This window comes from Ruegeria sp. CH10 (assembly GCF_056537125.1).
Genome location: NZ_JBQFQY010000001.1, coordinates 505,153 through 1,262,530, shown reverse-complemented (window position 1 = coordinate 1,262,530; position 757,378 = coordinate 505,153). Strand labels below are relative to the sequence as shown.

Sequence of the window (757,378 nt, the reverse complement as noted above, 5' to 3'; positions counted from 1 at the left end):
TCGAGTAAGGCGCGAGGGTGCGGAGATTATTCGTCGAATAATCTCGGACCCAACCGTTGACTCAAAGAAGGCCGTCCCAAACAGGGGCGGCTTTTTTAGTTGGAAAGACAACCTTTGGCCCTGCTGGCGTTTCGCAAATCAATCATCTGCCGTGCAAGGTCTGGAGGTCTTAATCAAATGCACATGCTTGCATAAGTCTTGGCGCCTATCTCGGTGAGGGAAGACACAGCGCAATTCCCCCAGCACAGAAAGGCTGCAACATGTTTGGCGACACTTTTTTCACCTATGCAACCCGGCTTATGCATAGCGGCGACCTTGATGATATGCAGGATGCCATTTTGTGCGAACCTGTCCCCAAGGCTGAGCATGACCGGAAGGATACCGACACCCCGCAGGAGCCTGAGGACCGTGTCATTCCTTTGGCGCGCTGCGCCTGACATTTGGCTATTTAAAACATGGGGCCGCTTCTGAGGGAGCGGCCTTTTGCATTGGCAAACCTGGCGGGGTTAACCCCTTATAGCACGCGACCGGTCGCGCATGCCTCGACGGCGGGTTGATGGTGCGTTATCGTACAAGGCTACCAAGCCTCGCCGTGGAACGGGGTGTTTCCGTAAGGCACATTTGTTCGCAGTTCTTTGACCCCAATGGAAAATTACCTGCTCTTGTCCTTTGTCCTGCTGGGTGCAGGCATCGCCATCGTGCCAATCGCCGTGTGGCTTGGGCTGGGTTCGGTGCTTGGATTTCTGATCGCGGGTATGTTGCTGGGGCCAACGCTGTCCGTCCTGAACGTGAATATCGAGAACCTCGAACAATTCGCTGAATTCGGCGTCGTCATGATGCTGTTCCTGATCGGGTTGGAACTGGCCCCGAAAAAGCTGTGGGATCTGCGGCGCAGGCTGATTGGATTGGGCGGTCTGCAAATGGTGTGCACGACCCTGGCCATCATGGGGCTGGCCCTTGTCTTGGGTCAACAATGGCAGGTTGGGCTAACGGTGGGCCTGATCTTTTCGCTGTCATCCACGGCCATTGTCCTGCAGACCCTGCATGAAAAGGGGCTGCTTATGGGCAGTGGGGGGCAGTCGAGCTTTTCCGTTCTGTTGATGCAGGACATTGCTGTCATCCCGATCCTGGCATTTCTGCCATTGCTGGCGATGCCTGATCTGGCGGCTACGGGCCTGAACACCGTCAGCCATGGGCCCGCGACAAGCCCGGGCTTTTCTCTGAATCTCGTGCAGGGCCTGCCGGAATGGCTCAGGGCGGTTGTGACGCTGGGGTCGATCTGTCTGGTAATCGTCGGCGGCGCTTACCTCACCGGCCCTGTGTTTCGCTATGTGGAATCTGCCAATTTGCCCGAGCTTTTCACGGCCATGGCCCTGACGCTGGTGGTCGGCGTGGCGGTGCTGATGATGGTCGTTGGGCTCACCCCGGCACTGGGTGCCTTCATCGCCGGTGTTGTTCTGGCCAACAGCGAATACCGCCACGCGCTTGAGAAAGAGATCACGCCGTTCAAGGGCCTGTTCCTTGGTCTGTTTTTCGTCAGTGTCGGAGCGTCCGTGGACTTCCGCCTGATGCTGGATCATCTGGGGCTGGTGGTTGGGTTAACCCTGGGCGTTATGGTCATCAAGGCGGTTGTTCTGCTGGGTTTGGGGCGATTGTTCGGCGTCTCGGGTGCGAACAACTGGCTGTTTGCGTTGGGGATGGCGCAGGCCGGAGAGTTCGGGTTTGTGCTGCTGTCCTTCTCGGTCGCCACCCATGTTCTGAGCGCGGACGTGGCGAACACGCTGATCATTGTGGTTGCCCTGTCGATGGTACTGACGCCGTTATTCTTTGTGCTTTACGAAAAGGTGATCGCGCCGAGATATGAGGCAGGGCAGGCGGTGGAGGGTTAGGGTTTTCGGTCGGGCCCTGCGATAACGTGTCGTTCGGCGTTGAGCTAATCGCACCGATCGCGAAGGAAATCGGTTTTTGCTTCACGATCCGCGAAGGTGGCCGCACCGTCGACGTCGTGTCGAAGACTATTGAATAGCTCTGAAAGAGCAATGAGAGCCTATTCTATTGAAAGAAAGAAGGCCGTCCCACATCGGTGTGGCCTTTTCGATTGAAGCACAACCATTCTACTGGATGGGGCGCTGGAGCGATTAACTTGTAATCTACAATTTGTTCGCTATATTCGAGCTAAAGGTTCCCCCCCGATGATAAGAACCCAAGGGGTTCTCCGTGAGGTAGTTGGGGGGGTCAAATTCTCTAATAGTAGTGGCGTATTCCGGTTCGGAATATATCAAATTCGCTTTGAATCAAATGGCGGATGGTTTCATATGTACTGGTATCTCCGTGTTCCCATTTTCTATAGATCGCCCAATTAAGATAGTCTGCAACTTGAAGGCCATAATGTGCTTTGGACGCGTGATGCATAACTCGATAGGGCGTGTCGGCAGGCAGCATTTCTTTGAGGACTGTCTTAAGCCCTTTTTCTATCGCCCTGCGCTTGCGTGCGACGGGAATTGAGTCGGTAATTACCACGAGTTCGCCGATTCCTTCCTGACTTTTACCCACGACATACCTTAGCAGGTACCCTAACATCCGCGGATAGAACTTTTCAGGGGCTTGCAACGCTGGACCAGTCTTTGACTTTTCGACCAGAACTGAGTCGACTGAGTTTTCTGCCAACCCTTGAGCTAGCATATCAAAAACGCGACGCCTCACGTGAGCATTGTCGTCGGCACAATGAAAATGTTGAAGTTCAATACGAGGTTGGATGCGATGTTCGATTAAGTCGTATTTGTAGGTATCCAAACTTGTGTGTAGCCGGAAAGGCCTTCTCATACTGACCGACGTAATACTGAAGAACTTTGTTCCATTTCTGGAAAAGTCGAAATTCCCACCCTCATCGAGAAAAATGTACAGCGTTGAGAGGTCTTCCAATGCCCGCTCCTAAAAAGTGCTTTATCTTCTTGTGACGTAACTAAAGGGTTGTGTCGAGAACAGAGGTGTTCGCTTCTCACGCAAGTGACTTACGGCGGGACAGAAACTATCTTTTTCAAACCCACGGAAACCTAATTCCCCCTTGCCAAACCCCACCAACCCAACTAATACGCGCGAGTTCTCAACAAGAACGTCAAGGCGGGGTGATTCCCGCCTTTTGGGTTCGAAGAGGGTTGGCGATGCGCGCTTGTCCTCCTCTCAACCTCAACGCCTGATAAAAGGCTGTATCTATGCAAAGCCAAAACATCCGTATTCGGCTGAAGGCATTTGACTATCGCGTTCTGGATGCCAGCACGCAAGAGATCGTCAACACTGCCAAGCGGACCGGCGCGAACGTGCGCGGCCCGATCCCGCTGCCGAACAAGATTGAGAAGTTCACGGTTCTCCGTGGCCCTCACGTTGACAAGAAATCCCGCGACCAGTTCGAGATTCGTACGCACAAGCGTCTGCTCGACATCGTTGATCCGACCCCCCAGACCGTTGACGCGCTGATGAAGCTCGACCTCGCTGCTGGTGTGGACGTCGAGATCAAGCTGCAGTCGTAATCGGAGGGTATAGATTATGCGCTCTGGTATTATCGCAAAAAAAGTTGGCATGACCCGCTTGTTCATGGAAGACGGCAAGCAGATTCCTGTGACCGTTCTTCACCTGGACAATCTGCAGGTTGTTGCACAGCGCACCGCTGACAAAGACGGCTACACCGCCGTTCAGCTGGGCGCCGGTGCCGCCAAGGCAAAACGCACCTCGAAGGCCATGCGCGGTCACTATGCCGCTGCCAAGGTCGAGCCCAAGCGTAAGCTGGCCGAGTTCCGCGTCTCCGAAGATGGCCTGATCGAAGTGGGTGCCGAGATTTCGGCAGAACATTTCCTGGAAGGTCAGAAGGTTGACGTTTCGGGTACCTCGATCGGTAAAGGCTTTGCCGGTGCGATGAAGCGCCACAACTTCGGTGGTCTGCGCGCCTCGCACGGTGTTTCGATCAGCCACCGTTCGCACGGCTCAACGGGTCAGTGTCAGGACCCGGGCAAGGTTTTCAAAGGCAAGAAGATGGCCGGTCACATGGGTGCTGCCCGTGTCACCACCCAGAACCTGGAGGTTGTCAAGACCGACGCCGACCGTGGTCTGGTCTTCATCAAAGGCGCCGTTCCCGGACCGAAATCGGGCTGGGTTACCGTCAAGGACGCCGTCAAGAAGAAAGCACCCGAAGGTCTGCCTTTCCCGGCAGCCGTAAAAGGTGCCGCAACTGAAGCACCTGCGGAAGAAGCGCCCGCGGAAGGTGGTGAAGCATGAAACTTGATGTAATCAAACTGGACGGCGGCAAAGCCGGCAACATTGAGCTGGATGCGGACCTGTTCGGCCTCGAGCCGCGCGCGGACATCCTGCACCGTGTGGTCCGTTGGCAGCGCAACAACGCGCAGGCCGGCACCCACAAGGTAAAGACCCGCTCGGAAACCAGCTACTCGACCAAGAAGATCTATCGCCAGAAGGGCACCGGTGGCGCTCGTCACGGTGACCGCAACGCGCCGATCTTCCGTGGTGGTGGTATCTACAAAGGCCCCGTCGTACGTTCGCACGGCCACGACCTGCCCAAGAAGTTCCGCAAGCTTGGCCTGCGCCACGCTCTGTCGGCCAAAGCCAAGGCAGGTGAACTGGTTGTGATCGAGAACGCCGAAGCCGAAGGCAAGACCGCCGCTCTGGCCAAACAGGTTGCAAACCTGGGCTGGAAACGCGCTCTGGTCATCGACGGCGCGACCGTGAACGAAGGGTTCCTGAAAGCGTCCAAGAACATCGAAGGTCTGGATATCCTGCCGTCGATGGGCGCAAACGTCTATGACATCCTCAAGCGTGACACTCTGGTGCTCACCAAAGCGGCTGTCGAAGCACTGGAGGCTCGTCTGAAATGAGCGCGAAGGCAGAACACTACGACGTGATCCGCAAGCCGATCATCACCGAGAAGTCGACCATGGCGTCCGAAAACGGCGCGGTTGTCTTTGAAGTGGCGATCGACAGCAACAAGCCGCAGATCAAAGAGGCCGTTGAGGCGCTGTTTGGTGTGAAGGTCAAAGCGGTGAACACCACTGTGACCAAAGGCAAGGTCAAGCGGTTCCGCGGCCAGCTGGGCAAGCGGAAAGACGTCAAAAAAGCATATGTGACCCTGGAAGAGGGGAACACCATCGACGTGTCCACCGGTCTCTGATCGGATCGCGTTTGTGGAGAGAGCTAAAGGCCCCCGCGAAAGCGGGGGTTTTTTTGTTGGTATTAGTAGTTTTTGAGTGGCGAGCGCGGTCAAAAATCAGCTACTGGCAACCCAAGTTCCGGACCTACTTTCAACTTAACAGCGGTTCTAGCAAGAGCTGCACCGGGGCTGGTGATGAGTACCCAAGTCGCGAAGGCAATTTTGCTATTGGGACTGGCTTCTAGAAGACGTCCAATACTGACTTCTGCGATTGCAACCCACATTCTAGCTTCCTCTAGAGTGGGTCGGCAAGTAGGATCATAGTCCACACGCTTTCTGGCATCCTGCAAGCGAACAAAAGCAGCAGCGAAACCTTCGATTTCTTCCGGAAAGCCGATGGACTTGGCTTTTGAACAGGCATCTTTACACGAGCCATGCGAAAGACCACGGTAGACTTCTACCCAAGCGCGGTTGGGGCGGTCTTCACGGTTTTCGCCAACCAAGCTGTGCGCCGAAACTCGTGCAAGCGCATGGTAAACGGCAAAATATGCTGTGCTGATTGCTCTTCGTAGATCGGTCTGGCTAACGTCTTCGTCCCTGGGGGCGAGCAGTTTGTTTGCAGTTGCCACCAAGCTCTCGGCCAACTGTTCGTCAGGCATGTACCTCGTGTCCAATTGACGGTGTGACTACAGGGAAGAATTTGCTCCACTTGTCGCCTTTTTCGGCAAGTGATCGGCGCATTTTTCCTGTTAGTCCAAAATATCCTTGGGCGAATTCTGTGGGATCCACTGTTGTGCTCACAATAAGAGTAACCCGTATTTCACGGGCTTCAGTGTCGATTATTACGTCTTCAATTTTGATGTCTGCTATCAATTCTGCAGGGAACGCCTCAGTGACAGCAGCTTCTAACCGCTTGAGCACTTGGTTCGGAATATTCATTTGTTATCTCCCTATGACACCACGATTGCATGGCGCGGTGCACATTCAAAGAAAAAAATGATGTGACTCGTTTGTTGACTACGTAATATTGATTTTAGGTATAAACAATAGCTTACCACAGCAAACGTAGGGGCAGATTGTCGCTTGACGCCACACCCCGAAGTATGTTGCTTGGTCTTTGGATGCCCGTCGTCATCTCTATTCCTCTCCGGCTTCTAAGGTGAAGACCTAAGAGGGGTTTTCACGAGCGCAGACTTAAGTCTGCAGTCGTGATTAAGGAGAAATTCTATGACGACATGTAGTTGGCCGAAACCGGTACGCGTTCGCGCGTATACCCGGTTTCGGAACGGGCGCTGGGAATACGTAGTATCCCATTGCCGGAGTTATCCGTCGTAAGGCGCTGCAACGCCAATGACGTTCTGTAGATAAGATGGCGGGCATCTACCAACAATAGACTAAGGTGGCAAGTGAGAATAGGTGAACAACTATTTTGTGAATTCTTCGCAATGTTGCCGTTGTGATTCACTTTCTCCCTATAGACACCCACCCCCAACCCTGTTACACGCTCCCAATCTTACGGCCTCGGATTCGTTCCGGGGCCTCTGATATTTGTAACCGGGGACCTTCGGGGCCCTTCACCTTGGGCACCTACGGGGGCCTAACACATAGCAGGGAAATCCCCTGCACTTGCTAAACGGAAGACAGAAAGCATGGCACTCAAGTCGTACAAGCCGACGACGCCGGGCCAGCGCGGGCTGGTGCTGATCGACCGTTCGGAGCTTTGGAAAGGACGTCCGGTCAAGTCTCTCACTGAGGGTTTGACCAAATCGGGCGGCCGGAACAACACCGGACGGATCACTTCACGCCGCCGCGGCGGTGGCGCAAAGCGTCTCTACCGGATCGTTGACTTCAAACGGAACAAATTTGATGTCGCGGCAACCGTCGAGCGGATCGAATATGACCCGAACCGGACCGCATTCATCGCACTGGTAAAATATGAAGACGGCGAGCAGGCATATATCCTGGCTCCGCAGCGTCTGGCTGTTGGTGACAAAGTCGTGGCATCCGCCAAGGCTGACATCAAGCCGGGCAACGCAATGCCGTTCTCGGGCATGCCCATTGGTACCATTGTCCACAACATCGAGATGAAGCCTGGCAAAGGCGGTCAGATCGCACGTGCGGCCGGTACTTACGCGCAATTCGTTGGTCGCGATGGCGGCTATGCTCAGATACGTCTGAGCTCGGGCGAGCTGCGCATGGTCCGTCAGGAATGCATGGCCACCGTCGGTGCCGTGTCCAACCCCGACAACAGCAACCAAAACCTCGGTAAAGCCGGTCGTATGCGCCACAAGGGCGTGCGTCCGTCGGTTCGTGGTGTTGCAATGAACCCGATCGATCACCCGCACGGTGGTGGTGAAGGTCGTACCTCGGGTGGCCGTACGCCGGTTACGCCTTGGGGTAAGGACACCAAGGGTAAGCGTACCCGCAACAAGAACAAAGCGTCCCAGAAGCTGATCATCCGCTCGCGGCACGCCAAGAAGAAGGGACGTTAATCCATGTCTCGCTCTGTTTGGAAGGGTCCTTTCGTCGATGCTTACGTGCTGAAAAAAGCCGAAGCAGCGCGCGAGTCGGGCCGCAACGAAGTCATCAAAATCTGGTCGCGTCGTTCCACCATTCTGCCCCAGTTCGTGGGTCTGACCTTTGGTGTGTACAACGGCCAGAAGCATATTCCCGTCAACGTCTCGGAAGACATGATCGGTCAGAAGTTCGGTGAATACTCGCCGACCCGTACCTATTATGGCCACGCCGCAGACAAAAAAGCGAAGCGGAAGTAAGTCATGGGCAAGGAAAAGAACCCCCGCCGCGTGGCTGAAAACGAAGCAATGGCGAAAACCCGCATGCTTCGCACCAGCCCGCAGAAACTGAACCTGGTTGCGCAAATGATCCGCGGCAAGAAAGTTGAGAAGGCTCTGACCGACCTGACTTTCAGCAACAAGCGTGTCGCGCAGGACGTCAAAAAGTGTCTGCAATCCGCAATCGCCAACGCCGAGAACAACCACAACCTGGATGTCGACGAGCTGATCGTTGCCGAAGCATGGGTTGGTAAGAACCTGGTCATGAAGCGCGGTCGCCCGCGTGCCCGTGGCCGTTTCGGCAAAATCATGAAGCCGTTCTCGGAGATCACCATCAAGGTGCGTCAAGTTGAGGAGCAAGCCTAATGGGTCATAAAGTAAATCCGATCGGCATGCGCCTTCAGGTCAACCGCACCTGGGACAGCCGCTGGTACGCCGACACCAAGGACTACGGTGATCTTCTGCTGGAAGACCTCAAGATCCGTGAGTTCATCAACAAAGAGTGCAAGCAGGCCGGTGTTGCCCGTGTGATCATCGAACGTCCGCACAAGAAGTGCCGCGTTACAATCCACACGGCTCGTCCCGGTGTCATCATCGGCAAGAAAGGTGCAGACATTGAAGTTCTGCGCAAAAAGCTTGCTCGTATGACCGACAGCGAACTGCACCTGAACATCGTCGAAGTGCGCAAGCCCGAGCTTGACGCGCAGCTGGTTGCCGAGTCCATCGCTCAGCAGCTGGAACGTCGTGTTTCGTTCCGTCGCGCCATGAAGCGGTCGGTTCAGAACGCCATGCGCATGGGCGCCCTGGGTATCCGGGTGAACGTCGCGGGTCGTCTGGGCGGCGCCGAAATCGCACGGACCGAGTGGTACCGCGAAGGCCGCGTGCCTCTGCACACTCTGCGTGCCGACATCGATTACGCACATGCCGAAGCGATGACCCCCTACGGGATCATCGGGATCAAGGTCTGGATCTTCAAAGGTGAGATCATGGAGCACGATCCGCAGGCACGTGACCGTAAAGCACAGGAACTCCAGGACGGCCCTGCACCTCGTGGTGCTGGTGGCGGTCGTCGCTAAGGAGGGAGAGATATGCTTCAACCAAAGCGTACTAAATTCCGCAAGATGCACAAAGGCCGGATCAAGGGTCTCGCCAAAGGCGGCTCTGATCTGAACTTTGGCACCTACGGCCTGAAAGCTCTTGAGCCTGAGCGTGTAACTGCACGCCAGATCGAAGCTGCACGTCGTGCCATGACACGTCACATGAAACGTCAGGGTCGCGTCTGGATCCGCATCTTCCCCGACACTCCGGTCACGGCTAAGCCGATCGAAGTTCGTATGGGTAAAGGTAAGGGTTCGGTCGACCGCTGGGCCTGCAAAGTCAAGCCTGGCCGCGTGATGTTCGAGATCGACGGCGTCAATGACGACATCGCCCGCGAGGCCCTGCGCCTGGCCGCGATGAAGCTGCCGATCAAGACCCGCGTCGTGGTTCGCGAAGACTGGTAAGACTATCGGGGGTAACCCTGGTTTCGAAAAAGGCCCCCGGCGTGTTCGCGCCGGGGGCCTTTGTGCTTTCGGACGTAGTGGGTGTTATGTTGGATCGGGCTCGGCCGAGTTGCGCGAGGCCAGCACTTGCCAAACCCATGCCAGGATCAATGTCATCCCGACATGCGCGATAAACGAGGACTGGGTATAGGCACCGAATCCCATCATGAAGCTGCGGCCAACCGCCGGCGCCAAGATGCCTTGCGCAGCAAACCACAGCGCAATTCCCGCCAGCGCGCCGGACGGAATATAGCCCAATCCGGTGATTTTCTTCATGGTCCAAACAACTCCGGCAAAGCCGACGGCACCGATGAGGAAGTGCACCGCAAAAGCGACCCCGTAGGGCAGCGCGAGGCCGGTGAATTGAGCGGTGAGCGCGACGACAAGATTGGCTGGCTGAAGGGCGACGCCAAACAGAAGCGGGGAAACAAGCCAGGCATAGAGCTCAAAGGCAAGTTCGCCGACCAACCCGGCAATAAGAAGGCTTGGGGCAGAGGGAAATTGGGGCATGGCGGTAGATCCGGTATCGTGAGGGCGACAGGCACAGACCATCTATGTATTCAGCTGCGCATTGCTAGCGCTAAAGGTTCAAGAATTAGAGAGGGTTTACAGCACACTTGCCTCTTCTGAGTCAGCGCTTAGGCTACGCGGCACGTCTGAGGGAGGGCTCCATGGTTCAGCTGCGTAAGAAGATGTTCGTCAAAGAAATCATAACCACCGATCAGTTGGGCCAGCCAGGTGAGCCGATCAGCCGGGTTGCGGCGTTGGCAGTGATGCGGAACCCTTTGGCCGGGCGGTTCTTGGATGATCTTTCAGAGTTGTTCGAAATCGGTGCAATTCTGGGCCCCGAACTCGCCGCCGAGGCGATTTCTCAACTGGATGGCGCTCCAGTCTCTTATGGCAAAGCTGCCATTGTCGGCATGAACGGCGATCTGGAGCAGGGCGGGGCGGTGATCCACCCCAAACTGGGGGCACCCATGCGGGCCGCTGCGGGCGGGGGCGAGGCGGTGATCCCCTCGAACGCCAAGCTGGGCGCGCCAGGTTGCGCGATTGATCTGCCGCTGGGGCATAAGGACAACCCTTGGTCTTTCGATCATTTCGACACGATGACGCTGACCATTCCGGACGCTCCGAAACCGGACGAAATTGTCTTGTGCCTTGCCTATGCGGATGGTGGCCGGCCCATCCCGCGCTGCGGCAAAGGTCCGGTGCAAAGCTAAAGGCCACCATTGCTCTTGCAGATAGCCCGCTGACCGCTAATTTGCCCTCTACCGACTCGAGCTGAGGGAGAGATTTGCCCGCTTCGTCGTAGGCAAAATCAATACAGCGAAACTCGGGGCCTATCTCATGCACCTTCATCTTCTTCACGGTACCGAAACCGGTACGTCTGAATTTCTGTGCGAAGACCTTCAAACCGCTTTGCCCGATCAGGTCGACTGCACGGTTCAAAGCCTTGATGATCTTTCACCAGCCGACATGAGCGCGGATCGGCATTATGTTCTGGTTCTGTCGACCTTTGGGTCAGGCGAATTGCCCTTTACGGCCAAGGCGTTCTTTGAAGCCCTGCGCAAGCAGACCCCTGATCTGAGCCACGTGCGCTTTTCTGTGTTCGGATTGGGCGACACGACATTTGATACGACCTTTAACCACGGGTCTGAGCACATGATGAATCAGATGCTGGCCTGCAACGCCCGGATGATCGGGGAGCGTTACCTGTTTGACACGTCCTCAGGCGACAAGGCCGAGGATGTGGCGCTGGACTGGCTGAAAGGCATATTGGCGGACCAGCAGGTCGAGCAGGGCTAGTTCCCCTCTCGCACTTGGGGGCGGGCTGGTTTATAGGCGGGTCATGCCACAGATTGAATCACTCTTCGTGACCCGCCTTTACCGTGCCTCTCTGTCCGAGTTCGATCCCAAGATCGACGCGGAGGAGCTTGAAAGCTCGTGCCTTGTCATCGCCGAAGACGATGAGGCCGGGCAGGAATGGTGTGAAGAGAACGGCTATCCTGGGTATACCAGCTATGCCTCACTGACCGACCTGCCGTGGCGGTTCCCGATCTTTGCCGATCTGGTCGCCGCGCTGGACCAACACGTCGCGGCCTTTGCCAAGGATCTGGAGTTTGATCTGGGCGAGGGGGAATTGAAACTGGAAGACCTCTGGATCAACATCCTGCCCGAGGGCGGCATGCATTCCAGCCACCTGCACCCGCACAGCGTGATCTCGGGCACGACCTATGTGGCGATGCCCGAGGGGGCGAGTGCCTTGAAGCTGGAAGACCCCCGCTCAGGCCGCATGATGGCCGCGCCGACGCGTTTGAAAGGAGGGCGGAGGGATTTGCAGCCATTCATCTATATGAAGCCTCAGGTGGGCGACGTGTTGCTGTGGGAAAGCTGGCTGCGCCACGAGGTGCCGATGAATATGGCCGAGGATGAGCGGATTTCGGTGAGTTTCAATTATAAGTGGGAGTAAGGCTGAGCTGACAATGCGATCACGCTTTTCAGAAGGTTTGGAATAAACCTTGCAATGTTCAGTGGATTGCCCCATGTGAACCATGCATACGTTTTTCTATTTCGACCACTGTCTCCCATTATTTGGCGTTCAGTCTCTCGATCCAGACCGACTACGCCGCGCTGTCGCAATTCCGCGGACGGCAATTCAAAGGAGATACGGATATGGCCAATGGCACCGTAAAATGGTTCAACACAACTAAAGGTTTTGGCTTCATCGCACCGGAGACCGGTGGCAAAGACGTGTTTGTACACATCTCAGCTGTCGAGCGCTCGGGTCTGACCGGTTTGGCCGACAACCAGAAAGTAACATTCGACATCGAACCCGGCCGTGACGGTCGCGAGTCGGCTGTGAACATCGCTCTGGCATAAGTCGCCAGACTTAGGCAGTTAAAGACGCGGTCCTGTGCAAACGGGTCCGCGTTTTGCGTTTGTGGGACACATGGTCATGTTTAACTGGACCAGATCCCTTACCTTAAACCGCATTGCTTCTTGGATAGACGAACGGTTTTCTTGAGCTGGCTATGTGTTTTTCTTTGAGATTGTTTGAGGCTTTCCATTTCTTTCGTGCGGGACTCGCCAGAATACATCGCTTCTGTCCACAATACGTAGAGTTCGGGCGAAAGGTTCTGTTGGGCGATTTGAGCCATGCACCGACATTGATCGATGGACATGCCGTTTAGTCGGTTGTCCGTATTCGCCTTGTCGCAAACCTTGGTGCTCGAGATTGCTTGGGCTTGTACCGAAGCGGCGCCTAGAACCAGGGAAACGACCAATAAACTAGTCTTCATAACTAAGCCTTCCAATTTCCAATGACTTACCTGTATTTCGCACTTTTCAACTACTTTTGCTCGGCACGCAATATCAGAGCATACTGGATGCAGGATGCACCAAATTGAGCGATGAAGTGTGAATTGGACTTACACCAAACTTCCTCTTGCCACCCACCCCCTAACCCCCTATAGAGCGACATCCTGCGATCTCCCGGCGTTGTCGGGCGATTCGTATGTCTATCATTCATCCACCAGGTCCAAGGTGACCCTGTCAGGGGGCCTTCTGGTGTTTTGAGCAAAGGAAAAAGGCGATGAACGCCCAAGAACTGCGTGACAAGACCCCGGACCAGCTCCGCGAGGAACTGGCCAACCTGAAGAAAGAAAGCTTTAACCTGCGCTTTCAACAGGCCACCGGTCAGCTGGAAAACACAGCCGGTATCAAAGCGGCCCGCCGCAATGCTGCCCGCGTCAAAACCATTCTGAACGAAAAGGCCGCTGCCGCGGCATCCGAGGAGTAATCAGATGCCCAAGCGTATCCTGTCCGGCACCGTAACCAGCGACGCCAACGAACAGACCGTAACCGTATCCGTCGAGCGCCGCTTTACGCATCCGGTTCTGAAGAAAACCATCCGTAAGTCCAAGAAATACCGGGCTCACGATGAAAAGAACGCCTTCAAGGTCGGCGATACAGTCCGCATCATCGAATGCGCGCCGAAATCGAAGACGAAACGTTGGGAAGTTCTGGAGGCGTAAGCCCCCGGGATTTTCCCATTTGTCGAAACCCTGGGGGATTTAACTAGACCAGCCCCCACAGGTCGGGAGAAACCACATGATCCAGATGCAGACCAATCTGGATGTCGCTGACAACTCCGGCGCACGCCGAGTTCAGTGCATCAAGGTCCTGGGTGGTTCCAAGCGTAAATACGCCTCCGTCGGCGACATCATTGTCGTCTCGGTGAAGGAAGCCATCCCGCGCGGCCGCGTAAAGAAAGGGGACGTCCGTAAGGCCGTCGTCGTACGCACCGCCAAGGAAGTCCGTCGCGAAGACGGCACCGCGATCCGTTTCGATCGCAACGCCGCCGTCATCCTGAACAACAACAACGAGCCAGTCGGTACTCGTATCTTTGGCCCCGTTGTTCGTGAACTGCGCGGCAAGAACTTCATGAAAATCATCTCGCTGGCTCCGGAGGTGCTGTAATCATGGCTGCTAAACTCCGCAAAGGCGACAAGGTCGTCGTGCTGGCCGGCAAGGACAAGGGCAAAGAGGGAACTATTTCCTCGGTTGACCCCAAGGCCGGTAAAGCTGTTGTCGAAGGCATCAACATTGCCATCCGTCACACCCGTCAGTCGCAAACTTCGCAAGGTGGCCGTCTGCCCCAGGCAAACCCGATCGAATTGTCGAACCTGGCGCTGCTGGACAAAAACGGCAAAGCAACCCGCGTTGGCTTCCGCATGGAAGGCGACAAGAAGGTCCGCTTCGCCAAGACCACAGGGGACGTGATCGATGCTTGATTCCGCAACCTACACCCCGCGTCTGAAAGCTCAGTACGTTGAAACCATCCGTGCCGCTCTGAAAGAAGAGTTCGGCTACAAGAACGACATGCAGCTGCCCAAGCTGGACAAGATCGTTCTGAACATCGGTTGTGGTGCTGAGGCGGTCAAAGACTCGAAGAAAGCGAAAGCTGCTGTCGAGGACCTGACTGCAATTGCTGGTCAACAGGCCGTTTCAACCAAGGCGAAGAAGTCGATCGCGGGTTTCCGCGTCCGTGAAGACATGCCGCTGGGCGCGAAAGTGACCCTGCGCGGTGACCGGATGTACGAATTCCTGGATCGCCTGATCACCATCGCGCTGCCGCGCGTTCGTGACTTCCGCGGTGTTAAGCCGTCTTTCGATGGTCAGGGCAACTTTGCCATGGGCATGAAAGAGCACATCGTGTTCCCGGAAATCGACTTCGACAAAGTCGACGAGGTCTGGGGCCTGGATATCGTAATTGCCACCACAGCGAAAACCGACGCTGAAGCAAAGAGCCTGTTGAAAGCTTTCAACATGCCCTTCAACGCTTAAGCGCCGCGAGGATTGAGACATGGCTAAAAAAGCAATGATCGAACGCGAGAAGAAGCGCGAACGCCTGGTGGCCAAATATGCCGCAAAGCGTGCCGAGCTGAAAGAAATCGCGAATGACGAGAGCCGCCCGATGGAAGAGCGTTTCAAAGCGCGTCTGAAACTGGCGAAACTGCCGCGCAACAGCTCGGCTACCCGTCTGCACAACCGTTGTCAGCTGACCGGTCGTCCCCACGCTTACTACCGTAAGCTGAAGGTCAGCCGTATCGCGCTGCGCGAGCTGGGTTCTGCTGGTCAGATCCCCGGCATGGTGAAATCGAGCTGGTAAGGGAGACATAGATATGAATGATCCTATCGGCGATATGCTCACCCGTATCCGCAACGCGCAAATGCGCGGCAAGTCCACCGTTTCCACCCCCGCATCCAAGCTGCGCGGTTGGGTTCTGGACGTGCTGGCGGACGAAGGTTACATCCGTGGCTATGAAAAGACGACCGGTGAAAACGGTCATCCGGCCATCGAAATCAGCCTGAAATACTACGAAGGCACCCCTGTCATTCGCGAACTGAAGCGGGTTTCGAAGCCCGGTCGTCGCGTCTACATGGGCGTCAATGACATCCCGCAGGTCCGTCAGGGTCTGGGCGTGTCGATTGTCAGCACTCCGAAAGGTGTGATGTCGGACCAGAACGCACGCTCCAACAATGTTGGCGGCGAAGTGCTCTGCACCGTCTTCTAAGGAGGTCTGCAATGTCTCGTATTGGTAAAAAACCGGTCGAGCTGCCCAGTGGCGTTTCCGCCTCTGTGTCGGGTCAGACCATCGAAGTCAAAGGTCCGAAAGGCACCCGCAGCTTCACCGCAACCGATGACGTCACGCTGTCGGTCGAAGACAATGTCGTGCAAATCAACCCTCGTGGCATGTCCAAGCGTGCCCGCCAGCAGTGGGGCATGAGCCGCACCATGGTTGCCAATCTGGTAACCGGTGTGACGACTGGCTTCAAAAAAGAGCTGGAGATCCAGGGTGTTGGTTACCGGGCTCAGATGCAGGGCAATACCCTGAAGCTGAACCTGGGCTACAGCCACGATGTTGATTTCACTGCTCCGGAAGGTGTCACCATCACCGCGCCGAAGCAGACCGAGATCGTTGTGGAAGGTATCGACCAGCAGCAGGTGGGCGAAGTCGCGGCCAAAATCCGCGAATGGCGCCGTCCCGAGCCGTACAAAGGCAAGGGCATCCGCTATAAGGGCGAGTTCATCTTCCGCAAGGAAGGCAAGAAGAAGTAAGGACGCAGACAATGGCAAACAGCAAAAGAACCCTGTTTCTGAAGCGCCGCCTGCGCGTTCGGAACAAACTTCGCAAAGTCAACGCCGGCCGTGTACGCCTGTCGGTTCACCGCTCGAACAAGAACATCAGTGTTCAACTGATCGACGACGTTCGTGGCGTGACCCTGGCTTCGGCCTCGACCCTGGAAAAAGATCTGGGTGTTGTTGGCAAGAACAACGTCGAAGCGGCCACCAAAGTGGGCGCGGCCATCGCCGAGCGTGCCAAGAAGGCAGGCGTCGAAGAGGCCTATTTCGATCGTGGTGGCTTCCTGTTCCACGGCAAGGTGAAGGCAGTAGCCGACGCCGCGCGTGAAGGTGGTCTGAAGATCTAAGACCTGCGGGCAGCCTTCGGGCTGTCCCGATGATCCGGGGGCCCTGACGTCAGTCGGGGCTCACTTGGATTGAAGAAAACGGCGCCGTATGCGCCACATGAGAAAAGGGATGCCAAATGGCAGAACGTGAAAACCGTCGGGGCCGTGGCCGCGACCGTGAAGAAGCACCGGAATTTGCAGATCGTCTGGTCGCAATCAACCGTGTGTCGAAAACCGTAAAAGGTGGTAAGCGCTTTGGCTTCGCCGCTCTGGTGGTTGTCGGCGATCAGAAAGGCCGCGTGGGCTTTGGCAAAGGTAAAGCGAAAGAAGTACCTGAGGCCATCCGCAAGGCGACTGAACAAGCCAAGCGTCAGATGATCCGCGTGCAACTGCGCGAAGGTCGGACCCTGCACCACGACATCGAGGGCCGTCACGGCGCTGGTAAAGTGGTTATGCGCACCGCACCTGAAGGTACTGGTATCATCGCCGGTGGTCCGATGCGTGCTGTGTTCGAAATGCTGGGCGTCAAGGACGTTGTGTCCAAGTCGATCGGCTCGCAGAACCCCTACAACATGATCCGCGCCACCATGAACGGCCTGCAGAAAGAGCAGAGCCCGCGTTCGGTCGCGCAGCGTCGTGGCAAAAAGGTTGCCGACATCCTGCCCAAGCGGGACGAAGCACCTGCTGCTGCTGAAGCAGAAGCATAAGGAGAGCGAGTCATGGCAAAAACCATCGTCGTCAAGCAGATCGGTTCCCCGATCCGCCGCCCCGCCGAACAGCGCGCAACCCTGATCGGTCTGGGCCTGAACAAGATGCACAAAACCCGTGAGCTGGAGGACACTCCTTCGGTGCGCGGCATGGTCAACAAGATCCCGCATCTGGTTGAGATCATCGAAGAGCGCGGCTGAGCGCGATCTCTTTTAAGTTTTGAAAGCGCCTCTGACTGCGGTCAGGGGCGTTTTTTGTTGCGATATGACCAAATAAGTCTAGGTTTGATACTTGTTTTTCAGACAGGAAATTTGACATGAAACTTTATCTGATCGCGATTTGCGCGATTTTCGCCGTAACCGTATCTTTCGCCGACTGCCCCTCTAAAGCCCCAAAAATCAAAAAGGGCTTTCTCTCGGATGGTGACCAGAAAGTGACTGCGGCTTGGCTGCAAAAAAACCTTTCGGGACGCAAAGTGGTCTATCAGGGCAATGAAGTGGAAACCTATTTGGCTAACGGCTCTTACTCTTATAGGGCTGGTGGGCAGTCCTATGACGCGGCTACTTACAAGTTTTATGAGAATGGAATGCGCTGCATCGGATATTCGACTCCGCGATTTGATCTCTACGTCGTTAACAACGGAAAACTGGTCCTGGTAAATGCCCAAAAGCAGCGGTTTGTAGGTCAAATTCGCAAATAGCGCTTGGGGCTTTGCCTTGCGAGACTCAAACGCCGAACTTTCCTCCAATTGACCCATGCAATGATTGCAAGGCGGCTAGACCGAAACATCCGTTGTTAGCGTTACCCATCACCCCTATCTGAGCGTTGTCCCAAACAGGAACGTATCAACTACCCGTGGAATTCGCCTCGGGCTCAGAAAGGAATGAAACTATGGCAAACACTGCAACATTTACCCGCGAAGGCTTTGGCCTGACCGCCCGCATCGCAACACTCGTCGCCCGCGTCAAAGAAACTTACGCGCTGCGTGCAGAATACAACCGCACCTATTCGGAGCTGCAAAGCCTGTCCGACCGCGAGTTGAACGACATCGGCGTCCGCCGCTGCGACATCCGCGATATCGCGCGGGATCACGTTTACTGCTCGTAAGACTGAAAAACACCACTCACTCAGAGGCGCCTTATGGCGCCTCTTTTCGTTTTGGGTGCGGAGATTTGATGGACGCCCCACGATTTTTAGCGGACCTGTTGAAAGGCAAACGGTTATCTGTCAATTGAGGGATGGTCGGCTTGGGCTGATGGCTGTCAGGAAAGGGCGTGCCTCGTGCGGGAATATCAGATCGGTATGCTGTGGATCGATGGCGCGCTGAGCTTTCTGGAACAGCTTTGTATAAAGTCCTTTCTGGATGCCGGTCAGCATGTACGCCTGTACACCTACGGTCCGGTCACAAATATCCCCGATGGTGTCGAACGTCGCGATGCGCGCGAAATCCTGCCCGACAACGAAGTTATTCTGCATCAGCGCACGGGTAGTCCCGCATTGCATTCCGACAAGTTCCGCGTGCAAATGCTGGCTCAGGAAGACGACATCATCTGGGCGGATACCGATGCTTATTGCGTAAAGCCCTTTACCACTGAGAATGGGCATCTGCATGGCTGGCTGGCACCTCATGAGATCAACGGAGGCGTGTTGGCGCTGCCCAAGGACAGTGCCACCCTCTATGATCTGATCGAATACACCAATGATCCCTACAGGATCCCCCATTGGTTGCCGCCAAAACACCGAGGACCGCTGATCCGGGAGGCTATCGCCGGGAACCGGCTGCATGCGGGTGAAATGCCTTGGGGGGTTTGGGGGCCGCGTGCCTTGACATGGCTTTTACAGCAGAACAAGGAAGCGCGGTTCTCAAAGCCGCAAGAGGTTCTTTACCCAATCGGGTACAAGGACAGACGGACCATGGCTCGAGCTTCGGGCGGGGCTGAGAAGTTTTTGACGGACAATACGATGTCAATCCATTTTTATGGCCGACGCATGCGCGCGTTCATTCGCCATAGGTTCGATGGCGTTCCGCACCCCGATAGTCTGGTTGGGCAGCTTGTCGCAAAACACGGTATCGACCCGCATGCGGCCCCGATAACTCGCAAAGTGGCGGATGACATGGAAGAGGTTGCGCAGGACGAACTGTGACCCACGCCACCTATGGGCTTGCCAATTCAGGGTTGCGGGCCTATACGCCTCCGGTGGATTTCCGTCCATGAGAATCAAAACCAAGAAATGCCGTGTTTGGCCCATCACGCTTCGGGGGTCATATCCGGCTAAGGAGAAGCGATATGAAACTGAACGAATTGCGCGACAATCCTGGCGCCAGCCCGAAACGCACCCGTGTTGGCCGCGGTCCGGGTTCCGGCAAAGGTAAAATGGGTGGCCGTGGTATCAAAGGCCAGAAATCCCGTTCGGGTGTGGCCATCAATGGCTACGAAGGCGGCCAGATGCCGCTGTACCAGCGCCTGCCCAAGCGTGGCTTTAACAAGCCGAACCGCAAGGCATTCGCCGTTATCAACCTGGGTCTGATCCAGAAATTCATCGACGCCAAGAAACTGGACGCCAAAGCCGCGATCACCGAGGACGCGCTGGTTGCCTCCGGCCTGGTGCGCCGTAAGCTGGACGGTATCCGCGTTCTGGCCAAAGGCGAAATCAGCGCCAAGGTGAACCTGGAAGTGACCGGTGCTTCGAAAGCTGCCGTTGAGGCAGTTGAGAAAGCGGGCGGTTCACTGACGGTCACAAAAGCTGCTGCGGCAGAGTAAGCGCTTGTGAGCGGGCCAAGACCCGCTTACATAGACCTCAGAGTTTTCCTAGACGCCGCCCGAGCCGGAAAACGGTTCCGGGCGGTGTTTTCATAAGAGAGACCGATTTATGGTATCAGCAGCAGAACAAATGGCAGCCAACACAAGCTGGGCTGCTTTGGGCAAAGCCACCGATCTGCGCAACCGCATTCTGTTCACGCTTGCATTGCTGATCGTCTATCGTCTGGGCACCTTTATTCCGGTTCCGGGCATCGACGGCCAAGCACTGCGCGAGTTCATGGAGCAAGCGGGGCAGGGCATCGGCGGCATGGTTTCGATGTTTACCGGCGGGGCGCTGGGGCGGATGGGTATTTTTGCCCTTGGCATCATGCCCTATATTTCGGCTTCGATCATCGTGCAGCTGCTGACATCCATGGTTCCCGCGCTCGAGCAACTCAAGAAAGAGGGTGAACAGGGCCGCAAGAAGATCAACCAATATACCCGTTTCGGCACCGTGGCGCTGGCCACTGTACAGGCTTATGGTCTGGCGGTTTCGCTGGAGTCGGGCGATCTGGCGACCGATCCGGGCATGTTCTTCCGCATGTCGACCATGATTACGCTGGTCGGCGGTACCATGTTCCTGATGTGGCTGGGTGAACAGATCACCGCGCGCGGCATCGGTAACGGTATCTCTCTGATCATTTTCGTTGGCATCATTGCCGAAGTTCCGGCCGCGCTGGCGCAGTTCTTTGCCAGCGGTCGCAGCGGTGCGATCAGCCCCGCTGTGATCGTGGGTGTGATCGTGATGGTCATCGCCGTGATCACATTCGTGGTGTTTATGGAACGGGCCTTGCGCAAGATCCACATCCAGTATCCGCGCCGTCAGGCCGGCATGAAAGTCTACGAGGGCGGCTCCAGCCACCTGCCGGTTAAAGTAAACCCGGCAGGCGTGATCCCGGCGATCTTTGCCAGTTCCTTGTTGCTGCTGCCGGTGACGATCTCGACCTTCTCGTCAGGCGCGACCAACGGGCCGGTCATGTCGTGGCTGCTGGCCAACTTTGGCCCCGGACAGCCGCTGTACCTGCTGTTCTTCGCCTCGATGATCGTGTTCTTCGCCTATTTCTACACGTTCAACGTGTCGTTCAAGCCGGACGATGTGGCGGACAACCTGAAAAAGCAGAACGGTTTTGTGCCGGGTATCCGCCCGGGCAAGAAAACCGCCGAGTATCTGGAATACGTGGTCAACCGCGTGCTGGTTTTGGGTTCGGCCTATCTGGCGGCGGTCTGTCTGCTGCCTGAAATCCTGCGCAACCAGTTCGCCATCCCGTTTTACTTTGGCGGCACCTCGGTTCTGATTATCGTCTCTGTGACCATGGATACGATCCAACAGGTTCAAAGCCACCTGCTGGCGCATCAGTACGAAGGGCTGATTGAAAAGTCCCAACTGCGTGGCAAGAGCAAGAAACGCGGTAGAAAGGCTCCGTCCCGTCGATGAACATCATTCTTCTCGGCCCCCCGGGGGCAGGCAAAGGCACGCAAGCACGTCATCTGGTTGAAACCCGCGGCATGGTACAGCTGAGCACTGGTGACATGCTGCGTGAGGCCAAGGACAGCGGCACCGAAATGGGCAACCGCGTGGCCGAGGTGATGGCCAAGGGGCAGCTTGTAACAGATGAGATCGTGATCGGCCTCATCCGCGAAAAGCTGGACGCTGGTGCCGAGGGTGGTTTTATCTTTGACGGTTTCCCCCGCACGCTGGCGCAGGCCGATGCGTTGGGCGAGTTGTTGGAGAGTACCGGCAATAACCTTGACGCAGTGATCGAGATGGAAGTGGACGATGCGGCGCTGGTCCAGCGGATCACGGCGCGTTCTACCTGCGGCGGTTGTGGTGAGGTCTATAACGACATCACCAAGCCGATCCCGGCGGATGGCAAATGCACCAATTGCGGCAAAGAGAATGACTTCAAACGTCGTGCGGATGACAATGAGGAAAGCCTCAAGACCCGCTTGATGGAGTACTATAAAAAGACCTCGCCGCTGATCGGCTACTACTATGCCAAGGGTCAGCTGACCAAGATCAATGGTCTGGGCGAGATCGACGAGGTTCAAGAAGCAATTTCCAGCGCGCTGGACTCCTAGGAATACTCGTAATTGAATATGGGCTTGACGGCGTGGCCAAAAGCCCATATCGACCCCCATCCCTAAAGGGAATCAAGACCGCGTGAGGGATTCGTCCTAACCGCCCCGACCACCTCGAATAATACTGGACCCTCTGGCGTCACTGCCACGGTCAGGTGTTGTGAAAAAAGGTTCCGGAGTTACGGAACCGCAACAAAAAGGAAAGTGACACGTGGCACGTATTGCCGGCGTAAACATCCCGACTGCAAAGCGGGTACCAATCGCCCTCACATATATCACCGGAATCGGCAACACCTCGGCCAAAGCGATCTGCGAAGCCGTAGGCATTGAAGCGACCCGTCGCGTCAATGAACTGTCCGACGCCGAAGTTCTGAAAATCCGCGAATACATCGACGAAAACTTCACCGTTGAAGGTGATCTGCGTCGTGAAGTTCAGATGAACGTCAAGCGCCTGATGGACCTGGGCTGCTACCGCGGTCTGCGTCATCGCCGCAACCTGCCGGTTCGCGGTCAGCGTACCCACACCAATGCTCGTACCCGCAAAGGCCCCGCAAAGGCCATTGCTGGTAAGAAGAAATAAGGGAGGGTCTGACCGATGGCACGTGATAAGACTCGCGTTAAGCGCAAAGAGCGCAAGAACATCGCATCGGGCGTTGCCCATGTGAACTCGACCTTCAACAACACCAAGATCCTGATCTCGGACGTACAGGGCAACGCCATTTCGTGGTCGTCTGCCGGTACCATGGGCTTCAAAGGATCGCGGAAATCGACCCCCTACGCCGCTCAGATGGCTGCAGAAGACGCAGGCAAAAAGGCGCAGGAACATGGCGTCAAGACGCTGGAAGTCGAAGTTCAGGGCCCCGGTTCGGGTCGTGAATCGGCTCTGCGTGCGCTGGCTGCCGTGGGATTCAACATCACGTCGATCCGCGACGTGACTCCGATTGCTCACAATGGCTGCCGCCCGCCGAAGCGCCGCCGCGTCTAAGCGATTTTGAATTGAGCTGGGGCTGTGTTTTTACACGGCCCCAGCACGTCATTTTGAACCTCGGGCGTCTGCACCTTGTTGGTCATGGGGCGCGGACAGGAATGGAGGGATTACATGATCCACAAGAATTGGGCAGAATTGATCAAGCCGACCCAGCTGGACGGCAAGCCGGGCAACGACCCTGCGCGTCAGGCAACCTTGGTTGCTGAACCGCTGGAGCGTGGCTTTGGTCTGACCCTGGGCAACGCGCTGCGTCGCGTTCTGATGAGCTCGCTGCAAGGCGCGGCCATCACCAGCGTTCAGATCGACAACGTCCTGCACGAGTTCTCCTCGGTCGCGGGTGTGCGTGAAGACGTTACCGACATCATCCTGAACCTCAAGGGTGTTGCCCTGCGCATGGAAGTCGAAGGCCCCAAGCGCCTGTCGATCAATGCCAAAGGCCCCGCAGTTGTCACCGCTGGCGACATCAGCGAAAGCGCTGGCATCGAGGTTCTGAACCGCGATCACGTCATCTGCCACCTGGACGATGGCGCCGACCTGTTCATGGAACTGACCGTCAACACCGGCAAGGGTTATGTCTCGGCTGAGAAGAACAAGCCCGAAGATGCACCCATCGGCCTGATCCCGATCGACGCGATCTATTCGCCGGTCAAAAAGGTTGCCTATGACGTTCAGCCGACCCGTGAAGGTCAGGTTCTGGACTATGACAAGCTGACCCTGAAGATCGAAACCGACGGTTCGATCACGCCGGAAGACGCGCTGGCTTTTGCCGCGCGCATCCTGCAGGATCAGCTGTCGATCTTCGTCAACTTCGACGAGCCGGAATCGGCTGGTCGCCAGGACGAAGACGATGGTCTGGAGTTCAACCCGCTGCTGCTGAAGAAAGTCGACGAGCTGGAGCTGTCGGTCCGTTCGGCAAACTGCCTGAAGAACGACAACATCGTCTATATCGGCGATCTGATCCAGAAGACCGAAGCCGAGATGCTGCGCACTCCGAACTTCGGCCGCAAGTCGCTGAACGAGATCAAGGAAGTGCTGTCCGGCATGGGTCTGCACCTCGGCATGGATGTCGAGGACTGGCCGCCCGACAACATCGAAGATCTGGCCAAGAAATTCGAAGACGCGTTCTAAGCGCGTCTTCTCAAATGCCCGGGGTTCCGGGGACTGTATGGGCGATGATGCCCCAAGGAGAGCCGGTGACACGCATCGCCGGCCAGACAAAGCAAAACGCAAGAAGGAATTGAAAAATGCGTCACGCACGTGGTTACCGCCGCCTGAACCGTACTCATGAGCACCGCAAGGCTCTGTTTGCGAACATGGCTGGCTCGCTCATCGAGCATGAGCAAATCAAAACGACCCTGCCCAAGGCAAAAGAACTGCGCCCGATCATCGAAAAGCTGGTCACTCTGGGCAAACGCGGCGACCTGCACGCCCGCCGTCAGGCCGCAGCACAGCTGAAAGAAGACAAAGACGTCGCCAAGCTGTTCGAAGTTCTGGGCCCTCGCTACGCCGAGCGTCAGGGCGGTTATGTCCGCATCCTGAAAGCGGGCTTCCGCTATGGCGATATGGCGCCGATGGCGATCATCGAATTCGTGGATCGTGACGTCGACGCCAAAGGCGCGGCTGACAAGGCCCGCGTTGCTGCGGAAGACGCCGCAGAAGAATAAGAAAGCATCGCTTTCAAATGAAAACCCTCGCGTCCTGAACGCGGGGGTTTTTCTTTTCTACCTGATCCATCCTTGTTCCCGATAATACCGCTCTGCACCCGGATGCAGGGGGGCAGGTAAGCTGTCACGGATCATCGCTGATGGCGTCAGCCCGCTCAATAAGGGGTGCTGTTGCTTAAGGTTGTCCAGGTTCTCAAAGGTGAATTTAACAAACGCATAAGCATCTTCTTCTGGCAATTGCGTGTCTGTTAAGAACGCCATTTTGTAAGCTATTGTTTGTGTGTGAGTGTCTTGCGTTAGGTAGGCATTTCTGGGGATTAGACTTTTACTGATGTAGCTGTGGTTCTTGGTCATTGCGTCGATGCGATGGTCCGAAAAGCTGATCAGGCGGATGGGGCAGGATTCTGAAAAATCCTTCATCCAGCCGGAAGGAAAAGTGACCGCTAACGCGACAGCATCAATCCTGCCGATACAGAGCAGATCGCCCAGCTTTTTCGTCCCACCGTGTGGTAAGTTTGAAAAGCCTGAGAAGTTCCAGTCGCGGTTCCGAAGTAGGTCTCTCATCAAAGGGACTGCAAGCCCACCAATGGCCACCGATTTTCCGTTGAGATCGGTGAACCTTTTGATAGGTGCGTCTTCTTTGACGAATATATTTAAAGCCATGCTATGGACTGAGAACAAAGATCGCAGCTCTGTATCCGGCCCCACGTTTTTGTATTGCCTGAACCCAAGCAATGAATCGCGAACCTCATCGGAACGGGCAATGACAATATCGTATTTATCTCGCCGCAAGCCATGTAAATTTTCGACGGATCCGCTGGATCTGGCCGCGCGGCATCTGTAGCCGTCTGCGTGTTGGGCAAATGAGGTGCAGACTTCCTTGCTGACACTGAAGTCCACGCTTCCTTGTGGGCCACTTCCTATTATCAGCTTGGGTCCGGCCAAAGCGGTCAGCGGGAGCACTGCCATCAAACCTGCCGTAAGTATTAGCCGGGATGCCATTGTAACAAGACGTTTAAGTAAATCCGATTTTTCCGACATAATTCAACTGCTTCGTTACTTTGAGGTTCCGCCGACACTTTCAATCCTTCGCATCCAAGTCAACGCGATGAATTTACCAACACGCTTGCATTCCCCACACGGGCCTCGCATATCCGATGGGCAGTCAATCGACGGAATGGTCATGCGAAAAACCCTGTGCTCACTGCTGCTGGCGACACTGGCCATGACAGCCCATGCCGAAACCAAAGTGCCCACATCCCAGGCCGAGATCAGCCTCGGGTTTGCGCCGGTGGTCAAAGAGGCCTCGCCCGCGGTCGTCAATATCTATGCCAAGATCGTGCGGCAGGGGCGTGGCAACACGCTGTTTTCCGACCCGTTCTTTCAGGATTTCTTTGGCCGCGGCTTCAATGAGCCGCGCCAGAGGGTACAGAACTCGCTGGGGTCTGGTGTGATCCTGTCGGATGATGGCTTTGTGGTGTCGAACTATCACGTGGTCGGGACGGCCACGGAAATCAGGGTGGTCACAACGGACCGGCGTGAGTTTTCGGCGCGCGTGGTTCTGGGCGACGCGGAAAGCGATATTGCCATTCTGCAACTGGAAGAGGCCAAAGACCTGCCTTTTCTGCACCTGCGCGATTCCGACCATGTTGAAGTGGGGGAGCTGGCGCTCGCCATCGGCAACCCCTTTGGCGTGGGGCAGACGGTGTCGTCGGGCATTATCTCGGGGCTTGCGCGCACCGGGACGGCCACGGGAAATGGGCGGGGCTATTTCATTCAGACCGATGCGGCGATCAATCCGGGCAACTCGGGCGGCGCGCTGATTGATGTGAATGGCGATCTGATTGGGATCAATACCTCGATCCTGACCCGTTCGGGCGGGTCGAACGGTATTGGTTTCGCGATCCCGGCCAATCTGGTGGCCGAGTTCCTGCGGCAGGCCAAAGACGGCAATGACAGCTTTGTCAGCCCGTGGGCCGGTATGGCGGGCCAGCACATGAGCGCGGACATTGCCGAGTCTCTGGGTCTTGTGATCCCCATGGGCGTGGTGATTTCCGATCTGCACCCGCTGAGCCCGCTGGCCGATGCGGGGCTGCGTGTGGGTGATGTGGTGACCCATGTGGACGGGGATGAGGTCAACTCACCCGCCGAGATGAAGTTTCGCATGTCCGTGGCCGGGGTGGGCGGCACGTCTATCGTGACCCGGCTGCGCGGCGACGCGCAGGAGGATATCGAAATCGCGCTGGTCAAAGCACCCGAGGTTCCGGCGGCCGAGGAAACCCTTCTGGACGACCGAACCGTCATGCCGGGGCTGAAACTGTCGCGGATCAATCCTGCGGTCATTGCCCGGATGGGGTTGCTCCTGTCGCAAACCGGTGTGGTCGTGGTGGATGCGGGCCCCTATGGCGGCCGGTCCGGATTGCGCCCGGGCGACGTGATCGACAGCGTCAATGGCACACAGGTTGAGCGCCCCGCCGATGTGGTGAGCGCGCTGACCGATCCGGGGCGGCGGATCAATCTGAGCATTCTCAGGGGCGGTCGTCAGATCTCGTTGCGGTTCCGGCTGTGAGCGATCTGTTCGACACCGGGGCCGACCAGCCCGCGCCGTCTGCGCATCGTCCGCTGGCAGATCGGTTGCGCCCGCAGACCCTGGCCGAGGTGATCGGGCAGGAGCAGGTGCTGGGGCCTGATGCGCCCTTGGGGGTGATGTTGGCGTCGGGCAGCTTGTCCAGTCTGGTGTTCTGGGGTCCTCCGGGTGTTGGCAAGACGACCATCGCACGGCTGCTGGCGCAGGAGACCGACCTGCATTTTGTTCAGATCAGCGCGATTTTCACGGGCGTTCCCGACCTGAAAAAGGTGTTCGAGGCCGCCAAGATTCGTCGCCAGAACGGGCAGGGCACCTTGCTGTTCGTGGATGAGATTCACCGTTTCAACAAGGCCCAGCAGGACGGGTTTCTGCCGCATATGGAGGACGGCACGATCCTTTTGGTGGGGGCGACGACCGAGAACCCCTCGTTCGAGTTGAACGCCGCTGTGCTCAGCCGGGCGCAGGTGCTGGTGCTGGAACGCCTCAGCCTTTCCGATCTGGAACGCCTGACCCAGCGGGCCGAGAAAGAGTTGGGCCGCGCGCTGCCCCTGACCGGCCCCGCGCGCGAGGCGTTGCAGGAAATGGCCGATGGGGACGGGCGGGCGTTGCTGAACCTGATCGAACAGGTTGCGGCTTGGAAGGTGGATGCGCCGCTGGACCCGGATGCGTTGTCGACCCGTCTGATGCGGCGCGCGGCGAAATACGACAAGTCCGGGGATGAGCATTACAACCTGATCTCCGCCCTGCATAAATCGGTGCGCGGATCGGACCCGGACGCGGCTTTGTACTGGTTTGCCCGGATGCTGACTGGGGGTGAAGATCCGCGCTATCTGGCGCGTCGGATTACGCGGATGGCGGTTGAAGATATTGGGCTGGCCGACCCGCAGGCGCAGGCGATTTGCCTGCAATCATGGCAGACCTATGAACGCCTTGGCAGCCCCGAAGGCGAGCTGGCGCTGGCGCAGGCGCTGGTTTATCTGGCGCTGGCCCCCAAATCGAACGGCGCCTATGTGGGCTACAAGGCGGCGATGCGGCTGGCCAGGCAATCCGGCAGTGAACCGCCGCCCAAACACATCCTGAACGCGCCGACCTCGCTGATGAAGGATCAGGGCTATGGCGCGGGTTATGCCTATGATCATGATGCCGAGGATGGGTTCTCGGGCCAGAACTATTTTCCGGACGGGATCGAGCGGCCCGAGCTGTACCAGCCGGTCGAACGCGGGTTCGAGCGCGAGTTGAAAAAGCGTCTGGACTATTTCGCCAAGCTGCGGGCGCAGCGCAACGGTTGACTCTTTGTCCATGGCGCGCCACAGACGCGCATGTTTTCAAAGGCACCGAATGGCATGCAATCCGCGCGGACCCGCCGCGTGAAGGGGATATCGGTATGAGTGGCGTACAAATGATCACCGTGGCAGAGGGTGACGGCGACCAGCGGATCGACCGTTGGCTGCGCCGCCTGTTCCCGCATGTCAGTCAGGGGCGCATCGAAAAGATGTGCCGCAAGGGTGAGCTGCGCGTTGAAGGCGGACGGGTGAAAGCCTCGACCCGGCTTGAGGTTGGGCAGGTCGTGCGCGTGCCGCCCTTGCCCGATGCGGATCACAAACCGGCTGAGGTCAAGCGCCGTATCTCGGATGCGGATGCAAAGATGATCCAGTCCTGTGTGATCTATCGCGACGATCACGTTCTGGCGCTGAACAAACCGCATGGTCTGCCGGTACAGGGCGGCAGCGGCCAGACCCGCCACGTGGACAGCCTGTCCGAGGCGCTGCGCTTTGGCTATGATGAAAACCCCCGTCTTGTGCACCGCTTGGACAAGGACACCTCTGGCGTATTGCTGCTGGCGCGCACCCGGGATGCGGCCAAGGGGCTGACGGCGGCCTTCCGGCATCGCGACACGCGCAAGATTTACTGGGCTTTGGTGGCCGGTGTGCCGACCCCCTATCTGGGTGAGATCAAGACCGGTCTGGTTAAGGCTGCTGGTCACGGCAAGCACGGCGAGGGTGAAAAGATGATCCCCGTCCACCTCAACGACGTCAACGACACGCCGGGCGCGAAACGGGCCCATACACTCTATGCCACGCTTTACCGAGTGGCCGGTCGTGCGGCCTGGGTCGCGATGGAGCCGATCACCGGCCGCACCCACCAGTTGCGGGCGCATATGGCGGCGATCGGGCATCCGATCATTGGCGATGGGAAATATGGCGGCTCGGGTCAGGAAAATCTGGGCGATGGCTGGGGGGCGCAGCTGGGCGGGATCATCAGCAAAAAGCTGCACCTGCATGCACGGCAGGCAAGCTTCCAGCATCCGGTAACGCGCAAGACCATCACCGTCACGGCGCCCTTGCCCGATCATATGAAACACAGCTGGGACACATTCGGCTGGACCGAGGATCTGGCCAAAGACGACCCGTTCGAGGAATTGCAATGAGCGCACCCTTGCGCCTGGTTCTGTTCGATGTCGATGGCACTCTGGTCGACAGTCAAGGCAGCATCGTCGCAGCGATGACAGTCAGTTTCAGGGCTTTGTCTTTGCCTGTGCCGGATCGAAAGGCGATCCTGTCGATTGTGGGTCTGTCTCTACCTAACGCGATGGCGCAACTGGCGCCGGATTGTTCAGACAGTGTTCAACACTCTCTGATCGAGGGATACAAGCGGGCTTATCACGCGCACCGTCTGGAACAGGGGGTCGCCAGTTCGCCGCTTTACCCCGGTGCGCGCGAAGTGATCGAGGCATTGCATGCGGTGCCCGAGGTGTTGTTGGGCGTTGCCACCGGTAAGTCTAAACGCGGGCTGGATGCGTTGATCGAAGGGCACGGGCTGGAACGCTATTTCGTCACCCGGCAAGTTGCCGATCATCACCCGTCAAAGCCGCACCCATCAATGATTGATACCGCCCGTGACGAGACCGGGGTTGAGGCCGTAAATACGGTCATGATCGGAGATACCCGGTTCGACATGGACATGGCCCGCGCAGCCGGGGTTGCCGGTATCGGAGTGACCTGGGGTTATCATGGCCGGTCCACTCTGGATGGGGCAGCCCGCATAATCGAAACCTTTGACCAGTTGCCCGCCGCGCTGGATGAAATCTGGACCTGACATCATGAGTGACTGGAAACCCAAACGCTTCTGGACCGAAAGTGCGGTTGTCGAAGCCGAGGGCGGCTATACCGTGGAACTGGACGGTCGCCGCGTGAAGACGCCGGCAAAGGCGGGTTTGATCCTGCCTACTCAGGACATGGCCCAAGCAGTTGCCGCTGAGTGGGACGCGCAGGAAAAGGTAATAGACCCGACCGTGATGCCCTTTACCCGGTCGGCCAACGCAGCGATCGACAAGGTGCACCACCAACACGCCGAAGTTGCGGATATGCTGGCCGACTACGGCGATTCGGACCTGTTGTGCTATCGCGCGACGCACCCGCAAGAGTTGCAGGACCGCCAGGCCGAGCAATGGAATCCTGTTCTGGACTGGGCGGCAGATGCGTTATCGGCGCGGCTGATCCCGGTGGTAGGCGTTTTGCATCAACCACAGCCCGAGGCCGCGCTGACCACACTTCGTCAACGGGTTCATGGGTTTAACGACTTCCAGATGGCGGCCTTTCACGATCTGGTCAGCCTGTCAGGGTCGCTGATCCTTGGGTTTGCTGCCGCCGAAAGCTGGCGCGATGCGGAACAGATCTGGCGGATTTCACGGTTGGATGAGCTGTGGCAGATCGAACAATGGGGCCATGACGACGAAGCTCATGCCGTTGCGGAAACAAAAAAAGCAGCTTTTCTGCACGCCAAACGGTTCTTTGACCTCTCTGAGTGATCCTTCAGAGCCGGTTTTTCGAACCTCTGACGAGTCATCTCTGGATTGACCCATCGTTTTCCCTGATCGGGGCCTTGACGTTTGTTTATGAATGCGCCCAAACTCATGCCCACTAAAGGGGAGACACCTTTGGGGAAACCTTATCGGTGCCAGAGGTGCCGGACAGAACCGCCTCATGATCGGGGCGGACAATCAGGAAGAGGTAAAAATGAAAAAATCCGTAATCTTGGGCGTGGCAACCATCGCCGGCCTGGCTGCTGGTGCAGCTGCGGCGGGGACTGCCGATGATGTCAAGGCACGCGGCAAGCTGAACTGCGGCGTGGCAAGCGGTGTTCCCGGTTTTGCCAGCCCGGATGCCAACGGTGAGTGGCAAGGTTTTGACGTGGCTGTCTGCCGCGCAGTTGCCGCCGCTGTTCTGGACGATCCGACCGCAGTAGAATTCATTCCGACCACCGGTAAAACACGTTTCACCGCGCTGGCTTCGGGCGAGATCGACATGCTGGCCCGTAACACCACCTGGACCTTCAGCCGTGACGTCGACCTGAAATTCGAATTCGTCGGCATCAACTATTACGATGGTCAGGGCTTCATGGTTCCCAAGGCTCTGGGCGTCAGCTCGGCCAAGGAACTGGACGGCGCGACTGTCTGCATTCAGACCGGTACCACCACCGAGCTGAACCTGGCGGATTTCTTCCGCATCAACAACATGAGCTACGAGCCGGTTCCGATCGAAACCAACGCCGAAGCTCAGCAGCAGTACCTGGCGGGTGCCTGCGACGTCTATACCACCGACGCTTCAGGTCTGGCCGCAACGCGTGCCACCTTTGAAAACGCCAATGATCACGTGATCCTGCCTGAAATCATCTCGAAAGAGCCGCTGGGCCCGCTGGTCCGTCACGGCGACCATGAATGGGGTGATGTTGTCCGCTGGACTCTGAACGCGCTGATCGCGGCAGAAGAAATGGGTGTGACCTCGGCCAATATCGATGAGATGGCCGCTGGCACCGACAACCCCGAAGTGAACCGTCTGCTGGGCAGCGAAGGCACTCTGGGTGAGATGCTGGGTCTGGACGCAACCTGGGCACAGCGCGCGATCAAAGCCGGTGGTAACTACGGTGAAGTATTTGCCAAGAACATCGGTGAAGAAACCCCGATCGGTCTGGCACGCGGCCTGAACGCACAGTGGACCGATGGCGGTCTGCTGTACTCGCCGCCGTTCCGCTAAAACCCACGGAAAAGGGCGCAGGGCAACCTGCGCCCTTTTTCCATCCATAACAAACACGCCCGCATAGATTGAACGAAGAACAACTTCGTCGGCTAATGAAACGGGATGCACGGGGAAAAACATAGGTCATGACGACACTCACTGACCCGCCGAAGGAGCACTTCCGGCTGTCGATGCTCCTTTACGATACGCGGTATCGATCTGCGACCATTCAGGTCATTGCTCTGATCGGTTTCATGCTTTTGGCAGCCTGGCTTGTTTCAAACGCTATTCACAATATCGAAGCATTGGGCAAACCTGTTGGCTTTGACTTTTTCAGCCAGCCAGCCAGCTACGATATCAACCAGCGGCTGCTGGAGTATGACTCGCGCGATACCCATTTGCGCGCAGCGCTTGTTGGTCTGTTAAACACGCTGGTTGTTGCCGTGCTGGGCTGTATCACCGCGACGATCCTTGGTGTGATCATCGGTGTTCTGCGCCTGTCCAACAACTGGCTGATTGCGCGCATCATGACGGTGTATGTCGAGATGTTCCGCAATGTGCCGGTCCTGCTGTGGATCGTGTTCGCCATGGCCATCCTGATCGAAAGCCTGCCCGCGCCACGCGCGTTCCGGGGCGAGGACCCCGAGGCAACGATGAAGCTGTTCGACTCGGTCGCCATTACCAATCGCGGGGTTTACATCCCCGAGTTTCTGTTCTCGCGCAGTTTGGGTGACATCCACTTCTTTGGCACCTCCAGCCTGCGCTTTGACGTTTCACTGGACCTGATCGCGTTTCTGATCGTGATTGGCGGCAGCATCTTTGCCATGCGCAAAGTGTCGGCCTGGGCCAATGCAACGCAGGAGAAAACCGGCGACCGTCCGACCACCTGGCATATCCAATTGGGCCTTCTGTTCGTACCATCAGCCATCCTGCTGACCGCGCTGGGTTTCCACCTTGGTTATCCTGAGCTGAAGGGGTTCAACTTCACCGGTGGCACTCATCTGCGGAACTCGCTGATTGCCCTATGGCTGGCCTTGTCGCTGTACACGGCGGCGTTCATCGCCGAGATCGTCCGTGCCGGTATTCTGGCTATCTCGAAAGGTCAGACCGAGGCCGCATCTGCGTTGGGTCTGCGCCCGAACCGCACGATGCGTCTGGTGATCCTGCCGCAGGCGCTGCGCGTGATCATCCCGCCGATGATCTCGAACTATCTGAACCTGACCAAGAACTCGTCTCTGGCGATTGCGGTTGGATATATGGACATCACGGGGACGCTGGGCGGCATCACCATGAACCAGACCGGCCGCGAGCTGGAATGCGTTCTGCTGCTGATGCTGATTTACCTGTCCATCTCGCTGAGCATCTCGGCGGTGATGAACTGGTACAACAACCGTGTCAAACTGGTGGAGCGGTAATATGAGTGATGTTTCATTTGTCCGCACGGAAATGCTGCCGGAACAGGCACCACCGGCCTCTGAGGTTGGGGTGCTGGGCTGGATCAGGCATAACCTGTTCTCAAGCTGGTTGAATGCGATCCTGACAATCCTGTCGCTGGCTCTGATCTACTACGTGCTGTCGAACATCCTGTCGTGGACGTTCGAATCCGTCTGGAATGCCAATTCCCTTTCGGAATGCCGCGAGATCATGATGGCCACATGGGGCGACACCCACGGCCATGCCTGCTGGGGCGTAATCAAGGACCGGTGGCTGCAGCTGCTTTATGGTTTCTACCCGCCTTATCCGGCGCATCCGGATGCAACATGGTCGAACCCGCCTGAAAGCGGTGGCTGGCCTGCCTATTTCCGGCCAAACCTGACCTTTATCCTGCTGATCGTTGCCATCGCACCGGTGCTGTTCACCAACGTGCCGCGCAAACTGCTGATCGTCACAGCGGCCTATCCGTTCCTGTTGCCCTGGCTGATGTGGGGCGGATCGATCTGGGGGCCGCTGATGGTCGCTGCGGGACTTGCTATCGGTTACTTTGCCTACAAGCTGGCGCTGCCAGTTGCAGGGTCGCTGATTGCGCTGATCCTTGCTGTGGCTCTGCCGATCCTGTGGTGGTTGTTTGCGGCTGGCGCAGTGGCGGATGCCATCAATTCGGTCATCCCGATTGGCATCGCCACGGTCGAAAGCCGTGATTTTGGTGGCTTCATGCTGGCGATCCTGCTGGGGGTTGTGGCCATTGGTGTCTCGCTGCCCATCGGCATCGTACTGGCGCTGGGCCGTCAGTCGGATCTGCTGATCGTCAAATACCTGTGCGTGGGCTTTATCGAGTTCATCCGGGGCGTTCCGCTGATCACGCTGCTGTTCGTGGCTTCGCTGCTGCTGAACATCTTCATGCCGCCGGGCACCAATTTCGACATCATCCTGCGGGTGATGATCATGATGACCCTGTTTTCGGCTGCCTATATGGCCGAGGTGATCCGGGGTGGTCTGGCCGCCCTGCCGCGTGGACAGTATGAAGGGGCCGACAGTCTGGGCCTGAACTACTGGCAGGCGCAGCGGCTGATCATCATGCCTCAGGCGCTGAAAATCTCGATCCCGGGCATCGTGAGCACGTTCATCGGTATCTTCAAGGATACGACGCTGGTGTCGATCATCGGTCTGATTGACGTGATTGGATTGTCCAACGCGATCCGCGCCGATACCGCCTGGAATGGCGTCTACTGGGAGCTGTTCGCCTTTATCGGCGTCCTGTTCTTTGTCGTCTGCTTCTCCATGTCCCGTTATTCCATGTATCTTGAGCGCAAGCTCAATACTGGCCACCGTTAAGGAGTTCAAACTATGTCTGAACTTGCAATTGAACGCGAAATTGACCGCTCCAAAATGCAGGTGAGCGACGAGGTCGCCATCGAAATCACCAACATGAACAAGTGGTACGGGTCTTTCCACGTGCTGCGCGACATCAATCTGACCGTCAATCAAGGCGAACGGATCGTGATCGCGGGGCCATCGGGGTCAGGTAAATCCACTTTGATCCGCTGCCTGAACGCTCTGGAGGAACACCAGCAGGGCACGATCATGGTGGACGGGACTGAGCTGTCGAATGACCTGAAGAACATCGACAAGATCCGCTCCGAGGTTGGGATGGTGTTTCAACACTTCAACCTGTTCCCGCATCTGACCATTCTGGAAAACTGCACGCTGGCCCCGATCTGGGTGCGCAAGACGCCCAAGAAAGAGGCCGAAGAGCGCGCGATGCACTTCCTTGAGAAGGTGAAAATCCCCGATCAGGCGCTGAAATACCCGGGTCAGTTGTCGGGTGGTCAGCAGCAGCGAGTGGCGATTGCGCGGTCCTTGTGCATGATGCCGCGGATCATGTTGTTCGATGAACCGACATCGGCACTGGACCCCGAGATGATCAAAGAGGTGCTCGACACCATGATCGAACTGGCCGAGGAAGGCATGACCATGCTGTGCGTGACCCACGAGATGGGCTTTGCCCGTCAGGTCGCCAACCGCGTGATTTTCATGGATGCCGGTCAGATCGTGGAACAGAACGAACCAGAAGAGTTCTTTAACAACCCGCAGAGCGAACGGACCAAGCTGTTCCTGAGCCAGATTCTGGGTCACTGATCCGGGCGAAACAGATGAAAAGGCGGGGTTTTGCCCCGCCTTTTTTCATTCCAGCAAGTCACGTGGGATAGTGAACCCCAGCACGTCACCGCTGTTCCAGCGCACCCGCGCCCATTCTTCGACATCAAAGCGGATCACGGTGGTGGCACAGGTTGGATAGTCGTGAAACCGGGGATGATCCGGCGCGCGCTGGACAATTCGGTTTGCAAAGTAGCCAATTCCGGGATTATGCCCCAGCATCAGCACGGTTGGCCCAGTCGCGTCGGACAATTGGCGCAGAATATCTTCAGCATCAGCGTGATACAGGGTGCGATCAAAATGGACGTTTTCGGCCTCTAGCCCCATCTGCTCCCATGTTTCTCGGGTGCGGGTTGAGGTTGAACTTAGCACCTCATCCGGCAGCCAGCCGTTTTGGCGCAGCCAAGCCCCAATAGCTGGGGCTGATTTGCGCCCACGCTTGTTCAGGGGACGGTCATGATCGCCGAGGGTGGGGTCACCCCAACTGGATTTTGCGTGGCGGGTCAGGATCAGTGTGCGGGTCATGACGGGTGAAAGGCGCGCATGTGATGGGCGGATTGTTCCGGGTCACGACCGGCCCCAGCGCTGACCGGGCAGGACAGGCGCGCCAGGCAGCCGCTGGTCAGGCAGGTTTGTCCTTCGGCAGTGGAGAGATGGCCGTGGCAGGCATTAACGTCATAGAAATCTTGGGTGTTCAGCGCTTGGACCGGGCAAGATGTTGCACAGGGGGCGGGACAATCTGTGCAAGGTGACGTGCCGCTGCCTTCGGGGATGTCGAATTCCCGTCCGAAATGCAGCGCCCCCCGGTATGAGATCATCATCCCCACTGTTTCATGCACCAAAGCGCCAACCGGGCTGTTGAACGTGCGGCCGGATTTCAACGCCCAGTCGATGAAGGGGGTGTAAGGTGGCCCGCCAAACGGAAAATATGCCTGCGCGCCCAGATTCTGCGCCATCTGTCCAATGACGCGACTGGACCAACGGTCAACCGGGTCGGGCCCCGACCATTCTGCGGATGTTTTCAAGACGGGCCAGAAAGCCGCACCCGCGCCCAAAAGAACCAGAGTTCCCCCGTCCAGACCCTTGGCGCCACTCAGTCGTGGATGCGTTGCGCCCATGACGATCAGGCCTGCTTGATGCGCCGCACGCATGACCCAGCCATAGCTGACTGCCGCCGCGTAAGAGGATGGGGGGGGATATCCGGTCATCTCTCCTCGGCGGGTTACGTCAATCGGGCCGGATCAGGGATCCGGCGCCGTGCTCGGTGAACAGTTCCAACAATACGGCATTGGGCGCGCGCCCGTCCAGAATGACAACAGCCCGTACGCCGCTGTGCAGCGCGTCCAGCGCCGTTTCGGTCTTTGGGATCATCCCGCCTGCGATCGTGCCGTCCATGGTCATCTCGCGGATCTGACCGGCCTTGAGCTCGGTCACGACCTCTCCGCCTGCGTTTTTCACGCCCGAGACATCGGTCAGCAGCAACAGCCGGTCCGCCTTGAGGGCCGATGCGATGGCACCCGCGGCGGTATCGCCGTTGATGTTGAAGGTTTCCCCGTTCCTGCCCGCACCCAACGGCGCGATGACCGGGATCACATCATGTGAAAACAGGTTGTGCAGAATGGCCGGGTTCATTTCGGCAGGCGAGCCGACAAACCCCAGCGATGGATCGGCCTGATCGCAGACAATCAGGTTCGCATCCTTGCCCGACAGACCCACAGCAGTACCGCCCTGACCGTTGATCGCCTGAACGATACGCTTGTTCACAAGACCGGACAGGACCATTTCAACCACTTCGACGGTGGCTTTGTCGGTCACCCGCTTGCCGTTCACGAACTCGGACTGGATATTCAGTTGGTCCAGCATCGCGTTGATCATCGGTCCACCGCCATGCACGATCACCGGGTTCACGCCGACCTGACGCATCAGCACCACGTCGCGGGCAAAGCTCTCCATCGCTTCATCGCTGCCCATGGCGTGGCCGCCCAGTTTGATAACGACAACTGCACCGTCATAGCGCTGCAGATAGGGCAAAGCGCTGTTCAACGTGGCAGCGGTGGCGATCCAGTCTCGGTTCATGTCTCGTGTCTTCATGTCATGTCCTCTTCTTCACGTGTTAGGCGTTTTGGCGGCGTAAGCCAAGATCGCTGTTGTGGGTCGCAATGGCGCTGCTAGGGTGCCGGTGCGCCCTGAATCAGGAGGCATGTCCGATGGAACAGAAAACTCTTGTCTTGACGGGGGCAAGCCGGGGGATCGGTTTTGCGACGGTACGCAGGTTCCACGCCGAAGGCTGGCGGGTGATCACATGCTCGCGCCATCCTGTGCCCGACGACTGCCCTTGGGACGGCAAGGAAAATCATGTGCAACTGGATCTGAGCGACCCGGCCGACACGATCAACGCGGTTGGCCTGCTGCAAGAGATGACAAACGGCAAGCTGCACGCGCTGGTCAACAATGCCGGTGTATCGCCCAAAGGCCCGAACGGAGAGCGGCTGAGCACCCTCAACACCGACCTCATGACCTGGGGGCAAGTGTTTCATGTCAATTTCTTTGCGTCGGTCGTTCTGGCGCGCGGGTTGAAAGAGGAACTGGCCGCCGCACGCGGGTCCGTGGTGAACGTGACATCCATCGCCGGATCGCGGGTGCATCCGTTTGCAGGTGCAGCCTATGCCACATCCAAGGCGGCGCTGGCGGCTTTGACCCGTGAAATGGCGCATGATTTCGGACCGATGGGTGTGCGGGTGAACGCGATTGCGCCGGGTGAGGTCGAAACCTCGATCCTAAGCCCGGGCACAGATAAAATTGTGGAAAAACTGCCGCTGGGCCGGTTGGGCCAACCCGAAGAGGTCGCGGCGGCCATCTATTTCCTGTGTTCGCAGGAAAGCTCATACATCTCGGGCGCGGAAATTGAGGTGAACGGCGCGCAGCACGTCTAAAGCGCTTCGGGTTTTACCTGAATCACTCTGTGACACGAATGTCCCGAGAACGCCGCAGGCGTGGCAGGGTATTCGAGTCTCAAGTTAAACCCGAAACGCTTTATGGGGCTTTATTCCAACCCTGCGATGATTGAGCGGAGTGTCGGCACTCCGTCCCCTTTTTCCGATGAGGTCAGCACGATTTCAGGAAAGGCTGCGGGATGTTTCGACAGTGCGCCCCGGACCTGTTCCAGCACCTTTTCGCGATCCTTGGTTTTGACTTTGTCGGCCTTGGTCATCACGCATTGGAACGTCACCGCGCTGGTGTCCAGCAGCTTCATAATTTCTGCATCCACCGGTTTGACCCCGTGGCGCGAGTCGATCAGAACAAAGGCACGGCGCAGGGTCTGACGGCCGCTGAGATATTGTTTCAGCAGGCGCTGCCATTTCTCAACCACCTTAACCGGCGCATTGGCATAGCCATAGCCGGGCAGGTCCACCAGATATAGTTCGGGGCCTTGGGTGAAAAAGTTGATCTCTTGCGTCCGGCCCGGCGTGTTCGACGCGCGGGCCAGACCCTTGGTGCCGGTCAGCGCGTTAATCAGGCTGGATTTCCCCACGTTTGAGCGGCCTGCAAAACAGACCTCAAGACGGTCGGGCGCGGGCAGGCCGTTCATGGCGACCACGCCTTTGACGAACTCGGATTCGCCGGCGAACAGCTTGCGGCCCCGCTCAAGCGCGAAGTCGTCCGGTTCATCGGCTAGGGGGAAGGGCAGGGTGCTCATAGCAGTTGAACCTTGTCTCCGACTGAGATTGCGCCGCCTTTGACAACCTCGGCATAGATGCCGAAATCCTGATGGCCCCAGCTGTTCAGCGTGCCCAGCGTGTCGGCATCCCGCACACCCGTTTCGGGGTTGGCGGTTGTGGCCAGACAGCGGGTGATGCGTTCGCGCACGTCGAATACGGCCTCACCGATCTGAACCTGACGGCCCAGCCAGTCGAATTCTTCCCACAGCGGCAGGCCATCGAACCAGATATTGCCTCGCCAGCGTTCGGTCGACAGGTCTTGCCCCAGCTTCTGTTCCACCGCGCGGTGCGAGGCCATGTTGCACAGGCTGATCGAGGGGAAATCGCTGTCGGTCATGCCGCGCCCGAGCACCCGAATGATCCGGGCCGAGGCCGCCCGATCCGCGGGCATCAGGGGTTTGACCCAGTCCAGAAATACCTCTTGGTCGGTATCGGGTTGGAAGTTCAGATCAGGGCGGTCCGGATGGGTCAAGGTCACCCGATCCCCGTCCAGACGCGCAGCAATGGCCATCAGCATCGGCGCCTTGGCCCCTCGGCTGAAATTCGGGCAGGGCACCCATTCCGAGCCATCCGCCTTGGACGCCTCATGCGCGACCGCCCAAACGCGATCCCCGGGCATGGTCTGCCCGGGGTTCACGGTTACGGTTTCGACGGCTTCACGACCATGGCTTTTGATCGGATGCCGCCAAAGCTGGGTGACTTGGCCCGTCATTTGTCATCCGCTTTTGGTGTGCGCTTGAAGCTGGACTTTATGTTGCCAAACACGTCCGGCTTATAGCCCTGGCTGCGCATGATTAGGTATTGCTGGGTGAAGGTGATCGTGTTGTTCGCGATCCAGTAGACCACCAACCCACTGGCAAAACCACCCAGCATGAACATGAACACCCACGGCATCCACGCAAAGATCATCTGTTGCGTCGGATCGGTTGGTGCCGGGTTCAGCTTTTGTTGCAGCCACATCGAGATACCCAGCAGCAGGGGCAGGATGCCGATAAAGATCAGCGCCATAAAGCTTTCGGGTTGCGGCGCAGCCCAAGGCAGCAGACCAAACAGGTTCATGATCGAGGTCGGGTCAGGCGCACTCAGGTCGCGGAACGGGCCAAACCAAGGGGCCTGACGCAGTTCGATGGTGACAAAGATCACCTTATACAGCGAGAAGAAGATCGGAATCTGCATCAGGATCGGCAGACAGCCCGCAGCGGGGTTCACCTTTTCCTTCTTGTACAGCTCCATCATGCCTTGCTGCATCTTCTGACGGTCATCGCCAGCGGCCTCTTTCAGGGCCTCCATCTGCGGCTGCAGTTCCTTCATCTTCGCCATCGAGACGTAGGATTTGAACGCCAGCGGGAACAGGATCGCCTTGATGATCAGGGTCAGGCCGATGATCGACCAGCCCATGTTGCCGATCAGCAAATTGATATTGTGCAGCAGCCAGAAGATCGGCTTGGTCAGGAAAAAGAACCAACCCCAGTCGATGCTGTCGATGAACTTCTGAACGCCTTCCGACTGGTATTCACGAATGGTTGCCCATTCCTTGGCACCTGCGAACAACTGCGTGGTCACCTCTTCGGTCGCGCCGGGGGCGACGGTCAGGGTCGGCAGAACGGTTTCGGTTTGATAGATTTTGCGGCGCGAGTCGTATTTCGCGGCGGCTTTGAAAGGTGTGCCCGGCTCAGGGATCAGGGTGGTCATCCAGTAGTGGTCGGTGAAACCGATCCAGCCGTTTTCCTTGACCTGATACACCTCGGCCTGCGCGCGTTCGTTCGGGTCGATGTCGAAATCGCGGACATCGCCATAATCGATCTCGGCCAGGGTGCCGTCGGCCATGCCGATCACGCCTTCATGCAGGATGAAGAAGTTCTTCAGCCCCGGCAGGTCGCCGTCTTCGCCGATGCCGTGGCGGGCCAGAATGCCGTAGGGGGCCATCCCGACCTCAGCGCCCGAGTTGTTTTCGACCGATTGCGTGACCGAGAACATGTAGTTCTCATCGACCGAGATCGTACGGCGGAAGGTCAGACCCGTGTCGTTTTCCCATTTCAGGGTAACGGGTGTGTCGACGCCCAGTGTCTCACCGTTTTCAACGGTCCACAGCGTGTTGGGGCCGGGGACATCTGTGCCACTCACGCCCGTGCCGGGGGCCCAGCCGTAAAGGGCATAATAGGCAGATTCCGATCCGACGGGATAGAGCAGTTCGACGATCGGTGCACCTTCGTCGATCGAGACTTTGTAATCCTTCAGGAACAGTTCATCGATGCGACCGCCGGACAGCGAAAGGCTGCCTTGCAGGCGGGGGGTGTCGATCTCAATACGCGGGGCTGCGTCGTCAGGCAGGGTTTCCTCGGCCGCCGCAGTCGCTTCGCCCGTGGTGCCGGCGGCGCTGGGGGTCTGAACCTCATCACCATCAACAGCAGCGATTTCCGACCCTTCCGGCAGGGTCGTCTGTTCCGGAGGCGGGAACAGGACGAACCAAACAAGGATCACCAGAAAGCTGAGCGCGGTTGCAAGGATGAGATTCTTGTTCTGATCGTCCATCGGGGACAGCCACCTTAAGCAGTGAAACACACCCGGTGGGTTCAACAGAGTGCGGGCCCAAAGGTCAAGCGGATTCGCCTGTCATTTCGTCACGGATCGCGTTTCTGTGGCGTAAATCGACGATTATGGCCCGGTCTTGCGCCCGATCTTGGGCATCCCGATGACCTTGTTCTGATGCGCAGCTATCCAATCCAGCGTCTGTTCGAAGGGCATCGGCTTGCCAATCCCAAAGCCCTGAACATGGTCGCATCCCAATTGGGCCATCAGCGCGTGCTCTCCCTTGGTTTCGACGCCTTCGGCCAGAGTCTCGAGATTCAGCCGCTCGGCCATGGTTAGGATGGCGCTGACCAGTTGTTGCTGGCCGGAGTCCCGATCCGCCTTGGCAACAAAAGTCCGGTCAATCTTGATCCGCGAGACATTGAAGCGCTTGATCGACGCGATCGAGGCATGACCGGTACCAAAATCATCCAGATCGATGCAACATCCCAGATCAGACATGCTGACAACGTTGCGGGTGATCACATCGTCCGGGCGGCGTGAGAATACGGTTTCCAGAATTTCAACCGCCAGACGGTCCGGTGTCAGATCATTCTGGTCCAGTTCCCATTTCAGGCGATCAATCAGGGCCGGGTCGCGCAGCTCATCTGACGAGAAGTTCACCCCGATCCGCGGCACAACAACTTCGGCGCGGTCCCATTCACGCATGGCTGCAAATGCGTGGTGCCGCATGGTTTGCCCGAGCCGTTCCATAAGTTCGGCCTGTTCCGCGAACGGTAGGAAAATCTGCGGGCTCAATACACCCTTTTGCGGATGTTCCCAGCGCGCCAAAGCCTCAAATCCCGTAACCCGGCCGGTATCGGTTGAAATCTGAGGTTGAAACCACGGGCGGATTTCCCCGTTATCCAGCGCCGCCAGGAAGTCCTTGCGCAGGTTGGCGCGGATATGCGAACGGCGGCGGGTTTCGTCGGAATAGGCGCGAATGGTTGATGGTCCGTTTCTCTGCGCTTCGCTAAGGGCGGCTGAGGCCGCGTCGATCCAGCCCTCGTAGGCGCCACCCGCCACGCTGGACAGCAGGCTGAAACCAATTGAGCAGGACACATAGACACCTGCGCCATTCAGCGTAAACGGTTCTTCGACGACGGCCTGCATGCGTCCTGCCATCTGAATGCAGGCCTCAAGGTCCAACTGTCCTGAGGGCTGCAAACCGATTGCGATCTTGTTCTGATCCAGTCGTGTTACGATGTCGTGTGAACGCAGGATCGAAAGAATCCGGCGACCGAATTGCTCGGACAAATGATTGGCCGCCGCATTCCCATGCAAATCCTGAAACTCAGCGTAGTCATCCAGCGCCACAAGAAGGCAGGCGGAATCTGTGACATCTGTCGTTGTTGTCTTGAAAATCTGCTCCAACTCGGTCGCGAAACTGTCCAGCGCCATGATCCCGCCGGGTGGGTTCCGGCGCTGATATTGCCGGTCGGCGCGCGCCTCAAACGCGGCGACACCCATGAAAACAAGAGGCAGACCCAGTGCGGCCATCACCAGAGCCCTTTCCCCGCCGATCCAGAATGTGGCCAGGGTTATCGCGGGAACAAAGGCCAGTGCAGATGGCCCGCTGAGCGCGGAGAGTATAGTATTGAGAACGCGTTCGACAGTGAGGTGTTTCCACATCGGTTTTCCGGGCCTCTACGTTTCGGCATAGAACGATAGAGGTGACCGTAGAAAACCAATCTGAGTCAGACGTTAACGCAACTGTGGAATTTCGCCTGAATTTTCGTCTTTTTTGCCGGGTTTCAGCGTTAGGTTGGCAAAATCGAACAATTTCGGGTCTAAAAGATGTGAGGGGCGCGCATTGGTCAGGGCCCGGAACATGACCTGACGACGACCGGGGCTGTTCTTTTCCCACTGATCCAGAATCTGTTTCACCTGCTGACGCTGCAGCCCGTCCTGACTGCCGCACAGATCGCAGGGAATGATGGGGTAGTTCATCGCATTGGCGAATTTCTCGCAATCCGCCTCGGCCACATGGGCCAACGGGCGGTATACGAACAGGTCGCCTTCTTCATTCACCAGTTTTGGTGGCATGGTCGCCAGACGACCGCCGTGGAAGAGGTTCATGAAAAAGGTCTCAAGAATATCGTCGCGGTGATGGCCCAGAACGACCGCAGAACAGCCCTCTTCCCGCGCGATACGGTAAAGGTTGCCACGGCGCAGGCGCGAACACAGCGCGCAATAGGTGCGGCCCTGTGGAACCTTGTCCATCACGACAGAATAGGTGTCCTGATATTCAATGCGATGGGGCACCTGCATGCGTTCCAGAAACTCTGGCAGAACGGTTGCAGGAAAGCCGGGCTGACCCTGATCCAGATTGCAGGCCAGCAGATCGACGGGCAGCAAACCGCGCCATTTCAGCTCATACAGCACCGCCAGCAGGGTATAGCTGTCTTTGCCACCCGACAGACAGACCAGCCAGCGCGGCGGTTTGCCGTCCTTGTCATGGGCTGCAGGGTCCACCATCCCATAATGCTCGATCGCTTCACGGGTCTGGCGCATGATGCGTTTGCGCAGCTTTTTGAACTCGGTGGTCGAGGGCGCACCGGAAAAGAGCGGGTGGATATCGTCAGCTTCGTCAAACATGGGCGGGGCCTATCGCAAAATGGGTCAACCGGGCAAGGGCAGGGTTATTCGTCGGGCACCGGATCATAGCCGTCACCGCCCCAGGGATGACAGCGCCCAATGCGCCGGGCGGCCAGCCACGCGCCTTTGATTGCGCCGTGTTTTTCCAGCGCTTCCAACGCATAGGCCGAACATGTGGGTTGATACCGGCAATTGAAACCGACCCAAGGGCTGAACACCAATCGATAGGCTTTCACGGGCAAAGCAAAGAGGCGGGCCAGCAGGGTCATTTTCTATCGCCATGCAGCTTGCGCAGGGCATAGTGCAGATCCCCTAGAAGCGATTCATAAGGCCGGTCTGCAGTGACCTCAGCACGTCCGATCAGCACGTAATCCCAGCCGTCCAGCCCGTGATTGGGCAGAACAGCCCGCGCGGCCTCGCGCAGGCGCCGCTTGGCGCGGTTGCGGGCCACGGCATTGCCGACCTTCTTGGAGCAGGTGAACCCGACGCGAATCCCCGCGGCCTCATCCGACGCGCGCTTGCGGGCTTGTACCATCATGGACGAGGTGCCCTGACGTCGCGCCCGTGCTGCCTTCAGGAAATCGGACCGGTTTTTGAGGACAGTCAATGCATCAGGCGCGCAAACGGACGCCGCCGGGGGCTGTACCCTCGGCTGGTGTTTACCATCCTCAGGGGCCTCCGGCGGCGTCATGTTCATAACCTGAAAGGTCGAGCGGCTTACGCGCTCAACGATTTGCGGCCACGTGCGCGGCGCGCGTTCAGGATCTTGCGGCCGGCCTTGGTGGCCATGCGCGCGCGGAAACCGTGGCGGCGTTTGCGAACCAGGTTCGAAGGCTGATAGGTGCGTTTCATCGCTCCGTCTCCAATCTAATGCGGTGGGGTGCGGCGCGGATTCGCCTGGCCCTAGTGTTCGAAGCCCGTCCTCTACTGTCTGGCGCGGGGTAAGTCAAACCCCTAGGTGGGGGTTTTGACGCCTTTTGCAACAATTCTGTAACCGCACGGGGCAAAAGGTTTCAAAATAGCGGTTTTGATCCCCCAAACCCTCACATTCCCTGTCGGAAACATCAAGGCCGCGTGAGGCCCCTGTTGTGCTGAACCCGGAAAGCGCATGTTGATCGCAGACATGAAACGCACGAAACCGGACGATCCCATGAGCGATACATCTCAGGCCCCGCGCAACGGGCTTGCGCGCCATATTCCCTTGCTGGTGATTCTTGCCGTCGCTGCGGCGGGGTTTTTCACGCTGGGCGACTATCTGACCTTTGAGACCCTGCGCGACAATCGCGAATCCTTGCTGGCATGGCGCGACGCGCATTACGGGTGGATGGCCGCCGCCTTCATCGGGGTCTATATCGTGATCGTTGCCTTTTCGCTGCCGGGTGCAGCTGTCGCCTCGATGACCGGCGGGTTCCTGTTCGGCCTGTTTGCAGGCACCGTGTTCAACGTGGTTGCCGCCACCATCGGAGCCTCGGCCATTTTTCTGGCGGCGCGCTGGGGGTTGGGCGAATCCCTGACAGCGCGGCTGGAATCCTCGGAAGGCACCATCAAAAAGCTGAAAGACGGGCTGCGCGAGAATGAAATCTCGGTCCTGTTTCTGCTGCGTCTGGTTCCCGTGGTGCCGTTCTTTGTGGCCAATCTGGTGCCTGCTCTGGTGGGTGTGAAATTCCGCAACTTCCTGATCACAACGGCGCTGGGCATCATTCCGGGGGGCATCGTTTATACCTGGATCGGCGTCGGACTGGGCGGCGTGTTTGACAGGGGTGAGACACCAGATGTCTCGCTGCTGTGGGAGCCCTTCGTGATCGGCCCGATCATCGGCTTGTGCGTATTGGCTGCTTTGCCGATAGTCATCAAAGCCGTCAAAGGCAAAAAGGACGCCTGATCCCATGCAAGACTTGAAAACAGATATCCTGGTGATCGGAGCCGGGTCGGGCGGGTTGTCCGTTGCGGCCGGGGCCAGCCAGATGGGTGCCGACGTGATCCTGCTGGAAGGTCACAAGATGGGTGGCGACTGCCTGAATTTCGGCTGTGTCCCTTCCAAGGCGCTGATTGCCAGTGGCAAGGCGGCTTATGGTCAGGCGCATTCCTCCGCGCTGGGCGTGGCGGATGTGGTGCCGCAGGTGGACTATGCCGCCGCCAAGGACCACGTGCACGGTGTGATCGCCCAGATTGAGCCGATGGACAGTCAGGACCGGTTCGAAGGCTTTGGCGTCAAGGTGATCCGCGAATATGGCAGTTTTGTTTCGCCCACACAGGTGCAGGCGGGGGATCACCTTATCACTGCACGGAGGGTCGTGATCGCGACAGGCTCATCGCCTCTGGTGCCGCCGATCCCCGGTCTGGATCAGGTGCCGTATTTCACCAATGAGACGATCTTTGATCTGCGCGAAAAGCCCGAGCATCTGTTGATCATAGGCGGCGGCCCCATCGGGATGGAGATGGCGCAGGCCCATATCCGGCTTGGCAGCAAGGTCACCGTGATCGAAGGCATGGCTGCGCTGAGCAAGGATGACCCCGAGGCGGCGGCTGTCGTATTGGACACCCTGCGGGACGAAGGCGTGGCGATCCATGAACAGGCGATGGTCGCGCAGATCAGGCAGAATAACGGTGCGGTCGAGGTCGTGACCGAGAATGGCGATATCTTCGCGGGCTCGCACTTGTTGCTTGCCGCCGGGCGCAAGGCCAACATCGACCGTCTGAACTTGCAGGCTGCGGGGATTGAGCCGACCCGGACAGGTATCAAGGTCGACGCATCCCTGCGCACCACAAACCGCAAGGTCTATGCCATCGGGGATGTGGCGGGCGGGCTGCAATTCACCCATGTGGCGGGGTATCATGCGGGTATCATCATCCGCTCGGCCCTGTTCGGGCTGCCGTCCAAGGCCAAAACGGCGCATATCCCTTGGGCCACATATACCGACCCCGAACTGGCGCAGGTTGGCATGACCGAAGCGCAGGCGCGTGATCAGCATGGCGACGGGGTGGAAATCGCGCGCTTCGATTATCATCACAACGACCGCGCCATTTCCGAGCGTAAGACGAAAGGCCTCATTAAGGTCATGGTCGTAAAAGGCCGACCGGTCGGGGCCACAATCGTAGGGCATCAGGCCGGGGAGCTGATCAACTTGTGGTCGCTGGCGCTGGCCAATAACCTGAAGATGGGACAGATCGCCGCGATGGTTTCACCCTATCCGACGATCGGAGAGCTTAACAAACGGGTGGCGGGTGCCTATTTCTCGCCAAGGCTATTTGAGAATCAAACGGTTAAACGCGTGGTGGGTTTCGTCCAGCGCTGGATACCCTGATCAGGAAGGGAGAGCAGATTGAACTCACTGTCGGGCCGATTTCTGATCCTGACGACGGTCTTCGTGATGTTGGCCGAGATTTTGATCTTTGTTCCTTCCATCGCGCGCTTCCGCGAAGACTTTCTGCTGAACCGGCTGGAACGCGCGCAGATCGCCTCATTGGCTTTGCTGGCCGATGACATGCTGGCCGATGATCTTGAGGCTGAGCTTCTGGCCAATGCGGGTGTCTATAACGTCGTGCTGCGGCGGGACGAGGTGCGGCAGCTGATGCTATCCTCGCCCATCCCTGATCAGGTCACTAATACCTACGATCTGCGCGACGCGACCCCATGGATTTTGATCCGGGACGCCGTGGCCCGCCTGTTCACCCCCGAAAACGAAGTGATCCGCGTGATCGGGGAACCGGTCAAAGGAGCCGGCTTGTTGATCGAGGTCACGACAGACAGTGAACCCTTGCGTATGGCAATGACCGACTATGGGCTGCGCATTCTGGGGCTGTCCTTTGTCATTTCTATCATAACCGCGTTCTTCCTGTTCCTTGCCGTGCGGGTGGTGCTGGTGAAGCCAATCAAAGGCGTCGTCGGCTATATGCAGCGCTATGCAAGCGCGCCCGAGGATGCGCGCGGCATCATCACGCCCAATTCCAAAGTCACCGAGCTGCGCGAGGCCGAAGAAGCGCTGGAGCAGTTGCAAAAGGAACTGACCCAGGCCCTCAAACAGCGCGAGCGTCTGGCCCAACTTGGCGGCGCAGTTGCCAAGGTCAGCCACGATTTGCGCAATATTCTGACTTCGGCCCAGTTGTTTACGGATCGGATCGAATCGAGCGATGATCCTTTGGTCAGTCGCATGGCGCCGAAACTGGTGAACTCGATCACGCGCGCGGTCTCCTTGTGCGAAAGCACGCTGGCCTTCGGTCGCGCCGAGGAGCCTGCACCGACCCTGACCATGGTCCCCTTGCACAACGTGGCCGAGGATGTCGTCGCCAGCGAGCAGCTTGCTGTTGCAGATGCCTGTGTCGAAATCGTCAACGAAGTACCCGACGATCTGATCGCCCGCGCGGATCCCGAGCAGATTTTCCGGGTGATGATGAACCTTGTACGCAACGCGCGCCAGGCCCTTGTGGCGTCCGGCAAGCCGGGCAAGATCACGATTGCAGGCTGTACCTATGAAAACGACTGGTGCCTGGAAATCAGGGACAATGGCCCCGGATTGCCCCCTAAAGCGCGCGAGAATCTGTTTACTCCGTTCCAGGGCGGCGTGCGCAAAGGCGGCTCGGGTCTTGGTCTGGCGATTTCACAGGAACTGGTGCGCGGGCACGGCGGCGATCTGGTTCTGGCCGAGACAGGGCCGCAGGGAACGACCTTTGAAATAAGGCTCCCGCGGGGCGACGTGACTTTTTAAAATATTTTTGCAGAATCGACTTGCACGTCCTTCGGGGTAGGTCTAAACACCGCCTCACCAACGCGGACCGATAGCTCAGCTGGATAGAGTACTTGACTACGAATCAAGGGGTCGGGGGTTCGAATCCTCCTCGGTCCGCCATTGGTATCTTGTTGTATATCATGACACAAACTCGACCCAACAGTCATAGTGCGACCAGAGCAGGGTGTAATCTCAGCATAAAATGGCGGGCCAGGTAGAAAAGCCCTCATGCAACGAAATAGGGATTGAGCTGCAGATCTGCACGATGACGTGTTTCAGAAAATGTCGGCGGAGAGCCCAAGTTGCAAAACGCTGCGCAGTATCGGAATGGCTATTGTATACGCAAAGCGGTCAATGAAGGCTATCGATCCAGTCGATCTACTGGCATGAAAATAGCGTCTCCTAGATGGTTAACGTCGTACCCTATCATCGAAAACGACCATCATCGCATTTCTCAATCTAGACACATCCTCGTCTACAGAAGCGGACGGATCGCATTCGAATGACGGCAAAACCTCGACCCGGATCGTTCCACTTTTAGGCAGGTGTTTGCCGCGAGGTAACAAGCGATCGGAATCGTGAATGACGATCGGCCGGATTGTCCTACCCGTACTGCGCGCGGCCAATACGGCACCTGCCTTGAATGCGCCAAGACTTTCGGACCGGGTGCGCGTGCCCTCGGGAAACAGCACGACAGAGCATCGTGCAGGCATTCCGTGGATGGCGGCAGTAAGTGTTTCAAGCGCTACACGGCCGCTCCTGCGGTCAACTTCAACAAGCCCGGCGCCTTTGAACCCGCGGCGCAAAAGGGCCGCGTCACAAAGTTCCTTTTTGGCGGCAAAGGTGATCCACTTGGCGTCCGGCAAAGCATCCATCAGGGCGAAGCCATCCAGGTGGCTGCGGTGGTTGATCACAATGATGCTGCCGGTGTCAGCTGCCAACATTGCCACTTCTTCCTGTGTCATCTCAGTTCGGATGCTCAGCAGCCACAAAAGCCGCGAACAGGCACGTTTGACCAGCCGCCAATACCAGCCGCGAAAGCCTCGCCGTTTTGCACAAAGCAAGGGTACAAACGCAACGTAAAGGAAGTAAACAGGGCCCAGCAGGAATAACGCTGTGCGCTTTATGATGCGCAAGCCGGTCGAGCCTATCGCCGCTGGTCCGGCGCCTTCGTCCAGAGATTGGGGTGACATGGGATCCGTCACAAGTGTCGCTTTCCTAGTGATAGTCACGAGGGTCCTTCTTTTGGCTTTCGCAGCCTGCCCTCTGCGCGCGTGGCCCAATATGCACCCAGCGTATTGCCTCTATGAGGCAATGGCGAAGGTACATCAACAGTAAGTCGCGTATTGGTGATTGGCCTCATTGGTTGGTTTGAGCCCAACAAGTGCACTCCATACCTTGCACGAATAGCTAGACAGCGCTTGTTGTGGTGGTTCGACCCTAGAACGTGTACGTCTGATTTGTCCCGCGTCACGAACGCCTGCGCCACCAACAGCAAAGGTGAGGTGTTAGTTAGGTCCAAATTGGGGCCAGTTAACGACTGTTTCGGTGACATGCGCTGCATGGCAACAAGATGTGTGCCAAGACTGCTAAGATATGCTGCGTCAGCACAGTCCAGAAAGTGAACTGCGGCTCTGTCCGCGAGGCAACCTTTCGTGCTCGTTCCAATGAACGGCCATCACTCAACAAGAGATCACTTCACCTAGAACCGCTTCAAGGATTCTCGAAAACTGCCATCGCATCATCAAACATCCAATGGTTGCGGAATCCGTCGCTCGTTTCATTGCTCTCCGTAGACCGCGAAGCGGACAACGCTGACCTTTTCAGCGCTTACTTCGGTGCGAGGTTTCTGAAACTGATGGCGCAACGCAACAACAATGCCCGGATCTTATACTCTGCCAATCCGGTAAGCGTGTCGTGAAGTATCTGAGGAGCCGGACTGCAAACAGCCGTTTCAGCGTGGATTTCAAGACAAGGCCCAAGCCGACGGTAGCCGATGTCTACGCCGCCGGTCAGGTCAAAGAACGCACATCGGTAATGCAGAGCAAAACACAATAGCCTGTTCGGTTCGAGATCACTGAAGGCACCGGGAAATTGCTCGCGAGATGGATGGAGGAGTCCCCAATGGTCGGGCCCGACTGCTTCTGGCCAGAAGACTCCCATGAGCGCCAGAATATATCTATACGTCATTGCGCTCAGCTTGTTCGCGATTGGGTCAAATCTATTGGCTTGGAGCCGAGCGACTGCGGCACGCATTCGATGCGCAGAACCATGGTTTCAAACACTTAACAAAAGACCGGCGATCTGAGAGCAGTTCAATTCTTGCTCGGACATACAAAGATGGGCCGCACGGTGCGATATCTTGGCAATCTCGGGAACCGTTGAAGTCTAAATAAGTGGGCAGTCTTCGTAGGTGGTCTTTTGCTGTCCGTCATCGATCAGTTGAGATGCAGTGGCTACAGCCCACTATTGGGACATGTGCCGCAAGTGCAAACAAATCGATCGAATTTGCGGAACGCGGACGATGCCACTACTTGCGACCTTACTATGAATGGCTTTTGTCTGCGCTTTGTCGCCCCACGAGAACTGGCAATAGCGAAAAGGTGTCATTCGTCGCTATTGCGGGAGTGAAAGGGGTGCCCTCAACAAAGGGCGTGCATGCACCATGGAAAATGCTGTCTTCGCAGAGCCATAACGCCTAGTGATGTTCCCACCGCGCGCGCGAATCAAGCCACTTAGTGAAATCTGAATTTGATTTGCAGACTACCGTGTTTTTCCCTCGAAGCGGGTGGCGCTATAGGAATGACCGAGGTTTTTAGTGAAGACATAAAGCCCGAATGTTGAGCACAATGCCATTCAAGGGCTTGCGCGCTTTTCAGGTTTTACATAGGCAGCCGCGACACTTCTCAACTGCCTTGGTTCCTCTGATGCCTTCGAAAAAACGTCTGACTTTCTCGTTCTTCGCCTCTCTGTTTTGCGCTTGCGTAATGCTGTTTGAAGATATTGGCGAAGCGATGGGTGTGGCCTGGATCGATGAATGGGATGACATCCACGTCTGGGAAGTGCTGATCATGCTGTCCCTGTTCGGTGCGATCATGGTGTTGGGGAATGAGGTCCTGAAAATGCGCCGCTATCAGGAGACCTTGGAGGACAAGATTGCCCGCGCGTCCGGCGCGTTCGAGGACCTGTTGAATGCCTATTTCGAAGAATGGTCTTTTTCGGATGCCGAACGCGAAGTGACCCGGCTTTTGATCAAGGGATGCTCAACCGCAGAAATGGCCGAGATTCGCGACGCCAAGGAAGGCACGATCAAGGCTCAGACCAACGCGATCTACAAGAAATCAGGGTATGCCGGGAAAGCCCAACTCCTGAGCGCGCTGCTGGAAGACCTGACCGATGGCGGGTCTGTTGCATGACGGTCTTGGTGGTGTTCGGCGGCAAATCCAGCCGATTGCAGGCATTACGTCTCAAAATGGCGCAAGAGCCAACGAAATAAGCATAAACTAAAGTTCTAAAGTGCTGTCTCAGCCATAATCCTGCCTCTATTCGTCCTTTAACCGCTGCCTTGCGCATGCCTAATACAGGAACGCAATTAGGGTGCACTTCGGGGCAAACCGAGGGCACGGGGAATGGAAACATAGCCAGGTGAGGCGGGGTTTTATGCTGACCGAGCAGAAGAAACGCGCGTTTGCGCGCAGTGGTCGTTTGACGAAATTCAAAGGTAGGGTCGCCAGCATCGCGCCCTCGCTTTTTCTAAGCACAGTGTCCGTTGTGGCGCTGTCGGTTGGCAGCGGCAGCGCCCAGGTCGTCTCGACCGCGCAAACCACCCCCTTGGTCAGCGCTTTGGATCAGGACATTACGATCACAGATACCGGATCGATCACAGCAGACCCTCTGTCGGGGCCGGGCCTGGTCGTCGTCAACGTGCCGGATTACACCAGCGACCTGACCAATGACGGGCTGTTGTCGGCACCGGAAGGGCTGAACCGGACCCGCGCCGGAATTGACATAAACGGGAACCTGTCCGGTTCGGTTTTGAACTCGGGCACGGTCACAATGGGCGCAGCCCTTGGCGATTCCGCGAATTTGAAGGGGATCGATATTCAGGATGACGTTACCGGCGCCCTGCAAAACACCGGCACAATCCGCATAGAAAACTCTGCGCTGACCTTCGCGACGGCTGCCGGCATTCAGACGGGTGCTGTGGCCGGATCGCTGTCCAACTCAGGCACGATTGAGGTCAATGCCGACGCAAGCAGCCGGGTAGCGGCAGATGGTATCCGGTCAACCAGCGTAGACGGGACACTAAAAAACACGGGCAGCATCGCGGTTACGGCCTCGACCGACGGTTTTAGCGCCAATGCCGATGGTATTCAGGTCGATCAGGCTGCCGGTCAGGTCGTCAACTCAGGGCCTGTCCACGTTGCCGCGTCAAGTTTGACCGGAAATGCAGGTGGAGACGGGATCGAGATAAACGATCTTTCGGGACGCCTGAACAACACCGGAGCAGTCACTGTACAGATTAGCGGCGGCACAAACGCAAACGCCGACGTCATCGAAGTTCTGAGACTTTCGGGTCATTTGGAAAACAGCGGCGCCCTGACGGTTGGCGTCAACACAGCGAATGGCAGCGCTTTTTTCGATATCATAGAGGTCAGCGACGGCGGCAGTGGCATCACCGGATCGGTGAACAATACCGGAGCTCTGAACGGGGTGGCCAACGGCTCAAGGGTCAGTGTCGATGGGTTTGACGTTGGGGACATTGCCAGTGCCGGCACATTTGCCAACAGCGGTACAGTGAGTGTTCAGGCGATTGCCAATGCAAGCAGCGCTTTTGCCGATGCGTTGAACTTTGTTGATGTGTCGGGAACTGTGACGAACACAGGCACGCTGGACGTAAGGGCGGATGGTGTCACAAGCGCAGGTGCCCGCGGGATCTGGGCCAGCCACATTGATGGCTCTCTGTCAAACAGCGGCAGCATTTCCGCCCGGGCCGAAGCCACAAGCGGAAGTGCAAAAGCAATCGGGATTCTGGTCGATGACGTAAGCGGAAGCGTCACAAACACCGGCACGCTGACTGTTTCAGCCATCGCGTCGTCGGGCGCGAATGCCATAGGTATCGAAGCCGGCGACTTGACCGGGACACTGCAAAACAATGGCACGATGACAGTCACTGCGACCGGGGACAGCCCGGACGCACAGGGCATTTTGGTGCAGGACATCGGCAGTTCAGGGATTCTGAGCAATTCCGGGGGGCTCACGGTCAGCGCCCTGAACGCATCCAGCGGTGAAGCCTATGGCATTGTCGCCCAAAACGTCGCGGGTACGCTGAACAACTCGGGTACACTGGATCTGACGGTCTCTGCCACAAGCCACGCGACAGCCTACGGGATCGACACCCGGGATGTCACGGGCAGTCTGACGAATTCGGGCACAATCCAAATGAAAGTGCAGGGTTCCAGCATCGAGGTCAGCGGCTTTCGCATGTCGAATATCGCCGGGTCCGTGACCAATAGCGGTACAATCGCAATCAACACTGACGGATCCGATGCGCGTGTCGAAGGTATCTCGGCGAACTCGGTTTCCGGTGCCCTGCTGAACAGCGGCTCGATCAACATCAGCGCCAGCAATGCGACACAGGCCAATGTCCAGGCAATTGGGGTCGGCAATATCTCGGGCCGGTTGCAGAATTCCGGCAACCTGACGGTTTCCGCCTCGGCCACGTCGTCGGCAGCTGCCGTTGGCATCAATGTCGGTGTTGTTTCGGGCAAGTTGATGAACTCGGGTACGATTGCCGCGATGGCAGATGGAACCAGTGCATTTGCAGAGGGCATCAATCTGCGGGACGTATCGGGTACACTCGAAAACACCGGTGTCATTCAGGTTCGTGCCGTTGCCGGGTCATCGGCACATGCAAATGGGATCGACATGAACGATCTGACCGGGCAGGTCACAAATTCAGGCGCGATACAGGCCTACGCAGAAGGCGCTTTTGCCTTCGCGGATGGCATCGAAATGGATGATGTCACGGGTCAGTTCCATAACTCGGCGGCCATCACAGTCGCAGCAGTCGGAACCTCATCTGCCAATGCGGCGGGCCTGGAAATCAATGACATCACCGGTAGCGTCAGCAACTCGGGCGCGATTCAGGTCAGCACCATCGGCAGGTCTTCGTCCGCCTATGGTGCCGGGGTCCAAATGGATGTGCTTGCCGACGGTGGTTCGTTTTCGAATTCGGGGACGGTCTCTGTCGCAGTTGAATCACGCGGGGCATTTGTCACCTCGGCGTTTGGCGTAGAAGGAGGTGACGTCGACGGCGCATTCTCAAACTCTGGCTACATAGATATTGCTTTGCAAACTCAGGGCGGGTTTGTCGCCGAAGCTTTTGGTCTGGATCTGGGCGACATCTCTTCAACCGGTTCCTTTTCCAATGCCGGAGCGATCCGGGTCGGGGCAACAGTTCAGAGCGTGGCCATCGCCTCTGCCTACGGGATAGACATAACCGACATTGGCGGAAGCTTTCAAAACTCCGGCAATGTAACGGTATCGCTTGATGTGGATGGCGCGTCGCAGGCAGAGGCTGTGGGCATCGAACCAAACACTATCCTGACCGGGGGGACCTTCAGCAACAGCGGCTCAATCGCGGTCAGCGCAACCACGCGATCTGCGCTGGATACGGTTGCGCTGGGGATTGATGCCGATGACGTCAATGGAACCCTGGAAAACAGTGGCAACATCAACGTCTCAGCATCCGCAGAAGAAAATGCCGTCGCAATCGGGATTTTTGCTGAACAGCTGTCATCTGACGGCGTGATAACGCATAGCGGCGCGATTGAAGTATCAGCGGATGGCCCCGTTGCCGAAGCGCATGGCCCCGTTGCCGAAGCGCATGGTCTCTATGTCGATGTTGCAGAGGGCACCGTCAACATAACCGGTGATATCTCGGCCACGTCCTCTGGCGAAAGCTATGCGGTGTTTTTGGGCGATGGCGGCGGCACGCTGAACGTCGAGACGACCGCGGATATCGACGGAACACTCAGGGTCAGCGACCACGACGTCAACCTGACAAACACAGGTGGCAGAGTGGTCTACCAATTTCAGGACGACGACACCGCGCAGGGTACGTTTACCACCCGCGTCACCGATCCCGGCCAGGGCTGGTTTGTGGACGGCGAAGGCGGTGCAGCGCCCGTCTACGCCTCTTTTGATGCAGACGAGGTTCAACCGAACCTGAACCAATCCTTTGAAATTGCAGGCTTGTCCTATGACCTTGCCCGTCAGGTGCAGGGGGCCTCTGGCCTGAGCAACGCTGAAGGAACCGCGCCCGGTACAAGAGGGAGCGGTCTGATCGAAGAAACCCGCCCCTATTTCCTGATCAGCGGCAGCCAAAGTGACGCGGACGCGGGGTCGGACACGGCAGCTTTGTCCTCGAACATGTGGAGCGTCAGCGCAGGCGTGACGCGCGACCTGGGGGCAGGTCTGCGATATGGGTTTGGGGCCAGCTACCTTGAAAATAATGGGTCCTTTGGCACTGCATCCTTCGACACATCCGGCGTTTTTCTCAGTGGTATAGTCGCCCAGAACTTCGGGTTTGCCGATCTGAGTTTTGGGCTGGGGTACGGTCATCTTGACCACAAAGAAACGCGCGCCATTGAAGGTTCCGATGCAGACGCCGACTATTCCAGCAACATGCTTACGGCTCTGGTTGTGGCGCAGCGGGACTATGCGCTGGAAAACGGTGCTGTAATCACGCCCCGGGCGAGCTTCCTCTATGGTCGCCAGGACTTGGACGGATACACTGAAACGGGTGCGCCCGCCAATGCGACGGTCGGAGAGCGAGACGTCAATTTCAGTGAAACACGGTTGGGCGGAAGCTATTCGACGTCTGTAGCAGGCGGAGTGCTATCAGCATCGGTCGCTGCCGTTCACCGTGACGCGGATGCGCCGTCTGCGGTTGATGTGACAATCTTCGGCAATACGCTTGTTTTGGCGTCTGGTGGTAGCGGCAATGAAACCTTTGGCGAGGTTGGCCTGAGTTACCAAATGGACTTTGATCACGGTGGCACCTTGAACCTTGAGGCCCGGTCGACCCTCGGCGCCGATGTGTCAACTCAGGCGGCCTGGGCATCCTACGAGTGGCGGTTTTAGTCGGTTGCTGATCAACACCGCATGCTCCCTTAAAGGCTGGTCTGTCGACCGGCCTTTTTTATTCTGGTTACTGCCAATCAATGCCGAATTGCCTTTTCACCCAATGTATCGATTAGGGGGTTAAGCCATTGAAATACAAAGCCGTTGAGTCGCCGCCAAAGGGTGGCACAGGCCGGTCATCCGACTTGTGCGGTCACGCTGCAGTGCGGGCAAACTCAAGCGTTTCCTGAGGTCCGCTGTGCGAACACAGCAACCCTACAACCAAACGCGGCTGAGAAGTCGCGTTACGGATTATTCGACCCTGCAACTCAGCTTGGCAGCTTAATGAGTGAGCAACAACGAGATCGACCCCACAAGGATCAAGCTCAGCGCCCAAACTATGTCCAAGTTGAACCACCCTTTTGAGAGAAACCGCAAGCCCAGCCAATGATACACGCCGAACGCAAGCAGGCCGCCTGAGGCTGTCATGGCCAAGGTGTGGGCCAATGCGACACCAACAGCGATTTTGGCGTTTCCAGTCATCAGATTGGCCGCCGCCGCGTGGCCTGCGTCAGTGGCTATCGTGCGACAGATGCCCAGGTAGATTGGGACCAACATCAGCCCTGCACCATGTGCCATCGCGGCCAAAAACGACCAGAGCGCAAGCCGCGACGGAGGCACCCGCGCAAGAATCCTTGGATGGCGACGGTTGAACAACAGGTAGACGCCCAGGCCGATCACGAGAAAGGCCGCGAAAATCTGAATCTCACGCTGCCATTCGGCCAGAAAGAGCAGCGCAGTGAAGGGGAAAAGAATGGCGCCCATCGCAACCAGATGCCCGGCTGCCAAAGCGATCAATGCCCTGAACAGACTGTTGCGGCTTTTGTCCATCAGCGCCGCAGACACCGCCAGAGGCCAACCCATGCCCGGATTGACCCCGTGGTATATGCCTGAGGCGACAACAGCCCACCAAAGGGCTGTTGCCGTATCTAATCCGTCCACGCGTCAGACGGAAGGATAGCAGAAGCTATCGGTTGAGCAGTCTCCGCCTTCCAGGCGGATCTGGTGGCTGCGGTAGCCTTTGGGAAACTCGACAAAGAAATCCTTGTCCAGTTCCAGACCACCGTTTTCTCCGACATTGGCCATGACCATCTGTCCGCCCTCATCGTCTGGGTAGAACTGATCATCCCACGTAGAATACAGCGAGTTGGTCCAATAGACCCGCTTACCGTCGCGGCTGATCTCGACCATCTGGGGGCCGTAAACAAAATCCTTGCCGTTAGGATGTTTCGCACCGCGCGCAATCCCGCCAAGTTCGACCTTGCCGGTCAGCTTGGGGTTCATTGGGTCGGACACATCATACTGGTGCATTTCGCCCTGACCCCAGCACGCGACGTAGAGATACTTGTCGTCCAGACTCAGGTCGATATCGGTGACCAATGGCGGGACGGCTTCAAAACCCTGCAACAGCGGCGGCAGGTTCTCGGCTTTCTCAGGTCGCGGATCAATCGTGATCGTCTTTTTTGCCTCGAAAGTCCCGTCATCCTTCTGCCACCATGTGAAAATCGCACCTTGCAGATTTGTGGTGTCCACGACGACACCACAGAAGCCATAGTCTTTTGCCGGATCATGGGCAGGCCTGATTTCCAAGGCCATCTGGTGATTTTCACCAAGGTCTATGGTTTGTACGTTGCGGCGTTCGCGCAGGTTCCAGAAATGGATCTTGTGCCCGTATTTGTTGGACAGCAGATCCTCGGCCACGATCCCGTTTTCAAACTGTGGTGGCAGCCCCCATTCAGAACTCACCATGTAGTCGCGGGGAAGGTTCCACCAAAAGTCATAGTGTTTGTCCTGTTCGCCGCGGTCCATTTCGTAGCGGCCAAGGATTTCAAAACTCTCGCAATCCATGATGAAGATGCCCGGAGGGCCATCCGTGCCGTCTTTGCCGCCCCCGCCAAGCGTTGAAACGTAAATCCCTTCGGGACCGCAGTGGATTGTGTGTGGGCGGGAATAACCCGTTTTGGCGAACACCTCTTCGGGTTCGATGATCTTGTGAATCTTCGCCTTCAGAGGTTCCTTCACGTCGATCACGTAAATGCGCGAGGACCGAATACCCGGTACGATCAGATACCTGCGTTCCAGAAAGGCATGCCCTGTCAGGGGCGAAAGTGCAGAAGAGCACGCGTTCCAGCCAAAGTGATGAAACTCATCACCTTTGTTGGGCATAATGAGTTGATGGACGATTTGGCTATAGGTCTTCGATTTCGGATCAACATCTACGACGGCCAGACCATCCGGCTGTGAGCCGTCCGGGCTGAGCATCAATGTGAAGGCGAGCGTTTCCGCTGGCGCTTCCATAGCAAGCTTCGGTGTCGCATGAAAAGTCGGGTCAGGTCTCAGGTTCATAGCTGGCTCCTCCCAGGCCACAGGCGCCAAATCTGAATTTGTCTGGCATAGCCCCCGGCAGAGCATGCCACATATTCAAGATTCGTAAAAACGCCTCAAGCTCAGCGTCTTGAGTTTGTTCTTTTGAAGCGGCTCTACCAATGGCCGTATAGAACGCTTTTTCAGTCCTCAGAGCCGACGCAATATAGGCCCGGCCCAAGGCCACCCGCTGCAGCCACGCAGCTTCCCAAAACCGGAAATTTACAAGCAGCGGCTTCCTTCGTTTGGTGGGACAGGTCGCATGGTTAAAACCAACCGGCTCTGCCACGATTATCGGTTCCAACCTGATTAGCGATGTGCACCTGATCGCAGAGGCTGTGTTGGTGCCTCAAAAAGACTCAGAACCTTATCCGAAAACTCGCGCCTTGCTTTGGCGTCATGACTTCGATCACAGCGTCCGCCCGATTCAGTACAGCCGCGACAATGGACAGGCCCAAACCAGTACCACCCTGATCCCGTCTGGTTGTGAAGAAGGGGTCAGTAATACGCGCACTGTTTCGCGCGGATATCCCCTTACCGTTGTCGGCGACAATCAGGCTGTTCGAAGCCGCGTCAAAGCGTATGTCGACGCGCGTTGCGCCGTTCTGGAACGCGTTTTGCAAGAGATGGTGCAAAACAATCTGCCCCTGGGCTTTGGACAAAGGCAGCTGGGTTTCCGGTGGTGCATGCAACTCGACTTCGCATTCCGAAAACTCGGCAGATGCAGCTTGTACAATATCCGTAAGTGGCGTCGGTGTCGGATCGGACTGAATACTGGCCCGCGCCAGTTCGCGCAGACGCACCAGCAAAGCGTTCATGCGCAAACCTTCTTCCTGAATGTTTTGAACCAGTTTCTGATTGCGCTCTCCGGATACTGCAGAATGCCCGTCCGATAGCAGCTCAGCTGCACCGAGAATTGCGGTGACCGGAGATTTCAGCTCATGTGTGACATGGCTCGTGTAGGTCTCGATTGCGGCAGACCGCTCCGACAAGGTCGCAGCCATCGAAACGACGTTGTGGCCCAGATCCGCCAGTTCCTGCACGCCATAGTGTTCCACCGGGTCCGGTGTCGGTTTCAGCCCGCTGGCGACATCCCGGCTTTGGCTGCTGAGATCACCAATTGGTTTCGAGATCAGGCGCCACAACATCCAACCTACCGCAATGGCAGATAACAGCATGAATGCCGCAACAGAGGTCAGCGTGAACCTTTCTTGAAACAGGAACTTCCTCAGGTCCATAGGCGTACGCGAAAGATAAACGGCCCCGATGACCCTGTCGCCCAGGATCACGGGATGGGCGACAAACACACGGTAAGACGTATCCCGGCTGATCGAATTCAGCACATGCTGCCCAGAGGAATCATCCCGATACCGCAGCACCGAAACAGTGTGGCCCAACAGGGCTTGAGACACCTCTGGGACGTGCGAAAAAGACCCGCTGACTGATCCGCTGCTGGCAACGACCTGACCTGCGTAATCCATGAAGACATAACCCGAAAGAGTGGTCTTTTTTGCCGATGTTGCCAGCCGCGACAGCGATCGCGAAACTGCTTTGTACGGCGCGATGAGAGGGTCCTCAGGTGAAACCGGTTCGGGCCGGGGTGGGGCGACGGCACCGCGCAGCAGGTCCAAGCTGGGTGGGATAGGGTGAAAATCCTGTTCCAGGCGCTTGATCTGTTCGGGTGACAAGCGATGGCCAACGTCTGGCGCGGGCTGCAGTTCCGAGAAAGCCGCAGCATACACCTCGGCAAAGATGACTGCCTGAGACAGCAGGCTGCGCTCAGTCTCACGCGCGAACTGGTTGCTGGACAAACGAGCCCCAAGGACGCCGATGATCGGAAGCGTCACCAAAGCAATGCAGACCATTGCAATGACCAGCGCCAGTGATGGCCGCCATTTTTGCTTGATGCTCAGCACTGACAGACGCCCAGTTTCACGCCAACTCCGTGGACGGTCTGGATCATGTCGGGATAACCCAGAGCGCGCGCTTTTTGACGGATATTGCGGATATGGCTATCGACCGTTCGCCCGGACAGGTAGGTGTTGTGACCATAGACCAGTTCGATCAGTTGCGTGCGTGAATAGACCCGGTTTGGCGTTTTGGCCAAGATCGTCAGGACCGAGAACTCTATTCCGGTCAGCTGCATCTCGGCATCCCCAAGGAGGCAGAGATGTGCGTTGTGGTCCAGCCGCAAGTCCTGAAAGATTGTCACGTCATCCGGAGATTTTGTGTCAGATGCGCGGGCAAGGATGGCCTTGATCCGCAGCACCAGTTCACGCGGGCTAAAGGGTTTGGTCACATAGTCATCGCCACCAAGCTGAAACCCAAGGATGCGGTCGATCTCATCATCCCGGGCCGTCAGAAACAGGATCGGCACGGTTGAGCTTTTGCGCAATTCCTTGCAGGCCTCTAACCCGTCCATGTCAGGCATGCCGATATCCAGAACAACCAGATCAGCAGGGGTTTTGCGAAACTGCTCCAACGCTGCTTGACCGGTGGCTGCCTCGGTGGTTTGAAAACCGGAATCTTCCAGCGCAAAGCGAACGACATCGCGGATACGGGCATCATCATCTGCAATCAGGATTGTGTTCACGATAAATGCCCGCCGTCGAAGTTTCACCGAAGTCACGTTCACAGATCATACAGCGCTTGACCGGGTCAAGTGGGGCTTGCAACAGCGGTCTATGCAATTTGAAATCATCACTCAGCCACCAGGCATCCGTGCGTAATTTATAAGGGACGTTCCTCATGCCGCGGTCCTCCGCCCTCGGGTCAAACGCAGTGCGCCCAGGGCTGCAAGGACGATCAGCCCTAAAATCGTCTGAGGTTCAGGTGTGGACGATCCGCTGAACGCGGTCTTGGGGTAGGCATTGGCGTCGACGCCCGCTACCTGAGGCAAGGCCACCCTAGTGGTGCCTGCCGGCGCGTTGCCTTCATTCACAACTTGTTTTGACACCGCAACAAAAGAGGTGAACCGCGTCTGAAGATTGAACTTCAACCCAAGATCGGTGATCTGTGCCTCAAGCGTCTTGGGATTGCCTGCCTGTACGGCCATCGCCCGGTCGAGATCGGCTATTTTGGTCCGCGCCCATGTCAGCGGGATCGCAGCACCCTGATGCGTGTCACCTTCGGGATCAGACACGGTGGGCAGAACTGTTGAGAGTGCCATCTGCGCCTTTCTGCCCTGCACAAGGCCATTGATCTTGATGTCGGCAGGCCCACCGCCTTCGTAGCGCGCCAGAACCCGCACCGAACCGCCGTCGAACAGATCGGGTATCTGTTTGGGGACCACTTCGCTGACAGTCAGCCCGCCCCAATCAATGGAAATATCTGTCAACACAGGCGATTTCAGATCGCGGGCCAGAGTGTCCGCGACATCTGAGGCGCGCTGTGTCGGATCGACATAGCGGGCATAGCCACGGCCTTCCTCGGCCATCGCGTCCAGAAGGTAGCGATTGACAGCCGTGCCCACGCCAAAGGCATAGATGCGTGCGTCTCCGATTTGGTGCCGGATCGTGCGTATGACATCCGCTTCACGCCCGATGTAGCCATCGCTGAGGAATACGACGATGCGCAAAGTGTTCTCGGGTTGCCGCGTTGCAAAAGCGTGACGGATGGCATTGTCTATTTCGGTGCCACCCCCTGCGCGCAGGCCCTGCACATAGCGCAAGCCAGAGCGGATATTGCCGCGCGTGGCGGGAACGGCCTGAGATGCGAAGTCGGAGGCGTTCGAAGAAAACCGGATCACGCGAAAGTAATCCTCGGGGCGCAGACCCTTTAATGCGGCTTCCATAAAGCGCTTGCTGGCATCCAGAGGCGCACCGCCCATCGATCCCGAGGTATCCAGAACAAAGACCAGTTCCCGTGCAGTGATTTGATCTGGCTGTGGGACCTTCGGCGGTTCGATCAGCAGTGATACAAAGCCGCCTTGTTCATCGTGATGGGCCAGAACACCGGCTGTCGTTTCATCGCCACCAAGTTCATAGCGCAGAACAAGATCGCGGTTATCGATCACCCGCCCGTCCTGAAATGTTGCGCGCAATACTCCTTCGGATCGCTCGACCTCAAGATCGTGGGTCGCGCTTATGAGGTTGGATACCGGAACCGCGCCGCGCAGGTTCAGGTCCAGCGACACGCGTGCCGGTTCAATTGCATCCGGGTTCGACAGACGCGGAACCTGCGGGTATTGCGGCAGCTCGGCAACCGTCCAGCCATCGATCTGAGTTGCGGTGGCCAGGGCCTCGTTTTCGAAATCCGTCAACACAATGTCGTCGGAGATCGGGTCGAAATCCTTGGCCCCCTGATAGCGCGGTCCAACGATCAGGGGCAGCACCAGCTCATACGCGTCGTCGATCTTGGGAACGGCCTGCACATAGCTGAGCGTCACCGTAATCGGCTGCCCCGGCATCAGATTGGCAACTTTCTGCGTAAACATATTGGGACGGTGCTGGGTCAAAAGCGCTGCGGCCTTGCCGTCTTGCTTTGCGGTTTCAAAGGTCTGTTCTGCCCGCTGTTTTTGTTGAATCTGAGCCTCGACAATTTCGTCCCCGACCTGCATCTGCATCGCGTAGACGGCAGCATTTTGGTTAAGCGGGAACAGGTATTCCGCCGAGATCGGAACGTCCGAGGGGTTTGCGAATACCTGTCGCACCTGCACGGTTGCCATGTCGCCCTGAACATCCACGGACAGGTCCGATTTCAGCATTGGCAGGTCCAGTTGACCGGCTGCCCCGCTGCCGACCAGCCGACCGGCGATTTCGTCGTCAGGCTGAGCGGACGCAACTCCCGGCTGTAGCAGAAAAACAAAAGCAATGTGGCGTATCATATGTCCGTTCCTTTGATGGTTTGAATGTCCAGGGCTGCAATCGTGGCAGCGTCGAGTTGCGCGCGTAGCGTTGTGTCCAGCGCCCATGGGGTGATCCTTTGCACGCTGCTCCAGGTGCCGCCGGAGCCGTTCAGCCAGCGCCAGATCGCCTCACCAACGCTGGGAGTGACATGTCCGTTTTGTGAGACGTAGCTGACCGCAACCAGCCACTGGTTGCCGTCCGGGCCGGTGGCCTTGTAATAGGCGCTGGGAACCCCGTCGTAGCGCGTGCCCAGAAACCGAACCTTGTAGCCAAGGCCCCGCAGGCAGATTTCCGGAGCATGCAAATGCCGCAGCGGTGCGCGGGTGCTGACAACGTTCAATCCCAGTGGACCAAACTGAGCTTTCTGCGCCTGCCCGCCATAGGCTTCGAAGAAGTAAGCCTCCATCGCGGTCAGAGGCTCGTATCGCGCGAGATGCCCGTGGATTTGTGCGGGCAGGTTCGGTGTTACCACATTGCCCGAAACATCCACGGGGTTGGCTTTGAGAGAAACGATTGCCGCGCTGCTGATCAGACACGCAACCCCGGCCAGCGCTTTGATGGGCTTTGGCAGTGCCATCTGTATGGTCCGAGATCGGCCTTTTTGCGACCCCGCATTGCGGGGGCGGTAGAACAGTGCGAAAGGTGCTATTGTCAGGCCAAGTGTCCCCAGCCCGATAAGGCTGTGCCATGGCTCGGCCATGACATCCAGATCATGCGCAAGCCCAACGGCCAGAACCGAAATGCGCAGGCTATTGCCCAAAGTGGCACAAGTGATCACGGCCAGCAGGCTGAGGCCACCAACTTGCCAGCGCGGTCTCAACACGGCGTTTTGGGTGACCACAAAAGCCAGCGACAGCAAAAGCCCCGACGCGCCAGAACACGGCAAGTCCACCAGAATATCCCGTTGTTCTAAGGTGATGCGCACCCCGTCGCAGACAATATCTGAATACAGGGCGCTAAGTATGCGGCAGGACACGTCTGCTGAAACCATTTGCAACGGGAATCCAAGGGTGCGTTGCAAGACCATCTCGGTTGGGAGGGAAAACAAGAACAGCGCCGCCATCCAGAAGGGCGACAGTGCGAAGGGACGCCGATTGAGATGCAACACTCCAACCAGCGCAAACACATCCAAGGCAAGGGCGAGTGCGCTGAGGATGTTGACCGCCAAGACCTGCCCAAAAAACCGGATCAAGGCTGCCAGTAACAAAAGGGCAATGGCCGGTATCTGAGAGCTTGTGCCGTTCGGTCGTCCGCTCAGCAGGCTCGCCCCCGCAAGGCCAACGATCAGCAGGACATAAACATAGCCGTACGACCCGTAGGCGGGGCTAAGCCAACTTCGAACAAGCCATTGCGCAGGTTGCGCAGCAAGAATGACCGAAGCAATCGCAAAGGCACACCAAGCCAAGGTATCTGTGGTTAAATGTTTCATGCCGCCAGATGTGACCGGCGAATACGCATTTCCCCTGCCCAAGATGTGCAGTTTTTGATGAGACGCTCTGCGGCTCAGGGTGCAATGGTTTTCACCGCGCAGCGGGGGTCAACGTCCGAAAACCAAGTGGGGCCATGAGCGTTTTTTGGGCGGAGGGATGTCCAGATGGCCAACTCTGGACGTGTTCTTGCTGCTTCGCTCCCTAGGTTGCGGTGCTGTCAAGAACGAGCCATACCGGACGTCGTGTCGCCACCAGCTGCGCTGCAAAACATCACGACGCTGACACCGCCGTTGGTCGAAAACATGAACCTGCGTGTTTTGGAGCTTTTGGTCTCGGGCCTGTCGCGAATGTTGATGGTTTTTGCCAGATAGCAAGGGCTTCAGAACCTGCCAAAATCAATTGCCGAGCTCAGCGGAAGAATTCTGTTTGAGAAAACCACCAAACACATAAGACGTGTTGGTGAGAAAAACGTGCAGTGGACCACGGATCATCATCTGGTTTCTTAACAAGAGCCATGGCGAAAACACCTACGGTCCGCTTCCGTGTCGCGGTTGGCATGCGGGCTTAGGGGTTAACTTAGACGGTCGCTCTGGCGATCTGGTTCTCACGCCCGGATTTCACCAAGAATCCAGTCACGCAACTCACGCAGCTTGGGCGAGGCGTCTGGTCGGACGGTGGTAATGAAATACCCGCGTTTCGTTTTGTAAGTCTGTTCCAGCAATGGGGTTAACTCGGCATCGCGAACCAGATCGTCAATCAGGCCGTACCACGCTAATGCAATGCCCTGCCCATCCTGAGCGGCACGGATCACCATCTCGTAATTGTTGAACACTGTGCCTTTCCCAATGTCTGTGGCGTCTACATTCTGGGCGTTTAACCATTCTTCCCAAGTGCACCAGTCACTATCGCGCGAAGGTGGAACAAGATGCAGCAATTGTGAGGCAGTCTTCAGATCGGCGGGGGATCTGATATGCGCATTTGCGTTTTTGAACGCAGGGCTGCAAACAATTCCAACGGTCTCTTCGAACAGCAACTGCATGCCGGGCTCGATCTGGTCCAGATTGGCCATATGGACAACCAAATCGGTTTCGTGCACCGCCGTCTGACGCGGTTGATCCGAAGTGAGAATGCTGATCTCGACATCGCCCAGGCTTTGGCGGATTGCCGGAAGGCGCGGCAAGAGCCAAAAATACGCAAACGCGAAATCTGACGAAATCAGCACCCGCTCTTGCTTTCCGTTTTTCGAAAGCGTGTTGAACTTGTTTGCCAGCTCGGCCATCGGATTCTTGACCCGCCGGTACAGCGCGTCGCCATCGCGGGTCAAGGTGACGCCCTTCGCGGTACGTTCGAACAGGGTTGTGCCCAACGCGGTTTCCAGATTGCGGATACGTTGGCTGAGACTGGGCTGGGAAACTTTCATGTCACGCGCCGCCGCTGAGAGCTGGCCCCGTTGGCACACGACCATGAAAGCGCACAGGTCGGCTGCACTACGGGCCAAAAGGCTATAGGAATTTCCTTTATCTTCCATCAGATATTTGCACTTTTGTCATAAATTTTTCTGTTTCATCCTTCGTCTCTATAGTCAAAGCCTAGAGCCAACCTGGCCGTGGGCGATCTGAGCGCGTCTGCCACTCATGTGTCAAGGAGCGAGTGCGGCAGGCTGAAAATGCGTCATGTGCCAGACTCGCACGGCGCTCGCGCTCAAAGATGTGAACGGCGAAAGGATGAAAGAGTCTGTAGGGTTGTCAAACCTTTCGGGCAAAACGGCAAGCAGCGTGAAAGGATAATCGCGCGCTTCAATTGACGACATGGGAGGACCTAAATGTCAATCAAACCACCCTTAACCGACCTGCCGATCAAGACGGCAGATAGCGGTTTTTATTCGGGGTTCAGCGTCGATGTGACGGTAACGTCGAAGATCATTGTGGGCCTTCTGGTCATCTGGGCCGTTGCCTTCCCCGAGCAGGCAGGTGCCGTGCTCAGTGGGTTCAACAGCTTTATCCTGTCGAACTTTGGCACGTGGTACATCTATGTGATGGCCTTGTTCGTAATCGTCTGCATCGTTCTGGCCATCTGGCCAAGCGCGGGACGACTGAAGTTGGGGCAGGATACGGATGAGCCCGAGTTTTCAAATTTCTCGTGGTTCTCGATGATGTTCGGCGCGGGTATCGGTGTCGGCATGCTGACATGGGCCGTGGCCGAGCCGGTCTATCACTTTCAGAACAACCCCGAGGTGATCCAGGGAATTGTCGAAGGCGGGACCGAGGAAAACTTTCTGAACGCCTATAAGTACTCTTACCTGCATTGGGGCTTCTCGGCCTGGGCGTCTTACGCCATCGCCGGTCTGGCGCTGGCCTTTTTTGCCTATCGCCGGGGCCTTCCGCTGACCATCCGGTCGGCGCTGACGCCGCTGTTCGGGTCAAAACTTTCTGGCCCACTGGGCAGCCTGATCGACATCGTAGCCGTGATTGCGACCATTCTGGGCGTGGCGCAGACGCTGGGCTTTGGGGTCGAGCAATTCGTGGCAGGCATGAGCCGCATTGGCATCGGCAGTTGGCTGTTGAACAGCGAAGGTAACGCCTCGTCGCTGGGAATCATCGTCGCCATCGTGGTGATCATGGGTGCGTCGACCCTGTCGGCGCTGTCCGGCGTCGGTAAGGGTATCAAATGGCTGTCGAACCTGAACATGGGTTTGTCAATCTTCCTGCTGGCATTCCTGATGATCTTCGGATCCACGTGGTTCGGTCTTCAGGCACTGATCCTGGGTACCTGGGAATATCTGATCGCCTTGCCGGGCATGATGTTCCGCGTCTATTCCGGTGACGGAGCGGGCGGTGTGGCAGACAATCTGGAAGGCTGGCAGGGGGCCTGGTCGGTCTTCTACTGGGCTTGGTGGGTTGCGTTTGCTCCCTTCGTCGGCTTGTTCCTGGCGCGTATTTCGCGCGGACGCACCATTCGCGAGTTCGTTCTGGGCGCGCTGATCGTTCCGGCGATCATGTGCTTTGTCTGGTTCTCGTTCGCTGGTGGCACCGCGATCGAGATGGAGCTGAACGGCGGCGCCAATGGCGAGATTTTCGGCGCCACGGATGGTGACAAGATCTTTGCGATGACCGGCCTGATCCTGGGCGAGGTTCTGGGCTGGGCGATGGCTGTCATCATCGTTGTGCTGCTGATGACCTATCTGGTGACCTCGGCGGACTCGGCGGTGCTGATCGTCAACACTATCAACGCGGCGGGCGATGAAGGACCCAAAGCGCGTCCGCACATCATCTTCTGGGGTGTGGCACTTGGGGCGGTTGTTGCCGCACTGTTGCTGGTGGGTGGTCTGACGGCCATTCAGACGGCGATGGTGATCGGGGCGCTTCCGTTCTCGTTGGTCATGGTGCTGATGTCAGTGTCTCTGATCAAGGCGATCTATAATGATGGCAAGCGCGAAGCAGCGAATATTCCGACCACGGCCAACGCGGCGGAATAGGGCCTGATACAGACTGAAAGCAAGCCCGGCATTGTCCGGGCTTGTTGCATTTTGGGTGCTGTCGCCAAACAGTTTGGAACGCTTGTTCACCCGGCGGATACCGTCTGGCTTGGCCGCGCGCATAATGGTTAGGTATTCGTTCGAAAAAACAGCTTATGCCGACCGACCGGCGTAGAAATCGGTCAGTTCGTCAGCCAGCGCCTTGTACATCTCATGAACTTCTTCGATGTCGGGGACCTCAAGCTGGTCAATGCGCTCCACAAAGGGGCAGTTGATGACGCAAATTGACATGCCTTCCTGATTGAAGACGGGGTAGGCTAGGTTCGTAACGCCGATGGCCGTCGCCGAAGGCATCCGTTCGTAGCCCACTTCGCGGATACGGGCCAGGTGCTCAAAGAATTCGGGCCGATCAATCTCGGGCTCGCCCTGCGCAAGCCGGTGGCTGTCGAGAAGGGCTTCGATTTCATCGTCGCTTCGGAACGCGGCCAAAACGCGGCCGGTGCCGGTGTTGCCCAAGCCGACCACGGTGCCAACACGCAGCGAAAAAACCCAGTTTCCGGGGGCGGCGACCGAAGTGACAATGACGATGTCACCATTGCTTTCCATGCCCAAATGACAGGACTGCCACGCGCGCCGGGTCACGGCCCTCATGCGCGGCGTCGCGACTTCGAGCAAACGTTCTACCGGCGGGTGCCGCTGAGATACGGCGTACATTTTCAGGCTCAGCGAATACAGGTCGTTGTCTTTGGAACGAATGACATATCCGCGCCGTACCAGAGTGGACAGCATGCGGTAAATCTCGCTTTGTGAACGGTCAAGTGCCCGCGCGATATCGCCCTGCGAAACGCCTTCCCCGTGGGATGATAAAAGCTCGATGATATCAAGCCCTTTTTCAAGGGCTGGCGCGCGATATTTGTCCGCTGTCTCAGCCACGGTTTTCTCCCTCAGCGGCGCTTGAATTGACTTCTTAAACCATCTTCCGGATAGCCGCACAAAGTCAATGTTGATTTACAAATGAATTTGTGATTTGCATATGAATTGAAAAATGGGAGCTACCGAATGGGGCAGGGGCAAGGAGGACCGGGCCGCCGCTTTTCGAAACGTGTTAAAAATAACGTCGCGCGCCAGGTTAAGCCTGAGAGTTGCGCGGCAGAAAATACGAAGACCGAGGATGACATGACGCATGCACAGGGCCGTTTGGCCGGTAAGAAAGCTTTGGTAACGGCGGCGGGTCAGGGCATTGGCCGCGCCAGCGTCGAGAAATACGTCACTGAGGGCGCGCAGGTTATTGCCTGCGACATCAACGACGCGATGCTGGCTGAGCTGGCGCAGATCGACGGTGTGACCGCGCTCAAGCTGGATGTGACCGATGCAGACGCGGTGGCCAGCGCGATGGCGCAGGTCGGTCCGTTCGATGTGTTGTTCAACTGCGCGGGGTTTGTGGGCGCGGGCTCGATCCTGGACTGTGATGAGGCGCAGTGGGATTTCAGCTTTGACTTGAACGTTAAGGCGATGTTCCGTCTGGCCAAGCTGGTGCTGCCGGGCATGTTGGAGAATGGCGGCGGGTCGATCGTCAACATGTCGTCGGTGGCCTCGTCGATCAAAGGGGTGCCCAACCGTTTCTCGTATTGCGCCTCGAAGGCGGCGGTGATTGGGTTGACCAAGTCCATTGCAGCCGATTTTGTGACGCGTGGCATCCGCTGCAACGCGATCTGTCCGGGAACCGTGGACAGCCCCAGCCTGCATGACCGCCTGCGTGCGATGGGTGATTACGATCAGGCCCTAAAGGACTTTATCGCGCGCCAGCCCATGGGGCGTATCGGCGATGCCAACGAAATCGCGGCGCTGGCGGTTTATCTGGCCAGCGACGAATCTGCATTCACGACCGGACAGACTTTTGCCATCGATGGCGGCTGGACCGTTTGAACAAGGAGACTTTTGATGAAACTGCTGCGTTACGGTCCGACAGGACAGGAAAAACCCGGCCTTCTGGATGATAGTGGCGCGATCCGCGATCTTTCCGGTGTTGTGGGCGATATTGCAGGTGATGTGCTGAGCGATGACAGCCTTGCGCGCCTGCGCGATCTGGATGTGGCCACCCTGCCGGTGGTCGAGGGCAACCCCCGCATCGGAGCCTGTGTCGGGCAGGTGGGCAAGTTCATCTGCATCGGTCTGAACTATGCCGATCACGCCGCTGAATCCGGCATGGCCCTGCCCGAGGAGCCGGTGATCTTTTTCAAGGCCACCTCGGCGATTATGGGCCCCGATGACACGGTGGAAATCCCCCGCAACTCGGTCAAGACCGATTGGGAGGTCGAGCTGGGCGTGGTCATCGGAAAAGAGGCCAAATACGTCTCGGAAGAGGACGCGCTGGACCACGTGGCGGGCTATTGCGTGGTCAACGACCTGTCCGAGCGTGACTTTCAGCTGCACCGCTCTGGCCAGTGGGTCAAGGGCAAGTCGGCGGATACGTTCGGCCCCATCGGCCCGTGGCTGGTAACGCGGGATGAAGTGGCGGACCCGCAGAACCTGCCGATGTATCTTGAGGTGAACGGGCATCGCTATCAGGACGGCTCGACCAAGACGATGCATTTTGGCGTGGCGACCGTCATTTCGCACCTGTCGCAGTTCATGTCGCTGCAGCCGGGCGATGTGATCTCGACCGGCACGCCTCCGGGGGTTGGCATGGGGCAGAACCCGCAGACCTACCTGAAACCGGGTGACCGGATGGAGCTGGGCATCGAAGGGTTGGGCGTGCAGCGTCAGGCGGTTGAGGCCAGTAAATGACACGTATCACGGGCATTCGGACCGAAGACCTGCGCTTTCCAACCTCGGACAGTTTGGACGGCTCGGATGCAATGAACCCCGATCCCGATTACTCGGCAGCTTATGTGGTGCTGGAAACCGATGGCGATCACGAAGGCCACGGGCTGACCTTTACCATCGGGCGCGGCAATGAAATCTGCGTTGCCGCGATCCATGCGCTGGGGGCTTTGGTCAAGGGGCTGGAATTGGACTGGATCGCCGAGGATATGGGCCGGTTCTGGCGCCATATCACCGGCGACAGCCAGCTGCGCTGGATCGGGCCGGACAAGGGTGCGATCCATCTGGCCACCGGCGCTGTGGTCAATGCAGCTTGGGACTTGTGGGCCAAAGAGGCGGGCAAACCTGTCTGGCAACTGGTCAGCGAGATGAGCCCGGAAGAGATCGTGCGTCTGATCGATTTCCGCTATCTCACCGATGCGATCACCCCGGATGAGGCGCTGTCCATGCTGCGCGCCGCCGCGCCGGGCAAAGCCCGCCGGATCGCCACGCTGAAAGCCGAAGGCTATCCCTGCTACACGACCTCGGCCGGGTGGCTGGGCTATCCCGATGACAAGCTACGCCGCCTGTGCCAGGAGGCCAAGGATGCCGGTTTTACCCACACCAAGTTCAAGGTTGGCCGCGATCTGGACGACGACATCCGCCGCCTGACAATCGCGCGCGAGGTGTTGGGTGAAGACATGAACATCATGATCGACGCCAATCAAGTGTGGGAGGTCGATCAGGCCATCGATTGGGTCAAGGCCCTGTCCTTTGCGCGGCCCTTCTTTATCGAGGAACCCACCAGTCCCGATGACGTGTTCGGCCACAAGGCGATCCGCGAAGGTGTTGCGCCGGTCAAGGTCGCAACCGGCGAGATGTGCCAGAACCGGATCATGTTCAAACAGTTCATCAAGGAAGGCGCGATTGACATCGTTCAGATCGACAGTTGCCGGATGGGCGGGTTGAATGAGGTGCTGGCCGTGATGCTGATGGCCGCGAAATACGACCTGCCGGTCTGGCCCCATGCCGGGGGCGTGGGCCTGTGCGAATATGTGCAGCACATGTCGATGATCGATTACGTCGCGATCTCGGGCGAGAAAGACAGCAAACGTATCGAGTATGTCGATCACCTGCACGAGCACTTCGTCGACCCCTGCGTGGTGAGGAACGGGGCTTATATGGCTCCGACGCAGCCGGGCTTTTCGATCGAAATCAAACCCGAAACACTCAGAGATTTCCGCTTTTCACAACCATTGGCAGCGGAATAACCCCGACCGCCCGATCGGACGCAAGAAACCGACGGGCGTTTTCATAGAAACATGGAGGAAAATATGTTCAACTTTGGCAAAACGGCCTTTGGGGCCGCCTGTATTGTTGCGCTCAGCGCAACGGCTGGATTGGCACAAGAGACACTGCGCTTTGGCCATGTTTACGAGGCGTCGACCCCGTATCACGCCGCAGCTGTCCGCGCGGCAGAACTGCTCGAAGAAAAGACAGATGGCCGTTACAAAATGGAAGTGTTCCCGGCCTCGCAACTGGGCAAAGAAGCGGCGCTGAACGAGGCGCTGTCGCTGGGCACGGTCGATGCGATCTATACCGGCGTGGCGTTTCTGGGTCAGTCCTATGGTCCGATCAGTATCTCGGATTACCCATTCACCATGCGCTCTTACGATCACTGGAAGGCCTATGTGAATTCGGACCTGTTTGGCGAGATGGCGGATGAATACAAGAACATCTCGGGCAACACGATTGCGACGATGACCTATTACGGCGCCCGCCATGTCACCTCGAACAAGCCGATCCTTGCGCCGGGCGACATGGAAGGTCTGAAAATCCGCACGCCGAATGCGCCAGCCTATCAGATGTTCCCCGAAGCCACGGGTGCAAACCCCACGCCGATGGCCTTTGCCGAAGTGTATCTGGCCCTGCAGCAAGGCGTTGTGGATGCTCAGGAAAATCCGCTGCCCACCATCCAGTTCAAGAAGTTCTACGAGGTGCAGTCAAACATCAACCTGACCGGTCATATCACCAACTCGCTGGCCGTTGTGGTTTCGCCCGTGACGCTGGGCAAGATGGGGGATGACGGTCAGGCGCTGATTGACGCGCTGGCCGAGGCCGCGTCGGCCACGTCGGATGAAATCGTGCAATCCGAGGCCGAACTGGCCGACTGGTTCCGCGAGCAGGGCGTGACCGTCAACGAAGTGGATCGTGCGCCCTTTATGGCCGCAGTTGCACCGCTGCTGAGCAGCGACTCGGTTCCGTGGGATGCCGAGACTTTTGAGCGTCTGCAGGCGATTCAGGAATAAGCCAATCTGTTGGGCCCGGTTCTGCACCGGGTCCGGCCACTATTCAGAAGGTGTGCCTGATGACTCAGACCGAGACCCCGCCCGAGATTGATTTCGACGCGCTGGCCGCAGAAGACGATGCGCATTTCCGAGACTATCGTATCACCGTGCCGGATTATGGCTTGCTGGCGCTGTTTGCGGTGTTGTTCGGTGTGGTGTTCCTGCAGTTCTTTACGCGCTACGTTCTGAATGATTCCATCGCCTGGACGGAAGAAGCCGCGCGGTATCTGCTGATCCTGCTGGGCTTTGCCGGGGCAATCCGGTGTCAGGCCGTGGGTAGCCATATCGTTCTGGAGTTTGTTGACAAATACTACGGCCGGGGCCTCGGTTGGGTGCATCTTTTTGCCTTAATGGCCACTATTGTCCTGTTTGCTGTAATCATCTGGTCGGCGTTTGAACTGATCCAGCGCACCTCGTTCCAGCAAATGGTCTCGCTGCCGTTTCCGAAATACTACCTGCACATCGCCGTTCTGGCACTGGCGATCGGCAATCTGGGCGTTGTTGCCTACCAAATCGTCTCGCGGCTGAAACAAATCGCAAAGGGGGGCGATACATGGGCCTGATCATTCTTTTTGTCACGCTGTTCGGCCTGATGCTGCTGCGCGTGCCGATTGCGTTTTCGCTGGCGATGTCTTCCTTTGCCTACATCCTCTATTCCGGTCTGCCACCTGTGTTGTTGATGCACAATATGGTCAATGGCATGGACAGTTTCCCGCTGCTGGCGATCCCGTTCTTCATTCTGGCCGGGGCACTCATGAACTCAGCTGGGATCACCGCACGAATCTTTGGGTTTGCCCGTGCCATTGTCGGCTGGATGCATGGCGGGCTTGGGCATGTGAACGTGGGCGCCAGCATCATCTTTGCCGGCATGTCCGGCGCTGCGGTTGCCGATGCGGGCGGTCTTGGCGCGATTGAGATCAAGGCCATGCGCGAAGCGGGCTATGACGATGACTTCAGCGTCGGTGTGACGGCTGCCTCGTCCACCATCGGGCCGATCATTCCGCCCTCGCTGCCTTTGGTGATCTTTGGCGTCATGGCGTCCGTGTCGATTGGCAAGCTTTTCGTCGCCGGGATCGTTCCGGGCCTGCTGATGGCCGCTGCGCTGTCGGCAATGATCTGGTGGATGTCCCGCACGCGGAATTACCCGCGCGACGTGAGCTTTAGCCCTGCGGTCATCGCAACGCGGTTCAAGGCGGCCTTTCTGCCGCTGATGACTCCGGTCATTATCGTGGGTGGCATCGTCTCGGGTGCTTTCACTCCGACCGAGGCGGCCATTGGGGCTGCCGCCTATGCGCTGATCCTTGGGACAGTGGTCTATCGCACCCTGACCGTTCGGAAACTGGCGGTGATTTCTCTGGAAACCATCGAGACAACAGCGGCGATCATGATGATTGTGGGCGCGGCGTCGGTCTTTGCTTGGATTTTGACGGCCAATCAGGTCGCCGCACATTTTGCGGAATTCGTGCTGTCCTTCACCGACAGCAAGGCTGTTGTATTGCTGCTGATCATGGCGGTTGTTCTGATCGTCGGCCTGTTCATGGAGACCATCGCCGCGATCTCGATCCTTGTGCCGGTCTTGATGCCCGTGGCCGCGCAGTTTGGCATTGATCCAGTGCATCTGGGTATCATCGTCATCCTGAACCTGATGCTGGGGCTGTTGACCCCGCCGGTCGGAATGGTGCTGTTCGTGCTGTCCCGAGTGTCCAAGGTGCCGTTCGAGCAATGCGTGCGCGCCACCCTGCCGTTCCTTGTGCCGCTGCTGGGTGTTCTTCTTCTGCTGACCTTCGTGCCCTCGCTGGTCCTGTGGTTGCCGGAACAGCTGTACGGCGCGCCTTAGGATCAGGGGGCGTTCGCTGTGCCCGAGTGCTGAGCCGGGAGGAGATTTTCCTGGATCAGGATTTCTATACGGATCTGCTCTTGCGATCTCATGATCTCTCGCTTGTCACAGCGCGCCCGTAGCAACCGAACCGAACTGCGTACCAGGTGGCCCGGGTTTTGAACGATCAGGGCATCCACTTCACCTGCCAGCAGAGCTTGGCGCGTGCGCCGCGTCAGCTCGTGAGCGACGACCGTAAGCTCTTTTGGGTCGGTTTTTTCGCGCAGAGCGTCGAGAGGCGTCCGGGCCTCGGAGCTCATGATGTAAGCTGCGACAATGTCCGAATTGTTGTTCAGAGTATTCGCAATAATCTCATGCGCGCGGGTTTCGTCCCCATGCGTTTCCAGCGAGGGCAGGGCGATCAGATTTGGATAATCGCGTGTCAGTACCTGATCAAAGCCCCGACGACGTTCGAGGCTGTCGCGGGCGTTCATCGTTTCCGACACAACCACTATTTTCCCTTCACGCCCGCAAATGAAGCGGCCCAAAAGACGGGCAGCGGTTGCACCGGCTGCGTGATTGTCGATTCCCACAAAATCGGTCCCTGACAATTTGCGCTGGCCGGAAATCAAGTGAACCACCTGCACGCCTTTTTCCTGCAGTCTTATCGTTGCGTCGCGCACTTGCGGAGATTCCGGCGCCATCAACGCAATCCCGTCCACGTCTTCCGGTCTGACCTTCAACAAGGTCTGCGCGATCAGATGTGGATCTGCCTGAGAGATTTCCCGATGCGCAATTTCCAAGCCTTCAGCCGACAGACCCATGTTGGTTTCTGAAATACGGTCACGCAATTCGGATATGAACAAATCTCCGCGGCGAGGTAGCAGGAACTGAAACCGGTAGTGTTTGCTTTTGGCCAGGTTGGCGGCTGAAAGGTTGCGGACGAACCCGATTTCCTCGATCGCCTTATTGACGGCCTCCACCGTCTTTTTTCGCACGCCCGGGCGTTCGTTCAGAACGCGGTCGACCGTTGCAAGGCTGACGCCTGCAGCTTTTGCCAGGTCTTTGGTTGTCGGGCGCATGATGTGATCTTTGCTTAGAATTCCAAGGGAGTATTTGCTGAAACACAAGGGACATGCAAGTGAATTGAGGTACGTGCCTCAGAAATGTCTTGATCTGAGGTACGTACCTCAAATATCAATACTCCCACAAATGAGTCGCCGCCTGAAACATCGGCGCAGGTCAGTTGGGAGGAACTACCAGATGAAAGCGAACTTGAAACACACCGTGGCTGCAGTGGCATTGATGGGCGCGGCAGGGACCGCACAGGCCGAAGATCTGACACTGTGCTGGGCGTCATGGGACCCGGCAAATGCTCTGATCGAGTTGAGCAAGGATTTCGAAGAGAAATCCGGCCACAGTATGAACTTTGAATTTGTGCCCTGGCCCAACTTTGCGGACCGGATGCTGAATGAGCTGAACTCGGGCGGCAAGCTGTGCGACCTGATGATCGGCGACAGTCAGTGGATCGGTGGCGGTGCCGAAAACGGGCACTATGTCAAACTGAACGATTTCTTCGACGCCGAAGGCATCACGATGGATGACTTCATTCCGGCAACTGTCACGGGGTACGCGGAATGGCCTAAAAACACCCCTAACTATTGGGCTCTGCCGGCGTTCGGGGACGTGGTTGGGTGGACCTATCGCAAAGACTGGTTCGAACGGCCCGAGCTACAGGCCGAATTCAAGGAAAAATACGGTCGCGATCTGGATGTTCCCAACTCTTTGGAGGAACTGAAAGACATCGCGCAATTCTTCCAGGGGCGCGATATTGACGGGACAACCGTTTATGGCGCCGCAATCTATACTGAGCGCGGATCCGAAGGCATCACGATGGGTGTCACGAATGCGCTCTACAATTACGGTTTTGAATATGGAAATCCCGATAGCCCTTATGAGTTGGACGGTTTTGTAAACTCCGAGGACGCTGTGGCGGGGCTTGAGTTTTACAAGGATCTCTACGATACAGCCACGCCTCCGGGCTCATCGAACTGGTACATGGGTGAGAATATCGACGCCTATAAATCCGGTCAGGTCGCCCTGCAGATGAACTTTGCCTTCATCTGGCCGGGGGTTGAGGCTGACCCGAACGTGGGCGGCGGCAAATCCGGCTACTTCCCGAATCCCGCAGGCCCGAATGGGCAGTTTGCGCAGCTGGGTGGGCAAGGGATTTCAGTCGTGTCCTATTCGGACAAGCAGGACGCAGCCCTTGAATACATTAAGTGGTTCGCGCAGCCCGAAATCCAGGCCCGCTGGTGGGAACTGGGTGGCTATTCGGCCCTTAAGGCCGTGGTTGAAGATCCCGATTTCGCGACCAGCCAGCCCTATGCGCAGACCTTCCTCGACTCGATGGCGATCGTAAAGGATTTTTGGGCTGAACCGGCCTATGCCGAATTGCTTCTGGCGATGCAGCAGCGGGTGCATGACTATGTCATCGCGGGCAATGGCACCGCGCAAGAGGCGCTGGATGGTCTGGTAGACGACTGGACGGAGACCTTCGAGGACGAAGGCAAAATCTAAGCCTGTCTTCCTGTCGGGTCTCTGCTCGGGCCCGGCTCTCCCTCTCCCGGTTGGTGTCGCATCAACCGGGAGCAATCCGTCAACTTCGGTGGCCATCTGCCTGCCCGCCGATGAAGGACCAAAACCATGATACACACTCCGATGGATAAGATCGCCGACGCGACGCCCGAGCCGATGGCCCGGAAAGTGCGGGGGCTGTCAGATCGGGCCATCGCCTGGATTTTCGTTGCGCCGTCCATCTTCCTGCTGCTGGCCGTCAACATCTTTCCGCTGATCTGGACCATCCGGCTGAGCTTTACCAACTACAAGGTAAACCGGCCCAACCGTGAAATCGACTTTGTCGGCCTGCGCAACTACGAGCGTATCCTGACCGATAGCGATACGTGGATGACGATGCAGGCAACCGCGCATTTCCTGATCTGGACAATCGTCTTGCAGGTTCTGATCGGCTTTGCGCTGGCCTATCTGCTGAACATGAAATTCAAGGGCAACGACATGTGGACCACGATCATCGTGTTCCCGATGATGCTCAGCCCCGCCGTCGTAGGGAATTTCTGGACCTTCCTGTATCAGCCGCAGATCGGCCTGTTCAACTATGTGGTGACGTTCTTCACCGGTGGTGATCCATCCAGCTTTTCGATGATCGGGGATGTGAACCTTGCCCCCTGGGCGATTGTGATCGCCGACACATGGATGTGGACGCCCTTCGTAATGCTGATCTGTCTGGCGGGTCTGCGGTCTATCCCGGACTCGATCTATGAGGCGGCGGAATGCGACCGCGCCAGCAAATGGCGACAGTTCTGGACGATCACGATCCCGATGGCGCTGCCGTTTCTGATGCTGGCCGTGCTGTTCCGTGGCATCGAGAATTTCAAGATGTTCGACCTTGTGGTGCAGCTGACCGGCGGTGGTCCGGGCAACACGACCACCCTGACCTCGATCGACCTCAAACGTGAAGCGTTCGAGAAATGGCGCACCGGCTATTCCTCGGCCTATGCGGTCATCCTGTTCGTCACCGTCTTTGGACTGGCTTCGATCTACGTCAAAGCCCTGAACAAGGTAAAAGAAAGATGAGCTTTTCAGTCACAGAGCCGTCCAACCGGACGAAGTGGGTCGCAGGTACCGCCGTGATACTATACGCGGTCATCACGATCCTGCCGCTGATGTGGATCATCGCCACCGGGTTCAAATCCCCTGCGGACTCAATCGCCTATCCGCCCAAAGTCGTGTTCGAGCCGACGCTGGAAGGCTACGTCAACCTGTTCACCCAGCGCACGCGCCTGAACCAGGAAGATCTGGCCGCGCTGCCGCCACCAGAGACATGGTACGATGAAATGGTGCGCGAGCAGGGGCAGGTGATCACCGGCGCATCGCGCTATGGCGAGCGGTTTCTGAATTCGGTCATCATCGGGTTTGGTTCGACCTTCCTGTGCATGGTGCTGGGCACTGCTGCGGCCTATGCGTTCAGCCGGTTCCGGGTGCCGCTCAAGGATGATCTGCTGTTTTTCATCCTGTCGACCCGGATGATGCCGCCGATTGCGGTGGCGATCCCGATCTTTCTGATGTTCCGGCAGTTGGGGCTGAACGACACGCATCTGGGCATGATCCTGCTGTACACGGCGGTCAACCTGTCCCTTTCGGTCTGGTTGCTAAAAGGGTTCATCGACGAGATCCCTGTGGAGTATGAAGAGGCCGCATTGATCGATGGATACACCCGCTTTCAGGCTTTCTACAAAGTGGTGCTGCCTCAGGCCGCAACCGGCATCGCCTCAACCGCGATCTTCTGCCTGATCTTTGCGTGGAACGAATACGCTTTTGCTGTCCTGCTAACCTCGGGCACTGCGCAAACCGCGCCGCCCTTTATCCCGACCATCATCGGTGTTGGTGGCAAGGACTGGCCCGCCGTGGCCGCCGGGGCGACGATCTTTCTGGTGCCGGTCATGGTCTTCACCATCCTTTTGCGCAAGCATCTGTTGCGTGGGATCACATTCGGAGCGGTACGCAAATGAGTAGCTTTATCAACGGCCTGCTGCGGCTGCGCCGTGGTCCTTGGGAAATGGTGGCCTCGATCCTTATCGCGTTGGGTGTGATCATGCTGATGCAGCCTTTCGTGCTGGCCCTGTTCTCCTATTCCTTCATTGTCACGCTGATTGGCACGGTGATGTTCATCATCGTCAGCCACTTCCCGGAGTAAACACATGGCACAGATCAGAATTGAAAACGTGCGCAAAGATTTCGGGACGTTTACGGCCGTGCAGTCCTCAAGCTTCACCATCGAAGACGGCGAATTCTTCATGCTGCTTGGCCCTTCGGGTTGCGGCAAGACCACGACTTTGCGCATGATGGCGGGGCTTGAGTTGCCCACCAGTGGAGAGATTTACATCGACGGCGAAGAGGTGGGTATGAAACCCGCCAGCCAGCGCGATATTGCCTTTGTGTTCCAGATGTTCGCGCTCTACCCGCATATGAATGTGGGCAAGAACATCAGCTATCCTTTGCTGAGCCAGGGCATGCCCAAGGCACAGGTGAAAAAGAAGGTGGACGAGGTCGCGCAGATTTTGGGGATCACCGATATCCTGAAAAAACCGGTCGGCGGCCTGTCTGGAGGCGACCGCCAGCGCGTGGCGCTGGGGCGTGCCATCGTGCGCGACCCCAAGGCGTTTTTCATGGATGAACCTCTGGGTGCGCTGGATGCAGAATTCCGCGAACATATGTCCGAGGAACTGCGCGCCCTGCATGACAGGATGGGGGCGACCACGGTTTACGTGACGCATGATCAGTTGGAGGCGATGCAGATGGGCGACAAGATCGTGGTCATGAACCACGGCGTTGTCGAACAATTCGGTGTGCCGCAGGATATCTATGACTGGCCCGCCACGATGTTCGTGGCCAGTTTCATCGGTTCACCAGCGATGAATTTCCTGAGTTTTCATGGCATTGTTGGCAGCGGTACCCAATCGGTCGATCTGGGGGGCAGCCAAATCCGCATCCCCGAACAACATGGTGGCGCGCGTGGCGATCTGGCGCTGGGCGTTCGGCCTGAACATGTACACCTGGACGACAGCGCGACTTACCGCGGTGAGGTGATGGCGACAGAATATCTGGGCACCACGCAGATCGTAACGCTGGATACGCCGAATGGTGAAATCAAGGCGCGTATCCCGTCAAGCACTCGCGCAGAGGTGGGCGAGAAGACCGGATTGCGTTTCGATGAACGCACGATCACCGTGTTTGAAACCGAAAAGGGCAGGGCGCTGTTGTCCGCCGGAAACGAGGGAGTTCTGCATCATGGCTGAGGTCGAGCTTCGCAATGTGACAAAAACCTATGGCGATACGGTTGCGTTGGACGGCGTGTCGATGACCATTCCGGACGGGGCCTTTGTCGTCCTGCTTGGGCCGACCGGCGCAGGCAAGACAACCACACTGCGCATGGTTTCCGGACTGGATAAACCGGATAAGGGCGACGTGTTGATGAACGGCCAATCGCTGAACGGGCTGACCCCGGCACAGCGCAACATTGCCATGGTGTTCCAGCAATACTCGCTCTACCCGCATCTGACGGTCTATGAGAATCTGGCTTTCCCGCTGCGCTCGCCGTTGCTGAAAACCCCCGAGGATCAGATCAGGGTAAAGGTCCAGCGCGTGGCCGAGACGTTGCAGATTGCGCATAAGCTGGACAACAAGGCGACGGCCTTGTCCGGCGGCGAAATGCAGCGTGTTTCTATCGGACGCGCCCTTGTACGTAACCCCGAGGTTTATCTGATGGACGAACCGCTCAGCTCGCTGGACGCAAAACTGCGCGCCGATTTGCGGGTCGAACTGAAAAGCATTCAGGCCGATAGCGGCGCGACGCTGCTGTATGTGACACATGACCAGATCGAAGCGATGACCATGGCGACCCATGTGGGTGTTCTGGATCACGGCAAGCTGGTTCAGTTCGGCACCCCGCGCGAGATTTACGAAGATCCTGTCAGCATCTATGCGGCCAGCCGCTTGGGCCAGCCCCGGATCAATATCCTGCCCGCCGATATCTTTGGCCACGCCCCAACAGGGGCCAAATCCATCGGTCTGCGCCCCGAGCAAATCGGGCAGGGCGATGGACAGGACAGTCTTGTGACGCGGGTCGAGCATCTGGGCGATCAGACGCGTCTGCATCTGTCCTTCAAAGATCACGATCTGATCACGGTCACAGATGCACATACCCCGCTGAAGTCAGGCGATATTGTTAAGATCGCCCCCAATAAACCATTTTTCTTTGACGCCTCAGGCGCCCGGATTCAGTGAAAGAGACCGACATGACCCACTTCATCAACAAAAAAGAAGACATCGTCGCCGAGGCCGTGGATGGCGTGATCGCTACCTCTGGGGGCCGTCTGGCGCGGTTGGATGGTTACCCGCATATCCGCGTAGTCGTTCGTACCGACTGGGACAAATCCAAGGTCGCGCTGGTATCGGGCGGCGGATCGGGGCATGAGCCGGCTCATGCGGGTTTCGTTGGCGAGGGCATGCTGACGGCTGCGGTTTGCGGTGATGTGTTCGCCTCGCCGTCGGTCGATGCGGTTCTGGCTGGGATTTTGGCCGTGACAGGCCCGGCAGGGTGCCTGCTGATCGTAAAGAACTATACCGGAGATCGGCTGAACTTTGGCCTTGCCGCGGAACGTGCCCGGGCCTTTGGCCTGAACGTGAACATGGTGATCGTGGATGATGATGTTGCCCTGCCGGACCTGCCGCAGGCGCGCGGCGTTGCGGGCACGCTGTTCGTGCACAAGATTGCCGGCGCGCTGGCCGAGAATGGCGCTGATCTGGATGCCGTGACCACGGCTGCAGAGCGGGTGATTGCGGGGACGTCATCCATCGGCATGTCTCTTGATACCTGCACTGTACCGGGTGCCCCAAAAGAGGATCGCATCCCATTGGGCAAGGCCGAGCTTGGTCTGGGCATCCATGGCGAAGCAGGCATCGAACAGGTCGATTATTCGGACGCGAAAACGGCCATTGCGATGATGGTCGAAAAGCTCAGCTCAACCATGAAGCCGGATCAACGCTATGTGGCGCTTTTGAACAACCTCGGTGGAGCGTCGGTTTTGGAGATGTCCATTCTGGCGCATGAGTTGGCGAAGTCAGACATCGGCCCTCAGATCAGCCACATGGTTGGACCGGCGGCGATGATGACATCCCTTGAAATGCGGGGCTTTTCGATTTCGATCTATCCTGCCCCGCCCGAGGATCTGATGGCGTTGCAGGCGAAAACCCCGCTGAGCGCCTGGCCCGGAGTGAACGCCGTGGTCGAGGTGCCCGTACTGGATCTTCCAGATGGGCTCAAACCGATCAAACCGCTTGCCTCCGACCATCCTGAAACCCGATCCTTCCTGACCCGCTGCTGCGAGATATTGATCGCGGCCGAGGCCGACCTGAACGCTCTGGACGCCAAATCCGGGGATGGCGATACGGGCTCGACCCTGGCCGGTGCCGCGCGCGCTTTGATCACGGCGATGGACAGGTTGCCGCTGGCGGATCACACGCAGCTGTACCGCGCAATCGGGCAAGAGCTCAGCCAGACCATGGGCGGGTCTTCGGGTGTGTTGCTGGCGATCTTCTTTGCAGCGGCTGGGGATGCGGCCTCCAGCGGGCAGACGATGCGGGATTCCCTGCACGTTGGTCTGAGCCGTATGCAGGAAATCGGAGGCGCGCAACCGGGCGACCGAACCATGATTGATGCGTTGAAACCCGCGCTGGACAAACTGGAAAGCGGGTTGCCGGATGCGGCAGTGGCTGCCCGTGCAGGTGCTGACAAAACCGCGACGATGCTGCGGGCGCGGGCAGGTCGCGCGTCCTATATCAATGCCGACCAACTGCGCGGCCACGTCGATCCCGGCGCCGAGGCTGTCGCACGCTTGTTCGAGCGTTTGGCCGGATGACCAGACGCCCCGAGCCGCGATGACGGCTTGGGGCCTTTCTTTAAGGCGCAGGTCTCACTCCTGCCAATCTAACTGAGATGGTACACCTCTTGGAGGTCATAGACAGGTGTTGGGATACCCTCCATCCGGGCCTTTATCTGCAGCGACAGGAACTGTGAGTAATGTCGGGACTGATGCAGGTTTCCACCGTGCATCCAAAGGTTTGGCACCTGCGTCGGCTTCCACATATTGCGTTGCTCGCCTTCCCATGGTCCCGGGTCCTTGGTCGTGTCAGACCCCAGCCCCCAGCATTTCCCAAGCCGATCCGCCATGTCCTGGCCCATCAGGTCGGCGACCCAACCGTTCATCGAATTGTACCCGGTCGCGTAGACCACCAGATCGGCATCCAGATGTGTTCCGTCATCAAGGATAACTCCGGTTTCATCAAGCGCGGTGACCTGACCGCGTTTAAGCTTGATTTCTCCGTCAATGATTAACTGGCTGGCCCCGATATCGATGTAATAGCCCGATCCGCGGCGCAGGTATTTCATGAACAGCCCGCTGTCGTCATCGCCCCAGTCCAGCCAGAACCCGGCCTTTTCCAGACCGTCATAGAACTCTTTGTCCTGCTCTTTCATCGCGGCATAGGCGGGAATCTGAAACTCGTGCAGAATGCGATAGGGCAACGATGCAAAGATCAGATCGGCCTTTTCGGTTGTCATGCCAGACCGTACCGCGCGTTCCGAATACAGATCGCCCAGCCCGATCTCCATCAAACTGTCTGAGCGCACAATATGGGTCGAGGATCGCTGAACCATCGTTACATCGGCATCATTTTCCCAAAGCGCCGCGCAAATGTCGTGGGCCGAGTTGTTGGACCCCACCACGACAACTTTCCTTCCCGACCATCTGTCTGGCCCGTCATGTTCCGAGGAATGAACCTGCTCACCATTGAACACATCCATGCCGGGGAAGTCGGGCATACGTTTCTTGCCGGACATTCCTGTGGCCATGACCAGTTGCTTGGGCCTCAGCACCACCTCTTCACCGTCCCGGTCCACAATGATCGTCCATTCGCCCTTGTTTTCGTCGAAGGTGGCGGATTTGGCCGTTGTGCGCGTCCAATAGTTCAGCTCCATCACCTTGGTATACATCTCAAGCCAGTCACCGATCTTGTCTTTGGGTGAGAAGACGGGCCAGTTTTCCGGGAACTTGATATAGGGCAGATGGTCGTACCAGACCGGATCGTGCAGGCAGAGGGATTTGTAGCGATTGCGCCAACTGTCGCCGGGCCGGTCATTCCGTTCGACGATGATCGTCGGAACACCAAGCTGGCGCAGCCGTGCACCCATGGCGATCCCGCCCTGACCGCCGCCGATGATGACGCAGTAGGGCTGGGTGTTGTAACCCAGTTCGGCCTCTTCCTGCGCCCGTTCTTCGGCCCATGTGGTCCGGTGTTTGCCAGCCCCATGCTTGGCACCCAGCGGACGGTTGAATCCTTTGGGCTCTTCATGCCCTTTCAGCTCGACCATCGTGGTCAGCAAGGTCCATATCTTGCCATCCTTGAGGCGGATCAGACCATAACCACGCGCCACTTCGGTCTCGAATTCGATCCATGCGGTGGTCACGCCGCCATCCTCGGTGGGCATTTCACCTTCGGCTATTGTCCAACCCTTTGGCTTGGTTGTGGCCAACTGGTGCGAGAGCATATCTGCAACCTGCGCCTTACCTTCGACTGTTTTGATGTTCCAGGTAAAGCTGACCAGATCGCGCCAATAGCAATCGTCCTGAAACATCTCGCAGGCAGCATCGATATCACCTTTGGACAAGGCCGCCCCGAAATCGTCCAGAAACCCCTGCACCTGATCCGAGAGTGTTGTGTCGAGCATGTCATCCTCCCTATCTCCACAGAGCAGAAGGCTGGCAAATCAGCGCCCCGTCGGGCAAGCGGATTTGGCGGTTCAACACGTGGTCCGGCCCAAAAACGCCATGGCTTGTTGCGCGCGCAACAAGGGCGCAACACGGGTGCATGTGTATTTAAGCGGGTGGAATAAGCCCGGCCTTTCGCATCCGGCGCAGGATCGTCGACCGGTTCACACCAAGCCGCCGCGCCACTTGGGACATGTTCCAGTCGCACGCGCGCAGCAATGCCTCCAGATCATCTGTGTCCTGTTTTGGCATGCGGTCAAGCGCCGGGGCGGGCAAGTCCGTCAAGTCGATGATGGTGTCCTCACACAGGGCGACCGCACTGTGCAGCAGATGCTCCAGTTCACGAATATTGCCGCTCCATAGTCGTGATTTCAGATCGGCGCGCGCGACAGTCGACAGGCGGATATCGTGGCTTGCAAACCGTCGAAGCAGGCGATCAATCAGCCAATCCAGATCCGCCCGGTGGCGCAATGGTGGCAGGGACAACGTGGCCCCTGCGATCCGGTGCAGCAGATCTTCGCGCAGACTGTCGTGCAATCCCGCCGGGGGCTTCCGGCATGAGGCGATGACCCTCAGATCAGCCCGCCGTTCCAGCATCGCCAACAGAGAGGCCTGCGCAGGCTTGGTCAGGTCTTCGACCCCGCGCAGGAACAGCGTGCCGGGATCGACGGCATGGCAGAAATCGAACGTCTGAGTGTCGCAGCAGATCACAGTGTGGAAATCCTGTGTCGCAGGATCGGCCATGTGGATTGCGCGTGCCAGCTTGGTCTTGCCTGTGCCGCTTTCACCAGTCAGCAACAGCGGCAGGTTGGTCGGAGCTAGGCGGGCAGCAGTGTTCAAAAGCTGCTGAAGGTCCGCATCCGGCCCCGCAAAACTGCCAAGGGCGCCGGGCAGAATCTGTTCGCGTTTGCGCAGGGCAGCCGTCATCTGTGGCGTCTGCGGTGCCACGGCATGACCATAAAGCGCGCGCCCGTCCTTGAGGTGCAGAACACGGTCTTCGGACGGTCTGCCGCGCATGAATTCGGGCATGTCATCCACACTGATTTCAAGCCAGTCCTGCAAGTGCGACCCGATCAGGTGACCGGAACCGTCCGGGTCCAGCGCGCGGCGGGCGCCCGAGGTCATACCGATGATCTTGCCGCTGCCGTCCACGGCAACCGCCGCTTCGGGATCGACCTCAAGAAACTCGGGGCTGGCTGAAAACCGCAGGACCCAATCGCGCCGGGTCGACGCCATCAGGTTTGCCATCTCGACGCGGCGGGCGGAATTCGTCACCAGCGTCATAGCAAGATTCTGCGAAGCCTTGGGTGAAGGGCCCCGCAACAAAGACACATCGAGAACCGCAGCAAGCCCGCCCTTGGTGTCAAAGATGGGGGCCGCCGTGCAGGACAGCGGTGTATGCGTGATCGAAAAATGGTCGCCCTGATGGATCGTCACCGGTTGGCCTGTGACAATGCACGACCCTACACCGTTCGTTCCGGCCAATTCCTCGGTCCATTTGAAACCCAGGTGAAGACCCGCATTTCTAAGTTCATCTTCGAAGTTCCGATCCCCAAAGAAATCGACGCAGACGCCCTCTGCATCCGCAAGCAGCAAGACATAGTTCTGCCCCGCCACCTGCGCAAACAACGACTGTAGCCCCGAGCGTGCCGTGGCGATCAGCCGTTCGGATTGCTCCAGATGTTCGCGGAACTGGGTGTCCGGAAGGATATGCGCGGGTTCTTGTCGCGTCGGGTCCATGCCATAGGTTTCGACGCAGCGCTGCCAGCTATCCGCAACAAGACGATCGCGTCCTGTGTCGAACCCATTCAGAACGCGGTCAATCTCGTGTGTATGGTGGCGATCCAACGGTTTTTGATCCTCTCAACCCAACAGCAAAGTAACATGGGGAAGGATTCGCGCCTACGGGCAGGTTTCGCAGGCACTTTCCCCGCGGCTCAGAGGTGGCTACGGGATGTCTGTGAGTCGAACTGCACTGCCTTTAGGATTGCGATCCCTCAGATGGTCGGCCGTTGGTCAGGTATTCCGCTATGGCCGCGCGGCATCCGCGCTGCCAGATCGTCGTCAACCATCCGGCAAAGGCGTTGGAAAAGCCTGTGTCCCGGCCAAGCTCTCCGTAATACTGGCGCTGTCCCACCCAGTGGGCAGGATCGCTTTTGGCGGCCAAAGCAGCGTTTTGAAGAGTTGCCCATTCGGGGTCATTTGCTGCGATTTCCGAGCCGTCTTCGCGTATCCCGGCGCACATCCGGCACCAGAATGCCTCGGCCAGGGCCAGCCCGCTTGTGGAAGACCCTGTTGCCAGCCCATCGCGCAGCGACGGTAGAAGGAACCCGGGATGTCGAGAGGACCCGTCGAATGCAACGCGCCGGGTGGTGTCGTGGATTGCTGTATTGGCAAAACGCGTCTCAACCAGCGAAAGATATTCCTGCGTGCTTGTCCCGGGGACAGTCTCGACATGTGGCAGAATTTCCTCTGCCTGAACCTTTCCGAAAAAGGCTGAAATGTCCGGGTCCTGCATGCAATCGGCAATTGTCGGTATGCTGAGTATCTCACCGACATTGGCAAGCAATTGATGGCCGCCATTCAGAATGCGCAGCTTCATGGCTTCGTATCGGTGGACATCCTGAGTCAGCGTGACACCAACCTCTTCCAGCGGTGGCCGCCCTGCGCAGAAGTTATCCTCGATCACCCATTGGCGAAAGTTCTCGTGCGAGACCGGTGCGCGATCATCGACACCCAGATTTCGGCATTGCGATAACACCTGTTCTGTCGTCGCGGGGACGATGCAATCGACCATCGAATTGGGGAAGGTGACGTTTTTCTCGATCCAACCGGCCAGATCGGGGTCAGACAAGCGGGCCAATTCGGCAACGCAGCGGCGCAGGATTGCCCCGTTGCCCTGAAGATTGTCGCAGCTCAGCGCAGTGAAGGGTTCGATCCCTTTTTTGCGCCGCTCATGGAGGGCGGCGACAATGGCGCCAAAAACGGTGCGAGGCTGCGCGGGGTTCGCTGCATCATGCAGAATATCCTTGTGATGTCTGTTGAACGCGCCGGTGTCAGATTCCAGATAATACCCGCCTTCAGTCACCGTCAGCGATACAATTCTGATCGCGGGATCAGCCATTTTCTGGATCAGTGCTGCATTGTTTTCCTCAATGGGCAGATAGTCGATCATTGGGCCGATCACCTCGGCGGACATGCCGTTGGGGTCCAGCTCGATCAGCGTCGTCAGATAGTCCTGAGCTTGTAGGCACCCTCGCATCTCGGCGTCATAGCTCCGCACACCGGCCCCGATGATCGCCCAGTCATGGGCCTGCCCCTTTTGCATCAGTCGATGAATGTACCACGCCTGATGCGCACGGTGAAAATTGCCCAGACCAATATGAACGATGCCCGGCGTCAGATCCGCTTTGCGATACCCTGGCCGTTTGATGCTATTGGGTAACTCCGCAAGGGTCTCACGCGTAAGCCTGACTGCTGTGTTGGCCAGAGGTTCCATCAGCTCATCCAATTTCCGCCATCCACGTTATAGGTTTGCGCCACGATGTATTCCGCCTCATCCGAGGCCAGAAACACCGCCATACCGGTCAGGTCTTCGGCCCGGCCCATGCGGCCATAAGGGACGGCCGCGCCAACCTCGCGTTTTTTCTGACCCGGCGCCTTGCCTTCGTGCCTTGCAAAAAAGGCATCGACACCGTCCCAATGTTCGCCGTCGACAACGCCGGGTGCGATGGCGTTTACGTTAATGCCGTGCCTGATAAGGTTCAGTCCGGCCGATTGGGTGATCGAGATCACTGCGGCCTTGCTGGCGCAATAGACGGCGACCAAAGGTTCCCCCCGTCGACCTGCCTGCGAAGCCATGTTGATGACGCGCCCTTTGACCCCGTGTTCAATCATGTGTCGCGCAACCGCTTGCAAAGTAAACAGGGTGCCTGCGACGTTGATGTCAAAGACCCGCTCGTAATCGGCGCGAAGGATGTCCGTGATCGGAGCGGCGGTGAAGATCGCGGCATTGTTGACCAGAATATCGATCGGTCCGAACCGTTCAGATACGCGGGCTATGGCGGTGTCTATGCTGCTCTGGTTCGTTACATCCATGTCAACGGCCATTGCGGCGGCCCCGATATCTGTCGCAGCCACCTGTGCCCGCTGATCATCGATATCGGCTATGGCGACACGGGCACCTTCGGCCACATAGGCTTTGGCAAAGGCCAGCCCAATGCCACGCGCGGCCCCGGTGATCAGGGCGGTTTTGCCTGCCAGACGAGTCATGCGATCCGCAGGCCTTTCGCATCAAACCGGTGGATCACATCAGCGCGCGGGGTTAGGTGAATGCGGTCGCCATGGCGAAACCCGACCTCGCCATCTGCGCGCACAGTGATCGTTTCGGCCAGTCCGGTTTCGTGGACGTGGAAAAAAGTGTCCGAGCCCAAATGTTCGGAAACGCTGACCACCCCGGACCAATCCCCTTCGGTTTCTGACACTGCGATGTGCTCGGGCCGTATTCCGATGGTTTGGGCGCCGTGTTTCGCGGCCTCGGGCCCTTCGATGAAGTTCATCTTGGGGGACCCGATGAACCCGGCGACAAACAGGTTTCGCGGTGTCCTGTACAGCTCGAGCGGGCTTCCGACCTGTTCGATCACCCCGGCCTGCAGGACGACGATCTTGTCGGCCATGGTCATGGCTTCGACCTGATCGTGAGTCACATAGATCATCGTGGTAGCCAGACGTTCGTGCAGCTCGCTGATTTCCAGCCGCATGCCAACGCGCAAGGCCGCGTCGAGGTTTGAGAGAGGTTCGTCAAACAGGAACGCGGCGGGTTCGCGGACAATCGCACGCCCGATGGCCACCCGCTGACGTTGCCCACCCGACAATTGGCCGGGGCGGCGGTCCAGATAGTCGGACAGGTTCAGCACGCTGGCGGCACCTTCAACGCGCTTGTCGATCTCGGCCTGATCCAGCTTGGCCATACGCAGCGGAAAGGCGATGTTCTTGCGCACGGACATATGCGGGTACAAAGCGTAGGACTGGAACACCATCGCCAATCCGCGCTTTGCAGGCGGCACATCCGTCGCATCAGAACCATCAATGTCGATGGAGCCGCTGGTGATGTCCTCCAACCCCGCGATCAGCCGCAGCAAGGTAGATTTACCGCAGCCCGAGGGGCCGACAAAGACCGTGAACTCGCCATCTTCGATGGTCAGGTCCAGTGGGGGGATGACCTGCACATCGCCGAAGCTTTTGGTCACGGACTTGAGTTGGATATGTCCCATGTGTCGTGTTCCTTATTTCACAGCGCCGAAGGTCAGGCCGCGGACAAGTTGTTTCTGGCTGAACCAGCCAAGGATCAGGATTGGTGCAATCGCCATGGTCGAGGCCGCGCTGAGCTTGGCAAAGAACAGGCCCTCGGGGCTGGAATAGCTGGCGATGAAGGCCGTCAGGGGCGCGGCGTCTACAGCTGTCAGGTTGAGGGTCCAGAACGCCTCGTTCCACGCAAGGATGAAGTTCAGAAGCACGGTTGAGGCGATGCCGGGGATGGCCATGGGGGTCAGCACATAGAGGATTTCCTCTTTCAACGTCGCCCCGTCCATCCGCGCGGCTTCCAGAATTTCACCCGGAATTTCGCGGAAATAAGTGTACAGCATCCAGACGATGATCGGCAGGTTGATCAGCATCAGGACAACGACCAGACCTCCGCGTGTGTCCAGCAGACCCAGACGGATGAACAGCAGGTAGATCGGGTAGAGAACACCGACCGCCGGCAACATCTTGGTGGACAGCATCCACAGCAGAATGTCCTTGGTCCGTTTTGACGGCACGAATGCCATTGCCCATGCGGCGGGAACGGCGATGATGACACCCAGAATGGTGGAGCCGCCTGCAATGATGACCGAATTCCACAGGAACCGCATATAGTCCGAGCGTTCCTGCACAACGGCATAATTCTCCAGCGTCCAGTCAAAGTTCAGGAACAGGGGCGGGCTGGCAATCGCCTGCGCCTCGGTTTTGAAGCTGGTCAGGATGGTCCAGAGGATCGGGAAGAAGATCAGCAGACCAACAGCCCAGGCAAGGACTGTGTTCAGCGATTTACGGCGGGGTGTGACGGCGCGGGCCATGGGTTTACCTCCTCACGCGTCCAGGTTCTTGCCGACGATGCGCATCAGGAAGATCGCAACGATATTGGCAAGGATGATGGCGTAGACACCTCCGGCTGATCCAAGGCCGACATTCTGGCTTTCCAGCACGCGCTGGAAGATCAGGTAGGTGAGTGTACGGGTGCCGAACGCGCCGCCGGTGGTCACGAAGATCTCGGCGAAGATCGACAACAGGAAGATCGTCTGGATCAGGATCACGATGGTAATCGCACGGCTGAGATGCGGCAGCACGATGTGATAGAAGCGTTTCAGCGGGGGCGCGCCATCCATCTCGGCCGCTTCCAGCTGTTCACTGTCCAGCGATTGGATCGCGGTCAGCAGGATCAGCGTCGCGAAGGGCAGCCACTGCCATGAGACGATCATGATGATCGAGGTCATCGACGCCTCGGACAGCCAGGAGATCGGCTCGGCCCCGAAAAAACGCCACAGATGGGCCAGCAGGCCATTCACCGGATCCATGAACATGTTCTTCCAAACCAGCGCGGATACGGTGGGCATGACAAAGAACGGGGCAATTACAAGGATGCGCACGACGCCCTGACCCCACATCGGCTGGTCCAGCAGCATTGCCAGAAGAATGCCCAGAACGACCGTAATGACCAGTACGCCGCCGACAATCACCAGCGTCGCCTGTACGGCAGGCCAGAACGAACTGGAGGACACGAAACGGACGTAGTTGTCGAACCCGACCCAGCCCAGATCGCCACCGCGCAGCGGCAGGTATTTCTTGAAGGAAAAATACAGCGTCATCGTCAGCGGTACCAGCATCCAGCCAAGCAAAAGGACCACAGCAGGTGCCATCATCAGGCGCGCAACGGATCGGGAGTGTTGAGTTGCCATAACGCAAACCCTCTCTTTTCAGGCGTAGCTTAGCCTGCGAGAAAAACGCGAGTCGTGGAAGGGTGGGGCGGGGGCAGATCGCTGCCCACCCGCCGGGGAGGAGGCCTTAGTACCCTGCGGCTTCCATTTCTTCGGCTGTGAAAGCCTGCGCTTTGGCCAGCGCTTCCTCAACCGTTTGCTGTCCGGCATAGACGGCCGAGAATTCCTGGCTGACCTGCGTCGCAATACCTGCGAATTCCGGTATCGCCGCGAACTGGATGCCAACATATGGCACCGGTTTCACCGTTGGGTTGTTCGGATCAGCTGACAGGATCGAATCCAGCGTCTTCTGGGCGAACGGAACCTTCAGGTATTCGGGGTTCTCATACAGAGAGGTCCGCGCACCCGGTGGCACATTGGCCCAGCCCTCATTTTCGGCAACCAGTTCGATATAGTCTTTCGAGGTCGCCCATTCGATGAACTGCTTGGCCGCGTCTTCCTGCTGGGTTCCGGCCGGAACCGCCAGCGCCCAGGCCCACAGCCAGTTGGACCGTTTGCCCAGACCGGTATCCGGTGCCAGCGCAAATCCAACGCTATCCGCAACCGTTGAGTCCTCGGGGTTGGTCACGAATGACGCCGCAACCGTCGCGTCAATCCACATGCCGCATTTACCCTGCTGGAACAGCGACAGGTTTTCGTTGAACCCGTTGGTCGCATAGCCTGCCGGACCGGATTCGTTCATCATTTCGACGTAGAAGTTCAGCGTATCGGCCCATTCGGGCTGGTCGAATTGCGGTTTCCAGTCCTCATCAAACCAGCGCGCGCCGAACGAGTTCGACATGGCCGTGATAAACGCCCCGCCTTCACCCCATCCGGCCTTGCCGCGCAGGCAGATGCCGTTGATGTCATTGTCGCGGTCCGTCATGGCCGCTGCGGCCTCTTTGATGAACTGCCACGAGGGCGCGTCAGGCATTTCCATGCCCGCCTTGTCCATCAGGTCGGTGCGATACATGATCATCGAGCTTTCGCCGTAGAACGGTGCTGCATACAGCGTGCCTTCGTGGCTGAGGCCCCCTGCCATCGCGGGCAGGATGTCATCGACATCGTATTCCTCGGACATGCCGTCCAGTGGCACCAGCCAGCCATTCGCGCCCCAGATCGGCGTCTCGTACATGCCGATGGTCATGATGTCGAACTGGCCGCCTTTGGTGGTGATGTCGGTGGTCACGCGCTGGCGCAGCACGTTTTCTTCCAGCGTCACCCATTCCACATCAATGCCGGTCGCTTCGGTGAATTTGTCCGTATAGCCCTGCATCCGGATCATGTCGCCGTTGTTTACGGTGGCGATCGTTATGGATTGCGCATGGGCTGCTGCCGTGGCGACGAATGTCAATGCAGTCGCCGCACGAAGTGCGTGTTTCAGATACATCCCTGTCCTCCCTGAGCTTGGATGTCGTGCAGAGAGACTAGGATTTAAATTGTCGCGGCGTCAATAAAAACTTTACGCGCGTTAAAAAATGAAAGTCACGCAGAATCCCGCAACACCAACCGCGCAGGGAAAAGGGTCTCTGTCCGGGATGAGAGTTTCCCACCGTTTTCAATAAGTTCGAAAAGGGTTTCGACACTTCGTGCGGCTACATTGTCATAGTCATGCGCGGCGGTGGTCAGAGACGGGCATGTAAACTTGGCAAACGGGTGGTCGTCATTTGAGGCGACGCGAAGTGTGCAACCTTCTCTGCGCCCGACCCGAATCCCCTGTTCGTAACACGCCGCAAGAAAGCCGATTGCAAGACGATCGTTGCTGCACAAGACCGAGTCTGTCTTCAGCCCCCGCTCGTCCAGCACTTTCAGGGCGCCCCTGTGGCCGATCTCTTCAAACGCCCAGCCCTTGCCATCGACCTTGATGATATGAGGTTCGAACCCCAGGCGTTCCATAACGTCGATATACGCCTTTCTGCGCTTGTTGGCATTTGGGTTCGCCGGTGTGCGCATCTCAAAGAAAGAGGGGGGTTCGCCCGTCCGGGTCATGTATTCGACGGTCCGGGACACAAAGCTGAAATTGTCTGATCCGATGAATGCGGCCCCCAGTCCATCCAGGTTACTGTCAAACAGGACGGTCGGCACATTGGCGCAGAATTTTTCAATTGCCGATCGGTCCGAAATCCGCCCCAGAGGGGCCAACAGAACGCCTGCGGGTTTCAGAGATTGCAGCCCGTCCAGAATGTCGTTCTCGAGCTTTTGTTCGCCATGAGAACTGAAAAGAGACGGGCGATACCCGGCCGCGATACAGCTTTGTTCTAGAAAGCGCGCGATCTCGGCAAAGAATGGGTCGGCAAGGTAGGGTACGACAATACCAATGTTCTTGGTCAGCTTTCTGTTCTGGTTCACCGCATAAATATTCGGGCGATAATCGAACCGTTCCAGGGCCTCTTCGATGCGGGCCCGCGTCGTAGGGCGGACGCTGTCGGGATCGTGAAAGTACTTGGATACCGTGGGCCGCGAGATGCCGCTCAGGGCCGCAAACTCTTCCATATTCTTAATCTTGGTCATGCCGTTCTGCCTGCGGGTTCTGTCCGTCTTGATCTTATCATAGTTTTACATATTCTTTCCGCGCGCTAAAAAATCAATAGCCAGACAAGACACAAGTGTTTGTGTGGGCAAGGGGTTCGAATGTATCTGGGGATCGATATCGGAACGTCGGCGGTCAAGCTTGTCTGTGCGGATACGGATCGCATTCTTGCGACATCATCAACGGGGATGGACACGTCCTCGCCGCAGCCCGGATGGTCCGAGCAGCACCCGGACCTATGGTGGCAAGCGACGCGTGACGCATTGCGTCAGCTTGCGGAACACATCCCACTGTCCGAGGTCAAAGCCATTGGGTTGTCTGGTCAAATGCACGGGGCGGTTTTGCTGGATCGGGATCTGCGGCCGATCCGACCGGCAATCCTGTGGAATGATAGCAGGGCGGCACTCCAATGTGATGACCTGCGCGCCGCCGTGCCGCAGATTGGTCAAATCGCAGGCGTCCTGCCTCTGCCGGGATTTACCGCACCCAAGATTGCCTGGTTGAAGCAAAACGAACCGGATCAGTATGCAAAACTGGCTCATATTCTGCTTCCCAAAGACTACGTCGGCTTGCGGCTGCACGGAGCGCTTGCGACCGATACCTCCGATGCCGCCGGGACATTGTGGCTGGATCAGGCATCGCGGTGTTGGAATGCTGAAATAGCTGAGGCCACGGGGGCGTCGTCCGAGTGGTTGCCGCAGGTTTTCGATGGCCACAGTGTTGTTGGTGCCGTAACCAAACAGGCAGCGTCTGAGACAGGATTAAAACCCGGCGTGCCCGTCGTCGCCGGAGGCGGGGATGCGGCGACCGGAGCAGTGTCGTTGGGGGCTACTGAGCCGGGGCGGGGTTTTATTTCACTTGGAACGTCGGGGCAGCTTTTCGTGGCGGACCGGGTCTACAAACCCAATCCTGAACGCTATGTGCATGCCTTCGCGCATACACTGCCCGACCGTTGGTACCAGATGGCGGCGATGCTGAACGGGGCCAGACCGATTTCCTGGATTGGCGGTCAACTGGGGCTGTCCGCTGCCGAGGTTGTCGCGCTTGCCGAAACAGCGGGTGGGGATCGCGTGCCGATTTTCCTGCCTTATCTGACGGGTGAACGCAGCCCTCTGGGTGATCCGCATATCCGGGCTTGTTTCTTCGGCCTTGAGGATGCGACGACCCGTGCCGACATCTGCCGTTCCGTGGTGGAAGCGGTTGCATTTTGCTTTGCAGATGCCGTGCAAAGCTTTGGCGATACCATGGATAACTTGCCAGAGTTGGCCGCCATCGGAGGAGGTAGCCGATCGGACCTGTTGTTGACGCTTATCGCAACGGTCACCGGAAAACCCATCGTTCGTTCGGATGGCGCAGAATCCGGCCCGGCCTATGGCGCGGCGCGGTTGGCAGCCTTTGGTCGCGGTGCGTTGGGCAGAAATGACCTGGCCGAGCGGCCAGTGACCACAGACAGGTTTGACCCACAGGAAGTGCCCGCATTGTCAGAAAGGCTGACGCGATACCGCCGCTTGTATAGTGCAGTTAAGAACGTGAATTGAGCCTTGCGGATCGCTCAGCCAATACCTTGATTCCACGTCTATTTCCTTCGAACACCTCTTGCCACACATGTGTTTTCCCGTGCAGGTTGTTGCAAGTGGATCCTTTACTGGTTCTCTGTTTCAACAAGGTAAAGAGGCACAATGCCCGAGCACAACAAGCTGGCTTTGAGACTAAAGCACTTCTTGCAGAAAACACTGGGTCGCAAGTACAGCAGCCCAAGCACCTCTGACACGGGCAGGGATTTCGTTACCGATGCCGCCAAAGGAATAGTGGCGCAAGTTCAGCACGAGTCCAGCTTGCGAACCGCGCGTGGAAAAGAGCCGGTATCCGTCCGCCTTGTTCCACAGGTTCCGGTCAGAGATGTGGATGCTGCGGCGGGTTGGATCGGTGGCGGGGCGTGTTTGCCTGCTGGAACAAGCTGGCCAGTTATCGACTCCCCCACACAGCTTTTGGCCCAGATCAATTGTAGCCAGTTGCCGGACGATCTTTGGCAGGGGTTGGGGCCGCGCGAAGGCTGGCTTGCCATCTTTCTGGATCCGTTAAGCTTTAAGCTGACGGCGCTTCATTTCGAACACGTTGGCCCCTTTCTTCCCTCACCCGAGGTTGATGAGACATGCTATATTCTCGGCATTGATACCAGCCGAAGATCGCCGAACCAAACCTGGCGTTTTGCGCGGTGGCCCGTGGATATTGTCCCCGTTCGGGATGGGCAGGACGATCCGCGATCATCAGGGCGTTGCAAAATCGGCCATGAACGTTACCGGGAGCGGCACGACATCGTTGAAAAACAGCGCGTGCCTTTCGATTGGCCAACAACGCAGATTATGATCACAAAAGCGCTTGCCTTTATCGAACCTAGGGTCGGTTCGGGTGATCTGCCAGATCATTTAAAACCATCGAGTCTGGAACAGAAAAAGCTGCAAATTGAACAAGCCCGAAAAGACGGCGCATCCGAAGAGGAAATCGCCAGAATGACGCTGGACTACGACGAGGCGCTGGCTATGGTGGCCTCACATGAATTTCGGTCGGAAAATGGCCCGCGCGTTCTCAGCGCGTTGAGGGCGATAAAGGCCAAAGTCGATGCAATGGCCGTGAACGACGTTTTCTCGCAGGAAAAGATCGCGCCGCTCATGACCGAACTGCAGCAACTGACCTGGATGCATATCAAGACACCTCCTTGGACCAAGTCCCAGGTGGAACGTATGAAGGTCGGTGTTCAGGCTTTTGAAATCCCTCTCACGACACATGACCCAAAACCGACAAACGGCTGGATTTATGAGTACGAGCAAGAGTTGTTGGATGCAGCAAAAGTCGCTTACTTAAGACGTGACGATGCATTGCCGGACGCGTTGGTCTCGGACTGCGAAGAGGTTTGGAAGGCTCAGGCCCGTCATGAAATGGGGGGGATGGGGCATACGCCTTGGGGCTTTGTTCACGAGTTCAACCCCAGAACTGAGGTTACGCTGCTCGAACTACCATCCAGCGACTTGATCGGTTGGATGTTCGGGGACGTAGAGAGTCTGGTTATCACCATAAAAAAGAGCGCCCTGAAAGGGGGGATTTTTCGAAACTGCATTTGCAACTGACGAATTAGCACAGCGAAGATCGAAAAACGTTAACAGGCCCTTCTTTCCTGGCGGCGGGATTGCCCCCCTTAGTCTTGTCGACAATTTTCAGGCTCTCTGTTCAGAGGCTTGGCATGTTTCGAGATCAAATCGGCCAGTTCTGGGCGGCATGAGCCGCAGTTCGTTCCGGCCTGCAGCGCTGCGCCGATCTGGTCCACTGCGATAAGCTGTTGGTTGTGGATGGCCCGGACGATGGATTTAAGTCCCACCTGAAAGCATGAACAGACGATCGGGCCCGCGTCTTGTGACCCGTCGGCTGATCGACCGGACAGGACATGGCCGGGTGGGACGTCGGGCAGGGTGGCAATATAATCCCGCATCAGCGTGACAGGCGTACGCGACACAAAAAGCGCGGCCAATAATTGCTGGTCGTCTGAAAAGGCAATTCGGAACCATCCACGTTCGGTGTCTTCGGCTGAAACCGATGCGGCCCGGGGCAGGCCGAACCATTCACGGGCGCACGCCTCCCAATCTTGGACGGTCTGATAACCGGCAAGTTCCGCTCGGTAGCCCTTTTCCGTTTTGGTCGTCGCCCAGTAGTCTGCTTTTGGCGCAATGGCCGCGGTCGATACTGCAAAACCGTACCATTTCGCTTTCATGGGGCGAATGGCCACGGCGGTTGCCTTGCTTTCCGGTTGGCCCGAGATCGGGTCGGTCACACTTGGGATCAGGGCATCCACGCGCGCACTTGGCGCCGTTTCACCTGTCCAGTGAATCGGCGCAAAGACCTGACCGGGTTTGACGGTGTCTGTGATGCGAATTCGAAAAATACCCTTTCCGACAGCGCTTTGCACTTCGACCAAATCGTCAGGACCAAGGTTCAAACACTGCGCGTCTTTGGGGTGAACCTCGACAAAAGGTTCAGCCAGATGCGCTGACAGGCGAGGCGACTGACCGGATCGGGTCATGGTATGCCATTGATCGCGGTTACGTCCCGTGTTCAACAGCAGCGGGTACCGTTCGGACAAGTCTGCCTTGGCTGGTGTGTAGGTCACGGCCACAAAGCGGGCTTTTCCGTCGGGATGAAAAAATTGCCCATCGCCGAAAAAGCGTTCGCTTTCCGCCTGTGGCGCAACGGGCCAGCGCGTTGGTTCCAGCGCGGCGTATGCGTCATCGTCGATATCCGCAAACCCGGAGATATCGAAATCTCGACCAAAGGATTGTGAAAGGGCTGACAGTCTGGCGTATTCCCGGAATATCTGGGCTGGCGCGCTATAGTCGAAAGCCGTTTCCCACCCCATGCGGCGGCCCACCTCTGCAAGGATGTCCCAGTCTGCACGCGCCTGCCCGGGTTTTGCCAAAACGGCGCGCTGTCGGCTGATCGTGCGATCCGAGTTTGTGACCGTGCCATTTTTTTCCGCCCAGCCCGTCGCCGGAAGAACCACATCGGCAAGGCGTGCGGTGTCGGTGCGAACAGTCAGGTCACTTACGACGGTAAAGGGACAGTTCGAAATTGCGGTCCTTACGCGATCCGCATCGGGCATTGTGACAGCAGGGTTGGTGTGAATAACCCAAAGCGCCTTGATCTTTTGATCTTCGACGGCGCGAAACAGGTCGACGGCTTTCAGCCCCGGTTTGTCCGGCATGGACGGGGCGTTCCAGAATGTCTGAACCGCCTGTCGGTGCGCTTCGTTTTCGATGTCCAGATGGCAGGCCAGCATGTTGGCCAGACCGCCGACTTCTCGCCCGCCCATCGCGTTGGGCTGCCCGGTGACCGAGAAGGGGCTCATCCCGGGGTGCCCGATCCGGCCTGTGGCCAGGTGGCAGTTCAGGATCGCATTTACCTTGTCCGTGCCGGATGACGATTGGTTCACGCCCTGGCTAAAGATCGTCACCACGCGTTGGGTCTTGATCCAGAGGTCGCAGAACGTGTCGATTTCTGCTTGGGTTAACCCCGTGACCTCGGGGTCATCCTGACGCGCCGTTCGCAACGCATCCGAAAACCCGGCGGTCCGTTCCAGAAACTGCCTGTCGAAATGCCCCCCTGCTTGAATCTTGATGAGCAGCTGATTGAACAGGGACACGTCACTGCCGGGGTTCAGCGCCAGATGCATATCCGCCTGATCGCAACTGGCCGTCCGGCGCGGATCGATCACAACTATCTTCGTGCCACGCGCCTGACGCGCCGCCAGAATACGCTGATAGAGAACCGGGTGACACCAGGCGAGGTTCGATCCCACGAGCACAACCAAATCGCACTGATCCAGATCCTCGTAATTTCCCGGTACGGTATCTGTCCCGAAGGCGCGTTTTTGCCCGGCCACCGTTGAGGCCATGCAGAGCCGCGAATTGGTATCGATATTTGCCGAGCCCATGAAGCCTTTCATCAGTTTATTGGCGACATAGTAGTCCTCGGTCAGCAATTGGCCTGAGACGTAAAAGGCAACACTGTCGGGCCCATGAGTTCGGATAGCCGAGGCAAAGCGATCTGCAACCAGTTGCAACGCATTGTCCCAAGTCGTATCCGCGCCAGACACCTTTGGTGCCAGCAAACGGTGGTCAAGCCCGACTGTTTCGCCCAACGCCATGCCTTTTGAACACAAGCGGCCCCGGTTCGCAGGATGGTCGGGGTCACCCCGAACGGCCAATCCACCGGCGCCGTCCGGGCGCAGCAGGACACCGCAGCCGACACCGCAATAGGCGCAGGTCGATCGAATCTCGGGCAGGCCGGTGCCGTCCATCAGGCGGCGCTCCGCCGTGTCACGGTGCTGTCGTCCAACAGGATGCGACCGTTTTCCAGACGCACGGGGTAAGTTGTGATCTGTCCATCGTCAGCGCCTTGTGCTTTTCCGGTGCTCAGATCAAAGACCCAATTGTGCAAAGGACAGGTCACGGATTGGCCATGCACGATCCCTTCGGACAGAGGGCCGCCCTTGTGCGGGCAGCTATTGGTCGCCGCGAATATTTCGGCCTCGGCGGTTCGGAAAACGGCGATACAACCGATATGGGTTTTCACCAGCCGCGCCCCGCGCAGGGGGATTTCGTCGATATGTCCGATGTCGATCCAGCTCATTCTGCGGCCTCCAGTGTGAAATCTGCAATCGGCGCGTAGGTCTGCGCCCTGTCCTTGACGTGTTCCGCCCATGGGTCCTTGCGGTAGATGCTTTGCGACAGCTCGAACCGGTCCACCAAAGCGGCACGGTTTTCAAGATCGTCGACGACCTGCACTTTGACCCAGTTCATGCCGACCTTGCCCAACCATTCGTACAGCCGGTCCAAATACTTACCGCCTTCGCGATAGGCTTGTGTGACGGCCATCACCACCTCAATCGCTTCGTCTTCGGTGGGCACCTGACACAGCAATTCGGTTTCGCGCACATCCATCCCGGCGGCCCCGCCAATGCTGATCTGAAAGCCAGAATCCACGCAGACCACGCCAATGTCTTTGCACGTCGCCTCAGCACAGTTGCGCGGGCAGCCCGACACGGCCAGTTTCAGCTTGTGTGGCGTCCATGATCCCCACAGGATTTTCTCAAGCTTGATGCCAAGGCCAGTGCTGTCCTGCGTGCCGAACCGGCAGTGATCGGTGCCGACACAGGTTTTGACCGTGCGCAGGCCCTTGGAATAGGCGTGACCCGAGACCAGGCCGGCATTGTTCAGATCTGACCAGATGGCGGGTAGGTCTTCACCCTTCACGCCCAACAGGTCGATCCGCTGGCCGCCCGTGACCTTGACGGTCGGCACATCATATTTGTCGGCGGCGTCTGCAATAGCGCGCAACTCATCCGGCGTGGTGATTCCGCCCCACATGCGCGGTACAACGCTGAACGTGCCGTCCTTTTGGATGTTGGCATGCTTGCGTTCGTTCACAAACCGGCTTTGCGGGTCGTCCTGATACTCCAGCGGCCAATCGGCCAGCAGGTAGTAGTTTATCGCAGGGCGGCACACATGACAGCCATTGGGCGTCGACCAGCCGAGCTCTTGCCAGACGGCGGCCTGGCTTTTCAACTCCTGTCCCTTGATCAGACGGCGCACATCTTCGTGTGTTAGGTCGGTGCAGCCACACACAGGCTGCGCGGTTGGCATTTCGAAGCCGTCGCCCAGAGTGACTTGCAACAATTGTTCAACCAAGCCGGTGCAGGTTCCGCAGGACGCACTGGCCTTTGTGCTGCTACGCACTGCGCCCAGATCGTTGGCCCCCGCATTGATCGCCTCGACGATATCCCCTTTGCATACGCCGTTGCAGCCGCAAATCTCCGCCTCAGGCGGCAATGCTGCAACGGCTGAGAGAGGGTCCGCAGTGTCGCCCCCCTGATAGGCGGGCCCGAAGATCAGCGTCTCGCGCATGTCTTCGACGCTGGTCCCGTCTTTGATCAGGCCAAAGAACCAGCTACCATCAGCCGTATCGCCATACATGACAGCGCCGACTAGCCGATCCTTTTCGATGACAAGCCGTTTATAGACCCCGCGCGACGGATCGCGGAACACGATATCCTCGCGCCCCGGCCCATCCGCAAAATCCCCCGCACTGAACAGATCGCAGCCGGTGACCTTCAACTTGGTCGAGAGGGTTTTTTGAGCAAACGCAGCCTCTTGTCCCAACAAAGCCTGCGCCGCGACCTTCGCCTGATCATAAAGTGGCGCAACCAGCCCAAAGACCGCCCCGTCATGTTCGACGCACTCACCCACGGCAAAGACATCCGGGTCCGAGGTCAGCATCTGGTCATCCACATGGATGCCGCGCCCCGTGGCCAACCCGGCCTCTTGCGCCAGCGTCGTGTTGGGGCGGATACCCACGGCCATGACCAGTAGGTCACAGGGCAGTTCGGTCCCGTCATCCAACAGCAAGGCACGCACCTTGCCGTCTGCGCCGAGGATTTCCTTTGAATTCGCCTGCAGGCAAATCTTGATACCTTTGTCTTCCAGCGATTTCTTCAGCAGGTAGCCCGCGGCCTCGTCCAACTGACGCTCCATCAGGTGGCCCATAATATGCACCACCGTCACGTCAACGCCATGGGCGGCCATGCCTGCTGCGGCCTCAAGCCCCAGTAAACCGCCGCCGATCACGACCACCTTGTTGTCAGGCCCCATGCCCATCATCCGCTGGGTGTCTTCCAGATCACGATAGGCAATCACACCGTCCAACTCGTGACCGGGCAGAGGGATCATGAATGGGTCAGACCCGGTCGCAATCACCAGCTTGTCGTAGGGAACGTGACCGTTCTCACCCTCGACCACCTTCATGTCGCGGTCTATCTTCGCGACCTTTTCACCAAAGCGACAGGCGATGCCGCGCTCGGCATACCAGGCGTCGTCATGGGTGACGATCTCTTCATAGGTTTTCTCACCCGACAGAACCGGGCTCAGCATGATGCGGTTGTAGTTCCCGCGCGGCTCGGCGTTGAACAGGGTGATGTCGAACGCATCCGGCGCGGCGTCGGTCAGGTGTTCCAGCACCCTGCCCGACGCCATTCCTGCGCCAATGACAACAAGTCTTTGCTTCATGATTTCACTCCGCTGCAATCGCCTTTGGGGCGGGTGTTTTTGGCTTGGCGCCGTGTTCGTATTCTTCGAGGAAATCGAGGACTTCCTGCCGGTAGGCGTAGTAATCCGGGTGCTCCAACAACGCCTTACGGGTCCGCGGGCGTGGCAGGTCGACTTTGGTGATCTTGCCGATGGTCGCCTGCGGACCGTTGGTCATCATCACCACGCGGTCGGCCAGCAGGATCGCCTCGTCCACATCATGGGTCACGCAGATCGCCGTGACCTTGGTACGAGACCAGACCTCCATTAGCACTTCCTGCAGTTCCCAGCGGGTCAGGCTGTCGAGCATCCCGAAGGGCTCATCCAACAACAGCAGTTTGGGGGACAGAGCAAAGGCGCGGGCGATGCCGACGCGTTGCTTCATGCCGTTCGACAGGTCGCTTGCGGATTTGTCCATCGCATCGGCAAGTCCGACGCGTTCCAGATAGTATTCGACCACGTCCTGCCGCTCGGCCATGCTGGCCTTGGGATAGACCTTGTCGACCCCAATCGCGACGTTTTCCTTGGCGGTGAGCCATGGGAACAGGTTGGGGGATTGGAACACCACCGCGCGTTCAGGGTCTGCCCCTTCGACATGGCGACCATCCAGCTTGATCGCGCCTTTCGAGATGTCGTTCAGCCCCGCCGCCATGGTCAGAACCGTGGACTTGCCGCAGCCCGAATGGCCGATCAGCGAGATGAACTCACCCTTGTCGATCTTCAGGTCGAAATCCTCAACCACGGTCAGAGGGCCTTTGGGCGTCGGATACACTTTGTGCAGTTGTGAGAAGTCGAGGAAACGGGCCTCGATCAGCCCTTTCTGCGCCTCGGCCACCGCTGTCGGCACGCCGTGGATCGGGGTAACATCCGGCAGGATGCGCGAACCTTCGACCTTGGCCTCAATCCCCACATCCATCAGGTATTTGGTGACATCCGCGCGCAGACGCTTGAACGTCTCGTCATTGTTCATCGCCCCGCGTTCCCGAGGGCGCGGGATCGACACGCGGAACTCTTGCCCCAGCGTGCCATCCGGATTCAGGGCAATGATACGGTCGGCCAGAATGATCGCCTCATCCACGTCATTGGTGATGAGGACGCAGGTCTTTTTGTCGGCCTCCCAGATATGTTCGATCTCATCCGCCAGATTGGCGCGGGTCAGGGCATCGAGCGCCGACAGCGGCTCATCCAGCAGCAAAACCTCGGGGTTCATCGACAAGGCGCGCGCCACGTTGACCCGCTGGCGCATCCCGCCCGACAGTTCCGCCGGGCGGCGCGTGGCGGCGTGGCTGAGGCCCACCATTTTGACATAGTGCGCAACTTTCTCAGCTTTCTCGGGTTTGCTGAGGCCCGGAAAGACCGTATCCACCGCCAGCCCGACATTGCCACTGACCGTCAACCACGGCATCAGCGAGTAGTTCTGGAAGATCACGCCACGCTCGGGCCCCGGTCCCTTGATCGGGGCACCCTTGAACGTGACCTCTCCTCCGGTGGGCGTGTCCAGACCGGCCATCAGGTTGATCAAGGTGGTCTTGCCGGTGCCCGAAAAGCCGAGGATCACCAGAAACTCACCCTCTTGCACGTCCAGATCGATGCCTTTCAGCACATCGGTGCGCGCGGTGCCTTCGCCAAAGGATTTCGAGGCGTTTTTGAAGCTTAGGATACTCATCACGCTCACCGGTTGTTTGTGAAGGTAAACAGGGATTGCAGCGCGTACATCACCCGATCCAGCAGGAAGCCGATGATGCCGATGGTGAAGACCGCAACCATGATCTTGGCCAGAGAGCTGGACGAGCCGTTCTGGAACTCATCCCAGACAAACTTGCCCAATCCGGGGTTCTGCGCCAGCATTTCCGCCGCGATCAGAACCATCCAGCCGACGCCCAAGCTGAGGCGCAGGCCGGTGAAGATCAGCGGCAGGGCCGAGGGCAGCACCAGCTTGGTGATCTTGGTATAGGTGTTCATTTTCAACACTTTGGAGACGTTCACCAGATCCTTGTCGATCGATGCCACACCCAGCGCGGTGTTGATCAGGGTAGGCCAAAGCGAACACAGGGTCACGGTGATGGCCGAGATCAGGAAGGATTTCGCAAACCAGCCATCATTGGTGACGTAAACGGCTGAGACGATCATGGTGACGATGGGCAACCACGCCAGTGGCGAAACAGGTTTGAAAATCTGGATCAGCGGGTTCAGCGCGGCATTTGCGGTCGGTGACAGACCGGCGGCGATACCAAGAGGAACGGCCACAACCGTTGCGATCAGAAAGCCGAAAAACACGGTTTTGATCGAGGTCCAAATCTGTTGGTAGTAGGTCGGAGCCCCGGTGAAAGCGACGTCTTTCACCTTTTCCGGCTGGCCCGCATCAATGAACTTCTGATTGCGCTTTTCGACCATCGCCTCGAACTTGGCGCGTTTGGCAGCTTTGGCCTTGGCGTCCTCGTTCAGGCTGACCATTTCGCTCCAGACTTGGGCGGGTCCGGGAACCGCGCCCAGCGAGGTTTGCACTTTGGGCGCCAGTGTCGCCCAGAGCAGCAGGAAGGCGCAGATTGACAACAGGGGAACGATCAGCAACCGCCAAATCTCGGTCATCTGTGCGCGCGGGTTATCCCCGGCGGCAGCCTTCAGGACGGGCGTGGCCCAGCTGAGGCCCAGAACCTGAAACCATTTGTCGGCGGTATTGATACGGGTGAAAAGGCGGGCGCGACGTTCTTCTTTGGCGGCGTCTGCGTTGAATTCGGGATCGACCGTTGTCATTTGTTGTGTCCTTGCGATGGCGGGGCACTTGTGGCGCCACGCCCGACCGCAGCCGGGCGTAGCGGTTCCGGGTTAGCCTTGTACGTCCGAACCGACGATCTTCTGTTCGCCCTTCAAACCGATGGACAGGCTTTCGAGATAGGCGTTGGGGGTGCGGCCGTCATAAGCGATGCCGTCGATGATATCCTCGGCCGGCGTCGGGGCTTTGTAGCCGTCGCTGTCCCAGGGGAAATCGGCCTCATTCGCCAGGCCTTCATCGACCAGCAGGCGGGCGGCTTCCAGATAGATATCGGGTTTGTAGACGGACTTGGCGACCTCATCATACCAGCTGTCGGGCTTGGCATCCGCGATCTGGCCCCAGCGGCGCATCTGCGTCAGGTACCAGACAGCGTCCGAATAGAACGGGTAGGTGGCGTTATAGCGAAAGAACACGTTGAAATCGGGAACTTCGCGTTTGTCGCCCTTTTCGTATTCGAACGTACCCGTCATCGAATTGGCGATAACGTCATAGTCCGCGCCCACATATTCCGGACGGCTGAGGATTTCGACCGCTTCGGGGCGGTTGGCGTTATCGTTTTCATCCAGCCATTGTGCTGCGCGGATCAGCGCCTTGGTCACGGCCAGAGTGGTGTTCGGATATTCTTCGGCAAACTCCACGGTGATGCCAAACACCTTCTCGGGATTGTTCTTCCACAGCTCATAATCGGTGATGACCGGAACGCCGATGCCCTTGAACACGGCCTGCTGGTTCCACGGCTCACCCACGCAATAGCCATAGATCGTACCGGCCTCCAACGTCGCGGGCATTTGCGGCGGCGGGGTCACGGACAGGAACACATCCGCGCCGATCTGACCGGTCACGTTTTCAGGGCTGTAGTAGCCCGGGTGCAGACCACCTGCGGCCAGCCAATAGCGCAGTTCGTAGTTATGCGTGGAAACCGGAAAGACCATGCCCATGTTGAACGGCTTGCCTTCGGATTTGTATTTCTCAACAACCGGAGCCAAGGCTTCGGCGCTGATCGGGTGCTGTGGGCGACCATCTTCCATCACCGGGATGTTGGGCTTCATCTCTTCCCAGATTTCGTTTGAGACGGTGATGCCGTTGCCGTTCAGGTCCATCGAAAAGGGCGTGATGATATGTGCCTCGGTCCCGTATCCGATGGTTGCGGCCAAAGGCTGCCCGGCCAGCATATGTGCGCCGTCCAGCTGCCCGTCGATCACACCATCCAGCAGCACTTTCCAATTGGCCTGCGCCTCAAGCGTCACGAACAGACCTTCGTCCAGAAAATACCCCTGCTCATAGGCCACGGCCAGCGGGGCCATATCTGTCAGCTTGATAAAGCCAAAGGTCAGTTCGTCTTTTTCCAGCTCCAGTTCAGCAAAAGCCGGAGAAGCAAGCGCCGTGGTTGCAGCAAGGCTCAGAAGTAGCTTTTTCATCTCGATCCCTTTCGGTTCAGCCCAACCTTGTGGGCAAACAAAAAAGCCGCCGACACACACCGCCGGGAGGAGTTGGCGGTTGGTCGAGCGGCTTTGCTCTTGTCAGATGCCCGGGATTGCGGGCGAATTCCTTCGGTGGGCGTCGTTGCCTTCCGATGTAGTGATTAAGCCACCCGACCTGCGCGGCGTCATCACTTTTCGCTAGTTCCGGGGAGATTTTCTGCGATGCAGCAAGAAATAATGCTGCACTGCGAAAAAAATGGGCACAATTAGGCCGTCGGTTCGAAAATACGGCGGTCGAAAAACACGTTTCGGGGTAGAATCAGGCTGCCATTGACCGAAGCCACCGCAGTCGACTCGGTGAGCGCACCCTCCAGTTTTTCCGATGCACCGGGCGTTTCGACGCCCAGTGATTTGAGTTCCCGGCGGTACAGGTCGCTGCGAAAGACTTTGGCGGCCTGTCGCTCAGCGGTGCCTGTGTCCAAACCGTTTCGTCTTGCAAGTTGGTGGGCGACCCACTTTGCCTGACTGCGCCATGGAAAGGTCGCCGCGCCATCGAAGAATTCGACGAATCCTTTGACCGAGCGTTGTTCTCCACCTGCGGAAATCGTGAATTCGCCCAACAGGGCGCGATCGATCAGCTCGGGCGAAAGGTTGAGGTACGCTTTGCGTGACAACATATCTGACGCGGTCGCTCTGCTTTCCGGATCGGCAAGCCATCGGCCGGCACGCCAAACGGCCCGCATCAGGCTGCCAAGCAGATGTGGCTCTGTCTCGGCCCAGTCTGTTCTGACAGCCAGAACCTTTTCTGGCGCACAGGTCCAGATCGCCTGCCCAGGCAGCAACAAACGTCCGACATTGTCATCAACTGCGACAGAGCCCCAGGGCTCTCCGACGCAAAACGCGTCGATCTCACCGCTTGCCAGCGCCTGTGCCATGAGTGGCGGTGGGACAGTGCGGATTTCGACCTGTTTCGATGCCAGTGCGGTGCCTGCAACCCAATAGCGCAACAGTTCAACATGCATTGAGAAAGGGAAAGGCACCCCAAAGACCAGAACGTCACCGGCGGCCTTTGCCAGCGTCGCTCCGGCAGTTTCGGCATCGTTAAAGTCGAACTCATACCCAAGATCGACCAGCCGAGCCGCCAATTTGGTTCCAACACCAATGACATTGCCATTCAGGGAAAGAACGGACACAGCCGACAACGGTGTCGCGATGCCACCAAGACCCAAAGCCATTGCCACAGGAACCGGAGACAACAGATGTGCCGCATCGACATGGCCAAAGGCCAGCATATCGCGCAACGATGACCATGAGGGGGCAGGCCGCAGATCAAGCGAGATCCCCTCTGCACGATCGAACCCCATCTCGCGGGCCACAATCAAGGGCGCAGCGTCGACCAGCGGCATATAAGCGACGGGCAGGCTGACGGTTCTCATGACAACAACCCCGATGCTGTCACCAAAGCCTCAGCGACATCCGCCACGCGCCGGTTCTGGTTCATCGCGGTTTTGCGCAACAAGGCATAAGCTTCGTCCTCCTGAAGGTTTTTTGCCTTCATCAGCAAGCCCTTTGCCCTATCTATCAGCTTACGCTCTTGCAGTGCGCGGCGGGTCTCTTCCAATTCCACACGCATCTGACGCAGCATTTGGAATCGCGCGATAGCGGTGTCCATCACGGGTTTCAGGCGCTCGGTCTGGAGACCGTCCACCACATAGGCCGAAACCCCGGCCTCGACTGCGGCCTTGGCCAGACCGCCTGCGGCACCGGATACAAACATCGCCACCGGACGCTCCATCGGGCCTGAGGCAACGGTCAGCTCCTCCAACATGTCCCGGGATGGGTTGTCGATATCGATCAGCACGATGTCGGGGCTGTGGGTGGCGATCTTGCGCGCAAGCCCCGATACGTTGCCAATCACAAAGACGTCCACATCACCGGAATCCTTCAAGGCATCGACAATAGCAAGCGCGCGGTCCTGATTTTGTTCGACCACGACAACGGTCAGATTTTGGGTCATAGCCAGTCAGGTGGGCCGAGGGGGTGCCCGGGACAATTTCAAAAGCGCTGATCTTATTGCTGATCGGCGCTTCTGCTTAATAAATCGGCGTTTCCTGGGTGCATTGCAGAAAGACTGCGCAAATGGTTTGCAAGATCGACCGGAATCTGAGGCGCGCACAATCTACAGGCTGGGGTCCATGATGATCAATGCGATCATGGCATAGAAAGGCGCGCACAAAACAAGTACGCCAATGGCGGGCCAGCCGAATCTGGAGTTCTTGCGAATGACGACCGGGTAATCGGAATTCAGCTTTTTCACCTGCACCACCATCGGAAGCCAGGCCAGCAGGGTTGCGCATGTAAAGAGCAGAAGCCAATCCGATACATCCGAGTCCAAATCGGGTTCGTACCACGAAAAGATAGTCCCCACGAGCAGGATTGCAGCCAGCCCCATTGCCCATCTGTGATGGGTTTTAGTCTTGTCCGACCAGGCCGCGATACGGGCAAACAGACTGAAATTTGTGACTGGGTTAAAGACAGCCCGCCAGAACGGAGATACAGGCTGTTCCCCGACATCTCGGATCCATTGCCAGTTCTTAAAGCTCCAGAAGGTCGGATAGACACCTATTGTTCCGATCGTCATCACGATGAATTTGGTAACTGATACCGGGTGATAGACCTGATCCTTGCGCCATTCCACATCCCTGTTTCGTGTCAGAACGGCACCGGTTAACGCTATCAGGCCAACCCCAAAGAAATACACATAGACGGCCAGCATGCCGTCTTCGGTGTCGTCCAACCAATTGTTCGCAGCGACGGCGTCATGCGAAAGGTCAATTGTAAGAGAAACCTGTGTGTCGTTCCGGGCGTCTCGAATGTCTGCCATGGAAGCAGGAAAATCGCTCGCGGTAATCCTGTCTGCTTTTGAGATATAGGTTATTTCTTTGGTATATACGTCGTTCAGGAAGTGCTCGGTGCGATTGTATTCAAATGCTGGTTGCTCAAAGCTTTGCTCGGCAGCGTCTATGGCCCAAGTGTCGTCCAGCAAAAAACGCATCGATTGTCTGGTCCGCGTTGGATGCGAAAGTGCATACGGCATGGTGCGCGCAGCGCCTACAAAATTGGGCATGTCGAAAAGCAGGTCACCCGTATCGGCATAGAACTCGTTGACATCAGGTGTGTCGCTGTCTTTCCAGGCCCCCGGAATGCGGTATTGCCCCGTAATGACCAGCTCACCCGCGGTTTCGTCAATGTCGACCTGCAGATCGGCAATTGCTTCGGTTTGTGGACGGCTGTTCTGGTAGAATTCCAGGAAGGACTTGTTGGCTGCCTTTGGTCCCAGCTTTTGGTACCAGGACAGCATCGCGTCCGCAGAACCCATGCGGTATCTGGAAACGCTGGTCAGTGTTATCGTGTCGGGGTCAGACACCACGTCGTACGTGTCGGTGAAATCCCTGTACAGCTCGGGCTTGGGCGCTTCGACTGGAACAAGGCCGGGGCCATTTTCTGCAACGACAAGACCTTTTCCAAAATCGGCCTGCTGAAGGTGATCAAGATCGCCCAGTTGCACACCGCGCGTCGGATCAAGGAAATAGGTTCGGCCCGCAAGCACAGCTGACACAATGACATGATCGAATGCACTGTGAGAGGGCGGAAAATCCTCAATCGCGTGCCGGTGGTCAAAATCAACCAATACCGGAGATGCCTCAATCCCAAGCTCGGCCAACAAAGCGATAAGAAGGACGACCATGTCCTTGCAGTCACCAAACCGGTTGCGCAGAACCTGATCTGGCTGACGCGGTACAAAGCCACCCGGTCCGATTTCTATGCCAAGATAGCGGATTTCACGTTGGACGAAATCCAGGGCCGCGCGCAGACGGTCTTTGTTGGAAACGTGCTTGTTTCGGATTTCGGTGGCAATTTGCTGCAACTCGGCGGATTGCAGGTTGCTGACGTCATAGAAGGGCGCGAAATGTGCACCGACTGCCGCCCAGCTGTCATAGCTGCTGAGGTATGTCGTAGGGTATGGTATATACCAGCTGGGCAAGTCGTCATCGACATCAATCGCCGGAATGTTGTCCTGGACCCAAAGGTATTCGGTCTCATCCCCAATGTCCGAGATGGCGGGGAGGCGAGGGTCTCTGAAAGACCGATCCTGTATTTCGGTGTGGTCAGGGACGAGTACGCGTTTGTATTGGTATTGAACCGGTGCGCCGTATTGCAGTTGCACACGGGCTGAAAACTCTGAACCCAGCGCAGGGTTCCGGCCGTGGATGGTGTAGGAATAGTCCAGAATGTCTCCGGCGCGCACATCGGGGACTAGGTAGGACAGCACCATTTCGCCGTTGTAAATCAGCTTATCACGGTCGACTTCCGCGCGATACATGTCGAACAGTGAGCGGTCCAGTATATCTGACACTACGCCATCACGTACGCGGTGCAGGTGGTGGAACGAAATAACCTGATAACTGGGATCAAACCTTATCGAGAGGGATGAGTTTTCTTCCACCGCGTTGGGGGTCGTCAGTTGTTCGGCGTAGTGCAGAAAGGCATGGGTATCGGATTCGCTATGCCTGATTTGGGTGTCGACCAGCAAATACATGACTTCGCGGTCCCGGCCCAAAGGAAACCCTGCTTCTGGGCGATCTATCTTGTTGATCCAGGATGCAGGCGGTTCAATTGTCAGGTAACGCGTGACGTCCTGTGCCCATGCTGACGAAGTGCAGAAAACGACGAGCAAAAAAGCAAAAATACGTGCCATTCCAACAGGAATACCTTCTTGTTTTCAATGCAGTGGTTTTAACAACCTTGTTTTGGTCCGAGAAAGAGGTCTCGTGCGTTTTGTAAAACTGGCATGTCGCGTGTGACGAAAATACCAAGGGTTTCGGCTATCGACTTAAGCGAGAAATGCAGGAACAGGGGATGGTATTGAAGCCGTCTGCGGTGGGCGGCATTTCGGGCATGAAGGCCGCCATTCATGATCTAAGGGCCGTATACCCCATACCGGCACAACACCATTTCCACGGTGCTGTCGATCACCTTTTGCATATCTTCTGCACTGATAACCGCGTCCGAGAAGACATACGGCCAAAAGGCACGTGCTTTCAGCAGGCCCACAAATTCCTGGGCCGCGGCATCCGGGTCTTCGATATGCAGCGCACCTGCTTTTGCGGCGTCAGACAGGAACTGGCTGAACACGCTGTGGGCATCGATTTTCATCTGGCTGTTTTGGACCACCTCGGGGTTGCGCAGGTTTTCGCTGATCAGCATCCGCGCGGTTCCCATGACCTCGTACGAGACGAAAAGCCGGCCCTCGGCTTCGGCCAGTTCGGTCAGTTGCTGCCGGATGTCACGCGCGGGCGAATAGGTTATGTCCAGTTCGGCCGCCATGCGTCCCCACATAAGTTCAACGATGGCGGAAAACAGGTTTTCTTTGCTTTCAAAGTGCTTATAGACCGTTCGCTTTGACACTTCGGCCCGCGTTGAAATGCGATCCATACTGGCATCGCTGAATCCCCGTTCCTGGAATTCGGCAATGGCAGCTTTGATGATCTGCTCTCGTTTGATCTGGGTCAGAGAAGTGGGCGTGTCCATGTCGTTCCGGCTTTGGTCTGCGGGCAACCTATCGGCATTTTGGCAGGCTGTAAACTTTACCGTTTACTTTTCGAACTTTTGCGCTAGGGTACACTCTTGAGTTTACACCAGACAGGTCGTCTTCCCCCAACAGGAGATCCCCATCCATGACCATTTCCCTGAAATTGAATGGCAAGACCCATCAGGTCACGTCCGAACCGGGCACCCCGCTGCTGTGGGTGATCCGGGATGAGCTGAAACTGACCGGAACCAAGTTTGGTTGCGGTGTCGCCTCGTGCGGGGCGTGCACCGTTCACCTGAACGGGGAACCCGTGCGGTCGTGCCAGACCTATATCGAAGATGTCGAGGGTGGCGAGGTGACCACCATCGAAATGATGGAGCAGGACAAGATCGGTGCTGCTGTTCAGCAGGCCTGGCTTGAGCTGGACGTTGTCCAATGCGGATATTGTCAATCCGGCCAGATCATGAGCGCCGTGGGACTGTTGCGCGAAAACGCGTCGCCCACGGCGGAAGAGGTCGACGATTACATGCATGGCAATGCCTGCCGCTGTGCCACCTACCAACGCATTCGCGCAGGCGTTCTGCGCGCATCTGAAATCCTGGAGGCGTAAGAGATGACATCCACTCTATCCCGCCGCGGCTTTCTGAAATCCGCCGCCGCCGCAACTGCCGTTCTGTATGTTGGTGCAAATGCCCAAGGGGCTTTGGCCGCCGGTTCATCTGCCGATGCCATGCTCAACCCCTTCGTCAAAATCGGTGAGGATGGCCGGGCCATCGCGATTGTCAAACATGTGGAATTCGGGCAGGGCGCGGCCACGGGTTTGACAGCACTGATCGCCGAAGAACTTGGCGTCACCATGGACCAGATCGACTATGAATTCGCGCCGTCCAACCCGCAGGTTTACAACAATCTGCTCTTTGGCCCGTTCCAGGGCACGGGTGGCTCGACGGCCATTGCAAACTCTTACCAACAATATCGCAACGCCGGTGCCGCCGCGCGTGAGATGTTGATCGCGGCTGCGGCCGAAGCGTGGGATGCTGATTCTTCAAGTCTTGATATCGTCGACGGTATGATCACCGGTGGCGGTAACTCCGCCCCATTGGGCGCGTTCGTGGCTGCCGCCGCCACGCAGGCAGCCCCGGAAGCGCCGCGTTTGCGCGAGGCCTCTGAATGGAAGATCATCGGCAAGGATCAGACGCGCCGCGTTGACAGTGCCGTCAAGGTCAACGGCAGCGGCCAATATGCGATGGACCTGCAGTTGGACAACCAGATGGTTGTCATGATCTCGCGCGCTCCAAACTATGGGGCAACCGTGGCCGGTTTTGACGACAGCGGCGCGAGTGAGGTCAAGGGCTTCATCATGGCGCAGGCGCTGCCCAACAAAGCAGGCGTTGCGGTTTATGCCGAAAACACCTGGTCGGCGATGCAGGCGCGGGACGCGATTACCGTGGATTGGGACATGTCGGGCGCAGAAACACGCTCGTCGGATGAGATCAAGTCCGAGATCATGGCCGCACTGGCGGCAGAGCCCGAACTGAACGTGAACAAGGCCGATGCTGCGGCTGTGTCCGCAGCGATTGACGGGGCCGCGACAGTGCTGGAGAAAGAGTTCTATTTCCCATTGCTGGCCCATGCTCCGATGGAGCCACTGACCTGCACGATTGAACAAACCGCCGATGGGGACATCGTTCTGCATGACGGGGCCCAGATGCCCACCGGTCCGCATATGGCTTATCAGCAGATCTTTGACCTGCCTGCCGAGAAAATCCACGTCAACTCCATGTTGGCAGGGGGATCGTTTGGTCGTCGTGCCACACCGGATGCGGATTATCAGGTTGAGGCCGCGCTGGCCTTTGTCATCACCGACCGCTCGCGCCCGGTCAAACTGGTCTGGACGCGCGAGGATGACATTCGCAGCGGCTATTACCGCCCGGCCAATGGCCACAAAGTGCGCGTCGGGCTGGATGCGGATGGCAATATCATCGGCTGGGATCACCGCGTCGCGGGCCAGTCGATCATGATCGGCACTGCGTTCGAGGCGTTCGCGGTGAAGGATGGCGTTGATGGTTCGGTCGTTGAGGGTGTCCACGAAAGCCCCTATCAGATCCCGGGCCTCGCTATTGGTTTGACCTATACGAAAAAGGCAACGTCTGTTCTGTGGTGGCGGTCGGTCGGGCATACCCATACGGCCTATGTGATGGAAACCATGATGGATCTGGCGGCGCGGACGGCGGGCCGCGATCCGGTTGAATACCGTCTGGGGTACCTTGGCGGCGACGCCCGCAAAGCCAACGTTCTGAAAGTCGCCGCAGGGAAGGCGGACTGGGGCAATGCCAAAGCGGGCATCACTCAGGGGATCGCGGTGCACAAATCATTCGGGTCCTATGTCGGCATGGTCGTCGACATTTCGGGCAATCTTGAAGATGGCATTCAGATCGAAAAGGTCACCGCTGCGGTCGACTGTGGCGTGGCTGTCACCCCTGATCAGGTCAAAGCTCAGATCGAAGGGGGCATCGGCTATGGTATCGGTCACGTGATGCGCGGCCAGATTACGCTGGATGGTGGTGTGGTCGAGCAGTGGAACTTCCCAGATTACGAGCCGCTGCGCATTTCCGACATCAAGGCGATTGAGGTGCATGTCGTGCCGTCCGCCGAGGCTCCGACCGGTGCCGGTGAACCCGGTACGCCGCCGGCCGCGCCAGCCTTGGCAAACGCGATCGCGACCCTGACGGGCGACGACCTGTTTGTGTCGGTCCTGCCGATGAGTGAAAACGGCGTTTCTTTCGCCTGATCAGGCGGAAAGGAAGGTTGCGCAATCAACAATGAAAGGGGCGGTGCCATGTGTGATGGCGTCGCCCTTTTTCTGTTCGTGATGTTCTTGGCACGGATATTGCTGCTACATCGGCGCAAGGGCGTCCGACCCTAACCGACCTTCACAACCATTTTGCCGAAATTGCCGCCATCCAGAAGTTGGTTGAAGGCGTCCGGCGCGTTCTCCAACCCCTCAACGACGTGTTCCTTATAAGCAATCGAGCCGTCTTTGAGCCACCCGGTCATGTCGCGCACAAACTCTTGGTACACATCGGGGCCAAAACTGTCGAAGATGATGAAACCCTGCATCTTGACCTTCATCCGCAGCAGCGTGCCCATGATGGCGGGGGCCATATCCGGCCCCTCGGGCAGGCCAGGCAGGTTGTACCACGCGACAATCCCGCAGACAGGCACGCGGGCAAACGGGTTCAAAAGCGGCAAAACCGCATACAGAACCTTGCCGCCAACATTTTCGAAATAGACATCGATGCCATCGGGGCACGCACCGCGCAGCTGCTCGGCCAAATCCTCTGCCCTGTGGTCAACGCACGCATCGAATCCAAGGTTTTCCACAACATGCGCGCATTTTTCGGGCCCGCCCGCGATGCCGACCACACGGCAACCTTTGAGCTTTGCAATCTGGCCAACCGTTGCACCCACCGGTCCCGCCGCAGCGGCGACAACCACTGTCTCGCCTGCCTTGGGCTCTCCGATCTTCAAAAGGCCCGCATAGGCGGTATAGCCGGGCATACCCAAAATCCCCAACGCCCAGGATGGGTTTTCCGGCGTCTTGCCCAGATTGACCACCTGTGTGCCATCCGAGACGGCATAATCCTGCCAGCCGCTCATGTTCAGCACATAATCACCGGCCTCAAACCCGTCCAAGTGGGATTCGACCACTTGCGCCACGACCTGAGCCGTCATGACGCCACCGATGGCGACAGGCTCGGCATAGGATTTTGCATCATTCATACGCCCGCGCATATAGGGGTCCAGCGACAGAAACTCGGTCCGTACCAACATCTGGTCTGGGCCCGCTATGGGGATGTCGGTGGTTTCAAGGCGCAGCGTATTGGCGTCGGGCCGTCCTTTCGGACGTTCGGCAAGGACGATACGGCGATTGATGTCGGATGATTGTGGCATTGGATATCCTGACTGAATACTGAGGCGCTGTGTAACAATGCAAGATCGTCCGAAACTGTCCAGAGTGAAAGAGGACTGGTATGCTTCAAAGGCTGCCGCATGAGGGTTCGACGCCAAACCGCAAAACCCGCCACAGGGCGTTTTTATCGACCGATACTGCACCCTTGCCCAAAAACGGCGTGTGACGCACACTTAGCTCAGGAGGACCGCCGTGACATCCGAAACCGCAAAAACTTCGCCAGTGAAAGAGCAAAACCCGCAGCAGCGCGGATTGCCCGTAGTGAACCGTGTAACGGCTGATGATATCGCGGCATCGCTGAAGGCCGGATTTTCCGACTTTCTGTCACGTCCTGTCCTGAGCGGCTTTTTCGGTCTGTTCTATGCGATTTTCGGCCTGCTGTTCGTATGGGGCCTTGTCTGGCTTGGTCAGATTTGGATGATTATTCCCGCCGCGGTGGGCTTTCCTCTGATCGCGCCATTCGCCGCAGCCGGGCTTTATGAAATGTCCCGCCGCTTGCAGACCGGCGAAAGCTTTGGCTGGTCCGAGATTCTGGGCGTCATGGCCAATCAGCGCAAACGAGAAATGGGGTGGATGGCCTTTGTCACGCTGTTCGTTTTCTGGGTGTGGGTCTATCAGGTGCGGCTTTGGCTGGCGATCATCCTGCAGAATGCCTCTTTTTCGAATTTCGACGGGTTTCTGCACACGGTGTTCTTCACCCCGCAAGGATGGATTTTTCTTGCCATCGGGACCTGCATCGGCGCGTTTTTGTCGGCTGTTTTGTTCTCGGTCACCGTTATTGCCATGCCCATGCTGCTGGAGCGGGAAACCAACTTTGTCTCGGCCATGCTGACCTCCCTTCGTGTTGTCGCGGAAAGCCCTGTTGTCATGCTCGGCTGGGCCGCCATTATTTCGGTCACCATGTTGCTGTCGATGGTGCCCGCATTTCTGGGCCTGATCTTCACGCTGCCGATCCTGGGCCATACAACCTGGCATCTGTATCAGCGCGCCGTGCAGCTACCGGCAGAGGACTGATCACAGCACTGTCACACAGGTTTGACCCAGGCGTCAGCCGTGCTGTGTTACGCAAGATCGGCAGCCCTGGGGTTGCATCCTTGCAACGAATGTAAAGGCAAACACATGATCCGAGCCGCCCTTATCACCGCCAGCCTGTTCTTTGTGGCCGCCTGCGATGGCCCAACCGGTGGCAGCGCCGAAAACCAAACACGCGAATTCGAAGACAGCTTTCGCAACAGTGGCAGCTAATGCCATCGCGTCGGGTTGAACACGGTTTAGCCCGGCGTTTTGAGAACCCGATCTGTCCGTAAAAATGGTCCCGGCTCTGACGGGCGCGCCGGAGCATCAAACGGAAGATCTGTTGCCCTGTCTGCCAATCCTCACGGTGTTCCCATGATCAGATCATTCCTTATCTTTGTTTGCGCAATGCTGGTAAGCGCTGCTGCCGCTGCCGAAACTGTACAGTTCAAGGCCCAAGATGGGGTTGTTGTCACCGCCGAATTCCAAAAGCCCTCCAAAACCTATGACACCGTTCTCGTCCTGTTTCACATGGCCGGGGCCAGCCGGGGTGAATATACCGAGATTGCCCGGCGCCTGAACGGGCTTGGTTATGCGACGCTAGCCGTCGATCAGCGGTCCGGCGGCAGGTTTAGCGGTGTCAAAAACGAAACAGCAGCCAGGGCAGGGGGCAATGTGGCCTACACTGCCGCCATCCCCGACATGAAGGCAGCAGCAGCCTGGGCACGTCAAAACGCAAACGCGCGAAAAATCGGGGTCCTTGGGTCTTCTTACTCTGCGGGTTTGGTTCTTGTGCTGGCTGCGGAAGATGCAGGTTTCGCAGATGCCGTCATGGCGTTTTCTCCGGGTGAGTATTTCGGTGGCAAAGACTATGTCTCAAAACGGCTTGGCACGCTGAATGCACCCGTGTTTCTTACATCGGCTCGAAATGAAACGGGTCAGTGGAAGCCATTCGCGGCGAAAATCGACGGCCCCGTCACCGGGTTTACGCCAGCAGGCCGGGGGCGTCACGGCGCATCCGCGCTTGTTAGTGGCAATGGCAAGGAATACTGGACAGCACTGACCACGTTTCTCGAGACACATTTACCACCCGGCTGAGCGCGCATCGGTTGCTAGGGACAAGGTATCCGACCCTGATTGGGCACCAAGGTTCTTGAAACGGCGCAGCGTTATGTCCGGGTGGGAACAGAGCGACGATAACGCTGCGTGGTCAACGGAGGGCTAAGGCGGCTCGTTAGCTGGTTCGCTGTTTATAATACGTGTCTTTGTGTACGATCAGCCCGTCGCGATAGGTCAGGATATCGACACTGAGAAACTCTTCTTTTGTGCCATCCTTATGCGTCGCGGTGCGGCGGTATTCACAATAGGCTTTGTTGCCGGAAATTGCGCAATCCAGCGTTTCCCAGTGGACGTTCTCGACTTTTTCGAACAACGCGGAAAAGGCCCCGCGGATTGTCTCGGCCCCTTCAAGGCGCACGCCATGCTCTTCGGGGCCGACGGCGTGGTCAAATGTTGCATCTTCGGCGAAGTGCTTCATCACGGCGTCGATGTCATTGGCGTTGAAGGCATCACCGACAGAGTCGACGAGATCTCGGGTCAAAGCAGTCATGCGTGTGGTCCTTTTCCTTGAAGCATAGAGCACGTGTGTTTGAAGAAGGGGCTTGCCGGGTCAACCAGCGTGTTCAGTTCGTCAAAATGATCGACGTCGGGCACGACATAGAGGCCAATCTGGCGGTCTGCGGTTTCGTATTTTTCGACATACATGCGCGCTTGACGGTGGAATTCGTCCGTTTCTGCGCCACCGACAACGACCAGTTGCGGTGCATTTGTAACTGGGGGATGGCTGGTCATCGGGCTTTCGGCTTCAGCCTCTTCGGGAGTCATCCGGATGCCAGCATTGAGCGCTTCTGTCAGACGCACCGGTTCGAGGTAGCTAAGCGGTGACACCGGGATACCGGATTTGATCAGATCCGTAGGAAGATCATCGTCAAACGCAGGCCAGTTGGTCGCCATCATCATTTGAGTGATGTGACCTCCGGCCGAGTGGCCCATCACGGTGATATTGTCCGGATTGAGGCCCAGATCACGCGCATTGCGCCAGATAAATGCCAAGGCTTCGCGGATTTCTTCGGAAATACGGGTGATGGTCACCGATGGGCAAAGATCATAGCCGATGACCACAACATTGATCCCAGCCGCGACAAAGGGCGGAGCGATGAAGCTGTAAATCGACTTGTCGCCACGCTGCCAATAGCCGCCATGCACATAGACCAGCGTTGGCGCATCCACATCCTGACACCGGAAAACATCCAGCTTTTGCTTCTCGCCTTCCCCGTAACGGATATCGAGGCTGCAATCGGATGAGGCGCGCGCGGCCTCGCTGTCGCGGCTCCAGGCCGGAATGACGGTGGCTTCGTAATCCGGTCGTCCGGCCCGCAGGTTGTATTGCGCGTCGAACTCATCGGGGCCGAAACGGGTGTGGTAGGTCAGATGATCGCTCATGACAAAGCCTCGGGTTGGGGCGCAGAGAAGAATGCGCCACGGCAAAAGACAAGTGGTGGAACGGGCACATGGGTGTAGTTGATGACGCGGCCCAGAAGGATCTCATGATCGTCTGCATCGACCCTGCCGTGAACCGTGCATTCCAATTGCGCCGAGGCACCTGGGATCAAAGGCGTCTCGCTTCCCGGTGTCCACTCGGTGTCGGTGAACCGGTTTTCGACATCGCTGGCGAAGTGCATGGCAAGGTTTTTCTGATCGGCCGACAGGATGTTGACCGCGAAATGAGCCGATTGCGACAGCGTCGGGAACACCCGGCCTGACTTTGCGATGCAAACCGAGATCACCGGCGGCTGCAACGAGACCGAGGTAAAGGAATTGGCCGTCAGACCCCATGGCGCGCCGTCCGCGTCGTAGGCGGCGACAATGGTCACCCCTGTTGGAAAGGCGCCAAGGGCGCGGCGATAGTCTCGGATATCCATCATAGCACTCCTTCGCTGGCACAGGCTTTTTCCAAAGCAGCCCATTCATCGGGGTTGGTCCCGAACGGGCGCATGACGTGAGCCTGATAGGCGGGGCGCTCTGCCAGCCGTTGATACCATGCCTCGACGTGCGGCAAGGGCGGGCGGTCGACTTCGACATTGAAATAGCGGTAGGCCACGCATCCCAATGGGATATCCGCCATCGTAAAGCTGTCGCCGCAGACATAGGTGCGATCCGTAAGATGCCGATCCAGAATGGTCAGGGCCTCATGCGCTTCATCGCGCAGCTTGGCGATCTTTTCTGGGTCACGCTGATCGGGTTGTGTGCGCACCGTTGCAAAGAACAGGTAGATCACCGGCCCAAAAGCACGGCTGGCCGACCACTCCATCCATTGATCCGCAATCGCGCGGGTCTGAATGTCGGACGGGCTGAGCGTTCCAGCGCCGTACCGGTCACAAAGATAGCGCACGATGGCGAGGCTTTCCCACAGCGCAAAATCCCCATCCCGGATCGCCGGGATCATCTTATTGGGATTGATCTGTGCGTACATCTCGGTGTCCAGCTTGCCAAAGCTGCCCCCGGCCAATTGCAGCGTATACTCCAACCCCAGTTCATTCGCGGCCCAGATCACCGGGATGACGTTTGATGAATAGGGACGCCCCCAAATCTCAAGCATGTTCAAGCACCCTTTTCTGGGCGATGGACTGCGTGCCAAACCTTGGGACGACGTGTTCGAACAAACGATGCCAACTGGCCAGGATCTTTTCGTAGGGCACACCGGTGTATTGCTGCATCAGCATAAGGTGATCGAGGCCGATGGTTTCCTGCCGTTCCGCAAACCGATCCGCGACGTATTCGGCGTCGCCCACCACGATGATCCCGCGTTTATTGAGGAAGTCGAACCAATCCATATCCTCATCCTCGGGCGTCATCTCTTCGCCGACATCCAGATAGCCGTGCTTGGTCCATTCCCCCTTGGGACGCGATCCGCCGAGGAATTCATAGTAAGCATTGATCGGGCCGCGGATCGTGTTCACCGCTTCTTCCATGCTTTCACCGACGTAAAAGGCTGTACAGACACCAACACCTTCGCCCAGCTTCACCTCGCGCCCTTCGCGTTGCGACAGGGCCTGACGATAAGGTTCCCAACAGGCCAGCGTCGCCTTTGGTCCTGCCGCCATCGAAATCACACCCCAGCCACGCTCGCCAGCCAGTTTGAATGTCGGCGGGGCATTCGACATCAGCCAGACCGGCGGATGCGGGTCGGAATATGGGCGCGGATGCACATACATCGCTTTGTATTCGCCATCCTCACCGTGATAACGCGGGTCCAGAGGGTCAAAGAACCGGTTGGTCTCTTTCCAGCCGGGGACGGGAAACTGATAGAATTCGCCGCGATGGGTGAATGCCTCGTTGGTCCAGGCTTTCAGGATAATCTCAAGGCTCTCCTGATACAGCCGCATCACCTTGGCATTGTCGCGCCGGTCCGCATCCTTGTTGAACTGGAGGGTCGAGCGTTCGTTGATGCCCTTGGCAACGCCGAAATCGAACCGGCCTTGGGTCATATTGTCCAGCATCGCGGCATCTTCAGCCACGCGCAAAGGATGCCAGTCCGGCAAAATGATGGGGGCTGTTCCGACCCGCAGTTTCTTGCAATGTGCGGCGACATGGGTGCCCATCTGGATCGGGTTGGGCGGCGCATTCATGTACCCGTTGTGGGCAAAGTGATGCTCGGTAAACCATGCGGTTGTGAAACCAGCCTGCTCGGCCAGCGAACACTGTTCGAGGATCATTTCCAGCGTACGAGCCCAGGGAATCGTCTCACCAGGGCTAAAATTAGCAATCAGATCAAAGCGCATGGTGTCCTCCCAAACAGTGGCGATTAGTTGATTTTTTGTTCGCTTTTCAACTAAGTTGATTTTCTCTCGAAAAGTCAACTGAAAACCATTAGTGGAGTGTTATGGATCAGGATGTCGACCAGAGTGATGCCCAACGGCTTGGCAGTGAAATCCGCGAGGTGCGCAAAGCCCGCGGTCTGACCTTGCAGGATCTTTCAAATGAGGTGTCCTGCTCAAAAGCCTACCTCAGTCGGATTGAATTGGGATCGGCGAAGGTTTCGTCAGAGTTACTGGGCGAAATCAGCAAAGCGCTGTCCGTTGATCCAAGTTGGTTTTTCCCTAAAAAGACCGGTCAGGGGCCGCTTGAGCGCAAGCATGTTGTAAGGGCCGAAAATCGCCGCGCGTTGTCAGGAATGTACACCCGGTCGACCGAAGAGTTGGGGTTCGAGGATGAGCTTTTGTCCAGCACGCTTGCGGGTGATTGCTACATGATACTGTCCCGCTTCCGCCCGGGCGCTGGCACCCCACCTGAGCCGTTAGAAGGCTATTCCTTTGAGGGTGAACAACACGCGATTATCTTGACCGGCGAGGTCGAGTTGCACTTGGGTGACGAGGTGATCGTGCTGCGCGAAGGGGACAGTTTTTCTTACCCCTCACGGATCGCGCACCGTTTCCGCAACCACACGGACAAAGAGGCAACAATGGTCTGGGCAATGTCGCCGATCCGGATCACCTGGTGACGCATAATTGGGGATCGTCTGAACGACGAAATACGTGTGGTTATAGTGGTGCCGGGGGCGTAATCGAACCGCCGACACAAGGATTTACAATTTTCCTAGGTTCCTATGCAAGCACTACCAAGTCGGTTCATTCCATCGCAATAGGCATTTCCATTGAACGGCTTGCAGTCTTCAGAGCCAATATCTGCCCGCTAAGTCATTTCATCCTAGCCTCGGCGCCCTCGGCCCCCATCCTACATGCCGCGCTGTCACGAGCGCATGCGAGGGAACGGCCCTGACCGTTGACAGGGCGGCGCGTCCGGCCAGAACGCGGCCCCTACTTTCGAAAACGAACAGGAAGACACCTGAAGACCGTCACGCACCAAAGCGCGAGGGATCAAAGCCGCATGGCCGAGACCGCTACAAAAGCGGGCTTGGTTTACGAGAGCCCGGTCCTGCTATGCCAAAGGCCACGCAGGGCGCGCCCTACCGGATTTATCCGCAGAAAGTATCAGATTCTGATACTTTTCGAGTTCGGATCAGGATTTGTCCAGTGAATCGCTGAAAACTGCTTTATATAGCGACTTACGACGCCAAAAGTGCTTTAAAAGGCATTTTTTTGACAATATCTGCCAATAAGTGTATGCTTTAAAAGGCAGTAAAATAACGATAAGGGGCTTTAGAAAGCACATGGCAAGAAAGAACCTTCTCCTGGAAGCACCGCCCTATGAGGTCGAACAGGCCATCAGACGGCTGGGCACCAATCTCCGCACAGCACGGCTGCGCCGCAACCTGACCATTGAGCAGGTCGCCGAAAAGATTGGCACCGGCCCGCGCGCCGTCATGGACGCTGAAAAAGGCAAGCTCGCGACCGGCATGGCGGTCTATACGGCGCTGCTATGGAGCTATGACCTGCTGCACCCGTTCAAGGAGCTTGCCGACCCGCTAACCGACAGCGAGGGCCTTGCTCTTGACCAACTAAGTGGCCGCGAGCGGGCACGCTCCGGCAAAGGGCTCGACAATGACTTCTAAGCCCGGCGCTAGCGAATGCTTTGTCTATATCATGCTGCCCGGAACGAACAGCTTCGTAACAGCGGGGCGTTTCGTGCTGGAACCGGACCGGACAGGTGTGCCGGTCGGTCGTTTCGTCTATGGCAAAAGCTATCTCGATAACCCGGATGCAGTGCCGATCGATCCGATCGAACTCAAGCTGACGGGCACGACCTATCAGACCGCAGCCCTAAAAGGCGTGTTTGGCGCGCTGCGTGATGCCGGGCCCGACTATTGGGGGCGGCGCGTCATCGAAAAACACGCGGGCATGCCGCAGCTGGGCGAGATCGATTATTTGCTCTATGCGCCTGATGACCGTGCTGGAGCGCTCGGCTTTGGTCTGGGAGCAAAACCGCCCGCACCGCAAAGAAAGTTCAACAAGACACTCGATCTGGAAAAGCTGATCGGGCTCGCCGATGCGATCATAGACGGAGAGGACGTTCCTGACGGGCCGGAAGCCGGACAGGTCGAGGACCTGATGTTGATCGGTACCTCAATGGGCGGTGCCCGTCCGAAGGCCGTGGTCGAAGATGATGAGGGCCTGTGGATCGCAAAATTCAACAGACCTGATGATAAATGGAACTACGCGCGCGTGGAGCACGCGATGCTTGAGCTCGCCCGTGCCTGCGGCCTCCAGACGGCACAAAGCCGCGTCGCCAGCGTTGGTGATCGCGATGTTCTGCTGGTCAAACGCTTTGACCGCGAACGCACTGATCAAGGTTATCTGCGCGCCCGCATGATGAGCGGCCTGACGATCCTGCGCACAGAGGACACGCATCAGCATCGTGACCGCTGGTCCTATGTGCTGCTTGCCGAAGAGCTGCGCCGCCTAAGCGCGCGGCCCAGGGATGACGCGCGCGAGCTATTTGCGCGCATGGTCTTCAACGCGCTGATCTCGAATACTGACGATCACCCGCGCAACCATGCAGCGATTGCGAGAGACAAGGATTGGCGGCTTTCAGCGGCCTACGATCTGACACCTTCGATACCGATCAGCGAAGAACGGCGCGACCTTGCTATGACCTGCGGAGACTATGGCCGGTACGCGAATGCGGAGAACATGCTTTCGCAATCCGCCCGCTTCCACCTCACCTCGGACGAAGCCACAGCGATTATCGACGGGATGGAAGAGCAGATCAAAGCGACCTGGTATGAAACCGCGCGCCGCGAAGGTGTCGCTGGGGCGCACTGCGAGGCCATCAGCAAGGCTTTCGCCTATCCGGGCTTTCGGCTGAAGCCGCAGGACCCGTAAAACCGCTAGGACATCACTTGTTCAACCAGAAGATTAAGTGATAAAATTCAAGCAAGTATGGTTGTCTGAATTTTCGGCAAAGAGCCAAGGCTTCTGTATGTTTTCAACAAGAAAAAGAGAGGCCTGGCAGAGTAATGATTAGTTTCGAGATCGGCGGTCGCCGCGTCAAACCTGAGAACATTGCTGACGCACTGGAAGCGGCAATGCTCGAAGCCATTGCAGGACAGATACGGGAAAAGATTGGCTCGATCCGCGATCCGAAGACGGGAGAATTTCCGACAATCGTCATGCGCGGAGAGTCCCTTGATAGTCTCTCTATGCATGTTGAAGGCTCACCGGCCCTTATCGAGGCCGTGCGATCCCGGATGGAAGATGATGAGATGCTGGAAGAGCAAATTGACGCTGGCGATACGACCATTCCAAAGGTTTTCCTGTCCTACACCCATGAGAACATGGAACTTGCCCGCAATGTTGCACAGACCCTGCAATCAAACGGCATAGATACCTGGTGGGACCAGTGGTGTATCAACGCTGGTGACAGCCTGCGTCAAAAGATCGACGAGGGTCTTGGTGAGTGCACTCACTTTCTGGTCTTGCTAACGCCTGAATCCATCAAAAAGCCCTGGGTCAATCAGGAAATGGATGCAGGACTGGTACGCAGGCTCAATAGCAAATGCCGGTTTCTGCCGATACGCTATCAGCTTCCAGCATCGGAGCTGCCGCCTTTATTGTCCGGCATGCATGCACCCGAGATTGGCGATGACGGCGATATTTCCCAGCTGATTTCTGATATTCACGGTGTTACCCGCAAACCGCCAATCGGCCCCAAGCCGGATGCAGTTGTGTCCTCAGAAGAGACTGAGACTGGCTATTCTCCCGCAGCCAATGCCGTTGCCAAGCTGTTCGTGCGACAGTCCCGGCATGGCAGGTTCGCAGACCCGCAGATCAACGCTGAGGACATAGCAGAGCAAACCGGTTTGAGCCTGGACGACACGCAAGACGCGCTGTTTGAACTCTCGCCATTCTTTAAAGACACATCCATCCATGTTCTGGTAAAGGGCGCGCTGTTTGCAGAATTTGATCGCCATTGGATGGAGTGGGACACGAGAGACGATGCCCTGCGGCTCGCTGCGGACATTATGAATGATGAAGACTTTCCATCTGATTGCGGCGAAATAGCAGAGCGTTATGGCTGGGAGGCGCGCCGTCTGAACCCGGTTGCCGCCTATTTGCACGAGCGCGATTTGATCATGGACTACAATGTCATGGGGAACGGCAATTTTGACATGATCCGCATCGTTGGCAAGGAAGGCCCGCTCCGCCGCTTCATAAAAAGCCGTCGGTAGCAGCCCTAGTATTTTGTATCGACAAGAAACCCCGTGCGCCCGCCGCACGGAAATGCAGCCTGCAAAGCATCATAAGCACCCCTTCATGCCGCGCGGCTTAAACCGTCGCGAGGCGGCGTACTACGTTGGCGTGTCGGCGCGGTCTCGCACTTTGGTTCCCAGGGTGTTCTCGATGAACGCATCAATAGATTCATACGGTTGCTTGTCGTCAGGCACATGCTCCTCCAATTACTTGATGTTAAAGTGAAAAAAACAAGACTATACAGCATCCCGCCTTACGTGAATGGACGACGTCAAAGTTATCCACAGGACGAGATATGGAACGAAGGCCATTGTACACGACAGGACACCGCGAGAAGGGTTCGGAAAAGCCCAAACCAAGAACAAAATTGTCCCACTTTTCCCGCCCGCACATAGCGGTGGGACAAAAAGCCCATCTAAGCCATTGATATTATTCAATCTGGAAAGTGTAGTGGTGCCCGGGGGCGGAATCGAACCACCGACACGAGGATTTTCAATCCACTGCTCTACCCCTGAGCTACCCGGGCACGGGAACGGCGACTGCCGTTGGGTGGAGGCGTTCTATGACTTGCTACCGGCAGTGTCCAGAGGCTTTTTTACATTTTTTCAATGTGGACGAACGTGTCTGGTTTCTTCGTCCGAAACGTCGCTGTCCAGCTCTTCTTCGCGCTGGGACGGAACGGCATAAGACCCATTCAGCCATTTGGCCAAATCAATGTCGGCACAGCGTTTTGAGCAAAACGGGCGGAACTTGACGACGGTGTCATCGCCACAGATCGGGCAGCTCATTTCAGCACCTCTGCCAATGGGATGCGACTGCGTTTCCGCTGAAGCTCAAAGTGACCCAGCGGGGTCCAGCCGGCCAAAGTGGTTTCGATCCCATCCGTTTTGAACGCAGCGCGCAGGGCGGATTCGAACCCCCGGCGGTCCTTCTTGGGCATCGGTGCCAAATCAAGCGTAATCTGGCCGCCCAAACCGCGAACACGCAACGCGCGGGCCAGCGTCTTGGCGCAGGCGAAGTTGGCTTTGACCCCGGCGGCCAGCGACGTGTCCGTCCCGGTGTTCACGTCCACCGCAACCAAGGCGCGCGTGGGCTGGATGTATAAGTGCCCACCACCCGGCAGGGGCTCTGATATACCCTGCGCGGTCTCCAGCGCGTCGAGAACACCCTGCGTCTCGAATCCACCGGCCTGCGTCACAACCTCGGCCGGGTCGGTCCAGTCGCGCCAGGCCAGAACATGGGGGCCGTCGCCCGCCAGCAACATCCCGGGCTCGGTACCGGCGTCGTTCAGCACCTCTTCGGCGTGGACCAGCATCGCACGGATGTCTTCGGCGATCTCGGCCTCGTCTTCACCCGCACAGCACGAGCGCAGAATCAAACCGTATGTGCTGCCGTCCATCTCTTCATGCGCGACTTCCAACAGGCGGTCACGCTCATCCTCATCCCGAATGCTGCGCGAGATATTCAGGCCCGGCGCATCGGGGGTTACAATCGCATAGCGGCTTTTGAACAGGATGCGGTCCGTGACCGGTAGCGCCTTGCCCGGTTCGGCATAGCCGGTCACCTGAACCAGTTTCATTGCGCCGGGGGCCAGGCCCTTGACCTGCCGCAGAAAGGCGGGGCCGTCCGGGGTTGTCAGAAACATACCGCCCTGACCCTTGACCGGTCGGTCGGCGCGGGCGCGATAGATCGTGCCGGGGGCAGGGGCGTCTGCGGCAATCAGGAAATCGTCCAGCTTGCCATCCACCATCAAGGCAGCGGCTTCGCGGTTGTCGATATGGTCCAGAACGATGGTGCGACCCTTCATGATGCCTCACGATACAGGGGATAGCCGATGCCTTGCAAAAGGGCGGCGGTTTCAGACAGGGGCAGGCCAACGATACCGGTGAATGAGCCTGAAATCCAAGGGATGAAGGCGCCAGCGGGGCCTTGGATGGCGTAGGCGCCTGCTTTGCCCTGCCAGTCGTCGGTTGCCAGATAGGCGTTGATTTCAGCGTCTGACAGGCGCTTGACCTTGACCTGGGAAACCACGTCGCGTTGCAGCACCCGATCGCCACGACGCACAGCGACCGAGGTGATCACGCGGTGCCGCCGTCCGGACAAGGCGTGCAGGTATTCCGCCGCCTGACCGGCATTATCGGGTTTTCCCAGAATACGACGGCCCAGTGCGACCGTGGTATCGGCGCATAGGGTGATGTCATCGTCATCGGCCTGAACCGCCTGAACCTTGGCGCGCGTGATGCGGCTGCAATAGGGCAGCGGCAGCTCGCCCTTCAGGGGCGTTTCGTCGATGTCGGGGGCGCGGATGGCATCGGGCTGCACGCCAAGCTGGGCCAACAGGTCCAGCCGCCTTGGGCTGCCCGATCCTAAGATGAACGCCATTGCGGCAGGCGTTACTTGAAGCGGTAGTTGATCCGACCCTTGGTCAGATCATAGGGGGTCATCTCGACCTGAACTTTGTCGCCGGCCAGAACACGGATGCGGTTCTTGCGCATCTTGCCTGCCGTATGCGCGATGATCTCATGGCCGTTTTCCAGCTCGACCCGAAACGTCGCATTAGGCAGGAGTTCCTTCACGACACCGGGAAATTCGAGCGTATCTTCCTTGGCCATGTTGTCTCCACATTTACGTTGCACTCGCAGAATCTGCGAGGATGTGCGCTTAAATGAGCCTATTTCGGGCTTATTTCAAGGCCGGAATCGCTAAACGGCCGAGATTGTGACCGATTCGACTCGGGGGGATTGTTCCTCCCAATGGGTTCGGTTCAGGACATGGCCATTGGCGCGAACCTCGGCAATGGCGGACAGGTCAATGTCCGCATAGGTCCAGCCGGGCTGGTTCAGAGTACCTTCGGCCAGTACCCCGGTGGGGGGGAAGCCTTTGTCTGGCGGGCCAAAGATGCCGCCAGTGCCGGTGTTCATATCCACGGCTTCGGACCAGTCATTGTTCCCGACCAACGATGCCATCACCGTAACGCATTGATTTTCCAGCGCCCGTGACATGGCACCAATGCGAACGCGCCAATAGCCCGCCAACGCCTCGGTGCACGAGGGGACGAGGATCAAATCCGCCTTGCTCAGGGCGCGGCCCAGCAGGGGGAATTCGCTATCGTAACAGATCAGAACGCCGATCTTGCCCAGCCTGGTGTCGAACAGTTTCAACGGGCCACCGGCGGCGATGTCCCAATCCTCACGCTCGAACCGGGTCATGATCTGCTTGTCCTGATGATCCTGCTCGCCCTCGGGCGCGTACAATTCGGCCCGGTTCACCGGACGGCCCGGCCCGTCCGTAACCGGAGCGGACGCGCCCAGAATGTAGGTATTGTATTCACGCGCTAAACGCCGATGCAGGGCCTGCGCGTCTTCCATCCTGTCAGAGACCGCGCGGATTGACCTTTCCAGATCACCGGCGATCTCGGGTCCGTCCAGCGTCGACAACTCCATCGCGCCATATTCGGGGAAGACCAGCAATTCCGCGCCCTGTTTGGCCGCATCCCTGACCCAGCGATCCAGCTTGTCCTCATACTGGGCCCAACTGTCGAGCCAGTCGAGGGCGTAGGCAGCAGTTGCGACTTTCATGGGATGGGGTCCTATCAAGGGAATTGCAGCGAGAGATTAGAGATCAACTGGGTGAGATGTACAGTCGATATACTTCGACGTCGAAAAAATTTGTTTAGTCCCCCAAAGCCCGAAGCTCGTTGACATCCTGTTCCAAGTTAGCTCCTGCTATCGTACCCGCTAATGAAAGCATGAAAGACACAGCGATATTGACTAAAATAGTATTTTCTTACCCAGAAAACGATGAAGACCCATATCTAACCTATTACAAAGATAGCTTTTCATCTGTATTTGTCGCTACAAATCCCTTCCTTAGAATTCCTGATATTCCATTGAACCCGCAAGGCGAATGGATTCCCGAGGATGTCGACTTGATCGCGAAGCAGCGAGGTTCTGACGTTGGCATATTGTGGCGCGAAATTGCGGAACTCTGCGGATTTCCATCCATATCCTATGTCAATCGAGCCTTAGGCTTGACTGGCTCAAAACGGCTTTCCAGTGCCCTAGCCTGCCCAAGTGATACAACAAAAATGCTGAAAATATGCCAAGCGCAGAACATTTTTTTGCCAGATGAAGGGTACTTATCGCCCTTGTCTGAAATCTCTCTTGCCCGGTTTCTAAATGCTCTAGGGCAATTCGAAGTGATTGCCGCCGATCACTTTGGGACGTCTCCGCGCCACATAGCTTCCGTAGATATCTTAAAACCAGAGGGCGGCGCACCGCCTGAAATTCAGGCTATCGACAAATCTTTTTACGTTTCGATTTATACTGACTATCACTATTTTCTGGTTTGTCAGACAGATACCAGTAGGCTTCTTGCAAACCCTGCAGACTATTTCGAAGGCTTTTTTGCCGACGAGGGAACAAATGACTTGTGGGGGGTAGGCGAGCTGATCTGAAGATTGCAAATCGACTTAGTGTCGCCTTGCAAGCAAGGACAACTCACAAGTCCCTGATCCAAAACTGCAGCGGCTTTGGGGTCTCAGCCTGTTCCCCTACATCCTTCCACGAAAACTGCGCGACCACACCGGACAAAGGCGCGTAGCCCCGCGCATGCCAGAAGGAATCCAGAGGTCGGTAGTTTTCGGGCCGCATCGGATGATCAGCCGGGCGCTGGACGCCGCAGAAGGCGCATTTTTTGAAACCCAGCGCGCGGGCATGGCCCTCGCGCAGGTCAAAGAACTTATGGCCCACGCCTTGTCCGCGATAGTCCGGCAGCAGAACGGATTCGGCGCAGTAGAAAATCTCGGACAGGTCCAGACCTGTTCCTTCGAACGCCGCGGCGAAATCGTCGGCGTGGTCGGTCAGGGGCGCGCCGGTTGAGGCACCGATCAGGCGGTCGCCTTCGAATGCCCCGACGACAATGGCGCGCGCGCTGTCGCGATAGGATTGCAGGTATTTCCGCTCATACGCCAGATCGCCGTCGTAAAGGTAGGGCCAGGCGCGAAACACCTCAATCCGCAGGCGGGCCACATCGTCCAGAGCGGCCTCAAGCGCCGCTCCGGTCAGGGGGCGGACGTCGGTGACCTCAGCCACCGGACACCTGTTTGGTCCAGTCGGCGAGGTTGTAGAAGGTGGTCACGCGGGTGATCTTGCCGTCTTTCAGGTCAAAGAATGATCCCGCAGGCAGGCGGTAGGTCTGGCCATGCGCCTCGGGCAAGCCTTCGTCGGTTTGCAGATAGGTGCCGTTCACGATGAATTCGGCTGCCGCGCGGGTGCCGCTCTGGGCGTCGAACACCACGATGTCGGTCAGGTTTTCGCGGTAGCAGCGGTTCATGTGGTCGCAGAAGGCTGCGAATTTCTCTTTGCCGACACGAATCTGGCCTTCGTTGACGTGATGGGCCACGTCGTCGGACAGGCAGGCCAGCATGCCGTCAACATCACCTGCGTTGAAGGCTTGGAAATAGGTTTCGACGGTCTGGTTCATGGTCACTCCGTTGGTTCGCCCCAGCGGTCTTTGAGATGCTTGATGATCTGATCGCGGGTTTGTCGGTAGTGATTTAGCTTTTCTTCGCGGCTCTCGCCCAGTCCGGTAGGGTCCATTATTGGCCAATAATCGACATCCAGGTGAAAAATCCGGGTTAATTCCAGCGCACGGCGCTGGCTGGCAGGCGACAGAGCCACCACAAGGTCGAACGAGCTGAGGTCATCGCCCCATTCCTGCATCTCATCAAAGGACCGGGTTCTGTGGCGCGACAGCTCGACATTGATCTCATGACACACCGCGATGCAAAAACCGTCGATCTCAAGATCGTTGCGGACACCGGCAGATTGCACATAGGTGCCGGTGCCATAGAATTTCTTCATGATGCCTTCGGCCATCGGGGACCGGACCGAGTTGTGGTCGCAGCAAAACAAAACCGACTGCGGCAGAGGCGTCACCCGTCACCCCCCGAAGTGCAGCACGCAGATCAGCGTGAACAGGCGGCGGGCGGTGTCTGTGTCAATCTCCGCTTTTCCTTCCAGGCGTTCCTGCAACACGCGGCTGCCTTCGTTGTGAATGCCGCGCCGGGCCATGTCGATGGTTTCAATCTGACTGGGCGGCAGGGATTTCACCGCGTCGAAATAGCTTTCGCAGATCTGGAAGTAGTCTTTGACCACTTGCCGGAACGGGCCAAGAGACAGGTGGAACTCGGCCGCTTTCTCTTCGGCCTCGGTGGCGATGTCAAAGACCAGCCGTTTGTCCCGGATCGACAGCTGCAGGTGATAGGGGCCATCCGGCACCGCACGCTCATCCCGTTGGGGCAGGGCAAAGCTGTTGTCTTCCAGCAGGTCAAAGATGGCGACCTTACGCTCCTGCTCGATCTCGGGGGTCGGCGGGGGCAGGTTTCTGTCATCCAGTTCGATATGCGAAATGCGGCTCATCTTTACGGTCACACTTTTTCGGGTCTGCCCAGACCTATAACACGGTCATGCATTCGGCAACGCGCAGAAACGCCACATTGCACGCGCCTTTGCGTCACATCAGCCGTTGAGACGTTTCAGCCGCGCGGTCACGGACAGCCCGTGCGCCTCAAGACTTTCTGATGTTGCCAGTTGCTCGGCTGCCGGACCGATGGCGCGCAGGGCTTCGGGCGTCATCTGGCTGAGGGTTGTGCGTTTGAGGAAATCCATGACGCTGAGACCGGAAGAGAACCGGGCCGACCGTGCGGTGGGCAGCACGTGATTGGGCCCGCCCACATAGTCACCGATGGCTTCGGGCGTGTACTGGCCCAAAAAGATCGCGCCTGCGTGGATTGTCTTCTCGCTCAGCGCAACGGGGTCCGCGACGCAAAGCTCAAGGTGCTCGGGCGCAATGCGGTTTGACAGGGCGGCGGCCTCGTCCAGATCGCGCACGGTGATCACGGCGCCAAAGTCTCGCCAGCTGGCCCCGGCAATGGCGCGGCGTTGCAGGGTTTTCAGCCGTTTGTCGACAGCCTCGGCAACGGCCCGCCCAAAGGCGGCATCGTCGGTGATCAGGATCGACTGTGCGCTTTCGTCATGTTCGGCCTGGCTCAGCAGGTCCAGCGCGATCCAGTCTGGATCGTTGTCCTTGTCGGCGATGACCAGAATCTCGGACGGGCCCGCGATCATGTCGATCCCGACCTTGCCAAAGACCCGGCGTTTGGCTGCCGCGACAAAGGCATTGCCCGGACCGGTGATCTTGTCCACGGGTTTCACGGTTTCAGTGCCATAGGCCAGCGCCGCAATCGCCTGTGCGCCGCCCATCCGGTAAATCGTATCCACACCCGACAATTGCGCAGCCAACAGGACCAGAGGGTTCACGTGCCCGTCCGGTGTCGGCACCGCGATGGCCAGCCGGCCAACGCCCGCCACCTTCGCCGGGATCGCATTCATCAGAACCGACGACGGATAAGAGGCCAGCCCGCCCGGAACATACAGCCCCGCCGCTGACACAGCCGACCAACGCCAGCCCAGGGTTGCCCCGGCTGCGTCAGTCCATTGCTGATCTTCGGGCATCTGCTTTTCGTGATAGGCCCGAATGCGGTCTGCGGCCAGTTCCAGCGCGGCGCGGTCCGCGTCCGAGACCAGCGCGACCGCCTCGGCCACTTCGGCTGCGGAAAAGGCCAGAGTTTCCGGCGTCAGGTCCAGCCTGTCGAATTTCGCGGTCAACTTCAGCACGGCGGCATCGCCCCGGCTGCGCACATCCTCGATGATTTCGGCGACGACGGCATCCACATCCGGGCTGTCTTCGCGCTTGGCCGAGAGCAGGTCTTGAAAAGCGGTTTCAAACTCGGATGAGGTGGTATCAAGGAAAACGGGCATTGTCTGGCTCTCCGGGGGCGTTTCCCCCGGACATATCGCCGGGGTTGCGTGGTCTCAACCCTCGCTATGTGTCGCAGGTTGCAAACGCGCAGTATTGGCGCGCTTGTTCTGCATCTATTCAGGGTGATGCGGGGCCTGCCCGGAGGGTGCCTGATAGGGGCGCGTCACATCCTTGAGCGCCGCGTCCACCGCTTCGACCCGCAGGCGAATGGCCCCGTCACCGGCCAAAGTCAGCAACACCTGACCCGCGCCATCTTCGCCGGGTTCGAAATCCACGGACAGCAAGGACAGGATCATGTCCTTGTCGCTGCGGTCGATCCCCTGACTGGCCACTGACAGCACTGAATCGAAGACCAATACTGACTGCACACGCTCGAACGGGCGGTCGCGGCGGCTGGCGGCGTCTTTGTCTTCCCAGCGAAAGCGGTTCAGCAGCAGGCCAAAGCGGCGCTGCGATGGATGCCATGTCATCTCGGTCACCGGGAAAACGGCATCCTGCGTCAGGGTCGAGATCACCTGCAGGTCATCCGCATCCTCGGCCCCAAGGTTCAGCGGGGCCTCGCGCCCATCGTGAAAACTTGCGTCTGTCATTGTCCCTTGATCCGTTCGATTTTGGCACCCACGCCTTCCAGCTTGCGCACCACATGCTCATATCCGCGGTCCAGATGATAGACCCTGCTGACCGTGGTTTCCCCTTCGGCCGCCAACCCGGCCAGAATCAACGAGACCGAAGCCCGCAAATCCGTCGCCATCACTGGCGCGCCTTTCAGGCGTTCAACACCTGTTACGGTGGCGGTGCCACCATGCACCTCGACATTCGCGCCCATACGCACCAGTTCGGGCGCGTGCATAAAGCGATTCTCGAAAATGCGTTCTTCAAGAACGGACACACCTTCGGCAGTGCACATCAGCGCCATCATCTGCGCCTGCAAATCGGTCGGGAAACCGGGGAAGGGCTCGGTCACCACATCCACAGCACGCACGCGGCCGTTTTTGCGTGCAACCTTCAGCCCTTTTTCCGTTTCCGTCACGCTGACCCCGGCAAGGTCCAGCTTTTCAGCAAAGGAGTCGACCAACCGCATCCGTCCGCCCAACAGCTCAACCTCGCCGCCGCAAATGGCAGGGGCCAGCATGTAAGTACCCAGCTCAATCCGATCTGTCACAACCTGATGGGTCGCTCCGTGCAGGCGATCCACGCCCTGAATTTCGATGGTCGAACTGCCTTCGCCCGAAATCTGTGCGCCCATCTTGCGCAGGCATTCGACCAGATCGACGATCTCAGGCTCGCGCGCAGCGTTTTTCAGAACCGTGGTGCCCTTGGCCAGCGTCGCCGCCATGACGATATTCTCGGTCGCCCCGACCGAAGCAAAACGCATCTCATGCACCGCGCCTTTCAGCCCGCCGGGCGCCTTGGCATGCAGGTAGCCGTCCTTCAGTTCGATCTCGGCCCCAAGCGCCTCAAGCCCTTCGACATGCAGGTCCATCGGGCGCGCACCGATCGCGCAGCCACCGGGCAGGGACACAACGGCCCGACCAAAGCGTGCCAGCAAGGGGCCCAGAACCAGGTTGGAGGCCCGCATCTTGCGCACAATATCGTAATCCGCCCGCTGGCTGGTCAGATCATGACTGGACATGGCAATGACCTGACCGTCCTGCAGCGCCGAGACCTCGGCCCCCAGCGATTGCAGCAAGGCTGTCATTGTCTTGATGTCACTCAGCCGGGGCGCGTTCGTCAGTGTCAGCGGTTCTTCGCTGAGCAATGTCGCAGGCATCAGCGTCAGACACGCGTTCTTGGCCCCCGCGATCGGTATCTGACCGTTTAGCGGCCCGTTGCCTGTTACCAGAATCGAATCCATCTGCTCTTATTCCTCGTCCTTATCAGCTTTGTCCTCGGATACCGCCCGCGCCTTGGCCTGCGCCTTGCGCCGCGCCATATTCGCCTTTAGCGCAGCCTTCAGCCGCGCTTCGCGCGCATCCCCGGATTTGCTTTGTTTTTTTGGTGAATTTTTATCTGTCATAATCTTTCTCTACAGGAGGCGAAAAAAACCGTCCAGACACCCTTGCGCCCCGTTTCGTTTGAGTCTAATCACCCGCCCACAGCGCTGCTGTAGCTCAGAGGTAGAGCACTCCCTTGGTAAGGGAGAGGTCGAGAGTTCAATTCTCTCCAGCAGCACCATGGCTTCCATATACAGATCAAAAACTTACGCCAAACCAAAGGCTTACGTCGCCCGACTCCTACACAGGAGTCCTACACAGTGACCCTGAACATGCCCTCACCGACCAAGGACAAAAACAGCGGAATTTTCTACCTTCGGGTGCGCGTTCCATCTGATTTGACGCGACTCACCGGGAAAACCGAGGTGACAAAATCGCTTCGCACCCGAGAACCAGTCGAGGCAAAGGAGCGTTTCGCAGTCGAATATGCCAAGTTGCAGAAACAGTGGGCAGCCCTTCGAGCGAGGCCGGAACCACTTCCTTTGAAGAATATCGTGGCTCTGTCTGGTCGCATCTATTTCCGTTTGATGGAGACACTCGAACTTGAGCCGGGTGAACCGGAAATCTGGAAACATCTATTGTCGCTGAGCGAGCAAGCCGAAGCTGCTGAGAACGGCTTCGAAAAATGGTATGGTGAGGCAGCCGACGAGGTGCTTGCAGAAGAAGGCATCGCAATAGACGACGCATCCCGCACGCGGCTCCTGAATGAGGTCCACAAAGCATGGACGCAGGCAGCCAACCAACAGATGAAACGAGCGGAAGGCGACTTCGCCCCGGACCCGCAAGCCAATCGCTTCCCCAAATGGGAACCCGAAGGAGAACCTCAAAAGACGACGCGAGGACCTACGCTGACAAGCCTGTTTGAACGGTGGGAGAAAGACCACATCAGCAACGGCAAAGCCCCTGCTACGATTGGCGACTTCGCCCAAAAGAAGAACGCACTTGTTGCATATCTCGGGCATGAGGATGTGTCCAAGATCAAGACCAAGGACATTGCTGATTGGTGCGACTACCTTCGAGATGAAAAAGGACTCAAGGCTAGGACCATTGGCCTCAAATACCTAGCTGCCATCAAAGCCATTCTGCGGTTGGCTCGCTCTAAGTTTCTGATTGAGGATGACCCCTCAGCAGGTGTGTCTGTCAAAGTCTCCAAACGGGTAATTGGACGCCCCAAAGGCTTCACTGATGACGAGACAAAGCAAATCCTGCGATGCGCCAATGAAGCACTTGAAGCAGGCACGGCAGCGGCCAAAAAGAACAAGTTGGCCTGCCGGTGGATACCTTGGATTTGCGCATACACAGGTGCAAGGGCAGGAGAGATAGCTCAGCTTCGACAGCAAGATTTGAATACCACAGGGGATGTGAAGTGGCTCTTAATCACGCCGGATGCTGGGAGTGTCAAAGCAGGCCACTACAGGACGGTCCCCTTGCATCCTCACCTTTTGGAAATTGGTCTCGTGGATTTCATCAAGAGCGCCGGTCCGGGCTATCTTTTCCATGATGGGGGCAAGACCCCGGAAGAAGCTTTCAGGCTAACCCAGAACGCCCGCGACAAGGTTGGGGATTGGGTCAGGAATAAAGCTGGTTTCACGGACACAAGGATACAACCAAACCACGCTTGGCGGCATAGGTTCAAAACCCAAGCACGGAATGCGGGGATTGATGTCGCGTATCAGAACGCCATATGTGGCCACGCATCGGGCAACGCAGGTGACGACTACGGGGACTATCCCATTGAAACGCTATATCGTGAAATCTGTAAGATACCCCGCGTCAAACTCGACTAGCTGAGCAGGTCGGACCACCGCAAAATACAAATTTTTTTCACGAGCGCAGGGGACACCTAGTCCTCTGCCTTTTTTGTTCTTTCAGAGGCTTACATTTTTTCACGTCACCGCTGCGTCACCAGTGCGTGAAGTGGATAAAAGTCTTTCATTTTCAGTGTCTTGAATTGTATTCGGCAGGCGTTATATGCCTCGTCGCTACAGCGAAGGATAACAATGCTCGACCGTTCAGACAGCCCCGCATCCCCCTCAACAAACCCTTGCCCAACCCTTACAGAGACCGCTCGGCTTGCCGTGTCGGTCAACTCCAAGCACCGCGAAGTGCAGCGCCTAGGGCGCACCGCCAAGGAAATCGCTGCGGAGATAGGTGAAGAACTGATTAAGGTGAAACAGAGGTTGGCCCATGGGGAGTTCAAGCCTTGGGTCAAGAAAAACTGCACCTTTGCCTACCGAGGCGCTGCGGAATACATGCAGGTGGCTAAGGCGAAAAGTGCGGACATCCGCACATTTGAGAAGTGTAGCAGCATCCGCGAGGTGTTGAACTACAAACCCAAGGCAGAACCCCAGACCCAACGCCGTGCGGCCACCCTTGATGATCTCCGTAAGGTGGAGCGTTTGCGGGCGCTTAGGGATGACCCTAGCGCGTCTGAGGGTGAACGCAAGAATGCTCAGGCCAAGCTCGATGAGATCGAGAAAGAGGTAGGGCCGGTCGAGGACGCAGAGACGCAACCCAAGGGCCGCAAGAAGAACGATCTCCGCAAAGAAACGAGACGCAAGGCTTGCACCATCATGGATAAGCTGACGCCCATCATGAAGCCCAAGGTGCGCAGCGGCGTGATCAACGCGCTAATGATCGCCTACGGAGACAACCCCGATAAGCTCGACGAGCTATTAGCTGAACTCACGCGCTGAAAGGCCGAAAATGTCAGACGAACTTACAAGAGAACTTGGCGCGGTCGTTGACCCCAAGACAAGGGAATACGTCCGCTGGGCCAAAGACGTGGATGCGTCTGAACCGTTCTTCGCGGTTCGGGATTGCTACAGGTATATGGGAATTGCACGGGTAGACATGCCCCATGGGCCAACCGTTAAGGGCAAAGTGCGGGGTGCCCAAACGCGCACCTTTTGGCGTGAGAACTGCGCCCACGGCGGCTGGCAGGTGGTTTTGGGTGTCCCTGCTAGCTACGTCCGCGACCTGAATACCGCCTTGTCGGCAGAGATGGCGTTGAGTGTGTCGGGCGGCGTCGAGCGGCTTTGCTACTTCCTTTTGAAGAACAACCCGGAGTTGCTTCTAGATGCCTGTTTCGTTTCACCGCAAAAATCTGACAGGCAGAGATAGATATAAAAGCCCGCGAAATCCCCCCTGCGGGGTGCCGTTATCAGAACTACATCCACATGTGGAAAAGCTCCATAAATGCAAATAAATCAATGTGTTGACACTTATTCCTGCGTGACTCATCTATACCGTGCATCTCAGTTATGCAGCACTACTCAACATAGGAATACTCTCGTGAAGAAACTCCACTCTCCGCTCATCATCATTGACTTCCGTGTTGGCCCGTTCGACTTGCTTGTTGAACTTTGGTCACACAAGACACCTTTCAAGATGCAGCGGGAACACCCTGACTGTCTCGTTGTCGATGTCTGGCGTCTATGCGCGATGTTCACATTCCACCGTAAGAATGCAGACACAGACCAGATGACACAGGCGTCGTAACATTCACAACCATCGTTGACATTTGCAACAAGGCGATGATAGGCCCCTCCTGAGACGATCAGCGAGGGGCTTTGTCGTGAAACAGTATGTCATCTATCGGCGGGTCAGCACTGAGGACCAAGGGAAGTCTGGGCATGGACTGGCCGCACAAGATCGGGACGTAAGCCTATTCCTCGAAAACTATTCGGAAGAACCATACGAGGTTATAGGGACGTTTACGGACATACTCAGCGGTAAGACCAGCGACCGACCTGAGTTGACCGAGGCGCTGAAACTTGTGCGAAAGACCGGGGCAGAATTGCTGGCGTCCAAACTGGACCGTTTGAGCCGTAAGGTTTCCTTCATCGCCACCATTATGGATGACCCAAAGGTTAAACTGCGCGTTGCCTCAATGCCCTACGCGGACAATTTTCAATTGCACATCTACGCCGCGCTGGCCGAACAGGAGCGTGAGTTTATATCCGCCCGAACGAAGGCTGCTTTGGCTGAGGCCAAGGCAAAAGGAAAAAAGCTGGGCGGCATCCGGCCAAAGACAGAAGCGCGAAACAAGGCCATCCAAGCCAATGCGAGGGCGCGGGCCGACAAGGTAGCCAAGACGGTTCAGCCCTTAAGGTCACAGGGGGCTTCGCTGAGACAGATCGCGGATGCCCTTAATACCTCTGGTGTCCCGACAGCACGCGGCGGCAAGTGGCAGGCATCACAGGTCAAGCGTGTCTTGGAAAGGCTCGAAGCGGCCAGCTAGATTGATTGCACCGCAACCCACATACTTGACCCAGAGAGGCGGCCCTGAGCGGCCCAACGGTCGGGTTTGAGGAATTTCTGTCCCGTTGCGGTTAAGCGACGATGGGAAGGCATCTCTGGGTCATTCCTTGGTAGAGTGATTTTGTCCTCTCAAATCCCACAACCCACATACTAGCCCTATAGGAACCGCGACAAGCGGTCACAGGGGTGGTGTTCTAGGTCTCACCTCAGGCTTGTCATGGAGCCGTTATGAGGTGAGGCCATTTTTTGTCGAGACGTTCCTGTTCGAAGGGGCGCTATCTATACTTTTCGCAGTTTGGATCAAAACTCAAACGGCTATCACGCTCTGGCAGACGAAGACCCACCTGACCTCAGTTGAGGTTAAGATACCCCTCAAAAAATACCCCTCATTACCCTTATAGTTATAGAAAGGACTTCGCATGAAACGTGATGACGATGGTGCTGCGTTATTTGCGGAAGACCACGAGCATAAGGTGCTTATCTACAATGACTTAGACGGCGACAAAGAAGTCGATGTCATCAAGACCGAGGGCAACATCTGGTTTCACGCATCATCGGCAATCGAGTTGATGGGCATGCAAGCAGCCGACGCAAAGAACACGGCTCGAACACTCAAGCGAATTGATCACCCTGACATCATCAAAATCAAAGACACACCTTTCAGGTTCCCTGATGGGCGACGTAACAGAGGCTCATTCATAAGCCCTAGGGCAATCACGTCTCTGGCCGAGAAGAAGACCAAAAATCATAATCCGTTTATGTCTATTCGGTTTCGTGACTGGATGCGGGATGAAGTCCTAATGGGTCTACCAGACGCCTCTAGGTCTCCTGCGAAGCACGAAAAGCCATCTCCCGGTCCAGTCTTTCATGCAGTCACTATAGAGCAGCCCGAAGACCACCCTGAGTTGGACCCTTTAAGGCCGATTGGTCTTTACCTGCCCATGGTCAACATGCCGCCCCTTCGACCTGACGAAGTTGAATTCTGTCTTTGCCCCAACCCATGGCATGGTCTCGGCAAATGCTGGTGTCGTAGAAAGGTTGGTATTCGGACTTGGGCGCAAGTGCAGGCTAAGATTGCTGGTGACGAAAATGGTGTAATCGACAACGAAGACACCTTCGAAGTGATAACTGAGATATTAACAATAGAACGCGACAGGATCGTGGCAGCCCGCTAAGCGGTTTCCTCCAACATCCCCACAACAGCAGACACACCACAGTGCTTTCTCCAAAGGCAGTGGGGTCTATCCGCGTGTCCGAAAGGAAAAGCATGAAAAAGAACTACACCCGTCCAACCGGCTCAGAGGCGACCTCATTAGGCGAACGAAACCGGACCCGGTGGACACGGCATCTACGCAAGAGGTTGACCGATTTGGTTCCCCCTATGGCTTTCATCAATGCCACCGAACACTCGGTTGCCGATGCGTTGGAACGTCAACGTGTGGCCCCCGCAAAATACCCTTGGCAGGACCGCCCGACATGGACGAACGCCCGCATTCGCATCGACCAGATGGCAACGCTTGAGTTGCTTCAAAAGCGGCACCTCAAGGCCACCGGAAAAGAAATCTCCAAGGCTGAGGTCTTGGCGGCCCTGATGGCCTGCGGCCTCGAAACGATCATCAATCACGAAGACTTCGGCGGCGCTGGCAGCGTCACCAGAACTCGCAATGACCAATCCAACGCATTTGCCTCAACAGGCAGCTAAAGGAACCCCCACATGGCACGACGCCCTCAAGTAAACACCAACCTCGGACAGCCTGAGTTGGTGCGCACCGTTGCACGCCCGACGCGGGACAACGCCCCTGTTTTCTCTCAAGGGCAATCCCGCGCGGGGGCCTTGGCGCAATCCCTGCTGTCCATCGCTCCGACCCTTCAAGGCTACGTTCAGGAGTTCCAAGCGGACTACCAAGAGAGCGAGGCCAACCGGGCCTATGACGAAATCCAAGGTATGACCTACGACGACGCCCAAGCGATGGTGCAGTCGGGTGAGATGCGGGACACCGAAAGCCCGTGGTATCAGGCAGCCTTCGAGAAGCAGTTCGGCACCGTTTACGCCGCCCGCCGCAAGCGCGAGTTGGTGGACGCCTACAACAACGATTTCGACAAGCACAACGGCGATCTGGACCAATTCATCGCTGACTTCGCTGGGCAAGACCTTGAGAAGTTCGGTGGTTCTGAGTTCATCATGTCAGGCTATCGGAACACCATGAAGGGTGTCCTCGGGCAACTCCGTGACAACCACGCTGAGTGGAAGTCTGACTGGACCCGTGAGCGCGTGGCCGACAACTTCGGCACCATCGCCTACGACACGGTGACCACAACGGTTGCTGAGGGTGGCGATCTGAACGCGGCTCTAGGTGCCCTGAAAGGGGAACACCGGGAAGCCTTTGGCCTGACCTTCCAAGAGATGGACAAGAACATCTTCGGCATCGCCTCGCGCCTCGCATCAGAAGGCAAGGTGGACGAACTGAACCAGCTTCTCACCACTGATATCGTTGGGCCGGACGGGACCGTTATCGGCTCCTACATGAACCGTCAGAAGTATGCCGAGGAAAGCACCAAGCTGCTTGAACAGGCGCGGGCAAATGCGGGCGCAACGGCTCGTGAAGAGAACACGGCAACCATCGTGGGTCTTCAACAACAGGCCGGAACGGGCACCCTCGACTTGGACCTCGCAACAGAGATGCGCGACCAACAGCAGATCAGCCTCGGGGAATACGAGCGCCTCGTTAAGGCCAACTCTGACGCCCAGATCAAGGCCACCGTGACAGCCCAGAACCAGCAACAGGTCGACACCATCAAGGTTTCGGCACTGCAAGCTGTGACGAGCGGGCAGGGGTTCGCCATTCAGGACTTCACCTATACCGACGCCAGTGGTAAGACCAAGACGATCTCTCGTGAGACGCTGATTGAAGACGCCGTTGTAGACAGCATGAACGAGCTTGCTCGGCGCGAGACTGCACCGGGCGTTATGGCTCAACAGTTATCGAGCTACGGCGTGGACGTGACGTATCCCGTTTGGGAGAACCTGATGTCTGACGGTTACCTGACCCTGACGGAAGCCGCATCGACTGATGAGAAGGGCGACACTAAAGTTCCCGACACGGCCCTTAAAGCCTATGCCACATACAAGGCGCTGGTAGAGACCCCGCAGCTTCGTGCACGCCACATCAACAACGCTGACGCTGAGAACGTCTGGTCTACGGCACTGCTGTTGGAACAGAGCGGCTACGAGGCCAAGGACGCCCTGTTGCGTGCATCCAAACCGGCAACCCCGGCTGGCGTGGCAGCGGCCAACAGCTTCTCCTTTGATGAGTTTCTTGCTTTAGCCGAGAGCATTCAGGGCGGTATGTTCGGTGACGATATGGCCAACGGTGGGGCGGCGCTCGGACAGACCGAGGCGCTGGCGAAGTTTTTCATCTCGCATGGCGTTCCCAAGGCACAGGCTGTGCAGCAGGCGATTGAGGACTATAAGGCAAGCCACACGCTGATCAACGGAGTATCCGTTAACACCCGCAACGTGTTCCTTCCGCAGAACTTTGAGGACGCCTCTATGGTTGTCCTAGAGGACTTTGCCGAGATGCACGACGTGGATGCTGACGACTTGACGATGATACCCTCACACAATGGCTCGAACAATTGGGTCATCGCCTACAAGGGCAATGTCGCAATGCCGGTTCAGATCGCAGGTGCTGACAACGTCGTCCACACCTCTGAGATCGAGCGGACATATGGCCAGCATATCGAGGAACTGGACGCTCAAGCGTTCGAGGCGCTCCAAGCCGAGATTGAGGAGAACGTCGCAGAGGCCGAGTTGGAAGCCCGCAGGAAAGAAGCAGCCCGTGAGGCCGGAGAAGGTTTCCGTAAGTGGCAGCAGATGACACGGAAGGAGCGTAAGGCGGCGGGCCTGCCGACCTCCCTGATAGGCGCTCAGCGGCTCTATTCGGGGAACCGCGCACGGCGCAGCGTTTTTGATGAGACTGAACTGTCTTCCGAGGGCATCAAGGCAGAGAAGCAAGAACAACGCGATCTGATGCAGTCGGACGAAGCTGACGACCTCTTCGAACAAATGGGTCTTGGAGACCCGTTCGCAAACTAAAGGTGCCCCCTATGGGGCATCTCATCTATTCCATTTTAGGACACCTTCCACATGACAACTACGACTTCCCCCAACGCTGTGTTGGGCCTAATCCGTGGCGCGGAAACGACCAAGGGTTATGAGGACTTCTACAGCAAGTCCGTGATCGCACCTCCGAAGCCTGTCACTCAGATGACCGTGCGCGAGGTCCAAGAGTATCAACGGCGCAGCATCAACGCTGGCTCCAAGTCTTCAGCCATCGGCGGCTACCAGATCATCAGCAAGACCTTCAACGGATTGGTCTCTCAGCTTAGACTGACCGGCGACGAGGTCTTCAACGAAGAACTCCAAGACCGTATGGGCATGCACCTCATGGCCCGCCGTGGATACAACGATTGGGTCGCAGGAAAGATCACCGACAACCAGTTCGCCAACAACCTATCGAAGGAATGGGCAGGACTGCCGATGGTTTCCGGCAGCAAGGCTGGCCGCAGCTACTATGCTGGCGATGGCCTGAACGGCGCTACCGTCACCCCCGGTAACGTCTTCGAAGCCCTGAACGCAGCACGCACGGGTGGCGCTTTCGAGTTCCAGCGGACCCAAGGAACCACGGCTGGTGGGCCTCGCCCCGCGCCCTCAGCCTACAACGCTTCGCTTGAAGACCTTGTCCCTATGGAAACCTTCGAGCAACGCGCTATCGACGCCGTTGAAAACACCCCTGTATCGACGTTCCGAAGCAAGGCCCAGGAATTTGGCCTGACGCAGCAGACAGTGCAGGAAACGCCGTCATGGTGGGACGCCACGAAGATGGCTGCGAATGAGGAATGGATTGGCCTGAACCTTGCCCGTCAGTTGGGCCGCGAAGAGTTCACCCCTGACAGCAGCTTCCGGCTTACCGAAGACCTCTGGAAGGAAGTCACCACCGATCTCGACGATGTCTACCATAGCGGATTGGAAGGGGCGACCTCTGAGGCTCACCTTCGGGCGCTGGCCGCTCAGATGCAGCATGAGCAACAAGTTGATCGCGACCTCTCTGGCCTTGGCTGGGGCGGCACTGGTCTGCGCGTTGGCGCTGCCATTCTGGACCCGGCTGCAATTCTCACCTCTGTGGCGACTGAGGGTCTGGCCGCTCCGCTGATCTACGGCGCAAAAATCGGCCGAGTTGGTCGGGCGCTGCGGGCCGGTGTTGCTGCTGGTGCGGTGAACGCCGGGATCGACGGCTACCTCGCAACTCAGGACCAGACGATGGGCTGGGATGACGTGGCTATTTCGGCTGCCGCTGGCTTCGTGCTGGGCGGTGCAATCGGCGGGCTGCGCGGCAAGACCCCTGAGGACAAGGACATGGGCGCTGCACTCCAACAGGACTTCCTTGACGGAGAAGTTGACAACATCGCTCGCGGGTTCGTTGGCGGGACCGCTGACGGCTCCATCGGTGCTGCTCGGGTGCCCCAAGACCCAGACCTTTCGACTGCCGAGATCGTGGCAGCAGAGAGTGCAGCCGCCCCGACGACCGCATTCTCAAGCGCACGCATCGACCGTTCGGCTGTCCTCAAGAGTTCCGAGAGTGACGTTATGCGTCGTGTCGGTGCTGGTCTGATCGAAGACGGCGTCGGCAACGCTGACGGCTCGGTAAACCGCTTCTCGGTATCTGAGAAGGTGGCCCGTGAAGAGCGCGTTCGGACAGGCCGGTTCTATCGCACCTACAACAACGCCTACCGCGAATGGCTTAAGGACCAAGGCAAGCGCATGTTTTGGCAGCATGGGGCAGGGGAGCGCGCTGAGTTCAACAAGCAGGTGTCGCTGGCGGTTCGCCGTGAGATCGACGCCGTGAACAACAAGCACGTCAACGCTGTGGCGTCACAGATGAAGAAGGAGTTCGCTGATCTCTTGGAGTTCGGCAAGCAATACGGCATCCGTGGCTTCGACGAAGTGAAGGCCAACCACAACTACATGGTTCGGCGTCACCGCATCGACCGCATCGACGATCTGGTCTCGGAGTTCGGCGAGGGCAACATCAACCAACTGGTCGCAGAGTCCATCCAGAAGGCCAACCGCAAGTGGCGCAACCGCAACCCCGGACGGGCCATGGCCGTGGACGAGATCGAATATGAGGACGCCCTCAAGATCGCTGACAGCTACGTCAAGAGCATCCGCTCGCGGCGCTACGGTGAGTTCAACCTGAACCGGGCACTTGCCGGTCAGGACATCGAGACCCTTAAGATGATGCTGGATGACGCAGGCATGTCCCCTGAGGATGTCACTCGCATCTCCGACAAGGTCCGCTTTAGCGTGGACAGCGGGGAGCAGGGACGCATCGCCTCTGCCAAATGGCGGCTCGACATCGACGAGGCCCACAGCAAGAAGCTCTACAACAAGTCGGGCGTGAGGCGTGAGGTCAGTATTGAAGAGATGCTTGAGAACGACGCTGAGCAACTGTTCGGGCAATACGTCCGTTCGGTCACCGCAGCGGGGCACATGGAGGACTTCCTGAAAGAGTTCCGCGTAAGGGACGCTGAGGGGAACCTTCCGGCGCACGCTCCGTCCTTCGAAACCGTCAAAGCCTACATCTCCAAAGAGGCTGGCGAGAAGGGCATGTCGGCCAAACAGGTCGCCAAAGAGATGCGCGTTCTGGACAACGCCCACAAGCTGATCAACGGCATCCCGATTGAGGGACCGTCAGGCTTCCGCACGGCTCAACGCTTCCTGCGTGACTACAACTTCTCCCGCATCGGGGGCCAGTTGGGTGTCGCTCAGTTGGCCGAATTGGGCAACATCGTCGGCAATGGCGGTATGCGCGTCCTAATGCAGAACCTCCCCTCGCTGCGGAAGGTGTTCGCCAACGCCAAGACGGGCAAGTTCTCTGACGACTTCCTGAACGAGGTCGAGGCGGTCTGGGGCTTCGGCACCGATCTGGAACGGATGAACATGGCCCCGATGTTCGATGAGATGGGAGCAGTCGAGCATGCCTCAAACATGCAACGTGCTGATCACTTCCTACAGCGCACCAAGAAGGTGACCGTTGTCGGCTCAGGTATGGGCCACGTCAACATGGTCCTGCAACGCCTGAACGCCCGCGTTCTGGTTCAGCGGTTCATGGACGACGCAACGGGCCGCAGAGGTATCAACCCCAAGCGCCTTCGGGTCATGGGCATCTCTGAGGAATTGCACCCGCGCATTCAGGAGCAGCTTCGCAAGCACGTCGATCAAAGCACCGGCATGCTGGGCAAGAAGGTGAACCGCATCAACATCCACAAGTGGGATGATGTGGACGCCAAGAACGCCTTCATCAACGGTGTTGACCGCTGGGCGAAGAAGTCGATCCAAGAGAACGACATAGGCAACATGCCTGACTTCATGAGCTACGAAGGTGGGAAAACAATCGCTCAGTTCCGCTCATTCATGCTGGCCGCGTATGTGAAGCAGACCCTTTCTGGATTGCATCATCGGGATTGGGAAACCGCTTCGGCGTTCCTGACGACCATGTTCTTCGGGGGCCTGTTCTACGCGGGACAGACCTATGTCAACTCGCTGGGCCGGGATGATCGCAGGCAATACCTTGAAGACCGCTTGTCACCTCAGAGCCTCGGCAAGGCTGCGTTCCAGCGTTCGGGGTTCTCATCGGTTGTTCCGCTGGCTGGTGATATGCTCGCCACGACAGTTGGTCTCGACCCTGTCTTCGACTTCCGGTCCTCTGGTCTCAAGAGCGGCGGTGTCAACCCCATGGATTTGCTCATCAGCAACCCCACAGGTGACCTTCTCGACGGCGCAAGTCGCGGCGTTGGCGGTGCCGTTCAGGGTGCCCTTAATCCGAACTACAAGTTCTCCGAAAAGGACTTCAATGCGCTGACAAAAATCAGCCTGTTGCAGAACATGTTCGGGGTTCGGAACGTCCTCGCGGCGATCAGCGGCGGCCTACCGGAATACTCTCAGTAGCCCACATACTAGACCACAATCTAACAGGCGTCCCCTCATGCTGGGGGCGTCTCCTTTATCAAGGGCACCCACGACACCGACCAAGGGTGCCCACCCCCTCAACTTTCCTAAGGAATACAACATGACAAACTGGACAACCGCAACTGGCGAGACCGAAGCCTCTGGATCGAACACTGCGAACGCCTCTATCGCCAACACACCCGACACGGTTGTGGGTAACGGCGGCTTGGAGATTACCGGCACAGGGCCGGTCATGAGCAACCGCTCCGCTTCCTACACGATGGGCCAAGAAGCACCCGCTCAGGGCAGCATTATCGCAACCGTAGAAAGCCATAGCGGCGGCGGCATCTTCGGGCGCAACCCGTCTGGCAAAGATACCGTGGACATTGGAGGAACCCGCACAAGCATCGACGTTGCCGTAGGCATGGGTCTCTTGGTTCGCAATGGCGATGGCACATTCTCTGACGCCAACGCACCGATCACTGTGAAAGACCCAACTGCTGCCGCAAAGGCCGCAAACAAATCGGCTGAACACCCAGAGGCCCCCAAAGCAGAGCCTTCGGGCGTGTCGTTCGGGGAAGACGCCGACGCGACCATGCAAGAGTTTCTGAAAGGGCAGAACCCCGGCGATCTCTTTAAGATGGTGGACAGCATCCTTCACAATGGCGACATGGACGAAGGCACCATCGGACGCATGGCCAGCATGGCGGGCGTTGAACCTGATGAGATGCGGGAGAAAGTCGGCGGCGTCTGGCAAGGCGCATACGACAGCGGGATGGACATTTTGGCAGAGGCTGGCTTGGACAATGAAGATGCCTTGACTGCGTTCGTAGCCGACAACCCTCAACTCAGGTCCAACGTGGTCGAAGCCGCCCGCAACTTTTTCGTCCATCACAAATCAGATGGTCTGCGCGGTATTGGCGAAGCTTATTTGCCTCAGATGGACCGCTACGAGACTGACCGCGCCAAGGACATGCTAACCCAAGCTGGGTGGGACTACGTCGAGAAACCGGGTGGGGGCCTGCAAGTTCTGGTCGATGGCGTTCCGGTGTCTTGGGACGTTGCGGTCAAGCAGCGCATCATCACATTCAGCCAAGTGGATGGCTAAGAACATGGGTGAACACACCAACCCGAAGTGCAACCAACTATCTGGGGTTTCCTTTGGGGACGACCGGATTGCTGACGCATCTGACGTTGCTGCCGAGGCTATGAGGAAACGAGCCGAACGCCGCGCCGATGAACGAGCTTACAAAGAGGCATTGGCGAAGTCGAAAGCGCGGCCCGATAACGCGCCCCAAAGGTGGCTCTCAAACGAAGACATAAGCTGACCACTTTACCCCGCTGCCTCCAACGAGGTGGTGCCGATGGTCTGGCCCCACTGAGCCTTGACAGCAAGAGCGTCCCCACAAGCAGCCAATAGTGACACCACTGGCAGCCTGAGTATAATCTGAGGGGCGAACCTTAGGGGGCACTCAAAATGGATACCAAGCAGTTCTACGAGACCATTGCCGAATTGAATGCGCAGACCGCAAAGCTAACGGCGGAAAACTCTAAATTGATCGACCGGAACCCTTACGTCCCCTTGGCAGCCAGTTCGTTTTTCACTCTTGCGCTGGTCGCATTGGTCCTGCTGATCTCTTAATGCCGTGGCGGCATATAGTTCCCCGACAATACTCCTACACAAAGGTTGATCTGCTGGAATTTTTATGCAATAAAAACAACACTATAAGATCAACAAAGCCGAGTTCAATTCTCTCCAGCAGCACCATTCCCCAGAAAATTTTAGGTTTGGCGCAGGGTCGATCCTTTTGGTGGTCTCTGAACGGTCATGCGCAGCGTCACGGGCGCGCCAGCTCAAGCGACAGCGTATCGGACAGGTAAGGGTTGTCCGCACGGGATTTTGCATATTCCTCAGGATCGATCCGGGCTGAGATAAGAGCGGCTGAATCTTGCGGTGCAAAGGCCAAACTTTGCCCGTCTGGGGCCACGATCGAGGACATGCCCTGATAGCTATAGCTTTCATCGATGCCCGCATGATTGGCGTAGACAATGAAAACCTGATTTTCAAAGGCGCGCACTGGAACAACATGTTGGGTAATGAACGCGCCAGCAGGTCCTTCGGCCATGGCGGTCGGCACGATAATCACTTGCGCGCCAGCCTGTGCCAGCCTGCGGGTGTTTTCCGGAAACTCGACGTCATAGCAGATCAGAAAACCCAGTTTCAGGCCGTGCATGTCGGCCAGGATAGTTGACCGCCGGGGCGTGTGGAAAATCCCTTTCTCGTAATCGCCGTAAAGGCAGTTCTTTCGATAGATCAGCGGTCTATCTGGATCTGCGCTGTTGATGATGACGGCACTGATGTACCGCTGGTCGCCGTCGGCTTCGGGGAACCCGGTGACAAGGCTGATGCCGAGATCACGCACCAGCTGCTGCAGCTTTTGCACCCAGAGGCCGTCTTTTGGTTGCGCCAGGGTCCGCAACGCGGCGCCGCGACCATATCCGGAAATGGCCAGTTCGGGTGCGACCAGCAAATCTGTGCCGTCCGCTTTGGCATCGCGCATGGCCTGTTCCAACTGAGACAACCGGTCATCGGGGGTGCCGCCCGCCTGCATCTGAAATGCGGTGATTTTCATATCCGGCCCCTTACTTTGGCGCTGTTGGATCAAATTTTCAGCTTTTCTTCGCGCGACCGTATTCAGAAAGGCAATATTTACAAATAGCGCGTTGCAAACGGATACATTTCTCGGGCTCAATGCAAGGATGAAAATCACCGGCTCAGACATCCATTTATTGACAGTGTTCGACAGTGTTGTGCGTAATCGGGGCTTTTCGGCCGCGCAGGTGGAACTTGGCCTGAGCCAGCCCACGATCTCGAACCACATTACCGCGTTGGAGGAGCGTTTGGGCGTGCGCCTATGTCAAAGGGGACGGCGTGGGTTTCTGCTGACCGAGAAGGGGCAGATGGTGCATCAGATCGGCCTGGCTCTGCTTGGGTCTCTGGATGAACATTCGACCCATTTGGCCGCGTTGAAAGGCAATCTGGTGGGCCGTTTGAAGCTGGCGGTGGTAGATGCCACCACAAGTGACGCGAATTTCAAGCTGCCGCAGGCGATCAAACGGTTCACCGAGGCCGCGCCAGCCGTTCGGATCGACCTTACAATTTCGGAGCCGCAAGAGATTTTACATGGTATTCTGGATGGAAGTTATCACATCGGATTTGGCAGTTTTGACAATGTCAGCAACGGGTTAATCCTGACGGATTTATACGAGGAAAACCACGCGCTCTATTGTGCGGACGCGCATCCGCTGTTTTCCGCCGCTGCAGAGACGATCACCGAGGATGTGATCGCGCGTCAGGCTTGGGTGCATCGCGGATATTGGAATCAGCAAAGGCGAAAAACCCTGAATCCGTCCGAGCGGGACCTGTTCGTGCAAGAGATTGAGGCACAGCTGATCCTGGTTCTGAGCGGCGCCTATATCGGCCTTTTGCCCCTGCATCTGGCCATCCCGCTCGAACAGCAGGGTCGTGTTCGGCGCCTGCCCAACGCCAACGAAGACTATACCTGCTCCATGCAGATCGTCACGAGATCGGGAAGCCTGCCCAAAGTCAACGAGCTGTTTGTTTCACTTCTCGAAGAGATTTATGAGGGGGATTACATTGCCAAATGACAATGTAAGAGTTTGCGTAACGGTATTTTTTGCCCGCTCACGTCTGGCTAGGGTGCGAGGGTAATCGAATGTTCAGCGTGACAGGACCCACAATGCCAGACACCGCAAGGCCGCATTTCAATCAACCTCTGGGCGGGAACGAAATGCCGCGTTTCGGGGGCGGGACCACGATGATGCGGCTGCCGGCGCAGGACACGGCACAGGGGCTGGACGCTTGTTTTGTGGGGATACCGATGGATATCGGGACCTCAAACCGGACCGGAACGCGGCATGGTCCGCGCGCGATCCGCGCCGAAAGCTGTATGCTGCGGCCGTTCAACATGGCCACGGGGGCTGCGCCCTTTGCCAATATGCAGGTGGCCGATATTGGCGACGTGGCGATCAACACGTTTGATCTGAAGAAAACCATGGACATCATCACCGGTGCCTATGATGAGATCCTCAGCCACGATGTCGTTCCAATCACGTTGGGCGGTGATCACACGCTGAGCTATCCGGTGTTGCGGGCCATTGCGCGCAAGCACGGGCCGGTGGCGTTGATCCATGTGGATGCTCATGCCGATACGAACGATGAGATGTTCGGCGAAAAGATTGCCCACGGCACCCCATTCCGCCGCGCGGTAGAAGATGGCTTGCTGCAGAACGACAAGGTCTTTCAGATCGGGTTGCGTGGCACTGGCTATGCGCCCGACGATTTTGACTGGGGTCGCAAACAGGGCTTTACTGTCATTCCGGCCGAGGAGTGCTGGCATAAATCCATGACCCCTTTGATGCAGGATATCCGTGCCAAAATCGGCGACACGCCAACCTATCTGACCTTTGACATCGACAGTCTGGACCCGGCCTATGCGCCCGGAACCGGGACTGTCGAAATGGGTGGGCTGACCAATATACAGGCGCTTGAGATCGTGCGCGGCTGTGCCGGGCTGAACCTTGTCGGAACTGATCTGGTCGAAGTTTCACCGCAATATGATGTCAGCGGATGTACTGCGCTGATCGGGGCGAACCTGGCCTATGAAATGCTGTGCGTCCTGCCCAAAAACCGGGCCAACTGAACAAAACCAACAGGAGATCACAATGCCAAAAACCTTTTCACGCCGCCGATTTCTGGGAACCGCTGCCGCAACCGGCGCTGTCGCGCTGGCTGCGCCGGCCATCGTTCAGGCGGCGCAACCGCTGAAGGTTGGAACTTATGGCGGCTTCTTTGAAGACAGCTTCAAGCAGTTCATCTATCCTGAATTCACCAGTGCCACTGGGATCGAGGTGAACTCGGTTGCCGTACCTACCGGTGAGACGTGGCTGGTGCAGATCAAGAACGCTGCTCGCGCCAAAACCGCCCCGGCGGATGTGTCTCTGATGGCAGGCATCCCACGCAGCCACGGGGCAGATCAGAAAGTGTTCAAAACGCTGGACGATTCCAAAATTCCGAACCTGTCGAACATGCCTGATCGGTTCAAGGACCGGTATGACGATGGTACCCTGTACGGCGTTGGCGCGGTGTCGTGGTACATCACACTGTGCACCAATTCGGACGAAATCCCGCAGGCCCCGGACAGCTGGGCCGCGCTGTGGGATGAGACCTACAAGGACCAAATCGGCCTGCTGGGTCTGGCGTCGAACTCGCACATGCTTGAGGTGACGGCGGCCACTTTCTTTGGTGGCACGGATATTCTGGACACCAAGGAAGGTATCCAGCAGGTGTTCGACAAACTGTCCGAACTCGTCCCCAATGTGCGGCTTTGGTACAAGGACGAAGGCGCGTTCCAGCAAGCGCTGCAGGACGGTGAGATTCCGATGGGTCAGTATTATCACGATGTGGCGGGCCTTGCTGCCGCCGAAGGCTTCCCGGTTGTGTCCACCTTCCCGAAAGAAGGTGCGGTTGTGGACTCGGGCTATTGGATCGTGCCCGAACACGCCCAGCCGGTCGACGAGATTCACGAATTCATCAACTTCATCTCGGCGGCTGAAACGCAGGCCCTGTTGTCGCGCAACGTAGGCACCGCGCCGGTCGTCGATCCCGCCCTGACCGATTTGACCGAAGAAGAACTGGCCGCCGTCAGCAGCCCCAAGGCGCCGATTGTGCCGCGCTATGACATCTACAAAGATCACGCGAACTGGATTTCCGACACCTGGAACCAAATGATCGCGGGATAACACCACTCACGATACTGGCCCGTCCCGCGCAGGTGGGGCGGGCCGTTTCCCTTGTTGAAAGAAAAGACCCATATGCCAGGTTTAAGCATCGAAAACGTCACCAAAAAGTTTGGCACAGTGACGGCCGTTACAGATGTGAACCTTCAGTTCAATACCGGCGAGATGATCTGTTTTCTGGGGCCGTCTGGTTGTGGCAAGACCACTCTGCTGCGGATGATCGCGGGGCTGGACGAACCCACGCAAGGTACGATCCGGTTCGAGGATCAGGACCTGACCGGCGTGCCCGTCCATCAGCGCAATATCGGCATGGTGTTTCAGTCTTTTGCGCTCTTTCCGCATTTGAATGTGGGCGAAAATATCAGCTATGCGATGCGCATTCGGGGCCATTCCCGGTCAGAATGCGAAGACCGCGCACGGCAGTTGCTGGACATGGTTCACCTGCCGGGGCTTGAGGATCGTAAGATCTCGCAATTGTCCGGCGGTCAGCGTCAGCGCGTCGCCATCGCGCGGGCCTTGGCCCTGAATCCGCAGGTGTTTCTGCTGGATGAGCCGATGTCGGCGCTGGATGCCAATCTGCGCGAGGTCATGCAGATCGAGCTGCGCAAACTGCAGCAAGAGCTTGGGATCACCACCGTCGTCGTCACACATGATCAGACCGAGGCGATGACGATGGCTGATCAGATCGTGGTCATGGGCAAGGCGCAGGTGCTGCAGACCGGCACCCCGATGGAGATCTACAAGACCCCGGTCGACAAATTTGTCGCCGGTTTCATCGGCACCAGCAACCTGTTGCCCGCAAAAATGTCGGGACCTGACAGCGTGCATGTAAACGGGACCGATCTTACGGTGGGCGGCAACACAGGCCATTTTGCCCAAGGTGATGACGTTTTACTGATGACCCGACCCGAAGAGGTGTTCGTGCATCACCCCTCGGACGTGGATTTGGCCAATTCGGTCACCGGCACAGTGACATTCGTGCGTGATATCGGGGCCACGATCGAAATTTTGGTGGATTGCGCCGGGCACGAGGTGATCTCGGTCCTGACGCCAAAGGACTGGCCCAATGTGAAAGTGGGCGATCAGGTCCACGTGGAAATGCCCGCTGCGGCCTGCAGCGTGCTGGCGGTGTAAGGGGGGGAGGGATGCAGACAAGCGCGCTTTCCCGCTATATCGGGCTGATCCCGTCCTCGGTGATGATCGGGGCGTTTTTCGTGATCCCCTTTGTCCTGATCCTGCTGACCAGCGTGTCTACCCCGACCGATGACGGAGGCTATGCCACCAGCTTTGACCTGCAGCATTTTGAACGGTTCCTGACGTGGTTCTATATCGAACGGGCGCTGTTCTCGGCCGGTCTTTGCGCGCTGATCGCGGTGCTGAGCCTGCTGATCGCGTATCCTTTCACCTATTTCCTGACCACGTTCCCGCCGCGCTCGCAAACCTTTTGGCTGATCTACATTCTGGCGCAGCTGTCCCTGTCCGAAGTGCTGATCGCCTTCAGCTGGCAAATCCTTTTGTCCCGCACCGCAGGCGTGGCCAACATACTTGTCTGGATCGGGGTGATTGAGAAAAGCTTTGCTATGACCCCCTCGGCAGGCGCAGTGGTGGCCGCGCTGGTCTATCTGACCGTGCCGTTTTCAGTCCTGCTGCTGTTTCCTGCGCTCAGCCGGTTGGACAAAAGCTTGATCGAGGCATCGCGCACGCTTGGGGCCTCGCCTTTGCGGACGTTTTTCACGGTGATCATTCCCGTTACGCGGCCTGCGATCATCTCGGGCGGGGTGACGGTGTTCGTGCTGACGCTGGGGGCCATCATTGTGCCGCAGGTTCTGGGTAAGCCCGAACACTGGACGCTGTCAGTGCTGATTACGGATCAGGCGATTTTCAACTTCAACATGCCGTTTGCCTCGGCATTGGCTGTGGTGTTGCTGGTTCTCAGCGCGACTGTGATTTGGCTGGTCACAAAATTCTCGGGGAAAAAGGCATGAGGGCACTGCGCAGCATCTATCTGGCGCTGTTTGCGCTGTATCTGATCGGACCGATCCTTGTGATCGCGGCTGTGTCGTTCAACGCCAAAAAGTTCCTGGCCTTCCCGCCGCGCGGCTTTTCTTTCCGCTGGTACGCTGAGGTTTTCGTGGCAAATGACTGGTTCACAGCCTTGAAAAATTCGCTGTTCATCGCCTTTGCCTCGGCCAGTCTGTCGGTTCTGATCGCGATGCCGGTGGCCTATTTCGCGTGGCGGTATGGGCTGCGCTATGCCAAGGCGCTGCTGGCGCTTGGGGTGGCACCGTTCATCCTGCCACCTGTGATCATGGCGCTGGCCTTCCTGCTGTTTTTCACCGGGATTGGCCTGAACGGGCTGATGATCAACGTCATCATTGCCCATGCGGTTTTCCTGCTGGCCTTGCCTTTGGTGACGATCTCGCTGGGGTTAGAAAGCGTCGATCACGCGCTGATCGAGGCCGGCCAGACCATGGGCGCCTCAAACGCCGTCGTCTTCCGCACCGTGATCCTGCCGATTGCGGCCCCCTTTGCCTTCGCGGGGTTTGCGTTCTGCTTTGTCCTCAGCCTGAATGAATACATCATCGCGCTGATGACCGTGGGCTTCTCGGTCGAGACCTTGCCGATCAAGATTTTCAACGCCCTGCGCTATGGCTACACGCCGGTTATTGCGTCGATTGCGGTGATCTTCATGGTGATCAACATTGTAATCTTCGCCCTGATCGCGCGTTTTTCAAACCTTGCGCGCATTCTGGGCGCGATGGAGTAACCGCACCATGCCTCACGACCACGACCCGTTGGAAGAAGGCCCCGCCCTGCGCGTGCGCGCGCTGGAAGAGTTGATGGTGGCCAAAGGTCTGGTCAAACCCGAAACGTTAGACAGTATCGTTGAATATTACGAACGCGAAACCGGCCCGCGCAATGGCGCGGCTGTTGTGGCGCGGGCGTGGACAGACCCAGAATACAAAGACTGGCTGCTGCGCGACGGAACCGCCGCAATCAACGCAATGGGGTTCAGTGGGTTTCAAGGCGAACATATCCGCGTGGTTGAGAACTCGGCGACAGTTCACAACGTCATCGTCTGTACCTTGTGTTCCTGCTATCCGTGGCCGGTGCTGGGCCTGCCGCCCACATGGTACAAAAGCCCCGCCTACCGATCACGCGTGGTGCGGGAACCTCGGGCCGTTTTGGCAGAGTTCGGCGTCACATTGCCCGAAGAGGTGCAGGTCAAGGTGTGGGACAGCACCGCAGAAATCCGCTATCTTGTTCTGCCGCGTCGGCCCGACGGGACAGACGGGCTGTCCGATGCGGACCTGGCTAAGCTTGTGACCCGTGACGGCATGATCGGCACGGCGTTGGTTTAGGGGCGGCGTATGGATGGCATTCACGATATGGGCGGGATGCATGGGTTCGGGAAAATCCCGCGCGACAAGGACCGTGCCTTTGATCATGACTGGCAAAAACGCGCCTTTGCCCTGACCGAAGCCTTGGCCTGGTCGGTTCCCTTTTGCGCCGATCAGCACCGTTATGCGATTGAGCGTCTTGCACCCGACGACTATCTGCGGCTGGACTATTTTGAGAAATGGGCAATTGCAGCCACTGCTCTGGTTCGGGAGGCGGGTCTGGTGGACGCGCAAGAGGTGGCTTTGGGCCGCAAGACGTATGACATCCCGCATGATGACCATCCCGCAGTTGGCCCGGCTGAGGTTCTGGCCGCGACCAAGGCGGGGGCTGAGATGACATTCCCGTCCGCCACGGCTGCTCCGCTGTTTTCTGTTGGCCAAACGGTACGTGTTCTGGCCAACAGCCCCGCCGGGCACACCCGTGTCCCGCGCTATGTACGCAACCATCTGGGCAAAGTCATTGCTGATAACGGGGTTTTCCAATTCGCCGATGCAATGGCCGCAGGGCAGGGTCCCCAGCCACAGCATTGCTATACAGTGGAGTTCCTGGCCTCTGATCTTTGGGGCGACGCGGCAGAGCCCAATGGCCGCGTCTGTCTGGACCTGTGGGAGAGTTATCTTGCAGCCGTTTGAAGACCATAAGCACGCGCTTGCATCGATGCGCCAATCGATCCCGGGCTTGGGCGAAACTGGGCCATTGTTCTGGGTCCCATGGCAAACCCGGGTTTTTGCGCTTGTCGTGGCTATGGTTGAACAGGGGTTCTTTCCCTGGGCCGTCTTTCAAACCCGGTTTGCAGCTTTGATCACAGAAATGGAAAAGCATGAGGCCGCGCATACGGCCAGATCGGTTGAAAGCCGGTATTTTGAATGTTGGCTGCAGGCGGTAGAGGAAACGCTGGCCGATCAGGGAATGCTGGGGGCTGCGGACATCGATGATAAGATGGATAGCTTGCGCCACTCAATCGCTGAGATCAGAGCCGCCCAGACACATCACGCGGACGGGTGAACGGCTGAAAATGAAACGATAGGAAAAGCAGATGGCGATCCTGTATCATGCACCCCTTACATGCTCATTGGCAGCGCGGTTTGCGGCGGCAGAGGGCGGCGTTGATCTGAACATTTCCCCCGTCAACCTGTCGACCAAGAAACTGGCCTCGGGACAGTCGCTCTTTGACATCAACCCGATGGGGCAGGTGGCGGTTCTGGAGTTGGACGACGGGAGCAGGCTGACCGAAACCTCGACCGTGATTGCCTGGATTCAGGCGCAGTCGGCCAATGATTCTTTTCGGATCGATCCTTTGGACCCTTCGTATTTTCAAATGCTGCGCTGGTTGACTTTTTGCGCGACGGAACTGCACAAAGGTCTGTTTCGCGTCGTCTTCTATCAAGAAGCCACCGAAGAGGTAAAACACCGCGTTCGCGCGTTGGTGCCGAGACGTTTTGAAATCCTTGAACGTCAGCTGAGCGAACACGACTTTTTGCTGGGTGACAGGTTTTCAGCCGCAGACGCCTATCTGACCTGGTTTTTCGTTTTGTCCGATTACGCTCAGGTCGATCCGTCCCCGTTTCCGCAACTGGACGCATACCGCCAGCGCGTATTGGGGCGTACGGCGATTCAAGAGCTGATTGAGGCGGACAGGCAACTGGATCGGGACCTGAAACAGAACCTTTTCGCCGGTTGAAGCCACGCGACGCACGACAATTGCTGAAATGGTCAGGCTAAAATAGATCCAAACCGCAATTCTTTACGTATTCGAATTAGTTTGGGACTGAGATTAGTGCGTCAAGAATTTCTGTTAGCCGCGGTGTTCTGTCTGGGCGTCGGCATTTTTGCCGGTGTTTTTCTGTTGTCGTCAGAAGGTGCGGGTCGCGCGTCAGACACAACGGCCTATTCCGTATCGGGCATGCCCGGGATGACGGTCGCCGTGGCGCATGAACTGTCGGACGAACTGACACCAGCCTTGTTGTTGGTCGTGTACAGCGCGTTTGCCGAAACGCAGGAAGACGCAATCTATGACACGCTGGCCGAGGTCACGCATGGGGATGCGCTGGAATACCTCTACCTTGAGCGGGTCGGCGCAATGGCAGGCGGCGGGTTGGAGGAGGCGGATCAGACGATCCACGAAATTAACATGGTCAGCAGCGATGTAGCGCGCGATGGCGCGACGCTGGCCATTGACGCCACATGGCAGGTCATCGGCACAGTGGGACATGCGGAACACCTGCACGTGCGGGGTAACACCTACAGCGCAGATCTCTCGATCTCTCCGGTCGAAGGGGCGTGGCGCATAACCGATTTCAAACTGCGTGAGGTCAATCGCGATGCGGCAGGTGAAACGTTCCTGGCCCCGGAAGATGATCAATGATCCGCATCGATGACCTTGCCTTTGAATACGCGTCAGGCGGGTTTCGCCTGCACATTCCCCGGTTGGAACTGACCGAGGGCGAACGGCTGGCCATTGTGGGCCCAAGTGGCAGTGGCAAGACGACCCTGTTGAACCTGATTGCCGGAATTCTGCCGCCGGATGCGGGGCAAATCTCGGTCGCTGGTGTGGACGTTGCCACGCTGACCGATGTCAGGCGGCGTCAGTTTCGCGCCAGTCATATCGGTTTTGTCTTTCAGGATTTCGCGCTGCTGGACTATCTGACCGCCCGGCAAAACATCCTGTACCCCTATCGCATCACTCCGGCGTTGCGACTTGATGCCAGCGCCCGCAACCGGGCAGAGGATTTGGCCAATGCCTGCGGGATTGGTGACAAATTGGACAGGCATCCCGCCGCGCTTAGCCAGGGCGAGCAGCAGCGGGTCGCGATTTGCCGGGCATTGGTGACGCAACCCAGCCTCATCCTTTCAGATGAGGCGACGGGCAATCTTGATCCCGAAAGTAAAGGGCGCATTCTCGATCTGTTGTTCGAACAGGCGTCCCATGCGGGCGCGACCCTATTGGCCGTAACCCATGACCATGAACTGCTGCCACGTTTCGATCGGGTGATTGATTTCGCGCAATATCGCGAGGTGGCGGCGGTATGAATGCGGTGTTTCTTGCCTTTGCCTATCTGCGGTTTCACTGGGCGCGCAGCCTTGTTCTTGTGGTCACTGCCGCCCTGATCATGTTCGTGCCGATTGCCACGCAAATCCTGTTGGCCACCAGCCAAACCGCCCTTGTCGCGCGAGGCGAGGCGACCCCGCTCTTGCTGGGCAGCCGTGGGTCGCAGCTGGATCTGACCATGGCTGCGCTCTATTTTTCCGACGAACGGCCCGATCCGATTGCCATGCGCGAAGTGGACGCGATCTGGGATGGTGGGTTGGCCTTGCCGATACCGGTGCATACTGCCTTTTCCTCGGACGGGTTTCGCATTGTCGGCACCACGCTGGACTATTTCGACTTCCGGGGCCTCACCCTGTCCGACGGGCGCGGCCTTTCATTGCTGGGCGATGCCGTGATTGGTGCATCGGTGGCCGAGGCGCTGGGCAAGGGCGTTGGCGACAGTCTGGTATCGGCCCCCGAAAACCTGTTCGATCTGGATGGAACCTATCCACTGGAAATGCCAATTGTCGGTGTTCTGGCCCCGACAAATACACCCGACGACCAGGCGATCTTTGTCGATATCAAAACGGCCTGGGTGATTCAGGGGATCGGCCACGGGCATGAAAACGTGGTCACTGCCGCAGATGTCGCCGCAGGAACTGCAGCGCTGGCAGATGCCGCCGTGGTTCAATACCAACGCATCACGCCTGAAAACATTGACAGCTTTCATTTTCACGGCACGCAGGCCGGTTTCCCGGCCACTGCGGTCATTGTCGCCCCCTATGACACACGGGCATCCACGATTTTGAAAGGTCGTTATCTGGATCGCGACAACCCAAATCAGTTGGTCGAGCCTGCCCGCGTCATTCAGGGATTGGTCGATCGCATCTTCCGGATCAAAGCGCTGTTGAACGTCGTCACCGCGATCATTGCCGTTGCGGCAGTCGCAGCGGTCGGGCTGGCCGTTTTCCTCAGCTATCGGCTGCGTGCACGGGAAATCGCGACGGCTGTCAAGCTGGGGGCCCGACGGGGGATGGTTCTGCGCCTATTGGCGGCAGAGACCGTGACGTTGCTGTGTGTGTCAGGGTGTATCGCGGCCCTTGGGGCCGTATTGGTTTCACGAAATGCCGAGACGTGGGTGGGTTGGCTGCTCTCGCTTGGTGCATGAGAAAGGGAGAATAATGGGAAGACATATTGTTTTAGCGGCTTTGGTCAGCAGTATCGCAGTGTCACCGGCGCTGGCCCATTACGGCATGATTATTCCCAGCGATCCCATGATCAGCCAGGAAGACGGGCGCAGCCTGTCGCTGATCATGTCGTTCTCGCACCCGTTCGAACTGGACGGTATGACACTGGACAAGCCCGCGGCCTTTACCGTCACGCATGAGGGGAGCACGACCGACATCCTGAGCAGCCTTCAGGACGCAACGGTCATGGACGAACAGGGGTATACGCTTGACTACCCTCTGGAACGTCCGGGCACTTACATTTTCGCGATGGAGCCCGAACCTTATTGGGAGCCTGCCGAGGATGCGTTCATCATTCACTACACGAAAACCTATGTGACGGCCTATGGCGATGATGAAGGCTGGGACACCGAACTTGGCCTGAAAACCGAGATTGTACCCTTGTCCAAGCCCTTTGGACTGTGGGAGCACAACGTGTTTCAGGGCATTGTGAAAATGGACGGTGAGGCGGTTCCCTACGCCGAGGTTGAGGTTGAATTCCTTAACGACGGAGCAGGCGCCACCGTCCCTGATGAGCTGATGATCACCCAAACCGTAAAGGCCGATGCCAATGGCGTGTTTACCTATGCCGCGCCGTCTGACGGCTGGTGGGGGTTCGCGGCGCTCAATACCGCGGATTACACCTTGCCGCAGGATGGAGAAGACAAGGCCGTTGAGCTGGGCGCGGTGATCTGGGTTCATTTCGAAGACTGGACCGGCCAGTGATCCGCGCGTTTGGTTTGGCGGCGCTTTGTGCCGCTGCCCCTGTGGCTGCGGTCGCACACGGTCTTGTCGTTTTTGCGTCTGTCGACTGTGACGTGGTAAATGTCGAAGCCAAATTCTCGAATGGCAAGCCAGCCCGCAAAGGCGATGTGCGCGTGTTGGATGGCCAAAACGACGTGTTGGCGACGTTAACGCTCGGCAGTGACGGCACCGCGCAGATCCCGCTGGCCAATGTCGACCATTCCACCGGTTTGGTGATCGAGGTCGATACCGGCGGGCATGACAATTACTGGATTGTAACGCCCGAGGATATTGCGCGTAAATGCGGGAGCTGAGGATGAAGCGTTTTTGGGGCCGCGCTGTAGCTGCCTTTTCCATGCTGATAGCAGTGGGTGCAGCGGCGCAGGAACGACCGCAGGTGGTCGCGGTCAACTACCCTTTGACTTATTTTGCCGAGCGTCTACTGGATGGATCCGCTGATGTTGTGTTCCCGGTGCCCGACGGGGTTGATCCGTCCTTCTGGCGGCCCTCGATCAGCGATATCAGTAGGGTACAATCGGCGGACCTGATCCTGTTGAACGGTGCGGGGTTTGCAACATGGGTTGATCGCGTATCGCTGCCGCGATCCCGTTTGGTGGACACATCTGGGGCGATCAAGGATCAGTTCATCGTCACCGAAAGTATCACCCACAGCCATGGCGACGGTGGCGAGCATTCACATGAAGGTCTTGCCGCGTACATCTGGCTGGATCCGACTTTGGCGGCTGCTCAGGCCGAAGCGATTGCGCAGGCGATCGTGTCGCGCAATCTTGCCCCGCCCGACGAGGTGTCAGCGCGTCTGGAAACGCTGCGGGATGATCTTGAGGCATTGGACCAGAGTGCCCGGAATGCGGTTTCCCAAATTGGCGGGAGTGTCGTGATCACGACGCATCCGCGGTACCAGTATTTCGGGCAGCGCTACAATCTGCGGATTAAATCGCTGGACTGGGAGGCCGGTGCCAGCCCTGATGCGGAACAGCTTGCCGTGCTGCGTGATCTGAAACAACAGACCGGGGCGCGAATTTTGATTTGGGAAGCCAAACCAGATGCTGCAGCCCTGCAGGCCGTTAGCGCGTTGGGTCTGGAAAACGTGGTGCTACCGCCATTGGCGCATCCAGCGCCCGACGGCACGTACCTAGAGGTCTTGGCCCAGGCTCTCTCTGATCTCTCGGAAATTGGCCAGCGTATCAACAACTGACGGGGGGGCATCCACACTTTAGAACAGCGTGGATGCCGCTGAAATCAATACTCACGCGTCGCAGGCACAACCGCTGTGGCCACATCCAACGCCGTCAGGGTGGCCATTCGCGCAGTTGTCACTGCAATAGTTGCGGTCGTTTTTCTTGACCGCATCCTTGATGTCCACGATGCAAACGCAGGTGTCGCAGGCGCATTTCTGTTGGGTAACTGTCGTCATAGTTCTTCTCCTATACGATGTCGTCCATTGGGTCTTGGGCATGTGTGAAAACATGCTCGATCATGATCGTCAGAACGCGGCGGACACAGGCATCTGCCATTGTGTAAAAAACCTGCTTGCCGCGTCTTTCCGATTTCAGAATCCGGGCCGACCGCAGCAGCCTCAGATGATGACTGGTCAGTGACGGAGACGTGCCAAGCTTTGCGGCGATGTCCCCCGCGGACCGCTCTTGTTCCATACAAGCGATTACGATCGACAAGCGCGTCGGGTCGGCGAGGAGCCCGAAGGTCTCCGCCAACTGAGTCGTTTGGTCAATATGCAGGTCTGCGCTTGTCATGGAAACATTTAAACACTTGTTGAATTGTTGTCAATAACAGAGGCAACTTGAGGCTGTCCGACCGAACTCGCAATAGCGCAATCTGCGCGCTATTTGTGGTGAGAAAAAGCACAGCTGCCCAGCGGTGAAATCGGGCGCAACCTTTGCTGGTGCCCGTCGGTTCGAGAACACTCCGGCTTGCGCTGGAACCGGCCTGCTTAGCCCGGTATGGGTGTCTATTGCTTGAAAAGCTTCTTCAACGCTTTGGTGTCCGGCCCGTGATGCAAAAGACCGGCGATCAGCAACAGGCGCGCTTTGGCTGCGGGTAAGTCTCCGGCCAGAATAACGCCGGCCTTTTGCAGGGTTTCACCGCCCCCGGCATCTCCGTAAACGGGTTCGACATTGCCGTGATAGACACGCGTCGCGATCACCACCGGAATGCCTTTTTCCAGTGCGTATTTGATCGCGCTGAACATGTTCGCATCCACATTGCCCGCACCGACCCCGTTAACCACAAGCCCCTGTGCGCCGGTGTCAACCGCGTGGCGCAGCAATCTGCCGTCCGATCCTGAATAGGCCATGATCACCGGCACATCCGGCAAAGAGGATGGTAAAGGATCGGGCAGGGGGACATGCACGCGGTGCAGGCGATCATTGAGCCTTTGCACCTGACCGTTGAACACATAACCCAGATACCCTTTTTCCCCTGAATTGAAGGTCTGAACATTGGTTGTCTGGGTCTTACGGACATGACGGGCCGAGTTGATGTATTGGTTCAACGTAACCGAAACCCCCCAATCCTGCGCGTTCGGAGACAGCACCTGTACCACGGCGTTGTACATGTTTCCCGGGCCATCGGGGTTGGGGCTTGAGGCGTTGTTCATCGCACCTGTAAACACCACTGGTTTTTTGCTTTTCAGCGTCAGATCGACGAAAAATGCGCCTTCGGACATGGTATCGGTTCCATGCGTGACCACGGCCCCCTGAATGTCATCGCGCGACAGGATCTGGTCCAACCGCACACTTAGCTGCGCCCAGTCCATCGGTGTCATCTGCGACGAGTCGATATTGCTGAATTGGTCTACACCGATATTGGCCAACTTTGACAATCCGGGGACCGCGGCAACAAGGTCCTTGGCCGAAACGGCGGGCACGGCGCCACCTGTGTCGGGATCGATCCGTTCGGCTATCGTGCCGCCGGTTGCTACGATGGCGACGGAGTATAGATATTCGGACTGCGTGGCGAATTGCAGTTCTGGGCTGTGTTGTTCGGCTTGCGCCGGTACATTTGTCAGAATGCCGAAACTCAGAACGAACGGTGTCAGGTTTCGCAGGATATTCATTGTTAGCCTTTCAAAGAACAGGACCGCGCGCTTGGGGTCGTGCCCCCAAATAAGTCATCCATTGTCGAAAGTAACAACGAATTTCTGCTGTTTGCGGGCTCAGTTCGTCTGAACGTCTTTGACCACGCGAAAGCCGATATGATTGGTGCCCAGGCTCAGCTCAGCCGGTTGGCGCCCGGCGGGGCGGTAGCGACGGCAGAAGTTCGGGGCACACAGCCATGACCCCCCTTTGACAACCCGCATCGGTCCCATGGCCGAATTGGCATAGCGTTTCGCGATCTGCGCATCTGGTCCCTGGGGGTCAGGGTCCTCGGCGGGGATATGGCCGGGAATCCACCAGTCCGACACGTGTTCCCACACGTTTCCTGCCATGTCGTGAAGGCCAAACCCGTTGGGTGGAAAACTCCCCACCGGGGCAGTGCCGGGGTGTCCGTCTTCGGCCAATTGCTCATTGGGGAAACGGCCCTGCCATGTGTTGGCTTTCCAACCCTGCGCAGGGTCATACGAGTCGCCCCACGTATAATTCGCGCCCTCTAGCCCACCGCGTGCGGCATATTCCCATTCGGCCTCGGTCGGAAGACGGCCTCCGGCCCATTTGGCATAGGCGGCGGCATCTTCTGGTGAGATTTGCACGACCGGGTGGTCGTCCATCCCATCGATGGAGCTGCCGGGGCCGGTTGGGTTTTGCCAGTTAGCACCTGCCACGTAGCGCCACCACAGATTGGGGTTCTCGCGGTCGACATGTTCCGAGGGTTGCGCAAAGACCATGGATCCAGGGGCGCGCAAATCGTCGGGAACGTTTGGAAACTTGTCCTTGTCCAAACCCTTTTCAGCGGTCGTTACATAGCCGGTATCCGCCACGAATTCCGCAAACTGGGCATTGGTGATTTCCGTTCGACTTATGCGGAAACTGCTGACATCTACCGGATGCACGGGGGTTTCTTCGGGCCGGTAGCGTTCAGACCCCATCAAAAATGAGCCAGCAGGAATATCGACAAAACCGTCGTCACGGGACCAATAAGAGTAGCCGGCTGTTGCCAGCACACCAATGATTGCGACACCCGCGACCGCTTTTGTTTTCCACATACCGCAAACCTCTCTGGCCTGAATTTTCGGGGAGCTCAAAATCTCAAGTATTTGTATATCTTGTTTCAATTCGATTTTCGGGTCATGCGCAACCCAATTCGCCGGGTCCGGGTTGGGTTTGCCATCAGCTTTGAACCTTGCAATCTATCTGCAACGTTGCAACAGCTGACCGAACCCTGTGATGGGATCCGCAAGGCCCACCATCTGCAGCGCCTGAAACATTATCGCCTGGTTTGATGTGATCACAGGTTTGCCAACTGCCTGTTCCAGCCGGTCGATGGTTTCAACGCTGCGCATGTCGGTGCAGGACAGGACCAGTGCCTGAGCGTTTGGATGATCCGCTGAACGGCCCAACTCAAAAACGGCATCCGGGTGCAACGCGCCCTGGCCTTCGTTGTCCAAAGCCTCGGCAATCTCGGACCGGTGGACTGTTTCGAAACCCAAGGTCGCGAGAAAATCCACCGCCATGTCGTTAATTGCGGGCACATAGGGAGAGGCGAAACCGATGTGTTTCACCCCCAACGTGTTCAGCGCATGGGCCAGCGCCCCGGCGGCAGTCACCGTTTTGGCCCCGCTATTGGCGCTGATGCGTCGGGCAAGGTCCCGGTCAAAAGCTGGACCATGGGTCAAGGTCGCCGACGTGCAGCCATAGAGAACCACATCCGGCTTCGCCCCGGCCAAAAGGCGCAAGGGCTCCTCCAGATCGGCGGCCCCGAGATCGTGCATTTGGGCCTCATCGGGAATTTCATCTTCGTCATACCCGCCCATCCGGGCCACGTGCAGTGAAATGCCCGCCGGGGCTATCAGGGCCAGATCGGGTTCGAGATTGGTGTTGGTGAACGGAACCAGCACCCCCAACCGGGCGCGTCCTCGGGATATGGTCATGTCTGGCCCTCTGATTTCCAGCGTTTCAGGATGGTGATTGCTTTGCCCATCGCCTCGCGTGGGCCGACGGTCATGCGCAAAGTGTGCGGCAAGCCCGCGCCCCCTTGAGGGCGTAGGAAAACGCCCTCGGATCGTAGTGCGTTGTCCGCACTGGCTGCGGCCTTGGGACTGCCCATGTCCAAGAGCAGGAAATTGGTGAAACTGGTGTACGGGCAGAAGCCCGCATCCTGCAAATCAGTGGCGGCCTGATCCCGAAAGGCGGCGGTCATCGCGCAGGTCTCGCGCACATAGCTGTCATCCTGCACCGCCGCTATAGCCGCAGCCTGTGCGCTAGCCGGAATGTTGTTCGGGTTCATGGCCTTGCGCATCTCAGCCGCAATGGCGCTCGGAAACAGCCCCCATCCAACGCGAAACCCGGCCATGCCGTAAGCTTTGGAGAAGGTGCGCAGAACGACCGTGTTGCCCTTATCCACCATATCGAAACACCGTTCACTAAGGTGGTCGGCGAATTCGCCATAAGCTTCATCGATCACCAGCAGGATGTCAGGCCGTAATCCTTCTCGCAGGCGGGTGAGCTCGGATTTGGGAATGCGCGTCCCGGTCGGGTTTCCGGGGTTTGCAACAAAGACGATCCCGGTATCCGGCTGGACTGCGGTCAACAGTGCTTCCACGTTGACAGTGGCATCCGTTTCCGGGGCCGTGTCAAACCGAGCAGCCGCCAGTCGCGCGGCTGTCTGAAAGAAAGGATAGGCGTGGGCAGGGGCCAGCACCGCCCGATCCGACCCGGCGAACACCCGCGCCAGACATCCAATCAGGTCGAGCGATCCGTTCCCGCACAAGATATCCCCGGGGTCGATCCCGTGCCTGTTGGCCAAAGCGTGGCGCAGGTCGCTCCAGTCAGGGTCGGGATACAGCATCGACGTGCCCATGGTTCCCATCGCGGCCTCTTGCACCTTTGGGCTGGGCGGGCGCAGGCTTTCGTTTTGCGACAGTGAGATCAGCGGTTTGTCGGCGGGCGCGTTCAGATCGGCCAGCGCGTAGGGCGACATGCGCGCGATATGCGCGTTTGGGTGGGTCATGAGGGCCTCCGATACAACGTGCGTGCGGCCTTGTCGCTGACAAGCCCCGCGCGGATATCGGCTTGCAGCGCTTCGTCTGATCGGTCCTGCGGCGGTCCGAAACCACCGCCACCCGGCGTTTCGAAAACCAGCGTCTCACCAGCCCTGATCCGAACCTCGCCTTTGCCCGGAAGCGGTCGGTGTCCGGGTTGCACCGTGATGCGCCCGGGGGCACCGTCCAACCCACCATCCCGACCCTGCGCAGGGTTTCTGATCCGCTCGACCGACAGAAACAGCATCAGGTCCTGATCCTTTGCGGCGCTGAGTTCGATATGCTGGCCCAACCCGCCCCGCAATCGTCCGGCACCGCCAGAATCAACCCGCAGCTCTCGCCGGTGAAACAGGACCGGGGCTGTGGCCTCGGTCGTTTCGACCTGACTGCCCCAGACGCCGCTGGGAAAGGCCGTGGCGGACAGGCCGTCCAGATGCGGGCGCGCACCGGTGCCACCATTGAAGACCAGTTCCAGCGCAAAGAGATCGTCGCCGCGATCCACCGCCTCCGGCGCGTGGCGCAGGGGCAGGTCGTACATGCAAGATGCGCCCTCAGCCGGAACTTTGTCGGGCAGGGCTTGCGACAGGCAGCCATAGACCAGATCAGGCGTCATCTGCCCCAGCGTGTGCCGCATGGCCACCGGGGCCGGAGGTTGCGCGTTCAGGATACACCCCTTGGGCCCGGTCACACGGAACAGGTCAAGCGAGCCTGCATTGTTCGGGATGTCCGCCCCGATAATGCAGCGCAGGGCAAAGACGGAATAGGCGGTCGCATAGTTCAGCGGCACATTGATCCCCTTGCCCACACAGCCTGCGGTGCCGTCGAAATCCAGCAGCAGGTGATCGTCGGCAATGGTAAGGGCAGCGTGCAATTCGATCTCATCTTCGTACCCGTCGACCGTCAGCACATGCCGCCACGTGCCCTTGGGCAGCGCAGCGATGGCGTCCAGAGTGCCACGACGTGAGGTTTCGATGATGTAATCCGACAGGGCGCGCAGGTCCGATAGCCCGAATTCCTGCATCATCTGAACCAGCCGCACCGATCCGGCCTCACAACAGGCAATCAGCGCATAGATGTCTCCCTCATTGGCGATGGGCTCGCGCGAGTTCGCTTTGACGATCTCCAGCAACAGGGCGTTCACCTCGCCCGCGTCGACCAGTTTGCACGGAGGGATCAGCAGCCCTTCGTCGTAGATGTCCGCGCCTTCGGGCCCCATGCCCAACCCGCCCAGATCGACCAGATGCGAGGTGCAGGCCGTGTACCCGATTACCGCCCCCTCAAAGAACACCGGCATCATCAACAGAAAGTCGTTCAGATGGCCCGAGGCGATCCACGGATCGTTGGTCATGTAGATGTCGCCGGGCTTCATCTGGCTTTGGGAAAAGCGGGCGCGCAGGGTTTTGACGGCCTCGGCCATGGTGTTGATGTGCCCCGGCGTGCCGGTTACGGCCTGTGCCAGCATCCGGCCCTGCGCGTCAAAAATCCCGGCCGAGATGTCGCCGCATTCACGGACAATGGGGCTAAAGGCCGCGCGGATCAGCGCCTGTCCCTGTTCCTCGACCACGGCCAGCAGGCGGTTCCACATCACTTGCAGGCGGGTATCTGATGGGATCATGATTGAACCTCCGTGGGCCGGGTCAGCCAGATGTTACCTTGGCCATCGATGGTGGCGCTGAAATCGGCGCTGACGAATGTGGTTGTTTGGGCCTCGATGATCAGGGCCGGGCCGTTGAGCGTTGCGCCGGGCGTCAACTTGGACCGGTCGAACACGCCCGCTGCACGCCATTGTCCGGTGACATCGCACAGGATTTGGCGGTGTTCGGTTGTCGTGACCTGCTGTCTTGCCGGTAGGTCAGGGTACGGCTCATGCGCGGGGGCGGGGGAGGAGACGGACAGCCCCCAGTTCAGGATTTCGATGCTCATGCCCGGCACGATCCGGCTGAATTGTCTGCTGTATTCGCTCTCAAACGCCTGCCGCAAAGCGCCAAGGTCCGCCGGGGTCAGCGCGCGGTCGGGCAGGGGGATTTCGATCTCATGCCCTTGCCCGTGATAGCGCATATAGGCCACCCGGCGCTGCAACAGCGGGCCCTCTGGCGCTCCGGCGCGGACGACCTGTTCGGCCTCCGTTCGCAGGGTTTCAAAAAAACGGTTCAGCCCGTCGATATCCAGGTCATCCAGCCGGGCATAGCGGGATCGGATCACTTCGTAGGACACGGGGGCGAACAGGAATCCGACGGCCGAGCCGACACCCGGATCGCGCGGGATCAGTATGCGCCGCATCTGCGCGCGCCGGGCCACGCGGGTTGCATGCAGGGGGCCGTTCCCACCGAATGCGATCATCAACCGGGTACTCAGGTCTTTGCCGGATTCCACGGCATGCATGCGGCCCGCGCTGGCCATGCTTTCATCGACGATCTCGCTCACCGCAAAGGCTGCCTGATCGGGGCTTAGGTCCAGCGGGTTTCCAACATCCTGCGTCAGGGCCTGCGAAGCCGCATTCGCGTCGATCCGCAAGCGCCCTTCGGCAAAGCGTCCCGGTTCGATCAGACCCAGAGTCAGGTCGGCATCAGTGACAGTTGGCGTGTCGCCGCCCTTGCCAAACGCCGCGGGGCCGGGATCGGACCCCGCGCTGTGGGGGCCAACCTGAATGCGGCCCAGGCGGTCGACACTTGCGATCGAACCGCCTCCGGCACCGATCTCGATCATCTCGATTACCGGGATACGCACCGGCATGCCCGAGCCTTTGATGAACCGTTCCGCGCGCGAGATTTCAAACTTGCGCGCTGTCTGCGGGCGGAAGTCGTCGATCAGGCACAGCTTGGCGGTGGTGCCGCCCATGTCAAAGGACAGAACGTTGGTTTCGCCTGTGGCCTCGGCGATGCGGGCGGCCAGAACGGCCCCTCCGGCGGGGCCGGATTCCACCAGCCGGATCGGCAGGCGGGCGGCCGTGCCCAGCGTGGTCATCCCACCGCCCGCCGTCATCATCAGGATCGGGCAACTAAGGCCCAGTTTGCGAAACCGCGCCTCAAAATCCTGAAGGTAACCGGCCATGAGCGGCTGCACATAGGCGTTGGCGATGGTGGTGCACAGGCGGTCGAACTCACGGGCTTCGGGGCTGACCTCGTGGCTCAGCGAGACGACCAGATCGGGCATGTGCCGGGCCAGCAGGTCGCGCAGTGCCAGTTCATGCGCGGGGTTGGCATAGGCGTGCAGCAGGCAGATGGCGACGGCCTCAACCCTTAGCGCCTTCAGGTCCTCAACCAAAGGCGCGACGCCTGCCTTGTCCAGCGGCTCTAATTCTTGCCCACTGGCGTCCATGCGCCCGCCGATGGTCAATGATCGGGTGCGGTGCACGATCAGGTCCGGCTTGACCAGATCAATCGCATATTGGCTGTAGCGCCGCTCATACGCGATTTCGAGGATGTCGCGAAATCCGCGCGTGGTGATGGTGGCTGTGGCGGCGCCGCGCCGCTCGATGAGGGCGTTGGTGGCTAGTGTCGTGCCGTGGATAAACCCGCGAACCTGCGCCCAATCGGCCCCGGCACTGTCCAGCACATGGGTTGCGCCAGTAACCGCGCCAAGCGCGGGGCGTTGGGGTGTGGTGGGGGTCTTGGTGGTCGCCACCACGCAAGAGGCATCGTCCAAAAGGACGGTGTCGGTGAACGTCCCACCGATGTCGATTGCCATACGCAATCCATCTGTCATGGTCATTGAGGTATCAGCCTGAACAGGGGAAACAGACCCGTGCCGGGTCAAATGAAAACGGTCTGTTCCGGCGGGTCAGGCGACCAGATCGCACCCGGTGTCGCGACGCATCATCGGTTGTCGAAGCTTGGGTCTCACTGCCTTGGGTCCTTATCTTCTGACAGAATGGACTGTGGGCGAAACCGCCCCCGTTCGTCAACAATTCTTTGGCGAGTGGGGCGGCACGGCGAAAAATGCAAGACGTTGCGCCGCCCCTCACGTCGCATGGTGCGATAGGTCATCTGCATCCATGATGCATTGGAGAGATGGATAGTGGGCCGATCCGTCCCCTCAGAACCGGTAGGCAGCCCCGATCAGTGGCCCGGACTGGTCAAAGGAATAGTCGCTGCCGTCAATGTCGTGATCAAATGAGATATAGCGGTATCCGCCGCGCAACAACCACCTGTCGTTGATCTCATAATCCGCCGTCAGCAGAACGGACCACGTCTCGCTGCCGCTGCGAAAGCCGCCATAGTCGACATAGGCCGTACCGCTCCAGGCATCGGAAAGGGCAACGCGGGCGCGAACACCGACAACAGGGTCGAACCAGCTGTCATCGGCGGTGTTGCTTTGCGAGGCTCCGCCTCCTGTGGTCAAGGCGAAATCTGTATCGGTGCTGTACCACCTGAATCCACCTGCCAAATCAACCTGCATCGCCTGGTCGTCGCGCACCCGGTAACCCAGCAGACCGGTCAGAAACTGCGTTTTGACCGAGCTGTTCAGGGATCCTCCGGCAGGGCCGCTGCTGCCGAAAGACAGGTTGGTGTAATTGTAGTCGGCCAGAACGCTCCATTGACCGTTGGTCGCTGAGATTGCGCCCATAAAGGCGAAATCTAGGTTTTCCAGCGCGTCCGAAAAGCTGAGCGTGGCGTCCAGAGTGCCCTGGGGTGTCTCGAAACTGGTCTCGGTCTCGGGCATGAACAGATAAATCGTCGCCTCATAGGACCAGTCGGAATCTTGGGCCAAAACGGAGGAACCGATCAGCGTGAAAAGTGCCGCGCCAAACGCTTTTTGCCCTGTGCGATGAAAATGTGCCATTCTATCCCTCCGGTTTCTATTGCTTTGATTTGAATGTGTTTTGGCCGATAGACTAACGGCTAATATATTGCAATATTAACATTTTTATCGGTGTCCGCTCAAGCAGTCACTGTGAACTTCTTTGAAGTTGGCCCGCAGCGGCTGATCTGTTTCGGCCGCTGCAGGCCAGTTTTTGTCGGGCGTTCAGGCCGCGACCTGTTCCATCGGCAGTTTACTTGGGTAGGGATCCCCTTGCTTGTACGACCCGGCCGCCGTGAACAGCACATCGGTGGAAGAGTTCAGCCCGGTTTCAGCCAAGTCCTGCAACACGCCGATGATAAAGCCGATGCTGACCACCTGCATCGCGGTTGCGTTGTCGATGCCAAACAGGCTGGCTGCCATCGGGATCAGCAAGAGCGACCCGCCCGCAACGCCCGATGCTCCGGTCGCGGCAATGGATGCGATGATGCTGAGGAACAGCGCCGAGAGGAAGTCGACCTGAATACCCATCGTGTGCACGGTTGCCAGCGTCATCACCGTGATGGTAATCGCCGCGCCAGCCATGTTGATCGTCGCACCGATGGGGATGGTGACCGAATAGGTTTCCTCATCCAGACCCATGCGGCGGCACAGTTCCATGTTCACCGGAATATTGGCGGCCGAACTGCGCATGAAAAACGCGGTGATGCCGGATTCCTTGAGGCAGGTGAAGACCAGCGGATAGGGGTTCTTGCGGATGCGCAGGAATACGATCAGCGGGTTCATCACCAGCGCCATAAACGCCATGCAACCGATCAGAACCAGCAGCAGGTGACCATAGCTGGCCAGGGTCGCAAATCCGGTTTCTGCAATGGTCGACGCCACGATGCCAAAGATACCAATGGGGGCAACTCGGATGATGGCCGCGACGATCTTGGTTATGGCACTGTCCAGATCGGACATGATTGTCTTGGTCGTGTCGCTGGCATGGCGGAACACCAGCCCAAGGCCCACAGCCCAGGCCAGAATGCCGATGTAGTTCGCCTGTGCCAGCGCGTTCACCGGATTGTCGACGATTTTCAGCAGGATGTTCTTGACCACTTCGGCCAGACCGTCCGGGGCCTCAAGCAATTCGGGTGTGCCGGTCAGGTGCAGGGTCACCGGGAACAGATAGCTGGCGGCCACCGCTACCAGAGCGGCGGCAAAGGTTCCCAGGATGTACAGCAGTACAACTGGCCCCATGCGGGCCTGACTGTCTTTTTTGTGGTTGGTGATCGCGGCGCAGACCAGGATCAGCACCAGAACAGGTGCAACCGCTTTCAGCGCATCGACAAAGAAGTCGCCCAGCAACCCAACGGCCGATCCAGCGGCTGGCCAAAATGTGGCGAGAAGGGCACCAGCCACAAGACCGATGATGATTTGCGTAACCAGGCTACCGCGCAGAATGAAATTCATGGGGACCATCCTGTATGAACAAGGGCCTGCCGGGCTCGTCCGTTTCGGCAGACACGGTTAAAAATGAAGGGATGAGGGGAATATGGCCGCTCTGAAACCGATTTAAACGATGGCGCGCTTTACGTATCGTAAGTCCAATTACCTGTTCGCACCGAACTGCGCTGAAATTAGAATAAGTTTCAGTGGTATATAAGAATTTTATCCTGTCCCATGTCAGGCGATTTCTAAATGATTCTTCATGATCTGACCAAAGTGATGACGCCATAAATCCAGCCCAAGCTTACCGCTGCGATCAAGGGAAGACCCGACAACTGCATCTGCGATCATGGTCGGCTGAAGCCCCGCATCGAACAGAGCGAACCCTGCGGCCAGCACACAGGTTTCTGCCTGAATACCGCACACCAGAACGCGGTCGATATTCCAGGCGCGGAACTGTTCAATGACCTCTGGCGGCGGCCCGTACCCGTATTTCAAGACGGTCTTGTCTGTATGAACAAGGCTGTCATCGATCGAGCGGGGCTTCCATCCAAGCTGTTTGAAAAAGGGTACCTTTGCTTCGTCATTGCGTTCGACCGTAGCGATGGATGGAAAGCGCGTCGCAACATGCTGGCAGCGTTCGACCAACCAGTCCGGCGGGTCAAAGCTGGGTTGAACATCTACGACCAGTACAGCTTGTTTCAACTGCGGCTCCTTTGGTTTCAGACCGCTTGGTGAACCTCGATGATATTGCCTTCGGGGTCGTGAAAGAACAGCTGATGCCATTCCTTGGCAAAGGCGGTTCCGTAGTCCGAGTAGTGAATTCCGTTGTCGTCCAATAGCTTTTTGAACGCCTCGATATCATCGGTGCGAAAGGCGATATGGCCGCGCTCAACCGGGTTGATCGCCTCGCCATGTTTGAACGCAACATCCAGATTTCTTTCGGCAAGATGCATTTGCATCGTGCCATCGGTGGCAAAGCGGATTTTACCGCTGTAGCCCGAGCTTTCGGTTTCATCCGAGCGGGGGAAATTCTCGATCGGAATATCCGCAAGCCCAAGGACCTGAGTATAAAAACGGTGCAACCGCTCGACATTATCCGAGACATAGTTGATGTGGTGAAATTCAAGCTTCATGACGCGCGAGCCCTTAGGTTGCCAAGTGTTGCTCACCAAATCCCAAGAACCACAGGCTGGCAAGTCATGACTATCTGGCCAAGCAGCGGCACTTTGGAAGAATGAAGCCAAAAAGGAACCATGGCACTTTAGAGTGTTTGCAGCTGGGCGGTCCTTCCCAAAAGCTATTTGAAAGCAGGGACTTCCACGTGAGAAACGTACCGTTTAGACGTGCTTTAACGTCGATGGGACGGAAATCCGAAGGCAGATCAGCAGCTTTTCGAAGAGTCTCCTTTTTTCCAAGTAAGGTATTTCGCGACCCAGTGTTGATGTTCGCTACTTGTTCACGATCCTGCTATATTGCTCACCATGCAGCTACTCTTGATGCCTGACGAACGTACTGATCGTTTGATCGCAATCCATCGACGGCTTTCTTGCTGTTTTGGCCAGCCCGGGCCGTATTTCCTGCTGGAGCCTGTGTCACAACTGGTCGTGGGTCTAATTGGTGGAAGGACCCGCGGGGAGGTATCGGCTGCGGCCTTTCTCCGCCTTCGCGAAGGATTTAGGAATTGGGAAAGCCTTCGGGACGCGCCTGTCGACGAAATTCGGCGTTTCATCTCTGAGGTCACGTTTTCTGACGTTAAGGCAGCAAGGCTGAAAAAAGCACTTCAGGCAGTCACCGCTAGCCAGGGTGCGTTAACGCTCGATTTTCTTGAGGTGTTTTCGGTGAATTATGCCCTCGGTTGGTTGGAGCAGCTGCCGGGCGTTGGCCGGAAAACAGCCGCGGCTGTCCTGAACTTTAGCACCCTAAGAAAGCCTGCTATCGTTCTGGACACCCATCATTTGCGTGTTCTCTGCCGTCTTGGCATGATCGGGCGTTACGATAGCACTGTCGAGGTCTACGAACGACTGGTTCCAATACTGCCCCGCGACTGGAACGCCAAGGATATCGATGACCATCATCAGCTCGTCAAAATGCTTGGCCAAACGCTGTGTCGTCCAACACAACCGGTGTGTTTTCTGTGCCCATTGCGTGAACTTTGCATGACTGGTTCGGCTAAATCAGGCTAGTTCGAAAGCGAAGGCAAGACAGGTTGTGAAAGGCCGCGGTCAGGTACTGTTGCTGTGTTCAACTCAAATTCTCAGCGCGAAGATCACTGAAATGCTTCGTCACTTCTCTGCACTTTGATCTATAGACTCATCCAAAGCCACCAAACTCGTACCGCCGGAATCGCGAACTGAGACTGCGGCCGGAAATCAACCATTGTTGCGCTCACATTCGGGTCTCAGCTCAAAACGCCAAAAGCTAAGTCTCTGAAAATTTGCTACAATCGGCGGCTTATTATTCAGTGCGTGATTTTAGGGAAAATCATGGCTGGGGTGGTAGGATTAAAATTTTTCAAAAATACATTAAATTACAGATAGTTACGACCGTACACCTCAAAGAATGTTGCGGGATTTGTTGCGGGAAATTCCGCGCTGCAGCATCCGAATTTTCAATCTGGTTTCCGTCTGCAACTGTTCGAGAGTTGGCGGAGGAGACAGGTCTAGACCACGTGTCACACCGTAGATGTTTGGAATTGCTCGCCGGAATTGCTCGTATGAACTCATCCGACCACCGGCCAATGCTCTATCAAGATAGGTGCGGAGATGATCTTTTCGCATCGCCACTGGTTGAGCCATCGCAACCGCGAGATCAACAAATTGGATTCTACCTAGAAGGCCTTTGACCTTCCTCATTTTTCTGCTCAAGAGATACCTCTTGCTACTCGGTTATGCCTTCAAACCTTTCGGCAATGGTCCGGTTTTCGATTCTCATGCCGACGTTTACCCGTACCTTAGCATCTTCCATGGTTTGTGACCAAGGTGTACCGGGCTGGTGTGTCATCTCAACTAACTCAAAACTGGGTACATCGAGATACAATGGAAGGTGCTTTTCGATTGTATCAATCGCGGCGTTGTCTGAGATTTTCGGGAGTTCTCGTTTTACGCGCTTTATGGGATCAAAAGCACTCGCCAGTTCGCGTATTGGCTGATCGCCAAACTTCTTGAACGACCCTCTTAATACTCTCTGTACCGGTCCATAATCCCACGCTTCAAATTCTGTCGAGATGAGCGGCGCACCGTGCTCAACTAGGTGGTGCCCATGAAGAAAATAGCAGATTTTTTGGATGTCGATCTGCGTAAGGTCATATCCCGCTTCCCAAGCTCTCTCGAGGACATAGTTCGCAACTGCTCTGGCATCATACATTTGTTTTTCCTGTTTTTGCCTGCGCGCAGCCTAGGCGAAGATGAGTGATTTGCCTAGGTGGGCTGATTCTTCACGTGTGAGAAAAGTTGCTCGAAAACAGCTACAAAAGGGTTGGAATCCGTACCTGTGAGCCATCAAAAATGTTGCGGGATTGTTGCGGGATCCCTCAACATTTTTTATTCAATAAAATTAATTACTTACGTGAAAATGGCTGTGCAGGCAGTTTGCAGCTAGCCAGTCTCACCCAAAATTCCCTGAAAACAGGGAATTTTACAGGGAAAACGCACCGTTTTGGCGCTACTTGAGGTCCGTAGGTCTGAAATCTGCAAACAGATCAATGGTTTGTGGGCGAATTCCCTGAATGTCCAAACAGGGAAGCTTTTGCGCCTTTTCAGTGAAAACTCAGGGTACTGCAGGGAAAGGGTGGCTCTTTCAAGTTTCCTTTCCCATGATTTCGTCCGTCGTTGTCAGCATTCGAACAAGAGATTTCCGGAGACACGCAAGCTCTAAAGATATGCAAACTTCGCTTCGGCCGCAAAGAGCCATAACAGTTATAGCGACTTCGTCTGAATGCCGCATGAGTTCAATCAGGTGTTCGCCAGCGGGTCCATTGGCTCCGGCAAGCCAGTTCTTTGCGGTTCGCTCTGAGACACCTGCCCAGTTCATTGACGCTTTTACCGCCCGGTGTGATCCTCCAAGTTCGCGTTTCAGCGCCGCCGCTAATTCCAGTCGATAGTCTAATTTGTTCATCTGCCAATGTCCTGGTTTGGAAAAGTGTTGCCCATCTTCGGAAATACTTTTCCGAAGATGGGCGATTAAGCTTTGGCGCACAGGAATCACGGCCATTCCCGACAGTTGTGTAATTCGACGAATGGAGGTGCGTTGCACTTGAATTGGCGCGACGATTTTTACGAGAGCTCCGACGCTCCTGAAACGCGGCGCGCTATCCGCGGGGCGCAATACGTGCGCATGTCGACGGAACACCAGCGCTATTCGACTGAGAACCAATCCGATGCCATTGCTCAGTATGCCCGACAACGAGGTATTGATATCGTTCGAACATACTCGGATGAAGGTAAGAGTGGCCTGCGAATCCAGGGGCGCGACGGGCTGAAACAGCTCATCGACGATATACAGTCCGGGCGTGCCGATTTCGAAACAGTTCTCGTCTACGACATCAGTCGCTGGGGTCGGTTTCAGGATGCTGATGAAAGCGCCTACTACGAGTACATCTGCAAACGCGCCGGTATTTCCGTCGTGTATTGCGCTGAACAATTCGAAAACGACGGCAGCCCGGTCTCGACAATTGTCAAAGGCGTTAAGCGCGCCATGGCCGGCGAGTATAGCCGGGAGCTTTCTCAAAAAGTATTCACCGGACAGTGTCGCCTGATTGAAAGAGGGTATCGGCAGGGCGGGCCACCCGGTTTCGGTCTGAGGCGTATGCTGATTGACGAACATGGCGAACCGAAAGGCATTCTCAAACAGGGACAGCACAAGAGTATTCAGACGGACAGGGTCACTCTGGTTCCGGGCCCCGCGGAGGAGGTTGCCATTGTCCAGGAGATATTCCGATCATTTGTCGACGATGGGAAATCGGAAGCGGACATTGCAGAAAGCCTGAATTCCCGTGGAATTCTGACCGACCTGGAGCGCGCCTGGACCCGCGGTACCGTGCATCAGATTTTGATCAACGAGAAATACATCGGAAACAACGTCTGGAACCGAAGTTCTTTCAAGCTGAAGAAACATCGCGTTCAAAACGATCCAGATATCTGGGTCAGGGCAGAGGGTGCGTTCGAGGCGATTGTCGATCCAGAACTTTTTGCTGCAGCAGGAGCAATCGTCGTAGCGAGATCAGCCAGACTGACTGACGATGAAATGCTGGAAGGCTTGCGCGATATTCTTCAGGCTCAGGGATATCTGTCAGGCCTGATCATCGATGAAGCAGACACGCTTCCTTCAAGCGGCTCATACCGTACGCGTTTTGGCAGCCTGCTTCGGGCTTATCAGCTTGTCGGCTTTCAGCCTGATCGCGATTACAGATATGTCGAAATCAACAGACGCTTGCGGGACATTCATCCTGACATCGTTGCACATACGATCGCAGGAATTGGCGAGGTTGGCGGAAATGTGGAACGGGATCCCGTTACGGATCTTCTGACAATTAACAACGAGTTCACTGCGTCGCTCGTCGTTGTGCGATGTCACGAAACCAACGCCGGGTCTCTCCGCTGGAACATCCGTTTTGACACGAGTCTGAAACCCGACATCACTGTTGCCGTCCGGATGGATCGGCCCAACAGGAAACCACTCGACTATTACCTGCTCCCGGGTATCGACATTACATTGCCACGCCTTCGGCTTGCTGAAAACAACGGCCTGTCACTTGACGCCTACCGTTTCGACACATTCACTCCGTTGTCTGAAATGGCGGTTCAGGTCCCAATTCCGGAGGCCGCTTGATGACTTACCGTGCTTCTCAGATCGCGGAATTGATCCCCATTGATCTGATTTCAGTCGTTAATCCCCGCATTCGCAACCGAAGGGCCTTTGAAGCTATGGTCGACAGTATCGCAGAGCTGGGGCTGAAGCGGCCAATCACGGTTGCAAAAAGAGATGGCGAGGATGGACTTCGCTATGATCTTGTATGTGGTCAGGGTCGGCTCGAGGCTTTTAAGGAACTGGGCCAGGACGAAATCCCTGCAATTGTGATCACTGCAAGCAACGAAGATTGCCTTGTTATGAGTCTTGTTGAGAATCTGGCGCGACGCCATCATAAGGCCCTGGATCTACTCCGTGATATCAAAGGCCTGAAAAACAGAGGATATTCAGACGCGGAGATCGCGAAAAAAACTTATCTTTCAATGAAATATGTGCGGGGTGTTCTCCGGTTGCTGGAAAGGGGGGAACACCGGCTGCTCAGAGCAGTAGAAAGTGGCAAAATTCCTGTGAGTGTTGCCGTCGATATTGCGGATGCGGAGGACAGCAATATTCAGGTCATTCTGCGTCAGGCTTACGAAAACAATCTGTTGCGCGGTGGTAAACTCCTTGCCGCAAAACGTTTGGTAGAAGCTCGCCAAAAACATGGCAAAGGGCAGATTGGTACAGATAAACGGCAAAGGCGATCATTGTCCGTCGAAAGCCTGCTGCGCACATACCAGAATGACGTTGAAAAAAAGCAGGTTTTGCTTCGTAAAGCGACGGCAACCCGCAATGAACTGATGTTCATCACAGAAGCTCTTCGGACTTTGCTGAACGACGAGAATTTCGTGACGCTGTTGCGGGCGGAGAGTCTTGCGACACTTCCCAAAAAGCTAACGGACAGGCTTTCTTCAAGGACGGGAGAGATACAATGATGCGCGATAAGCTGGAAAAACCCATCGAACTGGCGTTCGAAAAGGAGCTGGTTCGGATCGCGCTGGATCGTATCTGCCCGCTCTACGCCGTTCAGAAAGGTACAAAGGAGACGGTTAAGTACGCTCAGGTTGCTGCATCAATCAGGGAAATTGGTCTTGTCGAGCCTTTGGTCATCGCGCCTGACAAATCCGACCCTGAAAACTACATTTTGCTTGATGGGCATCTCCGGCATGCGATTCTGCTGGATCGCGGTGCGAAAGACGTGCTTTGTCAGATCTCCACTGACGATGAAGCCTTCACCTACAACAAACGCATCAGCCGGCTCGCTACGATCCAGGAACACAAAATGATCCTGATGGCTCTTAAGCGAGGCGTTCCGGAAGGGCGACTGGCGCGCGCTCTCAATATCAACGTTAAAACACTTCAGGAAAAGAGGCGCCTGCTGGACGGGATTTGTCCGGAGGCGGCCGAATTGCTGAAGGACAAACAGGTTACACTGACGAGCTTTCGAATTCTCAGAAAGATGAAGCCGCTGCGTCAAATCGAGGCTGCGGAATTGATGGTGACAATGAACAAATACACGGTGAACTACGCACGTTCGCTGTTGGCAGCAACACCTGAAAGTCAGTTGGTTAATCCCGATAAACCCAAGGCTGCGAAAGGTGTTTCACGCCAGCAGTTGGAGTTGATGGAGCGCGAGTCTGCCAATCTGGAACGTGAGCTGCGATTGGTTGAAGATACCTACGGATCCGATCATCTCGATCTGGTTCTGGCACGCGGATACGTTTCGAAACTCGTCAGCAATGCTCGGATTACGCGATACATTGAAATGCACCACGCCGAGTTTCTGCCTGAGTTTGAAAAGATAACGGAGACGGAGGCCCTGACTTCCTGATCTGAGTGGTTTTGGTCAATTAGGGCCGGATCACGACCGGGGACCCGGACCCAATGAAGCGCGGGGACCGCAGGAGACGCCGCACGGTGGGGCGGATCGAGTGCGGAGGTGGGGATGGCGGCGACCCCGTGCGGAGCCCACTATTCCGGTATTGTACACCCGGCTGATACTGTGAGTTTGCTCACAAATTTGCAGCGCGTTGGATAGTCAACCCACCAACGCGCTGCATTTTGGCTGGATAAGGGCCGTTATGTTAAATCGTGAAGTTACAGCCTAGATTTCCTCCGGTTCGCTGGTCGCTCGCGATGTATTGGCCGCTGATGTGTGCCCAGAAATCTGAGGTAGCATTCGGCAGATAGCCAGCCAGAAGCGGTCATTCCACGGCCACCACTTTTGGGAGAAAGCAGACGTTCTGTGCTGATCAAAGTTTGTAAAGTCGGTCACAGAGCCATCGTTTGCTGCATACAAAAAGCCTGCTGCAAATGTGAAGTTTACAACACCAATCCACCCCACGTGCAGTGGGCTGCTGCTCAGCAGCGCCTGAGATCGCCGAGCTGATGTACCAAAGACCAATCACGCACTGGCTTTCTATTTGGACCACTCAAATTGGCATGTTTTCAGTCTACTGATGAAAGCTACAGACTGCTGTGGAATTTATGATCCAACGTGAGCCTGCATCGGTGGACGTCGTCTTTTCACTTGGTGGGCTCAGACTTGGCATCGTTGGGATCAGTTATGTTATCTAAGGGAGCAATTTCACCTTCCAACGAAGCAGCCTCAGTGTTTTGAACCTTGTGTGCGAGGGACGCTACCTGCGCTATTAGCTCAACTATTTCTTCCCTCAACTGCGAGGTCGTTTGTCTACTGTCGAAGACAGCGGGCAAGACCCAAGATACAGCAAGTTGCAGAAGCGCAAACATAAGCGCAGCCAGGCCCACCCAAGTGAGCGCCGAATTGCGCATCTTTTCCATCGCAACTTCTCCTGCCTTGTCAGCCACCTTATCGGCATTCAAGAACTGACGCCCAAAGGTCGTCATAGCGGTCTTGCGAACTTCGTTTTCATAGTTTTCAACGGTGGGCCCTTGTTGGAGCTCCGACACTGGCGAATGCTTGAAGAGTGAAACCCGCAAAAATACATCGCCCTTACTGATTGCAAAGGGAACCTTGCTGAAGTTGAAGAGGGTAGTGGAGACAGGGCAATCCCACCCCGGGTCCACGACACCGACGGTCAACGCCCAAATACCCTTGTGCGTCATGCTGGTTTTGTAGGATACGTGCGCGGTAATGTCAGCGGGAAGGCTAAAGACCTCAGCCGAAGTCACCTGAACCATCTCATTGGGTTGCAGGTTGTATGGGCCAACGATCTCTTGGCCCTCATCGTTGAAAATGCTGCCAACCGTGAGGTCGAAGCTGGATGCGCGCTTTTTGGGGTTACCCTCTCGAAAGAACTTCTTATTATCTAGTTCTTTTCCCGCAAGTAGTGTCATTTGGTCCTCTAAAAGTGACTTCGGCTTCAATACCTGGAACGATATGCCATGGAACTGATGAAATTTGACAAAGACTTTTTACGACGGTGCAACGAACTCCACGAGTTCAGCCACGACCCCCACCGTCAAGTCGGTGCGGTCATCATCGATGCTGATGGGCAGATATTGTCAGAAGGTGCAAACGCGCCCCCCAAGTCCTTAGGGCTGTCACCGGCCGATAGCTTACAGGCTATCGAGGGCGATCCAGATTGGAAGTACTTCGTGCTGGAACACGCGGAGCGGAACGCCATTAACTCGGCGCTTGCGAAGGGCGTAACGTTAGATGGCACAACAATGTATGCTTCACTGTTTCCATGTGCGGACTGCGCCCGAGCAATCGTCGCAGCAGGTATAACCCGCCTAGTGGTGCCAAACCTCGGAGGCGACACCGAGCGGGATAAAAAATGGAAGACGCACTACCTCTACGCAAAAGAAATCTTTCGCTTGGGGGGCGTAAAAGTCGATTTCGAATAGCAACGCACAATATTCGGGTTCTCATGGAAGTTTTAATACCTGTCTATCCGGCAGTGAAGTCTTGAGATAACGCGGGCTTGGGCCGGACGATCATGCCTTGTTTGCAAACTCGTGAAATTGGAGCAACGGCAGCAATGGGCTCTTCTGTCCGAAGTTTTTCAAGGCGTGAAGGTCCGCTTTCAGGAAGCGGCCTTGAGAACTGCTATACTCGCTGTCTGCGCGTTGCTGCCCTATGTGGTCGGTGTCGTATTTTGTGATCGGCTGACCTGAGGCCGCCGAAGACATTGATTGTAGGCGCCATTTAGGTTCGGATTTTTGGGGGTCGTAAACTGAAGACTAGGTTCAGTCGTGTCAGCGAGTTCTTTCCCTAGTCCAGACTGCATAATCCAACTGTCGTGGCGACCAGTCGCATCCTCGTATAGCCAGCACTGAGATCACGTTTTGCAGCAGCGATCTAGCGAACTCCGGCGTGACGCGTTCAGGTTTCATGTTCGTCGCATTAGCGATGTAGCGCTGAACCATCCGGTCCGGTTTGATCAGGTTGTCGTCACCTGCAAGCATCCGAAAGTAGTCAAATGAAATCCCGCTTCCCTGACCCGGAATGTCGCGGACCTGCTTTTCGACCAAAGTCAGCCGGGTTTCGGTCATGTCCCCAAAATCTTCGATCCCGTTTTCTTTCAACACTTCAGCAAATTGACGCACTGCTACTGCTTTTAGAATGCCAGAGCGAGTCGATGTGCGCTGCCGGTTGCTGAAGAGGTCATCAGCCATCTGTTCCGGCGTCAGGCCATCAAACAGCGCCAGAAACTCACTGATGGTGTGCTCGCCGGTTGAGCGAGGCGCATCCGGCGCCAGCGACTTCGTCCAGCCCTGGCGCTCGCAAAACCCGGCCACCGTGTTTGCGGTGGAGGTGTATGTGACGCCAATAGAAAACACCGCATCGATTATACAAAGCGGCAGGGAGGCGTAGAAGAACTCCGCGGGCAGGGGCAGCGGCTTCAGACCGGTTTCAATGATATAGTTCGCGACCAGATTTGCCTGGTCTTCAATTGTCACCCCAAGCTCGCCAACCGCTGTTTCTGAATTCAGCATATCAATTCCTTTGTCGTCGATCAGTGACATCGACAAATGCTTTCTGAAGGGTGGAAGTCAACATAAAATGTCACTGATCGTCTGTAGACGGATCGGCGACATCCCGTGCCTTTGGGGGTCATGGATGTTCGTGACCGTCTCAGTGGAAACATGCGGCGTCTGCGCCGGTCGAAACACTGGTCGCAGGAAGAGCTCGCGCATCAGTCCGGCATCCACAGAACCTACATCAGTGATCTCGAACGCGGGGCCAGAAATCCCACGATAGAAGTGGTGGACAAGATAGCTGTTGCGCTGGGCGTACCCTGCGGCGAGCTACTGGACTGAGCCGAAGCCGAATCACGTCAGGGTTGAGAGGCCGCGGTAGGGCCCCGAGTGAACCGTTTGCCCGGTGCGAAATCACGGCGAAACCGGCCTGAATGTCATTTTTGTATAAGCCATTTATAATTCTGGCATCTCTACCAAAAAAAGTTCTTGAAATTCCCGCCGAACTTTCCTTTCTGGTGTTCAGCAAGACGCATCCACCGGGTGATCTTGCCTATCAACGGAAGCTGGCAGGTTTGCTGAACCTGCCGGATGTCGGGCTCAGACCCGGCAATTCCGTAAGCGCCTATGAGGCTGCTTACGCATCAACGGAGTTAAGCGGTGACTATCACCGCATGAAATTTCGAAGCCGCCGGATGGTCCGGAGGCAAATGGTGTGTGAGGAGTACTCTGATGCATGCTTCAAAACTGGAACTGCAGGTTCCGAAAATGCCGGTGACAAGCCGGTGGAAAACAGAGCAGGTTTCTCCAAAGAAACTTGTGGATTATGGTCGCGAATACATGCCGCTTCACAGCGGCGAGCAGATCAAGGTGATCGCTGATACGATCCGTAAATTTGGTTTTGCTCTGCCAGTTGTGACAGATGGCCGGGACTCCATTATCTGGGGACCTGGTCGTGTGAAGGCGGCAATAAGACTCAGGTATTCGACGATTCCGACTATTCCACTTCAGTGGATGACCGAGCAGGAAAGGCGCCTGCTGAGTATTGGCATGATCCGCTTTGCCCGTCTCGGAAACTGGTCGCCGGAGATCCTGGATCTTGATGTGCGTGGCCTGAGAGAAACGCAGCTGAACACCGAATTCAAGATCAATGGTGGCTTCTGTGACGCGCGTGGAAACATGTACTATCCGAAGCTGCGCTAAACAGCCTGACCTGAACAAGCGCATACTTTATTAGCTTGTTCACGCGCACAGCGAAGTGATCGGTGGGGGGCCTGCCGATCTTGTGCCGGGAGTTTCCGGCCCTTCGCAGGGATCTGTTGATCCGGCCTCTTCCTGAAACAGCGCAGACCGGTTCCCCGAACGGGGATCTGATCTCTGTCAGGGCGAGCCGGCTGCGCGCATTTGAAAGGCCCCGAAATGGCTGACATTAAATCTCTGCCGGAGGGAACCCGGCTGAAGATCGTATATCGCAAAACGGTTGATCTGATCCCCTATGCCGGCAATGCCCGCACGCACAGTGACAAGCAAATTGATCAGATCGCAGCGTCGATCCGACAGTTTGGCTTTACCAATCCTGTGTTGATCGACGAAAAAGGCGGCATCATTGCCGGCCATGGTCGTGTCGCTGCAGCTAGACGGCTTGGCACTGCCGAGGTGCCGACAGTTGTACTGGCGCATTTGTCGGACGCAGAACGTCGTGCCTATGTCATTGCTGACAACAGACTGGCTGAACTGGCCGGCTGGGATCGCGACATCCTGAAAATCGAATTCCAGGCGCTGGAAGAGCTGGAGCTGGATTTCGATCTGGAAATCACCGGCTTTGAAACGGCCGAACTGGATCTGTTGCTGGATGACGATGATGAAGAAACAGCGGACCCGGCCGATGAGGTGCCGGAGCCCGCTGCAGAACAGGCAATCACGAAGTCCGGTGATGTCTGGATTCTCGGCACGCACAGACTGATCTGCTGTGATGCACGTGATCCCGAGACATATGCAAGCCTGATGGGCGACGATCGTGCGCGCGCTGTGTTTACCGATCCGCCTTACAATGTCAAAATCGATGGTCATGTCTGCGGCTCCGGTGCCGTGAAACACCGTGAGTTTGCAATGGCAGCCGGTGAGATGGATTCAAGTGCCTTTACAGCCTTCCTGGAAGCGTCACTCGGCGCTATGGCTGGTGTCAGTGTCGATGGTGCTATTCACTTTGTCTGCATGGATTGGCGCCACATGCCGGAGCTGCAGTCAGCCGGTTCCAAAACCTATTCAGAGCTAAAAAATCTGATCGTTTGGGCCAAGACCAATGGCGGCATGGGTACGTTTTACCGGTCGAGACATGAGCTGATCTACGTCTGGAAAGTCGGAACCGCTCCACATCTCAACACCTTCGGCCTTGGTGAGAAAGGCAGATACCGGACGAATGTCTGGGACTATCCTGGTGTGAACAGCTTTGGTGGCAATCAGAAAGATCTGGAACTGCACCCGACGGTTAAGCCTGTGGCGCTGGTGGCGGATGCGATCAGAGATGTCACTCGACGCGGTGATATCGTGCTGGACGGCTTTGGTGGCTCCGGCACGACCCTGATAGCTGCGGAGCGCTGTGGCCGCAGAGCCCGCCTGGTGGAACTAGACCCTATCTATTGCGACGTTATCTGCCGCCGCTTTATGGCGCAGACAGGGCAGCAAGCCGTTCTGGAAGCCACCGGTGAGACATTTGCCGAGACGGCCGCTCATCGCGCTGAAGAGGCAATGGCTCTTGCCATGGAGGCTGCAGAATGAGTGACCAGACCAAAACTCAGGTGGGCTATATGCGCCCGCCTGAACACAGCCGCTTCAAAAAGGGGAAATCCGGAAACCCAAAAGGCCGACCCAATAAACAGGATGATATTCTGTCTCTGACGCAAAAGGTGCTGAAGCGTAAAGTCAGGCCTAAAGGAGCAGAAAAGCAGATGCCGATCAGCGAAGCCCTGATCCGTAAACTGAGGGAACTGGCGCTGTCCGGTGATCGGCGTGCCATGGACCTGCAGCGGCGTATCCTGGAAGAGGCTGGTGCCGCCCAAGCTGCTGAGTTTGATCCGAAGGAGAAAAAGCAGCGGATCCTGAATGCGCTACGGAAGATGGGTGTCAATGTCATCGACGATGGAGGTGGAAATGACTGACGCCTACGATATCGGCTATGGCAAACCCCCGAAATCCAGTCAGTGGAAAAAAGGACAGTCTGGCAATCCGAAAGGTCGGCCGAAGACCCGTTCCGATCTGGTGAAAGACGCTGCAGCGATCCTGTCGGAGCCTGTTGCAGCCCGCACACCGGATGGCCGGACTGTGTCGCTGGACGGATATGAAGCTGCCTACCTGGCGCTCTGTAAAAAAGGTCTCAAAGGTCATGTGCCGTCCCTGATCAAAGCGATCAACATTATGCTGGAGGTTCAGCCGGAAATGGATGCCAGAGAAAACCAGGACAAACAGCGCCGCGAAGAGATACTCGCCAGGCTGGAAAAAATGGGTGTCGATGTCAGTGGCGCCAGGCGCGCATCTGCGGATGCTGGCTGAAAAGTTATGCCACTGGTTTTAGCGTCCAGACACGACCCGGATCAGGGGCGGCTGTGTTTTACCCGTCGCCCCTATCGAACACAGTCCCAGGTGTGTCGACCGGGTATCAGCGATTCTGGCCAGCCAGTCGCGCTATGGCCCGTATGCGGGCGTCAGCGTGGTTCAGCAAGGTCTGAATGGACCGTATCAGCTCGTCGGCCTCTTCCGCACCTATCTGCGGGTGCTGGCCCTTCAGGGCCAGCGAGGCCGCATCCTCCAGATTGCCGGTCAGCCTGGCAAAAACAAAACTGAGCTGTTCCCGGGTTACGTCGTCCATGACTGCAGTACGGCTTGCCGGGCCATGGAAGTCGAGCGATATCTGCACTACCTTCGGATGTACCGCAAAATCGCGGCGAGCATCCTGATGAGCCTCAGGTCCCGACCTGCGTTAACTTCAGATTCATCCCGATGTTTCCAGAATGTTCTTGCTTCGCGGGACCCTGGTCGCCATAGTGACAAAAAAATTCCCCGCGGGTATCTGAAGCGCGGGAGCAGAGGGCGAGCAGAATGACCGAATTTGAATTGTTGTTGCAGAAAACCGGGCATTCGGTTTCTGAGGCCGCGGAAATACTGGGTTATTCTGAAAGTCACATCTACCGCTGGAAACGCGGAGAGGAAACCCCGCGTGAGGGGGTGATGAACCTCCTGCGAATGGAGGCCGAGGCGCGCCAGCCAGACACGTCCGGCACGGCTTTTTCGTTCATTGACCTGTTTGCCGGTATCGGCGGCCTGCGAAAGGCGATGGAGAGCGTGGGCGGGCGCTGCGTGTTTACGTCTGAATGGGACAAATACGCTCAGCAAACCTACGATGCAAACTTCGCAGATAATCGCCCCATCGCGGGCGACATCACGAAAATCGGAGCCGAAGAAATCCCGGAACACGATGTTCTGGTTGCGGGCTTTCCCTGTCAGCCATTTTCGATTGCAGGGGTGTCAAAAAAGAACGCGCTGGGCCGCGCCCATGGCTTCGACGATGAAACTCAGGGCACGCTGTTTTTCGATGTGCTGCGGATCCTGAAGCATCACCGTCCGGCGGCATTCATGCTGGAAAACGTGAAAAACCTGCGCAGCCACGACAAGGGCCGGACCTTTGAGGTCATCATGAGGAAACTCCGGTACGAGCTGGGCTACTTTGTGCCCGACCCCCGGGTGATTGATGCAGCCCACTTTGTGCCCCAGCACCGGGAGCGGATCGTTATTATAGGATTCCGCGAGGAGGTATCGTTCAGCTTTGATGATGTTGCTCTGCCGTCACGCGGGGCGCGTCGAATGCGGGACATTCTGCATCCGGAGAACGGTCTGGAGAATCCTGAAGGGCATTTCACGCTCGGCAATGATGCCACCGTCAGTGACAAATACACGCTGACTGACAAGCTCTGGAAATACCTGCAGGACTATGCTGCCAAACACAAAGCTAAGGGCAACGGGTTTGGCTTTGGTCTTGTAAACGGCGACAGCATCGCCAGAACTCTGTCCGCCAGATACTACAAGGACGGATCCGAAATTTTGGTGAGCCGTGGCGAGGGGAACAATCCCCGCAGGTTGACGCCGCGCGAGTGCGCCCGCCTGATGGGCTATCCTGAGGACTTCCGGATCCCGGTCTCGGATACACAGGCCTACAAGCAGTTTGGGAACTCGGTGGCCGTGCCGGTATTTGCCGAGGTGGCGCGGATTATGGAGCCGCATGTCCGCGCAATCCTGGAAGGGCAGGGGACGGTACCTGTTCGCGAAGCTGGCTGACGTCCACGACCGGCAAACCCGCAGCCGCAACATGGCGGCAATCCGGGGTGCGGATACCAAACCGGAACTGATCATTCGGCGCGGGCTTCATGCCCGGGGATACCGCTATCGCCTGCACGACCGCAAACTGCCCGGGTGGCCGGATCTGGTGCTGCCAAAATATCAGGCCGTGATCTTTGTAAACGGGTGTTTCTGGCATGGTCATCAATGCCCGCTGTTCAAATGGCCAAAAACGCGCGAAGAGTTCTGGAGGGGCAAGATCGGCGGGAATGTGCAGCGGGATCAGAAGAACTTTGCTGCCCTTCGGGCAGCGGACTGGCGCGTAGCAATCGTGTGGGAATGCGCCCTGAAAGGAAAAGGCAGGCTAAACATTGCGGATGTGATTGACACGCTCTCGCAATGGTTGTCCTGTGGCGACGCGGAGCTTGATATTGAGGGGCTCCGGTAGCCATTCAGGGAGCAGTATTTGTCCGGGCACGGTTTTCTGTCGAAGTATTTTGTTGGTGCCGGTGCAAAAGTCCTGCGCGGCACGGAAGTTGATCCCAAAGTCTCCCATGGCCATGAGTTCCAGGGCGTTGATGTGTTCCGGGCATTTGTCGGGACCCCGGAAGACCGGGAAAAGATCCCGGTCACCTATATCTGGATCGACGACAGTGGAGATGATCCCATCAGGCTGAACCTGGCCGGCTCCTGGTACAACAGCCGAAAGCGGCAACCACACCGAACAGCGGAGTACAGGCTGTACTATCCGGCGGCTTCGGAGCCGGTTGTCTATCGCGCGTCTGCCGGAGACACTCTGTTTCTCTGCATGACCGCTCAGCGCCACGTACTGGCCGTTCTCTGCCCTGCTGGCAGTTCAATTGAACAACAGCTCCTGTGGCTGTTTGGACTGGCTCTCACCGGAGACTATGAGCTCAGCCAGCGGGACATTGGCAACGAAGGGGGCAGGGACGTTGATTTTGCCGCCCGGATCATTCTGGATGCGTTGGGCATTGAGCAAGAGGACGTCGAACCGCCTGCCTTCGAGCGGCTCGTTCGCAAGTTTGGTCTGGCGTTCCCGTCGACTGCGAAATTCTCGAAATTCGCGCGTGACAGTCTGTCCGGTGTTGATCCCGTCGGATCTCCGGACGAGGCCCTGTTGGCCTGGATGGAGCATGAAGAAGCGCTGTTCCGTTTCATGGAACGCGAGATCGTCGCGGATCGGTTAAAGACAGGGTTCTTCGATGAAAGCGGTGCTGATGTGGAGGGCTTTCTGAAGTTCTCGCTAGGGGTGCAGAACCGCCGCAAGTCACGAGCCGGATATGCGTTTGGCCATCATACCGAAGCCATTCTTCAGGCCCATAGCCTGCGCTACAAACGTGAAGCCACGACTGAAAAACGCAATGCCGCTGACTTCCTGTTTCCGGGCGAGGAAGAGTACGCAAATAACAGCTATCCGGAAAGTGGTCTCACGATGCTCGGTGTGAAAACAACCTGCAAAGACCGTTGGCGCCAGGTTCTGGCTGAAGCCAAACGGATTTCTGAAAAACACCTGCTGACACTTGAGCCCGCGATTTCCCGCGCGCAGACAACAGAAATGCAGGCTCAGAACCTGCGCCTTGTTTTGCCGCAAGGGTTGCACGGGACATATCACGCGGACCAGCAACCCTGGTTGTTGAGTGTCACCGGCTTTCTCGATCTGGTTCAGAAGCGCGGATCCGGAGATGTATTGCTATGACGGATTCACCGGTAGTGCTCTATGCCGGGCGCACGAGGGATAAGCGGGGACTCGCATCTCCCTTTTAGACCTCTCGCCTACATGCCTTCCGGCCCAGAGCTGACCTTGCGTATAAAGGCTGAATGCTGCGTATGCAGCCCGCATTGCCGGCTTTCGCTGCGGGCGCATGATCTCAGTTTTCTTTAGCCCTAAGGCTGCAGACAATGCGAGTATTTTCTGAGGTCAAGCAAAAGTGCGCCAACCAAATTGATACTCCGTTCAAGCGCTACGACAACTTCCCATACTTCTCGATGAATTTGCCAGGGAACGCGATCCGGTTCAGGGCTTCAGCAAAGAAATAGTCCCCAAACATCACTGCAGCGTCTGGGCCGATCTTGTGCGGCTCCGAATAGCAGCCATGCTTGAGAATGCCGCGATGAGCATCTTCCGTCGCCAAATAACCCTCACAAAGTCCCTTGATCAGGAATTCTGCCTTGCCACGCCAATAAGCGGCAACGCCTTCGTCAGGGTGCATATCGGCAAGGTCCAGCAGACCCGCAGCCATGATCGCACTTGCGGCGGAATCTTCAGGCACATCAGCACCAGTCGCGTCATAGTCGTAGGGCGGTACGGCTTTGTCTCCGAGGGCTTCGAACCATTTTTCAGAAATCGCGATTGCCTGGTTGAGGTAGTCAACATTCCCAGAGTTGGCAGCAGTGACTGCAAGCCCCATAACAGCCCAACCCGTTCCGCGAGACCAATAGCTGTCATCATGGGCGCCTTGGAACGTATAGCCGCGGAGGCGTTCGCCGGTCGTTGTGTCGTATTCAACGGCGTGGAACTGGGTGTTGTCGTCACGGTTGAAAGACAGCATCGTCATTTTGGCGTGTTCTTCCGCGGCAAGACGGAAACTTGCGTCGTCGGCCTCTTTGCCAGCCCAGTAGAGCAAAGGAATATTCGCCATTGTATCGATGGCTGAGGCAGCACGACCACGAGGGTCGGTCATCGGACCCCAGGATGACACGTAAGAGCCGCGTTCGGTGACGACCAGTCGCGATCTCAGCTTGTCGGCCGCGCGCAATGCAGTCGCACGATGACGTTCATCACCGGTAATCCGGTAAAACGGCATGGCGGAGCTGAGGAAAATGAAGCCGATATCGTGCGTGTTTCCATCGCTGGCGCGCTCTTCGACCAAAACCATGCGATCGGCAGCAAGTTTGAGATACTTGTCATCGCCTGTGTGCAGGTAACTTGTTAGCAGCAGGCCAACCCAAAACCCGCAGAACCAGTTGCCGTGGCTCCAGTTTTCTCCGGTATATCCTGCAGAAATGCTCACGGACATTGTGTCCCATGACCCGTCGGGATGCGTCACATAGGGAAACGCAGCACCAATCGTGGTTTCGTCTTCAAGTGTCTTCTTCGCGATCAGGTCGAGCGCTTTAGTGATGTGAGGAGCCACAGTGTCTGACATTTTGCTGTCTTTCTTGTTTATCCGTGTAGCGGATTTTCGATTGGAGATGAGAGTGAGAAGTTGATGAAACGAGCTTTGAAACCAGCTCGTTCCGGTGAGCAGGCCATCGGGCCAATCATGGCTTTGTCTGACATTGGGAAATCGGCCACTCGCATCAGTTGCCACGTACTGTCCGGCGTCAGAAAATGAGCAATAACTGCGTTGTTTTCCACCGTAAGCCGAACCGTTTGCGGGCCCGATATCAAGGGCTGGCCTACCACGGACCAGTCGGAATTGCCGCGTGTTACAACTATCGAGAAATTGGTCATGCCGTCGGAGTGCTCGATGCCGCACTTGATCCAGTTTTCATGATCCACCCGCAGCATGACACCGGCTTGATCGTACAGCGTTTCGTAATCACCTTCGAAGGTCAGTGTGGCCGTGAAAGACCTGGGTGCTGAAAGCTGCCAAAAATGCCCACTGTCACGCACAAACCCGTAATGCGTGTGCCGCCAAAAATCGGTTTTTGCGCCGGTCGTGACGCGCAAAGTACCGTCTTCAAGCGCCCAATCGGCAGGTGGATTGAGCCAGCTGCCCTTAAACAGGTCAGTCATAGTGCAGTTCCGCAGCTTTCACGTACGACCAACCTGGGCGGGTACGTGATGTCCAGGGGATTGCCATCGCTTCGATCAAGCGACCAGTTTTGCAGGGCTTGCCCCACCATCTCGCCGAGTTTCGCGGCTGGGGTCGCGACGGATGTCAGTGGCACGGGCTGTAAAGCTGCTTCGGGAATGTCGTCATAACCGATAACAGCCAGATCTTTTCCGACCGTGAGCCCCGCGGCACTGATTGCGTCCATCATGCCAATTGCGACAAGGTCGTTATAGGCGATCAGAGCAGTTGGTGTGTCATCCCCTTCCAGTAGCGCTTCAACCGCAATGCGACCGAAATCTCGCGTCGAGCCCCCGTTGCGAATGTAGTTTTGCTGAAGATCCAGCCCATGGCTCATCAACGAAGAGGCAAAACCAGCATAGCGTTCAGAATACGCAAAGTTCTTTTGATAGCCCCCGATGAAGCCTATTTTCTCATGACCGAGAGCGACGAGATGCTCTGTGGCAAGTTGCATACCCACCATTGGGTTGGCGCCCACGTAGTCAAAAGGCGTTTTTCCAATGCGGCGGACTGCCATGAAAAGCGGGCGGCGGCGGTTCTCAAAATCGGCAAGATCCACATGAGTGGTGCCAGTCGCAGGCACAAGTACCACGCCCGCGATATCAGAGTTCCATAGATCGCTTAGGAGTTTGCTTTGACGCTCCACAGAGTCATGAGATGACAGAATAGATGTGTATGCGCCTGCATCGACAAGAACCTGGTCCAGACCTTCGTATAGCTCGTGAAAGTAAGGATTGGAGATATCATCGACAACCAGAGCGAACTGTCGGCCCTTGGAGTTTCTTATGACGGGGGTTTTGCGAGCATAACCTGAAGCCTCAATCGTTTCGATGACGGCTTGGCGGGTTTCGTCCTTCAGGTTGCCCTTTCCCTGAACGACGAGGGATACGGTGGCGGGTGAAACCCCCGCCATTTCCGCGACATCCCTGAGTGTTACTTTTTTCGATCCCGCCATCCTGACGCCCCACTATGCTGGTTCGGCGGCAGGGAAGAATGTTCTTTTTGGAACCTCTTGATGCAGGGGCGGTTCGCCCAAAATCATGGCTGCCGCCTTCTCGCCGATCATAATCGCAGGTGCGTTGGTATTTCCACTGTTGAGGTAGGGCATGATTGAGTTGTCACATACGCGAAGGCCCTCAAGACCATGTACCTTCAGTTCTGGGTCGACCACGGCCATGTCGTCTGTGCCCATTTTGCACGTGCCAACTGGGTGATAATCTACCGACGCAAATTCGCGCGCGTATTCCAGTATTTGTTCCGGCGTTGTCGCATCTTTGCTTGGATAGCGCTCGCGCTTGATATGTTGAGCAATCGCCGGTTGCGCCAGAATCTCGCGCACATGTCGTACAGCCTGCACCGACATGTCGCGGTCGAATTCGGTGTCATGGTAATTGGGGTCGATAACAGGCATATCATCCGGGTTCGCCGAACGCAGGGTAACTTCGCCCCGACTTGTTGGCCGCATGTGACACGTATTGATCGTCAACCCGTGGCCGGGGACAAATGTCCTTGCGCCGTTGACCACATACGCGGGGAGGATATGCGTCTGAAGGTCGGCACGACCTGTGCCATGCACGTCGATAAAACAGCCGCCCTCGGCCACAGGAGACGTCGGCGCTCCGGTTTTGTAGAGCGCGTATTGGATGCCATGTTTGATATTTTGGGGGAATTTATGCTGCCCATCGTACGAAATCGGTTTCTGCAGATCACAAACCACGTAAGTATTCAGGTGGTCCTGATAGTTCTTGCCTACACCATCCATGTGATGCTGCATGTCGATGCCGTGGGTCTTAAGTTCGTCGGTCGGGCCGATGCCTGACAACAGGAGTAGCTTTGCAGTGTTGATTGTGCCCGATGTGATAAGCACCTCACGATCACACCGAGCCGTCTCGACCTTGCCATCCTTGATGTACTCAACGCCAACAGCACGGCGGTTCTCCACGATGATCCGTTTGCTCTGAGCGTGCGTGATAACCGTCAGATTCGACCGCTTCATTGCCGGATGCAGATAACAAACTGCGGCTGACGCACGACGACCTTCGTGCTGTGTCACCTGGTACAAACCCGTGCCAAGCTGATCATCCCCATTAAAGTCCGGGTTCAGCTTATGGCCCGCTTGCTGCGCCGCTCGAATATAGTCTTTGCAGATGATGTGTGGAGATCTTTGATTGGAAACCCGGAGCGGCCCGTCTGTTCCGTGATATTCATCAGCTATTGTATCGTTATTCTCTGCGCGGCGGAAATAAGGCAGCACGTTTTCGTAGGACCAACCTGCATTTCCAGCTTCGGCCCAACTGTCGTAGTCTTCTTTCTGTCCCCGGATGTAGATCATACCGTTAATTGAGCTGGAGCCCCCGAGGGTCTTCCCGAGCGGGAACCATAGTTCTCGGTTGTTGAGGTGTTTCTGCGGAGCGGTCGAGTAGCAGTAGTTGACGCTTGGCTTTTGCAACATGGCAAACCCGCCCGGCATGTGGATCATCGGGTCTTTATCCGGACCTCCCGCCTCGAGGACGAGCACTTTGTTGTCGGGGTCCGCAGACAGTCGGTTCGCCAGGACACAGCCTGCTGATCCAGCACCAACAATTATGTAGTCATACATCTCGAACACGCCTCCCATCGTGAAGAGTTTCCCAGATGTATAGAAACACTTCATCCCGCGCGCAAGAAATTTAGTAAACAAAAGAAATTTAATTATGAAATATCCGCAGAAAACCTCAACAATCTTGGAGATATTTTCCAAATTTTAAGGATTCTTTATCCAATATTGTTTAGTAAAAAATTTAGTATTTAGTTGACTGGTGAAATCGAATTGGTAGGGTCATCGCGTCAGGTCGATTCGTGATCGCTTGTTTGCTTTGGGAGGAGCATCGTGCGTCAATCGGGACAAGCAGGCGAGCTGACAGGGCGCAAAATCAAATTCCTAAGGGAGGAAATCATGATTAACAGACGGAAACTTCTGTCTTTCTTTTCGACCGCAGCGCTGGGTCTCGGTCTGGCTGCGGGCTCTGCCGCGGCAGAGGGTTGGACGATCGGCTTCAGCCAAGACACGATGGATCACCCCTGGCGGGCTTACATGGTGACGTCCGCTGAGGCGCAGGCGAAGAAGTACCCTGAGATCAAGGAATTCATCTTCACTGATGCGGGTGGATCGAACGAAAAACAAATCGCCGATGTTGAAGACCTGATCTCGCGCGGCGTTGACCTTATCATGATGAGCCCGCGTGAAGCACAGGCTCTGGTCCCCGCTGTTGAGGCGATCAAGGAAGCTGGCATTCCGCTGGTTGTGCTCGACCGGGAAATCGTGGGTGAGGACTACGACGTTTTCATCGGCGGCAACAATCTCCAGATTGGCGATGAGCTGGGCAAGTACACCAAAGCAAACGCACCAGCGAACTTCAAATATCTGGAACTGGAGGGCATTCCCGGCGCAACCCCGACGATTCAGCGCCATGAGGGTTTCACAGCTCAAATTGAAGGCGGCGCAGAGCGGCTTGATGCGCAGCCTGCCAACTATGATCTGGCACCGGCCATTCCAATCATGGAAGACTGGCTGACCAAGTATAAGGGCGAATTCCAGGTGATTTACGCCCACAACGACCCGATGATTCTGGGTGCGATCAACGTGCTCAAAGAAGCGGGTTACCAACCGGGCGAGGTTTTCCTGGTCGGCGTTGACGGTCAGCGCGAGGCGTTCGAAGCGATCAAAGACGGCTGGCTGCAAGCTACCGCAATCTATGCGACTGGTGGTTCTCTCGGTCTGGACATGGCCGTGCGGGTCTTGAAAGGCGAGTCCGTCCCAAAACGGATCATTACGGAAACACCTGTCATCACTGCCGAAAACGTTGATGACTTCTACGACCCTGACTCCCAATACGTTCGCTAAGAGCGTATAAATTCAGGTCCCCTCCTAAATGGTGGGGGCCTGCTTTCCCACCAATCTCTGGAAGAAGTCTATGTCCGACGCCGTCGATAAAACGGTGGTGAAAACCGCTTTGTCTGACAACATCGTCAGCTTGCGGCTAAACCGACCCTCAAAGCGCAATGCCATAAACAACGAGATGCTGCAGCTGCTTGCAGACGAGATCCGAGCGGCTGAAGCGAACGGTCATATTCGCTGCATTATCCTGTCGGGCGGGCCAGAGTTCTTCTCGGCCGGCGCAGACATAAAGGAAATGCAGGCAGACGGGATCGTTGCGATCCAAAATCGGTCACGGATGGAAAATTGGTCGGTTCTGGAAACGACACGAATTCCGATGGTCGCAGCCGTAACCGGTATGTGTCTGGGCGGAGGTCACGAGTTGGCGATGCTCTGCGATGTGGTTGTAGCTTCAGAGAAAGCGACGATCGGACAACCCGAGATTAAACTGGGGCATATTCCTGGTGACGGAGCGACACAGCGTTTGCGCAGGCTTGTGGGTAAATATGCCGCCATGCAGATGATCCTAACTGGGGAAGCTGTGGACGCAAATACCGCTCTTTCCTTGGGTTTGGTGTCCGAGGTTGTCACACATGATCAATGCGAAAGCCGGGCACGAGAAATTGCTGAGTTGATCGCGCGCCATTCTGGAATGGCCCTTGGTTTGGCGAAAGATGCGGTCAAGGCGGCAGATGAATTGCCTTTGTCCTTGGGACTGGAACGGGAACGTCGCAACATTGCATTGGCTTTCACAACGAAAGATCAAAAAGAGGGTTTGGATGCCTTCTTCGAGAAACGCGCACCTGATTTCAAAGATCAATAAGTAACAGCGCACAGAAACAGGAACCTAAATCATGCAGCTCGATGGTATTCGAATTGTCAGCTTCAACCACTTTCTCATGGGACCTCTGGGCATCCAATTCCTCGCAGATTTGGGGGCCGAGGTCATAGCGATTGAGCCAATCAAGGGTGCATTTCAACGACACTGGGGCGGTAGTGATGCCAAGAAAGCGGGCGGTGAAACAACCCTCGAACTGGTTGCAAATCGAAACAAGAAGAGCGTGTGTCTTGATCTGAAAGACCCCGAAGCGCTTGAGATCGCGAAGAAGCTTGCGGCAAGTGCAGATGTTGTAGCCGAGAATTTCCGTCCGGGTGTCATGGACAAACTTGGTTTGGGCTATGATGCGCTAAAAGCAGTGAATCCCAATGTGATCTTCGCCTCCGCCAGTGGGTTTGGACCCGATGGTCCCTATGTCAACCGACCCGGCCAGGACATGATCGCGCAATCCCTTTCAGGGTTAGCCTGGATCACTGGCAAGGAAGGTGAGGTGCCGCGGCTTGTGGGTACCTCTGCTATTGATCATCACGGCGCGATGATCTTTGCCGCAGGCATCCTTGGTGCTTTGGTCAAAAAGGCTCGTACGGGTGAAGGTGGCCGAGTGGACGTTAATCTGTTCTCTGCCGCGCTCAACCTTCAGGCTGAATCGCTGGTTTGCTATTTCAACGGGGACAAACCCGAAGGATCGCAGCAGCCCAGCCATGTCGGCAGCTGGTATCATGAGGCTCCCTACGGAATCTACGAGACGGCGGACCGCTATATCGGACTGTCCCTTGGCAACTTACCTCTCATGCTTGAAGCAATCGGGGCGACAGGTGAGTTTAAAGCCGAGCAAAACGAAGCCTATGCACGGCGCGATGAAATCTCAAAATTCTTCGCTGGTAAACTCAAAGCAAAAACCTTTGCGGAGTGGGCCGAGATTTTCGAGGCACGCGATATCTGGTTCACTCAGGTGAACGACTACGATGATCTCGCCGATGATCCTCAGCAACTCCATAACGGAGACCTGATGAAGGTCGAAGCTTGGACCGGTGAAGAGATCACATTGGTGGCCAACCCCGTGCGCTATGATGGAGAAACCGCGCCGGTGACCTTGGCGCCGCAAAAACTGGGGGCTCAAACCAGCGAAATCTTAACCGATCTGGGGTTGAGCCAAGAAGAACAAAAGGCGCTTTCCGAAAAAGGCGCTATAGGGTTGGGGTGAACAATTTATGCTTCTGGAAGCAAGAAGCGTCAGCAAGTTTTATCCGGGGGTGAAAGCACTCAAGGATGTGGACTTTAGCATTGACGCCGGAGAAGTTGTGGCAGTCGTTGGGGAAAACGGCGCAGGCAAATCAACGTTAATGAAGATTCTGGCAGGGGCGATTGAGCCAAACGAGGGTGAGTTGCGCCTCGATGGCAAACCCGTGCAATTCGATGGACCACTCGACGCCCAGAAACGCGGTATCTGCACGATCTATCAAGAGCTGATGATCGTGCCGGAGCTGTCCGTCGTCGAAAATGTATTTCTCGGACACCTCAAGAAGAAAGGCGGCATTCTGGATTGGACCGCAATGCGCAGCGAGGCCCGAGAGATTCTGACACGGCTTGGCTTGACGGCTTCGCTGGATGCAAAGGCTGGTGACCTGAGCGTTGCGGAACAACAACTTATCGAGATTGCCAAATCCATGAGCCGTAAGTCTCGGCTGCTGATCATGGATGAGCCGACGGCATCACTTTCAAAAGAAGAAGTCGCAAGCCTGTTTGACCTCGTGCGGTCGCTCAAGGCCGAAGGTATCGCAGTCATTCTGATCACGCACCACCTTCACGAGATTTTCGAAATCTGCGACCGGCTCATTGTGTTGCGGGACGGTGACTACGTCGGCGCGTCGGACATAGACAAGATAAATGAGGCTGGGCTTGTTGAGATGATGTTGGGCCATGCGGTCGAAACCTACGACGACAGTCACCGCGACATGGTTAAAATGGACGAGGTGGTTCTGCAGGCGCGAGGCTTGACCCGTGCACCGGATATCAACTCGGTTGATCTGACATTGCATCGCGGCGAAGTGCTTGGGATTGCCGGCCTTATGGGGGCCGGCCGTACCGAACTGGTGCGTGCTATTTTTGGTGCGGACAACCTGGACAGCGGCACAATTGAGATCAACGGCACTGTCTCTTACGTCTCCAATCCGCGAAAAGCGCTTGATTATGGCCTTGGACTGGCGCCGGAGGATCGCAAGACACAAGGGCTGGTTCTGTCTATGCCGATCGGACAGAACGCAACGCTGCCGTCTCTTTCGGATCACGTCGGACCATTGGGTTTGAACCTGCGCAAGGAAAACGCGACCGCAAAGGACCTTTGCGAGAAACTGTTCGTCAAATATGCCAGCCTTTCACAACCCGTAGGCAATCTAAGTGGCGGCAATCAGCAAAAGGTGGTTTTGGCCAAACTGCTGGGTGCAGGAACCGACATTTATCTGTTGGACGAACCGACCCGCGGCATCGACATCGGCGCGAAAGAGGCAATCTTCGATCTAATCTGGGATCTTACGGCACAAGGCAATTCCGTGATCATCATATCTTCGGTCATAGAAGAACTGATCCGGGTCTGCGACCGCATCGTGTGTCTGCATCTGGGCCATGTCACCAACACCTATGAACGCGGGGACTATGATCTCAACCGGATCATGCTGAACGCGATGGGCAAATCCGAAGCGGGAGTAGCCCAATGATGGACGTTGTCAAAACCTTTGTATCCCGAGGGAACTTTGTCATTCTCGTCGCTTTGGTGGTGGCGGCCGGGCTTGTGTCTGAACACTTCTGGACACTTGAAAACATCATGAACGTGATCCGGGCTGCCTCGCTGATCGGGATTATCGCGATCGGGATGAATGTGGTCATCATTGGCGGCGGCATCGACTTGTCGGTGGGTTCAGTGGTGGCGCTTACCGGTGCGGTTGCGGCCAGTTTCTGGGTCGCAGATGCGCCTTTCATCTTGTTTATCCTTGTGCCGCTGCTTGTTGCTTTGGCCGTCGGATTCGCCAACGGCGCGCTGGTGAGCTGGGTTGGGCTGCAGCCCTTTGTGGCGACACTTGTTTTGATGACTGTCGCGCGCGGGGCCGGCCTGGTCTATACTGGAGGTCAGCCGATCTATGCTAACTATCCTGACGTCTTCATGATCCTGTCGCGCGGTGTTGTCTTCGGCATCCCTGTGCCGTCTGTCATCTTTTTGGCCGTCACGATCCTGACTTGGTACATCATGCGATGGCGCGTGTTTGGTCGCGAGGTCTACGCAATTGGTGCAAATGAAACGGCAGCACGCCTTTCTGGGGTCAATGTCAGCCGCGTGAAGTTCAAGACATACCTGTATTGTGCCTTACTTGCTGGGCTTTCCGGGTTGGTTTTGACCAGCCGGATGGAATCCGGCGAGCCGGGACAAGCAGGTATCTTTTGGGAATTGGACGCCATTGCAGCCGTAGTCATTGGAGGTACGTCCATCCGCGGTGGCAGCGGGTCCGTTTGGGGTGCTTTTGTTGGCGCGCTGATCATCGGGATCGTTGCCAACCTGTTCAACCTGCTTGGTGTTGGCCCCGCCTGGCAACAAGTGGCAAAAGGCGCGATCATCATTCTGGCCGTGATGCTCCAAGCAATCAGCGACCGTGGGGCATCAAGCCTGAAATGGCGGGATTTTATCCCCGCATTGGGTGGGTTCAACACATGGCTTAAGCCCCTTGCTGCACTGGTGGCGTTGCTCGTGGTCCTCAACGGGACACTCTATGCGACGGTCTCACCTCTGTTTCAAATCGACTTGGCAAAGGCGCCGTATACCCGTGCCAACAATCTGGAACTGACACGCGTCTATCACCGTGCGATCCCGCTCTATGAGGAAGTGATCGAACGGTTTCCCGACAGCGAATATGCGCTCTTGTCGCGTGTTGGTATTGCGAATTCTGCACGCGGTGGGGGTGACCTCGAATTGGCCGAAACATCTTATGCGACCCTTTTAGAAGAGGTGACATCTGGTGCGATCCCCGAGGATATGAAGTTTGACATTCTCAGAAACTATGTCGCCCTGTTGCAAGAAACCGGGGATGGCGAAAAGTTTGAGGAAGTTTTCGCACTTCTCGAGGCTGGATTTCCAGATACCGACGCGACGCGTGAAGGTCGGGTGTATTTGGAACAACTGCAAGCCGCAGCCGAAGCAGCCGAAAGCGGTGGTATCCCAGAAAATGCACCGGTTGTTGTGACAGCGGAAGGTGTGATCCTGCCGGAAACGGTCAAGTTGGGCGAGCGTTTCGACATCGAAATACTGGTTGAGCCAAATGGCGATCAGGCTGCTGACTTTTCGATCATGACGGCGCTCAACTTCTGGAAAGGGTTTCAACTCGTAAAGGCTTCGCCCAACCCGCGCTCAAACACCGAGTTCTGGGGCCGGCGCGCTTGGACATATGGGCAGATCTTCGAGCCGATGACCATAACGGCGACTTTGGAAGCCATCAAAGCCGGAGAGTACCAGTTGGATCTCGACATCGAACGCAGCTTCGACGTGCTGGAATTCGGTATCGTGAAAAACATCACGGTGGAGGAATAAGAAATGACTAAGTTCTTCAAAACATACCCTTTCGTCGTGGTGCTGGTTCTAATGGCCGCAGTGTTCGGCGTCCTTTCACCAACTTTCCTCGACCCGGGCAATCTGACAAATATTCTGAAGCAGGCGTCGCTTTTGGGATTTGTCGCGCTTGGAATGTGCTTTGTGCTTATCGGAGGAGGGCTTGACCTCTCGGTCGGTTCGGTTGTTGCGCTGTCATCGGTTCTGATTGCAGGGCTTTCCGCAACGCTACCGCCAATCGTGGGCATCCACGTCGCCCTTCTCGCGGGAGTTCTTGTGGGTGTCTTGAACGGCTATTTCGTAACAGCTTTCAACTTTCAACCGATCATCGTGACCATTTCCACAATGGCTATTGTTCGCGGTATCGCCATGGCCTACTCGGACAGTCGTCCGATATTCGGAACACTGCCTGATGAGCTGTTCCTGCTCGCTGATGGCGTCGTCCTGGGGCTGCCAGTTCCCGCCGTGCTGTTCTTCGTCGCATGTGCGATTTCCATCTTCTTCCTCCGCTACACCGATCTTGGTCGGCAGATATATCAGGTCGGTGGTAACGAAGAGGCCGCACGCCTTGCGGGCATCAATGTCGCGCGAGTGAAGATCATTACCTACGCGATCAGTGGTTTTCTGTCCGCGTTCGCAGGCCTCATGCTGGTCGCGCGTATGCAATCGGGCGAAGCCGTACGAACAGGTATCGGTTGGGAGTTAGATGCAATTGCTGCCGCTGCGATCGGTGGTGTTTCTCTAATGGGAGGCATCGGAACAGTCGTTGGCACGCTTTGCGGAGCACTCATAATCGGCATGATGGCGAACGCATTCAACCTTCTTGGCGTCAATCCTTATTGGCAGCGGATCGTGATTGGTATCGTCTTGGCGGTCGCCGTCGCCAGCTATTCCAGCGGTAAATTGAAGGACCTGATCAAACGCTTTCGCCCCAACTCAACAAAGGTGAACTCATGACACAGACACTTCCGGTTAGCATTCGAGAAAATAGTTTCTTCATAAACGGTGCTTGGCAAGAGGGTAGCGATAGAGAGCGTTTGGAACGGGTCAGCCCGGGGCATGGCGTGGTCGTGAGTTCAGTTGCGCTGTGCACGCAAGCCGATGTGGATACTGCTGTCGCAGCCGCGCGTGAAGCGTTCGAGGCAGTTTGGTGTGAAACCCCCGGCGCAGAACGCGGCCGTATTCTAATCAAAGCTGCACAGGGCATCCGCGACCGTCTGGATGAGATGGCGTATTGGGAGACGTTGGAAACCGGAAAACCGATCAGCCAGGCCAAGGCCGAGATTGAAGCAGCCGCAGATCACTATGAAGCGGCGGCTGGTATGGCTCGCATGGTGACAGGAGAGACCCACAACGCCTATGGCGAGGGGATGATTGGGCTTGTCACCAAGCAGCCAATCGGCGTCGTTGGGCTGATCACACCCTGGAATTTCCCGTTTATCGTGCTCGCAGAACGTCTGCCCTTTATTCTCGCTGCTGGTTGCACGGTTGTTCTGAAGCCTTCCGAAATGACCTCGACCACCAGCTTGATCTTCGCCGACATCCTGACCGAGGCAGGTTTGCCCGACGGAGTTTACAACGTGGTGACAGGTACCGGCCCCGTCGTTGGCGAAGCCCTGTCGAACCATCTGGACATCGATATGATCTCGTTCACTGGGTCTACTGCCGTGGGTGAACGCGTGCTTGCGGCATCCAAATCAAATCTCAAAAAAGTAGGGTTGGAACTGGGCGGGAAGAACCCACAGGTCGTTTTTGCGGACGCAAACCTGGATGACGCGGTCGATGGTGTTGCCTTTGGGCTTTGCTTCAACGCTGGCCAATGCTGCGTGTCCGGGTCCCGACTGATTGTTGAAGCATCTGTTGCCGAGGATTTTAAGACAAAGCTGATCGAAAAACTGTCTCGGGTGAAAATCGGTGATCCGCTTGATCCGGATACGCAAATGGGTGCGATAGTCACACCGCAGCACTTCAACAAAATCCTCGGGTATATCGAAAAAGGGCAATCAGAAGGCGCAACACTCGATACCGGCGGCGACACCACGTCGCCATCGGGTGGCGAATTCATAGTGCCCACCGTTTTTTCCGGCGTCACGCGGGATATGGCAATTGCACGGGACGAGATTTTTGGACCGGTTGTGTCGGTGATGACCTTCGAAACCGTGGAAGAAGCCATATCGATTGCGCTCGACACGGACTACGGCTTGGCAGCCTCCGTCTGGAGCAAAAACATCGACAAAGCGCTTGGCGTGATCCGCAAGATGCGCGCGGGTCGGTGCTGGGTGAACACAACTATCGTAGGTGGGCCTGAACAGCCCATGGGTGGGTTCAAGCGATCTGGAACGGGCCGGGAATGCGGCGTGATGGGTGTCGAGGAATATATGGAAACCAAGTCGATCCATGTCGCTTTGGGTGATCGCGAGCACTGGATCGGTTGACATGGTTAGTTCGAATTTGAAGGGGATTTCCGGTTCATTCGTAGGTCGTGTTTGGGTGCCGAATGTCGGGCCAGTGTTGGTCGCCTTGCGCGATGGAGATCTGTTCGACATCACCTCGCGAGAGGTGCCTACCATGCGTGATCTACTGGAGATGGATGCCCCAGCGGCTTATCTTGAAGCCGCAGATGGTAAACATCTTTCATCGCTGAACCAGCTTGAAGCCGACAGCATTGCGGCTGAATGTGACTCGCTTCAAATGCACTTGTTGGCGCCTAACGACTTGCAAGCGGTCAAAGCTGCCGGCGTCACTTTCGCGAGGTCAATGGTCGAACGGGTTATTGAAGAACGTGCCGCTGGCGATCCGCAGGCTGCGGAGGCCATTCGCTCTCGCATCGGCGATCTGATCGGTGCCAGCCTATCAAACATCAGACCGGGTTCAGATGAAGCGGAAAAGGTCAAACAGGCCCTAATCAAAGAAGGTCTTTGGTCGCAATATCTGGAAGTTGGCATAGGACCCGATGCAGAGGTCTTTTCCAAGGCCCAGATACTTTCCGCCGTGGGTTGGGGCGCGCCGGTCGGGCTTCATCCAAAATCAGTTTGGAACAACCCAGAACCCGAAATCGTATTGGCTGTGAACAGCAAAGGAATTATCCAAGGGGCCACCATTGGCAACGATGTGAACTTGCGAGATTTCGAAGGCCGCTCTGCTTTGCTTCTGTCCAAAGCTAAGGACAACAACGCATCCGCTTCCATTGGCCCATTCATCCGTCTTTTTGATGACGGTTATTCGCTGGATGATGTCCGTTCCGCCGAGTTGACGATGACTGTCACGGGTCAGGACGGGTTTGTGCTGAACGGACAGTCACGGATGTCTGAAATCAGCCGTGACCCGGCAGATATCGTGGCCCAAACCATCAATGAAAACCACCAATACCCCGATGGCTTCATGCTGTATCTCGGGACGCTTTTTGCTCCCACCGATGACCGGGACGTCCCGGGTGAAGGTTTCACACATAAGATGGGCGACCGGGTTGAGATTTCTGCGACCGGTCTTGGCACGCTGATGAACGATGTTCGCAAAAGCGGTCAGTGTATGCCTTGGACCTTTGGCCCCTCCGCCCTCATGCGCAATCTGGCCGCGCGCCACCTGATTTGAGGAACTTACCTAAATGCTGACTGGCAAACACTATATTGCAGGAAACTGGGTTGAAACCGATGGGCGTTTCTCATCGCAACCCGTGACTGGTGAACCCAATGAGTTTTCGGTAGGCACCCCTGCCTTGGTCGAACAAGCGGCTCGGGCTGCGGAAGACGCATTTGAAATCTACGGTGCAACTTCGCGCGAAGACCGCGCAGTTTTCCTTGAAAAGATTGCTGACGAAATCGACTCACGTGGTGACTCCATCACTGAAGTAGGCAGCGCAGAGACTGGTCTGCCAGAAATGCGGCTACAAGGCGAACGTGGACGTACCGTGGGTCAGTTGCGCCTCTTTGCCAGCCACATTCGGGCCGGGGATTATCTCGATCGCCGTCATGATGAAGCGTTGCCAGATCGTGCGCCATTGCCACGTCCGGAACTGCGTATGGTGCAGCGTCCTATCGGGCCTGTAGCGGTGTTCGGAGCCTCGAACTTTCCGCTTGCCTTCTCGGTCGCTGGGGGCGACACCGCCAGTGCCTTGGCGGCGGGCTGTCCGGTCATAGTAAAAGGGCATTCGGCGCATCCCGGAACATCCGAAATTGTCGCCCAAGCCATCGCCGCAGCCATAGAGACCTGCGATATGCCCAAAGGCGTTTTCTCCCTGATCCAGGGAGGCCGGCGCGATGTCGGTGAGGCTCTGGTCCAGCACCCGCTGATCAATGCCGTAGGCTTCACCGGCTCTCTCGGTGGGGGACGTGCGCTGTTTGATCTATGTACGGCCCGCGTTACGCCGATCCCGTTCTTTGGTGAGCTTGGCTCCATCAACCCGGTGTTTGTGCTTCCAGAAGCTGCCAAAGCACGTGCGGCCGATATAGGTGCGGCATGGGCCGGATCACTGACTATGGGTGCTGGCCAGTTTTGCACCAATCCCGGCGTTGTTTTTATCCAAGACAGCGCGGCGGATGCGTTCATTACTGCCGCTGCTAAGGCACTTGCTGCCACTGACGAACAGGCCATGCTGACGGATGGTATTGCTGAAGCCTATCGACAGGGGACAGCACAGGTCCAACGGATTGAAAGCCTGCGTGAAGTGGTCGGCACCCATTGCGACGGGCGCGCGGCATTACCCTATCTGTTCGAAACCACATTGGACACATGGGCGACAGAACCGCACTTGGCCGAAGAAGTCTTCGGTCCACTTGGCATTGTAGTGCGCCTACCATCGCCTGAGGACTTTGCACCTACTGCACGGACATTCGTCGGACAGCTCACCGCAACATTGCAGATGGATGCAGGCGACACCGACTTGGCAGCATCGCTGGTTCCAATCCTTGAGCGCAAAGCGGGACGCATCCTCGCCAACGGCTTCCCGACCGGTGTCGAAGTCAGTGACACGATGGTTCACGGCGGTCCGTACCCGGCATCGACCAACTTCGGCGCAACCTCGGTCGGGACCCTCTCAATCCGCCGGTGGCTTCGCCCTGTCTGCTACCAGGCGATGCCAGACAGCATCTTGCCAATAGACGCCATAGGATAGGAAAACTCATGCAGATCGACGTTCTTCTTGATCTTAAGACCACTCTCGGTGAAGGCCCACACTGGGACGTCGATCTGCAGCGGTTGTTCTTTGTCGATTTGGCGGACGGTCGGATATTCTCCTGCACGGCAGATGGAACCGAGATCAGAGCCTGGGACGTGCCCGGCAAGGTCGGTGCGCTGTCGCTCCGCAAAGATGGGTCAGGTGCCGTTATTCTGCTGGATAACACGTTCAGCTTACTGGATTTCGAAACCGGTGATGTGGAAACAATTGCATCGATTGAAGAAGATAAACCAAACAACCGATTGAACGATGGCAAGACTGACAGGCTTGGTCGCTTCTTAGCGGGGTCAATGGAAATGGGCGAGGAAGAAGCGTCTGGAGCGCTGTATCGCCTTGATCCTGATTTCAACATCCAGATACTGGACGAGGGTTTCGTCGTCTCAAATGGCCCTTGTTTCTCGCCTGATGACAAGACGTTCTATTTCCAGGATTCCTGGGCGGGCGAAATATGGGCCTATGACTATAATCTTGCCCAAGGAACAATATCGAACCGACGGGTTTTTGCAACGCTCGACACTTCGGATGGTGGAGGAGCCGATGGCTCGACGGTGGATGCCGAAGGCTTTCTCTGGAACGCCAAGGTTTATGCCGGAAAACTCGTGCGATATACGCCTGATGGCGACATCGATCGTGTGATCGACATGCCCGTGAAGAAAGTCACAAGCGTGAACTTTGGCGGGCCAAACATGGACGTACTTTACGTTACATCAATGGCAAAACCACCTTTGCCCCGTTTTCCCGGAGACGGTGTTTTGCGTGGTTCGCTCTTCGCCGTTCGGGGCCTTGGGATCCAAGGTGTTCCAGAGCCCAGGTTCGGGGCTTGACCGGCATGAACAAGCGACAAAAACCAAGGGGTCTCTTTGCTGTTTGGCGACGGTTCCGTGTCCAGCTTCGCCTTATTGATCGCCGAATGAGACGTAACTCAGAGGCCGGCATCAAACCTGTAGAAATCGAATACTGGCGGAGTTTAATGTGAGTGATATATCGCTGACGGGCGTAATCCCGGCCACTTTGCTGTGCTTCAACGAAGACCTGTCAATTGATGAGGCAAGCAGCCGAAAACACCTGGCAGATGTTGCCAAAGTTGAGGGTGTTTCAGCGATCACCGTAAATGGCCACGCCTCAGAAGTTGGAAGCTGCACGTTCGATGAACAGGCCCGCATTCTCGACTTCTCGCTGGACGAGGTGGGTGACTGTGTCCCGATCATCTCGGGCGTATACGCAGATGGTTCTCTCGAAGCGGCCAGACTGGCGAAAGCTTGGGACAAAGCAGGTGCGTCGGCTTTGCTCGTCTTCCCGTCGAACGTTCTTGGCATGGGAGGGTATCAGAGGCCAGAGATGGCAATTGAGCATTTCAAGTACATTGCTGATGCTACGGATTTGCCGCTCATCGCGTTTGTTTACCCTGTGCAGTCCAACCTGCATTTCACCTTCGAAGGGTTGGAGCGGCTTTTTGACGAAGTTCCGACTGTCAAAGCAATAAAGGACTGGTGCAACGATCCGAAACGGCATGAACGCCACATTCGCGAATTTCAGTCGCGTGCAAACCCTGTGAACGTGCTTACGACCCATTCGTCTTGGCTGATGAGTTCTCTTTCTTTGGGTGCCGCAGGTCTTTTGTCTGGGGCAGGTAGCGTTGTCGCACCGCTTCAAGTTGCGCTGTTTGAAGCAATCCAGAATGGCGATCTTACGGGCGCACGCCAGGTCAACGACAGACTTTACCCCTTTCAACAATACTTCTATTCGGACCCGTTTCTGGATATGCACAACCGAATGAAGCACCTGCTTTACCTCAAGGGCAAGGTTCCAAACTCTTTTGTTCGTCCGCCACTTGTTTCGCTGAAGGAGCAGGAGATCAGTCAGGTGAAGGCTCTGGCCAATCTCAAGCCCGATTAACCAGAGCTGGACTAACTTTCAGTGGCGTCAATGTCCGCATTGTGGTTAGAACAACTGTTCAAAACTTGCTGCAACATTCCGAACTTGAGTTATTTCCCTAAGTGAGCCACTCAATGTCTGTTGATGACCGCTTTGACCAAATCAATTTCACGCATTTGCCAATGCAGCGAATGACCGCTTCTCGCCATGTTACCTTAAACAACTGGACTTTGGGCTGTTTGGAAGCGGTACTGACGACGGTCAAGATTCGCCCGGGTCGCCCGGGCTCCACTCAGTACAGGGCGCAGGATCAGTCTGTGTCTGCAAAGTGGAGATAACGATGACAATTGCATCCGGAACAAAAACCAAAACGTCACCTGTCAGATTGGCCCGAAGTGGCCCCACGCGTCAGCAACAGTTACAGAAACTGCTGTCCCGTAAGGCAGGTGCCACAATTGCGCAGATTCAAAAGGCCTTTGGCTGGCAACCGCATTCCGCACGCGCGGCGATTTCGATGATGCGCAAGGCGGGGCATATTGTTGAGCGATCTGGATCTGACAAAGGTACGGTCTATCGGATTGTGAAGGAGGCGTGAGCATTGTGGATGCAAGCCCCACTATTAGCGACCTTACGCAAGTACTCGCTGACATCGAAAATCTGGACCGTTCTGGCTGCCTTGATCAGTGGCGGGAAGTGTTCGGTCGGCCGCCCCCAAAATACCTGTCCCCGCAGTTTATGAAACGGGTACTGATCTGGGCGCAGCAGAACCGGGAACTGGGTGGGTTGTCTGTGAAGACAGAACGCCGGCTGCATCAAATCGCGCTGGGAAAAATACCGCCACCTGCTCTGAAACCGGGATCACATCTGATGCGGGAATGGAACGGACGAACCTATCAGGTTGAAGTGGTCGATGGTGGTTTCGTCATGGACGGCAAAACGTGGCGTTCCCTGCCAGCCATTGCAAAACACATTACCGGAGCGCACTGGTCAGGCCCGCGCTTCTTCGGGGTTCAGTGATGCGACGTATCCGCTGCGCCATCTACACTCGGAAAAGCTCGGAGGAGGGGCTGGAGCAGGACTTCAATTCGCTGGATGCCCAGCGGGAAGCTTGCGAAGCTTATGTTGCCAGCCAGAAACATGAAGGCTGGGAGTTGCTGCCGGATTACTATGATGACGGTGGTATCTCGGGCGGCCATCTTGACCGCCCGGCGTTGCAGCGATTGATGCAGGCTGTTGACGAGAAACACGTGGATCAGATTGTTGTCTATAAGATCGACCGGCTGACGCGCTCGCTTGCTGACTTCGCAAAGCTGGTCGAACGCCTTGATACGGCAGACGCGTCTTTCGTGTCCGTTACCCAGTCCTTCAATACGTCTACCAGTATGGGGCGCCTGACACTCAACGTGTTGCTCAGCTTCGCTCAGTTCGAACGGGAAGTCACGGCTGAACGTATCCGGGACAAAATCGCAGCCTCTAAACGCAAGGGCCTGTGGATGGGCGGGAATGCTCCGCTCGGGTATCAGGCTGACGGCCGGACGCTCAAAATCGACGAAGAGGACTCGGCAACAATAAGAGTGCTCTACGAACTCTATCTGGAGCATCAAACCATTCTTGATGTCAAAGAGCGGGCGGAGGCACTGGGGCTCCGGTCCCGGCGCCGGGAACGCCCGGGCGGACGCGTGACAGGCGGTAAGTTTTTTGACCGCGGACACATCCATCATTTGCTCAGCAATCCGATCTATGCCGGCCGTATCCGACATAAAGGACAGGTCTTTGAGGGGCAGCACCCTGCCATTATCGACCCGGAAGTCTGGAGCCACGTGCAACAGCTACTTACAGATGGTGCGGCCAGGGAGCGTGGAGTAAAGCAGAAGGCAAAGCAGTCCCTGCTGGCCGGAAAACTCTTTGACGAGACCGGAGATCGGCTGACACCCAGTCATAGTCGCAAAAATGGGAAGCGTTTGCGGTACTACATCTCCGGGCGACTGGTGACTGATCGCAGTCAGAAGCATCCTGATGCATGGCGGTTGCCTGCAGAGCAGCTTGAAAACGTACTGGCCGAAGTGGTCAGACAACATCTGAGCCGACCGAATGCAGTGATATCAATGGCGCTGGATATGTCGGCGGTCGAAATTGCTTCAGCAGCAGAGCATCTCAGAGATTGCCAGTCCGTCAGGAAATGCCTCGACCTGATTTTGCGGGCAGATCTGCGACAGGGGTCCCTGACCGTGCAACTGGATCCCCGGGCACTCGCCCGAACGATGGAGTGCAGGGCGGATCAGGTTGATGCCGAAGAACTAACTATCAAAGCGCCATTCCGTATGCGCCGCAGAGGTGTGGAGCTGAAACTGCACCTGGGCGATGCACCGCCTGAGATCGATCAAACACTTGTCCGCAATGTCATCAAAGCGCGCCGGTGGTTGGCGATGATCATTGATGGCAGAACGTTTCCAGAAATCGCGGAAGAAGAGGGCACGTCCAAACGCCGGGTGCAGGATGTCGTCGATCTGGCAATGCTGGCGCCTGATGTTCTGGAGGCCATCGCTGCAGGCGAACAGCCTGACGGTCTGACCACGGATTACCTGATCAAGTCCGGCTTCCCGGCTATCTGGTCAGACCAGCGCAAGCAGTTCGCTGCGCTCTGATCTACAGACTCTCCCAAAGTCACCAAACTCGTACCGCCGAAATCGCGAACTGAGACTGCGGCCCGAAATCGACCATTGTTGCGCGTAAACTCGGGTCTCAGCTGGAATAGCCGGATGATAACCTGCTGAAAATACGCGCCAATAGGCCGCCAAATATTCAGTGCGTGATTTTAGGGAAAATCATGGCTGTGCACGCAGTCTCGAGCTGTCCAGTCTCGAGCAGAATTCCCTGTTATCAGGGAATTTACAGGGAAAGCTTGTGAATTCCGCCATTTTCGACGCGGTGGATTCGCAAGTTGCTCGTCAAATCATTGGCTTGCGTGAGTTTTTCCTAGATCACTTAACAGGGAAACTTTGATCAAAAATCAGGGATTCTTTAAACGCCAACAGGGAAGAAAATAGTGGGAGTGGGCCAAATTAATTGTGGTCCTAGCCGGAAACCTACATTCACGCGAAATGCAGCGAATGGCCGTAGCGAGCCCATCGCGATTATTGCTATTTCATGCTGCGTGCGCATTTGCGAACAGCCAAACGCCAGCGTTTCGGTTGATCTGGTTCATCATTGCAATCGTCATTTTGATCTATACGCGGTTCGCGGTGGCAAACCCCTTGCCGCACTTCTTTGCGCCAATTGCTACTTTGACCTCGCAAAGTCAGGTTTGTCTGGACTTCGCCAGCTACCTGATCTTATCAGGCATTTGGATGGCCTGGCGGGGAAGGCTCACAGCGGGCAATATAGCACTTGGCATTCTGGCACCGCCATTCGTCATCTTCTTCTTTACTTTCCAACTCACAAACTTGATCGGAGAGACAAGCGGCGTTGCGCAGAAGTTCGTCCTAGGAACTCATGCGAATTGAACACCGAGAAACTGGCTTGAGTTTGCACGATACAGGCGAACAAGAGCTGTCGTTCTAGTCAAAAAGAACAACAGGTTGGATTGCCCCGATTCGAGAAAACTCATCCGAAAGTCATACATTCGATGTCAGTTTTGAGCGATGGAAAGCTAGTATCCTCGCCAATCGCAAAGCTGGCTAAGCAACTTAGGAATTCATGTTTGCGTCCAAAACAACATCAAATCCGGCTCAAGACTCCGTATCGCAGAAGTCATATGCTTCTTCGTGAAGCTTGTTGTTGTCTTTCACATGAACCCAGAAGTGAGAAGCACTGCTTTGTTTTGTGAGCGGGCTGCCGCCGCCATTTGACTTGAATCTAATCTTACACTTGTCGGTAGAGCAAGAGAAGGACTCGGTTGTTCCGGTATGAACTTTGCCGGAGTCTGTCTCTACATCGTTTTTGTTGCCCCCGTAGTCATAGACTTTGACTTTGAGGACGTGGTGTGAGTTCGAGCAACTCGTTACTTTGAACGAACCCGCATTTGCCATGGTGCCTGCGCATACGATGAGAACAAAGGGTACAACAAACCGTAAATTGATCGAATTGGTATGTAGATCAGTCACTTTCAATATCCTTTCGCTATGCAGTTCGGGCAAGGAGTGCCATGTATACGCCCTGATCCGCATCACCATGTTCGAGTTCACTCAACTACGGAAACGGCGGTTGAGATGAGGCAATCAGGTCTCAGACATTGGGATCGAGCCATACCTGTAATAATTCATTGTTCGGCGAACCTGTCCATGGATGTAAGTCTCGGATACCTTAGACTAAATGTATCATGCGCAATCTCTGCCTTGGCCGTGGCCGTTTAGTAAAATGCCAGGCCATTTTGGTAGGGTGCAGTCGCTACGGAAACGTACTCTATATGTTTCATTCTGCTGACGAGCTTGATCAGTTTGTCGGGCTTTTGATACAATATCGATTGCTCGAAAGATTGGTCTGCTCGACCAGTCACCGAGTCCAAAATTGAAACAGATGTGAATCGGAGCAACCCAAAAGGGGGGGTGGGAAGGCGTAACCCTCTTAAGTTTAGAACACTTAGTCTCTATTCGTCACGCCAACCGAATACCTTCTCGAACACTGTAGTCTTGCAGCCTTAGGAGGCTAAGGCGCCTTCTTTTGGAACAAGCGCAATCGAAGACGTTAGCGTTTCGGATTTCTCTTTTCAAACCTTAGTGTGAACTCGACACCCGCGCGAACTTACAATTGGTCAAGCAATGTGTTTTGAACTCACGCGAACTACGGATCCAGCCGGTATCCCTTACCCCAAATAGTGACGATATGACGGGGGGAACTGCTGTCTTCTTCGACTTTTTTACGCAGCCGATTGATTAAGTTATCTATTGCTCTGTCATCTGGGCCGGCATGTTGGCGCATCCGCGAAACGGCCAACAGATCGTCACGCGTGAATACGGTCCCGGGACTTGCGATCATAAAGCGAAGTATCTCGGTCTCGGATGATGTCAGGCTTACTGTAAACCCTGTCGAATGGCGCAAACGTCGTTCTTGAGCTTCAAATTCCCAAGGGCCCAATTTTGTGCCGGCAATGGCTTTAGGGCTCGCTTTGGTGTTCCGTCTTAGTACGGCCCGAATGCGCGCGTGCATCTCACCCATATTGAATGGTTTGATAATGTAGTCGTCAGCGCCCAGCTCCAAAAGCGCGATTACGGTTTCGCTGTCGGATAGTGCGCTTACTATAATAACCGCAGAGTCGGACTGATCGACGACTTCTTTACAAAACACTCTTCCGCTGGCGCCGGGAAGAATGATGTCTATCAGGCAAAGGTCCGGTGCAAAATCGCGCAAGGCGTCACGGCCCGAGCGTGCGTCGATTACATGGGTGACAGCAAAGTCCTGCTCTTCTAGGAACTTCACAATCTGTTCAGCAAGATCGCCGTCATCTTCGACCAAAAGTACTTTAGTTCGGGTGGACATGCTTTCTCCAATAGCATCTTATTCGGTCAAAGATGCAGGCACTTCCACGAATTTGGAAGCAGAAAGGTCAGTTACCTAATGTTCAGATTGAACCTCGGAGTGCAACTCGCACTCATTCTTGCCGGAGCAATGATGGTATCGCTATTGGCCGTTGTTGCGGTTGATCGGATCAATGACAACTTCCGCCAAGAAAACGATTACTTTGGCGAGGCGGATAGTTTGGCAGCCACCCTTTTGTACCAACACTCGCGCTTATCGCGAAGAGACTTTGAAACAGCGGTTTCGCTTGCACAACATCCAAGCAATTGGGTGTATTACGGGCCTTGGGACGGTTTGCACTGGATGGACGAACGCGACGAAGAATGGGAAGGTTCTTTGTCGGATTTTACCTGGTTGAGGGATCTGGGGCTCGCGGAAATTCAAGTTGGCGCTCGCACTTTTGACTTTTTGCCAAAATTTGCACCCCTTGCACGTGGCGAAATGCCCCCAGTACGTCATGCGCCTCAAGTGCTTTCTCTAGGAAATGCCCCGCGCCGCATGATGCACCCCCCACCTGAGGATGGGAAACCGCGGCCGTGGGTCTATGAGCCGTACATGGAAGGCACTCCCGAAGCAGCTGAAGCGGCTGCGTACGTACACCCATTAGGCTGGCAACCCGGCGAAGTATCTGTCTATACCATCGCGCTAAAACCAAAAGATGACGTCAATTGGATTGTTGTTCACAAGTTCTTGAGGCCACCGCCTTTAGGTGGAACTATCAGTCTTGCGGTTTTCTCGCTGATTGCTGGAACCATCGTTGCGGGTGTTGCATTGCTTGTCGGGGGCCGCGTCATGAGGCCATTCCGACGCCTGGCAGCGGATGCAGAACTCTTGGGTCGTGGCGAGTCTGTCCCCGAGATACCTGTGACGGGTTCGAAAGATACGCGCGAAATCGTTTCTGCATTCAACAACATGAACACACGCCTGAACCAGTCGATCGACTATCAAATGGGATTGCTACGTTCGTTGGGGCACGATCTGGCAGGACCATTTGCCGAAATCGGCCGTCTTTCTGAGAATGTTAAGCCGAATGAAACACGCACCCGGATCGAGCAGTGTCTTGGACGCGTTCAGTCAATCGTAGAGGCGATTTTGTCCTTCTCACGCGCCGTTATGCGAGATGGGGAAATGGAGCAAACCGACATGGCCGCGTTGGTCAACACCATTATCGACGAACAATCAGACAAAGGCGCAGACGCGATTGCCACAACTCCTGAGCGCCTGATCGTGACGTGTAGAACCAACGCCATAGAACGCTGTCTGCGCAACCTGGTCGAGAATGCAATAAAATACGGCGGCTCGGTACATGCGAGTCTGACGGTCGAGGGCCGGGAGGCGGTGATCACTGTTGATGATTCAGGCCCCGGAATTGCAGAAGAGGAAATAGAAAGCGCCTTTCGCCCCTTTGTTCGCCTATCACATGATACCAACGGGTCCGGCCTTGGCTTGGCGATTGCCAGGACAATTGTCCTTGATCACGGTGGATCGATCTCGCTTTCGAACCGCCAAGAGGGCGGTTTGAGATCTGTTGTTCGTTTGCCAATTTGAAGATCTGCTAGCGGGACATGCTGAAATTCAAACAAGAAACACATTTTCCTAAATATCTGCACTTTAAGCACTAGAAAAGTATTACTTAAAGCGTCCTCGCACGTTTGGTTTCCAGCAACCTTTCGATAGGTTTTTTACGCTTTTTCAGCAGCATTGGCGATTTTTTTCCTTGCCTTGCGGCCGTGATGCGCGCTGCTACTACGTGCGATCTGAGTTTGTCAGAGTACCTATGTCGGGCGCTCGTCTTTTAGTGTGTGTCCAGCAGGGTTGAGACCCGCGCGTTTTGCAACGCTCGTCTAAAGGCCCTATGTCATCCTTTTCGTTGGGTTTACCCCTTAACCTGCGCGATCACCGCATCGGATTTTCGCCGAGCCCGAGTTATTTTGATAACCCTATGACTGTCCTCGATGAATTGAGGGTTAAGATGAGGCTTGAATACAAGCAAAGATTGCACGCGATCTAACGAAGAACTCGGCTCCGGCGTACCATTCGTCTCTTTTAGAAGCATCTAGCCTTGACCGATCCGGCAACGAAGTCCGACGCTTAGCTCCCTGTGTCAGAGCCATAGCCACGTGGTGATAGGCGTTTCCCTTCCGTCGCCTACATCGTGAGAAAACAACACATAAATCACACCATTACAATTTGTTACATTTGCTTTCCGATCGACTGCGATAGCTTTCAGGCAACAGATAAATACCTAATCGGACAGGCAAATCGAATTGCGATCTATGCGGAACAGCGAATCGTAGTTCGCAACAAGGTGGCAAAAATGCTGACCACTGAACGGGCAATGATTGTGGCTTTAGATTCACCCTCAGGTAGATCGTTTTTTTCTCAATGTGCCCGTTGGTCTGAAGCCATGTTCAAGCAAGCGGAAGTGGATCAAAACGCCGACGATCAGGTGACTGCCTACCAGAAGCACTCAACATACCAGTGGCAATAAATGACTCAGACATCGCCTATACCAACTCTTCAAGTGAATGCTGATACCACCGGATCCATGAGGTCATTTGAAGCTTGGAGACAAGCCGTCAAGTCGATCTATGAAGTGGATCCTCACGTCGACTCTGAGATTGTAAGAGAACAAGTGAATGGGTGGTTGCTGGATGACCTCGTTTTTACTGAAATCAAGTTCTCGCCACAGAGTCTTCGACGTGATCTATCCCTTTCAAGGGATGCTAACTTCTTGTCCTTGCAGATCTACACGAAGGGTGGATGCAGCGCCATTGTTGACGATCAGACAATCAACGTGTCGCCCGGGGAAGTCCACGTGTTTGACTTTTCTCGCGAGTTTCATTCGATCGCTCAAGAATCTGATATGGTGGGTGTATTCATCCCACACAAAATGATCGGCTATGATCCATTGCGGCATCCGCCCCATATCTGCTTTTCGCTTCAATCCTCGATTGGCTCTTTCTTGTCGCAGATATTCTTTTCAATTTTTGACAAGCTGAGTGACATCAAAGAAAGCGAAGCAAAGACTTTGGCTTATAGTTTTTGTGGGGTAATTCAAAAACTGGTCGTTTCAGAAAATCTGCCATCTACGAGCGTTCAAAAAACACGGCATGACAGGCTATCCGAGATACGGACCTATATAGCAAGTAACCTCTCCGATACTGAGCTGGGCGTGGATAGAATTTGCAGTGTTTTTAACATGTCGAGACCTACTCTTTATCGGGCGTTTGGCCCTTTGGGTGGTGTTGCAAATTACATTTCGCAACGTCGTCTGGACAAGGCGTATCATATTCTGGCTTCGGGCTCGGTTGGGGACAATCGGGTTAAGCATGTCGCCGAACGCGTCGGTTATCACGATCCGGCCCACTTCAGCAGACTCTTTAAGAAGCGTTTCAGTTTGACGCCGACAGATGTGGTGAAGAAAACCGACATAGATTCTGCAAGCCTGTTGCCGTCGGATACTCTCATTTTAGATGCTGAGCATGGGGAGCTGAGCCGTTGGCTAAGACGAATTTAGGCGGCTTCGTAAAACTACCAGACAGCTGGTGAATTGAGCCCGTTTCAGGGGCGAAGCGGTTGCGCGCGGTCTGCCAAAAAAAACGCCAATTCGAAGGGCTTCAAGCGATTTCAGTTCAGGATCGCCTCGTACAAATTTCCAAGTTTGATCCGCTACTTGGCGAGATAGCCTGGAACCCAAAATGTGCATGAGACAAATCGCCAGCATAAGATGAAATATGCATCCATCGACAAACTCTACGGTGTCGTTTGAATGTGAACTTGGTGCGCAGGACATCCAAACAACATTCAAAAATGGAACCGCACCGCGGTAGCCCGGCTATCAGGTATAGAAATGATGCGCTTCGAGGAGTTAAAGACAATGAAAGTTACTTCGCCTGTTTCAACGAAGAAGAATCGTAATTCCAGTGTGGCAGGATACGCTGCAGCACTGACGCTCTGTGTTGCCCTTCTTCCCGCAAAGAGTTTTGCGTTTGATGGCCACATCGATTTTCACAACTGTTCCGGTTCAGGTGATTACTTCAAAGCCTATTTGTACAACGGTGTTGATCTTTCGGACGAAACCTACGTGACGGAAGGAAAAGTTGAGGTCGGATCTAGTAAGGATCTGCATTGCAACGACCCCTCCGGCTGTACCGTAAAGCTGAAGACGAACGCAAATGAAGAAAAGATCACAAACTACGATCATAAGAACATGTACGTCCTCACCGACTCAAGTGGCGAGGTGAAGGATCATGGTCATGAAAGCTCGATTTGCGACTGAAGGAGTACTCTGGTTGTAGGTTAGCGTTTTGGGGATCGAACTAACGTCAACGGTCTGAGAGAACTCCGCGGGACATCAAACCAGTGATTTGGTGTCCCGCGACATAGCAGGAGTACGAGTTCTGACGCGTACAATCACTCTTTTCAGAATGACCGGTTGCACAACTTGGGCAGAGCTTTAGCCCAAGCCGTACGAAACCAAAAAACGACTCCACATCGGTTCTGAGCGCATGAATGACATGCGGTGCCCGGTATCGTTACAAAGGTGTGTTGCGGGCAGTTTTTGGAGCTTGGAGCCACTTTTTTACATAGATGCAATAAGTTGTACCTGCGTTCGTTTCCATTTCAGTGAGTGCCACCGGAAAATTGACTTCTAACAGTGATACAAAAATCCAATTGGGAATGAGACATACGTCCATAGACAGGCTTGGCGCATTTCAGCCGCTATCTTGGCATGATGGATAGTCGCCGGGTAAAAATAACGATCGCGTTCGGAAGCCTTTGCGGTCTTGTTCTGTTGGATGAAACCATCCTCAGTGTAGCCTTACCGTCAATCCGCGAAGAATTTCAGCTCTCAACTTCCGCTACGCATTGGATTGTCAACGCCTACATGCTGGCGTTCACGTGCCTTGCAGCGGTTGGGGGCAAACTTATGAACATCTTTGGTCTCAAGCCAACGCTGTTTGTAGCAGGCCTCGTATTCGCAGCAGCTTCAATGGCGGCGGGCTTCTCCCAGGATGCTGCCATGCTCTTAACCATGAGAACACTTCAAGGCATTTGTGCTGCTGTATTCTACCCGCTTTCGTTTGCTGGTGTTGTGAGTATTTTCCCGGCTGAACAGCATGGAAAAGCGATTGGATTTTTGGCGTCGGTCGCCACCGTGTTCCTCGCCTGCGGTCCGGTCGTCGGTGGCGCCATCGCAAACTATCTCGACTGGCGTTGGATCTTCTGGATCAACATACCGGTTGTCGTGTTGACCACAGTGGTCATATGCGCGACGTGGAAGAAGCTTGACCACGAAAATGGCCCAAAGAATGTCGACGGTGTCGGGCTCGTCTTTATGCTTATCGGTATGCTGGGTTTGATTTTTGGTCTCATGGAGGGGGCTGACTACGGTTGGAGCAATCCGATGATACTGGTTTGCTTGGTTCTCGGCTCGGCGGCATTGCTCTTTTTCTGGCGCTTCGAAGGCTCACATCCGGACCCGCTGATTGATGTCGGATTGTTCAATACCAAAAGGTTCGCAGCTTGTGAGATTTCGATCCTGGTAGGACAGTTTTCAAAGATGACTGTTGCACTTTATGTGCCGCTCTATCTTGTGGATGAGTTAAAAGTTTCACCGATGCTGGCAGGTTTCAGTGTACTTTGTGCCGTGGGTCCATTCCCAATTCTTTCGCCCCTTACCGGCAAGATTGCTGATAAATACGGCTCCGGCGTTCCGATTGTCTTTGGGACGTTCTTTTTGAGTTTGGCAACCATTGCTATCGGCGCGTCAATGTACTTTGAGAGCTTTCGGATGCTGTTGCTGGCCCTGGTATTTTGGGGCGTAGCAATACCTTTTGCGTTTATTGTTCCGTCTCGCCTAACAACTATTTCCGTACCAGTTCAAAAACAGGGTGAACTCAGCGGCTTGACCACAACTATGCGTTTGATCGGGTCAACACTTGGTGTGACTGCAGGGAGCGTTTTTCTTCGGAGCGGTAGCGGTTTTTCTACCGTCTTTTGGCTGTCCGGAGCCCTATTTTTGGCGACCAGCATCTTTTGTGTGTGGGCTCTGAAAAAATCTCCGCATTTACCGGATCAAATAAGGGCCACGCAAAACAGGTAAAACACTAGGCGGTGGCGCAATCTTTGCAATGAGTAACGATCTTGTACGTCCGCTTGTTCGCATGCTGTTGCGTCTGACGCATGGATTGCAGGAAACTTGGGATTGCAATCGGCGCAGCAATATCCGCCAACGGTAAACCCGCCCCCGTGATTGACAACATTCTCGTCAGACTTGGTTCAACGAGCTAGGCGTTAGAAGTTGAATTCCCAACCGAAGAGACCGCCGAATGAATAGTTGTCCGAGCCGCTTCCAAGGCCGGTCTCGCCGCTTAACTCAACAAAGAGTGTGCTTCGTGGTGAGACGTTGACGTTTCCACCTAGTGTAAGTCCAGCGGTATTTTCAGCCCGCTCGGTTATGATGGCGTTTTGGGCGAAAGTGACGCTCGTTTGGTTGTCGAAGGAATGGTAGTAGTCGAACTGACCATAAATAATTGATCCTGACCTCAGCTCTTTTTCTGCACGCAGGCCAAACCGGGCAGTCAACGTTTCGCTATCGTCAAAAGATCCGGCCTGACTGCTCCCGACTAAGTTAAAAACGTCGTCTGAGCTGACATCACTGTACATTAGCTGTGCTTGTGGAACGAGGGTAAAACCCGCATCGAATACAATCGGCTTTCCAACTTCGATTGACAAACCATAGCCACGTCCGTCTGTGTCCACAGATGCCCCACCTTGCGGTTTGATTGTGCTATCGAATAGGGCGTATTGGAATTGACCATCGACGTAGAGCTGATCGTTCGAGATCCATAGCGCGCTTATGGTTGCACTATATGCTTCGGTATCGATATCGGCGCTGGTTAAGTCTGTGCTAAGGTGGGTGGACAAGGTAGATGCAGAGACTTCGATCCCCGCTACAATTCGACCGTTCGCCGCCTCGATCACCGGCAATGCCGCACCATAGCGCAAATCGCCACTGTTTGTTGTCACCCTTCTATCATCAATCGAATAACGATCGCGCTGCCCTTCAGCTTGTATCCAAATGATAGGGCGCTTTGCCGTGGTTAGCTCATTGAGCGCTCTGGTGACCGTATTCTCATTAAACCCGCTCTGCCGGCCAGCACTCATCAGCCGTCCCAAAGCTGTGCCAAAGGCAATGTGATCACTGAATTGTTGTGCGGCAGTTGCGTAAATCGCTCCGCCCGGATTACTGAGTAGTTCCCCACGTGAGTCAAAAGGCGTCAGCCGAAAAATGCCACTGGCTGCGTCATAGTTGAGACGATACACCATCAGACCATCGCTGATGGCTTGTTCCCCGGTGTTGGTTACAAAATCGGCATTGACAAGCCGGAAGTCATTTTCCGAACTCTCGCCAGAAACGCTTATCAAATCATATGTTGTTGCGGTGCCGTTCCCACTTCCCAATTTAATTACCCACAGCCCCATGGACGTCCCGGTGCTGCTACCGGATAATTGAAGTGTGTCGCTTGCCTGGTTGGTCAAGTCGACATCTAAGGCTATCACCCCGTTACCGGTTAGATCTGTGTCGAATGTTAAATTGTCACCTGCTTGGCTATTGGCAAGCGCGACTATTCCGTTGTTAACAACCGAACCGCCAAGATAGAAGTCTCCCAATTTGTCGGTGTCAAAGATGAAATACCCACCGGACGCAATATTGACATCGCCTTCGAAGGTGAATTCTGCATCTTGCGATGTGATAGCGCCGCTCTCGATTTCGATCCGATTAAGCTGGTCTGCAACAGCTGTCTCAAGTCTTAGATCGGCATTCTCACGTACTTTCAGGATCTCCCAATTGCCGAACCGATCTGCGTCAAGCACATTCCGGTAACCCGACAGGATGAGCTCATCCTGCTCTCCGGCTCCGCCATCAAAAACACTGGCTTGACTGATGTCTGAACCGCCGTGAATCTCTAGGACATCCCGACCTTCACCAAGCCTTACAGCGCCCGCTAAGGATGAGCCAGAGTGTAACGTTAAGTGGCTATTGGCGTCGAGAACCTGAATTGCTTCGCCTGAATCTGAAAACACCGATGCACCATTCAACAAGTCAATATTTATTGAATGACCCAACTGGCCTTGCGCGAAGAAGGCTGCGCTGTCCTCGCTTGTCAATGCCCCTGAAATGTTGGCAGTCGTTGTCCCAGCACCGAAGTTTGTAACGTTGATACCGCTGTTGCGGCCATGCGTTCTACCTGTAGCTTCGATCAACAAATCGCCGCCATTGTAGTCTACATATGCTTGAATGCCATTTTGTTCGTTGCCGATCGTATCGACAGAGTAAATCTGAAAAATCCCTACTCCGTTTTGCGTCGCAGATATACCGTTTGAATCTCCGCGAACCGTGCCGGATGAACGGATTATAAGGTCGCCTCCGCTGTTTGCGGCGTAAATCCCGTGGTCAATGGACCCTGTTACCGTACTCACATCAATCAGAGTTGACCCGAAGCCCCGGTTTTCCGCGTAAATTCCATTTTCATAACCGAGGATAGTCCCATCAGATGCGACAGAAAGGTTGTCTCCGTCCGGAAGCACAAACGCCAAGATACCGTCGCTATCCAAACTGTTAACGTTACTGGCTGCGATGTTGATACTACCTTCTCCACGTTGAAATGCTGCAATGCCTTCAGAGGTCCCGGTAACAACCCCATTCGTTTGAATCGTGACATCGCCCGAAGTGCCGGGTTGGTTTATGGCTCCGATCCCATAACCTAATGCAGCCGAGATCGTAGAATTGTTTGCATCCACAAACGTGATTTCATTGCCAATCAAGATAAATGCACCCGTAAGAGGGCGAGAACTGACCCCTGGGGTTTCGATGCCAAACATAGGTGTCGTAGAAATGTTGAGTGAGTTTCCCACGATAAATTGTGTGCTATCCGCTCCTGGGTCCGCTGCGTTGGAACAAACGTACCTATCGCCACCGATTTGAGAGCAACTCCCGGCAATAGCCTTGCCTTGTCCGAAAGGGAACACCGTTAGCAAGGCTCCGAGCGCTGTGCTTGACATAAAGACTGCAAAAAACTGAGAAGTAAAAAAACGTATTCTATCGGGTGCTAATGCTGCAGTGCTACGGGCTTGGGATTCTAAGTGCTCCGATAGGGTGATATGACTTGTATTGCTTTGCATGAAGTCCACCATTTTGAGGAAAATGCGCAGTCTTTGTCAAAGGCTTGAGGCGGCCCTGATGAAGGTGCAATTGGGGGGGTCGGCACCATTTGGTGTACACCTTATCTGACAAAGACTGCTCTCATATTGATACGAAATGCCATGTCACAACTGGGCCAATCATGTGAAAATGCCAAGAAATACAAAGGTTTGCTGTGATACGAATGTGCTAGTAATTTTGAACTATATATCGGCCCTGCGCACGAATTTTGAGCGTGATCAACAAGTTAGCGACTGCCCAAATTTGACGAAAAAGTGCTATTCTGGGCAATTCACTCGCCAATAGTCTTGTATAGATCTAGCTGAGAGGCCCGTTTCGGTTTCTCATGCCCAAAACGTGTTTGTAGCCAGCGATTTTAGAGGATTTGTGAGACAAACCTGGACTGCCCCAACCAGCATGGCAAACCACCAAATTTTGGAACCTGAGGAACGCGAATTGCAAATCAGGTTTGTAGATTAAATAGATGATCTCAAGGACAAGGGAGGTTGCATTTATGATGCCACACGGCATGTCGCTTCGTAATTAGATCAGACACGCTGTCGTTGTGAAGTGAAACTACCGTCACAAAAACACACGAGTCTTGATCAGCTGAAACGGTTCTATCAGGTTGAAATCCGACCGGATTCAAACTGATCCTGACAGTTCCTGCGTTAAAACGCTTAGTGTATTGCAAGCATCCTGCAGTTTGTTGTTTCCAAATGAAACTACTATTCCGCGCATTTCACGGTGACTTCGATATGCATAGCTGAGACATCGCGGTTCGAGCATTTGCACGTCGCATTGTCATCAGTGTATTCTGCAGTATCGCATGAGCCGTCAAAAACGTTTTCTTCCCTTTTGCAGTGCAAATACGTTGGCGCCGCAGAAGATGAAGCGCTGCAAGTCGCAGTAATTTCCAATTTTTTAGTATCAGTTAGCGATCCTGAGCTAAGCTTTTCTGTTGTTGTACACTCGGTTGAGGCGCATGTGACGGATTTGTGCTTCGTCGCCAGGGCCGGGCTCACTGAGGCGGCAACACCAAACAGAAAGAAAAGAACGAATTTAAACCGAACAGGGTAGAGGAAAGGTTCAGCCTTTATCAACTTAGATTGGATCATCCGCTTTTCCTTCTTGATGCAGTAAGCTGGGAAACGCTGGTAAATGGCGTCTGGCCAAAGCAGGCAGTATCTGCAGCAGGGCGCTTAACGCGGCGAAGTATGGTATGCTCGACAGTATCACCGCTGGCGTTTGCAATACAAATCCAGCCTTTTTCGGTTTATCTAGTTGCAAATGCTCGCATCCAAGCTGATGTCCATTTTGTGACTATCATGTACGTGGACGTACCACGGAGACTGGCTCGTGTCTTTTTCCTTGGTGTCAGACCCGCTGTGAAAGGTAATTTTACACTTTTGCGCTTTGCAATAGAAATCACCCGCAGTGCCTGAATGGAGTGTCTTGCTCGTATAAGGTTTAGATACGGGCGTGATGGGATTATCGTAGTTAAAGGACTGAACCTTAACTTCATGATGAGAATTGGAACAGTTCTTTACGAAGACCTGAGTATCTACAGTGATCTCTTTCTTTTCATCAGCCAGAGCTGCTTCTCGAACTGCAGAAAGCCCTAATACCAGAGCTACAGATATCGCCAAAGCCGCAAACTGTGTGGTCTGGAGTTTTCTGCGAAAAACCATACGAGTGACCTCCGATACTGCTTCTGGCTACGGTGATTTATCATCAACGCTATTCTGCCAGACAAAAATCGGCATGGCTGTGCCGAAAGACCAATACATTCAGGACGCTACTTGCAAGCGCTGTTGGAATCTTCGACATGCGTAAATGACTCTGCGTCTACATAAGTAGAAACACTGGTGCTACTAGTTGTTTTTTTGACAACACTTGCGTCAGTGATAAAAACCAGAGTGCATTCGCTCGTAGCGCAGTTCGCAACGGTGCTTTCCCCAGGATCGATCTGAGCCTTAATTGTTGCCGTTGCTGAACCGATGAAATGGTCAAAGGTTGCAACCTCGACGGGACGAGATGAATTCGCACAGTTCAGGATGTCTATTTTTGTATTTGCCGTTGCCTGTGTCCCGGCCAGACAAATCAATAAGGCAGCGCCCTTAAATGCGATAACATGCTGTTCCAGTGATTGATGCATCTTTGTCTTTTCGCCTGTACGCTTAGTGTAATTCTGTTTTTATCACATCGCCGAACTCAACAAGGCTCGTGATATAAGCGAACCTCTCCAAGTTCCGAGTTGAAGCTAAAACATTTCACGGGACACGCGAGTTGTCGATGTACAGCTGTCTCGACTTTATCGGGATTATTGTATCTTCAGTCGAGTTATCGGACGACGGCTGCTCGAAATAGTGTACGAAATCTGACCTTAGGGTCGACCTGCTCCCCGAAACCTCCATCTTTCCGATGTAGAGTCCGTTTAACCTTTCGAAGGAAAAATCGAACCCGAAAGAGCCGTTTAACTGAGACACAATCATCAGGATTTTCGAGAAAGGCGAAGCCGGGCCAGCCGACTTGTCGATGTCGAGCCGAAGACCGCCAGGCAGACAACCCCCGGACAAGCTTGGTAATGAAGGCCGTTGAAACAAATCGACCGAGCGTTGGCTGCTGGCGGATAGGGTTGCTGCTCGAACACCCCAGCATATCAAAGACTTGGTGCCAAATCTGCCGGCTATCCCGCACATAGGATGTAACATCATTCCGAAGTTTTTACGGTGGCTAGTTCTCCAGCCGGTCGATCCTTAGATGGGCGGGCAACAACAGCATCAACTGGCGCCAATTTGGTTCAGGATTGCCGCGATAAAGCGCCTTCAAAAAGAGTTTCAACGGCAGCCTGCATGATAAACTTCGGAACGAAGAGAAATGCGACAGTCTGGACGACGCCCGGCGCATGCTGCCGCTCTGGCGCGATGACGCCAACTCGCACTCAACACCTGGCGACCAGACGCTCGTACGAGCTCGTCGAATGCTTGAACAAATTGAAGGCTCCGCGCCCGCCTCGAAACCAAAGGTTATGGAATCCAAGCCTGCAGACTCGCGTTACGAATTGGAGAGTCGTGGGGGCAGGTCAGACTTGATGCTTGAATCCTGAAGCAATTGGTTTCCAAAGGTACACCCCAGTTTCAGTGCTTTAGGCTAGGATCTTCATCTCTTGAACAAAAAAAGAAGACCGACGAGGGCCGTTTGCATTCCCAACTTACTTTTTGACTAAAAAGGCAAGAGAAGTTCTTGCACAAGGAACTCTGACGACGCACTGAGCCTCACTCTCTAAAAACATGTTTTTTACATCGACCTGGAGATCCTCGGAATCAGCGCATTCCGCTCTTTGCATTTCTTGTAAAGCTCTGGGTCGTCTACATGTGTGAATAACAGTGCAAAGCGACCCACCCAACTTCGTGATACGCAGCAACTCTGAGAATGTGGCCCGCAGACCAGTCAAACTGCTATAATCCTGGATACATGCAACTACGTCAAATCTACTGTCGGTGAAGTTTAGCCCTTCAATTGTGCATTGCCCCGTCATTCTCGATAGTTTTTGTTCACGGTTCAGGTATTGAGTGAACGACCCGATCTGTGTTCCAGAAATGTCAAAGTCTATATCATCGTGCAGTTGATCTAGTGTGGAGTCCGCTTCTGTCCCAATGACGAGCAGGTGATCACTTGGATTCAATCGGGATCTCACAAGGGCTCCAAGTACGGCTTTTGAAATCGTTGAGCCTCGTATTGATGAGAGTTCGATTTGTGATGACCCACCCTGTGCCAAAATAGCAGACAAATCCGCCCTATAGACTTCATTCGAATCCATACGATGTTAGCTCCTTCAAGACTTGGGAAAAATAATGAAATTCTCAATACTGTATCGGAATGCGAACTATTTCAGTTGTGCACTTCAGCTCTTTTATGGCTTTGAAAGTCAGAAGTATTGGTATGTGAGGCCTTGCATCATCCAAACAAGGCCTCACATTGGGGCGAGGGGGTTGGCCCCTATCGTGAGTGGTTATTCAGGTACTCGAGAGCCATTTATAGCGACTCTTAATTGCTGCGCGTTTTGATATTCGCGTTAGTACTTCTTTGTACCCAATCATCTTGTATTTAGAGTATTTCAATCAAATCATAATATCTATATTTGATCCATAGACTGTCGTCTCGAAGTTCAATAGATGCCTGTCTCAGCTCGCAAAGTGTTTGCGCTGAAAAATATCACTAATTTTCTTGATGACATCGGAGATTTATTGACTGATTTCCATTTTCATATGGCAGTTATTTTTATTTGCCAAGATACGATTTTACTTTTTGCGCTGGGTCTGGATGTTTGGATACTTAGATTTAGCGCTGTTGATCAGGGGCTTTGATTTTCTGCGCTCTAGCTCTCTTTCATCGAGTGTGCGATTTGATCCAGGATCGGTTTGGAAAGATAGGCCAGAACTGTTCGTTGCCCTGTTGAAATGAAGGCTTCGGCAGGCATGCCGGGGATCAGATCAGTATCGCCCAATTTGGCAAGTTCACCCTCGGTCACTTGCAGTCGGACATGATAATAACCACGCTGTAGCGCGTCGTCGAAAGTCTGATCAGCTGCAATAGTGTGCACCTTCGCTGAGAGCTTGGGGGTCTGGCGCTGATCAAGGCTCGGGAGGCGAATGGTGGTTTCCTGGCCAAGATACACTTGGTCGATGTCAGTTGGATCGACTTTGGCATCAATTACCAGCTGATCATTCTTCGGAACGATTTGGAGGATTGTCGAAGCAGGCGGGATGACCCCGCCTACAGTATGAGCATCAAGTTGATGCACAAAGCCAGCCAGAGGGGCGCGAACGTCAAGCCGACCCAACTGATCTTCCAGAGAGATTCGTTGCAGATTTTTCTCGGTGATCTCGGCTGTCACACTCTGCAATTCATCTAGGATTTCTTCTCGGTTTCTTTCTTCATTTTGCAGCCACTTCATGTTTGTTTCGCTTATTGTTTCATTGAGGCCTGCGATTTGAGAGCCTAACTCACCATATTCGCCAGACAGGCGTGTCTGATCTCTTTTCAGTTGTGTGATCCTGTTTTTGGTTACGAGGTTCTTTTCAAACAGTTTCTGAGAATCTTTCAGTTCCTCATCTACCAGCTCAAGCTCACGTTGTTTCGTTTCAAGCCTTGTCTCCAATCCATTGATTTGCTTTTCAAGCTGTTCAATTTGCTCTTTAAACTGGCCTCTGAGCTTGTCCAGACTCCCGCTGCGAGCGGTCAACAACTTTAGCTGTGTGGTTTTGATTTCTTCATAGGAGTCATGGCTCATGTCGTATTTTCGGTCAGGAAAGTTGACGGTGCTCTCTTCTTCGAACTCGGCTTTCAATCGAGCGCTTTGTGCCTCCAGTTCGATAAGTTGACTGGTGAGGATGGTATAGTTGTTTCGGACAAGTGTATCATCCAAGCGAATAAGCACTTCACCTGCAACAACTTCTTGACCTTCTTCTACCAGAATCTCACCCACAATACCGCCCTCTCGGTGAGAGATCTGTTTAACGTCACCTTCGACAACCACCTGTCCATGTGCAATCACCGCACTTGAGATTTTTGTCGATGCAGACCAGAGGCCCCCAATTCCAACCAGCAGGAAAATGGTTGCGCCAGCCAAAATCACATGCCGTCCAATGCTCTGTTCGAGCAGCTGATTTTTTTGAGCCTTGTCTTTCGTTTTCATGTGGAGGGTCATTAGGCAGCCCTTTCTGATTTGAAGGCCACCAGCGAATTGCCCATGATTTCGTCTTTCGGCCCGTTCGCCACGATACGCCCGTCTTTCAGGCATGCCACTTTGTTCATCGATGCAAGAACCTGAGGTCTATGTGCGACCAGGACCACAATGGACCCTTGCCTTCGCATCTCAAGCAGTGCTTTTGCCAGAGCCGCTTCGCCAAAGGTGTCCAAATTAGAATTGGGCTCATCGAGCACCAGAAGGAACGGCTTTCGAAATAGTGCGCGGGCCAAGGCAATGCGTTGTTTTTGACCGCCGGATAGCTGATACCCGTCTGATCCGATGGTCGTGTCATAACCTTCGGGTAAATCAAGAATCAAATCGTGGACATTTGCGGTTATCGCAGCTTCGATAACCTCCTCAGATGACGCGTTGAGATCAAAGCGTGAGATATTTTGCGCCACTGTTCCGTCGAACAGGCTGAGCTCTTGCGGGAGATAACCGATAAACTGACCTCTTTCAGTGTCGCTCCACTGATCAAGGGTCGCGCCATCAAGGCGGATGTCCCCCTTGAAGGTGCCGGCACTGCCGGTAATCGCTTTGACCAGAGTCGATTTGCCGGAGCCAGACGGCCCCAAAATCGCCATGCCATCACCTGCTTCGAGCTCTAGTGAAGCGCCTAGAATCACGGGATCTTTCGCCCCGGCAGGCCCACAGTAAACTTGTTTGAGTTCCAGTCGATTCTGGGGACGCCCTAGTTTTGTAGTTGGTACAACAAGACGGTTTTTACTCATGAACGCGTTCAGCCTTGCAAAGCTTTGACGCGCTGAAACGAAGCCACGCCAGTTGGCTACGGCCTGCTCAACCGGAGCCAGCGCGCGCGAGGTCATAATTGACGAGGCAATCATCACCCCGGGTGATATCTCTTGCCTTATTGCAAGCCAGGCACCAGCCGCCAGGATAGTCGACTGTAGGATCAACCTGATCGTCTTGATCGCCGAGCTGAAAAAACCTGTCCAGTCTGCTGCGATGCGCTGTCCCTGAAGCTGCTCTAGATTGGCTTGTTCCCATCTCTGCGCCAGCGCTTGAGACATTCCCATTGCGTGTATTGTTTCGGCGTTTCGGCGACCTTCTTCCACCAGTGCCGCGCGTTGTGACCGCAAGAACGCGGCAACGCTAGCCGGCTTGTGCGCCACCACTTCGTTGAGCACCATAAGCAAGCAAATCACCGCTGCGCCACCGAGTGCGACATAGCCCAAAATCTCATGAAACATAAAGACGATGCAGAGATAAAACGGAAGCCACGGGACATCGAAGATTGCGGTAGGTCCCTGTCCCGAAAGGAAGGTTGTTGTGCTTTCCAGGTCTTGGACTGGCGTAACTCTCTTACCTCCATTGTCAGGGTCAAGAGGTTGTAGGTTAGAAAGTGTGTAAACGGTTGCAGACAATTGGGCGTCGACTTGCTGACCCATCCGAAACAATATCCGCGCGCGCAGTGCCTCAAGGAAGCCAAAAAACAGATAAAGAACTAATGCCAATCCTCCGATGGCAACAAGCGTGGGAACAGAGCCGCTAACCAGAACTCGGTCGTATACTTGTAGCATGAATATCGGGCCGGTGAGCGCAAGAACGTTTACGACAAAACTGATTCCAGCAACGCTGAGAAACCAACCGCGAAGAGAAACAATAGAGTCCCTTATGCTTAGTTGGTTCTTGCCTGGTTTACTTTTATTACGCATTGCTGACTCTTCCCAATATTGACATATTTAATACGATCCGTATTGATACATTTTGATACATTTTGAGACATTTAGAATCAAAACCAGTATCTAATTTCGGTTTCTTTATTTCTTTGATTTCGAACTCAAATTAACTTTTATTTATAGTTTCTTAATCTAGGCAACTATTTGCTAATCCGTTCCAATTGAAGCCTTTTGCCGCTCACAATTAGGGTCGGGCGCATTTTCCATTGCGAGGTCAATTACAGATTCGTACCGCTTTGTGCTGTTAAGGAAAACCTCACGATGGGATGAGCCAGAGATGGAAAACACTTTTGAAGAATTTCTCGACGCACTTCTTGCTTTTGAATCAGGATGGGATCGGGATCGCTATGATGCAGGGGTGATTCAGGATCACCAACTTGATCAATGGGCCAACGGAACCGTGCAACAGTTCTTTCCGCAATATTCAAGTTGGTCTGATTTGACGGCCGATGAATGGGAAGCGATGGCGTATCGGTCTTTGAACAGCTTTGGGTTTGTGGGCTACCAGTTTGGAGAGGCGTTGCTGATTGACTTGGGTTACTACGATGACGACCTCTACTATGGTAACGGAGCTGCGACCAATACTTGGGATGGTACCTGGACAGGCAAGAATGGGGTGGAGTCTCTTGAAGACTTCATGACCAAGGACGCCCAGGATGTCGCAATTCGTGAAGCGTTTGGTCACAATCTGGAAATTATTAATGAAGGTCTAGCCGCAGCCGGCCGCACGCTGGACGAATTCATCGGTACGACGATCGACTATACGACTGAAGGCGAAACAACACCGGTTCCTGTTACGCTCACGGGTATTCTGGCCTCTGCGCATCTTCGTGGCGCGCCTGCGGTTGTCGATCTGTTCTTAACGGGTGGCTTAAGCAACGATGAGTTTGGGACATCAATCCTGCAGTATATGCAGCAGTTTGGCGGCTTTGATGCGCCGCAAAGCGATGAGCTGATCTCGTATTTTCAGGACCGTCTAACCGGAGATGAGGGTCTTGGCGTTCCGGGTGAACCGACCATGGGCAATTCTGAAACCGGGTCGGCGGGTGTCGATGCCGGTAGTGCGGATGTGTCTATTGATTGGGCCTGGGGCGGTAACGCAGTTGAAACGGATTTCGATCCGGCATCGGATACCATCTTTGTCGGGTGGTTCAACGCAGATCAGATTGATCTCACTGAAGTTGATGGGAATGTGGTTTTCTCTGTTCCATCGAACAACCAGACAACAACACTTCAGGGAATCAGCCTGGCAGATCTGACCCCTGAGAACTTTACAATCATGGACGGCACCGCCGCAGCCGAGATCCTGTCATTGATAGGCCGGACCACCGATGAAAGCACGGGCGACGATATCGATGATGCGTCAAACGACGACGACGGCAGTCAGCCAGATACAGACACTGGTGGAGAAAGCGGGGGCGATACGGGCGGCAGCACGGGTGGAAACACCGGAGGCGATTCCTCTGCTGGCGCACCCATTATCGCTGCCTATTTCCCGGAATGGGGAATATACGAGCGCGATCACAATATGACGGATGTGCAGGCGCAGAACATTACGAATCTCATCTACTCGTTTGTAAACGTCAACAGCGCATTCGAGATCGAATTGCACGATCCATGGGCCGCAACAGGCGTCGCTTTCTCTGCTGAGGATAGTATCGACGGCGTCGCGGATACCTGGGACCAACCGGTTGCTGGCCATTTCAATCAGCTTGCTGAGCTGAAAGAAGCAAACCCTCATCTGACGACCCAGCTTGGGATCGGAGGCTGGACGCTTTCCGGAAATTTCAGCGACATGGCTGCCACGGCTGAGGGGCGCGCAACCTTCATCAACAGTGTTTTGGACTTCCTTAAGGAAAATACGATGTTCGATGGCATCGATTTCGATTGGGAATACCCGGGAGGTGGAGGCCTCAGCACCAACTCTGTTCGGTCTGAGGACGGCGCAAACTTTACATTGCTTGCTGCAGAAACCCGCGCAGCTCTGGATCAGCTGGAGGCGGAAACCGGGCGTAGCTACACCATGTCGGCAGCGCTTCCGGCGGGGCATGACAAGATCGCCAATCTCGACATCCCCGGGCTGGCTGCGAGCCTCGACTACATGAATATCATGACCTATGACTTCTACGGTGCGTGGCAGAACACGACCGGGCATCTGGCTGGAATGTATGATCTGACTGGTGCCAACTATGATGTCACAACAGCGATCAATCTCTATCTGGAAGCGGGTGTTGACCCAAGCCAGATTGTTCTTGGCCTGCCTGCCTACACACGTGCCTGGCAGGGTGTGTCGGTCGATAATCCGATAGATGCCTGGAATGGCCCAAGTGGCGGTGGTGCGCCCGGCACTTATCCCGGATCAGAGCCAGCCTACTATGAATACAGGGACTTGCTCGATGAGTTGCAAGCCTTGGACAGCGACTGGGGGCTTTACTATGACGACGACGCCCAGGCGGCATTCCTGTACAATCCGACGCTGGGTATCTTCAGCTCGTTCGAAACACCGTCAACCATCGCGCTGAAATCCGAATGGGCGCAGTCTCTGGGATTGGGTGGCGTCATGTTCTGGGACACGTCCGGCGACAGCAACGGCTCAGAAAGCTTGATCACCGCGGCCTATAACTCTTGGTTCGAAGGCATGACCTTCGACGAGATTTCGGCCGCGTCTTCGTTGGAGTTCGATGACGTGTTCGGGGGGGACGGTGTTGTCGCCCCGATTGCTGAAACAGGCACAGCGCCAAGCGATTTGCCTGACGGACCCGGGGCCGGCGGCGACGATACCGATGCAGACACTGGCGGCAGTGACGCAAGCGACGGTGAGAGCGACAATGACGGAGAGGCCGGCAACGGTAACTCCGGCGGTGATCAAGTCAGTCCATCCTCGGTGCAGGTCGTGCTCGACACGGTTTGGGCCGGTGCCCTCAGCGCCACTCTTAGTGTTCATGCACAAGACGACATGGACGGTTGGACCCTCAGCTTTGAATATGCAGGTGATATCCAGGATATTCAGGGGGCGACCATCATTTCGCATGAAGGCAACGTCTATACCGTTCAACCCACTGGCGACAACGCAGAGGTGGAGGCGGGCGAAACCGTGAACTTCAGTTTTTACGGTGTCGGATCGTCCACGGAAATCACGCCGGTCGGTTTGGATGCCGATGAGGGTGATGCCAGTGACAGCCCTCATGATGACTCGGGTGATCACACGGGGGACGACATGGGCCATGGCGATGACGGTGCCACCGATGACGGTATGGATCATGATGATGGCATGGATCATGATGATGATATGGATCACGATCACAACGGGGACGACGGCGCTGTAGACCACGGCGATATGGACCACGACGATATGGATCATGGAGGCGGGTCCGGGTTTACGGACATCACGGCCTTTGGATCTCATCACGATGCCAGCGATCATACAGAGCACTCTGAGCTTGAAGGCGGACGCACTGCCATCACCACGGAAGCCTTGGTTGCCTACAACGCCCTTCGGAATTTCCTGGGAATCGAAGATACCGATCTGGAAACAATCGGAAACTGGGCATTTGCCAATGATCTGACCAACAACGACACGGCCTGGGATATGGACGTTTTCGGGGTAGGGCTGTTCTATGCGATGCAAGGCGCCAAAGTGGGCTGGATCGCGGATGAACACTTTGATCCCCTCATTCTTGCCGATGTTCAGCGGACTGCCCGTCTAGGGACAGTTGAAGAAACCATGGCAATCGTTGACCAGTATGACCACGATGGCTTTGTCGAGTATCTTGCCGAGAACAATCTGGTCGATCACTTCGTCAATACCCTAAAGATGGAACCGCACTATGGCGGGTGGATGCATTCTAGAACGCATGGCGATCTGGTGTTCCCGGAAAGCGAGGGTGCAACCGCCCATGACGTGAACCATCTTACGATCCTGGACGACAGTCAGACCGCTGTATTCATGAATGACACATTCGAGTATCCGCAATGGCCCGCGTTGAACGTCGCGGAAGAGGTCGTGATTGACTACTTCCAAAGCATGGTCACACTTTCGGATCCTCTTGGGGAAGGAATAGCAGAAGGAACAGGAGGTGATCCGGTTGACAATCATCAGGACGACACTGATGCCGATGATGGCAGCGGTCAGGAAACAGGTGATGGCTCCAATCCGGGCTCTGACTCCAATGGAGACTATGGCAATGGCACTGCAAATGTGACTGCAGCCACGGCAACGGTTGCGATAGACTGGGATTGGGGAGTGCACAGCACTGAGACTGGCTTTGATCCTCTAACAGACACAATCTACATCGGATGGTTTGGCGCCGATGCGATCGACGTCTCAGAGGTGAACGGAAGCACCGTGTTTTCGATCCCGACAAACAACCAAAGCGTGACCCTGCAGGGGGTCTCTCTGGATGATCTGAGCCTGGAGAACTTTACCATCATGGACGCCGAAGCGGCCTCGGAAATCCTGTCACTCGTTGAAAACGGAGCTGGAGAAAACATTTTTGCGCCGGACGCCACCGAGGGATCAAATCCGGCCGACGATTTCACGGGGGCCTCGGGCAGTGAAGATGGCGATTTAGTGCCAATGGATCAGGATGATCCCGGAAATGGCGTTCAGGACGTTGTGAGCATTGAATGGGCCTGGGCCGCTGAAGAGTTCATTTCGGGCTTCAATGCCGCAGAAGACGTTTTGGATTTCGGAGCAATGGCGGCAAGCAGCATTGGCATAACCGAGGTTGATGATGATCTTCACATCGAAGTTCTTGGGAATGGGGGTCAGAAGTATATCCTGGAGGACACCCAAGCCGAAGACCTGACCTCAGAGAATCTTTCTGCATCCGATTGGAACGGCGATGTACTTAGCAGCGTAGCCCAACAATTGGCAGCTCTTGGGAATGATGAGATTCTGTAAGGCGCTGCCAAGAGCTCAGTAGTGTGTCTATGGATTTGCAGGGCAAGTCGTAGATAAAAAAGATAAAAGCAAAATGTGGGCGATGCCGAACTTTGGTTTCGCCCACACTTTTCAACGTTGGACTGTCAGAAGGGTCCTCATACTGTGATGCTACATCACATGTTCGACAGCCATTGATTGAGACGCCCGAATTCAGTTTCTGTTCCCGAAACGATCTCGGGCTTAAGTACATTTTCTACTGAGATATAGTTTGTCATTATCTGAGTTGGGGTTGAACCGAAGCGCCGACGAAACAAGCGGCTGAAATGAGCTGAATCCTGATAGCCCAGCCGATCCGCTACGTCCTTTATCCGGCTTTGTCCGTGAGAGCCCGAGGCGAGTAGGTAATAGGCTCTATCCAGGCGACGTTGTGAAATATAGTTAGCCACGCCACCAGAACGGGCGAATATGCGGTACAGAGACGGCCTGGAGATATTAAAGGTTCTGCATAGGTGTTCAGCGCCTAAGTCCGCCTGCGACAGATTGCGAGCAATATAGGACTGCATCTCGGCAAGTCGTTCCTCACGGTTTTTCTTCGATTCAGTCTCGATGCGCTGTTCTGGTAGCAAAAGCCCTTGCAGCAAGGCACAGAATCCTTCGGAAAGAGCGCGGGCATCGCTTTGCTGAACCTGATCCAATTGATCAAACAACGCGGAAAAAACCTGCCACAAAAAACGTCCGACGTTTGATGTGCGAGAGAAACACATGTGAGGGGCATGTCTGCCGGGATCATAGCCGATCATTTCGTGCGGAACGACAACCCCGACAACATCTGAAGCTTCTGCAGTCGAGTAAAACTCGCGCGAAAAGTCCAGTATATGTATCTCATCCGGTCTGATCTGAATTGAACGATCATCAATGATGGCGTCGCACCCACCTTTCAGATAGACCTGCAGTGATACAAAGTTTGAATCGCGCGCATGCAACGCATCGTGTTTGAAGCTTTGCTTTGAAAATCGCACATCAGAAAAGACAAGTTCATCGAACAACCATGCGTTGACGCTTTCTTTTGTGCCGTCTGCGTCCGAGTCCGGATCGACGGCGTACACCGGCCTTACGGCCTCACGCCAGGCATCAAATATCTGCGCCGAGCCGAACAGATCAGAATTGATCTGTAAAGAAGGGATAAGTGTGTCCTGCACCATGGCAATTTCGCCTCTTCGCTACTTTTCTTTGTTTGCCTGTTCGTGTTCATGTGCCTTCGTGAAAATACTACCTGCGCGTGTAGGCTTGGACATCAAAATGCCTCTGTTTTCCTTGGTTACGTCGCGACCTGGTTCCAAAGGCGACTGTATTTGAGCATTTTGCCTGCCTGCCGCCGCCATCGTGGGTAAGTTCACGGGCTTGATAGACTCTCATTGCGATTGCAGAGCATCTGATGTGTCGTCGATTTCCTTTAGGGTATGTTGCACTGGCGCCGATTAAGGCTCTCCCCTCAAAATTCCCAATTCTCCAACTTGAAGTTGAGTTGGACAGGAAACATCACAGAAACTACATATAATTTACAACTAAAGTCACATGGAGTTGCGAAACATGCGGACTGATCCTCAAAAGATCAGCTACGGGCGATGGAGCTTCGAACCCAATCGAAACCTACTTTTTGTTGACGGCGAAATTGTCCGGCTGCAGCGCGGTGTTTTGAGCTTGTTTCAGTACCTCGTCCACCATGAGGGTCGTGTCGTAACGAAGGAAGAGCTTATTGAGGCCGTGTGGGACGGCCGAGAAATTTCCGATGCCGCATTGTACAACCGTGTTGGCGCATTGCGAAAGGCACTGGTGGATGACAACAACTCGGAGCGCTGTATCCAATGGGAATACGGTCGGGGGCTGCGCTTTTTGCGTCCAAAGGGGTCGCACATTGAAGCCGAACCCGAGGCGCGTTCGCCGCTTCAGCCTACGCCTCCTGAACACAAACTCCCGACTTCTACTTATCGTACCCTAGCAACCAGTCCGATCGAGAACTGGCGCTACATACTCGGAACGTACAATACCTTCTATCGGACACCATCATGGCCCGGAATGATCAAGGTCGGCGTCACTGTGTTGAAAGAGTCCGACGATCACGTCGCTGTTTGGACGTCGGAGCGGGGCGAAGATCCACAAGTTGGTATTCGTCAGAGAGCGCGCTATCAAGGTTCGGCGGTATTCATTAACGGACGGGTATACGTTACGGAACAAAACTCGGAACCACCGCATTCTGTATGCCTTTCGACGTTGGATGCGCCACATGCGTACAGGCCTGACATTATGAAAGGTTTGATGCATGGTAGCTCTTGGAGGTTAGGGGGTGCGCCTTACGCAACAAGAGTTGTTTGGCAGCGCGTTCCTCCGGAAGAGGGTCTACGCGGGGCACTTAAAAAATCGGGCCCTTATCCCAACGATACGCACCTGATCGAGCCAGCTATCTTGAAGAGCGTTGGTCCCGACTGTCTAACTTTCCACGATCAAACGAGCGAACTGTGAAGGGTGCTGGGGGCAGGACCTGCTAATCTTGCGCCAGGTATTTGGGTTTGGGCAGTTCAGTGAAGATACAGTCTGACGCCAAATGTTGAGACGATGATCCATCGACAGCCAAGGGGAGCTGTGAAAAACCGTATGGACGAGCAAGACCTCAACTCAAAGACCCAAATGAGAAAAAAGAATGTATCTAAATCTGAACGTGCCCGAGCAGAAACGAACTAAAGCTGCAAGGTATATAATGAGATTTCTACAGGTCTTTTTTGGCTGAACGCTCGTCAAAACAGTCACTCTGCCAGCGGCACCTTTCGTATCTTGAACGTTTTTTACCGGAGTTTTGGTAGGACGAGATTTTTCTTTGGCGGGAGACAGCGGAAGCCGACCTTCTCATGCGGAATATACAGCCTGGCCCTGGGAAAATCGGATTTGTGACTGTGTTTCAAGGCTGAGCGCCCAAAGCGAAATCGCGGTTTGGCGAAACAGGCTACTTTTGGGTTTTCTTGCACACCGCCGCACTGGCCAGCAACGTCGCTAGTTATCGATGAAACCAGATCCCGCCGAATAGAACAGCGCGACGAACAAGATGTAGAACAGAATATTCAAACCAAAACCTATGAATGACTTCATCCGATCGTTGGCGTTCTTGTGGTCGAGCCAAAAGCTAAGGACGCGGGTCACCACTGGTAGCAATAACCACGTCAGAATTACGACACTCATCACGTTCGAAACAAACATAGAAACGGCGAACGGAGTGTTACCCATCAAGGGCATGACATAGAGCGTGAGCACCATCACAGTTGGGTAAAGGACCAACAAAACAACCATCGCCATTCTGAGCTGTGTAGGCCCAGTGTCACTGGTTCCAGCGGCGTTGGAAATCCATTCATTCATTCCGGTGCCCATTCGCCTTACCTGAACCCTTCTGAAAAATGGCTGGGCCTTTTTTACAAGCTGTTCATGTGCACTGGACGTAAACCAATTCTCAAGGTGCTCCACTGTATCGAACCGGAAAACCACCACCCACTCGGACTGAAGATCAGAAACTGGTTCGATCAACTCTGTCGCGAGGAAACCGGGAAACTTCGCCGCCGCAGCGTCAACTTCTTTCTGCCAATTCCTGTAATCGTTTTCGAAGCCGGGATTGAGCGAATGTGAAATCACAACAGTAACTTGTGAATCGTCGGTCTTTTTGTAAACAAAAACCTGTTCTGTGACAGCATGCCCAAATTTGATCTCAGAATCCGCAATCGCTTTGCGATATGAAGCGTCTTCCAGTAACGATCTTAAGCTTTCAACGCTGCTGTAAGACAAAACCTGGACCCATTGATCTTTTTTGTCATCAATAGGCTTCAGGAAGTCACCGGAAAGAAAATTATCGTATTTGCCCGCGATACTGATCAGTTCTTCGTGCCATTGCAGGTATTGCTCTTCATCAAGGCCGCTGGACGGCAGCGAGAGCAATACTGTTCCTGTTTTTCCAGTATCCTGCATCATAGACTAGGCCGCGACGCCCAAGGTGTTTCTTTTTCGTACAGGCATTGGCCGCTTACATATGTTGCTTCGACCGAACGCTCATCACCCAACATCATCATGCCGAACGCCTCTGTCTCCAGGGTTTGCAGCTCCTGAGCACTGGGTGATAGGCTGGAATCCACAGCAACACTCTCGGCTCGGAATGACAGGACAGGTGTTGATCGTGGGTTCAGGACTACAAAGTCTGCATATTTCCCAATATCAAAACTACCGATCTCGTCATCAAGTGCGAGGGCCTTGGCGCCGCCGAGGGTGGCAAGATACAGACCTTTGAAGGATGAAAGTTTCTGTGATTGTAACGCAGAAACTTTGTACGCGTCATTCAGCAGTCTCAGCATCGAGAAACAGTCGCCTGCGCCCACATCCGTTCCAAGGCCAACATGTATCGGAGTTTCGGTAGACTTGGCTTTTTCAATCCTAAACAGCCCACTACCCAGAAAAAGATTGGATGAGGGGCAAAATGAAATTGAAGCGCCAGAACGCGCCATTCTTTGGAACGCGTCATCGCTAAGGTGTATCGCGTGCCCGACGGAAAACTTTGGGCCGACTATTCCTGCACGTTCATATACGTTCAGGTAGTCCTTGGCTTCGGGAAACAACTCAGCCACTCGAGCTATTTCACTATGGTTTTCCGACATATGGGTGTTGACCCACGTGTCCGGGTATTCTGCTTTGAGCTGCCCAGATTTCTCAAGTTGCTCTCTTGTAGAGCCAAGGGCAAACCGCGGGGAAATCGCGTATTTGTTGCGGCCTTTCATGTGCCAGGTTTCGATAAGCTTCTTGCTGTTGGTATAAAAGGACTCGGGCGTGTCGAGATATTCAGTTGGAGCCAGCCCCGGGCGATCCATACCTGTGAGCCCTGCAATCATGCAGATGTTCTTAGTGCTGCACGCTTCAAAAAACGCATCGACAGACTGAGGAAACGTGGTTGTAAAGACCTGAGCCGTGGTCGTGCCGTTCGCGAGCATTAGGTCAAGAAATCGATCAGCTACTTCTCGGGCATAGGCCTTTTCGCGAAATTTCATTTCCGTCGGAAACGTATACTTCTCCAACCATTCAAGTAACTGCTCACCAAAAGCGGCAATCATTTCCGTTTGCGGATAATGTATATGTGTATCGACAAATCCGGGTAAGATGACACGGTCTGTGTAAACGGTTTTAGGAATATTTTCGTATTTGCCGCCAATATCCGAAAAGGGACCAAAGTCTACGATCTTTTCGCCGTCAATGATCAATAAACCATCTTGCAAGTATCGAATAGACTCCTCGAAGTCCCGGTAAAAAGGGTCACCAAGAAAGTCTAAAAATGATCCTCTTATCGCCTTCATGCAAGTCTTCCCAGTACATTAGATGGACTAGGGTTGTTTCATCGCATCCAACTTGTCGATGGATGCTTGTCTCAGATTGTTATGGATATCTGGATCTCCGAAAAAGGCGACGGTCATCGGACAATTATTGAGGCACCAAAGGAGATATTGTATTTATCGGCGGGTGAGCTTTCGGCATCATTTTCTAGAATGATCCAGGCCTGTTTTGCTTGCGGGGTTTCTGCCCAACTGAACTCTCTGACATTAGACTTTGGAGCATCCGGGATGCTTCGGTACTGACGTAAGCTAAGTCTAGTTGCCCCGCCTTATCATATGAGGAGCTAGCTCTGCTCCCAATAGTCCGCCGTTCAGATCTGAATTTAGATCCGCATAGATCAACCGCATACTTCTGATTCAGAAGTGCTGGCTTCTATGTTGTGTTTACTTGAGACATACACATACCATGGGCTTCGGCTCGTATTTTTATTCAACCGCCCGACGTCGCTATACAACAGCACGTCACATTTATCATCGCTCTTGCAATAAAACTCTTTTTCACTGCCCGAGTGAACTTTGCCCTTCGAGTCAATACTAGTTTCATGAACTGCGGAAACCTTAACATGTAAAACATGATGAGAATTGCTACAGTTATAAATCGTAATATAGATCTTGTCAGAAGCCTGCGCAAAGGTACCAGACAACACACCCAGAGAGGCAACAGCCATCATCAATGGCTTTTTCAGATTTGGCATATTGAGTGTCTTTCGTTTTTCATTTGAGTTCGTCGTTTCAGTGATCGCTCAAAGTTGCTGGACGATGATATTTGGGTTAGCACCAGACTATGCCGAAGAAGCTTTGCGGCCTCTGACAGGTTCAGACGCACCTAATCTGACATCACGTTAGTTACATGCTGCTCCAATTTTGAACTTTGCCTTTTCGGTGCTTCCGTTCTGGCAGACACACTCTCTGGAGTCCGGGTGATTTTGAATTTCGATTGAGCAATTTGCCAATTTGTTTGAAGACTCGCAGGTCAGTTCTTCCTCATTCGGGTATTTCGGATTGGTACATGTCACTTTGAACGTTTTGGGTGTTAAGGCGTCGACAGTGTCTGAATAGGCGCACGTGGCCTCGTTGCAATGATAAACATGTGTATTTCCATGTGCATAGGTGGCAAACATGAATGCGCAACACAGTGCTGAAAGTGTCAATGGAAGTTTCATTTCTTTCTCCTGTATTCAGCACCTTGCTGAGCTGAAAGGGTAAAGAAATGCATGCGATCTCTCACATTTTTGCGTGGATACATTACTATCCTTAACCCTTCCGCACAGGTGCATCGGCCTTTTTTTGATCAGGCCTGTTTTCCTCGGATTAGCCAAGCATGGCCTTCTAGCTTCCTCCGGTCGATGGATTGTCGTTTCAAAAAACCGATGATGTTTGTTCCACGGATCAGCTGAAAAAATAGTTTTTTATCCACGCCGAACTTAGGTTCAAACGGAGTTGTTGCGTGAAGATCTGGCCCATTCGGTGAAGGCCGGATTACCGCCGCTGAATTCCAATGTAAGGTGGGTGGTGTTGGTGTCGGTTGGGCCATCCGCGATCCGTGGGAATCGCTGAGGGCAAGAATGCAAAGTTACATTATGATTGTTTCAAGGTAGAGTGACACAAAAAGGGATTACCGATCTTTAGACTAACCAGGCTCCTATTCGATTACCACTCGAGTACTGCTGGCAGGCAATTGACTATCTGAAGTGTTCAGCGAAACGATATCCTTGACGATACTCATCGCCATGAAAGAGAAATGGGAGCTTGCGTCTCTGAGATTTTGTTTTGGAATCCAATAGTTTTCACCGTCAACCTTTGCAGAAATCGCTGCCTCTCGGGACGATCCTTCATTTAACAAAAAAATTGGAGCCGACGATCCATCCGGAGCAGCCAGCGTTAGAACTCCACCGTCTAGGTCCAAAAAGTTCTGACGAACAATCTCTCCTAGATAGCCAATCGTTTCATGTGGGGAACGAAGTTCGATGCCAGTTTTGTCCTGTGAGAACAGCGTGATGTTACTACGAGCGGGATCAAGAATAAAATTCAAGCCAGTATCATCGCTGACCACAATTTGCGGCTCGGCGACCCTAAGCGCTTCGACAAAGTACTTAAAACTTGCGAACTCACAAATGTTCGTAGGGTCATTTTTGAAGCTTGCAAATGGTGCCGAACGCAAAAGCGTCAAGTGATCGGGACACTGACTGGGGGGCTGATACGACTGCAAGTCTCTACAAATGCCCTGGCTTTCGATCGACAGTCTACCGCTTTTTTCCTGGCACGTTTTCGTGGCCAAGCTAAGTGTTTGCTGAAACTCGGTTTTGGTGATCGCTAGTCGGTTTACTAAGACCATCAGGATGAGGCTTAGGCTTCCTCGGTTTCTCCCTTGGGTGAAAAACAATAGGGTTTGATCTGAAATCCGAGTATTCATCGCCACAATAAAGTCGTCCGTCTCCAATGAGGTGGCGTTAGCGTTTACGTCCCTTGATATCCCGACCGAAGGACTAACGGATAGTTCAATCCCTTCTTCATCGGCGCTTAAACCAAATGGAATTTCGATGTCGGGATCAATATCGAACTCAGAACCGAAATCTGCCGAATAGTCTCCAAGAGCCGAGTAGTAGAGTGGATAGCGTTTGGCGGCACGAACAATATTCATCAACAATACACTGTTGTAAGACTCAGCAAGGCCTTCGTTGTAACTTATGCCGGTTGTAGCAGCGATGTTACCACATGCAGAGATACCGCTGAGCGCTAACCCAAGCGCCAACGATACCAGGCTTTTAACTGAGTGCCTTTTAGTTGTATCAGCGTAGGATTTATCGCTCACGCCGCCAGTTTGCTTCGCTCGAATGCTTGGCGTTCGCAAATTCGTTCTTTGCATTTTCTGCCCGTTTTTTGCTCAACTTCAGCAGGATTTAATGCTCGCTCTTACTCGGTTTGCTTAAGATGCTGCTAAAGTGACTACTGCTCTGCCTACTTCAATTTATTGCGACAAATTGGGACCCCTTGTCGATGGACGTATGTCTTGTTCGGCCCTGTAAATCTGTATCATCACTCCAAGGTCCGGAGTGTCGCTCAAGCTCCTCCGCACCAAGCCGGCAAATTGAGCCGCTAGAAGTGGCGTCCGAGCCGCAAGGAGATGCGACTCGGCTATTGTTCTACTTGTTGCAGGTCGAGCTGTTGTGACCGTGCGCAGTGATTTTTTTGTCTGAGTCAACCAAAACATACATGTTTTTGTGGCTATAGTTCTTTACGTCAACGACATCTGAAGCAGTCTTTAGTCTGGCGGTACAGTTAGGCTGCGTCTGACAAGACAAAGTGTCACTCGCGCCTGCCGAGATGTTTGCATCTTCAGTCGCGACCAAAAATGAAAGGTCATCACTATTATAGATGTAAGCGTGAACAGAGTGCTCTGACTCAGAGCAGTTCCTGAAATCAATCGAACCGTTGTTAGCATAACCCTTTTCGGGCACTAAAACGGCGCTAAGGGTTAGCGCAGCAGCTAGGCCGGGCGCAACGTAACATGAACTGCTCTTTCTAACAGCTGCAAGCAAAGTGCTCTTCATTTTTTGTCTCCTCGAAGCACATCAATGTAAGGCCCCTTGGTGGGGCAACACCGGACAGTTCTCTTAAACGAGAAGTTATGGGATTCACGTCCAATGCCTCGAGCATTCTCGGGCTTGGTTCTTGGTTCTGTCGATGGATCAGGATTGCAACTTTTGTGCGACGATTGTCTCAGGCATTGACTGTCTTTTGGAGGATGCGCCCACGGCTTGAAGGCGCAATGCTGCTAGGTGGGACTTCTATCGACACAGGTAGATCGCGACATAGTCTTTTGCCCGAAACGCATTGGCTGCACTCAGGGTTAACAAGGGCGTAATGGACTATAGCGTCATTGCTACCTAAAGCCATTTGCGGCCGGTAGACGGACCAATTCCGATACAATACCCGGGTCTAAAATGAGAGGCCCGTCCATGGTCAGATTTCGTCTTTGGCATAATATGGCCCCATATCTGTAGTTGGACTTCAAAGAAAAAGAGAGGCAAAATCATGTCAGGTGTTCAAAGTCTGAAAACTATGTGCTTAGCAGCTACGATTACTATTCTGGCGAACAATGTTTCGCAGGCCGGTAGCACTGATGTAAAAGCTAGAAACTGCTCTCAATCTACAACGTCTATAAACGTCAAGACTAAGTACTCTGTAAACACGACAGGGGACGATCCTTATAAATACGATTCTGTGTCTGGTTTAGCACCTGGTTCGGAACACTCTTTGAAATGCGGCAGCCCCTGCGATGAAATAACGATCACAACGAATGCTGGCGGAACCGATACAAAAAAGAAATACAGCCATAAGAATTTATACGTGCTAGCAGATGGCGACAACGTGTCGGCAGGTCACGATTCAAGCACATGTAACGGATAATCGGACCCACGTTTCCTGTCTTGTGTCACACCGACCAAGACAGGAAGTTGAGGTGTCCAATTCTACGCCAACGTTGCCTTTTCGGGGCGCATGTTCGATTTTCCAGCGCCTCTCCTGGCCAGCCAAAAAACGTGCGTAACTCGGTCAGTAGATCTGAAAACAAAGAATTTTGGCGCCCAAACTGCAAGTAGCCTCCGCAGCTCTATCTGGTTTGTTCGGTATTGAATCTATCACAGCGATAGTTACATTGATCTTAACTATAAAATGGCCGGAATGATCTTGACGTTGATTGAGATTGAACCGGGACAGCGCCTGGCTGAAATACGTGCCCAGACATATATCACGTTAGAATGCGCTTACGTGGACCCGAAGTGAAACCCGGGGCCGCATTGTATCTGACGTTTTGACTTCGGCTCCGTTTATGTGAGGAGCTAGGTCATTGACTGCGCTGAAGATAGTTTATCAATCCCCGAGATCACTGCAGCCGAGGGACAGGAACCCTCGAACGCATTCGAAAAGCCAGATCCGGCAGGTGATGCGCTCGATTGAGCATTTTGGGTTTACCAACCCCGTTCTTGTTGATGAGGGCAATCAGCTCATCGCGGGACATGGCCGTGTTGAGGCAGCCAAACAGATGGGTCTGGAGCAAGTCCCAACGATTTGTCTGTCAGGCATGAGCGAAGAGGACATTCGGGCTTATATCATAGCGGATAACAAGCTTGCCGAGAATGCAGGCTGGGATGCTGATCTTCTGGCGCTGGAATTCCAATACCTCGATGAGTTGGAAATCCCATTTGATCTCACACTAACGGGTTTTGAATTGCCTGAAATTGATCTGAGCATCCAAAAGCTAAGGCTGGGTGATACAGAAGAGCAGGATACGTTGGATCAAATTCCGACCCCAAGTGGGAATTCGCCGGTAACCCGCGAGGGTGATATCTGGCACATTGGCCCTCATCGCCTGATCTGCGGTGATAGCACCAATGCGGAGACCTATGCGGCTTTACTGGGGCCAGAACGCGCGCAGGTGGTCTTTGCAGATCCACCTTACAACGTTCCCATAAAGGGTCACGTCTCGGGCTTGGGGTCGGTGCAGCATCGAGAGTTTGCGATGGCGTCCGGTGAAATGTCGCCAGAAGGGTTTCAGAGCTTTTTGACCTCTGTATTCCAACACCTTGCCTCTTATAGTGAAGACGGTTCCATTCATTTTCAGTGCATGGACTGGCGCCATATGCGAGAAATCCTCGGGGCAGGGGAGGTGGCTTACTCCGAACTGAAACATCTCTGTGTCTGGTCTAAGACAAATGGTGGGATGGGATCGCTATACCGGTCACAGCATGAGTTGGTGTTTGTATTCAAGTCGGGGGCCGGCAAACACATCAACAATGTCGAGCTTGGCAAGAATGGCAGGAACCGGACAAATATATGGACCTATGCCGGGGCCAATAGCTTTGGTTCGGGGCAGGGCGACCTTGAGATGCACCCTACCGTCAAGCCTGTGGCCTTGGTGAGGGATGCCATTCTGGACTGCTCGCATCGCGGCGGGTTGGTGTTGGACCCATTTTGCGGGTCGGGATCCACGCTTATTGCGGCTGAGCAATCGGGTCGTCGTGGATATGGGATCGAGATTGATCCAGCCTACTGTGACGTGATCCTGCGCCGCCTGACGGATACATTTGGCCTGATCCCGCGCCTTGGTGAAGACGGGCCGGTGTTTCAGGAGGTGGCGAGCGAACGCGAAAATGATGGCGCCAGTGCGGCGGCAGAGCAGGAGTTGGCCAATGTCTGATAAAGGCTACAACGTTGGCTACGGTCGGACAATTCAATCTTGTCGCCCGCAAGTGCCCACCACAGATGCCCGCGAGCCATCGTGATCCAAAGTGAACCAGAGGGCAGGTCGTAAAAATCCTTCAGTTCGCGAATGTCTTCTTTTGCAGCCTGAATTCCGCGCCCGGCCTGGGTCATCGTTGTCATAAGGAAATCCCAGTCGTCTGTCAGACACAGCGCATGATCGGCTAGGTCAAAGTCGACAGGGATGACCGCGTTCTCCAGGGCATAATCAACATGTTTGCCGCCAGAGCCTAGCTTTACATATCGCACATCTGGTGGGTTCAACTGGTCTTGCATGTGCCGCGCTTTGTCGTCGATCGGTGACATAGAAACGCTTCGTTTGGGAGAGAAGTCAACAGAGTATGTCACTGATCGTCTGTAGACCGATCATCTGCATCACTGTCCAAGACATAATATGGATGTATGTGATCGCCTGGCAAAAAACATGCGACGCTTGCGGCAGATGAAAGGCTGGTCGCAGGAGGAGTTCGCGCATCAGGCGGATGTTCACCGGACTTATATTAGTGACCTTGAACGTAGCGCGCGCAACCCGACGATCACCGTTGTTGATAAGCTGGCTGTTGCGCTTGGTGTCTCGCTAGGTGAGTTGTTGGACTAGGTCTACGGATTGACTGGACATCGATCCAGCACAAGCCCGTTCGTCCACTTTGCGCAATCCAAAGTTGGTGTTTTGCTTCAGGTTCGCCCGTTCTGACGGGCCAAATGCTCAATCGCCCGCATGCGCGCGGCCGCGTGGTGCAACAGAACCTGAAGGGACTGAACAAGCTCTAGTGCTTCTTCTGGTCTAATCTCCGATCGTTGACCTCTGAGAGCTTGCGATGCCGCGTCCTCCAGACTACCCGTTAACTTTGCAAAAACGAAATTGAGCTGTTCCCGGGTTGTGTCGTCCATGGCGGCAGTACCGCTTGCCGAGCCATGGAAGTCGAGCGATTTCTTTAACTATCTGCGGATGCACGCCAAAAAACGCTTTGAGCAATCCACATCAATTTTTGGCACATGGCACAACTAATTGAAGTCGCAAACTTGTGGGCCCAAAATCCCATCACATGAAGCATCAGTCATGACTCAAGAAAATGCGACGCCGGAAACGGCCCTGAGCGGACCTTAGACCAGCAATCAAATTGCTGCGTTGCGGCCCGTCGAACCTGCCGTTCGCTGCGAGCGCGAAATACCGACAAGGTAGAACTCACTGTTTGCAGGACAAAGCACCAATTCGCTGCAGCTGCGCCAATGTCCGCTGCAGGGGATCAGTCGCTCAAGAAGAGCCAAACCCATGCAAGTCCGAATTGAGAACCATCACATTTTCAGCTGGTAGGTTATCCAGTTACTTTTCGTTGCATGTCGATCATACACTGACCTAGCTCGATAGTTGGTGTCAGAGGTCATCCAACGAACCACATCCAAGCCTTGTTTCTTAGCATACTCGCCGACCGAAGCGATCAACTGATCAACGACACCCTGTCCGCGTGCCGAAGGCGAGACGAACATATCGTCGATGTAGGCTCCTTTGGTTGCAGGCATTGGGCGCTCATATTCTCGAAAATGTACGAAACCAATCACGTCGCCCGCATCGTTTTCGGCGACGAAACAAGTCGTCTGGGCTGTTTCATCGTGTATCCAGTCCCAAACGCGATATCGCATCTCAGCGGTCTGTTGATCGCCGCCAAATTCGCAGTAAGCCTCGAACAGCGTATCCCAATCCTCTCGATCACGCTCCGCGACTGGCCGGACTGTCACTGACATCTCTACCTCACTCGACTTATATCTCAGATACTGCGGTTGCAGCTTGCATTGCAGACGTTCGCCGCGGAAGCGAAATCCCGGAATGTGGACACAATTGCCGTTGGATGCAGCGTCATCATTGCCCGCTTTCTTTTTGTGGCGGTGTGCTCAAGGCGGTTTCCAGCTCAACGCTCAAACTTGCGGCAAATTCAAAAAACCGACGTCGCACGGTCTCGGCGTATGGATTGGCCCGCTCAATCGCTTCGAATACTTCTGGCGCATCGTGCTGAACCATAGAAATCGCCTCAGACAACAAGTCGAAACTCTTCGTTGTCATGCGCGTTGGCAGCGGACCCATTCTAAGCAGCACTTTTGCAATAAGGTGCGTGAGCCCTTGGACGACAGCTGCTTCTTGATCGTGATCTTCTGGTGTCGTCACAATGACAGTCAGACCGAGCGCTTTGCGTAAAAAAGCGGCCAACCTCAAATGTCGCCTTCCCTGAACGGGGCAGATCGCAATTTTTAACCCCCCAATACCTTTCGCAGCACTCTGAGGACCAAACAACGGGTGCGTGGCTACGATGTCCACATGGTTCGGGAGCAACCGTCGCATGATTTCCGCAGGAATGACTTTGACTGAGCCTACATCGACAATAAGCGCGCCAGGTTTGCAAGCAACCGCGACTTCGCTGACAACCTGCTCAAAGGACGAAACTGGTGCCGCAATGAGGACCACATCAGCCTGTGAGACATCTTGCAACGATGCTAGACGCACTCCCAGTTTCTTTGCGACCTCGGCAAGGTTCGGGGACGGATCATAGGCCGATATCTCAAAATGCTGTCCGAGATGAAGAGCTGCAAGTTGTCCGAACGCACCAAACCCTACAATGCCTAGCGACGCGTTTCGACTTCTGCTGTTGTTTTTCATTTTTCGACCTTTGAGTTTGCCACCCGGCAAAAGGTCGTTTGCATGTTGACCGCTGTCAGGGGCAGCGGAAAACCAATGATCAATCACCCGCAGCTATCAAAGCTGAGGATAATAGTCATGCGATGCGAAGAACGTTCTGATCATGACCTCAGCGATAAAGCACCCAAGAGAGCGGAGTCAACGATGTTGCTGCCTGGCCGCCAATGGCTGTGGCGCAGCGACCCGGAGACTTGGACGCGATCCGGACCCCAACTTTAAGACCATTAGATGGCAGAGAGGCAGCCATTGCGGCCATTCGATCTCAAGGTTCCAATGTCCGATTGGCCAGTGTTCCAATGCCAGTACTTTCCATGATATCTATTTGACGATCAGTGCTTTGCTGCTTCATAGGCCTCTCTGGCCTTCTTGATTGAAGACATGTTGTCGGACGCCCATTCGGACAACGGCACAAGCAGCGCCACCAGAGAATGCCCCAGTTCGGTCAACTCGTAGTCGACCCTGGGCGGCGCGGTTGGTGTGACGGATCGCAAGACTAGACCGTCCCGCTCATGTTTGCGTAGCGTTTGGGTCAACATACGTTGGGAAATATCGGGGATGGCCTTCAATAGCTCCGAAAACCTGCATGAACCGTCGCTGAGCTCGGCCAGCACCAGAAGGCTCCATTTGTCCCCCAAACCAGCCAGCACATTTCTGATTGGGCAGTCTTCGTATCTCATCTCACCCTCTTTGTATCTCTTGTTACCAAAAAGTGCCTACTTCTCATGCTTCACTTGGTTACTTATCGTAACAAGAGTGATTACGCAAATTCGTGAGAGACATGGAGACCAGAATGAAAAGAGTTCTTTGGGGACTTATCGGATTGGTTTTGGTGACATGCATCTTTGGCTTCGCAATGCTGCAGTTTGCTCCGGGAATAAGCCTCGCGCTCATCCAGAAATCGACCGCCTGGCAGGCAGGATTTGAAAGAAAATCTATTCCTCTGGACAACTATACGGCCCACTATCTTGAAGGTGGGGACAGCAACAAGCAGACGATTGTGCTTCTGCACGGACTCATAGATGACAAGAATTCCTTTGTCGCGGCGGCCTCAGAGCTAACAGACACCTACCGGGTCATCCTGCCTGATCTGCAGGGACATGGGGAAAACGCTCAAAACGACGGCCGCGACTACAGCATTACCGGGCAGGTTGCGTTCTTGGGCGACCTGACGAAGGCGCTTGATGTAGAAAACCTGGTGATCGGTGGAAATTCCATGGGAGGCCACATTGCAACCGCCTTTGCATTGGCCAATCCAGATAGCGTTGATGCGTTGGTGATCCTGAACGCGACCGGGATGACGCTGGATGAACCTCCCACCTATTACGAATACCCCGAAGACATCGACGTCGACTACATGACCGACATGTACGCCAGCGCCTTCATTGAACCGCCACATATTCCTGGCCCGATCATGGGGTTTCTGGCGCAGGATCTGAAGGCGAAAGCGCCCTTCTTCAATACGCTGGTCAAGGCCGTTACCTCCGGGCACGCCTTTCGCCTGGATGAAGCGGCAAAACAGTTATCCGTGCCGGCTCTGATCATCTGGGGCTCGGGGGACGAGATTGTTCCCATGAGATACGCAGATGCCTATCACGCGGCGCTCCCGGATTCAGACCTGATCATCCTCAAAGCGGGGCACGCGCCGCAACTTGAAGTGCCCGGTCTTGTGGCGAATGAGTTGCGGCAGTTTTTGTCCGGGATCGCACCCGGCACCTAGGTCGGAAGTCTCAAAACAACGCGCAATCTCCAGGAATCTGAGGTCATTCGCATGCCGAGAAAAACGGCCCACATAGAAGGATCGCTTGCGTTCGATGTTGAGTACGTTTCCGATGCTGAGGCCACCGGAACCATGCCGAACACCGACTGTTCGCGCGCACGCTCGGCGGAGTCAATTGAGGGCCGGCTGCTGCTTGATCTGACCACAACACATTTCGTGACTTAACTATTCAAACGACCCACCAACCAAAAGGATTGACCCAATGTCAGACAGCAAAGGCGTGTTCGCCGGATCAATTGCCATCGCAGGAGCGACCGGACGCATCGGAACGGAACTGACCAAAGGACTGGTGTCATCAGGCGCCAAGGTCCGGGCGATGACCCGGAATCCTGCAACGGTCAACCTCCCGGAGGGGGCAGAACCCTGCCGTGTGGACTTTGCCAATCCAGACACCCTCCGGGCGGCGCTAGAGGGTGTGGACAGGCTCTTCATTTCGCATGGCACGTCACCGGATCAGACCAAAAATGAGATTGCCCTGATCGATGCTGCGGTGGCTTCAGGTTTAAACCACATCGTCAAACTCTCAGCCTTTGGACCGCCTTCCAAATTGCATCCCATGGACTGGCATATGGAAATCGAAGCACATCTGGCGCGCCAGGATATCGGATATACGGTCCTGCGCCCTTCTGCCTTCATGGACGTCCTTGTCAACGCAGGCCCTGCCGTCGCCGCAGGCGTTTGGGGTGGTGCGGCGGGAGACGGGAAAACTAACTTTATTGATACCCGCGACGTTTCCGCAGTGGCTAAAAGGACTCTGGAAAACGATTTTGAACCGTCTGTGCAGCGCGCTTATCACCTCACCGGGCCAAAGTGCTGGTCCATGTCAGAAATCGCGATCGAACTTGGACGACTACTAGACCGGGATGTGACATACGAACACCGCAGCCCCGAACAACAAAGAGCGGGACTGTTAGCAGCGGGTATCAACGCTTTCTTTGCTGACCTGCTTATCGGTCTGGACCGCGCATTCCGGGATTCGACCCAGAGGGAAACCACATCAACAGTCAGGGAGATCACCGGACAATCGCCGCGCGACCTGTCCAACTGGCTGAGGGAGAACCTGTCAGTCTTTCAGACTTGAACGGGTTTTGGGATGAGATGGCGCTCTGCGGGACTGGTCATTTGTTAAGTCCGGGGAAAGAAGCAAATTGGTCTCATACCAGACCAAGGTGATGTTGCAGCACAGGCCCTACTCCGCCGTCAGCTGATCCAGCCAGAGGCGGCCCACAGCCGACATTCGATATCTCTTAGAGTTCACCTTTCGGCTTCCCGAAAGCTGCCGTTCGTTCAAAACGCAGAAATTTCAATGAACGGATGGCCGTGAGGCAAACAAACCTGCCATCGTTGAGAAGCGTCATTAAGCAAACTTGATTGCTTTCAGAGACCCGATTAACGTTTCTGAAACCATTTTTTCGCGATTTTTAGGACGTGCAGATATAGATGACACCTGATGTACAAACCGCCCGCCGCATAGCTCAAGACCATTGCGCTGCTTGGACGAACCGGACACCTGACAATGTCGCCGGAAGATATGCTGAACATGCAATCATGATAATGAACGGTGGCGACCCAATGAAGAGCCGGACCGAGATTGGTGACATGGCAGCGGGATTTATGGCTGACTTCCCTGACCTCGTGCTTAACCTCGACACGGTTCTCGTCGCCGATCACCACATGGTCTATTCGTGGACTTTCGAAGGCCATCATAAAGAGACGGGTAACCATGTTCGTTTCTCGGGCTGGGAAGAATGGGACTTAGACGACAACCTGAAAGTCACGAAATCGCTCGGTTGGTATGATAGTGTGGATTATGAACGCCAAGTTGCGGAAACATGACCATATCCGGCGCTAATTTGTGCACTGTAAGCACGTCATAAACGGCAAGGCAGACTCAAATTGACTCTAGTCGGTACTTTTGTTGCCTATAGCAAGTGAGCAGGTGTCCAACGGAACAAGCTCTTCTCATAGTCGGTTATTGATTTCGAGAGCCACTGCATGAACAGATTTGCCGCTGGTCGAACCGGGCCCGGCAAAGTGACAAGGTAGTAGCCGATCTGAGGTATTGGATCGTCGAACAGCGCCACAAGTTGTCCCGAATTCAACTCGTCAGAAACAAAAGCCGGTACCGTCGCCCCGATTCCATCACCGCGCCGGATACCATCCAGCAGCATATTGCCCGGTAGGCGGACAACTCTCCGGTCGGCGTCGGTCGGAACTCCGACCTTTTCTAACCAGAGGTCAAATTCGACTGACGCTTGTTCCTGAAGAAGCGTGAAATCAAGCAATTCTGCAGGATTCGTGAGCACCCGGCTTCCGACTAGTTCGCGGGACGCGACGACCGTCAGACAGCCTGGCAGCAGCATCTGCGAGACAAGCCCTTGCCAGTGACCCGTTCCATATCGGATGGCCATATCAATTCCGCCCGGTTTGAGGTCGACAGCCTGGATCGTTGAATCGATCCTCAATTCAATATTGGGGAATTCGTCAATAAACGTCGACAAACGCGGCATGAGGAACGCGCTTGAAAACATCGGAGTCGCGCTAACTGCCAACGGTCGAACCGCCTCTGCACTCGACACGCTCTCGGTTACGGAGGCCATTTCAGCGAAGGCTTCAAGCAGGCCAGCTGACAGGAATTCGCCTTGCGATGTCAGAGAAATGCCATGTCGGGTACGAGTGATAAGCCGAGTGTCGAGATGTTGTTCGAGCCCGCGGATTTGCTGGCTGATTGCGGAATGGGTCACGTTCAGTGCCTCTGCCGCCCGGGTCAGATTTCGAAACTCGGCAGCGGCGGCGAAGGCTCTGAGAGATGTCAACGAGGGAAGCGCGCGCCAATCCATAAGTAAGACCATCTAACAATATAGAAAAATTTACAACTAGGGGATCCCCAGATGCCGGCGCATGCTGTTGCAGTAATTCATTGGCGACCACCGGAGGCAAACATCATGAAAATTGCTGTTTTGGGACTGGGCAATATGGGCTCAGCGCTGGCGCATTGCTTGCTCAAGGCAGGCCACGAAGTCAGCGTTTGGAACCGCACGTCGGCAAAGGCAGAGATTTTTGGTGGGGCTGGAGCCACGATCTGCTCTTCACCGAATGATGCCATTGCGACGTCTGATTTTGTGATCATCTGTGTCAAGAGCCACAGAGAAACTATTGAACTGGTCAACGGGCTGAGCGACTCGCTAAATGGTAAGACCATCTGTGACATGAGCACGGGCGATACCTCGGATGCCGATAGACTGGTCGTCATCCTTGAGGGACAGGGATCTGGCTACATGCTGGGCATGATCAATGCTTACCCTTCCGGCATTGGTGGTGACGAAACCACAATCCTTACGGTGGGCAGTGCCGGAACTTGGGGCCGCTATGGCAGTATCATCAGAGAATTGGGTGGAAAGTCCGCCCATGTTGGAGAGAAACCAGCGGCACTTGCCGCGCTCTTTGCCGGCCTCTTCACGGTTCGGCAGGGGTTCATGTTCGGAATGATCTACGGTGCACTTGTCTGCCAGAAAGCGGGCATCCCGATGCAGGTTTATGTCGACCAACTCCCTACTACAATCAAATTGGTCAATGACTACCATGACCTCTTTACCAGAACTGTTCCGGTTGAGGATTACGACAGTGCGGAAGCCTCCCTGAAGGTTTACGCGATGGCGCAAGAGGACGCGTTGAAGACCTATCACTCACTTAAGGCGCCCGCTGAATTCATCCAGTTGATGCATGACCGCACCAAAACGGCTTGGGACGATGGCTACGGCGACAGACAGCTGACCGCACTGGTCCAGCATATGACGGATGCCTGATGCAAAAATGCTCCGGCCCATAAGAGACATTCATTGCAGTAATAGGTGCTGCAGTGCGGCTTCGCCAGACCGGCCATTCGCTGCGTGTGCGAGATTCGAGCTGGTCTATTTTACAGATCGCGGACAAAGTGGCCTTTTGCTCACGCGGCTATTGCTAACGCAGCATTCCTACCCGTTTGACGCCAGTTAAAACGGTTAGTGGCGTTTCCTGGAACCAAATCTCGTGAGATACCGAAAATCCATGATGTGATACGCTTATAGGAAAAGTGACCACACAGTCGGTTCATTTCACCTTGTGACCGATCATCGCGACCTACGGATCTAATCAGTGAGACCTGTCGCTGGCCCGCTTGGAGCGTTGGGTGCAGAGCCTTTGGTCGCGTGCTTGTTGAGCACCGTCGCGCCACCTTGGATCCCGCGCAGCATGGCCAGCGCCAAATGTGCGTTGTCAGCGGCAAGTTCCGCCAGGACTGGCGCGGGGACGAAGATGACTTCGCAGGTCGTTTCCGCGTTTACATAAGCGGGGGCGACTGCATCGAATAGTGCAACCCCGCCATGCCAATTGCCGGGTCGATCATCAGTCCACTCGAAAGGCGTCGCTGCACCAACGATGTGCCGCGACATCCACCAGCGCCCCTCGATCAGGAAAGTGAAGCCCGCCCGGGGCATTGCCGGTTCTAGAATGACATCGCCGGCGTCGTATGTCGTAATCTTTGCACTATCGATCAGTTTGGCTAGTGCAGGAGCGTCCAGCTTCGCAAAGTGGTCGATCTCACTGAGTTTTTGTTCGTTCGTTTTCATGGGCTTATCCTTGTGGAGAGAGAAGGCTGGCCATTCCGTTTTGAGCCTATCCTTTGGGGTGTTACGTTATAGCTACGCTGCGGGATTCACGTTCGCGGGTGACGCAATCCACCCGAGATACTGGCGGTTTAGCTTGCGAACACAAATCCCACTCATCGCTTCTGTTCCAAATTTAGTTTCCATCCAACGGGGCGTAAAACTCTACAAAGTAACCCGATGGATCTTTCACTAGGAACAGGCGTACGCCGTAGGCGGGAACGGTGTTCTCGTGATAGATTTCAACGCCTTGTTCCGCCAGATGAGCTACGGTTGCGTCATAGTCGGCCACGTAAAACCCGACATGCTTCCATCCTGTAAGTCCGTAGTCCTCGATGATGTCTTGCGGCGGCAATCCCGGAGGTGTCTCCACATTACCCGATCCGACCAGTTCGATATGGAACCCTCCGGAGATATGCAGGAACACGATCTCCGCGCCTTCGTTGACGACGCTCATATCTGTACGCCGGACTTCGACCGCACCCATCACACGTTTCCACCAATCCACACTGGCTTCCAGATCTGTAACACGCAAAGCGACGTGGTGAGCGTGGTACATAAGTCCCAGCTTTGACGGCAATGGTGTTGCCGGTCCGGATGTGGTTGGGGGTGTGACGGTAACGGGGGTCTGTGACATAGCGGGTCCTCCGAAAGCCAACAGAGCAAGCGCGCTGGCGATGAGTGTAAGTTTCATGTCTTTGATCCTTAGATTTTCGAAAGGTTGCATAGGGCGCCCGCGCCGTTCCAAATGTTACCGCGCGGGCTTTGCGTCAGTTCGACGTTGCGCCGTCGATCCCCTCGAGAAGGAATGGCATCAGCGCATCCAACGCTCCCTGCGGGTTCTCTTCGATGAAGTGGCCAAACTGCGGGATGATGCCGCCAGTCACATCTGTCGCGACTTGTCGCATGTCCTCTTCGGTCCAGGACCGCATGGACGTTTCTCCGCCCAGAGCAAGAACAGGCATGTCGAGTTTGCGCTCCGCCGCCCAGGCTTTGTAACGCTCACCATCTGCGGCGGCTTGGCGATAGATCTGCAACCAGGCGCGTGTCGATCCGGGTTTCGTGTAGACGCGTTCATACTCCGCTATATCTTCCGCCGTGAACGCATTTGGATTGTAGATGTTAGGCGAATGCATGATCGCGCGCATGTATTCGGCTTCCTTGCCCTCAAGCAGCATCTCCGGGAAGTCGCGTGATGTGTGGAAGCCAAACTGCCAGTAGCCAGCGACAAAGGCAGGATCGTCCAGCTTGAACCCTGGCAAAACCATCTCAAAGAAAACCAGCCGATCCACAAGACCTGGGTTCCGCCAAGCCATTTCATAGGCGATGACACCGCCCCAATCATGGCCAACGATAGATACTTCGTCATGGCCCAATCGCTCTACCAATTCGGTTACATCCTCGGCGATCTCCTCTTTGGACATTGCGTTTGACGGCGGTCTGTCACTGTCGCCAAACCCTCGCAAGTCAGGGGCGATCACCGTGAAGTGCTTGCCCAACTCGGGCATGATTTGCCGGAAGGAGTAAGACGATTCCGGCCATCCATGCAGCAGGACAAGGGGCGGGCCTTCACCCCCCATGACGTAGTGGATCCGCAAACCATCAATGCGCGTGAAATGCGACTGGAACTCAGCGTCAAAAGCCTGTTCATCAAAAGGAACGGTCAGCTGTGGCAGAGGCCGTGTATCGGTTGCGGCAGTGACTTGTGCCGATGCAGTGAAGGGAGTGATGGCAAGTGCGGCTACAGTCAGTGTTGTGCGCACGACAGCCGAAAGGCGGGAATTAAGGGCGGTATTCATGGGAATTCTCCTGTGAGCAATCCGAGCGCGATTACGCGGCCGATTGCGTTGCAAGTGTTGAAGCTTCGCGTTCGATAAACGCAGCCCAAGTTGTTGGCCGGCGACCGGTGGCTTGCTCAAAGGCCGCCGCATCAAACGTCTGGTCCGCGTTTGGAATGGAACCTGCGGCGTTCAGCCGGAACTGGTCGCGGATACAAGCCATATACGCCGGGTCTGCACCGGCACCGACAGCACCCTCGTACATCACCTGCGGATCAAGCGGAGCCAGAGCGATCTCATCACCGGAAACCTCGCTCAGCTTTGCGGCAACGTCAGCCATGGTGGCAGCGTCGTAGCCCAGCCGCCATGTACGACCGGCATGGGCGTCCGGGTTCGTCAGTGCAGCCGCCGCCAGCGCAGCCACATCTTTGGCATCAACCCAGCTCCAGCGCGCGTCTCCGATCAGATTGACCAAAGCCCCTTGGCTCAACCAGCCAAACCCGGTCAGGTTTTGCATATAGGCTTCCGGCTGAAGGTGGGTGTACCGGATGCCACTGGCCTCGATGTACGTCTCAATCATGCGGTGCCAGCCCCAGTGAGCGACCTCGGCAGTGTCTGCTCCCGAAGCACCAATGTGGACGATGTGATCAACGCCCGCGTGCTTTGCGGCATCAATCACGCGCTTGGACTGTTTGAGCATGTCGACCGTGTATCCGGTCATAAGGACAAGACCGTTTACGCCATCAACGGCGCGCTCAATTGTTTGGACATCGTCGAGATCCAGATGGACAGGCACTGCACCCAGAGCTTCCATCTTTTGCTTTTGATCGTCGCGACGCACTGCTGCCAGTGTGTGAATGCCGTCAGCTCCGCTCAGGAGGCGCACGACGTCCGATCCGACCTGACCTGTTGCGCCGATGACGAGGATGTTGCGTGTGTTTGACATTATGGTTCTCCTTTTCTGTGACAGCGCACCGGAACTTCGTACTTACGCTTGTTCTGTGCTGCCTTGCCTCAAAGTAGCGAGCCGATGATTATTCTTGAAACGCAAGTTGTGGATAAGCTAAATTCATGGCATGAATTTAGCTCGCTTCGATATGAACCTGCTTCTTGTGTTTGAAGCACTCTTTATTGAGAGAAACGTCACCCAGGCTGGACAGCGTCTGCACCTAAGTCAGTCTGCAACCAGCAGCGCTCTGAGGCGGCTGCGCGAAGCAACCAATGACGAGCTATTCGTCCGCTCGGTCGATGGTATGCTGCCGACACCTCGAGCGCTTGAGTTGGCCGAGCCGTTGCGTCGGGCCTTGTCAGATGTGAGATCTGCACTTGACGGGGCAGCATTTGATCCGGCGACCGCCGTTCGCACCTTCACCATTGCTGCAAGTGACTATGATGTGGCTCTGCACGTTCCCCGTCTTGCGCAACTGTTTTCGCGTGATGCGCCCGGAATTGATCTGCGCGTCCTTCCTCACTCCAATGTCGATGCAATAGGCATGGTCGATACGGCTCAGGTGGATGTGGCATTGGGATGGTTTCCGCGCGCACCTCAAAGGCTACACCGGCAGTTGTTGATCGAAGAGAGCTTTGTCTGCGTCATGCGCCGCGGTCACCCGTTGTCTGACGGCCTGATGTCTTTGGAAGGTTATGCGAACGCTGCCCACCTGCTGATCACTCTCGTTGGAGACACATCGGGTTCCGTGGATGATATCCTGAGAGAGAAAGGACTCTCCAGACGCGTTGCCATGACCATCCCGCACTTCGCAGCCGCACCGATGGTTTTGGCGCATTCGGATCTCGTGGCAGCGCTGCCAAAAAGGATCGCAAACAGGTTTGCAGAGCAGCACGGTTTGGTTGTTCGATCACTGCCCTTCGAAAGCTATGTGACAGCACACGAAATGCTCTGGCACCCACGTGTTGACCGGCATCCCGCGCAACAATGGTTGCGGGATGTATTGATAGAAGTGATCCGGTGAGATTGGATGTGGGCTCTCGCCCCCATCGTAAAAGCCAGGAAAACGGCGAAAACTTAGTCGCGGTTAAGGCCTTCTGACAAATGGACGAGTATCCGCGGAAAAATCCCCTCTGCGTGCGCACGCAGCGAAATCATCGAACTTACAGTATGGGCTCCCACCGGGTTTCGGAGGCGTTGCAGCATCCAGGTCCGAGGAAACATCCGGTGCCGATAAAGCGGCCCAAACCGGACACTGAGCGCGTTTGCCAATGCCGCAATGCTGCTTCGTCGAAGCGGACTTTGGTTTGGGTGGCTGCTATCGGCAAGTTGCCAACCGAAACCTGTCCCTGAAAGCCACAAAAAGAAACTTCGACACCAGGGCTGTAGGTCTGCGATTACTCAAGTTTCTGCAACAATGTATCTCTCGCCAGTGCAGCGCCAGATGTCCACGCTTTCTCAACTTCTCTTAGAAGCTGAGTTTTTCGGCCGTCGGAGGGACCGTGAATGATGGCGGACCGAACGTCATACAAATGCTTGACCTTGGCCTTGACGAGCTCCTTTTCTTTCTCACTCTCGCCCAGCAGTTCTGCCGTTCCATTCTGAAGGAACTTGCTAATAGGTTCATTTCTTGGCGGCTTGAATATCCGCTCAAAGACAATGGCCAAATCCAGAATTCGATCATGTGCGCCAAAACGTCCGTCGCGACCATGGGCTTCGGCCATGCGATACATAGCAGGTGCGAGATCGGCATAGGCGGTTGTCGCTCTTCGAGAGAACAGGTCTTTAGCTCTTTCGAGTTGGCTAAAGTCGGCGTCGGTGAACTCTGTGAACGGATCGAACAGGTGGCTTATGGATCGACCTTTGTGAGGTGACTTTGGCCCGTGATGCCGACCAAGTAATTCGGACGCGGTTCGTGAAATGCAGCCGTCTAGGGTCATGATCCGGGACGTTCGTGTCCCAAGCGTCACCGCAAGCAGATTTGAAAACTCCTCTGTCCAACGATGAAACAACGGCGGAGGTGCTTTGTAGGGGCTATTGGTCATCGAATGTCTGTTGCGGACGCTTGGTTTCCAAGAGAACCTGTGGACAATGGCATAAATGCACTCTATGCGCCGCCGTTCAACGTGCTCCGGAGCCACTTCCTGAAGCCATTCGCGATCAATGTATTCCTCAATGAGAGCGAGCGGAACAAGCGCGTAACCCTCTCCAAGGTCGATCTCTTGCGGGATGCGAAGTCCGTAGAACAATGCGGCATCCATACCGATGTTTAGGTCGTCTTCATCGGCTGGATTGGTTTGAGATGTAGACGACAAAAGCAACGCGTTAAGTTTTGAAGCAGTTTGGAAAAAGCCTTCTTTTGATGCCGCCGGATTCAGCACCATCTGACCCACAATAAGAGCGCTGAGGCTGGTGAGCGAAGATCCATTCAAGACGCCAATCTGAACGTCATTAACGTTTATCCGCGTTCCTAGGGCACGGGCCAAAACCGGGTGATCTCGCAAGACTCCACGGACCGGATCGAGTGCGGCCTTCAACGGCGCGAAATACTCATTGGTTCCAAAGCGAAATGAATGCGTCGCGTCCTCGTAGATCATAAAATGATCGCCGGCCGGGAAGGGAGTTTCATCGCGTCCGTTATAGGTCACCGTTGTGGGGAAACCGTGAGACTCCCAATATCGCTTAAGGAATGGCTTTTGTGCCTTGGCGAGCGCAACAAGGCTGTCCGCCAACCTTTCTTCCCAGAATCTTTCTTCAATTTTTGCCATAGCTATTCAATAGACTCAAAATCCGGGGCTAAACCTAAGACGTCCTCCAGCTGAGGCACAACGCAAAAGTTTGATCGCCGAGTCTCGTGACCGGGGGGCTATTGAAACCAGTGGCTTGCAAAGACGGATCTAGTGGGCGGTAAAACTACACCGCACAGATTGGATTCATCTGCGTTCCGGGCCATCCTATGCCACATGGCGTTTGGTATTTTCATTCATCGGACTGATTCAATTTACGATGATGTCCCCTCAGAACGATATCAGTTTCCGCGGCAATATCTGACGCGCGTTCAGCAGTGCGTGGGCGATTGGATCGTTTATCTCGAACCAAGCAAGATCAAGGATACCAAGGGTTACTTTGCCGTAGCCAAGGTTCAGGAAATTATTCCAGACCCACAACATGAAGACATGCATATCGCCGTCATTGAGCCAGGCACATATCTCGATTTTGGCGATCCAGTGCCGTTCCGCGAAGCAGATGAAATTGTTGAGCAGGGCCTCTTGAACGACCGAGGAAAAATCTCCGGGCGCGCCCAGGCTGCGGTGCGGCCTCTCTCATCCGAAGATTTCGCGCGGATAGTTGAGCGCGGTCTCGGACAAGATCACGACGTCTTGCCGAGAGTGGGCCTGGCCACTCCAAACAGATTTCAGGAAGCGCAAATGCCGTTCCAGCATCTGTCGGACCGCGAACGCATCAAGCAACTGACCAGCCGCGCCGTAAGGGACCGCAACTTCAGAAAGAATGTTCTGCGTGCGTACGGAGAGCGATGCGCAATTACCGGGCTACGTCTGATCAACGGCGGAGGGCGCGCTGAGGTGGAGGCCGCTCATATCAGGCCGGTCGAGCAGGATGGCCCAGATATTGTGAGCAACGGACTGGCTTTGTCAGGGACGGCGCATTGGATGTTCGACCGCGGGCTGGTAGGTCTTGATGACGATCTGACTATTCTTGTCTCTCGCCAAAGCAACGACATGGAAGCCGTGAACGCGATGATAAACTCCTCGGGCAAGCTCTTGGCTCCGGGGCGGCCGGCCAATCGCCCAAGGGCTGAGTTCATTACCTGGCATCGCGAGAACTGCTTTAAGTCTTAGCGGCCCAGAGCCAACCTTGAGCAAAGCAGTCAAATACTGCCTCTGCAGCCCAAATTGCCGACCTTCGCCAAAGGTAGCCCAGCTCTGGTACTTCCTCCAGCAGCAAATACGTCACCTTCTTGGCGGCTTTTAAATCTTCATCGCTAACCATCGGAGTGTGAGCAACTGCTACGATATTTTCATTCTTGGCGCCTGCTGCGTTGCGTCCACCCCCCGGATTCCTTCGCGACCGTTGCATCTTTCTTCTGTGGGCCATCATTCCTAGCGTCGCTAAAGCCCAGATTTTCAAGTGTACGCCTGAATGGCTTCTAGATAATCGTAAACTTCATAATTGGTTGCGCCATCGCGCTCATACTTGGACCGCTCTTTGATCTCATCCACAGTCATGTTCCGCATGACGTATGAGGTCAGGATGTGCTTGGTGTAGCGCTTGGATGCCCGCAGCCGTTCACCGTTGAGGTCAACAGGTTTGAACGTGAGCCCCTTGTTGTCGATAGCGTCCCGCATAGCTGTGGCAAATGCCGTAGGTAGGTCACCAAAGTCGGGATCAAAGCCGTTCGGCAGCTCTATCAATCCATCGGACAACCGCGCGATTGTGTCCGGGTGCACAAAGTTCTCCACTTCGCGCTTACTGGTCATGAATGCCGTTCGACCCTTCCAAGCGTTGATCTCATTCAAACGCTGCTGCTTGTCTTCATGAGCTGGCAGCGCTTCTGCTGTCCGATCCGAGTCAAAGATTACGACCTGTGGAAGATCAAGGTTGGACAGGTAGTCCCGCTCAACCCAGTCCTTGAGCGTCTCGCCGCCGCCAAGCGCCCAGAAGATTTTGTCGTGGTCCAGAGGCGGCAGCTCGCCAGATTCAGACAAGACCAGTGACAGCGAAACTAGGGCGTCGATGTCGGTCTTACCTTCCACCAACACCGCAACCTTCACAGTCTGGCCAAGTATCGGGTCGGGCAGCACACCCAACGCCTCTGCCACTTCGGCATATACTTCTGGGTCACCAGAACGGATACGAACGTTTCCATCATCTCCCCGGTCAATGTACCGCAGGCAGTCCACCGGCATCAGTTCCGCCAAAGCAGGCATGTGCGTCGTGACAAGGACTTGGTCGCCCGCTTCAGCAACTTCCATAAGAGCGGTAACGATACGACGCTGATTGTCCGGATGCTGCGATGTCTCAGGTTCTTCGATGGCGTAGATTACCGGCACTTCCCCGTCGAAGGCACCTTCACCTGCTTCCTTTCGCTTCTTTTCCGCTTCGGCCTGAAAGAAACTCATGAGTATCAATCGCCGGACGCCGGAACCGCGCTTGTTCAAAGGCACGCCGTCATCGCTCTCAAGATCAACCTTGAACATGTTGGCCCAAGACGGTGACCGGAACTGTGGCGTCAGTGAGTTCGCTAGGTCGGGATATGCCGCCTGAAGCTGTTCGAGAGTCCGCTTCGCAGTGTCTTCGGCCCGAACCCTCACCTTCTCAACAACATCGGCAAGATCATCCTGAATATCGGCCAGCGCCTTTTGCACGGCGGCCTTCATCGGGTTCTGTACTTCCGGGTCTTGGTCGCTCGACGCCCGATCAGAGCGGAACAATGCATATAGCGGAAGTCTAGCTTGGATCGCGCCCCACACGGCTTTGCCGTTGTCGTCGTTGAGAGGGACGTTTTGAAGTTCCAGTAACAGATTGCCACTGACGCTCTGGTAGACAGCTTGCCGCATAGACGGGTTTTCGTTGAGGTTGCAGTCGTCTTGAAGACCCATCTCCTTCACGAGCGCCTTTAAGGCTGTGTTGTTCTTCTGAAGTAGACCTTGGACCTTCTCTTCTGTTGGGTGGACCGCTCGAGCGAAGACTTTCGCAGCACCTGGGCGTTGCACTGCGAGGTTAAAGATCTTGTGTATCTCGAGATCGCCATCCTGATTCAGCAGGTGTTCTGCCTCAAGCGTACTTCTTGCCCCACGATCTAACGTCAGCTCAGAGGGCAACCGATCAAACACAACGCCAATCAAAACCTGTTTTGCATCCCCCGCGATGCTTGCGTCGCCCTGATCTGGCTTGGAATTCTCGAAGAAGTAGTCCAACGCTTCTAGGATGGTGGACTTACCGGCATCGTTTCTGCCGATAAGAGCCGTGAACTGTTCCAAAGTAACATGAGTGCGAGCTTTGTAGCCTCGGAAGTTTTCCAGAATAATGCCTTTGATACGCAACTTTGCCTCGCTTTCCCGGCCAAATAGGAACAATCAAAAAATGTTCGTCTAAAGATATCACAACCCTAACGCGATACTCTAAGAGTAGCTACATGAACTTAGAAAGGTGGGTTTGAGGTCGAGCCGCGGACCTACTAACTACAAATAGTTTGATCGAATGTCCGCTTTTCTATCTCGCGACCGGGCATTCCACGTTTGCGGCGAAGGTCGGCTTCCCGCCCATTTTGCCATAAACAACTGGACTTTGGGTTGTTTGGAAGCGGTACTGACGACGGTTGAGATTCGCCCGGGGCGCCCGGGCTCCACTCAGTACAGGGGGCAGGATCAGCCTGTGTCCGCAAAGTGGAGATATCAATGACAGCTTCATCAGATACCGAAATCAAAACACCGCCCAACAAACCCGCCAGGAACAACCTGACGCGTCAGCAACAGTTGCAGAAACTGCTGTCCCGCAAGTCTGGTGCCACGATTGCGCAGGTTCAGAAGGCCTTTGGCTGGCAACCGCATTCCGCGCGTGCGGCGATTTCGATGATGCGTAAGGCGGGACATACTGTTGAGCGATCAGTATCTGACAAAGGCACGGTCTATCGGATCGTTAGGGAGGTGTGATCGCCATGGATGCTACGCCCGTGGATCGTGATCTTACGAAGGTATTCTGTGACATCGACAACTTGGATCGCCCCGGCTGCCTTGATCAGTGGCGGGAAGTGTTCGGTCGGCCGCCCCCAAAATACCTGTCCCCGCAGTTTATGAAACGGGTACTGATCTGGGCGCAGCAGAACCGGGAACTGGGTGGGTTGTCTGTGAAGACAGAACGCCGGCTGCATCAAATCGCGCTGGGAAAAATACCGCCACCTGCTCTGAAACCGGGATCACATCTGATGCGGGAATGGAACGGACGAACCTATCAGGTTGAAGTGGTCGATGGTGGTTTCGTCATGGACGGCAAAACGTGGCGTTCCCTGCCAGCCATTGCAAAACACATTACCGGAGCGCACTGGTCAGGCCCGCGCTTCTTCGGGGTTCAGTGATGCGACGTATCCGCTGCGCCATCTACACTCGGAAAAGCTCGGAGGAGGGGCTGGAGCAGGACTTCAATTCGCTGGATGCCCAGCGGGAAGCTTGCGAAGCTTATGTTGCCAGCCAGAAACATGAAGGCTGGGAGTTGCTGCCGGATTACTATGATGACGGTGGTATCTCGGGCGGCCATCTTGACCGCCCGGCGTTGCAGCGATTGATGCAGGCTGTTGACGAGAAACACGTGGATCAGATTGTTGTCTATAAGATCGACCGGCTGACGCGCTCGCTTGCTGACTTCGCAAAGCTGGTCGAACGCCTTGATACGGCAGACGCGTCTTTCGTGTCCGTTACCCAGTCCTTCAATACGTCTACCAGTATGGGGCGCCTGACACTCAACGTGTTGCTCAGCTTCGCTCAGTTCGAACGGGAAGTCACGGCTGAACGTATCCGGGACAAAATCGCAGCCTCTAAACGCAAGGGCCTGTGGATGGGCGGGAATGCTCCGCTCGGGTATCAGGCTGACGGCCGGACGCTCAAAATCGACGAAGAGGACTCGGCAACAATAAGAGTGCTCTACGAACTCTATCTGGAGCATCAAACCATTCTTGATGTCAAAGAGCGGGCGGAGGCACTGGGGCTCCGGTCCCGGCGCCGGGAACGCCCGGGCGGACGCGTGACAGGCGGTAAGTTTTTTGACCGCGGACACATCCATCATTTGCTCAGCAATCCGATCTATGCCGGCCGTATCCGACATAAAGGACAGGTCTTTGAGGGGCAGCACCCTGCCATTATCGACCCGGAAGTCTGGAGCCACGTGCAACAGCTACTTACAGATGGTGCGGCCAGGGAGCGTGGAGTAAAGCAGAAGGCAAAGCAGTCCCTGCTGGCCGGAAAACTCTTTGACGAGACCGGAGATCGGCTGACACCCAGTCATAGTCGCAAAAATGGGAAGCGTTTGCGGTACTACATCTCCGGGCGACTGGTGACTGATCGCAGTCAGAAGCATCCTGATGCATGGCGGTTGCCTGCAGAGCAGCTTGAAAACGTACTGGCCGAAGTGGTCAGACAACATCTGAGCCGACCGAATGCAGTGATATCAATGGCGCTGGATATGTCGGCGGTCGAAATTGCTTCAGCAGCAGAGCATCTCAGAGATTGCCAGTCCGTCAGGAAATGCCTCGACCTGATTTTGCGGGCAGATCTGCGACAGGGGTCCCTGACCGTGCAACTGGATCCCCGGGCACTCGCCCGAACGATGGAGTGCAGGGCGGATCAGGTTGATGCCGAAGAACTAACTATCAAAGCGCCATTCCGTATGCGCCGCAGAGGTGTGGAGCTGAAACTGCACCTGGGCGATGCACCGCCTGAGATCGATCAAACACTTGTCCGCAATGTCATCAAAGCGCGCCGGTGGTTGGCGATGATCATTGATGGCAGAACGTTTCCAGAAATCGCGGAAGAAGAGGGCACGTCCAAACGCCGGGTGCAGGATGTCGTCGATCTGGCAATGCTGGCGCCTGATGTTCTGGAGGCCATCGCTGCAGGCGAACAGCCTGACGGTCTGACCACGGATTACCTGATCAAGTCGGGCTTCCCGGCTATCTGGTCAGATCAGCGCAAGCAGTTCGCTGCACTCTGATCTACAGACTTTTCCAAACACACCAAACTCGTACCGTCGGAATCGCGAACTGAGACTGCGGCCCGAAATCGACCATTGTCGTGCGCACGTTCGGGTCTCAGCTAATAGTGCCAGCGGATAACCTTCTGAAAACACGCCGCAATCGGCGGCCAAGTATTCAGCGTGCGATTTCATGGAAAATCATGGCTGGGGTGGTAGGATTCGAACCTACGATACACGGTACCAAAAACCGCTGCCTTACCACTTGGCTACACCCCAACGGTGAGGCGCTATCTACGATTGTTGGTTGCAGGGTGCAAGGGGCTTTGAGCGAAAAAATTAGGCTGGCCGCAAAAATAATTCGGAGGTCAAATTTCAGGATTTGCGTTGCTGGTTTCAGGGAATGGAAAACCCCGCATCTTACCGATCTCAGACATCCTGCGTCGAGACGGTTGAGGCCAGTCAACACGCCCCTACAAAGTTGCTATTCGCGGATTTCCGACGGATCAACGCCCCATAGGTTGGATTTCAAGGTCCAGCCACGGTAGCCGCCGGCCGAAATATGGCACCAGTCCAGGGTGCAACTGCCCAGGCGAGCCACAACGCCGGATTCGAATTTGGCACTGACCTGTGAATTGGGGTCGGGGCTGGTGTAGACGGGCAGCAGCTCGGATTCGATCAACACGGTGCGCACGCCGGACAACAAGGCGTAATGCACCCACCCACCGGCACCGTCGCGGTCCTGAACCTTGCGCCAGTTTCCATACTCGGCGGTGATCTGCAGGGGCATCCCGCGGCGTTTGAAGACCCAGTCGATTCGATGCGTCAATGACGGACCCCTGCGCACGTTGCCTTCGGCGGCTTTCATCGAGACGTAGCGCGGCAAGGGGAGGTTGGTCACTGGTCCACGATTGTCCTGTGCCGTGGCCACGACACTGCCCAACAGGACCAAAAATACGGACAAAACCACCAAAAGGCGGCGATTTACCGATAGAAGACCACTCACTGACTGCCTGCTCTTGTGCCTGTTGTTCGGGTTTCGAAAAAAGGTCGTCTCAATGCGTTGGGGGTTCTTGTGCCCCGCCTTAACCTGCGCCACGATGCCATGGCGCGCGAGTGATTGCAAAGCGGTGGGAGGACGAAGGTGCCAAGAGAACGTCTGAGTGTTGTTGTAACGCGACGGTTGCCTGAGGCAGTAGAGACCCGGCTCAGCGAGCTGTTTGATGTGAAACTGCGCGATGACGATACCCCTATGTCTCGCGAAGAACTTGTCGCCGCAGTGCGCGAGGCGGATGTTCTTGTGCCAACAGTGACCGACACGATTGACGGTGGTCTTCTGGGGCAGGCGGGGGAAAGGCTGCGGCTGATCGCCAATTACGGGGCAGGGGTCGACAATATTGATGTGGCCACGGCCCGTCAGCGCGGCATTCTTGTGTCCAACACGCCGGGCGTGCTGACCGATGACACCGCGGATATGACCATGGCGCTGATCCTGTCAGTGACCCGTCGAATCCCCGAAGGTCTGTCGGTGATGCAAAAGGGCGACTGGGGTGGATGGGCACCCACTGCCTTGTTGGGGGGGCGGATCGGCGGGCGTCGTCTGGGCATTCTGGGCATGGGTCGGATCGGTCAGGCTGTGGCGCGCCGTGCGGCGGCCTTTGGCATGCAGGTGCATTATCACAACCGCCGACGTCTGCGCCCCGAGATCGAGCAGGAGCTTGAGGCGACCTATTGGGAAAGCCTCGATCAGATGGTTGCGCGGATGGATGTGATCTCGGTCCATTGCCCGTCCACACCATCGACCTTTCACCTGATGAATGCGCGGCGGTTGAAGTTGATGAAGCCGACAGCAGTGGTTGTGAACACCTCGCGGGGTGAAGTGATCGACGAAAACGCGCTGACGCGGCAGATTCGCTCTGGCGACATCGCGGGGGCCGGGCTGGATGTGTATGAACACGGCACTCAGGTGAACCCGCGCTTGCGGCAATTGCCCAATGTTGTGTTGCTGCCGCATATGGGGTCGGCCACGTTGGAGGGTCGGATCGAAATGGGTGAAAAAGTCATCATCAACATCAAAACATTTGAAGATGGCCACCGTCCGCCGGATCAGGTCGTGCCATCCATGCTGTAACGCCCTGAGGTCCTTGGCTGACTTGGTTGAACCCCAATTCAGTCCCTCTAGATACTAGCAATGTCGCGAGGGCGGCACGCTGGGCGAATAATGTAAGGGAGAGACAAGATGGTGCAGGCAGTTGCGTTGCCCCGGAATGAAACAGGGATTGAAACAGCTGTCAGTATCCTCAAACAGAAATTCGGGGATCGGCTGCAAACCGGGCAGGCGATCCGCGAGCAGCACGGCCACACCACGACCTGGATCGACAACCAGTCGCCGGATGCTGTTGTTTACCCGCATACGACCGAGGAAGTCTCTGAAATCGTCAAGACATGCGCCCAGCATAAGGTGCCGGTGATTGCCTTTGGCACCGGTACTTCGCTTGAAGGGCATGTGAACGCGCCTGCGGGCGGGATTTCCGTCGATCTCACTCAGATGAACAAAGTGCTGGCGGTCCATGCCAGCGATCTGGATTGCGTCGTCCAGCCCGGTGTCACGCGTGAGGATCTGAACACCTATCTGCGCGATCAGGGCCTGTTCTTTCCCATTGATCCGGGGGCCAATGCCTCGTTGGGGGGGATGGCGGCGACGCGGGCCTCGGGCACCAATGCGGTGCGCTATGGCACGATGAAGGACAATGTCCTCAGCCTTGAGGCGGTGATGCCGGACGGGCAGATCATCCGCACCGGACAGCGGGCCAAGAAATCCTCGGCCGGGTACGACCTGACCCGCCTGCTGATCGGGGCCGAGGGCACGCTGGGCATTATCACGGAACTGACCCTGCGCCTTCAGGGCATCCCCGAGGCGATCACCTCGGCCCGGTGTTCTTTTTCAACCGTCGATGCCGCGTGTCAGGCCGTGATGATGACGATCCAATATGGCGTGCCCGTGGCGCGGATTGAGCTGCTGGATGAGCTGTCGGTCAAGGCTGCGAACGCCTATTCCGGGCTGGAATTGCCCGAAACCCCGCTTCTGTTGCTGGAGTTCCACGGGTCCGAAGCCGGCGCGGTCGAACAGGCCGAGACCTTTGGTCAGATCGCCGAAGAATTCGGCGGTTCGGATTTTGCGGCCACGTCGACGACCGAAGAGCGCAACAAGCTGTGGCAGGCGCGGCACGACATGTACTGGGCCAGCCTGCAACTGCGCCCCGGCGCGCGGGGCATTTCCACTGACGTCTGTGTTCCGATCTCGCGTCTGGCCGAATGTGTGACGGCAACGCGGAACAAAGCGCAGGAACTGGGCCTGCTGGCCCCGATCGTCGGGCATGTGGGCGATGGCAATTTCCACACGTTGCTGTTGATCGACATGGACAACGCGGATGAGGTCTCAAAGGCCGACGGGTTCGTCGGTTGGCTGAACGATCTGGCCATTTCCATGGACGGCACCTGTACGGGCGAACATGGCATCGGTCAGGGCAAGCGCCCCTATCTGGTCAAGGAACTGGGTGGTGCGGTGACGTTCATGAGCGCGATCAAAGCGGCGCTGGATCCTGAAAACATCATGAATCCGGGCAAAATCCTGCCCCCGGACACAGTGTAGCGGACCGAACAAATCTCAGGCACAGGCCATAAGGCTGCCCCAATTTGAGTCTAGCCGTTGCGCAAACGAGCAGTTTCAAATTCGGATTGAAAAATGGATTTTTTGAGGGTTTTGGGATTCGTGATGATCCTTGTCCTGGTCATTACCGGCTTGGACTATTACCAGCAGTACAAAAAATACGACGGGACGTTATCGGCGACCGGCTATTTGGACACGATCAAGGACCGTTTCGCGCAAATTCAGACCGGGCGTGATGCCAAGACGGCCGAGGCCGAGCGCAAGCATCAATGGGAGCTGGGTGCAAAACCCTATTTACCTGCGACTTCCGACCAATGGGCGCGCTTTGAGCTAACCGACGCATCGAATGCGGCGGTTGCATCGGTGCTGGCCGAATACAAGCCGACGCCGCTGATCAGTTCGGTTGCAAATACGGCTGAATTGCTGCGCCTGTCGGGTGGCGACAAACAGGACATCCTGCGCAAACTGAGCGAAACCGGCGCGGTCTATTCCAGCGGTGACGAACTTGCCTGGTTTGACATCAGCCTGAAACCCGCAGCGGCACGGAACACGCTGGCCGGGCTGGCCTTGGCCCGCCAGCAAAGCTTTATGGATCTGGCGGTGATCAAAAAGGGTTTTGCCGTTGTCGATGGCGTGGCCTTTATTGAGATCGAACAGGACCTGACCTCTCCGACTGAGGCGCTGGGCTATCGCAAAATCACAGGTCGGATCGGAATCGACGAAGAGGTCGTGATCCGCCTGCACACAAATGCCGACGATGCCTCGATCCGCGCGCTGCTGGAAGGGCTGGACTACGCTGCGCTGAACGCGCTTTTGACCTATCCGTCTCCGGTCGTGGGGCAGGGTTACGTAATCCCTGCGAACCGCCAGTCCGACCTCGCGGATCAAATAGATCGACTTTATGCCGAAATGAAGCTGGTGCAGGAGAAAACAACGGACGACAAGCTCAAGAACCTCGATGTGGCGGCGCTGATGGTGAACCAGATGACGGCCTCCGGGTTCGAAAGCGAAGGGCTGATGGACATCACTGGCGGTGAGGTCTTTGAGAATCAGGACGTGCTGCAAATCGGTTATGGTCGTGCGCTGCAATTGCTGTTCGAGTCCGAAGAACGGCAGGCCGCTTTGGAGGATGACATCACTTCAGAAGCGCCGGGTTTGTTGGGTTTTCTGCAAGATCAGGTGCCCGCGCAAACACCAACAGACGCCGCAGAGCCCGCAGAGAAACCTGCCCAAGAGGAACCGACACCCCAGCCCGTGCGGGTCCATAAAGGGGGTTTGGGCGACTCCTGCGCAAAGTTCGGCAGCGGCAAGCGCTGTTCAGCATCAGGGCAATAGGTGCAGGCAGTCAGTCGCACGGTCCATTTGCGACAACACGTCGTTTTCATATCACCACTGGTCGGGTGAATATCGCGCTCGGTGTGCGAACTGAGTCATATGGTGTCAACTGAGTTCAAGGGGAGACACCCGGTATGAAAACCCAAGTCAAAGCACTGGTTGTTGGCGGCGGCGCCGTTGGGACCTCGATTGCATATCATTTGGCCAAGGCGGGCTGGGATGATGTGATGTTGATCGAACGGGATGAACTGACGTCTGGTTCGACCTGGCACGCGGCTGGCCTGCTGCCGCTGTTCAACATGTCTTATGCGACCACCCACATTCACAAGTATTCGGTCGATTTCTACAAAACGCTTGAGGAAGAAACCGGCCTGAATGCGGGCTTTGCCGTCGTCGGCAACCTGCGCATGGCGCAGACGCAGGAACGTATGGACGAATACATGCTCTATGCGTCCACTGCCGAGACCTGCGATGTCGCTTACGAATGGCTGACACCTGATCAGATCAAAGAGCGCTGGCCGCTGATCGAAACCAGCGACTTGAAAGGTGCGATCTACCACACCGAAGATGGTTATATTAACCCCGCCGACGTGACGCAGGCGATGGCCAAGGGTGCCCGTCAACGCGGCGTCGATATCGTCCGCAAGATGCAAGCCGATGCGTTCCACTGGAACGGTACCCACTGGGAAGTCACCTGCACCAAGATGGTCGAGAAAGGTGGCAACCTCGTGCCGTCGGATGAGCAGGTCGTGATCACCGCCGAGCATGTCGTGACCGCGTCGGGTAACCACGCACAGCGCACCGCCAAGATGCTGGGCATCAAGATGCCTGCAATCCCGGTCGAGCATACCTTTATCGTCATGGATAAAGACCCCGAGCTGGTAAAATGGCGTGAGGCAGGCAACCCCGAACACCCCGTTGTTCGCGACGCCGACAACGAATCCTACGCGCGTGAAGAGCGTGGCGGATGGATTCTGGGTATCTACGAACACGGCGCGCCTGCGCAGTTCGAACATGGCGTGCCGGACAGCTTCCGCGCCGACCTATTCCCACTGGATCTGGACCGGATCGCTGATCAGTACATGGCGATGGCCGAGCGCGTGCCGTCCTGCGCCGAGTCCGGTCTGAAAGACGACTTCAACGGCCCGATCTGCTACACGCCCGATGGCAACCCGCTGGTCGGCCCCGCGCCGGGTCTGCGCAACATGTGGCTGGCCGAAGGTTTCTCGTTCGGGATCACCGCCGCGGGTGGCACCGGCTATTACCTGGCGCAGATGATGGTCGATGGCGAAGCCGAGATCGACATGGCCTCACTGGACCCGAAACGCTACTCGTCCAACTGGATGACCACCGAATTCGCGGCGCGCAAGAACGAAGAGTGCTATGAGCACGTTTACATCCTGCACCACCCGGATGAAGAGCGTGAAGCCTGCCGTCCGCTGCGGACTGTTCCGGCCTATGACCGCCAGAAAGCGCGCGGGGCTCAGTTCGGCTGGGTCAACGGCTGGGAACGTCCGAACTATTTCGGCCCCGTTGATGCGCCGGACAATTTCGACAAGGAAAGCCGTTCGTTCCGCCGCGGTGGCTGGTGGCAATATGCCGTCGAAGAGGCCAAGGCGATACGCGAAGGCGTTGGCCTGATCGACGCGTCGGCCTTTACCAAGCATGTCGTCAAAGGCCCCGGTGCGACCCAGTTCCTGGATTGGTTCACCTGCAACAAGCTGCCCAAGGTCGGTCGTATCAACCTGACCTACGCGCTGACCTCGCACGGGACCACCCGCACCGAATACACCATCGTCCGCAATGGCGAGAACAATTATTACATCGTCTCTGCCGGTGCCTGGACCGAGTATGACGCCGACTATCTGCGCAAGGCGGCCGAGGACAAGATGGAGGAGTTCGGCTATATCGAAATCCAGGACGTGACCACCCAGTGGGGCGTCTTTGCCATCGCCGGACCCAAGTCGCGTGACGTTCTGAAAGAGGTCATCATAGACGCCGATCCGGAAACCGCTCTGTCCAACAAGCGCTTTCCTTGGCTGTCGGCGCGTCAGATCGAACTGGGCATGTGCCCCGTGAACGCAATCCGTGTGGCCTATACCGGTGAGCTGGGCTGGGAACTGCATCACCCGATTGAGATGCAGAACTACCTGTTCGACCTGCTGGAAAAGGCCGGTGAGAAGCACGGTATGAAACTGGTCGGTGCCCGTGCACAGAACTGGCTGCGTCAAGAGAAATCCTATCGCGCCTTCGGCACCGAACTGGGCCGCGATGCTACCCCGCTTGAGGCCGACCTGCCGCGCTTTGTCGATCTGTCCAAGGATTTCTACGGCAAGGCCAAGCTGGAAGAGACCGGTGTGCGCGTCAAGTGCTGCACCCTGCTGATCGACGGACCGGAGGATGCCGATCCGTGGGGTCGCGAGGTACTGTACACACCCGAAGGTGAGCGTGTGGGTCGTCTGACTTCGGGCGGCTATTCGGTCGCCTTCGAGAAATCCATCGGCATGGGCTATGTGAAGCCTGAGCTGGCGGTCGAAGGCACCAAGCTGCAAGTTAAAATTCAGGACAAGCTGTGGGATGCGGTCGTCACCTGCGACAGCCCCTATGATCCAAAGAACGAGGTCATCCGCAAGGACGGTTGATCAAGCTGAGGCCCCGGTAATAACCGGGGCCTTTTCGTTTATTCAGGCAGACAATTCGTCAAAACATTCCAGCGCTTTGGCGGCATACATCATCGATGGACCGCCGCCCATCTGCACCGCCATGGCAAGAACGTCTGATACCTCTTCCCGCGTTGCACCTGCTTTTGCCAAAGCCTCCGTATGTAATGTGATGCATGGCTCACACCGAATGGCGATGGACATTCCTAACGCGATATATTCCTTGGTTTTGTAATCGAGCGTTCCGCCTTCTTTGACGGATTTTCCCAAGGCTCCGAAAGCTTTTGCGGTGTCCGGAATCGCCCCGTTGAGGTTTCGCAGACCTTTACGGGTGTTCATCAGTTTGTCTTGCCAGTTCATGTTAGTCCTCTCATCACATATTGTAAGTGGAATATGATTTGAGAGGCTGGCCCGGGCTTTGATCTTGATCAGGTACCCGGTTTTTCGGCGATGAATGCGATATTGTTTGCGGGCATCTCCACCACTTTCAGGATCGTCAGGCCCTGCGCCTGGATATAGGCGGCAATGTCCTTGTCATTCTTATAGCCAATATCCGCATCTTGCTGCACCAGCGCATCGTGGAACCGCTGATCACCGTCGCTGGTGAGCTGCCCGGATCGCTTGAAGGGCCCATAGAGCACAAAGCGCCCGCCGGGGTTCAGCGCCATCGCAGTTTCGGTCAGAATCGTTTGGGTTTCTGGCCAGCTGATCAGGTGGGTCAGATTGATCAGGACAATCAGGTCGTGGTTGCCGAAATCCTTGTGCCACCCTGCCGCTATGGCATCCAGTTCTTTTGCAGGCGCAGTATTTCCCAGTTCGGACCCATAAGCGTCGATACTGACGCGGCGCTCGGGTTCGATTTCTGTAGGTTGCCAACTTAAGCCCGGCAGGCGCTGGGCAAAGGCGGCAACGTGTTGACCGGTCCCGCTGGCGATTTCCAAGGCACGACCAGAGTGCGGGGCCCATTCTTCAAGCAGATCACATAACACGCCCGCATTGCGTGTTGCGGCAGGGGCCACCATGCGGCCGTTCTGACCTTCGGTGGCAACACTGGCGTTGGAGGGCAGGGATCGTTTGGTCATCGGCGCAGTCTTTCCGGGCTGAGGGCGGCAATTACATCATGATCCAAAACCGGGGCTGTACCGGTTACAAGGTCTGAGACCAATTGCGATGCGGCCGGTGACGTCAAGAACCCGTACCCTCCCTGACCTGCGCTCCAGACAAACGAGGGGTCATCGGGGTCCGGCCCCAGGACAAGGGTTCCATCCGGTGCAAAGCTGCGCAATCCGGCCCAGTTTGTTTCCACCCGGGTGACGGGTTCGGTGACCATCTCTTCGTACCGGGCCAGACCTTCGGCCAGCACCATATCGTCGGCATAGGCGTCATGGGGCGGCACGGGGTCGGCCTCGGATGGCGACACCAATAGCTTGCCCGCATCGGGTTTGGCGTACCATGTCTCGCCAGCACCCAACATCATGGGCCAGCCGGTCACATCATGCCCGCCGGGTGCGGGCAGGCGTGCCATTGATCGGCGCTTGGGCGTTATCCCGATCGGCAAAATTCCGGCCAGAACGGCGATTTCGTCCACCCACGCACCTGCGGCGTTGACAAGGGTCCTGGCCTCGATAGTTTCGTTCGCGGTGACCACCCAATTCCGGACCTTGCGGATGGAAGTGACTCTTTGCCCCGTCAGAATCTGACCACCGGCGTTGCGGATTGCCCGGGCGAAATCCTGCAACAACCGGTCGGTATCGATGTCAAAGGCCACGTTGCTGATCGCGGCAAAACCAAGTGTCCGGGGATTTAGGATCGGCACGCGGTCTCGCGCCTGATCCACCGAAATGACCTGCATATTCAGATCCGCCGCATCGCGCTCGAATGTCTCGGCTTGGGTCTTATGACCGATCAGCATCAACCCGCGCGGTGTCAGATACCCGCCATTCTCGGATCGCAAGAAATCTGCGCCGGCTTTGTTCAACTGCACAACAGATGGCGGGCCGTAGCTTTCTTCGAACAGCGCAGCGGATCGGCCAGAGGCGTGGTACCCCAGCGCATCTTCGGCCTCCAGAACGGTCACGCGCCCATGCTGCGATAAGCGCGCACCGGCGCTCAGGCCCGCGATCCCTCCGCCGATGATCAGAAAATCTATCATGTGGTCCCTGTTGGTTGCGTGCTGCCTGTCACGCGCGACTTTGTCGGTAAACATTAAGCAGGCTTGAATTTAAGCATCAACCCATCCAAAGAAGAGACAAGCAGAAACAGGAGGGCAGGGTGAGTACCGCAGATCTACACCCGATGGCCACGGGGCATATTCCGTCCTACGTGACCCAGGCGGACGGAAGTGACTTTCTTTTGACGTTCATGTTTTTCTTTACCGTGGGGGTCATTATCCTGATCGGCGTGGGGTATTTCACGCTGCATGCGATCCCCGAAAAGCTGGCGCATGAATCCAATCACCCTCAGTTCCAGTTGGTCGGTATTCTCGCTCTGTTGGCGCTGTTTACGCATAACGGGTTGTTCTGGGTGGCTGCTGTTTTGGTGGCCGGGTTCCAATTCCCGGATGTGGCCGCCCCGCTCAGGGCCATTGCGGATGCAATACGATCCTTGGGCAAGAACGACGTCGAACCGGCGCAGCCCTCAGACCCCACCGCGCAGCAGGAGCAGTAAGACATGCTTGAGACATTGATCTGCGCGCTGGTGACGGTGCTGCCTGACTATCTGTTTCGCCGGTTTGTTCAGGGTAAACGGATCGGCCATGAAATCACGCTGTTCACCATGTGGTATGAGCTGCGCTGGGGCCTGACCACCTGCGCCATTCTGGCGCTGACCGTGATCACCACCTTGTTCTATTTCCATCCGGCCAGCAAAACGGCGGCGTCGTTTTTCCGGACCGTGACGATCCTGCCGCAACTGGGTGGGCGGGTGTCCGAGATTTATGTGCAGAACAACGAACTGGTTGTTGCCGGTCAGCCCATTTTCCGGATCGAGGACTTCACCCAGACCGCCATGGTCGAGGCCGCCCATGCCGAGATTGCGCAGGTCCAGGCTTCGTTGAAAGTGGCCGAAACCGACCTGGCCGAAGCCGAAGCGGGGATCGCCGGTGCCCGTGCCGCGCTGGACCAGTCGCTGGAGGACCTTGAGCGCAACACCACCCTGCGCGACGAAGGGTCCAGCGCCGTCAGACTGGCCGAGATCGAACGGCTGGAAAACCTTGTGGCCCAGCGCGAGGCGCAGCTGACAGCAGCGCAATCGCAACGCGCCGCGGTGGTTCAACAGATCGAAGAGCTGATCCCCGCGCAACTGGCCAGTGCCAATGCGCAGTTGGACGCCGCCCTGACTGAGCTGGACAAAACCGTGATCAGTGCTGGCGTGACGGGCCGGGTTGAACAGTTCGGCCTTCAGGTCGGGGATTACGTCAGCCCTCTGCTACGTCCGGCGGGTATCCTTGTGCCGTCCCATTCCGGCCATGACCGGTTCCAGGCCGCGTTCAACCAGATGTCCGCGCAGGTCATCAAACCCGGCATGATCGGAGAACTGGGCTGTATGACCAAACCCTTCACCGTCATCCCCATGGTCGTGGTCGAGGTACAGGACGTGATCCCGTCCGGCCAGATCCGCCCCTCGGACGAGCTGCGCGATGTGCAGACCAACACGGTGCCGGGCTCAATCCTTGTTTATATGGAGCCCTTGTACAAAGGCATGGCCGATGACATCCCTCCGGGCAGCAACTGTTTGGCCAATGTCTATACGGACAACCACGAACGGTTGGAGCATGAAGATCTGGGCTTTTGGCAATCGGCTGCCCTGCACGTGATCGACACGATTGGTGTGGTCCACGCGGCGGGCCTGCGGCTACGCCTGATCCTGATGCCGGTGAACACGCTGGTTCTGACCGGGCATTGATCCTTGCGCAGCGTCCTTTGGTAGGGGGCGCTTAGCTTTCCTGGGACCGCTCGTATTCCATGCGGGCGGTCCGCACCTCATCCATCTGTTCATGTGACCAGTAGACCAGCGGCTTTAACCGCTCCAAAAGGCTGCGGCCCAAGGGCGTTAGCGCGTAAGATACGGCCACCGGTGGTCCCGGATCGACCGTTCGCGTCAGGTACCCATCGCGCTGCAGGCCGCGCAGGTTTTCCGTCAGCACGCGTTGTGTCACGTCACCGATACAGCGTTTGAGTTCCCCAAAACGCTTGGGCTCATCCTCAAGCGCGAGGATGATGATCATGCGCCACTTACCCGTGACATTGGACAGGACGGATCGGATACAGCAATCCGATGCCTCGGCTTTTGAGTTTACGCCTATTGGCAGCATTCCGACCTCGGGTGCGAAAGTAATACCAGCTTCAACAACTGTACCAGTCTTATGAAGGATAATTCCTGAAAATCATAGTAGTTACTTCAAGGTAACCAAGTGGGCTGAACGTGCGTAATTGATATGTGGTGCGAAAATAATACTAACTATCACGGCAACGCGAATCAAAAGGACGCCCTCAATGACACCCAAGGAAATCGTACTCGCCTTGTTTTCGGCAGCATTTGTCGAGCATGACCCCGAAGCCGCCCGCGAATTGGTGACGCCGGGCTATATCCAGCACAATCCGCAAGTGCCCACTGGTGCAGAGGGTTTGATGGGTTTGATCCCTTTGGTGGAACAATCGGGAATGACAGTCACGACACACCGCGTGATCACCGAAGGCGACATGGTTGTGCTGCACAACACTTATGAGAATGCCGACGCTTTTGGCGCGTCCTCACTGGCGGCCTTTGATGTCTTTCGGGTCGAAGATGGAAAAGTGGCCGAGCATTGGGACAATTTGCAACCGGTGCCGGCAACCACGGCGTCTGGCCGGGGCATGACGGATGGGCCGACGGAAATCGTCGACCATGATCAGACGGAAAAGAACAAAGAGCTTGTTCTTGGTTTCGTGCGCGATGTTCTGGCCGGTCAGGCACCGGAGAACGTCACGAACTACATGAACCCCGAGGTTTACATGCAGCACAACCCGTCAATCGATGACGGTCTGGATGGCCTGATGGCCGCAATCGAGGCATTCGCGGCACAGGGACAGGTCATCACCAAGTTCGAGCCGCAGTTTGCCGTGGCCGAGGGGAACTTTGTATTCGTCGCCACAGACGCCATCATGGGCGGGCAGCCGTGGGCCTTTTTCGATCTTTGGCGGGTCGAGGACGGCCTGATTGTAGAACATTGGGACGTGGTGTCGCCCATCCCCTCGGAAATGGCTCATGAAAACGGAAAGTTCTGACGGTGGGATGACCCGTACAGATCACAATGCGCCCTGAATGAAAAAGGCCCGCGATAGCTGCGGGCCTTTCTGTTCTGATTATGCCGTGGCTTACTGCGGGATTTCGCCTTCCAGCCCTTCGACATAGAAGTTCATGCCTGCCAGCGTGCCGTCATCTGCGGTCTCGCCCTCGGCCAGCCAATCGCTGCCGTCCTGCTTTTTCAGCGGGCCGGTGAAGGGGTGGTATTCACCTGCGGCCATAGCGGCCTTCAGGGCCAGAGCCTCTTCTTTGACATCGGCCGGAACGGCGTCCGAGATCTCGCCGATGGCAACCATACCTTCACGGATGCCATCCCAGGTGTTTGCGCTTTCCCATGTACCGTCCATCACGGCCTGCGTGCGCGCAATGTAGTACGGCGCCCAATCGTCAATGATTGACGACACGCGCGGGAAGGGGGCATATTCGCTCATGTCAGATGCCTGACCGAAGGTGACGACATTTCCTGCCTCTTGCGCGGCGGCCTGCGGCGCGGTCGAGTCGGTGTGCTGCAGGATCACGTCCGCGCCCTGTTCGATCAGAACGGTGGCGGCGTCGGCCTCTTTCGCTGGGTCAAACCATGTGTAGGCCCAGACGATCTTGAACTCGACATCCGGGTTCACTTTCTTTGCGTGAACATAGGCCGAGTTGATGCCGCGGATCACTTCGGGGATCGGGTAGGATCCGATGTAACCGATGATATTCGACTTGGTCATGTTGCCCGCGATATGGCCCTGAACGGCGCGCCCTTCGTAGAAACGGGCCGAATAGACCGAGACGTTGTCGGCGGTTTTATAACCGGTCGCGTGCTCGAATTTCACATCCGGGAACTTCTTGGCCACGTTGATGGTCGGGTCCATATAGCCGAACGAGGTGGTGAAAATCAGATCAGCCCCTTCCAGTGCCATCTGCGTCATCACACGCTCAGCATCCGGGCCTTCAGGAACGGATTCGACAAAGACGGTTTCAACCTTGTCGCCAAAATGCTCTTCGACCGCGAGGCGGCCTTTGTTGTGCTCATAGGTCCAGCCGCCGTCGCCCACCGGGCCGACATAGACGAAGCCGACCTTGGTCTTGTCTTCGGCCACGGCACCCGTCGCCAGACCCAGCGCCATGGCGGCGCTTGCCAGTAGAGTGGTGAATTTCATGTGTTACTCCCCAAGTTGGTTCAGTTTGTTTGGCCTCTAGTGCGAGGCATGGAAGGTCCGGCCCAGTGAGGCAGGTGCGCTGCTCTTGTCGGCCGAAAGGATCACAAGCACAAGGATCGTGATGATGTAGGGCGACATTGCCAGATACTCGACCGGAATGGCAACGCCCGCTGCCTGCAAATTAAGCTGCAACACGGTGATGCCGCCAAACAAATAGGCGCCCAGCAAGGCCCGCCAGGGCTTCCAGCTGGCAAAGACCACCAGGGCCAAAGCGATCCAGCCGACACCGGCGGTCATCCCTTCGGTCCATTGGGGGACGCGGATAAGGCTGATATAAGCGCCACCCAGACCCGCGCAGGCCCCACCGAACAGGATCGCCATGATGCGGATCTTGATGACCTTGTAGCCAAGCGCATGGGCGGCATCGTGGTTTTCCCCCACCGCACGCAGGATCAGGCCGACGCGGGTGTATTTCAGCGTGGCCCAGACCGCCGCAGTCAGCGCGATACCGACATAGAGGATCGGATCATGCTGGAACAGGATCGGGCCGATCACGGGCAGGTCGCTCAGCACCGGGATGTGGATTTCATCCATGCTGGGCGGTTTGATACCCACATAGCTCTGGCCCATCAGCGCACTAAAGCCGAGGCCAAACAGCGTCAGGGCCAACCCGCTGGCAACCTGATTGGCCAACGCCACCTGCGTCAGCAGGACAAAAAGCAATGACAGCACCGCGCCCCCGATGGCGGCGGCGATAAAGCCCAACCAGGGCGAGCCGGTCTCGACCGAGATCGCGAACCCGCTGATCGCGCCAACGATCATCATCCCCTCGACCCCAAGGTTCAGAACGCCTGCTTTCTCAACGACCAACTCTCCGATCGCTGCCAGCAGCAACGGGGTTGCGGCCACCATGAGCGACGCGATCAGAAGGACGGGATTGATTTCGCCTAGGTCCATGTCATGCCACCTCGCTGCGGGCCGCACGGATGCGGTAGTTTGTCAAAAGGTCGAAAGCCAGCAGGAAGAACAGCAGCATCCCCTGAAACACCTGAATGGCCGCGGCTGGCAGACCCAGCTGCGACTGCGCGATTTCACCACCAATATAGGTCAGCGCCATCAGACCCCCGGCCAGCAGAATACCCACCGGATGCAGGCGACCCAGAAAGGCAACAATAATGGCGGTAAAGCCATAGCCTACGTTAAAGTCGATACTGACCACGCCCGACGGCCCCGAAACCTCGAACATCCCCGCCAGACCGGCCAGAGCACCGGCCAGACCCAGGCAGAACAGGATCAACCGCGCCGGGTTCACGCCTGCGAATTTCGCGGCCCGCGGGGCCTCTCCGGTCAAACGGATATGAAAGCCCAGCATGTGCCGGTTCAATAAAACATAGGCAAAGATCACAGCGATCAGAGCCGTCACGACACCCCAATGCATCCCCGATCCGGCGATCAGTTCAGCATTATAGGCGCTCTCATAGGATTGCAGGTTTCGTGAGCCCGGAAAGCCAAACCCTTCGGGATTCCGCAACAGACCCAATGACACCGAAGCCAACATCTGCTCGGCCACATAGACCAGCATCAGTGAAACCAGAATTTCGTTGGTGCCAAAGCGCACCTTCAGAAAGGCCGGGATCATCGCCCAAAGCCAGCCGCCAAAGGCACCAGCAAGCACCATGATCGGAAAGACGAACCACGCATCCAGCGGGTAAAAAGCCAGACCAGCCCCGGCGCCAAAAATGGCCCCCATGATGTACTGCCCCTCGGCCCCGATATTCCAGATACCGGCCCGAAAGCCCAGCGACAGGCCAATGGCGATCAGCACTAGGGGCGCACCTTTCACCAAGAGTTGCGGACGATAATAAAAGGCAAATTCACCAAACAGCGGTTCCCAGAAAATGGTACCAATGGCCTCGACCGGGTTCTTGCCGAGTATGGCGAACAGGACGCCCCCGAACACCATCGTCGCCAGTACCGCAACCAGAGGGGTGGCATAGGACCACGCCTTGGACGGCTGAGGCCGCTTCTCCAACACAATCATTTGCTCGCGCCCCTTAGTTCTTCTTCTCGTTCCAAATACGGCCGCCGGAGGCGGTTCAACGCGTCACACATGCGCCACCTCCATGCCATGCGCGCCGCCCATCATCAGGCCGATCTCATCCACCGTCAGACCCGTGGTCGGGCGGGGGGCGCTGAGGCGGCCTTCGTTCAGGGCGGCAAAACTGTCGGAAATCTCCATCAACTCATCCAAATCCTGGCTGATGCAGATCACTGCTGTTCCCTTGGCCGCCAAATCCAGAATGGCCTGCCGGATCGCGGCTGCGGCTGCCGCGTCCACCCCCCAGGTTGGCTGGTTCACCACCAGAACGTCAGGGTTCTGCAAGACCTCGCGACCGATCACGAATTTCTGCAGATTGCCGCCCGACAGCGACCGGGCCGCATTGTCCGGCCCCGGCGTGCGCACGTCAAAGGCGCTGATAATCTTTTCGGCAAAGCGCTTGCTGTCGGCCCATTTCAGAAACCCGTTGCGTTCCAGCCCCTCGCGCACTGACCCGGTCAACAGGGCGTTTTCCGTCAGGCTCATGTCGGGGGCGGCTGCGTGGCCCAGCCGTTCTTCGGGCGCGGTCAAAACGCCCAATTTGCGGCGCGCCGTCGGACCCAGCTTACCAATGTGCTGGCCGTTGAACTTGATCGCATCGGGCGTGGTCGTGATCTCACCCGACAAGACACCCAGCAGTTCATCCTGCCCGTTCCCGGCAACGCCGCCAATGCCCAGAACCTCGCCTTTGCGAACGGTCATATGGACGTTCTTCAGCGCCGTGCCAAATTCCGAAGGCGACGGCACCGACAGGCCGCTGACATCCAGCGCGACTTCGCCAAATTCACGCCCGGACCGTTCGGGCGTTTGCAGGGTCGAGCCCACCATCATCTCGGCCATATCCCGCGCCGAGGTTTCCGAGGGCACGCATTCACCCACATTCTTGCCCAAACGCAGGATCGTGGCGTGGTCGCACAGGGTTCTGATCTCTTCCAGCTTGTGCGAGATATAGAGGATCGAGGTGCCCTCGGACCGCAATTTGTTCAGCGTCTCGAACAGAATCTCAACCTCTTGCGGGGTCAGAACGCTGGTCGGTTCATCCATGATCAACAGCTTGGGGTCCTGCAAAAGGCAGCGAATGATCTCAACCCGCTGGCGTTCGCCTGCGGACAGATCACCTACAGTGCGATACGGGTCCAGCGGCAGGCCGTAGGTCTCGGACACTTCGCGGATGCGCGAGGCCAGATCGCCCATCTTAGGCGGGTTCTCCATCCCCAGCGCGATGTTTTCGGCCACGTTCAGCGCATCAAACAGGGAAAAATGCTGGAACACCATCGCAATCCCGTCTGCGCGTGCGGCGCGTGGCTCGGGTGGGGCAAAGGGCTGGCCGCGCAGCAACATTGTGCCGCTGTCGGGTTTCACCAGCCCGTAGATCATTTTCACCAGCGTGGATTTGCCCGCACCGTTTTCCCCCAGCAGGGCGTGGACCTCGCCCTCGCCAATGTCAAAGGACACCTGATCATTGGCGACGACGCCGGGATAGGCTTTGGTCAGCCCTTGCAGGCTAAGGAGTGGAGGGGTCACGCGCTCAGGTCCTTCTTCAACTCATTCTGCCGGGCAGGGCGCAGCAATTGTGCGGCGACGCCCACGGCGATCATCTGCGGGTGCTTGCCCAGTGTTGGATCGCCAATCGGGCAGGTGATCCGACCGATTTGCCCGGGCTCATGCCCAAGCGCCGCCAGCCGCGACCGGAATCGCGCCCACTTCGTAGCCGAGCCGATCAGGCCAGCAAAGCGGAAATCATGCGAAAGCAGCCGGTTGCACAGCTCTAAATCCAGATTGTGCGAATACGTCAGCACAAGATGCTCGGCATCGGGGGGGGCGTGACGCACCAGTTCGGCCGGTCTGGCAGCCGGAACCGGGGTTACACCGGCTGGAATGTCGGTTGGAAAACGCTCGGGGCCTGTGTCAATCCATGTGATGGCCAGATCGGGCAGGGGGGCGAGAACACCCACCAGCGCCCGCCCCACATGGCCTGCGCCCCAAATCCACAGATTGCGGGTGGGCTTGTGAACCGGTTCCACCATCCAGCCGTCGATCAGCTGCGGTTCAGGTGCGATGCCCTGTCCGCGCGCGGTTGCCAGCAGGCGTTTGACAGACAGGGGCATAGTTGAAGTCCCGGTCGGGCGCGCAATGACCTTGTCATCCAGCGCCTCTACCGCTGCTGCGTCGTAGACTTCGCTCAGCAGGGAAACCGCGCCGCCGCAGCATTGGCCCAGTTCCGGGCCAAGCGCATGGTGCGTCAGGCGCATTGCAGTGGTTTGCTTGCGCGCGGCCTCAGCGGCCTGAAATTCCAGCGTTCCGCCGCCGATGGTTCCGCATTGCCCGGTTCCCCAGATCAGCATGGCTGCACCGACCTCGCGCGGGGATGACCCTTTGATCGCTGCGATGACCACGCGGGTGACTTTCCCGTGGGTTTTGACCGCCTCCCTCAACGTCTCAAGGTCAAATCCCATCAGGCCCCTCCCTTTACCCTTTGGATGCCGTGCCAGACCTGCTCTGCCGTAGCGGGCGCATCCAGCGCCGGATAGTGGTCGCCGCAGGCCGCCACCGCGTTGGACAGGGCCAGCCAGGCCGAGATACCCAGCATGAAGGGCGGCTCTCCCACCGCTTTTGAGCGATAGATCGTGTCCTCGCGATTCTCACCATCCCAAAGCGAAACGTTGAAAACATCGGGCCGGTCCGAGCAGGCCGGGATTTTGTAGGTCGAGGGCGCATGCGTGCGCAGATTGCCTTTGCCGTCCCAGACCAGTTCCTCGGTCGTCAGCCAGCCTGCGCCCTGCACATAGCCGCCTTCGACCTGTCCGATATCCAGCGCCGGATTCAGCGAGGCACCTGCGTCATGCAGAATATCGGTGCGCAGGATGCGGTTTTCGCCGGTCAGAGTGTCCACGGCAACTTCGGTGACGGACGCGCCATAAGCGAAGTAGAAAAACGGGCGCCCTCGACCTGCGATCCGGTCCCATTCGATCTTGGGTGTTTTGTAGAACCCGGTTGCCGACAGGCTGATGCGGCCCTGATAGGCCAGTGCTGCGGCTTCGGCGAAGGTATAGCGTTCCCCGCCAACCGAGACGTGCCCATCCGCGAAAGTAACTGCCGATGGATCAGCCTGATGCCGCTCGGCCAGATAGTCGGCCATCCGGTCGCGGATCGTATCGCAGGCGGCTTTGACGGCCATCCCGTTCAGGTCACTGCCCGACGATGCCGCGGTGGCCGAGGTGTTCGGCACTTTGGCGGTATCGGTAGCGGTGATTTTCACCATCTCCAGCGGGATGCCGAACCGCGATGCGGCCACTTGCGCGACCTTCTGGAACAGCCCTTGTCCCATCTCGGTGCCGCCATGGTTCAGGTGGACCGAGCCGTCCTGATACACATGCACCAGCGCGCCCGCTTGGTTCAGGTGGGTCAGGGTGAAGGAAATCCCGAACTTGACCGGAGAGAAAGCGATGCCCTTTTTGATCACGCTGTTTTCGGCATTCCATTTCGCGATGGCGGCCTTGCGCGCGGCATAGTCGCTTGATTTCAGGAGTGAGTCCGTCATGCCGTGCAGTTCGAAATCGCTGACATCCATACCGTAGGGCGTGGTGTTGCCACCGGCGGGCAGAGGGCGAACCGGCGCTTTCCCGGTTTCCACAGCGCCACGGCTGGTCAGGTCTTCGTGCGGGTCGGGATGGCCCAGTGGTTTCTCATGCGGCGCCTGATCAGCCACTTTATGCGCGGGCTCATAATAGTTGCGACGGCGCAGTTCGACCGGGTCCAGCCCAAGCGCGTGCGCGGCGTGGTCCATCACGCGTTCAATACCGACCATGCCCTGCGGACCCCCGAAGCCGCGATAGGCAGTGGCGGATTGGGTGTTGGTCTTTAGCCGGTGGCTCTCAATCCGCGCGTTGGGTAGCAGGTAGGCATTGTCCGAATGCAGCATCGCACGGTCAGCGACGGGCAGCGACAGGTCCTGCGCCCAACCGCAGATGACGTAGTGGTGGAACGAGACGCCCTGAATATGGCCGCTTTCATCAAACCCGGCTTTGTAAGCGATGCGAAACGCGTGACGCTTGCCGGTGATGATCATGTCATCGTCGCGGTCATAGCGCATCTTGCAGGCTTTGCCCGTGGCACGCGCAGCCACCGCGCAGGCGACGGCCAAAGCGTTGCCCTGACTTTCCTTACCGCCGAACCCTCCGCCCATGCGCCGGGTTTCGACGCGGACCGCGTGCATGGGAACGCCCAGAGCATCCGCCACTTTGTGCTGTATCTCGGTCGGGTGCTGGGTTGAGCTGTGCACCAGCATATCCGCGCCCTCATGCGGCACGGCCAAAGCGGCCTGGCCTTCCAGATAGAAATGCTCTTGCCCGCCAAGCTCGAAACTCCCTTCGATGACATGACGCGCGTTGGAAATGGCGGCATCTGCATCGCCTTTGGCATAGATGCGCGGGCCGTCCTCGAACCGGCTGTTGGCGGCAAGGGCCTCTTCGACCGTCAGGATCGGGGTTTCTTCTGCATAGTCGATCTTGCCCAGACGCGCGGCTTTGCGCGCGGCCAGATGGCTGGTCGCGACGACCAGAAACACCGGCTGGCCGATATAGTGCACGGTGCCATCGGACAGCAACGGCTCATCATGGATTGAGGGCGAGACATCGTTTGCAAAAGGCAGGTCATCCGCCGTCATCACCTGCACCACGCCATCGGCGGCCTTGACGGCGGTCAGGTCCATCGCGGTGATCGTTCCCTTGGCAATCGGGCTGAGGCCAAAGGCCAGATGCAGTGTGCCTTTGGGCGTTGGAATATCGTCGACATAGCGCGCGGCACCTGCCACATGCAGCGGGGCCGCATCATGGGGGAGGGGTTTGGCGACGCTCATGCCGACACCTCCAACACGCTGGTGACTTCGCCCTGATCTTCGAGGAAATACCGCTTCAGCATCGCTTTGGCGCTTTCCAGACGATAGGTTGCCGAGGCGCGCATGTCCGTGAGTGGTGAATAATCGTCGGCAAAGGCAGGCAGCGCGGCGTCAATCGTCTCGCGCGTCCAGGGTTTGCCGATGAGTGCGGCCTCGACATGGGTTGCCCGTTTCGGGATGCCAGCCATGCCGCCAAACGCGATGCGCGCGTGGGTGACGGTGCCGTCCGAAACGGTGATGTTGAAGCACCCGCAAACGGCCGAAATATCCTGATCGAACCGTTTGCTGAGCTTGTATGCTTTCAGGCGATCCGCCTGACGGGGAAAGCTGACGGCTTCGACGAATTCGCCCGGTGCTTGGTCTTGCTTGCCGTAGTCGATGAAAAACGCTTCCAGCGGAAGAGACCGGCGGGTGTCGCCCTTGCGCAGATGCAAGGTCGCGCCCAAAGCGATCAGGGCGGGTGGGTTGTCTCCGATGGGTGAGCCATTGGCGATATTGCCCCCGACGGTCGCCGCGTGGCGGACCTGAACGCTGGCATAGCGGCGGATCATTTCGGCGTAAGAGGGATGGTGGTTTGCCAGCACGGCGCCCATGCGGTTCATGTCGACCATCGCGCCAAAGCGGATTTCCTCATCGGTGACAGTGATCTGTTTCAGATCCTCGCATCGGTTGAGGAAAATCACAGGTTCCAGATCGCGCAGTTGCTTGGTGACCCAAAGGCCGACATCCGTTGCGCCGGCGACCAAAGTCGCATCCGGGTTTTCCGCGTAAACAGCGGCCAGTTCATCGGATGAGCCCGGCAACATCGATGCGGTTGACGCAGCAATTGGTTTGTCTTTCACCCAAACCGGAACGGGGTGTTCTTCGGCGGCTTTGGCGGCTCGGATGATCGGCGCATAGCCCGTGCAGCGGCACAGGTTGCCCGCAAGCTGGGTGTCATGATCCGTCGCGCCGTTCGTGTGGCTGGCAACCATCGACATGACAAAGCCCGGCGTACAGAAGCCACATTGCGAGCCATGCAGGTCGACCATGGCCTGCTGAACGGGATGCACCTCGCCATTGGGGCCGCTTGCGCCCTCGACGGTGCGGACGGCCTTGCCGTGCAATTGGGGCAGGAACAGGATGCACGCGTTCAGCGCTTTTGCCCCGCCCTCGTCCGTCACCATCACGGTACAGGCCCCGCAATCGCCTTCGTTGCAACCTTCTTTGGTGCCGGTCAGGCCGCGATCCTCGCGCAGCCAGTCCAGCAGGGTGGCCGTCGGATCGACATCCGCCAGTTCCACTGTCTCTCCGTTCAGAAGAAACGTGATGTTCATTCGTGAAACCCGTCGCGTTACCCGGTTGCGCCCCTGCGGCCCTCCTTCGATGCGACGTAGAAAGAGTGGCGGGCGTAAAGCTTGCCGTCAGATGTTAGAAACAGCGCCCCTGATCTGGCAAGAAAAACTGTATATATTATACAGTATTATAGCCAATTCATCTGTCACTGCCCGGTTCAAGCGCCGTTCAGTTGGTTGGAATTGCAGCGCTTTTGCAAATGGCGCCATGTCCTTCCTGAAGCACCTTCTTGAAATTTCGAATAATCGCTGTCGATTTTTTAGGCGATCCAAATATGCGGTTGGTGCTTTTGCAGCCTGTCCACCTGCGATAGCCTGAGCGGTATGAGCAGTACCCCCCGATTCATTCATCTTCGTGTCCATACGGAATACTCTTTGCTGGAAGGCGCTGTGCGGCTGAAAAAGCTGCCTGGCCTGTGTGAGAAGGCAGAGATGCCCGCCGTTGCGGTGACCGACACCAACAGCATGTTCTCGGCCCTTGAGTTTTCGGTTACGGCCAGTGGGGCCGGAATTCAGCCGATCATGGGGTGTCAGGTTGATCTGACCTATGTGCAGGCGCAGCCGGGGGAAAAGCCCAAAGCGCCCGCGCCTTTGGTTTTGTTGGCTCAGTCTGAGGTCGGGTATGAGAACCTGATGAAGCTCAGCTCGTGCCTTTACGTGGATAAGGGCGGGCAGTTGCCGCAGGTCACTCTGGACGAATTGGCCGAGCGGTCGGATGGTTTGATCTGTCTGACCGGTGGGCCGGACGGACCGGTGGGGATGCTGTTGCAACAGGGCCAACGCCCGGCGGCTGAGGCGCTGGTGGATCGGCTGGCGGCGATGTTCCCGGATCGGCTGTATATCGAGTTGCAGCGTCATCCGGGCGAAGGTGGCCAGCCCGAGGCGGAACGCCTCACCGAGCGTGGTCATGTTGAGATGGCCTATGCCAAGAACCTACCGCTTGTCGCAACCAACGACGTCTATTTCCCGACGACGGACATGTATGAGGCGCATGACGCGCTGATCTGTATTGCCGAAGGCGCTTACGTCGATCAACAAGACGGCCGTCGCCGTCTGACCGCGCAACACTATTTCAAGTCGCAGCAGGAAATGGTGACGCTGTTCGCCGATCTGCCCGAGGCGATTGAGAACACGGTTGAGATCGCGCGCCGTTGCGCCTTCATGGCGTATCGTCGCGACCCGATCCTGCCGAAATTCGCGGATGATGAGGTGGCCGAACTGCGCCGCATCGCCAATGAGGGCCTGCAGAAACGTCTTGCGGTGATCCCGCATGCGGTGACGCCCGAGGAATATCAGGAACGGCTGGATTTCGAGCTGGGCATTATCGAAGGCATGGGCTTTCCCGGCTATTTCCTGATCGTTGCGGACTTCATCCAATGGGCCAAGGATCACGACATTCCGGTGGGGCCGGGGCGCGGGTCGGGTGCGGGCTCGCTGGTGGCCTATGCGCTGACGATCACCGACCTTGATCCGCTGCGCTATTCCCTGCTGTTTGAGCGGTTCCTGAACCCCGAGCGGGTTTCGATGCCCGACTTCGATATCGACTTTTGCATGGACCGCCGCGAGGAAGTGATCCGTTACGTTCAGCAGAAATATGGGCGCGACAAAGTGGGGCAGATCATCACCTTTGGTGCTTTGTTGTCGAAGGCCGCTGTGCGCGATATCGGGCGGGTGTTGCAGATGCCTTACGGGCAGGTGGACCGCCTGTCCAAGATGATCCCGGTGGAAGGGGTCAAACCCGTCTCGATCGAAAAGGCGCTGAAAGACGAACCCCGCCTGCGCGAAGAGGCGCGCAACGAAGAGGTCGTTGACCGGCTGTTGACCTACGGCCAACAGGTCGAGGGGCTGTTGCGCAATGCCTCGACCCACGCGGCAGGGGTTGTCATCGGGGACCGTCCGCTGGACGCCTTGGTTCCGCTCTATCAGGATCCGCGTTCGGATATGCCCGCGACCCAGTTCAACATGAAATGGGTGGAACAGGCCGGTCTGGTGAAGTTCGACTTTCTGGGCCTTAAGACGCTGACGGTGATCCAGAACGCGATGGACATCATCTTCAAATCCGGGCGGCCTTTGCATATCGCTGCTGATGGTACGGAGCTCTACGAACCGGCCGAAGGGGCCGAGAACCAGATCAACGCCATCCCGCTGGATGATGAGGCGACGTACAAGCTCTATTCGGCGGCCAAGACGGTTGCGGTGTTTCAGGTGGAATCCTCGGGCATGATGGATGCGCTCAAGCGGATGAAGCCGGACTGTATCGAGGACATCATCGCCCTCGTGGCGTTGTATCGGCCCGGCCCGATGGAGAACATCCCCAAGTTCTGCGAGGTCAAGAACAAGCTCAGCGAACGCGACACGCTGCACCCGTCCATCGACCATATTCTGGACGAAACGCAGGGCATCATCGTCTATCAGGAACAGGTGATGCAGATCGCACAGGAAATGGCGGGCTACAGCCTTGGCGGCGCCGACCTGTTGCGACGCGCGATGGGCAAGAAAATTCAAGAGGCGATGGACGCCGAGCGGCCCAAGTTCCTCAAAGGCGCTGCCGAGAATGATGTGGACGAGGCCAAGGCGACCGAGGTTTGGAACCTGTTGGACAAGTTTGCCAATTACGGCTTCAACAAATCCCACGCCGCCGCCTATGCGGTGGTCAGCTATCAGACCGGCTGGCTCAAGGCGAACCATCCGGTTGAATTCATGGCCGGTGTCATGAACTGCGATATCCATCTGACCGATAAGCTGGCGGTTTACTTTGAAGAGGTCCGCAAAGGGCTTGAACTGCCCTATGTCCCGCCCTGTGTGAACCGATCGCTTGCGACCTTCGACGTGGTGAACGGAGAGTTGGTCTATGCGCTGGGCGCGTTGAAAAACGTGGGCGTCGAGGCGATGAACCTGGTCGTTGAAGGCCGGGCCGATAAGCCGTTTGTCAACCTGTTCGATTTCGCCCGCCGGGTCGATCTGAAAAAGGTCGGTAAACGCCCGCTTGAGATGCTGGCCCGCGCGGGGGCGTTTGATCAGCTCGACAAGAACCGCCGCCGCGTGTTCGAAAGCCTCGATCCGCTGGTGCAGTATTCGGCGGCGATCCACGAACAGAAGAACTCGAACCAGGTGTCGCTGTTTGGGGAGGCGGGCGATGACCTGCCTGAACCGCGCCTGTCGCCCACGCCCGACTGGCTGCCTGCCGAACGGCTGAGCGAAGAGTTCAAGGCCATTGGGTTCTATCTGTCGGGCCATCCGCTGGATGACTATATGCCCGCGCTGAAACGCAAGCAGGTGATGACGCTGGACGAGGTGACCGAAAAGGCGCGCTCGGGCCCGTTCATAGCCAAGATGGCCGGCGTAGTTGCCGGTCGTCAGGAGCGGAAATCGGCGCGCGGCAACCGGTTCGCTTTTGCTCAGCTCTCGGACCCCAGTGGTGCGTATGAGGTCACGCTGTTCTCGGAAACGCTGGAGAAATCGCGCGAGTACCTTGAGACCGGCGCGCAGGTGGTCCTGACCGCCGAGGCCACGATGGAGGCGGATCAGCTGAAACTGCTTGGTCGCTCTGTCGGGCCGGTGGACACCGTGGTGGCCGATGCGGGGGCGACGGGGCTGCGGATTTTCGTGGACACGCCCGGCGTTCTGGCAACTGTTGCAACCGTGTTGGAGGAAGCTGCGGGTGCGGCCAAGCGAGCCTCGAAAGGGCCGATCCATATCTGTCTGATCGACCCCGGATTACCCGGAGATGTCGAGATGGATCTGGGGCAGGATTTTCCGATCAATCCGCAGATCAAGGGCGCGATCAAGTCGTTGGACGGCGTTACCGAGGTACAGGAAATCTGACCTTCCCGGTTGTTGCCTCAGCGTTTTTACACCGCTAGGCTGAGGTCATGCCCGTTTTAGAGGCGTGCCACGGGAGGGCACTGATATGGCAATTTCGACCATTGGTTTCAAAACGCTAACTCTTGCAGCGGCGGCGTCGCTGGCGCTGGCTTCGGCATCAGCGGGTTTGGCGGACGATAAAAAGAAGAAAAACACGATCGAAGGCGCGGTGATCGGGGCCGGTGTCGGCGCTTTGATCGGCGATGGCAAAGGCGCTGCGATCGGTGGCGTGGCCGGGGCCATTATCGGACATAACTGGAAGTGATGACGATGCGGTTTAACAGTTTGAAAACTCTGGCTTGTGCTACAGTTCTGACGATGCCGGGTCTGGCGGTGGCCGATGAGGCAGCTGACCAGATGGTGCAAGAGGCTCTACCTGTGATGCACTACACTTGCGCTTCAATCGCCGAAGAGGCGGACGGGGACGAAGCCTTTGTCGTGACGGTTGTCGAGAAAATGACGGCCCTGTCGCTCTATAACCGTCAGATCAATATCGAGGATCACGCGACCACGGATGAGGAAAAGGCCCAGTTGCGCGAGACTTTCATTGCAGCGCTATCAGAACGATGCGCAGCCGATAAGGATGCCTTGCTGGGCGGCGTGGTCGATAGCGCGGTGAAGTCGACGCTGGGGCTGTAGGCGCGGTCGCTAGAGCGTGCCAACCGCGCAGCGCACCAGCCCCCAGCCTTTATCCATCCCGGCCTGTTTGAGGCCGGTGACGAGGCGGTCTGACAGGAACAGCAGCGAAGGCACTTTCGGGTCCAGCCAGATATCGGGGCCGGTGAGAGCCTCGGGGACGACGACAAGTTCGTTTTCCTGATGATGGTTCGGCAAGAACACAATGTCGTGGCGGTTTCTCAAAGGGGCGCGACTATCCCCTTCCGGTCCAAGCGCCTCATAGTTGCCCATCGACCGTTTATTGCCGACATTCAGCAGGAAATAGGGCTCGGGCGTTGTCAGTTGGCTTTCGTCTGAGGTCATTAGCCTAAGTGGATGAAAGACCGTTTCACCTAAGTCGAAGCGTTCAAGAATGGATTTCACAGACTCTGAAACCAGCGGGTAGCCGCCACCACTGATGAATGGGGCTGTGTAGTACAGATGTTTGTTGTTGTAGTACCAAACGTCTCCGACCTGCTCTTTGGTCAGAATCTCTCCTCGCTTCCAGCCCAAATCGGACTCACGCACCATGCGTTTCGACCACTCGACCCTCTCCTTTGTTTGCTGTGATCGCCACTCTTGACCGAATTCTCTGCGTAGTACGACTTCAACGGAATTGATGTCGTTCAACGTCGTGGCAATCCACACGCAGGGTTCGTTGCTGTCAGCATCCACCACCGGTGCTCCCACTCAATAGTGCGGCGGGCGTTCGTCGCCCAAGACGACCCCGCCGGACCCCTCCTGTGCCCGTTCGGCTTCGCGCTGCAACAGCATCTCGACGCGCCGGGTCAGGCGGTCGATCTCGGATTGTTGTTTCGTCACCACCGCGTTCAACTCGTCAACCGTGCGGGTCAGGTGGGCGATCTGTTCTTCCAGATGCTGCATGGGGCTCTCCTTTGGGCGTGGTCATAGCGGCACGGGCGGGCCATGACCAGTCAAAGCGCGCCTTGCCCCGATGCGGGCCATGGGATAGACCGCGCGCGGAAGATGACCGCGAAGGACGCCCCACATGGCCAAGCCCAAGAAACAGCCCCGCCCCAAGGCCGTCACGCCGAAAGGGTTCCGCGACTATTTCGGCCAGGAAGTCTCGCAGCGCACCGAGATGCTGCGGACGATTGCGGATGTCTATCATCGCTATGGGTTCGACGCCTTGGAGAGCAGCGCGGTTGAGTCGGTCGAGGCGCTGGGCAAGTTCCTGCCCGACGTGGACCGCCCGAACGAGGGCGTGTTTGCGTGGCAGGAGTTTGACGAAGGCGGCAATGGTGACTGGATGGCCCTGCGCTATGACCTGACCGCGCCTTTGGCTCGCGTTTACGCGCAGCATCGCAACGACCTGCCAACGCCCTATCGCCGCTATGCGATGGGTCCGGTCTGGCGCAACGAAAAACCGGGGCCGGGGCGGTATCGTCAGTTCTATCAATGCGATGCGGATACGGTTGGGACGGCTTCGATGGCCGCGGATGCCGAGATTTGCGCGATGTTGTCGGATACGTTGGAAACGGTTGGTATCCCGCGCGGCGACTATCTGGTGCGCGTGAACAACCGCAAGGTTCTGAACGGCGTGCTTGAGGCGATGGGTCTGGGCGAAGACGCTGCCGCCCGAGACAACGTTCTGCGCACGATCGACAAGTTCGACAAGGTGGGCGAGGCTGGGGTGCGTGAGCTGCTGACCAAGGGCCGTCTGGATGCCTCGGGCGCGTTTATTGACGGTGTTGGCCTCAGCGATGATCAGGCCGAGCCGGTGATTGCCTTCCTGACCTCGAAGGCTGGGGATGCCGCCGGAACGCTAGCCAATCTGCGCGCGGCCGTGGGCGACAGCAAGATCGGCGCGGACGGGATCGCAGAATTGGAACAGATCGGTGCGCTGCTGGATGCAGGCGGCTACGGTTCGGACCGGATCGAGATTGATCCTTCGGTCGTGCGGGGCCTCGGCTATTATACCGGGCCGGTTTATGAAGCCGAGCTGACGTTCGAGATTTTCGACGAGAAAGGCCGCAAGCGGCAGTTCGGCTCGGTCTCGGGCGGGGGTCGCTATGACGATCTGGTCAAGCGCTTTACCGGGCAGGAAGTGCCTGCCACCGGAGTGTCCATTGGTGTCGATCGCCTGCTGGCGGCCCTGCGCGAAAAGGGGCGGATCGCGGCGCAGGCGACAGGCCCTGTGGTTGTCACCGTGATGGACCGTGACCGCATGGCCGACTATCAGGCCATGGTCGCCGAACTGCGCAATGCGGGCATCCGGGCTGAGGTTTATCTGGGCAACCCCAAGAACTTTGGCAATCAGCTGAAATATGCGGACAAGCGGAACTCGCCCATCGCTGTGATCGAAGGTGGTGACGAAAAGGCCAATGGAATCGTCCAGATCAAAGACCTGATCCTTGGGGCCAAGATCGCCGAAAGCGCCACGCTTGAGGAATGGAAAGAACGCCCCAGCCAGTTCGAAGTGCCGCGCGGCGATCTGGTCGCGAAAGTGCGTGAAATTCTGGACAGTCAGGACTGAGCCATGCCCAACCGTTCCCAGATACAGGCCCGTGCCGCGATGATGCGTGTCCGGTTCGAGGCCGCAGGCGCGCAGATCGTGGACCCGCCGCTGCTGCAACCGGCGGGTACGCTGCTGGACCTCTACGGTGAGGATATTCGCGCGCGCGCTTATGTGACTTCGGACGCGCTGCGGGGTGAGCAGATGCTGCGCCCCGACTTCACGCTGCCCGTGGTGCAGATGCACATGCGCGAGGGGGCCGAGCCCGCGCGCTATACCTATTCCGGTGAGGTGTTCCGGCGGCAGGAACACGACCCGGACCGTTCGAACGAATATATCCAGGTCGGGTATGAGGTGTTTGACCGCGAAGATCCCGCCGGGGCCGATGCCGAGGTGTTCTCGCTGATCGCCCTGCAACTGCGGGGGCTGCCCTTGCGCGCGGCGACCGGGGATATTGGCATTCTGACGGCTGCGGTTCAGGGGCTGCGCACGACGGACCGCCGCAAGGCGGCCTTGATGCGGCATCTCTGGCGTCCCCGTCGGTTCCGTGTCCTGCTGGATCGTTTTGGGGGCCGCAAGCCTGACCTGGAAAGCCGGGCTGCGTTGCTGGATGCGGATGATCCGCTGAACACCGACGCGCCAATGATCGGCAAGCGCACTGCGCCCGAGATACTGGAACGGATCGAGGCCCTGCGGATCGACCGTGATACAGGCGTGATTTCCGAGACCGAGATGGGTGGTCTGGATTCCCTGCTGGCCGTGCGCGAGACGATGCCCTTTGCATTGGAACAGTTGCGGGACGTGGCCGTGGACCTGCCGCAGATCACCCCCGCTTTGGACCGTCTTGAGGCGCGGGTGGCCGCCCTGCAGGCGCGCGGCGTGGATGTTGAGCGGCTGGATTTCGAGGCGTCGTATGGTCGGACCTCGATGGAGTATTATGACGGCTTTGTCTTTGGCTTTTACGCCGAGGGTCGCCCGGACCTGCCCCCGATCGCGACCGGGGGGCGCTATGACGCGCTAACCCGGCAATTGGGCGACGGGGCTGAAATCCCGGCCATTGGCGGCGTGATCCGCCCCGACCTGATGCTTGAGATCGAGGAGGATGCGCAATGAGCCTGAAACTGGGCGTGCCCTCGAAAGGCCGGTTGATGGAGAAAACCTTTGGCTGGTTCGAAAAGCGCGGCATCACCCTGTCGCGCAGCGGATCAGACCGGGAATACGCGGGCAAGGTCGAAGGGATCGACGGTGTATCGCTGATCCTGCTTTCAGCCGGAGAGATTCCGCGTGAACTGGCCGCAGGGCGCATTCATCTGGGCGTGACCGGCATCGATCTGGTGCACGAAAAACTGCCGCGGTGGGAACAGCAGGTCGAAGAAATCTCGCAACTGGGTTTTGGCAAGGCCGATCTGATCATCGCGACACCTGCCTGTTGGGTGGATGTGGATACGCTGGACGATCTGGATGCGGCGGCGGCGGCCTTTCGCAAGAAACATGGCCACCGTCTGCGGATTGCCACCAAATACCACCGGCTGGTGCGTGAGTTTCTGACCGATGCGGGCGTGGCCGATTACACTCTGGTCGACAGTCAGGGCGCGACCGAAGGCACGGTGATGAACGAAACCGCCGAGGCGATTGCGGATATTACCTCAACAGGTGAAACGCTGCGGGCGAACCACCTGAAAATCTTGTCGGACGGGCTGATCCTGCAATCGCAGGCAACGCTGTGGCGCAGCCGGGTTGCGAAATATGAGGCCGAAGACAAGGCGGTTCTGGCCGAGTTGCTGGATCGGCTGCGTTAAAGCACGCCGATCTCGGCCAAAGCGCGGTTCAGATCGTCGGGCAGGGCGTCGTCCTGCTCGTGTCCTTTGCGCAGGTCGGCGGGGGTGTCTTCGGGTTTCAGATAGCGCCAACCCTGAAACGGGCGTTTCAGGGCGTTCTGAGTGCGATGCACCTGCGGGTCCAGCACGATGGCGCAGCGGCGGATGCCGTCCTCTCCCCGCACCTCGTCCAGTCGCAGGATGCGCTGGCGGCATTGGATCACGCCCTTGATCACCCAATAAATTGATCCGCCGTTCAGAATCTCGGCCTCTCGCTTGGGCCACATGCGGGTGACATGGCGCGGACAGCCGTCCTGATACAGCGGTTTGCGGCTGTCCTGCCACGCCATCAGCGTGTCGACGCTTTCCGATCCGACCGACAGTTTGATGAGGTTCACGTACTTATCCACAGCTTTCCCACAGAGTCGTCCCAAGGCCACCTTTATATTGTAGCCTGCATTGCGCTGTCATCAAGGTGTTGTGGCTTTGGGAGTAACTGCTGTAGAATGTGGTTCCGCCGAGGAATCGGCGCATACGTGGTGAAGCTCAACGGATTGAGCACCTCGCTGTCTTAGTAGTTCTAGGCGTAGCACCCGAAAACTACGGCGAGGAGGTTGTGGGTTCAAGTCCCACCGCCACGTCCATGAAACTTTTTGCATCTGGAGCACCAATGAGCCGCTTTGCCGCCCCCATCGCCGAGCAGATCTGGGACATGAAATACCGCTTTAAACAGGCGGATGGCACACCCATAGATCAAACGGTCGAAGACAGCTGGCGGCGCATCGCCCGCGACCTCGCGCGGGTGGAAAAAGATCAGGACCATTGGGAAGAGAAATTCTATGCCGCGCTGGAGGATTTCAAATATCTGCCCGCAGGGCGCATCACAGCGGGGGCAGGCACCGCGCGGCAGGTGACCCTGTTCAACTGCTTTGTCATGGGCACCGTACCCGACAGCATGGGCGGTATCTTTGACATGCTGAAAGAGGCCGCGCTGACCATGCAACAGGGCGGCGGGATTGGCTATGACTTCTCAACCATCCGCCCGCGTGGTGCGGATGTAAAAGGCGTTGCGGCGGATGCGTCTGGGCCTTTGTCCTTCATGGATGTGTGGGATGCCATGTGCCGGACGATCATGTCCGCCGGTTCGCGCCGCGGGGCGATGATGGCCACCATGCGCTGCGATCACCCGGATATCGAACAGTTCATCACCGCCAAGTCCGACCCCGCCCGCCTGCGTATGTTCAACATGTCCGTGCTGGTGACCGATCCCTTTATGGAGGCGGTCAAGGCCGATGGCCCGTGGGAGCTGGTCTTCGGCGGCAAGGTCTATCACACGGTTCAGGCCCGCGACCTGTGGAACAAGATCATGCAGGCGACCTATGATTACGCCGAGCCCGGTGTGATCTTCATCGACCGGATCAACGCGGCCAACAACCTGAGCTATGTTGAGACCATCGCGGCGACCAACCCCTGTGGGGAGCAGCCCCTGCCGCCCTATGGGGCCTGCCTTTTGGGATCGATCAACCTTGCCCGGTTGGTGGCGGAACCGTTTGAAGATGCCGCCCATCTGGACGAGACCGCGCTGCAAGAGCTGGTCGCCACAGCCGTACGCATGATGGACAATGTGGTGGATGCGTCGAAATTCCCGCTGCCCGAACAAGAGGCCGAGGCGCAAGCCAAGCGCCGCATCGGTTTGGGCGTGACTGGACTGGCGGATGCTCTGCTGATGCTGGGCCTGCGCTATGGCTCCGACGAGGCGGCGCGTCAGACCGAGCGCTGGTTGCACGCGATCGCCCGCGCCGCGTACCTGGCGTCGGTCGATTTGGCAAAGGAAAAGGGCGCGTTCCCCCTGTTCGATGCCGAGAAATACTTGGCTAGCGGCACGATGCAGCAGATGGACGAGGACGTGCGTGATGCAATCCGCGAACATGGTATCCGCAACGCCCTGCTGACCTCAATTGCGCCGACCGGGACGATTTCCTTGTACGCGGGCAACGTGTCTTCGGGGATCGAGCCGGTCTTTGCTTATGCCTACACGCGCAAAGTTCTGCAAAAGGATGGCTCGCGCACCGAGGAAGAGGTCGTGGACTATGCCGTGCAGATGTGGCGTGACAAGTTCGGCGACAAGGACCTGCCCAACTACTTCGTCAACGCGCAAACGCTGTCCCCGTCCGATCACGTCAAGATGCAGGCGGCAGCGCAGAAATGGATCGACAGTTCGATCTCCAAAACGATCAACTGCCCGGAAGACATCAGCTTTGACGCGTTCAAGGATGTGTACATGCAGGCCTGGGATCAGGGTTGCAAAGGCTGTACCACCTATCGCCCCAATGACGTGACCGGATCCGTCCTGACCGTGTCGGAAAGCGCAGATACCGCACCGGGCGAAAGCGCGGCGGCCCCGCATGAGGTGGATGGAGGCGAGGTCGTCTACATGTCTGAACCTCTGGACCGCCCGCAATCGCTGGAAGGATCGACCTACAAGCTGAAATGGCCCGACAGCGAGCATGCGATCTACCTGACCATCAATGACATTGTCATTGGTGGCCGCCGTCGCCCGTTCGAGGTGTTCATCAACTCGAAGAACATGGAGCACTATGCCTGGACGCTGGCGTTGACCCGCATGATCTCGGCCGTGTTCCGGCGGGGCGGGGACGTGTCCTTTGTCGTTGAAGAACTGAAGGCCGTTTTCGACCCGCGCGGCGGGGCGTGGGTGTCCGGCAAGTACATCCCCTCGATCCTGGCGGCGATCGGCGGGGTGATCGAACAGCACATGATCAATATCGGCTTTTTGGAAGGCGAGGGCACAGGGCTGAAATCCGACCCGCAGGCTCAGGTCGTCAATATGGACGCGCCCCGCGGCAAAGCCTGCCCGTCTTGCGGGCAGTTTGAAATGGTCATGGTCGAAGGCTGCATGACCTGCCGCAGCTGCGGCCATTCGAAATGTGGGTGAAACGGGCGCCGCTAGTTCTGGACGTTTGACAGCCGATCAAGACAATAGCTGAGCCGGGCGCTTTTGGGCAGGGCGCAATAGCCGGACGATTTAAGGGGGGTTGCCGGTGCGGTACCCCCTCCGATCAGGATGAGAAGATAGTCATCCAAAGGCGGCAATAGCTTGTCTGAATCTGCGGCGACTTCGGTCAGAGAGATCGTTCCGAACGCCTGAAAAAGCGGGAGACTGATGCTGCCGTCAACACCTTTGGGGTGCTCGTGCAGGTACTGCCATGCAGCCCAGACAGGATCGCTGTAGAAATCGCTGTAGTACGTTCTGTCCAGCCTCCCGAACTGTATCTGCAGACCTTCCTGATCGATAGATCCGCTGCGTGTCTCGCCGTAAATTTGCTGCATTGTACTGTAGACCGTCGGCCAATTGGGAGCTTCGACAGTTGCGCTGAGCGACATAATCGCTCTGTTTTTACCCATTACGATGAAATCCGTCCGCGGATCGTAAGCGGCGCGCATTTCCTGCCGAATAACTCGGAACATTTCCGAGCCTTGATTGGCCCCCACGTAATCCAACAAGACGTTAGCGCCAACCTGACTGATCTCATCCGTGAATTCTTGCGCCTTGACGAGCAAGATCAGCATTTCGCTGGAGTCAGGATCGGGGAAATGAATGGTCCCTTTCGGCAGGGCAAATTCCTGTTCCCCTTCACCCGACAATAGTTTGGCCCATTTCGAGAAGGGCAGTTTCCATTCTGCCTTTGGAAGCTTTTGGATCAGCCTTGTCATGCGACGTTCCACTTCGGGATTTTCTGAGCGCAGAATGGCCTGAGAGGGGCGCCCAAATCGGACGTCTTCGCCGTTTTTTGCTTCGCCGTGCGGGTGCTCAAGATACACCGAGATTTCGCCGAGAACATGGTCTGGCCGTCTTGTTATGATTGAATCGATTGGGCTGACATATTGAAGTTGCCGCGCGTACCAGCCGCTGCTGTACGCGGGTTCCAGCAGGATATTCTCAAGGTGCACAAGGGTTTCGGGAAAAACCTCGTTTGGGGCCGAGACCGTCAGCAGAAGATGACGTTTATCGGAATCGACATGTTGCCTGACCCCTTTCAAGTCCAGAAATGTGCCAATTTGAAAGGAGGAGCGGCTGGACGTCCCCCCTGTTGCGATGCTCGCAAGGCTCGCCCTCAGCGCCGAGACACGTTCCAGTGTTGGCTCGTCGATATCCCACACCAGGGTCAATGCCGACATACCATTGTGAAGTGGATTAAGAGTGGCGGTGCGTGTCTCGCCCGTCGCCGCGATCAGTTCTGCCGCGGCCTGCTGTGTGTGTAAAAGGCTGGTAAGGGCAAAGGCAAACGCGACGAAATGGGTTTTGATCGTTGTCATTCTAGTTCACTTTTTCAGCCAGAACGACGGAAATGGCCGAGGGTTGCATAACCTTTTCCGCGAAATCGATGACTTCCTGATCCGTCGTCATGCTTAGTATTTCGGAAAATTTCGAAGGGGTGATCGGTGGAAAGCCGTCAGCCGCCAGGTTTTTGAGAAAAGACATGAACGCCACCGGACGGCGCATGGCGTTTTGGGCATAGACGATATCTTGTTGGCGGGCCTGGCGTATCTCTTTCCTGGTGATTGGCTCATCCAGCAAGGTCGCCATGGCATTGTTAAAGCTTTCATGCGCTTCGGCCAGGGTGAAACCCGGCATCAGCTGCATATCCACTGTCAGTTCAAGATCGGCATTTTTCGCAAAGAACCAATCTGCGTCGATGTTCAGAAACCGTTCGTCTTCATGGTAGAGCGCCTTGGCAAGACGGTCGCCAATAATGGTGGACGTTATGAAAAACGCCCCCTGCATATCAAAGCTGGAGGGGTGGTCCTGAAAGTCCACGAATTTCGCAATTTGAATCGTGTCGTGCAGCAATCGATCCGATTCCAGCCTTTCAACAAACTGAAGTTGCGGATCGGGCTTATGATCCAGCCACGGCTTTGGTGGCACGACCGAAGGTTCGGTATCGCCAAATATCCGCTCGATAAGTTCGGCGGCGGTCTCGGGTTCTATCTTGCCCGAAACAATCAGGGTCACGTTGGAGGGCGCGTAATGCTCTTTGTGGAACTGATAGGCCGCCTCAAGGCTCAGCTTGGGTAGGTCATCAATGGTGTTGTTGGCACGTCCACGAGGGGTTCCGTAGAGGTTCTGCAAGGCGATCCGTCTGAGCCACCGAAACGGAGACTGCCTTTCCCGCAGCAGTGTTTCGCGCTGAACGATCTCAATTTCACTTTTTGCAAAACCTTTTGGCAATTCGGGGGTGTCCAGAACAGCACGGGACAACCTAAGCAGCTTTTCTGTTTCATCAGGCATGCCAGAGTTTATGTAGACTGTTGCGACATTGTATGTGGTGGCAAAGATATCGCGTTCTCGGGGCCGTCTCAGTACCGCAGAATCCGCAGAGAATGCGGCCAGATGCTCGGTCAGGTGGGCTGTACCGGAAGGCTTGGGGTCATCGTAGGAACCGGACAGAACGATCAGTTGAACGTCCACGCGGTCGAAGGCATCGGTGGGCACGACATAAGCGGCGTAAAGGCCGCCCTTTTCCGGCAGTGAGATGACGCGCTGAGCGTGGGCCGTGCCAGCTAAGGTTAGAAAAACAAGAAAGAATACGAAAACAGCGGCGCGCATCATGAGCCTTGGCAATATGTCATAAGAATTTGTCAACCTGCGCCCATCTATCCTTTGAATCTGCAAATGGATTGCGCACCGCATGACGACAGTTGTGGGGCCAATCCAGGCAGGAAAAGCATGTTGCTTTCGGGCAGATTGTGCAAGTTAGAAAAAAACTGCCAAGAGTTGTGTTGCCCTGTGTGACACACTCCAAACCCTTCGAAAACTGGACTTACAGTGTATTCCGGCCTAGGCTGAAGGTCGATTTCATTTCATTTTCGCTTTTTCGAGAGACGCAGTGTGTCTTGTTTGAATGTAGCCATAACGGGTTTTGTTCTGGGGCTGGTTTTGAGTTTTTCGACTGGTCGGAACGCCCTTGCTGATGCCAATTCGGAAACGGATGAAAGCTCAGAAAGCGTCGTTTTCGTTCCCCCGGACATAGGTGTTCCCCAAGATCGTATGGGTGCAGGGACCAGAGGGGGATCTGCGACCGAGAACGCCGAAAACCTCAAGCTCTTGGTTCCGCAAGGTGGCGGGCTTACCACCTTGCCCTGGCCGCCTTTGGTCTGGCGTTTGCAACAGGGTCACCGAGGTGACCTGATTGTCGGTTTGAAACCCATTGATTCAACCGGTGTGGAACTGATGCTCACCGGGCCGTTCCCGCCAGGAGACTTTGGACTGAACCTAGAGCGCGTGGGTTACCAACTGGAACCTGATCGGGTTTACGAATGGTCTGTCGCGCTGCTTGATCAAAACTCTAACGCAGTTATTGCCCATTCAAAAAGCCTGATTGAGCGTGTTCCAGACCGGTTGAAAAACGACAACCCGGCTGCCGCCGGAATATGGTTCGATGCGTTGTCAAACGTGGTTGAGATAAGCCTGAGCGGTCGGGTGAATGCGCTAAACCCCGGGCACCTGGATTTGCTACTTTCGACCGCTGGTGTTGATCGTTGACGGTGAACTCTTCGTGGAAGCTGACATCGTCTTTGATGCCCTTGTGGCGACGTTGGGCCGTCGTAGGGATCATTACGATCCTTTTGGGTGGTCTGTTGGTCGGTTTGCGCAGCAAGGGCAAGTTAGAGCCGTTGGAGCTGTTGCAATATGACTGGACCACCTCGGTCTTGGCAAAAGGCCAGAGTGTTCCCGATGTTGTCCTTATCTCAATCTCGGACAACGAACTTGGCAAATGGGGCTGGCCGGTTGCAGACATGCAGATCGCCCAATTGGTTAAGACAGTCCTAGATGACGGCGCTGCGGCTGTCGGCATAGATATCTACCGCGACCGTCCTGCCGGAGAAGGGCGCGAGGATCTGATCGAAATTCTGAAATCCCCTCGGGTCTTTGTGGTGTCGAAACTGCCAAGCGGCAAAGATGCCGGGATCACCGCACCAGAGGGCGCGCAAGCCGGGTTTTCGGACATTCCCATAGACCCGGACGGGGTGGCGCGGCGCGCACTGCTATTGGTCAACACGGCGGACGGGATCGCGTTGTCTCTGCCGCTTAGAATGGCGTCGGCTTTTTCAAACAGACAGGCGTTGCAGACTAGCGCGTCGAACCCTCGTAACCTGTCCTTCGGGGACACCGACGTGGGCCCCTTGGAGCCCGGGACAAACCTGTTCCGAAACGTTGATACGGCGGGGTATCAAATCGTCATCGACTATCAGAACGCTTTGCCCGTAGTGCAACATATTCCAGCAATGGACGTGCTGGCAAAAGGTGCCGCAGGGCAATTTGAAAACAAGGCTGTGATCATTGGCGTCACCAGCCACTCGGTCAAAGACTATTTTTTGACACCGCTGAATCGGTCAACCGGGGCCGATTTTGCATTCGGGGCCGAATTGCATGCAGCCATCGTTCAACAACTGATCGATTACGCAAGGGGCGCGCGTCCGGTCTTGCGCTCGCTGAACGATCAGGCCAGTGCAGTATTGGTTTTCATGTCAGTCTTTCTGGCCGCTAGCCTTGCAGTGTTTATGCGCAAGACACTCTATGCGATGGGATGTGCCGTGTTGGGGGGCACGGTCTTGTTCCTTGGCCTGTCGTTGTTCCAGAAGAATGCGCTTTTGATGCCGGTTTCCGCTTCCTTTTTGGGTTGGGCTTTTGGATTTCTGGCCGGGTTCACTGTCATCGCAGTGGTGTCTCGCAACCAGCGAAGGGTCATCGCACAGGTGTTTTCCTCACACCTGTCGGACGCGCTTTCGCAGGAAATCTGGCAGCAGCGTAAAAAGCTGTTATCTGGTGGTAAGCCGAGATCGCAGCGCCTGTTTGTCACCGCGCTGCTGGCGGATATCGAAGGGTCCACCCGCATCGGAAACGCGATGAATGCCGGTGACTTCATGGCTTGGGTGTCGCGCCTGTTAGACCGCTTGGGCGAAGTGGCCCGCGATCATGGCGGTTTTGTCGAGAAATTCACGGGGGACGGGATATTGGTGATCTTTGGCGCTCCGGTGCCGAGTGAAACCGATGCAGAGCATCGCGCCAACGCTTTGGCCGCGCTGCGCTGCGCGCATGCCTTGCGCGCGGCAACACTCGCACTGAACACGGGCGATGGCCAGCCGCCGCCTTACCGACTGCGCGTCGCACTGAACAGCGGTGAGGCGATCGGCGGCACACTGGGCGTCAGCGGGTCGCTGCATTACAATGTGATCGGCGACACCATCAATGTTGCCGCACGTCTGGAAAACCGGATCAAGACACTGTCCCCAGACGCCGAAGGGTTTCGCCCGGTTTGCATGACACAGGCGACCGCCGATCTGATTGATGCGCAACGGGATTGGCCGGTCCTCAGCAGCTTTCGCCATGACGACGGCGAGACAGAGATTTTGGTTATCGAGGCCAAAGCCCCCAAATCCTCACTGAAAAACGCAATGGCTAAATAGTCACCGCCGGGTGACCTTCACATCCACGAACCAATTCTTGTCAAACCTGCCGGCAGTGAAGGTCAGGGACTTTCCCTTTTTGAAACTGGCAGGCAGGGTGTGATTGATCGAAAACGGCTTGACCGATGAGCTTTTAAACAAAAAGTTGGTGCGTCCTGAAACACGCAAAGCCCCTGTATCCGACAGAGACGACTTATAGTTCTTGGATCGTGATGACCCGCCCAACGCGTATTCTCTGGCGTTGATCAGGCGAAAGCCGTTGGCAGACTTGCGGTATTGCAATTGCAGGACAAGCTTGGTGCTTGATCCCGCATCACTGCCCTTGGGATCCGGGCGTCGCCTTATGTCGACGATGTAGTCCCCGTAGAAAGGGTTCGCGCTGCTGGTGCCCGAATTGGGCAGAGCAGCGAGCGTTGTGTCTTTCTTCTGGGCTTCGCTGCGCGTCACCGGTTCGGGTCCGGCTGCGTTCTTCAGCACGGTAAAGCTCTGAGCCGTCAGGTATCCAGTGCGGTCCGTGCCACTTTGGGCCTGAAACCGTCTCAGCGCGTCGCGTGAGCGGGTTCCGAAAATGCCGTCAACAGGCCCGGCGGAATAACCTAACGCATTCAGACCGCGCTGGATGTTGCGGTAGTCAGTTCGGCCAAGGTTCAATGCGGTTTCGGCGCTTTGGGCGGTATTGCTCTCGTCTTTTGCCAAAGCCGCCTGATCTTCGGCAGAATCTGAAGGCTCAGAAGCCGACTGCGCCGCGGGTTGCGTGGCTGCCGGGTCCGGTTGCCTGTCGAGGTTGCGTGCCATTTCCGCCGCGTCCCGCCCCGCCTGCGTTTCAGGATAAAGCTGGGCGATCATCTCGAGCGCGCCTTTCCTTACCGCATCGTCATCCAGACCTGTCGCTTCGTTCAAAATTCGCCGGGCGGATTGCTCCCTCTCATCCGTCGGGGGGGCTGTGTTTTGATTTGTCGCGGCCGAGGGAATCTCAACGGCCGCTGGGACAAGGAAAATATCATGCCCGGGTAAAGAGCCGTAAGTGAACGGTTCCTGATACCCTTCTGTTTGGTCAAAGACTGAATCCCGGACTTTCCGAAATAGTTTCCCAAGCTCCAGACCCGGAACCTCGATGTGTTCCAGAATGGCTTGCGCATACGGGCTGTTGCGGCCGTCCCCATCAAGCGCCAGAGTGCTGCCACGTGCGGAATAGCCGACAAGTACGCCACCCGGATCGATACGACCCAACCCCTGACCAATGGATCGGGTTGCCGTGGTACGAACCATATCCGAGACAAAGGGGTTGTTCCGGCAGGCATCGACAAGGACCAGTTTTAGCCCCTTGGATGACGATACCGCATTCAGCATCGTTTCCAGCCGGATGGCTTCAAACTCCACGTCTTTATCGCTTTTCAACTCAGCATTCGTCGGGATGAGGTAATTGGTGTTGTCAATCTCGATCCCGTGCCCTGCGAAATAGACCAGCACCACCTCAGCATCGGTGGTTTTTTCAGAAAAATCCCGTAGCGAAAGCCGCATTTCGCGATAGTCCAGATTGTATTTCTCTGTAACTTCGAACCCGATCCGGCCGAGCGCATCTGCGATGTCCCGCGCGTCGTTGACCGGGTTCGGTATGTTCGAGACATGCTCATATTCCGCATTGCCAATGACCAGGGCGATGCGCTTTGCATCAGAGGCAATCGCTGTCATCAGCAAGAACGCAATCGCAAGAATCAGGCTTTGGCGAAGCCGACCCCGGCAACAGGCTGAATGATTTTGACGCGTAATCATGGCAAATATCTGAGCTAATTCTTCCGATACTATACCAGATTTACTGTTTTGCGGCGATGTGTTCGACGCCAAGGTGTCCCAATACATGATTCTCAGGGGCTTAGGGCGCCGATTGCGTCAGCTTGGACCGGCTTTGATGTGAAAAAGTCTTAATGTGATTTCTTATTGGCTGAATTGGCTTGCCGCCTTTGACTATTAGCTGAATCTCTTTGGCAACAATTTCGTGAACGTCGCTGAAAGGTCTCTTTTACGCCTTATTCTTCGTTGATAAGGAATGCTCAGTGAGCATGTGTGTGTTGATAGTGCAGGCGGGTACAATGAGAACCGGACAAAGCGGTCGAGCAGCAATTTTCTGGAACCAGACGGAAATAGACGGGCTGGAGGCAGCGCCTTTGTCCTTTCTTGAGATTGGGGCTGCGTGGTCATGGCGCGGACAGGCGCGTTACCTGGTCGAAACATCCGGACAAGCACCCGAATGGACCGGCGATGATCGCGGCAACAGCGCGGCAACACTGGATCATTGCGCTCGGGTTGAGGACCTCTCGGCAGAGGCAAAGGGTCTGTTGAGCCTGACCAATGGTGCGCAGACGTTTACCGCAGCTTTGTATCCTGTTTTGGGTCAGGCTGTTCCCATGCTGATTTTCGAAGGAGACTGCCCCGAGCGGGATCAGGACTTCTGGATCAGTGATATCCGAGAGAGCAGTGTTCACGCCGGTGGTTTGTCCTCGGCGGCTGGCACAGTAGTTGCGTTTCCGACCCGGCAGGCAGAGGGCGCAAGCGGCTCAGAACAGAAAGTTGCGGCGACAAGTAGGTTCGCTGCCGAATAGTCTGCGCCTGAATTGGCGTATTCTTCCCTAAATTTAGCAGTGGCACGGTATGGTCTGTTGACTCTGCCGATCCCATGGATATAAGCGCGGCTTCATTGGTGTTGGTGGCCCCCGTAAGGGGATGCCTGTCATGGGGGAAACCTCAAGAGGACAACGCCCTTTATAACCCGGCATGATGCTGGTCTGAACTGTAACCATACGGTCCGAGCGGAGACGCTATTGCGGCCCGAAAAGTGGGAACCGGTTTTCGGATCAAGCTGAAATGCCACAATAAAGGAGATCAGCCGTGACCAAACGCACGTCTGCCAAGTACAAAATCGACCGCCGGATGGGCGAAAACATCTGGGGTCGTCCGAAATCCCCGGTCAACCGTCGTGAATACGGCCCCGGCCAGCATGGCCAGCGCCGCAAGGGTAAACTGTCGGACTTTGGTCTGCAGTTGCGCGCCAAGCAGAAGCTGAAAGGCTACTATGGCGACCTGACCGAGAAGCAGTTCCGCCGCATCTACGCCGAAGCCGAGCGTGTCAAAGGCGATACCGGTGAAAACCTGATCGGTCTGCTGGAGCGCCGCCTGGACGCTGTTGTGTACCGCGCTAAGTTCGTACCGACCGTTTTTGCCGCACGTCAGTTCGTGAACCACGGCCATGTCAAAGTGAACGGCAAGCGGGTCAACATCCCGTCCTACCGTGTCAAAGAAGGTGACGTGATCGAAGTGCGTGACAAATCCAAGCAGCTGGCTGTTGTTCTGGAAGCTGTTGCGCTGGCCGAGCGTGATGTGCCTGACTACATCGACGCCGACCATTCGAAAATGACCGCGACTTTCGTTCGCGCACCGGGTCTGAGCGATGTGCCTTACCCTGTCATGATGGAACCGAACCTGGTCGTCGAATTCTACGCGAAGAACTGATCTTCGCTGACAAATGTGATCCAAAGGGCCGCGCTTTCAGCGCGGTCTTTTTTTGTTTGTGGGGGGCTCTGCCCCCGTCGCGGTGCGACTCCCCCGGGATATTTGGGGACAGGTGAAAATGCGGATCAGAGGGGAAGGGGGCGGCCTTCGGCGATGGCCTCCATCGCGAAATACGATGTGACGCTGTCCAGTTCGACCTTTTCGATCAGGCGTTGGTAGACCTTGTCGTAGGATGCCATATCCTCGGTCACGACTTTCAACTGATAGTCATAGTCGCCGCCGATGCGGTGGAAATCGACCACTTCGGGTATGGTCAGCACGTGGTTGCGGAAGGCTTGCAGCCAGTCCGCCGAGTGGTGCCGGGTGCGCAGCATGACGAAAACAACGAGGCTAAGCCCCAGTTTTTCGCGTGCGATCCGTGCTGTTGATCCGGTGATCACGCCGTTTTCGTTCAATGCCTTAAGGCGACGCCAGCAGGCGTTCTGGGACAGGCCCACCCTGTCTGCCAGTTCGCGTTGGGACAGCGTGGCGTCGGTTTGCAGCTCTTGCAGGAGGTGTTTGTCAATATGATCTAATTTTTCAGACATTATTGATCATATGACACAAGAACAGACTAAAAAGCAAAAAGAATTGTGGAGTTTTCTCAGGAGTAGTCAATCATAATGGTTGGGCAACACGGAGCCCAGACCATGACCCTATCCAGATTTCGCGCCGACCTTGATACTGCCAATCGTATGTCCAGCCTGCGCGACGGGCTGATCGGAGAGAACGTGCTGATCCCGGGTCTGCATGGGGATGTACGGCTGGTTTATGCGGATTACGTAGCTTCGGGGCGGGCGCTGCGGCAGGTGGAAGATTTTGTTGCCGAACATGTGCTGCCTTTCTATGCCAACAGTCATACCGAGGCGTCATATTGCGGTTCCTACATGACGCGTCTGCGCCGCGAGGCGCGGGCTGAGATTGCCCGGATCGTTGGGGCCAGTCAGGAGGATGCGGTGATCTTTGCCGGGTCCGGCGCGACTGCGGGTCTGAATCGGCTGGTGAACCTGTTGGGGGTTGAGGCCGCCGACGCGCCGGTCGTCCTGATCGGGCCGTATGAGCATCATTCGAACATCCTTCCGTGGCGCGAAAGCAAGGCGCAGGTGGTTGAGATACCCGAAGGTTCAGAGGGCGGTGTGGATTTGCAGGCGTTGGAGCAAGCTCTGGCTGCGCATGCAGGTGCGGATCTGATCATCGGGTCGTTTTCAGCTGCGTCAAATGTCACGGGAATCATCACGGACCCCGATCCGGTGACGCGCCTGCTCAAGGCACATGGGGCGGTGTCTGTTTGGGATTACGCCGGCGGGGGGCCGTATCTGCCGATGGATATGGGGCCTGCGGATGCGCGCAAGGATGCCATCGTGGTGTCTCCGCACAAGTTTCCGGGCGGGCCGGGCGCGTCGGGGGTACTGATTGTCAATCAAAACGCGGTGACGCGGACCTGTCCCAGTTGGCCCGGCGGGGGGACGGTCAGTTTCGTCTCGCCCTGGCGCCATGTTTACAGCGCGGATTTGGCCACGCGAGAGGAGGCCGGAACGCCAAACGTCATTGGGGACATCCGGGCCGCGCTGGCCTTTATCGTCAAGGATGTGGTCGGTGCGGATGAAATTGCCCGGCGCGAGGCGCGGTTCAATCGAATGGCGGTTCAGGGGTGTCAGGACAACCCGAACCTGACCTTGTTGGGCGCCAGCACTTCGCATCGGCTGCCGATCTTCTCATTCCTTGTGCGGGACACTTCCGGCCAGCCGGTTCACCAACAGCTTTTCACCCGGATGCTCAGCGACATTTACGGCATTCAGGCTCGCGGTGGGTGTGCCTGTGCGGGGCCTTACGCGCATCGTTTGCTGGGGATTGATCGCGACGCCTCGGATCAGTTGCATGCGCAGCTGTCGGCGGGGGAGGAGATGAAGAAGCCCGGCTGGGTGCGGTTGAATTTCTCGTATCTGATGAGCGAGGAGACGGTTCAGCTCATCATCGACAGCGTCAATGAGCTGTCCCGCAGGACCGAGGAATTCGCGCCGCTATACAGCGCCGACCCGGCGACGGCCCGCTTCAAAGCGGCGTGACGGAATTGCCGCTTTTCTCAAGGCGTTGAGACAGGTATGAGAGGCTTCAATAAACGGAGCCTCTTATGACAAAGATCACCCCTCAACCAGGCATTATGGACATCGCGCTCTATCAGGGCGGCCAGTCGCATGTGGCCGGGGTTGAGCATGTGATCAAGCTGAGTTCGAACGAAAATCCGTTTGGTCCCAGCCCCAAGGCCATAGAGGCGGTGCGCGACAGTGCGGCCACCCTGCATCGTTATCCCAGCACCGATCACGCTCCTTTGCGGACGGCAATCGGGTCACGCCACGGGCTGGACCCTGCGCGGATCATTTGCGGTGTGGGCAGCGATGAGGTGCTGCAATTCATCGCCCAGGCTTATGCCGGGCCGGGGGATGAGGTCATCTATACCGAGCATGGGTTTTCCATGTACCCGATCATCGCGCGGATGGCGGGTGCAACGCCCGTGGTGGTGCCCGAAAAGGACCGTCATGTAGATGTGGACAATATCCTGTCTGCTGTCACTGCGCAGACGCGGATCGTGTTCGTGACCAATCCGGGCAATCCGACTTCGACCATGATCGCTGAGGCTGAACTGGTGCGGCTGGCCAAGGCGCTGCCGCAAACCTGCCTGATGGTGATCGACGGGGCCTATGCCGAGTTTGTCGACGGGTTCGATGGCGGTGCGTCGCTGGTGGATCGGTTCGAGAATGTGATCATGACCCGGACCTTTTCCAAGGTGTATGGCCTGGGCGGTATGCGTGTCGGGTGGGGCTATGCGGCGCAGTCCATCATCGATGTGCTGAACCGGGTCCGCCAGCCGTTCAACCTGTCGCTGACGGCTTTGGCCGCGGCAGAGGCGGCGGTGAATGATGTGGAATTCCTGTCCTTCTGTCAGGCCGAAAACGCCCGCTTGCGAGCTTGGTTGTCTGACGAACTGGCCAAGGTCGGTGTGCCGTCGGATGCGTCCTGCACCAATTTTATTCTCGCACGGTTCGCCGATCGGGTCGAGGCCGAGGCCTGTGACGACTACCTGAAAACTCAGGGTCTGATCGTGCGCCGCGTGGCGGGGTACAACCTGCCCAATGCACTGCGCATTACCGTGGGCGATGAAGACGCTTGTCGCCGCGTCGTCGCGGCGATCACCGCATTTAAAGGGGGCACTGCATGAGCCAGGTTTATGATCGTGTCGCCCTGATCGGTTTGGGCCTGATCGCGTCGTCCATGTTCTGGGCGATCAAACGCGCTGGACTCGCAGGTGAGGTTACCGGTTATGCCCGGTCCGAGACGACGCGTGAAACAGCGCGGCAGATCGGTTTATGTGACCGGGTGTGCGACACCGCGAGAGAGGCCGTGGAAGGCGCTGATCTGGTGGTGCTCTGCGTGCCTGTTGGCGCAATGGGTGCTGTGGCCGCTGATATCGCGTCGGTTTTGAAGCCGGGCGCCACGTTGACCGACGTGGGGTCCGTTAAGCGCCATGTGATCGAGGCGGTATCGCCTCATATCCCCGAGGGCGTGCACTTCATCCCCGCACACCCGCTGGCCGGGACAGAGCATTCCGGCCCTGAATCGGGCTTTGCCGAGCTGTTTGACAACCGCTGGTCCCTGCTGGTTCCGGTTGTGGGCTCGGACCCTGAGGCCATTGCTCGCCTGCGGGCGTTGTGGGAAGGCATGGGTGCCAATGTTGATGAGATGGATGCCGATCACCACGATCTGGTTCTTGCCGTCACCTCGCACGCGCCGCACCTGATCGCTTATACGATGGTGGGTGTGGCCGACGATTTACGCCGTGTCACCGATAGCGAGGTTATCAAGTATTCGGCGGCGGGGTTTCGGGATTTCACGCGGATCGCGGCCTCGGACCCGACCATGTGGCGCGACGTGTTCCTGACCAACAAGGACGCCACGCTGGAAATTCTGGGGCGCTTCACCGAAGAGCTTTTTGCCCTGCAACGTGCGATCCGAACCGGGGATGGGGAGCAGCTGTTTGACTATTTCACCCGAACTCGTGCGATCCGACGCGGCATTATCGACGCGGGTCAGGATACGGATGCGCCGGACTTTGGGCGTGGGGCTAAAAGTTCATGAGGCATGTTTGGGCAGGGTTGGTGATCGGATGTCTGGCAGCCACGGCGGGCCTGTCCCAATCCTCTCCTCCTGAACAGTCGTTGATTCCTGTCGCGCGGCCCTCAGCGCCGGTGGTTCTGGCCTTCGCCAGTCCCGATGCTTCTGCGAATATTCGGCCCGTCTTGCGGCCACAATCCCCACAGGTACTGGCCGTGGCGGCGCGCCCGCTGGATGTGCCCCTGCTGGGGCCCGATACGTCACTGATGCCTTATCTGCGCCCCAAAGCGCTGGAGCAACAGGCGTTTCTGAAGAAACGCAAGCTGCGCAAAAGCTCGGTCTGTGGCGACATCGATATTCAGGGCAAGCCCGTCGGCAATGTGCCGGGCCGGATCAAGGCCTGTGGTATCAAGGATGCGGTTCAGATCACATCGGTCTCGGGCGTAAAGCTGAGCCGCCCGTCGACAATGGATTGTGGCACCGCCATCGCGCTGAACAAATGGGTCGACAAATCGGTCAAGCCAACGTTCAAACGGCGTGGTCCGGTGGTCGAACTACAGGTTGCCGCCCATTATGCCTGCCGGACCCGCAACAACCGCAAAGGCGCGAAAATCTCGGAGCATGGCAAAGGCCGGGCCATCGATATCTCGGGCTTTAAAATGGCGGATGGAGAGGTCGTGACCGTCCTGAGCGGCTGGCGCAAGAACCCGTCAAAGCGTCAGCTGACCAAGATCTGGCGTGCGGCCTGTGGCCCTTTTGGCACCGTTCTGGGGCCGAATGCCGACCGGTATCACAAGGATCATTTCCATCTGGACACCGCGCGCCATCGTCGCGGGCCATACTGTCGCTAACGCAGGATCAGACGCGGGGCAGGTCCCAGCGGCAAAGGTCCGAGCGCAACAAAGCCGTCGCGGAAATTCAGTTGCAGGTCCAGCGCGTTGGGATTGCCGCCCAATCCTGCCATGAAGTTCAACGCCCGCGTGACCGGATCAACCGCCTGGTCGGGTAGGGCACCCGCCGCGTTGGCCATGGCGATCATGTCGCGCCAGTTTTCGGCCTTGATGGCGATCTCGCCCGTGGGGATACCCTGTTGGTCGACCTCCAACTCGCCAGCAGCGAACAGACGCAGGGCGCCCCATTTCATCTCGGCCAGACGCAGATCAATATGGGTGGGTTGTGGCCTGCTTTCCTCCAGCGCCGAGCGATCCCAAGGTTTGTCGAAGGTTGCGGTCATTTCCAGCTCAAGCGTCTCGAACGCTTGCGGCAGGGTGGTGGCCGAGCGCATCAGCTCTCGCAGGTCGTCGCCGGGGGTAAAGCCGTCGATCCGGGCGCCGATCACGTAAGCCTCGGGGGTTTCGGTCTGTTCCATAACCAGCGCCAACGTTTCCCCGCCCGCCAATGCCTCGGCGTCATCGGTGACGGACCATGGGCCTGCGGTCAGCGCCATTTTCTCAAGCACCAGCGCGACGCCGGGTTGCAATTGCAATTCTGCCTGCAGATCGCTGGCCTCTATGGTGGCTGTCTGATCGTAGTAGGACAAACGCTGCGGTGTTTCGGCAAACCGCAGCACCTGACGACCGGGCCAGATTGCGGGGCTTTGAAACTCGATCCAGTCCGCGCTCCAGGCGGTGCCGTTCACCGGATCAGCCAGCGCGGGGCTGTTCAGACGTGTCATGTGGTGGAACGGATACCCAGCGGTTTCCACATCCGAGAAATCCGCCTGCCAGCCCTGTTCCTGCTGTTTGTCGAACCATGTGGTGATCGCATTGCGCAGCCCGAACCCGGCGACGAACCAATAGGCGCTCCACGCAACAAAGATGAAAATGATAACCCGCACCAGACTGCGCATGACAGATGGCCCTTTTTCCCGCCTTGGAATTGATGTTTATAGGCCGAAACGGGCAAGGACCAGTGCTATGACGATGTGGGTTTTCGGATATGGATCGCTGCTGTGGAATCCGGGCTTTCCGGTGGCCCGCAGCGAACGCGCCACGTTGCACGGCTATGCCCGGTCTTTCTGCATGAGCTCGATTCACCACCGCGGGACCGAGGATCATCCCGGCCTTGTGCTGGCGCTGGATGAACAGGCAGGCGCGCAGTGCAAGGGGCTGGCCCTGGCGGTTGAGGCGGGGCACGAGGAGCGCACCTTGCACGAATTGCGCGAACGCGAGCTGATCTCATCCGCCTATGTTGAAAAGATGCTGGATGTGCATCTGAACACGGGCGAAGTTGTGAATGCCGTGACCTATGTGATCGACGCGGATCACGTTCAGTATTGCGGCGGCATGCCGCTTGAGGAACAGGCCCAGATCATCGCCCATGCTGTCGGCGGGCGCGGGCCGAACACCGAATACCTGTACAATACGGCCGAACATCTGGCCGAGATCGACCTGCGCGATCCCGATCTTGAGTGGTTAGCGCAACGGGTGCGCGACATCACTTCATAAACCCTTGGCGTCACCGGCGTTATTTCGCTAGATTCAGCGCAGAGCAGGCAAAATACCGGGAACCACGCGCATGGCGCAGGCACATCAGGGCGCGAGACCGCATTTCTCGCAACCCATTCGTCAGATCGTTACAATGCTGGTCGCGATCAGTCTTGCGGGGTTCGGGGTTTTTATGGCTTTGCCGTATGTTCTGCCGGTTTTCTACGCAAACCCCTATCTGAACGGTTTTATCCTGCTGGTGTTTTTCATCGGCGTGCTGGCCTGTTTCTATCAGGTAACACAGCTGATCGGGTCGGTGCGCTGGATCGAAGCCTTCGTCGGCGGAGTCGTCCGCGAAGACGCGCGCACACCGCAATTGCTGGCGCCGCTGGCATCACTTCTACGTGTGCGGGGCGCGCGGTCGCAGATCAGCTCGACCTCGACCCGGTCCATTCTGGATTCCGTGGCCGAACGGATCGAGGAAGAGCGTGAGATTACGCGCTATATCACCAATGTTCTGATTTACCTTGGCCTTTTGGGTACGTTCTTTGGCCTGGCCACAACCGTGCCCGCCATTGTCGACACCATCCGCAGCCTGAACCCGCAAGAGGGTGAAGAGGGGCTGGCCGTCTTCAACCGCCTCATGGTCGGGCTGGAATCGCAATTGCAGGGCATGGGCGTGGCCTTTGGCTCGTCGCTGCTGGGTCTGGCCGGATCGTTGATCGTTGGCCTGTTGGAGCTATTCGCGGGACACGGTCAAAACCGGTTCTATCGCGAGCTTGAGGAATGGTTGTCCTCGATCACCCGTGTCGGTTTTGCCGGCAGTGATGAGGGCGGGGCCGAACTGGCCGTTCTGACCCCGGTGCTGGATGCAATGTCCGAGCAGATGAACGCGCTTCAGGATCTGTTCACCGCGCAAGAGGCCGACCGCGCGGCAGTGTCGTCGCGGCTGGGGCAGTTGGCGGATTCCATCGGTGAGATGAATCAACGCCAGTCGAACAACGATGGCGTGACGGCCGCGCTGGAACGGGTGGCTTTGGGACAGGACGCCTTGTTGGATCACATGCGCGAACAGGGCACCGGCGACGGCATCGACGCCGAAAGCCGCATGCGCCTGCGGTCGATGGATGTGCAGTTGCTGCGTATTCTCGAAGAAATCTCGGCCGGTCGCCAGGAAAGCATGAGCGAGCTGCGCAAAGACATCGAACTGCTGGTCAAGGCGCTGACCTTGCCCCGAGGCGCCGTGCGCACCGCTCCGGACGGAGAGTAAGCTATGGCTCTTTCCCGCCGCACAGGTCAGCGTTTCCAAGGCTCGGTCTGGCCGGGTTTTGTGGATGCGATCACCGGGTTGTTGATGGTGCTGACCTTTGTGCTGACCATCTTCATGGTGGTCCAGTTTGTGCTGCGCGAGACGATCTCGGGTCAAGAGGATGAGTTGACGGCCCTGTCGGACGAGGTTGCGGCGCTGGTCGGGGCCCTCGGTCTGGAAGAGCAGGAAAATAGCCGGTTAGAGGCGCGGCTGGGGGTTCTGAACTCGACCTTGTCGCAGGTGGAAGGCGAATTGGTGCAAACCCAAATTCGCCTGACGGATTTCGAAGATCAGGTGGCCGCGCTGTTGCTGGATCAAGAGCGTGCGCAGGGTGAGATTGCCGATTTGCAGGATCAGCGCGAGGCGTTGAACCTTGCCCTGGCCCAAAGCCGGGCCGAGATTGACGAACAGACCGAGGCCGCGCGCCTTGCCGCCGCCCAACGCGAAGCGCTTGAGGCTCTGGTCGCCGATCTGGAACAAAGCGATGCCGCGCAAGCGACCCAAATCTCAGAGCTGGAAGAACAGCTGAGCGCGGAAGAGGCCGCTAAGCTGGCCGAAGCTGCCGCCGCCGAAAACCTGCGCAACCGTCTGCAGAACGCGGATGCTGAACTGACGGCCATGACGCTGGCCTTGGAAGCGCAGCGCAGAGAGGCCGAGGAAACCCTGACCCTGCTGGCCGCAGCGCAAGCCGCCAAAGAGGCTTTGGAGCAGCAATTTGGTGAGTTGAACGGCGAAGACCTGCGCGCCCGGCTTGACGCCGCCCTGGCCGCCCAAAGCGAAGCACAGGCCGAGGCGCAGGAACAGCGCACATTGGCCGAAGACCGTGCGGCCCTTTTGGCCGTGGCGCGCGATACGCTGTCGGCAGAACAGGCAATTTCGGAAAAAGCGCAACGCGAAACGGCCTTGCTGAACCAGCAGATGGCGGCGCTGCGCGAACAACTGGGTGGATTGCAGGCGCTGCTGGACGACTATGAAGAGCGCAACGCGGCCGCCGATATCCGCATTCAATCGCTGGGTCAGGACCTGAACGCAGCCCTTGCGCGGGCCGCGTCCGAGGAACGCCGTCGCCGTCTGCTGGAAGAGGCTGAACGGATCAGGCTGGAGGCCGAGGCCGAAGAGCTAGCCGCCCAAGCCGAGGATCTGGCGGCGCAGGCAGAAGACTTGCAGCAATACCGGTCCGAGTTTTTCGGCCGCCTGCGCGAGGTTCTGGGCGATGAAGACGGCGTGCGGATCGAAGGCGACCGCTTTGTCTTCTCATCCGAGGTGCTGTTTGACACCGGATCGGCCGTATTGTCCCCGGTCGGCCAGCAAGAGGTCGCCAAGGTTGCCGCCATCCTGCGCAGTGTCGCGGCGGAAATCCCCGAGGGGCTGAACTGGGTGATCCGGGTGGACGGGCATACGGATAACGTGCCTCTGGCCGGAACAGGCCGGTATCGCAACAATTGGGAGCTGAGCCAGGGGCGTGCCCTGTCCGTGGTGCGTTATATGGTCGAGGCGCTGGGTATTCCGCCCAACCGGCTGGCCGCCAATGGGTTCGGTGAATTCCAGCCCGTCAACCCGGCGGACACGCCAGAAGCGCGCGCCCAGAACCGGCGGATTGAGTTGAAACTGACCGAAAGATAGCGGCGGGGCTCGGGTCTGCTGTATTGTCTTGAAACGCGCCGGTTTCAGACGTTTTTGGCCCGCGCGCATGATGAAAAACGAGAGCACAGCCCCTATATCTGCACCATAGGTTGAACAGGTGCAGATGGTGCAAGAAGACACTTCAGATCTGGAACAAGCTGTGAAAGACGCCCTGCGCGCGCCATACCAACGCATGGCGCGGCATCAAACCCGCAATGGTTCAGCGTTCTGGCTGAAACGTGTGGAACGTTCGAGCCCCTTTCTATGGCTGGTAAAGGGTCTGCCGCAAAAGGCGTTTGACCGGGATCGGCGCTCTCACCGTCTGCTGTGGAGTTGGGGAGCTCCCGTTCCCGCGATCCTGATGGAAGGCGACGGCTTTCTTGCGATCGAAGATGCGGGCACCAGTTTGACCAAGCTTTGTCAGGTCATTTCCGTTGCGGAAAAAGAAAAAGCATGCAGCGCGGCGGGACAAGCTTTGGCCCGTCTGCACGCAGCCGACCTCGCCCATGGGCGACCCGCCTTTCGGGACATGTGCTGGGACGGGCACCGCATCCGGTTCATCGATTTTGAGTATTTCACTCCTGCCAAAGCCGGGCGGATCAGAAAAGCGCGGGATATTGGCATAGCGCTTTTGTCTGCGATGTCTCAGGGCCTAAAGGGGCCGCGCTATGCCTATCGGTTGGCGTCTGCGTATTACCGGGCTGCGTGGAGTCAAAAAGCAGCTCGCATAAGATCGCCAATTTCCGATCCCGGCTTTCGCTAGCACGGTACGTTAAAAAACCCGCCTCAGAGGGCGGGTTTTCTTTGTCTACCGGATCAATCCGCCGTCAACAGCGGAGGCTTGTCGCCCGGAATACGCGGCTGATCTGGACCGAAGATTTCCAGGTTCAGTTCACCCTTCTTGACCGAGACACGCACCACACCGCCTTTGGCCAGCTTGCCGAACAGCAGCTCCTCGGCCAGAGGTTTCTTGATGTGCTCCTGAATGACACGGCCCAGCGGGCGGGCGCCCATCTTGTCGTCATAGCCCTTGTCAGCCAGCCATTCGGCGGCTTTGCGGGTCAGGTCGATGGTCACGTTGCGGTCCAGCAGCTGCGCTTCCAGTTGTAGAACGAACTTTTCGACCACCTGCAGGATCACCTCTTTCGGCAACGGCGCGAAGGAGATCACGGCATCCAGACGGTTGCGGAATTCCGGCGTGAACGTGCGTTCAATCGCGGCGGTGTCTTCGCCTTCGCGGCGGTCACGGGCAAAGCCGATAGCCGCTTTGGCCTGTTCCTGCGCACCAGCGTTCGAGGTCATGATAAGAACCACGTTGCGGAAATTCACCGTGCGGCCGTTGTGATCGGTCAACTCGCCATGGTCCATCACCTGCAGCAGGATGTTGAACACGTCCGGGTGCGCTTTCTCGATCTCGTCCAGCAGCAGCACGCAATGCGGATGCTGGTCGACGCCGTCGGTCAACAGACCGCCCTGATCGAACCCGACATAGCCCGGAGGGGCACCGATCAGACGGGAAACTGCGTGTTTCTCCATGTATTCCGACATGTCAAAGCGCAGAAGTTCGACGCCCAGCGTATCTGCCAATTGCTTGGCGACCTCGGTTTTACCCACACCGGTCGGGCCGGCGAACAGGTAGTTGCCGATGGGTTTTTCAGGCTCGCGCAGACCGGCACGGGCCAGTTTGATCGCGCTGGACAGCGCCACGATGGCATCGTCCTGACCGAACACCACCCGTTTCAACGAGGTTTCAAGGTCCTTCAGAACCTCGGCATCATCCTTAGTGACATTCTTGGGCGGAATGCGGGCGATCTTGGCCACGACGGCCTCAATCTCTTTGACGCCGATGGTTTTGCGACGCTTGCTTTCCGCGACCAGATGCTGCGCGGCACCTGCCTCATCGATGACGTCGATGGCCTTGTCGGGCAGCTTGCGGTCATTGATATAGCGCGCGGCCAGCTCCACCGCGGTTTTGATCGCGTCGGCGGTATATTTGATCTCGTGATGCTCTTCGAAATAGGGTTTCAGACCACGCAGGATTTTCACGCTGTCTTCGACCGAAGGTTCATTCACGTCGATCTTCTGGAACCGGCGGCTCAGCGCGCGGTCCTTTTCGAAATGCTGGCGGAATTCCTTATAGGTGGTCGAGCCCATGGTGCGCAGCTTGCCGCCCTGCAGCGCAGGTTTCAGCAGGTTCGAGGCGTCCATCGCGCCGCCCGAGGTCGCACCGGCACCGATCACGGTGTGAATTTCGTCGATGAACAGCACCGCGTCGGGGTGATCCTCCAACTCGGTCACGACCGCCTTCAGGCGTTCCTCGAAATCGCCGCGGTAGCGGGTGCCTGCCAGCAGCGCGCCCATGTCCAGCGAGTAAATCGTGGTCTCGGACAGCACATCGGGGGCCTCGCCCGCGACGATCTTATGGGCCAAACCCTCGGCGATGGCGGTTTTGCCAACGCCCGGATCACCCACCAGCAGCGGGTTGTTCTTGCGGCGGCGGCAAAGCACCTGAATGCAGCGCTCAACCTCAGAGGCGCGGCCAATCAGCGGGTCGACATCACCCGCGCGGGATTTTGCGTTCAGATCAACGCAGTATTTCCCCAGCGCGCTTTCCTTCTGTTCGCCATCGGCCGTGCTTGCCTGAACATCGTCCTCGACCTGATCCGCGCCCGAGACCGAGCGGTTTTCACCATAGGCCGGGTCTTTGGCGACACCGTGCGCGATGAAATTTACCGCGTCATAGCGGGTCATGTCCTGTTCCTGCAGGAAATAGGCCGCATTGCTTTCGCGTTCTGCAAAGATGGCGACCAGAACATTCGCACCGGTCACTTCGGTCCGGCCCGAGCTTTGCACGTGGATCGCCGCCCGCTGAATGACGCGCTGGAAGGCGGCCGTGGGCACGGCTTCGGACCCGTCGATGTCGGTCACAAGGTTTGAAAGGTCTTCGTCAATGAATTCGACCAAAGTGCCACGCAGCTCATCCAGATCGACGCTGCAGGCTTTCATGACGCGAATGGCGTCCGGTTCTTCCAGCAGTGCCAGCAGCAAATGCTCTAGCGTGGCGAATTCGTGTCGCCGTTCGTTCGCAGCCGCCAAGGCCGCGTGAATGGCTTGTTCTAATGTGCTCGAGAATGAAGGCACGCGGGTGCTCCTCTGTCTTGGGTCGGAAGGGGCGCGGGCTTTAGGCCGGATCCCCATCCCAACCATGTCCTCATACTATTAGAGTTTGGTTGATCGCGGCCCGGCTTCAAGGGTTTTCTTTCACTTGACAGTCACATTTCTTGTGACCGTGGCCGTGAAGTGGGGAAAATAGGCATCAGAATCTATCTTTTCTAGCCCGGATTTCCGCAAACACGTCAGCGGGCTCTGCCCCGACCATCCCCAGATGGGCCTGAATCGACGCATCGGTGGCGCGCAAAAAGGGGTTTGTCGCCTTTTCCAACGCCAGAGTCGATGGAACCGTGGGCCTGTTTTCGGCGCGCGCAGTGTCGATTTCGGCAGCGCGCTTCTGCAGTGCGGCGTTGTCCGGATCCACCGTCAGCGCGAATTTGGTGTTTGATTGCGTGTATTCGTGGCCCGAGCAGACCAGCGTATCGTCGGGCAGGGCGGCCAGTTTTGACAGCGACGCCCACATCTGCGGTGCGGTGCCTTCGAACAGGCGACCGCAGCCCATGGCCATCAGGCTATCGGCGGTGAAAACAGCCGCGCTCTGCGGCATATAGAATGCGATATGGCCCACAGTGTGGCCCGAGACATCCATGACCTGGACGGGTTCACCACCCACCTCGAACGTGTCGCCATCGCCAACCTGCTGGTTCAGCGGCGGCAGGCGGTGGGCGTCTGCGGCAGCCCCGATCACTGTGGCGGGGTGTTTTTCCAGGATCGCGGCCAGGCCGTCCACATGGTCATAATGGTGATGCGTCAGCAACACGTGGCTCAGGGTCCAGCCACGTTTGTCCAACTCGGCCAGAATCGGTTCGGCTTCGGGCGCATCGATCAAAGCGGTGTTGCCGCTATCGGCATCATGCGCCAGAAATGCGTAATTGTCGCTGAGACAGGGGATTGTGACGATCTCAAGAGGCATGGTATTTTGCCCTTTCGTTGCTAGACTGCGCTCAGCTAAGCCGATTGACCGGGTGTCCGCAATGCATCTTGATGTGCAGGATCTGAGGAATTTCTACTACCGCAGCACATTGGGTCGCGCGGCGCAGGCGGCCATTCGTGGGCGGTTGCTGGAAATCTGGCCCGAGGCCAAGGGGCAAACAGTTGTGGGGTTCGGTTTTGCCGTACCTCTTTTGCGCCCCTATCTTGCCGATGCGCGGCGTTTGATCGGCCTGATGCCGGGACCGCAAGGGGTGATGCCCTGGCCTGCCGGGATGCCGAATGTATCGGTTCTGACCGAAGAAACCCTTTGGCCTGTTGAAACCGGGCATGTCGACAAGCTGGTTGTGATGCATGGGCTTGAGACCTCGCAGCGGCCAACGGAACTGTTGAACGAATGCTGGCGGGTTCTTGGGCCTGGCGGTAAGGCGCTGTTCATTGTGCCCAACCGGGCCGGGCTGTGGTCGCGAACAGATAGGACGCCGTTTGGCTTTGGGCGCCCTTATTCTGCCTCGCAACTGGAAAATCAGCTCAAGGCGCATCACTTCCTGCCGGAAAGCCACTGTTCGGCTTTGTACATGCCGCCGTCGTTCCGGCGGTTCTGGCTGAAATCCGGCAGCTTGATTGAAAAAACCGGACAGCGTGTGCCAACCGTCATGGCGGGAGGCGTGCTGATGGTCGAAGTCACAAAACACATCCGCCCACCCAGCGGCAGTGTCACGAAAGATGCGGTGCGGCGCCCGATCAAAGCGCTGGATGGGTTGTTGAAGCCTGCCTAAGAAGCCAGCATCGTTGGGGTGCAAAAGTTGCGGGAAAAAAGTCACAGGAATCGCAAAAACCTGCATATTCGTAACATTTTTCAACTGGGCTAGGGGGTTCAAACCGTCGCACTTGGCGTAAGTGCATGAAAGTTAACGGTTTGTGGATAATTCTGTTACCGCTATAGCGTATTGCTTGGTTGGAACACCTCTGCTACATCCCCGGTGATTTTGATCCCCGCCCTTCATGGACGGGGTTTCCTCACGCCCCAAGGTAGCGGCCGCTACTCAAAACAGGGGCCTCAAATATCGGAAGGGTGGACGTGTCCGAACCAGCTTCGATTTCCACAGGCATCGCCGAGCGCTATGCCACCGCAATCTTTGAGATTGCAAAAGAGAACAATGACCTTGCAGGTCTGGAATCCGGCATCAATGATCTGGCAGCCGCTTTGGGCGACAGCGCAGACCTGCGCGACCTGATCGCATCCCCGCTGGTTTCGCGCGCTGAGCAAGAGGGCGCGATCACCGCAGTTGCCGACAAGATGGGCCTGAACGCCATCCTGCGCAACACGCTGGGTCTGATGGCACAGAAGCGCCGCCTGTTTGTTGTGCCACAACTGGTGCAGGTGCTGCGCGATATGCTGGCCGAAGAGCGTGGCGAAGTGACCGCCGATGTCGCCTCGGCCAAGGCGCTGACCAAAACCCAACTGGAAAAACTGTCCAAAACGCTGTCCGAGCGTGTGGGCAAGACCGTGACAATCAATGCGACCGTGGATGAAAGCCTCATCGGCGGTCTTGTCGTTAAAGTGGGCTCGAAAATGATCGATAGCTCGATCCGTTCGAAGCTGAACTCCCTACAGAATGCAATGAAAGAGGTCGGATAAATGGGAATCCAAGCTGCAGAGATTTCTGCAATCCTGAAGGACCAGATCAAGAATTTTGGTCAGGAAGCAGAAGTGGCCGAGATCGGCCGCGTGCTGAGCGTCGGTGACGGGATTGCCCGTGTATACGGTCTGGACAACGTGCAAGCCGGTGAGATGGTCGAATTCCCCGGCGGCATCATGGGCATGGCGCTGAACCTGGAAAGCGACAACGTTGGTGTCGTTATCTTTGGCTCCGACCGTGACATCAAAGAAGGTGACACTGTTAAGCGCACCAACTCGATCGTGGACGTTCCGATTGGTGACGAACTGCTGGGCCGCGTTGTGGACGGTCTGGGCAACCCGCTGGACGGCAAAGGCCCGATCAATGCCTCCAAACGTGGCGTTGCTGACGTCAAAGCCCCCGGCATCATCCCGCGTAAATCGGTGCACGAGCCGATGGCAACCGGCCTGAAATCGGTTGACGCGATGATCCCGATTGGCCGTGGCCAGCGAGAACTGATCATCGGTGACCGTCAGACCGGTAAAACCGCCGTGGCGCTGGACACCATTCTGAACCAGAAAGTCTACAACGACGCAGCAGGCGACGACGAGTCGAAGAAACTGTACTGCATCTACGTGGCTGTTGGTCAGAAGCGTTCGACCGTTGCGCAGTTGGTGAAGAAACTGGAAGAGTCCGGCGCGATTGAATACTCGATCGTTGTGGCTGCAACCGCGTCCGACCCGGCGCCGATGCAGTTCCTGGCGCCTTACTCGGCGACCGCGATGGCCGAATACTTCCGTGACAACGGCCGCCACGCGTTGATCATCTATGATGACCTGTCGAAGCAGGCTGTTTCCTATCGTCAGATGTCCCTGCTGCTGCGTCGTCCGCCCGGACGTGAAGCGTATCCGGGTGACGTTTTCTACCTCCACTCGCGCCTGCTGGAGCGTTCGGCGAAGCTGAACGAAGATTTCGGTGCAGGCTCGCTGACCGCTCTGCCGGTTATCGAAACGCAAGGTGGTGACGTTTCGGCGTTTATTCCGACCAACGTGATCTCGATCACCGACGGTCAGATCTTCCTGGAAACCGAACTGTTCTACCAGGGCATCCGCCCTGCTGTGAACACCGGTCTGTCGGTTTCGCGTGTGGGCTCGTCGGCCCAGACCAACGCGATGAAATCGGTTGCGGGTCCGGTTAAGCTGGAACTGGCTCAGTACCGTGAAATGGCAGCCTTTGCGCAGTTTGGTTCCGACCTTGACGCTGCAACCCAGCAGCTGCTGAACCGTGGTGCGCGTCTGACCGAGCTTATGAAGCAGCCGCAGTACTCGCCGCTGACCAACGCGGAAATCGTCTGCGTCATCTTCGCGGGCACCAACGGTTACCTCGACAAGATCAGCGTCTCGGATGTTGGCCGCTATGAGGCCGGTCTGCTGGCGCATCTGCGCGGCAAGCACGCCGACCTGCTGAAGTGGATCACCGACGAAGATCCCAAGATCAAGGGCGAGGCTTCCGACAAGATCAAGGCTGCGCTGGACGAATACGCCGCAACCTTCGCTTAAGGGAGAGGCGGGCATATGCCAAATCTTAAGGACCTTAAAAACAGGATCGAGTCGGTCAAATCGACCCGCAAGATCACCAAGGCCATGCAGATGGTCGCGGCTGCAAAACTGCGCCGCGCCCAGGAATCTGCCGAAGCCTCGCGCCCCTATGCCGAGCGGTTCAATGCCGTGATGGCGGGGCTGGCGGCGTCGGTCGGGGGCAGCGACAGCGCCCCCAAGCTGCTCCGTGGTACGGGCAGTGATGATGTCCATCTGCTGGTTGTGATGACAGCTGAACGCGGCCTGTGCGGCGGCTTCAACTCGAACATCGCCAAGCTCGCCCGCCAAAAGGCGGAAGAGCTGCGCGGCAAGGGCAAGACGGTCAAGGTTCTGACCGTCGGCAAGAAAGGCCGCGACGCGCTCAAGCGTGATTTGGGCGATCTATTCGTTGGACATGTCGACCTGAGCGAGGTCAAGCGCATTGGCTACACCAACGCGCAGGACATCGCCAAAGACATCCTGTCCCGCTTTGATGGGGCTGAGTTCGATGTTGCCACGATCTTCTACTCGAAGTTCGTCAACGTCGTGACCCAGATCCCGACGGCACAGCAAATCATCCCCGCCTCGTTCGAAGACGAAGCGGCTGGTGACGACAGCGGTGCCATTTTCGACTACGAGCCCAGCGAAGAGGCCATTCTGGCCGACCTGCTGCCCAAGGGGGTTGCGACCGCGATCTTCTCGGCTCTGCTCGAAAACGGAGCGTCTGAACAAGGTGCACGGATGTCCGCAATGGACAACGCGACACGCAACGCGGGTGAGATGATCGACAAGCTCACGATCCAGTTCAACCGCTCGCGTCAGGCCGTGATCACCAACGAGCTGATTGAAATTATTTCCGGCGCTGAAGCGCTGTAGAGACATACCGGAGACGAAACATGGCGAATGCAAAAGGCAAAGTCACACAGATCATCGGGGCCGTCGTTGACGTGCAGTTCGAAGATCAGTTGCCTGAAATTCTGAACGCGCTGGAAACCACCAACAATGGCAAGCGCCTGGTGTTGGAAGTTGCTCAGCACCTGGGTGAAAACACCGTCCGCACCATCGCGATGGACGCGACCGAAGGTCTGGTCCGTGGCGAAGAAGTAACCGACACCGGCGCACCGATCTCGGTTCCGGTTGGTAACGCAACTCTGGGCCGCATCCTGAACGTGGTCGGCGAGCCGATCGACGAAAAAGGCCCGGTCGAAGCATCTGAGGCCCGCGCGATCCACCAGCCCGCACCCGAGTTCGACGAACAGTCGACCGAGTCGGAAATTCTGGTTACCGGCATCAAGGTTGTTGACCTGCTGGCCCCCTACGCCAAAGGCGGTAAAATTGGCCTGTTCGGCGGTGCCGGCGTTGGTAAAACCGTTCTGATCATGGAACTGATCAACAACATCGCAAAAGTGCACTCGGGCTTTTCCGTGTTCGCGGGTGTTGGTGAACGGACCCGTGAAGGGAACGACCTGTACCACGAGATGATCGAATCGAACGTGATCAAGCCCGACAACCTGTCGGAATCGCAGGTTGCGCTGGTTTATGGTCAGATGAACGAACCTCCGGGAGCGCGTGCACGTGTTGCTCTGACCGGTCTGACCCTGGCCGAGCAGTTCCGCGACCAGTCCGGTACTGACGTTCTGTTCTTCGTCGACAACATCTTCCGCTTTACGCAGGCGGGTTCCGAAGTTTCGGCTCTGCTGGGTCGTATTCCGTCAGCCGTGGGTTACCAGCCGACGCTGGCCACCGACATGGGCGCCCTGCAGGAACGCATCACCTCGACCAAGTCGGGCTCGATCACCTCGGTGCAGGCGATCTACGTGCCTGCGGACGACTTGACCGACCCCGCGCCGGCAACCTCGTTTGCGCACTTGGACGCGACCACCGTTCTGAACCGTGCGATCTCGGAAAAGGGTATCTACCCGGCTGTTGACCCGCTCGACTCGTCGTCGCGTCTGCTGGACCCCGCAATTGTGGGTGAGGAGCACTACGCAGTTGCGACCGACGTTCAGCAGATTCTTCAGCGCTACAAGTCGCTGCAGGACATCATCGCCATCCTCGGCATGGACGAACTGTCGGAAGAAGACAAACTGACCGTGGCTCGTGCCCGTAAGATCGAACGCTTCCTGTCGCAGCCGTTTGACGTTGCCGAAGTCTTCACCGGTTCGCCGGGCGTTCAGGTTCCTCTGGACGTGACCATCGCCTCGTTCAAAGCTGTTGTGGCTGGCGAATACGATCACCTGCCCGAAGCGGCCTTCCTGATGGTTGGCGGCATCGACGAAGTGATCGCCAAAGCGGAAAAGATGGCCGCAGAAGCCGCCTAAGGAGTATCCCTGATGGCAAACACGATGCAATTCGACCTCGTCAGCCCCGAGCGGAGCCTTGCTTCGCTTGAGGCCACCGCGGTCCAGATTCCCGGCGCGGACGGCGATATGACGGCGATGCCCGATCATGCCCCCACCATCACCACACTGCGCCCCGGTCTGCTGAAGGTTGAGGCACCTGCAGGAGCCAGCGAATACCTGGTTACCGGCGGGTTTGCCCAGATCAACGGCGACAGCCTGTCGGTTCTGGCAGAAAAGGCAATTCCGGTGACCGAAGTAACCCGGTCCCATCTGGATGACCTGATCGCCGAGGCTCGCGCCTCGCACGAGGCAGCCAAAGCAGGCGATGATCAGTCCATAGTCGACGACGCTGCCAAGCTGCTGGCCGATATGGAAGCTCTTGGAACGCATATGAGCCTGTAAGGTTCATGCAACTCTGATGAATTAAGACGGCCCTGCGAGATCGGGGCCGTTTTTTTATGCTGATTTCGCCTGAATCGCGGGCTAGGATTCAGGAATTGAATAATAAAGATGATGTAGATGAGAATATTTCGAACCCACCCGGTCGGAATCGACCAAGGCGAGGCAGTGCTATTTTCCGATTTCGCCGATGGTGGCGAGATGTGGACGGGTGACGGGCCCCGGGAACGGCGTAAACAAATCACCTTCGGTCAAGCCTTTCGGTCTCCACCGGTCGTGCAGCTGAACGTGTCTTTGTGGGATGTCGACACAACATCCGCTTTGCGCGCTGAAGTGGTGGCCGAGGACATCACCGCTGAGGGGTTCGCCGCCGTTTTTCGAACATGGTCCGACACACGCATCGCGCGGATACGGGTTACGTGGACCGCGATGGGGGACGTGGCCCATTTGGATGATTGGAATATCACCTGACGCTATTTGCCCACGCAACGAATGGGCATAAGCCTAAAATGCAACTATAGCGCACAGCTATGATTACCGGGACGGGCGCAATTGACGGCTCATCCTCTTGTGCATATGAGACGGTTTTGACGGCTTTGGGCGCGCGAAATAGATGTTTTCCGGTGGCCCCCCTTGCCAGACGTTGCTGACCCAGGAGATCGCGCCCTTGAAACTGCTTCTACATATCGGGACCGAAAAGACCGGCACGACGCTGTTGCAGCAATGGCTGTACCACAACAAGCATGCGCTGTCGAAACAAGGCGTTTTTCTGAGCAAAGTCTGTGGGTTTGGCAATAACCGCAAGCTTGTGTCGTTCTGCCAGACAATACTTGATGACTATAGCCAAATGGAAAAACTCCAGTCTGTGGAGGAAAAAGCACTTTTTTTTCAGAGCTTTGCTGAGGATTTCAGGGCCGAAGTTGCCGAGGGTGCCAAAGATCACAAGATCATGGTGATCACGTCAGAACATTTTCACAGCCGTATAAAGACATCCCAAGAGCTTGAATCCCTCAGTGTGCTTCTTGAAGACATTTTTGAGAGCGTGAAAGTCATCTGCTATCTTCGCCCGCAGTGGGACCTGAGAGAAAGCTTGTATTCCACTTCGGTCAAGGGCCGAAACGCGTCGTCGCTGGAACAGTTCCAAAGGGATATCGACACAGAAGATCATTACTACAACTATTTTAATCTTGTAAACTTTTGGGCCGGAGCGTTTGGCAAAGACAATATCGATCTGCGCTTATTCGATAGGTCTAAGTTCGCCCAAGGCGATCTGCGCAAGGACTTCTTGACAGCGCTGCCAATCGAAATCGATCAATCTGAGCTGTCCTTTGAGATAGAAAGCGCCAATGAAAGCCTGACGTTCCTGAAAAGCTGCGCCTACCGCGGGGTTAACCGCTCAATCCCCTACCAGAAAGAAGCAGGCGACATTAACCCTGCGAACATGCAGTGGAAGAAGACGCTTTTTGAGTGCGGGGCTTTGGATCAGGGAAAGCTACTGGATCCGGGGCGTGAGGACTTTTTTCGCCAATTTGAAGAGAGCAACCGGCGCCTGGCTGAGGCGTATTTTCACGACCGTGACGTTTTTCCGAAACCGGAAAAGCGACACAAAGAAGAGACTGTGTTCACACTGGAAGACGTGGGCAAAATTGTCGAAGATATCGCTGCCACAACCGCCGCAGACTTCGCCGCGGTTTATGAATCGGCCAAAGTGCCAGATGACGGGCTGCAGATCGAAAGCCCGCTGAATGCCAAGCTAAAGGCTGCAATCCGGGAGCGGGATCACGCCCGACGCTATCCCTGGAAATACCTGGTGTCGTCTCTTAAGGCGCGTCTAAAAGGAAACTAGCAGGGCAGAGTTCTTACAGGCGTCCCGCGGGGATTGAACCCAACCCGCCCCAAAGGTGGGGTGGGCAATGCCACCCCAGCCATTTTAGTCCATATGGTACAGCGACTCGTAGATCGGAGTCAGGGTCTTGTCCTCGAACAGCGAAGACACGGAAGTGCCGTTCCAGATGTTCAGGATGGCCTGCGTAAAGATCGGCGCGGTGGGAACGATGCGGATGTTCTTGGCTTTCGCAACTTCCGGTGTCGGCTGAATTGTGTCGGTCAGCACCAGCGATTTCATCACCGAGTTGGTCACACGTTCGACCGCAGGGCCGCTCATGACGCCATGGGTGATGTAGGAGTGGACCTCTTTCGCACCGTTATCCAGCAACACCTGCGCCGCCTTGCATAGCGTTCCGGCGGTATCGCACATGTCATCGACGATCAGGCAGATCTTGTCTTTCACGTCACCGATCACGGTCATCTCGGCCACTTCACCGGCCTTTTCACGGCGTTTGTCAACAATCGACAGCGGCGCCTCGATCCGCTTGGCCAGCTCACGCGCACGCGCCACGCCGCCCACGTCGGGCGAGACGACCATGATCTCATTCATCTGGTCCTTGAACTGGTTTTTCACATCCAGCGCAAAGATCGGCGAAGCATAGAGGTTGTCCACCGGAATATCGAAAAAGCCCTGAATCTGGGCTGCGTGCAGGTCCATGGTCAGAACCCGCTCGATTCCCGCGCCGGTCAGCATGTTGGCGACCAGCTTAGCGGAAATGGGCGTGCGCGCCTTGGTGCGGCGATCCTGGCGGGCATAGCCGAAGTAGGGGATCACGGCGGTGATCCGCTGCGCGGACGAGCGGCGCAGCGCATCGGCGATGATAAGCAGTTCCATCAGGTTATCGTTTGCCGGGTTCGAGGTCGGCTGGACGATGAACATATCCTCGCCGCGCACGTTTTCGAACACTTCGACGAAAATCTCGCCGTCGTTGAACCGCTCGACCCGTGCGTCGACCAGACCCTGATCGACACCGCGATACAGGCTCATGCGTCGGGCAATGGATTCGGCAAGAGGAAGGTTTGCGTTCCCAGCGATAAGCTTGGGTTCGTGGAGTGTCGGCATCGGCTGAGGTCCCCGGGCAGCAATAGCAATGTGACAGATTCGTGATGTTGACACCGCTTAGCATGGCCTTAACGTCCAGCAAAGGTAACGCAGCGGAGAAAGTGAACATGGCCACCATTGACTACTATTTTGCGACAATTTCGCCATTCACATATTTGGCAGGAGGACGGCTGGAAGAGGTCGCAGCCAAACATGGGGCTACAATCAATTACAAACCGCTGGATATCATGGCACTGTTCGGGCGTACCGGTGGGACGCCTCCCAAGGATCGGCATATCTCGCGCACCGAGTACCGCGCACAGGATTTGCAGCGGCAGGCCAGGAATCTGGGCATGGACTTCAACATTCAGCCTGCGCATTGGCCGACGAATATGGCGCCGTCCTCATATGCGGTGATCGCCGCTGCCCAAGACGGATCGGGCGACGTGGGCAAGCTGGTACAGTCCCTGCTGCGGGCCTGTTGGGCCGAGGAAAAGGACATCGCACAGGATGATGTGATCCGCGATTGCCTGTCGCAGGCCGGATTTGACCCAAACCTTGCCGATAGCGGTCTGTTGGTAGGCGCGGATACCTACGCGGCCAATCTGGAAGAGGCCGTGGATCGCGGTGCCTTTGGCGCGCCCTTCTATGTCACTGAGGACGGTCAGCGGTTCTGGGGGCAGGATCGGTTGGACGATCTGGATCGGCATCTGGCTGAGACCAAAGGGTAACGGGCCGCTTGTCCCCCATCCATGTCCGCACGTTGGGGCAGGGCGCACGAAAGGTGCTGGCCCTGCACTGCACTATTGCGCATTCGGGCGCGTGGACTGGTCTGTCTAACGCGCTGCAAGATGAGGCGACGCTGTTCGCCCCCGATATGCTGTCGCACGGTCGCAGCCCCGATTGGGACGGGCAGGGACAATTCTTTGACCTGTCAATCGAAATGGCCGCTGCGCAACTGACTGAGCCGATGGACATCATCGGCCATTCCTTTGGCGGTATGCTGGCCTTGTATCTTGCGATCACCCGGCCTGACCTGATCCGTAGTGCAGTACTGATCGAGCCGGTGTTCTTTTCCGTGGCCAGACAGGACGTCCCGGATCTGGTCGAACAACATGACCGTGCGGCACAGCCCTACACTGAGGCTCTGGCAGGCGGAGATATGGAACTGGCCGCGCGTCTGTTTAATCGGATGTGGGGTAACGAAGGTGGGCCCCGATGGCCGGATCTGCCCGAACGGACGCGCGCGGCGATGATCCGGGGCGTCCATGTCGTCCCCGCTTCCAAAAAGGTGTTGTTCCAAGATCAAAAGGGGCTGTTGGAACCTGGCGTTTTGAATCAGGCATCCATGCCGATACTGATCCTCAGCGGGTCTGAGACGATCCCGGTCATGCCCGCGATAAGTCAGGGATTGCAACAGCGTCTGCCCAACGCCTGCACCGCCGTGATTGAAGGTGCAGGTCATATGGTTCCGATTTCACACCCTCAGGCCACGGCGGACGCCATACGGTCCTTCTGGAATCGCATGAGTTAAAGTAGGGCGATGAAACGGTCGATTTCCGCCGCGCTGATCGACCAGTCGCAAACCAGCCGGCAGGCCAGAGTCTCGGTGTCATCCGCGCCTTCCAGTTCTCCACCCCAAAGGTGATAGACGGCCCCGGCCTCGTGCAACTGTTTGTGCTGTGCGCGTGAGAATTTGGCGAAGATCATGTTCGCCTGCGGTTCGTGCAGAAACGATGCGCCCTTGGCACGCAGTCCATCGGCCAGTCGGGCACCATTGTCATTGGCCTGACGCGCCATCTGCAGCCACAGGTCATCCTGTAAATAGGCTGCCATCTGCGCCGACAGATACCGGTGTTTCGAGAACAGATGCGCCCCCCGTTTGCGGCGCAGTTCAAACTCCCAGGCTTTGGCCTCGTCGAAAAAGACCACCGCTTCGACCCCCATCAACCCGTTCTTGGTGCCGCCAAAGCTGACCGCATCCACACCCGATTTCCATGTCATCTCGGCCGGAGAGCAGTTCAGTGCCACCAGCGCATTGGTGAATCGCGCGCCGTCCAGATGTACCGGAAGGCCAAATTCCTTGGCCACGCCACACAGCGCCTGCAATTCCGCCAGCGAGTAGACCGAGCCCCGCTCGGTCACCTGCGTGATCGACACCGGCCCGCGCTGAGGCCCGTGCACGCCGCGGGTCTCTTCGGCCATGATGGCACCGCGCAACGCCTCAGGCGTCATTTTGTCCCCGCCGGGCACCAGCGTCAGCTTGGCCCCGCTGTAGAATTCCGGCGCGTTGCACTCATCCTCGTGGATATGGGCGACAGGCGAGCAAAAGATCGTCTCCCATGGGTTGGAGAGTGTCGCCAATGCCAGAGAATTCGCCGCCGTCCCGGTTGCCACTAGGTAGACCGCCGCGCCGGGGGCCTCAAAGATGCCGCGAATACGGTCGCGCACCTCGTTCATAAGCGTGTCTGCCCCATAGGCCATCTGATAGCCCTCATTGGCGGCGTTCAGCGCGGCCATGACCTGTGGGTGAACCGGCCCGGAATTGTCAGAGGCGAAATACATCAGTTGGGCTCCTCGATGATATAGTCTTCCCACTCTTCAAGCGGCGTTTCGAACTCGGACACCGTGCGGCCCTGAACCGAAACTCCGGCGGCATGCACGCTGTCCGGCGTACCAGATATCAAAGGGTGCCAGTCGTAAAGGGGTTTGCCCTCCCACAGCAGGCGATAGGCGCAGGTCTGTGGCAGCCAATAAGCGTGCTGGTCGATATTGTCGGGCTTCATCACGATACATTCCGGCACGAATTGGTGGCGGATGTCATATTGGGTGCAGCGGCAGGTTTCATCATCCAGCAGACGGCAGGCAACGCAGGTCAGGGCGACCTCTCCGGTATCCTCATCTTCCAGCTTGTTCAGGCAGCATTTGCCGCAGCCGTCGCACAGCGCCTCCCACTCGCGCTGGTTCATTTTGGTCAGCTTTTTGCGTTCCCAGAAACGGGAGCTCAGGCCGTCGCGGTCAATCGGGTCGGTGGTCATAGCGCTGCCAGCAGGGTGCGTGCCTTTGCACAATCGGCATCCATCTGTGCGATCAACCCGTCCAGACCGTCAAAGGTCATCTCGGGGCGCAGGTATTCCACCAGCCCGACAGACAACGTCGCGCCATAAAGGTCGCCCGAGAAATCGAACAGGAAGGTTTCGATATTGGGAATCTCGCCATTGAACATCGGCCGTGTCCCGACCGAGGCCGCGCCGAGATAGCTGCCCTGATGCGGTCCATCCAACACGTCGACCAGCACCGCGTAGACGCCGAATTTCGGTGGGTGCAGGCCCTCGATGGACATGTTGGCCGTTGGAAAGCCCAGCTCGCGCCCGCGCTGTTCGCCGCCAATCACCTCACCCTCGATACGGTGCCAGTGCCCCAGCATCGCCGCTGCGTCCTGCGGGCGACCTTCGCTCAGCGCGGTGCGGATCGCGGTCGAGGATACAACGCTCTCGGTGCGCTCCATCAGGGGGGCGATGGTAACGCCAAACCCCATCTCTTGCCCAAAGCGCCGCAGATCGTCCGCCGTTCCGGCGCGACCTTTACCAAAGCAGAAATCGGCACCGACCACCACATGCGCCAGACCCAGCCCGTCGCAAATAACGCTCCGCGCAAAGTCTTCGGGTGTCAGGCTGGCCAGGGCCGCGTTGAAGGGCAACTCATACAGTTTCTTCACACCCAATTTTTGCAAACGATGCGCGCGGGTTGCGCCGCGCATCAAGCGAAAAGGGGGGGTGTCGGGGGCGAAATACTCGCGCGGATGCGGCTCAAACGTCAGTACACCCAGCGGTGCATCGGGGGCAGCACTGCGCGCCAGTTCGATGACCGAGCGGTGGCCGATATGGACGCCGTCAAAATTGCCGATCGCCACGCTGGCGCCGCGGTCCTGAGGTTCGATAAACTGATAATCCCGGATGATCTGCATGCGCAGTGGGTACTGTCCCTCAGCCCTATGTTCAAGCGCTTGATGTCAATAATACGCACCAGGCCAGCCGGTTCCAATCAAGACCTAAGCCGACCCCGTATGTATTTCGCCGCCGATCTGAAATGACTGGCTCCGGCGGCCTCGGCCCATCGGCCCGGTGTCCAGTTGTTTTTGGCACCTTTCATGGGCCCGCCATACAGCTGCGCGTCCGAATGCGTTTCGATGAAATCCATCAGTCTGCGATTGCCCGTATCAAGTGACTGGACCGCGTCTTCCCACGAAAGGTCTGTCTGCGTCCGGCGCAGCTGGGCATTGTAACGGCGAAGCTCGTTCCATTTGTACCCTTTGGCCGGGAAATGCACCTCTTTTCCCGCTTGCCCGTCCGCATACCAACCCAGAAACAAGTCGATCCAATGTGCCCGGTGGCCGATGATGTCCTTGATGGATGTATCTTCTTCATCCTTATCCAGGGCCTTCTGGGCATCCAGTGTCCCGATCAACGCTTGCAGTTTGGCGTATTCCTTAGCGGTGACTGCCCGAAGGTCTGCTTTGTTTGACGCGGCCATGATACACTCCTTGGAGGTTCGATCCCCGTCCAAGTGTATTGTGTCGCGCCACAACAAGTATGATGTATGTCAAAGGTTGCAGGGATGGCTCAGTCGAACTTGCGTGACGGGGCCAGCACCATAGCCTCGCCCACCAGCACTTTCTTGCCGTCCACAGCGCAGTGACAATCCAGCTTCACCCGACGTTTGGCGAAATCGATGTCGATCACCTTAACCTCGGCATAGACCATGTCACCCGGGCGGACCGGAGCGAGGAATTTCAGCGACTGCCCCATATAGACCGTGCCGTGACCCGGCAATTGCTCGCCAATCACGGCCGAGATCAGCCCCGCCGTCAGCATTCCATGGGCGATGCGGCCCTCAAAGATCGTATCGCGGGCATAATCGTCATCCAGATGCACCGGGTTCCGGTCGGTCGAAACCTGCGCGAACATCTCAATATCTTCGTCTGTCACCACTTTGCGCAGGTGGCGGGTCATGCCCATTTCGATGTCTTCGATACAGATCGTGCCGCGCGGAAGATTGTCCAACATGTCGCCCTCACTTACATCTTGCGGGCAACAAAAAAACCAAAGCTACCCAAGTTCGGTAACTTTATTACTTCGCAGTCGCAGAAAATCAAGCTTTTTCTATCTACCGCAAGCGACCGATTGTATATGTTGGATTGATATTTTCCCTTTTGATGTAATCGGTTAGGGACTCGTGATGGGGGTGGTGCGACGTTTTGGTCTCGGCCGCAGCCAGCCCGCCTGAAATGAACAGAGAATCAATCCCCTCTCCCATGCCGCCCAGAATGTCGGTGTGGGGGCCATCGCCGATCACCATAATATCGCCATCGGGGATGTCATGGCCCAGCTCTTGCAGCCGACGGCGGGCCAGATCGTAGATCGGCGGATGCGGCTTGCCGAAATAGAGGCTCTCGCCGCCCATCTCGGTGTACAGCTTCGCCAGTGCCCCGGCGCACCATTCGCGAACCTCACCTCGGTCAACGACAATATCGGGGTTGGCGCAGAGCAGTTTCATCCCCTTTTGCTTGGCATAGAGGAAATCCGCGCGGTTGACGTCAGGGTCTGCCATAGGATCAAACGGGCCGCAGCACACAATCCCCTCTGCTTGATCCAGCGGCACACGCTCAATGTGAATCGGGTGGTCCAATAGTTTCAGCGGTTCAAAGAACCCGGCATCCCGCTGCCATTCGCCCATGAAATAGACCTTTTCACCGACCGCGCCCCGGAACATGGCCGAACGCGCGGAATCCCCGCTGGTTGCGATGGTGTCATAGGCATCTTCGGGCACCCCGAACTGCGCCAGCTGATCCGCAACGCCCGCGCGCGGTTTCGGAGAGTTTGTCACCAACACGACAATTCCGCCTTTGGCGCGATAGGCTTGCAGGGCGGCGACAGCCTCGGGGTAGGCGGTGATGCCATTGTGAACGCAGCCCCAAAGATCGACAAACAGCGCTTTGTAGCGATCAGAGACTTCGGACAATGCGTGGATGATCTGCGTCATGATGGGCCCCTGTTGGCACGGCTGGAAACGTGCCTAAGCCTATGGCAGAGCCTGAGCCGTTTGGCCAGTAGGGGGCGTTGCCCCCGCCGCCCGTTGCGGGCGACTCCCCCGGGATATTTTCAGACAGATGAAGCAAGGGATCCTTCATTCATCTGTCCTCAAATATCCCGGAGCGCGAGGCAGAGCCTCGCAAGAAAAAGGCGCCCCGCAGGGCGCCCTTGGATCGGATCAAACCTTGAGGTTCGGAATGATCTGCTTCTTGCGGCTCATGATGCCGGGCAGAACAACCGCGTCGCCGTCAACCGATGCGCCAAAGCTTTTTTCGGCGACCCCTTTGACCAGATCGTTGGGGACCAGCAGGGTGGCTTCTTCGTTCAGGATGTCGACAACAAACAGCAGAACCTGATCGACGCCGTCTTCTTTGGCAACATCGACCATCGATGTGGCAAGGCTGTCTTTGCGGTCCAGTACGACGCCCGGCGCGGTGGTTTCCAGAACCGAGACGCGGAACTTGGTTCCGTCGACCTCATATTCCTTGCTGTCCATGCGGATCAGTTCAGCGTCCGAGAAAGACGACACATCCGATTTCGCCGCAAACATGTCAGCCGCATAAGCCGAGACGTCCAGACCCAGCTCAGCCGCCAGTTTTTCGGCCACTGCGCGGTCATGCGCGGTGGTGGTGGGCGAGCGGAATTCCAGCGTGTCCGACAGGATGCAGGTCAGCGCTGCGCCTTTGATGGCGTCGGGCATTTTGGCGGCGTCGTCGCCCATCAGGTCAACCATGATGGTCGCGGTGCAGGCCAGCGGGCGCACGGTGATGTCGATGGGGCCTTTGGTTTCCAGACCGCCGACCAGCTTGTGATGGTCGATGATCGCGCGGATGTCGGCGCTGTTGACGCTGGCGGGCAATTCGGCGGGGTTGTTGGTGTCGACGATCACGACCGGGGCATCCGCGTCCACGTCCTCGATGATGCGCGGCTTGGGCAGGTCCCAGCGTTGCAGCATAAAGGCGGCTTCGGTGTTGGGTTCGCCCAGCAGAACGGGCTCGGCCTGTTCGTTTTTCACTTCGTTCAGATACCAGGACCACAAGATCGGTGAGCCAGTGGAGTCGGTGTCGGGGGATTTGTGGCCAAATACAAGGGTTGTCATGTCAGCGTCCTGCGGATGATAAATTTGCGCGCCTTATAGGGCGGACTGCCGGGGTTGTCACCCGGCAGAGTTTACGCTGCGACGGTTGGTCTGGATTCTGCCAGCTTTGGCTCAGAAAGGTGCGCGGGTCAGAGAATATCCGGCCTGTTGCAGCTGGTTCAGTAACCCATGCGTGCCACTCAGATGTCCGGCCCCAACGGCGATTACGGCGGTTTGGTCCTGAATGCCCAGGATCCGAGGCATCCAGTTGTTGTTGCGGGCGATCAGCAGATGATCCTCGAACGCGCTCCATTCTTCCCGGAACTCTGCTTCGGTCAGGTCCGCATATTCGCGAGCAATAAGGCGGGACACTTCGACGGCCTTCAGGTGTTGCTCATCGAAATAGGCCTCGGCCAAGGTGGCCAGTTGGTCGTCGCTGTTTTTGAAGGTGCCGACCATGCGGGACAGCGATTGCACCTGTTTTTCCAAAGGGTGGAGATTGAACAACCCGATGATATCATCGACGCTTTCCAGCGAATGCTGGGGAATGCCGTGTTCCAGGGCCAGATCGGCGAGGCGAGAATCCATGCCGTGATCCGCGTTTTCCTCGCCTGCCAAACAGGCGGGCATCGCCAGCATCATCCCCAAAAACCATGGGCGCATTTTGGCCGCCATCCAACCGGGCACGCCCCGTTCAGCCAATGAGACGGACAGCGCCTGCCAGTCCTCGGGCGTCATCAGGTCGATGAGTGTCGGCCCGGAGGTGATCATGACCGGGCTGAAATCCTCGGCCAGATTCCGTTGCCAGGCATCCATCTCGTCCTGAACGATCTCGAAGTAAAACGCATCTGCCTGGCTCAGGGTTGGTGTCAGGCGTTCGATAATGGCGGTCATGCGTGCATCATTCAGGTGCAGGGTTCCAATAAGATGCAGGACCGTTTTGTCCTTTTGGGCGATCCAGTGGTTGCCTTGGGGGAAAGGCGTATTGGTCAGGGTGTTTTCCAGCTCGGCCTGGGCTTCGGGGGGTAAATCCTGGGTCAGGTCGCGCCCTTCGCATGCAGCAAACAGGGTGGATGGAAGCAACAGACTGAGTGCGAGCAACATGAGGCGCATTTGGAATTTACCTTTGAAATCAGCATTGCGGCAACTCTGCCTCGCACGTGTTCGAGGCGCAAGTTCGATCTGATTGCGGGGCTTATCGGCTGGCAATCTGTGGCAAATCGCCTAGCATGCGGCCATGGACCGCGAGCAGGACCTTTACCCTCCAATCAAGGCGCTGTTGCAGCGTCAGGGCTACCTTGTCAAAGGCGAGGTCGGGGCCGCTGACATTGTTGCCGTGCGCGATGACGACGACGTTGTCATTGTTGAGTTGAAGCTTAGGTTCTCCTTGGCTCTGTTCCATCAGGCGATCACGCGTCTGAAAGTGACCGATCAGGTCTATATCGGTGTCTGCAAGCCCACAGGCCGCACCGCGCGGCGCGCCTTGAAGGACAATTTGGCCCTTTGCCGTCGTTTGGGGCTGGGCCTGATCACAGTTCGGGCCGATGGCGCGGTCGAGGTGCAATGCGATCCCGGCCCCTATGCGCCGCGCAAGAACAAGGCCAAAGCGGCGCGCCTGTTGCGTGAGTTTGACCGGCTAGAGGGCGACCCGAATGCAGGCGGGGCCACGCGGCACGGCATCGTCACCGCGTATCGTCAGGATGCGCTGAAGTGCGCCGCACATCTGGCCGAGTTTGGCGCTACCAAAGGGGCCGAAGTGGCCAAGGCAACCGCCGTACCCACCGCGACGCGCCTTATGCGTGAAAACCACTATGGCTGGTTTGAGAAGGTTGAAAAGGGTGTCTACGGCCTGACCGACGCGGGGCAGGAAGGGTTGAAACACTGGGCCTATAGTTGGGAACAGCCGGACTGACGGCTCAGATCAAAAAATCTTTCACAGCTTGTTGACTCGGGGATTTTGACCCCCTAGCTATGCGTCGTTATCACTCGGCAAGCATGAGTGCTAACGCCTCGCCAGTCGGCGAGGGGAGGATAAACAAACTTTGAGCCCAAGGAGCTGCAAAGATGGCATTGAAACCGCTTCATGACCGCGTGCTGGTTCGCCGTACCGAAAGCGAAGAGAAAACCGCAGGCGGCCTGATCATTCCTGACAGCGCTAAAGAAAAGCCCAGCGAAGGCGAAGTCGTTGCAACCGGCGAAGGCGCACGCAAGGACAGCGGCGAGCTGATCGCAATGGCTGTTAAAGCCGGTGACAAGATCCTGTTCGGCAAATGGTCGGGCACCGAGGTCAACGTCGGTGGCGAAGAGCTGCTGATGATGAAAGAAAGCGACATCATGGGGATCATCGAGTAAGCCGCGCGCTTCACTCTGATCTTCATCTCAATACATTTTCTCAAGGAGAAACGATATGGCTGCTAAGGACGTCAAGTTCGACACCGATGCCCGTAACCGTATGCTGTCCGGTGTGAACATCCTGGCCGACGCGGTAAAAGTGACCCTGGGCCCCAAAGGCCGCAACGTGGTTCTGGACAAATCCTTTGGCGCGCCGCGCATCACCAAAGACGGTGTTTCGGTTGCCAAGGAAATCGAACTGGAAGACAAGTTCGAAAACATGGGCGCGCAGATGGTGAAAGAAGTCGCCAGCCGCACCAATGACGAAGCCGGCGACGGCACCACCACCGCAACCGTTCTGGCACAAGCCATCGTTCGCGAAGGTCTCAAGCAGGTTGCAGCTGGCCTGAACCCGATGGACCTGAAGCGCGGCATCGACCTGGCCACCGCCAAGGTTGTTGAAGGCATCAAAGATGCATCGCGCGAAGTCAAAGACTCGGCCGAAGTTGCTCAGGTTGGCACCATCTCGGCCAACGGCGAAGCCGAAATCGGCAGCCAGATCGCAGACGCGATGCAGAAAGTTGGCAACGAAGGCGTTATCACCGTCGAAGAAAACAAAGGTCTGGAAACCGAGACCGACGTTGTCGAAGGTATGCAGTTCGACCGTGGCTACCTGTCGCCTTACTTCGTCACCAACGCAGACAAGATGATCGCAGAGCTCGACGACTGCATGATCCTGCTGCACGAAAAGAAACTGTCCTCGCTGCAGCCGATGGTTCCGCTGCTGGAGCAGGTGATCCAGTCGCAAAAGCCGCTGCTGATCATCGCGGAAGACGTTGAAGGCGAAGCGCTGGCAACTCTGGTTGTCAACAAACTGCGCGGCGGCCTGAAAATTGCTGCTGTCAAAGCACCGGGTTTCGGCGATCGCCGCAAAGCCATGCTGCAGGACATCGCAATCCTGACCGGCGGTCAGGTCATCAGCGAAGATCTGGGCATGAAGCTCGAGTCCGTCACCATGGACATGCTGGGCACCGCCAAGAAAATCGAAATCACCAAAGACGAAACCACCATCGTTGACGGTGCAGGCGAGAAAGCCGAGATCGAAGCACGTGTTGCTCAGATCCGCACTCAGATCGAAGAAACCTCGTCGGATTACGACCGTGAAAAGCTGCAAGAACGCGTTGCCAAACTGGCAGGCGGTGTTGCTGTTATCCGCGTCGGCGGCATGACCGAAGTGGAAGTGAAAGAGCGTAAAGACCGTGTGGACGATGCTCTGAACGCAACTCGCGCTGCTGTTCAGGAAGGCGTTGTTGTGGGCGGTGGTGTTGCACTGGTTCAGGCCGGTAAAGCGCTGGAAAACCTGGAAGGCGCAAACGCTGACCAGAGCGCGGGCATCAACATCGTTCGTAAGGCAATCGAAGCGCCGCTGCGCCAGATCGCCGAGAACGCAGGTGTCGACGGTGCGGTTGTTGCGGGCAAAGTCCGTGAATCGTCCGACGCAGCATTCGGCTTCAACGCACAGACCGAAGAATATGGCGACATGTTCTCGTTCGGTGTGATTGACCCTGCCAAAGTTGTCCGGACCGCTCTGGAAGATGCGGCATCGGTTGCTGGCCTGCTGGTCACCACCGAAGCGATGGTTGCAGACCGTCCGGCCAAAGAAGGCGCGGCACCTGCCGGCGGCATGCCCGACATGGGCGGCATGGGCGGCATGATGTAAGCACGGCGAATTTCCGTCAGGAAATTTTGCCGATCCCGACAGGCGCTTGGTCCATGGGGCCAAGTTGCCGAATGGGAAGCCGCAGAGCTTATGAACGGGGTCGCCTTCGGGCGGCCCCATTTCGTTTCGCAGCGCGCCAGAATGTGAGTGTGCAAACGCGGCAGAACCCGGTATGCGGTTGATATGAAACTGTTCCTGCTGACCGCTTTGACCATGGTTGCCTTTGCCGCCAATTCGATCCTGAATCGTCTGGCTATCGACAGCGGGGCAAGCGACCCTGCGGGGTTCGCCGTCATGCGGGTTCTGGCCGGTGCCGTTGTTCTTGCTGCTTTGGTCTGGCTTCGCGGCGGGGGGATGCCACTTGGCAGTCCGCGCCGGATTGCAGGGGCGGGGTCACTGTCGCTCTATATGATCGGGTTTTCGGTCGCGTATCTGACGCTGGATGCGGGTCTTGGTGCGCTGATCCTGTTTGGCGTTGTGCAGATCACGATGTTTACGGTGACGTCGGCGACCGGAGCCACGCCAACCTTGCGACAGGTCGCGGGGGCCGCAATCGCGCTGGGCGGGCTGGCCTTTGTGCTTTGGCCGTCGGGGGCGGTGCAGGTCGATTTGACCGGAGCCCTTCTGATGATCGCGGCGGGTATTGGGTGGGCGATCTACTCGCTGGTTGGACGCTCTGAACCGGACGCCCTGGCGGGAACGGCGGCGAATTTTGTCGTGGCCTTGCCAGTGACCGGTCTGGCGCTGTTGCTGATCGGTGGGGCGTGGCACATGACCGCTGCGGGCTATCTGCTGGCGGCTCTGTCTGGCGGCGTGACTTCGGGACTGGGATATGCGCTATGGTACCGCGTTCTGCCGCAGCTTGCGGCCACGACAGCGGCGGTCGTGCAACTGAGCGTTCCGATCATAGCAATTCTGGGTGGTGTTCTGCTGTTGGGGGAAACCGCCAGCTTGCGCCTTGTTCTTGGGGCGGTACTGGTTCTGGGCGGCATCGGGCTGGCGGTGCTGCGCCTGAAAGCGCGCTAGGGGTTTCATCGACTGCGCATAGCGCTTATCTGGCGGCTATGAGATACGTGCTCGCCCTGTTCCTGTTTCTTGTTCCAGCCGTGGCCCAGGCTAAATGCGTGGTGCTGCTGCATGGGCTTGCCCGGACCGAGGCGTCGTTTACCGTCATGGACCAACTGTTTCAGGCGCATGGTTACACCGTGGTTCGGCCGGGCTATCCCTCGACCGATCTGCCCATTCCAGAGCTTGCAGAGCAGACCCTGCCGGATGCGTTTGCAGGTTGCGGTGATGACACGGTGAATGTGGTGGCCCATTCCATGGGTGGTATCCTGTTGCGTTACTGGTTGCAGGACAACCATCCTGAAAACCTCGGTCGTGTCGTTATGCTTGGCCCGCCCAACCAAGGCAGCCAACTGGTGGACGAACTGGGCGCATATGAAGTGTTCGGTATGCTCCACGGCCCGGCAGGGCTTGCGCTGGGCACCGGGCCCGAAGGCATTCCCAGCATGCTGCCACCGGTGGATTTCGAGCTGGGCGTGATCGCGGGCGAGCATTCGCTGAACCCTGTGTTTTCCTCGATGATCGAGGGTAAGGATGACGGAAAAGTCTCGATCGAGACCACCAAGGTCGAAGGGATGGCGGATCACATTGTCTTGCCGGTGACGCATACATTCATGATGAACAACCCCCGCGTCATGGCGCAGGCACTGCATTTCATCGAGTTTGGTCAGTTTGACCCGCAGATCACATGGCTGGACGGGGTGTTGGATGTAATCGACGAAATCTGTATCGGGCAGGATTGCTCGGAGCCCGCATCGGAGCCTTCTGAATGACCGCATTGAACCTGACCCTGACCGGCGCAGAGGTGCTGCTGCCGGACGAGGGCCTTGCGCGCGCTGAGCTTTCTATCGCCGAAGGTGTCATTCAGGTTGATCGCGCGGGACGCGAGATCGACCTCTCGGGTTACCTCGTGCTCTCTGGCATCATCGATCTGCATGGCGACGGGTTCGAACGTCATATTGCGCCACGCCGTGGGGCGATGAAGCAGATGGACGAAGGTATCCTCGCGGTCGAGGCTGAGCTGGCCGCCAATGGTATCACCACCGCCGTTCTGGCCCAGTTCCACAGCTGGGAGGGCGGCGTGCGCGGCCCGGAATTCGCAGGGCAGGTGTTTGATGCCATCGCCTCGGTCAAGGGGCGAGTGGTCACGGATCTGATGCCCCAGCTGCGGTTTGAAACCCATATGTTGGACGATTATGACGGGCTGCCCGACCGCATCACCAAATGGCAGGTGCCTTATGTGGTGTTCAACGATCATCTGCCGCATGACCGTCTGTCTGAAGGGCGCAAGCCCCCTCGTCTGACCGGTCAGGCGCTAAAGGCCGGGCGCAACCCAGAGGCGCATTTTGAGATGCTGCTGTCGATGCATGCGCGCGGGTCAGATGTTCCCGCTGCGCTGGATCGCCTTTGCGCAACACTGGCAAGCCAAGGCGTGCGGATGGGCAGTCACGATGACGCCACCGCAAAAACCCGCGCGGACTGGCGCGCGCGGGGCGCGCGGATCGCCGAATTCCCCGAAACGCTTGAGGCGGCCGAGGCTGCGCGGTCCGCAGGTGACCATATCATACTGGGTTCGCCCAATGTGGTGCGGGGCGGCTCACATAAGGGCAATGTCAGCGCGCTTGATCTGATCTCGATGGGCTATTGCGATGCGCTGGCCTCAGACTATCACTATCCCAGCCCGCGCCGAGCGGCGTTAATGCTGGCCAAATCCGGTCTGGTCGACATGGCCGGGGCTTGGGCGCTGGTTTCATCAGGCCCGGCACGGGTCCTTGGTCTGGATGACCGGGGGACTCTGACCGCCGGAAAACGCGCCGACCTGACCATACTGGACGCCAATACACACCGCGTCGCCGCGACGCTGGCAAATGGCCGCATCAGCTACATGGCCGGAGATATAGCGACGCGGTTCATCCGCTGATCCGCGCTTCATCTGGCTAAAAATATCCCCGCCGGAGGCATCGCGCGTCAGCGCGAGTCCCTAGCGGATCACGCGGTTGAAATGGCCCATCTTGCGGCCTGCCTTGACTTCGGCCTTGCCATAGAGATGCAGCGCCACGTCCCGTTCCTGAGCTAGGTCCGGCACGCGGTCCATATCGGCGCCGATCAGGTTTTCCATCACCACATCCGTGTGGCGCTGCCCATCGCCCAAAGGCCACCCGGCCACGGCGCGGATATGCTGTTCGAACTGATCCACGGCGCAGCCATTCTGCGTCCAATGGCCCGAGTTATGCACGCGCGGCGCAATCTCGTTCACGATCAGACCGGCGGGCGTGACAAACAGCTCAACCCCCATGACACCCACATAGTCCAGCGCGTTGAGGATATTGGCCGCAAGCAGCACCGCATCCGTGCGTTGCGCGGGGCGCAGGCGGGCAGGGACAGTCGTGGTGTGCAGGATACCGTCGCGGTGCACGTTCTCGCCGGGATCGAAACAGGCGACCTGTCCGTCCAGCCCGCGCGCGGCGATGATCGACACCTCGTGGCTGAATTCAACAAACCCCTCAAGGATTGCAGGGGCCCCGGCCATATCGACCAAGGCGGTCTCGGCATCCTCGGGTGCGCGCAGTCGGGCCTGACCTTTGCCATCATAACCAAATCGACGGGTTTTCAGGATCGCAGGGGTTCCGATCTGATCAATCGCGGCTTTCAGGCTGTCCAGATCGGTGATGTCCGCAAAAGGCGCGGTTTGCAGACCAAGCCCTTGCAGAAAATTCTTCTCGGTCAGCCGATCCTGACTGACCCGCAGCGCCTCACGCCCCGGACGGATCGGGCGATGCGCCTCAAGCAAGTCCAGCGCTTCAGTCGGTATGTTTTCAAACTCATAGGTGATGACATCGACGGACTCGGCAAAAGCTTTCAGCGCGTCGGCATCGTCATAGGCCGCTGTGGTCACACGGTCGGCGACCTGCCCGGCAGGCGGGTTGGCGCCGGGTTCATAGATATGCGTCACAAACCCCAGACGGGCCGCCGCAACGGACAGCATTCGGCCCAGTTGTCCACCGCCAAGGATGCCAATCGTGGCACCGGGTGCAAGCATGTCGGTCATTCTTCAGGTCTCCAGCCGTTTGCCGATTGCCGTCAGCGCGTCGCGCAGCGCCTCATGGGCCTTGTCTGTTTGCAGGGCCTGCGTCATCTGCAGGCTCAGGGTACCATCCGTTGCCAGCGCATCGCGCTCTGACGCCAGCCGTCCGGCCTGACCCTTGTCCATGGTCGCAAGAAAGCCTGCGATCAATTGGGTTGTATAGAATTCCGCGCCGTCGGCATCACCGGTCTGTTCGGCCAGCCAGCCCGCGCCGGTGGCCAGCAGGTCCAGAATACCGGGAACCATCGCGCAGATCGCGAAGTGAGCATTCAGAGAGGCTTCGCTGGCCACTTTCACTACCGGGTTCTCGGGCGATAGCAGATCGGCCAACAGCTGATCGTTTCCGTATGCCGCCATGGGGCAGCCGCCCTGTTCCAAAAAGCCCAGCGGGATCGTTTGCACAAAATCCCCGGCAGGCGCGCAAAGTGATCTGAGCTCTGCTTCGGACACTGCAGCCATGACCGATATGATCCGGTGGTCCGGGCGAAAGGTCAGGGGCTCAAGCACATCGGGCGCGATATGGGGGCGCAGGCACAGGAACACGATATCGGATTGATCGATCACCGATTGCGGATCACCGACCGTCGCATTGATGTCCGACTTCAGCGCGGCTGAGACCGAGGCGTTGCGTTCGGTCACATGGATCTCGTGCCCTTTGCCTGCCAGCAGGCGCGCAATCGGCGCGGCGATATGGCCCGTGCCAATGAACCCGATGCGGCTCATCCCTGCGGCTCTTCCGGGATCGAGGCTGACAGGGCCTCGCGCCACGCATCCAGTCGCTGGGCCAGAGCGTCATCTTGCAAAGCCAGAATGCCTGCGGCCATCAGACCCGCATTGGCCCCGCCAGCGGCGCCAATCGCCATGGTTGCGACCGGAAAGCCCTTGGGCATCTGCACGATGGAATAGAGCGAGTCGACCCCCGACAAGGCACGCGTCTGCACCGGCACACCGATCACCGGCACGCGGGTTTTCGAGGCCATCATACCCGGCAAATGCGCGGCCCCACCGGCCCCGGCGATGATCACGTCCAGACCGCGCGCAACGGCAGTCTTTCCATACTCCCACAAACGATCAGGGGTGCGGTGGGCCGACACGATGCGTTTTTCATACGCGATGCCCAGCTCGTCCAGAATATCTGCGGCCTCTTTCATGGTGGGCCAGTCTGACTGGCTGCCCATGATGATCCCCACTTTCACATCGCTCATCCGCTTGAATCCCTGCCTTCTGAGAGAGCGCGCACTATAGCCAAATCCGACTTCGTGGCAATGCGTCAGGCGATGATGTCAGGGGTCAGGCGATCTTCGATCAGGCGAATGATGTCCTTGAGCCGCAGTTTCTGCTTTTTCAACCGCTTGATGGTCAACTGGTCGGCCGTCCCGGTGGATTGCAGCGCCTCGATCGCTTCGTCCAGATCGCGGTGCTGGCGGCGAAAAACCTCCAGTTCGACCCGCAAGACGTCGTCTGTTTTCATCGAAATATCGGTGGGCGCGTTCATGAGCGACTCAGTGCCTTTTGTGGTGCTTGACACACAAGATAGTGTGTCAGGCTTTATCCGGCCAGACCTTGTGGACATCCCGGCATATTCCCATATTCTATTCTACGCGGTTGCCAGAACGGGGCCGCACCCACACGTCGCTTTGGCAAAAAAGGACGAAATACGTGTCAAAACTTACTCTGGGCTCATACCCGCATCTTTTGGGGTTCGAGCAGCTGGAACGCCTTCTGGAACGGTCTGCAAAGGCCGGTAACGAAGGGTATCCGCCCTATAACATCGAACAGACCTCGGATTTTTCGTACCGCATCACTCTGGCGGTGGCTGGCTTCGCCGAGCAGGATCTGTCGATCACCATCGAGGATCGCCAACTGGTGATCCGGGGCCGTCAACGCGACGACAGCGAGGGGCGTATCTTTCTGCACCGTGGCATCGCGGCGCGTCAGTTCCAGCGCATGTTCGTGCTGGCCGACGGGGTCGAGGTGGGCGAGGCGATCATGGAAAACGGTCTGCTGCATGTGGATCTTACCCGCGCCGTGCCCGAAACCGTGGTGCAAACGATCAACATAAGAAAGGGGTAAGAGCAATGAATACACCGATTGAACTGAACACCGAAGGCGACCGTATCGTCTATGTCAAAGCTGTCGATGTCGCTGATCTGCCTTTGGAAGTGCGTGAGCAGGCGGGCGATCTGGATCAGCTTTATGCGGTCCACGATTCCGATGGTCAGCAGTTGGCGCTGGTCGCCGATCGCAAACTGGCTTTCAACCTCGCGCGCGAGCATGACTTTTCCCCGGTGGCCGTGCACTGATCTGCACGATTTCCCCGTGACATCTGCCGCCCCGCAGGCGAGATATGCGGACCTGTGACGGTTCGCATATCAGATAGGGGCAAGACTAATGAGTTGGTTCGACTTTGACTGGGTGGACGCCTTCAGCGACCGCGCCTTCGGCGGCAACGGCTGCGCTGTCGTCCATGGCGGGGCCGGTCTGCCCGACGATGTCTGCATGGCGTATGTGCGCGAGACCTCTCTGGTCGAATGCACCTTTACCGGCCCGTCCGAAGTAGCGGACATTCGGGTGCGGTATTTCCTGGCCAGCCGCGAGATTCCCTTTGCCGGACATCCGACTATTGCCACAGTTGCCGCCATGCGGTCGCGTGGGGTGTTTGAGGGTGACGCGCTGACGCTTGAAACAGGCGCGGGGATCGTCTCGGTCCGCCTGGTTGGGGATGAGATTGAGATGACACAGGTCGCGCCGCAATTCGGCGAGGTTGTCCCGGTTGATCTGGTTGCCGCTGCTGTGCAACTGCCCGAGGACGCCATCATCGCGCCCCCGCAATTTGTGTCGACCGGTTTGCCCTTTTGCATCACCGTTCTGCGCGATCACGACGCCCTGCGTGCGGCAAAACTGGATACCGGCGTCTTGCCCAAGATCACCGCAAAGGCCGGGTTTTCCGGCTCTGACATGGCTGAGCCCTTTCTGGTCACACTCAACGGCGCGACAGATCAGGGCGATACGTTCTCGCGCCTGCTAATGGCGCCGCCGAGCCCGCCCGAAGACCCGTTTACAGGGTCAGCCACCGGCGCGATGGCGGCTTATCTGTGGAAACACGGGTTGATGGCCAAAGACAGCTTTGTGGCTGAGCAAGGCCACGATATAGGGCGTCCGGGACAGGCGACCGTGACGCGGGTTGGTCCGCCTGAGGCGATGACCGGGATCAAGGTCGCCGGTCGCGGGTATGTTCTGATGCGCGGTCAGGTCGATTTACCGGGCGCTGCATCATGACCCAGCCCGCGATTGCCATCCTGCCTTACGGGCATCGATTGGGGCCAAAACTGGCCTCGGTTCCTTTGTCCGATCTGATCTGGCCCGAAGGGTGCCCGGATCGCCTGACCGGCAAAACCGTGGGCGATCTGGAATCCACCGATCACCTGATCATGTATCCCAATTCCACCGTGCATCTGCGCCTGCGCCGCGGCACCCGTGCGCGGATTTCGCTGATGATGGGGGAGCCCTCGGCCATCCACGCCAAACACGACCGTATGTTGCGCTGGACCTGGCGGCGGTTTTTTCGGGTGCTGACCTTTCACGACGTCCTGTTGCAGACGTTACCCAACGCCGTGTTCCTGCCCTATGGCGTCACTATGGTGCCCGACTGGCGCGACATTGATGTGCAGAAAAGCAAATCCTGCTCGCTGATCGCCTCGGCCAAGCGCGATCTCGAAGGGCACCAACTGCGACATTCGGTGATCGATTGGGTGCGAGAGACCGGCGCGGATGTCGACATCATGGGGCGTGGCTATACGCCGTTTGAACACAAGTCCGACGGGCTGGCGCCATACCGTTACTCTGTCGTGATCGAGAATGTGCGCGAGCGGAATTATTTCTCGGAAAAGCTGACGGATGCGATTCTGTGTTCGACTGTTCCGATCTATTGGGGCTGCCCGAATATCGGTGATTTCTTTGACACCTCCGGCATGATTATTTGCGAGTCCGAGCAGGATATTCAACGCGCGCTTCAATCTGTGTCCGTTCAGGATTTCGACAAGCGCTTGCCGGCATTGCAGGCGATCCAGTCCAAAGCAGATGACTATGGTGATTTCCACGCCCGAGCGGTGCGAACCTTGCGTGCGCAGCTGTCCGGCGGATCGACCTAGTCGGAGGGCGCAGCAGGGGCCAGCCAGCCGACGCGCCGGATCGGTTGGTCGGCAGGATCAAGCCCGTGTCGCTCGCACAGCCTGTGCAGGTAAGAACCGGGGACAGGCAAGCCATTGGTTTTCTGCGCCATAAACCTCTTCTGATGCCCATAAATGTGGACAGAATTGACGGCGCTATGCTCAATTTCTGCGGTCTGTATGCGCGGATCATGCAATTTCCACAGGTCATGCTTGGATAGCGGATAGAACGTATCGGTCGGCATGGCGTGGTGATCCTCGCCGGTTTTGCGCAGAAAATGCTCAAAGGCTTTGGGGCCGGAACTGCCCCAGGGCAGGGCCTCAATCCCCCAGGTTTCACTGTTTCTGACACGCTGCCGGTTGCGGCGGTGCAAGGGGCCTCCGCGCCAGGGCTGTGTTGGATTGGGTGATGTGAGAAACTCCAACATCTGGGCGAGGGTTTCAGAGTTCGGGGGCAAACGCAGGACGCCGGTGGGAAAGGTGCCGGTATGTGCGGTCGCGAACACAAAGGGGGCGGTGAAATCGAACGCCCGGACGCAATAAGCATCCTGATCCACCCAGATGAAGTCGGTTTTCTGCGACAGGTGCAGGCGGAAGAGGTCGGAAAACACCGCGACCCTTAGTCGGTCGCCTGCAGGCATTTCGAATGGGGCGGGCCAGAGGATGTCTTGGGCCGGGCGTTGTTCAGCCCCCTTGGGGACGCCTTTGACCTTATCGCCGGTATAAAGGATGAACCTGTGGCCCCGGTCCAGATAGGATTGGATGCACAGCGCCTCAAGCCAGCTGAGGTCTGATCCGAACCAGAAACTGGCGATGGTGGGCAGGGTGGTGGTCATGAGGTCCGTGCGCTTGCGTCGGGCCACTGCAGCAATTGCGCTGCGGCTTGTCAATCACGGCCAATAAAAAACGGCCCCCGGAAACCGGAGGCCGCTCGCAGTTCTCAGCAGTTCTTAGGACCCGGCGATCAGGCCCATGCTTTCCAGCTTGAGCAGCACCTGATGGGCGCAGTTGTCGACATCGACATTCTCGGTCTCGACGCTCAGCTCAGGGTTCTGCGGCACGTCATAGGGGTCTGAGATGCCCGTGAATTCCTTGATCTTGCCTTCACGCGCCAGCTTGTACAGGCCCTTGCGGTCGCGGCGTTCGCATTCCTCGATGCTGGTGGCGACGTGAACCTCGCAGAAGGCACCGAACTGTTCGATCTCTTCGCGCACGGCGCGGCGGGTGGTCGCGTAAGGCGCGATCGGCGCACAGATGGCGATACCGCCGTTCTTGGTGATCTCGCTGGCCACGTAACCGATGCGGCGGATGTTCAGGTCGCGGTGCTCTTTGGAGAAGCCCAGCTCAGATGACAGGTTCTTACGAACAATGTCGCCATCCAACAGCGTGACCGGACGACCGCCCATCTCCATCAGCTTGACCATAAGCGCGTTGGCGATGGTGGATTTGCCCGAACCCGAAAAACCGGTGAAGAACACGGTAAAGCCCTGCTGGCTGCGCGGCGGTTTGGTCTTGCGCAGCTCGGCCACAACCTCGGGGAAGCTGAACCATTCAGGGATTTCCAGACCCTCAGACAGACGACGGCGCAGTTCGGTGCCCGAGATGTTCAGGATCGTGACGTTGTCCTTATCTTCGATCTCGTCATTCGGCTCGTACTGGGCGCGTTCCTGCACATAGACCATGTGTTTGAAATCGACCATTTCGATGCCGATCTCGTCCTGGAATTTGCGGAACAGGTCCTGCGCGTCGTAGGGCCCGTAGAAATCTTCACCGGCCGAGTTCTTGCCCGGGCCTGCGTGGTCACGACCCACGATGAAATGGGTGCAGCCATGGTTGGCGCGGATCAGGCCATGCCAAACCGCCTCGCGCGGGCCAGCCATACGCATTGCAAGGTTCAGCAGTGACATCGAGGTGGTCGAGGCCGGGTATTTGTCCAGCACCGCCTCATAGCAGCGCACGCGGGTGAAATGGTCGACGTCGCCCGGTTTTGTCATGCCGACAACCGGGTGGATCAGCAGGTTTGCCTGCGCCTCTTTCGCGGCGCGGAAGGTCAGTTCCTGGTGCGCACGGTGCAGCGGGTTGCGGGTTTGGAACGCAACGATGCGGCGCCAGCCCAGCTTGCGGAAGAAGGCGCGCAACTCGTTCGGGGTGTCGCGGCGGGCGCGGAAATCATAGTGCACAGGTTGCTGGATACCGACCACGGGACCGCCCAGATAAACTTTGCCTGCAGTGTTGTGCAGGTAGTTGACCGCCGGGTGCGCATCGTCGTCGGCGCCAAAGACCTTTTCGGCCTCGCGCGCTTTGTCCGGGGTCCAACGGTCGGTCACGGTCATGGTGCCAAGGATGACGCCCTCCTGATCGCGCAGGGCGATGTCCTGACCCAGTTCGATGCTGGCGGCAAAGTCTTCGCTGACGTCCAGCGTGATCGGCATCGGCCACAGGGTGCCGTCGGCCAGACGCATGTTGTCGACGACGTTGTCATAGTCTGCCTCGGTCAGGAACCCTTTGAGCGGGTTGAAGCCGCCATTCATCAGCAGTTCCAGATCGCAAATCTGACGCGGGCTCAGGTCCCAGCTGGTCAGATCGGCAGCTTCTACTTTCAGTTTCTGCGCCGACTCGTATGAGACATATAGTTCTGGGATCGGAGCCAGATTGCTTAGCATCGTCATTAGAATACTCTTATCGAAGTTCGGTATAACCGGTGGATCAGGGATGTTTGTGGGCCATGTGCCCCGACTGTGGGGCGAAGTCCATATAGGTGCACGAAATAAAGGACGATATGCGCGGTTTTCATCCGGAATAGAAGGATTTTTCGGTTAAAATGGCATTATGCGACAAAATTTCCGCAATCGGATCGTCATCGCCGAGATTTAGTACATTCGTTCCTACTCGGCTGGGGTCCGCTCAAGGTCCGAGGCACGCGCTACCGGCAGGGCGGAAATCGGGCGAGTTACCCCGCGCAGATCGAACGATTTGATTTTGTCTGTATCGCCATCAAACCCCGCGGCCTGCAGCAAGTCTGAGGATACCAAAAGCTCAACCCCAAGTGCTTTGGTCTCACCCTCCAGCCTGCTGGCTACGTTGACTGCATCTCCGATGATCGTGCGGGCGGCGTTTCCGGCTGCGCCGATCTCACCCAGAACCAGATCACCCAGGTGCAGACCCATCCCAATGCGAATGCGCGGGCTGCCTTCGCCAGCTAACTGTTCGTTGAACCGGTCCAGCGCTTTGCTGACATTGGCGGCGGCTTCTAGCCCCGCGCGGGCCGAGCTTTCGGTATCGGGCGTTTCAAACACGGCTAGCAGACCATCGCCCATATACTTGTCGACGACGCCCCCATCGGCAGTGATCGCAGGGACGATCGCATCAAAGAAGCGGTTCAGCAAAAAGACGATGTCATAGGGCAATTGACCGGTTGTGCGCGAGGTAAAGCCGCGCATATCCAGAAACAGAACGGCCAGCTTGCGCTCTTGCCCCTGGCTGGCATGGGCGCGCTTGCGTCCGCCATCGGGGCGAAAGATGCGAAAGGCGGTCAGGGCCTCGGTCGGACGGATTTGACAGGCCAGCCGCGCGCTGTTGGGCGCACCGACTGCGGCCAGGCTGCGGGCTTCGACTTCGCTGGGGTCGGGCAGGGCGTCTGCCCCGTCCTCAACAATCACGCGGCAGGTGGTGCACCGGCCTTTACCGCCACACAGGGCCGTATGCGGAACGCCATTGGCCTGCGAGATTTCAAGCAAGGTCATGCCTTTTTCGGCAACAACCTCGGGGCCTTCGACGTATTTCACGCGCACCGAATGCCGCCGTCGCCACAACTTGCGAATCCCGAACACTGTCATTGAGACGCCCAATGCGATCCAGAAAGCCGTCAGCGCGTTGTCCGTGACGCTGAACATGGATTCGAATTCTTCCGGGGTGGGCCAGTTATAGTGATCGATATATTGCTCGCGCAGGAATGGGTCGCCGAAATCGACCCAGATGCGCCGGCCCTCGGTCAAAAGCCCTGCCAGCGCGAAAGAAGGGACAAAGACCGCTACGCCGATCAGGTAGGGGACTGTCGCGGCCCACCACCGGGTCAGCCGCAACCACATATGCAGACCGATGCACCCGTGCAGCCACACGATCAGCAACAGCAGGCTTTGCATCCAGACCGCAGGTCCGGGCCACATCAGGGCGATGATATAGCCCATCTCGTCATTGACGTCATAGACCTCGTGCGCATAGCGCGTCTGAACGATGTGCGAGATCAATTGAAGCGGGATCAGCAGGCCTAGAACCACCTGAACTGCGGTGCTGAATGGCATGCGCATCGTGCGGCGCTGGCTGATCGAATAGAGCGCCAGCCCTGCGTGGACAAACAGGGCCAGATACAGGATCACGCTGCCCAGATCGTGCCGGGTTACCGCGTGGCGACCCTCTTGCATGTTGTGCAGATAGTCGGTGTGAAACAGGCCCAGCCCGATATTGATGAAATGAAAAAAGGCAAAAGCGAACAGGATCAGGCCGCTGCCGATCCTCAGCCGGGTTGCCCACCCGCCTTGCCATAACACGCTTTTCAACCAGACCACCTGCCGTCGCTTTGCCTAGGCCCGAGTCTGATACGCGCGCGCCGGTGGGTCAAGAATAAGACGGAACCCAAGGGGTCGGTGTGCCATCGGTGCGGATCAGGGAAGGTGTGACGTTGAACAGCACCACGTGGCTGAGATCAGGCCGGGAGCGGGAACTGTAGAGCATGCCATCCGCCCCGGCCATGCGCGCCGCGTCTGAAAACCGCCATGTCGGGGAACATCCCTGCGCTGCATGGATGTCTTGCCAGACGATTGAGGCATCGCGCCGACCGCGCAGGTCGACCAGCCGTGCGCCGGTTACGATGGCTTTTTGCAGCACCCTTGGCGGATCGTTTTCCGCAACATAGCGCCGGATCGCAACCCCGGCCCCTTCGGCGCTGAGCGAGGCATAAAGCGCCGTCTGCCCTGCATAATGAAAACGCCCCTCTGGCGCCTTTGCAGGGGCCAGAGGGGCGTCGATTTGCGATTGATACAGAATTCTCCAGACCGGGCCGGAGAATTCCAGCACGGTGTTATTCCTGCTCCGCCAGGAACCGCTCGGCATCCAGCGCGGCCATACAGCCCATGCCGGCGCTGGTGACGGCCTGACGATAGATGTGGTCGGTCAGATCACCAGCGGCAAAGACACCGGGAATCGACGTCTCGGTCGAGCCCGGCTTGGTCACGACATAGCCGCCCATATGGGTGTCCAGCGTGTCCTTGACCAGCTCATTGGCGGGCGCATGGCCGATGGCCACAAAGACGCCCTTACAGGGAATCTCGGAAATCTCACCAGTTTTGACGTTTTTGACGCGTACGCCCTCAACACCCAGTGGTGCGTCGGTTCCCACGACTTCTTCCAGTTGATGGAACCACAGCGGTTCGATCTTGTCGTTCTTCATCAGCCGGTCCTGCAGGATTTTCTCGGCCCGCAGTTCATCGCGACGGTGAATCAGGGTGACCTTGCTGGCAAAGTTGGTCAGAAACAGCGCCTCTTCCACGGCGGTGTTGCCGCCGCCGATTACGACGATTTCCTGCCCGCGATAGAAGAAACCGTCACAGGTGGCACAGGCAGAGACGCCAAAGCCTTTGAACTTTTCCTCAGACGGCAGACCCAGCCATTTGGCACGTGCGCCGGTGGCGAGAATAACCGCGTCGGCAGTGTAAATGGTGCCGCTGTCGCCCTTGGCAGTAAAGGGGCGCTTGCTGACATCCAGATCGCTGATGATGTCGCCGATGATCTCACACCCCATCGCCTTGGCGTGGTCCTGCATGCGGACCATCAGATCGGGGCCCTGAACCTCGGTGTCGCCGGGCCAGTTCTCAACCTCGGTTGTGGTGGTCAACTGACCGCCGGGCTCAATGCCCTGAACCAGAATCGGCTCCAGCATCGCGCGGCTGGCATAGACGCCCGCAGTATAACCGGCCGGTCCCGACCCGATGATCAGAACCTTGGTGTGACGTGTTTCGGCCATGGTACCCCCAACTCGATTTGCCTGACGGGGGCGGATGGCCCCTGGCGGTTGGATATAGCGACCCGTGTGCGGCGCTTAAAGCCCCTTCCTGTTTCACGTCCGCGTTGCATCCTGCGCATGGCTCGCGTGGCGCAAACAATATTGCGCAACCGTGAAAGATTATTGCGCATCCGCTGGGTGCTGATATAACAACCGAAAAAATCAGGAGCTTTTGATGGTCGCGATACGGCTGGATGAGATTGACCGTAAGATTCTGGCAGAGTTGCAGGCCGATGGCCGAATGACCAATGTCGAGCTGGCCAAACGTGTGGGCATTTCGGCCCCTCCGTGCTTGCGGCGGGTGCGTACGCTGGAAGAATCGGGCCTGATCCGTGGCTACCACGCCGAGGTCAACGCGCGCGAACTGGGCTTTGAGGTTCAGGTCTTCGCCATGGTGGGCCTGGAAAGCCAGGCCGAATCCGAGCTGAGCGCGTTTGAAGAACGTTGCCGCGAATGGCCGCTGGTCCGCGAATGCCACATGCTGAATGGCGAGGTGGATTTCATTCTGAAATGCGTGGCCCCCGACCTGAGCAGCTTTCAGCAATTCCTGACCGGAGATCTGCTGACCACGCCGAATGTAGCCAGCGTCAAGACGTCGCTTGTTATCCGCGGCGCCAAGGACGAGCCCGGCGTTCCCTTTGATGTTCTGGAAGAACGAATGAGCCGGATGGCATAGCCACTGCCGATTTTGAATGCGGTTTTGTCGGTGGCAGAAAGGCTGCCACCGCTGTGTAGATCATCCAACTGATTATTAACTGCATACTGCCCCCACATTGCAGAATTTGATCGGTTTCAGGCGCTTATGGCGTCCACCTCTCCGTCACCGGCACGCGGCAGAACCAACGGTCCGAAATCGCTGAGCGTTTCCACATGCGCAAATAAGTTCAAATAGATTGACTTCAATGACCGGCTGACTTTGCGGATTGCGTTTTCACCGGGGTGATAGGATTCGAACTGCAGCCCATCGACCCGGATCACAGCATGCCGTCTCAGGCAGATATGAAACAGCTCTATCGGAGTTGGTGGCAGGGTTTCGATGACACTGGTGCCGTCCTGAAACTCGTGAACCGGGGTCAGAACCTGATCATCGCCGTGCAGATGGCGCAGATGCGCGGGCGTTCCCAATAGGCGCGCCGCAGGTCCTGCGATCACGCCGGACATGGGTTTCTGCATCCCGAACGTATCCGCCATGATCCGCGTCAACGGGCGCGTCCGGCCCCGCGAATCCTCGCGTCCGGGCACAAGAGTGACAGACCCCTTCCACAGTACCGTTTCCGATTTTCCGTTTTGCGTCAGGACCGTATCGCCGGGCATCAGGTCTTCGATCGCCATCGGGCCGAATTCGGTTTCGACCAGAGATCCGCGTGTAAAGGCGCAGAACGCGTCTTCGAACATGGGCAGGGCAGGCGCGATGTGGCGGGTCTGAACGACGTCACCATTCTTCATAAGCGTGCTGACCTCATAGCGCCGCAGCTGCGCCTTTTTCTGTGTCGTTGGTCTTGGCGTATCGCGCAGCAACGCCGACGTTTCGACAGCGTTTCTGGCAGCGCGCGATAACGAACGTGGAATATCCATTCTTATTCCGTCCCCTCTAACATCCGTTTGGGCAAGCTGAACCCCCGCACAGGCCCGCCCACTCGGCTTTTCTTTTGTCTTGAAAGAAACAGGTAATCGCAGGGCGACGCGTGTTCAGGACACATGTCGATACGCAATTCCCTACGATTCTGGTCACCAACCTGACCCCCCAGACAAACTCACACAAACGCAGGCTAAATTGCCAGCGCACACACGCCCCGGTATTGCGCCGCGCAGAAATCTGCGACGCGATGCATATCGGATCGGAGCACCCCTCCGACGCACATATCCCCTGAACCGGCAGCTTGGTTCAGGGGTCTTGATGTCAGCGTTGCGTTGCCAAACGGCGCGCGACCCTGACGGAATGGCTGGATACCTTTTTCCAAGGCATTTCCAGCTTTTGCTCTCTGGTGGCCGCAACAACGGCGCTGAGAAAGCGGGATTTCATTTTCATTTTATGTCCTGCTCGTTTTGGGCCTGATGGCCTGTTTTTCCTCTGGAGCCTTAATGTGAACGGCCATTGAGGCGGCGATAAGGCTGATAAGGGATGAATTCAGGACATAGAACGGTTCGCATTTCCTTTGTTTTGGATTTGTCACGGACTACCTGAGATTTCGCGGGTAACCGCATGAGACCGGACAATAAAAGTAAAATTGTTGCGACTCAGATAGCCAAAAAAATGTGGCGAAAAAGCGGCGTTTTCGCCGCATTCTGGGCGTGGTCTTAAAGTTTTATGGCAGAAATCAGGCGACCGTAGTCTGCCTCTTTCGCGTGGGTCGACCGGCGGTACGAGTAGAATCTGTCCGGATCAGAGTATGTGCAGTGCCGTGTCCATTCGGCCTGACCAACCCCGGCTTGCCGCAATCTGTGCAACCCAAAAGCGGGCAGGTCGAATTGCAGCCTGTCCCCCTCGCCATTGGCGAAGAATTGCAGGTTTTCCACTGAATCCGCGGCGAATTCCTCAAGGAATTCAGGCCCGACCTCATAAGCGCGCTGCGAGATGGACGGGCCAATAACGGCAACCGTGTTTTCCCGGTTTGCCCCAAGCGCCTCCATCGCGTCCAGCGTGGCCTCAAGAACGCCGTCCAAAGCGCCACGCCAACCGGCATGCGCAGCCCCGATCACGTTTGCGTCAGAATCCGCAAAAAGAACCGGTTGGCAGTCGGCGGTCAGAATCGTCAGGGCCAGACCGGGGGTCGCTGTGACCACTGCATCGGCCCTGGGCTTGTCGCCATTGATCGGAGAATCGACGGTCAGAACGGTTGGAGAGTGAACCTGATGCACGCCAACCAGTGCGTCGGGGGTGACATCCATCGCCTGCGCCACCCGGTTGCGGTTCACAGCGACCGCCTCGGTCTGGTCGGACGAGCCATACCCACAGTTCAGCCCTGCAAAAACCCCGGATGAGGCCCCGCCGCGACGGCTGAAGAAACCATGGCGCATGGGGGACAGCAGGTCTGAGGTCAAAATTTCCAGAGTCATGATTCCAGTCCCGGTGGTGGCGTGGAGGATGCGGGGTAGAGGCCCAGCACTTTGAACAGATTTCCCATTTCTTCGGGATGGGTCAACCGGCGATGTGCGGCCACCAGCGCGTCCAGCTCAGACCCGCCGACAGAGCGTGCTAATGCCTGCGCGCGTGTACTGATACCCAGCCGTTCGAGAAACACGCCCTGCGGCGTCAGGCGCGTATGGGCGCATCCCGCAGCGCGGCTTGTCGCGGCCAGCGGCTCGAAATCCACATGCGCCGTCAGGTCCGCCTGACCCGGTGCGTCCAGCGGGTCAGCGCGGGTATGGGCCTGCAACGCCTGAAACGTATCGCCCAACGAACGCCAGTCGCCATAGTCAATGATCAGACCGGCCCCGCCATGGGTCGCGATGCGTCCTGCAAGGACGGCAATGACAGGGATTGCAGCCGCGCATAGTTCGACCAGATCACCGTCTTTGGTATCCTCCAGCCGGTCCGTCAGGGCCACCTGGTCCGCCTGCGGCCCCAGCCCCCAGACCAGCGCGTCGTTATCCCGACCTATCAACCTTTCGCGCCAGCCGGGTCCGTCGCGCAGGAATTGGCGGATGGGCAGGGCGTCGAAGAACTCATTCGCGACCAGATACAGGGGCGCTTCGGGCAAATCTGTGACCGAGTCGATCCACCGGTGCGCAAAGCCCTCCAGTGTCTTGGCCTGACGGGTCCGTAGTGCGGGGGATGCCTCAAACAGGACAATCTCGGCCGCGTCGTGAAATCCGGGGACGCGGGCCGTGGCGCGCAGCATGTCTGCCATGAGGGTGCCGCGTCCGGGCCCAAGCTCGGCCAGAACAAAGTGGTTTGGTTGCCCCTGATCCAGCCAGCTTTGCGCCAGAGACAGACCGATCAGCTCTCCGAACATCTGGCTGATTTCAGGGGCGGTGATGAAATCCCCCTGTTGGCCCAGCGGGTCACGGGCTGTGTAATAGCCATGTTTGGGGTGCAGCAGGCACTCGGCCATGTAATCGGCCACGGTCATCGGGCCGTCCTGAGCGATCCGCGCCAGCAGATGCGCGTGCAGGCTCATTTCGCGGCTCTTGCTCGCAGCACGAACCACAGGCCCAGTGCGATCATCGGGAGCGACAGCAATTGCCCCATGGTCAGGCCATATCCGCCCAGATGAAAGGCCAGACCCAGCGGATTACCTGCCGAGACGAACTGCGCATCCGGCTGTCGAAAGAACTCGACCACAAAGCGCGAGGCCCCGTAGCCGGCCATGAACAGGCCCATGATCAGGCCGGGCTTGCGAAAGGCCCCGCGCCGGTAAGCCAGCCAGAGCAGGGCGGCCCCCAGAAAAAGCCCCTCAAGCGCGGCCTCATAGAGTTGCGAGGGATGGCGGGCACAAAAGCCCGCGACCACGCCGGGGCAGTCCTGAGCAGCGGCACCGGGAAAAATCACGGCCCACGGCAGTTCGCTCGGGCGGCCCCAAAGCTCGGCATTGACGAAATTCGCCAACCGCCCCAGCAACAATCCCGGTGGCACAGCATGCGCAATCAGGTCGGCCAAAGACAGAACGGGGATTTGGTGACGTCGCGCATAAAGGTACGAGGCAACGACCACACCCAACAGCCCCCCATGGAAGGCCATGCCGCCCTGCCAGACCTTCAGGATGTCTGCCGGGTTCGCAAGGTAATAGGCGGGCTGATAAAACAGCACAAAGCCCAGCCGCCCGCCCAGAATCACGCCCAGAATGATCCAGGTGATCAGATCTTCGAGCTGTTGGGGCTTCATCGGCGGCGTATTGCGCGGCCACAGAGCGGGGCGGCGCAGCGCCATCACGCCCAGCCGCCATGCAATCAGGATACCGGCGATATAGGCCAGCGCATACCAGCGCAGCGCGAACTCCATCCCGAACAGTGAGATCGAGAAAAGCTCGGGCGACAGATCGGGGAAATTCAGAACAGCCTGCATGTGCGTCTCATTGCCCGGGGTTTACAGGGCAAGTCAACCTTGAGCCTGACGCAAAGTTTACCCATATAGAGATCAACCGCGATTTCGGAGAAAAGCCATGCAAACCCGCAACAAGATCCTCGACGACGTATCTCAGCTGATGACCAACGCTATGGGCGTGGCGCAGGGCGCGCGGGAAGAGGCCGAGAATGCGATGAAGTCCATGATCGACCGCTGGCTGGCCGACCGCGATTTCGTCACACGCGAAGAGTTCGACGCTGTTCGCGCAATGGCCCAGAAAGCGCGCGAGGAAAACGCCGCGCTGGAGGAGCGTATTGCCGCGCTTGAGGCCAAGCTGGACAAGTGACGCCAGCGGTCGGGGCATCCTGACTGAAAATTTCGGCTAAAGGTTTCCGCCGCGCAATCCGGGCTTGGGTTGTGCGGTGTTGTGTATCTTGCCGCCTTGCAGAATTTAATCAAGACAAAGCTGCGGCCTGCGCCAATATTTTGATCGCCGTTGCCATTCGTCCACAACTTATTGCTGTTATCCCCAAGAAATAGGGTTGCCAGAACCCATCTCGCGTCGCACCATATTTAGTACAGGCCCACGGGGGAAGCCCGGCTTGTAGAGCAGGCAACTAGCGCTGGGGCGCTGCCAGCCCCAACAATGCTAGAGATTAGTGAGGTGGCATTATGGCCCTTTCCGAGCAGTTTCTCGAAGAAGACCTTCATCCGATCGATATTGTTGAACATCTTGCCGAACATCACGACTGGGATTTTGACCGGATCGGGGATGATCAGATTGCCATGGCGGTCGAAGGGCAGTGGCGTACCTATTCGATCACTTTGGCCTGGTCGAACTATGACGAAACACTCCGCATGGTGTGTTCCTTTGAAATGGAGCCGCCGTCCGAGCGTGAGAGCGAGCTGTATGAGTTGCTCAACAGGATGAATGATCAGTGCTGGGCCGGGGCGTTTACCTACTGGGCCAATCAAAAGCTGATGGTCTACCGCTATGGTCTGGTTCTGGCCGGTGGTCAGATGGCCAGCCCCGATCAGATCGACACGATGATCACTGCCGCCGTGCTGAGCGCCGAGCGTTATTACCCCGCGATCCAATTGGTCACATGGGGCAACCGCACGCCAGAAGACGCGATGCAAGTCGCCATTGCAGAGGCGTATGGCCGCGCGTAAAGCTTTGCCCCAAACCGATTAGGGGGAGGGGCAATCATGGACATGTCACGCGTCGCGGAACAGGGGCTGGTGCTGCTGGGCTGCGGCAAGATGGGATCGGCCATGCTCGCCGGATGGCTTGAGCATGGCCTTCCTGCGTCAGCGGTCTGGGTAATTGACCCGAACCCTTCGGACTGGCTGAAGACGCAGGGTGTCAACATCAACACTCCGCTTCCCGAAGCCCCCGCCGTGGTGCTGGTGGCCGTCAAGCCGCAGATGATGGGTGAGGCCCTGCCAGCGATCAAGGCGCTGGGCGGGGGTCGCAGCCTTTTTGTGTCGGTCGCGGCGGGCACGTCGATTGCGACTTTTGAAAACGTTCTGGGGGCAGGTACGCCGATTGTGCGGGCCATGCCCAATACACCGGCTGCCATTCGGCAGGGGATCACGGCGCTGATCGGCAATGCGGTCGCGTCAGACGGTGATGTGGCGCTGGCTGAAAACCTGTTGTCGGCGATTGGTGAGACTGTTCTGCTGGAAGACGAGGCACAGATGGACGCCGTCACCGGCCTCAGCGGGTCTGGCCCGGCCTATGTCTTTCACCTGATCGAAACGCTGGCCGCCGCGGGGCAGGCACAGGGGTTGCCGCAGGAACTGGCGATGAAACTGGCCAAGTCCACCGTGGCCGGGGCAGGGGCGCTGGCTATGGCGGCCGATGAAGACCCTGCACAGCTGCGCGTCAACGTGACCTCGCCCAACGGCACAACGCAAGCCGCGCTTGAGGTGTTGATGCACGAAGAACAAGGCTTCCCCGACCTGCTGCAACGCGCCGTCAAGGCCGCCACCGACCGATCTAAGGAGCTGTCTCGTGAGTGAGATCACCTTCGACGATTTCCTGAAAGTCGACATTCGTGTGGGCGAGGTCATCCGCGCCGAACCCTACCCCGAGGCACGCAAACCCGCGATCAAGATGTGGATCGATTTCGGGGACGAGATCGGTGAGCGGAAAACCTCGGCCCAGATCACTGCGCATTACGATCCGGCGACTCTGGTGGGCAAGCAGGTCATGGCGGTGGTGAATTTCCCGCCACGCCAGATCGGCAAGTTCATGTCCGAGGTTCTGGTGCTGGGTCTGCCCGACGAAAACGGTGAGATCGTCCTGATCGGTCCCGACGGCGCGGTGCCCGTCGGTGGGCGGATGCACTAGAGCGTTTCGGGTTTTACCTGAATCACTCTGTGACACGAATGTCCCGAGAACGCCGCAGGCGTGGCAGGGTATTCGTGTCTCAAGTTAAACCCGAAACGCTTTAATGGCCGACGGCCTCGCGCCAGTGTTTGCGGCAGAGTGAGACATAGGTCTCGTTCCCGCCAATCTGAACCTGAGCGCCTTCGGTGATGGTGTTTCCGTCTTCGTCCTGACGAATCACCATAGTCGCCTTGCGGCCGCATTTGCAGATGGTGCGTACCTCGCGCATTTCATCGGCCAGGGCCAGCAGGGCGGCTGATCCAGGGAAAAGCTGCCCCTGAAAATCCACCCTCAGCCCATAGGCCAGCACCGGCACGCGCAGATCATCCACCGCGCGGGCCAATTGCCAGACCTGATCTTCGGTCAGAAACTGTGCCTCATCCACGAAAACGCAGGCAACCTTGCCACGGTTGAGGCGGGCTTCAATCATCGTGAACACGTCATCGCGCGCCGAAAACGTATCGGCGTCAGCCGAAATCCCAATGCGCGAGGCGATCTTGCCCACGCCTGCGCGTCCGTCCAGTGCGGCGGTCATCAGATAAGTATCCATGCCCCGTTCACGGTAATTGTGCGAGGCCTGCAGCAACACGGTCGATTTGCCCGCGTTCATGGTGGAATAGTTGAAATACAGCTTTGCCATGGGGCGGGTCTAAAACGCCTGCCGGGCGACGGCAAGATGTCATAGCTTGTCGAAAAACTGACGTCGCCGATGCCTTTGCAGAGGCTGAGCCGTAGCTCAAAGGGGATGGATCCTCTGCGTCAACACCAACGACGCCATCGGCCTAGATGTGGCCAATACAGAGCGAGGATACAAATACCCCCGCAAACACTCACTACCAGCCGGAACGGCCGCCACTCACTCACAAAACCCCTGCATATCTGAGGGATAGTCAATTTATGACATTTGAACTAAAACTCAGGTATGGGAAATTTTCTGACCCTTTCCCCCACAGTGGCAGATGTTGTGGGTGGGGCAGGTAACAAAGGGTAAAAGATGGCAGATATCGGGGCCTATCTCAAAAAACACACCGAAGCGTTGGTGAAGGACGTGGGCATTGAAGCCGCGTGTGAAATTACCGGCAAATCCAAGGCGACCTTGGGCCGCTACTATTCGGACAATGCCGAGCATGCAGATCGTTTCATGCCGGTGGACGCCGTTGCCCGGCTTGAGGCAGTGTCGGGCTTTCCGCATGTCACATCGGCGCTGGCGGATCTGAAGAACATCACGCTGTCTTATGACGGGCGTAACACGGATACTCCGCGCACAGGAGGAGTGAATTCGGACGTCATCGCGCTCAGCCAGCGCTTTGCCATGCTGATGACGGAATACCAGGCCGCCATCGAAGACGGCATCATCACCGTGAACGAGGCCAAACGTCTGCTCAAGGAAACCAGCCTGTTGCAGCAGGTTTTAATTGAGATGAAGCTGCATCTAGAGGAAGAAAGCGTGAGTTAGGGCTAAGCGCCAACCTTCTGGTTGCGGATACCTACTGACAGAGGCTTCAAAGGTCTGGATTGCGGACTTAGCTGTCGTTGAACAGATAAATCAGTCTATGAAAGAGGTCCGTCTTGGAGAAGAAAATCCAATGCACTTTTCGCCTGACTAAGCCGCCAATCGGAGTTTGGTTGAAAGAAGTTATGACCACGACTTTCCCAAAGCGAACCGTCCCAATTTGCACACAACAAACATAGCACTCTGCGAGCGTCGTTTACTGCTAGTTTTGCGTATTGATGAATGTCTGCTTCCGGCATCGATTTCAGAATCATCGCTCCTTCTTTCAAAGATGCTGGTCTGATCTCATTCAGATCAGCCAAAGATGACTCAACCAGCCAAGGCAGAGCTCTATCTGACCAGTGATGTTGCCAATCGACTTCGACCACGAAACCGGCATTCTGGAATGCTTCGAGTAGTTCAATGTCCATGAGCGCCAGATTAGCTTTGTAACTGAAATCCATTGATAAAAACCACGACCAAAGGTGACATACTCCACGCAACAAAAGGTCCCGCTCATGCCGAGTGTAGGTTCGTTCTTCCATCCACGAGGCAAGCTCGTCGTACGGGAAAACTGGCGTATAGTAACCGCACTTTTCGGATGATAACGCCCCTAGCTCCGTCAAGGCGAAGCAAGCTTCTCGCGTACCGCTCACAAGAGAACCCTCTGGAATTCCTCCATACTCAGAAATGCTTCGGGAAAATCGGTCCACAGTTTGATCGAGTAATTCGGATGCGAGCAACCGGGAAAGTTCTTGGTGTTCTTCTTTAACCGTGACCAATGCTAATAACCTCTGTTTTTCGACGAAAGTGCTGTGATGGCTATCGATTTGCAACCCTTGTCGTAAACAGCGAGTCCCTCATCAAATCAGGGTCACTTTGGGCTCAAAGCAGACAGTCGAGCTGTCATTTGTGCGAAGTCTGGAAACAGCCCGCTACCCGTGCCGCTTCACAACCACAGACCCAACCGAATACCCGGCTCCGAAGGAGCAAATCAGGCCAATATCCCCGTCCGTCAGGTCGTCGGAATACTTGGAAAACGCGATGATCGACCCGGCAGAGGAGGTGTTGGCGTAGTCCTGTAAGATGTTGGGTTGCTCGCCCGCCTCGGGTTCTCGGCCCAGAACCTTTTTGCCGATGAAATCATTCATCGTCTTGTTCGCCTGATGCAGCCATAGACGTTTCAGGTCGGTGCTGGTGATACCCTCAGACTCCATGTGGTCCGAGATATGCTTGCTGACCATCGGCAGCACTTCCTTGAACACTTTGCGCCCGTTCTGCATGAACTGCATGTCGCGGCGGTCGACCACCCCATCGGGGCGTGAGCGGCGCAGGAAGCCGTTATTGTTGCGGATATTGTTCGAGAATGACGTCGCGCAGCGGGTCGAGAGCACCTCGAAATGTGGGCCTTGCGCGTCGTCCATCCGCTCGATCAGGGTGGCTGTCGCCACGTCACCAAAGATAAAATGGCAATCACGGTCGCGCCATTCCAGATGGCCCGAGCAGATCTCGGGGTTCACCACAAGGGCCGAGCGGACCGACCCGGACCGGATCATGTCGGCCGCCGCCTGAATGCCAAATGTGGCCGAGGAACAGGCGACGTTCATGTCAAAGCCAAAGCCGTTGATCCCCAGTGCCTGCTGAATCTCGATCGCAATCGCGGGATAGGCGCGTTCGTGGTTTGATGCGGCACAGATCACCAGATCGACGTCGGCAGCCGTGCGCCCGGCTTGCGACAACGCCTTGTTGCAGGCATCAACCGCCATTTCGGTCATGATCCCCGGCTCATCATCACTGCGCTGACGCAGCATGGGGTGCATCACATCGGGGTCCAGTACGCCTGACTTGTTCATCACATAGCGGTTTTCAATGCCGGACGCCTTGACGATGAACTCTTCTGACGAATGCTGCATCGGCTCGACCTCGCCTGCGGCAATCGCGGCGGCATTGGCAGCGTTCTGCTTGTCGGCATAGGCATTGAAGGCGGCGACAAGCTCGGCATTGGTGATGACGTTTTCGGGGGTGAAGACACCTGTGCCGGTGATCGCGGGCGTATACATGGCTGGTCCTGGACGTTTCGAATCCGCCTAAAATGCAGCCCAGCGCGGATTTGATCAAGAGATACTGACCTAACGGAACGCTGCCCCCCCCAGTTCTGTTATCACTTCAAATCTTGAATAGTTCGAAAAACGAAGTATATCTCACGCCAAACCAAGCCGGAGCCTTTCCATGTCCGATGACATCAGCGCCAGACTGGGACGTCTGAGCCCCGAAATCCAGGCCATCATGGGTGTCTATGCTTTGTACTGGAAGCTGGAAGAGACCTTTGACTGCGCCGAGACGGATCTGACCCATGCCGAATCCCATCTATTGATCAAGCTGGATCAGCCTAAACGCATGGGTGTTCTGGCCGCAGATATGCTGAGCGTGCCCTCGACCATAACGGCAACGGCTGATGGCTTGGAAAAACAGGGGCTCATCACCCGCCAACGCGACCCTGAAGACCGGCGCGCTTGGTTGCTGGTTCTGACCGAACAGGGCGAAGAGGCGCGCAACATGCTTGTCACAATGGCGGGCGATCTTTTTCGCAGTGCATCGGGGCTGGATGACGCCGAAACGGCAGAGTTCGCGCGGCTGGCGCGCAAAGTACGAGACACCATTCTGAAAACGGGTATCCCCGAGGGGCTAAAGAAATGAAACTTATGTCCATTCTGAGTGCCGGACTGATCACGCTGGCGTCCACGACCATGGCGCAGGACACCGTCAAACCGGTCAAGCTGATGCAGGTGCATGAGGCCTCTCCGGGCTTTTCGCGCCAGTTCTTTGGCCGTGTGGCTGCGCGGCAAACCGTTGATCTGGCCTTTCAGGTTGCGGGCCAGATTGTTGAAATGCCGGTGACCGAAGGCTTTGTGATTCCAAAAGGGCAGTTGATTGCACAACTGGATCAGGAGCCGTTTCAGCGCCGCTATGACCGCGCGGTTTTGCAAAAGGATCAATCCGACCGAACTCTGGCCCGCCTGTCGCGCCTGCGTGGCACAACGGCCAGCCAGGTCGCCGTTGATGACGCCGAAACCGCCGCGCAGCTTGCTGAAATCGCGGTGCGGGATGCGCAGTATGACCTTGAGCAGGCCACGCTGACGGCCCCGTTCGACGCGCTGGTCTCAAGCCGCGCGGTTGAGGCATTTACGACCGTGACCGCGGGCACCCCGATTGTGCGTATCCACGACATGTCCGAACTGCGGATCGAAGTCGACGTGCCGGAGATTCTGTTTCAAAGATCGTCTCAGGAGGATGAAATCTCGATTACGGCGAAATTCCCGGCCAGCGATCAGGTCTTTCCCCTTGAGATTCGCGAATATGATGCCGAAAGCTCAAGCGTTGGTCAGACCTTCCGCATCCAGTTCGGCCTGACCCCGCCTGAGGGGTTGCAGATTCTGCCGGGCTCATCCGTGACGGTGAATGTGCAGGTGCAGGATGCGTTGACCGGAATCATCATTCCCACATCGGCCGTTGTTGCGGATGTGAATGGCGAACTGGGCGTTATGGTTTTTTCTCCGGTCGGCGCGGATGAGGGCACCGTGCGTCGCGTGCCCGTCTCGCTCGCGCCGACTCAGTCCGGCGAAGCTCGCGTTTTGACTGGTTTGTCGGACGGGGATGAAATCGTGGTGGCCGGTGGTGCGGCCCTGACCGACGGTCAGACCGTGCGCCGGTTCACCGGTTTCGCGAATTGAGGGTGGGCAGATGAATATCGCACGCGCCTCTATCGACCGGCCCATCTATACGTGGCTGATCATCCTGATCGCCCTGTTCGGCGGCATCTGGGGGTTCTTGTCCCTCGGGCGGTTAGAAGACCCGGCCTTTACCATCAAAAACGCCGTGATCGCCACGCAATATCCCGGCGCCACGGCCGAACAGGTCGCGCTTGAGGTCTCGGAACCGCTGGAATCCGCCATTCAACAGATGGCCGAGGTCGACACGATCACCTCGGTCAACCAGCCGGGCTTTTCGCTGATCGAGGTTGAGGTCAAATCCACCTATGACGGCACCGAACTGCCGGAGATTTGGACCAAACTGCGCGCCAAGGTGCGGGACGCCGCCCGCGATCTGCCATCCGGTGTGGGTGCGCCGCTGGTGAATGACGGGTTTGGCGATGTGTTCGGCCTGTTCTATGCGGTCACCGCCGAGGGGTTCTCGGACGCCGAAAAACACGAATTGTCCACCTTCCTGCGGCGCGAGCTTTTGACGGTTCCCGGCGTCGCGGATGTTGAGGTCATGGGCCTGCCGCAAGAGGCGATTTTTGTCGAACCCGATCTTGCGATCTCGGTCAATCAGAACGTCCCCATTCCTGCGATTAATGAGGCCATCGCCAATGCGGATTCGGTGAACCCTTCGGGGTCGGTGCGCACAGATGCGGATCGAACCACGATCCTGACTGCCGAAGGGTCGGATACTGTATCCGCCATTGCGGGTTTGTCTTTGGGCTCGCAGGGTCAGGTGATTAACCTCTTTGATATGGCGAATGTGTTCCGGGCGCGTCAGACCGACCCCGAAGTCATGATCCGTTTTAACGGTGTCGAGGCGTTCACGCTGGGCATCGCGGGCCAATCGGATGAGAATATTGTCGAAGTTGGCCAGCGGGCGGACGCCAAGTTTGCCAAGTTGAACGCGCAAATCCCAGTAGGCGTAGAGATCCTGCCGATCTATCAGCAGCACGTGGTGGTCGAGCAGGCATCGAACGACTTTCTGGTCAATCTGGCGATGTCGGTTGCCATCGTGGTCGCGGTATTGGGCATCTTTATGGGCTGGCGCGCCGCCGTGGTGGTGGGCAGCACCCTTTTGCTGACCGTCGTCGGCACGTTGATGTTCATGTCCATCTTCTCGATCGAGATGGAGCGGATTTCGCTGGGCGCGCTGATCATCGCCATGGGGATGCTGGTCGACAACGCCATCGTTGTGGCCGAGGGCATGCAGATCGCCATGCTGCGCGGCAAAAACTCGCGCGATGCGGTGGAAGAGGCGGCGTCCAAGACACAAATCCCGCTGCTTGGCGCCACGGTGATCGGCATCATGGCCTTTGCAGGGATCGGCCTGAGCCCGGATGCGACCGGAGAGTTCCTGTTCTCGCTCTTTGCGGTGATCGGAATCTCGTTGATGCTCAGCTGGGTGTTGGCTTTGACGGTAACGCCGCTTCTGGGGCACTATTTCTTCAAACAGGGAACCGAAGGCGAGACCGATGCTTATGGCGGCATCATGTTCCGTGTCTACGGGGCAATCCTGCGCTGGGCGTTGCGGATGCGGTGGCTGGTGATCGCCGCACTGATCGGGGTGACGGCGGCTTGTTTCGTGGGCTTTGGCCTTGTGAAACAGCAGTTCTTTCCCGATTCAAACACGCCGTTGTTCTTTGTGCATTACAACCTGCCGCAGGGCACCCCGATTGCCCGCACCGCCGAAGACATGGCCGTGTTCGAGGATTGGCTAGCCGAGCGTGAGGATGTCGTCTCGGTCGCTACATTCGTGGGGCAGGGCGCCACGCGGTTCCTGCTGACCTATTCGGCGGAAAAGCCGAACCCAAGCTACGGGCACATGATCATCCGCACCAATACTCTGGACGAAATTCCAGCGTTACAGGCTGATCTTGAGGCATTTGGCTCGGCCCAGTTCCCCGAGGGCACATTCCGCACCAAACGTCTGATCTTTGGTCCGGGCGGCGGTGATCCCATTCAGGCGCGGTTCTCGGGCAGTGATCCGGCCGTACTGCGCGCATTGGCTGATGAGGCCGTGCTGAAGATGCGCGAAGCCTCCCCCAACGCGCTGAACGTCTATCACGACTGGCGCGAGCAAGAACTGGCGGTTCAGCCGATCTATGCGACCGAGCGCGCGCAAACCGCCGGTGTCGCGCGTGAGGATATTGCCGCCACGCTGCAGTTTTCGACCGATGGGCTTCCGGCGGGCGAATTCCGTGAACGCGACCGGCTTATCCCTATCATCCTGCGCCGTCCGGCGGATGGGGATTTTTCGATCGTGGATCAGGTCGTGTATTCCGATCAGTCTCAAAGGTTCGTGCCGATCGAACAGATGGTCGATGGGTTCGAATACCAGGCGCTCAACACTCTGGTCCATCGGCGCGACAGGGTGTTGACGATCACAGTGGGGGCCGACATTCCGCCCGACTTGACCGCGGCGCAGGTCCATTCCGAGGTCCGCGCGGTCATCGAAGGGATGGAATTGCCACCGGGCTATCGGATGGAATGGGGTGGTGAGTTTGAAAATGCCGGTGACGCCAATGAAAGCCTGGGACGTCAGTTGCCGCTGAGCCTTTTGATCATGGTGTTGATTTCGGTGCTGATCTTCAACGCGATCCGTCAGCCGATCATCATCTGGCTGTTGGTACCGATGTCGGTAAACGGCGTGGTGATCGGCCTTTTGGGTACGGGGTTGCCGTTCACCTTTACCGCGCTGTTGGGGCTGCTCAGCCTTTCGGGGATGCTGATCAAGAACGGTATCGTTCTGGTCGAGGAAATCGATCTGGTGCGCGTCACTGGCAAACCCCTGCGCGAGTCGATTGTCGAAGCCTCAGTCTCGCGTCTGCGTCCGGTAATGCTGGCGGCGATCACCACCATTCTTGGGATGGCGCCGCTATTGACCGATGCGTTCTTCAGGTCGATGGCGGTGACGATCATGGGTGGTCTGGCCTTTGCCACGATCCTTACAATGGTGGCGGCACCGGTGTTTTACCTCGTTTTCTTCGCGCGCGCGGAAAAACGCGAGGCCGCGTCTGCCTGACACTTTCGGGCGGCTGTTTCAGTCGCCCGAACCCTCTGCCGAACAGTCCTGTCTTAGATCAACGGGATCAATGGTACGTCACACCCGGCAAGAGCGATCAGAGTGGCGAATACAAACAGCTTGCGCATTTCTTTTTCCTTCTGCCCGATTGCAGAAAAAATGCGCGCCCGAGAACCTATGGTCAACGGGCGCGTAAATTCTTTTGTATTTAGGCAGGTTCGGGCCGGTCAGCCTTGCAGCGATTTCACCTCAACATCCCCTTCGGCCTGCGCCTTGATCGCCAGCGCCGCGGCATGGCTGGCAGCGGCAGTGGTGAAATAGGGGATTTTGTCATACAGCGCGATGGAGCGGATGGACTTGCTGTCCTCGACCGCCTGTGCGCCTTCGGTGGTGTTCATCAGCAGCTGGACCTGACCGTCTTTAAGCATATCGCCTACATCGGGGCGACCCTCATAGACCTTATTGACCACGTCGCAGGCAACGCCCTGTTCCGCCAGCCAAGCCTGTGTGCCGCGGGTTGCGACCAGAGAGAAGCCTTGTTCCGTCAGAACCTGCGCGGCCTCCAGCATCGCGGGTGTCTTGTCCGCGTCCTTGATCGAGATGAACGCCCGGCCCGAGGACGGCAGCACCATACCGGCCCCCATCTGCGCCTTGAGGAAGGCACGCGGGAAGTCGCGATCCCAACCCATGACCTCACCGGTTGAGCGCATTTCCGGGCCCAGAATGGTGTCGACGCCGGGGAAACGGGCAAAGGGCAGTACAGCCTCTTTCACGGAGAACCACGGCATGTCCGGGTCGGCCAGCGTCATCTGGTCGGCGATCTTGGTATCCTGACCTTCTTTATACGCAGGGCGCATCGGGAAGGCCGACAGTTTCTCACCGGCCATGATGCGCGCCGCGATGGAGGCAATCGCGCTGTCGGTGGCTTTGGCCACGAACGGCACGGTGCGCGAGGCGCGGGGGTTCACTTCGATCAGGTAGATGTCACCATCCTTGATCGCAAACTGCACGTTCATCAGGCCGACAACGTTCAGCGCCTTGGCCAGTTTGAACGTTTGCTCTTTGATCTGCTCAATTATGTCCTTGGACAGCGAGTAGGGCGGCAGCGAACAGGCGCTATCGCCCGAATGCACGCCGGCCTCTTCGATATGCTGCATGATGCCTGCGACATGCACGTCAGTACCGTCGCACAGCGCATCCACGTCCAGCTCAACCGCACCAGCCAGATAGCTGTCCAGCAGAACGGGGCTGTCGCCCGAGACCACCACGGCCTCGTTGATATAGCGCCGCAGCTGATCCATATCGCGCACGATTTCCATCGCACGGCCACCCAGAACGTAAGAGGGGCGGATCACCAACGGGAAGCCGATCTCTTCGGCGATCTCCAGCGCCTGCTCATCGGTCGCGGCGATGCCGTTCTTGGGCTGTTTCAGCCCCAGATCGTTCACCAGAGCCTGGAAGCGTTCACGGTCTTCGGCCAGATCAATCGCGTCGGGCGTGGTGCCGAGGATCGGAATGCCTTCGGCCTCAAGCGCATTGGCCAACTTCAGCGGCGTCTGACCGCCGAATTGAACGATCACACCGTGCAGGGTGCCATTTTCCTGCTCTTTCGTCAGGATTTCCATGACGTGTTCAAAGGTCAGCGGTTCAAAGTACAGGCGGTCCGAGGTGTCATAGTCGGTCGAAACCGTCTCGGGGTTGCAGTTGACCATGATGGTCTCATAGCCCGCGTCGGTCAGCGCGAAACAGGCGTGACAGCAGCAATAGTCGAACTCGATCCCCTGACCGATCCGGTTGGGGCCGCCGCCCAGAATGACGACCTTTTTACGGTCGCTCGGGCGCGCCTCGCATTCGACCTCACCCATCATCGGGGCCTCATAGGTCGAGTACATATAGGGCGTCTGCGCCTCGAACTCGGCGGCGCAGGTGTCGATGCGTTTGAACACGGCTTTGACGCCCAGATTGCGGCGGGCGCGGCGGACGTTGTCTTCGTCGCGACCTGTCAGATTGCCCAGACGCGCATCGGTGAAGCCCAGCATTTTCAGCTTGCGGATGCCGTCCTCGGTCACCGGCAGGCCGTCTTTGCGGACCTGACGCTCGGCCTCGATGATCTCGCGGATACGGGCCAGGAACCACGGGTCGAACTTGGTGACGCCGAAAATCTCGTCATCGGTCAGACCGTGGCGCATCGCCTGCGCGATGGTGCGCAGCCGGTCAGGCGTCTGCTGGCTGATCGCCTTGATCACGGCGGCCTTGTCGTCGGCCTCGTCCCAGACACCTACGTTCAGGCCGGGGATTTCGACCTCATCAAAGCCGGTCAGACCCGATTCCATCGAGGCCAGCGCTTTTTGCATCGATTCGTGGATCGTGCGGCCGATGGACATCGCCTCACCCACCGACTTCATCGCGGTGGTCAGGTAGGGTTCCGAGCCCGGGAATTTCTCAAACGCGAATTTCGGGATTTTGGTGACGACATAGTCGATGGTCGGCTCGAAGCTGGCAGGCGTGACCTTGGTGATGTCGTTGTCCAACTCATCCAGCGTATAGCCGACGGCCAGCTTCGCGGCGATCTTGGCAATCGGGAAACCCGTCGCCTTGGAGGCCAGCGCCGAGGAGCGCGACACACGCGGGTTCATCTCGATCACGACCATTCGGCCATCTTCGGGGTTGATCGCCCACTGCACGTTCGAACCGCCGGTTTCGACCCCGATTTCGCGCAGAACGGCGATCGAGCCGTTACGCATGATCTGGTATTCCTTGTCGGTCAGCGTGAGCGCTGGGGCCACGGTGATCGAGTCGCCGGTGTGCACGCCCATCGGATCGACGTTTTCAATCGAACACACGATGATGGCGTTGTCGGCGGTGTCGCGCACCACCTCCATCTCGTATTCCTTCCAGCCCAGCAGACTTTCGTCGACGAGGATCTGGTTCACGGGCGAGGCATCCATGCCCGAACGGCAGAAATGGATGTAATCCTCACGGTTGTAGGCCACACCACCGCCGGTGCCGCCGAGTGTAAAGGCAGGGCGGATGATGGCGGGCAAGCCGATCTCTTCCAGCTCGTCCAGCGCCATCTGTACGCCTGCATCCAGATCGGTCGAACCGTCTTCGCGCTTGGGCGCGGTCACGATGGTTGCCTTGGGGTTTTCAAGGCCCAGCCGGTCCATCGCCTCGCGGAACAGGGCGCGGTCTTCGGCCATTTCGATGGCGTCGCGTTTGGCACCGATCATCTCGACCCCGAACTTGTCCAGCACACCCATCTCTTCCAGCGCCAGCGAGGTGTTCAGGCCGGTCTGCCCGCCCATCGTGGGCAGCAGGGCGTCGGGGCGCTCTTTCTCGATGATTTTGGCGACAACTTCGGGGGTGATCGGTTCAATATACGTCGCGTCCGCCAAACCGGGATCGGTCATGATGGTGGCGGGGTTTGAGTTCACCAGGATAACCCGGTACCCTTCCTCGCGCAGCGCTTTGCACGCCTGCGCACCGGAATAGTCGAACTCGCAGGCTTGACCGATAACAATGGGGCCCGCCCCAATGATCATGATCGACTTGATGTCGGTTCTTCTCGGCATGGCCACGTTCCTTCGATTATCCGCGAGTCAGGGCACCGCCCAAGCGCCCAAATTGTCCTGCGTTATAGGGACAGCGCGAAAAGGTTCAAGGGGTATCGGAAACAGGGACGAAATTGCCGCTTTCCCCTCTTTCCCTCACCGCCGTATCCTCTATATCGCGCAGCACGGCAAATGAGGATGCAATTGCGTATTCGTTTTGATCAGGGCCCGGCCGGGCAGGGGACCACCTTCAACCGGCCAACCGACGTGATCCGCGCGGAAACGGCGGAGGACGTGCCCCACGCGTTGGAGGCGCTGGATGCCGCACGCGCAGATGGTGCCTGGCTGGCGGGCTATGCCAGTTATGAATTGGGCTATGCGCTTGAGCCGCGACTGGCTGACCGGATGCCTGCAGACCGTCGCCTGCCTTTGCTGTGTTTCGGCGTTTATGACGCACCCGGCCAAAGCGATCTGCCTGCGGCTGCGGGGGGCGTGACAAGCTTTGCGCCCCGCTGGGACGAGCCGCGCTATACACGTGCCTTTCAACAGGTGCATGACGCCATTGGTGCCGGTGACATCTATCAGGCCAACCTGACCTTTCCCATCGACCTGACGGTTGAGGGCGACAGTGGGGCGCTTTATGCCGCTCTGGCCTCGGGTCAGCCCGTGGGGCATGGCGCATTGGTCCAGCAGGACGGGCTGCCCGACCTGCTCAGCCGCTCGCCCGAGCTGTTCTTTCGCACCGATGCCGATCGGATGATCGAAACCCGCCCGATGAAGGGCACGCAGCCCCGCAGCGAAGACATGGCCGAAGACGCCCGCCGCCGCGATTTCCTGTCGCGCGATGAAAAGAACCGGGCCGAGAACCTGATGATCGTCGACCTGCTGCGCAACGACATTAGCCGCGTGGCGCTGCCGGGGTCGGTCAAGGTCCCCGAGCTGTTCAAGGTTGAAACCTACGCGACCGTACACCAGATGATCTCGCTGGTGCAGGCGCAATTGCATCTGGGGGCCGAACTGTCGGATGTTCTGATGGCGCTGTTCCCCTGCGGCTCGATCACCGGAGCGCCCAAGATTCGCGCGATGGAGATTCTGTCTGACCTCGAACTCTGGTCGCGTGACATCTATTGCGGTGCCATTGGCTGGGCCGCGCCGGACGGACGGTCGGAATTCAACGTGGCCATCCGCACATTGATGGTCGAGGATGGCAAAGCCACGCTGAATGTGGGCGGCGGCGTCGTCTGGGACAGTACGGCCCCGTCCGAATATGAGGAGGCGCTATGGAAAGCCCGCTTCGCCCACCAAATGATCCTGACTTCCGCGTAATTGAAACGCTTGGGTTTCGTCCCGGTCAAGGCTTCGTGCGGTTGGGCCAACACCTGGCTCGGATGGCCCGCACGGCCAAAGCGCTGGGCATTCCGTTCAACGCAAAACGGGCTGAGGACTGTCTGAACAGCGTGGCAGGCCCAAGCCCCTTGCGCTGCCGGTTGACCTTGGATGTTGACGGGGGACTGGACGCAACCACCGGCGCGTTGACCGAGAACCCTCCAGTCTGGAGCGTCGCGATTGCGCGGACACGTTTGAAAGCGTCTGACGTTTGGTTGCGACATAAGACAACGCAGCGCGCTGTGTATGACAACGCCCGCGCGTCTTTGCCCGATGGCATCGATGAGCTGATTTTCCTGAATGAGCGCAATGAGCTGTGCGAAGGCACGATCACCAACCTGTTCGTGCACATGCCCGATGGTCGACGCCTGACACCGCCTCTGTCCAGTGGCGTACTGCCCGGCGTTCTGCGCCAGGACTTGCTGGATAATAAACAAGTTACCGAAGCCGTCCTGACCTTGACCGATCTGAAAGAGGCAGAGAAGGTTTTTGCAGGAAATTCCCTGCGTAGTCTGATCCGGGTGGAGTTGTTAGAAGAGTGAGCAAGCAAACCGATTGGGCCGACAGCGCTGTACCGCACATGCGGCTGCGGTTTGAGTTTGGGCTGTTCTTTGTCGCCGTGCCCGTTCTGATCGCGGTGCTTTTTCCGCCGGACTGGATGTTCCCGTCTCTGTTCACCTTCACGGCCATCGGCATCGTTCTGCTGCACAATACACCCGGCTTTGCCTGGGCCGAACTTCGCTATAACTGGCGCAACTGGTCCTGGGCCGGGGTGGCCGCCTTCACCGGGGCAATGACGGGGTTTTGCGCCGCCCTTGTGATGGCAACCCGGCCCGAGGCCGCCTTCTTCTTGTTGCGTAACCGACCCGAGTTTCTGCTGGTGATCTGGGCCTTTTACCCGCTGGTCTCGGCCCTGCCACAAGAGCTGTTGTTCCGCGTGCTGTTCTTCCGCCGCTACCGCGCGATCCTGCCGGATGGCAGCGCGGCCTATCTGCTGAACGCGGCGCTGTTTTCGCTGGCCCATCTGATGTACTGGAGCTGGATCGTCGCCATCATGACCTTTGGCGGCGGGCTTTTGTTCACATGGGCGTACCGCAAGCGTGGCTCGTTTTTCTACGCGGTGCTGCTGCACGCGATTGCAGGCAACATCATCTTTGCGGCCGGTTTGGGTGTCTATTTCTACTCAGGCAACGTGCAAAGGCCGTTTTGAACGGGATACCTGCCTTGACTTTCGCGCCCCAACGGGGTGTATCGGCGCGACGAATTCTGCGCCCGAAGGGATATTTTCATGCACGCCTATCGCAGCCACACCTGCGCCGCTCTGACCGCCGCCAATGTCGGTGAAACCGTCCGCCTGTCCGGCTGGGTGCATCGTGTCCGAGATCACGGCGGCGTGCTGTTCATCGACCTGCGCGACCATTTCGGCGTGACGCAAGTGCTGTGCGACGGCGACAGCGCGGCCTTTGCCGAGCTGGAAAAGGTGCGGTCCGAGTGGTGTATCCGCATCGATGGCACCGTCAAAGCACGCGACCCCGAACTGGTGAACCCGAAACTGCCCACCGGCGAGGTCGAGGTTTACGTGCGCGAGCTGGAAGTGCTGGGCGCGGCCGACGAACTGCCCCTGATGGTCTTCGGCGAACAGGAATACCCCGAAGAAACCCGCCTGCGCTATCGTTATCTGGACCTGCGCCGCGAGGCGATGCAGCAGAACATGACCCTGCGCTCGGACGTTGTGTCCTCGATGCGCCGCCGCATGTGGGATCAGGGCTTCCGTGAGTATCAGACGCCGATCATCACGGCCTCGTCCCCCGAGGGCGCGCGTGACTTCCTGGTGCCTTCGCGCCTGCATCCGGGCAAGTTCTATGCGCTGCCGCAGGCCCCGCAGCAGTTCAAGCAGCTGATCATGGTGTCGGGCTTCGACAAGTATTTCCAGATCGCGCCCTGCTTCCGCGATGAAGACCCGCGCGCCGACCGTTCGCCCACCGATTTCTACCAGCTTGACCTTGAGATGTCCTTTGTCGAGCAGCAGGATGTGTTCGACACGATCCAGCCCGTTCTGACCGGTGTGTTCGAGGAATTCGGGGGGCGTCGCAAGGTGGATCAGGAATGGCCGCAGATCTCCTACAAGGACGCGGCCCTGTGGTATGGCAGCGACAAGCCCGACCTGCGGAACCCCATTAAAATGCAAGTGGTCTCCGACCACTTCCGCGGGTCTGGCTTTGCGATTTTCGCGAAGCTGTTGGAGCAGGACGGCACCGAAATCCGCGCCATCCCAGCGCCGACCGGTGGCAGCCGCAAGTTTTGTGATCGCATGAACGCATTCGCCCAGAAAGAGGGCCTGCCCGGCATGGGTTACATTTTCTGGCGCGATCAGGGTGAGGGGATGGAGGCCGCAGGACCGCTGGCCAAGAACATCGGCCCCGAACGCACTGAGGCGATCCGTCAGCAGCTGGGTCTGGGCGTGGGCGATGCAGCGTTCTTCCTGGGTGGCAAGCCGAAAGCCTTTGAAAAGGTTGCGGGAAAGGCGCGTGATGTGATCGGCGAAGACCTTGGCCTGACCGAAAAAGACCGCTTTGCCTTTGCGTGGATCGTGGATTTCCCGATCTATGAGCAGGACGAAGAAACCGGCGCGATCGACTTTGAACACAACCCGTTCTCGATGCCCCAAGGCGGCATGGAGGCGCTGAACGGCAATCCGCTGGACGTGCGTGGCTATCAGTATGATCTGGCCTGTAACGGGTATGAGCTGGTCTCGGGCGCGATCCGCAACCATAAGCCGGAAATCATGCTGAAGGCCTTTGAACTGGCGGGCTATGGCGCGGATGAGGTGAAATCGCGCTTTGGCGCGCTGTTCAATGCCTTCCACTATGGCGCGCCGCCGCACGGGGGCTGCGCTGCGGGCATCGACCGGATCGTGATGCTGCTGGCCGATGAGGCCAACATCCGCGAGGTCATGATGTTCCCGATGAACCAGCGCGCCGAAGACCTGATGATGGACGCGCCGTCCGATCCGACCTCGGATCAGTTGATGGAACTGGGTCTGCGGATCATCCCGCAGGAGTAACCCTGTTTAAACCCCTTAGAGGCCCGTCGCAGACCCTGCGGCGGGTTTTTTCTTGGCGGTCTGTACGGCTGCGCCCAATCCGCGAGCATGACCCTTACCATCACTTACTGCTTGCAGTACGCAAGGCTGTGCGCCGCTTGCCACCCGTATGTTCCGTGCGGTTGTCCGGGTCTGGCAATAGGCCCAGATGATCAGGATTGTTGCGGTCAGAAAATAGGCGGTCACCATCTCAAATCGCCTCACGCTGTTCCAGTCGGGCCTGAACGATGCCGGCGACCTGAGCGGCCAGAGCTGTCACCGGTGCACCGCTGGCGCGGGATTCCGCTAGCTTCTGAGCGGCATCTGCCAGAATCGTATCCTCGGCATCCCGGGCGACCCCACGCAGGAATTGGGCTGCGTAATCCAGTGTAAGATGATCATTTGGTCCAGCCAGAACATCCGCGATATGCGCCATATCGTCCTGATAAGCCATTGGGTCAGGGCAAATGACCTCATCCCGCACGGCGTGCAGGCTGTTGGGGCGGCGGTCTTCGGGCAAGCTTTCCAGAACGAATTTTTGGAAATGCGATAGTGATTTCAGTGGCTTGTGCAGGAACCCGTCCGCGCCAGCCTTCAGGGCGGCATCTTCGGCATGGTCATCGCCCGACATGGCCAGAATGGCACCAATCCGTGGATTGGTCTGGGTGAGTTCCGCGATCAGTTCGGCCCCGGACCCGTCTGGCAGGCCAATATCCACCAAAATGACCGAGGGGCGGTAAATCTGCAGGTGTCGACGCGCGGATGTCAGGCAATCGGCACGCCGGATACGTGCGCCAGAATGCAGGCACATCAGGCGGATCGCGTCGCAGGCATAACGGCTGTCTTCGACAACCAGAATGGTTTGGCCCAACAGCGGCCGCGTGGCCGTCGGCTGTGCGGGAGAGGCGAAGGGGCTCGAATCGTCCATGGCAGAACTCCTAATCAGCAGATGCCTCACGCTAGAAACTTCTGGCTAACACGACGTTAACGGCAATTTGGCGCACTTGTTCTTTGGCTGAACTGCCCTCATAACCGCTGCAACGCAGAATGGAGGAGAGTTCTATGATTGGTCGTTTGAACCATGTTGCCATCGCTGTACCCGATCTTGAGGCGGCGTCCGAGCAGTATCGCAACGCGCTGGGGGCCACGGTCGGCGCGCCTCAGGATGAGCCCGATCACGGTGTGACCGTGGTGTTCATCGAACTGCCCAATACCAAGATCGAGCTGCTGTATCCGCTGGGCGAGAACAGCCCGATCAACGGATTTCTGGAAAAGAACCCGTCAGGCGGCATTCACCATGTCTGCTATGAGGTCGATGACATCATCGCGGCGCGTGATCATTTGAAAGAAACCGGAGCCCGCGTGCTGGGGTCGGGCGAGCCCAAGATCGGTGCCCATGGCAAGCCGGTGCTTTTCCTGCACCCCAAGGACTTTAACGGCTGCCTGGTTGAGCTAGAACAGGTTTAACACACGCGAGGCTGTCATGACGATCACTGCTGCTCTGGTTCTTTTTGCCGTCATCTGGTTCATGACGCTGTTGGTGGTGCTGCCGATCCGCATCAAGACGCAGGGCGATCTGGGTGAGATCGTTCCGGGCACCCATGCCGGTGCGCCGGAAGTGCATCACATGAAGAAAAAGCTGTGGATCACCACCGGGATAACGGTGGTGCTGTGGGTGGTTATTGCAGGGATCATCATCTCGGGCGTGATTTCGGTGCGCGACTTTGACTGGCTGAACCAGCTTGAGCCGCGCGGCTAGGCGTCAGGCGGACAGTTTGTGATAGATATGGGTGAAGGTCGCGGCCCCGATGATCGGGATCACGAGGTTCACCAGCGGCACTGACAAGGGGATCGCCATCAGCGTCCCCGCCATCCAGATCGTGGTGATATGCTTGGCCCGCAGCTTGCGCGCTCCGTCACGCCCGATGCGGCGCAGGGCGGCTAGAGTGAAATATTCCCGGCCCAGCAGAAACCCGTTCATCGCCCAGAAGATAAAGGGCGCCAGCGGCGTGAAAATCGCGTAGAGGATCAGCGCCAGCAGGTTGGCGACGATCAGCAGGCCCATAAAGCTGAGCGCGTCCCGCAACCCCTCGCTAAAGGGGATGCCGGGTACGGCGGCTAAGGTGGGATAGTGTTTGTCCTCGACCGCCTGCGCGACCTCTTCCAGAAACATCGAGATAATGGCCGAGGCGACGGGCATCATCAGAAACACAGGCAGGATCAGCACCACGAAGATACCGGAATAGCTTAGCACGTCATTCAGCCACGGGACTGCCCCGATCCAGGGCAATGAGATTTCACTCCCCGACGCCCGGTTTATCAGCCAGATCGCCACGGCACAGGCCGCGATCAACAATGCAATCGTCAGCCCCACACCGCGCAGCAGGACGGCACGGAACTTGGGGTCTCCGATCTGGCCAAGGGCTGCGAAAAACGCGTTGAAGATGATCATTCCGAGACCCACTCGGTCAACTCAGCAATGTCAGGGCGGGGGCGTTCGGGTGGGGTGGTGCCCTCGGTCGCGATATGGATCAGGCCCGCGACCCGTTCATTGTCTTGCAGGCCGAAAGCCTGACGGCAGAACGCGGGGTCGTGGGTTTGCCAGCCTGACAGCCAGTTTGCGCCCCAGCCAGCGGCAAGGGCCGCGTTCAACAGCGCCAGACAAACGGCCCCTGCGGAATAGGTCTGTTCGATTGCAGGCACTTTTTCCGACGGCTTTTGTACTTCGATCACCGCGACGGCCAGATGGCCCATGTCGAACTGGCTTTGGGCTTTGGCGATCTCTTCGGGGGTTTTGCCCAACTTCTCACCGCTGTGCCGTGTCAGTTCGGACAGGCGTGGCATCGCGCCTTTTTCCAGCACGATGAAGCGCCAGGGCTCCAGCTTGCCATGATCCGGGCTGCGCGCGGCGGCGGTCAGCAGCGGCAACAGCTCGTCCCGTGTCGGGGCCGGGGCGACCAGAGTTTTCGCGGGGCGCGACCGGCGTGATTGCAGGAATTCCAGAGCGGCCGGGTTTTTCAAGGACATATGTTAACTTCCTTTACATGAGCAGTGTGTATCTGGTTGAACATCTGGCCCGTTTCAAGTGCAAACAGCTGGATATGCGGGATCAATTTCATTCCCCGCGCGCCCATGCAAGTGTGTTTGCAGGCAGGAGGGACAAGATGGCCAAACCAAAGCTGCGCGATGTGCCGGATCTAAGCGCCTATGCCGTGCCGGGCACCGCGTTGGCAGTCCGAGTGACACCCAAAGCGGCAAAAGACAGTATCGCGCTGGATGGCGGGAAAATCCGCATCACCGTGACCGCGCCGCCGGAAAACGGCAAAGCCAATGACGCGGTGCGCCGGATATTGGCGATGGCTATGGGGATCGCCCCGTCCGATCTGACCCTGAAGCAGGGGCCGACGTCGCGGGACAAGCTTTTCGTTTACGCGCCCTGATCTGGACGTTCGTGAATCTGGTAAACCCCTTCGGGCAGGTCCAAAGCTGCCGCCAGGTCGCGAACCTGTTCCGGCGACAGGGTTATCTTTTGCATCTGGTCCGTCCGGGGGTTCAATTGCTCCAGCGTTACACATTCGGCAAAGCTGTTGATGACGACATCCTCTTGCAACGGCTTGGGGCCATCGTCGACCAGAGTGATGACTGTCGAGTCGAATTCATGCTCAATCGAAAACATGTTGGCAGAGTGCCGGGCGAAGCTCGGCAATGCAACCCGTTCGCGCATAAACCGGGTGTGGCGGTCCAAGTAGGAGCGCGCTATGGTTTCGCAAACGGGATCGCCGTTTCAAAGGAATTTCTATGCGTCGTCTGACCTATCTGCTGTTTTCACTGGTGCTGGCGGCGTGCAACGCGGGTGGCCTGCGCGTGCAGCCTGTGACCGAGTGGTCGCCGGACACGCAGGATTTCCGGGTTGAGGCCGAAGCCTTTCGCGAAATCAGCCAGACCGTGGGCAAAGAGGCGCGGGCCGAGTGTCTGCGGCAGGGCCGGGTGAGAAACTGCGACTTTACGATCCTGGTCGATCTGAATCCGAACGCTCCGGCAAATGCGTTTCAGACTCTGGATGATAAGGACCAGCCGGTCATCATCTTTACCCGGGCGATGATCCAATCCGCAAACAACGCGGATGAACTGGCTTTTGTCATGGGGCACGAGGCGGCCCATCATGTTTTGGGGCATATCGATCAACAATCCAAAAACGCCCGGGAAGGCGCCGCGATTTTCGACAGGCTTGGCAAGCTCTATGGCGAAGACGGGGCGCAGCTTGAACGCTCGCAAAAGCTGGGCGCTGAGGTGAATGTGCAGATCAACGTCAAACAGTTTGAGCTGGAGGCGGACCAACTGGGCACAATCATCATCCATAATGCCGGGTATGATCCTTTGGTCGGTGCAAAGTACTTTGACCGTATCCCCGATCCGGGCGATCAGTTTCTGGGCACGCACCCTCCGAATGCAGATCGGGTTCAGATCGTTTTGGAAACCGCACGGCAACTGGGTCTGACACAATGACTGTCGTGATACGGCTGGGTGTGATCCTCACCGACAGGGGCTCGAAATACGCGGTGTCGGGCGCACCAGTGACGACGCGTGCCGATGTCGATGCGGTGCTGCAGGCGCTGAAGGCAGACAAAGCTTATGCCAAGGCAACTCACAACACCTGGGCTGCTGTTCTGCCGACAGGGGCGCTCAAGGCTGATGACGGCGAAAGCGGCGCTGGTATGGTGATCCTGCGCATGCTGGAACGTGCGGGGATGGACGGCCATGTGGTGATCGTCACCCGCTGGTATGGCGGCAAGAAACTGGGCGGGGACCGCTTTCGCCGCGTGCAGGACGCCACGCGCGCCTATCTGGACCATATCGGCGTGGGGCCTTGACCTGAGTCAAAGGCCCATCCGCAGCTTTCGGCTATCCTGTTAGGGACGTGCGACAGGAAAGGATCAGCTATGGCGGATCAGGACGTATTGAAACTTCACGCCGGTCTGGTCGACCGGATGGCAACCAAACTTGGGGTGGACCTGCAAGAGGCGGCGATCAGTGGGGATGTTTCCATCGATCAACTGACCGACGCTGTCCTGAGATGCACGGATTGCCCGAACCCCGGCCACTGCCAGAGTTTCCTGAACGAAATGGGTCAGGCGACGCAGACACCTGAATACTGCCGGAATCAGAATCTTCTTGGCAAACTCGTGCCGTAACGACCGGAGTGCCCCATGCCCCATCTCGGAGAGATCATGACCCACCTGCGCCTTGTCCTGCGTATGGGGCGGGCGACGGGTACGGATATGGTTGCGGCCCATTCCAAAGGGCACCTGACACAGCAGGATTGGGCCGAAATGATTCAGTATTGCCGGGGCTGTGGCTGGGCCAACCAATGCCCGGATTGGCTGGATCAACATGAAAACATCGTCGGTGCTCCGCAGACCTGCAAAAACCATCAGCGGTTTGCGGCGCTGAAGACGCGGTTAGAACAGGAAACAGCATGACACGTTCCGTTCTGGGTGATGTCGAAAAACACTTCTGGCTGACCCGATCCGTGGCACGCTGCATGAACGTGTCTTTCACCGAAGCCATGGCCGATGGCCGTCTGACCCCGGACGAGTATGCCCGGATGATCACCCGGTGCCGGGCGTCGAATTGCAGTGAGGACTGTGTTCTGTGGCTGGCACAGCAACAATCCGAGGCCAGCGCGGCCCCGGAGTTCTGTGCCAATGCGGATCAGTTGAACGCGCTGAAGCGCTGATCAGAGCTTGGAATGCGACCCGTCGCAAAGCGGTGATTTCTTGCTGTGCTTGCAGCCACAGAAAAACACCTTTTTGGTGCTGTCTGCGGTGTATTTTATCGGCTCGAAACTTGTGTCCTTGTGGGATCCATCGCAAAACGGCTGCCTTTTGGACTGCCCGCAGGAACACCAGAAATAGCTTTTGCCCTCGGTCACCTCAACAGGGTAGGGGTCTTTTTGGGCGATAATGGGGGTGTCTGACATGTGGCTACTCCGTCTTTGCTGATGTCACTGCAACAAGAGTAGGCCGATCCGTGCAAAACGGTAGTCTTTGCTCAGAAATCTGCGTTGTCTGAGGGGGTTACTGGCAGTGTTCCGCCTTCATCACGTGTTTGTGATTGAATCCGTTGCCAAAATATCACCGAAGTCGTATTCTGAGACTGGCCCCGAATTCTTGGGCAATATCAGGAAATTAATAAAGGAATGACGGATATGAAAATCAAGTTTTTTGCCGTTGGTGCATTTGCCCTGGTCCTGGCTGCGTGCTCGCAGCAGGAGGAGCCAGCACCGGTTTACATCACCCCTGAATATGACAAGTTCGGTACGCCGAGCTGCCCGGCAGGTACCGAGCTGGCCACCACCGAAGCTGGTCAGACCGTGTGTAACCCGGTCGCACAGTAAGAATTCCGCGGGCGGCTTTTGCTTTAGGCCGCCCGCATCTATAATCAGTCGCAGCCGCCCCCGGGGCGGCTTTTTTATCGTCAGAGGGTCAATGAGAAACTTCTTTACACGTCTCAGGGATCGCACCGTCTGGAGCTGGCAGGGTCTGGTGGCCACGTGGCGCGATGAATATTCGTTTCGGGTCTGGGGCTGGGCGAATCTGATTTCTGCCGGTCTGGTGTTTTTGCTGCCACTGGACAGCGGTATGCGCACGCTGATCCTTGTTTTGGGTTTGCTGGTATTGGTGGCAGAGCTGTTCAATACCGCGATTGAACGGGCGGTTGACCACACCTCGACCGAACAGAACACTCTGGCGGGTCAGGCCAAGGACGCCGCCAGTGCAGCCGTCGCTCTGACGGCTGTGACGGCGGGCGTCGCATGGGTGGCCGGGGTGGTCAGCCTGTTTTAACAGAGGCGGCGTCAGTGACGCCGCTTGTAATACTTGAACCCCCGATGCCGGATGCCATAGCGTTTGGGGATGTAATAGGGCGACACGTGTTTTTTGCGGAACCCGTGTGCCGACCGATGATGTCGTTTGACCGGTTTGCGATAGTAAACCCGCGGTTTTGATTTATGCAGATGGACCTTGGGCTTTTTGCCTTTGTGGTGAACCTTGACCTCGGGCTTATGCTCTTTGGTCACGCCATAATAGCGGTGAACCTGGTGCTGGCTTTTGTGCAGAAGGTTCTGAGGTTTGGTCCCGATCACCAGAAACCCGCCCGAGCGGACCTGGTCAGCGACAGCAGGCATCGCAAAGACATGGGCGGCAAAGACCACCGCCAGACATTTCAGGCCATAGAGGCGCAGATAAGACATTGGACTCTCCTTCTTACAAGGCAGTTCGTCCTGTCATGATCCGCCATCGGGGCGCAAAACGCCAATAAACTCGGCTCACGCTTCGACTATCGGGGGTGACCGGATCAGACGAGCTTGCCCCAGAGGTCATATTCCCCGGCTTCGTCCACCTCGACCCGGACAATGTCGCCGGGTTTGAGGTCTTCGAACCCTTCATCGATGAACAGATTGCCGTCGATCTCGGGGGCATCCGCCTTGGTGCGGCAGGTGGCGGCCTCGGCATCGACTTCATCTACGATCACGTCGATGGTCTGGCCGACCTTTGCGGCCAGCTTGGCCTCGGAAATGGCCTGCGCCTTTTCCATGAAGCGGTCCCAGCGGTCCTGCTTGACCTCGGCCGGGACATGATCTGGCAGGTCGTTCGACCGTGCGCCATCGACGTTTTCGTATTGGAAGCAACCGACACGATCCAGCTGCGCCTCATCCATCCAATCCAGCAGGGTCTGGAACTCGGCCTCGGTCTCGCCGGGGTAGCCGACGATAAAGGTTGACCGCAGGGTGATGTCCGGGCACGTGGCGCGCCAGGCGGCGATTTCGTCCAGTGTTTTGGCCGCCGCCGCCGGGCGGGCCATGCGTTTCAGAACGTCCGGATGGGCGTGCTGGAACGGAATATCCAGATAAGGCAGCACATTGCACCCGGCATCCGCCATCAGCGAGATCAACTCGCGCACATGCGGGTAGGGGTAGACATAGTGCAGACGCACCCAGGCATCGAGCTGCCCCAGTTCGCGCGAAAGATCGGTGATGTGGCTGCGCACCTCGCGGTCTTTCCACGGGTTCACGTCGTATTTCCGGTCCAGCCCATAGGCCGAGGTGTCCTGCGAAATCACCAGCAGTTCGCGCACGCCATTGTCGACCAATTTCTCGGCCTCGCGCAGAACGGCATGTGCCGGGCGGCTGGCCAGTTTCCCGCGCATGTCAGGGATAATGCAGAACTTGCACTTGTGGTTGCAGCCCTCGGAAATCTTGAGATAGCTGTAGTGGCGCGGGGTCAGCTGCACGCTGGCGGCGGGGAGCAAGTCCACAAACGGATCAGGATCGGGCGGCACGGCGCTGTGAACGGCATCCAGAACCTGTTCATATTGATGCGGGCCGGTCACGGCCATGATGCGGGGATGATGCTCGCGGATGTAATCCGGTTCCGCCCCCAGACAGCCGGTCACGATGACCTTGCCGTTTTCCACCAAAGCCTCGCCAATGGCGTCCAGCGATTCAGCCTTGGCGCTGTCGAGGAAGCCGCAGGTGTTCACAATCACGGCATCTGCCCCGGAATAATCCGGCGAAATTCCGTACCCTTCGGCCCGCAAACGGGTCAGGATACGCTCACTGTCGACCAGAGCTTTGGGGCAGCCAAGGGACACCATGCCGATGGTGGGCTGATTCAAACGTGGCGTCTCGGGCATCCGGGCGGCTGGCGCCAGATCGGGGCGGAGGTTTGGCGGGTTTGTACTCATTGGGCGGCATATAGTGGGGAACGCTTCCCCTTGCAAATGATGGCTGAGCTTTGAATGATCTTTTCAACGCATGCCAAAAAAGCGGAGAGCAGAAAAATGAAGTGGCTGTTGCGCATCCTGTTCCTTTTCGTGGTCGCATTTGGCCTTGCGATTGGCGCGCTGTTGCTGATGCCGGGCGACAAGCTGGCCACGATCCTGGCCGAGCAGGTCAAGGCCAAAACCGGGCGAGAGCTGAGCCTGACCGGTGAGGTCAAACTGTCGTTCTGGCCGGTTCTGGGAATGGAGACGGGGCCTGTCACCTTTAGCAACGCCCCCTGGGCGGCATCGGAACCGATGCTGAGCGCGAACAGCCTGGCCGTCGGCGTCGATGCTGCGGCCCTGCTGAATGGTGAGTTTCGTATCCGCCGCGTCATTGCTGATCAGCCCGTGCTGCGGTTGGAACTGTCGGACGGGCGGGGAAACTGGGAGCTGAGTGCCGCTGGCTCTCAGCCCAGTGCCCAGGCCAGTTCAGGGCAAGCCACCGCGCCTACGCAGACCTCGTCACAGGGCGCCGTCACTCTGGATCGCCTGGAACTGACAGATGCGCGGTTGCTTTACATCGAAAACGGCGTGAAGACCTTCGATTTCTCGGGCGTTGATCTGTCTGCCAGTTGGCCCGATGTTTCCGCACCGATGATCATGGCGGCGCAGATGGGCGTGCCGGGGGGGACGGTCAATGTCGACCTCAAGATACCGAACCTGCCCGCCTATGCCTCGGGCGCGGTGGCACCGTTGCAACTGGCCCTGACCGCGCCGGGCGGAGAGTTCGGCTTTGACGGCCGCGTTAACCTGGCCGGAGAGATGGACGGCAGTCTTGAGGTCAAGACGACCAATACCGAACAGATGCTGGCGGCGTTCGGGCAGGCGGGCGTTGGCGTGCCCCGGGGATTGGGTCGTGTGGCCGATGTCTCGGGGCATATGACTTATACAAGCGATGGCCGTGCATCGCTGCGCCAGATGGTGGCACAGCTGGATAACAATCGCTTCACTGGCGATGTGGACGTCGAGATCGCGGACCCGCCCAAAATCACCGCGCGTCTCAAGACCGGCGATCTGGATTTGTCGCGTTACAATGAGACATCGGATTCCGGGGGCGGCGGCTCTGCTACGGCCCCTGCAACCGGCAGTGGATGGTCAACTGACCCCATCGACGCCTCTGCGCTGGCGCTGGCCAATGGCGAAATCCGCCTGACCGCCGCATCCATCGCGGTGCCTGATCTGACGCTGGGCCCAAGCGACCTGACGCTTAGCCTGGATCGATCCCGGGCGGTTCTCAAGATGAACCCCGCCACTTTGTTCGCGGGCACAGTGACCGGGCAGGTGGTCGCCAATAATCGAAACGGGCTGTCAGTTGGCGGCAATCTGAAAGCCGACGGTATCAACCTGCAGCAAGCTCTGTCGACCGCGCTTGATGTCAATGGGTTCACGGGAACTGGCTCTGGCAGTTTCGACTTTCTGGGCGTGGGGCAAACCGAAGATCAGATCATGCGCTCTCTCAGCGGGAAGGGCGGCCTGAATGTGGGGCAAGGCGTGATTTCGGGCTTTGATCTTGACCGGTTGATGGGACGGGGCAAGGGCACTGGTGGAACAACGGTTTTCAACAGTCTGACGGCCAGCTTTACGATGGATCAGGGGGTTCTGACCAACAATGATCTGTTGATGTCGCTGGATAACTTCCGCGCTGATGGCAAAGGGGTGGTCAATATCGGGGCGCAGACGCTTGACTATTTGTTTACGCCGACCGCGTTACGGGCCAATTCCGGCCAAGGCATTTCGGTGCCAGTTCGCATTGTCGGTCCTTGGAGCAACCCGTCGATCAAACCTGATCTGACCAAGGTGATCGAAGCTGCCGCCGAAGGGCAGTTGAAAGACCTGGAAGACGACGCCAAGCAAAAGGTGCTGGATAAGGTCGGTGATGAGTTGGGGACTGTGGTCACCGACAGCGAAAGCGTCGAAGATGCCCTGAAGAACAAACTGGAGGAAGAGGCCAAGAAGGGCCTGCTCAAACTGTTTGGTGCAGACTAAAAGGGGTGCCCTCGGGCACCCCTTAATTGGTTTGGATCAGATGGTTTGATCGTAATCGCCAACGCCGGGTTCGGTGCGGATCACCGCATCGATATCGGCGAAGATGGCGCGCATTTCATCTTCGCTGTCACTGCTTTCGCAGACCACAACCAGATTTGGCGTGTTCGAAGAGGCGCGCACCAGCCCCCAGCTGCCATTGTCCAGAATGACACGTGCGCCGTTGACCGTGACCACCTCTTTGATCGCGCGACCAGCCAGAGTTTCCCCTGCATCGGCCTTGGCGACCAGCTTGTCGACCAGACGTGCAAGGATGTCGTATTTCTCGGTATCCGCCGCATAGGGGGACATGGTCGGGGTCGACCATGTCTTCGGCAGCGCCTTGCGCAGATCCGACATGCTTTTGTCCGGGTTGCGGTCCATCAGCTTACAAATCTCGACCGCCACACGCATGCCGCAGTCGTAGCCGCGCCCGATAGGCTCGGCCAGAAAGTAGTGACCCGATTTTTCAAACCCAGCCAGCGCGTTGATTTCCTTGACCCGGCGTTTCATGTGGCTGTGGCCGGTCTTCCAGTAGTCGGCCTTGACGCCACGGGCCTGCAATTCGGGGTCGCTGGCGAACAGGCCAGTGGATTTCACATCGGCCACAAAGGTCGCATTGGGGTACAGCTTGGCCAGATCGCGGGCCATGATCACGCCAACCTTGTCGGCAAAAATCTCCTCACCCTCGTCATCGACAACGCCGCAGCGGTCGCCGTCGCCGTCAAAGCCAAGCGCCATGTCGGCACCGCTGGATTTCACGGTATCGGACATGTCGTGCAGCATCTCCATCGCTTCGGGATTGGGGTTGTAGTTGGGGAAGGTGTAATCCAGCCGGGTGTGGCTGGGCACAACCTCGACGCCCATCCGCTCGAATATCTCGGGCGCAAAGGCCGAAGCGGTGCCGTTCCCGGTCGCGCAAACCACTTTCAGCGGGCGTGACATTTTGAAATCGCCAACCAGATCGTCGATATAAGCTTCTTTGACGCCATCAACGAACTCGTATGACCCGCCCTCATGTGGCTGGCCTTCGCCATTCAGCACAATGTCGCGCAGTTCCGACATTTCATCAGGCCCGTGGGTCAGAGGACGCTCAAAACCCATCTTCACCCCGGTCCAGCCATTGGGATTGTGGCTGGCGGTGACCATTGCCACAGCAGGCACATCCAGATGGAACTGGGCGAAATACGCCATCGGGCTAAGCGCGGGGCCAATATCCTTGACCTGAATTCCTGCCTGCATCAGCCCAAGGATCAGCGCGTTCTTGATCGCCAGCGAATAGTCGCGATAGTCATTGCCGACCGCAATGACCGGCGCGATGCCGCGTTTGCGCATCTGAGTGCCCAGACCAAGGCCCAAAGCCGTCATGCCGGGCAGGTTGATCTCTTCGGGGTATTTCCAGCGGGCGTCATATTCGCGAAACCCCGTGGGTTTGATCATCGGGTCGCGCAGAAAGCTCCAGGTGTTTGGGGTCACCTCGGGGATGGGTTTGGTCATACTATCGCTCGTGCTTAAATCTGAATGGGGTTGGCTTTGGCCAGCGCGTCAAAGCGCATCAAAGTGTCAATCAACTGGGGCATCTGATCCAGATAGATCATGTTGGGCCCGTCGCAGGGTGCGTTGTCCGGGTCCTGATGCGTTTCCATAAACACGGCCCCCGTCCCAACGGCGACCGCAGCCCGGGCCATGACCGGCGCAAATTCGCGCTGACCACCGGATGAGCCACCTTGACCGCCGGGTTGCTGCACCGAATGGGTGGCGTCCATTACCACTGGGTAACCCGTCTGCGCCATTTGCGGCAGCGAGCGCATGTCTGCCACCAGCGTGTTATAGCCAAAGGACGAGCCACGCTCAGTCAGCAGGATATTCGTATTCCCGGTGCTTTCGATCTTGGCCACGATATTGGGCATTTCCCAGGGGGCCAGAAACTGCCCCTTTTTAACGTTGATCACAGCGCCCGTATTGCCCGCAGCCAGCAGCATGTCGGTCTGACGGCACAGAAAGGCCGGGATCTGCAGCACATCCACAGCCTCGGCCGCGATTGCGCATTGCGCTTCGGTGTGGACGTCCGTCAGAACCGGAATGCCCATCGTCTTGCGGATGTCATCCAGCACCTTCAGCCCGGCATCGATCCCCATGCCGCGCGCGCCGGACAGAGAGGTCCGGTTCGCCTTGTCGTAAGAGGCTTTGAAGACATACTGCGCACCGGCGGCATCGCAGGCCTCTTTCATTTTTCCCGCGATCATCTGGGCATGATCGGCAGTTTCAAGCTGGCAGGGGCCCGCAATGATCGTCAGAGGCAGATCATTGCCGACCGTGAGATCGGAGATTTTTACATGTTTCATGTGTCTTACGAGGATACCTGTTCACGAAGGACCGACGCGGTAAGCGAGATCATCAGGTAGATACCAGCAAACAACAGGAAAGCCAAAATCGTATTTTCGAACTTGCGCGGATAGCTGGGTTCCTGACTGGCCACAGGGTTCACCGATACGGTCAGATAGCGCACCTTGCGGTTGGCCTCGGTCCGTGTGGTTTCCATCTGTTCCAGTGCGGTTTGCATCATCAGATCCCGGGCGGCCAGATCGGCCTGCGCCATCTGGATTCGAACGCTCAGCCGCGCCAGCGAGTTTTCGCCTGCCGATGCATCCAGCATTTCGGCGTTCAACTCGGCCAGAACAGCCTCAAGCCGTTTGATGTCGGCCTGTACGCCTTCGACCTTGGCCTGGTTGGGGCGCGCATTGTCCAAAAGCGCAGCCAGTTGCAGCTCTTTTTCCTGCAGCTCAAGCTCGATCGCGTTGATCCGTCCGCGAAGGCCCGCCAGCACATTTTCCGGGTCCAGAACCGCGCCCTGCAGTTGCAATTCAATCAGTTCTTCCTGCGCTTTGCGCCGTTCTTCCTGCGCCATTTCGAACCCCGCGCGTGCATCGCGCATCTGGTCTTCGCGCTTCAGTTCGGTCAGCCCATTGATGGTTTCTTCAGCATAAGACAGCAGCAGATCAGACAGTTCGACAGTAATTTCAGGTGTGGGGGCCGCCACTTCCATTCGGATGATCCCGTCACTTGGGTCATAGCCAATGGTGATCATGCGTTTATAAAGCTTGTAGGTGTCCTCAAGCGTCGCATCCTGCGGCAGCCGCTGAATCGGGTCGATCCAATCTTGCTTGAAAATTGCGGAAAAATTGGTGTCTTCTTCCAATCGCACAAGGGCGTCTTTGGATTCCAGAAACTCCTGCGTTGCGACCGAATCCTGCGCCGTCGCATATTGGGTTCCCGCCAGAAAACCACCAAAGGATGCACCGCCGCCATCGGCCTGCAAAATCGAAAACGCCGAGTCGCTGGCATACATTGGCGTTGCAAAACGATAAAAATAGGTGCCCACGATCAGGGTCGGCAGCAAGACGAAAAAGGCCAGACGCGCAAACAACGCAAACAGTTTACGTTTGCGGCGGCGCGCGATTTCCTTCTGAATCTCACCGATTTCCAGATTGCGCCTTTCCGCAGGGCTGAGCTCTGGCCCCGGAAGACTCTGAGGGTTTTCTCGGACGGTTTGCGGCAGCTGGATGGTGATTTTATCCCGCGCCTGATCTTTGGAATCTTTGCGCTCGGCCGCCAGGTCCAGCAGGTTGGCGCGCTCAAACGGATCGATGCCTTTTTCGCGTAGCAAGCGCACTGCATCATAGTCCGACGTTGCCGCCAGCCCGTTTTTATCTGCCAGACGCCGCGCCACGCGCAATTGTCGCCCGGTCAGCCCTTCGCGTTTGATCGCTTCGATGTCGGTCGCGGGCGCGCTGTCATTTGCGGCCTCAGAGGGTTGCGTGGCCTCTCTGATACGCGACATCGCGTCAGCGCGGGCCTCTGCCGAGTCCGCGTTCTGACGATTGCGCCGCCAGCGGTATTTTTTAGCCTTGGGTTTGGTAGTCATATAGCTCTCGGGCCTCTTCCAAGGTGTCGAACATGTAAAGCTGGCCATCCAGAAGAACGGCGGCTTGCTGGGCGAATTTTTCCAGAACTTCGGGGCTGTGGGACACGATCACCAGCGTCGTGGTGCGCAGCCGTTCCCGCAGAATGTCACCGGCTTTGCGGTTGAATTCCACATCCGTGGTTGCTGGCATGCCCTCATCGATCAGGTACATGTCAAAATCCAGCGCCAGCATCAGCGCAAATGTAAACCGCGCCCGCATACCGGAGGAATACGTGCCCATCGGTTGGTTGAAATACTCACCCAGACCGCACAGCCAGCTGCAATATGCCTCGACATAATCGGGGTCCATCCCATAGATTTTTGCGATATAACGCGCGTTTTCCAGCGCCGAGAGCCGCTTGGCCACCCCGCCCGCAAAGCCCATGGGAAAGGAAATCCTGCAGTCTTTGCGGATCACGCCCTCATCCGGTTTCTCAAGCCCCGCCATCATGTTGATCAGTGTCGTCTTGCCGGTGCCATTAGGCGCCAGAATGCCGATCGAGCGCCCAAGCTCAATCCGGAACGAGACCTGATCCAGAATCACCTTTCGGCGGGTTCCGGTCCAAAAGGACTTACTGACATTCTCGAACTCAAGCATCCGGGGCCTGCTGCTCATCTTTGTGTTGCACCGGGTGGGCCGGTGAGGGAACGGATAATTTATTCGTCCATCTTGGCTACATTATGTCGAATTATGAAACAAATGATCAATGCGTACCGCAAACGCCTGTTGGTATTGTGACTTGTGTATCGGTTGGCCCGGTGTGGCACATTGACTATCTTTCATCTCGACCGTCCCCCAGTTTGACGCCGGAAACCTTGCGATCTGATGAATTCACTACAGAAAGAGATTGAAGCCTGCCGTATCTGTGCCGACCGGTTTCAGGCCACACATACAGCGCACCAGCCCCGCCCGGTGGTCTGGTTCCGGCACGGCACACCGCTTTTGGTCGCGGGGCAAGCACCTGGCGCACGGGTGCACGAGTCGGGCCGCCCCTTTACCGACCCGTCGGGCGACCGCCTGCGTGACTGGCTGGGGATCGATGACACAGTGTTTTACGACCGCACGAGGGTGTCCATCGTGCCGATGGCGTTCTGCTTTCCCGGTTACAACGAACGCAAGGCGGACCTGCCGCCGCCTCCGATCTGCGGAAAAACCTGGCATGATCGGGTGATGGAAGAACTGGGCCAGGTGCCGTTGACCGTTCTGGTTGGGGGTCATGCGCATAAGTACCATCTGGGCACCCGCGGGTCGGTAACTGAGACGGTGAAGCGCTGGCAAGACTATGCGCCGCAGGTCTTTCCCTTGCCTCATCCCTCGTGGCGGAATACGGCATGGTTGAAGAAAAACCCGTGGTTTGAGGCCGAATTGCTGCCGGTTCTGCGTGCACGGGTGCAAGAGGTTCTGAATGACTGACACAACCGCCCTTGATGCCGCCCATGCCGCGATGCAGGCCAACCCGCAGGATGATGCGACGCGGCTTCGGTTCTTTGAGCGGCTCGCGGATAGCGAGTTGATCATGCTGCTGACCGAGGAAGCAAAGGGCGACAACATCTCGCCCGAGGTTTTCGATGTGGCTGACGGTCGGTTCGTTTTGGTGTTCGACACCGAAGAACGCCTTGCGCGCTTTGCCAACCGGACGGTGCCTTATGTGGCGCTGTCAGGTCGGATTCTGGCCGGGCTGTTGTCAGGGCAGGGGATCGGATTGGGCCTGAACCTTGAGGTCGCGCCCTCATCCATGCTGATCCCGGCCGAGGCGCTGGGTTGGTTGGCTACAACGCTGGAGCACGCGCCGGAACAGGTGCAGCAGCATCTGGCCGAATTCCTGCCGCCCGTTGGGTTGCCGGATGATCTGCTCACCGCGTTGGATACGAAACTGGCAACAGCTGTGGGATTGGCTGAGGCTGCGTTTCTTGTCGGAACCAAGGCGCAGGATGGCGGGGCGGGGCATTTGCTGGGCTTTGTCGGTGCGGTCGAAGGGGCCGAAGCCGCCCTTGCCAAAGCGGCGTCAGAGGCGCTGACATTTTCGGGCATCGAAGCCGGGGCAATGGATGTTGGCTTCTTTGGCGTGGATGATCCAGCCGCGGCCCTCTTGGCGCGTGTCGGGTTGAAGTTCGACCTGCCACAGCCCGAACGACGCACTGTCACCCCAAGTCCACCGGGCAGTGACCCGGACAAGCCGCCGGTGCTGAGGTAACCCCGCACCCCTTTGGGATGCGGGGCAAAGCTTTTAGTCTTCGGCAGGGGCCAGCTTGTCCTGTGTGCGGGTTTCAAAGTCGCTAGCGTCGTGGCGTTCGTGCAGTTGTGTGTGCGGTTCACCAAAGGGGCGGTTGACCATTCGGCCACGCTGAACCGCCGGGCGGGCGTCAATCGCTTTGGCCCACCGCATTACGTTTTTGTAGGATTCGACATCCAGGAATTCGGCGGCACTGTACAGCCGACCCAAGACCAGCTGACCGTACCAGGGCCAGATCGCCATATCTGCGATCGTGTAATTCTCGCCCGCGATATAGGTGTTTTCGGCCAGTTGGCGGTCCAGCACGTCCAACTGACGCTTGGTTTCCATGGTAAAGCGGTTGATCGGGTATTCGAATTTTTCCGGCGCATAGGCGTAGAAATGGCCAAAGCCGCCACCCAGGTAGGGCGCGCTGCCCATTTGCCAGAATACCCAGTTCATCACCTCGGTCCGCTCGGGGCCCGATTTCGGCAGAAAGGCATCGAATTTCTCAGCCAGATGGAACAGGATCGATGCGCTTTCGAAGACGCGCAGCGGTGCATCCCCTGACCGGTCCCATAGCGCCGGGATTTTAGAGTTCGGGTTGGCATCGACAAACCCCGATCCGAATTGATCACCCTCACCGATATTGATCAGCCACGCGTTGTATTCCGCGCCTTCGTGACCCAGCGCCAGCAGTTCTTCCAGCATGACGGTGACTTTGACGCCGTTGGGCGTAGCCAGCGAATACAGCTGCAGCGGGTGCTTGCCGACCGGCAGGTCCTTGTCGTGGGTCGCTCCGGCGATGGGGCGGTTGATATTGGCAAACTGGCCGCCGCTTTCGCTGTCCCATGTCCAGACTGTAGGGGGCGTGTAGGAAGATTGCTCGGTCATCTGTCGTCTTTCTCAGCAAAGTTCGGGTGAATTGTCCGTCCGTTCCAACAGCTAATGTTGCAAAGCGCCGAGTCCAACCCCGGATGTGCAGGCAGTTTTGTAACAATCAGGGCGGAACCTCTCACGTTTGTTCATTCGACCTCACAGCGACGCGAGGAGGACTGCCCAACGCGGCGAAAATACCTATCCTCTGATCAACGCGAAACCCAAGGACAAAAGGATTGACCACATGAGACGCTTTGCCCTGACCCTTGCAACTGCTTTGACCCTTGCTGTGCCTGCCTTTGCAGGTGACCAATATGTAGACGGCACCGGTTTTGCCGTGTCGGGATATGACGTTGTTGCCTATCGCAGCCTGGATCAAGCACCGGTCGGCCAGTCCCAGCCCGCGGCCGTGCGCGGCAACGCAGACTATACGGCGGAATACAACGGCGCGACCTGGGCGTTTGCATCGGCTGAAAACCGCGACAAGTTCCTTGAGAACCCGGCTTACTACGCGCCTCAATATGATGGCCACTGCGCCTATGGCGTCTCCAAGGGCGGCAAAGTTCCTGCGAACCCCAACCTGTGGCGGATCGTTGACGACAAACTGTACCTGAACATCACCGATGTTGTTGTTGGCTTCTTCGAAGAAGACATTCCGGGCAACATCAATCTGGCCGAAGGCAACTGGCCGGGCATCGAAAGCGCCGCGGCATCAAGCAGCGTCATTCCGAAATTCACCTCAAAAGGTCCGGTTGCGAACTAATCGACCACTCACGCAAAACAAAAGCCCGGCTGTTTGGCCGGGCTTTTTTGTTGGGTTGTTGGTTCAGACTGCCAGCCAGAATTCGTCCCGCATCTGCTGATTGGCATCGAATTTGATGCGCACGCTTTTGGCGCCGGGAAACTTGCTGGCAGTGATCGTCTCGGGGATCACCACCTCACCGCCACCTGCATCGTTGGACTGAAAGCTGAGAACTTCGGTTTCCATACGCCGAGCCGATGCCAGAAAGGATGTGGGCAGCGCCACGCGGTTGGCCCCCTCGCATACTGGTGTAGGCACGAAATAGGTCAGGTGGCGACCGTAGAACCCCACCGCGTCGGGCACGTGATCCGAGTCTGTTTTGTCGTGCGCATCTGCCTCAGCCTTCGATCCGTCCGGGCTGTGCGACAGGGCTGTGTTCAGCAACACGCGGCAGGCGTCGATATCTGAACGCTCTAGTTCGACGACGCGTTTGCGCAACTTAGGCCGCCGGGGTTTGCCAGTGGACTGACCCTTGGTTGTCAGCCCTTCACGGCGCAGAAAGTCATAAGCCTCTTTCGCGCGGGCGAAATGGGTACAATCCCCGTTTCTGTGATCTGGATGCGCACGAAAGGCGATGTGACGCCAAGCGTCCCGAATGTCATCTGACCCTGCGCTTTGGTCCAGTCCCAATGCGGACAGCGCATCGGCGCGCGCATTAATTTTGTCTACTGGCTCCATACTCAAAGCAACTCTTTAAAGAAACACCACAATCCCAGTGTGCGGAGGCTCACGTTTTTGTCAAACTTTAATCAGTTTTTATTGCGTTTGTTGGAACAGTGGTGGTGCTTGCGTGGTATTGTTCACATCGCGATTATGAAAAAAGCCCGGCTCCAAAAGGAAACCGGGCCAAGGCAGCCAACAGGGATAGTGTCAGGCTACGTTCTGCAATTCAGTATTAGGTGTGATGCCAAGGGCAAAACACACATTGCGTGTCAGTTCGGGGCGGTTCAGTGTGTAGAAATGCAGCTTGTCCACGCCGCCATCGATCAGGTCTGAACACAGCTCAGTGCAAAGGGCCGTCGCCAGCAGGTCCTCACGATCATCGCGGATCGCTTTTTCAAAGGCGTTTTCGACCCAATCGGGAATATGCGTTCCGCACCGGCGGGCAAACTTACGCGCGCCTTTCCAGTTCTCAACCGGAAGGATGCCGGGCACGATGGGTTTGTCGATTCCGGCTTTCTCGCAGGCGTCGCGGAACCGGAAAAATGTCTCGGCCTCGAAAAAGAATTGGGTCAGGGCCTCATCCGCACCCGCGTCCAGCTTGGCTTTCAACCAATCGATATCGGCAGAAAAGTCGCGCGCCTCGGGGTGTTTGTCGGGATAGGCCCCTACACGGATGTTGAATTTCCCCGTGTCTGCAAGGGCTTCGATCAGCTCGACGGAATGGGAAAACCCGTCAGGGTGTGGGGTGAACCGGTCCTGACCTTTGGGCGGATCGCCCCGCAAAGCCACGATGTTCTGAACCCCTGCGCGCGCAAATGTATCGGCAATTGCCAGCGTTTCTTGTCGCGACGCCTCCACACAGGTCAGATGCGCCGCCACTGGCAGGCCCGAGGATTTGTGCAGCGTGGCCACCGCATCGCGAGTCAGTTCCCGCGTGGTGCCGCCTGCGCCATAAGTGACCGAGACAAAACGCGGGTTCAGCGGGGCCAGAGTTTGCACCGTATCCCAAAGGCGAAACGAGGCCTCAAGCGTTTGGGGCGGGAAAAACTCGAATGAAATCTCAGGTGTCGTCATGTCTGCCTCATCGGTCCAATCTGACGCCCTTGTGCCAGTTCACACATTGTGAGACAAACTCATATTACTCAAGAACAACATGAGTCTTATTGCGATGCACATCGAATTCCGGCACCTGCGCACGATCAAGGCGATCCATGAATGCGGCGGTCTTGCCCGTGCAGCGGATCAGCTGAACATCACGCAATCGGCCCTGAGCCATCAGATCAAGGGCCTCGAGGATCAGGCCGGGGTGGAGCTGTTCCTGCGGCGCTCCAAGCCGATGAAACTGTCAGCGGCGGGGCTGCGCCTGTTGCGGCTGGCGGAACAGATCTTGCCGCAGGTCGAGGCGACACAGCAGGAGTTTTCGTCTTTGCGCGATGGACGCACGGGCCGGATGCACATTGCCATCGAATGCCACGCCTGTTTCGAATGGCTATTCCCGGTGCTTGAATCCTTCCGCAAATCCTGGGGCGATGTGGATGTGGATATTCGGCCCGGCCTTGCCTTTGATGCCTTGCCCGCGCTGCAAAAAGAAGAGGTTGATCTGGTCGTCTCGTCCGACCCCGAAGACCTGCCGGGCGTCGAATTCATCGAATTGTTCGACTATGATGCGGTGTTTGTTGCGGCCTCATCCCACCCTCTGGCGCAGAAAGACTATATCGAGGCCGAGGATTTCCGCGGCCAGACCCTGATCACCTACCCGGTTGAACGGACGCGGCTGGACATTTTCAGCCAATTGTTGATCCCCGCGCGGGTTGAGCCCGCCGCGATCCGTCAGGTCGAACTGACCGCCGTCATCCTGTTGCTGGTTGCATCGAACCGGGGCGTTTCTGTTTTGCCCGATTGGGTGGTGCGCGAGGTGAAGTATAATTCCGACTATGTCACCCGTCCGCTGACCAAAGACGGGATCACCCGCAGGCTTTACGCGGCGGTGCGCTCCGAGGATCTGGAAAAACCCTTTGTTCAGGAGTTGATCGAACTGGCCGGAAACGAGGCGCGCAAGCTGCAATCGCAATAGGCGCAAAACGCGGGTCTGCTATGCGCATCAACCCCCTTGGCAAGGGCGCATTGCCCCAGTATACGCGCGGTTTGACCGGACAGGAGCCTTGAGACAATGGTTGGCAGTGCAAATCTCAACATCATGATTAAAGCCGCGCGCAAGGCGGGGCGGTCTTTGGTCAAGGATTTCCGTGAGGTCGAGAACCTGCAAGTCTCGATGAAGGGTGCGGGCGACTTTGTTTCCAAGGCTGATATTGCGGCCGAGGCGATCCTGAAAGAGGAACTGCTGGGCGCGCGTCCCACCTATGGCTGGTTGGCCGAAGAGGGTGGCACCATCGCGGGCGAAGACCCGACCCGCCGCTGGATCGTTGACCCGCTGGACGGCACCACCAACTTTCTGCACGGCCTGCCGCATTGGGCGATCTCGATCGCGCTGGAACATAAGGGCAAGATCGTATCCGGTGTGATCTATGACCCCGCCAAGGATGAGATGTTCTTTGCCGAAAAAGGCGAAGGCGCATGGATGAACGATATGCGTATCCGGGTCTCGGGCCGTCATCGCATGATTGAATCGATCTTCTCGACCGGTCTGCCCTTTGGTGGCCGCTCGGACCTGCCGGCCACGTTGCATGATCTGGCGCGTCTGATGCCTGCCTGCGCTGGTGTGCGCCGTTGGGGCGCTGCGGCGCTGGACATGGCTTATGTGGCTGCTGGTCGGTATGAGGGCTTCTGGGAACGTCGCCTGAATGCCTGGGACGTGGCTGCCGGGATCATCATCGTGAAAGAGGCGGGCGGCTTTGTGCAGGCTCTGAACCCCGAGGGCAGCGTGCTGGAAGATGGCGAAGTCATCTGCGCGAACGAGCCGATCTTTGACCAATTCGCCAAGGTGATCCGGGGTTAAGCCCCCCCTCAGAATGACAAGAGCGCGTCCGAATTCAGGCGCGCTTTTTTATCGGCGCGGTATCTTTGGAATGCGGGACCGGGACAGTTTGTATTTGTGTTCCGGGTGGGGCGGATGGCCGTGGGTGCGGCCCCAATAAGCGGGACCACCGCGTTTCAGCCAAAGCGGAATGCTCAGGATCAGGCCGACGACGAACCCCCCGGTATGGGCCCAATAGGCCACGCCGCCTTCGTCGGGGTTGCTGGTCAGGCTGCCCATGAACTGTATGCCCAGCCAGATGCCCAGCATGATAAAGGCCGGTATCGTGAAGACCCTGAAATAGACGATCAGGATCAGCAGAATATCCACCCGCGCCTTCGGGAACAGCAGTAAGTATCCGCCCATCACCCCGGCAATCGCACCTGATGCGCCGATGGTCGGCACCACCGAGTCGGGCGCAGTGGCGACATGGATCAGACCGGCCCCGATGCCAGCGGCCAGATAGAACAGCAGGAAGGGTAGGTGCCCCATCTCATCTTCGAGGTTGTCGCCGAAGATCCACAGAAACAGCATATTCCCCGCCAGATGCATCCACCCTCCGTGCAGAAACATTGAGGTCACGAGCGTTTCAAACGCAAACCCGTCAGTGATCCGGGCGGGGATGACCGCATAGTCGAAATAGAACCGACTGATCAGGCGATCGTTATCCATGATGCCCACATAGCTGAGGAAAATCAGGACATTGGCCGCCATCAGCAGGTAGACAACATAGGGCGTGCGCCCCGAGGGGTTATGGTCGCGGATCGGAAACATGGCGCGACGCTGGGCTTTTCGCGGCCCAGCGTCAAGGCCCGGTTACGCCGCACCCCCAAGCAGGGCAGCGTTGCCGCCTGCGGCAGTTGTGTCGACGCAGACATGACGCTCGCCCAGTACCCGTGCGCGGTCGGGGCGACCGGGGATCAGCGGCAGGATGGGGCCGGTGCGGCGGGCCAGGTGGCGTTCGATCTCATGCCCGGTTTCGTCGTCGCCCCACCACAGAACGCCCGAGATCCCGACAACGTTTTCAAGGCGGTGCAGGTCAAGCATACCCGTGGCGCGGATTGCGGTGCCGCCCAGGGCTTCGACCGCCTCGGCCTGCGCTGTCACAGCGTCGGGGCCGGGGCCCATGCACAGCAGGGGGGCACGCGGGGTTTCGCTGAGGCGATTGGATTCGCCGGTGGGACCGGGCAGGGATTGGGTGCGGGTTGGGGCAGGGTGCCCCTGCGGCGCGGGCAGGTCACTCATGGTGCTGTCCCACTGCGCCGCGCTCTCTTGCCGGTCTGGCGCGCAGAACCGGGCCATGTAGTTCGGACCGCCCGCTTTGGGGCCGGTGCCCGACAGCCCCTCGCCCCCAAAGGGTTGCGAGCCGACGATCGCGCCGATCTGGTTGCGGTTCACGTAAATGTTGCCTGCGTGAACGGCCTCGGTGATGTGTTGCACGCGGTCGTCAATACGGGTGTGCAGGCCAAAGGTCAGGCCGTAGCCGGTGGCGTTGATGTCGGCGATGACCTGATCGATCTCGGACGCTTTGAACTGCGCCACATGCAGGACGGGGCCGAAGATCTCGCGCTCCAGTGCTCCGATACCCGTCACCTCGATCAGGGTGGGGGCGATGAAGGTGCCTTCGGGGGGCGTGGCCATTTCTTTCAGAACCCTGCCTTCGCACCGGGCCGTGGCGATGTGATCCGCGATACCCTGCCACGCATCCTGATCGATCACCGGGCCGCTATCGGTGGAGAGCAGCCATGGGTCCCCGATCCGCAACGCGTCCATCGCGCCGGTCAGCATTTTCAGCAGGTCATCTGCGATGTCCTCTTGCACATAAAGGCACCGCAGGGCCGAGCATCGCTGCCCCGCCGACTGAAACGCGCTTTCGATGATGGATTGCACGGCTTGTTCGGGCAGGGCGGTACTGTCGACGATCATCGCGTTCAGCCCGCCGGTTTCCGCGATCAAAGGCGTGCCGGGCCGCATGTTGCCCGCCATCGCGGCGCGGATTTTCAGCGCCGTCGCGGTTGATCCGGTAAAGGCCACGCCGGACACGCGCGGGTCCGACGTCAGCGCGGCACCGACCTGCGGCCCACCCGGCAGCAGTTGCAGCGCATCACGCGGAACGCCTGCTTCATGCAGCAGTTGCACGGCCCGATGCGCGATCAGCGGAGTCTGTGGGGCCGGTTTGGCCAGAACGGCGTTGCCGGTCGCCAGGGCGGCGGAAATCTGGCCGGAGAAAATCGCCAGCGGAAAATTCCACGGGCTGATGCAGGTGAACGTACCCGCTGGCTCTGCATCGGGGATGTTCGCCGCGTAGTAGCGCAGAAAATCCACCGCCTCGCGCAGTTCGGCCACGGCGTCGGGTATGGACTTGCCAGCCTCGCGCGTCAGCAGGGCGAACAGCTCGCCAAAATGCGTCTCGTACAAATCAGCAGCGGCGTTCAGGATACGTGCCCGGTCGTCCGCAGGGGCCCGCCATGGGCAGGCCGAGGCCAGCGCCAGTTCCACGTCGCGGGTGCTGGCCTGGGCAACCATGCCGGGCCGGTCCTGTGGCAGGGCCGGGTTGGCGACCGGCTGATCCTCTTCCGGGTGCGCATCGTCCGACAAAAGCGGCTGCGTGTGCCAGTGATGGGCGCGGAATGCGCCACGGGCGGCGTCGATCCGGTCGAGCGTCGGCGTATGGTGCAGGTCGAACCCTTTTGAGTTCGGGCGCTCTGGCTCAAAAAGTTCGGGCCCGGTCGGCAGGGGTTTCGGCGGGGTCTCAACCGTTACAAACGGGTCGGCGGCGACTTCTTCAGGTGGCACGTCCTCGTCCACGATCTGGTTCACGAAGGACGAGTTCGCGCCGTTTTCCAGCAGTCGTCGAACCAGATAGGCCAACAGATCGCGATGCGCCCCGACCGGTGCATAGATGCGGCAGCGGGTGTTGTTTTGGCTTTTGACAAGGTTGTGCAGGGTTTCGCCCATACCGTGCAGGCGCTGGAATTCAAACGGCTGGTTGCTGGCCATATGCAGGATCGCGCTGACCGTGTGCGCATTGTGGGTGGCGAATTGCGGATAGATGCGGTCGGTCATGCCCAGCAGTTTGCGGGCATTGGCGATATAGGACACATCCGTCGCCGCCTTGTGGGTGAAGACGGGAAAGCCATCGACCCCTTCGACCTGAGCGCGCTTGATCTCGGTATCCCAATAGGCGCCCTTGACCAAACGGACCATCAGTTTGCGGTCGTGGCGTTCGGCCATGTCATACAGCGTGTCCAGAACGATCCCGGCGCGCGGGCCGTAAGCTTGCACCACGATCCCGAACCCGTCCCACCCCGCAAGGGCGGGCTCAGTCATTACCTCTTCGATCACCTGCAGCGACAGGGACAGGCGGTCGGCTTCTTCTGCGTCCACGTTCAGGCCCATGCCAGCGGCCTTGGCCAACAGGCACAGGGCGCGCAGGCGCGGGACCAGCTCATCCATCACCCGTTGTTCCTGCGCCAGCTCATAGCGGGGGTGCAGGGCGGACAGCTTCACCGAAATCCCCGGATTGGCACGGATGTCGTCATGGGTGCAGGCATCGGCAATGGCCGCAATCGCGCGCGAATAGGACAGGTGATAGCGGGCGGCGTCCCCCTCGGTGCGGGCGGCCTCACCCAGCATGTCATAGGAATAGGTATAGCCCTTGTCCTCCATCCCGCTGGCGCGCTTCATCGCGGATTGGATCGTCTCGCCCAGAACGAACTGACGGCCCATTTCCTTCATGGCGCGGCCCACGGCGGTGCGGATCACCGGCTCACCCAGTCGCTTGATCGCCCCGCGCAGGGCGCTGACGGGCGCGGCTTTGCCCTCATCCAGAACCTTGCCTGTCAGCATCAGCGCCCAGGTTGACGCGTTCACCAATGACGACGAGGACTGCCCCAGATGCTTGCCCCAATCCGAGGGCGCAATCTTGTCCTCGATCAGCGCGTCGATCGTATCGGGATCGGGGACGCGCAGCAGCGCCTCGGCCAGACACATCAGCGCGACGCCCTCATCGGTCGACAGGCCATATTCGGCCAGAAACACCTCCATCATCCCCGGTGAGGTGCTGGAGCGGATATCACGCACCAACTGCGCAGCCGCCGTGCAGATGGCGGCCCGGTCTGAGGCCGTCAGATCGGCCTGCGAGATCAGGCGATTCAGGATTTCGGACTGATCGGCATAGGTCTGACCGTCAATATGGGTGCGCAGGCTGTGTGACATGTATCCTCCGGTGCTTTCGGGGAGTATACAGTCGATTTTTCGGGACAATCGCCCGAATTTGTGATTTCAGAAGGCGAGTGTCCTGAAATGAAAGGCTTTTGCGATGCAAATGAACCGTCCCGATCTTGACCGTTTTGACCGGTCGATTCTGGCGATTCTGGCTGAGGACGGGCGCATCCCCGTGGCCGACCTGGCCCGGCGCATCGGGTTGTCGAAATCCCCGACTCAAGCACGTGTGAAGAGGCTAGAGGCCGAGGGGATTATCACCGGCTACCGCGCGCTTTTGGACCCGATCCGCCTTGGGCTGGACCACGTGGCCTTTGTTGAGGTGCGCCTGACGGATACGCGCGAAAAGGCACTGGCCGAGTTCAATGCAGCCGTCCGCAAAGTGCCTGAGATCGAGCAAGCCCATATGATTGCATCGAATTTCGACTATTTGCTCAAGATCAGAACCGGCTCGATGTCGGAATACCGCGCGGTTCTGGCCGAAAAAATCTCATCCCTGCCGCATGTGGCCAACACGTCGACCTTTGTGGCGATGGAGGCGGTGAAAGAAACCGGTGTGTCCGGCGCGATTGAAGGGGCGGGTTGACGAACAGCCACGGTGCGTCACCATTGGTGCATGAAACAGATCGCCATCGCCGCATCCCTGTTGGTCATGTCCACCGCTGCCTACGCGCTGGACTGCCCAGCCGCCCCCGACCACAGTGCCGGGGTTAGTGACGTGATTTCACAAATCCAGCAGGCCGAGTCCGAGCAGGCCGCCCGGGCCCTGTCAGGCCAGCTATGGGAGCTATGGGCGGATGCCCCGGACGCCAGCGCGCAAGAGGTGCTGGATCGGGGTATGGCGCGTCTCCGAGCCTCGGATCTGGTGGGGGCAATTGCGGATTTCGACTGGTTGATCGCCTATTGCCCGGCTTATGCTGAAGGCTACAACCAGCGGGCCTTTGCCTACTACCTGGGCAATGATTTTGAGGCGGCGCTGCCGGATTTGGACAAGGCGATTGAACTGTCGCCCAACCATGTGGCCGCGATCAGCGGCCGGGCGCTGACATTGCTGGGTCTGCAACGCTTGGATGAGGCACGCGCGGCGTTGCAAGACGCGCTGGAGTTGAACCCCTGGCTGTCCGAGCGTCATCTGATGGCCGAAGGCGGCCCGCTGGCGCCCCCGGGCGAGGAAATCTGACCCCGCCCCGTACCGATTAACGCAGTCTTTGTCCTGCGGCATCAAAGCGATAGGCTTTGTCCGCAGAATAGGCAAAGCGCAGCTCTTGCCCTTCGGAAATCGCATGCTGACCAAACAGGCGCGCCGTGACGGCGTGGTCATGTACCGTGGCAATGACGTTGGTATCCCCGCCCAGTTTCTCGACATGGCTGACCCGCGCGGCCAGCGGGCCGTCATCGGACAGGAACAGGTCTTCGGGGCGGATACCAATGGTGTTCCGACCTCCGCCCAACAGGGTCTCGGGCAGAAAGTTCATCGATGGTGCGCCCAGAAATCCCGCAACGAACTGATTGGCGGGGTTGTTATACAGCTCCATCGGGCTGCCGATCTGTTCCACCCGCCCATCGCGCAGAACGACGATTTTGTCGGCCAGTGTCATCGCCTCGGTCTGGTCGTGGGTGACATAGATCATTGAGGCATCGAGCGCCCGGTGCAGGTTGGCGATCTCAATCCGTGTGTTCATCCGCAGCGCCGCGTCGAGGTTCGAGAGCGGCTCGTCAAACAGGAACAGCTTCGGTTCGCGCACGATGGCGCGCCCGATGGCAACCCGCTGACGTTGACCGCCGGACAGCTCGGACGGGTAGCGGTCCAGATAGTCTTCAAGGTTCAGCATCCGGCTGGCGGTGGCGACGCGTTCTTCGATCACCGCTTTGGATTGCTTTTCCTGTTTCAGTGCCAGCGTCATGTTCCCGCGCACGTTCAGATGGGGGTACAGCGCATAGCTTTGAAACACCATCGCGATGCCGCGTTTGGACGGCGGCACCAGATTGACGGTCTGGCCGTCAATATTGATCTCGCCCGAGGACGCATCCTCCAACCCCGCGATGACGCGCAGCAGGGTGGATTTGCCACAGCCCGAGGGGCCGACGAAGACGACAAATTCGCCTTCCTCCACCTCAAGCGTGATGTCTTTCAGGACATGTACCTCGCCAAAGGACTTGTTCACATTGGTCAGGGTCAGAGCGGTCATGATGCGGGTTCCTGCAGGGAAACGGGCTGGCCGGTGCGGATGCTTTCATCGGCGGCCAGACAAATGGCAAGGGATTGGACGGCGTCAGCCATATGGCGCGTCAGGTCGATATCGTCAGCGATGGCGCGCAGCATGTACGCCTGTTCGGCGTCACACAGTTCCTGATGGCTGGGCTCATCGGGCATCTCAACCGTGCGGTCGCCGCCCGGTGTATGGATCAGCAAACCGCCGACCTTGGTGTGGCCGTCAATATCGGCCGACGCGCCCTTGTTGCCGTCGGTGATCGAGACCGAGCCATTGGGCGAGACGATGTCCTTCACGAAAAACGCGGTCTCGGACATCATCGGACCCCATCCGGCCTCATACCAGCCGACCGAGCCGTCCTGAAAGATGACCTGAAACTGGCCGTAATTATACATGTCCTCGGCGATCTCATCAGACAAGCGCAGGCCCATGCCATGCACGCGGACGGGCTGCGCATCGGTGATCTGGCACATCACGTCCACATAATGCACACCGCAATCCACGATGGGGGATGTGGTTTGCATGAGCGCCTTATGCGTCTCCCACTCCGCCCCCGAGGATTGCTGGTTCAGGTTCAGGCGAAACACGTAAGGCCCGCCCAGGTCGCGCGCCTCAGCGATCAGGCGCATCCACGAGGGGTGGTGGCGCAGGATGTAACCCACGACCAGCTTGCGGTTCAGGCGGGTGGCGGTGTCCACCACGCGCCGTGCATCGACCACGTTGGTGGCCAGCGGTTTTTCCACAAAGACATGCGCACCTGCCTCCATGGCCGCGCAGGCGAAATCGGCGTGGCTGTCGGAATAGGTGGCAACAACCACCAGATCGGGTTTGGTTTCGGCCAGTGCGGTCTGGAAATCCGAATAGGCAGGGTACTGGCCCAGCTCGGGGTGGTCTACGCGGCCAGACCGGTTCACCAGCCCCACGATTTGCGCGTCCGGGTGGTTGTGATGGGCCAGCGCGTGGCTGAGGCCCATGTTTCCAAGGCCAGCGATCAGAACTTTGGTCATTTGACAGCTCCGGATGTGATGCCGCGGATCAGCTGGCGTGAGAAGATGACGTAAAGCACCAGCACCGGCAGGATCGCCATCGACAATGCCGACAGAACCGCGTTCCAGTCGGTGACGAATTGCCCGATAAAGACCTGACTGCCCAGCGTGAGCGTCTTGGTTTCCTCAGCCGGGGCAAGGATCAGCGGGAACCAGAGGTCATTCCAGATCGGGATCATGTTGAACACCGCCACGGTCGCCATCGCGGGCCGGACCAGAGGCAGCACCAGCCGGAAAAAGATCGTGTATTCCGACAACCCGTCGATGCGGCCTGCGTTCTTCAGATCGTCACTGACCTGCCGCATGAATTCGGACAGGATGAACACCGCCAATGGCAAGCCTTGCGCGGTATAGACCAGAATCAGCGACCAAAGCGTGTTGACCAGCCCGGTGGCCACCATCATCTCAAGGATCGCCACGGTGCCGATGCGGATCGGGATCATGATCCCCAACGCCAGATACAGCCCCATCAGCAGGTTGCCTTTGAACTGGTACTCCGACAGCGCATAGGCCGCCATGGCCCCGAACAGCAGGATGAAAAACAGCGACGCCACGGTGACGATCATCGAGTTCTGGAAATAAAGGAAGAAATCCCCCTGCTTCATCACCGTCTCATAGCCGATCAGTGAGAAGCTTTCGGCATTTGGCAGGGCCAGAGGTTCGCGAAAGATCGCACGGCGGGATTTGAAGCTGTTGATCAGGATCACAAAAACCGGGAACAGGGCGATCAGCGTATAAAGGATCAGCGCCCCGTGCATTGCGGCGGTGTTCAGCGGGTTATGGCGTGCTTTGTTCATCGCTGGACCCTCACATCTGATACCGGCGCATCCGGGTCTGGATGCCGAAAAGGTAGATACAAACGCCCACCAGAATGATCGCGAACATTGCCCCTGCGATGGCCGACCCCATATGCGGATCGCCCAGTTGCAGCTGGAAGCCAAAGAAGGTGCGGTACATGAAGGTGCCCAGGATATCGGTCGAGAAATCCGGTCCCGCCAGCGCGCCTTGGGCGGCATAGATCAGGTCGAACGCGTTGAAATTGCCCACGAAGGTCAGGATCGAGATAATCCCGATCGAGGGCAGGATCAGCGGCAGCTTGATTTTCCAAAACGCCGAAGCCCCTGTGATGCCGTCAATCTCTCCGGCCTCAAGGATTTCTTCGGGAATGGTCAGCAGGGCGGCATAGATCAGCATCATCGGGATGCCCACGAATTGCCAGACCGAGATCAGCGCCAGCGTGGTCAGCGCATATTCCTCTTTGCCCAGCCACGGTGCGAACAGGGATTTCAGGCCCACCGCGTCCAGCATTGACGGTGCGATGCCCCAGATGGGAGACAGGATCAGTTTCCAGGCAAAGCCCACGATCACAAAGCTCAGGATCGTCGGGATGAAAATCGCTGACCGATAGAGCGCTGAGAACCGCAGGCGTGGATGGCTGAGCAGGGCCGCCAGTGCGATCCCGATGGGGTTCTGCACCAGCATATGGATCAGGAAGAACCAGAAGTTGTTGCCCAAAGCGTTCCAGAACTGCTCGGACCAGATGGGATCGAAAAACAGGGTTTGAAAGTTCTGCAAGCCCACGAACACACGGCTTTGGTCCACCTCGGAATAAAGCGCCAGCCGCAGCGTGTTGAACAGCGGGAAAATCATCACCGCCGTATAGACCAGCACAGCAGGGGCCAGAAACACGACGATATGCCAGCGGAAGCGGGGGCGGTTCATGGGTCAGCTTTCAAAGGGGTTTCGGGTGTACCCGGGCGGGCGTTTCCGCCCGGGTAGGTGGTCAGTTTACTGATGCGGGGCGTACCAGGAGGCCAGGCCCTCTTGCAGTTCGGCGCCCAGTTCCTCGGGCGATTTGGCGCCCTTGATGGCGGCAACAGATGCGCCCCAGGTCTCGTTCTCAAGGTTCGGAGTACCGCGCGACAGGATTTGATAGGTCGAGCGGATGGTCGATTCACACTCATCCCGCCAGCCGACGATTTCCTTGGCCAGCGGATCCTGCAGTTCAACAGGCGTGCTGGACAGCGGGAAGAAACCGGGCAGGGCGTTGCCAAAGATCTCGGCGAACTCGGGGCTTGCGACCCAAGACAGGAAGGTTTCGGCCGCTTCGGGGTTCTCGGTGGCGGCGTTCATGCCGATGCCGATATCAGTGTGGTCCGAGATATAGCAGGTATCGCCCGCGTTGCGGACCGGCGGCTTGAACGCGCCCATTTCGAAATCGGCCAGCCCGTTGAAGCCAGAGATTTCCCACGATCCGGCGGGATAGATCGCGGCGCGGCCCAGTGTGAAGATGTTTTGGCTGTCGGGATAGGTCTGCGCCTCATAGCCGTCGCCCATATATTCACCCCAACGGGCCAGCGTGGCGTAGGGTGCGGTCCATGCCTCATCCGTCAGCTTCTGTTCACCGGCGATCAGGGCCTGGCGGCCTTCTTCACCTTTCCAGTAGTTGGGCCCGATGTTGTTGTAGCCCATCGTGGCTGCTTCCCACTGGTCGTTGGTACCCATCGCAATCGGGATATAGGTGCCGTCTTCCTTGATCTTGTCCAGCGCGGCAAAGAACTCATCCTCGGTGGTGGGAACCTCGATGCCCAGCTCGTTGAAGGCGTCCTTGTTGTAGATGAAGCCGTGGATGACCGAGGCCATCGGAACGCAGAAGCTGACCGCGCCGTCGTCGGTCTGCCATGCCGATTTGGCCACGTCCGAGAAATTGCCCATCGCTTCGACACCCGACAGATCGGTCAGGTGACCCGCCTCATACAGCGCCAGCGAGGCGTCGAAGGGGCGGCAGGTGATCAGGTCGCCGGCAGAACCCGCGTCCAGTTTCGAGTTCAGAACCGCGTTGTATTCCGCCGGGGCGGACGGGGTAAACTGAACTTTAATACCGGGATGGGCGGCCTCGAACGCCGGAATGATCTGGTCCTGCCACAAGGTCAGGTCATCGTTGCGCCAGCTTTCGATGGTCAGGGTCACGTCTTCGGCCATCGCGCTTGTGGCCATCAGGGTCGTGCCCAGCAAGGCCAGTTTCAGGTTCTTGTATTTCATAGGTAGTCTCCCGGTTGATTGTTATACGTTTTCGGTCAAAGCGGCGGCCAGAATGCCATCTGTTGCGGTCAGCTTTGCGCAGGCTTCGTCATGCGACAGGCCATGTGCGGCGATCAGGATGGCGGGTTTGACGTCCCCGCCCGCAGCCGCCAGCGCCTGTCGCGCGGTGTCCGCGTCAACCTTGGCGACCCGCGCGACGATCCCGGCGGCGCGGGCCCGCAGCTTGTCATTGTCGGCACGCAGATTGACCATCATGCCGCCGTGAACATGCCCAAGCTCGACCGCCATCAGCGAGGACAGCATGTTCAGCGCGATCTTCTGCGCCGTTCCCGCCCCCATGCGGGTCGAGCCTGAGATCAGCTCCGGCGGCGTGGCCAGCAGGATCGGAATGTCTGCGCCCTGCAACAGTGGGCTGCCTGCGTTGTTGGCGATGCCGATGACTGTTGTGTTGCATGCCCGGGCAATCTCCATCGCCGCCAGTGTATAGGGCGTGGACCCGCTGGCCGAGACGGCGATCACGGTGTCCGTGGGGCCGAGCGTGCTTAAGGCGGTCTCAAGATCATCGGTACCGTCTTCAGCAGTGCCCGGCATCTCGACCCCTGTCGGCAGGCCGCCCGCCATATGAATGCGCAGACGGGCAGGGGGGATTGAGAACGTGCCCCCCAACTCTTGCGCATCTGCCGCCGCCATCAACCCGGACGAGCCTGCGGCGACATAGTGCAATATGCCACCCGCGCGGATCGTCTGGGCCATGGCGCGCGCTCCGTGAGTGATGGTGTCCAACGCATCGCGAATGGCGGCGGCAGCTGCGATCTGACCTTCTGCCAAGGCAAGCGCCGCGACGTGCAGATTACCTTTGGTCAGGCGATCGGCATCCGGGTGCAATTGTTCGGTCAGCGGCAGCGTCAAGAGAATCCCCCATGTTTGCGTTATACGATACCTATCTAATACCACTTGTCCATTCTTTTCTTTTGATATGAAATTCCCCTAGGTTTTTCAACTTTCTATAACGCTAATTAAGGCTGAGAAGCGAGAATTGGGCTTCCTTAATAGCCAAAGGTATTATAATGGTATTGCCATGACTGAGTCTCAGAATAATGCCATTCTGGCCATCGATGGCGGGGGAACGCGGTGCCGGGTTGCCTGTGAAATCAATGGCGTGACCTATAGTGTTGAAACCGGATCAGCCAATGTTTCGTCCGATTTTGACGGGGCGCTTGTGCAGATTCGCGCGGGGTTGGATGCGCTGTCCCAGCAGGTTGCCGTCGACCCATCCGAGATGTCCGCCTGGCCTGCCTTTGTCGGTCTGGCCGGCGTGACTGATGGGGATATCGCAGAGCGTCTGCGGGACGCGCTGGGGTTGGCCTGCGCACGGGTCGAGGATGATCGCCCCGCTGCCGTTCGCGCTGCGCTGGGCGCAGAGGATGGTCTGGTTGCCCATTGCGGCACCGGCTCGTTCCTGGCCGTCCAATCCGGGGGCAAGATGCGGTTGGCTGGGGGCTGGGGCTCGGTTCTGGGGGATGAGGCGTCGGCCCAGTGGGTGGGGCGCCGGGCATTGTCTGAAACGCTGGATGCCTGTGATGGAACACAAGAGCAGACCGATCTGACCCAAGGGCTACTGAACCGGTTCGATGGAACGGCGGGCATTGTGGCCTTTGCGGGCTCGGCGACGCCTGCCGCGTTTGGTGCGCTGGCACCACGTGTCACATCCGCCGCCCAAAAAGGCGATGCGGTCGCACTGCGGGTTATGCAAGGCGGGGCCGACTACATTGCCCAGACCGCCCACCGGCTGGGGTGGCAATCGGGCGGCGCGATTTGCCTGACCGGCGGAATTGCCCGGCACTATGCGCCCTATCTGCCTGAGGCCATGCAATCGACCATCCGACCCCCATTGGCCGAGCCGCTGGTTGGCGCCTTGGCCCTTGCGAAGGAGATACGGCATGAGCATCGCTGAGTTCCTGCGCGCCGATCACTGGCTGAGCCCGGACAAAGGTCCGCGCTATGTTCAGCTGCGTCGCAGGCTGCAAGAGGGGATCGACACCGGGGTGCTGGCCCCTAACGCATCCCTTCCGTCCGAGCGTGAGTTGGTGGAAATTACCGACTTGTCCCGTGTCACGGTGCGCAAAGCAATTCAGGAACTGGTGCAGGAAGGGGTCATTGAACAGCGTCAGGGCTCAGGCTCGTTCATCCGCGAACGCGTGCCGCGGGTTGAGCAATCGCTGACGCATCTGACCTCATTCACCGAGGATATGTCGAGCCGGGGCATGCGCACGACCTCGAAATGGTTGGAACGGGGTGTTTTTGCCCCGACGCGCGAAGAGATCGCAGCGCTGAGCCTGAAAGACGGCGAACAGATCGCGCGCATCTATCGTCTGCGCGAGGCGGATGGCCGACCGCTGGCGCTGGAGCGCGCTGCGCTGCCGCTGGACATTCTGCCCAATCCTATTGAAGTCACGACCTCTCTGTACGAGGTGTTGGACGATCTGGGCCGCAGACCGGTGCGGGCGGTGCAGAAAATCTCGGCCCTCAACCTGGCCGCGCGCGAGGCGGAGTTGCTGGATGTCCCCGAAGGGGCCGCCGGGCTGAATATCGAACGGATTTCATTCCTCAAAAACGGGCGGGTCGCGGAACTTACCCGCTCGCTCTATCGCGGTGACGCTTATGATTTCGTCGCCGAATTGCGTTTGTAACCGGAAAGGCCGGAACAGAATGTCTGAACACAGCTCGAAAATGCGTCAGGAAATCCTTGAGATTCCTGATGCCGTGGACCGCCTTTTGACCAATGGGGCCGCCAATATTCGCGATGCGGCGGCGCAGGTCCGTCAGGGTGATCCCCGGTTTATGATAACGGTCGCGCGGGGGTCATCCGATCACGCCTGCCTCTACCTGAAATATGCGGCTGAATTGCTGTTGAACCTGCCGGTGGCCTCGGTGGGGCCGTCAGTCAATTCGATCTATGGCACCGACCTGCGGGCAGCAGGTGCGGTGTGTCTTTCGGTGTCGCAATCGGGGCAAAGCCCTGACATCGTGGGGATGACGCGGTCGCTGAAATCGTCAGGCGGGGTGACGGTTGCGATTACCAATAACGAAAGCTCTCGGTTGGCGGGGGTGACAGACGCGGTGCTGCCCTTGCATGCCGGGCCAGAGCTGAGCGTGGCCGCGACCAAGACCTTTGTCACCTCGCTGGTGTCCGGGCTGTGGTTGCTGGCCGAGATCAAGGGGGATGGCGAATTGTTGGCGGCGATCCAGCGCTTGCCCGGGCATCTGTCACAGGCGGCGCAGAATGACTGGTCGGCGGCGGCCAAGGCGATCACGGGACGGTCCTTGTTTACACTGGGGCGGGGGCCGTCTTTTGCGATGTCGAATGAGGCGGCATTGAAGATCAAGGAAACCTGCCAGATCCACGCCGAAAGCTATTCCGCAGCCGAGGTTCTGCACGGCCCGGTTTCGATAGTGGACGAAGGGTTTCCCACCATCGTCTTTGCCGCCGGGGACGCCGCCGAGCAGACGACCGCCGATGCGGCGGACGCGTTGGCGGGCAAGGGGGCCACGGTGTTTGCTGCCACTGATCGCGTGACCCGGGCGCACAGCTTGCCCGTGACGCGCACAGACCACTGGCTGACCGATCCGATCACGACGATCACCTCATTTTATTCTATGGTCGAGGCCGTGGCCCGCGCCCATGGGATCGATCCCGACGCCCCACGCCATCTGAGAAAGGTGACCGAGACGGTATGACCACAGGTTCACTTACATTCCGCAACGGGGCCCTGTTTGACGGCCGGCTTTTGCACCTCGATCAGACATTTGTCTTTCGCGACGGTGTGCTGGTCGAGAATGCGCCGGATCGGAAGGATAACGCCGAAGGGCAGGTGATCGATCTGAACGGCGACATCCTGTGCCCCGGATATGTTGATTTGCAGGTCAACGGCGGCGATGGGGTGATGTTCAACGACGACCCTTCGGTCGATACGATCCGCCGGATTGCCAGCGCGCATCGCCGCCTTGGCGTGGCCTCTTTCCTGCCGACGCTGATCACCGACACGCCCGAAAAAACACAAGCTGCCATCGCCGCAGCGATAGAGGCCGTGCGCGACGGCGTTCCCGGCGTGGCAGGTCTGCATCTTGAAGGGCCGCATTTGTCTGTGGCGCGCAAGGGTGCGCATGACGGTAGTTTGATTCGACCGATGGACGAGGATGATCTGGCCGCGCTGGTGGTGGCAGCGGCGAAATTGCCCTGCCTGAAGGTGACGCTTGCCCCGGAATCGGTGACAGAGGCGCAGGTACGGCAGCTCGCGGATTCGGGCATCCTGATCTCGCTGGGGCATACGAACGCTGATTTTGCCACATGTCAGCGCTATGCGGCGGCGGGTGCGCGCTGTGTCACCCACCTGTTCAATGCCATGAGCCAGATGGGCAACCGAGAGCCCGGCCTTGTCGGGGCCGCTTTGGCCAATGGCAGGTTGTCGGCAGGTTTGATCGCCGATGGCATTCATGTCCACCCTCAGGTTATGCGGGCGGCGTGGGCTGCCAAAACTGCGCCCGGTCAGGTTTTTCTGGTCAGCGATGCCATGGCGGTCGCCGGAACGGATCAGGCCGAGTTTCAGCTGGAAGGCCGCCGCATAACCCGGCGTGACGGGCGTCTGACGCTTGAGGACGGGACATTGGCTGGCGCCGATCTGGACTTGACCACGGCCATCCGCACGCTTGTGACGCAAGTGGACGTGCCGTTGCAGGACGCGCTGGCCGCAGCGACCAGCTATCCGGCCTCTCTGATCGGTCTGCCGATCAAACAGCCATTGCGCTACGACGCCCTGATCCGGATTTCGTCGGATTTGACCGGCTGTGGCTGGCTGCCAAAGCCGGGCTAAATCTGCGGCTTTTGCAGGTTGAACCAGCAAGGGCAGAAATTGATTTTCGCGGTCGAACGACGCTTGACGCCATCTGGTGCATCGCTTAAACCGACCGACGCTGAGCGGGCGTCGTATACTGGCTATTACCTCAGCCTTCCAAGCTGATGAAGCGGGTTCGATTCCCGCCGCCCGCTCCAAGTCAGCCCCGAAATTCTGCGTCAAATGGCCCTGATCAGTGGTCGTTTTTCACCTGCTGCTTGACCCGGCCCGTTGCGACCGCCAAGAAGCTAGGACTTGAACGCGAACCAAAGTTAAGGCCCACGCATGGCAAGAAGAGCCTCAGCCAGTCCAGAGCAGCAATCTGCACCAGGGGCCAGCGAAGAACGCGCCGGGTCCAAGAAAATTGGTGTCCTTGGGTCGTTATGGCCGTTCATGCTGCCCTATCGTTTGCTGATGATTGGTGCGACTTTGGCCTTGGTCGTGACAGCCAGCATGACCCTGACCCTGCCGCTGGCTGTGCGACGTGTGGTTGACAATTTCCGCATCGAAGATGGTGAATTGCTGGATTGGTATTTTCTGGCCGCCTTGGGCATCGCGGGTGTCCTCGCGGTTGGCACCGGACTGCGCTATGCGCTGGTGACGCGGCTGGGTGAGCGTGTGGTGGCCGACATCCGCAAGGCGGTGTTCGACCGGGTCATCGGCATGAGCCCCGAGTTTTACGAACGCATCATGACCGGAGAGGTCCTGAGCCGCATCACCACGGATACAACGCTGATCCAGTCGGTGCTGGGCTCGTCCGTCTCCATCGCGCTGCGCAATATGCTGTTGTTCATCGGCGGTCTGGTTCTGATGCTGCTGACCTCGGCCAAGCTGACCGGGCTGGTGCTGTTGCTGATCCCTGTTGTGGTGGTGCCTATTCTGTTGTTGGGGCGGCGTCTGCGGGTGATCAGCCGTGAAAACCAGGACTGGATCGCGGCCTCATCCGGCAATGCGGGCGAGGCGCTGAGCGCGGTGCAAACCGTGCAGGCCTTCACCCACGAAAAGGCCAGCCGCAAACTGTTCGGCGATATGACAGAAACCTCGTTTGTCGTTTCGCTGCGCCGTATTCAAACCCGCGCTGTTCTGACGGTCATCGTGATTTTTCTGGTCTTCTCGGGCATCGTCGGCGTGCTGTGGATGGGCGCAAACGACGTCCGCAACGGTGTGATGACCGAGGGTGTGCTGATCCAGTTCGTCATATATTCGATCATCATGGCGGGGTCCGTTGCGGCCCTGTCCGAGATCTGGAGCGAGCTGCAACGCGCCGCCGGCGCGACCGAGCGTCTGGTTGAACTGCTGAATGCGCAGGACGCTGTTGTTGACCCGGCCAAACCGGCTGCTCTGCCCACGCCGCTGCGCGGGGAAATCCGGTTCGAAGATGTGACTTTCCGCTATCCGTCGCGACCCGACATCGTGGTGCTGGACGATATGACCTTGCAGGTCAATCCGGGGGAGACCATCGCCTTTGTCGGCCCGTCAGGTGCAGGCAAGACAACCGTGATCCAGATGATCCAGCGGTTTTATGACCCAACCTCGGGACAGGTGAAGCTGGACGGGATCGACCTGCGCGACATCGACCGCGCCGATTTCCGGCGTCATATGGCGCTGGTGCCACAGGACCCGGTGATCTTTGCCGCCTCGGCCCGCGAGAACATCCGCTTTGGCCGTCTTGATGCCTCAGATGCCGAGGTCGAGGCCGCCGCCCGCGCCGCCGCCGCGCATGATTTCATCGCGGCCTTGCCCGAAGGCTATGACAGCTTTGTGGGTGAGCGCGGCGTGATGCTGTCCGGGGGGCAGAAACAACGTATCGCCATCGCCCGCGCGATCCTGCGCGACGCGCCTGTCCTGCTGCTGGATGAGGCGACCTCGGCCCTGGATGCAGAAAGTGAGCGCGCGGTACAGGGGGCGGTGGACCAGATGCGCGCCGGGCGCACGACACTGATCGTGGCGCATCGTCTGGCGACGGTGAAAAAGGCCGACCGGATCGTGGTGATGGAGGCCGGCCGTATCGTGGCCCAAGGCACCCATGACGATTTGGTGGCGCAGGATGGTCTTTACGCCCGTCTGGCGCGGCTGCAGTTCACCGATGGCGTCGCGGCCGAATAACGTGACGTAGGGCAAAACCCGTCGCGCCGTAGCGTAATTCTATCCCTTTGTGGCCTGCGCAGCTAAGCCCTTTCTTGAACCTGCACGATTTTGCTTCCATCTTGGCGGTGGACACAAAACTCGTGCCGGACACGGGAGAGATAAGGGAGGAACCACATGGCCTTTGTGGGAATGGAAGACAAGATACAGATGGAGCAGGAAATGTCGTGGGAGGAGCGCGACGTTCCGGTCACTTTCCATCAATTGCTCTCACGCACGGCCGAGAAGTTTCCCAACAATAACGCGATCAGTTTTCAGATCTTCTCGGGCCCGACCGACAAGGCCGAAACGCTGACCTGGTCTGACCTGCTGGGCAAGGTCAATCAGGCGGCCAACCTGTTCCGCTCGCTGGGGGTGGGCGAAAAGGACGTGGTGGCCTATGTGCTGCCGAACTGTAATGAGACGCTGATCACCATGATGGGCGGTGCGGTGGCCGGGATCGTCAACCCGATCAACCCGCTGCTTGAGCCCGAGCAAATCGCCGCGATCCTGCGCGAAACCGGGGCCAAGGTGGTGGTGACGCTGAAATCTTTCCCCAAGACGGATGTGGCGCAAAAGGTCGAAGAGGCCGTACGGCATGCCCCCAAGGTCGGCACCATTTTGGAAATCGACCTCAACCGCTATCTGACGCCGCCAAAGTCGTGGATCGTGCCTTTCCTGCGCCCCAAGATGGGCGACAAAGAACATCTTGCCCACGCAAACTACAAGAATTTCAATCACGAGCTGGCCAAACAGCCTACCACGCTGACATTCGAAGACAGCAAGGAAGACCGCGTCGCCTGTTACTTCCACACCGGTGGTACGACCGGCATGCCCAAGGTGGCGCAGCACAAATATTCCGGCCTGATCTACAATGGCTGGCTGGGCAATACGCTGCTGTTTGACGAGAATGACGTGATCATGTGCCCGCTGCCCATGTTCCACGTCTTTGCGGTGCATGTGATTGTTATGGCTGCCGTGTCCTCGGGGGCGCATGTGATCTTCCCGACGCCGCAGGGCTATCGCGGCGATGGCGTGTTCGACAATTTCTGGAAACTGATCGAACGCTGGAAAGTCAGCTTCATCATCACCGTTCCCACCGCGATTGCCGCCAAGATGCAGCGCCCAGTGGATGCGGATATTTCCAGTGTGAAAACGGCGTTTTCGGGCTCGGCCCCGCTGCCGGTCGAACTGTTCCGCCGCTTTGAGGAAGCAACCGGCGTCACCATCGTCGAAGGCTATGGCCTGACCGAGGCCACCTGTCTGGTGTCGTGCAACCCGGTGGATGGTGAGAAAAAGATCGGCTCGATCGGGATTCCCTTCCCCTATACGGATGTCAAAATCCTGCAGGACGGGCCTGATGGACCTGTGGAATCCCCCGCCAACGAAATCGGTGAAATCTGCATCTCGAACCCCGGTGTTTACGCGGGCAATACCTATACCGAGGCCGAAAAGAACGTGAACCTTTACCACTATGACAAGTACCTGCGTACAGGCGATCTTGGGCGGTTCGACGAGGATGGGTATCTGTGGATCACGGGTCGCGCCAAGGATCTGATCATTCGCGGTGGCCACAATATCGACCCGGCCGAGATCGAAGAGGCCCTGCTGGGTCACGACGCGGTCGCCTTTGCGGGGGCTATCGGCCAGCCGGATGCGTATTCGGGTGAAGTGCCTTGTGCCTTTGTCGAACTGGTCGAAGGCGCCAGCGTGACCGAGAAAGAGCTGATGGAGTATTGCGGCGTCCATGTGCATGAACGCGCGGCGCAGCCTAAACATATGACTATTCTGGACGAGCTGCCGAAAACCGCTGTGGGCAAGGTTTTCAAGCCCGAACTGCGCAAACAGGCGATCACGCGCATCTATAACGGCGCGCTGGAAGAGGCGGGGCTGGGCGCGCGTGTCGTGTCCGTGATCGACGACAAGAAACGAGGGCTTGTTGCACAGCTTGACGCCAACGGCGCATCCGACGACGATGTCAGCAAAGTGCTGGGGTCATTCACCCGGCCGTGGGAATGGGCTGACTAACCGCCGGAGGGACAATGGATTATGAACGTCTGATCGATGAAGAAACCTGGACGTTCATAAGACGAACGGCGGAAAGCTATCCGGACGATGCGGTTGATCTGACGATTGAGGATCAACGCCGCGTTTACAACGCAATGTGCAAGGTTTTCCGCCAACCCCGGCCCGACGGGCTTGAGGTTAACGACAGGTCGGGGATGGGCGTCCCCGTTCGGGTGTATTCGGCAGGCGATCCGACGCGCACGGTCGTCTATTTCCACGGGGGCGGTTTTGTTGTTGGCGGGCTGGACAGCCATGATGATGTCTGCGCCGAGATTTGTGCGCAGACCGGATACCGGGTTGTGGCCGTCGATTACCGTTTAAGCCCCGAGAATGCGCATCCCGCCCAGTTTCAGGACAGCTGGATCGCGACCAATTGGGCCGCGACCGAATTTGGCGATCCGTTGATCCTGGCAGGCGACAGCGCGGGCGGGAACCTTGCCGCCTCTGTCGCGCATCATGCGCGTGGGCGGTTGAATGACGTTCTGGGGCAGGTGCTGATCTATCCGGGGCTGGGCGGGGATCGCTCAGCCGGGTCGTACATCGAACATGCCCACGCGCCGCTTTTGACGCTGGAGGACATCGTTTTCTATGAACAGATGCGCTGCGATGGTGCGCCGCCCACAGATGACCCAACCTATGCACCCCTGCAGGACACCGATTTCTCGGGCCTGCCGCCAACCGTGGTGGTGACGGCAGATTGTGATCCGCTGCGCGACGACGGGGCGATCTATTGCGAACAGATCACGGTAGCGGGCGGGCGGGCGCATTGGATCAACGAGCCAGGTTTGGTGCATGGCTATCTGCGGGCGCGAACCTCGGTCAAACGCGCCGCAGACAGCTTTGAGCGGATATCGGTCGCCATTGAGGCATTGGGCCAGCAGGTCTGGCCCTACGACTGATCCCCCTTACGTCAGGAAGGGCGTGGCCTTCATCGTGTCAGCAATCGGTGCCCCCATACGGCGCAGGATCGTAGGGGCCAGTTGCAGTTGGTCGATCACCGTGTCGGCCTCGGGTCCGTCTGCATCGCCAAAGTAATACAGCGCGGTTTCCTGTTGCAGCGGACTGCGCCCCCCGTGATGGCCACGTTCGTCCTGACCGTGGTCGGCGGTTACGATGACGTCATAGCCCAACTGCCGCCAGCGCGGGATGAAGGGGGCCAGCATCTCGTCCATGACAAAACAAGCGTGGTCCATTTCCTCGCAGTCGTGAAAAAAGCGGTGGCCCATGCTGTCCAGCGTGCAGGTGTGCAGGATGCCGTAGTCCAGGCCGAACCGCAGGCACATATTCGTCAACTGGGCGAACAGGTCCACGTCACACGGCGTCATCTGGTTCGCCTTGTTGTACGCGGTCATCGAGTGGAACCGACCGTGGTTGATGGTCTTGCTGTCCGGTTCGTCATATTCCACGTCGCGGACGTAATCGAAGGGGTGGCGGTTAAAGAACTGCGACCAATAGCTGTGGGTGACCGCCCCTGTCACACCCCCGGCTTCGCGCACCTGGCTGAAAACGTCCTTGTGGCTCAGGCGAAAGACGTTGCCATTGCCGGTGCAGCCATGTTCCTGCGGGGTGACGCCCGTGTGGATCGAGGCATAGCAACTGGCCGAAGTTGAGGGCAGGACCGCGCGCAGTTTCCAAACCCGCGCTTCACCACTGTCGACCCACCCTTCGAGATTACCGAACAACCGGCGAAAGTTGCGCCACGGGACACCGTCCAGAATGATGAGGAGGAGTTTGCGGTCCATCGTCTGACCCTTTTCTTTAGAAGTTCAGCCAAGCCTATGAGATTCGCAGCCCGCAAGCCGCCTGTTCGCGCCCCGAATAGCAAAATCCCGACACCTGTTTGTGACAAGCGCCGGGATTTCTTTGTTTTCTGGGCGGGCTCAGTTCCCGGCGCTTTCCATTTTGCGGTGGGCGACAACCTCTTCCAGCCAGCCCAGATGCATTTCCGGGACAGAGCTGAGCAGCAGGTCCGTATAGTCGTCGAACGGCGGGCTCAGCACCTCGCTCTTGGACCCGTACCGCGCCACGCGGCCTTGATACATCACCGCGATACTGTCGCTGATGGCCCGTACCGTTGCCAGATCGTGGGTGATGAACAGATAGGCCACATCCTCGATCTGTTGCAGGTCCAGCAGCAGTTTCAGGATGCCATCCGCCACCAGCGGGTCCAGCGCCGAGGTGACCTCATCACAGATGATCATCTTGGGCTTGGCCGCCAGCGAGCGCGCGATGCAGACACGCTGTTTCTGACCACCGGACAGCTCGGCCGGATAGCGATCGATGAACTTTTCGCCCAGTTCGATCTCATCAAGCAACTCGATAACGCGTTTGCGTTTCTCGTCCCCGCGCATGTTGAAGTAGAACTCCAGCGGGCGGCCGATGATCGTGCCCACGGTCTGACGCGGGTTCATCGCCACGTCAGCCATCTGGTAGATCATCTGCAACTCGCGCAGGTCCTCAAGCGAGCGCCCTTTCAGATCGGGGCTCAGCTTGCGCCCGTTAAAGGTGATCTCGCCGTCGCGCGGCGGCAACAGACCGGTGATCACCCGCGCCAGCGTGGACTTGCCCGAGCCGGACTCCCCCACAACCGCCAGGGTCTGCCCCGGATGAAGCTCGACATTGACGTTGTGCAGCACGTCGAAATTCAACCCTTTATAGCGCGCGGTGATACCGTCAACGCTGAGCACCGGTTCCGATGTGGGCTTTTTCTCTTCATGCTCGATGGACCGGACCGAGACGAGCGCCTTGGTATAGTCCTCTTGCGGGTTGTTGATGATCTGGTCGGTGTTGCCATATTCGACCGTGTTGCCCATCCGCAGAACCATGATGTCGTCGCTGACCTGCGCCACGACCGCCAGATCGTGCGTGATGTAGAGCGCGGCAACGCCGGTATCTGCGATGGCCTCTTTGATCGCCATCAGAACGTCGATCTGTGTGGTCACGTCCAGCGCTGTTGTGGGTTCGTCAAACACCACCAGATCAGGTTCGGGGCACAGGGCCAGCGCCGTCATGCAGCGCTGCAGCTGACCACCGGACACCTGGTGCGGATAGCGGTTGCCGATATTGTCCGGGTCGGGCAGACCCAGCTTGGCAAACAACTCACGCGCGCGGGCCTCGGCCTGTTTGCGGCTGAACTTCTTCTGCTCGACTGCGGCCTCGACCACCTGATCCATGATCTTTTTGGCGGGGTTGAACGACGCGGCGGCGGATTGGGACACATATGTGACCTCACCCCCGCGAAGCTTGCGGATGTCGCCAAAGGACGTCTTCAGGATGTCACGCCCGTTGATCCAGACCTCACCGCCGGTGATCTTCACGCCGCCCCGGCCATAGGCCATCGAGGCCAGACCGATGGTGGACTTACCAGCCCCGGATTCGCCGATCAGACCCAGGACCTTGCCGGGTTCGAGGTCAAAGCTGACCCCGTGCACGATCTCGATGTCATGGGGCTTTTCGCCCGGCGGATAGACGGTCGCGCCGATCTTGAGGTCGCGGACCTTGAGAAGGGTATCACTCATCCCCGGCCTCCTTTCAGCGATGTGGTACGGTTCAGAACCCAGTCAGCCACAAGATTGACCGAGATCGCCAGCGTCGCGATGGCCACAGCCGGGTACAACGCCGCGCCGATACCATAGACGATACCATCTTTGTTTTCCTTCACGATGCCACCCCAGTCAGCCAGCGGCGGCTGAACGCCCAGGCCCAGGAAGGACAGGGTCGAGATGAAGAGGACCATGAAGATGAACCGCAGCCCGAACTCCGCCACCAGCGGTGACAGGGCATTGGGCAGGATCTCGCGGAAGATGATCCACATGCGACCCTCACCGCGTAGCTTGGCGGCCTCAACATAATCCATCACGTTGATGTCCACCGCGACCGACCGCGACAGGCGATAGGGGCGTGTGGCGTCCAGCAGGCCCATCACCAGAATCAGGATCGGAACGGTGACCGGAACAATCGCCAGGATCACCAGCGCCAGGATCAGCGTCGGGATCGACATGATCAGGTCAACCGTCCGGCTGAGCACCTGATCCGCCCATCCGCCCAGAACAGCGGCCAACAGACCCAGAGAGGTGCCGGTGACAAAGCTGAGGATCGTGGCGGCGGCGGCGATAAAGATCGTCGTGCGCCCGCCATAGATCATGCGCGTCAGCAGATCGCGCCCAATGTTGTCGGTGCCCAGAAGATGCTTGGCGCTGGAGGGCTCCCACACGTCGCCGACCACTTCGGCCATGCCATAGGGGGCGATCAGCGGGGCGGCGAAGGCGATGAAGAAATACAGCCCGGTAAAGAACAGACCGATCATTGCCGAAATAGGGATATTCTTCATCATTTCGGATGCCTCAGTCTTGGGTTGGCAAGGATCGATACGATGTCAGCCACCATGTTCAGCCCGATATAGACGGCGGCAAAAACCACGCCGCAGGCCAGAACAACCGGCACGTCACGTTTCGTCACCGAGTCCACCAGATATTGACCCATGCCGGGATAGACGAACACCACCTCAACCACGACGACGCCGACGACCAGATAGGCCAGGTTCAGCATCACAACGTTGACGATGGGCGAGATCGCGTTCGGGAAAGCATGGCGCGCGATGACCTGAAAGTTCGACAGGCCCTTCAGCTCGGCGGTTTCGATATAGGCCGATTGCATCAGGTTCAGGATCGCGGCGCGGGTCATGCGCATCATCTGCGCCAGAACCACCAGCGTCAGGACGAATGCGGGCAGCGCGATGGCGTTCAGCTTTTCACCGAACGACATGGAATCGTTGATCATCGCCAGCGATGAGAACCATCCCAGTTTCACCGACACGAAGTAGATCACCACATAACCGATCAGGAATTCCGGTATCGAAACCGTGGTCAGGGTGATCGCAGAAATCAGTTTATCCGGCCAGCGATTGCGGTACCGGACGGCCAGAAGGCCCAGAAAGATGGCAAGCGGAACCGACACGATCGCAGCGGCACAGGCCAGGAACAGCGTGTTGCCCAGACGTTTTCCGATGCTTTCGGCGATGTCCAGCTTGTTGGTCAGGGACTGACCCAGATCGCCCTGCAAAATGCCACCCAGCCATTCGAAATAGCGGGTCAGGGCAGGGCGGTTGAGGCCCATTTCCTCGCGCAGGTTTGCCAGCGCTTCGGGGGTTGCGGATTGTCCAAGGACAGCTTGCGCCGCGTCCCCGGGAAGGGCTTCGGTGAGGCCGAAAATCAGAGCCGATGCACCGAAGAGGAGCAGGAGTCCCAGCGCAACGCGCTGGGAAACCAATTTGACGATAGGATGCATGATCCGTGGGTCCTATCAGGCGAACCACAGTTTGCGGGACATGTTGCCGTTCATCATTTCCTGGGTCGGGTCGCTTTCCCAACCGGCCAGCTGGTTGCTGACGCCTTCGACAAAGTCGTTGAACATCGGGCAGATCAGGCCGCCTTCGTTGCGGACCATCTGACCCATCTGGCTGTAGATGTCCTTGCGCTTGTCGTTGTCCAGCTCGGCACGGGCCTGGAACAGCATCTCGTCAAAGGCCGGAACCTTGAACCGGGTGTCGTTCCAGTCTGCGCTCGACAGATAGGCGGTCGAGTACATCTGATCCTGCACCGGACGCCCGCCCCAGTAGGACGCGCAGAAGGGCTGAACGTTCCAGACCTCGGACCAGTAGCCATCATTGGGCTCACGCTTGATTTCCAGCGGGATACCGGCCTGAGCCGCCGTCTGCTGGAACAGCGCAGCCGCGTCCACCGCACCCGGGAAGGCGCCATCGGCCACGCGCAGGATGATGGGCGAGCCGTCATGGCCGGACTTCTTGTAATGCTCGGCTGCTTTTTCGACGCTGAACTCGCGCTGCGGGATCGAGCCGTCGAACAGCGGATAGGCTGCGTTGACCGGCATGTCGTTGCCCACGGTGCCATAGCCGCGCAGAACCTTGTCGACCAGTTCCTGACGGTTGATCGCATGTTTCAGCGCCAGACGCAGCTCGTTCTGATCGAACGGCGCGGTGTCGCAATGCATGATGAACACATAGTGCCCACGACCGGCGGTCGAATGCACGGTCAGGTTGGGCGCGCGGCCCAACAGGTCAGCCACTTTGGGCTCGACCCGGTTGATCGCGTGAACCTGACCGGATTGCAGCGCCGCCGTCCGGGCGGTGGCATCGTTGATCACAACCACTTCGACACTGTCGAAGTTTCCGAAATCCGGGTTCCAGTGGTTGGCGAATTTCTTGTAGACGTGGCGCACGCCGGGTTCGTTGACTTCAACCTGATAGGGGCCGGTGCCGATGCCTGCGGCCGGGTCGTCCATGCCGCCATCGGGCTGAACGATCAGGTGATAGTCAGCCATCAGATAGGGAAGGTCGGCGTTCGGCTCGGTCAGGGTGACCTGGAAGTTGTCGCCATCGGCCTTCATCGATTCGATGCCCTTCATGATGCCCAGGGCACCGGACTTGGAATCTTCGTTCGAATGACGCTGCATGGTTTTCAGCACGTCTTCGCTGGTCATGGTCTTGCCATTGTGGAACTCGACACCCTGACGCAGCTTGAAGGTCCAGACCTTGGCGTCCGCGCTGCCTTCAACGCTTTCGGCCAAGCGGGGTTCGATTGTGCCATCTGGTGCAACTTCGACCAGTTGATCGCCGAATTGCTTACCATTCTGGAACGGAACTGAGCTGGCATAGGTCGCCGGGTCCAGCGAGTTGGTGGATTCGCCACCCTGCAAGCCCAGCTTCAGATCGCCACCTTTCTTCGGACCTGCCGCGCGTGCAGCATCGGCAAACATGGTGCTGGCGACGGCGGCGGACACGCCCAGAGCCGCGGCTTTGCCCATGAATTCACGGCGGGTCAGCTTGCCAGCTGTCACCTGACTTGTCATGTGAGTGATTTGTTCGTTCATTGTGGTCTCCCGGTTGATTGGATTATTGCCCTTGAGGGCTTTTTATTGACGCATGAGTCAAAGTAGGCGGAATTCGGTTGAGCGGGCAAGGACAAATGTCCGGCCGGCATATCTGCGAATATCACATTTGATCGCGTGGAACGGCATCCTCCAGTTGCTTTGTTGATACCAGTTTGTCCCCCTCAAACGCGTCCAGACGAGCCTTGAGGTAGAAGGTGTCCTTGTCCGACCACATCTCGCAGGAGGTTTCGGTGCGCAGGTCGATTTGGCCGCGGCGGACTTCCTGCGTCCATTTGCAATAGCCCTTTGCCGACAAGGGATCATCGGGGTGGATGGTCCAGCGTTCAAAGGCGGTTCCACCATGGATCAGGCCGTGGTCTTCGTTCTGGGCCAGACCAAAATCATCCTCGATGATCAGATGGGTTTCACCCGTGTTCATATCGGTTTCCACCCGCCGCGCATTCTTTGGCTCACGTATTGCGGTGCGGTTCAGCGGTGTTGCCGCCTCGGGCGGTGGGAATGCGTATTCGTCAGCGTCCGACGGGCGTTGCGGCAGGGTGATCTCACCCCCGGTCAGGTGCAGTTCGGCGCGTTCGGGTGAGGGCCAGATCAGCGGCCAGTAGGCGCTGGAGATCGCGACCCGCAGCCTGTGCCCCTTGGGCACGCGATAGGCGATGTGGTCCAGATCCAGCGTCACATCATAAGCGGTGCCCGGGATCAGTGGGGTCGGTTCCGCGTGGCTGTCAAGATGGGACAGGTTCAGCACGCCATAGGTGATCCGCGTCGACGCTCCGTCCGGGTGCACGTGGTTCAGTCGAACGGCGATCTGGGCTTGGGGGCGGTCGGCGCTCAGCCGCAGGTGGATGCGCGGGGCGCCGACGATGTCCATATCCTGATCCAGCGGCGCGCCGTCGAAACAGGCGGATAGCGCGTCATCCGCGCGCTGATCCCCCGGCATGTCCGGCCCCAGCCAGATGGCGCAGAATTCACCACTTTCCAAGCCGCAGGTTTGCGGCGATTGTACACGCGTATCCAGTGGGCCATCGCGCCCAAGCCCGGCATCAGACAGGGCCAGCGCCAGCGTCGATAGATGCGAGGTGGCACCCTCGGCCTCGGCAATCCATCGCCCTGACCGTTCGCTATACCAGCGCTGAGGGCGGACACCGTCCATCAGATAGGCGCGGTAATCGGGGTCGTTCTCGACGCCGGTGTCGTGACCTTTCAACCAATGATCCCACCAGCGCAGCGCCTCTTGCAGAAAGCCGATCCGGGGTTCGGGCACCGCGAAATGCGGGTACTTATGCACCCACGGGCCCACAATGCCTTTGACGGGCGCGGTCAGCTCCTCGACCAGCAGCGGGACGGTGTTCTTGTAGGAATCGCCCCATCCGCCAACAGCCAGCGTAGCCGCCTTGATTGCGCTGAAGTCTTCACAGATCGAGCCGTGTTGCCAATAGGCATCCCGCCTTTGATGGCGCAGCCAGACCGAGGGCAAAAACGGCTCATGCTTTAACCGGTCCAACCAAAGCTCACGCCAGTTCGGGCGCAGATCGGGGTCGGGCGGGCGCGAAGAATAGGACCACATCGTCGCGCCCCAGCCCAGGTTCTCATTCAGAAGACAGCCACCTTTGTAGTGGATGTCGTCGGCATAACGATCCGCGGTCGAACACAGAGTGATGATTGCCTTCAGCGGTTCGGGTTGCAGGGAGGCCACCTGCAGCGCGTTGAACCCGCCCCAGCTAATCCCCATCATGCCAACCGCGCCGGTGCACCAGGGCTGCTGCGCCAGCCAGTTGATGGTCGAGACGGCATCGTCCAGCTCTTGCTGGGTGTATTCATCCTCCATCAACCCTTCGCTGTCGCCATTGCCGCGCATGTCGACACGGATGCAGGCATAGCCGCGCTCGGCAAACCAAGGGTGGGTCAGGGCATCGCGCACCGTGGTGCCGTCGCGCTTGCGATAGGGCAGAAACTCCAGAATGGCGGGAACGGGATGTTCATCCGCATCCGTCGGACGCCAGACACGCGCCGACAGGCGGCAGCCAAACGGCATCTCGATCCCTATGTCAGGAAGATCTTCTATGGTGCGTAGCGCATTGGCAGGCAGCGTCATGTGATAAGTGTCCGAGGGAATCGCAATTCAGGTTCGGTGAAAATCGTCAGATCATTCGCGGATTGCGACAAGCACATCCATTACATTTGTCCCGGTGGGCCCGGTGACCAGCAACGCTCCGACCTTGTCCAGATAGCTGCCACTGTCTGCCAGCTTCAGGGCCTGCTCTGCCCCATCGCCCCAGGTGGTACCATCAACAACGGCCCCTGCCGCCGATGTGGGGCCATCGGTGCCGTCGGTTCCGCCGACAACGACCATCAGGCCCTCTGTCCCGGCAATCTCATGCGCCAGGGCAAGGGCCAACCCCTGATTACGCCCGCCGCGTCCGGGGTTTTCGGGCAGGACGACCGTGGGTTCCCCGCCAAAGACCATGACGCCCTTGGGCATGGTGCGCAGGCGCTCCCCCAGATTTGTGGCAACGTTCAGGAAGTCGTCGTGCAGGCATTCTTCGTTGGCCAAAACCGTCAGGCCCGCCTCCTGCGCCAGATCGACTGCTGCCGCGCGGGCATGGGCGTTCGACGCGACGATCTGAGTGCTGGCCTCAAACGGGCAGCTATCGGGTAGGGCGCCGATCCCCGATCCGATCACATTCAGGTCGTCCCCCGGCACGTCCGAGATCGCCAGAACCGTCGCTTTCGCGCCCTTGAAATGGGACAGCAACCCGCCGCCCTTGATCCGCGACAGCTTGCGTCGTTCGGTGTTCATGGCAGTGATGTCCAGCCCCTCGGCCAGCAGTCTTTTGTTCAACTGCTCCAGATCGGCAAGCGTTTTGCCGGGCACCAAATCCTCGGCCAATGAGGACGCGCCCCCCGAGACCAGCAACAGCAGATGCGTGCCCGGCTGCATCGCCTCGACCGCCTCTCGCAGGGCCTGGCCGCCTTGCAGGCTGCGCGCGTCCGGCACGGGATGAGAGGCTTCGATCACCTTCACATGATCCGGCAGGTCGCGCCCGTGATCGTCCTTGGTGACAACCAGTGTGGGGCGCGGGCCATAATGTTCCAAGGCTGCGCGGGCCATGGCAGCGGCCGGTTTGCCCACGGCAAGTATCTGATCGGGCGCGGGAATATCGCCTAGCGCCTTGCGGGTCGCCGCGTGGCCCCCCACCGCATCAACACCGGCCTGCCAGATGTTAATTGCCTGTTCTTTTCTGTCCATCAACTTTCCATCCAAATCGTGACCGGCCCGTCATTGACCAGTTCAACTTTCATATCCGCACCAAATGCGCCGGTTTCGACGGGCACGCCATGGGCCGCAAGACGCTGGGCGAAAATCTCATACAGGTGTTTGCCCAGATCCGGCGGGGCGGCCTCGGAAAAACCGGGCCGGTTACCGCGCGAGGTATCGGCAGCCAGCGTGAATTGGCTGATCACCAGCGCCGAGCCTTCGATGTCTTTCACCGAGCGGTTCATCTTACCCGCGTCATCCTTGAAGATCCGCAGTTTCGAGATTTTGGCCGCCAGTTGATCCGCCTTGCCTTCGTCATCGCCCTGCATCGCACAGACCAGAATCATCAGGCCCGGCCCGGTCCGGCCAATGACCTGACCATCGACTGAAACGCTGGCGCTGGACACCCTTTGTAAGACCGCGCGCATCTTTACTCTCCGACCGATACGGAGTTTAGCCCTGCCATTGGACGAGCTCCTCTAGCCCGGCGCGGTCGGTTCGAAACCCGTTGGCCGGGTGGTCCTTGTCCGCATAGCCAAATGAGATACCGCACAGGATCAGGCGATCCTCGGGGATGTCAAAAAAGCGCCGCAGAAACGGGCCGTAGCTGGCCAATGCCGCCTGAGGGATCGTGGCGATGCCAAGCGCCTGGGCGGCCAGTGAAAACGCAGTCACAAAGCCACCGCAATCCAGCGCCCCATAGGCACCCAGTTCCGCCGGGCTGGACAGGATCGCGCAATGCGGTGCCCCGAATAGCGAAAAATTCTGCATCATCTGTCGGGCCGACGCCGCGCGGTCGCCCCGTTCCACTCCGACCGCCTCGTACAAGGCCCAGCCGCAGGCGCGGCGGCGGTCCTGATAGACCCCGGTATAGGATGCCGGAAAGGGCAGGTCCGGGGCGGGCGCGCCGGTCATCGCCTCGGCCTGCATCGCGTCGCGAAACCGGTCGGTCTCGGCCCCGCTGGTGACAATCACATGCCAGGGTTGGGCGTTGCACCAGCTTGGCACGCGCGCGGCACTGGTCAGGATTTGTTCGATCTGATCTTTGGGAACCTGATCCGGCAGGAAAGCACGACATGAATGGCGCGCGCTTAGCAACTGATTCAGATCGGATAAAGTCACACGGCCCTCCCCACCCGATGTTGACGCGGCGCAGAATGGCGTCTGCTCGGGCGAAGTTCAAGCGCTAACAGCTTGCGCGCTCTAAGGTGCCGCCTTTACTGAGACGTTGCCATCAAATACCCGACACCGGCGGCCACCAGCAGGCCCAGAATGACCGCGATGGTGATCTTGATGGCCGACCAGGGGCGTTCCCCCTGCACGCGGCCCGTGCGCCCGTTCACCACAAAGCGATAGGTTTGGCCGCGGTATTTGTAAGCCGCCAACCAGACCGGCAGCAGGATGTGTTTGAAGGTGACATCCCGCACATCGGTATCGATCGCATGTATCCGCTGGCGGTCGCCGCCTATGTCAAACCGCACGTCCCGCTCAATCACTCGCGCCATTTGACCGCGCGCCTCGGCATAGCCTTCCTGCAGCTCGACCGTATAGGCTTCGGCCCGGAAACCGGCCAGATATTGCGGCTGATAAGGCTCCAGCGCGGGCAGGTCCCAGGGCTCTAACGCGTCCGTGTATGTCTTGGGCAGAGAGTGTGAGGCCAGCACCAGCACATCGTCAAAGAACCGTTTGACCCGCCCGGATTTTGGCGACCAGCGCACCTTGGGAACCTGCTGCTGCACCCGCTTGCCATCGCGCATGACGGTCCGGGTCTCATAGTAAACCGTGCCGCGTTCCCCGCGATAGCTGGATTGCGTATCCGCATCAAAGGTCCAGTAGGGCACATAGATCCCCTGCATCCTGCGCCCCTTGCGGGCATAGTCCTTGAGCCCGTTCGGCGCGAACCAGAGCCGCCCCAGCCAATCGCCCATCGCCTTGTGCGCCGTGCGTTCATCCAGCGCAAACGGCAGCACGCCACGCGGTTTGATATGCCGATTCACCCCGGTATCCGTCACCACAGGCGTGGCACAAAACGGGCATTCCGCCGCATGGGTGGCCGGGTCGAACTCGACCTGAGCGGCGCAGTTGGGGCAGGAAAGAACGCGCGTTTCCTCAATCTCGCTGTCGGGCAGGCGGTCGGCGACGGCGGCATCGAAATCCAGTTCTTTCAGGCTGGCTCCGCCCCATGGGCCAGCGCTGATAGCGTCCGAATGCCCGCAATGGTCACAGGTCAGCGTGCCGTCGGTCGGGTTGAATCGGTAATCCGCGCCGCATTGCTCACACGGGAATCTGTGTTCTTCGGTCATCGCTGAACCTCGGCAGGCCGAACAGGCTTTCCCGGGCCGATGATTGAGCGGATCACGACAGCCACGAAGATGCAAACGGCAATAAACAAGAGAGAGTTATGCGCCAGAACCTGCCATCCATAAGGCGTCAGTATACCATCAACAGATTTCACGAAATCGCCGCCCCCGATTTGAGAATCGAAATTATCGTTGTGCGATTGATGCCATCCTCTTAGCCGACCGATTGCAATACTCAGCAGAACAAGACCTGTGCTGATCGCTCCCCCCCAACTAGCTGCCCGGAAAAAAGTAACCGGCTTGCGCATCATCTTACGCAGGGCGGGTGCGACGAAAACCCATGCGATCAGAAAAGCCGAGGGCACACCAAATAAGGTCAATAACTGAAATAGAGACCACAGAGTGGCGTCCCATCCGCTTTGGAAAAGATCAAAAAGCATCGGCGCGCCAATAACGCAAAACCATCCGAGTATTGCGCTCAAGTTAATGGCGCGCCTGATCTCTTGCTGCGAATACGCGGATATGTCGGCTTTCGCCGTCACCGATCACGCGCCCGGCGGAGGTGGCGGCAGGATCGTGAACAGCTGCGCCAGTTCCTGTACATCCCCCGCCTTCTTCCACCCGTCCTGACCGGCGGTCCAGACATGGGTGTCGCGGGTGATCTCTCCGTCGGTTGCCATGCGGCCCATTTTGGCTTTGGAAAACGGCCCGCTGGTCTGCCCATCTACCGCGATATGCCAAACATGCTCAACGGGCGGAGGAGGGGGCGGTGCCATTTGCGCAGCCGGTTGCGGGGCAGCGGGGGCGGACCCGCCCCACGGGCCGGACGGCTGGCCCGCTGCCATGTTCGCCATTTGCTGCGCCATGGCCATTCCCATGCCCATGCCAAGGCCGGCACCCATGCCGCTGCCCTGACCGGGATTGTTTGCGGCAGCGGTCATTGCCTCGGCTGCGGAATACTGGGTGAATTTGCCCAGATCGCCCGCCAGCCCCATCGAGGTCCGCTTGTCCAGCGCCGCCTCAACCGCGGGCGGTAGCGAGATGTTTTCGATATAGAATTCGGGCATCTCCAAGCCATAGCCGTCCAGCACGGGCGAGACCTCGGCCGCGATCAGCTTGCCCAGATCGGCGGTGTTGGCGGCCATGTCCAGCACCGGAATGCCTGAGGCGGCGATCACGCGACTGAACTCCTGCACGATGATGTTGCGGATCTGAAAGCTGATCTCATCCATGGTGAATTCACCGTCGGTGCCGACGATTTCCACCATGAATTTCGCAGGGTCCTTGACCCGGGTCGTATAGGTGCCGAATGCCCGGATGCGCGTCGGGCCAAATTCCGGATCACGCAGCATGATCGGATTCTTGGTGCCCCATTTCAGATCATTGAACCGGGTCGTGTTGACGAAATAGACCTCGGACTTGAAGGGCGACTGAAAACCGTGATGCCAATGCTGAAGCGTGGTCAGGATCGGCATGTTGTTGGTTTCAAGCATGTAAAGCCCGGGCGTGAAGACATCCGCCAGCTGGCCTTCGTGCACAAACACGGCCGCCTGACCTTCGCGCACCGTCAGCTTGGCACCGTACTTGATTTCATGCCCCTCACGTTCGAACCGCCAGACCATGGTGTCGCGGGTGTCGTCGACCCAGTGAATGACGTCGATGAACTCTCCGGTCAGAAAATCGAAAATACCCATTTGGGCCTCCTTATCCTTGGGCTCAGAGCGGCTGGCCCATCAATTCACGTGCAATAATGCGGGCAACGGGGCGGGCGTTCTCGACCGTCACGCCGGGGGCAAGCCGAGGATCGTACAGCATCGCCAAAAGCTTTTCGTCATGACTGGTCAACAGCGCAAATTCGTCGTCATCATTGAAGATCGACGGTCGTGCTGCGCGGCTGTCATTCGACAGGCCAAGCCCCTGTGCCATTTCCTCGTGGATGCAACTGCGCCGCAAAAGATCAGGCAGCTCGGTTCGGATCAGAACCACCGCCCTTACAAATTGGTTCGGGGACCGGTTGGTGGGCGAGGCAATGACGAAACAGTCGATATTCGCGCGGGGGTTTGCAACCAGATCCAGAACCGGCTGGCTAACCCCAGGGGCAAGTTCTTTGAGCCGCGAGACAACGTAGGCGCTGTCATCCTTGCCCGCAAAGAACACGTGGAAATTCGGCTTCCACGCAACGACCGACATCGGGTGATCCGTGAGCCGCGCCAGCCGTTCCGTATAGGCCGCGACCAGTGCGGTATCCTGTTCGCGCTGCTCGGGCGCGACGGTGGGGGCAAACTCGACCTGCACGCGAATTGGATTGCTCCAGCGGCTTAGCTGTCCTTCGGTGCTATAGGTCGTCGCGGTCACCGCGTGATCGGGGTATTCATTGTAAAAGGCAATCGCCTCAAAGTTTCGTTCCAGATCACTGGCGTCATAGGGCGTGTCTGGTCCGCCGCCATCCGTTCTCAGCAAGCCGCGCGTGACCAGATCGCGTTCAACACGCTGATAAAACCGCGCCAGATCCTGGCTGGCGGCCGAAGGCGGGACATAGGCATTGGGGGCGGGCGCAGGCGGTTCGGGACGCGGTTGCGGGACAACCGACGACGTCAGGGTTTCGTCGCAATTGGCCAAGGCCAAAAGCGCGACAAGACCCAGCGCAAATCTGCTTGTCCTGAACGCCCGCACGACCTTAGCCCGGCACAGCCGTTCCGGCATTGTCGCCTGTTCCGTCCTTGCGCGCCTTGGCTGCGGCCAGTGTATCGCGCAGTTCGGTCTCCATCTTTTGCAGCTCTTGCTCGGCAGCGGCGCGTTTGGCCTTACCTTCATCCGCAATCGCAAGGCTTTCGTTGATGGTCCCGATCAGATCGGCATTGGCTTGTTTGACAGCTTCGATGTCAAAGACGCCGCGCTCCATCTCTTCGCGGATCATCTTGTTCGATTGCCGCAGATTGGCCGCGTTCGAGGTCAGCAACTCATTGGTCAGATCGTTAGCGTCACGCACGGCCGAGGCAGCTTCGGCGCTGCGCTGAATAGTGACGGCCTGCGCCAGCTGGGTCTCCCACAGCGGTACGGTGTTGACCAAAGTCGAGTTGATCTTGGTGACTAGCGACTTGTCATTTTCCTGTACCAGACGGATCGAAGGCAGCGACTGCATCGTCACCTGACGGGTCAGTTTCAGGTCATGCACCCGGCGTTCCAGATCATCACGCGCGGCGCGCATGTCACGCAACTCCTGCGCTTTCATCACCTGTTGGTCCTCGGGCGCGGCCTGAACCTCGGCCTCTTTTTCGGGGATGTCATGGCTGTCCAGCTCGGTCAGCTTTTCCTCACCCGCCGCGATATACAGCGCCAGTTCGTCATAGAAACCCAGCGTCTTTTCATAAAGCAGGTCCAGAGACTTGATGTCTTTCAGCAGGGTATGCTCATGGCTCAGCAGATCGTCGGTGATGCGGTCGATCTGGCCCTGAACCTCTTCGTATTGGGCAGTAAACTTGGCGAAAGGGGCGGCCTTGCCCAGCAGTTTTTCCCACCAGCTGCGTTCGCGGCGCACGTCCAGTTCGCTGACGGAAAAGCCGCGGATGGTGGTGACGATGTTACGCAGGCTGTCGCCTGCGGGGCCGACATCCTTGTTACGCACATCTGCCAGCATGGCTTGGCTGATTTCCTGCAACTCGGCTTGTGCGCCCGAGCCGAATGAGACGATCGAATTGGTGTTGTCCATGTCTATCTCATCCATCCGCTTGCGAATCTCGGCACTGACGGGTTCGTCGGCCTCCTCCAGCGAGACAACCTCGGCCGTCGGATCGGGCAGGGCGACGGCTGTCACCTCTTGCACCAGCGTTTCGGCCTCGACCGCCTTGTTCTTGATCGCATCGGACATGGGGTAATCCTTTCTCAAATATTAGGCCGGTCAGTCTAACCGGACGCCTTCGCGCTGCAGGCGTTCGCGCAGCACGTCAATTTCAACCGTCAGATCGCTGCGGTCATCCAATAGCATCTTGCGGGTGCGGGCCGCGAAGTTCTTTTCCAGATCGTCCAGCAATGCGGTGAAATCCGCCAAAGCCTGCGCGTCGCGGGTGCGGGCATAGACGTCGGCGAACTTGACCGTCGCGTCCCGCGCGCCCTGCAGATAGACGGTCAGGTATTTGCGGGCACCGGCCAGATCGCGCGGGTCTTCTTCGACTGTGCGGAACAGATCGCGGGCGGTGTCCTGAAACCGTTCAACCCGCGCCTCGACCCGACGGTCGCCCGCGCGTTTGATGGCATCGGTCATCTCGGTCAGGTGGGTTTCGGCATCTTCAACCACGCGGGCGACGCGGTCTTGCTGGAACGTATCGATCCCTTCCATGCCCTTGTCTTTCATTGGATCGATCCCGAAAGACACGGAATGCAGGGCTGCCGCCGCGCCACCAAACAGGATGGGCGCGATCAGGCTGGCCTGCGCCGCCGCTTCGGCATCCAGATATTCGGTCCGATACGCGGCCAATGCTGTGCCCAGCCCGGTCAGAACGCTGGCGAAAATCTTGCGGGGGAAAGCAGGACGTCGCGCTGTGCGGCGGGCATTGTAGGCGGCCTCGGCCCGTAACCCTTCGCGCAGCAGAAAGGCGGCGCCGGTCAATAGACCCGCCGCGACCAATCCGATGGTCATGCCGATTGCGCCGTCATTCAGCGACAGGAATACCAGCGGTATTGCAGGCAGAAACAGGATATTCGCCTGCGCACCCGCGGGTTCGACCCGCGCGCCGTGGAACTGCCCGCGCGCAGGCTGGTCATCCTCGGATCCGCCGCCCTGAGGGCTGAATTTTCCGCCATACCGCTTGGCCATAGCTCAGAGGCCCCCCAGCAAACCGGTACAGACGCCGAACAACAGCACAAGCAGGGCTGCATAAGCCAGCTTTTGAACTCCGGTCCCTGACATGGCGCCCCCCAATTGCAGCGTTCACAGAAAATTTAGGGGATGCGCGGGCTTGGCGCTAGGGGGAAGGTTGCGAAACCCGCCTCAGTTCCGAGATTTTTTGCCGATTGGTGCCCGTTTTCTTTGCGGGCGCGCGGGGCGTTTCGGCTTGGGTTCAGGTTCCGCCTCCAGCCCCAACTGGTCGCGCATGACCCGGCGGCGGATTTCCTCGACTTCGCCGGGTTTCAGGCTGCCCAGTTGAAACGGCCCATAGGACACGCGCAGCAGGCGGTTCACGGCATAGCCGATATCCTCCATCGCGCGGCGAATCTCGCGGTTTTTGCCTTCGCGCAGACCTATTGTCAGCCACGCATTCGCGCCCTGCTGACGGTCAAGCGAGACATCCATGGGCAGGAACCGTTCGCCTTCAATCACCAAACCCTTGCGCAGAGGGGCAAAATCCTCGTCCTTGGGGCGTCCGTTCACCCGCACGCGGTATTTGCGCAGCCACCCGGTTGAGGGCAGTTCGAGCTTGCGCTTGATGCCGCCATCATTGGTCAACAGCAGCAAGCCTTCGGAATTCAGGTCCAGCCTCCCAACGCTCATGACGCGGGGCATGTCCTCGGGCAGGTTGTCGAAGATCGTCGCGCGGCCTTTTTCGTCGCGCGTTGTCGTCACCAGCCCCGGCGGTTTGTGATAAAGCCACAGGCGCGAAGGTTCAGGCTCGGACACCGGTTTGCCATCCACGGTGATCCGGTCTTTGCCGGTGACGTTCAGGGCAGGGCTGGTGATGGTCTTGCCATTCACACTCACACGACCGGCTTCGATCATGCGTTCGGCTTCACGGCGCGAGGCGACGCCTGCGCGGGCAAGCACTTTGGCGATCCGGTCGCCGGGAGGAGGGGTTTTGGTCATCCGCAGCCCATAGCGCATCCGGCCGCCTTGCGAAAGACAGGTTTCTGATGCAGTCAGAGGCATGGTGTTCAAGTCCTTCATGAATATCGCGCTGGAACAGGCGCGCGCAGCAGCCAATCGCGGAGAGGTGCCCGTGGGCGCCGTCATCGTGCAGGGTGATCGCGTGGTGGCCACAGCAGGCAACCGCACCCGCGAGCTGAACGATCCCACAGCGCATGCGGAAATCCTTGCCTTGCGCGCGGCCTGTGCCGAGGCCGGGTCGGAACGCCTGCCGGATCATGACCTTTATGTCACGCTGGAACCTTGCGCCATGTGCGCCGCAGCGCTGGCGGCGGCGCGTATCCGGCGCATCTATTATGGCGCAGCCGACCCGAAATCCGGTGGCGTGGCCCACGGCGCGCGGGTCTTTACGCACACACAGGCCCACCACACGCCCGAGATTTACGACGGCATCGCTGGGCAGGAGGCCGCCGATTTGCTCAAAGCGTTCTTTGCCGCGCGGCGTGACCCTAAAGCGTAATGGGCGTCATCAGTTCCGGCTCGATCACATCGACCCCGGGCAGGCCATCGATCAGTGCCTGTGCGGATTGTTCGAGAATCGGGAAGGTTTTGTAGTGGCAGGGAATCACGGTCTTGAAGTTGAAATACCGTTTGGCCGCATAGGCCGCACCCTTCATATCCATGGTGAAATGCCCGCCCGCTGACAGGATGCCAATATCGGGTTTGTAGTAATCCCCCATCCAGTCCATATCCGCCATGATGTCGGTGTCGCCCGAGACATAGAGCATGTGCCCCTCGGACGCGATCATGAACCCGACCTCGCTGCCGCCCGTGCGCAGCCCATCGGGGGTTGAAAAGGTCGAACTGTGCGACGCGGGCACCATCGATACCATCACCCCGTTCAGGTTCACCGTGCCGCCCTTGTTGAAGCCAATGGTTTCGATACCTTCCGCCTCGGCCCAATAGCCCATCAGGTCGTACTGTCCGACCACGGGCACCTTGAGGTGTTTGGCCAGCGACACAACATCCGCCACATGGTCGAAATGCGTGTGGGTCAGCAAGATATGCGTTGCCCCGTCCAGCGCGTTGTCGTGATGATGGTCCTCAAGCACCGGATTGCCGGTTAGCCATGGGTCGATCAGCAGAACCTGCCCGCCGGTTTCGATGCGAAAGCTGCCGTGGCCCAGCCAAATGATGTTCATGAATTCATCCTCCCAAAACAAACTGTTGGCATCAACTTAGCATCGGCTATGTAAAAGTTCATGGACTGGTTTCAGGAAATCGACGGATATTGCGAGCGTCTTACACCCGCTTATTGGGCCGAGCCGATCAACGCGGTGACAAACGGCGCGTTTCTGATCGCGGCTTTCATTATGTGGCGGCGGGTGCGCGGACAGGGAATGCCGCTGGCGATGGTGCTGGTGGGTATTCTGGCCGCCATCGGGATCGGCAGTTACCTGTTTCACACCCATGCGCAGGTCTGGGCGGCGCTGGCGGATGTCGCGCCGATCCTGATTTATATTCTGGTCTATATCTTCGCGATCAACCGGGATGTCTGGCAGATGCGATGGCTGCCCGCCGCGCTTTTGACGGGCCTTTTCATCCCCTATGCCGCCGCAACGATTCCGTTGTTTCAGTTTGTGCCGGGTCTTGGTGGATCAGCCGCGTATGCGCCGGTGCCACTGCTGATCCTGATCTACGCTTTTCTGCTGCGCAACCGCACACCAGACACCGCCCGAGGGCTAGCCATCGGGGCTTTTATCCTGATCGCCTCAATCACCTTCCGCGCATTGGACGAGCCGCTCTGCGGTCAGGTGCCGCTGGGCACCCATTTCATGTGGCACATCCTGAACGCCACCATGCTGGGCTGGATGATCGAGGTTTACCGGCGTCACATGATCCGCCTTCGTTAATCGCGGAACGCGGCGGCCAGAGGATCAGGCAGATCGAATTCAGCCAGCACCCGCGCCCTGCCATCTGCTGACATTTTGCGGGCGGTTTTCTCAACGATGCTCTGGATTTTCTCGGCCGAATGTTTCTCGGCAAAGGGGGCGAAATACCATTTCAGGAAGACGAAACAGATCACGTCTTCCAGCGCCTGAACTTCGTCATCGCGCTTGATGCCCTGTTTGCGCAGCATGCGCCCGGCGGTTTCGATCTCGTCTGCGCCGTATTCTGCCTGCCGCATCAATTCCATGACGACCTCGGCATGATGCACGCCCTGCGCCTTGCGCCAGGCCAGGTATCCGGCGCGGCCTTCGGGGTATTCGCTGCGCGCCAGTTTCCAGCGTTCCACATGCTGACCGCGGGCTGCGATCTGTAAAACGTCCGAGGCATCGGGGAACAGCCGGTCCATCTCGGCGCTCATGCGCTGACCGTATAACAACTCGACCGGCTGGCCGTCATCGAGGTTGGGATCCTGGCTGTTGGCCGCGTCTATCGCGTCCAGAACTGCTTGCTTTCGCGCGTTCATCTTCCGCTCCGTTGGCTTGCCGTCCCAGCTGTGTGGTTCGGCGCATCATGATCTCAATACTAGCGGTAGGATGTAACAATCGCGGTCGTCAATTGCAGATTTGCCGGGCCGGACATCATTTGCCCGACCCGGGCAGGGGGGGCATGTCATTTGCCCAGTGTATTCTGATCTTGGGTCACCGGCTGCGAGACGGGTTCGGGAAAGGTCAGGTCGCGCGTCAGGCTGTCCATGGTCGGGCCAAATGCCTGTGCCTGTGCCGCAAGAACAGTGGTGGCCAAAACGAATGCGGTTGCGAAGGTTTTCATTGTCTTACTCCGGTTTGAGGTTGTGCCGTGCTTTACGAAATGAACCGTTCAGTTCATATTTTCAATGGTAAAAATGAACTAATCGGTTTACTTTTTCGTATAGGGGATATGCAAATTTGAATGGCAGCCATCGGGATCGGGGCCATATCCCGCCTTCGGCGCTCTTGCGACCGGGTGCGCAGACGGGTAAATGCCCCCTAACGCATATGAGGTTTTCCGATGTCGATTGACCAAAGCACCGCCGCCAAGGTGGCCAAACTGGCCCGGATCAAGGTCGAGGATGACGCGCTGCCCGCGCTGGCGTCCGAGTTCAACACCATCCTTGGGTTCATCGAACAGCTCAACGAAGTGGATGTCGAAGGCGTCGAGCCGATGGTCTCGGTCGAGCCTATGCGCCTGAAACGTCGCGAGGATGTGGTCACCGACGGAAACCAGCAGGACAAGGTTCTGGCTAACGCCCCCGACGCGCGCGAGGGCTTTTTCGCAGTCCCCAAAGTGGTGGAGTAAGACATGAGCGATCTGAACAAACTGGGTCTGGCCGAGGCCCGCGACGCGCTGCGCAAGGGTGATGTAACCTCGGTCGAGCTGACCGAAGCCTGCCTGAAGGCCATCGATGACGCCGACGCGCTGAACGCCTTTGTCCACAAAACGCCCGAGATCGCGCTGGAGCGCGCCAAGGCAGCGGACGCACGCATCAAAGAAGGCGACGCGCCCGCAATGTGTGGTCTGCCGATCGGTATCAAGGATCTGTTCTGCACCAAGGGCGTGCCCTCGCAGGCGGCGTCCAAGATTCTGGACGGGTTCAAGCCGGAATACGAATCCACCGTCTCGCAGAAGCTGGCCGATGCCGGATCGGTAATGCTGGGCAAGCTGAACATGGACGAATTCGCCATGGGGAGCAGCAACGAAACCTCAACCTACGGCAATGCGGTTAGCCCGTGGCGGCGCGGCAATGATGATGCGCAACTGACGCCGGGTGGCTCGTCCGGTGGGTCGGCTTCGGCCGTGGCTGCCGATCTGTGTCTGGCGGCAACCGGCACCGATACGGGCGGCTCGATCCGTCAGCCTGCGGCCTTTGTCGGTATCACCGGGATCAAGCCGACCTATGGCCGTTGTTCGCGCTGGGGCATTATTGCCTTCGCGTCCTCGCTGGATCAGGCTGGTCCGATGACCAAGAACGTGCGTGACGCAGCGATCATGCTGGAAACCATGTGCGGTCACGATGCGAAGGATTCCACCAGCGCCGATCTGGCCGTCCCGAACTTTGAGGCGATGCTGACCGGCGACATCAAGGGTAAAAAAATCGGTATCCCGAAAGAATACCGTATGGATGGTATGCCTGCCGAGATCGAAAAGCTCTGGGCTGACGGTGCTGCGATGCTGAAAGACGCGGGTGCCGAGATCGTCGATATTTCCCTGCCGCACACCAAATACGCGCTGCCCGCCTATTACGTGATTGCGCCTGCTGAGGCGTCCTCGAACCTCGCCCGCTATGACGGTGTTCGTTATGGCCGCCGCGCGCAGCTGGCGCAGGGCGATGGCATCACCGAGATGTACGAGAAAACCCGCGCCGAAGGCTTCGGCCACGAGGTGCAGCGCCGCGTCATGGTCGGCACCTATGTGCTGTCGGCAGGTTTCTACGACGCCTATTACAACCGCGCCCGCCGCGTGCGCACCCTGATCAAGAAAGATTTTGAGGATGTCTTTGCCGCAGGTGTCGACGCGATCCTGACCCCGGCCACCCCGTCGGCCTCTTTCGGTCTGGGTGAAATGACCGAGGCTGATCCGGTGCAGATGTACCTCAATGATGTGTTCACGGTGACGGTGAACCTGGCTGGTCTGCCCGGTATTTCTGTTCCCGCCGGTCTGGACAAACAGGGCTTGCCCTTGGGTCTGCAACTGATCGGACGTCCTTGGGAAGAGGGCGATCTGCTCAATACAGCCTATGCGCTGGAGAACGCCGCCGGATTTGTGGCCAAGCCGGGGAAATGGTGGTAAATCTCTCGTCAGGCAAGACAACGCAAGACGGAGCAGCTGAATGCGCTTACTGCTTTTGATCCCCGCAATCGGGTTGGTGGCCGCCTGTAACACGGTGGCCCCGATCGGTGGTCCGGACTTCAACACGCCCTCTTACCAGGCTCAGCGCGAGGCGCAGCTGGCCGGGCAGGGCACTGGAGGAAGCCTGCTGCTTGGCCCCGCTGAGGTGTCTGAACAACAACTGGGCGCACCGGGCACGGTCGCGCCCCTGCCGACTGGCGACAATGCGGATATTGCATCGGCAACGGCGGCGGCTTTGGCCAGCACATCGGGTCAAGGCACCATCGCTCCGGCCCAGGCACCACTGGTGGCCCCCGCCAACAATGCAATCTCGGATGAGCAGGATTTCGAAGCGGTCTCGGGTCGTCGGTCCATCGAATCCGATGCAGCTCTGATCGAACAGAATCGCCAGACCTATGAGGTGGTCGCGCCTACCGCAGTCCCGCAGCGCGGAGCGGATGGTCAGCCCAATATCGTCCAATACGCCCTGAATACCTCGAACCCTGTCGGGACCCAGCTGTACAGCCGCGCAGGCTTCAACCTGCAGGCCAAGGCACAGCGGAATTGTGCCCGGTTTCCCTCGGCCGATCAGGCACAGATGGAATTCCTGGCAAATGGCGGCCCGCAACGCGACCGCAAGGGGCTTGATCCGGATGGGGATGGTTATGCCTGCAGCTGGGATCCAAGCCCGTTCCGCAGTGCCGTCAACAACTGAGCCGCGGGCGCCGATCTGGCGCCCATCCCCCAATTTTGGTGCGCGCAGGGACGGGTTAAAACCGTCCATGGTGGTAATCCATTATACCGCGATGACCAGCGCACAGGCGGCGCTGGATCGGCTGTGCGACCCGCAATACGAAGTGTCCGCCCACTACCTGATCGGCGGTGATGGCATGCTCTGGCAGATGGTCCGGGAAGAGGACCGCGCCTGGCACGCAGGCGCGGGCGAATGGCACGGGCAGGGGGATGTGAATTCCCGCTCAATCGGGATTGAGTTGGACAATCGTGGCGATCATCCGTTCTCTGAACCGCAACTGGCCATGTTGGAAACGCTTCTGCCTGCGATCATGACACGCTGGGACATACCAAAAACGGGCGTCATCGGCCATTCCGACATGGCACCGGGGCGCAAAATCGATCCCGGCCCACGGTTCCCATGGCAACGGTTCGAACGCCAGGGCTTCGCAGCCCCGCGCCACAAGGGGACAGGCCCGGAAAACCCAACACAGCAGAGTTTTCGCAGCGCCGCCAACGCAGCCGGGTACACCACCGATGCTGACGATGACACGCTGCTGGCCGCTGTGCGCCTGCGCTATCGTCCTTGGGCCAAAGGCCCGCTACACCCGGACGATATCACGCCGCTGATCGGATAACCCTGATCCGCCCTTCATCTGGCCAAAAATATCCCGGGGATGAATTGGCCAAAGGCCAAGAAGGGGCTGGCCCCTTCCTCCTACCGATCCACCCTTGACGCCGCCGGGCCTAAAGCCTACCCAGCCCACGCGCGGAGGGCCGGATGGCCGCTGGGGCTCAAGGGCCCGAGAGGAAAGTCCGGACTCCACAAGACAACGGTGCCGGGTAACGCCCGGGCGGGGCAACCCGACGGAAAGCGCCACAGAAATCAGACCGCCTGAGACTTCGGTCACAGGTAAGGGTGAAACGGTGGGGTAAGAGCCCACCGCGCCGCTGGCAACAGTGGCGGCACGGCAAGCCCCACCGGGAGCAATGCCAAATAGGGTCCCCGCGCGGGCCGGTCGGCGTCTGCCGATACCGCCGCTAAGCCTGTCTTGGCCCAGAGGGACCGGGTTGGCAGCTCGAGCCGCGCAGCAATGCACGGCCTAGAGGAATGGTCATCGAAGGGGGCAACCCCGGAACAAGATCCGGCTTACAGGCCCTCCGCGCATAGTCCCTGATCAGCGCCCCGGCGGCGTATAGGCCCCTGTCAGCTTGGCTGCTTTTTTTTGGATGGCTGCAAAATCCTTGGCTTTCCACGCCCGAACGGTTTCCACTTTTGAAACCGCGCCCGAGGCCGCAACCGCCATACCAACAGCAACCGCATCGGCGCCATCGGGCACTTCGCTGATGACCACAACGTCATTGTCGCCCGTGGTGACGTAAAACGCCAACAGCTTGCCCCCAACCTTTTTCAAAAGCTCTTTGACGGGCTTGGTCCGATCCGAGGGTTTCTTCAGCATCCCTCTGGCGCCTTCCTGCGAATAAGATGCATAGGTAATGAAAACGGGCATATGAGCCTCCTGACTAAGTTGATGGACCTTTGATTGGGCCGGTCCATGGGGCCGAAAATGCGTGTTAAGCTGCTGCGATCAGGGGTTCTGCCATCAACCAGAGGCCAAATCCGATCAGCGCCACACCGGTCAGCGGAACCAGCCATGTGGCGCGCGGCATCAGTTTCTCGACCGCCACATAAAGCGCGATGCCGACGATCCAGTAGAGGTTCATCACCCCGCCCACGAACAGCAGCAGCATCAGGGCCCAGCAACAGCCCAGACAATACGCCCCATGCAGGGCCCCGGTGCGAAAGGCACCATAGGCCCCAGGGCGGTTGTGATCGGCCAGAAACTGCGCCGGGCTGCGGCAATGGCGCAGGCAAGCGGTCTTGAGACTGGACAGCTGATAGACCCCGGCCGCAAGCAGCACACATCCCGCAAACACGCGCGACCGAACCGTCATCATCGGTCCGTCCGACAGCCCGGCTAACTCAAGCCCCCATTGCGCCCCCGTGGCCAGCAGGCTGAAGACAGCCCAGGCCACCAGATAGCCAGTCAGAAAATACAGGCTGAACCGGGCGGCATTGGCATGATCCGGGCCCACCCTTTTGATCGCAGTATAAAGCAGAACAGTAGGGGCCGCGCTGGGGGTCATCATCGCAATCATCATCACCCACCACATCAAAAAGATCAGCACGGCGTAAGAGGGTGACCATTGCACCCCGGCCCCCATCTGCATCGGATTGCCAATCGGGCGGGCCATGCGCGTCATGTCAATGGCGTTCATATTCATGCCGATCCCGGCAATCGTATACCAGGATGCGCCCAATACGATCAGTAAGACACACACCAACACCACGCTGCGATCCTGCCGCAGCACGCGATCAATCATTCCGTTCGGGGGCGTTGTCATGGCAAGCCTGGGTTATGCGCCCAGAACGCCGTGGCCCGAGATGTTGAGATGCGCCAAATGGGCATGGGTGGCCTCAAAACCCAAGCTGATCGCGCCGCCTTTGGTCTTGCCTGTGCCAGAGGCCGCCTCGGCTGTGCGATACTCAAACCCGTTGGGTAAATGGAACGCGGCGCGATGCGGGGCACCGGATACAATGTGCGGGATCGGGTTGACCTCGACATCGAAGACGCCGGCGACCTTGGCGTAGCCCGTGCGCTCTTCGCGGCTCCAGTCCAGTTCAATCGGAGCGTACAGAGTGTCGTGTTTCGTGGGGGCCATGGCGCTGAACACATACCACATCGTGGCCATTTCGTCGGTGTCTTCGCCCGTCATGATGGCTTGCAGGGCTGCCTTCTGATCGTCTGAGGCGCTGTCATCGATGATCAGTTGCATCTGACCATTGCCTTCGTGAATCGGTCCGGGCCAGTGATAAACACCCGCCGCCCGAACACCGGCAAGGTCGGTGGCACCATAGTGGCCGGACTCGATATCGAATACGACCAGAGCTTCGCAGTTTCCGTGGGTGGGCAATACGCTGAACTGGCACGGGCAGCCAAAGTTACAGTTGCAATTGGCCAGTTCCTCGGCCTGAAGTTTCCATTCCGTCATGATAACCCCCCTTAACATGCATACGAAAAATCACTGCTGTCAGTGGGTCTGGCCTGAACTCGCTGCCATGCGAACCGAGCTTGTCGTCGGCTTTTGGATAGGGTGCAATTGCGCGACCATATCACAGAACCGTGATCGCACCAAACCGCGCTGCGCCGCGCAATAAGGAATTGTGCGCTTTGCTGACGGAATCCGGTTGACTCGGGCGCGGTAGCGGGTAAAAGCGCACGCTCATAGGAATTCAACCGAAAGGCCCCTGCCTTTTCGGACGCAGGAGATAACCATGGCGAAGCCGACGACAATCAAGATCCGTCTGAACTCGACCGCGGGCACGGGCCACTTCTACGTGACCAAGAAAAACGCACGCACCATGACCGAGAAAATGACCATTCGTAAATACGACCCGGTCGCTCGGAAGCATGTCGAGTACAAGGAAGGCAAGATCAAGTAATCTTGCCGTCCAGCTTGGACAGTTTCAAAGGGTTCTGCCACGGCAGGGCCCTTTTTCTTTGCGTCTTCGGCAAGCCGGGGTGTTGAGCAGGCCGTTGCAACGAAGCATCAGGCCAACAGGCAATCAGATGCGTGGTGGGTTGCTTTTTGTCTAGGCTTACCCCTACGCTTCAACAAACCGATCCAAAATGTTGGCCGTCATGAAAAAAATCTTGTTATCCACAGCAACTATTCTGGCCCTTGCGGCCTGTGAGGACCCCTATAACCGTGAAGGCGTTGGGTTTACGGGGATCGATGGTGAACCCCGCACAATCTCGGACGTGCCCGGAGCGGCCGCTTTCTTGCCGCCTGCGACCAATGTCCCGGCCGAGTTGGCCGTTCTGCCCACGTTCCCGGTCGTGACCGATCAAACCGAGGCTGAGAAAGTCGCCCGCGTGGCCATCGACAATGGTGGGCGCAGCGACACAAGCGCCGTTGTCCTGACCGGATCGGACACCAATCTGTTCCTCAGCACCGTCAGCGTGAACGGAACCCTGTACGGCGTCCTGCGCACGGCTAATAACAGCACCCGCGTAGATAATGGCATCGGCGCAATCTTTGGGCGTGATGCTGAGCAGTTCACCGGATGCTTGCCCGCAGGCGATGTATTCCGCAAGGGCTCGTCCGAGCGGAGCTCGGGTTTTGCCGTGCCGCTGAACTGCAGCTAAGCCAAATCGCATTCGAATAAGAAAGGCCCCATCGCAGCGATGGGGCCTTTTTTGTGTCGTGGCGTTGGGTGATCGTGGAAAGAAAAAGGGCGGACCGTCGGGTCCGCCCTTGAAACGTTTGCTTTCGTAGCCAGCGCTATTCTTGCTGCCCCATGAACATCAGCAGGAACTGGAACATGTTCAGGAACGAGATGTACAGGCTCAGCGCGCCGTCAAAGGCGGCTTTGTCCAGCCATTCCTGATCACCGTGCATCGCGTGCGCGACATAGGTGTTCTTGATGTCCTGCGTGTAGAACGCGGTCAGACCGGCAAAGATCAGGATACCAATGGCCGAGATGGCGTACATCATCGCCGGCGATTGCAGGAACAGGTTGATGACCATTGCAACCAGCAGGCCGATCACACCCATAATCAGGAAAGTGCCCATGCCGCTCAGGTTACGCTTGGTGGTGTAGCCATACAGGCTGAGGCCAGCGAAGGCGATCGAGGTCACGATAAAGGTTTGCGCGATCGAGTAGGGGGTGAAGATCATGAAGATCGAGCTCATCGACACGCCCATGACGGCGGCAAAGATGAAGAACCCCAGCTGTACAGCCGCTGCTGAGCCACGGCGCATCAGAGCGCCCCAGCCAAAGAACAGGAAGGCCAGTGGCGCGAACATGATTACCCATTTCAGCGGCGACAGGAACAATGCGCCACCCAGGCTGGTCAGGTAGCGATCAGCGCCGATCTGAGCCACCGCATTGGTGGGATCAGCTGTGACGGCAAGGCCCGCGATGGCCCATGCGGCAAGCGCAGTGATCAGCATGCCCACGGACATTGTGCCGTAGACTTTGTTCATATGTGCGCGAAGACCCTCGTCAATCTGGGTCGCGCGCGCGCCGGACGTTGTCCGGATCGTGTCAAATTGTGCCATTCAGGTCTCCCTTAACGTAATTCTTTTGTGGCCTGGGGAACCAGACCTCGCTCCTCGCAAATATCGGCAACTGCGCGGCCTGTTTCAAGGCTTTAGCGTTGAATTCCGGTGAAAACGGCCAACAAAAATGGCGACCTGCGGCAGCGGGTCGCCATTCATGGAGATAAGATGAGTATCAGAGTCATTTTTGCCAGAAGTCCGGCGCATCCCATAGTGGGCGGGCAGCCTCGGCTTTGGCCTCTTCGCGGGTGATTCCAATATCTTCCAGCGCGCGGGCGTCCAAACGGGCCAGGGCGCGACGTTGACGATAGAGCGATACGGCGTCCAGCAGCAATCGCAGGCCAAAACGGCGGTGGTGCGGGCGGTGTCTGTGCAGAGTAATTTGGGTCATATCTTTTGTCCTTTTGCTGTTTTCCGATGGATCGAGGTGATCACATCAATTTCCTTGATTTATATGCCCTATCATGACACATTTTAAAAATGAATGTTTTTGAAGTGATGCATAAGGATTCGTGAAGATGCGAAATTTGGACATTACAACACTCCGATCCTTTGTTGCGGTGGCTGATCAGGGTGGCGTGACCCGGGCCGCCGGGTTCCTGCACCTGACGCAATCTGCCGTTTCGATGCAGCTCAAACGGTTGGAAGAGTTGCTGGGGCTGGAATTGCTGGATCGTTCGGGTCGGACCATTGCGCTGACAGCCTCGGGTGAGCAGTTGCTGGCCTATGCCCGCCGTATGATCGCGTTGAATGATGAGGTGATCTCGAAACTCACCGATCAGGCGTTCGAGGGTGAGGTTGTTCTGGGTGTTCCGCATGACATCGTCTATCCGGCCATTCCGCGCGTACTGCAGCGGTTCAACGCGGATTTCCCGCGCGTGCGGGTGCAATTGGTGTCGTCTTATTCATTGCAATTGAAGGATATGTTCAAGAAGGGCGAATGTGACCTGATCCTGACGACCGAAGCAAGCGCGAGCGATGGTGCTGAAACGGTTGCCGAACTGCCGCTGCGCTGGATCGGAGCGCCGGGTGGTTCGGCGTGGCGCAAGCGCCCGATTCCCCTTGCCGTCGGGCGTCGCTGCATGTTCCGCCCGCAGATAATAGCTGCGTTGGATGAGGCCGGGCTGCCTTGGGAGTTGTCGGTCGAAACCGAAAATGATCGCACGATTGAGGCCACCGTGTCTGCCGATCTGGCCATCCATGCCATGCTGGACGGGACCGAAGCGGCACATTTGGTTCAGATTGACGATGGAGGGGTGCTGCCCATGCTACCGGCCCATATGATCAACCTCTATGGCGGTGAAACAGGGCGTGGCCCGGTGGTCGAGGCTTTGGCCGATCTGGTGCGCCAGAATTTCCGCATGCTGGGCAGTGCGCCGCTGAAAGCCGTTGTTGGTTAAGGCGTGATCACGACCTTGCCGGTCGCGCTGCGGTCGCGCAGCAGTTGCAGGCCCGCCTCTGCTTCGGTCAGGGGCAGCACGTGGCTGATATGCGGCTTGATCCGCCCCTCTGAGTGCCAGCGGAACAGCGTCTCAAAGCTGTTTCGCACGATCTCGGGCCGGAAGGTCAGGTATCCCCCGATGTAAAAGCCGATCACCGTCAGGTTCTTGACCAGAAGATGGTTGGCCGGGATCTGCGGCACCTCGCCGCCCGCAAAACCGATGGGCAGCAAACGGCCTTCGGGGTTGGTGGCGCGAAAGGCGGCTTTGAAGACCTCTCCTCCGATGGCATCGTACACGACATCTGCGCCGCCAAGCTCTTTCACACGCGCGCGCAGGTCCTCGGATGCGTCGATCAGATGATCCGCACCGGCGGCGCGGGCAACGGCCAGCTTATCCACCCCGCGGGCCTGCGCGATGACGGTCGCGCCCATCAGCTTGCCAATCTCAACCGCCGTCAGGCCCACACCACCGGCGGCTCCGGTCACCAGCAGCGTTTCACCGGGTTGCAGCCGCGCGCGGTGATCAAGCGCAAGATGGCTGGTGCCATAGGCAATCTGGATGGCGGCGGCATCCTCAAAACTGGTGGAGTCAGGCAGGGGAATCGCCCGGTCGGCGTCAAAAACGCCGAACTCGGCCAAACCACCTTGACCGGAATAGACTGCGATTCTGTCTCCGACCTTCAGATGCGCAACATCTGGCCCCAGGGCGTCGATCACACCGGCGATTTCCATTCCCTGCGTAAACGGGGCAGGTGGGGTATCCTGATACGTGCCTTTTTGCATCAACAGGTCTGCAAAATTCAGCCCGCATGCCTTGATAGCAACCCGAATCTGTCCTTGGCCGGGCGTGGGTGTATCTATCTCGCAAAGCCGGGCGGCTGCTCCCTGTGTTTCAATTCTATAGGCCAGCATGAATGCGCTCCTGTGGTTTGGCGCATTGGTCCGTGTCGCCCTTGGAATGTCAATCTGTGACCCTGCAGAACCCGGCGGTCGGCATGACCGCAAAAAGACGTGTGCAGGCATAGTGCGATACAACCTTAATCCACTGCACTTTAGAACCGATTCAACCTTCTTGAAAAAATGCTGAAAAAGCGCAATATTAGATCAGGTGCTGATTTGGGGATGCCTTCCTGATTAGGGAGTGATTAAGGGCGGCTCGCTAGTGTTGCGGTAGTAAGGCATGTCGCACACCCGAATTGGTTGTGTGTAGTAGAGGAGAATTCGGATGACTCATCACGTCGATGTCCATGTGGGCAAGCGCGTCCGGCATCGCCGCTGGCTGATTGGAATGACCCAACAGCAGTTGGCGCAGCAGGTAGGTATCAAGTTTCAACAAATCCAGAAGTATGAAACAGGTGCCAATCGTATCAGCGCATCCCGCCTTTGGGACATCGCCGAAGCATTGGACGTTCCTGTCAGCTTTTTCTTCGAAGGTCTGGAGGAGGCCGAGAAGGAAGCAACTGGCAAGAAATCGGTGCCAGCTGACCTGATGGGCGATAAAGAGGCTTTGGACCTTGTCCGTTCCTACTATGCCATTCCGGAAAACCAGCGCCGCCGCCTGTTTGAACTGGCTCGGGTCCTCAGCGACGTCGCCTGAGCGAACGGGGTTGACTCTGACACGCGCGGACCGCACGGGTAGCGCATGCAAGAGACACCGATAAGCGATCTGGATGTAGCGAATGAAATGGCCGACGCAGCGCGTGCGGCTATTTTGCCGTTGTTCCGTCAAGCCAACCTGGAAACAGACAACAAGCTGTCACAAGGGTTTGACCCTGTGACGGTTGCGGACCGCAATGCCGAACAGGCAATGCGGGCAGTTTTGGCCAAACACCGCCCTGATGACGGTATTTTTGGCGAAGAATTCGGTCAGGTGCAGGGCAGCAGCGGCCGGACCTGGGTGCTGGACCCCATAGACGGCACCCGCGGCTTCATCAGCGGTACGCCGACATGGGGCGTTCTGATCGCACTCAGCACGCAGGACGGCCCGATCATGGGGGTGATCGACCAGCCTTATATAGGCGAGCGGTTCGTGGGGTCGGCGGATATTGCTCAGATGACCGGCCCAACTGGCACGGCACGATTGCAGACCCGCGCGACACCCGATCTGAACCAGGCAATTCTGTTCACCACATTCCCCGAAGTTGGCACCGTCGAAGAACGCGCCGGATTTCAATCCGTGGCTCAGCACGTGAAACTGACGCGCTATGGTATGGATTGTTATGCCTATGCGCTGTTGGCGGCAGGGCAGGTCGATCTGGTCATTGAGGCGGGGTTGAACGCCTATGACGTTCAGGCCCCGATTGCGGTGATCGAGGCGGCGGGTGGTATCGTCACCGATTGGCAGGGCGGCCACGCGCATGAAGGCGGGCGCGTTCTGGCTGCGGCGAACAAAGACCTCCACGCGGCGGCGCTGGCACTATTGTCGCAACACTGAAACGGCTTGTCGGGTCCGGACCGGTCGGGTAAAAACGGCCCGGCTGGTTCTTGTGCCCGTTTTCCGCCAGCCCATGCTCTTCTTGCACGAAACGGGTGTATTGCAAGGGGGCAGAATGACCGAAATCCTGATCAAGAATGCAGACACCATCCTGACGATGGATGACGACCGGCGCGAGTTGTCGGGGGCAGATATACTGATCCGAGGTGGCCAGATTATACAGATCGGTCAGGGGCTAAAGACTTCGGGCGACATTCACGACGCCGTCGGGTGTGTCGTGACGCCGGGATTGGTGAACACCCATCATCACCTGTACCAGACGCTGACCCGTGCGGTGCCGGGTGGACAGGATGCGCTGCTGTTCGGATGGCTGAAAACGCTCTATCCCATTTGGTCCCGGTTCGGGCCTGAGGAGATGTTCGTCTCGGCCCAGATCGGGCTGGCTGAACTGGCGTTGTCGGGCTGTACGCTCAGCTCTGACCATCTGTACCTCTACCCAAACGGCGCTCGGTTGGACGAAACGATCGCCGCTGCGGCCGAGATCGGCCTGCGCTTTCACCCCACACGCGGTGCGATGAGCATCGGGGAAAGCGATGGTGGCCTGCCACCGGATGCGCTGGTTGAGCGGGAACAGGCGATTCTCGACGATATGATCCGCGTGGTGGATGCGTTCCACGACCCGTCTGAGGGCGCGATGTGCCGGGTCGGGCTGGCACCCTGTTCGCCCTTCTCTGTCAGCCGCGACCTGATGCGCGACGCGGCGGTACTGGCGCGGGACAAGGGGGTGATGCTGCACACCCATCTGGCCGAGAATGACGAAGACATCGCCTATTCGCAGGCCCAGTTCGGCTGCCGCCCCGGCCAATATGCCGAGGAACTGGGCTGGACCGGCCCCGATGTCTGGCATGCGCATTGCGTCAAGTTGGACGGGGCCGAGATCGATCTGTTTGCCAGAACCCAAACCGGGGTTGCGCATTGTCCCTGTTCCAATTGCCGTTTGGGGTCAGGGATAGCTCCGGTGCGTGCCATGCGCGATCATGGCGTACCGGTCGGGCTGGGCGCGGATGGCTCGGCCAGTAACGACAATGGCAGCCTGATGCTTGAGGCGCGGCAAGCCATGTTGCTGCAACGGGTGGCAAAGGGGGCCGATGCGATGTCGTCCCGCGAGGCGCTGGAGATTGCGACAAGGGGCGGCGCGGATGTGCTGAACCGCCCCGATTGTGGACGACTCGCGGCCGGGAAACGCGCAGACATTGCCATTTGGGATGCGCGCTGCATCGAAAGTGCAGGCAGCTGGGATCCTGCCGCGTTGTTGCTGGCGGGGCCGATGAAAGTAAAACACTTGTTTGTCGAAGGCCGACAGGTCGTGCGCGGCGGGCATGTCACGACCCTGGACATGCCACGCGTGATCGAGCGTCAAAACCAGTTGGCGCGCGCGTTGCAGGCTTAGGTCGTGACGCGCTGGCCGCTGATCCAGACCTCGGCGATGGCCCGGTCGTCGCCCATCATGATGGTTGGGAAAATCGCCTCCCAAAGGTCGTCCGCGCAGGCTTCGCGCTGAGCGATTGCGGGGGTTGAGGCAAGGTCGAGCACGACCAGATCCGCCTCCATCCCCGGTGCGACATTGCCGATGCTGTCATCCAGCCGCAAAGAACGCGCCGATCCTACTGTGCCCAGCCACAACAGCTGTGCGGCATGCAGGGGCGATCCGCGTAGCTGGCCGATCTCATAGGCCGAGGCCATCGTGTGCAGCATTGAGAAACTGGAGCCGCCGCCGGTATCCGTCGCCAGCCCGACGCGATGGCCGTCGCGCAGCAGCCCGTCCATGTCAAACAGGCCCGACCCGATAAAGGTGTTCGAGGTCGGGCAGTGGATCAGCGAGGCATCTACCTCGCGCAGGCGGTCCCGCTCGCGTGATTCCAGATGGATGACGTGACCGTAAACGCCATGAGAGCCCAGCAGGCCGAATTTCTCATAGGTATCCAGATAATCCCGCGCCTCGGGGAACAACTCGCGGACCCAGGTTATCTCGTCGGTCTGTTCGCTCAGATGGGTCTGCATCAGGCAATGCGGATGTTCGGCCCAGAGCGCGCCCATCGCCTCAAGCTGCTCGGGGGTCGAGGTGGGCGAAAAGCGCGGCGTGATCGCATAGGACAGCCGGTCGATGCCGTGCCACTTCTCCAGCAAGGCTTCGGATTGGTCATAGGCCGTTTGCGCGGTGTCGCGCAGCCCGTCGGGTGCGTTGCGGTCCATACAGGTTTTGCCGGCGACCACACGCTGATTGCGGGACTGCGCGGCGGCAAAGAAGGCATCGACGCTTTCGGGGTGGATGGTGCAAAAGCTGCACATGGTCGTCGTGCCGTGCGCCGCCGTCAGATCCAGATACCGGTTGGCGATCTCGGCGGCATAAGCCGGATCGCCGAACTTCATCTCTTCGGGGAAGGTATAGGTGTTCAGCCAGTCGATCAGACGTTTTCCCCAGCTGGCGATCATCGCGGTCTGCGGATAATGCACATGGGCATCCACGAAACCGGCCATGATCACGTGCTGACCGTGATCCACGACAACCGCATCGGGATGAGCAACGCGCAAGGAACCCGCATCCGCCACGGCGGAAATGCGGCCATCCTCGATCAGAACGGCCTCGCTGATTTTGACGGCATCGGTCGGTTCACCGTCAAAGGGAGAGCCGGTAAAGCTCAGGACACGGCCTTTCAGCAGCGTTTTTTGCGCCATTATGTGTCATCTCCGCCTGTATTGGGATCGGGAAACAGCATAAGCGGGGGAAACTTGTCGGTAAATCGCCGCATTGTCATTGTTTTCCGGTAGCTGCTTCTTCTAATTAGGGGTCAATGACCGAAGAAACGGGGGCAGACATGACCACAGGCTTTGATGAACCCGTAACTGAACCCGCCAGCGATGACGATGCCTATGCGCTGGATCGCCGGACGGTAGCGGCGATTTTGTATGCGGTCGATGTGGATGACCGCGACAAGCTGGTCGAGTTGATGGAACCGTTGCACCCGGCGGACATCGCTGACCTTCTGGAACAGATCAACCCCTATGACCGGGCGCGGCTGATCCGCCTGTATGACAAGGAATTTGACGGCGACATCCTGTCGGAACTTGATGAGGCCGTCCGCGAAGAGATCATCGACATCCTGAAACCAGACGTGCTGGCCGAGGCCGTGCGCGACATGGAAAGCGACGATGTTGTTGACCTTCTGGAAGACCTCGAAGAGCCGCAGCAAGAGGCCATTCTGGACGCGCTGGAGGATTCCGAGCGTGTCGCGGCCGAACAGGCGCTGTCCTACCCGGAAAACTCGGCCGGTCGTCTTATGCAGCGCGAGGTCGTCATGGCGCCCGACCATTGGTCGGTGGGCCAGGCCATCGATTTCATGCGCGCCAATGATGATCTGCCGGAACAATTCTATCATGTGGTGCTGGTTGATCCGCGGCTGAAGCCTGTGGCGCAGGTGACTTTGGGCAAGCTGATGGCGGCACGGCGCAACGTACCTTTGCACGACATCACCGAAGAAGAATTTCACACCATCCCCGTCGATCAGGACGAAGAGGATGTCGCCTACGCATTCAACCAGTATCACCTGATCTCGTCTCCGGTGGTGGATGACGATGGACGGTTGGTCGGTGTCATCACCATCGACGATGCGATGGTCGTTCTGGATGAAGAACACGAAGAAGATATCCTGCGACTTGCAGGTGTGAGCGACGAAAGCTCGATCTCGGATAGCGTGGCGGCAACCAGCCGACGGCGTCTGCCGTGGCTGGCAGTGAACCTGTGTACAGCCATCTGTGCCTCGCTGGTGATTTCACAGTTTGAGGCGGCGATCGATCAGCTGGTGGCGTTGGCGATCCTGATGCCGATTGTGGCGTCGATGGGCGGCAATGCCGGGACGCAGTCGCTGACGGTGGCAGTGCGGGCGCTGGCGACGCGCGACCTGACCGGGTCTAACGTGATGCGGGTGATCCGGCGGGAATTGCTGGTGGGGATGCTCAACGGGCTGTGTTTCGCCATCGTGTTGGGCACTGTCGGCATGCTCTGGTTCGATTCTCCGCTGCTGGGTGTCGTGATCGGGGCCGCCTTGGTCGTGAACATGATCATCGCAGGCTTTGTCGGTACGGTAGTACCTGTGGTGCTGGACCGACTGGGCGCAGACCCGGCACTTGCGTCCGGCACCTTTGTGACAACGACAACGGATGTCATGGGGTTCTTCCTGTTTCTTGGACTTGCCAGCGTGGTGCTATTGTGACCGATCTGACCGAAGTGAAAGCCGCCGCGCGCAAGGCAGCATTTGCGCGCCGCAAGGCCGCGTTTGACGCGCGCCTGCCGGGTGCTGCCGGGCGATTGTCCGAAGTTTTGGCCGGGCACCGGGGTGTGCCGATATCAGGCTATATGCCCATTCGGACCGAGATCGATCCGCTGCCCGCCATGGCCGAGGCCGCGGCCTATGGCCCGGTCGGTGTACCGGTGATTCAGGCCGCTGCGCAACCGCTGAAGTTTTCACGCTGGACACCCGAAGGGGTGCTGAAAGACGGCCCGTTCGGGGCCAAAGTGCCCGAGATCGATGACTATTTCGACCCCGAAATCCTAATCGTTCCACTTGTGGCCTTTGATGCGCAGGGCGGACGGCTGGGTTATGGCGGCGGTTTCTATGACCGCACGCTGGAAGGGCTGCGCGCCAAACGCCCGACCCTGGCCATCGGCTTTGCCTTTGACGCGCAAGAAGCCGAAGGGCTGCCGCTGGAACCCACAGACCAGCCTCTGGACATGGTGATCACGGAAAGCAGAGTGCTGAGCTTTTAGGCTCAGCCCATATTCTCGGCACGGAAATAGTCCCACGCATCCTGTGTCGATCCGTCAGGCAGGGTGCAGGTTCCGGTTTGCCCGTCAGCACCATCAACGATGTCGTAAGTGCCGCCCTTTTCAACGCAGAAGGTGGCGGCGGGGTTGGCAAGTCCGACCGTGTCATCTGCGGGCTGATCGCAGGCGGCAAGCGGGGCCAACAGGGCGGCGGGAATGAAGTAGCGGGTCATCAAACTCTCCTGTCCAAAGTGTTTTCATGGATTATGGCGGCAGTTTAACCACTTGTGCTTGGCAGACGCCACACTTAGGACAGTTCGGATGAGGATACTGTTTCTGGGTGACGTCATGGGCCGCGCGGGACGCACGGCCATTCAGCAGCATCTGCCGCGCCTGCGCGATGAATGGCGGCTGGATTTCGTTGTGGTCAATGGCGAGAACGCCTCGAACGGGATGGGGCTGACCGGCGATCACGCCAAGCTGCTGCTGAATGCAGGGGCCGATTGCCTGACGTTGGGCGATCATGCGTTCGACCAGAAGGACATGCTGCAATTCATCGAGAATGAGCCGCGCATCGTGCGCCCGGTGAATTTCGCCAAGGGCGCACCGGGGCGGGGGCACCGCCTGTATACCGCGCCGGGTGGGCGCAAGGTTCTGGTGGTGCAGGTGCTGGGTCAGGTCTTTATGAAACGGCCTTTTGACGACCCGTTTTCCTCGATCGAGCCGATCCTGAAATCCCACCCGCGCGGTGGGCAGGCACAGGCGATCATCGTGGATATGCATTGCGAGGCGACGTCCGAGAAGATGGCCATGGGCCATTATTGCGACAAACGCGCCAGCCTTGTGGTGGGTACGCATACCCATGTGCCGACGGCGGATGCGCAGATTCTTCCAGGCGGGACGGCATACCTGTCCGACGCGGGGATGTGCGGCGACTATGATTCGGTAATCGGCATGGACAAGGTGGAACCGATGCGCCGGTTCATCACCGGAATGCCCAAGGCGCGGTTTACCCCCGCCAACGGCGAAGCAACGCTAAGCGGCGTGTTCGTCGAAACCGATGATCGTGACGGGCAGGCCAAATCCGTGCAGATGGTGCGCGTTGGCGGGCGGTTACAGCAGGCGGGGCCTCAGTAAAGCTTGCCCTGACCTGCGCAATGCGAGAAACTGCCTGACGGGCGCGCAGCTCAGGTCAAGGTTCGGACACAACCCAAGAATGCAATTCCTACAACTTTCAGAAACGGGTAGCGCGATACTGGCGCTCTTGGTGGTCGCGGGCATGTTCATCATGTTCCTGCGCGAGGTTTATCCGACCGAGGTTGTGGCCATTGGCGGTGTCGCCGTGATGCTGGTGACCGGTATCCTGCCCTATCAAAGCGCGCTGGCGGTATTGTCGAACCCCGCGCCCTGGACGATTGCCGCGATGTTCATCATCATGGGTGCCCTCGTGCGGACAGGGGCGCTGGATGCGTTTACCTCGACCGCGCAAAAGCAGGCGCAGGTGAACCCGCGTATCGCGATTGGCCTGTTGATGGGGTTTGTTGTGCTCGCCTCGGCCGTGGTGTCCAACACACCGGTTGTGGTTGTGATGATCCCGGTCTTTGTCCAGATCGCGCGCACGCTGAATGTTCCGGCGTCCAAACTTTTGATCCCGCTCAGCTACGCCGCGATTCTGGGCGGAACACTGACCCTGATCGGCACATCGACAAACCTTTTGGTTGATGGTGTTGCGCGATCTCAGGGGATGGCACCCTTCACGATTTTTGAGGTCACGCCGCTGGGTATCGCAGTGGTGATCTATGGGATGGTTTATCTGCGATTCATCGCGCCGCGCCTTTTGCCGGATCGCGACAGCATGGCCTCGTTGCTTTCAGACCGGTCCAAGATGAAATTCTTTACCGAGGCGGTCATTCCCCCCGAAAGCAATTTGATTGGGCGCGAGGTGACAGGCGTTCAGCTGTTCAAACGCCCCGGTGTACGTCTGATCGACGTCATTCGCGGTGACGAGTCGCTGCGCCGCAACCTCAAAGGGGTTGAGCTGAAGCTGGGCGATCGCGTGGTTCTGCGAACCGAGATGACGGAGTTGCTGAGCCTGCAAAGCAACAAGGAACTCAAACGCGTCGATCAGGTTTCGGCGGTTGAGACCAAGACGGTCGAGGTGCTGATCACCCCCGGTTGCCGCATGGTCGGCAGAACGCTTGGCACGCTGCGGTTGCGCCGCCGCTATGGTGTCTATGTGCTGGCGGTGCATCGGCGGAACCAGAATATCGGGCGGCAACTGGATGATCTGGTGGTGCGGGTGGGCGATACCCTGCTGCTTGAAGGGTCTCCTGCGGACATTCAGAGACTGGCCGCAGACATGGATATGGTGGATGTCACCCAGCCCTCGGCCCGTGCGTTCCGCCGCAGCCATGCGCCCATCGCAATCGGGGCCCTGACCGGAATCGTTGTGCTGGCGGCGCTGGGCGTGGCGCCCATCCTGCTGCTGTCTGTTGTTGCCGTCGCTGTGGTGTTGCTGACCGGCTGTATCGATGCGGATGAGGCGTTTTCCTTTGTCGAGGGGCGCCTGCTGGCGCTGATCTTTGCCATGCTGGCCATCGGGGCGGCGCTGGACAAATCCGGGGCCGTTTCGCTGATCGTTGAGGCCGTCGCACCGGGGCTGAGCGTTTTGCCGCCGTTCCTGATTATCTGGGCCGTGTACTTGCTGACGTCGGTACTAACCGAATTGGTGTCGAACAACGCGGTGGCCGTGGTGGTGACGCCGATTGCCATTGGTCTGGCACAGGCAGTTGGGATCGATCCGCGCCCGCTGGTGGTGGCAGTGATGGTGGCGGCCTCGGCCTCATTTGCGACACCGATCGGGTATCAGACCAACATGATGGTCTACGGGCCCGGGGGCTATCGGTTCACCGATTTCCTGAAGGTCGGCGTGCCGTTGAACCTGACGGTCGGATTGCTGGCGTCACTGCTGATTCCGCTGATCTGGCCGCTGTAGCGCGGGCACGGATTCGCCGATGCTTGGGGGCGACCCTTGTAAACGCAGAACCAGTCACGATCTTTTTAGCCAAGACGAATGTGAAAGGATCGGATCATGCCTTTTCCTAAACTCGGGCAGGCCATCGTGGCAGTTGCAATCATGCTGACCATTATCGGCGGCCAAAGCCATGCGGGTACGGTGACCGGAACCGCCACCTATCGTGAGCGGATCGCGGTGCCACAAGATGCCACGCTGTTTGTTGAGCTGCAGGATATCTCTCTGGCCGATGCACCGGCCGTTACCCTGGCCGCGCAACGCTATGCGCTGACCGGTGTCCCGGCGCAGTTCGAGCTGAGCTTTGATGACGCGCTGATCCGCGAAGGCATGACCTATGCGGTGCGCGGCGCGATTTACCGCGATGGGCAGTTGCTGTTCACAACGGATACCGTCCATCCCGTTCTGACCAACGGGGCCGGGGATACAACGGACCTTGTTCTGGTGCAGGTCAGCGGGCAGGGCTCGGCCACGCTTGAGAATTCAAACTGGACCGCGATTGGCATCGACGGAGACGTGCTGAATACCGAACGCCCGCCGCAGCTGGACTTTGCGCGGGGCGGCGCGTTCAGCGGCACGGGCGGGTGCAACCGGTTTTCCGGTCAGGCTGACCTGTCCGGTGACACGCTGGAATTCCCTGACAACATGGCCGCCACGCTGATGGCCTGTCCGCCCGATCTTGAGGCGGTCGAGGATCAGTTCTTTGCCGCCTTGCAGGGTGTGACCACCTATGCGTTGGCCGGTGACAGCCTTGTGCTGCTGGATGCTGCGGGCGAGCCGGTTCTCAAGTTCATTCGCACGCCCTAGGCCACAGCGCGCGACCGTCCGGCGTTGCGGCCCGAAAAGATGCAGCCGCCCAGGAATGACCCTTCGAGCGCGTTGTAACCGTGATAGCCGCCGCCGCCGAACCCGGCGACTTCTCCGGCTGCGAACAGGCCGGGGACAACCTGACCGTCTGCGCCGATCATCTGGCTGTCCAGATTGGTTTGCAGCCCGCCCAGCGTCTTGCGTGTCAGCACGTGCAGTTTGACCGCGATCAGAGGGCCTTTGGCCCGATCTAGGAACTTGTGCGGCTTGGCGGTGCGGATCAGCCTGTCCCCGCGATAGTTGCGGGCCGCCAGAATGGCCGCCATCTGCGCGTCCTTGGTAAAGGGGTTGTCGACCTGACTGTCCCGCGCCTCGATCTGGGCGCGCAGATGGGCCTCATCAATCAGGCCGCCGCCCAGCTGGTTCATGCCGCTGACCAGTTCGGTCAGGGTGTTCGCGACGATGAAATCCTCGCCATGCTGTTTGAACGCCTCGACCGGGGCGGTGGCCTTTGATCCGGTCAGGATGCGCTGCAACAGCACCTCTTTCCAGCCACCATCCGTCATGTCGGGGTTCTGCTCCGAGCCGGACAGCGCGAATTCCTTTTTGATGACCTTCTGGGTCAGCACGAACCAGCTGTATTCATAGCCGGTTTTCAGGATTTCCTTCAGCGTGCCCAGCGTGTCGAACCCCGGCAGGCAGGGCGGTTTCAGACGGTTGCCGCGCGCATCGAACCACATTGAACTGGGCCCAGGCAGGATGCGGATACCATGCGACGGCCAGATCGGGTTCCAGTTGCGCACGCCCTCGGTGTAATGCCACATCCGATCGCCATTGATCACGTGACCGCCCGCTTTTTCGCTGATCCCAATCATGCGGCCATCGACGTGAAAGGGCACGCCTGCAACCATATCTTTTGGTGGCTCACCCAGCCGGTCGCGCGGCCAGTTCTTGCGCACCATCTCGAAATTGCCGCCAATCCCGCCCGAGGTCACGATAACCGAGGGCGCATAAACCTCGAACTCACCCACCTCATCGCGGTTGGTTTTTGCACCGTGCTGGGCTGTGTCGTCGGCCAGAACCTCGCCCGAGACACCTTTGGCGCAGCCGTTCTGCATGATGATGTGGCTGACCTGATGGCGGAATTTCAGCTCGATCAACCCGGCGTCCACATGTTCGCGCACACGGCGGACAAAGTTCTTCAGCACACCGGGCCCGGTGCCCCAAGTGATGTGAAACCGGGGAACCGAATTGCCGTGCCCATCCGCATAAGAACCGCCGCGTTCGGCCCAGCCGACAATGGGAAACCAGCGCAGGCCCATGTCGTAAAGCCACGGACGCATCTCTCCGGCGGCGAATTCGACATAGGCTTCGGCCCATTTGCGCGGCCATGCGTCCTCGGCACGGTCGAACTGCGCGCTGCCCATCCAGTCGCGCAGGGCCAGTTCGTGGCTGTCCCTGATCCCCATGCGCCGCTGTTCCGGTGTGTCGACCATGAATAGCCCGCCAAGGCTCCAGAACGCTTGGCCGCCCAGGAAATGCTCGGGCTCCTGATCCAGAACGATTACCTTCTTGCCGCGATCCCCCAACTCGGCAGCAGCGGCCAGCCCAGCCAGCCCGGCGCCCACGACAATTGCATCAGCAGAGTTCTTGGTCATGGCAAGTCCTTTCAGCGGCTGCGCAGCCAGGCGATATAGGGCAGGGCCACGACATACATCATGATCCCGTACACGGCCGAAGGCAGCGCCAGAGGGCTGAACCCCGACTCAGTTCCCGTGATCAGCGCGGCCAGTGTAATCCCGAGGGTCGAGTTCTGGATGCCGGTTTCGATTGAGATCGTCTTACTCTCGTCCCAGGACAGTTTCGCGGCGCGCGCGATGCCCAGACCAATGGCCAGCAGCGCAACGTTCAGCGTGACCAGACCTGCGCCCATGATCCCAAGGTTGGTGATGAATGTCTCCCAATTGGCGGCCAGCGCGGCGAGCACGACCAGAACAAACAGCCCCGTCGCCAGCTTTGACAACGGCGCGTCGATCCGCTCGGCAAAACCGGATGCAAAGTGGCGCAAGGTGACGCCGATGGCGACGGGCAGGGTTGTGATCAGAAACAGCGCGATGGCCAGCCCGGTGATCGAGACCTCGGGCGCGTCCTCTCCCATGAAATGAGCAATCGACCATGCTGCCAATATGGGAACGGTCAGCATTGACAGCAGGCTGATGACCGCAGTCAGGCTGACCGAAAGGGCCACGTCGCCCTTGGCCAGTTTCGACAGGATATTGCTGGTCACACCGCCGGGGCAAAAGCTGAGCAGCATGAAACCCACGGCAATCTCGGGCGGCAGAGCGAACAGCTTGACGGTGATGAAGGCCACAACGGGCAGCAAGATCACCTGACACACGGCGCCAATGGCAAAGGGGTAGCCCCGGCTTAGCACCCGGCGGAAATCGGCGACGTGCAGGCCAACGCCCAGCGACAACATGATGATGGCCAGCGAAAGCGGCAGGCCGACACTAATGAGCAGATCCAAAAACAACTCCTCCCAAAGCCGTTCGGGGCAGCCTATGTCACGGGCCAAGCCGCAGGCAACCGCTCCGTTGGGTCATTTGTAGCGCTCGGCAAAGCGGCGCAGGATTTCTCCGGGTTTGGTGACGTCGGCGGCGTGGCAGATGTCGATCAGCCGCTGCGCATCTTCGGGCGGGAAATAGCCGAAATTCCTGTAGATATTGATACGCTGTTCAAAATCCTTCGCATCCGCCTCGGGGTGGAATTGCGTGGCATAGACGTTGTCGCCCCAACGGATCATCTGAAACGGGCAGGGGTCCGAGGTCAGCAGGTGAACGCATCCCTCAGGCAGGGATTGAACGGCCTCTTTGTGCCCGACAAATGCATCGAACCTGTCGCCCAGCCCGGCGGTCAGCGGATCGCGCGCGCCGTCCTCGGTCAGGTGGCAGGTCGACGGGCCAACGGGTTCCCCGAATTGCGCCTTGCTGACCTCTCCGCCCAGATGGGCAGCCAGAATGCCCAGACCATAGCAGCAGCCCATGAATGGGTGATCATGCGCGGTGATCTGCGGCATCAGACCCATGATCGCCGCTTCGACACGGGTGTCGATTTCGGATTTCGTAGCCGGGTCATCACTGACACAGCCCGGCCCGCCGCCAACGATCACGCCGGCATAGTTCGTGACGTCCAGCCCCTCGGGCAGTTCCTCGCAATCCAGACGGATGCGATGGGTTTGCTCGGGCGTCAGACCGGTTTTGTCGAGGATCGAGGCATATTCGGCGTCTGACGCCTCGGCCTCGGGGCGCAGTTGCAGGATCAGAAAGCGTTTCATGTGATGCCCTTACCCGTCACAGCGGCCAGAAGACAAGGATGGCGGGGATTGAGACCGCAACGATAAGGATTTCCAGTGGAAGCCCCATCCGCCAGTAATCCCCGAACCGATACCCTCCCGGTCCCAGAACCAGCGTATTGTTCTTATGCCCGATAGGGGTCAGGAACGCGGCCGAGGCTGCGACGGCCACCGTCATCAGGAACGGATCGGGCGAGACCTCAAGCGTGCGGGCCATCTGGATGCCGACCGGGGCGGCGACGATGGCTGTGGCGGTGTTGTTCAGCACGTCCGAAAGGGTCATGGTAACGATCATCAGCACCGTCAGAATAGCCCATGCGGGCAGACCGTCGGTCAATTGTACCAGCGCATTTGCAATCAGTTCCGTACCACCGGATGTCTCCAGCGCGCTGCCCAAGGGGATCATCGAGCCTAGCAGCACCACGACCGGCCATTCGATGTGATTGTAGAGATCGGTGATCGGCATGATCTTGGTCAGCACATAGGCCACCACCACCAACCCCAGCGCAATCGGCAGGTAGATCAACCCGACGCTGGCCGCCAGCACGGCAGCAGCAAACAGGCCGATGGCCAGCCATGCCTTGTCATTGGCGGTGACGTTCAGCCCGCGTTGCGCCAGCGGCAGACAGCCCAGCCACTCGGTCACATCGGCGCTGCGGTCGCGGGGGCAGAGCAGCAGCAGGATGTCGCCCGCCTCAACCTCGGTCTTGCGGACCTGTTCGGTGATGCGGCGGCCCTGGCGCGAGATACCCATAAGCACCGTGCTTTGCCGCCATGCCAGCCCCAACCCCTGCGCCGTGCGCCCGGTAATGCGGGCGTTCTCGGTCGCGACAACTTCGATCACCTCTAGCCCATCGCCCTCGGCGGTCAGCAACTCCTGACGGCGCGTGTCCGAAAAGTCGAGGGTCAATGCCGCGCGGAATTCGTCCAGCGCCTCGGGCCGGGCCTCAAGCACCAGCGCGTCGCCCTGTTTCAGCGTGGCGTGGGCGGATCGGCCATAGCGGCGTTTGCCATCGCGGATCAGGCCGATAATGGCGACGTCCGATTTTTCCGCGGCCTCGTACAGCTCACTGACCCGTTTGCCGATATGGGCGGATTCGGGGGGGATGGTCAGTTCGGCGATGTATTCGGCAAGCGCTTCGGTGCTTTCCTCTTGCGGACCACGGTTGGGGATCAGGCGCCAGCCGACCAATGCGACAAAAGCCAGCCCTGCGATGGCAGCAATCCCGCCAACCGGGGCGAAATCGAACATCTGGAACGGCTCACCCAACGTTTCCTGCCGGATCGAGGCGATGATGATGTTGGGGGGCGTCCCGATCAGCGTCGCCATGCCGCCCAGAATGGTGGCAAAGCTCAGCGGCATCAGGGTCAGGCCCACCGACCGCCCCGCCTTGCGCGCGGTTTGAATATCCACCGGCATCAGCAGGGCCAAAGCGGCCACGTTGTTCATGAAGGCCGACAGCACCGCCCCGATCCCGCCCATAAGCGCGATATGGGCACCAAGACCGCGAGAGGCATCCACCAACGTGCGGGTGATCAGGAACACCGCGCCCGACCGGACCAGTCCGGCGGACACGACCAGCACCAAGGCCACGATGATAGTGGCGGGATGGCCAAACCCGGCAAAAGCATCATCCACGGGCACGACACCCAGCACCACCCCGATCAACAGCGCCGAAAACGCGACCAGATCGTATCGAAACCGCCCCCACAGAAGCATTCCGAAGACAGTTGCGAAAAGGCTGAAAAGAATAATCTGGTCTGTCGTCATGGGGTCACCATAGCCGCACGGGGGCGTGTCGCAAGCCGGTCTCTTGATCCTTGGCCCCGCAAACGTCTATATGAGCGCCGAACACGCAATCACTATCACGAGGACGCACCATGGCAGGCCACTCAAAATGGGCCAACATCCAGCACCGCAAGGGACGTCAGGACGCCGCGCGGTCCAAGCTGTTTTCCAAACTGTCGAAAGAGATCACTGTGGCCGCCAAGATGGGCGACCCCGATCCCGACAAGAACCCGCGCCTGCGTCTGGCCGTGAAAGAGGCCAAGTCGAATTCCGTCCCCAAGGACGTGATCGACCGCGCGATCAAGAAATCGGTTGCGGGCGAGGGCGACGAATACGAAGAAATCCGGTATGAGGGCTATGGCCCCAACGGTGTCGCCGTGATCGTTGAAACGATGACCGACAACCGGAACCGGACGGCCTCCACCGTGCGCTCGACGTTCTCGAAGAATGGCGGGAACCTGGGTGAGACCGGCTCGGTCGGGTTCATGTTCGACCGCAAGGGTGAGGTTGTCTATCCGGCAGATGCAGGCGACGCCGATGCGATCTTTGAGGCGGCGATCGAGGCCGGTGCCGAAGATGTCGAAAGCTCGGAAGACGGCCACATCATCTGGTGCGCAGATACCGACCTGAACGAGGTTTCGAATGCGCTGGAAACCGCCTTGGGCGAATCCGAATCCACCAAGTTGATCTGGAAGCCCACCACAACGACCGAGTTGGGTCTGGACGACATGCAAAAGCTGATGAAGCTGGTGGACGCGCTGGAAGATGACGATGACGTACAGCGCGTCACCACCAATTTTGAGGCCACGGACGAGGTCATGGCGCAGCTTTGACCCGCGCCGCACCGAACACGTTGAAAGCCCGGCCTTTGGTCGGGTTTTTCTTTTGGGGCCCGCATCTTGGCCGCACGGGAAGAACCCGGTAGGTTTGGCCCGACCGCCTTGTTTACTGTCCAAAGATCTACGCATGACCGACAGCCCCGAGCGCACACCCAAAAGAAACCTGCCGGTGCTGGCCGGGCAGAGTATCTTGTCTCAGGTCGCTTGGACTTTGGGCAGCCCATCTGTGGTGCTGCCGTTTTTGGCCGTATCGCTTGAGCTTCCGATGTTTGTTGCCGGTGCGCTGGTGTCGATCCGGATGGCGGGCAGCATGATTTCGGACGTGTTTCTGGCGCAACCGATTGCAGCACGTAAGCGCAAAAAGCGTGGGATTGCTTTGACCGAAATCGCAATCGGAGCCTGCCTTGTTCTGGCGGTTCTTGTTGCTGCAACCGGGGTTGTGTCGGCGACGGCGATTGCCTTTGTTCTTGCGTTCTTCTTCATCGGCCTGATCGAAGAGACGCAATCCTTGATGTACACCGATCTGCTTGGCGATCATGTGCAATCCCGGTCGCGGATGATCATGCACTACCTGCAACTGGGCGTAGGTGGGATGGGGGCCATCGGGATTGCTTTGCTGGTGCATGAGATCACCAAAGAGAACCCGCCCTTTTCAAGACACTCGGCCATTATAGCGGTTTCAGTTGCCTTTTTCCTTTTGTCGGGCCTGTCGATCATGGCGATGTCCGAGATCGCCAAGGCCGCACCCGAGACGCCGCACGGGGACTCCGCTGCGAAACGCAAGCTCAGGGACAATTTCACCGACATCATCGCCATGTTCGACCAGCCCTGGTTTCGCCGGTACATGGTCATGCGCGTGCCTTTGGTCGTGGTATCCCTGTCGGTTCCTTTCTTTGCCCTGATCGCGGCTGAGGCACATCATGCCTCGGCCAAGGGGCTGACAGCCATGATCATCTCATCCGCGTCCGGTTATCTGGTGTCAGCGCCCCTGTGGCAGTTGGTCAATATGAAATCGCACCGCGCGGTGATGGTATTGGGCAACCTTATGGTTGCAACAACGGGCACCGTGTTGCTGTCGGCGCATTTTCTGGGGATAGATCACGACATCCACCTGCACGCGGTGGCTTTGTTTGTGGTGACAGTGGCCGTCACGGGTATCAGCGGCGCGCGCAAGCTTTATTTCCTCGACGTGGCCCCCAAGGACCAGCGCGTGAAAGGGGCTGCCGCGATCAAAAGCATCAGCCGCACGCTGGGTGTGATTTTGGCAGCGGCGCTGGCTGCCGTCGCCCATATGCACGAGGTCGCCTGGGCCGTTTTGTTCATTGTTCTGGTAAGTGCATTTGCAGCCATTGCCTGTTATCGGGTTGTGCAACCGACAGAGCAAAAGGCTGTAGCATCATGACAAGGCTTGTGCCGCAACCCGTTTGACTGCCCGGGTCAGCGGTGCCAGGGCCGGGGACAAAACGCGGCCAACTTGCCACGTCAGGGGCACATCCAGCGGCGCGTTCGGAAGCAGAGGGACCAATCGACCCTCTGATAGCGCTTGCCCGGCCAGATCGATGGGGTTCATACCCCAACCCAGCCCAACCAATGCAGCATCCACAAATCCGTGCGAAGAAGGCAGGAAATGCAGGGGCGGGGACACCCTCTGGCCGATATGCTGGGCGATCCAAGACTTTTGCAGCCCGTCTTTGCGGTTGAAGGTCAGGCAGGGCGCATGGGTCAGAGTGCGCGCGCTCACACCAGCCGGGAACCACCGTTGCATAAAGCCCGGGCTTGCGGTGGCGATGTAACGCAGCGCGCCTAAATCCACTGCGTCGCAACCTGCCACCAATTGGGTGCCAACGGTGATGGCGGCGCTGACCTCTCCGCGCCGAAGCCACTCGGCGGAATGGTCCTGATCGTCGACCACCAGATCGAAGAGCAGACCATCGACCTGCGCGATGGCGTCGATGAACCACGTGGCCAGCACGTCTGCAGGAACGGCGACGCGTACCCGAGCGGGGCCGGCGGTTTGATCCAGCGTCAACTCTCGCGCCAGCTTCGCCTCAAGCAGGCTGATGTCTTCGGCGTGCTGGGCAAGCCGCAGCCCCGCCGGAGTGCCTGTGCAGGGGGCGCCGCGATGGATCAGGGCCGCCCCCACACGATCCTCAAGCGCTTTGATGCGTTGTGAAATGGCCGACGGTGTCACCGACAGCTCGGCCGCTGCGGCCTCAAAGCTGCCATGGCGCAGGATCGCGGCCAAAGCCGACAGGTGATTGGGATCGAGTAACATTAGCAGAGCTTAATCAGTGTCAGTTTCTTTAATTTGATAGAGGTGCGAAATAGCCGTAGTCAATACCTCGAACTGTAGGAGGGCCCATGTCCACATCTCTGATTGCAGGCTTTGTTCTTGGCTTCAGCCTTATCCTTGCCATCGGTGCGCAGAACGCATTTGTTCTGCGGCAAGGGCTGCGGCGCGAGCATGTCCTGCCCCTGTGCCTGACCTGTGCGATCTCGGACGCCATTCTGATCGCTGCCGGGGTTGCAGGTTTCGGGGCATTGGCGCAGGCCGTGCCTTGGTTCGAAACACTCATGCGGTATGGCGGTGCGATTTTCCTGACATGGTATGGGCTGCGCAGTCTGCAATCAGCCTGGCGCGGCGGGGCGGCGATGGATGTGGCCCAAGGGCAGCGGACCAGTCTGAAGTCGGTATTGCTGACGGTGCTCGCGTTTACCTGGCTCAACCCGCATGTCTATCTGGATACGGTTGTGCTGATCGGCTCCATCTCGGCCCAGTATGAGGACCGGCTGGCTTTTGCTGTGGGGGCGATGCTGGCCAGTTTCGTGTTCTTTTTCTCGCTGGGATATGGGGCGGCGATCCTGTCTCCGGTCTTTGCCCGGCCCCGGGCGTGGCAGGTTCTGGATATGGTGATCGGCGTGGTCATGCTGGGGATCGCTCTCAAACTTGTGGCGATGTGAAGGGTTGCCCCGCAGGGGTTTTCGGTGTTCTACCGTTAACATGACAACTCTTGCGCCGACATATCGCCCCTTGGTGGGCATGTTCTGGATGTTTGCCGCCGGGGTGTCATTTGTGGCGATGACGGCGCTGGTCAAATCGCTGGGGCCGACCATGGACCCGATTCAGGCGGCGTTCCTCAGGTTTGTCTTTGGCCTTGTCTTTTTATTGCCCGCCTTGAGGCTGATCCTGACAACGCCTCTGAACCGCCGCCACCTGACCCTTTTCGGAGTACGCGGCGTGGTCCACGCACTGGCGGTGATGCTGTGGTTCTTCTCGATGACGCAGATTCCCTTGGCCGAGGTCACGGCGATGAACTACATGACGCCGGTCTATGTCACACTGGGTGCCGCGCTGTTTCTGGGTGAGAAACTGGCCTTTCGCCGAATTGCCGCGATTCTTGTTGCCGTGATTGGCGTGATCATCATTCTGCGCCCGGGGTTCCGCGAGGTCTCGGCAGGCCATCTGAGCATGCTGGCCACGTCACTGGCGCTGGGCGCGTCCTATCTGATTGCCAAGGCGCTGGTACGCGACCTGCCGCCGTCGGTTGTTGTGGCGCATATGTCCATCTGGGTGACAATTGCTCTGATCCCTTTTGCTGTCGCGGTATGGACGCCACCCGGCCTGCGGGATCTGGGCCTGCTGTTTCTGGTCGCCAGCTTTGCCACGGCGGGGCATTACTTCATGACAATCGCCCTCAAAGCCGCCCCTGTGGCCGTGACGCAACCGGTGACGTTTCTGCAGCTGATCTGGGCTACGTTGCTGGGGGCGCTTGTCTTCCATGAACGGGTCGATATCTGGGTTGTCGCGGGCGGCACGCTGATCCTGGCCGCTGTCAGCTTTATCGCCTGGCGCGAAGCTGTATTGAACCGTAGTAGCCTGACGACCCCAAGCATTGGACCCAAGCTTTGAAACCGCTTTCACCCGCCGGAAATCGTTATTAATTGACGCGTCAATAAATACTCCGTAGCGTCCTTTCATTCATCGTTGGGAGGGATCAGCTATGCCGAAAATCGGAATGGAGCCAATCCGTCGTGACGCGATTGTGCGCGCCACGATTGCCGAGCTTGGGGCCAAGAAATCCCTCGACGTAACTGTCAGCCAGATTGCCAAAAGGGCTGGAATGTCCAGCGCCCTTGCGCATCACTATTTTGGCGGCAAAGATCAGATATTTCTGGCCGCTATGCGGCACATCCTGTCCGATTTTCGCGATGAGGCGCGGTCAGAGCTGGCGACCGCTGCCCCGGAGAAAAGGGCACAAGCCATCATCCGCGCCTGCTTTGCGCCTTCTTGCTTTACGCCCGATGTCATCGCAGCGTGGATGACATTTTATGTTTTGGCGCAGACAAACGATGACGCCTTGCGCCTGTGGCAGATTTATCAGGCGCGTATCCGTTCCAACCTTGTGGACGCCCTACGCCCGGTGATGAGCGACCCGGTCGAGGCCGCCGAGAACATGATCGCTCTGATCGACGGGCTGTATATCCACGCTGCGCTCAGCGCCCCGGAAGAACCGCAACTGGCTGTGAACCACGCGATGCGCGTCCTCAACACTCTGATCGAGGCTGAAAAATGACCAAACCAAACATTCTGATCCTGATGGTGGATCAGCTGAACGGAACCCTCTTTCCCGACGGTCCCGCGGACTGGCTGCATGCGCCGAACCTGAAGAAACTGGCCGCGCGGTCCACGCGGTTTGCGAATGCCTACACAGCCTCGCCGCTTTGCGCGCCGGGGCGGGCCAGCTTCATGTCCGGGCAGCTGCCTTCGCGCACCGGCGTCTACGACAACGCGGCCGAGTTCCGCAGCGATATTCCCACCTATGCGCATCACCTGCGCCGGGCCGGATACTATACCTGCCTGTCGGGCAAGATGCACTTTGTCGGCCCAGATCAGTTGCACGGGTTCGAGGATCGCCTGACCACCGACATCTACCCCGCTGATTTCGGCTGGACGCCCGACTATCGCAAACCGGGCGAACGGATCGACTGGTGGTATCACAACATGGGCTCCGTGACCGGCGCCGGCATAGCCGAGATTTCCAACCAGATGGAGTATGATGACGAGGTCGCCTACAACGCTAAGACAAAGCTGTATGATCTGGCGCGTGGCAAGGATGGGCGTCCGTGGTGTGTGACTGTCAGCTTTACCCATCCGCACGACCCTTATGTGGCACGGCGCAAATACTGGGACCTCTATGAAGACTGCGAGCATCTGATGCCCGAGGTGTCGGACCTTGGCTATGACAATCAGGACCCTCATTCCAAACGGATTTTCGACGCCAATGACTGGCGCAGTTTTGACATAAGCGAAGAAGATATCCGCAAATCTCGCCGCGCCTATTTCGCCAATATTTCATATTTGGACGACAAGATCGGCGAAATCCTTGAGGTGCTGGAAACCACACGGCAAGAGGCGACGATCCTCTTTGTTTCGGATCACGGCGATATGCTGGGGGAACGGGGCCTTTGGTTCAAGATGACCTTCTTCGAGGGCTCATCTCGGGTGCCCCTGATGATTTCAGCCCCTGATTTGCCAGCCGGCCGCATTGATACGCCTGTCTCGACCATTGATGTGACGCCGACCCTTGGCGCGCTGGCCGGGGTGGACATGGCTGAAATCGCACCATGGACCGATGGCGAAGACCTGGTGCCACTAGCCAAAGGGGAGCCACGGACAGCACCGGTTGCGATGGAGTACGCGGCCGAGGCGTCTTATGCACCACTGGTGTCGCTGCGCTATGGTAAGTGGAAGTACAACCGCTGTGCGTTGGATCCGGATCAGCTGTTCGATCTTGAGGCCGACCCGTATGAGTTGGACAATCTTGCAGGCAAACCTGAACATTCAGGCACTCTGCAAAGCCTGCGTGCCAAGTCCGAGGCCCGCTGGGACCTCGACCGTTTCGATGCGGATGTCCGCGCCAGCCAAGCCCGTAGGTGGGTGGTCTATGAGGCGCTGCGGCAGGGCGGGTATTACCCATGGGATTACCAGCCTTTGCAAAAAGCGTCTGAGCGGTACATGCGCAATCACATGGATCTGAATATTGTCGAGGAAAGTCAGCGCTTTCCCCGCGGAGAGTGATCCCTTTATCTTCTCAAAAAACTCCCGCCAGAGGCGCAGAGATTTTTCGACGAAAAATCTTGGCCCTGGTGGGCATCGGTGGTGCTGCCACGGGCCACTGGCCGCCTGTGTGCACCTCTGGATTGCGCCTAGGTGCAGCGGTGATTTGATCCGGGTCAAAGCGGGGTGTGACAAACATCTATAGACCTGACTCGTAACGACATATTTTAGGAGCGAACAGGAATGTCCCACACCCCGCATGAACTGGCCGAAGAGTTTCCGGACAAGGTTGAATTGATGAGCCAGCTCAAGCAATCAGACGCGCATTTCGCGCGGCTGGCGGATGAGTATCATGAGATCAACCGCGTTGTTCATCGCGCCGAAACCAATGTCGAGCCGATGGAAGACCTTGCCGAGGGCGAACTGCGCAAGAAGCGCGCGGCGCTTAAGGATGAAATCTGGTCGATCCTGTCGAAGGCTTAAGCAAGCGGGCGGGGGCTTTGCCCCCGTCGTCTTCGTCAACTCCCCGCCGTTTTTGAACAGAAAAAGATCAGGTGACTTCGTACGGTAGGGTTCCGCGGGTATGGGCGTCGATAGACAGGCGACGTTCCAGCGGTGGGACCGAGCGCTGGTGGCAGTGTTGCCGCTCGCAAATCCGGCAAGAGATACCGATCGGTTCATAGGCGCTGGCGTTGTTGATATCCAGATTGTCAGCATAGACCAGCGCTTCGGCATGGCGTATTTCGCAACCAAGTGCGATAGCGTAGCGGCGCACAGGTGCCCCGAACGAGCCGCCCGATTTTGAAACATCCCGCGCCAGTGAGATATAGCGAACCCCGTCCGGTGTCTCCGCGAGTTGCCGCAGGAAATGGCCTGGAGTTTCAAAGGCGCGGTGTACATTCCATAGGGGGCAGGCACCGCCAAAGCGGGCAAATTGCAACCGTGTGGCTGAGTGGCGTTTGGTGATTGTCCCGGCCTGATCAACGCGGACAAAAAAGAACGGGATGCCTTTGGCACCCGGGCGCTGCAGTGTGGACAAACGGTGGGCAACCTGTTCGATGGAGGCTCCGAACCTGTTGCTGAGCAGTTCCAGATCGTGCCGATGTTCCTGGGCCGCGCTCAGGAAAACGCCATACGGCATAAGCGACGCCCCGGCGAAGTAATTGGCAAGGCCGATCTTGGCGATGGCGCGGGCCTCGTCGCTTTGAAATTTGGCGAAATCCAGCGTCGCGTCCAACAGTTTATCCTGACTGATCAGTGCGACTTGCAAAAGAAGCTGAAAGACCTGTGTTTGGGGCGCGATACGAGAGGATAACTGCAGAGTCTTGCTGTCAGCGTCGTATTTCCGGGTCTCTTCAATTTCTGTGAACTGAACCCTGATGCCGCGTTCGCCCAGGCTGTTGATTGCTGCGGCACGGATACCGCCGGACTCTTCGGCCCGTGTGGAAAAGCGCTCGGCGGCGCGGTCAACCGCGTCGATGTAATTGTCGCAATAATGGAAGAAATCGCGCACCTCTTCCCATGGGCTGGCTTGAATTTGGGCGTCTTCGCGCCCCAGCGCCTCGTCCAGCGACGCAAGCCGTTCATGGGTTTGCCGATAGGTTCTGTGCAGGGCGATAAAGGCGCGCGCCAGTGCGGGGGCGTTAGAGGCGGTCAGGCGCAGATCAGCCAAAGGCGGGACTGCATCGTCAAAGACGGGATCTGCCAGCGCCTCGCGCATGTCCGATACCATACGCTCGCTGTCGCCGGTGCTCAGCTCGGTCACGTCCATGCCGAATTCCTGCGCCAGCGCCAGAACAACCGTGGTCGAGACCGGCCGATTGTTGTTCTCCATCTGGTTCAGGTAGGGAAGCGAAACCCCCAGTTTGGTTGCGAATTCTTTTTGCGTTAGGGCCAGGCGCGTGCGCATCTCGCGCAGTTTTGCACCGGCATAGAGTTTCTGGGTGGCCATGGCGTGCCTTTGCAACTTTTCTGTTTTGGCACGATAACTTTGCAAACCAACTGAAGCAAGCTGCGTTACAGGCCCAGTTGCCTTTCCCGTCGGATGACTGACGCAATCGCGCAGATGGCCAGAACAGAAGTGGCCAGCATCAGCCAAAGCAGGGGCATTGCGCCTGTCTCATGGGTCAGCAGCGCTCCTGCAAACGCGCTGAGTCCCGCGCCGCCGCCCAACATGATTGCGCCGCTGAGGCCTGACGCGGTGGCGGCCAAATGCGGGCGAACGGACAAGGCGCCCGAGGTTGCATTGGGTATCGTCATGCCGTTTCCGACCCCCACAAAGGTCATGAAGGCGAAAAAGCTGAACGCTGTACCCAGGCCGGCCAGGAACAGTGAGGCGGAGAGGGTGATGCCCACCGCGTTCATCCAGCACCCCCACAGCACCATGCGGTTCACGCCAAAACGAACCGAGTAACGGCCGCTGAGGAAGTTGCCGAAGAAATACCCCAAAGCAGGCGCGCCGAAATAGATGCCAAGCTGTGCGGCGCTCAGGCCGAAAAGCTCGCTGCCAATAAAGGGGGCTCCGCCCAGATAGGCAAAAAACGCCCCGGACGAGAGAGCCGAAGACAGAGAATACCCCCAAAAGCGCGGAGATCGCAGCAATTCGGGATATTCGCGAAACTGTTGAACCAGCGTTTTTCCACTTTTGGTCGAGGTCTCGCCGAAGTCCAGGAATGTCAGCGCCAGGGTCAGCGCGCCCAGGAAAAACGGCAGCCAGAAATTGGCCTTCCAGCCAAAGCTTTCTTCGAGCAAGCCGCCAATGGCCGGGCCGATCATCGGGACAATCGCCATGCCCATCGTCACATAGCCGATCATCGAGGCCGCCTGATCCTGAGAATAGAGGTCGCGCACCGCCGCTCGGCTGAGAACCATGCCGACAACGACAATGGCCTGACTCATACGAAACAGCAGAAACACTTCGATATTGGGGGCGTAAATGCAGCCCAGCGTGGCGATCAGGAACAGCGCCAGCCCCCATAACAGAACGGGCCTGCGCCCGGCCTTGTCCGCAATCGGACCAATCAGAATCTGGAGGACGGCATTGACCAAAAGATACAACGCGATGGACAATTGCATCACCTTGTAATCGGCCTGAAAGTGCAAGGCCATGTTAGGCAGGCTGGGCAGAAACAGGTTCAAGCTCAGAGCGGACAGCCCCGAGAGCAAAACAAGCGTCGATATTGTTGGGGGTGAGCGATGGGCTCGGGGTGAACTGAACTGCATGGTTCGCATTTATAAGCACCGTTTCGGGGAAGGCCATCCATGACGTCCATTCATTTTGATACTTAGCAAATTTACAATTTTCCAGATGTTGATTGCCAAATATTTGCAAATTTGCCGAAAGATGCTTTGGACCTGAGCCTTCTGCGTATAGTGTCGCGCGAAATCTCACAGGGAATGAGCGCCATGAAAGATATTCTGACCGAGCTGGAAGACCGTCGCAACAATGCCCGGATGGGCGGTGGACAAAAGCGCATTGATGCGCAGCACGGCCGTGGAAAGCTGACCGCGCGCGAGCGGATCGAGCTGTTGTTGGACGAAGACAGCTTTGAAGAATTCGATATGTTCGTCAGTCATCGCTGCACCGATTTCGGCATGGAAAACCAAAAACCTGCGGGCGATGGGGTTGTGACCGGCTGGGGCACGATCAACGGCCGAATGGTCTATGTGTTCAGCCAGGACTTTACCGTATTTGGCGGGTCGCTGTCGGAAACCCACGCGCAGAAAATCTGCAAGATCATGGATATGGCGATCCAGAATGGCGCGCCGGTTATTGGGATCAACGACTCGGGTGGGGCGCGTATTCAAGAAGGCGTGGCCTCACTGGCGGGTTACGCCGAAGTGTTCCAGCGCAACATCATGGCCTCGGGCGTGGTTCCGCAGATCAGCGTGATCATGGGCCCCTGCGCCGGTGGCGCGGTCTATAGCCCGGCGATGACCGACTTTATCTTTATGGTCAAAGACACCTCATACATGTTTGTGACCGGCCCTGACGTCGTTAAAACGGTGACCAACGAGGTCGTCACAGCCGAAGAACTGGGCGGTGCCTCGACCCACACCAAGAAATCCTCGGTCGCGGATGGGGCGTTTGAAAACGACGTTGAGGCGCTGGCCGAAGTGCGCCGTCTGGTCGATTTCCTGCCGCTGAACAACCGCGAGAAACCTCCGGTCCGTCCGTTCTTTGACGAACCCGGCCGTCTTGAAACCTCGCTGGATACGCTGATCCCGGATAACCCGAACTCGCCCTATGACATGAAAGAGCTGATCACCAAAGTGGCGGATGAGGGCGATTTCTACGAGATTCAGGAAGACTACGCCAAGAACATCATCACTGGCTTTATCCGCCTTGAGGGGCAGACCGTTGGTGTGGTGGCGAACCAACCGATGGTTCTGGCCGGGTGTCTGGATATCGACAGCTCACGCAAGGCGGCGCGGTTCGTGCGCTTCTGTGACTGCTTTGAGATCCCGATCCTGACTCTGGTCGACGTGCCGGGGTTCCTGCCGGGGACAAGCCAGGAATATGGCGGCGTGATCAAACACGGTGCGAAGCTGCTGTTTGCCTATGGTGAAGCGACCGTTCCAAAAGTGACTGTTATCACCCGCAAAGCCTATGGTGGTGCATATGACGTGATGGCCTCCAAGCATCTGCGTGGTGACTTCAACTATGCCTGGCCCACCGCCGAGATCGCCGTGATGGGCGCCAAAGGCGCGACCGAGATCATCCATCGCGCCGATCTGGGCGATGCGGACAAGATCGCGCAGCACACGCAGGATTACGAAGATCGGTTCGCCAATCCCTTTGTCGCAGCCGAGCGTGGCTTTATCGACGAAGTGATCATGCCGCAATCCACTCGCCGTCGCGTGTCGCGCGCCTTTGCCAGCCTGCGCAACAAGCAGTTGAAGAACCCGTGGAAAAAGCACGACAACATCCCGCTGTAAGCCGGATTACTTGAACCCCGCAGCTGTCTTGCTGCCAGTCAGACATCTGTCTGGCGGCAGGATCGTAGAACATCGCCGGATGGCGTGTTTGACTTTGAGGTCAAAGCTGATACATGGAATGCCTTACGAGATATCGAAAAGCGCGGGCCAAAAGCCAGGCGCGCGCGACCCCGGAGAGAGGAGCTTGTCTTTGGCAAGTCTGGGGTCGCGCCTCTATTTCGGTGTTTCTTGCATGGTCATCCACAGCACTGGCGCAAGCGGAAAATCTGTTGTCGGTCCCGTCCGGCCAGCCAGTGCATCTGAGCGACGTTTTGCTGGACAACAACCCAGGTGAACTTTGGGTCAGGTTCCGCTTTATCGCACCCAAAATCGGATCAGATGTTGGTCGGATCGGGTATGATGTGGCCTCGGTGGATATGGAGCATTTGTGCCAGACCCTCGCCATCGCCTATGTATCGCGGCACGAGCTTGAGCCTGCACGGGTTGTAATTTCGCTGTCAGACAGGCCCACCGAGTTCGGGCGCACCGCGCCGGATGCAACGCAGTTTTTTGAAGCCTATCGGTTGGAGCAATCCCACTGTATCTGGGAGGGGCTCTGACCATGAAACCCCGTTTTCACCCCCTCAGAGCGTATCTGAATACCAATGCGGCTTTGGAGGTGCGCGAAATGATCCCATCTGTTTTTGGGGGCAACTCTGTTTTCCTGAAACCCTCGAATAGCGAGGTGCCGACATGCTGAAGCATCGCGGTTTCCCCGGTCGTTTGCCGGGCACGGATTTTCAGTTCACTATCCGCCGGGCCAATCCCAAAGGCGTGACCCCCATCACACGGCGTGACCGATTTCGGGATCGCAAACCGGCAGACCGACGCGCGGATGCCGCATTCATGCAGGCGCTGTGGGAAAATTTTGGCGACCAGCCCTTTGAGCGTGGCAATCTGGATGCAGGCCGTCTGAGCTGGCTGTTTGAACGCGAAGTGATCGCCGCCGAAGATCCATTTGACCCGGCCAGCTATGACGCTTTGCTTGTGATTGATGTTGATACGGCGCGGATGTCATTTCCTGACATCTTCGACGGGGTGCGCTGAGCCGTGCCGACTGCGGTCGCGCATATCCATCCGGCAGGAGGCCCGGAGAAAACCCTGCCCGGTGTCGGGCAGGGCGGTATTGTTCGATCAGAAGTTCAGCTGCGCTGCGACCTGGATACGGTCGCCGTCAAAGTCCTGACCGGTGGTCGCGTCATTGCGTTCGCCATAGATGTATTCGGCGCTCAGCGTCAGGTTCTCGGTAGCCTGATAGAAGGCGTTGACGTGGATCGTCTCAAGCTCGGTGAAAGCAAGCGTGCCGGTCGAAGTCGGCAGATCGTAGTCTTCATAGCCGTAGGCGATGCCGACGTTCCATTTCTCACTGATCTGTTGACGCAATTCGACGGTGAAACCGTCAACGTCGTTGGCTTCGCCGCCAACAACCGCATCACCCAGACCAATCAGGTACGGGCCAAGCGCTTCGCCGGTCACGTAGTTTACCTGAAACAGGCCACCTTCCCAAAGTCGGGCAGATCCCGACACGGTCAGACCAGTTTGGTCGACTTCGACACCGCCGCCTTCTGCTTTACCGTAAAGCAGGGCGCCGCGTGCGATGAATCTGCCATCATTGTATTCGGCCGACGCGGTAAAGACCGGATCATCAGAGTTCGAGCCGCTGACGTTTTCTTCGATCGAAACGGCAACGGTTGTGTTTTCGCCAATGGTGTTCGTATAGCGAACCTGCGGAACACGGGCAAAGGCGATACCAACGGGGCCGTTGAATTCAACCGAGGTCGGGTAAGTGTCCAGCGGCTGGAAGTTCGTCCAGAACTGACCGATCAACCACTGATCGCCAATGCGGATGTTCGCGTGGCGCAGGCGCAGTTCTGCGGCACCACCACCTGCGAACAGGTCCAGTTCCAGTTGCCCACCGATGTCACCAATGGCGCTGGGCGTGCTGGTCAGCAAGCCGATGCGCGACTGGCGAACAGTGGCACCAAAGGTACCGCTTGTCGCGTTGGCCGGCTCACCGATGACGTTCACGAAGGCGGTGTCGCCCTGGTCAAAGTCAAAGTCGTAGAAGAAGTCGGCTTTGACATAGCCATACACGTCCAGTGTGGTGTTGCCGATCCTGAACTCACCGGGGGTAGCGTTTGGTCCCTGCGATTCCAGTGCTTCGATCCGAAGGCGCAGCTTTTCCAGTTCTGCCTGAGTCTCTGCATCTTGAGCAAAAGCCAGCGTGCCAGAGACGCTAAGAGCCGAGGCAGCGAGCAGGAGTGCCTTTTTTCTCTTTGTGATCATGTGGGTGTTCCCTTGTGTGCAAGATTGCACGCGCAAAGTTTCACGCATTTGTCAGCTGGGGAAATCACGAGAATGGGACAATTCAGCCGTGAATCCTCAAGGAAAATTGTTCCAAGTAAACGCCAACTTCACACAAGGGTGAACAGATCGGTTAACCTTGTGTCAGGGAACGAATTTTTTTCTCTCGCCCGCTCAACGCGGCGTGATGATGCGAGTGCAGAAAAACGGTCAGGCGGAGTTTTTTGTAACGACAATGTGACGATGGGCGTGAGTAAGCCCCAAGATGAGACTTTGCACGCTATCGGCACGAAATTGCGCGCAAATTCTCGGTATGGGCGAATTCCAGCCGGAATCCGGATGGGAAACAATCCTGTGTTTGCACACGCATTTGTGCTGTGCATGGTGGGCGGGCTGTGTGGCTCTACTTTGCCTGCGCCGCATAAGCACCTACTATTCCGTACCCCTTCCTTACGCGGGCAGGTTTGTGATGTTCACAAAACCTTGCCCGCGTTTTTCTTTGCACCCACATTGGCTGTTGGGTGGCGTAAAGCTGCGCAAAACGCAGAAAAACAACGCGTGTTATTGAATAACAGCCTGCGGTTGCGGCATGTGCCCCTCGATACAACACCAAGCCAAAAGAGGCAGAGCATATGCGATTCCAAAAACTCATCCTTGCCTTGGCAGCCTGTGCAGGACTGGCCGCCTGCGGCGATTCGACCGGCGAGCAGGCCCTGTTGGGCGGCGGCGGCGGCGCATTGGGTGCCGCGGTTCTCGGGGCAGACCCGTTTGTCGGCGCGGCCGTCGGTGCCGCCGGCAACGTGCTTTTCTGTAAAACGCAGAAGAACTGCTACTAACGCATCTTTCGGGGCGCACTCCGCCTCGACCGTCATCGCGCAAAACGCCGTTGTGGGGTTCACGCCCCGCAGCGGCGTTTTGCGTTTCCAGAACACCAAGACAAAGGACGTTCCATGTTCAACAAGATCCTGATCGCCAACCGGGGTGAAATCGCCTGCCGGGTTATCAAGACCGCGCGCAAGATGGGTATCGGCACAGTTGCCATCTACTCGGACGCAGACAAGAACGCGCTGCATGTGTCGATGGCGGACGAGGCCGTCCATATCGGACCACCGCCCGCGAACCAGTCTTACATCGTGATCGACAAGGTCATGGACGCTATCCGCCAAAGCGGCGCGCAGGCGGTGCATCCCGGTTACGGTTTCCTGTCGGAAAACTCCAAATTCGCCGAGGCGCTTGATGCCGAAGGCGTTGCTTTTGTCGGGCCCCCGGTCGGTGCGATTGAAAGCATGGGTGACAAGATCACTTCGAAGAAAATCGCACAGGAGGCAGGCGTATCGACGGTGCCCGGTTACATGGGTCTGATCGAAGACGCCGACGAGGCGGTCAAGATTTCCAACGACATTGGCTATCCGGTGATGATCAAGGCCAGCGCCGGGGGCGGTGGCAAGGGCATGCGCATCGCGTGGAACGATGACGAGGCGCGCGAGGGGTTCCAATCCTCCAAGAACGAGGCGGCGAACTCGTTCGGGGATGACCGGATTTTCATCGAGAAATTCGTGACCCAGCCGCGTCATATCGAAATTCAGGTTCTGTGTGACAGCCACGGCAACGGTATCTATCTGGGCGAGCGTGAATGCTCGATCCAGCGCCGGAACCAGAAGGTTGTGGAAGAGGCCCCGTCGCCGTTCCTGGACCCCGAAACCCGCAAGGCAATGGGCGAACAGGCGGTCGCTTTGGCCAAGGCTGTGAACTATGCCAGCGCCGGTACGGTTGAGTTCATCGTGGACGGCGAAAAGAACTTCTATTTCCTTGAGATGAACACGCGCCTGCAGGTGGAACACCCGGTGACCGAATTGATCACCGGCGTTGATCTGGTCGAGCAGATGATCCGCGTGGCCGCAGGTGAGAAACTGTCGATCACGCAGGACGATGTGACCCTGACCGGCTGGGCCATCGAAAACCGTCTGTATGCCGAGGACCCGTATCGTGGGTTCCTGCCGTCAATCGGTCGTCTGACCCGCTATCGCCCGCCGCAGGAAACGGCGTGTGGCCCGATGCTGGTCAATGGCAAATGGCAAGGCGACGCGCCCGAAGGGTCAGTGGCGGTGCGCAACGATACCGGCGTCTATGAGGGCGGTGAGATCAGCATGTATTATGACCCGATGATCGCCAAGCTGTGCACATGGGCCCCAACCCGGGATCAGGCGATCGAAGCGATGCGGGTGGCGCTGGACAGTTTCGAGGTTGAGGGTATCGGCCACAACCTGCCGTTCCTGTCTGCCGTGATGGATCACCCGAAATTCATCAGCGGCGACATGACCACCGCCTTTATTGCCGAGGAATACCCCGACGGGTTTGAAGGCGTCACCCTGCCAGAAGAAGACCTGCGTCGTATCGCAGCCTCTTGCGCGGCGATGCACCGTGTCGCCGAAATCCGCCGCACCCGTGTCTCGGGCCGGATGGACAACCATGAACGCAAGGTCGGCTCTGATTGGGTTGTCACTTTCGGGGGTGAGGTTCCGTGGCCGCTCAAGGTTATTGCCGATCAGGACGGGGCCACGATCTTGTTCGAGGATGGCCGGGAAATGCGCGTGACTGGCGACTGGACCCCGGGTGATCAACTGGCCACCATGATGGTGGATGGTGCGCCGTTGGTCATGAAGGTCGGCAAAATCTCGGGCGGGTTCCGTATCCGCAACCGGGGCGCGGATTTGAATGTGCATGTGCGCACCCGGCGTCAGGCCGAACTGGCGCAGCTGATGCCGGAAAAACTGGCACCCGATACTTCGAAAATGCTGCTCTGCCCGATGCCCGGCCTTGTCGTGAAGGTCGATGTTGAAGTGGGGCAAGAGGTTCAGGAAGGGCAGGCGCTGTGCACGATTGAGGCGATGAAGATGGAAAACATCCTGCGCGCCGAGAAAAAGGGCGTGGTCGCCAAGATCAACGCAGGCGCAGGCGACAGCCTTGCCGTGGACGACGTGATCATCGAGTTCGAGTGATCATGACCGCGCTTTTGTCATATCCCTGCAGCATCCCGGCGTTCGGCACCGGGGGCTTGGGGCGTGGTAAAGGTGCTCAGCCGCCCTCGCGCCGTTCGCGGATTTCACGTTCGCGCAGGGGGGTTTTGTCGATGGATCGGCCAATCTCGCGCACGCTCCACGGGCTGGGTTTGCGCAGCTTGACGACGCCGTCCTTGTCGACAAAGACCATCTGGAACCCGCGCGGCCGAAGCTGCGACCGGATCGGGGACCGGGCATCCGGGTCCGTGTCGGTGATCACTACGACATCGCGGTCGCGCATCGCGGCCTCGCCTTCAACCAACATGTCGATCTGCTGCTGGAAGCGCGGGTCTGCGGGCGTATCGGCAAAGACGATGATGGGCCGGTTCACCCATAGAAATTCACTGAGTTCGCTGTCACCCGCAGGTCGAACGAACTCATCTTCCACAGGCGCAGAGCCATCGGCGGCAAGAACTGCCATCGGGAATAGTGCCGAGAAAACAAGGGCAAGCGTGCGTGTCATAGGGCCTCCTGTTCTATTGAATATAGCCGCTGCTTTGACGAATGCGACCGGCGATTTGCCCGAGCTGCTCAAAATTTCGCGCTTTGACCCGGTTGGCCGGGCAGGGTGCCGCACAACAACGCGGCGGCGTCAGCCCGCCGTGATCCGAATTGACGAGAGGAAATCGACATGACCAACACAAAGGACTGGCAGGCGCTGGCGGAAAAAGAGCTGCGCGGACGGCCGTTGGACGATCTGACCAAAGAGACGCTGGAAGGCATCGACGTCAAGCCGCTCTATACAGCCGAGGACACCGCCGACCTGCCGCATATGGGTAATTTGCCGGGGTTCGGGCCCTTCACGCGCGGGGTCAAAGCCACGATGTATGCGGGCCGTCCCTGGACGATCCGCCAATACGCTGGGTTTTCGACCGCCGAGGAATCGAATGCGTTTTACCGCCGCAATCTGGCCGCCGGTCAGCAGGGCGTGTCCGTCGCCTTCGATCTGGCCACGCACCGGGGCTATGACAGCGACCACCCGCGCGTGGTGGGCGATGTGGGTAAGGCCGGTGTGGCCATCGACAGTGTCGAGGATATGAAAATCCTGTTCGACGGCATTCCGCTGGACAAGGTGTCAGTGTCGATGACGATGAACGGTGCGGTGATCCCCATTCTGGCGAATTTCATCGTGGCGGGCGAAGAGCAGGGCCATGACAAATCCGTCCTGTCCGGCACCATTCAGAATGACATTCTGAAAGAGTTCATGGTGCGCAACACCTATATCTACCCGCCCGAACCGTCGATGAAGATCATCTCGGACATCATCGAATACACCTCGAATGAGATGCCCAAATTCAACTCGATCTCGATCTCGGGCTATCACATGCAAGAGGCCGGTGCGAACCTCGTGCAGGAACTGGCCTATACGCTGGCCGATGGCCGTGAATATGTACGCGCCGCGACCGAGGCCGGGATGGACGTGGACAAATTCGCAGGGCGTCTGTCGTTTTTCTTTGCCATTGGCATGAACTTCTTCATGGAGATTGCCAAACTGCGCGCCGCGCGCACCCTGTGGCACCGCGTGATGACTGATTTCGGCGCGAAATCCGAGCGGTCCAAGATGCTGCGTACGCACTGCCAGACCTCCGGTGTGTCGTTGCAGGAACAAGACCCCTATAACAACGTGATCCGCACCGCCTATGAGGCGATGAGCGCGGTTCTGGGCGGTACGCAGTCGCTGCACACCAACGCGTTGGATGAGGCGATTGCCCTGCCCACCGATTTCTCGGCCCGGATCGCGCGAAACACGCAGTTGGTGCTGCAGGAAGAAACCGGCGTGACCGATGTGGTCGATCCGCTGGCGGGGTCCTACTATGTCGAAAGCCTGACCAATGAGCTGGTCGAAAAAGCCTGGGCCCTGATGGAAGAGGTCGAGGAAATGGGCGGCATGACCAAGGCCGTCGCCTCGGGCATGCCCAAGCTGCGGATCGAAGAAAGCGCCGCGCGCCGTCAGGCCATGATCGATCGGGGCGATGAGGTAATCGTCGGCGTCAACAAATACCGCAAGGAACAGGAAGACCCGATCGACATTCTGGACGTCGACAACGTTGCTGTGCGTGAGGCACAGGTCGCCCGGCTCGAACGTATCCGTTCGACTCGCGACGATGCCGCATGCCAACAGGCGCTGGACGCGCTGACCAAGACCGCCCAAGAGGGTGGAAACCTGCTGGCCGCCGCCGTCGAGGCCGCCCGCGCCCGTGCATCCGTAGGAGAGATCAGCATGGCTATGGAGAAAGAGTTCGGCCGCCATCGCGCCGAAGTAAAGACGCTGGCCGGTGTCTATGGCGCAGCGTATGAAGGCGATGAAGGCTTCGCCGCGATCCAGAAATCCATCGAAGATTTCGCCGAGGCTGAAGGTCGCCGCCCGCGTCTTTTGGTGGTCAAGATGGGGCAGGACGGTCACGACCGGGGCGCCAAGGTGATTGCCACAGCCTTTGCCGATATCGGCTTTGACGTGGATGTCGGGCCCTTGTTCCAGACCCCGGCCGAGGCAGCGCAGGATGCGGTGGACAATGACGTCCATGTCGTCGGTATTTCCTCGCAGGCCGCCGGGCACAAAACGCTTGCTCCGCAATTGGTGGAAGAACTCAAGAAAGCAGGTGCCGAAGACATCATCGTCATCTGCGGTGGGGTGATCCCGCAGCAGGATTACCAGTTCCTCTATGACCACGGGGTCAAAGCGATCTTTGGGCCCGGAACCAACATCCCCGAGGCTGCACAGGACATCCTGCGTTTGATCCAGGAAGCCAAAGCGTGACGCTGGCCAAGATTTTTCGACGAAAAATCTTGTGATCGCGCGACTTTGACGAAAACATGCGACCAGATCCCCTGCGGGTCTGGTCGCAATCGTTTGAGAGGTCGCACATGCTGTTGGATCATCTGGCCGTGGCGGGCGAAACGCTGGAAGAGGCCGCCGCGCATATCGAAGACGCCTTGGGTGTGCACCTGCAAGAAGGCGGCAAGCATGATGCTTTCGGGACCCATAACCGCCTTTTGGGATTGAAAAACGGTCTGTACCTTGAGGCCATCGCGATTGACCCCGGAGCGCCTCGGCTGGAACGCACCAGATGGTTTGATCTGGACCGGTTCGCAGGCAAGCCGCGCCTGACAAACTGGATTTGCCGGGTGCCGGATATCGACGCCGCGCTGGCGCTGTTTCCCGATGGTGTCGGTCAGCCCATTGATCTGGCGCGGGGGGCTCTGCGATGGCAAATGGCCGTGCCGCTCAATGGAAGGCTGCCTTTTGACAATCTGTTTCCGGCGCTGATCCAATGGCATGGGGATTTGCACCCGGCCCGAATGCTGCAGGACAGCGGCTGCAACCTGCGGCGGCTGGTGGTCTACCACCCGGACGCGCTGGATCTGGCGCAGCTGTTGGGAGCGCTGGAGTATGTGGCCTTCGACACCGGTCCCGCCGCGCTGCGCGCTGAATTCGACACGCCGCATGGGCCACGCGTGCTGGAATGATGATCAGGCAGGCCCGGACCTCGGATGCCGAGGCAGTAGCCGCAATCACCAATGCAATCATACGTGATACGCTGGTGACCTTTACCACGCAAGAGCGCGACGCAGCAGCGATTGCCCGGGAAATTGAAACACGCAGCCCTGCATTTCTGGTGGCCGAAAAAGACGGTCAGGTTTTGGGTTTTGCGACCTTTGGTCCTTTCCGGAATGGACCGGGATACGCGCAATGCTGCGAGCATACGGTCCAATTGACGCCCGCCGCACGTGAGCAGGGCGCAGGTCGAGCCCTGATGGCCGCGCTTGAGGACATTGCCCAGCAAGAGGGGGTTCATGTTCTGGTGGCCGGTATTTCATCGGCCAATCCTGCGGCCACCGCATTTCACGCCGCGCTGGGCTTCAAACACGTCGGCCATATGCCCGAAGTCGGTTGCAAATGGGATAAAAGACTGGATCTGGTGCTGATGCAGAAAATTCTTGCGCAGGAGTGATCTGTCGCACCTGACAGTTGCGAATTGGGACGCTAGGGTGCGCTCATGTCGATCTGGACCCGTATCTCTGACGCGCTTAGCGCGCTTGCCCAAGGCGAAAGCCTCACCGCTGTTTTTGAGAAACTGCGCACGCCGCCCGAACGCTCGGTCGCGTTTACGATCGCCGTGATCGCACTGGGGGCAAAGATGGCGAAAGCCGACGGGCAGGTAACGCGGGATGAGGTCACGGCCTTTCGCGACGTGTTCCAGATCGCCCGCGATGATGAGGCCGGAGCCGCCCGCGTCTTTGACATGGCACGGACAGATGTTGCGGGCTATCAGGATTACGCCCGCAAGATCGCGCAGATGTTCGCGGATGATAGCACCACGCTGTGCGATCTGATGGAGGGGCTGTTCCATATCGCCATGGCCGATGGGTTCTATCACCCCAATGAAAATGAATTTCTGGAAGAAGTCAGCCGGATTTTCGGCCAGACCGATGCGCAATTTCTGGCCCTGCGTGCGCGGTTTGTGCCGGATGCGCCCAAAGACCCCTATACGGTGCTCGGCGTACCGCGCGACATGGCGCTGCCCGATATTCGCAAGGTCTGGCGGCAATTGGTGCGCGAAACCCACCCCGATGCGATGATGGCGCGGGGCGTGCCCGAAGAGGCGATCCGCCTGGCCGAGAAGAAGATGATCGACATCAACCGCGCCTGGGATGAGATCAACGGCGCGCGGGCCTGAGCCTGTGCGGCTCGCGACCTACAATATCGAATGGTTTGCCAATCTGTTTGACCGCAATGACAAGCTGCTGGTCGATGACAGCTGGTCGGGCCGCTACAACGTCACCAAGGCGCAGCAGGTCGAAGCGATTGCCAAAGTGCTGACAGCGCTGGATGCGGATGCCATTCTGATCGTCGAGGCCCCCAATACAGGGAGCAAACAAAACACCGTCCGCGCCTTGCAGGGCTTTGCCGAGGCGTTCGAGCTGCGCACATCCCATGCGGTGATGGGTTTTCCCAATGACACGGATCAGGAACTGGCGCTGCTTTATGATCCGCAGATTGTGACAGCGCGCCATGATCCTGTCGCTGGCGACAAGGAGGCCCCGCGCTTTGATGGCGTGTTTCACATCGACCTCGATATTGACGCGACCGAAGATCATGTGCGGTTCTCTAAACCTCCGATGGAGCTGTCGCTGCAGATCAGGGGAGGGGCGCAGGTCCGGCTGATCGGGGCGCATCTGAAATCCAAGGCTCCGCATGGGGCCGGGTCTCGGGATGAGGGGATCCGCATCTCAATCGCCAATCGCCGCAAACAACTGGCGCAGGCCGTGTGGCTGTCGCGCCGGATCGGTGCGCATATCACGGATCACCAGCCGGTGATCCTGATGGGCGATCTGAATGATGGGCCGGGACTGGATGAGTTCGAGCACCTATTCGGGCGATCCTCGGTTGAGATATTGCTGCAAGCGGGCTTGTACGATCCCTATGCTGTGGGGGGCGATCCAGCTGCTTCAACGGCGCGGTTTGCCCGAGGGAAGGGGCAATACCTTGAGGCGCTGCTGGACTATGTCATGATCAGCGAAAATCTGCGGGCACTGGACCCGGTCTGGCGCATTTGGCACCCTTTGAATGATCCCGAAATCCGGGCCTTACCGGATCTGCAAAACGCCTTGCTGACGGCCTCGGATCACTTTCCGGTCACGTTGGATATCCGGCTCTGACCTTTCATCTGCGGGTGTCAGGGCTTATATTCAGAAACATGAAACATCTTGTTACGATCTGTGCGGTCGCGTTTACGGCGCTGCCAGCCGCAGCCGAGGAAGACACCGGAAAGTCCCTGATGGAGCAGGGGGCTGAGCTGTTTTTTGAAGGGTTGCGGCAAGAAATGGAGCCCGCGCTTGAGGATTTACAGGGGATGGTCGATCAGTTCGGCCCGGCCATGGAGTCCTTCTTTGTGCAGATGGGCCCCGCACTGGCTGATCTGGCGGGCGAGGTTGAGGATTGGAGCGCTTATGAAGCGCCAGAAATCCTTCCGAATGGCGACATCATCATCCGTAAAAAACCGGTTGAATCTGTGCCCGAGAGCCCGGATCTGCCTCAGCCGGACTCGGATGGTGCCACGGAAATCTGACGCTTAGAGCGTTTCGGGTTTTACCTGAAACACTCTGCGACACGAATATCCCGAGAACGCCGCAGGCGTGGCAGGGTATTCGTGTCTCAAGTCAAACGCGAAACGCTTTAGCCGCGGATTAAGACGCGCGTGTCCGATTTTAGAGCGGAGGCAAGGGAATTGAGCCGCGCTTCGGCCACTTCGTTGAACAGTGGCCCGGCAGCCTTGGGCAACAAAAGCTCAAGCTGGCGTTTCTTTGGGTAAAAGCGCAATCGGCCCATGGTGGCGTCATTTTGCATCCACAGCATGGCCCCGAACCGCATCGCCTTGCCCAGAATTTCGGCCTGTTTCTGGTCTTTCTCCTCAAGCAGCTTGTAAAGCGGTTCAAACCGGTTGCCTTCGCGTTTATTGCGGTAACGATGTTGGAGTGCGAGGCCGATAAACACCCGTTCCGAGTGCTTAAGCCCGCCCAGATTGGCGCGAGTGACATAGTCGAAACAGACTTCGGCCCGATAGTCGGGATGCGCGCGCCAGCTGACATCGTGCAGCAGACATGCGGCCTTGATCAGGCGCACGCGCGTCTCTGGGGCCGATTTGAACAGGGGCATCACAAAATAATAGAGGTGTTTGCCAAAGCCCGGCAGACGGGCATCCTTGGCCTCAGAAAACCGGCTGGCTTCGATCAACGGGTCGCGATCGCGCAGGATTTGCGGCATTTGTTCATAAAGCAGCCCCTCGCGAATGCCATAGCTTGAGATGGCGATGTCCTTGGGCTTGAAAGTCCGGATCAACCGCGCCAGCACGTCCATCGCATAAGGGATCAGCGCCATGCGCGAGCTGGACACCCCGGCCTGGCTGCGCAGCTTGTCGGGATCGCCCTTTTCGATGAACTTGATGGTCTCATGCACCTGTTTGGTGGTCATGCGGTATTCGTGCAGCACATTCAGCGGGTAGCCGCGCCGCAACATGTCCAGCCGCGCAAAGGCACGCCAGCTGCCGCCCACAAGAAACAGGCGGTCGCGCTGTTGGCCCATCTGTCCGCGCAACTCTTCCATCGTGGCTTTGATATGCGCCTTGCGCGCGCGTCGCCCGCCTTTGATGTCGCGCAGTTTCAGTGGACCCAGGGCGGATGTCACCCGACGCCCGACATCGCCGCCGCCAATCTCGGCCAGTTCCATGGACGAACCACCGATGTCGCAGATCAAACCGTAAGCCCCGGGCCAGCCCAAAAGCACGCCTTGCGCCGACAGCCGGGCCTCTTCACCGCCATCAATCACCGATACGGTCAGGCCGGTTTCTTTATGGACCTCGTCGCAGAATTCTGGCCCATCTTCGGCTTCGCGCACGGCTGCGGTGGCAACCACATGAAGGCCGGGCAGCCCCAGGTCATCGGCCAGACGCTGAAACCGGCGCAAGGCGTCCAGCGCGCGCGCCCGTCCGAGGGGGTTTAGCCGCCCGGTCTCTGACAGTCCCGCACCCAGTTCGCACATCACCTTTTCATTGTAGAAATAGGCCGGAGACCGTGCGGCCCCGTCAAAGATCACCATCCGGACCGAGTTCGACCCCACATCGACAACGCCCACCCGCGACAGGGCGCGGGCCTCGGGGTTGTCAAACAACGGCTTTCCAAAAGGTCCCCAGTCCGGAATGTCGATTTCGACGGCTTGATCCATGTCTTGTCCAGATGTTCCGGTGGCAGTTTGCGAAATCGTCGGGGTTGGGTCAATTGTCTGGTTCGACATCGCTTCCGTCCGAATTCAATACTCTGATGGCCAGTGAACGCGTGATTTCGCGTTTTTCCGACAGCGCAATCTGATCCAGCCGCGCCACAACCTCGGCTGCGGTTTCAAAACGGCGATCCATGTGTTTGACCAGATAGGCGATGACCTCGGGGCCGGGGTTCAATTGCCGGTCGATAAAGAGCTTGGCCAAAACAGCACCCAACAGCGCGTCATCGGGCGGGTCCAACGCAACGTGATGCGCGCCTTCGATGCGGCTTTGCAGATCGGGCAGGGGCAATTGCCACAGCTTGGGCACCAGCCGCCCGGTCATCAGCAGGGCGTGACCCTCGGCCAAAGCCAGATTGTGCAGATGGAACAGGGTCTTTTGTTGTTCGGGGTCATCGGCGATCATCGGTACGTCTTCGACCGCGATCGGTGTGCTGGCCAGCGCTGGTACATCCTCGTAACGCAGGTCACGGGCCTGAATGATCCGGCCTCCGGTCTCGGCCGCCCAGACATGGGCAAGATGCGTTTTGCCAGCGCCCGCAGGGCCGCTGAGCACCAGTTTGTTGCCGGGCCAGGACGTGGCCGAAATCATCGCAACCGCCAGCGCATTGGCTGGTGAGACAAAGAAATCCTCGCGGCCCAGTGCGGTTTTGGCCGGTAGGTCAAAGCTGAGTTGTCGGGACATTTATTCGTCTTCCTGATTCAGTCCTTCAAGGCCAGTATACAGGCGACTGTCCAGATAAACCGATGTCAGGAAGCGGGCCACCACACCGAGAGCTGCGGCCACGGGAACCGCGATCAACATGCCTACAAAGCCAAACAGAGCGCCAAAAACCGACAGCGCCAGCAGCAGCCAGACCGGATGCAGGCCCACCGAATGCCCCACCAGCTTGGGGGTCAGAAAATTGCCTTCGGTCACCTGACCCAGGGCAAAGATGCCTGCGACCAGTCCGATATGGGTCCAGTCCCCCCAGAATTGGAACAGCGCCAGACCAATCGCCAATGTGCCGCCGATCAGCGCCCCCAGATAGGGAATGAAGGTCACCAGCCCCGCGATGAACCCGACGATCAGACCGAATTGCAGGCCAACGGCCATCAGGGCCACCGCGTAATAGGTGCCAAGGATCAGACAGACCGTGCCCATGCCACGTACGAACGAGGCCAGAACTGCGTCAATCTCACCCGCCAGACGCTTGATCGTGGGGGCGTGGTCGCGCGGCAGCAGCTCTCCGATCCGGGCGATCATGCGGTCCCAGTCCATCAGCAGATAGACTGCTACGACGGGGGCAATGATCAGCAGCACAACAACATTGATGGCCGAGCCAAGCGACGCGATCACCGATTGCAGCAAATCACCGCTTTTCGATTGCAGTGTTTCGCCAATGGAAACCAGCGCCTGGTGCGAGCTGGATTCGGAATCCAGCAGCGACGGGAACTGCTTTTCGATAAAGCCCCGCAGCTCTTTGAACAGGCTTGGCAGTACTTCGACCAGATCGATCAACTGTGTGATCAGGGCAGGCACCACCATCAGAATCATCAGGACAAAGCCCAGAACGCCGACAATGGTGATGATCCCGGTGGCGGCCATTCGCGACAGGCCCAGCGCCTCAAGCCTGTCCGCGACCGGGTCCAGAAAATAGGCAATTGCGCCGCCGATGACAAAAGGCAGCAAAACGTCGCCAAGGGCCCATAACATCAGCACAAAGACCGCAGCAGCTACGCCCCAGTACCGCAGTTGATCCTTCACCGGCAGAGCCATGCCCGTCCCCTTGTTATCGGTTCTTGCATATGTTCTTGGCGCATGCAGCCCTGTGATGCAAGCGGTTCATGGTGGGTCGGAAATGCGGGTTTCAGTCGCTGAGCGTTCCAAGTTCGGGCGTGGTGTCATCCGCATGTTCGTCGGGCCAGTTGGTGCGCCAAATCTCGGCCGACCAGTGGCCGCAATGCACCGGTGGACGTCCAAATCCGGGCAGGGGATCAACCAGTGGCGCGACCACGACATCATGGCGGGGGACGGCGAAATAGGGGAACGAGTACCGCTCGCGGCCCGAGCGGTTGACCACCCGGTGCGGCGTGGATTTCAGCCGTCCACCGGACCACAACTCCAGCATATCGCCGATATTGACGATGAACCCGCCTGGCGGGCAGTCGGGGGTGATCCAGCCGCCATCGCGGGTCTGCACCTCAAGCCCGCCGACGGGATCGGGCGCGATGATGGTCAGCGCATCGGTATCCTTGTGCGGATGGATGCCATAGCCGCCCTCATCCGGGGCCTGCGGCGGATAATGCAGCAGGGTCATGTTGGTCATCGGATCACGGAAGGCATCGCGCAGCGTGTTTGGGGCCAGGTTGAGACCGACCTCAAGCGCGCCCAGCAGCAGATCGGCCACTGCGTCCAATTGCGCCCAGTAGGCGAGGATGATCTGCCCCGCCTCAGGCACCTCACGCGGCCAGATATTCGGACCGTACAGCGCGCAGTCCTTGCGGATGGGCGCGTCAGGCGCGGTTTCGCGATGCAGCTTGTAGCCCTCGTATTTGTCGGCTTTGCCCGAACCGTCATTGGGCGTGAAGAATCCCATCGGGATGTACCCGCGATAGTTCTCGCGGGTGATGGCCTGATCCCATTTGGCGCTTTCTTCGATGTCAAAGATTGCCTGCACACAGCGGCGCACCTGATCGACCTTTTCCGGCGGAATGCCCGTTCCTGTGATCGAGAGAAACCCGATCCCGGTGCAGGCGTCCATGACGTGCCGGACGGTCAGGTCATAGTCGGGATGATCGCGATCACACAGCGGCGAGACGTCTATAGTAGGGATTTGCTGCATCAGTGAATCCTCACACCCTGCCGATCCAATTCCTTGTGAACGGGGGCGAGGTTCAACTCATGCACGTCCTGGTTGCTTTTCAACGACAGCGCAGCGGCGATGCCTGCGCCCTGACCCATGACCGCGCAGCAGGCCATGTTGCGCGTGGCGGCATGGGCCACCTTGTCGGACCCGTGCGAGCGGCCCGCAACCAGCAACCCCTTGATCCCATTGGGCAGCATCGAGCGATAGGGGATCTGCATATACCGCCCGGTCGTGGGCAGGATCAGGATGCCATAGCCGTCGATGAATTCGGGGTAGATGCCGATTGTATCTTCGAACCGGCCCTGATGGCGGGCGTCGTCTTCGGTCATGTTGTACACCGCGTCGATCTTGCGGGTGTCGCGGATGCCGATGGTCATGCCGAAATTCCGCAGGCGTGCGTTCTCGCACCCGGGCATGAAGCGGCGCAGCGCCTCGATGGCCAGCATGGATTGGCGGCGGCCTTCGATCTCACCGCGCGTCAGGCTGTCAGGGTCGGTGCCGTCGATTTCAGCCAGATGGATGAGGTTCATATAGGTCAGCTCACCTGTGTCGTGCATCGCGCCCCAGGTGCCCGCGATGGTGTTCAGATGCGCCGGGATCAGGCCCGCATCAATCGCCTGTTGGAAGGGTTTGTGCACAAATGGCGAGAACATGTCGTCCTCTTTGCCCGAGGTCTCGATGTTCCATTCACCACCGCCGCCCCAGTCCTTGTAGGTCTGCGGATCGGCCTTGACGCCCTCCATAAAGGCGCGCTTGTCGACACCGGCCAAATGGAACATGACCGAGGCGGCCATCATATCCTCGCGCGCGGTCTTGTGAGTGGGGGCGCCCGCGCGATGGGCCACGTCGGCGTCGCCGGTGGTGTCGATCACCACGCGGGCCAAAATCGCCTCGCGCCCGGCTTTGGATTCGGTGATGATGCCGGTGATCCGGTCGCCGTCCATAATGGGGGCCACGAACTGACGGTGCAGCATCGGATGCACGCCCGCCTCATCCACCAGTTTGTCGGCCACCAGTTTGAACCCTTCGCTGTCCAGCTCATAACTCAGTGACTGGCTTTCCGGCACGGCTGCGCCCATGTCCTTGGCGCGGGTTTCGAATTCCATGCCGATGCCGCCGGCCTCAACCGTTTGTTCGTGGCGATACCATGCGAAGCCTTCGACGCCGACGGCGGTAATGTTGCCGCCCATGCAGCCAAAGCGGTCGACCAGCGACACCTCGGCCCCGGCACGCGCGGCTGCCAACGCGGCGGCCAGCCCGGCGGGGCCAGAGCCGACGACCAGAACGTCTGTCTGATGGATGACGGGAATCTGGCGGGCGGGTTCCTGAATGGTCTGCATCGGTGCCTCGTGGGTTTTACATTTCTGTCACATTTGAAAACCCTGATCGGCGGGTCAATCAAAAATCCGACTGACCCGAGGTCGCAAAAACGCCAATGCCCGATTGCCCCCGGCGAGGCTTTGGCATAATCACTTTTCAAGTGAACTTTCACCTTTAAGGTTACAATATGCGCCTCAGCCGTTACTTTCTGCCCGTTCTCAAGGAAAACCCCTCCGAGGCTCAGATCGTCAGCCACCGGCTGATGCTGCGCGCGGGGATGATCAAGCAAGCATCCGCCGGGATTTATTCCTGGCTGCCGCTGGGGTTCAAAGTGTTGCGCAAGCTGGAAAATATCGTGCATGAAGAACAGGCGCGGGCCGGTCACATCGCCATTCAGATGCCGATCCTGCAATCGGCGGACCTGTGGCGTGAATCCGGGCGCTATGACGATTACGGTCAGGAAATGCTGCGGATGCAGGACCGTCACGGACGGGACATGTTGTATACCCCCACGGCTGAGGAACTGGTCACCGACATCTTCCGTGGCCATGTGAACAGCTACAAAGACCTGCCGCTGACGCTCTATCAAATCCAGTGGAAGTTCCGCGATGAAATCCGTCCGCGTTTCGGCGTGATGCGGGGGCGTGAATTCTACATGAAGGACGGCTACAACTTCGACCTGACCAAAGAGGATGCGCTGCACGCTTATAACCGCCATCTGGTCAGCTACCTGCGCACTTACGAACGCATGGGCCTTCAGGCCATCCCGATGCGCGCCGATTCCGGCCCCATCGGTGGCGATGACACGCATGAGTTCCTGGTTATGGCCGAAACCGGTGAGTCCGAGGTCTTCTATGATAGCGCCGTCACCGACCTTACCTTTGGGGATCGTCAGATCGACTATGACGATCGGGCGCAATGTCAGGCCATTCTGGAGGAGTTCACCTCGAAATACGCACGTACCGATGAAACCCATGACGAGGCGCTGTTCAATCAGGTGCCCGAGGATCGTCGCCGCGTGGCGCGCGGGATTGAAGTGGGGCAAATCTTCTATTTCGGCACCAAGTATTCCGAAGCCATGGGCGCAACCGTCCAAGGCCCGGATGGCAAACCGACGCCCGTACACATGGGCAGCCATGGTATCGGCGTCAGCCGCCTGATTGGCGCGATCATTGAGGCCAGCCACGATGACAAGGGCATCATCTGGCCCGAGGGCGTGACGCCGTTCCACTGCGGGATCGTTAACCTCAAGCAAGGCGATGAAGAGGCGGATGCGGCCTGCGACAAGCTTTATGGCGCGCTGACTGCCTTGGGGCTTGAGCCGCTTTATGATGACCGCAACGAACGGGCCGGGGGCAAATTCGCGACCATGGACCTGATCGGTCTGCCGTGGCGCATCACTGTTGGCCCGCGCGGCCTGAAGAACGGTGTGGTCGAACTGACCTGCCGCCGCACCGGCGAAAGCGAAGAGTTGAGCCCCGAGGCCGCCGTCACAAAAGTTGCCGGGATTTATGAGCAAATCGCCTGAACAGGATCAAAGACCGCTGATCTCGGTCATCACGGTTACGCGTAACCTGATCGAGGCCGGGCGCGGCGAGCAAATCCTTGCCGCGCTGGACAGCGTCCAGTCGCAGACTTTTCGCGATATCGAGCATGTGATTTGGGACGGTCAGTCTGATGACGGCACGCAAGACTTGCTGAAACAGGCGATTGAAAAGATCTCGGTCTCGGACAACCCCATTCCGATCCAGTATTTCTGCGCGCCGGATCAAAGCCTTTATGACGCGATGAACCAAGCGGTTGAGCGGTGTCACGGCGACTATGTCCTGTTCCTGAATTCGGATGATCTGATCGCAGGCCCAGACAGCCTGTCGCGCGTCCAAAAGGCGTTGGAGCCTGACCGGCCAGACTTTGTTTACGGTGAGACGGTGTTCTTTGACGATGACGGGCACCGACGCCATGCACGTCGCCTGACGCCCAAGTCGATTCTGCAGCGCCTGCCCTTTGGGCATAACGCGATGGTCTTGAAACGCGCGTTGTTTCAGGAATTGGGCGGTCATGATCTGCAATTCCGCATCGCGGCAGATTACGACATGGTTCTGCGTATGATCCTGTCCGGGCATTCCGGGCAGCGCCTGCAGGCCCCGGTGTCCCTGTTCCGGATTGGTGGCGTGTCAGCGGACACGGATAAGGCAGGGGCCGAAATGGCAGCCTGTTGGTTGAAGAATTACAGCCAGTTTTGCGATCTGTCCTCTTATTCGGACGAAGACCGGCTTGACTGGTACAAAAAGGGGCATCTGCCGCTGCGCGTTTCCGGCACGATTTTTCTGAAAACCCTGTCGCAGCCCCCGATTGCCCGCGCGGCGCTTTACAGCCTGTTCAAGACCCTGCGCCGCAAGTTTCAATTCTGGCGGCGGTTCTAGCCCCGCTGAACGTCCGGCCGTTGGGCCAGGATTTCTCCGTCTGCACTGTTGCCGTGCGGCACAACGATCGGACGGCCCAGACGTCTGACCAACTCGGTGAATTCGAATCCTAAGAACCGTATGCCGCAAACCCGCTCATCCGTTGCATGATCGGTGAGGCACAGGCGACCCTGACGGAATACCAGCCGGTATCCTTTGTCTTTGAGAATATCGGTCAAACTGGCCCAGCTTGCAGCTGCGTCAAAGACCGGACGAATGGTTGCACGCAGCAATGCGGCTGTTTCGCAATCAAGCTCATTCGCAGGATTTTGGACCAAAATCGGGTCCAGCACTTCGGTATTACTCTTTACAAACATGAGCGACCCCCGCTCTGAAATTGGTATCCCCCTTGAATTTAAGGTGGCAAAGTTTCTAAAAATAAGCAAAAGACGAAATAAAGTTGCTTAACGATTGTTGCATTTTGAGTGCAGTCCGTCACGCAACCGTCTGATTAACTTCATAACTGAAACAATCAAGAGCTGTCTGTGAAGTGCGTCACAACCATGGGTATATCCTTTTGTGCGCACATCACCTCAAGCCAGAGTGGCCCTGAGACTGATTCGTTTTGCTATACATCCAATATCGTTCCTACAGCGCTGCCAAACGGGGACACGCATAAGCAACTTGACCATCCGGTGAAATGCCGAAAGGGTCGCGCCAAGTGAAAAAGCCCCGGAGCAGACATGGCCAAGACGCCCCCGCCCTTTGCCCCATTTGAATGGAAGATCGCCTGGCGATACCTGCGTGCGCGCCGGGCTGAGGGCGGCGTAAGCGTCATGACATGGATTTCCCTGGTCGGAATCACGCTGGCCGTTTTTGCACTGATCGCGACTCTGGCCGTTCGGTCCGGATTTCGGGCGGAGTTTGTCGGCACCATTCTGGGCGCAAATGCCCATGTCACGGTCTATTCTGCGGGCAATTTCGACGCGCAGGGCAGGCTGGACCGCACGATCGAGGATTATGACGCGGTTGCCGACCGTATCGCCGAGGTTTCCGGCGTGCAGCGGGCCGCGCCTTTGGTCAAGGGGCAGGTTCTGATCACCAATCGCGACCGCAGCAGCGGGGTTGAGGTCTTTGGCATTCAACCGGACGATTTGTTGGACCTGCCGGGCGTTGCTGAAAGCGATCAGGCAGTGGGCGACCTGTCCGAGTTCCAGAATGAGGAGTTTGTGATTGCCATCGGCTCGGGCGTGGCACGAAGTATTGGGGCGACCGTGGGGGATACGGTCAAGCTGACCTCGCCCAACGGGGTGAAAACAGCCTTTGGAACCTCGCCCCGTGTCAGCGCGTATCGCATCGTCTACGTGTTTTCCGCCGGGCGCTATGACATCGACCGCACCCGCGTCTACATGCCGTTTGAGCAGGCGCAGAGCTTTTTCAATCGCGACGGCGTAGCCGATGAGATTGAGGTGATGGTCGACCGCCCCGAGGACCTGACCCCGATCCTGATCCCCATCCTTGAGGCCGCAGGCGAGCGTAGCCAGATCTGGACATGGCAGGACGCCTCGGGCGGGTTTTTGCGGGCGTTGGAAGTCGAAGACAATGTGATGTTTATCATTCTGTCGATTCTGGTGCTGATCGCGGCAATGAATATCGTCTCGGGGCTGATCATGCTGGTGAAGAACAAGGGGCGCGATATCGGCATTCTGCGTACTATCGGGTTAAGCGAGGGCTCGGTCTTGCGGGTGTTTTTCATCTGCGGCGCATTTACCGGGATCATTGGCACCGCGATGGGGGTGGTTCTGGGATGCCTCTTTGCGATCTATATCGACCCGATTTTCTCGTTCGTGAATTTCGTCATGGGCGGCGGCGTCTGGGACCCATCCATTCGCGGTATCTATGCCCTTCCGGCTGAGTTGCACCTGTCGGATGTCCTGAAGGCGGTGGGCCTGTCGCTGGGCCTGTCTTTCTTTGTCACCTATTTCCCCGCCCGCCGCGCGGCGCGGCTGAACCCGGTTGAGGCGCTGCGCTATGAATGATGTGACGATGCGGCTGAACGGTCTGACCAAGACTTATCTCAAGGGTACACCGGGCGAGGTGCAGGTGTTACGCGGTGCCGATCTGGAGATGCGCGCGGGCGAGGCGGTGGCGCTGGTAGCCCCATCCGGGGCGGGCAAATCGACCCTGCTGCATATCGCGGGGCTGTTGGATACGCCGGATTCAGGGATGGTCGAGATTGCCGGGCAAGACGTCACCGGCAAGGGGGACCGGACCCGCACAGCCCTCCGGCGGCAGGATGTGGGCTTTGTCTATCAGTTCCACCATCTGCTGCCCGAGTTCACGGCGCTTGAGAATATCACCCTGCCGCAACTGGCAAATGGCACGTCTGAGAAGGCGGCGCAGGACAGGGCGATGGAATTGCTGGACCGGGTGGGCGTTGCCGCAAGGGCCGATCACCGCCCTGCGGCGCTGTCGGGGGGGGAACAGCAGCGGGTCGCGTTCTGCCGGGCGTTGGCCAACAAACCTCGGGTGCTATTGGCGGACGAGCCGACGGGCAACCTGGACCCCGAGACCTCGGATCAGGTGTTTGATGCCTTGATGGCTCTGGTGCGGGATGAGGGGCTGTCGGCTCTGATCGCCACGCACAACATGGACCTTGCGGCGCGGATGGATCGAAAACTAAGGCTGGAGAGCGGCATTCTCAGGCCAGTTGAGTGATCGCCACACCCGCTGCCATCACGGCGATGCCGCCTGCGCGTATCCACGTCAGCGGCGTGACCTGAGCGCCGAACAGGCCAAAGTGATCAATGGCGGCGGCGCTTATCAGCTGCCCGATCAGAACAAAGAACACCGCATTGCCGACGCCGAAATGCGGCGCGACATGGGTGATCGACAGCACGTAAAAGGCAATCAGAACGCCGCCCAGCAAAAGATGCTTGGGTGTTTCTGCGATTTTGGGCAGGGCCCCAAACCCCGGAAACAGCACCATCACGGCCGCGGATGAGGCAAAAGCAATGGCAAACAGAACCACCGCAGCGGTGGTCGGCGATCCGATCAATTTACCCAAAGCCGCGTTGAGGGCGGCCAGAATGGGGACGCCGATCCCGGCTGCCAGCATGATGGCTGCATATTGTGTCATCGCCCGTATCCTCCGGCTGCGTTGATCTGGATCATTGCGGCAAGCCCGTCCTTGAGCAAGCCTGTAAATGCCAATCGTGACAGGAGGATGCGATGAGCAGAGCGATACGAAGTGCAGTTTCAATTGGTGTGCTGGCGTTGGCGTCGCACGCGGCAGCCCAGAACGTGGAAACCGGGGCCGAGTTGTATCAGCATTATTGCGCGACGTGTCACGGGATCGACGCAACCGGGCACGGGCCAATGGCCGGGGTGCTGGTCATCCAGCCTGTCGACCTGACCAAACTGTCGGGTGAAGACGGGGTATTCCCCACAGCCCGCGTCGTGGCGCGGATCGACGGGCGGGACCCGCTGGTCAGCCATGGCAGCCCGATGCCGGTCTATGGGCCGTATTTCGACGGGCAGGATACGTCGATGAAAACGCCCCAAGGGCAGCCAATCCTGACCAGTCAGCCCATCGTGGATCTGGTCGCCTATCTTGAGACGCTGCAGAGCCAGTAGGTTTTAGCGACAAATTCCGTCGATCTTAGCCTCGCTCCACGGCAGCAGGATGCTCTGGTTGCGCGGTTGATCGGGCAGGGCTGCCAGATCGAAATGCGCGCCCAGCATGTCATGCAGGCGTTGGGTGCGGGGGGCTTGCGGGTCCAGTGCGCGGCAGCAGACATATTCTTCGACAATCGCGCCCTGCTGTTCGAATCCATAGGCCAGAAAATCGGGCGAGGTTTCCAGATCGAACAGATACGGGTCATCGCTGCCGCCGTGTTCGGCTGCGGCGCGCAGGGGGTGATAGCCCGTCGTCTCTCGGTTCTGCCATTGCCAAACATGCGTCAACTCATGCGCCAGCAGCATGGCCGCGATCAGGTTCATCTGATCGGGGAAATCCGTCATGTAGTCCTCAAGATACCAGTCGCGCGTGAAATAGACCTTGTTGAACAGGGCCACGGCGGCCGGTTTTGCGGTGACGACCCCTTCTTTGGGTGGGGGCAGGATACGCTCGCGGCAGGCCAGACGGGGCCGTTCCTGACGGTAGAATGTGATGGGTACAACAGGGGCCCCTTCGACCAGACGCACACGATCCAGGTTCAGAGTGTCGCCCTGTATCTGGCTTGCAAAGGCGCGCTCCTGATCGGTCAGGGGACGCCCGCAGGACGACAAGAGCAACAAGGCCATCATGAAAATGCGCAATGCCATGTCTAAAGCCTAGTCCGAAGTCTCTGTTCCGCAACCGGTATTCACAGGCTCATCGCCAGAACGCGGCTGATTTCCGTCAGGGACCGGCCGGATTGATCCATCCAGGTGTTGAACGCCTCTTGCACGGCGGTCATCGCCTTTTTCGATGTGGGGGCCTTGTCGACCACGCCCTCGGCAATCAGGCGGGCGGTGACGTCGCGCGACAGGATAAAGCTGTCCCGACCGGCAAAACGCATCGCATATTGGGCCGAGGCCCCACCCAGCCGCGATCCGCGCTTGCCCAGCATCGCCAGCAGACCGATGTAGTCGGTCGAGGGCCAGCCGCCCAATATCTGGCCGACGCCGCCCTCTTGCCGCAGTTCCAGAAGAAAGGACGCATTGTCCCGCACTGCGGCGATCTTGGTGCCGTTTCGCACAATGCGCGTATCCTGCAGCAGCGCGTCAAATTTCTCATCATCCATAAAGGCGCAGCGACCGATGTCGAAACTGTCAAAGGCGGCCTCGAACCCGTCCCATTTGTTTTCGATGACCTTCCAGTTGAACCCGGCCTGAAACACGGTCTTTGTGATGATCGACAGCCAGCGATCCTCGGGCAGGGCGGCCAGTTCCTCAGCCGATTTCGGGCGTTCAAGCTTTGCGTTCAAAGCGTCCGCACCGCCATGGCGGTCGGCGGCCATCGCAAAGATCTGGTCGAAATGGGTCATGGCTGCTCCTTTGGGGGATAGCGTTACCTTTGCGCCGTGCGGTTGCAAGCCTTGGCGCGATCAAAATGGCGGGATTTGGGGCGGTGGCCATCCACTTGATTTCGGACAAAGACGGGCGGCCTTGGCAGGCCTATACCCGTGCCAACAAAGTCGGAGACTACAATGCTGGGCTGGAGCCTTTTTCTTGCCGCGCTGATCACATTCCTGCTGACCCACGCCATACCCGTACGACCCGCTCTGCGCGGGCGATTGATCGGGGTAATGGGGCGCAAGACCTATTTCGCTGCTTATTCGGCCCTGTCCCTTTTGGTTCTGGGGTGGCTGGTCGTGGCTGCAGCGGACGCCCCTTATGTTGAGGTTATCCCTCCGTTTGCGGTCCTGCGCTGGATTCCAGTATTGGTGATGCCGGCTGTGTGCTGGTTGGCCGTCTGCGGGATGTCGATTCAGAACCCGTTTTCCTTTGGCGGCCTTGGGCACCGCGCCTTTGATCCCGAAAATCCCGGCATCCTTAGGGTGACACGCCATCCTTTGCTGGTGGCCCTTATGCTGTGGGCGCTGGCGCATCTGCTGGCCAATGGCAGCCTGTCCCATGTCATCCTGTTCGGCCTATTCGCCGGGTTTGCCGTGTTTGGTATGGCCCTGATCGACCGCCGCAAGATGCGCGAGATGGGCCCGGAATGGCATCGCCTGTCCCGCAACACGGCGCGGCTGTCGCTGCGGGCACCGCGCCCTTGGCCCAGCCTGTGGACCGTATTGATTTCTCTTGCCGCTTTTGCGGTTCTGCTTCACCTGCACGTATCTGTGATCGGCCAGTCCCCCTTGCCCTGAGGCAGGGGAGTGGCGGGACAGGGCCATGCGTGCTATCTGAATTGTTGGACTTTAAATACGAGGGTCTCTGAATGTATCTGGCCTATGTTACCACTACCGATCGCGGCGCAACCGACCGGCTGCTCAGCGCGGTTGCCGAACATCTGTTGAACAAGGGCGCCCATCTGGCCGGTGTGGTCCAAACCAACACCGAATGCGCCGACAGCAGCAAATGCGACATGGATGTTCGCGTCTTGCCGGACGGAGAGACCATCCGCATCTCGCAATCCCTGGGCGAACATTCCCGCGGGTGCCGTCTGGACCCGGCCGCGTTGGAACAGGCTGTGGGCTATGTCACGTCCTCGCTTGAAGATGCGCCGCAGCTTCTGATCATCAACAAGTTCGGTAAGCACGAAGCCGACGGGCGCGGGTTTCGCCCGGTGATCGCCGAGGCACTCGCGCAGGATATTCCGGTGCTTGTGGGCGTGAACGGTCTGAACATGGAGAAGTTTCAGGAATTCACTGGCGGTGCCGCCGAAGAGGTTGCCTCGAACCTCGACGCCATTACCACGTGGCTGGACCGCGTGACTGCGCAGCGGGCAGCGGCATAAAATGGGTTTCGTAGGGTAACGCCCTGAAAACCTGACTTGTTTCAGCGTGGATGTGCTGCAATCCTCTGCCCTCAGAGGAGGCAGCACATGTGGACGAACTGGGCCGGAACCCAAAGGGCCGAGACGCCGATTGCACAACCGGGGTCGCTGACCGAAGTGCAACAGGCCATCGCTGGGGCGCAAAGCCTGCGGGTTGTGGGCGCGGGGCATTCATTTGCGCCCATTGTGGCAGGTGCGGACCAGATACTGGACCTGTCCCGGTTGGATATGCCGGTATTGGGCGCGCGGGATGATGATCGTATCTGGGTCAATGCAAATGCGCGATTGCGCGATCTTTCCCCGGCGCTGGCGGGGCAGGGGCTGGCCTTTCGCAATCTCGGTGACATCAACGCGCAGTCGCTGGCCGGGGCCGCGTCAACCGCAACGCATGGGACAGGGCGCGGGTTGCCCTGTTTGTCTGCCGAGATCACGGCGGCAAAACTGATAACGGCGGGCGGTGAAATCCTGACCACCGATGACATCCCGCTTGAAATGGCGCAGGTCACGTTGGGGATGCTGGGGGTGCTGACCGAGGTGCAAGTCTTGACCGTGCCCAAATACAATCTGCGCCGACAGGTGCGGCTGGCCGATCTGAAGGACAGCCTGGCCAATATGCATCAGCACTGGGCCGACAATCGAAACTTTGAGTTCTTCTACATTCCCTTCACCGGCAAGGCTGTTGAAATCCGTCACAGCCTGTCCGACGCGTCAGAAGGCAAGGCCCCGCGCGATCTGGACATGGTCGCCGTCAAGGTCCTGAAGCTTGCGCGCAATGCGGGCAGGATCAGCGGCGGGCTGCGCAAGATGCTGCTGAGCCTCCTGACCATGGCCCAATCGGATGAGGATTACGTGGGCGAAAGCTGGCGGGTCCTGTGCAGCGACCGGCACATTCGGTTCAACGAGATGGAGTATCACCTGCCGCCCGACACCGCCCATGACGTGCTACAAGAGGTCATGACCCGTCTGCATCGTAATCACCAGGACATCTATTTCCCCATCGAAATCCGCCAGACAGCGGGCGATAGCGCATGCCTTTCGCCGTTTCAGGGCGGGCCCCGCATATCGGTTGCCATCCATACCGATGCGGCAGAGGATCATCGCCGGTATTTCGACGCGCTGGAGCCGGTGTTTCTTGAGGCGGGCGGACGCCCGCATTGGGGTAAAATGCACAGTCTGACCCACAAAGAATTGTCCGTGCTTTACCCGGATTTTGACCGGTTCTGCGCGCTGCGGGAACAGCTTGATCCGGCGGGCAAATTCCTGACCCCGGACCTTGCCAGAGTGTTTCAGCCGTGACGGAATACTTGCGATCCCTGTCTGAGACATTGCGTCAATATGGGGTGGACCAGCCCGTTGTCGTGATCGATCTGGATCGGCTGGACGCCAATTGCGACCTCGCTGCGCGTAGCTCGGACAGCGGGTTGCAGCGCCGTCTGGTGGCAAAATCCTTGCCCTGCCTGCCGCTGCTGGATCACATCCGCGAGCGGATGGAGACATCGGGGTTGATGAGCTTTTCCGGGCGGATGCTGACGGCCTTGCTGCAGGCCGAACCTAAGACGGATCACCTGATTGGCAAGCCGCTGCCCGTCAGAACTGCGGCGAGGGTCTTGTCCGATTGCCCCGATGCGGCGGCGCGGGTTCAGTGGTTGATCGACGGCCCAGAGCGGCTGCGGGACTACCTTGCACTGGCTGCCGAGCGGCAATCGGCCCTACGCCTGTCGCTGGAGGTTGATGTCGGCCTGCATCGCGGCGGGTTCCAGCCAGATCAGGTTGCCGCGATCGCGCAAGAGGTTGAGGCGAATGCCAATGCCCGTCTGTCCGGCATGATGGGATATGAGGTGCATCTGGCCAAATTGCCCGGCCCCTTACGAAACCGGGCGGCCCGGAAGACGGCAGAAGCGTTTCGTCGCGCGGCTGCCAGTCTGCCCGACGGGTTGTGCCTGAATACCGGCGGCAGCCTGACGTTTCAGTCCATCACCGCAACCGACGGCGCCACCGAAATCGCCTTTGGCTCGGTGCTGGTCAAGCCATCCGATTTTGACCACGCCACAACAGAGGCGTTCCAGCCCGCGGCGTTTATCGCGACGCCAATTCTCAAGACGATGCCGGGAAACCTGTTGCCCGGATTTGATTTTCTGCCGCGCTCAAAAACAGATATCGCGGTTTTCGGCGGTCATTTTCTGGCCAATCCGGTTTTTCCGACCGGATTCCGCTATTCCCTGGTCTTTGGGCGTTCCAGCAATCAAGAAGTCTGGACGGGCCCCCGATCGGCACCGGTGTTGCCCTGCGATGTCGCGTTGTTGCGCCCAACCCAAAGCGAGGCGGTTCTGAACCAATTTGGTCTCGTGCTGGCCGTGCGCGGAAAACAAGTGATCGCAGAATGGGAGTGTCTGCCGAGTTAACGACCCATCACCATCTATTTTCCTGTTAGGAAGATGGTGGGCGACCCTGGAATCGAACCAGGCGTGCGTCTCCGCGAGGGAGTTACAGTCCCCTGCCACACCTTGCGGCCTGTCGCCCACTGTCAGGCGTTGCACCTGACGTGGAGGCGTGATTACTAGCGCCTTAAAGGAGCGTCAACAGGAAAATACCGCTTTGACGCAGGAAACCGAATTCCCGGCCCGGAGGCCCAAGAAATGAAGAAACCCAAGTGGGTCGTTGAAAAAGAACAGGCGCGCAAAGCGGCTGCATCGGAAACCGTTTGGCTGTTCGGTCTGCACGCCGTGCGCGATGCGCTGATGAACCCCAGCCGCCGTAAACTGCGCCTGATCGTGACGCGAAATGCCCGCGATAAGCTGAGCGAAGCCATTGAATTCGCGGGGATTGAGGCCGAAATGGTCGATCCGCGCAAATTCTCTGCCCCCATTGATCCGGGATCGGTTCATCAGGGCGCTGCGCTTGAGGTCAAGCCGCTGGATTGGGGCGGGCTGGCCGAGAACTGTATCGGCCGCGAACATCCCCGCGTGATTCTGCTGGATCGCGTGACGGACCCGCATAACGTGGGGGCGATTCTGCGCTCGGCCGAGGTGCTGGGTGCCAGTGCGGTGATCGGAACGCGGCACCATTCCGCGCCGGAAACCGGGGCGCTGGCCAAAACGGCCAGTGGTGCATTGGAACGGCAACCTTATCTGCGCGTGCGCAATCTGGCCGATGCCATTGTCGAATTGCAGGGCATGGGGTTTCTCGTTCTGGGTCTGGATGGTGAGGCCGAAGATACCATCGAATCGGCCTTGGGTGGAAAGCTGGACCAGCCTGTCGCGCTGGTTTTGGGGGCCGAAGGGCCTGGTTTGCGGCAAAAAACCAAGGAAACTGTCGATCAATTGGTGAAAATTGACGCGGCAGGTGGATTTGGGTCGCTCAACGTCTCAAATGCTGCCGCAATTGCCCTATATGCTTCCAGGCACCGTTAGACAGGAGAGATCCATTCCCGGCCCGTCCAAAATCGTCACCTGCTGCTATTGCGGAACCCGCGCCGCGCTGGTCCTGAAGGGACAGCAGCGCCACGAGCTTAGCTGTTCAAGCTGCGGCGCGCCGCTGCATGACCTGAAAATGATGCCGAAACGCAAAATGGAAGATCAAAAATCCATGCGTCAGGCGCAAAAATCAGGCCAGCAGAACAAGTCCAAGAAGAAAAAGAAGAAAAAAACAATGTTCTCGCGAGTTTTCGACGAAGCCTGGGACGTGATCGAGGATATCTTCGACTAAAGCCAATTTATTCAGGCACAACTCATCACAACCGCGTTAATTGGGGTTTCAGAGTCATTAATAAATTGCATCTTGATACCCTGGTTTTCTAGGTACGACTCGATGCGAATGAACCGACGTTTTCTTTTGGGCGCTGTAACCGCCGCGATGTTTGCCCCTGCTGCGTTTGCGCAGGAACAGTCCGTTTTTTACAAGACGAACGGTGCTGCTTTGGGCGGCTATGATGTCGTCACGTATTTTGACGGTGGTGTACCGATCCGCGGCAGCGCCGAGTATTCGGTGATGTGGAAAGGGGCCGAGTGGCATTTTGCCTCGGCCGAAAATCGCGACGCGTTTGAAATGAACCCGCGCGCGTATGCGCCTCAATTTGGCGGATATTGTGCCTATGCCATGGCGCAGGGTGAATTGGTCAGCACGGATCCGACCTTGTGGCAGGTGATCGACGGGCGTTTGTACCTGACGCACTCCCCCGCGATTGAGAAGATGTGGCAGCAGGCCACCGCCGAATACATCCGTCTGGCCGAGAGCCATTGGCCGGTTATCCTGTTTGAGTGATCGGCTGACTTCCGCTTTTCGTGATCTGTCATCACAAAAATGCGCACCCCCTCTTTTTTTCTCTCAACTTATGCCTAAATGTCACAGTGACCGCGGAACGGAACTGCCGCGGGTCATTTCACTGTCCCTCGTTCCAACAACTGGCGCTCAGGTTCGACCTGAGCGCTTTTTTCTTTTCCGCACTGCGCTTAGGGTAAGGGCATGACCGAATACACGGACGTATTTCTGAAAGATGTTCTGAAGCGCACCCAGGTTGTGGCCGTTGTGGGGGTGTCGATGAACCCCGTCAGGCCCAGCTATTACGTGGCGCGGTATCTGTCGCTGAAGGGATACACGGTCATCCCCGTCAATCCGGGGCATGCGGGAACCCAGCTGTTTGGCCAGACCGTGCAGGCGTCGTTGTCCGAAATCACGGAACCTGTGGACATGGTGGACATCTTTCGCCGCAGCGAAGCCGTGCCGCCCATTGTTGATGAGGCATTGGCCGCGTTCCCAAAGCTGCAGACCATCTGGATGCAGATCGGCGTCGAACACCCCGAGGCGGCGGCCAAAGCGCAGGCGCGCGGGGTGGATGTGATCATGAACCGGTGTCCCAAGATCGAATATCAGCGCCTGTTCGGTGAATTGCGCATGGGCGGTTTTGCCACCGGCGTGATCTCGTCCAAGATCTGAGGGTCAGCCGCCGGTATAGGGCAGCAGCTCTCCGTATTGTTCGACCTGTCGTTTCTGCAGGACAACCTCGCGCGGGACCCAGTCGTATCGGGTATCGTCTGCCAAGGGTGACCAGAACAGCACTCCGCCGTAACGCCAGGGGTCCAGCACCACGCCGTCATACATCGTTTCACCTTTGCGGCTGATGATGGCCGTGCTGTGATCGATGCGAAACGGGTTATCCGCATTGGCGATGGCCCTGTGCATCTCCAGCGTTTGGAACTGTTCCTGATCCAGACGACGTTCGATGTCTTCGGCCCAATGCCAACACAGCCCGCGCGGGCGCAGGCCGTTGTTGACCTTTGCATTGTGTATCAGCGGCGGGTCGGTGATCTGATACTCCTGCACCAGTTGCGCTGTGTAGGAATAGGCGATCTGCGCCGCACGGTTCGCTTCTTCGGGATCGATATCGGGGCCAAGGTTGCGGATTTCGGTCGCCAACCGCTGCACCGCGCCCCCGTCTGATGGGGGAGGGGGCGCACATGCGCCAAGTGTCACAAGGGCCAGAACGGCCAAAGCTCTGATCATTCGACGGGCCTTAAATCGCAAAACCTTGGCCGCGATCATAAAGGCATGGGGCAGGGCGAGGGAAGTGCGCCTTACCCTTTGGGTCGCGCCGCCTTTTCGGCAATCCCGCTGAGGCCCTGACGCCGCGCCAGTTCCGCCAGCACGTCGTCCAGTGTCACGTCCCGCGCCGCCAGCATGACCAGCAGGTGATACAGCACATCCGCCGCCTCAGCCGTCAGCCCGGCTTTGTCGTCTTTTACGGCCTCAATGATGGCTTCAACGGCCTCTTCCCCGAACTTTTCGGCGCATTTCTCGGGGCCTTTGGCCAACAGCTTGGCTGTCCAGCTGGATTCGGGATCCGCGTCTTTGCGGGCTTGGATCGTTGCGGCCAGATCGTGCAGAATGCTCATGTCAGCCTCATGGGGATGCCTGCCGCGGCCATATGTTCCTTGGCCTCGCGGATGGTGTATTCGCCGAAGTGAAAGATCGAGGCTGCCAGGACCGCGCTGGCGCCGCCTTCGGTGACGCCTTCGACCAGATGGTCCAGATTGCCCACCCCGCCCGAGGCGATCACGGGCACGTCCACCGCGTCGGAAATCGCGCGGGTCAGGGGCAGGTTAAAGCCCGCTTTTGTGCCGTCACGGTCCATCGAGGTCAGCAAAATCTCGCCAGCGCCTTTGGCGACGACGGTTTTGGCAAACTCGACTGCGTCAATGCCGGTGGGCTTGCGGCCACCATGGGTGAAAATCTCCCACTTGCCGGGGCTGACGGTTTTGGCGTCGATGGCGCAGACGATGCACTGGCTGCCAAACTGATCGGCGGCCTCAGCGATCACGTCGGGGTTCGCAACAGCGGCCGAGTTAAAGCTGACCTTGTCCGCGCCAGCCAACAGCAGGGCGCGCACATCATCCTTGGTGCGCACGCCGCCGCCCACGGTCAGAGGGACAAAACACTGTTCCGCCGTGCGCTGCACCACGTCGAACATGGTGCCCCGGTTTTCATGGGTGGCATGGATGTCGAGGAAACAGATCTCATCCGCGCCAGCCTCATCATAGGCTTTGGCCGATTCCACCGGGTCCCCCGCATCACGCAGGCCGACGAAGTTGACACCTTTAACCACGCGGCCATCGGCGACATCCAGACAGGGAATGATGCGGGTTTTCAGCATGGCGACATCCTTTGTTGCCGCACCTCTAACGGCAAAGGCCCGCCGATGCCAGAGGTGAACGGATCGGCTGACCGGGTACAGAAGGGCTAGTTTTTCGCAAGCATCCGCAGGGCGGACAAGAGATTTGCTTTATCGTCCGTCCAGGGCACCTGTCCGTCCGAGGCAAGCGGTAGCCAGCGCCCGGTGTCTGTGAATGTGCCAATGCGGGTTCCATCGCGGCTGAGGATGGCAACAAGCGAACTTGCCGCCCCGTCGGCTTCTGCATCTTTGTCGACCTTGCCCCATCTGAGCGCTGCGTTCAGGCCAAGTGTCTCTGCGGCGCGGGCCAGCTGCGGCGACAGATCATAGTATTTGTTCGAGATGTGAAAGACTAACAGTCCATCCGGCTTCAATTGGCTGACGTAGGTGTCAATTGCCTCAAGCGTGATCAGATGCAGCGGAATCGCGTCCGAACTGTAGGCGTCCAAAACAAGGATGTCGAAGTCGAATTTCTGATGCTCCAGCACGATCCGTGCGTCGCCCAGATGCGTCTTTGAATCAGATGCGCATTCGGACATGAAGGTAAACAGGCTTGGATCGCGGGCAATCTGATCAACAGTTTCATCGATTTCAAAATAGTCCCACTGCTGATGTGGTTGCCGATAGCACGCCATGCCACCGATCCCCAATCCGACGACACCAACCTTATCGGCGCTTTGGCCGAATTCTGAGGTCATGACTTCGGCAATCGGCCCGTCCGGGTGATAATAGGACGATCCGACTTGGCTGAGCCCCGTATCAGTAATTCTTTGCCAGCCGTGTATTGTGGTTCCGTTTTGATAAACGCGAAATCCGTCGCGCTCGAAAACAGCGTGGGTGCCAAAAAAACTGCGATCACGAAACATTACTCCGGTTTGCGGAAGCAGCGTGGGCACCAAGAAAACAGCAAGAGCGGTCGCAATGCGGGTTGGCGTGTTTCGAAAGACCAGCAATACGGTTGCGATCAGAAGGGTGGTCATTACCGTCGGCAGCGTGTTGGCGTCTGTGGCATTGCCTTCATTCAGTTTCACGATGCCGAAAACCAGCGGTATCGCGACAATTATGCTGATCGGTGCCTGGCGCAGGTTGAACCGGCCTTCCTTGATAAGAAACAATCCGCCGGCGGCAAGAAGCGTCAAGGCAAACTCAAGCTCTCTGTCGAGAAGGACGGGCGCGATGATCGAGTTGAACAGGCCACCGCAGGCCCCGCCAATGGACAGGGCAAGGTAAAACACCGTCAGCTGCTCGGCCGGTGGGCGCATTTCATAGAGCAAGCGGTGCGCAAACATCGCAACCAGATACAAAAGCGGGACATAGACCAGCATCGCGGCGATGGGCAGCTGCCCGCTGCCCAATCTGAACAGCAGGGCCGCTCCAATGGCCATCGCAAAAAGAACAGGTATTTTGAGGCTGTCCAACGTATCAGCCCGTCGCTTGGAAAAGGCCAGAATGAAGGTCAGCAGATATGTCGCTAGCGGGACAACCCAAATCAGCGGAATAGCCCCCAGATCGATGCTCAGCTTGGTCGTCGTGGCCAGCATCAAGGACGAGGGTACAAAGGCTATGAAAACCCAGGTCGCAATTGTCTTTGCGCTCAGGATTGTGCCTGTGCGACGAGGGCGTGCGGCTACGCTGGTATCCGTCGGGCCACGCAATGCGATCAGGCCGCTGACAGCCAGAAGTCCACCGAAACCCACAAATCCGATGGACCAGAACAGGCTTGTTTCCTGCCCGCCGAAAAAGGGATCGGCGATCAATGGAAAAGCCAACAATGCCATGAGCGACCCAACATTGCTGGCGGCATAGAGAAAATAAGGATCATCTGCCGATGGCCCGCCAGACCGTGAATACCATGCCTGTAGCAGCGGCGCGTTTGCGGACAAAACTCCAAAGGGCACCCCGACCCCAACTGCAAACAAGATCAAGGTTTGCAACGCGATCGACTGGCCGGGGTCAAAGCGCCAACCCGCTTGCGTTGCCAAAGGCAGAAAACTGAGGGCAACCAGCCAAAGCGCCAAATGCGTCACGATCTGCCAGCGCAGCGGAAGCCAGCGGGTCAACATATGCGCATAGAGATAGCCAAGGATCAGCACGAGTTGGAAGAACAACATCGCCGTGGTCCAAACCGCCGGTGTGCCACCGATCTTGGGCAGCACGAGCTTGGCAAACAGAGGCTGGACAAAAAACAGCAGGCTGGCGCTGACAAAAATCGTTGCGCAAAAGCTAAGAACCGGAGCGTATCTGCGCCAACTTGCAGTGGGTTGAGAGGTGTTTGAAAGGGACACAGAGAGACTCCAAAAAGATGTGCGCCGTTGGGTGTTAGGGGTGAAATCTGACGTTTTTACGGCTGATCCGTGCAAACTCATCGCTCAAACGCAAAATTGTTTACGAAATGTGATCGGTCTTTTTGAGGCACGCTTTTGGCTTATTCCGGGGACCAAAAGGTCGGAACCGGCGGACCGTCGCCGATGCCAGACTTGTGATTGCCGTTACACACAAACCTGTGAAAACTGGGGTGAAATTCACAAAAGGAATTCTGATATGCGCAATCTGATATTCGCAACACTACTCACATTCGGAGGGACACTGTCCGCCATGGCAGACGACATCATCAAAGTAGAAACCAGTAAATCCGTGTCCGAGGCGCTGGACGCGCTTGAGGCAGCGGTCGGCAATGCGGGCGCGACGGTCTTTGCGCGTGTCGACCACGCGGCGGGCGCCGAAAAGGTGGGCCTGACCATTCCGGCCAATCAGGTTCTGATCTTCGGCAATCCGGCGTTGGGAACTCCGGCCATGCAGATTGATCCCCGCGCGGGATTGTTCCTGCCTCTGAAAGTGCAGGCCTATGAGGACGAAAACGGGCAGGTGTGGCTGACTTATGAAGATCCCAAAGAGACCATGGACGAGTTGGACGCCGTCGAAAACTCACCGGTGATCGAAAAGATGCGCGGTGCGCTGGCCAAACTGACCTCAGTTGCCGCCCAATAAGCGGTCAAGACAAGGCGCGAATGGCCTCATTCAGGTCAATCGCGCCATCATACAATGCCCGGCCTGAAATCGCACCGTTCAGTGCGACCCCGCAATCCCGTAGCGCGATCAGATCGTTAAGCGAGCTGACGCCACCTGACGCGATCACCGGGATCGACACGGCGCGCGCCAGATTGGCCGTGGCCTCGATGTTCGGGCCCTGCATCGCGCCGTCGCGGTTGATATCGGTGTAGATGATGGCGGCCACACCTGCATCCTCGAAACTGCGGGCGAGATCGGTGACATGCACATTGGTTTCTTCGGCCCACCCTTTGGTTGCAACCATGCCGTTGCGTGCGTCAATTCCCACGGCGACTTTGCCGGGGAATTCCCGGGCCGCTTCGCGCACCAGATCGGGGTTTTCCACTGCAACCGTGCCCAGGATCACCCGAGCCAGCCCCTTGCTGATCCAGTTTTCGATCGTGGCCATGTCGCGAATGCCCCCACCCAACTGCGCGGGAACGTTACAGGCTTTCAGAATCGCCTCAACCGGGGCGGCGTTCACAGGCTCTCCGGCGAAGGCCCCGTTCAAATCCACAAGGTGTAGCCACTCACACCCGGCCTCGACAAAGGCCAGCGCCTGCGCGGCAGGATCTTCGTTGAATACGGTCGCCTTGTCCATTTCTCCGCGCAGCAGGCGCACGGCCTGGCCGTCTTTTAGGTCGATGGCGGGGTAGAGGATCATATCCGGCGGTCCTATGTCAGTGCTACATGCGTGGCATATCGCACAGGCAGGGCAGGGGATGCAACGCGACGCTAAGTCATTCTTGCCCGCCATCGGTTGCCGGGTCACAGTGAGGGCAAAACAGGGAGAGCACTATGAAGAAAATTCTACTTGCAGCGGGATTGTCCGTCATGGCGACCACAGCTTTTGCCGCCGATCCGGCGGACGGCCTGTGGAAGACCCAGCCCGGCGATACCGGCGGCTACCTTCACGTATCAATTGCGGAATGCGGCAGTGCCATCTGCGGGACCATTGACAGTGCTTTTGACGGCAACGGCGATCAACTGCTGAGCTATGAGAATCTTGGCAAGCAGATCATCTGGGACATGGTACCCGAAGGCGGCGGCCAGTACGACAACGGTAAAATCTGGGCCCCGGATCGTGACAAGACCTACAACTCGAAGATGACGCTGGACAGCCAGAACAAGCTGACCGTCAAGGGTTGCGTTGCAGGCGGTCTGGTTTGCCGCGGGCAGACCTGGACGCGTGTTCAGTAAGGCTTATGGGGCCCAGGTCAGGAAATTCCCGATCATGCGCAGGCCCACATCCTGGCTTTTCTCAGGGTGAAACTGCATGCCAACCATCGTGTCGCGGCCGATCACGGCCGTGACCTCCTGACCATACTCCACATAGGCCAACCGCTGCGCCGGGTCATTGACGCGGAAATGGTAGGAGTGGACAAAATAGGTGTGATCACCTGAATTCACCCCGTTGAATACGGGATGTTCGCTTTCCAGCACCAGATTGTTCCAGCCCATATGCGGGACTTTCAGCGCCTTGTCCGCCGGGTCAATGCGCACCACGTCACCCGCGACCCAGCCCAGACCGTCCGTTTCGGTGTATTCGTGACCCTTTGAGGCCATCAGCTGCATCCCAACGCAAATCCCCAGAAACGGCCGGCCCTTCTGCTCCACTGCCTCGACCATCGCGTCATAAATACCCTTGTGGCCGCGCAGTTCAGCGGCGCAGGCCGGAAAGGCGCCGTCACCGGGCAGCACCAAACGATCCGCCCGCGCCACGACGTCCGCGTCCGAGGTCACAACGACCTCGCCAGCGCCCACCTCGCGCGCCATCCGCTGAAAGGCTTTTTCGGCGGAATGCAGGTTGCCCGACTCATAATCGATGATCGCGGTCAGCATGATACGGCCCTGTTCTTCTTCTTGTTCCAAATACGGCGGGGTGAATTGGCCAACGGCCAAGAGGGGCAGCGCCCCTCACACCATCGGCCTATAGCGCGCCCTTGGTGGACGGAATCGCGTCTGCCTTGCGCGGGTCAGTCTCAACTGCCAACCGCAATGCACGGGCAACGGCCTTGAATGCCGCCTCGGCGATGTGGTGGCTGTTGAAGCCATGCAGCTGGTCGATATGCAGCGTGATACCGCCATGGGTCGCCAGCGCCTGAAAGAACTCGCGCACCAGTTCGGTGTCGAACGTGCCGATCTTGGGGGTGGGTAGGTCCACGTTCCAGATCAGGAACGGACGGCCCGACAGGTCCAACGCACAGCGTACCTGCGCGTCATCCATGGGCAGGTGGCACTCGCCGTAACGACGGATGCCCTTCTTGTCGCCCAGAGCCTGCGTCAGCGCCTGACCCAGCGCAATCCCGGTGTCTTCGACCGTGTGGTGATCGTCGATGTGGTAATCGCCCTTGGCGCGGATGGTCATGTCGATCAGCGAATGGCGCGCCAGCTGATCCAGCATGTGATCAAAGAACCCGACGCCGGTCTGGTTGTCATACTGGCCGGTGCCGTCCAGATTGACCTCGACTGTGATCTCGGTCTCGGCGGTCTGACGGCTGATCTTTGCGCTGCGCATGGGCGAATTCCTTTTGCTACACGCGCGCTTATAGACGGGGTTGGCCCGCCATATCCAGACCACACGTGGCATTGAGGTCAAACTGTTGCAGGGGATTGCGCCCGGACGCGGCCCATGCCAGCCTGCGGCCAACACGAACCATCAAGGCCCGGCCCATGTCCACCTGCGTTTTCATCCAAATCCGTTGCAAGCCCGGCACCACCTACAAGGTGGCCGAAGACATCGCCCTGCGCGAAATCCATTCCGAGCTTTATTCGACCAGCGGCGAATATGACCTGCTGTTGAAACTCTACATCCCCGAGACCGAGGATGTGGGCCATTTCATCAACGAAAACCTGTTGGTGATTCCCGGTATCGAACGGTCTTTGACCACAATGACCTTCAAGGCGTTCTAGCTTAGGTCAGCGGATCGGACGTGGGCTGCTGTGGCAGGATCAGCGCCGCAGCACCCTTTGGTGACTGCCGGTCCATCGCGCCCGCGCGCATCAGTTGCAGCAGGCCAAACATCACCATAAAGGGCAGGGCGAGGGTCATCAGATAGTTGTCGCCCGCCAAGACCGACCAAATCAGGCCAAGCCCACTGACCACCAGCAAAGCCGCAGATTGCCGTAGCATCTGAGGCCGTGTTTCGCATTCGTAGTTAAGAAACCCGAGGCGTGAAAAACAGGTCAGGCAAATACCCGTTACAAACACGCTGGCAAGAACCAGCGAGTCGATATTTCCGATCAGCGCATGTGCGAGGCTGTCACCGCCCGCCAGAAACAGCAGTTTGATTGCTGGGGTGATGACCACCATGAAAAGGTTGATACCCAGCAGGATCGGGTGTGGTCGAATCGTGTTCCTCAGATAGGCGATGCAAACAAGCATCGCCAGAATAGTGCCGATCCAACCGGTAAGCTGCAAATCGTCGGTCGCGCGAGACAGCACCAGAAAGCTCAGGCCCGGAAGGTTTTCGAAGACATCCAGCAAGAGCCGTTTTTGTTGAACTCCAATCATATGAAACGCTCCTGTGAAGGCATTGTTTAACCCGTTGATTTAGCCCAGTTCAAAAGTCGTCACGCCATAGATGCGGCTCAGATCAATGTCGGGCTCATGATCGGAATACATGCGCGCCGTTTCAAAGACTGTGACCAGCCCAAGTGCCTCAGCCAGAGCAAAGGCCGCCGCGTTGGGTTGGGGCATGTCGATGAAAACCTCCTGATCCGAATCGGCGTCGGGTATTGCGGTCAATAGGTCTGCCAGCAAAGCGCGTGCGATGGCATCCGTATCCGCAAAGAGCGGCCCGATCTTATAGCCCGATTGGCAGGGGCGCAGTGTGCCGTAGCCCCGGACCGTGCCATCCTCGGTCCAGACCTTCGAAACATGACGCTCGGCCCTGAACCATGCGTCCAGAAACGCATCACGGGGGGCGGGAAACAGGTCTCGGTCATAGGCTTTCACCGCATCCGAAAGCTGGCTCAGATCGCTGATCCGCTCGCTTGGCCCGGCATTCAGTCCGGCCAGCATCTGCCTTTTCGTGCCCGCAAATCGGTAGTTGTTATAGGCAAAGGTGAAACCGGATTTGCGGTAGTTGTCCTGTTGCTCGACCACACCGTCCAGCCCCATGTTGCGCCCTTTGCAATGGGCCAGCGCGTGGCCTGCGATCTCAAGCCCGTGACCTGATCCCCGAAACTCGGGTCTGACGATGTAAAAGCCCAGAAACGCAAAGGCATCGTCATAGTTCACCGCCGAAACCGACGCGACCATTTCACCATTCAGAAAACCGCCCAGAAACCCGTCGGGGTCCGTTGGGCGAAAGCATGCGGCGTCATGCACGCCGGGATTCCACCCCTCGCGCCCGGCCCAATCCACGGCCTGTTGGACCTCGGCTGCGGTGAGGGGGCGGACGACATAGTCTGACATTGGAAAATCCGTGGGCGATTGAAATTACGGCCAGAATGCCGCAACGCCACCGAAAGAACCAGAGTGTTTGGAGAGCTTTGTATCTGGAGCGGGCGAGGCGATTCGAACGCCCGACCCTAACCTTGGCAAGGTTATGCTCTACCCCTGAGCTACGCCCGCATCAGATACATATGTTGGTCCGAAGACCTCTCAATGGAGCGGGCGAGGCGATTCGAACGCCCGACCCTAACCTTGGCAAGGTTATGCTCTACCCCTGAGCTACGCCCGCGCCGTTGAGTGAGGAGGGATGTATTAATTCCCGCGCAGGGCTGCAAGCGGAAAAATACAAAATCCCGGAAAAATCTTTCGACGGAATACCGCTTGCCACGCGTGTAAGACTCAGGTCAGCACATAAAAAGAAGGTTCACAGAGCGGACATGAGATACATTGCAGATATGAAAATGGCACTCCTTGCAGCACTTATCGCGTTTACCACCGTGTTTTGCGCAAAGGCCGAAGACAGAGTGAGCGACATCGATACCACCTTCAGATATCCGCCCTTGGTTGAGGCACGGATACTGGCGGGGTAATCCCTGCAGATCCGTCAAAGCGCAAGTAGAAGACTGGCAATAGCTGCAACCAGAATAGCTGTGAAGGTCAACACCATACCGATTTGGCGCAGGATGATGATCTGAGGGCTGCGTCCGAAACCATAAGCATGCAGAATACGTCCAGCCAGCAAGGTGAGACCCAGCAAGTTTACGAACAGCCCGCTTGCGCCCTGTAGCTCGACCATCAGCATCAGCAGCAGGGCAAAGGGCGTATATTCCACAAAATTGGAGTGCGTCCGTATCACCTTAAGCATTTCTGATTTCCCGCCATCCCCGTAGGAAACCTTGTCGCTGCGCCTTTGACTGATCACTTTGAAGCTGAGGTAAATGTACAACAGCGCCAGCAAGGCGGCGTAGATCGGGGTAACGGTCAGCATGGGGGTCCTCCTATAGCAAAAAGGCCGCCCGGTTGCCCGAGCGGCCCCTGTCAGACCAGAAAGCTAGTCCGCTTACTCCAGTTCGACCAGCAGGTCCTTAGCGTCAATCTGGCCGCCGGGCTGGACATGCACGGATTTGACGACTGCGTCACGCTCGGCATGGATACCGGTTTCCATCTTCATTGCCTCGATGGTCAGCAGCAGATCGCCCTCTTTGACCTCTTGGCCGGCGGTGACGGCGACTGTTGCCACCACGCCCGGCATCGGCGCGCCGATGTGGTTGGGGTTGCCTGCCTCGGCCTTGGGCCGTGCTTGTGTCGAGGATGTCACCAGACGGTTCGGCACCCGGATCACGCGGGGCTGGCCGTTGAGTTCAAAGAACACTTTGACCTCACCGTTTTCATCGGTTTCACCAATGGCCTGACACAGGATTTCCAGCGTCTTGCCCGGATCGATCTCGGCCGTGATCTCTTCGCCAGACTCCATGCCGTAGAAGAACGTCCGCGTCGGCAGCGTGCGCACCGGACCGTAGGTACGGTGACGGCCCATGTAATCTAGGAAGACCTTGGGATACATCAGATACCCGTTCAGGTCCTCATCATCGACCTCTTTGCCATCCAGCTGCTTGGACAGCTCGGCGCGGGTGGCCTCCAGATCGACCGCGGGCACGTCCTTGCCGGGGCGCTGGGTGTTGGGGGCTTCGTCTTTCAGCACCTTCTTGATGATTGTGTCGGGGAAACCGCCCGGAGGCTGGCCCAGATTGCCGCGCATCATGTCCACGACTGAATCAGGGAAGGCCACATCCGTATCCGGGCTTTCCACATCATCGCGGGTCAGGCCCTGACTGACCATCATCAGCGCCATGTCACCGACAACCTTGGACGAGGGCGTCACCTTGACGATGTCACCGAACATCTGGTTCACGTCGGCATACATCTGCGCGACCTCGTGCCAGCGTTCCTCCAGCCCCAGAGAACGCGCCTGTGCCTTGAGGTTGGTGAACTGACCGCCGGGCATCTCGTGCAGATAAACCTCGGATGCCGGGGCCTGCAGGCTGGATTCGAAGGCTGCGTACTGGCCACGCACGGCCTCAAAGTAATCGCTGATTTCGCGGATGGCTTTGATGTCCAGACCGGTGTCCCGCTCAGTATGGCGCAGCGCTTCGACCACGGTGCCCAAGGTGGCCTGAGATGTGTTGCCGCTGAAGCTGTCCATCGCGCAATCCACCGCGTCCACGCCTGCCTCGGACGCCGCCAGAATGGTCGCGCTGGCGATACCTGCGGTGTCATGCGTATGGAAGTGGATCGGCAGGCCGACCTCTTCTTTCAGCGCGCGGATCAGAATTTTGGCCGAGGCCGGCTTTAGCAGACCCGCCATGTCTTTCAGGCCCAGCACATGCGCGCCAGCGTCACGCAATTCCTTGGCCATGCCGACATAGTATTTCAGGTCATACTTGGCGCGATCCGGGTCCAGAATGTCGCCGGTATAGCACACGGTGCCTTCACAGATTTTGCCATTCTCAACAACGGCATCCATGGCAACGCGCATGTTCTCGACCCAGTTGAGCGAGTCGAACACGCGGAAGACGTCGATGTTTTTCGATGCCTGTCGGACGAATTCCTGCACCACGTTGTCGGGATAGTTGGTGTACCCAACACCGTTCGCCCCACGCAGCAACATCTGGGTCATCAGGTTCGGCATTGCCTCGCGCAGGTCGCGCAGACGCTGCCACGGACATTCCTGCAAGAACCGATAGGCCACATCGAACGTCGCTCCGCCCCAGCATTCCACGCTGAACAATTGCGGCAGGTTCGCCGCATAGGTCGGCGCGACCTTGATCATGTCGATCGACCGCATCCGCGTGGCCAGCAGCGATTGGTGCCCGTCGCGCATGGTGGTGTCGGTGATCAGCAACTGCCGCTGGGCCTTCATCCAGTCGGCCACGGCCTGCGGGCCTTTCTGTTCCAGCAGGTTGCGGGTCCCCATTTGGGGTTCGCCATGCAGCGCGGGGGGCTTGGCTTCCTTCAGGTCAGCGCGCGGTTCGGGTCGGTCCTTGGTTTCGGGATGACCATTCACGGTGATGTCCGCGATGTAGGTCAGAACCTTGGTGCCCCGGTCGCGGCGCTTTTTGAAGTGGAACAGGTCCGGTGTGTCATCGATGAATTTGGTGGTGTATTCATTCGACAAAAAGGTCGGGTGCTTCAGCAGGTTTTCAACAAATGCGATATTGGTTGAAACACCGCGGACCCGGAACTCGCGCAGCGCGCGGTCCATGCGGGCAATCGCCTTTTCTGGTGTGGGGGCCCAAGCCGTGACCTTGGTCAGCAGCGAGTCGTAATACCGCGTGATCACACCGCCCGCATATGCGGTGCCACCATCCAGACGGATGCCCATGCCAGTGGCTGAGCGATAGGCGGTAATGCGGCCATAGTCAGGGATAAAGTTGTTCAGCGGGTCTTCGGTCGTCACGCGGGTCTGCAGCGCGTGGCCGTTCAGGCGAATCTCGTCCTGGCTGGCCTTGCCGGTGGCCTCGGCCAGCGTTTTGCCTTCGGCGATCAGGATCTGCGCCTGCACGATGTCGATGCCCGTGACCTCTTCGGTGACGGTGTGTTCAACCTGCACGCGCGGGTTCACCTCGATGAAGTAGAACTTGCCGGTGTTCATATCCATCAAGAATTCAACCGTGCCCGCACACTCATAATTCACATGGGCACAGATTTTGCGGCCAAGCTCACAGATTTCCGCGCGCTGTTCTTCGGTCAGGTACGGGGCAGGGGCGCGTTCCACGACCTTCTGGTTGCGGCGCTGGACCGAGCAGTCGCGTTCATAAAGGTGATAAATCTCACCATGTTTGTCGCCCAGAATCTGCACCTCGACGTGGCGGGCGCGGGTGATCATCTTTTCCAGATACCCTTCGCCATTGCCAAAGGCGGCTTCGGCCTCGCGACGGCCTTCCAGAACCTTTTCTTCCAACTCGTCTTCCGAGTTGATCGGGCGCATACCGCGCCCGCCGCCGCCCCAGCTGGCCTTCAGCATCAGCGGGTAGCCAACTTCAGCGGCTTCCTTGCGGATCGCATCCATGTCATCGCCCAGGACCTCGGTAGCCGGGATAACCGGAACGCCTGCCTCGATCGCGACGCGGCGTGCGCTGGCCTTGTCGCCCAAGGCGCGCATGGTCTCGGCCTTGGGGCCGATGAACGTGATGCCGTTTTGCACGCAGGCATCCACGAAGTCGGGGTTTTCCGACAGCAGGCCATAGCCGGGGTGGATCGCGTCCGCACCGCAGTCCTTGGCGACGCGAATGATCTCATCAATCGACAGATAGGCCGCAACGGGTCCCATCCCCTCGCCAATGCGATACGCCTCATCGGCCTTGAAGCGATGCAAGCCCAGCTTGTCTTCCTCGGCGAACACGGCGACGGTGCGTTTGCCCATCTCATTGGCTGCGCGCATCACGCGAATGGCAATCTCGCCCCTGTTGGCGATCAGGATCTTGTTGAAGTCGGTCATTTTCGGTCCCGGTCTTTATGGTTTGGCCGTTTTGATAGGCGGACAATACGCGCTCGTATATCAGTCGTTCTGGGTAGAACCGGCATGTTATCGCTCGCAAACGCCGCCTTTCGGCGTGATTGTCTTACACACGCTGCGTTGCAGCATCAACGTTTGAGGGCACGGATGCGGCTTCTGTCAGGCTCTTCAGGCCCAGTTGTCCCAGATTCGCGACCAGATCCTGACGCAGGATGTCGATCACGTGGGCGGGCCCCTTTTCGCCCAACGCACTGAGACCATACAAGAAACTGCGGCCCAGCATCACAAAGTCAGCCCCTGATGCCAGCGCGCGCAGGATATCGAGACCACCCTCAACCCCGCTGTCGAAGATCAGGGGCAGCTTCGTGACCCTGCGGATCGCAGGTAGCGCATTGATACTTGCTGGCGCCCCGTCGAACTGACGCCCGCCATGATTCGAGACCCAAAGCGCATCAACGCCTGCCTGCTCCAACCGCTCGGCATCCCCGGCCCGCATCACGCCCTTGACGACAAGCGGGCCGTCCCATGCGTCTCGCAGCCACTTGAGATATTCCATGTCGGGCGAGGTGCGCAGAAGGTAACCCACATGCGCCGTTGGGGGCAGGGCGCTTTGGCCGTCGATATATTTGTCCAGGGTCCGCATCCGAGGCATGCCGCTACGGGCCATGGCCATGGCCCAGGCCGGGCGCGTGGCGATCTGGGCCAATAGGCGTGGGGTCAGCCGGGGCGGGTTGGTCAGGCCCGAGCGCGTCTGACGTTCACGCCGTGATGCAACGGGCACATCCACGGTCAGCACCAGCGTGGAAAACCCCGCCGCCTTCGCACGGTTCAGCATATCGGTGCGAATGTCCGGGTCTTTGGGAGGATAAAGCTGAAACCACGCATTGCGCCCCAGATGCGGGGCAAGGTCCTCGGGGCTTTGGCTGGCAACTGTCGACAGGGTGTAGGGCAGGTCTGCTTCGGCGGCGGCGCGGGCCAATATGGCTTCGGCGTCTGGCCAGATCAGGCCAGACATCCCGATAGGCGCGACCCCGAAAGGCAGGGGCAGGTCGTAGCCCAGAAACCGCGTGCTGGTGTCACAATCAATCGGGCCGTGCAGGATCGACGGCGTAAGCTCGACCTTGTCCAGTTCAGATCGGTTGCGCTGCAGAGTGGTTTCGATGCCTGTTCCGCTGGCAAGATATTCCCAGACGAAAAACGGTACTCTGCGCCGGGCGCGACGTTTCAGATCGGCAATGCCGGGATATGCGCTGTGCAGGTCCATATGGATTGATCCGACCTGCACAGCGATTCTGCAAGGTTGTCAGGCGGCTGAGGCCGGAGGGATCGGTTTGGATGGGCCGAAGGCATTGTCTTCAGTCGCGCCTTTGGCGACCTGAACCTGATTGCGCCCCTTATCCTTGGCGGCGTACAAAGCGTCATCCGCAGCGCGCATCAGATCCTGTGGCATCGTGCCATGCGCCGGATAGTGCGACACCCCGACCGAGATCGTGATGCGCGGCAGCGACTTTTCACCATAGCGGACCGAGACGGCTTCGACCGCCTGACGCAGATTCTCGGCGCGTGTCATTGCGTCTTCGGGTGTGTTGTCAGGCAGGATCAGCATGAACTCTTCCCCGCCGATGCGGCAGGCGACCTCATCCCGGTCACAACCCTGTTCCAGAGCAGAGCCAACCGCGCGCAGAACCATATCCCCGGCATCATGCCCGTGTGTGTCGTTGAACTTTTTGAAATGGTCTACATCCACGGCAATCAGGCTGAGCGGCGCGCCCGTCTGCTGGCTGCGGCCGATGGACTTGCGCAGGGTTTCCGTCATGTGCCGACGGTTGAACAACCCGGTCAGAGGGTCGCGCACCGATTGGTCATGCAACTGATCCCGCATCCGAACATTGGCGATCGCCATGCTGATCTGCTCGGCGCAGAGCTGGGCGAGCTTCTTGCTGGCGTGAAATGCCTCATCGCTGCCTTCATGGGCGCGCAGATGCAGCAGGCCAACCGTTTCGCCATGGGCCAGAATGGGAAAGCAGAAATAGGGGCGCCCGTCATGCGGTTCGGCATGTTCGCAGACAAAATCAATCTCGGACGCGCCATATTCATAGGTGCGCCCGCGGCGCAGGCCCCAGCATCCCTCGGGGTGGATATGCGCCTTGTGCGTGCCACCATTCCAGCTGGCGCAACCATCCAACACATCGCGGGAATTGGAATAGACATACACGCTGCCCTCTGCCTCGGGCAGGATGTGGGTCATAAAGCGCGAGACCATGTCGAACAATTCATCCAGCGACCGGCTGGATTGCAGCCATTCGTTCAATTCGCCCAGCAACCGAACCTCACGGGCAAGGCGCAATTGATCATCCATCAACTCACGCTCTTTCGCGGCCCGTCCCCGCAATGCGCGCACTTGTTTTCGGTTGGATCGGAAAATCACCAGCGTGACAACGGACAGGGCCAGCAGGGCAATGCCGCTGAGTGCTGTCAACAACAACCGGACGCGGTCGATGAAAAGGTTCCGTATATCGGTGATGTCCGAATAGAACTCGATAGCGCCAATAAACCGCCCTTCGCGGATGACGGGGGTATACACCTCTGCCACGTGACGGGTTTGCGGGCCGTCAGCTTCCAAACTCTCAGTGTTGAAATTGTCCACTTCGGCCAGGGGCTTTTCTTCGTGCTTGTAAAACAGGTTGCCTTGGCCAACGACTTCTTTGAAGTAAGGTTTGACATTGACCGTTCCCACATCTGCCGCCCGTGTCGACCAAAAAACAACGCCTGAGCTGTCGAAAATCTTGAAACGGTAAATGTCCGAGGTCGCGGGCAACAGCTCCAGAAACTCCTGATCATGATCGCTGATCGTGTGGGTCAGGAAGGTCGTATCCACATCGTCGAGATGCGTCACAACCTGTCGTTTCAGTTGCATTGAGGCCTGCCGCAGATCGGATTCCAGCATCCGGTCGACCACCGGGGCGGGAATCGCATAAATCCCCCAACCCGACAGGGCCGTCAGGCCACCCAACATAAGAACAAAACCTGCCATTTTCAGACGAGAGGCTAGGCCCGTTTTAAAGTTCGCATTCATGATCCACGCTCCCACAGCTTTGATCGCAAGCATCGGAGGCAAGATTTGACAGTGGGTTAACGCCTAAGGGTTAAGCCTGCGCGTATTAGTTAAAATGAAGGGTAATCAGAGGTAAAAAACTGTGTGAACAAGGGGTGAACAAACTCTTTCCATTGGCGCGCATCCGGCGTAATTTGGCGGGATGAGCAGTTATGACGAAACGGACGCCTTCGAGGGCGCATCGCTGTCCGCGCGCGCTATGGCCGCGCGCCCGGCGCCCTATCTGGATGAGTTGAACCCGGCCCAACGCGAAGCGGTCGAGCGGCTGGATGGTCCGGTCCTGATGCTGGCGGGGGCGGGGACGGGTAAAACCAAAGCCCTGACCGCCCGGATTGCGCATCTTCTCAGCACCGGGCGCGCCCGTCCGAACGAGATTCTTTCGGTGACCTTTACCAACAAGGCCGCGCGCGAGATGAAAAACCGCGTGGGCCGCCTGTTGGGGCAACCCGCCGAAGGGATGCCGTGGCTGGGCACCTTCCATTCGATCTGCGTCAAACTGCTGCGCCGCCATGCGGAACTGGTCGATCTGAAATCCAACTTCACCATTCTGGATACGGATGATCAACTGCGGTTGCTCAAGCAGTTGATTCAGGCTGCCAATATCGACGACAAACGCTGGCCAGCGCGCATGCTGGCGGGAATCGTCGATGATTGGAAGAACCGGGCGCTGACGCCAGACAAAGTGCCTGCTGCCGATGCCGGGGCATATAATCACAAGGGTATTGAGCTTTATGCCCAGTACCAGATCCGCCTGCGCGAGCTGAATGCGGTGGATTTCGGCGATCTGCTGTTGCACATGGTTACGATTTTCCAAACCCATCAGGATGTGTTGGAGCAGTACCAGCGCTGGTTCCGCTATATTCTGGTGGACGAATATCAGGATACCAACGTGGCCCAATACCTGTGGCTGCGGCTGCTGGCCGGGGCGCATAAGAACATCTGTTGCGTGGGCGACGACGACCAGTCGATCTATGGCTGGCGCGGGGCTGAGGTTGGCAACATCCTGCGCTTTGAAAAGGACTTCCCGGGTGCCTTTGTGGTGCGGTTGGAGCAGAACTACCGCTCGACCCCGCATATTCTGGCCGCTGCCTCAAATGTCATTCGCGGCAATGAAAATCGTCTGGGCAAAGAGCTGTGGACGGATGCCGAAGAAGGCCACAAGGTCAACCTGATCGGCCATTGGGATGGTGAGGAAGAAGCCCGCTGGATCGGCGAGGAAATCGACGCGCTGCAGGGGGGCACGCGCGGGATTCGTCCGATGGGGCTGGATGAGATCGCGATACTCGTCCGTGCCTCGCATCAGATGCGCGCGTTCGAGGATCGGTTTCTGACCATTGGCCTGCCGTATAAGGTGATCGGCGGCCCCCGGTTCTATGAGCGGATGGAGATTCGCGACGCCATGGCTTATTTCCGGCTGGTGGTCAGCCCTGGCGACGATCTGGCGTTCGAGCGGATCGTGAACACCCCAAAACGGGGGCTGGGCGACAAGGCGCAGCAGGCGATCCAGAAAACAGCCCGTGACAATGGCGTTTCCCTGATCGACGGCGCGCGGATTGCTGTCGACAGCGGGTTGATCAAAGGCAAGGGCGGCAAGGCGCTGCGTGAGCTGATCGACGGTCTGGCGCGGTGGAACGCAATGACGCGCGGACCGCGGATTGAGGTCGAAGACGACTCGGTTATTGATGATGGCGCACCGCTGAGGTTTGGCGAACCCGAGGTCTCGCATATCGAGCTGGCGCAGATCATTCTGGACGAGTCGGGCTATACGGCCCACTGGCAGAACGAAAAGACGCCCGAAGCGCCGGGGCGGCTGGAAAACCTCAAGGAACTGGTGAACCAGCTGGACAATTTCGAGAACCTGCAAGGGTTTTTGGAGCATGTCAGCCTGGTCATGGACAATGAGCAGGACGGCGACGGGGCCAAGGTCTCGATCATGACGCTGCACGCGGCCAAGGGTCTGGAGTTTCCCGCCGTGTTTCTGCCGGGGTGGGAGGACGGGCTGTTCCCCTCGCAGCGGTCCATGGACGAATCGGGCCTTAAAGGGTTGGAGGAAGAACGGCGACTGGCCTATGTGGGCATCACCCGCGCGGAAGAGATATGTACGATTTCGTTTGCGGCCAATCGGCGGGTGTTCGGGCAGTGGCAAAACTCGATGCCGTCGCGGTTTGTCGACGAATTGCCGGAAGATCATGTGGAGGTGCTGACGCCGCCGGGCCTTTATGGGGGTGGGCAAACGACCGCCAGCATCGAAACCCGTGCGGCCGAAGCGAATGTCTATAACTCGCCGGGGTGGAAGCGGATGCAGGCCCGGCAGGGGCAGTACGGAACGTCGCAGCCCCGCGAAACCCGCAACACAGTGATCGATGCGACAGCATTGGCGAGTTTCACATTGGGTGAGCGCGTGTTTCACCAGAAATTCGGCTATGGCGCGGTGATCGGTATCGAAGGCGATAAGGTCGAGGTCGATTTCGACAAGGCCGGGGTGAAGAAAGTCGTCTCGCGGTTCTTGTCGGCCAAGGACGACGTGCCGTTTTAAGCGTTTCGGGTTTAACTTGAGACACGAATACCCTGCCACACCTGCGGCGTTCTCGGCACATTCGTGTCGCAGAGCGATTCAGATAAAACCCGAAACGCTGTAATCAAATGGAATGTGCCTGACGGCACATGCTCGATTCCTAAAGAGGGCGCCCGGTTTTGACCGCGGCGCCTTTTTCGATGGTGCGACAAAGAAAAACGGCGGTTTCCAGGGAGGAGGAGGGGAAACCGCCGTTCTTTGCAACATCAGGACAGGGAGGAGGAGAGTCCCGATGTATCCGAACCCGGGTTTGATCCCGGTATGTGTCAGTCGCGGCGACACCAGGGAGGAGGAGAGGTGTCGCCGCGCTCTTTCAACATCAGGGCAGGGAGGAGGACGCCCCGATGTATCCGGTTCCGGGTCTGATCCCGGTATTTGGAAGTCGCGGCGACGTCAGGGAGGAGGAGAGACGTCGCCGCGCGCTTTCAACACCGGGAAAGGGAGGAGGACCCGGTGTGTCTGCGTCCGGCATTCAGGGCCGGTATAAGGCGCGGCGACATCAGGGAGGAGGAGAGATGTCGCCGCTGAAATACAGGTCCTAAGGGAGGAGGAAGGACCTGATCTCGGTTATGTCTTCGCGCTTAGTGCGCGACGTATTCTTCGGCCGCTTGCAGGGCAAGGCGGCGGATCATCGAACGGTGCAGGCCCAGATCAGCCAGTTCGCGGTTCGACAGGCCCGACAGTTCGTTGACCGTCTGGCGATAGATGCGATGGCGGGCAAACCGTGTCTTTACAGCATCGATCAGCGACGCCAGACCGGTCGTCGGTGCGCTTTTGAGCGCTGTGTGATGTGTTGCTACGGCCATTTGCGTACCTCGAAAACTCTGTGCGTCCGGGTGTGTCCCGGCGCTTGCTTGAGACTGAAAATAGGTAATTGCTGCGATTGCACAATGGCTCACGTCGTCAATGCCGCTATGCAGCAAACGCATAGATATCAACGTCTTGAAGGTTCGGGTGAGGTAAGGCCTTGAAAATAAGGGTTTTGGGTGTGCCTTTTAGCCGTTACCGCAATCGGTCGGTCATTTGCCGTATGGATGATCGCCGTTTCTTTGTGCGTTTTGTTTTGAAATTTGGGCAGTTTGTGACTGATGGGTTCGAACTCAGACTTACAGCGCACTATGTCATGGGAATTCATGGCCCTGTGGTTTGTGCGTTGTCCTTTTCAGAACTTTTAGCGGGCTGTTGACGTGATTCGCGCCGCGACACGAATGATTTTTCTGCGTTTAAGAGTGTTTTGAGCACGAATGGAAAAAATATTGGGAAATCGTGGGAACAGCAGGGTTATGTCTCTTTGATACTATATGTTGTGCGTAATTTGGTAATGTGTCAATTTATAGCATTCTTGAGGTAGTTCTGAACGTAAATCGCTTAGCGTTGTGCACATGAAAGATGAAGTTTCCCTAAGTTTTCTGTTGATTTCCATGAATTCCCATGTCATCCCTTATTCATCCGATGAGGACGAGGCACATGGGGCGCCAAACGACCCCGAAACAATAAAAACAGGTTTCATACAGGCATCTCGCTTTCATCACTCAAGAGATCCGGCGCGCGGGCGAGCAGACATCCCCCCAGGTGGCGCGCGCAGCTGGACATCCCGCGCAGCGGGTCAATGCGGCGGGTTGATCAGTGGCAGCAGATCAACCCGCCGTTTTTCATCCGGGGGGAGGCGAATTTTTAGGTGGGGCGCAAGCGAAAGGGACAGTCGTCTTGGCGCGCAGGTTCAGAGGTGAAAGCCACCATAAGGTGGATACGAAGGGCAGGGTGTCGATCCCGGCCTCGTTTCGCCGTGTGCTTGAAGCGTCCGACCCCAGCTGGCAGCCCGGCGACAGCCCTGAATTGGTGATTGTCTACGGGGATCACCGTCGCAAGTTCCTTGAATGCTATACAATGCAGGCGATCGAAGAGGTCGACGATAAAATTGATGCGCTGCCGCGCGGTTCGATGCAGCGAAAGATGTTGCAACGTATGTTCCATGGTCAGTCCTTTCCGACCACGGTGGACGAAACCGGGCGTCTGGTGCTGCCTGCCAAGCTGCGCAGCAAGATCGGTCTTGAGAGTGAGGCGTTCTTTATTGCCGCCGGTGACACGTTCCAGATCTGGAAGCCCGAGACCTACGAATCCGAAGAACTGGCAGCAGCCGAAGAATGGCTGGACGAACAGCCCGAGGACTTTGACCCTCTGGAGTTCCTAGATGGCGTCGGGGACGCGTAACGGCATGGCCGGCGCTGAAACCCCCTCTGACAAACCGCATATCCCTGTTTTGCTGCGCCCGTTGCTGGCCGCTGTGGCGCCGGTGTCTGGTGTCTGGCTGGATGGCACTTTTGGCGCGGGCGGTTATACGCGCGGTCTGCTTGAGGCCGGGGTCGACAAAGTCATTGGCGTGGATCGCGATCCCTTGGCGTTTGAGATGGCCGCTGATTGGGCGGGTGAATTTGGCGACCGGTTGGTGATGCAGCCCGGTGTGTTCTCGCGCATGGATGAGTATGCGCAGGATCTGGATGGCGTGGTGCTGGACCTTGGTGTGTCGTCGATGCAGCTGGACCAGGCCGAACGTGGGTTTTCGTTCATGAAGGACGGCCCGCTGGACATGCGGATGAGCCAGGAGGGTGAAAGCGCCGCCGATCTGGTCAATACCGCGACCGAGGCGCAACTGGCCGATATTCTGTTCCATTTCGGCGAAGAACGCGCCAGCCGCCGCATCGCAAAGGCCATCGTCAAGGCGCGGGCTGATGAGCCGATCACCACAACGCTGCGTCTGGCTGAGATCATCGAATCCTGCCTGCCGCGCCCGAAGCCGGGGCAATCGCACCCTGCGACGCGCAGCTTTCAGGGGCTGCGGATTGCGGTGAACGCCGAATACGAAGAACTGTTTGAGGGGCTTATGGCCGCCGAGCGCGCGTTAAAGCCGGGCGGGCAGCTGGCCGTGGTGACCTTCCATTCCATTGAGGACCGGATGGTCAAACGGTTCTTTCAGTCGCGGGCGGGAAAGACCGGGCGGGCCAATCGCTATGCGCCCGAGATGGAACAGGAATTGCCGCAATTCACGCTGAAGACTCGCAAAGCCGTGGGACCGGATGAGCAGGAATTGCAGGAAAACCCGCGCGCGCGCTCGGCCAAGCTGCGTGTGGCGGTACGAACTGAGGCTCCGGCGGGGGAAATTGAAGCCCGCGCCATCGGGATGCCGCAACTTGGGGGAAGGGCGAAATGAAGAGTGTTTTGTATGTGTTGACCGCTCTGTCCGTGTTCGGACTGGCGCTTTGGGCGTATCAGGAGAATTACCGGACCCAGCAGGTGGTGAAGGAAACGCAGAAACTGCAACGCGAGATTGGCATGGCGCAGGTGCGGCTGGCCGTTTTGAATGCGGAATGGGCCTATCTGAACCGCCCCGATCGTTTGCGTGAACTGGCTGATCTGAACTTTGAGCGTCTGGGCCTGTTGCCGCTGCGCGCCGAACAATTTGGCCGTGCGGATCAGATTTCCTACGCCGAAGACCCGGACCTGCCCATTGTCGATCCCATCGAACTGCAGGCGATCACCGATACTCAGGCGCTGGGTGAGGTGCAGATCCCATGACACGGACCCCTCTGCGCCCGCTAGCCCATATCCTTGACGCCCGCGCCCGCGGCGAAAACCCCAAAGCGATTGAGCGGGAAAACATCCGCCAACGCCACGAAGATATGAAGGACCGCGCCCGCGCCCGTGCCGAAGGGCGTCTGCTGGTGTTGGGTCTGTTCTTTTTCTGCGCCTTCTCGGTGATTGGTGTCCGTATGGGCATGCTGGCCACGTCCGAGGCGCAGGAGCCTGTGGCAAGCGCCCCGGGTGCGGCGATTGCGATGCAGCGGGCCAATATCGTGGACCGTGAAGGGCGTATTCTGGCGACCAATCTGGATACCTATTCCGTCTACGCTCAGCCCCCTCTGATGATCGATCCGGTGGCTGCCGCCGATCAGTTGGTGGCGATCTTCCCCGATCTGGAAAAAGAGCGTCTGGTCAAGGACTTTACCGGCAACCGCAAGTTCCTGTGGATCAAGAAACGTATCTCGCCTGAACAGAAACAGGCGGTGCATGATATTGGCGATCCCGGCATCCTGTTCGGCCCGCGTGAGATGCGGCTGTACCCGAATGGCCGTCTGGCCGCGCATATTCTGGGTGGCTCGGGCTTTGGACGCGAAGGGGTCAGCGCGGCTGAGGTGATCGGCGTTGCCGGTGTCGAGAAGCAGTTTGATGACTATTTGCGCGACCCTGCGAACGGCAACAAGCCGCTGCAATTGTCGCTGGACCTGACCGTTCAGGCGGCGGTCGAGCAGGTGCTTTATGGCGGTATGAAGATCATGAACGCCAAGGGGGCTTCGGCGGTTCTGATGAACGCCCATACGGGCGAGGTGGTTTCAGCCGCGTCCCTGCCGTCCTTTGACCCAAACGACCGTCCACGCCCGCCGACTTCGGGGTTTGATCCGTCAGACAGCCCGTTGTTCAACCGCTATGTACAGGGTGTGTATGAGCTGGGGTCGGTTTTCAAAATCTTCACCGCCGCGCAGGCTGTGCAGTTGGGACTGGTGAATTCCGAGACGATTATTGACACATCAGGCCCGATGCGGATCGGGCGTTTCCCGATCGGCGAGTTCAACGGCAAGAACTATGGCAAGATCAGCGTGGCGGATGTGATCGTCCACAGCTCGAACCGGGGCACAGGACGGCTGGCGCTACAGATTGGCGCAAAGCGCCAGCAGGATTTCCTGCAATCGCTGGGCATGTTCGATCCGACCCCGTTTGAAATTGTCGAGGCCGCGGGCGGTGCGCCCCTTAAGCCCAAGAAATGGGGTGAGCTGAGCACGGTCACCATTTCCTATGGCCACGGCTTGTCGACCAGCCCGATGCATCTGGCTGCGGGCTACGCTGCGATTGCCAATGGCGGGCACTATGTCAGCCCCACCATCCTGCGGAAAAATGGCCCTCAATACGGTCCGCGTGTGATGTCTGAAAGCGCGGCGAAACAGGCACAGGCCATGTTGCGCAAGGTGGTCACGGACGGGACGGCCAGTTTCGGCGATGTGGCGGGCTATGACGTGGCGGGCAAAACCGGAACCGCCGACAAACCCAAGCCGCGTGGCGGGTATTATGATGACAAGGTCATCGCAACCTTTGCGACCTTTTTCCCGGCCTATGATCCGAAATACGTTCTGATCGTCACGCTGGATGAGCCGTCCATCGTCGCCTATGGCGAAAAGCGTCGCACGGCAGGCTGGACCGCTGTCCCGGTCGCCGCCGAGTTGATTGGCCGTATCGCACCCCTGTTGGGACTGCGTCCCCGGCTTGAGCCTGAGGCGCGCGCTGCTATAACGCTGACCTCAAATTAGGCCGTCCGGAACGAGGTGGGGCATGGGCACAAGGACAAAAACACTCAGCCAATTGGCCCTGACCGCACGCGGGGGGGCAAATCCTGACATCACCGGGCTGGCGGTGGACAGCCGCGAGGTCAAGGATGGCTACCTGTTCGCCGCGCTTCCCGGTACACGGGTCCATGGTGGTGAGTTCATCCAATACGCCCTGCGCATGGGGGCGGCGGCAATCCTGACCGATGCCGAAGGGGCCCAGATCGCGGCCAGCGAACTGGCCGCATCCAACGCCGCTTTGGTCGTCGCCGAGGACCCCCGTCAGGCTTTGGCCGGATGTGCCGCGCTCTGGTTCGGCGCGCAGCCGCAGACCATCGTGGCTGTCACCGGGACCAACGGGAAAACATCCGTCTCAACCTTTGTGCGCCAAATCTGGATCGAACTGGGGCTGGCTGCTGTAAACCTCGGCACCACCGGGGTTGAGGGGGCGTGGACCGCCCCTCTGGCGCATACCACGCCCGAACCAATCACCCTGCACCGCTGTCTTGCAGAGGCGGCCGAGAATGGCGTGACCCACGCGGCGATGGAGGCGTCCTCGCACGGGCTGGACCAACGCCGTCTGGACGGCGTGCATCTGACTGCCGCCGGGTTTTCGAACTTCACACAGGACCATCTGGACTATCACGAAACCTTCGAGGCGTATTTCGCCGCCAAGGCCGGGCTGTTCGACCGTGTTCTGCCGCAGGACGGCACCGTTGTGATTAACATGAGCGACCCGAAGGGTGCGCAGGTCCGCAAGATCGCCAAGGCGCGGGGGCAATCGGTGTTGACCGTGGGGTTGGGTGATGCCGACCTGTGCCTGATCAACCAGCGCTTTGATGCAACCGGGCAGGATTTGCGCTTTTCGTGGCGGGGCAAAGTGTTCCAGACCCGTCTGAACCTGATTGGCGGGTTCCAGGCCGAAAACATCCTGCTGGCCTGTGGACTGGTTATCGCAGCAGGGGCCGAGCCTGAGCGTGTGTTTGAGACCCTGCCGCATCTGACAACCGTCCGGGGGCGGATGCAACTGGCCGCCACGCGTGAAAACGGCGCGGCGGTGTTTGTCGATTATGCGCATACGCCGGATGCGGTGGCCACCGCGCTCAAGGCGCTGCGACCGCATGTGATGGGCCGTTTGATTGCCATTGTTGGTGCCGGTGGTGACCGGGACGCAACCAAGCGCCCGTTGATGGGAAAGGCTGCTGCGGATCACGCGGACCTTGTGTTCATAACCGACGATAACCCGCGTAGCGAAGACCCAGCGACCATCCGCGCCGCCGTCTTGCTGGGCGCGCCCGAGGCGACCGAGGTAGGCGACCGGGCTGAGGCGATCCTGCGCGGTATCGACGCCCTGCAACCGGGCGATGCATTGCTGATTGCGGGCAAAGGGCACGAGACAGGCCAGATCGTCGGTGATCAGGTTTTGCCATTCGATGATGTTGAACAGGCGAGCATCAGCGTGGCCGCGCTGGACGGGAGGGTGGCATGACCCTCTGGACTGCGGCTGAGGCCGCCGAGGCGACCGGAGGCCGGGCCACTTCTGACTGGGTGGTGAATGGTGTGTCGATCGACACAAGAACCTTGCAGCCCGGTGATTTGTTTGTGGCCCTCAAGGCTACGCGGGATGGGCATGACTTTGTGGCGCAGGCTTTGGAAAAGGGCGCAGGCGCGGCTTTTGTGTCACGTGTGCCCGAAGGCGTTTCCGAAGATGCGCCCTTGCTGATTGTCGACGACGTGCAAACCGGGTTGGAGGCTTTGGGCCGGGCAGGGCGCGCGCGAACTGAGGCGCGCGTGGTTGGTGTGACGGGGAGTGTTGGCAAAACCTCGACTAAAGAAATGCTGGCTAATATTTTGGAAACGCAAGGTAAAACCCATGCCAGCGTCGCCAGCTACAACAACCATTGGGGTGTGCCTCTGACGCTGGCGCGGATGCCGCGCGACACCGAATTCGCAGTGATTGAGATCGGTATGAATCACCCGGGTGAAATCGCTCCGCTGGCGCGTCAGGCCCGCCCGCATGTGGCGCTGGTGACGACGGTTGCAGCCGTGCATCTTGAGGCGTTTGAGTCGGTTGCGGGCATTGCCCATGAAAAGGCCGCGATATTCGAAGGGCTCGAACCCGGCGGCGCGGCCATCGTGAATGCGGATATCGACCACGCCGAAATTCTGCGTCAAACCGCGCAGGATCACGGTGCGGGGATCGTGGATTTCGGTCGTGAGGCGGCGGACTACACGCTGACCGAGGCCACTCAGGCCGGCAATTCGGTACATGCAGGGGCCGAGGTCGGAGAGGCCCGGATCACCTTTGATGTGAACTCCGCAGGGACGCATTTTGCGATGAACGCGCTGGGTGCTCTGGCCGCGTGCGTCGAGGTGGGGGTTGATCTGGAGGATGCCATCGCAGGGTTGCGCCAGTGGTCCCCGGTCAAAGGGCGCGGCGTGCGCGAGGTTTTGCCGCTGGCGTCAGGTGGGCAGATCGAAGTGCTGGATGACAGCTACAACGCCAACCCGACCTCGATGGAGGCCGCGCTGGATGTTCTGGCGGCCTCTCAAGGGGAACGGCGGATTGCGTTTCTGGGCGATATGAAGGAACTGGGTGCGCAGGAAGTTGCCATGCATGCTGCGATGGGTGACGTCGCTGCGATGGCAAAGGTGGATCAGGTGCATTGTATCGGACCGCTGATGCAGGCGCTGCATCAGGCGTTGCCTGCCGAGAAGCGCGGGCTTTGGTTCGAGACCAGTGCGGAAATGGCTGAGCATTTGCCGGATGTGATCCGCGCAGGTGACACGGTGCTGGCCAAGGGCTCGCTGAGTATGGCATTGGCCCGGATTGTTGACGGTTTGCGGAAAATGGGGCAAGGGACCGCGCTTGACCCATGATCGCCGCGTGAGAAAGGTTTTGACATGCTTTATTGGTTGACCGCCCTGTCGGATGGAGGGGATTTTTTCAACCTCTTCCGCTATATCACCTTCCGTGCGGGCGGGGCCTTTTTGACGGCGCTGATCTTTGGGTTCCTCTTTGGCAAACCGCTGATCAACGTGCTGCGTCGCAAGCAGGGCAAAGGTCAGCCGATCCGCGACGACGGGCCCGAGGGGCATTTCTCGAAAGCCGGAACACCAACAATGGGCGGTTTGCTGATCGTGGGCGCGCTGGTGACCTCGACACTGGTGTGGGCACGGTGGGACAACCCGTATATCTGGATGGTGTTGTTTGTGACGCTGGCCTATGCGGCGATTGGTTTTGCGGATGATTATGCCAAAGTGTCCAAGCAGAACACCAAAGGTGTGTCGGGCAAGATGCGTCTGGCGCTGGGGGTGATTATTGCGGTGCTGGCCTCGCTTTGGGCCACATTGCATCACCCGGAGGCATTGCAGAACCAGTTGGCGGTGCCGGTGTTCAAAGACACACTGGTCAATCTGGGCGTGTTCTACATTCCGTTTGCGATTGTCGTGATCGTGGGGGCCGCAAATGCGGTGAACCTGACCGATGGTTTGGACGGGTTGGCGATTATGCCTGCGATGATTGCGGCGTCGACCCTGGGTGTGATTGCCTATGCGGTGGGGCGGGTCGATTTTACCGAATATCTGGACGTGCACTACGTGCCGGGAACCGGTGAGATTTTGATCTTCACGGCAGCCCTGTTCGGGGGCGGTCTGGGCTTTCTTTGGTATAACGCGCCCCCGGCGGCGGTGTTCATGGGCGATACCGGATCATTGGCTTTGGGCGGAGCTTTGGGAGCGATTGCGGTAGCGACGAAACACGAGTTGGTTCTGGCCGTGGTTGGCGGCCTGTTCGTGGTCGAAGCGCTGAGCGTGATCATCCAGGTGCTGTATTTCAAACGCACCGGACGGCGCGTGTTCCTGATGGCACCGATCCATCATCACTATGAGAAAAAGGGCTGGGCTGAGCCGACGATTGTCATCCGGTTCTGGATCATTTCGCTGATTCTGGCGATGATCGGTCTGGCAACTTTGAAAGTCCGGTAGCCCCCCCGCCAGGTTCGTCGGGCCTGCGGCCCGCCTGTCACCTGTTGGGCCCGGCTCGCGCTGATGCGCGAGCCTGAGTTGCGCTTGCCATTGCGGGGGTCTTCTGCGCAGTGTGGCGGCCAATTGAACGTCAAGAAAAGGTTGGTGGCATGATCCCGGTCAAAGGGTTTTCAGGGCAGAAGGTTGCGGTTCTGGGGCTGGGCCGGTCGGGGTTGGCCACAGCGCGCGCATTGCGGGCAGGCAAGGCCGAGCCGGTTTGCTGGGATGACAATCCCGCAGCGCGGGAAAAGGCCGAAGCCGAAGGGTTCACCTGTGCTGACCTGCGCCGCCACGGCGCGTTTGAAGGGGTCGCCACGTTGGTTGTCTCGCCCGGTATTCCACATCTGTACCCTGAGCCAAACCCGGTGGTTGCTGCCGCGTTGGAGGCAGGCGTTCCGATGGACAATGACATCGGTTTGTTCTTCCGGTCGTTCGCCGGGCCGGAATGGAGCGAATATGACACCCCGCCGCGGGTGATTGCGGTGACTGGCTCGAATGGGAAATCGACCACGGCGGCCCTGATCCATCACATTCTGACCGAGGCGGGCCGGGATGCTCAGCTGGCGGGCAATATCGGGCGCGGGGTGCTGGATATTGATCCGGGTGGGGATGGTTCGGTCGTGGTGTTGGAACTGAGCAGTTATCAGACGGAACTGGCGCGCGCGCTGACGCCAGATGTTGCGGTCTTTACCAACCTTTCGCCAGACCATCTGGATCGGCACGGCGGAATGGGGGGGTATTTTGCCGCCAAACGCCGGTTGTTTGCCGAAGGCGGGCCGGATCGCGCGGTGATCGGCGTTGATGAAAACGAAGGCGCGTTTCTGGCCGGGCAACTGGCCGAGGGGCCGACAGACGATCGGGTGATCCGCGTCTCGGTGGCGCGAAAACTGACGGGTCCGGGGTGGCAGGTCTTTGCGCGCAAGGGGTACTTGTCGGAATACCGCAAGGGGCGGCAGGCCGGATCGATTGACCTGCGGCAGATCAAGGGGCTGCCCGGGGTGCACAATCATCAGAACGCCTGTGCTGCTTATGCTGCCTGCCGTGCCCTTGGCATGGCACCGCGTGTGATTGAGGATGCGTTGCACAGCTATCCCGGCCTGCCTCATCGCAGCCAGATCATCGCCGAAGCGGATGGTGTGACCTATGTGAACGACTCGAAGGCCACCAATGTGGATAGTGCGCTCAAGGCCCTTATGGCGTTCAAAAAGATCCGTTGGATTTGCGGGGGGCTTGAGAAAGAGGGCGGTCTGGCCCCGCTGAACGGCGCAGCGGATCAGGTTGTGAAAGCCTATGTGATCGGGCGCGAAGCAGCGAAGTTCGCGCTTCAGCTTGAGGCGGACGCTCAGGTCTGCACCACCATGGACGAAGCCGTGGCCCAAGCCATGGCCGATGCCGGGCCGGGTGAGACAGTGCTGCTGGCGCCAGCCGCCGCCAGCTTTGACCAATATGACAATTTTGAGCAGCGCGGAGACGACTTCACCAATCAGGTTCGGCAACGCCTTCATAACTAGATATTTGCAATGAACCGCCGGTTGCGCCAAGCTGCAGAGCTATCAGCTTGACGCACCAAGACAATTACGATTGGTTCCGGGCAAATTCAACACGAGGTTATGACGATGTCTTTCCGTAAGTTCTCTTTGATCCTTCCTGCAATTCTGGTCGCCGGGGCGTGCACCAATACCGGTGCGAATTATCAGCCGATTGTGGATGGCCCGATTGGGCCGAATTACAATGTTGACCTGCAGCAGTGTCAGCAACTGGCCGCGTCACAAGCCAGCGTCGACGGAACAACTGCAGGCAATGCCGCCATCGGCGCGGCAGGTGCGGCTGCCGTAACCGGTATCGTTCAGGACAGCAGTGATAATCTGGGTCGTGCCGCCGTTGCCGGTGCATTGGTCGGTGCCGGGGCGGATGTGATCAACAAGAACCAGAACAAAGAAGTCATCGTTCGCAACTGTATGCGTGGACGCGGCTACAACGTCGTCGGCTAACGCCGCGCACATGCAAGCGTCGGTTAACGCGCCGCGATGGCGGTTCCGGCGGCATGGCCCGAGGACCATGCCCACTGGAAATTGTAGCCGCCCAGCCAGCCGGTGACATCCACCGCTTCGCCAATTGCATAGAGGCCGGGGACATCCCTGGCCTCCATCGTTTTCGACGACAGATCATCGGTGTCGATTCCGCCCAGCGTGACCTCGGCTGTGCGATAGCCTTCGGTGCCTGACGGGGTCAGCTGCCAGTTCGAAAGGGCCGTCACCAGATCGGTCAGGGCCGCATCGGATTGGTCGGCGAGGTTACCGCCCATCGGTATGTGGTGTTTGAGGTAATCCACCAGACGCGCGGGCAGATGGCGTGCCAGTTCGGTGGTCAGGGCCTTGCGCCCGCCGCTTTGGCGTTGGGCGCGCAGCAGATCGAACAGGGGCAGGTCAGGTATCAGATTGACACCAATCACCTCGCCCTCACGCCAATAAGATGACAGTTGCAGAACCGACGGCCCGCTGAGACCGCGATGGGTGAACAGAAGCGCTTCATCAAAGCTGGTGCGCGTATTTGACAGCCGCGCGGGTAGGGACACGCCCGAGAGGTCCTTGAACCTTCCGTCTGAGAAGGTGAACGGTACAAGCGCCGCACGCGTGTCTGTTAGGCGCAACCCGAATTGTTGCGCAATATCATAGGCCAACCCGGTTGCACCCATCTTGGGGATGGATTTGCCGCCGGTGGCCAGAACCAGATTGTGGCAGGTCAAGCTGAGGCGCTGCCCCTCGCGTTCGAGGTCCAGCGCAAAGCCGCCCTCGGTCTTGCGCAGATCGCGCAGGCTGGTCTGCAGCCACAACTCAGCCCCGTTGTGCGCCATCTCGTCCAGCAGCATCTGGATGATCTGTTTCGAGGACCCGTCGCAAAAGAGCTGCCCCAACGTCTTCTCATGCCACGCGATACCGTGCCGACCGACCAGATCGATGAAATCCCATTGCGTGTAACGCGCCAGTGCGGATTTGCAGAAATGCGGGTTCTGCGACAGGAAATTGCCCGGGCCCGCATACATATTGGTGAAATTGCAGCGTCCGCCGCCCGAGATGCGGATTTTCTCACCCGGAGTTTTCGCGTGATCGATCACCAAAACGCGCCCGCCGCAATGGGCGGCGCACATCATGCCAGCGGCACCGGCCCCAAGGATGATCGTGTCATAGGTCATCAAATGCGCATGGCGTGAAATGGCGAGGATGGCAAGGGGACGTGGTCACCGGGAAACATCAGAAAGCCGTGCCGACACCGAATTCGCGATCAAACAAGCTTTCAATAACTCCAAAAAGTTGCTCGTTGGAAAAGTCTCTTTTGGACATGACAATCGGCAGTAAGTCGGCATTGTTCCAATAACAAACATCAAAGTCGTAAACGATCTGCTCTGATGCGAAAACGGCCTGTGCGAACTTGTGACTATCAAGCGGTGCCAAGACATCCAGTATGGCCTGTGCATTAATGTGCCCACCGATACCAAGTTCGCTGACAATATGCTGTCGTAAGTTCTCGAGTTTAGAGATGATATCGTCGGAGCTTTTGCTTGGCATTTTGGATGAGCCAAGTTGCTGGCTGCTAACTGCGATGGTTTCCCATACCCTTGATAGCAACTTCATTCAAGCTTCGCGGCATATGGCATCTTCCCGGGCGTCGAATTCACCCATTTGGTTCTCATTCCCCTAGCCCAAACGCCAAAATCGCTGTAGAGTCTCAATCAGACCCCGAAAACGGGGCGTGAACGAGGCAGAGAGTGGCGGTATCTCATGACTGAGATGGTGTATGGCGCGGTCCAGGACCAGCGCGGGGAACCGATTCTACCGAAATGGTGGCGGACAATTGACCGCTGGACGATGTCCTGCGTGCTGATCCTGTTTGTCATCGGATTGTTGCTGGGGCTGGCCTCTTCGCCGCCTCTGGCCGGTCGCAACGGGTTTGATCCGTTCCACTATGTCGAGCGTCAGGCGATTTTCGGCGGATTGGCGCTTATTGCGATGCTGTTGACCTCGATGATGTCGCCCACTCTGGTGCGGCGGTTGGCGGTGCTGGGGTTTCTGGGGGCCTTTGTGGCGCTGGCCTTCCTGCCGGTCTTTGGCACCGATTTCGGCAAAGGCGCGGTGCGGTGGTATTCGCTGGGATTTGCCTCGCTGCAGCCGTCCGAGTTTCTGAAGCCCGGGTTTATTGTCGTGGCTGCATGGCTCTTGGCTGCGTCGCAAGAGATCAACGGCCCTCCGGGGCGGTTGTGGTCGTTTGCGCTGTGTATGGCCATCGTGGGGATGCTGGTGTTGCAGCCCGATTTCGGTCAGGCCTGTCTGATCCTGTTCGGCTGGGGTGTGATGTATTTCGTGGCCGGTGCGCCGATGCTGTTGCTGGTTGGCATGGCCGGGGCCGTGGTTCTGGGCGGAATGCTGGCCTATTCGAATTCGGAACACTTTGCCCGCCGCATTGACGGGTTCCTGAACCAAGAAGTCGATCCGACCACGCAGCTGGGCTATGCCACAAATGCCATCCGCGAGGGTGGTCTGTTCGGTGTTGGCGTGGGTGAGGGGCAGGTGAAATGGTCTCTGCCCGATGCCCATACAGATTTCATCATCGCTGTCGCGGCCGAGGAATATGGCCTGATCCTGGTGCTGATCATCATCGCGCTTTATTCGCTGATTGTCGTGCGTTCGCTTCTGCGTCTGATGAAAGAACGCGATATGTTCATCCGGCTGGCCGGGACCGGTCTGGCCTGCATGTTCGGCGTGCAGGCGATGATCAACATGGGCGTTGCCGTGCGCTTGCTGCCCGCCAAGGGCATGACGCTGCCGTTTGTCAGTTACGGTGGTTCGTCCTTGATTGCGGGCGGTATTGCAGTTGGCATGTTGCTGGCCTTTACCCGGACCCGCCCGCAGGGCGAGCTGGGTGACATTCTGCGCGGAAGGGGTTGATGAGCGTACCTTACCTACTGATTGCGGCAGGCGGCACTGGGGGTCACATGTTCCCGGCGCAGGCGCTGGCCGAGGCGATGCTGCACAAAGGCTGGCGCGTGCGCCTGTCGACCGATGCGCGCGGTGCGCGCTATACGGGCGGCTTTCCGCATTCGACCGAGATTGTCGAGGCGACCTCGGCGACCTTCGCACGTGGCGGTTTGGCCGCCAAAGCGCTGGTCGGTCCAAAGATTGTGGGCGGCGTGACCGGCATGGCAATGCAGATGATGCGCGACCGCCCGGACGTGGTGGTGGGCTTTGGCGGCTACCCCTCAATCCCGGCGCTGGGCGCGGCGACCCTGTTGAAAATCCCGCGCATGATCCATGAGCAGAACGGCGTTCTGGGTAAGGTGAACCAAGTGTTTGCCAAGCGTGTCGCGCAGGTCGCCTGTGGTGTTTGGCCAACCGATTTGCCCGAGGGCGCAAAAGGCATCCACACCGGCAACCCGGTTCGTGCCGCCGTGTTGGAGCGTGCCGCTGCTGGGTACATCCCGCCGGGTGACTACCCGATGTCGATCCTTGTCATGGGTGGATCGCAGGGCGCGCGAATCCTCAGCGATGTGGTGCCCGGTGCGCTTGCGGCCCTGCCGGAAGACCTGCGTGACCATATCCGCGTGTCCCATCAGGCCCGCGATGAGGATGGCGAGCGCGTGACAGCCTTTTACGCCGATCACGGCATCCGGGCCGAGGTGTTGCCCTTTTTCGACGACGTGCCCCGGCGCATGTCCGATGCGCAACTGGTGATCAGCCGCTCGGGCGCGTCCAGTGTGGCTGATATCTCGGTCATCGGGCGGCCCTCGATCCTGATCCCGTTTGCCGCCGCCGCGGGTGACCATCAGACCGCCAACGCGCGCGGTCTGGTTCAGGCCGGTGGGGCGATCATGATCCCCGAAAACCTGCTTGACGTTGCCGCCCTGACACAGCAAATCAGCGCCGTTCTGACAAACCCCGAAGCCGCGCAAAAGATGGCCCATGCCGCCCTTTCGACCGGAGCCCCCGACGCGACCGAGCGTCTGGTTCACCTCGTCGAAGAGCTGGCGCAGAAGGAGACCACATGAATCCTGCAACCAAACTGCCGCAAGACGTAGGGCCGATCCATTTCGTTGGCATCGGCGGAATTGGGATGTCAGGCATTGCTGAGGTTCTGTTGAACCTGGGCTACCGGGTACAGGGGTCGGACCTCAAGGCGTCCAAGATCACCGATCGTCTGGCCAGTTTGGGGGCCGAGATTTTCGTGGGCCAAAGCGCCGAGAACCTTGAAAACGCGGCCGTTGTCGTGGTGTCGACCGCAATCAAGCCGGGCAATCCCGAACTCGACGGTGCCCGTGCGCAGGGCCTGCCGGTGGTGCGTCGCGCCGATATGCTGGCCGAGCTGATGCGACTGAAATCCAATATCGCAATCGCCGGAACCCATGGCAAAACGACCACGACCACGATGATGGCCGAACTGATGGTGGCCGGGGATTTTGACCCCACCGTCATCAACGGCGGCATCATCCACGCCTACGGCTCGAACGCCCGCATGGGGCAGGGTGAATGGATGGTCGTCGAGGCGGATGAGAGCGATGGCTCGTTCAACCGCCTGCCCGCGACCATCGCCATTGTCACCAATATCGACCCCGAGCATATGGAGCATTGGGGTGATTTCGATAAGCTGCGCGACGGCTTTTACGAGTTCGTCTCGAACCTGCCTTTCTATGGGCTGGCCGTCTGCTGCACCGATCATGCCGAGGTGCAGACGCTGGTGGGCCGTATCACCGACCGCCGCGTGCGCACCTATGGGTTCAACGCCCAGGCCGATGTGCGGGCGGTGAACCTGACCTACAAAGGCGGCGTGGCGCATTTCGACATCCACCTGCAATACGAAGACACGGTGATCGAGGGCTGCACTTTGCCGATGCCGGGGGATCACAACGTCTCAAACGCCTTGTCTGCGGCGGCTGTGGCCCGCCATTTGGGCATGAAAGCTGCGGAAATTCGCGATGCGCTGGCCAATTTCGGTGGCGTCAATCGGCGGTTCACCAAGGTCGGAGAGGTGAATGGCGTCACCATCATCGACGATTACGGCCATCACCCGGTTGAAATCTCGGCGGTTCTGAAAGCCGCCCGTCAGGCGACCGAGGGGCGTGTCATCGCTGTGCACCAGCCGCACCGCTATTCGCGCCTGTCCAACCTGTTTGACGATTTCTGCACCTGCTTCAATGATGCCGACGTGGTTGCCATCGCCGATATCTTTGCCGCCGGTGAAGACCCGATCGAGGGCGCATCCCGGGATGATCTGGTGCAGGGCCTGATCCGCCACGGCCACCGTCACGCCCGGGCATTGCTGGATGAAAACGATCTGGAGCGTCTGGTTCGCGAACAGGCCCGCCCGGGTGACATGGTGGTCTGCCTTGGGGCCGGTACGATCAGCACCTGGGCCAACGGGCTGCCAGAGCGGTTGCAGACAAAAAAAGCCGTCGAAGGCTCGGTCAGCGCGGTCTGACAAAGCAGGCGTCTTCGGAGGGACAATAGGTGTATTCAGTTGTCTTCGCATCCTTGTGGGTTGTGGCTGCGACCATTGTGGCGATGCTGCCGATGCGGCTGCAATTCCCGCCGGGCATCGTGCTGCTGATCTGTGCGCCTGTGGGGATTGTCTGGCTGGGATATGATTTCGGGTGGTTTGTCTCGGTGCTGGCTTTTGCGGGCTTTGTGTCGATGTTCCGAAATCCGATCCGCTATTACTGGCGCCGCTGGACGGGCAGAGAGGTGCAGGAATGAACTTGTCCATTGCTCTGGCCGCGCTGTGGGGAATTGCGGCGAATGTGTTGGCGATGATCCCCAGTAAAGACAATCACTGGACGCGGGCCTATGTCCTGATTGCAGTGGGTATTCCGATCCTGGGATACGTGACGCTACAAAACGGCCCCTGGATCGGGTTGCTGGTTCTGGCAATGGGGATGTCGGTCCTGCGCTGGCCGGTGATTTATCTGGGTCGGTGGCTTAGGCGGTTCACCGGGTCTGCCCGGTAGCGGATACAGCTTGCGTTGTTCCGGCAAATCCGCGATTTAGCGGGCATGGCAAGTCTTCCTACACCGCGTGGCAAACTCTCGGAAAATCGGTCATTGAATGACCTCACATGGCTGCGTGTCGGCGGCCCGGCGGACTATTTGTTCCAGCCTGCTGATCTGGATGACCTCAGGGATTTTCTGCTTGGCCTTCCGGACAACGTTCCTGTTTTTCCGATGGGCGTCGGGTCGAACCTGATCGTGCGCGACGGGGGGCTGCGCGCCGTGGTGATCCGGCTGGGGCGCGGGTTCAACGGGATTGAGGTCGATGGCAACACCGTCACCGCAGGGGCCGCCGCGCTGGACGCGCATGTGGCGCGCAAGGCGGCGGATGCGGGGGTTGACCTGACCTTTTTGCGCACCATCCCCGGCTCGGTCGGTGGGGCGGTGCGGATGAATGCAGGCTGCTATGGCAGCTACACATCGGATGTATTGCGCAAGGCCACCATCGTCACCCGACAGGGCGAAGTTCTGGAGCTTGCACCGCAAGACCTGAACTTTCGCTATCGCCAGTCCGACCTGCCCGAAGGGGCGGTGCTGGTGTCTGCCACCTTCCAAGGCCCCAGCGGCGACCCGGACGACCTGCACACCCGTATGGCCGCGCAGCTGCAAAAGCGCGATGAGACGCAACCGACCAAGGACCGCAGCGCTGGATCGACATTTCGCAATCCGGCTGGCTTCTCATCCACGGGCAAGGCGGATGATGTGCATGACCTCAAGGCGTGGAAAGTCATTGACAACGCGGGCATGCGCGGGGCCATCAAGGGCGGCGCGCAGATGAGCCCCAAACACTCAAATTTCCTGATCAATACCGGTGACGCAACCGCCGCTGACCTTGAAGGTCTGGGCGAAGAGGTGCGAAAAAAGGTTTACGAAACAAGCGGCATCACGCTAGAGTGGGAAATCATGCGGGTCGGCGATCCGCTGACAGAATAAAGCCCCAGCCGTCAGACCATAATCAGGCAAATTCAGGCGACGGATCAAAGGCATAAACGCAGTACGGACCACCACATAAGGTCCGGGGACATTGAGGCGCACGTTGGGTATGTCGAGCAGGACAAACCCCAAAGTGGCGGTATTGATGGGCGGCCCCTCGGCGGAACGCGAGGTGTCACTCAGCTCTGGGCGCGAATGCGCGGCCGCCCTTGTGGGAGAAGGCTTTGAAGTGGTTGAGCTGGACGCAGGTCCCGACCTCTATGCGCGCCTTTTGGACATCAAGCCGGATGTGGTTTTCAACGCCTTGCACGGTCGCTGGGGCGAAGATGGCTGTGTGCAGGGCCTGCTGGAATGGATGCGGATTCCGTACACGCATTCCGGCGTTCTGGCCTCGGCATTGGCCATGGACAAGCAACGCAGCAAAGAGGTGTACGAGGCCGAAGGTCTGCCTGTCGTGCCCAGCGTGATCGTGCCCAAGATCGAGGTGATCGAAGTTCACGTGATGGAGCCCCCATACGTGGCCAAGCCCAATAACGAAGGCTCTAGCGTCGGGATCTATATCGTCCACGAAGGCTCGAACGGGCCGCCGCAATTGTCTGAGGATATGCCCGACCATGTGATGGTCGAGAAATACGTGGCGGGCCGCGAGCTGACCGTGACCGTTATGGGCGACCGCCCCTTGACCGTGACCGAGATCATGACCGATGGCGGCTGGTATGACTATGACGCCAAGTACAAGCCGGGCGGGTCCTGGCATGTCCTGCCTGCCGACATCCCGCAAGACATCTTTGACCGCTGCATGGGCTACGCGCTGAAGGCCCACAATGCCTTGGGCTGCCGTGGCGTGTCGCGCACGGATTACCGTTGGGATGACAGCATGGGCGCGGACGGGTTGTTCCTGCTGGAAACCAACACGCAGCCCGGTATGACGCCGACCTCTCTGGTGCCGGAACAGGCTGCGCATATCGGCATGACATTCGGCCAGCTTTGTGCGTGGATGGTGGAGGACGCCTCATGCGACCGCTAAGAGCCACCCGTGCCCCCGTTATTCACCGGTCCAAGCCCCTTTCTGGCCCGGATGCGGATTTCGCGTCGGGGGATCGGCATGCGGTTGAGCCAAAGCTGCGTCTGCGCGGCGGAAAGCTGTTTGGACGCAAGTCTCAGGGCTTTGATCCGGCGCCGTCCCGGCTGAGCTATCGCCTGCAGCGCTGGATGCTGACGCGCGGTGTGCGGCGCGGGCTGAAAGTGGGACTGCCGATTTTCGCGATTTGCGCAGGGTTGGGTCTGTATTTCAGCGCCGAAGACCGGCGTGAGGCCGTTGTGGCCTATGTTAACGACATCAAGACCTCGATCCAGCAACGCCCGGAATTCATGGTCAATCTGATGGCCATCGACGGGGCGGGGCCTGATCTGTCCGAAGATATCCGTGCGTTTGTGCCGCTGGATTTCCCCATGAGCTCTTGGGACATGGATGTCGAACAAATCCGCGACACGATCACCGGGTTGAACCCGGTCAAATCGGCGACCGTGCGCGTGCGGCCCGGCGGCATCCTTCAGGTGGACGTGGTCGAGCGTAAGCCGGTCATCGTCTGGCGGACGCGAGGCGGGATCGCACTGTTGGATGACACGGGCGCGTTTGTGGCCCGCATCGCCTCGCGGAAGGAACACTCGAACCTGCCGTTGATCGCGGGCAAGGGCGCGGATGCGCATGTAGGTGAGGCGCTGCAGCTGATGGCAACCGCCCGCAGCCTGGGCACCCGTGTACGCGGCCTTGTGCGGATAGGTGAGCGGCGCTGGGATCTGGTGCTGGATCGCGGTCAGCGCATCATGCTGCCGACCGAACGCCCCGTGCGCGCGTTAGAGCGTGTGCTGGCCGTGAACGAGGTGCAGGACCTTTTGGAACGCGACGTGGCCGTGGTGGATATGCGCCTTGGCCAGCGTCCGACCATCAGAATGACCAAAGCCGCCAGCGAAGACTGGTGGAACACAAAGACAGACGTGAGTAGCAGGCAGTAACAACCATGATGACCGATCTCTATCAGTCCCAACGGGCAATGCGGCAGATGCGCCGGCAGGCAATGCAACGCGGTGTTGTCGCCATTCTGGACGTGGGCAGTTCCAAGATTGCCTGCCTTGTGCTGCGGTTCGACGGCACCGGACGGCTGAGCGAGGATAACAGCATCGGCTCGCTGGCGGGGCAAACCGGGTTCCGTGTGATCGGCGCTGCGACCACGCGGTCACGCGGGGTGCAGTTCGGTGAAGTCACCGCCATGCAGGAAACCGAGCGCGCGATCCGCACCGCATTGCAAGCTGCGCAGAAGATGGCCGATATTCGGGTCGATCACGTGATTGCCTGTTTCTCGGGCGCGAATCCGCGATCCTATGGTCTGGATGCGCAGGTTGATCTGGAAGGGCAGGTGGTGTCCGAAGCCGAAGTGGGCCGCGTTCTGAACGCCTGTGACGTGCCGGATTACGGCGTCGGGCGCGAGGTGCTGCACGCGCAACCGGTGAACTTTGCGCTGGACAACCGATCAGGCCTGATCGACCCGCGTGGTCAGATGGGGCAGAGCCTGGCCGTGGATATGCACATGCTGACCGTCGATGCGGTGGCGATCCAAAACATCGTACGCTGCATCAAACGTTGTGATTTGGAACTGGCGGGGATTGCGAACTCGGCCTACGTGTCCGGTGTCTCGGCTCTGGTCGAGGACGAGCAGGAGCTGGGCGCGGCCTGTATCGATATGGGCGGCGGCACGACCAGCGTGTCGATCTTCATGAAGAAACATATGATCTACGCCGATTGCGTGCGCATGGGCGGTGATCACGTGACGGCAGATATTTCGATGGGGCTGGGCGTTCCGGCGGCTGTGGCCGAGCGGATCAAGACCTTTAACGGTGGTGTACACGCAACCGGGGCCGATGATCGCGACCTGATCGACATCGGCGGCGATACCGGCGATTGGGAACATGACCGCCGCACCGTCAGCCGGGCCGAACTGATCGGCATCATGCGTCCCCGTGTTGAAGAGATTCTGGAAGAGGTTCGCGTGCGTCTGGACGCGGCCGGGTTTGAACATATGCCCAGCCAACAGATCGTTCTGACCGGTGGTGGTAGCCAGATCATGGGGCTGGACGGCCTTGCAACCCGCATACTGGGGCAGCGCGTGCGTCTGGGACGCCCGCTGCGTGTCCAGGGCCTGCCGCAATCGGCGACCGGACCGGGCTTTTCCTCGGCGGTGGGGCTCAGCCTGTTTGCCGCGCATCCGCAGGACGAATGGTGGGATTTCGAGATTCCGGTTGATACCTATGCGGCCCGACCGCTCAAGCGCGCGATGCGCTGGTTCCGTGACAATTGGTAGATCACTTGCTGCTGCGGTGATCGCCCTGATCCCGGCCGGCGTGCAGGCGCAGACCCGGATCACGCCCGAGGCTTTTCTGGACGCCGTCATGGGCAAGACCGTGATGTTCTACGACTATCCCAGCGGATTTCTGGTCGGGACCGAAGAGTTTCTGAGTCGCACCCTCTCGGTCTGGCGGATGGAGGGGCGGGGCTGTGTCTATGGGCAGATCACCACGCCAAATGGTCAGATTTGCTTTCTCTATGATGACGATGAGGATGGCCTGCCTGTGTGCTGGTGGCCCTTTTTGCACGAGGATCGCCTGATGGTGCGGCTGGCGACGTTCAGCCGCGCTGAGGTGCAGGAGATTCGCAGCATCACCGAAGACGGTTTGAATTGTCCAAGTGTCCCGATTGGCTAAGAAAATGGGTTGCAGCCGACGGAATTATCCCCCAAACTATCCACAAGGCCCGTCAGAGGCCCTGCGGCAGGACCCTGAGCAGTTTTCCGCACCTGAAAACCTGAAGAATCGCAAAGTGACGTGCCTGTAGCTGCGGCGCGCATGTCGCTTTTGTTGTGGTGGATTGAGTTCATTCCGCAACATATGGCATTTAATGCGAAATACCGCTATCGCCTGCCTTATTTCCTCCATATTTTGTAGAATTTAGCGATTTTTGGCGTGACCTTTGCCGTTTCGCTCGGTAGGATTGTCCGTGGATAGGTAAGAAAAACACCGCTTTGGCGGGTCAATAAAACAGGCGGACAGAGCATGACATTGAATCTTTCGATGCCCGGGCACGACGAACTGAAGCCTCGGATTACAGTATTTGGCGTTGGTGGTGCGGGTGGCAACGCTGTCAACAATATGATTGAGAAACAGCTGGATGGCGTCGATTTTGTGGTCGCCAACACTGACGCGCAGGCGCTGCAGCAAAGCCAGTCCTCGGCGCGGGTTCAGCTGGGCGTAAAGGTCACCGAAGGTCTGGGGGCAGGGGCCCGTCCGACCGTGGGTGCCGCGGCAGCCGAAGAAAGCATCGAACAGATCGTCGATCATCTGGCAGGGGCGCACATGTGCTTTATTACTGCCGGTATGGGCGGTGGCACCGGTACGGGCGCTGCCCCGATCATCGCGCAGGCCGCGCGTGAGCTGGGCGTGCTGACCGTGGGTGTTGTCACCAAACCCTTCCAGTTCGAAGGCGCCAAGCGGATGCGTCAGGCCGAAGACGGTGTTGATGCACTGCAAAAGGTCGTTGATACGCTGATCATTATCCCCAACCAGAATCTCTTCCGTCTGGCGAACGAAAAAACCACGTTCACCGAGGCGTTCTCGATGGCCGATGACGTGCTGTATCAGGGCGTCAAAGGCGTGACCGATCTGATGGTCCGTCCGGGCCTGATCAACCTCGACTTTGCCGATGTGCGCGCCGTGATGGACGAGATGGGCAAGGCGATGATGGGCACCGGTGAAGCGACTGGTGAGGATCGCGCGGTTCAGGCGGCTGAGAAGGCGATTGCCAACCCGCTGCTGGACGAAATCAGCCTGAAAGGGGCCAAGGGCGTTCTGATCAACATCACCGGGTCGCACGACCTGACCCTGTTCGAGCTGGACGAAGCGGCAAACCGCATCCGCGAAGAGGTGGACCCCGAGGCCAACATCATCGTCGGCTCGACCTTGGATACCGCCATGGAAGGCGGCATGCGCGTTTCGGTTGTTGCCACGGGCATCGACGCCAGCGAGAAATCCGAGGACGTGCCGGTTGCGCGCCGCACCATGTCGGCCCCGCTGACCCGCACCGTTTCCGCAGAAGAGGCGCTGCACGAAGAAGCTCCCGCTGCGGCTGAGCCTGTTGAGGCGCCTGTTGCTTCAGCGGAGCCTGCGCGTGAACCGTCCTTGTTCGAAACCACGGATGAACCCGCGCAACCGCAGTTTCAGCCGCGGGCAGAACAGGATGATGACGGTCTGCCGCCTCCGGCATATCAACCGCGCGTGGCTGAGTTTGAGCCGACGCCCGAGCCGGTTGAACCTGCTCCCGAGAGTTTTGTGGCCCCCCAGCCGCAAGCCGCAGCCGGAACGCCATCACCCGAAGCCCTGCAGCGCCTTCAGGCTGCTGTGCAGAATGTGCCCGCATCCGAGCGCGGCTATGCGGCCCCGCGCCCACAGGCCCCGCAACCGGCCCCGACCGCGCAGGCAGATGCGCAGGATCGTCCCCGGTTTGGGTTCAATCGCCTGATCGACCGGATGACCGGTCACGCGACGGATACTCCGGCGCAGCCGGTGCGCCAGCAGCCACCGATGCGCCAGGCTGACGCAACGGCTCCTGCGCAGGAAGAGGCCGATCCCGAACAGGACCGGATCGAAATTCCCGCATTTCTGCGTCGTCAGGCGAACTGAATACAGTAACAATATCATTGGAAAGGGTCGCCGCTGGGCGACCCTTTTTCGTTTAAAATAAGGTGCTTAACTGTATGTAAGCAGGGTTTTGCCGATCTGTTACAAACATGTTTCATTCAGTTGCAAAGAGTGAGTTGAGCCTTGAACCGCCCTTGCTTAGTTGAGTGTCCAACACGGCCCCTGCGGTCGGACACCACTCACCGAGGTTTATTTTGCAACATACGCTCAAATCTCCGATCACGTTTACAGGCGTTGGGCTGCACAGCGGCAAACCTGCGACGATGGTCCTGAAACCGGCAGCCGCCGGTCACGGCATCTGGTTCAAACGGACGGATATTGATTTGGGCAATGCGCTGATCCCGGCCATTTATGACGTGGTCGAGCGGACCCCGCTTTGCACCCGGTTGGTGAATGAGGCGAATGTATCGGTCTCGACCGTCGAACACATCATGGCGGCATTGGCCGGTTGCGGTGTGCATAACGCAGTGATTGAGATTGACGGCCCCGAAGTGCCGATCATGGATGGGTCTTCGATTGATTTCGTGCGCGGCATCGTGGCTAAGGGCGTGCGCCGCCAGGCCAGCCCGGTTTTGGCTTTTGAGGTTCTCAAACCCGTCACCGCATCGCGTGAGGGCGCCAGCGCGTCGATTGCGCCTGCTGATGGATTGATCATCGATTTTCACATCGATTTCGAAGACGGTGCCATCGGTTCGCAAACCAAGACGCTGGATATGCGTAACGGTTCCTTTGCGCGCGAGCTGAGCGATTGCCGCACCTTCTGCCGTCGCACCGATGTCGAAACGATGCGTGAGAATGGTCTGGCTTTGGGCGGAACGCTGGACAATGCAGTGGTTGTTCAGGGCGATGATGTGCTGACACCCGGCGGGTTCCGCCGCGCAGATGAGGCTGTGCGTCACAAGATGCTGGATGCGCTTGGGGATCTGTACCTGGCCGGTGGCCCGATTCTGGGGTATTTCACTGGTGACAAATCCGGCCACGCGATGACAAATACGCTACTGCGTAAGCTGTTTGAAACACCCGGCGCGGTACGCCCGGTATTGTGCACGCCAGAACAGGCAGCCCGTTTGCCGGGGCAGGGGCTTGTGCGCGACGAAATCCCTGAAGTCGCCTGATTAGTTCAACTCTGTCGACAATTCCGCCAGCGGACGTACTAAGGCGTTTTGCCCCGGAATTATTTATGCTAAACCAAAGTCCGATCTGGGGCTTACCCCGACAAGAAATACGACAAGGATAGGCGGAATGGTTGGCACCAAAGCGGCAGTCAGAGTCGCAGGCGCGATTCTTCTGGCAGCAGTTTTGACGGCGTGCAGCGACAAAGGCGCAGACCGCAATCAGAACCTGGAAGGCTTTACGCCGGAACAGATTTTCACGCGCGGTGAGTATGAGCTGTCGCAGAATCGCTCGGATGACGCGGCGTGGTACTTCTCGGAAGTTGAACGTCTGTACCCCTATTCCGATTGGGCCAAGCGCGCGTTGATCATGCAGGCGTTTTCGTTCCACTCGGACAAGAACTATGAAGAAAGCCGCGCGGCGGCGCAGCGGTATATCGATTTCTATCCGACAGACGAAGATGCCGCCTATGCGCAATATCTTCTTGCGCTCAGCTATTATGACCAGATTGATGAGGTCGGGCGCGATCAGGGCCTTACCTTTCAGGCGCTGCAATCGCTGCGCACCGTGATCGAGGTCTATCCCGACAGTGAATACGCCACATCGGCGGTGCTGAAATTCGATCTGGCCTTTGACCATCTGGCGGGTAAAGAAATGGAGATCGGGCGCTATTACCTGCGTCAGGATCACTACACCGCCGCAATCAACCGGTTCCGGGTTGTGGTTGAGGATTTCCAGACCACCACCCACACCGCTGAGGCGCTGTATCGCCTGATCGAGGCTTATCTGTCTCTGGGTCTGGTGGATGAGGCGCAATCGGCCGGTGCGATTCTGGGTTTCAACTACCAGTCCTCGGAATGGTATGATGCGGGCTACAAGCTGCTGACTTCGCGCGGGTTGGAGCTTAAGAGCCGTGGCAATAACTGGCTGAGCCAGATTTACCGTCAGACCATCAAAGGTGAGTGGTTGTAATCGCCATGGCTACAGGCTTGGGACGCTAAGACCCGATGCTGCGCGCCCTTGAGATACGCGACATGCTGATCATTGACCGGCTGGATCTAACCTTCCAGCCGGGTCTGAACGCGTTGACCGGTGAGACCGGGGCAGGCAAGTCGATCCTGCTGGACTCACTGGGCTTTGTGCTCGGGTGGCGCGGGCGCGCGGAACTGGTGCGTCAGGGTGCGGCTCAGGGTGAGGTCATGGCAGAGTTTGAACTGCCCCCGGACCATCCCGCCCATGCGGTGCTGGCCGAGGCTGGGCTGCCCGGTGGGGCAGAGTTGATCCTGCGCCGCGTCAACACCGCCGAAGGGCGCAAAACGGCCTGGGTGAACGATCGTCGTTGCTCGGGCGAGGTGCTGCGGGCCTTGTCCGAGACGTTGATCGAATTGCACGGACAGCATGATGATCGCGGTCTGCTGAACCCGCGCGGCCACCGGGCCATGCTGGATGAATACGCGGGTGTTGGGGATCATCTTGCAGCGGTACGCGCCGCCTGGACCGACATGTCCCGCCTGCGCAAAGCGCTGGCCGAGACCGAGGCCGCGCTGGCGGCGATGCGCGCCGAAGAGGAATTCCTGCGCCACGCCGTGGCCGAGCTGGACAAGCTGGACCCGCAACCGGGCGAAGATGCCGATCTGGACGCTCGCCGCCGGATGATGCAGGGGGCCGAGCGTATACGCGACGATGTGGCGCGTGCGTTCGATCTGCTGGGCGGGCAAGGGGCCGAAGGGGCGATGTCCGACGCCGTGCGCTGGCTCGAAGGTGTGTCAGACAATGCGGGCGGTCAGTTGGAAGAGCCGATTGCCGCGCTGGGTCGCGCCCTGATCGAATTGGGCGAGGCGCAGGACGGCGTGAATACCTGCCTTCAGGCGCTGGATTTCAACCCGGCGGAATTGGAGGCGGCCGAGGAACGGTTGTTCGCGATCCGCGCACTGGCCCGCAAGCACGATGTGGCCCCGGATGATTTGGGCGCTTTTGCCGATACCTTGCGCGACCGGTTGAACCGGCTGGATGCGGGCGATGCGGATATGGCGGATCAGCGCGCCGCGGTCGAGGCTGCTGAGGCCGCATTCAGTCAGGCTGCGACCGAGCTGAGCACAGCGCGCAAACACGCCGCAGGACAGTTGGATACGGCCGTGATGACGGAACTCGCACCGTTGAAAATGGAACGCGCGGTGTTTCAGACCGAAATCACCGCCGCCGATCCGGGCCCCGAGGGTATTGATGCGGTGGCCTTTACGGTGGCAACCAACCCCGGCGCGCCATCCGGCCCGTTGAACAAGATCGCCTCGGGTGGTGAGCTCAGCCGGTTTCTTCTGGCGCTCAAGGTCTGTCTGACGGGTGATGACAGCGCCCGCACCATGATTTTTGATGAGATCGACCGGGGCGTCGGCGGGGCCACTGCGGATGCGGTGGGGCGCCGTCTGGCCGCGTTGGCGCAGGGCGGGCAGGTGCTGGTCGTGACGCACTCACCACAGGTGGCGGCCCGCGCGGCGCATCACTGGCGGGTGCAGAAACAGGTGGCGGACGGGCAGACGCTGTCGACGGTCATTCCGCTGGCCGAACCTGACCGGGTTGACGAGATCGCCCGCATGGTGGCAGGCGACACCATCACGGATGAGGCGCGCGCCGCCGCCCGTGCCTTGCTGGACGCCTAGAGCGTTTCGGGATTACCTGAATCACCCTGCGACATGAATGTCCCGAGAACGCCGCAGGCGTGGCAGGGTATTCGTGTCTCACGTTAAACCCGAACCGCTTTAAGCCCTTCACTGTCGCGCGATCCGGCTTTTATCTGTGCCCTCCGTGGCTTACTAAGGGATATGACCTGATCCCCGAGGGCCAATGACCCAATCGACGCGCACCGTTCTTCGCAACCAGCTAAATCAGGCTTTGGCCGCGATGAAAGAGGCGTGGCGGGTGATGCGGCGACGTGGACCAAGCCAGATCCAGTTCTGGTTCATCGCACTGGCAATCGGGATCGCGGCGGGCTTTATGGCATTGGGCTTTCGCAAGGCGATCCGGGGGTTGCAGGCCTGGGTCTATGACACCGAAGACATCCTGCTGCTGCACAGCCATGTGGAAAAGCTGCCCTGGTTCATCGTTCTGATCACACCGATCATCGGCGGTTTGATCGTAGGGATTATCCTGCACAGGTTTACCGACGATGGCCGTGTGCGCTCGGTCGCTGACGTGATCGAAGGGGCTGCCATCACCGACGGACGGGTCGAGAAAAAGGCCGGAATCGCGTCCTTCTTTGCCTCGCTGGTCACGCTCAGTACCGGGGGGTCAACGGGCCGCGAAGGGCCAGTTGTACATATGGCCGGTGTGATCTCAACCTGGGTCAGTGACCGGATACATGCGGATGGCATCACCGGACGCGACCTGTTGGGATGTGCGGTGGCGGCGGCTGTGTCGGCCAGCTTTAACTCTCCGATCGCGGGGGCCCTGTTTGCGCTTGAGGTTGTGCTGCGCCATTTCGCCGTGCACGCCTTTGCCCCGATTGTCATCGCCTCGGTTGCGGGCACGGTGATCAACCGACTGGAATATGGCGACGTGACCGAGTTTGTGCTGGAGACGCCGGGATCGCTGCAATTCTACGTCGAACTGCCTGCCTTTTTGATCCTTGGCCTGATCTGCGGGCTGGTGTCGCTGGTGCTGATGCGCTCGATCTTTTTTGCCGAGGATATCGGCACCCATATCCAGAACCGCCTGTCTCTGCCGCGTTGGCTGCGCCCGGCGGTGGCGGGGGCGATGCTGGGTCTGCTGGCGATCTGGTTTCCGCATATTATCGGCGTAGGGTATGAGACGACGATCCGCGCGCTGACCGGCGATCTGACCCTGACGGCCGCGATTCTGTTTGCGGTGATGAAAACCGTTGCCGTTGCCGTCACCATGGGGGGGCGTATGGGCGGCGGGGTATTCTCACCCTCGTTGATGGTTGGGGCTCTGACGGGCCTGGCCTTTGGCCTGATTGCCACCGGGCTGCTGCCGGATGTGTCGGGGACGCACACGCTTTATGCCTTTGCCGGGATGGGGGCAGTGGCTGCTGCGGTTCTGGGGGCGCCGATCTCAACCACGATGATTGTCTTTGAGCTGACCGGGGATTGGCAGATCGGGCTTGCGGTGATGGTCTCGGTCTCAATGTCCACTGCTTTGGCGTCGCGCCTTGTCGACCGGTCGTTCTTCCTGACACAGTTGGAGCGGCGTGATGTGCATCTGGCCGCCGGGCCGCAAGCCTACCTGCTGGCGATGCTGCGTGCCGGGGCTGTGATGCGGCCAATCGGCGATCCCCGCTCGATCACCAAGGAACAGGCGCAGGGGTTGATCGAACAGGGCCTGTGCGTGAAAGCCAGCGCAACGCTTGAGGCTGCGATGCCGTACTTCGACCGTGACGACATCCCGTGCATCCCGGTCGTGATCGTGGATGAGGACGGGTGTGAAAACCCTGTGGGCGCGCTTTATCACATAGACGCGCTCAAGGCGTATAACCGGGCTCTGGCGGCCACAGCTGCCGAGGAGCACTCTTAACCGCGATAAACCGTGGCCGCGTCGCCCAGATAATTGTCCCAGGCGAACCAGTACGAGATATGCCCCGCAACTCGTGGCAGTTCCGCGCCGTCCGGTCCGATCAGCGCCTCTTCGGTCAGTTTCCACTTCTGTCCGTTCTGATCCACCAGACCGCTGCCGGATGCCTTGAACTGATGCGATTTTCGTTCATACGCCCGCACAGCACGCTTGTCAGCATTACCGATCAGAACCAGCGGTCGGTTGGCAATTGCGTCATTGATCACACGGGTTCTGCTGAACGCCTCAAGCGGCCAGGCCCGCGCTGCACCGAACTGCCGAATGGTAAAGATGTAATCCTTTTGCTGGTGCTGGGATTGATCGACCAAAGCAGGAAACATCAATTCGGGCGAGGCGAAATATTCGCGATACACCACCCCTGACCCATAGTTGCGCCGATGCCCGGTTGTCAGCGACAGAACGCGGGTCTTGGGGTGCGAGCTCTTCCAGCTTTGCCATGTGGTGATGACGACCGGGCGCTGTTTCAGCTCGATCCCGCTGTTGACCAGCGGCCCGGAAACCGGCTTGCCCGTATATTGGTTCCACAGCGAATTTGTCTCACGGTCGAACATCAGCTTGTTGGACCGGTAGAGGAACCCGGATGAGCCAAAGACCAGAGGTTTTCGCCGACCTGCAACCTGTGTCTCAAACAAAATGCCCGAGCCGCAGAGTGTGCAATAGGCCAGTGCCACCGGCACGCCTCCGATCACCTCGTTGAACATCTCGTGCCAGCCCATGATCCGCAGCGGATAGGCACGCACATCTCCGTTGATCGAGACGCCAAACACCAGATCACCGTCCTTGAGGTAATCGGCACGGTCAGCAGAGATCAGATTGGGATTGTCCAACGAGGGGATACCGTCCTTGAGCACGCCGCCCCAGGTGATCTCTTCCAGTCGGATTTTCATTTTGTCCCGCTGTATATACTCCGGGCGCAGGAAGTCATCAAAGTTTTCGTCGAGGCCCAGCAAGACCTCGCGCTTGAACGGAATCAACGAAGGATGCGGCACCACCTGCGGGTTCTGTTCCTGCCACAGCATCCAGTCGAACCAGTCGGTGCCGATGCTGGTGCCGGTCAGCTGGCGCATGACTTCGGCGATCTCATCACTGCGCCGCCGGGCATAGCGCATGGCGGTGATCAGGGCAGGGACCACATCCGGATTGCCCCGTTGCACCAGAAAGGCCATGCCCTCTTCGAATTCAGAATTGCTGCTGTACAGAGTGGACCTGACGGCCTCAAGCACTGGGTCCTGCTGCGCCCAAAGGGCACCGGGAAGGGCGGCGCTGGCCAACAGTCCTGTGAAAGTGCGGCGCGTGATCGACATGGCATCCTCCGATGGTATCCATGCACATTTTGCACCGTGGGCGGCTCACGTGCATTCAACAGCTGCGTGAACACGCCCGGTTTTATGGCCTGAAGCGGCCGGTTGGTCAGATCAGATTTGCTCGACCTTCACCGACTCGGCCGGGTAGAAGGCCACATAGCCCTTGATTTCACCCATGGCCGATACCGGGTTGTCATAACTCCAGGCGGCGTTCTCGGTCACCGAGGATTTGTTGACGATCGAGAAATGCGTGGCGTCGCCTTTGTGCGGGCAATGCGTGACCTTGTCGGTTTCGTCCAGAAAGGCCATAGCGATATCCGAGCGCGGGAAATAGATCACTGGGGTCAGATCACCTTCGGCCAGTTCCAGCGCCTCATGACTTTCGCCCAGAATGGCACCGCCTGAACGGACGCTCCATTTGCCCGGAGCTTTGCGGATCGTAATCTCAACCATATCTCTTCCCTCGTCTTTATGGGCCTCTCCTCTGCCCGGTATATGTAACAGTTTCGCGTCAGATTGGCGCGGTTGCGGCATCCAACCACAGTTGCGCGTCATCGCCCAGCCTTGGCCGGATTTTTTCCGCAACCTCGCGGTGATAGGCGTTGAGCCAATCGCGTTCCGCCGTTGTCAGCATCTGGGGCAGGATCAACCGCCGGTCGATGGGTACAAAGGTCAGGGTGCGCCATGCCAGCATCGCGCGTTCGTCGTCACCGCCAGGCAGGGTGGGCGCGTCTTCGACGACAACAAGGTTCTCGATGCGGATGCCAAACGCCCCTTCGCGGTAGTAACCCGGCTCATTCGACAGGATCATCCCCGGCAGCAGCGGCACATGGCTGACCTTGGACAGACGCTGCGGCCCTTCATGCACGCTGAGATAAGCGCCCACGCCATGTCCCACGCCATGGTTGAAGTCCTGCCCTGCGGCCCATAGCGGCGCGCGGGCAAAGGCTTCGATATCCCGTCCGGCCAGACCCACGGGCCAGCGCAGCATCGACAGGTTGATCATGCCTTTCAACACACGGGTGAAGCAGGCTTTTTCCTCATCCCCAACCTCGCCGATGGCGATGGTGCGGGTGATGTCGGTGGTGCCGTCCAGATACTGCCCGCCACTGTCGAGCACCAGAATATGCCCGTCTTCCAGAACGCTGTCGGTCTCCTCGGTCACGCGGTAATGCATGATCGCGCCGTTGGGGCCAGTGCCCGCGATTGTGTCGAAGGAAATATCCTGCAGCGCGTTATCCTTGCGCCGGTTTTCCTCCAGCCGTGTTACGACCTGAGTTTCCGTCAGCGTACCGGGGGCCTGCGCATCCAGCCAGCACAGGGTTTCGATGACAGCCACGGCATCGCGCAGATGGGCTGCGGCGCTGCCCGCGATCTCTGCCGCGTTTTTGCAGGCTTTGGGCAGTGCGCAGGGATCGCCATCGTCGACCATCCGGTCCTGCAACACATCGGCCACGGCCTGGGGCAGAGTGCCCAGATCGACCTGCACCTGGCCTTCAAGCGCCGCGACGGCCTCCAGAAAATCGTCCGGTGCATGAACGCGAACTGCGTCCCCCAGAGGCACCGCCAGCTTTTCCCGGGCCATGAATAGATCCACTTGCCCGCCGGCCTGCAGAATAGCAAAGCCATGCGCCACCGGGTTGTATCCGATGTCCGAGCCCCGGATGTTCAGCAACCACATGATCGAGTCGGGCAGGGTGATGACAGCCGCGCTGCAGTCCGCTTCTCGCAGCGCCTCTGAAAGACGGGCGATCTTGTTATCCGCAGATTCGCCTGCGAATTCCAGCGGGTGCGCCTTGACCGGGTTCATCGGGGCGGGGGGCTGATCCTGCCACACCCGATCCACCAGATTGTCACAGCGCAACAATTCGATACCACTGCCCGCCAACTCTCTCTGAGCTGCGGCGATCTGGCCGGCCGAATGCAGCCAGGGGTCAAACCCCACTTTGCCACCTTTGGGCAATTGATCCTTCAACCATGTGCTCAGGCTGACATCGGGCCACGGCACCGGGGTATAGTCAGACGCAACCTGCGCCTTGACCTGCGTGCGATACCGCCCGTCCACAAAAACACCCGCCACATCCGTCAATGCCGCACAAAAACCGGCCGATCCGGTGAACCCGGTCAGCCATGCCAGACGCTCATCCCGGGGGGCCACATACTCGCCCTGATGCGCATCCGAGCGGGGGATCAGAAATCCGTCCAACCCTTCGCGCGCGAGTTCTTCCCGCAATGCAGCCAAACGCGGAGGGCCCTGTTCCGGGCGCGCGGTCACCTCAAAGGACTGAAACATATCTTACCCCTCCCATACGGGCCTTTGTCTTTTCTTCTATTTGGAAAATACGCCCGCCCGAGGCAAGGCCAGCCCTAGCTGGCCTTTTTCATTCCCATCACACGGGCCCGCGCCCGCGGGTCGCTGTCGAACAGGGCTGCCAATTGCTCGGTCATGGCGCCGGCCAGCTGTTCGACATCCGTGATTGTCACCGCGCGGTCGTAATAGCGGGTCACGTCATGGCCGATCCCGATCGCCAAAAGCTCGACCATCTTGCGCTTTTCGACCATCGCGATCACGTCGCGCAGGTGCTTTTCCAGATAATTCGCCGGGTTCACGCTGAGCGTTGAATCGTCGACCGGTGCGCCATCGGAAATCACCATCAGGATCTTGCGCTGCTCGCGCCGCGCCAGCATCCGGCGATGGGCCCATTCCAGCGCCTCACCGTCGATGTTTTCCTTCAGAAGGCCCTCTTTCATCATCAGGCCCAGATTGGGGCGTGCACGCCGCCATGGGGCGTCGGCCCCTTTGTAGATGATATGGCGCAGATCATTCAGGCGACCGGGCTGTTGCGGGCGGCCATCATTCAACCATGCCTCACGCGCCTGACCGCCTTTCCATGCGCGGGTGGTAAAGCCCAGAATCTCGACCTTCACATTGCAGCGCTCCAGCGTGCGGGCCAGAACGTCGGCGCAGATGGCCGCGATTGAGATCGGGCGCCCGCGCATCGAACCCGAATTGTCCAGCAGCAGCGTCACGACCGTGTCGCGGAATTCGGTGTCTTTCTCGACCTTGAAGCTCAGTGGCGTGGTCGGATTTGCAACCACGCGGGCCAGACGACCGGCATCCAGAATACCTTCTTCGCGGTCGAATTCCCAACTGCGGTTCTGTTGCGCCTGCAACCGACGCTGCAGCTTGTTGGCCAGACGGCTCACCGCGCCTTTCAGCGGCTCAAGCTGCTGGTCCAGATAGGCGCGCAGACGTTCCAGTTCAGCGGGTTCTGCCAGATCTTCAGCCGCGATCTCTTCGTCATGGGTGCTCAGATAGACCTTGTAGTCCGGATCGGCCTCGGATGCGGGTTGCGGGGCAGGCGGTTCCAGCGGAGCCTCCCCCTCGGGCATCTCGGCCTCATCGCCCATCTCTTCATCGGCCATCTCATCCATCGAGACCTGGGCCTGAGATTGATCCTGCTGCTCTTCCTGACTTTGTTCGGGCGTCGCGTCGGCGTCCTGTTCGTCGGGATCATCCTGGCCGGTGCTGTCGGGATCGGGCTGCTCTTCGGCGTCTTCCTCGGCCTGATCTTCCTGCTCGTCGTCCAGCTCATCCGGGTCATCACCCAGCTGGTCGCCATAGCCCAGATCCTTGATCATCTGGCGCGCGAACTTGGCGAATTCGGCCTGATCCGAAAGGATATCGTCAAGGTTTTCCAGCGTCCCGCCGGCTTGTTCCTCGATAAACCCGCGCCACAGATTCATGATGTTGTCAGCCGCAGGCGGCAGGTCGCGCCCGGTGGCCAAATGGCGGATCAGATAGCCCGCCGCAACCGACAAAGGCGCATCCGCAGGCTGTTTGCATTGATCATAACCGCGACGCAGGGCCTCATGCCCGATCTTGACGTCGATATTCGAGGCCGTGCCCGGCATATCCCGCGCGCCCATCGCTTCGCACCGCGCCACCTCCATCGCCTCATAGAGGTCGCGCGCCATATCGCCCGGAGGGGCATAGCGCGCGTGGGTCGCATCATCGTGATAACGCCGCTGCAAGGCCAGAGCGTCCGCCGTTCCGCGCGCCAGCAACACCTCTTCGCGCGTCATCCGGCGGCTGACCTGCGGCAGGCGCATCGATTCGCCGGACAATCCCGACGGATCGACCGTGTAGGACACGTTCAGTTCAGGATCATCGGCCATGACCTTGGTGGCCTCGGCCAGGGCCTTCTTGAACGGATCAGCAGGGTTGTCGTTCTTCTGTACCATGTGCAGACGCCCTTTGTATTGCATGGGCCCGACAAATCAAAGCGGAACCGGATCCACCTTCATCTGGCCAAAAATATCCCCGCCGGAGGCATTGCGCCCGGTACGGGCGCAATTCACCTGTCTCAGCCCAGGCTCACGCTTGCCGCGCTTTCAGGCAGTTCCTCATCAAAGCAACGCTGATAGAACTCAGCCACGGTCTGGCGCTCCAGTTCGTCACATTTGTTCAGGAAGGACAGGCGGAACGCATAGCCGACATTGCGGAAAATCTCGGCGTTCTGGGCCCAGTTGATCACGGTCCGTGGGCTCATCACTGTGGACAGATCACCGTTCATAAAGGCGGTCCGCGTCAGGTCGGCAACGGTGACCATCTGGCTGACGGTCTTGCGGCCTTTCTCGGTGTTGTAATGCGGTGCCTTCGACAGAACGATCATCGTCTCGGCATCGTGGCTGAGGTAATTCAGCGTCGAGACCAGCGACCAGCGGTCCATCTGCGCCTGGTTGATCTGTTGCGTGCCGTGATACAGACCGGTGGTGTCGCCCAGACCCACGGTGTTTGCGGTGGCGAACAGGCGGAAATTCGGGTTCGGCGTGATGATCTCGTTCTGGTCCAACAGGGTCAACTTGCCGTCATGCTCCAGCACGCGCTGGATCACGAACATCACGTCGGCGCGGCCCGCATCGTATTCGTCGAAGACGATGGCGACGGGGTTACGCAGCGCCCAGGGCAGGATGCCTTCGTGGAATTCGGTGACTTGCTTGCCGTCACGCAGCTTGATCGCGTCCTTACCGATCAGGTCGATCCGGCTGATATGGCTGTCCAGGTTCACACGCACGGCGGGCCAGTTCAGGCGGGCGGCAACCTGCTCGATATGGGTCGATTTCCCGGTGCCGTGATAGCCCTGAATCATCACCCGGCGGTTATGAGTGAAACCGGCCAGAATCGCCAGCGTGGTCTCTGGGTCAAACTTGTAGGTCGGGTCGATGGCCGGAACCCTGTCACTGCGCTCGGCAAAGCCCTTGACCGCCATATCGCTGTCAATGCCGAACACGTCACGGACCGAGATATCCTCGGTTGGTTTTGCGTTGATGTCGATCGATCCGTCAGCCATGCGCCTTGTCCTTATCCTTTGGCCCGTCTTGCCGGGTTTGAACCCGTGTGTGGTGCAACATATTACGGGCAAGGGCAAGGGAAAGAGAGACCGTGCAGAAGCTGACCAGATGTTTCTTCGAAACTGGAGTTAAGATGACAGCGGGTCGAAGGGGTTTGCCCCCGGGATTACCACATTCTTTGGTCCCTAAAGCGATAACCACAGTTTCCCTTGTTTGAACCCGCCCCGGACCAGGCTGTTTTGGTGCACGCCGGGAAAATGGGTATCCCAATCGCGAAAACGATCATTTGTGACCACGCGTGCCTTGTGATCCTGTGCCGCCCGCAGGATCAGAGGGTCCGCTGGCGTTCCCTTTGGGGCAATCATGACGCAATCGACCGGCAGTTTGAGCAGTCTGGCGAAATCACGGTCATTCAGGTAGCGATCTGCGATCTTGTACCCGGCGTTGGCGTCGAACACGACCGCAGGCCGTAAACCTGCCGTCTTGAGCGCGGCAAGAACTTCGCGCAGCGTCTTGAGGTCGGGTTTTCCGTTCCTCCAATGCATCACATTCGAACCGTCGAGGATGATCCAGTCGCCAGAGGGCCCGCGCCGTTTGCGCCACGCCCGCAGCAGCAGGATCAGGCTTGCCACCGCGCAGGAAGAGGCCAGCAACAGCCACTCAGGCCGTGCGGGCAGGAAAATCGCGGCGGCCATTCCGCCGAGGGATGCCAGAAACAGGCTTAAGGGCGTTTGCAATGTCGAACCTCGGGAAAGACAGGACAAAAATCGGTTCGACAATGGGGTTCAAATTCGGGATTTTCCAGCCCGAATCCGATGTAAATTAACGACTTTTCTAAGACACCCGGGCCTTACTTGAAATTCCGGCTGTCCTTGATCTGATCCCAGGCCCAAACGACCTCTTGCAGCTGCTCTTCCTGAGATCGGTCGCCGCCGTTCATGTCGGGGTGCAGAACCTTGATCAACTTTTTGTAGGCCTTGCGGACCTCGGCCTTGGTCCAGCTGTCATTGGCTTCCAGAATCTCAATCGCGCGTCGCTCGGTCGGGGGCAGGCGGCGACCGCCTCCGCCCGTGGTGCGGCCTTTGTTCTGCGTGCTGTTCGACCCCAGCACCTGGTGCGGGTCCTCGATGCCCAGACGCGCCCAGGCGCGCGCCTCAGGGTCGCCCATGGGCTTGGTTTCACGTTCCCAGACCTTGTCCTTGGAGCGTTGGGCGTTCAGCTCGGCCTCGGTGGTGCCGTCGAAGAAATTCCATTTCTGGTTATATTCGCGCACATGCTGCTGGCAGAACCAATAAAAATCATCCAGCACATCCGGTGCTTTGGGCGCGCGATACTTGCCCGGCTCTTCACAGCCCGGATGATCACAGATTCGCACCGATGTTTCAGACGCGCCCGACATGCCCCGACGCCCGCGCGGGTTCTTTTTCTTGGCGCTGGAGACGGACATATCGAATCCGAAAGGGTCTGATTTCGTCATGCTGTGATCCTTAAGAACGCATCTTCTCGACTCGGAGGCAGCAGTTTAGTCTAAGCAGCCGAAAGTAGAAGAGGGGTGCGGTAAAATTTTTGCCGCTGAGCGAAAAAATGAGCGTGACCGACGAGATTAAAACCCGCCTGCAAGACGCCTTTGATCCGCATGAGCTTGAGGTGATCGACGACAGCGAAAGCCACCGGGGCCATGCGGGCTTTCAGGAGGGGGGTGAAAGCCATTTCAACGTCCGCATCCGCGCCGCAGCGTTCGAAGGGCAGTCACGCGTTGCGCGACACCGCGCCGTTCACAAGGCGCTGGGCGATATCGTACCGCGTATTCACGCGCTGGCGTTGGATATCGGCGTATAGCGACAATTTACCTTCGGGAGGGGCAGGATGGTTCAAAAAGAGGCTGAGCTTTGTTTCGAGACTGTCCTGACCTGTCCGATTTGCGGGCATGTTGAACGGGAAACAATGCCCACGGATAGGTGCCAGTGGTTTTACGAATGCAAATCCTGTCACACAGTGCTGAAACCCCAAAAGGGTGACTGTTGTGTCTTTTGTTCCTACGCAACGGTTCCATGCCCGCCGATACAAAGCGGCGCGGCGTGTTGCGGGTGACCCAGATCAGGGTTTCTCCGGTTGCTCAGCGGGGGCCTCGGCCCCTTTCAGCGACAAAGGCGGCTCTTTAGGAGCTTCGGCAATTGGGGCGGGGGGTGTCACCGCGTCCGGTCCGGGGATCGGTCTTGCTTTTACGACGTCTTCCTCGGTGTCTTCTTCTTCGACCGGTGCGCGCGTAGACACGAAATCAGCCAGAACCTCCCGACGAAAGACCAGGACATTGCGCCAGTTCACGGTTGAACTGGTCAGGCCCGAGCGTTCCTCGCTGGGCAGCAACTCGGCGCGCTGGTATTCCCAGCCGTCCTGACCCATTTGGTTCAACACTTGTTCAATGGATGCGGCGAACCGGCCCTCGGCGGTTTTTACGCCCTTGGCCTTGGTGCCTTTTTGCGGGGCGGGGACGACTTTGTATTCGTAGCGCTGCATCGGATCTTCCTGATTGCCGGGTTCACGCAATCTAACATGTTGTTGGTTTTGGGAAAGTCATCATCTGCCAGAAACGGGCGGAAAAGAAAAACGGCGGGGATTTTGTGCAAAACCCCGCCGTTTCAATGTCTTTTGACGCGGTGTTTATCCGCCCAGCTTTTGGCTGACCAACTCGTTCACGGCCTTGGGATTGGCCTTGCCGCCGGTGGCTTTCATCACCTGACCGACAAACCAACCTGCCAGTTTCGGGTTCACCTTGGCCTTTTCGACCTGCGCCGGATTGGCGGCGATGATCTCGTCCAAAGCAGCCTCGATCGCGCCGGTATCGGTCACCTGTTTCATGCCGCGTTCTTCGACGATCTGAGCCGGGTCGCCGCCTTCGGTATAAACGATCTCGAACAGGTCCTTGGCGATCTTGCCCGAAATGGCGTCCGATGAAATCAGATCGATGATCCCACCCAATTGCGCCGGAGAAACGGGCGAGTCGGTGATGTCGTGGTCTTCTTTCTTCAGGCGGCCGAACAGCTCGTTGATGACCCAGTTCGCGGCCAGTTTACCGTTGCGGCCTTTTGCGACGTCCTCGAAGTATGCCGCCGATTCCACCTCGGCGGTCAGGACCGAGGCGTCATAGTCGGTCAGGCCGAATGCTTCGATGAACCGTGCCTTTTTGGCGTCGGGCAGTTCCGGCAGTTTGGCAGCGATGTCGTCCACCCATGTCTGCTCAATCTCAAGCGGCAGCAGGTCGGGGTCGGGGAAATAGCGATAATCATGCGCTTCTTCCTTGGACCGCATCGACCGCGTCTCGCCCTTGTCCGGGTCATACAGGCGGGTTTCCTGTTCGACCTTGCCGCCACCTTCGACGATGGCGATCTGGCGACGGGCTTCGACCTCAATCGCTTGCTGGATGAACCGCATCGAGTTCATGTTCTTGATCTCGCACCGCGTGCCCAGATGTGAGAAGTCCTGCGTTTCCTGGTACTTTTCATAAGCCCCCGGCAGGCAGATCGAGACGTTCACGTCCGCCCGCAGGTTGCCGTTCTGCATGTTGCCGTCGCAAGTGCCCAGATAGCGCATGATCTGGCGCAGCTTGGCGATATAGGCGGCGGCCTCTTCGGGGCCTCGAATGTCGGGGCGCGACACGATCTCCATCAGGCAGACGCCCGTCCGGTTCAGGTCAACAAAGGACATATGCGGGTCCATGTCGTGGATCGATTTGCCCGCGTCCTGCTCCATATGGATGCGTTCGATGCGCACCATACGCGCGGTGCCGTCACCCATTTCGACCAGCACTTCGCCTTCGCCGACGATGGGATGGTAGAGCTGGGAAATCTGATAGCCCTGCGGCAGGTCAGGATAGAAATAGTTCTTGCGGTCAAAGGCCGATTTCAGGTTGATGTCGGCTTTCAGGCCCAGCCCGGTGCGCACGGCCTGTTCCACGCAATATTCGTTTATCACCGGCAGCATTCCCGGCATCGCCGCATCCACAAAGGCCACGTTCGAGTTCGGCTCGGCCCCGAATTGGGTCGACGCGCTCGAGAACAGTTTGGCATTGGATGAGACCTGCGCGTGCACCTCCATCCCGATCACCAGTTCCCAATCGTGCTTGGCCCCGGCAATGGTTTTGATTTTCGGCATTTCGTATGTCAGGTCGAGCATGGCGCGCCTCATTTCCGCAGAAGTCTAAGCCTGCGTATTAGGCGCGCCGCGCCAAAGGGGCAAGGGGGAATCAGTGCTGAGACAGCTGCAGACCGCTGGGCGTAAAGGTCACGTCCATGCCGCTGCGCAATTCCTCGCGGAACAGATCGCCGATGGCACGCAACGCGTCGCGCTGGCCCCGGGCCGCGAACCGCTCGGCCGAGTTGATGCGAACCGAATTGTTGAATCCGCTGGCCGCATGCGCCCAGATCAGGGGATGCAGTTCGGTCATGTGATCGCGGATCAGCCACTGTGCGGCGTCATGAATTTGTGCACGGACAAGATCAGCCTTTTCGTTCAGACCGAGACCGTTCTGAATCGTGATGGCACAATAGGCAGACAGCATGTTGACCGTCTGCTGATCGGGGCGACGATGCAGAATGTCGTGCAACCCTTCCAGGAAGTATTCGACATCCAGCCGCGCGCAGGCTGCGGGGTCTTGCGTAATTGCATCAAACTGAACCCAGGTGTACCCGCCAGCGCCCCAGGTATCAGTGGTCCGGGCCGCATTGCGTAGCGCTTGCAGTTCCAACTCTTCGTAGCTGCCGAACCAGCGGGGCAGCAGGTGCGAGCCCATTGCCCGCATATGTCTGTGGTTCTGCGGGTCCAGTGTGATCAGCTTTTCATACTCATCGGCGACGCGGATTTTGGACTTGCGTTGACCGGCCAACAGGGCGCAGCTGGCCGCGGTCACCACCGGGCTGTTGGGGGCGGCTGCGCGGCACTTGGGCAAAAGCGCCGATGCCCGGTCGAAATGCGCGGCACAGCGTGATCGGTGCAGCGCGGGCAGGGTGGCGTCTGTACCGGTGCCCCGCCATGCCCAGGCCAGATCGATATGGGCCAGCGCAACAACCAGCGTGATCATCGGATCACTTCCATGCGCGCGCATCTCGTCTTCCAGCTCTGAGATACCGCCCAGCAGGTCATATTCGGACAGGGCGCTGCCGTCTGACAGGGCGTGTTCGACTGCCAGAACCACATCTGCGCGGGCCCCGAAAGCCAGTAAATCTGCAATCGGCATTCCGTCTGGCGCTGTGGCCCGGGCTTTGTCCGCCACACGCATCTGACGAGACAACTCGGACCAACGATCCTGTCTGGCCAGAGACCGTCCTTTTTCAATCGAGTCGCGCCCGATCATGTCTTCGGCAGCAATGCTGGCCAGAGGAATGTTCAACTGGCCGTGATCCGACAACATCGGTGCAAGGATGGGCTCTGCGCGCCGCGCAGTGCGTGACATTTGGTGGGAACGGGAAACAGACCGGGCCGATTTGGCCCTCAAAAACCGAAACATGGCAGACTCGAAACTTTTTAAAAACAGGTCGTTCAGATTGATAATTTGAACGAAAATCACTTCAAATTCAAGTTTGTTGACCCGGATTGCGGGGGTGTGATGTTCAATGATCGCGATGTGCTTTGATTGTTTCAAAGCACGTTGAAGTGGTGCCGTTCGGTTCGCAGGCCAGCCTTTTGAAGAATAACCTCAAATTCGTGGTGTGGTGGTGTGGCCTCTTCCGGAAGACGAATTTTTTTGCCGCTGGTCAAAACAACCGATGCGCGCACGGAAAAGTCCCAGCGGGTGTCGAATCGGACGTAATCTACCTCACTCAGCCGGATGTCAGCTGCGCGGCGACCCGAAAACCACGCGATCCGGTCCGCGTCCAAAGTCAGCCCTGCCCTGGTTGCGTGAACTACGTCCCAAAGCGCGGGCAGGGTGGCCAGACCGAACAAGCCGATCAGCCACCATGCCGCATCCAGCAGGACATGCAGGGCCGCAAGCACTATGTACACACAGATCAGGATCACAATGGTTCGCGGTGTCCTGTTGTGGCGTTCGAACGTGTAGGGCGTCATGCGTTCAGGATACGTGTCACCATCTCTGTGGTGTCGCGCGACAGATTGGGTGTATCCGCGATGCGGGTCAGTTGCGCCTGCATTGCGTGCTGACGGTCTGGGTCATACCGTTTCCATGTCTGAAACGCGGTGCACATGCGCGCGGTCGTCTGCGGGTTCACCGGATCCAGCCGGATCAGCCAATCTGCAAGCAACTCGTATCCCACCCCATCCGCGTGATGGAACCCGGCATGGTTCATTGCCAGCGCCCCCATGACGGCGCGGAAACGGTTGGGGTTCTTCCAGTTGAAATCCGCGTGTTTTGTCAGGTCACGTGCAATCCCGGCGGTGGTTTCCGGCGCAGCCGTAGTGACCTGCAGTCCAAACCACTTGTCCATGACCAGCCGGTCATGCTGCCATTGCTCATAGAATGCGGCCAGTTCCCGCTGGCCTGTACCCGACCGCAGTAGGCAGGCGAGGGCAGTCAGTTGGCGGGTCATGTTATTGGCCGCCGCATAGTCCTGAGCGGCCTGGGCACCGCCATCCAGTCTAGAGGTCAGGTACAGCGCGGCCCCGCCAAGCGCCCGTTTGCCCGCCTGATCGGCATCCGGACTAAAGGGGGCATCGATCAGGGTTTCGCTCAGCAAGCGCGGCAGCAGGTCCTGCATGTGTTGCGCCGTGGCCTGGCGCAGGGTTTCCACCGCTGTCCAGATTGCCATCGGATCCGGTGTATCTCCCTCATCAAACAGGGCAGCGGCCAGTTCGGACTGCGTCGGCAGGCCCAGCATCAGCGACCGGTAGGCCGGATCAAGGTCGCGATCGCGCAGCACCGTCAGCATGCCATCCAGATAATCCGTACCCGGTGCCTCGCCGGTGCGGATCATGCGCAGCAGGGTGCTTTGGGCCAGCGACCGGCCCGCTTGCCAGCGGTTGAACGGATCCGTGTCATGGGCCAGCAAAAAGGCGCGCTCGGCATCGGTGTGGTCATGCTCCAGAATGACAGGGGCCGAGAAGTCGCGCAGGATCGAGGCCACGGGCTTGGCCGCCAACCCGGTGAAGGCAAAGCTCTGTTTGGCTTCGGTCAGTTCCAGAACTTCGGTGGTCTGAACCTCGTCCCCGTCGGGGCCCAGCAGGCCTACGGCCACCGGGATCACCTGCGGCCGTTTCTCTGTCTGGCCCGGTGTGGGGGCGGTGTGCTGCGACAAGGTCAGGGTATAGGTGCCGTCGTCCCAACCTTCGTCCACAGTCACGCGCGGGGTGCCGGACTGACTGTACCAGCTTTTGAATTGGGTCAGATCGCGGCCGGTGGTATCCTCGAACACCTTGATCCAGTCCTCAATGGTGCAGGCCTGCCCGTCATGGCGGTCAAAATAGAGGTCCAGCGCGGTCTTATACGCCTCATCGCCCACCAGACGTTTCAGCATCCCGATCAGCTCGGCCCCTTTTTCGTAAACCGTGGCGGTGTAAAAGTTGTTGATTTCCTGAAAGCTTTCCGGCCGCACAGGGTGAGACAGCGGTCCGTTATCTTCAGGGAACTGGCGGGCGCGCAGGTCAATGGCATCATGGATGCGTTTGACCGGGGCCGAGCGCATGTCGGATGTGAACTGCGCATCGCGGAATACGGTCAGTCCCTCTTTGAGGCACAGCTGGAACCAGTCGCGGCAGGTGATGCGGTTGCCGGTCCAGTTGTGGAAATACTCATGGGCGATGATCGCTTCGATCCGTTCGAAATTGGCATCGGTCGAGGTTTCGGGGCTGGCCAGCACAGCCGAGGAGTTGAAGATGTTCAGCCCCTTGTTCTCCATCGCGCCCATGTTGAAATCATCGACGGCCACGATGTTGAACACGTCCAGATCGTATTCACGGCCATAGACGTCCTCATCCCATTTCATGGACTTTTTCAGGGCCTCCATGCCGAAGGCACATTTGCCTTCATCACCGGGGCGCACCCACAGGTTCAGGGCCACATCGCGACCCGACATGGTGGTAAACTGGCCGGGATGGGCGATCAGGTCCCCCGCAACCAGCGCAAACAGATAGGCGGGTTTGGGCCAGGGGTCGGTCCATTCGGCCCAGCCTTTGCCCTGACCGGACGGGTTGCCATTGGACAGCAATACGGGCAGGTCGCCGTTGATGCGCACGGTAAAGGTGGACATTACATCGGGGCGGTCGGGGTAATAGGTGATCTTGCGAAAGCCCTCGGCCTCGCACTGGGTGCAATACATGCCATTGGACATGTACAGCCCCTCAAGCGCGGTGTTGTTGCCGGGGTCGATCTCAACCTCGGCCTCCCAGATGAACGGCGCGTCGGGGACCTGAGCGGTCAGGCCCTTATCTGTCACGTCGGGGGAAATCTCGGTCCCGTCGACCGCGGCGCGGATCAGGGTCAGATCCTCGCCATGCAGAAAAAAGGTTCGGTCGGTGGCGTCCGGGTTGGGGCGGAAGGCCACGCGGGACACGACACGCGTTGCATGAGCGGCCAGATGAAAGGTCAAATGCACGCTGTCTACCAGATAGCCAAAGGGCGTGTAGTCTTTCAGGTAGATCGTCTTGGGGGCGGCGTCGCGCATCGGGGGCCTCGCATCGGTTGGTGTCTGGCGCGACGTTATGGGCTGCGGCGGCGGGCTGCAAGCGGTGCGGTTGCCGGTGAATTGGGCGCACCTCGGAGATTTGGTAAGATTTTTTTACCGAAATCTCGCAGCTCATGTTGCCTATCGGAAACTTTCGTTCTAAATGCTGACAGCATACAACGGCGTACACCCGCAGGAGGTAAGGATGACCAGCAGAGAAACACGTAGCGGACTTGAGGTTGATACGGTTCTGGCCACGTTCATCGAGGGCAAAGCGCTGCCCGGAACCGGTGTAACTGCTGAAGCGTTCTGGGATGGTCTGTCACGGATGGTGGCCGATCTGGGCCCCAAGAACCGCGATCTGCTGGCCAAGCGGGAAATGATTCAGGGACAGATCGACGCCTGGCATCTTGAGCGTAAAGGTCAGGCGCAGGACGCCGCCGCCTATCAGAGCTTTCTGCGTGAAATCGGCTACTTGGTCGATGAAGGCGATGATTTTCAGATCGATACGGCCAATGTCGACCCTGAGATTGCGGCCACTCCGGGTCCGCAGCTGGTTGTACCCATTACCAATGCCCGTTTTGCCCTGAACGCTGCCAATGCGCGCTGGGGCAGCTTGTATGACGCGTTGTACGGCACCGACGCGATGGGCGATTTGCCTGCTGCTGGCGGTTATGACGCGGCGCGCGGCGCGCGAGTGATTGCATGGGCCAAAGCGTTTCTGGATGACGCAGCGCCTCTGGCCAGCGGCTCGTGGGCTGATGTTTCTGACCTGCGCGTGGACGGGGGCGCGTTGGTGCCTGCGTTGGCGGATGCTGCGCATTTTGTGGGGTTTGGCGGTGCGACCGAGAAACCGGATTTCGTGCTGTTGAAGAACAATGGCCTGCACATCAAGATCGTGATCGATGCCTCCAGCGACATCGGTGCTGCTGATCCGGCGGGCATTGCGGATGTCCATCTGGAATCTGCCCTGTCGACCATCATGGATTGCGAGGATTCAGTTGCCTGTGTGGATGCCGAAGACAAGGTTGTCGCCTATGGCAACTGGTTGGGCCTGATGAAGGGCGACCTGGCCGAAGAGGTCTCGAAAGGTGGCAAGACATTCACCCGCAGGCTGGCGGGCGACGTGGAGTACACCACGTCAAGCGGCGCGCAGGCGGCCTTGAAAGGCCGTTCGCTGATGCTGATCCGCAATGTGGGTCACCTGATGACCAACCCTGCCGTTATCGATGCCCAAGGCAATGAAATCGGTGAGGGCCTGATGGATGCGCTGTGCACCACTCTGATTGCGATGCACGATCTGCAACGTGAGGGCGGGAACTCGGTCACCGGGTCTGTCTATGTGGTCAAACCCAAGATGCACGGCCCCGAAGAGGTTGCCTTTGCGGTCGAGATTTTCGACATGGTCGAAGACATCCTTGGCCTGCCGCGTAATACCGTCAAGCTGGGCATCATGGATGAGGAACGCCGGACCTCGGCCAATCTGCGGGAGTGTATCCGCGCCGCTAAATCGCGGGTGGCCTTTATCAATACCGGATTTCTGGACCGGACTGGGGACGAGATTCATACCTCGATCGAGGCGGGTCCGATGCTGCCCAAGGGCGACATGAAGGCGACGCCGTGGATTGCCTCTTACGAGGATCGCAATGTCGATATCGGTCTGGCCTGCGGCCTGAAGGGCAAGGCCCAGATTGGCAAGGGGATGTGGGCAATGCCCGACCGGATGGGCGATATGCTGGAACAAAAGATCGGCCACCCGCAATCCGGGGCCACCTGCGCCTGGGTGCCGTCGCCCACCGCAGCGACGTTGCACGCTACGCATTATCACAAGGTTGACGTTCTGGCCCGTCAGGACGAACTGGCCGCAGGCGGTGCGCGGGGCACGCTGGACGATCTGCTGACTGTTCCGCTGCTGGGTGGTCGCAACCTGAGTGCCGACGAAATCACCCGTGAAGTTGAGAACAATGCGCAGGGCATCCTTGGCTATGTGGTGCGCTGGGTCGATCAGGGGGTGGGCTGTTCGAAAGTGCCGGATCTTAACGATATTGGTCTGATGGAAGATCGCGCAACCTGCCGGATTTCCAGTCAGGCGCTGGCCAACTGGCTGCATCACGACGTTGTCAGCGAAGAACAGGTCATGACTGCAATGCAGAAAATGGCTGCGGTGGTTGACCGTCAGAACGAAGGGGACCCCGACTATCGCCCGATGGCCCCCGGCTTTGACGGTATCGCGTTTCAGGCGGCTTGCGATCTGGTCTTCAAGGGACGAGTTCAACCTTCGGGCTATACCGAGCCGGTTCTGCATGCGCGCCGTCTGGAACTGAAAGCAGCCTTGGGCTGAACGGCGAGTGCGGGAGCGAGGGGCCAGCCCCTCGCGCTCCCCGGGATATTTTTGGCCAGATGAAAGGGATCAGGAATGGCTGTTACGTTGCGCAAGGCACGCACCATCATCCGCAAAGCTTTGGAAGAGGGGCGGCGGTTGGAGTTAAAGCCCCTTTCGGTCGTGGTTCTGGATGCAGGCGGCCATGTGATCGCGTTTGAGCGTGAAGACGGTGCCGCGCCCGGTCGGTTTGCGATTGCGCATGGCAAGGCATATGGCTCGGTCATGTTGGGCATGGCGGGCAGCGCGCAAATGGCGCGGGCCGAGGCGCAGGCCTATTTCATGACCGCGGTGAATGGCGTCTATGGCGGGCAGGTGGTGCCGGTTCCGGGCGGCGTTCTGTTGCGCGACAAAAAGGGGGCTGTGATCGGTGCGGTTGGTGTGACCGGTGACACCTCGGACAATGACGCAGCAGCGGCGCTGGTGGGGATCGAGGCTGCTGGATTGACCGGTGAAATCTAGGTGCATGGCGTCGTTTCGCGCCTGAATATTGGGCTGTTGCCCTTGTTTTGGGCTTGATGTGCAGGGTTGAACAAGTACCTGCGCTGATACACAGGCTCTGTGCTATTGCGCGCTTGGGACCCTGCGGCTAGCTTTCCTGAAATCTGTCGTATTCTAGGAAATCAGCAATGTCTCGGCCTGTCGTCGGTATCATCGGCAACTCTTACCTTATGAACGATGAATACCCGACCCATGCGGGCGGTACGATGAATTCAGACGCGGTTGCAAATGTCTGTGGCTGTCTGCCGCTGCTGATCCCCGCCGACCCGCGCTATGTCGAAGTCGACGAGTTGCTGGAGGTCTGCGACGGCTTTCTGCTGACCGGTGGCCGGCCAAATGTGCACCCTGAGGAGTATGGTGAGCCCGCGACCGAGGCGCATGGTGAGTTTGACCGTGCCCGCGATGCGATTGCCTTGCCGCTGGTGCGGGCCTGCGTGGCGCGGGGGCAACCGTTCATGGGGATTTGCCGCGGGTTTCAAGAGGTCAACGTGGCCATGGGTGGGACGCTTTATCCTGAAATCCGCGATCTGCCGGGGCGGATGAACCACCGCATGCCGCCGGATGGAACGCTTGAGGAAAAATTTGCCCTGCGTCACGTGGTGTCGCTGAGCGAAGGCGGTGTGTTTCACAAGCTTCTTGGTGCGTCAGAGGTCATGACCAACACCCTGCACGGTCAGGGCATCAAGCGGGTCGGGGACCGCGTGATCGTGGACGGATATGCGCCGGATGGCACGCCCGAGGCGATCTATATCAAGGATGCTCCCGGATTTACCCTGTCGGTGCAGTGGCACCCTGAATGGGACGCCATCAACGACCCGGTCTCGCGCCCCTTGTTCGAAGCCTTTGGGGCCGCTGTGCGCGCCTGGGCCGGTGGCACAAATGCGGGTCTGATGCAGCAAAGAGCCTGAAGTTTTTGCGCCGGCCCGCGAGAGGGGGTCGGACCGGCGCAGCGCGATCAGATCAGAAGATCGAACTGATTGATCAGCGGTAGAGAACGCGCACGTTCTCCGGTCAGGTCAAATAGCGCATTTCCAAGCGCAGGCATCGAAGGCGGCGTGCCGGGTTCGCCCGCGCCCCCCATATGCCGGTTGGTTTCCAGAACGCGAACCTCGACCTGAGGTGCGGTGTGCATGCGCAGGGCGTCATAGTCGGGGAAGTTAAACTGCTCGACCTCGCCTTCGCTGAACGTGATCTCGCCAAAACAGGCCGCCGACAGGCCGTACATCATGCCACCGAACATCTGCGCCTTGACGTTGTCGGGGTCCAGCGCCAGCCCCATATCGCAGGCGATCCACGCCTTATTGATGCGGATGGTGCCGTCTTCGTCCACCACCTCAATCACCTGAGCGACCGGTGTGCCAAAGCTGTAGGTAAATGCCACGCCGCGTCCGACGCCATCAGGCGTTTGTCCGGTCCAGCCCGACATCTCGCGCACGGCCTCCAGACATCCGGTCGAGGGCGCATGTTCGGATTTCATCAGCGCCAGCCGGAACTCCAGCGGGTCTTGTCCGGCGGCATGGGCCATCTCATCCATAAAGGTCTCATGGAAGAAGCCGTTATGGCTGTTGCCGACCGAGCGCCAGAATCCGACGGGGACATCCAGATTGGCGATGTGACCGGCCATCCGGTAGTTCGGGACCGCATAGGGTTGGTTGAAGAAGCCTTCGACCAGCACCTTGTCCGGGCCCGCGCCGGGCATGCCGGTATAACGCGTCACCGCCTGTTGCGTGCAGGATTGCGCGGCGACTTTGCCGTCGATCAGAACTGCCTTGCCGTCCTGCACCGCGCCGCGCATGCGGGCGATGGCGCCGGGGCGGTAATAGTCGTGACGGGTGTCTTCCTCGCGGCTCCAAGTGGTTTGCACCGGGGTGCCGGGCATGGCCATGGCGACCTTGGTCGCGATCTCGCCAAAGTCCAGTTCACCACGCCGACCAAAGCCGCCGCCCAGATAGGTGGTGTGAATCTGCACCGCCTCGGTATCCAGACCCGCAGTATTGGCCACGCGGAACCGGATCAGGGTCGGGGCCTGGTTGCCGCACCACAGCTCTAGCGCATCGCCGGTGAACAGCGCGGTGGCATTCATAGGCTCCATCGTGGCGTGGGCCAGATAGGGCAGTTGGTATTCAGCCGTGATCTCGGTCGCGCCTTCGGGCGTGACGCTGACATCGCCGTCGTCGCGCATGGTTGAGTTCGGGGCGTCATCGAACGCTTCGGCGATCTTGGCAAAGATACCATCTGTTTCGGGCGGATAGGGGGCATCGCCCCAGTCCACGTCGATGGCTTCGACCGCCTGATTGGCCAGCCATGTGTTGTTGGCGATCACCGCGACTCCGGTGCCCAGATCGACGATTTGTTCAACGCCGGGCATGGTTTTTGCTGCACTGTCATCAAAGCCGTTCATCGCGCCGCCCAGCTTTGGATTCATGCGCACGGCGGCGAATTTCATGCCGGGCAGGCGCACGTCGACGCCGAATTCCGCAGTGCCCGTCACCTTACCAACCATATCCAGACGTGGTTGGGTGCGGCCCAGATAGCGCCACTGGGATGGATCACGCAGCGCGACCTCGACCGGTTCAAGCGCTGCGGCATCCTCCGCCAAATCGCTATAGGCGATCTTGTCGCCATTGGGGACGATCACATGGCCCGAGGCAGTTTTCAACTCAGCCGGTTCAACGCCCAACCGGCTGGCTGCAGCGCGTTTCAAGGTCTCCCGCGCCGACGCGCCGGCCTGACGCATCCGCTCGAACCCGTCTTTCATCGAGGTTGAACCCCCGGTGACCTGCAGGCTGAGCGTTCGGCCCAGAACCCCCAGCATCTCACCCAGATTGTGCTGGAAGTCCGAGATGTCATAGCCCTTGTTGGGCAGACCCTCACCCACGAGGGCCGAGTTGTAGTAGGCCGCAGCAGCAGGTCCGTGCAGAACGGTGATCTGATCCAGATCGACATCCAGTTCTTCGGCGATCAGGGCGGCCCATGTGGTTTTGACGCCCTGACCCATCTCGGCCCGCGGGGCGAACAGGGTCACGCCGTTCTGGTCAATCAGGACAAACGGGTTCAGCGCGGCCTCACCCTTACCGGGGTTCAGAGGGTTCGGGGCGGGGCGGCTGACATAGTAACCACCAAAGGCCACACCGCCGACCACCGCAGCGGAGCCAATCAGGAAGGTGCGGCGGAGGATTTTACCAACAGATGCCATTGTTTACGCCTCCTTCAGCTTGCCAGCCGCATCGTGGATCGCGGCGCGGATACGGGGATAGGTGCCACAGCGGCACAGGTTGCCCTGCATCGCCTCGTCAATGTCAGTGTCTGAGGGGGCGGGGTTTTCGGCCAGCAACGCAGCCGCCTGCATGATCTGACCGGACTGGCAATAGCCGCATTGCGCGACCTGATGATCGACCCAGGCCTGTTGCAGCGCGTTCATCGCATTCGGCGTGCCGATCCCTTCGATCGTTGTCACATTGCCCCAGACATCCGACAGCGCCACCTGGCACGAGCGCACGGCCTCACCATCGATATGCACGGTGCAGGCCCCGCAGGCGGCGACGCCGCAGCCAAATTTGGTTCCGGTCAGGCCGACCTCATCCCGCAGCACCCAAAGCAGGGGGACATCGTCAGGCAGGTCAACCTGATGTTGCGTTCCGTTGATCTTCAGAGTGGTCGCCATGGCGTGCCTCGTTTAGCTGTGGCTGGTTTCTGACATGTTTATCGAAAAGTGTCAGTGTGTCAATTGACAAAATAGACAAAAACTGTCACCAGTTTCCTCATGACTGAGACGATTGACGATTCACGGCAAAAGGCGATCCTGAATTCGGCCTTTCAGGCCTTTGCCGCCTACGGGTACAAGAAGACCTCGATGGACGACATCGCGCGCGGTGCGGGCATGTCGCGTCCGGCGGTGTATCTGCATTACAAGAACAAAGAGGCGATCGTCAGCAAACTGACCGAGGTCTATTATGCTGAAAAAACCCAAGCCGTGGCGCAGGCGCTTGCCGAAGAAGGGCCCGTATCCGAGGTTCTGACCAAGGCCGTTCAGGTGCAGACAGCCGGGATCGCGACGATACTGGCCTCACCTCATGGGCTTGAGATGCTGGATAACACGAAATCCATGGCGGCCGATATTGTCGCCGCCGGAGAGGCACGGCTGGCAGAGCTCTACACAGACTGGCTGCAGCGGCAGGCGCAGGCCGGGCGGGTACGTCTGCTGAACGATGCTGAGGAAACCGGGCGCACGATTGCGGCCACGCTCAAAGGGCTCAAACTGATCGGCGCGGGGGCTGAGGTGTATGAACAACAGGTTGCGCAGATCGCGGCGCTGATTGGCACCGGGCTGGAAGTCAGGTAACCCGCTGACGCACCTTGTATTCCGGCGTGTCCCACAGGCGGTTCTGCATGATGTCGGCCAGAATATCGACGGCGCTTTCCACGTCCTGCTCATCAACATACAGCGGCGTGAACCCGAAACGCATGATATCGGGGGCCCGGAAGTCCCCGATCACTCCGCGCGCGATCAGGGCCTGCATGGCGGCATAGCCTTCGGTGAACCGGAATGAGACCTGACTGCCGCGCTGGTGCGGGTCGCGCGGGCTGGCCAATTCCAGCTCGGGGCAGGTGGCTTCGACGCGGGTGATGAAAAGTTCGGTCAGTTCAATGGACTTGGCGCGCACATCGGCCATCTCGGCCATGTCCCAGATATCCATGGCCGCCGACAGCGCTGTCATCTGAATGATCGGAGGGGTGCCGACCCGCATCCTCTCGATCCCGGTTCCGGGGCGGTAATCCAGATCAAACGCGAACGGAGATTCGTGACCCAGCCAACCGGACAGGGCGGGGCGCACCTGATCGGCCAGACGCGGCGCGACGTAGATAAAGGCAGGGGCACCGGGGCCGCCATTGAGGTATTTATAGGTGCACCCAACCGCGAAATCGGCGTTGCAGCCGGACAGATCCACAGGAATCGCCCCTGCCGAATGGGCCAGATCCCAGACGGTGACGGTGCCATTGGCATGCGCCAACTCGGTCAGTGCCTTCATGTCGTGCATCCGGCCCGAGCGATAGTCGACCTCGGTCAGCATCAGAACGGCGACGTCTTCGGTGATATGTGCCGCGACCTCTTCGGGCGCGACCACGCGCAATTCGTAATCCGGCCCCAGTGACCGCAGCAGCCCGTCCATCATATACAAGTCCGACGGAAAATTCCCGCTATCGGACAGGACAACTTTGCGGTCGGGGCGCAACTCAAGGGCTGAGGCCACGGCCTGATAGACCTTGATCGACAGGGTATCGCCCGTCACCACCGCACCGGGTTCCGCACCGATCAGCCGCCCGATGCGGTCGCCCAATCCAACAGGCAGCCCCATCCACCCGGCCTTGTTCCAGCCGGTGATCAGCATTTGCCCCCATTCTTTGACCAGCATGTCACTGACCCGTTCCCCAGCAGCACGCGGCAAAGGGCCCAGAGAGTTGCCATCCAGATAGATAACTCCGTCAGGCAGATCGAACATGGCTTTGGTTGCTTTGAAGTCGGTCATGAGTGCTCCGCTTTGGTGGTCAGCCTGCTTGTTGAAGATGGCTAACTGATGCGCATTGAACTGTCTACCGACGCATACGTTCCTTACCTGGGCGCAATAAATTGCTGCGACTATCTGGGGTTTTGATATTCGTGTCGGAAAGCGGTAGACAAACTGTCGAAAACGACACTTTCAGCAGAAGTGACACGCAGGTACTACGCACGCATGCAAAAAATTGACATCCCTCCAATCTGGCTTCTGGGGGCCGCGTGCCTTGCGTGGCTGCAATCGCGCTTTCTGCCTATGGGATTGTCTTTAGAGAGTTGGTTCACAGATCTTGCAAGCGGATTGCTGATTGGCGGTGGCATTATTCTGGCAGCGCTGGCAGTTGTCGAATTTCGTCGCCACAAAACAACGGTCTTCCCGCATCAGACACCCTCGCGGATGGTGCAAACGGGTATTTTCAAGCGCAGCCGGAACCCGATCTATCTGGGCGATGTATTGATCCTGACAGGTTTGATCCTTCGGTTCGATGCTGTTCTGTCTCTGGTTTTGGTTCCGATCTTTGTCTGGCTGCTGGAGCGCCGCTTTATCCTGCCGGAAGAGGATCGAATGCGCCGCACGTTTCGTGCGGATTTTGCCCGTTATGAAAAGCAGACGCGGCGATGGATCTGAAATGGACGTTAGTGACACAACGTAACAAATGCTGCAGTTGCGAAATAATCTTTCGCAAGTTAGATGGAGAATTGACTAAAAATGCGAAACGCGCGCGCGAACATATCGAATATTAGGGGGACGCACCGTTGAAGATAGGAACGCCAAAGGAAACTTTTGACGGTGAGAACCGGGTGGCGATGACGCCGGACTCGGCCCGTCAGTTACAAAAGCTGGGCTATGAGTGCCTGATCGAAAAAGGCGCAGGCGCTGCCGCCGGGTTTTCAGATGCAGCTTATGAAGAGGCCGGGGTCGAGGTCATCAAAACTGCGGCTTCGCTTTGGAAAGCGGCTGATATCGTCGCCAAGGTCCGTCAACCCAACGAAACCGAGCTGAAGCGTCTGACCAAGGGCAAGACGCTGATTTCTTTCTTCAACCCGGCCGGGAATGAAGAAGGTATGGAGCTGGCCAAATCCAAGGGCGCCAACGTCATCGCCATGGAGATGGTGCCGCGTATTTCGCGTGCCCAGAAGATGGATGCTTTGTCCTCAATGGCCAATATCGCGGGCTATCGCGCGGTGATCGAGGCGGGCAACAACTTTGGCCGTTTCTTCACCGGTCAGGTGACGGCTGCCGGTAAGGTGCCGCCTGCCAAGGTGCTGATTGTCGGCGCGGGTGTGGCCGGTTTGGCTGCCATTGGGACGTCGACCTCGCTGGGTGCGATCACCTATGCGTTCGACGTGCGCCCCGAAGTGGCCGAGCAGGTCGAATCCATGGGGGCTGAGTTCGTCTATCTGGATTTCGAGGAAGACCAACAGGATGGCGCGGCCACCGGCGGCTATGCCAGCGTCCAGTCCGAGGAGTTCCGTGAGGCGCAGCTGGCCAAGTTCCGCGAACTCGCGCCCGAGATGGACATCGTGATCACCACCGCGCTGATCCCGAACCGCGAAGCGCCAGAACTTTGGACCAAGGATATGGTCGAAGCGATGAAGCCGGGTTCGGTCATTGTGGACCTTGCGGCGGAAAAAGGCGGCAACTGCAAGCTGACCGTGGCAGATGAGAAGATCGTGACCGACAATGGTGTGACCATCATCGGCTATACCGATTTTCCCAGCCGGATGGCTGCACAGGCCTCGTCGCTTTATGCAACAAACATCCGCCACATGATGACTGATCTGACGCCTGAAAAAGACGGTCAGATCAATCACGACATGGAAGATGACGTGATCCGCGGCGCGACCGTGACCCATGAGGGTGAGATCACCTTCCCGCCGCCACCGCCGAAAGTGCAGGCAATCGCGGCCCAGAAAAAGCCCGAGGTCAAGGAGCTGACCCCGGAAGAGAAAAAGGCGCAGGAGATTGCCGCCTTCAAGGCGCAGACCAAACAGCAGTTCACCCTGCTGGGCGTGGGTGGCGTGCTCATGCTGCTGGTGGGGCTGGTGGCTCCGGCCAGCTTCATGCAGCACTTCATCGTGTTCGTGCTGGCGGTGTTCGTGGGCTTCCAGGTGATCTGGGGCGTGGCGCACAGCTTGCACACTCCGCTGATGGCGATCACTAACGCGATCTCGTCGATCATCATCGTCGGGGCGCTTATGCAGATCGGATCGGGGTCGTTCCTGGTCATTCTGCTGGCAGCGCTGTCTGTTTTCATGGCCGGAATCAACATTTTCGGCGGCTTTCTTGTCACCCGGCGCATGCTCGCCATGTTCCAGAAATCTTAAGGAGGCCGGGTAGATGGAAGGCTTTACCACTGCCGCGTATGTTGTTGCGGCTGTTCTGTTCATTCTTTCCCTCGGCGGTTTGTCGAACCAGGAAAGCGCCAAGCGCGCTGTCTGGTACGGTATCGTCGGTATGGCGCTGGCGGTGTTCGCCACGCTGGTTGGTCCGGGTTCCGGTCTGTGGCTGTTTTCGCTGCTGCTGATCGCGGGCGGGGGCTTTATCGGCCAATATGTCGCCAAGCGCGTGCAGATGACCGAGATGCCGCAGCTGGTGGCCGCGATGCACTCGCTGGTTGGTCTGGCTGCTGTGTTCGTGGGGTTCAATGCGCATTTCGAAATCCAGAATGTGGCCGAGGTGTTTGCAATTGCCGATGCCGCAAAAGAGGTCGAACTGTCAGGTCTGGGTGATTTTGCTCAGCTGATCGCCAAGAAAACTCCGGCGGAGCTGGCGATCCTGCATGTGGAACTGTTCCTGGGTATCTTTATCGGTGCGATCACCTTTACCGGATCGGTCGTGGCGTATGGCAAACTGGCGGGCAAGGTGACATCCGTGGCCACGAAGCTGCCCGGCGGTCATGCCTTGAACGCGGCAGCTGCGGGTCTCTCGTTCATCTGTCTGATCTGGTACACCAGCTCGGGCGGGTTCTTCCCGCTGTTCCTGATGACACTTGCGGCGCTGTTCATCGGCTATCACCTGATCATGGGTATCGGCGGTGCCGACATGCCGGTGGTGGTGTCGATGCTGAACTCGTATTCGGGCTGGGCAGCTGCGGCGATTGGTTTCAGCCTTGGCAATGACCTGCTGATCGTTGTCGGCGCGCTGGTGGGCTCGTCGGGTGCGATCCTGTCCTACATCATGTGTAAGGCGATGAACCGTCACTTTGTCAGCGTGATCCTGGGCGGCTTTGGTGGCCCGCAGGGTGAACAGATGGCGGTTGAAGGCGAACAGGTGGCCATTGATGCTGATGGCGTTGCGGCGGCGCTGAACGACGCAGACAGCGTGATCATCATTCCGGGCTACGGTATGGCGGTAGCGCAAGCGCAGCAGTCGGTGTCCGAGTTGGTCCGTAAATTGCGCGCCAAGGGCAAAGAGGTGCGTTTTGCGATCCACCCCGTTGCAGGTCGTCTGCCAGGCCACATGAACGTTCTGCTGGCCGAAGCAAAGGTGCCTTATGACATCGTGCTGGAAATGGATGAGATCAACGAAGACTTTCCAGACACGGATGTGGCCATCGTCATCGGTTCGAACGACATCGTGAACCCTGCGGCGCAGGAAGACCCAAACAGCCCCATCGCCGGGATGCCGGTTCTGGAATGCTGGAAGGCCAAGCAGGTGTTCGTGTCGAAACGGGGTCAGGGTACCGGCTATTCCGGCATCGAAAACCCGCTGTTCTTCAAGGAAAACACACGGATGTTCTATGGCGACGCAAAACAGTCGCTGGACAAGCTCTTGCCGATGATCGACTGATCTGAGGCCGTTATCAAAATGCAAAGGGCGCCTGCGGGCGCCCTTTTCTTTTTTGGTGGTGATGGGGGCTTTGCCCCCAAACCCCCAGGATATTTTTGGCCAGATGAAGCAGGCGGAGTAGTATGGGCGCGTGTCGCGTTAGGAGGGTGGGATGCAGAAGGTGAATGGAATTGGCGGAGTGTTCTTTCGTGCGCGTGACCCTGAGGCTTTAACTGCGTGGTACGAGGAGCATCTTGGTGTATCGCATTACGATCCGGTGCCGTGGCGGCAGCGTGAGGGGTATACGGTTTTTGCGCCGTTTCCCGAGGATACCGATTATTTTGGGCGGTCGGATCAGCAGTGGATGATCAATTTCCGCGTTGATGATTTGGAGGCTCTGAGCAGGCAATTGGAAAGTGCGGGTATCGCGGTTGAAAGCAAGCCGGAATGGGACAGTGAGGTTGGAAAATTCGCCCGTATTCACGACCCCGAAGGCAACCCCATCGAGTTGTGGCAGCCAAATCAATGACCTGATTGGCGTGTATACTGTCGTATTCTCGCAAGTTCATGAAATGGAAGAGAATTGATGTCTCTGGCATTGCTCGTATAGTGCCCGCAGGAGACGGAGCCCTGAATGACGCCTATTGATGATCACCCGCTGCGCTATGCGCTGGCCAATGAACTGCATGCCCGCCCGTTTCCTGTGGCGGCGGCGCCCTGTACGGTGGTTTTTCTGGCGATTAAAAAGCCGGATGCTGCGGTGGCGCGGGACCGGGATCAGGACCTGGCCCATCTGATCCAGCTGCTGGATCGGCATGGCGCACCACATCCGCAGCCCGAGGCCACACATTACGCCGGACAGATCGGGCGGTATTGGCTGAAATGGGAACAGCATACTGAGTTTGTGACCTATACCGCGATTGCGCAAAACGTCAGTGACCGGGCGTTTAACCCGGCAGATTTTGAGGTGTTTCCTGCCGACTGGTTGGCCGCCAGCCCCGGACAACGGTTTACTTCGGCGATGATCCGTGTGGTGGAGCGTGAGGCGGATCAAAAGGTTGAGTCTGCGCTGGCGGATTGGTTTGAGCCCGAAAGCCTGGCCGTGGCGCGCGTATTGGATGATGCTGCGATCTGTGCCAGCGATTTCCGCATCGATCCCGCAGGGCATGTGCGGTTTGCGCTGTTTATCCCTGAGGGGACCGGGCGCCGCAGAACAGGGCGGCTGATCCAGCGTCTGTGCGAGATTGAGACCTATAAAGCGATGTCGATGCTGGGCTTTGCCCGCGTTAAGCAACTGACGCCACGGATCGGAGAGTTGGACGGGCAACTGACCCAGTTGATGGGGCAGATGTCGGGCAACTCGGCGCATCCGGATGAGTTGCTGCAACGGCTGCTGTCGACTTCGATCGAATTGGAGACGCTGTCGGCCCAATGTTCGTTCCGGTTTGGGGCGACAGGGGCCTATGAGGCCATCGTGAACCAGCGGGTCACAGTGCTGCGCGAAGAGCGGTTCAAGGGCCGTCAGAGTTTTGCCGATTTCATGATGCGCCGGTACGATCCGGCGATGCGCACGGTGAAATCGACCGAGCGCCGCCTGCAGGCGCTGTCGGACCGGGCCATCCGTGCGGGTGAGCTATTGCGGACGCGGGTTGATGTGGAACGCAGTGCACAGAACCAGGCGTTGCTTGAGAGTATGGACCGCCGGGCCGATCTGGCCTTGCGCCTTCAACACACGGTCGAAGGTTTGTCGGTGGTGGCGATCAGTTACTATGCGGTCTCGCTGGCTAGCTATCTGCTGTACCCGTTGACCAAGGCGGGGATCAGCAAGGGGATGCTGACCGCGGCGGTGACTGTGCCCGTTGTTCTGGCGGTCTGGTTCGGCATCAGGCAAATCCGTAAACGACTGGAGTGATCCGCGTTTGCCAAACCGGGCGCAAGCTGTAGAACTGACGCAACTGGCGTTGTGTTCAAAGGAAACCCCGTGATCGGACTCTGGGCTGCGTGGCGTGCTGTGGCGGCCATGTTCATTCTGAATGGTGCGCTGTTTGGTATCTGGGCGTCCCGTATTCCTGCGGTACGGGACAGGCTGGACCTGACGCATGAGGCGCTGGGCTATGGACTTTTGTTCATGGCGGCGGGGGCTGTGTGCTCGTTCCCGGTGACAGGGCGGCTGACCGACCGGTTCGGAGCCGTTGCGCTGACGCGGATCATTGCGGTTCTTTACACTGCGTCGTTGATCCTGCTTGCGCTTGCCGATGGGTTCTGGGCGTTGGCGGGATTTCTGTTCATATTCGGGGCCTTTCACGGATCGATGGATGTGGCCATGAACGCCTGGGCGGCTGAGGTCGAACAGACCTATGACAAGCCCGTCATGTCATCCTTTCACGCGATGTGGAGCCTTGGGGCCGGGTTGGGCGCGCTCAGCGGCTATGGTGCAGTGCAGATGGGCCTGTCGGTGATGCAGCACTTTTTACTCGCAGGGGGCGTGGTTGTTGCGCTGGCGCTGGCCTTGTCATGGGTCAGGTGGACGTCCCGTCGGGCTGAAACGCACGGCGGCGCGGTGTTTGCTTTGCCATCCGGTGCCTTGGTTCTGGTTGGCTTTACAGCGCTCTGCGGTGCGCTGGGCGAAGGGGCCGTGGCGGATTGGAGCGCGATTTTTCTGCGGGATGTAACTGGCGCGGCTGAGAGTGTCGCAGCCCTTGGATACGCTGTGTTTTCTGTGACCATGGTGGCGTTTCGATTGGCTGGGGGTTTTGTGATTGCGCGGTTCGGCCCCGTCGTGACGGCTCGTTTTGGCGGTGTTTGTGCAGCGCTGGGGGTACTGGGCGTGGTCACGGCTGCCGAGGCGGGTTTGGCGCTGGCCGGCTTTGCGTTGATGGGGGTGGGCTATGCCATGATCATGCCCTTGGCCTTTAGCCGGGCGGCCAATGATCCGAATGTGCCGCCCGGGCAGGCCATCGCCAGCGTGGCAACGCTGGGTTATGGCGGGTTGTTGATCGGCCCGCCGCTTATTGGGTTTTTGGCAGAGATGCTTACATTACGCTTGGCCTTTGCGGCGCTGCTGCCTCTGGCGGTGCTGATTGTCCTGCTGTCCGGCGCGCTGCGGCCTGCGCCTTTGGATTGACGACTACCCGCCGGGGCGTCTCCGGCGCAATGAACTGACTGGGAGAGACCTATGCCAATCAAAAACCGTTTTGCCGAGTTGCAGAGTGAAATCACCGAATGGCGTCGTGACATTCACGAAAACCCTGAAATCCTGTTTGAGACCCACCGCACCAGTGCCCTAGTCGCCGATAAGCTGAAAGAGTTTGGCTGTGACGAGGTCGTTACCGGCATTGGTCGCACGGGCGTTGTGGGGGTGATCAAGGGCAAGGTTGATACCGGCGGCAAGGTGATCGGTCTGCGGGCAGACATGGATGCGCTGCCCATCCATGAGGCGACGGGTCTGGACTATGCATCCAAGACCGATGGGGCCATGCATGCCTGCGGTCATGACGGTCATACGGCGATGCTGCTTGGGGCGGCGAAATACCTGTCGGAAACCCGGAACTTTGACGGCACCGTTGTAGTGATTTTCCAGCCTGCCGAAGAGGGCGGCGGCGGCGGTCGTGAGATGTGCGAAGACGGTATGATGGACCGCTGGGGCATTCAGGAGGTTTATGGCATGCACAACTGGCCCGGTCGTCCGGTGGGCAGCTTTGCCATTCGCCCCGGCGCGTTCTTTGCCGCCACCGATCAGTTCGACATTGCGTTTGAGGGCAAGGGCGGACACGCGGCCAAGCCCCATGAAACCGTTGATACGACCGTGATGGCTGCTCAGGCAGTTCTGGCCCTGCAAACGATCGCTGCGCGCAATGCGGACCCGGTGGATCAGGTGGTGGTGTCTGTGACGTCGTTCGAAACCTCGTCCACGGCGTTCAACGTGATCCCGCAGAAGGTGCAGTTGAAAGGGACGGTGCGCACGATGAGCCGCGAGATGCGCGATCTGGCTGAGGTACGTATCAAAGAGATTTGCGCGGGCGTTGCCGCGACCTTTGGGGGGGCGGCGGACGTAACCTATTACCGGGGCTATCCGGTGATGGTAAACAGTGATGCGCAAACCGATTTCGCGGCAGAGGTTGCACGCTCGGTGTCGGGCAATTGCGACGAGGCGCCGTTGATCATGGGCGGCGAGGATTTCGCCTTTATGCTGGAGGAGCGGCCGGGGGCCTATATTCTGGTTGGCAATGGCGATACTGCTGCGGTGCACCATCCCGAGTATAATTTCAACGATGAGGCCATTCCCGCCGGGTGCAGTTGGTGGGCTGAGATTGTTGAACAGAGGATGCCTGCGGCTTGAACGGACGCGCCGGGTGGGGGCTCTGCCCCCACACCCCCGGGATATTTTTAGCCAGATGAAGAGGGATCCTGGCGCGTCAGGTCGAGCTGGGCGCATAGGGTTTCCACCACGGCGTCGAGGGCCGATTGTTGGGTGTTGACGCAGGATTTGGCGGCTTGTTGTGCCGTGTTCAGGGCGTTTGGGTCGGAGAGCCAGTCTGACACGGCTTGGGTAAGGTCTGCGGCGGATTGTACTTGGATTGCACCGCCTGCCTTGATGAGAGGCGCGAAGGTCTCAGCAAAGTTGAAATAGCCCGGCCCGGTGATCACGGCTGCTCCGGCCTGGGCGGTTTCAAAGGGGTTGTGGCCTCCGATCTCTTTTAGGGAGCCGCCGAGGAACACGATGGGGCAGAGCGCGTACCATGTGCCGGTCTCGCCCAGCGTGTCGGCCACGTAGATTTGGGTGTCTTTGGTGATTGGGTCGTTTGCGGACCTGAACGCTGTCGTTTGCCCGGCGGTCTGGATCAGCCGTGCTACGTCAGCGCGGCGTTCGGGGTGGCGGGGGATCAGCAATAGCAGCAGGTTCGGCCAGCGTTTGAGCAGGTCCGCATGGGCGGCCAGAACCGTTTCCTCTTCGCCCGCATGTGTGGAACTGGCGATCCAGATGGGGCGGTCGCCAATCTGGGCGTGGATGTCGGACAGGGTGGACTGGTCCACCGGCAGAGGGTCGGACATAGACTTCAGGTTCGTGCCGGGTTGAACGCGCGCGGGCTGTGCGCCCATGTCGATCAGGTTTTTGGCGGTTTTGTCGTTCTGGGTCAGGAACAGGCGAAAGTGGTCCAGAATGAAGCGGGCCGTGTCGGAGCGTTTTTTCCAGCCTGCGACGGATTTATCCGACAGTCGGGCGTTGAGCAGGGCCAAGGGTATCCCGCGCCTCGCGCTTTCAATAATCAGGCGCGGCCAGATTTCGCTTTCGACAAAGATCCCCGCATCCGGCTGCCAGTGATCCAGAAAGCGCCGCACCGGGCCGGGCATGTCAAGCGGCGGGTATTGATGGCGGGCACGCGGTGGCATGCGTTTTTCGATCAGCGCCGCAGAGGTGGGTGTGCCCGAAGTGATCAGAAACGAGGCATCGGGCAGCCGTTCACCCAGCCGCTTGATCAGGCTGATGACCGACAGGGTTTCGCCCACGCTGGCGGCGTGGAACCAGATAATGCGTCCATCGGGGCGGGGCAGGCTGGCATGGCCCAGCCGTTCTTTTTGGCGAACACTGGGGACATCCGCGGCCTGCAGCTTTTTGCGAACCGCGCGCCAGACCAGAGGGCCCGCAACAGCGGTCAGACCGCAATACAGATGGTAGAGCAGCGTCGGTCGGCCAGAAGGGGCGGCCATATCAGCCGCCTGTGTGGCTCATGTGGCGGCTCATCTGGCCGTCGACCGCCTGACGGGAATAGTCGAAATCGTGCCCTTTGGGTTTGAGATTGATCGCAGCGCGGATCGCATCCTCAAGCGGTTGTTCGGTGTCGGGGTGGTCGCGCAGGGCACCGCGCAGATCAGCCATGTCCTCTTGCCCGAGGCACATATACAGCTCACCGGTGCAGGTCAGGCGTACGCGGTTGCAACTTTCGCAGAAATTATGGGACAGTGGCGTGATAAAGCCGATCTTTTGGCCCGTCTCCTCAAGCCGTACATAGCGGGCAGGCCCGCCGGTCCGCTCGGCCAGATCGGACACCGTATAGTGGTTCTCGTATTCCTTGCGCACGTCTTTCAGCGACCAGTACTGATCAAGCCGATCCTCGTTGCCGATATCGCCCATGGGCATGACCTCGATCCAGGTCAGGTCCATGTCACGCTCGGCACACCATTCGGTGATGCGGGGCAGTTCGGGTTCGTTAAAGCCTTTCAGGGCCACCGCGTTGATCTTGATCCTAAGACCGGCCTTTTGTGCAGCATCGATCCCATTCAACACCTGTTTCAGCCGACCCCAGCGGGTGACCTTGGCGAACTTGTCCTCATCCAGCGTATCCAGCGAGACATTTACCCGCCGCACCCCGGCCGCATACAGATCATCAGCAAAACGATGCAGCTGTGAGCCATTGGTGGTCAGCGTCAGTTCTTTCAGCGCGCCGCTGTCCAGATGGCGGGTCATGCTGTTGAAAAACGTCATGATATTGCGGCGCACCAGCGGCTCACCACCAGTGATCCGCAGCTTTTCCACGCCCATCTTCACGAAGGTCGAGCACATGCGGTCCAGCTCTTCCAAGGTTAGCAGGTCTTTTTTAGGGAGGAACTTCATATCCTCTGACATGCAATACACACAGCGGAAATCGCAGCGGTCCGTAACGGAGACGCGGAGATAGGTGATGGCACGTGCGAACGGGTCGATAAGCGGAGCAGTCATGCGTTATAGGTAAAGCCGGGACATGGCTTGGACAAGGGCGAAGTTTCCTTTGCGCTGGTACAGATGCGCACAGGGCGATAGGCTGTTGGTATGAAATATGCGCTAGTTGCCTTGATCGTTCTGCTCGCCGGGTGTGAAACCGTTAGGTCCACCACCGATCGTGTTTTGAAAACCGATAAGACTCCGCCCGAGGCTGAGGAGGTCGCGACCGAAGAGGTTGTCGAACCAGAGCCTGCTGTTGCAACGCGCGAAAGCTGGGTCGGGGCAAAGAAAACAATCGCTGGTTTGGGCGATCCGAGCACACCCGGTCGGTGGCTGCAGACACCACTGGTTGAAACTGAATTCACGGGGCGCGTCGTCGTGCCCAGAACCGGGGCGCAGGCCTACATTACTCTGGTGCCCGTCCCGGGCCCCGAAGGTGGCGGCAGCCGCTTGTCACTGGATGCGATGCGGGCCTTGCTGCTGCCGTTCGATGAACTGGTCGAGCTTGAGGTCTATTCTAACTGATCTTTGAGGTATTTTCCCGCTTCGCGGCGGGCAAAGGGTTTCATGTCCGCGCCGTGCCGGGACAGAAAGGCGATGACGCGGTCTGCGTCGTGCTTTGACAGCTCGCGCAGCCACCAGGCGATTGCTTTCTGGATGAACCAATCGCGATCATGGACGTAATCCGCAGCCCATCCCAGAATGCGATCCCTGCGCGCCAGATCGTCAGGTTTGGGATGGTTTTGTTTGGTCCACGGCAAAGTCGCAACCAGCGCCGCGCGCCGTGTCCACATGTGATCTGACGCCGTCCAGCGTTCGACCTGATCCAGCCGCGCAGGATCGGCTGACAGGCGTTTCTGCATTGCCATGCAGGCGTGGTCGGCCACGGCCCAGGCGTCAAAATCCGGCAGCCAGCTTTGCAACAGATCCCAAACCGCGTCATCCGGGCGAATGCGGGCCTGTGTCAGCAACTTTGCAGCGGCAATGCGGGCTTCGTGGATGTTGGTTTGCCAAAGAGCATCTGCCAGTTCGACCCGCGAGGGCACATCCAGATCCTGACGCCAGCTTTTGCTCAGGTCGTTCAGGATGGGGTTCCCAACGCCCAGATAGGGGCGGTCGACCTTGTGATAGGCGGCCATCTGCGCGCCGCGCTCGGTATCTGCATGGGCCTTGATCTGATTCAGATAGGTTTCAGGCACCATCAGCTTGGAACACCGGTCGGCTTGCCGTCGATCGTCTGTTGGTTCTTTTCCACCCAATAGGCGCGGATGTCGTCATCCGTTTTGCCATCCACCCATTTCTGCATCGTGTCACGCTCGGCCCGGTAGTCCATGAAGGGCACCGCATAACCGCAGGATGTCTGAACCAGATCAATATCCAGATCATAGATTTGCCGCGCGCTGCGGTGGTCCGGGAACAGCTTGGCCAGTGCGTCCCAGCCTTCGTCGCCCGCATGCAGGGTTTGCGCGGTCCCATAGGTGCGCAGAATCAGCGGGCGCGTGGTGAAGGAACACCACATCAGTGTCATGCGGTTGACCTCAAGCAGATGACCGGCGGTTTCATTGCCGCTGCCGGTGATGTTCATCCACACGATCCGGTTCGGGCCCAGCACCCGCAGGGAATCCATACCCTTGGGCGAGATATTGACCCGCCCCTCTGCCGCCGCTGTGCCGACAAAGAACATGTGCTGATCTTCGATGAACTTGCGCTGTGCGTCATCCAGTGATGGGAACTGCTTGGCCATGTTTCACTCCACGGTTACAGATTTTGCCAGATTGCGGGGCTGATCCACATCCGTGCCCTTGGCGACGGCTGTATGATAGGCCAGCAACTGCGCCGGGATCGAATAGAGGATCGGGACAAGGCTGGGGTGTACATAGGGCATGCGGATCGTGTTCCAGACGCCGTCTTCGGCCTGCGCGATGCCGTCATCATCGGATACCAGAATGACCTTGCCCTTGCGCGCCATCACCTCTTGCATGTTCGAGACCGTCTTGTCGAAAACCGTATCGCTGGGGGCCATGACCACCACCGGCATGTGTTTGTCGATCAGGGCGATAGGGCCGTGCTTTAGCTCGCCCGACGCATAACCTTCGGCGTGTATATAGCTGATTTCCTTAAGTTTCAGCGCGCCTTCCATGGCCAGAGGATACATCAGGCCACGTCCCAAAAACAGAACGTCGCGCGCCTCCGACAGGCGTTGTGCGGATTTCTTGATCGATCGGTTCTGATCCAGAGCGGTATTCAGAACGGTGGGCAATCCACGCAGGGCGGCGGCGTGATCGGCCAGTTCTTCGTCGCTTAGCGTGCCCCGGTCTGCGGCGGCCTTGAGAGCCAGCATCAGCAGCACGCTCAGTTGGCAAGTGAACGCCTTGGTCGAGGCCACCCCGATCTCAACCCCCGCATGAATGGGCAGGGCAATATCGCTTTCCCGCGCGATCGAGCTTTCGGGGACGTTGACCACCGACACGATCTTGTCGGCCTTGCCCTCGCAATAGCGCAGGGCCGCCAGTGTGTCGGCTGTTTCGCCGGATTGGCTGACGAACAAGGCCGCTGTGCGCCCGGTAATGGGAGGTTCGCGATAGCGGAATTCGCTGGCGATATCGACTTCGACGGGCATCTGGGCCAGCTGCTCGAACCAGTATTTTGCCGTCAGGCAGGCATAGAAGGCCGTGCCACAGGCCACCATCGTCAGCCGGTCCAGCTTGGTGAAATCCAGATCGCCGGGCAAGACGACATCATCCCCGCCGGTCGGCAGGTAGGATCGGATGGCTTCGGCGATCACCACGGGCTGCTCGGCAATCTCTTTGGCCATGAAATGCTTGTAACCGCCTTTGTCGGCCCGCGTTTGATCCAGCTTGATCTGCCGGGTCTCGCGATTGGCCAATTCACCGGCTTCGTTGCGGATTTCCAGTGAGGTTCGGGTCACGACCGCGCGATCGCCTTCCTCAAGATAGGTGATGCGGTCGGTCAGCGGGGCCAGGGCAATCGCATCCGAGCCTATGAACATCTCACCATCGCCATGCCCGATCGCCAGCGGAGAGCCCCGGCGGGCGGCCACGATCAGATCGTCCTCACCATCGAACAGAAAGGCCAGCGCAAAGGCCCCTTTCAGACGGTTGATGGTCTCAAAGGCGGCTTCGACAGGGGGCATTCCCGACTTCAGATAGTGTTCGGCCATCAGCGCCACGGTTTCCGTGTCGGTCTCGGTCACGAAATCCACGCCATATCCGGCCAGTTCGGCCCGCAATTCGCGGTAGTTTTCGATGATACCGTTATGAACCACAGCAACCGGTCCGGCCTTATGCGGATGCGCATTGGTCACAGAAGGCACGCCATGTGTGGCCCATCGGGTGTGACCAATGCCGGATTTCCCGGGCAGCGGATCATGCACCAAAAGGTCGCTGAGGTTGACCAGCTTGCCCACCGCACGCCGCCGCCCCAGCGCGCCATTGTTGACCGTCGCGATACCCGCGCTGTCATAGCCGCGATATTCAAGCCGTTTCAGCGCCTCGACCAGCGTGGGCGCGGCTTCGTGCTGCCCCAGAACACCTACGATACCACACATGTCTTAGCTTCCTTTATCGCGACGAGCTTTCTTCGCCTTCAACATCTCAAACAATTTGCTTGCATAGCCGGGTTTGTTGTCCTGCTTGGCGCGGGCCACGGCCAGCGCGTCGGGCGCGACATCGCGGGTCACAACCGTGCCGGTCGCCGTCATTGCGCCATTGCCGACGGTCACAGGGGCCACCAGCATGGTGTTCGAGCCGATGAACACGTTCTCACCAATGGTCGTCTGATGCTTCATCACGCCGTCATAATTGCAGGTGATCGTGCCTGCACCGATATTCGACGCCGCCCCGACCGAAGCATCGCCGATATAGCTGAGGTGATTGACCTTAGCGCCCTCGGCGATCTCGGCGTTCTTGATCTCGACGAAGTTGCCGATGCGGGTGTTTTCGGCCAGTTCCGCGCCGGGGCGCAGGCGGGCATAGGGGCCAACCACGGCACCCCGGCTGACATGGCAGCCTTCAAGGTGCGAGAACGCCCGGATCGTCGCGCCGCTTTCAACAGTGACGCCGGGGCCAAAGACCACGTTTGGTTCGATGACCGTGTCGCGTCCGATAATCGTGTCCGCCGCCAGATAGACCGTGTCAGGGGCCATCAGGGTCACCCCAAGCTCAAGCAGCTCAGCCCGGGCGCGGGTTTGAAAGACGGCATCTGCTGCGGCCAGATCGGCGCGGGAATTGACGCCCAGCGTCTGCGCCTCGTCACAGGCAACCGCGGTCACGTTCAGATCACGGCTGCGGGCGATTTCGACGACATCGGGCAAATAATACTCGCCAGCGGCGTTTTCGTTGCCCACCGCGTCGATCAAAGAGAACAGCGTCTGAGCGTCACAGGCCAAAAGACCAGAGTTGCAGAGGGAAATAGCGCGTTCTTCTTCTGATGCGTCCTTGAATTCGACGATCCGCTCCAACCGGTCGCCATCCATGACAAGTCGGCCGTAACGGGCGGGGTCTGCGGCCTCAAACCCCAGAATGACCAGATCGTTTTGCGCGCGCGCCTCAATCATACGCTCAAGCGTGTCGGGCTGCAGGAACGGCGTGTCGCCATACAGGACCACGACGTCGCCGTCGAACCCGTCCAGCGCGGCACGGGCCTGGGCAACCGCATGGGCGGTGCCCAGCTGTTCTTCCTGAACGGCGATCTGCGCAGTTTCATCCTCGGCCTTGGCGACCTTTGCGACGGCCTCGGACCCGTGGCCAGTGACGATCACGGTGCGTTCGGGCGACAGAACAGCCCCGGCGCGCATCGCGTGGACCAGCATCGGAGCCTGAGCGATGGGATGCAGTACTTTTGGAATATCCGAATTCATTCTGGTGCCTTTACCAGCGGCCAGGATGACAAGAGCAGTACTCATGAAAACGATTTCTCTTTGTGTTTTGTTGCGGCCCGTTTTATCCGCTGATGGCAAAGGCGCAAGCGGTTAGCTCATCAAACTAGATTGCCGTTTGCAACATCTTATGGCGGGAACCTGCCGAGCAAGGAGGCACAATGCGCACCGTGATCTTCGATCTGGACGGAACTTTGGCGGATACGTCGGGCGATTTGCTTGCGGCCGCCAATCACTGTTTTCGTGAAATGGGTCATGGCGATGTGCTGGTCCACGGGCAGGATGCGGGTATTGCCCTGCGCGGCGGGCGGATGATGCTGACCCATGGGCTGAAACGGGTCGGGGCCTATGACGAAGACACGGTTCACGCCTATTACCCGACGCTTCTGACCGCTTATGCGCAGGCGATCGACACCCATACGCAGTTTTACCCCGGCGCACTTGAGGCGGTCGCGCTTTTGAAATCGGCAGGCTATGGCGTGGGGATCTGCACCAACAAGCCCGAGGCGCTGGCCCATCAGTTGTTGACCCGGATGGGAGTGCGGGACCAGTTTGCCTCGCTGGTTGGGGCAGACACACTGCCGGTGCGCAAACCCGATCCCGAACCGCTGCGCGAGGCGGCGCGGCGGGCAGGGGGGCACCCGGACCTGTGTGTGTTGATCGGCGATTCAGATACCGACCGCAATACGGCGCGCGCTGCTGGTGTGCCCTCGGTTCTGGTCACGTTTGGCCCGTCAGGCGACGACATGGCGGCGCTGGAGCCCGAAGCCCTGCTGCATCACTTTGACGATCTGCCTTCCGTGGTCGAAGGGCTGATCGGTGCGGCGGCGTAGGCCCTTGACCGAAACCCAATGGCGCATCAGAACAAACCTATGACCGAGATATTCAATGGCAGTTTCACCCAGCAGGAACCCATCCCCGACGAGGCCATCGAGGCCGCGCTGGCCGTTCTGCGCCATGGCCGCCTGCACCGCTATAACGTAGCGCCCGGAGAGCTGGGCGAGACCGCTTTGCTGGAACAGGAATTTGCTGCGCAAACGGGGGCGAAGTATTGCCTTGCTGTGTCGTCTGGCGGTTACGCTTTGGCAACGGCCTTGCGGGCGGTCGGAGTGCAGCCGGGTGAGCCGGTTCTGACAAATGCCTTCACGCTGGCGCCGGTGCCGGGGGCCATTGCCTCGGTCGGGGCAAAGCCGGTGTTCGTAGGTGTAACTGAGGCGCTGACAATCGATCTCGACGACCTTGCGGCCAAGCTGGATCAGGCGCGGGTGCTGATGCTGAGCCACATGCGCGGGCATCTGTGCGACATGGATCGGCTGATGCGGATTTGTGATGCGGCGGGCGTCACGGTGATCGAGGATTGCGCCCATACGATGGGGGCCGCGTGGCGCGGGCAGCTTTCGGGGCGGCAGGGGGCGATAGGGTGCTATTCCTGTCAGACCTATAAGCATGTGAACTCGGGCGAGGGTGGTCTGCTGGTCTCCGACGACGAAGAGCTGGCCGCAAAGGCGACGATGCTCTCTGGCTCCTACATGCTCTATGAACGTCATCTGGCCGCGCCGGGCCCCGAGGTGTTCGAGCGGATCAAATACACCACTCCGAATGTGTCAGGCCGTATGGACAATCTGCGTGCGGCGATTCTGCGCCCGCAGCTGCGCGATCTGGATCGGCAGGTGCAGCGGTGGAACGAGCGTTACGATGAGATTGCCGCCGGGCTGCGCGGAACTCCGGGCCTGACCTCGGTCGAGCGCCCGCCGGAAGAGAGCTATGTCGGCTCGTCCATCCAGTTCCTGTTGCTCGATTGGACGCCCGAACGCATTGCTGAGGTGATCCGGCGCTGTGCGGCCCGCGGGGTTGAGATCAAGTGGTTCGGCGGGGCCGAGCCCACCGGGTTCACATCGCGTTATGACAGTTGGCGCTATGCGGATAGCGAACCCTTGCCGGTCAGTGACAGAATTTTGGCAGGCATCATGGATATGCGTGTGCCGCTGACCTTGTCGCTGGAAGATTGCCGGGTGATCGCGCGGATCATCCGCGCCGAGGTCGGCACGGTCTATCAATCGTAATCCAGCGGAGTGCGCTTGCAGCGCACGCTCTATCTGTTTTGAAACGCCGCCCCTTGGGGCGGCGTTTGCGTTCGCACATCCGCCATCGTTGACCGGGGCAGGATTCGCTGTTATCTGTTTATTGAACACTTGTTCATTAACCGTGGAGGAGGAGCCCGCAGATGTTCATGGCCACAATGCAATTCGATCTGGGGGATGAGGTGAATGCCCTGCGGGACATGGTGCATCGCTGGGCGCAGGATCGGGTCAAGCCGATGGCGGCCGAGGTCGACAAGTCAAACGCTTTTCCCAATGAGCTGTGGCAAGAGATGGGCGATCTGGGCCTGTTGGGGATCACGGTGTCCGAGGAATATGGCGGCGCGGGCATGTCCTACCTTGCTCATACCGTCGCAATTGAGGAGGTGGCGCGGGCCTCGGCCTCGGTTTCGCTGTCGTACGGCGCGCATTCGAATCTATGTGTCAATCAGATCAAGCTGAACGGCACCGATGAGCAAAAGGCGAAATACCTGCCCCGTCTGATCTCGGGTGAACATGTGGGCGCGCTGGCGATGTCCGAGGCGTCCGCCGGCTCCGACGTGGTGTCGATGAAGCTGCGGGCGGAAAAGCGCAACGATCACTACCGTCTGAACGGCAACAAATACTGGATCACCAATGGGCCGGATGCGGATACGTTGGTTGTCTATGCCAAGACCGACCCGGATGCGGGGTCGAAAGGGATCACAGCCTTTCTGATTGAGAAAGAGATGACCGGTTTCTCGACCTCCCCCCATTTCGACAAGTTGGGGATGCGCGGATCGAACACCGCCGAGCTGATTTTCGAAGATGTCGAGGTGCCGTTCGAAAACGTTCTGGGCGAAGAGGGGCGGGGCGTCGCGGTCCTTATGTCCGGTCTGGATTATGAACGGGTCGTGCTGGCCGGGATTGGTACGGGCATAATGGCTGCCTGTCTGGATGAAATCATGCCCTATCTGGCCGAGCGCAAACAGTTCGGCCAACCCATCGGCAGCTTTCAACTGATGCAGGGCAAGATTGCGGACATGTATACTGCGATGAATTCCGCCCGGGCCTATGTCTATGAGGTCGCCAAGGCATGTGATCGGGGCGATGTCACCCGTCAGGACGCGGCGGCCTGCTGTCTATATGCGTCCGAACAGGCAATGGTGCAGGCGCATCAGGCCGTGCAGGCGATGGGCGGGGCGGGCTTTCTGGCAGATTCCCCGGTCAGCCGCATTTTCCGCGACGCCAAGCTGATGGAGATTGGTGCAGGCACCAGCGAAATTCGCCGGATGCTGGTTGGACGGGAATTAATGAGCGAAATGCTGTGATGAAAAAAAACGCCCCGCACCCGAGGGAAGTGCAGGGCGTTCTTTGGAAGGTATCAGAAACGATGGACGTAGGTTACGCCGACCAGCCAGGGATCGATCTCGGCTTCGCCGATATCGGCACCGTTCAGCGACACGTCCGAGTCGATGTCAAACCAGCGCACGTTCAGACGCACAGAGCCTTTCTCGGTCACGGCGTAATCCAGGCCAGCCTGCAGGGCGAGACCGACCGAATTGTCCAGTTCGAGGTCACCCAGAGCCGAGTTTTCATCGAAGAAGATGGTGTAGTTGATACCGGCACCGACATAGGGCGTCCATGCGCTGCCTGTGTCGAAGTGGTAATTCAGCGACAGGGTGGGCGGCAGGTGCTTGAGGCTGCCTGCGTCGATGTTGCCACCCAGTGTGACTTCGTGGCTGAACGGCGTTGCGGCCAGCAGTTCGATGCCCAGATTGTCGCGCACAAAGTACTCGACGGTGAAGATGGCGCTGACGTCGGAATCGACCTCGGCATCAAGCCCGGCCAGAGTGCCGTTGTTGGATTTGGGGTCCAGATAGCCGGCACCGATACCTACGGTCCAGTCACCTTGGTTCTGAGCGAGAACAGGAGAAGCCAGCGCAACAAGCGCGGTGGAAAGTGTCAAAGCGGCGAGTTTTTTGGTCATTTTACAGCCCTTGAATTTGTTGATGACACGCTTTTGACCCAGCCAAGTGTTGCGAACTCTGATCTGTATCAAGTTTTCGTTATTGCCCGTGGTCCGGTGTGTTCGGAAAACAACAAAGAAATCGGGGGTTAGCGCATGAGCCCCGCAAAAAGCATGGCGGATATGCAAAAACCTGGGGTCTGGGACATTCCTGATCGTCTCAACATGGCCCAGCAATGCCTCGCTCAGTCCGCTGAACGGGTCGCTATCATCGATCTAACCGGGGATGCCCGAGAAGATGTGACGTATGCCCAGCTCAAGCGGATGACCGATGGTATCGCGCGGAGGCTGCAGCCACAGGTCCGCGCGGGCGATCGGGTCGGTGTATTGCTCAGCCAGTCCCCGTGGTGTGCGGCAGCTCATCTGGCGATCTGGAAACTGGGTGCGATCTCGGTGCCGCTGTTCAAGCTGTTCAAACATGACGCGCTGGCCTCTCGGGTGGGCGATGCCGGGGCGCAGGTGGTTCTGACGGATGCCGAGGGAGAGGCGCTGCTGGGCGATCTGGCGCGTTCATTGCGGGTTGATCAGATCGCGCCCTCGGATGATCCGTTGCCCTGCGCAGATACCGGCCCTGAGGACCCGGCGGTGTTGATCTATACCTCCGGCACCACGGGCAGTCCCAAGGGGGCCTTGCACGGGCACCGCGTCCTGACAGGCCACCTGCCGGGCGTTTCGATCAGCCACAACCACCTGCGCGACGGTGACTGTCTGTGGACCCCCGCCGACTGGGCCTGGATTGGGGGGCTGTTCGATGTGTTGATGCCGGGCCTCGCGCTGGGCATTCCCGTGGTGGCTGCGCGGCTTGAGAAGTTCGCCCCCGAGGCCTGCGCCGATGTGATCGCGCGCGGCGGCGTGCGCAACGTATTCTTTCCGCCCACCGCGCTGCGGATGCTGAAAGCGGCGGATCAGAGCATCCCCGGCCTGCGCTCGGTCGCCTCGGGCGGTGAGCCGCTGGGGGCCGAGATGCTGGCCTGGGGGCAAAAGGCGTTCGATCTGACGATCAACGAATTCTACGGGCAGACCGAATGCAACATGGTCGTGTCCTCTTGCGCGCAGGATTTCCCGGTGCGCCCCGGCTGTATCGGCAAACCGGTGCCGGGGCATGACGTGGCGGTGATCGACGAGACGGGGAACCCGACCAGTGAAGAGGGCGACGTTGCCATCCGGCGCGGCTCGGCCTCGATGCTGCTGGAATACTGGAACCGGCCCGAAGAGACCGCGCAGAAGTTTCGCGGTGACTGGCTGATCACCGGCGACCGCGGCGTGTGGGAGGATGACTATCTGCGCTTCGTGGGGCGCGATGACGACGTGATTACGTCCGCCGGATATCGGATTGGCCCTGCAGAGATTGAGGACTGCCTGCTGACCCACCCGGCGGTGGCAACGGTGGGCGTGGTCGGGAAGCCTGACCCTCTGCGAACCGAGATCGTGAAGGCCTATGTGGTGTTAAAACCGGGGGCTGAGGCGTCTGGCGCGGAGTTGCAGGACTGGGTCAAGGAACGTCTGGCGCAGTATTCCTATCCACGTGAGGTGGCGTTTTTGGAGGAATTGCCGATGACGGTGACAGGGAAGGTTATTCGGAAGGAATTGAAGGTGCGGGCGACGAGGGAGGTTGAAAGTGGCTGCTGATACTTTTCCAAACCGTCTGAATTGGCTGATCTGGCAAGCTATTCGGCATCCTTACATGACCAAGTGTCCCGTATGCGCTGCCAAAATTTCACAGAATATGTTGTTCAAAGCTCTCCGCCGAAGCAAACGCTTGGGCAAAAAGGAAGGGGCGGCATGCCCATCATGTAACACTATTTTGCAGTTTGAGAGAGGGCGCCGTTACAACTTTGTTCTAACTCTAAGCGTTTTCATGTTTGTGTTCGGTGGTGGTGTTGGCGCGGTTTTTTTCTCACAGTTTGGCGCAACCAGCTATTTTCACGAAGCGAGAGGAGGCGTTGAACCGAATTTCCTCGGCTTCTTATTGTTGATTATCCTGTTCGCTTACCCAGCAGCCGCGATGACGTGCAAATTGCTTAAAGTAGAGGCCATCGAATGAGAGCTTTCGCTGATCAGGTCGCCGTTCATCTCTTGTCCTTCGGCGAGAAACTTAGAAGTAGCCTGATATCTAGGACCTTTGTGCCCGCTGCACCTCAGGAGGATCAATGAAACTCACATCCAAAGCCATGCCCGCCTCTGAGGGCTTCAAGGCAAACCGCGCGGCCCACCTCGACGCCCTCGCGCAAATCTCAACAGCTGCCGAGGCCGCCCGCATGGGCGGCGGTGAGAAATCCCGCGCGCGGCATGAATCTCGGGGCAAGATGCTCCCCCGGCGCAGGGTGGCGAACCTGCTGGACCCGGGATCTCCGTTTCTTGAGATCGGCGCGACGGCGGCGCATGGGATGTATGGCGACGCCGCACCTTGTGCCGGTGTGATCGCGGGGATTGGCCGGGTACAGGGGCGTGAGGTCATGGTGGTCTGCAACGATGCCACCGTGAAGGGCGGTACGTACTACCCGATAACCGTCAAAAAACACCTCCGCGCGCAGGAGATTGCTGAGGAGAACCATCTGCCCTGCATCTATCTGGTGGATAGCGGCGGCGCGAACCTGCCCAATCAGGATGAGGTGTTCCCCGACCGCGACCACTTTGGCCGCATCTTCTATAACCAAGCGCGGATGAGTGCCAAGGGGATTGCTCAGATCGCTGTGGTCATGGGGTCATGCACGGCTGGCGGGGCCTATGTGCCCGCGATGTCGGATGTGACGATCATCGTCAAGGAACAGGGCACGATCTTTCTGGCCGGGCCGCCTTTGGTCAAGGCCGCGACGGGTGAGGTCGTCAGCGCCGAGGATTTGGGCGGAGGTGATGTGCATACGCGCCTGTCCGGTGTCGCGGATTATCTGGCCGAGGATGACGCCCATGCGCTCGCGCTCGCGCGGCGGGCGGTGGGATCGCTGAACCTGCGCACACCGCAGAGTGTGGATTGGGCCAGCCCCGAGGACCCGGCCTATGACCCCGAGGAAATCCTCGGTGTGGTCCCCGCCGATCTGCGCACGCCCTATGACATTCGCGAGGTGATTGCGCGGCTGGTCGATGTCTCTCGGTTCGATGAGTTCAAGCCTCGGTTCGGTGAGACACTGGTGACCGGGTTCGCCCATGTCAAAGGTTGCCCGGTGGGGATCATTGCGAATAACGGCGTGCTGTTTTCCGAGGCCGCGCAAAAGGGCGCGCATTTTGTGGAGCTGTGTTCGCAGCGCCGCATCCCTCTGGTGTTCCTGCAGAATATCACCGGGTTCATGGTCGGTCGGAAATACGAAAACGAAGGCATCGCGCGGCATGGGGCCAAGATGGTGACGGCGGTAGCGACAACCTCGGTGCCCAAGATCACAATGCTGGTCGGAGGCTCGTTTGGTGCGGGGAACTATGGCATGGCCGGGCGGGCCTATCAGCCGCGTTTCCTGTGGACATGGCCGAACTCGCGGATTTCGGTGATGGGCGGGGAACAGGCGGCGGGAGTGTTGGCCACCGTCAAGCGTGACGGGATCGAGCGGCAAGGGGGCACGTGGTCTGCCGAGGAAGAGGCCGAGTTCAAGCGCCCGACACTGGAGATGTTCGAGGAACAATCGCACCCGCTTTATGCCTCGGCACGGCTGTGGGATGACGGCATCATCGACCCGCGCAAGTCCCGCGATGTGCTGGCATTGTCGCTGAGCGCTGCGTTGAACGCCCCGATTGAGGAGACACGTTTCGGCGTGTTCAGGATGTGATGCGTATGACCTTAAAAGATGTCTTGGCCCAATACCCTGGCGCGCAAACCTTCAAATTTGGTGACGGCGCGGCCTTGAGTGCAAAACTTTTGGCCCTGGTGCGTACAGGTAAGAAAACCGCAACCTGCGGTGCGTTGCGCGATTATCCCGAAGGCAGCGCGGACACTCCGGTTGTAGGGCGGCGCGATATCGCTCTGGAATGGGATGGCCGACCGGCTTTAGTCATCGAAACAGTCAAGGTCTCGATTTGTCGATATTGCGACGTGACCGAGGATTTCGCGTTGGCTGAGGGTGAGAATGAAACGCTTGAGGGATGGCGCGCGGATCACCGCCGGTATTTCGAGCGAAATGGCGGGTTCGATCCCAAGATGGAACTGCTTTGCGAGCGGTTTCGTCTTGTCGAAGATCTGGCTGTTGAGGGGTAGGCCATGTTCAACAAAATCCTGATTGCCAACCGGGGCGAGATCGCCTGCCGTGTGATCGAAACCGCTCAGAAAATGGGGGTGTCCTGCGTTGCGGTTTATTCCGATGCTGATGCCTCGTCCAAACATATGCAGATGGCCGATGAGGCTGTGCATATCGGCGGCGCGGCTCCGGCTGAAAGCTATCTGAAAGGCGACGTGATCATTCAGGCCGCCTTGGACACTGGCGCGCAGGCGATACATCCCGGCTATGGCTTCCTGTCCGAGAACCCGGATTTCGTGGATGCGGTTGAGGCGGCAGGGCTGACGTTCATCGGTCCATCCGCGGATGCGATCCGCAAGATGGGCCTCAAGGACGCGGCCAAGGTGCTGATGGAACAGGCGGGTGTGCCGGTCGTGCCAGGCTATCACGGCGACAATCAGGACGCCGAGCATCTGGCCGGTGCTGCCGAGGCTATTGGCTATCCGGTGCTGATCAAGGCGGTTGCGGGCGGCGGCGGCAAGGGGATGCGGCTTGTCGAGCGGCCCGAAGATTTCCTGCAGGCGCTGGACAGCGCGCGGGGCGAGGCGCGGACGGCCTTCGGCAATGATGCGGTATTGGTTGAGAAATTCGTTGCCAAGCCGCGCCATATCGAAGTTCAGGTCTTTGGTGACGGCACCCATGCCGTGCATCTGTTCGAACGGGACTGTTCGTTGCAGCGGCGGCATCAGAAGGTGATCGAAGAGGCCCCGGCCCCCGGCATGACCGCCGAAATGCGGCAGGCGATGGGGCAGGCAGGGGTGCGCGCGGCTGAGGCCATTGGCTACAAGGGTGCGGGCACGGTTGAGTTCATCGTCGATGCCTCGGACGGGCTGCGGCCTGACCGGTTCTGGTTCATGGAGATGAACACCCGCTTGCAGGTCGAACATCCGGTGACCGAGGCGATTACAGGGATTGATCTGGTTGAGTGGCAATTGCGGGTCGCTTCGGGTGAGGCACTGCCGAAGTCACAGGGAGAGCTGGCGATTGACGGCCACGCCTTTGAGGCGCGGCTTTATGCCGAGGATGTACCCAAGGGGTTTTTGCCGGCAACGGGGACTCTGACCCATTTACAGTTTCCGCGTGCCTGTCGTGCCGACAGTGGCGTACGTGCGGGTGATACGATCAGCCCGTGGTATGATCCGATGATTGCAAAGGTCATCGTACACGGTCCAACGCGCGCTGTGGCGCTGGAACAATTGCACCGAGCCCTGCGTCAGACCGAAGTGGCGGGTACGGCCACCAATCTGACCTTTTTGGGCGCGCTGACCCGTCACAAGGGATTTGCCGCCGGAGACGTGGATACCGGGTTGATTGGGCGGGATCTTGAGGAACTGACGCAGGACAACCCGGTAACGGCAGAACTGTGCGTGGCCGCTGCCATGACCGCGCTGGATTTGGTTGAGCCTGCGGAGGAAACAGGGTTCTCGCTATGGGCGCCGCTGCACCGCGCCGTTCAGCTAAGGGGGGATGAGCTGATCGATCTGGACGTGCAGGTCGAAGGCCCGAACCGGCAAGTCTGGCAACTGGGCGAGCAAACAGTTGTGGCGCAGCGCAGCGGGCAGGTTTGGACCATTGGTGGGGCCCCCATGCCGCGCGTGTCGCTGGCGGGCATGCGGGTGACTGTTTTTGACGGATACGGTTGCAGCTTTGACATCGTTGACCCGCTGGACCGCGACACCAGTGCCGCCGGCGATACCAATGTGATCGAAGCGCCTATGCCCGGTTTGGTGAAGACGGTGTTCGCCTCGGTCGGACAGGCGGTGAAAGAGGGCGACAGGCTTGCCATTCTTGAGGCCATGAAGATGGAGCATTCGCTGCTTGCTGCCCGGGATGGTGTGGTGGCCGAGGTGCTGGCCGAAGATGGCGCACAGGTTGAGGCCGGAGCAGCTTTGGTTCGGTTGCAAGAGGATTGATCTGTCCCGACGTCGCATTGCGTGGCACAGTCGGGTTATCCGTATTTGGAACGAGAAGAAGCTGGGAGGGAAGCGCAGATGAAAGAGCGGGTTGAGATTTTCGAGGTGGGTCCGCGCGATGGCCTGCAAAACGAGCAGCGCGAGATCCCTGTGGCCGAGAAAGTGGCCCTGATCGATTGTCTCAGCAAGGCCGGGTTCAACCGGATTGAGGTCGCCAGTTTCGTGTCTCCGAAATGGGTGCCGCAGATGGCAGGCAGTGCCGAGGTGCTGGCCGGGATTACGCGGGCAGAGGGCGTACGCTATGGTGCGCTGACGCCGAATATGCGCGGCTATAATGACGCGCTGGCGGCGAAAGCGGATGAGATTGCGGTATTTGCGTCGGCGTCCGAGGGATTCTCGCAAGCCAACATCAATGCGTCAGTGGCCGAATCCATCGAACGGTTTACCCCCATTCTGGAAGCGGCCCGCCATATTGATCTGCCGGTGCGCGGCTATGTGTCCTGTGTCACCGACTGCCCCTATGATGGCCCCACGCCGCCCGAAAAAGTGGCCGAGCTTGCCGACAAGCTGTTCGCGCTGGGGTGTTATGAGATTTCGTTGGGCGATACGATTGGACAGGGCACACCGGATACTGTCGCACATATGCTATTGGCCGTGCGGGAAAGGGTGCCCGTCACGCGGTTGGCCGGTCATTTCCATGACACCAACGGGCGGGCTATCGACAATATAGATGCCGCGCTGGCGCTGGGTGTGCGTGCCTTCGATTCGGCCGTTGGCGGCTTGGGCGGATGCCCTTATGCGCCCGGCGCTTCGGGCAACGTCGCGACCGAAGCCGTCGTCTCGCATCTTGAACGGTTGGGATATGAGACAGGGATTGATTTGGCCGTCGTTGAAGAGGCCGCTCATACGGCCCGCACCATGAGGGCACAATAACTTATGTTTGAAACGATTTCGGTGAGCCAGGACGGGCGGGGCGTTGCAACGCTGACACTGAACCGCCCGGAAAAACACAATGCCATGTCCGCGCGGATGATTTCCGAGTTGACGCAAGCTGCAGCGCAGTTGGGTACGGATACATCGGTTCGGGTGGTTGTCTTGACCGGCGCAGGCAAGAGCTTTTGCGCTGGAGGCGATCTGGGCTGGATGCAGGATCAGATGGCCGCCGACTCTGAGACGCGGTTTGTTGAGGCCCGCAAGCTGGCGGAAATGCTGCAGGCGTTGAACACATTGCCCAAACCACTGATCGGAGCGCTACAAGGCAATGCTTTTGGCGGCGGCGTTGGTCTGGCTTCGGTCTGTGATGTCGCCGTTGGAGTCGAGAGCCTGTCTATGGGGCTGACCGAAACCCGGCTGGGGCTGATTCCCGCGACCATCGGCCCCTATGTCATCGCCCGTATGGGCGAGGCACGCGCGCGACGTGTGTTCCTGTCTGCGCGCGTGTTCGATGCGGCCGCGGCGGTTGATTTGGGCTTGCTGGCCAGAACGGTTGCGGCAGATGACCTTGCGCAGGCGGTCGAGGACGAAGTTGCGCCCTATCTGGCCTGTGCGCCGGGGGCTGTTGCCGCCGCCAAGCAGCTTGTTCGCGAACTGGGTCCCAGAATTGACGATCAGACCATCGATCACACGATCCGATCCCTGGTTGAGCGATGGGAAACCGCCGAAGCGCAGGAAGGCATTGCCGCATTTTTTGATCGGCGTAAACCTATGTGGAACAGTCAAGATTAACTGTTTCCTTACCTGACTCAGTCAATCAGGACGCAAGTCGTCATTTCATCGCAGGTCACCAGAATATTAGCGCCCTGCGCGGTTCTGGTCAGTTGACCCTCTGCCCCCACAAGGATAGAGGAAGTGACGTCATCACGCCAATTGACGGCGCATCCCCAAGGGGGGCGCAGGAAAGGAGCTCTACGTGGAAGACCTGTTGCGGGAGTACCTCCCGATTCTGGTGTTTCTGGCAGTCGCTGTCGGCCTCGGAATCGTTTTGATTCTGGCCGCTGTCGTACTGGCCGTTCGTAACCCCGACCCCGAAAAAGTCAGCGCATATGAGTGTGGCTTCAACGCCTTTGACGATGCGCGGATGAAATTCGATGTCCGATTCTATCTGGTCTCGATTCTTTTCATCATCTTCGATCTGGAAATCGCGTTCCTGTTTCCCTGGGCTGTCGGCTTCAAGGACATCAGCGATGTAGGCTTCTGGTCCATGATGGTGTTTTTGGGCGTTCTGACCATCGGCTTTGCCTATGAATGGAAGAAGGGGGCCCTGGAATGGGAGTGATGACGGGAGCAAACACCGCTGGCGTCGACAAGGAAGTCGCCACCCAGGCCCTGAACGCCGAGTTGCAGGACAAAGGGTTCCTGCTGACCTCGACCGAGGACATCATCAACTGGGCGCGCACCGGGTCGCTGCACTGGATGACATTTGGTCTGGCCTGCTGCGCGGTTGAGATGATGCACACTTCGATGCCGCGCTATGATGCGGAACGGTTTGGCATCGCCCCGCGTGCGTCCCCGCGGCAGTCGGATGTGATGATCGTGGCCGGGACGCTGACCAACAAGATGGCCCCGGCGCTGCGCAAGGTTTACGACCAGATGCCCGAGCCGCGCTATGTGATCTCGATGGGGTCCTGTGCGAATGGCGGAGGGTACTACCATTATTCCTATTCGGTCGTGCGTGGATGTGACCGGATTGTGCCAGTGGATATCTACGTGCCCGGCTGCCCCCCGACGGCTGAGGCGTTGTTGTATGGCCTGATGCAGCTGCAACGCAAAATCCGCCGCACAGGGACGATTGTGCGATGAGTGGGGTTGCTGGCTCGATACCTACTGATACTTTGGTCGCAGAGAACTCAGCGATTTTGGCAGGTTTCGCTGATCGTGGGGTCGATCTGAACCGAAAGCTTGAATTCGAATTCTCTGTTGAGTTTTCAAGCAAGGAGCAAGCCAAGGAGTTCAGGCAGATTGCTCGCGAGGCTATGAAGCTAGTAAAGGCCGAATTCGGATTTAGCGACTTCCTCTTTATTCTGTGCAGCTATCAAGATGAAGGCTGTTTCGAATTGAAGTGCTGTGTCGAGACAACTCCGGATGCCCGATTGATTTCCGCCATCGAGCAAACACTAGGAGCACTTGCTACGGAACACGGTGGAAGCGACTGTTTTTGGGAGTTTCCAGATCCGGCGAACAATAAAGGTTCCACCGAATCCGCACAGGAGGTTGGACAATGAGCGAAGCACTCAAGGAACTTGGCGCCCAGCTGGAATTGAAGCGGGCCGATTGCGTTCTGTCCTGGGATGTGACCCATGGTGAGCTGAACGTGGATGTGGCGCCGTCCAGCATTGTGGAATTCGTTGAATTCCTGCGGTCTGACCAGAATTGCAAATTCTCGACACTGGTCGACATCACAGGCGTGGATTACCCCGAACGGCCCAAGCGGTTCGATGTGGTCTATCACTTCCTGTCGATGTACCAGAATCAGCGCATCCGCCTGCGAGTCTCGATCCGTGAAGAGGATATGGTGCCCTCGATCGTTGACGTTCACCCCTCGGCCAACTGGTTCGAGCGTGAGGTGTTCGACATGTTCGGCATTCTGTTTTCGGGCCACCCGGACCTGCGGCGCATCCTGACCGACTATGGCTTTCGCGGCTATCCGCTGCGCAAGGACTTCCCGACCACGGGCTATACCGAGGTCCGCTATGACGAGGCGGAAAAACGCGTCGTGTATGAGCCGGTCAGCCTGGTGCAGGAATACCGGCAGTTTGATTTCATGTCCCCGTGGGAGGGCGCGAATTACATTCTGCCCGGGGATGAGAAACAGGAGACCTAAGTCATGTTTGAGTTCCTGATCTGGATCGCTCTGGTTGTGGCAACGGTTGTTCCGATGCTGAAACTGCTGCCTCATTTCGGGATCAACAAGAACTGGGCCTTTGCCTGCGTGATTTCTCCGGTTGTGATCGTCCTGCTGTGGATGATGGCGATGAAGCTGCAAGAGATGGAGCGCCGCTGACATGATGGGTGAGCTGTTCATTCTGGGCGCATTGGGCGTTCTGCTTGCAGGGGCCGCCGCCAAGGCGGTTGAGGCTGAAAAAGTCCGGGTTCGGGCAGAAGCAAAGAAGAAACGGGGGCGTTGATGGACGGCTCAAGATACGATGACGGCAGCACCGACGCGCTGAGCGGCGAGCAGAAGATCCGCAATTTCAACATCAACTTTGGCCCGCAACACCCTGCGGCGCATGGTGTTTTGCGCCTTGTGCTTGAGTTGGACGGCGAGATTGTCGAACGCTGCGACCCGCATATCGGTTTGCTGCACCGTGGTACTGAAAAGCTGATGGAAAGCCGGACGTATCTGCAAAATCTGCCGTATTTTGATCGTCTGGACTACGTGGCCCCGATGAACCAGGAACATGCCTGGTGTCTGGCCATCGAAAAGCTGACCGGTGTGGAAGTGCCGCGCCGGGGCTCGCTGATCCGTGTTCTGTATTCCGAGATCGGGCGCATTCTGAACCACCTGCTGAACGTGACTACTCAGGCGATGGATGTGGGGGCGCTGACACCGCCGCTATGGGGGTTCGAAGAACGCGAAAAGCTGATGGTGTTTTATGAGCGTGCCTGCGGCGCCCGCCTGCACGCTGCCTATTTCCGCCCCGGTGGGGTGCATCAGGATCTGCCCGACGATCTGCTGGATGATATCGAAGCGTGGAGCCACGAATTCCCCGCCGTCATGGATGATATTGACGGGTTGCTGACCGAAAACCGCATCTTCAAACAGCGCAACGCCGATATTGGCGTGGTGACCGAGGATGACATCCAGAAATACGGCTTCTCGGGCGTCATGGTCCGTGGCTCGGGTCTGGCTTGGGATTTGCGCCGCGCGCAGCCCTATGAATGCTATGATGAATTCGAATTCCAGATTCCTGTCGGCAAGAATGGCGACTGCTATGACCGCTATCTGGTGCGCATGGAAGAGATGCGCCAGTCGCTGCACATCATCCGACAGGCCATCGCCAAAATCCGCGAATGTCCGGGTGACGTTCTGGCGCGCGGCAAGATCACTCCGCCGAAACGGTCGGACATGAAGACCTCGATGGAGAGCCTGATCCATCACTTCAAGCTTTATACCGAGGGCTTCCACGTCCCCGCCGGCGAGGTCTACGCCGCCGTCGAGGCCCCCAAGGGCGAGTTCGGCGTCTATCTGGTCGCCGACGGCACCAACAAACCCTACCGCGCCAAACTGCGCGCGCCCGGGTTCCTGCACCTGCAAGCCATGGACCACGTCGCCGGAGGGCACCAACTGGCCGACGTTGCCGCCATCATCGGCACTATGGACGTTGTGTTTGGGGAGATTGATCGGTGAGATTCTTGATAGTCTTCGCGGTAAGCTTGGTGCAGGCAAGTTGGGTATTTGCCCAAGGTGTCCAGGTACCCATTCCTCAAGATGCGTTACAGGATGAAACTTCAGATGGCGTAAAGTATATAGAACAACTCTTGGAGGGCTACGCTTATGAAGGCTCCCCCGCTATCTATGATCCGGACTCTCCCGAAGCTCAGCTCGAGTTCTGCAAGAACCGGCTCATTTACGCGGAACGTTCCCTTGCAAAACTGCTGTCGGATTTTGGATATACTGCCAGCATTTCGGTTAAAGGCGCGGCTCCCTATAATTTGGGAGTTGAATGCAATTTGAGTTCAACACGCCAAGCTAACATAGTAATCGAAGGGCCGACTGACTAATGCTCCGCCGTCTGCACCCCGAACAACCCGAAAGCTTTGCCTTCACCGCTGCCAACCAGCAATGGGCCGAAGCGCAGGTTACAAAATACCCCGAAGGTCGTCAGGCCAGTGCGGTGATCCCACTGCTGTGGCGCGCGCAGGAGCAGGAGGGCTGGCTGTCCCGTCCGGCGATTGAATCCGTCGCCGACATGCTGGGCATGGCCTATATCCGTGTGCTTGAGGTGGCCTCGTTCTACTTCATGTTCCAGTTGCAACCCGTTGGGTCGGTTGCGCATATTCAGGTGTGCGGCACGACGTCCTGCATGATCTGCGGGGCTGAGGATCTGATTGCGGTCTGCAAGGACAAGATCGCCGCCAAACCGCATGCGCTGTCCGCCGATGGCAAACTGAGCTGGGAAGAGGTGGAATGCCTGGGCTCATGCACCAATGCGCCGATGGCTCAGATCGGCAAGGATTACTATGAGGACCTGACGGCTGAGAGCTTTGGCAAGATCATCGACGATCTGGCGGCAGGCAAGGTGCCGACCCCGGGCCCTCAGAACGGGCGCTATGCGGCCGAACCGCTTAAGGGCCTCAGCAGCCTGACCGAGTACGAGGCCGGGAAACCGCAGTACAATGCCAGCGTGGCTCTGGCGACCGATCTGGGTGATACGGTCAAGCGCATTGACGGGACCGAGGTTCCGATCCTGACGCCTTGGCTGGGCAAGGACGGAAAACAGGCCGGGGCCTCAGCCGCTGCAGAACCGCCCAAAGCGCCTGAACCCGCGAAACCTGCGGTGAAACAGGCGGCCGAGGCCAAGGCTGCGCAGGCCGAGGTCAAAGAAGACAAGCCCCGGACGCTGACCGAAGCGCGCGGGGGCTTACCGGATGACCTTAAGCTGCTGAAAGGCGTTGGGCCCAAGCTGGAAGAGACATTGAACGCACTGGGCTTCTATCACTACGACCAGATCGCGGCCTGGACACCGGAACATGTGGCGTGGGTGGATGCGCGCCTCAAGTTCAAGGGTCGGATCGAGCGGGATGGCTGGATCGAACAGGCGGCCAAGCTGGCCGCAGGTGTGGAAACCGAATTTGCCAAACGTGCCAAGGAAGACGGCACATACGAAGACTAAAACGGGTGCCCGTTGGGGCATCGGGGGAAGATGGACAAGGACAAGGAACTGGCCATAGCCCGAAAGGGCCGCCACATCGGCATCGTCATCGCCGCGACGATGGTTATCTGGCTTGCCATGAACATGTTCATCGGCCCGGCACTGGGTTTGACGGCCCGGTACGCGCTGCTGTTTGATTTCGCTGCATTGGCGGCGTTCATCTATGCGGGCGTCAACATATTTCAACTCTGGCGCATGCGTCAGGACAGCTGAAGGTAACACGCGATGCTGAAGGATCAGGACCGGATCTTTACCAACATCTACGGGATGCACGAGCGCACATTGCGCGGCGCGCAGGCCCGGGGGCATTGGGACGGCACCGCTGGCCTGATCGACAAGGGCCGCGACTGGATCATTCAGACGATGAAGGATTCGGGCCTGCGGGGCCGTGGTGGCGCGGGCTTTCCCACCGGGCTGAAATGGTCGTTCATGCCCAAGGAAAGCGACGGTCGACCGGCCTATCTGGTGGTGAATGCGGACGAATCTGAGCCCGGCACCTGTAAGGACCGCGAGATCATGCGCCATGATCCGCATACGCTGATCGAGGGCTGCCTGATCGCCTCTTTCGCGATGAACGCGCATACCTGCTATATCTACCTGCGCGGCGAATATATCCGCGAGCGTGAGGCGCTGCAGGCCGCAATTGATGAGGCGTACGACGCCGGGCTGCTGGGCAAGAACGCCGCCGGTTCGGGCTGGGATTTCGATCTGTTCCTGCATCACGGGGCTGGGGCCTATATCTGCGGTGAAGAAACCGCTCTGATCGAAAGCCTTGAGGGCAAGAAGGGTATGCCGCGGATGAAGCCTCCGTTCCCGGCGGGCGCGGGTCTGTATGGCTGTCCGACCACCGTGAACAATGTGGAATCGATTGCCGTTGTTCCGACGATCCTGCGCCGTGGCGCGGATTGGTTCGCAGGCTTTGGCCGTCAGAACAACGCGGGCACCAAGCTGTTTGCGATCTCGGGCCATGTGAACAACCCCTGCGTCGTCGAAGAGGCGATGTCGATTTCCTTTGAGGAACTGATCGAAACCCATTGCGGCGGCATTCGTGGCGGTTGGGACAATCTGCTGGCGGTAATTCCGGGTGGGTCCTCGGTGCCGTGTGTGCGTGGTGAGAACATGCGCGACGCGATCATGGATTTCGACTATCTGCGCAACGATCTGGGATCGGGTCTGGGCACAGCGGCGGTGATCGTGATGGACAAATCCACCGATATCATCAAGGCGATCTGGCGGCTGTCCAAGTTCTATAAACACGAAAGCTGTGGCCAGTGTACGCCGTGCCGCGAAGGCACCGGCTGGATGATGCGCGTGATGGATCGTCTGGTACGTGGTGAGGCCGAGCTGGAAGAGATCGACATGCTGTTTGACGTCACCAAGCAGGTCGAAGGCCACACGATCTGCGCTTTGGGTGACGCTGCCGCCTGGCCCATTCAGGGCCTAATCCGCAACTTCCGTGATGAGATTGAAGACCGTATAAGAGCGCAGAAATCGGGCCGAACGGGCGCGATGGCAGCGGAGTAAAAGAATGAAAGTTTTCAACGGATACGGTCGCCTGGTGACTTCGGCCAAGATCGCGATTGCGGCGTTGACGCTGGTTTCGGCCTGCGGGATCGCCAATTCGCGCGCGGACCGGGTTCAGTTTGATGGTCAGTATTTTCGGACCAAGGTGAAATCCGTGGACAAAAAAGCGACGCCAGCAGAATTCACTGTGGTTGTAAATGGGGTTGCGTCTTCGTTGGATGGCGCGCGCGAGGCAGGTCGGTTTGAAGCCACCAAGTTCTGCATCAAGAACTTTGGATCCTCCAGAATCGACTGGAACGTTGGACCGGATACCGAGCCGCAAAACCTGCGCATTGCCGATGATCAACTGACCCTTTCGGGGAAATGCCTGCGGCCATGACATTTATTTCTTCATATCAGACCAGGGCGCAGGCGGTGTTATTGCATAGCGCCCCGGCTGCCGGTCGTCTTGGGTTTCCCAAGACGAAAGGACCTGTCATGTCTGGTGTGAAGAAACTTGCCCTGCTGTCATTGCTTGCATTGCCCACGGTTGCGGATGCCAAACCGCCTTTGCGCGATGTCAAGGAAATCGACAATGAGCTTTATTACATCGCAATCGCAAATGAGATTTCGGAATACTGTTCCTCGATCAGCGGACGGCGTCTGAAAGCGATCAGTGTGATGTGGGGGCTGCGATCCAAGGCCAATGATTTGGGCTATACCGACAAGGAAATCCGCGCCTACGTGGAATCGGATACCGAAAAAGACCGGATGCGTGCCAAGGGCGAGGCGTATCTGGCGCAAAACGGTGTCTCTTACGACAATCCAAATTCCTTCTGCACGTTGGGGCAGAAGGAAATTGAAAGAAACAGCGCCATTGGCGTGTATTTGAGGGCGAACTAGATCATGTCTGACCTTCGCAAGATCAATATCGACGGCCACGAGATCGAAGTCGATGGCGCGATGACCCTGATCCAGGCCTGTGAACAGGCAGGGGTCGAGGTGCCGCGTTTCTGCTATCATGAACGCCTGTCGATCGCCGGGAACTGCCGGATGTGTCTTGTTGAGGTCGTGGGTGGCCCGCCGAAACCTGCGGCTTCCTGCGCGATGCAGGTGCGCGACCTGCGCCCGGGGCCGGAAGGGCAGCCGCCTGTGGTCAAGACGAACTCGCCCATGGTCAAAAAGGCCCGCGAAGGGGTGATGGAGTTTCTGCTGATCAACCACCCGCTGGATTGCCCGATCTGCGATCAGGGTGGTGAGTGTGATCTGCAGGATCAGGCCATGGCCTATGGTGTCTCGGGCTCGCGCTTTAAAGAAGCCAAGCGGGCAGTGGATGATCTGGACCTTGGGCCCCTTGTGGGCACGGCGATGACGCGTTGCATCAGCTGCACCCGCTGTGTGCGCTTTACGACCGAAGTGGCCGGGATCACCCAGATGGGTCAGACCGGGCGTGGTGAGGATGCCGAGATCACCTCGTATCTGAACGAAACACTGCAATCGAACCTGCAGGGCAACATTATCGATCTGTGCCCGGTTGGCGCTCTGACCTCGAAGCCCTATGCCTTTACGGCGCGCCCGTGGGAGCTGACCAAGACCGAGAGCATCGATGTGATGGACGCCTTGGGCTCGAACATCCGCGTGGACACGAAGGGACGCGAAGTGATGCGTTTCCTGCCGCGCAACCATGATGGCGTGAATGAGGAATGGATCAGCGACAAGACACGGTTTGTTTGGGACGGCCTGCGTCGTCAGCGTCTGGACAAACCGTACGTGCGTGAAAACGGCAAGCTGCGCCCGGCGACGTGGCCCGAGGCACTGGCCAAAGCCGCCGAGGCACTGAAGGGGGCTGCAAAGCCCGCGGGCATCGTCGGCGATCTGGCCCCGGCCGAGGCCGCGTTTGCACTGAAACAGATGATCGAAGGGCAGGGCGGCGTTGTTGAATGTCGCACCGACGGAGCCAAGCTGCCAGCAGGCAATCGCGGGGCCTATGCCGGAACCGCCGCGATCGAAGACATCGACTCGGCCGAGCGCATTCTGCTGATCGGCACCAACCCCCGCGATGAAGCGCCGGTGCTGAACGCGCGCATCCGCAAGGCTTGGGCGCATGGGGCCGAGGTGGCGCTGGTCGGCCCTGCGGCCGATCTGACCTATGAATACCACCATATGGGCGATGACCGCGCCGCGTTGCAAAAGGTTGTCGACATGGGCGGCGATGATGAGATCAAGGGCAAACGCTCGCTGATCATCGTCGGGCAGGGTGCCCTGCAAGAAGCGGATGGGGCCGCCGTTCTGGCCGCCGCGCAAGCCATTGCAAAAAATACAAAAAGTGGCCTGATGGTCCTGCACACTGCTGCCGCGCGCGTTGGCGCGATGGACGTGGATGCGACCAATGACGCCGGGATGGAGGCAATCAGCGCCGCTGACGTGATCTATAACCTCGGCGCAGATGAGGTTGAGATCGGCGAAGGGGCCTTTGTGATCTATCAGGGCAGCCACGGGGATCGGGGGGCGCACCGCGCCGACGTGATCCTGCCGGGCGCGGCCTATACCGAGGAAAACGGTTTGTTCGTGAACACCGAGGGCCGCCCGCAATTGGCCATGCGCGCCGGTTTTGCACCCGGTGAGGCCAAGGAAAACTGGGCCATCCTGCGCGCCTTGTCGGCCGAGCTGGGGGCGACGCTGCCCTTCGACTCGCTGGCGCAGCTGCGCAATGCTCTGATCGAGGCGGTACCGCATCTGGCCCGTGTCGATGAGGTGATTGAAAATGAGGTTCAACCGCTGGAGACAGGTGCCTTGGGCGATGCGAGCTTCAGAAATGCGATCAAGGATTTCTACCTGACCAATCCCATCGCGCGGTCCTCGCAACTGATGGCCGAGTTGTCGGCGCAAGCGCAGGCCCTCAAGAATGACAGGATTGCCGCAGAATGATCCGAACCGCTGACCTATCCACGACGACCCACGGTGTGAGGACCAATGGCTGATTTCTTTAACACCCCAGGCGGAATAGCCATCATCATTCTGGCACAAGTGCTTGCTGTTGTGGCCTTTGTGATGATCTCGCTGTTGTTCCTTGTGTATGGCGACCGCAAGATCTGGGCCGCTGTCCAAATGCGTCGGGGCCCAAACGTGGTGGGCGTCTATGGCCTGCTGCAATCAGTGGCGGATGCGCTTAAATACGTGGTCAAAGAGGTCGTGATCCCGGCGGGTGCCGACCGTACGGTGTTCATGCTGGCACCGCTAACATCTTTCGTGCTGGCGATGATCGCTTGGGCGGTGATCCCGTTCAACGATGGCTGGGTCCTGTCCGATCTGAACGTCGCGATCCTGTATGTGTTCGCCGTGTCCTCGTTAGAGGTTTATGGCGTGATTATGGGCGGTTGGGCGTCGAACTCAAAGTATCCTTTCCTGGGGTCTCTGCGCTCTGCGGCGCAGATGATTTCCTATGAGGTCTCCATCGGCCTGATCATCATCGGTGTCATCATCTCGACCGGTTCTATGAACTTCGGAGACATCGTGCGCGCGCAGGACGGCTCGTTCGGGTTCTTCAGCTGGTACTGGCTGCCGCACTTCCCGATGGTTTTCCTGTTCTTCATCTCGGCGCTGGCCGAAACCAACCGGCCCCCGTTTGATTTGCCCGAGGCGGAATCGGAACTGGTCGCAGGCTATCAGGTCGAATACTCGGCCACGCCCTTCCTGCTATTCATGGCCGGGGAATACATCGCCATCTTCCTGATGTGCGCCCTGACCACACTGCTGTTCTTCGGTGGCTGGCTGTCGCCAATCCCGGGGCTGCCGGATGGCGTTCTTTGGATGGTCGCCAAGATGGCGTTCTTCTTCTTCCTCTTCGCGATGGTCAAGGCAATCACGCCCCGCTACCGCTATGATCAGCTGATGCGGCTGGGCTGGAAAGTGTTCCTGCCGTTCTCGCTGGTCTGGGTGGTCTTCGTGGCCTTCGCGGCACGGTTCGATTGGTTCTGGGGCGCGTTTGCCCGTTGGAGCGTGGGGGGATGATTGTGGAAAAAAAGTTACTTACCCAAGCCGAGCTTGCCGACCATTTCAAGCGAACCGAAGAAACGCTTGATGGAATACAGAGATCATTGAGCGATATAAAGGCCGGGATAGCTCAGGCAATAGAATTGGTAGAGCGCAAAATTCAAGAGGAGGGAAAGAAGTGACCCAAATCGACTATACCCGTGCTGCCAAGTACTTTCTGCTGCAGGACTTCTGGGTCGGCATGAAGCTGGGGCTGAAGTACTTCTTCGCCCCCAAGGCTACCGTGAACTACCCGCACGAAAAGGGCCCTCTTTCGCCACGGTTCCGGGGCGAACACGCTCTGCGCCGCTATCCCAATGGCGAGGAGCGCTGCATCGCCTGCAAACTGTGCGAGGCGATCTGCCCGGCCCAAGCTATCACCATCGACGCCGAACCGCGTGAGGACGGCAGCCGCCGCACGACGCGCTATGACATCGACATGACCAAGTGCATCTATTGCGGTTTCTGCCAAGAGGCCTGCCCGGTCGATGCCATCGTCGAAGGTCCGAACTTCGAATTCGCAACGGAAACCCGCGAAGAGCTGTTTTACGACAAGCAAAAACTGCTGGATAACGGCGAACGCTGGGAAGCCGAGATCGCCCGCAATCTGGAAATGGACGCGCCGTACAGATGAGTGACACGCCGACTAATCCGTTTGAGCTGATGATGAAGCAGGCGCAGGACATGGCCAAGGCGATGAACCCGGCGATGGAGAATTTCTCGCCCAAAGGGTTCGAGGCGCTGTGGCCAACCATGCCGAAAGAGGTCATGGAGATGATGTTTGGCAACACCGTCAACACCGACGGGCTGGACGCCAAGACCCGCCTGCTGCTGACGCTGGCCGGGCTGACCTGTCAGGGTGCTCAGGCAGACACCGCCGTGCGGCAGACCGTGCGTCATGCGTTGGAGGCGGGCGCCAAGAAACAAGAGATCGTGGAAACGATCGGGCAGATGTCGGTCTTTGCCGGCATCCCGGCCATGACCCGCGCGCTGGATCTGGCGCAAGAGGTTCTGGCCGATAATGAGGATGAGGATCAATGACCGTCTTTGCCTTCTACCTGTTTGCCATCAGCGCCATAACCGGAGGGCTGTTCACGGTGATCAGCCGCCAGCCGGTGCACTCGGTGCTGTGGCTGATCCTGGCGTTTCTGTCCGCGGCGGGGCTGTTCGTGCTGCTGGGGGCCGAGTTCGTGGCGATGCTGCTGATCATCGTCTACGTGGGCGCGGTCGCGGTGCTGTTCCTGTTCGTGGTGATGATGCTGGACGTGGACTTTGCCGAGCTCAAGGCCGAGATGGCGCGCTATATGCCGCTGGCCCTGCTGATCGGTCTGGTCATCCTGATGCAGTTCGTCATGGCCTTTGGCGCATGGGATAGCGCGCAGGGTATCGAGGCCAATCTGGCGCAACCGGTCCCGACGGACCGTCACAACACCGAGGCGCTGGGTGTCATTCTTTACGATCAATACTTCCTTCTGTTCCAACTGGCGGGCCTGATCCTGCTGGTGGCCATGATCGGCGCCATCGTCCTGACGCTGCGCCACCGACAGGACATCAAGCGTCAGGACATCATCGGCCAGATGATGCGCGACCCGGCCAAGGCGATGGAGTTGAAGGACGTGAAACCGGGGCAGGGGTTGTGAGATTGGCGATGGCTTTTTCTGCACTAATTTTCTCGGTTTCGGCGTTAAGCGCCGAAGATGCCGAAGGTTTGGAGCCGCTTCCTCCTGAAGCGTGCATTGGCTTCGATGGTTCTTTCGATTTCAGTGTTCCGGGTGTCTACGATTGGTGGATTGCTGAAGAGGTTGGTTGCCCGAACCCCGGTTTCCATTGGACCGTAATGTCATGCACATCGGGTGAAACGCTGGATGTCAGAATTAGCGGTAAGCGATCGGACGGGCAGCAGATTGATTTCAATCCCGAGATACAAGAATTGCGGGAAAAATATGCCAATCTGGATACCCCGCCTGACATCAACACTGTTTTTGATGATCTTACGGCTCTTGGCGCGGAACCGATTGTTCGCGGAGAGAGATTCGATCCGGGGAAATTCTGCAAAACGGGAACAGTCTCAGATCAAGGCGAGGCGAAGTTATGATCGGACTTGAACACTATCTTACGGTCGCGGCCACGCTGTTCGTCATCGGCATCTTCGGTCTCTTCCTGAACCGCAAGAACGTGATCATCCTGCTGATGAGCATCGAACTGATGCTGTTGGCGGTGAATATCAACCTCGTGGCGTTCTCCAGTTTCCTCGGCGATCTGGTCGGGCAGGTGTTTACGCTGTTCGTACTGACCGTCGCGGCGGCCGAGGCGGCGATTGGTCTGGCCATTCTGGTCTGCTTCTTCCGCAACCGCGGCTCGATCGCGGTTGAAGACGTCAATATGATGAAGGGCTAAGAGAACTATGGAAACCACCATCCTCTTTGCCCCGCTGGTGGGCGCGTTGATCTGCGGTTTCGGCTGGCGGTTCATTGGTGAGAAAGCGGCCATGTGGACCGCCACGGGCCTGCTGTTTCTGGCCTGTTTGCTGTCGTGGATTGTGTTCTTCACTTTCGATGGCGTCACCCAACAGATCGAGATCATGCGCTGGATCGAGAGCGGGTCGCTATCGACAAGCTGGGCCATTCGTCTGGACCGTTTGACCGCGATCATGCTGATCGTGGTGACAACCGTCTCGGCGCTGGTGCACCTCTATTCCTTTGGCTACATGGATCACGACCCGCAATGGCGCGAGGGCGAGAGCTATAAGCCGCGTTTCTTTGCCTATCTGTCCTTCTTCACCTTTGCCATGCTGATGCTGGTGACGGCGGACAATCTGGTGCAGATGTTCTTTGGCTGGGAGGGCGTGGGCGTCGCATCCTACCTGCTGATCGGGTTCTACTATCGCAAACCCTCAGCTAATGCCGCTGCGATGAAGGCGTTCATCGTCAACCGTGTGGGGGACTTTGGCTTTGCGCTGGGTATTTTCGCGCTATTCCTGCTGACCGACAGCATCAACTTCGCGGACATTTTCGCCTCGGCCCCGGCTTTGGCCGAGGAAAAGCTGCACTTCCTGTGGGGTGAGTGGACCGCGGTTGAGGTCATCTGCGTGCTGCTGTTCATCGGCGCGATGGGGAAATCGGCGCAGTTGATCCTGCACACATGGTTGCCCGACGCGATGGAAGGCCCGACGCCCGTTTCGGCCCTGATCCACGCCGCGACCATGGTGACAGCGGGTGTGTTCCTGGTCTGCCGCATGTCGCCGCTGATGGAGTTCGCACCGGGTGCGACCGGGTTCATCACCGTGCTGGGGGCGACGACCGCGTTTTTTGCCGCGACGGTGGGTCTGGTGCAGACGGACATCAAGCGCGTCATCGCGTATTCGACCTGTTCTCAGCTGGGCTATATGTTCGTGGCTGCAGGTGTTGGCATGTATTCGGCGGCGATGTTCCACCTGTTCACGCATGCGTTCTTCAAGGCGCTTTTGTTCCTTGGCGCAGGCTCGGTGATCCACGCCATGCATCATGAGCAAGAGATGACCGAGTATGGCGGTCTGCGCAAAAAGATCCCCTATACGTTCTGGGCGATGATGATCGGGACGCTGGCTATCACAGGGGTCGGCATCCCGCTGACGACTATTGGGTTCGCGGGATTCCTGTCGAAAGACGCAATCATCGAGAGCGCCTATGCCGGCGGATCGTCCTATGGGTTCTGGCTGTTGGTTATTGCTGCCGCGTTTACCGCTTTCTATAGCTGGCGCCTGATCTTCCTGACCTTTTACGGCACGCCGCGCGGCGACAAGCACACGCATGATCACGCGCATGAAAGCCCGATGGTCATGCTGGTGCCGCTTGGGGTCCTGTCTCTGGGGGCGGTGTTTGCGGGCATGATCTGGTACGGTAATTTCTTTGGTCACGCGGACAAGGTGGGCAAGTTCTACGGCATTCCGGTGGCTGAGGCGTCCGAGCATGCCGAGGCTGGTGATCACGGCGCAACCGACGGGCATGACGATGACGGCCACGCTGAGGATAACCATGACGCACATGCCGATGAGGGTCATGGTGACAAAGAGGCCCATGGCGATCACCACTATGCGTTCGTGGGCGAGCCGGGTGAGGGCGCGCTGTACATCGCGCCGGACAACCATGTCCTGGACGATGCGCATGCGGCGCCGAAATGGGTCAAGGTTTCGCCCTTTGTGGCCATGCTGCTGGGATTTGTCGTGGCCTATTGGTTCTATATCGTGAACCCGTCGCTGCCGGGACGTCTGGCGCAGAACCAGCGACCACTTTACCTGTTCCTGCTGAACAAGTGGTACTTTGACGAGATCTACAACGCGATCTTCGTCAAACCGACGCTGGCGCTTGGCCGGTTCCTGTGGAAACGCGGCGATGGCAATACCATCGACGGTTTCCTGAACGGGATTGCCATGGGCGTTGTTCCCTTCTTTACCCGCCTCGCAGGCAAGGCGCAGACGGGTTACATCTTTACTTATGCCTTCTGGATGGTCTTGGGCATCGCGGCCCTCGTCACCTGGATGTCGATCGGCGGAGGCGCACACTAATGGATAATATCCTCTCGATCGTCACCTTTATCCCTGCTGTGGCAGCGGCCATATTGGCCCTGTTTCTGCAGGGCGACGATGTGGCCGCGCAGCGCAACGCGAAATGGGTTGCGCTGGTGGCGACCACGGTGACCTTCCTGGTCTCGATTGGCATCTATACGGGCTTTGATCCATCCGACACTGGCTTTCAGATGGTGGAAGAGGGTGAGTGGCTGCTGGGCCTGAAATACAAGATGGGCGTGGACGGGATCAGCGTCCTGTTCGTGCTGCTGACCACCTTCATCATGCCGCTGACCATTCTGGCCAGCTGGAACGTGACCGACCGGGTCAAGGAATACATGATCGCCTTCCTGCTGCTGGAAACGCTGATGCTGGGCGTGTTCATGGCGCTGGATCTGGTGCTGTTCTACCTGTTCTTCGAGGCCGGTCTGATCCCGATGTTCCTGATCATCGGTATCTGGGGCGGTGCGAACCGTATCTATGCCAGCTTCAAGTTCTTTCTCTATACCTTCCTTGGCTCGGTGCTGATGCTGGTGGCGATGGTCGCGATGTACGCGGATGCGGGCACCACGGATATTGAAGCGCTGATGAGCCATCATTTCTCGTCTGAGAGCTTTAGCGTGCTGGGCGTTTACGTTGTAGGCGGGATGCAGACGCTGATGTTCCTGGCCTTCTTTGCGTCCTTCGCGGTGAAAATGCCGATGTGGCCGGTGCACACCTGGTTGCCGGATGCGCACGTTCAGGCCCCGACAGCGGGTTCGGTCGTTCTGGCGGCGATCCTGCTGAAAATGGGCGGCTATGGCTTCCTGCGGTTCAGCCTGCCGATGTTCCCCGTGGGCTCAGCCGTGATGACCGATCTGGTGCTGTGGATGTCGGCCATCGCCGTCGTCTACACCTCACTGGTGGCGCTGGTGCAGGAGGATATGAAAAAGCTGATCGCCTATTCCTCGGTCGCGCATATGGGTTTTGTGACCATGGGGATTTTTGCGGCGAACCAGCAGGGGATCGACGGCGCAATTTTCCAGATGCTGAGCCACGGGTTCATCTCGGCCGCGCTGTTCCTGTGCGTGGGCGTGATCTATGACCGGATGCACACCCGCGACATCGACGCCTATGGCGGTCTGGTCATACGGATGCCTGCCTATGCGCTGGTCTTCATGCTGTTCACTATGGCCAATGTTGGCCTGCCGGGGACGTCCGGGTTTATCGGCGAATTCCTGACCCTGATGGGTGCCTTCCAGGTTAACACGTGGGTAACGGCGGTGGCTGCAACCGGTGTGATCTTCTCAGCCGGTTATGCGCTGTGGCTGTACCGTCGCGTGGTCTTTGGCGATCTGATCAAGGAAAGCCTCAAGGCGATGACGGACATGAGCTCGCGCGAGCGGCTGATCTTTGCACCGCTGATCATCATGACCATCCTGCTGGGCGTCTACCCGTCGCTGGTGACCGATGTGATCGGCAATTCGACCGCCGCGCTGATTTCGAACTATGACATGGCTCTGGCCGCGGCTGAGGCCGTGACCCAGTCTGCCGCTTCGCATTAAGGGGGCTTCGGAGAGATGATCCAAGCTGATCTGACAATCATCCTGCCAGAGATCGTTCTGGCCGTATATGCGATGGCGGCGCTGATCGGGGCTGTCTACACAACCAAGGACGGGCTGGCCCCGGTTCTGGTCTGGGCAACTTCGGGCCTGATGGCGCTGTTGGCGATCTGGATTGCCACCAATGGCGACGGTGTGAACGTGGCCTTTAACGGCATGTTCGTCGATGACGGATTCTCGCGCTTTGCCAAGGTGGCTATCCTGCTATCCGCGGCTGCGGTGTTGCTGATGAGCCAGGAGTATATGTCGCGCCGTGGGCTCTTGCGGTTCGAATACCCTCTGCTGGTGGCCTTGGCCGCTGTGGGTATGATGATGATGGTCAGCGCGGGCGATCTGATGTCGCTTTATATGGGGCTGGAGCTGCAATCGCTGGCGCTGTATGTCGTGGCCGCCCTGCGCCGTGACAGTGCGAAATCCACTGAGGCTGGCCTGAAATACTTTGTTCTGGGTGCGCTCAGCTCGGGTCTGCTGCTGTATGGTGCCTCGCTGGTGTACGGCTTTACCGGTACCACGCTGTTCTCGGGGATCATCCAGACCGTCCATCACGGCGATGTCTCGGTCGGGTTGCTGTTTGGTCTGATTTTCCTGATCTCGGGTCTGGCCTTCAAGGTCTCTGCTGTGCCGTTCCACATGTGGACACCGGACGTGTACGAGGGCTCACCCACCCCGATCACCGCCTTCTTTGCCACTGCGCCGAAAGTGGCGGCGATGGCGTTGTTTGCGCGTCTGCTGCATGACGCCTTTGGTGGCGTGGTCAAGGATTGGCAGCAGGTGATCGTGTTGCTTTCGGTCCTGTCGATGTTGCTGGGTGCGGTGGCCGCAATTGGGCAACGCGATATCAAGCGGCTGATGGCGTTTTCGTCGATTGCCCATATGGGGTATGCGCTGATCGGTCTGGCGGCGGGTACGGAAATGGGCATCAAAGCGATGCTAATGTATTTGGCGATCTACGTGACCATGAATATCGGCACCTTTGCCTTCATCCTGATGATGGAGCGCGATGGCAAACCCGTCACGGATATCGACGCGTTGCGCCAGTACTCCCGACGTGATCCGGGCAAAGCGCTGGCTGTGCTGATCCTGATGTTCAGCCTTGCGGGCGTGCCGCCGATGCTGGGCTTTTTCGCCAAGTTTGGCGTCTGGCAGGCTGGTGTCAGCGCGGGTCTGACCGGGTTGGTGATCGTGTCGGCCATCGCATCGGTCATCGGGGCCTTCTATTATCTGCGGATCGTGTTCTACATGTATTTCGGTGAGGAAAACGAAGACCCGATTGAAACCCATTCCACCCCGGTTCTGTGGGTTGCTTTGATGGGGTCGGCGGCCTTGATGCTTGTGGGCGTTTTCTATCAGTTCGGGATTGAGGGCGCAGCGGCTGCTGCGGCGGCGACGCTTGTCAATTAACCATGGACCCATCGTGAACAGGGGGGCTCGGTCGGTGGACCGGGCCTTTTTACCATGACAGCCTGGCCGCAAGGATATGGCCTGCACATCGTGCAAGAGGTCGACAGCACCCTGAATGAGGCCGCCCGGCTTGCGCCGACCGCGCCCGGCCCTGTCTGGATCATGGCGCATCACCAGACGGCCGCACGTGGGCGGCGGGGCAGAGCCTGGGCCAATCCCAAGGGCAATCTGGCCGCGACGCTGTTGATGAGACCTCAGGGCAATCCGGAACAGGCGGCGCTGCGCAGCTTTGTGGCGGCGTTGGCTTTGTTTGACGCCTGTGTTGCGGTGACAGGACGGGCCGCAGGGCTGTCGCTGAAATGGCCCAATGACGTGCTGCTGAATGGCGGCAAGCTGGCGGGCATTCTGCTGGAAAGCACCGGGCAGGGGCGGCAGTTATCTCATCTGGCCATCGGTATTGGCGTGAATCTGTCCGAGGCCCCGCCCGCCTATGCGGTTGAACAAAGCGCGGTGCGGCCCGTTTCGTTGCTGTCGGAAACCGGCGCGGCTGTGATCCCCGAGGATTTCCTGACCGAACTGGCCGCGGCCTATGCGCGCTATGAAACCCAATTCGTGACTTATGGGTTCGAGCCGATCCGCACCGCCTGGCTGGCCCGCGCGGCGCGGCTGGGCGAGGTGATCACCGCCCGGACCTCAACGTCCGAGACGGTGGGAACCTTTGAAACCGTGGACTCGGGCGGCAACCTTGTCCTAAAGACCGCCAAAGGCCGTGTCAGCATTCCTGCGGCGGACGTGTTTTTCTGAAGGAGGCGCAGATGCTTCTGGCAATTGATTGCGGCAACACCAACACCGTGTTCTCGATCTGGGATGGCGAGAAATTTCTGTGCACCCTGCGGACCTCGACCCATCATTCGCGCACGGCGGATGCCTATTTCACCTGGTATTCAACGCTGGTGAAACATTACGGGATCGAGGCGGACATTACCGATGTGATCATCGCCTCGACCGTGCCGCGCGTGGTGTTCAACCTGCGTATCTTTGCAGACAGGTTCTTTGGCTGTCGCCCGCTTGTTGTGGGCAAACCCGATTGCCTGTTGCCGGTGCCGCCCCGCGTGGATGAGGGCACTGTTCCCGGCCCGGATCGTCTGGCCAATGCCGTTGCGGCGTTTGACCGGCATGGCGGTGATGTGGTTGTGGTGGATTTCGGCACGGCGACGAATTTCGATGTGGTTGCCTCGGACGGGGCCTATGTGGGGGGCATCATCGCGCCGGGTGTGAACCTCAGCCTTGAGGCGTTGCACCAAGGGGCGGCCGCGTTGCCGCATATCGACATCACCCGGCCGGAAAAAGTAATTGGCACAAATACGGTTGGCTGTATCCAATCCGGCGTGTATTGGGGCTATTCCGGATTGATCGAGGGGCTGATTGCCCGCATCAGGGCGGAATACGGCATGCCGATGAAAGTGGTTGGCACCGGCGGGCTTGCGCCTTTGTTCGATCAGGCGGATGTCGGGTTTGACGTGATCGAAGATGATCTGACGATGCACGGGCTGACCGTGATCCATCGCTATAACAAGGAAAATGGCTCAACATGAGCAGCGAACGACTGATCTATCTGCCGCTGGGCGGCGCCGGTGAAATTGGCATGAATGCCTATGTCTATGGCTATGGCAAGCCGGGGCAGGAGCGTCTGATCCTGGTGGATCTGGGCGTGACTTTCCCCGATATGGACACCACTCCGGGCGTTGATCTGATCTATGCGGATATTTCGTGGCTGCAAGAGCGCGCCGATCAGCTTGAGGCCGTGTTTGTCACTCACGCACATGAGGATCATGTGGGTGCAGTTGCGCATTGCTATGAGGCGTTGGGCGCGCCGATCTATGCGCGGGCGTTCACCGCGAATATCGCCCGCCGCAAGATGGAAGAACACGGCCACCCCGAGGATGCGGTACATACAGCCTCGGCCTGGCCCGAGCAAATCTTGGTCGGCCCGTTCAAGGTCGGGTTCCTGCCGGTGTCCCACTCGATCCCCGAAAGCGCCGCGCTGGTGATCGACACACCCGAAGGGCGGATCGTGCATTCAGGGGATTTCAAGCTGGACACCAACCCGGTGGTGGGTGAGCCCTTTGACCCCGATCTCTGGGCCGAAGTTGCCAAGCCCGGCGTCAAGGCGCTGGTGTGCGACAGTACCAACGTGTTCTCACCCCATGCTGGCCGTTCGGAATCCGAGGTCGGCCCCGAGATCACCAAGCTGGTCGAAAGCGCCGAGGGCATGGTTGTGGCGACAACCTTTGCATCGAACGTGGCGCGCGTGAAAACGCTGGCCGAGGCGGGCGAGCGGGCAGGGCGCTCAGTCGTGCTGCTGGGTCGGGCCATGCGGCGGATGATTGAGGCGGCAACGGAAACCGGCATCCTGTCCGACTTTCCCAAGGTTATTAGCGCCGAAGAAGCCGTGGAGCTGCCGCGCCAGAACCTGATGCTGATCGTGACCGGCAGCCAGGGTGAGCGTCGCGCCGCCAGTGCGCAACTGGCGCGGGGCAAATATCGCGGGATTGAGTTGAAAGAAGGCGATCTGTTCCTGTTTTCCTCCAAAACCATCCCCGGCAACGAACGCGGTGTGATTTTCATCATCAACCAACTCAGCGAAAAGGGCGTGGATGTGGTGGATGACAGCTCGGGCCGCTACCACGTGTCCGGCCACGCGAACCGCCCCGATCTTGAAAAGGTCCACGGTTTGATTAACCCACAGATCGTGATCCCGATGCATGGGGAGCATCGCCATCTGCGCGAGCATGTCAAACTGGCCGAGGCCGGTGGTCGCACCGGCGTTCTGGCGGTGAACGGCACGATGCTGGACCTGACGGGCAATGCGCCGAAAGTGACGGATTACGTTGAGACCGGGCGCACCTATCTCGATGGAACGGTCAAAGTCGGCGCGCTGGACGGGATCGTGCGGGATCGTATCCGCATGGCGCTGAACGGGCACGTGACGGTGACGGTCATTCTGGACGAGGAAAACGAGCCGCTGGGCGAGCCGTGGTGCGATACGATGGGCCTGTCCGAGATCGGCACCTCCAAGGCGGCATTGGTCGAGGTTTTGGAAGAAGACCTGAACCAGTTCCTGATGCGGGCGGATGCCAAGACCCTGCGCGATGATGACAAGCTGGAAGAGGCGATGCGCCGCATCGTGCGTCAGACGGCCCGGGCCGAGATCGGCAAAAAGCCCGAAGTCACAACAGTGATCAGCCGGATGAAGTGACGCCTAAAGCGTTTCGGATTTTACCTGAATCACTCTGTGACACGAATGTCCCGAGAACGCCGCAGGCGTGGCAGGGTATTCGTGTCTCAAGTTAAACCCGAACGCTTTAGTCAGCGTCTGGCATGGGATAGCCTTTGAGCTGGAGGAACAGGCTTTGTTCCTCTTTATGCAGATACATGGGCACTGTTTCCGGCGGTTCGGGGGTTGCGACCCGGGCCGCGACTTCGGCCAGCACCACTTCGGTGATGAACGGCAAGTCCAGATCGCGGGCGCGGTTCAGCGGAACCCATTGCAGATGCGATAGCTCATCCGAGGCGCGGCTGAAGTCGTCCAGATCGCCTTGGATCGCATCCGCATCCACCAGAAAGAACCGCGCGTCAAACCGACGGGGACGACCCGGAGGGGTCACGGCCCGGAACACGAATTGCAGCGCGTCTGCTGCCGGACGGAACCCCATTGACGCGAAACCCTGCCAGTCTTGAGGCGGGGTATCCCAAGTGCCGGGCAGGCCAAGGATCAGGCCGGTCTCTTCCCACAACTCTCGGATCGCGGCTGCGGCCAAGGCGTTTTCCAGCCCCGGTTCCGATCTTTCGCGCAACCGATCCTGACACAGCTGTGGCAGCGCGCTGGCCAGCGGAATGGCTGCGTCCTCGGCGTCGACCGCGCCACCGGGAAAGACGAATTTATTGGGCATGAACGCGGCTTTTGCGCCGCGCTGTCCCATCAGAATCGATGGATTAGTCTGACGGTCCCGTAAAACGATGACCGTCGCTGCGTTTCGTATCGCTGTTTTGTCTTCTGACATAGGTTGGTTGATCCGAATGTGCGGATCAGTCCGCCTTTTCAAAGCCATGCATGCGGCGCGCCCATTGATAGGCGACAACTGCGCCTTTCAATCGCGGCAGCAAAAACAGCGATAGCGCGGTACAGCCGATGGCGAAAATCAGGAACATGGTCATCGGTTCGGGGCGGAACTCGACATAGGTGACGTGCAGGGCCGGGGCCAGCAGGTGACCGACCAGCAAAATGGTCAGATAGGCCGGGCCATCGTCGGCGCGATGGTGGAACAGCTCTTGCCCGCAACTGTCGCAATTGTCACGGACCTTCAGATAGCCCTGCAAAACCTTGCCTTCGCCGCATTTCGGGCAGCGGCAGCGAAACCCTTTGACAAGGGCAGGCCATGTGGGCCGATCATCTTCGGCCGTGGTGTCGATCACTTGATCTGTCATTTTGAAACTCGCGCGTTTGATTGGTGCAGATAATGCGCCGGATTGGGCCTGTAGAAAAGGGGGGTGCGTCGCTTTGTGCCGCGATGCGCAGCAGCAGGGCGCAGAACTTTTTTCAGATTTTTGCGACGGAACGCGCCGCCCGGGCCGTTTTAAGATTTGTAAGACGCGGCGATGGGGCCGCTAAGCAAAGGAAAATCAACATGAAAAGCGCCAAATTCATTCCTGCCATCGTGATCTCGGCTGTTGCAATCACCGGAACCTCCGCTCTGGCTGCCGGGCCGAAAGATCGCGAACCTGTGAGCTTTCAGGAACTGGACGCAAATGCTGACGGTCAGGTGACGCAAGAGGAAATGGAAGCACATCGCAATCAGCGTTTCACCCAAGCCGATACCGATGGTGATGGCCAGTTGAGCGTCGACGAGATGCAGGCCGCCGCGCAGCAAAAAGCCAATGAGCGTGTGACGAAGATGTTCGAAAAACACGACGCCAACGAAGACGGTTTTCTGAGCGAAGACGAGTTGCCCAAACCCCGCCGCGCTGGCAAGATGTTTGACCGTATCGACGCGGATAACAACGGGACGATCTCAGAGCAGGAATATGCAGATGCCAAGGACCGGATGGGCCGCAAGCACAAGAAGCACAAAAAGTCGGACTCTGACGACAGCTGATGAAGGATGGAGGATCTGACCTCCCCCCTGCAAGAGGCCCGCGGCGTGTGCAACGTCGCGGGCGCGTCTGATGACGCGCTGCTGGGTCAGTTTGCCGAGGGCGATGCCGCCGCGGCGCGGGAATTGACCGAGCGGCTTGCACCCAGATGCCTGTCGGTGGCCATGCGGATGCTTGGCAACCGGGCCGAGGCCGAGGATGTGACGCAGGACGCGATGATGCGGCTGTGGCAGATGGCGCCGAACTGGGTGCCGGGGCAGGCCAAGGTGTCGACATGGCTGTATCGAGTGACGCTGAACCTGTGTGTGGACATTCAGCGCAAGAAACGGCCGGGTTGTCTGGATGATGTGCCTGAGCCCGAAGATGATCAGCTGAGCGCGGCGGATCGTTTACAAGAGGCCGCCAGACGGGATGCTTTGCAGGATGCGTTGGCGCAGTTGCCGGATCGCCAGAGACAGGCGGTCATATTGCGGCATATCGAGGAATTGCCCAACCCCGAGATCGCGGGGATTATGGGAGTTTCGACCGAAGCGGTGGAAAGCCTGACCGCACGTGGCAAACGGGCCCTGGCCGCCATTCTGGCCGGACGGCAACAAGAACTGGGGTATGACGATGGCTGAGAATGAAATGGACCTGGATCAGTTGTTTGCCCAGGCGCGGCAAGCCAGACCCGAGCTGCCGGATGATCTGGCAGTGCGCATTCAGACGGATGCCGAATCCGTGCGCTTGGATCGTTTGAAACCCCCGGCGCCGCAACGGTCGGTTTGGGGGCGGTTTTTGGACGGGCTTGGAGGCTGGCAGAGCATGGGTGGACTTGTTGCAGCCAGCGCAGCGGGGGTTTGGATTGGCTTTTCGGCTCCTGCCTTTTTGCCGGACCCGGCGACGATCTTTTATCCGCAGGACATCAGCTTTGTGACCGCTGATCTGGGTTTGGACACAACTTTTCTGGAGGACGCCGAATGAGCGATAGCACCAAACCCAAACGGCGGTGGGTGACGGTCTTGCTGGCCGTGTCGCTGGCGCTGAACCTGCTGATTGTTGGCGTTGCTCTGGGCACGGCCTATCGGGTCAAAGGGGGCGATCACGGTAAAGCCCCGCCCGGATTTGGCTCGGCGCTTTATAAGGCACTGCCGAAAGAGGACCGCAAGGCGCTGCGCAGTGAACTGTCAGACAGGCATGTCAGAGGCGCAAAAATGAGGTCGCAGGACTTTGCCGCGCTTGAGGCCGCCCTGCGGGCCGAACCGTTTGATCCCTTAGTGGTTGAGGCTTTGTTGCAGCAGCAGGCGCAATCCATGGCCGAGCTGCAAAACGCCTTGCAGGACGAATGGCTGGACCGGATCACCGCCATGTCAGATGCTGAGCGTCAGACCTATGCGGACCGGCTGCAAGAGGTGGTCAACCGCAGGAAACACGGGCGCAAGCACAAGGACTGACCGTCTCAGGCGGCGATCTGCTGTGCCCGGACCTGATTGCGCCCTGCTAATTTTGCGGCATAAAGCGCGCTATCGGCCGATTTGATTAATCTTTCCATCTGAGAAGGCTGGTAGGATCGCGCCGATGTGCCGGGGGTGATTGCGATTAACCCGATGCTGATCGTAATAGGGATCGTGTCGGTTGCGTCGGGCAGGTTAAATGGCTGCTCTCCAATGCAATCGCATAGGTTACGCGCCATTTTCAGAGCGTCGGCCTGTGTGGCTTCGGGCAAGCCGATCATGAACTCCTCACCTCCGATCCGGGCCACGAATCCTGCAGGCCCCAAGGCGGTTTTCATGCGCATGGCGGCCTCGGTCAGGACGCGGTCTCCGCCCATATGCCCAAAGGTATCGTTGATCGATTTGAAATGATCCAGATCAGCCAACATGATCGCAAAGCCTTTGCCGTTGCCTCTGGACTGCTGTGCAATGTGGTCAATCGCCCGCATGGCATAGCGGCGATTGTGCAACCCGGTCAAAGGGTCGACCCAAGAGTCGACCAACCCGCGCCGCAGCGAGGCGCGTAGCTGATCCTTTTGATTTTTCTGGGCAATCTGGCCTTTCAGCCGCAAAACAACCTCATCCGCGCAGAACCCGTCCAGGCAGACGGCATCAGCACCGCGATCCAGCGCCTCGGAAGCGGCCGCGGCGTTCTTGTCGGACAGTATTCCGATCAGGGCCGTGTGCCGTGTTGTGCTGCGGGATTTCAGGTCAGCCAGCATATTGAGGCTTGCCGCCCCGGCGTTGATTTCGAATACGATTGCGTCCGGCACTGGTCCAGACAGAATGTCCTGCAGGTTTGTCGCTGTGTGTACGATCAATTTATGCTCGGTCGTTTTGGTCATGGCGTTTTGCCAAAGCGCTCCGATGCGCGGCGTACTTGTCAGGACAGCCACACGCGCGGGTTTCGGCGGTGATATGGGGGCGGCACCATGTTCTGCAAAGCCGATGGGATGAGAACTGTTGCCAATGTGCAAATCCTGAGTCTCGGCGCGGGCACGCAGCAGGCTGCGCACGCGCGCCAACAGGAAGGTATCTTTGAAAGGATGCTCCAGAACGTCATCCAACCCGTCTGACAAGGCTTTCAACCGGGCGGCTTTGTCATTTTGCGCGGCAATCGCGACAACAGGCACCCCGGCCAGATCGGGGTTGGCCTGAACCAGCCTTTTGACATCCGCAGCCGTGCCGTCTGGCAGGCTTTGAGATGTCAGCACCAGATCAGGCTTGGACCGCCGCAACAAACCGGCAAGACCATGTAGGCGCTCGCCTTGCACCACGTGGTACCAGGCGGCCGTTAACTGGACCTTCAGCATAATGCGATTGGTAGAAGTCCCGTCCAGGACAAGGATCGTTCCCTGTACCGACATATCAGTCACCATTGATTGCATGCGTTGCCAAAGTGTTTATGAGTCTGGTTAACAAACCCTTTCCAAGACCTGATTTAGGGGCTTCTTTATGGCGCTCTCTGCCCAATCTGCCGAAACCCTGGCGCTGAAGGTGCTAAGCTGGCTGGTCGGTAACGATGAATTACTGCCTGTTTTTCTGGGGTCTACGGGCGCATCTGCCAGTGACCTGCGGGATCGGGCGGCTGAGCCCGAATTTCTGGGCTCGGTGCTGGAGTTTCTCATGATGGACGATTCGTGGGTGATTTCATTTTGCGATGCGAATGCTGTCGCTTACGACTTGCCGGGGCAGGCCCGCGCGGTGTTATCTGGCGGTGCCGACATCCACTGGACCTGAGCCGCCTTTCTTTATCAGGAGCACTTTATGCCCATCGACGCGATCCTGTTCGACAAGGACGGAACCTTATTTGATTTTGCCAATACCTGGGGCGCTTTTGGCCGCAACATGGTGTTGCGGTTGGCCGACGGTGATCCCGCGCGTGCAGCTGAGCTGGGACAGATCATCGGCTTCGATCTGGAGAGCGTGAGCTATTCTGCAGACAGCGTGGTCGTTGCGGGCACGGTCGAAGAAATCGCCGAGGCTCTGGCCCCGCATCTGCCGCATATGACGCAGGATGCGCTGGTCGGTGTGATGAACACCGAATCAGCCGCCGCGCCGCAGGCGCAGGCGGTGCCTTTGGTGCCGTTTCTGGAGGGGTTGCGGCAGACCGGGCTCAAGCTGGGTGTGGCGACGAATGATGGCGAAATGCCCGCGTTGCAGCATTTGGAGTCGGTCGGTATCCGGGATCATTTCGATTTTATTGCCGGGTATGACAGCGGGCATGGGTACAAGCCGGGTCCGGGCCAGCTGCTGGCCTTTGCATCCCATGTGGACGTATCGCCCGAGCGGATCGCTATGGTGGGTGACAGCTTGCATGATTTGCAGGCCGGGCGTGCCGCCGGTATGGCGACAATTGGTGTTTTGACGGGGATGGCCTCGGCCGAAGTGCTGGCGCCCATGGCCGATGTTGTGTTGCCGGATATTGGGCATATTCCCGGCTGGTTGGCAAAAAACTGACCGGATAAAGATAATTTTCGGCGCTTTGCGTTTGAAAACCGACATTTTCGGTCGCAGACAGAGCGGCCACGGCCGGACTTCGGGGCTTGCATGGGGATATGTAAGTGCCGGAGGACCACATGGCTGACAGAACATCACGCAGACGTCGCAGCGGAGGACGGGCCGGCGCGGCCGAGCGTCGAGGCACCGCAGTGATCGATCAGATGCCATGGAACCCTCCGGTCAATATCGACCGCCCGACCGAGCCGCTGGATCAGGCGGGGATCGAGGCGATTCACGAAGGGGCCATGCGCATCCTCGAAGAGATCGGGATCGAGTTCTACAACGAAGAGGCCATCGGTATCTTGCGCGAGGCCGGGTGCACGATTGATGGCGACAATGTTCGGATGGGCCGTGATTTCGTTATGGAAATGGTGGGTAAGGCCCCGTCCAGCTTCACCATCACGCCGCGCAACCCGGATCGAAAGATCGAAATCGGTGGACGCAACATCTTGTTCGGAAACGTGTCTTCGCCTCCGAACTATTGGGACCTGGAAACCGGCACCAAGGTGCCCGGCAATCGTGAGATGTGCCGGAACCTTTTGAAGCTGACCCAGTATTTCAACTGCATTCACTTTGCCGGGGGCTATCCGGTTGAGCCGGTCGATCTCCATGCCAGCATCCGCCATCTGGATGTTCTGTATGACAAGTTGACGCTGACGGATAAGGCGATGCATGCCTATTCGCTGGGCAAAGAGCGTGTCGAAGACGTGATGGAGATGGTGCGCATCGCCGGTGGTCTGAGTCACGAAGAGTTCGAGGCCACGCCGCGGATGTATACCAACATCAACTCCACCTCGCCGCTAAAGCATGACCATCCGATGATTGATGGATGTTTGCGTTTGGCGCGACGGGGACAGGCGATTGTGGTCACGCCCTTCACGCTGGCCGGGGCCATGGCGCCTGTGACAATGGCCGGGGCGGTGGCGCAATCGCTGGCCGAGGCGCTGTGCGCGATTGCCCTGTTCCAATATGTGCGTCCGGGCATCCCTTGCGTGATCGGGACATTCACCTCGAACGTCGACATGAAATCCGGCGCGCCTGCTTTTGGAACGCCCGAATACATGCGTTCAACCCAGATGACCGGGCAGATGGCGCGGCATTACGGCCTGCCCATGCGGTCTTCGGGCGTATGCGCGGCGAATGTCCCTGACGGGCAGTCGGTGTGGGAGACATCGAACTCGCTCTGGGCTGCTGTTCAGTCCGGCACCAATGTGGTTTACCACGCCGCCGGATGGCTTGAGGGCGGGCTGATCGCCAGCCCCGAAAAATTCATCATGGATTGTGAAATATTGCAGCAAATCCAACGCTATATGCAGCCTGAAATTACTGCCACGGGTCCGGATGAGATCGCGCTGGATGCCATTCGAGCGGTTGGAAATGACGGTCATTTCTTTGGCATTCAGCACACGCAGGACCGGTACACCACCGCCTTCTACCAGCCCTTCCTCAGCGATTGGAGGAACTATGAGGGTTGGAACGTTGCGGGCGGTATCTGGACGCCGCAACGTGCGCACAACATGTTCAAAGAGATCATCACCAGTTTCGAACCGCCCGCGATGGATGACGGGATTCGCGAGGAACTGGCCGATTTTGTCGCCAGACGTAAGGCCGAAGGGGGCGCTCCGACGGATTTCTAGGGCGTCGAAGCCGTCTTTTGGGCGTGTCGGCCTTTGGCTGCGATGATCTTGGGACTTTGTTAAGGATTGTCGGGCCAGATTTGGTGTGAAACCAATCTGAGGCATCTTATGCATGGTCTGATCAATCGGGCTCTACAGTCATTTGTCTGTGCGACCTATGGGCAATCGTGCTGGCTGCGTGTGACTGAGGCGGCAGATTTGGGCTTTGTCGAGTTCGAGGCGATGTTGGTCTATGACGACGATCTAACCGGGCAGGTCATGGACGCACTGTGCACGCATCTGAACCGGCCCCGTGCTGAAATCCTCGAAGACTTGGGGACTTATCTGGTCTCACACCCGAATATGGAGGATTTGCGCCGCCTGCTGCGCTTTGGCGGTGTGACCTATGTTGAGTTTTTGCATTCCCTCGATGACTTGTCCGACCGTGTCCGCCTGGCGGTGTCGGATCTGACACTGCCGATGCTTGAGCTGCTGGAGGTCAGGCCGACGGAATACCAGTTGCTCTGCCATCCCGGCCTGCCGGGCTATTCCATTGTAATGGTTGGGGTTTTGCGCGCCATGGCGGATGACTACGGCGCTTTGGCCATCCTGTCCCATGACGGGCAAGAGGGGGAGGCCGAAGTGATCTCGGTCGTTCTTGTGGAAAGCGCCTTTGCCGAAGGGCGCCATTTCGATCTGGGGGCACGGAAATCATGATGGAAACCTGCGAACTGGCAGCTTTGCTGGATACGCTGTGCCCGATGTATGTTCTGGTCGATGAAAGCGGGCAGATCACACGGGTGGGGCCGACCCTGCAAAAACTGCGCCCCGACCAGCCACTGGCGGGCCAAAAGTTCCTGAATGTATTCGAACTGGTTCGTCCCCGCGCGGTAACGACGCTTTCGGCGCTGTCATCTCTGGCAGGGGCGAAACTGCACCTGAAATTTCGGGATACACCGCGTACCGCGCTCAAGGGGCTGATTGCGCCTTTGCCCAATGGAAGGGGGGCGGTTATCAACCTGTCTTTCGGTATCTCGATCCTGGATGCGGTGCGCGATTACGCCCTGACCAGTGCCGATTTCTCGGGCACCGACCTCGCGATTGAGCTTTTGTATCTGGTCGAGGCCAAATCCGCCGCGATGGAGGCGTCGCGTTCGTTGAACCTGCGGTTGCAGGGGGCGATGCTGGCGGCCGAGGAACAAGCGGTTACCGATACACTGACCGGGCTCAAGAACCGGCGGGCAATGGATGTTTTGCTGGGGCATCTTGTGGCGGGCAATGCGCCCTTTGCGCTGATGCATATGGATTTGGATTTTTTCAAATCGGTCAACGATCAATATGGGCATGCGGCAGGGGATTACGTGTTGCAGCAGGCGGCGCGCATCATGGTCGAAGAAACGCGCAGCGATGATACCGTTGCGCGTGTCGGCGGGGATGAGTTTGTCATTATCTTCAAGGGATTATCCGACAAGAACGTGCTGTCGGCAATCGCGTCGCGCCTGATCAAACGGCTTCAGATACCCATGGTGTACAAGGGGCAGACCTGCCAGATTTCTGCAAGCATCGGCTCGGCGTTGTCTCCTCAGTTTCCATCCCTGAAACCCGCCGAAATCCTTAACGCGTCCGATCAGGCGTTGTATGAGGCCAAACGGGCAGGCAGGTCGCGCCATTGCCTCTATTCGGACCTGATCGGGAAACAACACAGCGCGTGACGGCATGGCGCCACGCGTGTCCTGCTGAGTGTCAGGCCCCCTCGAACACGCGCGAGAGGGTGTTGGCAATGTGATGACGGGTTCGGGTCAGCTCACCCACAACTGGCAGGGCCTGTCCTTTGAATGCGGCGGCCTTCAGCTCTTGAGGGACGTCCTCAAGCACATGGCCGCCAGTGCATGCAAAGAAGGGCAGGCACAGGGATTGGGCAGACAGGTCTGCGGCGGCCTCGGCAATGGAAGGGGTTTCCTCGACAAAACCGGGGCGGATGGAGCGGAACGGCAGATGCTGGGCGATGGCTTCGGCGAACTGATACACGACCGTCGACGGGTTGCGGCTGCGCCCGGAACCGTGGGCCGCCAGAACCAGATCAGTATCTTGCGCCTGCCAGTTCTTCTGCGCCAACTCGTCGCTCAGGGCGGCTGAAACCAGGTCCGGAAGGTCGGGATCAACGCCCAGAGGATCCAGAATCCGCAGCTCTCTGCCCGCCAGCCGTTTTGGCAGGGCGCTGGTCACGAACCATCCCTTGGCCATGAACAGCGGGTAAATGACGGCGTCATCCGGCAGTTCGGACACGCGGTGTTCGAACATGCCCGGCGCGGCCAGAGTCGCCGATCTGACGGTCACACCATTGCACAGTTTGTCCACCTCATCCGCATAGGCGGCCAGCGATTGCTCGGCGGGCGCGGGGGCTGAGGGTTGGCCGTGGGCAACGATAAGGGCGTGGGGCATTCTGTTGGTCCTGTCTGCTTTCCCGATAGGTGTTGTTCAGACGGGCAAAGTCAATCCAATCAGCCCAAAACTGTCAGCCAGAACCACACGGACAGGATCGACACAGCCGTTCCCACCAGCACGGATGAGGCTGCGACCCGTTTGGCGTGACCATACATGTTGGCAAAGATATAGGCATTGAACCCGGGCGCCATCGCAGCCGTCAGAATGCCCGAGCGAAACAGGTCCTGTGGCAGGCCCGCCGTTGTGCCGAACAGCCACACAAGGCCCGGATGCAGCATTAGCGCGATGGCGCAGACAAAGGCAATTGCGCGCAGGTCGCCTTCGGGCTTGTATTTGACCAGCACCCCGCCCAATGCAAACAGCGCGCCGGGCAGGGCCGCGCGTGTGATCAGCGCCAGGGCGTCGTCGACGACATTGGGTACTCCGACCCCCGACAGGTTGACCGCAAAGCCCAGTGCGATGCCAAGGATCAGCGCATTTCGAAACATCGCCGACAGAACCGAGCGTAGCATCCGCGCGCCGCCATTGCCGCGATTGCGCACAACCTCCATCACGGTGATACCGACGCCATAGCAAAACGGGGCGTGGAAGGCGATGATGGCATAATTGCCCGCCAAACTCTCGGGGCCATAGGCGCGTTCCGTGATCGGCAGGCCCAGCAGGACCGAGTTTGAGAACAGGCAGCAGAAGCCGATGGCGACGCAATCTTCCCATTCGCGACCAAAGATCAAACGGGCACCGAACAGACCCGCGGTGAAACACAGGCCCGCCGCGATGTAGAAACTGGCCAGCAGACGCGGATCAAAGCTGGCGCTCAGGTCCAGATGCGCGATGGCCATAAACAGCAGGCAGGGGATGGCAAAGCCTTGGGTGAATTTCATCAGCCCATCGATATGGGCCTCTTTGAAATACCCCAGCGCCGTGGCTGTGTATCCGGCTCCGATGACCAGAAAGACCGGCAGGATGACATCAATCAGGCTCTGCAGCATCTAGCCACCCCTGGGGGATATGAAGGGCAGCACGCGCAGAGGTTACAGTGCCTGATGGATCACCAGACCATCATAGGCTGGGGTGACATGTTCAGGGGTCTCTGCCTCAACCGTGGCATAGTCCAGATCGATATGCATGTTGGTCAGAACAGCACGTTTGGGCTGCAGCTGATCGATCCAGCCCAGCGTCTTTTCCAGATGCGAATGGGTGGGGTGGGGCGTTCGGCGCAGGGCGTCGATGACAAGGCAATCCAACCCCTCCAATAGCGGCCATGCGTCGTCGTAAATCTCGGCAACATCGGGAAGATAGACCAACTTGCCGATCCGGAACCCAAGTGCGTCGATCGTGCCGTGGTTCACCTTGATAGGATGCAAAGGGATCGCGCCTCCAGGGCCGTCGATTTCAAACGGGCCGTCAATGGTCTTGAGGTCCAGGATCGGCGGGTAAGGAGAGCTGTCGGGCTGGATGAACGCGTATCCGAACCGACCCAGCAGATCGTTCTGCGTGTCTCCGTCGGCCCAGACAGGAACGCGGGTTTTCATGTTGAACACGATCATGCGCAGGTCGTCGATGCCGTGCACATGGTCCGCGTGGGAATGGGTATAGACCACCCCGTCCAGCCGCCCGGTGCCCGTACTCAGCAACTGGCTGCGCATGTCGGGGGTGGTGTCGATCAGGACCGAGGTTGTGCCGTCCGGCCCGTCGCGTTCCACCAGCATGGAGCAACGGCGGCGGATGTTTCGGGGGTTTTCGGGATCACAATCGCCCCAATGCCCGCCCAGCCGCGGAACGCCGCCAGAGGACCCGCAGCCAAGGATGGAGCAGCGCAGCTGGGTCATGCAGCTGCCTTGTAGGTCGCGGCCTTGGTGAAAAGCCGGTCGAAATTGGCCTGCGTCTGGGCGGCGAAATCGGCGTAGTCCATGCCAAAGACCTCGGCCCCTTTGCGGGCGGTGTGGGCGGTATAGGCGGGTTCGTTCCGTTTGCCGCGATAGGGCGGCGGGGCCAGATAGGGGGCGTCGGTTTCCACCAGAACGCGGTCAACGGGCGCGGTGGCGAAGATGTCGCGCAGCTCCTGGCTTTTGGGGAAGGCGGCGATGCCGGACATCGACAGGTAAAAGCCCAAATCCAACGCAGCCTTGGCCAGCGCAGCCGAAGATGAAAAGCAGTGCATCACGCAGGAATAGGGTGCGTTGCGGTGTTCCTCGGCCAGAATGCGGGCCATGTCGTCATCGGCGGCGCGGGCATGGATGATCAGGGGCAGACCCGTGCGCTGGGCGGCCTCGATATGGATGCGCAGGGATTGCTTTTGAACCTCGGCGCTGTCGGCGGTGTAGTGATAGTCCAGCCCGGTTTCGCCGATGCCCACGAATTTGGGGTGTTGGGACAGCGCCACCAGCCCGTCAACGCTGGCCATCGGTTCATCCGCCGCGCTCATGGGATGCGTTCCGGCGGCGTAGAAGACGGGTGCGTGGGCCTCGGCAATGGCGCGGACGCTGGGTTCGTTGCGCAGGCGCGTGCAGATCGTGACCATGCGGGTGACGCCCGCCTCAGCCGCGTTGGCGACGATCTGGTCCAGTTGGCCTTCGAAATCGGGGAAGTCCAGATGGCAATGGCTGTCGGTAATCTGGGGGGTATCGCTCATCTGCTCTGACCGGCGGTTTCCTGTATCTTGAACACCGTATCTAGGACCAGAGCGGCAGGGTCAAGGTTCACCGCCTGACCATGGCGTGCGCGGGCTGTGATTGTCGCCGCAACCTCGGCCCACCGGCGCGCTTGTTGCGGGGACGCGGACAGGCGGGCCAGCGTTTCCGCCTCATGCGGGGCGGCCTCGGGCGCGGGGGGGGTGCCGGTTGCGCCGGTCAGGGCCAGACGCGACAGGGCCACGTCGATTAGGGTCAGCAGCAGTTCAAACCGCTCAGCCGCGCCGCGTTGCGCGGCGGCTTCGGCCAGTGCAAGTGCGCGCTGACGGTCCATCCGGGGCAGGGTGCCCAGAATAGCGATCAGTTCCGCGTAAATCTCTAGCCCGCCCAGATTGATCAGCCGCACCGCATCGCCCACGGACCCGGCGGCCAAAGCGGCCAGATGATCGGTTTGCGCTGGCATTTCGGCCCCGGTTTGGGACAGGGCGGCCTGCATATCCTCGGGCCCCAGCGGCGACAGCCGCAGGGTTCGGCAGCGCGAGCGGATCGTCGGCAACAGGCGCGATGGCTGATGCGAGACCAGCAGCAAAGTCGTGCGGGCAGGCGGCTCTTCGAGCATTTTCAGCAGGGCGTTGGCCGCGCTCACGTTCATTTCATCTGCCGAGTCGACGATGACCACACGTCGCCCGCCATCCGCCGAGGACAGGCCGAAGAACTTGCCCAGCTTGCGGATGTCATCCACCACGATCTCATTCCGCAGCCGTCCCTGATCGTTCACCGAGCGGGTGATGGCGGCCAGCCCCGGCTCGGCCCCGGCGAGAATGCGGTGGGCGACCGGGTGGTCGGGGTCAATCGCCAGTGTTTCGGGGGGCGGTGGGGCACCGAACAGCCCATCCTCAGCCGGAGGTGTCGCCAGCAGGAACCGGGCGATCCGCCAGGCCAGCGTTGCCTTGCCCACCCCGCGCGGGCCGGTCAGAAGCCAGCCGTGATGCAGCCGGTCCGAGGTATAGGCGCCAAGGAACGCCTGCTCGGCCTCGGTCTGGCCAAACAGCTGTTGGGTTTCACGCGGGTGCGGGGCTCCGGGGGCCTGATCCGGGGTAGGGGTGTCGTCGCTCATCTATCGTCTGTCACAAGGATTGCAGAACGATATCTGTCACATCCTGTGCAACGCTGTCCATGTCCCGATTGCCATCGATCACGCGGAACCGGCCCGGGAATTCGTCCGCCAGCGCCAGAAAACCCGCGCGCATCTTTTCCTGAAGGTCGATGCCGAAATCTTCGAACCGTTCTTCGGTGCCCTGTCGGCCTTTGGCGCGGGCCAGCCCGAGCTTGGGGTCCATGTCGATCAGCACCGTCAGATCAGGTTCGCGTCCGATCATCAACTCGTGCAACTGATCGACCACCCCGCGCAGATTGCCGCGTGACAGGCCCTGATACATGCGGGTGCTGTCGGCAAAACGGTCACAGATCACCACCTTGCCCGCGGCCAAGGCGGGTTCAATCGTGCGCTCCAGATGATCGCGGCGGGCGGCGGTGAACAGCAAGAGCTCGGTCTCGGCCGACCAGCGATCCGGGTCGCCCTCAAGAACCAGACGGCGGATTTCTTCTGCCCCGGCAGATCCGCCGGGCTCGCGGGTCAGAACAACCTCGTGGCCCAGATCACGCAAATGGTCCGCAAGCCTGCGTGCCTGCGAGGATTTGCCTGATCCGTCAATGCCTTCGAAGGTCAGAAACACTCCGGTCACAAGGCGTCCAGCGGATTGCCGATCACGTCGGTCAGGACGATACCGCCCACGGTCATCATGCGCACGACAAAGCCGCCGGCGGGCACGCTTTCCGCGGCGACCAGAGGGCGGCGGATTTCGGGCAAACCCTCGGGCTTGATTACCAGTTCGGCCAGTTGCTGGCCTTTTTCGACCGGCGCATTGATGGGGCCATCATACACAACCTCGGCCTCGACATTCTTGTCACCAAGAACCGGGAACAGCAGCGACAGATCCTCTTGGGGAACAAGGTCCACGGTCTTTTGTGCGCCCATCCAGATTTTGGCCTGCGCTATTGGCGTGTCCGCGTTGGCAACTGTCCTCTCGACAAAATTTCGAAACGACCAGTTAACCACGGCCTCAGCCTCCTCTGCGCGCTGGCCGGTGCTGTCCAGCCCGGTCAGAACGAAGATCACCCGGCGGTCGCCCTGTTTGGCGGATCCGACCAGACCATAGCCTGCCTCTTGCGTGTGGCCGGTTTTCAGACCGTCCGCCCCGATCCCAAGCCGCAGCAACGGGTTGCGGTTGCGTTTGTTTGACGGCGCGCGGCCATCAAACTCGAACTCTTCCTCGGCAAACAGAGGATAATATTCCGGGAAATCCGAAATCAGACGGTCTGCCAGCACGGCCAGATCATGGACCGACATCATATGGCCTGCGGCGGGCCAACCGTTGGAGTTGGCAAAGTTTGAAGCGTTCATGCCCAATTGCTTGGCGCGTTGGGTCATGTAGCGGGCAAACCCGGCCTCGGTTCCATCCGGGCTGAGCGCCTCGGCGATCACCACGCAGGCGTCATTGCCTGATAGAACGATAATGCCGCGCAGCAGATCCTCGACCGAGACACGATCCTGTGTGTTCAGGAACATGGTCGATCCGCCATAGCTCATCGCATGTTCGGACACGGGCAGGGTTTCATTCAGTGTCAGACGGCCATCGCGCAGCGCCTCAAACGCTACATAGAGCGTCATCAGTTTTGACATCGATGCGGGTGGAAGGGGCTGGTCTGCATCTTTCGATAACAGAACGGTTCCTGTTGTCTGATCGATCACATAGGCCGCGCGGGCCTGCGTATCAAAGGCGTGAACGGGAAGGGCAAACAGCGCCAGCCCGAGGGTCAAAACAGATGATCGCAATGAGGACAGCATGGCGGCCTCCTTTGTTTCAGTTTTTGACAGTGAACGCGTCGCTAAAGCCCAGGTCTTTGACGTCGCTCTGGATGGCGTTGCGTTCGGCGCGGGTTTGGGCCGGGCCGACAAGCACGCGCCAGACTGTTTTATCGTCGGTCTTCAACTCACGAATGCTGGCGGAAAGTCCGTTGCGTTCAATCTTTGAGACCGCGCTTTGGGCGTTGGCTTCGACGTTGAAGGTGCCCACTTGCACAAAGGGTTTGGTCAGCCCGCGCTGCGCCGTCCCTTCGGTGGCCGCAGCCGTGGCCGCGACCGGAGTGGGTTCCGCTGCTTCAATAGCCGCCGCGGCCCCTTCGATGGGATCGAGGGGTGTTTCCGTGATCGCGTCGGGTTCTTTCTTTTGCCACCATTTGCGTTTCGCTGGCTTTTCTTCGGGTGGGGTGACTTCGGGGTCGGTCAGCGTGGGGGCTGGCGCCGCCTGAGCCGCCGTTTCCGTCACCTCTTCGACCGCCTCAGCTGCGGTGTCAGTTGCGGCGGCTGTGGCTGCAGTAGCAGCGCCCGCTGCAGCAGCGGTTTCCTTCTTTTGCCACCATTTCCGCTTGGCGGGTTGTTCGGTCTCTGCTGTGTCTGCCGGGGCATCGGCCTGCTGCGCAGTATCTGCCGGTTTTTCCTCGGCCACCTCGGTCTGCGGTGTTTCTTCGGGCTCGGGCGCTGTCTCTTCAACCGGTTTACGTCGCAGGGCCGTGACCTGAACCTGTGTCGGCGCACCGGGCAGGATACCCAGCTTTTCAGCTGCCTCTGACGAAAGCTGCAGCGCAGGTCCGGGCAGATCCCGTTCGCGACGGAACAAGGCGCCCGTCGTGGATTTGTTGTTTTTGGGGTTCTTGATCACCACACGCTCGGGCTTGGTGACGTCCGGATGGGCGACCCATGTCCCGCCCAGCGAGGGGCGACCGTCCCAAAGGCCAGCCTCAACCGTGTTGAAGGCTTCTGGTGCCTCAACGGTTTCACCCTTGTCGCTGTTGTAGCCGGGGAACAGTTCAATGGGTTCGTTGGCCTGCGCGGCAATATCCGCGCCGTCCGTGGTTGCCTGATCTGTCGACAGGGCCTCTTCACATCCGGACAGCGCTGCCAATGCAACGAACAGCACCGCTAATGATCGCGGGTTTGCGCGTGTCTCAGTCGCTCGTTTCATTTCGTCATCCCTTGCCTGAAGGGGGGTGCGTTTTACCTTGCCCCCGCCGCCAATCGCCGGTTCTGTTTTGCCGGTCTATTGCGGTCCTCGTGGAAACAATAACGCGAGCGAAGTGTCATGGAAAGACCGCTGCGCCTGCTTAGGCGAGATTTCCCTATTTGCTCTTGCCACCGTTTCAACTTGGCCTTAGACCCGGCCCCACGCGGGGAGGTGGCAGAGTGGTCGAATGCGGCGGTCTTGAAAACCGTTGGGCGTGAGAGCGTCCCCAGGGTTCGAATCCCTGTCTCCCCGCCACTTCATGAAATTACCGCTCCCGTGCCAGTTTGGCCTTGCTTGCAACGCCCAACAGATGGCGGTCACCCGATCCATGCTCCGCAAGGTTTCAGAAATGCGCAATCTTTGACGCGATGAAAGAGAACACGTCTGACCGCTGCATCAGCTCATCATGCTGCATGTCCAGAGGGTAAAGCTGTTTGTGCGGCAAATGCGTATCCAGAACGTCGCCACGTATCAGGGACGGGTTGTTCTGTGTCAGGAAAACATGGGTGGGCTTGTTGAACACTGGCGCGCGAAACCTGCTGATTGCTACTTCATTTGCAATTTCGGCGCCTTTAGTCCTGACCTGTTGAGCAGGTTGCTCAGCTGACAGAGATTTCTGAATGTCCGGCAAGGCACGCCGGGCGCGATTGCGGCGTTTCCAGCCGTTCAAGAAATACCGCCAGCGCTTGTAAGTGCGATAATAGAACGGCTGCAAAGAGGGTTCGGCCCCGATCATTTTGAAGGGTGGGTCCAACAGAACCATGCCCAGAACGTTTTTCTGACCAACCTGTTCTGCAATCTCCATCACCAGCGGGCAACCAGCGGAGTACCCGCAGAGAGCAAACGGTCCAGCAATGTTGGATTGCGGAATGTGAGAGATCGCGTCTGCGGCCCGTTCCGCAATAGACTTGTCGAATGAAATCGCGATGCCGTCTGTCAGGTAGCTGGGGATATGCAGGATCGTGTAATCTGACCCAAGATTGCGTGCCACGTAACGGCTGAATTCGAAAGAGCAGTCGGCAATAATCACAGTGGTCTTGTTCGGGCCCGGATTGAGGACTTGGACCGTGCCCTCTTGTGTTTTTACCACAATGCCCGCCTGCCGTTCGGCGACGCGTCGGGCCAGATCCGCGACTGTCGGGAACGAAAACAGGTCCGTGGGTTCAAAGTGCAAGCCCGTTTCCTGCGCCATTGCATAAGCGGTTATCGTGGTCAGACTATCCCCGCCCAGATCGAAGAAATGCGCATCCCGCGTGTCGCAGGGTGTCTTGAGCGCTGCCGAAAACAGTTCGGCGATCTTCCGTTCCAGCGGACCTTTGGGCGGCTCTCCTGTGTTTTGGCTGTCCTGCTCAGCGATCTGGTCGATCAACGCGCTCTGGTCCAGCTTGCCGTTCGGCAGGGTCGGAAAACATTCGATGCCGATGACCTGATTGGGATGAAAAGGTTCCGGAAGGCTCGCCTTTACGTGTCGCTCAACATGGGTGCAAAGGGGATCGTTTGACTCGCACTCAAGAGCCAGAACGATCTTTTTGGGCCCGCTTTGTTGCAGCACCACCGCGGCGAGTCGCAGGGTGGGGGCGACCGTACGTGCGGCCTCTTCTATCTCGGTCAGTTCAACACGGTGCCCGCGGATTTTGACCTGTTTGTCCTTGCGACCCAGAAAGGTGATGCTCCCTTCGGCATCTGCAACGCCCAGATCGCCCGTTCTGTAGGCTGGGATTTGATCTGGACCCAATCCGAAGAACTGTGCGCGGGTTTGGTTGGTGTCATGCAGGTATCCATCCGCGACCGTCCCGCCCGCAACGACGATTTCGCCGACCTCGCCGGGTTGCGCAGGGCCATCGTCCAAATCAACGATCCCCACCCAAGTGCCCGGGATCGCAGTTCCAATCGGAATGGCGGTTTGGTCGGTTTGGTCGGTGGCGTCAAAGGCCGTGCACCACACGGTGCCTTCGGTGGGCCCGTATTCGTTGACAAGTCGGCATTGGGGGCACGTCAGGCGCAACGCCTGTGCTACGCTGGGTGACAGGGCCTCGCCTGCGGCGATCAAGACCTTGAGGCTTTGCAGGTCCTGTTTCGGAACGGTTGTCAGCAACGCTTGGGCCAACCCCGGCAGGCACAGCGTGTGGGTTATGCTGTGGCGGGCAATCAGCTTGCCCAGTTCCTTTGGCTGTTGCTCGGCCCGCTTGGGCGCAATGACCAAATGCCCGCCAGTGCACAGAGTCCAGTAAAGACCTGCGACGGAGCTGTCGAAGGCCAGCGACGAAAGCAGAAGATATGCCTGGGGCCGTGCGTCATAGACGGCGTCCCGCGCGGCGGTCGAAAGCGCCAGCGCAGAATGTGAGATCATTACCCCTTTTGGCTTGTTCTCGGACCCCGAGGTGAACATGACATAGGCGCGCGGGCCGGTTTCGACGTTGTTCAGCGCCTCTGACAGGTTCTCGAGGAACACGGGCTGCGCTGTCGATTTGGGAAGGTGTTCAGTGACCTTTTGCGTTGTCACCAGAAACCGAGGACGGGCTGTTTCAAGCATTTGGGCCAACCGGGCCTGAGGGTAATCCAGATCCATGGGAACATATGCAGCGCCGGACATCATCACGCCCAAAAAGCCCGCAATCGCATCAACACTGCGGGGTAAGGCCACCGGAACGATGTCATCGGGTTGAACACCTGCTGCGCGCAGCGCAAAGGCGATTTGACGCGCGCGATGGCTGAGTTCGGCATAGGTCAGGGATTGTTTACCGTCGCTTATGGCCCGGGATTGCGGGCTGCGCTCGGCCTGTTTCAGGAACCGTGCGATGATGTTTTCGGTCTTGGGGGCAGGGGCCACCGAAACCGACGCGTATTCGCCCGACAGCAAATCACGGATTTGCGTTTCCGGCGCAGCCGTGATCTTCGACAAAATGCGCTGGTATGTTGTCACGAGGTTGCGAACCGCGTTCTGTGGGATGCGAGTGGGATCAGAATAGACTTCGACCCCTAATTCGGAATGCGGTGAAACCAGCATGGCCAAGGGGTAATTGCTGAACTGTGTTGTTTTCAGGCCCGAGATGTGAATGTCGCCGAACTCATACTCACGCCTTATCACTCCTTCATTGACAAAGAGCGTGTCGAACAGGGGGCCCTGGTCGGCGCAGGGCGCACAGGTCTGCACCTCGGCCAAAGACGCATACTCATGCGACAACCGCTGGGTTTCGGCGCGGGCGTGATCCTGCAGGAATTGCTCTACGGGTTGCGATGGATCGATTTTCAGACGCATCGGCAACGTGTTGATATAAGCGCCAATGGATCGCGACACATTTGGTATCTCGGGTGGACGACCGGCTGTCGTTGTCCCGAAAACAACATCGTTCTGCTTTAGATACCTGCGCAGAACCAACGCCCACGCCGCCGATAGCAGAGTGTTGGGTGTGATTTTCAGCCGGGTCGAGATGCCCCTGACGCGGTGCATCAAATCCTCGCCCAAAGACACAGAATGTGAAACCTGAGACGCGGGGGCGCCTGGATGCTCGGGAACCGGCAATACGCAAGGTCCTTCCAGCCCGGCAAGGTAGCCGGTCCAATAGCCGGTATCTGTCAGGGGCGCGCGTTTGTGCAGCCAGGTCAGATAAGTCTTGAAGCTGGAGGCCGGGGCAAAGGGCCTGTCGGTCCCGGCGTAGCGGTTGAAAAGGTCCTGAAAGGCAACTCCGGTAGACCAGCCATCACTGATCAGGTGGTGGATTGTCCAGACAAAGTGCCATTTATCCTTCGCACCCCTGATAAGGGTCGCCGCCATCAAGGGCGGTTTTGTCAGATCAAACTGCCTGAGCTGTTCCACCTTCAAAAGCTCGGTTAGGCGGGCTTCAGGGTTTTCTTCTTCGGTCCAGTCAAGCTCGGTCCAGGGGATGGTACCTTGTTCCTGCACAACCTGAACCGGTTGCTTGACACCTTTCCAGACAAAACCGGCGCGTAACGCGTCATGCGCATCAAGCAGATCGCACATTGCGGATTTCAGGCGGTCAGGGTCCAACGGCCCGCGCAATGTGCACCGGATCACGGCGACATATTGGCCGCAGATATGTCTGTCGCCTTCAACATGAAAAAGCATACCACGCTGCGCGGCGGTCAAAGGAAGAATATCTGCAACGCCCTTGGGATATGCCACGTCAGCCCAGCGCCTCGGAAATGCCGGACAGATCTTCGTCATCCAGTTGGATCAGGGCATCGCCGCTATGGTCCTCGATACCAGCTGACGCCAGACCATTGGCATAGACCGCCAATGACCGAATTGTCCTGTACTCGAACAAGGCTGTTGCGGGCAGGGGCAATCCGACCTCGTTGGCTTTCATGGCGATTTCGATGGCGGCAAGACTGTCGATGCCCAGGTCGAAGAAATCGTCCGTTACCCCGAATTCAGATGTTCCGATAACCGCCGCGACGCAGGTCGATAGAGTACGCTCTACATCCGTTTCCGGCCCGACACGATTGGTTTTTCCGGGGCCTCGCCCATGCCCTTTGAGCAGGCTGGAAGTATCAACTTTGCCATTGGCGTTCAATGGCATGTCTTCCAGCAGCGCCACTTCGTCAGGCATTAAGCCGCGTGGAAAATGCGCCTCTAACCGCTGCCAGATTTCCTGCTCAGACAGGTTCTGTCCGGCCACATATACCGACAGTTTGTTCTGTTGAACCGGTTCGTCAAAGCCAATGCGCTCAAGCATATCCGCAACCCGGGAGACGTCGATGGAGTCATTCAGTTCCTCCATGGCCTGTTCGGGCGTCTTGTGTCCCATACGAACATCCCAGGAATAGGGCAGGGCGTAGTTATGATACCCTTCGCGCGCTTTATGCACATGGATTCCGGCATCATTGATCAGGCAATTGGTCGATCTGCCGGTGTCCGAGGGCCTTTGCCAGGATGTCCGCCGGTCGAGATAGTCATAGATTTCAGAAACAGGCACATCAATATAGCGGTATATGTCCAGCACTTCGATCTGGTTCAGAAAGCGACCGTCTTTCAGGTCGTCGGTCTGCAAAAGTCGGGACAGGGCATCATCTTCGGCGTGGTACGCTTTGCGTGCTTTCGTGACCATCTCATCCAACTGCGCGCAAGTGGGCGCCGCGTTTCGGAACAGATCGGGGGTCAGGCGGGTTTCAAAGAACTGGCCGCGGGACAGACCGGTGACAACCATCGCTGCCCCCTCGGCCAAGGCGGTGCGGAAGGCGAGGGTATAAAGCGCCTTGAAACAGCCCTGACAGACATTGGAATGGGATTTCAGGCTGTCGACAAAGATCTGGTTCATCTTGTCGGTTCTGAGATAGCGATGATCCCACCCCAGATCAGCGACCACCCGTTGAATGTTTGCCTTCGCCTGTTCTGAGATAAAGCCATTGTCCAGTGTCACCGCAAGCACACGCGAGGTATAGTCGGACAGGCGATAGGCTGCATAGGTACTGTCCTTGCCACCGCTCAGCATCATGACGGCATCATAAGATCCGGTGCTGGTTCGCGCGGCGTGGTCGATCCGCCGTTGCAACGCAGGTTCGTCGCGAAAATAAGCCTGCGCCCGGTCTTTGTAGCCATAGAATTCCAGGCAAATGTCGCATTGATCTGTTTGCGAAAAGGTCACACCGGGCACTGCGTCTGTCAGGCCACATTTCTTGCAGTGTTGCCGCTGTTCCACTTTGGCCCCTGAGGGCCCATACGCCACATGGACTGCATCAACGCCGGGTATCTGGCGTAGCACGCGGTCCATCTCGGCAACTTCAAAGCGGACGCCGCCGATTTTGACCTGCTGATCCGCGCGGCCGAGATATTCGATACTGCCGTCGCGATTCATCCGCCCGATATCGCCGGTGCGATAGATGCGCCCCTGCAGGTTTTGCGGGTCGTCCAGAAACTTTTCAGCGGTTGTTTCGGGCGCTGCCAGATATCCCTTGGCCAGCCGCCCACCAATGATGATTTCGCCGGCAACCCCCAAGGGGCAAAGGGTCAGGCCCGCGTCCCGGATACTGATCGATACGCCCGCTGCCGGCACGCCTATCTGAACCGAAGGGCTGGTGTCGATCCGGCTGTCAAAGAGATGATGCATGGCCCCGACAACAGCTTCGGTGGGGCCATATTCGTTGATCAGCCGCAGGGACGGCGACAAGGTTTCCCGCGCTTGTCTGCACAATTGGCTGGTCAGGTTCTCTCCGCCAAGGATCAGGGTCTGAATACGGTCGACAGCACGCTTTTGTTTGCAGGTCAGCGCCAGATGAGAGGGGGTCAGCTTGACTACATCCACGGCGTCTTCGGCAAAGACATCCAGCACCGCAAGATCCGGGTCAGAGCGTTCGGGATAAACGCGGATCGACCCGCCGGATACCAGCGGGGCAAACACCGATGTCAGGGTCAGATCGAACGAGAGAGAGGAGAAAAGCGCGTATCGGGCAGGTTGATTGTCACCAAAGGTCTGCGCGGCCCAATGAACATAGCGGGACAGGCCGGAATGACTGACCTCAACGCCTTTCGGGATGCCAGTCGAGCCGGAGGTGAACAGTACGTACGCAGTGGCGTGCCCTTCGGGCAAGCGGGTACGGGGGGCGTGGCCCGCCTCGACCAGCGTGATGTCGAGCTTTTGACACCCAAATTCCCGGTCGTCTTCTGGTGTCAAAAAGACCGCTGCTGCGCCAGAACCGCTGACGATGTCTTGGGCACGCTCAAAGGGCATGTTGGCCGCGATGGGAACAAAGCTGCACCCGGCCTTCAGTATGCCAAGGATGATCATCACGACCTCTGCCGAGCGCGGCATGTGTATCGCGATGGGCGACGCGCCAGGGATGCTCTGAGCGGTGATACCGCTCGCGATTTGGTCACTGCGCTGATCAAGTTCTTTGTAAGTGATCCGCGTTTTACCGCAGGAAATCGCCAGGGCATCGGGCGACGCGGCGACCCGGGCAGCAAAGGATGTCAAGACGGTTTGCGGGATCTCTGGCGGCTCTGTTGGACCATAGGTTAGCGATCGGTCACTGCCTTGTGCGCCCAAATCCATCGCTGCAACGGGTGTGTCAGGGGCCCGCAGGGTTGTGTTCAGGACGGTCAGAAAATGGTGACGAAGGCAATCCGCAGGGACAGCGTCAAGAACCGTATCATGAACATCCAAGTACAGTTCGGGCCTGCCTGTTTTGGCGAAATCCAGAATATGCAGGCGCAGTGCGTGGGTGACGTCATGCGCGCCACTGTGCAGCCATGTCACGGCGACCGGGCGGCCTGCAAAAGCTCCGAAATCGGCCTGAATGTAGTTGCATACCGCACTGATGCCCGAATTGTCTATGCGCGCGACAGCGCCGGGTTTAGCCTGCCTGAGAAAGTCGCCAAGACCCGCTTTGACCTTGGTGTGAAGGTCCAAAAGACTGTCCTGGGCGCTGACCGGAATGGTAAAGGGCAGCACTTCTACAAATGGCCCAAGGGTCTGTTTATCCCGTGCTGACAGGCGGTTGTGAAAAGGCAGGCCGATCGTCAACTGCTCATCACCGGTGATCCGGTGCAGGTAAGCGAGATAGGCGGTGAGGTAGAGCGCAAGCCGCGACAGGTCAGGCGTCAGCAGGCGAAACTCGGGTCGGGCCAAGGCCACATCGAGCGCCCCGTTCACCTCAGCGGGCACAGGCACTGCAATCCGCGTGGATGAGGGTGGTCGGCTGCCCGCGCTTCCATAAGGCGGGGAAACGGGGAGAGGTGCTGTGACGGTTGGAGTCTCTGTCTCCGCTGCTTGTACTGGTGGGCTTTCAAAAAAGCGCGGCGATGGTTCGAGCGGATCGGAGCCATTGCGTTCCAAAGCCGCATAGCGCCGGGACACCTGATCAAACAGCACGGTGTCAGAATGGGCATCGCAGGTGATGTGATGTTGGCACAGGGCCCAAACCCAGTGATCCCCGGAAAGCTCGATCAACTGGCTGCGCAACGACCCGCGTTCCAGATCAAACGGTGTCCTGACCCAATGATCCAGGTGCTGGTCCAGCGCGTTTTGCGCATCGTCGGAGGGCTCAAGTTGGATCACCTGCAGCACATCATCCTGATACGGCAAAACCGTCTGATACGGCGTTTCCCCGTCGGTGCGAAAAACAACCCTGAGGATTTCGTTTTCATCAATGGTTTCGCGAAAGGCTCGGCGAAACAGGTCCGGTTGCACTTTAAACTTCAGATCAAACCGCCATGCCACATTATACAGTGGTACGTCCGGCTGCAGCTGCTGGCCCTTCCAGAACCGAAGTTGGCTGTCTGACAAGCGGTGGGACATGAGTTGCCTCTCAGTCAGAAACGTTTTGCTGTGACGGGCGCGGGCGCATTACTGTGCGACCATGGCCAGGGTTTCGCCGAACTGTGGAAACCAGCCGATGGTCCGCTCGTAAAACCAGAAAACTGCGATAGCGATCAGCGCGACCGAGCCGAATTGCAGGCCGATGACACGATAGGCGGTCAAGCGGCGCAGGGCGAAGAAGATCGGGAACAGCAGCAATACGATGGCCAACTGGCCCACCTCGACCCCGATATTGAACGTGGCCAGCCCAAGTGCCTTGCGCGCGGGATCAAGGCCAAGCGGTTCCAGCACATTGGCAAAGCCAAAGCCATGGAAAATCCCGAACAGGAAAACCACTTTCCATGAACTGGTGTGAAACCGCGGCACAAGGTTGCCGATGGCCACCACCGCAATCGAGAACGCGATTACGGCCTCAACCAGCGTGATGGGCAGGGTGATAACCTCGAACGTAGCCAGACACAGCGTGATTGTGTGCGCGATGGTAAAGACCGTCACGATCTTCACGGTTTCAAACATACTGGCGCGCAGGCTTTCGGATGGGACCCAGTGGCGGTTTTCGACACGCATGACGGCCCCAAGCAACAGGGTCACCAGAAACAGAACGTGATCGAACCCTAGCCAGATATGCCAGACGCCATGCACAAAGAAGGTTTTGGCAATGTCTTTGGTGGGTTCATCATTCAGATACAGGCTTTTGAAACCATCCCCCGGCGAAAAGATCAGAGAGATATAGGCCTCATTCTCATCCATGCCGTTTCGTGTGTTGGTTGCGATCAGGGCATACCCCCGGTGCGTTGGATCGATGTCCGAGAACAACCCATCATATGACATGTCGATCGTGGTCGGTGTCACGTCCGTTCCAAGAACTTCGAAATGAAGCTGAGCAAACTTTCCAACCTCGGATGGGAAAAAGGTTATGTCATCGAATTCGACGCCCAGCGGCTCACCATCAAGCGCCAGTTGCATGCGATCTTCGAAGTAGGTGAAGAACGCGTCCTGTGCCTCAAGGACCTGCAGTTCGGTCAGTGGTTTGTCGACCTCAGCAGTTCCGGCCTGAACGCGGGCCAGATCTGCCATTGTCACTTCGATCCGACCGCTCAGCGTGTCTTCGGTGACGTCGAAATAGACATAGCTTTCATTAAACCGGTGCGCCTGTGTGACCGTTGGCAGGCTCGCCAACACCAACAGAGCAAGCCAACGGAGCCACGCTCGTGCCATACTTGGCGTTGGATCGCAGGATACATGAGAATGGCGGCGTGGCGCGTTGAACAGATGCATTAGATGAAGTCCCCCAATTCCGTTGGCCTTGGGTTTACGCCCAAGTTCCGGAGTCTAATTTGCTTTTTGTTTAAAACGGGATGTGCCCGGTCGGGCACCCTGCGCGTGCCGCCGTAGCGTCGGTCGACCATAGTTTTCGGTCTGGCTGATAGAGGCCGTGAAACGAGTGCGCCGCCGCGAAAGATATGGATGTATTTGTCGCTCACTATCGCGCTATTCTTGTTCGTCTTCACCAAAGGTACGGACAAAAACACCGCGTGGATCACAATAACTTGTATCAGACGTTACCCCAATTCCGCTGATGCGGGCGCAAGACCCCTAGCGCGGTGTCGCGGACCCATTGCCGATCAGGCTCCTCAGATAGCGGTCCAGGGCCCGGTTTTCCGTGTCAGCTTGGCAGGCGGCCTGCAGGGTCGCGCAGGTCTTTGGCACCCCGGGATTTTTCAGAAGCGCCTGAATGTCGGCTTCGATCCTGTCCGCAGTATCTGTGCGCGCGCCTTCCCGCCCGATCCCATGATATACGACCCGCGCGGCGTTGCCGTGCTGGTCATTCACATGAGGGTAAAGCAGCATGGGCGTTGCCGCCTCGACCGCTTCGACGACGCCACCGATACCTCCATGCATGATGGCCAGATCGGCATGTCGCAGCACCTGATGCTGCGGGGCCCATTCGACGATATCAACGTTGGGGGGATAGCCCACGCCGTCCGCATCTTGCCAGTTTTTGCCGGCTGCAAACAGAAACTGCCATTCGGGGTGCTTACCGGCCACGGTCCACAGGTGGGCGAGGAGGGCGCTTTTGGGTTTCATCATCGTTCCGAACCCTACGAAGATCCGCTTGCGGGTATCGCCAGCTCTGCAAAACCGATGGATCTTTTCCCGATCATGCGCCCTTTCAGGACGGTCCGTCAAAATCATCGGCCCCAGGTAGGTGAAATCATCAGGAAGCTGTGTCGGCAGGTCCAGCGCCTTGGGCAGTAGAAGTACGGTAGGTATCTTATAGGTCCATGGCATTTGCCAGCAGATCAGACGGAGCTTTTGTGCCAGCGGCACACCGGTCCGGCGTGCCAATTCCCGATGCACAGTGGCATAGTCAGCCCCTTTGAACTTAATCCTGTTGCGCAGAATCTTACTGAATTTCCACAGAAAAAAACGCGCCCATAGCAGGGAAACCCCAAATCGGCTGCCCGGTAAACCGTACCCGGGATGGGCGCGTTTGTTCAAAGGTGGGGCGCGGGTTCCGGGGGGCGATATGAACATGTTGCTGTATTGAACGACGGGTACATCAAGCGACAGCGCAACGATGATATGGGCGTGCAGCTCAGCGTCGATGAAAATGGCATCTGGGGCAAATGAGGTAACCGCGTGCGCAAACCCCTCGACCCCCAATGCCTCAATTGACGCATCCCGTCGCGCCTTGGGAGAAAGCGCCTTGATCTCGGCGCGGCTGAGCAGCGGGGAAAAGGCATCCACATGGGGCGGAGGGATCACGTGATGCGCGAAGCCACAATGCGCAATAAGTTCTGTGGCCCATTCAGGTGCGAAAAGCCTTACCTCATATCCCAGCGTTCGGGCGCGTTGGGCGAACTCCAACGCACTGCTAAGCGGGCTTTGAAAGCCGCTTGATACTATTGCCAGACGTTTCGCCATCACCCGCATCAGATGTTGCGTCCGACGCTCTGGTCAAGCGTCGTTTTGGGTGCCACCTGCAAACATCAATAGGTTCCGCATGCGGTCGTCCAGCTTTTCCCCGACGCTGCGGCGGGCGCGGGCGATACGGGCATTCTGTTCCAATTGCTGGGACAAGGCATCTATGTCCAGATTGTGAGAGGTCAGCCATTGCATCAGGGCCGCCTGATCATGAAGGCCATGGGCCTGCCGGAATTCTGTAACCTCACGCGCCAAATCGGCGCCAGACATGGGCAGGGTGGACACACGTTCCAGCGCCAGAGCCAATTCCGCGCTTTCCGCGCTGCGCCTGAGCAATTCGAACCGGTCGGGCATTGCGACGCGCATCCGCTCTAAGACATCGGGATCGTTGGGGTCCGCGTTCGACAGAACTTCTTGCAGCAGAGATTCAAAGGCGTCTGAGTGCTGGAATTTGAAATCTGTCTGCACAGTGTCCTGACCTGTTTCCATATCGGCAGCCACGCGGGACAGGCACGCCAGTGCATCACGGTTTTTCTGGTCGATTTTTCCATCAGGCAGCCACGCGTGCAGCCTGTCATGGGCATCGGGGTCAACCTCGGCGCAATGGGACAAAAGCGCGGTGTAGGTACGGTCCGGATAGAAGGTCTGGGCGGCATGATCCAGCAGCTGTGTTGCCGTGTCGGGGGGCAGAACCCGCGCTTCGACTGCGGCGGTCAGAGTCCATCTGATGTTGACCAGTGGCTGGGACAGATAGGCGTATCCCACCTCTTTTGGGGCGTGGATCAGCGCGACCTCGTCATCCCGGTCAAGTGTGCCATGGGCAAAGGCTTGGAAGATCTCACCGATGCCGATCATGCCGAAGGCTTGCAGTTCCGCCGCCCGCAAAGCCCCGGTCGAGGCCGCCCCATAGACCGGAATTCCCGCGTCCAGCGCCCACAGGATTTCCTTGTGATAGACCGCCGGATACGCTTCGAAATAGCCGTCTATAAGTACGATTGCCCGGGGGTGCAGCATTGCCGCGCGCAGCACGTCCCCCTGGGCCGCAGGACCGAGGCGTTGAACCGGCAGGTGGCGTTCGGCCTCGCAGGGCTGCGGCAGCGAAGGGCCGGCGAACACGATGATCTCGGGGCGGGTCATGGTCATCCTCGCAGGGCGCGTGCGCGTGCACCGGGGGCATAGCCCGGCGCATCTGACGTGCCTTCCAAGCCGGGCACGATGACCCGCACGACCGAAGCCGGGAGGTCTGGCACGGACAGGTCGATCACGATCGGCGAACTCAGACCAGCGGTGTTTAGGGCGCTCAGCATGCAGGACAGACTTTGATCAACCGTTTGCACAGCGTGAGTGGCCACGTCCTGAAACCGCAGGGGCAGGGCGGCATTGATGATCTCGGACCGGTGCGCGGCCAGCGTTCCGCTTTTTCGCATTGATTGATAGTAGGATCGGGACCGGTCGTCCCGCGCGCCAGAGATCAGCGTCAGGCGGCTTTGGGCGGCTTCGGTCAGGGCGCGCATCAGGGCGACGCCGCGCTTTGGATGACAGCCAGAGCCCGAGGCCGCGTGCAGGCCGCGCCGGTCCCCATCCTGTTGGTCGATGATGGTTGTGAAAAACGCAGGAATACCAAGATCGGATGTCACGTCCCAGATGGCACAGGCGACACCGGCCCTGGCAAAACGGTCCAGAAGGTCGGCACAGGTCGGGTCGTCCACGCTGTTGGGATCGACCCGGCGCGCGATGCGCCCGTCAGGGGTTTGGTGCCACAGGGTGATGGCATCTCGCTCCAACGTTTCGGCAATGGCCTGCGCAACCGCCTCTTTATAAGTGCTGCCCGAGGCCAACCCGGTGGAGGACATCAGGAAACATCCCAGACGCGGTGGCAGGGGCAAGCTATAGTCCATATGAACAAGCTCATACGGCACCCAGACCGGGTGATCCCCTTCCAAGGTCTTACCTTGGGCCCAAAGCGCTCTGCGCTCTGTCGGAATTGTCTGATTCTCCATCAGAGGCAGGCTTTTAAGGTCGATGAGTGTACCTTCGGCAGACAGGGCCGAGGCGGTCGCCAGCCGCAATGGCAGAGATGGCGTTTCGGCACAGCTGAGCTCAACCGCTTCCATCAGGGCCGAGACTTTGGCGTCTGCGACAGACGGCCCTTTGCCTTGCGTCACGGCCAGTGAGCGCGCATTGGGGCGATGTGCGGCGCAAACGGGAATTCCGATGCAATCCAGCCCGGTCAGATCGGCCAGCCGCGTGACACCGATCTTTTGCAGATGCGGCAGGATGCGTTCTATTACGTCTTTCGAGGACGCGACATGAACGGCCACGTCCTCGCAGGGTTCAGCAATCTGCCCCATTGTCTGTTGTGTCAGTCTCTTTCGCGGATGAAGGTATGGTTCTGCTTCAGGCCATCGATATTGACCAGATAGCATGTGCCCATCGGTTCGATCTTGGTGGTCGATTTCGGCAGGTAGTCAAAGGGCGGAACAGTTGCAAGATTCACACCGCAGCGCAGCAGGTTGCGAATGACTTCCCAGCCATCATGGCTTTCGAACTGATCCGGGTCGACCCGGTATTTGTCGTTGTCCCAGACTTCACGAGGTACACACAGCACCGAGCCATCTTCGGTTGCAATAATCAGGTCGTGCTTGAAGCCTTCGAGTTTACTCTCGGACATCGTGTTCTCCTCCAGTCATGATATTAGGTTCGTTCGGTTTAAATCGATTGGTTTGCAGCAAGTTATTAATAACTTAGCGATTACAGACTGCGTGATCGTTAACCATATTGCAACCCGCTTGGGGTAGTGGCCTTTCAATTGGCTCAGTGGAAATCGGAATCGCGCGCTGCGGTCAAAAGCGCGGCGATGCCGTCGCGAATGCGTGTGGGTTCCTCGGTTTCGGACATCTCGCACAGCGTGTGGATTCTGGATTGCAATTCAGCCGGCAAAACCTGTTGGCTTTGATCCAGCATGCGGGCGCATAGGGCCGGAACTTTGCACAGGTCGGCATCGGAATCTGCGGCGGCAATCAATGGCAGGATTGCGGACCATTCGAAGGGATATGCAATTCCGGTTTTCCCAAATTGCTCCAGCGCCGTTTGCGCATGGGTGCGGGCCTCAAGGAACGCACCACGCGCCCAAGCCTCCCATGCAAGGTTCGAGGTCGCAAGCGCCACGTATTCATGCATGTGCAACTCCTGCGCCAAGGCGATGCTGTTGCGGGACAGCTCAAGCGATTCCGAGGCCTGATTCATGCGCCGGTAGACAAAGGCAAGATAGGTCATGCACCGCAATTCTATCTTGCGGTGGCCGGACTGGCGCGCGGCCTCCAGACCATCCTGCATGGCGGCTGCCGCCTGAGGCAAGCGATGGCTGTGTAGATTCACGAACCCCAGAATGAACTTTGCCGAGGCGATGATCGCCAGATTCGAGGTCTCATTCGCGGCTGAAACATAGTTCTCAGCCGTTTGGATCGTCTCGGGCCCCGGATCGTATCGCGTGGTTCTCAGATCCCGCAGGACAAGCTGATCGAAATACTCGGCGCGCTGTTCGGCCGTCATATGCGCGACGTACGCGGCCAGAGTATCGGCCAGTTCCGACATCGCCTTGCCGTCGCCGCTCCAGTAGTGGACGTTCAGGATGTTCAACTGCACGTCGATCCACTCACCCCGCAGGGCCGGATCGGCTTGCCAGTTGTTGTCTTCCAGAACATGTTCGGCCGCAGTCAGTTCCGCCAGCGAACCCGAGCGGTTTTGCTGTAAGGCGTTGCCAGCCAGCCGGTGCAGCCGGGCGATGCGCTGTGCGTCTGAACCTGCGTTGTTTATGGCGCGCCTGAATGAGGCCACCGCATCGTTCAGGTCATGCACAAGGGTCAGGACGGTGCCCAGATGCTCTAACACATCAACGCGGTTGGGCAGGGTGCTTGGGTCGGAAACCTGTTTTAGGTCCACCTTTTCCAGATGCGTCAAAGCGGTCTGGTAATAGGCTTTTGCCTCGGTATTGGCGTATCTCGACCGGGCCAGATCTGCGGCTTGATTGTAACAACGCGCCGCGGCCGCGTGATTGCCCGACAAGGCCCAGTGATTGCCCAGCACGTGAGACGGGGTGGCCTTGCGGAAATTTGCGTTCAGTACGGATGCCACCCGTGCATGCACCATCACGCGCACGGATCGCAGCATGTTTTCATAGGCCGCATCACGCATCAGTGCGTGGCGAAACGAATACATCCCATCCGCATCCGGTTTCGGGACGATGATCTGGGCCGACACCAGCGACTCCAGGTGAACCATCAGGCCTGAGCGGGTTTCTTCGATCACCGCACACAGGACCTCAAGCGAGAAATCCCGGCCAATTGCGGCGGCGGTCTGCAAAATCCTGCGCGATTCCGGGTGGCGATCCAGACGGGCCACCAATAGATCGTTCAGCGTCGTCGGAACCGAGGTCGTATCGATCGGTTTGACTGTCCCAGCGTTGTGATCAAATACGCCGGATTCGATGAAGGATTTCGATAGCTCTTCGGCAAACATCGGGATGCCGTCAGAGCGGTCCTCGATCAGCTCCAGAACGCGCTCCTGCAGCGGATGCGCATCATAAATCTGCGAAGCGATCTCACCGATCTCAGTGTTGGAGAGACGGCTCAGCTCAATCCGTTCGAGGCGCTCATGGGTTTCCCATGCGGCCTCGAATGTGGGGCGGCAGGTGAATACCAGCATGGCACCTTGGGTTTTGAACGTTTCAATGACCCGGCCCAAAAGCTCTTTGGTTGTCGGATCCATCCAGTGCAGGTCTTCGAAAACCATCAGCACATTGCGGTCTGAAACATACCATTCCATCACCTCGATCAAAGCCTGAAACGTGATCTCTTTCCGACCCAGCGCATCCAGTTTGACGGCTGAACCCCCGCTATTTTCCCGAAAAGACACCAGTTCTTCGATCAAAGGCCCTGATTTATTCTGATCCAGTGAGGTTGATGAAAAGAATTCCGCCAGCGCAACGGTTTTGTCACCCTTGCCCAGTCTTTCGTCGGCCAATATCCGGGTCCAGATATGGGTCAGAACCGGGTAGAGCGCGTCGTTGGTGTGAAAAGGCGAGCATTGAAACCGCAATATCTTGCCGCCTGCACCTTGCACCTGAGAGACAAATTCATCCACAAGGCGCGATTTACCGATGCCCGGTTCACCCGACACCAACACAGAACGGGTGTGACCTTGCTGAGTCTGCTGCCAGGTGTTTTTCAGGCGTGCGAACTCGTTAACCCGGTTCACGATCGGCAAGTCAGCCTGGTTTGCTGCGCCGGTCAAATCCAAAAGACCATCCGACGTCCCGTCGACGCGCCATAGCCGTATGTCACCTTTGAACCCCTTGAGGGTGTGGCCGCCCAGATCAAAGAACTCGAATTTATTGGCGACGATCCGTTTGGTTTCATCCGAGATGACCAACGTGCCAGGCGCGGCCATCGATTGAATCCGTGCAGCCAGATTGGGGGCGCGGCCAACGGCCTGATCCTCTTCGATATACGTGTTTCGGATCAGGTCACCGACCACAACATTCCCAGTGGCGATACCCACCCGGCACTTGACTTCAAGCCCCTGCTGCTTGCTGAGCGATTGCATCGCCTCGGTAATCGCAAGGCCAGATCGTATGGCGCGCTCAACATCGTGCTCGTCCGCCTGAGGCCAGCCGAAATAGGCCAGAACCCCATCGCCCAGATACTGAGAGATAAAGCCGCCAAATTTCTCGACAACTTCGGTGACAATGCTTTTGTAGCCGCTCAAAAGGGCTGACAGCTCTTCGGCGTCAAGTTGTTCGGACAGTTGGGTCGAGCCCACCAGATCGGTGAAAACAACCGAAAGCTGACGCCGCTCTTGCGAAGCGATGCGTTCCGCATCGGTACGATGCACCTCACCTGCGGGTTTGTCCTGATTGGGCAGTTGCCCGGTTCTTAGCTGCGCGATTGCATCCAGTATCCGGCGGCGATGGCCCACCGATGAGATGCCCATATCCTTGAGGTCTTCAGCCGTGATCGATGGCAGAATACTGACGTCGACGTCGTTTTCGCGAAACACGTCTGAATAGCGCTCCATCCCCAGCGCGCAAAGCCAGTCATCGATGTTGATTGCCATCTATCGACTTACCACTTGCCTCGTTTGTGTTCCGCCGCGGGCCCGGAACTGGAACGCTTGGGCCCATGCGCAGTGCTGTAGATTTCGCCCCAAGTCGGAGCGCTGCCGGGATAAGGTTGTTAAAACCCGTATCATCGCAGCTTGCTTTCTACTATGCTCGCCGCTGTAACATTATCAAGAGAAAGAAAGAAATCGTGCCCAATTCCCAAAATCTTCTGATCGTTGGTACTGGTAACGTTGCGTGCGCACTGGCCCGCCGGTTTGCTGCGACCGATCATTCTGTGTTTCTCGGCTCGCGCGAAACAGGTCGCGGTACCGAGGCTGCCGCGCAGTACGGCGTGGAAGGTGGCGCAGCCGTCGACCGCGTGGCCGATGCGGATGTTGTGTTCATCGCTGTCCCGTTCACGGCGCTGGATGAAACGCTGGACATGCTGGGGCCGCTGGATGGCAAGATCGTCGTGGATTGCACTAACCCTCTGACAGACGATTACATGGCGCTGACGATGGGGCACGACACATCGGCAGGGGAATACTGTCAGGCCAAACTGCCCGGTATCCCGGTTGTCAAAGCATTCAACGCCGTATTTGCCGATGTGGTTCAGACTGAACCGACATATGGGGGCGTTACACCCCAGGTTTTTCTGGCCGGTGACGACGCGGACGCAAAAGCGGTGGTGGGTTCACTGATCGGCGCAATCGGGTATGAGCCGGTCGACAGCGGTGCCATCCAGAACGCACGGTATCTTGAACCTTTGGCCGAACTGATCATTCAGTTGGCCTACGTTCAGGGCGAAGGCACAAGCATTACACCTGTCATACTGCGCAGCGACGCCAAGCCCGACTGATCTGGTAACCAGCAGGGGAACAGGGCGGGGCCGACGCGTCGCTCTGTTTCGCAATGCGCCCGGATCGATGGCCGGTCGCAGGTATTTGCATTGAGAATAAAATAGGTGCTTTCAGTGTCTTGGCACGGTAAGTGGGCGACAATGCGCACTGAAAGCAGCCTGTTTTTTACGCAGGCTTGATTTGCCACCGGGCTGTGTCACAATTGCGCCCGCGATGCAGACAGCTAAATCCGACTCCAAATGGACCAGCGAGACCAGCGATACAGTTTGTGTCGCACTCATCGATTCCCTCACGGAACAAAACACCACATATCTCAGACGGCGCAGGCTGTTGGAGGGTCCGAACGCGCATGCGCAAGACTTGGTGGTCGAGACTGCCACAGTCATTCTGAAGGAAAACGGTCCGGCTGTGCTGGACGATCTGATCGCTCAGGTATCCGAGGACACGACCGAGCATGCGATCTTCACTGTTTTGGTTGTCGCCTGGATCGAGCTCCAACGCGAGCACTGGCAGGCGACCGAGGCGCTTGGGCGGGAAGTGGTCAGCCGTGATCATCATGACCTGATGGCCCAGCGCCTGATCGATGCCGCGCGCGAAAAGTCCAAAAGCCTTGAAACCGAGATGGACCGATGGCTGCAGACCCGCACCTGTCCGGCGCCTTTTTCGGAAATGGAAACCCGGACGACGGGTGAGGTGCATTTTTGTTGCTCTGCCTGGCAACCCGCGCCCATCGGGCGGCTTGAATCGGACGGCGAGGGTGGTTTTTGGAATTCAGACCGTGCCCGTGAAATCAGACGATCCGTGCGGGACGGTGACTTTTCGCATTGTAGCCGATGGCATTGTCCAAAGATCGCAGGCCGCAGGTTGCCTGCTCGCACCGATGAGACACAGAAGCTGAAACTGGAACTGCAGGAAGGCCCGGACCGGGTAATCCTGTCTCATGACCGGTCGTGCAATATATCCTGCCCCAGTTGTCGCATCCAATTGATCAACCTGCCGCACAAAGAAACTGAACGACTGAACACGGTTTTCGAAGATCACTTGCTTGCTCTGGTCAGCAAGGCCACGAAAATCAAGGTCACCGGGTCTGGCGATCCGTTTGGCAGCCGTCATTTCCGGCATATCCTTGGGCGTTTGACCCAATCCGATGCGCCGGGTCGGCGGATACAGATTCACACCAACGGGCTTTTGGCCAACGAACGCGCCTGGAACGATCTGGGTTTGTGGGAGAACGTTTCATCGGTCTGGGTTTCCATCGATGCAGCAGAACCTGAAACCTATAGCGTTTTGCGCAGAGGTGGGAATTTCGCGACGTTAAAGAAGAATTTGCAGTTCCTTGGGGAATTGAACGCAAGGGGCGATATCGACACGCTGCGGTTGGATTTTGTGGTTCAGACGGCAAACTTCCGGGAAATGCCTGCCTTCGTCGATCTTGCCAAGAAGGTGAAGGCGGATGGCGTATACTTCCTGCGATTGCGCAACTGGGGGCATGTCGATCCGCAAGAGTTCAAAACTCAGGATGTCTGCTCGTCCGATCACCCGGATCACGACGAGCTTCTGTCCATCCTCGCCGATGCACGCATGGGGTGGAGCGGCGTCGACCTTGGCAGCCTGAACTCTATTTGACGTACCCAAGCATCGGTGCCCGTGAGAAGCGGGTTTCCTGTTCTGCTACCACTCAAATCTGTAGGCCTTAGCTGACTTGTTTTAAAGCCGCCGATTTTTTATAATCCATCCAGTATATTTTTGTTTTTTGTGTGCTCAGGCGATTGTTTGGTTAATCCGAATTTTAACTGCTTGCAGCGTTATGAGTGACCCGTTGGGGGTAGTGTATGACAAAGGCTAGCGGTCCTAAAAAGCGACCTCATGTTGCCAAGAATAACGCCAACCAGGCGGCTGGTGTATATGATTTCGTGCAGTCTCCTGAATGGCAAAAAGTCCTTGAAAAAGCGCGTGTTGAACAAGAAAAGGGCGGCGCTGAAAAGGCCCGGACCGGTCAGCAGGCACAGCCCGCCAAACAGGCCCGGACAGCAGCGAACCAGCCATCCCAAAACCAGCAGTCTGCGGTCGCGCAACGGGCGCGGTCCGAGCATCTGGAGCAAGCCAAGCAGAACCAAAATGCCGGGATCAGCGCGCAGACTGGTGAGTCGGACACGCCCCTTTCAGGTGACCCAGCAGCTGACGTAAATCGCCCACCTGCTGAAACCGACGCTGGTGCCCAACCGCAATCGTCAGGGCCGGATGGGCTTCCGTTTGATCCCAGCCGGGACCCGGCGGAACAGGAAGCAGACCTCAGTCTGCGGCTGACGACGGAAGAGATCGACTATCGCCTGTCCAAAAAACTGCTGCAAAAGCTTGAAGACCAGCGGCAGATGCGCCATCGGGTTCGGCTGGGTCTGGTCGCAGGTGGTTGCCTGTTTGGGGTGGTTGCATCGTCGGCCGTTTTTTTGATCGCGTCCGGGGTCAAATCGTTGGAATCCGACGCAATGCTTGCGTTAGAGGGTACGGCACAGGATTTCGCAGGCATCGCGTCGACGCAGGGTGAGCCCGTTTTGGCGTCCGAGCCAGCGCCGCTTGTCACCCCGGGCGTTGTTGACGGGGAAATTGTGATCGCGTCGGACTTGTTCGATACCCGGCCAAACGAGCCGGAAACACCTCTGGTTGAGCCCGAGGACCTGGATAGTGCCGCCGCTGCAACGCCGCCGCTGTCGGATTCGCTCGAAGATACCCCATTGGCTGAGATCGGGACGCCCCGGTTGGCCCCCGCTGTCCTGTCTTACGTTCCGGCGCTGGAGTTGCCGCTTTTCCCGGTCGGCGTTGCCGGTTACCTGCCGCGGCAGGAGGCCAATCCAAGTTTCCTGCCTTATGATGCTGCACCGGAATTCTTTGTTTCGGTGGCTCATCTGGCCGATGTGCAATCGACTGAGTTTGAGCCGGTTGAGATTTCTGTTGCAGCGCTGACAGCTCCAGCCCCCAGCCCGAAACTCTTGGCTCTACCTGTGACCATCAAGGTTCCGCCAGCTTTGCCATCTGTCGCTCAGCCCGCATCCGTGTTGAACGCCATTCCTTTGCGTCAGGCGGATACGCGACCCTTGGCAGCATCGGAAGAAATTGAGCTGTTCACGGTGTCGCTGCAGCCCTCAACCCAGGGCGACTATCCGGAGTTGAGCGCAGAGACCATGACAGCACCCATCTTCACGCCGCGCCCTGCGACGCCGCCGGTTTCGACAGAGGTTGTGGCCTTGCCTGATGAGATCGCCCCGACTGCTGAGCTACCGCCGGTTTCGACAGAGGTTGTGGCTGTGCCTGATGAGATCGCCCCGACTGCTGAACTACCACCAGCCTCGACACAGATCGTGGCCGTGCCCGCAGAGATCGCCCCCCCGGTCGAGCCCGCAGCGCCAGCGACTGGCGCACAGTTCCGGCTATATGCACCTAACCGGCTTTCTGAAAGTTCGGTTAATGCAGTGGTGGCCGATCTTGCCAATACAGGTCATGCGCTAAGCGGAACGGCCCGCGTTGGCTACAAGGTCAGTCAATCCAACGTTCGATATTATCACGCCCAGGACGCGGCCCGGGCCGCGGCTTTGGCTGAGGATGCGGGCGCCTTGCTGCGCGACTTTACCGGAGCGAACTCCAAAACACCGACCGGCCTTGTAGAATTGTATCTGGCCGGAGAGGGGGGCGGGGCTGCGCCGGTCCGGCGTGCCACGCAAAGAACCAACCGAAATTCCGCTGCAACCAACCGAACCAGCCAGCTGAGAAACCAGGTTCTGAAAAAGCTGAGGGCCACGACGAATTGACGGGGGCGGTTTTTGACCGCGGAGAAGTAGAACGATCTGTGAATGTAATTGACGAGTTTTAAGGGTTTGAACAGATGATTGACGGCAGACTAGTTGGCATCGTGACTGCGCTGCTCCTTCTTGCGGGGGCAGGCGGGGCGCGTGCTGAAATCACACTTGAGCATCTGATCGCGATTGATCAGATGTTGTCCACCAACGACATGGCGGCATTGAAGGATTACCTCGATAAAAATCCGGGCCTGCTGACCGGAGATGATGAGCTGTCAAACGAGCTGCGCGATTTCCACGATGCAGCCTCCAACGGCAGCGTGAACTACGGCTATACCGCCAGCGCAACGGATGCCTCTGTGGATGACGCGTCGGCGCGTGAAAGCTCGTTCCAGCACTAAACGCATGCCCGGATACGACTCAATCACGCAGTCCGGCCGCCCCAAGGTTGCCTATGTCATCGAGCCACGTTTCTCGGGTGGTACGTCTGCGGCTGTCGCGGCCGAACTGCAGGTGGCCGTGAAATTCGCCGAACTTGAGGTACATGCCGTCACCTCGAAAACCTTTGGCGAAACTCAGCATGTTTCACCCTTGTTGCGGTCGGTGCTTGCGGATTTGGGCATTCCCCTTATCTGGGATGCGCCGCGGATCAGCGCCGATTTCGTGATCCTGCACAACCCCGCCTTTCTGAAATTTCACGGCGCGTTGGACACCCGGATTTTCGCCAACGAGCTTATCGTTGTAACACATGAGAACTTTCTGAGGCCCGGCGGTGAAGAAGGGTTCGATGTTCTGTCCTGCCTGGGTCAGATCGAGGCCGCAACCCTGTCGGTCCGGAAAACACTGGCTCCGATTTCACAGCATAACCGCAAAACTGTGTTGGACTGGCTGGCGGTACGCCCGATGGTGCGACAGTGGGGGGTACTGCAGACGGATTGGTTCAATATCTGTCAGACCGATACGCAAGATCCTTGTGATGCTCCGCAGGATCGGCGCGGCAGGCATTCACGTCCGGGGTTCGAGAAATTTCCGGTGCTGTCCGATCTTGATCTGTGTTTTCCCAATCATGCGCAAAGCAATGTAATTCTGGGTGCAGATGCCCTGTTGAACGCAGGGGTTCTGCGGGCCCATTGGACTCTGTTGCCCTTTGACACGATCACTGTGGAAGAGTTCTTTGAAAGGATAGACTTTTTTGTCTATTTCACGGCGCCGACTTGGCAAGAAAGCTTTGGCCGCGTGATCGCCGAAGCCTTGCGCGCCGGTAAGGTGGTTTTGACAAATGCCGAGACAGGCAGAACCTTTGGTGAGGCGGTTCTGGCTTGTCGACCGGGCGAGGTGGACAAGATCATCGCCAAGCTGATCGCGCAACCGCATCTGTATCACGAGCAGGTTGTCCGTTCACAAGCGGCCCTTTCACGTTATTCTGCCCAAAGTTTCGGGATGATGCTGTCTAATGTGTTGTCTGCCGACAGTGAGGTGCTGCAATGATTTATGTCGAGGCGGGGACGCGGTCTTTGCGGTCCTTCGATGCTCAGCTTGCCTTTGCCGAGCAGCTTTCGGCCCGAGGGTATACTGTTTGCATCGACGCCGCCTATCTACCGGACGATCCCGGTCGCGGTCGGGCCTATGATGCCGCAAATTTTCTGGTCGATCCGGTCGAGCATGCGGTTGATGCGGTCTTTGTTCTGGGGGCCGAGGATATCGACGACAGTCTGCTTGCATCGTTGCGGCAAAAGCAGCTGAATGCCGAAGTTCCGGTGATCGCAACGGGCCGTTTTCAAACCCAGCAGAGCTTTATCGGGGCCAAGGCTCGGTTGGCCTATGCGCTTGGACGCGAGGCTACGGTCATTGATCTGACGGAATTCCAGCCTCGCCCTCTGTTGACCACGTGTGCCAGCCCGCTGGTTGCAGACATCCGAAAAACCCCCAGACCGCCACGAGCCTTACCGAATGTGACTGTGGTTCTTGGGTCTATGGAACTGGATAACCCCGAGACGCTCTCGTGTTTCTCCCGAATGAGCAACCAGGGCAGGTACAATCTGCGGCTCATCGTCAGTGGCGCCCAGAACGAGGTGATCAACGCATCGCATTTCCATGATTTGCCGACCAATCTCTATACCGATCTTTCGCCGCTGACTCTGGCGAATTCAACAGATGTGCTGGCAATGTTCGGCCACGGGATCGCTGGTGTCCGCATCGCCGCGCTTGCTGTTGAGCTTATCGCGGCGGGCGGCATAGCGATTGACTGCACTGAGGATGAAGCGCTGGTTTCCTCTGGCGCGCCTGCGTTGCTTGGGCCGAAAACGCCTTTTGCATTGGATGGGTATCTGACGGGGAAGATTCTGGCCAATATCTCGCAGATCGCGGAACAAGCCTCGCTGTCGCAGTGGTTGCATTCGGTGGACCTGTCCCGCTTGGAGACTGAGGCGGGGCTGAAAGCCCCGGAACGTCCAGAGGAACGCGCGACACCCAGAACCCTGTTTCTACCGACCAACGGGGTAGGTCTGGGGCATGCGCAGCGCTGCTCGGTGATCGCCCGAGAATTGCCCAAGGACCATCCCCGGCTTTTTGCGGCCTTTCCCAGTTGCGTGCCGTTGGTGCGGCGCGAAGGCGTGGACTGTATCCCGCTGGTCTCGCGTATCGACGCGATGGACAGCACCAATGGTAACGACATTCTGACCTATCGCCGCCTCAGCGCCGCGACGCAGCCAGGTGATACGCTGGTGTTTGACGGCGGCTACGTGTTCGACTCGGTCTATCGCACTATCCTGGAGCGGAACCTCTCGGCTGTGTGGGTGCGCCGGGGCCTGTGGCCCGATGGGCGGTCGCGGCAAACCATGTTGGCCCGCGAAGGTGTGTTCGACCGGATTATCGTGCCATCAGAAGCCTTTGAAGAACTCAATGACGCGTATAGCTATGGCGATCATGTGCATTATGTCGGCCCGATTGTGCGCCGGACGGAGCAGTCCGACGAGGCGCGCGCGGACCTAAGGGCTCGGCTGGCCGAGCGGTTTGGAATAGACTTCAAGCAATTGGTGGTCAGCATGCTGGGCGGCGGCGTCGCCTCGGATCGCTCAGCCCAGCTTCAGGCGATCTCCGGAATGCTTGAGGATCGATCAGACTGCCTGCATCTTGTCGTGACCTGGCCGGGCAGCACGGTTCAGCCAGCCGCGTTCGGGTGGTCGAATACCCGTGTCGTTCAGACGTTCGAGGCCACATCCTTGTGCTTGGCAGCGGACCTCATGATCTCGGCCGCAGGGTATAATTCGGTGTTGGAGGTGCTGTATCACAAGATACCATCCATTCTGATCCCGCAATCCGCACCCTACCTGGACAATCAGGAAAGGCGTGCCCGCGCGCTTGCGGATCGGGACCTCTGCGCCATCATCACCGAGAAAGAGTTTATGCAATTGGAACGTACGGTTTCGGGCTGTTTGGACCATGGCGACGTGGAGGTTTACCGCACCGCCCTGAACAGGATTGAACTGCCCGATTCAGGGGCAGCAAAAGCGGCGCAGATCATTGCCGGGGCGGGGGGCGAAAAATGACGGACATGCTGTGGCTGGATATTCTAAGCCGGACCTCACCCAAAAGGCCGGTGCAACTGGATGCAGTGATATTGGGCGACGGCCCAAGCAAGCCTCAGGGCAAAGTTGTATTTCCTGACAGCGGGTTGGCGCCTTCTGCCGCGCTATGGGAACGGGACGAGGACGGCCCCACCTATATCGGCATTCGAATTCTGAAAGCGCCGGAAGCCCCGCATAAAACCGCAAGGCTCTTGGCTGCCGCTGCGCTGGAGCGTGAGGTTTATCCCGTCATCCTCAGCAGGCTGGATCATTGTGGGTTCGAGCAGTTCGGTTTCCGTGTCGAGCGTATTCCGGATGATCCTGTTGCCGCAGAGGCTGCCGAGGAAGAAGCCAGAAAATTCTGGGACTTGGCGATCATTGTTGATGGCGCGGATGTAGGGCATTGGTCGGGTTAACCGCCGGGCAGACGCGAGCCTTTGTCGATCTTCGAAAAAGTGATTTGGCCCATGCAGCCAAGAAAGGGTTCAATGCGCATAGGAGGGGTGCCATGCAGAATCCCAAAAGCTTTGAAAAATTCTATTTCGCCAAGGTCGGTTTGGGCGAAGCCTGCGGGTGCGCCGAGCGGGTTATTGACGTTTACGAATTCAACCGCAAAGGCGGTGAGGCTTCCAGACAAGGGCTGACGCGAAAGGCGCGCAAGCGGTCTTCTTTCCGGTCCTGGGCCTTGAAATACGGATTGCTCAGCCGCAAGCCCCGGGCCTGACGCTCTTTAAGTGTTGAGCAGGTCCATCAGACTTTCCAAAATAGCGCGGACCTGAGCGTTGATCTGCGGTGCCTCCGAGGCGCGGGGACCGGCGATGTTCAGAACGTTGATGTGTTGGGTGTCCAGCCAGGCCCGCACGCGTTGCGAACAGACATCAGCGCCCTCGCGCACGTCCACCAACAGAAAGGGTTTGCTGGCCTCTTGCGCAAAAGCGACAGTCTTATCCGTGCCGGGGCTGGTTGAGCCATCAATGAAGATCAGAGTGGCATCGCTGTTAACCACGTTGCAGCGGGTCCTGATCGCGACGTCGGTCGAGGTTGTTTCACTCAGACCAGTGAAGTGATCCGGAATGCGACCATCCTCGTTGGTGCGCCCCAGCGGAACCCAGCCGCCGTAATTCAGACCATGATGGCGTGCGACGTCCAGCGCGGCCATATCGACGCCGGTTTGCCCGCCACAGACAATTTTCATCTCGAACGTCCTTTTGGTTGGGGCCAGCTTAACGCGGCCACGCGGGTCGCGGAACTGGTGGATTTCTGGACTTGCGCAAGCCCATGCCAATCCGGTTCAGTCCGTCCTGCGGATCACGATCCAAAGAGGCACGCCGTACCTTAGTTTTGTCATAAAGCTATTCATATTTGGCAATGAGAAGTCAGAGCAGGAACAGCATTTGTTAAGCGCCATACTCAGCGCCGCGTCTCAGCGGTACATGGATGTTCGTCTGAACGCCTCGGGCGGGTACAAGGTTCGCATCGTCGAACGGCCCGGCCTGTGGATGTCGCCGGACCAATTAGAGGCGCTGGTGTCGGATCTGCGCACGGTTGCGTCCAAGACATTGCCGGCGGGTGAGCTGGAGTACGGCGTTTTTGCCGGGGACAGTGATCGCCTTGCGCAGTCGGTCATCACGCTGGTCTCGCGCCGTGCGGATCAGGCTCCGGTGGCGTTCAATGCGCTGGCTTTGATGGATGTCGATCTGGGGCATCGCTCCGAAGAGGTTCTGCACCTGGGGTTGGTGATGGTGGACCCCGATCTGCGCAGTCAGGGGCTCAGCTGGGTGCTCTATGGGCTGACCTGCGTGCTGATGCTGTTTCGCAATGGCATGCGACCGCTTTGGATTTCGAATGTTACGCAGGTGCCTGCGGTTGTCGGCCTTGTCGGTCACGGGTTCGCGCGGGTCTTTCCGGTGCCGGGTGGCGGCGCGCAGAATCGGCGCAGCCTGCTGCATCTGTTGCTGGGGCGCGAGATCATGCGCCATCATCGCCATGTCTTTGGCGTTGGCCCCGAGGCTGGTTTTGATGAGGAACGGTTCGTGATCACCAACGCCTATACGGGCGGCTCGGATCATCTGAAGAAAACCTATGACGACGCACCCAAACACCGGGATCAAGCCGTAAACGACTATTGCCGGGATCAGCTGGACTATGATCGCGGCGATGACGTTCTGCAATTGGGGCAGATGGATATGCCCACTGCGCTGTCCTACGTCGGGCGCGAGGTTCCGCGCGGGTCTTTTGCCGCCGTCGCGCTGGCCGTGGTCGCTGCTGTGATACAGCGTTTGGCGATGCCTGTGTGGCAATGGGCCGATACGCATCGGGATTTCGGCATCTTACGGGCCAGAGGGCAGGAGAAATGAGCATGTTCTCGTATCAGGACTTCACCACGCGTAATCTGGGCTTTGTCTCGGAACCCGAACAAGAAAGGTTGCGCGGCGCTTGTGTCTTTGTCTGCGGGACCGGGGGGATGGGCGGCAGCGCCATCATGACCCTGATCCGCGCCGGGGTCGGGCGCTTGATCCTGGCCGATCTGGACAGTTTCGAGGTCTCGAACCTGAACAGGCAGCTTTTCGCGACGCTGAAGACGGTCGATCAGGACAAGGCGCAGGCGACCCGCGATCAGTGCCTGCAGATCAACCCCGAGGCCGAGATTGAGGTGCTGGGCGCCGAATGGCCGGATCACGTGGAGCGGCTGGTTGAAGCGGCGGATATTGTCATCAATGGCACCGACGATTTGGGGGCCAGCCTGCTGCTGTACCGCACCGCGCGCGCCAAGGGACGGGCGGTGATTGATGCCTACGCCTCGCCCCTGCCATCGGTTTACGTGACAGGGCCCGGCGATCCGATGCCGGAAGAGCGTCTGGGCTATACCACGCAGGGCACGGGTTGGAACGAGCTGACGTCTGAGATGCGCGATGCCGCAGCAGCGGCTGAGGCTGAATATGTGCTGACCCATTCCTCATCCCGTCACCATGTGGATCTGTCCTTGGCCGGAGAGGTGATTGCCGGAACCCGTAGTCGCATGTCCTTTGCGCCGATGGTGATCATGGCGGGAACCCTGATGGGGGGTGAGGCGCTGCATGGCCTGCTGGGTCGCCCGCATGGCGCAGATTTTCGCGGTTGGTTTCTGAACCCGCATACCGGCAAGGTTGAACGCCCTTTGCCCGGTTTTGTCGCTGCGGTGATGCGGCCTTTGGTGCGGCGTCAAATGAACAGGTTGCTGGGCTCATGATGGATACGGCGGCCTATTTGGCGGATACTTGGGTGGCCATATGTGCCGCGCTGGGCGCAGTGGTTGTGTTGCTGCATATAGGTGATCTGGTGCAACGGCCTGAGATTGCGCGGCGGTTTCGGTTCTGCCTGTGGGTGCTGATCGGCCTGATGCTGGCCCGTGTCGGCCATTGGGACGGCTGGGGCTGGCTGTTCTCGGCGGTGGCCAATTGCTGTGCCGCACTGGTGCCCCTTGCCGCGCTTGTTCTGGCCGAAGGTTTGCTACGCCGTCATGCGCCTCCGCTCCTCAAACAGACCTGCGCATGGGGTGCCTTGGGGCTGAGCGTGATGGGGTTGATACAGTTCAGCAGCCTTGAGCCGGTTCGCCTTTCCGCGTTGCTCTTGTTCCAGCTCATCGCTCTCAGCGGTGTAGCCCTGTTTGTCTGGCGCAGGGACCGGGCTAGCCTGTCGCCGACGGAAAACAGGACCATCAACCGGATCGGCCTGTCATTCGTCCTGATCCTGCCGTTTCTGGCCACGGATTACATGCGCGAAACGGTGATAGACGCGCCGGTCAAGCTGGGCGGTGTGGCGGTTCTGGTGCTGTGCTGGCTGGCGATCGGGATGAACCGCCCCGGCCTGCGCGCCGCTGATATTCTGCGCAGCTTCGGGATCGTTTTCTTGGTGACCGTTTTGGTGACCCTGATCCTGTCCGCTCTGGTTTCACTGGACCTGCGGACCGGCGCTCAGGTCACGGCGATTGTCGTCTCGGCGCTGATCCTTCTGGCCATCTGGCAGGCCGCCGTGGCCTTGCGCATCGAAGACCGCCAACTGATCGCCCTGCGCGAAATTGCCGAGGCACAGGGGCAGGGGGCTGAGGCCGGCCTTGCTCTGCTGCGCCGCGCCGCCGGGGCCCCGGATGCGATGTTGCTGACCGAGGCAGACCTGTCTGACATGGAGCTGGACGCGCTGCGGTCCAGCTTTGCAGCATTGCCGGTGCAGCACCTTGGCGCGGCTCAGGACGAGCAAATCAACTGGTTGTTTTCCCGCTATGACGCCACCCATGCTGTGCGGTTGTCGGATCATCCCATGATGATTGTGTTGCTGAGCAGCCCGGCGATTGCTGGTCAGGACAGCACGGGCGCGGCCCTGCGCGCGGTTCAGCGAATGGCGCAGCTGATGGCAGCTGAGGGGCGGACATGATCGAAATTCAAGAGCGGCATTTCCCCAGCTTTTTCGCGGCCCCGTTCCACGCATACGGCTTGGACACAAATTACGTGTCGCCGATGAAGGCTGATTTGAAACGGTTTCTGTCGGTCAAGAACCCGCTGTTTTCATCGGATTCTGACTTCACCTATTTCACGGCACTGCGTCAGGGCGCGCCTGTCGGGCGGATCACGGCCCATCTGCATCGCGCATCGAATGATCTGTATGCCGAGGCGAGGGGCTGCTTTGGGTTCTTCGATTGCGCAGACGATCCTGCCGCCGCAGCCGCATTGCTGGGCGCGGCAGAGAGCTGGGCACGGGCCAAGGGGCTGACCCGCCTGACGGGGAACTTCAACCTGACCGCAATGCAGCAGGCCGGTATAATGACCGAAGGCTTTGATCGGGCGCCTTATACCGATCAGATATGGGGACCGCCCCATTTGCCGAAACTGTTAGGGGAAAACGGCTACACCCGGCAGTTTCCGATGACCACTTTTGAACGGCGTCTGGACAAGGCCCCGACGCTTTTGCCGGACGCGCAGCGCGCGCAATTGCTGGATCAGGGGTTCGCCTTTGCTCCGGTCAACCGCGCAACCATTGCTGAGAGGTTGGAAGATGCTCGCACAATCCTGAACCGCAGCTTCAGGAACAACCCGATGTTTGTGCCCGTCACCGCCGAAGAGTTCCACTTTCAGGCAAAAGACATGAAATGGATCATGGACCCGCGGATTTCCAAAGTTGTGCACTACAAGGGGGAACCCGCCGGGGCGGTGATCGCCATACCAGACCTCAACCCTTTGCTGCGGCGGCTGGGGTCGCGGATGCGCCTGTCCCTGCCGTGGCACTATCTGCGCTACAAAGCGCGGCGGGACCGCGCCGTGGTGATTTTTCAGGGTGTCATGCCCGAATATCAGGGGCGGTCCGTCAACCCTTTGATGCTGTCCGAAGTGACCCGCGATATGATTGCGGCGGGGTACAAAACCGTCGGCGGCACCTGGATCGCGGATGAAAACGCCGCCAGCCTGCGGCAGACGGAAAAAGCGGGGGCCGTGGCGCTGCACCGGCTCCACCTGTTCTCAAAGGAGCTGTCGTGATGGAGCGCGCAGAGTTCGAGGCCCTTGTCGCCCACGCGATGCTGGCACCTTCGGCCCATAACATCCAACCGGCACGCTGGAGGATGCGCAACGACGGGATCGAGGTTCTGGCCGATCTGTCCCGGCGTCTGCCGATTGGCGACCCAACCGATCGCGATCTGGAGGTGTCTTGTGGTGCGGCGGTCGAAGGGACGGTTCTGGCGATGGCTGTGCACGGAATGGGCGCCAAGGTAATCTGGACCCAAGAGGCAGATCAGGATGGCCTGCGCCCAATCGCCCGGATCGTGCTGGACGGATCTGCGTCCGCCGAAGACAGGGCACTGGCAGCTGAGGTTCCAAAACGTCTGACCCACCGCGCGGGTTTTGCACCTGTGGCCGAGGATGCCTTTGCCGATTGGGCCGCGCCGCAAATGACGCTGATCACGGACCGGGAACAGATCGCGTGGTTTGCAAAACAGATCGACATTGCATCGGCCCGCGTCATGCGCCCCCGGGCCTTTCGGTCCGAGTTGCTGCACTGGATGCGCCTGCGCCGGGACGACCCGCGATACAATCTGGATGGTCTGAACCGCGAAGTTCTAGCCATGGACGCCGTCACCGCGCGTCTGGTTCCGACCGTTCTTGGGGGCAGGTTGTACAGCAGATTGTCCGCGCTGGGCCTTGGCCCACAATTGTCAGGCGAGGCTGCGCGCAGTCAGGGCGCAGGGGCAATTGCGTTGTTTCACTGGCCGGAACAGGAACCGATGACACAGGCGGGGCAGGCGTTTTACCGCAGTTGGTTGCAGGCCACGGCGCGTGGGCTTGTGGGTTGGCCCGCGGCCGCTTTGGCGGATGATCCCGAAACACGCAGGGCGATCACTGAAAGGTTCGCGCTGCCCGAGGGCAGGGTGGTGTTCAACGCGTTGCGGCTGGGGGCCGCCAACAAAGCCACCCCCAGCCGCGCGCGCCTGTCTGTGCGCGATGTGATCGTTTAAGCAGCGATGTTGTCGCCAACCTCTTTCAGAAGCTTCTCGGTCTTCGCATCCTCGATCCGGTTGTGCAGACGCTGCGATTCTTCGCGGTCCCGCAGGGTTTTGGTGATCGAGACGGTCGTGTGCACCAGCATCAGCGCGGACATCGAGTAAAACCCCTTTGCGGCAAAGCTGGCCTCAAGGAAGTAGATACCCCCCGCCATCATCGCAGCGGCGACGATGAATGAGCCGATGGTAAACATGTTCCAGGCGTTCGACTGAGGCAGGTTCAGGTTTTCTTCGGTGTTCATTGGTCTTTTCCTCTCGTGTTTTCAAATATTTGAGTGGGGCTGTTAAGGTTACTTCGATTTCTGTTTTTCAGCTTTCGCGGCCTTCTTCTTCAGCCGTTCCAGAACTTCATCTGCGCTGGATCGCAGCGGCTTGCCGCAGCCCGCCTCGGCCAGACGATCGCGGATGTTTTCGGCCGACCCGGTGGTTTCCAACTCGGTCATGGCACGGGCTGTCGCGTCCATTTCGCTTTGGCGTTCCTGCAAGCGGTGCAAAGTGTCTTCGGCTTCGCGCAGGGTAGAGAGGCCGCTGTCGGGGGCCACTTGTTGCAGGCGCTGTGTCTTGTCCGTGGCCGTGGCCAACCGCTGGCCGCGTTGCAACTGACGCAGCCGGGTTTCGGCCTCGCGCAGGACAGTGCGCAGACGGGTGATTTCGGTATCAAACCGCGCCTGCGCCTGGGTCGAGACGTCGCGCTCGGCCTCAAGATGGGCGATGGTTTCCGCTGCATCCTGCGCCAGATCCTCGCGGTCTTGTTGCAGGGCGGCCAGGGTGCGCACCTCAAGGTCGGCGATTTGCTGGGTCAGGCGGTCGTGCTGTTTCTTTTCCTGATCATTCTGGGCCATCGCAACGGCAACCGCCTTGCGCGACATCTGAACGGCGTGGGCGCAATCGCGGATCTGCTGGCGCAAAATCGGCAGCGCATGGCGGTCGGTGACAGCGGTTGCTGCCTCATAGCTTCGGCCGCGTAACAATGTGGCAAACTGTTTGAACATCTTTGGCTCCTCGTTTATGAACATTGTTCATGAGGTGAATATGCGCGATTTGTGAACGACGTTCAATATCAAAAATGAACGTTGTTCAATAAATTTCGCTGGCGGAGGATCAAGTGGCTCATAACAAAAGAGAAATTCTGAAAAAAAATCTACTGATGGCCGCTGAAAAAAGGATCGAGGCCGATGGTTTGGCCGCTTTGCGGGCCCGTGATGTGACCAAAGATGCGGGATGCGCGCTGGGTAGCCTGTACAACGCCTATGAGGATTTGGACCTGCTGATTCTGGCCGTGAACTCAAAAACCCTGGCCAGATTGCATGCTGAGCTGCAAGCCGCATCAGCGGCGCAGAAAACGCCCGAGGATCAGTTGCAAGCGCTGGCGCTGGCTTATCTTGATTTCGGAACACGCAATCCGAACCTCTGGGCGGCTTTGTTCGATCACCGCATGCCGCCGGGCGTTCCGGTGCCGGACTGGCATCTGGAGGAACACGCCGTTCTGATTGCCGAGGTTATGACCCCGCTTGCCGCTATCAGCCCGGCGTTGGACCAGCCCACTTTGGCCTTGCGGGCGCGCACGGTGTTTTCGGCGGTGCACGGCATTGTCAAACTGTCGCTTGAGGGCCGGTTCGTTGCCCTTGATGCAGATGCGCTGCGGTTTGAGCTGTCGGGTTTTCTCCGTCAGTTCTTGCGGGGGTACAAGGCCGAGCAACAGGGGTAAGGGCGAAAAACCAATGGCTACGCAATCCGACGCAAAGGCGGTTTTTCTGACCGGCAGCCTGATGGGGCATGTCACCCGCATGTCCCTGACCACCAGCATTGGCCTGATGGCCATCTTTGCCGTGGATTTCGTCGACATGATCTTCATCTCGATGCTGGGCAATGACGCGCTGGCGGCGGCGGTGGGGTATGCCGGGACGCTGCTGTTTTTTACCAACTCGGTCAATGTGGGGCTGTCGATCGCGGCGGGTGCTTTGGTTGCGCGCGCCCTGGGTGCCGGACAGCCCGAACAGGCCCGCCAATTCGCAACCAGCGTTGCGGTGTTGGGGGCATTGATCGGCTTGGCGGTTTCAATGGCGGTGATGTTCAATCTGGAGCTCTGCCTGTCCCTGCTGGGGGCAGAGGGCGAGGTGCTGCGTCTGGCCGCGCGTTACATGTCGATCATCCTGCCGACCATGTGGGTGATGGCGATTGCTATGACCGGTATGGCGGTATTGCGGGCCCACGGGGATGCGCGGCGTTCGATGCAGGCGACGATTTACGGCGGGGTCGCAAATGCGGTTCTGGACCCGATTTTGATCTTTGCCGTTGGGCTGGGGCTGGACGGGGCGGCCATTGCGTCGGTCATTGCCCGGATATGTATGCTGATCGCCGCCATCCGGCCTGCGGTGCGGGTCCATGGCGGCTTCGGCAAACCATCCCTGCCGAAACTGGCCGCGAATGTGCGCCCCGTGGCGTCGATTGCTGTTCCCGCTGTCCTGACCAATATCGCCACGCCCATCGGCAACGCCATTGTCATTCGCGAGGTGGCGCAATTCGGAACCGACGCCGTGGCAGGGATGGCTGTGATCGGGCGGCTGATGCCCGTGGCCTTCTCGGTGGTCTTTGCGCTGTCGGGGGCCATCGGTCCGATTGTGGGGCAGAATTTCGGGGCAGGGCAGTATGATCGGGTTCGGCAGAGCTTTGTGGCCGGGGTCAAGTTCACTGCGGTCTATGTCTGCCTGATGGCTGCCACGTTGTTCCTGTTACGCGCACCGATTGCCGACCTGTTTCAGGCGCAGGGAGAGACACGGGCGCTGATCTATCTGTTCTGTGGTCCGCTTGCGCTGGCGTCGTTCTTTAACGGGGTGATCTTTGTTGCGAATGCCAGTTTCAACAATCTGGGCCACCCGGTCTATTCGACCTGGGTGAACTGGGGGCGGCACACATTGGGCACTTGGCCCTTTGCTGTTGCCGGAGGCTATATCGCAGGCGCGCCGGGCGTGTTGCTGGGGCAGGCGTTGGGAGGGATCATCTTTGCCGGGGTCTGCTGGGTTCTGGTCCGCCGGGTCGTGTCCAACCTTGCGGCACCGCAACCGGTTGATCCCTTTGCAGGTCAGACCCGGTTGCAGGCTTTGTTCGGGCGTCGGGGCTGGTAGATCAGTTGCCCTGATTGCGCGCTTCGAGCCGTTCGAGGTTGACCACGGTGGACAGCATCAGCCGGTCATGGCTCCAATCCTCGGTCTGCTGGACCGAGGCCGCGCCAAACCCCAGCATCAGAGCAAAAATCAGCGCCAGCCCCACGAACAGAACCGGCTGCGTTGCCTGAGTTGACGGTGCATCGGCCAAAGCAATCACGCGCTGACGTAACACACGTTTGGCCTTGCCGCCCGTTACCAGAGCCACGTTCAGAACACGCGGGCTGCCACGGGTGACGGTGCGCGCGCAATAGTCCAGCAGGCAGGTGGTGTAGTCCCGCGCATCAATCCCCTTGCGCGCCACGACCGATTGGTCGCAGGCCAGTTCCCGCAGCCGGTCGAACTGATACTTCAGCGCAATGTAACCCGGGTTCCAGAACAGCAGGGGGCGCAGCAGTTCAAAGCCCAGTTCCCACTCAACATCTCCGGCGCGGATATGTTGCAGCTCATGCGCAAGGGCAAAACGCAGCTCGCGCGGGGTGTCCAGCAGGTGGCTGGGCAGAACGACATGCCGACGGCGCAGGCCACGCACGGCGAAGGGCACTGAGATCCGATCTGACAGACGGATATCGACCTTGGCGGACTGACGCCAGAGAAAGCTGGATTGAATGGTCTGCCGGATCGCCAACCCGTCGCGAAGGACGCGCAGCAGGTAAACCGCAGACACAAAGGCCAGCAGCGCCGCTACTGCCGACACAAGGGGATATGCACCCGCCAGCAGCACTTCGACCCAGCGTTCGCGGGTGTTCAGAAGGGCTTCGAACTGGGTGGCTGGCATCGCGATTTCACCGCGCAGATAGGCGGCGACGGCAATGTCTCCGATCGCGATGGTGCCATGGGCCGAGGTCAGGGTCGCAACCGCACCGATAGCCACGGCCAGAACAGGGCTGAGCAGAACGCACAGGCACAACAGTTTGAGCACCCTGAGCTGCGCAATGAACCCATATTGCATTGAGGTCTTGGTCAGAACACCCCGAACCGCCAGCCATATCATGGCCGCAAGGCCAAGTACGATGTTCAGTTCGAGATACGCATCGAGAACCGGTTTAACCGCCGTCATTTTGCAGTCTCCTCTCTACCAGTGCCCGAATGTCCTCCAGATCGGCTTCGCTCAGGCCCGCATCGTCGACCAGACGCGCCACCAATGAGGCGGGCGTGTCATCGAACAATGTACGCGAGAGGTTTTGCAGCGACCGTGCCTGATACCTGTCTTTCTCCAGCAGTGGCGTATAGATCAGCGTCTTGCCGTCCTTGCGGCTTTCGACGAAGCCTTTGTCGTCGAGTATCCGCAGGATGGTTGCGCCGGACGTATAGGCCAGATTGCGTTCTGGTGGCAGGCGATCAAGCACGTCACGGACCGAGCCCCGACCCAGTGCCCAGAGTTCATTCATGAACTCAAGTTCCACCTCGGTCAGAAGGTTTGTTGTCTTTTTCTTTCGCATCGGTCTTTCGTGTCGCATTTTTTAGTATGCCTGACAGACAAGCATCCTTTCGCTGTTTCGCAAAGCTCAAACTTTCCAGAAGACGAAAATACCCCAGCCGATGGATAGGAATAGCGGCGTCCAGACGGGCTGGCCCACGATCCCAAGCCAGGCGAGGAATATATAGGCCGATCCCAGCAGGGTGATGAACAGCCGGTCGCCCAGTGTGGTCGTCAGGCCAAGCACGCCGCGCCGTTCGATCCCGTCGCGGAACTTGAACCCTTCGAGCACGCCAATCAGGGCGATGGCCGAAAAGATGCCCACAAACAGCGCCAGCGTTGCGGGCGTCCAGGCCATCCAGAAATCGGGCCACAAGGGGTCGGTCCAGGAAAACCCTTTTTCCTCTTGCTGGCCGACACTGCCCCAACCGGCCTGTTGGGCAGCAGCCATCGACGGCAGAAAGGGGAGGGTGAGAAGAAGTTTACGCATATCGAACCTCACACACGGCCCATCGCGAACCCGCGCGCGATGTAGTTGCGGACAAACCAGATGACGATGGCGCCGGGGATGATGGTCAGCGTCCCGGCAGCGGCCAGCAGGCCCAGCTCATACCCCGCGCTGGAGGCGGTGCGGGTCATCACGGCGGCGATGGGTTTCGCCTCGACCGCCGTGAGGGTTTTGGCCAGCAGCATTTCCACCCACGAGAACATGAAGCAGAAGAAGGCCGCCACGCCGACACCCGCTTTGATGTTGGGCAGGAAGATCGTCACGAAGAAACGCGGGAAGGAATAGCCGTCGACATAGGCGGTTTCGTCCAGTTCCTTGGGGATGCCCCGCATGAAACCTTCCAGAATCCACACCGCCAGCGGCACGTTGAACAGCGTATGCGCCAACGCCACAGCCAAATGCGTGTCGAACAGGCCGATGGAAGAATACAGCTGGAAAAACGGCAGGGCGAACACCGCCGCCGGTGCCATCCGGTTGGTCAACAGCCAGAAAAACAGCTGCTTGTCACCCAAGAACCTGTAGCGCGAGAACGCATAGGCCGCAGGCAGCGCCACACAGACGGAAAGCACCGTGTTCAGAGTCACGTAGGAGATCGAGTTGATGTATCCCCAATACCATGTCGGATCGGTGAAGATGGTGATGTAATTTTCCAGCGTAAAGGTCTGGGGAAACAGGGAAAAGCCCGACAGAATCTCGTTCGTGGTCTTGAAGGACATCGCCACCAGCCAATAGATCGGCAGCATCAGGAACGCGATATAGAGGATCGGGATGATGGACCGCTTTTTCATTCTGCGTCATCCTTTGTCATCAGAGTGTAGAATAGCCACGACACAAGCAACGTGATGGCGAAATAGATCAGGCTCATCGCGGCCGCAGGGCCAAGGTCGAACTGCCCCAGCGCGATCTTCACAAGGTCGATCGACAGCAAGGTGGTTGAGTTGCCGGGGCCGCCGCCCGTCAGCACGAAGGGCTCGGTATAGATGTTGAAACTGTCCATAAAGCGCAGCAGAACGGCGATAGTCAGAACGGTTTTCATCTTGGGCAACTGGATATAGCGGAAGACCGACCACGGGCTGGCCCCGTCGATCTTGGCCGCCTGATAGTATGCGTCGGGGATCGACACGAGGCCCGCGTAGCACAGCAGTACCACCAGCGAGGTCCAATGCCAGACATCCATGACAATGACCGTGATCCAGGCGGAAAGCGGCTGTTGCGTCATGTCATAGTTGATGCCCAGCACGTCATTCAGAAAGTATCCCATTAGACCGATTTTCGGCAGGGTGAAGATGTTCCACATCGATCCCACCACGTTCCACGGGATCAGCATCGGCAGGGCCATCAGCACCAGACAGACCGGCACCCAGAAGCCTTTGCGCGGCATGGACAGGGCGACGATGATGCCCAGCGGCACCTCGATCAGCAGGATCAGGAAAGTGAACAGGAACTGTCGTCCAAGGGCGGCCTGAAACCGGTCAGATCGCAGGATCTGTTCGAACCAGCCCAGACCTTCCCAGAAGAACTGATTGTTCCCAAAAGTTTCCTGCACCGAGTAGTTGACCACCGTCATCATCGGCACCAGCGCGTTGAACGCGACCAGCGCCAGCACAGGCAGGACAAAGAACCACGCTTTTTGGTTTTCTGTTCTCATCAGCTGCGCTCCTCGGTTGCGATCCAGCCGTCGCGATAGACGCGGGATTGTTCTGGTTTGAATTGCAGGAAGACCTCTGATCCGGGCTCGGGTACCTCATGTTCCGTGACAGCCTTAAGGGCGGTATTGCCGACCATAGCGCTGACCACATAGTGGCGACCGATGTCGGACACTTTGGTCACATGTGCCGGGATGCCGGTGTCGCCAAAGCCCACATATTCCGGGCGGATGCCCAAGTCGGTGCGACCACCGTCGCCATGGGTTGGGCCTTCCAGCATGACCTCGTGGCCTTCGAACACCGCCCGGTCGCCTTTAGCTTCACACGGCAAGACGTTCATGCCCGGTGAGCCGATGAAATGGCCGACGAATGTGTGTTGAGGCCGCTCGAACAGTTCAACCGGCGTGCCGATCTGCACCACTTCGCCCTCTTGCATCACCACCACTTCGTCGGCAAACGTCAGTGCCTCGGTCTGGTCGTGGGTCACGTAGATCATCGTGGCTTTGACGCGCTGATGCAGCTCTTTCAGCTTGGACCGCAATTTCCATTTCAGATGAGGGTCAATCACGGTCAGCGGTTCGTCGAACATCACCGCGTTCACGTCATCACGCACCAGACCGCGCCCCATCGAGATCTTCTGCTTGTTGTCCGGGCTCAGTCCCGAGGCACGAGTGTTCAGCATATCCGTGACGTCCAGCATCTCGGCGATTTCATCGACGCGACGCTTGATCGTTGCCGGGTCAACGCCGCGGTTTTTCAACGGAAAGGCCAGGTTTTCACCCACGGTCATCGTGTCGTAGATCACCGGGAACTGGAAAACCTGCGCGATGTTGCGCTGATCGGGGGGCAGGGCGGTGACGTCCCGGTCATCGAACAGGATTTGCCCTTCGGACGGGGTCAGAAGGCCCGAGATGATGTTCAGCAAGGTGGACTTGCCGCAGCCCGAGGGCCCTAGCAGCGCGTAAGCCCCGCCGTCGCGCCACGTCACGTCGATTTCCTTGAGCGCATAGTCATCCGGGCCTTGCGGGTCAGGCATATAGCTGTGTCGCAGGTTCGAAAGCTTAATCTGTGCCATGTCAGGCCACCCTTTGGCCGTCTTGGCCGAAATACCGGCAATGGGCCGGGTTCATGTAGAAACTGTGATCCTCGCCCACCTGATAGGGATGCACGCCAACAGCCAGCGAGACCCAGTCATCTGATCCATGCCGGAAATGCGCACTGGAGTCTGATCCCGACAGCTCGGTCACGATCACGCGGCCCGTCAATTCGACATCGGCGTCCGAGGTGCGGAACGGTGTAACCCGGTGCGGGCGCACGGCGACCATGTAGTCTCCGTCGGCCATGTTCGGGACAGCCCAGCCTCCGCCACCTGCCAGTTGCGCCTGCGCGCCTGAAACGGTGATCCGGGCCACGTTGATCGGCGGGTCTGAAAACACGCGCGCCGCGGCGATGTTTTCGGGGTTGCGGTAGATGTCGGCGGTGGGGCCGAATTGAGTGACGCGACCGTCCTCCATCAAGGCAGTGTAGCCGCCCAGCAGAAGCGCCTCTTCGGGTTCCGAGGTCGCATAGACCACCACAGCCCCGCGCCCTGCAAACAGATCGGGCAGCTGTTCGCGCAATTCTTCGCGCAGTTTGTAGTCAAGGTTGGCCAGCGGTTCATCCAGAAACACCGCGCGGCTTTCCTTGGCAATCGCCCGGGCCAAAGCCGTGCGCTGTTGCTGCCCGCCCGACAGCTCATGCGGGCGGCGATGCAGCATCGGGCGCAGTTGTAAAAGGTCGGCGGCCTCTTCGACGCGACCTTCGATCTCGGATTGCGCCATGCCCGCGACGCGCAGGGGTGAGGCAATGTTGTCGAAAACGGTCATATGCGGGTAGTTCACGAAGAACTGGTGCACCAGGCTGATCTGCCGTTTTTGCGTGTTCAGCCGGGTCACATCCTGCCCGTCCATCAGCACCTTGCCCGACGCGATCGGGTCCAGCCCGGCCATCATCTTGATCAGCGAGGTCTTGCCTGCCCCTGTGGCGCCCAGCAGCACATTGAAATGGCCGGTCTGCAGCGTCAGATTGGTAGGCTTGATATGAATTACGTTGCCAACCCGTTTGGTGGCATCTTGAAGTTCGATCATGTCCGTGGGTTCCGGTCCTTCAGTGCCGCGCACTGGTCGTAGGGTGGGGATGCCGCGCACGGCACCCCCGGTTGCATTGGCTTAGTTGGCCTGCCAGCGCGCCACCAGCTCGTCATAGTTGACGGTCTGGCCCTGCGGCTTTTCGTTTTCCAACTTGGCCTTGGGCGAGCCTGCTTTTTCCAGCCAGAAGGCGGCGTCCTGCGGCTCGTTCAGGCGGGGACCACAGCCGCCATAGACGTTGGCGGCCTCATCCGCGGCCTGCATCCGGGCCATGGTGATGTCCATTTCCTCGGCCAGACGGTCCATTGCCTCTTGCGGGGTGAACGCGCCCGAGTTCACGTCACCGATCTGCTGCCACCAGATCTGGGCCAGCTTCGGATAGTCCGGAACGTTGATGCCGGTCGGCGACCATGCCACACGATCAGGCGAGCGGTAGAACTCGACCAGACCACCCAGCTTGGGTGCGCGTTCGGTGAACGACTCGTGGTTGACCGAGCTGTCGCGGATGAAGGTCAGACCCACATGGGACTTCTTCACATCGACAGTTTTCGACGTCACGAACTGAGCATACAGCCACGCGGCCTGCGCACGATCCGAAGGCGTGGATTTCAGGAAGGTCCAAGACCCCACGTCCTGATAGCCAACCTTCTGGCCGTCTTCCCAATAGGGGCCGTGCGGGCTGGGCGCCATCCGCCACAGCGGCGTGCCTTCGTCATCCACGGTGTTGTTGCCTTCGGATTTCGGCTTCACCATGTCGGCGGTAAAGGCGGTGTACCAGAAGATCTGCTGGGCCACGTTGCCTTGGCTAAGCGCCGGCAGCGACTGGTAGAAGTCATAAGACGCCGCACCCGGAGGCGCATAGTTGCGCAGCCACTCATCCCATTTGCGGATCGCATAGACCGCAGCCGGACCGTTGGCCGCACCACCGCGCGACACGGAGGCACCAACAGGGTTACAGGTGCCCGCTTCCATGCGGATACCCCATTCGTCGACGGGAACGCCGTTCGGCTCACCCACGTCACCGGCACCGGCCATCGACAGCCACGCGTCGGTCATACGCCAGCCAAGGTCAGGCGCGCGCTTGCCGTAATCCATGTGGCCATAGATCGCGACGCCGTCGACTTCCTTCACGTCGTTGGTGAAGAATTCAGCGATGTCCTCATAGGCCGACCAGTTGACCGGAACACCCAGATCATAGCCGTACTTTTCTTTGAACGCGGCTTTGTTGGCCTCGTCGTCAAACCAGTCCTTGCGGAACCAGTAGAGGTTCGCAAATTGCTGGTCAGGCAGCTGGTACAGGTTACCGTCCGGGCCGGTTGTGAACTGAATGCCCATGAAGTCATCCAGATCCAGCGTCGGCGATGTGGTCGCCGCCCAGTCACCACCCATCTGTTCGGTCAGGTTATAGGCCAGTTGCAGGCGCGAGTGCGTACCGATCAGGTCGCTGTCATTGACGTAGCCGTCATAGAGGTTCCGGCCGGTCTGCATCTGGGTCTGCACCGCCTGAACCACTTCGCCCTCACCGAGGATCTGGTGGTTTACCTTGATGCCGGTGATTTCCTCGAACGCCTTGGTCAGAACCTCGGATTCGTACGAGTGGGTCGGGATACCTTCCGACAGGACGTTGATTTCCATGCCGGCATAGGGTTGTGCAGCTTCGATGAACCACTTCATCTCACCCATCTGTTCGTCTTTCGACAGGGTCGATGGCTGGAATTCGTCGTCAATCCAACGTTGTGCTGCGGCTTCGTCGGCCCAAGCGGACCCGTGCCCCGCAATGACGGCAGCCGCCGCCACTGCGGAAAGTAGATGTCTCCGCATCTGTCTCCTCCCAAAGATTATGGTTTCCGGCGTGAACCGGATGCCGGACAGCATCGGCGATTTTTTGCATATGTGTCAAACTAAATTTTTAGTAAATGAAAAATTCCTGCGTCGCTAACGATGAAGACGCCCTCGGTTGCCAATTTTTGAATTCATTGTAAGCTGCAATGAAGATTATAGAATTTGCCGCTGACCGCTGCGGCGCTGATTATCTAAAATCACCTGGACGCATGAGGATAGCCAATGTCCCGTAGTCTGTTGAAATACACGCGTGTACTGGAAATTGTGGGTGACACGATCAAGGTCAGGGTGCCGGTGGACGGGACCTCGGACGCTGCGGTTCGATTCAATGATCTGGCGGTGATCGAGACGGTTGACGGCCATAAAACCTTGGCTCAGGCGATCTTCATCGACCGGGACGTGGTGACGTTGCAGGTGTTTTCCGGGACCAAGGGAATCTCGACCGAGGCGACGGCCACCTTTCTGGGCCATCCCATGCAGACGCCATATTCGGCCAACATTCTAGGGCGCGTTTTTGACGGGGCAGGACAGGCGATCGATGGTGGTCCGGACCTGTCATCCGAGCCGCGGATCGAGATTGGCGGGCCAACCGTGAACCCTGCGGAACGGGCGGTTCCGAACAAGATGATCCGCACCGATGTGCCGATGATCGATGTGTTCAACACGCTGGTCGAAAGCCAGAAAATCCCGATCTTTTCCGTCTCGGGCGAGCCGTTCAACGCGTTTCTCAGCCGAATCGGTATTCAGGCGGATGCCGATATTGTCGTCTTTGGTGGGCTGGGCTTGATCTTTGACGACTACCACACGTTCCGCACCTCGTTCGAGGATGCGGGCGTGTTTTCCCGCACCGTGATGTTCGTCAATCAGGCGATGGACCCTCTGGTCGAGCGGCTGTTGGTGCCCGACATGGCGCTGGCCGTGGCCGAGAAATTCGCGGTGGAAGAGGGCAAGCGCGTGCTGGTTCTGCTGACCGATATGACCGCCTATGCCGACGCAATGAAAGAGGTGGGGATCAGTCAGGAGCGCGTGCCCTCGCAGCGCGGCTATATGGGCGATCTCTATTCCCAACTGGCGCGGCGGTATGAAAAAGCGTGCGATTATGCCAAGGGAGGATCAGTCACGGTGCTGACCGTGACGACCATGCCCGGCAATGACGTGACCCACCCGGTGCCGGACAACACGGGCTATATCACCGAAGGGCAGTTTTACCTGCACTCGGGCGTAATCGATCCGTTCGGCAGCCTCTCACGCCTCAAGCAGAACGTGATCGGCAAGACCACGCGCGAAGATCACGGGCAGATCATGAACACGATGATCCGCTTCTATTCCGAAAGCCGGGATGCGGCACAGAAACAGGCGATGGCCTTTGATCTTTCGGACTATGATCACCAGTTGCTGAAATTCGGCGCGTTGTTCCGCAATCGGTTCATGGACATCAACGTCTCAATCCCGCTGGAAGACGCGCTGGATCTGGGATGGAAAACCCTGGCCGAGTGTTTCAAGCCTGAACAGCTGCTTATGAAGCAGGCTTTGGTCGACAAGTATTTCCCAAAGGACAGTGATGGCGCGGTTGCAGCTGAATAAATCGTCGCTGGCCCGCCAGCAGACGCAGCTGAAAAGCTATGAGAGGTTCCTGCCGTCGCTGGACCTCAAGCGCCAGCAGTTGATGGCCGAACGCGCCAAGGCCCGCGCGGATGTACACCGGCTGGAACAAGAGGTTGCGATCCTGGCCCAGCAGGTCGGGGCCAAACTGCCCATGCTGGCGCAGCAGGGCATTGATCTGGATGGTCTGGTTGAACTGAAGGACTACAAGGTCAAAGAGGTCAACGTTGTGGGCGTCAAGATGCCCGCGCTTGACCGGATCGAGGTTGCCGTGCGGCCATATTCGAAACTGGCCAAGCCGCATTGGGTCGATGCGGCTGCGCAATTGCTGCATGATATGATCGAGGCGCGTTTGCGCGTCAAAGTGGCCGAGGAGCGGGTAAAGATTTTCGACAAGGCGGTTGCCACGATTACCCAACGGGTCAACCTGTTCGAAAAGGTTCTGATCCCGCGCGCCAAGGCCAACATCAAGAAAATCCGCATCTACCTGAGCGATGAGCAGATGCAGTCGGTCGTACGCTCGAAAATCTCCAAGCGCAAACATGCGCAGGAGGCCGTGTCATGAGTGTTGCCCGCCTCAAGAAACTGTCGCTGGTCGGGCCTGCCGCTGAAAAGACCCCGACACTTGAGGCGCTGCAAAGGCTTGGCTGCATGCATGTTCTGCCGCTCGCGCCGCCCCCGGCGGAGCCGGAAAAGATCAGCGAACGCGGTGCAAAAGACGCTTATAAAGCGTTGCGATTCCTTGCGGATATTGCCGACCCCCGGCGCCAGATTCAGCGCGATCCAGCGTTTGATATGGACCAGTTCGTCGCCGATGTGGTGGACCTGATGCAGCGTACACGCGATATGACCGACCGGCGCGATTCTCTGGTCCATCGCATTGCGCAGGTGCGTCCCTGGGGCGATCTGGATTTCCCGCCCGGAGACGTTCTGGCGGGCAACCGGCTGTGGTTCTATCAACTGCCCCTGAAACATCGCGATGCGTTGCAAGGTCTGGCGGTGCCGTGGTCCATTCTGGAACAAGACCACCGCTTTGTGTACGCCGTGCTGATCGCACCGGATGAACCCGCAGATGACATCCTGCCGGTTCCGCGCACGCATACCGGATCGCTGCCCATCCACGAACTTGAAGCCCAACTGGAAGAGGCCGAAATCGCCATCGAAGCGCTTGAGGCCGAACGGGTTGCGCAGACCCGCTATCTGACGCTGATGCGCCGCAATCTGGCGGTTGCGGAAAGCGCGGCGGAACTGGCTCATGCGACGCAGAAGGTGCGCGATGAAGGGGCGATGTTCGCCCTGCAAGGCTGGGTGCCCGAGGACCGAGTGGACGCGGTACTGGATATGGCTCAGGCCAAGGGTGCCGCCGTTTTGATCGAAGAACCAGGACCTGACGACACTCCGCCCACATTGTTGGAGCAGCCGGAAAAACGCAGTGCGGCCGTGGACTTGGCGCTGTTTTATCAAGTGCCCGGTTACAAGGATTGGGACCCCAGCGTGATCGTTGCGGCCTCGTTCGCGTTCTTCTTCGCGATGATCGTGGCGGATGCGGGGTATGGGGCCGTGATCCTGCTGGGTCTGCTGCTGTTCCGGAAGCGGATGGACAAGATGGCCCAGCAAAGATCATGGCGGCGCTATGGGCTGGTCGTTTCAGGGGCCACGGTCGTGTATGGGGTTCTGGTTGGCAGCTATTTCGGCGTGGCTCCGGCGGATGGATCGATCCTTGGGAAACTTAAACTGCTCGACCTGAACAATTTCGCGGCGATGATGATGGTCTCGATTGTGGTTGGCGTGCTGCATCTGGTGCTGGCGAATGCGCTGGCCGCCCGCGCGGCGTGGGGGCAGCGAAAGGCCATCGCAAATCTCGGGTGGATCGCGGCGCTGATTGGCGGGTTTGTTCTGTGGCTTAGCTATATGAAAGGGGATAGCCCGACACCGGGCGCGGCCCTTCTGATCATCGGCATCCTGACGATCTTGTTGTTCTCAAGCGAGCGGGCGATCAAGAAACCCACCGACTGGCTGTGGCGTCTGATCGACGGCATTCAGGCGCTGGCCGGGGCGATGGGCGCGTTCGGAGATGTCCTCAGCTATATGCGCCTGTTTGCGCTGGGGTTGGCCTCGGCCTCGTTGGCGATCACGTTTAACGATCTGGCGATGTCGGTGATTCACGCGCTGAAAGGGCCGGGCATTCTGTTCGGTCTGCTGATCCTGATCATTGGCCATATTCTGAACTTCGCCCTCGCGATGATGAGCGGCGTCGTCCACGGATTACGTCTCAATTACATCGAATTCTATAAATGGGGTCTGCCGGATGAAGGCATCGTCTTTCGCCCGTTCGCCCGCAAGGAGGTTCAGGAATGAATGAGCTTGTTCTGACATTGGGTTGGCTGGGGATTTATGCACCCATGGCATTGGGTGCGGCGGCCAGTGCGATTGGCTGCTCGATCGCGGGGATGGCCAGCATCGGCGCGATGACCGAGACCGAGGGCGGCTATGGCCGGTTTGTCGGCGTCTCGGCCTTTCCCTCGACCATGGTGATCTATGGGATCGTCATCATGTTCACCCTGAACCGCGACGTAACCCCCGAAAACGCAGGTGGGTTGTTCGGGATCGGCATCCTGTCGGGCATCGCTTTGATGTATTGCGGCATATGGCAGGGCCGGGCCTGTGCAGCGGCGATCAACGCGACCAAGGAAAAGCCTGAAATCTTCGGCTTGTCGCTGGCCCCTGCGGCGATCATCGAAGGCTTTGGTGTGTTCGCCTTTGTCTTTGCCCTTGTCATCAGTGCGGGGATCAGCTGATGGCTCAGGATGGGATGATCTCTCATGGCGTTGACGCGTTGATCGACAAGCTGCGCAACGATGGGGTGGCTGCTGGTCAGGCCGATGCGGAGAAGCTGCGCGCCGAGGCCAAGGCAGAGGCGGCAAAGATACTGGCCGAGGCCAAGCGTGAGGCGGATGAGTATCAGAAAAAGGCCCGCAGCGACTCCGACAGCTATCGCGCGGCGGGTGAAGAGGCGCTGAACACCGCCATGCGCGACGCGGTTCTGACCATGAAGGCCGGTCTGACGGATCGGTTTCGTCAGGACGTCGAACGGCTGGTGACCAAGGAAATGGCGGACCCGGACCTGTTGAAACAGATGATCCTTGAGGTGGTCGGCCGTGCCGCCACCGAGGCAAAGCTGGACGGTCCGGTACAGGTCATCTTGCCCGCCAGGATCGCCACGCAGGAAGAGATCAAGCAGAACGCTGATGACATTCAGTCGGGCAAGCTGACGAAATACGTGCTGGGCCTGACTGCTGATATGTTGCGCGAGCAGGTCGAGTTGCACGCCGCGGACGATGCGCAGGATGGTATCCGCGTCCGGGCCGAGGATCAGGGCGTGGTGCTGGACCTGACCGACAAGGCCGTGGCTGCGCTGCTGATGGAGCACCTGCAACCCCGCTTCCGCGCGGTGTTAGAGGGGGTGATCCGCTGAGATGCCCAACCCCGACGCCTATATCGCGCTGATCAGCAGCCTGCCGGGCTCGGAACGGCTGTTTGTGGCCAAACAGCCGCCGTTGTCGCGTTTGCGGCTGGATCGCCGTCTGACTGCGCTGACCGCTGAGGATGCGCGGGTTTTGAAGGTTTTGGAACACGCTCTGAACTGGAGCGATTATGACATGGGTGTCACCGACGCTCAGGCGATTGAACGTTGCAAAGGGGCACTGGCCGACATTCCGCAACCGACCTTGCGGCAGGTTTTCACGGAACGGATGGACCTGCGCACGGCCGTCGCCGCGCTGCGCCTGCGCAGGCAGGGGGGCAGCCCCTCGACTGGCCCGTTTGGACTGGGTCGGTGGACCCGTCACATCCCGGCCAATTGGGGTGATCCAACGTTCAAGCTGGACGGTCCGATGCCTTGGATCAAAGAGGCGAAACTATTGCTGGATGCCGAAGACCCCTTGGGGCTGGAACGGCTGCTTTTGTCGGTCAGTCACAAGCAACTGAAACGGCACGCCGCGCGCCACTATTTCGATTTTGAGGCGGTGGCGATCTACGTGTTGATCTGGAACATTTTCGACCGCTGGGCGCAAAGCAATGCGCAGGACGCGGCCAAGCGATTTGAACATCTGGCGCAGCAGGCCATGGCCGATTTTGACTTTGAGGGAGCCTCAGCATGACCGCCCCAACCCCAGCCGACCAAACCACCACCGCCCGCGTTGTTTCGGTGCAGGAGGGGTTGGTACAGATACAGGCCAACACGGACGCATCAGGCCAGCCCGGGCAGTTGGTCAAGAACGAGGTGGTCTTTATCCTACCCACGCGCCCGGGTCCCGGTGGCCGTCAGGAACGTCTGAAGGCCGAAGTGCTGCGCGTGCGCAGCGATACCGCTGATGTGCAGGTCTACGAAAGTACCGACGGGGTGGCCGTGGGCGACCCTGTGGAACAATCGGGGCAGTTGCTGTCGGTTGAGCTTGGCCCGGGGCTGCTGGGGCAGGTGTTTGACGGGCTGCAATCGCCTTTGCCCAAGGTGGCCGCTGAGTTTGGCACTTTCCTGCCGCGCGGGGCGGATGTGGCCCCGCTGGATACGCAGGCCAAATGGTCGTTCACGCCCTCGGTCAAGGTCGGCGATACGGTCACCGCAGGCGACAGTATCGGTACGGTCCCCGAGGGTCATTTCAGCCACAAGATCATGCTGCCCTTCAACTGGGTCGGTGAGTACAAGGTGGTCTGGGTCCAGAAAGGCGCCGCCACCATCCACGATATCGTGGCACGGCTTGAGGACGTGCAGGGCGGTGAGCATACGCTGACCCTGTCGCAGAAATGGCCGGTGCGGCGGCCTCTGCCCGAAAGCATCCTGAAACGTGCTTTGTCCGAGCGGCTTTACCCGACCGAGCCAGTGCTGACCTCGCAACGTCTGATCGACACGTTCTTTCCCATCGCGCGCGGCGGAACGGCCTGTATTCCCGGCCCGTTTGGCGCCGGTAAAACCGTTCTGCAAAACCTGATCGCGCGCAACGCCAAGGTGGATATTGTGATTGTTGTGGCCTGTGGTGAACGCGCGGGCGAGGTGGTCGAGACCATCCATGAATTTCCCAAGATGACCGACCCGACCACCGGCGGCAGCCTGATGGACCGGACAATCATCATCTGCAACACATCCTCAATGCCCGTCGCCGCGCGCGAGGCATCGATCTTCACCGGTATCACGCTGGGTGAGTATTACCGTCAGATGGGCTATGATGTGCTGCTGATTGCCGACAGCACCAGCCGCTGGGCTCAGGCCATGCGCGAAACCTCTGGCAAGCTTGAGGAAATCCCGGGCGAAGAGGGCTTTCCCGCATATCTGGAAAGCTCAATCAAGGGCCTGTATGAGCGCGCGGGTGCAATGAAGACCAATGACGGCACCTTGGGCAGCCTGACCCTGATCGGCACCGTCTCGCCCGCGGGTGGGAATTTTGACGAGCCGGTCACGCAATCAACCCTGTCGACGGTCAAGTGCTTTCTCGGGCTGTCATCCGAGCGTGCCTATAAACGGTTCTATCCGGCGGTCGATCCGATGCTCAGCTGGTCGCGCTATACTGATCAGCTGTCGGACTGGTATGACAAAAACGCCGAACCCGGCTGGACCGGAAAGGTGCGCGATCTGATCGAACTGATCGAAAAAGGCGAACAAGTCGACCAGATGATGCAGGTCACTGGCGAAGAGGGCGTGACGATCGAGGACTTTGTAACCCAGCAAAAGGCGCTGTTCGTCGATATGGTCTACCTGCAGCAGGACGCGTTCGACAAAGTGGACGCGACCGTGCCACTTGAACGGCAGAGGATGACCTTCAAGCTGGTTTATGACGTAACCCAATCGACGGCCAGCTTTGCGGACAAGGCCGACGTTCGGCAGGTCTTTACACAACTGACGGGTTTGATGAAGAATTTTCACTATGCAGCCGAAAACACACCGGAATTTAAATCCTCATGGGACCAAATTCAGGACCTGTGCCGCGAGAAATTCGGAGTGTGACGGAAATGGTAGCCCGTAGGGGAATCGAACCCCTCTTTCCAGGTTGAAAACCTGGCGTCCTAACCGATAGACGAACGGGCCATTTAGGCCAAACAAGCACAAGTGGTAGCCCGTAGGGGAATCGAACCCCTCTTTCCAGGTTGAAAACCTGGCGTCCTAACCGATAGACGAACGGGCCACGCTGGCTTGTGGAGGGCCTTTTACGGTTTACCTCTGACCCCCGCAAGCCGAAAAATGCAAGGATGTGAAAGTTTTTTGGACCCCCGGAAGGCGCCTCATTTGGCCTCAGCCGCATCCTCTAGTCTAAGTTGCACCGATTGCCGCCCGCCCCATGTATTCACCTCAAGCCGTCCGGCGAAATGAAACCGCGCGCCGCCATGGTTGGACAGTTTTTCCCCCATCGGCCCGTCGAATGCGCCAAACGCAATAGCGTCCAAGCCGCCGCCCATCCCATCGGCCAGCGAGAGCTTCAGATGGGATTCGCCGACGCGCTTGGCGAATCTGATCTGAAGGTCTGGCAGAGCATAGCGCGGGGCAGGGGCGCTGGCCCCGAACGGACCGGCCTGTTCGATCTGTTCGATCAGGTCGATCGTGGCGGCCCCCGGCATCAGGGTGCCGTCCAGTTTCAGGTCCGCCGGGCCACCTTCACCCGCGCCCTGTTTGGCCAGCAATTCACCAAGTCGCTCCATCGCCGGCTCCAGTTTGTCGCGCATAACGGTCAGACCGGCGGCCATCTTGTGGCCTCCGCCCTTGACCAAAAGCCCCTCAGCCGCCAGACGCTGGATCGAGGCCCCCAGATCGACCCCAGTCACAGATCGGCCCGAGCCCTTGCCCTCATCCCCATCAAAGCCGATGACAATCGCGGGGCGGTTGGCGTTTTCTTTCAGGCGCGAGGCCACGATGCCGACCACGCCGGGATGCCACCCTTCGCCCGCCGCCCAGACCAATGGCGCGTCCAGCCCGCGTTCTTCCGCCTGTTCCAAAGCGGCTGCGCGGACAGCATTCTCAATGTCGCGCCGCTCGGTGTTCAGTTCGTCCAGCCGCTGCGACAGAGCCTGTGCTTCGTGGACCGATTCCGTGCTGAGCAACCGCGCACCCAAATCAGCCTGACCAATGCGCCCTCCGGCATTCACACGCGGCCCCAGCATGAACCCAAGGTGATAGCTGTTGGGGGCTGAATCCATTCTCGCCACATCAGACAGGGCGACTAGCCCGGGTCGCTGCCGCTGGGCCATCACCTTCAACCCCTGCCGCACCAGCGCCCGATTTGCGCCGATCAGCGGCGCGACATCCGCCACCGTTGCCAAAGCCACCAGATCCAACAAAGAGATCAGGTTGGGGCCTTTGGCCCCAGCCTCACGCAATTGCCGCCCGGCCTCAACCAGCATCAAAAAGACTACACCCGCCGCGCAGAGATAGCCCAGATCGCCGCTCTCATCCTGCCGGTTCGGGTTCACCACGGCCACACAGTCGGGCAGGGTCTCGGCGCCCAAATGGTGATCCAGTACGATTACATCCGCCCCCTTTGCAGCAGCAATGGGTTCGTGGCTGAGTGTCCCGCAATCCACGCAGATGATCAGATCGTGGCTGGCCGCCAGCTCCTGCATGGCGGGAACGTTGGGGCCATAGCCTTCGTCAATCCGGTCGGGGACATAAAGCGTCGCCTGCAGGCCCATCTGTCGCAGCCAGACCAACAGCAAGGCCGCCGAACTGCCCCCATCCACATCGTAATCCGCAAAAACCGCGATCCGCTGCCTCGCGCGCACCGCCGCCAGAAACCGCGTCGCAGCGGTCTCCATATCCTTCATGTCACGCGGATCAGGCAGCAGCTCTTTCAGTTTGGGCTCCAGAAACCCCGCAGCCTCCATCGCCGGAACACCGCGCCGTGCCAGCACCTGACAGACCGCGCGCGGCAGCCCTGCCTGCTGAATCAGAACCTCGGTTGCGCGTTCCACATCCGCCGAAGGACCAACCCAGCGCCGCCCGGACAAAGACTGTTCAACTCCAAGAAAACCCATGACCCGCCTCTGATATGACAAGGCCGGACCCTGCGCGGACCCGGCCCTTCTTCTCGTTTAAAATACGGCCGCCGGAGGCAGCGGCGCAAGCCGCTAGTTGTCGTGCGACCACATCGGCGTGCGGTAAGACATGCGACGCACCGAACCAGTTTTCGACCGCATCAGCAGGGTGGTGGTCTCAAGCCAGCCCGGCTCGCGCTTGATACGCGGCAGCAGCGATCCGCCGGTCACACCGGTTGCGGCAAAGATCACGTCGGCTGTCACCATCTCGTCCCGCGCGTAGATGCGGTCCAGATCGGTAATGCCCGCCTTGGCGGCGCGGCCGCGCTCGTCATCGTTGCGGAACAACAGACGGCCAAAGATCTGACCACCCATGCATTTCAGCGCCGCAGCCGCCAGAACACCCTCGGGCGCGCCGCCTTGGCCCATATACATGTCGATCCCGGTGACTTCGCTTTCGGCGCAGTGCATCACACCGGCCACGTCGCCATCGGTGATCAAACGGATCGAGGCACCGGTTTCGCGCACTTCGGCAATCATCGCTTCATGGCGGGGGCGCTCCAGAATGCAGACGGTGATGTCGGCAGGCGCGCAGCCTTTGGCTTTGGCCAGCGCTTCAACCCGTTCACGCGGACTCATGTCCAGGCTGACGACACCTTCGGGAAAGCCCGGGCCCACGGCCAGCTTGTCCATGTAAACGTCGGGGGCATGCAGCATCGAGCCGCGCGGGCCCATCGCAATCACGGTCAGCGCGTTGGGCATATCCTTGGCGGTCAGCGTGGTGCCTTCCAGCGGGTCCAGCGCGATGTCCACGCCGGGGCCATTCCCGGTGCCGACCTCTTCGCCGATATACAGCATCGGGGCTTCGTCCCGCTCACCTTCGCCGATGACCACGACACCGGCAATATCCAGCAGGTTCAGCTGTTCGCGCATGGCGTTCACAGCGGCCTGATCGGCGGCTTTCTCATCGCCGCGACCGACCAGAGAGGCCGAGGCCAATGCAGCCTGTTCCGCAACCCGCGCAAGCCCCAGGGACAGCAGGCGGTCGTTGAAATCTACTTTGGCAGCACTCATTTTGGCATCCTCAGGTCAGTAAAGGCGTTTTATTCGGCATAGCTTGCGTTTTGGGCGGGCTGCAAGGGTTAAACCTCTTCGATCCGCAATGCGACGGGGTCTCCGTCCACCACATCTGTCTCGCGCAGACCGTTCAAGGCGATGTCCAACGTGGCGCGCGTGGTCTTGTGGGTCACGATCAGCACTGGGGCGGTGCTGTCGGAATGCCCGTATTGACGCATCCGGTCGATCGAGACACCGGCATCGCCCAGAATGGCGGCGACTTTGGCCAGCGCGCCGGGTTTGTCCAGCAGGGCGAGGCGCAGGTAATACGGGGCGGGCAGGCCGGTGATGGCTGGGGCCGCGTCTTGGAGCGATGTGGCGGGGCGTCCGAAGGTCGGGATTTGCAGGCCACGGGCCAGATCACAGACATCGCCCATTACGGCGCTGGCTGTCGGGCCCTCACCGGCACCGGGGCCGCGCAGGACAACCTGTTCAACCGCGTCACCTTCGATCACGACCATATTGGTGCCGCCTTCCAACTGACCCAGGGCCGAGCCGCTGGGCACAAGGCAGGGCTGCATCCGCTGTACTAGACCGCGCGCGGTTTTCTGCGCCACGCCCAGCAGTTTGATGCGATAGCCCATGTCGTCGGCCTGATGGATGTCATCCAGACTGATCTGCTGAATGCCCTCAATCTCGATCCCGTCGAAATTCGGCTTGGTCCCAAAGGCGATCGAGGACAGCAACGCCAGTTTGTGCGCGGCATCGATTCCGCCCACATCCAGATTCGGGTCGGCCTCAAGATAGCCAAGCTCTGCGCATTCTTCGAACAGCGCGTTATAACCCAGCTCCTGCGATTGCATACGGGTCAGGATGTAGTTGCAGGTGCCGTTCATCACGCCCATGACGCGGGTGATCTCATTGCCTGCAAGCCCCTCGGTCAGGGATTTGATCACCGGGATACCGCCTGCGACGGCGGCCTCAAACCGGATCACGCGACCGGCGGCCTCGGCCTTTTCAGCGAGCTCTTGACCGTGGATTGCCAGCAGTGCTTTGTTCGCGGTGATCACATCCTTGCCACTGGCCAGCGCCGCCTCGACCGAGGCTTTGGCCGGGCCGTTCTCGCCCCCGATCAATTCGACGAAAACGTCGATGTCATCGCGCTTTGCCAGCGCAACCGGGTCCGTCTCCCAGGCATAATCCGAAAGGTTCACGCCACGGTCCTTGCTGGCATCGCGGGCCGAAACTGCAACGATTTCGATGGACCGGCCGGTGCGTGCCTGCAACAGATCCGCATGACGCCGTACGATCTTGACGACACCCACGCCGACCGTTCCCAAGCCCGCAATTCCCAGCCGCAGCGCCTGTGTCATCCCGTGGGTTCCTTTCGCTCGAAAATCTCATGGTATCGGGCCTGTCGCCCGTTCAGCGCTGCCTTAGCGGGTTCGGCGCGAGGGTGCAATGCGTCGCAGACCCGGACAGGGCCTTATTCGCAAAGGGTCAGTTGATTTCAGCGTCCTGAAGCTCTTGCGCCTTTTTCTCAAGCGCTTCGCGTCGTGTGTTCAGGTCTTCTTCGACGGCGGTGGCCTCTTCCACGGGATCAACCGTCGGACCGAGCGCTTCTTGAAGGGGAACCAGCTTGGGAAAGCGGGTCGTCTTGACGTCGGCCAGCTCTCGCCCTTCGAGCTCGGGGAAATTGGTGCATCCGGCACAGGCGAGGACAATAAACAGCAATTGCAGGGGCTTCATGCAGAACCCTTTCAAACTCGGTTGCATCGGTGATGCACCTTTTGGCGCGTTGGTTCAAGCGGGGTTCTATCTGAACAGACGTTCAGATACGGTGGGGCCATGGCACGCACGCAAGGTTCCCATTCCGATATTACAGGTCCCCGCATCCGCAAGGCGGCGCTGGCGCTGTTTGCGCGCCACGGGTTCGCCGCGGTCTCGATGCGTCAGATCGCGTCCGAGGTTGGCGTGCAGGCCGGTGCGCTGTACAACTATACCCCCGACAAGCAAAGCTTGCTGTTTCGGTTGATGCACGACCACATGCACGAGCTTTTGGCGGCCTATGTCGAGTTGCCGGAGGCCAAGAATGCGTCGGACGCGTTGCGGCAATTCGTGGGGTTCCACATCCGCTTTCACCTACAGCGCCCCGATGAGGTGTTCATCGCCTATATGGAGCTGCGCAATCTCACGCCTGAAAACTTCGCGGAAGTCGAAGCCTTGCGCCGCCGCTATGAGGACGCGCTTGAGGCAATCCTGCGCGCAGGGCAGGGGAATGGGGTTTTCGATATAACGGATACCAAAATCGCAACGCTGGCGGTCATCGCCATGCTCAACGGTGTCATGACTTGGTACCGCGCTGGCGGACGTCTGTCGCTGGATGAGGTTGAGCAGGTTTATTGGGACATGGTCCGCCGGTCGGTCTCGGCCTGACTGGTTTAATGCGCGGGGCGGATGAAGGTCCCGTTGCGCAGCTCACGAAAGGCTTGCTCCAACTCGGCCCGCGTGTTCATGACGATGGGGCCGTGCCATGCGACAGGCTCATCAATCGGCGCGCCCGAGATCAGCAGAAACCGCACGCCCTCAGACCCGGCCTGAACCGTGACCTCATCCCCGGTGCCGAACCGCACAAGGGTTCTGTCCCCGGACATGTCGCGGATGTTGACCTCTTGCCCGGCGACCTCTTTTTCCAGCAGGATACCAGCGGGTTGCGAAGCGTCTGCAAAGGCGGCCTGGCCCTGAAACACATAGGCAAAGGCGCGGCGGTGCGTGTCGATCCGAAAGGTCTTTTTGACCCCGGCGGGGATTGAGACATCCAGATATTGCGGGTCGGCGGCAATCCCGTCCACGGGGCCGACCTTCCCCCAAAACTCACCCACGATCACCCGCACCGTGGTGCCGTCATCATCGGTGATTTCGGGAATATCCTTGCCTTGCACATCCTGATAGCGCGGCGCGGTCATCTTTTGGGATGAGGGCAGGTTGCCCCATAACTGAAACCCGTGCATCTGGCCGGTTGTGTTTCCGCTTGGCATTTCCTGATGCAAAATGCCGGACCCTGCGGTCATCCACTGGACGTCTCCGGCCCCCAGCGTTCCGCTATTGCCCAGCGAATCCGAATGCGCGACCGACCCGGCCAGAACATAGGTAATGGTCTCAATCCCGCGATGCGGGTGCCAGGGAAACCCGGCCTGATAATCCTGAGGCCGCTCATTCCGGAAATCATCAAACAGCAGGAACGGGTCCAACTCGGACGGGTCCTGAAAGCCGAACGCGCGGTGGAGTTTGACGCCGGCACCCTCCATCGTGGCGATAGCTTTGCGGGTTTCCAGTACGGGACGTAGGGACATGATCGGCTCCTGTGCTTACGCAGCAGCATCTAAGGGGCACAGGCGATCCGTCAATCCGCAGAAAAGAACGGGGTATGTGCGAAAATCCGTGACAGATTCGGCCTCTGTCCTTTTGCGGGTAAAGCCGCTAAACCAAAAGAAAATCAGCAGGGGGTCCCATGCAGGAAGATGTTCTGGCTGTCATTAAGCCGTCGCCCGCCCGACGTGGTCTGGGTGTGGCGATGCTGGGCTTTGTGGGCCTTATGGTCTTCTATGTTGTCCTTGCGCAGCCACCTGCGTTTGGGTGGCAGGTTTTCCTGATCGCGGTCGGTGGCGCGGCATTCTGGTTGGCCTACCGCATGTGGACCGCGACAAACGACTGGATCGAACTGACTCGATCCGAGCTGAGAACCGGGGCAGGGCAGGTCATTGCCAAAATCGAAGATATTGAGGGTATCGACCGTGGTGTCTTTGCTTTCAAACCATCAAACGGGTTTTTGGTGAAAACACGTAAGCCGGGCCCGAACAGTTGGGCGCCGGGCCTTTGGTGGCGTCTTGGACGCCGCATTGGTATCGGCGGAATGACAAACGCCGCCGAAACCAAATTCATGACCGAAGTGCTTCAGACTATGTTGGCAGATTAACCTGCCGTCGCCACGGCGACTGAACCGTTGTCACAAAACACGGGCGACACATTTCCAGGGACCAAGGGAACAAAACGCGGTCGGGTATATACGAACGTGTCGAAGGTTTGATCCGGTTCCAGCCAGGTCGTTGTGAGCGACGGAATATAGTCGTTTGTGGTTTCAACAAGGATCAAACTGTCCAATTCCGCCATCGGAGGCAGCCTGTTGCTCAGTTGATCAACGTTGTCGTTGGTCCAGTTTTCGTCGTACCCACACCGTGTCGCCCATTCCACAAAGTGACGCGGCTCGTCGCTATTAGAGCTTTCGTCCTTTTTGAACGTGATGGAGGTCAAACGCATTTCCAGCGGCGAATTGTTGTCCAGAATGCGATAGAACAGCAGATACATCGACGCGGCATAGGCGTCATTGATCGGGACTTCACCGCCTTCGCGCGAGATCAGGTCGCCCACCGTGTAGGCCGCCTTGAGGTTTATGGTGCTCTCGCGGAAGGCATCGAAATACGTGTAAGTTAGCGTAATGGCCCAGACAAAAATCGGAAACGTCAGCACGGCTTCCAGTGACAAGCTGCCATGCTCACGTCGTTTGAAACGGCTCAAGAAGCGTTTTATTCTTATTGCTGTAAGCATAATCAAGGCTCCTGAACAAAGGCGGTCGTCGCGGTGAGCTGGACAAATCCATCGTCGCCACTCACGGCGCGACCCATGTTCGTTGTCGGAAATACCGGGTCAACTTTTGCACATGCACGCAGGACCATAAGTTTGTTTGAACCACCGGTTTGGAAGTCGCGGACCGGCGTTACCTCTTCTGCCCTGTCCACACAGTCCGGGGTGGGCGGCAGGTTGATACCTGCATAAGGGTCCTGAACAATCATTTCCAACTGCAAGTTTTGCGAGCAGTTGCGGACCACGACGGTTCTGTTGCAGATGGCATCCTTGATGTCATCATGCGTCACGCTGGGTGCCGTCCCCAAGCGTATGTCACGCACGACCACATCCATGGAATGTTCGATCATCGCCTGCTGAATTGTCACCAAGGCATACTCGACGACACTCAGGATAAAGAAGGCGTATAGAGGGAAGATAATAACGAATTCGACTGTCAATGAGCCGTCTTCAGAACGTTTGAAACGCCTTATTCTCCGGAACATGTTGCGGATCATTGCGTGAGCCTCAGGCGCTTGATGTTTGTGGCGATGACCTCGAAGACCTGCGTGAGGGAAAGGTTGTCTTCACCCAGATTGCCATTGGCGTTGACTTCGAAAAAGAACCCCGCTCCGCTTGAACAGTTTCTCATCGCAGTCACGCCAACATCCGGCGCTTCGAAAGCGATACCATAGACTTCAACATCCCGGCCCTTGATCGCAGTACAGGTTTGTTGCAACCGCGTGTCTTTGTCTGTCCTGCTGGTCGTGGAAAACGCGTTTGAGTACCAGTTGGTATTGTTGTTGGGCTCCTGGGACATGTTGTATGCCGCATTCCAGTCCAGGCTCACCATATTCCACAGTTGCGGATAGGTCAGACGTACAGATTGGTCAGCAAATTCACCTCCAAAAGGTTCTGCGTGCCCTCTTGTGTTTCGCCGGGTGTAGTAGAACTCGCGTGGGTTCTCTGCGACAAGAACACTGAATTCACCGGAGCGGGTGATGTCTCCGAAACGTTCACAACCCCACCACCTTCTTCTTACGCATTCGCGCCGGGTATGTTGACCTGCGTTGGGGTTGAACCAAACATCTGACAGACCGTCCCGCAAAGATTCGTCCAGAATCCAGTTTTCGGTGTTTTCACCATCGGTCATCACAATCATGATCTTTTTGACGTTGCCTTCGTAGGCCACCGGACGGTTGTCAAAAATCGCGGGAACGACTTTTTTGGGTTTCTGGTCCGTACCAGCGACGTTGCCAGTATCTGGGTCAATGACTTCGTTCGGGTTGGCGTTCTGTCTGGACAGTTGGTCGATGACCGACTGAAACTGAGGATCAAGCAGAGCAGCACCCCATTTCACGCCAATATCAATCGAGGTGTTGCCACCGGGACTCATGGCATTGATCTGATCATGCAAATCCGAAATGACGTTCGTTACGGGCGTAATATCGCTGCCTGCGCGGGTGGGGCAGACTGAAGTGCGATGAAATTCGTCCGCGTAGTCGTCCCCATAGTTGCGATTGTCGAAGTGCGCAGTACGATTCAGGCTTGCCGATGGGTTAACCCCCGGCTCGCGGAACTGAGAGTCCCGGAAGTCCACACAATGCGAATAGCTGTGTTCGGTTGTGACACCCGACATTTGGTTCAGGATATTTGCGCCCGCACTCACCTGATTGTTGTATGGCACGATTGAGATCGAAATCTTGTCGGGGTTTTCCTTTTCATACATCGTATTGACGAATTGAATGGCTGCTTCTTGAAGTGCGGCCATCTTTGACTTGTTCTCGGTCGCCGATGGCCAACTCATTGAACCTGACATATCCAGAACAAGAGATATCTCGATCGAGCCGACGGACTCCTCCGCAACGCTGGTCACATTGGCCGTCAGCGAATCCGTCCCAAAGAACCGCATGAAATGAGTTCTTACTTCGACTTCGGCATTTGCGGTCACCTTGCGCGAGCCGATGTCCTCGACGACAATCGGCTCTTTCGTCAGGTCACCCCGGACCCCGGACTTTTCGATGTAGGCTTTCACAACGTCTTTGGGTGGCAGCGTCTGCTTGACGTTCGCCGCGGCAAGCACGGCGCGGTCCAGCGTCGCCTGCAGGTCTGCGCGGTCGCGCTCAAAGTTCATAATGTCCACGCCGATGCCAGCGGTGCCCAGAATAACGATGAACCCCAGAACGACAAAAATCGTGAACACGCCGCCATCTTCATCGCGGGAGAATTGACGCGCGAATGCGACGGTGCTTTTGAGTTTCGTAATGCGGCTTTTAAAAACGCGCGTAATCATAGTGCCGACCTCGCTGAGCAGACATCCAAACTGCTAAGGAAATATTAACTCTCAGAAAATTAACGCCGAATCATGGCGGGATTTAGGCAAAAAAGCCGCTGAGCTGGCCCATTTACAGGAAAAAGCGGGATAATTTTGGGGCGTTGATGGGTTCTGTTGTCGTCTGGGCGACAATCTAAGGCTGGTCCTGAAACACTGGCGACTCACAGTGGTTTGAAATCTTTCTGCCTGAGTTTTCGAGTTTTTTTTGTGCTTAATTATTGATCGTTAACGCATAGGGTGCGACAAAACGGCAGAACGCAAGTCGTTCGTCGGCACGGAGGTTTAAATGACGGCCAAAAATGAACCCAGCTTTCGCGAGAGTGTGGACCTGATGTTTAACAGGGCGGCGTCCCTGATGGATCTGCCGCCCGGGCTGGAGCAGAAGATACGCGTTTGCAACGCCACTTACACCGTGCGTTTTGGTGTTCGCTTGCGCGGTGACATTCATACTTTCACCGGGTATCGCTCGGTCCACTCCGAGCATATGGAGCCGGTCAAAGGCGGTATTCGTTACGCTTTGGCCGTGAACCAGGATGAAGTTGAAGCGCTAGCAGCGCTGATGACTTACAAATGTGCCCTGGTCGAAACGCCGTTTGGCGGATCGAAGGGCGGGTTGTGTATCGATCCGCGCCAGTATGAAGAGCATGAGCTTGAGCAGATCACGCGTCGCTTTGCCTATGAGTTGGCCAAACGCGATTTGATCAATCCCTCGCAAAACGTGCCGGCCCCCGACATGGGTACGGGTGAGCGCGAGATGGCCTGGATGGCCGACCAATACGCCCGGATGAACACCACGGACATCAATGCGCGGGCCTGTGTCACGGGCAAGCCGCTGAATGCGGGGGGCATCGCCGGGCGGGTCGAGGCCACGGGCCGCGGTGTGCAATACGCGCTGCGTGAATTCTTCCGTCACCCGGAGGATATCCAGAAAGCGGGCCTGTCAGGCAAGCTGGATGGTAAGCGCGTCATCGTTCAGGGGCTCGGCAACGTGGGCTATCACGCTGCCAAATTCCTGAGCGAAGAGGACGGCGCGATTGTGACCGGCATCATCGAATGGGATGGCGCGCTGTATAATCCGGACGGTATCGATGTCGAATCCGTTCGGCAGTGGATCGTCAAACACGGGGGTGTCAAAGACTATCCCGACGCGACCCATTCTGCCGAGGGTGCAGCCGTGCTTGAGGAAGAGTGCGATATCCTTATCCCTGCGGCGCTTGAAGGGGTGATCAACCTGTCCAACGCGGATCGCATAAAAGCCCCGCTGATCATCGAGGCCGCGAACGGCCCGGTGACGGCTGGCGCCGATGAAATCCTGCGCAAGAAGGGCACGGTGATCATCCCCGACATGTATGCCAATGCGGGCGGTGTTACAGTGTCCTATTTCGAATGGGTCAAGAACCTGAGCCATATCCGCTTTGGCCGGATGCAGCGCCGTCAGGAAGAAGCGCGGCACGAGTTGATCGTCAGCGAGCTTGAGCGTCTGGACCGCTACCTGGGCGATGCGTGGTCGATGTCTCCGGACTTCAAGGCAAAGTACCTCAAGGGCGCGGATGAGCTTGAACTGGTGCGCTCGGGCCTCGATGACACGATGCGTATTGCATACCAGTCCATGCGCGAAGTCTGGCACAGCCGGGACGATGTCGAAGACCTGCGGACCGCGGCCTATATCGTGGCCATCGACCGGGTCTCGAAAAGCTACCGCGCCAAGGGTCTTTGAACACAGGCCGGGGCGGGTGGCATCATCTGCTCGCCCCGGTGCAACACGATGGCGCGAGGTGCAAAACGGGAATGGAAGGGGCGTCGTGCTGCGAGTAAGCTGCTGCGAAAGACATGATTCCCGGAGTTCCCAATGTTGCGTATCGCCCTTGCGGCCGTTTTTCTGGCCACCCCTCTGGCCGCTCAGGAAACCAAAGAGCAAAGCTGCCAATTTCAGGCCGAAGTTGTCGCGGCGATTCAGCAGGCGCGTCTGGACAAGGTCAAAGAGCGGGACGTACCGCAAGCGGTCGCAGATACTGGCCCGACCTGGCCCGAAAACTATAATGCCGCCATTCCACTGATTACGCCTTGGGTCTACGAGCAAAAGATGCGCGACGTCCGTAAGAAAGACCTCGGTGCCGCTTGGCTGGAGCTGTGCTTGCAGCAATAATCCACAGATAGGCCAATTCCCTGTGGACAACCGCGCGCCATCCCCTTGGCGTGCGTTTTCATTTCTGGCAGGTTTAAGCCATGTCTTTGCCCCCCGGATTTCTTGATGAGCTGCGCACCCGTCTGAGCCTGTCTCAGGTCGTTGGCCGAAAGGTCATGTGGGATCAGCGCAAGTCCAATCAGGGTAAGGGGGACATGTGGGCGCCATGTCCGTTTCACCATGAAAAGACGGCCTCGTTCCATGTGGATGACCAAAAGGGGTTTTACTACTGCTTTGGCTGCCACGCCAAAGGGGATGCGATCAGCTTTGTGAAAGAGACCGAGAATGTCTCTTTCATCGAAGCGGTCGAGATACTTGCGCGCGAGGCCGGGATGCCCATGCCGCAGCGCGATCCCAAAGCGCAGGAAAAGCAGGATCGCCGCACGCAACTGGCTGAGGTGATGGAGCAGGCGGTGCAGTTCTTCCGCCTGCAACTCAAAACCGGGGCAGGGGGGGCTGCACGTGACTACCTGACCCGTCGGGGCCTGGACGCGCAGGCGCTGGACCGGTGGGAGATCGGTTTTGCCCCCGATGGCTGGCAGAACCTGTGGGATCATCTGACAGGCAAGAACGTGGCCGAAGACCTGATCCTGGGGGCCGGTCTGGCCAAGCCCTCGAACAAGGGTAAGAAACCTTATGACACGTTCCGCAACCGGATCATGTTCCCGATCCGCGACCCGCGCGGGCGCTGTATCGCGTTTGGCGGGCGGGCGATGGACCCCAATGACAACGCGAAATACCTGAACTCACCCGAGACCGAGTTGTTCGACAAAGGCCGCAGCCTCTATAATCACGGCCCCGCGCGACAGGCGGCGGGGAAGGGGCAGCCGCTGATCGTGGCCGAAGGGTATATGGACGTGATTGCATTGGCCGAGGCCGGGTTTGGTGCCTCGGTTGCGCCACTGGGTACCGCGATCACCGAGCATCAATTGCAATTGCTCTGGCGGGTTTCAAACGAGCCAATCATCGCGCTGGATGGCGACACGGCGGGCCTACGCGCGGCGATGCGGGCGGTTGATCTGGCGCTGCCGCTTCTGGAGGCGGGCAAGTCTCTGCGCTTTGCCCTGATGCCCGAGGGCAAAGACCCCGATGATCTGCTGCGCGCCGAAGGGCCGGGGGCCGTTCAAGCCGTACTGGAAGGCGCGATGCCCATGGTCAAGCTGCTGTGGCAGCGCGAGACCGAGGGCAAGGTGTTCGACAGCCCGGAACGTAAGGCTGCACTGGACAAGGTACTGCGCGACAAGATCAAATTGATCCGCGACCCTTCGATCCGGTCGCATTATGGACAGGAAATCAAAGACCTGCGCTGGCAGCTGTTCCGCCCGCAACGCCAGCCGCAGAACCGCCCCTGGCAACCGCGGGGCAAGTGGCAGCCCAAACCCGCGGCAACTCCGGGCGCGCGCGCCTCGTTTCTGGCCTCGTCCGAAGGGGCGGAAATTCAGCTGCGTGAGGCGGCGATTCTGGCCATCGCAGCCCTGAACCCCGAGGTCGTGGTTCAGTTCGAACAAGAACTGGATGACATGGAATGTCGCGATCCCGATCACGCGGCGCTGCGGGATGCCATCTTGCGCCATGCGATTGACGATCCCGAGAACCTGAAAGACCACATTGCAGAAACTTTGGGACCCGAGACCCTTGAAAACCTGCTGGCCCTTCGCCATGTCGCAGTGATCCCTTGTGTGTATAAACCGGGCGATGTCGAAAAGGCGCAGATGACTCTGGCCGAGGAACTCGCAAAGATCAAAGCTCTCAGGGGGTTGGACGCAGAGATTGCCGAAGCCGAGGAGGAACTGTCCGAGCTGGCAGATGAGGCGCTGACATATCGGCTGGCCCAGGCCGCCGAAGAGCGCAATCGCACAAGCCGAAGCCAGAACGAAGACAGGGCGATATTCGACGTGGCCGACAACGGTGCGCGAATCAACCGCGACGAGAAAGACGCGTTTCAGGCAATCATGTCCGGTATCAATTTCGAGCGGAAACGCCGGTAAAGTGGTGTTTTCGTAAGGCACTGGAAAAGAAAAACGGGTAAACGGGTGGCCGAATCACTTCTACGCGCTAATGATTCGGACCTAACGAATCACCCATCCCTGCAGGAGCATTGAATGGCCGCCAAGGATACCAACGAAGACCGCAAATCCGACGAGCAGGAACAGGAAATCTCGCTGGACATGAGCCAGGCCCAGGTCAAGAAGATGATCGCCGAGGCCCGCGAGAAAGGTTACATCACCTACGACCAGCTCAATCAGGTTCTGCCGCCTGATCAGGTCAGCTCGGAACAGATCGAGGACGTGATGTCGATGCTGTCCGAGATGGGCATCAACATCATCGAAGATGAAGAGGCCGAGGAAGAAGAAAACAAAGGCTCGACCGAACTGACCACGACCGAAAGCAACCGCGAGGTTGCGCTGGCCGGGGCGGCGACCGAAAAGCTGGACCGTACCGACGACCCTGTGCGCATGTACCTGCGCGAGATGGGCAGCGTCGAACTGCTGAGCCGCGAGGGCGAGATCGCCATCGCCAAGCGGATTGAGGCTGGCCGGAACACCATGATTGCCGGTCTGTGCGAAAGCCCGCTGACCTTCCAGGCGATCACCATCTGGCATGACGAATTGTTGTCCGAAGACATTCTGCTGCGTGACGTCATCGATCTGGAGGCCACTTTTGGCAATCAGTTGGACGAAGACGGCGATGTGGAAGAGCCTGTGGTCGACACGTCAGCTGTACAGTCGAACAAGCCCGCCAAAGAGGACACGGGCCCTGAGCTGGATGCCGACGGCAACCCGCTGAACACCGACGATGACGACGACGAAGACGATCAGGCCAACATGTCGCTGGCCGCGATGGAAGCTGCGCTGAAAGATCAGGTTCTGACGACGCTGGAGCGGATCTCGACCGATTTTGCGATGCTGTCGGAAATGCAGGACAGCCGGATTTCGGCCACACTGAACGAAGACGGCACCTTCAGCGAAAAGGACGAGGCGACTTATCAGAAGCTGCGCGCCGAGATCGTGGAACTGGTGAATGGTCTTCACCTGCATAACAACCGGATCGAAGCTCTGATCGACCAGCTATACGGCATCAACCGCCGTATCATGTCTCTGGACAGCTCAATGGTGAAGCTGGCGGATCAGGCGCGGATCAACCGCCGCGAGTTCATCGACGCCTATCGTGGCCGCGAGTTGGACCCGAACTGGCTGTCGGATATGGCGGAAAAGCCGGGCCGGGGCTGGCAGATGTTCATCGAACGCTCGACCGCCAAGGTTGAGGAACTGCGCAACGACATGGCTCAGGTCGGTCAGTATGTCGGGCTGGATATCTCTGAGTTCCGCCGCATCGTGCAGCAGGTTCAAAAGGGCGAGAAAGAGGCGCGGCAGGCCAAGAAAGAAATGGTTGAAGCCAACCTGCGCCTGGTGATCTCGATTGCCAAAAAGTACACGAACCGCGGCCTGCAATTCCTTGATCTTATTCAGGAAGGTAACATCGGCCTGATGAAGGCGGTGGACAAGTTTGAATACCGCCGCGGCTACAAGTTCTCGACCTATGCGACCTGGTGGATTCGTCAGGCGATCACGCGGTCTATCGCGGATCAGGCACGCACGATCCGTATCCCGGTCCATATGATCGAAACGATCAACAAGCTGGTTCGGACTGGCCGCCAGATGCTGCACGAAATCGGCCGCGAGCCGACGCCGGAAGAACTGGCCGAAAAGCTGCAAATGCCGCTGGAAAAGGTCCGCAAGGTGATGAAAATCGCCAAGGAGCCGATCAGCCTCGAAACGCCGATTGGCGACGAGGAAGACAGCCAACTGGGCGATTTCATCGAGGACAAGAATGCCGTGCTGCCTCTGGACAGCGCCATTCAGGAAAACCTCAAGGAAACCACCACACGGGTTCTGGCCTCGCTTACCCCGCGCGAAGAACGGGTGCTGCGGATGCGGTTTGGCATCGGCATGAACACCGACCATACGCTGGAAGAGGTGGGTCAGCAGTTCAGCGTGACCCGCGAACGTATTCGTCAGATTGAGGCGAAGGCGCTGCGCAAGCTGAAACATCCCAGCCGGTCGCGAAAGCTGCGGTCTTTCCTGGATCAATAAAACCAAGGGCGCCTCGACCGAGGCGCCTTTTTTCTTTCGATTACGCTGTTCACAATGACCGGTTTGGCGATGACTTTGGCGCGAAATCACAAGTCATGCACCCAGCCTGTCCTTATATCACCATCGTCCACTCATGGGACAGGCCGGGGCGAGGTTGTGCCACTGATGACCCCCGGCCACCCGCATCCATCAGTCAATCAAAGTCCAACCGGGTGCGGAATGTACTCGGGGCCTTGCCGGTCCAACGTTTGAAGGCGGTAGAGAAGGCCGGCTGATCAGCATATCCCAAGGAAAACGCGATCTCGGACAAGGGCATGCCGTTTGTGATGAAGGTTTGCGCCAGATCGCATCGAAGATCATCGACGATTTCGCGATAGGTGATCCCTTCGTCTTTAAGACGGCGGGCAAAGGTGCGCGCGCTCATCCCCAGCGCGGTGGCGGCCTCGTCCGCAGTGATGATCGTTCCTGGCAAAGAGCGGGTGATCAACCCTTCGACCTGACCACGCAGTTTTTGTTTGGGGGAACGCCGCTCGGACAGAACACGCTCGGCATATTCTAACAGATGCGTCCGCAGGTTTGCATCGTAGGTGGGGACGGGCATGTCCAACGCCGAGGGGGCCAGAACGATTTCCATACGCTCTGCGCCGAACACAACCGGGCATCCGGCCAGTTTCTGAAACAGGGCTTGGTTTTCTCCGACTTCGTGCTGAAATCGAAGCTCGATTGGAAAAAAGGTGGTCTGCGTCAGGGCGCGCATGCGGGCAAGGCCCGAGAACAGCAGAAACTCGGTCCTGCGATGGTATCGGGCGAAACTGGCATCCTTCCAATCGGCTTCGATCGTGGCAAAGTTTCCCGCGAGCCGCAGGCTGAACATCAGCGCGGGGTCAATCATTCTGTGAAAATACGATGTGTTTTCCATCACCTGCCGCAGATCGCGGGAATACTTACTGATATAGGCCGTCAGGCTGGAAGAGGATCGGAATTGCAGCCCAGCCTGGGCCGCAAAGGTTATGTCGCCAAGGGCGTCGCAGGCATAGCGTACAAATAGGGCTTCTTGATGAGCACTGTAGGCTGCTGCAGGCGGCGCGATGCTGTCCCTGCTGAGGTCGCATTTTCGCAGGATACGGTCACTCAGCCCGGAGTCATGGCTTTTTTGATCAAGCGCTTTGGTCAGCAATCGGATGCGGGCAATATCAACTTCCATAACTCATCATACCCTAAACCTGATGCGCAAACGCGTCTGAAATCGGATGTATTGAAAACATGAATTGTCCGGAATTCGAATGGTTTTGGCAGATGAACACAAGACCAAAGCTTGGCACATTCCTATTTTTCGGTTGTTGTCGGGTCTGTGCCTTTTTTTGGGGATGAGGTCCGAGCCCCGGAAACCCACCTACCCCCGGAGGCTCCCCGACACGCCCTTTCCTTTGTTCAACGCCGGATGTCCTCTTGTCGCATTGTGCAGGGTGCAGGGGGATGGAAAGGTCCTGGCAAGGAAGGGGTGAGCCCGAAAGACATGCAGGACACCGAGCTTATTCACTTGAAAGATATCCGCGATGCCATTGTTTTCGATGGGGAGTGTGTTTTGTGTTCCAGCTTCTTCAGGTTCATGCTGAAGCATGACGCCGCGCATCGGTTCCAGTTTGCCACGGCGCAATCGCCACTGGGGCAGCGCCTGTATCATGAACTTGGCCTGCCCACGCAGGAGTTTGAAACCAATCTGGTGATCGTGGATGGCCAAGTTTACCAGCACTTGGATGCCTTTGCCGCGGCAATGCGAAACCTGCCCGGGATCTGGCCCGTTCTGTCTGTGTGCAAGCTGTTGCCGCAATGGATCAAGATGCCGCTCTATAAATCCATCGCCAGAAACAGATACGCGGTCTTTGGCCGTACTGAAACCTGCCTGGTACCGGATGAGGCGCTGCAATCCCGGTTTCTTCCCATGGGGTTCTGAGTGCTTTCTGACCCGTTTCTGCAAGCTCTGCCTGATGGGGCGGAGGCCCCCATGGCGGTCAGGACGTTGCATCAGACCACGGGGCGCTTTGCTGGCCGTTGCAAAATAGCGCGCGGGCAGGGTTGGATGGTCGCAGTCGCGCTGCGCCTTGGCCGGTTTCCCTCCAACGCTGAGGACATCCCGGTCAGTGTGGAAATCAAACACCTGGGGGGCGTGTGGACGTGGCGGCGCGATTTTGACGGTCATGTCACCGAATCCCGGATAACCTATGATCACAGCGCCGCCTGCGTTCGTGAGCAGCTGGGGTGCATTACCCTCTGGCTGACCGTCCAACCGACAGAGGGTGGTCTGTCTATACACATCAGGCAGCTAAGCGTTCTGGGCATTCGCTGCCCCGCATTTCTGCTGCCAAGGTCCGCAACAACAGAATGGCAGGGTGAAACGGGGCAGTTTTGCTTTGATGTGTCAGCAGATATGCCGGGGCTGGGGCGGTTGATCCGGTATCGCGGCTGGTTGAAACCTGTTCACGAGACGCGCCATCCGGACTAAATTCATCGTGAAGCGGCTTTGTCACGTGATAAAGTAAACTAGGTCGACACTTACCTTGTAACAGGAAAGAGTATGATCATGAAAAAGCTTATGACTTGCGCAGCTCTGGCTGCAATTGTGCTGAGCACTCCGGCCTCGGCGACCTTTGCCCGGTTTGGTTACCAGACCGCTGGTCTGAACAGCACTGATTTTGAGGTGATCCCACGCGGGCGCACCGATATTGACGGGTACTGGTGTGCGGCGTCCGATTTTGCGCGCAGAACACTAGGGGCCAGCTGGAAGCAACCCATCTACGTCAAACGTGGCTATGGCCCAAGCGAAGCAACAGGGCGCAAAACGGCCGTGCAGTTCACACTGAAGGCTCCTGCAGGCGCGCCCCAGCAAAAGGGCGGGTTCAATACCTATACCTTCCAGCCGGGCAATAGCCTGTCTGTGTCGGCCGCCAATGCGCGTTGCAGCACACGGCAAATCTTCGACTGATCCGGACTAACGCCTGATGCAGACCGAGTTTATTATTTCGACGCAAGGTGCGGGGCTCTATGAATTCACCCCGGATGTGCGCAACTGGCTTAACTCGGTCCAAGGCGATGGATTGTTGACTTTGTTCGTGCGGCATACGTCATGCTCGCTGGTGATACAGGAAAACGCGGACCCTGAGGTGCAGACGGACCTGCACGCCTTTTTCAACCGGCTGGTGCCGTCGTCAGATCACCCTTCCATGGCATATCTGCGGCACACCTATGAAGGCCCTGACGATATGCCAGCCCACATCAAGGCCGCGCTTTTGCCTGTATCCGTGTCGATCCCGGTTGCATCCGGACGGCCCGTTCTGGGCACGTGGCAAGGGATATACCTGTTTGAACACCGAACGGCGCCCCATCAACGCAGGGTCGCGGCGCACTTTGCATAGAGTCATTATCTTGCGGTTAAAAATTCCGACTACCCAAATCCTAGCGTCTGTCCTATAGTTGTGGATAAGTAGGCCACAGCGCTTACAAAAAGAGGCGGAACAAGGGACGAGGAGACGGCGGATGCGCTGCCCGTTTTGTGGGAATATCGACACTCAGGTCAAGGATTCACGCCCGGCAGAGGATCACGTCGCGATCCGCAGACGCCGGTTTTGTCCCGCATGTGGGGGACGGTTCACCACTTATGAGCGCGTGCAGCTGCGCGACCTCGTGGTGATCAAAACCAACGGCAAGCGCGAAGATTTCGACCGGGACAAGCTGGAACGCTCGATCCGCATCTCGATGCAGAAACGCCCGATTGAACCTGACCGTATCGATCAGATGATTTCCGGCATCGTCCGCCGCCTTGAAAGCATGGGCGAGACGGATATCCCGTCAAACCGGATCGGCGAGATTGTCATGGAAGCTCTGGCGCGGATTGACACCGTGGCCTATGTTCGTTTTGCAAGCGTGTACAAGAATTTCCAGGCGGCCGATGATTTCGAGGAGTTTGTCCACGAACTGCGCCCGCCGCAGCCTTCGACGGACGAGTGAGCGAAACAGATAAGCGATATATGGCGCTGGCCTTGTCTTTGGGTCGGCGCGGTCAGGGCACGTGCTGGCCGAACCCGGCTGTGGGCTGCGTTGTCGTGCGTGATGGTCGCATTGTTGGGCGCGGCTGGACCCAACCCGGCGGGCGCCCGCATGCCGAGCCGCAAGCCTTGGACCAGGCTGGAGAGGCCGCGCGGGGCGCAACGGCCTATGTGTCGTTAGAACCGTGTTCCCATCACGGAAAGACCCCGCCATGTGCGGAGGCGCTGATCAAGGCCGGGGTGGCACGTGTGGTGTCGGCGATCGAAGACAGCGATCCCCGGGTGGCCGGGCAGGGCTTTGCCTTGCTACGAGAGGCCGGGATCGACGTTACCACAGGCGTTCTGGCCGAACAGGCCGCGCGGGATCATGCGGGATTTTTCCTGAAAACCGAACAGGGACGCCCCTTTGTGACACTAAAGCTGGCCAGCAGCTTTGATGGGCGGATCGCGACCGCCACCGGGCACAGCCAATGGATCACGGGGCCGCAAGCGCGTCGGGCGGTGCACGCCATGCGCGCGCGCCACGATGCTGTGATGGTCGGGGCAGGGACGGCGCGGGCGGATGATCCGTCGCTGACGGTGCGCGATCTGGGGATCGCGGCGCAGCCGGTTCGAGTTGTCGTCTCACGCCATCTGGATATTCCACTTATGGGGCATCTTGCCCGCACGGCGGCTGATGTTCCGGTGTGGCTCTGCCACGGCCCGTCCCCCGATGCCGACCGCGCCCGCGCTTGGGAGGGGTTGGGCGCGCGTCTGATCCCCTGTGCTTTGCGTGACCACCACATCGATGCAACCGACCTGCTGCATCAACTGGGGCAGGCGGGGCTGACCCGCGTATTCTGCGAAGGCGGTTCGGCCCTGGCGGCGTCTTTGTTGGCCGAGGATCTGGTGGATGAGCTGGTTGGTTTCAGCGCTGGTCTCACCATCGGGGCAGAGGGGCTGCCTGCCATCGGCGCACTTGGGCTGGATAAACTTGAAACAGCGCCCCGGTTTGAGTTGATGGAAACCCGAACCATCGGACCGGATGTCTTACACCGCTGGTCGCGGGCGCTGCGCTAAAGCGTCTCGGGTTTAACTTGAGACACGAATACCCTGCCACGCCTGCGGCGTTCTCGGGACATTCGTGTCGCAGAGTGATTCAGGTAAAACCCGGAACGCTCTAGGTGCGACGCCACAGATGCGCGTGGGTTGCCAGCGCCCCCTGCAGTTTGGACAACAACCGAAGTGACGGGCCACTGTTGTTTGCAGTGCCGTCAATCAGGCGATCCACGGCAACTTCCACCGGGCAAGGCTGTCGCGTGAGCGGGTCCAGATAGCGCGGATAGTCGATCAGGGCTGCGTGTACCAATCCCAACATGGTCGGTCGTGCTCCGCGTCGGGCGGGCACCGTTCCCAAATCCTGTGTCAGGCCCCAACCTGCGTAGAAGGGCGCCCCCAAGGTCGTGACCCGCACCCCGCGCATCAGCGCCTCGAACCCCAAAAGCGATGTCATGGTCCAGACCTCGTGCACCTGTGACAGCAGCGATGCGGGATCGGTGCCGGTCACAACCAGATCGGCCAGACCGTCCTCGACCGCGCCCTCGCGCAGACCGGCTTCGACATCCGGGTGCGGTTTGTAGATCAGGATTGCATTCGGATTGGCCTCGCGCGTGGCGCGCAGCAGGTCAGTGTTCGTGCGCACCGCCGTTGTTCCCAGCAGGACCGAGGCATCGTCCTGCACCTGTCCGGGAACCAGAATGCGATGCCCGGCAGGAAGATCAGGGGCCTCTGCGCCGGTGTTATACTTGCTCAGATGGCTGTCGATGATCCGGGCGACCAGCCGTTCGGCCCGCAATTCCTGATCCGGCCGCAAATGCGCCCGCGCGGCGATCATGTCTTCAATCTGGCTGGGATGGGTGGGATCGTAATAGATGCCCACCGTGTCGGTCGCAAGGGACAGGGGCGGGACAAGATCGGCACCCAGCCCGCGCGACCGCAGAAATCCGTCTTCGATCCGAACCGCGTTGTCCATATCCCGCGCCTGGTTTGCCCAAACCATATGGGGGCGGTCCGCGTCAGCCGGGGGTAGATCCGTGAACCTGACCTTTTCGACACTGCCGAACATCTGCTGCAGATGCTTGCGTTTCCATAGGCGCATGCCAGAGGCGGTCCACCCTTTGTGGTCCTGCCGCCATGCGCGCGTCTGTGCCTCTAGCGTATCCAGCACCGTTTCTAGGGCGCAAAGCTGGTCCCGAAAGGGATCGTACCACGTGGGATAAAGGATCATGCACGCGGCAAACAACTGCGCGCGGGTCAGGTTGCGTTGACGGCGCGCCACGGGGTCTTCGTCATTGGTCAGGCCCCAACCGGCATAGAAGGGCTGGCCAAAGACCCGCGGTTTATGTCCGGACAGGATGGCCTCAAACCCCAACTGAGACGACAGGGTGTAAACGCCCGTCGCCCCTTCGAGCAGGGTCCAGGGGCTGATCTGGCTGTCAATAATCGACACGCGGGCCGAGGCGTCCTGATCTGAGAAGTAACCGGTGCGATGCCCCGATGTGGTTTCCGGGTGTGTTTTGATCAGGATGTGGGCACCGCGGTTTTCCTCTTGTGCGATGACCAGCATCTCGCGAAAGCGCGCGTCATTGCCCTTGCTGGCCGTGACCGAGGCATCGTCGCGGACCTGATCCACCACCAGCACATAGCCAGGATCGGGGGCAGGCAGGGCTGGATCAACGGCTGAATATTTGCTGAGGTGAAGCTCGCGCATGCGGTCCATACAGTAGCGTGCGCGATTCAAAAGCGCGGTGTCGTCCAGTGGATGCGTGGCCAGCAACTGTTCAAGATCAGATGGGTGCGAGGGGTCGAAATGCACGCCGGACCGGTCAAGCAGAAGGCCCAGAGGGGGCTCTCCGTTACGGCCTGGATTTAAGGAGCGGAGAAAGGCATCTTCGACCCGCAGGAGTGGTGCGTTGTGCCTGGCGGCCATGGTCAGACCGCGATGTGCGGTCGGGCTATTGCCCCAAATGCCGACCATATCCCCTGTCCGGGGAATGCCCAGACGAATGTCATAGCCGGACAAATCCAGAATGCGCCGAAGACGCCGTTGGGTCAGAAAGCCACCATTATAGACGCACAGCCGGGTACGTTCAGGGCCGGCTGAAGCGTCGTCGGTCTGCATCAGCCGCCCGTCAGCGTCGCAACGTTTGCAACCGGAGTCAGACCGCCCGCAATCAGAGAGATCGATTTGCTCCACTGTGCATAGGGCGCTTCGGTGACATAGATCGTGTCGTCATCGCGGATCACGAAGTCGCGGGCCACAAACAGACCGTTGGGCTCGGTCAGATTCAGCAGGTAGATCATGCGCTGATCGCCCTGCAGGTCCTGCCGCCCCATGACGGTGCGCGCGATGTCCTGCCGCTCTTTGCGCAGGACAAAAATGCCGGTCGGGTCCGAAGACAGGGATTGTAGACCGCCCACCTGGGCCAGCGCCTCAAGCGCGGACAGGTCTTGTGTGTCAAAAGCCACGCGGGACTGGCCTGTCGCCCCCAGCGCGATGTAGGACCGGCTGTCGGCTTCGACCAGAATGCGGTCTCCGCCGCGCAAGGCGACATCCAGACCGGGGTTGCGGAACAGGTCATCATACCACACGGTGCCGCGATCATTGCCCCGGATCAGCGTCACCTGCGCAATATCGGACCCAACAGCGACGCCACCGGCCTGGGAGAGCATGCCCAACAAGGTGCGGCTGGGGGATTCAATCGGATAAACGCCCGGCGCGCCGATCTCACCGGTTAGCGAAACGGTCGAGCCATTGCCCGCCTGACGACGCACTTCGACCTGCGGGTCAGGTGTCTGATCCTGCAACTTGCTTGTGATCAGTTGGCGCAACTGTTCCGGCGTGTTTCCAGCGGCATGAATACGTCCGGCATAGGGGACAAAGATGAACCCGTCGCTGTCCACCTGCATCTGTTCCAGTGCCGTGGCACCCGAGAGCTCACCAGACAACAACCCATCATCGACATTTTCCCAAACCGTCAGGCCCAGAACGTCGCCCGGACGCACCGTGTCAGCGGTCAGTTTTGGCGCATTACGGAACGTGCTTGAGAACCCGAATTGCTGGATCGCGGATGTGGCGCGCGCAACCCGGTCGTCCACTTCGACCACAAACGCATTGCCGCCTTTGGTCGTAGAACCTGCCAGAATCTCATTCTTGTTGGGCCCGGCCTTAGGCAATTGGCAGGCCGCCAACAGGCCGATTGTGACCGCAAGGGAAAGGCCCCTCATCCATCGGATTGGAAAGCGCTGCACTGCCGAATATCCTCAGTCATTCTTGTTTAGTTTTTTCTTTTGCGCAGGCTACCCGTTTAGACGGGCAACTTCCAGTTCCAACGCGCTCAAATCACTCAACCAACCGCAACTGTGGCGTCTGCGCCTCTGATGCGGTGAGAACGGATTGGTAGGGATCGCTGGTGCTGAGCATTCTGTCAGCCACCCCGCGCAAGAGTTGCCGCCGCCCACGGCGCGAGTAAAATCCACCTGGAAGCTGGCTGGTTTTCAGCAAAAACTGGCGGTAGCGCTGATAGGCCTCCTGATCCGGCAGCATCGGGTCCGAGAAGAAGGCAGGCAAGGGCTGGTGCGAAACGAATTCGGGCTTGTCATAGACCGACCGGCCAAAGATGCGCAGCGGGATACCGCGCCACAGCACCTGCTGCCCGGCTGTGGAATTGATCGTGACGGCCGATCGTGCGTTGTCCAGCAGATTGGCGAGCTTGCCGCCGGGCACATAGTGGACCCGATCCGAGACGCCGTAGGTTTTTGCCAATTGCTGCACCCGCCATTGAAGCGGCTCGCGATGATTTTCAAGCGGATGCTCTTTGACGACCAGCCTGTGGTGGGATGGGGCACCTGTGGCGAAGCCTTTGAAGACGTCTTCCAGAAAATCGGACATGCAGGAATAGTCCGAATGGGATTGCACCGACGTGTCATGGCCCAGTTGAAGCAGCACCAGATGATAGGGATGGCCGCCGCCAAGAACCCGCGCTGTTGCCCAACCCCGTTTGATCCGGTGAAACGGCATAAGCATCAGGCGTTTAAAATAAAGCTGGAATTCTTTCGAGACGGGCAGTGCCCTGTGTCTGCGGAAATTGCGATAGCGCTGGTTCAGAAACAGGACGAACCAGTGGTACAGTGCCCCGTAAAAGATATGCTGCCGCATGTCGCCCCAGTGTGACGGGGGCGGAACCTGAGCGCCGCTTTCCTCCAGCGCGCGGTCCATCTGTGCGACATCCAGTGACATCAGGCGGGAATTTCCGTTCGAGCCGAACCTCTCATACGTCACCCACCAGGGGCGCAGGTAACCCTCTTCGAAGACGTGGACCGTGACACCTTTGGTCCGGGCAATCTCAATGGCGTTGGCATGGACGGGGCGCGTATCGCCATAGAGCACGATGTCGGTGACACCGCGCCTGTCAATCAGGTTGGCCAGGGAATCCGGCCAGCGTTCGATCGCGTCGCGAAATGGGATGTAAGAGGATTTGTCGAACCAGAACGCCCGATCCCCAGCATTGAAACCAACGCGCCAGACCGCTGCGCCGGTCTCTCGCAATCTGCGGGCCAGCCTGTAAAAAAACGGGCCATGCGGTCCTTGGAGAAACAGAAAAACGCGGCGTTTCTGATCCATGGTTTGGGGTGATTTCACTGCTGTTCTTGCCTTTTGTTCATGAAATTATGCCTGTTTCAGTCATTCGCGGCAAGGTGGGGCTTGTTCGTCCGGCTGGATGGCCTTACCTCGGCGTGGAACATTGGGCCAAATTATAAGACAGGGGTTAGCGGAATGTTTACGGGGATCGTCACCGATGTCGGCATCGTTACCGAGCTTGAACAGCAAGGTGATCTGCGGGCCCGGATCAAAACCACCTATGATACGGCGGGTATCGATATCGGCGCGTCCATTGCCAGTGACGGCGTTTGCCTGACCGTGATCGCGCTGGGCGATGACTGGTATGACGTCCAGATCAGCGCCGAGACCGTTTCGAAGACCAATCTGGACAGCTGGCAGTTGGGTAAACGCGTCAATCTGGAACGTGCGCTTAAGGTCGGGGATGAATTGGGCGGCCACATCGTATCCGGCCATGTGGATGGCGTCGCCGACGTGGTTGCCGTGCAGGACGAGGGCGACAGCACCCGCGTAACTCTGCGCGCGCCCAAAGACCTTGCGCGGTTCATTGCGCCCAAGGGGTCGGTCGCGCTGAACGGCACCTCGCTGACCGTCAATGACATGGAGGATTGCGATTTTGGCATCAACTTCATCCCCCATACCAAAGAGGTAACGACATGGGGCGATGTCACTGTCGGGGACAAGGTGAACCTTGAGATCGACACGCTGGCCCGCTACGTGGCCCGTCTGGCCGAAATGTCCTGATTTAAACGCCGCGTTCTGACCGGTTCGCGGCGTTTGCAGACTGGCCTTTGCGCGCGGGGTGGTCTATCCACCCGTGCAAACATGCTCTGCGAAAGGCTGCCCAATGAGCTTTGAAACCCCCGGACCCGTCGAGGCGCAACTGCGCGACGCGATCAGCCCGATTGAAGAGATCATCGAAGAGGCGCGCAAAGGCCGGATGTATATTCTGGTCGACCACGAAGATCGCGAGAATGAAGGCGATCTGGTCATCGCGGCCGAGTTCGCGGATGCCGAGGCGATCAACTTCATGGCGACCCATGGGCGCGGGCTGATCTGCCTGCCGATGACGGCGGAACGTGTGGACGCGCTGGGCCTGCCGATGATGGCCGTTAACAATTCCTCGCGGCATGAAACCGCGTTCACCGTGTCCATCGAGGCGCGCGAAGGTGTGTCGACCGGGATTTCCGCCGCTGACCGCGCCCTGACTGTTGCGACGGCCATCAATGAACAAAACACGATGGCGGCCATTGCCACCCCGGGCCATGTCTTCCCCTTACGCGCCAAGCGGGGCGGGGTGTTGGTGCGTGCGGGCCATACCGAGGCTGCGGTTGATATCTCGCGCCTGGCCGGGCTGAACCCTTCGGGTGTGATCTGCGAGATCATGAAGCCCGACGGCACAATGGCGCGTCTTCCCGATCTGGTGGAATTCGCACAAACCCATGACATGAAAATCGGTACGATCAGCGACCTGATCACCTACCGATCCCGCAATGACAATCTGGTGGTCGAGACGTCGCGTGAAACCGTCAATTCGGAATATGGTGGCGAATGGGAGATGCGGCTGTTCACTGACCAGCTTCACGGCATCGAACATGTGGTCATGATCAAAGGCGACATCACCACGACCGAGCCCGTTCTGACCCGCACCCATGCTTTGCACGAAGCGCCGGACATCTTGGGCCTCGGCCCCAAATCCTCGCGCGAACTGCCGCGCGCGATGGAGAAGATCGCCGAAGAGGGGCGCGGTGTCGTCTGTCTTTTCCGCCAACCTCGGAATTCGCTTTATGCGGTCGAGGATGAAGGCCCGCGGACAATCAAACAAACCGGACTGGGGTCTCAGATCCTGTCCAAATTGGGCATTCAGGAACTGGTGCTGCTGACCGACTCGCCAGAAACCGTTTATCTGGGGCTCGACGCCTTTGGCCTGTCCATCGTCGGCACCCGTTCCATCCTCAAGGAAGACTGATCGTGGCTGAACAAGACAAACACGGCGTCCTGCCGACCCCGACATTTGACAAGCCTGTGAAACTGCTATTGGTGGTGGCGCCTTTCTATCGCGCCATCGCGGACAACATGATCGCAGGCGCCAAGGCCGAGATCGAGGCCGCAGGCGGCACCTATGAGGTGGTTGAGGTTCCCGGCGCGCTGGAGGTTCCCACCGCCATCGCCATGGCCGACCGCCAGTGTAATTTCGATGGTTATGTCGCGCTGGGCTGCGTCATTCGCGGCGAGACCACGCATTACGAAACGGTGTGCAATGACTCCAGCCGCGCCATTCAGTTGATGGGCTTGCAGGGCCTGCTGATCGGCAATGGCATCCTGACCGTCGAGAATGACGAACAGGCCGAGGTGCGCGCCAATCCAGAAAAGATGAATAAAGGTGGCGGGGCAGCCGCTGCGGCCTTGCATCTGATCGCGCTCAGCCGTAAGTGGGGCTCTTCCAAAAAGGGCGTGGGTTTCAAGCCCCCGTCCGAGTCCATCCTGGTGGCGGGCGACAGCAACGGATCCACGACAGCATGACCCAGACAGACGCGCCGAAACCGGCCAACCAGAAACGCCTTATGAAATCCGCCGCACGCCTCTATGCCGTGCAGGCGCTGTTCCAGATGGAGCAGTCGGGCCAGACGACTGAACAGGTTGTGAATGAGTTTCTGGATCACCGGTTTGGCGCCGTCTACGAGGGCGAGGAAATGCTGGACGGCGACATCCGCCTGTTCCGCAAGCTGGTTGAGGATGCGGTAAACTACCAGGCCGCCATCGACCAGATGACCGACCGCGCGCTGGTGGCCAAATGGCCTATCGCGCGTATCGACCCGACCCTGCGTGCCACGTTCCGCGCGGCAGGGGCTGAACTGACCCAAAGTGACACGCCCCCCAAGGTGGTCATCAATGAATTCGTCGATGTGGCCCGCGCCTTTTTCCCTGAAGGTAAAGAGCCTAAATTCGTCAACGCCGTTCTGGACCACATGGCGCGCGAGGCCCAGCCCGAGGCGTTCTGACGCCTTTACTCGGGCCTTACATGCGCTAAGCTGAATGTCAGAGCGCAAGGAGGCCCGTCATGCCCAAACTCATCCGCCTTTACATCACTCAGGTCGCCTGGGGATTCGTGATCTCAGCCGTGTTTGTCGGGGTGCTTCTGGCGCTGAACGTCGCGAACCTGCGCGGCCTGATCTGGGGCTCGGATGTGGGTCTTATCGCCTTGGCGATGATCTGGTTCATGAACGGGATTGTGTTTGCAGGGGTCCAGTTCGCCTACAAGATCATGAGCATGGCGGAAAAGCCGGGCGGGCCGCGTCGTGGGTGGCCGGTGGTGAACATGTTCAAACCTGCGGTGGCCAAGCAAGAAGCCCGCGCAGAGCGCTGAATTTTATGGAAAATGTGGCGGGACCACCAGTCAACCGTGCGGTGTGATTCCCGAGGACCTGTATGTACAGGTGGGCGCCAGGTAATCAGGCCAGGACCTGAACAGAGCCAGCCCCCTCGGAATTGCTTAAGGCCACCAGAATGCTACCAGTCACAAGAAGGGCAGAACCCGCCACGGGTTTAACTAGGGCGTGTGATCGGGTTTCACAAGGGGCTGCGCTCAGAACACGTCCTGAAATCGCTCGGGGATTTCAAATGTCCATTTCTTGCGCGTGCGCGCATGCCGCCACAAACCACGTGCATTCTTCGACCAGGTTTTCTTGATCTGGTTCCGCACGCGACGGAAATTGAGGTCCACCTGACGTGGCGGGCCCGATTCAGCCAGCACCTGCAACTGATCGGAAATTTGGTCCAGAGTCTGATACCAGCCTTCACCCGCGATCCCCGGCACCATCTGCGCGTCTGAATCGCTGATCTGATGCAGCCGATGCCTTTGCCTGTCCTTGAGCATGTCGTGATCGATGAATTTCAGGTGGAACAGGAACAGCTTATCCGACAGCAATCTGTCAGGGTTAGATGAGAAATGCTGCCCCAAGCTCCATCTCACCGGTTTGCGGATGATGCTGGGCTTGCAATAGAAGGTGTTGACGCGCCCATAAGACCGCTGAGAAAGGATGCCACGCGATGAATCGAGCCGTTCCTCCAAGTCGATGCGGTGGATGATCTCGATTGCGAACGGGGCGATAACGTCTTCGGTTGTTTCGTTCAGAATAAACGCAATAGGGTCTGGCCCATATTGCGGGTCCAGCGTGATCAGTTCATCCACGTCGCCACCCAGCACCACGTCGAAACGCATGGTCAGCGAACTGGCGAATTGTGACAGGAAATCCCACCTGCGCCGGTCCCAACCGATGGTCGCCTCGTCGCGGGGCAGGGTGATGATCTGACATCCTTCGGTGTTTTGCGGAAGAGAGCTGTCTTTTCCATCCACCAGAATGAACAGGTTCTCGCGGGGCACAAAGCGTGAATAGTAGTCGATCCAAAGCTTCAGAAAGAAGTCCTCATTTCGGATCATGGTCCAGATTGCGACGTTCGAATGCACCCGAGGCAAACCCTTTTTCCAAAGCTTTCGATTGGATAGCGCGACAGGGTTACGTTGTCCACAACAGCCATCGTGACGGATGACCTCTGAGCAGCAAACGCGACACCTGTATGTACCTGAGGATCAATGAGGGAAAAATCTTGAGATTTGTTCCCGTATTGTTCACATTGATAGCATGACTCTTGATCTGCAACCCGGACAAAAACTGGCGCGTGGTGTGTCCCGCCACTTGCTGACGCATGGATTTGTTTCCGTTGAGGAATTCGTTCCAGCCCGTGGTTTGCGTGTCGATGTGATGGGGCTGGGTCCAAAAGGCGAACTGTGGGTGATCGAATGCAAATCCAGCCGGGCTGATTACCAGTCGGATTCAAAATGGCAGGGGTATCTTGAGTGGTGTGATCGGTTTTTCTGGGCTGTGGATACCGATTTTCCCACCGAACTGCTGCCCGAAGAGACCGGGCTGATCATCGCCGATGCCTATGACGCTGAAATCATACGTATGGCGCCCGAGGACAAGCTGGCCCCGGCCCGGCGCAAGAAGATGGTGCAGAAGTTTGCCTGTGACGCTGCGCGTCGGTTGCAGGCGCTGCGGGACCCCAGGATTTAGCTTTTGACCGCAAGCGCGGCCTGAACAGCTGCGCGGATTTCCTCGGCGATTTCTTCGGCCTCTTCGGGTTCGAAATCCATGGGAATTTCGACGCCATCCGCCTCGATGAACAACCGCACCATGCCTTGATCGGTGGGACCGATCTGCAAATTGGCCTGAATGTCGCGTTCGGTGTTGATGCCCATATGCGCCTCCGGAGATGAGCATTTGTGCTAACGCGCAAAGGGTTGAGAATCAAGCTGCCTTTGCGCTCAGATACGGTATGGATGATATTCGGATCAGAGCGTTTCACGCCGGGGATGTAGCCTGGCTGGTTGAGCAGCACGGCTTTTACTATGAACGTGACGAGGGGTTTGATTCCAGCTTTGCCGAATTGGTCCAAAACATCCTTCGCGGTTTTGTCGAATACCATGACACCAATACCGAACGCGGTTGGATCGCGGAACGGCAAGGCCGAAGGCTTGGCAGCATCTTTTGCGTCAGGCTGAATGACAACACTGCAAAACTGCGCCTGTTTTTCCTATTGCCCGAAGCGCGTGGACTTGGCCTGGGACAACGTCTTTTGGATACGTGCACAGGCTTTGCCCGCAGCGCTGGTTACTTGCAGATGCAGCTCTGGACACATGAAAGTCACCGCGCCGCCTGTGCGCTGTATCGGCGCAATGGTTGGCAGTTATTGGACAGTAAACCCGTGCGTTCCTTTGGGGTCGATCTTGTCGAACAAAGCTGGAAAATTCGGCTTTAATCCTCTTGCAATCCCCCGGCGCGTTCGGTACATCGCCCCTCACGAGTGCCGCCTTAGCTCAGTTGGTTAGAGCGCTGGATTGTGGATCCAGAGGTCCCCTGTTCAAGCCAGGGAGGCGGTACCATCTCCTTCAAATCGGTCACTATACAGCGCGCAGATTGAGTTGTTGGGCGTGTTGGTGTGTTTCTATTGGAAAACCCAATAGCGCGCCAAAAAATCAGCGCGCCAGGTTCAGTTTCAGCTTCATTTTGCTTCGCTTGGCCGTAGGCAGATGGCGGTTTAACCGCTTGTTGACCAGTCCAAACAGCCCGATCACTGCCAGAGTCAGCAGGATGAAATAAAAGGCCAGAATCGGGTAGGGTATGAACGGGTTGAACGTCTTGTCCGCAAAATAGCCCGCGTAATACAACGCATCGCCCCGTTGCTGCCAGACCGGAAAGGCCGAGAAGAAGACCAGCGTGGTGGCGTGGAACAGAAAGATTGCCTCATTGGTGTAAGCAGGCCAGGCCAGCCGCAGCATGGTGGGCCAGACGATGCGACGGAATCGCGCCCAACCGGTCATGCCATAGGCGTCTGCGGCCTCGATATCGCCCTTGGGGATCGACCGCAGGGCGCCATAGAAGATTTCTCCTGAATAGGCGGCCGTGTTGCAGAACAGCACGATCAGAGCGCCCAACCAGGCCGAGGTCAGCGCGTCGAGAAACGGAAAGCTCTGTTTCAGCGACAGGAAGAAAAAATAGGCAAAGAAGAACTGGATGAACAAAGGTGAACCGCGGAACAGAAAGATGAACCACTCGGACGGCTTGCGTAGCCACTTGTTCGTGGATGCCTTTCCAACGGCCAGTGCGGTGGCCAGAAAGAACCCGGTCGCTAGCGCCATGATCCCGAAATAGATGTTCCAGATCATGCCCGATCCGATCAGGGTGAACTGCTCGCACAGGGTATAGTCATTGCGGGGCAGAAGACGCTCGCCAATGCCGATGGACCGCAGGGCATAGTCCTGAATGGTCTGGATGCAGCTCATGCCGTTGTCTCCTTGCGCAACAGCTCTCCGCCCGAGGTCGCCTGACCGTGGGCGAGGCGGCGCATCAGCCTTTCAAGGCCGATCTCTGAGACACGGGTCATGCCCAGGTAAAACACGAGCAGGGCAAGGAAATACCACATGCGCCAGTCGCCATGCGGGTATTGGGTGAATTTCGGGTTCTTGAACGATCCCAATTCGCGCGCCCAATAAACGATGTCTTCGATGCCCAGCAGAAACAGCAGCGGTGTGGCCTTGATCAAGACCATCCACAGGTTCGACAGGCCGGGCAGGGCATAGACCCACATTTGCGGCACCAGAATGCGCCAAAAGGTCTGGCGGCGGGTCATACCGTAGGCCTCGGCGGTTTCCAGCTGTGCATGTGGCACAGCGCGCATGCCACCAAACAGAACGTTTGCGGCAAAGGCCCCGAACACGATGGAAAACGTCACGACGGCCAGAAAGAAGCCGTAGGTTTCATGCACCCATTCGGGCGCGCTGCCCAAGGGCAGCTTGGCCGCCTGACAGACGATAAAGTCATTTCCCTGCCGGATCGGATCGGTCCATTCCGGGCACAGGATCTGATGCCGCGTCCATTCAAACGCCTGATCCAGCGCAATGACAAAGAACATGAAAAACGCGATGTCAGGCACCCCGCGCACAATGGCGATATAGCCTTTGCCCAACAGGGCCACCGGCGGGAAATGCGACCGGGCGGCCATTGCCCCCAAAAAGCCGAACCCCAGCGCCACCGGTGCTGTAATCGCCAGCAACAGCAGGACCTTGAAGAAGGATAGGTAAAACAGCCAATGAACGCCGTTGGTCAGGTAACAGGAAAACCAACGGACGGTGCCGAGCGTTTCGGGATCAGTGCAGAACGAGAAAATGGCGGGCCTCTTTGACTTGCAAGGGCTCTGAGGCGGCGCGCCCTAGGGGAGGCGCGCCGCAGAGTTATCAGAAGGTCGAGGACACTTCCCACTTGGTGATCAGCGTGTTCAGGCTGCCATCGTCCTTCATGGACTGGATCGCCGCGTTGAACTTCTCTTTCAGCTCACCATCGGATTCACGGATGCCCATGCCGACGCCACCGCCCAGCGGAACTTCGTCACCCACGAAGACCAGGCCCGAGCCATCTTCGGTGAAGGGGGCGAGGAAGGATTTGTCAGCCAGAACCGCGTCAGCTTCGCCGTTGCGCACAGCGGCGATGGTTTCTTCGGGGCTGGCAAACTCGACCAGAGTTGCACCGGAATCGGCAACATAGCCGGCCTGAATGGTACCGGTTTGCGCGGCAATCACGCCGCCTGCCAGATCAACGCCGTCGGACATGGCGATATAGGCCGACGGATCCGGCGGCGTGTAGTTTTGGGTAAAGTCGATAACCTCGTCCCGCTCATCCGTGATCGACATGCCTGCGATGATGGCGTCGTAGTTGCCCGAGACCAGGTTCGGGATGATCGAATCCCAGTCGTTCTTGACCCATTCGCAATCCAGGCTGGCACGCTTGCACAGCTCATCGCCCAGTTCACGTTCGAACCCGTCGATCTCGCCTGCGTCGTTGACGAAATTCCACGGCGCATAGGCGCCCTCGGTGCCCAGACGGACGGTGTCCGCCATGGCCATACCAGCGCCAAGCGCCAGGGCCGCAGTGGTCAGAATCAGTTTTTTCATTGGATACTCCCCAGTTTGTTTTCTGTCCTGAAGTTAAGCCGCCTGAGTGGCGGATAGAAAGCCCCGAAGCCGTTCGGATTCGGGGGAAGTGAAGATATCTTCGGGCAGACCTTCTTCCTCGATCAAGCCCTGATGCAGGAACACGACATGGCTGGAAATATCGGCCGCCATTTTCATGTCGTGGGTTACGATGATCATGGTGCGGCCCTCAGCCGCCAGATCCTTGATCACCTTGATCACCTCTTGCTCAAGCTCGGGGTCCAGCGCCGAGGTCGGCTCGTCGAACAGCAGCGCCTCGGGTTCCATGCACAGACCGCGAGCGATGGCCGCGCGTTGTTGCTGACCGCCAGACAGTTGCGCGGGATAGACATCGCACTTGTCGCCAATGCCCACTTTGTCCAGATACCGGCGCGCGCTATCCTCAACCTCTTGCGGGTCGCGGCCCAGAACGGTGACCGGGGCCTCCATAACGTTTTGCAGGATGGTCAAATGAGCCCACAGGTTGAATTGCTGAAACACCATCGACAGGTTGGTGCGGATGCGCAGAACCTGTTTGGGGTCTGCAGGGCGGCGGTTGTGCATATCCCCGGACCAGCGCACAGGTTCGCCCTTGAACAGAATCTCGCCCTGCTGGCTGTCTTCCAACAGGTTACAGCACCGCAGCAAGGTCGATTTGCCGGACCCGGACGAGCCGATCAGCGAAACAACATCCCCGCGTCTTGCCGTAATATCGACCCCTTTCAGCACTTCCAGATTGCCGAAACTTTTGTGGAGGTTTTTGATTTCGATTACGGGAGTGGAATCTGTCACGAAGGGCCCATGTGTTAGCGGTGTTGGTGCGGTAATAGGGCTTAAAAATCGGTGCAATGCAATGCGCAATTGACATCATCGCGGGCTGAAACAGTCAAATTGACCAAACGTAGTGCTCAATTTGATCAGCGGTTGGGCCCGGTGGTATAATCCTGGGACGGATTGGGAACCGCAAGATAAGCGCTGGCGGGAATGTCGATCAGGCCGCGCAGATGCAGCGCTGCACGGTCCGCCTGAGACAGATCACCAATCGCTGCCCGCAGGGCTTGGGCGATCAGGGGCGCGTCCTGATCCTTGGCGGTGATAAAGGGCAGGGCGGGGGTCGGCGGTGTTGCGCAGACTTCGCGCAAATCCGTGCCAAGTGTGCTGTGCTCTTTCAGCAGTTCCCAGGTCAACGCGTCCAAAGCCGCGACATCAGCCCTGCCCGATGACACCGCACAGGCCGATTGTGCATGGCTGCCTGTGGCGAGAAAGGCAGCAGGGCGCTGCCCCGCCTGTTCCAAGTGCACGATCGGAGCGGCCCAGCCGGATTGGGACAGGACCTCATTATAGGCGAAACGACCGGCGATCAGCTGATTCAAATCGCGCGTATCGTCCTGACGGACAACGAAAATCGATCTGTAATAGCCCGGTGGGCAACCTGCCAGACCATAATCGGGTGTTCCGACCAGTCGCACTGTGCTGTGCAACCGGGTGCGATAAGGCATTCCGCAGGTTTGGGCCAGAACAAGCGCGGGGTGTTGCCAGATTTGCCATGGATCTGCATCGCGGGTCAGAGACTCTGGCCCATAGCCCAGATGGCTGCGCACCAGTGACCAGAACCGGTCATTCACCGGCTGTAGCGCGGGCATGTCATACATGCCCAGCGCAGCTATCACGATTTTGCAGCCTTTTGCCGGGCCAGCGCCGAATCCACGTCGCTTACACCCAAAAGGCTGACCACCAGCCGCAGCAGCGAGTCCTCTTCGCCGGTGCGCTGCCCATCGGCCAGCGCGACCGACCACATGGCCTGTACGACGGCGAGACGGTCGTCATAGGGAACGGCCTCTTTTATGGCGCGGGTAAAGCGGACGGTGTCGGGGGCCTCGGCCTCAAGATCTTCGGCGCGGGCGCGCAGGGCTGCGGCTTCGAACGGCGACAGGCCATAGCGTTCGGCCGAAATCTTGTCGATTCGGGCCATTTCCGTATCGGCGTAATCGTTGTCGGACCGGGCGATACGGACCAGCAGGGCCGTCAGGGCAAGGCGGGCATCATCATCGGCAAGTGGGGCGGGGGCGGGCTGTGTCAGCCGGGCCAGAAAATCACTGAACATGAGTTAGATATAGAGGGGCTCTAACGCTCTTCCAAGCTTCTTTGCACACGCTCGCGCGCGGCCTTGCTGTCGTTAAAGCTCAGGCCCATGGCGATACGGGCCTCTTCCACGATCTCCATCTCGCCCTCGTCGGAATTGCCGTCGGCCAGCACCACCTCCCACAGGGCGTCCAGTGCGGCAAGACGTTCATGCAGATCGGTGGTCTCGCGGATCAGCTTGCCGAACGTATCGGTATCCGGGGCAGCCGCATGCAGCTTTTCACAGGTTGCGCGGACCTTGGCGGCCTCAATCGCGTTATGCTGGTAGAGCCGGGCCAGAATACGGTCGATCAGGCTGATTTCTTCCAGCTTGTAGTCCCGGTCTGCCTGCGCCACGCGCACCATCAGCGCCCCAAGCGCCAGTTCGGCGTCCGGGTCCGGCAGATTGTCGTGTTGCGGTGGGCGAAAAGCCTGCAAGAATTTCTTCAACATACCGTGAGGATATTCCATATTTTGTAGCCCGCCAAGCGCGGACTACCCCTCATAGGTCCAAATTGTCGGTCTTTGGCCGGGCAAGGCGAAAACACGCCTAACGCGATCCAAAGGTGCAGGCATCAACCGCCCTGCAAGGCTTGCGCGGCCTGTTCCTGCAACCATCCCAGCATTTGACGATAGGGAACCGGGCCGTAACTGATCCGCGCCACGCCCAGTGACGCCAGCGTCGCCGTGTCGGGGGTGCCGGGCAGGGCGATGATATTCACCGGCAGATCGGTCGATTCGCACAGCCGGGCGATCATCGCCTCATTCTTAAGGCCGGGCGCAAAGAACCCGCTGGCACCGGCATCGGCATAGGCTTTGGCCCGGGCAATCGCATCATCCAGCATGGCGTCAGAGTGGGTTTCGGGCCTGGCCTTCAGAAAGATATCGGTGCGCGCGTTGATGAAGGCCGGGATATCGGCTGCATCGCAGCCTTCACGCATGGCCCGGACCCGCGCTTCCTGCGTTTCAATATCATAGAGGTCGCTGGTACCGACGATCTGATCTTCGAAGTTGAAGCCGACAACGCCGGTCTGCAGCGCGCGTTGGACGTTGGCGGCGACGCCCAGCACATCGCTGGCATAAGCGCCTTCGAAATCCAGTGTCACCGGCAGATCGACCGCTGCGACGATCCGGCGGGCGTTGTCCAGCGCGGTCTCTATCGGGATGTTCTGACCATCGCCAAACCCCTGCGCCATCGCGACCGGAGCACTGCCGGTCGCAATCGCCTTGGCCCCGGCATCGCGCACGGCCCCGGCACTGCCAGCATCCCAGATGTTGTAGAGAATGACCGGATCGCCCCTTTTGTGCAGGGCTGCAAATTCTTCCGCTTGGGTGATCTGGTTGGTCATGGCCGGCCTCCTGTCGCTGGGTTGCGGACAGTTAACCGTGGAAAGGGCGGGCGCGTATAGGCTTTTTTGCGCCCGCCGTCACAATGCGGTGACTGGCCCGGGATCAGACCAGACGCGAGCTTTCCTTGGCGGCGCGCACGAAGTCGCGGAACAGGGGGTGCGGATCGAACGGTTTGGACTTGAGTTCCGGGTGGTATTGCACACCAATGAACCACGGATGATCCGACCATTCGACGATTTCCGGCAGGCGGCCGTCCGGCGACATGCCCGAGAAATTCAGGCCCGCCTTTTCCAGCTTTTCACGGTATTTGATGTCCACCTCATAGCGGTGACGGTGGCGTTCTTCGATCTGAGTGCCACCATAGACATCCGCAACCTTCGACCCTTCGGCCAGAACCGCGTTATAGGCCCCCAGACGCATGGTGCCGCCTTTGTCGTCGCCGACCTTGCGTTCAACCTTGTGATTGCCCTGCACCCATTCCTTCAGGTGATAAACCACCGGTTCGAAACGTTTTTTCCCGGCCTCATGGTCGAATTCCTCAGAGCCAGCCTCGGCAATACCCGCCGCGTTTCGGGCGGCCTCGATCACGGCCATCTGCATGCCAAGGCAAATGCCCAGATAGGGCACTTTATGCTCGCGCGCGTATTGCGCTGCCTTGATCTTGCCTTCGGTGCCACGCTCGCCGAACCCGCCGGGGACGAGGATGGCGTTATAGCCTTCCAGATACGGGGCGGCATCTTCGGTATCGAAGACCTCGGCATCGACCCATTCGACCTTGACCTTTACGCGGTTGGCCATGCCACCGTGGGTCAGCGCCTCGGCGATTGATTTATAGGCGTCCTCCAGCTGGGTATACTTGCCGACGATGGCAACCTTCACTTCGCCCTCGGCGTTGTGGATGCGGTCGCTGACGTCTTCCCATTTCGCCAGATCGGGCTTGGGGGCAGGGCTGATCTGGAACGCGTCCAGAACCGCCTGATCCAGACCTTCGCGGTGATAGGCCAGCGGGGCATCATAGATGGTGCTGAGGTCCTGCGCCGCGATCACGCTGTCGGGGCGCACGTTGCAGAACAGCGCCAGTTTCTCACGCTCTTTCTTGGGGATCGGACCTTCCGAGCGGCAAACCAGAATATCCGGGGCCAGACCGATGGAACGCAGTTCCTTGACCGAGTGTTGGGTCGGCTTGGTTTTCAGCTCGCCGGACGCCTTGATATAGGGCAGCAGCGTCAGGTGCATAAAGATGCACTGACCACGCGGTTTGTCCTGGCTGAACTGGCGAATGGCTTCGAAAAAGGGCAGGCCCTCAATATCACCCACGGTGCCGCCGATTTCGCACAGCATGAAATCAACCTCATCCTCACCAATGGCGATGAAATCCTTGATCTCGTTGGTGACGTGTGGGATCACCTGAATGGTCTTGCCCAGATAATCGCCCCGACGTTCTTTCTCCAGCACGTTAGAGTAAATCCGGCCCGAGCTGACCGAGTCAGTCTTGCGTGCGGCCACACCGGTAAAGCGTTCATAGTGGCCAAGGTCCAGATCGGTCTCGGCCCCGTCATCGGTGACGAAGACTTCGCCATGTTCAAAGGGTGACATGGTGCCGGGATCGACGTTCAGATAGGGGTCCAGCTTGCGCAGCCGAACCGAATACCCCCGGGCCTGCAACAAAGCGCCCAAAGCCGCCGAAGCCAGTCCTTTACCCAAGGACGAAACCACACCACCGGTGATGAAAATAAAACGCGCCATGTTGTTCGGCTAGCTCCCGTGAGACGTCAAAATCAGCTGCCCGACGGTTTACAAAAAACCGCTGCATCACGGGACTTCACACATAAAGGATTCGCGCCAATAGCGCAAGAGAACCGCAAGATGCTGTTGCAGTTCTCTTTTGTATTTCTAGGTTTTGTGGATCAGTTGGCCTGAGGGATCAGTGGCGCGTCGTCGCCCTGTGCCGGAGGCAGCAGATCATCCGCCGACGGAACCGCCGGTGCGCTTTCTTCGGTCGCGGCCGGGGCGGGGACGCCCAGACGGTCGATGACCGAGCTGCCCGAGGATTTCTGAGCCGCCAGAATCGTCAGCGTGATCGAGGTGACGATAAAGCATGCCGCCAGAATCCAGGTTACCTTACCCAGGGCCGTTGCTGCCGCGCGGCCGGTCATGGCGCCGCCGCCACCGCCACCCATGCCAAGGCCACCGCCTTCGGATCGCTGCATCAGGACGACGGCGATCAGGCCCAGAGCCAGAAGAAGATGGATGATGAGAACGACGTTTTCCATGGTGGTCCTGTACAGCGTGGCGTGTATCGCGTGGTACTTATGCAAGTTTGCCATCGGGGGCAAGTCACGAGTTTCCATCACGCACTGTGATAGGCCGTATCACGTCAAAGGGACTGGACAGATCGGTGAATGGTAGCGCAACCTGCGCCCATGCCACATGACGATCACGACCACCCGCACGCCCTGTTGCCGCCCGAGCCCGCGCTCCGCGTCAAAGCGCTCGAAACGATTCTGACCCGGAAAGGGCTGATCGATCCGGCGGCACTGGATGAAATCATCGACACCTATCAGAACAAGATCGGGCCACAGAACGGGGCGCGTGTCGTGGCTCGGGCCTGGGCTGATCCCGAATTCAAGCGCGCCCTGCTCGAAGATGCCACGCCGGTCGTCGCCGATCTTGGGTTCTACGGTCGGCAGGGTGAGCATATCGTGGTCGTCGAGAACACGCCTCAGCAGCATAATATGGTCGTCTGTACCTTGTGCAGCTGCTACCCTTGGCCTCTGCTGGGCATTCCGCCCGGTTGGTACAAGTCCGACGCCTACCGCGCCCGCGCCGTGCGCGAGCCGCGCAAAGTGTTGGCTGAATTTGGTGTGATCCTGCCGGCCGAGACCGCCGTCCGGGTGTGGGACTCGACGGCCGAGATTCGCTATCTGATCCTGCCGATGCGACCAGAAGGAACCGAAGGGTTCAGTGAGGAAGCACTGGCCGCGCTTGTGACCCGCGACAGTATGATCGGCACCGGTTTGCCAAAGGTGCCCGCATGACCCGCGTGCATGATATGGGGGGGCGCTTTGGCGACGGCCCACTTCACCCCGAAGCCGAAGATGCCCCGATTTTCCCGGAAGAGTGGCACGGTCGGGCACTGGCCGTAACGCTCGCCGCCGGGTTTCTGGGGCAGTGGAACATCGACGTCTCGCGCCACGCGCGTGAAAGGTTGTCGCCCAAGGACTATGCGCGATTCTCCTACTATGAAAAGTGGATTTCGGGCCTTGCCGATCTGTTGGTTGAGTCCGGCGTTTTGACCCGAGAGGATTTGTCGGGGGTGGAAACCAACGATCCGCACCCCTTGGCTGATCGCGTTCTCAAAGCCGAGTCCGTCGCCACCGCCCTTGCCAAGGGCGGCCCGGCAGATCGGCCTTCGGACATCCTTGCGGCTTTCGAGATTGGTCAGACTGTGCGCACGGTACACCCGGCTGCAAATCGTAAGGTCGATGGCGGTCATACGCGCCTGCCGATCTACGCATCGGGTGCAACGGGGCGCATTCTGCGCCTGCACGGCACGCATGTGCTGCCGGATTCCAACGCTCATAGGCTAGGCGAGGCCCCCGAGCCACTCTATGCAGTTGTGTTCCCTGCATCTGAACTTTGGGCCGACCCCGAAAATCCGGGCGACGAAGTCGTTCTGGACCTGTGGCAAAGCTATCTGGAACCGGCATGAGCGAATGCGTCATCCATTCCGCCCCGGAACCCGTGTTTGCCGAGCCCTGGCACGCCCAGGTGTTTGCCGTGACCGTGGCCTTGAACGAAGCAGGCCGATTCGACTGGCCCGATTGGGCGGCTCGGTTTTCCCAAACGCTCAAGCGCCGGGGTCTGGACCGGGAATTGGATGGTGGTGACGACTATTTTCAAGCCTGGCTTGAAACGCTTGAACATTTGCTGCACGAACAGGGTTCTGCGACACCCACCGAGGTCACTGCGTTCAGTTCTGCGTGGGAGGAGGCTTATCTGACAACGCCTCACGGCCAGCCGGTGCATTTGGCACAGGGTTAGGGCAGGGGGCGCTGCCCCCGCCGCCCTTTCCGGGCGACTCCCCCGGGATATTTCTGGACAGATGAAGCAGGGGATCCTTTCTTCATCTGTCTAAAAATATCCCCGCCGGAGGCACCGCGCGCAGCGCGGTTTCTGACTGCGGCGAATTATCGGTTTCCCTGCTGCTTTCTCCTCGCTATACGAGCGAGGTTTGATAACTCAGCGCAAAAGGACCGGATATGGCCAATGTGGTTGTTGTCGGCGCCCAATGGGGCGACGAAGGAAAAGGCAAGATCGTCGACTGGCTCAGCGAGCGGGCAGACGTCATCGCGCGTTTTCAGGGCGGGCATAATGCCGGGCATACGCTGGTTATCGATGGTGAGGTTTACAAGCTGCATGCGCTGCCCTCGGGTGTTGTACGCGGTGGTAAGCTGAGCGTTATTGGCAATGGCGTCGTGCTGGATCCTTGGCATCTGATCAAGGAAATCGGCACCATCCGTGCGCAAGGAGTTGAGATCACGCCAGAGACGCTGATGATCGCAGAGAACACACCTCTGATCCTGCCGTTCCACGGTGAGCTGGACCGGGCGCGCGAGAGCCAGAACTCGGTGGCCAAGATTGGCACGACCGGTCGCGGGATCGGTCCCTGTTACGAAGACAAGGTGGGGCGCCGGGTGATCCGCGTTGCTGATTTGGCTGATGATGCGACACTGGCGCTGCGGGTAGACCGGGCGCTGGTGCATCATAACGCGCTGCGCAACGGGTTGGGCCTGGAGCCGATTGACCGCGATGGCCTGATTGCACAGTTGAAAGAGATTGCACCGCAGATTTTGCCCTTTGCTGCGCCTGTTTGGAAAGTGCTGAATGAAAAGCGCAAGGCGGGTAAGCGTATTCTGTTTGAAGGCGCGCAAGGTGCGCTGTTGGATATCGATTTTGGCACCTATCCGTTCGTGACGTCGTCCAACGTGATTGCGGGACAAGCGGCAACGGGCGTTGGGATCGGACCGGGATCGATCGATTTTGTTCTGGGGATCGTGAAAGCCTACACAACCCGTGTGGGTGAGGGGCCTTTCCCGACCGAATTGGACGACGACGACGGTCAGCGCCTGGGTGAGCGTGGGCACGAGTTTGGAACCACCACCGGGCGCAAGCGCCGGTGCGGCTGGTTCGATGCCTGTCTGGTGCGCCAAACCTGCGCCACCAGCGGTGTGAACGGTATTTCGCTGACCAAGCTGGACGTTCTGGACGGGTTCGAGACGCTGAAAATCTGCGTCGGTTACGATTTGGACGGTGAGCGTCTGGATTATCTGCCCACCGCTGCAGATCAGCAGGCGCGCTGCACACCGATTTACGAAGAGATGCCCGGTTGGAGCGAGTCCACCGAGGGGGCCCGCAGCTGGGCCGACCTGCCGGCCAACGCAATCAAATATGTGCGCCGGGTCGAAGAACTGATCGAATGCCCGGTTGCCCTTTTGTCCACCAGCCCGGAGCGGGACGACACCATTTTGGTGACCGACCCGTTTGCGGACTGATGAGCGGCGGCGACAAGCCCGGCCTCAGCTATAAGGCCCGGCGGCGGTGGTCGCTGGTGCTGTTGCTGATCGGGCTGCCCGCCTACATCGTGGCGGTGGTGACCGTTGTGAATTGGTTGGACCGCCCGCCGATCTGGCTGGAGTTGCTGGTCTATATTGCCCTTGGCGTCATGTGGGCCTTGCCCTTCAAGTTCGTCTTCAAGGGTGTTGGCAAAGAAGACCCAGATCAGGGTTCTTGAATATTTACTGGATTGCCCGGCCTCATTGGGCGTGCCAATCGTTTGGGAAATGGCACTTTTTCGGCTTAGAGGCTGGGTGAATATGAAAAAATCGATTTTGGGCGCATCGCTTGCTTTGATGGTCGCGGGGCCCGTGCAGGCCAATGATTGGGAATACACCGTCGTTCCTTATCTCTGGGGGCCGGAGTTTCGCACCTCGCTGGATATTGGGCCCAATCCGCCGGTCGATGGCAACGAATCCATTTTCGACATTCTGGACGGCCTTTTTCTGATTGCGGGTGAGGCGCGCAACGGGCGCTGGGCGATTGGCGCGGAATTCAACTATCTGGACCTGTCCGATACGGTCGGTTTTGGACCGTTTGATGAGCTCGCCGATTGGGAGCTGGAAGGAACCATGTCGTCGATCGTAGGAAGCTATGCGATCTACGCGGATGACCGGTCGAGATTTGAGACCTTTGCCGGGCTGCGCCATTGGGATTTGGATTTGTCGACAACGGTGCTGAACCGAACCGTATCAACGGACCGCAGCTGGACGGATCCGATCATCGGCGGGCGTTACAGCCGGGTTCTGAATGATCGTTGGGCCGTGGGGGCTATGGGTAACGTCGGCGGCTTTGGGTATGGTTCCGACTTCCAGTGGGAGGCCGTCATTCAGGCCAATTGGAAATGGACAGATCGGGTTGATCTGTCAGGGGGATACCGGCATCTGAGCGTTGATTTCGAAGAAGGCCAGGACGTGATCGACCTGATCCTGACCGGTCCATTTGCGGCGCTTGCCTACTCGTTCTGATCTTAATCGCCCTGACGAGACGTCACAGGCCAGGTGAGGACAGCGCGCGCCATGGCGTGATACTCGCCTGACATCTCTTCGGCAAAGCTGAACAGGGTAGGCCATGGTGTTGTCAGCGTGGCTTCGACCTGCCCGGGGACCAGGTTCAGATCGGCCTCGTGTTTGGACGCAAGTCGGCGCATTTTATGGTTTGTGGCCAGGCACAGCATGTGCAGCTCGCGGAAACCACGGTTTCGGGCCGCCGCAATGATCCGCGACAGCAGCGCATCCCCGATCCCGCGATCCTGCCACACAGTCTCGACGGTAAAGGCGGCTTCGGCTTTGTGCGGATGACTGTCCGGCAGGGCCCTCAACTCTGCGACCCCGCGCAGGCAGGAATCCGGGAATGCACCGAACACCAAGGCTGAATGATCAAAAATACCCTCAAGGTAGCCATGGACAAATGCATCACTGACAGGAACCCCAAAACGCGCCGTCAGAGCGTCGGTGTCCAAGCTGTTGAAGTGGCTTTCTATTCTGGCTTTGTCGTAGATTCGAAGACGTCGGATAGGGAGTTCATACATGGCATGGCCTTTGTTTGAACGAGCACTGGAACAGACGTTACCTTAACGGTCAGCCTATCATTTTTCTGCGCTGCAGCATAGAAGTTTCACAGAATTGAGGGCAGGGCGGGCCCCTGAGTGCAAAAGAAATGGGCCGAACAAACGCTCGGCCCATTTTTCCTTAGATTTCTGTGTGGGTTACCCGGCGGCGCGCTTGTCATCCGGGCGGAAGCCGATCTGGGTCGACGCAGCAAAACGCCCACCACCAGCTTTTTCGATCTTGCCATCCCGCAGCAATTGACCAAACGAGCGCAGGCTCTCTTCGCGGTCAAAGTCCTCTTGCTTGAGCGAGCGGATCTTGTTCATCAACTGTGGGCGCGAAAACTGTTCCTGTCCTTCGATAAAAGACAGGTAAGACGCCGCTGCTTCTAGTAGATCGGGCAGGGATTGCGCACCTTGCTTTTGTGCGAATTTGGCAAATCCACCTTCCTCGGCGATTTCGTCGTCACCTTCGGCTTCGGACGTTACGCGGCGGGGTGTTACGGGGCCCGCATCCTGCGCTTGGTTGTCGATGCGCTGTTCAGCCACAAGTTTCAGCGGCGCGCCTTCGTCGATGCGCGGGCGCGCGCTGGTGACCTGAACTTCGGGGCGGCGCGGGCTGACGACCGAGGACAGGTCGCCGCGGTATCCGTCATCATCGTTGCTCGGACGGGCGACACCTTTTTCGTTGCGCTCCGCTTCGGTAACGGCGACGGCGGTCCGCAATTGGGTGTAGGCTTCGCGTGTGCTGCTGCTGTCCGGGTCATCCAACTGTTCGCCGACCTTGTCCATCAGGCGCGACACGTCTTGATCCATATCTGCTGTTTCGGACTTCGATTTGCCCGCACGCTCGGCCAGGATGGATTCGACGCTGGAAATCTCGTCCAGCAGGTCGACCTCATCCTCTTCGGTCAGAACGTTTTCTGCGGCTTCTTCGACCGTTTCTTCCTCGTCTACATCCGACAGAATGTTGGTGATCTCTTCGTCGGTATCATCCGCGACCTCGGCCTCAGCTTCGGCCATCAGATCGTCAGAGGCGGCGGTTTCGACCTCAGTCTCTTCTTCTTCGATGACAGGGGCCGGAGCCTCTTCGACGGCGACCGGCGGCGTCGGGGCCTCAGCTTCTTCGACCTCAGGCTGGTCCGGCTCGGCGTCGACAGGGTCGGGTGAGTTGTTGAACGGGGCCGTGACGGCGGGCGCGTCGTCCATATCGGAAGGCTCAAGCGTGCCGGCAGCAAAAGCGGCGGCCACTGCATCCGACGGACCTGCTGTCGATTTCATCAGCGCCGTTTCTTCGTCTTCGCTGTAGATGACCGAGTTTTCCTCGGAATGTGAAACAACGGCCCGGATACGCTGAAGCTTGGCCGCGATGCTGTCAGCAGCAGGGGAAGCGGCCTCATCTACCGGTTCAGCGAAAACAGGCTGCGAGGGGGCAGGGGTGTTGATCACATTCAGATCCGGTGCGCTTTCGGGGGTCTGTTCAGTCGCGCGGATCAGGAAACCGGCCTCGTTTGCGCGCGCCTCAACCTTTCGAGAGGCGTCGCGCTGTGCGATTTTGGTCAACATTTCAGTATCGGGCTGCGGTGGTTCAGAGCCGAAATAACGATCATCTGCGGCGAGATCGCGAAAATACTCGGCAATCGCTTTCATCGTTTCAAAGGAATCATCAAAGCCTTCCAAAGTGCATGAGAAGGTTCCATAGGAAACGGTCAAAACCTTGTTATTCTGTACCATCAGACGCACGTCCTCTACAAACTACCGGAGCCACCAAACCCGAATCCGGACACACCGGTGGCTCGAAACTCTTTGCATTAGCTTATCATTTTGTGGTCTCAATGTGTCCAAAACCGGAAAAAATGATCAATCTTACAAAAAATGCGCCGATTGTACGGTCCCAGAGGCCAATTGCAGTCGTCGGAGGCGGTGAAATCGGCGCTGAGGATCTGAAACTGGCCTTGATTCGTGCCGATACGGTTGTGGCGGCAGATGGTGGGGCAGTTCCGCTCATGGATGCCGGGCGCAATCCTGACGCTGTTATCGGTGATTTCGATTCGCTGGACGCGGGCTATCGGGACCGCATTCCTGCCGACCGGTTGTTTCCCATCGACGAACAGGACAGCACGGATTTCGACAAGGCCCTGCGCAGCGTTGATGCGCCTCTGGTTCTGGGCGTGGGGTTTCTGGGCGGTCGGCTGGATCATCAGCTTGCCGTGCTCAACGCTCTGGTCAGGTTGCAGGACAGGCCCTGTCTGTTGATCGGCGCGCAGGAGATCGTATTCCATGCACCGCCCGAGATTACCCTGTCGCTGCGTCCCGGCGATGTGGTGTCCTTGTTTCCCTTTCAGACCGTGACAGGCCGCAGCCAGGGCTTGGAATGGCCGATCGAAGGTTTGGTGTTGGAGCCGGACGGTCGCGTCGGCACGTCCAACCGGGCATTGGGGCAGGTTCATCTGTCGATAGATTCACCCGGTCTTTTGGTCATGGTGCCCCGTCCCGCGCTGGACGCGGTTATGCAGGCGTTTCTGTCGGGGCAGCCCGCGCGCTGGCCCGCTCGCGCAGGATAACGTAGAGCCCCGCGACCACCGTGATGGCGATCCCAAGTGCTGCAATGCCGTTGGGCAGATCGTGAAAGATGATCCAGCCGAACAGGGTGGCCACCGGGATTTCCAGATATTGCATTGGGGCAAGCGTGGCCGAGGGGGCAAACCGCAGCGACCATGTCATCAATAGATGCGACAGGGTTCCCAACAGCCCGACGCCAAGCAGCAATACATGGGTATCAGCAGGCGGCGCGATCAAGGATGCGCCCCGGACTTCGTTCATCCCGCCAAGGGCAAGGACCGGCAGCAGGATCGCAGTTGCGATAACGCCGGACACGGCCTGTAGCGAAACGGGATCGGTCTGTTTTGCAATCTGGCGGGTCACCAGCATGAAAAGCGCAAAGACCAGCGCGACAAGAAGAGGGAGCAGCGCGGCTGCGCCCACCTGCGCAAAACTGGGCTGGATCACCAGCAGAGTACCGAAAAAACCTACCGCGCAGGCGATCAGACGGCGCAGGCCCACTTCTTCGCCCAGAATGTATTTGCCCAGCAGCAGCAGGATGAACGGCATCACGAAAACGATGGCGATGGCATCCGCAAGAGGCAGGTAGAGCAGAGCGCTGAACATCGCGGCTATCCCGATGACCTGCAGAACGGTACGCAGAACGGCCAGCCACAGAATACGCCCGCGCATGCGCCAGTGCCGACCTGTCAGGGCGACCAGAGGAACAAGAACCAGTACCTGCACTGCAAAACGCACAAACACCAGCATGCCAATCGGGGTCGACGCGCTCAGCAGTTTTGCCAGTGCGTCCCCAAACGGCGCCAAAACGCAAAACCCAAGCATCAACATGATGCCAAGAACCGGTCGATCCTGTATCATGGGCGCG

General features: G+C 58.3%; 740 protein-coding genes, 13 tRNA genes, 1 other RNA gene and 2 pseudogenes. 427 read left to right on the top strand and 329 right to left on the bottom strand.

The annotated features are described in order from the left end of the window. The first annotated feature begins 260 nt into the window (after window positions 1-260). The 3 genes and pseudogenes from ACRZ94_RS06270 to tuf form a co-directional block, all read left to right on the top strand. The gene (locus ACRZ94_RS06270) at window positions 261-437 is read left to right on the top strand and encodes a hypothetical protein (RefSeq protein ID WP_480796907.1); all 177 of its coding nucleotides are present in this window, start codon (window positions 261-263) and stop codon (window positions 435-437) included. 207 nt (window positions 438-644) lie between these two features. After that, window positions 645-1,889 carry a cation:proton antiporter domain-containing protein gene (locus ACRZ94_RS06265; RefSeq protein ID WP_480649787.1) on the top strand — a complete coding sequence of 415 codons (1,245 nt, stop codon included), beginning with the start codon at window positions 645-647 and terminating at the stop codon, window positions 1,887-1,889. Between the two features lie 8 nt (window positions 1,890-1,897). After that, window positions 1,898-2,026, top strand: a pseudogene (tuf, locus tag ACRZ94_RS06260) (elongation factor Tu); the annotation flags it as partial. Window positions 2,027-2,244: 218 nt separating this feature from the next. On the opposite strand, the gene ACRZ94_RS06255 reads toward tuf, so the two are convergent. Then, complete coding sequence (locus ACRZ94_RS06255) at window positions 2,245-2,922, bottom strand: DUF3800 domain-containing protein (RefSeq protein WP_480796906.1); 678 nt, start codon at window positions 2,920-2,922, stop codon at window positions 2,245-2,247. Window positions 2,923-3,212: 290 nt separating this feature from the next. Between ACRZ94_RS06255 and rpsJ the strand changes: the two genes are divergently transcribed. The 4 genes from rpsJ to ACRZ94_RS06235 are packed head-to-tail and all read left to right on the top strand — an operon-like array spanning window position 3,213 to window position 5,176. Next, window positions 3,213-3,527 carry a 30S ribosomal protein S10 gene (rpsJ, locus tag ACRZ94_RS06250; RefSeq protein ID WP_008756422.1) on the top strand — a complete coding sequence of 105 codons (315 nt, stop codon included), beginning with the start codon at window positions 3,213-3,215 and terminating at the stop codon, window positions 3,525-3,527. A gap of 16 nt (window positions 3,528-3,543) precedes the next feature. Beyond that, on the top strand, window positions 3,544-4,269 hold the full coding sequence (gene rplC, locus ACRZ94_RS06245; RefSeq protein WP_480796905.1) for a 50S ribosomal protein L3: 726 nt from the start codon (window positions 3,544-3,546) through the stop codon (window positions 4,267-4,269). Continuing rightward, entirely contained in the window at window positions 4,266-4,883 is a 618-nt protein-coding gene (gene rplD, locus ACRZ94_RS06240) for a 50S ribosomal protein L4 (protein ID WP_010437039.1), read from the top strand. Before rplC ends, rplD begins: the two co-directional genes overlap by 4 nt. After that, on the top strand, window positions 4,880-5,176 hold the full coding sequence (locus ACRZ94_RS06235) for a 50S ribosomal protein L23 (protein WP_009176651.1): 297 nt from the start codon (window positions 4,880-4,882) through the stop codon (window positions 5,174-5,176). Before rplD ends, ACRZ94_RS06235 begins: the two co-directional genes overlap by 4 nt. 89 nt (window positions 5,177-5,265) lie before the next feature. Here the strand turns inward: ACRZ94_RS06235 and ACRZ94_RS06230 are convergent, their stop codons facing one another. Continuing rightward, the gene (locus ACRZ94_RS06230; RefSeq protein WP_480649793.1) at window positions 5,266-5,814 is read right to left on the bottom strand and encodes a hypothetical protein; all 549 of its coding nucleotides are present in this window, start codon (window positions 5,812-5,814) and stop codon (window positions 5,266-5,268) included. Next, window positions 5,807-6,094, bottom strand: coding sequence for a hypothetical protein (locus tag ACRZ94_RS06225; protein ID WP_480649795.1), 288 nt, complete (start codon window positions 6,092-6,094; stop codon window positions 5,807-5,809). Before ACRZ94_RS06225 ends, ACRZ94_RS06230 begins: the two co-directional genes overlap by 8 nt. A 710-nt stretch (window positions 6,095-6,804) precedes the next feature. Here ACRZ94_RS06225 and rplB point away from each other — a divergent pair. The 5 genes from rplB to rplP are packed head-to-tail and all read left to right on the top strand — an operon-like array spanning window position 6,805 to window position 9,449. Next, on the top strand, window positions 6,805-7,647 hold the full coding sequence (rplB, locus tag ACRZ94_RS06220; RefSeq protein ID WP_008757664.1) for a 50S ribosomal protein L2: 843 nt from the start codon (window positions 6,805-6,807) through the stop codon (window positions 7,645-7,647). Between the two features lie 3 nt (window positions 7,648-7,650). Then, the gene (gene rpsS, locus ACRZ94_RS06215; RefSeq protein WP_005980699.1) at window positions 7,651-7,929 is read left to right on the top strand and encodes a 30S ribosomal protein S19; all 279 of its coding nucleotides are present in this window, start codon (window positions 7,651-7,653) and stop codon (window positions 7,927-7,929) included. A 3-nt stretch (window positions 7,930-7,932) separates the two neighbouring features. Next, entirely contained in the window at window positions 7,933-8,313 is a 381-nt protein-coding gene (rplV, locus tag ACRZ94_RS06210) for a 50S ribosomal protein L22 (RefSeq protein ID WP_039538267.1), read from the top strand. Beyond that, on the top strand, window positions 8,313-9,023 hold the full coding sequence (gene rpsC / locus ACRZ94_RS06205) for a 30S ribosomal protein S3 (protein WP_008758042.1): 711 nt from the start codon (window positions 8,313-8,315) through the stop codon (window positions 9,021-9,023). Before rplV ends, rpsC begins: the two co-directional genes overlap by 1 nt. A gap of 12 nt (window positions 9,024-9,035) precedes the next feature. Continuing rightward, on the top strand, window positions 9,036-9,449 hold the full coding sequence (gene rplP / locus ACRZ94_RS06200; RefSeq protein ID WP_058283513.1) for a 50S ribosomal protein L16: 414 nt from the start codon (window positions 9,036-9,038) through the stop codon (window positions 9,447-9,449). Window positions 9,450-9,533: 84 nt separating this feature from the next. On the opposite strand, the gene ACRZ94_RS06195 is transcribed toward rplP, so the two are convergent. After that, on the bottom strand, window positions 9,534-9,998 hold the full coding sequence (locus ACRZ94_RS06195; protein ID WP_480649798.1) for a hypothetical protein: 465 nt from the start codon (window positions 9,996-9,998) through the stop codon (window positions 9,534-9,536). Window positions 9,999-10,159: 161 nt separating this feature from the next. On the opposite strand from ACRZ94_RS06195, the gene ACRZ94_RS06190 reads away from it, so the two are divergent. From ACRZ94_RS06190 to rplQ, 25 genes are all read left to right on the top strand, one after another. Continuing rightward, entirely contained in the window at window positions 10,160-10,708 is a 549-nt protein-coding gene (locus ACRZ94_RS06190; RefSeq protein ID WP_480649800.1) for an amino acid synthesis family protein, read from the top strand. Between the two features lie 127 nt (window positions 10,709-10,835). Continuing rightward, window positions 10,836-11,294: a flavodoxin domain-containing protein gene (locus tag ACRZ94_RS06185; RefSeq protein WP_480649802.1), complete on the top strand. Its 459-nt coding sequence runs from the start codon at window positions 10,836-10,838 to the stop codon at window positions 11,292-11,294. A 43-nt stretch (window positions 11,295-11,337) separates the two neighbouring features. After that, entirely contained in the window at window positions 11,338-11,958 is a 621-nt protein-coding gene (locus ACRZ94_RS06180) for a 2OG-Fe(II) oxygenase family protein (protein ID WP_480649804.1), read from the top strand. A 203-nt stretch (window positions 11,959-12,161) separates the two neighbouring features. Then, window positions 12,162-12,368, top strand: a complete 207-nt coding sequence (locus tag ACRZ94_RS06175; protein ID WP_480474053.1) for a cold-shock protein — start codon at window positions 12,162-12,164, stop codon at window positions 12,366-12,368. A 712-nt stretch (window positions 12,369-13,080) separates the two neighbouring features. Continuing rightward, a complete protein-coding gene (gene rpmC, locus ACRZ94_RS06170; protein WP_010437082.1) occupies window positions 13,081-13,287 on the top strand; it encodes a 50S ribosomal protein L29 in 207 nt (68 codons plus the stop codon). A 4-nt stretch (window positions 13,288-13,291) separates the two neighbouring features. Further along, window positions 13,292-13,522, top strand: coding sequence for a 30S ribosomal protein S17 (gene rpsQ, locus ACRZ94_RS06165; protein WP_008757253.1), 231 nt, complete (start codon window positions 13,292-13,294; stop codon window positions 13,520-13,522). A gap of 76 nt (window positions 13,523-13,598) precedes the next feature. Then, window positions 13,599-13,967 carry a 50S ribosomal protein L14 gene (gene rplN / locus ACRZ94_RS06160; RefSeq protein ID WP_008757934.1) on the top strand — a complete coding sequence of 123 codons (369 nt, stop codon included), beginning with the start codon at window positions 13,599-13,601 and terminating at the stop codon, window positions 13,965-13,967. A gap of 2 nt (window positions 13,968-13,969) precedes the next feature. Further along, window positions 13,970-14,281, top strand: coding sequence for a 50S ribosomal protein L24 (rplX, locus tag ACRZ94_RS06155; protein WP_068340764.1), 312 nt, complete (start codon window positions 13,970-13,972; stop codon window positions 14,279-14,281). Then, a complete protein-coding gene (rplE, locus tag ACRZ94_RS06150; protein WP_480649808.1) occupies window positions 14,274-14,834 on the top strand; it encodes a 50S ribosomal protein L5 in 561 nt (186 codons plus the stop codon). Before rplX ends, rplE begins: the two co-directional genes overlap by 8 nt. A gap of 19 nt (window positions 14,835-14,853) precedes the next feature. Further along, window positions 14,854-15,159 (top strand): 30S ribosomal protein S14, encoded by a 306-nt coding sequence (rpsN, locus tag ACRZ94_RS06145; RefSeq protein WP_068340744.1) that lies wholly within the window; start codon window positions 14,854-14,856, stop codon window positions 15,157-15,159. Window positions 15,160-15,172: 13 nt separating this feature from the next. Then, the gene (gene rpsH, locus ACRZ94_RS06140) at window positions 15,173-15,565 is read left to right on the top strand and encodes a 30S ribosomal protein S8 (protein WP_039523381.1); all 393 of its coding nucleotides are present in this window, start codon (window positions 15,173-15,175) and stop codon (window positions 15,563-15,565) included. Between the two features lie 11 nt (window positions 15,566-15,576). Continuing rightward, on the top strand, window positions 15,577-16,110 hold the full coding sequence (gene rplF, locus ACRZ94_RS06135; protein WP_480796904.1) for a 50S ribosomal protein L6: 534 nt from the start codon (window positions 15,577-15,579) through the stop codon (window positions 16,108-16,110). 11 nt (window positions 16,111-16,121) lie between these two features. Continuing rightward, entirely contained in the window at window positions 16,122-16,481 is a 360-nt protein-coding gene (rplR, locus tag ACRZ94_RS06130) for a 50S ribosomal protein L18 (protein WP_039523386.1), read from the top strand. A gap of 116 nt (window positions 16,482-16,597) precedes the next feature. Continuing rightward, entirely contained in the window at window positions 16,598-17,167 is a 570-nt protein-coding gene (rpsE, locus tag ACRZ94_RS06125; RefSeq protein WP_480649811.1) for a 30S ribosomal protein S5, read from the top strand. A 12-nt stretch (window positions 17,168-17,179) separates the two neighbouring features. Beyond that, the gene (gene rpmD, locus ACRZ94_RS06120) at window positions 17,180-17,368 is read left to right on the top strand and encodes a 50S ribosomal protein L30 (protein WP_008757946.1); all 189 of its coding nucleotides are present in this window, start codon (window positions 17,180-17,182) and stop codon (window positions 17,366-17,368) included. A gap of 116 nt (window positions 17,369-17,484) precedes the next feature. Further along, on the top strand, window positions 17,485-17,868 hold the full coding sequence (locus ACRZ94_RS06115; RefSeq protein ID WP_480649814.1) for a hypothetical protein: 384 nt from the start codon (window positions 17,485-17,487) through the stop codon (window positions 17,866-17,868). A gap of 191 nt (window positions 17,869-18,059) precedes the next feature. Next, window positions 18,060-18,275, top strand: a complete 216-nt coding sequence (locus ACRZ94_RS06110; protein ID WP_480649816.1) for a DUF1127 domain-containing protein — start codon at window positions 18,060-18,062, stop codon at window positions 18,273-18,275. Window positions 18,276-18,449: 174 nt separating this feature from the next. Next, window positions 18,450-19,313 carry a hypothetical protein gene (locus tag ACRZ94_RS06105; RefSeq protein WP_480649818.1) on the top strand — a complete coding sequence of 288 codons (864 nt, stop codon included), beginning with the start codon at window positions 18,450-18,452 and terminating at the stop codon, window positions 19,311-19,313. A gap of 143 nt (window positions 19,314-19,456) precedes the next feature. After that, window positions 19,457-19,930 (top strand): 50S ribosomal protein L15, encoded by a 474-nt coding sequence (gene rplO, locus ACRZ94_RS06100; protein WP_480649819.1) that lies wholly within the window; start codon window positions 19,457-19,459, stop codon window positions 19,928-19,930. 109 nt (window positions 19,931-20,039) lie between these two features. Next, the gene (gene secY, locus ACRZ94_RS06095; RefSeq protein ID WP_480796903.1) at window positions 20,040-21,404 is read left to right on the top strand and encodes a preprotein translocase subunit SecY; all 1,365 of its coding nucleotides are present in this window, start codon (window positions 20,040-20,042) and stop codon (window positions 21,402-21,404) included. Next, on the top strand, window positions 21,401-22,048 hold the full coding sequence (locus ACRZ94_RS06090) for an adenylate kinase (RefSeq protein WP_480796902.1): 648 nt from the start codon (window positions 21,401-21,403) through the stop codon (window positions 22,046-22,048). The genes secY and ACRZ94_RS06090 overlap by 4 nt, the downstream gene beginning before the upstream one ends. A 211-nt stretch (window positions 22,049-22,259) precedes the next feature. Continuing rightward, entirely contained in the window at window positions 22,260-22,628 is a 369-nt protein-coding gene (rpsM, locus tag ACRZ94_RS06085; RefSeq protein WP_170332212.1) for a 30S ribosomal protein S13, read from the top strand. Between the two features lie 15 nt (window positions 22,629-22,643). Further along, window positions 22,644-23,033, top strand: coding sequence for a 30S ribosomal protein S11 (gene rpsK, locus ACRZ94_RS06080; RefSeq protein ID WP_008757289.1), 390 nt, complete (start codon window positions 22,644-22,646; stop codon window positions 23,031-23,033). Between the two features lie 114 nt (window positions 23,034-23,147). Continuing rightward, window positions 23,148-24,164, top strand: a complete 1,017-nt coding sequence (locus ACRZ94_RS06075) for a DNA-directed RNA polymerase subunit alpha (protein WP_480649825.1) — start codon at window positions 23,148-23,150, stop codon at window positions 24,162-24,164. 116 nt (window positions 24,165-24,280) lie between these two features. Then, complete coding sequence (gene rplQ / locus ACRZ94_RS06070) at window positions 24,281-24,700, top strand: 50S ribosomal protein L17 (protein ID WP_480649827.1); 420 nt, start codon at window positions 24,281-24,283, stop codon at window positions 24,698-24,700. Between the two features lie 57 nt (window positions 24,701-24,757). Here the strand turns inward: rplQ and ACRZ94_RS06065 are convergent, their stop codons facing one another. Next, window positions 24,758-25,741: a TAXI family TRAP transporter solute-binding subunit gene (locus tag ACRZ94_RS06065; RefSeq protein WP_480649829.1), complete on the bottom strand. Its 984-nt coding sequence runs from the start codon at window positions 25,739-25,741 to the stop codon at window positions 24,758-24,760. A 142-nt stretch (window positions 25,742-25,883) separates the two neighbouring features. Between ACRZ94_RS06065 and ACRZ94_RS06060 the strand changes: the two genes are divergently transcribed. The 9 genes from ACRZ94_RS06060 (at window position 25,884) to ACRZ94_RS06020 (ending at window position 35,878) form a co-directional block, all read left to right on the top strand. After that, on the top strand, window positions 25,884-27,269 hold the full coding sequence (locus ACRZ94_RS06060) for a trypsin-like peptidase domain-containing protein (RefSeq protein WP_480649831.1): 1,386 nt from the start codon (window positions 25,884-25,886) through the stop codon (window positions 27,267-27,269). Then, entirely contained in the window at window positions 27,266-28,576 is a 1,311-nt protein-coding gene (locus tag ACRZ94_RS06055) for a replication-associated recombination protein A (protein WP_480649833.1), read from the top strand. Before ACRZ94_RS06060 ends, ACRZ94_RS06055 begins: the two co-directional genes overlap by 4 nt. Window positions 28,577-28,671: 95 nt before the next feature. Beyond that, the gene (locus ACRZ94_RS06050) at window positions 28,672-29,715 is read left to right on the top strand and encodes an RluA family pseudouridine synthase (RefSeq protein ID WP_480796901.1); all 1,044 of its coding nucleotides are present in this window, start codon (window positions 28,672-28,674) and stop codon (window positions 29,713-29,715) included. Next, entirely contained in the window at window positions 29,712-30,383 is a 672-nt protein-coding gene (locus ACRZ94_RS06045; RefSeq protein WP_480796900.1) for an HAD-IA family hydrolase, read from the top strand. The genes ACRZ94_RS06050 and ACRZ94_RS06045 overlap by 4 nt, the downstream gene beginning before the upstream one ends. A gap of 4 nt (window positions 30,384-30,387) precedes the next feature. Continuing rightward, window positions 30,388-31,095: an ATP12 family chaperone protein gene (locus ACRZ94_RS06040; RefSeq protein WP_480796899.1), complete on the top strand. Its 708-nt coding sequence runs from the start codon at window positions 30,388-30,390 to the stop codon at window positions 31,093-31,095. A 208-nt stretch (window positions 31,096-31,303) separates the two neighbouring features. After that, a complete protein-coding gene (locus ACRZ94_RS06035) occupies window positions 31,304-32,320 on the top strand; it encodes an amino acid ABC transporter substrate-binding protein (RefSeq protein ID WP_480649841.1) in 1,017 nt (338 codons plus the stop codon). Between the two features lie 128 nt (window positions 32,321-32,448). Beyond that, window positions 32,449-33,717 carry an amino acid ABC transporter permease gene (locus tag ACRZ94_RS06030; RefSeq protein WP_480649843.1) on the top strand — a complete coding sequence of 423 codons (1,269 nt, stop codon included), beginning with the start codon at window positions 32,449-32,451 and terminating at the stop codon, window positions 33,715-33,717. Window position 33,718: 1 nt separating this feature from the next. Beyond that, window positions 33,719-35,074: an amino acid ABC transporter permease gene (locus ACRZ94_RS06025; RefSeq protein WP_480649845.1), complete on the top strand. Its 1,356-nt coding sequence runs from the start codon at window positions 33,719-33,721 to the stop codon at window positions 35,072-35,074. 12 nt (window positions 35,075-35,086) lie between these two features. Beyond that, the gene (locus tag ACRZ94_RS06020; RefSeq protein ID WP_480649847.1) at window positions 35,087-35,878 is read left to right on the top strand and encodes an amino acid ABC transporter ATP-binding protein; all 792 of its coding nucleotides are present in this window, start codon (window positions 35,087-35,089) and stop codon (window positions 35,876-35,878) included. A gap of 45 nt (window positions 35,879-35,923) precedes the next feature. On the opposite strand, the gene ACRZ94_RS06015 is transcribed toward ACRZ94_RS06020, so the two are convergent. The 3 genes from ACRZ94_RS06015 to argB are packed head-to-tail and all read right to left on the bottom strand — an operon-like array spanning window position 35,924 to window position 37,987. After that, window positions 35,924-36,421 (bottom strand): SixA phosphatase family protein, encoded by a 498-nt coding sequence (locus ACRZ94_RS06015; protein WP_480649848.1) that lies wholly within the window; start codon window positions 36,419-36,421, stop codon window positions 35,924-35,926. Continuing rightward, window positions 36,418-37,104, bottom strand: a complete 687-nt coding sequence (locus ACRZ94_RS06010) for a ferredoxin (protein WP_480649850.1) — start codon at window positions 37,102-37,104, stop codon at window positions 36,418-36,420. Before ACRZ94_RS06010 ends, ACRZ94_RS06015 begins: the two co-directional genes overlap by 4 nt. Window positions 37,105-37,123: 19 nt before the next feature. Next, window positions 37,124-37,987: an acetylglutamate kinase gene (gene argB, locus ACRZ94_RS06005; protein ID WP_480649852.1), complete on the bottom strand. Its 864-nt coding sequence runs from the start codon at window positions 37,985-37,987 to the stop codon at window positions 37,124-37,126. Window positions 37,988-38,103: 116 nt separating this feature from the next. On the opposite strand from argB, the gene ACRZ94_RS06000 reads away from it, so the two are divergent. After that, a complete protein-coding gene (locus tag ACRZ94_RS06000) occupies window positions 38,104-38,829 on the top strand; it encodes an SDR family NAD(P)-dependent oxidoreductase (RefSeq protein ID WP_480649853.1) in 726 nt (241 codons plus the stop codon). A gap of 110 nt (window positions 38,830-38,939) precedes the next feature. Here the strand turns inward: ACRZ94_RS06000 and yihA are convergent, their stop codons facing one another. From yihA to rpmH, 8 genes are all read right to left on the bottom strand, one after another. Further along, the gene (yihA, locus tag ACRZ94_RS05995; RefSeq protein WP_480649855.1) at window positions 38,940-39,593 is read right to left on the bottom strand and encodes a ribosome biogenesis GTP-binding protein YihA/YsxC; all 654 of its coding nucleotides are present in this window, start codon (window positions 39,591-39,593) and stop codon (window positions 38,940-38,942) included. Beyond that, window positions 39,590-40,327, bottom strand: coding sequence for an MOSC domain-containing protein (locus ACRZ94_RS05990; RefSeq protein WP_480649857.1), 738 nt, complete (start codon window positions 40,325-40,327; stop codon window positions 39,590-39,592). Before ACRZ94_RS05990 ends, yihA begins: the two co-directional genes overlap by 4 nt. Next, entirely contained in the window at window positions 40,324-42,147 is a 1,824-nt protein-coding gene (gene yidC, locus ACRZ94_RS05985) for a membrane protein insertase YidC (RefSeq protein ID WP_480796898.1), read from the bottom strand. The genes ACRZ94_RS05990 and yidC overlap by 4 nt, the downstream gene beginning before the upstream one ends. Before the next feature lie 123 nt (window positions 42,148-42,270). Continuing rightward, window positions 42,271-43,815, bottom strand: a complete 1,545-nt coding sequence (locus ACRZ94_RS05980; RefSeq protein ID WP_480796897.1) for a putative bifunctional diguanylate cyclase/phosphodiesterase — start codon at window positions 43,813-43,815, stop codon at window positions 42,271-42,273. Window positions 43,816-43,887: 72 nt separating this feature from the next. Continuing rightward, window positions 43,888-44,781, bottom strand: a complete 894-nt coding sequence (ttcA, locus tag ACRZ94_RS05975; RefSeq protein WP_480796896.1) for a tRNA 2-thiocytidine(32) synthetase TtcA — start codon at window positions 44,779-44,781, stop codon at window positions 43,888-43,890. 44 nt (window positions 44,782-44,825) lie between these two features. Then, a complete protein-coding gene (gene yidD, locus ACRZ94_RS05970) occupies window positions 44,826-45,050 on the bottom strand; it encodes a membrane protein insertion efficiency factor YidD (RefSeq protein ID WP_480649864.1) in 225 nt (74 codons plus the stop codon). Further along, entirely contained in the window at window positions 45,047-45,472 is a 426-nt protein-coding gene (rnpA, locus tag ACRZ94_RS05965; RefSeq protein ID WP_480796895.1) for a ribonuclease P protein component, read from the bottom strand. Before rnpA ends, yidD begins: the two co-directional genes overlap by 4 nt. Window positions 45,473-45,498: 26 nt before the next feature. Then, window positions 45,499-45,633: a 50S ribosomal protein L34 gene (rpmH, locus tag ACRZ94_RS05960; protein WP_005980833.1), complete on the bottom strand. Its 135-nt coding sequence runs from the start codon at window positions 45,631-45,633 to the stop codon at window positions 45,499-45,501. Between the two features lie 298 nt (window positions 45,634-45,931). On the opposite strand from rpmH, the gene ACRZ94_RS05955 reads away from it, so the two are divergent. The 4 genes from ACRZ94_RS05955 (at window position 45,932) to ACRZ94_RS05940 (ending at window position 49,628) form a co-directional block, all read left to right on the top strand. Beyond that, window positions 45,932-46,663: a TVP38/TMEM64 family protein gene (locus ACRZ94_RS05955; protein WP_480796894.1), complete on the top strand. Its 732-nt coding sequence runs from the start codon at window positions 45,932-45,934 to the stop codon at window positions 46,661-46,663. A 4-nt stretch (window positions 46,664-46,667) separates the two neighbouring features. Continuing rightward, entirely contained in the window at window positions 46,668-48,086 is a 1,419-nt protein-coding gene (locus ACRZ94_RS05950; RefSeq protein WP_480796893.1) for a dihydrolipoyl dehydrogenase family protein, read from the top strand. Window positions 48,087-48,104: 18 nt separating this feature from the next. Continuing rightward, a complete protein-coding gene (locus ACRZ94_RS05945; protein ID WP_480649868.1) occupies window positions 48,105-49,487 on the top strand; it encodes a sensor histidine kinase in 1,383 nt (460 codons plus the stop codon). Between the two features lie 64 nt (window positions 49,488-49,551). Beyond that, a tRNA-Arg gene (locus tag ACRZ94_RS05940) sits at window positions 49,552-49,628 on the top strand. Window positions 49,629-49,918: 290 nt separating this feature from the next. Here ACRZ94_RS05940 and ACRZ94_RS05935 read toward each other — a convergent pair. Continuing rightward, complete coding sequence (locus tag ACRZ94_RS05935) at window positions 49,919-50,713, bottom strand: lysophospholipid acyltransferase family protein (RefSeq protein WP_480649869.1); 795 nt, start codon at window positions 50,711-50,713, stop codon at window positions 49,919-49,921. Between the two features lie 1,722 nt (window positions 50,714-52,435). Between ACRZ94_RS05935 and ACRZ94_RS05930 the strand changes: the two genes are divergently transcribed. Together ACRZ94_RS05930 and ACRZ94_RS05925 are read left to right on the top strand one after the other, a co-directional pair. Next, complete coding sequence (locus tag ACRZ94_RS05930; RefSeq protein WP_480796892.1) at window positions 52,436-52,924, top strand: helix-turn-helix transcriptional regulator; 489 nt, start codon at window positions 52,436-52,438, stop codon at window positions 52,922-52,924. A 244-nt stretch (window positions 52,925-53,168) separates the two neighbouring features. Further along, a complete protein-coding gene (locus ACRZ94_RS05925; RefSeq protein WP_480796891.1) occupies window positions 53,169-57,656 on the top strand; it encodes a beta strand repeat-containing protein in 4,488 nt (1,495 codons plus the stop codon). A gap of 321 nt (window positions 57,657-57,977) precedes the next feature. Here the strand turns inward: ACRZ94_RS05925 and ACRZ94_RS05920 are convergent, their stop codons facing one another. The 8 genes from ACRZ94_RS05920 to ACRZ94_RS05885 all read right to left on the bottom strand — a co-directional run bounded on the left by ACRZ94_RS05920 (window position 57,978) and on the right by ACRZ94_RS05885 (window position 67,864). Next, the gene (locus ACRZ94_RS05920; protein WP_480649872.1) at window positions 57,978-58,637 is read right to left on the bottom strand and encodes a hypothetical protein; all 660 of its coding nucleotides are present in this window, start codon (window positions 58,635-58,637) and stop codon (window positions 57,978-57,980) included. Between the two features lie 3 nt (window positions 58,638-58,640). Further along, window positions 58,641-60,041, bottom strand: coding sequence for a selenium-binding protein SBP56-related protein (locus tag ACRZ94_RS05915; RefSeq protein WP_480796890.1), 1,401 nt, complete (start codon window positions 60,039-60,041; stop codon window positions 58,641-58,643). Further along, window positions 60,025-60,348 carry a hypothetical protein gene (locus ACRZ94_RS05910; RefSeq protein ID WP_480649874.1) on the bottom strand — a complete coding sequence of 108 codons (324 nt, stop codon included), beginning with the start codon at window positions 60,346-60,348 and terminating at the stop codon, window positions 60,025-60,027. Before ACRZ94_RS05910 ends, ACRZ94_RS05915 begins: the two co-directional genes overlap by 17 nt. 70 nt (window positions 60,349-60,418) lie before the next feature. Next, a complete protein-coding gene (locus ACRZ94_RS05905; RefSeq protein WP_480796889.1) occupies window positions 60,419-61,975 on the bottom strand; it encodes a HAMP domain-containing sensor histidine kinase in 1,557 nt (518 codons plus the stop codon). Then, window positions 61,969-62,652 (bottom strand): response regulator transcription factor, encoded by a 684-nt coding sequence (locus ACRZ94_RS05900; protein WP_480796888.1) that lies wholly within the window; start codon window positions 62,650-62,652, stop codon window positions 61,969-61,971. The genes ACRZ94_RS05905 and ACRZ94_RS05900 overlap by 7 nt, the downstream gene beginning before the upstream one ends. A 153-nt stretch (window positions 62,653-62,805) precedes the next feature. Next, window positions 62,806-64,884: a VIT and vWA domain-containing protein gene (locus ACRZ94_RS05895; protein WP_480796887.1), complete on the bottom strand. Its 2,079-nt coding sequence runs from the start codon at window positions 64,882-64,884 to the stop codon at window positions 62,806-62,808. After that, entirely contained in the window at window positions 64,881-66,335 is a 1,455-nt protein-coding gene (gene xrtT, locus ACRZ94_RS05890) for an exosortase T (protein ID WP_480649878.1), read from the bottom strand. Before xrtT ends, ACRZ94_RS05895 begins: the two co-directional genes overlap by 4 nt. Before the next feature lie 605 nt (window positions 66,336-66,940). Beyond that, the gene (locus ACRZ94_RS05885) at window positions 66,941-67,864 is read right to left on the bottom strand and encodes a LysR family transcriptional regulator (RefSeq protein ID WP_480796886.1); all 924 of its coding nucleotides are present in this window, start codon (window positions 67,862-67,864) and stop codon (window positions 66,941-66,943) included. Window positions 67,865-68,158: 294 nt separating this feature from the next. Between ACRZ94_RS05885 and ACRZ94_RS05880 the strand changes: the two genes are divergently transcribed. After that, the gene (locus ACRZ94_RS05880) at window positions 68,159-69,811 is read left to right on the top strand and encodes a BCCT family transporter (RefSeq protein ID WP_480796885.1); all 1,653 of its coding nucleotides are present in this window, start codon (window positions 68,159-68,161) and stop codon (window positions 69,809-69,811) included. A gap of 153 nt (window positions 69,812-69,964) precedes the next feature. On the opposite strand, the gene ACRZ94_RS05875 is transcribed toward ACRZ94_RS05880, so the two are convergent. Continuing rightward, the gene (locus tag ACRZ94_RS05875; protein ID WP_480649882.1) at window positions 69,965-70,744 is read right to left on the bottom strand and encodes an IclR family transcriptional regulator; all 780 of its coding nucleotides are present in this window, start codon (window positions 70,742-70,744) and stop codon (window positions 69,965-69,967) included. A 243-nt stretch (window positions 70,745-70,987) separates the two neighbouring features. Here ACRZ94_RS05875 and ACRZ94_RS05870 point away from each other — a divergent pair, with 243 nt between their 5' ends. From ACRZ94_RS05870 to ACRZ94_RS05845, 6 genes are all read left to right on the top strand, one after another. Then, entirely contained in the window at window positions 70,988-71,737 is a 750-nt protein-coding gene (locus ACRZ94_RS05870) for an SDR family oxidoreductase (protein WP_480796884.1), read from the top strand. A gap of 15 nt (window positions 71,738-71,752) precedes the next feature. Continuing rightward, window positions 71,753-72,598 (top strand): fumarylacetoacetate hydrolase family protein, encoded by an 846-nt coding sequence (locus ACRZ94_RS05865; protein ID WP_480796883.1) that lies wholly within the window; start codon window positions 71,753-71,755, stop codon window positions 72,596-72,598. Further along, window positions 72,595-73,884, top strand: coding sequence for an L-fuconate dehydratase (locus ACRZ94_RS05860; protein WP_480796882.1), 1,290 nt, complete (start codon window positions 72,595-72,597; stop codon window positions 73,882-73,884). The genes ACRZ94_RS05865 and ACRZ94_RS05860 overlap by 4 nt, the downstream gene beginning before the upstream one ends. 63 nt (window positions 73,885-73,947) lie before the next feature. Next, complete coding sequence (locus ACRZ94_RS05855; protein ID WP_480649886.1) at window positions 73,948-74,922, top strand: sialic acid TRAP transporter substrate-binding protein SiaP; 975 nt, start codon at window positions 73,948-73,950, stop codon at window positions 74,920-74,922. Window positions 74,923-74,981: 59 nt separating this feature from the next. Beyond that, complete coding sequence (locus ACRZ94_RS05850; protein ID WP_480649887.1) at window positions 74,982-75,524, top strand: TRAP transporter small permease; 543 nt, start codon at window positions 74,982-74,984, stop codon at window positions 75,522-75,524. Continuing rightward, window positions 75,515-76,798, top strand: a complete 1,284-nt coding sequence (locus tag ACRZ94_RS05845; protein ID WP_480649888.1) for a TRAP transporter large permease — start codon at window positions 75,515-75,517, stop codon at window positions 76,796-76,798. The genes ACRZ94_RS05850 and ACRZ94_RS05845 overlap by 10 nt, the downstream gene beginning before the upstream one ends. A gap of 2 nt (window positions 76,799-76,800) precedes the next feature. Here ACRZ94_RS05845 and ACRZ94_RS05840 read toward each other — a convergent pair whose 3' ends face one another. Beyond that, window positions 76,801-77,859 (bottom strand): LacI family DNA-binding transcriptional regulator, encoded by a 1,059-nt coding sequence (locus ACRZ94_RS05840; RefSeq protein WP_480649889.1) that lies wholly within the window; start codon window positions 77,857-77,859, stop codon window positions 76,801-76,803. Window positions 77,860-78,040: 181 nt separating this feature from the next. Between ACRZ94_RS05840 and ACRZ94_RS05835 the strand changes: the two genes are divergently transcribed. The 7 genes from ACRZ94_RS05835 (at window position 78,041) to ACRZ94_RS05805 (ending at window position 85,275) form a co-directional block, all read left to right on the top strand. After that, a complete protein-coding gene (locus ACRZ94_RS05835) occupies window positions 78,041-79,357 on the top strand; it encodes an ABC transporter substrate-binding protein (protein WP_480649890.1) in 1,317 nt (438 codons plus the stop codon). Window positions 79,358-79,483: 126 nt separating this feature from the next. Further along, on the top strand, window positions 79,484-80,431 hold the full coding sequence (locus ACRZ94_RS05830; protein WP_480649891.1) for a carbohydrate ABC transporter permease: 948 nt from the start codon (window positions 79,484-79,486) through the stop codon (window positions 80,429-80,431). Next, window positions 80,428-81,366 (top strand): carbohydrate ABC transporter permease, encoded by a 939-nt coding sequence (locus ACRZ94_RS05825; protein ID WP_480649892.1) that lies wholly within the window; start codon window positions 80,428-80,430, stop codon window positions 81,364-81,366. Before ACRZ94_RS05830 ends, ACRZ94_RS05825 begins: the two co-directional genes overlap by 4 nt. Further along, the gene (locus ACRZ94_RS05820; protein ID WP_480649893.1) at window positions 81,363-81,551 is read left to right on the top strand and encodes a hypothetical protein; all 189 of its coding nucleotides are present in this window, start codon (window positions 81,363-81,365) and stop codon (window positions 81,549-81,551) included. The genes ACRZ94_RS05825 and ACRZ94_RS05820 overlap by 4 nt, the downstream gene beginning before the upstream one ends. Window positions 81,552-81,555: 4 nt before the next feature. Beyond that, on the top strand, window positions 81,556-82,653 hold the full coding sequence (locus tag ACRZ94_RS05815; protein ID WP_480649894.1) for an ABC transporter ATP-binding protein: 1,098 nt from the start codon (window positions 81,556-81,558) through the stop codon (window positions 82,651-82,653). Continuing rightward, a complete protein-coding gene (locus tag ACRZ94_RS05810) occupies window positions 82,646-83,641 on the top strand; it encodes an ABC transporter ATP-binding protein (RefSeq protein ID WP_480649895.1) in 996 nt (331 codons plus the stop codon). Before ACRZ94_RS05815 ends, ACRZ94_RS05810 begins: the two co-directional genes overlap by 8 nt. Window positions 83,642-83,652: 11 nt before the next feature. Then, a complete protein-coding gene (locus ACRZ94_RS05805) occupies window positions 83,653-85,275 on the top strand; it encodes a dihydroxyacetone kinase subunit DhaK (protein WP_480796881.1) in 1,623 nt (540 codons plus the stop codon). 68 nt (window positions 85,276-85,343) lie between these two features. Here the strand turns inward: ACRZ94_RS05805 and ACRZ94_RS05800 are convergent, their stop codons facing one another. From ACRZ94_RS05800 to ACRZ94_RS05760, 9 genes are all read right to left on the bottom strand, one after another. Then, window positions 85,344-87,143, bottom strand: coding sequence for an NAD(P)-binding domain-containing protein (locus tag ACRZ94_RS05800; RefSeq protein ID WP_480796880.1), 1,800 nt, complete (start codon window positions 87,141-87,143; stop codon window positions 85,344-85,346). Between the two features lie 148 nt (window positions 87,144-87,291). Then, window positions 87,292-89,031, bottom strand: coding sequence for a sigma-54-dependent Fis family transcriptional regulator (locus ACRZ94_RS05795; protein WP_480796879.1), 1,740 nt, complete (start codon window positions 89,029-89,031; stop codon window positions 87,292-87,294). 133 nt (window positions 89,032-89,164) lie between these two features. Next, window positions 89,165-90,682 (bottom strand): mannitol dehydrogenase family protein, encoded by a 1,518-nt coding sequence (locus tag ACRZ94_RS05790; protein WP_480796878.1) that lies wholly within the window; start codon window positions 90,680-90,682, stop codon window positions 89,165-89,167. Then, on the bottom strand, window positions 90,682-91,455 hold the full coding sequence (locus ACRZ94_RS05785) for an L-iditol 2-dehydrogenase (protein ID WP_480796877.1): 774 nt from the start codon (window positions 91,453-91,455) through the stop codon (window positions 90,682-90,684). The genes ACRZ94_RS05790 and ACRZ94_RS05785 overlap by 1 nt, the downstream gene beginning before the upstream one ends. Further along, window positions 91,452-92,456 (bottom strand): ABC transporter ATP-binding protein, encoded by a 1,005-nt coding sequence (locus ACRZ94_RS05780; RefSeq protein ID WP_480649901.1) that lies wholly within the window; start codon window positions 92,454-92,456, stop codon window positions 91,452-91,454. The genes ACRZ94_RS05785 and ACRZ94_RS05780 overlap by 4 nt, the downstream gene beginning before the upstream one ends. 12 nt (window positions 92,457-92,468) lie before the next feature. Beyond that, complete coding sequence (locus ACRZ94_RS05775) at window positions 92,469-93,299, bottom strand: carbohydrate ABC transporter permease (protein ID WP_480649902.1); 831 nt, start codon at window positions 93,297-93,299, stop codon at window positions 92,469-92,471. A 12-nt stretch (window positions 93,300-93,311) separates the two neighbouring features. Next, on the bottom strand, window positions 93,312-94,178 hold the full coding sequence (locus ACRZ94_RS05770) for a carbohydrate ABC transporter permease (RefSeq protein WP_480649903.1): 867 nt from the start codon (window positions 94,176-94,178) through the stop codon (window positions 93,312-93,314). Between the two features lie 106 nt (window positions 94,179-94,284). Continuing rightward, the gene (locus ACRZ94_RS05765; RefSeq protein WP_480649904.1) at window positions 94,285-95,586 is read right to left on the bottom strand and encodes an ABC transporter substrate-binding protein; all 1,302 of its coding nucleotides are present in this window, start codon (window positions 95,584-95,586) and stop codon (window positions 94,285-94,287) included. A gap of 95 nt (window positions 95,587-95,681) precedes the next feature. Further along, window positions 95,682-96,707, bottom strand: coding sequence for a LacI family DNA-binding transcriptional regulator (locus tag ACRZ94_RS05760; protein WP_480649905.1), 1,026 nt, complete (start codon window positions 96,705-96,707; stop codon window positions 95,682-95,684). 120 nt (window positions 96,708-96,827) lie between these two features. On the opposite strand from ACRZ94_RS05760, the gene xylB reads away from it, so the two are divergent. Together xylB and ACRZ94_RS05750 are read left to right on the top strand one after the other, a co-directional pair. Continuing rightward, window positions 96,828-98,264 (top strand): xylulokinase, encoded by a 1,437-nt coding sequence (gene xylB / locus ACRZ94_RS05755; protein ID WP_480796876.1) that lies wholly within the window; start codon window positions 96,828-96,830, stop codon window positions 98,262-98,264. A 141-nt stretch (window positions 98,265-98,405) separates the two neighbouring features. Continuing rightward, a complete protein-coding gene (locus ACRZ94_RS05750; RefSeq protein ID WP_480796875.1) occupies window positions 98,406-99,851 on the top strand; it encodes a DUF1963 domain-containing protein in 1,446 nt (481 codons plus the stop codon). 68 nt (window positions 99,852-99,919) lie between these two features. On the opposite strand, the gene ACRZ94_RS05745 is transcribed toward ACRZ94_RS05750, so the two are convergent. The 10 genes from ACRZ94_RS05745 to ACRZ94_RS05700 form a co-directional block, all read right to left on the bottom strand. Next, entirely contained in the window at window positions 99,920-102,571 is a 2,652-nt protein-coding gene (locus ACRZ94_RS05745; RefSeq protein WP_480796874.1) for a molybdopterin-dependent oxidoreductase, read from the bottom strand. Next, window positions 102,571-102,903 (bottom strand): nitrite reductase small subunit NirD, encoded by a 333-nt coding sequence (gene nirD, locus ACRZ94_RS05740; protein WP_480796873.1) that lies wholly within the window; start codon window positions 102,901-102,903, stop codon window positions 102,571-102,573. The genes ACRZ94_RS05745 and nirD overlap by 1 nt, the downstream gene beginning before the upstream one ends. After that, complete coding sequence (gene nirB, locus ACRZ94_RS05735; RefSeq protein WP_480796872.1) at window positions 102,900-105,335, bottom strand: nitrite reductase large subunit NirB; 2,436 nt, start codon at window positions 105,333-105,335, stop codon at window positions 102,900-102,902. The genes nirD and nirB overlap by 4 nt, the downstream gene beginning before the upstream one ends. A 4-nt stretch (window positions 105,336-105,339) precedes the next feature. Beyond that, the gene (locus ACRZ94_RS05730; RefSeq protein WP_480796871.1) at window positions 105,340-107,019 is read right to left on the bottom strand and encodes an ABC transporter ATP-binding protein; all 1,680 of its coding nucleotides are present in this window, start codon (window positions 107,017-107,019) and stop codon (window positions 105,340-105,342) included. Between the two features lie 5 nt (window positions 107,020-107,024). Then, complete coding sequence (locus tag ACRZ94_RS05725; RefSeq protein WP_480796870.1) at window positions 107,025-108,107, bottom strand: ABC transporter permease; 1,083 nt, start codon at window positions 108,105-108,107, stop codon at window positions 107,025-107,027. Between the two features lie 72 nt (window positions 108,108-108,179). Further along, window positions 108,180-109,544: a CmpA/NrtA family ABC transporter substrate-binding protein gene (locus ACRZ94_RS05720; protein WP_480649913.1), complete on the bottom strand. Its 1,365-nt coding sequence runs from the start codon at window positions 109,542-109,544 to the stop codon at window positions 108,180-108,182. Window positions 109,545-109,813: 269 nt separating this feature from the next. Then, the gene (locus ACRZ94_RS05715) at window positions 109,814-110,983 is read right to left on the bottom strand and encodes a CmpA/NrtA family ABC transporter substrate-binding protein (protein WP_480649914.1); all 1,170 of its coding nucleotides are present in this window, start codon (window positions 110,981-110,983) and stop codon (window positions 109,814-109,816) included. Then, window positions 110,980-111,564, bottom strand: coding sequence for an ANTAR domain-containing response regulator (locus tag ACRZ94_RS05710; protein ID WP_480649915.1), 585 nt, complete (start codon window positions 111,562-111,564; stop codon window positions 110,980-110,982). Before ACRZ94_RS05710 ends, ACRZ94_RS05715 begins: the two co-directional genes overlap by 4 nt. A gap of 162 nt (window positions 111,565-111,726) precedes the next feature. Continuing rightward, window positions 111,727-114,147, bottom strand: coding sequence for a DUF3857 domain-containing transglutaminase family protein (locus ACRZ94_RS05705; RefSeq protein WP_480796869.1), 2,421 nt, complete (start codon window positions 114,145-114,147; stop codon window positions 111,727-111,729). Window positions 114,148-114,527: 380 nt separating this feature from the next. Beyond that, the gene (locus ACRZ94_RS05700) at window positions 114,528-115,139 is read right to left on the bottom strand and encodes a TetR/AcrR family transcriptional regulator (RefSeq protein WP_480796868.1); all 612 of its coding nucleotides are present in this window, start codon (window positions 115,137-115,139) and stop codon (window positions 114,528-114,530) included. A gap of 146 nt (window positions 115,140-115,285) precedes the next feature. Between ACRZ94_RS05700 and ACRZ94_RS05695 the strand changes: the two genes are divergently transcribed. Beyond that, window positions 115,286-115,750, top strand: a complete 465-nt coding sequence (locus ACRZ94_RS05695) for a (2Fe-2S)-binding protein (RefSeq protein WP_480649918.1) — start codon at window positions 115,286-115,288, stop codon at window positions 115,748-115,750. Between the two features lie 3 nt (window positions 115,751-115,753). Beyond that, window positions 115,754-117,931 carry a xanthine dehydrogenase family protein molybdopterin-binding subunit gene (locus tag ACRZ94_RS05690; RefSeq protein ID WP_480649919.1) on the top strand — a complete coding sequence of 726 codons (2,178 nt, stop codon included), beginning with the start codon at window positions 115,754-115,756 and terminating at the stop codon, window positions 117,929-117,931. Between the two features lie 131 nt (window positions 117,932-118,062). On the opposite strand, the gene ACRZ94_RS05685 is transcribed toward ACRZ94_RS05690, so the two are convergent. Beyond that, window positions 118,063-119,094: an NADP-dependent oxidoreductase gene (locus ACRZ94_RS05685; protein WP_480796867.1), complete on the bottom strand. Its 1,032-nt coding sequence runs from the start codon at window positions 119,092-119,094 to the stop codon at window positions 118,063-118,065. Between the two features lie 211 nt (window positions 119,095-119,305). On the opposite strand from ACRZ94_RS05685, the gene ACRZ94_RS05680 reads away from it, so the two are divergent. The 3 genes from ACRZ94_RS05680 (at window position 119,306) to ACRZ94_RS05670 (ending at window position 121,225) form a co-directional block, all read left to right on the top strand. Continuing rightward, entirely contained in the window at window positions 119,306-120,127 is an 822-nt protein-coding gene (locus ACRZ94_RS05680; RefSeq protein WP_480649921.1) for a DUF2189 domain-containing protein, read from the top strand. 105 nt (window positions 120,128-120,232) lie between these two features. After that, on the top strand, window positions 120,233-120,358 hold the full coding sequence (locus ACRZ94_RS05675; RefSeq protein WP_480649922.1) for a hypothetical protein: 126 nt from the start codon (window positions 120,233-120,235) through the stop codon (window positions 120,356-120,358). 144 nt (window positions 120,359-120,502) lie between these two features. Then, window positions 120,503-121,225, top strand: a complete 723-nt coding sequence (locus ACRZ94_RS05670) for a serine aminopeptidase domain-containing protein (RefSeq protein WP_480649923.1) — start codon at window positions 120,503-120,505, stop codon at window positions 121,223-121,225. A 136-nt stretch (window positions 121,226-121,361) separates the two neighbouring features. Here ACRZ94_RS05670 and ACRZ94_RS05665 read toward each other — a convergent pair whose 3' ends face one another. Genes ACRZ94_RS05665 through ACRZ94_RS05645 form a run of 5 tightly spaced genes read right to left on the bottom strand, consistent with a single transcriptional unit; the run spans window position 121,362 to window position 124,968 of the window. Continuing rightward, complete coding sequence (locus ACRZ94_RS05665; RefSeq protein ID WP_480649924.1) at window positions 121,362-121,736, bottom strand: nuclear transport factor 2 family protein; 375 nt, start codon at window positions 121,734-121,736, stop codon at window positions 121,362-121,364. Continuing rightward, entirely contained in the window at window positions 121,733-122,629 is an 897-nt protein-coding gene (locus ACRZ94_RS05660; RefSeq protein WP_480796866.1) for an alpha/beta hydrolase, read from the bottom strand. The genes ACRZ94_RS05665 and ACRZ94_RS05660 overlap by 4 nt, the downstream gene beginning before the upstream one ends. Next, entirely contained in the window at window positions 122,626-123,111 is a 486-nt protein-coding gene (locus tag ACRZ94_RS05655; RefSeq protein ID WP_480649926.1) for a flavin reductase family protein, read from the bottom strand. The genes ACRZ94_RS05660 and ACRZ94_RS05655 overlap by 4 nt, the downstream gene beginning before the upstream one ends. After that, a complete protein-coding gene (locus ACRZ94_RS05650; RefSeq protein ID WP_480796865.1) occupies window positions 123,108-123,785 on the bottom strand; it encodes a glutathione S-transferase family protein in 678 nt (225 codons plus the stop codon). The genes ACRZ94_RS05655 and ACRZ94_RS05650 overlap by 4 nt, the downstream gene beginning before the upstream one ends. Then, on the bottom strand, window positions 123,778-124,968 hold the full coding sequence (locus tag ACRZ94_RS05645) for an LLM class flavin-dependent oxidoreductase (RefSeq protein ID WP_480796864.1): 1,191 nt from the start codon (window positions 124,966-124,968) through the stop codon (window positions 123,778-123,780). Before ACRZ94_RS05645 ends, ACRZ94_RS05650 begins: the two co-directional genes overlap by 8 nt. Before the next feature lie 101 nt (window positions 124,969-125,069). On the opposite strand from ACRZ94_RS05645, the gene ACRZ94_RS05640 reads away from it, so the two are divergent. The 4 genes from ACRZ94_RS05640 to ACRZ94_RS05625 all read left to right on the top strand — a co-directional run bounded on the left by ACRZ94_RS05640 (window position 125,070) and on the right by ACRZ94_RS05625 (window position 129,314). After that, a complete protein-coding gene (locus ACRZ94_RS05640) occupies window positions 125,070-125,687 on the top strand; it encodes a helix-turn-helix domain-containing protein (protein ID WP_480649929.1) in 618 nt (205 codons plus the stop codon). A gap of 669 nt (window positions 125,688-126,356) precedes the next feature. Continuing rightward, complete coding sequence (locus ACRZ94_RS05635) at window positions 126,357-126,698, top strand: hypothetical protein (protein WP_480649930.1); 342 nt, start codon at window positions 126,357-126,359, stop codon at window positions 126,696-126,698. Then, window positions 126,688-127,968 carry a type II toxin-antitoxin system HipA family toxin gene (locus tag ACRZ94_RS05630; protein WP_480649931.1) on the top strand — a complete coding sequence of 427 codons (1,281 nt, stop codon included), beginning with the start codon at window positions 126,688-126,690 and terminating at the stop codon, window positions 127,966-127,968. The genes ACRZ94_RS05635 and ACRZ94_RS05630 overlap by 11 nt, the downstream gene beginning before the upstream one ends. Window positions 127,969-128,102: 134 nt before the next feature. Next, window positions 128,103-129,314: a toll/interleukin-1 receptor domain-containing protein gene (locus tag ACRZ94_RS05625; protein WP_480649932.1), complete on the top strand. Its 1,212-nt coding sequence runs from the start codon at window positions 128,103-128,105 to the stop codon at window positions 129,312-129,314. A gap of 473 nt (window positions 129,315-129,787) precedes the next feature. Here the strand turns inward: ACRZ94_RS05625 and ACRZ94_RS05620 are convergent. The 6 genes from ACRZ94_RS05620 to ACRZ94_RS05595 all read right to left on the bottom strand — a co-directional run bounded on the left by ACRZ94_RS05620 (window position 129,788) and on the right by ACRZ94_RS05595 (window position 132,914). Then, window positions 129,788-129,862, bottom strand: a tRNA-Phe gene (locus tag ACRZ94_RS05620). A 79-nt stretch (window positions 129,863-129,941) separates the two neighbouring features. Beyond that, a complete protein-coding gene (locus ACRZ94_RS05615) occupies window positions 129,942-130,124 on the bottom strand; it encodes a DNA gyrase inhibitor YacG (RefSeq protein WP_480796863.1) in 183 nt (60 codons plus the stop codon). Then, complete coding sequence (locus tag ACRZ94_RS05610; protein ID WP_480796862.1) at window positions 130,121-131,143, bottom strand: ribonuclease E/G; 1,023 nt, start codon at window positions 131,141-131,143, stop codon at window positions 130,121-130,123. The genes ACRZ94_RS05615 and ACRZ94_RS05610 overlap by 4 nt, the downstream gene beginning before the upstream one ends. Then, a complete protein-coding gene (locus ACRZ94_RS05605; RefSeq protein WP_480796861.1) occupies window positions 131,140-131,718 on the bottom strand; it encodes a Maf family protein in 579 nt (192 codons plus the stop codon). The genes ACRZ94_RS05610 and ACRZ94_RS05605 overlap by 4 nt, the downstream gene beginning before the upstream one ends. 11 nt (window positions 131,719-131,729) lie before the next feature. Next, on the bottom strand, window positions 131,730-131,948 hold the full coding sequence (gene infA / locus ACRZ94_RS05600; protein WP_005978431.1) for a translation initiation factor IF-1: 219 nt from the start codon (window positions 131,946-131,948) through the stop codon (window positions 131,730-131,732). Window positions 131,949-132,038: 90 nt separating this feature from the next. After that, entirely contained in the window at window positions 132,039-132,914 is an 876-nt protein-coding gene (locus ACRZ94_RS05595) for a carbon-nitrogen hydrolase family protein (protein WP_480796860.1), read from the bottom strand. 170 nt (window positions 132,915-133,084) lie between these two features. Here ACRZ94_RS05595 and ACRZ94_RS05590 point away from each other — a divergent pair, with 170 nt between their 5' ends. Further along, entirely contained in the window at window positions 133,085-133,792 is a 708-nt protein-coding gene (locus tag ACRZ94_RS05590; protein WP_480796859.1) for a hypothetical protein, read from the top strand. A 43-nt stretch (window positions 133,793-133,835) separates the two neighbouring features. Here the strand turns inward: ACRZ94_RS05590 and ACRZ94_RS05585 are convergent, their stop codons facing one another. The 8 genes from ACRZ94_RS05585 to ACRZ94_RS05550 form a co-directional block, all read right to left on the bottom strand. Next, window positions 133,836-134,429 (bottom strand): GNAT family N-acetyltransferase, encoded by a 594-nt coding sequence (locus ACRZ94_RS05585; RefSeq protein ID WP_480796858.1) that lies wholly within the window; start codon window positions 134,427-134,429, stop codon window positions 133,836-133,838. Continuing rightward, window positions 134,422-134,820 carry a ketosteroid isomerase-related protein gene (locus ACRZ94_RS05580; protein ID WP_480796857.1) on the bottom strand — a complete coding sequence of 133 codons (399 nt, stop codon included), beginning with the start codon at window positions 134,818-134,820 and terminating at the stop codon, window positions 134,422-134,424. Before ACRZ94_RS05580 ends, ACRZ94_RS05585 begins: the two co-directional genes overlap by 8 nt. Before the next feature lie 2 nt (window positions 134,821-134,822). Beyond that, a complete protein-coding gene (locus ACRZ94_RS05575; RefSeq protein ID WP_480649940.1) occupies window positions 134,823-135,275 on the bottom strand; it encodes an arsenate-mycothiol transferase ArsC in 453 nt (150 codons plus the stop codon). A gap of 3 nt (window positions 135,276-135,278) precedes the next feature. Next, the gene (locus ACRZ94_RS05570; protein ID WP_480796856.1) at window positions 135,279-135,758 is read right to left on the bottom strand and encodes a UPF0262 family protein; all 480 of its coding nucleotides are present in this window, start codon (window positions 135,756-135,758) and stop codon (window positions 135,279-135,281) included. Between the two features lie 99 nt (window positions 135,759-135,857). Next, entirely contained in the window at window positions 135,858-137,159 is a 1,302-nt protein-coding gene (hisD, locus tag ACRZ94_RS05565) for a histidinol dehydrogenase (RefSeq protein WP_480796855.1), read from the bottom strand. Between the two features lie 114 nt (window positions 137,160-137,273). Continuing rightward, window positions 137,274-137,750, bottom strand: coding sequence for a DUF2948 family protein (locus ACRZ94_RS05560; RefSeq protein WP_480796854.1), 477 nt, complete (start codon window positions 137,748-137,750; stop codon window positions 137,274-137,276). Next, on the bottom strand, window positions 137,747-139,015 hold the full coding sequence (gene murA / locus ACRZ94_RS05555) for a UDP-N-acetylglucosamine 1-carboxyvinyltransferase (RefSeq protein ID WP_480649944.1): 1,269 nt from the start codon (window positions 139,013-139,015) through the stop codon (window positions 137,747-137,749). The genes ACRZ94_RS05560 and murA overlap by 4 nt, the downstream gene beginning before the upstream one ends. Before the next feature lie 6 nt (window positions 139,016-139,021). Then, the gene (locus tag ACRZ94_RS05550; RefSeq protein WP_480649945.1) at window positions 139,022-139,177 is read right to left on the bottom strand and encodes a hypothetical protein; all 156 of its coding nucleotides are present in this window, start codon (window positions 139,175-139,177) and stop codon (window positions 139,022-139,024) included. A gap of 83 nt (window positions 139,178-139,260) precedes the next feature. Between ACRZ94_RS05550 and ACRZ94_RS05545 the strand changes: the two genes are divergently transcribed. The 11 genes from ACRZ94_RS05545 to ACRZ94_RS05495 all read left to right on the top strand — a co-directional run bounded on the left by ACRZ94_RS05545 (window position 139,261) and on the right by ACRZ94_RS05495 (window position 153,067). Then, window positions 139,261-139,335, top strand: a tRNA-Thr gene (locus ACRZ94_RS05545). 79 nt (window positions 139,336-139,414) lie between these two features. Continuing rightward, window positions 139,415-140,941 (top strand): DUF6538 domain-containing protein, encoded by a 1,527-nt coding sequence (locus ACRZ94_RS05540; protein WP_480796853.1) that lies wholly within the window; start codon window positions 139,415-139,417, stop codon window positions 140,939-140,941. 213 nt (window positions 140,942-141,154) lie between these two features. Continuing rightward, window positions 141,155-141,850, top strand: a complete 696-nt coding sequence (locus ACRZ94_RS05535) for a DUF3102 domain-containing protein (protein ID WP_480796852.1) — start codon at window positions 141,155-141,157, stop codon at window positions 141,848-141,850. Window positions 141,851-141,860: 10 nt separating this feature from the next. Next, window positions 141,861-142,277: a hypothetical protein gene (locus tag ACRZ94_RS05530; RefSeq protein WP_480796851.1), complete on the top strand. Its 417-nt coding sequence runs from the start codon at window positions 141,861-141,863 to the stop codon at window positions 142,275-142,277. Window positions 142,278-142,731: 454 nt separating this feature from the next. Next, on the top strand, window positions 142,732-143,397 hold the full coding sequence (locus ACRZ94_RS05525; RefSeq protein WP_480796850.1) for a recombinase family protein: 666 nt from the start codon (window positions 142,732-142,734) through the stop codon (window positions 143,395-143,397). A gap of 439 nt (window positions 143,398-143,836) precedes the next feature. Beyond that, window positions 143,837-144,592: a BRO-N domain-containing protein gene (locus ACRZ94_RS05520; protein ID WP_480796849.1), complete on the top strand. Its 756-nt coding sequence runs from the start codon at window positions 143,837-143,839 to the stop codon at window positions 144,590-144,592. A 206-nt stretch (window positions 144,593-144,798) separates the two neighbouring features. Continuing rightward, a complete protein-coding gene (locus ACRZ94_RS05515; RefSeq protein WP_480796848.1) occupies window positions 144,799-145,119 on the top strand; it encodes a hypothetical protein in 321 nt (106 codons plus the stop codon). A gap of 12 nt (window positions 145,120-145,131) precedes the next feature. Next, the gene (locus ACRZ94_RS05510; protein ID WP_480796847.1) at window positions 145,132-147,513 is read left to right on the top strand and encodes a hypothetical protein; all 2,382 of its coding nucleotides are present in this window, start codon (window positions 145,132-145,134) and stop codon (window positions 147,511-147,513) included. Window positions 147,514-147,564: 51 nt separating this feature from the next. Next, entirely contained in the window at window positions 147,565-151,425 is a 3,861-nt protein-coding gene (locus ACRZ94_RS05505) for a hypothetical protein (protein ID WP_480796846.1), read from the top strand. A gap of 121 nt (window positions 151,426-151,546) precedes the next feature. After that, window positions 151,547-152,533: a hypothetical protein gene (locus ACRZ94_RS05500; RefSeq protein ID WP_480796845.1), complete on the top strand. Its 987-nt coding sequence runs from the start codon at window positions 151,547-151,549 to the stop codon at window positions 152,531-152,533. A 369-nt stretch (window positions 152,534-152,902) separates the two neighbouring features. Then, a complete protein-coding gene (locus ACRZ94_RS05495; protein WP_480796844.1) occupies window positions 152,903-153,067 on the top strand; it encodes a hypothetical protein in 165 nt (54 codons plus the stop codon). A 196-nt stretch (window positions 153,068-153,263) separates the two neighbouring features. Here the strand turns inward: ACRZ94_RS05495 and ACRZ94_RS05490 are convergent, their stop codons facing one another. Continuing rightward, on the bottom strand, window positions 153,264-154,058 hold the full coding sequence (locus ACRZ94_RS05490) for a carbon-nitrogen hydrolase family protein (protein ID WP_480796843.1): 795 nt from the start codon (window positions 154,056-154,058) through the stop codon (window positions 153,264-153,266). 127 nt (window positions 154,059-154,185) lie between these two features. Between ACRZ94_RS05490 and ACRZ94_RS05485 the strand changes: the two genes are divergently transcribed. The 16 genes from ACRZ94_RS05485 to ACRZ94_RS05410 all read left to right on the top strand — a co-directional run bounded on the left by ACRZ94_RS05485 (window position 154,186) and on the right by ACRZ94_RS05410 (window position 166,861). Further along, window positions 154,186-155,094: a LysR family transcriptional regulator gene (locus ACRZ94_RS05485; protein ID WP_480796842.1), complete on the top strand. Its 909-nt coding sequence runs from the start codon at window positions 154,186-154,188 to the stop codon at window positions 155,092-155,094. Window positions 155,095-155,186: 92 nt separating this feature from the next. Next, window positions 155,187-156,149 carry an agmatinase gene (gene speB / locus ACRZ94_RS05480; RefSeq protein ID WP_480796841.1) on the top strand — a complete coding sequence of 321 codons (963 nt, stop codon included), beginning with the start codon at window positions 155,187-155,189 and terminating at the stop codon, window positions 156,147-156,149. Window positions 156,150-156,171: 22 nt separating this feature from the next. After that, entirely contained in the window at window positions 156,172-157,248 is a 1,077-nt protein-coding gene (locus ACRZ94_RS05475; RefSeq protein WP_480649949.1) for an ABC transporter substrate-binding protein, read from the top strand. A gap of 72 nt (window positions 157,249-157,320) precedes the next feature. Beyond that, complete coding sequence (locus ACRZ94_RS05470) at window positions 157,321-158,379, top strand: ABC transporter ATP-binding protein (protein WP_480649950.1); 1,059 nt, start codon at window positions 157,321-157,323, stop codon at window positions 158,377-158,379. A gap of 11 nt (window positions 158,380-158,390) precedes the next feature. Then, window positions 158,391-159,230, top strand: coding sequence for an ABC transporter permease (locus tag ACRZ94_RS05465; protein ID WP_480649951.1), 840 nt, complete (start codon window positions 158,391-158,393; stop codon window positions 159,228-159,230). Next, window positions 159,227-160,012 carry an ABC transporter permease gene (locus tag ACRZ94_RS05460; protein ID WP_480796840.1) on the top strand — a complete coding sequence of 262 codons (786 nt, stop codon included), beginning with the start codon at window positions 159,227-159,229 and terminating at the stop codon, window positions 160,010-160,012. The genes ACRZ94_RS05465 and ACRZ94_RS05460 overlap by 4 nt, the downstream gene beginning before the upstream one ends. A gap of 7 nt (window positions 160,013-160,019) precedes the next feature. After that, the gene (nthA, locus tag ACRZ94_RS05455) at window positions 160,020-160,607 is read left to right on the top strand and encodes a nitrile hydratase subunit alpha (protein WP_480796839.1); all 588 of its coding nucleotides are present in this window, start codon (window positions 160,020-160,022) and stop codon (window positions 160,605-160,607) included. Window positions 160,608-160,616: 9 nt separating this feature from the next. Then, window positions 160,617-161,279, top strand: a complete 663-nt coding sequence (gene nthB, locus ACRZ94_RS05450; RefSeq protein ID WP_480649953.1) for a nitrile hydratase subunit beta — start codon at window positions 160,617-160,619, stop codon at window positions 161,277-161,279. Continuing rightward, complete coding sequence (locus tag ACRZ94_RS05445; protein WP_480796838.1) at window positions 161,266-161,652, top strand: nitrile hydratase accessory protein; 387 nt, start codon at window positions 161,266-161,268, stop codon at window positions 161,650-161,652. The genes nthB (ACRZ94_RS05450) and ACRZ94_RS05445 overlap by 14 nt, the downstream gene beginning before the upstream one ends. Window positions 161,653-161,683: 31 nt before the next feature. Next, complete coding sequence (locus ACRZ94_RS05440) at window positions 161,684-162,328, top strand: glutathione binding-like protein (protein ID WP_480649955.1); 645 nt, start codon at window positions 161,684-161,686, stop codon at window positions 162,326-162,328. A 96-nt stretch (window positions 162,329-162,424) separates the two neighbouring features. Beyond that, on the top strand, window positions 162,425-163,012 hold the full coding sequence (locus ACRZ94_RS05435; RefSeq protein ID WP_480649956.1) for a hypothetical protein: 588 nt from the start codon (window positions 162,425-162,427) through the stop codon (window positions 163,010-163,012). Next, the gene (locus tag ACRZ94_RS05430) at window positions 163,009-163,677 is read left to right on the top strand and encodes an ABC transporter ATP-binding protein (protein ID WP_480649957.1); all 669 of its coding nucleotides are present in this window, start codon (window positions 163,009-163,011) and stop codon (window positions 163,675-163,677) included. Before ACRZ94_RS05435 ends, ACRZ94_RS05430 begins: the two co-directional genes overlap by 4 nt. Further along, on the top strand, window positions 163,674-164,843 hold the full coding sequence (locus ACRZ94_RS05425; RefSeq protein ID WP_480796837.1) for an ABC transporter permease: 1,170 nt from the start codon (window positions 163,674-163,676) through the stop codon (window positions 164,841-164,843). The genes ACRZ94_RS05430 and ACRZ94_RS05425 overlap by 4 nt, the downstream gene beginning before the upstream one ends. A 13-nt stretch (window positions 164,844-164,856) precedes the next feature. Next, window positions 164,857-165,627, top strand: a complete 771-nt coding sequence (locus tag ACRZ94_RS05420) for a DUF4198 domain-containing protein (protein ID WP_480649959.1) — start codon at window positions 164,857-164,859, stop codon at window positions 165,625-165,627. After that, entirely contained in the window at window positions 165,624-165,959 is a 336-nt protein-coding gene (locus tag ACRZ94_RS05415) for a hypothetical protein (protein WP_480649960.1), read from the top strand. Before ACRZ94_RS05420 ends, ACRZ94_RS05415 begins: the two co-directional genes overlap by 4 nt. 2 nt (window positions 165,960-165,961) lie before the next feature. Beyond that, entirely contained in the window at window positions 165,962-166,861 is a 900-nt protein-coding gene (locus tag ACRZ94_RS05410; RefSeq protein WP_480649961.1) for a metal ABC transporter substrate-binding protein, read from the top strand. A gap of 51 nt (window positions 166,862-166,912) precedes the next feature. On the opposite strand, the gene ACRZ94_RS05405 is transcribed toward ACRZ94_RS05410, so the two are convergent. The 12 genes from ACRZ94_RS05405 to ACRZ94_RS05350 form a co-directional block, all read right to left on the bottom strand. Continuing rightward, the gene (locus tag ACRZ94_RS05405; RefSeq protein WP_480649962.1) at window positions 166,913-167,080 is read right to left on the bottom strand and encodes a metallothionein; all 168 of its coding nucleotides are present in this window, start codon (window positions 167,078-167,080) and stop codon (window positions 166,913-166,915) included. 10 nt (window positions 167,081-167,090) lie between these two features. Continuing rightward, window positions 167,091-167,417 (bottom strand): ArsR/SmtB family transcription factor, encoded by a 327-nt coding sequence (locus tag ACRZ94_RS05400; protein ID WP_480649963.1) that lies wholly within the window; start codon window positions 167,415-167,417, stop codon window positions 167,091-167,093. 215 nt (window positions 167,418-167,632) lie between these two features. Further along, window positions 167,633-168,739, bottom strand: coding sequence for an asparaginase (locus ACRZ94_RS05395; protein WP_480796836.1), 1,107 nt, complete (start codon window positions 168,737-168,739; stop codon window positions 167,633-167,635). 99 nt (window positions 168,740-168,838) lie between these two features. Further along, window positions 168,839-169,825: a formylglycine-generating enzyme family protein gene (locus tag ACRZ94_RS05390; protein WP_480796835.1), complete on the bottom strand. Its 987-nt coding sequence runs from the start codon at window positions 169,823-169,825 to the stop codon at window positions 168,839-168,841. Window positions 169,826-169,969: 144 nt separating this feature from the next. After that, window positions 169,970-170,710, bottom strand: coding sequence for a maleate cis-trans isomerase family protein (locus ACRZ94_RS05385; protein WP_480649966.1), 741 nt, complete (start codon window positions 170,708-170,710; stop codon window positions 169,970-169,972). Continuing rightward, complete coding sequence (locus ACRZ94_RS05380; protein ID WP_480649967.1) at window positions 170,707-171,789, bottom strand: pyridoxal phosphate-dependent aminotransferase; 1,083 nt, start codon at window positions 171,787-171,789, stop codon at window positions 170,707-170,709. Before ACRZ94_RS05380 ends, ACRZ94_RS05385 begins: the two co-directional genes overlap by 4 nt. After that, window positions 171,786-173,435: a hydantoinase B/oxoprolinase family protein gene (locus tag ACRZ94_RS05375; RefSeq protein ID WP_480649968.1), complete on the bottom strand. Its 1,650-nt coding sequence runs from the start codon at window positions 173,433-173,435 to the stop codon at window positions 171,786-171,788. Before ACRZ94_RS05375 ends, ACRZ94_RS05380 begins: the two co-directional genes overlap by 4 nt. Further along, entirely contained in the window at window positions 173,432-175,531 is a 2,100-nt protein-coding gene (locus ACRZ94_RS05370) for a hydantoinase/oxoprolinase family protein (protein ID WP_480796834.1), read from the bottom strand. Before ACRZ94_RS05370 ends, ACRZ94_RS05375 begins: the two co-directional genes overlap by 4 nt. Before the next feature lie 324 nt (window positions 175,532-175,855). Then, complete coding sequence (locus ACRZ94_RS05365; protein ID WP_480796833.1) at window positions 175,856-176,602, bottom strand: porin family protein; 747 nt, start codon at window positions 176,600-176,602, stop codon at window positions 175,856-175,858. A gap of 183 nt (window positions 176,603-176,785) precedes the next feature. After that, window positions 176,786-178,015 carry a serine/threonine transporter SstT gene (sstT, locus tag ACRZ94_RS05360; protein WP_480649971.1) on the bottom strand — a complete coding sequence of 410 codons (1,230 nt, stop codon included), beginning with the start codon at window positions 178,013-178,015 and terminating at the stop codon, window positions 176,786-176,788. Between the two features lie 213 nt (window positions 178,016-178,228). Beyond that, entirely contained in the window at window positions 178,229-178,696 is a 468-nt protein-coding gene (locus ACRZ94_RS05355) for a cysteine hydrolase family protein (protein ID WP_480649972.1), read from the bottom strand. Between the two features lie 17 nt (window positions 178,697-178,713). Further along, window positions 178,714-179,127 carry a VOC family protein gene (locus ACRZ94_RS05350; protein ID WP_480649973.1) on the bottom strand — a complete coding sequence of 138 codons (414 nt, stop codon included), beginning with the start codon at window positions 179,125-179,127 and terminating at the stop codon, window positions 178,714-178,716. A gap of 363 nt (window positions 179,128-179,490) precedes the next feature. Here ACRZ94_RS05350 and ACRZ94_RS05345 point away from each other — a divergent pair, with 363 nt between their 5' ends. Further along, window positions 179,491-180,177, top strand: a complete 687-nt coding sequence (locus tag ACRZ94_RS05345; RefSeq protein WP_480796832.1) for an endonuclease III domain-containing protein — start codon at window positions 179,491-179,493, stop codon at window positions 180,175-180,177. A gap of 369 nt (window positions 180,178-180,546) precedes the next feature. Here ACRZ94_RS05345 and ACRZ94_RS05340 read toward each other — a convergent pair whose 3' ends face one another. The 3 genes from ACRZ94_RS05340 to ACRZ94_RS05330 form a co-directional block, all read right to left on the bottom strand. Then, window positions 180,547-180,858, bottom strand: coding sequence for a hypothetical protein (locus ACRZ94_RS05340; RefSeq protein WP_480649975.1), 312 nt, complete (start codon window positions 180,856-180,858; stop codon window positions 180,547-180,549). Window positions 180,859-180,871: 13 nt separating this feature from the next. After that, window positions 180,872-181,357 carry a Panacea domain-containing protein gene (locus tag ACRZ94_RS05335; protein WP_480649976.1) on the bottom strand — a complete coding sequence of 162 codons (486 nt, stop codon included), beginning with the start codon at window positions 181,355-181,357 and terminating at the stop codon, window positions 180,872-180,874. A gap of 432 nt (window positions 181,358-181,789) precedes the next feature. After that, a complete protein-coding gene (locus tag ACRZ94_RS05330) occupies window positions 181,790-182,203 on the bottom strand; it encodes a hypothetical protein (protein ID WP_480649977.1) in 414 nt (137 codons plus the stop codon). Window positions 182,204-182,326: 123 nt separating this feature from the next. Between ACRZ94_RS05330 and ACRZ94_RS05325 the strand changes: the two genes are divergently transcribed. Genes ACRZ94_RS05325 through ACRZ94_RS05315 form a run of 3 tightly spaced genes read left to right on the top strand, consistent with a single transcriptional unit; the run spans window position 182,327 to window position 185,609 of the window. Continuing rightward, complete coding sequence (locus tag ACRZ94_RS05325) at window positions 182,327-183,820, top strand: recombinase family protein (RefSeq protein WP_480796923.1); 1,494 nt, start codon at window positions 182,327-182,329, stop codon at window positions 183,818-183,820. Further along, window positions 183,820-184,713, top strand: coding sequence for a plasmid partitioning protein RepB C-terminal domain-containing protein (locus ACRZ94_RS05320; RefSeq protein ID WP_480649978.1), 894 nt, complete (start codon window positions 183,820-183,822; stop codon window positions 184,711-184,713). Before ACRZ94_RS05325 ends, ACRZ94_RS05320 begins: the two co-directional genes overlap by 1 nt. Next, window positions 184,710-185,609, top strand: a complete 900-nt coding sequence (locus ACRZ94_RS05315) for a plasmid partitioning protein RepB C-terminal domain-containing protein (protein ID WP_480649979.1) — start codon at window positions 184,710-184,712, stop codon at window positions 185,607-185,609. Before ACRZ94_RS05320 ends, ACRZ94_RS05315 begins: the two co-directional genes overlap by 4 nt. A gap of 695 nt (window positions 185,610-186,304) precedes the next feature. Here ACRZ94_RS05315 and ACRZ94_RS05310 read toward each other — a convergent pair. Beyond that, window positions 186,305-187,096: a dCTP deaminase domain-containing protein gene (locus tag ACRZ94_RS05310; protein ID WP_480649980.1), complete on the bottom strand. Its 792-nt coding sequence runs from the start codon at window positions 187,094-187,096 to the stop codon at window positions 186,305-186,307. Between the two features lie 48 nt (window positions 187,097-187,144). Here ACRZ94_RS05310 and ACRZ94_RS05305 point away from each other — a divergent pair, with 48 nt between their 5' ends. After that, entirely contained in the window at window positions 187,145-187,609 is a 465-nt protein-coding gene (locus tag ACRZ94_RS05305; protein WP_480649981.1) for a deoxycytidylate deaminase, read from the top strand. 351 nt (window positions 187,610-187,960) lie between these two features. Here ACRZ94_RS05305 and ACRZ94_RS05300 read toward each other — a convergent pair whose 3' ends face one another. Beyond that, the gene (locus ACRZ94_RS05300) at window positions 187,961-188,731 is read right to left on the bottom strand and encodes a hypothetical protein (RefSeq protein ID WP_480796831.1); all 771 of its coding nucleotides are present in this window, start codon (window positions 188,729-188,731) and stop codon (window positions 187,961-187,963) included. Window positions 188,732-188,821: 90 nt separating this feature from the next. On the opposite strand from ACRZ94_RS05300, the gene ACRZ94_RS05295 reads away from it, so the two are divergent. The 5 genes from ACRZ94_RS05295 (at window position 188,822) to ACRZ94_RS05275 (ending at window position 192,232) form a co-directional block, all read left to right on the top strand. Then, window positions 188,822-189,025 carry a helix-turn-helix domain-containing protein gene (locus tag ACRZ94_RS05295; protein ID WP_480649983.1) on the top strand — a complete coding sequence of 68 codons (204 nt, stop codon included), beginning with the start codon at window positions 188,822-188,824 and terminating at the stop codon, window positions 189,023-189,025. A gap of 390 nt (window positions 189,026-189,415) precedes the next feature. Further along, window positions 189,416-189,886 carry a ParB N-terminal domain-containing protein gene (locus ACRZ94_RS05290; protein WP_170623029.1) on the top strand — a complete coding sequence of 157 codons (471 nt, stop codon included), beginning with the start codon at window positions 189,416-189,418 and terminating at the stop codon, window positions 189,884-189,886. A gap of 216 nt (window positions 189,887-190,102) precedes the next feature. Next, window positions 190,103-191,461, top strand: a complete 1,359-nt coding sequence (locus ACRZ94_RS05285; RefSeq protein ID WP_480649985.1) for a site-specific DNA-methyltransferase — start codon at window positions 190,103-190,105, stop codon at window positions 191,459-191,461. Continuing rightward, on the top strand, window positions 191,458-191,841 hold the full coding sequence (locus ACRZ94_RS05280; protein WP_480796830.1) for a DUF5681 domain-containing protein: 384 nt from the start codon (window positions 191,458-191,460) through the stop codon (window positions 191,839-191,841). Before ACRZ94_RS05285 ends, ACRZ94_RS05280 begins: the two co-directional genes overlap by 4 nt. Then, window positions 191,834-192,232: a DUF5681 domain-containing protein gene (locus ACRZ94_RS05275; RefSeq protein WP_480649987.1), complete on the top strand. Its 399-nt coding sequence runs from the start codon at window positions 191,834-191,836 to the stop codon at window positions 192,230-192,232. Before ACRZ94_RS05280 ends, ACRZ94_RS05275 begins: the two co-directional genes overlap by 8 nt. 106 nt (window positions 192,233-192,338) lie before the next feature. Here ACRZ94_RS05275 and ACRZ94_RS05270 read toward each other — a convergent pair whose 3' ends face one another. Further along, window positions 192,339-192,548: a hypothetical protein gene (locus ACRZ94_RS05270; RefSeq protein WP_480649988.1), complete on the bottom strand. Its 210-nt coding sequence runs from the start codon at window positions 192,546-192,548 to the stop codon at window positions 192,339-192,341. Between the two features lie 230 nt (window positions 192,549-192,778). Between ACRZ94_RS05270 and dcm the strand changes: the two genes are divergently transcribed. From dcm to ACRZ94_RS05255, 3 genes are read left to right on the top strand one after another with little or no spacing between them, the layout of a single operon-like run. Beyond that, a complete protein-coding gene (gene dcm / locus ACRZ94_RS05265; protein WP_480649989.1) occupies window positions 192,779-194,011 on the top strand; it encodes a DNA (cytosine-5-)-methyltransferase in 1,233 nt (410 codons plus the stop codon). Next, window positions 193,956-194,459, top strand: a complete 504-nt coding sequence (locus ACRZ94_RS05260; RefSeq protein WP_480796829.1) for a very short patch repair endonuclease — start codon at window positions 193,956-193,958, stop codon at window positions 194,457-194,459. Before dcm ends, ACRZ94_RS05260 begins: the two co-directional genes overlap by 56 nt. 18 nt (window positions 194,460-194,477) lie before the next feature. Further along, window positions 194,478-195,728 carry a type II restriction endonuclease gene (locus tag ACRZ94_RS05255; protein ID WP_480649991.1) on the top strand — a complete coding sequence of 417 codons (1,251 nt, stop codon included), beginning with the start codon at window positions 194,478-194,480 and terminating at the stop codon, window positions 195,726-195,728. 265 nt (window positions 195,729-195,993) lie between these two features. Here ACRZ94_RS05255 and ACRZ94_RS05250 read toward each other — a convergent pair whose 3' ends face one another. The 4 genes from ACRZ94_RS05250 to ACRZ94_RS05235 are packed head-to-tail and all read right to left on the bottom strand — an operon-like array spanning window position 195,994 to window position 200,569. Continuing rightward, window positions 195,994-197,178, bottom strand: coding sequence for a glycoside hydrolase family 88 protein (locus tag ACRZ94_RS05250; RefSeq protein WP_480649992.1), 1,185 nt, complete (start codon window positions 197,176-197,178; stop codon window positions 195,994-195,996). Between the two features lie 17 nt (window positions 197,179-197,195). Further along, window positions 197,196-197,771 (bottom strand): DUF1349 domain-containing protein, encoded by a 576-nt coding sequence (locus ACRZ94_RS05245; protein WP_480649993.1) that lies wholly within the window; start codon window positions 197,769-197,771, stop codon window positions 197,196-197,198. After that, on the bottom strand, window positions 197,768-198,784 hold the full coding sequence (locus tag ACRZ94_RS05240) for a LacI family DNA-binding transcriptional regulator (protein ID WP_480649994.1): 1,017 nt from the start codon (window positions 198,782-198,784) through the stop codon (window positions 197,768-197,770). The genes ACRZ94_RS05245 and ACRZ94_RS05240 overlap by 4 nt, the downstream gene beginning before the upstream one ends. 12 nt (window positions 198,785-198,796) lie before the next feature. Further along, window positions 198,797-200,569, bottom strand: a complete 1,773-nt coding sequence (locus ACRZ94_RS05235) for a GMC family oxidoreductase (protein WP_480649995.1) — start codon at window positions 200,567-200,569, stop codon at window positions 198,797-198,799. A gap of 129 nt (window positions 200,570-200,698) precedes the next feature. On the opposite strand from ACRZ94_RS05235, the gene ACRZ94_RS05230 reads away from it, so the two are divergent. From ACRZ94_RS05230 to ACRZ94_RS05155, 16 genes and pseudogenes are all read left to right on the top strand, one after another. Beyond that, entirely contained in the window at window positions 200,699-201,712 is a 1,014-nt protein-coding gene (locus tag ACRZ94_RS05230) for a substrate-binding domain-containing protein (protein ID WP_480649996.1), read from the top strand. 70 nt (window positions 201,713-201,782) lie between these two features. Further along, window positions 201,783-202,568, top strand: a complete 786-nt coding sequence (locus ACRZ94_RS05225) for an enoyl-CoA hydratase-related protein (protein ID WP_480649997.1) — start codon at window positions 201,783-201,785, stop codon at window positions 202,566-202,568. 31 nt (window positions 202,569-202,599) lie between these two features. Next, complete coding sequence (locus ACRZ94_RS05220; RefSeq protein ID WP_480796828.1) at window positions 202,600-203,787, top strand: CaiB/BaiF CoA transferase family protein; 1,188 nt, start codon at window positions 202,600-202,602, stop codon at window positions 203,785-203,787. 64 nt (window positions 203,788-203,851) lie between these two features. Further along, window positions 203,852-204,283 (top strand): annotated as a pseudogene (locus ACRZ94_RS05215) (ATP-binding cassette domain-containing protein); the annotation flags it as partial. After that, entirely contained in the window at window positions 204,278-205,297 is a 1,020-nt protein-coding gene (locus ACRZ94_RS05210) for a sugar ABC transporter ATP-binding protein (protein WP_480796922.1), read from the top strand. The pseudogene ACRZ94_RS05215 and the gene ACRZ94_RS05210, both read left to right, overlap by 6 nt. Next, window positions 205,294-207,156, top strand: coding sequence for an ABC transporter permease subunit (locus tag ACRZ94_RS05205; protein ID WP_480796827.1), 1,863 nt, complete (start codon window positions 205,294-205,296; stop codon window positions 207,154-207,156). Before ACRZ94_RS05210 ends, ACRZ94_RS05205 begins: the two co-directional genes overlap by 4 nt. Window positions 207,157-207,159: 3 nt before the next feature. Then, window positions 207,160-208,131, top strand: coding sequence for an ABC transporter permease (locus ACRZ94_RS05200; RefSeq protein WP_480650000.1), 972 nt, complete (start codon window positions 207,160-207,162; stop codon window positions 208,129-208,131). Then, window positions 208,128-209,609, top strand: a complete 1,482-nt coding sequence (locus tag ACRZ94_RS05195; RefSeq protein WP_480796826.1) for an aldehyde dehydrogenase family protein — start codon at window positions 208,128-208,130, stop codon at window positions 209,607-209,609. Before ACRZ94_RS05200 ends, ACRZ94_RS05195 begins: the two co-directional genes overlap by 4 nt. Before the next feature lies 1 nt (window position 209,610). Then, window positions 209,611-210,765 (top strand): fumarylacetoacetate hydrolase family protein, encoded by a 1,155-nt coding sequence (locus ACRZ94_RS05190; RefSeq protein ID WP_480796825.1) that lies wholly within the window; start codon window positions 209,611-209,613, stop codon window positions 210,763-210,765. Between the two features lie 13 nt (window positions 210,766-210,778). Continuing rightward, the gene (locus ACRZ94_RS05185) at window positions 210,779-212,284 is read left to right on the top strand and encodes an aldehyde dehydrogenase (NADP(+)) (RefSeq protein ID WP_480796824.1); all 1,506 of its coding nucleotides are present in this window, start codon (window positions 210,779-210,781) and stop codon (window positions 212,282-212,284) included. An 8-nt stretch (window positions 212,285-212,292) separates the two neighbouring features. Next, entirely contained in the window at window positions 212,293-213,171 is an 879-nt protein-coding gene (locus ACRZ94_RS05180) for an SMP-30/gluconolactonase/LRE family protein (RefSeq protein ID WP_480796823.1), read from the top strand. A 148-nt stretch (window positions 213,172-213,319) separates the two neighbouring features. Continuing rightward, window positions 213,320-214,243 carry a dihydrodipicolinate synthase family protein gene (locus ACRZ94_RS05175; protein ID WP_480650005.1) on the top strand — a complete coding sequence of 308 codons (924 nt, stop codon included), beginning with the start codon at window positions 213,320-213,322 and terminating at the stop codon, window positions 214,241-214,243. Between the two features lie 319 nt (window positions 214,244-214,562). Continuing rightward, entirely contained in the window at window positions 214,563-214,817 is a 255-nt protein-coding gene (locus ACRZ94_RS05170; RefSeq protein ID WP_480628390.1) for a DUF3489 domain-containing protein, read from the top strand. Beyond that, entirely contained in the window at window positions 214,814-215,239 is a 426-nt protein-coding gene (locus ACRZ94_RS05165) for a DUF2924 domain-containing protein (protein WP_480650006.1), read from the top strand. The genes ACRZ94_RS05170 and ACRZ94_RS05165 overlap by 4 nt, the downstream gene beginning before the upstream one ends. After that, window positions 215,239-216,867 (top strand): recombinase family protein, encoded by a 1,629-nt coding sequence (locus ACRZ94_RS05160; RefSeq protein ID WP_480650007.1) that lies wholly within the window; start codon window positions 215,239-215,241, stop codon window positions 216,865-216,867. Before ACRZ94_RS05165 ends, ACRZ94_RS05160 begins: the two co-directional genes overlap by 1 nt. Window positions 216,868-217,413: 546 nt before the next feature. Continuing rightward, window positions 217,414-217,725, top strand: coding sequence for a hypothetical protein (locus tag ACRZ94_RS05155; protein ID WP_480650008.1), 312 nt, complete (start codon window positions 217,414-217,416; stop codon window positions 217,723-217,725). A gap of 1,276 nt (window positions 217,726-219,001) precedes the next feature. On the opposite strand, the gene ACRZ94_RS05150 is transcribed toward ACRZ94_RS05155, so the two are convergent. Next, window positions 219,002-219,697, bottom strand: coding sequence for a response regulator transcription factor (locus tag ACRZ94_RS05150; protein ID WP_480650009.1), 696 nt, complete (start codon window positions 219,695-219,697; stop codon window positions 219,002-219,004). 78 nt (window positions 219,698-219,775) lie between these two features. Between ACRZ94_RS05150 and ACRZ94_RS05145 the strand changes: the two genes are divergently transcribed. The 5 genes from ACRZ94_RS05145 (at window position 219,776) to ACRZ94_RS05125 (ending at window position 225,845) form a co-directional block, all read left to right on the top strand. Then, on the top strand, window positions 219,776-221,284 hold the full coding sequence (locus ACRZ94_RS05145; protein ID WP_480650010.1) for a sensor histidine kinase: 1,509 nt from the start codon (window positions 219,776-219,778) through the stop codon (window positions 221,282-221,284). Window positions 221,285-222,053: 769 nt separating this feature from the next. Then, a complete protein-coding gene (locus ACRZ94_RS05140) occupies window positions 222,054-222,227 on the top strand; it encodes a hypothetical protein (RefSeq protein ID WP_480650011.1) in 174 nt (57 codons plus the stop codon). Then, entirely contained in the window at window positions 222,228-223,256 is a 1,029-nt protein-coding gene (locus ACRZ94_RS05135; protein ID WP_480650012.1) for an AraC family transcriptional regulator, read from the top strand. A 360-nt stretch (window positions 223,257-223,616) separates the two neighbouring features. After that, window positions 223,617-224,018, top strand: a complete 402-nt coding sequence (locus tag ACRZ94_RS05130) for a hypothetical protein (protein ID WP_480650013.1) — start codon at window positions 223,617-223,619, stop codon at window positions 224,016-224,018. 426 nt (window positions 224,019-224,444) lie between these two features. Then, window positions 224,445-225,845 carry an MFS transporter gene (locus tag ACRZ94_RS05125; RefSeq protein WP_480650014.1) on the top strand — a complete coding sequence of 467 codons (1,401 nt, stop codon included), beginning with the start codon at window positions 224,445-224,447 and terminating at the stop codon, window positions 225,843-225,845. Window positions 225,846-226,036: 191 nt separating this feature from the next. Here ACRZ94_RS05125 and ACRZ94_RS05120 read toward each other — a convergent pair whose 3' ends face one another. From ACRZ94_RS05120 to ACRZ94_RS05105, 4 genes are all read right to left on the bottom strand, one after another. Next, window positions 226,037-228,928 carry an autotransporter outer membrane beta-barrel domain-containing protein gene (locus tag ACRZ94_RS05120; RefSeq protein ID WP_480796822.1) on the bottom strand — a complete coding sequence of 964 codons (2,892 nt, stop codon included), beginning with the start codon at window positions 228,926-228,928 and terminating at the stop codon, window positions 226,037-226,039. Window positions 228,929-230,227: 1,299 nt separating this feature from the next. Beyond that, a complete protein-coding gene (locus tag ACRZ94_RS05115; protein ID WP_480650017.1) occupies window positions 230,228-230,638 on the bottom strand; it encodes a hypothetical protein in 411 nt (136 codons plus the stop codon). Between the two features lie 107 nt (window positions 230,639-230,745). After that, the gene (locus ACRZ94_RS05110; protein ID WP_480650018.1) at window positions 230,746-231,105 is read right to left on the bottom strand and encodes a hypothetical protein; all 360 of its coding nucleotides are present in this window, start codon (window positions 231,103-231,105) and stop codon (window positions 230,746-230,748) included. A 1,056-nt stretch (window positions 231,106-232,161) separates the two neighbouring features. Further along, complete coding sequence (locus ACRZ94_RS05105) at window positions 232,162-232,770, bottom strand: methyltransferase domain-containing protein (protein WP_480650019.1); 609 nt, start codon at window positions 232,768-232,770, stop codon at window positions 232,162-232,164. 355 nt (window positions 232,771-233,125) lie between these two features. On the opposite strand from ACRZ94_RS05105, the gene ACRZ94_RS05100 reads away from it, so the two are divergent. Continuing rightward, window positions 233,126-233,317 carry a hypothetical protein gene (locus ACRZ94_RS05100; RefSeq protein ID WP_480650020.1) on the top strand — a complete coding sequence of 64 codons (192 nt, stop codon included), beginning with the start codon at window positions 233,126-233,128 and terminating at the stop codon, window positions 233,315-233,317. 11 nt (window positions 233,318-233,328) lie between these two features. Here the strand turns inward: ACRZ94_RS05100 and ACRZ94_RS05095 are convergent, their stop codons facing one another. Next, window positions 233,329-234,648: an HlyD family type I secretion periplasmic adaptor subunit gene (locus ACRZ94_RS05095; RefSeq protein WP_480650021.1), complete on the bottom strand. Its 1,320-nt coding sequence runs from the start codon at window positions 234,646-234,648 to the stop codon at window positions 233,329-233,331. Window positions 234,649-234,659: 11 nt separating this feature from the next. Next, window positions 234,660-236,378 (bottom strand): type I secretion system permease/ATPase, encoded by a 1,719-nt coding sequence (locus ACRZ94_RS05090; RefSeq protein ID WP_480650022.1) that lies wholly within the window; start codon window positions 236,376-236,378, stop codon window positions 234,660-234,662. Window positions 236,379-236,679: 301 nt separating this feature from the next. Here ACRZ94_RS05090 and ACRZ94_RS05085 point away from each other — a divergent pair, with 301 nt between their 5' ends. After that, on the top strand, window positions 236,680-241,305 hold the full coding sequence (locus ACRZ94_RS05085; RefSeq protein ID WP_480796821.1) for a glycosyl hydrolase family 18 protein: 4,626 nt from the start codon (window positions 236,680-236,682) through the stop codon (window positions 241,303-241,305). Window positions 241,306-241,460: 155 nt separating this feature from the next. On the opposite strand, the gene ACRZ94_RS05080 is transcribed toward ACRZ94_RS05085, so the two are convergent. Further along, entirely contained in the window at window positions 241,461-242,489 is a 1,029-nt protein-coding gene (locus ACRZ94_RS05080) for a helix-turn-helix domain-containing protein (protein ID WP_480650024.1), read from the bottom strand. Window positions 242,490-242,877: 388 nt separating this feature from the next. Here ACRZ94_RS05080 and ACRZ94_RS05075 point away from each other — a divergent pair, with 388 nt between their 5' ends. Further along, on the top strand, window positions 242,878-243,807 hold the full coding sequence (locus tag ACRZ94_RS05075; protein WP_480650025.1) for a winged helix-turn-helix domain-containing protein: 930 nt from the start codon (window positions 242,878-242,880) through the stop codon (window positions 243,805-243,807). 525 nt (window positions 243,808-244,332) lie between these two features. Here the strand turns inward: ACRZ94_RS05075 and ACRZ94_RS05070 are convergent. From ACRZ94_RS05070 to ACRZ94_RS05055, 4 genes are all read right to left on the bottom strand, one after another. Then, window positions 244,333-245,295, bottom strand: coding sequence for an antibiotic biosynthesis monooxygenase (locus ACRZ94_RS05070; RefSeq protein WP_480650026.1), 963 nt, complete (start codon window positions 245,293-245,295; stop codon window positions 244,333-244,335). Continuing rightward, window positions 245,292-246,662, bottom strand: coding sequence for a guanine deaminase (guaD, locus tag ACRZ94_RS05065; protein ID WP_480650027.1), 1,371 nt, complete (start codon window positions 246,660-246,662; stop codon window positions 245,292-245,294). The genes ACRZ94_RS05070 and guaD (ACRZ94_RS05065) overlap by 4 nt, the downstream gene beginning before the upstream one ends. Before the next feature lie 374 nt (window positions 246,663-247,036). Next, window positions 247,037-247,393: a hypothetical protein gene (locus ACRZ94_RS05060; protein WP_480650028.1), complete on the bottom strand. Its 357-nt coding sequence runs from the start codon at window positions 247,391-247,393 to the stop codon at window positions 247,037-247,039. Between the two features lie 947 nt (window positions 247,394-248,340). Further along, on the bottom strand, window positions 248,341-249,510 hold the full coding sequence (locus ACRZ94_RS05055) for a hypothetical protein (RefSeq protein ID WP_480796820.1): 1,170 nt from the start codon (window positions 249,508-249,510) through the stop codon (window positions 248,341-248,343). Between the two features lie 2,037 nt (window positions 249,511-251,547). Between ACRZ94_RS05055 and ACRZ94_RS05050 the strand changes: the two genes are divergently transcribed. After that, on the top strand, window positions 251,548-252,897 hold the full coding sequence (locus tag ACRZ94_RS05050; RefSeq protein ID WP_480650031.1) for a site-specific DNA-methyltransferase: 1,350 nt from the start codon (window positions 251,548-251,550) through the stop codon (window positions 252,895-252,897). On the opposite strand, the gene ACRZ94_RS05045 is transcribed toward ACRZ94_RS05050, so the two are convergent. Further along, window positions 252,825-253,265 carry a hypothetical protein gene (locus tag ACRZ94_RS05045; RefSeq protein WP_480650032.1) on the bottom strand — a complete coding sequence of 147 codons (441 nt, stop codon included), beginning with the start codon at window positions 253,263-253,265 and terminating at the stop codon, window positions 252,825-252,827. The two genes, ACRZ94_RS05050 and ACRZ94_RS05045, sit on opposite strands and share 73 nt — an antisense overlap. Window positions 253,266-253,353: 88 nt before the next feature. On the opposite strand from ACRZ94_RS05045, the gene ACRZ94_RS05040 reads away from it, so the two are divergent. Then, window positions 253,354-253,557 (top strand): helix-turn-helix domain-containing protein, encoded by a 204-nt coding sequence (locus ACRZ94_RS05040; protein ID WP_480796819.1) that lies wholly within the window; start codon window positions 253,354-253,356, stop codon window positions 253,555-253,557. A gap of 698 nt (window positions 253,558-254,255) precedes the next feature. Here the strand turns inward: ACRZ94_RS05040 and ACRZ94_RS05035 are convergent. The 3 genes from ACRZ94_RS05035 to ACRZ94_RS05025 form a co-directional block, all read right to left on the bottom strand. Then, window positions 254,256-254,702, bottom strand: a complete 447-nt coding sequence (locus tag ACRZ94_RS05035) for an N-acetyltransferase family protein (protein ID WP_480796818.1) — start codon at window positions 254,700-254,702, stop codon at window positions 254,256-254,258. Between the two features lie 115 nt (window positions 254,703-254,817). Then, on the bottom strand, window positions 254,818-255,696 hold the full coding sequence (locus tag ACRZ94_RS05030) for a prephenate dehydrogenase/arogenate dehydrogenase family protein (protein WP_480796817.1): 879 nt from the start codon (window positions 255,694-255,696) through the stop codon (window positions 254,818-254,820). Between the two features lie 281 nt (window positions 255,697-255,977). Further along, window positions 255,978-256,325 (bottom strand): winged helix-turn-helix transcriptional regulator, encoded by a 348-nt coding sequence (locus ACRZ94_RS05025; protein ID WP_480796816.1) that lies wholly within the window; start codon window positions 256,323-256,325, stop codon window positions 255,978-255,980. A gap of 113 nt (window positions 256,326-256,438) precedes the next feature. Between ACRZ94_RS05025 and ACRZ94_RS05020 the strand changes: the two genes are divergently transcribed. The 3 genes from ACRZ94_RS05020 (at window position 256,439) to ACRZ94_RS05010 (ending at window position 259,261) form a co-directional block, all read left to right on the top strand. Continuing rightward, window positions 256,439-257,365 carry an alpha/beta fold hydrolase gene (locus ACRZ94_RS05020; RefSeq protein ID WP_480796815.1) on the top strand — a complete coding sequence of 309 codons (927 nt, stop codon included), beginning with the start codon at window positions 256,439-256,441 and terminating at the stop codon, window positions 257,363-257,365. A gap of 262 nt (window positions 257,366-257,627) precedes the next feature. Further along, window positions 257,628-258,506, top strand: coding sequence for an NAD(P)H-binding protein (locus ACRZ94_RS05015; RefSeq protein ID WP_480796814.1), 879 nt, complete (start codon window positions 257,628-257,630; stop codon window positions 258,504-258,506). Window positions 258,507-258,865: 359 nt separating this feature from the next. Then, window positions 258,866-259,261, top strand: coding sequence for a DUF1348 family protein (locus tag ACRZ94_RS05010; protein ID WP_480796813.1), 396 nt, complete (start codon window positions 258,866-258,868; stop codon window positions 259,259-259,261). Between the two features lie 86 nt (window positions 259,262-259,347). Here ACRZ94_RS05010 and ACRZ94_RS05005 read toward each other — a convergent pair whose 3' ends face one another. Further along, complete coding sequence (locus ACRZ94_RS05005) at window positions 259,348-260,265, bottom strand: LysR family transcriptional regulator (RefSeq protein WP_480796812.1); 918 nt, start codon at window positions 260,263-260,265, stop codon at window positions 259,348-259,350. Between the two features lie 51 nt (window positions 260,266-260,316). Between ACRZ94_RS05005 and ACRZ94_RS05000 the strand changes: the two genes are divergently transcribed. Next, complete coding sequence (locus ACRZ94_RS05000; RefSeq protein ID WP_480796811.1) at window positions 260,317-261,231, top strand: NAD(P)-dependent oxidoreductase; 915 nt, start codon at window positions 260,317-260,319, stop codon at window positions 261,229-261,231. A 321-nt stretch (window positions 261,232-261,552) separates the two neighbouring features. Here ACRZ94_RS05000 and ACRZ94_RS04995 read toward each other — a convergent pair whose 3' ends face one another. From ACRZ94_RS04995 to ACRZ94_RS04980, 4 genes are all read right to left on the bottom strand, one after another. Further along, a complete protein-coding gene (locus ACRZ94_RS04995) occupies window positions 261,553-262,032 on the bottom strand; it encodes a Crp/Fnr family transcriptional regulator (RefSeq protein ID WP_480796810.1) in 480 nt (159 codons plus the stop codon). Between the two features lie 172 nt (window positions 262,033-262,204). After that, a complete protein-coding gene (locus tag ACRZ94_RS04990; protein WP_480796921.1) occupies window positions 262,205-262,627 on the bottom strand; it encodes a VOC family protein in 423 nt (140 codons plus the stop codon). A 211-nt stretch (window positions 262,628-262,838) separates the two neighbouring features. Next, window positions 262,839-263,867, bottom strand: coding sequence for an alpha/beta fold hydrolase (locus ACRZ94_RS04985; protein WP_480796809.1), 1,029 nt, complete (start codon window positions 263,865-263,867; stop codon window positions 262,839-262,841). Window positions 263,868-263,898: 31 nt separating this feature from the next. Continuing rightward, window positions 263,899-264,792, bottom strand: coding sequence for an NmrA family NAD(P)-binding protein (locus ACRZ94_RS04980; protein ID WP_480796808.1), 894 nt, complete (start codon window positions 264,790-264,792; stop codon window positions 263,899-263,901). A gap of 151 nt (window positions 264,793-264,943) precedes the next feature. Between ACRZ94_RS04980 and ACRZ94_RS04975 the strand changes: the two genes are divergently transcribed. Continuing rightward, window positions 264,944-265,819 (top strand): LysR family transcriptional regulator, encoded by an 876-nt coding sequence (locus ACRZ94_RS04975; protein WP_480796807.1) that lies wholly within the window; start codon window positions 264,944-264,946, stop codon window positions 265,817-265,819. A gap of 373 nt (window positions 265,820-266,192) precedes the next feature. Here ACRZ94_RS04975 and ACRZ94_RS04970 read toward each other — a convergent pair whose 3' ends face one another. Then, entirely contained in the window at window positions 266,193-267,563 is a 1,371-nt protein-coding gene (locus tag ACRZ94_RS04970; RefSeq protein WP_480796806.1) for a hypothetical protein, read from the bottom strand. 195 nt (window positions 267,564-267,758) lie between these two features. Between ACRZ94_RS04970 and ACRZ94_RS04965 the strand changes: the two genes are divergently transcribed. Next, window positions 267,759-268,655: an HNH endonuclease gene (locus tag ACRZ94_RS04965; RefSeq protein WP_480796805.1), complete on the top strand. Its 897-nt coding sequence runs from the start codon at window positions 267,759-267,761 to the stop codon at window positions 268,653-268,655. A 285-nt stretch (window positions 268,656-268,940) separates the two neighbouring features. Here ACRZ94_RS04965 and ACRZ94_RS04960 read toward each other — a convergent pair whose 3' ends face one another. Then, window positions 268,941-270,860 (bottom strand): ATP-binding protein, encoded by a 1,920-nt coding sequence (locus tag ACRZ94_RS04960; RefSeq protein ID WP_480796804.1) that lies wholly within the window; start codon window positions 270,858-270,860, stop codon window positions 268,941-268,943. A gap of 354 nt (window positions 270,861-271,214) precedes the next feature. On the opposite strand from ACRZ94_RS04960, the gene ACRZ94_RS04955 reads away from it, so the two are divergent. From ACRZ94_RS04955 to ACRZ94_RS04945, 3 genes are read left to right on the top strand one after another with little or no spacing between them, the layout of a single operon-like run. Beyond that, the gene (locus tag ACRZ94_RS04955) at window positions 271,215-271,469 is read left to right on the top strand and encodes a DUF3489 domain-containing protein (RefSeq protein WP_480796803.1); all 255 of its coding nucleotides are present in this window, start codon (window positions 271,215-271,217) and stop codon (window positions 271,467-271,469) included. A gap of 5 nt (window positions 271,470-271,474) precedes the next feature. Further along, window positions 271,475-271,891 (top strand): DUF2924 domain-containing protein, encoded by a 417-nt coding sequence (locus ACRZ94_RS04950; protein ID WP_480796802.1) that lies wholly within the window; start codon window positions 271,475-271,477, stop codon window positions 271,889-271,891. Then, complete coding sequence (locus ACRZ94_RS04945) at window positions 271,891-273,519, top strand: recombinase family protein (protein WP_480650007.1); 1,629 nt, start codon at window positions 271,891-271,893, stop codon at window positions 273,517-273,519. Before ACRZ94_RS04950 ends, ACRZ94_RS04945 begins: the two co-directional genes overlap by 1 nt. Before the next feature lie 183 nt (window positions 273,520-273,702). On the opposite strand, the gene ACRZ94_RS04940 is transcribed toward ACRZ94_RS04945, so the two are convergent. Next, window positions 273,703-273,777: transfer RNA gene (locus ACRZ94_RS04940), tRNA-Gln, on the bottom strand. Between the two features lie 205 nt (window positions 273,778-273,982). Continuing rightward, window positions 273,983-274,504: an SH3 domain-containing protein gene (locus ACRZ94_RS04935; protein ID WP_480650034.1), complete on the bottom strand. Its 522-nt coding sequence runs from the start codon at window positions 274,502-274,504 to the stop codon at window positions 273,983-273,985. Between the two features lie 138 nt (window positions 274,505-274,642). Between ACRZ94_RS04935 and ACRZ94_RS04930 the strand changes: the two genes are divergently transcribed. The 4 genes from ACRZ94_RS04930 (at window position 274,643) to ACRZ94_RS04915 (ending at window position 281,145) form a co-directional block, all read left to right on the top strand. Beyond that, the gene (locus tag ACRZ94_RS04930; RefSeq protein ID WP_480650035.1) at window positions 274,643-275,629 is read left to right on the top strand and encodes a 2-hydroxyacid dehydrogenase; all 987 of its coding nucleotides are present in this window, start codon (window positions 274,643-274,645) and stop codon (window positions 275,627-275,629) included. 108 nt (window positions 275,630-275,737) lie between these two features. After that, window positions 275,738-277,150, top strand: a complete 1,413-nt coding sequence (locus tag ACRZ94_RS04925) for an FAD-binding oxidoreductase (RefSeq protein WP_480796801.1) — start codon at window positions 275,738-275,740, stop codon at window positions 277,148-277,150. A gap of 93 nt (window positions 277,151-277,243) precedes the next feature. Next, window positions 277,244-278,503, top strand: coding sequence for a hypothetical protein (locus ACRZ94_RS04920; RefSeq protein ID WP_480796800.1), 1,260 nt, complete (start codon window positions 277,244-277,246; stop codon window positions 278,501-278,503). A gap of 134 nt (window positions 278,504-278,637) precedes the next feature. Beyond that, the gene (locus ACRZ94_RS04915; RefSeq protein ID WP_480650038.1) at window positions 278,638-281,145 is read left to right on the top strand and encodes a GcvT family protein; all 2,508 of its coding nucleotides are present in this window, start codon (window positions 278,638-278,640) and stop codon (window positions 281,143-281,145) included. A gap of 42 nt (window positions 281,146-281,187) precedes the next feature. On the opposite strand, the gene ACRZ94_RS04910 is transcribed toward ACRZ94_RS04915, so the two are convergent. From ACRZ94_RS04910 to ACRZ94_RS04900, 3 genes are all read right to left on the bottom strand, one after another. Next, entirely contained in the window at window positions 281,188-281,523 is a 336-nt protein-coding gene (locus ACRZ94_RS04910; protein WP_480650039.1) for a carboxymuconolactone decarboxylase family protein, read from the bottom strand. A gap of 68 nt (window positions 281,524-281,591) precedes the next feature. After that, window positions 281,592-282,245 carry a DUF938 domain-containing protein gene (locus ACRZ94_RS04905; protein WP_480650040.1) on the bottom strand — a complete coding sequence of 218 codons (654 nt, stop codon included), beginning with the start codon at window positions 282,243-282,245 and terminating at the stop codon, window positions 281,592-281,594. After that, entirely contained in the window at window positions 282,242-283,315 is a 1,074-nt protein-coding gene (locus ACRZ94_RS04900) for an NAD(P)/FAD-dependent oxidoreductase (protein ID WP_480796799.1), read from the bottom strand. Before ACRZ94_RS04900 ends, ACRZ94_RS04905 begins: the two co-directional genes overlap by 4 nt. A 119-nt stretch (window positions 283,316-283,434) precedes the next feature. Between ACRZ94_RS04900 and ACRZ94_RS04895 the strand changes: the two genes are divergently transcribed. Beyond that, window positions 283,435-283,830, top strand: a complete 396-nt coding sequence (locus tag ACRZ94_RS04895) for a hypothetical protein (RefSeq protein WP_480796798.1) — start codon at window positions 283,435-283,437, stop codon at window positions 283,828-283,830. Window positions 283,831-283,833: 3 nt separating this feature from the next. Next, window positions 283,834-285,066 (top strand): HlyD family secretion protein, encoded by a 1,233-nt coding sequence (locus ACRZ94_RS04890; protein ID WP_480796797.1) that lies wholly within the window; start codon window positions 283,834-283,836, stop codon window positions 285,064-285,066. Window positions 285,067-285,097: 31 nt separating this feature from the next. Here ACRZ94_RS04890 and ACRZ94_RS04885 read toward each other — a convergent pair whose 3' ends face one another. Continuing rightward, complete coding sequence (locus tag ACRZ94_RS04885; RefSeq protein WP_480650044.1) at window positions 285,098-285,475, bottom strand: winged helix-turn-helix transcriptional regulator; 378 nt, start codon at window positions 285,473-285,475, stop codon at window positions 285,098-285,100. Window positions 285,476-285,656: 181 nt separating this feature from the next. Between ACRZ94_RS04885 and ACRZ94_RS04880 the strand changes: the two genes are divergently transcribed. After that, window positions 285,657-286,427 carry a nuclear transport factor 2 family protein gene (locus ACRZ94_RS04880; RefSeq protein WP_480796796.1) on the top strand — a complete coding sequence of 257 codons (771 nt, stop codon included), beginning with the start codon at window positions 285,657-285,659 and terminating at the stop codon, window positions 286,425-286,427. 90 nt (window positions 286,428-286,517) lie between these two features. On the opposite strand, the gene ACRZ94_RS04875 is transcribed toward ACRZ94_RS04880, so the two are convergent. From ACRZ94_RS04875 to xdhA, 7 genes are all read right to left on the bottom strand, one after another. Continuing rightward, complete coding sequence (locus tag ACRZ94_RS04875; protein ID WP_480650046.1) at window positions 286,518-287,591, bottom strand: BMP family ABC transporter substrate-binding protein; 1,074 nt, start codon at window positions 287,589-287,591, stop codon at window positions 286,518-286,520. A gap of 36 nt (window positions 287,592-287,627) precedes the next feature. Next, the gene (locus ACRZ94_RS04870) at window positions 287,628-288,548 is read right to left on the bottom strand and encodes an ABC transporter permease (protein WP_480650047.1); all 921 of its coding nucleotides are present in this window, start codon (window positions 288,546-288,548) and stop codon (window positions 287,628-287,630) included. Window position 288,549: 1 nt separating this feature from the next. Next, window positions 288,550-289,632, bottom strand: coding sequence for an ABC transporter permease (locus tag ACRZ94_RS04865; RefSeq protein ID WP_480796795.1), 1,083 nt, complete (start codon window positions 289,630-289,632; stop codon window positions 288,550-288,552). Window positions 289,633-289,695: 63 nt separating this feature from the next. Continuing rightward, complete coding sequence (locus tag ACRZ94_RS04860) at window positions 289,696-291,213, bottom strand: ABC transporter ATP-binding protein (protein WP_480796794.1); 1,518 nt, start codon at window positions 291,211-291,213, stop codon at window positions 289,696-289,698. Beyond that, window positions 291,210-292,145 (bottom strand): xanthine dehydrogenase accessory protein XdhC, encoded by a 936-nt coding sequence (gene xdhC, locus ACRZ94_RS04855; RefSeq protein ID WP_480796793.1) that lies wholly within the window; start codon window positions 292,143-292,145, stop codon window positions 291,210-291,212. Before xdhC ends, ACRZ94_RS04860 begins: the two co-directional genes overlap by 4 nt. Next, complete coding sequence (xdhB, locus tag ACRZ94_RS04850; RefSeq protein ID WP_480796792.1) at window positions 292,145-294,547, bottom strand: xanthine dehydrogenase molybdopterin binding subunit; 2,403 nt, start codon at window positions 294,545-294,547, stop codon at window positions 292,145-292,147. The genes xdhC and xdhB overlap by 1 nt, the downstream gene beginning before the upstream one ends. Beyond that, window positions 294,544-295,902 carry a xanthine dehydrogenase small subunit gene (gene xdhA / locus ACRZ94_RS04845; RefSeq protein ID WP_480796791.1) on the bottom strand — a complete coding sequence of 453 codons (1,359 nt, stop codon included), beginning with the start codon at window positions 295,900-295,902 and terminating at the stop codon, window positions 294,544-294,546. The genes xdhB and xdhA overlap by 4 nt, the downstream gene beginning before the upstream one ends. Window positions 295,903-296,244: 342 nt before the next feature. Between xdhA and dnaE the strand changes: the two genes are divergently transcribed. From dnaE to ACRZ94_RS04830, 3 genes are all read left to right on the top strand, one after another. Next, complete coding sequence (dnaE, locus tag ACRZ94_RS04840; protein ID WP_480650053.1) at window positions 296,245-299,745, top strand: DNA polymerase III subunit alpha; 3,501 nt, start codon at window positions 296,245-296,247, stop codon at window positions 299,743-299,745. An 85-nt stretch (window positions 299,746-299,830) separates the two neighbouring features. Then, the gene (locus ACRZ94_RS04835) at window positions 299,831-300,049 is read left to right on the top strand and encodes a YMGG-like glycine zipper-containing protein (protein ID WP_480650054.1); all 219 of its coding nucleotides are present in this window, start codon (window positions 299,831-299,833) and stop codon (window positions 300,047-300,049) included. A 5-nt stretch (window positions 300,050-300,054) separates the two neighbouring features. Next, window positions 300,055-300,423, top strand: a complete 369-nt coding sequence (locus tag ACRZ94_RS04830) for a hypothetical protein (protein WP_480796790.1) — start codon at window positions 300,055-300,057, stop codon at window positions 300,421-300,423. 9 nt (window positions 300,424-300,432) lie between these two features. Here the strand turns inward: ACRZ94_RS04830 and ACRZ94_RS04825 are convergent, their stop codons facing one another. Together ACRZ94_RS04825 and ACRZ94_RS04820 are read right to left on the bottom strand one after the other, a co-directional pair. Next, complete coding sequence (locus tag ACRZ94_RS04825; protein WP_480796789.1) at window positions 300,433-301,119, bottom strand: imm11 family protein; 687 nt, start codon at window positions 301,117-301,119, stop codon at window positions 300,433-300,435. Window positions 301,120-301,131: 12 nt separating this feature from the next. Then, window positions 301,132-301,326 (bottom strand): SlyX family protein, encoded by a 195-nt coding sequence (locus ACRZ94_RS04820; RefSeq protein WP_480796788.1) that lies wholly within the window; start codon window positions 301,324-301,326, stop codon window positions 301,132-301,134. A 124-nt stretch (window positions 301,327-301,450) separates the two neighbouring features. Between ACRZ94_RS04820 and hisS the strand changes: the two genes are divergently transcribed. The 3 genes from hisS to hisG are packed head-to-tail and all read left to right on the top strand — an operon-like array spanning window position 301,451 to window position 304,716. Further along, window positions 301,451-302,938 carry a histidine--tRNA ligase gene (hisS, locus tag ACRZ94_RS04815; protein WP_480650058.1) on the top strand — a complete coding sequence of 496 codons (1,488 nt, stop codon included), beginning with the start codon at window positions 301,451-301,453 and terminating at the stop codon, window positions 302,936-302,938. Window positions 302,939-302,941: 3 nt separating this feature from the next. Next, window positions 302,942-304,030: an ATP phosphoribosyltransferase regulatory subunit gene (locus ACRZ94_RS04810; RefSeq protein ID WP_480796787.1), complete on the top strand. Its 1,089-nt coding sequence runs from the start codon at window positions 302,942-302,944 to the stop codon at window positions 304,028-304,030. Continuing rightward, window positions 304,027-304,716 carry an ATP phosphoribosyltransferase gene (gene hisG, locus ACRZ94_RS04805; protein ID WP_480796786.1) on the top strand — a complete coding sequence of 230 codons (690 nt, stop codon included), beginning with the start codon at window positions 304,027-304,029 and terminating at the stop codon, window positions 304,714-304,716. The genes ACRZ94_RS04810 and hisG overlap by 4 nt, the downstream gene beginning before the upstream one ends. Here hisG and ACRZ94_RS04800 read toward each other — a convergent pair. Further along, complete coding sequence (locus ACRZ94_RS04800) at window positions 304,713-305,144, bottom strand: DUF1489 family protein (RefSeq protein WP_480796785.1); 432 nt, start codon at window positions 305,142-305,144, stop codon at window positions 304,713-304,715. The genes hisG and ACRZ94_RS04800 overlap by 4 nt on opposite strands. Window positions 305,145-305,269: 125 nt before the next feature. Here ACRZ94_RS04800 and ACRZ94_RS04795 point away from each other — a divergent pair. Beyond that, window positions 305,270-305,378 (top strand) — tRNA-OTHER (locus tag ACRZ94_RS04795). Window positions 305,379-305,404: 26 nt separating this feature from the next. Beyond that, window positions 305,405-307,687, top strand: coding sequence for an adenosylcobalamin-dependent ribonucleoside-diphosphate reductase (locus tag ACRZ94_RS04790; protein ID WP_480796784.1), 2,283 nt, complete (start codon window positions 305,405-305,407; stop codon window positions 307,685-307,687). 11 nt (window positions 307,688-307,698) lie between these two features. On the opposite strand, the gene ACRZ94_RS04785 is transcribed toward ACRZ94_RS04790, so the two are convergent. Both ACRZ94_RS04785 and ACRZ94_RS04780 read right to left on the bottom strand, forming a co-directional pair. Next, window positions 307,699-309,069, bottom strand: coding sequence for a hypothetical protein (locus ACRZ94_RS04785; RefSeq protein ID WP_480796783.1), 1,371 nt, complete (start codon window positions 309,067-309,069; stop codon window positions 307,699-307,701). A 1-nt stretch (window position 309,070) separates the two neighbouring features. Then, window positions 309,071-310,363, bottom strand: a complete 1,293-nt coding sequence (locus tag ACRZ94_RS04780; RefSeq protein ID WP_480796782.1) for a M16 family metallopeptidase — start codon at window positions 310,361-310,363, stop codon at window positions 309,071-309,073. Window positions 310,364-310,642: 279 nt separating this feature from the next. On the opposite strand from ACRZ94_RS04780, the gene ACRZ94_RS04775 reads away from it, so the two are divergent. Together ACRZ94_RS04775 and ACRZ94_RS04770 are read left to right on the top strand one after the other, a co-directional pair. Further along, a complete protein-coding gene (locus tag ACRZ94_RS04775) occupies window positions 310,643-311,296 on the top strand; it encodes a DUF928 domain-containing protein (RefSeq protein WP_480796781.1) in 654 nt (217 codons plus the stop codon). 2 nt (window positions 311,297-311,298) lie between these two features. Then, window positions 311,299-313,221, top strand: a complete 1,923-nt coding sequence (locus tag ACRZ94_RS04770) for a CHASE2 domain-containing protein (protein WP_480796920.1) — start codon at window positions 311,299-311,301, stop codon at window positions 313,219-313,221. On the opposite strand, the gene ACRZ94_RS04765 is transcribed toward ACRZ94_RS04770, so the two are convergent. After that, complete coding sequence (locus ACRZ94_RS04765; RefSeq protein ID WP_480650081.1) at window positions 313,222-314,913, bottom strand: caspase family protein; 1,692 nt, start codon at window positions 314,911-314,913, stop codon at window positions 313,222-313,224. It abuts the gene before it with no gap. A 398-nt stretch (window positions 314,914-315,311) separates the two neighbouring features. Here ACRZ94_RS04765 and ACRZ94_RS04760 point away from each other — a divergent pair, with 398 nt between their 5' ends. Further along, window positions 315,312-315,821, top strand: coding sequence for a hypothetical protein (locus ACRZ94_RS04760; RefSeq protein ID WP_480796780.1), 510 nt, complete (start codon window positions 315,312-315,314; stop codon window positions 315,819-315,821). A 286-nt stretch (window positions 315,822-316,107) separates the two neighbouring features. Continuing rightward, entirely contained in the window at window positions 316,108-316,728 is a 621-nt protein-coding gene (gene rpsD / locus ACRZ94_RS04755; protein ID WP_170374584.1) for a 30S ribosomal protein S4, read from the top strand. Window positions 316,729-316,853: 125 nt separating this feature from the next. Here the strand turns inward: rpsD and ACRZ94_RS04750 are convergent, their stop codons facing one another. Further along, window positions 316,854-317,315 carry an Lrp/AsnC family transcriptional regulator gene (locus tag ACRZ94_RS04750; protein WP_480796779.1) on the bottom strand — a complete coding sequence of 154 codons (462 nt, stop codon included), beginning with the start codon at window positions 317,313-317,315 and terminating at the stop codon, window positions 316,854-316,856. A 102-nt stretch (window positions 317,316-317,417) separates the two neighbouring features. On the opposite strand from ACRZ94_RS04750, the gene ACRZ94_RS04745 reads away from it, so the two are divergent. The 4 genes from ACRZ94_RS04745 to ACRZ94_RS04730 all read left to right on the top strand — a co-directional run bounded on the left by ACRZ94_RS04745 (window position 317,418) and on the right by ACRZ94_RS04730 (window position 321,728). After that, window positions 317,418-318,833, top strand: a complete 1,416-nt coding sequence (locus ACRZ94_RS04745; protein WP_480796778.1) for an aminotransferase class V-fold PLP-dependent enzyme — start codon at window positions 317,418-317,420, stop codon at window positions 318,831-318,833. A 65-nt stretch (window positions 318,834-318,898) separates the two neighbouring features. Further along, window positions 318,899-319,984: a histidinol-phosphate transaminase gene (gene hisC, locus ACRZ94_RS04740; RefSeq protein ID WP_480650085.1), complete on the top strand. Its 1,086-nt coding sequence runs from the start codon at window positions 318,899-318,901 to the stop codon at window positions 319,982-319,984. Then, window positions 319,981-320,901, top strand: coding sequence for a prephenate/arogenate dehydrogenase family protein (locus tag ACRZ94_RS04735; RefSeq protein ID WP_480650086.1), 921 nt, complete (start codon window positions 319,981-319,983; stop codon window positions 320,899-320,901). The genes hisC and ACRZ94_RS04735 overlap by 4 nt, the downstream gene beginning before the upstream one ends. Continuing rightward, window positions 320,898-321,728, top strand: a complete 831-nt coding sequence (locus ACRZ94_RS04730) for an extensin-like domain-containing protein (protein WP_480796777.1) — start codon at window positions 320,898-320,900, stop codon at window positions 321,726-321,728. Before ACRZ94_RS04735 ends, ACRZ94_RS04730 begins: the two co-directional genes overlap by 4 nt. Here ACRZ94_RS04730 and ACRZ94_RS04725 read toward each other — a convergent pair. Next, a complete protein-coding gene (locus tag ACRZ94_RS04725; protein ID WP_480796776.1) occupies window positions 321,725-322,726 on the bottom strand; it encodes a DUF2125 domain-containing protein in 1,002 nt (333 codons plus the stop codon). The genes ACRZ94_RS04730 and ACRZ94_RS04725 overlap by 4 nt on opposite strands. Before the next feature lie 67 nt (window positions 322,727-322,793). Here ACRZ94_RS04725 and ACRZ94_RS04720 point away from each other — a divergent pair, with 67 nt between their 5' ends. The 4 genes from ACRZ94_RS04720 (at window position 322,794) to ACRZ94_RS04705 (ending at window position 326,998) form a co-directional block, all read left to right on the top strand. Further along, entirely contained in the window at window positions 322,794-323,324 is a 531-nt protein-coding gene (locus ACRZ94_RS04720; RefSeq protein WP_480650089.1) for a gamma-glutamylcyclotransferase, read from the top strand. Window positions 323,325-323,394: 70 nt separating this feature from the next. Further along, window positions 323,395-324,573, top strand: coding sequence for a biopolymer transporter ExbB (locus ACRZ94_RS04715; RefSeq protein ID WP_480796775.1), 1,179 nt, complete (start codon window positions 323,395-323,397; stop codon window positions 324,571-324,573). A 3-nt stretch (window positions 324,574-324,576) separates the two neighbouring features. After that, window positions 324,577-326,235: a peptidoglycan -binding protein gene (locus ACRZ94_RS04710; RefSeq protein ID WP_480650091.1), complete on the top strand. Its 1,659-nt coding sequence runs from the start codon at window positions 324,577-324,579 to the stop codon at window positions 326,233-326,235. Window positions 326,236-326,359: 124 nt separating this feature from the next. Further along, complete coding sequence (locus tag ACRZ94_RS04705) at window positions 326,360-326,998, top strand: hypothetical protein (protein ID WP_480796774.1); 639 nt, start codon at window positions 326,360-326,362, stop codon at window positions 326,996-326,998. A gap of 53 nt (window positions 326,999-327,051) precedes the next feature. Here ACRZ94_RS04705 and clpA read toward each other — a convergent pair whose 3' ends face one another. Together clpA and gloB are read right to left on the bottom strand one after the other, a co-directional pair. Then, window positions 327,052-329,376 (bottom strand): ATP-dependent Clp protease ATP-binding subunit ClpA, encoded by a 2,325-nt coding sequence (clpA, locus tag ACRZ94_RS04700; protein WP_480796773.1) that lies wholly within the window; start codon window positions 329,374-329,376, stop codon window positions 327,052-327,054. A 175-nt stretch (window positions 329,377-329,551) separates the two neighbouring features. Continuing rightward, the gene (gloB, locus tag ACRZ94_RS04695; protein WP_480796772.1) at window positions 329,552-330,319 is read right to left on the bottom strand and encodes a hydroxyacylglutathione hydrolase; all 768 of its coding nucleotides are present in this window, start codon (window positions 330,317-330,319) and stop codon (window positions 329,552-329,554) included. Window positions 330,320-330,380: 61 nt separating this feature from the next. Between gloB and ACRZ94_RS04690 the strand changes: the two genes are divergently transcribed. The 8 genes from ACRZ94_RS04690 (at window position 330,381) to ACRZ94_RS04655 (ending at window position 338,122) form a co-directional block, all read left to right on the top strand. Then, window positions 330,381-331,115, top strand: coding sequence for a methyltransferase domain-containing protein (locus tag ACRZ94_RS04690; protein ID WP_480651412.1), 735 nt, complete (start codon window positions 330,381-330,383; stop codon window positions 331,113-331,115). Window positions 331,116-331,417: 302 nt separating this feature from the next. Beyond that, entirely contained in the window at window positions 331,418-331,978 is a 561-nt protein-coding gene (locus tag ACRZ94_RS04685; RefSeq protein ID WP_480650095.1) for a F0F1 ATP synthase subunit delta, read from the top strand. Further along, the gene (gene atpA, locus ACRZ94_RS04680; protein WP_480650096.1) at window positions 331,979-333,517 is read left to right on the top strand and encodes a F0F1 ATP synthase subunit alpha; all 1,539 of its coding nucleotides are present in this window, start codon (window positions 331,979-331,981) and stop codon (window positions 333,515-333,517) included. A 15-nt stretch (window positions 333,518-333,532) separates the two neighbouring features. After that, the gene (locus ACRZ94_RS04675) at window positions 333,533-334,411 is read left to right on the top strand and encodes a F0F1 ATP synthase subunit gamma (RefSeq protein ID WP_480650097.1); all 879 of its coding nucleotides are present in this window, start codon (window positions 333,533-333,535) and stop codon (window positions 334,409-334,411) included. A gap of 20 nt (window positions 334,412-334,431) precedes the next feature. After that, window positions 334,432-335,856 carry a F0F1 ATP synthase subunit beta gene (gene atpD / locus ACRZ94_RS04670; RefSeq protein ID WP_480650098.1) on the top strand — a complete coding sequence of 475 codons (1,425 nt, stop codon included), beginning with the start codon at window positions 334,432-334,434 and terminating at the stop codon, window positions 335,854-335,856. A gap of 12 nt (window positions 335,857-335,868) precedes the next feature. Next, entirely contained in the window at window positions 335,869-336,279 is a 411-nt protein-coding gene (locus tag ACRZ94_RS04665) for a F0F1 ATP synthase subunit epsilon (protein ID WP_480650099.1), read from the top strand. A 117-nt stretch (window positions 336,280-336,396) separates the two neighbouring features. After that, the gene (locus tag ACRZ94_RS04660; RefSeq protein ID WP_480650100.1) at window positions 336,397-336,747 is read left to right on the top strand and encodes an H-type lectin domain-containing protein; all 351 of its coding nucleotides are present in this window, start codon (window positions 336,397-336,399) and stop codon (window positions 336,745-336,747) included. Between the two features lie 196 nt (window positions 336,748-336,943). Continuing rightward, window positions 336,944-338,122, top strand: coding sequence for a hypothetical protein (locus ACRZ94_RS04655; RefSeq protein WP_480796771.1), 1,179 nt, complete (start codon window positions 336,944-336,946; stop codon window positions 338,120-338,122). An 84-nt stretch (window positions 338,123-338,206) separates the two neighbouring features. On the opposite strand, the gene ACRZ94_RS04650 is transcribed toward ACRZ94_RS04655, so the two are convergent. Beyond that, window positions 338,207-339,226, bottom strand: a complete 1,020-nt coding sequence (locus ACRZ94_RS04650; RefSeq protein ID WP_480650102.1) for a ribose-phosphate pyrophosphokinase — start codon at window positions 339,224-339,226, stop codon at window positions 338,207-338,209. 107 nt (window positions 339,227-339,333) lie between these two features. On the opposite strand from ACRZ94_RS04650, the gene ACRZ94_RS04645 reads away from it, so the two are divergent. Together ACRZ94_RS04645 and ACRZ94_RS04640 are read left to right on the top strand one after the other, a co-directional pair. Next, a complete protein-coding gene (locus ACRZ94_RS04645; protein ID WP_480650103.1) occupies window positions 339,334-339,936 on the top strand; it encodes a DsbA family protein in 603 nt (200 codons plus the stop codon). A gap of 8 nt (window positions 339,937-339,944) precedes the next feature. Further along, a complete protein-coding gene (locus ACRZ94_RS04640; RefSeq protein ID WP_480650104.1) occupies window positions 339,945-340,739 on the top strand; it encodes an alpha/beta fold hydrolase in 795 nt (264 codons plus the stop codon). Here ACRZ94_RS04640 and ACRZ94_RS04635 read toward each other — a convergent pair. The 8 genes from ACRZ94_RS04635 to ACRZ94_RS04600 all read right to left on the bottom strand — a co-directional run bounded on the left by ACRZ94_RS04635 (window position 340,736) and on the right by ACRZ94_RS04600 (window position 347,488). Then, the gene (locus tag ACRZ94_RS04635; RefSeq protein WP_480650105.1) at window positions 340,736-341,770 is read right to left on the bottom strand and encodes a threonine aldolase family protein; all 1,035 of its coding nucleotides are present in this window, start codon (window positions 341,768-341,770) and stop codon (window positions 340,736-340,738) included. The genes ACRZ94_RS04640 and ACRZ94_RS04635 overlap by 4 nt on opposite strands. Then, a complete protein-coding gene (locus ACRZ94_RS04630; RefSeq protein WP_480650106.1) occupies window positions 341,770-342,243 on the bottom strand; it encodes a YcgN family cysteine cluster protein in 474 nt (157 codons plus the stop codon). Before ACRZ94_RS04630 ends, ACRZ94_RS04635 begins: the two co-directional genes overlap by 1 nt. After that, a complete protein-coding gene (locus ACRZ94_RS04625) occupies window positions 342,240-343,172 on the bottom strand; it encodes a bifunctional riboflavin kinase/FAD synthetase (protein WP_480650107.1) in 933 nt (310 codons plus the stop codon). The genes ACRZ94_RS04630 and ACRZ94_RS04625 overlap by 4 nt, the downstream gene beginning before the upstream one ends. A 77-nt stretch (window positions 343,173-343,249) precedes the next feature. Then, on the bottom strand, window positions 343,250-343,738 hold the full coding sequence (locus tag ACRZ94_RS04620) for a ClbS/DfsB family four-helix bundle protein (protein ID WP_480796770.1): 489 nt from the start codon (window positions 343,736-343,738) through the stop codon (window positions 343,250-343,252). A gap of 89 nt (window positions 343,739-343,827) precedes the next feature. Next, complete coding sequence (locus tag ACRZ94_RS04615; RefSeq protein WP_058275996.1) at window positions 343,828-344,271, bottom strand: MaoC family dehydratase; 444 nt, start codon at window positions 344,269-344,271, stop codon at window positions 343,828-343,830. A gap of 100 nt (window positions 344,272-344,371) precedes the next feature. Further along, complete coding sequence (locus ACRZ94_RS04610; RefSeq protein ID WP_480650109.1) at window positions 344,372-345,247, bottom strand: TIGR01459 family HAD-type hydrolase; 876 nt, start codon at window positions 345,245-345,247, stop codon at window positions 344,372-344,374. Window positions 345,248-345,475: 228 nt separating this feature from the next. After that, on the bottom strand, window positions 345,476-346,396 hold the full coding sequence (locus ACRZ94_RS04605) for a manganese-dependent inorganic pyrophosphatase (RefSeq protein ID WP_480650110.1): 921 nt from the start codon (window positions 346,394-346,396) through the stop codon (window positions 345,476-345,478). Window positions 346,397-346,507: 111 nt separating this feature from the next. Further along, a complete protein-coding gene (locus ACRZ94_RS04600; RefSeq protein WP_480796769.1) occupies window positions 346,508-347,488 on the bottom strand; it encodes a TraB/GumN family protein in 981 nt (326 codons plus the stop codon). A gap of 124 nt (window positions 347,489-347,612) precedes the next feature. Here ACRZ94_RS04600 and ACRZ94_RS04595 point away from each other — a divergent pair, with 124 nt between their 5' ends. The 6 genes from ACRZ94_RS04595 (at window position 347,613) to ACRZ94_RS04570 (ending at window position 353,412) form a co-directional block, all read left to right on the top strand. Next, window positions 347,613-348,287 carry a DUF2161 domain-containing phosphodiesterase gene (locus ACRZ94_RS04595; protein ID WP_480650112.1) on the top strand — a complete coding sequence of 225 codons (675 nt, stop codon included), beginning with the start codon at window positions 347,613-347,615 and terminating at the stop codon, window positions 348,285-348,287. A gap of 152 nt (window positions 348,288-348,439) precedes the next feature. After that, window positions 348,440-348,727: a co-chaperone GroES gene (locus tag ACRZ94_RS04590; RefSeq protein WP_155144864.1), complete on the top strand. Its 288-nt coding sequence runs from the start codon at window positions 348,440-348,442 to the stop codon at window positions 348,725-348,727. Between the two features lie 55 nt (window positions 348,728-348,782). After that, window positions 348,783-350,426, top strand: coding sequence for a chaperonin GroEL (gene groL, locus ACRZ94_RS04585; protein WP_480650113.1), 1,644 nt, complete (start codon window positions 348,783-348,785; stop codon window positions 350,424-350,426). Between the two features lie 183 nt (window positions 350,427-350,609). Continuing rightward, window positions 350,610-351,452: a DMT family transporter gene (locus ACRZ94_RS04580; protein WP_480650114.1), complete on the top strand. Its 843-nt coding sequence runs from the start codon at window positions 350,610-350,612 to the stop codon at window positions 351,450-351,452. 38 nt (window positions 351,453-351,490) lie between these two features. Beyond that, a complete protein-coding gene (locus tag ACRZ94_RS04575) occupies window positions 351,491-352,264 on the top strand; it encodes an alpha/beta fold hydrolase (RefSeq protein WP_480650115.1) in 774 nt (257 codons plus the stop codon). After that, the gene (locus ACRZ94_RS04570) at window positions 352,261-353,412 is read left to right on the top strand and encodes an alpha-D-ribose 1-methylphosphonate 5-triphosphate diphosphatase (protein WP_480796768.1); all 1,152 of its coding nucleotides are present in this window, start codon (window positions 352,261-352,263) and stop codon (window positions 353,410-353,412) included. Before ACRZ94_RS04575 ends, ACRZ94_RS04570 begins: the two co-directional genes overlap by 4 nt. 60 nt (window positions 353,413-353,472) lie before the next feature. Here the strand turns inward: ACRZ94_RS04570 and ACRZ94_RS04565 are convergent, their stop codons facing one another. The 4 genes from ACRZ94_RS04565 to ACRZ94_RS04550 all read right to left on the bottom strand — a co-directional run bounded on the left by ACRZ94_RS04565 (window position 353,473) and on the right by ACRZ94_RS04550 (window position 356,071). Then, complete coding sequence (locus tag ACRZ94_RS04565; protein WP_480650117.1) at window positions 353,473-354,540, bottom strand: 5-(carboxyamino)imidazole ribonucleotide synthase; 1,068 nt, start codon at window positions 354,538-354,540, stop codon at window positions 353,473-353,475. Window positions 354,541-354,543: 3 nt separating this feature from the next. After that, window positions 354,544-355,299, bottom strand: a complete 756-nt coding sequence (locus ACRZ94_RS04560) for an NAD(P)-binding domain-containing protein (protein ID WP_480796767.1) — start codon at window positions 355,297-355,299, stop codon at window positions 354,544-354,546. Then, entirely contained in the window at window positions 355,296-355,781 is a 486-nt protein-coding gene (gene purE, locus ACRZ94_RS04555) for a 5-(carboxyamino)imidazole ribonucleotide mutase (protein ID WP_480650119.1), read from the bottom strand. Before purE ends, ACRZ94_RS04560 begins: the two co-directional genes overlap by 4 nt. Before the next feature lie 65 nt (window positions 355,782-355,846). Then, window positions 355,847-356,071, bottom strand: coding sequence for a YdcH family protein (locus ACRZ94_RS04550; RefSeq protein ID WP_480650120.1), 225 nt, complete (start codon window positions 356,069-356,071; stop codon window positions 355,847-355,849). 164 nt (window positions 356,072-356,235) lie between these two features. Here ACRZ94_RS04550 and ACRZ94_RS04545 point away from each other — a divergent pair, with 164 nt between their 5' ends. From ACRZ94_RS04545 to ACRZ94_RS04530, 4 genes are all read left to right on the top strand, one after another. Next, a complete protein-coding gene (locus tag ACRZ94_RS04545) occupies window positions 356,236-356,649 on the top strand; it encodes an Hsp20 family protein (RefSeq protein WP_058280036.1) in 414 nt (137 codons plus the stop codon). 5 nt (window positions 356,650-356,654) lie between these two features. Then, on the top strand, window positions 356,655-356,879 hold the full coding sequence (locus ACRZ94_RS04540) for a DUF1150 family protein (protein WP_480650121.1): 225 nt from the start codon (window positions 356,655-356,657) through the stop codon (window positions 356,877-356,879). An 88-nt stretch (window positions 356,880-356,967) separates the two neighbouring features. Further along, on the top strand, window positions 356,968-357,855 hold the full coding sequence (locus ACRZ94_RS04535) for a PhzF family phenazine biosynthesis protein (protein ID WP_480796766.1): 888 nt from the start codon (window positions 356,968-356,970) through the stop codon (window positions 357,853-357,855). Beyond that, entirely contained in the window at window positions 357,852-358,727 is an 876-nt protein-coding gene (locus ACRZ94_RS04530; RefSeq protein WP_480796765.1) for a hypothetical protein, read from the top strand. The genes ACRZ94_RS04535 and ACRZ94_RS04530 overlap by 4 nt, the downstream gene beginning before the upstream one ends. Here ACRZ94_RS04530 and ACRZ94_RS04525 read toward each other — a convergent pair. The 5 genes from ACRZ94_RS04525 to trxB form a co-directional block, all read right to left on the bottom strand. After that, entirely contained in the window at window positions 358,724-359,581 is an 858-nt protein-coding gene (locus ACRZ94_RS04525) for a hypothetical protein (RefSeq protein ID WP_480650124.1), read from the bottom strand. The two genes, ACRZ94_RS04530 and ACRZ94_RS04525, sit on opposite strands and share 4 nt — an antisense overlap. 114 nt (window positions 359,582-359,695) lie before the next feature. Then, entirely contained in the window at window positions 359,696-361,414 is a 1,719-nt protein-coding gene (locus ACRZ94_RS04520; protein WP_480650125.1) for a bifunctional sulfate adenylyltransferase/adenylylsulfate kinase, read from the bottom strand. Window positions 361,415-361,630: 216 nt separating this feature from the next. Further along, on the bottom strand, window positions 361,631-363,301 hold the full coding sequence (locus tag ACRZ94_RS04515; RefSeq protein WP_480796919.1) for an adenylate/guanylate cyclase domain-containing protein: 1,671 nt from the start codon (window positions 363,299-363,301) through the stop codon (window positions 361,631-361,633). Between the two features lie 58 nt (window positions 363,302-363,359). Beyond that, entirely contained in the window at window positions 363,360-363,818 is a 459-nt protein-coding gene (locus ACRZ94_RS04510) for an RES family NAD+ phosphorylase (RefSeq protein WP_480796764.1), read from the bottom strand. Between the two features lie 4 nt (window positions 363,819-363,822). Next, window positions 363,823-364,764 carry a thioredoxin-disulfide reductase gene (gene trxB / locus ACRZ94_RS04505; protein WP_480796763.1) on the bottom strand — a complete coding sequence of 314 codons (942 nt, stop codon included), beginning with the start codon at window positions 364,762-364,764 and terminating at the stop codon, window positions 363,823-363,825. A 214-nt stretch (window positions 364,765-364,978) separates the two neighbouring features. On the opposite strand from trxB, the gene ACRZ94_RS04500 reads away from it, so the two are divergent. Next, window positions 364,979-365,479, top strand: coding sequence for an Lrp/AsnC family transcriptional regulator (locus ACRZ94_RS04500; RefSeq protein ID WP_480650128.1), 501 nt, complete (start codon window positions 364,979-364,981; stop codon window positions 365,477-365,479). A 116-nt stretch (window positions 365,480-365,595) separates the two neighbouring features. On the opposite strand, the gene ACRZ94_RS04495 is transcribed toward ACRZ94_RS04500, so the two are convergent. From ACRZ94_RS04495 to lgt, 5 genes are all read right to left on the bottom strand, one after another. Continuing rightward, complete coding sequence (locus ACRZ94_RS04495; protein ID WP_480796762.1) at window positions 365,596-366,378, bottom strand: Hint domain-containing protein; 783 nt, start codon at window positions 366,376-366,378, stop codon at window positions 365,596-365,598. A gap of 325 nt (window positions 366,379-366,703) precedes the next feature. Continuing rightward, window positions 366,704-366,832, bottom strand: a complete 129-nt coding sequence (locus ACRZ94_RS04490) for a hypothetical protein (RefSeq protein WP_480650130.1) — start codon at window positions 366,830-366,832, stop codon at window positions 366,704-366,706. A 269-nt stretch (window positions 366,833-367,101) separates the two neighbouring features. Beyond that, the gene (pgeF, locus tag ACRZ94_RS04485; protein WP_480650131.1) at window positions 367,102-367,860 is read right to left on the bottom strand and encodes a peptidoglycan editing factor PgeF; all 759 of its coding nucleotides are present in this window, start codon (window positions 367,858-367,860) and stop codon (window positions 367,102-367,104) included. Next, window positions 367,857-368,924 carry a class I SAM-dependent methyltransferase gene (locus tag ACRZ94_RS04480; RefSeq protein ID WP_480650132.1) on the bottom strand — a complete coding sequence of 356 codons (1,068 nt, stop codon included), beginning with the start codon at window positions 368,922-368,924 and terminating at the stop codon, window positions 367,857-367,859. Before ACRZ94_RS04480 ends, pgeF begins: the two co-directional genes overlap by 4 nt. Further along, window positions 368,921-369,808: a prolipoprotein diacylglyceryl transferase gene (gene lgt, locus ACRZ94_RS04475; protein WP_480650133.1), complete on the bottom strand. Its 888-nt coding sequence runs from the start codon at window positions 369,806-369,808 to the stop codon at window positions 368,921-368,923. Before lgt ends, ACRZ94_RS04480 begins: the two co-directional genes overlap by 4 nt. A 97-nt stretch (window positions 369,809-369,905) precedes the next feature. Here lgt and ACRZ94_RS04470 point away from each other — a divergent pair, with 97 nt between their 5' ends. The 4 genes from ACRZ94_RS04470 (at window position 369,906) to ACRZ94_RS04455 (ending at window position 372,164) form a co-directional block, all read left to right on the top strand. Then, entirely contained in the window at window positions 369,906-370,154 is a 249-nt protein-coding gene (locus ACRZ94_RS04470) for an accessory factor UbiK family protein (RefSeq protein ID WP_170384762.1), read from the top strand. Between the two features lie 326 nt (window positions 370,155-370,480). Continuing rightward, window positions 370,481-370,981, top strand: coding sequence for a type III secretion system chaperone family protein (locus ACRZ94_RS04465; protein ID WP_480650134.1), 501 nt, complete (start codon window positions 370,481-370,483; stop codon window positions 370,979-370,981). A gap of 36 nt (window positions 370,982-371,017) precedes the next feature. Then, a complete protein-coding gene (gene proC / locus ACRZ94_RS04460) occupies window positions 371,018-371,833 on the top strand; it encodes a pyrroline-5-carboxylate reductase (RefSeq protein ID WP_480650135.1) in 816 nt (271 codons plus the stop codon). After that, window positions 371,826-372,164, top strand: coding sequence for a tRNA-binding protein (locus tag ACRZ94_RS04455; RefSeq protein ID WP_480650136.1), 339 nt, complete (start codon window positions 371,826-371,828; stop codon window positions 372,162-372,164). The genes proC and ACRZ94_RS04455 overlap by 8 nt, the downstream gene beginning before the upstream one ends. A gap of 100 nt (window positions 372,165-372,264) precedes the next feature. On the opposite strand, the gene ACRZ94_RS04450 is transcribed toward ACRZ94_RS04455, so the two are convergent. Next, entirely contained in the window at window positions 372,265-372,843 is a 579-nt protein-coding gene (locus tag ACRZ94_RS04450) for a thymidine kinase (protein WP_480650137.1), read from the bottom strand. Between the two features lie 354 nt (window positions 372,844-373,197). On the opposite strand from ACRZ94_RS04450, the gene ACRZ94_RS04445 reads away from it, so the two are divergent. Further along, window positions 373,198-373,659, top strand: a complete 462-nt coding sequence (locus ACRZ94_RS04445) for a hypothetical protein (protein ID WP_480650138.1) — start codon at window positions 373,198-373,200, stop codon at window positions 373,657-373,659. 95 nt (window positions 373,660-373,754) lie between these two features. On the opposite strand, the gene ACRZ94_RS04440 is transcribed toward ACRZ94_RS04445, so the two are convergent. Together ACRZ94_RS04440 and ACRZ94_RS04435 are read right to left on the bottom strand one after the other, a co-directional pair. Continuing rightward, window positions 373,755-374,531: a hypothetical protein gene (locus ACRZ94_RS04440; protein WP_480796761.1), complete on the bottom strand. Its 777-nt coding sequence runs from the start codon at window positions 374,529-374,531 to the stop codon at window positions 373,755-373,757. Between the two features lie 99 nt (window positions 374,532-374,630). Continuing rightward, window positions 374,631-375,755: a beta-ketoacyl-ACP synthase III gene (locus ACRZ94_RS04435; RefSeq protein ID WP_480796760.1), complete on the bottom strand. Its 1,125-nt coding sequence runs from the start codon at window positions 375,753-375,755 to the stop codon at window positions 374,631-374,633. 169 nt (window positions 375,756-375,924) lie between these two features. Here ACRZ94_RS04435 and ACRZ94_RS04430 point away from each other — a divergent pair, with 169 nt between their 5' ends. From ACRZ94_RS04430 to ACRZ94_RS04420, 3 genes are read left to right on the top strand one after another with little or no spacing between them, the layout of a single operon-like run. Beyond that, window positions 375,925-376,392: a MarR family winged helix-turn-helix transcriptional regulator gene (locus ACRZ94_RS04430; protein ID WP_480796759.1), complete on the top strand. Its 468-nt coding sequence runs from the start codon at window positions 375,925-375,927 to the stop codon at window positions 376,390-376,392. Continuing rightward, window positions 376,389-377,426, top strand: a complete 1,038-nt coding sequence (locus ACRZ94_RS04425; protein WP_480650142.1) for an efflux RND transporter periplasmic adaptor subunit — start codon at window positions 376,389-376,391, stop codon at window positions 377,424-377,426. The genes ACRZ94_RS04430 and ACRZ94_RS04425 overlap by 4 nt, the downstream gene beginning before the upstream one ends. Before the next feature lie 10 nt (window positions 377,427-377,436). Continuing rightward, entirely contained in the window at window positions 377,437-380,478 is a 3,042-nt protein-coding gene (locus ACRZ94_RS04420) for an efflux RND transporter permease subunit (protein WP_480650143.1), read from the top strand. 227 nt (window positions 380,479-380,705) lie between these two features. Here the strand turns inward: ACRZ94_RS04420 and carB are convergent, their stop codons facing one another. Beyond that, on the bottom strand, window positions 380,706-384,050 hold the full coding sequence (carB, locus tag ACRZ94_RS04415) for a carbamoyl-phosphate synthase large subunit (RefSeq protein ID WP_480796758.1): 3,345 nt from the start codon (window positions 384,048-384,050) through the stop codon (window positions 380,706-380,708). Window positions 384,051-384,227: 177 nt separating this feature from the next. Between carB and ACRZ94_RS04410 the strand changes: the two genes are divergently transcribed. The 4 genes from ACRZ94_RS04410 (at window position 384,228) to aspS (ending at window position 388,479) form a co-directional block, all read left to right on the top strand. Continuing rightward, window positions 384,228-385,355 (top strand): aminodeoxychorismate synthase component I, encoded by a 1,128-nt coding sequence (locus ACRZ94_RS04410; protein WP_480796757.1) that lies wholly within the window; start codon window positions 384,228-384,230, stop codon window positions 385,353-385,355. Then, entirely contained in the window at window positions 385,310-385,957 is a 648-nt protein-coding gene (locus ACRZ94_RS04405) for an aminotransferase class IV family protein (protein ID WP_480796756.1), read from the top strand. The genes ACRZ94_RS04410 and ACRZ94_RS04405 overlap by 46 nt, the downstream gene beginning before the upstream one ends. Continuing rightward, the gene (locus tag ACRZ94_RS04400; protein ID WP_480650147.1) at window positions 385,954-386,625 is read left to right on the top strand and encodes a CPBP family intramembrane glutamic endopeptidase; all 672 of its coding nucleotides are present in this window, start codon (window positions 385,954-385,956) and stop codon (window positions 386,623-386,625) included. Before ACRZ94_RS04405 ends, ACRZ94_RS04400 begins: the two co-directional genes overlap by 4 nt. Window positions 386,626-386,703: 78 nt before the next feature. After that, entirely contained in the window at window positions 386,704-388,479 is a 1,776-nt protein-coding gene (aspS, locus tag ACRZ94_RS04395; RefSeq protein WP_480796755.1) for an aspartate--tRNA ligase, read from the top strand. A gap of 229 nt (window positions 388,480-388,708) precedes the next feature. Here the strand turns inward: aspS and ACRZ94_RS04390 are convergent, their stop codons facing one another. Beyond that, window positions 388,709-389,425 (bottom strand): response regulator, encoded by a 717-nt coding sequence (locus tag ACRZ94_RS04390; RefSeq protein ID WP_480650149.1) that lies wholly within the window; start codon window positions 389,423-389,425, stop codon window positions 388,709-388,711. Between the two features lie 134 nt (window positions 389,426-389,559). Here ACRZ94_RS04390 and mce point away from each other — a divergent pair, with 134 nt between their 5' ends. Then, entirely contained in the window at window positions 389,560-389,964 is a 405-nt protein-coding gene (gene mce, locus ACRZ94_RS04385; protein WP_480796754.1) for a methylmalonyl-CoA epimerase, read from the top strand. A 16-nt stretch (window positions 389,965-389,980) separates the two neighbouring features. Beyond that, entirely contained in the window at window positions 389,981-390,256 is a 276-nt protein-coding gene (locus ACRZ94_RS04380) for a DUF1467 family protein (RefSeq protein WP_480650151.1), read from the top strand. A 3-nt stretch (window positions 390,257-390,259) separates the two neighbouring features. Here the strand turns inward: ACRZ94_RS04380 and ACRZ94_RS04375 are convergent, their stop codons facing one another. Both ACRZ94_RS04375 and ACRZ94_RS04370 read right to left on the bottom strand, forming a co-directional pair. After that, on the bottom strand, window positions 390,260-390,949 hold the full coding sequence (locus ACRZ94_RS04375; RefSeq protein WP_480650152.1) for an EI24 domain-containing protein: 690 nt from the start codon (window positions 390,947-390,949) through the stop codon (window positions 390,260-390,262). Then, a complete protein-coding gene (locus ACRZ94_RS04370) occupies window positions 390,946-391,524 on the bottom strand; it encodes a nitroreductase family protein (RefSeq protein WP_480650153.1) in 579 nt (192 codons plus the stop codon). The genes ACRZ94_RS04375 and ACRZ94_RS04370 overlap by 4 nt, the downstream gene beginning before the upstream one ends. Before the next feature lie 137 nt (window positions 391,525-391,661). Between ACRZ94_RS04370 and ACRZ94_RS04365 the strand changes: the two genes are divergently transcribed. Then, window positions 391,662-391,937 carry a DUF167 domain-containing protein gene (locus tag ACRZ94_RS04365; RefSeq protein ID WP_480651415.1) on the top strand — a complete coding sequence of 92 codons (276 nt, stop codon included), beginning with the start codon at window positions 391,662-391,664 and terminating at the stop codon, window positions 391,935-391,937. Here ACRZ94_RS04365 and ACRZ94_RS04360 read toward each other — a convergent pair. Beyond that, window positions 391,925-392,173, bottom strand: a complete 249-nt coding sequence (locus ACRZ94_RS04360) for a hypothetical protein (protein WP_480796753.1) — start codon at window positions 392,171-392,173, stop codon at window positions 391,925-391,927. The two genes, ACRZ94_RS04365 and ACRZ94_RS04360, sit on opposite strands and share 13 nt — an antisense overlap. Window positions 392,174-392,295: 122 nt before the next feature. Here ACRZ94_RS04360 and ACRZ94_RS04355 point away from each other — a divergent pair, with 122 nt between their 5' ends. The 5 genes from ACRZ94_RS04355 (at window position 392,296) to ACRZ94_RS04335 (ending at window position 394,234) form a co-directional block, all read left to right on the top strand. After that, on the top strand, window positions 392,296-393,003 hold the full coding sequence (locus ACRZ94_RS04355; protein ID WP_480796752.1) for a M48 family metallopeptidase: 708 nt from the start codon (window positions 392,296-392,298) through the stop codon (window positions 393,001-393,003). Then, the gene (locus tag ACRZ94_RS04350) at window positions 393,000-393,368 is read left to right on the top strand and encodes a YigZ family protein (protein WP_480796751.1); all 369 of its coding nucleotides are present in this window, start codon (window positions 393,000-393,002) and stop codon (window positions 393,366-393,368) included. Before ACRZ94_RS04355 ends, ACRZ94_RS04350 begins: the two co-directional genes overlap by 4 nt. Window positions 393,369-393,437: 69 nt before the next feature. After that, window positions 393,438-393,689, top strand: coding sequence for a DUF6455 family protein (locus ACRZ94_RS04345; protein WP_480650157.1), 252 nt, complete (start codon window positions 393,438-393,440; stop codon window positions 393,687-393,689). 15 nt (window positions 393,690-393,704) lie between these two features. Then, window positions 393,705-393,977, top strand: a complete 273-nt coding sequence (locus tag ACRZ94_RS04340; RefSeq protein WP_480650158.1) for a DUF6455 family protein — start codon at window positions 393,705-393,707, stop codon at window positions 393,975-393,977. Next, window positions 393,974-394,234 carry a DUF6455 family protein gene (locus tag ACRZ94_RS04335; protein WP_480650159.1) on the top strand — a complete coding sequence of 87 codons (261 nt, stop codon included), beginning with the start codon at window positions 393,974-393,976 and terminating at the stop codon, window positions 394,232-394,234. Before ACRZ94_RS04340 ends, ACRZ94_RS04335 begins: the two co-directional genes overlap by 4 nt. Here ACRZ94_RS04335 and ACRZ94_RS04330 read toward each other — a convergent pair whose 3' ends face one another. Continuing rightward, window positions 394,235-394,477, bottom strand: a complete 243-nt coding sequence (locus ACRZ94_RS04330) for a CDGSH iron-sulfur domain-containing protein (RefSeq protein ID WP_480650160.1) — start codon at window positions 394,475-394,477, stop codon at window positions 394,235-394,237. It abuts the gene before it with no gap. Between the two features lie 219 nt (window positions 394,478-394,696). On the opposite strand from ACRZ94_RS04330, the gene ACRZ94_RS04325 reads away from it, so the two are divergent. Next, on the top strand, window positions 394,697-394,894 hold the full coding sequence (locus ACRZ94_RS04325; RefSeq protein ID WP_480650161.1) for a hypothetical protein: 198 nt from the start codon (window positions 394,697-394,699) through the stop codon (window positions 394,892-394,894). Between the two features lie 91 nt (window positions 394,895-394,985). Continuing rightward, window positions 394,986-395,342 carry a diacylglycerol kinase gene (locus tag ACRZ94_RS04320; protein ID WP_480650162.1) on the top strand — a complete coding sequence of 119 codons (357 nt, stop codon included), beginning with the start codon at window positions 394,986-394,988 and terminating at the stop codon, window positions 395,340-395,342. 11 nt (window positions 395,343-395,353) lie between these two features. Here the strand turns inward: ACRZ94_RS04320 and ACRZ94_RS04315 are convergent, their stop codons facing one another. Next, window positions 395,354-395,749 (bottom strand): hypothetical protein, encoded by a 396-nt coding sequence (locus ACRZ94_RS04315; RefSeq protein WP_480796750.1) that lies wholly within the window; start codon window positions 395,747-395,749, stop codon window positions 395,354-395,356. Window positions 395,750-395,853: 104 nt separating this feature from the next. Beyond that, complete coding sequence (gene rimO / locus ACRZ94_RS04310; protein WP_480650164.1) at window positions 395,854-397,242, bottom strand: 30S ribosomal protein S12 methylthiotransferase RimO; 1,389 nt, start codon at window positions 397,240-397,242, stop codon at window positions 395,854-395,856. Between the two features lie 96 nt (window positions 397,243-397,338). Between rimO and ACRZ94_RS04305 the strand changes: the two genes are divergently transcribed. Continuing rightward, a complete protein-coding gene (locus ACRZ94_RS04305; protein ID WP_480650165.1) occupies window positions 397,339-399,306 on the top strand; it encodes an AsmA family protein in 1,968 nt (655 codons plus the stop codon). Between the two features lie 36 nt (window positions 399,307-399,342). Here the strand turns inward: ACRZ94_RS04305 and ACRZ94_RS04300 are convergent, their stop codons facing one another. The 4 genes from ACRZ94_RS04300 to ACRZ94_RS04285 are packed head-to-tail and all read right to left on the bottom strand — an operon-like array spanning window position 399,343 to window position 403,904. Then, on the bottom strand, window positions 399,343-400,839 hold the full coding sequence (locus ACRZ94_RS04300; RefSeq protein WP_480650166.1) for a phosphomannomutase/phosphoglucomutase: 1,497 nt from the start codon (window positions 400,837-400,839) through the stop codon (window positions 399,343-399,345). Window positions 400,840-400,853: 14 nt separating this feature from the next. Continuing rightward, window positions 400,854-401,687, bottom strand: coding sequence for a 3-deoxy-8-phosphooctulonate synthase (gene kdsA / locus ACRZ94_RS04295; protein WP_480650167.1), 834 nt, complete (start codon window positions 401,685-401,687; stop codon window positions 400,854-400,856). A gap of 5 nt (window positions 401,688-401,692) precedes the next feature. Beyond that, complete coding sequence (locus tag ACRZ94_RS04290; protein ID WP_480650168.1) at window positions 401,693-403,267, bottom strand: KpsE/RkpR family capsule polysaccharide export protein; 1,575 nt, start codon at window positions 403,265-403,267, stop codon at window positions 401,693-401,695. After that, window positions 403,245-403,904: an ABC transporter ATP-binding protein gene (locus tag ACRZ94_RS04285; protein ID WP_480651417.1), complete on the bottom strand. Its 660-nt coding sequence runs from the start codon at window positions 403,902-403,904 to the stop codon at window positions 403,245-403,247. Before ACRZ94_RS04285 ends, ACRZ94_RS04290 begins: the two co-directional genes overlap by 23 nt. Window positions 403,905-404,132: 228 nt before the next feature. On the opposite strand from ACRZ94_RS04285, the gene ACRZ94_RS04280 reads away from it, so the two are divergent. Together ACRZ94_RS04280 and ACRZ94_RS04275 are read left to right on the top strand one after the other, a co-directional pair. Beyond that, window positions 404,133-404,720 (top strand): uracil-DNA glycosylase family protein, encoded by a 588-nt coding sequence (locus ACRZ94_RS04280; RefSeq protein WP_480796749.1) that lies wholly within the window; start codon window positions 404,133-404,135, stop codon window positions 404,718-404,720. Further along, the gene (locus tag ACRZ94_RS04275) at window positions 404,713-405,501 is read left to right on the top strand and encodes an SseB family protein (RefSeq protein ID WP_480796748.1); all 789 of its coding nucleotides are present in this window, start codon (window positions 404,713-404,715) and stop codon (window positions 405,499-405,501) included. Before ACRZ94_RS04280 ends, ACRZ94_RS04275 begins: the two co-directional genes overlap by 8 nt. Before the next feature lie 33 nt (window positions 405,502-405,534). On the opposite strand, the gene yghU is transcribed toward ACRZ94_RS04275, so the two are convergent. Beyond that, a complete protein-coding gene (gene yghU / locus ACRZ94_RS04270; RefSeq protein ID WP_480796747.1) occupies window positions 405,535-406,413 on the bottom strand; it encodes a glutathione-dependent disulfide-bond oxidoreductase in 879 nt (292 codons plus the stop codon). 229 nt (window positions 406,414-406,642) lie between these two features. Between yghU and ACRZ94_RS04265 the strand changes: the two genes are divergently transcribed. Further along, the gene (locus ACRZ94_RS04265) at window positions 406,643-407,161 is read left to right on the top strand and encodes a YHS domain-containing (seleno)protein (protein ID WP_480796746.1); all 519 of its coding nucleotides are present in this window, start codon (window positions 406,643-406,645) and stop codon (window positions 407,159-407,161) included. 63 nt (window positions 407,162-407,224) lie between these two features. On the opposite strand, the gene ACRZ94_RS04260 is transcribed toward ACRZ94_RS04265, so the two are convergent. Together ACRZ94_RS04260 and metF are read right to left on the bottom strand one after the other, a co-directional pair. Next, a complete protein-coding gene (locus ACRZ94_RS04260; RefSeq protein WP_480650173.1) occupies window positions 407,225-407,878 on the bottom strand; it encodes a DnaJ domain-containing protein in 654 nt (217 codons plus the stop codon). Window positions 407,879-408,070: 192 nt separating this feature from the next. Next, window positions 408,071-408,937: a methylenetetrahydrofolate reductase [NAD(P)H] gene (gene metF, locus ACRZ94_RS04255; RefSeq protein WP_480650174.1), complete on the bottom strand. Its 867-nt coding sequence runs from the start codon at window positions 408,935-408,937 to the stop codon at window positions 408,071-408,073. 94 nt (window positions 408,938-409,031) lie between these two features. On the opposite strand from metF, the gene ACRZ94_RS04250 reads away from it, so the two are divergent. After that, window positions 409,032-409,937, top strand: a complete 906-nt coding sequence (locus ACRZ94_RS04250) for a LysR family transcriptional regulator (protein ID WP_480651419.1) — start codon at window positions 409,032-409,034, stop codon at window positions 409,935-409,937. Between the two features lie 96 nt (window positions 409,938-410,033). Then, window positions 410,034-410,819, top strand: coding sequence for an inositol monophosphatase family protein (locus ACRZ94_RS04245; protein ID WP_480650175.1), 786 nt, complete (start codon window positions 410,034-410,036; stop codon window positions 410,817-410,819). A 48-nt stretch (window positions 410,820-410,867) separates the two neighbouring features. Here ACRZ94_RS04245 and ACRZ94_RS04240 read toward each other — a convergent pair whose 3' ends face one another. Next, window positions 410,868-411,611 (bottom strand): rhomboid family intramembrane serine protease, encoded by a 744-nt coding sequence (locus ACRZ94_RS04240; RefSeq protein ID WP_480650176.1) that lies wholly within the window; start codon window positions 411,609-411,611, stop codon window positions 410,868-410,870. 42 nt (window positions 411,612-411,653) lie between these two features. After that, window positions 411,654-415,055, bottom strand: a complete 3,402-nt coding sequence (gene putA / locus ACRZ94_RS04235; protein ID WP_480796745.1) for a bifunctional proline dehydrogenase/L-glutamate gamma-semialdehyde dehydrogenase PutA — start codon at window positions 415,053-415,055, stop codon at window positions 411,654-411,656. A 103-nt stretch (window positions 415,056-415,158) separates the two neighbouring features. Here putA and ACRZ94_RS04230 point away from each other — a divergent pair, with 103 nt between their 5' ends. Continuing rightward, complete coding sequence (locus ACRZ94_RS04230; protein ID WP_480650178.1) at window positions 415,159-415,647, top strand: Lrp/AsnC family transcriptional regulator; 489 nt, start codon at window positions 415,159-415,161, stop codon at window positions 415,645-415,647. 30 nt (window positions 415,648-415,677) lie between these two features. Beyond that, complete coding sequence (locus ACRZ94_RS04225; protein ID WP_480796744.1) at window positions 415,678-416,241, top strand: tetratricopeptide repeat protein; 564 nt, start codon at window positions 415,678-415,680, stop codon at window positions 416,239-416,241. Between the two features lie 16 nt (window positions 416,242-416,257). On the opposite strand, the gene ACRZ94_RS04220 is transcribed toward ACRZ94_RS04225, so the two are convergent. The 6 genes from ACRZ94_RS04220 to ACRZ94_RS04195 all read right to left on the bottom strand — a co-directional run bounded on the left by ACRZ94_RS04220 (window position 416,258) and on the right by ACRZ94_RS04195 (window position 422,271). Then, entirely contained in the window at window positions 416,258-417,250 is a 993-nt protein-coding gene (locus ACRZ94_RS04220) for an ABC transporter ATP-binding protein (RefSeq protein ID WP_480796743.1), read from the bottom strand. Next, window positions 417,247-418,281, bottom strand: coding sequence for a Gfo/Idh/MocA family protein (locus ACRZ94_RS04215; RefSeq protein WP_480796742.1), 1,035 nt, complete (start codon window positions 418,279-418,281; stop codon window positions 417,247-417,249). Before ACRZ94_RS04215 ends, ACRZ94_RS04220 begins: the two co-directional genes overlap by 4 nt. Further along, entirely contained in the window at window positions 418,278-419,117 is an 840-nt protein-coding gene (locus tag ACRZ94_RS04210) for a carbohydrate ABC transporter permease (RefSeq protein ID WP_480650182.1), read from the bottom strand. The genes ACRZ94_RS04215 and ACRZ94_RS04210 overlap by 4 nt, the downstream gene beginning before the upstream one ends. A gap of 10 nt (window positions 419,118-419,127) precedes the next feature. Continuing rightward, window positions 419,128-420,042 carry a carbohydrate ABC transporter permease gene (locus ACRZ94_RS04205; RefSeq protein WP_480650183.1) on the bottom strand — a complete coding sequence of 305 codons (915 nt, stop codon included), beginning with the start codon at window positions 420,040-420,042 and terminating at the stop codon, window positions 419,128-419,130. A 66-nt stretch (window positions 420,043-420,108) separates the two neighbouring features. Further along, a complete protein-coding gene (locus ACRZ94_RS04200) occupies window positions 420,109-421,362 on the bottom strand; it encodes an ABC transporter substrate-binding protein (RefSeq protein ID WP_480796741.1) in 1,254 nt (417 codons plus the stop codon). Between the two features lie 21 nt (window positions 421,363-421,383). Beyond that, window positions 421,384-422,271: an N-acetylmuramic acid 6-phosphate etherase gene (locus tag ACRZ94_RS04195; protein WP_480796740.1), complete on the bottom strand. Its 888-nt coding sequence runs from the start codon at window positions 422,269-422,271 to the stop codon at window positions 421,384-421,386. Window positions 422,272-422,440: 169 nt separating this feature from the next. Here ACRZ94_RS04195 and ACRZ94_RS04190 point away from each other — a divergent pair, with 169 nt between their 5' ends. From ACRZ94_RS04190 to ACRZ94_RS04155, 8 genes are all read left to right on the top strand, one after another. Further along, a complete protein-coding gene (locus ACRZ94_RS04190; protein WP_480796739.1) occupies window positions 422,441-423,316 on the top strand; it encodes a glucosamine kinase nucleotide-binding domain-containing protein in 876 nt (291 codons plus the stop codon). Further along, entirely contained in the window at window positions 423,303-424,052 is a 750-nt protein-coding gene (locus tag ACRZ94_RS04185; protein ID WP_480796738.1) for a GntR family transcriptional regulator, read from the top strand. Before ACRZ94_RS04190 ends, ACRZ94_RS04185 begins: the two co-directional genes overlap by 14 nt. Window positions 424,053-424,071: 19 nt before the next feature. Next, on the top strand, window positions 424,072-425,100 hold the full coding sequence (locus ACRZ94_RS04180) for an SIS domain-containing protein (protein ID WP_480796737.1): 1,029 nt from the start codon (window positions 424,072-424,074) through the stop codon (window positions 425,098-425,100). Next, entirely contained in the window at window positions 425,097-426,233 is a 1,137-nt protein-coding gene (gene nagA / locus ACRZ94_RS04175; RefSeq protein WP_480796736.1) for an N-acetylglucosamine-6-phosphate deacetylase, read from the top strand. The genes ACRZ94_RS04180 and nagA overlap by 4 nt, the downstream gene beginning before the upstream one ends. A 104-nt stretch (window positions 426,234-426,337) precedes the next feature. Then, window positions 426,338-426,412: transfer RNA gene (locus tag ACRZ94_RS04170), tRNA-Gly, on the top strand. Window positions 426,413-426,539: 127 nt separating this feature from the next. Next, on the top strand, window positions 426,540-428,360 hold the full coding sequence (locus tag ACRZ94_RS04165) for an ABC transporter transmembrane domain-containing protein (RefSeq protein WP_480796735.1): 1,821 nt from the start codon (window positions 426,540-426,542) through the stop codon (window positions 428,358-428,360). A gap of 156 nt (window positions 428,361-428,516) precedes the next feature. Next, a complete protein-coding gene (locus tag ACRZ94_RS04160; protein ID WP_480650191.1) occupies window positions 428,517-430,406 on the top strand; it encodes an acyl-CoA synthetase in 1,890 nt (629 codons plus the stop codon). 14 nt (window positions 430,407-430,420) lie between these two features. Beyond that, window positions 430,421-431,344 carry an alpha/beta hydrolase gene (locus tag ACRZ94_RS04155; RefSeq protein WP_480796734.1) on the top strand — a complete coding sequence of 308 codons (924 nt, stop codon included), beginning with the start codon at window positions 430,421-430,423 and terminating at the stop codon, window positions 431,342-431,344. A gap of 6 nt (window positions 431,345-431,350) precedes the next feature. Here ACRZ94_RS04155 and ACRZ94_RS04150 read toward each other — a convergent pair whose 3' ends face one another. The 16 genes from ACRZ94_RS04150 to ACRZ94_RS04075 all read right to left on the bottom strand — a co-directional run bounded on the left by ACRZ94_RS04150 (window position 431,351) and on the right by ACRZ94_RS04075 (window position 448,770). After that, window positions 431,351-432,187, bottom strand: coding sequence for an alkaline phosphatase family protein (locus tag ACRZ94_RS04150; RefSeq protein WP_480796733.1), 837 nt, complete (start codon window positions 432,185-432,187; stop codon window positions 431,351-431,353). A gap of 138 nt (window positions 432,188-432,325) precedes the next feature. Beyond that, window positions 432,326-433,963 carry an ABC transporter ATP-binding protein gene (locus tag ACRZ94_RS04145; RefSeq protein WP_480796732.1) on the bottom strand — a complete coding sequence of 546 codons (1,638 nt, stop codon included), beginning with the start codon at window positions 433,961-433,963 and terminating at the stop codon, window positions 432,326-432,328. Continuing rightward, on the bottom strand, window positions 433,960-434,775 hold the full coding sequence (locus ACRZ94_RS04140; RefSeq protein ID WP_480650195.1) for an ABC transporter permease: 816 nt from the start codon (window positions 434,773-434,775) through the stop codon (window positions 433,960-433,962). The genes ACRZ94_RS04145 and ACRZ94_RS04140 overlap by 4 nt, the downstream gene beginning before the upstream one ends. Next, the gene (locus ACRZ94_RS04135; RefSeq protein WP_480650196.1) at window positions 434,775-435,731 is read right to left on the bottom strand and encodes an ABC transporter permease; all 957 of its coding nucleotides are present in this window, start codon (window positions 435,729-435,731) and stop codon (window positions 434,775-434,777) included. The genes ACRZ94_RS04140 and ACRZ94_RS04135 overlap by 1 nt, the downstream gene beginning before the upstream one ends. A gap of 15 nt (window positions 435,732-435,746) precedes the next feature. Continuing rightward, window positions 435,747-437,333: an ABC transporter substrate-binding protein gene (locus tag ACRZ94_RS04130; protein WP_480796731.1), complete on the bottom strand. Its 1,587-nt coding sequence runs from the start codon at window positions 437,331-437,333 to the stop codon at window positions 435,747-435,749. Between the two features lie 121 nt (window positions 437,334-437,454). Then, on the bottom strand, window positions 437,455-439,446 hold the full coding sequence (locus ACRZ94_RS04125; protein ID WP_480796730.1) for a CocE/NonD family hydrolase: 1,992 nt from the start codon (window positions 439,444-439,446) through the stop codon (window positions 437,455-437,457). A 51-nt stretch (window positions 439,447-439,497) separates the two neighbouring features. Then, entirely contained in the window at window positions 439,498-440,601 is a 1,104-nt protein-coding gene (locus ACRZ94_RS04120) for a glycerate kinase type-2 family protein (protein WP_480796729.1), read from the bottom strand. Continuing rightward, complete coding sequence (gene dtd, locus ACRZ94_RS04115) at window positions 440,601-441,038, bottom strand: D-aminoacyl-tRNA deacylase (protein WP_480650200.1); 438 nt, start codon at window positions 441,036-441,038, stop codon at window positions 440,601-440,603. The genes ACRZ94_RS04120 and dtd overlap by 1 nt, the downstream gene beginning before the upstream one ends. 25 nt (window positions 441,039-441,063) lie before the next feature. Then, window positions 441,064-441,732, bottom strand: coding sequence for a nitroreductase (locus ACRZ94_RS04110; protein ID WP_480650201.1), 669 nt, complete (start codon window positions 441,730-441,732; stop codon window positions 441,064-441,066). Between the two features lie 95 nt (window positions 441,733-441,827). Then, on the bottom strand, window positions 441,828-442,913 hold the full coding sequence (locus ACRZ94_RS04105) for a TFIIB-type zinc finger domain-containing protein (protein WP_480796728.1): 1,086 nt from the start codon (window positions 442,911-442,913) through the stop codon (window positions 441,828-441,830). Further along, on the bottom strand, window positions 442,910-443,452 hold the full coding sequence (locus ACRZ94_RS04100) for a hypothetical protein (RefSeq protein WP_480796727.1): 543 nt from the start codon (window positions 443,450-443,452) through the stop codon (window positions 442,910-442,912). The genes ACRZ94_RS04105 and ACRZ94_RS04100 overlap by 4 nt, the downstream gene beginning before the upstream one ends. 3 nt (window positions 443,453-443,455) lie before the next feature. After that, window positions 443,456-444,604: an SPFH domain-containing protein gene (locus ACRZ94_RS04095; RefSeq protein ID WP_480796726.1), complete on the bottom strand. Its 1,149-nt coding sequence runs from the start codon at window positions 444,602-444,604 to the stop codon at window positions 443,456-443,458. A 22-nt stretch (window positions 444,605-444,626) separates the two neighbouring features. Beyond that, on the bottom strand, window positions 444,627-445,613 hold the full coding sequence (locus ACRZ94_RS04090) for a DUF2927 domain-containing protein (protein ID WP_480796725.1): 987 nt from the start codon (window positions 445,611-445,613) through the stop codon (window positions 444,627-444,629). Then, window positions 445,588-446,778: a toxic anion resistance protein gene (locus ACRZ94_RS04085; RefSeq protein ID WP_480796724.1), complete on the bottom strand. Its 1,191-nt coding sequence runs from the start codon at window positions 446,776-446,778 to the stop codon at window positions 445,588-445,590. The genes ACRZ94_RS04090 and ACRZ94_RS04085 overlap by 26 nt, the downstream gene beginning before the upstream one ends. A gap of 30 nt (window positions 446,779-446,808) precedes the next feature. Beyond that, the gene (locus ACRZ94_RS04080; protein ID WP_480796723.1) at window positions 446,809-447,723 is read right to left on the bottom strand and encodes a 5-bromo-4-chloroindolyl phosphate hydrolysis family protein; all 915 of its coding nucleotides are present in this window, start codon (window positions 447,721-447,723) and stop codon (window positions 446,809-446,811) included. A 174-nt stretch (window positions 447,724-447,897) separates the two neighbouring features. Continuing rightward, a complete protein-coding gene (locus ACRZ94_RS04075; RefSeq protein WP_480796722.1) occupies window positions 447,898-448,770 on the bottom strand; it encodes a pseudouridine synthase in 873 nt (290 codons plus the stop codon). On the opposite strand from ACRZ94_RS04075, the gene ACRZ94_RS04070 reads away from it, so the two are divergent. Beyond that, window positions 448,769-449,227 (top strand): nucleoside deaminase, encoded by a 459-nt coding sequence (locus ACRZ94_RS04070; protein ID WP_480796721.1) that lies wholly within the window; start codon window positions 448,769-448,771, stop codon window positions 449,225-449,227. The genes ACRZ94_RS04075 and ACRZ94_RS04070 overlap by 2 nt on opposite strands. On the opposite strand, the gene ACRZ94_RS04065 is transcribed toward ACRZ94_RS04070, so the two are convergent. After that, window positions 449,217-449,909, bottom strand: a complete 693-nt coding sequence (locus ACRZ94_RS04065) for a metal-dependent hydrolase (RefSeq protein WP_480796720.1) — start codon at window positions 449,907-449,909, stop codon at window positions 449,217-449,219. The two genes, ACRZ94_RS04070 and ACRZ94_RS04065, sit on opposite strands and share 11 nt — an antisense overlap. Before the next feature lie 60 nt (window positions 449,910-449,969). Here ACRZ94_RS04065 and ACRZ94_RS04060 point away from each other — a divergent pair, with 60 nt between their 5' ends. Continuing rightward, window positions 449,970-450,620, top strand: coding sequence for a ceramidase domain-containing protein (locus tag ACRZ94_RS04060; protein ID WP_480650211.1), 651 nt, complete (start codon window positions 449,970-449,972; stop codon window positions 450,618-450,620). Here ACRZ94_RS04060 and ACRZ94_RS04055 read toward each other — a convergent pair. After that, window positions 450,617-451,180: a DUF4202 domain-containing protein gene (locus tag ACRZ94_RS04055; protein WP_480796719.1), complete on the bottom strand. Its 564-nt coding sequence runs from the start codon at window positions 451,178-451,180 to the stop codon at window positions 450,617-450,619. The genes ACRZ94_RS04060 and ACRZ94_RS04055 overlap by 4 nt on opposite strands. Window positions 451,181-451,326: 146 nt before the next feature. Next, on the bottom strand, window positions 451,327-451,485 hold the full coding sequence (locus tag ACRZ94_RS04050) for a hypothetical protein (protein ID WP_480650213.1): 159 nt from the start codon (window positions 451,483-451,485) through the stop codon (window positions 451,327-451,329). Between the two features lie 219 nt (window positions 451,486-451,704). On the opposite strand from ACRZ94_RS04050, the gene gatC reads away from it, so the two are divergent. The 5 genes from gatC (at window position 451,705) to rnpB (ending at window position 455,423) form a co-directional block, all read left to right on the top strand. Beyond that, window positions 451,705-451,992 carry an Asp-tRNA(Asn)/Glu-tRNA(Gln) amidotransferase subunit GatC gene (gene gatC, locus ACRZ94_RS04045; protein WP_170325838.1) on the top strand — a complete coding sequence of 96 codons (288 nt, stop codon included), beginning with the start codon at window positions 451,705-451,707 and terminating at the stop codon, window positions 451,990-451,992. A 3-nt stretch (window positions 451,993-451,995) separates the two neighbouring features. Further along, entirely contained in the window at window positions 451,996-453,483 is a 1,488-nt protein-coding gene (gene gatA, locus ACRZ94_RS04040) for an Asp-tRNA(Asn)/Glu-tRNA(Gln) amidotransferase subunit GatA (RefSeq protein WP_480796718.1), read from the top strand. A 40-nt stretch (window positions 453,484-453,523) separates the two neighbouring features. After that, the gene (locus ACRZ94_RS04035) at window positions 453,524-454,237 is read left to right on the top strand and encodes a hypothetical protein (protein ID WP_480650215.1); all 714 of its coding nucleotides are present in this window, start codon (window positions 453,524-453,526) and stop codon (window positions 454,235-454,237) included. Between the two features lie 67 nt (window positions 454,238-454,304). Beyond that, window positions 454,305-454,892 (top strand): N-acetylmuramoyl-L-alanine amidase, encoded by a 588-nt coding sequence (locus tag ACRZ94_RS04030; protein ID WP_480650216.1) that lies wholly within the window; start codon window positions 454,305-454,307, stop codon window positions 454,890-454,892. Between the two features lie 131 nt (window positions 454,893-455,023). After that, window positions 455,024-455,423: RNase P RNA component class A (rnpB, locus tag ACRZ94_RS04025), an RNA gene on the top strand. A gap of 9 nt (window positions 455,424-455,432) precedes the next feature. On the opposite strand, the gene ACRZ94_RS04020 is transcribed toward rnpB, so the two are convergent. From ACRZ94_RS04020 to ACRZ94_RS04010, 3 genes are all read right to left on the bottom strand, one after another. Then, the gene (locus tag ACRZ94_RS04020; protein ID WP_480650217.1) at window positions 455,433-455,765 is read right to left on the bottom strand and encodes a GYD domain-containing protein; all 333 of its coding nucleotides are present in this window, start codon (window positions 455,763-455,765) and stop codon (window positions 455,433-455,435) included. Between the two features lie 64 nt (window positions 455,766-455,829). Beyond that, window positions 455,830-456,660, bottom strand: coding sequence for a DUF2182 domain-containing protein (locus ACRZ94_RS04015; RefSeq protein ID WP_480796717.1), 831 nt, complete (start codon window positions 456,658-456,660; stop codon window positions 455,830-455,832). Between the two features lie 12 nt (window positions 456,661-456,672). After that, on the bottom strand, window positions 456,673-457,308 hold the full coding sequence (locus tag ACRZ94_RS04010) for a DUF1326 domain-containing protein (RefSeq protein ID WP_480650219.1): 636 nt from the start codon (window positions 457,306-457,308) through the stop codon (window positions 456,673-456,675). Between the two features lie 283 nt (window positions 457,309-457,591). On the opposite strand from ACRZ94_RS04010, the gene rpmG reads away from it, so the two are divergent. Next, the gene (gene rpmG, locus ACRZ94_RS04005; RefSeq protein WP_010441901.1) at window positions 457,592-457,759 is read left to right on the top strand and encodes a 50S ribosomal protein L33; all 168 of its coding nucleotides are present in this window, start codon (window positions 457,592-457,594) and stop codon (window positions 457,757-457,759) included. A gap of 199 nt (window positions 457,760-457,958) precedes the next feature. Continuing rightward, window positions 457,959-458,465: a hypothetical protein gene (locus ACRZ94_RS04000; protein ID WP_480796716.1), complete on the top strand. Its 507-nt coding sequence runs from the start codon at window positions 457,959-457,961 to the stop codon at window positions 458,463-458,465. 136 nt (window positions 458,466-458,601) lie between these two features. Here the strand turns inward: ACRZ94_RS04000 and ACRZ94_RS03995 are convergent, their stop codons facing one another. Together ACRZ94_RS03995 and ACRZ94_RS03990 are read right to left on the bottom strand one after the other, a co-directional pair. Further along, complete coding sequence (locus tag ACRZ94_RS03995; protein ID WP_480796715.1) at window positions 458,602-459,381, bottom strand: Bax inhibitor-1/YccA family protein; 780 nt, start codon at window positions 459,379-459,381, stop codon at window positions 458,602-458,604. Window positions 459,382-459,562: 181 nt separating this feature from the next. After that, window positions 459,563-459,772, bottom strand: coding sequence for a DUF1127 domain-containing protein (locus tag ACRZ94_RS03990; RefSeq protein ID WP_480796714.1), 210 nt, complete (start codon window positions 459,770-459,772; stop codon window positions 459,563-459,565). A 127-nt stretch (window positions 459,773-459,899) separates the two neighbouring features. Between ACRZ94_RS03990 and ACRZ94_RS03985 the strand changes: the two genes are divergently transcribed. Next, window positions 459,900-460,781 carry a LysR family transcriptional regulator gene (locus ACRZ94_RS03985; RefSeq protein WP_480650223.1) on the top strand — a complete coding sequence of 294 codons (882 nt, stop codon included), beginning with the start codon at window positions 459,900-459,902 and terminating at the stop codon, window positions 460,779-460,781. Here ACRZ94_RS03985 and ACRZ94_RS03980 read toward each other — a convergent pair. Continuing rightward, window positions 460,778-461,734, bottom strand: a complete 957-nt coding sequence (locus ACRZ94_RS03980) for an NADPH:quinone oxidoreductase family protein (RefSeq protein WP_480650224.1) — start codon at window positions 461,732-461,734, stop codon at window positions 460,778-460,780. The two genes, ACRZ94_RS03985 and ACRZ94_RS03980, sit on opposite strands and share 4 nt — an antisense overlap. 313 nt (window positions 461,735-462,047) lie before the next feature. Here ACRZ94_RS03980 and ACRZ94_RS03975 point away from each other — a divergent pair, with 313 nt between their 5' ends. The 3 genes from ACRZ94_RS03975 to ACRZ94_RS03965 all read left to right on the top strand — a co-directional run bounded on the left by ACRZ94_RS03975 (window position 462,048) and on the right by ACRZ94_RS03965 (window position 464,706). Further along, complete coding sequence (locus ACRZ94_RS03975) at window positions 462,048-462,419, top strand: helix-turn-helix domain-containing protein (protein WP_058280151.1); 372 nt, start codon at window positions 462,048-462,050, stop codon at window positions 462,417-462,419. 45 nt (window positions 462,420-462,464) lie between these two features. Next, window positions 462,465-463,256, top strand: a complete 792-nt coding sequence (gene hisN, locus ACRZ94_RS03970) for a histidinol-phosphatase (RefSeq protein ID WP_480650225.1) — start codon at window positions 462,465-462,467, stop codon at window positions 463,254-463,256. Between the two features lie 115 nt (window positions 463,257-463,371). Continuing rightward, window positions 463,372-464,706: an 8-oxoguanine deaminase gene (locus ACRZ94_RS03965; RefSeq protein WP_480650226.1), complete on the top strand. Its 1,335-nt coding sequence runs from the start codon at window positions 463,372-463,374 to the stop codon at window positions 464,704-464,706. Here ACRZ94_RS03965 and guaD (ACRZ94_RS03960) read toward each other — a convergent pair. After that, complete coding sequence (guaD, locus tag ACRZ94_RS03960) at window positions 464,703-465,992, bottom strand: guanine deaminase (protein ID WP_480650227.1); 1,290 nt, start codon at window positions 465,990-465,992, stop codon at window positions 464,703-464,705. The two genes, ACRZ94_RS03965 and guaD (ACRZ94_RS03960), sit on opposite strands and share 4 nt — an antisense overlap. Window positions 465,993-466,132: 140 nt before the next feature. Between guaD (ACRZ94_RS03960) and mgtE the strand changes: the two genes are divergently transcribed. Then, window positions 466,133-467,527 carry a magnesium transporter gene (gene mgtE / locus ACRZ94_RS03955; RefSeq protein WP_480651421.1) on the top strand — a complete coding sequence of 465 codons (1,395 nt, stop codon included), beginning with the start codon at window positions 466,133-466,135 and terminating at the stop codon, window positions 467,525-467,527. Continuing rightward, on the top strand, window positions 467,524-468,081 hold the full coding sequence (locus ACRZ94_RS03950) for a 5-formyltetrahydrofolate cyclo-ligase (protein WP_480650228.1): 558 nt from the start codon (window positions 467,524-467,526) through the stop codon (window positions 468,079-468,081). The genes mgtE and ACRZ94_RS03950 overlap by 4 nt, the downstream gene beginning before the upstream one ends. A 2-nt stretch (window positions 468,082-468,083) precedes the next feature. Here ACRZ94_RS03950 and ACRZ94_RS03945 read toward each other — a convergent pair whose 3' ends face one another. After that, entirely contained in the window at window positions 468,084-468,311 is a 228-nt protein-coding gene (locus tag ACRZ94_RS03945) for a putative hemolysin (protein WP_480650229.1), read from the bottom strand. 88 nt (window positions 468,312-468,399) lie between these two features. Here ACRZ94_RS03945 and ACRZ94_RS03940 point away from each other — a divergent pair, with 88 nt between their 5' ends. From ACRZ94_RS03940 to ACRZ94_RS03930, 3 genes are all read left to right on the top strand, one after another. Then, a complete protein-coding gene (locus ACRZ94_RS03940; protein WP_480650230.1) occupies window positions 468,400-469,215 on the top strand; it encodes a TIGR00282 family metallophosphoesterase in 816 nt (271 codons plus the stop codon). 79 nt (window positions 469,216-469,294) lie between these two features. Further along, window positions 469,295-471,073: an SLC13 family permease gene (locus tag ACRZ94_RS03935; RefSeq protein ID WP_480650231.1), complete on the top strand. Its 1,779-nt coding sequence runs from the start codon at window positions 469,295-469,297 to the stop codon at window positions 471,071-471,073. A 96-nt stretch (window positions 471,074-471,169) separates the two neighbouring features. After that, entirely contained in the window at window positions 471,170-471,916 is a 747-nt protein-coding gene (locus ACRZ94_RS03930) for a YbaY family lipoprotein (RefSeq protein WP_480796713.1), read from the top strand. Here ACRZ94_RS03930 and ACRZ94_RS03925 read toward each other — a convergent pair. The 4 genes from ACRZ94_RS03925 to ACRZ94_RS03910 form a co-directional block, all read right to left on the bottom strand. After that, window positions 471,913-473,574: an FAD-binding dehydrogenase gene (locus ACRZ94_RS03925; protein ID WP_480796712.1), complete on the bottom strand. Its 1,662-nt coding sequence runs from the start codon at window positions 473,572-473,574 to the stop codon at window positions 471,913-471,915. The two genes, ACRZ94_RS03930 and ACRZ94_RS03925, sit on opposite strands and share 4 nt — an antisense overlap. Before the next feature lie 11 nt (window positions 473,575-473,585). Continuing rightward, window positions 473,586-474,443, bottom strand: coding sequence for a bile acid:sodium symporter family protein (locus ACRZ94_RS03920; RefSeq protein WP_480796711.1), 858 nt, complete (start codon window positions 474,441-474,443; stop codon window positions 473,586-473,588). A gap of 72 nt (window positions 474,444-474,515) precedes the next feature. Then, on the bottom strand, window positions 474,516-475,250 hold the full coding sequence (locus ACRZ94_RS03915) for a glutamine amidotransferase (RefSeq protein WP_480650234.1): 735 nt from the start codon (window positions 475,248-475,250) through the stop codon (window positions 474,516-474,518). Window positions 475,251-475,266: 16 nt separating this feature from the next. Beyond that, window positions 475,267-477,039, bottom strand: a complete 1,773-nt coding sequence (locus ACRZ94_RS03910; protein ID WP_480796710.1) for an SLC13 family permease — start codon at window positions 477,037-477,039, stop codon at window positions 475,267-475,269. A gap of 110 nt (window positions 477,040-477,149) precedes the next feature. On the opposite strand from ACRZ94_RS03910, the gene ACRZ94_RS03905 reads away from it, so the two are divergent. Together ACRZ94_RS03905 and ACRZ94_RS03900 are read left to right on the top strand one after the other, a co-directional pair. Further along, window positions 477,150-477,890 carry a YebC/PmpR family DNA-binding transcriptional regulator gene (locus tag ACRZ94_RS03905; RefSeq protein WP_480650236.1) on the top strand — a complete coding sequence of 247 codons (741 nt, stop codon included), beginning with the start codon at window positions 477,150-477,152 and terminating at the stop codon, window positions 477,888-477,890. 133 nt (window positions 477,891-478,023) lie between these two features. Next, complete coding sequence (locus tag ACRZ94_RS03900; RefSeq protein ID WP_480796709.1) at window positions 478,024-479,298, top strand: MFS transporter; 1,275 nt, start codon at window positions 478,024-478,026, stop codon at window positions 479,296-479,298. Here ACRZ94_RS03900 and ACRZ94_RS03895 read toward each other — a convergent pair. After that, window positions 479,293-480,171, bottom strand: a complete 879-nt coding sequence (locus tag ACRZ94_RS03895; RefSeq protein WP_480796708.1) for a LysR family transcriptional regulator ArgP — start codon at window positions 480,169-480,171, stop codon at window positions 479,293-479,295. The two genes, ACRZ94_RS03900 and ACRZ94_RS03895, sit on opposite strands and share 6 nt — an antisense overlap. Window positions 480,172-480,257: 86 nt before the next feature. Here ACRZ94_RS03895 and lysE point away from each other — a divergent pair, with 86 nt between their 5' ends. The 5 genes from lysE to ACRZ94_RS03870 all read left to right on the top strand — a co-directional run bounded on the left by lysE (window position 480,258) and on the right by ACRZ94_RS03870 (window position 484,437). After that, window positions 480,258-480,857, top strand: a complete 600-nt coding sequence (lysE, locus tag ACRZ94_RS03890; RefSeq protein WP_480650239.1) for an L-lysine exporter — start codon at window positions 480,258-480,260, stop codon at window positions 480,855-480,857. 40 nt (window positions 480,858-480,897) lie between these two features. Next, window positions 480,898-481,806: a DMT family transporter gene (locus tag ACRZ94_RS03885; protein ID WP_480650240.1), complete on the top strand. Its 909-nt coding sequence runs from the start codon at window positions 480,898-480,900 to the stop codon at window positions 481,804-481,806. Between the two features lie 91 nt (window positions 481,807-481,897). Continuing rightward, the gene (betI, locus tag ACRZ94_RS03880; protein ID WP_480650241.1) at window positions 481,898-482,470 is read left to right on the top strand and encodes a choline-binding transcriptional repressor BetI; all 573 of its coding nucleotides are present in this window, start codon (window positions 481,898-481,900) and stop codon (window positions 482,468-482,470) included. Further along, entirely contained in the window at window positions 482,467-483,975 is a 1,509-nt protein-coding gene (gene betC / locus ACRZ94_RS03875; RefSeq protein WP_480650242.1) for a choline-sulfatase, read from the top strand. Before betI ends, betC begins: the two co-directional genes overlap by 4 nt. Window positions 483,976-484,197: 222 nt before the next feature. Then, on the top strand, window positions 484,198-484,437 hold the full coding sequence (locus ACRZ94_RS03870; protein WP_480650243.1) for an HP1242/YdcH family protein: 240 nt from the start codon (window positions 484,198-484,200) through the stop codon (window positions 484,435-484,437). A gap of 67 nt (window positions 484,438-484,504) precedes the next feature. Here the strand turns inward: ACRZ94_RS03870 and ACRZ94_RS03865 are convergent, their stop codons facing one another. Then, window positions 484,505-485,905, bottom strand: coding sequence for a helix-turn-helix domain-containing protein (locus ACRZ94_RS03865; RefSeq protein ID WP_480650244.1), 1,401 nt, complete (start codon window positions 485,903-485,905; stop codon window positions 484,505-484,507). Window positions 485,906-485,970: 65 nt separating this feature from the next. Next, window positions 485,971-487,176 (bottom strand): multidrug effflux MFS transporter, encoded by a 1,206-nt coding sequence (locus tag ACRZ94_RS03860; protein ID WP_480796918.1) that lies wholly within the window; start codon window positions 487,174-487,176, stop codon window positions 485,971-485,973. Between the two features lie 183 nt (window positions 487,177-487,359). On the opposite strand from ACRZ94_RS03860, the gene ACRZ94_RS03855 reads away from it, so the two are divergent. From ACRZ94_RS03855 to ACRZ94_RS03845, 3 genes are all read left to right on the top strand, one after another. After that, complete coding sequence (locus ACRZ94_RS03855) at window positions 487,360-488,892, top strand: acyl-CoA carboxylase subunit beta (RefSeq protein ID WP_480650246.1); 1,533 nt, start codon at window positions 487,360-487,362, stop codon at window positions 488,890-488,892. Window positions 488,893-489,113: 221 nt separating this feature from the next. Further along, window positions 489,114-489,491 (top strand): DUF6497 family protein, encoded by a 378-nt coding sequence (locus ACRZ94_RS03850; RefSeq protein WP_480650247.1) that lies wholly within the window; start codon window positions 489,114-489,116, stop codon window positions 489,489-489,491. Window positions 489,492-489,624: 133 nt separating this feature from the next. Beyond that, complete coding sequence (locus ACRZ94_RS03845) at window positions 489,625-489,978, top strand: hypothetical protein (RefSeq protein ID WP_480650248.1); 354 nt, start codon at window positions 489,625-489,627, stop codon at window positions 489,976-489,978. An 87-nt stretch (window positions 489,979-490,065) separates the two neighbouring features. Here ACRZ94_RS03845 and ACRZ94_RS03840 read toward each other — a convergent pair whose 3' ends face one another. Further along, on the bottom strand, window positions 490,066-491,217 hold the full coding sequence (locus tag ACRZ94_RS03840; protein ID WP_480650249.1) for a DcaP family trimeric outer membrane transporter: 1,152 nt from the start codon (window positions 491,215-491,217) through the stop codon (window positions 490,066-490,068). A gap of 650 nt (window positions 491,218-491,867) precedes the next feature. On the opposite strand from ACRZ94_RS03840, the gene ACRZ94_RS03835 reads away from it, so the two are divergent. Both ACRZ94_RS03835 and ACRZ94_RS03830 read left to right on the top strand, forming a co-directional pair. Continuing rightward, window positions 491,868-492,071: a hypothetical protein gene (locus ACRZ94_RS03835; protein ID WP_480650250.1), complete on the top strand. Its 204-nt coding sequence runs from the start codon at window positions 491,868-491,870 to the stop codon at window positions 492,069-492,071. A 114-nt stretch (window positions 492,072-492,185) separates the two neighbouring features. After that, window positions 492,186-494,234: an acetyl-CoA carboxylase biotin carboxylase subunit gene (locus ACRZ94_RS03830; protein WP_480650251.1), complete on the top strand. Its 2,049-nt coding sequence runs from the start codon at window positions 492,186-492,188 to the stop codon at window positions 494,232-494,234. A gap of 76 nt (window positions 494,235-494,310) precedes the next feature. Here the strand turns inward: ACRZ94_RS03830 and ACRZ94_RS03825 are convergent, their stop codons facing one another. Continuing rightward, window positions 494,311-494,757: a DUF4174 domain-containing protein gene (locus ACRZ94_RS03825; RefSeq protein WP_480650252.1), complete on the bottom strand. Its 447-nt coding sequence runs from the start codon at window positions 494,755-494,757 to the stop codon at window positions 494,311-494,313. Window positions 494,758-494,925: 168 nt separating this feature from the next. Between ACRZ94_RS03825 and scpA the strand changes: the two genes are divergently transcribed. The 6 genes from scpA to ACRZ94_RS03795 all read left to right on the top strand — a co-directional run bounded on the left by scpA (window position 494,926) and on the right by ACRZ94_RS03795 (window position 500,365). Further along, window positions 494,926-497,052: a methylmalonyl-CoA mutase gene (gene scpA / locus ACRZ94_RS03820; protein ID WP_480796707.1), complete on the top strand. Its 2,127-nt coding sequence runs from the start codon at window positions 494,926-494,928 to the stop codon at window positions 497,050-497,052. A gap of 107 nt (window positions 497,053-497,159) precedes the next feature. Beyond that, the gene (locus tag ACRZ94_RS03815) at window positions 497,160-497,762 is read left to right on the top strand and encodes a VOC family protein (RefSeq protein WP_480796706.1); all 603 of its coding nucleotides are present in this window, start codon (window positions 497,160-497,162) and stop codon (window positions 497,760-497,762) included. Then, the gene (locus tag ACRZ94_RS03810; protein ID WP_480796705.1) at window positions 497,759-498,247 is read left to right on the top strand and encodes an N-acetyltransferase family protein; all 489 of its coding nucleotides are present in this window, start codon (window positions 497,759-497,761) and stop codon (window positions 498,245-498,247) included. The genes ACRZ94_RS03815 and ACRZ94_RS03810 overlap by 4 nt, the downstream gene beginning before the upstream one ends. A gap of 45 nt (window positions 498,248-498,292) precedes the next feature. Continuing rightward, window positions 498,293-498,973, top strand: a complete 681-nt coding sequence (locus ACRZ94_RS03805; RefSeq protein WP_480650256.1) for a TerB family tellurite resistance protein — start codon at window positions 498,293-498,295, stop codon at window positions 498,971-498,973. 4 nt (window positions 498,974-498,977) lie between these two features. Next, window positions 498,978-499,955 carry an endonuclease/exonuclease/phosphatase family protein gene (locus tag ACRZ94_RS03800; protein ID WP_480796704.1) on the top strand — a complete coding sequence of 326 codons (978 nt, stop codon included), beginning with the start codon at window positions 498,978-498,980 and terminating at the stop codon, window positions 499,953-499,955. 38 nt (window positions 499,956-499,993) lie between these two features. Continuing rightward, on the top strand, window positions 499,994-500,365 hold the full coding sequence (locus ACRZ94_RS03795; RefSeq protein ID WP_480796703.1) for a hypothetical protein: 372 nt from the start codon (window positions 499,994-499,996) through the stop codon (window positions 500,363-500,365). Window positions 500,366-500,472: 107 nt separating this feature from the next. Here ACRZ94_RS03795 and ACRZ94_RS03790 read toward each other — a convergent pair whose 3' ends face one another. From ACRZ94_RS03790 to ACRZ94_RS03770, 5 genes are all read right to left on the bottom strand, one after another. Next, entirely contained in the window at window positions 500,473-502,017 is a 1,545-nt protein-coding gene (locus ACRZ94_RS03790; protein WP_480796702.1) for a Ppx/GppA family phosphatase, read from the bottom strand. A gap of 49 nt (window positions 502,018-502,066) precedes the next feature. Then, a complete protein-coding gene (locus tag ACRZ94_RS03785) occupies window positions 502,067-502,756 on the bottom strand; it encodes an HdaA/DnaA family protein (RefSeq protein ID WP_480650260.1) in 690 nt (229 codons plus the stop codon). Beyond that, window positions 502,757-503,830, bottom strand: coding sequence for an AI-2E family transporter (locus ACRZ94_RS03780; protein ID WP_480650261.1), 1,074 nt, complete (start codon window positions 503,828-503,830; stop codon window positions 502,757-502,759). Window positions 503,831-503,921: 91 nt separating this feature from the next. Further along, window positions 503,922-504,896, bottom strand: a complete 975-nt coding sequence (locus ACRZ94_RS03775; RefSeq protein WP_480796701.1) for an isopenicillin N synthase family dioxygenase — start codon at window positions 504,894-504,896, stop codon at window positions 503,922-503,924. Then, window positions 504,896-506,260, bottom strand: coding sequence for an FAD-dependent oxidoreductase (locus ACRZ94_RS03770; RefSeq protein ID WP_480796700.1), 1,365 nt, complete (start codon window positions 506,258-506,260; stop codon window positions 504,896-504,898). The genes ACRZ94_RS03775 and ACRZ94_RS03770 overlap by 1 nt, the downstream gene beginning before the upstream one ends. Window positions 506,261-506,427: 167 nt before the next feature. Here ACRZ94_RS03770 and proS point away from each other — a divergent pair, with 167 nt between their 5' ends. Together proS and ACRZ94_RS03760 are read left to right on the top strand one after the other, a co-directional pair. Continuing rightward, window positions 506,428-507,768 carry a proline--tRNA ligase gene (gene proS / locus ACRZ94_RS03765; protein WP_480796699.1) on the top strand — a complete coding sequence of 447 codons (1,341 nt, stop codon included), beginning with the start codon at window positions 506,428-506,430 and terminating at the stop codon, window positions 507,766-507,768. Next, on the top strand, window positions 507,752-508,663 hold the full coding sequence (locus tag ACRZ94_RS03760; protein ID WP_480796698.1) for a glycosyltransferase family 2 protein: 912 nt from the start codon (window positions 507,752-507,754) through the stop codon (window positions 508,661-508,663). Before proS ends, ACRZ94_RS03760 begins: the two co-directional genes overlap by 17 nt. On the opposite strand, the gene ACRZ94_RS03755 is transcribed toward ACRZ94_RS03760, so the two are convergent. Continuing rightward, on the bottom strand, window positions 508,660-509,019 hold the full coding sequence (locus tag ACRZ94_RS03755) for a hypothetical protein (protein WP_480796697.1): 360 nt from the start codon (window positions 509,017-509,019) through the stop codon (window positions 508,660-508,662). The two genes, ACRZ94_RS03760 and ACRZ94_RS03755, sit on opposite strands and share 4 nt — an antisense overlap. Window positions 509,020-509,385: 366 nt before the next feature. Here ACRZ94_RS03755 and ACRZ94_RS03750 point away from each other — a divergent pair, with 366 nt between their 5' ends. Then, on the top strand, window positions 509,386-510,681 hold the full coding sequence (locus ACRZ94_RS03750) for a lipoprotein-releasing ABC transporter permease subunit (RefSeq protein WP_480796696.1): 1,296 nt from the start codon (window positions 509,386-509,388) through the stop codon (window positions 510,679-510,681). Then, window positions 510,674-511,360: an ABC transporter ATP-binding protein gene (locus ACRZ94_RS03745; protein WP_480650268.1), complete on the top strand. Its 687-nt coding sequence runs from the start codon at window positions 510,674-510,676 to the stop codon at window positions 511,358-511,360. Before ACRZ94_RS03750 ends, ACRZ94_RS03745 begins: the two co-directional genes overlap by 8 nt. Here ACRZ94_RS03745 and ACRZ94_RS03740 read toward each other — a convergent pair. Next, a complete protein-coding gene (locus ACRZ94_RS03740; RefSeq protein ID WP_480650269.1) occupies window positions 511,344-511,781 on the bottom strand; it encodes a DMT family transporter in 438 nt (145 codons plus the stop codon). The genes ACRZ94_RS03745 and ACRZ94_RS03740 overlap by 17 nt on opposite strands. Window positions 511,782-511,873: 92 nt before the next feature. Here ACRZ94_RS03740 and ACRZ94_RS03735 point away from each other — a divergent pair, with 92 nt between their 5' ends. Further along, on the top strand, window positions 511,874-512,278 hold the full coding sequence (locus tag ACRZ94_RS03735; protein WP_480650270.1) for a c-type cytochrome: 405 nt from the start codon (window positions 511,874-511,876) through the stop codon (window positions 512,276-512,278). Between the two features lie 3 nt (window positions 512,279-512,281). On the opposite strand, the gene ACRZ94_RS03730 is transcribed toward ACRZ94_RS03735, so the two are convergent. Together ACRZ94_RS03730 and ACRZ94_RS03725 are read right to left on the bottom strand one after the other, a co-directional pair. Next, complete coding sequence (locus ACRZ94_RS03730) at window positions 512,282-512,968, bottom strand: hypothetical protein (RefSeq protein ID WP_480650271.1); 687 nt, start codon at window positions 512,966-512,968, stop codon at window positions 512,282-512,284. Between the two features lie 41 nt (window positions 512,969-513,009). After that, window positions 513,010-513,672: a DNA-3-methyladenine glycosylase I gene (locus tag ACRZ94_RS03725; protein WP_480796695.1), complete on the bottom strand. Its 663-nt coding sequence runs from the start codon at window positions 513,670-513,672 to the stop codon at window positions 513,010-513,012. A 162-nt stretch (window positions 513,673-513,834) separates the two neighbouring features. Between ACRZ94_RS03725 and ACRZ94_RS03720 the strand changes: the two genes are divergently transcribed. The 4 genes from ACRZ94_RS03720 (at window position 513,835) to ACRZ94_RS03705 (ending at window position 517,531) form a co-directional block, all read left to right on the top strand. Next, window positions 513,835-514,500, top strand: a complete 666-nt coding sequence (locus ACRZ94_RS03720; protein ID WP_480796694.1) for an NnrU family protein — start codon at window positions 513,835-513,837, stop codon at window positions 514,498-514,500. Window positions 514,501-514,571: 71 nt separating this feature from the next. Next, complete coding sequence (locus ACRZ94_RS03715; RefSeq protein WP_480650274.1) at window positions 514,572-515,090, top strand: DUF2478 domain-containing protein; 519 nt, start codon at window positions 514,572-514,574, stop codon at window positions 515,088-515,090. 87 nt (window positions 515,091-515,177) lie between these two features. Continuing rightward, a complete protein-coding gene (locus ACRZ94_RS03710; RefSeq protein WP_480796693.1) occupies window positions 515,178-516,425 on the top strand; it encodes a D-arabinono-1,4-lactone oxidase in 1,248 nt (415 codons plus the stop codon). Continuing rightward, a complete protein-coding gene (locus ACRZ94_RS03705; protein ID WP_480796692.1) occupies window positions 516,422-517,531 on the top strand; it encodes an alanine racemase in 1,110 nt (369 codons plus the stop codon). Before ACRZ94_RS03710 ends, ACRZ94_RS03705 begins: the two co-directional genes overlap by 4 nt. Window positions 517,532-517,565: 34 nt before the next feature. Here the strand turns inward: ACRZ94_RS03705 and ACRZ94_RS03700 are convergent. After that, window positions 517,566-517,649, bottom strand: a tRNA-Tyr gene (locus ACRZ94_RS03700). A 116-nt stretch (window positions 517,650-517,765) separates the two neighbouring features. On the opposite strand from ACRZ94_RS03700, the gene rlmB reads away from it, so the two are divergent. From rlmB to ACRZ94_RS03680, 4 genes are all read left to right on the top strand, one after another. Continuing rightward, window positions 517,766-518,539 carry a 23S rRNA (guanosine(2251)-2'-O)-methyltransferase RlmB gene (gene rlmB / locus ACRZ94_RS03695; RefSeq protein ID WP_480650277.1) on the top strand — a complete coding sequence of 258 codons (774 nt, stop codon included), beginning with the start codon at window positions 517,766-517,768 and terminating at the stop codon, window positions 518,537-518,539. After that, entirely contained in the window at window positions 518,520-518,834 is a 315-nt protein-coding gene (locus ACRZ94_RS03690) for a hypothetical protein (RefSeq protein WP_480651425.1), read from the top strand. Before rlmB ends, ACRZ94_RS03690 begins: the two co-directional genes overlap by 20 nt. Window positions 518,835-518,942: 108 nt before the next feature. Further along, complete coding sequence (locus ACRZ94_RS03685; RefSeq protein WP_480650278.1) at window positions 518,943-519,389, top strand: YHS domain-containing (seleno)protein; 447 nt, start codon at window positions 518,943-518,945, stop codon at window positions 519,387-519,389. Between the two features lie 201 nt (window positions 519,390-519,590). Then, complete coding sequence (locus ACRZ94_RS03680; RefSeq protein ID WP_480650279.1) at window positions 519,591-520,061, top strand: CoA-binding protein; 471 nt, start codon at window positions 519,591-519,593, stop codon at window positions 520,059-520,061. A 3-nt stretch (window positions 520,062-520,064) separates the two neighbouring features. On the opposite strand, the gene ACRZ94_RS03675 is transcribed toward ACRZ94_RS03680, so the two are convergent. The 4 genes from ACRZ94_RS03675 to ACRZ94_RS03660 form a co-directional block, all read right to left on the bottom strand. Next, entirely contained in the window at window positions 520,065-520,628 is a 564-nt protein-coding gene (locus ACRZ94_RS03675) for a hypothetical protein (RefSeq protein ID WP_480650280.1), read from the bottom strand. A gap of 71 nt (window positions 520,629-520,699) precedes the next feature. Next, complete coding sequence (locus ACRZ94_RS03670) at window positions 520,700-521,017, bottom strand: phosphoribosyl-ATP diphosphatase (RefSeq protein WP_480650281.1); 318 nt, start codon at window positions 521,015-521,017, stop codon at window positions 520,700-520,702. Then, entirely contained in the window at window positions 521,014-521,775 is a 762-nt protein-coding gene (hisF, locus tag ACRZ94_RS03665) for an imidazole glycerol phosphate synthase subunit HisF (protein WP_170331703.1), read from the bottom strand. The genes ACRZ94_RS03670 and hisF overlap by 4 nt, the downstream gene beginning before the upstream one ends. An 86-nt stretch (window positions 521,776-521,861) precedes the next feature. Continuing rightward, entirely contained in the window at window positions 521,862-524,078 is a 2,217-nt protein-coding gene (locus tag ACRZ94_RS03660; RefSeq protein ID WP_480796691.1) for a transporter, read from the bottom strand. Window positions 524,079-524,334: 256 nt separating this feature from the next. Between ACRZ94_RS03660 and ACRZ94_RS03655 the strand changes: the two genes are divergently transcribed. Further along, window positions 524,335-524,781 carry a DUF302 domain-containing protein gene (locus ACRZ94_RS03655; protein ID WP_480650283.1) on the top strand — a complete coding sequence of 149 codons (447 nt, stop codon included), beginning with the start codon at window positions 524,335-524,337 and terminating at the stop codon, window positions 524,779-524,781. Between the two features lie 4 nt (window positions 524,782-524,785). On the opposite strand, the gene hisA is transcribed toward ACRZ94_RS03655, so the two are convergent. After that, window positions 524,786-525,505 carry a 1-(5-phosphoribosyl)-5-[(5-phosphoribosylamino)methylideneamino]imidazole-4-carboxamide isomerase gene (gene hisA, locus ACRZ94_RS03650; protein ID WP_480650284.1) on the bottom strand — a complete coding sequence of 240 codons (720 nt, stop codon included), beginning with the start codon at window positions 525,503-525,505 and terminating at the stop codon, window positions 524,786-524,788. Between the two features lie 134 nt (window positions 525,506-525,639). Here hisA and ACRZ94_RS03645 point away from each other — a divergent pair, with 134 nt between their 5' ends. After that, window positions 525,640-526,041, top strand: a complete 402-nt coding sequence (locus tag ACRZ94_RS03645) for a DUF2147 domain-containing protein (protein ID WP_480650285.1) — start codon at window positions 525,640-525,642, stop codon at window positions 526,039-526,041. Between the two features lie 3 nt (window positions 526,042-526,044). Here ACRZ94_RS03645 and hisH read toward each other — a convergent pair whose 3' ends face one another. Next, entirely contained in the window at window positions 526,045-526,683 is a 639-nt protein-coding gene (gene hisH / locus ACRZ94_RS03640) for an imidazole glycerol phosphate synthase subunit HisH (protein WP_480796690.1), read from the bottom strand. An 88-nt stretch (window positions 526,684-526,771) separates the two neighbouring features. Beyond that, complete coding sequence (gene hisB / locus ACRZ94_RS03635; protein WP_480650287.1) at window positions 526,772-527,359, bottom strand: imidazoleglycerol-phosphate dehydratase HisB; 588 nt, start codon at window positions 527,357-527,359, stop codon at window positions 526,772-526,774. Window positions 527,360-527,514: 155 nt separating this feature from the next. Here hisB and ACRZ94_RS03630 point away from each other — a divergent pair, with 155 nt between their 5' ends. Beyond that, the gene (locus ACRZ94_RS03630; protein WP_480650288.1) at window positions 527,515-527,754 is read left to right on the top strand and encodes an Lrp/AsnC family transcriptional regulator; all 240 of its coding nucleotides are present in this window, start codon (window positions 527,515-527,517) and stop codon (window positions 527,752-527,754) included. Between the two features lies 1 nt (window position 527,755). Here the strand turns inward: ACRZ94_RS03630 and ACRZ94_RS03625 are convergent, their stop codons facing one another. The 8 genes from ACRZ94_RS03625 to ACRZ94_RS03590 form a co-directional block, all read right to left on the bottom strand. After that, window positions 527,756-528,355, bottom strand: a complete 600-nt coding sequence (locus tag ACRZ94_RS03625) for a hypothetical protein (protein WP_480796689.1) — start codon at window positions 528,353-528,355, stop codon at window positions 527,756-527,758. A 39-nt stretch (window positions 528,356-528,394) separates the two neighbouring features. After that, window positions 528,395-529,261 carry a GNAT family N-acetyltransferase gene (locus tag ACRZ94_RS03620; protein ID WP_480796688.1) on the bottom strand — a complete coding sequence of 289 codons (867 nt, stop codon included), beginning with the start codon at window positions 529,259-529,261 and terminating at the stop codon, window positions 528,395-528,397. An 84-nt stretch (window positions 529,262-529,345) separates the two neighbouring features. Beyond that, window positions 529,346-529,420, bottom strand: a tRNA-Gly gene (locus ACRZ94_RS03615). A gap of 34 nt (window positions 529,421-529,454) precedes the next feature. Beyond that, window positions 529,455-529,529, bottom strand: a tRNA-Gly gene (locus ACRZ94_RS03610). Window positions 529,530-529,844: 315 nt separating this feature from the next. Next, on the bottom strand, window positions 529,845-530,228 hold the full coding sequence (locus ACRZ94_RS03605; RefSeq protein WP_480650291.1) for an MAPEG family protein: 384 nt from the start codon (window positions 530,226-530,228) through the stop codon (window positions 529,845-529,847). Between the two features lie 72 nt (window positions 530,229-530,300). Beyond that, window positions 530,301-533,738: a pyruvate carboxylase gene (locus ACRZ94_RS03600; RefSeq protein ID WP_480796687.1), complete on the bottom strand. Its 3,438-nt coding sequence runs from the start codon at window positions 533,736-533,738 to the stop codon at window positions 530,301-530,303. 124 nt (window positions 533,739-533,862) lie between these two features. Next, a complete protein-coding gene (locus ACRZ94_RS03595) occupies window positions 533,863-535,020 on the bottom strand; it encodes an alpha-hydroxy acid oxidase (RefSeq protein ID WP_480796686.1) in 1,158 nt (385 codons plus the stop codon). A 39-nt stretch (window positions 535,021-535,059) separates the two neighbouring features. Then, window positions 535,060-536,832, bottom strand: a complete 1,773-nt coding sequence (locus tag ACRZ94_RS03590) for a sensor domain-containing diguanylate cyclase (RefSeq protein ID WP_480796685.1) — start codon at window positions 536,830-536,832, stop codon at window positions 535,060-535,062. Between the two features lie 181 nt (window positions 536,833-537,013). On the opposite strand from ACRZ94_RS03590, the gene ACRZ94_RS03585 reads away from it, so the two are divergent. Beyond that, window positions 537,014-539,407 carry an ATP-dependent helicase gene (locus ACRZ94_RS03585; RefSeq protein WP_480796684.1) on the top strand — a complete coding sequence of 798 codons (2,394 nt, stop codon included), beginning with the start codon at window positions 537,014-537,016 and terminating at the stop codon, window positions 539,405-539,407. Between the two features lie 620 nt (window positions 539,408-540,027). On the opposite strand, the gene ACRZ94_RS03580 is transcribed toward ACRZ94_RS03585, so the two are convergent. After that, window positions 540,028-540,252, bottom strand: a complete 225-nt coding sequence (locus ACRZ94_RS03580; protein WP_480650296.1) for a DUF1127 domain-containing protein — start codon at window positions 540,250-540,252, stop codon at window positions 540,028-540,030. 901 nt (window positions 540,253-541,153) lie between these two features. On the opposite strand from ACRZ94_RS03580, the gene mraZ reads away from it, so the two are divergent. From mraZ to ACRZ94_RS03535, 9 genes are all read left to right on the top strand, one after another. After that, window positions 541,154-541,657, top strand: coding sequence for a division/cell wall cluster transcriptional repressor MraZ (gene mraZ, locus ACRZ94_RS03575; protein ID WP_480796683.1), 504 nt, complete (start codon window positions 541,154-541,156; stop codon window positions 541,655-541,657). 4 nt (window positions 541,658-541,661) lie between these two features. After that, window positions 541,662-542,654 carry a 16S rRNA (cytosine(1402)-N(4))-methyltransferase RsmH gene (gene rsmH, locus ACRZ94_RS03570; RefSeq protein WP_480796917.1) on the top strand — a complete coding sequence of 331 codons (993 nt, stop codon included), beginning with the start codon at window positions 541,662-541,664 and terminating at the stop codon, window positions 542,652-542,654. Further along, a complete protein-coding gene (ftsL, locus tag ACRZ94_RS03565; RefSeq protein ID WP_480650298.1) occupies window positions 542,651-543,019 on the top strand; it encodes a cell division protein FtsL in 369 nt (122 codons plus the stop codon). Before rsmH ends, ftsL begins: the two co-directional genes overlap by 4 nt. Then, window positions 543,016-544,803 (top strand): peptidoglycan D,D-transpeptidase FtsI family protein, encoded by a 1,788-nt coding sequence (locus tag ACRZ94_RS03560; protein WP_480796682.1) that lies wholly within the window; start codon window positions 543,016-543,018, stop codon window positions 544,801-544,803. The genes ftsL and ACRZ94_RS03560 overlap by 4 nt, the downstream gene beginning before the upstream one ends. A 22-nt stretch (window positions 544,804-544,825) precedes the next feature. After that, complete coding sequence (locus tag ACRZ94_RS03555) at window positions 544,826-546,307, top strand: UDP-N-acetylmuramoyl-L-alanyl-D-glutamate--2,6-diaminopimelate ligase (protein ID WP_480796681.1); 1,482 nt, start codon at window positions 544,826-544,828, stop codon at window positions 546,305-546,307. Then, window positions 546,304-547,698 (top strand): UDP-N-acetylmuramoyl-tripeptide--D-alanyl-D-alanine ligase, encoded by a 1,395-nt coding sequence (locus ACRZ94_RS03550; protein ID WP_480650301.1) that lies wholly within the window; start codon window positions 546,304-546,306, stop codon window positions 547,696-547,698. Before ACRZ94_RS03555 ends, ACRZ94_RS03550 begins: the two co-directional genes overlap by 4 nt. 24 nt (window positions 547,699-547,722) lie before the next feature. Further along, window positions 547,723-548,805, top strand: a complete 1,083-nt coding sequence (gene mraY / locus ACRZ94_RS03545) for a phospho-N-acetylmuramoyl-pentapeptide-transferase (RefSeq protein ID WP_480650302.1) — start codon at window positions 547,723-547,725, stop codon at window positions 548,803-548,805. A gap of 149 nt (window positions 548,806-548,954) precedes the next feature. Then, the gene (gene murD, locus ACRZ94_RS03540) at window positions 548,955-550,355 is read left to right on the top strand and encodes a UDP-N-acetylmuramoyl-L-alanine--D-glutamate ligase (RefSeq protein ID WP_480650303.1); all 1,401 of its coding nucleotides are present in this window, start codon (window positions 548,955-548,957) and stop codon (window positions 550,353-550,355) included. Between the two features lie 105 nt (window positions 550,356-550,460). Next, window positions 550,461-550,835, top strand: coding sequence for a glycine zipper family protein (locus ACRZ94_RS03535; protein ID WP_480796680.1), 375 nt, complete (start codon window positions 550,461-550,463; stop codon window positions 550,833-550,835). Window positions 550,836-550,858: 23 nt separating this feature from the next. Here ACRZ94_RS03535 and ACRZ94_RS03530 read toward each other — a convergent pair whose 3' ends face one another. Together ACRZ94_RS03530 and ACRZ94_RS03525 are read right to left on the bottom strand one after the other, a co-directional pair. After that, window positions 550,859-552,037: a BaiN/RdsA family NAD(P)/FAD-dependent oxidoreductase gene (locus ACRZ94_RS03530; protein WP_480796679.1), complete on the bottom strand. Its 1,179-nt coding sequence runs from the start codon at window positions 552,035-552,037 to the stop codon at window positions 550,859-550,861. 58 nt (window positions 552,038-552,095) lie between these two features. Beyond that, window positions 552,096-552,476 (bottom strand): hypothetical protein, encoded by a 381-nt coding sequence (locus ACRZ94_RS03525; RefSeq protein WP_480796678.1) that lies wholly within the window; start codon window positions 552,474-552,476, stop codon window positions 552,096-552,098. Between the two features lie 147 nt (window positions 552,477-552,623). On the opposite strand from ACRZ94_RS03525, the gene ftsW reads away from it, so the two are divergent. From ftsW to ACRZ94_RS03450, 15 genes are all read left to right on the top strand, one after another. After that, a complete protein-coding gene (ftsW, locus tag ACRZ94_RS03520) occupies window positions 552,624-553,787 on the top strand; it encodes a putative lipid II flippase FtsW (protein WP_480650306.1) in 1,164 nt (387 codons plus the stop codon). Beyond that, the gene (locus tag ACRZ94_RS03515) at window positions 553,787-554,884 is read left to right on the top strand and encodes a UDP-N-acetylglucosamine--N-acetylmuramyl-(pentapeptide) pyrophosphoryl-undecaprenol N-acetylglucosamine transferase (RefSeq protein ID WP_480650307.1); all 1,098 of its coding nucleotides are present in this window, start codon (window positions 553,787-553,789) and stop codon (window positions 554,882-554,884) included. Before ftsW ends, ACRZ94_RS03515 begins: the two co-directional genes overlap by 1 nt. After that, entirely contained in the window at window positions 554,881-556,311 is a 1,431-nt protein-coding gene (gene murC, locus ACRZ94_RS03510; RefSeq protein WP_480650308.1) for a UDP-N-acetylmuramate--L-alanine ligase, read from the top strand. The genes ACRZ94_RS03515 and murC overlap by 4 nt, the downstream gene beginning before the upstream one ends. A 29-nt stretch (window positions 556,312-556,340) precedes the next feature. Further along, a complete protein-coding gene (locus ACRZ94_RS03505; protein WP_480796677.1) occupies window positions 556,341-556,586 on the top strand; it encodes a DUF2484 family protein in 246 nt (81 codons plus the stop codon). Further along, window positions 556,583-556,837, top strand: a complete 255-nt coding sequence (locus ACRZ94_RS03500; RefSeq protein WP_480650310.1) for a DUF2484 family protein — start codon at window positions 556,583-556,585, stop codon at window positions 556,835-556,837. Before ACRZ94_RS03505 ends, ACRZ94_RS03500 begins: the two co-directional genes overlap by 4 nt. Before the next feature lie 45 nt (window positions 556,838-556,882). Further along, on the top strand, window positions 556,883-557,809 hold the full coding sequence (gene murB, locus ACRZ94_RS03495; RefSeq protein ID WP_480650311.1) for a UDP-N-acetylmuramate dehydrogenase: 927 nt from the start codon (window positions 556,883-556,885) through the stop codon (window positions 557,807-557,809). Window positions 557,810-557,918: 109 nt separating this feature from the next. Then, window positions 557,919-558,836 (top strand): D-alanine--D-alanine ligase, encoded by a 918-nt coding sequence (locus ACRZ94_RS03490; protein WP_480650312.1) that lies wholly within the window; start codon window positions 557,919-557,921, stop codon window positions 558,834-558,836. Continuing rightward, on the top strand, window positions 558,824-559,825 hold the full coding sequence (locus tag ACRZ94_RS03485; RefSeq protein ID WP_480650313.1) for a cell division protein FtsQ/DivIB: 1,002 nt from the start codon (window positions 558,824-558,826) through the stop codon (window positions 559,823-559,825). The genes ACRZ94_RS03490 and ACRZ94_RS03485 overlap by 13 nt, the downstream gene beginning before the upstream one ends. Window positions 559,826-559,833: 8 nt before the next feature. Further along, window positions 559,834-561,168, top strand: coding sequence for a cell division protein FtsA (gene ftsA, locus ACRZ94_RS03480; RefSeq protein ID WP_480796916.1), 1,335 nt, complete (start codon window positions 559,834-559,836; stop codon window positions 561,166-561,168). Then, entirely contained in the window at window positions 561,155-561,568 is a 414-nt protein-coding gene (locus ACRZ94_RS03475; RefSeq protein WP_480796676.1) for a hypothetical protein, read from the top strand. Before ftsA ends, ACRZ94_RS03475 begins: the two co-directional genes overlap by 14 nt. Window positions 561,569-561,916: 348 nt before the next feature. After that, a complete protein-coding gene (gene ftsZ / locus ACRZ94_RS03470; protein WP_480796675.1) occupies window positions 561,917-563,539 on the top strand; it encodes a cell division protein FtsZ in 1,623 nt (540 codons plus the stop codon). A 212-nt stretch (window positions 563,540-563,751) separates the two neighbouring features. Continuing rightward, window positions 563,752-564,672, top strand: a complete 921-nt coding sequence (lpxC, locus tag ACRZ94_RS03465; protein WP_480796674.1) for a UDP-3-O-acyl-N-acetylglucosamine deacetylase — start codon at window positions 563,752-563,754, stop codon at window positions 564,670-564,672. A gap of 127 nt (window positions 564,673-564,799) precedes the next feature. Next, on the top strand, window positions 564,800-565,642 hold the full coding sequence (locus ACRZ94_RS03460; RefSeq protein ID WP_480650318.1) for an outer membrane protein assembly factor BamD: 843 nt from the start codon (window positions 564,800-564,802) through the stop codon (window positions 565,640-565,642). A 35-nt stretch (window positions 565,643-565,677) separates the two neighbouring features. Beyond that, window positions 565,678-567,327 (top strand): DNA repair protein RecN, encoded by a 1,650-nt coding sequence (recN, locus tag ACRZ94_RS03455; protein WP_480650319.1) that lies wholly within the window; start codon window positions 565,678-565,680, stop codon window positions 567,325-567,327. 184 nt (window positions 567,328-567,511) lie between these two features. After that, a complete protein-coding gene (locus ACRZ94_RS03450; RefSeq protein WP_480650320.1) occupies window positions 567,512-569,197 on the top strand; it encodes a chloride channel protein in 1,686 nt (561 codons plus the stop codon). Here the strand turns inward: ACRZ94_RS03450 and ACRZ94_RS03445 are convergent. From ACRZ94_RS03445 to ACRZ94_RS03415, 7 genes are all read right to left on the bottom strand, one after another. After that, window positions 569,194-570,558: a DUF3179 domain-containing protein gene (locus ACRZ94_RS03445; protein ID WP_480650321.1), complete on the bottom strand. Its 1,365-nt coding sequence runs from the start codon at window positions 570,556-570,558 to the stop codon at window positions 569,194-569,196. The two genes, ACRZ94_RS03450 and ACRZ94_RS03445, sit on opposite strands and share 4 nt — an antisense overlap. A 111-nt stretch (window positions 570,559-570,669) precedes the next feature. Next, entirely contained in the window at window positions 570,670-571,011 is a 342-nt protein-coding gene (locus ACRZ94_RS03440; protein WP_480650322.1) for a DUF427 domain-containing protein, read from the bottom strand. A gap of 58 nt (window positions 571,012-571,069) precedes the next feature. Then, entirely contained in the window at window positions 571,070-572,851 is a 1,782-nt protein-coding gene (locus ACRZ94_RS03435; protein WP_480650323.1) for an aminopeptidase P family protein, read from the bottom strand. A gap of 74 nt (window positions 572,852-572,925) precedes the next feature. Next, on the bottom strand, window positions 572,926-574,803 hold the full coding sequence (gene cobT, locus ACRZ94_RS03430; RefSeq protein WP_480796673.1) for a cobaltochelatase subunit CobT: 1,878 nt from the start codon (window positions 574,801-574,803) through the stop codon (window positions 572,926-572,928). Between the two features lie 122 nt (window positions 574,804-574,925). Further along, entirely contained in the window at window positions 574,926-575,912 is a 987-nt protein-coding gene (cobS, locus tag ACRZ94_RS03425) for a cobaltochelatase subunit CobS (RefSeq protein ID WP_480796672.1), read from the bottom strand. A 186-nt stretch (window positions 575,913-576,098) separates the two neighbouring features. Then, complete coding sequence (locus ACRZ94_RS03420; protein ID WP_480796671.1) at window positions 576,099-576,650, bottom strand: NYN domain-containing protein; 552 nt, start codon at window positions 576,648-576,650, stop codon at window positions 576,099-576,101. A gap of 113 nt (window positions 576,651-576,763) precedes the next feature. Beyond that, entirely contained in the window at window positions 576,764-577,390 is a 627-nt protein-coding gene (locus ACRZ94_RS03415; protein ID WP_480796670.1) for a J domain-containing protein, read from the bottom strand. 107 nt (window positions 577,391-577,497) lie between these two features. Between ACRZ94_RS03415 and ACRZ94_RS03410 the strand changes: the two genes are divergently transcribed. Then, entirely contained in the window at window positions 577,498-577,752 is a 255-nt protein-coding gene (locus tag ACRZ94_RS03410; protein WP_480796669.1) for a BolA family protein, read from the top strand. A 27-nt stretch (window positions 577,753-577,779) separates the two neighbouring features. Further along, on the top strand, window positions 577,780-578,004 hold the full coding sequence (locus ACRZ94_RS03405) for a GDCCVxC domain-containing (seleno)protein (protein WP_480796668.1): 225 nt from the start codon (window positions 577,780-577,782) through the stop codon (window positions 578,002-578,004). 6 nt (window positions 578,005-578,010) lie between these two features. Here the strand turns inward: ACRZ94_RS03405 and ACRZ94_RS03400 are convergent, their stop codons facing one another. From ACRZ94_RS03400 to pepN, 5 genes are all read right to left on the bottom strand, one after another. Continuing rightward, window positions 578,011-578,430 carry a DUF4177 domain-containing protein gene (locus tag ACRZ94_RS03400; protein ID WP_480796667.1) on the bottom strand — a complete coding sequence of 140 codons (420 nt, stop codon included), beginning with the start codon at window positions 578,428-578,430 and terminating at the stop codon, window positions 578,011-578,013. Window positions 578,431-578,574: 144 nt separating this feature from the next. Next, entirely contained in the window at window positions 578,575-580,086 is a 1,512-nt protein-coding gene (gatB, locus tag ACRZ94_RS03395) for an Asp-tRNA(Asn)/Glu-tRNA(Gln) amidotransferase subunit GatB (protein ID WP_480796666.1), read from the bottom strand. Window positions 580,087-580,156: 70 nt separating this feature from the next. Next, a complete protein-coding gene (locus ACRZ94_RS03390; protein ID WP_480796665.1) occupies window positions 580,157-581,362 on the bottom strand; it encodes a hypothetical protein in 1,206 nt (401 codons plus the stop codon). A gap of 185 nt (window positions 581,363-581,547) precedes the next feature. After that, window positions 581,548-581,928, bottom strand: coding sequence for a hypothetical protein (locus ACRZ94_RS03385; protein WP_480796664.1), 381 nt, complete (start codon window positions 581,926-581,928; stop codon window positions 581,548-581,550). Window positions 581,929-581,972: 44 nt separating this feature from the next. Beyond that, window positions 581,973-584,525: an aminopeptidase N gene (gene pepN / locus ACRZ94_RS03380; protein ID WP_480796663.1), complete on the bottom strand. Its 2,553-nt coding sequence runs from the start codon at window positions 584,523-584,525 to the stop codon at window positions 581,973-581,975. A 205-nt stretch (window positions 584,526-584,730) separates the two neighbouring features. Between pepN and ACRZ94_RS03375 the strand changes: the two genes are divergently transcribed. From ACRZ94_RS03375 to ACRZ94_RS03365, 3 genes are all read left to right on the top strand, one after another. Then, window positions 584,731-586,866, top strand: coding sequence for a malate synthase G (locus tag ACRZ94_RS03375; protein ID WP_480796662.1), 2,136 nt, complete (start codon window positions 584,731-584,733; stop codon window positions 586,864-586,866). A gap of 75 nt (window positions 586,867-586,941) precedes the next feature. Then, on the top strand, window positions 586,942-587,367 hold the full coding sequence (locus ACRZ94_RS03370; protein WP_480796661.1) for a GlcG/HbpS family heme-binding protein: 426 nt from the start codon (window positions 586,942-586,944) through the stop codon (window positions 587,365-587,367). Window positions 587,368-587,534: 167 nt separating this feature from the next. Further along, window positions 587,535-588,314, top strand: a complete 780-nt coding sequence (locus tag ACRZ94_RS03365) for a gamma-glutamyl-gamma-aminobutyrate hydrolase family protein (RefSeq protein WP_480796660.1) — start codon at window positions 587,535-587,537, stop codon at window positions 588,312-588,314. A 47-nt stretch (window positions 588,315-588,361) separates the two neighbouring features. Here ACRZ94_RS03365 and ACRZ94_RS03360 read toward each other — a convergent pair whose 3' ends face one another. Beyond that, window positions 588,362-590,602, bottom strand: coding sequence for a xanthine dehydrogenase family protein molybdopterin-binding subunit (locus tag ACRZ94_RS03360; protein ID WP_480650338.1), 2,241 nt, complete (start codon window positions 590,600-590,602; stop codon window positions 588,362-588,364). A 3-nt stretch (window positions 590,603-590,605) separates the two neighbouring features. Next, a complete protein-coding gene (locus ACRZ94_RS03355; protein ID WP_480650339.1) occupies window positions 590,606-591,070 on the bottom strand; it encodes a (2Fe-2S)-binding protein in 465 nt (154 codons plus the stop codon). 99 nt (window positions 591,071-591,169) lie between these two features. Between ACRZ94_RS03355 and ACRZ94_RS03350 the strand changes: the two genes are divergently transcribed. Then, a complete protein-coding gene (locus tag ACRZ94_RS03350) occupies window positions 591,170-591,748 on the top strand; it encodes a TetR/AcrR family transcriptional regulator (protein ID WP_480796659.1) in 579 nt (192 codons plus the stop codon). Here ACRZ94_RS03350 and kynU read toward each other — a convergent pair. Continuing rightward, window positions 591,741-592,934, bottom strand: coding sequence for a kynureninase (gene kynU, locus ACRZ94_RS03345; RefSeq protein ID WP_480650341.1), 1,194 nt, complete (start codon window positions 592,932-592,934; stop codon window positions 591,741-591,743). The genes ACRZ94_RS03350 and kynU overlap by 8 nt on opposite strands. A gap of 204 nt (window positions 592,935-593,138) precedes the next feature. Between kynU and ACRZ94_RS03340 the strand changes: the two genes are divergently transcribed. The 7 genes from ACRZ94_RS03340 to ACRZ94_RS03310 all read left to right on the top strand — a co-directional run bounded on the left by ACRZ94_RS03340 (window position 593,139) and on the right by ACRZ94_RS03310 (window position 601,071). Continuing rightward, window positions 593,139-593,588 carry a methyltransferase family protein gene (locus ACRZ94_RS03340; RefSeq protein WP_480650342.1) on the top strand — a complete coding sequence of 150 codons (450 nt, stop codon included), beginning with the start codon at window positions 593,139-593,141 and terminating at the stop codon, window positions 593,586-593,588. A 128-nt stretch (window positions 593,589-593,716) separates the two neighbouring features. Next, window positions 593,717-595,288 (top strand): Re/Si-specific NAD(P)(+) transhydrogenase subunit alpha, encoded by a 1,572-nt coding sequence (locus tag ACRZ94_RS03335; protein WP_480650343.1) that lies wholly within the window; start codon window positions 593,717-593,719, stop codon window positions 595,286-595,288. Between the two features lie 13 nt (window positions 595,289-595,301). Continuing rightward, on the top strand, window positions 595,302-596,753 hold the full coding sequence (locus ACRZ94_RS03330; RefSeq protein WP_480796658.1) for an NAD(P)(+) transhydrogenase (Re/Si-specific) subunit beta: 1,452 nt from the start codon (window positions 595,302-595,304) through the stop codon (window positions 596,751-596,753). A 151-nt stretch (window positions 596,754-596,904) separates the two neighbouring features. Continuing rightward, window positions 596,905-597,261, top strand: a complete 357-nt coding sequence (locus ACRZ94_RS03325; protein ID WP_480650345.1) for a VOC family protein — start codon at window positions 596,905-596,907, stop codon at window positions 597,259-597,261. 105 nt (window positions 597,262-597,366) lie between these two features. Continuing rightward, on the top strand, window positions 597,367-598,644 hold the full coding sequence (locus ACRZ94_RS03320) for a DUF3422 family protein (protein ID WP_480650346.1): 1,278 nt from the start codon (window positions 597,367-597,369) through the stop codon (window positions 598,642-598,644). 69 nt (window positions 598,645-598,713) lie between these two features. After that, window positions 598,714-599,856: an MFS transporter gene (locus ACRZ94_RS03315; RefSeq protein ID WP_480650347.1), complete on the top strand. Its 1,143-nt coding sequence runs from the start codon at window positions 598,714-598,716 to the stop codon at window positions 599,854-599,856. 51 nt (window positions 599,857-599,907) lie between these two features. Then, window positions 599,908-601,071, top strand: a complete 1,164-nt coding sequence (locus tag ACRZ94_RS03310; protein WP_480650348.1) for a M20 aminoacylase family protein — start codon at window positions 599,908-599,910, stop codon at window positions 601,069-601,071. 47 nt (window positions 601,072-601,118) lie between these two features. On the opposite strand, the gene ACRZ94_RS03305 is transcribed toward ACRZ94_RS03310, so the two are convergent. Further along, entirely contained in the window at window positions 601,119-602,441 is a 1,323-nt protein-coding gene (locus ACRZ94_RS03305; protein WP_480650349.1) for a 3-deoxy-D-manno-octulosonic acid transferase, read from the bottom strand. 1 nt (window position 602,442) lies between these two features. Further along, on the bottom strand, window positions 602,443-603,450 hold the full coding sequence (gene moaA / locus ACRZ94_RS03300) for a GTP 3',8-cyclase MoaA (protein WP_480796657.1): 1,008 nt from the start codon (window positions 603,448-603,450) through the stop codon (window positions 602,443-602,445). Between the two features lie 90 nt (window positions 603,451-603,540). Here moaA and ACRZ94_RS03295 point away from each other — a divergent pair, with 90 nt between their 5' ends. Beyond that, on the top strand, window positions 603,541-603,957 hold the full coding sequence (locus ACRZ94_RS03295) for a hypothetical protein (protein WP_480650351.1): 417 nt from the start codon (window positions 603,541-603,543) through the stop codon (window positions 603,955-603,957). Here the strand turns inward: ACRZ94_RS03295 and ACRZ94_RS03290 are convergent. From ACRZ94_RS03290 to glmU, 4 genes are read right to left on the bottom strand one after another with little or no spacing between them, the layout of a single operon-like run. Then, window positions 603,945-604,634: a DNA alkylation repair protein gene (locus ACRZ94_RS03290; protein ID WP_480650352.1), complete on the bottom strand. Its 690-nt coding sequence runs from the start codon at window positions 604,632-604,634 to the stop codon at window positions 603,945-603,947. The two genes, ACRZ94_RS03295 and ACRZ94_RS03290, sit on opposite strands and share 13 nt — an antisense overlap. Next, entirely contained in the window at window positions 604,634-605,176 is a 543-nt protein-coding gene (locus ACRZ94_RS03285; protein ID WP_480650353.1) for a pyridoxamine 5'-phosphate oxidase family protein, read from the bottom strand. Before ACRZ94_RS03285 ends, ACRZ94_RS03290 begins: the two co-directional genes overlap by 1 nt. Before the next feature lie 3 nt (window positions 605,177-605,179). After that, window positions 605,180-607,000, bottom strand: coding sequence for a glutamine--fructose-6-phosphate transaminase (isomerizing) (gene glmS / locus ACRZ94_RS03280; RefSeq protein ID WP_480796656.1), 1,821 nt, complete (start codon window positions 606,998-607,000; stop codon window positions 605,180-605,182). Window positions 607,001-607,003: 3 nt separating this feature from the next. Further along, window positions 607,004-608,356, bottom strand: coding sequence for a bifunctional UDP-N-acetylglucosamine diphosphorylase/glucosamine-1-phosphate N-acetyltransferase GlmU (gene glmU / locus ACRZ94_RS03275; protein ID WP_480796655.1), 1,353 nt, complete (start codon window positions 608,354-608,356; stop codon window positions 607,004-607,006). 134 nt (window positions 608,357-608,490) lie between these two features. Between glmU and ACRZ94_RS03270 the strand changes: the two genes are divergently transcribed. The 3 genes from ACRZ94_RS03270 to ACRZ94_RS03260 all read left to right on the top strand — a co-directional run bounded on the left by ACRZ94_RS03270 (window position 608,491) and on the right by ACRZ94_RS03260 (window position 611,717). Next, on the top strand, window positions 608,491-609,162 hold the full coding sequence (locus ACRZ94_RS03270) for an HAD-IA family hydrolase (protein ID WP_480650356.1): 672 nt from the start codon (window positions 608,491-608,493) through the stop codon (window positions 609,160-609,162). 39 nt (window positions 609,163-609,201) lie between these two features. Next, window positions 609,202-610,392 (top strand): DegT/DnrJ/EryC1/StrS family aminotransferase, encoded by a 1,191-nt coding sequence (locus ACRZ94_RS03265; protein WP_480650357.1) that lies wholly within the window; start codon window positions 609,202-609,204, stop codon window positions 610,390-610,392. 161 nt (window positions 610,393-610,553) lie between these two features. Next, window positions 610,554-611,717 (top strand): isovaleryl-CoA dehydrogenase, encoded by a 1,164-nt coding sequence (locus tag ACRZ94_RS03260; RefSeq protein ID WP_480650358.1) that lies wholly within the window; start codon window positions 610,554-610,556, stop codon window positions 611,715-611,717. Window positions 611,718-611,770: 53 nt separating this feature from the next. Here the strand turns inward: ACRZ94_RS03260 and ACRZ94_RS03255 are convergent, their stop codons facing one another. Then, window positions 611,771-612,376: an OmpW/AlkL family protein gene (locus tag ACRZ94_RS03255; protein WP_480650359.1), complete on the bottom strand. Its 606-nt coding sequence runs from the start codon at window positions 612,374-612,376 to the stop codon at window positions 611,771-611,773. Window positions 612,377-612,511: 135 nt separating this feature from the next. On the opposite strand from ACRZ94_RS03255, the gene ACRZ94_RS03250 reads away from it, so the two are divergent. From ACRZ94_RS03250 to ACRZ94_RS03085, 34 genes are all read left to right on the top strand, one after another. Next, window positions 612,512-614,044, top strand: a complete 1,533-nt coding sequence (locus ACRZ94_RS03250; RefSeq protein WP_480650360.1) for an AMP-binding protein — start codon at window positions 612,512-612,514, stop codon at window positions 614,042-614,044. Beyond that, a complete protein-coding gene (locus tag ACRZ94_RS03245; protein ID WP_480650361.1) occupies window positions 614,034-614,459 on the top strand; it encodes a hypothetical protein in 426 nt (141 codons plus the stop codon). Before ACRZ94_RS03250 ends, ACRZ94_RS03245 begins: the two co-directional genes overlap by 11 nt. A gap of 106 nt (window positions 614,460-614,565) precedes the next feature. Continuing rightward, window positions 614,566-616,170, top strand: a complete 1,605-nt coding sequence (locus ACRZ94_RS03240; protein ID WP_480650362.1) for a carboxyl transferase domain-containing protein — start codon at window positions 614,566-614,568, stop codon at window positions 616,168-616,170. Beyond that, window positions 616,170-616,595, top strand: coding sequence for an ASCH domain-containing protein (locus tag ACRZ94_RS03235; RefSeq protein WP_480650363.1), 426 nt, complete (start codon window positions 616,170-616,172; stop codon window positions 616,593-616,595). The genes ACRZ94_RS03240 and ACRZ94_RS03235 overlap by 1 nt, the downstream gene beginning before the upstream one ends. Before the next feature lie 3 nt (window positions 616,596-616,598). Beyond that, the gene (locus tag ACRZ94_RS03230) at window positions 616,599-618,527 is read left to right on the top strand and encodes an acetyl/propionyl/methylcrotonyl-CoA carboxylase subunit alpha (RefSeq protein ID WP_480650364.1); all 1,929 of its coding nucleotides are present in this window, start codon (window positions 616,599-616,601) and stop codon (window positions 618,525-618,527) included. A 78-nt stretch (window positions 618,528-618,605) separates the two neighbouring features. Then, window positions 618,606-619,460 (top strand): hydroxymethylglutaryl-CoA lyase, encoded by an 855-nt coding sequence (locus tag ACRZ94_RS03225; protein WP_480796654.1) that lies wholly within the window; start codon window positions 618,606-618,608, stop codon window positions 619,458-619,460. A 3-nt stretch (window positions 619,461-619,463) separates the two neighbouring features. Beyond that, window positions 619,464-620,252: a crotonase/enoyl-CoA hydratase family protein gene (locus ACRZ94_RS03220; protein WP_480796653.1), complete on the top strand. Its 789-nt coding sequence runs from the start codon at window positions 619,464-619,466 to the stop codon at window positions 620,250-620,252. A gap of 184 nt (window positions 620,253-620,436) precedes the next feature. After that, window positions 620,437-620,802, top strand: coding sequence for an NADH-quinone oxidoreductase subunit A (locus tag ACRZ94_RS03215; RefSeq protein ID WP_050602775.1), 366 nt, complete (start codon window positions 620,437-620,439; stop codon window positions 620,800-620,802). Continuing rightward, window positions 620,793-621,326 carry a NuoB/complex I 20 kDa subunit family protein gene (locus ACRZ94_RS03210; RefSeq protein ID WP_037307875.1) on the top strand — a complete coding sequence of 178 codons (534 nt, stop codon included), beginning with the start codon at window positions 620,793-620,795 and terminating at the stop codon, window positions 621,324-621,326. Before ACRZ94_RS03215 ends, ACRZ94_RS03210 begins: the two co-directional genes overlap by 10 nt. After that, entirely contained in the window at window positions 621,323-621,748 is a 426-nt protein-coding gene (locus tag ACRZ94_RS03205) for a ribonuclease E inhibitor RraB (protein WP_480796652.1), read from the top strand. Before ACRZ94_RS03210 ends, ACRZ94_RS03205 begins: the two co-directional genes overlap by 4 nt. After that, entirely contained in the window at window positions 621,745-622,347 is a 603-nt protein-coding gene (locus ACRZ94_RS03200; protein ID WP_480650367.1) for an NADH-quinone oxidoreductase subunit C, read from the top strand. Before ACRZ94_RS03205 ends, ACRZ94_RS03200 begins: the two co-directional genes overlap by 4 nt. Window positions 622,348-622,350: 3 nt before the next feature. After that, the gene (locus tag ACRZ94_RS03195) at window positions 622,351-622,527 is read left to right on the top strand and encodes a hypothetical protein (protein WP_480650368.1); all 177 of its coding nucleotides are present in this window, start codon (window positions 622,351-622,353) and stop codon (window positions 622,525-622,527) included. Between the two features lies 1 nt (window position 622,528). Next, window positions 622,529-622,651 carry a hypothetical protein gene (locus tag ACRZ94_RS03190; RefSeq protein ID WP_480796651.1) on the top strand — a complete coding sequence of 41 codons (123 nt, stop codon included), beginning with the start codon at window positions 622,529-622,531 and terminating at the stop codon, window positions 622,649-622,651. Next, on the top strand, window positions 622,651-623,874 hold the full coding sequence (locus ACRZ94_RS03185) for an NADH-quinone oxidoreductase subunit D (RefSeq protein WP_480796650.1): 1,224 nt from the start codon (window positions 622,651-622,653) through the stop codon (window positions 623,872-623,874). Before ACRZ94_RS03190 ends, ACRZ94_RS03185 begins: the two co-directional genes overlap by 1 nt. Continuing rightward, the gene (locus ACRZ94_RS03180; RefSeq protein WP_480796649.1) at window positions 623,871-624,248 is read left to right on the top strand and encodes a hypothetical protein; all 378 of its coding nucleotides are present in this window, start codon (window positions 623,871-623,873) and stop codon (window positions 624,246-624,248) included. The genes ACRZ94_RS03185 and ACRZ94_RS03180 overlap by 4 nt, the downstream gene beginning before the upstream one ends. Beyond that, on the top strand, window positions 624,248-625,360 hold the full coding sequence (gene nuoE, locus ACRZ94_RS03175) for an NADH-quinone oxidoreductase subunit NuoE (protein ID WP_480796648.1): 1,113 nt from the start codon (window positions 624,248-624,250) through the stop codon (window positions 625,358-625,360). The genes ACRZ94_RS03180 and nuoE overlap by 1 nt, the downstream gene beginning before the upstream one ends. Before the next feature lie 30 nt (window positions 625,361-625,390). Continuing rightward, complete coding sequence (locus tag ACRZ94_RS03170) at window positions 625,391-625,612, top strand: DUF5337 domain-containing protein (protein WP_480796647.1); 222 nt, start codon at window positions 625,391-625,393, stop codon at window positions 625,610-625,612. Window positions 625,613-625,624: 12 nt separating this feature from the next. Then, window positions 625,625-626,923 (top strand): NADH-quinone oxidoreductase subunit NuoF, encoded by a 1,299-nt coding sequence (gene nuoF / locus ACRZ94_RS03165; protein ID WP_480650374.1) that lies wholly within the window; start codon window positions 625,625-625,627, stop codon window positions 626,921-626,923. A 4-nt stretch (window positions 626,924-626,927) separates the two neighbouring features. Continuing rightward, entirely contained in the window at window positions 626,928-627,302 is a 375-nt protein-coding gene (locus ACRZ94_RS03160) for a hypothetical protein (protein ID WP_480650375.1), read from the top strand. A 98-nt stretch (window positions 627,303-627,400) separates the two neighbouring features. Continuing rightward, window positions 627,401-627,805 carry a DUF5333 domain-containing protein gene (locus ACRZ94_RS03155; protein ID WP_480650376.1) on the top strand — a complete coding sequence of 135 codons (405 nt, stop codon included), beginning with the start codon at window positions 627,401-627,403 and terminating at the stop codon, window positions 627,803-627,805. A gap of 3 nt (window positions 627,806-627,808) precedes the next feature. Beyond that, window positions 627,809-629,830 carry an NADH-quinone oxidoreductase subunit NuoG gene (gene nuoG, locus ACRZ94_RS03150; protein WP_480796646.1) on the top strand — a complete coding sequence of 674 codons (2,022 nt, stop codon included), beginning with the start codon at window positions 627,809-627,811 and terminating at the stop codon, window positions 629,828-629,830. A gap of 45 nt (window positions 629,831-629,875) precedes the next feature. Next, entirely contained in the window at window positions 629,876-630,913 is a 1,038-nt protein-coding gene (gene nuoH / locus ACRZ94_RS03145) for an NADH-quinone oxidoreductase subunit NuoH (protein ID WP_480650378.1), read from the top strand. Beyond that, window positions 630,910-631,077, top strand: coding sequence for a hypothetical protein (locus tag ACRZ94_RS03140; protein ID WP_480796645.1), 168 nt, complete (start codon window positions 630,910-630,912; stop codon window positions 631,075-631,077). Before nuoH ends, ACRZ94_RS03140 begins: the two co-directional genes overlap by 4 nt. After that, a complete protein-coding gene (gene nuoI / locus ACRZ94_RS03135) occupies window positions 631,074-631,568 on the top strand; it encodes an NADH-quinone oxidoreductase subunit NuoI (protein ID WP_170397042.1) in 495 nt (164 codons plus the stop codon). Before ACRZ94_RS03140 ends, nuoI begins: the two co-directional genes overlap by 4 nt. Beyond that, window positions 631,565-631,975, top strand: coding sequence for a carboxymuconolactone decarboxylase family protein (locus tag ACRZ94_RS03130; protein ID WP_480650380.1), 411 nt, complete (start codon window positions 631,565-631,567; stop codon window positions 631,973-631,975). The genes nuoI and ACRZ94_RS03130 overlap by 4 nt, the downstream gene beginning before the upstream one ends. Further along, the gene (locus ACRZ94_RS03125; protein WP_480650381.1) at window positions 631,972-632,574 is read left to right on the top strand and encodes an NADH-quinone oxidoreductase subunit J; all 603 of its coding nucleotides are present in this window, start codon (window positions 631,972-631,974) and stop codon (window positions 632,572-632,574) included. Before ACRZ94_RS03130 ends, ACRZ94_RS03125 begins: the two co-directional genes overlap by 4 nt. A gap of 8 nt (window positions 632,575-632,582) precedes the next feature. Beyond that, window positions 632,583-633,029 (top strand): hypothetical protein, encoded by a 447-nt coding sequence (locus tag ACRZ94_RS03120; protein ID WP_480650382.1) that lies wholly within the window; start codon window positions 632,583-632,585, stop codon window positions 633,027-633,029. Further along, window positions 633,026-633,331: an NADH-quinone oxidoreductase subunit NuoK gene (nuoK, locus tag ACRZ94_RS03115; RefSeq protein ID WP_050602759.1), complete on the top strand. Its 306-nt coding sequence runs from the start codon at window positions 633,026-633,028 to the stop codon at window positions 633,329-633,331. The genes ACRZ94_RS03120 and nuoK overlap by 4 nt, the downstream gene beginning before the upstream one ends. Window positions 633,332-633,338: 7 nt before the next feature. Next, a complete protein-coding gene (gene nuoL / locus ACRZ94_RS03110; protein WP_480796644.1) occupies window positions 633,339-635,477 on the top strand; it encodes an NADH-quinone oxidoreductase subunit L in 2,139 nt (712 codons plus the stop codon). After that, entirely contained in the window at window positions 635,477-637,021 is a 1,545-nt protein-coding gene (locus tag ACRZ94_RS03105; RefSeq protein ID WP_480796643.1) for an NADH-quinone oxidoreductase subunit M, read from the top strand. The genes nuoL and ACRZ94_RS03105 overlap by 1 nt, the downstream gene beginning before the upstream one ends. A 15-nt stretch (window positions 637,022-637,036) precedes the next feature. After that, window positions 637,037-638,479 (top strand): NADH-quinone oxidoreductase subunit NuoN, encoded by a 1,443-nt coding sequence (nuoN, locus tag ACRZ94_RS03100; protein ID WP_480796642.1) that lies wholly within the window; start codon window positions 637,037-637,039, stop codon window positions 638,477-638,479. A gap of 54 nt (window positions 638,480-638,533) precedes the next feature. Further along, on the top strand, window positions 638,534-639,283 hold the full coding sequence (locus ACRZ94_RS03095; protein ID WP_480796641.1) for a biotin--[acetyl-CoA-carboxylase] ligase: 750 nt from the start codon (window positions 638,534-638,536) through the stop codon (window positions 639,281-639,283). Window positions 639,284-639,294: 11 nt separating this feature from the next. After that, window positions 639,295-640,074, top strand: coding sequence for a type III pantothenate kinase (locus ACRZ94_RS03090; RefSeq protein ID WP_480650387.1), 780 nt, complete (start codon window positions 639,295-639,297; stop codon window positions 640,072-640,074). Further along, window positions 640,071-641,738, top strand: coding sequence for a ribonuclease J (locus ACRZ94_RS03085; protein WP_480796640.1), 1,668 nt, complete (start codon window positions 640,071-640,073; stop codon window positions 641,736-641,738). Before ACRZ94_RS03090 ends, ACRZ94_RS03085 begins: the two co-directional genes overlap by 4 nt. Before the next feature lie 106 nt (window positions 641,739-641,844). On the opposite strand, the gene ACRZ94_RS03080 is transcribed toward ACRZ94_RS03085, so the two are convergent. Then, window positions 641,845-642,543 (bottom strand): NUDIX hydrolase, encoded by a 699-nt coding sequence (locus tag ACRZ94_RS03080; RefSeq protein ID WP_480650389.1) that lies wholly within the window; start codon window positions 642,541-642,543, stop codon window positions 641,845-641,847. A gap of 25 nt (window positions 642,544-642,568) precedes the next feature. Further along, on the bottom strand, window positions 642,569-642,967 hold the full coding sequence (locus tag ACRZ94_RS03075) for a DUF983 domain-containing protein (protein WP_480650390.1): 399 nt from the start codon (window positions 642,965-642,967) through the stop codon (window positions 642,569-642,571). Between the two features lie 200 nt (window positions 642,968-643,167). Here ACRZ94_RS03075 and ACRZ94_RS03070 point away from each other — a divergent pair, with 200 nt between their 5' ends. Genes ACRZ94_RS03070 through ACRZ94_RS03055 form a run of 4 tightly spaced genes read left to right on the top strand, consistent with a single transcriptional unit; the run spans window position 643,168 to window position 645,066 of the window. Further along, a complete protein-coding gene (locus ACRZ94_RS03070) occupies window positions 643,168-643,635 on the top strand; it encodes an EF-hand domain-containing protein (RefSeq protein WP_480650391.1) in 468 nt (155 codons plus the stop codon). A 6-nt stretch (window positions 643,636-643,641) separates the two neighbouring features. Then, window positions 643,642-644,253, top strand: coding sequence for an RNA polymerase sigma factor (locus tag ACRZ94_RS03065; RefSeq protein ID WP_480650392.1), 612 nt, complete (start codon window positions 643,642-643,644; stop codon window positions 644,251-644,253). After that, window positions 644,246-644,596: a hypothetical protein gene (locus ACRZ94_RS03060; protein ID WP_480650393.1), complete on the top strand. Its 351-nt coding sequence runs from the start codon at window positions 644,246-644,248 to the stop codon at window positions 644,594-644,596. Before ACRZ94_RS03065 ends, ACRZ94_RS03060 begins: the two co-directional genes overlap by 8 nt. Continuing rightward, window positions 644,593-645,066 (top strand): periplasmic heavy metal sensor, encoded by a 474-nt coding sequence (locus ACRZ94_RS03055; RefSeq protein WP_480796639.1) that lies wholly within the window; start codon window positions 644,593-644,595, stop codon window positions 645,064-645,066. Before ACRZ94_RS03060 ends, ACRZ94_RS03055 begins: the two co-directional genes overlap by 4 nt. A 5-nt stretch (window positions 645,067-645,071) precedes the next feature. Here ACRZ94_RS03055 and ACRZ94_RS03050 read toward each other — a convergent pair whose 3' ends face one another. After that, window positions 645,072-646,472 (bottom strand): diguanylate cyclase, encoded by a 1,401-nt coding sequence (locus tag ACRZ94_RS03050; protein ID WP_480796638.1) that lies wholly within the window; start codon window positions 646,470-646,472, stop codon window positions 645,072-645,074. 88 nt (window positions 646,473-646,560) lie between these two features. Here ACRZ94_RS03050 and ACRZ94_RS03045 point away from each other — a divergent pair, with 88 nt between their 5' ends. The 5 genes from ACRZ94_RS03045 (at window position 646,561) to ACRZ94_RS03025 (ending at window position 650,935) form a co-directional block, all read left to right on the top strand. Beyond that, complete coding sequence (locus tag ACRZ94_RS03045) at window positions 646,561-646,845, top strand: DUF3572 domain-containing protein (RefSeq protein WP_480650396.1); 285 nt, start codon at window positions 646,561-646,563, stop codon at window positions 646,843-646,845. 27 nt (window positions 646,846-646,872) lie between these two features. Continuing rightward, window positions 646,873-647,565, top strand: coding sequence for an HAD family hydrolase (locus tag ACRZ94_RS03040; RefSeq protein WP_480650397.1), 693 nt, complete (start codon window positions 646,873-646,875; stop codon window positions 647,563-647,565). Window positions 647,566-647,684: 119 nt separating this feature from the next. Next, complete coding sequence (locus ACRZ94_RS03035; protein WP_480796637.1) at window positions 647,685-649,244, top strand: trimethylamine methyltransferase family protein; 1,560 nt, start codon at window positions 647,685-647,687, stop codon at window positions 649,242-649,244. 108 nt (window positions 649,245-649,352) lie between these two features. Next, window positions 649,353-649,940, top strand: a complete 588-nt coding sequence (locus ACRZ94_RS03030) for a heme NO-binding domain-containing protein (protein ID WP_480650399.1) — start codon at window positions 649,353-649,355, stop codon at window positions 649,938-649,940. After that, window positions 649,937-650,935 (top strand): GGDEF domain-containing protein, encoded by a 999-nt coding sequence (locus tag ACRZ94_RS03025; protein WP_480650400.1) that lies wholly within the window; start codon window positions 649,937-649,939, stop codon window positions 650,933-650,935. Before ACRZ94_RS03030 ends, ACRZ94_RS03025 begins: the two co-directional genes overlap by 4 nt. A 31-nt stretch (window positions 650,936-650,966) precedes the next feature. Here ACRZ94_RS03025 and ACRZ94_RS03020 read toward each other — a convergent pair whose 3' ends face one another. Genes ACRZ94_RS03020 through ACRZ94_RS02985 form a run of 8 tightly spaced genes read right to left on the bottom strand, consistent with a single transcriptional unit; the run spans window position 650,967 to window position 658,383 of the window. Continuing rightward, a complete protein-coding gene (locus ACRZ94_RS03020) occupies window positions 650,967-651,665 on the bottom strand; it encodes a CbiX/SirB N-terminal domain-containing protein (protein ID WP_480650401.1) in 699 nt (232 codons plus the stop codon). 59 nt (window positions 651,666-651,724) lie between these two features. Continuing rightward, complete coding sequence (locus tag ACRZ94_RS03015) at window positions 651,725-652,657, bottom strand: AEC family transporter (protein ID WP_480650402.1); 933 nt, start codon at window positions 652,655-652,657, stop codon at window positions 651,725-651,727. Between the two features lie 42 nt (window positions 652,658-652,699). Further along, window positions 652,700-653,497: an MBL fold metallo-hydrolase gene (locus tag ACRZ94_RS03010; RefSeq protein ID WP_480650403.1), complete on the bottom strand. Its 798-nt coding sequence runs from the start codon at window positions 653,495-653,497 to the stop codon at window positions 652,700-652,702. After that, the gene (locus tag ACRZ94_RS03005) at window positions 653,494-654,300 is read right to left on the bottom strand and encodes a TatD family hydrolase (protein ID WP_480650404.1); all 807 of its coding nucleotides are present in this window, start codon (window positions 654,298-654,300) and stop codon (window positions 653,494-653,496) included. The genes ACRZ94_RS03010 and ACRZ94_RS03005 overlap by 4 nt, the downstream gene beginning before the upstream one ends. Further along, window positions 654,297-655,415 (bottom strand): DNA polymerase III subunit delta', encoded by a 1,119-nt coding sequence (locus tag ACRZ94_RS03000; protein WP_480650405.1) that lies wholly within the window; start codon window positions 655,413-655,415, stop codon window positions 654,297-654,299. The genes ACRZ94_RS03005 and ACRZ94_RS03000 overlap by 4 nt, the downstream gene beginning before the upstream one ends. 10 nt (window positions 655,416-655,425) lie before the next feature. Then, complete coding sequence (gene tmk / locus ACRZ94_RS02995) at window positions 655,426-656,043, bottom strand: dTMP kinase (RefSeq protein WP_480650406.1); 618 nt, start codon at window positions 656,041-656,043, stop codon at window positions 655,426-655,428. Then, complete coding sequence (locus ACRZ94_RS02990; RefSeq protein WP_480650407.1) at window positions 656,040-657,206, bottom strand: D-alanyl-D-alanine carboxypeptidase family protein; 1,167 nt, start codon at window positions 657,204-657,206, stop codon at window positions 656,040-656,042. The genes tmk and ACRZ94_RS02990 overlap by 4 nt, the downstream gene beginning before the upstream one ends. A 16-nt stretch (window positions 657,207-657,222) precedes the next feature. Next, window positions 657,223-658,383, bottom strand: a complete 1,161-nt coding sequence (locus ACRZ94_RS02985) for an SPOR domain-containing protein (protein WP_480650408.1) — start codon at window positions 658,381-658,383, stop codon at window positions 657,223-657,225. Window positions 658,384-658,587: 204 nt separating this feature from the next. On the opposite strand from ACRZ94_RS02985, the gene ACRZ94_RS02980 reads away from it, so the two are divergent. Continuing rightward, window positions 658,588-658,677, top strand: a tRNA-Ser gene (locus tag ACRZ94_RS02980). 88 nt (window positions 658,678-658,765) lie between these two features. On the opposite strand, the gene ACRZ94_RS02975 is transcribed toward ACRZ94_RS02980, so the two are convergent. The 8 genes from ACRZ94_RS02975 to ACRZ94_RS02940 form a co-directional block, all read right to left on the bottom strand. Next, window positions 658,766-662,566, bottom strand: a complete 3,801-nt coding sequence (locus ACRZ94_RS02975; protein WP_480796636.1) for an amino acid adenylation domain-containing protein — start codon at window positions 662,564-662,566, stop codon at window positions 658,766-658,768. A gap of 1 nt (window position 662,567) precedes the next feature. Next, on the bottom strand, window positions 662,568-666,677 hold the full coding sequence (locus ACRZ94_RS02970) for an amino acid adenylation domain-containing protein (RefSeq protein WP_480796635.1): 4,110 nt from the start codon (window positions 666,675-666,677) through the stop codon (window positions 662,568-662,570). A gap of 48 nt (window positions 666,678-666,725) precedes the next feature. Beyond that, entirely contained in the window at window positions 666,726-667,880 is a 1,155-nt protein-coding gene (locus ACRZ94_RS02965) for a HupE/UreJ family protein (protein ID WP_480650411.1), read from the bottom strand. A gap of 414 nt (window positions 667,881-668,294) precedes the next feature. Beyond that, window positions 668,295-669,626 (bottom strand): nucleotide disphospho-sugar-binding domain-containing protein, encoded by a 1,332-nt coding sequence (locus ACRZ94_RS02960; protein WP_480650412.1) that lies wholly within the window; start codon window positions 669,624-669,626, stop codon window positions 668,295-668,297. 33 nt (window positions 669,627-669,659) lie between these two features. Then, complete coding sequence (locus tag ACRZ94_RS02955) at window positions 669,660-670,763, bottom strand: TfuA-like protein (protein ID WP_480650413.1); 1,104 nt, start codon at window positions 670,761-670,763, stop codon at window positions 669,660-669,662. A 2-nt stretch (window positions 670,764-670,765) separates the two neighbouring features. Further along, entirely contained in the window at window positions 670,766-671,977 is a 1,212-nt protein-coding gene (locus ACRZ94_RS02950) for a YcaO-like family protein (RefSeq protein ID WP_480650414.1), read from the bottom strand. Between the two features lie 11 nt (window positions 671,978-671,988). Continuing rightward, window positions 671,989-672,297 carry a hypothetical protein gene (locus ACRZ94_RS02945; protein ID WP_480650415.1) on the bottom strand — a complete coding sequence of 103 codons (309 nt, stop codon included), beginning with the start codon at window positions 672,295-672,297 and terminating at the stop codon, window positions 671,989-671,991. Between the two features lie 143 nt (window positions 672,298-672,440). Next, the gene (locus ACRZ94_RS02940; RefSeq protein WP_480796634.1) at window positions 672,441-675,740 is read right to left on the bottom strand and encodes an adenylate/guanylate cyclase domain-containing protein; all 3,300 of its coding nucleotides are present in this window, start codon (window positions 675,738-675,740) and stop codon (window positions 672,441-672,443) included. Between the two features lie 194 nt (window positions 675,741-675,934). On the opposite strand from ACRZ94_RS02940, the gene ACRZ94_RS02935 reads away from it, so the two are divergent. The 8 genes from ACRZ94_RS02935 to ACRZ94_RS02900 all read left to right on the top strand — a co-directional run bounded on the left by ACRZ94_RS02935 (window position 675,935) and on the right by ACRZ94_RS02900 (window position 684,667). Then, complete coding sequence (locus ACRZ94_RS02935; RefSeq protein WP_480796633.1) at window positions 675,935-676,585, top strand: NADPH-dependent F420 reductase; 651 nt, start codon at window positions 675,935-675,937, stop codon at window positions 676,583-676,585. A gap of 331 nt (window positions 676,586-676,916) precedes the next feature. Next, window positions 676,917-678,212 carry a radical SAM/SPASM domain-containing protein gene (locus ACRZ94_RS02930; protein WP_480796632.1) on the top strand — a complete coding sequence of 432 codons (1,296 nt, stop codon included), beginning with the start codon at window positions 676,917-676,919 and terminating at the stop codon, window positions 678,210-678,212. Window positions 678,213-678,418: 206 nt separating this feature from the next. Next, entirely contained in the window at window positions 678,419-680,389 is a 1,971-nt protein-coding gene (locus ACRZ94_RS02925; protein ID WP_480796631.1) for a hypothetical protein, read from the top strand. A gap of 74 nt (window positions 680,390-680,463) precedes the next feature. Further along, window positions 680,464-680,778, top strand: coding sequence for a hypothetical protein (locus tag ACRZ94_RS02920; RefSeq protein WP_480796630.1), 315 nt, complete (start codon window positions 680,464-680,466; stop codon window positions 680,776-680,778). Window positions 680,779-680,782: 4 nt separating this feature from the next. Further along, window positions 680,783-681,865: a hypothetical protein gene (locus tag ACRZ94_RS02915; protein WP_480650421.1), complete on the top strand. Its 1,083-nt coding sequence runs from the start codon at window positions 680,783-680,785 to the stop codon at window positions 681,863-681,865. Continuing rightward, window positions 681,862-683,925 (top strand): glycosyltransferase, encoded by a 2,064-nt coding sequence (locus ACRZ94_RS02910; RefSeq protein WP_480796629.1) that lies wholly within the window; start codon window positions 681,862-681,864, stop codon window positions 683,923-683,925. The genes ACRZ94_RS02915 and ACRZ94_RS02910 overlap by 4 nt, the downstream gene beginning before the upstream one ends. Next, window positions 683,922-684,359, top strand: a complete 438-nt coding sequence (locus ACRZ94_RS02905) for a hypothetical protein (RefSeq protein WP_480650423.1) — start codon at window positions 683,922-683,924, stop codon at window positions 684,357-684,359. Before ACRZ94_RS02910 ends, ACRZ94_RS02905 begins: the two co-directional genes overlap by 4 nt. A 92-nt stretch (window positions 684,360-684,451) precedes the next feature. Further along, entirely contained in the window at window positions 684,452-684,667 is a 216-nt protein-coding gene (locus tag ACRZ94_RS02900) for a hypothetical protein (RefSeq protein WP_480650424.1), read from the top strand. 6 nt (window positions 684,668-684,673) lie between these two features. On the opposite strand, the gene ACRZ94_RS02895 is transcribed toward ACRZ94_RS02900, so the two are convergent. Then, on the bottom strand, window positions 684,674-685,138 hold the full coding sequence (locus ACRZ94_RS02895) for a putative molybdenum carrier protein (protein WP_480650425.1): 465 nt from the start codon (window positions 685,136-685,138) through the stop codon (window positions 684,674-684,676). A gap of 199 nt (window positions 685,139-685,337) precedes the next feature. Here ACRZ94_RS02895 and ACRZ94_RS02890 point away from each other — a divergent pair, with 199 nt between their 5' ends. Genes ACRZ94_RS02890 through ACRZ94_RS02870 form a run of 5 tightly spaced genes read left to right on the top strand, consistent with a single transcriptional unit; the run spans window position 685,338 to window position 690,424 of the window. After that, window positions 685,338-686,300, top strand: a complete 963-nt coding sequence (locus ACRZ94_RS02890; protein WP_480650426.1) for a hypothetical protein — start codon at window positions 685,338-685,340, stop codon at window positions 686,298-686,300. Next, the gene (locus ACRZ94_RS02885; protein WP_480650427.1) at window positions 686,297-687,172 is read left to right on the top strand and encodes a ThiF family adenylyltransferase; all 876 of its coding nucleotides are present in this window, start codon (window positions 686,297-686,299) and stop codon (window positions 687,170-687,172) included. Before ACRZ94_RS02890 ends, ACRZ94_RS02885 begins: the two co-directional genes overlap by 4 nt. Next, window positions 687,169-688,353: a hypothetical protein gene (locus ACRZ94_RS02880; RefSeq protein WP_480650428.1), complete on the top strand. Its 1,185-nt coding sequence runs from the start codon at window positions 687,169-687,171 to the stop codon at window positions 688,351-688,353. Before ACRZ94_RS02885 ends, ACRZ94_RS02880 begins: the two co-directional genes overlap by 4 nt. After that, entirely contained in the window at window positions 688,350-689,450 is a 1,101-nt protein-coding gene (locus tag ACRZ94_RS02875; protein WP_480796628.1) for a hypothetical protein, read from the top strand. Before ACRZ94_RS02880 ends, ACRZ94_RS02875 begins: the two co-directional genes overlap by 4 nt. Next, window positions 689,450-690,424: a nitroreductase family protein gene (locus tag ACRZ94_RS02870; protein WP_480796627.1), complete on the top strand. Its 975-nt coding sequence runs from the start codon at window positions 689,450-689,452 to the stop codon at window positions 690,422-690,424. The genes ACRZ94_RS02875 and ACRZ94_RS02870 overlap by 1 nt, the downstream gene beginning before the upstream one ends. Here the strand turns inward: ACRZ94_RS02870 and ACRZ94_RS02865 are convergent. Further along, window positions 690,421-690,711, bottom strand: a complete 291-nt coding sequence (locus tag ACRZ94_RS02865) for a YiaA/YiaB family inner membrane protein (RefSeq protein WP_480650431.1) — start codon at window positions 690,709-690,711, stop codon at window positions 690,421-690,423. The genes ACRZ94_RS02870 and ACRZ94_RS02865 overlap by 4 nt on opposite strands. 48 nt (window positions 690,712-690,759) lie before the next feature. Continuing rightward, window positions 690,760-691,461, bottom strand: coding sequence for a PspA/IM30 family protein (locus ACRZ94_RS02860; protein ID WP_480796626.1), 702 nt, complete (start codon window positions 691,459-691,461; stop codon window positions 690,760-690,762). A 155-nt stretch (window positions 691,462-691,616) separates the two neighbouring features. On the opposite strand from ACRZ94_RS02860, the gene ACRZ94_RS02855 reads away from it, so the two are divergent. Continuing rightward, the gene (locus ACRZ94_RS02855; RefSeq protein WP_480796625.1) at window positions 691,617-692,177 is read left to right on the top strand and encodes a TetR/AcrR family transcriptional regulator; all 561 of its coding nucleotides are present in this window, start codon (window positions 691,617-691,619) and stop codon (window positions 692,175-692,177) included. Between the two features lie 13 nt (window positions 692,178-692,190). Next, window positions 692,191-693,594: an MATE family efflux transporter gene (locus tag ACRZ94_RS02850; RefSeq protein ID WP_480796624.1), complete on the top strand. Its 1,404-nt coding sequence runs from the start codon at window positions 692,191-692,193 to the stop codon at window positions 693,592-693,594. Window position 693,595: 1 nt separating this feature from the next. Here ACRZ94_RS02850 and ACRZ94_RS02845 read toward each other — a convergent pair whose 3' ends face one another. The 8 genes from ACRZ94_RS02845 to ACRZ94_RS02810 all read right to left on the bottom strand — a co-directional run bounded on the left by ACRZ94_RS02845 (window position 693,596) and on the right by ACRZ94_RS02810 (window position 701,154). Next, on the bottom strand, window positions 693,596-694,693 hold the full coding sequence (locus tag ACRZ94_RS02845) for a M56 family metallopeptidase (protein ID WP_480650435.1): 1,098 nt from the start codon (window positions 694,691-694,693) through the stop codon (window positions 693,596-693,598). Beyond that, window positions 694,680-695,075 (bottom strand): BlaI/MecI/CopY family transcriptional regulator, encoded by a 396-nt coding sequence (locus tag ACRZ94_RS02840; RefSeq protein WP_480796623.1) that lies wholly within the window; start codon window positions 695,073-695,075, stop codon window positions 694,680-694,682. Before ACRZ94_RS02840 ends, ACRZ94_RS02845 begins: the two co-directional genes overlap by 14 nt. A gap of 66 nt (window positions 695,076-695,141) precedes the next feature. After that, window positions 695,142-695,543 (bottom strand): DUF2160 domain-containing protein, encoded by a 402-nt coding sequence (locus ACRZ94_RS02835; RefSeq protein ID WP_170352712.1) that lies wholly within the window; start codon window positions 695,541-695,543, stop codon window positions 695,142-695,144. Window positions 695,544-695,551: 8 nt separating this feature from the next. Further along, on the bottom strand, window positions 695,552-696,349 hold the full coding sequence (locus ACRZ94_RS02830; protein WP_480796622.1) for a carbohydrate ABC transporter permease: 798 nt from the start codon (window positions 696,347-696,349) through the stop codon (window positions 695,552-695,554). Next, complete coding sequence (locus ACRZ94_RS02825; RefSeq protein ID WP_480650439.1) at window positions 696,346-697,209, bottom strand: carbohydrate ABC transporter permease; 864 nt, start codon at window positions 697,207-697,209, stop codon at window positions 696,346-696,348. Before ACRZ94_RS02825 ends, ACRZ94_RS02830 begins: the two co-directional genes overlap by 4 nt. Further along, entirely contained in the window at window positions 697,209-698,282 is a 1,074-nt protein-coding gene (locus tag ACRZ94_RS02820; RefSeq protein ID WP_480650440.1) for an ABC transporter ATP-binding protein, read from the bottom strand. Before ACRZ94_RS02820 ends, ACRZ94_RS02825 begins: the two co-directional genes overlap by 1 nt. A 1-nt stretch (window position 698,283) precedes the next feature. Beyond that, on the bottom strand, window positions 698,284-699,333 hold the full coding sequence (locus ACRZ94_RS02815) for an ABC transporter ATP-binding protein (RefSeq protein ID WP_480650441.1): 1,050 nt from the start codon (window positions 699,331-699,333) through the stop codon (window positions 698,284-698,286). Between the two features lie 81 nt (window positions 699,334-699,414). After that, entirely contained in the window at window positions 699,415-701,154 is a 1,740-nt protein-coding gene (locus ACRZ94_RS02810) for an ABC transporter substrate-binding protein (protein WP_480650442.1), read from the bottom strand. Window positions 701,155-701,397: 243 nt separating this feature from the next. On the opposite strand from ACRZ94_RS02810, the gene ACRZ94_RS02805 reads away from it, so the two are divergent. The 7 genes from ACRZ94_RS02805 to ACRZ94_RS02775 are packed head-to-tail and all read left to right on the top strand — an operon-like array spanning window position 701,398 to window position 708,775. Beyond that, complete coding sequence (locus tag ACRZ94_RS02805; protein ID WP_480796621.1) at window positions 701,398-702,759, top strand: V-type ATP synthase subunit B; 1,362 nt, start codon at window positions 701,398-701,400, stop codon at window positions 702,757-702,759. Next, a complete protein-coding gene (locus ACRZ94_RS02800; RefSeq protein WP_480796620.1) occupies window positions 702,737-703,342 on the top strand; it encodes a V-type ATP synthase subunit D in 606 nt (201 codons plus the stop codon). Before ACRZ94_RS02805 ends, ACRZ94_RS02800 begins: the two co-directional genes overlap by 23 nt. Further along, window positions 703,339-705,135, top strand: coding sequence for a V-type ATP synthase subunit I (locus ACRZ94_RS02795; RefSeq protein ID WP_480796619.1), 1,797 nt, complete (start codon window positions 703,339-703,341; stop codon window positions 705,133-705,135). The genes ACRZ94_RS02800 and ACRZ94_RS02795 overlap by 4 nt, the downstream gene beginning before the upstream one ends. Continuing rightward, on the top strand, window positions 705,132-705,575 hold the full coding sequence (locus ACRZ94_RS02790; protein ID WP_170324458.1) for an ATP synthase subunit C: 444 nt from the start codon (window positions 705,132-705,134) through the stop codon (window positions 705,573-705,575). The genes ACRZ94_RS02795 and ACRZ94_RS02790 overlap by 4 nt, the downstream gene beginning before the upstream one ends. Continuing rightward, complete coding sequence (locus tag ACRZ94_RS02785) at window positions 705,575-706,252, top strand: hypothetical protein (protein WP_480796618.1); 678 nt, start codon at window positions 705,575-705,577, stop codon at window positions 706,250-706,252. The genes ACRZ94_RS02790 and ACRZ94_RS02785 overlap by 1 nt, the downstream gene beginning before the upstream one ends. Window position 706,253: 1 nt before the next feature. Beyond that, complete coding sequence (locus ACRZ94_RS02780) at window positions 706,254-706,937, top strand: hypothetical protein (protein ID WP_480796617.1); 684 nt, start codon at window positions 706,254-706,256, stop codon at window positions 706,935-706,937. Continuing rightward, a complete protein-coding gene (locus ACRZ94_RS02775) occupies window positions 706,934-708,775 on the top strand; it encodes a V-type ATP synthase subunit A (RefSeq protein ID WP_480796616.1) in 1,842 nt (613 codons plus the stop codon). The genes ACRZ94_RS02780 and ACRZ94_RS02775 overlap by 4 nt, the downstream gene beginning before the upstream one ends. Window positions 708,776-708,781: 6 nt before the next feature. Here ACRZ94_RS02775 and ACRZ94_RS02770 read toward each other — a convergent pair. From ACRZ94_RS02770 to ACRZ94_RS02745, 6 genes are all read right to left on the bottom strand, one after another. Beyond that, window positions 708,782-708,856, bottom strand: a tRNA-Glu gene (locus ACRZ94_RS02770). 22 nt (window positions 708,857-708,878) lie between these two features. Next, window positions 708,879-708,953: transfer RNA gene (locus tag ACRZ94_RS02765), tRNA-Glu, on the bottom strand. Window positions 708,954-709,050: 97 nt separating this feature from the next. Continuing rightward, a complete protein-coding gene (gene recJ / locus ACRZ94_RS02760; protein ID WP_480650449.1) occupies window positions 709,051-710,793 on the bottom strand; it encodes a single-stranded-DNA-specific exonuclease RecJ in 1,743 nt (580 codons plus the stop codon). Between the two features lie 93 nt (window positions 710,794-710,886). Further along, entirely contained in the window at window positions 710,887-711,867 is a 981-nt protein-coding gene (glpX, locus tag ACRZ94_RS02755; RefSeq protein ID WP_480650450.1) for a class II fructose-bisphosphatase, read from the bottom strand. A 68-nt stretch (window positions 711,868-711,935) separates the two neighbouring features. Continuing rightward, window positions 711,936-713,222 carry a homoserine dehydrogenase gene (locus tag ACRZ94_RS02750; protein ID WP_480796615.1) on the bottom strand — a complete coding sequence of 429 codons (1,287 nt, stop codon included), beginning with the start codon at window positions 713,220-713,222 and terminating at the stop codon, window positions 711,936-711,938. A gap of 127 nt (window positions 713,223-713,349) precedes the next feature. Then, entirely contained in the window at window positions 713,350-713,625 is a 276-nt protein-coding gene (locus ACRZ94_RS02745; RefSeq protein ID WP_480650452.1) for a hypothetical protein, read from the bottom strand. A gap of 72 nt (window positions 713,626-713,697) precedes the next feature. Between ACRZ94_RS02745 and ACRZ94_RS02740 the strand changes: the two genes are divergently transcribed. Beyond that, window positions 713,698-714,285 carry a TetR/AcrR family transcriptional regulator gene (locus ACRZ94_RS02740; protein WP_480650453.1) on the top strand — a complete coding sequence of 196 codons (588 nt, stop codon included), beginning with the start codon at window positions 713,698-713,700 and terminating at the stop codon, window positions 714,283-714,285. 5 nt (window positions 714,286-714,290) lie between these two features. On the opposite strand, the gene ACRZ94_RS02735 is transcribed toward ACRZ94_RS02740, so the two are convergent. Continuing rightward, window positions 714,291-715,202, bottom strand: a complete 912-nt coding sequence (locus ACRZ94_RS02735; protein ID WP_480796614.1) for a pirin family protein — start codon at window positions 715,200-715,202, stop codon at window positions 714,291-714,293. A gap of 158 nt (window positions 715,203-715,360) precedes the next feature. On the opposite strand from ACRZ94_RS02735, the gene ACRZ94_RS02730 reads away from it, so the two are divergent. Beyond that, window positions 715,361-715,825: a hypothetical protein gene (locus tag ACRZ94_RS02730; RefSeq protein WP_480650455.1), complete on the top strand. Its 465-nt coding sequence runs from the start codon at window positions 715,361-715,363 to the stop codon at window positions 715,823-715,825. Here the strand turns inward: ACRZ94_RS02730 and ACRZ94_RS02725 are convergent. The 3 genes from ACRZ94_RS02725 to ACRZ94_RS02715 are packed head-to-tail and all read right to left on the bottom strand — an operon-like array spanning window position 715,822 to window position 718,762. Continuing rightward, a complete protein-coding gene (locus ACRZ94_RS02725; RefSeq protein WP_480650456.1) occupies window positions 715,822-716,454 on the bottom strand; it encodes a TadE/TadG family type IV pilus assembly protein in 633 nt (210 codons plus the stop codon). The genes ACRZ94_RS02730 and ACRZ94_RS02725 overlap by 4 nt on opposite strands. 2 nt (window positions 716,455-716,456) lie before the next feature. Next, entirely contained in the window at window positions 716,457-716,987 is a 531-nt protein-coding gene (locus ACRZ94_RS02720) for a TadE/TadG family type IV pilus assembly protein (RefSeq protein ID WP_480650457.1), read from the bottom strand. Next, a complete protein-coding gene (locus ACRZ94_RS02715; RefSeq protein WP_480650458.1) occupies window positions 716,984-718,762 on the bottom strand; it encodes a TadE/TadG family type IV pilus assembly protein in 1,779 nt (592 codons plus the stop codon). Before ACRZ94_RS02715 ends, ACRZ94_RS02720 begins: the two co-directional genes overlap by 4 nt. 328 nt (window positions 718,763-719,090) lie before the next feature. Here ACRZ94_RS02715 and ACRZ94_RS02710 point away from each other — a divergent pair, with 328 nt between their 5' ends. From ACRZ94_RS02710 to rpoD, 4 genes are all read left to right on the top strand, one after another. Then, a complete protein-coding gene (locus ACRZ94_RS02710; protein WP_480650459.1) occupies window positions 719,091-720,521 on the top strand; it encodes a Glu/Leu/Phe/Val family dehydrogenase in 1,431 nt (476 codons plus the stop codon). Window positions 720,522-720,653: 132 nt separating this feature from the next. Continuing rightward, a complete protein-coding gene (locus ACRZ94_RS02705; protein ID WP_480650460.1) occupies window positions 720,654-720,950 on the top strand; it encodes a hypothetical protein in 297 nt (98 codons plus the stop codon). Window positions 720,951-721,030: 80 nt separating this feature from the next. After that, entirely contained in the window at window positions 721,031-722,977 is a 1,947-nt protein-coding gene (gene dnaG, locus ACRZ94_RS02700) for a DNA primase (protein ID WP_480796613.1), read from the top strand. Between the two features lie 114 nt (window positions 722,978-723,091). Then, window positions 723,092-725,083, top strand: coding sequence for an RNA polymerase sigma factor RpoD (gene rpoD / locus ACRZ94_RS02695; protein WP_480650462.1), 1,992 nt, complete (start codon window positions 723,092-723,094; stop codon window positions 725,081-725,083). 193 nt (window positions 725,084-725,276) lie between these two features. On the opposite strand, the gene ACRZ94_RS02690 is transcribed toward rpoD, so the two are convergent. After that, the gene (locus tag ACRZ94_RS02690; protein ID WP_480650463.1) at window positions 725,277-726,287 is read right to left on the bottom strand and encodes a helix-turn-helix domain-containing protein; all 1,011 of its coding nucleotides are present in this window, start codon (window positions 726,285-726,287) and stop codon (window positions 725,277-725,279) included. A gap of 297 nt (window positions 726,288-726,584) precedes the next feature. Here ACRZ94_RS02690 and ACRZ94_RS02685 point away from each other — a divergent pair, with 297 nt between their 5' ends. From ACRZ94_RS02685 to ribD, 6 genes are all read left to right on the top strand, one after another. Beyond that, complete coding sequence (locus ACRZ94_RS02685) at window positions 726,585-727,037, top strand: thiol-disulfide oxidoreductase DCC family protein (protein WP_480796612.1); 453 nt, start codon at window positions 726,585-726,587, stop codon at window positions 727,035-727,037. A 51-nt stretch (window positions 727,038-727,088) separates the two neighbouring features. Further along, entirely contained in the window at window positions 727,089-727,586 is a 498-nt protein-coding gene (locus ACRZ94_RS02680) for a DUF4166 domain-containing protein (protein ID WP_480650467.1), read from the top strand. A 78-nt stretch (window positions 727,587-727,664) separates the two neighbouring features. Further along, window positions 727,665-728,066 carry a hypothetical protein gene (locus tag ACRZ94_RS02675; RefSeq protein ID WP_480650469.1) on the top strand — a complete coding sequence of 134 codons (402 nt, stop codon included), beginning with the start codon at window positions 727,665-727,667 and terminating at the stop codon, window positions 728,064-728,066. 16 nt (window positions 728,067-728,082) lie between these two features. Then, a complete protein-coding gene (locus ACRZ94_RS02670) occupies window positions 728,083-728,496 on the top strand; it encodes a secondary thiamine-phosphate synthase enzyme YjbQ (RefSeq protein WP_480796611.1) in 414 nt (137 codons plus the stop codon). Window positions 728,497-728,617: 121 nt separating this feature from the next. Continuing rightward, the gene (nrdR, locus tag ACRZ94_RS02665) at window positions 728,618-729,088 is read left to right on the top strand and encodes a transcriptional regulator NrdR (RefSeq protein WP_480796610.1); all 471 of its coding nucleotides are present in this window, start codon (window positions 728,618-728,620) and stop codon (window positions 729,086-729,088) included. After that, on the top strand, window positions 729,085-730,185 hold the full coding sequence (gene ribD / locus ACRZ94_RS02660; protein WP_480796609.1) for a bifunctional diaminohydroxyphosphoribosylaminopyrimidine deaminase/5-amino-6-(5-phosphoribosylamino)uracil reductase RibD: 1,101 nt from the start codon (window positions 729,085-729,087) through the stop codon (window positions 730,183-730,185). The genes nrdR and ribD overlap by 4 nt, the downstream gene beginning before the upstream one ends. A 100-nt stretch (window positions 730,186-730,285) precedes the next feature. Here ribD and ACRZ94_RS02655 read toward each other — a convergent pair whose 3' ends face one another. The 3 genes from ACRZ94_RS02655 to ACRZ94_RS02645 all read right to left on the bottom strand — a co-directional run bounded on the left by ACRZ94_RS02655 (window position 730,286) and on the right by ACRZ94_RS02645 (window position 734,788). Next, on the bottom strand, window positions 730,286-732,286 hold the full coding sequence (locus ACRZ94_RS02655; RefSeq protein ID WP_480796608.1) for a capsular polysaccharide biosynthesis protein: 2,001 nt from the start codon (window positions 732,284-732,286) through the stop codon (window positions 730,286-730,288). Then, on the bottom strand, window positions 732,286-733,416 hold the full coding sequence (locus ACRZ94_RS02650; RefSeq protein ID WP_480796607.1) for a polysaccharide biosynthesis/export family protein: 1,131 nt from the start codon (window positions 733,414-733,416) through the stop codon (window positions 732,286-732,288). Before ACRZ94_RS02650 ends, ACRZ94_RS02655 begins: the two co-directional genes overlap by 1 nt. A gap of 91 nt (window positions 733,417-733,507) precedes the next feature. Further along, window positions 733,508-734,788, bottom strand: coding sequence for a capsule biosynthesis protein (locus ACRZ94_RS02645; RefSeq protein WP_480796915.1), 1,281 nt, complete (start codon window positions 734,786-734,788; stop codon window positions 733,508-733,510). 153 nt (window positions 734,789-734,941) lie between these two features. Here ACRZ94_RS02645 and ACRZ94_RS02640 point away from each other — a divergent pair, with 153 nt between their 5' ends. From ACRZ94_RS02640 to ACRZ94_RS02620, 5 genes are all read left to right on the top strand, one after another. Continuing rightward, entirely contained in the window at window positions 734,942-735,529 is a 588-nt protein-coding gene (locus ACRZ94_RS02640; protein ID WP_480796606.1) for a riboflavin synthase, read from the top strand. A gap of 103 nt (window positions 735,530-735,632) precedes the next feature. After that, window positions 735,633-736,754: a 3,4-dihydroxy-2-butanone-4-phosphate synthase gene (gene ribB, locus ACRZ94_RS02635; protein ID WP_480796605.1), complete on the top strand. Its 1,122-nt coding sequence runs from the start codon at window positions 735,633-735,635 to the stop codon at window positions 736,752-736,754. 2 nt (window positions 736,755-736,756) lie between these two features. After that, complete coding sequence (locus ACRZ94_RS02630; protein WP_480796604.1) at window positions 736,757-737,308, top strand: 6,7-dimethyl-8-ribityllumazine synthase; 552 nt, start codon at window positions 736,757-736,759, stop codon at window positions 737,306-737,308. Then, window positions 737,305-737,787 (top strand): transcription antitermination factor NusB, encoded by a 483-nt coding sequence (gene nusB / locus ACRZ94_RS02625; RefSeq protein ID WP_480650489.1) that lies wholly within the window; start codon window positions 737,305-737,307, stop codon window positions 737,785-737,787. The genes ACRZ94_RS02630 and nusB overlap by 4 nt, the downstream gene beginning before the upstream one ends. Window positions 737,788-737,846: 59 nt before the next feature. Further along, window positions 737,847-738,152, top strand: coding sequence for a hypothetical protein (locus tag ACRZ94_RS02620; protein WP_480650491.1), 306 nt, complete (start codon window positions 737,847-737,849; stop codon window positions 738,150-738,152). Between the two features lie 219 nt (window positions 738,153-738,371). Here ACRZ94_RS02620 and ACRZ94_RS02615 read toward each other — a convergent pair whose 3' ends face one another. Then, entirely contained in the window at window positions 738,372-739,262 is an 891-nt protein-coding gene (locus ACRZ94_RS02615; protein WP_480796603.1) for a hypothetical protein, read from the bottom strand. Between the two features lie 166 nt (window positions 739,263-739,428). Between ACRZ94_RS02615 and ACRZ94_RS02610 the strand changes: the two genes are divergently transcribed. Beyond that, a complete protein-coding gene (locus ACRZ94_RS02610; RefSeq protein ID WP_480650495.1) occupies window positions 739,429-739,860 on the top strand; it encodes an MmcB family DNA repair protein in 432 nt (143 codons plus the stop codon). Here ACRZ94_RS02610 and ACRZ94_RS02605 read toward each other — a convergent pair. Continuing rightward, window positions 739,857-740,045, bottom strand: a complete 189-nt coding sequence (locus ACRZ94_RS02605) for a DUF6324 family protein (protein WP_480650496.1) — start codon at window positions 740,043-740,045, stop codon at window positions 739,857-739,859. The two genes, ACRZ94_RS02610 and ACRZ94_RS02605, sit on opposite strands and share 4 nt — an antisense overlap. A gap of 77 nt (window positions 740,046-740,122) precedes the next feature. Here ACRZ94_RS02605 and ACRZ94_RS02600 point away from each other — a divergent pair, with 77 nt between their 5' ends. After that, on the top strand, window positions 740,123-740,605 hold the full coding sequence (locus tag ACRZ94_RS02600; RefSeq protein ID WP_480650497.1) for a GNAT family N-acetyltransferase: 483 nt from the start codon (window positions 740,123-740,125) through the stop codon (window positions 740,603-740,605). Window positions 740,606-740,652: 47 nt separating this feature from the next. Beyond that, a tRNA-His gene (locus ACRZ94_RS02595) sits at window positions 740,653-740,729 on the top strand. Window positions 740,730-740,822: 93 nt separating this feature from the next. Here the strand turns inward: ACRZ94_RS02595 and ACRZ94_RS02590 are convergent. The 10 genes from ACRZ94_RS02590 to secG form a co-directional block, all read right to left on the bottom strand. Continuing rightward, a complete protein-coding gene (locus ACRZ94_RS02590; protein WP_480650499.1) occupies window positions 740,823-741,629 on the bottom strand; it encodes an ABC transporter permease in 807 nt (268 codons plus the stop codon). Then, window positions 741,626-742,513 (bottom strand): ABC transporter permease, encoded by an 888-nt coding sequence (locus tag ACRZ94_RS02585; protein ID WP_480651431.1) that lies wholly within the window; start codon window positions 742,511-742,513, stop codon window positions 741,626-741,628. The genes ACRZ94_RS02590 and ACRZ94_RS02585 overlap by 4 nt, the downstream gene beginning before the upstream one ends. A gap of 67 nt (window positions 742,514-742,580) precedes the next feature. Beyond that, window positions 742,581-743,294 carry a transporter substrate-binding domain-containing protein gene (locus ACRZ94_RS02580; protein WP_480650501.1) on the bottom strand — a complete coding sequence of 238 codons (714 nt, stop codon included), beginning with the start codon at window positions 743,292-743,294 and terminating at the stop codon, window positions 742,581-742,583. Between the two features lie 33 nt (window positions 743,295-743,327). Continuing rightward, window positions 743,328-744,104 carry an ABC transporter ATP-binding protein gene (locus ACRZ94_RS02575; RefSeq protein WP_480650503.1) on the bottom strand — a complete coding sequence of 259 codons (777 nt, stop codon included), beginning with the start codon at window positions 744,102-744,104 and terminating at the stop codon, window positions 743,328-743,330. A 125-nt stretch (window positions 744,105-744,229) separates the two neighbouring features. Then, complete coding sequence (locus ACRZ94_RS02570; protein ID WP_480650505.1) at window positions 744,230-744,982, bottom strand: phosphate/phosphite/phosphonate ABC transporter substrate-binding protein; 753 nt, start codon at window positions 744,980-744,982, stop codon at window positions 744,230-744,232. Further along, a complete protein-coding gene (locus ACRZ94_RS02565) occupies window positions 744,979-745,416 on the bottom strand; it encodes a tellurite resistance TerB family protein (protein ID WP_480650507.1) in 438 nt (145 codons plus the stop codon). The genes ACRZ94_RS02570 and ACRZ94_RS02565 overlap by 4 nt, the downstream gene beginning before the upstream one ends. A gap of 20 nt (window positions 745,417-745,436) precedes the next feature. Then, window positions 745,437-745,886, bottom strand: coding sequence for a tellurite resistance TerB family protein (locus ACRZ94_RS02560; protein WP_480650509.1), 450 nt, complete (start codon window positions 745,884-745,886; stop codon window positions 745,437-745,439). Window positions 745,887-746,008: 122 nt separating this feature from the next. Beyond that, window positions 746,009-746,782 (bottom strand): isocitrate lyase/PEP mutase family protein, encoded by a 774-nt coding sequence (locus tag ACRZ94_RS02555; RefSeq protein WP_480796602.1) that lies wholly within the window; start codon window positions 746,780-746,782, stop codon window positions 746,009-746,011. 103 nt (window positions 746,783-746,885) lie between these two features. Beyond that, on the bottom strand, window positions 746,886-748,529 hold the full coding sequence (locus ACRZ94_RS02550; protein ID WP_480796601.1) for a CTP synthase: 1,644 nt from the start codon (window positions 748,527-748,529) through the stop codon (window positions 746,886-746,888). Window positions 748,530-748,690: 161 nt separating this feature from the next. After that, a complete protein-coding gene (gene secG / locus ACRZ94_RS02545; protein ID WP_480651433.1) occupies window positions 748,691-749,056 on the bottom strand; it encodes a preprotein translocase subunit SecG in 366 nt (121 codons plus the stop codon). Window positions 749,057-749,206: 150 nt separating this feature from the next. Here secG and nthA (ACRZ94_RS02540) point away from each other — a divergent pair, with 150 nt between their 5' ends. The 6 genes from nthA (ACRZ94_RS02540) to ACRZ94_RS02515 all read left to right on the top strand — a co-directional run bounded on the left by nthA (ACRZ94_RS02540) (window position 749,207) and on the right by ACRZ94_RS02515 (window position 753,367). Continuing rightward, entirely contained in the window at window positions 749,207-749,821 is a 615-nt protein-coding gene (gene nthA, locus ACRZ94_RS02540; protein WP_480796914.1) for a nitrile hydratase subunit alpha, read from the top strand. After that, window positions 749,818-750,495 carry a nitrile hydratase subunit beta gene (gene nthB / locus ACRZ94_RS02535; RefSeq protein ID WP_480796600.1) on the top strand — a complete coding sequence of 226 codons (678 nt, stop codon included), beginning with the start codon at window positions 749,818-749,820 and terminating at the stop codon, window positions 750,493-750,495. The genes nthA (ACRZ94_RS02540) and nthB (ACRZ94_RS02535) overlap by 4 nt, the downstream gene beginning before the upstream one ends. After that, complete coding sequence (locus tag ACRZ94_RS02530; RefSeq protein ID WP_480650518.1) at window positions 750,492-750,827, top strand: nitrile hydratase accessory protein; 336 nt, start codon at window positions 750,492-750,494, stop codon at window positions 750,825-750,827. Before nthB (ACRZ94_RS02535) ends, ACRZ94_RS02530 begins: the two co-directional genes overlap by 4 nt. Before the next feature lie 218 nt (window positions 750,828-751,045). Beyond that, window positions 751,046-752,338 carry an adenylosuccinate synthase gene (locus ACRZ94_RS02525; RefSeq protein ID WP_480650520.1) on the top strand — a complete coding sequence of 431 codons (1,293 nt, stop codon included), beginning with the start codon at window positions 751,046-751,048 and terminating at the stop codon, window positions 752,336-752,338. Then, window positions 752,338-752,577 (top strand): DUF2842 domain-containing protein, encoded by a 240-nt coding sequence (locus ACRZ94_RS02520; RefSeq protein WP_480796599.1) that lies wholly within the window; start codon window positions 752,338-752,340, stop codon window positions 752,575-752,577. The genes ACRZ94_RS02525 and ACRZ94_RS02520 overlap by 1 nt, the downstream gene beginning before the upstream one ends. Window positions 752,578-752,659: 82 nt before the next feature. Further along, window positions 752,660-753,367 carry a porin family protein gene (locus ACRZ94_RS02515; protein WP_480650524.1) on the top strand — a complete coding sequence of 236 codons (708 nt, stop codon included), beginning with the start codon at window positions 752,660-752,662 and terminating at the stop codon, window positions 753,365-753,367. Between the two features lie 2 nt (window positions 753,368-753,369). Here ACRZ94_RS02515 and ACRZ94_RS02510 read toward each other — a convergent pair whose 3' ends face one another. Both ACRZ94_RS02510 and ACRZ94_RS02505 read right to left on the bottom strand, forming a co-directional pair. Then, on the bottom strand, window positions 753,370-753,930 hold the full coding sequence (locus ACRZ94_RS02510) for an N-acetyltransferase family protein (protein ID WP_480650526.1): 561 nt from the start codon (window positions 753,928-753,930) through the stop codon (window positions 753,370-753,372). Window positions 753,931-754,107: 177 nt separating this feature from the next. Beyond that, window positions 754,108-755,682: a hypothetical protein gene (locus tag ACRZ94_RS02505; protein ID WP_480796598.1), complete on the bottom strand. Its 1,575-nt coding sequence runs from the start codon at window positions 755,680-755,682 to the stop codon at window positions 754,108-754,110. A gap of 122 nt (window positions 755,683-755,804) precedes the next feature. On the opposite strand from ACRZ94_RS02505, the gene ACRZ94_RS02500 reads away from it, so the two are divergent. Beyond that, the gene (locus ACRZ94_RS02500; RefSeq protein WP_480650530.1) at window positions 755,805-756,512 is read left to right on the top strand and encodes a thiamine diphosphokinase; all 708 of its coding nucleotides are present in this window, start codon (window positions 755,805-755,807) and stop codon (window positions 756,510-756,512) included. Here the strand turns inward: ACRZ94_RS02500 and ACRZ94_RS02495 are convergent. Beyond that, the gene (locus tag ACRZ94_RS02495) at window positions 756,457-757,371 is read right to left on the bottom strand and encodes a DMT family transporter (RefSeq protein ID WP_480650532.1); all 915 of its coding nucleotides are present in this window, start codon (window positions 757,369-757,371) and stop codon (window positions 756,457-756,459) included. The two genes, ACRZ94_RS02500 and ACRZ94_RS02495, sit on opposite strands and share 56 nt — an antisense overlap. Between the last annotated feature and the right edge of the window lie 7 nt (window positions 757,372-757,378).

Bases quoted from the DNA above. Each gene is read 5' to 3' on its own strand.
- ACRZ94_RS03055 (WP_480796639.1), top strand. From the start codon at position 644,593: ATGAGCGATAGCACCAAACCCAAACGGCGGTGGGTGACGGTCTTGCTG.
- ACRZ94_RS03210 (WP_037307875.1), top strand. From the start codon at position 620,793: ATGGGAGTGATGACGGGAGCAAACACCGCTGGCGTCGACAAGGAAGTC.
- ACRZ94_RS06035 (WP_480649841.1), top strand. From the start codon at position 31,304: ATGAAAAAATCCGTAATCTTGGGCGTGGCAACCATCGCCGGCCTGGCT.
- ACRZ94_RS03555 (WP_480796681.1), top strand. From the start codon at position 544,826: ATGGGCACAAGGACAAAAACACTCAGCCAATTGGCCCTGACCGCACGC.
- ACRZ94_RS05980 (WP_480796897.1), bottom strand. From the start codon at position 43,815: ATGTGGAAACACCTCACTGTCGAACGCGTTCTCAATACTATACTCTCC.
- ACRZ94_RS06195 (WP_480649798.1), bottom strand. From the start codon at position 9,998: ATGCCCCAATTTCCCTCTGCCCCAAGCCTTCTTATTGCCGGGTTGGTC.
- ACRZ94_RS05915 (WP_480796890.1), bottom strand. From the start codon at position 60,041: ATGAACCTGAGACCTGACCCGACTTTTCATGCGACACCGAAGCTTGCT.
- ACRZ94_RS03780 (WP_480650261.1), bottom strand. From the start codon at position 503,830: ATGGCTCTGCCGGTGAAGGATCAACTGCGGTACTGGGGCGTAGCTGCT.
- ACRZ94_RS03250 (WP_480650360.1), top strand. From the start codon at position 612,512: ATGAGCCCCGCAAAAAGCATGGCGGATATGCAAAAACCTGGGGTCTGG.
- ACRZ94_RS05675 (WP_480649922.1), top strand. From the start codon at position 120,233: ATGATCCGAGCCGCCCTTATCACCGCCAGCCTGTTCTTTGTGGCCGCC.
- ACRZ94_RS04160 (WP_480650191.1), top strand. From the start codon at position 428,517: ATGGCCTTTGTGGGAATGGAAGACAAGATACAGATGGAGCAGGAAATG.
- ACRZ94_RS05465 (WP_480649951.1), top strand. From the start codon at position 158,391: ATGCAGACAAGCGCGCTTTCCCGCTATATCGGGCTGATCCCGTCCTCG.
- ACRZ94_RS04985 (WP_480796809.1), bottom strand. From the start codon at position 263,867: ATGAATACCGCCCTTAATTCCCGCCTTTCGGCTGTCGTGCGCACAACA.
- ACRZ94_RS05605 (WP_480796861.1), bottom strand. From the start codon at position 131,718: ATGGCGTTCATCTTAGGATCGGGCAGCCCAAGGCGGCTGGACCTGTTG.
- ACRZ94_RS06025 (WP_480649845.1), top strand. From the start codon at position 33,719: ATGAGTGATGTTTCATTTGTCCGCACGGAAATGCTGCCGGAACAGGCA.
- ACRZ94_RS05530 (WP_480796851.1), top strand. From the start codon at position 141,861: ATGTCAGACGAACTTACAAGAGAACTTGGCGCGGTCGTTGACCCCAAG.
- ACRZ94_RS05330 (WP_480649977.1), bottom strand. From the start codon at position 182,203: ATGGCCGTGATTCCTGTGCGCCAAAGCTTAATCGCCCATCTTCGGAAA.
- rplE (WP_480649808.1), top strand. From the start codon at position 14,274: ATGCTTGATTCCGCAACCTACACCCCGCGTCTGAAAGCTCAGTACGTT.
- ribB (WP_480796605.1), top strand. From the start codon at position 735,633: ATGAGCTTTGAAACCCCCGGACCCGTCGAGGCGCAACTGCGCGACGCG.
- ACRZ94_RS03725 (WP_480796695.1), bottom strand. From the start codon at position 513,672: ATGACCCATTTCGACCAGATCTTTGCGATGGCCGCCGACCGCCATGGC.
- ACRZ94_RS05490 (WP_480796843.1), bottom strand. From the start codon at position 154,058: ATGAAAATCACCGCATTTCAGATGCAGGCGGGCGGCACCCCCGATGAC.
- ACRZ94_RS02510 (WP_480650526.1), bottom strand. From the start codon at position 753,930: ATGTATGAACTCCCTATCCGACGTCTTCGAATCTACGACAAAGCCAGA.
- ACRZ94_RS03655 (WP_480650283.1), top strand. From the start codon at position 524,335: ATGCGCAATCTGATATTCGCAACACTACTCACATTCGGAGGGACACTG.
- ACRZ94_RS04875 (WP_480650046.1), bottom strand. From the start codon at position 287,591: ATGAAATTCACCACTCTACTGGCAAGCGCCGCCATGGCGCTGGGTCTG.
- ACRZ94_RS05865 (WP_480796883.1), top strand. From the start codon at position 71,753: ATGAAACTGCTGCGTTACGGTCCGACAGGACAGGAAAAACCCGGCCTT.
- ACRZ94_RS02915 (WP_480650421.1), top strand. From the start codon at position 680,783: ATGCCCGGATACGACTCAATCACGCAGTCCGGCCGCCCCAAGGTTGCC.
- ACRZ94_RS04200 (WP_480796741.1), bottom strand. From the start codon at position 421,362: ATGAAATACAAGAACCTGAAACTGGCCTTGCTGGGCACGACCCTGATG.
- ACRZ94_RS02555 (WP_480796602.1), bottom strand. From the start codon at position 746,782: ATGACCAACCAGATCACCCAAGCGGAAGAATTTGCAGCCCTGCACAAA.
- ACRZ94_RS04470 (WP_170384762.1), top strand. From the start codon at position 369,906: ATGCAAACCCGCAACAAGATCCTCGACGACGTATCTCAGCTGATGACC.
- ACRZ94_RS05650 (WP_480796865.1), bottom strand. From the start codon at position 123,785: ATGCTTGAGATTTGGGGGCGTCCCTATTCATCAAACGTCATCCCGGTG.
- ACRZ94_RS04360 (WP_480796753.1), bottom strand. From the start codon at position 392,173: ATGTTTTCGATTGAGCATGAATTCGACTCGACAGTCATCACTCTGGTC.
- pgeF (WP_480650131.1), bottom strand. From the start codon at position 367,860: ATGACTCTGGAAATTTTGACCTCAGACCTGCTGTCCCCCATGCGCCAT.
- ACRZ94_RS04260 (WP_480650173.1), bottom strand. From the start codon at position 407,878: ATGGAGCCAGTAGACAAAATTAATGCGCGCGCCGATGCGCTGTCCGCA.
- proC (WP_480650135.1), top strand. From the start codon at position 371,018: ATGGACATGTCACGCGTCGCGGAACAGGGGCTGGTGCTGCTGGGCTGC.
- ACRZ94_RS02675 (WP_480650469.1), top strand. From the start codon at position 727,665: ATGAAAAAGCTTATGACTTGCGCAGCTCTGGCTGCAATTGTGCTGAGC.
- carB (WP_480796758.1), bottom strand. From the start codon at position 384,050: ATGCCGAGAAGAACCGACATCAAGTCGATCATGATCATTGGGGCGGGC.
- ACRZ94_RS05885 (WP_480796886.1), bottom strand. From the start codon at position 67,864: ATGGAAGATAAAGGAAATTCCTATAGCCTTTTGGCCCGTAGTGCAGCC.
- ACRZ94_RS03460 (WP_480650318.1), top strand. From the start codon at position 564,800: ATGGTTGGCACCAAAGCGGCAGTCAGAGTCGCAGGCGCGATTCTTCTG.
- ACRZ94_RS03845 (WP_480650248.1), top strand. From the start codon at position 489,625: ATGCTGAAGCATCGCGGTTTCCCCGGTCGTTTGCCGGGCACGGATTTT.
- ACRZ94_RS04925 (WP_480796801.1), top strand. From the start codon at position 275,738: ATGGTGCAGGCAGTTGCGTTGCCCCGGAATGAAACAGGGATTGAAACA.
- ACRZ94_RS02940 (WP_480796634.1), bottom strand. From the start codon at position 675,740: ATGGCAATCAACATCGATGACTGGCTTTGCGCGCTGGGGATGGAGCGC.
- rplQ (WP_480649827.1), top strand. From the start codon at position 24,281: ATGCGTCACGCACGTGGTTACCGCCGCCTGAACCGTACTCATGAGCAC.
- ACRZ94_RS04715 (WP_480796775.1), top strand. From the start codon at position 323,395: ATGGCGCAGGCACATCAGGGCGCGAGACCGCATTTCTCGCAACCCATT.
- xdhC (WP_480796793.1), bottom strand. From the start codon at position 292,145: ATGGGATTTGACCTTGAGACGTTGAGGGAGGCGGTCAAAACCCACGGG.
- ACRZ94_RS02775 (WP_480796616.1), top strand. From the start codon at position 706,934: ATGACCGCCCCAACCCCAGCCGACCAAACCACCACCGCCCGCGTTGTT.
- ACRZ94_RS04075 (WP_480796722.1), bottom strand. From the start codon at position 448,770: ATGCCTCTGACTGCATCAGAAACCTGTCTTTCGCAAGGCGGCCGGATG.
- ACRZ94_RS02610 (WP_480650495.1), top strand. From the start codon at position 739,429: ATGACTCTTGATCTGCAACCCGGACAAAAACTGGCGCGTGGTGTGTCC.
- ACRZ94_RS03305 (WP_480650349.1), bottom strand. From the start codon at position 602,441: ATGGCCGCCCCTTCTGGCCGACCGACGCTGCTCTACCATCTGTATTGC.
- ACRZ94_RS03915 (WP_480650234.1), bottom strand. From the start codon at position 475,250: ATGAAACGCTTTCTGATCCTGCAACTGCGCCCCGAGGCCGAGGCGTCA.
- ACRZ94_RS05645 (WP_480796864.1), bottom strand. From the start codon at position 124,968: ATGCGCTTTGATCTGATTGCTAATTTTAGCCCTGGTGAGACGATTCCC.
- ACRZ94_RS05770 (WP_480649903.1), bottom strand. From the start codon at position 94,178: ATGGCAACTCAACACTCCCGATCCGTTGCGCGCCTGATGATGGCACCT.
- ACRZ94_RS04560 (WP_480796767.1), bottom strand. From the start codon at position 355,299: ATGAGCCGCATCGGGTTCATTGGCACGGGCCATATCGCCGCGCCGATT.
- ACRZ94_RS05710 (WP_480649915.1), bottom strand. From the start codon at position 111,564: ATGACCCAAAATCTGACCGTTGTCGTGGTCGAACAAAATCAGGACCGC.
- ACRZ94_RS04185 (WP_480796738.1), top strand. From the start codon at position 423,303: ATGAGCATCGCTGAGTTCCTGCGCGCCGATCACTGGCTGAGCCCGGAC.
- ACRZ94_RS04315 (WP_480796750.1), bottom strand. From the start codon at position 395,749: ATGTCTTATCTGCGCCTCTATGGCCTGAAATGTCTGGCGGTGGTCTTT.
- ACRZ94_RS05035 (WP_480796818.1), bottom strand. From the start codon at position 254,702: ATGTCAGTGACAGTCCGGCCAGTCGCGGAGCGTGATCGAGAGGATTGG.
- ACRZ94_RS04435 (WP_480796760.1), bottom strand. From the start codon at position 375,755: ATGTATACGCCCGCGATCACCGGCACAGGTGTCTTCACCCCCGAAAAC.
- ACRZ94_RS03710 (WP_480796693.1), top strand. From the start codon at position 515,178: ATGTGGACGAACTGGGCCGGAACCCAAAGGGCCGAGACGCCGATTGCA.
- xdhA (WP_480796791.1), bottom strand. From the start codon at position 295,902: ATGAACATCACGTTTCTTCTGAACGGAGAGACAGTGGAACTGGCGGAT.
- ACRZ94_RS05640 (WP_480649929.1), top strand. From the start codon at position 125,070: ATGGATCAGGATGTCGACCAGAGTGATGCCCAACGGCTTGGCAGTGAA.
- ACRZ94_RS03605 (WP_480650291.1), bottom strand. From the start codon at position 530,228: ATGCTGACCGTTACCCCGATCTACGCCGCCTTGCTGGCGCTGTTGTAC.
- recN (WP_480650319.1), top strand. From the start codon at position 565,678: ATGCTGCGCGCCCTTGAGATACGCGACATGCTGATCATTGACCGGCTG.
- ftsL (WP_480650298.1), top strand. From the start codon at position 542,651: ATGAAGAGTGTTTTGTATGTGTTGACCGCTCTGTCCGTGTTCGGACTG.
- ACRZ94_RS04630 (WP_480650106.1), bottom strand. From the start codon at position 342,243: ATGACCACCGACCCGATTGACCGCGACGGCCTGAGCTCCCGTTTCTGG.
- ACRZ94_RS04570 (WP_480796768.1), top strand. From the start codon at position 352,261: ATGACCGCATTGAACCTGACCCTGACCGGCGCAGAGGTGCTGCTGCCG.
- ACRZ94_RS05020 (WP_480796815.1), top strand. From the start codon at position 256,439: ATGAAAAGAGTTCTTTGGGGACTTATCGGATTGGTTTTGGTGACATGC.
- ACRZ94_RS04890 (WP_480796797.1), top strand. From the start codon at position 283,834: ATGCTTGAGACATTGATCTGCGCGCTGGTGACGGTGCTGCCTGACTAT.
- ACRZ94_RS06265 (WP_480649787.1), top strand. From the start codon at position 645: ATGGAAAATTACCTGCTCTTGTCCTTTGTCCTGCTGGGTGCAGGCATC.
- lgt (WP_480650133.1), bottom strand. From the start codon at position 369,808: ATGCAGGCTGTTCTGAATTTCCCCGATCTGTCGCCCGAGCTTTTCTCG.
- rpsQ (WP_008757253.1), top strand. From the start codon at position 13,292: ATGCCCAAGCGTATCCTGTCCGGCACCGTAACCAGCGACGCCAACGAA.
- ACRZ94_RS02590 (WP_480650499.1), bottom strand. From the start codon at position 741,629: ATGAGCTGCATCCAGACCATTCAGGACTATGCCCTGCGGTCCATCGGC.
- ACRZ94_RS03020 (WP_480650401.1), bottom strand. From the start codon at position 651,665: ATGCCCCACGCCCTTATCGTTGCCCACGGCCAACCCTCAGCCCCCGCG.
- xylB (WP_480796876.1), top strand. From the start codon at position 96,828: ATGTATCTGGGGATCGATATCGGAACGTCGGCGGTCAAGCTTGTCTGT.
- ACRZ94_RS02505 (WP_480796598.1), bottom strand. From the start codon at position 755,682: ATGGTACAGAATAACAAGGTTTTGACCGTTTCCTATGGAACCTTCTCA.
- ACRZ94_RS05400 (WP_480649963.1), bottom strand. From the start codon at position 167,417: ATGACAAGCGCAGACCTGCATATTGACCAAACGACTCAGTTGGCGGAG.
- ACRZ94_RS04130 (WP_480796731.1), bottom strand. From the start codon at position 437,333: ATGAACGAACAAATCACTCACATGACAAGTCAGGTGACAGCTGGCAAG.
- ACRZ94_RS03030 (WP_480650399.1), top strand. From the start codon at position 649,353: ATGCATGGTCTGATCAATCGGGCTCTACAGTCATTTGTCTGTGCGACC.
- ACRZ94_RS05515 (WP_480796848.1), top strand. From the start codon at position 144,799: ATGGCTTTCATCAATGCCACCGAACACTCGGTTGCCGATGCGTTGGAA.
- ACRZ94_RS04210 (WP_480650182.1), bottom strand. From the start codon at position 419,117: ATGAACAAAGCACGCCATAACCCGCTGAACACCGCCGCAATGCACGGG.
- ACRZ94_RS05440 (WP_480649955.1), top strand. From the start codon at position 161,684: ATGGCGATCCTGTATCATGCACCCCTTACATGCTCATTGGCAGCGCGG.
- betC (WP_480650242.1), top strand. From the start codon at position 482,467: ATGACCAAACCAAACATTCTGATCCTGATGGTGGATCAGCTGAACGGA.
- ACRZ94_RS05405 (WP_480649962.1), bottom strand. From the start codon at position 167,080: ATGACGACAGTTACCCAACAGAAATGCGCCTGCGACACCTGCGTTTGC.
- ACRZ94_RS03930 (WP_480796713.1), top strand. From the start codon at position 471,170: ATGCCTTTTCCTAAACTCGGGCAGGCCATCGTGGCAGTTGCAATCATG.
- ACRZ94_RS03155 (WP_480650376.1), top strand. From the start codon at position 627,401: ATGTCTGGTGTGAAGAAACTTGCCCTGCTGTCATTGCTTGCATTGCCC.
- nthB (WP_480796600.1), top strand. From the start codon at position 749,818: ATGACCCGCGTGCATGATATGGGGGGGCGCTTTGGCGACGGCCCACTT.
- ACRZ94_RS05535 (WP_480796852.1), top strand. From the start codon at position 141,155: ATGCTCGACCGTTCAGACAGCCCCGCATCCCCCTCAACAAACCCTTGC.
- nirD (WP_480796873.1), bottom strand. From the start codon at position 102,903: ATGAGCTGGATCGACATCGGACATATCGACGAAATCCCCCTGCGCGGG.
- ACRZ94_RS04965 (WP_480796805.1), top strand. From the start codon at position 267,759: ATGGCGTTTGGTATTTTCATTCATCGGACTGATTCAATTTACGATGAT.
- ACRZ94_RS05570 (WP_480796856.1), bottom strand. From the start codon at position 135,758: ATGAGCCGCATTTCGCATATCGAACTGGATGACAGAAACCTGCCCCCG.
- ACRZ94_RS03365 (WP_480796660.1), top strand. From the start codon at position 587,535: ATGTCTCGGCCTGTCGTCGGTATCATCGGCAACTCTTACCTTATGAAC.
- ACRZ94_RS03330 (WP_480796658.1), top strand. From the start codon at position 595,302: ATGGAAGGCTTTACCACTGCCGCGTATGTTGTTGCGGCTGTTCTGTTC.
- ACRZ94_RS04565 (WP_480650117.1), bottom strand. From the start codon at position 354,540: ATGACCGACATGCTTGCACCCGGTGCCACGATTGGCATCCTTGGCGGT.
- rpmC (WP_010437082.1), top strand. From the start codon at position 13,081: ATGAACGCCCAAGAACTGCGTGACAAGACCCCGGACCAGCTCCGCGAG.
- ACRZ94_RS04620 (WP_480796770.1), bottom strand. From the start codon at position 343,738: ATGGCCGCGTCAAACAAAGCAGACCTTCGGGCAGTCACCGCTAAGGAA.
- ACRZ94_RS04480 (WP_480650132.1), bottom strand. From the start codon at position 368,924: ATGAGCCTGCACGCGCATCTGCTGGCGCGGATCGCTCAGGACGGCCCG.
- ACRZ94_RS02805 (WP_480796621.1), top strand. From the start codon at position 701,398: ATGTCCCGTAGTCTGTTGAAATACACGCGTGTACTGGAAATTGTGGGT.
- ACRZ94_RS05930 (WP_480796892.1), top strand. From the start codon at position 52,436: ATGCCTTCGAAAAAACGTCTGACTTTCTCGTTCTTCGCCTCTCTGTTT.
- ACRZ94_RS03080 (WP_480650389.1), bottom strand. From the start codon at position 642,543: ATGTCAGAAGACAAAACAGCGATACGAAACGCAGCGACGGTCATCGTT.
- ACRZ94_RS02845 (WP_480650435.1), bottom strand. From the start codon at position 694,693: ATGACGGCGGTTAAACCGGTTCTCGATGCGTATCTCGAACTGAACATC.
- mce (WP_480796754.1), top strand. From the start codon at position 389,560: ATGATTGGTCGTTTGAACCATGTTGCCATCGCTGTACCCGATCTTGAG.
- ACRZ94_RS03770 (WP_480796700.1), bottom strand. From the start codon at position 506,260: ATGCAGACCATTCAGGAACCCGCCCGCCAGATTCCCGTCATCCATCAG.
- ACRZ94_RS04355 (WP_480796752.1), top strand. From the start codon at position 392,296: ATGCGTCGTCTGACCTATCTGCTGTTTTCACTGGTGCTGGCGGCGTGC.
- ACRZ94_RS04720 (WP_480650089.1), top strand. From the start codon at position 322,794: ATGACGATGTGGGTTTTCGGATATGGATCGCTGCTGTGGAATCCGGGC.
- ACRZ94_RS03325 (WP_480650345.1), top strand. From the start codon at position 596,905: ATGCAGAAGGTGAATGGAATTGGCGGAGTGTTCTTTCGTGCGCGTGAC.
- rplX (WP_068340764.1), top strand. From the start codon at position 13,970: ATGGCTGCTAAACTCCGCAAAGGCGACAAGGTCGTCGTGCTGGCCGGC.
- ACRZ94_RS02840 (WP_480796623.1), bottom strand. From the start codon at position 695,075: ATGCGAAAGAAAAAGACAACAAACCTTCTGACCGAGGTGGAACTTGAG.
- ACRZ94_RS02670 (WP_480796611.1), top strand. From the start codon at position 728,083: ATGCAGACCGAGTTTATTATTTCGACGCAAGGTGCGGGGCTCTATGAA.
- kynU (WP_480650341.1), bottom strand. From the start codon at position 592,934: ATGACCGACTTCAAAGCAACCAAAGCCATGTTCGATCTGCCTGACGGA.
- recJ (WP_480650449.1), bottom strand. From the start codon at position 710,793: ATGGGTTTTCTTGGAGTTGAACAGTCTTTGTCCGGGCGGCGCTGGGTT.
- ACRZ94_RS02705 (WP_480650460.1), top strand. From the start codon at position 720,654: ATGTTGCGTATCGCCCTTGCGGCCGTTTTTCTGGCCACCCCTCTGGCC.
- ACRZ94_RS05430 (WP_480649957.1), top strand. From the start codon at position 163,009: ATGATCCGCATCGATGACCTTGCCTTTGAATACGCGTCAGGCGGGTTT.
- lysE (WP_480650239.1), top strand. From the start codon at position 480,258: ATGTCCACATCTCTGATTGCAGGCTTTGTTCTTGGCTTCAGCCTTATC.
- ACRZ94_RS03590 (WP_480796685.1), bottom strand. From the start codon at position 536,832: ATGAATGCGAACTTTAAAACGGGCCTAGCCTCTCGTCTGAAAATGGCA.
- ACRZ94_RS04785 (WP_480796783.1), bottom strand. From the start codon at position 309,069: ATGACAACGATCAAAACCCATTTCGTCGCGTTTGCCTTTGCCCTTACC.
- dcm (WP_480649989.1), top strand. From the start codon at position 192,779: ATGACCGAATTTGAATTGTTGTTGCAGAAAACCGGGCATTCGGTTTCT.
- ACRZ94_RS04450 (WP_480650137.1), bottom strand. From the start codon at position 372,843: ATGGCAAAGCTGTATTTCAACTATTCCACCATGAACGCGGGCAAATCG.
- ACRZ94_RS02855 (WP_480796625.1), top strand. From the start codon at position 691,617: ATGGCCGCTGAAAAAAGGATCGAGGCCGATGGTTTGGCCGCTTTGCGG.
- ACRZ94_RS03005 (WP_480650404.1), bottom strand. From the start codon at position 654,300: ATGAGCGATACCCCCCAGATTACCGACAGCCATTGCCATCTGGACTTC.
- ACRZ94_RS05695 (WP_480649918.1), top strand. From the start codon at position 115,286: ATGACCATTTCCCTGAAATTGAATGGCAAGACCCATCAGGTCACGTCC.
- ACRZ94_RS03485 (WP_480650313.1), top strand. From the start codon at position 558,824: ATGCGACCGCTAAGAGCCACCCGTGCCCCCGTTATTCACCGGTCCAAG.
- ACRZ94_RS05780 (WP_480649901.1), bottom strand. From the start codon at position 92,456: ATGGGACATATCCAACTCAAGTCCGTGACCAAAAGCTTCGGCGATGTG.
- ACRZ94_RS03290 (WP_480650352.1), bottom strand. From the start codon at position 604,634: ATGGTGCCTGAAACCTATCTGAATCAGATCAAGGCCCATGCAGATACC.
- ACRZ94_RS03500 (WP_480650310.1), top strand. From the start codon at position 556,583: ATGAACTTGTCCATTGCTCTGGCCGCGCTGTGGGGAATTGCGGCGAAT.
- ACRZ94_RS03775 (WP_480796701.1), bottom strand. From the start codon at position 504,896: ATGCAGCAAATCCCTACTATAGACGTCTCGCCGCTGTGTGATCGCGAT.
- ACRZ94_RS03355 (WP_480650339.1), bottom strand. From the start codon at position 591,070: ATGGCGACCACTCTGAAGATCAACGGAACGCAACATCAGGTTGACCTG.
- ACRZ94_RS03810 (WP_480796705.1), top strand. From the start codon at position 497,759: ATGATGATCAGGCAGGCCCGGACCTCGGATGCCGAGGCAGTAGCCGCA.
- ACRZ94_RS05120 (WP_480796822.1), bottom strand. From the start codon at position 228,928: ATGCAAAGCAATACAAGTCATATCACCCTATCGGAGCACTTAGAATCC.
- ACRZ94_RS02945 (WP_480650415.1), bottom strand. From the start codon at position 672,297: ATGTCCGAGAGTAAACTCGAAGGCTTCAAGCACGACCTGATTATTGCA.
- ACRZ94_RS04220 (WP_480796743.1), bottom strand. From the start codon at position 417,250: ATGACCGCTCTGACCCTGACCAATGTGAACAAGTCCTTTGGCGAGGTA.
- ACRZ94_RS02715 (WP_480650458.1), bottom strand. From the start codon at position 718,762: ATGATTACGCGCGTTTTTAAAAGCCGCATTACGAAACTCAAAAGCACC.
- ACRZ94_RS05085 (WP_480796821.1), top strand. From the start codon at position 236,680: ATGGAAAACACTTTTGAAGAATTTCTCGACGCACTTCTTGCTTTTGAA.
- scpA (WP_480796707.1), top strand. From the start codon at position 494,926: ATGACCAACACAAAGGACTGGCAGGCGCTGGCGGAAAAAGAGCTGCGC.
- ACRZ94_RS03010 (WP_480650403.1), bottom strand. From the start codon at position 653,497: ATGACCCAGCTGCGCTGCTCCATCCTTGGCTGCGGGTCCTCTGGCGGC.
- ACRZ94_RS04430 (WP_480796759.1), top strand. From the start codon at position 375,925: ATGTCCGATGACATCAGCGCCAGACTGGGACGTCTGAGCCCCGAAATC.
- ACRZ94_RS03645 (WP_480650285.1), top strand. From the start codon at position 525,640: ATGAAGAAAATTCTACTTGCAGCGGGATTGTCCGTCATGGCGACCACA.
- ACRZ94_RS04765 (WP_480650081.1), bottom strand. From the start codon at position 314,913: ATGACAGCGATTGCCTCTGATGCAAAGCGCATCGCCCTGGTCATTGGC.
- ACRZ94_RS03690 (WP_480651425.1), top strand. From the start codon at position 518,520: ATGCTTCCAGGCACCGTTAGACAGGAGAGATCCATTCCCGGCCCGTCC.
- ACRZ94_RS06090 (WP_480796902.1), top strand. From the start codon at position 21,401: ATGAACATCATTCTTCTCGGCCCCCCGGGGGCAGGCAAAGGCACGCAA.
- ACRZ94_RS05990 (WP_480649857.1), bottom strand. From the start codon at position 40,327: ATGACGGGCCAAGTCACCCAGCTTTGGCGGCATCCGATCAAAAGCCAT.
- ACRZ94_RS04990 (WP_480796921.1), bottom strand. From the start codon at position 262,627: ATGTACCACGCTCACCACGTCGCTTTGCGTGTTACAGATCTGGAAGCC.
- ACRZ94_RS06110 (WP_480649816.1), top strand. From the start codon at position 18,060: ATGGCAAACACTGCAACATTTACCCGCGAAGGCTTTGGCCTGACCGCC.
- ACRZ94_RS04155 (WP_480796734.1), top strand. From the start codon at position 430,421: ATGGATTATGAACGTCTGATCGATGAAGAAACCTGGACGTTCATAAGA.
- ACRZ94_RS04340 (WP_480650158.1), top strand. From the start codon at position 393,705: ATGCCCCATCTCGGAGAGATCATGACCCACCTGCGCCTTGTCCTGCGT.
- rplD (WP_010437039.1), top strand. From the start codon at position 4,266: ATGAAACTTGATGTAATCAAACTGGACGGCGGCAAAGCCGGCAACATT.
- ACRZ94_RS04085 (WP_480796724.1), bottom strand. From the start codon at position 446,778: ATGTCCGATGCGATCAAGAACAAGGCGGTCGAGGCCGAAACGCTGGTG.
- ACRZ94_RS06225 (WP_480649795.1), bottom strand. From the start codon at position 6,094: ATGAATATTCCGAACCAAGTGCTCAAGCGGTTAGAAGCTGCTGTCACT.
- ACRZ94_RS05670 (WP_480649923.1), top strand. From the start codon at position 120,503: ATGATCAGATCATTCCTTATCTTTGTTTGCGCAATGCTGGTAAGCGCT.
- ACRZ94_RS05485 (WP_480796842.1), top strand. From the start codon at position 154,186: ATGAAAATCACCGGCTCAGACATCCATTTATTGACAGTGTTCGACAGT.
- ACRZ94_RS04275 (WP_480796748.1), top strand. From the start codon at position 404,713: ATGACTGACACAACCGCCCTTGATGCCGCCCATGCCGCGATGCAGGCC.
- ACRZ94_RS06030 (WP_480649843.1), top strand. From the start codon at position 32,449: ATGACGACACTCACTGACCCGCCGAAGGAGCACTTCCGGCTGTCGATG.
- ACRZ94_RS06185 (WP_480649802.1), top strand. From the start codon at position 10,836: ATGCACCTTCATCTTCTTCACGGTACCGAAACCGGTACGTCTGAATTT.
- nusB (WP_480650489.1), top strand. From the start codon at position 737,305: ATGACCCAGACAGACGCGCCGAAACCGGCCAACCAGAAACGCCTTATG.
- gatA (WP_480796718.1), top strand. From the start codon at position 451,996: ATGAGCGATCTGAACAAACTGGGTCTGGCCGAGGCCCGCGACGCGCTG.
- ACRZ94_RS05750 (WP_480796875.1), top strand. From the start codon at position 98,406: ATGCCCGAGCACAACAAGCTGGCTTTGAGACTAAAGCACTTCTTGCAG.
- ACRZ94_RS03090 (WP_480650387.1), top strand. From the start codon at position 639,295: ATGCTTCTGGCAATTGATTGCGGCAACACCAACACCGTGTTCTCGATC.
- ACRZ94_RS05895 (WP_480796887.1), bottom strand. From the start codon at position 64,884: ATGATACGCCACATTGCTTTTGTTTTTCTGCTACAGCCGGGAGTTGCG.
- ACRZ94_RS04140 (WP_480650195.1), bottom strand. From the start codon at position 434,775: ATGAAGAATATCCCTATTTCGGCAATGATCGGTCTGTTCTTTACCGGG.
- ACRZ94_RS05210 (WP_480796922.1), top strand. From the start codon at position 204,278: ATGGATGAGCCGACGGCATCACTTTCAAAAGAAGAAGTCGCAAGCCTG.
- ACRZ94_RS04335 (WP_480650159.1), top strand. From the start codon at position 393,974: ATGACACGTTCCGTTCTGGGTGATGTCGAAAAACACTTCTGGCTGACC.
- hisD (WP_480796855.1), bottom strand. From the start codon at position 137,159: ATGCCCGTTTTCCTTGATACCACCTCATCCGAGTTTGAAACCGCTTTT.
- ACRZ94_RS05850 (WP_480649887.1), top strand. From the start codon at position 74,982: ATGACTCAGACCGAGACCCCGCCCGAGATTGATTTCGACGCGCTGGCC.
- ACRZ94_RS02735 (WP_480796614.1), bottom strand. From the start codon at position 715,202: ATGTCCCTACGTCCCGTACTGGAAACCCGCAAAGCTATCGCCACGATG.
- ACRZ94_RS05365 (WP_480796833.1), bottom strand. From the start codon at position 176,602: ATGGCACATTTTCATCGCACAGGGCAAAAAGCGTTTGGCGCGGCACTT.
- ACRZ94_RS02960 (WP_480650412.1), bottom strand. From the start codon at position 669,626: ATGGCGAAACGTCTGGCAATAGTATCAAGCGGCTTTCAAAGCCCGCTT.
- ACRZ94_RS03625 (WP_480796689.1), bottom strand. From the start codon at position 528,355: ATGATTGGAGTTCAACAAAAACGGCTCTTGCTGGATGTCTTCGAAAAC.
- ACRZ94_RS02565 (WP_480650507.1), bottom strand. From the start codon at position 745,416: ATGTTCAGTGATTTTCTGGCCCGGCTGACACAGCCCGCCCCCGCCCCA.
- ACRZ94_RS03905 (WP_480650236.1), top strand. From the start codon at position 477,150: ATGGCAGGCCACTCAAAATGGGCCAACATCCAGCACCGCAAGGGACGT.
- ACRZ94_RS04230 (WP_480650178.1), top strand. From the start codon at position 415,159: ATGCAAATGAACCGTCCCGATCTTGACCGTTTTGACCGGTCGATTCTG.
- ACRZ94_RS04375 (WP_480650152.1), bottom strand. From the start codon at position 390,949: ATGATCATCTTCAACGCGTTTTTCGCAGCCCTTGGCCAGATCGGAGAC.
- ACRZ94_RS02740 (WP_480650453.1), top strand. From the start codon at position 713,698: ATGGCACGCACGCAAGGTTCCCATTCCGATATTACAGGTCCCCGCATC.
- ACRZ94_RS03680 (WP_480650279.1), top strand. From the start codon at position 519,591: ATGACCGAATACACGGACGTATTTCTGAAAGATGTTCTGAAGCGCACC.
- ACRZ94_RS05870 (WP_480796884.1), top strand. From the start codon at position 70,988: ATGACGCATGCACAGGGCCGTTTGGCCGGTAAGAAAGCTTTGGTAACG.
- betI (WP_480650241.1), top strand. From the start codon at position 481,898: ATGCCGAAAATCGGAATGGAGCCAATCCGTCGTGACGCGATTGTGCGC.
- ACRZ94_RS04530 (WP_480796765.1), top strand. From the start codon at position 357,852: ATGACCCAGCCCGCGATTGCCATCCTGCCTTACGGGCATCGATTGGGG.
- mgtE (WP_480651421.1), top strand. From the start codon at position 466,133: ATGACCACAGGCTTTGATGAACCCGTAACTGAACCCGCCAGCGATGAC.
- ACRZ94_RS04810 (WP_480796787.1), top strand. From the start codon at position 302,942: ATGCCCAACCGTTCCCAGATACAGGCCCGTGCCGCGATGATGCGTGTC.
- ACRZ94_RS03620 (WP_480796688.1), bottom strand. From the start codon at position 529,261: ATGTCAGACTATGTCGTCCGCCCCCTCACCGCAGCCGAGGTCCAACAG.
- guaD (WP_480650027.1), bottom strand. From the start codon at position 246,662: ATGAAGGCGATAAGAGGATCATTTTTAGACTTTCTTGGTGACCCTTTT.
- ACRZ94_RS03350 (WP_480796659.1), top strand. From the start codon at position 591,170: ATGACTGAGACGATTGACGATTCACGGCAAAAGGCGATCCTGAATTCG.
- gatC (WP_170325838.1), top strand. From the start codon at position 451,705: ATGTCGATTGACCAAAGCACCGCCGCCAAGGTGGCCAAACTGGCCCGG.
- ACRZ94_RS05765 (WP_480649904.1), bottom strand. From the start codon at position 95,586: ATGTATCTGAAACACGCACTTCGTGCGGCGACTGCATTGACATTCGTC.
- glmU (WP_480796655.1), bottom strand. From the start codon at position 608,356: ATGAGTACTGCTCTTGTCATCCTGGCCGCTGGTAAAGGCACCAGAATG.
- ACRZ94_RS06000 (WP_480649853.1), top strand. From the start codon at position 38,104: ATGGAACAGAAAACTCTTGTCTTGACGGGGGCAAGCCGGGGGATCGGT.
- ACRZ94_RS04290 (WP_480650168.1), bottom strand. From the start codon at position 403,267: ATGACTACCAAACCCAAGGCTAAAAAATACCGCTGGCGGCGCAATCGT.
- rplO (WP_480649819.1), top strand. From the start codon at position 19,457: ATGAAACTGAACGAATTGCGCGACAATCCTGGCGCCAGCCCGAAACGC.
- ACRZ94_RS04165 (WP_480796735.1), top strand. From the start codon at position 426,540: ATGGCAAGAAGAGCCTCAGCCAGTCCAGAGCAGCAATCTGCACCAGGG.
- rnpA (WP_480796895.1), bottom strand. From the start codon at position 45,472: ATGACGCCGCCGGAGGCCCCTGAGGATGGTAAACACCAGCCGAGGGTA.
- ACRZ94_RS04000 (WP_480796716.1), top strand. From the start codon at position 457,959: ATGAAAAAAATCTTGTTATCCACAGCAACTATTCTGGCCCTTGCGGCC.
- ACRZ94_RS05070 (WP_480650026.1), bottom strand. From the start codon at position 245,295: ATGATGCAGGATACTGGAAAAACAGGAACAGTATTGCTCTCGCTGCCG.
- ACRZ94_RS05390 (WP_480796835.1), bottom strand. From the start codon at position 169,825: ATGTGGAAAACAAAAGCGGTCGCGGGTGTCGCAATCATTGGTGTGCTG.
- ACRZ94_RS06010 (WP_480649850.1), bottom strand. From the start codon at position 37,104: ATGACCGGATATCCCCCCCCATCCTCTTACGCGGCGGCAGTCAGCTAT.
- rpsE (WP_480649811.1), top strand. From the start codon at position 16,598: ATGGCAGAACGTGAAAACCGTCGGGGCCGTGGCCGCGACCGTGAAGAA.
- ACRZ94_RS03000 (WP_480650405.1), bottom strand. From the start codon at position 655,415: ATGAGCGACGACACCCCTACCCCGGATCAGGCCCCCGGAGCCCCGCAC.
- ACRZ94_RS04660 (WP_480650100.1), top strand. From the start codon at position 336,397: ATGAGAATATTTCGAACCCACCCGGTCGGAATCGACCAAGGCGAGGCA.
- rlmB (WP_480650277.1), top strand. From the start codon at position 517,766: ATGAAGAAACCCAAGTGGGTCGTTGAAAAAGAACAGGCGCGCAAAGCG.
- ACRZ94_RS05300 (WP_480796831.1), bottom strand. From the start codon at position 188,731: ATGTCACTGATCGACGACAAAGGAATTGATATGCTGAATTCAGAAACA.
- rpoD (WP_480650462.1), top strand. From the start codon at position 723,092: ATGGCCGCCAAGGATACCAACGAAGACCGCAAATCCGACGAGCAGGAA.
- ACRZ94_RS04550 (WP_480650120.1), bottom strand. From the start codon at position 356,071: ATGAACGCGCCCACCGATATTTCGATGAAAACAGACGACGTCTTGCGG.
- ACRZ94_RS05220 (WP_480796828.1), top strand. From the start codon at position 202,600: ATGCAGCTCGATGGTATTCGAATTGTCAGCTTCAACCACTTTCTCATG.
- ACRZ94_RS05800 (WP_480796880.1), bottom strand. From the start codon at position 87,143: ATGCTCGACACAACACTCTCGGATCAGGTGCAGGGGTTTCTGGACGAT.
- ACRZ94_RS05075 (WP_480650025.1), top strand. From the start codon at position 242,878: ATGCGGACTGATCCTCAAAAGATCAGCTACGGGCGATGGAGCTTCGAA.
- ACRZ94_RS05820 (WP_480649893.1), top strand. From the start codon at position 81,363: ATGAGTAGCTTTATCAACGGCCTGCTGCGGCTGCGCCGTGGTCCTTGG.
- ACRZ94_RS03025 (WP_480650400.1), top strand. From the start codon at position 649,937: ATGATGGAAACCTGCGAACTGGCAGCTTTGCTGGATACGCTGTGCCCG.
- purE (WP_480650119.1), bottom strand. From the start codon at position 355,781: ATGAGCGATGTGAAAGTGGGGATCATCATGGGCAGCCAGTCAGACTGG.
- ACRZ94_RS04625 (WP_480650107.1), bottom strand. From the start codon at position 343,172: ATGCAGATCATCCGGGATTATCAGTTTATCGAACCTCAGGACCGCGGC.
- ACRZ94_RS03675 (WP_480650280.1), bottom strand. From the start codon at position 520,628: ATGATCAGAGCTTTGGCCGTTCTGGCCCTTGTGACACTTGGCGCATGT.
- ACRZ94_RS05830 (WP_480649891.1), top strand. From the start codon at position 79,484: ATGATACACACTCCGATGGATAAGATCGCCGACGCGACGCCCGAGCCG.
- ACRZ94_RS03595 (WP_480796686.1), bottom strand. From the start codon at position 535,020: ATGGACCTGCACAGCGCATATCCCGGCATTGCCGATCTGAAACGTCGC.
- ACRZ94_RS03445 (WP_480650321.1), bottom strand. From the start codon at position 570,558: ATGTCGATCACGCGCCGCACTTTCACAGGACTGTTGGCCAGCGCCGCC.
- ACRZ94_RS05080 (WP_480650024.1), bottom strand. From the start codon at position 242,489: ATGGTGCAGGACACACTTATCCCTTCTTTACAGATCAATTCTGATCTG.
- ACRZ94_RS05045 (WP_480650032.1), bottom strand. From the start codon at position 253,265: ATGTCACCGATCGACGACAAAGCGCGGCACATGCAAGACCAGTTGAAC.
- ACRZ94_RS05110 (WP_480650018.1), bottom strand. From the start codon at position 231,105: ATGCATCAATCACTGGAACAGCATGTTATCGCATTTAAGGGCGCTGCC.
- ACRZ94_RS05350 (WP_480649973.1), bottom strand. From the start codon at position 179,127: ATGAAGCTTGAATTTCACCACATCAACTATGTCTCGGATAATGTCGAG.
- ACRZ94_RS02495 (WP_480650532.1), bottom strand. From the start codon at position 757,371: ATGATACAGGATCGACCGGTTCTTGGCATCATGTTGATGCTTGGGTTT.
- glmS (WP_480796656.1), bottom strand. From the start codon at position 607,000: ATGTGTGGTATCGTAGGTGTTCTGGGGCAGCACGAAGCCGCGCCCACG.
- ACRZ94_RS04205 (WP_480650183.1), bottom strand. From the start codon at position 420,042: ATGAACCGCCCCCGCTTCCGCTGGCATATCGTCGTGTTTCTGGCCCCT.
- ACRZ94_RS05260 (WP_480796829.1), top strand. From the start codon at position 193,956: ATGTCCGCGCAATCCTGGAAGGGCAGGGGACGGTACCTGTTCGCGAAG.
- ACRZ94_RS03060 (WP_480650393.1), top strand. From the start codon at position 644,246: ATGGCTGAGAATGAAATGGACCTGGATCAGTTGTTTGCCCAGGCGCGG.
- ACRZ94_RS02990 (WP_480650407.1), bottom strand. From the start codon at position 657,206: ATGCTGTCCTCATTGCGATCATCTGTTTTGACCCTCGGGCTGGCGCTG.
- ACRZ94_RS05250 (WP_480649992.1), bottom strand. From the start codon at position 197,178: ATGTCAGACACTGTGGCTCCTCACATCACTAAAGCGCTCGACCTGATC.
- nthB (WP_480649953.1), top strand. From the start codon at position 160,617: ATGGATGGCATTCACGATATGGGCGGGATGCATGGGTTCGGGAAAATC.
- ACRZ94_RS05785 (WP_480796877.1), bottom strand. From the start codon at position 91,455: ATGACTCGTCTGGCAGGCAAAACCGCCCTGATCACCGGGGCCGCGCGT.
- ACRZ94_RS06230 (WP_480649793.1), bottom strand. From the start codon at position 5,814: ATGCCTGACGAACAGTTGGCCGAGAGCTTGGTGGCAACTGCAAACAAA.
- ACRZ94_RS02655 (WP_480796608.1), bottom strand. From the start codon at position 732,286: ATGCAGACCGACGACGCTTCAGCCGGCCCTGAACGTACCCGGCTGTGC.
- ACRZ94_RS05950 (WP_480796893.1), top strand. From the start codon at position 46,668: ATGCAAGACTTGAAAACAGATATCCTGGTGATCGGAGCCGGGTCGGGC.
- ACRZ94_RS03715 (WP_480650274.1), top strand. From the start codon at position 514,572: ATGTATCTGGCCTATGTTACCACTACCGATCGCGGCGCAACCGACCGG.
- ACRZ94_RS03200 (WP_480650367.1), top strand. From the start codon at position 621,745: ATGAGCGAAGCACTCAAGGAACTTGGCGCCCAGCTGGAATTGAAGCGG.
- ACRZ94_RS02620 (WP_480650491.1), top strand. From the start codon at position 737,847: ATGCCCAAACTCATCCGCCTTTACATCACTCAGGTCGCCTGGGGATTC.
- ACRZ94_RS04325 (WP_480650161.1), top strand. From the start codon at position 394,697: ATGACGGATATGAAAATCAAGTTTTTTGCCGTTGGTGCATTTGCCCTG.
- ACRZ94_RS04425 (WP_480650142.1), top strand. From the start codon at position 376,389: ATGAAACTTATGTCCATTCTGAGTGCCGGACTGATCACGCTGGCGTCC.
- rimO (WP_480650164.1), bottom strand. From the start codon at position 397,242: ATGAGTACAAACCCGCCAAACCTCCGCCCCGATCTGGCGCCAGCCGCC.
- ACRZ94_RS03195 (WP_480650368.1), top strand. From the start codon at position 622,351: ATGTTTGAGTTCCTGATCTGGATCGCTCTGGTTGTGGCAACGGTTGTT.
- ACRZ94_RS04590 (WP_155144864.1), top strand. From the start codon at position 348,440: ATGGCATTGAAACCGCTTCATGACCGCGTGCTGGTTCGCCGTACCGAA.
- ACRZ94_RS05550 (WP_480649945.1), bottom strand. From the start codon at position 139,177: ATGACAGATAAAAATTCACCAAAAAAACAAAGCAAATCCGGGGATGCG.
- ACRZ94_RS05420 (WP_480649959.1), top strand. From the start codon at position 164,857: ATGGGAAGACATATTGTTTTAGCGGCTTTGGTCAGCAGTATCGCAGTG.
- ACRZ94_RS05170 (WP_480628390.1), top strand. From the start codon at position 214,563: ATGACAATTGCATCCGGAACAAAAACCAAAACGTCACCTGTCAGATTG.
- ACRZ94_RS03170 (WP_480796647.1), top strand. From the start codon at position 625,391: ATGGACAAGGACAAGGAACTGGCCATAGCCCGAAAGGGCCGCCACATC.
- ACRZ94_RS03105 (WP_480796643.1), top strand. From the start codon at position 635,477: ATGGATAATATCCTCTCGATCGTCACCTTTATCCCTGCTGTGGCAGCG.
- ACRZ94_RS04605 (WP_480650110.1), bottom strand. From the start codon at position 346,396: ATGACAACCCTTGTATTTGGCCACAAATCCCCCGACACCGACTCCACT.
- ACRZ94_RS05380 (WP_480649967.1), bottom strand. From the start codon at position 171,789: ATGACCCACCCAAACGCGCATATCGCGCGCATGTCGCCCTACGCGCTG.
- ACRZ94_RS03295 (WP_480650351.1), top strand. From the start codon at position 603,541: ATGAAATATGCGCTAGTTGCCTTGATCGTTCTGCTCGCCGGGTGTGAA.
- ACRZ94_RS04150 (WP_480796733.1), bottom strand. From the start codon at position 432,187: ATGGACCGCAAACTCCTCCTCATCATTCTGGACGGTGTCCCGTGGCGC.
- nuoH (WP_480650378.1), top strand. From the start codon at position 629,876: ATGGCTGATTTCTTTAACACCCCAGGCGGAATAGCCATCATCATTCTG.
- ACRZ94_RS06175 (WP_480474053.1), top strand. From the start codon at position 12,162: ATGGCCAATGGCACCGTAAAATGGTTCAACACAACTAAAGGTTTTGGC.
- ACRZ94_RS02825 (WP_480650439.1), bottom strand. From the start codon at position 697,209: ATGAGAACAGAAAACCAAAAAGCGTGGTTCTTTGTCCTGCCTGTGCTG.
- ACRZ94_RS03050 (WP_480796638.1), bottom strand. From the start codon at position 646,472: ATGTCGGTACAGGGAACGATCCTTGTCCTGGACGGGACTTCTACCAAT.
- ACRZ94_RS03235 (WP_480650363.1), top strand. From the start codon at position 616,170: ATGCGTATGACCTTAAAAGATGTCTTGGCCCAATACCCTGGCGCGCAA.
- ACRZ94_RS03985 (WP_480650223.1), top strand. From the start codon at position 459,900: ATGCGAAATTTGGACATTACAACACTCCGATCCTTTGTTGCGGTGGCT.
- ACRZ94_RS05225 (WP_480649997.1), top strand. From the start codon at position 201,783: ATGTCCGACGCCGTCGATAAAACGGTGGTGAAAACCGCTTTGTCTGAC.
- ACRZ94_RS02530 (WP_480650518.1), top strand. From the start codon at position 750,492: ATGAGCGAATGCGTCATCCATTCCGCCCCGGAACCCGTGTTTGCCGAG.
- ACRZ94_RS03265 (WP_480650357.1), top strand. From the start codon at position 609,202: ATGACCGAGATATTCAATGGCAGTTTCACCCAGCAGGAACCCATCCCC.
- ACRZ94_RS04215 (WP_480796742.1), bottom strand. From the start codon at position 418,281: ATGACCAAAGTTCTGATCGCTGGCCTTGGAAACATGGGCCTCAGCCAC.
- ACRZ94_RS04345 (WP_480650157.1), top strand. From the start codon at position 393,438: ATGGCGGATCAGGACGTATTGAAACTTCACGCCGGTCTGGTCGACCGG.
- ACRZ94_RS06050 (WP_480796901.1), top strand. From the start codon at position 28,672: ATGAGTGGCGTACAAATGATCACCGTGGCAGAGGGTGACGGCGACCAG.
- ACRZ94_RS03910 (WP_480796710.1), bottom strand. From the start codon at position 477,039: ATGACGACAGACCAGATTATTCTTTTCAGCCTTTTCGCAACTGTCTTC.
- rplV (WP_039538267.1), top strand. From the start codon at position 7,933: ATGGGCAAGGAAAAGAACCCCCGCCGCGTGGCTGAAAACGAAGCAATG.
- secY (WP_480796903.1), top strand. From the start codon at position 20,040: ATGGTATCAGCAGCAGAACAAATGGCAGCCAACACAAGCTGGGCTGCT.
- ACRZ94_RS02815 (WP_480650441.1), bottom strand. From the start codon at position 699,333: ATGATCGAACTTCAAGATGCCACCAAACGGGTTGGCAACGTAATTCAT.
- ACRZ94_RS03240 (WP_480650362.1), top strand. From the start codon at position 614,566: ATGAAACTCACATCCAAAGCCATGCCCGCCTCTGAGGGCTTCAAGGCA.
- ACRZ94_RS05320 (WP_480649978.1), top strand. From the start codon at position 183,820: ATGACTTACCGTGCTTCTCAGATCGCGGAATTGATCCCCATTGATCTG.
- ACRZ94_RS04945 (WP_480650007.1), top strand. From the start codon at position 271,891: ATGCGACGTATCCGCTGCGCCATCTACACTCGGAAAAGCTCGGAGGAG.
- ACRZ94_RS06020 (WP_480649847.1), top strand. From the start codon at position 35,087: ATGTCTGAACTTGCAATTGAACGCGAAATTGACCGCTCCAAAATGCAG.
- nthA (WP_480796914.1), top strand. From the start codon at position 749,207: ATGCCACATGACGATCACGACCACCCGCACGCCCTGTTGCCGCCCGAG.
- ACRZ94_RS05315 (WP_480649979.1), top strand. From the start codon at position 184,710: ATGATGCGCGATAAGCTGGAAAAACCCATCGAACTGGCGTTCGAAAAG.
- ACRZ94_RS05700 (WP_480796868.1), bottom strand. From the start codon at position 115,139: ATGGACACGCCCACTTCTCTGACCCAGATCAAACGAGAGCAGATCATC.
- hisB (WP_480650287.1), bottom strand. From the start codon at position 527,359: ATGCGCAGCGCAAAGATCAGCCGTCAGACCGCCGAGACCGAGATCACA.
- argB (WP_480649852.1), bottom strand. From the start codon at position 37,987: ATGAAGACACGAGACATGAACCGAGACTGGATCGCCACCGCTGCCACG.
- ACRZ94_RS05860 (WP_480796882.1), top strand. From the start codon at position 72,595: ATGACACGTATCACGGGCATTCGGACCGAAGACCTGCGCTTTCCAACC.
- ACRZ94_RS05805 (WP_480796881.1), top strand. From the start codon at position 83,653: ATGACCCACTTCATCAACAAAAAAGAAGACATCGTCGCCGAGGCCGTG.
- ACRZ94_RS05135 (WP_480650012.1), top strand. From the start codon at position 222,228: ATGACTCAGACATCGCCTATACCAACTCTTCAAGTGAATGCTGATACC.
- ACRZ94_RS02950 (WP_480650414.1), bottom strand. From the start codon at position 671,977: ATGGGGCAGATTGCTGAACCCTGCGAGGACGTGGCCGTTCATGTCGCG.
- ACRZ94_RS02865 (WP_480650431.1), bottom strand. From the start codon at position 690,711: ATGAACACCGAAGAAAACCTGAACCTGCCTCAGTCGAACGCCTGGAAC.
- ACRZ94_RS05580 (WP_480796857.1), bottom strand. From the start codon at position 134,820: ATGAACCAGACCGTCGAAACCTATTTCCAAGCCTTCAACGCAGGTGAT.
- ACRZ94_RS04870 (WP_480650047.1), bottom strand. From the start codon at position 288,548: ATGGACCTAGGCGAAATCAATCCCGTCCTTCTGATCGCGTCGCTCATG.
- ACRZ94_RS05460 (WP_480796840.1), top strand. From the start codon at position 159,227: ATGAGGGCACTGCGCAGCATCTATCTGGCGCTGTTTGCGCTGTATCTG.
- ACRZ94_RS04250 (WP_480651419.1), top strand. From the start codon at position 409,032: ATGCACATCGAATTCCGGCACCTGCGCACGATCAAGGCGATCCATGAA.
- atpA (WP_480650096.1), top strand. From the start codon at position 331,979: ATGGGAATCCAAGCTGCAGAGATTTCTGCAATCCTGAAGGACCAGATC.
- ACRZ94_RS04730 (WP_480796777.1), top strand. From the start codon at position 320,898: ATGAGGCATGTTTGGGCAGGGTTGGTGATCGGATGTCTGGCAGCCACG.
- ACRZ94_RS02785 (WP_480796618.1), top strand. From the start codon at position 705,575: ATGGCTCAGGATGGGATGATCTCTCATGGCGTTGACGCGTTGATCGAC.
- ACRZ94_RS03745 (WP_480650268.1), top strand. From the start codon at position 510,674: ATGAATGATGTGACGATGCGGCTGAACGGTCTGACCAAGACTTATCTC.
- ACRZ94_RS04690 (WP_480651412.1), top strand. From the start codon at position 330,381: ATGCATCTTGATGTGCAGGATCTGAGGAATTTCTACTACCGCAGCACA.
- ACRZ94_RS03120 (WP_480650382.1), top strand. From the start codon at position 632,583: ATGGCTTTTTCTGCACTAATTTTCTCGGTTTCGGCGTTAAGCGCCGAA.
- pepN (WP_480796663.1), bottom strand. From the start codon at position 584,525: ATGCGCGACGCCGCCCCCAAGACGATCTACCTGAAAGACTACACGCCC.
- ACRZ94_RS03865 (WP_480650244.1), bottom strand. From the start codon at position 485,905: ATGGCCACCCAGAAACTCTATGCCGGTGCAAAACTGCGCGAGATGCGC.
- ACRZ94_RS04725 (WP_480796776.1), bottom strand. From the start codon at position 322,726: ATGCGCAGTCTGGTGCGGGTTATCATTTTCATCTTTGTTGCGTGGAGC.
- ACRZ94_RS05560 (WP_480796854.1), bottom strand. From the start codon at position 137,750: ATGACAGACGCAAGTTTTCACGATGGGCGCGAGGCCCCGCTGAACCTT.
- ACRZ94_RS04710 (WP_480650091.1), top strand. From the start codon at position 324,577: ATGGCTCTTTCCCGCCGCACAGGTCAGCGTTTCCAAGGCTCGGTCTGG.
- ACRZ94_RS04030 (WP_480650216.1), top strand. From the start codon at position 454,305: ATGGTGGTAATCCATTATACCGCGATGACCAGCGCACAGGCGGCGCTG.
- ACRZ94_RS05005 (WP_480796812.1), bottom strand. From the start codon at position 260,265: ATGGATTGGCGCGCGCTTCCCTCGTTGACATCTCTCAGAGCCTTCGCC.
- ACRZ94_RS04090 (WP_480796725.1), bottom strand. From the start codon at position 445,613: ATGCCGGAACGGCTGTGCCGGGCTAAGGTCGTGCGGGCGTTCAGGACA.
- ACRZ94_RS05925 (WP_480796891.1), top strand. From the start codon at position 53,169: ATGCTGACCGAGCAGAAGAAACGCGCGTTTGCGCGCAGTGGTCGTTTG.
- atpD (WP_480650098.1), top strand. From the start codon at position 334,432: ATGGCGAATGCAAAAGGCAAAGTCACACAGATCATCGGGGCCGTCGTT.
- ACRZ94_RS04300 (WP_480650166.1), bottom strand. From the start codon at position 400,839: ATGACCAAACCCATCCCCGAGGTGACCCCAAACACCTGGAGCTTTCTG.
- ACRZ94_RS03750 (WP_480796696.1), top strand. From the start codon at position 509,386: ATGGCCAAGACGCCCCCGCCCTTTGCCCCATTTGAATGGAAGATCGCC.
- ACRZ94_RS03885 (WP_480650240.1), top strand. From the start codon at position 480,898: ATGACAACTCTTGCGCCGACATATCGCCCCTTGGTGGGCATGTTCTGG.
- ACRZ94_RS03190 (WP_480796651.1), top strand. From the start codon at position 622,529: ATGATGGGTGAGCTGTTCATTCTGGGCGCATTGGGCGTTCTGCTTGCA.
- nagA (WP_480796736.1), top strand. From the start codon at position 425,097: ATGACCACAGGTTCACTTACATTCCGCAACGGGGCCCTGTTTGACGGC.
- rplP (WP_058283513.1), top strand. From the start codon at position 9,036: ATGCTTCAACCAAAGCGTACTAAATTCCGCAAGATGCACAAAGGCCGG.
- yghU (WP_480796747.1), bottom strand. From the start codon at position 406,413: ATGACCGAGCAATCTTCCTACACGCCCCCTACAGTCTGGACATGGGAC.
- ACRZ94_RS05510 (WP_480796847.1), top strand. From the start codon at position 145,132: ATGGCACGACGCCCTCAAGTAAACACCAACCTCGGACAGCCTGAGTTG.
- ACRZ94_RS04650 (WP_480650102.1), bottom strand. From the start codon at position 339,226: ATGCCGACACTCCACGAACCCAAGCTTATCGCTGGGAACGCAAACCTT.
- ACRZ94_RS05385 (WP_480649966.1), bottom strand. From the start codon at position 170,710: ATGACCATATCCCGAGGACGCGCCCGGTTGGGGGTGCTGGTTCCGTTC.
- ACRZ94_RS04905 (WP_480650040.1), bottom strand. From the start codon at position 282,245: ATGACCAAACGATCCCTGCCCTCCAACGCCAGTGTTGCCACCGAAGGT.
- ACRZ94_RS02520 (WP_480796599.1), top strand. From the start codon at position 752,338: ATGAGCGGCGGCGACAAGCCCGGCCTCAGCTATAAGGCCCGGCGGCGG.
- ACRZ94_RS03125 (WP_480650381.1), top strand. From the start codon at position 631,972: ATGACCGTCTTTGCCTTCTACCTGTTTGCCATCAGCGCCATAACCGGA.
- ACRZ94_RS04675 (WP_480650097.1), top strand. From the start codon at position 333,533: ATGCCAAATCTTAAGGACCTTAAAAACAGGATCGAGTCGGTCAAATCG.
- ACRZ94_RS03085 (WP_480796640.1), top strand. From the start codon at position 640,071: ATGAGCAGCGAACGACTGATCTATCTGCCGCTGGGCGGCGCCGGTGAA.
- ACRZ94_RS03585 (WP_480796684.1), top strand. From the start codon at position 537,014: ATGAGCAGTTATGACGAAACGGACGCCTTCGAGGGCGCATCGCTGTCC.
- ACRZ94_RS03995 (WP_480796715.1), bottom strand. From the start codon at position 459,381: ATGGCACAATTTGACACGATCCGGACAACGTCCGGCGCGCGCGCGACC.
- hisS (WP_480650058.1), top strand. From the start codon at position 301,451: ATGGCCAAGCCCAAGAAACAGCCCCGCCCCAAGGCCGTCACGCCGAAA.
- ACRZ94_RS04820 (WP_480796788.1), bottom strand. From the start codon at position 301,326: ATGCAGCATCTGGAAGAACAGATCGCCCACCTGACCCGCACGGTTGAC.
- ACRZ94_RS03070 (WP_480650391.1), top strand. From the start codon at position 643,168: ATGAAAAGCGCCAAATTCATTCCTGCCATCGTGATCTCGGCTGTTGCA.
- ACRZ94_RS02920 (WP_480796630.1), top strand. From the start codon at position 680,464: ATGATTGACGGCAGACTAGTTGGCATCGTGACTGCGCTGCTCCTTCTT.
- ACRZ94_RS05145 (WP_480650010.1), top strand. From the start codon at position 219,776: ATGTTCAGATTGAACCTCGGAGTGCAACTCGCACTCATTCTTGCCGGA.
- ACRZ94_RS04885 (WP_480650044.1), bottom strand. From the start codon at position 285,475: ATGCTGCCAATAGGCGTAAACTCAAAAGCCGAGGCATCGGATTGCTGT.
- ACRZ94_RS04240 (WP_480650176.1), bottom strand. From the start codon at position 411,611: ATGTTTCCGATCCGCGACCATAACCCCTCGGGGCGCACGCCCTATGTT.
- ACRZ94_RS03260 (WP_480650358.1), top strand. From the start codon at position 610,554: ATGTTCATGGCCACAATGCAATTCGATCTGGGGGATGAGGTGAATGCC.
- ACRZ94_RS04580 (WP_480650114.1), top strand. From the start codon at position 350,610: ATGAAACTGTTCCTGCTGACCGCTTTGACCATGGTTGCCTTTGCCGCC.
- ACRZ94_RS03435 (WP_480650323.1), bottom strand. From the start codon at position 572,851: ATGTTTCAGTCCTTTGAGGTGACCGCGCGCCCGGAACAGGGCCCTCCG.
- ACRZ94_RS02605 (WP_480650496.1), bottom strand. From the start codon at position 740,045: ATGGGCATCAACACCGAACGCGACATTCAGGCCAATTTGCAGATCGGT.
- yihA (WP_480649855.1), bottom strand. From the start codon at position 39,593: ATGAGCACCCTGCCCTTCCCCCTAGCCGATGAACCGGACGACTTCGCG.
- rpsC (WP_008758042.1), top strand. From the start codon at position 8,313: ATGGGTCATAAAGTAAATCCGATCGGCATGCGCCTTCAGGTCAACCGC.
- ACRZ94_RS04790 (WP_480796784.1), top strand. From the start codon at position 305,405: ATGAGCCGCTTTGCCGCCCCCATCGCCGAGCAGATCTGGGACATGAAA.
- ACRZ94_RS04600 (WP_480796769.1), bottom strand. From the start codon at position 347,488: ATGCGCCTCATGTTGCTCGCACTCAGTCTGTTGCTTCCATCCACCCTG.
- ACRZ94_RS05280 (WP_480796830.1), top strand. From the start codon at position 191,458: ATGAGTGACCAGACCAAAACTCAGGTGGGCTATATGCGCCCGCCTGAA.
- ACRZ94_RS05140 (WP_480650011.1), top strand. From the start codon at position 222,054: ATGCTGACCACTGAACGGGCAATGATTGTGGCTTTAGATTCACCCTCA.
- ACRZ94_RS05275 (WP_480649987.1), top strand. From the start codon at position 191,834: ATGACTGACGCCTACGATATCGGCTATGGCAAACCCCCGAAATCCAGT.
- ACRZ94_RS03990 (WP_480796714.1), bottom strand. From the start codon at position 459,772: ATGACCCAAATTACTCTGCACAGACACCGCCCGCACCACCGCCGTTTT.
- ACRZ94_RS04665 (WP_480650099.1), top strand. From the start codon at position 335,869: ATGGCAAACACGATGCAATTCGACCTCGTCAGCCCCGAGCGGAGCCTT.
- nthA (WP_480796839.1), top strand. From the start codon at position 160,020: ATGCCTCACGACCACGACCCGTTGGAAGAAGGCCCCGCCCTGCGCGTG.
- cobS (WP_480796672.1), bottom strand. From the start codon at position 575,912: ATGGCTGACGGATCGATCGACATCAACGCAAAACCAACCGAGGATATC.
- ACRZ94_RS06015 (WP_480649848.1), bottom strand. From the start codon at position 36,421: ATGACCCGCACACTGATCCTGACCCGCCACGCAAAATCCAGTTGGGGT.
- ACRZ94_RS06065 (WP_480649829.1), bottom strand. From the start codon at position 25,741: ATGTCGGAAAAATCGGATTTACTTAAACGTCTTGTTACAATGGCATCC.
- ACRZ94_RS02880 (WP_480650428.1), top strand. From the start codon at position 687,169: ATGATGGATACGGCGGCCTATTTGGCGGATACTTGGGTGGCCATATGT.
- ACRZ94_RS04745 (WP_480796778.1), top strand. From the start codon at position 317,418: ATGACCCTATCCAGATTTCGCGCCGACCTTGATACTGCCAATCGTATG.
- ACRZ94_RS02640 (WP_480796606.1), top strand. From the start codon at position 734,942: ATGTTTACGGGGATCGTCACCGATGTCGGCATCGTTACCGAGCTTGAA.
- ACRZ94_RS02900 (WP_480650424.1), top strand. From the start codon at position 684,452: ATGCAGAATCCCAAAAGCTTTGAAAAATTCTATTTCGCCAAGGTCGGT.
- ACRZ94_RS04285 (WP_480651417.1), bottom strand. From the start codon at position 403,904: ATGCTTGAGTTCGAGAATGTCAGTAAGTCCTTTTGGACCGGAACCCGC.
- ACRZ94_RS05505 (WP_480796846.1), top strand. From the start codon at position 147,565: ATGACAACTACGACTTCCCCCAACGCTGTGTTGGGCCTAATCCGTGGC.
- ACRZ94_RS04495 (WP_480796762.1), bottom strand. From the start codon at position 366,378: ATGGATATTCCACGTTCGTTATCGCGCGCTGCCAGAAACGCTGTCGAA.
- ACRZ94_RS06045 (WP_480796900.1), top strand. From the start codon at position 29,712: ATGAGCGCACCCTTGCGCCTGGTTCTGTTCGATGTCGATGGCACTCTG.
- ACRZ94_RS03375 (WP_480796662.1), top strand. From the start codon at position 584,731: ATGACCAGCAGAGAAACACGTAGCGGACTTGAGGTTGATACGGTTCTG.
- ACRZ94_RS04490 (WP_480650130.1), bottom strand. From the start codon at position 366,832: ATGAAAATGAAATCCCGCTTTCTCAGCGCCGTTGTTGCGGCCACCAGA.
- ACRZ94_RS02515 (WP_480650524.1), top strand. From the start codon at position 752,660: ATGAAAAAATCGATTTTGGGCGCATCGCTTGCTTTGATGGTCGCGGGG.
- kdsA (WP_480650167.1), bottom strand. From the start codon at position 401,687: ATGAAACATGTAAAAATCTCCGATCTCACGGTCGGCAATGATCTGCCT.
- ACRZ94_RS02835 (WP_170352712.1), bottom strand. From the start codon at position 695,543: ATGCGTAAACTTCTTCTCACCCTCCCCTTTCTGCCGTCGATGGCTGCT.
- infA (WP_005978431.1), bottom strand. From the start codon at position 131,948: ATGGCCAAGGAAGATACGCTCGAATTTCCCGGTGTCGTGAAGGAACTC.
- ACRZ94_RS04980 (WP_480796808.1), bottom strand. From the start codon at position 264,792: ATGTCAAACACACGCAACATCCTCGTCATCGGCGCAACAGGTCAGGTC.
- ACRZ94_RS04065 (WP_480796720.1), bottom strand. From the start codon at position 449,909: ATGAACATCATTTGGCTGGGCCACGGCAGCTTTCGCATCGAAACCGGC.
- nuoL (WP_480796644.1), top strand. From the start codon at position 633,339: ATGGAAACCACCATCCTCTTTGCCCCGCTGGTGGGCGCGTTGATCTGC.
- ACRZ94_RS05835 (WP_480649890.1), top strand. From the start codon at position 78,041: ATGAAAGCGAACTTGAAACACACCGTGGCTGCAGTGGCATTGATGGGC.
- ACRZ94_RS04190 (WP_480796739.1), top strand. From the start codon at position 422,441: ATGACTGAGTCTCAGAATAATGCCATTCTGGCCATCGATGGCGGGGGA.
- rpsN (WP_068340744.1), top strand. From the start codon at position 14,854: ATGGCTAAAAAAGCAATGATCGAACGCGAGAAGAAGCGCGAACGCCTG.
- ACRZ94_RS03065 (WP_480650392.1), top strand. From the start codon at position 643,642: ATGGAGGATCTGACCTCCCCCCTGCAAGAGGCCCGCGGCGTGTGCAAC.
- ACRZ94_RS04410 (WP_480796757.1), top strand. From the start codon at position 384,228: ATGCAATTGCGTATTCGTTTTGATCAGGGCCCGGCCGGGCAGGGGACC.
- nirB (WP_480796872.1), bottom strand. From the start codon at position 105,335: ATGAAGCAAAGACTTGTTGTCATTGGCGCAGGAATGGCGTCGGGCAGG.
- ACRZ94_RS03795 (WP_480796703.1), top strand. From the start codon at position 499,994: ATGAAACATCTTGTTACGATCTGTGCGGTCGCGTTTACGGCGCTGCCA.
- rpmD (WP_008757946.1), top strand. From the start codon at position 17,180: ATGGCAAAAACCATCGTCGTCAAGCAGATCGGTTCCCCGATCCGCCGC.
- ACRZ94_RS03975 (WP_058280151.1), top strand. From the start codon at position 462,048: ATGACTCATCACGTCGATGTCCATGTGGGCAAGCGCGTCCGGCATCGC.
- gloB (WP_480796772.1), bottom strand. From the start codon at position 330,319: ATGCCTCTTGAGATCGTCACAATCCCCTGTCTCAGCGACAATTACGCA.
- ACRZ94_RS03270 (WP_480650356.1), top strand. From the start codon at position 608,491: ATGCGCACCGTGATCTTCGATCTGGACGGAACTTTGGCGGATACGTCG.
- murB (WP_480650311.1), top strand. From the start codon at position 556,883: ATGGCAAGTCTTCCTACACCGCGTGGCAAACTCTCGGAAAATCGGTCA.
- ACRZ94_RS05495 (WP_480796844.1), top strand. From the start codon at position 152,903: ATGGATACCAAGCAGTTCTACGAGACCATTGCCGAATTGAATGCGCAG.
- ACRZ94_RS02745 (WP_480650452.1), bottom strand. From the start codon at position 713,625: ATGCAACCGAGTTTGAAAGGGTTCTGCATGAAGCCCCTGCAATTGCTG.
- ACRZ94_RS05590 (WP_480796859.1), top strand. From the start codon at position 133,085: ATGAAAGACACAGCGATATTGACTAAAATAGTATTTTCTTACCCAGAA.
- ACRZ94_RS03550 (WP_480650301.1), top strand. From the start codon at position 546,304: ATGACCCTCTGGACTGCGGCTGAGGCCGCCGAGGCGACCGGAGGCCGG.
- ACRZ94_RS05825 (WP_480649892.1), top strand. From the start codon at position 80,428: ATGAGCTTTTCAGTCACAGAGCCGTCCAACCGGACGAAGTGGGTCGCA.
- ACRZ94_RS05370 (WP_480796834.1), bottom strand. From the start codon at position 175,531: ATGACCATGACAGATGGATTGCGTATGGCAATCGACATCGGTGGGACG.
- ACRZ94_RS03560 (WP_480796682.1), top strand. From the start codon at position 543,016: ATGACACGGACCCCTCTGCGCCCGCTAGCCCATATCCTTGACGCCCGC.
- moaA (WP_480796657.1), bottom strand. From the start codon at position 603,450: ATGACTGCTCCGCTTATCGACCCGTTCGCACGTGCCATCACCTATCTC.
- ACRZ94_RS04520 (WP_480650125.1), bottom strand. From the start codon at position 361,414: ATGACGATGCTAAGCAATCTGGCTCCGATCCCAGAACTATATGTCTCA.
- ACRZ94_RS03230 (WP_480650364.1), top strand. From the start codon at position 616,599: ATGTTCAACAAAATCCTGATTGCCAACCGGGGCGAGATCGCCTGCCGT.
- ACRZ94_RS06060 (WP_480649831.1), top strand. From the start codon at position 25,884: ATGCGAAAAACCCTGTGCTCACTGCTGCTGGCGACACTGGCCATGACA.
- ACRZ94_RS05655 (WP_480649926.1), bottom strand. From the start codon at position 123,111: ATGATGGATATCCGAGACTATCGCCGCGCCCTTGGCGCCTTTCCAACA.
- ACRZ94_RS03310 (WP_480650348.1), top strand. From the start codon at position 599,908: ATGCCAATCAAAAACCGTTTTGCCGAGTTGCAGAGTGAAATCACCGAA.
- ACRZ94_RS02645 (WP_480796915.1), bottom strand. From the start codon at position 734,788: ATGGATCAGAAACGCCGCGTTTTTCTGTTTCTCCAAGGACCGCATGGC.
- ACRZ94_RS04070 (WP_480796721.1), top strand. From the start codon at position 448,769: ATGGTGTTCAAGTCCTTCATGAATATCGCGCTGGAACAGGCGCGCGCA.
- ACRZ94_RS05200 (WP_480650000.1), top strand. From the start codon at position 207,160: ATGACTAAGTTCTTCAAAACATACCCTTTCGTCGTGGTGCTGGTTCTA.
- ACRZ94_RS04535 (WP_480796766.1), top strand. From the start codon at position 356,968: ATGAGTTGGTTCGACTTTGACTGGGTGGACGCCTTCAGCGACCGCGCC.
- ACRZ94_RS02720 (WP_480650457.1), bottom strand. From the start codon at position 716,987: ATGATCCGCAACATGTTCCGGAGAATAAGGCGTTTCAAACGTTCTGAA.
- ACRZ94_RS05010 (WP_480796813.1), top strand. From the start codon at position 258,866: ATGACACCTGATGTACAAACCGCCCGCCGCATAGCTCAAGACCATTGC.
- ACRZ94_RS04920 (WP_480796800.1), top strand. From the start codon at position 277,244: ATGGATTTTTTGAGGGTTTTGGGATTCGTGATGATCCTTGTCCTGGTC.
- ACRZ94_RS03855 (WP_480650246.1), top strand. From the start codon at position 487,360: ATGAAAGATATTCTGACCGAGCTGGAAGACCGTCGCAACAATGCCCGG.
- rpsH (WP_039523381.1), top strand. From the start codon at position 15,173: ATGAATGATCCTATCGGCGATATGCTCACCCGTATCCGCAACGCGCAA.
- ACRZ94_RS05180 (WP_480796823.1), top strand. From the start codon at position 212,293: ATGCAGATCGACGTTCTTCTTGATCTTAAGACCACTCTCGGTGAAGGC.
- murD (WP_480650303.1), top strand. From the start codon at position 548,955: ATGATCCCGGTCAAAGGGTTTTCAGGGCAGAAGGTTGCGGTTCTGGGG.
- rpsS (WP_005980699.1), top strand. From the start codon at position 7,651: ATGTCTCGCTCTGTTTGGAAGGGTCCTTTCGTCGATGCTTACGTGCTG.
- ACRZ94_RS02725 (WP_480650456.1), bottom strand. From the start codon at position 716,454: ATGCTTACAGCAATAAGAATAAAACGCTTCTTGAGCCGTTTCAAACGA.
- ACRZ94_RS03740 (WP_480650269.1), bottom strand. From the start codon at position 511,781: ATGACACAATATGCAGCCATCATGCTGGCAGCCGGGATCGGCGTCCCC.
- ACRZ94_RS05955 (WP_480796894.1), top strand. From the start codon at position 45,932: ATGAGCGATACATCTCAGGCCCCGCGCAACGGGCTTGCGCGCCATATT.
- ACRZ94_RS03490 (WP_480650312.1), top strand. From the start codon at position 557,919: ATGTCGAGCAGGACAAACCCCAAAGTGGCGGTATTGATGGGCGGCCCC.
- ACRZ94_RS03670 (WP_480650281.1), bottom strand. From the start codon at position 521,017: ATGAGCATTCTGCACGATCTGGCCGCAACGATCCAAGCCCGCAAAGAC.
- ACRZ94_RS04055 (WP_480796719.1), bottom strand. From the start codon at position 451,180: ATGAACGCGCGAAAGCAAGCAGTTCTGGACGCGATAGACGCGGCCAAC.
- ACRZ94_RS02550 (WP_480796601.1), bottom strand. From the start codon at position 748,529: ATGGCGCGTTTTATTTTCATCACCGGTGGTGTGGTTTCGTCCTTGGGT.
- murA (WP_480649944.1), bottom strand. From the start codon at position 139,015: ATGGATTCGATTCTGGTAACAGGCAACGGGCCGCTAAACGGTCAGATA.
- ACRZ94_RS03390 (WP_480796665.1), bottom strand. From the start codon at position 581,362: ATGTCACGCACTGCGCGGCGCGCAGAGCCCATCCTTGCACCGATGTTG.
- ACRZ94_RS03360 (WP_480650338.1), bottom strand. From the start codon at position 590,602: ATGGCATCTGTTGGTAAAATCCTCCGCCGCACCTTCCTGATTGGCTCC.
- ACRZ94_RS04915 (WP_480650038.1), top strand. From the start codon at position 278,638: ATGAAAACCCAAGTCAAAGCACTGGTTGTTGGCGGCGGCGCCGTTGGG.
- ACRZ94_RS04595 (WP_480650112.1), top strand. From the start codon at position 347,613: ATGGACCGCGAGCAGGACCTTTACCCTCCAATCAAGGCGCTGTTGCAG.
- rpsJ (WP_008756422.1), top strand. From the start codon at position 3,213: ATGCAAAGCCAAAACATCCGTATTCGGCTGAAGGCATTTGACTATCGC.
- ACRZ94_RS03140 (WP_480796645.1), top strand. From the start codon at position 630,910: ATGATTGTGGAAAAAAAGTTACTTACCCAAGCCGAGCTTGCCGACCAT.
- dnaE (WP_480650053.1), top strand. From the start codon at position 296,245: ATGAGCAGTACCCCCCGATTCATTCATCTTCGTGTCCATACGGAATAC.
- ACRZ94_RS05725 (WP_480796870.1), bottom strand. From the start codon at position 108,107: ATGACAACGGTCGATCCCGAATTCAACGCAGACGCCGCCAAAGAAGAA.
- ACRZ94_RS04975 (WP_480796807.1), top strand. From the start codon at position 264,944: ATGAACCTGCTTCTTGTGTTTGAAGCACTCTTTATTGAGAGAAACGTC.
- ACRZ94_RS05845 (WP_480649888.1), top strand. From the start codon at position 75,515: ATGGGCCTGATCATTCTTTTTGTCACGCTGTTCGGCCTGATGCTGCTG.
- guaD (WP_480650227.1), bottom strand. From the start codon at position 465,992: ATGGCGCAAAAAACGCTGCTGAAAGGCCGTGTCCTGAGCTTTACCGGC.
- ACRZ94_RS03095 (WP_480796641.1), top strand. From the start codon at position 638,534: ATGACAGCCTGGCCGCAAGGATATGGCCTGCACATCGTGCAAGAGGTC.
- ACRZ94_RS04610 (WP_480650109.1), bottom strand. From the start codon at position 345,247: ATGACGCAGATCATCCACGCATTGTCCGAAGTCTCTGATCGCTACAAA.
- ACRZ94_RS06075 (WP_480649825.1), top strand. From the start codon at position 23,148: ATGATCCACAAGAATTGGGCAGAATTGATCAAGCCGACCCAGCTGGAC.
- ACRZ94_RS04465 (WP_480650134.1), top strand. From the start codon at position 370,481: ATGGCCCTTTCCGAGCAGTTTCTCGAAGAAGACCTTCATCCGATCGAT.
- ACRZ94_RS05115 (WP_480650017.1), bottom strand. From the start codon at position 230,638: ATGGTTTTTCGCAGAAAACTCCAGACCACACAGTTTGCGGCTTTGGCG.
- ACRZ94_RS05595 (WP_480796860.1), bottom strand. From the start codon at position 132,914: ATGAAAGTCGCAACTGCTGCCTACGCCCTCGACTGGCTCGACAGTTGG.
- ACRZ94_RS04735 (WP_480650086.1), top strand. From the start codon at position 319,981: ATGAGCCAGGTTTATGATCGTGTCGCCCTGATCGGTTTGGGCCTGATC.
- ACRZ94_RS05855 (WP_480649886.1), top strand. From the start codon at position 73,948: ATGTTCAACTTTGGCAAAACGGCCTTTGGGGCCGCCTGTATTGTTGCG.
- ACRZ94_RS05060 (WP_480650028.1), bottom strand. From the start codon at position 247,393: ATGCCAAATCTGAAAAAGCCATTGATGATGGCTGTTGCCTCTCTGGGT.
- ACRZ94_RS04910 (WP_480650039.1), bottom strand. From the start codon at position 281,523: ATGAACTGGCAAGACAAACTGATGAACACCCGTAAAGGTCTGCGAAAC.
- ACRZ94_RS04380 (WP_480650151.1), top strand. From the start codon at position 389,981: ATGACGATCACTGCTGCTCTGGTTCTTTTTGCCGTCATCTGGTTCATG.
- ACRZ94_RS05000 (WP_480796811.1), top strand. From the start codon at position 260,317: ATGCCGGCGCATGCTGTTGCAGTAATTCATTGGCGACCACCGGAGGCA.
- ACRZ94_RS04525 (WP_480650124.1), bottom strand. From the start codon at position 359,581: ATGACCACCACCCTGCCCACCATCGCCAGTTTCTGGTTCGGATCAGAC.
- hisF (WP_170331703.1), bottom strand. From the start codon at position 521,775: ATGCTGAAAACCCGCATCATTCCCTGTCTGGATGTCGCCGATGGCCGC.
- murC (WP_480650308.1), top strand. From the start codon at position 554,881: ATGAATCCTGCAACCAAACTGCCGCAAGACGTAGGGCCGATCCATTTC.
- ACRZ94_RS04830 (WP_480796790.1), top strand. From the start codon at position 300,055: ATGCGGTTTAACAGTTTGAAAACTCTGGCTTGTGCTACAGTTCTGACG.
- ACRZ94_RS03815 (WP_480796706.1), top strand. From the start codon at position 497,160: ATGCTGTTGGATCATCTGGCCGTGGCGGGCGAAACGCTGGAAGAGGCC.
- nuoN (WP_480796642.1), top strand. From the start codon at position 637,037: ATGATCCAAGCTGATCTGACAATCATCCTGCCAGAGATCGTTCTGGCC.
- ACRZ94_RS05660 (WP_480796866.1), bottom strand. From the start codon at position 122,629: ATGAGCGATCATCTGACCTACCACACCCGTTTCGGCCCCGATGAGTTC.
- ACRZ94_RS03755 (WP_480796697.1), bottom strand. From the start codon at position 509,019: ATGTTTGTAAAGAGTAATACCGAAGTGCTGGACCCGATTTTGGTCCAA.
- ACRZ94_RS05665 (WP_480649924.1), bottom strand. From the start codon at position 121,736: ATGACTGCTTTGACCCGAGATCTCGTCGACTCTGTCGGTGATGCCTTC.
- xdhB (WP_480796792.1), bottom strand. From the start codon at position 294,547: ATGAGCGTCGCCAAACCCCTCCCCCATGATGCGGCCCCGCTGCATGTG.
- ACRZ94_RS05090 (WP_480650022.1), bottom strand. From the start codon at position 236,378: ATGCGTAATAAAAGTAAACCAGGCAAGAACCAACTAAGCATAAGGGAC.
- ACRZ94_RS04760 (WP_480796780.1), top strand. From the start codon at position 315,312: ATGAGAACCGGACAAAGCGGTCGAGCAGCAATTTTCTGGAACCAGACG.
- ACRZ94_RS03790 (WP_480796702.1), bottom strand. From the start codon at position 502,017: ATGGATCAAGCCGTCGAAATCGACATTCCGGACTGGGGACCTTTTGGA.
- hisH (WP_480796690.1), bottom strand. From the start codon at position 526,683: ATGCTGACCGCGATCATCGATTATGAGTCGGGCAACCTGCATTCCGCC.
- ACRZ94_RS03860 (WP_480796918.1), bottom strand. From the start codon at position 487,176: ATGCAGTTCAGTTCACCCCGAGCCCATCGCTCACCCCCAACAATATCG.
- ACRZ94_RS06040 (WP_480796899.1), top strand. From the start codon at position 30,388: ATGAGTGACTGGAAACCCAAACGCTTCTGGACCGAAAGTGCGGTTGTC.
- ACRZ94_RS03515 (WP_480650307.1), top strand. From the start codon at position 553,787: ATGAGCGTACCTTACCTACTGATTGCGGCAGGCGGCACTGGGGGTCAC.
- ACRZ94_RS03840 (WP_480650249.1), bottom strand. From the start codon at position 491,217: ATGATCACAAAGAGAAAAAAGGCACTCCTGCTCGCTGCCTCGGCTCTT.
- ACRZ94_RS02810 (WP_480650442.1), bottom strand. From the start codon at position 701,154: ATGCGGAGACATCTACTTTCCGCAGTGGCGGCGGCTGCCGTCATTGCG.
- ACRZ94_RS05095 (WP_480650021.1), bottom strand. From the start codon at position 234,648: ATGAAAACGAAAGACAAGGCTCAAAAAAATCAGCTGCTCGAACAGAGC.
- ACRZ94_RS03940 (WP_480650230.1), top strand. From the start codon at position 468,400: ATGAGGATACTGTTTCTGGGTGACGTCATGGGCCGCGCGGGACGCACG.
- rpmH (WP_005980833.1), bottom strand. From the start codon at position 45,633: ATGAAACGCACCTATCAGCCTTCGAACCTGGTTCGCAAACGCCGCCAC.
- ACRZ94_RS03895 (WP_480796708.1), bottom strand. From the start codon at position 480,171: ATGTTACTCGATCCCAATCACCTGTCGGCTTTGGCCGCGATCCTGCGC.
- ACRZ94_RS04780 (WP_480796782.1), bottom strand. From the start codon at position 310,363: ATGATGCGCGCCGCTGTTTTCGTATTCTTTCTTGTTTTTCTAACCTTA.
- ACRZ94_RS05130 (WP_480650013.1), top strand. From the start codon at position 223,617: ATGAAAGTTACTTCGCCTGTTTCAACGAAGAAGAATCGTAATTCCAGT.
- ACRZ94_RS05690 (WP_480649919.1), top strand. From the start codon at position 115,754: ATGACATCCACTCTATCCCGCCGCGGCTTTCTGAAATCCGCCGCCGCC.
- ACRZ94_RS03980 (WP_480650224.1), bottom strand. From the start codon at position 461,734: ATGCTGGCCTATAGAATTGAAACACAGGGAGCAGCCGCCCGGCTTTGC.
- ACRZ94_RS05630 (WP_480649931.1), top strand. From the start codon at position 126,688: ATGACTTCTAAGCCCGGCGCTAGCGAATGCTTTGTCTATATCATGCTG.
- ACRZ94_RS05625 (WP_480649932.1), top strand. From the start codon at position 128,103: ATGATTAGTTTCGAGATCGGCGGTCGCCGCGTCAAACCTGAGAACATT.
- ACRZ94_RS05840 (WP_480649889.1), bottom strand. From the start codon at position 77,859: ATGCGCCCGACAACCAAAGACCTGGCAAAAGCTGCAGGCGTCAGCCTT.
- rplC (WP_480796905.1), top strand. From the start codon at position 3,544: ATGCGCTCTGGTATTATCGCAAAAAAAGTTGGCATGACCCGCTTGTTC.
- ACRZ94_RS04970 (WP_480796806.1), bottom strand. From the start codon at position 267,563: ATGGCAAAAATTGAAGAAAGATTCTGGGAAGAAAGGTTGGCGGACAGC.
- ACRZ94_RS03285 (WP_480650353.1), bottom strand. From the start codon at position 605,176: ATGGCCAAGCAGTTCCCATCACTGGATGACGCACAGCGCAAGTTCATC.
- ACRZ94_RS05715 (WP_480649914.1), bottom strand. From the start codon at position 110,983: ATGAGAACCGTCAGCCTGCCCGTCGCTTATATGCCGCTGGTCGACGCT.
- ACRZ94_RS04245 (WP_480650175.1), top strand. From the start codon at position 410,034: ATGGTTGGCAGTGCAAATCTCAACATCATGATTAAAGCCGCGCGCAAG.
- ACRZ94_RS04020 (WP_480650217.1), bottom strand. From the start codon at position 455,765: ATGCCCGTTTTCATTACCTATGCATCTTATTCGCAGGAAGGCGCCAGA.
- rplB (WP_008757664.1), top strand. From the start codon at position 6,805: ATGGCACTCAAGTCGTACAAGCCGACGACGCCGGGCCAGCGCGGGCTG.
- ACRZ94_RS05285 (WP_480649985.1), top strand. From the start codon at position 190,103: ATGGCTGACATTAAATCTCTGCCGGAGGGAACCCGGCTGAAGATCGTA.
- rsmH (WP_480796917.1), top strand. From the start codon at position 541,662: ATGGCCGGCGCTGAAACCCCCTCTGACAAACCGCATATCCCTGTTTTG.
- ACRZ94_RS05615 (WP_480796863.1), bottom strand. From the start codon at position 130,124: ATGAGCTGCCCGATCTGTGGCGATGACACCGTCGTCAAGTTCCGCCCG.
- ACRZ94_RS04950 (WP_480796802.1), top strand. From the start codon at position 271,475: ATGGATGCTACGCCCGTGGATCGTGATCTTACGAAGGTATTCTGTGAC.
- ACRZ94_RS03760 (WP_480796698.1), top strand. From the start codon at position 507,752: ATGAGCAAATCGCCTGAACAGGATCAAAGACCGCTGATCTCGGTCATC.
- ACRZ94_RS03965 (WP_480650226.1), top strand. From the start codon at position 463,372: ATGACCGAAATCCTGATCAAGAATGCAGACACCATCCTGACGATGGAT.
- ACRZ94_RS04265 (WP_480796746.1), top strand. From the start codon at position 406,643: ATGAGACGCTTTGCCCTGACCCTTGCAACTGCTTTGACCCTTGCTGTG.
- ACRZ94_RS05105 (WP_480650019.1), bottom strand. From the start codon at position 232,770: ATGGATTCGAATGAAGTCTATAGGGCGGATTTGTCTGCTATTTTGGCA.
- ACRZ94_RS03400 (WP_480796667.1), bottom strand. From the start codon at position 578,430: ATGCAGCGCTACGAATACAAAGTCGTCCCCGCCCCGCAAAAAGGCACC.
- ACRZ94_RS04835 (WP_480650054.1), top strand. From the start codon at position 299,831: ATGGCAATTTCGACCATTGGTTTCAAAACGCTAACTCTTGCAGCGGCG.
- ACRZ94_RS05730 (WP_480796871.1), bottom strand. From the start codon at position 107,019: ATGAGTATCCTAAGCTTCAAAAACGCCTCGAAATCCTTTGGCGAAGGC.
- secG (WP_480651433.1), bottom strand. From the start codon at position 749,056: ATGGAAAACGTCGTTCTCATCATCCATCTTCTTCTGGCTCTGGGCCTG.
- ACRZ94_RS05345 (WP_480796832.1), top strand. From the start codon at position 179,491: ATGCCTGACGAACGTACTGATCGTTTGATCGCAATCCATCGACGGCTT.
- dnaG (WP_480796613.1), top strand. From the start codon at position 721,031: ATGTCTTTGCCCCCCGGATTTCTTGATGAGCTGCGCACCCGTCTGAGC.
- ACRZ94_RS04900 (WP_480796799.1), bottom strand. From the start codon at position 283,315: ATGATAGATTTTCTGATCATCGGCGGAGGGATCGCGGGCCTGAGCGCC.
- aspS (WP_480796755.1), top strand. From the start codon at position 386,704: ATGCACGCCTATCGCAGCCACACCTGCGCCGCTCTGACCGCCGCCAAT.
- ACRZ94_RS02885 (WP_480650427.1), top strand. From the start codon at position 686,297: ATGAGCATGTTCTCGTATCAGGACTTCACCACGCGTAATCTGGGCTTT.
- ACRZ94_RS03440 (WP_480650322.1), bottom strand. From the start codon at position 571,011: ATGGTTGAGATTACGATCCGCAAAGCTCCGGGCAAATGGAGCGTCCGT.
- nrdR (WP_480796610.1), top strand. From the start codon at position 728,618: ATGCGCTGCCCGTTTTGTGGGAATATCGACACTCAGGTCAAGGATTCA.
- ACRZ94_RS06115 (WP_480649814.1), top strand. From the start codon at position 17,485: ATGAAACTTTATCTGATCGCGATTTGCGCGATTTTCGCCGTAACCGTA.
- ACRZ94_RS04955 (WP_480796803.1), top strand. From the start codon at position 271,215: ATGACAGCTTCATCAGATACCGAAATCAAAACACCGCCCAACAAACCC.
- ACRZ94_RS03600 (WP_480796687.1), bottom strand. From the start codon at position 533,738: ATGACCGACTTCAACAAGATCCTGATCGCCAACAGGGGCGAGATTGCC.
- ACRZ94_RS03730 (WP_480650271.1), bottom strand. From the start codon at position 512,968: ATGGCATTGCGCATTTTCATGATGGCCTTGTTGCTCTTGTCGTCCTGC.
- ACRZ94_RS02710 (WP_480650459.1), top strand. From the start codon at position 719,091: ATGACGGCCAAAAATGAACCCAGCTTTCGCGAGAGTGTGGACCTGATG.
- ACRZ94_RS04305 (WP_480650165.1), top strand. From the start codon at position 397,339: ATGAAGTGGCTGTTGCGCATCCTGTTCCTTTTCGTGGTCGCATTTGGC.
- dtd (WP_480650200.1), bottom strand. From the start codon at position 441,038: ATGCGCGCGGTCTTACAAAGGGTGTCCAGCGCCAGCGTTTCAGTCGAT.
- ACRZ94_RS04995 (WP_480796810.1), bottom strand. From the start codon at position 262,032: ATGAAAACGAACGAACAAAAACTCAGTGAGATCGACCACTTTGCGAAG.
- ACRZ94_RS05240 (WP_480649994.1), bottom strand. From the start codon at position 198,784: ATGGCGGGATCGAAAAAAGTAACACTCAGGGATGTCGCGGAAATGGCG.
- ACRZ94_RS05880 (WP_480796885.1), top strand. From the start codon at position 68,159: ATGTCAATCAAACCACCCTTAACCGACCTGCCGATCAAGACGGCAGAT.
- putA (WP_480796745.1), bottom strand. From the start codon at position 415,055: ATGTCACACAGCCTGCGCACCCATATTGACGGTCAGACCTATGCCGAT.
- hisN (WP_480650225.1), top strand. From the start codon at position 462,465: ATGCAAGAGACACCGATAAGCGATCTGGATGTAGCGAATGAAATGGCC.
- ACRZ94_RS05775 (WP_480649902.1), bottom strand. From the start codon at position 93,299: ATGGCCCGCGCCGTCACACCCCGCCGTAAATCGCTGAACACAGTCCTT.
- ACRZ94_RS03340 (WP_480650342.1), top strand. From the start codon at position 593,139: ATGCAAAAAATTGACATCCCTCCAATCTGGCTTCTGGGGGCCGCGTGC.
- ACRZ94_RS02680 (WP_480650467.1), top strand. From the start codon at position 727,089: ATGGCGGTCAGGACGTTGCATCAGACCACGGGGCGCTTTGCTGGCCGT.
- hisC (WP_480650085.1), top strand. From the start codon at position 318,899: ATGACAAAGATCACCCCTCAACCAGGCATTATGGACATCGCGCTCTAT.
- ACRZ94_RS03015 (WP_480650402.1), bottom strand. From the start codon at position 652,657: ATGCTGCAGAGCCTGATTGATGTCATCCTGCCGGTCTTTCTGGTCATC.
- ACRZ94_RS03805 (WP_480650256.1), top strand. From the start codon at position 498,293: ATGTCGATCTGGACCCGTATCTCTGACGCGCTTAGCGCGCTTGCCCAA.
- ACRZ94_RS05425 (WP_480796837.1), top strand. From the start codon at position 163,674: ATGAATGCGGTGTTTCTTGCCTTTGCCTATCTGCGGTTTCACTGGGCG.
- ftsA (WP_480796916.1), top strand. From the start codon at position 559,834: ATGACCGATCTCTATCAGTCCCAACGGGCAATGCGGCAGATGCGCCGG.
- ACRZ94_RS05195 (WP_480796826.1), top strand. From the start codon at position 208,128: ATGACACAGACACTTCCGGTTAGCATTCGAGAAAATAGTTTCTTCATA.
- gatB (WP_480796666.1), bottom strand. From the start codon at position 580,086: ATGCTCGACCTGACATACGAAATGCCGAAAATCAAAACCATTGCCGGG.
- ACRZ94_RS05520 (WP_480796849.1), top strand. From the start codon at position 143,837: ATGAAACGTGATGACGATGGTGCTGCGTTATTTGCGGAAGACCACGAG.
- ACRZ94_RS04350 (WP_480796751.1), top strand. From the start codon at position 393,000: ATGACTGTCGTGATACGGCTGGGTGTGATCCTCACCGACAGGGGCTCG.
- ACRZ94_RS05720 (WP_480649913.1), bottom strand. From the start codon at position 109,544: ATGAAAAAGCTACTTCTGAGCCTTGCTGCAACCACGGCGCTTGCTTCT.
- ACRZ94_RS03900 (WP_480796709.1), top strand. From the start codon at position 478,024: ATGACCGACAGCCCCGAGCGCACACCCAAAAGAAACCTGCCGGTGCTG.
- rpmG (WP_010441901.1), top strand. From the start codon at position 457,592: ATGGCGAAGCCGACGACAATCAAGATCCGTCTGAACTCGACCGCGGGC.
- ACRZ94_RS05025 (WP_480796816.1), bottom strand. From the start codon at position 256,325: ATGAGATACGAAGACTGCCCAATCAGAAATGTGCTGGCTGGTTTGGGG.
- ACRZ94_RS05500 (WP_480796845.1), top strand. From the start codon at position 151,547: ATGACAAACTGGACAACCGCAACTGGCGAGACCGAAGCCTCTGGATCG.
- ACRZ94_RS04145 (WP_480796732.1), bottom strand. From the start codon at position 433,963: ATGAGTGATACCCTTCTCAAGGTCCGCGACCTCAAGATCGGCGCGACC.
- ACRZ94_RS05635 (WP_480649930.1), top strand. From the start codon at position 126,357: ATGGCAAGAAAGAACCTTCTCCTGGAAGCACCGCCCTATGAGGTCGAA.
- yidC (WP_480796898.1), bottom strand. From the start codon at position 42,147: ATGGACGATCAGAACAAGAATCTCATCCTTGCAACCGCGCTCAGCTTT.
- ACRZ94_RS03945 (WP_480650229.1), bottom strand. From the start codon at position 468,311: ATGACCCGCTACTTCATTCCCGCCGCCCTGTTGGCCCCGCTTGCCGCC.
- ACRZ94_RS05150 (WP_480650009.1), bottom strand. From the start codon at position 219,697: ATGTCCACCCGAACTAAAGTACTTTTGGTCGAAGATGACGGCGATCTT.
- ACRZ94_RS02895 (WP_480650425.1), bottom strand. From the start codon at position 685,138: ATGAAAATTGTCTGTGGCGGGCAAACCGGCGTCGATATGGCCGCGCTG.
- ACRZ94_RS03320 (WP_480650346.1), top strand. From the start codon at position 597,367: ATGACGCCTATTGATGATCACCCGCTGCGCTATGCGCTGGCCAATGAA.
- ACRZ94_RS03535 (WP_480796680.1), top strand. From the start codon at position 550,461: ATGTCTTTCCGTAAGTTCTCTTTGATCCTTCCTGCAATTCTGGTCGCC.
- ACRZ94_RS04320 (WP_480650162.1), top strand. From the start codon at position 394,986: ATGAGAAACTTCTTTACACGTCTCAGGGATCGCACCGTCTGGAGCTGG.
- ACRZ94_RS04635 (WP_480650105.1), bottom strand. From the start codon at position 341,770: ATGTATTTCGCCTCTGACAATTCCGGGCCGGTTCACCCACAGGTCATG.
- ACRZ94_RS03370 (WP_480796661.1), top strand. From the start codon at position 586,942: ATGGCTGTTACGTTGCGCAAGGCACGCACCATCATCCGCAAAGCTTTG.
- ACRZ94_RS04035 (WP_480650215.1), top strand. From the start codon at position 453,524: ATGCGCTTACTGCTTTTGATCCCCGCAATCGGGTTGGTGGCCGCCTGT.
- ACRZ94_RS03835 (WP_480650250.1), top strand. From the start codon at position 491,868: ATGCGATTCCAAAAACTCATCCTTGCCTTGGCAGCCTGTGCAGGACTG.
- ACRZ94_RS05305 (WP_480649981.1), top strand. From the start codon at position 187,145: ATGGAACTGATGAAATTTGACAAAGACTTTTTACGACGGTGCAACGAA.
- ACRZ94_RS03450 (WP_480650320.1), top strand. From the start codon at position 567,512: ATGACCCAATCGACGCGCACCGTTCTTCGCAACCAGCTAAATCAGGCT.
- ACRZ94_RS03530 (WP_480796679.1), bottom strand. From the start codon at position 552,037: ATGACCTATGACACGATCATCCTTGGGGCCGGTGCCGCTGGCATGATG.
- hisG (WP_480796786.1), top strand. From the start codon at position 304,027: ATGAGCCTGAAACTGGGCGTGCCCTCGAAAGGCCGGTTGATGGAGAAA.
- ACRZ94_RS03160 (WP_480650375.1), top strand. From the start codon at position 626,928: ATGAAAGTTTTCAACGGATACGGTCGCCTGGTGACTTCGGCCAAGATC.
- ACRZ94_RS05790 (WP_480796878.1), bottom strand. From the start codon at position 90,682: ATGGAACCTCTGGCCAACACAGCAGTCAGGCTTACGCGTGAGACCCTT.
- ACRZ94_RS04445 (WP_480650138.1), top strand. From the start codon at position 373,198: ATGGCAGATATCGGGGCCTATCTCAAAAAACACACCGAAGCGTTGGTG.
- ACRZ94_RS03225 (WP_480796654.1), top strand. From the start codon at position 618,606: ATGAAAGAGCGGGTTGAGATTTTCGAGGTGGGTCCGCGCGATGGCCTG.
- ACRZ94_RS02830 (WP_480796622.1), bottom strand. From the start codon at position 696,349: ATGAAAAAGCGGTCCATCATCCCGATCCTCTATATCGCGTTCCTGATG.
- ACRZ94_RS04365 (WP_480651415.1), top strand. From the start codon at position 391,662: ATGGCCAAACCAAAGCTGCGCGATGTGCCGGATCTAAGCGCCTATGCC.
- ACRZ94_RS05410 (WP_480649961.1), top strand. From the start codon at position 165,962: ATGAAGCGTTTTTGGGGCCGCGCTGTAGCTGCCTTTTCCATGCTGATA.
- ACRZ94_RS06180 (WP_480649804.1), top strand. From the start codon at position 11,338: ATGCCACAGATTGAATCACTCTTCGTGACCCGCCTTTACCGTGCCTCT.
- ACRZ94_RS02985 (WP_480650408.1), bottom strand. From the start codon at position 658,383: ATGAAACGAGCGACTGAGACACGCGCAAACCCGCGATCATTAGCGGTG.
- ACRZ94_RS05040 (WP_480796819.1), top strand. From the start codon at position 253,354: ATGGATGTATGTGATCGCCTGGCAAAAAACATGCGACGCTTGCGGCAG.
- ACRZ94_RS05705 (WP_480796869.1), bottom strand. From the start codon at position 114,147: ATGTATTTGCTGGTCGACACCCAAATCAGGCATAGCGAATCCGATACC.
- groL (WP_480650113.1), top strand. From the start codon at position 348,783: ATGGCTGCTAAGGACGTCAAGTTCGACACCGATGCCCGTAACCGTATG.
- ftsZ (WP_480796675.1), top strand. From the start codon at position 561,917: ATGACATTGAATCTTTCGATGCCCGGGCACGACGAACTGAAGCCTCGG.
- ACRZ94_RS04125 (WP_480796730.1), bottom strand. From the start codon at position 439,446: ATGACGCTGCCTGCCAATGCGCTACGCACCATAGAAGATCTTCCTGAC.
- ACRZ94_RS04865 (WP_480796795.1), bottom strand. From the start codon at position 289,632: ATGATTGTGTTGGAGAAGCGGCCTCAGCCGTCCAAGGCGTGGTCCTAT.
- ACRZ94_RS02955 (WP_480650413.1), bottom strand. From the start codon at position 670,763: ATGACCCGCCCCGAGATCATCGTGTTCGCCGGCCCTTCGCTGCCGCAG.
- ACRZ94_RS03415 (WP_480796670.1), bottom strand. From the start codon at position 577,390: ATGACGAAATCAGACCCTTTCGGATTCGATATGTCCGTCTCCAGCGCC.
- ACRZ94_RS03735 (WP_480650270.1), top strand. From the start codon at position 511,874: ATGAGCAGAGCGATACGAAGTGCAGTTTCAATTGGTGTGCTGGCGTTG.
- ACRZ94_RS02875 (WP_480796628.1), top strand. From the start codon at position 688,350: ATGATCGAAATTCAAGAGCGGCATTTCCCCAGCTTTTTCGCGGCCCCG.
- mraY (WP_480650302.1), top strand. From the start codon at position 547,723: ATGCTTTATTGGTTGACCGCCCTGTCGGATGGAGGGGATTTTTTCAAC.
- ACRZ94_RS04405 (WP_480796756.1), top strand. From the start codon at position 385,310: ATGGAAAGCCCGCTTCGCCCACCAAATGATCCTGACTTCCGCGTAATT.
- xrtT (WP_480649878.1), bottom strand. From the start codon at position 66,335: ATGAAACATTTAACCACAGATACCTTGGCTTGGTGTGCCTTTGCGATT.
- ACRZ94_RS02750 (WP_480796615.1), bottom strand. From the start codon at position 713,222: ATGACACAGGCGCTGCGGCTGGGAATTGCGGGCTTGGGAACGGTCGGC.
- ACRZ94_RS04095 (WP_480796726.1), bottom strand. From the start codon at position 444,604: ATGGGTATTTTCGATTTTCTGACCGGAGAGTTCATCGACGTCATTCAC.
- ACRZ94_RS05015 (WP_480796814.1), top strand. From the start codon at position 257,628: ATGTCAGACAGCAAAGGCGTGTTCGCCGGATCAATTGCCATCGCAGGA.
- ACRZ94_RS02860 (WP_480796626.1), bottom strand. From the start codon at position 691,461: ATGTTCAAACAGTTTGCCACATTGTTACGCGGCCGAAGCTATGAGGCA.
- ACRZ94_RS04705 (WP_480796774.1), top strand. From the start codon at position 326,360: ATGGTGCAAGAAGACACTTCAGATCTGGAACAAGCTGTGAAAGACGCC.
- ACRZ94_RS04390 (WP_480650149.1), bottom strand. From the start codon at position 389,425: ATGGACGATTCGAGCCCCTTCGCCTCTCCCGCACAGCCGACGGCCACG.
- ACRZ94_RS02790 (WP_170324458.1), top strand. From the start codon at position 705,132: ATGAATGAGCTTGTTCTGACATTGGGTTGGCTGGGGATTTATGCACCC.
- ACRZ94_RS03205 (WP_480796652.1), top strand. From the start codon at position 621,323: ATGAGTGGGGTTGCTGGCTCGATACCTACTGATACTTTGGTCGCAGAG.
- ACRZ94_RS04180 (WP_480796737.1), top strand. From the start codon at position 424,072: ATGTCTGAACACAGCTCGAAAATGCGTCAGGAAATCCTTGAGATTCCT.
- ACRZ94_RS02500 (WP_480650530.1), top strand. From the start codon at position 755,805: ATGATCAATCTTACAAAAAATGCGCCGATTGTACGGTCCCAGAGGCCA.
- ACRZ94_RS04050 (WP_480650213.1), bottom strand. From the start codon at position 451,485: ATGAAAACCTTCGCAACCGCATTCGTTTTGGCCACCACTGTTCTTGCG.
- ACRZ94_RS05610 (WP_480796862.1), bottom strand. From the start codon at position 131,143: ATGAAGGGTCGCACCATCGTTCTGGACCATATCGACAACCGCGAAGCC.
- ACRZ94_RS04615 (WP_058275996.1), bottom strand. From the start codon at position 344,271: ATGTTGGACAATCTTCCGCGCGGCACGATCTGTATCGAAGACATCGAA.
- ACRZ94_RS03720 (WP_480796694.1), top strand. From the start codon at position 513,835: ATGCTGGGCTGGAGCCTTTTTCTTGCCGCGCTGATCACATTCCTGCTG.
- ACRZ94_RS06270 (WP_480796907.1), top strand. From the start codon at position 261: ATGTTTGGCGACACTTTTTTCACCTATGCAACCCGGCTTATGCATAGC.
- ACRZ94_RS03580 (WP_480650296.1), bottom strand. From the start codon at position 540,252: ATGGCCGTAGCAACACATCACACAGCGCTCAAAAGCGCACCGACGACC.
- ACRZ94_RS03825 (WP_480650252.1), bottom strand. From the start codon at position 494,757: ATGACACGCACGCTTGCCCTTGTTTTCTCGGCACTATTCCCGATGGCA.
- ftsW (WP_480650306.1), top strand. From the start codon at position 552,624: ATGACTGAGATGGTGTATGGCGCGGTCCAGGACCAGCGCGGGGAACCG.
- ACRZ94_RS04010 (WP_480650219.1), bottom strand. From the start codon at position 457,308: ATGACGGAATGGAAACTTCAGGCCGAGGAACTGGCCAATTGCAACTGT.
- ACRZ94_RS02820 (WP_480650440.1), bottom strand. From the start codon at position 698,282: ATGGCACAGATTAAGCTTTCGAACCTGCGACACAGCTATATGCCTGAC.
- ACRZ94_RS04105 (WP_480796728.1), bottom strand. From the start codon at position 442,913: ATGACCGAAGAACACAGATTCCCGTGTGAGCAATGCGGCGCGGATTAC.
- ACRZ94_RS04330 (WP_480650160.1), bottom strand. From the start codon at position 394,477: ATGTCAGACACCCCCATTATCGCCCAAAAAGACCCCTACCCTGTTGAG.
- ACRZ94_RS03830 (WP_480650251.1), top strand. From the start codon at position 492,186: ATGTTCAACAAGATCCTGATCGCCAACCGGGGTGAAATCGCCTGCCGG.
- ACRZ94_RS05375 (WP_480649968.1), bottom strand. From the start codon at position 173,435: ATGATCCCATCAGATACCCGCCTGCAAGTGATGTGGAACCGCCTGCTG.
- ACRZ94_RS05475 (WP_480649949.1), top strand. From the start codon at position 156,172: ATGCCAAAAACCTTTTCACGCCGCCGATTTCTGGGAACCGCTGCCGCA.
- ACRZ94_RS03255 (WP_480650359.1), bottom strand. From the start codon at position 612,376: ATGACCAAAAAACTCGCCGCTTTGACACTTTCCACCGCGCTTGTTGCG.
- yidD (WP_480649864.1), bottom strand. From the start codon at position 45,050: ATGACCCTGCTGGCCCGCCTCTTTGCTTTGCCCGTGAAAGCCTATCGA.
- ACRZ94_RS04880 (WP_480796796.1), top strand. From the start codon at position 285,657: ATGACACCCAAGGAAATCGTACTCGCCTTGTTTTCGGCAGCATTTGTC.
- speB (WP_480796841.1), top strand. From the start codon at position 155,187: ATGCCAGACACCGCAAGGCCGCATTTCAATCAACCTCTGGGCGGGAAC.
- ACRZ94_RS02970 (WP_480796635.1), bottom strand. From the start codon at position 666,677: ATGTCCCACCGCTTGTCAGACAGCCAACTTCGGTTCTGGAAGGGCCAG.
- ACRZ94_RS05290 (WP_170623029.1), top strand. From the start codon at position 189,416: ATGCATGCTTCAAAACTGGAACTGCAGGTTCCGAAAATGCCGGTGACA.
- ACRZ94_RS02560 (WP_480650509.1), bottom strand. From the start codon at position 745,886: ATGTTGAAGAAATTCTTGCAGGCTTTTCGCCCACCGCAACACGACAAT.
- ACRZ94_RS04135 (WP_480650196.1), bottom strand. From the start codon at position 435,731: ATGCATCCTATCGTCAAATTGGTTTCCCAGCGCGTTGCGCTGGGACTC.
- ACRZ94_RS04015 (WP_480796717.1), bottom strand. From the start codon at position 456,660: ATGACAACGCCCCCGAACGGAATGATTGATCGCGTGCTGCGGCAGGAT.
- ACRZ94_RS04575 (WP_480650115.1), top strand. From the start codon at position 351,491: ATGAGATACGTGCTCGCCCTGTTCCTGTTTCTTGTTCCAGCCGTGGCC.
- ACRZ94_RS05190 (WP_480796825.1), top strand. From the start codon at position 209,611: ATGGTTAGTTCGAATTTGAAGGGGATTTCCGGTTCATTCGTAGGTCGT.
- ACRZ94_RS02780 (WP_480796617.1), top strand. From the start codon at position 706,254: ATGCCCAACCCCGACGCCTATATCGCGCTGATCAGCAGCCTGCCGGGC.
- hisA (WP_480650284.1), bottom strand. From the start codon at position 525,505: ATGATCCTCTACCCCGCCATCGACCTAAAAGACGGCCAGGCCGTGCGC.
- ACRZ94_RS04645 (WP_480650103.1), top strand. From the start codon at position 339,334: ATGGCCACCATTGACTACTATTTTGCGACAATTTCGCCATTCACATAT.
- ACRZ94_RS05295 (WP_480649983.1), top strand. From the start codon at position 188,822: ATGGATGTTCGTGACCGTCTCAGTGGAAACATGCGGCGTCTGCGCCGG.
- ACRZ94_RS03185 (WP_480796650.1), top strand. From the start codon at position 622,651: ATGGACGGCTCAAGATACGATGACGGCAGCACCGACGCGCTGAGCGGC.
- ACRZ94_RS02870 (WP_480796627.1), top strand. From the start codon at position 689,450: ATGGAGCGCGCAGAGTTCGAGGCCCTTGTCGCCCACGCGATGCTGGCA.
- ACRZ94_RS02690 (WP_480650463.1), bottom strand. From the start codon at position 726,287: ATGGAAGTTGATATTGCCCGCATCCGATTGCTGACCAAAGCGCTTGAT.
- ACRZ94_RS03525 (WP_480796678.1), bottom strand. From the start codon at position 552,476: ATGAAGTTGCTATCAAGGGTATGGGAAACCATCGCAGTTAGCAGCCAG.
- ACRZ94_RS02910 (WP_480796629.1), top strand. From the start codon at position 681,862: ATGATTTATGTCGAGGCGGGGACGCGGTCTTTGCGGTCCTTCGATGCT.
- ACRZ94_RS05685 (WP_480796867.1), bottom strand. From the start codon at position 119,094: ATGCCACAATCATCCGACATCAATCGCCGTATCGTCCTTGCCGAACGT.
- rpsK (WP_008757289.1), top strand. From the start codon at position 22,644: ATGGCACGTGATAAGACTCGCGTTAAGCGCAAAGAGCGCAAGAACATC.
- ACRZ94_RS02850 (WP_480796624.1), top strand. From the start codon at position 692,191: ATGGCTACGCAATCCGACGCAAAGGCGGTTTTTCTGACCGGCAGCCTG.
- ACRZ94_RS05745 (WP_480796874.1), bottom strand. From the start codon at position 102,571: ATGGACGGCACCGGCCTGCCCGAGATTCGATCGACCTGCGCCTATTGC.
- metF (WP_480650174.1), bottom strand. From the start codon at position 408,937: ATGACGACACCTGAGATTTCATTCGAGTTTTTCCCGCCCCAAACGCTT.
- nuoK (WP_050602759.1), top strand. From the start codon at position 633,026: ATGATCGGACTTGAACACTATCTTACGGTCGCGGCCACGCTGTTCGTC.
- ACRZ94_RS05270 (WP_480649988.1), bottom strand. From the start codon at position 192,548: ATGGACGACGTAACCCGGGAACAGCTCAGTTTTGTTTTTGCCAGGCTG.
- ACRZ94_RS04500 (WP_480650128.1), top strand. From the start codon at position 364,979: ATGGTCGCGATACGGCTGGATGAGATTGACCGTAAGATTCTGGCAGAG.
- ACRZ94_RS02525 (WP_480650520.1), top strand. From the start codon at position 751,046: ATGGCCAATGTGGTTGTTGTCGGCGCCCAATGGGGCGACGAAGGAAAA.
- ACRZ94_RS03040 (WP_480650397.1), top strand. From the start codon at position 646,873: ATGCCCATCGACGCGATCCTGTTCGACAAGGACGGAACCTTATTTGAT.
- nuoG (WP_480796646.1), top strand. From the start codon at position 627,809: ATGTCTGACCTTCGCAAGATCAATATCGACGGCCACGAGATCGAAGTC.
- ACRZ94_RS05810 (WP_480649895.1), top strand. From the start codon at position 82,646: ATGGCTGAGGTCGAGCTTCGCAATGTGACAAAAACCTATGGCGATACG.
- ACRZ94_RS03935 (WP_480650231.1), top strand. From the start codon at position 469,295: ATGCAATTCCTACAACTTTCAGAAACGGGTAGCGCGATACTGGCGCTC.
- ACRZ94_RS04080 (WP_480796723.1), bottom strand. From the start codon at position 447,723: ATGGCCAAGCGGTATGGCGGAAAATTCAGCCCTCAGGGCGGCGGATCC.
- rplF (WP_480796904.1), top strand. From the start codon at position 15,577: ATGTCTCGTATTGGTAAAAAACCGGTCGAGCTGCCCAGTGGCGTTTCC.
- ACRZ94_RS02600 (WP_480650497.1), top strand. From the start codon at position 740,123: ATGGATGATATTCGGATCAGAGCGTTTCACGCCGGGGATGTAGCCTGG.
- ACRZ94_RS03410 (WP_480796669.1), top strand. From the start codon at position 577,498: ATGAGCGTGACCGACGAGATTAAAACCCGCCTGCAAGACGCCTTTGAT.
- ACRZ94_RS04120 (WP_480796729.1), bottom strand. From the start codon at position 440,601: ATGGACAGAAAAGAACAGGCAATTAACATCTGGCAGGCCGGTGTTGAT.
- ACRZ94_RS03925 (WP_480796712.1), bottom strand. From the start codon at position 473,574: ATGACCAAGAACTCTGCTGATGCAATTGTCGTGGGCGCCGGGCTGGCT.
- ACRZ94_RS05395 (WP_480796836.1), bottom strand. From the start codon at position 168,739: ATGAATATCCTGCGAAACCTGACACCGTTCGTTCTGAGTTTCGGCATT.
- ACRZ94_RS04370 (WP_480650153.1), bottom strand. From the start codon at position 391,524: ATGTCCTTGAAAAACCCGGCCGCTCTGGAATTCCTGCAATCACGCCGG.
- ACRZ94_RS03685 (WP_480650278.1), top strand. From the start codon at position 518,943: ATGAACCGACGTTTTCTTTTGGGCGCTGTAACCGCCGCGATGTTTGCC.
- ACRZ94_RS05160 (WP_480650007.1), top strand. From the start codon at position 215,239: ATGCGACGTATCCGCTGCGCCATCTACACTCGGAAAAGCTCGGAGGAG.
- ACRZ94_RS04750 (WP_480796779.1), bottom strand. From the start codon at position 317,315: ATGTCTGAAAAATTAGATCATATTGACAAACACCTCCTGCAAGAGCTG.
- ACRZ94_RS03405 (WP_480796668.1), top strand. From the start codon at position 577,780: ATGGTTCAAAAAGAGGCTGAGCTTTGTTTCGAGACTGTCCTGACCTGT.
- ACRZ94_RS04060 (WP_480650211.1), top strand. From the start codon at position 449,970: ATGGACTGGTTTCAGGAAATCGACGGATATTGCGAGCGTCTTACACCC.
- ACRZ94_RS04540 (WP_480650121.1), top strand. From the start codon at position 356,655: ATGAATACACCGATTGAACTGAACACCGAAGGCGACCGTATCGTCTAT.
- ACRZ94_RS02925 (WP_480796631.1), top strand. From the start codon at position 678,419: ATGACAAAGGCTAGCGGTCCTAAAAAGCGACCTCATGTTGCCAAGAAT.
- trxB (WP_480796763.1), bottom strand. From the start codon at position 364,764: ATGGCCGAAACACGTCACACCAAGGTTCTGATCATCGGGTCGGGACCG.
- ACRZ94_RS04280 (WP_480796749.1), top strand. From the start codon at position 404,133: ATGAATTCACTACAGAAAGAGATTGAAGCCTGCCGTATCTGTGCCGAC.
- ACRZ94_RS03130 (WP_480650380.1), top strand. From the start codon at position 631,565: ATGAGTGACACGCCGACTAATCCGTTTGAGCTGATGATGAAGCAGGCG.
- rplR (WP_039523386.1), top strand. From the start codon at position 16,122: ATGGCAAACAGCAAAAGAACCCTGTTTCTGAAGCGCCGCCTGCGCGTT.
- ACRZ94_RS03870 (WP_480650243.1), top strand. From the start codon at position 484,198: ATGTCCCACACCCCGCATGAACTGGCCGAAGAGTTTCCGGACAAGGTT.
- ACRZ94_RS02580 (WP_480650501.1), bottom strand. From the start codon at position 743,294: ATGAAAAAACTGATTCTGACCACTGCGGCCCTGGCGCTTGGCGCTGGT.
- ACRZ94_RS02795 (WP_480796619.1), top strand. From the start codon at position 703,339: ATGAGTGTTGCCCGCCTCAAGAAACTGTCGCTGGTCGGGCCTGCCGCT.
- proS (WP_480796699.1), top strand. From the start codon at position 506,428: ATGCGCCTCAGCCGTTACTTTCTGCCCGTTCTCAAGGAAAACCCCTCC.
- ACRZ94_RS03045 (WP_480650396.1), top strand. From the start codon at position 646,561: ATGGCGCTCTCTGCCCAATCTGCCGAAACCCTGGCGCTGAAGGTGCTA.
- ACRZ94_RS05335 (WP_480649976.1), bottom strand. From the start codon at position 181,357: ATGTATGATGCCAGAGCAGTTGCGAACTATGTCCTCGAGAGAGCTTGG.
- ACRZ94_RS06235 (WP_009176651.1), top strand. From the start codon at position 4,880: ATGAGCGCGAAGGCAGAACACTACGACGTGATCCGCAAGCCGATCATC.
- nuoE (WP_480796648.1), top strand. From the start codon at position 624,248: ATGCTCCGCCGTCTGCACCCCGAACAACCCGAAAGCTTTGCCTTCACC.
- ACRZ94_RS05815 (WP_480649894.1), top strand. From the start codon at position 81,556: ATGGCACAGATCAGAATTGAAAACGTGCGCAAAGATTTCGGGACGTTT.
- ACRZ94_RS03075 (WP_480650390.1), bottom strand. From the start codon at position 642,967: ATGACAGATCAAGTGATCGACACCACGGCCGAAGATGATCGGCCCACA.
- ACRZ94_RS03035 (WP_480796637.1), top strand. From the start codon at position 647,685: ATGGCTGACAGAACATCACGCAGACGTCGCAGCGGAGGACGGGCCGGC.
- ACRZ94_RS05245 (WP_480649993.1), bottom strand. From the start codon at position 197,771: ATGACTGACCTGTTTAAGGGCAGCTGGCTCAATCCACCTGCCGATTGG.
- ACRZ94_RS04225 (WP_480796744.1), top strand. From the start codon at position 415,678: ATGAAACAGATCGCCATCGCCGCATCCCTGTTGGTCATGTCCACCGCT.
- nuoF (WP_480650374.1), top strand. From the start codon at position 625,625: ATGCTGAAGGATCAGGACCGGATCTTTACCAACATCTACGGGATGCAC.
- ACRZ94_RS02905 (WP_480650423.1), top strand. From the start codon at position 683,922: ATGACGGACATGCTGTGGCTGGATATTCTAAGCCGGACCTCACCCAAA.
- ACRZ94_RS05310 (WP_480649980.1), bottom strand. From the start codon at position 187,096: ATGACACTACTTGCGGGAAAAGAACTAGATAATAAGAAGTTCTTTCGA.
- ACRZ94_RS02730 (WP_480650455.1), top strand. From the start codon at position 715,361: ATGCAGGAAGATGTTCTGGCTGTCATTAAGCCGTCGCCCGCCCGACGT.
- ACRZ94_RS05470 (WP_480649950.1), top strand. From the start codon at position 157,321: ATGCCAGGTTTAAGCATCGAAAACGTCACCAAAAAGTTTGGCACAGTG.
- ACRZ94_RS05205 (WP_480796827.1), top strand. From the start codon at position 205,294: ATGATGGACGTTGTCAAAACCTTTGTATCCCGAGGGAACTTTGTCATT.
- ACRZ94_RS06190 (WP_480649800.1), top strand. From the start codon at position 10,160: ATGGTTCAGCTGCGTAAGAAGATGTTCGTCAAAGAAATCATAACCACC.
- ACRZ94_RS05100 (WP_480650020.1), top strand. From the start codon at position 233,126: ATGCCTGTCTCAGCTCGCAAAGTGTTTGCGCTGAAAAATATCACTAAT.
- cobT (WP_480796673.1), bottom strand. From the start codon at position 574,803: ATGGTACAGAAGAACGACAACCCTGCTGATCCGTTCAAGAAGGCCCTG.
- ACRZ94_RS03630 (WP_480650288.1), top strand. From the start codon at position 527,515: ATGTCCACCTGCGTTTTCATCCAAATCCGTTGCAAGCCCGGCACCACC.
- ACRZ94_RS05325 (WP_480796923.1), top strand. From the start codon at position 182,327: ATGTCGACGGAACACCAGCGCTATTCGACTGAGAACCAATCCGATGCC.
- ACRZ94_RS05185 (WP_480796824.1), top strand. From the start codon at position 210,779: ATGCTGACTGGCAAACACTATATTGCAGGAAACTGGGTTGAAACCGAT.
- ttcA (WP_480796896.1), bottom strand. From the start codon at position 44,781: ATGTTTGACGAAGCTGACGATATCCACCCGCTCTTTTCCGGTGCGCCC.
- rplN (WP_008757934.1), top strand. From the start codon at position 13,599: ATGATCCAGATGCAGACCAATCTGGATGTCGCTGACAACTCCGGCGCA.
- sstT (WP_480649971.1), bottom strand. From the start codon at position 178,015: ATGAATTTCATTCTGCGCGGTAGCCTGGTTACGCAAATCATCATCGGT.
- ACRZ94_RS03785 (WP_480650260.1), bottom strand. From the start codon at position 502,756: ATGTCCCGACAACTCAGCTTTGACCTACCGGCCAAAACCGCACTGGGC.
- ACRZ94_RS03220 (WP_480796653.1), top strand. From the start codon at position 619,464: ATGTTTGAAACGATTTCGGTGAGCCAGGACGGGCGGGGCGTTGCAACG.
- glpX (WP_480650450.1), bottom strand. From the start codon at position 711,867: ATGAGTGCTGCCAAAGTAGATTTCAACGACCGCCTGCTGTCCCTGGGG.
- ACRZ94_RS04420 (WP_480650143.1), top strand. From the start codon at position 377,437: ATGAATATCGCACGCGCCTCTATCGACCGGCCCATCTATACGTGGCTG.
- ACRZ94_RS02800 (WP_480796620.1), top strand. From the start codon at position 702,737: ATGGCGCGGTTGCAGCTGAATAAATCGTCGCTGGCCCGCCAGCAGACG.
- ACRZ94_RS05760 (WP_480649905.1), bottom strand. From the start codon at position 96,707: ATGACCAAGATTAAGAATATGGAAGAGTTTGCGGCCCTGAGCGGCATC.